Origin of the sequence: Glutamicibacter sp. PAEs-4 (assembly GCF_051161755.1) — a bacterium.
Taxonomy (GTDB): Bacteria; Actinomycetota; Actinomycetes; order Actinomycetales; family Micrococcaceae; genus Glutamicibacter; species Glutamicibacter nicotianae.
This window is the reverse complement of sequence record NZ_CP195017.1, coordinates 1-922,746: the sequence shown is the minus strand read 5'-3', so window position 1 is coordinate 922,746 and position 922,746 is coordinate 1. Positions and strand designations below refer to the sequence as shown.

At 62.2% G+C, this 922,746-nt stretch carries 811 protein-coding genes, 24 tRNA genes, 16 rRNA genes, 1 other RNA gene, 7 pseudogenes and 11 riboswitches (1 of these 870 only partly in view); of the genes and pseudogenes, 386 read left to right on the top strand and 473 right to left on the bottom strand.

Translation table 11 applies throughout. The features are described from left to right. The 5 genes from ACR9WD_RS04295 to ACR9WD_RS04275 all read right to left on the bottom strand — a co-directional run. Positions 1–549, bottom strand: partial view of a GNAT family N-acetyltransferase gene (locus ACR9WD_RS04295; protein WP_190264735.1) — the 5' portion only. Its footprint begins 39 nt before the window's first position; only the first 549 of its 588 coding nucleotides appear in the window; it begins with the start codon at positions 547–549; its stop codon lies off the left edge, out of view. A gap of 312 nt (positions 550–861) precedes the next feature. After that, a complete protein-coding gene (gene gatB / locus ACR9WD_RS04290) occupies positions 862–2,370 on the bottom strand; it encodes an Asp-tRNA(Asn)/Glu-tRNA(Gln) amidotransferase subunit GatB (RefSeq protein WP_434922807.1) in 1,509 nt (502 codons plus the stop codon). 5 nt (positions 2,371–2,375) lie between these two features. Then, on the bottom strand, positions 2,376–3,914 hold the full coding sequence (gene gatA / locus ACR9WD_RS04285; protein ID WP_434922806.1) for an Asp-tRNA(Asn)/Glu-tRNA(Gln) amidotransferase subunit GatA: 1,539 nt from the start codon (positions 3,912–3,914) through the stop codon (positions 2,376–2,378). Positions 3,915–3,919: 5 nt separating this feature from the next. Continuing rightward, complete coding sequence (gatC, locus tag ACR9WD_RS04280; RefSeq protein WP_038989805.1) at positions 3,920–4,216, bottom strand: Asp-tRNA(Asn)/Glu-tRNA(Gln) amidotransferase subunit GatC; 297 nt, start codon at positions 4,214–4,216, stop codon at positions 3,920–3,922. Between the two features lie 84 nt (positions 4,217–4,300). Continuing rightward, on the bottom strand, positions 4,301–4,852 hold the full coding sequence (locus ACR9WD_RS04275) for a maltokinase N-terminal cap-like domain-containing protein (RefSeq protein WP_083586679.1): 552 nt from the start codon (positions 4,850–4,852) through the stop codon (positions 4,301–4,303). An 85-nt stretch (positions 4,853–4,937) separates the two neighbouring features. Here ACR9WD_RS04275 and ACR9WD_RS04270 point away from each other — a divergent pair, with 85 nt between their 5' ends. Further along, a complete protein-coding gene (locus tag ACR9WD_RS04270) occupies positions 4,938–5,537 on the top strand; it encodes a GNAT family N-acetyltransferase (RefSeq protein WP_434922805.1) in 600 nt (199 codons plus the stop codon). A 16-nt stretch (positions 5,538–5,553) separates the two neighbouring features. On the opposite strand, the gene ACR9WD_RS04265 is transcribed toward ACR9WD_RS04270, so the two are convergent. Both ACR9WD_RS04265 and ACR9WD_RS04260 read right to left on the bottom strand, forming a co-directional pair. Continuing rightward, positions 5,554–7,467 carry a penicillin-binding transpeptidase domain-containing protein gene (locus ACR9WD_RS04265; RefSeq protein ID WP_434922804.1) on the bottom strand — a complete coding sequence of 638 codons (1,914 nt, stop codon included), beginning with the start codon at positions 7,465–7,467 and terminating at the stop codon, positions 5,554–5,556. A 93-nt stretch (positions 7,468–7,560) separates the two neighbouring features. After that, a complete protein-coding gene (locus tag ACR9WD_RS04260; protein ID WP_434922803.1) occupies positions 7,561–8,091 on the bottom strand; it encodes a GNAT family N-acetyltransferase in 531 nt (176 codons plus the stop codon). A gap of 191 nt (positions 8,092–8,282) precedes the next feature. Between ACR9WD_RS04260 and ACR9WD_RS04255 the strand changes: the two genes are divergently transcribed. From ACR9WD_RS04255 to ACR9WD_RS04240, 4 genes are all read left to right on the top strand, one after another. After that, a complete protein-coding gene (locus ACR9WD_RS04255; protein WP_121866379.1) occupies positions 8,283–9,413 on the top strand; it encodes an ROK family transcriptional regulator in 1,131 nt (376 codons plus the stop codon). 84 nt (positions 9,414–9,497) lie between these two features. Then, complete coding sequence (nagB, locus tag ACR9WD_RS04250) at positions 9,498–10,304, top strand: glucosamine-6-phosphate deaminase (protein WP_149596510.1); 807 nt, start codon at positions 9,498–9,500, stop codon at positions 10,302–10,304. Between the two features lie 29 nt (positions 10,305–10,333). Beyond that, positions 10,334–10,783: an SRPBCC family protein gene (locus ACR9WD_RS04245; protein ID WP_121866378.1), complete on the top strand. Its 450-nt coding sequence runs from the start codon at positions 10,334–10,336 to the stop codon at positions 10,781–10,783. A gap of 84 nt (positions 10,784–10,867) precedes the next feature. Next, positions 10,868–11,488, top strand: a complete 621-nt coding sequence (locus tag ACR9WD_RS04240; RefSeq protein ID WP_434922802.1) for a hypothetical protein — start codon at positions 10,868–10,870, stop codon at positions 11,486–11,488. Here ACR9WD_RS04240 and ACR9WD_RS04235 read toward each other — a convergent pair. The 7 genes from ACR9WD_RS04235 to ACR9WD_RS04205 form a co-directional block, all read right to left on the bottom strand. Next, on the bottom strand, positions 11,485–12,285 hold the full coding sequence (locus ACR9WD_RS04235) for an inositol monophosphatase family protein (protein WP_434922801.1): 801 nt from the start codon (positions 12,283–12,285) through the stop codon (positions 11,485–11,487). The two genes, ACR9WD_RS04240 and ACR9WD_RS04235, sit on opposite strands and share 4 nt — an antisense overlap. Before the next feature lie 2 nt (positions 12,286–12,287). After that, the gene (gene ligA, locus ACR9WD_RS04230) at positions 12,288–14,564 is read right to left on the bottom strand and encodes an NAD-dependent DNA ligase LigA (protein ID WP_434922800.1); all 2,277 of its coding nucleotides are present in this window, start codon (positions 14,562–14,564) and stop codon (positions 12,288–12,290) included. A gap of 47 nt (positions 14,565–14,611) precedes the next feature. Further along, positions 14,612–15,568, bottom strand: coding sequence for a PP2C family protein-serine/threonine phosphatase (locus tag ACR9WD_RS04225; RefSeq protein ID WP_052253520.1), 957 nt, complete (start codon positions 15,566–15,568; stop codon positions 14,612–14,614). Further along, positions 15,568–16,779 (bottom strand): adenylate/guanylate cyclase domain-containing protein, encoded by a 1,212-nt coding sequence (locus tag ACR9WD_RS04220; RefSeq protein ID WP_149596507.1) that lies wholly within the window; start codon positions 16,777–16,779, stop codon positions 15,568–15,570. The genes ACR9WD_RS04225 and ACR9WD_RS04220 overlap by 1 nt, the downstream gene beginning before the upstream one ends. Next, positions 16,776–17,324: a hypothetical protein gene (locus tag ACR9WD_RS04215; protein WP_066139600.1), complete on the bottom strand. Its 549-nt coding sequence runs from the start codon at positions 17,322–17,324 to the stop codon at positions 16,776–16,778. The genes ACR9WD_RS04220 and ACR9WD_RS04215 overlap by 4 nt, the downstream gene beginning before the upstream one ends. A gap of 86 nt (positions 17,325–17,410) precedes the next feature. Next, positions 17,411–18,277, bottom strand: coding sequence for a biotin--[acetyl-CoA-carboxylase] ligase (locus tag ACR9WD_RS04210; protein ID WP_434922799.1), 867 nt, complete (start codon positions 18,275–18,277; stop codon positions 17,411–17,413). A gap of 58 nt (positions 18,278–18,335) precedes the next feature. Further along, positions 18,336–19,193 (bottom strand): SDR family oxidoreductase, encoded by an 858-nt coding sequence (locus ACR9WD_RS04205; protein WP_066139606.1) that lies wholly within the window; start codon positions 19,191–19,193, stop codon positions 18,336–18,338. 195 nt (positions 19,194–19,388) lie between these two features. Here ACR9WD_RS04205 and ACR9WD_RS04200 point away from each other — a divergent pair, with 195 nt between their 5' ends. Further along, positions 19,389–20,999 carry an acyl-CoA carboxylase subunit beta gene (locus ACR9WD_RS04200; RefSeq protein WP_038989817.1) on the top strand — a complete coding sequence of 537 codons (1,611 nt, stop codon included), beginning with the start codon at positions 19,389–19,391 and terminating at the stop codon, positions 20,997–20,999. Positions 21,000–21,051: 52 nt separating this feature from the next. Further along, the gene (locus tag ACR9WD_RS04195; RefSeq protein WP_073706666.1) at positions 21,052–21,270 is read left to right on the top strand and encodes an acyl-CoA carboxylase subunit epsilon; all 219 of its coding nucleotides are present in this window, start codon (positions 21,052–21,054) and stop codon (positions 21,268–21,270) included. A gap of 79 nt (positions 21,271–21,349) precedes the next feature. On the opposite strand, the gene ACR9WD_RS04190 is transcribed toward ACR9WD_RS04195, so the two are convergent. The 9 genes from ACR9WD_RS04190 to ACR9WD_RS04150 are packed head-to-tail and all read right to left on the bottom strand — an operon-like array spanning position 21,350 to position 38,435. Next, complete coding sequence (locus tag ACR9WD_RS04190) at positions 21,350–22,051, bottom strand: hypothetical protein (RefSeq protein ID WP_038989819.1); 702 nt, start codon at positions 22,049–22,051, stop codon at positions 21,350–21,352. Between the two features lie 18 nt (positions 22,052–22,069). Next, on the bottom strand, positions 22,070–23,620 hold the full coding sequence (locus tag ACR9WD_RS04185) for a serine/threonine-protein kinase (RefSeq protein WP_066139613.1): 1,551 nt from the start codon (positions 23,618–23,620) through the stop codon (positions 22,070–22,072). Next, positions 23,617–25,599 (bottom strand): FHA domain-containing protein, encoded by a 1,983-nt coding sequence (locus ACR9WD_RS04180; protein WP_073706663.1) that lies wholly within the window; start codon positions 25,597–25,599, stop codon positions 23,617–23,619. Before ACR9WD_RS04180 ends, ACR9WD_RS04185 begins: the two co-directional genes overlap by 4 nt. Next, the gene (locus tag ACR9WD_RS04175) at positions 25,596–26,420 is read right to left on the bottom strand and encodes a PP2C family protein-serine/threonine phosphatase (protein WP_073706662.1); all 825 of its coding nucleotides are present in this window, start codon (positions 26,418–26,420) and stop codon (positions 25,596–25,598) included. The genes ACR9WD_RS04180 and ACR9WD_RS04175 overlap by 4 nt, the downstream gene beginning before the upstream one ends. Beyond that, the gene (locus ACR9WD_RS04170; protein WP_434922798.1) at positions 26,417–27,514 is read right to left on the bottom strand and encodes an RDD family protein; all 1,098 of its coding nucleotides are present in this window, start codon (positions 27,512–27,514) and stop codon (positions 26,417–26,419) included. The genes ACR9WD_RS04175 and ACR9WD_RS04170 overlap by 4 nt, the downstream gene beginning before the upstream one ends. Continuing rightward, positions 27,505–29,859 carry a DUF4129 domain-containing transglutaminase family protein gene (locus tag ACR9WD_RS04165; protein ID WP_434922797.1) on the bottom strand — a complete coding sequence of 785 codons (2,355 nt, stop codon included), beginning with the start codon at positions 29,857–29,859 and terminating at the stop codon, positions 27,505–27,507. Before ACR9WD_RS04165 ends, ACR9WD_RS04170 begins: the two co-directional genes overlap by 10 nt. Next, complete coding sequence (locus ACR9WD_RS04160; protein WP_434922796.1) at positions 29,856–31,175, bottom strand: DUF58 domain-containing protein; 1,320 nt, start codon at positions 31,173–31,175, stop codon at positions 29,856–29,858. Before ACR9WD_RS04160 ends, ACR9WD_RS04165 begins: the two co-directional genes overlap by 4 nt. Further along, complete coding sequence (locus tag ACR9WD_RS04155; protein ID WP_038989825.1) at positions 31,175–32,185, bottom strand: AAA family ATPase; 1,011 nt, start codon at positions 32,183–32,185, stop codon at positions 31,175–31,177. The genes ACR9WD_RS04160 and ACR9WD_RS04155 overlap by 1 nt, the downstream gene beginning before the upstream one ends. A gap of 49 nt (positions 32,186–32,234) precedes the next feature. Then, a complete protein-coding gene (locus tag ACR9WD_RS04150) occupies positions 32,235–38,435 on the bottom strand; it encodes an Ig-like domain-containing protein (protein ID WP_434922795.1) in 6,201 nt (2,066 codons plus the stop codon). Between the two features lie 353 nt (positions 38,436–38,788). On the opposite strand from ACR9WD_RS04150, the gene ACR9WD_RS04145 reads away from it, so the two are divergent. After that, positions 38,789–40,456: a DUF885 domain-containing protein gene (locus tag ACR9WD_RS04145; RefSeq protein ID WP_434922794.1), complete on the top strand. Its 1,668-nt coding sequence runs from the start codon at positions 38,789–38,791 to the stop codon at positions 40,454–40,456. Between the two features lie 53 nt (positions 40,457–40,509). Here ACR9WD_RS04145 and ACR9WD_RS04140 read toward each other — a convergent pair whose 3' ends face one another. Beyond that, positions 40,510–40,899 carry a VOC family protein gene (locus tag ACR9WD_RS04140; protein ID WP_434922793.1) on the bottom strand — a complete coding sequence of 130 codons (390 nt, stop codon included), beginning with the start codon at positions 40,897–40,899 and terminating at the stop codon, positions 40,510–40,512. Between the two features lie 276 nt (positions 40,900–41,175). Between ACR9WD_RS04140 and ACR9WD_RS04135 the strand changes: the two genes are divergently transcribed. The 5 genes from ACR9WD_RS04135 to ACR9WD_RS04115 all read left to right on the top strand — a co-directional run bounded on the left by ACR9WD_RS04135 (position 41,176) and on the right by ACR9WD_RS04115 (position 48,135). Continuing rightward, positions 41,176–41,592, top strand: a complete 417-nt coding sequence (locus tag ACR9WD_RS04135) for a DUF2975 domain-containing protein (RefSeq protein WP_434922792.1) — start codon at positions 41,176–41,178, stop codon at positions 41,590–41,592. Positions 41,593–41,827: 235 nt separating this feature from the next. After that, entirely contained in the window at positions 41,828–43,204 is a 1,377-nt protein-coding gene (locus tag ACR9WD_RS04130) for a dicarboxylate/amino acid:cation symporter (protein ID WP_434922791.1), read from the top strand. A gap of 113 nt (positions 43,205–43,317) precedes the next feature. Next, complete coding sequence (locus tag ACR9WD_RS04125) at positions 43,318–43,989, top strand: TetR family transcriptional regulator (RefSeq protein ID WP_434922790.1); 672 nt, start codon at positions 43,318–43,320, stop codon at positions 43,987–43,989. A 4-nt stretch (positions 43,990–43,993) separates the two neighbouring features. Next, positions 43,994–47,497, top strand: a complete 3,504-nt coding sequence (locus tag ACR9WD_RS04120) for an MMPL family transporter (RefSeq protein ID WP_434922789.1) — start codon at positions 43,994–43,996, stop codon at positions 47,495–47,497. Beyond that, positions 47,494–48,135: a Maf family protein gene (locus ACR9WD_RS04115; protein WP_141359257.1), complete on the top strand. Its 642-nt coding sequence runs from the start codon at positions 47,494–47,496 to the stop codon at positions 48,133–48,135. Before ACR9WD_RS04120 ends, ACR9WD_RS04115 begins: the two co-directional genes overlap by 4 nt. Positions 48,136–48,189: 54 nt before the next feature. On the opposite strand, the gene ACR9WD_RS04110 is transcribed toward ACR9WD_RS04115, so the two are convergent. Beyond that, positions 48,190–48,393, bottom strand: coding sequence for a hypothetical protein (locus tag ACR9WD_RS04110; protein WP_434922788.1), 204 nt, complete (start codon positions 48,391–48,393; stop codon positions 48,190–48,192). Between the two features lie 25 nt (positions 48,394–48,418). On the opposite strand from ACR9WD_RS04110, the gene ACR9WD_RS04105 reads away from it, so the two are divergent. Then, entirely contained in the window at positions 48,419–48,937 is a 519-nt protein-coding gene (locus tag ACR9WD_RS04105; RefSeq protein ID WP_434922787.1) for a CGNR zinc finger domain-containing protein, read from the top strand. Positions 48,938–49,125: 188 nt separating this feature from the next. Here the strand turns inward: ACR9WD_RS04105 and ACR9WD_RS04100 are convergent, their stop codons facing one another. Then, positions 49,126–49,548, bottom strand: coding sequence for a hypothetical protein (locus ACR9WD_RS04100; RefSeq protein WP_434922786.1), 423 nt, complete (start codon positions 49,546–49,548; stop codon positions 49,126–49,128). A gap of 300 nt (positions 49,549–49,848) precedes the next feature. Here ACR9WD_RS04100 and ACR9WD_RS04095 point away from each other — a divergent pair, with 300 nt between their 5' ends. Next, positions 49,849–51,633, top strand: a complete 1,785-nt coding sequence (locus ACR9WD_RS04095; protein WP_434922785.1) for an acetyl/propionyl/methylcrotonyl-CoA carboxylase subunit alpha — start codon at positions 49,849–49,851, stop codon at positions 51,631–51,633. A 75-nt stretch (positions 51,634–51,708) separates the two neighbouring features. Here the strand turns inward: ACR9WD_RS04095 and ACR9WD_RS04090 are convergent, their stop codons facing one another. The 6 genes from ACR9WD_RS04090 to ACR9WD_RS04065 all read right to left on the bottom strand — a co-directional run bounded on the left by ACR9WD_RS04090 (position 51,709) and on the right by ACR9WD_RS04065 (position 59,770). Then, positions 51,709–52,164, bottom strand: coding sequence for a DUF6176 family protein (locus tag ACR9WD_RS04090; protein ID WP_233125301.1), 456 nt, complete (start codon positions 52,162–52,164; stop codon positions 51,709–51,711). A gap of 70 nt (positions 52,165–52,234) precedes the next feature. After that, the gene (locus ACR9WD_RS04085; RefSeq protein WP_434922784.1) at positions 52,235–52,975 is read right to left on the bottom strand and encodes an SDR family oxidoreductase; all 741 of its coding nucleotides are present in this window, start codon (positions 52,973–52,975) and stop codon (positions 52,235–52,237) included. Between the two features lie 181 nt (positions 52,976–53,156). Beyond that, positions 53,157–54,545, bottom strand: coding sequence for an MFS transporter (locus ACR9WD_RS04080; RefSeq protein WP_190264713.1), 1,389 nt, complete (start codon positions 54,543–54,545; stop codon positions 53,157–53,159). 507 nt (positions 54,546–55,052) lie between these two features. After that, on the bottom strand, positions 55,053–56,318 hold the full coding sequence (locus tag ACR9WD_RS04075) for an MFS transporter (protein WP_190264712.1): 1,266 nt from the start codon (positions 56,316–56,318) through the stop codon (positions 55,053–55,055). Then, positions 56,315–57,970, bottom strand: coding sequence for an ABC-F family ATP-binding cassette domain-containing protein (locus ACR9WD_RS04070; protein ID WP_434922783.1), 1,656 nt, complete (start codon positions 57,968–57,970; stop codon positions 56,315–56,317). Before ACR9WD_RS04070 ends, ACR9WD_RS04075 begins: the two co-directional genes overlap by 4 nt. Before the next feature lie 387 nt (positions 57,971–58,357). Continuing rightward, positions 58,358–59,770 carry an NAD(P)H-quinone dehydrogenase gene (locus ACR9WD_RS04065; protein WP_073706651.1) on the bottom strand — a complete coding sequence of 471 codons (1,413 nt, stop codon included), beginning with the start codon at positions 59,768–59,770 and terminating at the stop codon, positions 58,358–58,360. A 123-nt stretch (positions 59,771–59,893) separates the two neighbouring features. Between ACR9WD_RS04065 and ACR9WD_RS04060 the strand changes: the two genes are divergently transcribed. From ACR9WD_RS04060 to ACR9WD_RS04030, 7 genes are all read left to right on the top strand, one after another. Beyond that, positions 59,894–60,694 (top strand): purine-nucleoside phosphorylase, encoded by an 801-nt coding sequence (locus ACR9WD_RS04060; protein WP_038989844.1) that lies wholly within the window; start codon positions 59,894–59,896, stop codon positions 60,692–60,694. Positions 60,695–60,747: 53 nt separating this feature from the next. Then, positions 60,748–62,478 (top strand): phospho-sugar mutase, encoded by a 1,731-nt coding sequence (locus tag ACR9WD_RS04055; RefSeq protein ID WP_434922782.1) that lies wholly within the window; start codon positions 60,748–60,750, stop codon positions 62,476–62,478. Between the two features lie 59 nt (positions 62,479–62,537). Next, the gene (gene deoC, locus ACR9WD_RS04050; protein WP_073706649.1) at positions 62,538–63,224 is read left to right on the top strand and encodes a deoxyribose-phosphate aldolase; all 687 of its coding nucleotides are present in this window, start codon (positions 62,538–62,540) and stop codon (positions 63,222–63,224) included. Positions 63,225–63,258: 34 nt separating this feature from the next. Next, positions 63,259–63,516 (top strand): hypothetical protein, encoded by a 258-nt coding sequence (locus ACR9WD_RS04045; protein ID WP_190264709.1) that lies wholly within the window; start codon positions 63,259–63,261, stop codon positions 63,514–63,516. 435 nt (positions 63,517–63,951) lie between these two features. Continuing rightward, the gene (locus ACR9WD_RS04040; protein WP_434922781.1) at positions 63,952–65,850 is read left to right on the top strand and encodes a heavy metal translocating P-type ATPase; all 1,899 of its coding nucleotides are present in this window, start codon (positions 63,952–63,954) and stop codon (positions 65,848–65,850) included. A 7-nt stretch (positions 65,851–65,857) separates the two neighbouring features. Continuing rightward, positions 65,858–66,352, top strand: coding sequence for a tetratricopeptide repeat protein (locus ACR9WD_RS04035; RefSeq protein WP_434922780.1), 495 nt, complete (start codon positions 65,858–65,860; stop codon positions 66,350–66,352). A gap of 191 nt (positions 66,353–66,543) precedes the next feature. Then, the gene (locus ACR9WD_RS04030) at positions 66,544–66,951 is read left to right on the top strand and encodes a hypothetical protein (protein WP_254590639.1); all 408 of its coding nucleotides are present in this window, start codon (positions 66,544–66,546) and stop codon (positions 66,949–66,951) included. A 321-nt stretch (positions 66,952–67,272) separates the two neighbouring features. Here the strand turns inward: ACR9WD_RS04030 and mfd are convergent, their stop codons facing one another. Further along, positions 67,273–70,887 (bottom strand): transcription-repair coupling factor, encoded by a 3,615-nt coding sequence (mfd, locus tag ACR9WD_RS04025; RefSeq protein WP_254590640.1) that lies wholly within the window; start codon positions 70,885–70,887, stop codon positions 67,273–67,275. A 239-nt stretch (positions 70,888–71,126) separates the two neighbouring features. On the opposite strand from mfd, the gene ACR9WD_RS04020 reads away from it, so the two are divergent. Then, positions 71,127–71,627 carry a DUF2505 domain-containing protein gene (locus ACR9WD_RS04020; RefSeq protein ID WP_254590641.1) on the top strand — a complete coding sequence of 167 codons (501 nt, stop codon included), beginning with the start codon at positions 71,127–71,129 and terminating at the stop codon, positions 71,625–71,627. Between the two features lie 162 nt (positions 71,628–71,789). Continuing rightward, entirely contained in the window at positions 71,790–73,139 is a 1,350-nt protein-coding gene (gene nhaA, locus ACR9WD_RS04015; protein WP_434922779.1) for a Na+/H+ antiporter NhaA, read from the top strand. An 80-nt stretch (positions 73,140–73,219) separates the two neighbouring features. Here the strand turns inward: nhaA and sufU are convergent, their stop codons facing one another. The 4 genes and pseudogenes from sufU to ACR9WD_RS03995 all read right to left on the bottom strand — a co-directional run. Next, positions 73,220–73,672: a Fe-S cluster assembly sulfur transfer protein SufU gene (gene sufU, locus ACR9WD_RS04010; RefSeq protein ID WP_121866350.1), complete on the bottom strand. Its 453-nt coding sequence runs from the start codon at positions 73,670–73,672 to the stop codon at positions 73,220–73,222. Beyond that, a complete protein-coding gene (locus ACR9WD_RS04005; protein ID WP_434923188.1) occupies positions 73,673–74,965 on the bottom strand; it encodes a SufS family cysteine desulfurase in 1,293 nt (430 codons plus the stop codon). It abuts the gene before it with no gap. A 253-nt stretch (positions 74,966–75,218) separates the two neighbouring features. Continuing rightward, on the bottom strand, positions 75,219–75,800 hold the full coding sequence (gene pth, locus ACR9WD_RS04000; RefSeq protein WP_141359174.1) for an aminoacyl-tRNA hydrolase: 582 nt from the start codon (positions 75,798–75,800) through the stop codon (positions 75,219–75,221). 42 nt (positions 75,801–75,842) lie between these two features. Further along, a pseudogene (locus ACR9WD_RS03995) lies at positions 75,843–76,115 on the bottom strand (50S ribosomal protein L25); the annotation flags it as partial. A 280-nt stretch (positions 76,116–76,395) separates the two neighbouring features. Here ACR9WD_RS03995 and ACR9WD_RS03990 point away from each other — a divergent pair. Further along, positions 76,396–76,830, top strand: a complete 435-nt coding sequence (locus ACR9WD_RS03990; RefSeq protein ID WP_434922778.1) for a DUF1801 domain-containing protein — start codon at positions 76,396–76,398, stop codon at positions 76,828–76,830. Positions 76,831–76,892: 62 nt separating this feature from the next. Here ACR9WD_RS03990 and ACR9WD_RS03985 read toward each other — a convergent pair whose 3' ends face one another. The 3 genes from ACR9WD_RS03985 to ACR9WD_RS03975 form a co-directional block, all read right to left on the bottom strand. Then, entirely contained in the window at positions 76,893–77,873 is a 981-nt protein-coding gene (locus tag ACR9WD_RS03985; RefSeq protein WP_141359170.1) for a ribose-phosphate diphosphokinase, read from the bottom strand. Positions 77,874–77,945: 72 nt separating this feature from the next. Continuing rightward, the gene (gene glmU / locus ACR9WD_RS03980; RefSeq protein WP_369826769.1) at positions 77,946–79,397 is read right to left on the bottom strand and encodes a bifunctional UDP-N-acetylglucosamine diphosphorylase/glucosamine-1-phosphate N-acetyltransferase GlmU; all 1,452 of its coding nucleotides are present in this window, start codon (positions 79,395–79,397) and stop codon (positions 77,946–77,948) included. A 131-nt stretch (positions 79,398–79,528) separates the two neighbouring features. Beyond that, positions 79,529–79,603 (bottom strand) — tRNA-Gln (locus tag ACR9WD_RS03975). A 172-nt stretch (positions 79,604–79,775) separates the two neighbouring features. Between ACR9WD_RS03975 and ACR9WD_RS03970 the strand changes: the two genes are divergently transcribed. Beyond that, positions 79,776–81,566 (top strand): ABC-F family ATP-binding cassette domain-containing protein, encoded by a 1,791-nt coding sequence (locus ACR9WD_RS03970; protein ID WP_190264700.1) that lies wholly within the window; start codon positions 79,776–79,778, stop codon positions 81,564–81,566. A gap of 114 nt (positions 81,567–81,680) precedes the next feature. Beyond that, positions 81,681–81,959 carry a putative quinol monooxygenase gene (locus tag ACR9WD_RS03965; protein WP_121866346.1) on the top strand — a complete coding sequence of 93 codons (279 nt, stop codon included), beginning with the start codon at positions 81,681–81,683 and terminating at the stop codon, positions 81,957–81,959. Here ACR9WD_RS03965 and ACR9WD_RS03960 read toward each other — a convergent pair. The 6 genes from ACR9WD_RS03960 to ACR9WD_RS03935 all read right to left on the bottom strand — a co-directional run bounded on the left by ACR9WD_RS03960 (position 81,946) and on the right by ACR9WD_RS03935 (position 88,315). Then, positions 81,946–82,455 carry a GNAT family N-acetyltransferase gene (locus ACR9WD_RS03960; RefSeq protein WP_121866345.1) on the bottom strand — a complete coding sequence of 170 codons (510 nt, stop codon included), beginning with the start codon at positions 82,453–82,455 and terminating at the stop codon, positions 81,946–81,948. The two genes, ACR9WD_RS03965 and ACR9WD_RS03960, sit on opposite strands and share 14 nt — an antisense overlap. 32 nt (positions 82,456–82,487) lie before the next feature. Beyond that, complete coding sequence (locus ACR9WD_RS03955) at positions 82,488–83,858, bottom strand: NAD(P)/FAD-dependent oxidoreductase (RefSeq protein ID WP_434922777.1); 1,371 nt, start codon at positions 83,856–83,858, stop codon at positions 82,488–82,490. A 154-nt stretch (positions 83,859–84,012) separates the two neighbouring features. Further along, positions 84,013–84,945, bottom strand: a complete 933-nt coding sequence (locus ACR9WD_RS03950; RefSeq protein WP_038989866.1) for a 4-(cytidine 5'-diphospho)-2-C-methyl-D-erythritol kinase — start codon at positions 84,943–84,945, stop codon at positions 84,013–84,015. 2 nt (positions 84,946–84,947) lie between these two features. Next, the gene (gene rsmA, locus ACR9WD_RS03945; protein WP_204720918.1) at positions 84,948–85,832 is read right to left on the bottom strand and encodes a 16S rRNA (adenine(1518)-N(6)/adenine(1519)-N(6))-dimethyltransferase RsmA; all 885 of its coding nucleotides are present in this window, start codon (positions 85,830–85,832) and stop codon (positions 84,948–84,950) included. A 100-nt stretch (positions 85,833–85,932) separates the two neighbouring features. Beyond that, entirely contained in the window at positions 85,933–87,099 is a 1,167-nt protein-coding gene (locus tag ACR9WD_RS03940; RefSeq protein WP_038990154.1) for a resuscitation-promoting factor, read from the bottom strand. A 259-nt stretch (positions 87,100–87,358) separates the two neighbouring features. Continuing rightward, positions 87,359–88,315 (bottom strand): TatD family hydrolase, encoded by a 957-nt coding sequence (locus ACR9WD_RS03935; RefSeq protein ID WP_066139731.1) that lies wholly within the window; start codon positions 88,313–88,315, stop codon positions 87,359–87,361. Positions 88,316–88,524: 209 nt separating this feature from the next. On the opposite strand from ACR9WD_RS03935, the gene ACR9WD_RS03930 reads away from it, so the two are divergent. From ACR9WD_RS03930 to ACR9WD_RS03920, 3 genes are read left to right on the top strand one after another with little or no spacing between them, the layout of a single operon-like run. Then, positions 88,525–89,487 (top strand): AAA family ATPase, encoded by a 963-nt coding sequence (locus tag ACR9WD_RS03930; protein ID WP_141359159.1) that lies wholly within the window; start codon positions 88,525–88,527, stop codon positions 89,485–89,487. Between the two features lie 10 nt (positions 89,488–89,497). Then, positions 89,498–90,814 carry a DUF58 domain-containing protein gene (locus tag ACR9WD_RS03925; RefSeq protein WP_149596472.1) on the top strand — a complete coding sequence of 439 codons (1,317 nt, stop codon included), beginning with the start codon at positions 89,498–89,500 and terminating at the stop codon, positions 90,812–90,814. After that, complete coding sequence (locus ACR9WD_RS03920; protein WP_434922776.1) at positions 90,814–93,240, top strand: transglutaminaseTgpA domain-containing protein; 2,427 nt, start codon at positions 90,814–90,816, stop codon at positions 93,238–93,240. The genes ACR9WD_RS03925 and ACR9WD_RS03920 overlap by 1 nt, the downstream gene beginning before the upstream one ends. A gap of 67 nt (positions 93,241–93,307) precedes the next feature. Here the strand turns inward: ACR9WD_RS03920 and ACR9WD_RS03915 are convergent, their stop codons facing one another. Together ACR9WD_RS03915 and rsmI are read right to left on the bottom strand one after the other, a co-directional pair. After that, positions 93,308–94,795 carry an NAD-dependent succinate-semialdehyde dehydrogenase gene (locus ACR9WD_RS03915; RefSeq protein WP_190264692.1) on the bottom strand — a complete coding sequence of 496 codons (1,488 nt, stop codon included), beginning with the start codon at positions 94,793–94,795 and terminating at the stop codon, positions 93,308–93,310. 138 nt (positions 94,796–94,933) lie between these two features. Then, positions 94,934–95,794 (bottom strand): 16S rRNA (cytidine(1402)-2'-O)-methyltransferase, encoded by an 861-nt coding sequence (gene rsmI, locus ACR9WD_RS03910; protein ID WP_052253577.1) that lies wholly within the window; start codon positions 95,792–95,794, stop codon positions 94,934–94,936. Between the two features lie 68 nt (positions 95,795–95,862). Between rsmI and ACR9WD_RS03905 the strand changes: the two genes are divergently transcribed. Then, positions 95,863–97,473 carry a dolichyl-phosphate-mannose--protein mannosyltransferase gene (locus ACR9WD_RS03905; RefSeq protein WP_434922775.1) on the top strand — a complete coding sequence of 537 codons (1,611 nt, stop codon included), beginning with the start codon at positions 95,863–95,865 and terminating at the stop codon, positions 97,471–97,473. A 78-nt stretch (positions 97,474–97,551) separates the two neighbouring features. Continuing rightward, complete coding sequence (locus ACR9WD_RS03900; protein WP_434922774.1) at positions 97,552–99,393, top strand: AMP-dependent synthetase/ligase; 1,842 nt, start codon at positions 97,552–97,554, stop codon at positions 99,391–99,393. Between the two features lie 71 nt (positions 99,394–99,464). Here the strand turns inward: ACR9WD_RS03900 and ACR9WD_RS03895 are convergent, their stop codons facing one another. Both ACR9WD_RS03895 and ACR9WD_RS03890 read right to left on the bottom strand, forming a co-directional pair. Then, positions 99,465–100,928, bottom strand: a complete 1,464-nt coding sequence (locus ACR9WD_RS03895; RefSeq protein ID WP_434922773.1) for a TIGR01906 family membrane protein — start codon at positions 100,926–100,928, stop codon at positions 99,465–99,467. 209 nt (positions 100,929–101,137) lie between these two features. After that, complete coding sequence (locus ACR9WD_RS03890) at positions 101,138–101,539, bottom strand: DUF3499 domain-containing protein (RefSeq protein ID WP_073706627.1); 402 nt, start codon at positions 101,537–101,539, stop codon at positions 101,138–101,140. Positions 101,540–101,630: 91 nt separating this feature from the next. On the opposite strand from ACR9WD_RS03890, the gene ACR9WD_RS03885 reads away from it, so the two are divergent. Then, complete coding sequence (locus ACR9WD_RS03885) at positions 101,631–102,089, top strand: metallopeptidase family protein (protein ID WP_434922772.1); 459 nt, start codon at positions 101,631–101,633, stop codon at positions 102,087–102,089. A gap of 12 nt (positions 102,090–102,101) precedes the next feature. Here ACR9WD_RS03885 and ACR9WD_RS03880 read toward each other — a convergent pair whose 3' ends face one another. From ACR9WD_RS03880 to ACR9WD_RS03865, 4 genes are read right to left on the bottom strand one after another with little or no spacing between them, the layout of a single operon-like run. Next, positions 102,102–103,031, bottom strand: a complete 930-nt coding sequence (locus ACR9WD_RS03880) for a COX15/CtaA family protein (protein WP_434922771.1) — start codon at positions 103,029–103,031, stop codon at positions 102,102–102,104. A 26-nt stretch (positions 103,032–103,057) separates the two neighbouring features. Further along, entirely contained in the window at positions 103,058–105,601 is a 2,544-nt protein-coding gene (locus tag ACR9WD_RS03875) for a DUF5719 family protein (protein ID WP_434922770.1), read from the bottom strand. Then, positions 105,601–109,065, bottom strand: coding sequence for a glycosyltransferase family 2 protein (locus ACR9WD_RS03870; protein ID WP_434923187.1), 3,465 nt, complete (start codon positions 109,063–109,065; stop codon positions 105,601–105,603). The genes ACR9WD_RS03875 and ACR9WD_RS03870 overlap by 1 nt, the downstream gene beginning before the upstream one ends. Positions 109,066–109,076: 11 nt before the next feature. Beyond that, positions 109,077–109,601: a WhiB family transcriptional regulator gene (locus tag ACR9WD_RS03865; protein WP_073706835.1), complete on the bottom strand. Its 525-nt coding sequence runs from the start codon at positions 109,599–109,601 to the stop codon at positions 109,077–109,079. A 288-nt stretch (positions 109,602–109,889) separates the two neighbouring features. On the opposite strand from ACR9WD_RS03865, the gene ACR9WD_RS03860 reads away from it, so the two are divergent. Further along, positions 109,890–110,618: a TIGR03089 family protein gene (locus ACR9WD_RS03860; protein WP_434922769.1), complete on the top strand. Its 729-nt coding sequence runs from the start codon at positions 109,890–109,892 to the stop codon at positions 110,616–110,618. On the opposite strand, the gene ACR9WD_RS03855 is transcribed toward ACR9WD_RS03860, so the two are convergent. Next, positions 110,615–111,184 carry a GtrA family protein gene (locus ACR9WD_RS03855; RefSeq protein ID WP_038989884.1) on the bottom strand — a complete coding sequence of 190 codons (570 nt, stop codon included), beginning with the start codon at positions 111,182–111,184 and terminating at the stop codon, positions 110,615–110,617. The two genes, ACR9WD_RS03860 and ACR9WD_RS03855, sit on opposite strands and share 4 nt — an antisense overlap. 176 nt (positions 111,185–111,360) lie before the next feature. Between ACR9WD_RS03855 and ACR9WD_RS03850 the strand changes: the two genes are divergently transcribed. From ACR9WD_RS03850 to manA, 4 genes are all read left to right on the top strand, one after another. After that, positions 111,361–112,521, top strand: a complete 1,161-nt coding sequence (locus ACR9WD_RS03850; protein ID WP_073706623.1) for a 5-(carboxyamino)imidazole ribonucleotide synthase — start codon at positions 111,361–111,363, stop codon at positions 112,519–112,521. A gap of 71 nt (positions 112,522–112,592) precedes the next feature. Continuing rightward, a complete protein-coding gene (gene purE / locus ACR9WD_RS03845) occupies positions 112,593–113,123 on the top strand; it encodes a 5-(carboxyamino)imidazole ribonucleotide mutase (protein WP_066139796.1) in 531 nt (176 codons plus the stop codon). 17 nt (positions 113,124–113,140) lie between these two features. Further along, entirely contained in the window at positions 113,141–114,760 is a 1,620-nt protein-coding gene (locus ACR9WD_RS03840; RefSeq protein WP_434922768.1) for an LCP family glycopolymer transferase, read from the top strand. A 66-nt stretch (positions 114,761–114,826) separates the two neighbouring features. Next, complete coding sequence (gene manA / locus ACR9WD_RS03835; RefSeq protein WP_434922767.1) at positions 114,827–116,035, top strand: mannose-6-phosphate isomerase, class I; 1,209 nt, start codon at positions 114,827–114,829, stop codon at positions 116,033–116,035. 88 nt (positions 116,036–116,123) lie between these two features. Here the strand turns inward: manA and glpX are convergent, their stop codons facing one another. Then, on the bottom strand, positions 116,124–117,158 hold the full coding sequence (gene glpX / locus ACR9WD_RS03830) for a class II fructose-bisphosphatase (protein ID WP_038989890.1): 1,035 nt from the start codon (positions 117,156–117,158) through the stop codon (positions 116,124–116,126). A 156-nt stretch (positions 117,159–117,314) separates the two neighbouring features. Between glpX and ACR9WD_RS03825 the strand changes: the two genes are divergently transcribed. From ACR9WD_RS03825 to ACR9WD_RS03815, 3 genes are all read left to right on the top strand, one after another. Next, positions 117,315–117,989, top strand: coding sequence for a DUF4245 domain-containing protein (locus ACR9WD_RS03825; protein ID WP_066139808.1), 675 nt, complete (start codon positions 117,315–117,317; stop codon positions 117,987–117,989). 93 nt (positions 117,990–118,082) lie between these two features. After that, positions 118,083–118,685: a carbonic anhydrase gene (locus tag ACR9WD_RS03820; RefSeq protein ID WP_367651329.1), complete on the top strand. Its 603-nt coding sequence runs from the start codon at positions 118,083–118,085 to the stop codon at positions 118,683–118,685. 130 nt (positions 118,686–118,815) lie between these two features. Then, positions 118,816–120,228, top strand: a complete 1,413-nt coding sequence (locus tag ACR9WD_RS03815; protein WP_434922766.1) for a class II fumarate hydratase — start codon at positions 118,816–118,818, stop codon at positions 120,226–120,228. Positions 120,229–120,587: 359 nt separating this feature from the next. Here ACR9WD_RS03815 and ACR9WD_RS03810 read toward each other — a convergent pair whose 3' ends face one another. The 7 genes from ACR9WD_RS03810 to ACR9WD_RS03780 form a co-directional block, all read right to left on the bottom strand. After that, positions 120,588–120,776 (bottom strand): hypothetical protein, encoded by a 189-nt coding sequence (locus tag ACR9WD_RS03810; protein ID WP_434922765.1) that lies wholly within the window; start codon positions 120,774–120,776, stop codon positions 120,588–120,590. Positions 120,777–120,824: 48 nt separating this feature from the next. After that, positions 120,825–121,493 (bottom strand): IS4 family transposase, encoded by a 669-nt coding sequence (locus ACR9WD_RS03805; RefSeq protein WP_434922764.1) that lies wholly within the window; start codon positions 121,491–121,493, stop codon positions 120,825–120,827. Positions 121,494–121,496: 3 nt separating this feature from the next. Beyond that, the gene (locus tag ACR9WD_RS03800; protein WP_434922763.1) at positions 121,497–121,778 is read right to left on the bottom strand and encodes a transposase domain-containing protein; all 282 of its coding nucleotides are present in this window, start codon (positions 121,776–121,778) and stop codon (positions 121,497–121,499) included. A gap of 252 nt (positions 121,779–122,030) precedes the next feature. Beyond that, complete coding sequence (locus ACR9WD_RS03795) at positions 122,031–122,198, bottom strand: hypothetical protein (RefSeq protein WP_434922762.1); 168 nt, start codon at positions 122,196–122,198, stop codon at positions 122,031–122,033. Between the two features lie 1,020 nt (positions 122,199–123,218). Further along, positions 123,219–123,602 (bottom strand): GNAT family N-acetyltransferase, encoded by a 384-nt coding sequence (locus ACR9WD_RS03790; RefSeq protein ID WP_434922761.1) that lies wholly within the window; start codon positions 123,600–123,602, stop codon positions 123,219–123,221. 46 nt (positions 123,603–123,648) lie between these two features. Continuing rightward, on the bottom strand, positions 123,649–124,116 hold the full coding sequence (locus tag ACR9WD_RS03785) for an NUDIX hydrolase (RefSeq protein ID WP_434922760.1): 468 nt from the start codon (positions 124,114–124,116) through the stop codon (positions 123,649–123,651). Between the two features lie 4 nt (positions 124,117–124,120). Next, entirely contained in the window at positions 124,121–124,624 is a 504-nt protein-coding gene (locus tag ACR9WD_RS03780) for a prepilin peptidase (RefSeq protein WP_434922759.1), read from the bottom strand. A gap of 83 nt (positions 124,625–124,707) precedes the next feature. Between ACR9WD_RS03780 and ACR9WD_RS03775 the strand changes: the two genes are divergently transcribed. Beyond that, positions 124,708–125,526, top strand: coding sequence for a hypothetical protein (locus ACR9WD_RS03775; protein WP_434922758.1), 819 nt, complete (start codon positions 124,708–124,710; stop codon positions 125,524–125,526). Here ACR9WD_RS03775 and ACR9WD_RS03770 read toward each other — a convergent pair. From ACR9WD_RS03770 to mca, 5 genes are all read right to left on the bottom strand, one after another. Further along, positions 125,523–126,839 (bottom strand): PhoH family protein, encoded by a 1,317-nt coding sequence (locus ACR9WD_RS03770; RefSeq protein ID WP_434922757.1) that lies wholly within the window; start codon positions 126,837–126,839, stop codon positions 125,523–125,525. The two genes, ACR9WD_RS03775 and ACR9WD_RS03770, sit on opposite strands and share 4 nt — an antisense overlap. A gap of 267 nt (positions 126,840–127,106) precedes the next feature. After that, positions 127,107–127,868, bottom strand: coding sequence for an isoprenyl transferase (locus ACR9WD_RS03765; RefSeq protein ID WP_141358028.1), 762 nt, complete (start codon positions 127,866–127,868; stop codon positions 127,107–127,109). Positions 127,869–127,986: 118 nt separating this feature from the next. Next, positions 127,987–130,101 carry a thioredoxin domain-containing protein gene (locus ACR9WD_RS03760; protein WP_434922756.1) on the bottom strand — a complete coding sequence of 705 codons (2,115 nt, stop codon included), beginning with the start codon at positions 130,099–130,101 and terminating at the stop codon, positions 127,987–127,989. Positions 130,102–130,133: 32 nt separating this feature from the next. Then, complete coding sequence (locus tag ACR9WD_RS03755; RefSeq protein WP_038989899.1) at positions 130,134–130,415, bottom strand: hypothetical protein; 282 nt, start codon at positions 130,413–130,415, stop codon at positions 130,134–130,136. A 44-nt stretch (positions 130,416–130,459) separates the two neighbouring features. After that, positions 130,460–131,326, bottom strand: coding sequence for a mycothiol conjugate amidase Mca (mca, locus tag ACR9WD_RS03750; protein WP_052253578.1), 867 nt, complete (start codon positions 131,324–131,326; stop codon positions 130,460–130,462). Between the two features lie 239 nt (positions 131,327–131,565). Between mca and ACR9WD_RS03745 the strand changes: the two genes are divergently transcribed. Together ACR9WD_RS03745 and greA are read left to right on the top strand one after the other, a co-directional pair. Then, positions 131,566–131,985: a DUF4307 domain-containing protein gene (locus ACR9WD_RS03745; protein ID WP_052253530.1), complete on the top strand. Its 420-nt coding sequence runs from the start codon at positions 131,566–131,568 to the stop codon at positions 131,983–131,985. A 290-nt stretch (positions 131,986–132,275) separates the two neighbouring features. After that, positions 132,276–132,773, top strand: a complete 498-nt coding sequence (greA, locus tag ACR9WD_RS03740) for a transcription elongation factor GreA (protein ID WP_038989900.1) — start codon at positions 132,276–132,278, stop codon at positions 132,771–132,773. Positions 132,774–132,845: 72 nt separating this feature from the next. Here greA and ilvA read toward each other — a convergent pair whose 3' ends face one another. From ilvA to ACR9WD_RS03680, 12 genes are all read right to left on the bottom strand, one after another. Next, positions 132,846–134,117, bottom strand: a complete 1,272-nt coding sequence (gene ilvA, locus ACR9WD_RS03735) for a threonine ammonia-lyase (RefSeq protein ID WP_434922755.1) — start codon at positions 134,115–134,117, stop codon at positions 132,846–132,848. 3 nt (positions 134,118–134,120) lie between these two features. Next, a complete protein-coding gene (locus ACR9WD_RS03730; RefSeq protein WP_073706609.1) occupies positions 134,121–135,440 on the bottom strand; it encodes an AI-2E family transporter in 1,320 nt (439 codons plus the stop codon). Positions 135,441–135,632: 192 nt separating this feature from the next. Continuing rightward, entirely contained in the window at positions 135,633–137,090 is a 1,458-nt protein-coding gene (locus tag ACR9WD_RS03725) for an APC family permease (RefSeq protein ID WP_434922754.1), read from the bottom strand. A 214-nt stretch (positions 137,091–137,304) separates the two neighbouring features. Next, positions 137,305–138,111, bottom strand: coding sequence for a Bax inhibitor-1/YccA family protein (locus ACR9WD_RS03720; RefSeq protein ID WP_434922753.1), 807 nt, complete (start codon positions 138,109–138,111; stop codon positions 137,305–137,307). Positions 138,112–138,408: 297 nt separating this feature from the next. Continuing rightward, positions 138,409–138,490, bottom strand: a tRNA-Leu gene (locus ACR9WD_RS03715). Between the two features lie 117 nt (positions 138,491–138,607). Then, positions 138,608–139,975, bottom strand: coding sequence for an NAD(P)/FAD-dependent oxidoreductase (locus ACR9WD_RS03710; protein WP_038989906.1), 1,368 nt, complete (start codon positions 139,973–139,975; stop codon positions 138,608–138,610). A gap of 190 nt (positions 139,976–140,165) precedes the next feature. After that, positions 140,166–141,551, bottom strand: a complete 1,386-nt coding sequence (locus ACR9WD_RS03705) for a S8 family serine peptidase (protein WP_246857171.1) — start codon at positions 141,549–141,551, stop codon at positions 140,166–140,168. Positions 141,552–141,705: 154 nt separating this feature from the next. Continuing rightward, positions 141,706–142,632 (bottom strand): Ppx/GppA phosphatase family protein, encoded by a 927-nt coding sequence (locus ACR9WD_RS03700; RefSeq protein ID WP_190264676.1) that lies wholly within the window; start codon positions 142,630–142,632, stop codon positions 141,706–141,708. Further along, positions 142,632–143,342, bottom strand: a complete 711-nt coding sequence (locus tag ACR9WD_RS03695) for a DUF501 domain-containing protein (protein WP_434922752.1) — start codon at positions 143,340–143,342, stop codon at positions 142,632–142,634. The genes ACR9WD_RS03700 and ACR9WD_RS03695 overlap by 1 nt, the downstream gene beginning before the upstream one ends. Before the next feature lie 29 nt (positions 143,343–143,371). Continuing rightward, entirely contained in the window at positions 143,372–144,190 is an 819-nt protein-coding gene (locus ACR9WD_RS03690; protein ID WP_434922751.1) for a septum formation initiator family protein, read from the bottom strand. Between the two features lie 145 nt (positions 144,191–144,335). Next, positions 144,336–145,616, bottom strand: a complete 1,281-nt coding sequence (gene eno / locus ACR9WD_RS03685; protein WP_038989910.1) for a phosphopyruvate hydratase — start codon at positions 145,614–145,616, stop codon at positions 144,336–144,338. A gap of 91 nt (positions 145,617–145,707) precedes the next feature. After that, positions 145,708–146,406: a MazG nucleotide pyrophosphohydrolase domain-containing protein gene (locus ACR9WD_RS03680; RefSeq protein ID WP_434922750.1), complete on the bottom strand. Its 699-nt coding sequence runs from the start codon at positions 146,404–146,406 to the stop codon at positions 145,708–145,710. 110 nt (positions 146,407–146,516) lie between these two features. On the opposite strand from ACR9WD_RS03680, the gene ACR9WD_RS03675 reads away from it, so the two are divergent. Next, the gene (locus tag ACR9WD_RS03675) at positions 146,517–148,007 is read left to right on the top strand and encodes an aldehyde dehydrogenase family protein (RefSeq protein WP_434922749.1); all 1,491 of its coding nucleotides are present in this window, start codon (positions 146,517–146,519) and stop codon (positions 148,005–148,007) included. 76 nt (positions 148,008–148,083) lie between these two features. On the opposite strand, the gene ACR9WD_RS03670 is transcribed toward ACR9WD_RS03675, so the two are convergent. From ACR9WD_RS03670 to ACR9WD_RS03610, 13 genes are all read right to left on the bottom strand, one after another. Next, on the bottom strand, positions 148,084–149,268 hold the full coding sequence (locus ACR9WD_RS03670; protein WP_152331635.1) for an adenosine deaminase: 1,185 nt from the start codon (positions 149,266–149,268) through the stop codon (positions 148,084–148,086). Positions 149,269–149,371: 103 nt separating this feature from the next. Continuing rightward, positions 149,372–150,046: a DedA family protein gene (locus ACR9WD_RS03665; protein WP_038989915.1), complete on the bottom strand. Its 675-nt coding sequence runs from the start codon at positions 150,044–150,046 to the stop codon at positions 149,372–149,374. A gap of 279 nt (positions 150,047–150,325) precedes the next feature. Then, positions 150,326–151,639: a thymidine phosphorylase gene (locus ACR9WD_RS03660; RefSeq protein WP_434922748.1), complete on the bottom strand. Its 1,314-nt coding sequence runs from the start codon at positions 151,637–151,639 to the stop codon at positions 150,326–150,328. Positions 151,640–151,682: 43 nt separating this feature from the next. Continuing rightward, complete coding sequence (locus tag ACR9WD_RS03655) at positions 151,683–152,093, bottom strand: cytidine deaminase (RefSeq protein WP_434922747.1); 411 nt, start codon at positions 152,091–152,093, stop codon at positions 151,683–151,685. A 9-nt stretch (positions 152,094–152,102) separates the two neighbouring features. Continuing rightward, the gene (locus tag ACR9WD_RS03650) at positions 152,103–153,374 is read right to left on the bottom strand and encodes an ABC transporter permease (RefSeq protein ID WP_052253532.1); all 1,272 of its coding nucleotides are present in this window, start codon (positions 153,372–153,374) and stop codon (positions 152,103–152,105) included. Further along, positions 153,371–154,576: an ABC transporter permease gene (locus ACR9WD_RS03645; protein WP_073706599.1), complete on the bottom strand. Its 1,206-nt coding sequence runs from the start codon at positions 154,574–154,576 to the stop codon at positions 153,371–153,373. The genes ACR9WD_RS03650 and ACR9WD_RS03645 overlap by 4 nt, the downstream gene beginning before the upstream one ends. Next, the gene (locus ACR9WD_RS03640; protein WP_434922746.1) at positions 154,573–156,171 is read right to left on the bottom strand and encodes an ABC transporter ATP-binding protein; all 1,599 of its coding nucleotides are present in this window, start codon (positions 156,169–156,171) and stop codon (positions 154,573–154,575) included. Before ACR9WD_RS03640 ends, ACR9WD_RS03645 begins: the two co-directional genes overlap by 4 nt. 141 nt (positions 156,172–156,312) lie before the next feature. After that, positions 156,313–157,401: a BMP family lipoprotein gene (locus ACR9WD_RS03635; protein ID WP_434922745.1), complete on the bottom strand. Its 1,089-nt coding sequence runs from the start codon at positions 157,399–157,401 to the stop codon at positions 156,313–156,315. 287 nt (positions 157,402–157,688) lie between these two features. Next, positions 157,689–158,885, bottom strand: a complete 1,197-nt coding sequence (locus tag ACR9WD_RS03630) for an amidohydrolase (RefSeq protein WP_073706597.1) — start codon at positions 158,883–158,885, stop codon at positions 157,689–157,691. 145 nt (positions 158,886–159,030) lie between these two features. Further along, positions 159,031–160,596 carry a GMC family oxidoreductase gene (locus tag ACR9WD_RS03625; protein ID WP_073706596.1) on the bottom strand — a complete coding sequence of 522 codons (1,566 nt, stop codon included), beginning with the start codon at positions 160,594–160,596 and terminating at the stop codon, positions 159,031–159,033. Positions 160,597–160,619: 23 nt separating this feature from the next. Further along, complete coding sequence (locus ACR9WD_RS03620) at positions 160,620–162,146, bottom strand: aldehyde dehydrogenase family protein (protein WP_190264670.1); 1,527 nt, start codon at positions 162,144–162,146, stop codon at positions 160,620–160,622. Continuing rightward, positions 162,143–164,287, bottom strand: coding sequence for a choline BCCT transporter BetT (betT, locus tag ACR9WD_RS03615; protein ID WP_223308890.1), 2,145 nt, complete (start codon positions 164,285–164,287; stop codon positions 162,143–162,145). The genes ACR9WD_RS03620 and betT overlap by 4 nt, the downstream gene beginning before the upstream one ends. A 149-nt stretch (positions 164,288–164,436) precedes the next feature. Further along, complete coding sequence (locus ACR9WD_RS03610) at positions 164,437–165,552, bottom strand: mannose-1-phosphate guanylyltransferase (RefSeq protein WP_434922744.1); 1,116 nt, start codon at positions 165,550–165,552, stop codon at positions 164,437–164,439. A gap of 246 nt (positions 165,553–165,798) precedes the next feature. Between ACR9WD_RS03610 and sdhC the strand changes: the two genes are divergently transcribed. The 5 genes from sdhC (at position 165,799) to ACR9WD_RS03585 (ending at position 170,871) form a co-directional block, all read left to right on the top strand. Next, entirely contained in the window at positions 165,799–166,212 is a 414-nt protein-coding gene (sdhC, locus tag ACR9WD_RS03605; protein ID WP_369826774.1) for a succinate dehydrogenase, cytochrome b556 subunit, read from the top strand. A gap of 3 nt (positions 166,213–166,215) precedes the next feature. Then, positions 166,216–166,659: a succinate dehydrogenase hydrophobic membrane anchor subunit gene (locus tag ACR9WD_RS03600; RefSeq protein ID WP_038989927.1), complete on the top strand. Its 444-nt coding sequence runs from the start codon at positions 166,216–166,218 to the stop codon at positions 166,657–166,659. Positions 166,660–166,720: 61 nt separating this feature from the next. After that, on the top strand, positions 166,721–168,508 hold the full coding sequence (gene sdhA, locus ACR9WD_RS03595; RefSeq protein WP_066139884.1) for a succinate dehydrogenase flavoprotein subunit: 1,788 nt from the start codon (positions 166,721–166,723) through the stop codon (positions 168,506–168,508). After that, positions 168,508–169,290 carry a succinate dehydrogenase iron-sulfur subunit gene (locus ACR9WD_RS03590; protein ID WP_038989929.1) on the top strand — a complete coding sequence of 261 codons (783 nt, stop codon included), beginning with the start codon at positions 168,508–168,510 and terminating at the stop codon, positions 169,288–169,290. The genes sdhA and ACR9WD_RS03590 overlap by 1 nt, the downstream gene beginning before the upstream one ends. Positions 169,291–169,419: 129 nt before the next feature. Then, positions 169,420–170,871: a catalase gene (locus ACR9WD_RS03585; protein ID WP_434922743.1), complete on the top strand. Its 1,452-nt coding sequence runs from the start codon at positions 169,420–169,422 to the stop codon at positions 170,869–170,871. A gap of 55 nt (positions 170,872–170,926) precedes the next feature. On the opposite strand, the gene ACR9WD_RS03580 is transcribed toward ACR9WD_RS03585, so the two are convergent. The 5 genes from ACR9WD_RS03580 to ACR9WD_RS03560 all read right to left on the bottom strand — a co-directional run bounded on the left by ACR9WD_RS03580 (position 170,927) and on the right by ACR9WD_RS03560 (position 174,774). After that, the gene (locus tag ACR9WD_RS03580; RefSeq protein WP_190264667.1) at positions 170,927–171,439 is read right to left on the bottom strand and encodes a 2'-5' RNA ligase family protein; all 513 of its coding nucleotides are present in this window, start codon (positions 171,437–171,439) and stop codon (positions 170,927–170,929) included. 8 nt (positions 171,440–171,447) lie between these two features. Beyond that, complete coding sequence (gene trpS, locus ACR9WD_RS03575; RefSeq protein ID WP_423299667.1) at positions 171,448–172,458, bottom strand: tryptophan--tRNA ligase; 1,011 nt, start codon at positions 172,456–172,458, stop codon at positions 171,448–171,450. Positions 172,459–172,467: 9 nt separating this feature from the next. Next, entirely contained in the window at positions 172,468–173,310 is an 843-nt protein-coding gene (locus ACR9WD_RS03570) for an exodeoxyribonuclease III (protein WP_434922742.1), read from the bottom strand. A gap of 99 nt (positions 173,311–173,409) precedes the next feature. After that, positions 173,410–173,907, bottom strand: a complete 498-nt coding sequence (locus ACR9WD_RS03565) for a hypothetical protein (protein WP_038989932.1) — start codon at positions 173,905–173,907, stop codon at positions 173,410–173,412. A gap of 69 nt (positions 173,908–173,976) precedes the next feature. Next, positions 173,977–174,774, bottom strand: a complete 798-nt coding sequence (locus ACR9WD_RS03560; RefSeq protein ID WP_434922741.1) for a GAP family protein — start codon at positions 174,772–174,774, stop codon at positions 173,977–173,979. 109 nt (positions 174,775–174,883) lie between these two features. Here ACR9WD_RS03560 and ACR9WD_RS03555 point away from each other — a divergent pair, with 109 nt between their 5' ends. Further along, positions 174,884–176,038 (top strand): sensor histidine kinase, encoded by a 1,155-nt coding sequence (locus ACR9WD_RS03555; RefSeq protein ID WP_434922740.1) that lies wholly within the window; start codon positions 174,884–174,886, stop codon positions 176,036–176,038. Further along, positions 176,035–176,691: a response regulator gene (locus ACR9WD_RS03550; protein WP_434922739.1), complete on the top strand. Its 657-nt coding sequence runs from the start codon at positions 176,035–176,037 to the stop codon at positions 176,689–176,691. Before ACR9WD_RS03555 ends, ACR9WD_RS03550 begins: the two co-directional genes overlap by 4 nt. Here the strand turns inward: ACR9WD_RS03550 and ACR9WD_RS03545 are convergent. Together ACR9WD_RS03545 and ACR9WD_RS03540 are read right to left on the bottom strand one after the other, a co-directional pair. After that, positions 176,639–176,995, bottom strand: coding sequence for a VOC family protein (locus ACR9WD_RS03545; RefSeq protein ID WP_128469636.1), 357 nt, complete (start codon positions 176,993–176,995; stop codon positions 176,639–176,641). The genes ACR9WD_RS03550 and ACR9WD_RS03545 overlap by 53 nt on opposite strands. Positions 176,996–177,027: 32 nt before the next feature. Then, entirely contained in the window at positions 177,028–177,927 is a 900-nt protein-coding gene (locus tag ACR9WD_RS03540; RefSeq protein WP_434922738.1) for a LysR family transcriptional regulator, read from the bottom strand. A 129-nt stretch (positions 177,928–178,056) separates the two neighbouring features. Here ACR9WD_RS03540 and ACR9WD_RS03535 point away from each other — a divergent pair, with 129 nt between their 5' ends. Beyond that, positions 178,057–179,445 carry an MFS transporter gene (locus ACR9WD_RS03535; RefSeq protein WP_434922737.1) on the top strand — a complete coding sequence of 463 codons (1,389 nt, stop codon included), beginning with the start codon at positions 178,057–178,059 and terminating at the stop codon, positions 179,443–179,445. Between the two features lie 90 nt (positions 179,446–179,535). Here ACR9WD_RS03535 and ACR9WD_RS03530 read toward each other — a convergent pair whose 3' ends face one another. The 4 genes from ACR9WD_RS03530 to ACR9WD_RS03515 all read right to left on the bottom strand — a co-directional run bounded on the left by ACR9WD_RS03530 (position 179,536) and on the right by ACR9WD_RS03515 (position 182,719). Then, a complete protein-coding gene (locus tag ACR9WD_RS03530; RefSeq protein WP_143181046.1) occupies positions 179,536–179,778 on the bottom strand; it encodes an SHOCT domain-containing protein in 243 nt (80 codons plus the stop codon). Between the two features lie 128 nt (positions 179,779–179,906). Beyond that, the gene (locus tag ACR9WD_RS03525; RefSeq protein WP_434922736.1) at positions 179,907–180,614 is read right to left on the bottom strand and encodes a response regulator; all 708 of its coding nucleotides are present in this window, start codon (positions 180,612–180,614) and stop codon (positions 179,907–179,909) included. Next, positions 180,583–181,728: a sensor histidine kinase gene (locus tag ACR9WD_RS03520; protein WP_434922735.1), complete on the bottom strand. Its 1,146-nt coding sequence runs from the start codon at positions 181,726–181,728 to the stop codon at positions 180,583–180,585. Before ACR9WD_RS03520 ends, ACR9WD_RS03525 begins: the two co-directional genes overlap by 32 nt. A 79-nt stretch (positions 181,729–181,807) precedes the next feature. After that, positions 181,808–182,719: a LysR substrate-binding domain-containing protein gene (locus tag ACR9WD_RS03515; RefSeq protein ID WP_434922734.1), complete on the bottom strand. Its 912-nt coding sequence runs from the start codon at positions 182,717–182,719 to the stop codon at positions 181,808–181,810. A 105-nt stretch (positions 182,720–182,824) separates the two neighbouring features. Here ACR9WD_RS03515 and ACR9WD_RS03510 point away from each other — a divergent pair, with 105 nt between their 5' ends. The 4 genes from ACR9WD_RS03510 to ACR9WD_RS03495 are packed head-to-tail and all read left to right on the top strand — an operon-like array spanning position 182,825 to position 187,093. Further along, positions 182,825–184,087 carry a cytochrome P450 gene (locus tag ACR9WD_RS03510; protein WP_434922733.1) on the top strand — a complete coding sequence of 421 codons (1,263 nt, stop codon included), beginning with the start codon at positions 182,825–182,827 and terminating at the stop codon, positions 184,085–184,087. Positions 184,088–184,117: 30 nt separating this feature from the next. After that, positions 184,118–184,441 (top strand): 2Fe-2S iron-sulfur cluster-binding protein, encoded by a 324-nt coding sequence (locus ACR9WD_RS03505; protein ID WP_434922732.1) that lies wholly within the window; start codon positions 184,118–184,120, stop codon positions 184,439–184,441. Position 184,442: 1 nt separating this feature from the next. Further along, a complete protein-coding gene (locus ACR9WD_RS03500; RefSeq protein ID WP_434922731.1) occupies positions 184,443–185,660 on the top strand; it encodes an NAD(P)/FAD-dependent oxidoreductase in 1,218 nt (405 codons plus the stop codon). A gap of 44 nt (positions 185,661–185,704) precedes the next feature. Further along, positions 185,705–187,093: an MFS transporter gene (locus tag ACR9WD_RS03495; RefSeq protein WP_190264654.1), complete on the top strand. Its 1,389-nt coding sequence runs from the start codon at positions 185,705–185,707 to the stop codon at positions 187,091–187,093. Between the two features lie 54 nt (positions 187,094–187,147). Here ACR9WD_RS03495 and ACR9WD_RS03490 read toward each other — a convergent pair whose 3' ends face one another. Continuing rightward, a complete protein-coding gene (locus ACR9WD_RS03490) occupies positions 187,148–188,008 on the bottom strand; it encodes a bifunctional methylenetetrahydrofolate dehydrogenase/methenyltetrahydrofolate cyclohydrolase (protein ID WP_121866296.1) in 861 nt (286 codons plus the stop codon). Between the two features lie 37 nt (positions 188,009–188,045). Next, a riboswitch (ZMP/ZTP riboswitch) is annotated at positions 188,046–188,122 on the bottom strand. A gap of 53 nt (positions 188,123–188,175) precedes the next feature. Between ACR9WD_RS03490 and ACR9WD_RS03485 the strand changes: the two genes are divergently transcribed. Beyond that, complete coding sequence (locus ACR9WD_RS03485; RefSeq protein WP_434922730.1) at positions 188,176–189,210, top strand: flavin-containing monooxygenase; 1,035 nt, start codon at positions 188,176–188,178, stop codon at positions 189,208–189,210. Between the two features lie 9 nt (positions 189,211–189,219). Here the strand turns inward: ACR9WD_RS03485 and ACR9WD_RS03480 are convergent, their stop codons facing one another. Beyond that, on the bottom strand, positions 189,220–191,181 hold the full coding sequence (locus ACR9WD_RS03480; RefSeq protein ID WP_434922729.1) for a hypothetical protein: 1,962 nt from the start codon (positions 191,179–191,181) through the stop codon (positions 189,220–189,222). A 107-nt stretch (positions 191,182–191,288) separates the two neighbouring features. Between ACR9WD_RS03480 and purU the strand changes: the two genes are divergently transcribed. The 3 genes from purU to ACR9WD_RS03465 all read left to right on the top strand — a co-directional run bounded on the left by purU (position 191,289) and on the right by ACR9WD_RS03465 (position 193,170). Further along, positions 191,289–192,131 (top strand): formyltetrahydrofolate deformylase, encoded by an 843-nt coding sequence (purU, locus tag ACR9WD_RS03475; protein WP_434922728.1) that lies wholly within the window; start codon positions 191,289–191,291, stop codon positions 192,129–192,131. A 107-nt stretch (positions 192,132–192,238) separates the two neighbouring features. Then, on the top strand, positions 192,239–192,598 hold the full coding sequence (locus tag ACR9WD_RS03470; RefSeq protein WP_434922727.1) for a hypothetical protein: 360 nt from the start codon (positions 192,239–192,241) through the stop codon (positions 192,596–192,598). Between the two features lie 53 nt (positions 192,599–192,651). Continuing rightward, a complete protein-coding gene (locus ACR9WD_RS03465; RefSeq protein WP_073706575.1) occupies positions 192,652–193,170 on the top strand; it encodes a gamma carbonic anhydrase family protein in 519 nt (172 codons plus the stop codon). A 72-nt stretch (positions 193,171–193,242) separates the two neighbouring features. On the opposite strand, the pseudogene ACR9WD_RS03460 reads toward ACR9WD_RS03465, so the two are convergent. Both ACR9WD_RS03460 and ACR9WD_RS03455 read right to left on the bottom strand, forming a co-directional pair. Next, positions 193,243–193,980 (bottom strand): annotated as a pseudogene (locus ACR9WD_RS03460) (IS256 family transposase); the annotation flags it as partial. A 112-nt stretch (positions 193,981–194,092) separates the two neighbouring features. Beyond that, on the bottom strand, positions 194,093–194,404 hold the full coding sequence (locus tag ACR9WD_RS03455; protein ID WP_052253536.1) for a MerR family transcriptional regulator: 312 nt from the start codon (positions 194,402–194,404) through the stop codon (positions 194,093–194,095). 128 nt (positions 194,405–194,532) lie between these two features. Here ACR9WD_RS03455 and ACR9WD_RS03450 point away from each other — a divergent pair, with 128 nt between their 5' ends. Together ACR9WD_RS03450 and ACR9WD_RS03445 are read left to right on the top strand one after the other, a co-directional pair. Beyond that, entirely contained in the window at positions 194,533–194,967 is a 435-nt protein-coding gene (locus tag ACR9WD_RS03450) for an Hsp20/alpha crystallin family protein (protein ID WP_073706573.1), read from the top strand. Positions 194,968–195,358: 391 nt separating this feature from the next. Next, entirely contained in the window at positions 195,359–195,598 is a 240-nt protein-coding gene (locus ACR9WD_RS03445) for a hypothetical protein (RefSeq protein WP_434922726.1), read from the top strand. Positions 195,599–195,861: 263 nt separating this feature from the next. On the opposite strand, the gene ACR9WD_RS03440 is transcribed toward ACR9WD_RS03445, so the two are convergent. The 3 genes from ACR9WD_RS03440 to ACR9WD_RS03430 form a co-directional block, all read right to left on the bottom strand. Continuing rightward, positions 195,862–197,067: a cystathionine gamma-synthase gene (locus ACR9WD_RS03440; RefSeq protein ID WP_434922725.1), complete on the bottom strand. Its 1,206-nt coding sequence runs from the start codon at positions 197,065–197,067 to the stop codon at positions 195,862–195,864. Then, positions 197,064–198,371 carry an O-acetylhomoserine aminocarboxypropyltransferase/cysteine synthase family protein gene (locus ACR9WD_RS03435; RefSeq protein WP_434922724.1) on the bottom strand — a complete coding sequence of 436 codons (1,308 nt, stop codon included), beginning with the start codon at positions 198,369–198,371 and terminating at the stop codon, positions 197,064–197,066. Before ACR9WD_RS03435 ends, ACR9WD_RS03440 begins: the two co-directional genes overlap by 4 nt. Before the next feature lie 88 nt (positions 198,372–198,459). Continuing rightward, positions 198,460–198,550: riboswitch (SAM riboswitch) on the bottom strand. A 232-nt stretch (positions 198,551–198,782) separates the two neighbouring features. Further along, a complete protein-coding gene (locus ACR9WD_RS03430) occupies positions 198,783–199,724 on the bottom strand; it encodes a LysR family transcriptional regulator (protein WP_434922723.1) in 942 nt (313 codons plus the stop codon). Between the two features lie 122 nt (positions 199,725–199,846). Here ACR9WD_RS03430 and ACR9WD_RS03425 point away from each other — a divergent pair, with 122 nt between their 5' ends. Genes ACR9WD_RS03425 through ACR9WD_RS03415 form a run of 3 tightly spaced genes read left to right on the top strand, consistent with a single transcriptional unit; the run spans position 199,847 to position 202,433 of the window. Next, positions 199,847–200,839, top strand: coding sequence for a DUF1852 domain-containing protein (locus ACR9WD_RS03425; protein ID WP_434922722.1), 993 nt, complete (start codon positions 199,847–199,849; stop codon positions 200,837–200,839). Positions 200,840–200,857: 18 nt separating this feature from the next. After that, positions 200,858–201,898 carry a methionine synthase gene (locus tag ACR9WD_RS03420; protein WP_434922721.1) on the top strand — a complete coding sequence of 347 codons (1,041 nt, stop codon included), beginning with the start codon at positions 200,858–200,860 and terminating at the stop codon, positions 201,896–201,898. Beyond that, entirely contained in the window at positions 201,891–202,433 is a 543-nt protein-coding gene (locus tag ACR9WD_RS03415; protein WP_434922720.1) for a flavin reductase family protein, read from the top strand. Before ACR9WD_RS03420 ends, ACR9WD_RS03415 begins: the two co-directional genes overlap by 8 nt. 81 nt (positions 202,434–202,514) lie before the next feature. On the opposite strand, the gene ACR9WD_RS03410 is transcribed toward ACR9WD_RS03415, so the two are convergent. Then, positions 202,515–203,780, bottom strand: a complete 1,266-nt coding sequence (locus ACR9WD_RS03410; protein ID WP_434922719.1) for a hypothetical protein — start codon at positions 203,778–203,780, stop codon at positions 202,515–202,517. Between the two features lie 403 nt (positions 203,781–204,183). Here ACR9WD_RS03410 and ACR9WD_RS03405 point away from each other — a divergent pair. Then, positions 204,184–205,103: pseudogene (locus ACR9WD_RS03405) on the top strand (methionine synthase); the annotation flags it as partial. A gap of 576 nt (positions 205,104–205,679) precedes the next feature. On the opposite strand, the gene ACR9WD_RS03400 reads toward ACR9WD_RS03405, so the two are convergent. Beyond that, positions 205,680–206,411 carry a TIGR02391 family protein gene (locus ACR9WD_RS03400; protein ID WP_434922718.1) on the bottom strand — a complete coding sequence of 244 codons (732 nt, stop codon included), beginning with the start codon at positions 206,409–206,411 and terminating at the stop codon, positions 205,680–205,682. Between the two features lie 585 nt (positions 206,412–206,996). Between ACR9WD_RS03400 and ACR9WD_RS03395 the strand changes: the two genes are divergently transcribed. Continuing rightward, the gene (locus tag ACR9WD_RS03395) at positions 206,997–207,923 is read left to right on the top strand and encodes a hypothetical protein (protein ID WP_434922717.1); all 927 of its coding nucleotides are present in this window, start codon (positions 206,997–206,999) and stop codon (positions 207,921–207,923) included. Here ACR9WD_RS03395 and ACR9WD_RS03390 read toward each other — a convergent pair. The 8 genes from ACR9WD_RS03390 to ACR9WD_RS03355 all read right to left on the bottom strand — a co-directional run bounded on the left by ACR9WD_RS03390 (position 207,913) and on the right by ACR9WD_RS03355 (position 218,409). Next, positions 207,913–209,060 (bottom strand): IS3-like element ISAar3 family transposase gene (locus ACR9WD_RS03390; protein ID WP_149597804.1). Its coding sequence is split into 2 segments (ribosomal slippage): positions 207,913–208,787 and positions 208,787–209,060, totalling 1,149 coding nucleotides; the frame shifts between segments, so codons are not numbered across the junction. The genes ACR9WD_RS03395 and ACR9WD_RS03390 overlap by 11 nt on opposite strands. 605 nt (positions 209,061–209,665) lie before the next feature. Further along, positions 209,666–210,295 (bottom strand): hypothetical protein, encoded by a 630-nt coding sequence (locus tag ACR9WD_RS03385; RefSeq protein WP_434922716.1) that lies wholly within the window; start codon positions 210,293–210,295, stop codon positions 209,666–209,668. Further along, on the bottom strand, positions 210,292–211,182 hold the full coding sequence (locus tag ACR9WD_RS03380; protein ID WP_434922715.1) for a nucleotidyltransferase domain-containing protein: 891 nt from the start codon (positions 211,180–211,182) through the stop codon (positions 210,292–210,294). Before ACR9WD_RS03380 ends, ACR9WD_RS03385 begins: the two co-directional genes overlap by 4 nt. Positions 211,183–211,219: 37 nt before the next feature. Continuing rightward, complete coding sequence (locus ACR9WD_RS03375) at positions 211,220–214,264, bottom strand: type I restriction endonuclease subunit R (RefSeq protein WP_434922714.1); 3,045 nt, start codon at positions 214,262–214,264, stop codon at positions 211,220–211,222. Next, a complete protein-coding gene (locus tag ACR9WD_RS03370; RefSeq protein WP_434922713.1) occupies positions 214,261–215,103 on the bottom strand; it encodes a GIY-YIG nuclease family protein in 843 nt (280 codons plus the stop codon). Before ACR9WD_RS03370 ends, ACR9WD_RS03375 begins: the two co-directional genes overlap by 4 nt. Further along, a complete protein-coding gene (locus ACR9WD_RS03365; protein ID WP_434922712.1) occupies positions 215,100–215,612 on the bottom strand; it encodes a DUF1643 domain-containing protein in 513 nt (170 codons plus the stop codon). Before ACR9WD_RS03365 ends, ACR9WD_RS03370 begins: the two co-directional genes overlap by 4 nt. Further along, on the bottom strand, positions 215,609–216,838 hold the full coding sequence (locus ACR9WD_RS03360; RefSeq protein WP_434922711.1) for a restriction endonuclease subunit S: 1,230 nt from the start codon (positions 216,836–216,838) through the stop codon (positions 215,609–215,611). The genes ACR9WD_RS03365 and ACR9WD_RS03360 overlap by 4 nt, the downstream gene beginning before the upstream one ends. Next, positions 216,835–218,409: a type I restriction-modification system subunit M gene (locus ACR9WD_RS03355; RefSeq protein ID WP_434922710.1), complete on the bottom strand. Its 1,575-nt coding sequence runs from the start codon at positions 218,407–218,409 to the stop codon at positions 216,835–216,837. The genes ACR9WD_RS03360 and ACR9WD_RS03355 overlap by 4 nt, the downstream gene beginning before the upstream one ends. A 567-nt stretch (positions 218,410–218,976) precedes the next feature. Between ACR9WD_RS03355 and ACR9WD_RS03350 the strand changes: the two genes are divergently transcribed. After that, entirely contained in the window at positions 218,977–219,270 is a 294-nt protein-coding gene (locus ACR9WD_RS03350) for a YdeI/OmpD-associated family protein (RefSeq protein ID WP_434922709.1), read from the top strand. Between the two features lie 278 nt (positions 219,271–219,548). Here ACR9WD_RS03350 and ACR9WD_RS03345 read toward each other — a convergent pair whose 3' ends face one another. After that, positions 219,549–219,782 carry a hypothetical protein gene (locus tag ACR9WD_RS03345; protein WP_434922708.1) on the bottom strand — a complete coding sequence of 78 codons (234 nt, stop codon included), beginning with the start codon at positions 219,780–219,782 and terminating at the stop codon, positions 219,549–219,551. A gap of 132 nt (positions 219,783–219,914) precedes the next feature. Here ACR9WD_RS03345 and ACR9WD_RS03340 point away from each other — a divergent pair, with 132 nt between their 5' ends. Both ACR9WD_RS03340 and ACR9WD_RS03335 read left to right on the top strand, forming a co-directional pair. Beyond that, entirely contained in the window at positions 219,915–220,835 is a 921-nt protein-coding gene (locus tag ACR9WD_RS03340; protein WP_434922707.1) for a 2-hydroxyacid dehydrogenase, read from the top strand. A gap of 40 nt (positions 220,836–220,875) precedes the next feature. Further along, entirely contained in the window at positions 220,876–222,408 is a 1,533-nt protein-coding gene (locus tag ACR9WD_RS03335) for a deoxyguanosinetriphosphate triphosphohydrolase family protein (protein ID WP_434922706.1), read from the top strand. Between the two features lie 233 nt (positions 222,409–222,641). On the opposite strand, the gene ACR9WD_RS03330 is transcribed toward ACR9WD_RS03335, so the two are convergent. Together ACR9WD_RS03330 and ACR9WD_RS03325 are read right to left on the bottom strand one after the other, a co-directional pair. Next, positions 222,642–224,864: an NADP-dependent isocitrate dehydrogenase gene (locus ACR9WD_RS03330; protein WP_434922705.1), complete on the bottom strand. Its 2,223-nt coding sequence runs from the start codon at positions 224,862–224,864 to the stop codon at positions 222,642–222,644. A 212-nt stretch (positions 224,865–225,076) separates the two neighbouring features. Further along, positions 225,077–225,670 (bottom strand): TetR family transcriptional regulator, encoded by a 594-nt coding sequence (locus tag ACR9WD_RS03325; protein WP_434922704.1) that lies wholly within the window; start codon positions 225,668–225,670, stop codon positions 225,077–225,079. A gap of 147 nt (positions 225,671–225,817) precedes the next feature. On the opposite strand from ACR9WD_RS03325, the gene ACR9WD_RS03320 reads away from it, so the two are divergent. The 14 genes and pseudogenes from ACR9WD_RS03320 to ACR9WD_RS03255 form a co-directional block, all read left to right on the top strand. Then, positions 225,818–227,278 carry an MDR family MFS transporter gene (locus ACR9WD_RS03320; RefSeq protein ID WP_434922703.1) on the top strand — a complete coding sequence of 487 codons (1,461 nt, stop codon included), beginning with the start codon at positions 225,818–225,820 and terminating at the stop codon, positions 227,276–227,278. Between the two features lie 296 nt (positions 227,279–227,574). Continuing rightward, a complete protein-coding gene (locus tag ACR9WD_RS03315) occupies positions 227,575–227,874 on the top strand; it encodes a type II toxin-antitoxin system Phd/YefM family antitoxin (RefSeq protein ID WP_254590746.1) in 300 nt (99 codons plus the stop codon). Continuing rightward, positions 227,871–228,437, top strand: coding sequence for a type II toxin-antitoxin system RelE family toxin (locus tag ACR9WD_RS03310; protein WP_434922702.1), 567 nt, complete (start codon positions 227,871–227,873; stop codon positions 228,435–228,437). Before ACR9WD_RS03315 ends, ACR9WD_RS03310 begins: the two co-directional genes overlap by 4 nt. A gap of 354 nt (positions 228,438–228,791) precedes the next feature. Continuing rightward, positions 228,792–230,474 (top strand): formate--tetrahydrofolate ligase, encoded by a 1,683-nt coding sequence (locus tag ACR9WD_RS03305; protein WP_434922701.1) that lies wholly within the window; start codon positions 228,792–228,794, stop codon positions 230,472–230,474. 165 nt (positions 230,475–230,639) lie between these two features. After that, positions 230,640–230,876 (top strand): hypothetical protein, encoded by a 237-nt coding sequence (locus ACR9WD_RS03300; RefSeq protein WP_434922700.1) that lies wholly within the window; start codon positions 230,640–230,642, stop codon positions 230,874–230,876. Positions 230,877–231,111: 235 nt separating this feature from the next. Then, the gene (locus ACR9WD_RS03295; protein ID WP_423299640.1) at positions 231,112–231,870 is read left to right on the top strand and encodes a LamB/YcsF family protein; all 759 of its coding nucleotides are present in this window, start codon (positions 231,112–231,114) and stop codon (positions 231,868–231,870) included. Then, positions 231,867–233,468 (top strand): carboxyltransferase domain-containing protein, encoded by a 1,602-nt coding sequence (locus ACR9WD_RS03290; protein ID WP_423299639.1) that lies wholly within the window; start codon positions 231,867–231,869, stop codon positions 233,466–233,468. The genes ACR9WD_RS03295 and ACR9WD_RS03290 overlap by 4 nt, the downstream gene beginning before the upstream one ends. Before the next feature lie 9 nt (positions 233,469–233,477). Next, positions 233,478–235,217 (top strand): biotin carboxylase N-terminal domain-containing protein, encoded by a 1,740-nt coding sequence (locus ACR9WD_RS03285; RefSeq protein ID WP_434922699.1) that lies wholly within the window; start codon positions 233,478–233,480, stop codon positions 235,215–235,217. A gap of 52 nt (positions 235,218–235,269) precedes the next feature. After that, on the top strand, positions 235,270–235,944 hold the full coding sequence (locus ACR9WD_RS03280; RefSeq protein WP_149596388.1) for a GntR family transcriptional regulator: 675 nt from the start codon (positions 235,270–235,272) through the stop codon (positions 235,942–235,944). Between the two features lie 396 nt (positions 235,945–236,340). Beyond that, on the top strand, positions 236,341–237,111 hold the full coding sequence (add, locus tag ACR9WD_RS03275; protein WP_434922698.1) for an adenosine deaminase: 771 nt from the start codon (positions 236,341–236,343) through the stop codon (positions 237,109–237,111). Between the two features lie 115 nt (positions 237,112–237,226). Then, the gene (locus tag ACR9WD_RS03270; protein WP_011113070.1) at positions 237,227–237,280 is read left to right on the top strand and encodes a chloramphenicol resistance leader peptide; all 54 of its coding nucleotides are present in this window, start codon (positions 237,227–237,229) and stop codon (positions 237,278–237,280) included. Positions 237,281–237,301: 21 nt separating this feature from the next. Continuing rightward, entirely contained in the window at positions 237,302–238,477 is a 1,176-nt protein-coding gene (gene cmx / locus ACR9WD_RS03265; protein ID WP_005297378.1) for a chloramphenicol efflux MFS transporter Cmx, read from the top strand. After that, positions 238,477–239,466, top strand: a complete 990-nt coding sequence (locus tag ACR9WD_RS03260; protein WP_011113072.1) for an IS481-like element IS5564 family transposase — start codon at positions 238,477–238,479, stop codon at positions 239,464–239,466. Before cmx ends, ACR9WD_RS03260 begins: the two co-directional genes overlap by 1 nt. Beyond that, a pseudogene (locus tag ACR9WD_RS03255) lies at positions 239,463–239,780 on the top strand (adenosine deaminase); the annotation flags it as partial. The gene ACR9WD_RS03260 and the pseudogene ACR9WD_RS03255, both read left to right, overlap by 4 nt. Before the next feature lie 53 nt (positions 239,781–239,833). Here the strand turns inward: ACR9WD_RS03255 and ACR9WD_RS03250 are convergent. The 3 genes from ACR9WD_RS03250 to ACR9WD_RS03240 all read right to left on the bottom strand — a co-directional run bounded on the left by ACR9WD_RS03250 (position 239,834) and on the right by ACR9WD_RS03240 (position 242,847). Then, the gene (locus ACR9WD_RS03250) at positions 239,834–240,643 is read right to left on the bottom strand and encodes a putative hydro-lyase (RefSeq protein ID WP_434922697.1); all 810 of its coding nucleotides are present in this window, start codon (positions 240,641–240,643) and stop codon (positions 239,834–239,836) included. Between the two features lie 13 nt (positions 240,644–240,656). Further along, complete coding sequence (locus tag ACR9WD_RS03245; RefSeq protein WP_434922696.1) at positions 240,657–241,874, bottom strand: NRAMP family divalent metal transporter; 1,218 nt, start codon at positions 241,872–241,874, stop codon at positions 240,657–240,659. 475 nt (positions 241,875–242,349) lie between these two features. After that, on the bottom strand, positions 242,350–242,847 hold the full coding sequence (locus ACR9WD_RS03240; protein WP_434922695.1) for a GNAT family N-acetyltransferase: 498 nt from the start codon (positions 242,845–242,847) through the stop codon (positions 242,350–242,352). Positions 242,848–242,922: 75 nt separating this feature from the next. On the opposite strand from ACR9WD_RS03240, the gene ACR9WD_RS03235 reads away from it, so the two are divergent. Then, entirely contained in the window at positions 242,923–243,411 is a 489-nt protein-coding gene (locus ACR9WD_RS03235) for a hypothetical protein (RefSeq protein WP_434922694.1), read from the top strand. A gap of 130 nt (positions 243,412–243,541) precedes the next feature. Here ACR9WD_RS03235 and ACR9WD_RS03230 read toward each other — a convergent pair whose 3' ends face one another. The 4 genes from ACR9WD_RS03230 to ACR9WD_RS03215 form a co-directional block, all read right to left on the bottom strand. Next, complete coding sequence (locus ACR9WD_RS03230; RefSeq protein WP_170214642.1) at positions 243,542–244,036, bottom strand: GNAT family N-acetyltransferase; 495 nt, start codon at positions 244,034–244,036, stop codon at positions 243,542–243,544. Between the two features lie 194 nt (positions 244,037–244,230). Next, on the bottom strand, positions 244,231–244,488 hold the full coding sequence (locus ACR9WD_RS03225) for a hypothetical protein (protein WP_434922693.1): 258 nt from the start codon (positions 244,486–244,488) through the stop codon (positions 244,231–244,233). 458 nt (positions 244,489–244,946) lie between these two features. Continuing rightward, on the bottom strand, positions 244,947–246,617 hold the full coding sequence (gene purH / locus ACR9WD_RS03220; protein ID WP_434922692.1) for a bifunctional phosphoribosylaminoimidazolecarboxamide formyltransferase/IMP cyclohydrolase: 1,671 nt from the start codon (positions 246,615–246,617) through the stop codon (positions 244,947–244,949). 97 nt (positions 246,618–246,714) lie between these two features. Beyond that, entirely contained in the window at positions 246,715–247,452 is a 738-nt protein-coding gene (locus ACR9WD_RS03215) for a hypothetical protein (RefSeq protein WP_434922691.1), read from the bottom strand. A gap of 187 nt (positions 247,453–247,639) precedes the next feature. Here ACR9WD_RS03215 and ACR9WD_RS03210 point away from each other — a divergent pair, with 187 nt between their 5' ends. Further along, positions 247,640–248,977 (top strand): MFS transporter, encoded by a 1,338-nt coding sequence (locus ACR9WD_RS03210; RefSeq protein WP_434922690.1) that lies wholly within the window; start codon positions 247,640–247,642, stop codon positions 248,975–248,977. Between the two features lie 47 nt (positions 248,978–249,024). Here the strand turns inward: ACR9WD_RS03210 and ACR9WD_RS03205 are convergent, their stop codons facing one another. After that, the gene (locus ACR9WD_RS03205; protein ID WP_434922689.1) at positions 249,025–249,594 is read right to left on the bottom strand and encodes a TetR/AcrR family transcriptional regulator; all 570 of its coding nucleotides are present in this window, start codon (positions 249,592–249,594) and stop codon (positions 249,025–249,027) included. 201 nt (positions 249,595–249,795) lie between these two features. On the opposite strand from ACR9WD_RS03205, the gene ACR9WD_RS03200 reads away from it, so the two are divergent. Next, positions 249,796–250,464, top strand: coding sequence for a histidine phosphatase family protein (locus tag ACR9WD_RS03200; protein WP_434922688.1), 669 nt, complete (start codon positions 249,796–249,798; stop codon positions 250,462–250,464). Between the two features lie 108 nt (positions 250,465–250,572). Continuing rightward, positions 250,573–253,593 (top strand): alpha-mannosidase, encoded by a 3,021-nt coding sequence (locus ACR9WD_RS03195; protein ID WP_434922687.1) that lies wholly within the window; start codon positions 250,573–250,575, stop codon positions 253,591–253,593. Positions 253,594–253,686: 93 nt separating this feature from the next. Here ACR9WD_RS03195 and ACR9WD_RS03190 read toward each other — a convergent pair whose 3' ends face one another. After that, positions 253,687–253,977, bottom strand: coding sequence for a COG4315 family predicted lipoprotein (locus ACR9WD_RS03190; RefSeq protein WP_434922686.1), 291 nt, complete (start codon positions 253,975–253,977; stop codon positions 253,687–253,689). On the opposite strand from ACR9WD_RS03190, the gene ACR9WD_RS03185 reads away from it, so the two are divergent. After that, the gene (locus ACR9WD_RS03185) at positions 253,976–254,236 is read left to right on the top strand and encodes a hypothetical protein (protein WP_434922685.1); all 261 of its coding nucleotides are present in this window, start codon (positions 253,976–253,978) and stop codon (positions 254,234–254,236) included. The two genes, ACR9WD_RS03190 and ACR9WD_RS03185, sit on opposite strands and share 2 nt — an antisense overlap. A gap of 24 nt (positions 254,237–254,260) precedes the next feature. On the opposite strand, the gene ACR9WD_RS03180 is transcribed toward ACR9WD_RS03185, so the two are convergent. Both ACR9WD_RS03180 and ACR9WD_RS03175 read right to left on the bottom strand, forming a co-directional pair. Continuing rightward, positions 254,261–255,775: an SDR family NAD(P)-dependent oxidoreductase gene (locus ACR9WD_RS03180; RefSeq protein WP_434922684.1), complete on the bottom strand. Its 1,515-nt coding sequence runs from the start codon at positions 255,773–255,775 to the stop codon at positions 254,261–254,263. Positions 255,776–255,846: 71 nt separating this feature from the next. Further along, on the bottom strand, positions 255,847–256,812 hold the full coding sequence (locus ACR9WD_RS03175) for a helix-turn-helix transcriptional regulator (RefSeq protein ID WP_434922683.1): 966 nt from the start codon (positions 256,810–256,812) through the stop codon (positions 255,847–255,849). 124 nt (positions 256,813–256,936) lie between these two features. Here ACR9WD_RS03175 and ACR9WD_RS03170 point away from each other — a divergent pair, with 124 nt between their 5' ends. Together ACR9WD_RS03170 and ACR9WD_RS03165 are read left to right on the top strand one after the other, a co-directional pair. After that, positions 256,937–257,332, top strand: a complete 396-nt coding sequence (locus ACR9WD_RS03170; protein WP_434922682.1) for a RidA family protein — start codon at positions 256,937–256,939, stop codon at positions 257,330–257,332. Between the two features lie 78 nt (positions 257,333–257,410). Continuing rightward, positions 257,411–258,397: an IS481 family transposase gene (locus tag ACR9WD_RS03165; protein ID WP_434922681.1), complete on the top strand. Its 987-nt coding sequence runs from the start codon at positions 257,411–257,413 to the stop codon at positions 258,395–258,397. Here the strand turns inward: ACR9WD_RS03165 and purN are convergent. After that, positions 258,394–258,963 (bottom strand): phosphoribosylglycinamide formyltransferase, encoded by a 570-nt coding sequence (gene purN / locus ACR9WD_RS03160; protein ID WP_434922680.1) that lies wholly within the window; start codon positions 258,961–258,963, stop codon positions 258,394–258,396. The two genes, ACR9WD_RS03165 and purN, sit on opposite strands and share 4 nt — an antisense overlap. 148 nt (positions 258,964–259,111) lie before the next feature. Between purN and ACR9WD_RS03155 the strand changes: the two genes are divergently transcribed. After that, a complete protein-coding gene (locus ACR9WD_RS03155; RefSeq protein ID WP_434922679.1) occupies positions 259,112–259,642 on the top strand; it encodes a DinB family protein in 531 nt (176 codons plus the stop codon). Between the two features lie 105 nt (positions 259,643–259,747). Continuing rightward, positions 259,748–260,386, top strand: coding sequence for a hypothetical protein (locus ACR9WD_RS03150; RefSeq protein ID WP_434922678.1), 639 nt, complete (start codon positions 259,748–259,750; stop codon positions 260,384–260,386). Here ACR9WD_RS03150 and ACR9WD_RS03145 read toward each other — a convergent pair. From ACR9WD_RS03145 to ACR9WD_RS03130, 4 genes are all read right to left on the bottom strand, one after another. After that, entirely contained in the window at positions 260,383–261,672 is a 1,290-nt protein-coding gene (locus ACR9WD_RS03145; protein ID WP_038989990.1) for a cell division protein PerM, read from the bottom strand. The genes ACR9WD_RS03150 and ACR9WD_RS03145 overlap by 4 nt on opposite strands. Positions 261,673–261,777: 105 nt before the next feature. Next, positions 261,778–262,587, bottom strand: coding sequence for an aldolase/citrate lyase family protein (locus tag ACR9WD_RS03140; protein ID WP_190264603.1), 810 nt, complete (start codon positions 262,585–262,587; stop codon positions 261,778–261,780). Further along, the gene (gene hpaH / locus ACR9WD_RS03135) at positions 262,572–263,357 is read right to left on the bottom strand and encodes a 2-oxo-hept-4-ene-1,7-dioate hydratase (RefSeq protein ID WP_038989991.1); all 786 of its coding nucleotides are present in this window, start codon (positions 263,355–263,357) and stop codon (positions 262,572–262,574) included. The genes ACR9WD_RS03140 and hpaH overlap by 16 nt, the downstream gene beginning before the upstream one ends. A 251-nt stretch (positions 263,358–263,608) precedes the next feature. After that, on the bottom strand, positions 263,609–264,292 hold the full coding sequence (locus tag ACR9WD_RS03130; RefSeq protein ID WP_073706528.1) for a CE1759 family FMN reductase: 684 nt from the start codon (positions 264,290–264,292) through the stop codon (positions 263,609–263,611). Between the two features lie 152 nt (positions 264,293–264,444). Here ACR9WD_RS03130 and kynA point away from each other — a divergent pair, with 152 nt between their 5' ends. Together kynA and ACR9WD_RS03120 are read left to right on the top strand one after the other, a co-directional pair. Beyond that, positions 264,445–265,311 carry a tryptophan 2,3-dioxygenase gene (gene kynA, locus ACR9WD_RS03125; protein ID WP_434922677.1) on the top strand — a complete coding sequence of 289 codons (867 nt, stop codon included), beginning with the start codon at positions 264,445–264,447 and terminating at the stop codon, positions 265,309–265,311. After that, entirely contained in the window at positions 265,301–266,140 is an 840-nt protein-coding gene (locus ACR9WD_RS03120) for a PaaX family transcriptional regulator (protein ID WP_190264601.1), read from the top strand. Before kynA ends, ACR9WD_RS03120 begins: the two co-directional genes overlap by 11 nt. Here the strand turns inward: ACR9WD_RS03120 and ACR9WD_RS03115 are convergent. After that, positions 266,137–267,510 (bottom strand): CoA transferase, encoded by a 1,374-nt coding sequence (locus ACR9WD_RS03115; RefSeq protein WP_434922676.1) that lies wholly within the window; start codon positions 267,508–267,510, stop codon positions 266,137–266,139. The genes ACR9WD_RS03120 and ACR9WD_RS03115 overlap by 4 nt on opposite strands. A 110-nt stretch (positions 267,511–267,620) precedes the next feature. After that, positions 267,621–268,328, bottom strand: a complete 708-nt coding sequence (locus ACR9WD_RS03110) for a transglycosylase family protein (RefSeq protein WP_073706525.1) — start codon at positions 268,326–268,328, stop codon at positions 267,621–267,623. Positions 268,329–268,974: 646 nt separating this feature from the next. Between ACR9WD_RS03110 and ACR9WD_RS03105 the strand changes: the two genes are divergently transcribed. Next, the gene (locus ACR9WD_RS03105; protein ID WP_073706824.1) at positions 268,975–270,123 is read left to right on the top strand and encodes a YihY/virulence factor BrkB family protein; all 1,149 of its coding nucleotides are present in this window, start codon (positions 268,975–268,977) and stop codon (positions 270,121–270,123) included. Here the strand turns inward: ACR9WD_RS03105 and ACR9WD_RS03100 are convergent. Beyond that, complete coding sequence (locus tag ACR9WD_RS03100; RefSeq protein ID WP_190264600.1) at positions 270,118–270,837, bottom strand: M50 family metallopeptidase; 720 nt, start codon at positions 270,835–270,837, stop codon at positions 270,118–270,120. The two genes, ACR9WD_RS03105 and ACR9WD_RS03100, sit on opposite strands and share 6 nt — an antisense overlap. Positions 270,838–270,995: 158 nt before the next feature. Between ACR9WD_RS03100 and ACR9WD_RS03095 the strand changes: the two genes are divergently transcribed. Next, complete coding sequence (locus tag ACR9WD_RS03095) at positions 270,996–271,316, top strand: hypothetical protein (RefSeq protein ID WP_128471445.1); 321 nt, start codon at positions 270,996–270,998, stop codon at positions 271,314–271,316. A 77-nt stretch (positions 271,317–271,393) separates the two neighbouring features. Then, the gene (locus ACR9WD_RS03090; RefSeq protein WP_434922675.1) at positions 271,394–274,849 is read left to right on the top strand and encodes a TM0106 family RecB-like putative nuclease; all 3,456 of its coding nucleotides are present in this window, start codon (positions 271,394–271,396) and stop codon (positions 274,847–274,849) included. Between the two features lie 21 nt (positions 274,850–274,870). Here the strand turns inward: ACR9WD_RS03090 and ACR9WD_RS03085 are convergent, their stop codons facing one another. Next, positions 274,871–276,127 (bottom strand): polysaccharide deacetylase, encoded by a 1,257-nt coding sequence (locus tag ACR9WD_RS03085; RefSeq protein ID WP_434922674.1) that lies wholly within the window; start codon positions 276,125–276,127, stop codon positions 274,871–274,873. Between the two features lie 227 nt (positions 276,128–276,354). Here ACR9WD_RS03085 and ACR9WD_RS03080 point away from each other — a divergent pair, with 227 nt between their 5' ends. Genes ACR9WD_RS03080 through ACR9WD_RS03070 form a run of 3 tightly spaced genes read left to right on the top strand, consistent with a single transcriptional unit; the run spans position 276,355 to position 281,825 of the window. Further along, positions 276,355–277,815, top strand: a complete 1,461-nt coding sequence (locus tag ACR9WD_RS03080) for a DUF3375 domain-containing protein (RefSeq protein ID WP_434922673.1) — start codon at positions 276,355–276,357, stop codon at positions 277,813–277,815. Continuing rightward, entirely contained in the window at positions 277,812–278,498 is a 687-nt protein-coding gene (locus ACR9WD_RS03075; RefSeq protein WP_190264596.1) for a DUF4194 domain-containing protein, read from the top strand. The genes ACR9WD_RS03080 and ACR9WD_RS03075 overlap by 4 nt, the downstream gene beginning before the upstream one ends. A 3-nt stretch (positions 278,499–278,501) precedes the next feature. Beyond that, entirely contained in the window at positions 278,502–281,825 is a 3,324-nt protein-coding gene (locus ACR9WD_RS03070) for an ATP-binding protein (protein WP_434922672.1), read from the top strand. A gap of 86 nt (positions 281,826–281,911) precedes the next feature. Here the strand turns inward: ACR9WD_RS03070 and ACR9WD_RS03065 are convergent, their stop codons facing one another. From ACR9WD_RS03065 to ACR9WD_RS03045, 5 genes are all read right to left on the bottom strand, one after another. Continuing rightward, positions 281,912–282,256, bottom strand: a complete 345-nt coding sequence (locus ACR9WD_RS03065; protein ID WP_073706517.1) for a DUF6176 family protein — start codon at positions 282,254–282,256, stop codon at positions 281,912–281,914. Positions 282,257–282,344: 88 nt separating this feature from the next. Then, on the bottom strand, positions 282,345–284,852 hold the full coding sequence (locus ACR9WD_RS03060; protein WP_121866221.1) for an ABC transporter permease: 2,508 nt from the start codon (positions 284,850–284,852) through the stop codon (positions 282,345–282,347). 3 nt (positions 284,853–284,855) lie between these two features. Then, entirely contained in the window at positions 284,856–285,605 is a 750-nt protein-coding gene (locus ACR9WD_RS03055) for an ABC transporter ATP-binding protein (protein WP_066140143.1), read from the bottom strand. 122 nt (positions 285,606–285,727) lie between these two features. After that, positions 285,728–286,654 carry a cation diffusion facilitator family transporter gene (locus ACR9WD_RS03050; RefSeq protein WP_434922671.1) on the bottom strand — a complete coding sequence of 309 codons (927 nt, stop codon included), beginning with the start codon at positions 286,652–286,654 and terminating at the stop codon, positions 285,728–285,730. Positions 286,655–286,656: 2 nt separating this feature from the next. Then, a complete protein-coding gene (locus ACR9WD_RS03045) occupies positions 286,657–287,028 on the bottom strand; it encodes an ArsR/SmtB family transcription factor (RefSeq protein WP_038990007.1) in 372 nt (123 codons plus the stop codon). An 81-nt stretch (positions 287,029–287,109) separates the two neighbouring features. Between ACR9WD_RS03045 and ACR9WD_RS03040 the strand changes: the two genes are divergently transcribed. Next, positions 287,110–287,703 carry a DNA-3-methyladenine glycosylase I gene (locus tag ACR9WD_RS03040; RefSeq protein ID WP_038990008.1) on the top strand — a complete coding sequence of 198 codons (594 nt, stop codon included), beginning with the start codon at positions 287,110–287,112 and terminating at the stop codon, positions 287,701–287,703. Between the two features lie 4 nt (positions 287,704–287,707). Beyond that, a complete protein-coding gene (locus tag ACR9WD_RS03035) occupies positions 287,708–288,553 on the top strand; it encodes a DNA-3-methyladenine glycosylase family protein (RefSeq protein ID WP_434922670.1) in 846 nt (281 codons plus the stop codon). Positions 288,554–288,880: 327 nt separating this feature from the next. On the opposite strand, the gene ACR9WD_RS03030 is transcribed toward ACR9WD_RS03035, so the two are convergent. The 3 genes from ACR9WD_RS03030 to ACR9WD_RS03020 all read right to left on the bottom strand — a co-directional run bounded on the left by ACR9WD_RS03030 (position 288,881) and on the right by ACR9WD_RS03020 (position 291,354). Next, positions 288,881–289,735, bottom strand: coding sequence for a siderophore-interacting protein (locus ACR9WD_RS03030; RefSeq protein WP_052253557.1), 855 nt, complete (start codon positions 289,733–289,735; stop codon positions 288,881–288,883). 63 nt (positions 289,736–289,798) lie between these two features. Next, positions 289,799–290,266 carry an acyl-CoA thioesterase gene (locus ACR9WD_RS03025; protein WP_038990009.1) on the bottom strand — a complete coding sequence of 156 codons (468 nt, stop codon included), beginning with the start codon at positions 290,264–290,266 and terminating at the stop codon, positions 289,799–289,801. A 2-nt stretch (positions 290,267–290,268) separates the two neighbouring features. Continuing rightward, entirely contained in the window at positions 290,269–291,354 is a 1,086-nt protein-coding gene (locus ACR9WD_RS03020; protein WP_073706513.1) for an App1 family protein, read from the bottom strand. Between the two features lie 96 nt (positions 291,355–291,450). Here ACR9WD_RS03020 and ACR9WD_RS03015 point away from each other — a divergent pair, with 96 nt between their 5' ends. Next, a complete protein-coding gene (locus ACR9WD_RS03015) occupies positions 291,451–291,885 on the top strand; it encodes a pyridoxamine 5'-phosphate oxidase family protein (protein WP_038990011.1) in 435 nt (144 codons plus the stop codon). An 84-nt stretch (positions 291,886–291,969) separates the two neighbouring features. Here ACR9WD_RS03015 and ACR9WD_RS03010 read toward each other — a convergent pair whose 3' ends face one another. From ACR9WD_RS03010 to ACR9WD_RS02980, 7 genes are all read right to left on the bottom strand, one after another. Next, positions 291,970–292,827, bottom strand: a complete 858-nt coding sequence (locus ACR9WD_RS03010) for a 3-hydroxyacyl-CoA dehydrogenase family protein (RefSeq protein ID WP_285675522.1) — start codon at positions 292,825–292,827, stop codon at positions 291,970–291,972. 37 nt (positions 292,828–292,864) lie between these two features. Then, a complete protein-coding gene (locus tag ACR9WD_RS03005) occupies positions 292,865–294,322 on the bottom strand; it encodes an aldehyde dehydrogenase family protein (RefSeq protein WP_434922669.1) in 1,458 nt (485 codons plus the stop codon). A 33-nt stretch (positions 294,323–294,355) separates the two neighbouring features. After that, positions 294,356–295,534, bottom strand: coding sequence for an acyl-CoA dehydrogenase family protein (locus ACR9WD_RS03000; RefSeq protein ID WP_434922668.1), 1,179 nt, complete (start codon positions 295,532–295,534; stop codon positions 294,356–294,358). Between the two features lie 27 nt (positions 295,535–295,561). After that, a complete protein-coding gene (locus ACR9WD_RS02995) occupies positions 295,562–296,707 on the bottom strand; it encodes a CaiB/BaiF CoA transferase family protein (protein WP_434922667.1) in 1,146 nt (381 codons plus the stop codon). Positions 296,708–296,858: 151 nt separating this feature from the next. Further along, complete coding sequence (locus ACR9WD_RS02990; protein ID WP_158024664.1) at positions 296,859–297,578, bottom strand: GntR family transcriptional regulator; 720 nt, start codon at positions 297,576–297,578, stop codon at positions 296,859–296,861. A 46-nt stretch (positions 297,579–297,624) separates the two neighbouring features. Next, positions 297,625–299,172: an MFS transporter gene (locus ACR9WD_RS02985; protein WP_038990016.1), complete on the bottom strand. Its 1,548-nt coding sequence runs from the start codon at positions 299,170–299,172 to the stop codon at positions 297,625–297,627. 4 nt (positions 299,173–299,176) lie between these two features. After that, positions 299,177–299,707 carry a MarR family winged helix-turn-helix transcriptional regulator gene (locus ACR9WD_RS02980; RefSeq protein WP_149596359.1) on the bottom strand — a complete coding sequence of 177 codons (531 nt, stop codon included), beginning with the start codon at positions 299,705–299,707 and terminating at the stop codon, positions 299,177–299,179. A gap of 101 nt (positions 299,708–299,808) precedes the next feature. Between ACR9WD_RS02980 and ACR9WD_RS02975 the strand changes: the two genes are divergently transcribed. Beyond that, entirely contained in the window at positions 299,809–300,669 is an 861-nt protein-coding gene (locus ACR9WD_RS02975) for an inositol monophosphatase family protein (RefSeq protein WP_121867752.1), read from the top strand. Between the two features lie 76 nt (positions 300,670–300,745). After that, entirely contained in the window at positions 300,746–300,958 is a 213-nt protein-coding gene (locus ACR9WD_RS02970) for a hypothetical protein (protein WP_143181038.1), read from the top strand. 94 nt (positions 300,959–301,052) lie between these two features. On the opposite strand, the gene ACR9WD_RS02965 is transcribed toward ACR9WD_RS02970, so the two are convergent. The 3 genes from ACR9WD_RS02965 to ACR9WD_RS02955 all read right to left on the bottom strand — a co-directional run bounded on the left by ACR9WD_RS02965 (position 301,053) and on the right by ACR9WD_RS02955 (position 305,247). Further along, a complete protein-coding gene (locus ACR9WD_RS02965; protein ID WP_434922666.1) occupies positions 301,053–302,696 on the bottom strand; it encodes a thiamine pyrophosphate-binding protein in 1,644 nt (547 codons plus the stop codon). Next, a complete protein-coding gene (gene speB, locus ACR9WD_RS02960) occupies positions 302,693–303,682 on the bottom strand; it encodes an agmatinase (protein ID WP_434922665.1) in 990 nt (329 codons plus the stop codon). Before speB ends, ACR9WD_RS02965 begins: the two co-directional genes overlap by 4 nt. A gap of 206 nt (positions 303,683–303,888) precedes the next feature. Next, a complete protein-coding gene (locus ACR9WD_RS02955; RefSeq protein ID WP_190264583.1) occupies positions 303,889–305,247 on the bottom strand; it encodes an aminotransferase class III-fold pyridoxal phosphate-dependent enzyme in 1,359 nt (452 codons plus the stop codon). An 81-nt stretch (positions 305,248–305,328) separates the two neighbouring features. On the opposite strand from ACR9WD_RS02955, the gene ACR9WD_RS02950 reads away from it, so the two are divergent. Next, the gene (locus ACR9WD_RS02950) at positions 305,329–306,864 is read left to right on the top strand and encodes a PucR family transcriptional regulator (RefSeq protein WP_434922664.1); all 1,536 of its coding nucleotides are present in this window, start codon (positions 305,329–305,331) and stop codon (positions 306,862–306,864) included. Between the two features lie 58 nt (positions 306,865–306,922). On the opposite strand, the gene ACR9WD_RS02945 is transcribed toward ACR9WD_RS02950, so the two are convergent. The 3 genes from ACR9WD_RS02945 to ACR9WD_RS02935 all read right to left on the bottom strand — a co-directional run bounded on the left by ACR9WD_RS02945 (position 306,923) and on the right by ACR9WD_RS02935 (position 309,677). Then, on the bottom strand, positions 306,923–308,452 hold the full coding sequence (locus ACR9WD_RS02945) for an APC family permease (RefSeq protein ID WP_434922663.1): 1,530 nt from the start codon (positions 308,450–308,452) through the stop codon (positions 306,923–306,925). 106 nt (positions 308,453–308,558) lie between these two features. After that, positions 308,559–308,975: a hypothetical protein gene (locus ACR9WD_RS02940; protein WP_073706503.1), complete on the bottom strand. Its 417-nt coding sequence runs from the start codon at positions 308,973–308,975 to the stop codon at positions 308,559–308,561. Between the two features lie 135 nt (positions 308,976–309,110). Next, entirely contained in the window at positions 309,111–309,677 is a 567-nt protein-coding gene (locus ACR9WD_RS02935; protein WP_413455607.1) for a cupin domain-containing protein, read from the bottom strand. 131 nt (positions 309,678–309,808) lie between these two features. Between ACR9WD_RS02935 and ACR9WD_RS02930 the strand changes: the two genes are divergently transcribed. The 3 genes from ACR9WD_RS02930 to ACR9WD_RS02920 all read left to right on the top strand — a co-directional run bounded on the left by ACR9WD_RS02930 (position 309,809) and on the right by ACR9WD_RS02920 (position 312,017). Beyond that, positions 309,809–310,396: a DinB family protein gene (locus ACR9WD_RS02930; RefSeq protein WP_073706502.1), complete on the top strand. Its 588-nt coding sequence runs from the start codon at positions 309,809–309,811 to the stop codon at positions 310,394–310,396. Between the two features lie 67 nt (positions 310,397–310,463). Beyond that, positions 310,464–310,577: riboswitch (SAM riboswitch) on the top strand. A 15-nt stretch (positions 310,578–310,592) separates the two neighbouring features. Next, on the top strand, positions 310,593–310,859 hold the full coding sequence (locus ACR9WD_RS02925; protein WP_434922662.1) for a hypothetical protein: 267 nt from the start codon (positions 310,593–310,595) through the stop codon (positions 310,857–310,859). 54 nt (positions 310,860–310,913) lie between these two features. After that, entirely contained in the window at positions 310,914–312,017 is a 1,104-nt protein-coding gene (locus ACR9WD_RS02920) for a VIT1/CCC1 transporter family protein (protein ID WP_434922661.1), read from the top strand. A gap of 65 nt (positions 312,018–312,082) precedes the next feature. Here ACR9WD_RS02920 and ACR9WD_RS02915 read toward each other — a convergent pair whose 3' ends face one another. Beyond that, positions 312,083–313,273: an LOG family protein gene (locus ACR9WD_RS02915; RefSeq protein ID WP_434922660.1), complete on the bottom strand. Its 1,191-nt coding sequence runs from the start codon at positions 313,271–313,273 to the stop codon at positions 312,083–312,085. 86 nt (positions 313,274–313,359) lie between these two features. Here ACR9WD_RS02915 and ACR9WD_RS02910 point away from each other — a divergent pair, with 86 nt between their 5' ends. The 3 genes from ACR9WD_RS02910 to ACR9WD_RS02900 all read left to right on the top strand — a co-directional run bounded on the left by ACR9WD_RS02910 (position 313,360) and on the right by ACR9WD_RS02900 (position 319,265). Then, entirely contained in the window at positions 313,360–316,707 is a 3,348-nt protein-coding gene (locus ACR9WD_RS02910; RefSeq protein ID WP_434922659.1) for an SNF2-related protein, read from the top strand. A 162-nt stretch (positions 316,708–316,869) separates the two neighbouring features. Beyond that, positions 316,870–317,154, top strand: coding sequence for a hypothetical protein (locus ACR9WD_RS02905; protein ID WP_434922658.1), 285 nt, complete (start codon positions 316,870–316,872; stop codon positions 317,152–317,154). Between the two features lie 578 nt (positions 317,155–317,732). After that, positions 317,733–319,265 carry an MFS transporter gene (locus ACR9WD_RS02900; RefSeq protein WP_434922657.1) on the top strand — a complete coding sequence of 511 codons (1,533 nt, stop codon included), beginning with the start codon at positions 317,733–317,735 and terminating at the stop codon, positions 319,263–319,265. A gap of 89 nt (positions 319,266–319,354) precedes the next feature. Here ACR9WD_RS02900 and ACR9WD_RS02895 read toward each other — a convergent pair whose 3' ends face one another. The 4 genes from ACR9WD_RS02895 to pcrA all read right to left on the bottom strand — a co-directional run bounded on the left by ACR9WD_RS02895 (position 319,355) and on the right by pcrA (position 324,851). Then, positions 319,355–319,852: a hypothetical protein gene (locus ACR9WD_RS02895; protein WP_434922656.1), complete on the bottom strand. Its 498-nt coding sequence runs from the start codon at positions 319,850–319,852 to the stop codon at positions 319,355–319,357. A 286-nt stretch (positions 319,853–320,138) separates the two neighbouring features. Beyond that, positions 320,139–321,041: a succinate--CoA ligase subunit alpha gene (gene sucD / locus ACR9WD_RS02890; RefSeq protein ID WP_128471406.1), complete on the bottom strand. Its 903-nt coding sequence runs from the start codon at positions 321,039–321,041 to the stop codon at positions 320,139–320,141. 16 nt (positions 321,042–321,057) lie between these two features. Further along, positions 321,058–322,230 (bottom strand): ADP-forming succinate--CoA ligase subunit beta, encoded by a 1,173-nt coding sequence (sucC, locus tag ACR9WD_RS02885; protein WP_038990033.1) that lies wholly within the window; start codon positions 322,228–322,230, stop codon positions 321,058–321,060. A 242-nt stretch (positions 322,231–322,472) separates the two neighbouring features. Next, entirely contained in the window at positions 322,473–324,851 is a 2,379-nt protein-coding gene (gene pcrA / locus ACR9WD_RS02880; RefSeq protein WP_038990034.1) for a DNA helicase PcrA, read from the bottom strand. Positions 324,852–325,019: 168 nt separating this feature from the next. Here pcrA and ACR9WD_RS02875 point away from each other — a divergent pair, with 168 nt between their 5' ends. Next, positions 325,020–325,598 (top strand): hypothetical protein, encoded by a 579-nt coding sequence (locus ACR9WD_RS02875; RefSeq protein ID WP_128471405.1) that lies wholly within the window; start codon positions 325,020–325,022, stop codon positions 325,596–325,598. Between the two features lie 67 nt (positions 325,599–325,665). Then, positions 325,666–325,742, top strand: a tRNA-Arg gene (locus ACR9WD_RS02870). A gap of 119 nt (positions 325,743–325,861) precedes the next feature. On the opposite strand, the gene ACR9WD_RS02865 is transcribed toward ACR9WD_RS02870, so the two are convergent. Beyond that, positions 325,862–327,091 (bottom strand): ROK family transcriptional regulator, encoded by a 1,230-nt coding sequence (locus ACR9WD_RS02865; RefSeq protein WP_073706489.1) that lies wholly within the window; start codon positions 327,089–327,091, stop codon positions 325,862–325,864. A 199-nt stretch (positions 327,092–327,290) separates the two neighbouring features. Here ACR9WD_RS02865 and ACR9WD_RS02860 point away from each other — a divergent pair, with 199 nt between their 5' ends. Then, complete coding sequence (locus ACR9WD_RS02860) at positions 327,291–327,689, top strand: NUDIX hydrolase (RefSeq protein ID WP_434922655.1); 399 nt, start codon at positions 327,291–327,293, stop codon at positions 327,687–327,689. Positions 327,690–327,741: 52 nt separating this feature from the next. Here the strand turns inward: ACR9WD_RS02860 and ACR9WD_RS02855 are convergent, their stop codons facing one another. The 4 genes from ACR9WD_RS02855 to ACR9WD_RS02840 form a co-directional block, all read right to left on the bottom strand. Next, a complete protein-coding gene (locus ACR9WD_RS02855; RefSeq protein WP_038990036.1) occupies positions 327,742–328,236 on the bottom strand; it encodes an HNH endonuclease in 495 nt (164 codons plus the stop codon). Between the two features lie 231 nt (positions 328,237–328,467). Next, positions 328,468–329,295: a C40 family peptidase gene (locus ACR9WD_RS02850; protein WP_038990037.1), complete on the bottom strand. Its 828-nt coding sequence runs from the start codon at positions 329,293–329,295 to the stop codon at positions 328,468–328,470. A gap of 3 nt (positions 329,296–329,298) precedes the next feature. Then, a riboswitch (cyclic di-AMP (ydaO/yuaA leader) is annotated at positions 329,299–329,469 on the bottom strand. 123 nt (positions 329,470–329,592) lie between these two features. Further along, positions 329,593–330,639: a M23 family metallopeptidase gene (locus tag ACR9WD_RS02845; RefSeq protein ID WP_052253564.1), complete on the bottom strand. Its 1,047-nt coding sequence runs from the start codon at positions 330,637–330,639 to the stop codon at positions 329,593–329,595. 4 nt (positions 330,640–330,643) lie between these two features. Further along, positions 330,644–330,794, bottom strand: a riboswitch (cyclic di-AMP (ydaO/yuaA leader). Between the two features lie 104 nt (positions 330,795–330,898). Continuing rightward, entirely contained in the window at positions 330,899–331,597 is a 699-nt protein-coding gene (locus ACR9WD_RS02840) for a metal-dependent transcriptional regulator (protein ID WP_038990038.1), read from the bottom strand. A 260-nt stretch (positions 331,598–331,857) separates the two neighbouring features. Between ACR9WD_RS02840 and serC the strand changes: the two genes are divergently transcribed. After that, entirely contained in the window at positions 331,858–332,979 is a 1,122-nt protein-coding gene (gene serC, locus ACR9WD_RS02835) for a phosphoserine transaminase (protein ID WP_121866203.1), read from the top strand. Between the two features lie 72 nt (positions 332,980–333,051). Here serC and ACR9WD_RS02830 read toward each other — a convergent pair whose 3' ends face one another. Then, entirely contained in the window at positions 333,052–333,669 is a 618-nt protein-coding gene (locus ACR9WD_RS02830) for a DUF3027 domain-containing protein (protein ID WP_066140224.1), read from the bottom strand. Positions 333,670–333,672: 3 nt separating this feature from the next. Next, positions 333,673–334,056: a cold-shock protein gene (locus ACR9WD_RS02825; protein ID WP_038990235.1), complete on the bottom strand. Its 384-nt coding sequence runs from the start codon at positions 334,054–334,056 to the stop codon at positions 333,673–333,675. Positions 334,057–334,311: 255 nt separating this feature from the next. Here ACR9WD_RS02825 and ACR9WD_RS02820 point away from each other — a divergent pair, with 255 nt between their 5' ends. The 5 genes from ACR9WD_RS02820 to ACR9WD_RS02800 all read left to right on the top strand — a co-directional run bounded on the left by ACR9WD_RS02820 (position 334,312) and on the right by ACR9WD_RS02800 (position 338,223). Next, on the top strand, positions 334,312–334,530 hold the full coding sequence (locus ACR9WD_RS02820; protein ID WP_143181037.1) for a hypothetical protein: 219 nt from the start codon (positions 334,312–334,314) through the stop codon (positions 334,528–334,530). Between the two features lie 58 nt (positions 334,531–334,588). Further along, a complete protein-coding gene (locus tag ACR9WD_RS02815) occupies positions 334,589–335,296 on the top strand; it encodes a response regulator transcription factor (protein WP_038990042.1) in 708 nt (235 codons plus the stop codon). Positions 335,297–335,348: 52 nt separating this feature from the next. Then, complete coding sequence (locus tag ACR9WD_RS02810) at positions 335,349–336,887, top strand: sensor histidine kinase (RefSeq protein WP_038990043.1); 1,539 nt, start codon at positions 335,349–335,351, stop codon at positions 336,885–336,887. A gap of 111 nt (positions 336,888–336,998) precedes the next feature. Then, complete coding sequence (locus ACR9WD_RS02805; RefSeq protein WP_038990044.1) at positions 336,999–337,289, top strand: WXG100 family type VII secretion target; 291 nt, start codon at positions 336,999–337,001, stop codon at positions 337,287–337,289. A gap of 43 nt (positions 337,290–337,332) precedes the next feature. Beyond that, positions 337,333–338,223 (top strand): DUF4031 domain-containing protein, encoded by an 891-nt coding sequence (locus tag ACR9WD_RS02800; protein WP_434922654.1) that lies wholly within the window; start codon positions 337,333–337,335, stop codon positions 338,221–338,223. 102 nt (positions 338,224–338,325) lie between these two features. Here the strand turns inward: ACR9WD_RS02800 and groL are convergent, their stop codons facing one another. The 3 genes from groL to ACR9WD_RS02785 form a co-directional block, all read right to left on the bottom strand. After that, positions 338,326–339,963, bottom strand: coding sequence for a chaperonin GroEL (gene groL / locus ACR9WD_RS02795; RefSeq protein WP_038990046.1), 1,638 nt, complete (start codon positions 339,961–339,963; stop codon positions 338,326–338,328). A gap of 295 nt (positions 339,964–340,258) precedes the next feature. Continuing rightward, positions 340,259–340,864 (bottom strand): LytR C-terminal domain-containing protein, encoded by a 606-nt coding sequence (locus ACR9WD_RS02790; RefSeq protein ID WP_038990047.1) that lies wholly within the window; start codon positions 340,862–340,864, stop codon positions 340,259–340,261. 42 nt (positions 340,865–340,906) lie between these two features. Further along, positions 340,907–341,197 carry a DUF3263 domain-containing protein gene (locus tag ACR9WD_RS02785; protein ID WP_038990048.1) on the bottom strand — a complete coding sequence of 97 codons (291 nt, stop codon included), beginning with the start codon at positions 341,195–341,197 and terminating at the stop codon, positions 340,907–340,909. A 156-nt stretch (positions 341,198–341,353) separates the two neighbouring features. Here ACR9WD_RS02785 and ACR9WD_RS02780 point away from each other — a divergent pair, with 156 nt between their 5' ends. Further along, a complete protein-coding gene (locus ACR9WD_RS02780; RefSeq protein WP_083586651.1) occupies positions 341,354–342,127 on the top strand; it encodes a uracil-DNA glycosylase in 774 nt (257 codons plus the stop codon). Here ACR9WD_RS02780 and ACR9WD_RS02775 read toward each other — a convergent pair. Next, complete coding sequence (locus ACR9WD_RS02775) at positions 342,124–343,794, bottom strand: threonine/serine ThrE exporter family protein (RefSeq protein ID WP_038990049.1); 1,671 nt, start codon at positions 343,792–343,794, stop codon at positions 342,124–342,126. The genes ACR9WD_RS02780 and ACR9WD_RS02775 overlap by 4 nt on opposite strands. 200 nt (positions 343,795–343,994) lie before the next feature. Between ACR9WD_RS02775 and ACR9WD_RS02770 the strand changes: the two genes are divergently transcribed. Continuing rightward, the gene (locus ACR9WD_RS02770) at positions 343,995–344,882 is read left to right on the top strand and encodes an LLM class flavin-dependent oxidoreductase (RefSeq protein WP_434922653.1); all 888 of its coding nucleotides are present in this window, start codon (positions 343,995–343,997) and stop codon (positions 344,880–344,882) included. Between the two features lie 56 nt (positions 344,883–344,938). Here ACR9WD_RS02770 and ACR9WD_RS02765 read toward each other — a convergent pair. Then, positions 344,939–345,015 (bottom strand) — tRNA-Val (locus ACR9WD_RS02765). A 410-nt stretch (positions 345,016–345,425) separates the two neighbouring features. On the opposite strand from ACR9WD_RS02765, the gene ACR9WD_RS02760 reads away from it, so the two are divergent. Then, on the top strand, positions 345,426–346,043 hold the full coding sequence (locus ACR9WD_RS02760; protein ID WP_149596348.1) for a GNAT family N-acetyltransferase: 618 nt from the start codon (positions 345,426–345,428) through the stop codon (positions 346,041–346,043). A gap of 27 nt (positions 346,044–346,070) precedes the next feature. On the opposite strand, the gene ACR9WD_RS02755 is transcribed toward ACR9WD_RS02760, so the two are convergent. The 5 genes from ACR9WD_RS02755 to ACR9WD_RS02735 form a co-directional block, all read right to left on the bottom strand. Beyond that, a complete protein-coding gene (locus ACR9WD_RS02755) occupies positions 346,071–346,997 on the bottom strand; it encodes a hypothetical protein (RefSeq protein WP_223308879.1) in 927 nt (308 codons plus the stop codon). A gap of 2 nt (positions 346,998–346,999) precedes the next feature. Further along, positions 347,000–348,646 (bottom strand): N-6 DNA methylase, encoded by a 1,647-nt coding sequence (locus ACR9WD_RS02750; RefSeq protein WP_434922652.1) that lies wholly within the window; start codon positions 348,644–348,646, stop codon positions 347,000–347,002. A gap of 110 nt (positions 348,647–348,756) precedes the next feature. Further along, positions 348,757–349,707, bottom strand: coding sequence for a DUF808 domain-containing protein (locus ACR9WD_RS02745; RefSeq protein WP_073706481.1), 951 nt, complete (start codon positions 349,705–349,707; stop codon positions 348,757–348,759). A 163-nt stretch (positions 349,708–349,870) separates the two neighbouring features. Further along, positions 349,871–349,944, bottom strand: a tRNA-Thr gene (locus ACR9WD_RS02740). Between the two features lie 182 nt (positions 349,945–350,126). Further along, complete coding sequence (locus ACR9WD_RS02735) at positions 350,127–350,993, bottom strand: DsbA family protein (RefSeq protein WP_073706480.1); 867 nt, start codon at positions 350,991–350,993, stop codon at positions 350,127–350,129. Positions 350,994–351,393: 400 nt separating this feature from the next. Between ACR9WD_RS02735 and ACR9WD_RS02730 the strand changes: the two genes are divergently transcribed. From ACR9WD_RS02730 to ACR9WD_RS02720, 3 genes are all read left to right on the top strand, one after another. Beyond that, positions 351,394–352,857, top strand: a complete 1,464-nt coding sequence (locus ACR9WD_RS02730; RefSeq protein ID WP_073706479.1) for an alpha,alpha-trehalose-phosphate synthase (UDP-forming) — start codon at positions 351,394–351,396, stop codon at positions 352,855–352,857. Between the two features lie 41 nt (positions 352,858–352,898). Continuing rightward, positions 352,899–353,678 carry a trehalose-phosphatase gene (gene otsB, locus ACR9WD_RS02725; RefSeq protein WP_208644131.1) on the top strand — a complete coding sequence of 260 codons (780 nt, stop codon included), beginning with the start codon at positions 352,899–352,901 and terminating at the stop codon, positions 353,676–353,678. 65 nt (positions 353,679–353,743) lie between these two features. Beyond that, positions 353,744–354,811 carry an ABC transporter ATP-binding protein gene (locus ACR9WD_RS02720; protein WP_038990074.1) on the top strand — a complete coding sequence of 356 codons (1,068 nt, stop codon included), beginning with the start codon at positions 353,744–353,746 and terminating at the stop codon, positions 354,809–354,811. Between the two features lie 123 nt (positions 354,812–354,934). Here ACR9WD_RS02720 and rrf (ACR9WD_RS02715) read toward each other — a convergent pair. The 17 genes and pseudogenes from rrf (ACR9WD_RS02715) to ACR9WD_RS02635 all read right to left on the bottom strand — a co-directional run bounded on the left by rrf (ACR9WD_RS02715) (position 354,935) and on the right by ACR9WD_RS02635 (position 378,565). Next, positions 354,935–355,051 (bottom strand): 5S ribosomal RNA (gene rrf / locus ACR9WD_RS02715). A 144-nt stretch (positions 355,052–355,195) separates the two neighbouring features. Beyond that, a complete protein-coding gene (locus ACR9WD_RS02710) occupies positions 355,196–355,978 on the bottom strand; it encodes an SDR family oxidoreductase (protein ID WP_038990075.1) in 783 nt (260 codons plus the stop codon). A gap of 316 nt (positions 355,979–356,294) precedes the next feature. Next, a 5S ribosomal RNA gene (rrf, locus tag ACR9WD_RS02705) occupies positions 356,295–356,411 on the bottom strand. Positions 356,412–356,561: 150 nt separating this feature from the next. Beyond that, positions 356,562–359,697, bottom strand: a 23S ribosomal RNA gene (locus tag ACR9WD_RS02700). 596 nt (positions 359,698–360,293) lie between these two features. Then, positions 360,294–361,819, bottom strand: a 16S ribosomal RNA gene (locus tag ACR9WD_RS02695). The 16S, 23S and 5S rRNA genes sit together here, the layout of an rRNA operon. A 1,569-nt stretch (positions 361,820–363,388) precedes the next feature. Further along, positions 363,389–363,464: transfer RNA gene (locus tag ACR9WD_RS02690), tRNA-Glu, on the bottom strand. Positions 363,465–363,511: 47 nt separating this feature from the next. Further along, positions 363,512–363,583, bottom strand: a tRNA-Gln gene (locus ACR9WD_RS02685). A gap of 289 nt (positions 363,584–363,872) precedes the next feature. Beyond that, a tRNA-Pro gene (locus ACR9WD_RS02680) sits at positions 363,873–363,946 on the bottom strand. Between the two features lie 108 nt (positions 363,947–364,054). Then, positions 364,055–365,431, bottom strand: a pseudogene (locus ACR9WD_RS02675) (FAD-binding oxidoreductase). A gap of 177 nt (positions 365,432–365,608) precedes the next feature. Next, on the bottom strand, positions 365,609–367,033 hold the full coding sequence (locus ACR9WD_RS02670; protein WP_434922651.1) for an amino acid permease: 1,425 nt from the start codon (positions 367,031–367,033) through the stop codon (positions 365,609–365,611). Between the two features lie 1,065 nt (positions 367,034–368,098). Further along, a 5S ribosomal RNA gene (gene rrf / locus ACR9WD_RS02665) occupies positions 368,099–368,215 on the bottom strand. A 164-nt stretch (positions 368,216–368,379) separates the two neighbouring features. After that, positions 368,380–371,515: ribosomal RNA gene (locus ACR9WD_RS02660) — 23S ribosomal RNA — on the bottom strand. 596 nt (positions 371,516–372,111) lie between these two features. After that, a 16S ribosomal RNA gene (locus ACR9WD_RS02655) occupies positions 372,112–373,637 on the bottom strand. Between the two features lie 559 nt (positions 373,638–374,196). Beyond that, a complete protein-coding gene (rlmB, locus tag ACR9WD_RS02650) occupies positions 374,197–375,144 on the bottom strand; it encodes a 23S rRNA (guanosine(2251)-2'-O)-methyltransferase RlmB (RefSeq protein ID WP_066144108.1) in 948 nt (315 codons plus the stop codon). 51 nt (positions 375,145–375,195) lie between these two features. Beyond that, positions 375,196–376,647, bottom strand: a complete 1,452-nt coding sequence (gene cysS, locus ACR9WD_RS02645) for a cysteine--tRNA ligase (protein ID WP_073707487.1) — start codon at positions 376,645–376,647, stop codon at positions 375,196–375,198. 86 nt (positions 376,648–376,733) lie between these two features. Continuing rightward, positions 376,734–378,002, bottom strand: coding sequence for a 2-C-methyl-D-erythritol 4-phosphate cytidylyltransferase (gene ispD / locus ACR9WD_RS02640; RefSeq protein WP_121866196.1), 1,269 nt, complete (start codon positions 378,000–378,002; stop codon positions 376,734–376,736). A 77-nt stretch (positions 378,003–378,079) separates the two neighbouring features. After that, the gene (locus ACR9WD_RS02635; RefSeq protein ID WP_038993823.1) at positions 378,080–378,565 is read right to left on the bottom strand and encodes a CarD family transcriptional regulator; all 486 of its coding nucleotides are present in this window, start codon (positions 378,563–378,565) and stop codon (positions 378,080–378,082) included. Positions 378,566–378,919: 354 nt separating this feature from the next. Here ACR9WD_RS02635 and ACR9WD_RS02630 point away from each other — a divergent pair, with 354 nt between their 5' ends. Continuing rightward, complete coding sequence (locus ACR9WD_RS02630; protein WP_434922650.1) at positions 378,920–379,459, top strand: hypothetical protein; 540 nt, start codon at positions 378,920–378,922, stop codon at positions 379,457–379,459. Positions 379,460–379,539: 80 nt separating this feature from the next. Here ACR9WD_RS02630 and ACR9WD_RS02625 read toward each other — a convergent pair whose 3' ends face one another. Continuing rightward, positions 379,540–380,220 carry a response regulator transcription factor gene (locus tag ACR9WD_RS02625; protein WP_038993821.1) on the bottom strand — a complete coding sequence of 227 codons (681 nt, stop codon included), beginning with the start codon at positions 380,218–380,220 and terminating at the stop codon, positions 379,540–379,542. Further along, positions 380,217–381,431: a sensor histidine kinase gene (locus ACR9WD_RS02620; RefSeq protein ID WP_038993820.1), complete on the bottom strand. Its 1,215-nt coding sequence runs from the start codon at positions 381,429–381,431 to the stop codon at positions 380,217–380,219. Before ACR9WD_RS02620 ends, ACR9WD_RS02625 begins: the two co-directional genes overlap by 4 nt. Positions 381,432–381,658: 227 nt before the next feature. On the opposite strand from ACR9WD_RS02620, the gene phoU reads away from it, so the two are divergent. Beyond that, positions 381,659–382,312: a phosphate signaling complex protein PhoU gene (phoU, locus tag ACR9WD_RS02615; RefSeq protein WP_038993819.1), complete on the top strand. Its 654-nt coding sequence runs from the start codon at positions 381,659–381,661 to the stop codon at positions 382,310–382,312. Positions 382,313–382,593: 281 nt separating this feature from the next. On the opposite strand, the gene ACR9WD_RS02610 is transcribed toward phoU, so the two are convergent. The 4 genes from ACR9WD_RS02610 to ACR9WD_RS02595 form a co-directional block, all read right to left on the bottom strand. Continuing rightward, positions 382,594–382,896 (bottom strand): DUF4193 domain-containing protein, encoded by a 303-nt coding sequence (locus ACR9WD_RS02610; protein WP_038993831.1) that lies wholly within the window; start codon positions 382,894–382,896, stop codon positions 382,594–382,596. Between the two features lie 197 nt (positions 382,897–383,093). Then, entirely contained in the window at positions 383,094–383,840 is a 747-nt protein-coding gene (locus ACR9WD_RS02605) for a phosphoglyceromutase (RefSeq protein ID WP_066144097.1), read from the bottom strand. Between the two features lie 130 nt (positions 383,841–383,970). Further along, positions 383,971–384,282: a DUF2516 family protein gene (locus ACR9WD_RS02600; RefSeq protein WP_223308877.1), complete on the bottom strand. Its 312-nt coding sequence runs from the start codon at positions 384,280–384,282 to the stop codon at positions 383,971–383,973. A gap of 74 nt (positions 384,283–384,356) precedes the next feature. Next, positions 384,357–385,514, bottom strand: coding sequence for a trans-sulfuration enzyme family protein (locus ACR9WD_RS02595; RefSeq protein WP_434922649.1), 1,158 nt, complete (start codon positions 385,512–385,514; stop codon positions 384,357–384,359). Positions 385,515–385,661: 147 nt separating this feature from the next. Between ACR9WD_RS02595 and tmk the strand changes: the two genes are divergently transcribed. The 4 genes from tmk (at position 385,662) to ACR9WD_RS02575 (ending at position 389,182) form a co-directional block, all read left to right on the top strand. Then, on the top strand, positions 385,662–386,315 hold the full coding sequence (gene tmk, locus ACR9WD_RS02590; RefSeq protein WP_073707483.1) for a dTMP kinase: 654 nt from the start codon (positions 385,662–385,664) through the stop codon (positions 386,313–386,315). Next, positions 386,312–387,466 (top strand): DNA polymerase III subunit delta', encoded by a 1,155-nt coding sequence (locus ACR9WD_RS02585; RefSeq protein ID WP_038993815.1) that lies wholly within the window; start codon positions 386,312–386,314, stop codon positions 387,464–387,466. The genes tmk and ACR9WD_RS02585 overlap by 4 nt, the downstream gene beginning before the upstream one ends. A 23-nt stretch (positions 387,467–387,489) precedes the next feature. Then, on the top strand, positions 387,490–389,025 hold the full coding sequence (locus ACR9WD_RS02580) for an alpha/beta hydrolase (protein ID WP_244213560.1): 1,536 nt from the start codon (positions 387,490–387,492) through the stop codon (positions 389,023–389,025). 82 nt (positions 389,026–389,107) lie between these two features. Beyond that, positions 389,108–389,182, top strand: a tRNA-Thr gene (locus tag ACR9WD_RS02575). Between the two features lie 199 nt (positions 389,183–389,381). Here ACR9WD_RS02575 and ACR9WD_RS02570 read toward each other — a convergent pair. The 5 genes from ACR9WD_RS02570 to ACR9WD_RS02550 form a co-directional block, all read right to left on the bottom strand. Beyond that, positions 389,382–390,224 carry an aldo/keto reductase gene (locus ACR9WD_RS02570; RefSeq protein ID WP_121866194.1) on the bottom strand — a complete coding sequence of 281 codons (843 nt, stop codon included), beginning with the start codon at positions 390,222–390,224 and terminating at the stop codon, positions 389,382–389,384. Between the two features lie 68 nt (positions 390,225–390,292). Continuing rightward, the gene (locus ACR9WD_RS02565; RefSeq protein ID WP_073707481.1) at positions 390,293–390,742 is read right to left on the bottom strand and encodes a hypothetical protein; all 450 of its coding nucleotides are present in this window, start codon (positions 390,740–390,742) and stop codon (positions 390,293–390,295) included. Positions 390,743–390,895: 153 nt separating this feature from the next. Further along, a complete protein-coding gene (locus ACR9WD_RS02560) occupies positions 390,896–391,087 on the bottom strand; it encodes a YbdD/YjiX family protein (protein ID WP_121866193.1) in 192 nt (63 codons plus the stop codon). Positions 391,088–391,089: 2 nt separating this feature from the next. Next, the gene (locus tag ACR9WD_RS02555) at positions 391,090–393,324 is read right to left on the bottom strand and encodes a carbon starvation CstA family protein (protein ID WP_434922648.1); all 2,235 of its coding nucleotides are present in this window, start codon (positions 393,322–393,324) and stop codon (positions 391,090–391,092) included. A gap of 112 nt (positions 393,325–393,436) precedes the next feature. Continuing rightward, positions 393,437–394,414, bottom strand: coding sequence for an NAD(P)H-quinone oxidoreductase (locus ACR9WD_RS02550; protein WP_434923186.1), 978 nt, complete (start codon positions 394,412–394,414; stop codon positions 393,437–393,439). A 62-nt stretch (positions 394,415–394,476) separates the two neighbouring features. Here ACR9WD_RS02550 and ACR9WD_RS02545 point away from each other — a divergent pair. Continuing rightward, positions 394,477–394,564 (top strand) — tRNA-Ser (locus tag ACR9WD_RS02545). A gap of 48 nt (positions 394,565–394,612) precedes the next feature. On the opposite strand, the gene ACR9WD_RS02540 is transcribed toward ACR9WD_RS02545, so the two are convergent. After that, positions 394,613–396,628 carry an FAD/NAD(P)-binding protein gene (locus ACR9WD_RS02540; protein ID WP_141359045.1) on the bottom strand — a complete coding sequence of 672 codons (2,016 nt, stop codon included), beginning with the start codon at positions 396,626–396,628 and terminating at the stop codon, positions 394,613–394,615. 56 nt (positions 396,629–396,684) lie between these two features. Between ACR9WD_RS02540 and ACR9WD_RS02535 the strand changes: the two genes are divergently transcribed. Further along, positions 396,685–398,772, top strand: a complete 2,088-nt coding sequence (locus ACR9WD_RS02535; RefSeq protein ID WP_073707519.1) for a prolyl oligopeptidase family serine peptidase — start codon at positions 396,685–396,687, stop codon at positions 398,770–398,772. A 63-nt stretch (positions 398,773–398,835) separates the two neighbouring features. Continuing rightward, positions 398,836–398,927, top strand: a tRNA-Ser gene (locus tag ACR9WD_RS02530). A 955-nt stretch (positions 398,928–399,882) separates the two neighbouring features. On the opposite strand, the gene ACR9WD_RS02525 is transcribed toward ACR9WD_RS02530, so the two are convergent. Both ACR9WD_RS02525 and ACR9WD_RS02520 read right to left on the bottom strand, forming a co-directional pair. Beyond that, positions 399,883–400,797: a hypothetical protein gene (locus ACR9WD_RS02525; protein WP_073707477.1), complete on the bottom strand. Its 915-nt coding sequence runs from the start codon at positions 400,795–400,797 to the stop codon at positions 399,883–399,885. A 30-nt stretch (positions 400,798–400,827) separates the two neighbouring features. Next, entirely contained in the window at positions 400,828–402,948 is a 2,121-nt protein-coding gene (locus ACR9WD_RS02520) for a RecQ family ATP-dependent DNA helicase (RefSeq protein WP_066144069.1), read from the bottom strand. Positions 402,949–403,124: 176 nt separating this feature from the next. Here ACR9WD_RS02520 and ACR9WD_RS02515 point away from each other — a divergent pair, with 176 nt between their 5' ends. The 4 genes from ACR9WD_RS02515 (at position 403,125) to ACR9WD_RS02500 (ending at position 406,888) form a co-directional block, all read left to right on the top strand. Further along, a complete protein-coding gene (locus ACR9WD_RS02515) occupies positions 403,125–404,549 on the top strand; it encodes a phosphomannomutase/phosphoglucomutase (RefSeq protein ID WP_208644127.1) in 1,425 nt (474 codons plus the stop codon). A gap of 12 nt (positions 404,550–404,561) precedes the next feature. Next, on the top strand, positions 404,562–405,032 hold the full coding sequence (locus tag ACR9WD_RS02510; RefSeq protein ID WP_038993806.1) for a hypothetical protein: 471 nt from the start codon (positions 404,562–404,564) through the stop codon (positions 405,030–405,032). A gap of 77 nt (positions 405,033–405,109) precedes the next feature. Beyond that, positions 405,110–405,568 (top strand): RrF2 family transcriptional regulator, encoded by a 459-nt coding sequence (locus ACR9WD_RS02505; RefSeq protein ID WP_038993805.1) that lies wholly within the window; start codon positions 405,110–405,112, stop codon positions 405,566–405,568. A gap of 144 nt (positions 405,569–405,712) precedes the next feature. Continuing rightward, positions 405,713–406,888, top strand: coding sequence for a globin domain-containing protein (locus tag ACR9WD_RS02500; protein WP_121866134.1), 1,176 nt, complete (start codon positions 405,713–405,715; stop codon positions 406,886–406,888). A gap of 109 nt (positions 406,889–406,997) precedes the next feature. Here the strand turns inward: ACR9WD_RS02500 and ACR9WD_RS02495 are convergent, their stop codons facing one another. From ACR9WD_RS02495 to ACR9WD_RS02485, 3 genes are all read right to left on the bottom strand, one after another. Further along, complete coding sequence (locus tag ACR9WD_RS02495; RefSeq protein WP_434922647.1) at positions 406,998–408,038, bottom strand: alpha/beta fold hydrolase; 1,041 nt, start codon at positions 408,036–408,038, stop codon at positions 406,998–407,000. Then, positions 408,035–408,562 (bottom strand): PadR family transcriptional regulator, encoded by a 528-nt coding sequence (locus ACR9WD_RS02490; RefSeq protein ID WP_038993803.1) that lies wholly within the window; start codon positions 408,560–408,562, stop codon positions 408,035–408,037. Before ACR9WD_RS02490 ends, ACR9WD_RS02495 begins: the two co-directional genes overlap by 4 nt. Positions 408,563–408,730: 168 nt before the next feature. Beyond that, a complete protein-coding gene (locus ACR9WD_RS02485; protein ID WP_434922646.1) occupies positions 408,731–410,563 on the bottom strand; it encodes a phosphoenolpyruvate carboxykinase (GTP) in 1,833 nt (610 codons plus the stop codon). Between the two features lie 317 nt (positions 410,564–410,880). Here ACR9WD_RS02485 and ACR9WD_RS02480 point away from each other — a divergent pair. From ACR9WD_RS02480 to ACR9WD_RS02470, 3 genes are all read left to right on the top strand, one after another. Further along, positions 410,881–410,954: transfer RNA gene (locus ACR9WD_RS02480), tRNA-Arg, on the top strand. A 60-nt stretch (positions 410,955–411,014) separates the two neighbouring features. Next, positions 411,015–411,554 (top strand): GNAT family N-acetyltransferase, encoded by a 540-nt coding sequence (locus ACR9WD_RS02475; RefSeq protein ID WP_434922645.1) that lies wholly within the window; start codon positions 411,015–411,017, stop codon positions 411,552–411,554. A 137-nt stretch (positions 411,555–411,691) separates the two neighbouring features. Further along, positions 411,692–411,765, top strand: a tRNA-Arg gene (locus ACR9WD_RS02470). Between the two features lie 76 nt (positions 411,766–411,841). Here the strand turns inward: ACR9WD_RS02470 and ACR9WD_RS02465 are convergent. From ACR9WD_RS02465 to ACR9WD_RS02440, 6 genes are all read right to left on the bottom strand, one after another. Next, positions 411,842–412,861 (bottom strand): LacI family DNA-binding transcriptional regulator, encoded by a 1,020-nt coding sequence (locus ACR9WD_RS02465; RefSeq protein ID WP_038990245.1) that lies wholly within the window; start codon positions 412,859–412,861, stop codon positions 411,842–411,844. Between the two features lie 94 nt (positions 412,862–412,955). Continuing rightward, a complete protein-coding gene (locus ACR9WD_RS02460) occupies positions 412,956–414,374 on the bottom strand; it encodes a GH1 family beta-glucosidase (RefSeq protein WP_083586855.1) in 1,419 nt (472 codons plus the stop codon). Next, positions 414,374–415,219, bottom strand: a complete 846-nt coding sequence (locus ACR9WD_RS02455) for a carbohydrate ABC transporter permease (RefSeq protein WP_073707469.1) — start codon at positions 415,217–415,219, stop codon at positions 414,374–414,376. The genes ACR9WD_RS02460 and ACR9WD_RS02455 overlap by 1 nt, the downstream gene beginning before the upstream one ends. A gap of 34 nt (positions 415,220–415,253) precedes the next feature. Further along, positions 415,254–416,354 carry a carbohydrate ABC transporter permease gene (locus tag ACR9WD_RS02450; RefSeq protein WP_121866123.1) on the bottom strand — a complete coding sequence of 367 codons (1,101 nt, stop codon included), beginning with the start codon at positions 416,352–416,354 and terminating at the stop codon, positions 415,254–415,256. Positions 416,355–416,444: 90 nt separating this feature from the next. After that, the gene (locus tag ACR9WD_RS02445) at positions 416,445–417,776 is read right to left on the bottom strand and encodes an ABC transporter substrate-binding protein (RefSeq protein WP_434922644.1); all 1,332 of its coding nucleotides are present in this window, start codon (positions 417,774–417,776) and stop codon (positions 416,445–416,447) included. 269 nt (positions 417,777–418,045) lie between these two features. After that, positions 418,046–419,962 carry an ExeM/NucH family extracellular endonuclease gene (locus ACR9WD_RS02440; RefSeq protein WP_434922643.1) on the bottom strand — a complete coding sequence of 639 codons (1,917 nt, stop codon included), beginning with the start codon at positions 419,960–419,962 and terminating at the stop codon, positions 418,046–418,048. 317 nt (positions 419,963–420,279) lie between these two features. Here ACR9WD_RS02440 and ACR9WD_RS02435 point away from each other — a divergent pair, with 317 nt between their 5' ends. Genes ACR9WD_RS02435 through ACR9WD_RS02425 form a run of 3 tightly spaced genes read left to right on the top strand, consistent with a single transcriptional unit; the run spans position 420,280 to position 424,042 of the window. Next, positions 420,280–421,107, top strand: a complete 828-nt coding sequence (locus ACR9WD_RS02435) for an ABC transporter ATP-binding protein (protein ID WP_434922642.1) — start codon at positions 420,280–420,282, stop codon at positions 421,105–421,107. Then, complete coding sequence (locus ACR9WD_RS02430) at positions 421,104–423,434, top strand: YhgE/Pip domain-containing protein (protein WP_073707465.1); 2,331 nt, start codon at positions 421,104–421,106, stop codon at positions 423,432–423,434. Before ACR9WD_RS02435 ends, ACR9WD_RS02430 begins: the two co-directional genes overlap by 4 nt. After that, positions 423,431–424,042, top strand: coding sequence for a TetR/AcrR family transcriptional regulator (locus ACR9WD_RS02425; protein WP_073707464.1), 612 nt, complete (start codon positions 423,431–423,433; stop codon positions 424,040–424,042). Before ACR9WD_RS02430 ends, ACR9WD_RS02425 begins: the two co-directional genes overlap by 4 nt. Here ACR9WD_RS02425 and ACR9WD_RS02420 read toward each other — a convergent pair. The 4 genes from ACR9WD_RS02420 to ACR9WD_RS02405 form a co-directional block, all read right to left on the bottom strand. Further along, positions 424,039–425,652: an ABC transporter transmembrane domain-containing protein gene (locus ACR9WD_RS02420; protein WP_434922641.1), complete on the bottom strand. Its 1,614-nt coding sequence runs from the start codon at positions 425,650–425,652 to the stop codon at positions 424,039–424,041. The genes ACR9WD_RS02425 and ACR9WD_RS02420 overlap by 4 nt on opposite strands. Positions 425,653–425,660: 8 nt before the next feature. Continuing rightward, positions 425,661–426,788 carry a DUF1611 domain-containing protein gene (locus tag ACR9WD_RS02415; protein WP_121866119.1) on the bottom strand — a complete coding sequence of 376 codons (1,128 nt, stop codon included), beginning with the start codon at positions 426,786–426,788 and terminating at the stop codon, positions 425,661–425,663. A gap of 227 nt (positions 426,789–427,015) precedes the next feature. Then, complete coding sequence (locus ACR9WD_RS02410; RefSeq protein ID WP_066144017.1) at positions 427,016–427,543, bottom strand: SixA phosphatase family protein; 528 nt, start codon at positions 427,541–427,543, stop codon at positions 427,016–427,018. Positions 427,544–427,612: 69 nt separating this feature from the next. Beyond that, entirely contained in the window at positions 427,613–428,398 is a 786-nt protein-coding gene (locus ACR9WD_RS02405; RefSeq protein ID WP_066144014.1) for a winged helix-turn-helix domain-containing protein, read from the bottom strand. A gap of 616 nt (positions 428,399–429,014) precedes the next feature. Here ACR9WD_RS02405 and ACR9WD_RS02400 point away from each other — a divergent pair. Continuing rightward, complete coding sequence (locus ACR9WD_RS02400) at positions 429,015–429,755, top strand: response regulator transcription factor (RefSeq protein ID WP_038992352.1); 741 nt, start codon at positions 429,015–429,017, stop codon at positions 429,753–429,755. After that, the gene (locus ACR9WD_RS02395; RefSeq protein WP_121866118.1) at positions 429,752–431,263 is read left to right on the top strand and encodes a sensor histidine kinase; all 1,512 of its coding nucleotides are present in this window, start codon (positions 429,752–429,754) and stop codon (positions 431,261–431,263) included. Before ACR9WD_RS02400 ends, ACR9WD_RS02395 begins: the two co-directional genes overlap by 4 nt. A 35-nt stretch (positions 431,264–431,298) precedes the next feature. Here the strand turns inward: ACR9WD_RS02395 and upp are convergent, their stop codons facing one another. Beyond that, positions 431,299–431,946 carry a uracil phosphoribosyltransferase gene (gene upp, locus ACR9WD_RS02390; RefSeq protein ID WP_066144007.1) on the bottom strand — a complete coding sequence of 216 codons (648 nt, stop codon included), beginning with the start codon at positions 431,944–431,946 and terminating at the stop codon, positions 431,299–431,301. Between the two features lie 169 nt (positions 431,947–432,115). Here upp and tadA point away from each other — a divergent pair, with 169 nt between their 5' ends. Both tadA and ACR9WD_RS02380 read left to right on the top strand, forming a co-directional pair. Then, entirely contained in the window at positions 432,116–432,592 is a 477-nt protein-coding gene (tadA, locus tag ACR9WD_RS02385) for a tRNA adenosine(34) deaminase TadA (protein WP_073707459.1), read from the top strand. A 94-nt stretch (positions 432,593–432,686) separates the two neighbouring features. Continuing rightward, positions 432,687–432,777 (top strand) — tRNA-Ser (locus ACR9WD_RS02380). 48 nt (positions 432,778–432,825) lie between these two features. Here the strand turns inward: ACR9WD_RS02380 and ACR9WD_RS02375 are convergent. The 5 genes from ACR9WD_RS02375 to ACR9WD_RS02355 form a co-directional block, all read right to left on the bottom strand. After that, positions 432,826–434,028, bottom strand: coding sequence for a glycerophosphodiester phosphodiesterase family protein (locus tag ACR9WD_RS02375; protein WP_121866117.1), 1,203 nt, complete (start codon positions 434,026–434,028; stop codon positions 432,826–432,828). 97 nt (positions 434,029–434,125) lie between these two features. Then, positions 434,126–434,668 carry a YaeQ family protein gene (locus ACR9WD_RS02370; protein WP_073707457.1) on the bottom strand — a complete coding sequence of 181 codons (543 nt, stop codon included), beginning with the start codon at positions 434,666–434,668 and terminating at the stop codon, positions 434,126–434,128. Between the two features lie 53 nt (positions 434,669–434,721). Then, entirely contained in the window at positions 434,722–434,877 is a 156-nt protein-coding gene (locus ACR9WD_RS02365) for a hypothetical protein (protein WP_162989171.1), read from the bottom strand. 38 nt (positions 434,878–434,915) lie between these two features. After that, the gene (locus ACR9WD_RS02360) at positions 434,916–435,434 is read right to left on the bottom strand and encodes an NUDIX domain-containing protein (protein WP_434922640.1); all 519 of its coding nucleotides are present in this window, start codon (positions 435,432–435,434) and stop codon (positions 434,916–434,918) included. Positions 435,435–435,437: 3 nt separating this feature from the next. Further along, complete coding sequence (locus ACR9WD_RS02355) at positions 435,438–436,670, bottom strand: MFS transporter (RefSeq protein ID WP_434922639.1); 1,233 nt, start codon at positions 436,668–436,670, stop codon at positions 435,438–435,440. A gap of 215 nt (positions 436,671–436,885) precedes the next feature. Between ACR9WD_RS02355 and ACR9WD_RS02350 the strand changes: the two genes are divergently transcribed. The 4 genes from ACR9WD_RS02350 to narI are packed head-to-tail and all read left to right on the top strand — an operon-like array spanning position 436,886 to position 443,698. Next, positions 436,886–440,605, top strand: coding sequence for a nitrate reductase subunit alpha (locus ACR9WD_RS02350; protein WP_434922638.1), 3,720 nt, complete (start codon positions 436,886–436,888; stop codon positions 440,603–440,605). Next, positions 440,602–442,239 carry a nitrate reductase subunit beta gene (gene narH / locus ACR9WD_RS02345; protein ID WP_073707454.1) on the top strand — a complete coding sequence of 546 codons (1,638 nt, stop codon included), beginning with the start codon at positions 440,602–440,604 and terminating at the stop codon, positions 442,237–442,239. The genes ACR9WD_RS02350 and narH overlap by 4 nt, the downstream gene beginning before the upstream one ends. Beyond that, the gene (gene narJ, locus ACR9WD_RS02340; RefSeq protein ID WP_073707453.1) at positions 442,236–442,934 is read left to right on the top strand and encodes a nitrate reductase molybdenum cofactor assembly chaperone; all 699 of its coding nucleotides are present in this window, start codon (positions 442,236–442,238) and stop codon (positions 442,932–442,934) included. Before narH ends, narJ begins: the two co-directional genes overlap by 4 nt. After that, positions 442,931–443,698 (top strand): respiratory nitrate reductase subunit gamma, encoded by a 768-nt coding sequence (gene narI / locus ACR9WD_RS02335; protein ID WP_073707452.1) that lies wholly within the window; start codon positions 442,931–442,933, stop codon positions 443,696–443,698. Before narJ ends, narI begins: the two co-directional genes overlap by 4 nt. Before the next feature lie 65 nt (positions 443,699–443,763). Here the strand turns inward: narI and ACR9WD_RS02330 are convergent, their stop codons facing one another. Genes ACR9WD_RS02330 through modA form a run of 5 tightly spaced genes read right to left on the bottom strand, consistent with a single transcriptional unit; the run spans position 443,764 to position 448,213 of the window. Then, complete coding sequence (locus tag ACR9WD_RS02330) at positions 443,764–444,636, bottom strand: NTP transferase domain-containing protein (protein ID WP_434922637.1); 873 nt, start codon at positions 444,634–444,636, stop codon at positions 443,764–443,766. Further along, complete coding sequence (locus ACR9WD_RS02325; protein WP_434922636.1) at positions 444,633–445,889, bottom strand: molybdopterin molybdotransferase MoeA; 1,257 nt, start codon at positions 445,887–445,889, stop codon at positions 444,633–444,635. Before ACR9WD_RS02325 ends, ACR9WD_RS02330 begins: the two co-directional genes overlap by 4 nt. After that, positions 445,886–446,638, bottom strand: a complete 753-nt coding sequence (locus ACR9WD_RS02320; protein ID WP_121866111.1) for an ATP-binding cassette domain-containing protein — start codon at positions 446,636–446,638, stop codon at positions 445,886–445,888. Before ACR9WD_RS02320 ends, ACR9WD_RS02325 begins: the two co-directional genes overlap by 4 nt. Further along, positions 446,635–447,441 carry an ABC transporter permease gene (locus ACR9WD_RS02315; protein WP_121866110.1) on the bottom strand — a complete coding sequence of 269 codons (807 nt, stop codon included), beginning with the start codon at positions 447,439–447,441 and terminating at the stop codon, positions 446,635–446,637. Before ACR9WD_RS02315 ends, ACR9WD_RS02320 begins: the two co-directional genes overlap by 4 nt. After that, the gene (gene modA / locus ACR9WD_RS02310) at positions 447,434–448,213 is read right to left on the bottom strand and encodes a molybdate ABC transporter substrate-binding protein (protein ID WP_073707449.1); all 780 of its coding nucleotides are present in this window, start codon (positions 448,211–448,213) and stop codon (positions 447,434–447,436) included. The genes ACR9WD_RS02315 and modA overlap by 8 nt, the downstream gene beginning before the upstream one ends. Positions 448,214–448,347: 134 nt before the next feature. On the opposite strand from modA, the gene moaA reads away from it, so the two are divergent. Next, complete coding sequence (gene moaA, locus ACR9WD_RS02305; RefSeq protein WP_149596259.1) at positions 448,348–449,388, top strand: GTP 3',8-cyclase MoaA; 1,041 nt, start codon at positions 448,348–448,350, stop codon at positions 449,386–449,388. On the opposite strand, the gene ACR9WD_RS02300 is transcribed toward moaA, so the two are convergent. Next, a complete protein-coding gene (locus ACR9WD_RS02300; protein ID WP_434922635.1) occupies positions 449,385–449,930 on the bottom strand; it encodes a DinB family protein in 546 nt (181 codons plus the stop codon). The two genes, moaA and ACR9WD_RS02300, sit on opposite strands and share 4 nt — an antisense overlap. A 104-nt stretch (positions 449,931–450,034) precedes the next feature. Here ACR9WD_RS02300 and ACR9WD_RS02295 point away from each other — a divergent pair, with 104 nt between their 5' ends. Then, on the top strand, positions 450,035–450,991 hold the full coding sequence (locus tag ACR9WD_RS02295; RefSeq protein ID WP_434922634.1) for a helix-turn-helix transcriptional regulator: 957 nt from the start codon (positions 450,035–450,037) through the stop codon (positions 450,989–450,991). A 263-nt stretch (positions 450,992–451,254) separates the two neighbouring features. Here the strand turns inward: ACR9WD_RS02295 and ACR9WD_RS02290 are convergent, their stop codons facing one another. Further along, positions 451,255–451,662 carry a molybdenum cofactor biosynthesis protein MoaE gene (locus tag ACR9WD_RS02290; RefSeq protein ID WP_223308871.1) on the bottom strand — a complete coding sequence of 136 codons (408 nt, stop codon included), beginning with the start codon at positions 451,660–451,662 and terminating at the stop codon, positions 451,255–451,257. Between the two features lie 2 nt (positions 451,663–451,664). Continuing rightward, positions 451,665–452,837: a ThiF family adenylyltransferase gene (locus ACR9WD_RS02285; protein WP_434922633.1), complete on the bottom strand. Its 1,173-nt coding sequence runs from the start codon at positions 452,835–452,837 to the stop codon at positions 451,665–451,667. Positions 452,838–452,876: 39 nt separating this feature from the next. Here ACR9WD_RS02285 and ACR9WD_RS02280 point away from each other — a divergent pair, with 39 nt between their 5' ends. The 5 genes from ACR9WD_RS02280 to ACR9WD_RS02260 are packed head-to-tail and all read left to right on the top strand — an operon-like array spanning position 452,877 to position 455,566. Beyond that, positions 452,877–453,128: a MoaD/ThiS family protein gene (locus ACR9WD_RS02280; RefSeq protein ID WP_073707444.1), complete on the top strand. Its 252-nt coding sequence runs from the start codon at positions 452,877–452,879 to the stop codon at positions 453,126–453,128. 3 nt (positions 453,129–453,131) lie between these two features. After that, entirely contained in the window at positions 453,132–454,364 is a 1,233-nt protein-coding gene (locus tag ACR9WD_RS02275; RefSeq protein WP_434922632.1) for a molybdopterin molybdotransferase MoeA, read from the top strand. Next, positions 454,357–454,833 (top strand): cyclic pyranopterin monophosphate synthase MoaC, encoded by a 477-nt coding sequence (gene moaC, locus ACR9WD_RS02270; RefSeq protein WP_434922631.1) that lies wholly within the window; start codon positions 454,357–454,359, stop codon positions 454,831–454,833. The genes ACR9WD_RS02275 and moaC overlap by 8 nt, the downstream gene beginning before the upstream one ends. Next, positions 454,823–455,317, top strand: a complete 495-nt coding sequence (locus ACR9WD_RS02265) for a MogA/MoaB family molybdenum cofactor biosynthesis protein (protein ID WP_038992429.1) — start codon at positions 454,823–454,825, stop codon at positions 455,315–455,317. Before moaC ends, ACR9WD_RS02265 begins: the two co-directional genes overlap by 11 nt. Before the next feature lie 39 nt (positions 455,318–455,356). Further along, entirely contained in the window at positions 455,357–455,566 is a 210-nt protein-coding gene (locus ACR9WD_RS02260; RefSeq protein WP_038992430.1) for a DUF1653 domain-containing protein, read from the top strand. A gap of 24 nt (positions 455,567–455,590) precedes the next feature. Here the strand turns inward: ACR9WD_RS02260 and ACR9WD_RS02255 are convergent, their stop codons facing one another. Continuing rightward, positions 455,591–456,022: a MarR family winged helix-turn-helix transcriptional regulator gene (locus tag ACR9WD_RS02255; RefSeq protein WP_038992432.1), complete on the bottom strand. Its 432-nt coding sequence runs from the start codon at positions 456,020–456,022 to the stop codon at positions 455,591–455,593. A gap of 78 nt (positions 456,023–456,100) precedes the next feature. Between ACR9WD_RS02255 and ACR9WD_RS02250 the strand changes: the two genes are divergently transcribed. Next, positions 456,101–457,201 carry a hypothetical protein gene (locus ACR9WD_RS02250; protein WP_434922630.1) on the top strand — a complete coding sequence of 367 codons (1,101 nt, stop codon included), beginning with the start codon at positions 456,101–456,103 and terminating at the stop codon, positions 457,199–457,201. Here ACR9WD_RS02250 and ACR9WD_RS02245 read toward each other — a convergent pair. Genes ACR9WD_RS02245 through ACR9WD_RS02235 form a run of 3 tightly spaced genes read right to left on the bottom strand, consistent with a single transcriptional unit; the run spans position 457,198 to position 459,206 of the window. Then, positions 457,198–457,491: a hypothetical protein gene (locus ACR9WD_RS02245; RefSeq protein WP_434922629.1), complete on the bottom strand. Its 294-nt coding sequence runs from the start codon at positions 457,489–457,491 to the stop codon at positions 457,198–457,200. The two genes, ACR9WD_RS02250 and ACR9WD_RS02245, sit on opposite strands and share 4 nt — an antisense overlap. Positions 457,492–457,524: 33 nt before the next feature. Continuing rightward, positions 457,525–458,559 (bottom strand): LLM class flavin-dependent oxidoreductase, encoded by a 1,035-nt coding sequence (locus ACR9WD_RS02240; protein ID WP_434922628.1) that lies wholly within the window; start codon positions 458,557–458,559, stop codon positions 457,525–457,527. After that, positions 458,556–459,206 carry an alpha/beta hydrolase gene (locus ACR9WD_RS02235; RefSeq protein WP_434922627.1) on the bottom strand — a complete coding sequence of 217 codons (651 nt, stop codon included), beginning with the start codon at positions 459,204–459,206 and terminating at the stop codon, positions 458,556–458,558. The genes ACR9WD_RS02240 and ACR9WD_RS02235 overlap by 4 nt, the downstream gene beginning before the upstream one ends. 464 nt (positions 459,207–459,670) lie before the next feature. On the opposite strand from ACR9WD_RS02235, the gene ACR9WD_RS02230 reads away from it, so the two are divergent. The 3 genes from ACR9WD_RS02230 to ACR9WD_RS02220 all read left to right on the top strand — a co-directional run bounded on the left by ACR9WD_RS02230 (position 459,671) and on the right by ACR9WD_RS02220 (position 461,730). Then, entirely contained in the window at positions 459,671–460,552 is an 882-nt protein-coding gene (locus ACR9WD_RS02230) for a lipase family alpha/beta hydrolase (protein WP_434922626.1), read from the top strand. Positions 460,553–460,647: 95 nt separating this feature from the next. Beyond that, positions 460,648–461,046, top strand: coding sequence for a VOC family protein (locus ACR9WD_RS02225; RefSeq protein ID WP_434922625.1), 399 nt, complete (start codon positions 460,648–460,650; stop codon positions 461,044–461,046). An 84-nt stretch (positions 461,047–461,130) separates the two neighbouring features. Continuing rightward, positions 461,131–461,730 (top strand): cysteine hydrolase family protein, encoded by a 600-nt coding sequence (locus ACR9WD_RS02220; RefSeq protein WP_434922624.1) that lies wholly within the window; start codon positions 461,131–461,133, stop codon positions 461,728–461,730. Positions 461,731–461,743: 13 nt separating this feature from the next. Here the strand turns inward: ACR9WD_RS02220 and ACR9WD_RS02215 are convergent, their stop codons facing one another. From ACR9WD_RS02215 to ACR9WD_RS02200, 4 genes are all read right to left on the bottom strand, one after another. Then, positions 461,744–462,526 (bottom strand): IclR family transcriptional regulator domain-containing protein, encoded by a 783-nt coding sequence (locus tag ACR9WD_RS02215; RefSeq protein WP_073707437.1) that lies wholly within the window; start codon positions 462,524–462,526, stop codon positions 461,744–461,746. An 82-nt stretch (positions 462,527–462,608) separates the two neighbouring features. Then, positions 462,609–463,265, bottom strand: coding sequence for a 3-oxoacid CoA-transferase subunit B (locus ACR9WD_RS02210; protein WP_038992440.1), 657 nt, complete (start codon positions 463,263–463,265; stop codon positions 462,609–462,611). Further along, complete coding sequence (locus ACR9WD_RS02205; protein ID WP_423299557.1) at positions 463,265–463,936, bottom strand: 3-oxoacid CoA-transferase subunit A; 672 nt, start codon at positions 463,934–463,936, stop codon at positions 463,265–463,267. The genes ACR9WD_RS02210 and ACR9WD_RS02205 overlap by 1 nt, the downstream gene beginning before the upstream one ends. A 19-nt stretch (positions 463,937–463,955) precedes the next feature. Beyond that, positions 463,956–465,167, bottom strand: a complete 1,212-nt coding sequence (locus tag ACR9WD_RS02200) for a thiolase family protein (protein ID WP_121866094.1) — start codon at positions 465,165–465,167, stop codon at positions 463,956–463,958. Between the two features lie 212 nt (positions 465,168–465,379). Here ACR9WD_RS02200 and ACR9WD_RS02195 point away from each other — a divergent pair, with 212 nt between their 5' ends. After that, positions 465,380–466,573, top strand: coding sequence for an MFS transporter (locus ACR9WD_RS02195; RefSeq protein ID WP_434922623.1), 1,194 nt, complete (start codon positions 465,380–465,382; stop codon positions 466,571–466,573). A gap of 100 nt (positions 466,574–466,673) precedes the next feature. Here ACR9WD_RS02195 and ACR9WD_RS02190 read toward each other — a convergent pair whose 3' ends face one another. Together ACR9WD_RS02190 and ACR9WD_RS02185 are read right to left on the bottom strand one after the other, a co-directional pair. Continuing rightward, on the bottom strand, positions 466,674–467,342 hold the full coding sequence (locus ACR9WD_RS02190; RefSeq protein WP_434922622.1) for a DUF6318 family protein: 669 nt from the start codon (positions 467,340–467,342) through the stop codon (positions 466,674–466,676). Positions 467,343–467,447: 105 nt separating this feature from the next. Next, positions 467,448–467,738, bottom strand: coding sequence for a hypothetical protein (locus ACR9WD_RS02185; RefSeq protein WP_434922621.1), 291 nt, complete (start codon positions 467,736–467,738; stop codon positions 467,448–467,450). Between the two features lie 261 nt (positions 467,739–467,999). Between ACR9WD_RS02185 and ACR9WD_RS02180 the strand changes: the two genes are divergently transcribed. Beyond that, a complete protein-coding gene (locus tag ACR9WD_RS02180; protein ID WP_149596247.1) occupies positions 468,000–468,743 on the top strand; it encodes an IclR family transcriptional regulator in 744 nt (247 codons plus the stop codon). A gap of 21 nt (positions 468,744–468,764) precedes the next feature. On the opposite strand, the gene ACR9WD_RS02175 is transcribed toward ACR9WD_RS02180, so the two are convergent. Beyond that, complete coding sequence (locus ACR9WD_RS02175) at positions 468,765–469,421, bottom strand: LysR substrate-binding domain-containing protein (protein ID WP_434922620.1); 657 nt, start codon at positions 469,419–469,421, stop codon at positions 468,765–468,767. 33 nt (positions 469,422–469,454) lie between these two features. Next, positions 469,455–469,655, bottom strand: coding sequence for a LysR family transcriptional regulator (locus ACR9WD_RS02170; RefSeq protein ID WP_434922619.1), 201 nt, complete (start codon positions 469,653–469,655; stop codon positions 469,455–469,457). A gap of 128 nt (positions 469,656–469,783) precedes the next feature. Between ACR9WD_RS02170 and ACR9WD_RS02165 the strand changes: the two genes are divergently transcribed. Continuing rightward, positions 469,784–470,905, top strand: coding sequence for an MBL fold metallo-hydrolase (locus ACR9WD_RS02165; protein ID WP_190264530.1), 1,122 nt, complete (start codon positions 469,784–469,786; stop codon positions 470,903–470,905). Then, complete coding sequence (locus ACR9WD_RS02160) at positions 470,902–472,326, top strand: MFS transporter (protein ID WP_223308869.1); 1,425 nt, start codon at positions 470,902–470,904, stop codon at positions 472,324–472,326. The genes ACR9WD_RS02165 and ACR9WD_RS02160 overlap by 4 nt, the downstream gene beginning before the upstream one ends. A 482-nt stretch (positions 472,327–472,808) precedes the next feature. On the opposite strand, the gene ACR9WD_RS02155 is transcribed toward ACR9WD_RS02160, so the two are convergent. From ACR9WD_RS02155 to ACR9WD_RS02140, 4 genes are all read right to left on the bottom strand, one after another. Next, positions 472,809–473,282, bottom strand: a complete 474-nt coding sequence (locus tag ACR9WD_RS02155; RefSeq protein WP_190264529.1) for a DUF3237 domain-containing protein — start codon at positions 473,280–473,282, stop codon at positions 472,809–472,811. 48 nt (positions 473,283–473,330) lie between these two features. After that, positions 473,331–474,692, bottom strand: coding sequence for an MFS transporter (locus tag ACR9WD_RS02150; RefSeq protein WP_190264528.1), 1,362 nt, complete (start codon positions 474,690–474,692; stop codon positions 473,331–473,333). 87 nt (positions 474,693–474,779) lie between these two features. Continuing rightward, entirely contained in the window at positions 474,780–475,793 is a 1,014-nt protein-coding gene (locus tag ACR9WD_RS02145; RefSeq protein WP_434922618.1) for a PDR/VanB family oxidoreductase, read from the bottom strand. 40 nt (positions 475,794–475,833) lie between these two features. After that, entirely contained in the window at positions 475,834–476,928 is a 1,095-nt protein-coding gene (locus ACR9WD_RS02140) for an aromatic ring-hydroxylating dioxygenase subunit alpha (protein ID WP_190265150.1), read from the bottom strand. A gap of 168 nt (positions 476,929–477,096) precedes the next feature. On the opposite strand from ACR9WD_RS02140, the gene ACR9WD_RS02135 reads away from it, so the two are divergent. Further along, on the top strand, positions 477,097–477,678 hold the full coding sequence (locus tag ACR9WD_RS02135) for a PadR family transcriptional regulator (protein ID WP_190264526.1): 582 nt from the start codon (positions 477,097–477,099) through the stop codon (positions 477,676–477,678). A 59-nt stretch (positions 477,679–477,737) separates the two neighbouring features. On the opposite strand, the gene ACR9WD_RS02130 is transcribed toward ACR9WD_RS02135, so the two are convergent. The 10 genes from ACR9WD_RS02130 to ACR9WD_RS02085 all read right to left on the bottom strand — a co-directional run bounded on the left by ACR9WD_RS02130 (position 477,738) and on the right by ACR9WD_RS02085 (position 487,570). After that, positions 477,738–478,607, bottom strand: coding sequence for an ABC transporter ATP-binding protein (locus ACR9WD_RS02130; protein WP_190264525.1), 870 nt, complete (start codon positions 478,605–478,607; stop codon positions 477,738–477,740). Beyond that, positions 478,597–479,370 (bottom strand): ABC transporter permease, encoded by a 774-nt coding sequence (locus ACR9WD_RS02125; protein WP_285675414.1) that lies wholly within the window; start codon positions 479,368–479,370, stop codon positions 478,597–478,599. Before ACR9WD_RS02125 ends, ACR9WD_RS02130 begins: the two co-directional genes overlap by 11 nt. Continuing rightward, complete coding sequence (locus ACR9WD_RS02120) at positions 479,367–480,200, bottom strand: ABC transporter permease (RefSeq protein ID WP_121866084.1); 834 nt, start codon at positions 480,198–480,200, stop codon at positions 479,367–479,369. Before ACR9WD_RS02120 ends, ACR9WD_RS02125 begins: the two co-directional genes overlap by 4 nt. Beyond that, positions 480,197–481,171 carry an ABC transporter substrate-binding protein gene (locus ACR9WD_RS02115; RefSeq protein ID WP_073707512.1) on the bottom strand — a complete coding sequence of 325 codons (975 nt, stop codon included), beginning with the start codon at positions 481,169–481,171 and terminating at the stop codon, positions 480,197–480,199. The genes ACR9WD_RS02120 and ACR9WD_RS02115 overlap by 4 nt, the downstream gene beginning before the upstream one ends. An 82-nt stretch (positions 481,172–481,253) precedes the next feature. Further along, positions 481,254–482,252: an ABC transporter substrate-binding protein gene (locus ACR9WD_RS02110; protein WP_434922617.1), complete on the bottom strand. Its 999-nt coding sequence runs from the start codon at positions 482,250–482,252 to the stop codon at positions 481,254–481,256. Positions 482,253–482,462: 210 nt separating this feature from the next. Continuing rightward, a complete protein-coding gene (locus tag ACR9WD_RS02105) occupies positions 482,463–483,980 on the bottom strand; it encodes an acyl-CoA synthetase (RefSeq protein WP_434922616.1) in 1,518 nt (505 codons plus the stop codon). Between the two features lie 61 nt (positions 483,981–484,041). Next, positions 484,042–484,497 carry a MaoC family dehydratase gene (locus tag ACR9WD_RS02100; RefSeq protein ID WP_434922615.1) on the bottom strand — a complete coding sequence of 152 codons (456 nt, stop codon included), beginning with the start codon at positions 484,495–484,497 and terminating at the stop codon, positions 484,042–484,044. 54 nt (positions 484,498–484,551) lie between these two features. Continuing rightward, complete coding sequence (locus ACR9WD_RS02095; protein WP_149596236.1) at positions 484,552–485,739, bottom strand: acyl-CoA dehydrogenase family protein; 1,188 nt, start codon at positions 485,737–485,739, stop codon at positions 484,552–484,554. After that, positions 485,739–486,629 (bottom strand): amidohydrolase family protein, encoded by an 891-nt coding sequence (locus ACR9WD_RS02090; protein WP_168201925.1) that lies wholly within the window; start codon positions 486,627–486,629, stop codon positions 485,739–485,741. The genes ACR9WD_RS02095 and ACR9WD_RS02090 overlap by 1 nt, the downstream gene beginning before the upstream one ends. Positions 486,630–486,646: 17 nt before the next feature. Further along, positions 486,647–487,570 carry an SDR family NAD(P)-dependent oxidoreductase gene (locus ACR9WD_RS02085; protein WP_121866079.1) on the bottom strand — a complete coding sequence of 308 codons (924 nt, stop codon included), beginning with the start codon at positions 487,568–487,570 and terminating at the stop codon, positions 486,647–486,649. A gap of 133 nt (positions 487,571–487,703) precedes the next feature. Here ACR9WD_RS02085 and ACR9WD_RS02080 point away from each other — a divergent pair, with 133 nt between their 5' ends. The 7 genes from ACR9WD_RS02080 (at position 487,704) to pcaC (ending at position 493,764) form a co-directional block, all read left to right on the top strand. Next, positions 487,704–488,177, top strand: a complete 474-nt coding sequence (locus ACR9WD_RS02080; RefSeq protein ID WP_223308868.1) for a MarR family winged helix-turn-helix transcriptional regulator — start codon at positions 487,704–487,706, stop codon at positions 488,175–488,177. A gap of 165 nt (positions 488,178–488,342) precedes the next feature. Further along, positions 488,343–489,539, top strand: coding sequence for a 4-hydroxybenzoate 3-monooxygenase (locus ACR9WD_RS02075; protein WP_190264521.1), 1,197 nt, complete (start codon positions 488,343–488,345; stop codon positions 489,537–489,539). A 40-nt stretch (positions 489,540–489,579) separates the two neighbouring features. Continuing rightward, the gene (gene pcaH / locus ACR9WD_RS02070) at positions 489,580–490,428 is read left to right on the top strand and encodes a protocatechuate 3,4-dioxygenase subunit beta (RefSeq protein WP_190264520.1); all 849 of its coding nucleotides are present in this window, start codon (positions 489,580–489,582) and stop codon (positions 490,426–490,428) included. After that, positions 490,429–491,007 carry a protocatechuate 3,4-dioxygenase subunit alpha gene (pcaG, locus tag ACR9WD_RS02065; RefSeq protein ID WP_038992453.1) on the top strand — a complete coding sequence of 193 codons (579 nt, stop codon included), beginning with the start codon at positions 490,429–490,431 and terminating at the stop codon, positions 491,005–491,007. A gap of 144 nt (positions 491,008–491,151) precedes the next feature. After that, complete coding sequence (locus ACR9WD_RS02060; RefSeq protein WP_190264519.1) at positions 491,152–492,558, top strand: lyase family protein; 1,407 nt, start codon at positions 491,152–491,154, stop codon at positions 492,556–492,558. Continuing rightward, positions 492,540–493,337, top strand: a complete 798-nt coding sequence (locus ACR9WD_RS02055) for an alpha/beta fold hydrolase (protein ID WP_190264518.1) — start codon at positions 492,540–492,542, stop codon at positions 493,335–493,337. Before ACR9WD_RS02060 ends, ACR9WD_RS02055 begins: the two co-directional genes overlap by 19 nt. 19 nt (positions 493,338–493,356) lie before the next feature. Continuing rightward, complete coding sequence (pcaC, locus tag ACR9WD_RS02050) at positions 493,357–493,764, top strand: 4-carboxymuconolactone decarboxylase (protein WP_038992456.1); 408 nt, start codon at positions 493,357–493,359, stop codon at positions 493,762–493,764. A gap of 3 nt (positions 493,765–493,767) precedes the next feature. Here the strand turns inward: pcaC and ACR9WD_RS02045 are convergent, their stop codons facing one another. Then, positions 493,768–494,559: an aspartate dehydrogenase domain-containing protein gene (locus ACR9WD_RS02045; RefSeq protein WP_434922614.1), complete on the bottom strand. Its 792-nt coding sequence runs from the start codon at positions 494,557–494,559 to the stop codon at positions 493,768–493,770. 104 nt (positions 494,560–494,663) lie between these two features. After that, positions 494,664–495,956, bottom strand: a complete 1,293-nt coding sequence (locus ACR9WD_RS02040; protein ID WP_434922613.1) for a benzoate/H(+) symporter BenE family transporter — start codon at positions 495,954–495,956, stop codon at positions 494,664–494,666. Between the two features lie 191 nt (positions 495,957–496,147). Here ACR9WD_RS02040 and ACR9WD_RS02035 point away from each other — a divergent pair, with 191 nt between their 5' ends. Further along, a complete protein-coding gene (locus ACR9WD_RS02035; RefSeq protein WP_121866075.1) occupies positions 496,148–496,999 on the top strand; it encodes a helix-turn-helix transcriptional regulator in 852 nt (283 codons plus the stop codon). Here ACR9WD_RS02035 and ACR9WD_RS02030 read toward each other — a convergent pair. Further along, entirely contained in the window at positions 496,996–497,427 is a 432-nt protein-coding gene (locus ACR9WD_RS02030) for an acyl-CoA thioesterase (protein ID WP_121866074.1), read from the bottom strand. The genes ACR9WD_RS02035 and ACR9WD_RS02030 overlap by 4 nt on opposite strands. A 49-nt stretch (positions 497,428–497,476) precedes the next feature. Next, entirely contained in the window at positions 497,477–498,610 is a 1,134-nt protein-coding gene (locus ACR9WD_RS02025) for a hypothetical protein (RefSeq protein WP_434922612.1), read from the bottom strand. Between the two features lie 173 nt (positions 498,611–498,783). Here ACR9WD_RS02025 and ACR9WD_RS02020 point away from each other — a divergent pair, with 173 nt between their 5' ends. Both ACR9WD_RS02020 and ACR9WD_RS02015 read left to right on the top strand, forming a co-directional pair. After that, positions 498,784–500,631: a calcineurin-like phosphoesterase C-terminal domain-containing protein gene (locus ACR9WD_RS02020; RefSeq protein ID WP_434922611.1), complete on the top strand. Its 1,848-nt coding sequence runs from the start codon at positions 498,784–498,786 to the stop codon at positions 500,629–500,631. A gap of 98 nt (positions 500,632–500,729) precedes the next feature. Next, the gene (locus ACR9WD_RS02015) at positions 500,730–501,701 is read left to right on the top strand and encodes a D-2-hydroxyacid dehydrogenase family protein (protein WP_434922610.1); all 972 of its coding nucleotides are present in this window, start codon (positions 500,730–500,732) and stop codon (positions 501,699–501,701) included. Here ACR9WD_RS02015 and ACR9WD_RS02010 read toward each other — a convergent pair. Beyond that, a complete protein-coding gene (locus tag ACR9WD_RS02010; protein ID WP_073707408.1) occupies positions 501,670–502,383 on the bottom strand; it encodes a phosphatase PAP2 family protein in 714 nt (237 codons plus the stop codon). The genes ACR9WD_RS02015 and ACR9WD_RS02010 overlap by 32 nt on opposite strands. Positions 502,384–502,446: 63 nt before the next feature. Here ACR9WD_RS02010 and ACR9WD_RS02005 point away from each other — a divergent pair, with 63 nt between their 5' ends. From ACR9WD_RS02005 to ACR9WD_RS01975, 7 genes are all read left to right on the top strand, one after another. Next, the gene (locus ACR9WD_RS02005) at positions 502,447–502,905 is read left to right on the top strand and encodes a 23S rRNA (pseudouridine(1915)-N(3))-methyltransferase RlmH (RefSeq protein WP_174787672.1); all 459 of its coding nucleotides are present in this window, start codon (positions 502,447–502,449) and stop codon (positions 502,903–502,905) included. A gap of 84 nt (positions 502,906–502,989) precedes the next feature. Next, entirely contained in the window at positions 502,990–503,442 is a 453-nt protein-coding gene (locus ACR9WD_RS02000) for a hypothetical protein (RefSeq protein WP_434922609.1), read from the top strand. Further along, entirely contained in the window at positions 503,426–503,725 is a 300-nt protein-coding gene (locus ACR9WD_RS01995) for a transcriptional regulator (RefSeq protein ID WP_204720278.1), read from the top strand. Before ACR9WD_RS02000 ends, ACR9WD_RS01995 begins: the two co-directional genes overlap by 17 nt. A 102-nt stretch (positions 503,726–503,827) precedes the next feature. Beyond that, positions 503,828–503,968, top strand: a complete 141-nt coding sequence (locus ACR9WD_RS01990) for a hypothetical protein (protein ID WP_190264512.1) — start codon at positions 503,828–503,830, stop codon at positions 503,966–503,968. Positions 503,969–504,007: 39 nt separating this feature from the next. Further along, positions 504,008–504,511 (top strand): transglycosylase SLT domain-containing protein, encoded by a 504-nt coding sequence (locus tag ACR9WD_RS01985; RefSeq protein WP_434922608.1) that lies wholly within the window; start codon positions 504,008–504,010, stop codon positions 504,509–504,511. After that, positions 504,400–504,960, top strand: a complete 561-nt coding sequence (locus ACR9WD_RS01980; RefSeq protein ID WP_434922607.1) for a M23 family metallopeptidase — start codon at positions 504,400–504,402, stop codon at positions 504,958–504,960. Before ACR9WD_RS01985 ends, ACR9WD_RS01980 begins: the two co-directional genes overlap by 112 nt. Continuing rightward, the gene (locus ACR9WD_RS01975) at positions 504,957–505,499 is read left to right on the top strand and encodes a hypothetical protein (protein WP_434922606.1); all 543 of its coding nucleotides are present in this window, start codon (positions 504,957–504,959) and stop codon (positions 505,497–505,499) included. Before ACR9WD_RS01980 ends, ACR9WD_RS01975 begins: the two co-directional genes overlap by 4 nt. A 140-nt stretch (positions 505,500–505,639) precedes the next feature. On the opposite strand, the gene ACR9WD_RS01970 is transcribed toward ACR9WD_RS01975, so the two are convergent. Both ACR9WD_RS01970 and ACR9WD_RS01965 read right to left on the bottom strand, forming a co-directional pair. Beyond that, the gene (locus tag ACR9WD_RS01970; RefSeq protein WP_434922605.1) at positions 505,640–506,770 is read right to left on the bottom strand and encodes a helix-turn-helix domain-containing protein; all 1,131 of its coding nucleotides are present in this window, start codon (positions 506,768–506,770) and stop codon (positions 505,640–505,642) included. Between the two features lie 171 nt (positions 506,771–506,941). Next, a complete protein-coding gene (locus ACR9WD_RS01965; protein WP_434922604.1) occupies positions 506,942–507,175 on the bottom strand; it encodes a hypothetical protein in 234 nt (77 codons plus the stop codon). A 356-nt stretch (positions 507,176–507,531) separates the two neighbouring features. On the opposite strand from ACR9WD_RS01965, the gene ACR9WD_RS01960 reads away from it, so the two are divergent. From ACR9WD_RS01960 to ACR9WD_RS01950, 3 genes are read left to right on the top strand one after another with little or no spacing between them, the layout of a single operon-like run. Then, on the top strand, positions 507,532–509,481 hold the full coding sequence (locus ACR9WD_RS01960; protein WP_434922603.1) for a cellulose biosynthesis cyclic di-GMP-binding regulatory protein BcsB: 1,950 nt from the start codon (positions 507,532–507,534) through the stop codon (positions 509,479–509,481). After that, complete coding sequence (locus tag ACR9WD_RS01955; protein ID WP_434922602.1) at positions 509,471–511,159, top strand: hypothetical protein; 1,689 nt, start codon at positions 509,471–509,473, stop codon at positions 511,157–511,159. The genes ACR9WD_RS01960 and ACR9WD_RS01955 overlap by 11 nt, the downstream gene beginning before the upstream one ends. After that, on the top strand, positions 511,159–513,117 hold the full coding sequence (locus tag ACR9WD_RS01950) for a glycosyltransferase (protein WP_121866061.1): 1,959 nt from the start codon (positions 511,159–511,161) through the stop codon (positions 513,115–513,117). The genes ACR9WD_RS01955 and ACR9WD_RS01950 overlap by 1 nt, the downstream gene beginning before the upstream one ends. A gap of 35 nt (positions 513,118–513,152) precedes the next feature. On the opposite strand, the gene ACR9WD_RS01945 is transcribed toward ACR9WD_RS01950, so the two are convergent. Continuing rightward, positions 513,153–513,347: a hypothetical protein gene (locus tag ACR9WD_RS01945; RefSeq protein ID WP_121866060.1), complete on the bottom strand. Its 195-nt coding sequence runs from the start codon at positions 513,345–513,347 to the stop codon at positions 513,153–513,155. A 1,013-nt stretch (positions 513,348–514,360) separates the two neighbouring features. Between ACR9WD_RS01945 and ACR9WD_RS01940 the strand changes: the two genes are divergently transcribed. The 7 genes from ACR9WD_RS01940 to ACR9WD_RS01910 all read left to right on the top strand — a co-directional run bounded on the left by ACR9WD_RS01940 (position 514,361) and on the right by ACR9WD_RS01910 (position 527,308). Continuing rightward, positions 514,361–516,229, top strand: coding sequence for a hypothetical protein (locus ACR9WD_RS01940; RefSeq protein ID WP_434922601.1), 1,869 nt, complete (start codon positions 514,361–514,363; stop codon positions 516,227–516,229). 627 nt (positions 516,230–516,856) lie between these two features. After that, positions 516,857–517,867 carry a hypothetical protein gene (locus ACR9WD_RS01935; RefSeq protein ID WP_434922600.1) on the top strand — a complete coding sequence of 337 codons (1,011 nt, stop codon included), beginning with the start codon at positions 516,857–516,859 and terminating at the stop codon, positions 517,865–517,867. Next, on the top strand, positions 517,848–519,356 hold the full coding sequence (locus ACR9WD_RS01930) for a bifunctional diguanylate cyclase/phosphodiesterase (RefSeq protein ID WP_262199148.1): 1,509 nt from the start codon (positions 517,848–517,850) through the stop codon (positions 519,354–519,356). Before ACR9WD_RS01935 ends, ACR9WD_RS01930 begins: the two co-directional genes overlap by 20 nt. A gap of 111 nt (positions 519,357–519,467) precedes the next feature. Continuing rightward, entirely contained in the window at positions 519,468–519,857 is a 390-nt protein-coding gene (locus ACR9WD_RS01925) for a hypothetical protein (RefSeq protein WP_162989159.1), read from the top strand. Between the two features lie 464 nt (positions 519,858–520,321). Next, positions 520,322–521,281 (top strand): GGDEF domain-containing protein, encoded by a 960-nt coding sequence (locus ACR9WD_RS01920; RefSeq protein WP_434922599.1) that lies wholly within the window; start codon positions 520,322–520,324, stop codon positions 521,279–521,281. A 497-nt stretch (positions 521,282–521,778) separates the two neighbouring features. Then, positions 521,779–522,459, top strand: a complete 681-nt coding sequence (locus tag ACR9WD_RS01915) for a Fic family protein (RefSeq protein WP_208644152.1) — start codon at positions 521,779–521,781, stop codon at positions 522,457–522,459. Between the two features lie 181 nt (positions 522,460–522,640). Next, a complete protein-coding gene (locus ACR9WD_RS01910) occupies positions 522,641–527,308 on the top strand; it encodes an ATP-dependent helicase (RefSeq protein ID WP_434922598.1) in 4,668 nt (1,555 codons plus the stop codon). Positions 527,309–527,333: 25 nt separating this feature from the next. On the opposite strand, the gene ACR9WD_RS01905 is transcribed toward ACR9WD_RS01910, so the two are convergent. After that, positions 527,334–527,813, bottom strand: a complete 480-nt coding sequence (locus tag ACR9WD_RS01905) for a MaoC/PaaZ C-terminal domain-containing protein (RefSeq protein WP_434922597.1) — start codon at positions 527,811–527,813, stop codon at positions 527,334–527,336. 90 nt (positions 527,814–527,903) lie between these two features. Between ACR9WD_RS01905 and ACR9WD_RS01900 the strand changes: the two genes are divergently transcribed. Genes ACR9WD_RS01900 through ACR9WD_RS01890 form a run of 3 tightly spaced genes read left to right on the top strand, consistent with a single transcriptional unit; the run spans position 527,904 to position 530,775 of the window. After that, a complete protein-coding gene (locus ACR9WD_RS01900) occupies positions 527,904–528,734 on the top strand; it encodes a DNA-formamidopyrimidine glycosylase family protein (protein ID WP_434922596.1) in 831 nt (276 codons plus the stop codon). A gap of 52 nt (positions 528,735–528,786) precedes the next feature. Next, positions 528,787–529,803 (top strand): pseudouridine synthase, encoded by a 1,017-nt coding sequence (locus ACR9WD_RS01895; protein ID WP_434923185.1) that lies wholly within the window; start codon positions 528,787–528,789, stop codon positions 529,801–529,803. A gap of 48 nt (positions 529,804–529,851) precedes the next feature. After that, positions 529,852–530,775, top strand: a complete 924-nt coding sequence (locus ACR9WD_RS01890; protein ID WP_434922595.1) for a hypothetical protein — start codon at positions 529,852–529,854, stop codon at positions 530,773–530,775. A gap of 25 nt (positions 530,776–530,800) precedes the next feature. On the opposite strand, the gene ACR9WD_RS01885 is transcribed toward ACR9WD_RS01890, so the two are convergent. Next, the gene (locus ACR9WD_RS01885) at positions 530,801–531,577 is read right to left on the bottom strand and encodes an SDR family NAD(P)-dependent oxidoreductase (RefSeq protein ID WP_073707400.1); all 777 of its coding nucleotides are present in this window, start codon (positions 531,575–531,577) and stop codon (positions 530,801–530,803) included. Positions 531,578–531,715: 138 nt separating this feature from the next. Further along, positions 531,716–533,209 (bottom strand): MDR family MFS transporter, encoded by a 1,494-nt coding sequence (locus ACR9WD_RS01880; protein WP_434922594.1) that lies wholly within the window; start codon positions 533,207–533,209, stop codon positions 531,716–531,718. A 164-nt stretch (positions 533,210–533,373) separates the two neighbouring features. Here ACR9WD_RS01880 and ACR9WD_RS01875 point away from each other — a divergent pair, with 164 nt between their 5' ends. Then, the gene (locus tag ACR9WD_RS01875; protein ID WP_038992495.1) at positions 533,374–533,913 is read left to right on the top strand and encodes an NUDIX hydrolase family protein; all 540 of its coding nucleotides are present in this window, start codon (positions 533,374–533,376) and stop codon (positions 533,911–533,913) included. Here the strand turns inward: ACR9WD_RS01875 and ACR9WD_RS01870 are convergent. Further along, positions 533,910–535,007: an FUSC family protein gene (locus ACR9WD_RS01870; RefSeq protein WP_434922593.1), complete on the bottom strand. Its 1,098-nt coding sequence runs from the start codon at positions 535,005–535,007 to the stop codon at positions 533,910–533,912. The two genes, ACR9WD_RS01875 and ACR9WD_RS01870, sit on opposite strands and share 4 nt — an antisense overlap. Before the next feature lie 133 nt (positions 535,008–535,140). Between ACR9WD_RS01870 and tgt the strand changes: the two genes are divergently transcribed. Beyond that, positions 535,141–536,439, top strand: a complete 1,299-nt coding sequence (tgt, locus tag ACR9WD_RS01865) for a tRNA guanosine(34) transglycosylase Tgt (RefSeq protein ID WP_038992496.1) — start codon at positions 535,141–535,143, stop codon at positions 536,437–536,439. Positions 536,440–536,518: 79 nt separating this feature from the next. On the opposite strand, the gene ACR9WD_RS01860 is transcribed toward tgt, so the two are convergent. From ACR9WD_RS01860 to ACR9WD_RS01840, 5 genes are all read right to left on the bottom strand, one after another. Further along, entirely contained in the window at positions 536,519–536,680 is a 162-nt protein-coding gene (locus ACR9WD_RS01860) for a GNAT family N-acetyltransferase (RefSeq protein ID WP_285675395.1), read from the bottom strand. Then, positions 536,643–536,933, bottom strand: coding sequence for a GNAT family N-acetyltransferase (locus ACR9WD_RS01855; RefSeq protein WP_434922592.1), 291 nt, complete (start codon positions 536,931–536,933; stop codon positions 536,643–536,645). The genes ACR9WD_RS01860 and ACR9WD_RS01855 overlap by 38 nt, the downstream gene beginning before the upstream one ends. Before the next feature lie 55 nt (positions 536,934–536,988). Then, positions 536,989–538,581, bottom strand: a complete 1,593-nt coding sequence (locus ACR9WD_RS01850; RefSeq protein WP_434922591.1) for a DUF6297 family protein — start codon at positions 538,579–538,581, stop codon at positions 536,989–536,991. Beyond that, positions 538,571–539,266, bottom strand: a complete 696-nt coding sequence (locus ACR9WD_RS01845; RefSeq protein WP_434922590.1) for an ABC transporter ATP-binding protein — start codon at positions 539,264–539,266, stop codon at positions 538,571–538,573. Before ACR9WD_RS01845 ends, ACR9WD_RS01850 begins: the two co-directional genes overlap by 11 nt. 66 nt (positions 539,267–539,332) lie before the next feature. After that, positions 539,333–540,043: a queuosine precursor transporter gene (locus ACR9WD_RS01840; RefSeq protein ID WP_066143848.1), complete on the bottom strand. Its 711-nt coding sequence runs from the start codon at positions 540,041–540,043 to the stop codon at positions 539,333–539,335. 356 nt (positions 540,044–540,399) lie between these two features. Here ACR9WD_RS01840 and ACR9WD_RS01835 point away from each other — a divergent pair, with 356 nt between their 5' ends. From ACR9WD_RS01835 to ACR9WD_RS01815, 5 genes are all read left to right on the top strand, one after another. Further along, positions 540,400–541,107 carry a TetR/AcrR family transcriptional regulator gene (locus ACR9WD_RS01835; protein ID WP_434922589.1) on the top strand — a complete coding sequence of 236 codons (708 nt, stop codon included), beginning with the start codon at positions 540,400–540,402 and terminating at the stop codon, positions 541,105–541,107. A 124-nt stretch (positions 541,108–541,231) separates the two neighbouring features. Next, positions 541,232–541,846 carry a hypothetical protein gene (locus ACR9WD_RS01830; RefSeq protein WP_038992501.1) on the top strand — a complete coding sequence of 205 codons (615 nt, stop codon included), beginning with the start codon at positions 541,232–541,234 and terminating at the stop codon, positions 541,844–541,846. Positions 541,847–541,882: 36 nt separating this feature from the next. Next, entirely contained in the window at positions 541,883–542,704 is an 822-nt protein-coding gene (locus ACR9WD_RS01825; protein WP_121866045.1) for a hydroxymethylpyrimidine/phosphomethylpyrimidine kinase, read from the top strand. A gap of 362 nt (positions 542,705–543,066) precedes the next feature. Continuing rightward, positions 543,067–543,555 (top strand): FBP domain-containing protein, encoded by a 489-nt coding sequence (locus ACR9WD_RS01820; RefSeq protein ID WP_038992504.1) that lies wholly within the window; start codon positions 543,067–543,069, stop codon positions 543,553–543,555. A gap of 564 nt (positions 543,556–544,119) precedes the next feature. Then, positions 544,120–547,191, top strand: coding sequence for a S8 family serine peptidase (locus ACR9WD_RS01815; RefSeq protein WP_434922588.1), 3,072 nt, complete (start codon positions 544,120–544,122; stop codon positions 547,189–547,191). 91 nt (positions 547,192–547,282) lie between these two features. Here ACR9WD_RS01815 and ACR9WD_RS01810 read toward each other — a convergent pair whose 3' ends face one another. The 4 genes from ACR9WD_RS01810 to ACR9WD_RS01795 form a co-directional block, all read right to left on the bottom strand. Further along, on the bottom strand, positions 547,283–548,548 hold the full coding sequence (locus ACR9WD_RS01810; RefSeq protein WP_434922587.1) for a glycoside hydrolase family 3 N-terminal domain-containing protein: 1,266 nt from the start codon (positions 548,546–548,548) through the stop codon (positions 547,283–547,285). A gap of 67 nt (positions 548,549–548,615) precedes the next feature. Continuing rightward, positions 548,616–549,908 (bottom strand): Y-family DNA polymerase, encoded by a 1,293-nt coding sequence (locus ACR9WD_RS01805; RefSeq protein ID WP_038992508.1) that lies wholly within the window; start codon positions 549,906–549,908, stop codon positions 548,616–548,618. Further along, the gene (locus ACR9WD_RS01800; protein WP_084083942.1) at positions 549,898–550,314 is read right to left on the bottom strand and encodes a LexA family protein; all 417 of its coding nucleotides are present in this window, start codon (positions 550,312–550,314) and stop codon (positions 549,898–549,900) included. Before ACR9WD_RS01800 ends, ACR9WD_RS01805 begins: the two co-directional genes overlap by 11 nt. A 78-nt stretch (positions 550,315–550,392) precedes the next feature. After that, positions 550,393–551,643, bottom strand: a complete 1,251-nt coding sequence (locus tag ACR9WD_RS01795; protein ID WP_434922586.1) for a hypothetical protein — start codon at positions 551,641–551,643, stop codon at positions 550,393–550,395. Between the two features lie 69 nt (positions 551,644–551,712). On the opposite strand from ACR9WD_RS01795, the gene ACR9WD_RS01790 reads away from it, so the two are divergent. After that, the gene (locus ACR9WD_RS01790) at positions 551,713–552,567 is read left to right on the top strand and encodes an NAD-dependent epimerase/dehydratase family protein (RefSeq protein ID WP_434922585.1); all 855 of its coding nucleotides are present in this window, start codon (positions 551,713–551,715) and stop codon (positions 552,565–552,567) included. A gap of 103 nt (positions 552,568–552,670) precedes the next feature. Here the strand turns inward: ACR9WD_RS01790 and ACR9WD_RS01785 are convergent, their stop codons facing one another. Beyond that, positions 552,671–553,948, bottom strand: coding sequence for an NAD(P)/FAD-dependent oxidoreductase (locus tag ACR9WD_RS01785; protein WP_038992510.1), 1,278 nt, complete (start codon positions 553,946–553,948; stop codon positions 552,671–552,673). A gap of 323 nt (positions 553,949–554,271) precedes the next feature. Here ACR9WD_RS01785 and ACR9WD_RS01780 point away from each other — a divergent pair, with 323 nt between their 5' ends. Continuing rightward, a complete protein-coding gene (locus ACR9WD_RS01780; RefSeq protein WP_073707385.1) occupies positions 554,272–555,477 on the top strand; it encodes a hypothetical protein in 1,206 nt (401 codons plus the stop codon). A 65-nt stretch (positions 555,478–555,542) separates the two neighbouring features. Here the strand turns inward: ACR9WD_RS01780 and ACR9WD_RS01775 are convergent, their stop codons facing one another. Next, positions 555,543–556,163 carry a malonic semialdehyde reductase gene (locus tag ACR9WD_RS01775; protein WP_434922584.1) on the bottom strand — a complete coding sequence of 207 codons (621 nt, stop codon included), beginning with the start codon at positions 556,161–556,163 and terminating at the stop codon, positions 555,543–555,545. Positions 556,164–556,513: 350 nt separating this feature from the next. Then, complete coding sequence (locus ACR9WD_RS01770; RefSeq protein WP_434922583.1) at positions 556,514–557,698, bottom strand: sensor histidine kinase; 1,185 nt, start codon at positions 557,696–557,698, stop codon at positions 556,514–556,516. 312 nt (positions 557,699–558,010) lie between these two features. Here ACR9WD_RS01770 and ACR9WD_RS01765 point away from each other — a divergent pair, with 312 nt between their 5' ends. The 7 genes from ACR9WD_RS01765 (at position 558,011) to ACR9WD_RS01735 (ending at position 564,601) form a co-directional block, all read left to right on the top strand. Then, the gene (locus tag ACR9WD_RS01765) at positions 558,011–558,685 is read left to right on the top strand and encodes a response regulator (protein WP_254590913.1); all 675 of its coding nucleotides are present in this window, start codon (positions 558,011–558,013) and stop codon (positions 558,683–558,685) included. Between the two features lie 129 nt (positions 558,686–558,814). Next, positions 558,815–561,373: an ATP-dependent Clp protease ATP-binding subunit gene (locus tag ACR9WD_RS01760; protein ID WP_434922582.1), complete on the top strand. Its 2,559-nt coding sequence runs from the start codon at positions 558,815–558,817 to the stop codon at positions 561,371–561,373. A gap of 149 nt (positions 561,374–561,522) precedes the next feature. Further along, on the top strand, positions 561,523–561,879 hold the full coding sequence (locus ACR9WD_RS01755; RefSeq protein WP_423299505.1) for a VOC family protein: 357 nt from the start codon (positions 561,523–561,525) through the stop codon (positions 561,877–561,879). Positions 561,880–561,883: 4 nt separating this feature from the next. After that, positions 561,884–562,471, top strand: a complete 588-nt coding sequence (locus ACR9WD_RS01750; RefSeq protein WP_434922581.1) for a hypothetical protein — start codon at positions 561,884–561,886, stop codon at positions 562,469–562,471. 9 nt (positions 562,472–562,480) lie between these two features. Then, positions 562,481–562,897 (top strand): GNAT family N-acetyltransferase, encoded by a 417-nt coding sequence (locus ACR9WD_RS01745; RefSeq protein WP_128471300.1) that lies wholly within the window; start codon positions 562,481–562,483, stop codon positions 562,895–562,897. A gap of 249 nt (positions 562,898–563,146) precedes the next feature. Beyond that, the gene (locus ACR9WD_RS01740; protein ID WP_434922580.1) at positions 563,147–563,887 is read left to right on the top strand and encodes a hypothetical protein; all 741 of its coding nucleotides are present in this window, start codon (positions 563,147–563,149) and stop codon (positions 563,885–563,887) included. A gap of 51 nt (positions 563,888–563,938) precedes the next feature. Next, on the top strand, positions 563,939–564,601 hold the full coding sequence (locus tag ACR9WD_RS01735) for an alpha/beta hydrolase family protein (RefSeq protein ID WP_434922579.1): 663 nt from the start codon (positions 563,939–563,941) through the stop codon (positions 564,599–564,601). 10 nt (positions 564,602–564,611) lie between these two features. Here the strand turns inward: ACR9WD_RS01735 and ACR9WD_RS01730 are convergent, their stop codons facing one another. Next, on the bottom strand, positions 564,612–566,075 hold the full coding sequence (locus ACR9WD_RS01730; RefSeq protein WP_198934374.1) for a helix-turn-helix transcriptional regulator: 1,464 nt from the start codon (positions 566,073–566,075) through the stop codon (positions 564,612–564,614). Positions 566,076–566,311: 236 nt separating this feature from the next. Between ACR9WD_RS01730 and ACR9WD_RS01725 the strand changes: the two genes are divergently transcribed. From ACR9WD_RS01725 to ACR9WD_RS01705, 5 genes are all read left to right on the top strand, one after another. Continuing rightward, positions 566,312–566,932, top strand: coding sequence for a thymidylate kinase (locus ACR9WD_RS01725; RefSeq protein ID WP_434922578.1), 621 nt, complete (start codon positions 566,312–566,314; stop codon positions 566,930–566,932). A 9-nt stretch (positions 566,933–566,941) separates the two neighbouring features. Beyond that, positions 566,942–567,544 carry a HutD family protein gene (locus ACR9WD_RS01720; RefSeq protein ID WP_434922577.1) on the top strand — a complete coding sequence of 201 codons (603 nt, stop codon included), beginning with the start codon at positions 566,942–566,944 and terminating at the stop codon, positions 567,542–567,544. A 529-nt stretch (positions 567,545–568,073) separates the two neighbouring features. After that, complete coding sequence (gene aceA, locus ACR9WD_RS01715) at positions 568,074–569,387, top strand: isocitrate lyase (RefSeq protein ID WP_038993781.1); 1,314 nt, start codon at positions 568,074–568,076, stop codon at positions 569,385–569,387. A gap of 80 nt (positions 569,388–569,467) precedes the next feature. Beyond that, positions 569,468–571,105: a malate synthase A gene (gene aceB, locus ACR9WD_RS01710; RefSeq protein ID WP_121866031.1), complete on the top strand. Its 1,638-nt coding sequence runs from the start codon at positions 569,468–569,470 to the stop codon at positions 571,103–571,105. A gap of 133 nt (positions 571,106–571,238) precedes the next feature. Continuing rightward, on the top strand, positions 571,239–572,303 hold the full coding sequence (locus tag ACR9WD_RS01705) for an alpha/beta hydrolase (RefSeq protein WP_423299500.1): 1,065 nt from the start codon (positions 571,239–571,241) through the stop codon (positions 572,301–572,303). A gap of 6 nt (positions 572,304–572,309) precedes the next feature. On the opposite strand, the gene ACR9WD_RS01700 is transcribed toward ACR9WD_RS01705, so the two are convergent. Then, positions 572,310–572,876, bottom strand: a complete 567-nt coding sequence (locus ACR9WD_RS01700) for a histidine phosphatase family protein (protein ID WP_073707372.1) — start codon at positions 572,874–572,876, stop codon at positions 572,310–572,312. 186 nt (positions 572,877–573,062) lie between these two features. On the opposite strand from ACR9WD_RS01700, the gene ACR9WD_RS01695 reads away from it, so the two are divergent. Further along, the gene (locus ACR9WD_RS01695) at positions 573,063–574,469 is read left to right on the top strand and encodes an amino acid permease (RefSeq protein WP_073707371.1); all 1,407 of its coding nucleotides are present in this window, start codon (positions 573,063–573,065) and stop codon (positions 574,467–574,469) included. A gap of 62 nt (positions 574,470–574,531) precedes the next feature. Here the strand turns inward: ACR9WD_RS01695 and ACR9WD_RS01690 are convergent, their stop codons facing one another. Then, positions 574,532–575,254 carry a YoaK family protein gene (locus ACR9WD_RS01690; RefSeq protein WP_143181103.1) on the bottom strand — a complete coding sequence of 241 codons (723 nt, stop codon included), beginning with the start codon at positions 575,252–575,254 and terminating at the stop codon, positions 574,532–574,534. A 123-nt stretch (positions 575,255–575,377) separates the two neighbouring features. On the opposite strand from ACR9WD_RS01690, the gene ACR9WD_RS01685 reads away from it, so the two are divergent. After that, the gene (locus ACR9WD_RS01685; protein ID WP_073707369.1) at positions 575,378–576,067 is read left to right on the top strand and encodes a DsbA family oxidoreductase; all 690 of its coding nucleotides are present in this window, start codon (positions 575,378–575,380) and stop codon (positions 576,065–576,067) included. 4 nt (positions 576,068–576,071) lie between these two features. Here ACR9WD_RS01685 and ACR9WD_RS01680 read toward each other — a convergent pair whose 3' ends face one another. Further along, on the bottom strand, positions 576,072–576,695 hold the full coding sequence (locus ACR9WD_RS01680; RefSeq protein WP_038993785.1) for a LytR C-terminal domain-containing protein: 624 nt from the start codon (positions 576,693–576,695) through the stop codon (positions 576,072–576,074). 78 nt (positions 576,696–576,773) lie between these two features. Further along, on the bottom strand, positions 576,774–577,076 hold the full coding sequence (locus tag ACR9WD_RS01675) for a type II toxin-antitoxin system VapB family antitoxin (protein ID WP_190264485.1): 303 nt from the start codon (positions 577,074–577,076) through the stop codon (positions 576,774–576,776). A 271-nt stretch (positions 577,077–577,347) separates the two neighbouring features. On the opposite strand from ACR9WD_RS01675, the gene ACR9WD_RS01670 reads away from it, so the two are divergent. Continuing rightward, a complete protein-coding gene (locus tag ACR9WD_RS01670; RefSeq protein ID WP_038993787.1) occupies positions 577,348–578,388 on the top strand; it encodes an isopenicillin N synthase family dioxygenase in 1,041 nt (346 codons plus the stop codon). 104 nt (positions 578,389–578,492) lie between these two features. On the opposite strand, the gene ACR9WD_RS01665 is transcribed toward ACR9WD_RS01670, so the two are convergent. After that, positions 578,493–578,858, bottom strand: a complete 366-nt coding sequence (locus ACR9WD_RS01665) for a VOC family protein (RefSeq protein ID WP_066143760.1) — start codon at positions 578,856–578,858, stop codon at positions 578,493–578,495. Between the two features lie 127 nt (positions 578,859–578,985). Further along, a tRNA-Ser gene (locus ACR9WD_RS01660) sits at positions 578,986–579,073 on the bottom strand. A gap of 188 nt (positions 579,074–579,261) precedes the next feature. Here ACR9WD_RS01660 and ACR9WD_RS01655 point away from each other — a divergent pair. The 10 genes and pseudogenes from ACR9WD_RS01655 (at position 579,262) to ACR9WD_RS01610 (ending at position 591,083) form a co-directional block, all read left to right on the top strand. Continuing rightward, positions 579,262–580,803 (top strand): HNH endonuclease signature motif containing protein, encoded by a 1,542-nt coding sequence (locus ACR9WD_RS01655; protein WP_190264484.1) that lies wholly within the window; start codon positions 579,262–579,264, stop codon positions 580,801–580,803. A gap of 92 nt (positions 580,804–580,895) precedes the next feature. Further along, an RNA gene (ffs, locus tag ACR9WD_RS01650) (signal recognition particle sRNA small type) lies at positions 580,896–580,992 on the top strand. A 28-nt stretch (positions 580,993–581,020) separates the two neighbouring features. Beyond that, positions 581,021–581,938 (top strand): tRNA glutamyl-Q(34) synthetase GluQRS, encoded by a 918-nt coding sequence (gene gluQRS, locus ACR9WD_RS01645; RefSeq protein ID WP_423299496.1) that lies wholly within the window; start codon positions 581,021–581,023, stop codon positions 581,936–581,938. Between the two features lie 12 nt (positions 581,939–581,950). Then, positions 581,951–585,508 carry a DNA polymerase III subunit gamma and tau gene (locus ACR9WD_RS01640; protein ID WP_434922576.1) on the top strand — a complete coding sequence of 1,186 codons (3,558 nt, stop codon included), beginning with the start codon at positions 581,951–581,953 and terminating at the stop codon, positions 585,506–585,508. A 90-nt stretch (positions 585,509–585,598) separates the two neighbouring features. Beyond that, a pseudogene (gene recR, locus ACR9WD_RS01635) lies at positions 585,599–586,189 on the top strand (recombination mediator RecR); the annotation flags it as partial. A 392-nt stretch (positions 586,190–586,581) separates the two neighbouring features. Beyond that, positions 586,582–588,204: an MFS transporter gene (locus ACR9WD_RS01630; protein ID WP_121866022.1), complete on the top strand. Its 1,623-nt coding sequence runs from the start codon at positions 586,582–586,584 to the stop codon at positions 588,202–588,204. A gap of 8 nt (positions 588,205–588,212) precedes the next feature. Further along, positions 588,213–588,689: a MarR family winged helix-turn-helix transcriptional regulator gene (locus ACR9WD_RS01625; RefSeq protein WP_073707364.1), complete on the top strand. Its 477-nt coding sequence runs from the start codon at positions 588,213–588,215 to the stop codon at positions 588,687–588,689. 144 nt (positions 588,690–588,833) lie between these two features. After that, positions 588,834–589,007, top strand: a complete 174-nt coding sequence (locus ACR9WD_RS01620; RefSeq protein ID WP_434922575.1) for a hypothetical protein — start codon at positions 588,834–588,836, stop codon at positions 589,005–589,007. A 56-nt stretch (positions 589,008–589,063) separates the two neighbouring features. Further along, positions 589,064–589,615 (top strand): hypothetical protein, encoded by a 552-nt coding sequence (locus ACR9WD_RS01615; protein ID WP_073707362.1) that lies wholly within the window; start codon positions 589,064–589,066, stop codon positions 589,613–589,615. Positions 589,616–589,796: 181 nt separating this feature from the next. Beyond that, the gene (locus ACR9WD_RS01610; protein ID WP_254590932.1) at positions 589,797–591,083 is read left to right on the top strand and encodes an aspartate kinase; all 1,287 of its coding nucleotides are present in this window, start codon (positions 589,797–589,799) and stop codon (positions 591,081–591,083) included. Positions 591,084–591,153: 70 nt separating this feature from the next. On the opposite strand, the gene ACR9WD_RS01605 is transcribed toward ACR9WD_RS01610, so the two are convergent. Then, entirely contained in the window at positions 591,154–592,761 is a 1,608-nt protein-coding gene (locus ACR9WD_RS01605) for an alkaline phosphatase D family protein (protein WP_434922574.1), read from the bottom strand. Between the two features lie 178 nt (positions 592,762–592,939). Between ACR9WD_RS01605 and ACR9WD_RS01600 the strand changes: the two genes are divergently transcribed. Continuing rightward, entirely contained in the window at positions 592,940–593,695 is a 756-nt protein-coding gene (locus ACR9WD_RS01600) for a phosphotransferase (RefSeq protein ID WP_434922573.1), read from the top strand. A 10-nt stretch (positions 593,696–593,705) separates the two neighbouring features. Here ACR9WD_RS01600 and ACR9WD_RS01595 read toward each other — a convergent pair whose 3' ends face one another. Then, positions 593,706–594,377, bottom strand: coding sequence for a response regulator (locus ACR9WD_RS01595; RefSeq protein WP_038991925.1), 672 nt, complete (start codon positions 594,375–594,377; stop codon positions 593,706–593,708). After that, positions 594,374–596,068: an ATP-binding protein gene (locus ACR9WD_RS01590; protein WP_434922572.1), complete on the bottom strand. Its 1,695-nt coding sequence runs from the start codon at positions 596,066–596,068 to the stop codon at positions 594,374–594,376. Before ACR9WD_RS01590 ends, ACR9WD_RS01595 begins: the two co-directional genes overlap by 4 nt. A gap of 186 nt (positions 596,069–596,254) precedes the next feature. Between ACR9WD_RS01590 and ACR9WD_RS01585 the strand changes: the two genes are divergently transcribed. The 4 genes from ACR9WD_RS01585 to ACR9WD_RS01570 all read left to right on the top strand — a co-directional run bounded on the left by ACR9WD_RS01585 (position 596,255) and on the right by ACR9WD_RS01570 (position 600,837). Then, a complete protein-coding gene (locus ACR9WD_RS01585) occupies positions 596,255–597,679 on the top strand; it encodes a CitMHS family transporter (RefSeq protein WP_038992030.1) in 1,425 nt (474 codons plus the stop codon). Between the two features lie 255 nt (positions 597,680–597,934). Continuing rightward, complete coding sequence (locus ACR9WD_RS01580; protein ID WP_121866017.1) at positions 597,935–598,828, top strand: LysR family transcriptional regulator; 894 nt, start codon at positions 597,935–597,937, stop codon at positions 598,826–598,828. Positions 598,829–598,995: 167 nt separating this feature from the next. Beyond that, entirely contained in the window at positions 598,996–600,378 is a 1,383-nt protein-coding gene (locus tag ACR9WD_RS01575) for an LCP family protein (protein ID WP_434922571.1), read from the top strand. Between the two features lie 78 nt (positions 600,379–600,456). After that, on the top strand, positions 600,457–600,837 hold the full coding sequence (locus ACR9WD_RS01570) for a Sec-independent protein translocase TatB (protein ID WP_434922570.1): 381 nt from the start codon (positions 600,457–600,459) through the stop codon (positions 600,835–600,837). Between the two features lie 228 nt (positions 600,838–601,065). Here the strand turns inward: ACR9WD_RS01570 and ACR9WD_RS01565 are convergent, their stop codons facing one another. From ACR9WD_RS01565 to ACR9WD_RS01555, 3 genes are all read right to left on the bottom strand, one after another. Beyond that, on the bottom strand, positions 601,066–602,196 hold the full coding sequence (locus ACR9WD_RS01565) for a ferrochelatase (RefSeq protein ID WP_434922569.1): 1,131 nt from the start codon (positions 602,194–602,196) through the stop codon (positions 601,066–601,068). Positions 602,197–602,419: 223 nt separating this feature from the next. Further along, positions 602,420–603,769, bottom strand: coding sequence for a TIGR01777 family oxidoreductase (locus ACR9WD_RS01560; RefSeq protein WP_434922568.1), 1,350 nt, complete (start codon positions 603,767–603,769; stop codon positions 602,420–602,422). A gap of 183 nt (positions 603,770–603,952) precedes the next feature. After that, entirely contained in the window at positions 603,953–604,510 is a 558-nt protein-coding gene (locus ACR9WD_RS01555) for a DUF664 domain-containing protein (protein ID WP_128470717.1), read from the bottom strand. Between the two features lie 117 nt (positions 604,511–604,627). On the opposite strand from ACR9WD_RS01555, the gene ACR9WD_RS01550 reads away from it, so the two are divergent. From ACR9WD_RS01550 to ACR9WD_RS01540, 3 genes are read left to right on the top strand one after another with little or no spacing between them, the layout of a single operon-like run. Beyond that, positions 604,628–605,488, top strand: coding sequence for a 3-methyladenine DNA glycosylase (locus ACR9WD_RS01550; protein WP_434922567.1), 861 nt, complete (start codon positions 604,628–604,630; stop codon positions 605,486–605,488). 32 nt (positions 605,489–605,520) lie between these two features. Next, complete coding sequence (locus ACR9WD_RS01545; RefSeq protein WP_052253837.1) at positions 605,521–605,952, top strand: hypothetical protein; 432 nt, start codon at positions 605,521–605,523, stop codon at positions 605,950–605,952. Between the two features lie 47 nt (positions 605,953–605,999). Continuing rightward, positions 606,000–607,577, top strand: coding sequence for a cation:proton antiporter (locus ACR9WD_RS01540; RefSeq protein ID WP_038991931.1), 1,578 nt, complete (start codon positions 606,000–606,002; stop codon positions 607,575–607,577). On the opposite strand, the gene rlmC is transcribed toward ACR9WD_RS01540, so the two are convergent. Beyond that, entirely contained in the window at positions 607,574–608,704 is a 1,131-nt protein-coding gene (gene rlmC / locus ACR9WD_RS01535; protein ID WP_434922566.1) for a 23S rRNA (uracil(747)-C(5))-methyltransferase RlmC, read from the bottom strand. The two genes, ACR9WD_RS01540 and rlmC, sit on opposite strands and share 4 nt — an antisense overlap. Positions 608,705–608,883: 179 nt before the next feature. On the opposite strand from rlmC, the gene ACR9WD_RS01530 reads away from it, so the two are divergent. Continuing rightward, positions 608,884–609,873, top strand: coding sequence for an ankyrin repeat domain-containing protein (locus tag ACR9WD_RS01530; protein ID WP_434922565.1), 990 nt, complete (start codon positions 608,884–608,886; stop codon positions 609,871–609,873). An 18-nt stretch (positions 609,874–609,891) separates the two neighbouring features. Here ACR9WD_RS01530 and ACR9WD_RS01525 read toward each other — a convergent pair whose 3' ends face one another. Then, positions 609,892–610,302, bottom strand: a complete 411-nt coding sequence (locus ACR9WD_RS01525) for a YchJ family protein (protein WP_073707350.1) — start codon at positions 610,300–610,302, stop codon at positions 609,892–609,894. A 220-nt stretch (positions 610,303–610,522) separates the two neighbouring features. On the opposite strand from ACR9WD_RS01525, the gene purS reads away from it, so the two are divergent. From purS to purL, 3 genes are read left to right on the top strand one after another with little or no spacing between them, the layout of a single operon-like run. Next, entirely contained in the window at positions 610,523–610,774 is a 252-nt protein-coding gene (gene purS / locus ACR9WD_RS01520) for a phosphoribosylformylglycinamidine synthase subunit PurS (protein WP_038991933.1), read from the top strand. After that, positions 610,774–611,526: a phosphoribosylformylglycinamidine synthase subunit PurQ gene (purQ, locus tag ACR9WD_RS01515; RefSeq protein WP_038991934.1), complete on the top strand. Its 753-nt coding sequence runs from the start codon at positions 610,774–610,776 to the stop codon at positions 611,524–611,526. Before purS ends, purQ begins: the two co-directional genes overlap by 1 nt. Next, positions 611,523–613,838 (top strand): phosphoribosylformylglycinamidine synthase subunit PurL, encoded by a 2,316-nt coding sequence (gene purL, locus ACR9WD_RS01510; RefSeq protein ID WP_434922564.1) that lies wholly within the window; start codon positions 611,523–611,525, stop codon positions 613,836–613,838. Before purQ ends, purL begins: the two co-directional genes overlap by 4 nt. A 65-nt stretch (positions 613,839–613,903) precedes the next feature. Here purL and ACR9WD_RS01505 read toward each other — a convergent pair whose 3' ends face one another. Then, positions 613,904–614,524 carry a GerMN domain-containing protein gene (locus tag ACR9WD_RS01505; protein WP_434922563.1) on the bottom strand — a complete coding sequence of 207 codons (621 nt, stop codon included), beginning with the start codon at positions 614,522–614,524 and terminating at the stop codon, positions 613,904–613,906. Between the two features lie 209 nt (positions 614,525–614,733). Between ACR9WD_RS01505 and ACR9WD_RS01500 the strand changes: the two genes are divergently transcribed. Next, entirely contained in the window at positions 614,734–615,777 is a 1,044-nt protein-coding gene (locus ACR9WD_RS01500; RefSeq protein ID WP_038991936.1) for an LLM class flavin-dependent oxidoreductase, read from the top strand. Between the two features lie 16 nt (positions 615,778–615,793). Further along, positions 615,794–616,465, top strand: coding sequence for an NADPH-dependent F420 reductase (locus ACR9WD_RS01495; RefSeq protein ID WP_434922562.1), 672 nt, complete (start codon positions 615,794–615,796; stop codon positions 616,463–616,465). Here the strand turns inward: ACR9WD_RS01495 and ACR9WD_RS01490 are convergent. Together ACR9WD_RS01490 and ACR9WD_RS01485 are read right to left on the bottom strand one after the other, a co-directional pair. Further along, complete coding sequence (locus ACR9WD_RS01490; RefSeq protein ID WP_434922561.1) at positions 616,457–617,839, bottom strand: FAD-dependent oxidoreductase; 1,383 nt, start codon at positions 617,837–617,839, stop codon at positions 616,457–616,459. The genes ACR9WD_RS01495 and ACR9WD_RS01490 overlap by 9 nt on opposite strands. Before the next feature lie 201 nt (positions 617,840–618,040). Then, positions 618,041–618,388: a zinc ribbon domain-containing protein YjdM gene (locus tag ACR9WD_RS01485; RefSeq protein WP_434922560.1), complete on the bottom strand. Its 348-nt coding sequence runs from the start codon at positions 618,386–618,388 to the stop codon at positions 618,041–618,043. A 207-nt stretch (positions 618,389–618,595) separates the two neighbouring features. Between ACR9WD_RS01485 and ACR9WD_RS01480 the strand changes: the two genes are divergently transcribed. The 6 genes from ACR9WD_RS01480 to ACR9WD_RS01455 all read left to right on the top strand — a co-directional run bounded on the left by ACR9WD_RS01480 (position 618,596) and on the right by ACR9WD_RS01455 (position 624,477). Then, the gene (locus ACR9WD_RS01480; protein WP_434922559.1) at positions 618,596–619,789 is read left to right on the top strand and encodes a siderophore-interacting protein; all 1,194 of its coding nucleotides are present in this window, start codon (positions 618,596–618,598) and stop codon (positions 619,787–619,789) included. Positions 619,790–619,872: 83 nt separating this feature from the next. After that, complete coding sequence (gene fepB / locus ACR9WD_RS01475; protein WP_434922558.1) at positions 619,873–621,036, top strand: Fe2+-enterobactin ABC transporter substrate-binding protein; 1,164 nt, start codon at positions 619,873–619,875, stop codon at positions 621,034–621,036. Positions 621,037–621,180: 144 nt separating this feature from the next. Next, positions 621,181–621,888: an HNH endonuclease family protein gene (locus ACR9WD_RS01470; protein ID WP_038991942.1), complete on the top strand. Its 708-nt coding sequence runs from the start codon at positions 621,181–621,183 to the stop codon at positions 621,886–621,888. A 170-nt stretch (positions 621,889–622,058) separates the two neighbouring features. Beyond that, positions 622,059–622,271: a hypothetical protein gene (locus ACR9WD_RS01465; protein WP_038991944.1), complete on the top strand. Its 213-nt coding sequence runs from the start codon at positions 622,059–622,061 to the stop codon at positions 622,269–622,271. Between the two features lie 175 nt (positions 622,272–622,446). After that, positions 622,447–623,475: a bifunctional metallophosphatase/5'-nucleotidase gene (locus ACR9WD_RS01460; RefSeq protein WP_434922557.1), complete on the top strand. Its 1,029-nt coding sequence runs from the start codon at positions 622,447–622,449 to the stop codon at positions 623,473–623,475. Between the two features lie 51 nt (positions 623,476–623,526). Continuing rightward, a complete protein-coding gene (locus tag ACR9WD_RS01455) occupies positions 623,527–624,477 on the top strand; it encodes a 5'-nucleotidase C-terminal domain-containing protein (protein ID WP_434922556.1) in 951 nt (316 codons plus the stop codon). Between the two features lie 65 nt (positions 624,478–624,542). Here ACR9WD_RS01455 and ACR9WD_RS01450 read toward each other — a convergent pair whose 3' ends face one another. The 9 genes from ACR9WD_RS01450 to ACR9WD_RS01410 form a co-directional block, all read right to left on the bottom strand. Continuing rightward, the gene (locus tag ACR9WD_RS01450) at positions 624,543–624,866 is read right to left on the bottom strand and encodes a putative quinol monooxygenase (protein WP_038991945.1); all 324 of its coding nucleotides are present in this window, start codon (positions 624,864–624,866) and stop codon (positions 624,543–624,545) included. 4 nt (positions 624,867–624,870) lie between these two features. After that, on the bottom strand, positions 624,871–625,290 hold the full coding sequence (locus tag ACR9WD_RS01445) for an MmcQ/YjbR family DNA-binding protein (RefSeq protein ID WP_434922555.1): 420 nt from the start codon (positions 625,288–625,290) through the stop codon (positions 624,871–624,873). A 10-nt stretch (positions 625,291–625,300) separates the two neighbouring features. Further along, positions 625,301–625,717 (bottom strand): CoA-binding protein, encoded by a 417-nt coding sequence (locus ACR9WD_RS01440; RefSeq protein ID WP_434922554.1) that lies wholly within the window; start codon positions 625,715–625,717, stop codon positions 625,301–625,303. Positions 625,718–625,820: 103 nt separating this feature from the next. Further along, on the bottom strand, positions 625,821–627,239 hold the full coding sequence (locus ACR9WD_RS01435) for an NtaA/DmoA family FMN-dependent monooxygenase (RefSeq protein WP_434922553.1): 1,419 nt from the start codon (positions 627,237–627,239) through the stop codon (positions 625,821–625,823). Then, the gene (locus ACR9WD_RS01430) at positions 627,240–628,466 is read right to left on the bottom strand and encodes an acyl-CoA dehydrogenase family protein (RefSeq protein WP_434922552.1); all 1,227 of its coding nucleotides are present in this window, start codon (positions 628,464–628,466) and stop codon (positions 627,240–627,242) included. A gap of 45 nt (positions 628,467–628,511) precedes the next feature. Then, positions 628,512–630,131, bottom strand: coding sequence for an ABC transporter ATP-binding protein (locus ACR9WD_RS01425; RefSeq protein ID WP_434922551.1), 1,620 nt, complete (start codon positions 630,129–630,131; stop codon positions 628,512–628,514). A gap of 37 nt (positions 630,132–630,168) precedes the next feature. Next, positions 630,169–631,059 carry an ABC transporter permease gene (locus ACR9WD_RS01420; RefSeq protein WP_434922550.1) on the bottom strand — a complete coding sequence of 297 codons (891 nt, stop codon included), beginning with the start codon at positions 631,057–631,059 and terminating at the stop codon, positions 630,169–630,171. Between the two features lie 13 nt (positions 631,060–631,072). After that, positions 631,073–632,029 (bottom strand): ABC transporter permease, encoded by a 957-nt coding sequence (locus tag ACR9WD_RS01415; RefSeq protein ID WP_434922549.1) that lies wholly within the window; start codon positions 632,027–632,029, stop codon positions 631,073–631,075. A gap of 15 nt (positions 632,030–632,044) precedes the next feature. Continuing rightward, positions 632,045–633,676, bottom strand: a complete 1,632-nt coding sequence (locus ACR9WD_RS01410; protein WP_434922548.1) for an ABC transporter substrate-binding protein — start codon at positions 633,674–633,676, stop codon at positions 632,045–632,047. Positions 633,677–633,794: 118 nt separating this feature from the next. Beyond that, positions 633,795–633,885: riboswitch (SAM riboswitch) on the bottom strand. A 331-nt stretch (positions 633,886–634,216) separates the two neighbouring features. Here ACR9WD_RS01410 and ACR9WD_RS01405 point away from each other — a divergent pair. The 8 genes from ACR9WD_RS01405 to ACR9WD_RS01370 all read left to right on the top strand — a co-directional run bounded on the left by ACR9WD_RS01405 (position 634,217) and on the right by ACR9WD_RS01370 (position 644,532). Further along, complete coding sequence (locus tag ACR9WD_RS01405; protein WP_434922547.1) at positions 634,217–634,768, top strand: sigma-70 family RNA polymerase sigma factor; 552 nt, start codon at positions 634,217–634,219, stop codon at positions 634,766–634,768. Then, positions 634,765–635,442 carry an anti-sigma factor family protein gene (locus ACR9WD_RS01400; protein WP_434922546.1) on the top strand — a complete coding sequence of 226 codons (678 nt, stop codon included), beginning with the start codon at positions 634,765–634,767 and terminating at the stop codon, positions 635,440–635,442. Before ACR9WD_RS01405 ends, ACR9WD_RS01400 begins: the two co-directional genes overlap by 4 nt. A gap of 82 nt (positions 635,443–635,524) precedes the next feature. Further along, the gene (locus ACR9WD_RS01395; RefSeq protein ID WP_434922545.1) at positions 635,525–636,028 is read left to right on the top strand and encodes a COG4315 family predicted lipoprotein; all 504 of its coding nucleotides are present in this window, start codon (positions 635,525–635,527) and stop codon (positions 636,026–636,028) included. Between the two features lie 434 nt (positions 636,029–636,462). Continuing rightward, positions 636,463–637,491, top strand: coding sequence for an extracellular solute-binding protein (locus ACR9WD_RS01390; RefSeq protein ID WP_434922544.1), 1,029 nt, complete (start codon positions 636,463–636,465; stop codon positions 637,489–637,491). Beyond that, positions 637,488–639,176, top strand: coding sequence for an ABC transporter permease (locus tag ACR9WD_RS01385; protein ID WP_434922543.1), 1,689 nt, complete (start codon positions 637,488–637,490; stop codon positions 639,174–639,176). The genes ACR9WD_RS01390 and ACR9WD_RS01385 overlap by 4 nt, the downstream gene beginning before the upstream one ends. Next, positions 639,173–640,318 carry an ABC transporter ATP-binding protein gene (locus ACR9WD_RS01380; RefSeq protein ID WP_434922542.1) on the top strand — a complete coding sequence of 382 codons (1,146 nt, stop codon included), beginning with the start codon at positions 639,173–639,175 and terminating at the stop codon, positions 640,316–640,318. The genes ACR9WD_RS01385 and ACR9WD_RS01380 overlap by 4 nt, the downstream gene beginning before the upstream one ends. A 13-nt stretch (positions 640,319–640,331) precedes the next feature. Beyond that, on the top strand, positions 640,332–642,884 hold the full coding sequence (locus ACR9WD_RS01375; RefSeq protein WP_434922541.1) for an AMP-binding protein: 2,553 nt from the start codon (positions 640,332–640,334) through the stop codon (positions 642,882–642,884). A gap of 259 nt (positions 642,885–643,143) precedes the next feature. Further along, positions 643,144–644,532, top strand: coding sequence for an IS256 family transposase (locus ACR9WD_RS01370; RefSeq protein WP_434922540.1), 1,389 nt, complete (start codon positions 643,144–643,146; stop codon positions 644,530–644,532). 307 nt (positions 644,533–644,839) lie between these two features. Here the strand turns inward: ACR9WD_RS01370 and ACR9WD_RS01365 are convergent, their stop codons facing one another. After that, positions 644,840–645,037, bottom strand: coding sequence for a hypothetical protein (locus ACR9WD_RS01365; protein WP_434922539.1), 198 nt, complete (start codon positions 645,035–645,037; stop codon positions 644,840–644,842). Positions 645,038–645,299: 262 nt separating this feature from the next. Beyond that, positions 645,300–645,745: pseudogene (locus ACR9WD_RS01360) on the bottom strand (transposase); the annotation flags it as partial. A 364-nt stretch (positions 645,746–646,109) separates the two neighbouring features. On the opposite strand from ACR9WD_RS01360, the gene ACR9WD_RS01355 reads away from it, so the two are divergent. Continuing rightward, positions 646,110–646,787 carry a DUF4760 domain-containing protein gene (locus tag ACR9WD_RS01355; RefSeq protein ID WP_434922538.1) on the top strand — a complete coding sequence of 226 codons (678 nt, stop codon included), beginning with the start codon at positions 646,110–646,112 and terminating at the stop codon, positions 646,785–646,787. A gap of 1,616 nt (positions 646,788–648,403) precedes the next feature. On the opposite strand, the gene ACR9WD_RS01350 is transcribed toward ACR9WD_RS01355, so the two are convergent. Next, complete coding sequence (locus ACR9WD_RS01350) at positions 648,404–648,781, bottom strand: hypothetical protein (RefSeq protein ID WP_434922537.1); 378 nt, start codon at positions 648,779–648,781, stop codon at positions 648,404–648,406. Positions 648,782–648,961: 180 nt separating this feature from the next. On the opposite strand from ACR9WD_RS01350, the gene ACR9WD_RS01345 reads away from it, so the two are divergent. Beyond that, positions 648,962–650,109 (top strand): IS3-like element ISAar3 family transposase gene (locus tag ACR9WD_RS01345; RefSeq protein WP_149597804.1). Its coding sequence is split into 2 segments (ribosomal slippage): positions 648,962–649,235 and positions 649,235–650,109, totalling 1,149 coding nucleotides; the frame shifts between segments, so codons are not numbered across the junction. A gap of 610 nt (positions 650,110–650,719) precedes the next feature. Continuing rightward, on the top strand, positions 650,720–652,543 hold the full coding sequence (gene ggt / locus ACR9WD_RS01340) for a gamma-glutamyltransferase (protein ID WP_434922536.1): 1,824 nt from the start codon (positions 650,720–650,722) through the stop codon (positions 652,541–652,543). An 88-nt stretch (positions 652,544–652,631) separates the two neighbouring features. On the opposite strand, the gene ACR9WD_RS01335 is transcribed toward ggt, so the two are convergent. The 3 genes from ACR9WD_RS01335 to ACR9WD_RS01325 all read right to left on the bottom strand — a co-directional run bounded on the left by ACR9WD_RS01335 (position 652,632) and on the right by ACR9WD_RS01325 (position 656,050). After that, positions 652,632–653,147, bottom strand: coding sequence for an ASCH domain-containing protein (locus tag ACR9WD_RS01335; RefSeq protein ID WP_434922535.1), 516 nt, complete (start codon positions 653,145–653,147; stop codon positions 652,632–652,634). Positions 653,148–653,256: 109 nt separating this feature from the next. After that, on the bottom strand, positions 653,257–654,660 hold the full coding sequence (locus tag ACR9WD_RS01330) for an LLM class flavin-dependent oxidoreductase (protein ID WP_434922534.1): 1,404 nt from the start codon (positions 654,658–654,660) through the stop codon (positions 653,257–653,259). 58 nt (positions 654,661–654,718) lie between these two features. Continuing rightward, positions 654,719–656,050: an acyl-CoA dehydrogenase family protein gene (locus tag ACR9WD_RS01325; RefSeq protein WP_128470744.1), complete on the bottom strand. Its 1,332-nt coding sequence runs from the start codon at positions 656,048–656,050 to the stop codon at positions 654,719–654,721. A gap of 15 nt (positions 656,051–656,065) precedes the next feature. Further along, positions 656,066–656,157, bottom strand: a riboswitch (SAM riboswitch). Positions 656,158–656,424: 267 nt separating this feature from the next. Continuing rightward, positions 656,425–656,527, top strand: a riboswitch (SAM riboswitch). A 5-nt stretch (positions 656,528–656,532) separates the two neighbouring features. On the opposite strand from ACR9WD_RS01325, the gene ACR9WD_RS01320 reads away from it, so the two are divergent. The 4 genes from ACR9WD_RS01320 to acs all read left to right on the top strand — a co-directional run bounded on the left by ACR9WD_RS01320 (position 656,533) and on the right by acs (position 661,312). Then, on the top strand, positions 656,533–657,348 hold the full coding sequence (locus tag ACR9WD_RS01320; RefSeq protein ID WP_434922533.1) for an ABC transporter ATP-binding protein: 816 nt from the start codon (positions 656,533–656,535) through the stop codon (positions 657,346–657,348). Between the two features lie 84 nt (positions 657,349–657,432). Continuing rightward, complete coding sequence (locus tag ACR9WD_RS01315) at positions 657,433–658,455, top strand: aliphatic sulfonate ABC transporter substrate-binding protein (protein WP_066143637.1); 1,023 nt, start codon at positions 657,433–657,435, stop codon at positions 658,453–658,455. A gap of 6 nt (positions 658,456–658,461) precedes the next feature. Continuing rightward, positions 658,462–659,289, top strand: a complete 828-nt coding sequence (locus ACR9WD_RS01310; RefSeq protein WP_141356988.1) for an ABC transporter permease — start codon at positions 658,462–658,464, stop codon at positions 659,287–659,289. 61 nt (positions 659,290–659,350) lie between these two features. Further along, positions 659,351–661,312, top strand: a complete 1,962-nt coding sequence (acs, locus tag ACR9WD_RS01305) for an acetate--CoA ligase (protein ID WP_121865995.1) — start codon at positions 659,351–659,353, stop codon at positions 661,310–661,312. Positions 661,313–661,396: 84 nt separating this feature from the next. Here acs and ACR9WD_RS01300 read toward each other — a convergent pair whose 3' ends face one another. Beyond that, positions 661,397–663,274 (bottom strand): BCCT family transporter, encoded by a 1,878-nt coding sequence (locus ACR9WD_RS01300; RefSeq protein WP_233125362.1) that lies wholly within the window; start codon positions 663,272–663,274, stop codon positions 661,397–661,399. Between the two features lie 662 nt (positions 663,275–663,936). On the opposite strand from ACR9WD_RS01300, the gene ACR9WD_RS01295 reads away from it, so the two are divergent. Beyond that, positions 663,937–664,389 (top strand): Fur family transcriptional regulator, encoded by a 453-nt coding sequence (locus ACR9WD_RS01295; protein ID WP_174520621.1) that lies wholly within the window; start codon positions 663,937–663,939, stop codon positions 664,387–664,389. Positions 664,390–664,469: 80 nt separating this feature from the next. Continuing rightward, positions 664,470–666,656, top strand: a complete 2,187-nt coding sequence (katG, locus tag ACR9WD_RS01290; RefSeq protein ID WP_434922532.1) for a catalase/peroxidase HPI — start codon at positions 664,470–664,472, stop codon at positions 666,654–666,656. Positions 666,657–666,747: 91 nt separating this feature from the next. On the opposite strand, the gene ACR9WD_RS01285 is transcribed toward katG, so the two are convergent. The 3 genes from ACR9WD_RS01285 to ACR9WD_RS01275 form a co-directional block, all read right to left on the bottom strand. Then, positions 666,748–667,377, bottom strand: a complete 630-nt coding sequence (locus ACR9WD_RS01285; RefSeq protein WP_254590959.1) for a methylated-DNA--[protein]-cysteine S-methyltransferase — start codon at positions 667,375–667,377, stop codon at positions 666,748–666,750. After that, positions 667,374–667,871: an RNA polymerase sigma factor gene (locus ACR9WD_RS01280; RefSeq protein ID WP_073707328.1), complete on the bottom strand. Its 498-nt coding sequence runs from the start codon at positions 667,869–667,871 to the stop codon at positions 667,374–667,376. The genes ACR9WD_RS01285 and ACR9WD_RS01280 overlap by 4 nt, the downstream gene beginning before the upstream one ends. A 115-nt stretch (positions 667,872–667,986) precedes the next feature. Next, entirely contained in the window at positions 667,987–668,547 is a 561-nt protein-coding gene (locus ACR9WD_RS01275; protein ID WP_434922531.1) for a histidine phosphatase family protein, read from the bottom strand. Positions 668,548–668,657: 110 nt separating this feature from the next. Beyond that, a riboswitch (SAM riboswitch) is annotated at positions 668,658–668,769 on the top strand. A gap of 98 nt (positions 668,770–668,867) precedes the next feature. Between ACR9WD_RS01275 and ACR9WD_RS01270 the strand changes: the two genes are divergently transcribed. Then, positions 668,868–670,241 carry an O-acetylhomoserine aminocarboxypropyltransferase/cysteine synthase family protein gene (locus ACR9WD_RS01270; protein WP_434922530.1) on the top strand — a complete coding sequence of 458 codons (1,374 nt, stop codon included), beginning with the start codon at positions 668,868–668,870 and terminating at the stop codon, positions 670,239–670,241. Then, on the top strand, positions 670,241–670,735 hold the full coding sequence (locus tag ACR9WD_RS01265) for a CoA-binding protein (RefSeq protein ID WP_254590962.1): 495 nt from the start codon (positions 670,241–670,243) through the stop codon (positions 670,733–670,735). The genes ACR9WD_RS01270 and ACR9WD_RS01265 overlap by 1 nt, the downstream gene beginning before the upstream one ends. 83 nt (positions 670,736–670,818) lie before the next feature. Here the strand turns inward: ACR9WD_RS01265 and ACR9WD_RS01260 are convergent, their stop codons facing one another. Then, positions 670,819–671,124, bottom strand: a complete 306-nt coding sequence (locus ACR9WD_RS01260; protein ID WP_434922529.1) for an XRE family transcriptional regulator — start codon at positions 671,122–671,124, stop codon at positions 670,819–670,821. A 602-nt stretch (positions 671,125–671,726) separates the two neighbouring features. On the opposite strand from ACR9WD_RS01260, the gene ACR9WD_RS01255 reads away from it, so the two are divergent. From ACR9WD_RS01255 to ACR9WD_RS01225, 7 genes are all read left to right on the top strand, one after another. Further along, a complete protein-coding gene (locus ACR9WD_RS01255; RefSeq protein WP_254590964.1) occupies positions 671,727–672,503 on the top strand; it encodes a DeoR/GlpR family DNA-binding transcription regulator in 777 nt (258 codons plus the stop codon). Then, positions 672,500–673,480 carry a 1-phosphofructokinase family hexose kinase gene (locus tag ACR9WD_RS01250; RefSeq protein WP_434922528.1) on the top strand — a complete coding sequence of 327 codons (981 nt, stop codon included), beginning with the start codon at positions 672,500–672,502 and terminating at the stop codon, positions 673,478–673,480. The genes ACR9WD_RS01255 and ACR9WD_RS01250 overlap by 4 nt, the downstream gene beginning before the upstream one ends. Beyond that, complete coding sequence (locus ACR9WD_RS01245) at positions 673,477–675,525, top strand: PTS fructose transporter subunit IIABC (protein WP_254590966.1); 2,049 nt, start codon at positions 673,477–673,479, stop codon at positions 675,523–675,525. Before ACR9WD_RS01250 ends, ACR9WD_RS01245 begins: the two co-directional genes overlap by 4 nt. After that, positions 675,522–677,204 (top strand): phosphoenolpyruvate--protein phosphotransferase, encoded by a 1,683-nt coding sequence (gene ptsP / locus ACR9WD_RS01240; RefSeq protein WP_434922527.1) that lies wholly within the window; start codon positions 675,522–675,524, stop codon positions 677,202–677,204. Before ACR9WD_RS01245 ends, ptsP begins: the two co-directional genes overlap by 4 nt. Positions 677,205–677,256: 52 nt before the next feature. Further along, the gene (locus ACR9WD_RS01235; protein ID WP_022875374.1) at positions 677,257–677,535 is read left to right on the top strand and encodes an HPr family phosphocarrier protein; all 279 of its coding nucleotides are present in this window, start codon (positions 677,257–677,259) and stop codon (positions 677,533–677,535) included. Positions 677,536–677,663: 128 nt separating this feature from the next. Continuing rightward, positions 677,664–678,968 carry an MFS transporter gene (locus ACR9WD_RS01230; RefSeq protein ID WP_434922526.1) on the top strand — a complete coding sequence of 435 codons (1,305 nt, stop codon included), beginning with the start codon at positions 677,664–677,666 and terminating at the stop codon, positions 678,966–678,968. Between the two features lie 103 nt (positions 678,969–679,071). Continuing rightward, positions 679,072–679,827: a polysaccharide deacetylase family protein gene (locus tag ACR9WD_RS01225; protein WP_434922525.1), complete on the top strand. Its 756-nt coding sequence runs from the start codon at positions 679,072–679,074 to the stop codon at positions 679,825–679,827. Between the two features lie 21 nt (positions 679,828–679,848). Here ACR9WD_RS01225 and ACR9WD_RS01220 read toward each other — a convergent pair whose 3' ends face one another. The 3 genes from ACR9WD_RS01220 to ACR9WD_RS01210 all read right to left on the bottom strand — a co-directional run bounded on the left by ACR9WD_RS01220 (position 679,849) and on the right by ACR9WD_RS01210 (position 682,727). Next, entirely contained in the window at positions 679,849–680,280 is a 432-nt protein-coding gene (locus tag ACR9WD_RS01220; RefSeq protein ID WP_038991977.1) for an SRPBCC family protein, read from the bottom strand. A gap of 142 nt (positions 680,281–680,422) precedes the next feature. Then, complete coding sequence (locus ACR9WD_RS01215) at positions 680,423–680,797, bottom strand: hypothetical protein (RefSeq protein WP_254590971.1); 375 nt, start codon at positions 680,795–680,797, stop codon at positions 680,423–680,425. A 274-nt stretch (positions 680,798–681,071) separates the two neighbouring features. Next, the gene (locus ACR9WD_RS01210) at positions 681,072–682,727 is read right to left on the bottom strand and encodes a thiamine pyrophosphate-dependent enzyme (protein WP_073707319.1); all 1,656 of its coding nucleotides are present in this window, start codon (positions 682,725–682,727) and stop codon (positions 681,072–681,074) included. A gap of 367 nt (positions 682,728–683,094) precedes the next feature. Here ACR9WD_RS01210 and ACR9WD_RS01205 point away from each other — a divergent pair, with 367 nt between their 5' ends. Further along, the gene (locus ACR9WD_RS01205; protein ID WP_434922524.1) at positions 683,095–684,609 is read left to right on the top strand and encodes a sodium:solute symporter; all 1,515 of its coding nucleotides are present in this window, start codon (positions 683,095–683,097) and stop codon (positions 684,607–684,609) included. 112 nt (positions 684,610–684,721) lie between these two features. On the opposite strand, the gene ACR9WD_RS01200 is transcribed toward ACR9WD_RS01205, so the two are convergent. After that, entirely contained in the window at positions 684,722–686,011 is a 1,290-nt protein-coding gene (locus ACR9WD_RS01200) for an adenylosuccinate synthase (protein WP_038991981.1), read from the bottom strand. A gap of 263 nt (positions 686,012–686,274) precedes the next feature. Here ACR9WD_RS01200 and ACR9WD_RS01195 point away from each other — a divergent pair, with 263 nt between their 5' ends. After that, positions 686,275–687,072, top strand: a complete 798-nt coding sequence (locus ACR9WD_RS01195) for a MerR family transcriptional regulator (protein WP_434922523.1) — start codon at positions 686,275–686,277, stop codon at positions 687,070–687,072. On the opposite strand, the gene ACR9WD_RS01190 is transcribed toward ACR9WD_RS01195, so the two are convergent. Then, positions 687,069–688,304 carry an ROK family transcriptional regulator gene (locus ACR9WD_RS01190; protein ID WP_038991984.1) on the bottom strand — a complete coding sequence of 412 codons (1,236 nt, stop codon included), beginning with the start codon at positions 688,302–688,304 and terminating at the stop codon, positions 687,069–687,071. The two genes, ACR9WD_RS01195 and ACR9WD_RS01190, sit on opposite strands and share 4 nt — an antisense overlap. Positions 688,305–688,434: 130 nt before the next feature. On the opposite strand from ACR9WD_RS01190, the gene xylA reads away from it, so the two are divergent. From xylA to ACR9WD_RS01175, 3 genes are read left to right on the top strand one after another with little or no spacing between them, the layout of a single operon-like run. Beyond that, positions 688,435–689,622, top strand: a complete 1,188-nt coding sequence (xylA, locus tag ACR9WD_RS01185) for a xylose isomerase (RefSeq protein ID WP_434922522.1) — start codon at positions 688,435–688,437, stop codon at positions 689,620–689,622. A gap of 41 nt (positions 689,623–689,663) precedes the next feature. Then, positions 689,664–691,118, top strand: a complete 1,455-nt coding sequence (gene xylB / locus ACR9WD_RS01180) for a xylulokinase (RefSeq protein WP_434922521.1) — start codon at positions 689,664–689,666, stop codon at positions 691,116–691,118. Positions 691,119–691,151: 33 nt separating this feature from the next. Beyond that, the gene (locus tag ACR9WD_RS01175) at positions 691,152–691,685 is read left to right on the top strand and encodes a TetR/AcrR family transcriptional regulator (RefSeq protein ID WP_038991987.1); all 534 of its coding nucleotides are present in this window, start codon (positions 691,152–691,154) and stop codon (positions 691,683–691,685) included. Positions 691,686–691,694: 9 nt separating this feature from the next. Here ACR9WD_RS01175 and ACR9WD_RS01170 read toward each other — a convergent pair whose 3' ends face one another. The 3 genes from ACR9WD_RS01170 to kynU all read right to left on the bottom strand — a co-directional run bounded on the left by ACR9WD_RS01170 (position 691,695) and on the right by kynU (position 695,210). Beyond that, the gene (locus tag ACR9WD_RS01170; protein ID WP_073707490.1) at positions 691,695–692,318 is read right to left on the bottom strand and encodes a thymidine kinase; all 624 of its coding nucleotides are present in this window, start codon (positions 692,316–692,318) and stop codon (positions 691,695–691,697) included. A 105-nt stretch (positions 692,319–692,423) separates the two neighbouring features. Continuing rightward, positions 692,424–693,806: an amino acid permease gene (locus tag ACR9WD_RS01165; RefSeq protein WP_434922520.1), complete on the bottom strand. Its 1,383-nt coding sequence runs from the start codon at positions 693,804–693,806 to the stop codon at positions 692,424–692,426. 123 nt (positions 693,807–693,929) lie between these two features. Continuing rightward, the gene (gene kynU / locus ACR9WD_RS01160) at positions 693,930–695,210 is read right to left on the bottom strand and encodes a kynureninase (protein ID WP_149596147.1); all 1,281 of its coding nucleotides are present in this window, start codon (positions 695,208–695,210) and stop codon (positions 693,930–693,932) included. A gap of 128 nt (positions 695,211–695,338) precedes the next feature. Between kynU and ACR9WD_RS01155 the strand changes: the two genes are divergently transcribed. The 4 genes from ACR9WD_RS01155 (at position 695,339) to ACR9WD_RS01140 (ending at position 698,421) form a co-directional block, all read left to right on the top strand. Further along, complete coding sequence (locus tag ACR9WD_RS01155; protein WP_337446699.1) at positions 695,339–695,824, top strand: Lrp/AsnC family transcriptional regulator; 486 nt, start codon at positions 695,339–695,341, stop codon at positions 695,822–695,824. Positions 695,825–695,895: 71 nt separating this feature from the next. After that, positions 695,896–696,315 carry a hypothetical protein gene (locus ACR9WD_RS01150; protein ID WP_121865978.1) on the top strand — a complete coding sequence of 140 codons (420 nt, stop codon included), beginning with the start codon at positions 695,896–695,898 and terminating at the stop codon, positions 696,313–696,315. Further along, a complete protein-coding gene (locus tag ACR9WD_RS01145; protein ID WP_285675304.1) occupies positions 696,269–697,756 on the top strand; it encodes a sensor histidine kinase in 1,488 nt (495 codons plus the stop codon). The genes ACR9WD_RS01150 and ACR9WD_RS01145 overlap by 47 nt, the downstream gene beginning before the upstream one ends. After that, positions 697,753–698,421 carry a response regulator transcription factor gene (locus ACR9WD_RS01140; protein ID WP_038991992.1) on the top strand — a complete coding sequence of 223 codons (669 nt, stop codon included), beginning with the start codon at positions 697,753–697,755 and terminating at the stop codon, positions 698,419–698,421. The genes ACR9WD_RS01145 and ACR9WD_RS01140 overlap by 4 nt, the downstream gene beginning before the upstream one ends. A gap of 18 nt (positions 698,422–698,439) precedes the next feature. On the opposite strand, the gene ACR9WD_RS01135 is transcribed toward ACR9WD_RS01140, so the two are convergent. The 6 genes from ACR9WD_RS01135 to ACR9WD_RS01110 form a co-directional block, all read right to left on the bottom strand. Beyond that, positions 698,440–699,258 (bottom strand): polyphosphate polymerase domain-containing protein, encoded by an 819-nt coding sequence (locus tag ACR9WD_RS01135; RefSeq protein ID WP_434922519.1) that lies wholly within the window; start codon positions 699,256–699,258, stop codon positions 698,440–698,442. Further along, on the bottom strand, positions 699,258–699,926 hold the full coding sequence (locus tag ACR9WD_RS01130) for a DUF4956 domain-containing protein (RefSeq protein WP_190264414.1): 669 nt from the start codon (positions 699,924–699,926) through the stop codon (positions 699,258–699,260). Before ACR9WD_RS01130 ends, ACR9WD_RS01135 begins: the two co-directional genes overlap by 1 nt. 243 nt (positions 699,927–700,169) lie before the next feature. Continuing rightward, positions 700,170–700,586, bottom strand: coding sequence for a DUF3151 domain-containing protein (locus tag ACR9WD_RS01125; protein WP_038991994.1), 417 nt, complete (start codon positions 700,584–700,586; stop codon positions 700,170–700,172). A gap of 2 nt (positions 700,587–700,588) precedes the next feature. After that, the gene (gene fbaA, locus ACR9WD_RS01120; protein WP_073707306.1) at positions 700,589–701,611 is read right to left on the bottom strand and encodes a class II fructose-bisphosphate aldolase; all 1,023 of its coding nucleotides are present in this window, start codon (positions 701,609–701,611) and stop codon (positions 700,589–700,591) included. Between the two features lie 196 nt (positions 701,612–701,807). Further along, positions 701,808–703,073 (bottom strand): peptidoglycan DD-metalloendopeptidase family protein, encoded by a 1,266-nt coding sequence (locus ACR9WD_RS01115; RefSeq protein ID WP_434922518.1) that lies wholly within the window; start codon positions 703,071–703,073, stop codon positions 701,808–701,810. A gap of 222 nt (positions 703,074–703,295) precedes the next feature. Continuing rightward, entirely contained in the window at positions 703,296–703,952 is a 657-nt protein-coding gene (locus tag ACR9WD_RS01110; protein ID WP_423299442.1) for a TrmH family RNA methyltransferase, read from the bottom strand. Positions 703,953–704,091: 139 nt separating this feature from the next. On the opposite strand from ACR9WD_RS01110, the gene ACR9WD_RS01105 reads away from it, so the two are divergent. The 4 genes from ACR9WD_RS01105 to ACR9WD_RS01090 all read left to right on the top strand — a co-directional run bounded on the left by ACR9WD_RS01105 (position 704,092) and on the right by ACR9WD_RS01090 (position 707,196). Beyond that, positions 704,092–704,934, top strand: coding sequence for an HAD-IIA family hydrolase (locus ACR9WD_RS01105; RefSeq protein ID WP_100339296.1), 843 nt, complete (start codon positions 704,092–704,094; stop codon positions 704,932–704,934). Between the two features lie 80 nt (positions 704,935–705,014). Beyond that, the gene (locus ACR9WD_RS01100) at positions 705,015–705,653 is read left to right on the top strand and encodes a TetR family transcriptional regulator (protein WP_423299441.1); all 639 of its coding nucleotides are present in this window, start codon (positions 705,015–705,017) and stop codon (positions 705,651–705,653) included. Positions 705,654–705,688: 35 nt separating this feature from the next. Beyond that, positions 705,689–706,474 (top strand): ABC transporter ATP-binding protein, encoded by a 786-nt coding sequence (locus ACR9WD_RS01095; RefSeq protein ID WP_052253849.1) that lies wholly within the window; start codon positions 705,689–705,691, stop codon positions 706,472–706,474. Then, complete coding sequence (locus tag ACR9WD_RS01090) at positions 706,471–707,196, top strand: ABC transporter permease (RefSeq protein WP_423299440.1); 726 nt, start codon at positions 706,471–706,473, stop codon at positions 707,194–707,196. The genes ACR9WD_RS01095 and ACR9WD_RS01090 overlap by 4 nt, the downstream gene beginning before the upstream one ends. 3 nt (positions 707,197–707,199) lie before the next feature. Here ACR9WD_RS01090 and ACR9WD_RS01085 read toward each other — a convergent pair whose 3' ends face one another. The 4 genes from ACR9WD_RS01085 to ACR9WD_RS01070 are packed head-to-tail and all read right to left on the bottom strand — an operon-like array spanning position 707,200 to position 712,810. After that, positions 707,200–709,530: a glycoside hydrolase family 3 N-terminal domain-containing protein gene (locus tag ACR9WD_RS01085; protein ID WP_073707300.1), complete on the bottom strand. Its 2,331-nt coding sequence runs from the start codon at positions 709,528–709,530 to the stop codon at positions 707,200–707,202. Between the two features lie 48 nt (positions 709,531–709,578). Continuing rightward, complete coding sequence (locus ACR9WD_RS01080) at positions 709,579–710,466, bottom strand: carbohydrate ABC transporter permease (protein WP_073707299.1); 888 nt, start codon at positions 710,464–710,466, stop codon at positions 709,579–709,581. After that, positions 710,463–711,503, bottom strand: coding sequence for a carbohydrate ABC transporter permease (locus ACR9WD_RS01075; RefSeq protein WP_083586860.1), 1,041 nt, complete (start codon positions 711,501–711,503; stop codon positions 710,463–710,465). The genes ACR9WD_RS01080 and ACR9WD_RS01075 overlap by 4 nt, the downstream gene beginning before the upstream one ends. 8 nt (positions 711,504–711,511) lie before the next feature. Further along, on the bottom strand, positions 711,512–712,810 hold the full coding sequence (locus ACR9WD_RS01070) for an ABC transporter substrate-binding protein (RefSeq protein ID WP_073707298.1): 1,299 nt from the start codon (positions 712,808–712,810) through the stop codon (positions 711,512–711,514). Positions 712,811–713,026: 216 nt separating this feature from the next. Here ACR9WD_RS01070 and ACR9WD_RS01065 point away from each other — a divergent pair, with 216 nt between their 5' ends. Beyond that, on the top strand, positions 713,027–714,091 hold the full coding sequence (locus tag ACR9WD_RS01065; protein WP_073707297.1) for a LacI family DNA-binding transcriptional regulator: 1,065 nt from the start codon (positions 713,027–713,029) through the stop codon (positions 714,089–714,091). Between the two features lie 80 nt (positions 714,092–714,171). Here the strand turns inward: ACR9WD_RS01065 and pyrE are convergent, their stop codons facing one another. Continuing rightward, positions 714,172–714,729: an orotate phosphoribosyltransferase gene (gene pyrE / locus ACR9WD_RS01060; protein ID WP_434922517.1), complete on the bottom strand. Its 558-nt coding sequence runs from the start codon at positions 714,727–714,729 to the stop codon at positions 714,172–714,174. Between the two features lie 38 nt (positions 714,730–714,767). On the opposite strand from pyrE, the gene ACR9WD_RS01055 reads away from it, so the two are divergent. Together ACR9WD_RS01055 and nadE are read left to right on the top strand one after the other, a co-directional pair. After that, entirely contained in the window at positions 714,768–715,205 is a 438-nt protein-coding gene (locus ACR9WD_RS01055) for a MarR family winged helix-turn-helix transcriptional regulator (RefSeq protein ID WP_038992004.1), read from the top strand. A 92-nt stretch (positions 715,206–715,297) separates the two neighbouring features. Beyond that, positions 715,298–716,122 (top strand): ammonia-dependent NAD(+) synthetase, encoded by an 825-nt coding sequence (gene nadE / locus ACR9WD_RS01050; protein ID WP_073707296.1) that lies wholly within the window; start codon positions 715,298–715,300, stop codon positions 716,120–716,122. 3 nt (positions 716,123–716,125) lie between these two features. Here nadE and ACR9WD_RS01045 read toward each other — a convergent pair whose 3' ends face one another. The 4 genes from ACR9WD_RS01045 to ACR9WD_RS01030 form a co-directional block, all read right to left on the bottom strand. Next, entirely contained in the window at positions 716,126–716,425 is a 300-nt protein-coding gene (locus tag ACR9WD_RS01045; RefSeq protein WP_038992006.1) for a winged helix-turn-helix domain-containing protein, read from the bottom strand. After that, entirely contained in the window at positions 716,422–716,862 is a 441-nt protein-coding gene (locus ACR9WD_RS01040; RefSeq protein ID WP_073707295.1) for a hypothetical protein, read from the bottom strand. Before ACR9WD_RS01040 ends, ACR9WD_RS01045 begins: the two co-directional genes overlap by 4 nt. Further along, a complete protein-coding gene (locus ACR9WD_RS01035) occupies positions 716,859–717,062 on the bottom strand; it encodes a hypothetical protein (RefSeq protein ID WP_073707294.1) in 204 nt (67 codons plus the stop codon). Before ACR9WD_RS01035 ends, ACR9WD_RS01040 begins: the two co-directional genes overlap by 4 nt. Before the next feature lie 116 nt (positions 717,063–717,178). After that, positions 717,179–718,321: an acyl-CoA dehydrogenase family protein gene (locus ACR9WD_RS01030; protein WP_434922516.1), complete on the bottom strand. Its 1,143-nt coding sequence runs from the start codon at positions 718,319–718,321 to the stop codon at positions 717,179–717,181. Between the two features lie 72 nt (positions 718,322–718,393). Here ACR9WD_RS01030 and ACR9WD_RS01025 point away from each other — a divergent pair, with 72 nt between their 5' ends. After that, positions 718,394–718,897, top strand: a complete 504-nt coding sequence (locus ACR9WD_RS01025; protein ID WP_038992010.1) for a MarR family winged helix-turn-helix transcriptional regulator — start codon at positions 718,394–718,396, stop codon at positions 718,895–718,897. Here the strand turns inward: ACR9WD_RS01025 and mmsB are convergent. Then, positions 718,892–719,788, bottom strand: a complete 897-nt coding sequence (gene mmsB / locus ACR9WD_RS01020) for a 3-hydroxyisobutyrate dehydrogenase (RefSeq protein ID WP_434922515.1) — start codon at positions 719,786–719,788, stop codon at positions 718,892–718,894. The genes ACR9WD_RS01025 and mmsB overlap by 6 nt on opposite strands. Next, positions 719,785–720,837: a 3-hydroxyisobutyryl-CoA hydrolase gene (locus ACR9WD_RS01015; protein WP_073707291.1), complete on the bottom strand. Its 1,053-nt coding sequence runs from the start codon at positions 720,835–720,837 to the stop codon at positions 719,785–719,787. The genes mmsB and ACR9WD_RS01015 overlap by 4 nt, the downstream gene beginning before the upstream one ends. Positions 720,838–720,942: 105 nt before the next feature. Between ACR9WD_RS01015 and ACR9WD_RS01010 the strand changes: the two genes are divergently transcribed. Together ACR9WD_RS01010 and ACR9WD_RS01005 are read left to right on the top strand one after the other, a co-directional pair. Further along, on the top strand, positions 720,943–721,743 hold the full coding sequence (locus ACR9WD_RS01010; protein WP_423299436.1) for an exodeoxyribonuclease III: 801 nt from the start codon (positions 720,943–720,945) through the stop codon (positions 721,741–721,743). A gap of 14 nt (positions 721,744–721,757) precedes the next feature. Continuing rightward, complete coding sequence (locus tag ACR9WD_RS01005) at positions 721,758–722,600, top strand: hypothetical protein (RefSeq protein WP_434922514.1); 843 nt, start codon at positions 721,758–721,760, stop codon at positions 722,598–722,600. 56 nt (positions 722,601–722,656) lie between these two features. Here the strand turns inward: ACR9WD_RS01005 and ACR9WD_RS01000 are convergent. From ACR9WD_RS01000 to ACR9WD_RS00985, 4 genes are all read right to left on the bottom strand, one after another. Next, positions 722,657–722,730: transfer RNA gene (locus ACR9WD_RS01000), tRNA-Asp, on the bottom strand. Between the two features lie 61 nt (positions 722,731–722,791). Beyond that, a tRNA-Phe gene (locus ACR9WD_RS00995) sits at positions 722,792–722,864 on the bottom strand. A gap of 49 nt (positions 722,865–722,913) precedes the next feature. Then, positions 722,914–722,987: transfer RNA gene (locus ACR9WD_RS00990), tRNA-Asp, on the bottom strand. Between the two features lie 55 nt (positions 722,988–723,042). Next, positions 723,043–723,115 (bottom strand) — tRNA-Glu (locus ACR9WD_RS00985). A gap of 138 nt (positions 723,116–723,253) precedes the next feature. On the opposite strand from ACR9WD_RS00985, the gene ACR9WD_RS00980 reads away from it, so the two are divergent. Beyond that, the gene (locus ACR9WD_RS00980; protein WP_066143491.1) at positions 723,254–723,625 is read left to right on the top strand and encodes a metallopeptidase family protein; all 372 of its coding nucleotides are present in this window, start codon (positions 723,254–723,256) and stop codon (positions 723,623–723,625) included. A 678-nt stretch (positions 723,626–724,303) separates the two neighbouring features. After that, positions 724,304–726,031 carry an NlpC/P60 family protein gene (locus tag ACR9WD_RS00975; RefSeq protein WP_434922513.1) on the top strand — a complete coding sequence of 576 codons (1,728 nt, stop codon included), beginning with the start codon at positions 724,304–724,306 and terminating at the stop codon, positions 726,029–726,031. Positions 726,032–726,108: 77 nt separating this feature from the next. Here the strand turns inward: ACR9WD_RS00975 and ACR9WD_RS00970 are convergent, their stop codons facing one another. Further along, the gene (locus ACR9WD_RS00970) at positions 726,109–727,086 is read right to left on the bottom strand and encodes a universal stress protein (RefSeq protein WP_066143486.1); all 978 of its coding nucleotides are present in this window, start codon (positions 727,084–727,086) and stop codon (positions 726,109–726,111) included. A 169-nt stretch (positions 727,087–727,255) separates the two neighbouring features. Here ACR9WD_RS00970 and ACR9WD_RS00965 point away from each other — a divergent pair, with 169 nt between their 5' ends. Both ACR9WD_RS00965 and ACR9WD_RS00960 read left to right on the top strand, forming a co-directional pair. Next, positions 727,256–728,707 carry an NCS2 family permease gene (locus ACR9WD_RS00965; RefSeq protein WP_434922512.1) on the top strand — a complete coding sequence of 484 codons (1,452 nt, stop codon included), beginning with the start codon at positions 727,256–727,258 and terminating at the stop codon, positions 728,705–728,707. Positions 728,708–728,798: 91 nt separating this feature from the next. Next, positions 728,799–729,308 (top strand): DUF2087 domain-containing protein, encoded by a 510-nt coding sequence (locus ACR9WD_RS00960; protein WP_434922511.1) that lies wholly within the window; start codon positions 728,799–728,801, stop codon positions 729,306–729,308. On the opposite strand, the gene ACR9WD_RS00955 is transcribed toward ACR9WD_RS00960, so the two are convergent. Further along, positions 729,305–730,108: a spermidine synthase gene (locus ACR9WD_RS00955; RefSeq protein ID WP_143181101.1), complete on the bottom strand. Its 804-nt coding sequence runs from the start codon at positions 730,106–730,108 to the stop codon at positions 729,305–729,307. The genes ACR9WD_RS00960 and ACR9WD_RS00955 overlap by 4 nt on opposite strands. 16 nt (positions 730,109–730,124) lie before the next feature. Beyond that, positions 730,125–730,631 carry a GNAT family N-acetyltransferase gene (locus ACR9WD_RS00950; protein WP_434922510.1) on the bottom strand — a complete coding sequence of 169 codons (507 nt, stop codon included), beginning with the start codon at positions 730,629–730,631 and terminating at the stop codon, positions 730,125–730,127. 152 nt (positions 730,632–730,783) lie between these two features. On the opposite strand from ACR9WD_RS00950, the gene ACR9WD_RS00945 reads away from it, so the two are divergent. Further along, positions 730,784–731,164 carry a hypothetical protein gene (locus ACR9WD_RS00945; RefSeq protein WP_121865960.1) on the top strand — a complete coding sequence of 127 codons (381 nt, stop codon included), beginning with the start codon at positions 730,784–730,786 and terminating at the stop codon, positions 731,162–731,164. Positions 731,165–731,173: 9 nt separating this feature from the next. Here ACR9WD_RS00945 and ACR9WD_RS00940 read toward each other — a convergent pair whose 3' ends face one another. The 7 genes from ACR9WD_RS00940 to ACR9WD_RS00910 all read right to left on the bottom strand — a co-directional run bounded on the left by ACR9WD_RS00940 (position 731,174) and on the right by ACR9WD_RS00910 (position 735,587). Continuing rightward, complete coding sequence (locus tag ACR9WD_RS00940) at positions 731,174–731,863, bottom strand: O-methyltransferase (RefSeq protein ID WP_434922509.1); 690 nt, start codon at positions 731,861–731,863, stop codon at positions 731,174–731,176. Beyond that, positions 731,860–732,180 carry a thiamine-binding protein gene (locus ACR9WD_RS00935; protein WP_038992021.1) on the bottom strand — a complete coding sequence of 107 codons (321 nt, stop codon included), beginning with the start codon at positions 732,178–732,180 and terminating at the stop codon, positions 731,860–731,862. Before ACR9WD_RS00935 ends, ACR9WD_RS00940 begins: the two co-directional genes overlap by 4 nt. A 53-nt stretch (positions 732,181–732,233) precedes the next feature. Continuing rightward, positions 732,234–732,551: an AzlD domain-containing protein gene (locus ACR9WD_RS00930; RefSeq protein ID WP_083586775.1), complete on the bottom strand. Its 318-nt coding sequence runs from the start codon at positions 732,549–732,551 to the stop codon at positions 732,234–732,236. Then, positions 732,548–733,279 carry an AzlC family ABC transporter permease gene (locus ACR9WD_RS00925; protein ID WP_434922508.1) on the bottom strand — a complete coding sequence of 244 codons (732 nt, stop codon included), beginning with the start codon at positions 733,277–733,279 and terminating at the stop codon, positions 732,548–732,550. Before ACR9WD_RS00925 ends, ACR9WD_RS00930 begins: the two co-directional genes overlap by 4 nt. After that, entirely contained in the window at positions 733,260–733,946 is a 687-nt protein-coding gene (locus ACR9WD_RS00920; RefSeq protein ID WP_434922507.1) for a hypothetical protein, read from the bottom strand. The genes ACR9WD_RS00925 and ACR9WD_RS00920 overlap by 20 nt, the downstream gene beginning before the upstream one ends. Before the next feature lie 5 nt (positions 733,947–733,951). Continuing rightward, positions 733,952–734,821, bottom strand: coding sequence for a glycerophosphodiester phosphodiesterase (locus ACR9WD_RS00915; protein ID WP_434922506.1), 870 nt, complete (start codon positions 734,819–734,821; stop codon positions 733,952–733,954). Between the two features lie 208 nt (positions 734,822–735,029). Further along, on the bottom strand, positions 735,030–735,587 hold the full coding sequence (locus tag ACR9WD_RS00910) for a dihydrofolate reductase family protein (protein ID WP_423299430.1): 558 nt from the start codon (positions 735,585–735,587) through the stop codon (positions 735,030–735,032). Positions 735,588–735,821: 234 nt separating this feature from the next. Here ACR9WD_RS00910 and ACR9WD_RS00905 point away from each other — a divergent pair, with 234 nt between their 5' ends. Then, entirely contained in the window at positions 735,822–736,343 is a 522-nt protein-coding gene (locus tag ACR9WD_RS00905; RefSeq protein WP_121865956.1) for a hypothetical protein, read from the top strand. Positions 736,344–736,718: 375 nt separating this feature from the next. On the opposite strand, the gene rrf (ACR9WD_RS00900) is transcribed toward ACR9WD_RS00905, so the two are convergent. From rrf (ACR9WD_RS00900) to ACR9WD_RS00885, 4 genes are all read right to left on the bottom strand, one after another. Next, positions 736,719–736,835: ribosomal RNA gene (rrf, locus tag ACR9WD_RS00900) — 5S ribosomal RNA — on the bottom strand. A 164-nt stretch (positions 736,836–736,999) separates the two neighbouring features. Beyond that, positions 737,000–740,135, bottom strand: a 23S ribosomal RNA gene (locus ACR9WD_RS00895). A gap of 596 nt (positions 740,136–740,731) precedes the next feature. Beyond that, positions 740,732–742,257, bottom strand: a 16S ribosomal RNA gene (locus tag ACR9WD_RS00890). Between the two features lie 619 nt (positions 742,258–742,876). Then, positions 742,877–743,641, bottom strand: coding sequence for a hypothetical protein (locus tag ACR9WD_RS00885; RefSeq protein ID WP_121865955.1), 765 nt, complete (start codon positions 743,639–743,641; stop codon positions 742,877–742,879). A 113-nt stretch (positions 743,642–743,754) separates the two neighbouring features. On the opposite strand from ACR9WD_RS00885, the gene ACR9WD_RS00880 reads away from it, so the two are divergent. Further along, entirely contained in the window at positions 743,755–744,945 is a 1,191-nt protein-coding gene (locus ACR9WD_RS00880; protein WP_434922505.1) for an alanine racemase, read from the top strand. Further along, complete coding sequence (locus ACR9WD_RS00875; RefSeq protein WP_434922504.1) at positions 744,942–746,243, top strand: D-arabinono-1,4-lactone oxidase; 1,302 nt, start codon at positions 744,942–744,944, stop codon at positions 746,241–746,243. The genes ACR9WD_RS00880 and ACR9WD_RS00875 overlap by 4 nt, the downstream gene beginning before the upstream one ends. Here ACR9WD_RS00875 and ACR9WD_RS00870 read toward each other — a convergent pair. Continuing rightward, positions 746,240–747,277: an endonuclease/exonuclease/phosphatase family protein gene (locus ACR9WD_RS00870; RefSeq protein WP_121865953.1), complete on the bottom strand. Its 1,038-nt coding sequence runs from the start codon at positions 747,275–747,277 to the stop codon at positions 746,240–746,242. The two genes, ACR9WD_RS00875 and ACR9WD_RS00870, sit on opposite strands and share 4 nt — an antisense overlap. 73 nt (positions 747,278–747,350) lie before the next feature. Next, positions 747,351–749,021 (bottom strand): thiamine pyrophosphate-binding protein, encoded by a 1,671-nt coding sequence (locus ACR9WD_RS00865; RefSeq protein WP_434922503.1) that lies wholly within the window; start codon positions 749,019–749,021, stop codon positions 747,351–747,353. Between the two features lie 312 nt (positions 749,022–749,333). On the opposite strand from ACR9WD_RS00865, the gene ACR9WD_RS00860 reads away from it, so the two are divergent. After that, positions 749,334–749,615 (top strand): hypothetical protein, encoded by a 282-nt coding sequence (locus tag ACR9WD_RS00860; protein WP_073707980.1) that lies wholly within the window; start codon positions 749,334–749,336, stop codon positions 749,613–749,615. A gap of 63 nt (positions 749,616–749,678) precedes the next feature. On the opposite strand, the gene ACR9WD_RS00855 is transcribed toward ACR9WD_RS00860, so the two are convergent. From ACR9WD_RS00855 to ACR9WD_RS00835, 5 genes are all read right to left on the bottom strand, one after another. Further along, on the bottom strand, positions 749,679–750,224 hold the full coding sequence (locus tag ACR9WD_RS00855; RefSeq protein WP_233125407.1) for a gluconokinase: 546 nt from the start codon (positions 750,222–750,224) through the stop codon (positions 749,679–749,681). Then, positions 750,221–751,450, bottom strand: a complete 1,230-nt coding sequence (manD, locus tag ACR9WD_RS00850) for a D-mannonate dehydratase ManD (RefSeq protein ID WP_066144652.1) — start codon at positions 751,448–751,450, stop codon at positions 750,221–750,223. Before manD ends, ACR9WD_RS00855 begins: the two co-directional genes overlap by 4 nt. 59 nt (positions 751,451–751,509) lie before the next feature. Beyond that, a complete protein-coding gene (locus ACR9WD_RS00845; protein ID WP_434922502.1) occupies positions 751,510–752,946 on the bottom strand; it encodes a mannitol dehydrogenase family protein in 1,437 nt (478 codons plus the stop codon). After that, positions 752,943–754,352 carry a glucuronate isomerase gene (gene uxaC, locus ACR9WD_RS00840; RefSeq protein ID WP_434922501.1) on the bottom strand — a complete coding sequence of 470 codons (1,410 nt, stop codon included), beginning with the start codon at positions 754,350–754,352 and terminating at the stop codon, positions 752,943–752,945. The genes ACR9WD_RS00845 and uxaC overlap by 4 nt, the downstream gene beginning before the upstream one ends. Positions 754,353–754,431: 79 nt before the next feature. Further along, positions 754,432–755,451 carry a LacI family DNA-binding transcriptional regulator gene (locus ACR9WD_RS00835; RefSeq protein ID WP_073707977.1) on the bottom strand — a complete coding sequence of 340 codons (1,020 nt, stop codon included), beginning with the start codon at positions 755,449–755,451 and terminating at the stop codon, positions 754,432–754,434. A 194-nt stretch (positions 755,452–755,645) separates the two neighbouring features. Here ACR9WD_RS00835 and ACR9WD_RS00830 point away from each other — a divergent pair, with 194 nt between their 5' ends. The 4 genes from ACR9WD_RS00830 to ACR9WD_RS00815 all read left to right on the top strand — a co-directional run bounded on the left by ACR9WD_RS00830 (position 755,646) and on the right by ACR9WD_RS00815 (position 761,040). Then, positions 755,646–756,656 (top strand): TRAP transporter substrate-binding protein, encoded by a 1,011-nt coding sequence (locus ACR9WD_RS00830; protein ID WP_434922500.1) that lies wholly within the window; start codon positions 755,646–755,648, stop codon positions 756,654–756,656. Then, positions 756,653–757,162: a TRAP transporter small permease gene (locus ACR9WD_RS00825; protein ID WP_066144637.1), complete on the top strand. Its 510-nt coding sequence runs from the start codon at positions 756,653–756,655 to the stop codon at positions 757,160–757,162. The genes ACR9WD_RS00830 and ACR9WD_RS00825 overlap by 4 nt, the downstream gene beginning before the upstream one ends. 2 nt (positions 757,163–757,164) lie before the next feature. Next, positions 757,165–758,475: a TRAP transporter large permease gene (locus ACR9WD_RS00820; protein WP_434922499.1), complete on the top strand. Its 1,311-nt coding sequence runs from the start codon at positions 757,165–757,167 to the stop codon at positions 758,473–758,475. A gap of 225 nt (positions 758,476–758,700) precedes the next feature. Further along, positions 758,701–761,040: a glycoside hydrolase family 3 N-terminal domain-containing protein gene (locus ACR9WD_RS00815; RefSeq protein WP_434922498.1), complete on the top strand. Its 2,340-nt coding sequence runs from the start codon at positions 758,701–758,703 to the stop codon at positions 761,038–761,040. A 102-nt stretch (positions 761,041–761,142) separates the two neighbouring features. Here the strand turns inward: ACR9WD_RS00815 and ACR9WD_RS00810 are convergent, their stop codons facing one another. From ACR9WD_RS00810 to ACR9WD_RS00800, 3 genes are read right to left on the bottom strand one after another with little or no spacing between them, the layout of a single operon-like run. Then, the gene (locus tag ACR9WD_RS00810) at positions 761,143–762,138 is read right to left on the bottom strand and encodes a tripartite tricarboxylate transporter substrate binding protein (protein WP_121865945.1); all 996 of its coding nucleotides are present in this window, start codon (positions 762,136–762,138) and stop codon (positions 761,143–761,145) included. 40 nt (positions 762,139–762,178) lie between these two features. After that, positions 762,179–763,684, bottom strand: coding sequence for a tripartite tricarboxylate transporter permease (locus ACR9WD_RS00805; RefSeq protein ID WP_285675274.1), 1,506 nt, complete (start codon positions 763,682–763,684; stop codon positions 762,179–762,181). A 1-nt stretch (position 763,685) separates the two neighbouring features. Continuing rightward, positions 763,686–764,186, bottom strand: coding sequence for a tripartite tricarboxylate transporter TctB family protein (locus ACR9WD_RS00800; RefSeq protein WP_434922497.1), 501 nt, complete (start codon positions 764,184–764,186; stop codon positions 763,686–763,688). Positions 764,187–764,324: 138 nt separating this feature from the next. Between ACR9WD_RS00800 and ACR9WD_RS00795 the strand changes: the two genes are divergently transcribed. From ACR9WD_RS00795 to ACR9WD_RS00770, 6 genes are all read left to right on the top strand, one after another. After that, complete coding sequence (locus ACR9WD_RS00795) at positions 764,325–765,104, top strand: IclR family transcriptional regulator (protein ID WP_423299418.1); 780 nt, start codon at positions 764,325–764,327, stop codon at positions 765,102–765,104. 316 nt (positions 765,105–765,420) lie between these two features. Continuing rightward, on the top strand, positions 765,421–766,044 hold the full coding sequence (locus ACR9WD_RS00790; RefSeq protein ID WP_432651876.1) for a methyltransferase: 624 nt from the start codon (positions 765,421–765,423) through the stop codon (positions 766,042–766,044). A 12-nt stretch (positions 766,045–766,056) separates the two neighbouring features. Further along, positions 766,057–766,842, top strand: a complete 786-nt coding sequence (locus ACR9WD_RS00785) for a DUF1932 domain-containing protein (RefSeq protein WP_434923184.1) — start codon at positions 766,057–766,059, stop codon at positions 766,840–766,842. Positions 766,843–766,875: 33 nt separating this feature from the next. Then, positions 766,876–768,213 (top strand): TRAP transporter large permease subunit, encoded by a 1,338-nt coding sequence (locus ACR9WD_RS00780; protein WP_121865941.1) that lies wholly within the window; start codon positions 766,876–766,878, stop codon positions 768,211–768,213. A gap of 18 nt (positions 768,214–768,231) precedes the next feature. After that, positions 768,232–768,480: a hypothetical protein gene (locus ACR9WD_RS00775; protein ID WP_121865940.1), complete on the top strand. Its 249-nt coding sequence runs from the start codon at positions 768,232–768,234 to the stop codon at positions 768,478–768,480. After that, on the top strand, positions 768,477–769,457 hold the full coding sequence (locus tag ACR9WD_RS00770) for a cyclase family protein (RefSeq protein ID WP_121865939.1): 981 nt from the start codon (positions 768,477–768,479) through the stop codon (positions 769,455–769,457). The genes ACR9WD_RS00775 and ACR9WD_RS00770 overlap by 4 nt, the downstream gene beginning before the upstream one ends. A gap of 299 nt (positions 769,458–769,756) precedes the next feature. Here the strand turns inward: ACR9WD_RS00770 and ACR9WD_RS00765 are convergent, their stop codons facing one another. Next, complete coding sequence (locus tag ACR9WD_RS00765; RefSeq protein ID WP_434922496.1) at positions 769,757–771,238, bottom strand: amino acid permease; 1,482 nt, start codon at positions 771,236–771,238, stop codon at positions 769,757–769,759. Between the two features lie 357 nt (positions 771,239–771,595). Between ACR9WD_RS00765 and ACR9WD_RS00760 the strand changes: the two genes are divergently transcribed. After that, positions 771,596–773,056 (top strand): HNH endonuclease, encoded by a 1,461-nt coding sequence (locus ACR9WD_RS00760; protein WP_038993629.1) that lies wholly within the window; start codon positions 771,596–771,598, stop codon positions 773,054–773,056. A 123-nt stretch (positions 773,057–773,179) separates the two neighbouring features. Here the strand turns inward: ACR9WD_RS00760 and ACR9WD_RS00755 are convergent, their stop codons facing one another. After that, positions 773,180–776,011: an FAD-binding and (Fe-S)-binding domain-containing protein gene (locus ACR9WD_RS00755; RefSeq protein WP_434922495.1), complete on the bottom strand. Its 2,832-nt coding sequence runs from the start codon at positions 776,009–776,011 to the stop codon at positions 773,180–773,182. 130 nt (positions 776,012–776,141) lie between these two features. On the opposite strand from ACR9WD_RS00755, the gene ACR9WD_RS00750 reads away from it, so the two are divergent. From ACR9WD_RS00750 to ACR9WD_RS00710, 9 genes are all read left to right on the top strand, one after another. Beyond that, the gene (locus ACR9WD_RS00750; RefSeq protein WP_038993628.1) at positions 776,142–776,792 is read left to right on the top strand and encodes a GntR family transcriptional regulator; all 651 of its coding nucleotides are present in this window, start codon (positions 776,142–776,144) and stop codon (positions 776,790–776,792) included. Positions 776,793–776,794: 2 nt separating this feature from the next. Further along, entirely contained in the window at positions 776,795–777,244 is a 450-nt protein-coding gene (locus ACR9WD_RS00745) for a hypothetical protein (protein ID WP_038993627.1), read from the top strand. Positions 777,245–777,434: 190 nt separating this feature from the next. Next, positions 777,435–778,832 carry an MBL fold metallo-hydrolase gene (locus ACR9WD_RS00740; RefSeq protein ID WP_434922494.1) on the top strand — a complete coding sequence of 466 codons (1,398 nt, stop codon included), beginning with the start codon at positions 777,435–777,437 and terminating at the stop codon, positions 778,830–778,832. 32 nt (positions 778,833–778,864) lie between these two features. Then, positions 778,865–779,470, top strand: coding sequence for a rhodanese-like domain-containing protein (locus tag ACR9WD_RS00735; protein WP_038993625.1), 606 nt, complete (start codon positions 778,865–778,867; stop codon positions 779,468–779,470). Positions 779,471–779,479: 9 nt separating this feature from the next. Beyond that, entirely contained in the window at positions 779,480–780,367 is an 888-nt protein-coding gene (locus ACR9WD_RS00730) for a sulfite exporter TauE/SafE family protein (protein WP_434922493.1), read from the top strand. A 25-nt stretch (positions 780,368–780,392) separates the two neighbouring features. After that, positions 780,393–780,764: a thioredoxin gene (gene trxA, locus ACR9WD_RS00725; protein ID WP_038993623.1), complete on the top strand. Its 372-nt coding sequence runs from the start codon at positions 780,393–780,395 to the stop codon at positions 780,762–780,764. 42 nt (positions 780,765–780,806) lie between these two features. Then, entirely contained in the window at positions 780,807–781,085 is a 279-nt protein-coding gene (locus tag ACR9WD_RS00720; protein ID WP_038993621.1) for a metal-sensitive transcriptional regulator, read from the top strand. 35 nt (positions 781,086–781,120) lie between these two features. Beyond that, positions 781,121–781,282 (top strand): hypothetical protein, encoded by a 162-nt coding sequence (locus tag ACR9WD_RS00715; RefSeq protein WP_162989147.1) that lies wholly within the window; start codon positions 781,121–781,123, stop codon positions 781,280–781,282. Between the two features lie 295 nt (positions 781,283–781,577). Beyond that, entirely contained in the window at positions 781,578–782,561 is a 984-nt protein-coding gene (locus tag ACR9WD_RS00710) for a diaminopimelate dehydrogenase (protein ID WP_190264390.1), read from the top strand. Here the strand turns inward: ACR9WD_RS00710 and ACR9WD_RS00705 are convergent. The 5 genes from ACR9WD_RS00705 to ACR9WD_RS00685 form a co-directional block, all read right to left on the bottom strand. After that, positions 782,558–783,010 carry a pyrimidine dimer DNA glycosylase/endonuclease V gene (locus ACR9WD_RS00705; RefSeq protein ID WP_190264389.1) on the bottom strand — a complete coding sequence of 151 codons (453 nt, stop codon included), beginning with the start codon at positions 783,008–783,010 and terminating at the stop codon, positions 782,558–782,560. The two genes, ACR9WD_RS00710 and ACR9WD_RS00705, sit on opposite strands and share 4 nt — an antisense overlap. A gap of 21 nt (positions 783,011–783,031) precedes the next feature. After that, on the bottom strand, positions 783,032–783,445 hold the full coding sequence (locus ACR9WD_RS00700) for a DUF779 domain-containing protein (RefSeq protein ID WP_190264388.1): 414 nt from the start codon (positions 783,443–783,445) through the stop codon (positions 783,032–783,034). Between the two features lie 71 nt (positions 783,446–783,516). Beyond that, positions 783,517–784,542, bottom strand: a complete 1,026-nt coding sequence (gene adhP, locus ACR9WD_RS00695; RefSeq protein ID WP_190264387.1) for an alcohol dehydrogenase AdhP — start codon at positions 784,540–784,542, stop codon at positions 783,517–783,519. Positions 784,543–784,615: 73 nt separating this feature from the next. Then, complete coding sequence (adh, locus tag ACR9WD_RS00690; protein WP_190264386.1) at positions 784,616–786,139, bottom strand: aldehyde dehydrogenase; 1,524 nt, start codon at positions 786,137–786,139, stop codon at positions 784,616–784,618. Between the two features lie 123 nt (positions 786,140–786,262). Next, the gene (locus tag ACR9WD_RS00685; protein WP_223308849.1) at positions 786,263–787,174 is read right to left on the bottom strand and encodes an EamA family transporter; all 912 of its coding nucleotides are present in this window, start codon (positions 787,172–787,174) and stop codon (positions 786,263–786,265) included. 84 nt (positions 787,175–787,258) lie between these two features. Between ACR9WD_RS00685 and ACR9WD_RS00680 the strand changes: the two genes are divergently transcribed. Continuing rightward, positions 787,259–788,158, top strand: a complete 900-nt coding sequence (locus ACR9WD_RS00680; RefSeq protein ID WP_190265137.1) for a LysR family transcriptional regulator — start codon at positions 787,259–787,261, stop codon at positions 788,156–788,158. Between the two features lie 9 nt (positions 788,159–788,167). Here the strand turns inward: ACR9WD_RS00680 and ACR9WD_RS00675 are convergent, their stop codons facing one another. After that, complete coding sequence (locus ACR9WD_RS00675) at positions 788,168–789,388, bottom strand: GAF domain-containing protein (RefSeq protein WP_052254091.1); 1,221 nt, start codon at positions 789,386–789,388, stop codon at positions 788,168–788,170. Positions 789,389–789,604: 216 nt separating this feature from the next. Between ACR9WD_RS00675 and ACR9WD_RS00670 the strand changes: the two genes are divergently transcribed. The 8 genes from ACR9WD_RS00670 to ACR9WD_RS00635 all read left to right on the top strand — a co-directional run bounded on the left by ACR9WD_RS00670 (position 789,605) and on the right by ACR9WD_RS00635 (position 796,205). Continuing rightward, positions 789,605–789,943 (top strand): ArsR/SmtB family transcription factor, encoded by a 339-nt coding sequence (locus ACR9WD_RS00670; RefSeq protein WP_038993615.1) that lies wholly within the window; start codon positions 789,605–789,607, stop codon positions 789,941–789,943. 11 nt (positions 789,944–789,954) lie between these two features. Further along, complete coding sequence (locus ACR9WD_RS00665) at positions 789,955–790,938, top strand: SRPBCC family protein (protein ID WP_121865928.1); 984 nt, start codon at positions 789,955–789,957, stop codon at positions 790,936–790,938. 56 nt (positions 790,939–790,994) lie between these two features. Next, a complete protein-coding gene (locus ACR9WD_RS00660; protein ID WP_038993613.1) occupies positions 790,995–791,696 on the top strand; it encodes a demethylmenaquinone methyltransferase in 702 nt (233 codons plus the stop codon). Between the two features lie 156 nt (positions 791,697–791,852). Continuing rightward, entirely contained in the window at positions 791,853–792,635 is a 783-nt protein-coding gene (locus ACR9WD_RS00655) for a CPBP family intramembrane glutamic endopeptidase (protein ID WP_052254090.1), read from the top strand. A gap of 242 nt (positions 792,636–792,877) precedes the next feature. Further along, entirely contained in the window at positions 792,878–793,357 is a 480-nt protein-coding gene (locus ACR9WD_RS00650; protein ID WP_121865927.1) for a hypothetical protein, read from the top strand. 307 nt (positions 793,358–793,664) lie between these two features. Next, entirely contained in the window at positions 793,665–795,269 is a 1,605-nt protein-coding gene (locus ACR9WD_RS00645; protein ID WP_434922492.1) for an ABC-F family ATP-binding cassette domain-containing protein, read from the top strand. Positions 795,270–795,344: 75 nt separating this feature from the next. Beyond that, positions 795,345–795,596 carry a hypothetical protein gene (locus ACR9WD_RS00640; RefSeq protein ID WP_434922491.1) on the top strand — a complete coding sequence of 84 codons (252 nt, stop codon included), beginning with the start codon at positions 795,345–795,347 and terminating at the stop codon, positions 795,594–795,596. Positions 795,597–795,614: 18 nt separating this feature from the next. Then, positions 795,615–796,205: a dienelactone hydrolase family protein gene (locus ACR9WD_RS00635; protein WP_141358736.1), complete on the top strand. Its 591-nt coding sequence runs from the start codon at positions 795,615–795,617 to the stop codon at positions 796,203–796,205. A 90-nt stretch (positions 796,206–796,295) separates the two neighbouring features. Here ACR9WD_RS00635 and ACR9WD_RS00630 read toward each other — a convergent pair. Then, positions 796,296–796,368, bottom strand: a tRNA-Lys gene (locus ACR9WD_RS00630). A gap of 160 nt (positions 796,369–796,528) precedes the next feature. Here ACR9WD_RS00630 and ACR9WD_RS00625 point away from each other — a divergent pair. The 4 genes from ACR9WD_RS00625 to ACR9WD_RS00610 all read left to right on the top strand — a co-directional run bounded on the left by ACR9WD_RS00625 (position 796,529) and on the right by ACR9WD_RS00610 (position 800,355). Beyond that, complete coding sequence (locus ACR9WD_RS00625) at positions 796,529–797,194, top strand: hypothetical protein (RefSeq protein WP_073707958.1); 666 nt, start codon at positions 796,529–796,531, stop codon at positions 797,192–797,194. 108 nt (positions 797,195–797,302) lie between these two features. Continuing rightward, a complete protein-coding gene (locus ACR9WD_RS00620) occupies positions 797,303–798,469 on the top strand; it encodes an MFS transporter (protein WP_434922490.1) in 1,167 nt (388 codons plus the stop codon). A gap of 238 nt (positions 798,470–798,707) precedes the next feature. Further along, positions 798,708–799,322 (top strand): hypothetical protein, encoded by a 615-nt coding sequence (locus ACR9WD_RS00615; protein WP_038993652.1) that lies wholly within the window; start codon positions 798,708–798,710, stop codon positions 799,320–799,322. A gap of 4 nt (positions 799,323–799,326) precedes the next feature. Then, positions 799,327–800,355, top strand: coding sequence for an anion permease (locus ACR9WD_RS00610; RefSeq protein ID WP_434922489.1), 1,029 nt, complete (start codon positions 799,327–799,329; stop codon positions 800,353–800,355). Here ACR9WD_RS00610 and ACR9WD_RS00605 read toward each other — a convergent pair. From ACR9WD_RS00605 to pstS, 6 genes are all read right to left on the bottom strand, one after another. Further along, the gene (locus tag ACR9WD_RS00605) at positions 800,352–800,549 is read right to left on the bottom strand and encodes a helix-turn-helix transcriptional regulator (RefSeq protein WP_038993600.1); all 198 of its coding nucleotides are present in this window, start codon (positions 800,547–800,549) and stop codon (positions 800,352–800,354) included. The genes ACR9WD_RS00610 and ACR9WD_RS00605 overlap by 4 nt on opposite strands. An 82-nt stretch (positions 800,550–800,631) precedes the next feature. Beyond that, positions 800,632–801,108, bottom strand: coding sequence for a hypothetical protein (locus tag ACR9WD_RS00600; protein WP_434922488.1), 477 nt, complete (start codon positions 801,106–801,108; stop codon positions 800,632–800,634). Between the two features lie 202 nt (positions 801,109–801,310). After that, positions 801,311–802,090 carry a phosphate ABC transporter ATP-binding protein PstB gene (gene pstB, locus ACR9WD_RS00595; RefSeq protein ID WP_434922487.1) on the bottom strand — a complete coding sequence of 260 codons (780 nt, stop codon included), beginning with the start codon at positions 802,088–802,090 and terminating at the stop codon, positions 801,311–801,313. Positions 802,091–802,138: 48 nt separating this feature from the next. Beyond that, positions 802,139–803,278 carry a phosphate ABC transporter permease PstA gene (gene pstA, locus ACR9WD_RS00590; protein WP_073707955.1) on the bottom strand — a complete coding sequence of 380 codons (1,140 nt, stop codon included), beginning with the start codon at positions 803,276–803,278 and terminating at the stop codon, positions 802,139–802,141. Continuing rightward, a complete protein-coding gene (gene pstC, locus ACR9WD_RS00585) occupies positions 803,278–804,213 on the bottom strand; it encodes a phosphate ABC transporter permease subunit PstC (protein ID WP_038993597.1) in 936 nt (311 codons plus the stop codon). The genes pstA and pstC overlap by 1 nt, the downstream gene beginning before the upstream one ends. 120 nt (positions 804,214–804,333) lie before the next feature. After that, positions 804,334–805,449: a phosphate ABC transporter substrate-binding protein PstS gene (gene pstS, locus ACR9WD_RS00580; RefSeq protein ID WP_038993596.1), complete on the bottom strand. Its 1,116-nt coding sequence runs from the start codon at positions 805,447–805,449 to the stop codon at positions 804,334–804,336. 239 nt (positions 805,450–805,688) lie between these two features. On the opposite strand from pstS, the gene ACR9WD_RS00575 reads away from it, so the two are divergent. Genes ACR9WD_RS00575 through disA form a run of 3 tightly spaced genes read left to right on the top strand, consistent with a single transcriptional unit; the run spans position 805,689 to position 809,342 of the window. Further along, positions 805,689–806,804: an FUSC family protein gene (locus ACR9WD_RS00575; RefSeq protein ID WP_236641194.1), complete on the top strand. Its 1,116-nt coding sequence runs from the start codon at positions 805,689–805,691 to the stop codon at positions 806,802–806,804. 35 nt (positions 806,805–806,839) lie between these two features. Further along, positions 806,840–808,234 carry a DNA repair protein RadA gene (radA, locus tag ACR9WD_RS00570; protein ID WP_073707954.1) on the top strand — a complete coding sequence of 465 codons (1,395 nt, stop codon included), beginning with the start codon at positions 806,840–806,842 and terminating at the stop codon, positions 808,232–808,234. A 34-nt stretch (positions 808,235–808,268) separates the two neighbouring features. Further along, positions 808,269–809,342 carry a DNA integrity scanning diadenylate cyclase DisA gene (gene disA / locus ACR9WD_RS00565; RefSeq protein WP_038993593.1) on the top strand — a complete coding sequence of 358 codons (1,074 nt, stop codon included), beginning with the start codon at positions 808,269–808,271 and terminating at the stop codon, positions 809,340–809,342. A gap of 4 nt (positions 809,343–809,346) precedes the next feature. On the opposite strand, the gene ACR9WD_RS00560 is transcribed toward disA, so the two are convergent. Beyond that, the gene (locus tag ACR9WD_RS00560; RefSeq protein ID WP_066144550.1) at positions 809,347–809,964 is read right to left on the bottom strand and encodes a hypothetical protein; all 618 of its coding nucleotides are present in this window, start codon (positions 809,962–809,964) and stop codon (positions 809,347–809,349) included. Between the two features lie 123 nt (positions 809,965–810,087). Between ACR9WD_RS00560 and ACR9WD_RS00555 the strand changes: the two genes are divergently transcribed. Together ACR9WD_RS00555 and ACR9WD_RS00550 are read left to right on the top strand one after the other, a co-directional pair. Continuing rightward, complete coding sequence (locus tag ACR9WD_RS00555; protein WP_038993592.1) at positions 810,088–810,996, top strand: A/G-specific adenine glycosylase; 909 nt, start codon at positions 810,088–810,090, stop codon at positions 810,994–810,996. 64 nt (positions 810,997–811,060) lie between these two features. Then, positions 811,061–811,861: a DUF1206 domain-containing protein gene (locus ACR9WD_RS00550; RefSeq protein WP_038993590.1), complete on the top strand. Its 801-nt coding sequence runs from the start codon at positions 811,061–811,063 to the stop codon at positions 811,859–811,861. A 5-nt stretch (positions 811,862–811,866) separates the two neighbouring features. Here ACR9WD_RS00550 and ACR9WD_RS00545 read toward each other — a convergent pair whose 3' ends face one another. After that, complete coding sequence (locus ACR9WD_RS00545) at positions 811,867–812,376, bottom strand: amino-acid N-acetyltransferase (RefSeq protein WP_073707952.1); 510 nt, start codon at positions 812,374–812,376, stop codon at positions 811,867–811,869. A gap of 129 nt (positions 812,377–812,505) precedes the next feature. Here ACR9WD_RS00545 and ACR9WD_RS00540 point away from each other — a divergent pair, with 129 nt between their 5' ends. From ACR9WD_RS00540 to ACR9WD_RS00525, 4 genes are read left to right on the top strand one after another with little or no spacing between them, the layout of a single operon-like run. Continuing rightward, positions 812,506–813,723, top strand: a complete 1,218-nt coding sequence (locus ACR9WD_RS00540) for an MFS transporter (protein WP_190264379.1) — start codon at positions 812,506–812,508, stop codon at positions 813,721–813,723. A 57-nt stretch (positions 813,724–813,780) separates the two neighbouring features. Then, positions 813,781–814,125, top strand: a complete 345-nt coding sequence (locus tag ACR9WD_RS00535) for a helix-turn-helix domain-containing protein (RefSeq protein ID WP_052254094.1) — start codon at positions 813,781–813,783, stop codon at positions 814,123–814,125. A 48-nt stretch (positions 814,126–814,173) separates the two neighbouring features. Continuing rightward, entirely contained in the window at positions 814,174–814,581 is a 408-nt protein-coding gene (locus ACR9WD_RS00530) for a VOC family protein (RefSeq protein WP_434922486.1), read from the top strand. Between the two features lie 11 nt (positions 814,582–814,592). Then, positions 814,593–815,039, top strand: a complete 447-nt coding sequence (locus tag ACR9WD_RS00525) for an iron chaperone (protein WP_434922485.1) — start codon at positions 814,593–814,595, stop codon at positions 815,037–815,039. Between the two features lie 32 nt (positions 815,040–815,071). Here ACR9WD_RS00525 and ACR9WD_RS00520 read toward each other — a convergent pair whose 3' ends face one another. The 9 genes from ACR9WD_RS00520 to ACR9WD_RS00480 form a co-directional block, all read right to left on the bottom strand. Then, positions 815,072–815,539 carry a hypothetical protein gene (locus ACR9WD_RS00520; protein ID WP_073707949.1) on the bottom strand — a complete coding sequence of 156 codons (468 nt, stop codon included), beginning with the start codon at positions 815,537–815,539 and terminating at the stop codon, positions 815,072–815,074. A gap of 90 nt (positions 815,540–815,629) precedes the next feature. Beyond that, positions 815,630–818,143, bottom strand: coding sequence for an ATP-dependent Clp protease ATP-binding subunit (locus tag ACR9WD_RS00515; protein WP_073707948.1), 2,514 nt, complete (start codon positions 818,141–818,143; stop codon positions 815,630–815,632). 268 nt (positions 818,144–818,411) lie between these two features. Next, positions 818,412–818,732 (bottom strand): histone-like nucleoid-structuring protein Lsr2, encoded by a 321-nt coding sequence (locus ACR9WD_RS00510; protein ID WP_038993581.1) that lies wholly within the window; start codon positions 818,730–818,732, stop codon positions 818,412–818,414. Positions 818,733–818,869: 137 nt separating this feature from the next. After that, positions 818,870–819,037: a hypothetical protein gene (locus ACR9WD_RS00505; RefSeq protein ID WP_162989142.1), complete on the bottom strand. Its 168-nt coding sequence runs from the start codon at positions 819,035–819,037 to the stop codon at positions 818,870–818,872. A 2-nt stretch (positions 819,038–819,039) separates the two neighbouring features. After that, positions 819,040–820,554 (bottom strand): lysine--tRNA ligase, encoded by a 1,515-nt coding sequence (gene lysS / locus ACR9WD_RS00500; RefSeq protein ID WP_038993580.1) that lies wholly within the window; start codon positions 820,552–820,554, stop codon positions 819,040–819,042. A 138-nt stretch (positions 820,555–820,692) separates the two neighbouring features. Continuing rightward, entirely contained in the window at positions 820,693–822,666 is a 1,974-nt protein-coding gene (locus tag ACR9WD_RS00495; protein WP_083586988.1) for a M13 family metallopeptidase, read from the bottom strand. A gap of 168 nt (positions 822,667–822,834) precedes the next feature. After that, positions 822,835–822,951 (bottom strand): 5S ribosomal RNA (gene rrf / locus ACR9WD_RS00490). 149 nt (positions 822,952–823,100) lie between these two features. Continuing rightward, positions 823,101–826,236: ribosomal RNA gene (locus ACR9WD_RS00485) — 23S ribosomal RNA — on the bottom strand. A 596-nt stretch (positions 826,237–826,832) separates the two neighbouring features. Next, a 16S ribosomal RNA gene (locus ACR9WD_RS00480) occupies positions 826,833–828,358 on the bottom strand. 946 nt (positions 828,359–829,304) lie between these two features. Here ACR9WD_RS00480 and ACR9WD_RS00475 point away from each other — a divergent pair. After that, a complete protein-coding gene (locus ACR9WD_RS00475) occupies positions 829,305–829,748 on the top strand; it encodes a MepB family protein (protein WP_434922484.1) in 444 nt (147 codons plus the stop codon). An 18-nt stretch (positions 829,749–829,766) separates the two neighbouring features. Here the strand turns inward: ACR9WD_RS00475 and ACR9WD_RS00470 are convergent, their stop codons facing one another. The 5 genes from ACR9WD_RS00470 to ACR9WD_RS00450 form a co-directional block, all read right to left on the bottom strand. After that, complete coding sequence (locus tag ACR9WD_RS00470; RefSeq protein WP_254591019.1) at positions 829,767–830,963, bottom strand: type II toxin-antitoxin system HipA family toxin; 1,197 nt, start codon at positions 830,961–830,963, stop codon at positions 829,767–829,769. Next, positions 830,960–831,160 (bottom strand): helix-turn-helix transcriptional regulator, encoded by a 201-nt coding sequence (locus tag ACR9WD_RS00465; RefSeq protein ID WP_038993722.1) that lies wholly within the window; start codon positions 831,158–831,160, stop codon positions 830,960–830,962. The genes ACR9WD_RS00470 and ACR9WD_RS00465 overlap by 4 nt, the downstream gene beginning before the upstream one ends. Positions 831,161–831,644: 484 nt before the next feature. Next, positions 831,645–831,761 (bottom strand): 5S ribosomal RNA (gene rrf, locus ACR9WD_RS00460). A gap of 150 nt (positions 831,762–831,911) precedes the next feature. Further along, positions 831,912–835,047: ribosomal RNA gene (locus ACR9WD_RS00455) — 23S ribosomal RNA — on the bottom strand. 596 nt (positions 835,048–835,643) lie between these two features. Then, positions 835,644–837,169, bottom strand: a 16S ribosomal RNA gene (locus tag ACR9WD_RS00450). Between the two features lie 447 nt (positions 837,170–837,616). Here ACR9WD_RS00450 and ACR9WD_RS00445 point away from each other — a divergent pair. Then, positions 837,617–838,570: an NAD(P)H-dependent flavin oxidoreductase gene (locus ACR9WD_RS00445; RefSeq protein ID WP_038992642.1), complete on the top strand. Its 954-nt coding sequence runs from the start codon at positions 837,617–837,619 to the stop codon at positions 838,568–838,570. On the opposite strand, the gene panC is transcribed toward ACR9WD_RS00445, so the two are convergent. The 13 genes from panC to dacB form a co-directional block, all read right to left on the bottom strand. Beyond that, a complete protein-coding gene (panC, locus tag ACR9WD_RS00440; RefSeq protein WP_038992644.1) occupies positions 838,567–839,433 on the bottom strand; it encodes a pantoate--beta-alanine ligase in 867 nt (288 codons plus the stop codon). The genes ACR9WD_RS00445 and panC overlap by 4 nt on opposite strands. A gap of 5 nt (positions 839,434–839,438) precedes the next feature. Then, complete coding sequence (locus ACR9WD_RS00435) at positions 839,439–840,305, bottom strand: Rossmann-like and DUF2520 domain-containing protein (RefSeq protein WP_434922483.1); 867 nt, start codon at positions 840,303–840,305, stop codon at positions 839,439–839,441. Positions 840,306–840,314: 9 nt separating this feature from the next. Beyond that, on the bottom strand, positions 840,315–841,706 hold the full coding sequence (locus ACR9WD_RS00430) for a PH domain-containing protein (protein WP_434922482.1): 1,392 nt from the start codon (positions 841,704–841,706) through the stop codon (positions 840,315–840,317). Further along, positions 841,703–842,200, bottom strand: a complete 498-nt coding sequence (locus ACR9WD_RS00425) for a PH domain-containing protein (protein ID WP_434922481.1) — start codon at positions 842,198–842,200, stop codon at positions 841,703–841,705. Before ACR9WD_RS00425 ends, ACR9WD_RS00430 begins: the two co-directional genes overlap by 4 nt. Continuing rightward, entirely contained in the window at positions 842,169–842,630 is a 462-nt protein-coding gene (locus ACR9WD_RS00420) for a DUF3180 domain-containing protein (RefSeq protein WP_052253925.1), read from the bottom strand. The genes ACR9WD_RS00425 and ACR9WD_RS00420 overlap by 32 nt, the downstream gene beginning before the upstream one ends. Then, positions 842,627–843,460: a 2-amino-4-hydroxy-6-hydroxymethyldihydropteridine diphosphokinase gene (folK, locus tag ACR9WD_RS00415; RefSeq protein ID WP_434922480.1), complete on the bottom strand. Its 834-nt coding sequence runs from the start codon at positions 843,458–843,460 to the stop codon at positions 842,627–842,629. Before folK ends, ACR9WD_RS00420 begins: the two co-directional genes overlap by 4 nt. Further along, positions 843,447–844,349 carry a dihydropteroate synthase gene (folP, locus tag ACR9WD_RS00410; protein ID WP_168201911.1) on the bottom strand — a complete coding sequence of 301 codons (903 nt, stop codon included), beginning with the start codon at positions 844,347–844,349 and terminating at the stop codon, positions 843,447–843,449. Before folP ends, folK begins: the two co-directional genes overlap by 14 nt. 7 nt (positions 844,350–844,356) lie before the next feature. Further along, entirely contained in the window at positions 844,357–844,935 is a 579-nt protein-coding gene (folE, locus tag ACR9WD_RS00405; protein ID WP_073707224.1) for a GTP cyclohydrolase I FolE, read from the bottom strand. A 9-nt stretch (positions 844,936–844,944) separates the two neighbouring features. Beyond that, positions 844,945–846,870, bottom strand: a complete 1,926-nt coding sequence (gene ftsH, locus ACR9WD_RS00400; protein ID WP_038992651.1) for an ATP-dependent zinc metalloprotease FtsH — start codon at positions 846,868–846,870, stop codon at positions 844,945–844,947. A 107-nt stretch (positions 846,871–846,977) separates the two neighbouring features. After that, positions 846,978–847,529: a hypoxanthine phosphoribosyltransferase gene (gene hpt / locus ACR9WD_RS00395; protein WP_038992657.1), complete on the bottom strand. Its 552-nt coding sequence runs from the start codon at positions 847,527–847,529 to the stop codon at positions 846,978–846,980. A 64-nt stretch (positions 847,530–847,593) separates the two neighbouring features. Next, complete coding sequence (tilS, locus tag ACR9WD_RS00390) at positions 847,594–848,520, bottom strand: tRNA lysidine(34) synthetase TilS (RefSeq protein ID WP_434922479.1); 927 nt, start codon at positions 848,518–848,520, stop codon at positions 847,594–847,596. Beyond that, positions 848,517–849,443 (bottom strand): zinc-dependent metalloprotease, encoded by a 927-nt coding sequence (locus ACR9WD_RS00385; RefSeq protein ID WP_434922478.1) that lies wholly within the window; start codon positions 849,441–849,443, stop codon positions 848,517–848,519. The genes tilS and ACR9WD_RS00385 overlap by 4 nt, the downstream gene beginning before the upstream one ends. A 17-nt stretch (positions 849,444–849,460) precedes the next feature. Further along, a complete protein-coding gene (dacB, locus tag ACR9WD_RS00380; RefSeq protein WP_073707222.1) occupies positions 849,461–850,825 on the bottom strand; it encodes a D-alanyl-D-alanine carboxypeptidase/D-alanyl-D-alanine endopeptidase in 1,365 nt (454 codons plus the stop codon). Positions 850,826–850,922: 97 nt separating this feature from the next. Here dacB and ACR9WD_RS00375 point away from each other — a divergent pair, with 97 nt between their 5' ends. Then, positions 850,923–851,402 carry an inorganic diphosphatase gene (locus tag ACR9WD_RS00375; protein ID WP_038992659.1) on the top strand — a complete coding sequence of 160 codons (480 nt, stop codon included), beginning with the start codon at positions 850,923–850,925 and terminating at the stop codon, positions 851,400–851,402. A 71-nt stretch (positions 851,403–851,473) separates the two neighbouring features. Here the strand turns inward: ACR9WD_RS00375 and ACR9WD_RS00370 are convergent, their stop codons facing one another. Further along, positions 851,474–852,682 carry a DNA recombination protein RmuC gene (locus ACR9WD_RS00370; protein ID WP_434922477.1) on the bottom strand — a complete coding sequence of 403 codons (1,209 nt, stop codon included), beginning with the start codon at positions 852,680–852,682 and terminating at the stop codon, positions 851,474–851,476. Between the two features lie 83 nt (positions 852,683–852,765). Between ACR9WD_RS00370 and ACR9WD_RS00365 the strand changes: the two genes are divergently transcribed. After that, positions 852,766–853,380, top strand: a complete 615-nt coding sequence (locus tag ACR9WD_RS00365; RefSeq protein ID WP_434922476.1) for a pyroglutamyl-peptidase I — start codon at positions 852,766–852,768, stop codon at positions 853,378–853,380. 114 nt (positions 853,381–853,494) lie between these two features. Further along, positions 853,495–854,154, top strand: a complete 660-nt coding sequence (locus ACR9WD_RS00360; RefSeq protein WP_434922475.1) for a YczE/YyaS/YitT family protein — start codon at positions 853,495–853,497, stop codon at positions 854,152–854,154. Here ACR9WD_RS00360 and ACR9WD_RS00355 read toward each other — a convergent pair. Continuing rightward, a complete protein-coding gene (locus ACR9WD_RS00355; RefSeq protein WP_434922474.1) occupies positions 854,151–855,551 on the bottom strand; it encodes a PLP-dependent aminotransferase family protein in 1,401 nt (466 codons plus the stop codon). The genes ACR9WD_RS00360 and ACR9WD_RS00355 overlap by 4 nt on opposite strands. 61 nt (positions 855,552–855,612) lie before the next feature. On the opposite strand from ACR9WD_RS00355, the gene ACR9WD_RS00350 reads away from it, so the two are divergent. Both ACR9WD_RS00350 and ACR9WD_RS00345 read left to right on the top strand, forming a co-directional pair. Further along, entirely contained in the window at positions 855,613–856,248 is a 636-nt protein-coding gene (locus ACR9WD_RS00350; protein ID WP_434922473.1) for a YczE/YyaS/YitT family protein, read from the top strand. Positions 856,249–856,304: 56 nt separating this feature from the next. Next, the gene (locus ACR9WD_RS00345) at positions 856,305–856,907 is read left to right on the top strand and encodes a hypothetical protein (protein WP_434922472.1); all 603 of its coding nucleotides are present in this window, start codon (positions 856,305–856,307) and stop codon (positions 856,905–856,907) included. A gap of 9 nt (positions 856,908–856,916) precedes the next feature. On the opposite strand, the gene ACR9WD_RS00340 is transcribed toward ACR9WD_RS00345, so the two are convergent. Then, positions 856,917–857,747, bottom strand: coding sequence for an HAD family hydrolase (locus ACR9WD_RS00340; RefSeq protein WP_434922471.1), 831 nt, complete (start codon positions 857,745–857,747; stop codon positions 856,917–856,919). A 124-nt stretch (positions 857,748–857,871) separates the two neighbouring features. Then, entirely contained in the window at positions 857,872–859,149 is a 1,278-nt protein-coding gene (serS, locus tag ACR9WD_RS00335) for a serine--tRNA ligase (protein WP_149596089.1), read from the bottom strand. Positions 859,150–859,187: 38 nt separating this feature from the next. Here serS and ACR9WD_RS00330 point away from each other — a divergent pair, with 38 nt between their 5' ends. Then, positions 859,188–860,234: a diacylglycerol/lipid kinase family protein gene (locus ACR9WD_RS00330; protein WP_038992672.1), complete on the top strand. Its 1,047-nt coding sequence runs from the start codon at positions 859,188–859,190 to the stop codon at positions 860,232–860,234. A gap of 59 nt (positions 860,235–860,293) precedes the next feature. On the opposite strand, the gene pheA is transcribed toward ACR9WD_RS00330, so the two are convergent. Together pheA and ACR9WD_RS00320 are read right to left on the bottom strand one after the other, a co-directional pair. Further along, entirely contained in the window at positions 860,294–861,217 is a 924-nt protein-coding gene (pheA, locus tag ACR9WD_RS00325) for a prephenate dehydratase (protein ID WP_038992673.1), read from the bottom strand. Beyond that, the gene (locus ACR9WD_RS00320; protein WP_038993350.1) at positions 861,214–861,540 is read right to left on the bottom strand and encodes a rhodanese-like domain-containing protein; all 327 of its coding nucleotides are present in this window, start codon (positions 861,538–861,540) and stop codon (positions 861,214–861,216) included. Before ACR9WD_RS00320 ends, pheA begins: the two co-directional genes overlap by 4 nt. A gap of 67 nt (positions 861,541–861,607) precedes the next feature. Here ACR9WD_RS00320 and ACR9WD_RS00315 point away from each other — a divergent pair, with 67 nt between their 5' ends. Both ACR9WD_RS00315 and ACR9WD_RS00310 read left to right on the top strand, forming a co-directional pair. After that, entirely contained in the window at positions 861,608–862,954 is a 1,347-nt protein-coding gene (locus tag ACR9WD_RS00315; RefSeq protein WP_434922470.1) for an amidase, read from the top strand. Positions 862,955–863,006: 52 nt separating this feature from the next. Continuing rightward, on the top strand, positions 863,007–864,464 hold the full coding sequence (locus ACR9WD_RS00310; protein WP_434922469.1) for a peptide MFS transporter: 1,458 nt from the start codon (positions 863,007–863,009) through the stop codon (positions 864,462–864,464). Between the two features lie 68 nt (positions 864,465–864,532). Here the strand turns inward: ACR9WD_RS00310 and ACR9WD_RS00305 are convergent, their stop codons facing one another. From ACR9WD_RS00305 to ACR9WD_RS00295, 3 genes are all read right to left on the bottom strand, one after another. Further along, positions 864,533–864,742, bottom strand: a complete 210-nt coding sequence (locus ACR9WD_RS00305) for a helix-turn-helix domain-containing protein (RefSeq protein WP_038992680.1) — start codon at positions 864,740–864,742, stop codon at positions 864,533–864,535. A gap of 3 nt (positions 864,743–864,745) precedes the next feature. Continuing rightward, positions 864,746–865,501 (bottom strand): hypothetical protein, encoded by a 756-nt coding sequence (locus tag ACR9WD_RS00300; RefSeq protein ID WP_423299405.1) that lies wholly within the window; start codon positions 865,499–865,501, stop codon positions 864,746–864,748. 64 nt (positions 865,502–865,565) lie between these two features. Further along, positions 865,566–865,895 (bottom strand): DUF4190 domain-containing protein, encoded by a 330-nt coding sequence (locus ACR9WD_RS00295; protein ID WP_190264366.1) that lies wholly within the window; start codon positions 865,893–865,895, stop codon positions 865,566–865,568. A gap of 55 nt (positions 865,896–865,950) precedes the next feature. On the opposite strand from ACR9WD_RS00295, the gene pgm reads away from it, so the two are divergent. Then, the gene (gene pgm, locus ACR9WD_RS00290; protein WP_434922468.1) at positions 865,951–867,549 is read left to right on the top strand and encodes a phosphoglucomutase (alpha-D-glucose-1,6-bisphosphate-dependent); all 1,599 of its coding nucleotides are present in this window, start codon (positions 865,951–865,953) and stop codon (positions 867,547–867,549) included. On the opposite strand, the gene ACR9WD_RS00285 is transcribed toward pgm, so the two are convergent. Together ACR9WD_RS00285 and ACR9WD_RS00280 are read right to left on the bottom strand one after the other, a co-directional pair. Next, entirely contained in the window at positions 867,546–868,994 is a 1,449-nt protein-coding gene (locus ACR9WD_RS00285; RefSeq protein ID WP_434922467.1) for an amino acid permease, read from the bottom strand. The genes pgm and ACR9WD_RS00285 overlap by 4 nt on opposite strands. 79 nt (positions 868,995–869,073) lie before the next feature. Beyond that, complete coding sequence (locus tag ACR9WD_RS00280) at positions 869,074–870,507, bottom strand: aldehyde dehydrogenase family protein (protein ID WP_434922466.1); 1,434 nt, start codon at positions 870,505–870,507, stop codon at positions 869,074–869,076. 89 nt (positions 870,508–870,596) lie between these two features. On the opposite strand from ACR9WD_RS00280, the gene ACR9WD_RS00275 reads away from it, so the two are divergent. From ACR9WD_RS00275 to ACR9WD_RS00245, 7 genes are all read left to right on the top strand, one after another. Beyond that, positions 870,597–872,126, top strand: a complete 1,530-nt coding sequence (locus tag ACR9WD_RS00275) for a hypothetical protein (RefSeq protein WP_143181093.1) — start codon at positions 870,597–870,599, stop codon at positions 872,124–872,126. Then, positions 872,123–872,491 carry a GntR family transcriptional regulator gene (locus tag ACR9WD_RS00270; RefSeq protein WP_038992686.1) on the top strand — a complete coding sequence of 123 codons (369 nt, stop codon included), beginning with the start codon at positions 872,123–872,125 and terminating at the stop codon, positions 872,489–872,491. Before ACR9WD_RS00275 ends, ACR9WD_RS00270 begins: the two co-directional genes overlap by 4 nt. Before the next feature lie 34 nt (positions 872,492–872,525). Beyond that, positions 872,526–872,620, top strand: a riboswitch (TPP riboswitch). Beyond that, positions 872,610–873,404 (top strand): hydroxyethylthiazole kinase, encoded by a 795-nt coding sequence (thiM, locus tag ACR9WD_RS00265; protein WP_434922465.1) that lies wholly within the window; start codon positions 872,610–872,612, stop codon positions 873,402–873,404. (Overlaps the previous riboswitch by 11 nt.) Next, positions 873,397–874,038, top strand: a complete 642-nt coding sequence (gene thiE / locus ACR9WD_RS00260; protein WP_038992688.1) for a thiamine phosphate synthase — start codon at positions 873,397–873,399, stop codon at positions 874,036–874,038. The genes thiM and thiE overlap by 8 nt, the downstream gene beginning before the upstream one ends. Further along, complete coding sequence (thiD, locus tag ACR9WD_RS00255; protein WP_121865893.1) at positions 874,035–875,459, top strand: bifunctional hydroxymethylpyrimidine kinase/phosphomethylpyrimidine kinase; 1,425 nt, start codon at positions 874,035–874,037, stop codon at positions 875,457–875,459. The genes thiE and thiD overlap by 4 nt, the downstream gene beginning before the upstream one ends. Before the next feature lie 26 nt (positions 875,460–875,485). After that, on the top strand, positions 875,486–876,769 hold the full coding sequence (locus tag ACR9WD_RS00250) for a uracil-xanthine permease family protein (protein ID WP_434922464.1): 1,284 nt from the start codon (positions 875,486–875,488) through the stop codon (positions 876,767–876,769). A 216-nt stretch (positions 876,770–876,985) separates the two neighbouring features. After that, on the top strand, positions 876,986–878,392 hold the full coding sequence (locus ACR9WD_RS00245; protein WP_066142671.1) for a sugar porter family MFS transporter: 1,407 nt from the start codon (positions 876,986–876,988) through the stop codon (positions 878,390–878,392). Positions 878,393–878,478: 86 nt separating this feature from the next. Here the strand turns inward: ACR9WD_RS00245 and ACR9WD_RS00240 are convergent, their stop codons facing one another. Next, a complete protein-coding gene (locus ACR9WD_RS00240; protein ID WP_434922463.1) occupies positions 878,479–881,661 on the bottom strand; it encodes an HAD-IA family hydrolase in 3,183 nt (1,060 codons plus the stop codon). Between the two features lie 92 nt (positions 881,662–881,753). Here ACR9WD_RS00240 and ACR9WD_RS00235 point away from each other — a divergent pair, with 92 nt between their 5' ends. Continuing rightward, positions 881,754–882,731 carry a hypothetical protein gene (locus ACR9WD_RS00235; protein ID WP_038992692.1) on the top strand — a complete coding sequence of 326 codons (978 nt, stop codon included), beginning with the start codon at positions 881,754–881,756 and terminating at the stop codon, positions 882,729–882,731. Positions 882,732–882,752: 21 nt separating this feature from the next. On the opposite strand, the gene ACR9WD_RS00230 is transcribed toward ACR9WD_RS00235, so the two are convergent. From ACR9WD_RS00230 to ACR9WD_RS00190, 9 genes are all read right to left on the bottom strand, one after another. Continuing rightward, complete coding sequence (locus ACR9WD_RS00230) at positions 882,753–883,472, bottom strand: glycerophosphodiester phosphodiesterase family protein (protein WP_038992693.1); 720 nt, start codon at positions 883,470–883,472, stop codon at positions 882,753–882,755. Then, positions 883,469–884,263: an HAD family hydrolase gene (locus ACR9WD_RS00225; RefSeq protein ID WP_121865889.1), complete on the bottom strand. Its 795-nt coding sequence runs from the start codon at positions 884,261–884,263 to the stop codon at positions 883,469–883,471. The genes ACR9WD_RS00230 and ACR9WD_RS00225 overlap by 4 nt, the downstream gene beginning before the upstream one ends. Beyond that, a complete protein-coding gene (locus ACR9WD_RS00220) occupies positions 884,264–885,163 on the bottom strand; it encodes a PfkB family carbohydrate kinase (protein WP_038992695.1) in 900 nt (299 codons plus the stop codon). Positions 885,164–885,172: 9 nt separating this feature from the next. Beyond that, positions 885,173–885,838 carry an alpha/beta hydrolase gene (locus tag ACR9WD_RS00215; protein ID WP_052253932.1) on the bottom strand — a complete coding sequence of 222 codons (666 nt, stop codon included), beginning with the start codon at positions 885,836–885,838 and terminating at the stop codon, positions 885,173–885,175. 14 nt (positions 885,839–885,852) lie between these two features. Next, the gene (locus ACR9WD_RS00210; RefSeq protein WP_052253933.1) at positions 885,853–886,641 is read right to left on the bottom strand and encodes an enoyl-CoA hydratase/isomerase family protein; all 789 of its coding nucleotides are present in this window, start codon (positions 886,639–886,641) and stop codon (positions 885,853–885,855) included. A 42-nt stretch (positions 886,642–886,683) separates the two neighbouring features. Further along, entirely contained in the window at positions 886,684–887,400 is a 717-nt protein-coding gene (locus ACR9WD_RS00205; protein WP_073707202.1) for a LysR family transcriptional regulator substrate-binding protein, read from the bottom strand. Between the two features lie 87 nt (positions 887,401–887,487). Beyond that, complete coding sequence (locus tag ACR9WD_RS00200) at positions 887,488–887,919, bottom strand: universal stress protein (RefSeq protein WP_073707201.1); 432 nt, start codon at positions 887,917–887,919, stop codon at positions 887,488–887,490. Positions 887,920–887,974: 55 nt separating this feature from the next. Beyond that, entirely contained in the window at positions 887,975–888,673 is a 699-nt protein-coding gene (locus tag ACR9WD_RS00195) for a dienelactone hydrolase family protein (RefSeq protein ID WP_073707200.1), read from the bottom strand. 86 nt (positions 888,674–888,759) lie between these two features. Then, on the bottom strand, positions 888,760–889,731 hold the full coding sequence (locus ACR9WD_RS00190) for a nucleoside hydrolase (protein WP_073707199.1): 972 nt from the start codon (positions 889,729–889,731) through the stop codon (positions 888,760–888,762). 151 nt (positions 889,732–889,882) lie between these two features. Here ACR9WD_RS00190 and ACR9WD_RS00185 point away from each other — a divergent pair, with 151 nt between their 5' ends. After that, on the top strand, positions 889,883–890,932 hold the full coding sequence (locus ACR9WD_RS00185) for a LacI family DNA-binding transcriptional regulator (RefSeq protein ID WP_434922462.1): 1,050 nt from the start codon (positions 889,883–889,885) through the stop codon (positions 890,930–890,932). Between the two features lie 3 nt (positions 890,933–890,935). Then, a complete protein-coding gene (locus ACR9WD_RS00180; protein WP_434922461.1) occupies positions 890,936–891,118 on the top strand; it encodes a hypothetical protein in 183 nt (60 codons plus the stop codon). Here ACR9WD_RS00180 and ACR9WD_RS00175 read toward each other — a convergent pair. Beyond that, positions 891,092–891,628, bottom strand: coding sequence for a YdeI/OmpD-associated family protein (locus tag ACR9WD_RS00175; RefSeq protein ID WP_434922460.1), 537 nt, complete (start codon positions 891,626–891,628; stop codon positions 891,092–891,094). The genes ACR9WD_RS00180 and ACR9WD_RS00175 overlap by 27 nt on opposite strands. A gap of 78 nt (positions 891,629–891,706) precedes the next feature. Here ACR9WD_RS00175 and ACR9WD_RS00170 point away from each other — a divergent pair, with 78 nt between their 5' ends. Further along, complete coding sequence (locus tag ACR9WD_RS00170) at positions 891,707–892,162, top strand: DUF523 domain-containing protein (protein WP_038992703.1); 456 nt, start codon at positions 891,707–891,709, stop codon at positions 892,160–892,162. An 85-nt stretch (positions 892,163–892,247) separates the two neighbouring features. Here ACR9WD_RS00170 and ACR9WD_RS00165 read toward each other — a convergent pair. After that, positions 892,248–892,331 (bottom strand) — tRNA-Leu (locus ACR9WD_RS00165). A gap of 283 nt (positions 892,332–892,614) precedes the next feature. Here ACR9WD_RS00165 and ACR9WD_RS00160 point away from each other — a divergent pair. The 7 genes from ACR9WD_RS00160 to pknB are packed head-to-tail and all read left to right on the top strand — an operon-like array spanning position 892,615 to position 901,879. Then, a complete protein-coding gene (locus tag ACR9WD_RS00160) occupies positions 892,615–893,439 on the top strand; it encodes an FhaA domain-containing protein (protein ID WP_038992705.1) in 825 nt (274 codons plus the stop codon). Then, positions 893,436–893,915, top strand: coding sequence for an FHA domain-containing protein FhaB/FipA (locus ACR9WD_RS00155; protein WP_038992707.1), 480 nt, complete (start codon positions 893,436–893,438; stop codon positions 893,913–893,915). The genes ACR9WD_RS00160 and ACR9WD_RS00155 overlap by 4 nt, the downstream gene beginning before the upstream one ends. 3 nt (positions 893,916–893,918) lie before the next feature. Then, on the top strand, positions 893,919–895,313 hold the full coding sequence (locus ACR9WD_RS00150) for a PP2C family protein-serine/threonine phosphatase (RefSeq protein WP_038992709.1): 1,395 nt from the start codon (positions 893,919–893,921) through the stop codon (positions 895,311–895,313). Next, positions 895,310–896,707, top strand: a complete 1,398-nt coding sequence (locus tag ACR9WD_RS00145; protein WP_434922459.1) for an FtsW/RodA/SpoVE family cell cycle protein — start codon at positions 895,310–895,312, stop codon at positions 896,705–896,707. Before ACR9WD_RS00150 ends, ACR9WD_RS00145 begins: the two co-directional genes overlap by 4 nt. After that, complete coding sequence (locus ACR9WD_RS00140; RefSeq protein WP_190264357.1) at positions 896,704–898,167, top strand: peptidoglycan D,D-transpeptidase FtsI family protein; 1,464 nt, start codon at positions 896,704–896,706, stop codon at positions 898,165–898,167. Before ACR9WD_RS00145 ends, ACR9WD_RS00140 begins: the two co-directional genes overlap by 4 nt. After that, positions 898,164–899,972, top strand: a complete 1,809-nt coding sequence (locus ACR9WD_RS00135) for a protein kinase domain-containing protein (RefSeq protein ID WP_038992714.1) — start codon at positions 898,164–898,166, stop codon at positions 899,970–899,972. Before ACR9WD_RS00140 ends, ACR9WD_RS00135 begins: the two co-directional genes overlap by 4 nt. Next, entirely contained in the window at positions 899,969–901,879 is a 1,911-nt protein-coding gene (gene pknB / locus ACR9WD_RS00130; protein WP_073707193.1) for a Stk1 family PASTA domain-containing Ser/Thr kinase, read from the top strand. Before ACR9WD_RS00135 ends, pknB begins: the two co-directional genes overlap by 4 nt. Before the next feature lie 17 nt (positions 901,880–901,896). Here pknB and ACR9WD_RS00125 read toward each other — a convergent pair whose 3' ends face one another. Genes ACR9WD_RS00125 through ACR9WD_RS00115 form a run of 3 tightly spaced genes read right to left on the bottom strand, consistent with a single transcriptional unit; the run spans position 901,897 to position 903,493 of the window. After that, on the bottom strand, positions 901,897–902,541 hold the full coding sequence (locus ACR9WD_RS00125) for an anthranilate synthase component II (protein ID WP_073707192.1): 645 nt from the start codon (positions 902,539–902,541) through the stop codon (positions 901,897–901,899). After that, a complete protein-coding gene (locus ACR9WD_RS00120; protein ID WP_038992718.1) occupies positions 902,538–902,708 on the bottom strand; it encodes a hypothetical protein in 171 nt (56 codons plus the stop codon). Before ACR9WD_RS00120 ends, ACR9WD_RS00125 begins: the two co-directional genes overlap by 4 nt. Positions 902,709–902,716: 8 nt before the next feature. Next, a complete protein-coding gene (locus ACR9WD_RS00115; RefSeq protein ID WP_038992720.1) occupies positions 902,717–903,493 on the bottom strand; it encodes a class E sortase in 777 nt (258 codons plus the stop codon). Positions 903,494–903,714: 221 nt separating this feature from the next. On the opposite strand from ACR9WD_RS00115, the gene ACR9WD_RS00110 reads away from it, so the two are divergent. After that, a complete protein-coding gene (locus ACR9WD_RS00110; protein WP_038992721.1) occupies positions 903,715–903,972 on the top strand; it encodes a cell division protein CrgA in 258 nt (85 codons plus the stop codon). Between the two features lie 62 nt (positions 903,973–904,034). On the opposite strand, the gene ACR9WD_RS00105 is transcribed toward ACR9WD_RS00110, so the two are convergent. Continuing rightward, entirely contained in the window at positions 904,035–904,352 is a 318-nt protein-coding gene (locus tag ACR9WD_RS00105) for a DMT family transporter (RefSeq protein ID WP_038992722.1), read from the bottom strand. A gap of 11 nt (positions 904,353–904,363) precedes the next feature. Continuing rightward, positions 904,364–904,431: riboswitch (guanidine-III (ykkC-III) riboswitch) on the bottom strand. Between the two features lie 3 nt (positions 904,432–904,434). Further along, positions 904,435–905,307: an ArgP/LysG family DNA-binding transcriptional regulator gene (locus ACR9WD_RS00100; protein WP_434922458.1), complete on the bottom strand. Its 873-nt coding sequence runs from the start codon at positions 905,305–905,307 to the stop codon at positions 904,435–904,437. 97 nt (positions 905,308–905,404) lie between these two features. Between ACR9WD_RS00100 and ACR9WD_RS00095 the strand changes: the two genes are divergently transcribed. Continuing rightward, complete coding sequence (locus ACR9WD_RS00095) at positions 905,405–906,007, top strand: LysE/ArgO family amino acid transporter (protein WP_038992724.1); 603 nt, start codon at positions 905,405–905,407, stop codon at positions 906,005–906,007. Between the two features lie 482 nt (positions 906,008–906,489). Here the strand turns inward: ACR9WD_RS00095 and ACR9WD_RS00090 are convergent, their stop codons facing one another. Together ACR9WD_RS00090 and ACR9WD_RS00085 are read right to left on the bottom strand one after the other, a co-directional pair. After that, positions 906,490–907,215, bottom strand: coding sequence for a rhomboid family intramembrane serine protease (locus tag ACR9WD_RS00090; RefSeq protein ID WP_066142746.1), 726 nt, complete (start codon positions 907,213–907,215; stop codon positions 906,490–906,492). A 232-nt stretch (positions 907,216–907,447) separates the two neighbouring features. Further along, on the bottom strand, positions 907,448–907,993 hold the full coding sequence (locus ACR9WD_RS00085; RefSeq protein WP_038992728.1) for a peptidylprolyl isomerase: 546 nt from the start codon (positions 907,991–907,993) through the stop codon (positions 907,448–907,450). Between the two features lie 171 nt (positions 907,994–908,164). On the opposite strand from ACR9WD_RS00085, the gene ACR9WD_RS00080 reads away from it, so the two are divergent. Continuing rightward, the gene (locus tag ACR9WD_RS00080) at positions 908,165–908,371 is read left to right on the top strand and encodes a hypothetical protein (protein WP_434922457.1); all 207 of its coding nucleotides are present in this window, start codon (positions 908,165–908,167) and stop codon (positions 908,369–908,371) included. Positions 908,372–908,377: 6 nt separating this feature from the next. On the opposite strand, the gene ACR9WD_RS00075 is transcribed toward ACR9WD_RS00080, so the two are convergent. Both ACR9WD_RS00075 and ACR9WD_RS00070 read right to left on the bottom strand, forming a co-directional pair. Next, a complete protein-coding gene (locus tag ACR9WD_RS00075; protein WP_204723184.1) occupies positions 908,378–909,247 on the bottom strand; it encodes a DMT family transporter in 870 nt (289 codons plus the stop codon). Between the two features lie 130 nt (positions 909,248–909,377). Then, on the bottom strand, positions 909,378–910,157 hold the full coding sequence (locus ACR9WD_RS00070; protein ID WP_233125347.1) for a bile acid:sodium symporter family protein: 780 nt from the start codon (positions 910,155–910,157) through the stop codon (positions 909,378–909,380). Between ACR9WD_RS00070 and ACR9WD_RS00065 the strand changes: the two genes are divergently transcribed. Then, positions 910,114–910,353 (top strand): hypothetical protein, encoded by a 240-nt coding sequence (locus tag ACR9WD_RS00065; RefSeq protein WP_434923223.1) that lies wholly within the window; start codon positions 910,114–910,116, stop codon positions 910,351–910,353. The genes ACR9WD_RS00070 and ACR9WD_RS00065 overlap by 44 nt on opposite strands. A gap of 105 nt (positions 910,354–910,458) precedes the next feature. Then, complete coding sequence (locus tag ACR9WD_RS00060) at positions 910,459–911,601, top strand: glycosyltransferase family 4 protein (protein ID WP_198934363.1); 1,143 nt, start codon at positions 910,459–910,461, stop codon at positions 911,599–911,601. Between the two features lie 67 nt (positions 911,602–911,668). On the opposite strand, the gene ACR9WD_RS00055 is transcribed toward ACR9WD_RS00060, so the two are convergent. The 11 genes from ACR9WD_RS00055 to dnaA all read right to left on the bottom strand — a co-directional run bounded on the left by ACR9WD_RS00055 (position 911,669) and on the right by dnaA (position 922,716). Next, a tRNA-Ala gene (locus ACR9WD_RS00055) sits at positions 911,669–911,741 on the bottom strand. Between the two features lie 95 nt (positions 911,742–911,836). After that, positions 911,837–911,909: transfer RNA gene (locus ACR9WD_RS00050), tRNA-Ala, on the bottom strand. Between the two features lie 7 nt (positions 911,910–911,916). After that, positions 911,917–912,036 (bottom strand): DLW-39 family protein, encoded by a 120-nt coding sequence (locus tag ACR9WD_RS00045; RefSeq protein WP_211286071.1) that lies wholly within the window; start codon positions 912,034–912,036, stop codon positions 911,917–911,919. A gap of 31 nt (positions 912,037–912,067) precedes the next feature. Continuing rightward, a tRNA-Ile gene (locus ACR9WD_RS00040) sits at positions 912,068–912,141 on the bottom strand. 121 nt (positions 912,142–912,262) lie between these two features. After that, a complete protein-coding gene (locus ACR9WD_RS00035) occupies positions 912,263–912,886 on the bottom strand; it encodes a DUF3566 domain-containing protein (protein WP_038992733.1) in 624 nt (207 codons plus the stop codon). Further along, the gene (gene gyrA, locus ACR9WD_RS00030; protein ID WP_434922456.1) at positions 912,883–915,510 is read right to left on the bottom strand and encodes a DNA gyrase subunit A; all 2,628 of its coding nucleotides are present in this window, start codon (positions 915,508–915,510) and stop codon (positions 912,883–912,885) included. Before gyrA ends, ACR9WD_RS00035 begins: the two co-directional genes overlap by 4 nt. 57 nt (positions 915,511–915,567) lie before the next feature. Next, positions 915,568–917,571 carry a DNA topoisomerase (ATP-hydrolyzing) subunit B gene (gene gyrB, locus ACR9WD_RS00025; protein ID WP_434923221.1) on the bottom strand — a complete coding sequence of 668 codons (2,004 nt, stop codon included), beginning with the start codon at positions 917,569–917,571 and terminating at the stop codon, positions 915,568–915,570. Between the two features lie 343 nt (positions 917,572–917,914). Then, a complete protein-coding gene (locus ACR9WD_RS00020) occupies positions 917,915–918,472 on the bottom strand; it encodes a DUF721 domain-containing protein (protein WP_038992736.1) in 558 nt (185 codons plus the stop codon). Further along, positions 918,465–919,628: a DNA replication/repair protein RecF gene (gene recF, locus ACR9WD_RS00015; RefSeq protein WP_038992737.1), complete on the bottom strand. Its 1,164-nt coding sequence runs from the start codon at positions 919,626–919,628 to the stop codon at positions 918,465–918,467. The genes ACR9WD_RS00020 and recF overlap by 8 nt, the downstream gene beginning before the upstream one ends. A 57-nt stretch (positions 919,629–919,685) precedes the next feature. Further along, positions 919,686–920,813 carry a DNA polymerase III subunit beta gene (dnaN, locus tag ACR9WD_RS00010; protein WP_038992738.1) on the bottom strand — a complete coding sequence of 376 codons (1,128 nt, stop codon included), beginning with the start codon at positions 920,811–920,813 and terminating at the stop codon, positions 919,686–919,688. Between the two features lie 466 nt (positions 920,814–921,279). Further along, a complete protein-coding gene (dnaA, locus tag ACR9WD_RS00005) occupies positions 921,280–922,716 on the bottom strand; it encodes a chromosomal replication initiator protein DnaA (protein ID WP_434922455.1) in 1,437 nt (478 codons plus the stop codon). Between the last annotated feature and the right edge of the window lie 30 nt (positions 922,717–922,746).

The following is a 922,746-nucleotide window of genomic DNA, read 5'->3' as shown; positions in this document are numbered from 1 at the left end:
GCCAGCACGTTTCGCGAACCTGGCCGGGCGCGAATCCGACTCGCTAAAACCGAGCTTGCGGTACAGCGACAACGCAGCGACATTGGTGTCCTTGATATCGCGGAGCACGAATTCATCGAACGGCAGGGCCAGCAGGTGCTTCATCAACTCCGTGGCCACCCCACGGCCTTGGTATGGGGGTGCGGTAGTCACGAATCCGATTTCCGCCAGTCCGGGCCGAGCCCCCTTGAAAGCTCCCAGGAACTGCGTGCGGACGATGAAATAACTGATCAGCCCGTGCCACGTTCCGAGATGGCGCTGGAATTCGCTCCGGTCCGGCGTGAAGCACTCCTGATCGGCTTCGGTGAGGCTCGCGATGGCGGCGGGAACCCCGTCCACCAGCGCCACATAAAAACGTTCCGGGATGATCATGTGGGCAAACGCCCGCGCCAACGTTTCCTGATTCTTCGAAAAATAAGCGAAGTCCTCGGCGAAACCGCCGACGAGCACCGCGGCAATGTCCGATGGCTGAAATCCGGCCAGTGCATCAACCCGTTTGATTTCGATCATTGCGATTCCTTCAGCCTCGGTCAGCTCAATGCATCCGACCCAACCCCCGGAGGGGCCTGTGCATGTACTTACGCATACTCTAGCGAACCCGGAGTCCGGGTTCGACCTCTCCTAATCCATCCGCGTGCAGCCGCCAAGCCGCATTCGGCTTGATAACCAGCACTCGGCGTCCCGGCAGTGCCGTGATGCCGGCCCTTCGGCCAGCTTCGATGCAGTGCATGCAGGGAGCCGATGACGAAGAAGCCCAAACGAGACAGCGGCGGCCCGTACTCCCCACCGGGAATACGGGCCGCCGCTGCAAGAATGCGGACCTTACAGGCCCAGTTTCTCCATCACGATCTCGCGAACGCGGCCGGCATCGGCCTGTCCGCGGGTGGCCTTCATGACAGGGCCCATCAGCGCACCGATGGCCTGCATCTTGCCACCCTTGATCTTCTCGACCACATCAGGCATGGCGGCCATGGCGTCATCCACAGCCTTGCCCAGTGCGTCATCGTCATTCACCACAGCCAAGCCGCGCTTCTCGACGATTTCGCTTGGGGTGCCTTCGCCGGCGATGACGAATTCAAGCACCTGGCGGGCGATCTTGTCGTTGATCTTCTTGCCCTCGATCAACGAGTTCAGCTCGACGATGGTTTGAGGGGTGACGCCCAGATCAGCGATCTCCTTGTCCGCGGCCTTGGCCAGGCGCGCGATCTCGCCCATCCACCACTTGCGGGCCACGGCAGCCGATGCGCCGGCAGCCACGGTGGCTTCGATCTCGTCAAGCACACCCGCGTTGACCACGTCGCGGAATTCCTTGTCCGCGTAGCCCCACTCGGCCTTCAGGCGCTTGCGGCGCTCGGCTGGAGGCTCCGGCAGGCGTGAGCGCAGCTCTTCGACCCACTCGGCGGTGGTAACGATCGGCACCAGGTCAGGCTCCGGGAAGTAGCGGTAGTCATCGGCGTCCGACTTCGGGCGGCCCGAGGTGGTGGAGCGGGTGTCCTCATGCCAGTGGCGGGTTTCCTGGACAATCTTGGCCCCGGAATCCAGCACTGCAGCGTGGCGCTCGATCTCGAAACGCACTGCATGCTCCACAGCGCGCAGGGAGTTCACGTTCTTGGTCTCGGTACGGGTGCCGAACTTGTCCGCGTCCTTTGGCATCAGCGACACGTTGGCGTCGCAGCGCACGTTGCCGCGTTCCATCTTCGCATCCGAGACGCCCAGGTTCTTCACGATCTCGCGGATCGCCGCCACATAGGCGCGGGCCAGCTCCGGGGCGCGCTTGCCGGCGCCCACGATCGGCTTGGTGACGATTTCCACCAGCGGCACGCCGGCGCGGTTGTAGTCCACCAGCGAGTAGTCGGCGCCCTGGATGCGGCCTGCGGCGCCGCCCATGTGGGTCAGCTTTCCGGCGTCCTCCTCCATGTGGGCGCGCTCGATCTCCACGCGGAAGACCTCGCCGTCCTCCAGCTCGATATCCAGCCAGCCGTCGTGGGCGATCGGGTCATCGTACTGGGAGGTCTGGAAGTTCTTCGGGGTGTCCGGGTAGAAGTAGTTCTTCCGGGCGAAGCCGCACTTCTCGGCAATCTGGCAATTCAGCGCCAGGCCGATCAGGATGGAGTACTCCACGGCGGTCTTGTTGACCACTGGCAGCACGCCGGGCAACCCCAGGTCCACCGGGGTGACGTTGGTGTTCGGCTCGTCGCCGAAGGCGTTCGGGGCGTCGGAGAACATCTTGGTCTTGGTGTTCAGCTCGACGTGGACCTCGAAGCCCAGGACCGGGTCGTAGCGGTCCAGCGCCTCGTCGAAGTCGACCAGTTCATCGGTGTAGTTGCTCATGGTGCCTAGGCCTCCTGCGCGATCGAAGCGGTGTCAATGGCTGGTGCCTGCGAGATCAGCGAGTGGCCCCACTGCTTTTCGAGCAGCGCTTCCAGCGCCGCGCCGGCACGGTACAAGCGGGCGTCCTCGTAGGCCGGAGCCAGGAACTGGATGCCCACCGGCAGGTTCTCGGACAGGCCGCCAGGCACGGTGATGCCCGGGACGCCGGCGAGGTTGGCCGGGATGGTGGCCACGTCGTTGAGGTACATGGCCAGCGGGTCGTTGTCGTTCGCGCCCAGCTCGAAAGCCACGGTCGGCGCGGTCGGCGAGACCAGCACGTCAGCCTGCTCGAAGGCGGCGTCAAAGTCGCGCTGGATCAGCGTGCGGACCTTCTGCGCCGAGCCGTAGTAGGCGTCGTAGTAGCCGGCGGACAGCGCGTAGGTGCCCAGGATGATGCGGCGCTTGACTTCGTCGCCGAAGCCTGCGGCGCGGGTGGCGCCCATGACGCGCTCGATGGTCATCGGGCCGTCTTCCGGCAACACGCGCTTTCCGTAGCGCACCCCGTCGAACTTGGCCAGGTTGGAGGAAACCTCCGAAGGCATGATCAGGTAGTAGGCGCCCAGCGCGTACTTGAAGTTCGGGCAAGAGACCTCGACGATCTCGGCGCCGGCAGCCTTGAGCAGTTCCAGCGACTCGTTGAAGCGCGCCTGCACGCCTTCCTGGTAGCCCTCGCCGGTCAATTCCTTGATGACGCCGATGCGCAGGCCCTCCAGGTCCCCGGCGGCGCCGGATTCGGCGGCGGCCACCAGGCCTTCAAGGGCGTTCGGCAGCGAGGTGGAATCCTTCGGGTCGTGCCCGCCGATCAGTTCCTGCAGGTAGGCCGAGTCCAGCACGGTACGGGAGACCGGGCCGATCTGGTCCAGCGAGGAGGCCATGGCGATCGCGCCGTAGCGCGAGACAGCACCGTAGGTCGGCTTCACGCCGACGGTGCCGGTGACGGCGCCCGGCTGGCGGATGGAGCCGCCGGTGTCGGTGCCCAGGGCCAGCGGTGCCTCGAAGGAGGCCACGGCTGCGGCCGAGCCGCCGCCGGAACCGCCCGGAATGCGGTTCAGGTCCCACGGGTTGCGGGTCACGCCGTAGGCGGAGTGCTCGGTGGAGGAACCCATGGCGAATTCGTCCAGGTTGGTCTTGCCCAGCATCGGCAGCTTGGCGGCGCGGATCTTCTCGATCACGGTCGCGTCGTACGGGCTCATCCAGCCCTCGAGCATCTTCGATGCCGCGGTGGTGGGCTGGCCCTTGGTGACGATCAGGTCCTTGATGGCGATCGGCACGCCGGCCAGCGGGTGCAGGGCTTCGGCTCCGGCACCGCCGGCGGCGCGGATGGCGTCCACCTCGGCGGCCACGGAGAGCGCCTCGTCGGCGTTCACGTGCAGGAAGGCCTTCAGGGCGCCGTCGACTTCGGCGATGCGGTCAAGGTGGGCCTGCACGGCTTCGACGGAGGTCACCTCGCCGGCGCGCAGCTTGGCTGCCAGCTCGGTGGCGGAAAGCTTGATCAGTTCATTCACTGGGATTATTCACCATCCAGAATTGCCGGGACCTTGAAGCGGTCCGAGTCCGAATCAGGCGCGTTGAGCAGAACTTCCTCGATGCTCAGCGTCTGCCCCACCGTATCTTCGCGCAACACGTTGGTCAGCGGGATCGGGTGGCTGGTGGCTGGGACGTCGGAGGCGGCGACTTCGCTGACGGACGCGATGGCACCGACGATAGCGTCGAGTTCACCGGTCATTTTGTCCAGCTCCGCGTCGCTCATCTCGATGTGGGCAAGGTGTGCCAGATGCACAACGTCCTCACGGCTGATGGCAGACATGTATCTCCCTAGAATGGCGGTTGGGTTTCATAGACAAGTCTATCCCTTGCGCGCCGGGCCCGACGCATTATTCCGGGGCCTTCATTATGCTGTGCGCAATACCAAACCGCTCAGATCCTGCCCGAGGGCGTTCTCCCAGAACCCGATCACCCCTGCTTCGGCTGGTTCGCCGGCCACCGGCTTGCGGATGATCACCGCCTGCTTGCCGGCGGTCTGCCCGCTGACTCGGATCCGCGGATCGTCGGTGAAGGATTCGGTGCGGTGCTGCGGCACCGCGTTCCCGGCCAGCAGCTCGCGGGCCTGGGCGAGGAAGACAGGATCGCCGGCGGCATCGTAGACGTAGCGCAGGCCCAGGATCGCGTGCTCGCTGGTGCCCAGCAGGTGCTGCTCCGCGCCTTCGATAGGGGCATCGCGATAGGTCAATGGAACGTGGTAGACCACGTCGGAGGTGTCGGCGTGGTCGGCGTAGAAGCTCAGCTCGATGCCGACCTCGCCCTGCGGGTCTTCGAGGCGGAATCCGCCGATGTTCTCAAGTTTCGGGGCGCCCTGGCCGGTGTAGAACTCCTGCTTGGCCAGCCAGGCGGTCACCAGCTCGGTCTTCGTTGGAGACATGGTGGTGTTGTAGACGATTCCCATGAGCATAGTCTGTCAACAGCTCGTATTAGGCACAAGTGTTGGCGCAATGGTTCTTGGTCCGGGCAAAAGCTCCTACGATGGATCCATGCACACCGATGAGCCGTGGAATGATCTCCAGCAGGCGCAGCAGTACGGCGAGCGCCTGCTGCGCGATGCCGCCGTTGAACTGCGCGAGTCCGAGCCGGAGGACTTCGCGGCCATGGCCCGGTGGTGGAATGACCCGGCTTGGGCGGTGCTCCAGCAGCGGATCATCAAGCCGCGCCCCGAGACTGGGCTCATGGACATGTTCGCCCAGTGGAGCCGCAACGAGCCGAATAGCGGCGATGCCGGTTTCAGCATCTTCGAGCGCGGCACCGGAAGCTTCATCGGCCACATCACGCTGCATGGCGGACAGCTGCCGCATCGCGCGGCCGAGCTGGCGGTGATGATTGGCCCGGACTTTGTCGGCCAGGGTTTCGGCACCCGCGCCACGAAGCTGATGTCAGCCTACGGTTTCCGCGAGCTGGGGCTGCACCGGATCAGCCTGTGCGTTGCCGCCTTCAACCAGCGGGCCATCAAGGCCTATGAAAACGCCGGGTACATCCAGGAAGGACGCCAACGGGAGGTGTACTTCCATGACGGGGCATTCCACGACCAGGTGCTGCTGAGCCTGCTCTCCGGCGAATATTTCGCCCGGCAAGGCTGAGCGGCACCCCGCGAAGCTACTTGGCAGCTTCCTGGAGCATGGACTTCACCAGTGGTCCGGCCGATTGGGCACCGCCGTCCCCGTCCTCGACGAATGCGGCAATGGCCAGATCGCCCTGGGCGGCGATGGCCCAGGCATGCGCGTTCTTCTCGCTGTCGTATTCTGCGGTGCCGCTCTTGCCGATGATCTTGCCGCTGCCTGTCCCCTTCAAATCCTTCAGGGTTCCATGGTCCACGACCTCTGCCATCATCGCCGACAGCTGCTCGGCTTCCTTTTCGGTGAGCGTGGAGGCCGGCTTGGCCGGGGCCTCGGGTTCAGGCGAGAGCACCAGCTTGGGCTGCACGGTGGATTTGGCCTGGATAGATGCCATCACGGTGGCCATGCCCAGCGGCGAGGCTTCCACCACGCCCTGGCCAATCATGTTCGCGGCCTGGGTGGTGCCTGTCGAATCCTCGGGCACCGAACCGAACACGGCGCCGGTACCGGTGCCGTCCTCGGCCAGCAAGCCGAGCGAGGTTGCGGCCTCGGCCAGCTTCTTGCCGCTGATCTCCTGCCCCTGGTTCACGAAGACCGTGTTGCAGGATTGGGCAATCGCCTCGGAGAGCGGGATGGTGCCTACCGCGGACGCCGGGTAGCCGTCGTAGTTCTTGAAGCTCTTTCCGTCCACCACCGTGGTTGCCGGGCATTTAACCTCGGTGCCCGGGGTGGCGCCTTCACGCAGCATGGCCAAGGCGCTGATGACCTTGAAGGAGGAGCCCGGCGCATAGGACGCTTGAAGGGCGGTGTTCAAGCCGGAGGATACCGGGCCGGAAGACGCAGCCAGGACGCTGCCGTCCGAGGGCCGGATAACCACTATGGCCGAGTTCGATTCGGCATCTTCCAGCAGTTCATCCGCTGCTTGCTGCAGGCTGGTATCAAGGGTGGTCTTCAGGTCCTTGCCTGGCACCGGGGCGTTGGCGAACAGTTCCGCTAGCTCTTCATGCTCAGCATCGTATTGCGACACCGTGACTCCGGCGGTTCCCGAGAGGGTGTCATTGTAGGCGGCCTGCAATCCCGATTTGCCTACCTGGTCGCCGGCCTTGACCTTGCCCTCGGACTTCTCGATGATTTCCGCAGTGGCCTTTCCTACGCTGCCCAGCAGCGGACGGGCGAAGGAACGGGTGGGTGCCAATGGCAGCTCGTCATTCTGGAAGTTGGCTCCCGGGATGGCCTTGATTTCTTCGTCGGTAACCTCACGGGTTGCGTCATCGCGCAAGACGATGGCTTCCACCCATGCCTTATCGCCTGCGGCCATCACGCGTTTCGCGTACGCGTCCTCATCGATGTCCACCAGCTTGGCCAGCTTCTTCGCTGAGCTTTCCCAGTTCTCCTTGCCGGTATGGGTCTTGTCCATGCCGACGCGGATCACCGGCCGGTCAGCGACAATGTTCTGGCCTTCTGCATCGGTGATGCTGCCGCGTGCTGCCGGCTCGAATGCCGCCTTGAGGTAGTCGCCGCTTTCGAATCCCGGGGCGAGGATTGACGGGTCGAAGCGCAGTTTCCAGGCCTCGGCTTCCTTGTCGTATTCCCAGACGGCCCGGGTGTCATAGCTCAGGTCCTTGTCCGATGCGTCGACATCCCACACCGTGGTGATGTTCGCGGTGGCCGTCTTGACTCCGTCTTGTTCCTCTTCGTCCTCTGCTACCGAGCTGACGGTACTCGTGTGCTTGATTTCGCCCATGGTGCCAAAGGCTGTTTCCTGGGCCTTCGCCGCGTCCTGCGGGCTGGTGCCGGTAAATTGCACGCCGGCGAAATCACCGCTGTTCATGGCGGCCACCAGCGCATCGGCTGATGGTGCCGGGTCGGGTGCGCCGGCGCTGCAGGCGCTCAGCGGCCCGAGGGCGAGAGCGGCGACGGACAGGGCGGTGACACTTCGGCGAACAGCACTCATGGCGCCATTCTATTCATGCGCTTTGGCAGACCACAATGCGTGTCTGCCTATGTCATGGGCGGTTCAGCTGGAGTGTGGAGGAATCCGCCGTGGCTAGAGGCGGTAGGCGTAGACCACCAATTTGATGTCGGTATTCGGCACCACCCAGTCGCGTTCTGGATGGTGGGCGAATCCGAGGGTTTCATACAAACCCCGGGCGGAAGCCCAGGTGCTGCCGGTGGTTAGGGAGACGGCGTTGATTCCCGAAATAAGCCGGGCACGTTCAATGGCGGCCAGCACCATGGCCCGTCCGATCCCGCCGCGCTGCGCGGCGGGATCGACGCTGAGCATGCGGATTTCCAGCTCGTCGGCTCGGGCGATATCCGCATAGTCGCTGCCCGCGCGGATCAACGTCATGGAACCTACAATTTCACCGGATAGGCGGACCACATAGACTTCGGTCTGCGTTGCCCGCTCGGCAACCTTGCGGACAAAGTTCAGGTATTCGTCCTGCGGGCTGCTGAAATGCCCAGCGGCAAAGTAGGACTCAGCGGTCAGCTCCCCCACCCGCTGGTAATCGGCCGGCGTGGCTAGTTCAATCGACAGATCGCCACTGCAGTATGAAAAAGTTTGCTCGTCAGTCATGATCTTCCAAGTGTGCCACGGCTCCTGGAGGTTTTCCGCAGTTGACCAGACGCTGCGGAAACAATGCATCGTTGCAAACTCTTGCCGCCGACGATTTTCCGATTTGCAGCAATTGGCGCAAAAGACTCTTTCTATGCAATGTCCACGGAGCAGACTTGCCCGGAGGTTTGTTAATAGAGTTAACTAACCCTGTGACTTCCCCACGCAAGGACTGGAATGTGCTGTCCCACGGCAGCGCCATCTTGCCGTCCCATGGAAGGGAGCACAACCTGTCGCTGGTTCTGCAAACTCTTTCAGACCGAGGTGCACTGAGCCGTGCAGACCTGGCCCGCGCCACGGGCCTGACACGTGTCACCGTCTCGGAACTCGTCGCCGAACTGCTCAATCGTTCCCACGTGATCGAAACCGGCCAGCAAGAAGGCAAGCGCCCGGGAAAGCCCTCCACCCTCGTCGATTTGAATCGTCCTGGGCTCAGGATCATCGGCGTGGATCTCTCCGGAGTTGTCCCGTTCCAAGCGGCGGTCATGGATCTGGATGGCACCATTCTCAAGAGCTTTTCTTCCCCGAATCGTGGAGCAACCAAAGAAGCCGCCACCGCCCAGCTCCTCGAATTGCTCGACACAGCCATAGGGCACTGCGACGCACCGGTACTTGGCTTGGGCATCGGCTCCCCCGGAGTCGTGACCGACCAGGGAATTATCGTCGATTCCGAAAAATTCGATTGGCGTGGCTTCGACCTGGGCTCTGCCGTCAAGCAGGCCACCGGCATCAACACCCATATCCTCAATGACGCCGACTGCGCCATACTCTCCGAGCACACCTTTGGCCAAGGCAGCGACCACATGATCCTGCTCCGCCTGGGACGCGGCGTGGGGTGCGGCGTCATCACCCACAACACCCTGGTGCGCGGCTCGAATTTTGCCTCCGGCGAGCTGGGCCATGTCCGCCAGCGACCAGAGGACACTGCCCCATGCAGCTGCGGTGAAATCGGCTGCCTGGAAGCCTACGTTTCCATTCCTGCCATCTGGAAGGCCCTGGCCGAGGGAGAGTCGAAAGAGCAGCTGGATCAGCGGATCGCCTCGTATCTTGCAGGCGCGGTTGCTCCGCTGCTTTCAACCCTGGACATTCGCAATGTCGTTTTCACCGGCATCCCAGAGGTCGTGGACCAGCCGCTCGCCAAGGCCCTGCACGAAGCATTGGCACTGCGCTCGCATGCTGCGCGTGCCGAAGACTTCCGTCTTTCGCTCAGCGAAGATCCAGAACATCTGGTACTTCGAGGGTGCGCGGTCAACGTGCTGTTCCATGAACTGGGGATCACCTGACCGAACCGTTCCGTTCACCTCACACCTGCTATACCGCTCATCATCACTGATATTCATCACTGCCAAGATTGGAGAGTGCACACCATGCGCGTGCTCATTGGTTCATCCCCAGAAGAAGTCGCAAAGATCGCAGCCGACAACGTTTTAGCTGGTCTGGCCCACCATAGTGCCGGCGCTGCCCCGGTCCTCGGGCTCGCCACCGGCTCCTCCCCGCTGGGACTGTATCGTGAATTGTCCCGCGCAGTTCAGGAAGGACGCGCCGATTTCAGCCGTGCACAGGGATTCGCCCTCGATGAATACATCGGGATCCCCGACACCCATGAACAGTCCTACCGACAGACCCTGCTCAACGAAGTCTGCAACGTCATCGGCTTGTCTGCGGACTCATTGCATGTTCCGCAGGGCATGGCCGCCTCGGTAGAAGCCATTGAGGCAGCGGCCCGCGCGTACGATGCGTCCATCGCACAGGCCGGAGGCATCGATGTGCAAATCCTGGGCATCGGATCAAACGGCCATTTGGGCTTCAACGAACCGGGCAGCGCGCTGCGAAGCCGCACCCGAATCAAGCGCTTGGCGGCGAACACCCGTGAAGACAATGCGCGCTTCTTCGACGGCATTGAGCATGTTCCCACCCACTGCGTCACCCAGGGCCTCGGCACGATCCTGGACGCAGGTCGCCTGGTCCTGGTTGCCGTGGGCTCCGGCAAGGCAGATGCAATTGCTGCTGCCGTGGAAGGCCCGATCTCAGCTTCCTGCCCGGCATCTGTCCTGCAGCTGCACCAGGACGCAGTGGTAGTCGTTGACGAGGCAGCGGCCGAGGGCCTGAAGCTGCGTGACTACTACGATGACGCGGCTGAAGAACTGACCGTTCTGGACCTCACCGTCCGCTAAAACTCCCATGCCAGTGGCATACTTTAGCCATGGCCGTCTACTTTGAATGCGTTACGCAAGCCAACCTCAGCCCTGCTGAGCTCTTCGAGAAATCGTTGAGCATCGACGCGCATACAGGCTCGATGGCCGACGCGAAGGAGAAGGCAGTAGCTGGGGTAACCAGCGGAACCATTGGCCTGGGCGAGCAAGTTACCTGGCGGGCCAAGCACTTTGGCATTCCCATCCGGATGACCTCCACGATTTCCGCCGTGGATGCCCCGCGCAGCTTCACCGACCAGCAGCTGCGCGGACCGTTCAAGTACTTCCACCACGTCCATGAATTCCATGAGTTGGACCACGGGACGTTGATGATCGACAAGATCCAATTCAGTGCTCCGCTTGGTCCATTGGGGTGGCTGGCCGAACGGCTCGTCCTCGGATGGTACCTGCCCAAGCTCATCCGGATCCGCAATGACTACCTGGTCGCGGAGCAAAGCTGACTCTGCAGAATGGGAGCACCGGAACTGCTTGTACAGTGGACTAGTCGCATGGTCGTCAGCAACCCGCTACCCAGATGAAGGCCAATGACCCGAATACAGCAGACCTCGCAAGCCAGCGCCCCGACCGCAGCGCGAAAATGCGCTCTGGTGGTTTCCCACCTGCTCTCCCCTATCATCTTGGCTACCGTGCTGCTGCTGGCCACTCCATGGCGGGATGCTTCGGTGCGCTGGAGCGAGTCGGTCACCGCGGCCCTGTTCACCACGATTATTCCGTGGCTGATCCTGGCCGGCGCGAAACTGCGTGGCAAGGTCACCGACATGCACGTGACCGTAAGGCATCAGCGGCATTGGATCTACGCCTATACCGCCGGATTGATCCTCTGCGGCCTGCTCGTGCTGCGGCTCATGGACGCCGGGACGCGGATGTACCTCGAAGTGCTCAGCATCCTGCTGGGATTGGCAGTCGTCGCTGTGATCAATATGTGGTGGAAGGTCTCGGTGCACCTGGCCGTGGGCACCTACGTGATCTTGCAGGTGGCCGGGCAGTTGAACGGGCTGATGCCGCTGGTGGTGTTCTTCATTGCGGTGCTGTCCTGGGCACGCATCCGCAGTTTCCAGCACACCGCCACACAAGTGTGTGGCGGTGTCGCCGTGGGCATTGCCATCCACTATGCGCATGAGTGGATGGCAGCCGTTCTGCTTTAGGCGCCAGGCTCCGCGAGCTTTGCCGGGTCCACAAATCCGGCGTACTGCCAGCCCGGATTGCTGCTGGGCCGGCCAACCTGGCATCCTGCTTCCTCGGCAATCAGCGCGCCGGCGGCCCAGTCATACTCCTGGGTGCCGTATTCGGCGTAGGCGTCCAAAGACCCCTCGGCCACGAGGCACAAATCCAGCGCAGCCGAGCCGAGCCGGCGCACATTCACATAGTCCTCAAGCATCGTCCCGAGCACCTGGGCTTGGAACTGCCGGCGCTCGGAATCATAGCCGAAGCCGGTGGCCAGGATCCTGGTTTCCGATTCAACCGGGCCGCTGAGCTGGGTGAGCTTTCCGGACCGCAGGTCGAGTTTCCATGCGCCCAGTCCCTTCCCGGCAAAGTACTCCACCTGCAAGGCAGGGGCGACGATGGCCGCGGCCACCCAGGTCTCGCTGCCATCATCGTTGCGCTGGCAGACGCCCACCGACGAGCAATAATAGGCAATGTTGCGCACGAAGTTCGTGGTGCCATCCAGCGGATCAATGCTCCAGCGCAGACCGCTGGGATGCGCCGGCTTGGCGCTGGGATATTCTTCACCGGTCAACTCGTCGTTGGGCCGGGAGGTCACAATGGAATCGCGAATCGCTTCCTCGGCAGCCCGGTCGAAGTCGGTGACCCAGTCCCCTGCCGCCGACTTGTCGGTGAGGTTGAACTGCGATTCGTCGCGGCGGCCAAGTACTTCAGCGCCGGCGGCGGCAGCCCGGCGGGCCACCATCACCAGCGGATCGTGGGTTACTGTGCGGTCCATGTCTAGCCTTCCGTTGGTGCGGCGAGTGCTGCCTTGCGTGCTGCTTCCGGTCCTTGCTCCAGCAGGATGCCGAATCCGGCTTCGTCCAGTACCGGAACGCCCAGGGACTGGGCTTTGTCCAGCTTCGACCCGGCGGATTCGCCGGCCACCAGGAAGTCGGTCTTCTTCGAGACGCTGCCGGTGGCCTTGCCGCCACGGACAATGATCGCTTCCTTGGCGGTATCCCGGGAATAGTTCTCCAGGGTACCGGTCACCACGATGGCCAGGCCTTCGAGGTTCTTGGTGATGTTCGCATCCTGCTCGTCTTCCATCTGCACGCCGGAGGCCTGCCAGGAGGAGACGATCTCGCGGTGCCAATCCACCGTGAACCAGTCAACCAGCGCTTCGGCGATGATGGTGCCAACCGAATCGATTTCGGCCAGTTCCGCCACCGCGTTGCCCGAGTCCAGGACCTGAAGCAGGGCGTCCATGGAGCCGTAGCGGGTGGCAATGGCCCGCGAGGCGTTCGGGCCGACGTGGCGGATGGACAGGGCTACCAGCACCCGCCACAGCGGGTTGCCCTTGGCCTTCTCCAGCTCATCAAGCAGCTTCAGGGTGCTCTTGGTCGGCACCGAAGGCTTTTTGGCGGTGGCCTTGGAATAGAAGTACGGGACGAGCTCGTACTTGCCGGTGCCCTCCCCCTTGGAGCGCTTTTCCCGCCAGACCTTGACTTCTCCAAGCTCGTCGAGCTTGTCCTTGAGGTTGAACAGGTCAGCCTCGTTCTTCAGCGGGCCGGGTCCGGCGGGCAGGATGACGCCGCCCTGGGTGGCCGGGTCCTCGCCCGGACCGCTGGTCAGGGCAGCTGCCGCTTCGTAGCCGAGGGCTTCGATGTCCAGTGCACTGCGTCCGGCAAGGTAGGCCACGCGCTCGGTGAGCTGTGCCGGGCAGGATTCGGCGTTGAGGCAACGGATATCCACGTCGCCTTCCTTGGCCGGGGCCAGCGGTTGCCCGCAGGAGGGGCATTCGGTGGGCATGACGAAATCACGCAGGTCCTCGTTGCCATCGCGCAGCGGGAGCACCGGGCCGACAATCTCCGGGATGACGTCTCCGGCCTTGCGCAGGATGACGGTGTCGCCGATTTTGACGTTTTTCGCCTTGACGACTTCCTGGTTGTGCAAAGTCGCGCGCGCGACGGTGGAGCCGGCGACGAGGACTGGTTCCATCACGCCGAAGGGGGTCACGCGGCCGGTGCGGCCCACCTGGACCTGGATGTCCAGCAGCTTGGTGTGCACTTCTTCGGGCGGGTACTTGTAGGCGACGGCCCAGCGCGGAACCCGCGAGGTGTAGCCCAGCTGTTCCTGGGTGGCCAGGTCATCGACCTTGATGACAATGCCATCGATGTCGTGGATCAAATCGTGGCGCTTCTCGCCGTGCTCGGCGATGTAATCCTTGGTTTCCTGGCGGCTGCCGACCACGCGGCCGTACGGAGAGACCGGCAGGCCCCAGCTGCGCATCAGCTCATAGGCCTGGGACTGCTCGGTCAGGTTGAAATCGCGGCTGCGGCCCAGGCCATGCACGAACATGCGCAGCGGACGCTTGGCGGTCTGCTCCGGATCCTTCTGGCGCAAGGACCCGGCGGCGGCGTTGCGCGGGTTGGCCAGCGGCGCCTTGCCCTGGGCGATCAGTGCCTCGTTGAACTTGTTGAAGTCCTCGGTGGCGATGAAGACTTCGCCGCGGACTTCGAATTCCGCAGGCCAGCCGGAGCCGGACAGCTGTTGCGGGATATCGCTGATGGTCAGCGCATTGTGGGTCACGTCTTCTCCGGTGGTGCCGTCCCCGCGGGTGGCCGCGCGAATCAGCTTGCCCTCGCGGTAGGTCAGGTTCAGTGCCAGGCCGTCGATTTTGACTTCGCACAGCCATTTGACCGGGGTCTGCGGGTGCAGGCGTTCGGCGTTGGCCTGGGCACGCTCCAGCCACGCGTCGAGTTCATCAAGTGAGAAGACGTCTTCCAGCGAGTACATCCGGCTGGCGTGGGTGACCGATGCGAAGGCGGCGGAGGCTTCGCCGCCGACTTCCTGGGTGGGCGAATCCTGTCCAGCAAGGATGGGATAGGTCGCCTCAAGCAGCTGGAGCTCCTGGAATAACGCGTCGTATTCTGCGTCGGAGACCAGGGGAGCATCATTTTGGTAATAGGCCTCGCGGTGGGCGCGGATCTGCTCGACCAGCTGTTCATAGCGGGTCTTGTCAGCTTCCGGCGGTACGTTGGCGGTCTCGACTGGTGCTGCGTCTTTTTCACTCACGTATTCAATTGTGCCCCACCGGCGGACAGTTTAGCTGGCTTGGAGCCCTAGTTCCCAGGTGCGTCCGCTGGTGCGGGTTCGGCTGCCAGCACGTCAATCACGATCACTGCGATGTTGTCCCGGCCGCCGGCTTCCAGCGCAGCCGCAGTGAGAATCCGGGCCGCTTCGGTGCGGTCCTTGTAGTTCACCAGCAGGGTCTGCAAAATGTCCTCGGTCAATTCGCCGGAGAGCCCGTCGCTGCACAGCATGTAGCGGTCGCCGATGCGTGGCTGCAGGACGGTGACGTCCGGCTGGCTTTCGGCGCCTGCGCCCAGGGCGCGGGTAATCAGGTTCCGGTGCGGATGGTTGCGCGCTTCCAGCTCGGTGATCTGCCCGGCATCCACCATTTCCTGCACGGCCGAGTGGTCGCGGGTCAGCTGCTGCAGCGCACCGTCGCGCAGCCGGTAGCCGCGCGAGTCTCCCACGTTGACCAGCAGCAGGCTCGGGACTTCCTCGGTGGCCACCGGCAGCGGCGCGGTAGCCGGGGCCAGGTTGGCGCGGTGGTTCTCCAGCATTTGCGGAGTGATCTTGGAAATCACGTCGGTATTCTGCGTCATTGCGAAGCTGGAGGTCCACGGCGGAACGGCGGCCAGCGGAGCGGTCACGCTGTCCCGGCCCTTGCTGGGGGTCTTGATCTGCACCAGGGCGCACAGGGTCGTGCCGCCGCGCGATTCAAGCGCTTCGCGGATGCGGTCATCGGCCAGCTGCACCTGCCGCTGGACATCCGGCACCGAGGGCAGTTTCCGCACCGAGGTCTTATTGGCGAAGGTGCAGATTTCTTCCATGGTTTCCACCGCAAGCTGGCTGGCCACCTCGCCGGCTTCATGCCCGCCCATGCCGTCGGCAACCGCGTACACGATGTCGTGCATCAGGATACGGTCCTGGTTCTGCGAGCGCTTGCGTCCCACGTCCGTCAGGCCCGCCGCGGCGAGGATGAAGGGAACCGGGGCTGGTTCATTAGCCATCAGTCAATCACCAGTCCTGCTCCCTCGCCTGCCGAGAGTTCGTAGGGTTGGATATCCCCGAAGCCGCGCACCGCGGTAATTTCCTGGGCGGTGAGCACGAAGCGTGCATCATTGCGCAGCGTATTCGCGGTAATCGCATCGGTCAGCACGGTACCGGGCTCGGCCAGCGAGGTCAGCCGGGCCGCCATGTTCACCGTCGGTCCGTAGATATCGCCCAGGCGCGAGAGCAGCCGGCCCCAGACCACCGCTCCGCGGGTTTGCGGGAAGAGCTCGTCCTTGGCCAGCTCGCGCGAGAGGGACAGCGCGATCTGCGCGCCGGCCTGCGGGGTTTCTGCCACGTAGAGCACTTCATCGCCGATGGTCTTGACCAGGCGGCCGCCGCCCACGGAAATGATTTCCGCGCACTTGGCCTCGAAACGCTGGACCAGCTGGGCCAGCGTGCGCTCGTTCATGCGCCGCGACAGCGAGGTGTAGGAGACCAGGTCGGCGAAGCCCACCGCACGGGCCAGCGGCAACGGGGTGCCGCCATCGTCCTCGCCGCGGTCCTGGTTGTAGGCGGCCACGCCGGTTTCCACGCGCAAGGCCATGCGGTGCACGGCGGAGTTCAGCTGGCGGCGCCACGAGTAGAGCAGCAGGTCTTCGATGGCGGGGATGATTTCAGGCAGCAGGCTGAACAGCTGGCGGCGGGCTTGGCGGTCGGACAGGTTCTGGTTGGCGATCATGTCTTCGACCAAGGCCTCGATCTGCCAGACCACCATGCGGTCGGTCATCTGGCCGACCGAACGCATCAGCGAGATGGCGGTTTCCTCGGTCAGCGTGCCTTCGCGGACCATGCCCACCATGGTGCCCAGGGCTTTCTTGTCGGCCTCGGTGAAGAACACTTCGTCATCGCTGAGTTCCGGGAAGCCTATGGCGCGCCACAGCTTGCGTGCCGAGTGCAGGGAGACCCCTGCCTCGGAAGCGACTTCGCGTCGGCGGAATTCGCGCTGGCCGCCGATGAGCCGTTTTTCCAGCGAGGCGACGGTGTCGCGGACAGCCTCGGGGGTGTGGGCCGGAATGCGCAGCGGGCCTTCCATGGCCTCGGCAAGTTCGAGAATTGGATCCGATTCGGCGGGGGTTGCCGCGGGAGCGTGCTGGCGGGCGCCACGGACAGCCTCGGCGGCGGACTGCGGAGAGTCTGCCCGAGGTGTGTTGGTGTGCTCGGTGCTCATGCCCCCATGCCCTCACTGTTCGTCGTTTCGGTGTGCGCCATACTCTGGCTGCTGCGCAGGTTCGCCATCGCCTCCATTGCCAGGGAACGGAAATACTGTACCGAGGGCACATGCGAGAGTCGCACGTATCCCTGGTTCAGCACGATATCCAAGGTTCCCGCACGCGTCATGGCATTTTTCGCCTTGCTGTGCGCGACCAGGTCGCGAACTGTAAATAATCCTACAGATTGCAGCTTGCCGTCGTTATACGTCGGCCGGAACATGATCCGCTCGGTAGTCAGCACGATGCGGCTGCGCAGCCACCGGGCCCAGGGAATCACGCTCCAGATGAGCACCAGCGCGGCCCAGAGGACTACCGCAACGATCATCCACACATTCGCGTTGGAAGCCAGCCAGTCCGAGAGATCATCCCGGGAAAGATAGCCAAGCGAAAACGTGCATAGTGCGGTCAAGACGAGGAAGGCTCCCACGGGCTGGCGCAGCACTCGGGAATGCTCACGAGTTTTGATGATCACTCGTTCCCTTTCATGCAGCGGCAACTTCATCGTGTTGTTCCTCGTCCCTCCTGTTCCCGGCTGAGTGCTTCGGTCGTCTCTTCCAATACTAGTCCCGGGCCAATACCCAAGCCGGGTTAGGCATACTTTCCGTCGGCGCGCCGCACGTGGTGCACGTCGCCCGCCAGCACATGTTCACACTGCCCGGTGCCGTGTTCCAGCACCAGCGAGCCATCGGTGCCCAGCTCTATGGCAGTGCCCACCAGGGTGGACCCGTCAGGGAATTCCACACGCACGTCATGTCCCAGCGTGGCCAGTTTGGCGCTGACCAGCTGGTGCAAGGATTTCCCGTTGCTTGCCGGCAACGGCATCTGCGCCATGCCGCCGACTTGGCGGAATCCCCGGTCCAACGCCGCAAATTGCTTCAGGTACTCAGCCAGCAATTCGGTGCGGTTCGGGTTGTTGGCACCGGCCAACCGCAGGGATGTCGCGGTAGCCACCGGAAGTTCCTCCCGGCTCTGGTTCACATTGATACCGGTCCCGACCACCACGCCATAGCCGTTGCCGGCAGGAACCATTTGCGCCAGGATGCCGCAGACTTTCTGCTCGCCAGCCAAGAGGTCGTTGGGCCATTTGATGCCCAGTGGAACGCCGCAGGTATTCTCGGCCGCCCGGCTCCAGGCCAGCGCCGCCAGCATGGTGTACCAGGAGAGGGATTCGGGAGGGAAGCCAGGTCCGGGCACGGCCAGGACGCTGACGGTGAGGGAAGATCCTGCCGGGGTCACCCATTCGCGGCCCAAGCGCCCCTTGCCGGCCTGCTGGTGCTCGGTGTAGTACACGCTGAGATGTCCGGCCTCGCCGGTGCTGGCCAGTTGCGCCAGCTCGGTATTCGTAGAACCGGAGGTTGGCTTGAGATTGACCAGCCCCAAATCCAACGGGGCGGTGAGCTCATTGAAGATCCGGGAATCGAGAACAGAGCGGTCGGTGCCATACGGGTTTTCCATATCTCCAACCCTATGACACCGGCCGCCCATTATTCCCTGTTTTACCCCGCTTGACTGCCTACAGGAAGATGTCCTGGACCAGCGGGATCTGCGGGTTCAGGGTGTACTTCTCCAGATCCGTCTCCCCGGCCAAGGTCAGCACCTGGCCGTCGGTGAAGAAATTGCCGCTGACGCCCGCGGGCGGGCTGGCAAGAATTGCCATGGCCGCGTCTGCCACGACCGAAGCGTCGCGTGCGCCCTGGACCATTTTCTGCCCGCCCGGCAGGTTGCGGATTGCTGCGGTGTCGATCAAGGTTTCAGGCCAGAGCGAGTTCACCCCGATGCTGTCTTCCTTCAGCTCCTCAGCGAGCCCAAGGGTGGTCAGCGACATCCCGTACTTGGCCATGGTGTAGGCCAGATGCTGCCCTGCCCACTTGGGGTCCAGGTTCAGTGGCGGGGAGAGGGTCAGGATATGGGCATGCTCGGAGGCGCGCAGGTACGGGAGCGCGGTCTTGGACAGCAGGAAGGTGCCTCGGACGTTGATGTCCTGCATCAGGTCGTAGCGCTTCATATCGACCTGGTCGGTCTTGGCCAGGTTGATGGCCGAGGCGTTGTTGACCACGATGTCGATGCCGCCGAATTTTGCCACCGCTTCCTCCACGGCGCGCTGCACGTCGGCGTCCACGCGGACATCGCCGACAACGGCCAAGCCCTGGCCGCCGGCTTCCTCAATCTGCGCAACGGCGGTATGGATGGTCCCTTCCAGCGTCGGGTGAGGTGTATCGGTCTTGGAGAGCAGGACCACGTTGGCCCCTTGCCGGGCTGCGGCCAACGCGATGGCCAGGCCGATGCCGCGGCTGCCCCCGCTCATCAGGATGGTACGGTTCTTCAGGTTGCCGGGAACGGGCGCGATAAGAGTGCGCGATTCAGTAGTCATGTGATACAGATTACGCGATGATCCGCCACTAAGCTACCGATCAGTAACTTATTCTGGCGTGCCACGCACCAGATATCGGGCCATTTTGTAAGATTCCTACAACCGAAAGAGCTGTTTCCCCAGCTAGACTGGCTTGGATGGCATTTTTCTTGTGCCATTCCTACACATTGAAGACAACTCAAGGGAGTCGAAGGCATGACGCAGGGCAGAACTGAGGCAGCCGAGTCAATCGACCTGTCCACCACCGCCGGAAAGCTTGCTGAGTTCCGCCGCCGCCAGAAGCTCGCTGAAGCGCCAAGCGGCGAAGCGGCGATCGAAAAGCAGCACTCCCGCGGCAAGCACACTGCCCGCGAACGCATTGAAATGCTCATGGACGAAGACTCCTTCGTCGAGTTCGACGCACTTGCAGTCCACCGCTCCACCGCCTTCGGCATGGAGAAGAAGAAGCCATTGGGCGATGGCCTGGTCTCCGGCTACGGCACCGTGGATGGCCGCCTGGTGGCCGTCTACTCGCAGGACTTCACCGTTTACGGCGGCTCGCTGTCCCAGGTCAACGGCGAGAAAATCGTCAAGGTCCAGGAATTCGCGCTGCGCAACGGCTGCCCGGTAGTCGGCATCCTCGATGGCGGCGGTGCCCGCATCCAGGAGGGCGTCGCGTCCCTGGCCATGTTCGCTGACATCTTCCGCAACAATGTCCACGCCTCGGGCGTTGTCCCGCAGATCTCGCTGATCATGGGCCCATCGGCCGGCGGCGCCGCCTACTCCCCCGCGCTGACCGACTACGTGATCATGGTCGACAAGACCAGCCACATGTTCATCACCGGCCCGGACGTCATCAAGACGGTGACCGGCGAGGAAATCGACATGGAAACCCTGGGCGGCGCCCGCCAGCACAACGCCAATACCGGTACCGCCACCTACCTTGCCTCCGATGAGGAAGACGCTGTGGAGTTCTGCAAGGAACTGCTGGACTTCCTCCCGTCCTCCAACCTCTCGGATCCGCTGATTGCCGAATTCGATGAAGAACTGGATATCACCGCCGAGGACCTGGAGCTCGATACGCTCATCCCGGATTCGGCAAACCAGCCTTATGACATGCGCACCGTGATCGAGTCGGTTGTCGATGATGAGCACTTCTTCGAGATGCAGTCGCTCTACGCACCCAACGTGATGATTGGCTACGCCCGCATCGAAGGCCGCACCGTGGGCATTGTCGCCAACCAGCCAATGCAGTTCGCCGGCACCTTGGACATTGCCGCCTCGGAAAAGGCCGCCCGCTTCGTGCGCAACTGCGACGCCTTCAACATCCCGATCCTCACCTTCGTGGACGTGCCGGGCTTCCTGCCGGGCAAGGACCAGGAGTTCCAGGGCATCATTCGCCGCGGTGCAAAGCTGCTCTACGCCTACGCCGAGGCCACCGTGCCGAAGCTGACCGTGATCACCCGCAAGGCCTACGGCGGAGCGTACATCGTGATGGGCTCGAAGAAGCTGGGCGCAGACCTGAATCTGGCTTGGCCTACCGCGCAGATCGGCGTGATGGGTGCCCAGGGCGCGGTGAACATCCTCTACCGCCGCGATCTGGCCGCGGTGGAAGCCGAAGGCGGAGACGTCGAGGCCCGCCGCAAGCAGATCATCGACAACTACGAGGCCGAACTGCTCAACCCCTACCAGGCCGCTGAGCTGGGCTACGTGGATGCGGTCATCGCCCCGAGCGAGACCCGCTTCCAGCTGGTTCGCGGTCTGCGCGCGCTGCGCGAGAAGCATGCGACCCTGCCTCCGAAGAAGCACGGCAACATTCCGCTGTAAGCGGCAGATCCTGCCCGACCAGTACCCACCAGAACCACAAAGGAGCACGCCGATGGACCAGAACAGCGCCTTGCCTGTTGCCCCGCAGATCCGCGTCACCAAGGGAAACCCGAGTGACGAGGAATTGGCGGTGGTCACCGCATTGCTCGCTGCCATGGGCAACGCTCCCGCGCCTGCACCGCAGGCCGCAGAGCCCAAGAAGCGCGTAGATCGGATTCGCCGGCGCCGCGCACTCGTTCCGCGTTTAGGCTGGACCATCGGACGCCGCTGAGCATTCCAAAGGCCAATGTGCTGAACAATTCCGCAGGGAATCGTCCAGCCCATTGGCCTTTGGCGTACCAGCCGGGAACCTAGTCTTCGTCGGGTACTTCGGAATCCAAGATGGCCAAATCGGCACGGGTGACCAGATGCGAACTCACGGCGTGCTCCACCAGCCGGGCGCGACGGTTGGTGGCCAGTTTTCCGGGTCCCCCGCGCAGTCCGGCAACGCCCGCCTTGTCCAATTTGTCGCACACGTTATCGAGTTTGCGATTGAACTTCGTAATTCCCCACCCCAGCCGTGCGGCAGCCGCCGCGCTGGTGGGAATCGAGCTCAGCCCGGTGCCTTCGCGGCGCAGCATCGGCTCAGCCAAGACCACTACCAGCGCCCGCTGGGCACTGGTCAGCAGCACCGGCCCAATGGTGGTTTCTCCGCAGGCATCGTATTCCAGGTAGTCCTGGCGGAATGCCGGCTGCGCGACATGAATAGACAGCTCATAGGTGGTGGGACCGGCAGTGAACACCACGCCCACCCGGTTGAGCACCAGCGGCAGGCTCGACTCCGGCGACAGCCAGGCTTGCAGGCCGCCGGTTCGATCCGCAATGGTCGCGGTCAGCCGGCTGCCCACGTTGTTGAGCCACCACAGCCCGCTGTGCTTGCTAATCGTCAAGAAGTGCCGGTGCAAGTACGGATTGTCGTCGATTGCGAGGTCGCCTTCACGTCCGATGGTGAAGGGCTTGCCGTCCTGGACAGGATAGTACTGCCCGCAGTACTCGATAGTTACTTCACTCATCGCTTATGCCTACCTTGCTTAACCTGCGCCGGTGCAGAACCGTGCTCCATCCGAGATACGTCCATCATCGCGCACGAGCTTGACCTCGATACAAGTTTGCCCGCCTTCGCCGATGTCGGTAGTCGCGCTGGGAGACTTCGTCTGCTTGAACTCTCCCGTTTCCGTTGCGGTAATGGGAGCCCAACGGTAATGGTCATCCTTATTCGGTTCCGGGTTGGACCAGCGGAAGGTTACCGTTTCTCCCACCGTAGAGTACTCGAAATTATCCACCTTGGGGACGGTGCCGCCAACTAATGCGTCCTTGGGACCGTCAGTGGCGGTAATGGGCGGGCCGGTACGCTGCGCGGCTTCCTGCTCCGGCAAGAACATGTTTGCAATGAAGGCGCCGCCAACCAAGATGAACAGCACTATGCCCACCGCGATGAATACCTTCGGCAGGCTCTGGCGTTGCTTCGGCTCTGCCGGTTTGGCCGATGGCGTTCCGGATTCGTCTTGCGCTTTATCTTCTGGGTTCGGAGCCGGCGCAGGTTCCTTCGGCATGTGCAGCCGCGGTATCGGCGCTGACGGTCGTACCCGCCGTGCCTGTTGCCCGGGAACGGAGGAAATCATCGGTGCAGAAGGCAGCGGACGCTGCACGTCGCTGATCGAAATGACATTGCGGACGCGCGTGCTTTCACCGTCCTCCTCCTCAGCCGCTTCGGCAGGTTCTTCGATAACCTCAAAAGGAGTGACCGAGAAGCCCAACTCGATCTGGATTCGCTGCAGGGAGCGGGCGAATTCGGCGGCCGAGCCGAATCGCGAAGCCGGGTTCTTCGCCATGGCTACCGACAACGCCTGGTTCAGCGACTCGGGAACGTCGAGCCGCTCCAACGGCTTCAATGGAGAATTGCAGATCCGCTCAATGAGCACTGGCTGCGCATTATCCTGTCCCGGCCGGACGAACGGCGAATGCCCTGCCAGAACTGTATAGATCGTGGCACCGAGCGAGTATACGTCCATGCGCACGCCCGGAGGCGTGTCGCCGCTGAACGCTTCCGGGGCGGACCATGGCACCGACAGCCCTGCGGTGTGCGATCCGATGGTTCCCGAGATGCCGAAGTCGGTCAGGGCCGGCCGGTTGTAGTCAGTAGTCAGCACGTTTCCCGGCTTGATGTCTCGATGCACGATGCCCGCTAGATGCGCGGTATGGACCGCTGAGCACAATTGGATGGCCAAGGTCAGCGTTTCATCGATGCTCAAGACACCGCGGCGGTAACGGGCATCCAAGGAAGGCCGGGAGCAATACTCCATGGCCAGATAGGAACGTCCGTCATCGGTGATCTCCGCTTGGTAGATCGTGACGATATAAGGATGGGTGGACAGCTGGGCCATCAAATTGGCCTCGGCCTCGAAACGTTGGCGGGCTTCCTCATCACTGACATCAGCCAGCAGCACCTTGACCGCCACCTTGCGGTTGGGCCGGTGCTGCTCGTAAAGATAGACATCGGAGAATCCGCCGGTACCCAGTGGCTTGACGTACGCGAATCCCGGTATTTGCGGTGCCGGAGCTGGCGCGCGCTTTGGGCTCACGGCAGATCCTCGAAGCGGATGCTGACGCCATCACCCAAGTCAGCGACGTCGCCGTTGATCAGCATGATCTCCTGGTGGCGGGACAGGCGCCGTGGCCGCTGCCCTTCGCGCAGCAGCACGGTGCCATTGGTCGCACCAAGGTCCACCAGTTGCACATGCCATCCCTCCACACGCACGTGCAGGTGCGAACGGGAGATGTCGCCGCTGGGGCTTTCAACCTTCAGCAGGCGGGGTTCGCTGTCGGATTTGACGGCTCCTGCGCTTGGCTGGCGTCCGAGGACCACCGAGCGGTTCAGCTCGTGGGCGTATTCGCGGGTACCGCCGTGGTCGCTGACAATCATGCGGCCCATGGCAGGCTTGCGAACCTGCTGCGTCTGGGCGGTCAATCGCTCGCCGCATTGCCTGCACGTCGACGCGGTGGGTGGATTGGGGTGCCGCTTGGAGCAAGAGCGCGCCAGGATGAATTCATTCAGGGACACCGAACTTTCTGTACCGTCCTTGGCATCCAACCCTGATGAAGGCCTGGATTTCGGAACACTGGAGCCGCGGATGATCGTGTGCTCGTCGTCAGCTGGTTCGGCGGGAAGCGCAGCGATGGCAGGACCTGCCGGACGGGGCTTGATAATCGTGTCCTGGTCATCGCCCTGGCCGGTATCGTAAACGGTCTCTGCCGCACCTCTGGCTCCGAGCAGCTGCCCGGCAAGCGAGAGTTCCTCCGAGAAAACTTCCTGCTCGTATTGCGCTGGATCCTGGGTTGCTTCTGAGTCAAAGGTCCGGTCGTCCTCGGCATCCTTTGCCGAGGCCTTGACTGGCGTGGCCTCATCGGCCGCCTTGGCCGCGTCGGCTGCCCGTGCCAGCACATCAGCTGGGCCCTTGGGATCTGCAGCTTCCTTGGCTGGTGCAGCGTTCGGTGCAGCAGCAGGCTTGGCCGCCGCCGGTGCCGTGTCCTTTGCTGGCGGCGCAGCTGACTTGGCAGTAGCCGGTGCTGGATTCTTCGCTGGCGTTGCATCCGACTTGGCAGCCGCTGGTGCAGGATTCTTTGCCGGCGCCTCAGTTGGTTTGGCCGCATCAGATGCGGAAGCAGCCTTAGCCGGAGCAGAAGCTGGCTTGGCCGTAGCCGGTGCCGGGTCCTTTGCTGGCGCCTCAGCTGGTTTGGCCGCATCAGACGCAGAAGCAGCCTGAGCCGGAGCAGAAGCTGGCTTGGCCGCAGCCGGTGCCGGATCCTTTGCCGGCTCCGCTGCCGGCTTAGCCGTGGCAGGCGCAGGGGTCTTGACCGCAGCAGGCTTGGCTGCGGCAGGCGCAGGGGTCTTTGACGAGGCAACAGCCGGCTTGGCAGCATCTGTCGCAGGAGCAGACTTAGCTTCGGAAAGCGCAGGAGTTTTTGCCTGAGCTACCGCAGGTTTTGCAGCATCAGATGCTGCAGCGGGCTTAGCCGCAGCAGGAGCCGGAGCCTTCGCCGGATCAGCGGCAGGCTTGGCATCAGTCGGTGCCGGGGCTTTAGCCGCGGCTGGAGTCTTTTCCGCAGCGGTGGGGTCCTCTCCTGCGGCCCATTCCAGCTGCGATACGCGTACGATGCCTTCGCCAATTGGCAGCGCGAATGTGGCTTCGGCTTTCGCCGAACCGGTGCTCAGCGTCCACGACTTCGACTCCCCCAGCTTGCGTTCGGCCCAGGTGGCGATGCCTGCGCCGCTCACCTTCTCCTCGCCGGAGGCAGTCCGGGCGATGAATTCCGGGGCACCGCGCAGGATCAGATGCGGTGCGCTGTCACGGGAGATCAGAGCGAAGTTCGGCAGGTCGGCAATGTTCATCTGGTACATCGGCAACAGCTCCGAGAGCAGTGCTTCCACCGTGGTCTTCCCATTGAGCTTGGCCCACAGGCCATTGACCTGTTCTGCGCTCGCGCTGGAAGGAAGGAGGACAATGTGCTGGCCATTGACTAGGGCGTACCAGTCTCCGGGAAGGTAACGCAGGCTGTTCATGATTTCTCCTCTTGGTGGCTCGTAGTCGATATGCGCGGAATAGTAATGCCAACATCATCGGGGTGCCCATGCTCCACATCGGCAACGATCACGCTGATATTATCGCGTCCCCCGGCATCCAGGGCCGCTTGGACCAGTTCTTCGGAAGCTTGCTGGGGATCCGGGAACCGCGCAAGGATTTCCTGGATTGCGGCATCGCCGACTTCGCTGCTCAGACCGTCTGAGCAGACCAGGATGCGCTCCTGCCCTGCCAGCGGCACCAGCCAGTAGTCCGGTTGGCTGTTGGCGTTGATTCCCAGGGCGCGGGTGATCACATGCCGGCGTGGATAGGTGGCTGCCTGCTCGGCGTCCAGCTCTCCGATATCCATCAATTCCTGCACTTCGGAGTGATCTACGCTGACCTGTTGCAGCACTCCCTGGGTCCACAAGTAGGTGCGCGAATCGCCGACATTGAACACCAGCAGCTGGGGTTCTTCCGCCCGCCCGCTGGCGGCGCCTGCATCAATCAGCACGGCCCCGGCCAGGGTGGTGCCGGCTCGACCCGAGCCCGCCTCCACGATGCTGCGATCAGCTTCGACCAGCAGGGTATCCAAGGTCTCCGGATCCAGCTGCGCGCCGGCATCTATGAATCCATCGCCAAGGATCTTGAGGCACAGGGCGCTGGCTATTTCGCCTGCTTCATGCCCGCCCATGCCGTCGGCAATGGCCAGCAGCCGTTCAGAGGCCAGCAAGCTGTCCTCGTTCAGGGCGCGGCGCAGTCCACGGTCAGTTGCCTGGCCGTGGCTGAATCTGAGGCTTGCCCCAGGGTTGAGATCTGTCACGGACGTTCCACCTGGAAATAGCGGTCGCCAAAGTACACGGTATGGCCAATCATTGCCTGCTCCGGCTTGCCCGGAACAAGTTCGCGCACGTTCCCGTCCTCGTCGACAATGCACGAACCGTTGCCCGAATCCCGGTCGGTCACCCAGACGCTGCCAACGCCTGGCTGGATCAGCAGATGCGTTTTGGAGACCGTGCGGTCCGGATCATCCAGTGCAACCAGGTGGACACCCACATCGCCATCCGAGTACGAGGGGTTGCGCCCGATCAGGATGCTGCCGGCCAGGTCGAGGCACTGGCTATCGTCGAAGAGCAGATGCACGGCATCCGGGGATTGCGGACGAATTTGCGTATGACCGAGGTCTTCATCCGGATCAGCTGCGGCCTCGGTGGAGGGAACCTCAACGATCTTCGCTTCCGGCTTGGGCCGTGCGGAGGGACGGGGACGAACCGATTCCTGCGCTTCGGGGGCAGCGGCGCGCACAGCACCTGGCACCGAATCGATGACTCCACCAGAAGTGCCCTGCGCATCGTCCGGCTCCCCCACAAAGCGGCGGCCCGGAGCATACTGCTGCGGAGGCGCGAAGGACTGCGGCCCTGCGGCGCCCCCGGTGGTCAGCGGGTCACGTCCAGCCTTGATATCCAGCACCAGCGTCCCGGCCACCTTGTCATGCCAGCCCTGCTTCTTGCCGTTCGCATCGAAGTGATTGGAGATGACCATCAGCACCGATCCAAGAATCGGGACGATGCCTGCCACAGCGATCAGCAAGCGGCGGATGATGGTTTTGCCCCAGCCCGGGCGCTCGCCCTTGAGCGTGGTGGTGCGCAGCCCGAGGAGCATATTGCCCAGGGTCTTGCCCGAGGTAGCTTCCCACCACCACAAGAACACCGTGTAGGCCAGTGCGAGGACGCTGTACAGGATATATGTTCCGGCGATTTCGCCCGCAAGCTGCGGAGCGCTCAGCGAGGCCACCATCTTGGAGGCGATCATCGGCAGGAAAATCACCGACAGGACCAGCACCGGCAGGAAGTCGATCAGCCATGCGAGCAGCCGCTGGGTAGTTCGGGCATCGACCAGATCCATCTTTACCGCCATGGCTTCCTCCGGTTTTTCTGTTGCAGTATTCGTGCCGTCTTGGCTGTCTTCGCAGCCAGCTCATGTATCAGGGATCGTGGGGAGTACTTCACGCGCATCTTGCCGAAGAATCCCAGCGGTTCCTGCATCTTCCGGGTATGCGCAATGACATCTTCCCAATATTTCCGCACCTGTTCCTCGGTCGGCTGCTCATGGGAGAAGTTCGCCGCGTCCGCACGCTGCGCCAGGGAGCGCACAGGATCGGACAGCGCCGGGAAGCCGGCGGCCAGCACGCTCGCGCTTTCCCGCCGGGTCGCGCCGTTTGCCGTAGCGATACGGTGATCCGTGGCATGGCTGAGCAGTTCCTGCCAGCCGCCGCTCATGCGGTCCCCTGTGCTGCCGGACTTCGCCCGCTTCTCGCGGCGGCGCAGCTTCAGCAGGGCAATCAGCAGCAGCGGCGAGAGCAGGAGCAGCAGCGAGCCCAGCGAAATGCCGACAACGATGATGACCTGGCCCCAGCGCTCCCAGAAGGTTTCAGGTTCCTCTTCCACTTCCTGCGGCTCCGGTGCGGTTTGCGGCGGCAAGTCGGCTTCTTCCTGCGCCGGCGGCGGAGGCTGCAGCACCTGCGGCTGCGGCACGGCCTTGGGTTCCTGTTCCGGAGGGGTCGGCTGTTCATCCTCGTTGGGCGTCGGGTTGAAAGCCACCCAGCCTACATCTTCAAAGGCGATCTCCACCCATGCGTGGACATCGGAGCCCTTGATTTCGACTGCCTTTTCAGGCGCGTATTCCTCGGGATAGAAGCCCATGACCACGCGCGCAGGAATCCCCTGCTCGCGGGCCATCAGCGCCATTGCAACAGCATACTGCTCGTCATCGCCAATCATCTGCTCGGCATCGAGCAGGCTGGTGATGCGTCCCGCGCCGTGCCCGGACAGCGAGGGCACCTGTCCCTCGGTGCCGTTGGAGAAGAACCCGGTTCCGGAGAGCATCGCTTCGATGCTCCGCACACGCTCCAGGTCCCCGCGGCCCGATCCGGTGAATTCAGCGGCTTTTGCTCCCGCTATGGCTGGCACATTGGCCAGCTCAGGCATGCGGAACTGCGCCAAGTCCAGTTCGTTGAGCTGCTCATCGCTGGGCTTGGCCGGGAACAGCACCTTGGCCGTGTAGGCATCGCCCTCCGCCAGCCCGATGGAGCTCAGCGCGCTCTCGGAGGAATCGCTGTAGAACAGCGAACGGGCCAGTTCATCTTCACGCCCGCCGGTCAGTTCCATGCCCAGCAGCTTGCCACCGGACGGAACCCACACGCCTTGATAGTCCTTGATCGAGAATTCAAGCTCGGCGGCTTCGCGGCCTTCCACCGTGTCGGCCGAACGGATATCGCTGGCATCGCCCACCGGGGCGAAACTGCCACCCGCGGACGGATCCACGTTGATGACCATGCCGTTGTAGGAATCCAGGGCGGCCAGGCGGATGCGCTCGTCCTTGGGCAGGCCCTTGACGGTCATCAGGGTGTCGTCAGCCATCGTTTTCACATATTTGCGGAAACGCGTCAGGGGGCTTGGGTAGTCATAGAGGTCCACCGGTGGTTCCAATGCATCGCGCAGCACCTGGCGCGGGATTTCCGGGGCCAGCAGCGGCGTGGCCGCCGCGGTCGCGACGCCGGCACCGGCCAGCACCAGGGTTCCGGCAATCACGCGGCGCAGCAGCAGCTGCTTGGAACCCTGGGAGTCAAGCTGCTCGTGGTTCAGCGAACTGAATCCGCCGGAAACACGCGTATCGATGAAGCGCCGCCAGGCAAGCCAGCCGACCAGCACCGCGATGAAGGCGACGCCGCGGGCGACGGGCATCGGCACATCGCGGGTGCCGAAGACAATGCCCAGCACGAACATTGCCAATAGCGGCAGCAGCGTCCAATACGGCGAGCGCAAATGCCAGGCGGCCAAGCCGGCCAGCAGCGCGGTGAGCAGCGCGGACAGGAAGGCCACTATCAGCACGCCCCCGTAGGAACCTACAGGTGGCGCCACGGTGAGCATGTCTTTCCAGCTGAAGACCAGGCCGGTCAGCAAGGTGCGCAGGGATTGGCCTGTGGGCAGGAGGCCAAAGGCTGCCTCGCGCGGGGTCGCCAACGGCGTGCCAAGCACGAGGTACAGCAGCGCGAACAGGCCCAGGGTCCGCCAGGTGCCCAGCTTGAAATGCACATTGGCCCAGGCCAAGGCCAGGCCGGCAACCAGTCCGCCAACGGCAGCGAGGATGAAGTTCAGGCTCGCGCCGTAGGCTTCCAGCAGACCCAGCGCGCCAAGCACCAGGGCCAGGGCGAGGCAGGCCGCGTCGACGCCATAGCGCCAGAGGGGAATCGTCTGTTTCATGCCACGGCCTTTCGCAGCATCACGCCGAGTTCTTCCAGCTTGCCGAGGCTCAATACGGTCAGCTCGCCAATATTCGAGCGCGAAGGTTCAATCCCGGTTTCGCAGCGGATGGCGATGGCTCGCACGCCGGACGGCACGTGCATCCATGCCTCGCGCAGCGATTTGGCGCTGGTTCTGGTGCCGGTGAGGAAGAAAATCACCGAGGCGCCGGGCACCGTGCCAGCGGTGTGGCGCACCACGTCCACCAGGTTCTCGCGCTGGCCGGTGGCCGCCTCGATGCGGGTCAGCCCGTCCATCATCTGCCGGCCGCTGCCGGTGCGCACCGGGCCCTGCTGGGTCAGGATGGCCAGCTTGCGCTGTTCGGCCACGGCCTGCTGGCCGATGGAGGCCGCCACCGAGATGGCCAATTCGAAATCCTCCTCGGCGTGCGCCTCGGCGTACTCGTCCAGGTTGGTGCTCAGCGACAGGGCCAGATGCGAGCGCCGGGTCTCTTCGAACTGGCGGACCATCAGCTCGCCGGTGCGGGCCGTGGATTTCCAGTGGATGTGCCGGCGGTCATCTCCCGACTGGTATTCGCGCAGTGCGTGGAAGGACACGTCGGAATTCGAGAGGTCGGAGGTGGGCATGCCTTCCAGATCACGGATGAACCCGGCAGAGGAGCCATCCAATGCGGTGGTGCGCGGATGGATGAACAGCTCGTAGCTTTCGGTCCATTTCACCTGCCGGCGCAGGATCGCAAAGGGGTCCTGGCGGACCGAGCGGACCGGGCCCACATCGAGCACCTGGCGGCGCTGGGTGGGGATGGTGAACAGGTCCTCATGCGTTTGCTGCGGTTCCAGACGCGGGATCCGGAACTGGGCGGCGCCGTGGCCCACCGGAAGTTCCATCATCACCGGTGCCGAGCTGCGCGAAGCCTTGTTGGCTACCTGCATGGCTCCCACGGCGCGGTCCCCCACGGCCACGCGGGTGCGGTGCAGATCCAGGTCGACGCTGAAGTCGTTGCGGCCCAGGACGAAACCCACCGAGGCGAGCAGCAGCACGGTGGCCATGAAGGCACCCAGCAGGGCTTCCTGCCAGCCGAAGCTGGCGCCCAGGATCCACAGCAGCACCGCGGTGCCCAGCAGCACGAAGCCCAGCGGGGAGATGACCGTGGCGATCGGTGCGAGGTACCGGGTGGACAGTTCCCTGACCCGTGCCGTGGCAGGGTCCAGGTAGTCGCGCAGCACCGCTATGGCCTCGCTGGCCATGGTCAGCGACTTCTCGGCCCCGCGATTCAGCTTGCTGTTCCGTGCAGGACGCTTAGCTCGTCGGCTCATTAATGCTCGTCCTGGTCCTTGCTCTCGGCTTCGGCGGAGTCCTCGTCGCCACGGCGGGTCGGGGCCGGGACCTTGCGCAGCACCGAGGCGATGACCTGCTCGGCGGTGGTGCCGGTGAACTCGGCTTCCGGGTCAAGCACCAGGCGGTGGGTGAAGACATGCGGCGCCAATTCCTTGATGTCATCGGGCAGCACGTAGTTGCGGCCCTGGCTGGCGGCCCAGACCTTGGCCGCGCGCACCATCGCCAGGGCGCCGCGCACCGAGACGCCCAGACGGGTGTCGGCGGAGTCGCGGGTCGCTTCGCACAGGGCTGCGACGTATTCCAGCACGGCGGTATCCACGTGCACGGTGGTGGCCAGCTCGGCCATTTCCACCACTGCTTCGGTGGTGATGATGGCGTTCAGCGCGGCCGAGCGGTCGCGCTGGGTGCTGCCCGAGAGCAGCGCCACGGTGGCCTCGCGATCGGGGTAGCCGATGGAGGTCTTGATCAGGAAGCGGTCCAGCTGCGCTTCGGGCAGCCGGTAGGTGCCTGCCTGCTCGATCGGGTTCTGCGTGGCGATGACCATGAACGGGCGGGCCTGCGGGTAGGTGGTGCCATCGACGGTCACCCGGCCTTCTTCCATGACTTCCAGTAGCGCCGACTGGGTCTTGGGCGAGGCGCGGTTGATCTCGTCGGCCAGCACGAGGTTGGCGAAGATCGGCCCGTGGTGGAAGTCGAATTGGCCGCTGCGCTGGTCGTAGATGGTGATGCCGGTGACGTCCGAGGGCAGCAGGTCCGGGGTGAACTGGATGCGCGAGTTGCTGCCGCGCACGGTGGCGGCCAGCGAACGGGCCAGCATGGTCTTGCCGGTGCCCGGTGCGTCTTCGAGCAGCACGTGCCCTTCGCTGAGCATGGCGGTGAGCACCAGCTTGATGGTCTGCTCCTTGCCCAGCACGGACTGGCCGACGTTGGACACCAATTTGGCGAAGGTATCGCAGAACCAGTTGGCCTGCTCGGTGCTCATGGTCATGGCAGTGTTTGTTCTTTCTGTACGTCTTGATGCCCGGTCGATGCCGCGCTTATCTGAAATTAACGTGGTCGGATTCGGTGCCGTCGATGCGTGCGAAGTACGGCTGGGAGTATCCCGGCTCGATCACGCATGGCAGGTCCTTCGAGGCGCGGCCATTGCCGTTGACGTTGAAGGTCACGTAGTTATCCGAGAACATCCCCCCGGAGTGGTAGCACTGGGCCAGGTAGGTGTGGGTTCCCGGGGCGAAGTTGTAGAGCTCCACGTGGTACTTGTAGCAGTTCGGCGGGCAGGTGGAGTTCGCGTAGCCGTTGTACTTCGGTCCCTCGGTCAGCTTCACCGAACGGGCCGGCTTCGGGTTGGTCTTCTCCGTCTTGGACCAGGACCTGGATTGGCCTTCGGTATCCGTTGCCACGATCTTGATGGTGCGGCTGGTGGAGTAGCCCAGGCCGGTGACCTTCTGCGAGCCGTCGTTCTTGGTGCTGTTGCCACCGATCTTCACTGTCTGGGTGACCTTGCGTCCGTTGGATTCCCCGGCGGCGGTATTCCAGCTGAAGGAGATCCAGTCGTTGCCGTGCGACGCGGAAATCTTCGCGTTGTCGCGCAGCGGACCGTAGGCGCTGGTCTTGTTGCTGGCCGGGCTGGCGGTGCCGGCGCCGGCGGCGTTCAAGGCGCGCACGCGCCAGGTGTGCGCGGTGCCGTTGGAACCGGTGTCGATCACCGAGCCCGGTCCGCCGAAGGAGTTCCATCCTCCGCCGTCAGTGGAGTACTGGTATCCGGTGATCTTCGATCCGTTCGCGGCAGGGGCCTGGAAGTCCAGCCGCACCTTGCGGTTGGCTCCGGTGGCCTTGGCGCTCACGCTGGACACTGCCTTGGGCCGTCCGTACGGGGTCACCGCCACCGACTTGGAGCTCTGTTCCGAGCTGCCCTTGCGGTTGGTGGCGGCAATGGTGAAGGTGTAGGAACCGGAGGTGCTCAGGCCGGTGACCGACTGGCTGGTCTGGTTGGCGGGAATCGAGCCGATGGTCTTCTCCAGGGTGCCGGACTTGAAGACGCGCAGGGTGTAGCCGGTGATCGGCGCGCCGTTGGTGCCCGGGGCGTTCCATGCCACGTTGACCACGCCGCCATCCACCGCGGAGTCCTTGCGGGCCGCGGTAGGCGCCGCTGGCTTGAATGGCTTGCCTGCCGGGGTGACCGCTGCCGAGTAGGCGCTGAAGGCCGATGGCTTGGAGGCCTTGTTCACCGCGCGCACGCGCACCTGGTAGTCGGTGCCGTTCTTCAGGCCCTTCCAGGTGTAGGAGGTGCCGGTGATGCCGGTGACCTGGGTGACGCCGTTGGCCGGTGCCGGGGAAATCTCCAGGGTGTAGCTCTGGATGGCCGAACCCCGGCTGACCGGGGCGGTCCACTTGAAGGCGGCCTGCTGGTCGCCGTCGGTGCCGGTGGGGGCGGCCGGCTGCTCGGGTTCCACGTCCGGACGGGCGTCGGCAGATTGCGCCGAGGCCGGGGATTCGCCGATCTCGTTGGTGGCGGTGACGGTGAAGTTGTACACGGTGTCGTTGGCCAGCGGGGTGATGGTGCAGGTGGTGGTGGCGCACTTCTGGGTGTGCCCGCCGCCGCGCACGGTGTAGCCGGTGATGTCCGAGCCGTTATTTGCCGGTGGATCCCACTGCAGCACGACCTTCTGGTCGCCGGTGGACTGGACGCGAGGCAGTCCCGGGGCTTCCGGGGCGCCCTTGACGTTCAGCGTCACGGTGCCGATGACGTTGCGTGCCACGTCTTCGGTGACATCGCCAATGGTGTATTCCACCCGCATGGTGCCCACGAAGTCGTCGTTCGGGGTAATTGCCACCTGGTCGCCGCGCTTTTCCACCGTCCCGGTGTCTTCCAGGGCGCGGGCGTTGATCAGGCGCAGCGGACCTTCATCCGCGTACGGGTTGTGGTCATTGGCCAGCACATCAACCACTTCGGTCTTGCCCTGGGCGGCATCGGGGACGTTGTCGGCCACGGCTACCGGCAGCTCGCGCACCGAGCCGGTGACGGTAATGGCCATGGCGGCCGGGACCGGCGGGTTGACGCCGTCGCTGACCGTGACGGTCACGCTGCCGGTGGTGCCCTTCGGGGTCGATGCTTCGGCGCTGACCTTCAGGTTGTGCCCCTCGACCAGTTCGGCCGTCACGCCCTGGATGTCCACCGAGGCAATGGCGAACTTCAGGTTCGGGACGTCCTCTTCATTGGCATCGCCGGCGGCCATGCGCAGGTCCAGGAAGGCAGGCTCCTCGCCCTGGCCCACGGCCAGGGAATTGGCCTGCAGGGTCGGAGCGAAGTTCTCCTCGTCGGGCTGCTCCTCTTCTTCTTCCTCTTCCTCAGGCTCGTCCTCTTCCGGCTGGCCTTCCTCGTTCTGGTTCTGGCGTTCCTCGGAATCGTTCTGGCGCGGCGCCGGGGTGACGTTGATCGGCAGGGTCAGCTTGGACTTCAGCCCCTTTTCATCGTCGGGGCCGGTGCCGTCGGTGACTTCGAAGCTGACGGTCGCCGAGCCGTCGAAGTCAACCGGGGCGCGGAAGGACAGCTCGGTGGCGGACTTGACCAGTTCGCCGTCGTTCTGCGGCATCGAGGTCACCGATTCCTCGGTGGTCAGGCGCGGGGTGCGGCCATCGCGCACGAGGACCAGGTCTTCCAAGTTCAGCGGCAGGACTTCTCCCGCCTGGACCTGCAGGTTCAGCCCGCTGCGCAGGATCGGACGGGCGCCGGCGGTGCCCGGCACGTGGACGAAAGCAGTTGAGGTCAGTTCGTCCGGGTCGGTCAGGGTGTAGGCGATGATCTGCGCCTCTTCGGTGGCGGTGACCACCAGGCCGTCCTCGGTCACCTGGGCGGTGGACGGGTTGTCCGGCAAGCTGATTTCCAGTTCGCTGGAGCTGCCGTCCGGGTCCTCGTCGTTGCGCAGGATATCGACGGTCACCTGCTCATCGGCAATGACTTCTTCCAGCGACACACGGTCGTCGCGGGCAATCGGGGCGAGCAGCTGCGCCTCGGGATCGGACTTGACGCTCAGCGTGCCCGCCGCGGTGCCGCCGCGGCCATCGGAAATCATGTAGCGGATCGACACGTTGCCGTCTTCCGGAGGCGAGGTGAGGGTGACGCGGCCGTCAACGACTTCCACTTCAGTGCTGGATTCGGTGGAGACCTCGCTCATCAAGGCGATCGGGTCGCCGTCCGGGTCGGTGTCGTTGTCCATCACGTCCACGGCGACCGGGCGGTCCGGGCGCACGGTCAGGAAATCGTTGACCGCTACCGGGGAATTATTGGATTCGGCCAGCGGCGCCACGCCGATCTTGATCGTGCCGGTGGCGCGGGCACCCAGGCGGTCTTCCACCACGTAGCTGAATTCGTCGGTGCCCGAGGCATCGGGATTAGCCGTGTAGTCGATGGAGGCCCCGCGGATCTTCGCGGTGCCCATGCGCGGCGAATCGCCGAATTGCACGAGCGACACCGAGTCGCCATCGGGGTCGATGGCGTCAATCGGGACCAGCACGTTGGTGCTGGATCCGGCGAACACGCGCCCGGTGACCGGTTCAGGGTTCGGCGGGCTGTTCTTCTCCAGGTCGTTGGCTTCCGCTTCGGGCAGCACGTTGAAGGTGACGCTGGCGCTGGTTTCCTGGCCGTCGGGTCCGGCCACGGTGTAGACCGCGGACACCTGCTTGGCCTTGCCGCCGAAGTCGCCGGCACGGAAGCGGATCGTCTCATCGGCGACCGAGATCAAGGATCCCTCGCCCAGGTCATCGGCTTCTTCCAGGTCCGGGCGCAGGATCAGCTCTCCGCCGTTGGGGTGGATGTCGTTTTCCAGGACCTTGACGGTGGCCACGTCGTTTTCGCGGACGGTGACGGTGTCGGGGTTGGCCTGCGGCGGATCCATGCGCGGCGGGGCCGGAATCGGGATCACCCGGATGGAGCCGGTCGCTTCGCGGGAGCCGTTGGAGACGGTGTAGCTGATGGTGGTGGGGTCGGTGAGGCCGCGCACGTCGGTGATGCGCACGAACGTATTGCGTTCCACCGAGGTGGAGAATGGCTTGTCGCTGGCGGTCTGCACGCCGGTGACCACCAGCACGCCGCCGGCCGGGTCGGTGTCGTTGCCCAGCACGTTGACCAGCACATCCTGGCCGGCAGGCAACAGGGCTACATCGCGGACAGCGATCGGGTCCTCGGCCTTTTCCTCCGGCTTCTTGATGTCGATGCGGGCCAGGCCGGGGGCGCTGGCCGGGCCGTTGGTGGCCATGTATTCGACGTAGTAGGTACCGGCCCGTTCGGCGCGGGCGGTCACGGTTCCGGTCTGCGCATTGGTCTTCAGTTCCAGTCCGGGCACATCGTCCACGCCGGCCAGGCGCAGTCCTTCTCCGGTGGGGTCCGTGTCATTCTCCAGCGGGGTGAAGCTGGCGGATTCATTGATGGTGGCCACCACGTGGTCGGTGGCGGTCACCGGCTTGACCACGGAGTCGGCCAGGACCTCGATCAGCACCCGGCCCTTGGTGCCTTCCTGGCCGTCGGAGACCTGGATGGCCAATTCCTTCTGGCCCAGCTTCTTTCCATCGTCCTGGAAGGTCAGGGTGCCATCGGGCTGGACCCGGATCACGTCATCGCCCTCGGAGGTGCCGCCGAGCAGGCGCAGGTCATCGCCTTCCGCGTCGGTCCAGTCGGTGAGCACGTTGTGGCTGACCGATTCGCCCTGCTGCACGCGCAGCACGGTGGTGCGCTGCTGTTCCGGGGCCTTGTTGGTGTCTTCATCCACCACGTTCAGCTTGACCCGAGCGGTGTCCTGTCCCCCGCGGCCGTCCTTGGTGGTGTAGGCGAAGCTCGCCCCGCCCTTGGCGTCCTCGGGAACCACAATCTGGAATCCGGTGCCGTCATGGACCGGCTGCACGGCTCCGATCGAAGGCGCAGCGCCCTCCAGGTTGGCAGTAAGCAAGTCGCCGTCCGGGTCCACGTCGTTATAGAGCACCGGGAGCAAGGTGGTGCGGCCGGGGCGCACCGAATAGGTGTCGTCTTCGGCAATCGGCTTCTTGTTTTCTTCGGTGCGGTTGGGCAGCTCGATGGCGTCGGTGATTTCCTTGGTTTCTTCTTCCTTGGCCTCGCCCTCGCCGGCAGGCGGTTCCAGATCGCTCCAGTTGCTGACGATTTCCATGCCTTCATTGGCCAGCCAGACCTGTCCCGAATGCACATCGTTCAACACGACCACGTCGCGGTTGACGCGGAATGCCAGTTCAGCGCCCTCGGTCATTTCCGGGATTCTGGTGTTCTGGTTATCGGCCGGGTTGTCGCAGAAGCGCAGGTATTCGCCGCTGGTCTGCCAGGCCGCGTAGGTGCAGGATCCGACGCGCACCGGCTGGATCGGGGTGCCGGCGGTTTCCAGCTGCTCGTAGTTGGCGTCCTTGCCGGACAAGCTCACCGTGGCCAGCGACTGGTCCAGCGCGACGGCAATGGTCTCGGCTTCCGGACCCGGGGACTGGATTTTGGCGTTGGCCGGGTTCTCCAGGATCGCGGAGCCGCCTTCGGAGGTGACCAGCTGGCCGCTGGCATCATCGAAGACCACGCCGACCTTGCCCACGGCCGAGAGCTGCGGCTTCTTCATTTCGGCCAGTTCGGGAATTTCGATTTCCTCGCCGAGCTCGGCTGTTCCCTCGTCGTCCAGGGTGAAGCTGGACAGGGTTCCGGCGCCAATGTCTGCGGCCCAGATGGTGTCATCGGCGCCAACCACGGCGGCGACTTCGCCCTTGGATTCGATCAGCGGTTCGGCGCCTTCGCCTTTGAATTCCGCGATCTGCTCGAGATTGCTGGCATGGACGGTACCGTGTTCTGCGTCGGTAACTGCAACAACTGAGGCGCCGAAAGAGAAGGACGAGTTGGCAGGCAGGTTGTTGTCGCCGGCGAATTGCACCATCGCGGGGTCGATGGTGGTCAATGATGCCTGTTCAATGTTGCGCACCAGCACGCTTTCCTCATGCTGGACCAGGTCGTAGTTGGCCAGAGGGGTGGCGACGCCGCCGTCAATGGTGCGCGACTGGTAGTTGACATGCCCGATTTTGCCTTCGGACTGATTCACCACCCAGACGCCGCCGTCGTTCAGTTCCACGTCAGCGGTTTCGAAGCCCGGATAGATAATGGCACCGGTTACGGCAAGCGCCGCCACCACTGGAATAGCAGTCACCTTGAAGCCGGTGCTTTTGAGCAGTCCGGTCCATCCGGTCGAAGCGGCTTTTGCCATCTAGAGGTCAGTCCTTGTTTTGCTGGTACGAGTGCGCGCTGGAATCCGGCCTTATTCCCCAAAATCAGATTCGTCGCCCTCCAATTCTAACGAACTGACAAAACCATCGCCATGGAGAGTTCTCCCCATGCATGCTGACTAGGCGGTTCGGCAACGCAACACAATCCGGAAGGCCGTTCATGGCTTACCGCGGATCACTGCTTTCCAAGGTGTTGCACACACATCCATCGCTGGCAACTCTAGCGATGCAGCCCTCACCCTTTGAATGCCAGCTTGGGCGAGGGATAAGTAATAGAGAATGAACCCGCGGAAAAGTCTTCAACAAATCTTTCATATCAACTACTGTTAGCTACATGACATCCCCCGCACCGCACCGCGATCCCTCGGCCATCGACCAGATCGCCGAAGATTTCTTCGCCAAATCCCTTGAACTGACCCCGGAGTGGGGAGTTTCCCTTGGCATGCCGGGTTACGAAACCGCCTACGGCGACTATTCCCCTGCCGGCACGACCCAGATGATCAGCTTGCTGCGCGAGACCTTGGGCGCATTGGCCAACGCCACCCCGGTCGACGCCATTGACGAGGTCTCCCTCGATGCGATGACCGAGCGATTGAGCCTGGAATTGGAAATCCTGTTCACCGGGCGCACCGAACTGAACAATATTGCCAGCGCGGCACAGGAAATCCGCTCGATCATCGATTTGATGCCGCAGGATACCTCCGCGGATTATGCCTTCATCGCCCAGCGGATGTCGAACATCCCTGCCGCGATTGACGGCTACATTGCTTCCCTGCGCGATTCCGCCTCGAACGGCTTGGTCGCCGCACAGCGCCAGGTCTCCATTGTGATCATGCAAACCACCGACTACGCCAAGGACGGCGGCTTCTTCGACCAGCTGGCCGCCTCCGGCACCACGGTGGATGCCGCATTGCAGGAACAGCTTCAAGCCGGTGCAGACGCCGCAAAGACGGCCTACCGCAAGCTCGCCACCTACCTGCAAGATGAACTCCTGCCGCAGGCACCAGCCGAAGACGCGGTGGGCCGGGAGTACTATTCGCTGATGTCCCGCCGCTTCCTGGGCGCAACAGTGGACCTGGAAGAGACCTATGCCTGGGGAGTTGGCGAGCTTGATGCCATCATCGCCGATCAGCAGCGCGTCGCCGAGCAGATCAAGCCGGGCGCCACGATTGAGGAAGCCAAGAGGATCCTCAACGAGGATCCGGCACGAAAGCTGAAAGGCACCGACGCCCTGCGCGATTGGATGCAGGGCAAGGCAGATCAGGCCATGGCCGATTTGTCGGGCACGCATTTCGAGATCCCGGCACCCATGGACCGCATCGAGTGCATGATTGCGCCCACCCAGGATGGCGGCGTGTACTACACCGGGCCGTCGGAAGACTTCAGCCGTCCGGGCCGGATGTGGTGGTCGGTTCCGCCGGGAGAAGATGAATTCACCACGTGGGCCGAATTGACCACCGTGTACCACGAAGGCGTGCCGGGCCATCACCTGCAGATTGGCACCGCGCAGATGCAGGCAGCTACGCTGAACAGCTGGCGCCGATTGATGTGCTGGGTTTCCGGCCACGGCGAAGGCTGGGCACTGTATTCCGAGCGCCTCATGCACCAGCTGGGCTACCTTGACGACCCGGGCGACTACATGGGCATGCTTGATGCGCAGCGCCTGCGCGCAGCTCGCGTGGTCTTCGACATCGGTGTCCATTTGGGCTTGGAAGTCCCCGCGCAGTGGGGCTCCGGCACCTGGAATGCCGAAAACGGCTACGAGTTCCTCCAGAAGAATCTGGACATGTCCAAGGGGCAGCTGGACTTCGAGTACAACCGCTACCTCGGTTGGCCAGGCCAGGCCCCGTCCTACAAGATCGGCCAGCGACTCTGGGAGCAGATCCGCGATGATCTCGCAGCGGCCCAGGGCGAGAACTTCTCGCTCAAGGATTTCCACACCGCGGCATTGCAGCTCGGTTCAGTGGGCCTGGATACCCTGAAGCGCGCACTGGTCAAGTAGCTACCAGCAATGCATTTTGGCGGCCCTGCATATTGCAGGGCCGCCAATTTGCATTACGCCTTGTAGCTGGAAATCTGGATCAGATTGCCGCAGGTGTCATCAAAGGTCGCCACCATCACGGGACCTGCGTCCATTGGCTCCTGGGTGAACTCCACCCCCAATGAACCCAAGCGCTCGAATTCCGCCTGGACATCATCAACGGCAAAAGACGTTGCCGGGATGCCATCGGCTTTCAGCGCCGCGCGGTATGGCCTGACCGCTGGATGCGCCGCCGGTTCGAGAAGGACTTCAGGACCTTCTTCCTGGTCGGCAGCGACGAGGGACAGCCAGCTGTACTCCCCGACGGGAATGTCGCGCTTCACCTTGAAACCCAGCACCTCGGTATAAAACGCCTTGGCTTTCGCCTGGTCATCGACGAAGACACTCGTGATGTATACGCGCATTAGTTTCCTTCTTTCCGCTCCGGAATGGACCAAGGCAATAAATTCGCACCGCTTTGCTGGCTCCTACCTTTCCACAAGACACCGACAGATCAAGGCTGGCAGGCCCTGCGTGTGAGATCACCGCCCCGAATCACGGAGTCCAGTAGCGTGAAATCGCGATGCACTCGACAGAGACTATTGATAATCGATAGATTATGATTGATAATCAATCGTATGACGAATTCTGCCATTGCTCTGCTTCGGGCTTCGCTGATCGCTATCTTCCTCGGCGCACTCTTGGCCCAGACGCTGATTTTGCCGCTGTTTATCGCAGAGTCCGTCAGCATCCATCCCGAAGTTGCCTATCTGGCCACCCCATACCGATGGGTGGTGACGGCGGGAACCATATGCCTGCAGGTTGCCCTGGCCTGCATCTGGATACTGCTGTCAAAGGTTCAACGCCAGAGAATCTTCGAGAATAGTTCATTGCGCTGGGTCACCACCATCATCTGCGCATCCGCGATCGCCACCTTCTTGGTCCTGGGATTGGGATTTCACTTGCTGGCGATCGTCGGCGCCGGCGGTCCCGGCGTATTCTTGATGGTCGCTGGCACCGTGGCGTTCGGCAGCGCCGCCACCTGGCTGCTGGTTGTGATGCGCAATCTGCTCGCGTCGGCAAGAGGACTGGAAGCCGAGATGCGTGCAGTGATCTGACTTTCCATTGCACAGTCAAGGCAAATAGTCCAGAAACAATAAACGACACGCAGAATTTCCCAAATGGCGAACTTTGTTTCGGCGCCCAAGGAACCTTTCATTTCTCGCGTAGTTTCGCCGGGTTTGTGACCCCCGGCACCGCTTTGGAGTGCAATGAAGCACAAACAACGAAATATCGTCATGTTCAGTAACATTGACTCCTGCCCAAGCAGATGAGCACCCTAATCTTGAACGCATGTCTACTAACGCACCTGCATCTAAGCTTCCCCGCTGGATGACCAGTTTCGGACCGCAGATCATTGCGGCACTGATTGTCGGTCTCCTTTTGGGCCTCGTGGCCAAGTACACCGGCAGCACCGCCGAAGAGCCCAACGGCCTGGGCGAAGCCCTGTCGATCATTGGATCCAGCTACGTAGCCCTGCTGCGCACCGCGGTAATCCCGCTGATCTTCTTTGCAGTTGTCGCCTCGATTGCCAACCTCGCCAAGGTCACCAATGCAGCACGGCTCGCATGGCAGACCCTGCTGTGGTTCGCCATCACCGCTCTGGTCTCCGTCGTCATCGGCATGGTCCTCGGCACCGTTTTCCGCCCCGGAGCGAATACCGGCCAGGACATGCCGGATGACTACACCGGCAAGACCGGCGACTGGCTAGGCTTCCTCACCGGATTGGTCCCAGCCAACTTCCTGGGCCTGGGCGCCAGCACCAAGCTTGCCGATGATGCCACCGCCACCACCTCGATCAGCTTCAATGTCCTGCAGATCCTGGTGATTGCCATTGCTGTGGGCATCGCCGCACTCAAGGTCGGAAAGGCAGCAGAACCCTTCCTGGCGTTCTCCACTTCTATCTTGGCGATCATCCAGAAGGTCCTCTGGTGGATCATCCGCATTGCACCGATCGGCACGGTTGGCCTGATCGGCAACGCTGTCGCCACCTACGGCTGGGACACCATCGGCGCGCTGGGCAAATTCACCGTAGCGATCTATGTCGGCCTGGCACTGGTGCTGTTCGCGCTGTACCCGGTCCTGGTCCGTGCTCATGGCCTGTCCATCAAGCAGTACTTCTCGGGCGTTTGGCCCGCCGTGCAGCTGGCCTTCGTCTCGCGCTCGTCGATTGGCACGCTGCCATTGACCCAACGCGTCACCGAACGCAACCTCGGCGTGCCTTCGGGCTACGCTTCCTTCGCGGTGCCGTTGGGCGCCACCACCAAGATGGACGGCTGCGCTGCCATCTACCCGGCGATCGCCGCCATCTTCGTTGCCCAGTTCTTCGGCGTCGAGCTCTCGCTCACCGATTACTTCCTGATTGCCCTGGTATCCGTCCTGGGCTCGGCGGCAACCGCAGGCACCACCGGCGCCATCGTGATGCTGACGCTGACCCTGTCCACCCTGGGCCTTCCACTGGCAGGCGTCGGCTTGCTGATGGCCGTTGACCCGATTATCGACATGGGCCGCACCGCGGTGAACGTCGCGGGACAGGCACTGGTTCCAACCATTGTCGCCAAGCGCGAGGGCATCCTGGACATCGACATGTACAACGCTCCACGCAATGGCAATCCTTTTGCCGACGAAAGCATCTCGGCTCCAGATGCTGTGGCAGCCGCGGCCAAGTAGGCATTGCTGGTGATGATCGGCGCACGGGCATTTTCGCCCGTGCGCCGATTTCTTGTTTAAGGTCACGCCCACTCCTTTTGCACAGAGTGCAACTTTGCACGTAGTGTAATCATGTGACTTCTCCAAGTACCGGCACCCGCCGCGAACTGAACAAGCAGGCGACGAAACAAGCCATCGTCGAAGCCGTCGCGGATCTGCTCCGCCACGGCTCTGGCACCGCGCTCACTGCGACCCAGATCGCCGAGGCGGCAGGAATCTCCCGGCGAACGCTCTTCAACTACTTCCCCTCGGTGGATGCGGTCTATTCCTATCCGCTGCATCAGGTTCTGGGAACCATGGTGGATTCCATCAGCGACCTGACTGATTCCATGCCATTGGTGGAAGCGATCATCGAAGCGCTCAAGTCCGATGATGTCGCGCGGCTGCTCGGACAGGTGGCTCACTTCGGTGCGTTCTTGCGGACCGAAGGTGCCAACTGCGGCTTCCCCGCCATGATGAATGAATGGCAGACAGCCGCCACTGAAGTCATCGAGAAGGTGGCCCGACGCTATCCGCACGCCAATACCTTCACCGTCAGGGTCTTCACCCATGCGCTGCTCGGCGCAGGCCAAGCCGCCTTCGACGAGTGGATCGAACGTCTGCCCGCCACCGAAACTGTCGGCATGGACATCTCCCCCGAACTCATTTCCGTCTTCCATTCCTTGATTACCCAGGCCATGGAAACCCTTGACGAGGGTTTCAAGGCCTTGCCGCTTTCCAGGACTAGCACCATGAAGGACATCTAAGCTCATGGCTTCCCTCCTCTACCGCCTCGCGCGATGGGCACACCTGCACCGCTACCGCGTCATTTCGATGTGGCTGGCAGCCTTCATCTTCATTGGGCTGTGCGCCAGCTTGTTCATGGGCCAGCTGTCCAATACCTTTACCCTTCCGGGAACCGAAACCCAGCGCACCCTGGACCGGATGAAGGAAGAACTTCCGGATCTCGCCGGCGGTTCCGGCTCCATCGTGTTCCGCGAAAGCTCGGACCGGCCGCTGAATGAAACCCAGAAGCAGGCCATCGCCGAGTCCTTGGACCAGTTGGGCATGCATTCCCAGGTCATCGAGGCCATGAGCCCCTTCGAATTGCAGGAACAGCTCGACAAGGCGCAGCCTGAGCTGGACAAGGCGCAGCAGGAACTGGTTGACGGCCAGAAAAAGCTGGACGATGCCAAGGAGCAAATTGCCGATGGCAAGGTGCAGCTCAAGGATGGCCGTGAGGAGCTCACCGAAGGCTGGGCCCAGTACTTCGACGGGCAGAAGGAAATCCAGGATGCTGAACCGCAGATCGCCGCAGCCGAAAAGCAGCTGGCCGATAGCCGCGCACAGCTGGATGCCGGGCAGCGTGAGCTGAACTCCGGCCGCGAGCAGCTGGAGGCTGGCGAAGCGAAGTACGAGGCCGGATTGGCCCAATACAAGGACGGCAAGGCCGAATACGACGCGGGCCGGGAACAGTTCGAGGCTGGCGAGAAGAAGCTCGAAGCCGCCGATGCCAAACTGGCCGCGGGCGAAAAGGAATACCAGGCTGGCATGGACCAGCTGCTCGGCGACTCCTCCCGCAAGGAATTCGAGGCAGACCTGTCCGACGGCAAGAAGGAAGCCACCGCGGGCCTGAAGGCTGCCGAGGACGGACTGGCCGAGGCACAGGCAGGCCTGGCCGAAGCTGAAGCGGCGATCAAGAATCTGCCTGCCCAGATCGAGAACACCCAGCGGCTCTTGGCCGAAGCCGAGGCCGCTGGAAACCAAGAAGAAATTGATACATACACCGAGCAGCTAGCGAAGCAAGAAGGCAGCTTGGCTGCTGCGAAAGCAGCGAAGCCCAAGGCCGAAGATGCCGTTCGTCAAGCTACCGCCGTCAAGAAGCAGGCCACCGCCGCGCTGGAGCAGATCGCCAAGGCAGAGGCAGGCCTGAAGCAGCTTGATGCCGCGCGCAAGGAACTCGACGCCGGCCAGGCCCAGGCCAAGGCCGGCCACAAGGAACTGGAAGCCAACCGCGGCCAGCTTGATGCCGCCAAAACCCAGCTGGATGCAGCCAAAGCGCAGCTGGATGCAGCCAAGAAGGAAATCGCCACCAACAAGGCGAAGCTGAACCAGGGCCAGGCCGAGCTCGATGAAGGCCGCGCCAAGCTGGAAGCCGGGCAGCGTGAATTCGATGCCAAGAAGGCCCAGTTCCTTGAAGGCAAGGCTGAACTGGCAGCAGCCAAGAAGCAGCTTGAAGACGGCGAAAAGACCATCAAGGAAAAGACCGCCGAGCTCGAGCAGGGCGAAAAGGATGTCGAGCAGGGCCTGAAGGACCTGGAGTCCGGCCGTGCTGAGCTGGAATTCGCTTCCCGACAGGTGGGCGCGAGCTCCGGCATGCGTTTCGTTTCCGAGGACGGAAGCACCGCAGTTTCGCAGGTAAGCTTCAAGGTCCAGACCGATGCCCTGACTCCCGATGACCGCGAGCAGATCAAGGCCATCGCTGCAGGGCCGCAGGCCAATGGGGTTCAGGTGCTGTTCTCCAAGGAGATCATGCAGGACATGTCCCAGGTCTTCGGCGCTTCGGAAATCGTTGGCGTGGTGATCGCCGCCATCGTCCTGCTGGCCATGCTCGGCACCTTGGTTGCCGCCGGCTTGCCGCTGCTGCTGGCGATCCTCGGCGTGGGCGCCGGCGTGGGCACCACCATGGCGTTCTCCTCGCTGATCGACATGGCCTCGATTACCCCTGCCTTGGCGCTCATGCTGGGCCTGGCGGTGGGCATCGACTACGCGCTGTTCATCATCCACCGCCACCGCTCGCAGCTGCTGTCCGGCATGGAGGTCGGAGAATCGATTGCACGCGCAGTGGGAACCAGCGGCAACGCGGTGGTCTTCGCCGGCCTGACCGTGATCATTGCGCTGGCAGCACTGGCTGTCCCGGGACTTCCGTTCCTGACCGTCCTGGGCCTGTCGGCCGCGTTCACCGTATTGTGCTCGGTGCTGCTGAACATCACCCTGCTGCCGGCGCTGCTGTCCTTGGCTGGCAACAAGCTGGTATCCAAGCGGGCCCGGAAGAAAGCCGCCGCCGATGCCGAGAATCCGAAGGTCAAGGAATCGGTCTCCACCCGCTGGGTGCGCATGGTCACGAAGATCGCAGTCCCAGTGGCCTTGCTGGTGGTCGTCGTTCTGGGTGCCATCGCCCTGCCGGCCACGCAGATGCGTACCGCATTGCCCGATGGCAGTGCTGAACCTGCTGATTCGCAGGCCTTCCAGGCCTACGAGCAGACCAGCGACAAGTTCGGCTCGGGCTACAACGGCCCGCTGCTGGTCCTGGCTGACCTGCCGGCCGGGCTGAGCGAGCGCGAAGCCGAGGAGAAGAGCCTCGACGTGGCTGACCTGCTGCGCGAATACGACGGTGTCGTGGCCGCCATCCCGGTCACCATGACCGACGACCGCAGCCTGGCCGCCATCCAGGTGATCCCTACCGATGGCCCGTCCTCGGAAGCCACCGAGGCGCTGGTGCACGAGCTGCGCGCAGACTACTCGAAGTTCTCCGAAGCCACCGGCGCCGATATTGCATTGACCGGCCAGGTTGCCGCACAGATTGACGTCTCCGAGAAGGTCACCTCCGCGCTGGTCCCATACCTGAGCATCGTGGTTGGCCTGTCGCTGATCCTGCTGCTGCTGGTCTTCCGCTCGGTAGTGGTCCCACTGCTGGCTACCGGCGGCTTCCTGCTTTCGCTCGCGGCCGCCTTCGGCGCCAGCGTCATGGTGTACCAGTTCGGCTGGTTCTCCGCGCTGTTCGATGTCAATGTTCCAGGTCCGCTGCTGTCCTTCCTGCCGATCCTGCTCACCGGCATCCTGTTCGGACTGGCCATGGACTACCAGGTCTTCCTGGTCTCGGCGATGCGCGAACGCTACGCCCACGGCGAGCCTGCCAAGGAAGCCGTCCGTTCCGGCTTCTCGATGGCAGCACCGGTGGTCACCGCCGCCGCGCTGATCATGATTTCGGTCTTCGCCGGCTTCGTGTTCTCGCACCTGGCAATGATCCGGCCGCTCGGTTTCGCGCTGGCCTTCGGTGTGCTCTTCGATGCGTTCATCATCCGCATGACCCTGATTCCTGCAGTCATGCACCTGCTGGGCGACAAGGCCTGGTACCTGCCCAAGTGGCTGGACAAGATCTTGCCCGACGTTGATGTGGAAGGATCGAAGCTCAACGAAATGCTGGAATCCGAGGACAACGCTTCCCAAGACGGCTCCAGCCAGGACCAGACCAAGGAGAACGCGGCAGTATGAGCGAACAGCTGAATCCCGAACCCCGGCTGCTCTTGGCTTCGGCTTCCTGGGGACGCAAGAAAGTTCTGTCCGATGCCGGCATCATGTTCACCACCCAGGTATCCGAGGTGGATGAAGACGCAGTGCTTGCCGCCGCGGTGGACCGCGATGGCGATCAGTCGCCAGCGCAGACCGCCTTGCTGCTGGCCCGTGCCAAGGCTGAGAATGTGGCGCAGGCCGGGCAGCCGGATGGCACCGTGGTGCTGGGTTGCGATTCGGTCTTCGAGCTTGATGGCGTGGCCTACGGAAAGCCGCACACCGCGCAGGTGGCCCGCGAACGGTGGCAGCAGCTGAGCGGTGCCACCGGCATCCTGCACTCGGGCCATTGGCTGATCGATACCGCCGATCCAGTCCAGGCCCGCGGCCAGGTCTCGTCGACCGTGGTGCATTTCTCCACCGTGAGCGATGCCGAGATCGAGGCCTACGTAGCCAGCGGGGAACCACTGCCCTGTGCCGGAGCCTTCACCATTGATGGGCTGGCCGCGGCCTTCATCGAGTCCATCGAAGGCAACTTCCAGAACGTTGTAGGTTTGGATGTCTTCGTGCTGCGCGGCCTGCTGGCGCAGGCCGGGATCAGCCTCGTGGATCTCTGGAAATAGCCCGGCTCTTGCCGGATGGTGGTGCCTTCCGCTGCATGGCGGAAGGCACCTTTTTCATGCCTGCAGTTCCTTGCTCAGCAGCATCTGCTCCTCGGCGAAGCTGCGCTGGCGCATGATGCGGCGCCGGCATCGGCGGCATTGGAGGTATTCAACAATTCCAGTGGACGTCGGATGGCTGGATTCGGTCTGCCAGCTGTGCTCGTGGAGATCAGCTTCTTTCCGGGAACCAGCGGCGTGGATGTGCTGTGCAGTAGTCATGGCTCCAGCATGATGTAATCTTCTTATGCAACTCAACCCTTACGGAGAATATGCGGTGCTGCTGGCCGCATCGCTGGCCAATGATTGGCCCGCGGACCGCGATGGCATCGAGCGACGCGCCCGTGAGCACGGCATGACCATGCCCTTTCCGCGACTTGGCTCGGACTACGTCCAAACGCGTGCGGTGGTGGATGACTGGCTGGACATCATTGACGCGCCCTCGAATTCCGAACGGGCACGGCTGCTCAATGTGCAGGCCGCTCGCGCTTCAGCCTATCCGCGCCTGGTGGACCATGATGACGAGGGATGGCACCTGCACTATCGCGATGACGGCCAGAGCTTGCCCCAGGTGCTGCGCTCGGTTTTCTGCGTTGGCACGGCATTGCATCTGACCACCCGAGGCATGCACCGGCTGCGGCGCTGCGAAGCGGAACCGTGCACCAACGTGGTTGTGGACGTGACGCGCAACGGGCGCCAGCGCTACTGCTCTGTGCGCTGCGCCAATCGCGCGGCAGTCAGGCGCCACCGTGAGCGGCAGGCGTAGCTGCCGAGCCCGCTCCACGCTGAATCCAAAGCGCATTGGCTTGGCTGGATGCCCCGTGGGTTTGCCAAGGCATGAAGTCCCGTCCACAGTTGCCTGTCCCGGGCGCGGCACCGGCATGGGCGGGCCCCTCGGAGCGCAAGGCAGATTGGATTGATCGGCCTTTCAGGAATTCCATGACAGCCACCCAGCTAGAACACGAGAACGTTCTCGTGGATCCTGGTCCACCCCGCATCTTCCCAGTGCGAGATGTCAGTTCCGGCCCGGACCAGCATCATCGCTGTTTCGGGAGTATTCACCTCAACAATGGCATCCGCACCCCCTGCTCCGCCGCATCCGCCAGCGGCGGAGTCTTCTCCATCGACGAACTTGAAGAGGCAGGTAGTCTGCTTATCGGCAGAAGCGACGGCGAAGTAGTCAGCACCGCCATTTGCCACCAGGAAACGCACGGACTGCGAATCAAGGTTTTCCAGCTGGCTCTTATCGCCTGGCCACTGGTCAGCTTCGCCAGGTTCTCGGTCCAGCGCCGGAATTCCGGTCCCGCTGGAACAGGCTGCCAGTGCCAGCGTTCCAGCAGCGAGCAGCGCGCACAGCGCCTTTCTCCGGTTTCCCACGGCGGCCTCCTTGTTTTTCATAGTATCGACAGCCTAGTTCGACCGGCACAGGACGGATAGGGCAGATGCCAGCACCTCCGACATGCAAGCGGAAAGCGGCGTTCCCTCCATGGCCCGGCGGGTGGTAGCGGCCGCAGGCCATATCGGGCGGGTGCAACGAAGCCATAGAGCGAGGCAGCTTTGTAGGATTCCTCTAAAAATTTCACCCTAACACCCTCGTTTTAGGCGATAACTACATATAGTTCCCACAAAAACGATAGGCTCTAAGCTGAGAAACCCTATTTTTAAAAGACAAGGTTCATGATGAATCCATTGACGAAGGTGCTTATCGCCAACCGTGGCGAGATTGCAGTGCGTATTATCCGTGCCGCCCGCGACGAGGGAATCGAGTCTGTTGCGGTCTATGCCGACTCGGATCGCGATGCGATGCATGTGCGCCTGGCTGATGAGGCCTACGCACTGGGCGGCACCACCGCCGCTGAATCGTACCTTCGCATTGAGAAGATCCTGGACGCCGCCGAACGCTCCGGCGCCGACGCGATCCACCCTGGCTACGGCTTCCTCTCGGAGAACGCGGAGTTCGCCCAAGCCGTGATCGACGCAGGCTTGACCTGGATCGGTCCTTCGCCGGAATCCATCGACAAGCTCGGCGACAAGGTCAAGGCCCGCCACATCGCTGAAAAGGTGGGCGCTCCGCTGGTGCCCGGCACCAAGGACCCGGTGGCCTCGGCGGAAGAGGTGTATGCCTTCGCCGACGAGCACGGACTTCCATTGGCGATCAAGGCCGCTTACGGCGGTGGCGGACGCGGCATCAAGGTTGTCCGCAACCGCGAAGAAATCGGCGAGATGTACGATTCGGCAGTCCGTGAAGCCGTCGCGGCTTTCGGCCGCGGCGAATGCTTCATCGAACGCTTCCTGGATGCACCGCGCCACGTGGAGACCCAGTGCCTGGCCGATACCCATGGCAATGTGGTTGTCGTTTCCACCCGCGACTGCTCGCTGCAGCGCCGAAACCAGAAGCTGGTAGAGGAAGCCCCGGCCCCGTTCCTGAGCGAAGAGCAGACCGCCCGGTTGTACGAAGCGTCCAAGGCCATCTTGCGCGAGGCAAACTACACCGGCGCCGGCACCTGCGAATTCCTCGTGGGTCAGGACGGCGTGATCTCGTTCCTCGAGGTCAACACCCGCCTGCAGGTCGAGCACACGGTCTCTGAGGAGATCGCCGGCATGGACCTGGTGCACGAGCAGTTCCGCATCGCCCGTGGCGAGGAACTGGGCTACGGCGACCCCGAACTGCGCGGCCACTCCTTCGAGTTCCGCATCAACGGCGAGGATGCCGGCCGCAACTTCATGCCGACCCCCGGCACCATCACCAAGATGAATCTGCCAACCGGCCCCGGCGTCCGCGTGGATTCGGGCATCGAGCAGGGCGAGACCGTCTCGGGGAACTTCGACTCGATGATCGCCAAGCTGATCGTGACCGGCCCGACCCGTGCAATCGCCGCCGCCCGTTCACGCCGCGCCTTGGAGGAATTCCAGATCGAGGGCATGGCCACCGTGCTGCCATTCCACCGCGCAGTCATGAGCGATCCGTCATTCGTTCCGGAAGAGGGATCCTTCAAGGTCCACACCCGCTGGATCGAAACCGAATTCGATACCGTCATCGAGCCTCACCCTATGCCCATGGGCGGCGAGGAGGCAGCCGAGGAAGAACGCACCTGCGTGACCGTCGAGGTTGGCGGAAAGCGCTTGGAAGTCACCCTTCCCTCGTCGCTGGGCTCCGTATCCTCGAACGGTGCCGAGAAGGCCGCAGGCAAGAAGAAGCGCAAGCCCGGCCGCAAGGCAGCCGGCGCCGCTGGCGCGAACAGCGCAGAGCTGCGTTCGCCAATGCAGGGCACCATCGTGAAGGTTGCCGTCGAGAATGGCGACACCGTTTCCCAGGGTGATCTGATTGTCGTGCTGGAAGCGATGAAGATGGAGCAGCCGATTACCGCCCACCGTGATGGCGTAGTCAGCGGCCTGGACATCGCTCCGGGCGAGACCCTGTCATCGGGCGCCGTCATCGCGTCGATCGACGAAACCAAGTAGGACCCGCCATGAACACCTGAGGGCCTTGACAGAATTGTCCAGGCCCTCAGGTGTTTTTCTTTCAGCCCGCTGCTTCTATCCTGGCGCCTGCCCATGCTCTGCCCAGTGCACCATGGATGCCCTGAGATGATCGGGCATGAGCAGGAACTTCGGTTCAAGTTCTTCCCAACCTGGCATTTTCGCCTGGCGGCTAGCCGCTTCGTGGGTCGCATCGATATCTTGTTCGGTATCGAGCCCGCTTCCGTTCTCGCCCACCAAGCTCAGGTGGTAGATCCACACCGAACCATCGGCTTCCACATGCTTGAAGGTTGCTTCCAGCGCGGCCCGCTGCGCGGATAGGGATGCTTCGCATTCGTCGTAGCGATTATTGAGCGTTTCCATCCAGGCACCAAAGTTCTCGTCTTGCCCATCCTTGATCCTTGAACGGCTCAGCTCCAGCCGCATGCCCTGCGGCACCGAAGACGGCATAGCAAAACCGGGAAAGTCCCGAGGCGTGGGGTTATAAGGAACATAAGGCTCTTTGTCGTCCATGATGTGATGCTTGCAGAATCCGCCAGTTTTGTCACGGCCACGCAGAGGTGGGAATTCGGGCAGACCCAGGCTACTGCCGAGCGAGCCAGGCTTCGAATGTTTCGTGGCCTAGCCTGGCGGAACTGCCGGGCAGCAGTCGCCCATCGCGCATTGCCTTGCCCATGAGACCGGGAACAGGCACTTCAACAATCTTTGGCGACTTGCCGCGGGATTTCAGGTACTTGGCAATCAAGTCGGGAGCGTATTCCTCTTGCGGTCCCGCAAGGTCTAGCACCACACCCTGTGCGGGTCCCCCGGCAAGGGCAACGAGCGCGGCGGCCACCTCGCTGCCTGCGATGGGCTGCATCCGCATTTTCGGCGCCATCTGCACCGGCCCCGCGCCCAGCCGGCCGACATTCTGGCCAATGAATTCGTGGAACTGTGCAGTGCGCAGCAGGGTGTAACCGCCGGGAAGCATTTGCAGCATCCGCTCTTGCGCCGCTTTGCCGGCGTAGTAGCCAGAATCCACCGTGGCTGCGCCAATGATTGAAAGCGCCACGTGGTTCTGCACCCCGGACTCGCGTCCTACGCTGACGAGGTTGGCCGTCGATTGGGTGAAATAACGCATGGAGGCCGCCGCGCTCGCGGTGCTGGCTCCGGAAACATCGATGACCGTTTGGCAGTCAACCAGCCACTGCTCGACCGCGCTGCGGTTCGTCAGGTCGCATCCCGCAGACCGTGCGAGCACCACTGGTTCGTGGCCTGCATTCTTGAGCTGTTCCACCACCAGCGTGCCGATGGCACCGGTGCCTCCCGCAACTGCGATACGCATGAGCGCTCCCCTTCGGTATTGAACATGTCGTGTCCCATGCTTCGATGCCGTGCATGAAGTTGTAAGGGCGGGGCACTCATTCATCTCGCCTTCACCCATGCTCGGCGGCAATGGGAAACGGCCCGGCGAATCATCATTGCCAGATGATTCGCCGAGCCGTTCACTCAGCAAAGCTGTCGAATTACTCGACCCATTCTTCCATGTCCATGTCCGAGGTGTCGCGAGTCATGAACAGCGCAACCAGGGTCAGTACCGCACCAAGCGCCAGGTACAGGCCAACACCCAAGGTGTTGCCGGCACCGGCCTTCCACAGGGCCACAGCCACGAAGGAGGCAGGGGCCGCGCCGATCACCGAGGACAGGTTGTAGGCAACGGCCGAGCCGGTGTAGCGCACGTTCGAAGGGAACAGCTCTGGCAGGTAGGCGGCCATCGGGCCGAAGGTCAGGCCCATCAGGGTGAACCCGATGATCAGACCGGCCATGGCAGCGCCCTGGCCTGGACCGAAGAACAAGGTCCATGCCAGTCCGAAGACCAGGATGCCCGAGGTGACCCAGATCAGGAACTTGCGGCGGCCGAACTTCTCAGCCAACGGGCCCGAAACCACGGTGAAGATGCCGAAGAAGACAACGCCGATGATCAGCATGGTCAAGAAGGTTGGGCGTTCAATGCCCAGGCCTGGAACGAAGCCGGATGCGTCAAAGGTCTTGCCCTTGGCTTCAGCGGCAGCCGTCGCCTGCTCGACGCTGGCTGGCTGGGTGCCGTAGGTCAGGGTGAAGGAGGTCATCAGGTAGAACAGCACGTAGGTTGCCAGCATGATGAAGGTACCTGCCAAGGTTGGCCGCCAGTGCTTCTTCATGGTCACCGCGAATGGCGACTTCACGACCTTCTTCTGGTCCAGAACCTTCTGGAAGGAGGAGGATTCGACCAGCTTCAGGCGTACCCACAGGCCAATGATCACCATAACTGCCGAGAAGTAGAACGGAACGCGCCAACCCCAGGCCATGAACTGTTCTGCAGTGCAGAAGGTCTGCAGGGCCACGAACATCAGGTTTGCAATGATGAAGCCGATTGGGGCGCCCAGCTGAGGGAACGTGCCGTAGATGGCGCGCTTGTTCTTCGGAGCATTCTCGGTTGCCAGCAGCGCCGCACCGGACCACTCGCCGCCGAGCGCCAGGCCCTGGGCGAAGCGCAGCAGCACCAGTGCGGTCGGAGCCAATACGGTCCAGTGGCCGGCAGCCGGCGGCAGGAAGCCGATCAGGAAGGTAGCGATACCCATCAGCAGCAACGAGGCTACCAGCGTGCCCTTGCGGCCGAGCTTGTCGCCGTAGTGGCCGAAGATGATCGAACCCAGCGGACGAGCCACGAATGCCACACCGAAGATCGCAAACGAGGAAAGGATCGCGTTGATGGTGGAAGCGTTGGGGAAGAACAGGGCTGGGAAAACGAGAACCGACGCGGTGGCGTAGGCATAGAAGTCGAAGAATTCGACAGTGGTGCCAATCATGCTGGCGAACAGCACGCGACCGCGGGTGTTTTCCTTCGGCGCCACTGCTTGGTTAGCCTGCGACATGTGAGGCTGCTCCTTAGAGTGAAAGTACGAGTGAGATGTTCAATTTTGCTGTCATAATCGTAAACCTCGGTGACCAGCATTCGGATATTGATGTCCATTATTTGGACACGTAGTTAATGGAACCTGAACCGAGATCGGCAATTCACGGGTCTACTAGCGCGAATATGCACTTCCACATATTGAGACGTGACCTGAGAAAACAGTTTCTACACTTATATCAGAGTGGTTCGTCAAAGTGAATGGAGTCACAACATCTTGTATTACGGGTATTGGGAAAACATGTCGCGTTTCAGGACTTCGCTGGCGTTCGCCCTCAGGTTCAACAGGCCCAGTGAGCACGAGTAGTTTGGATCGATTTCCTTTTTGATATCCGCAACGGCAGCCCGCCAGCTGACTCGTAAAAGTCATGCTGGCGGGCTGGCGTTGCCCCACGTAGTTGTGGTTCAGATCGAAGCGATGCCGGTGGATCGATTCAGCTGTCGTTAGTCCGATTCACCATGGACCGGGTCAAGCCTCTAGCCGGTGCTGCTCTTCGGTGGCGCGCATCTTTCCCGCCGCGATGGCGAGGACTGCGATGAGCGCTGGAACGACCCCCGCGAGAATGAATATCGTTTCCACGGGCATAACCAGGGACAGCGGACCGGCAACTGCGATGGAAACAGGCATGAACGCTATGGAAACGAAGAAATCAAGGCTCGCGACGCGTCCAAGCATTTCGAGAGGCACCAGCCGTTGGAGCAAGGTACCCCAAATGACTACTCCAGCCCCGGTCGCTGCACCGACAAAGAACAATGCCCCGAGCATCACCCAGAATTGGGAAGCCAGTCCGAGCACTGCAAGCGGCAGGGTTCCGCCGCCCCAGCACAGCAGCATGAAGGTCAGATAGCGCCGTGGCAGCTTCATCGACGAAACCACGAGCGAACCTACCGCCCCGCCGATGCCATAGGCAGCGAGGAGAAAACCGAAGGTTGCTTCTGCATCGTCGAACCGGTCTCGAGCAAGGAACGGCAAGAGCACCTCAATAGGACCCTGGACAATCAGTGCAAGAGCGGAACCGAAGATGAGCGTCCAGAGCAACCATCGGGTCCCCGCAACGTACTTGACGCCCGAACGCAGATCATCGAACAGGCTGCTCTTCTCTGTCGAGCCTGCCTTGGCGTTGGGCTCCTCTTGCCGCCGGAGGAAAAGCAGTATGGCAAAGGCCAGCAGATATAACACTGCGACGAGGGCCGCGCCGATGGCAGGGAAAAATGCGCCAACAACGAGTCCTCCCACCGCTGGGCCCAAGCCCTGGCCCATGGACGGGCGGACCGCACCTTCGAGCCCGTTGGCTGCCAGCAGCTGTTCTGGCGGAAGCACCTGGGGCAGATAGGCGCTGTACGCAGGATAGAAGAACGCGCTGCCTGCTCCCATGAAGAAGGAGGTCAGCCAGATATGCCACAACTCGATCATCCCGGTCATCGACAATGCTGCCGTAGCTGCCATCACCAGTGCGGTGGCTCCCTGCACGATGACCAGGATTTTCCGTTTCGAGAAGCGGTCGGCAATGATCCCGCCTAGGACCGAACAGGTGAACAGCCCGAGGCTCAGTCCGGTCGCCACCGCAGATAGAGCCAAAGGACTTTCGTTGAACTCGATGACCTGGAAAACCATCACGATGGTCCATAAGCCTGTGCCGAAGACTTCAAGAGCCACGGCGGCAAAGAGCAGCCGATAGTCTCGGGTGAGCAGCGGACGGAAGGTCCGCAGGGTGCCAGTTTCCTTGTTGCTCATGACTGCACCTCCTCTCCAGTCATCGCATCCAGACGAAGCGTTGTCCAGTCCTCCACATCACGCAAAAGCTGCCGGTCATGCGTCGAGAGAATAACGGCAGCGCGGGTGCTGCCCAATGCTTCGGTGAGTTCATCAACCAGTGCAATGGAAAGGTGATTCGTCGGCTCGTCCAGCAACAGCAGATGCGGCTTGCTTGCCAGCACCAATGCAAGGTCAAGCCGCCGCTGCTGCCCCATGGACAGTTCACCGACGCGCTTGGCCGTTTCGCTTTTGCGCAGCAGGCCCAGCTGCGCCAGGTCAATGGTTTCCGAGTCTGCCAGAACCCCGCCGGCAACCAGCTTTCCTACGTGCTGCGCGTAGATGTCACTGGCCCTGTGCGTGAGATCCAGCTCGCTCTCCTGCCTCAGGAACCCCATTCGTGCCCCGTGCTGCACCCGAACCGAACCGGCATCTGGCACCAGCGATCCGGCGATCATGCCCAGCAGCGTCGATTTCCCGGAACCATTCGGCCCCGTCACCGAAAGCCGTCCCCCCTGGGCCAGCGTGAACGACAAGGGTTGGGCCAGGCGATCCTTCGAACTGAGATTCACTACGGCGAGCAGAGCTGGTCCACCCTTGCCCGGAAGCTGAGGACAGTGGAACTGCAAGGGTGGTTCGGGAATGGTTACCGCATGCTCTTCAAGCATTTCCTGCCGGCGATGGACGCTTTGAACCAGTCCGCCGGCACGGGTGGCACGGCCGTGCTTGTTGGTGCCTTTCTCCGGACGCCATCCGGAAACGAGCCGGTCCTGGGCAGCGGAAAGGCTGTCCTGCAAACGCGCAAGTTCAGCTTGCTGGCGGGCATATTCCTGCTCCCAGCGTTCACGTTCAGCAACTCGGCCTTCGCGGTACCCGGAGTATCCGTTTCCATAGATCCTGATGCGTTCGTCATGCGTTGGGTCCAGATCGACAATTGTTTCTGCAACATCGGCGAGCAGTGCCCGGTCGTGGGTCACGACCACGACACCGCCTGCACGGGCTTTCAGTTGGGTGCTCAGGAAGTCCAGGCCGGATCTGTCGAGATGGTTGGTGGGCTCGTCAAGCAGCAGGAAATCGTCATTCGAACCGAGCAGGCACGCTAGGCGCACGCGGTAACGCTGCCCTACTGACAGGTCCCGCAGCAGGCGCTCCTGATTCGTTTCGGCGTCGAGGGCTTCGAGTGCCATCTGCACCCGGCGTTCGGCGTCCCACGCATCCAGCTGATCCGCGGCTTCCAGCGCGTGGGCGTATCGGTCTGCGGCACCGCTGGCGCCCAAGGCCATGTCTTCTGCGGCTTGCGCGAGCTCGCGAAGCACCGACAGCGGTTCAGCAATGGACTCGGTGATGGCTTGGCCTACGGTGCGTTCGTCGCCTGCAGGCATTTCCTGGTCGGCTACGCCAATCGTTCCCACGAGCTTGACGGTGCCGTCATCCGGCAACAGCCGGCCGGCGAGCACGTTGAGCAGCGTGGATTTACCGCGGCCGTTCTCGCCGACAATTGCTACTCGAGATGCGGGGGTGATGGTCAGGTCGAGGTGGTTGAGCACGAGTACTGCTCCGCGCATGACCGTGACGTTTGAAACTGCCAATTGGGCGCGATGGCGCGCGGGCAGGCGCTTGGTAAGGGTAGGCATTCTATTCCTTCAAAATGGCGCGCAAAAGCACGAAAAGGCCGGGTGGGCGCGCGAATGACAGCGACTCTTCGGAGTCGAAAATGAGCGGCCGCCGTTAGCTCGGAATAATCAACGAGGACGGGGCGAATGATCAACTGTCAGAGGAATAGCAAATGCATGCTTCAACCCTACGATAAGGCTGAATCGGGGTGCAAGCGAAAGTGCCCTGACGCACTTGTTGACTGGTGGCAGCGCCGCCCTGTCGGCTTGGGCAATACCCATGCACTGAGGGGCACTGCGGTCAGGAGGCGAGGGAGCCAATTGCTTCAATCGCAGAAGCGTTAAAAAGCTCAGGCGGCATCCGCCCCAATATGAGGACGGATGCCGCCTGGAAAGGTTCGTCAGGACCTACCGATGGCGGTGAAGGCGGCGAGCCGCTTCAGCCAGCGAACCCGACAGCGACGGGTACACGGTGAAAGTTTCAGCCACGTCGTCAACGTGCAGGCTGTTCTGGACTGCCAGTGCCAGTGAGTAGATCAGCTCGCTCGCGCGCGGTGCAACCACGACACCGCCGATGACGGTGCCCGAGCCCTTGCGGGAAACGATTTTCACGAAGCCCTGGTCCACGTTCATCATCTTGGCGCGGGCGTTGGTGTTCAGGTCAACCTTGATGATGTTGGCCTGGTACTTGCCCTCAGCCACCGCACGCTGGGTAACACCCACGGTAGCGATTTCCGGGGAGGTGAAGACGTTGGACGCCACGAGATCCAGATTCAACGGCTTGACCGAGTCGCCAAGCAGGTGCGCCACGGCAATGCGGCCCTGCATGGCTGCCACCGAAGCCAAGGCGAATACGCCAGTGCAGTCGCCGGTTGCGTAGATGTTGGTTGCGGTGGTGCGCGAAACGCCATCCACCTTGATGTGACCCGAGTCGGTCAGCTGCACGCCGGCTTCTTCCAGACCCAGGTTGGCGGTATTAGGGATGCCGCCCACGGCAACCAGGCAGTGGCTGCCTTCGAGCACGCGTCCGTCAGCCAAGGTAACCAGTACCTTGTCGCCCTGGCGCTCCACGCCTTCGGCGCGGGCCTGGGAAACAACATTGACGCCGTTTTCCTTGAAGGCGTCTTCCAGCACGCCCGCTGCGTCCGCATCCTCGCCGGGCAGCACGCGGTCGCGCGAGGAAACCAGCGTGACCTTGGCCCCGAGCAAGTTGTAGGCCGAAGCGAACTCGGCACCGGTCACGCCAGAACCGACAACGATCAGGTGCTCAGGCACCTCGTTCATGTTGTAGATCTGGGTCCAGTTGAAGATCCGCTCGCCATCGGGCTTGGCGGTAGGCAGTTCGCGCGGGTGGGCACCCACGGCAATCAGCATGGCGTCTGCTTCGATTTCCTGCTCGGAACCATCTGGGTGCGATACCGCAACCGTGTGGTCGTCGAGCAGGCGGCCTTCGCCGATCACGATGCGCACGCCGGCGCGTTCAAGGGTGGTGCGGATATCCGAGGACTGCTCCTTGGCAAGGTCCAGCAGTCGGTGGTTCACCACCGAGAAGTCGGTGACGGCCGAGTCGAGTCCGTCAACGTGAACTCCAAAGGTTTCCGCGTGCTTCACGCGGCGCACCGCATCCGCCGTGGCAATCAGGGTCTTGGAAGGCACGACGTCGGTCAGCACCGCCGAACCGCCCATGCCTGCACGTTCCACGACGGTGACATTGGCACCCAACTGGGCTGCGCCCATGGCGGCTTCGTAGCCGCCTGGTCCTCCGCCGAGAATAACTAAACGGGTTGCTTCATTCCTACGATCTGCGCTCACAATCACCATTGTTCACCATGCCGGGTAATTGCGCACATCGAAGCACAATCCCGGAACGTGATTTTGATTCTGAAGCACTAGTTTCACCTGACAAAGCGCCCCGCTAGCGGTAGCGTATTTCCCGTGACTGATATGCAAAATGACCCACAGGTCCTGGCAGCGCAGGCTGCCCAGGCAATCGCCGAACAGACCGGCGTCGCAAAACACGACATCGCGCTGGTCCTGGGCTCCGGTTGGGGCCAGGCCGCCGAACTCATCGGCGAAACCACCCACACCCTGGATGCCACCGAAATTCCAGGCTTCCATGCCCCGGCCGTACCCGGCCACAAGGGCAGCATCTCCTCGATCCTGACCTCCACCGGCAAACGGGTACTGGTCCTGGGTGCCCGCACCCACTACTACGAGGGACGCGGCGTCCGCGCGGTAGTCCACCCGATCCGCACCGCGGCGGCTGCCGGCTGCGAGCAGCTGGTGCTCACCAACGGCTGCGGCGGCCTGAATCCAGACTGGAATCCGGGCACCCCGGTAATGATCTCGGATCACATCAACCTGACGGCCACCTCCCCACTCGAGGGCGCGACCTTCGTCGACCTGACCGACTTGTACTCCTCGCGCCTGCGCGAGATTGCGCTCTCCGTTGATCCGACACTGGATCAGGGCGTGTACGCGCAGTTCACCGGCCCGCACTACGAAACCCCGGCCGAAGTGCAGTATGCCAAGACCATCGGCGCGGATCTGGTCGGCATGTCCACCGCGTTGGAAGCCATCGCGGCCCGCCACGCAGGCATGGAGATCTTCGGCATGTCGCTGGTGACCAACCTGGCCGCCGGCATCAGCCCGGTTCCGCTGAGCCACGAGGAAGTCATCGAAGCCGGCCAGGCAGCCGGTCCGCGCATCTCCAAGTTGCTGGCGCAGATCATCGCGAAGCTCTAGGCCTCGCGTACTTAGCGCGCAGCAAGCAGTCAGTGTCCTTTGAAGGGAAATCAGTGAACCACACGCAGAAAATCCAGTTGCTTGACGCGGCGGGCCAATGGGCGGCCCAGGATCCCGATCCGCAAACGCAGGAAGAACTGCAACTGCTGATCCAGCGCGTCAATGACGGCGACGCGCTGGCCTTCGAGGACATTGCCGACCGCTTCAGCGGCGTGCTGGAATTCGGCACAGCCGGACTGCGCGCCGAATTGGGCGCCGGCCCGATGCGCATGAACCGCGTGGTGGTCATGCGCACCGCGGCGGGCATCGCCCGCTTCCTGGCCGAGAAGGCCAATGGCCAGTACACGCCCAAGGTGGTTATCGGATTCGATGCCCGGTTCAACTCGGATGTCTTCGCCAAGGATTCGGCCGGCGTCTTCGCCGCGGCCGGGTTCGAGGTGCTGCTGATGCCTTCGGCACTGCCCACCCCGGTGCTGGCTTGGGCCGTGCGCGAATTCAGTGCCGAAGCCGGCATCATGGTGACGGCCAGCCACAACCCTCCGCGGGACAACGGCTACAAGGTCTACGTCGGCGGGAAGATCACCGATGAGTCGGGTCGCGGAGCCCAAATCGTCTCCCCGATCGATGCGCAGATCGCTTCGCTGATCGACCACGGCCAGCCGGTGGCGCAGATCCCGCGCGCCGAAAACGGCTGGAAAGTGCTCCCCGCAGCCGGCGCAGAAGGCGACATCGAAGCAGCCTACCTGGCTTCCATCCGCCCGATTATCGACGCTGGCCAGCCGCAGGACTCGGTACGCAAGAACCTGCGGATCGTGGTTTCGGCCATGCATGGCGTGGGCGGCCACACCATGCGCCAAGCCCTGCTGAACGCCGGATTCACCGACGTTCACATGGTTGCCGAGCAGGAGCACCCGGATCCGCTCTTCCCTACCGTGAAGTTCCCCAACCCCGAAGAACCCGGGGCCATCGACCTGTCGCTCGAGCTGGCCCGCACGGTGGGCGCAGATCTGGTGATTGCCAATGACCCGGATGCCGACCGCTGCGCGGCGGCGATCCAAGATAACGGCAGCTGGCGGATGCTGCGCGGCGACGAGGTCGGCTGGTTGCTCGGAGACCAGGTTTCCAAGACCTTGCCTGAGGGCAAGAAACTGGCCAATTCCATCGTGTCCTCGCGCATGCTGGCAGCCATTGCCAAGGATGCCGGACGCGAGCACGAGGAAACCTTGACCGGTTTCAAGTGGATTTCCCGCGTTGAGGACCTCGGCTACGGCTACGAAGAAGCCCTTGGCTACTGCGTGGCCCCGGATCTGGTGCGCGACAAGGACGGAATCTCAGCTGGCATCGTCCTGGCTGATCTCGCAGCGCAATTGAAGGCAGCCGGAAGCACCATTGCCGGCCGCCTCGATGAGCTGGCGGCCAAGCACGGCGTGCACGTCACCGACCAGCTCTCCCTGCGCTTCACCGACCTGGCGCAGATCCCCGCGCTCATGGACAAGATCCGCAATGACGCTCCGGCAACGCTGGGCGGCTCCGAGGTTTCCGAGGTCACCGACCTGTCCCAGGGCACCGAGAAGCTGCCTGCGACTAATGCCATGGTTCTGCATACGTTCTGCGGTTCCCGCGTGATCGTCCGCCCCTCGGGAACGGAGCCGAAACTCAAGTGCTACTTGGAAACCATTGAACCGGTCGATGATCCGGCCGAGGTCCACGAGGCCCGCCAGCGCGCCACTGCGAAGGTCCTGGCCATCAAGGAAGAATTGGCAGCTTTCCTGAATGCCAACTAGGCTTACCCCTTCGAGACCTTCATTTGAAATGGTTGAAATCTTTATTGCTAGAGGAAATGATGACTGAACTAAGCGCCCGCGAGATCGCCAGCTACATCGACCACACCCTGTTGGCCCAGAATGCTTCCCGCGAACAGGTGGTGCAGATCTGCGACGAGGCCAAGAAGTACGGCTTCAAGTCGGTTTGCGTCAACCCTTTGTGGGTTTCAACCGTTTCGCGTGAGCTGGAAGGCTCGGACGTGCTGACCTGCTCGGTCATCGGCTTCCCGCTGGGTGCTTCGGCCACCGACACCAAGGTCTTCGAAACCAAGCACGCTGTTGCCGACGGCGCCAACGAAATCGACATGGTCATCGACGTTGCCGCCGCCCTGCGTGGCGATCGCGATGCCCTGGTGAACGAGATCTTCGCCATTGCGCAGGCTGCGCATGAAGGCGGGGCCATCTTGAAGGTCATCATCGAAACCTGCCTGCTCACCGAGGAAGCCAAGGTCCTGGCCTGCGAGGCTGCCAAGGCCGCCGGCGCCGATTTCGTCAAGACATCCACCGGTTTCTCCACCGGTGGCGCAACCGTTGAAGATGTGGCGCTGATGCGCAAGACCGTCGGCCCGGAGATGGGCGTCAAGGCCTCGGGCGGCGTGCGCAGCGTTGAAACCGCGCGGGCAATGATTGCAGCTGGCGCAACCCGGCTAGGTTCTAGCTCAGGAGTTGCTATCCTAGAAGGAGAGCAAAGCGGTTCCAGCTACTAGGAATTCGCCCCCATCTGTTTCCCAAGGAGAAAAAGTGTACTCGAACGGCAAGAACACTGCCCATTCCGGTGAAGGCCGCCTTGTCGGCAATATCGTCAGCTTCGTGATCTTCTTCGTATTGTTCGCGGCTGGCGTTTACACCTTGGGCTACTGGACCCTTGAGGTTGCCTGGTGGCCGACCCTGGTCAGCTTCGCTCTGATGTTCTTGGCTTTCGCCATCCCGATGCACCTCATGGGCCGCGCCGACAAGGCCGAGGAATTGGTTGCAGCAGCATCGGAATTCCAGAAGTAAAACACTTCATCACAGCGGGGAGGCCTACGGGCCTCCCCGCTGTTACTTAACCGGCCTTCGGCCCCGGCCCTGGGACCAGATTCCAGCACGGCCGACGTCCCCTGCCTGTAGTGTGGGGGTGCATGAATCCATTAATACCCAACGCGTATGAAGTAGTTGTCTTCTACGTCCTCCCCCTGGTCATCACCGTGGTTCTGGCCATCGTGGTCTATAAGCTGATCAGGAGATCCACGAAGGAAACGGAACTCAACCGGAATAGTGATGATCAGCATCCCGATCATGACTCCTAGGCGGTTCTGAAGAGCTGTTTGAAGTTACCGTCACGACTCCCCTGTTGGACTTCACCGCCAGACGAATCCCGGCTCCGGACCAGCCATCATTGCTATGGTGAGACTATTCGATACACAGGCGCTGACCGGTCGATAGGGAGACATCGTGATACTGGGACAACTGATTCGACGCTATCCGCTGTTGTCCGCGGCGGTCATCGCCCTGCTCGCCACGGGAGCCGCCGCCTTGGCCGGCATGGACGCCGCCAGCCGGTGGATCGCATGGATTGCCATCGCTGGCGCCGTGCTATGGATCGGCGCCGGGATGGTCAAGGACCTGCTGCGCGGCCACTACGGACTGGATATCCTGGCGCTGGTGGCGATTATCGCCTGTCTGCTGGTCGGCGAGTACCTGGCGTCCCTGATCATCGTGCTGATGCTTTCCGGCGGCGAAGCCCTGGAGGACTTCGCCCAGCGCCGGGCCACCAGCGAGCTCTCCGCGCTGCTGAACCGCTCCCCACTGCAGGCCCACCTCGCCGCGGATGAGTCCGGTCAGGATGTCGCCGACGTCCCGGTGGAACAGGTGGAGGTCGGCGACCTTTTGCTGGTGCGTCCGGGCGAGCTGGTTCCCGTCGACGGCCTGATGCGTTCCGAGGCTGGAAGCTTCGATGAATCCTCGCTGACCGGCGAACCGCTTCCGGTGATCCATGCCAGGGGGTCCGAGGTGATGTCGGGGTCGGTCAACGGATCGCAGGCCGTCTACCTGCAGGCGCTGCGACGCAGCAGCGACAGCCAGTACCAGCAGATCATCGCGCTGGTACGGCAGGCACAGGACTCTAAGGCACCGGTGGTGCGGCTGGCCGACAAGTTCGCGATTCCTTTCACCCTGCTGTCCCTGCTGATTGCGGGCATCGCCTGGGCGGTGTCCGGAGACCCGGTGCGCTTCGCCCAGGTCCTGGTGCTCGCCACCCCCTGTCCCCTGCTGATTGCCGTGCCGGTCGCCTTCCTGGGCGGCATGTCCCGCGCGTCCAAGGAAGGTGTGGTGGTCAAGGGCGGGGCCGTACTCGAGCAGCTCGCCAAGGTCCGCAGCGCTGCCTTCGACAAAACCGGTACCCTGACCGCAGGCCGGCCCGCGCTGGTCGGCATCCAGACGCAGCTGGATCCGGACGAACTGCTGCAGCTGGTAGCCTCCGCCGAGCAGTTCTCCACCCATGTCATGGCCGCGGGCCTGACCGCTGCGCTTGCCGACCGGGGGCTGCCGCTGCTTCCTGCCGAAGACGCGCAGGAAGTGGCCACCAACGGCGTCAGCGTCCTGGCCGACGGGCGTCGGGTAGCTGTGGGCAAGCCGTCGTTCATCGCCGCCATGGACCCTGCCCTGGAGCGGGTCGAGCTTGAGCCGGGGCAGTCCGCGGCCTACGTCGCGGTGGACAACAGCTTCGCCGGCGTGATCCTGATGGCCGACGCACCGCGCCCTGAAGCCTCCGCGGTGCTGCGCTGGATGCGCGACCACGGCGTGGAAAACCAGGTCATGCTCACCGGCGACGTGGAACAGACAGCGCTGGGCGTCGCCGCCCAGGTGGGCATCGGCAAGGTCGAAGCGGAGCTTCGCCCGGGGCAGAAAGTCCAGCTGCTCAAGGACATGCAGCCCCGGCCGGTCCTGATGCTGGGCGACGGCACCAACGACGCCCCGGCACTGGCCGCCGCGGACATCGGCATGGCCATGGGCTCGCGCGGCTCCACCGCGGCCGGGCAGGCCGCCGACGCCGTGGTCCTGCGTGATTCGCTCGGACCGGTGGCCCAGGTGATGGCCATCAGCCGCTACACCCTGAGCGTGGCGCACAGCGCCATCTGGATCGGCATCGGGCTGAGCGTTGGGCTCATGCTGGTCGCCACAACCGGTGTGATTCCGGCGGTGACCGGAGCCCTGCTGCAGGAGGTCGTGGATCTGGTGGTCATCGTCTATGCGCTGCGCACGCTGCGCGGGCCCCGCCCCGCCGACTTCCACGGTGCGCTGCCGACCCAGTCGACCGTCGCCTTGGCACAGCATGTGCGCAGCAGGGATTGAGATGGGCATGGACTCTTGGCAACAACGGATCGATGATTTTTGGGAATCGGCCCAGGGCAAGGACGCCGCGGCATTGCGTGCGGAGCTGGGTATTCTCTTGGAGCCCGCGATTCCCGCAGGGCACGCGGCATTCGAACTGGCCAGCCTGCACGACTACCTCGGCGAGGAAGTACATGCAATACCGCTGTACAAAACGGCGCTGGACAGCGGGACGTTGAGCAGGGCCAAGCGCAGCGAGGCGAGTATCCAGCTCGGCAGCAGCCTGAGGAATATCGGTGAACCGGCACTAGCAGCCAAGGCTCTCGACGAGGTCGACCCCGATGACCCGCTGTATGCCGATGCGCAGGCGTTCCTGGCCCTCGCGCTCTTCGACGCCGGGGAAGAGTCGGCGGCATTGAAAACCGCGCTGGCGGCACTCGCACCGACCCTGCAACAATATGCAGTACCGGTACGCCGCTACGCGCAGGAGCTAGAGGACTGCCGGCCGCCCAAGAACCGCTGAGGGTTCGCCCCGGCCCCCAGATGCGGCCAGGCAGACGACGCCCGGCAACAGAAGGTATCGACAGTTAAGGGGCAGGATATTTTGCTGTCGCCTGTGCATCAGCCTCACGCGATGGACACATTAGCTGGGCTGGCGAATGCCGTGAGCAGGCATGCGATGGTTATTCGCTGAGTCGACCCCGCAAACGCTTCGTGAATTGGCCATCCGCCATAGCCGCGATATTCGTTGATTCGCTATTAATATGGCTACCGGCGTGGGGAGCGCTCTTCCTGGACACCGGCAACGATCTGGTGTTGGTCATCGCCTGGGATTCACTTGTTTCGATCGTCAATTTCGCGTCGCATGTCAAGGGAACCAGTGTGGGATCGCTTGCGGCAGGGATCCGGTTCGAACGAAACCAAGGTCAAGCCCCAGGAAAAGGTTACGCGCTCTTGTTGTCATTTCTGAGCTTGTTTTCCATTCCCGTACTGGCCGTGATCATTTTGATCGACTACCTCGGAAACGATATCCCCTCGAAGCCCCTGTCCAAATACCCGCTCATCGGTATTCGGACCGCCAAGCGTCGCGTGCTGGAAGCTTGCGACAAGCTCTGGGGGTGATCGCCAGTTCTCAGTGCATGCACGGCGGCCATAGCCTCGATGGTCAGGTAACTCTACGGTCGATGCCACGCCATTTTGTGGTCAGCGAGGCCAGAAATGGATGGATTGCATGGTGTTCATCGCCCGTCTTTTTTACCCATCAATCCGTGGCGAATGGCGGTTGCTGACGCTAAAAATGGCAGGGGGCACCAGTTCCAGGAGAATTCAGCCCTGCCGGTGCCGCCGGCTGGCTTCGCAACGAAGCATCGGGAGCTGCGGACAACTCCCGATGCTTCGTTCTGCTAGTTCCTGCGTTTGCCGACGCAAGACGCCGAGCGTACGCTACCCCTTCGCCACAGCCACCGGGGTGGGTTCGAAGATCGCGTAGAGCAGCTTCTCTGCCCATTCAAGGATCTCCCCGTCGGCCAGATCCCTGCCGCCGATTGGCGAGGTCTTCGGCTTCGGAATGAAGATCGAATTCAGCGCCGGCTTGTTCGCAGCCCCCGGGTACAGGCGTTCCAAGCGCACCTGGCGCGAAGCAGGCAGGTCCTCGATCTTTGCCGGGGCCAGCTTGATGTGGTTGCCGATCTGCTGGATATCATGCAGTCCCACGGCACGCGCACGGATGCGCAGGGCCGCCACCCGCATCAGGTTCTCCACCGGAACCGGCAGCTTGCCATAGCGGTCCACCAGCTCATCACGGACCTCGGCGAGCGCCTCATCGGTCTCGGCCTGCGCAATGTTGCGGTACGCTTCCAGGCGCAACCGCTCGCCTGGCACGTAATCGTGCGGCAGGTGGGCATTGACCGGCAGGTCGATCTTCATTTCGGTGGCTTCTTCCTCGCCTTCCCCCTTGTAATCGGCCACGGCCTCGCCGACCAGGCGCAGGTACAAGTCAAAGCCCACCCCGGCGATATGCCCGGACTGCTCGCCGCCGAGCAGGTTGCCGGCTCCACGCAGTTCCAGGTCCTTCATGGCCAGCTGGTAGCCCGAACCCAGCTCGTTGTGCGCGGCCACGGCCTTCAGCCGCTCCAGCGCGATCTCGCCCAGCGGCTTCTCCGCATCCCATAGGAAGTAGGCGTAGGCGCGCTCGCGGCCGCGGCCCACGCGCCCGCGCAGCTGGTGCAGCTGGGACAAGCCGTAGTTGTTCGCCCGGTCGACGATCAGCGTGTTCGCGTTGGAGATATCCAGGCCGGTTTCGATGATCGTGGTGGAGACCAGCACATCGAATTTCTTTTCCCAGAAGTCCTGGATGATCCGTTCAAGCCTTGATTCGCTCATCTTGCCGTGGGCCACCTCCACGCGGGCTTCAGGAGCCAGTTCGCGCAGTTCGGCCGCCACCCTTTCAATGGAGCTGACCCGGTTGTGCACGAAGAACACCTGGCCATCGCGCATCAGCTCGCGCTTGATGGCAGCGGAAATCTGCTTGTCGCTGCGCGGACCTACATAGGTCAGCACTGGGTGCCGCTCTTCTGGCGGGGTGGCCAGGGTGGAGGTTTCGCGGATGCCGGTCAGCGACATCTCCAGGGTGCGCGGGATCGGGGTGGCGCTCATCGCCAGCACGTCCACGTTCGTGCGCATCTTCTTGAGCTCTTCCTTGTGCTCCACGCCGAAACGCTGTTCCTCGTCGATGATCACCAGGCCCAGATTCTTGAATTCCACGTTCTTGCTCAGCAGGCGGTGGGTGCCGATGACGATATCCACACTGCCGTCCTTCAGCCCGGCCAGGATCTCCTTGGATTCCTTGGCAGTCTGGAAGCGCGAGAGCGTCTTCACGCGCACCGGGAACCCGGAGTAGCGTTCAGTGAAGGTCTGGTAGTGCTGGGAGGCCAGCAGCGTGGTAGGCACCAGCACGGCCACCTGCTTGGAGTCCTGGACCGCCTTGAACGCGGCGCGCACCGCAATCTCGGTTTTGCCGAAGCCCACGTCGCCGGAGATCAGCCGGTCCATCGGGATTTCCTTCTCCATATCGGACTTCACCTCGTTGATGGCGGTGAGCTGATCCGGAGTCTCGATGAAGGCAAAGGCTTCCTCCAGCTCGTTCTGCCACGGGGTGTCCTGGGCGAAAGCGTGGCCGCGGCTGGCCATGCGAGCCGAGTACAACTTGATCAGGTCGCCGGCGATCTCCTTGACCGCCTTGCGGGCCTTGGATTTGGTGCTGGCCCAGTCCGAGCCGCCCATCTTGGACAGGGTCGGCGCTTCGCCGCCGACATACCGGGTGACCATATGCAGCTGGTCCATCGGGACGAAGAGCCGGTCCCCCGGCGCGCCGCGCTTGGAGGAGGCGTATTCCACCACGAGGTATTCGCGCTTGGCGTCCTTGCCCGAGCCGTTGACCTTGCGGGCCATGAGCTCAACGAACTTGCCGATGCCGTGCTGCTCGTGGACGATGAAGTCCCCCGCTTCCAGGCTCAGCGGGTCAACCGCATTGCGCTTGCGCTTGACGGTGAGCTTGCGGCCCTTGCGGTTAGGGTAGGCGCTGGAGCGGCCCAGCAGGTCTGCTTCGGTGAGCAGGCCCAGCTTGAGCTCCTCGAAGACGAACCCTCGGCCGGCGGTGGCCTGGGTGATCTCGATCAGACCGGCGGTTGGCTCGGCGGACAGGTCATCCACGCGGTGCGCTGGGATCTTGAATTCGGCAAAGAGCTCGGAGAGGCGGGCAGCCGGGCCCGGTCCCTCGGTCGCCACGACAAAGCGCCATTGGTCCTTGACCCGCCCGGCAATGAATTCCATCATCGCCTCGATGTCGCCTTGGTAGCCGTGCGGTTCGCGGGCCGGCACGCGGATGGTCGCGGCACCCAGATCCAGTTCGTCATCGGCGCCCAGTGAGGTGATCGCCCACCAGGAGACCTTGGCGGCGCGTGCGTGCTCCACCGTTTCGGCCAGCGAGGCGAAGTCGCCGGTGGCCAGCTTGCGTTCAGACCCGGCGGTGGCCAGATCCAGCGGGGCGCTGGCCCCATCCGAGGCCGAGGCCCACGCGGCTGCCAGGAACTCGGCGTTGGTGGCATTCAGGTCCTGGGCTCGGGCGCGCACCCGCTCTGGTTCCATGACCAGCGCGATGGAGGATTCGGGCAGCAGCGAGAGCAGCGGCACCATCTTGTCCACCAGCAGCGGAGCCAGGGATTCCATGCCTTCCACGGCGATGCCGCCGGCAATCTTGGTGAGCATTTCCTGGGCGGCCGGGAACTGGTTCTTCAGGTTCGCGGCCCGGCTCATCACCTGCGGGGTGATGAGCATTTCGCGGCAGGGCGTGGCGATGATCCGCGTAGGCCCGGGGTCATCGGTGGAGCGCTGGTCTGCGATGGCGAAGTAGCGCATCGAGTCGATCTGGTCGCCGAAGAAGTCGATGCGTACCGGATGGTCCAGCGTCGGAGGGAAAACGTCAATGATGCCACCGCGCACAGCGAACTCGCCGCGGTGCGTCACCATGTCCACGCGGGCGTAGGCGGCGGCCGCCAGGTCCTTGATGACGTTGTCGAATCCCGGCTCGGCGTCCAGTTCCAGTACCACCGGGCGCAGTTCGCCCAGGCCTGCGACCAAGGGCTGCAGCACAGCACGGATTGGCGCGATGATGATATTCAGGCTCTCGTCCCGGTCGTGCAGCCGGCGCAGCACTTCCAGCCGGCGGCCCACGGTATCGCTGCGTGGCGAAAGGCGTTCATGGGGCAGGGTTTCCCACGAAGGGAATTCGGCGATTTGCCCTGCCGGGAGGAAGGCGCCCAGGGAGCTGGAGACCTCTTCCGCCTCGCGGCCGGTCGCGGTGACGATCAGCGTCACGCCCGGATGCTCGCTGCGGCTCAGTGCCTGGCTGATGTGCGCCGAGAGGATGGGGCGCATGCCCTGCGGGGCGGCGATTTCCAGTTCTTCGCTGCGTGCATGGTAGTCATGAGCGGCGCTTTGCCCAATGCGCCTGAAGGAAGGTTCTTCGCGCAGGAAATCATGAAGTCCGCTTAGGCTCATGGGGGTTCGGGTCCTCTCATGCAGACGCTTGGCTCGGTGCTTTCGTGCGGCGGTGCGCCGATATGACACCACGAGCGCCGGCCGTCGATGATTATCCACGGCCGAAACGTCAATATGTTGTTTTGGGTGCAGTCCTAGCCTACCCAATGCGCCTTTGCGGATAGGGTTAATACTGTCCGTCGCCGGGCCTGCACTTTTGCTGCCCGGCCACTTAGATTTCCAGATTGGGATTAGCTTTCATGGCATTGAACGCAAGCACTCAGATCGCCCACCCTGCAGACCAGGTCATCGCAACACTCAGCGATCGCGGCTTTGCCGAGCACCTGACCAAGGTGGCAAACGGTTCCCTGACCGACTTCTCCGTGAACGGTGACACCGCCGGCGCCTTCACCGTGACCACCGTTCGTTCGGTCCCCACCGATCGCGTCCCGGATATCGCCCGCAAGTTCGTTGGCGCAACCATCGAGATCACCCAGGTGGACCAGTGGACCGCCCCTGATGCTGCCGGCAACCGCTCGGCCACCGTGAAGATCTCTGTTGCCGGCGTTCCGGTGAACGTCAGCGGCACCGAGCAGCTCACGGCGCAGGGCGAAACCTCCGAATTCTCCATCGATGCCAAGGTTTCTTCCTCGATTCCGTTCATCGGCGGCAAGCTGGCTTCGGCTGCGGAGCCATACCTTGGCAAGGCACTGAATTTGCAGGCAGCCCAGGTCGAAGCCTGGCTCTCGAAGCAGGCCTAGCGAATAGTTACGCAACACCTCAGTCCCCGGACGTGCGATATCTCGCAATACGTCCGGGGATTTGTGCTCTGGAGCACTGTTCGCGCTAGTGTTGAATGCAGGTGTGCCGGGAAGTCTGGTCGGCGAGAAATATTCATTTAACGAAGTAAGCGAGTTAAACGCATGAGCCAAACTCCGTCTTCGGGTTCCGGCAAGAACCTGTTTTCGCGCCCCAGCTATAACGAATCAGTCCGTATCGGCGACATCCTGCGCAAGGAAACCGTCGGCGGCATGGTTCTCATCGCCGGCGCCCTGCTGGCCTTGGTCTGGGCCAACACCCCGCTGCGCGATTCCTACTTCGCACTGCGTGATTTCCACTTCGGCCCAACCCTGTTCGGCGTGGACCTGAATCTGTCCGTCGGCCACTGGGCCGCCGATGCGCTGCTGGCGGTGTTCTTCTTCCTGACCGGCCTGGAGCTGAAGAAAGAATTCGTCATTGGCGATCTGCGCAATGTGAAGACTGCGGCCGTTCCGGTAGCAGCCGCTTTCGGCGGCGTGCTGGTGCCGGCGTTGATCTTCGTCGCCATCGCGTCCATGTCCGGTGGCGGCGAGCTGCTGCGCGGCTGGGCCATTCCGACCGCAACCGACATTGCCTTCGCCGTGGCGGTGCTCGCGGTGATCGGCTCGGCGCTTCCCGCGGCGCTGCGCATCTTCCTGCTGACCCTGGCCGTCGTCGATGACCTGATTGCCATTGTCATCATCGCCGTCGTGTTCACCGACGATCTGAACCTGTCCTACCTGGGCCTGTCGCTGATCCCCATCATCCTGTTCACGGTGCTTGCCCGTTCCCTTGGCAAGTTCTTCGCCAAGCGGGCGTGGGCCGCGTGGGTCATCCTGTTGCCTCTGGGCATCATCACCTGGATCTTCGTCTTCGGTTCTGGCATCCATGCCACCATCGCCGGTGTGATCCTGGGCTTCTGCGTCCCGGTCAAGCGCACCGACGGCCGCGAAGGCATCGGCCTGGCCGAACAATTCGAGCACCGTTTCCGGCCGCTGTCCTCCGGCTTCTGCATCCCCATCTTCGCCTTCTTCGCCGCTGGCGTGACTGTCATTTCCCCGGAGCAGGGCAGCGGCGGCTTGCTCACCGATCCGGTGTTCTGGGGCATCGTGCTGGGTCTGGTGCTCGGCAAGCCGATTGGCATCATGGGCTCGACCTGGGTAGTGACCAAATTCACCAAGGCCTCGCTGGACAAGGATGCCCGCTGGGGCGATCTCTTGGGCGTCACGTTACTGGCAGGCATCGGTTTCACTGTTTCCCTGCTGGTTTCCGAACTGTCCTTCGGGCTGGAGTCCGCGCACTACGAGCACGCCAAGGTAGCGATCCTCGCCGGATCGTTCCTTGCCGCGATCCTCGGCGCCCTGTGGCTGATTCCGCGCAACCGCCGCTACAAGGTCCTGCACGAGCAAGAGACCCGTGACGACGACGAGGATGGCATCCCCGACGTATACCAGCAGGGCGACGAAGCGAACTAGCCCGCTGGAATGCTGAAGAAATAGCTCGGGCGTCGGCTTTCACAAGTGAAAGCCGACGCCCGAGCTATTTCGTTTTCCTACTACTTGTGCGCCTCGTGCATGGCGACCTCGGCGGCCACCCAAGCGAGCATGGCGCACTTGACGCGTGCGGGGAACTTGGAGACGCCGACAAAGGCGGCGGCGTCTTCCAGCACGTCCTCATCAGGCTCGAAGTTTCCCTTGGAGCGCATCATCTCGCGGAAATAGTCCCGCTTCCCAAGGAATTCTTCCTTGGTCAGTTCCGGCAGCATCTCTGCCAGCACCGAAGCGGAGGCCATGGAGATGGAGCAGCCATCTCCTTCCCAGCTCATCGAGGTGAAATGGTCCTGGTCATCCAGCTCGACGCGGACCCGGATCTGGTCGCCGCAGATCGGGTTGTGCTGATGCGATTCGCCGTGCACTAGCCCTTCGGTGAGCTCAACCAGCGGCGAACCGATCCGGCGCTTCGAGTGGTCCAGGATGACCTGCTGGTAAAGCTGATCCAATTCGTTCATTTAGACTCCAAAGTATTCGCGCACGGAGCCCAAGGCCTCAAGCAGGGCCTTGATGTCTGCCTCCGTGTTGTACAGGTAGGTGCTGGCGCGGGTCGTGGAATTCACGCCCAGGGCGCGGTGCAGCGGCTGCGCGCAGTGGTGGCCCACGCGCACCGCGATGCCGCGCGAATCCAGGTACTGGCCCACATCGTGCGGGTGCACCCCCATCACTTCAAACGGGACAGTGCCGATGCGCTGGGCGTCGGCCGGGCCGAAGACGCGCACGCCATCGATCTTCGAGATGCCCTCATAGAGCATCGCCCCGAGGTGCTCTTCCCAGGCCGCGATCCGGCCCATGCCGATTTCGTCCAGGTAGGCAACTGCGGTGGCCAGGCCGTGGGTCTGGGCAATGCGCTGGGTACCGGCTTCGAAGCGCTGCGGCGATGGCATGTACTGCGCATGCTCCATGTCCACCACGGTGATCATGGATCCACCGGTCAGGAATGGCGGCATGGCGTTGAGCAGTTCTTCGCGTCCGTAGAGTGCGCCAATGCCCGTTGGGCCGAGCATCTTGTGGCCCGAGAAGGCCATGAAGTCCACGTCCAGGGCCTTCACGTCGACCGGCAGATGGGGCACGGACTGGCATCCGTCCAGCACCGTCAAGGCGCCGACCTTGCGGGCGGCATCAACGAATTTCTGGGTATCGGTGATGGTTCCCAGCACGTTGGACACGTGGGTGAAGGCCACCAGCTTGGTGCGTTCGGTGACCAGTTCATCGAGCAGGTCGTAGCGCAGCGCTCCGTCTTCGGTGATGGGCACGTAGCGCAAGGTGGCACCGGTTCGGAAGGCCAGTTCCTGCCATGGGATCAGGTTCGCGTGGTGTTCCAGTTCGGTGGTGAGGATTTCATCGCCCGGACCCAGACGGAAGCGGGCTGCAGCTTCTCCCCCGCGGCCCAGGGAGGCATTGGACATCGAGTAGCTGATCAGGTTCAGCGCTTCGGTGGCGTTCGCGGTCCAGACCAGTTCGTTGGTGCGTGCACCGATGAACATGGCCACCGTCTCGCGTGCCTGCTCATAGGTTTCGGTCGCTTCAACTGCCAGGGAATGCGCACCGCGGTGCACCGCGGCATTGGCGTTCTCGTAGTAGTGCTGCTCGGCTTCGTAGACGCAGCGCGGCTTTTGGCTGGTGGCGCCGGAGTCCAGGTACACCACGTCAACGCCGTTGACTTGGTGCTCCAGAATTTCAAAGTCGGCCTTGATGCGCTCAACTTCTCCAGCTGTCAACGCTTCAAGTGCTTCTGGCTGACCGGCAATCGTGTGCACGTGGTCCTCCAAATAATTGTCATGGATGCCAGGCCGAACGCGGCATCAGAACAGCCGGCGCCCTATTAGGCAAGGGGTACATTGGGTAATTATTCCACTCTGGGCCTCGATGCACATCTAAGTCAGGCCTTAGTAAGGAACGCCTCGCTACATGGCATTCCTAATTTTTAACGAGAGGAGGACCGCTGCGAACTGGTCCAGTCCGCAGCGGTCCCCGCTTCACCGCTCCCGCCAGGGGCAGCGATCAGCTGATATGGAATTTTGCCTGGGCGGCTTCCAGTCCCGAGGTCATCAGCAATTGAACTGCGTCAGCGCAATTGTCGATCAGGAACGGAAGATCCGCCTTCTCGGTCTTTGAGAAGTCCTGCAAAACCCATTTGGCGGTATCCATGCGGCCCGGAGGACGTCCAACGCCTGCGCGCACGCGCAGATAATCCTTGGAACCCATGGCCTTTGATATATCGCGCAATCCGTTATGCCCGCCTTCGCCGCCACCGCGCTTGAGCTTGATGGTGTCGAACGGAATATCGATCTCGTCATGCACGACGATCAGGCGGTCGACGCCGATGCCGAAGAACTTCGCGGCATTGGCTACCGGCCCGCCCGAAAGGTTCATGTACACCATGGGCTTGGCCAGTACGATGCGCGGACCGCCAACCCCCATGCGCCCCTCGACCACTTGGGAACGCGAAGAGTGGGTCTTGAATTTCGAGCCGACGCGATTGGCCAGCTCGTCGAGCACCATCTGCCCGATATTGTGTCTATTGCCAGCGTAGCCGGACCCGGGGTTCCCGAGTCCGGCTACGAGCCAAGTTCCATCACTCATGATGCTCAGCTGAAACCTAGGTCGCTGGAATTAGGCAGCGATGATCAGGTCCAGGTGATCAACGGTGCGGTTCAGCGCGTGGATCTGGATGTCCTTGATGGTGGTCTTGACGGTCTTGCCTTCGATGTTCAGAACCAGCTCAACACCGCGGTCGCGAACGGCCAGGGTGGTTTCGCGGCCTGGCAGCAGGACGTGCTGCGGCTCGGAGCCTGCGCCGTAGACTACAGCTGGGATCTGGCCGTCGCGGCGAGCCTGGCGGGCAGCGCCCTTGCCGAAATCGGTGCGTACAACGGCGTCAAGGTTGACAGATGCCATGATAATTCTCCTTAGGAAATGGTTGCTTCATTCAGGCCCTTGCGTGGACTCGGGAAGCAACCAACATCTAGGAGATGAAAGAGCTTTTCCGGCCTTGTCGATAACGGTCCCACCATCGCTGGTGTTTCCCTCGCCTGGGCACAGTCAATAATTCTAGCAGTCCCACGCCCCTGGACGAAAATCTGTCACCCAGAACACAGCGGGCCCTTGCGCTGGCGGGTAGCGTTGAGGCAAGTCCCGCAAGCCGCTGCAGCCGACGAACGCTGCAGGAAGGAATTCCATGGCCAGCAAGCAGCCAGCAATGTCCCCTTCCGCTCTTCCGATTGCACCGGTACTGGACCGGGCCACCGGTCCCCGGCGTGCCGAAGCCGATGAGCTGCTGGCGCTGTTCAAGGAAATTTCCGGTGACGAACCGGTAGTCTGGGCCGGGCGTATCCTCGGCTTCGGCCAGTACGAGTACCGCTACGAGTCAGGGCACGGCGGCATCGCGCCGCTGCTGGCCTTTGCTCCCGGCCCGAGCCACCACACCATCTATCTGGCCAGCGGATTTGCCGAACGCTGGCCGGAGCTGCTGGAGAAGCTCGGCAAGCACCGGAGCAGCAAAGCCTGCCTGTATCTGACCCGGCTTGCCTCGGTGGACCAGGCAATCCTGCGCGAACTGATCGAGAAGTCGCTGCAGGCAACGCTGTCCGACGACACGACCATGAACAGCTGATTTAACTGCCTTCGGCCGGCACCCGCAGGGGTACCGGCCGAGGGCTTGCGAAACGAGGGCTGCTAGGCGCGGCCGTCAAACAGGTTCGTAACCGAACCGTCGTGGAACACCTCGGAGATCGCGCGGGCGATCGTTGGTGCGATCGAGAGCACGGTCAGGTTCTCGAAGCGCTTCTCTTCCGGGATCGGCAGGGTGTTGGTGACAACAACTTCCTTGGCACCGCACTCGGCCAGGCGCTGCGCGGCCGGATCCGAGAACACGGCGTGGGTCGCGGCGATGATGACATCCTTGGCACCGGCTTCCTTCAGCACGCGCACGGCGCCGGCGATGGTTCCGCCGGTGTCGATCATGTCATCGATCAGGATCGCGGTGCGGCCCTCGACCTGGCCCACCACGGTCTTGGACTCGGCCTGGTTCGGCACGGTCAGATCGCGGGACTTGTGCACGAAGGCCAGCGGAGCGCCACCCAGGCGCTCAGCCCACTGCTCGGCCACGCGCACGCGTCCGGTGTCCGGGGACACCACGGTCACTTCGCTGACATCCACCTTGGACTTGATGTAGTCGGCCAGCAGCGGGAAGCCGAACAGGTGGTCCACCGGACCGTCGAAGAAGCCCTGGATCTGCGCGGTGTGCAGGTCGCAGGAGATCACGCGGTCGGCGCCGGCGGTCTTGAACAGGTCGGCAACCAGGCGGGCCGAGATCGGCTCGCGGCCGCGGCCCTTCTTGTCCTGGCGGGCGTACGGGTAGAACGGCGCCACAACGGTGATGCGGCGAGCCGAAGCACGCTTCATCGAGTCGATCATGATCAGCTGTTCCATCAGCCAGTTGTTCAACGGTGCTGGGTAGGACTGCAGCAGGAACACGTCCTTGCCGCGCACCGACTCGTCCGAACGCACGTAGATCTCGCCGTTGGCGAAGTCGTAGGCGTTCAAAGGCAGCAGATCGGTGTCGAGTTCCTTGGCTACTTCTGCGGCAAGTTCCGGGTGCGCGCGACCGGTGGCCAGCACCAGCTCTTTGTCGACGTTATGGCGGATTTCACTCATGGGGTTTGCTTTCTCGCTCGCTTCGCTATCACGTATGAGGTTGTTGTCGAGGAAATGTAGTCCGTAGCTGGATTACTCGGAAGCCGAGGAGTTCAGCGAGGACTTGAATGCTGCGTCAGCCGAAGGGGTGCCTGGGCGCTTTTCCAGCGTCCATCCCTCGGAGTTGCGCTGCGGTGCCACAGACAGTGCCAAGGCACCGGCCGGGACGTTCTTGCGGACGATGGCTCCGGCTCCGGTGTATGCGCCGTCGCCGATTTCCACCGGGGCGACGAATACGGTGTTGGAGCTGGTGCGCACATGCGAACCGATCTTGGTGCGGTGCTTCTTCTCGCCATCGTAGTTTGCGGTGATATTGCCGCAGCCGATGTTGGTGAATTCACCGATTTCAGCATCTCCGGCGTAGCCGAGGTGCGAGAGCTTGGAGCCACGGCCAATCGTGACATTCTTGGTTTCGTAGAAAGCGCCGATCTTGCCATCTGCACCGAGGTCAGTGCCCGGGCGCAGGTAGGCGAACGGGCCAACCGAAGCGCCGTCAGCGATGCGCGAGTCGGTGGCGTCGGTGCGCTTGACGGTAGCGCGCTGGCCAACCACCACGTTGGTCAAGGTGGTGTCCGGGCCAACGGTGGCGTTGGCGCCGATGACGGTCTCGCCGTGCAGCTGGGTTCCCGGCTTGATCGTGGCGTCCTGGCCGATCATGACGTCGGCGTCGATCCAGGTGGTCGCAGGATCGACGATGGTCACGCCCTGGCGCATCCAGAATTCGGTCTTGCGCTGGTTGTAGATGCGGGCCAGGTTGGACACCTGCACGCGGTCGTTGGCGCCCTCGATCTGCCAGCGGTCGGCGATCTGCGAGGAAGCGACGCGGCCGCCGCGTTCACGGGCGATGGCGAGAACGTCGGTCAGGTACATCTCGCCCTGTGCGTTGTCGGTGGTGACCTCGGTCAGTGCCGAACGCAGCATCTGGGCATCGAATGCGTAGATGCCGGAGTTGATTTCCTTGACTGCCAATTCCTCCGGCGAGGCGTCCTTCTGTTCGCGGATGCCGGAGACGTCCCCGTTGGCGTCGCGCAGGATGCGGCCGTAGCCGGAAGGGTCATCCAATTCGGTGGTCAGCACGGTCACCGAGTTGCCGTTCGACTCATGGGTGGCCACCAGTTCCTGGAGCACCTCGCTGGTGAGCAACGGCACATCGCCGTAGGTCACCACAACGGTACCCTCAAGCGACGGGTCGACAACTTCCAAACCCTGCTGCACGGCGCGGCCGGTGCCCGGGATCTCATCCTGGTCGGCAATGGTGATGGAAGGGAACTGCGTCAGGATGTGCTCTGCGACCAGATCGCGCTGGTGGCGGACAACTGCTACCAGGTTCTGCGGCTGCAATGCCGATGCCGCGTGGAGTGCGTGGCCAATCATGGACCGACCTGCAATTTCATGCATGATCTTCGGCTTCGCCGATTTCATGCGGGTACCGGCGCCAGCGGCGAGGACGATGACAGCTACTGGTGCATTGACCTGATCACTCAAGTGCATTCTCCTGCAAATTGGTTTCAAGGTTTTGGGCAGAGAAGTAAACCTCAGAGCAAGTCTATCGCGAGCGCCGGGATGTGCTGAATTGACTAAAAAATAACGGCGCCACATCCGTGGCGCCTTATCAATGGTTCCGCCCCTAGGATTCGAACCTAGAATGCACAGCTCCAAAGGCTGGCGTGTTGCCATTACACCAGGGCGGAAAATCGCTTGCGCAGGGCATGCCCGACAAGCACGCTAATTATTCTGCCATGATCGGCCCGTTGTGCGAAATCGCAAAACACCGTTGCTAAACTCACTTTTGTTCTCTGCTTTAAACAGCCCGGGCCAGCCTGCAATGACCTCGATTTGCCCTCGGAACGTAAAATGGGAATCGTGGCTCATTTACTCGGGGGCGAAGCCCTGCATCTGGAATATCCCACCCATGTCGTTTTCGACTCGGTCACCATCGGCATCTCCGACGGCGACCGCATCGGCTTGGTGGGTCGCAACGGCGAAGGCAAGTCCTCGCTGCTTGGCATGCTCTCCAACAGGATCGAGCCCAACTCCGGGCGGGTGACCAAGCGCAACGGACTGCGCGTGGGCGTGCTGGACCAGTCCGACACCCTGGATCCCGAAGCAACCGTGCACTTCAGCGTGGTGGGCGAAATGGACGACCACGAATGGGCCGGCCAAGCCCGGATCCGCGACATCATCTCCGGGCTGGTCGCAGACCTGGACTGGGAAGCAAAGGTCGGCACCCTTTCCGGTGGCCAGCGCCGCCGCGTGGCCCTGGCCGCGCTGCTGGTGCAGGACTGGGATGTCGTCATCCTGGACGAGCCGACCAACCATTTGGACGTCGAGGGCATCTCCTGGCTCGCCGAGCACATCAACAACCGCTGGTCCAAGAACTCCGGCGGCCTGATGGTCGTCACCCACGACCGCTGGTTCCTCGACGCGGTCTGCACCACCACCTGGGAAGTGCACGACCGCCTGGTCGAGCCGTTCGAGGGCGGCTACGCCGCCTACGTGCTGCAGCGTGTGGAACGCGACCGCATCGCCGCGGTCACCGAATCCAAGCGGCAGAACATGATGAAGAAGGAGCTGGCCTGGCTGCGCCGCGGCGCACCGGCCCGCACCTCCAAGCCGAAGTTCCGCATCGAGGCGGCCAACCAGCTGATCGCGGACGTTCCGCCGGTGCGCAACCCGCTGGAACTCAAGCAGATGGCCACCAGCCGGCTGGGCAAGGACGTCATCGACCTGCTGGACACCGAGGTCTCCTTCGGGGACAAGCAGGTTCTCAAGCCCTTCACCTGGCGCATCGGGCCAGGTGAGCGCACCGGCCTGCTGGGGGCCAATGGCGCCGGCAAGTCCACCCTGCTGGGCCTGATCGCCGGCACCGTGGCGCCCACCGGCGGCAAGATCAAGCGCGGCCAGACGGTCAAGCTGGCGGTGCTTGACCAGCAGTTCCGCGAACTGGAGCAGATCGGCGAGGACCTGGTCCGCGAGGTGCTCGGCCGCTTCAAGACCACCTTCAATGTGGACGGCAAGGACCTGACCCCGGCACAGCTGCTCGAGCGCCTGGGCTTCTCCTCCGCGCACCTGTCCACCAAGGTCCGCGAGCTCTCCGGCGGCCAGCGCCGCCGCCTGCAGCTGCTGATGATCCTCATGGGCGAACCGAACGTGATGATCCTCGATGAGCCGACCAACGACGTCGATACCGACATGCTGGCCGCACTGGAAGATCTGCTGGACTCCTGGCCGGGCACGCTGATCGTGGTCTCCCACGACCGCTACCTGCTCGAACGCGTCACCGACCAGCAGTACGCCATCCTGAATGGCATCTTCCGCCACGTGCCTGGCGGTGTGGACGAGTACCTGAAGCTGCGGGCCGCCCAGGGATCGACCGGCGGATCGAATCCCACCCAGGCTTCTGCCCAGGCTGGCGAGAAGCCTGCCGGCCCGTCGGGGGCCGAGCTGCGTGCCGCGCAGAAGGAACTGAATGCCAATGAACGCAAGGTAGGCCAGCTGGAGGAAAAGATCGCCAAGGTCCATGCCAAGATGGCCGATCATGACCAGAGCGACTACGAGGGCCTGGCCAAGTTCACTGCCGAGATCAACGACTACCAGTCGCAGATCGATGAGCTGGAAGAGCGCTGGCTGGAACTGTCCGAGCTGCTCGGATAGCTTCTGCGCACTGCGATCGAGCTGGAGGGCCCGGAAACTTTTCGTTTCCGGGCCCTCCAGCTTCTCTGGTAATTTTCCTCCCAGTCTGCCACCGATCGTGGCAGACTTGCTGGCATGGGAACCGTGATCTTGGAGGGCCGGCTGCTGTGCAAGGATGCGGCCGAAGCTGATGTAGTGAAGAAATTGCTGCCGAAGCATATCCGCCTGACCAAGGCCGAGCCCGGGTGCATCTCGTTCTCTGTCACGCCAACCGAAGATCCCTGGGTGTGGATGGTCCACGAGGAATTCGAAGACAGTGGCGCCTTTGAAGCCCACCAGCAGCGGGCCGCGGCTAGCAAGTGGGGCCAGGCCACCTCCGGCTTGCAGCGGATCTACAAGATCAAGGGGCTATAGCCAGCCTCATCTTGAATCCCACATGCGACGCGGTGAATCCCAGCGCCTCGTAGAATCGGTGCGCATCGGTGCGCTGCGCATCGCTGGTCAATTGGACCAGCTGGACATTGTTGTTCTCTGCTTCGGAAATAGCCCAGCGGATCATTGCAGTTCCCAGTCCCCTGCCGCGCAACGCGGAGGACACGCGCACTGCTTCGATCTGCATCCGCGTCGCTCCCCTGCGTGCCAGTCCCGGCAAGAGGGTCAGCTGCATCGTGCCGACCAGTGTTCCGTCCTGGGCTTCCACCACCATCAGCGAATGCGCCGGGTCCGCATTAATTTGGTTGAACGCGTGGAGATACTGTTCCATATCCTCCTCGGCGCCCTGATGCTCCGCTCGGCGAATGTCATCGTCTGCCATCAAGGCAATGATCTGATCGAGATCCGCTGCTTTCGCTTCGCGCAGCAGGTAGTCCTGGCCGCCGGCCCACAAGCTTCCGCGCTTTGCCGTTTCCATGGCCACAGCCTAGGCCTTGCAAGGCCAAGCCTTCAAGGCTTCCCGGTGATCTTGTCGGCCAGTACTGCCAGTGGAGACGAGCTGGCACGCCCCTTCAACTCGCTTCGATCTGCCGCGCCATAGGCCGCATACAGGGCCTTGGTTGCCAGCCAGCGCAACGGTTCCGGCTCCCATTTGCGCACCTGGTGGTTGACCCACGGCAGGCTGGTCAATTCAGTGGTTTCCCCGAGGATCAAGTCGCGCAGGGTGCGTCCGGCAAGATTCGTCGTGCTGACCCCGGTGCCGACATAACCGCCGGCCCAGCCAATGCCGGTCACCGGATCCAGTCCCACGGTAGCCGCCCAGTCGCGAGGCACGCCAAGCACCCCGGACCATGCATGGTCGATTCCTGCGCCACGGGTCTGCGGGAACATGCGGTGCAGGATTTCCTGCAATCCGTGGACGGTGCTGTGCGGCGTCATGCCGTCGGTATCCGTGCGCGAACCGTACTTGTACGGAACGCCCCGCCCGCCAATGGCGATGCGATCATCCGCGGTGCGCTGGGCATACATGTAGACGTGGGCGTAGTCCCCCAGCACCTCGCCGTGATTCCATCCCATTTCATCCCACACGGACTGCGCCAGCGGTTCGGTGGCGATCAGCGAAGAATTCATCGGCAGCCACAATCGCTTGTGCCCGGCCAGCCCGGCGGTGAACCCTTCGGTAGCACGGACAATGTATTCGGCGTCCAGCGCGCCGCCGTCGAATTCGACGCGGTGCGGGCGCAACGCGGTGACTCGGGTGTTTTCATGGATCCTGACGCCGAGCCGCTCCACCGCGTCAGCGAGCCCGCGGACCAGTTTGGCCGGGTGGATCCTGGCGGCATGCGGATGCCACAACCCTGCCCGGGCGTTGGCCACGTTGACCTTGCGGCGCACCGAGTCGGCTTCCAGCAGCTCTGTGTCCGAGTGCTGCCATTGCGCAGCGGCCGCCGCGTCGGCACGCAGCCGTTTTTCCTGGGCCGGGGTGTAGGCAACTTCGAGTTCTCCACCCTGCAGGATATCTGCGTCAATCCCTTCGGCGGCACACACCTCGATGACCTCGGCAACGGTACGGTTCATTGCCAGCTGGAAGTCGTTGACCGCCTGCCTTCCATGGGATTTCAGGTAGCGTTCGCGACCGGCGGTGATGGTATTGGTGAGCCATCCCCCGTTGCGTCCCGAGGCGCCATAACCCACGTGCCGGGCTTCGAGGATCGCAATGCTCAGCTCCGGGTTGGCCTTGGCCAGGTAGTAGGCGGTCCACAGGCCGGTGAATCCGGCACCTATGATGGCGATGTCTGCGCTGCCATGGCCGCGCAGCTGCTGGCGTGGCTCTGGCAATCCGATCTCTTCCCACCAGTGCGAGACGCGTCCGTTGAGCATGTTGTGTTCCGTCCCAGAGTCATAAATGAATAGTCTTCAATATTTGCTTTGGGATTCAGCCTAGGGCCATGCCGAAGCGGCAACAAGGGGACGGGAGCAAATGATGAAAGAAATCCCTGCCCGGCTCAACGCCAGACAGGGATCTATCGGAAGATTATTCTGCGAGGGTGATGTGCGCTCCGGGTGCTGGTGCTGTCACCGGGATGGTAGCCACACCCACCTCGTCGCCCAGCTGGGCCATGACCTCCTCGGCATGCTCGGCGTCCTTGACCAGCAGGGCCAAGGTCGGGCCTGAACCGGAAACCATGGCGCGCAGCGCGCCGGCGCCTTCTGCCATATCGCGCATGGTGCCCAGCTCCGGGGCCAAAGCCAGGGAAGCCTGGGTCAGGTCATTGGCCAGCACCCGGGCTAAGGCTGGCGCGTCCGAGGCCATCAGCGCCTCGATCACCGCAGGATCGATTTCCTGCGGAACTTCGATTTCCATGCCCGCGCGCAAGCGATCGAGCATGCCATAGACGCGCGGAGTCGACAGGCCATAGCTGGCCGGAATCAGCACCCAGTGGGTCTTGGCGCGGGTCAGCAACGGGGCCAGCTTGTCGCCGATGCCCAGTCCAATGGCGGCCCCGCCCATCAAGGCGAAAGGCACGTCGGCACCGAGCCGTGCGCCCAGGCGGCCGAGTTCCTCGCGGTCCAGCCCGGTGCCCCACAATTCGTTGCAGGCCACCAAGGTGGCCGCGGCGTCGGCGGAGCCGCCGCCCATGCCGCCGGCGATGGGAACGCGCTTGGTGATGTGCAGGTCCGCGCCGAGGCTGCAACCGGTGTGCTCGCGCAGCAGCTGGGCCGCCCGGTGCACCAGGTTACCGGCGCCCAGTGGGAAATTCTCCGGTTCGGAAACTACCGGGGAATTCGGTTCCAGGCTCAGCTGCAGCTCACCGTCGGTGCGCAGCCTCGCTTCGATCTGCTCGGTCAAGGACACCGCGACGTAGAGGCTGGCCACCTCGTGGTAGCCGTCTTCGCGCGGAGGGCCGACCTTGAAGTAGCAGTTGATCTTGCCCGGTGCGGTTGCAATGACGCGCTGCTTGGACATGCCTAGGCCTCGCTCGCCGGAGCTTCAGCCGGAACATCCTGAGCGGCCCTGGCAATGTCGATGTATTGCTCGATGTCCAGTTTCTCGCCGCGTTCCTTCGGATCGATGCCGGCGGCCACCAGGATCTGTTCTGCGCGCGCACCGGATCCGGCCCAGCCGGACAGGGCCGCGCGCAAGGTCTTGCGGCGCTGGGCGAAAGCCGCATCGATGATGGCGAAGACTTCTTCGCGGTCCGGGGCATCGCTGCGGTCCTTGTCGCGGGTGAAGCCCACCAGGCCGGAATGGATCTTCGGAGCTGGCCAGAAAACATTCATGCCGATCACGCCGGCCTTGCGCATGGTTCCGTACCAGGCGCCCTTCACCGAAGGTACGCCGTAGATCTTGTTGCCTGGGGTGGCGGCCATCCGGTCGGCCACTTCGTCTTGCACCATGACCAGGCCGTTGCGAATGGACGGGAAGTGCTCCAGCAGGTGCAGCACCACCGGGACGGCGACGTTGTAGGGCAGGTTGGCGACCAGCGAGGTGGGTTCGCCGGGAAGTTCGGTGACCTTCATGGCGTCGGAAAGGATCACGGTCAGGTCGTCTTCGCGGCCCGGGCGGAATTCGGCCATGGTCTGCGGGAGGCGCTTGGCCAATGGCGGATCAATTTCCACGGCCACGACCTTGGCGGCGGCGTCCATGATGCCCAGGGTCAGGGAGCCCAGGCCAGGGCCTACTTCCAGCACCGTTTCCGAGGGGTCGACTTTGGCGGCGGCGACGATGCGGCGGATGGTGTTCCCATCAATCACAAAGTTCTGCCCCAGCGTCTTGGTAGGGCGGATTCCCAGCTCTTCGGCCAGACGACGGATTTCGGTGGCCCCAAGCAGCGGCAAAGATTCCTTAGACATCACAGATCCAATTCTAGTTCAGCTAGATTCATCCAAACATAACAACGCGACGCGTCCACCGTGATGGTGGACGCGTCGCGTTGCTGCTTGGCTTGTGTCTTTAGCGCAGGCCCAGCTTGGCCGAGCATGCTGGCCAGTGGCCCCAGCCACCGGAACGACGCAGTACCTCAGCCGCGGCGATCTGCTCCTGCGGGGTTGCCTGGTGCGGCAGCGGTGCGTACTGGGTGCCGCCGACTGCACGCCATGAGGAAGCGGAGAACTGCAGGCCGCCGTAGTAGCCGTTGCCGGTGTTGATCGACCAGTTGCCACCGGATTCGCATTTGGCCAGTGCTGCCCAGGTTGCGGAGATGCCGCCCGGGGTTGGCGTGTTCTTGGAGGAGGAGGATTCCTTCTTCTCTTCCTTGGTGCCCACGCGGATTTCCTCGGCCACTGGCTTCTTGGTGACCTTGGACTTAAGGACTTCTTCCTCGCCCTTCTTGCCGTTGCGGGTTTCCTGGCGCAGGGTCAGCTGGCGCTCGCCCTTCTTGCCTTCGGTCTTGACCTCGGTGTCGCCCTTGTCCAGCGAGCTGTCCTTGATCTTCTTGGTCTCGAAGTCGATGTCGCGGGTTTCGTCCCAGGTCTTCACGGTGACGTCGATGACCTCGACGGTAATGCCGGCTTCCAGCTTGACGCTGTCCTTGACGTTCTTGTCGGTTTCGTCCTTGATCTTAACGTTGATCTCGTCGTTGCCGTCGACCTCGATCTTTTCCTCGGCAAGCAGTTCCTTGACGGTCGAAGCGGTCGTTGCGACCTTCTTCTTCTTATCCTTGACGACCAGGGTCATTTCCTTGGGCGTGATGACTTCCAGGTCATCGCTCAAGGCGGCCAACTGCATGTCCTCGTCCAGGGATACCTCGGAACCCTTTTCCAGGTCGAGCTGCTCGACAACGTCGGCAACGGTCATGCCGGTGGTGTGCACTACACGCTCGGTGCCATCCACGGTGACTTCAATCGACTTGTTGCGCTTGATGTCAACCAGCTGCTGGTCGACAAGTTCGGAATCCAGTGCTGCGGAGATCTCATCGCGCTCAGCCAAGGTGACATCCTGCTGTTCCAGCAGTGCGCCGACGGTGGCGGCACGGGTGGTGATTTCCTGGCGCTGTCCGTCAACCGACATGACAACCGACTTCTGTCCGGAAATGTAGAAAACAGCGCCGGCGATAACCACGGCTACGGCGAGCGCCTGCGCCAGGTATTTCACCCAGGTCTTCTTGAGCAAGTGAGTCACGGTAATGAGATCCCCATCGTTTGTAGGCCCGCTTCCGCCGATTCCGTCCAGAATCATCGGTGGGCCCGGCAGTGTTCGCTGCCTGTCCTTCAATCAAAATTGCGCCGTGTTTCCACCTGCTGCAAAGCGTTGAGGATCAGGCTGTCCCGAACACGCCTTGCCAAAAACAGGCAGAGGCGGTACCGGACATCTCATCCACCGTAACCGAATTGTTATATTTGTGGCAAGTGTCCTGTAACGAGACACACAACCGGCGGGTCTAGAATTCTCCGTACACTTCCCGGGTATTCGCATCGATCAGGGTGCAGAATTCTGCCAGCTCGATTCCCTTGTTTTCCGCCAAGAACCTAGTCGTGTAGGGAATCATGTAACTGGCGTTCGGGCGGCCACGGAAGGGGTGCGGGGTCAAAAACGGCGCATCGGTTTCCACGAGCAGCAATTGCGGATCCGCCAGCGACAAAGCCTCGCGGAGATCGTGGGAATTCTTGAACGTCACGGTTCCGGAGAACGACATGTACCAGCCGTTGTCGTTGCAGACCCGGGCCAGCCGGGCATCACCCGAGAAGCAATGGAAGACCACTTTCCCAGGCAATGGCGCATCCTTGAGCACCCGCACCACATCCTCGTGGGCATCACGGTCATGGATCTGCAGCGCCTTGCCCTGCTCCACCGCAATGCGCAGGTGCTCGCGGAAGGAATGCTCCTGGGCGCCCCGCCCGTCTTCGCCGGTGCGGAAGTAGTCCAACCCGGTTTCGCCAATGGCACGTACCCGCGAATCCGCGGCGAGCTCCTCGATCCGGGCAATTGCCGCTTCCAGCTCTCCGCGCTCGGCCAGGCGCGCGGCATCGTTGGGGTGGATGGCCACCGCGGCCAGGATATTCGGGTACTGGTTGGCGACCTCGACCGCGTACTCGGATGATTCCACGTCGCAGCCGACTTGGATCAGCCCCTTGACACCAACGGAGGCCGCCGCGGCCAGCGCATCGGCAGCCTCGACCTTCACGGTTCCATCCAGGAAATCCAGATGCGTATGGTTATCGACCACGGGCACCGGCAGCGGCTCGGGCGCTGGCGGGTAGTGCAGGTTGCGCTGGCTTCCGCCATTTTCGTTGCCCGTGGCGCGCGCCCGCTCCCCCTGGCCTGCTGCTGTAGCTTGCTCCGCGGGGCGGTAGGCCTCGGGAACCAAGGTGGGATCAGTGTGCTTCTTCTTGGACACGATAATCCTTTGCGCGTGGGTACTGGGATGGAATCTGTGGTTAATTGTGGCACCACTAGGCGCATTGGCAACAATCAGGCGCTCATTCCGCTGCAGTTAGGCTCTGTTACTGGATAAAAGAACCCCATATGATGTGATGCAAGACCCAATTGAATGCATCCCGGGACGGTGGATCTTGTCCCTCGTTCATTCTCCAGGAGGAACTGCGCATGAGTGCTAACCGAACAGTGCCGTCGCTCGATTCGGCATTCCAGTCCAATTGCCAGCGCATTTTCGACGCTGTCCAAAGCGTCATCACCGGAAAGCCCGAGGCTGTGACCAGCGCATTGACGGTCCTGCTGGCACAGGGCCACCTGTTGCTGGAAGACGTTCCCGGTGTCGGCAAAACCATGCTGGCCAAGTCATTGGCCCGCAGTGTCAACGGTTCGGTGCACCGCATCCAGTTCACCCCGGATCTCTTGCCCAGCGATGTCACCGGCGTCTCGGTGTACTCCCCGCAGACCCACGAATTCACTTTCCATCCCGGGCCGGTCTTCGCCAATATCGTCATCGCCGATGAAATCAACCGCGCGAACGCCAAAACCCAGTCGGCACTGCTCGAATGCATGGAAGAGCAGCAAGTCACCGTCGATTCGATCACCCATCGACTGGAGCAGCCATTCATGGTCGTGGCCACGCAGAACCCGGTGGAGTCCGAAGGCACTTTCGCTTTGCCCGAGGCGCAGCGCGACCGATTCATGGCACGGCTGTCACTGGGCTACCCGCAACGCGACGCCGAAATCACCATACTGACCGGCCGGCATGAATTCGACCCCCTGGAAGCGCTGCAGGCAGTGGTGCAGCTAGCGGATTTGAGGCACATGATCGAGCAGGTGAAAGCGGTAACGGTCACCGAACGGCTGGGTGCCTACGTGGTGGACCTGGGCCGGGCCACCCGCGAGCATCCGCAGATAGCGCTCGGCGCTTCGCCCCGCGCGCTGATCCAGTGGGTTCGCGCTGCCAAGGCCCACGCAGCGATCCATGGGCGCGACCATGTCTTGCCGGAAGACGTCCGCAGCGTCGCCGAGATGGTGCTGAACCACCGGTTGATCCTGACCCGGCGAGCGGTGGCGGACGGGTTGGGTGCCAGTGCGGTAATCCAGGAGCTGGTTGCCAGCACCCCGGTGAACTAGCGCCGCAACCATGGAGAAGATCCCCCGCTATGATTCGCGCGACGCGCTGTCCTGGACGCGCACCGAAAGCGCGGATACTGCATTGCGCCGCTGGCACCTTGACCTGTTCACGGTGCGCGGCTGGTGCACCGCCGGGGCAGGCGGGCTTCTGCTCTTCCTGGCCTATCTGCTAGGCCGGCACGAAATGATGGCCTTGGGCCTGGGCCTTCTGGCCTTGGCTTTGGCCAGCTGGGGTTTGGCCATGCGCCTGCGCGGACGCACCAATATCCACCGCGAGCTGCTCTCGGAGGTTCCCACAGTCGGCGAGGTCAGCAAGTTCCGCTTGTCCTGTGCTGAGCGGTCCACCATCCAAGAGCGATTGCCCGAAGATTTCGGTCCCGGCCCACGGCTCCAAGCTCCGGGATCCATAGAGTACGAATTGGTGTTCCGCACCCGCGGGATCCATCTCATGGGCCCAGCCCAGCAGATCGTCGTTGACCCGCTGGGGCTGATCCAGGGCATGGTGCGCACCGGTGAGTCATTGCAGGTTCCGGTGCGCGCGCAATTGCATGAGCTGGATCGTTTCGCCTCGCTCGGAGAGCGAACGCTCACCGGCGATGCGAAGTTCTCCCGGAGCACCACCGCCGATTACTACGATGTCGCGACCCGCGACTACCAGCAGGGCGACTCCATCCGCCAGGTGCATTGGAAGGCCAGCGCCCGCCACGCCAAGCTCATGGTCCGCCAGGAGAACCATGTGGCAACCGCCCAAGCCCTCCTGGTCTTGGATACCTCCTTCGAGCATTGGAACCACAGCGGATCGGATCTGCGGATCTCCCTGCCGCAGGCTCACGCTGAAGCGCTGACCAGCAGCCGCCGCTTTGAAAACGCGTTGTCCTTGGCCAGCAGCATCGGCCTGAGATACGCCACCAGCGGCTACCAGCTCGCCTTCCGCAACCTCGCCGGGACCTCCTTGGCCCAACGGGACCTGCATAGCATCTCCGAGCTTGGCGCACTGAACAGTTTCGAGGATTTCCATGCCGCGACCACGGAGCTGTCCTTGGACAACGGCAGCGTTGAAGCCAACGGTCCCGAGATCCTGGGCAGCACCCTGCACAAGGAGCTGCTGGGATTCCGCGAAGAACCGGTCATCATGATCCTCGGCGAACTCGATGCCCCGCAGGCAGCCTGGCTGGCGACGCTCTCACGCACCGTACGCCATGTTGAAATTTTCCTGCTGGTCAGCCACCCTGAACGCTATCTGGCGATCCAGCATGAGCTGGCACGCACCAGCTGGAAGGTGCATATCCTTCCCGGCAATATGGCAATAGACGAGATGTGGGGATGATGAGCGCTGGCCTTGCTGTGGCTCCCGGTCAATCCCTGGAGCCCGAAAATCACGTTCCGCGCCCCGGTCCTACGACCGCGATGCGGCTCTTGCTGCTGCGGGTGGCCGCTGCCTGCTGCCTTGCAGTCGCAGTCTTGGCCGGGACCGCCTCGCTGTCCGGGGTCATCGAAGGTTCCGGCTGGTTCCCGGCCCTAGTCGTACCGGTCTTCGCCGTGCACCTGTGCGCCGGGCTGCTGCGCGCAGTCCGCGGCGTGCGCTGGGCCGCCCTCCCGGCTGCCGCTGGTATCGCCGTGGCATCCATCGCGCTCAGCCCTGCCAGCGAAATCAACATCTATGGGGTGCCGTTCGCCCAATGGGTCTGGTCTGCGCTGGCTGAAGCGGGCATGCAATTCGCTACGCAGGTTCCTCCGGTAGCCAATTCCCGCTATGTGGCGTTCAGCATCTTGTGCTTTACCCTGGCTATCAGCCTGCTCGTCGAGCTGCTGGCCAGCTTCCGGCGCACCGCCATGCTGATCATCATGCCCTTGTCCCTGGCACCTGTCATTGCCTCGCTGTTCAAGCAGGAAGGTGCGGGAATCGGCTATCTCTCGCTGCTGGTGCTGGGAGTTCTCGGCTACATAGCGCTGATTCCCTATCTTTTCGTCCCTGCATCGTCCAAGCACTCTCAGCCGAAGCTTCCCACGCCCAGGTCGCTAGGCATTCTCGGCATCAGCGCGATGACCTGTGTCGGTGTGCTCTTGGCAGCCAGCTTCTGGATGCCGGGTTTCCGCAGCGGCATGTTCCCCGAGGGGCAACGGCCATCCGGCGACCTGCTGGCCAGCAATGTCGATCCGCTGATCAACCTCGGAAGAGACCTCCGCTCTAACAGCGGAGCTCCCATCCTGGACTACTACACCACCGCTGAGGAAGCACCCTACCTGCGCACGCAAGTGATCAAGGATCTTTCCACGGACCGCTGGGAACCAACTGAGGGCCTGATGCAGCACACCCTTGATGGCACGTCAGCGGTGACACGGAATTTCAGCACGTTCAACAGCACCAGCGAAGTACTGCGCATGAGTTGGCCCGAAGGCATCAGCAGCCCCGTGCTTCCCCTGCCCAATCAGTCCTATTTCGTGCAGGGCATCGTCGGAGACTGGAACTGGACCCACGAAACCTCGGTGGCCAGGCTCACTGGCGACGCCATGGCAGCTACCAACGACATTTCAGTGGCCTACTCGGATCTGGACATCAGCACGCAAATGGTCCGCAATATCGGGCATTTCGGAATTGATGCCGGGGACCAGCTGGCCGGTGAATACCTGCGTCTTCCGCAAGATCCGGACAACACCCTGGAACCGCTGTTGCAGCAAACCCTCGACGAGGCCTTCGGCGACGAGGGGAAGCCGGCCAATGACATCGATGCCGCTGTGGCCTTGCAGCATTTCTTCCGTTCCGGGAATTTCGTGTATTCCGAACGCACTCCCCTGCGCGAAGGCTACGACGGGGCCAATCGCCGCGTCGTTGAAGCGTTCCTGACCCGGCGCCAGGGGTACTGCGTGCACTTCGCCTCGGCCATGGCCCTGCTGGCCCGTGAAGCCGGCATCCCATCGCGTATTGCTGTGGGGTACGCACCGGGCGAAGCCAACGGGGAAACCCTCGAAATCACCGGGGACACAGCCCAGAGCACGCCGGAACGCCGTCTGGCAGAAGGTACCGAGCTCACCGGCTACACCGTCAGCGGAAAGCAGTCCCACGCATGGCCAGAACTGTATCTGAACGGGCTGGGCTGGATTCCTTTCGAACCCACACCTGGGCGCGGCTATGCCCCGAGCTACGCGCCGGAACCAACGCGCACCGCGGCCCCGCAGGAAAGCACGGCACCGGATGTCCCCACCGAGCGCAGCAACCCTAGCCTGCCGGCCAATGACAGCCCTTCCGCCCAGGCACAGCCCGCAGAGCCCGTGGAACAAGGCGCGCAGGCTGCGTGGCTGGTGCCGGCCATCGTGCTGCTGGCCGCCGTGGCGCTGGGGTTCGCCCCGTGGCGCCGCCATCGCCTCCGCGAAGAAAGGCTGGGACGCGTGCGCCAAGGCGGGGATGACGCCGCGCCAGCGCTGCTGGCCGAGCTGCAGGCCATCGGGTCCGATTACCGGGAACCAGCCGGCAACCACGAGTCAGCCGGCGACTACACCACCCGGCTGGGCGACGACCACCCCCAGATCGCCAAGGAATTGCAGTCCTTGAAAACTGTCATCCAGGAAAGCTTCTACGCCAACCGGCATCTGGGCGCTGATGATGCCGCCACGTTGCTGGATACCTTGCATGCGGTCCAAGCCAATTTGCGTGGCGAGCTGACGGTGTTGCAGCGAATCTCGGCGTTCTTGTTCCCTGCTTCGGTGCACCCGCGTCATGCCCGCACGCGCAGCTCCCGTCGAATCCAGCTGTAGCACCCGGGTCTTAACGGCCAACGCCCAACCGGACATTCCGGTTGGGCCTTGGCTGGAGCTGGAGAATCTACTTCTTGGCTGCGTATGGATCGGCAATGCCGATGTACTGCACGGTGGTGTATTCCTCCAGGCCTTCGGCGCCGCCTTCGCGGCCCAGACCCGACTGCTTAACGCCGCCGAATGGAGCAGCGGCGTTGGAGATCACGCCAGCGTTGAATCCAACCAGGCCGAATTCGATCTGCTCGGAAACGCGGAACATGCGGTTCAGGTCCTGCGAGTAGATGTAGGAAGCCAGACCGTATTCGGTGGAGTTGGCCAGCTTGATTGCCTGGGCCTCGTCCTTGAAGGTGGTCACTGGTGCCACTGGGCCGAAGATTTCCTGGGACAGGATCTTGGCGTCGTTGGCGACATTGGCCAGCACGGTTGGCTGGTAGAAGTAGCCCGGGCCCTCAACTGGGGCACCGCCGGTGACGGCGGTCGCGCCGGCGGCCACGGCGGCCTCGACCAGCGAGTGGACCTCGTCGCGGGCCTTTTCCTCGACCAGCGGGCCTACGGTGGTGTCGGCTTCGGTGCCGCGTCCTGGCTTCAGCGCCTTCATCGCCGCGGCGAACTTTGCGGTGAATTCCTCGGCAACATCCTCGTGGACCAGGAAGCGGTTGGCTGCGGTGCAGGCTTCGCCCATGTTGCGCATCTTGGCGGCCATGGCGCCCTCGACAGCGGCATCCAGATCGGCATCCTCGAAGACGATGAATGGAGCGTTGCCGCCCAGTTCCATCGAGGTGCGCAGGACCTTGTCAGCCGCGTCCTTCATCAGCTGCTTGCCCACTGGGGTGGAGCCGGTGAAGGATACCTTGCGCAGGCGGTCATCGGCCATCAGCGGGCCGGAGATCTTCGAGGCCGAGGCGCCGGAAACCACGTTCAGCACGCCTGCTGGAAGTCCTGCTTCCATCATTGTGGCCGCGAACAGCTGGGAGGTCAGCGGGGTCAGCTTGGCTGGCTTGAGCACCATGGTGCAGCCTGCTGCTACTGCCGGTCCGACCTTGCGGGTAGCCATGGCCAGCGGGAAGTTCCATGGGGTGATCAGCAGGCAGGGGCCAACCGGCTTGTGCTGGACCAGAACCTTGTTCTTACCCTCTGGGGTGGTGATGTAGCGGCCGTAGTGGCGTACGGTTTCCTCGGAGAACCAGCGCAGGAATTCGGCACCGTAGGTCACTTCGCCGTAGGCCTCGGCCAGCGGCTTGCCCATTTCCAGGCTCATCAGCAGCGCGAAGTCGTCCTTGCGCTCGGTGACCAGGTCGAAGGCGCGGCGCAGGATCTCTGCGCGTTCGCGTGGTGCGGTCAGTGCCCATTCGGCCTGGACAGCGTCGGCCGCATCCAGTGCGGCCATGGCATCTTCGCTCGTAGCGCTGGCCAGGGTCAGCAGCTTCTCGCCGGTCGCCGGGTCAAGCACGTCGAAGGTGCCGCCATCGGAGGCATCCCTCCATTCGCCATTGATCAACAGGCCGGTTGGAACCTTGGCGAGCAGCTCTGCTTCGCGCTGGGCAGTAATCGACATACGAGCATCTCCTGATAGAAAATAATGAAAACTGATCGTCTTTGATGTCTACGCTATTCCCGGCAGATGGCAGCTGTAAATCTCCGTCTGCACCATGGAAGCGAGCATTCATTGTGCATTTAGCCTATGCGGTCACGGCTATTTTTCCGCTTCGTGACGTGCTGCCAGGACCGCCTCGTAGAGCTCGCGTTTCTTCACGCCGGATTTTTCTGCCACTTCGGCGACGGCCTGCTTCATCCGCATGCCTTCGTCAACCAGTGCTGCAACCTTGGGCAGCAGGTCCTCGATCGAGGCGGCCTCGGCTTCCGGGGCGCCGTGTATGACCACGACAATTTCCCCGCGCACACCATCTTCTGCCCAGGCGCGCAACGCCGCCAGCGAATCCCGGCGGACTTCCTCGAACTTCTTGGTCAGCTCGCGGGCTACGGCGGCCTGGCGATCTGGGCCGAACGCTTCGATGGCAGCGTCCAGGAAATCGTTGAGCCGGTGCGGAGCTTCGAAAAACACCATGGTGCGGTCCTCGGCAAGCAGCGAGTCCAAGCGCTTGCGGCGTTCGCCTGCCTTGCGCGGCAGGAAACCTTCGAAGGTGAAGCGGCCGGTGGGCAATCCGGACAGGGCCAGCGCGGTGAGCACCGCCGAAGGCCCAGGTACCGCGGTGACCCGGATGCCAGCGCTCATAGCGGCTGCCACCAATGGGTACCCGGGGTCCGAGACCGCCGGCATGCCTGCATCCGAGACCACCAGCACGGTAGCGCCCTCGGCGGCCAGTTCAATCACCTCGGAGCGCTTGTGGGCCTCGTTGTGCTCATGCAGGCTCATCACCTTCGCGGTGATCTTGATGCCCAAGGCATTGGCGAGGTGATGGAAGTTTCTGGTGTCCTCCGCGGCGATGATATCGGCGCTGGCCATGATCTCCCGCAGACGCGGGGAAGCATCGGACAAGTTGCCAATCGGGGTGGCACCCAGGACGATTACGCCCTCATTATCTGAGTTCTGCACATTCTTAACCCTACGCGACGCAGGAAAAGCCCACTTTCTGGACTTTCCACCGGTAGCATGAACTGGTGATGGGCACCTCGGCTTTAGACACTCCGCACACCGGCCACGTACGCTCGGCGCGACAGGCCTTCACCTTCGAGAGCCTGAAACAGCGGCTCCTGCCTGTGGTGGCCCCTGGCGGCCCGCTGATGTGGATCGTTCCGCTCGTCGTAACAGCCATTGCCGGCCTGCTGCGCATGGTCAACCTCGCCCACCCGCACCTGCTGATCTTCGACGAAACCTACTACGTCAAGGATGCTTTCGCGATGCTGCAAAGCGGCTATGAGCGCGAATGGGCCGACGACAGCGACGAGCAGTTCATCGCAGGCAATCCGCAATTGGAAAATGAATCTTCCTTCGTCGTCCACCCGCCGCTGGGCAAGTGGATGATCGGTGTGGGAATGCTCCTGTTCGGCGACTTCAACGGCTTCGGCTGGCGTTTTTCCACGGCCCTGATCGGCACCCTTTCGGTTCTGCTCGTCACCCTGTGCGCCCGACTGCTCTTCGGTTCCCACCTCCTGGCCGGCATCGCCGGGTTGCTCATGGCCATCGACGGGCATTCAATTGTCATGTCGCGCACCGCATTGCTGGACATCTTCTTGATGTTCTTCGTGCTTGCAGCGTTCTATGCCTTGCTCAAGGACCGGATCCATGGCAGAACCGCGCTGGCACGGAAGCTCTCGGTGCCGGAGGGCAATCGCCCCGATGATTTCCTGCTCATGCATGGCCCCATGCTCTGGTGGCGTCCTTGGCGGCTGATCGCCGCAATCATGCTCGGCGGTGCCGTTGGCATCAAGTGGTCGGCGCTGTCCTTCGTGGCAGTCTTCTGCCTGATGGCGGTGCTCTGGGATTTCGGCGCGCGGCGCACCGCAGGAATCCACAAGTGGCAATCGGCGGCATTCATCCGCGACGGCGTGTATTCCTTCTTCACCATGATGCCGCTGGTGCTGCTGACCTATTTGTCCACCTGGACCGGATGGCTGGTAACCCAGGGCGGACGCTACCGCCAGTGGGCCGAGGAGAACCCCGGCGAAGGCATCAGCTGGCTGCCAGCTCCACTGCGTTCCTTGTGGCACTATCACCAGGCCGGCTACGAATTCCATACCGGGCTGAATTCCGAGCACGGCTGGCAGTCCTCGCCGTGGACGTGGCCGTTCGCTGGACGTCCCGTGCTGTTCTACTTCGAAGGCTACGACAAGGGCGTCAACGGCTGCGAGCTGGACCGCTGCACCGAGGTCATCACCGACCTGCCCAACCCGCTGATGTGGTGGGCCTGCACCATCAGCATGTTCCTGCTGATTCTCTGGTGGATCGGCGCCCGGGACTGGCGCGCCGGAGCGATCCTCTCCTCGGTGGCGGCCGGGTTCCTGCCGTGGCTGATGTACCCGGAACGCACCATGTTCTTCTTCTATACCCTGCCGCTGGTCCCGTTCATGGTGCTCGCATTGACGTATATGATTGGCAGGTTCATTCCACGCCATCCGAATTCCGGTGCCGTGTACCGGTCACGCGTCATCGCGGTCACCGCATTCATGGCGCTGCTCCTAGTCGCATCGGCCTTTTTCTGGCCGATCTGGAGTGGGGAAATGATCGCGGATGACTACTGGCGCTTGCACGTGTGGCTCCCCAGCTGGGGCTAGGCCGCCCGTGGCTTGGCCACCTGTTTCCATGAAATAGGCCACTAAGACGACCATCGATTTCCAAAGGATAATTCCTCAATGCAAGAAGTGACCGTCGAGCTGCTGACTGATCTGGCACCAGAGGTCAACACGACGAACCTGCTCCTTGATCGCGTAGCACGCGGCGCACAACGCCCGCTGTTCAGCGTGCAGCGAGACGGCACCTGGCATGATCTCAGCGCCGGTGATTTCCTCATTGACGTCAAGCGCCTGGCAATGGTGCTGATCAATGATGGATTGCAGCCCGGCGACAAGGTCGCCATTATTTCCCGCACCCGCTACGAGTGGGCCTTGGCCGAGGAAGCCGTGTGGTTCGCCGGCGGTGTGTCGGTGCCAATCTACGAAACCTCCAGCGCCTTCCAGGTCGAATGGATCCTGCGCGACTCCGGTGCGCGCGTGGTGTTCGCCGAAAACCATGAGCTGCGCGCTACCGTCCGCCAGGCGGCGGCTCAGCTCGGCGAACCGGTGCGCACCCATATCTTCGAGGGCTCCGACGCGGACGATACGACGCTCATCCCCTCCGCCGGTCTGCACCAGCTGATGGTTCCGGCCGATCAGATCGACGAGCAGCTGATCGAGTCACGCCGCGCATCCATGGCCCTCAAGGATGTGGCCACGATGGTCTACACCTCGGGCACTACCGGACGCCCCAAGGGTTGCAATATGACCCATTCGAACTTCGCCATGGTGGCGCACAACCTGGCCGGAAACATGCTCGAAGTGCTCGGTGAAGAACGCCGGACGCTGATGTTCCTTCCGCTGGCCCACGTATTGGCTCGTGCCGTCCAGCAAACCTGCATCCACGGCGGATCGGTGATTGCGCACTCCAGCTCGATGGCCAACCTGGTCGAGGACATGTCCGCGGTCAAGCCCGGCTTCCTGCTGGCCGTGCCGCGCGTTTTCGAGAAGATCCGCACCAGCGCCCTGGCCACAGCTGAACGCGGCGGCAAGGCTGACCTCTTCCTCAAAGCCGAGCAGGCGGCCATCGAGGTCTCCAAGATCCGTGATGCGTGGTCGCGTGGCCTCAAGGCGCGCATGCCGTTGCGCTTGCGTGCCCGCCATGCCATCTTCAGCAAGGTGCTCTACCCGAAGCTGCAGGCGGTTTTCGGCGGCCAGTGCGGTTACGCGATCTCCGGAGCCAGTGCGCTGAATCCGGATCTGGCGCACTTCTTCCGCGGCGCCGGCATCCAGCTGCTGGAGGGCTACGGCCTGACCGAAACCACCGCACCGGCCACGGTGAATCAGGCATCGCGAAACCGCGTGGGCACCGTGGGCCGTCCGATTCCCGGCACCTCCATCAAGATCGCGGATGACGGTGAAATCCTGGTCAAGGGGATCGGAGTTTTCGCCAGCTACCACAACAACCCTGTAGCCACGGCCGAGGTTTTCGACGAAGACGGCTATTTCAAGACCGGCGATACCGGTGTCCTGGATGATGGCGGATTCCTGCAGGTGACCGGTCGCAAGAAGGAACTGATCGTCACCGCCGGGGGCAAGAATGTCTCGCCAGGCCCGCTGGAAGAGATGGTCCGCGCCGGACGCATCGTGGCCCAGTGCGTGCTGGCCGGCGAACAGCGCCCATTCATCACGGCCATGATGACGCTCGATCCCGAAGAGTTGGCAGTGTGGGCCAAGGCCAAGGGCCTTGGGGCAATGACCCTGGCTGAGGCGGCAGTTGATCCTGCGGTGATCGCCGAGGTCCAAGGCTACGTGGATACCGCCAACTTGACCGTTTCCAAGGCCGAGTCCATTCGCAAGTTCGTGGTTCTGGAAGAGGAATTCACCGAAGCTTCGGGGCACCTGACGAACTCGCTGAAGCTCAAGCGCCAGAGCGTTCTCGAGGAATTCGAAGACCGGGTGGAAGCCCTCTACCGCAAATAATTCTCGCTGGAAATAGCCAAGGGGAGCAGTTCATGGTGAACTGCTCCCCTGCTGTTTATGGCCTGTGCCGGCTAGTTGCCAATGCCGAAGGCGCGGGCCTCCTGGCGCAGCCGGGCTGCCTCGCGACGGCGCCCGGTAGGCCAGCAGCTGATTATCACGGCGATGATGGTGGCCAGCACCAGCACGGCAATGGCGATCGCGCTATCGAGCCAGAACTGCTCCGGGTACAGGCGGATCAGCGTATCGCTGACGTTGAAGGTCCAGGTGCCGTCTGAGAAGAACAACGCGTGGAACTGGGTGAAGAAGTTATCCCATCCCATGATCGCAAAGACTGCCAAGGCTGCAATGCCGACCAAGGCCAAGATGGCTCCGGAGAACAACGCACGGCGTACGCCGCCTGCATAGCGCTTGGCCAGATACCAGATCCCGATAATCAAGATGACCGCGAGCACCGCTCCGAGGATGTAGGCGAACCCGATGAGGTTCTTCACGTCCACCATGTGCTGGACCTCCCCCTCGGTGAACATGCTTGAACCGGTGGAAAGCTTCAGCCCGGACAGGTATTCCGGTCCGGCGAAGTTGTTCAGATAGTCCACCCCGTAGCTGCCGTAGGTCAGGCGCTCGGCATCGGTGAAGCCGAAGGAATCGCTAGGGAATCCAGGGCGGCCGTAGGACAGGGCAAGGAACGCCGGTGTAGCGACCAAGCGGATCGCGGCAATCAGGGTCAGCAACGGGAAGACCAGCGCCACAATCACCTGCGCCGTGCGCCCGAGGGCAGGCTTCGAGTTCAGCGCCCGTTCACGTGCAACCCTGCGCTTCATCGCCGCTTCGGAGGGTTCTGGCTCTGGGGCGTAGCTGCCGAAGACGCGATTGCGCGCTTGGGCGACGGCTGCCTTGGTTGTCGGCAGGGATCCGGTCTTCGGAGCGGCGGACACCGGCGGCACGCTTTGCGCGGTGGAGCTCTTCTCGTCGGCTTGCGGCTCTGCGGTCTTTCCGGCTGTTGCCTTGGCTTCGCTCTGCGCACGCTTCTCGGCTTCGATTTCGTGCGGCAGCTTGATGGCGCGGATGACATCTTCCACCGGCTCTTTGGCTGCCGGCTTGGCGGCGGCCGACTTGGCCGCAGCCGGCTTGGCGGCGGCCGGCTTGGCGGCGGTCGACTTGGCCGCAGCCGGCTTGGCGGCGGCCGGCTTGGCGGCGGCTGGCTTGGCCGCAGCTGGCTTGGCTGCAGGTGCCTTGGCTGCGGCTGGCTTTACCGGGGCAGGCCGCGCCTTGTCCGCTGGTGCTGAAGCAGGGTTCTTGGCATCGGCTTCGGTCTTGCCTGACATCGCGCGGCGGATAGCCTCCTTGCGGGCCTTTTCCCGTTGGGCAACGGCGTCGGCTTGGGCCTGGTTCTTGTGCTGTTCCAGGCGCGCAGAGAGCTCTTCAGCTTTTTGGCTCAGGCTGGCCTGTGGGCTTGGCACGTTGCCAGTGGCAGCCGGTGCCGGCTGGCCCGTAGATCCTTGCCCTCCAGTGGGGTTCTTCGCCGCCTCAGCCATGAGGAGTCCTCCTGCAATTCGCGCGATGGTGTGCTGTTTTAGGGTCGCATCATGGGCCGAACACGGCCCATGCGCCTTTAGCATATCCAGCACGCCCAGCCATCCGGCGGATTACCACACCAAAAACGGGTTTCAGCTAGGACACAAAGCCGTGGGGGCAAATGCCGCCAACGAACGGAGGCAGCTTCAAGAATTCGTGGGAAAGAGGTCTAGGATTCTTCGTCGGCCGCCGGAAGAACAGCCAAGCGGACCCGGGAGTCGAAGCGCTGGGCACTGGTTTCGCGGGTACGGACCGAATCAATGGGCGAATTCGATGCGTGGCGTGGTTGGCGAACCTTCGGTTCCCGATCGCGGACGGCATTCACCAAGGCATTCAGTTCGTCCTCCGGTTCCAGCACGTCCGGGATGGCTCCACGGATCAGGTTCCAGCCGCTGGGAACAGTCAGGCGGTTGGCATGCTGGGCACACAGGTCATAGCAATGCGGTTCGGGGTACGTCGCCAAAGGTCCAAGAACGGCAGTTGAATCTGCGTATACGTAGGTGAGAGTAGCGCGGGCCGCTTCACGGCAAGCAGGGCGAGAACAAAGACGAAGACCTTCCACGCTTCCCATTCTACTTCGCCGGCCAGCACATCTTTGGGATCTTCGCCCAATTGCGGGCTTATGGGCATCGGCACAGCGCCCGACGCGCTAGGCTGAATCAATGAGCTCCAAGTTGCCTGATCGTCCCAGCGGTCCGCGGCGCGGCCGCCACGGACGCGGGCGGCGTGGCCCGCTGATGCCCATGCATCTTCCCGCCTACCGTTCGCGCCCGGAAAGATTCGATGATGCGGTGATGGCCAGCGCGCAACGGCTGTCGCAACGCTGGCCCGGAGAAATCGAGAAGATAGATTTCCTGATCGATCCGGTGCCCAGCGGAAAGTTGCTGGATCAGGCTGCCGCGCTGGGTGAGCGGGTGCCGCTGGCATCCTCCAAGCCGGCTGCGCCCGGCCGGCCAGCGCGCATCGTCATTTACCGGTTGCCCATCGAGCAGATTGCGGAGAACGCCGGCGAACTCCTGGACCTGGTCCACCAGTGCGTGGTGCATGAGGTCGCCCAGCTCTGGATGAAGCCGATCTCGGAAGTCGATCCCATGTATTTCCCTGAGGATCCTGACTTCTAAGCGGACATTTCCCTAGCTGTTTTGGGGCTGGATGCCACGTGCCGTTGCATGGGAGGCCAAGCCAACGCGCACGGCACCGATCCAGACCAGCGCAGAACCTACCAAGTGGGCCACCACCAGCAGCTCTGGCAAGCTGGTCACGGCCTGGACCACCCCGATCAGCCCCTGCCCGGCCAATACCCAGATGAATAGCTTGGCCTTGTGCGCCACAACCGGAACTTGCTGCTGTCTTGCCTGATGCCACAGCACCAGGGCAACAACCAGCGCGCCGACGGCTGCGGCGGCATGCACGATGGTGATCTGCAGCCAGTCGAAGCCCATCCGCGGGACCTCGGCCGAGTCCCCTGCATGCGGGCCTGATCCGGTCACCCCGGTGCCGATGATGACCAGCAGTGCGCTGATCGCCACGAGCCAGGTTCCCATCGACTTGAGCAAATCGGTGCTGGCCGCCTCGCTGGCAAAGCCCAGATTCTGGACCTTGTCCCAAGTTGCCGCCGCGGCGGTGAGCAGCAAGGTTGCGGCCAGGAAATGCGCGGCCACGACATAGGGGTTCAGTTTCACCCAAACGGTGATTCCGCCGATGACCGCATTGAGCACGACAAGCCAGAATTGGAACCATGCCCATCGGGTGATGCCCGGAACCGGCTCGCGTTGCAGGCGGGCGGCAATGATGACCCAGCCGACGGCCGCGCACAGCACAAAGGTGAGCAGCCGATTCACGAACTCGATGGTCGCGTGAATTCCCATTTCAGCGGTTGGGGCGATGGAACCGCCGGTGCAGGTTGGCCAGTCCGGGCAGCCCAGCCCGGAACCGGTGACGCGCACGACACCGCCGCCGACGATAATCAGGATTGCCGCGATCATCGCCGAGAGCGAGGCCGCCTTGAGCGAGCGCCGCTCCAGCCTGATCCGCTGCGCCAGCCACGCGAAGGGAGTCGTCAAAGTTCCAGTTCCTTAATGGCGCGTTCCTAGCCGCCGATGTTCACCACAATGCCGTCGCGTCCGGCATTCGCCTGCGGCATGGCAGCCCAGGCGATGGAACGGTCCGAGCCGAGCACCAGCTGGGCCAGGTAGGCGTTGGCATCCGTCGAGAAGATGACTGCCTGGGCGTCGTCGGAGACCGACTTCGGATCAAAGACAATGCTTTGGCCGGCCTTGATCTGCAGTTTCTCTGGGTCCTCCAGCTTGCCGTCCTTATTGACGACCACTGCTTCCACCGCCGAGTCCGCCGCGACGGCGGCGATGGCGAATTTGCCGGTGCCGTTAGCCGACAGCGGCATGGCTTGCGTCCCGGCGAGCACATTGGAGCTGGCCGCCCACGCAGTGTCCGAGGAATCCTTGGGATCAGCGCCGCGGACCATCTTCACCGCTGCGGTGACCGGGGCATCGGATTCGACGACCACCGTGTAGTACCCGCCAGCCAACTGGTTCAGGTTCACGACCTTCGTGGCGTCCGAATCAACGGCAAGGTTCTCGTCGAAGCTGGCAGCAACTTCACCGTCAGCCCCCAGGACCTTCACCTTGAACCCGGCGCCCGAGGAGCCGGTCGCCGAGACATGCAGCTGCGGAACCAGGGATTTGTCGTCCTTGCTCAGCTTGGAAACATTTTCCTTGCTCTCGATCCACACGCCCGGAATCACCTGGCTGTTGGATGCCGTCGCGTTCGCGCCGACCAGTTCAACACCCGATGGGGTCAAGCCGCGCAAGGCGGCCTGCTGGACCGAGGCGGTGATCTTGCCGCCGAGGCTGGTGACCTCGGCCGAAATGGAATTCAAATCCTGCGCATAGCCGCCGAGCACGATCGCCCGGCTCTCCCCCGCTGCCAGGACAATGTTCTGCAGCGTGGAGGTGTCGATCAGGCCGTCCGGGCCCCGAAGACGCAGGGACACCTGGGCCGTGGTGTGCGTTGGGTTGGCCAAATGCATCACGCTGGTGGATCCGGTGCTGGTCTGCAGGCCGGTGAAGCGCCAGTTGGATGCCGGAGCCTGGCATGTTGCGGCGGCAAGCCCGGCGAGGTCGCCGTCCTTGGCCTGGTAGCTGCGCAGGGCGCTGCCCTTCGAAGCGAGTTGGCCCAGCGGCTGCAACGTGTAGACCTGGGTGCCATCGATATCGTTGGCAGTTGAGATCTTGCTGGCGCGCCCGGTCAGCCCCTCCTCATCGGCGCCACGGGCCTCGGCAGCTTCATCCTCGGCGATGCGCTCGGTCAGCTGACGCGCATCGCTGCCATCAAGCTTGGTGAAGGATGAACCGGGAATGCGTTTGGCCAGATCCGATACGGCAATGCTGCGCAGGTTGCTGGAAACATCCTTGGCGCCGGGGGCGAACTGCGCGTCGGTGCCTTCCACGCCCTTGAGCAGCTGCGGGGTTCCCGGGCAGACGCTGCTGGAGTCGCCGGCGGGCAGGTTCGTCACGGCAGCCGGCAACGACTTCTCGGCCGGTGCCGGGGCAAAAATCGATCCGGCGCCTACGACAGCTCCGGCGGCCACCACCGCAGCCAGGCTGAGCAGTACCGCGCCGGTTTTCTTCCGCACCGGCGCGGACACCGCATCCTTGGAAGCCGCGGCTCGGGCCTTGTCCAGCTTGTGGCGGCGCTCGGCTACCTTGCCGTCTGCAGGCTCCGCCTCCGGCTCGGCTGCCGGATGCGCAGCCGTGCTGGCAGCCGCAGGGGCAGCTTTCGCGGCTTTCCGTGCGCGGACCTTCTCCAACTTCTGGCGGCGCTTGGCGGCTTTCGGATCTTCCGGTGCTTGTGCCGTCGCGGCTTCTTCTCCGGACTGTGAATCGCCGGCCTTGGCCTTCCCTGCGGCAGCAACGGCTGCCGCGGCGGCACCAGCTTCTGGATCCTGGGCGGAGGAGGTCTTCGGCTCAGCCTCGCGCGCAGGTGCAGAATCGGCATTGCCGGCTACTGCCGTTGCGCTCTCCTCCTTGGCAGGCTCCGCCTCGGCGACGTGATCCGGCTTGGCAACCGGTCCTGGGTTGGCTGCTGCATCGGTCTTGCCGGCAGCGGACTCACCAGCCGTTGCCGGCTTGGCGGGCGCGGCTTCGGGGGCCACCGTGCTGGTCTTGGCGGAGTCGTCCTTGGCTGAGCCGTCCTGAACGGAATCAGGCTTGGGTGCCTGTTCCTGTGCTGCGCGCTTGCCTTCAGCCTGCTCGTCGGCCGGAACCGCAGCAGGCGAGGTTACCTTGCTGTCCTTTGCGCCGGAGTCCGCCTCGGGCAGCTGTTCTGGCTTTGGATCTTCCTGCTTAGCGGCCTTGGGCTCAGCCTTCGCGGCCTTCGCCGCTTCCTTCGCCTCGGTCTTGGCCCGGGTTTGGGCTTCCTTGGCGCGAGCCTTCTCCAGCTTGGCGTCGACCTTGGCCCTGGCCTTGGCGGCCTTGGCCTCGGCACGCGAGAGCGTCGCCGACACCGGGGTGGCATCCTTGGCTTCCGGCTGTGCCGAGACCGGCTTCGGGGCCGGGGTCTGTGCAGTTGGCTGGTCAGCAGAATCCGCTGAGTCCACGTTCTTCTCGTCGCTCACTACTTCTTCTCCTGCTCGGCATCAGCATCCGAAATCCGGTCGCTGAGCTTCGGGGTCAAGTTCTCGCGAATCTCGCTGGCGCGTTCGCGTGCCTCGCGGCGGCTCAACGGCATCGTTCCGGTGGCCGTTGCCGGGCTCTGGACTTCGGCCGCGGCCAGAACTGCCGAACCATCGGCAAGTTCTTCGTTCTCGCCGCGTGGTTCACGGAAGCGGTATTCGATGTTCCGGTAGTTGGCCAATCGGCGCGAACTTGGCACTGGAATGGCCAGCAGCACCGTGATCAGCAGAACTACTGCACTGAGCAGCAGCACCGGAATGGCCATGGAGTCCTTGTGCGACAAGGTCAGCTTGCCGCCCTCGGCAGGAAGCTCGTAGGCCTGGGCCCAACGGGTTTCCGAATCCTCGGGATAGGCCACCGAACGCAGAGATTCGCCATCGACGCTGGCGCGCAGCTTCGGATCCGACGCGGTAGCCAGGACCAGCGTGCGCTCGGAATCCGCGGCCGGGATCTGGAGATTCGTGATCTTGCCACGCTGGGTCGGCAAGACCGTCACGTCTCCATCGGCTGAGACGATCCGGGCAAAGCCAGCGCTTTGCTGCTCGTCATCGGCTTCGTAGTCCACGCGCCACAGCCAGCCGCTGTCGGTCTGGCCAACCGACGCCAACCCCGTTGCCGCATCCAAGGTGCGTACGGTCGCCGGGACGGATTCGCCGGTTTCGTTCAGCACCACGAAGCCCACGCCCAAGTCGCGCAAGGACTCGCGCGAGTCCAACGCGGATTCGGACAGCAGCATCGCTACGGCATTGCTCTGGACCTTTGCGGTGGCGGAATCTTCATTGCGCTCAGGCTCCAGCAGCGGACCGGCCAGCTGCTTGACCTGCGAGTAGCGGCTGATGCTGTCCAGCGTCTCGCCGGAACCCGACACCAGCTGGCTGTCGATCTCGCCGGAGGACCGCGGGCTGAGCACCAAGGTGCGCTTCTGGAACTCGGAGCGGCCTGCATCGGCTGCGGTTGCCGGCAGGGTGCGCGGCTGCGAGCCGTGGACCTGCTGGGCCGAGTTCATCGCGGTCAGCGTTTCGGATTCGGCTGCCGGATTGAGCTGGGCGCCGAGCAGCACGCAGCCCGAGGCCAGCACGGCAAGCACACTGAAAGCGGCCATCAGGCTCATCGCCGGACGGGAACCGGCGGCACGCATTGAGCGCGGCTGGTCCTCGTGGCGCAGGGCGGCCAACGCGTTGGCGGCAGCTGCCAGCAGCGCGAACATGGCGAAGGAAACGTACGGGCCGGTGTAGGCGCTCACCGCGGTATGCGAGTCCAGGGTGAAGGGCACAAAGCCGACGGCCCAGCCCGCTGCCAGCGACAGCACCGCGCCCCACAGCAGGCGGCGGGAGTTGCGGCGCATGCTGGCGCTGTGGCTGAAGGAAGAACTCAAGGTTCCGAAGACCGCCAGCGCGAGGATCGGGGCACCGACCAGCAGGGCTGCGACCAGGGCCCACGGTCCGGCAGGCAGGAAGTCCCAGCCCACCAGCGAGGCGTTGGCGTTGAAGGCTTCCGGGAAGCCCAGCAGCATCTGCCACGGGGCAGCCGGCGTGAACGCATTCGCGGCGCCGGGCTCAGTGAACAGCAGCCGCGCATCGCCCAGGCCGGCGAACAGCAGCGGAAGGTTCCACACGATCGCAGGCAGCGGGATCCACCACAGGCTGCGGGCGCGGCGCACCGAGAAGATGGCCAGCACGTAGACCAGGATGCTCGCGGTCAGGAAGAAGGAGACGGAGCCAGCGGAGATCACCCAGAGCAGCAATGCGGCGCTGGCCGAGGCGGTCCACGCGGAAACCGACTGCTGCTTCGCGTTCTTCGGCTTCGCGCCCTCGATCGCCACATGGACGTTCATGCCGCGGATAATCGCCAGGAAGAACAGCGGCAGCAAGATGTGGATCAGCACCGAGCCGATTCGTCCGGAAGCCAGCGAAGAAATCAGTGACGGCAGCAGCGCCCAGATCAGCGCGGCAAGGAACCGCACCGCGCGGGAGCGGCTGACCGCGCCAATCCCCCACCAGGCGGTGAGTGCTGCCAGCGGCATCGCGGCGAAGAAGAGATAGATGGAGGCTTCATTGGCATGGTTGAAGGTCACCAGCGAGAAAAGCCAGAACAGCAAGTCGGAATTATCCGGCGGGGCGCTCAAGCCGGTGGTGATGTTCTGCCACCAGGACAGCGCGTTGGCGCCGATTTCCCGGCTGCTGTTGGACAGCGGGCGCAGTGCGCCGCCGGACAGCGCGGTGGAGCCGAACAGGCTGCGCCATGCGATCAGGGAGGCCGCCGCGGAGAGCAGCAGAGCCAGGATCAGCGAGAGCACCGCGGTGGTACGCGGCGGACGGGCGATCCGCACGAAGTCGGAGAAGTTGTCGCCGCTGGGTTCAACCATGGCGTCGGCACCACTGCCATCGCCATAGACTTCGCCATCGGTCCGTCCCGTATTCACATTGCGGCGGTACTCGCGCACCTGGGCACCGGAGACCATCAGCTTGCGGACCTGGCGGCGCGGGATCTCGCGGATCTGGGCGACATTGCGGCGCGATGCCGCCAGCTTGCCCGGGGAGAACAGCCCGCGCAGCACCGATCCCAAATGGCCGAACCCGTGGCCCGGATCCTTGGCCAGCAAGGCCACGAGGAAGTGGCCGATGCCGCCGAGCAGCAACCCGATCCACAAGAAGGGCAGCACCGCTGGCGAAGCGAACTTCAGGCGCTGGAAGACCTCGGAGCGCTTGGCTTCGCGCGGACCAGCCAGCGAGTCGACAACTTCGACCTGGTGGTACATCTTGGCGCTGGGCACCACGACCACGCGGTGCCCGGCCAGGCGGTTGCGCCAGCACAGGTCCACGTCGTCGCCGCGGCCCGGGATCGCCGGGTCGAATCCGCCCAGCTGCTCGAAGACCTCGCGGCGGATGAACATGCCGGCGGAGGACACCGCGAAGTAGTCGCTGCGTCCGTCGTATTGGCCCTGGTCGACTTCGTCGATGTCGATCATGGTCAGGCGCTGGGCCTTGCGGTCGACGCTCAGGCCCACCTCCACCAGGTGGCGGGGGTTGTCGATGTCCAGCAGCTTGCATCCGGCAATGGAGACGGACTCGGAAGCCTCGACGGTGCGGGTCAGCTGTTCCAGCGCGTCGGGAGCAGGCATGGAGTCATCGTGGATGATCCACAGCCATTCGTCGCGGTCCGCACGCGCTTCGGGCAGCTGCGACACCGCCACTTCCAGCGACAGTCCCAACGACCCCTCATCGGCCACCAGCAGAGCGGCATTCGACGGCAAGTTCGCCCGCAGGACCTCTAGCGATGCGTCGGAGGACGATGCGTCGACTCCGACAAAGCGTTCGATAGGCCGCGACTGGTTGCGCAGTGCGGCCAAAGTGCGTGGTAAAAAGTCAGCGCCATCGTGCGAAGCAACGATGGCGGTGACGTGAATTGGCGGACGAATTAGATTGCTCGTTTCCGTAGACGGCGACGTTCACGCTCTGAGAGCCCTCCCCAGATTCCGAAGCGCTCATCATTGCTCAAGGCATATTCTAGACATTCCGAACGGACAACACATGCGCCGCAGACACGTTTCGCGTCGCGGGTCGAGCCGCCCTTTTCAGGGAAGAATGCCTCGGGGTCGGTCTGTGCGCACAGGGCACGGGCCTGCCAGCCCAGCTCACCCTCGTCAACTTCTCCGCCAACACCAAGCCATACTGCCTTGATGGTCTCGCGCACTTCGTCATCTTCATCGAGCTCCGGCGCCCAGGATCCAACCGAGGAGATTTCTTCGGTGTCGGATAACGTGTCGTGTTCTTTCAAGAAGTTGTCGGCCGCGGTCTCCAGATCGGCTGCAACTGCAACCCGTGCGGACTCACCGGCTTGAGGATCGACAAACCAGTCGGATGGTGCGTCCTCCAGCCCGTATTGAGCCGACGCAACAGCCGAGGTCGAAAATTCGGAGTACCCCTGCTCCAGATTCGCCATGGTGATGTTGACCTTTCGATTGGTTTGAGAAGATCGGACCATCACTGCTCCCGATCCATCCGGCAGCATTTATTCCATCGAACTAGCGAAAAGTGATGAACCTGCCGGGACTCACCATCTAATTACAGCCGTGTAACTCCGCTAGAGTCAAGTGGGGAGGTCATTCTAAGAAGACTTCTCAGGAAACTCCCGGCACAACACGCCGTCAAAAGATGCAGATGAGACGGGCATGTCCCGTCTTGGCTGAATTCTCGGTGAATTCTCAGTAATTAAAATTAAGGACACCCAATGAGCAACACCCTGCAATCAGGAACCTTTGTGGAGAATCTCCTCGCGCCGCGGCGCGCTTCGGCCTCGCCGTGGCTTACCTGGTACTCCGCCAGCGGGGAACGCATCGAGCTCTCCGGACGGGTATTCGACAATTGGGTCGCGAAAAGCGCCAATCTCCTGGGCGAGGTTTTCGACCTCGAAGAAGACTCGCTCGTGGTGCTTGACCTGCCAGCGCATTGGAAGTCGCTGGTGGTGGCCCTGGCCGCCCTGCATCATGGCGCCACGCTGGTTGATGCCGAGCATGATGATGCCCAGCAGGCAACGCTTTGGGTTACCGCCCAGCCGAATGATGAGCGCATCCCCGGCAGCTGTGAAATCCTCGCCGTGAACCCGGCAGCTCTCGCGCTGTCCTTCGGCTCGGATCTCGGCCCGGTCGCAGAAGACTTCAATGCCTCCGTGCGTTCCTATGGGGACCAGTTCTATCCCTCGCCGGTTGCTGGTGATGCAGCAGCCATCGCAACCAATGGCGGCGCCCCGATCAGTCTTGCCACGCTCTTCGGTGCCGAGGCGAAGAGCCAAGGAACCATTCTCGTGCGTGCCCAGCTGCCTGTGCTCGACTTGCTACCTTATGCCATCGGCCAGTGGGCGGCAGGAGATGGAATTGTGCTAGTCGAAGATGGAGTGGAAGTGACCGCGCGCCTGCGCGACGGCGAACGCATCAGCTTCGACTATTCGCCTCAGGACTAGCGAACCACCGTCGGCACGGTGCCGGTATCGCCCTGGCCAGCGGAACCCGCTGGTTCGGTGTCGGTATCGGCCTTGTGCTTGCCCAGAACCTCGTGGTCATGGGCAAAGGCTTCTTCCTGGTCCATCTCCTTGCCGAAGACCCAGAAACGGTAGGCGAAGAAACGGAAAATCGTGCCGAGCACCAGGCCGACGACCGAACCTGCGATGAACACCGAAGTCGGATCGGTCAGGCCCAACCAGTATTTGGTGACCCACACGCAGGCCGCTGCAATGCCCAGGCCGATGGCATTCATGATGATGAACATCACCAGTTCGCGCAGCACATTGGCCTGGCGGCGGTGGCGGAAGGTCCAGTAGCGGTTGGCTACCCAGGAGAACATCGTCGCGACGACACCAGCGACGATCTTTGCCTTGACCTGCGAATCGCTCATGGGACCATGCAGGAGCCAGACGTAGATCCCCGAGTCGATGACGAACGCAACGCCACCGACCACGCCGAACTTCGCCACCTCACGCCACAGCAGCGAGATGAGTCCGGCTATTTTGAGTTTGATGCGCTCGAGCAATTGTCCTCCAGGGAATGAAGTTCCCGTCTGGCTAGCAGTAACAAGGCGCGCTCAGCACTGGGAAAAGCGCGCGATCTTGCCATTTTATCGGCACTTTCTGGAAATTGGCCGAATTCTGAGAGTAATCAGACATCGCGCATGCGATTCTCCACGCCGCTTTCGTTACCCTTGTAATCGTGAGCTTTCCAAAAATTGGTGTGATTGGTGGCGGGCAGCTGGCCCGAATGATGGCCCCCGAGGCCTTGAACCTAGGTTTTGAACTGCATGTTCTCGCCGAAGGTCCGGATGTTTCGGCTGCGCGCTGCGTTCCCGACGCACCGGTAGGCGATTACAAGGACCTCGATACCCTGCGCGAATTCGCCAAGGGCAAGGACGTCGTCACCTTCGACCACGAGCACGTTCCTAATGAATTCCTGACCACCCTGATCAATGAGGGCGTGAACATCCAGCCGCGTCCGGCAGCGCTGATCCATGCCCAGGACAAGCTGGTCATGCGCGAGGCCATCGAGCGCCTCGGCCTGCCCAACCCTGCCTGGGCCAAAGTCGACGACGTCGAGGCGCTGATCGCTTTCGGCGAGCAGACCGGCTGGCCCATTGTGCTCAAGACCCCGCGTGGCGGCTACGACGGCAAGGGCGTGCGCATGCTCGACGGCATCCAAGATGCCAAGGATTCCGCCGACTGGTTCGCCAACGGCCCGCTGCTGGCCGAAGACAAGGTTGACTTCTCCCGGGAGCTGTCCGCATTGGTGGCCCGCACCCCTTCGGGCGAGGCCAAGGCGTGGCCGGTGGTCCACACCATCCAGGTCGATGGGGTCTGCGACGAAGTGATCGCGCCCGCCCAGGACATCGACGAGGCTACCGCTGCCACCGCGGCCGAAGCCGCCCTGCGCATCGCCGAGGAATTCGGCGTCACCGGCGTCATGGCCGCCGAGCTCTTCGAAACCCCGGGCGTCGGCGCCGGCTTCGTGATCAACGAATTGGCCATGCGCCCGCACAACACCGGGCACTGGACGATGAACGGCTCGGTCACCAGCCAGTTCGAGCAGCACCTGCGTGCGGTGCTGGATCTGCCGCTGGGGGAAACCCGCGAGCTGGGTGTGACCGTCATGAAGAACTACCTCGGCGGCGCCAACCAGGACCTCTACTCCGCGTTCCAGGCCGCGCTGGCCGCCGGCCCGGAAGTCAAGGTGCACGCCTACGGCAAGTCCGTGCGACCGGGCCGCAAGATCGGCCACGTCAACGTCGTGGCAAACGCAGGGCAAAGCGTAGATGAACTTCGTTCGCAGGCGAACAAGGTGGCCGCGCTAATCCGCGACGGCGCCGGCACCGCCAACTAGCATTTATATTAATCAAGAGCCGCTGCCTGCCGGGCAGCGGCTCTTACTGAAGCACTGCAAGGAAATATCTGATGACTCAAGCACCACTTATCGGCCTCGTAATGGGTTCTGATTCCGATTGGCCGGTGATGCGCCTGGCCGCGCAGGCGCTGGCCGAATTCGGCATCCCCTTTGAAGCGGATGTCGTTTCGGCGCACCGCATGCCCGAGGAAATGATCGATTACGGCAAGAAGGCCCACGAACGCGGGCTGCGCGCAATCATCGCCGGCGCAGGCGGCGCAGCGCATCTTCCCGGCATGCTCGCAGCTGTTACACCGCTGCCAGTGATCGGAGTTCCAGTTCCACTGGCTAAACTAGATGGAATGGACTCCCTGCTCTCCATCGTCCAGATGCCCGCAGGAGTCCCCGTAGCAACTGTTTCCATTGGCGGAGCCCGCAATGCCGGCCTGCTGGCCGTGCGCATGCTCGCAGCGGGAACCGATGAGCTAGCCGAGTCGTTACAGGTAAAGTTGCTTCAGTTTGCAGATTCGCTGCGCGAGCAGGCCCATGCCAAGGGCTCGGCTCTGCGCGATGAAGTTGCCAACGAGAATTTCGCCTCCTAGGGAAAGTCCAAAAGTACATGGGTTCTGCCAGTCACCGCGCACCAAGTCCGTTGCGCCAGCCGGAGACCATCACCTCTCCGCAGCGCAGCAAGCGTGCCCTGATCCTGGTCCTGCTGACCATCTTCTTCCCCGGCGGCGCCCAGCTGGTTGCCGGAAATCGCAAGCTCGGACGGATCGCGGTGTCCATCACCATGCTCTGCTGGGTGGCGGTGCTGGCGCTGGTTGCCCTGTACTTCATTGACCGCTCGATCCTGCTCGGCTGGGCGGCCCACCCGAACTTCCAGCTGTTCCTGATCATCGTGCTCGGCACGCTGGCGCTGGGCTGGCTGATCATGTTCATCAACACCCTGGTGATCATCCGGCCCAAGCTGCTGGCCCCGGGCATGCGTGCCATCGTCACCGTCTTCACCCTGGCAGCCGTGGTGGCCACCAGCGGCCTGTTCGTCTACGGCGCCTCGATGCTGAACACCGGACGCGAAACGATTCAGGCAGTTTTCGACGAGGGCCCGGCCTTCGATCCCATCGACGGCCGATACAACATCGCGGTGTTCGGCGCCGACTCCGGTGCCAACCGCGACGGCGTGCGCACCGACGTTGCGGCGCTGCTGTCCGTGGATGCCAAGACCGGCAAGAGCCTGCTGATCTCGGTGCCGCGTAACTTCCAGAACGCACGCTTCGCCCCGGGCTCACCGATGGAGAAAATATGGCCGAACGGCTACAACTGCGGTGACGAGTGCATCTTCAATTCCATCTACCGCAACGCCGAAATGGAGCATGCCGATGCGTTCCCCGACTCGGTGAAGAACGTCGGCGCGCAGGCGGCCATGGACGCGCTGGAAGGCACCACCGGCCTTCCGGTCCAGGGCTACGTCATGGTCAACATGGCCGGCTTCGAGCAGTTCGTCGACGCCCTGGGTGGCGTCACCATCAACTCCGGCGGCTGGGTTCCGTACAACGGCAAGTACTACGAGAACAGCACCGTGCGCACCCACTGGTTCGCCCCGGGAACCCATGAATTCACCGGCAAGCAGGCCCTGTGGTTTGCCCGCTCGCGCGACTTCACCGATGACTACCACCGCATCAAGCGCCAGCAGTGCTTGCAGCAGGCAATCATCAAGCAGTTCACCCCGCAGACGATCCTGACCAATTTCACCTCCATCATGTCCGCTGGCGAACAGCTGGTGGAAACCGACATTCCTGCCGGCCAGCTCAGTTCCTTCGTCTCCCTGGCCGAAAAGGTGTCCAAGGAGCCGATGGGCCGCCTGACCCTCGGTGCCCCGGACTTCGAACGCAGCTTCTCCACCTACCCGGACTTCGACAAGCTGCAAGAGCGCATCCAGTCGCTGATCGCGAAGCAGAACGAACCGAAGAAGGAAAAGAAGAAGGACAAGGCCGAGAAGAGCGAGGATTCCTCCAAGTCCTCGGCTCCGGAAGAAACCACCGAGGCCTCTGAAGAGACGTCGGAAACCACCGGCGTGAACAATGCTCCGAAGCTCTCCAACAAGGAGGAGCAGGAATTCACCCAGCCAGATGGCAGCCCAATCACCGAAGAATACTTGGTGAATCTCGAAATGGCTGGCTACCGCACGTTGATTTCGGAGATCGCTGCCAACAACGACGAATGCTCGGTTCCATAAACGGTTAAGACCCCCCGACCGCCATGCGACCCACTTACCGCTCTTGAAAGGCTATGGTCAAAAGACGTGTTCGAGTTGAAAAACGCGATTAGGGACTACCACTGGGGATCTGCTTCGCAGATTTCCGATCTGCTGGATCTGCCTGCGGAAACCACCCCGCAGGCCGAAATGTGGCTCGGCGCCCACCCCGGGTGCCCGAGCCGGCTCTCCGATGACGGCACCGCGCTCAACGATTTCATTGCCCAGGACCCGGAGCGCATTTTGGGTTCGGCGGTTGCCGAGCGCTTCGGACGCCTGCCGTACCTGTTCAAGGTGCTCTCGGCGACGCAGCCGCTGTCGATCCAGACGCACCCGACGCTGCAGCAGGCGCAGGAACGCTTCGCCCAGGAAAATGCCCAGGGCAAGCCGTTGGATGCCGCCGACCGCAACTACCGCGATGACAACCACAAGCCGGAAATGCTGTTCGCCTTGACCGACTTCGTGGCGCTCTCCGGGTTCCGCCAGCCAGCGCAGATCGTTGAAGACCTGCAGTTGCTGGCCGCGCACCTGCCGGACTCGGCCCAGGCCCCGGTCAGCCAGCTCGTCGGCCTGCTGCAGGGCAGCGATCCGCTGGCCGCGATTTTCAAGCATGTGCTGACCGCCGGGGACGAAATCTCCCAGCTGGTACGCCAGATCAGCGATGCAGTGGCGGCCAGCGGCGAGCTGCAGCGCAACGTGCATTTCGCCGAACTGGTGTCGATCAGCAAGATCTATCCGGGCGATCCAGGGGTCCTGGTGGCGTTGCTGCTGAACCTGGTCTTCCTCGAACCGGGCCAGGCCATCAGCTTGGGTGCGGGCAACGTCCACGCCTACCTGCGCGGTTTGGGCATCGAGGTCATGGCCAATTCGGACAATGTGCTGCGCGGCGGGCTGACCAGCAAGCATATTGATGTTCCCGAGCTGCTCGATGTCACCATCGCCCAGCCCTCCCCTGCCCCGTTACTGGAGCCGGTGGCGCTGGATACCCACGACCGGCTGTACAAGCCGGACTTCGAAGAGTTCCAGCTGCAGGTTCTCGATCCCACCGAACCCGGCCTGGCCGCCGACCTGCAACTGCACGGTGCCGCCGTCCTGCTGTGCACTGCCGGCGAGTTCCTGGTGGCCACCCGCGAAGGCGAGCACCACATCAGCCGCGGCCAGTCGCTGTTCCTCAGCGCGGCCGAGCTGCCGGCCACCGCCACGCTGCAGGGCATCGTGCCGGGCCAGCTCTTCGCTGCCAGCGCCCAGATCGACTAGCCGCGCTGCCGCAAGGCCCCGAAACGAAAACTGCGAGCCATGGACTTGTTTCAAGTCCATGGCTCGCAGTTTTGCAAGCAGCTAGCGGCTAGCGGGTGTACGCTTCCCACTTGTCCTGGTGGTGCTCGCCATCGACGAAGCGGATGGTGCCGGACTTGGCACGCATCACGATCGACTGGGTGTGGATGCGGCTGTTCTTGTAGCGCACCCCGCGCAGCAGATCGCCATCGGTGATACCGGTCGCCGCGAAGTAGCAGTTGTCCGAGGTCACCAGGTCGTTGGTGGTCAGCACGCGGTCCAGCTCGTGGCCTGCGTCGATGGCCTTCTGCTTCTCATCGTCGTCGGTTGGCCACAGGCGGCCCTGGATCACGCCGCCCAATGCCTTGATGGCGCAGGCAGTCACGATGCCCTCGGGGGTGCCGCCGATACCCATCAGCGCGTCAACGCCGGTGCCTTCGCGGGTTGCGGCAATGGCGCCGGCAACGTCGCCGTCCATGATCAGCTTGGTGCGCGCACCAGCCGCGCGGATCTCTTCGATCAACCCGGCGTGGCGCGGGCGGTCAAGGATGGTCACGGTCACTTGGCTGATCTTCTTGCCCTTGGCCTTGGCGATCAGGTGCAGGTTCTGCTTCACCGGCAGGCGGAGGTCGACAAGCTCGGCTGCCTCTGGCCCGGTGACCAGCTTCTCCATGTAGAACACTGCCGAAGGGTCGAACATCGAACCACGGTCGGCAACAGCCAGCACGGACAGGGCGTTGTTCAGGCCCAGGGCGGTGAGCCGGGTTCCGTCAATCGGGTCAACTGCGACGTCGCACTCGGCGCCGGTTCCATTGCCAACCTGTTCGCCGTTGAACAGCATCGGAGCTTCGTCTTTTTCGCCTTCGCCAATCACGACAACGCCATTGAAGTTCACGGTGGACAGCAGGCCGCGCATGGCGTCGACTGCGGCACCGTCTGCGGCGTTCTTGTCACCGAAACCAACCCATGGCGAGGAAGCGATGGCTGCCGCTTCGGTTGCGCGCACCAGCTCCAGTGCCAGGTTGCGGTCCGGCTCCGCGTCGGAAACCGACAGTCGCGGAGAAAGGTGGGCAAAATTGTTCTTTTCGGTCACGAAAGATCCCATCACTGAGTCGTAGTCATTGCGCCTATGCAAACAAGGCCATTCTATCCCCTAGGGTTTTCCCTTTACAGTTCGTGTCGGGCGCACCTGATCATCGGTGGACGTGCGATTGGGCACTCCAGTTCGAATTACACAGAATCTTCGGGGAGAATGGAAGGCGTGGAACCTGAGAACAACACCGAGAACAACGCCCAGGCAGCCGCCAATGCGGCAAGCGGTACGCAGATGCCTGCCACGGCTCGTCGAAGCCTCGACGATCCCAACGCCACCTTCGAGGACCTGCCGTTCAAGCCGCAGCTGACCGAGAAGCAGGCCAAGCGCGCGAACCAGACCTTCAAGGGCATGGTGCTGTCCATCGGTTTCACTATTGCCATCCTCATTCCGGTGCTCATGCTCAACCCTGCGCCCAAGGACGACGCGTTTGAAAGCGACGTCAACCTGCAGGCCACCGCAGAACAGACGGAGAAGATTTCAGGCTTTGAGATCTTCGCCCCGGAATTGGGCGAGAAGGAATATGCGAACTTCGCCCGCTGGCAGGCTAATACCGCACAGGGCGTCCCCTATTGGGAATGCGGACTGGTCTTCGAGAACAAGGACTTCGTGTGGGTTCGCCAAGCCGCTGAAGCCAACCCGACCTGGATTGCCCTGATCACCGATGCGGCGGTGCCAACCGAGACCCGCACCATCGGCGGAGCCCAGTGGGAAGTGCGCACCAAGGACCAGGGCACCTACCTGATCTCCGAGTTCAAGGACTCCACCGTAGTGCTGTCCAGCGACACCTCTGACGAGCAGCTGAACGTTGTTGCTGAACAGGTTGCCAGCGAACTGGGTTAAGTCACGTTAACGGGGATAGCCAGTCACATATTCGATATTCGAATACATTCCCGTAGAATCTGAGTCATGCACGCAGAATCAAAAAAACCATCCATGACTCCTCAAGAGGCGTGGGAAAAGCTCAGCGCAGGAAATTTCCGTTTCGTCAATGACGATACCCAGCACCCTAACCAGGACAGTGCACGACGCGAGGAGCTGATTTCCGGCCAGGAACCCTTCGCTGTCATCTTCGGCTGCTCGGATTCCCGGCTTGCCGCTGAGATCATTTTCGACGTGGGATTGGGTGACATGTTCGTGGTGCGTACCGCGGGCCACGTCCTGGACCCGGCTAGCCTCGGTTCGCTGGAATTCGCCGTCGACATCCTCAACGTCCCATTGATCGTAATCCTCGGGCACAACTCCTGCGGTGCGGTCACCAGCGCCATCAAGGTCAAGGAATCGGGCAACATGCCCAAGGGCTTCGTGCGCGACCTCGTTGAGCACATCACCCCATCGGTCCAGGCCGCCGAGCGCAAGGGCATCACCGACGTGAACGGCACCGTCGTCGAGCACGTCAAGCAGACCACCGACCGCCTCGTCGATTTGTCCAGCATCATTGCGCTGGCTATCGAAGAAGGCCGGACCGCAGTCGCGGGCGTGTCCTACCACCTGCACGATGGCCGTGCCCAGCTGGTCTCCAGCCTGGGTCTCGACTAAGAACTCGAAGTTCTCGGGAAAAGCCTTGTAAAACGGCTTTTATTCCCATTTCGGCGAAGCGTCACTGTTGGTTGTGATGTTTACGTCAGAGCCCTGTCCTTTGATTGCGGTTCGGGCGTACTCTGGGCTCATGACTAACAGTGACGATTTCCGCATCGAACATGACACCATGGGCGAAGTCCGGGTTCCCGCTCAGGCCCTGTACCGCGCGCAAACCCAGCGCGCTGTCGAAAATTTCCCGATCTCGGGCAAGACCCTGGAATCCTCGCATATCAAGGCCCTGGCCCAGGTCAAGAAAGCCGCCGCCCAAGCCAATCTGGCGCTGGGGGTGCTGGATGAAGAACGCGCCACCGCCATCGTGGCCGCGGCTGATCAGGTCGCTACCGGCCAATACGATGAGCACTTCCCGATCGACGTGTTCCAGACCGGATCCGGAACCAGCTCGAACATGAACACCAATGAGGTGCTCGCCGAACTGGCAACCCGCGCCCTGGAATCCAAGGGCAGCGGCACCGAGGTCCACCCGAACGACCACGTGAACGCGTCGCAGTCCTCCAACGACGTCTTCCCCACCTCCGTGCACGTTGCCGTCACCGGAGCGCTGATCAACGACCTGGTCCCGGCGTTGGGCACTCTGGCTTCCGCACTGGAAGCGAAGTCTGCCGAGTTCAAGGATGTAGTCAAATCCGGCCGCACCCACCTGATGGATGCCACCCCGGTCACCCTTGGCCAGGAATTCGGCGGCTATGCAGCACAGGTCCGCTACGGCATTGAACGCATCGAAGCCGCGCTGCCGCGAGTTGCCGAAGTTCCCTTGGGCGGCACCGCAGTAGGCACCGGCATCAACACCCCGGATGGCTTCCCCCAGCGGGTCATCGAATTCCTCCGCGAAGACACCGGGCTGCCCATCACCGAGGCGCGCAACCACTTCGAAGCCCAAGCCAACCGCGATGGCCTGGTCGAGGCATCGGCTGCTTTGCGCACCATCGCTATCTCGTTGATCAAGATCGCCAACGACCTGCGCTGGATGGGCTCCGGCCCGAATACCGGATTGGGCGAAATCGCGATCCCAGACCTGCAGCCCGGTTCCTCCATCATGCCCGGCAAGGTCAACCCAGTCATCTCGGAGGCAACCATCCAGGTGGCAGCCCAGGTCATCGGCAACGACACGGCCATCGCCTGGGCCGGGACCAACGGAGCCTTCGAGCTGAACGTGGGCATCCCGGTCATGGCCTCGAACCTGCTCGAATCCATTCGCCTGCTCTCCAACACTTCGACGGTGATGGCTGAGAAGATGATCGACGGCATCAAGGCCAATGTGGAACGCGCGCGCTTCCTGGCCGAAGCTTCCCCATCGATTGTCACCCCACTGAACAAGCTCATCGGCTACGAGAATGCCGCCAAGATCGCCAAGAAGGCTGTGGCCGAGGGTCTGACCGTCCGCGAGGCAACCATCGCGCTGGGCTTCGTCGAGCGCGGCGAAGTCACCGAGGAGCAGCTCGATGAGCTGCTGGATGTTTCCACCATGGTGGGCAAGCACTAGCTCCAGGCTATTGCACCCTCAGCTACCGCGGCCAGTTGCCGGCAACTGGCCGCGGTAGCTTGCTTAATCAGTTGGGGCGCAGCTAAATGAGCGGCCAAGTTTGGCGCAGCCGCCGTGGGGTGCCTCCAACGAACTAGAGCCAATGCCGTGAAGGTAAGCCGCGGTCTGAACAGTCAAATCAGATGACACCCCACCAAGTCAACAACGATCGTGACCGCGACCGTCGGCTGATGATGCCGTGAAGCACGGGCTTGATACTTCGACTCGGTAGGCTTCTCCGTACGGGACCCCGACCGTGAGCGTCTGGGCGGCAAGAGCGAATTCATGATCCTGGCCCCGACCCTTCCTGCTAGCCGGACCTAACCAGATGATTGGTCGGCCCGGCTGACAGTTTCGGGATCAAGGATGATACTGTCATGCACGGCATTCGATGCGACCACAAAACTAGCCCTGTCAGGATCAAGCAAGGGATCTTGATTCGTCGCTCCACTCATCACCGTGCGCAGTAGCTGTTCGGCAATTAGCAGCCCATGGATTTCCTGTTCCACCAGTTGCGGGTTTCTTGAACGCAGCACCGCACCGTCAAACAACGAGGATTACATCGCCCGGAAACAGGTTTCGATTTCCCACCGCTGGTTATAGATCCTTGCCAGTTCAGCTGTGTATCCTTGCTCAAGCCTGCACAGTGTTGTGACCCATCGGTAGAGCTCATTGCGTGATGATCCATCAGCCTCCTGCACGGTGATGCGAGCGCTGAGGACCCTCACCGGCACAGCTCCGATTTGTGAGATAAATGATCCGTCAGGCAGTGTCTTCAGCAGTGGCAACACCTTGTTTTTCCTGATCCTGACAAGGAATTCAGCCCCAGTATCTGCCAGTTCGCGCAGCAGGGCTGCGCCATCGAGGTTCCGGTCGGCAAGTATCAGCATGCCTGGGCTCAGGGAGGGGAACGATTGGCGGAAGTACTCATTCTCACCGGTCTGCGCGGTCCCGAACACGGCATCGATGATGCTTCGGGTGCCGCAGGCAATCACGGCCACCAGCCGTACGTGAGGGTATCCTGCCGTTATTCGTCCGGGGTGCTTGAGAAAGCGTTGGCGGTTCGCCATGCTATCGGGCACGCCCAGCACGGTGCCGTCCACGGCACAGAGGCGAAGCCCGCGGTACCAGGAATTCTTGCGGTTCACGGTGGCCACCGGGCCGCGCAGCATCTGGAAGATCCGGTGCATCGGGGCTACGCCCAGTCGGCGGCGGGCTAGAGCCAAATATTAGGCGCTGACCGTGGTCAGGGTCCGGCCGCCAAGGCCGAGTTTGGTGAATACCTGCCCGTAGCCCAGCGTGGTGAACAAGGACAATGCGATCACGAAATACACTACGACTCTGGACGGGATGCTGCGGCAGCGTTTCTGCACGGCGCCGGCCTCGTTCAAAGCTTCGTCGACTAGTTCGGTGAGCAGGTGATTGGAAAGATCTTCGAGGTGCCCGTCAACCCACGCATCATGGGATGGGCTGGATTCGGCTGGACTGGGTCCAGGGTGAGATGACGACAAGGAAAGAACTCCTATTTTGAGTTTTAAGCGTCGAATACTTACATGATTAACAGGGGTTCTTTCGTTCTTAAAGCCTAGTCAGGGCTTGCCTCACATTTTAAGACTAAGGTCGGTTTCAGGTGGACGTGGTGAGGCTTTCGTTCACTTCACGGCAATGGGTCTAGCTAGGTAAAATCGTCATCACCTGGGCAATTAGGCGGCAACTGCCAGACATGACTGCAGTTGCCGCCCGACCCGTAGTCGGGGACCGCGCTACAGATCCTTCTTGCAGGCCGGGGTGTCGTTCGCAGAGGGATTCCACGCGTACAAGCCGCCCGCCACTGGGAGGAACAGCAGCGCCGGAAGCCATTGGAACGCGGCCAGTAGTACGAGGGCAACTAGCAGGACGACCAGAGCGGCGATATTTGCAGTCTTAACCATGTCATCTCCATGCGAAGTATTTGGTGGCGACTATTGCTAAGCGAGTCTATCCGTACTTTGCATTGGCTGCAATCAGAATGTTGAAACCATCACTTTTAGTACATTTTGATTCTAAAAGTACAAATTTCTGTAGGCAGCCAACGCGCCGCAAGATACACCTGTTCATCCATGTCAAAGCTAGCTTCAACTCTGGTCTTCTTGATCCACGCCATCAACAGAATAACAATGGATCGTTAATTTTTTAGAAACTTGCTTGACTTAAAAACTGACTGCTTTTCGTTTTTACTTAATCGCCACTGTTGCTCCGGAACGATGCAGAAGCTCGTGTTTGGCCATGAGCCAATGAAGACAAATCCTTTTCAAGTGTCATGCTGAGGTGAAGTACGCGATGTCGAGGATGAAGAAACTCTTGGCCTAACTCTGCGTGGTGGGTACTTTGGCGCTTTCGTTAGTTGCAGCATCTCTGTCGCACAAACGAATTCCGCGCAATCTGCGGCATCTGTTCAGATAAGCTGCAAATATACGGGAGGGATTACCAGCTGCAACAGGATTGCCCCTGTTGGGTGCTGCGGCTCTGGACGCGGTGTTGGCGTCGGTGTGACCACCCACCGCAAAGGTGGAATCATCGTTTCAGCCGCGCTCTTCAAGCGGATTTCCTGGCAGTGAGGTTAAACCCGGAGCTACAGCATTTACGTCGGGACGACTTTCACTGCCGTGGTGACGATGGAAGATAACACGACGACTCGTCCATACCCAACATGTTCGCTCGGCTGAACTGCCACAGACTGATTCACAGTTGCAGTAACTGAAGGGGCCGGAAGTTCGTCTCAAACTAAAGCGGATGCTCAGCCCCTTCAGTTCACCGTAGGTTGCCGTGGCATTTTCACCGTTTATGCGAATGCACCGGTCTCGGCATTCCATTCCACACATGATGCATGAGGACGGACAATCGCAACCTCGTACAAAGGTGTGTCCACCGGTGGCCAGTTCGCAACTGAAGCAAAGTCCGAGGCGACGGGCTTACCGCTCACTCCGGCCCGCCAGCAGGCGTTTTCCACGGGCGCTCGGGCGTATCCCATAGCCGATGTGCCCGCCAACTTCGCGGAGGAAATCATTGCCCAGCTCGTGACGCAAGCTGGCCGCACCCACGTATTCATCGCCATGCACTAGCCACAGTGTGCTTTGCGCAACGAATCCTTCTGGTAGCGCGAAGTCCGGCTTTTCCAGATCCTTGAGCAGCTGCACCCATTGAACGAAGTCGTCCGCGTTGTGCAGATCCCAGCCGTATTTGGCAGCGAAGAAGACGGAAGCGCCGTCTTGATCCGCTCCCGCCCATTCTGCACTGCTCCGCATGAAGGAAGCGTGGAGTGAGGCAGTTGGTTCAATCAGTTCAATCCCGGTCATGGAGCAAGCCTATGCTCATGCCGTCGGCAAGTGATTGCAGGACTCATCAGCTGGCGAAGTATCCGCCGGGCCGCGGGGACAGGGCCCACTGCACAGCCCGTTCGTGCAGCGGCGGGAGCTCTGGCCGATCAGCTAGCTCGAAATATCCCACTTCCAGGTTCTCGTCGTCATTGACCTTCGCATCGCCAGACACATGGCGGGCCTTGAAGACCACGTCGAGGTACTGGGCGTGATCCCCATTGGGATAAACCGTTGGCGCGGTCACTCCGACACCCAACAGGTCCGTGATCTCGCATTCAACGCCGGTCTCTTCCAGGACTTCGCGATGCGCAGTGTGCGATGGTTCTTCGCCAGGGTCGATAATCCCCGCCGGCAGGGTCCATTGCCCATTGTCGGCACGGCGCACCAGCAGCACTCGGCTGTCCCGGAAGACAACAACTTTCACCCCGGAGAGCCACAGCGGTTCATGTCCGATACGTTGCCGAAGATGGGTGATGAATTCAGGAGTTGCCATGATTTCATGGTGCCATAAGCAGCGCTGCCAATGCTCCAACCAGCATGAAGGGACCGAAAGGGACAGCTGATTTCAGGGTCAATTTCCGCACTGCCATTCCCCCGATCACCCAGCAGGTCGCCAGCAGGAAGGTGAGCACGGTTGCGAAGAACAAGCCGGGCACAGAATAGTAGCCCAGGTTCAGTCCCAGCACTCCGGCCAGCTTCACATCTCCCATGCCCATGGCGCCGGCGGAGATCAGCGTAATGAGCAGATATCCTCCGCCCAGCAGCAGCAACCCCAGCAGGCCCATGAGCACGCCGTGAGCATCAGAACGGAGGATGCCCAGCAACACGATCACTACGGTGCTGGCCGCCAGCCAGTACGCGATAAGCCGATTGGGCAGGCGATGCGTTGCGATGTCTTGACTGGCCAGGAGGAACCCGAAGCCGGCAAAGCAGGCCAGCTGGACAACGACTGCTGCCGCGACCCCCGGGCCTTCATGGGCTACGTTCCAAATTTCTGACATGTGTAGAGCATAAGCATGTCCACGCCTGTGCGGCAGAGGGGTGTTCCCCTTGTGAATAATTCTGCCGCTTCTACAATTAGGGTATGGACGTTCCTGCAGTTCCTCTTCTTTTCCCCGGGCAGTCTGCCCCTGAATCCGCTGCCCGGCGCCGTTTCCGCGCCCTGGCCCGTTCAGCCCCTTGGTTGAGCACCTCGCTGCAGTTCCAGGTCCAGGTCCCGGGCGAATACGCCAAGCCGGAAGATGGCTTGGAAGGAACGCTAACCGCCATCATCCGCCAGCGCGAAGCCATTGCCGTGCGTTCGGCAGATGGGCAGCTGGTGTACCAGCAGGAGAAGTTCACCGCGGACCGCAGCCGTGGCTATGTCGCTGCCACGAATTCCTCCTGGAAGCTGCCTGCCTCGCTGACCTCCCCGGTGTACACCTCGGACCAGTTGATATTGCGCCGTCCAGATATTTCCGGCTTCAACGGGCTGCTGCCACTGGAGCATTGGGAATCGATACTCGATCCCGTGGAGCTTGCCGGAACCGAGCCCGCCTCGCATGATCTGGCATTCGACCACCCCACCTACATCCACGAGCTGGCCGAGATCACCCACGACGGCCGGCCAGCGCTGGCCGCCGTCCTCACCGCGGGGCATACCTACCAGCCCACGCTGGCCAGCGCTCCGCTGGTTCCCGAAGGCGCTCGGACCCTCCTGGTCCTGGATCTGGCAACCGGCGTCTGCCTGAACCGCCGGGTGCTGGCCGCCCCAACCGGGATGCCGCCGGCCCCGGAACTCTCGCTCCAGGTTCTCGCGCACAACGAGTACTACATCGATTCGCTGTTCACGGCCCCAGCTCCCACGCTGACCGATGTCCGGGCACCGATTCCGTGGGAGTTGCGCAGCGAACGCCGGTCCTAGGCCAGCGTCGGAGTATCCAGCAGGTTGGTGACCAGCGCGGCGATGGCAGAGCGTTCGGACCGGGTCAGGGTCACATGCCCGAAGAGCGCGTGCCCCTTGAGCTGTTCCACCACGGCGGCGACGCCGTCGTAGCGGCCCACATGCAGGTTGTCGCGCTGCGCCACGTCATGGGTGAGCACCACCTTGGAATTCTGCCCGATGCGCGAGAGCACCGTGAGCAGCACATTGCGTTCCAGGGACTGGGCTTCGTCGACGATGACGTAGGAATCATGCAGCGAACGCCCGCGGATGTGGGTCAGCGGCAGCACTTCCAGCATCCCGCGTTCCACCACTTCATCGATGGCGTTCTTCGACACGATCGACCCGAGGGTATCGAAGACCGCCTGGGCCCACGGTCCCATTTTCTCCCCTTCGGATCCGGGCAGGTAGCCCAATTCCTGGCCGCCCACAGCGTACAGGGGACGGAACACGGTGATCTTCCGGTGCTCCCTGCGTTCAAGCACCGCTTCCATGCCGGCGCACAGCGCCAACGCGGACTTGCCGGTGCCGGCGTTGCCGCCCAGCGACACGATGCCCACGGAAGGGTCCATCAGCAGGTCCAGGGCGATGCGCTGCTCAGCGCTGCGGCCGTGCAGTCCGAAGGCCTGCTGGTCTCCGCGCACCAGCTTCACGGTATTCGCATCCACCTTGCGGCCCAGGGCGCTTCCGCGCGGTGAGGTGATCACGAAGCCGGTGTTGATCGGTTCATCGGCTGCCGCAGGGTGGTTCAGCACCTGCTCATGCTCGTAGAGCTTGGCCATGGTCTCTTCATCCAGGTCCAGCTGCTGGATGCCGGTCCACCCGGTCGAGGCGATCAGCTCATTGCGGTACACCTCGGCATGGATCCCCATGGCCGAGGCCTTGATGCGCATCGGCAAGTCCTTGGTCACCAGGGCAACGTCGAGGCCTTCATCAAGCAGGTGCTTGGCGACAGCCAGGATCCGTGAATCGCTATCGCCTGAGCGCATGCCTACCGGCAGGACCTCGGGGGCAATATTATTCAATTCGATGCGCAGCGTTCCACCGGTCTTGGACACTGGCACCGCCTGGGCCAGCCCGCCATGGCTGGCGATCAAGTCATCAAGCAGCCGCAAGGCCTGGCGTGCGAAGAAACCCAGATCCGGGTCCTTGCGCTTGTTTTCCAGCTCGGTGACTACGGTCAGCGGAATCACGACATGGTGCTCATCGAATTGGAACATGGCTTTCGGATCGGAAAGCAAGACCGACGTATCAATGACGTAGGTTCGTACACCCTGTTCGGCTGTTCGTGTCATGGCAGCGCACCCATTCTCGAATCCGGCGTGGGGACTCTCCCCACGCGTCAGTGGGGAATCCCGGCACCGGATGCCCAAGGCGATTCCGGAAAGCAATCCGGCTGGCGCTGCATTTGGTCATCTAGTGTGGAACCCTTCGCTCAGCTGGGACTTGATGCCCCGGCCTTATGATCACCTTAGACCCCGAAACGCCACCAAGAGACGACGCACACACTACGTTCAGGTAACGATTAGTTGAACAGCCGAGCCTGGCGCAACGCGCTCGGCTCAGGTTCCGAAGCGGCGCTGGCGGTCAGCGAAGTCGCGCAGGGCGCGCAGGAAGTCAACGCGGCGGAAATCCGGCCACAGCGCCTCGCAGAAGTAGAACTCCGAGTAGGCGCTTTGCCAGGTCAGGAAGCCGGACAGGCGCTGCTCGCCGCTGGTGCGGATCACCAGGTCCGGATCCGGCTGGCCCTTGGTGTACAGGGCCGATTCGATGTCTTCGGTCGACAGGCCCTCGGCCAGCTCCTCGATCGTGCGCCCATCCTCGGCGGCCTTGCACAGCAGCGCCTTGAACGCATCGAGGATCTCGCGGCGCCCTCCGTAGCCGATGGCCACGTTCACATGGACGCCGGTGCGGTTGGCAGTCACGGTTTCCAGGGCGGCGAGCTTCTGCGCCAAGTCCTCGGGCAGCAGGTCCTTCGCTCCCACCTGCTGGACCTTGACCCGGTTGGTCTCGCCCAGCCGGTCCAGGGTCGAGCCGATGACCTCCAGCAGGTCGCGCAGCTCGCCGGCTTCCCGGTTGAGATTGTCGGTGGAGAGCATGTACAAGGTGACCATCTGGATATCCAGGTCCTCGCACCAGTCGAGGAATTCCAGGATCTTGTCGGCACCGGCCTGGTGGCCCGCAACGGTCGGGGTGCCGGCCAGCTTGGCCCACCGGCGGTTGCCGTCGACCATCACGCCAATATGGTGCGGAAGCTTGTCGGCTGGAAGGGACTTCGCCAAGCGCCGTTCGTAGTAACGGTACGCAAGGTTCGGTAGCTGCACCTTGTCCCTTCCTTTCGGTAGATTCCAAAACTCTAGGTTCTAAATCTACCGCTAATTATCACCAAGCGCGGGCATCTGCCCGCCGCACCGCGTCCACGGCGGACGCTTCGCCCTGGGCTCAGGCGTCCTTTCCCGAAGCGAACAGCGAGAAGAATCCGTCCATCCCGGCCACTGGCATCTGGCACAATTCCTCGCGGCACGGCTGGATCTGCAGGCCGTTCTCCGCGCCGGGCAGCGACGGATCGTGACGCACATTCATCCCCAGGCTCAACGCCACGGAACGCACGCGCTTGGCTTCTGCCGATTCCCACTGCGACAGCGCAAGAAACTGGACGGGGCTGGAAACGATGCATTGCACTTCCAAGGCGGTTGCCACCTGTGTCGGCGCATCGCTGGCCAACGCCAGCGCATGGGCCGAGAGCACGCGGGCGCTGTCCAAGGCCGCCGCATCAGCTTCGCTGTACTCCCCTGCAGCCATGGACTGCAGCGCATGCATTGCCAACGCCTTGGCGTAGAGCGCCCCCGAAGCCGGCAACGCGTCATCAAGCACCGTGACCGCAGCGATGTTGCCGCGCTGGGCGGCGATCCGCGCATCGGCGCCCACCGCGTCGCGCGGCACCCCGGTTTCCGGATCCACGAAGTCGGCTGCACGTCCCAGCAACTGGCTGGCCCTCGCTGCCCACTGCTTCTGGCCGCTGGCCTGGCCCAACGCCAAGAAGCCCAGGGCCAAGGCTGCGTAGTCCTGCAAGGTGCCCTCGTTGCCGTGCTCGGCACGGTTGGAGAAGCTCACCCGAGCCAGCCGTCCGGCACGCTCATCCCACTGCATCTGCCACACAGAATTGGCCGCCTTCTCGGCGAGCTCCAGGGCCCTCGGCTGGTCCAGCAGCAGCGCGGCTTCAGCCAGGGCTTCGATGGCCAGGCCGTTCCAGCCGGCGATCACCTTTTCGTCGCGGACCGGCATGATCCGCGAGCGGCGCAGCGCCCGCATTGCCTCGCGCAGTTCCTGCAGGACGCCAAGTTCGCTCGGCTCGGGCGCCCGCAGCAGCGAGAAGCAGAAGTTCTGCGGATCTTCGGCCACCGGCGCGAAGCGCAGCAGCCCCTTGGGCAGGCGATGAATCAGCGGGTCGGAGACCAGCGCCATCTCCTCGCGGTTGAAGGTGTAGTACGCGCCTTCGATCTGCTTGCCATCACGGGATGAATCGGCATCCAGCGACGCGGCGAAGGCCGGAGCGGCGGACGACGCGGTGAGCAGTTCCTCGTTGAGGAAATCGATGATGCCTTCGGCGCTGCGCTGGGCCAGTCCTGCCAGCGTCTGCGCGCGCTGGGCCGCTTCCCCTTCGGAGGTGCGGGAGAATTCGGTGGCCAGCACGCTGGTGCGTGCCGCCAGCGACAGCAGCCCGGCGTTGTCGTAGAGCATCTTCTCGAAGTGCGGGACCGACCAGTTCTCGTCGACGCAGTAGCGGGCGAAACCGCCCTCAACGTGATCCTGCAAGCCGCCGAGGAACATCGCTTCGAGGTGGGTGGCCGCGGCGGTGAAGGCCTCTACGGCGCGATCCGGGGTGGTGATCACTGCACGCCACAGTGTTTTCAGGGCCCAGGTCGGAGGGAATTTGGGTGCTGGGGTGAAGCCGCCTTCCGGCTTGGTGCCGGCAATCCACCGGTCCAGCGCTGCCTCGAAGGCCTTGTCCGCTGGTTCCTGGGATTGCAGGGACAACAGCGAGCTTTGCCGGCTTCCGAGTTCGGCCAGATGCCCGGCGAGCATCTGGGCCTGCTCTTCCAGCGCTTCGCGCTTGGTCTCCCAAGCCTCATGGACCGCATCGAGCACTTGGCGGAAGCTCGGGGTCTTGCCGCGGGGCTCCTTCGGATAGTACGTGCCGGCATGCACGGTTCGCCCGTCGGGCAGCGCGAAAATGGTCATCGGCCAGCCTCCGGCACCGGTGAGCGCCTGGGTGGCCAGCATGTAGGTGTCGTCGACAAGCGGATGCTCTTCGCGGTCGACCTTGATGGCGACGAAGTTCTCGTTCAGCAGCGCCGCGATCTCGGGATCGTCGAAGGACTCGTGGCTCATCACGTGGCACCAGTGGCAGGCCGCGTAGCCGATGGAAAGCATCACCGGTACGTCGCGCAACCGGGCCTGTTCGAAGGCTTCGTCCCCATAGGGGAACCAGTCGACTAGTTGATGCGAATGCTGTCTGAGGTATTGGCTGGATGAGCCAGCGAGTCGTTGTGCCACGCAATCATGCTATCGCGCAGCTCACAAAGCTCCTACTGCTGCTCGTCGGTCTTCGGGTCGTGCGGCTCATCGGGTTCCTGGAGTTTGCGCTCTTCGCCCTTGGACACCATCTCCTGCTGCTTTGCCTCTGCTTCCGAGGTGTAGCGCACGCGGCGGACACGGCGGATCATGTCGCGGATCAGGAAGATCACGGCAACGACCATGGCTGCGGTGAAAATGAATCCGAGGAATCCTGGACCGTAATCGCTGGCAGTCTCCGTGCCGAAACCCAAGGTCGAGGAAGTCAGAGCCAAGGATTCAAAGATCGTATTCACGATGTAAAGACAACTCATTTCTAGTACTGGAAAAGCGCTTAGTACTATCTTAGTCCGGCGAACAGGTCGGTCTCGGGCAACTCGGTGGCTACCTTGGAGGAGATCAGCGTGTAGTCCTCCCACGGCCAATGCTCCGCGTAGACGTGTTCCGGCACGGCGAAGAAGAAACCTTCCGGATCAATCTGGGTTCTATGCGCCAGCAACGCCTGGTCGCGCTGCGAGAAGAAGTCCGCGCAGTGGATCTGGGTGGTCGTGGTGTGTGGGGAAACCCACTTGAACATCTGGTTGCCTTCGTCCGCTTCCCACTGCGCAACTCGCTCGGTGTACGGGGATTCGTACCCGGCTTCCAGCATCGCGTAGTGCAAGGTGCGGAAGCGATCCGAAGCGAAGGCACGGTCGTAGTACAGCTTGCTGACCGACCACGGGGCTCCCAGCTCCGGGTACATTTCAGGATTGGCCGCATGCTCGAAGGCAAAGGTGGAAACCTTGTGGCAGTGGATATGGTCCGGGTGGGGGTAGCCGCCATTTTCGTCATAGGTCGTGATGACATGTGGACGGAATTCCCGGATCAGCTTGATGATCCCGGCAGCGGCGATTTCAACTGGCTGCAAGGCGAAGGCACCAAAAGGCAGCTCGGGCAGCGGATCGCCTTCCGGCAGGCCGGAGTCGACGTAGCCCAGCCAGCGGTGCTTGACGCCCAGGACCGCAGCGGCCTCGGCCATTTCGGTGCGACGAACGCCCGCGAGGTCGCGGTGCGCATGGGCGAGTTCGCCAGCGGCGGCGTTGAGGATATCTCCGCGCTCTCCGCCGGTGCAGGAAACGACCATGACCTCGGCGCCGGCATCGACATAGGCGGCCATCGTTGCGGCGCCCTTCGAAGATTCGTCATCCGGGTGCGCGTGAATAGCCATGAGCCGCAGACCCTGCGAAGGAGCAATTTTCTTCACGTCGTGAATCTCCACTTATCTTCTTTCCTTATGCCACGTTTTTGGACAGCCCGAAGCCTCAAATCTGCCCGTCATCCATAACAACTCATAGCCGACCACCGGTTATTCCCCCATGCCGAAAGACGGTAAACTTGAGCAGGGAACCTCTATACGGCATTCCCTATTCAAATTCCGCCAGGCAAGAGAGTGGTGCAAGGCAAGTAATGTCTGATCCAAGCTTAACGGCTCGCTACAACAACCCCAAGAAACGCAGTCTTCCTAAGAAAACGCGTAATTGGCTGATTGCTGCCGCGCTCTCCGTCGGCGTTGCCGGGGCCGCTTATTTCGGCTTCAGCAATTACACTGCCATCCAGGCGCAGGACATCGAGTTCGAGGTCGTTTCCGCAACCCAGGCCAAGGCCATTGTCGCGGTTGAATACAACGCCAAGCACCGCGTGCAGTGCGACATTCGAGCGATGAATGAATCCAAGGCGATTGTCGGTTACGAAACCGTCTTGCTTGATCCAGGAGAAGCTACCGGGCACATCACCCAGCGCCTGGATGTCGACCTGCACACCGATAACCTTGCGACCACGGTAGGCGTGGAGTCCTGCTACGAGGTTCCGCAAGAATACAAGGGTTAACATTTCAGCTTGTTCATCCCCTAATAGCTGAATCTATTGGGCTTAAAGCGTTTTGGCGACTACTATCGTTGAAAAGATACGTTTCGCCCCGCATCGGCGCATGGTTCTAGCAAAGCAAAAGGACATGAGCCTAGCGGGGTCTTTGCTTGCATCTCCAATAACGTGCGAGCCCGCAGATCCGTACCGAATCCGACTTCGTCGACGCCACCGTTCCGGTGGCGTTCGGCTTTAGGACCTGTTGCAGGTTCCCAAGGCAGAGCGAAGTCCCTACTGACCAAAGGAAGTACAACGTGAGCACCAACAGCAACGAACCTGTCGTTTGGCTGACTCAGGAAGCCTACGATCGGCTCCAGGACGAACTGACTTTCCTCTCAGGCCCGGGACGTGCCGAGATCGTTGCCCGTATCGAGCAGGCACGTTCGGAAGGTGACCTGAAGGAGAACGGCGGTTACCACGCCGCTCGTGAAGAGCAGGGCAAGGCCGAAGCCCGCATCCTGTACCTGAAGGATCTGCTGCGTCGCGCCGACGTAGGCGAAGCTCCTGCCGATGACGGAGTCGTCGAGCCTGGCATGCTGGTAGTCGCCAATATCGCAGGCGACGAAACCACCTTCCTGTTCGGCTCCCGCGAAGTTGCCGGCGACACCGACCTCGAGGTCTACTCCGAACAGTCCCCTATCGGCGTTGCCGTGCACGGCGCCAAGGTGGGCGACAAGCTGTCGTACCTGGCACCTAACGGCCGCGACATCAAGGTTGAGATCATCTCCGCGAAGCCTTACCAGGCCTCGTAACAGGATCCACAGAACAGCGCGATGGCCGCCACCCCGCAGGGGGTGGCGGCCATCGCGCTTTGCTGCTCGTGGCTAGGCGACCGAACCGCCTGCCGTGTTGGTGATCTGCGGGTCGAAGCCCTCGGCGCGCAGGTTGTTCAGCACCGTCTTGGAATGCTCATGGCCCTTGGTCTCCAAATCGATGGTGATCGCGACATCGCCCATGGACAGCGAACCGCCGATGCGGGTGTGGTCCAGGCGGGTGACGTTGGCATCTGATTCGGCGATGATGTTGGAGATCTGCGCCAGCGAACCGGGACGGTCCGGAAGCATCATCCGGATGGTCAGGAAGCGGCCGGCCGCAGACAGGCCGCGCTGGATCACCTTGAGCATCAGCAGCGGGTCGATATTGCCTCCGGAAAGGATTACAGCGGTGGTTGCCGGGTTGATCCCGTGTGCCTCCAGCTTGTTCTCCAGCAGGGCCGCGACGCCCACCGCGCCAGCGGGTTCCACCACGAGCTTGTTGCGTTCCAGGAGCACCACCAAAGCGCGCGCGAGCGTATCTTCCGATACCGTCACCACGTCGTCGACCAATTCCTTGATGATCGTGAACGGCAGCTGCCCCGGCTTGCCGACGGCGATGCCATCGGCGATGGTGTGCACGGTATCCAGCGGGACCAATGCGTCAGCGGCCAGTGATGGCGGGTAGGCCGCGGCGTTTTCCGCCTGGACGCCCACCACCTTGATCTCGCGGCCCAGTTCGCGGGCCTTCTCCTTCAGCGCGATGGCAACGCCGGCCAGCAGCCCGCCGCCGCCCACGCCCATCAGCACGGTGTCGACCTCAGGCAGTTGCTCAAGCAGCTCCAGGCCGATGGTGCCCTGTCCAGCGATGATGTCCGGGTGGTCGAAGGGATGCACGAAGACTGCGCCGGATTCGTCGGCGAAACGCTGCGCCTCGGCCAGCGCTTCATCGACATTGTTGCCGAACAGCACGACTTCCGCGCCATGGTCACGCGTTGCGGTCAGCTTCGGCAGCGCGACGCCTAGCGGCATGTAGATCCGCGCCTTGATGCCGAGGTGGCTGGCGGCCTGGGCGACGCCCTGCGCGTGGTTGCCTGCCGATGCGGCGACGACGCCGCGCGCCTTCTCCTCGTCGCTGAGCTTGGACATGCGCACATAGGCGCCGCGGACCTTGAAGGATCCGGCGCGCTGCATGTTTTCGCATTTGAGGAAGACTTCGGCGCCAACGTGCTGGGAGAGCACGCGGGAGTGCTCTACCGGGGTGCGGGCAATCACCGGCTTGAGTACTTCGGCCGCGGCTTCGATCTCAGCCAACGTTACGGGCAACGTAGTTCCAGTGCTCATGGTTTATTCCTCATCTGCTGTGGGCTCAGGGTGCCGGGGCTCCGGCGAAGCTTGTGGGGCGGGGGCGGCGCCTGCAGCCGTTGCGGCTGGGCTTGCCTTCCCCGGGTCGCTGGTTTTGGGACTGTCCGCCGCGATCTGGCTACCGTAGAGCTCAATCACGAATTCATCGGTTTCCCAGGCTCTGCCCGACAGGTACTTCGCGACCGCGTTGATCACTGCCAGCAGCGGTACCGCGAAGAGCGCGCCGGGGATGCCTGCGAGCATCGTGCCGCCGGCGACGGCCAGGACGACTGCCAGCGGGTGCAGGCTGACTGCCTTGCCCATGATCAGCGGCTGCAGGATATTGGATTCGGCTTGCTGGACCAGCAGCACGACGGCCAGCATGATCAGCGCGTTGATCCAGCCATTGGCAACCAGGGCAAGCAAAACTGCCAGGGCGCCGGTAAACAGCGCACCGACGATCGGGATGAAGGAGCCGACGAAGACCAGCACGCCCAGCGGCATCGCCAGCGGCACGCCGAGGAAGAAGGCGCCGAACCCGATGCCGATAGCGTCGATCAGCGCCACCACCATCTGGACGCGCACGTAGCGGACCAGCGAGCCCCAGCCGCGGGTCAGGGCCCCGTCCATCGCCGGGCGGGCGCGGCGCGGCAAGAGGTTCACCAGGAACAAACCGATCTTGCGTCCGTCGAGCAGCAGGAAAATCAGCGCGAAGACTGCCAGCAAGGTGCCGGTCAGGATCTGCCCGATCGCGGAAGTCCAGCTGATGGCCTCGCTCAGGATGTTGGTGGCATTGCCGCGAAGCTGGACCAGGGCGTCGTCCAGTACGTTTTGCAGGTCGTCATTGGTCAGCTTGAGCGGGCCGTTGAACAGCCAACCCTGGACCTGCTCGATGCCCGACAGGGCTTGGGTCCACAGGGCGGTGAATCCGGCTGAGAGCTTTTGCCCTGCAACCGAGAGTCCAGCTGTAACTAGCGCCAGGAACCCGATGAGCGTAATGCCGACGGCCAACCCGCGGGGCACCGCCAGCTTGCGGTTCATCGTGTTCACGACCGGTGAGAGCAGCCCGGCCAGCAGCGCCGCGACGAGAACCGGGATGACAAGCAGGGAGACTTTTGACAGCGCCCACACCAGTACGCCCACGGCCGCGACGATGATCAAAAAACGCCAGGCCCACGCGGCTGCCATGCGCACTGCGTAGGGCATGTCCTCGGCGCTTTTGAAATCCGTCAGGTCTGGGCTCGGTGCGGCAGGGATTTCCGCCGGCTTGCTCGGAAGCGAGACACGAATACGGCGTAGACGTTCCAACCGGCTGCTTTTCATGGAACTACGCTATCGCGTTTGCCAGACAGCGTCTTGATCCATGTCTCAATTGTGACAAATTCCAAAGACCAGTGCCCGATATGGGCACTGGTCCTAGAAATCTAATTCAATATGTGTATTTCACTCCGCTGCAGGTAACCAGATTGCGCAGGCCGCCCAATCCTGGATATGGGGCGTGGAAGCCATGGTTCATCAGGCGTTTCGCGCACCCTTGCTCCGGCGGCGCATGACAGCTTCAAGGACCTTTTCCTCGGCGTCTTCGCCGGGCTTGATACCGGCTGGCACCTTGAAGAAGTAGATTGCGCCCAAGGCCCACCAGATGGCGAAGATGGCCCATGGTTCCCAGCTCAATGATGCAGGCATGCCCGGCATGTACAGGCTGAAGAGCGCAGCGGTAAGCAGGACCGAAATCCAGCCGATGACCGCTCCGGCATTTCCGGTGCCGCCGACGCGCAACGGCCGGTCCATCTTCGGTTCGCGCTTGCGCAGCACCAGGAAGGTGACCGAGACCAGGAAGTAGGCAACGATGATGCTTGGCGCTCCCGAATCAACGAGCCATCCCAGCATTTCGGCACCGAAGAATGGGGCCAGCATGGAGATTCCGCCGATGAAGACCAGGGCGTTGGCCGGGGTGCGGTACTTGGGATGCAGTTTGCCGAACCAGGATGGGAGCATGCCGCTGCGGGCCAGCGAGTAGACCAGCCGGGAGGCTCCGAGCAGCAGCGAGTTCCACGAGGTCAGGATGCCGGCGATGCCGCCGGCGATCAGCACCTTGGCCATCAGATCCGAACCGAACAAGGCTCCGAACGCATCCGCCGTTGCAATGTCGGCTCCGGCCAGTTGCGCTGCCGGCATCGCCGAGGACGTGGTCAGGACGACCATCACGTACCAGACGGTGGCCAGGATGACGGAGAGGACCACGAGCTTGCCAATTTGCTTGGCCGGAATCTTCACTTCCTCGGCAGACTGCGGAATCACGTCGAAGCCGATGAACAAGAAGGGCACGGCCACCAGTACGGCAAAGAACCCGCTGGTTCCCGGGGTGAAGAACGGTTCCATGTTCTTGGCTTCGCCACCGGCAAAGGCCCCGGCTATCATCAAGAGGCCGATGGCCACGAGGAACAGCACCACGAAAGTCTGCAGCACCCCGGCTTGCTTCACGCCGCGAATATTGATCCAGGTGATGATGATTGCCGACAGCACGCCGACCAATGCCCAGGTCAGGTTTACTTCAAAACCGGCAATGGTCCACAGGGGAATCCGGCTCATGCCGGGGAAGATGTATTCCACGGTCCGCGGCAAGGCGACCGCTTCGAAAGCCACGATGGTCACGTAGCCACCGGTGATCGCCCAGGAACCGACAAATGACGGCCGGGCTCCCAAAGCACGCAGGATGAAGTTGTGCTCGCCGCCGGCTTTCGGCATGGCCGCGGTCAGTTCGGCATAGGTCAAGCCGACGACAGCCATGATGCCACCACCAACGACCATGGCCAGCACAGCGCCCATGGTGCCAGCGTTATCCAGCCATCCACCGGTGAGCACCACCCAGCCGAAGCCGATCATCGCTCCGAACCCCAGGGCCAGGGCATCCAGGTTGCCCAGGGACTTCACCAGACCCGGCGAATTTCCTTCTGCTTGCTCGACTGCCATTGCGCTCTTCCTGTCAAAATAACTGTGAGTTGGATAACTGAATAGCTACAGGGAAATCTAACCAAGGATTCGCGTAACTGCCCAATCAGCTGTCATTTTCCATTGCATTGGCGGTTTCGGCAGTACATATTGGATTCATATTTGAACAGCCGCTTAATGCAGAAAGACCAGCGCCCTGAATGGGCGCTGGTCCTTGCAAGCTGTGCTGCTGCGGCTAGTCGTCGCCGCGCAGGATCGCGAGGATGCGAAGGATCTCGGTGTACAGCCAGATCAGGGTCATGGTCAGGCCGAAGGCACCGCGCCAAGCCATGATGGCCGGAGCGCCCTGGTTGGACAGTTCCTCGATCATGGTGAAGTCGGCAACCAGTGCGTAGGTTGCCAGCAGTACGGCAACGACACCGATAACCAGGCCGAGCACGCCACCGCGCATGCCGAACATGCCGTCGATTACGCCGGTGAGCATCAGGACCATGTTGAGCAGCGAGAAGACGATCAGGCCGACCATGCCGATCATGAACATCTTGTTCAGCTTAGGTGTCATCCGGTACTTGCCCGAGCGGTACAGCGCCAGGGTTACGCCGGCAACACACAGGGTCGCAAGCACCGCCTGGATGGCGATTCCCTGCATGCCTTGCATGTTCTCAAGGAAGCCGGACAGACCGCCGAGGAACAAGCCCTGGGCTGCAGAGTACAGGAGGATCAGCACTGGAGATGGGCGCTTCTTGAAAGCGTTAACCAGGCCGAGGACGAAACCAACCAGGGCGCCTGGCAGCATGAGTGCCGGTATGACCCAACCAATCGCGGCGCCAACGACAACCAAGGCCAGGCAGAACAGGGTCTTGTTGATAGTGTCACCGATGGTCATGCGGCCTGTGTCGGCGCTGGTTGCGGCAGGCTGCTGGTACATCTGATTCAGCTGGTCTGCGCTCATGTTTTCGGTGTCGCGGAATCCAACAGGACTTCCAGGCTTGGTTCCCCAAGCATCGGAGCGGCTGCTAGAACCAAAAATTGGATTGCCCAATGTCATTCCCCTATAGATTGCGAATTCGCCAGCCGCTTGGCTAGCTGAAGATCTTTTGCTTAATCCTATTGAGGATTGCTGTGAAATCACTCAGTCGGAAGGATGATATAGGGCAATTTCCCGAGGAAAAACTACTCTCTCAGCGATATTCTTGAAACTTCCAGCATCATGGTTGCGTCAGACGAAAATATGGTCGAGGAACGATGCCGGAGGGTGGACGGCGAACGTGCCCTTGCTGGCGACAAGAGAAAAGACCGATGCGGACCGGAAAATCCGGAACACGTCGGCCTTACTCTGTACCCCCAGTGGGACTCGAACCCACAAGCCTTGCGGCAGCTGATTTTAAGTCAGCCGTGTATGCCAATTCCACCATAGGGGCAGGACTCTCAAATTTTACGTGATCGGCAAAGCAAATAGAAAATTCAGCTTTGCTGACGCATGCGAGGAGCCAATCGCTTGGCCCCTCGCATCGTCGTCGATCATCTGCGTCCCAAGCCTACTTCTTTGGCTTGGCCGACTCCTCGAAAGCAGTGCGTGGCGCTTCGAGGTTGTTCAGCTGCAGCGCATCGCGCTTGAAGAACAACGCAACCAGCCAGTCGCCGACAACGCGGAACTTGCGCTCGAAGGTTGGCATGGCCATGCCGTGGTAGCCACGGTGCGCCATCCATGCTGGCCAGCCCTTGAGCTTGATGCCGACAACCTTGGCAACGCCCTTGTTCTTGCCGAAGCCGGCGACCGCGCCGAGGTTCTTGTGCTTGTATTCCTTGATGGTGCCGACACCGTAGCGGGCAGCATACAGGTTCTTCGCCAACAGCTTGGCCTGGCGCACAGCGTGCTGCGCGTTCGGAACACAGGTGCCGTCTGGCAGGCCGCCGGTGACGTCCTTGACTGCCGAGATGTCGCCGGCTGCCCAGGCGCCTTCCAGCGGTTCGCCGTTGGCGTCCTTGATGCGCAGGTCGGTGCGGGTCTCGATGCGGCCGCGCTGCTCGATCGGGAAATCGGTGGAGCGGACCATCGGGTTGGCCATGACGCCAGCGGTCCAGATCAGGGTGTCTGCACCGAACTCGCCCGCTGGGGACTTGTCAGCCATGTTGATCAGTTCCAGGTTGCCTTCTTCAGCGTTGTTCAGCGAAGTGTTCAGCAGTACCTCGATGCCGCGGCTGCGCAGGTGCTCGACAACCCACTCGGCCTGCTCCGCGGTGACCTCTGGCATGATGCGGCCCATGGCCTCGACGAGAACGAAGCGTGCTTCCTTTTCGTCAATGCGGTCGTTGAGCTTGATCAGGTGGCGAGCCATGTCTTCGAGCTCGGCGATGGTTTCGATGCCGGCAAAGCCGCCACCGACAACGACGAAGGTCAGTGCGCGCTTGCGGGCCACTGGATCAGTCATGTTCGAAGCGGACTCGATGCGCTCGGCAACCTTGTTGCGCAGGGCGACGGCCTCTTCGATGGTCTTCAGGCCGATGCCGGTTTCAGCCAGGCCGGAGATCGGGAAGGTACGGGTAACCGCACCAGCGGACATCACGATGTCGGTGTACTCCAGCTCGAACTGCTCGCCATTGACCGGAGCAATCACGGCCTTCTTGTTGGCGTGGTCGACGCTCAGCACGCGGCCGTTGACCAGCTCGGAGTGCTTCAAGTGCTGGCGGTGCGAGACCACAACGTGGCGTGGCTCGATCTGGCCACCTGCAACTTCTGGCAGGAAAGGCTGGTAAGTCATGTAGGGGTTCGGGTCGACAACGGTGACGATGCCGCCGTGTGCCTTGACCTTCTTCTGCAACTTCATCGCGACGTACAGGCCAACGTAGCCACCGCCGACGATCAGGATGCGCGGACGCTTCTGGGAGGTTTCGATGATCGACATACTGTTGATTCTACGCGGATTTTCCGAGTTAGTGAAAACATTCACTAACGAATTTCGTTCGGTGCGTCACGTCTTCGCAAGGCTGCGGAGCTTCCTGCCGGCACAGCCTGCATCCAGCGGTCGAATTAACTGCCGGCAAGCGCGCAAAAGCGGGGTGGATCTTCAGGATCCACCCCGCTGGAAACGCTATTTACTTCTCTTCTTCGGGAATCTCGTCGAACAGGTCCCGTCCATCTGACTGGTCCGGGACTTGCAGCGAGCTCAACGACGCCGAACCGAGCTGCGCCGCGGCCTTCTCGCGTCGGCGGCGCACCAGGGTCTGGGTGGAGCCGGCAATGAGCACCAGCAGCAGGAGCACTCCCCCGCCCACGATGAGCACCGGCTGCAGCGCCGGCGCCGAGTCGTCCGGAAGGATCGGCTTGGGCGCAGCGACCTGCTTGAGGTCCGATTTCTCCATCGAAACACCCGGAGCCGGGGTATCGGTGGTCTTCTCGGTGTTGCGGCGATGCACGCGGATCCACTCGCTGATCGTGCCCAACGGGTTTTCCGAAACTGCAGGGACGGTCGCCGTCACCGCAGCCTGGGCATCGATGATTCCGTAGCCGTAGAGGTTGTCCACGCCGGGTGCGCCGGTGTCCTTGGCAGTCTTCAGGATGCGGTTGATGACCTCGGGAGCCTTCATCTCCGGGTACTGCGAGCGGATCAGCGCTGCCACGCCGGCCACCAGCGGGGCCGCGCCGGAGGTGCCCGACCAGCGTGCGTAGCCGTCATCCGGCAAGCCGCCGACCAATTGCTCGGCAGGGGCCGCCACGCCGATGGAGATGCCTTCGGTCGAGGAATCCTGCGACGCCTTGCCGCTGGTATCGACGCCGGCCACGGTCAGCACCCCGGGAATGGTCGCCGGGGCGCCCACCTGGCTCATGCCGCCCGAACGGTTGCCCGCCGCTGCGACAATGACGACGTCATGGTCTTCTGCATACTTGAAGGCGTCATCCCAGCTTTCCGGCCACGCCGGGCTGGTGGAGCCCAGGGACATGTTGATGACCTTGGCTCCGGAATCCACGGCCCACTTCACCGCGCGGGGAATCTGGGTTTCCACCGGAATCTTCGACGGGTTGCCCTCGCCCATCCACAGCGACACTGACAGCAGATCCGCTGCCGGGGCGACGCCGAGCACGCCGTCCTTGCCGCTCTTCAGCTTGGGAACCTTTTCGTATTCAGGCTCCTCGGGAATGTCCTCGTCTTCTTCCTCGGCGTGCTTCTTGGCCTTTTCCCACGCGGCCTTCAAGCGCTCGTTCTCGGATTTGATCCGCTTGATCTCGCCCTTGTTGTTCCCGCGTCCTGCGAGCAGGGTCGCCACCAGGGTGCCGTGCTCGCTCATTACGCCAATCGGCTTGTTGCCTTTTTCGCCGCCCGAGCCGGACATGTCCGCACCGCCGACCACAGCACCCTTCAGATCCGGATGAGTGGTATCGATGCCGGTGTCGATGACCGCGACCTTGACGCCTTCGCCCTTGGTCGTCTTGTGCGCTTCGGTCACGCCCAGGGAATCGAGCCAGTACTCGGACTCGCGCATGTTGTCGGCGCGGGCCGGAGCGCCCACGCTGAGCAGGGTGGCCGCCAGCAGTGCTGCGACGAGCAGAGAGCTGAGCTTTATCAAGCCCGTTCTATTCCTGGCGCGCAAAGCTGAGCTCAAAACAACTCCTTGGGTCGGTGACTGGATGACAGGTTCAGGCCACGGCAGCTGAAGCCGCGATTCCGTCGAGGATATCGTGTTCCGAGGCAATCAGGACCATTTCGCGGTTTCCGCTGGCCTTTTCGAGGTAATGAAGGATGCGTTGGACAATTGCGGCACCGGCCTGGATCACGTCGACGCGGCCAGGATGCATGAAGCCCAGCGCGGCGCGCTCGTCCCGGGTGTAGGACAGCATGCTTGCGGTCGCCTGGCGCATCTGGGCGAAACTCAGCTGCGCCCCGTGGATCTTCTCGGACTCGTACTGCTTCAGACCCAGGGCCTGGGCGGTGAGCGTGGTGAAGGTGCCGGCAACCATGATCACCGCATCCACCTGCGTCACATCAACGGTTCCGGACAGGGTTTCCAAGGTGCTGTCCATGAATTCCAGCGCCTCATCCGAACGCAGTCCCGTCTGGTGGAAGCGCTCGGTGACGCGTACGCACCCCATGTCCAGGCTCTTGGCCGCCAGCGGACCGGTGGCATCGCCGAGCACGAATTCAGTGGATCCGCCGCCGAGGTCGATCACCAGCGACTTGCCGCTTTGCCCGGCCCGGACCGATGCCGCCCCGGCAAAGGACAGGGAGGCTTCCTCCTCGCCGCTGATCACTTCAGGGGCCACGCCCAGGATCTTGGTGATCCGCTCGGAGAAGACCTCGCGGTTCGATGCATCGCGGGCTGCGGAGGTCGCGGCGAAGCGGATCGCTTCCACGTCGTGCTCATCGCACAGCTTCTTGTACTCGCGGGCGGCTTCGAAGGTGCGCTCCAGGGCTTCGGGGGCGAAGGCGCCGGTCGCGTCGACGCCCTGGCCCAGGCGCACGATGCGCATGGTGCGCAGCACGTCGACCAGCTGGCCATCGGCATCGACGTCGGCAATCAGCAAACGGATGGAGTTGGTTCCGCAGTCAATACCGGCAACGCGCATCAGGCATCACCCTGCTCGGCGGACTCGGCCGCCTGGGCCGCCTCGCGCTCGGCACGCTTGCGGGCACGCTCTGCACGCTTGGCCTCCGGGTCCTGCTGTTCCTGGGTCTTCACGTGGCGCGAGCGGTCACGGCGCGGCGCCTCGGATTCGGTGTCCCACGCGCCAACGCAGTAGCACTTGTCCTTGGTCCACCACTCGGCGATGGCGGCCAGCGCCTCGTCGCCCAGCGGGTTCACGCCCTCGCCAGCTGCCAGCGAGTGGCCTATCAGCACGTGCAGGCACTTGACGCGGGTCGGCATGCCGCCGGCGGAGACGCCGGCGATTTCCGGAACGGCACCGGTGCCCGAGCGCTGGCCTATGGCATCGCGGTTGGCCAGGTACGACTCGTGGGCCGCGGCGTAGGCCTGCGCCAGCTGCGCGTCTTCGCCCAGGCGGTCATTCATCTCGTTCATCAGCCCGGCCGCCTCCAGGCGGGAAACAGCCGAAGTGATCACCGGGTGCGCCAGGTAGTAGGTGGTCGGGAACGGGATGCCCGAGGACAGCCGCGGGGCGGTCGTCGCCACCAGCGGATTGCCGCACACGCAGCGCGCACCAATCTCCACCACATCGCGCACCGGGCGGTTCAGCTGGCGGGACAGGGTGTCCAGGTCGGCTTCGCTCGGTACTCGTCCGGCGGCGTCAAGTGCTTCGCGGATTGGCTGTTCAGTCACGGTTATAGGTCTCTTCGCGTTTAAAGTGGTTAGTCGGTGGCAGAACGTCGAACAGAGTCGAGCAGCGCATCAACCCATGGAAGTTCCTGGCGCACCTCGAAGGTGCTTCCATTGCCGTCGGCGGGCGTCTCTTCATCCTTGGGGCGTTCGCCCACCACCATGTAGAGCTTCTCGCCGGGCATGACCAAGTTTATCCGCTCGCGTGCCTGCTGCTTGATGTACAGCGGGTCATCCCAGCGCGCGATTTCCTCCTTGAGGTCATCGCGCTGCGCCTCCAGCGCTTCGATCGAGGCATGCAGCTCGTTCAGTTCCGCCATCTGCGTGCGGTAGAAATTCACCGTCGGCACCAGCATCACTGCGAAGAAGGCCAGAACCACGATCAGCGCGGCGATGCGGCCGGAAAAACGGTGCGCTGCAACGGGTTCGCCCTCGGGGACCTGGTTCTGGTCCACCGGCTTTTCTCCCGGCTTGCGGCGGACCGCGGCGGAGAACTTCAACCGGTCATCGCGGCGGCGTTCGCTCTGCTTTTCCTTGGCGCGTTCACGCAGCGGCACCTTGGGCTTCTGCGCGTAGTTGCCGGCAAATTTTTTCGGCGCACGTGACGCATCTGACGCTGGGGAGGCACCCTGTTTCGACTTGGCGGCAGCGCTCTTCGGCTTCGGCGCGGAGGAGGCGTCCTTCACCCGGCGGGGTTTCGCGGGAGCCTGCTTGGCCGCCGGCTGCGGCTCGACAATGCGCAAGGCGTCGGTTGGCGGTTCAGCCTGGAAATCCGCGCCGGCGTGTTTTGTCTGGTCAACCGGGGTTGCTGTGGCGTCTTTAGCCGGATCCGGAGTATTACGGCGAGGCATTCGCGGTGGTCGCTGAGCCATACTCCCCCAATTCCCATGGTGCTTGTCGTGCGGTCTTGCCGTGGACTTGGCAAGATAATTCCATTAAATAACGAAAAGCCCGCCGGTATCCACTACCGACGAGCTTATTCGCTATTGCTGAATATTAGCTGTTGAAACGCGGGAACGCGCTGCGGCCAGCGTAGACCGCCGAGGCGCCCAGGTCCTCTTCGATGCGCAGCAGCTGGTTGTACTTGGCTACGCGCTCGGAGCGGGCCGGTGCACCGGTCTTGATCTGCCCGGCGTTGGTTGCCACGCAGATGTCAGCGATGGTGACATCCTCGGTCTCGCCCGAACGGTGCGAGGTGATGGTGGTGTAGCCGGCACGCTGCGCCATGGTCACCGCATCGATGGTCTCGGTCAGGGTGCCGATCTGGTTGACCTTCACCAGCAGCGAGTTGGCGGTGCCCTTGGCGATGCCGTCGGCCAGGCGCTGCGGGTTGGTGACGAACAGGTCGTCGCCCACCAGCTGCACCTTGTCGCCGATGGCGTCGGTCAGGGTCTTCCAGCCATCCCAGTCGTCCTCGTCCAGCGGATCCTCGATGGACACCAGCGGGAAGTCGGCCACCAGGCCGGCGTAGTAGTCGCTCATGTCCTTGGCGGACAGCGCCTTGCCTTCGAACTGGTAGGCGCCGTTCTCGTAGAACTCGGAGGAGGCGACGTCCAGCGCCAGGGCGATATCCTGGCCCGGGGTGTAGCCGGCGCGCTTGATCGCTTCGGTGATCAGTTCCAGTGCCGCGCGGTTGCTTGGCAGGTTCGGGGCGAAGCCGCCCTCGTCGCCCAGGCCGGTGGACAGGTTCTTTTCCTTCAGCACGGACTTGAGGCTGTGGTAGACCTCGACGCCCCAGCGCAGGCCCTCGGAGAAGGTCGGTGCGCCGATCGGGGCGATCATGAATTCCTGGATGTCCACGTCGGAGTCGGCGTGGGAGCCGCCGTTGAGGATGTTCATCAGCGGCACTGGCAGCACGTGCGCGTTGGGGCCGCCCAGGTACTTGAACAGCGGCAGGTTGGAGCTGGTTGCCGCAGCGTTGGCGACGGCCAGGGAGACGCCGAGGATGGCGTTGGCGCCGAGCTTGGACTTGTTCGCGGTGCCGTCCAGCTCGATCATGGCGGCGTCGATGGAGCGCTGGTCGGTGGCGTCCAGGCCCTCCAGCTCGTCGGCGATCTCGTCGATGACGGACTCTACAGCGCCCAGTACGCCCTTGCCGAGGTAGCGGTCCTTGTCGCCGTCGCGGCGCTCCGCTGCTTCGAAGGCGCCGGTGGATGCACCGGAAGGAACAGCAGCACGGCCGTGCGAGCCGTCGGAAAGCAGGACCTCGACCTCAACGGTCGGATTGCCGCGGGAATCGAGGATTTCGCGCGCGTGGATGGCGTCAATCAATGCCATGAGTATGGACTCCTTGTAGAAAGGGGTGGTCTTGGGGCAGGTCAACCAGCGGTCGCTGATTAGACCGTCGGCGCCATTGCCTGTCTCTAGCCTAGCGCTTCGATGGTGATTTACGCGATGTTATGTCATCCAGTTCCGCGCCGTACTGCTGGCTCAAGGCCGAGCGCAGCACCGACTCTGCGTCCAGGCCCAGCTCCTCGGCCCGCGCAGACAGGGCCATCAATTCATTGGCCAAGGACTGCTCATCGGTGATCCGCTGGCGAACCTGCTCTGTGGCAAGCCCGCCTGCAGGCTGTAACGATCCGGCCCTGGCATGGCGATCAAGCAATTTCTGGGCGAGCGCCAGGGAAGGCAGCCCGGCGGGCAGTCCCGCATTCTTCCGCTTCTTCGGCTGCCCGGCGCGCTCGGCCTGCTTCGCCGCATCCCAAACCCGGATGATTTCATCGATGTCAGTGATGATGTCTTCGCGGACCTGCCCCTGCTCGTCGAAGATATGCCGGTTGCGGCGCAGCAGCTTCGCATTCAGGGTTTCGGCAACGTCCTCCAGGCCGAAGTGCCCGTGCTCCTCGGCGATCAGCGAGTGCAGCAGGATCTGGAAGTACAAGTCCCCCAGCTCCTCCTTGAGCAAGGCCGGGTTCTGCTCCGCGATGGCGTCGAGGACCTCATAGCTTTCCTCGATCAGGTAGGTGCGCAGGGACTCGTGGGTCAGCGCCTTGGTCCACGCGCATCTGCTGCGCAGGGTCCGGACGGTGGCGGCGAGCTGTTCGAGTTGCGTTCTGTTCTCCGGCATATGGCCATGCTATCGAAGCGGGTGTTCAGCTGGCGGCCGATTCGGTCCCAATCACTGCCTATTCGGGCTAGCATGGCCGTAGTTCATCCCGACGACGCGAAGGATTGCCAATGACCATCCAAGATACCGCCCGGCTCGAATTCCTGGAGCAGGTTCCAGCCAAGCTCTTCATCGGCGGCCGGTGGGTTGAAGGGCGCTCCGAACACGTGTTGCGCACGGCCAACCCGTTCGATGACTCGCTGCTGGCCGAGATCCGCCAGGCCTCGACCGACGACGTCGACGCCGCCTACCAGGCCGCCGAGCAGGCCCAGGCCGGCTGGGCGGCGCTCTCCCCCGGCAAGCGTTCCAAGATCATGGGCCAGGCCGCAGACTACCTGCAAGCGAACTTCAAGGACATCCTGGCGCTGCTGATTGCCGAGTCCGGTTCCACCCATCTGAAGGCGAACATCGAATTGGGCGGCACCATCGCCGCCATCCGCGAAGCCGCCACCTTCCCCGCCCGGGTGCACGGCAAGATCCTTCCCTCGAATGCCGAAGGCAAGGAGAACCGGGTCTACCGCGAACCGGTCGGCGTGGTGGGCATCATCAGTCCCTGGAACTTCCCGATGCTGCTCTCCGCCCGATCCGTGGCTCCCGCCCTGGCACTGGGCAACGCGGTAGTACTCAAGCCTGCCTCGGACACCCCATTGGTTGGCGCCCTGGTCCTGGCCAAGGCGTTCTCCGCGGCTGGCCTGCCCGAGGGCGTACTGAACGCGGTGGTCGGTTCCGGTTCGGAAATCGGCGACTACTTCGTGGCGCACAAGACCCCGTCGCTGGTGTCCTTCACCGGATCGACCCCGGTAGGCAAAAACGTCGGCAAGATCGCGGTCAGCGGCGAGCACATGAAGCGCGTGGCGCTGGAACTTGGCGGCAACGCGCCCTTCGTGGTGCTGGAAGATGCCGACCTCGATGAAGCGGCCAAGGCCGCGACCCTGGGCAAGTTCCTGCACCAGGGGCAGATCTGCATGGCAATCAACCGCATCATCGTCCAGGCCCCGGTCTACGAGGCGTTCATCGAGAAGTTCATCGAGCAGGTCAGCAAGCTCGGCTATGGCGATGCCGCGGATCCGGCCAACCTCGTGGGACCGATCATCAATGATGCGCAGCTTGAGTCGGTCAGCGGCAAGATCGCCACCGCCCGCGAGCAGGGTGCGCGCGAAGTCCTCGCCGGCTCGATTACTGGCCGGGTGGTCTCTCCCCACGTCTTCGCCGATGTCACCAGGGGCATGGAACTGTTCCGCGAGGAGATTTTCGGTCCGGTCGTGGGCATCGCCAAGGCCGACTCCGAAGAGCATGCGCTTCAACTGGCCAATGACACCGAATTCGGCTTGTCTTCGGCAGTGTTCACGCAGAACCTGGAGAAGGGCGTCGCCTTCGCCCGCGGCATCAAGGCCGGAATGACCCACGTCAATGACATCACGGTCAACGACGAACCGCATGTGATGTTCGGCGGCGAGAAGAATTCGGGGCTGGGCCGCTTCAACGGCGAATGGGCCATCGAGGAGTTCACCACCGACCACTGGGTCGGCGTGCAGTCCACCAAGAAGCAGTACCCGTTCTAGGCATCCTCCCGGATGCAGCGAAGCCGCCCGTGCACTGCACGGGCGGCTTCGCTGTTTGGGAATTGAATCCCGGGAACTAGTCGGCGACGTTCTCGTATTCGTCTTCGTCGTAGTCTTCCTCGTCATCCAGCAGGTTGTCGTAGTAGTCGTTGATGTACTCGACCAGCAGCTCGCGCATTTCGAGCGGAACGAAGGCGGCCTCGGCTGCATTCAGCGTCAAATCCAGCAGGTCTTCCAGGTCGTAGTCGAAGGCTTCGACCAGCAACTCGAACTCGTCGGACAAGCTGGTGCCGGACATCAGGCGGTTATCCGGCGAGATGGTGACATTGAAACCGGTCTGGACCAGCAAGTCGATTGGGTGGTTCTCGATGCCTTCGCCGAACTTGGCGGTGGCGCCGGTCTGCAGGTTCGAAGACGGGCAGACTTCCAGCGGGATGCCGCGTTCGCGAACCCAGTTCGCGACCGGGCCCAGGGAGACCAGGCCGGTATCGTCGCTGAGTTCTTCGCCGTTCTCGTCGATGGCGCCGAACTCGATTTCGATGTCCTCGGCAACGCGGACGCCGTGGCCCAGGCGCTGGGCGCGGCCGACCAGGATGGCTTCCTTGATGGAGTCCAGCCCGGCTGCTTCGCCGGCGTGCACGGTGGTCGGGAAGAGGTTCTCGGCCAGCAGGTCGAAGGCTTCCTTCATTGCCGATGGCGGGAACCCGTCTTCGGCGCCGGCGATATCGAAACCGACCACGCCGCGGCCGCGGTGGCGCAGGGCCAGCTTGGCGATTTCCACGCCCTGGTCGCCATGGCGCATGGCGGTCAGGATCTGGCCGATCTGCATTGGGTGGCCTTCGGCGTTGAGCTGCTCGCAGGCCTGGTCCAGGCCTTCCTGGATCGCGTCGACGACGTCGTCCAGGCTCAGGCCCTCGCGGCGGTGCTGTTCCGGGGCGTAGCGGACTTCGCCGTAGATGACGCCGTCCTCGGCGAGGTCCTCGACGAATTCGCGGGCTACGCGGATCAGCGCATCGCGGGTCTGCATGACCGCGACGGTGTGCTCGAAGGTTTCCAGGTAGCGTGGCAACGAGCCGGAATCGGCTGATTCACGGAACCATTCGCCCAATGCTTCGGCTTCGGTCTCTGGCAGCTCGTGTCCAATCTCGGCGGCCAGCTCGATGATCGTCTGAGGGCGCAGGCCACCGTCGAGGTGGTCGTGGAGCGAAACTTTAGGCAGATCCCGGAAGTCGAACTCGGGATCGTAGTCAGTATGAATCATTTCTTCAGTCACACCACTGAGCCTAGTCGCATTTTCGCTGAACTGACAGCTCCTGCGGGTAAAGATCTGCAAGCCGCAATGTGACCCTGGTCAATACTGCAGGTTAACCCTCGTCACCGGTTGGCGGCACGGTCTCGCGGACCCGTTCTTCCGCGTGTTCTTCGCGCTTCTCGGCACGGCGATGCAGGCGCCCCAGCACCCAGCTGACGATCCGGTCGATGACGAAGCCGAGCACCACGGCAATGACAATCGAGACGATGATTCCCAGCAGCTTGTTGTCGTGCATCCAGTTGCCGGCCAGTGCGCCGATGCTGATGGAATAGGTGGCCCAGGTCAGCACACCGATGGTGTCGAAGAGGGTGAAGCGCTTGTGGCTGAACCCGGTGGCGCCGGCGGTCAGGTTGACGGCCACACGGCCAATGGGGATGTACCGGGCGGTGAAAATCAGCAGTGCTCCGGAGGTTTCAAGTTTTTTCTCGGCATAGGCCAGCACCCGCTGCGCGCGTTGCCCGCGCATCCATTTGAACCCCCGGGATCCGATTTTCCGCCCGATGGCGTAGGTGATCTGGTCGCCGATCAAGGCACCGCCGGCACCCAGCAGGCCGATCAGCACGAGGTTGGGAACGCCGGTGTGGACGCCGACCGCGGCCAATGAAACCAAAAATGATTCGCTCGGCACGATTGGGAAAATCGCATCGATCATGCAGAACAGAAACAATAACGGCAGGATCCACCATGCGCTGGCTGCCTGCGCAATTGCTTCATTGACTAATTCCATGCGTGCTTACATCTACTTTCCCAATGCGCTCAATGCGCTGAATTTCTATCCATTTTCGCTCGAGAACTCACCCGTCCGCATCCTGCTTAAGTGGCGTTGTGGACAATTCCCACCCGCTACCTAGGTAGGAGATAACTTGTCCAACGTTTGACTACTCCGTTTTGGTTCCCGGGAAATCTCTGGGAACTTCCATGGGGCATCTCCCGCTGCGCAAGCAACGAAAGAGCCGGGAAACACTGCACAGTGTTTCCCGGCTCCTTGCCATGGATTCTTGTCCGCCTACTTGGCCGCGATGCGATCCAGGATCAGACGAGTGTCCGGACGGTCATCGGCCGAACCGATCATGATGGCCCGCTGGACCAGCTCGATGGCACGCTCCATTTTTTCCGGGGTGTCGGTCAGCAAAGTGGCAATCGGCTCGCCGCGGCGGACCAGGGCACCCGGCTTCACGTGCATGCGCACGCCTGCGCCGGCCTGGACGCTGTCTTCCTTGCGGGCACGTCCCGCACCGAGGGTCCATGCGGCCAAGCCGATGTCCATCGCATCGAGCTTGAGCAGCACGCCCTCGGCCTCAGCCACCACGGTGTGCGACTCCTTGGCTACCGGCAGCTTGGCATCCGGGTCGCCTCCCTGAGCGGCGATCATCCTGCGCCACACATCCATGGCCTTGCCATTTTGCAGCGCGCCGGCGACATCGACGTCCTTGATGCCGGCACCGGCCAGCATCTCGGTGGCCAGGGCCACGGTCAGCTCCACGACATCGCTGGGTCCGCCGCCGGCCAGGACCTCGACGGATTCCTCCACCTCGATGGCGTTGCCTGCGGTCAGGCCCAGCGGGGTTTCCATGTTGGTCAGCAGGGCCACGGTGTTCACCGACGCATCGGTGCCAAGGTTCACCATGGTTTCTGCCAACTCGCGGGCCATGGCCTCGTCCTTCATGAACGCGCCGGAACCGACCTTCACATCCAGCACCAGGGTGCCGGTGCCTTCGGCGATCTTCTTGCTCATGATCGAGGATGCGATCAGCGGGATGGCTTCCACGGTGGCGGTGACGTCGCGCAGGGCATAGAGCTTCTTGTCCGCCGGAGCCAGCCCGGTGCCGGCGGCGCAGATGACCGCGCCGACTGTGGACAGCTGGGAGAACAGCTCTTCGTTGGACAGATCCGCCTTCCAGCCGGGGATGGCTTCGAGCTTGTCCAGCGTGCCTCCGGTGTGGCCCAGCCCGCGTCCGGAAAGCTGCGGGACGGCCACGCCGAAGCTGGCGACCAGCGGAGCCAGCGGCAAGGTGATCTTGTCCCCCACCCCGCCGGTGGAGTGCTTGTCGGTGGTGGCCAGCTTCTTGCCCGACGGGTCGGTGAGGGCGGAGAAGTCCATGCGTTCGCCGGAATTGATCATCGCGGCGGTCCAGCGTGAGATCTCGTTGCGGTTCATGCCCTGGAAGTAGATGGCCATGTTCAGCGCGGACATCTGCTCTTCGGCGATGACCCCGCGGGTGTAGGCATCGATGGTCCAGTCGATCATCTCGTTGCTCAGTTCGCCGCCATCGCGCTTTGCGCGGATGACTTCGACGGCACTGAATTGCTCGGCAGCCATGTAAGGCACCTTCCGTTCTGCTGTTGGCCGGTGTGCTCCGGCGCTAGGCGTTGAGGTTGTTCGGCCCGAACGCGTCAGGCAAGAGGTCGTCGATGCCGAGAATTCCGCGGGCGGTCTTGATCTTCATATCCGCCCCGCGGTGCTCGAAGAGCAGCTGGCGGCAGCGGCCGCACGGGGTGATCAGCTCCAGCTCGCCGTCGCGCAGCTGGCCGAAGCACAGGAAGTATTCAAGGGTGCCCCCGCCGGTAGCGAAGAGCTGGCCCACCATGGCGCATTCGGCACACAGGGTGACCCCGTAGGCGGCATTCTCGATATTGCATCCGGAAACCAAGCGGCCGTCGCTGGCCAGGGCCGCGGCGCCCACCCGGAATGCCGAGTAGGGCGCGTAGGCCTGGGACAGCGCGGCCGCGGCCGCTGCTTCGAGCTGCGGCCACGGCGCGTTGTTGCTATCCATGGGTAATCGCTATTCCTTCACATACGGTTCGCCGGCGGCGGCAGGTCCGCGGGAGCGGCCCACCAGGCCGGCCACCGCGAAGATGGTAACCAGGTACGGCAGCATGGCCATGAACTGGCTCGGTACCGGGGTGCCGATGATGGTCAGGATGACCTGCAGGTTGTCGGCGAAGCCGAAGAGCAGGGCGGCCAGGAAGGCGCCGATCGGGTTCCACCGGCCGAAGATCACTGCGGCCAGGGCGATGAAGCCGCGTCCGCCGGAGATTTCCTTCGTGAAGGAGTCGATGGCCACCAGGGTGAAGAAGGAACCGCCGATGCCCGCCACGATGCCGCCGAGGGTGACGTTCCAGAAGCGGATCGAGTTGACCTTGATGCCCAGGGTGTCGGCGGCCTTCGGGTGCTCGCCTACGGCGCGCACGCGCAGGCCCCACTTGGTCTTGAACAGGCCGAACCAGACCAGGAACACTGCCAGGTACATCAGGTAGCCGATGACCGACTGCTTGAACAGGATCGGTCCGATGACCGGGATGGCCGAAAGCAGCGGGATCTCGACCACCGGCAGGTGCACCGGCGAGTTGAACAGCTCCGGGTCTTCCTGCATCACGGTGGTGAACAGGAAGCCGGTGATGCCGGAGACCAGCACATTGAGCACCACGCCGACGATGATCTGGTTGACCACGTACTTGATGGAGAACAGTGCCAGCACCAGGGACACCACGGCGCCGGCCAGGCCGGCGGCGATCAGGCCAGCGAAGGCGTTCTGCGTCACCGAGGCGACGATGGCCGCGGTGAATGCGCCGCCCAGCAGCTGGCCCTCGATGGCGATGTTGACCACGCCGGCGCGTTCGGAGAGCACGCCGGACAGGGAGCCGAAGACCAGCGGCACGGCCAGCACCACGCCGCCGGCCAGCAGGCTGGCCAGCGAGATGCTGTTGATGTTGGCGCCGGAGACCACCCACACCAGGAAGCCGAGCACGAAGAGGATGGCCGCGACGGCGATCATCCAGGTGGCCAGCGCCTTGCCCTGCTTGCGCTGCATCCACGAGTAGGCGGCGATGGCCAGCAGCAGCACGCCGAACACGATGTTGGTGATCCGGCCCGGGAAGACCAGTTCCGGCAGCTCGAAGGCGTCGCCGGCGCTGTTCAGCGTGAAGTGCGCTGCCTGGTCGTTGCCCAGCAGGCCGAAGCTGAAGAAGGTGATCACGGCGATCACCGTCAGGATGATCGGGGTCTTCTTGCTCGGCAAGACGTTGATTGCTGGTTGCAAGGTGGTTGCGGTCACTTGGCACCTGCCTTAGTAGGTTCGAGCTTGGAGCTGCGCTTCTTCTTGCGGTTCATGCCGAAGATGGCCTTCACCAGCGGAGGTGCGGCGATGAACAGCACGATCAGCGACTGCACCACCGACACGATGTCGATCGGGGTGCCGGTGGTGATCTGCATGTTCACCGCACCGGCCTGGAATGCGCCGAAGAGCAGGCCGGCGAAGAAGGTGCCCCATGGGGTGGAGCGGCCCAGCAGGGCCACGGTGATCGCGTCGAAGCCCAGCGAGCCGGCAATGCCGCCGGTGAGCACCTTTTCGGTGCCCGCCACCTGGGCCACGCCGGCGGCGCCGGCCAGGGCGCCGGCCAGCGCCATCGCGATGATGGTGGTGCGCGCGACGTTGATGCCGGCGGTCTGCGCGGCCTCGGGGTTATGCCCCACGGCACGGAATTCGAAGCCCACGGTGGAGCGCTTGAACATCCAAGCCACTGCCAGCACCAGCAGCACCGCCATCACGAAACCCAGGTGCAGGCGCGAGCCGGGAATCGCCGGGAAGATGGCCGAGCTGTCGAGGATCGGCGAGATTGGGTTGGTCTCGCCGGGGCGGCGGAAGGCCTGGGTGTTCATCAGGAAGTCGATCAGGTATACGGCCACGTAGTTGAACATGATCGTGAGGATCACTTCGTGGGCGCCGGTCTTGGCCTTGAGCAGGCCCACCAGTCCGCCCCAGATCGCGCCGCCGAGCAGGCCGAAGACGATGACCAGCAGCAGGTGCAGGCCGATCGGCAGGTGCCAGGCGAAGCCGATGTAGGCGGCCAGCACCGAGCCGATGATGATCTGGCCCTGCGCGCCGATGTTGAACAGGCCGGCGCGGAAAGCCACCGCCACGCCCAAACCGGCGCAGATCAGCGGGGTGGAGACGGTCAGCGTCTCGAGGAACGGCTTGAAGCCCTGCGTGGAGTTGTAGATCGAGCCGTTGAACAGCGCCACATAGCTTTCGGTGGCCGCACGCCAGAATTCGCTGAAGAACGCCGAGGGCTTGGCCAGCAGGTAGCCGGCGGTTTCGCCGACCTTCTCGTCGGTGACCGCGATCAGCAGGCCGCCGATGACCAGCGCGACGATGACGCCGAGGACCGAGACCAGGCCCGGTCCCTGGGTGATCTGGCGCAGCAGGTCGTTGCCCGGCTTGCCGGAGTCGGGAACCACAGGTGCTTTCTCGCTCACTGCGCTTCTCCTTCCTGGTTGTCGTGCTCGCTGGCCGGCTGGGCTTCAACCGGCTCGTTGTCCGCCTTGGCGTATTCGGCCTGGGCGAAGGCCTCTTCCTGCGATACGCCGGCCATCATCAGGCCGAGCACCTCGCGGGAGGTGTCCCCCGGCACGATGCCGTTGATCCGGCCCTTGTAGAGCACGGCGATGCGGTCGGCCAGTTCCATGACCTCGTCCAGCTCGGTGGACACGATCATCACCGGGGTGCCCTTGTCGCGTTCGGCCACGATGCGCCGGTGCAGGAACTCGATGGATCCCACATCCACGCCGCGGGTCGGCTGCGAGGCGATGAACAGCTTCAGATCGCGGCTCAGCTCGCGGGCCATGACGACCTTCTGCTGGTTGCCGCCGGAGAGGCTGGAGGCCGGGTTCAGCGGGTTGTCGGTGCGCACGTCGAAGCCCTCGATCTGCTCCTTGGCGTTCTTCTTGATCGCCTCGAGGTTCATCGAGATGCCCTTGCCGAACGGCGGACGGTCGTAGAGGTCCAGCACCAGGTTCTCCTCGATGGAGAACTGGGTGACCAGCCCGTGCACCGAACGGTCCTCGGGAACGAAGCCCAGGCCCGAACGCAGGATCGACTTCACCGACTTGCCCACCAGCTCTTGGCCGGCCAGCTTGACCGAGCCGCCGGTCACCGGCTGGGTGCCCAGGATCGCTTCGGTCAACTCGGTCTGGCCGTTGCCCTGCACGCCGGCCACTGCAAGGATTTCGCCCTCGTGGATGGTGAAGGACACCGAGTCCAAGGTGGTGGTGCCTGCCGGGTCGACGACGCTCAGGTCGCGCACTTCCAGGGCGGCGGCGCCAGGGGTGGCGGCCGCCTTGTTCAGGTTCAGCTCCACCGCGCGGCCCACCATCAGGTTGGCCAGCTCGGTGGTGGAAGCTTGCGGGGAGACCGAGTCGATGACTTCTCCGCGGCGGATCACGGTGATGACATCGGAGACGGCACGCACTTCGCGCAGCTTGTGCGAGATGAAGACGATGGAGGTGCCGTTGGCCTTGAGCTGGCGCATGATGTCCAGCAGCTCGTCGGTTTCCTGCGGGGTCAGCACGGCGGTCGGCTCATCGAGGATCAGGATGCGCGCATCGCGCACCAGCGCCTTGATGATTTCCACGCGCTGCTGCACGCCCACCGGCAGGTCTTCGACGATCGCGTCGGGATCCACGTCGAAGCCGTAGCGGTCCGAGATTTCGCGGATCTTCTTGCGGGTGACCTGAAGGTCCAGCATGCCGCCAGCCTTGGTGGTCTCGGCGCCCAGCGCAATGTTCTCGGCCACGGTGAAGACCGGGACCAGCATGAAGTGCTGGTGCACCATGCCGATGCCGGCGGCCATGGCGTCGCCCGGTCCGGAGAACTCGACGGGCTTCCCGTCCAGCAAAATTTGGCCCTCGGTCGGCTGGTACAGGCCGTAGAGCACGTTCATAAGCGTGGACTTTCCAGCACCGTTTTCGCCAAGCAGACAGTGAATCTGGGCGTCGTCGACCGTCAGGTCGATATCTTTGTTGGCGTAGAAAGAACCGAAGGCTTTCGAGATTCCTCGTAGTTCGAGTTTCACGATTCCACCATCTTCATTGTTCGTTTGGCGAAGTTCTTGCTTGCAAGTTGTTTTGCCCCTTAGGCAGGCATAAAGCGCGTCACCTGCCCACCGCTGTGCTGCGGCGAGCGGTGACGCGCTCCATGGCTGATTAGCCTAGTCCTACTTGGGGCTGGAGGTCGATTCGATCTTCAGCTCACCGGAGATGATCTGCTGCTTCAGCGCCTCGATCTCCTTCTTGGTGTCCTCGCCGATCTCCTCGTCGAAGTTGTGGAACGGTGCCAGTGCAACGCCCTCGTTCTCCAGGGTGCCGACGTACGGGGTCGAGTCGAAGTTGCCCTCGGCGTCGGTGCGGATGACATCCTCGACTGCGGTGTCCATGGTCTTGACCACCGAGGTCAGCATGACGTCCTTGTAGTCGGGAGCGGTCAGGAAGCCGTCGGAGTCGACCCAGACGAGCTTGGCGTCCTTGCCGCTGTTGTTGGCCTCGACCACGGCAGCGCCAGCGCCCTTGCCCACTGGGCCGGCAACAGGCATGATCACGTCAGCGCCGGAAGCGATGAAGTTCTTGGTGATCTGCTTGCCCTTGTCCTGCTTCTCGAAGTCGCCGGAGAAGGTGCCGTCCTGCTTGTCCTTGTTCCAGCCCAGCAGCTTGACGTCCTTGCCCTTGTCCTCGTTGAACTTGTCAACGCCGTCGGCGAAGCCGTCCATGAAGATGGTCACGGTAGGGATCTTGATGCCGCCGAAGGTGGCAACGGTGCCGGTCTTCGAGGCGGCAGCTGCGGCGTAGCCTGCCAGGTAGGCAGCCTGGGCCGTGTCGTAGATGATCGGCTTGACGTTCTCGATCGGCTTGTCGTACTGGAAGTCGACGATCGCGAAGTGCTTGTCCGGGTTGGCAGCGGCGGCCTCGGCGGTGGCATCGCCCAGCAGGAAGCCGATGGTGACGGTCAGGTCGCAGCCCGCGTTGACCATGCCGTTGAGGTTGGTCGCGAAGTCCGCGTTGGACTTGGATTCCGCGTCCTTGGTCTGGATACCCAGGTCCTTCTCGGCGTTCTTCAGGCCGCGGAAGGAAGATTCGTTGAAGGACTGGTCGTCGAATCCGCCGGAGTCGGACACAATGCAGCCGACGTAGTCCGGGTACTGGCCAGCCGAGCTGCTCTCTTCCGGTGCAGCGCCGCAGGCGCTCAAAGCTAATGCCGAGATGCCGAGCATGGCTGCCGCCACACCGGTCTTGCGCGATACGAAGCGCATCTGTTCCTCCAAAGAATCTTGCGAGATAATGCGGGAGGCAAGACACCTGACCCTCGTGCAAGGCTCCATTGCCTAGGCCTTACGCGAGCACACCAAAAGTCATAGCGTTCCCATCGTTTCCATAGCCTATCGGAGATACGTCACAGGTAAAGACGAGAAAGATTACAAACAGATAACTTGCAGGCCGCAAAACGGCAAGCGCTTAACCTCAAAGCCCAAGTCACTGACCGAATTGTTAAAGTGTCAAAGAATTGTTAAAAATTTTTGGGTTTACTGTGGCCAACGCCCTATTTGGCGTTCGCCTCATGCACGGCCTGCAGGGCGGCAGCCACCATGATGCGCACTCCGACGCCGATGCACGATTCGTCCGGGATGTAGTCCCCGCGGTGCAGGTCGTAGGTCTTGCCGCCCGGGGTGCGGGTTCCCAGCCGCAGCATCGCGCCGGAAACCTTCTGCGTCATCCAGGCGAAGTCCTCCCCGCCCATGGATTGCGGGGTCAGCTCGATCGCGTCGGCGCCGAACTCGCGGCGCGCGGCATCCTCGATCAGCGCGGTCTGAGCCGGGGCGTTGACCACCGGCGGCACCCCGCGGGTGTGCTGCAGCTTGATCTCCACTCCGTAGGGTGCGGCGATCTGGCGCACCGCCGCATCCAGCAGCTCACCGGCCTCGTACCAGACATCCCCATCCAGGCAGCGCATGGTGCCGGCCAGGTAGCCGGTGGCGGGAATCGCGTTGGGCACGCTGCCTGCATGGATCTGCCCCCAGACCACCGAAACCGCCGAGCGCACGTCGACCTTCCGGCCGAGCACGGCTGGCACCTGGGTGGCGATCTGGCTCATGGCGAAGACGATGTCCTCGGTCAGGTGCGGTCGCGAGGTGTGCCCGCCGCGGCCATTGACCTCGATGCGGATGGTGTCGCTGGCCGAGGTGATCGCGCCGATGCGGGTGCCGATATGCCCCGCGTCGATCCGCGGGTCGCAGTGCAGCGCGAGGATCCGAGGCACGCCGTCGAGCAGGCCCTGCCCGATCACCGACAGCGCCCCGCCTGGAAGCTTCTCCTCGGCAGGCTGGAAGATCACCCGCACGCGTCCGTCGAGCTGGCCGGCGGCATGAATCCTGCCCAGCGCCAGCGCCACGCCGAGCATCACGGTGGTGTGGATGTCGTGGCCGCAGGCGTGCGCCACGCCCTCGGTCATCGAGGCGTACTCCAGGCCGGTTTCCTCCACCACCGGCAGCGCGTCGATATCAGCGCGGAACGCAATGCGGATGGGGCCTTCGCCGATGTCCACGAAGGCGCCGGTGTCGGCCATCTTCTGCGGCGACAGGCCGGCGGCGCGCAATGCTTCGAGGATCCGCTCGGTAGTCTGGTGCTCCGCAAAAGACAGCTCCGGGTTGCGATGCAGCTCGCGGCGGAAGCCGATCAGCTGGTCGATGAGCGGCTCGGTGAAGCCGCTGACGGAAGCCAAATTGCCATTTTCATTCACGGTGGACACCTTTTGACGATACTCGGCACGGCGGCGGAAATGACAGTTTTGCGTAATGTTCACGCGCACCGCGCAACAGTCGCATGAAGCAGAACGGCGGCGGGCCCCGGTTCTCCGGTGCCCGCCGCCGCCCTGCGACAGGGCTCTAGTCCTGCTGGATCAGCTCGGCGCAACGCTCGCCGATCATCATCACCGTGATGTTCGGATTAACCGTCACCAGCTCCGGCATCACCGACGCATCAGCCACCCGCAGGCCGCTCACGCCCTTGACCCGCAGCTGCGGATCCAGCGGACTCATCGCATCATCTTCGGCGCCCATGCGCACCGAACCGGCTGGATGGTAGACGGTGTTGTGGGTGCGGCGCAGGTAGTCGAAGATCTGGTCATCGGTTTGCACATCCTTGCCCGGGAACTGCTCCTCGCCGGCCCAATCAGCCATTGGGGACTGGGCGACGATCTCGCGTGCCTTGCGGATGCCGAAAGTCATCACCCTCGCGTCATGGCCTTCAGGGTCGGTGAAGTAGCGCGGATCGACCTTCGGCTTGTCCCGGAAGTCGCAGCTGCGCAAGCGCACGGTGCCGCGCGACTTCGCATGGGTGACATTCGGGGTCAGGCAGAAGGTATTCTCCCCGGTGGGGTAGCCCTGGCGCAGGGTGTGCATGTCGAAAGGCACCTGCCCGTAGTGCATCATCAGATCCGGGCGGTCCAGGCCTTCGCGGGTCGGGGTAAAGATGCCGATCTCCCACCACTGGGTGGAGGATTCGACCATGGGCTTCTTCGCTTCCCACTGGATCACGCCCTCCGGGTGGTCCTGCAGGTGCTCGCCCACGCCCGGGGAGTCGACCAGCACCTGAACGCCGACTTCTTCCAGGTGCTCGGCCGGGCCGATACCCGAAAGCATCAGCAGCTTGGGCGAATCGATGGCGCCGGCCGAGACCACGACCTCGCGGGCCGCGTTCAGGGTCGAGGTGCGCCCGAAGGCTCCGTCCACCACGTCGACGCCAGTGCAGCGCTTGGACGCGTCGAAATTCAGCTTGCGCGCCTGCAGCCCGGTGAGCAGGAAGAAGTTCTCCCGGCCGGTAATCGGGTGGATGTAAGACACCGAGGAGGAGGAGCGTGTGCCATCTGGCAGGCGGTTGATCTGGAAGAAGTTCGCACCGTTGACCACGGTCTGGTCATTGTTGAACTTCGCGCGCGGGATGCCAGCTTGTTCGGCGGCATCCAGGATCGCCACGCCGCAAGGGTCATTGGCCGGCACATTCATCAGCTTCACCGGTCCCGAATCGCCATGGTGCGGCGCCTGCGGGCCGGCATCCTCATTGGTTTCCAGCTTCTTGTACAGGCGGTAAGCCATCTGCGAGTTCCAGCCGGTGGCACCGAACTTGGACTCCCATTCGTCGATGTCCTCGCGCGGCGCCCAGAAAGCGATGCAGGAGTTGTGGCTGGAGCACCCGCCCATCACCTTGGCCCGCGCATGGCGCATGAACGAGTTGCCGTTCTCCTGCTCCTCGATCGGGTAGTCCCAGTCAAGGCCGGATTCGAGCAGTTCCATCCAGCGGTCAAGCTGCAGGACCTCATCATAGCCGCGGTCATCGGGACCGGCTTCCACCAGCGCCACCGTCACCGAGGGGTCTTCGCTCAGCCGGGAGGCTACCGCCGCGCCGGCGGAGCCGCCGCCGATAACGATGTAGTCGAAATCCTTCTTATGCATGCTCACGCTATGCCCTTTCTCGTTCAGCTTTGCTTCTGTGCGAACCAACCGGTAACCTGCGGGTTCAGATTCTGGTAGACGTGCTTGGCTTCCTGGTATTCGCCCAGGCCGGTCGGGCCCAGTTCGCGGCCCACCCCGGACTGGCCGAAGCCGCCCCATTCAGCCTGCGGCAGGTAGGGGTGGTAGTCGTTGATCCAGATGGTGCCGTGGCGCAGGCGCTTGGCCACGCGCGCGGCCTTTCCAGCATCCTGCGACCAGACAGCTCCAGCCAGGCCGTAGATGGTGTCATTGGCGATGGCCACCGCCTGATCCTCGGTTGAGAAGGTCTCCACGGTGATGGTCGGGCCAAAGGCCTCGTCCTGGGCCACCGACATCGAACCGGTGACCTGGTCGATGACCGTTGGCAGGTAGAAATGGCCGGAGCCCAGGCCGGCGCCGTCCTGTTCGGTGGCCCGGCGTCCGCCGCAGCGCACCCGCGCGCCCTCGGCGATGCCGGCCTGCACATAGGCGTCCACCTTTTCCAGATGGGCTGCCGAGATCAGCGCGCCGGTCTCCGCCTTCTGGTCGAAAGGCCCGCCCAGGGTAATCTTCTGCGCGCGGCGCACCAGCTCGTCGACGAACTTCTCGGCGATCGATTCGTGGATGACTAGGCGCGCGCCGGCGGAGCAGACCTGCCCGGAGTGCACGAACGCCCCATTGAGGGCATTATCCAGCGCAGCGTCGAAGTCCGCATCGGCGAAGACCACATTCGGGTTCTTGCCGCCCAGCTCCAAGGCCACCTTCTTCACCGTGCCAGCGGCAGCGGCGGCGACCTTGCGCCCGGTGACCAGGCCACCGGTAAAGGAGACTAGATCCACGTCCTTGTGCTCCGAGAGCACCGCGCCGGCCTGCGCGCCGGCGCCGGTGACCAGGTTGGCCACGCCAGCTGGCAGCCCAAGGTCCTTGAGGACCTCCATCATCAAGATCGCGGTGGACGGGGTCAATTCGGCCGGCTTGAGCACGAAGGAGCAGCCCGCGGCCAAAGCCGGAGCGATCTTCCATGCCGCCTGCAGCAATGGGTAGTTCCACGGGGTGATCATGGCGGCCACGCCCACCGGCTCGTAGTCGATCCGCGAGATGACATTCGGGTCGTTGGCATCGACTACGCGGCCGGCTTCCTGTCCAGCCAGCTTTCCGAAGTAGCGGAAGCAGGCGATGATGTCGTCCATGTCCAGCTCGGATTCGACCAGGCGTTTGCCGGTGTCCAGGGTTTCGGCCAGCGCGAATTCGGCCTTGCGCGCCACCAGCTGCTCGGCGGCTTTCAGCAGGAAGTCCCCGCGCTGCGCGGCCGGCACGCTGGACCAGATGCCCGAATCGAACGAGCGGCGGGCAGCTTCGATGGCCTTGATCGAATCGGCTTCCCCTGCCTCGGAAACGGTGGCCACCGCTTCCCCATTGGCCGGGCAGTTGATGGTGCGGGTTTCGCCGCTGGCCGCGGGCGTGAAAGCGCCGTCGATGAACAGCGTCGCGCCATGGTGCAGGAGCGGATTCTGGTTGCTCGGAGAACTCATGCTTCCTCTTTCAGGGTTGTTTCGAAATCTGATTCCCAGTCGGTTTTGGATGCGCCGTCGGAATTGATCTGGCTGGGAGCCGCCGATTCGGTTTGCGCTTCCAGGAATTCAAGGTGGGCTTCATACTGGTCCAGCACATCGCAGATCAGCTGTTCCTTGGTGAGCCCCATCAGGTCGTAGCCGTGGCTGCCTTCCTGGGAGAAGACCTCCAGGCGGTAGTACACATCGGTGCCGGCCGAGACGCGGGCGTAGGTGGGCACCGGCAGCTGCACCGGATAGATCTGGTACTTGAAGGGCCGTTCGGCGCCGTTTTCCACCACCAGGTCCAGCGAGTTCAGCTCTAGGTTGGCCACTTGCTCGATATCCAGCGCCACCGTGGCGCCGCGGGCGGTGAATTCCTCGCTGACTTCCTGCAGGGCCGGCAATGCGACCTGCCCCAGGTAGCGCTTGGCCGAGCGGTGCCCAGGATAGGACATGGCCCGGGACAGCCGCTGCTTCCAATTGCGCTTCTCGGCGCCCGATCCCATCCGGCTGGTGAGCACCTTGTGCATGTTGTTGCGGTAGCGATCGGCCAGCGCCGATTCCATGCGCAGGGATTTGAACAGCCCCAGCATGATCAGCAGCAGCACGAAGGAGAAGGGCAGGCCCATGACGACCGTGGCGCCCTGCAGGGTGGAGATCCCATCGACGAAGAGCATGCCCAAGGTCAGCAAGCCGGTGGCCAGCGACCAGAACAATCGCACCGGCTTGGAGCCGTCGGACTGCGGATCCTTCAGGTGCGAGGTGAAGTTGGCCATCACCAGGGCACCGGAGTCGGCGCTGGTCACGTAGAACAGCAATCCGGTGAAGGTGGCGATCGCCGCGGTGATCGGTGCGCCGGGCATCTGGTCCAGCAGCGAGTAGAAGGCCCGTTCCGGGGTGTTCATCGCGACCTCGCCAAAGGCTTGATTGCCCGAGCGGACGATCGCCAACGCGCTGTTGCCGAAGATCGAGATCCACAGCAGGATGAAAGCGAAAGGCACCACCAGCACGCCGGTGACAAACTGGCGGATGGTGCGTCCACGGGAAATGCGGGCCAGGAACAAGCCGACAAACGGCGCCCAGGCGATCCACCAGGCCCAGAAGAACAGTGTCCAGCCGTTGAGCCACTCATCGGGGCGGTCGTAGGCGAAGGTGTCCAGCGCCATCGAAGGGAACATCGACAGGCTGTCGCCGATGTTGTTCACGATGCCGTCGAACAGGTAGGCGGTGGAGCCGGCAATCAGCACGAAGAGCATCAGCGCAACGCACAGCAGCACGTTGAGCTCGGAGAGCCGGCGGATGCCCTTTTCCACACCGGTGAGCACCGAGATGGTCGCCATCACCACGGCGGCGACGATCAGGATGATCTGCCAGGAGCGGTTTTCGGGAATGCCGAACATATAGTTCAGCCCGTAGTTCAGTTGCGCGACGCCGATGCCCAGCGAGGTGGCGATGCCGAAGATCGTGCCGAGCATCGCGGCGATGTCCACGCTGTGCCCCACCCAGCCTTCGGTGCGCTTGCCCAGGATCGGGTAGAGCGCCGAGCGGATGGACAGCGGCAGGTTGTGGCGGTAGGCGAAGTAGCCCAGGGCCAGTCCCACCAGCGCATACAGGCCCCAGCCGAGCAGGCCGTAGTGGAACAGCGTCCAGACCAGCGCCTGGCGGGCCGCCTCGACGGTGGATCCCTCCATGGCCGGCGGAGCCAGGTATTGGGTGACCGGCTCGGCCACCGAGAAGAACATCAGGTCAATGCCGATGCCGGCGGCGAAGAGCATTGCCGCCCAGGTGAAGATGTTGAAGGACGGGCGCGAATGATCCGGGCCCAGCCGGGTTTTGCCCACCTTCGAGATCGCGACGCCGATCACGAAGACGAGCACCGCGACGACCACCAGGGTGTAGTACCAGCCGAAGTTCCGGCCAATCCAGGTTACGGCGGCGCTGATGGCCAGGTTGGCGGAATCGCGGTCGATAATGGCCCACAGGGCGATGGCCAGCACCAGCAGCGCAGAGCCGTAGAAGACTGCCTTGTTGACCCGGGTCTTGCCCGGCGGCGGTAGCGAGCCCGGCGGCGCGGGCTTTGCGGATTCGGACGGTTCGGAACTGATCTTGGCCGTAGTCATGGCTACCAACCTATCAATGCCCGGCAAGGGCGCCAAAGCAGCGCAGGGCAAAACCCCACCTAGAATGCCATATCTGCGCAGGTCAACGGAAGTCCCAGCAAATACTGGGCAGTAACATCCCGCGCTCCCCCAGCAGGGGCGAAGCTGTGCTAGAGCACCTCGGTGGCGCCGTCGGCCTTGAGCTGCTCCACGGTCTGCTTGACCTTCTGAGCATGCTCCTTGGTGGTCACCAGCAACGCGTCGGCGGTATCCACTACCACCACGTCTTCGATACCCACCAGCGCCACCACGCGCGGGCGGTCCGAATAGACGACGCCGGTCGCGCTGTCCGCGTACACGCGCACCGATTCGCCACCGAGGTTGATGATGCCCTCTTCGGCACTGGCCTTGTTCAAGCGGCCGATCGCAGCGAAATCGCCCACGTCATCCCAGTTGAACACGCCAGGGATCACCGCGACGTCCCCGGCCGCGGCGGCCGGCTCGGCCACCGCATAGTCGATGGCGGTCTTGGGCAGATCGGCCCAGACCTCGCGCATCACTTCTTCGCGCTGCCCGGTCTCCCACGCGTCGGCGATCTTCATCAGCCCGGCATGCAGCGCCGGCTCGTTGGCTTCCAGGTGCTCGAGCATCAGGCTCACCGGCGCGACGAACATCCCGGCATTCCACAGGAACCCGCCGGAGGCCAGGTACTTGCGGGCGGTGTCCTCATCGGGCTTCTCCACGAACTGCACCACCCCGCGCGCCGAGGGCGCATTGGGCACCTGCAGCGGCTCGCCGGTCTGGATGTAGCCGAAACCGGTGGACGGGTGCGTCGGATGGATGCCGATGGTCACGATCTTGCCGGTGGCGGCGGTGTGGATCGCTTCGCTCAGCGCTGCCTGGAACACCTCGACCGGCTCGATGACCTGGTCCGCGGCGAATGAGCCCATGATGATGCTCGGGTCGCGGCGGTACAGAATGGCGGCGGCCAGGCCGATGGCGGCGGCCGAGTCGCGCGGCTCCGGCTCGAGGACCAGGTCCTCGTCGCAGAGCTCGGGCAGCTGGGAGACGACGGCTCCGCGGTGCGCACGCCCGGTGACCACCATGATGCGTTCGCCGGCCAGCGGGACCAGGCGGTCATAGGTGGCGCGGATCAGCGTGGAACCGGATCCGGTCAGATCGTGCAAAAACTTCGGAGCGGAGGCCCTTGACAGCGGCCACAATCGGGTGCCGACACCGCCGGCGGGGATCACGCCGTGGAATCGGGCTAATAGGTCTGCATTCACGCATTCCAGACTAATTCATTCGGTGGATAATCCCGTCCATTGAAACCTGTGCAAGAAATTAAATACGAAACCCTCCCATGAGGTATTACGGGCGGAATATCGGCCTTTTAGCGCATAATTACCCCTTTTCGGTGAACATGCTCACAGGAACAAGACACGAAATAGATCGGAGCTGGCTAAGTGGTTTAGACTCGCACAAGGAACGCTCGCACAAGTGCGTCAAATCTCATTGTGTGCAATATACACATGCGCCGTTGCGAGCCTTGGAGGTTTAGTTCAGTGTCGAAGACTTCGTCAGGCACCCTATACCGCGGCCATGAAGGCATGTGGTCCTGGGTGGGACACCGAGTCACCGGTGTCGTTATTTTTCTCTATCTGCTGGTGCACGTGCTCGATACGGCTATGGTCCGTGTCGATGCCGGCGCATACGACGCAATCATTAGCACCTACCAGACTCCGTGGATGGCACTTGGTGAAACCGGTCTGGTTGCAGCAATCCTCTTCCACGCATTCAACGGCCTGCGCTTGATCCTGGTCGACTTCTGGAAGCAGGGCACCAAGTACCAGCGCCAGATGCTCTGGGGCGTTCTGATCCTCTGGGTCATCGTCTTCGCAGGCTTCGCTATCCGTCACCTGTCGATCGCATTTGGGAGCCACTAAGCCATGAGCGTTTCTATTCCTGCTCCGCGCAGCCAGCGCATTGATCCAAAGTACAAGCGCGGACCGAAGTCCCGCGGCAGCTTCGAGATGCTGGCATGGCTGTTCATGCGCCTGTCCGGCGTCGTGCTGGTCATCCTGATCTTCGGCCACCTGTTCTCCAACCTGATGGTCGGCGAAGGCATCTCCGGCATCGGCTTCGGCTTCGTCGCCGGCAAGTGGGCCTCGCCGCTGTGGCAGTTCTGGGACCTGGCCATGCTGTGGCTGGCCATGCTGCACGGCACCAACGGCGTGCGCACCATCATCAACGACTACGCAGAGAAGCACGCAACCCGTGCATGGCTCAAGGGCATCCTCTACGTCGCAACGATCTTCATCATCGTGCTTGGCTCCCTGGTGATCTTCACCTTCGATCCATGCGTCACCGGCAGCACCCTGCCGCAGTGCTAAGTGGAACTCCCCTAGTTCCAGCCAATAGCCACAAAGATTTTTAGAAAAGAGAGCATCAAGAATGCAGGTACATAAGTACGACGTAGTCATCGTCGGTGCCGGTGGTGCAGGCATGCGTGCAGCGATCGAATCCGGTCAGCGCGCACGCACCGCAGTGCTAACCAAGCTTTACCCAACCCGCTCGCACACCGGTGCGGCCCAGGGCGGCATGTGCGCAGCACTGGCCAACGTCGAGGAAGACAACTGGGAGTGGCACACCTTCGACACCATCAAGGGTGGCGACTACCTGGTTGACCAGGACGCAGCCGAGGTCATGGCGAAGGAAGCCATCGACGCCGTGCTGGACCTGGAGAAGATGGGCCTCCCATTCAACCGCACCCCAGAGGGCAAGATCGACCAGCGCCGCTTCGGCGGCCACACCCGCGACCACGGCAAGGCCGCCGTGCGCCGCGCCTGCTACGCAGCTGACCGCACCGGGCACATGATCCTGCAGACCCTGTACCAAAACTGCGTCAAGCACAACGTCGAGTTCTACAACGAGTACTACGTGCTGGACCTGCTGCTTGTCGAGGAGGATGCCTACCGCGAGGACGGCACCGCCTACAAGCAGAAGCGCGTTGCCGGCGTCGTCTCCTACGACCTGGCTACCGGCGAACTGCACGTCTTCCAGGCCAAGTCGGTCATCTTCGCCTCGGGCGGCGCCGGCAAGGTCTTCAAGACCACCTCGAACGCGCACACCCTGACCGGTGACGGCATGGGCATCGCCTTCCGCGCAGGCCTGCCGCTGGAGGACATGGAGTTCTTCCAGTTCCACCCAACGGGCCTGGCCGGCCTGGGCATCCTGCTCACCGAGGGCGCCCGCGGCGAAGGCGCGATCCTGCGCAACTCGGATGGCGAACGCTTCATGGAGCGCTACGCACCGACCATCAAGGACCTGGCCCCACGCGACATCGTCGCCCGCGCCATGGCCAACGAGGTGCGCGAAGGCCGCGGCTGCGGTCCTAACAAGGACTACGTGCTGCTGGATTTGACCCACCTGGAACCAGAGCACATCGAATCCAAGCTGCCGGACATCACCGAATTCGCCCGCACCTACCTGGGCGTGGAGCCATTCACCGATCCGGTTCCGGTCTACCCGACCGCGCACTACGCCATGGGCGGCGTGCCGACCAACATCAACACCGAAGTGCTGCAGGACAATGACACCGTCATTCCTGGCCTGTACGCTGCCGGCGAGGTCGCCTGCGTTTCGGTGCACGGCTCCAACCGCCTGGGCACCAACTCGCTGCTGGACATCAACGTGTTCGGCAAGCGCGCCGGCGTGGCAGCTGCCGAGTACTCCAAGACCGCCGACTTCGTCGAGCTGCCTCAGAACCCGGAAGCCTTCGTGTCCGCACAGCTTGAAGGCGTGCTGAACGGCACCGGCACCGAGCGTGTCGCCGAGCTGCGCTCGATCCTGCAGGAGACCATGGACGCCAACGTCCAGGTGTTCCGCGACGAGCGTTCGCTGAAGGAAGCGCGCGACGTGATCGAGGATCTGCGCCGCCGCTACAAGAACATCAGCATCCAGGACAAGGGCAAGCGCTTCAACCTGGATCTGCTCGAAGCCGTCGAGCTGGGCTTCCTGCTCGACTTGGCCGAGGTCATCACCGTTGCCGCATTGCACCGCAAGGAATCCCGCGGCGGCCACTACCGCGAGGACTACCCAGACCGCGACGATGAGAACTTCATGAAGCACTCGATGTCCTACCGCGACGCAGAAGCCGTCACCGAGGACATCAAGGGCATCCGCATGGAGACCAAGCCAGTGGTCTTTACCCGTTACCAGCCAATGGAGCGTAAGTACTAATGAGCACCGAACTGCCAGAACCACCGTCAAAGATCGAGCTGAAGCCAGGCGTCGGCGGCGGCGGAGAAGTTCCAAGCTTCGACATCACCCTGCGCGTTCGCCGCTACCTGCCAGAGGCTACCGCAGACGCATACTGGGAAGATTTCAAGCTGACCATGTACGGCACCGACCGCGTGCTGGACGCCCTGCACAAGGTCAAGTGGGACCACGACGGCACCCTGTCCTTCCGCCGTTCCTGCGCCCACGGCGTGTGCGGTTCCGATGCCATGCGCATCAACGGCCGCAACCGCCTGGCCTGCAAGACCCTGCTCAAGGACCTGGACACCTCCAAGCCGATCACCGTTGAAGCCATCAAGGGCCTGCCCCTTGAAAAGGACCTCATCGTCGACATGGAACCGTTCTTCCAGTCCTACCGCGAGATCATGCCATTCCTGATCTCCAAGGGCCACGAGCCAACCAAGGAACGCTACCAGTCCGCCGAGGACCGCGAGCGCTTCGACGACACCACCAAGTGCATCCTGTGCGCTGCGTGCACCAGCTCGTGCCCGGTCTTCTGGACCGATGGCCAGTACTTCGGCCCGGCAGCGATCGTCAACGCGCACCGCTTCATCTTCGACTCGCGCGATGATGCCGGCGACATGCGCCTGGAGATCCTGAACGACAAGGAAGGCGTGTGGCGCTGCCGCACCACCTTCAACTGCTCCGAAGCATGCCCACGCGGCATCCAGGTGACCAAGGCCATCGCCGAGGTCAAGCAGGCAATCCTGGCACGCACCGTCTAAGTGCCGGAAAAGGCCCGAACCGCCCAGCGGTTCGGGCCTTTTTGCACCCCTTCAACTCCTGCCCGTGACGTGGCATGATGGGCAGTACTCGCCCTTTTCCCAATGCACCACAACGCGCAGGAGCAAAACATGGACAGTGAACCAACATCGACAACCCAGGCAGGCATCCCGGCAGCCAGCGACCGCAACTCGCTGACCGTGGGCCCCAACGGGCCGATCGTGCTGCACGACCACCACCTGATCGAGACCCTGCAGCATTTCAACCGGATGAACGTGCCCGAACGCCGCCCGCACGCCAAGGGGGCCGGCGCCTTCGGCGAATTCGAAACCACCGAGGACGTCTCGGCATACACCAAGGCCGCCCTGTTCCAGCCCGGGGTGAAAACCGAAACGCTGCTGCGCTTCTCCACCGTCGCCGGCGAGCTCGGCTCCCCCGACACCTGGCGCGATGTGCGCGGCTTCGCGCTGAAGTTCTACACCACCGAAGGCAATTTCGACCTGGTCGGCAACAACACCCCGGTGTTCTTCGTGCGCGACCCGATGAAGTTCCCGCACTTCATCCGCTCGCAGAAGCGGCTGCCTGATTCCGGGCTGCGCGACGGCACCATGCAGTGGGACTTCTGGACGCAGAACCCCGAATCCGCCCACCAGGTCACCTACATCATGGGCCAGCGCGGCCTGCCCAAGACTTGGCGGGAGATGAACGGCTACGGCTCGCACACCTACATGTGGGTCAACGCGGCCGGCGAGAAATTCTGGGTGAAGTACCACTTCTTGAACAAGCAGTCCGAGAAGTTCGAGACCATGCGCGGCGCGCAGGCCGAGGAGCTGGCCGGGGCCGATGCCGACTTCCACCGCCGCGATTTGTTCGAGGCGATCAAGGCCGGCAACTTCCCGCAGTGGGACCTGTACGTGCAGGTCATGCCCTACGAGGAAGCGAAGACCTACCGGTTCAACCCCTTCGACCTGACCAAGGTCTGGTCCAAGAAGGACTATCCGCGGATCAAGGTCGGCACCCTGACGCTGAATAGGAACCCGGAGAACTTCTTCGCGCAGATCGAGCAGGCGGCCTTCTCGCCGGGGAACATGGTTCCGGGCATGGGGATGAGCCCGGACAAGATGCTGCTGGGCCGCAACTTCGCCTACGCGGACGCCCAGCGCTACCGCATCGGCACCAACTTCCAGCAGCTGCCGGTGAACAAGCCCAAGTGCCCGGTGCACTCGTACAACTTCGAAGGGAATATGACCTACGAGCACACCGGCGATCGCAGCGTCTACGCGCCGAACTCCTTCGGTGACTCGTGGAGCGATGAAACCGGGCCGGCGGAGAACTCCTTCGAATCCGACGGCGAGCTGGTCCGCGAGGCCTACACGCTGCGCAAGGACGACGGGGACTTCGTCCAGCCCGGCATCCTGGTCCGAGAAGTGATGGACGATGCCCAGCGCGCAGAGCTGGTCGAAACCGTCACCGGGGCGCTGGACGGGGTCATCGAACCGGTGCTGTCCAACGCGATCCAGTACTGGAAGAACATCGATGCGGACACCGGAGCGAAGATCGAAGCGAACGTGCGCGCCAAATAGCGCGCATGAAAAAACGCCAGCCGCATGGCTGGCGTTTTTTCATGCACGGGATGCGCTAGGACCCGAGCGCGATGTCCTCGCTGAAGTTCCACTCCCCGCCACGGGTATCGAACAGCTGGATGCGATCGGCGGTGAAGGACAGCCGCGTCCCGGCCAGCGCTGCCTGCGCGGCGTCCAATTGCTCCGCCGGCACGTTCTGCGCGATGGTCAGGTGCGGATGGTAGGCGAAGGCCGATTCGTGCCGCAGCGCGTCGCCCAGCAGCGCCCGGTGCAGCGCCCAGCACTCGTCCGCGCCGGTATCCAGCGGCAGGAACACGACGTCGCTGGCCGGCCGGAAGGATTGCGCCGCACCGAGCTCGATGCCGAAGGGCTTTACCGCGGCGGCCACCCGGCGCACCTGCGCGGCCGCCTTCTCCCAGGAATTCAGGTAGGACCCGGATACCAGGGTGATATGCGGGGCGATCGGCGCGGTGGCCTCTCCCCCGTATTCCTCGCGCCACGCGCGCAGCGTCTCCCGGTGCGGCTGCGGCACCGGGATCACTACGCCCAGGGTGTACTCGAAGACCATTGGCTGAGCTAGATTCCCAGCGGCGGCAGGAAGCCGACCTTCTGGTAGACATCGGAGACAGTCTTGGAAGCGACTTCGCGGGCCTTGGCGGCACCGGCCAGCAGCAGCCGGTCCAGTTCTGCCGGATCATCCAGCAGTTCCAGGGTGCGGGTGCGGATCGGGGCCAGGCGCTCCACCACGGCGTCGGCGACGGCCACCTTCAGGTGGCCGTACATCTTGCCCTCGAACTCTTCGACCAGCTGGGGCACATGCTTGCCGGTGACCGCGGCCAGGATGTCCAGCAGGTTCGAGACCCCTGGCTTCTCGGCCTTGTCGTAGGCCACCACGGAGCCGGCATCGGTCACCGCGGACTTGATGCGCTTGGCGATCAGCTTCGGCTCGTCGAGCACGTTGATCAGGCCGGCCGGTGACTCGGCGGACTTGGACATCTTCGAGGTCGGGTTCTGCAGGTCGTAGATGCGTGCGCCCTCCTTCGGGATGAACGCCTCGGGCACGGTGAAGGTCTCGCCGAAACGGTGGTTGAAGCGCTTGGCCAGATCGCGGGCCAGCTCCACATGCTGGCGCTGGTCATCGCCCACCGGCACGCCCTGCGGCTGGTAGAGCAGGATGTCGGCTGCCATCAGGACCGGGTAGGTGAACAGCCCGACGCTGGCGGCATCCGCGCCGCCCTTGGAGGACTTGTCCTTGAACTGGGTCATGCGGCTGGCTTCGCCGAAGCCGGTGATGCAGTTCAGCACCCAGGCCAGCTGGGCATGCTCGGGCACCTGCGACTGGACGAACAGGGTGGATTTGTCCAGGTCGATGCCGCCGGCGATGAACTGGGCAGCGGTCTTGCGGGTGCGGGCGCGCAGCTCGGCCGGATCCTGGGTCACGGTGATCGCGTGCATGTCCGGGATGAAGAAGAAGGCGTCGTGGTCGTCCTGGGTCTTGACCCAGTTGACCAGTGCGCCCAGGTAGTTGCCCAGGTGCAGGGAGTCGCCCGAAGGCTGCATGCCCGAGAGAACGCGGGGCTTAGTCATGAAAATTCCTTAGAACTGGTAGTCGACGACCAGCGGTGCGTGGTCGGAGAAGCGCAAATCGTAGGCCGAGGCACGGTCTACATGTGACTTGATGGCCTTGCCGGCCAGCGCCGGGGTGGCCATGTGGTAATCGATGCGCCAACCGGCATCGTTGTCGAAGGCCTGCCCGCGGAAGGACCACCAGGTGTACGGTCCCTGCACGTCGCCGGCCAGTTCGCGCGCCACATCCTTGTAGCCGATTTCCGGGCCGAAGAAGCCGTCGAAGTAGGCGATTTCCTCGTCCATGACGCCGGCGCGCTTATTGTGGTTCGGCTTCCAGTTCTTGATGTCCTTCTCGGTGTGCACGACGTTCAGATCGCCCACCACCAGCACGTGGTCCTTCTCGTTCTTCAGCTCCACCAGGCGCACGTTCATGCGCTGCAGGAAGCGGTACTTGTCCTCCTGCTTCTGCGTGCCCAGCTCGCCGGAGTGGACGTAGGCGGAGACCACGGTGAAGATCTCGCCGTTGACCTCGAAGTCGGCCTCCACCCAGCGGCCGGATTCGGCGAAGTAGTCCTCGCCGATGTGCTCGCGCACGGCGACCGGCTCGGTGCGCGAGAGCACTGCGACCCCGGCGCGGCCCTTGTCCTTGGCTTCGGCGTGCAGAATATGCCAACCCTCGCCGATCAGCTCGCGCAGGATCTTGTCCGGTGCGCGCACTTCCTGCAGGCACAGGATGTCCACGTCGCGGGCGGCAATCCAGTCGGCCATATTGCGCTTGTAGGCGGCGCGGATGCCGTTGACGTTGACCGACGCGACGCGCAGCGCGCCGGCGTCCTTGTTGAGAATTTCCACACTGGTAGGTATCACCATTCCACCTTACAAAACTATGTGCCCTATTACGCGCTGATCTGGCCTGCGCCGGAATCCACGCAACGAAAAGGGGCAACGCTTTCGCGTTGCCCGGATCGGTTAGTCGATGATTTCGCCGTCCATCGGCTTGGCCGGCTTGATCATGTCCCGCGCATTCGCCGCGGTCATCTGGATCGTCTCCAGCGCCCGGTCGATCATGCCCTCGTAGTCCTCGCCCTTCGCCTCGCGTTGCTCGGCGATCACCCGGGCTTGGACCTGGACGATCTTGAACGAATGATCCAGCTTCATGTCGCGCTGGCTGGTGGATTCGTCGACGATCACCGAGCCGGACTGGGCGCGCGGGGTGGCCGCCGCGGTCGCTTCACGCAGCGAGCTGTTGAGCTTATCCGCGCCGCGCTTGAGGCCGAACATCATGAAGGCGGCCAGCAGCAGCCAACCGGCGGAGATGACCACGACAAACCAGCCGACGATCTCATTGGAGTTGGCGGCGAAGACCACTGCCACCAGAAGGACGATGACCATGACGGCCATTGCCAGAGTTGATGCGTTGAGGGTGACTTTCTTGCCCTGCTTCGCGCTGCTGCCTAGAGGTTCCATGCCTCCAATTCTCGCACCATCACCCCGCTTCAAGCCAATTTGAACCCTGCCCTTTCGCCCACAGCGTGGCTAGCCGAACAGGCTGTGCAGGTCCTGCCCGGAAAGGCTCGCGCGAATAAGCAGGTAGCCGGCGATGCCCACCACCCAGCCGAGGGTTTCCTGGGCGTAGACCGCGGCCTTGGCCCCCATCTTCTGCATCCAGGCTTCGATGCGCGGCCCGGCCAGCGCACGCGCGCCCACCAGCGCCAGGGCGGGCACGATCATCACCAGGCAGTAGCCGATGAGCGCGAGCAGCTGCACGCTGGTGCCCCAGCCGGCGCCCTGCATCACCCCGACGGCCGCCAGGTAGGGAAGCATGGTGGGCAGTTCCAGCAGGCCAGCGACCAGCGCCAGCACCACCAGCCCGGTGCGCGTATCCAGAGCGGTGCCCAGGCGTCCGCGCAGCCGCCGCGGCACCTGATCGGTGGCCTCCGTTGCTTCTGGGGAGGGGGCTGCGGATCCCCCGCCGCTATGCACCCCGCCGCTATGCGCGGCGGCTTTCTTCCGCGCGCTGGCCGCCTTCTGCGCGTCGGTGCGGTAGGACAGCGCCCAGATGATCATCAGCGCGCCAACCGCCATGCCCGCCAGCCGGAAGAACCGGTGCTCGAAGATGCTGGGGTCGATGAGCAGCAGCCCGCTGCGCAGCAGCACCCCGATGACCCAGTAGAAGCCGGCGATGACCATGAGGTAGGCCAGCACCTTGCCGATGGCCTCGCGGCGCCCGCGCAGCAGCAGCCACAGCGGGATGACCAGGGTGCCGATGCTGGTCGAGTCGATCAGCGCCAGGATGACCAGGGAAAGTTCGGGATTGCTCGTGATGATATCCATGGTTTCCACTCTTCCGTGCCTTGCCGCAATGCGGTATCGGCCAGTGGTCTGCGCTTTCTCCTCCTTAAGGGGGATACCCGGCGGGCAGGGCGTCGGGGATGCTGGAAGCATGAACTTCATTCGGCGGATGGGCAGCGGCGACAAGGAGCCCGAGGTCGTCGGCACCTATCTGGTGCTGACCGTGATCCTGCACCTGTCCGGGCTGACCAACCCGCCGTGGGTCGCGATCCGCGGCTACGAGTGGATTGTGCTGCTGCTGATCGGCCTGGCCGCCGTGCTGGTGCGCCGCCGGTTCCTGCTCGCCAGCACGCTGATCGTGCTGCTGTGCGGTGCCGGCCTGCTGGCGGTGGGCAGCATCGGCGGGTATTTCCTGCTCTTCGAGTGCGTCTTCGGCCTGTTCCTGCTCGGCTCTTCCAGGCTCCGGACGGTGGCCTTCGCGCTGCTGTGCCTGGCCGCCATCGTGCTGGGCATCGCCGCCTGGCTGGGCAGCGGTGATCCGCAACAGGTGGTGCTGAGCCTGTTCATGGCCGGCTTCATCCTATTCACCCCGATGCTCTGGGCGCAGAATGTGCGCACCGCCAAGGACCTGGCCACCGCGGAGGCCCAGCGGGTCCAGGCGGTGCAGTCAGCGGCGGCGGCCCGCGAAGACCAGCTGGTGGCGGAACACGAGTTCTCGCGGGTCGAAGAGCGCACCGCCTTGGCCAGGGAGATGCATGACGTGCTGTCGGCGAGGTTTTCCTCGATCGCCCTGCTGTCCGGCGCGCTGCTGCCCTCGGCGCCGGAAACGGTGCGTGCCCCGCTGCAGAGCATCCGCGACGAGTCGGTGTCCGGGCTGGAGGACATGGCCGGCATGGTGCGGATGCTGCATTCCGGCGGGCCGGCGCTGCAGGCGCGGATCGAGGACCTGCCCGAGCTGGTCGCAGGGTTCGGCAGCCCGGTGCGCTGGGAGTACCGGGTGGCGGATCCGCGGCGCTTCTCCCCGGCGGTGCACACCGCTGCGCACCGCACGGTCGCCGAGCTGCTGGTCAACCATGCCAAGCATGCCCCGGGCACGGACCTGGAACTGAGCGTCATCCAGGACCGGAACCTGTCCATCACCGCGCGCAACCCGCTGGGGCAGGATGCCGGCTCGTCCCCGGGTGCCGGTACCGGGCTGGAGAACATCAAGACCCGCGTCGCCGCGCTGGGCGGGCACGTCGAGGTTTGCAACGGCAAGGATTTCGCGGTGCACGTCGAATTCCCTGAAACAACGGAGGAAGAATGAAAGTGCTGATCGTCGATGACCATGCCACCGTCCGCATGGGCATCCGGCTGGTGCTGCAGGCGGCCGATGACCTGGAGGTCGTCGGCGAGGCGGCGGACGGCCGCTCGGCCATTTCCATGGCCCGGGCCCTGTCCCCGGACGTGATCCTGATGGATCTGCGCATGCCGGTGCTCGATGGCATCGAGGCCACGAAGGCGCTGCATGAGAAGTACCGGGTAGTGGTGCTCACGACCTTCGATGATGACGAATACCTGTTCGGCGCGCTGCAGGCCGGCGCGCACGGGTTCTTGCTCAAGAGTGCCGAGCCGCAGGCGATCATCCTGGGCGTGCGGGCCGCCGCGCGCGGCGAATCGGTGCTCGATCCGCAGGTGACCGACCGGATCCTGGCCCGGGCGCTGGCGGTGCCCGAGGCCGCGGCGCTGCCGGAGCTGACCGGCCGGGAGCGCGAGGTGCTGCAAGGCATCGGCGAGGGGCTGAGCAACCCGCAGCTGGCGCAGCGCCTGGGCATCGGGCAGAGCACCGTGAAGACGCATGTCTCCCAGGTGCTGGCCAAGCTCGGGGTGTCAACCAGGCTGCAGGCGGCGAGGATCGCCTACGGGGCTACCAGCTCACCAGGCAGAACGGGTGGTCCTGCGGATCCAGGTACACCCTGAAGGTCTTGGTGCCTTCGCCGGTGGCCTTCGCGCCCAGGTGCAGCACCTGCTCTTCGGCCAGGTCCAGGTCGGCGACCTTCACGTCGATATGCGCCTGCTGCGGGTGCACATGCCCCGGCCATTGCGGCGCCACATAGGGGCTGACCGCCTGGAAGGCGAGCGCAGGATGATCCGGGGCATCGCCAATGGAGACCCAGTCGGGCTCGTTGTCGATGCGCACCATTCCGAGGAGCTGTTCATAGAATCCGGCCAGTGCATCGGGGTCCTCGCAGTCGATGACCATGGCCTGCCATGTGCCAATCATGTGGCCATTATCCGCGCGGCGCGGCGCCGCGTCTACCAGGATTCAGCCATTGCGCAGGTGCAGTGGTCGATCAGCGCCTGCACGCGGGCCGGGATCTGCACCCCCTTGGGCGTGATCGCCACGACCGCGTTCGGGTAGTTGGGCGCCTTCAGCTCGCGGAAGGCCAGCGGGCGGCCCTCGATGGAGACCTCGGCGTTGTTCGGGCGGCGCATGAGCAGCCCGTAGCCCAGGCCGCGGCCCACCATCGCGGCGACCAGGATCATCTGCGGGACCGAGGCGGTGATCTTCGGGACCAGGCCCTGGGAGGCGAAGAGCTGCATCTGGTGCTGGGTGCTCGGGTCGGACTCGTAGACAATCAGCGATTCGCCGACCAGGTCCGCCAGTTCCAGCGGCCGATCGAGCTTGGCCAGCCGATGCTCGGGGTGCAGCACCACCTGCATCTCCGTCTGGTAGATCGGCTGCTTGTCCATGTCGGCGGGCAGCTGCAGGTCGTAGACGAAGGCGACGTCGATCTCGCCCTCGCGCAGCGCCGGCAGCAGCTCGTCGTGGGTGCCCACGCGCACATCGAGCTGCACCTCGGGGTGGTCGAAGCCCTGGAGCGTGGCGGGGATCAGGTGCGGGGAGAGCGAGGCGAAGCAGCCGAAGCGGACCGGCCCGCGCAGCGCTCCCTCGGTTTGCGGAAATGTTGCGCGCAGCTCGCCGACCTCGGCGAGGATCTTGCGGGCCATCGCGGCGAAGTGCTGGCCGGAGGCGGTGAGCCGGATGCCGTGGGCCTTGCGGCGCAGGCACAGGGTCTCCCCGGCGATCTTTTCGATCGCGGTGATGGCCTGCGACAAGGCGGATTCCGAAATCTTCAATTCGCTGGCCGCCGACCCCAGGGTGTCGTGGATGGGCAGTTCGGCCATGATTTCCAGATGCCGCATCGAATACATAAGCCAGCCTTCAGAAGTTTTGCAGATATTTGAAGTTTACCTTACCTATGAGGGGTGCCACACTGGAGTGACCCAAAACTCAACAGCCAGTGATCGATGCCTCGATCGCGGCTCGCAAGGGAAGCACACATGACTTCAACAGCACACGCCGGAAAGGCCACGCAGCGCCGCGTAGCCTTCGCTACGGTCATCGGCACCACCGTTGAGTGGTACGACTTCTTCATCTACGCCACCGCGGCTGGCCTGGTCTTCAGCCAGCTGTTCTTCGAGCCTGCCGGCCAGGACATCGCACTGCTGATCTCCTTCGCCTCGGTGGGCCTGTCCTTCCTCTTCCGTCCGCTGGGCGCGTTCTTGGCCGGGCACTTCGGCGACAAGATCGGCCGCCGCGCCATGCTGGTGCTCACCCTGGCCCTGATGGGTGCTTCCACCACGCTGATCGGCGTGCTGCCGACCTTCGAGACCGCTGGCCTGTGGGCACCGGTGCTGCTGTTGCTGCTGCGCATCCTGCAGGGCATCTCCGCCGGCGGCGAATGGGGCGGCGCGGTGCTGATGGCCGTGGAGCACGCTCCGGAGAACGGCCGCGGACGTGCCGGTTCCTACCCGCAGGTCGGCGTGCCGCTGGGCATGCTGCTGGCCTCGGGCACCATGGCGCTGATGACCGGCGTGATCTCCCCCGGCGAGCAGTTCCTCGAATGGGGCTGGCGCATTCCGTTCCTGGTCTCGATCGTGCTGATCGCCGTGGGCTACTTCGTGCGCCGCTCGGTGGACGAATCCCCGGTCTTCGAGGAAATCAACGAGCAGAAGGCGCAGACCGCTGTGCCGATCCTGGTGCTGTTCAAGAAGCACTGGCCGCTGGTCATCATCGCGGCCCTGGTCTTCGCCGGCAACAACGCCGCCGGCTACATGACCACCGGCGGCTTCTTCCAGGCCTACACCACCGATCCCGAGGGCCCGGTAGGCCTAGAGCGCACCGACGTGCTGGTCGCCGTGGCCTTCGGTGCCGCAGTCTGGCTGGTCATGACCCTGGTGGCCGGCTTCCTGGCCGACAAGATCGGGCGCAAGCGCACCTACCAGCTGGGCTTCATCATCCTCGCAGCCTCCCTGTTCCCGGTCTTCGCACTGGTGAACTCGGGCTCGCTGGTCCTGCTGTACGCCGCGTTCGGCTTGTTCTCCATCGGCCTGGGCCTGACCTACGGCCCGCAGGCGGCGCTGTACTCGGAGCTGTTCCCGGCTTCGGTCCGCTTCTCCGGGGTCTCGATCTCCTACGCGATCGGCGCGATCGTCGGCGGCGCGTTCGCTCCGACCATCGCCCAGGCACTGGTGCAGGCCACCGGCGGAACCACCGCGGTGGCCGTCTACCTGCTGGTCGTCGTCGCGCTTTCCTTCACCGCGGTGAGCATGATCCGCGACCGTTCGGGCATCGATCTGTCCTTCCGCAACCAGGCGGAGCAGGAAGTCGGCGCGCTGGTCTTCGACAAGCGCCGTGCCGATGCGGTGAAGGCGACCCAGGACGCCTAAGCACTACTGAGGACTAGTCCTCGACAAAGCCCGGTGGCCCGTTTTCGAACGGGCCACCGGGCTTTTCTGCTCCGGCTTTTTTCAGCGCGCCTATTTCAGCTTGGTGCGCAGCACCTCCAGGCGCTGGCGGTACTCGGTCTCGTCGATCTCGCCTCGGGCGTAGCGTTCGCGCAGCACCGATTCGGCGCCGGCCGCTGGCGTCAAATGCCGTCGGCGGGCAGTGAAGATGATCAGGCCGATGAGCAGGATCCAGAAGATCGGGATCAGGATAAACCAGCCCGGGCCGTGCCCGTAATGCGCTGGCATGGCCGAGAGGATCAGTGCGGTAGTCATGATTGCTCCTTGCGTCGTTCGGGGCCTTGCTGCCCCATGGCTCCACTCTCCCGCGCAGCGTAGGTTCGCGCGTCGGCCTGCGGAAGCCACTTGCCGTACTCCTTGCGCAGGCCCTGCGGCATACCGTCCTACTCCCTCGGGGTCCCCGGGGTGAGCAGCCCGGATTCGTAGGCGAGGACCACCAGCGAGGTGCGATCGCGCACGGCCAGCTTGCCGATGATCCGCGAGACGTGGGTCTTGGCGGTGAGCGGGGTGATGAACAGCGCCGCGGCGATTTCCGCGTTGGTCTTGCCCAGGCCGATATGCACCAGCACCTCGCGTTCGCGCGCGGTCAGCTCCTGCAGCCGGTGTGCTTGGGGCAGGGAAGCCTGCGGGGTGCCAGTGGCCACCTGGGCCAGCAGCTTGCGGGTCACCGAGGGCGAGAGCAAGGAATCCCCGCCGGCCACCACGCGCACCGCCTCGATCAGCTGCGCCGGTTCGGTGTCCTTGACCAGGAACCCGCTGGCGCCGGCCCGGATCGAATCGATGATGTAGTCATCGAGCTCGAAGGTGGTCAGCATGATCACCCGGGTGCCAGCCAGTGCAGGATCGGCGGTGATGGCGGCGGCCGCGGCGATCCCATCCCCGTGGGGCATGCGGATATCCATCAGCACGATGTCCGGTTTAGTCTCGTGGGCAAGCTGCACCGCTTCGGTGCCGCTGCCGGCGGTGCCGAGCACGCTCATGTCCTCTTCGGCGGCCAGCAAGGCGCTGAATCCGGCGCGGATCAGCGACTGGTCATCGACAATGATCACGCCGATCTGCTCAGGCTCGGACGTCGGTGGCGGCTGGCTCATGAGGCCTCCTGGGGTGAGGGATGCGCACGGTGATCGCGGTGCCGGGACGGGCAGCGCCGGCCAGGTTCGCCGGGCCGAGGGACACTGTTCCGCCGAGCTGCTGCACGCGTTCGCGCAGTCCGCGCAGGCCGTTGCCTTCCTCGGCGGCGGCCATGCCGATGCCGTCATCGGCAACGGTGACTTCTGCCTGCGTATTGTCCGCGGCGAAGGTGATGGCTGCCCGGGTGGCGTGCGCGTGGCGGACGATATTGGTCAGCGACTCCTGCACCGCCCGGTAGATGGTGTTCTCCGCACGCTCATCCAGCCAGCCCGGCAGCAAATCCGGCGCTTCGTATTTCACCGACAGTTCGCCGGAGGATACGCGGGACACCAGTTCAGGCAGCTGCGCGATGCGCTGGCTGGGGATCCGCGGCGCATCGTGGCGCAGCACCGAGAGCACCTCGCGCACCTCGGCGAGCGCATGGGAGGAACCGGACTTGATGTTGCCCAAAGCCTCGATGAGCTGATCCGGGTCGGGGTCCTTCTGCGCCAGATGCAGCGCGACCGAGGCCTGCACGTTGATCATGGACAGCGAGTGGGCCACCACGTCATGGATGTCGCGGGCCAGCACCAGCCGTTCCTCGTCGCGTTCGTGCCGCCGGCGTTCGGCTTCGGCCTTGCGCCGGTCCTCGCGGCGGTTGCGCCCGGCCTTGGCGAGCTCGCCGATGAGCAGCAGCACCACCAGCCAGGCCAGCAGCAGGTAGATCCGCTGCTCTGCCAGCTGTGCTGCCAGCAGCCAGGCTCCGGCACCGAAGACAATGGCAGCGCCCCACGCCCACCAGCGGGCACCGGATACCACGGCAATGACCAGGGCCACCAGCAGGCTGGCCAGGAAGGGCCCGAACGGGAACCCTGCGGCCAGGTAGGCCAGCGCGATGGCCGCGGCGCCGGCGGCCATGGGGCCCGGAGCCCGGCGGCGCAGCAGCAGCAAGGCCGGGCCGGCCAGCAGCAGCAGGATCGCCGCCAGCGGCAGGGTCCGGCCCTGGTGCATGGAGGCAAAGTGCGTGCCGGCGAGCTGGATCACCGCCACCGCGACGGGCAGGATGGCCAGCGGCGGGCGTCGACGGGTGCTCATGCACCGAGAATACTCTGCGGATTGGCCTTGGGGCATCGGCCGGCGGGAGTAGCCGCCTGCTCCCCCGGGAGTAGTCGGATCAGCGATCGGATGCCGTCGGCTGCAGTTCCAGCGCCAGCTCATGCATGGCGGTGGCCGCCTTGGACGGGGCGACCGCGCGCGGGCGGGCCAGCGCAACGCGTACCGTGCGAGCCACCGGGTGGATCGGGCGCACCACCAGATCCAGGCCCTCGTAGGAGACGTCGGCGGCCGGGCGCTGGACCAGCACCGCGTAGCCGAGCCCGCGGGCCACCATGGAGCGGGTGACCTCGAAGTCGGCGGTGCGGTAGCGGATCCACGGATCGATCCCGGCTGATTCGAACAGGTTCTGCGTGTGCTCGCGGCTCGGCGGAACATCCAGCAGGATCATCGGCTCGCCGGCCAGCCTCACCAGCGGCACCTTCGGCTCCTCGGCCAGCGGATGGCCCGCGGGCAGCAGCACGTAGGGTTCGGTGCGGAACAGTTCGGTGCGCTCGATGCCCTCGGGCAAGCCGAAGTCGTAGACGAAGGCCAGATCCAGTGTCCCGGCAGTCAGCATCTGGAAGATCTCCTGCTGCGTGCCGGCGAAGAAGTCGACCTCCACCTGCGCGTAGCGTTGCCCGTATTCGGCCAGCAGCTCGGGAAGCACCGTTGGCGCCAGCGAGGAGTAGCAGCCCACGCGCACCTTCCCGGCCAGCACCTCGCCAGCACCGCTGGCCATCTGCTCCAGGTCCCCGGAGGCCTGCAGGATTCCCTGCGCCTCGACCAGCACGTAGCGCCCGGCGGGGGTCAGGCTCACGCCGTGGGCCTTGCGCCGGATGGTCAGCTGCGTATTCAGCACCCGTTCAAGCTCATTGAGTCCGCCGGTCACCGCGGAGGCTGACAGATTCAGCGACTGCGCGGCGGCGGTGATCGAGCCCAGCTGGCCCACGGCGGCCAGGCATTCGAGCTGGCGTAGCGTAAATTTCGGCACTATTCCTCGCTTACTCAGTGGATATTCCTCGAATATAACCATTTTACCCGTGGTTATGGCCTTCCTCACACTGGGAAATGAACAAAGAACCACTAAGGAGACAGCATGAGCACCGCCCCAGCGACCTGCCCCTTTACCGGCGCACAGGCCACCCCTGGCACCGCGCCAGTGCCGCACGCCAGCACCGAGTCCGCGGTCCGCGAAGCTCCGGTCGCCGACTGGGTGAAAATCGAGGACCTGTACCGCGATCCGTTCCCGATCTACCAGCGAATGCGTGCCGAAGCCCCGGTGCACTGGGTCCCGGCAGTGAACCGCTACATGGTGACCTCCTACGCCGCCTGCCACGAGATCGAGCAGGACGAAGCCCGCTTCTCCGCCAACGAGCGCAACTCGCTGATGAAGCGGTCCATGGGCCACTCGATGCTGCGCAAGGACAACCCGGAGCACCAGGTGGACCGCGACTCCTACGGCGCGACGCTGCGCCCGGGGACCATCAAGAAGCACTGGAACGGGATCTTCGCGCAGAACAACGAAAAGTACCTGGGCGAGCTGCTCGCCAAGGGCCCGGGCGCGGACTTCGTCTGGGACTACGCAGCCCCCTACACCGCGGAGAACCTGCGGCTGATCTGCGGCTTCCACAACGCCACCCAGCAGGACATGCAGCGCTGGAGCCAGACCATGATCGACGGCACCGGCAACTACGCCGATGACCCCGAGGTCTGGGCCAAGGCCGAGGCCTCCTCGGCGGAGGTCGACGCCGCCATCGACGAGATGCTCCCGTACCTGGCGAAGAACCCGGACCACTCGCTGCTTTCCAACCTGGCCTCCATGCCGATCCCGCTGGAAGGCATCCGCGCCAACCTGAAGATGACCATCGGCGGCGGGCTGAACGAGCCGCGCGACGTGCTGGCCACCACCGTCTGGGCGCTGCTCCAGAACCTCGAGCAATTGCAGGCGGTACGCCAGGACCCGGCCTTGCTCCCCAAGGCCTTCGAGGAATCGGTGCGCTGGGTCGCCCCGATCGGCATGTACCCGCGCGAAACCACCCAAGAACTGGTGCTCGAAGGCATCAAGCTTCCGGCCGGCGCGCGCCTCGGCGTGGTGCTCGGAGCTGCCAACCGCGACCCGGAGGTCTTCGAAGACCCCGAAACGTTCAACATCTTCCGCGAGAAGAAGCCGCACTTGGCCTTCGGCGGCGGCGTGCACTTCTGCGCCGGCACCTGGATCGCCCGCGCCCAGGTGGCCCAGGTCGCCCTGCCTGCGGTCTTCGAGAAGCTGCCCAACCTGCGGCTGGATCCGTCCACTGCCAGCATCGATGCCGGCTGGGTCTTCCGCGGCATGACCAAAATGCCCGTCCTCTGGGACTAATCACCAACCATCTTCCTGAAGGAGCTTTCCATGCCTATCATCACCTTTGAACAGCCCAACGGCACCGCCACCGACGTCGAGGTCGCCGAAGGCGGCAACATCATGCGCGCCGCCGTCGCCAACGGCATCGCCGGAATCGTCGGCGAATGCGGCGGCCAGGCCATGTGCGCCACCTGCCATGTCTACGTCGCCCCGGAAGACGCCGCCAGCCTTCCGGAAATCTCCGAAGACGAAGACGAAATGCTCGACTGCACCACCGCAGAGCGCACCGAGCACAGCCGTCTGGGCTGCCAGGTGTCCCTGGGCGGCGCACTGCAGTCCATCCGCGTGGCCGTGCCTTCCGAACAGGTGTGATATGAACGAGAGCATCCTGATCATCGGCGCCGGCCACGCCGGCGTGCAGCTGGCCGAGTCGCTGCGCGAGCACGGCCATGCCGGGACCATCACCCTCATCGACCAGGGCGCGCAGCAGCCCTACCAGCGCCCGCCGCTGTCCAAGGACTTCGTGTCGGCCCAGGAGCCCGAGGTGCTGCCGCTGCGCTCGGAGGACTTCTACGCCCAGCAGCGCATCGAACTGCTGACCGGTGTGCGCGCCACCGCGGTTGACCGCGCCGCACGCATCGTGACCCTGTCCGACGGGCAGCAACGCGGCTATGACCGGCTGGTCTTCGCCACCGGCGCACGCAACCGGGTGCTGTCCTGCCCCGGTGCCGAGGACCCGCGGGTCATCGGGCTTCGCACGCTGCAGGACGCGGAAAACCTGCGCCGGCAGCTTGCCGGCGCCCAGCGGGTCGTCGTGGCCGGCGCCGGCTTCGTCGGCCTGGAGTTCGCGGCAGCGGCCCGGGCCCGCGGCATCGATGCCACGGTGCTGCATTCGGCTCCCCGGGTGCTGAACCGTTCGGTGTCCCGCCCGCTGTCCGACTGGTTCACCCAGGCGCATCGCGCGGATGGCATCGACCTGCGTTTGGGCGAAGGAGTGCAGTCCATCGACGCGCACGAGGACTTGCACGTGCAGTCCACTGCCGGGGAAAGCTACCGGGCGGACCTGGTGGTCTACGGCATCGGCGTGCTGCCCAACGTGGAACTGGCCGAAGCATCGGGTTTGGCGTGCGAGAACGGCATCCTGGTGGATGCCGCGCTGCGCACCAGCGATGAGCGTGTCTACGCGCTCGGCGACTGCGCCAATGCCGAGCGCGACGGCACGCGGGTGCGGCTGGAATCGGTGCAGAATGCCGCGGACCAGGCGCGCAGCCTGGCCCGCACGCTATGCGGGGAACACACGCTGTACTCGGAAGTCCCCTGGTTCTGGAGCATCCAGGGCCGCCACCGGCTGCAGATCGCCGGGCTGGCCCAGCCCACCGACAGCAGCATGCTGCTGGGCGACCCGGGCAGCGGAAAATTCTCCGTCGCCTTGCTGCGCGACGGCCAGCTGGTTGCGGTGGAATCCCTCAACCGGCCCGCCGACCACGCGGCCGCGCGCAAGCTGCTGGCCCGCGGCGAGCGCATCACCGAAGCCATGCTCGCTGGAGCATCCCTGAAGGAACTGGCCAACGCCACACCGGTCGCTGCCTAGTTTTCCGCTCACTCCTATCACTCCCATCCCAATGAGGTCAGCTCATGAGTACACCCACAGCACGCCCCGGCACCAGCCAGCGGCGCGTCGCCTTCGCCACCGTCATCGGCACCACCATCGAGTGGTACGACTTCTTCATCTACGCCACCGCGGCGGGGCTGATCTTCGCCCAGCTGTTCTTCGAGCCGGCTGGCTCGCAGATCGGCCTGCTGCTTTCCTTCGCCAGCGTCGGCATTTCCTTCCTCTTCCGCCCGCTGGGAGCGTTCCTGGCCGGGCACTACGGGGACAAGATCGGCCGGCGTGCCATGCTGGTGCTCACCCTGGCGCTCATGGGCGCCTCCACCACGCTGATCGGCGTGCTGCCCACCTATGAGACCGCGGGCGTGCTGGCCCCGATCCTGCTGCTGCTCTTGCGCATCATCCAGGGCATCTCCGCCGGCGGCGAATGGGGCGGCGCGGTGCTGATGGCAGTGGAGCACGCCCCGAAGGGCCGCCGGGCGCGGGCCGGCGCCTACCCGCAGCTCGGCGTTCCGCTGGGCATGCTGCTGGCCTCGGGAATGATGGCGCTGATGACCGGCGTGATCTCGCCCGGCGAGCAGTTCGTGGCGTGGGGTTGGCGCGTGCCGTTCCTGCTCAGCTTCGTGCTGATCGTGGTGGGCTACTTCATCCGCCGCTCGGTGGACGAATCCCCGGTCTTCGAGGAGATCGCGCAGAAGAAGGCGCAGACCCGCGTGCCCATCGTGGTGCTGTTCAAGAAGCACTGGCTGCTGGTGCTGATTGCCGCGCTGATCTTCGCTGGCAACAATGCCGCCGGCTACATGACCACCGGCGGATTCCTGCAGGCCTATATGACCGACCCTGCGGGGCCGGTGGGCTTCACCCGCACCGAGGTGCTGCTGGCGGTCTCCTTCGGCGCGGTCATGTGGTTCGCCTTCACCCTGCTCTCCGGGGTCGTGGCAGACAGGATTGGGCGCAAGCGCACCTACCAGATCGGCTTCATCAGCCAGCTGCTGTGCATCTTCCCGCTGTTCTGGCTGGTCAACACCGCTAGCCTGCCGCTGCTCTACGTGGCGTTCGCGCTGTTCGCCATTGGCCTGGGCTTCTCCTACGGACCGCAGGCGGCGCTGTACTCCGAGCTGTTCCCCGCTTCGGTGCGCTTCTCCGGAGTTTCGATCTCCTACGCCTTCGGCGCGATCCTTGGCGGCGCGTTCGCCCCGATGATCGCCACCGCGCTGGTGCAGGCCACCGGCGGGACCACGGCGGTTGGCTGGTACCTGTTCGCGCTCACCGCGGTGTCGCTCGCGGCGGTCAGCCTGGTGCGCGATCGCAGCGGCATCGATTTGGGCATCGGCAACCAGGCCGAGCAGGAAGTCGGAGCCCTGGTCTTCGACAAGCGCAATGTTGCGCAGCCCGTGGCCCAGGACGCGCTGTAAGGCCTGCAGGGATCAAAAACCGGCAGCCCGTCTGGGCTGCCGGTTTTCTCGTGTCTACTTCGCGGCGTTGCGCTCCGCGGCTTCCACCACGTTGTTCAGCAGCATTGCGCGGGTCATCGGGCCCACGCCGCCCGGGTTCGGCGAAACCCAGCTGGCGGTCTCGTACAGCGCTGGATCGATATCGCCGGTGACCTTGCCGTCCACGCGGGAGACGCCCACGTCCAGCAGGATCGCTCCGGGCTTGGCGGTCTTGATCATGTGGGCCGAACCGGCGGCGGCGATGACGACATCGGCCTGCGCCAGCAGCTCGTCCAGATTGGTGGTGCCGGTGTGCGCCAGGGTCACGGTGGCATTGATGCTGCGGCGGGTCAGCAGCAGGCCGACCGGGCGGCCGATGGTCACGCCGCGGCCGACAACCAGCACGTGCTTGCCGTTCAGGTCGATGTCGTGGCGGGCCAGCAGGTCCACGCAGCCCAGCGGGGTGCATGGCAGCGGGGAGGTCATCGGGCGGTTGACGTTGGCAACCAGGCGGCCGAGGTTCATCGGGTGCAGGCCGTCGGCGTCCTTGGCCGGGTCCATGGCTTCCAGGATCACGTCCTGGTCGATGTGCTTGGGCAGCGGCAGCTGGACAATGTAGCCGGTGCAGTCAGGGTTCTCGTTCAGCTCCTTGACCTTGGCCAGCAGCTCGTCCTGGGTGGTTTCCTCGGGCAGGTCCACGCGGATGGATTCGATGCCCACCTCGGCGCAGTCCTTGTGCTTGCCGCCGACGTACCAGGCCGAGCCAGGGTCATTGCCGACCAGGATGGTGCCCAGTCCGGTGGTGTGCCCGGCAGCCTTGAGCGCGGCAACGCGTTCGGCCAGTTCCTGCTTGATAGCGGCCGCGGTGGCCTTGCCATCGAGAATGCGTGCGCTCACGCGTATCCTTCCGTAGGTGCCCTGTTCAGGCGGATGGCATGCAAACCCAGGCGCGCGGCTCGCACGATTAGCTCCCTGGTGGTTACCCACCTAACGCCAGTCACGCCCTCCAGTGTAGCGAAAATGGCCTCGGGAATGACTTTGAAGTGTGCAGGGTTACCTTGATTGTGTACTCGACAATCGTGATCGGCGCAGGGCAAGCCGGGCTTGCCGCCGCCTACCATCTGGCCAAGCGCGGCATCGACTTCCTGGTGCTCGATGCGAACCCGGGACCCGGCGGGGCGTGGCAGCATCGCTGGGATGCCCTGACCCTGGGCACCGCGCACCATATCCACCCCTTGCCGGACTTCCCGCTTGAGGTGCAGGATTCAACGCGCCCGGCCTCCCAAGTGGTCTCCGAGTACTATGCGGAATACGAGAGGCGTTTCTCGTTGCCGGTACGCCACGGCGCACCGGTGACCTCGGTGGAAAAAGACGGCGACGACTTCGTAGTGCACGCCGATGCCGAGTACCGGGCACGGACAATTATCAACGCCACCGGCACCTGGACCAACCCGTTCTGGCCGGTCTACCCCGGGCAGTTCGACGGCCCGCAGGTGCACACCAACGGCTTCCGCTCCCCGCAGCAGTTCGCCGGCCAGCGCGTCCTTGTAGTCGGGGCCGGGGCCAGCGCCACCCAGTTCATCGTGCAGCTGCGCGCTGCCGGAGTGGACACCCTGTGGTCCACGCGCAGCGCCCCGGACTGGCGCGAAGAGCCCACCGGCGCCGAATGGGGCTTGGAGGTGGAACGCCAGGTCAACGAGCGCACCAGCGTGGGATTGCCGCCGAAGTCGGTGGTGGGCACCACCGGGCTGCTGCTCACCGAGACGATGCGTGCAGGAATCGCCTCCGGTGCACTGGTCTCGCGCGGGAAGATCGACCATCTGGAATCCGATGCGGTGGTCTTCACCGACGGGTCATGCGAGAAGATCGATGCGATCCTGTGGGCCACCGGTTTCCGCCATGCCCACCGGCATTTGCGCGACCTAAAGCTGCACACCGCGGCCGGCGGCATCCTGCTGGAGGACGGGGTCGCGGCGGTAGAGGTGCCGGGGCTGTTCTTCGTCGGCTATGGCGCATCGGCCTCGACGCTGGGCGCTACCCGCGCCGGGCGGAAGGCCGCGCTGGCGGCCAGCAAATTCCTGTCCGCGGTGGCGGTATAGCCTGACGAGTTACTTCTTGCTGACCTTGGTGACCACGGTGGTGTAGCCGGGTTTCGAGGCCGTCACCCACACGCCTAAGGTCTTCCGGGCATCGGCTTTGACGACCTTGTAGTTCGGATTGGTGGCCTTGGGGATGATCTTTCCGGAGCGCGTCCATTGGTAGGAGATCTTTACGTTTTTAGTGTTGTAGCTGCCTGCCGTGGCTTTCAAGGTCTTGCCGGTGGATTTCTTGCCGTTGATCACCGGCTTCTTCATCACCTTGAGCTTGGCTGGTGCGATCTTCCCTGTCGCAGTGCTGGTCACGGTCTTGGTGGTGTAGTTGGTCTTGGCATAGGCCACCGAGACTGAGATCCGTTGGTTCAGATCTGCGGGTTTGAGCGTATATGTTTTTGCCGTGGCACCCTTGATCTTCTTGCCGCCGCGCAGCCACTGGTACTTCGTGGACTGGGCGGCTGGAGCCGGCATAGCGGCGTTGGCGTTGAGTTTCGAACCGACTTTTGCCGTTCCGGAGACCTTTGGCTTGGCAACAGTGATGGTTCCCTGGACGACTTTCACCGCGCTGCTGGTCGGCAGCCAGACCGATTCTCCATCCGCAGCATGCATTGTAACCCGTACAGAGATCTTGCGATTGGCGTAGGACCGAGGCGGGGTATAGGTTGTCGCGGTAGCCCGCGGAATCTCGAAACCATCGACTAGCCACTGATAACGGCGTGCAAAGTCTGGGAAGTATGCGGAATCGAGGGAAGCGGTGAGCTTGTGTCCCACGATTTTACTGCCGCCAATCGTTGGTTTGGCAATCGAGGCCACCGTGGCGGCGATTGGGGCACCATAGTTCATCGTGCCCTGCACCGAGGGGACCCATACTTCGCCGTTTTGACGAACCGCCTTCGTCTCGTAGCTCAGCGCGATGACTTTATCAGTGTCCTCGCGCACCAGCTGGTAGCTCTCCCCCACGGCGCCGGTAATCGGTTCGCCGTTGCGGGTCCACTGCAGGGCAGTGTATGGGTAGTTGGTCGTGGGTGCCAGCAAGGAATCGCCGACTACCGCCGCATCATGGCCCGCCAGCGACGGGTTCCTATTCAGTGAGATCCTGCCAAGCTGGACGGTATCGCGCACGCCAATGTGCCAGCTGGCTGCGTAGCTGACAGACTTCAGGTTGTCCTGTCCAGGGATCACCGCCTCAAAGTCGGTGAGTTCTGTCCTCAATCCCGCGAATCCGGCTTTATTCGCGGTGAATCCGGTGGGGCTGATCTGACCCAGGATTCGTTCGCCGGTATATTCCCACGGCCTGAGCACACGGCCATCCACCGTTATCACCGGTTCAATTTCCGCACTGGCACCGATCTTCAGTTCGATGAGCGGCTTGGTGTAGCTGGCGAGATCCAATTTTTCCAGATTGGACAGGTCCTTGGCCCACCGGTAATCCGTTGAACTCGTGGCCAGCACTTCAAGCTCCTTCAGTCCCGAAAGCTGGCCTAGCCCCGCCAGTTGCACCTGCTGCCCCTTGGGGAATGTCAGAGACAGGGATTCCAGCACTGGCAGCTGTGCCAATTCCGGGATGATTTCCTGTGGAGCTTTGCTGATCCGAACCGATTTCAACTGGGGGTTAGCCGCCAGGACTTCCAGACCACCGAGCACTTGATCCTTCTGGGTGTCGATGCCGATCCACTGAATATCGCCCGTCATCGGCAGTTCCTGCAACGACGTCACATTCTTGCAGGATAATCCCACGACGACACTGGCGGTCTCATCCGTGTGTTCAAAGCAGTCTGCAGGACTGATAAGACCCTGCGCCGGAGGCACGAGCCCGGCGAAAACCAAGGCTGTTGCGCCCACTACCGAAGCAAAACGATGCAACAACCCCATGTGTTTCCCCAAGCGTGAATATGCCAAATTTATAGACATCATGCCATAGCTTTGCCAAGCACCTATCATCGGTTCGTAAGATGCCATTGACGGCGCATCAAGCATGCCTCTGGGTGCGATTGCTGCTGGTGATTGTGTTTTCTCGATGCATGACTATGTAACTCCACCGTGACGAATGTGCGTACAGCGCGCCAGCCGGTTAATCTCAATGCATGAACAATTTCATCGTCACCCTATCTTGCATCGACCGCCCTGGCATCGTCCACGCCATTTCCGGAGGTCTGCTGGGTGCCGGTTGCAATATCACCGAGTCCCAGCAGTTCCTCTCGCCGGAGACCGGCACCTTCTTCATGCGCATCGAGGTCGCCACCGAGCAGTCGCTGGCGCAGATCCGCGCGGGGCTCGCACCGATCCGCGACGACTTCCACATGGCGCTGCGCGTGGATGACGGCGCCAAGCGCACCCGCACCATGCTCATGTGCTCCAAGGCCGGGCATGCGCTCAACGACCTGCTGTTCGCCCAGCGCGCCGGCACCTTGCCCATCGACGTGCCGGTGATCGTTTCCAACCACTTGGATCTGAAGCCGATGGCCGACTTCTACGGTGTGGAGTTCGTGCACCTGCCGGTGACCAAGGAAAACAAGTCGCAGGCCGAGGCCGAGCTGCTGTCCATCGCGGAGAAGCATGACGTCGAACTGGTGGTGCTCGCCCGCTACATGCAGATCCTCTCGGATTCGCTGTGCGAGCGCATGGAAGGCCGGGTCATCAATATCCACCACTCCTTCCTGCCGTCTTTCAAGGGTGCCAAGCCCTACCACCAGGCCTACGCCCGGGGCGTGAAACTGATCGGCGCCACCGCGCACTACGTCACCGCGGACCTGGACGAGGGTCCGATCATCGACCAGGAAGTCACCCACGTCTCGCATACCCGCACGGCCGAGCAGCTGGTTGAGCTGGGTCGCAGCGTGGAAGGCCGGACGCTGACCCGCGCCGTGCAGTGGCATGCCGGGCACCGGGTGATGCTTGACGGCCAGCGCACCATCGTCTTCTCCTAAGCATGGATTATGCAACGCTGGCAGTTGTCGCCCTGCTGGTTGCAGCCTCGGCGTGCTGGCCTTTGCTTAGGGCAGCTGGAAAACGCCGGAAGGGGTTGAAGTCCCAGGTGCTGCAGCTGCCGGAGCGTTATCGGCCGCGCTACCAAAAATCGCTGGCCTGGGATCCGCTATCTTTTCCGCTGGCCATAAGCAACGGTTATGCGCTGTGCCGAGATGCGGACACCGCACGCTCATTCTGGCGGGCGCAACCGGACAGTGCGCTAGGCTGTGCCAACGACGTGCGTCGGACGCAGGTACGCTCCGGCCCTGAGCGTTCTTTCGCGCAGGTGACTTTCGCCGCACCGGTACCCGCCAGCCAGCTGTTGCTTCTTGAAGCCGCGCGGGTATTGGGGCTGACTTTGCGAGCCGCCGAAGAGGATCGGGATTGGCAGCAATCGTTGGTGGCCGCGGCCCGCTCGCGGACTTGAGATCTTCGGTAGTGAACTCGCTGTAGCAATGCTTGGCCATTACAGTAGGTGAAATGACGCACATTATTACCATTGACGGCGCGACCCCGAAGGTCGGCCAGGACGTTTTCGTAGCCCCTACCGCCACCTTGAGCGGCGATGTCGAGCTGGCTGACCGTGCCAGCGCCTTCTATGGTGTTTCCGTGCGCGGCGATTCGGCGCCGATTCGCGTGGGCGAAGGCACCAACTTGCAGGACAACGTCGTACTGCACGCCGATGAAGGTTTTCCTTGCACCCTGGGCGCCGGCATCTCGGTGGGCCACTCGGCAGTGGTTCACGGTGCCAGCGTGGGTGATGGCTGCCTGATCGGCATGAGCGCCACCGTCATGAACGGTGCCGTCATCGGCGAACAGTCGCTGGTTGCCGCTGGTGCACTGGTGCTGGAAGGCACCCAGGTTCCGCCGCGTTCGTTGGTTGCCGGTGTACCTGCTAAGGTCCGCCGCGAGCTGAGCGAAGAGGAAGTCGCCGGCTTGAAGACCAACGCCGATCACTACCTCGTTCTGGCTGCCAAGCATCTGGAAGCCAACGCCTAGAGTTTTCAATGAGCTTGTCAGTTTGTTTGCGTAAGCCCCTAGTCACGTCCGTTATTCAGGGCTTCGTAACAATCAATTCAAATACGGCTCAATCCGCTCCGGGTAAGCCATCGCCAACTGCTGCAAGGCTTGCTTCCAGCCGCTCGTCCCAGCCCCTTCCACCAGATGCGCTCCAGCACCGGCCCGCGGGGTCCGACCCTTCTTCTTCGCATCCTTGAAACGCTCCCTCGCCCGCTTGTCCTCGATATTGCGGATCGCCAACCACAGCATCTTCACCGCCGCCGCATCGATAAGGAAATCGCCTCCGGACTTGGTGACCTTGCGCAGCTCATAGTTCATCGACTCAATCGCATTCGTCGTGTAAATGACCTTCCGCAACTCGGGAGGGAACTCCAAAAACGGGGTGAACCGCTCCCACGCGTTGCGCCAGGTGGACACCGCCGATGGATACTTCCTGCCCAGCTCGGATGCCTCGAAATCATCCAAGGATTTCAGCGCGGATTCGATGCTCGGCGCCGTGTAAATCGTCTTCAACTGCTTGCTGACCGCCTTGCGGTCACCGTAGGAGACAAACCGGTTCGCCGCCCTGATCAGGTGCACCACGCAGGTCTGCACGGTTGCCCGCGCCCAGGTCGCCTCGATCGCCTCGGGGAACCCGGTCAGTCCGTCGCAGCAGGCAATCAGCACGTCCTTGACCCCGCGGTTGGCCAATTGCGCGCAGCCTTGCGCCCAGAACTTCGCGCCCTCGTTCTCGGTGACCCAGATGCCCAGCACGTGCTTGATGCCTTCCACGGTGACGCCGATCAGCAAGGGCCACTGCCAAGTGCTCGAGCAGAACGTGCACCTTCAGGCTCCGCGGCGCCTAGGCAAGAATTCGTCGGCACCCTGCCGAGAAGCATAGACCCTCAACGGTCTTGATGATTCAATCCGCGCCTTGCCGATGAGACTGCTTTGCAAGTGCCTTACGCAACGCCTCATTTTCAGATTCCAGCTCCAAGATGATGCCAATGCCCGCCAAATTCACGCCTCGATCAATCAACTCTGAGATTTGCTGCAACCGAGCTAAATCCTTGGCTTGATACCTGCGCGTGCCACCGCTGGTACGTGACGGGGTGATCAAACCACGTAACTCATACAACCGCACTGTTTGCACACTCACTCCCACACTCTGGGCAGCGGTAGCAATCGAATGCGATCCAGCAACAGGAACGGATCGAGGCGAATTTTTTGTCATTTTTTACTTTCAATAGGCTTGCATGAACTCAGAATCCCATGCTATAAAATCTACATCGTTAGACATAGATCTAACGGAAAGTGAATTGCAGCATCGTAGAGAGTCACACCAGAAAGGAATGAGTTCAGATGATGCAGACCGAGGTACTTCGCGATTTCGACCGCTTGGTACAGCGAGCTTTCAACACCCAGCTCAGCTCCGAACCTGTCCACCCAATGCCAATGGAGGCTTGGAAGGACGACACCGGATTTCACGCTGAGTTCGACCTGCCAGGGGTCGACGCCGAGCAGATCGACATGGCAGTGGAAAAGAACATCCTGACCATCCGCGCTGAACGCGCCAAACCAGGAGACCGCCAGCACATCGCCGGCTCGGAACGACTCTGGGGCCATTTCACCCGGGAACTTATCCTTGGGGATCATTTGGACACTGAAAGTATCCAGGCCACCTACGTGGATGGCGTGCTACGTGTCGACATCGCTGTCGCCGAGAGTGCCAAACCTCGCCGGATTCAGGTCGCGGTCGGCCAAGGCAAGAAGAACCCCAAGGAAATCACCAGTTAACCCAAGAAAGGCCCCTTGGAGGCCTGTGCGGAGATGATGTGTCATGTCTGCCCACATTGATTCGGAACTTGATCCGCTGGTCGCTGATGACGAGTTGCTTCTGGCCATATACGAGCTCGAGCTATCCACAGCTTCCCGTCAGCATCAGCCGCCTCGATCGCACCTTTGCACCTCGATCGAGGATGTTCCGCGGCCCAGTCAGCGGTGCCCGGAAGGAACCAACGCAGTACGAACAATTCAACGTTCGGTGCGTCGGGCGGGTCCCGTCCGGGTGTATTCACGCTCGCCACCGAACAAGAGATGACTCCCGGGGAAACTTTTAAGGAGTGGTTGATTCGGGGGTGCGTCCGGAACGCACCGGACGCACCCTGGCAACGAAAGGATCAGCACCATGCGTGAATCATTGCTCAACGTCCACCTCAATGACGAGCAAATCGAAGTTCTCAATGCTGCGCTGTGCGCCTACCGAGACCATTTCAGCGAGCTTCTTGAGTTGAACGAAGAAGCAGAAGGACCGCAAGCTCGCGAGAACAACAAGTACTGGCAGAGCAAAGTCCACGCGATTCAAGAAATGATCGATCAAGTCAACGACTCACTGTATGGTTCCCAACCCCGGGAGGTGCCTCAATAACACCCAGACATTCCGCCACCGCACACTATTCACCTATCTGCCTGTTGACCGTCGACCTTCGAGTGTTGGAATAGGCGTTTCGAGGCTAGGTACCGTGTTTAGGAGACTGATCGAATATAGGTCTTCGAGCCGGCGGCCCGCTGCAGCGCGTGCTCCGCGATCCTGCGAATGTTCTCGCGGACCGTGGAGCACGCGCAAGGTTTGCCGTCGCATTGTGCACGCGGGCCTTCCTGAGCGGAAGGCCCGCGTGCTGCAACGGCAGGTCAGGCGGTAGCCAGACTGCGGTGCTGGATGCTGTGGGCCTCAGAAGCCTTCGCGGCTGCGGCCAGCCCGCGTTCCAGATCGGCAATCAGGTCCTCGGGCTCCTCGATGCCTACCGAGAGGCGGACCAGGTTGGCCGGGATCTCCAGCGGGGTGCCGATCAGCGAAGCGTGGGTCATTTCGCGCGGATAGCAGACCAGGGATTCCACCCCGCCCAGGGACACCGAGAGCTGGAAGTATTCCATGGACTCGGCGAAGGCGCGGGCCGCGGCCTCGTCAGCCAGCTGCAGCGAGAGGATGCCGCCGAAACCGCGCTGCTGGCGCTTGGCCAGCTCGTGGCCCGGGTGGCTTTCCAGCCCGGGATAGTAGACGCGGGCGACCTCGGGACGGTCATCGAGCCAGTGGGACAGGGCGGATGCGGTGGCGCAGTGGCGTTCCATGCGCAGGCCCAAGGTCTTCAGCCCGCGGGCGGCCAGGTAGGAATCCTGCGGACCGGAGACCGCTCCCCCGGCGAACTGCTGGTAGCCGACGGCTTCGGCCAGCGATTGGCCGCGGTGCAGGTGGTCGGCCACGATGACCGCGCCGCCGAGGACGTCGGAGTGCCCCCCAATGTACTTGGTGGTCGAGTGCACCACCGCGTGCGCTCCGAAGTCCAGCGGCCGCTGCAGGTAGGGGGTGGCGAAAGTGTTGTCCACGACCAGCAGGGCGCCGTGCTCGGCGGCGATGGCGGCCCAGCCGGCCAGGTCGGCGATGCCCAGCAGCGGGTTGGACGGGGTCTCCACCCAGAGCAGCGCGGTGTTCGGGCGCAGTGCGGCACGCACCGCATCCAGGTTGGTGATGTCCACCGCCGAGGAGCTGATCCCCCATTTGCCGTGCAGCTTGGAGATCAACCGATTGGTGCCGCCGTAGCCGTCGGCACCGAGGATGATGTGGTCGCCCGGTTCAAGCACGGCGCGCAGCAGGGCGTCTTCGGCCGCGATGCCCGAGGCGAAGGCGAATCCAGCGGCGCCGCCTTCCAGCGCGGTGAGCTGATCCTGGAAACCGTCGCGGGTCGGGTTGGAGCCGCGGGAGTATTCGTGCCCGGAACGCAGCACGTTAATGCCGTCTTGGATGAAGGTGCTGGTCTGGTAGATCGGCGGGACGACCGCTCCGGTGTGCGGATCCTTGTGCTGGCCGGCGTGCACAGCGAGGGTGTTGAAGCCGCTCATGCGAAGCTCACTTCCTTGGTGTCGGCGGTGGTCGCGGCCAGCGCGAGATCCAACGACTGGGTGATATCCGCCAGCAGGTCGGCCGGGTCTTCCAGTCCCACCGACAAACGCAGGGTGGAGGTGTTCAGGCCGGCGTCGGCCAGTTGCTGCTCCGAGAGCCGGCAGTGCGTCATGGTGGCCGGGTGCGAGATCATGGTGCGGGTGTCCCCCACATTGGCGGCCAGCGAAATCAGCTTGAGCCCATCGATCACCGGGGAAACCAGGGATGGGTGGGCCAGCTCGATGGCTACCACGCAGCCGGTTCCCTTCGGCGTGAGCTTCTTGGCCAGCTCGTGGCTGGGATGCTCGGGCAGGGCGGGGTGGTGGATGGCGGCAATGCCCGGATACTCGGCCAGCGCGTCGATCAGCCTGGTGACGCTGCGCTGCACGTGGGCGGCGCGCACCGGCAGGGTCTCGATGCCGGCAAGGATGCCCTGGGCGCTGGCCGGGGCCAGGGTCGGGCCCAGATCGTGCAGGAATTTGGAGCGGACCAGCATCGTGTAGGCACCGGCACCGTGGCGTTCGAGCAGCGAAGTGTTGTTCAGGCGTACTCGCGGGGCGGCGATTTGCGGCCAGCGTGCGGTGTCGGAGAAATCGAACTTCCCCGAATCCACGACGATCCCGCCCAGTACCGAGCCGTGTCCGGCCAGGCCCTTGGTGGCCGAGTGCACCACGATGTCGGCGCCGAGTTCCAGCGGCCGCACGTTCAGCGGGGTGGCCAGGGTGTTATCCACCACCACCGGGATACTGTGCTCGTGCGCGATCGCCGCAATGGCCGGGATATCGGCCACGGTACACAGCGGGTTGGAGACCGATTCCAAGAAGAAGGCGCGGGTGTCCTCCTCGACGGCCGCGGCCCAGGCGGCCGGGTCGGCCTGGTCGACAAAGCTGATGCGGATGCCGAAGTCGGCGAAGGTGTCGGTGAACAGATCCACGGTGCCGCCGTAGAGCGAGGAGGAAGCCACAATGTGCTTGGGTCCCTGGGTCAGGGCCAGCAGGGACAGGGCCACCGCGGACTGGCCGGTGGCGGTGGCCACCGCCTGGGCGCCACCTTCCAGTGTGGCCACCCGCTGCTCGAGGATCGAGACGGTGGGGTTGCCGGTGCGTGAGTAGGTGAAACCAGCCTGGCGCAGCGCAAACTTCTCGATCGCTTCGGCGTGCGACTGGAATTGGTAGGCTGCGGAATTGTGCAGTGGTGGCAGCATCGGGCGGAACTCTCCGCTCGGGCGATACCCTGCGTGGACCGCGTCGGTTCCTTGGCTCATAGCTCCTCCTCGATTCTCTGCGAGGGAGTGCACCGATAGGCATCGTGCGGCAACACGAAGCACAGCACGCAAAAGCGCGTTCGGAACTGCTCCATCGTTCCTGGCAGTAGCACCTTTCGGTTTCCCGATGGTTGCTGCGACGTCAACGAGCCAGATCTCTTAGTCGCTCTTGATGGTTTGTTGTTCTTCCATGGTTGGGCATGGTTCCCAAAGCGTGCAAGCGCTATCGGGCCGCCGGCTTCATACAAGGTCGCTACGCTTCATATGTCGTCTAGTTGTCATGATGACGTGGTGGCTGACGCCACTTTATGACGCACAGAAATGGGAAGAACCCGGAGAATTTCGCGGTTTTTCCTGAAGTTTATGACGATGAAGCAGTGATCAATGACTGATAGTTACGCTGTTGGCGGCTCAGTCGAGCACTTCCACCCCGAAGCTGGCGACCACCGCGCGGACTTCTTGCAGGTAGCGCTGGGCCTGATCGGTGAGCGGGATCGCGGCGTGATCGATCCAGCCGATCTCGATGCGCTCGTCGATGTCCAGCGGGATAGCAACGATGGAGGGATCCAGCTCGTCGCTGATGATGCCGGTTGAGATCGTGTACCCGCCCAAACCGATCATCAGGTTGAAGATGGTGGCGCGGTCCGAGACCTGGATTTCGCGTTGGCTGGAGTGTGTGGAGAGCACTTCCTCGGCGAAGTAGAACGAGTTGTTCGCACCTTGGTCGAAGGTCAGCCGAGGCAGGTCTTCGAGGTCTTCGAGCGTGACTTTTGCACGGCTGGCCAGCGGGTTGCTGCGCGAAACGAAGATGTGCGGATCGGCGAGGAACAGCGGATGGAAGACCAACCGGGATTCGCGCAGCAGCTTGTCGATGACCTTCCGGTTGAAGTCGTTGCGGTAGAGGATCCCGATGTCGCTGCGCAGGGTGCGCACGTCCTCGATGATTTCCTCGGTGCGCGTTTCGCGGAGCGAAAACTGGTACTCCTCGGCCCCGCTGGCCTGGACCATCCGGACGAAGGCATCCACCGAAAAGGAGTAGTGCTGGGTGGAGACGCCCAGCAGTCGACGTGCGGAAGGCCGGCCGAGGTAGCGGTGCTCCAGCAGCTCCACTTGCTCCAGGACCTGCCGGGCGTAGCCAAGGAATTCTGCGCCTTCGGCGGTGAGCGTCACTCCCCTGGCCGAGCGCGCCAGCAAGGTGCGCCCCACCCGAGATTCAAGCTCCTTCATCGCCGCGGACATGCTGGGTTGCGCGACGTAAATCAAATCGGCGGCGGCCGAGATCGACCCCTCCGAGGCCACCGCCACAAAGTATCGAAGTTGCTGCAGTGTCAGACCACTCGTTCCCTGAACCATAGATTGAGTCTATATGAATTCATAGTTATATCGAGTTACCTGATATCAAGAATCGCCCTGCATGATTGACGCAACGACTTTCCCTCGGCCTGCCCAGGCCTCCCAAATACAGATTGGCCATCATGGCAGATGCATTAAATTTCAGCATTAGCACCACCAGATTCGACGAAAATTACTCTCCTTCGGCGAATTCTCGAACCACGACAAACTTCGCTAATTTGGCACGCGGCGAGCGCCGCGAAGAGAACCTTCGCAATGCCCTGACGATGATCAACCGACGGTTCAATTCCTTGGCCCACTGGGACAATCCCCAAGGTGACCGCTATGAGCTGGAGCTTGAAATCCTCTCCGCCAATGTGCATTTTTCTGCCGATAATACTGATCAGGAATTTCCACTTTTAGAAGTGCTTGAGACCACGATCGTGGATAAACTCACCGGCAATCGGTCGCAGGGCATGGTCGGCAATAATTTCTCTTCTTATGTCCGCGATTACGACTTCAGCGTGGTGCTCCCAGCATCGTGTAATGACAGCGGAGCTCCGGTGCTTCCAGAAGATTTTGGCGATCTCCACGGACAGCTCTTCCAACATTTCTTGAACTCACAGGCCTACCGTGAGCGTTTTACCCAGCTGCCGGTGGTCTGCATCAGCGTCTCGACTTCCAAGACCTATTTCCGCACCGGCAACAGCCATCCAGTGCTTGGTTTGGAATACCAGCAGGATGAAAATTCATTGACCGACGCGTACTTCGGAAAAATGGGCTTGAGCGTCCGTTACTTCATGCCGCCGGGCGCCGTTGCGCCACTGGCTTTTTACTTCCGCGGCGACCTGCTCAACGATTACACGAACCTTCAGCTGATCAGCCTCATCAGCACGATGGAGACATTCCAGAAGATCTACCGTCCGGAAATCTACAACGCCAATTCGGCTGCTCCTTCCGTGTACCACCCGAGCCTGGGTGCCGAAGACTTCTCCCCCACCCGTGTCTTTTATGACCGCGAAGAACGAACCCAACTGGGCAAGATCCAAGGCAAGTTCACCGAGGAGCATTTCATCATCCCGAATCGCCAACTGCTCGATCAGTGGTCTTCTTCCTACCCGGCTCCTGTCGCCTAAGAATCCGAAAGATAACTTATGACTTCCCCGCTTATCCCCACGTCAATTGTCGGCAGCCTACCCAAACCCTCATGGCTTGCCGAGCCTGAAAAGCTCTGGTCCCCATGGAAGCTTGAAGGCGAGCAATTGCGCGAAGGCCAGCAAGACGCCATGCGTGCTGCGGTCCTCGAACAGACCCAACGCGGCATCGACATCATTAGTGATGGCGAACAGACCCGTCAGCACTTTGTCACCACATTCATTGAGCACCTAAGCGGTGTCGACTTCGAAAAGCGTGAGACGGTGCGAATCCGCAACCGTTACGACGCGAGTGTACCTACCGTCGTTAGTGCTGTAGAACGTGAAAAGCCAGTTTTTGTCGAGGACGCAAAGGCCCTTCGTTCTTTCACTGACAAGCAGATCAAGTGGACGTTACCTGGCCCGATGACCATGGTGGACACTTTGTATGACGCTCACTACCAGAGCCGTGAAAAGCTCGCTTGGGAGTTTGCGACCATCCTGAACCAGGAAGCGAAAGAACTCGAAGCTGCTGGTGTGGATGTTATCCAGTTTGACGAGCCAGCCTTTAATGTCTTCTTTGATGAAGTTGCTGACTGGGGCATCGCAGCGCTGGAGCGTGCTTGCGAAGGTTTGAAGGCAGAAACCGTTGCACACATTTGCTTCGGTTACGGCATCAAGGCCAATAACGATTGGAAGGCCACTCTGGGCGCCCAGTGGCGCCATTATGAGAAGTCCTTCCCACTGCTGCAGGCTTCAACCATCGACACCGTTTCTTTGGAATCTCACCATTCCAACGTGCCGCTTGAAGTAGTTGAGATGGTTCGCGGCAAGAAGGTCATGCTCGGTGCTATCGACGTAGCCAATGTTGCCATAGAGACCCCACAAGAAGTCGCACAGACCTTACGTAAGGCGCTGGAATTTGTTGACGCAGACAAGCTCATTGCCAGCACTAACTGCGGCATGGCTCCATTCCCTCGCGATGTCTCGCTGGCAAAGCTCAGTGCTTTGAGCGCCGGAGCCGGGATCCTGCGCGAGGAGCTCGTCGGTGCCAGTGTCTAAAGTCTCGATAGACGCAACCGACTCCCTGCCCGCCGAAGACTTCAAAGCAGTCTTTCGTGGGCACCCGGGTGGGGTCAGTGTCATTACTGCCGATGCTGGCGAAGGCCCCGTGGCCCTCACTGCAACATCGGTTGCCTCGATTAGTGTTGATCCACCATTGCTGGTTTTCTCAGTTTCGGCTCTCTCTTCTGCCTCTGACGTACTCTCTCGTGCTCAGACGGTCGTTGTTCATTCCTTGGATGTGCATGACATTGAATTGGCAAAGTTGGGTGCTACCAGCGGGGTAGATCGTTTTGCTCAGGACCAGACATGGACTCGTTTGAGCACCGGAGAAACGCTCTTTGATAACGTGCGAGCTTGGGTACGGTGTGAGGTTGTGGAACGCATCCAGGCGGGGACCTCAACGGTCATCGTGGCTCGCGGACTGCAGTCACACATTGCACGCGACTCCCAACCGGGCGAGCTTGGTGACGCCTTGGTTTATCACAACCGTTCGTGGCACCACTTGAATGCCGACTCGCATCTGGGCCACTGATACACAAATAGCTGACGCTGGGAACCACCCGTTGGTGGTTCCCAGCGTCAGTTGCATTACGGGACCGCATGTCGGCTTAAGCTAGTTCGTAGAAGCCTTGCGTGAGCGCGCAATAAATACCACGCCGCCAATGGCTAGCAGTATCCCGACCCCAGCAGCCCAGAAACCATCAAAACCTGTGTTGGCCAGTGCAGGCACTGAGGCCTCAACATCCGCTTCGGGTTCAGTGGACTTGCTTGCCTTTTGCGCCTTGGTGACGATTGTCTTGCCGATTGAACCTGCGGGCTTGATTTCAGCGTCAGCAACGGGTTGTTCGCTTTCTGAAACGTCAGGTTCGTCCACAGTTTCGGAGCCACCAGTTGAACCGCCCGTCGTTTCCGGTGTAATCCCCAAGTACATTTCGAGGTAGTACGCACGTAGCTCAGGATCATCGGCAAAGACTTCTTCGAGGAAAGCTTGAAGATCAGCTGCATCTTCATCGGTTTCTATACTGTCAGCGATGATTGGCAACAGCTGCTCGATGAACTCAAGGCCAGCGTCACTGCGGAAGTACTCTTCCCACTGGGTATCATCCCATTCAAGACTGTCCTGTGGGAGGGTATCAAGGATTGAGTCCCAGAAGGCTTGCTCCTCCTCGGAGAGTTCAAAGTCATCCTCGACGGGGTCCTCTTCCTCTAGGAGTTCATTGAGCTGTCGAAAGTACTCTTCCCCAGCTTCGGTCTCGGCAAACACTTCCCATTGCTCGTCGCTCCAGTCTTCGGAACCTTCAGGTAAGAGGGCGTTGATTTCGTCCCAGCGGTCATCGCTGGAAACTAGACCAAAACTCTTTGATGATTGCTTCGGCGATTCGGGAAGTACGGTAGGCACACTCTTGAGTTCCGGATTAACGGATTCCGATTCCTCCTGCACCTGATCTGGCGCCGGTTCGGTTACTTCTGAGACTGGCTCGGACGCTGGGGCCTCATTTGAGTCCTCAACTTGAGCCTCACTGGCTTCGTCGGTGGCCTTGGCCGACTTGCTAACTTCAGCAGTGTGCTCAGATGCAGCGTCAGGGTCTGCCGAAGCAGCTGATTCCGTCACCGTAGGTTCTGATTCTTGGGCCGCGTAGGAATCGTCAGGAGCAGCCGAAGACTCACCTGGAAGGTTGCTTTCCTCGGATTCAATAACGTCCGCTACAGGAGACTGAGACACGACCGGTTCCGTCTGCGCGTCCGCTGACGTTGACGATTCCGCTGGAGTCGAGACGACCTCCTCCGAAATCACTTCTGCTTTTGCTGCCGGGCCGCTAATCACCAATCCCGTGATCAGTGCCGTCGACATTGCCACCGCGCTTAATTTAGTTTTCAATTTTCCTGCTTCAAAGAGTGCGAATCGGCACAAGAACCTCATAACAGAATAAATTAGCAATTATTGCTAAAGCCGTTCTGTCCCACGCCGAAGAATTGATGATTAGGCTAAATGTAGCTCATTACCCAATGGTTCACCAAGAAATTTTTTCACGTAAAACTCGTTTTCTGCGAGCCTAGTCAACCAAGGAATATTCGAGATCACCCTTGCCTCCTACTGTCGTCTAGCGACCCACTAGCAAGTCATCGACCACCGACTAAAACAACTGCTGGAATCCGAGGCTCAATAGGCGTCTTTCAAGGGTGAAATATCGACTTGTCCCGAAGTTCTGGCCCTCTCGCTCTGACCGACATTTCAACTTTGCCACTGGTCTTGATAAGAACTGATTGTCGGAATCTAGTTATCGCATTGGAAACTGGAAGGCGCGGCGTTGACCGAGGGCAAGCAAGTTGCCATACGTGCAGTAATGCTGGAGCAGTCCCTCCAGCACTTTGTCACCACGTTCATCGAGCACCTGAGCGGTGTCGACTTCGAAGAGCGCGAAACCGTGCGCATTCGCAACCGCTATGACGCCAGCGTTACCACCGTGGTCAGCGCCGTCGAACGTTCCAAGCCAGTCTTCGTTGAGGATGCGAAGTTCCTGCGATCCTGCACAGACCGCCAAATCAGGTGGCCCATTCCCGGCCCCATGACCATGGTTGATACCTTCTACGATGCGCACTACCGCAGCCGCGAAAAGCTGGTCTGGGAATTCGCGACCATCTTGACTCAGGAAGCTCGTGAGTTGTAAGCCGCCGGAGTGGAGGTCATCCAGTTCGATGAGCCTGCGTTCAACGTCTTCTTTGATGAAGTCGCGGACTGGGGCATCGCCGCTCTGGAGCGTGCTTGTGAAAGATTAAAGGCCGAACCGTAGTCCATATCTGCTTTGGCTATGGCATCAAGGCAAACAATGATTGGAAAGCTACTCTTGGCGCCCAGTGGCGCCACTACGAGAAGTCTTTCCCGTTGTTGCAGGTGTCCTCCATCGATACAGTTTCACTGGGGCCCCACCACTCGAATGTCCCGCTGGAGGTGGTCGAAATGGTCGGCGGCAAGCGCGTGATGCTCGGCGCGATCGGCGTGACCATTAACGCCGTGGAGCCTGCCGAAGAAGTAGCGCAGACTCTGCGCGACGCACTCGAATATGTTGATGCGGACAAGTTGAATGCCAGCACCAACTGCGGCATGGCACCATTCCGCCGGGCTATTGCTCTGGCCAAGCTCAGCGCGCTCAGCACAAGGGCTGGCATCCTGCGCGAGGAGCTTGTTGGTGCGCGCGTCTAAAGTGACGGAATCTTCGACGACTTCGTTGCCCGCAGATGATTTTTAAGCGATCGTCCGTGGGCATCCAGGCGGCCTTGAGATGATTACCGCGGATACAGGTGAAATTTCGGAGGAGGCCGTCGCGTGGGACGCTGAAACGGTTGAGAAAAACGGTTATGGATTTGTGCCTTGCTCTAGATGACTGACCTGAACATCGTCGCAAACACGGTCGACCCCGAGGGCATTCTAGGACCTTGGCACGAATCCTTGTAGGGGCATCCGAGTCGAATGAGGCGATTCCGGTAATTGAACGCCACTGCAACATGCCTGCGAGATTGCCACGGATGTCACGATTGGAGAACCGTCTTGCCGGCAACAGTCGCCAAATCGGCCATCGCCGAGGAGTTCCTCTGAACATCGATCGAGCTCTTCCACGCCATTCGTCTCATGTTCACTGATGAGATGCTCGACCGTCTTGCGGTGGCGCTGAGGCCCCAAGACGCTGGCGAAGAACCTGTAAGCCGCATCTCAAAGTCAGCCTAATTTCGGGGCATAACTGTCTTGGAACGGATTCTGCGGCCAGCGAACAAGTGTCCGTCATGAATGTACAACTGTCGCTTGATCTATCCAGCGAGCTAGAAGGCTAAATGCTGCCAACTGCTCCAGGGCCAATTGTTCTTGCCCTCCAGGATCAGTTGGAGGCTGGTGCATACCAGGATTGCGTATGGATGAGTAGAGGCCTTCAGCGAATGCCCGGGCGCCACGGTGCAAATTCTGGTAGGTCTTACCGCCATCGTCTTCTGCGATGCGGAGTCTTGGTGCGCCTTCCTTGGGCTCGGCCAGCGAAAATACCTCATTGAAAAGCGCAGTCTCAGAGATGTCCATACGTCCTAGCTTCGCCTGAGTTTCGGCGTTGATCCTGATGGCGGCTTGCATCACTGCTTGATGGTAGTGGCCCGTGTTCCAATACGATCGACCGCTCTCCCAAGCCCAGGGATGGAGATTAGCAGCGGCCATGTCCGGGGCATTGTCTCCCAATTTTTCAGCTAATTCGTCTTGCCGCGTGAGGGCAGCTCTGACTCTGGATGCTTGGTCACGAAGCCATGTGTACTCTTTGTCCTTCGTAGGGCGTTCATTCGCCCACCCCGGCAGTGCGCGATCGAGAATCTGTTCAATAACGTGCGCCCGCTGTGCTGCGTCAGTTTTGGGGCCAACCATCACCGTACCGAGATAAACGGCTCCTGGACCCAAGTTTGGGGTCACTCGTGCAGTGACTTTCAGGAACGCATCGATTTCGGCGACTGCCCACTGAGTGTCCAATCTCGTCATAAGCTAATTAATACCGCCTTCTTGGAGAATCTTGAAGTTTCAATCCAGAACTTTTTTACCGACTTCAAATTATTAGCGTATTTCGCCGGTCGCATTGGCTAGCATTTCGAACATGAATACATAGTCGATTGCGCTCATCATCTCATCGCTGTGCTTGGTCATGGCCGCACTTTCAACAGGCTGGCAGATCGCGCAATATCTGCTGTCAGCGGGCCGTCCCAAGACAACACTTCTACACGGGCTAGTAACTTCTGCAAGTGAAATTCTCCGAGAACAAGTCACCGGAGTCTACATGTCGGCACAGTTAGGCCCAAGGAAGTCGATCAAAATTCGACGAACGATTCATGCTTAAGCCTCCGCATTCCCGAAGCCGCCTCAGCCATTTGACGAATATCTGTCATCGTGAAAATTCCTCCAACGTTGAACCGAAACCTAGATTCTTCGATCACAATTGACATAAGCGATGGAACCTACATTTAGGGACGTTTCCTCCACGAACGATAATTACTACAACCGCTCCCCGCCGTATAGATGACCAAAAGATCTGCACCCCTAATTGTCGACGGCGCGATATAGGCTTGAGCCATGGGGTTTTTAGATGACAAAAATAATCTTTGGAATCAGGATCATTGGTCGGAAATGACCAAACCGATCTGGAAACAAACAAACATCAATTCAATCATTGACGTGATGGGGGCGAGCGCCGCTTTATCCGCTTCGCGGCTCGGGAGCCTTGATCACATGGCTCAAGCGTTAGCCTCATCGCAAGGCACCTGGGGAGCCGTGTCCGAAATCCACAAGCAATTGGATATGTCGGGCATCAGTGGAGCACTTTCAAACATGTCGTCGGTCCTGGATTCAATCTATGGACCTAAGTCTTCTTTACTGGACGGATTAGGCAGCTTGGCTGTGCAAGGGCAAACGATTAGCTCTGGCTTAGGGGCGAACACGGCATTATTCGATGCAGCAAAGAGCCTGACTCAAACATTCGCCTTGTCGGAGAGCGTCGTTTCGACACTCGGACAGTCTCTTGCTTCTCAGGCTTCCGGACTGAAAGGGCTGGCGAACTCGCTCGATAGTGCACCGCTATGGGGAGGCGTCGATTCTTGGGTCACGCGTTTCGGTGCTGGAATGCCCGGCAGCGAGTTTGCAGTTAGCGGCCTGTTGCCAAGCGATCTGGACCCTTCCTTGCTAACGGACGAGCTATTAGAAAGTGCGCAGGCATTCGAAGATGCATACGGTGGAACGGAAGTTGAAGAGGACGCAAATGAATTCCTGAATAGTCATGCTGACATTGCAGCGCAGGTCCACAACTCAGAAGTCCTACTAACTCTCACCCTGAAACAACGAAAAGCCGTAGCCGGACTTTTTAGTGTCTCTGTGTATTTGGCTTTCGTCAGCATGGCCGTTTACGGATACGTGAACCACCCTGGACTAGTGCAGATACTTTCCCTCTGTGGCTTCGCCGCTACTGGTTGGGTCCCTTTAAGCAGTCCAGCAGCTATGCGATAGCTAACTGATTCTCTCTAACCCACTCATCCCAAAACCGGGACGGCGTCAACCCATCCAAAGACCCATGGGGACGCTCATGATTGTAAATGTCTTTCCATTCATCAGCCAAATACTTCGCTTCCACCATAGTGTCCATAATTTCCCCGGAAAGCTGTTCACGCCGGAACTGCGCATTGAACGACTCGATAAAACCGTTCTGCCAAGGTGAGCCCGGATCGATAAACGCAGTGGACACCCCCACAGTGTTGCACCAATCCACCAGCGCGTCAGCAGTGAACTCAGGCCCGTTATCACACCGCACAAACGTTGGCTGGATCCCAGTTTCAGCAATGATGTCCTCCAAAACAGCCACCACATCAGCAGCTTTAAAAGACCTGCGGGGAATGATCGCCAAAGCGGTCCGCGTGTACTCATCAATGACATTGAAGAACCGGATATGACGGCCACAAGAAGTGACATCCGACTGGAAATCAAAGCTCAGTACATGCATCGGGTACTCGGCGGTCAACCGCTTCTGTTCCCCAGCGTCTGGGCCGGTGCGCCGCTTCTTTCGACGCTTGGGCTTACAGACCAAGCCTTCTTCTCGCCATAATCGTCGGATGCGCTTGCTGTTCAAGACAGTGTCATTCCATCGTTCGGTGGCCAGCAAGTGCCAGCGGGCTTTGCGCCACCCCCACGTTGGATGCTTAGACGCGACAGCCCTCAAGTCGGCTCGTAGCTGCGCTTCGTCAAAGCTCATCGGTGTTTTTTTCTTACGTAGTGCCGAGCGGTTCTGGCCCAGAACGTGGCAAGCGAAGCGTTCGGACGCCCCGAATTTTTCCATCGCCATCCGTACAGCACGGCGGCGTGGTTCGGGGCTTAGAATTTTCCCTTGGCAACCTCAGTAAGGATGTCGTTGGCGAGCATCTGATCAGCGAGCAGCTTCTTGAGGCGCGCGTTTTCCTTCTCTAGCTCCTTGGTACGTTTGCTGGCTTCAGCGTTTTTCTCGGACCCGTACTGGTTGATCCAGCGGTACCAAGTAGCTTCGGTGATCTGAAGTTCCTTGATGACCTCGATCATCGGGTGTCCGTCGTTGAGCATCTTTTGTCCTTGACGGACTTTAGCGATGACCTGGTCTGGTGTGTGTCTGCGTGCCATTGTTTCTGTGATTCCTCCTGTGTCCATTGTCGGACACGAGTACTCGCATAGTCACTGGACTACTTTCCGGGGACCCAACCACTACTCCTACACCCATTATCAAGACATCGTACAAGTACTCAAAGATCGTATTGGACAAGTATCTGACTCATCCAGACGAAGACTAACGTTCCAGTACCAAAAGCTGGACTAACGGATTCGCAAAAACGCCAGGCAACTAGACTTCGCGCTAAAGGATTCACCCTCAATGAAATTGCTCGTCAACTAGAAGTCAGCTACGGTTCGATTCAACGATTCATTGCTTCCAGATCCCAGCATTAAATCAGCAGCAATGCACCAGATAAAAACATCAGAACTGGTATCTCCTGAATCAGAAATTGCAGCAATAATTGATTCGTGGAGGATGCAGGCATAATGGCTGCCTCCTTTTCCCGATGAGCAAATGCATGGCAGTCGATGTCAGGAATCTAGGTTAGATAGTTTGTAATCCATCGCGAAATCAATCATCTATTTAGTGCATGAAATTACAAGTATAGTAAGAGTGACATCTGCTTCTTCGGAACATTATTCAGTTAATAACTTGGTCCTAGTTTTCAACAATTCTACTAAGCAGATCCAAAAAGCTTCTCTGCATCGTCATAGCTCCCAACAATCTTTTTATTACGACGCAGTAGCTCCAACTTGCCCTTGGAGTCGCGGTCAGTCCAGTAGACACCGTTGAGTCGAATGATTGAACCGTCTCCACTTAACAACTCCAAGATACCCGTGCCATAGTGTATTGGGCTTTCCTTTCTTCGATCGAGCTGAGACGTGTTGCAATAGATGAACCGCAAGTTCCACTCTTCGTTGTTTATAGCCATCTGCGCAACCACTGAGATGGATTTCGACTCCTTAGACATGAGTAATACGGAGACTTTGCTGCTTGTCTGCCTGATCACAAAATACACAGTCTGCGGATCTGGCTTAGTACCGGTATTCGGATCTACCCAGAGTGACTCCAGGCGAGCCTCCCACGTGCCGTGTATATTTCTGTGAATACGTGGAATCTTCTGGACGAGCGACCATTTCCATATCCACTTATCCCATACGAAAAATGCAAGTGTTAGAACCATGACTGCTAATGAGAAAAAACTTAATAGACTGGCGTTAGGGGAGCCGGTTGTAAGCCATGATCCAACTAGAAAAACCGCTAGAACTATCGCAACAATAATGCGAAGAACTATAGAATTAATCACTCTTCAAACTCCATGTAATTCCACGCCGCCAATGAAAAATCATGTATTTGCTGCGGAGTCCATTTTTGGTTGGGGTGGAATAGAAATTTTATACCGTTAGTCTCAACCCAGCGATCATCACTTGCCTCAGCTTTAAGGGTGTGTTTGTAAATTCTTGCCAAGCAACCTCTCATAACCGACCGCCAGGTTGTTCGAGTGAGGAATTCTTCAGGACAGTTGAATATCAAACACTCTAAAACAAACGATGGAACCGCATTGCAGAGCCCTTTTTCAACAAGCCTGTTCTCCAGACGCTTGAGAATACGCACGGCCTTCTTGTAGCGATAGTCAGTGCGGTTGTTTTTCGCGATGCCTTTCTCGTACTGTTGCTTCGGGTAGTTTTCAACAGACGAACCATCTCTCTTAAATACCTTAGTTCCTTGCGCAAACGAACCATCAGAATAGTAAAGTTTGAACACAAACGACGGAACGACATCTGCGTGAACACGCGACGAACTGGCATCAATCTCGAAAGCAGTCTTTCCCTCCGAAACCGAACCGGGAAACTTCTTTTGCAGCGCCAATGCGACTTCAGAACGTAGCTTTTCAGGAGTCCATATACCGCTATACGGTGTCCCACCTTTATAGCCAGGATTTGCGGTATCTTGATTCCGCCAGTAAATAACATCGCTGCACTCGACAACAATGTCTACATCGCTGTCCGCGCGAACGTTGGTATTATTGGCATACGACCCTTTGGCATAGATAGAGAAACTACTTCTATACCCATCAAATCCTTCGTGATCTCTAATAGCCTCGCGAATCATTCGCTCAGTACGAACTTGCTTATCTTGTTCCGTAGAGCTTGAAGGCGCAGTCCATTTCACAAGCTGTTCTTCTGTCGCCATTCCAAAATTCCTTTCGCTTCCTCACAATCCTCAATGGTTAGTTTCTAGTTCTCCCAATAAGGCCGAAGAACCTCTCAAAGAACACCGTCAGCTTCTCAATCACACGACGCTTCTTCTCACCATGATTGGTCACCATCGAGAACCGAGACACCGGCGGAAGAATCTTCGTCACCTCAGTACCCGTCGTACGCAACACGCCATCTGAAAACGCCAAGTCCACATAACCTAGCGTCTGTTCGCGTTTCAGGTTCTCCTCCTGGATAATCTGTTCCAGCTCACGATCGCGCTGCTCCGCGACGTACTTCTGCCATTCGTCCTGTACCGAAGCGTCCACAGACAATGAATCCACGAAGTTCTCGATCAGATCCTTCTTATTGCGCAGGGAAGGGCTGGAATCAATCGCACGCGAAATACCCGCACGCAGCTCCTTATCGTCCCCGTCGCCATGCTCTTCACGGTGCTTCTGAACCAGCATCAAAATATAGTCAACATTGATCTCAACCTGCTTGATCAGCTCAATCTCAAAAACCAGATCATCAGTGATCTTTTCCTTATCACTTTCAGTGCGCTTCCTGCGCTCATTCCACAGATCCAGATACACCGACTGGTAATCCTGGCCCTGGCGATCAGTCAGAATCTCATTGCCAGCAAACTGATCATATTCAAGGAGAATATTCTTCAGCTGCAAAATAGATCCATACAGCTTAATGAACTCATTCTGCGCCGCTTCGCTCTCAATCACCTGGTTAGGAGCGAACTTCTCCAGCAGCTCAGAAACCTGCTGCGCATACTTCTCATAGTGCTCACGATAAGGGCCCATCACCACAATGCCCTGAGCATCCTTATTGCCAAACAGGGCAATAGCTTCCTTAGTGGCATCCTCCAGGTTGCGGAAGTTCACGATATTGCCGTGCGGCTTCACCGAGTTCAAAATACGGTTCGTACGCGAATACGCCTGAATCAGTCCATGAGACTTCAGATTCTTATCCACCCACAACGTGTTCAAGGTAGTCGCATCAAAACCAGTCAGGAACATGTTCACCACAATGACCAAATCCAAATCACGGTTCTTCAGCCTCATTGCAAGGTCTTTGTAGTAGTTCTCAAAGCCCTGCGAACTCGTATCATGGTTGGACCTGAACATCTTGTTGTAGTCAGCAATTGCAGACTCCAAGAATGAACGATCATCACCAGACATCTGCTGAGTCTCGAACTCTTCCTCCTCCAGAATCCCATCCTCAAGATCAGGATTCGGAGCAAACGAGAAGATCGTCGCAATCTTCAACTGCTGATCAGGCAGCAAGTCAGCTTGCTGGCGTTTGAACTCGTTGTAATACGCCTTCGCCGCCTTAATCGACGCGGTAGCGAATAGGGAATTGAAGCCACGAAGACGCTTCTCCCCCAACGAATACCCTTCGGTACGCTTCGTCTTCTGATCGAAATGCTTCAGGATGTAGTCGGTCACCATCGACACACGCTGCGGCGCTAGCAAAGCATTCTCGGTATCAATCGACGAAACTTTCTTATCCGCAACCCCGCTGGCAACTTTCACTGTATTGATGTAGTCGATACGGAAAGGAAGCACGTTCTTGTCAGTGATCGCGTCCTTGATCGTGTAGGTATGCAGCTTCTCGCCGAACGCCTGCTCCGTGGTGCGAAGCGTAGGCTTGCCGCTGCTGCTTGAGTTCTCCGAGAAGATCGGCGTACCCGTAAACCCAAAGAGGTTATAGCGCTTAAAAGCTTTCGTGATCGCCGTGTGCATGTCCCCGAACTGGGAACGATGACACTCATCAAAGATCAGCACAACGTGGCCAGAATAGATCTCATGACCCTTGTTCTTGGCAATAAACGTGGACAACTTCTGAATCGTCGTAACGATAATGCGCGCCGAAGGATCCTGGATCTGCAGCGCCAACATCGCCGTGGACTTATTCGTATTGACCGAACCTTTTTCAAAGCGGTTGTACTCCTTGATCGTTTGGTAATCCAAGTCCTTACGATCAACCACGAAGAGAACCTTGTCCACGCTCTCCATACGCGAAGCCAGCTGCGCGGTCTTGAAACTCGTCAGCGTCTTGCCCGAACCGGTTGTATGCCAGACATACCCACCAGCATCCAATGAACCGAGAGTCTTATAGTTCGTGGATATCAAGATCTTCTGCAAGATCTTCTCCGTCGCCACAATCTGATACGGACGCATCACCAACAGCAGACGGTCATCCGTCAACACGCAGTAACGAGTGAGAATGTTCAGCAGCGTGTGCTTCGCGAAGAACGTCTTACCAAACGCCGCCAGATCAAGGATCGGCTTGTTTTCACCATCAGCCCACCACGACGTAAACTCAAAACTATTCGACGTCTTCGACTTCTTCTTAGCATTCGAAGCACTCTCGACGTGCTGCAGCCTGGTGGTATTTGAGTAGTACTTCGTCTGCGTACCATTACTGATCACAAACAACTGCACGTACTCAAACAGGCCAGAGCCAGCCCAGAAACTATCACGCTGATACCGGTCAATCTGATTGAACGCCTCACGGATCGGCACGCCACGACGCTTCAACTCCACATGCACCATCGGCAAGCCATTAACCAGGATGGTCACGTCATAACGGTTCGAGAAGCTCGCGCCGCCCTCGCCCTTATCCACCGCGTACTGGTTGATCACCTGCAAACGGTTGTTATGGATATTCTTCTTATCCAACAAGGTGATGTTCTTCGTTGAACCATCATCGCGAGTCAGCAGCTGGACGTGGTCTTCCTGGACGCGGATCGTCTTCTCTTTGATCCCATCACCAGATGATGCAATACGCTGCTTGAAGAACTGCTCCCACTCCTGATCACTAAACTCATACTTGTTCAGTACTTCCAGCTGGATACGCAGGTTGGCAATCAGTTCAGCTTCAGAAGTCAGTGCGACATACTCGTATGCCTGTCCTTGAAGCAGGCGAATGAACTCAGCTTCCAGCGCTGCCTCGGACTGGTACGAAGATTCTTTTGCAGGATCGGCATCGTAAACCGAGACAACGGTGCTTTCGTTGCTGATCGCTATCGGATCATATTTGCGTGCTCGTGGTTCAATCATCTTTCTGCCTCCTCCGCTTGTTGTTCGTTCCATTGATTCCGTAGCAAGTCCAACGGTGGGCCGAACTTATTGCCGACCTTCCAAGTCGTCCAGCCGTTAGAGGATTGTAGCTCTAAAGCTTTAGCGGCTGCGGTGCTTGGGGATTTGTAGGAAACGCCACGCACGATGATCTCTCCGTCCGCAGTGACGCTACCTTCTGCTTCCTTGCCACCTTGGCTCAGGAATAGGGTCTGTCCTGCCTGAATCAGCCCGCTGGAAACCAAGTCAGCTACCGTCACAGTGCGCGAAGCGTTTGCGCTTGTATCTGGCACTGCTAGGCGCGGTTCATCTTCAACCTGTGTCTGAGGGTTGTTGCGGCTAACATCAAGACCAGCCAACCGCAGTGCACCCAAAATGCTCTTTACGAACGCGTCCAACGAAATCATCATGTGCTTTGGCAACGTCTCGTCACCGCTCGTCTGGCCTTCAACAACAGTGATCTGGTGAAGCGCATTCAGCTCTGCCGCAATACGGCCTTCCAGGTACCCGGTTTCAGCAGTATTGAAACCGGCGGTGGTATCGCGCTTCACAGCCAGCGCACGTCGCCAAGGCAGCTTTTCGTTGCTGTTGTGTTTCTGCAAGCGAGTACGAAGCCGGCGTGCTTGCCCAACGTATACACGATTAGACCCGTCCGATGTCATCAAGATATACACACCAGGTTCGTCCCAATCACTCGAAGGCAGAGACGCCCAGTGTAGGCGATCAAAATACGCCACTCGCAGCGCGTGCTCGACGAAGTCAGCAATAATCGGAGCTTCCGTATCCGATGGAATCTGCACATTTACCGGCGTCGTACTCATTGGTTGGCCTTCCATACGACGGGTGTGACCGTTTTAGACAAATAGAGTGGGTGTCGTGGTGCACCAGCTTTGGTGGTAGCGAGAGCCAACATCCGTTCTGCACCAGGAAGCCTCAAGACTTCTGCAACGCGACTCGGATGGGCATGCGCGCCCCATGCAGCAATAACCAATTCGCTTCGTGCCAAAAGGTCAATCAATACTTCATCGTTCATCTCACCACCAACAGGATCGTCAGCTCTAAAGAGGTCCCGTGGATCCGTTGCTCGAAAAGCATAGAGATTGCCGACTAACAACGATCCACATCCATAGCTCTTCGCAAAGTTTATGCACCGGCGAATCGTTGGATCATCCTGTCTTGCGTCGGCTGTCGAAGGATTCAACATTATGAAAGTGCATTCGGGGAGCGACGCATCCCACCTTCGCCCGAGCAAGTATCGGTATCGCCCATCGTTAGAAATTTCTGCCCAGCCTTCTACTGAACCAGCCAATTCATCCTGAGTCGTACTCATGATGTAGGCTCCAGCTCCTTGAAGGTGAGCAGCTTGTCGCGGAAGTACTCGTACTGCTGACGACGAGCGTTTAATTCGGCTGGCAGTCCGATCGTGAGATCGTTGACCAACACCTCAAACTTGTCTAGAACGGCAACGATCTTTTTCTGCTCTTCCAGTGGAGGGACTGGAACAGTTAAATTACGCACCATATCAGCATTTAAGTTTGAAACTGTCCCTCCATTGCCCGCCAATCTCTTAAGCTCCTTTTGGATTCCTGAAGAGCGCAACAAATGATAAAGAAAATCAGATACGAACGAATCTGAGAAGTCACTAATTGCCAGCCAACCGTCATGGATGCAACCAGTGATCTTTGAAATGTAAGGGCGGCCAAAACTCATTGAATTAGAAAGAATGAAATCACCGGGATTAATGAAACGAGACTTCTCGGCACCAGCGGTTGTAATTTTTTCCGTCGTATTAGTTACGAACTTTCCACCAGATGGCACGTCACCAATCTTGATCCAAGGAATTCCTGATTCAGAAGTCGTGAGGAATGAGCGGATAGGCCGTGGCGAAGCCCCGCGAACGATAGTTGCTACTTCACTCATTCGGAGCCACCTGAGCTCTCTCTCGGTGAACGTCAATAGAGAATCACGATAGAAAGAATACTGCTTCCGCCGGGCTTCCAGCTCCGCTTCCAGCTCCGCTTCCAGCTCCGCTTCCAATTGTGTGAACTTATCAAGAATATCCGCAATATGACGCTGAATTTCAAGTGGTGGAACAGGAATTCTATAGTTCATAATCGCAGGTTTATTACCACGCGGCATCTTAGCACCTTTAGCGTGCTGCATATTGTATGCAAAGAAAGCATCCGAGGACAGCAAATAGTACATAAAACATGGAGTAATTAACGCCTTAAATTCACTCAAGATTCTAATAGCAAGTACGTCTCCGCTACAGCCACCTTCTGAGTCAGCTAGCCATACTTTCTTCAAATATGGACGAATATTGCCAAGCAGTACATCGCCTGGTTCATACGCAGTCAATCGTGCGGTATTTGGTGGATAACTGGCATCGACTTTCCCGCCTTTATTAGCCACGAGATTATCCACGCCAACGAAATTGGTTTCGTCCAGATCGACCGAATCGACTCGTGACTTCGAATATTCTGCTACCGCCGACAATTCGTAGTGTCGAACACCCTCAGGGCAAAGCTCAGCAATCAGTTCATCAATTTTGCTCACTTGGAACCCTCCAGATCAGCAACAATCGCATCAATCGCACTGCGAAGCTCAGCCTGACGAGCCACAATCTGCTCAATCTCAGCATTCAGCTCAGTAATGTCAACAACTTCACGAGTATCCTCAGCCTCAACATACGAAGACACCGCAATGTTGTATGCGTTCTCCGCGATAGCACTGTTTTCAACGAGGGTCGCGAAATGTTCTACGTTCTTACGGTTCACGAACGCATCAAGCAAGGTCTGCTGGTTTTCAGGGGTCAGCTTGTTCTTGTTACCCCCACGGGCGAACTCTGCCGAACCATCAATAAAGAGCACATCATTGGTCTTCTTCGACTTCTTCAGCACAATAATGCAGGTCGCAATCGTGGTACCAAAGAACAAGTCAGCTGGAAGCTGGATCACCGCATCAACATAGTTATTGTCAATCAGGTACTTACGGATCTTGCCTTCAGCACCGCCACGGTACAGGACACCCGGGAACTCAACGATGGAAGCCGTACCGTTCGTTGCCAGCCAGTGCAGCATGTGCATCGTGAACGCAAGGTCAGCCTTCGACTTCGGGGCCAGCACACCAGCTGGAGCGAAACGAGGATCATTGATCAGAACAGGGTTAGCGTCGCCCTCCCACTTGATCGAATATGGAGGGTTGGAAACGATTGCTTCAAACGGCTCTTCATCCCAGTGCTGCGGCGCAGGATCAAGTAAGGTATCACCGAGTGCCAGGTCAAAGTTCTCATAGTTCACGTCATGCAGGAACATGTTGATACGTGCCAGGTTGTAGGTGGTCAGGTTGATCTCCTGGCCATAGAATCCACCCACGTTCTCTTTGCCAAGCACCTTGGCGAACTTCAGTAGCAGGGAACCTGAACCAGCAGCAGGGTCGTAGACCTTGTTTACGCGGGTCTTGCCAACCGTGGTGATCTTCGCCAGCAGTTCAGAGACTTCCTGCGGCGTGTAGTACTCACCACCGGACTTACCGGCGCTGGATGCGTACATCTGCATCAAGAACTCATACGCGTCGCCGAATAGGTCAATGCTGTTGTCTTGGAAGTCGTTGTTCAGTGGCAGGTCGCCTATAGCGTCAAGGAGCTTCACGAGCTTCGCGTTACGCTGTGCAACGGTGTTGCCGAGCTTTTTGCTGTTCACGTCTAGATCATCGAACAGGCCTTTGACATCGTCTTCACTGTTCGTGCCCTGCGCGGATCCTTCGATGTCCTTGAAGATGCCTTCAAGCGTCTCGTTCAGGTTCTCATCTGATCCTGCGCGCTTTCGCACATTGGCAAACAGTTCGGAAGGGCGGATGAAGAAGCCTTTTTCCTCCACGATGCCTTCGCGGGCGAACTCTGCTTCTTCGTCGCTCATCTGGGCGAAATCGAAGTCAGCCGAACCTGCGTCTTTCTCACCGGCGTTGATGTAGTTAGTAAGGTTCTCGGAAATGAACCGGTAGAACAACATGCCAAGAACGTAGGACTTGAAGTCCCAGCCATCCACCGAGCCACGCAGATCGTTGGCGACATTCCATATGGCCTTATGCAGCTCAGCTCGTTGTTGTTCTTTCACGGTATCCGCCATCTACTTTCTCCCGTGCCATCAGGGGCACCAACTAGCATTTGATTACTTGTAACGTTACCTCAGTAAATCCCCAGAATAGCGTTCGAGTGAGTGACCATCGGCTACTCAAAGCGTATTGGTCTGAAAATGCGGCCTAGGTTGTTTACTCGGAATTCGAGCATTTCAAATGATTGAAATCTGACAAGTATTTTGCTTGACATCAATGTTCAACCCGACTTGGACAACTAAGGGATCAAGTTCGTCCTCCAACAAGTTTGCTTTTCAACAACGAAACCAGCCAAAACAATAGTTCCCATCGACTACTACGACCCGCTAATCCTTAAAGATGTCACCGCCTGGCGTGCTTGGCTGAATGAAAATGAAGAAACCAGCGATGGCGTGTGGCTGCTCGTAGCCAAGAAAGGCACCACCGATCCGACCTCGTTGATGGTTGCCGAAGCATTGCAAGAAGTCTTGTGCAGTGGCTGGATCGATGACCAGCGGTGTAGCAATGGCGAGAAGACGTTTCTGCAGCGATACACCCCGCGACGCCAAGCCTCTGTCTAGTCGGAAAAGAACACGCAGTTCGTGGCAGCATTCATCGAGCAGAGCAGATTGCGCCTTCGTGGGCAAGCAGAAATCGATAAGGCGAAAACCGACGGCAGATGGGACCGAGCCTATCAAAGACAGGCAACTGAACAAGTGTCTGAAGACCTGCAATGGGCTCTAGACGCTAACCCGACCTCCAAAGCCGCGTTCGAGGCGCTAAAGTCCCAGCCTCGATACCACATTCCGCACCAGCTGACGATTGCCAAGACTGAGAAGACCCGATCGGCAAGAATGGAGAAGTTCGTTCGACAGGTGTCTGAAACATCAAACTAACGTGAACAGACCAGATTCTTCCTAGATCTTTTCTGCAACCAAATGCGCGTATGGCTATGCATTACGGAACAGACTCAAGAATCTCATCACAACCATTTCGAATACAAGCATCAAGGTCTAGATCTCTGGGAAGCGACGATCTGTTGCCCTGGCCAGAAGGCACTTGGCGATCTCGCAGACCCTAACGCCATACGTCAACAGCCTCTAATCAGAGACTCGCCAGCCAGATACATGCCATTACGTTGCCAATCTCAGATGCGATAGAGCACGATGGGCAACTACAGGTCGAGTGCAGGCATTTCTTCTTCTCTGCTATTGGCCAGTGCCACGGATGCTTCCCGCTTCCTATTCAACGCCTCAGTGATCATGCCGCCACTGATCAATACCGCGCCGGCGATTGCCAGCAGCGCACCGACCAGCGGGTCCAAAAATAGCGTGGCGAGGCCAAGGACGAACACCGTCCAGCCAAGCGCCATCAGCATAGTGGTCCCGACAATTCCTTTATGAGTCATGAGCCTAGTCTACTAGTTATTTGATCTTCAATCTGGAATAACTGACGCGGAGTAATGACTCTGTCACCAGATTCTTCATCCTTGCGTCCCAACGGACACAATGGTCATAGCATTCGAAAGGACACTCTTCTTATGGCATTACGCGTACTGCTTCCCTGGCAGGATCTCGTCGACCAGCTGCAGCTTCCAGGAGTCGAGCCAATCCTCTGGCACATCGACGAAGATCCGAACGATGCGCCTGAAGCCGACGTACTGGTCACCGAACGACCGAGCAACCCTGAGCTGCGTTCAAGGGTCTCCCGCATCAAGGGGCTGAAGCATGTCCACCTGCTGTCCATTGGATACGAGTGGGTTCTGGAGCATCTTCCTGAACAAGTGTCATTGACCAATTCCAAGGGCGCTGTGGAAGATGCCACCGCCGAACACTGCCTCGCCTTGGTCCTCGCATCCTTCCGCCAGCTGCCGCAAGTCGGTCAGCACCAGCGCGAGCGGCAGTGGACCAGGACGTGGACCAGCTCGCTGCACGGGTCAAGGGTAGTGCTTCTCGGTGCCGGTGGAGTGGGCAGTGAAATTCGCTCGCGGCTTATGCCCTTCAAGCCTGCCGATCTAGCTTCTTTTGCCCGTACTGAACGAGTCCATGAGCAGGGCCACCCCATTTATTTTCTCGACCAGCTCTGGGACTTTCTTCCCACTGCCGATGTGGTGATTGTTGCCCTGCCGCATACCCCGGAAACCGAACAGCTTATCGACGCCGAATTCCTCTCGACAATGAAGGACGGCTCGCTACTGGTCAATGTGGGACGCGGGCCCATCGTCGACACCGATGCCCTGTTGCCTGAGTTGCAAGCCGGCAGGCTGCATGCGGCCTTGGATGTCACCGATCCTGAGCCGTTGCCGGCAGACCACGCACTATGGAGCGCACCGAATTGCATCATCACCCCGCACATGGCCGGAGACACTGGACAGTTCATCTCGTTGGTCTCCGAGCTGGCAGTCAACCAGGTCATCGCCTTGGCGCACGGTGAAGAACTCGCCAACCAAATCATCAATTGACTCTGCGTTGAGCTGTTGATCACCTAGGCTAGTTCCTACGATGGATACCAGAGTAAAAACGCATCAGTCAGGCGGCCGTGACCGCGCTATCGTTGAGCAGAATCGTGCGGGCGATGATGAGTTTCGCGTTGATGTGGAACGCATCCGTTTCTCGCCGTATTTCTCGCGCCTGTCTTCGGTCACGCAGGTCATCCCGCAGGCAGGTTCCGGCACCCTGGTGCACAACCGGCTGACCCATTCGCTGAAGGTCTCGGCCGTGGCGCGCTCCATCGCCATCCGGCTGCGCAATGCCGATGAATCAACTAGAGGACTCGTCGACCATTTGGGTGGTTGCGACCCGGTGGTCGTGCAGGCCGCCGCGGCGGCCCACGACCTGGGGCACCCGCCCTTCGGCCACCTCGGCGAGCTGGAGCTGGACCGTGTCGCCCGGGGATTGCTGAACCTGCCCGACGGCTTCGAGGGCAACGCCCAGACCTTCCGTATCCTCACCGCCCTGGACAGCTGCGATGCCACCGCCCGCGGCATGAACCTGACCCGCGCGGTGCGCGCCGCCGTGTTGAAGTACCCGTGGACCCGCAACGAATGGCGTGCCCTAGCCCCGCTGGCTCCCGAGATGCTGCCGCGCGGCGTGGGGACCGACCCGGCGGCCGGCGCGTTGAAGTATTCGGCCTATGATGTCGATGCCCACGAGATGGCCGATGTGCTCTCGGTATTCCCCAATATCGACCGGCACCAGCAGACCCTGGAGAGCTCGGTGATGGATATTGCCGATGACATTGCCTATGCCGTGCATGACCTTGATGACTTCTACCGTGCCGGGGTGTTGCAGTACACCAGCGTTTCGGCGGAATTGCGCGCCTGGCTGGAGCAGTCCCGGGAACTTGGACAACTGAAGCAGGCCGAACTCGATGCCCGCCGGCCGGGCCACGCCTTGGAGGAAACTTGGCGCAGGGCGCTGGCCAAGGATCCATGGATCGCGGATGCGCAGGCGTTCCGCGACTCCGTAGAACGGGTGGGCCATGACCTGGTCGACGGGCTGTTGGCAGTCCCCTATGACGGCGGGCTGGAAGCGGATCGCGCAGTCACCGCGTTCACCCGCCGGTGGATCGAGCGGCTCCAGACCTCGGTGACCGTCGAGCAGACCCCCACCGTGCGCAGCGGCCACGTCCGGTTAGGCGATGAGGCCTGGCATGACGTGATCGTGCTGAAATTCGTTCACGCGCGCTTCGTGCTCGAACGCCCGGATTTGGCCGTGTACCAACGCGGGCAGACGCGGATCATCCGCTCGCTGGCCGAAGGGTTCCACACCTGGCTCAATGATCCCGATGACGCCGGGCGCGCCCCGCGCCGTCTGCTCGATTCGGTAGAAGCAGCCACCGAGGAATACCGAAACCTGCGAGAGCTCTCCCCTGAGCTCTTCCGCCAGGCCGGGCCGGACGAGGTGCAGCGCCTGGGCCAGTCCCGAGCCATCGTGGACTACATCGCCTCATTCACCGATGCGCAGGCTGTCTCGCTCAATGCGTTGCTGACCGGCACCGCGGATAACCTGTGGGAGGCCGGTCGCGGGCTGTAGTTTGTACCTTTTCAGCTCGTCAATACCGCATTCGATGACGGGTCGACGCAACTAAATCGGGCAACAATTGCTCAGAGGCATAACGGCCAGGCCCTTCCAGCCCAAATGCGAAGGCGGCTGACCCTCGCGCAGTGGCGAACGTCCGGCTGCGGGACCGAGCGTCGCCCGCAGAACGTTAAAACAGGCAGGTGCCGCCCCAATGGGACGGCACCTGCCTGTTCAACTCGGGAGGACTACTTGGTCAGCAGTTCCAGAGCCTTGTTCAGGGTTGCGCTTGGGCGCATCACTGCGGCGGTCTTGGCTTCGTCCGGACGGTAGTAGCCGGCGATGTCCACTGCCTTGCCCTGGACCTCGGCGAGCTCGGCCACGATGGCCTGCTCGTTCTCGTCCAGCACCTTGGCAACCTCGGCGAACGCGGAAGCCAGCTGCGCATCCTTGTCCTGCTTGGCCAGCTCTTCTGCCCAGAACTTGGCCAGGTAGAAGTGGCTGCCGCGGTTATCCAGCTCGCCCACCTTGCGCTTTGGCGACTTGTCTTCCAGCAGGAAGGTGCCGGTAGCTGCATCCAGGGTGTCTGCCAGCACCTGGGCGCGGGCGTTTCCGGTGGTCACTGCCAGGTGCTCGAAGGAAGCGCCCAGTGCCATGAACTCGCCCAGCGAATCCCAGCGCAGGTGGTTCTCGTTCACCAGCTGCTGCACGTGCTTCGGAGCGGAGCCGCCGGCACCGGTCTCGAACAGGCCGCCGCCAGCCAGCAGCGGAACGATGGACAGCATCTTGGCGCTGGTGCCCAGTTCCAGGATTGGGAACAGGTCGGTCAGGTAGTCGCGCAGCACGTTGCCGGTGACCGAGATGGTGTCCTCGCCCTTGCGGATGCGCTCGATCGAGTACTTGGTGGCCTCGACCGGGGACAGGATCTCGATGGTCAGGCCATCGGTGTCGTGTTCCTTCAGGTACTCGTTGACCTTGCCGATCAGCACTGCGTCGTGGGCGCGGTTCTCGTCCAGCCAGAACACTGCCGGGGTCTGGGAGGCGCGGGCGCGGTTCACTGCCAGCTTCACCCAGTCGCGGATGGCAACGTCCTTGGTCTGGCACGCGCGCCAGATGTCGCCGGCGAAGACCTGGTGCTCGATGAGCACGGTGTCGTTCTCGTCGACGATCTGCACGTGGCCGTTGCCAGCGATTTCGAAGGTCTTGTCGTGCGAGCCGTATTCCTCGGCCTTCTGGGCCATCAGGCCGACGTTCGGCACGGTGCCCATGGTGGTCGGATCGTAGGCGCCGTTGGCGCGGCAGTCCTCGATGACCACCTGGTAGATGCCTGCGTAGGAGGAATCCGGCAGCACGGCCAGGGTGTCTGCGGTGTTGCCCTTGGCATCCCACATCTTGCCGCCCAGGCGGATCATGGCTGGCATGGACGCGTCAACGATGACATCCGATGGGACGTGCAGGTTGGTGATGCCCTTGTCGGAATCGACCATGGCAACTGCCGGGCCTTCTTCCAGGCCCTTGGCGATCAGCTTCTCGACGCCGGCGCGGACCTCGTCGGACAGCTCGTCCAGGCCGTTCAGGATAGCTGCCAGGCCGTTGTTCGGGTTCAGGCCGGCCGCTGCCAGTTCCTTGCCGTAGGTCTCGAACAGCTCGGAGAAGTAGGCCTTGACCACGTGGCCGAAGATGATCGGGTCGGAGACCTTCATCATGGTGGCCTTCAGGTGTGCCGAGAAGAGGATGCCCTCTTCCTTGGCGCGGGCCACGGAGTTCTTCAGGAACTCGGACAGCGCTGCGGCGTGCATGACGGTGCCGTCGATGACTTCGTCCTTGAGCACGTCGAATGGCTTCTTCAGGACCTTGACTTCGCCGTCTTCGCCGACGAAGCGGATCGAGATCTTCTTGTCCGCGTCGATGACCACGGACTTCTCATTGGAAGCGAAGTCGTCGGCACCCATGGTGGCCACGTTGGTCTTTGAGTCGGCTGCCCACTCGCCCATGGAGTGCGGGTACTTGCGGGCGTAGTTCTTCACGCTCAGCGGTGCGCGGCGGTCCGAGTTGCCTTCGCGCAGCACCGGGTTCACTGCCGAACCCTTGATCTTGTCGTAGCGTGCGCGGATGTCGGTTTCCTCATCCGAGGACGGGTTGTCCGGGTAGTCAGGCAGTGCGTAGCCGGCAGCCTGCAGCTCGGCGATGGCGGCCTTCAGCTGCGGGATCGAAGCCGAGATGTTCGGCAGCTTGATGATGTTCGCTTCCGGGGTCTTGGCCAGGTCGCCAAGTTCCGCCAGTGCGTCACCGATGCGCTGTTCCTCGGTGACATAGTCCGGGAAGGTAGCGATGATGCGACCGGCCAGCGAGATGTCGCGGGTCTCAAGTTCCACCCCGGCGGTCGACGCGAAGGCCTCCACGATTGGCAGGAACGAGTGGGTCGCCAGCATTGGCGCTTCGTCGGTGTGGGTGTAAATAATCTTTGCCATAGGTGTGGCGTCTCCCTGAACGTCGTGCGGAAGCGGTGTTACCGCCCTGAACTCAACGTTCCAAATCTACCTGATTTTGCCCAGCACCACACTTTCAGGCCAGCAGAAATGCGCGCGGCAATCCCCGATTTTCGCCGAAATCCCGGGCTGGACTGCCCGCAAGCAGTTCGTCACATTTAAGTTAATCGGCGATAACTCAAGATTGGTCTTCGCTATTCGGACCCAGGCCCGGCCAGCTGCGCCAGATTCATCATTGCCGCATCGAAGAGCTCAACCGGATCCGCAGGCTCCCCGGCCCGCTCCGCCTGGCCGAAGCACTGCCAGGCCACCCGCCACAGGGCAGCCAGGGTTTCTCCGATGATCAAGGCCGGCATGGCAGGCAGCAACCCGCGGCTGCGCAGCTCCTGCGCGGTGGCCGCCGAGAAGGCTTCCTCCTGCCGGGTAATGGCCAGCAGCAGCTTCGGCTCAATGGCAATCAACCGGGAAATCCGGCGGTATTCGCTAGCGCGGATCTCGGCCGCCAGGAGCTTGCGGCACTCGGCGGCCAGCACCCGGAAAATCTGCGCACTCGTGGAGCCGGAGGCAATCTCGCATCCGGTCACGGCCTCGATCAGCTCATGCTGGGCAGGCACGATGGCTGCTTCCCTGGAATCGCAGTAACGGAAGAACGTCCGCTCCGAGATGCCCGCGCGGGCGGCAATCTGCCCCACCGTCACCGAGTCCAGTCCCTGGGATTCCACCAGGTCCAAGGCCGCTGCTTGAATTGCCTTGAGGGTTGCCGCTTTGCGCTCCTCGCGAATCCCCATGGTGCTCTCCAATGCTCCAGGCTGCCTGCGTTTAGCAGGCCGCATAAGCCGAATTTGTTTCCTGTCACAGTCTGCCAGATTCGCTTACGAAAAAGTGGCAGAGTGTGACAGTATTTGCTGGTTGGTATCCCAGAGGAAGAAGAATTCATGACGACAGAACCCGCTGCACCCAGCGCTGAGCCAGGAGCCGGGTCTGCCAGGCAGCTGTCCGGCAAAGCGCTGACCGGCATCATCGCCTCATTGGCTTTGGCCGCATTCATGATGATCCTGAACGAAACCGTGCTCACCGTGGCACTGCCGGGCATCATGCAGGACATGGCCATTTCGGCATCCACCGGCCAGTGGCTCACCACCGGGTTCCTGCTGACCCTGTCGGTTGTCATCCCCACTACCGGCTTCCTGCTGCAGCGCTTCGCGCACCGCTCGCTGTTCTTCTTCGCAATCATCAGCTTCATCGTCGGCACCGCCATCGCGGTCGTAGCCCCGAACTTCGGCTTCCTGCTGCTGGGACGCATCATCCAGGCCGTGGGTACGGCGATCATCCTGCCGTTGCTGATGTCCACCACCTTGACGCTCGTGCCGGTGCGCCTGCGCGGCACCGTCATGGGGCTGAACTCGATCGTCATCGGCGTGGCCCCGGCGATCGGGCCGACCGTTTCGGGCGCCATCGTGCATGCCCTGGGCTGGCACTACATATTCGTCCTGATGCTGCCGATCGCCGTGGCGGTCCTGGTCTTGGGCGCCATCTTCTTCAAGCTCCCTTCCACCGCTCGCAAGCTCAAGGTGGATTCCGCTTCGGTTCTGCTCTCGGCCCTGGCCTTCGGGTTCCTGGTCTACGGCATTTCCAGCATTGAGCAGGCTGCGGATAACGCCACGATGATGATCGCCAGCTTCGGAATCGGCCTGGTGGCGCTGGCCCTGTTCATCATCCGCCAGGTCAAGCTGGCCCCGAGCGGCCGCGAACTGCTGAACCTGACTCCATTCGCCTCGCGCAGCTTCAGCTTCGCGATCGCGATGATCATGATCGCCTTCGGCACCTTGCTCGGCTCGCTGATGATCGTGCCGATCCTGCTGGAATCCGGCAAGGGCATCGACTCGCTGCAGATCGGCATCATGCTGCTTCCCGGCGGGCTGGCCCAGGCCATCGCCTCGCCGATCTTCGGGCGGATCTACGACAAGCATGGAGCGCGCCCGGTCCTGATCCCCGGCGCCTTGCTCTTGGCCGCCGGTCAGTGGATGTACACCACCGTCACCGTGCAGACCGAGTTGTGGATGTTCATGCTCTGCCACATCGCCTTCTCCATCGGCTTGGCCCTGCTGATGACCGGCCTGATGTCCTCGGCCATGGCTTCGGTGGATCCGCGCCTGTTCGGCCACGGTTCAGCGATCTTCAATACCGCGCAGCAGCTGGGCGGTGCCATCGGCACCACCATCTTCGTGACCGTGATGTCGCTGCTCTCCAAGGTCCAGCTGGACGCCGGGTCCGAGGTGGCCGAGGCCTTGTTCTCTGGCGCGCACATCTCGTTCATCGTCGGCGCGGTATTGGCCACGCTCGGCATCATTTTCGCCTTCATGATCAAGGGCGAGAAGCCCAGCGCGAATCGCTGAGGCACCACGTCGGCGATTGTTGATCCCGACGACTTTATTCCAGGAATCCTGGATGAAGCTTACCGCTACTACTCATGGGTCGAAGAAAACATTGGAACCGACGAAAGCCAAGCCCTCCAGTCCGTGAATTCGTTGCGTCATCAGTTCCTTGAACGGAAGCATTCAAGCTAACGGATCCCCCGCTCTCTCAAGCTGGGTCGCTACCAAGGGTGGCGACCCAGCTTTTGCTTTAACGAGGCACGGAAGGCACACTAGAAAATCTAGGTAGAAATCTATATAGTTTTCATATGACTACTTTGAGCATCACAGAAGCATCACGCGCGGGACTCTCTGCCCTTGTCGCCGCCGCCGAGGAAGGCCGGGATACCCCCTTGTCTCGCCATGGCAAGGTCGTGGCCGAAGTCGTTTCCGCCAAGGAAATCGCTCAGCTGCGTCAGGACCGCGACACCCTGCGCGATGCCGCATTGGTCATGGCGCGCTTTGCCACCGATAGCGGCGTACGCACGACTCTTGACCAAGCGATGGAATTCTTCAATTTGAACCGCGCAGAGCTTGAGGCAGAAAATGCCGAAGAAGCCCAGTCTGATAATTCGTGAATCAGCCTCAAGACCGCCTGTGCATCGTCAGGCTAACTGAAGACGCAGTATCTGACCTACATCGCCTTCACAAAAAGGACCCGCAGATCGTGCGATCCGTTTTCAAGAAGATGCTGCTGCTCGAAAAATCCCCTGAGGCTGGCGAGCCCTTGCTCGGTGCGCTAGTCGGTTTCCGCAAGTTAGTGGTTGGCGATCGCGACTGGAGAATCGTATGGCGCATTACCGAAGACGCGTCCGGCCGCCCAATTCTTGATATTTCTGAGGTCTGGGCTGTTGGCGCTCGTTCGGATAGCGAGGTTTACGATGAGCTCACCTCACGGGTCGCACGCATGGGCGATAACCCGAAGATTCAATCGCTCAAAGACGTCATTGCCCGGATGGGACGGCTCTACGAATCCGTTGAAGCTCAACCTGAACCCGCACGGGGATCTGTCTTGCCCACTTGGATGGAAGCTGCGCTCGTAGAACAACTTCATCTGTCCACACAAGAGATTTCAGGATTGAGCGAACAGCAAGCCCAGCAAAGACTCATGCAGCATTGGTCCCGCAACAAGGACAGCTAAACCTTCCCCCGGCACCGCCGAGCTCAGCGGCAAACGTCCTAGCCAAGCGTTCTTCGTGTTGATCATCCGGCGCCTATCAGGATTGCTTGCAATGACGCCTCGCAGTTGGTTCTGTGCCGTTTCAGAGCTGAGAATCGCTGGCTTCAACAGAGGGGCACCTTCTCCGTTAAATGTGGAACAGGCACTCTTACCACTTCGCCAGGCCCGGCTCGGATAGACACCGTTCCACGTACTGCCCGGCGCAGCCTTCTCGCCTCGCCTGCAAGATGGTAGCTTGAAGGCCAATCAGGGAATACCAAAAGCCTTGGTTTTCCTCATCCCCGGATCACCGGGCCGCCAGATAGGGGACGCAGCATGGCAGGAGTGCAGGACACCGACATGAGCGATCTCGCGATTGCCTCGCGGGCAGTGCTCGCACCGATCTCCCGGATCGCCGAAGCCGCCGGAATTCCGGACGCCGCACTGGAGCCCTATGGCAAGTACAAAGCCAAGATCGATCCGGCGCTGCTGCCCACCGGAACCCGGCGCGGAAAAGTGGTCCTGGTCAGCGGCATGTCCCCGACACCGGCAGGGGAAGGCAAATCCACCATGGTGGTGGGCCTGGCCGATGCGCTGGCGGCCACCGGGACCAAGACCATGATCGCGCTGCGCGAACCCTCGGTCGGCCCGAGCTTCGGCATGAAGGGCGGAGCCACCGGCGGCGGCCAGTCCCAGGTGCTGCCCATGGACGAGATCAATCTGCATTTCACCGGGGATTTCCACGCCATCACCAGCGCGAACAACCTGCTCATGGCAATGCTCGACAACCACCTGCAGCAGGGCAACGCGCTGGGCATCGACCCGCGATCCATCACCTTCAAGCGGGTGCTAGACATGAACGACCGGGCACTGCGCCACGTGGTGATCGGCCTGGGCGGTACCGCCAACGGGGTTCCGCGTGAAACAGGCTTTGAAATTACCGCCGCCTCCGAAATCATGGCCGTCTTCTGCCTGGCCACCGGGCTCGCGGACCTGCGTGCCCGGCTGGGCAGGATCACCGTCGGATACACTTACGCCAAAACCCCGGTCACCGCCGATGACCTGGGAGCGGCAGGTGCCATGGCGCTGCTGCTCAAGGAAGCCATCAAGCCCAACCTCGTGCAGAGCATCGGCGGCACTCCTGCGCTGATCCACGGCGGGCCCTTTGCCAACATCGCGCACGGCTGCAACTCGGCCATCGCCACCAACACCGCCCGCGCACTGGCCGATGTGGTGGTGACCGAGGCAGGCTTCGGCACCGATCTGGGCGCCGAGAAATTCATGGACATCAAGGCCCGCTACGCCGGGTGCCCGCCGGACACGGTGGTCATTGTCGCCACCGTCCGGGCGTTGAAGATGCATGGTTCGGTACCCAAGGAAGAATTGGGGACCGAAAACGTCGAGGCCGTGCGGGCCGGGCTGCCGAACCTTGAACGCCACGCGTCGATCATCTCCAAGTTCGGCATCAAGCCGGTCATCGGCATCAACCGCTTCACCACGGATACCGATGCCGAGCTGGAAGCGGTCACCAGCTGGGCCGCGCAGCAGGGCATCGCCTGCGCCATCGCCGATGTCTGGGGCCACGGCGGGGCCGGGGCCACCGAGCTGGCCGCCACGGTGCTGCGCGCCATCGAGGAACCGGGCAACTTCTCCCCGCTGTACGAGCTGGAGCAACCGGTCGAGGACAAGATCCTGGCCCTGGTGCGCGAAATCTACGGGGGCGAAGGTGTCGAGTACTCCGCCAAGGCCCGGCGGATGCTCCAGCAGATCAATGGCAATGGGTGGTCCCACCTGCCGGTCTGCATCGCCAAGACGCAATACTCCTTCTCCGATGACCCGCAGCTGCTCGGCGCCGCCAGCGGCTTCACCGTGCAGGTCCGCGAGCTGATTCCCAAGACCGGTGCCGGTTTCATCGTGGCCATCACCGGGGCGCTGACCACGATGCCGGGCCTGCCGAAGGTTCCGGCCGCCGTGCACATGGACGTCGATGAGCAGGGCAACGCCATCGGATTGTCATAGCGGGCCGACTCGCCGCGGATACTGCCCGCGGGCACCGTTCCACTGCGGGCGAACATGGTAGTTCGCTGAGCGCGCCAGACTCCACGCAGCTCCCCCGGCTAGGCTGTGTGGAACCAGCACCCTCCAGCTGGCATCAAGACAAGGCACGGAAGAAGGGAAGCAACTATGGGAACCGCAAACCACGACGAAACCACAGGACCACGCGAGACCCCGGATCCAGAGGGCGAGAATACTGCTGTCCCTGATCCGGACGACGCTCAGAGCGCGCCCATCCCGTTCGGCCATGAAGGTGCCGACGGCGAAGAAGAGGGCGAGAATACTGCTGTCCCTGATCCGGACGACGCACAGAGCGCGCCCATCCCGTTCGGCCATGAAGGTGCCGACGGCGAAGAAGAGGTCTAAAGCTAAGCGGCGCACAGTCCAGCACGAGACCGGCCCGGGGCCGGGGATTCCATAAGGAATCCCCGGCCCCGGGTTTTCTCATTCCTTGCGCAATTCTCCTATTCAGCACGCAATTCGGGGCAGTTCCTCCGGTCCTTCGTAGAGCTGTCCTCCAAACTCGACGTCAAGATTGTTGAACAATTACGGAAATTGAGGCATTCTTTTACCAACAGGTTTTCACGAGACGGGGATCACAATGCCATATATAGACTTGAATTCGGACGTCGGAGAGTCCTTCGGCAACTGGAAGATGGGCGACGATGCCGCCATCTTCACCTCCGTTTCCTCCGCCAACGTCGCCTGCGGCTTCCACGCCGGAGATCCGAGCACCATCGCCCAGACCTGCCGCGATGCCGTGGCAGCCCAGGTCACCATCGGCGCCCACGTGGGCTACCGTGACCTGGCAGGCTTCGGCCGCCGCTTCCTGGATTGCTCCGCCACCGAACTGGCCGATGACGTGCTCTACCAGCTCGGTGCCCTGCAGGCGCTGGCCCGCACCGCCGGCGGCGAGATCAAGTACGTCAAGCCGCACGGCGCCCTGTACAACACCATCGTGCACCACGAGGTGCACGCCCAAGCGGTCATCGATGCCATCAAGGCCTTCGGCACCGACCTGCCGGTGCTGCTGCTTCCCGGCTCCGTTGCCCTGCAGAAGGCCGAAGCCGCCGGCCTGCGCGGCGTCGCCGAAGCCTTCGCCGACCGCAACTACACCCCGGAAGGCACCCTGGTCTCCCGCCGCGAAGCCAACGCCGTACTCCACGACCCGGCTGTAGTCACCGAGAACATGGTCCGTCTGGCCACCGAAGGCACCATTGTCGCCGTGGACGGCAGCACCATCAAGATGCCTGCCGAAAGCATCTGCCTGCACGGCGACACCGCCGGCGCCGTGGCCATGGCCAGCGCCGTGCGCGCCGGCCTGGAACACGCCGGAGTGCAGATCCGGAGCTTCGCGTGAGCATCCGCGCCATTCACCGGGCAGGATCGCACGACCTGCTGGTCGACCTCGATTCGCTCGACTCGGTGCTGGCGCTCACTGCCGCGCTGGAAGCTGACCCGCTGCCCGGGCAGCGCGACCTGCTTTCTGCAGCCCAAACCCTGTTCCTGAAATTCGGGACCTCCGAAGAAGCCGCCCAGGCCAGCCAGCAGCTGCCCGGACTGGACATCGGCAGCGTTGTGCACGCAGCTGGCAAGATCGTCGAGGTTCCGGTGCACTATGACGGCGAGGATCTGGCAGCCGTGGCCGAACTGACCGGCCTGGGCATCGACGGGGTCATCAAGGCCCATTCCAGCCAGTCCTGGCGTGCGGTGTTCGGCGGGTTCGCCCCGGGCTTCGCCTACCTGCTCGGCGAGAACCAGCTGCTGAATGTCCCGCGCCGGGATACCCCGCGCACCAAGGTGCCTGCTGGTGCCGTCGCACTGGCTGGGGACTACTCGGCCGTCTACCCGCGCCAGTCCCCCGGCGGATGGCAGCTGATCGGCCATACCGATCTGCAGATGTGGGACTTGGACCGCGAGAATCCTGCGCTGATCCGCCCGCAGGACACCGTGAAGTTCATTCCTGCCACCGAAAGGATTTCCCTCCAGGCACCTGCCGCCCAGCCCGCCACCGTGCAGGATCCCGGCGTCGGAGGCCTGCGGATCCTTGATCCCGGACTGCAATCGCTGCTGCAGGATGCCGGGCGCATCGGCTACGGCAACCTGGGTGTGGGCGCCGCCGGCGCAGCCGACCCGGCCACCTTCCATCAGGCCAACCGCCTGGTCGGAAACCAGCCGGGCCAGGCAGTGATCGAGAATCTCGGCAGCCGCCTGAGCGTTGAAGCCGAGCAGGACCAGGTGCTGGCGCTGGCCGGCGCCGAAGCCGAACTGCTGATCACCCCGGCCGAGGACGATGAGCTGCGCACGCCGCGCCAGGTGGCGATGAACGCGCCGTTCGCCCTGCTGCACGGCGAGCGCCTGGATGTTGAACCAGCTGGGCGCGGGCTGCGCAGCTACCTCGCGGTGCGCGGGCGCATCGCGCAGGAGCCGGTCCTCGGCTCGCTGTCCACCGATACCCTCTCCGGGCTGGGCCCCGAGCCGTTGCAGGCCGGGAGCATGCTTGAGGTGCAGCGCCCGCGCATCGGCCACATTGTCGGCAACAGCGAACCGAGCACCCTGCCGGTACCGGACGCTAGCGGCGTGTACACGCTGCGCGTCATCCCCGGTCCGCGCGCCGACTGGTTCGGCCCGGCAGGCCTTGAGCAGCTCACCGCGCAGGTCTGGGACGTCACCAACGAATCCAACCGCGTGGGCGTCCGCCTGGCTACCGGGCAGCAGCCGCTGCAGCGCGTGCGCGAAGGCGAGCTGGCCAGCGAAGGCGTGGCCCGCGGATCCCTGCAGGTGCCGCCCTCCGGCCTGCCGGTGCTGTTTCTCGCAGACCACCCGGTGACCGGCGGCTACCCGGTGATCGCCACCGTCATTGCCGAAGACCTGAGCGCAGCCGCGCAGCTTCCTCCCGGAAGCAAAATCCAATTCATCCTCCAACCCGCTGCCGGCCACGCGGCATCTGACGCCTAAGGAATTGCCATGAAAAAGGTACTCATCGCCAACCGAGGCGAAATCGCTGTCCGCATTGCCCGGGCTGCCGCCGACGCGAACATTGCTTCGGTAGCCATCTACTCTGATCCGGATGCTGATGCCTTGCACGTGCGCCGCGCCGACGAGGCATACCCGCTGCACGGTTCCACCGGGGCCGAGACCTACCTGGATATCGAGAAGATCATCGGCATCGCCCAGCGCTGTGGCGCCGACGCGGTGCACCCGGGCTACGGCTTCCTCTCGGAGAACGCGAACTTCGCCAAGGCAGTCATCGATGCCGGCATGAGCTGGATCGGCCCGTCGCCTGAAGCCATCGAAGCCCTGGGCAACAAGGTCACCGCCCGGCAGATCGCGGTCCGGGCCGGCGCACCGCTGGCCCCGGGCACCGACGGCCCGGTGGCCGATGCCAGCGAGGTACGGGCCTTCGCCGAAGAGCACGGCGTTCCGGTGGCCATCAAGGCCGCTTTCGGCGGCGGCGGGCGCGGCATCAAGATCGCTCACTCGCTGGAGGAGATCTCCGATGCCTTCGAATCCGCCACCCGCGAGGCCACCGTGGCTTTCGGCCGCGGCGAGTGCTTCGTGGAACGCTTCCTATCCAAGCCGCGCCACGTCGAGGCGCAGGTGCTGGCCGATACCCACGGCAACGTGGTGGTGGTCGGCACGCGCGACTGCTCGCTGCAGCGCCGCCACCAGAAACTGGTGGAAGAGGCTCCGGCACCGTTCTTGACCGATGAGCAGCGCGCCCGGATCCACGAGTCCGCCAAGGCGATCTGCAAGGAAGCCGGCTATGTCGGGGCCGGCACCGTTGAATACCTGGTGGCCCAGGACGGGCTGATTTCCTTCCTGGAGGTCAACACCCGTTTGCAGGTGGAGCACCCGATCACCGAGGAGACCTCAGGGGTGGACCTGGTAGCCGAGCAGTTCCGCATCGCCGACGGCCTGCCGCTGTCCATTACCGAGGACCCGCAGCCAACCGGCCATGCCATCGAATTCCGGATCAACGCCGAGGACCCGGCCCGCGGCTTCCTTCCGGCACCTGGCACCGTTGAGCGCTTCGAAGCGCCAACCGGCGCCGGCGTGCGCGTGGACTCGGGCGTGCGCAGCGGCTCGGTCATTCCCCCGTACTACGACTCGATGATTGCCAAGCTGATCGTGCGCGGTGCCGACCGCGACCAGGCCATCCGCCGGGCCCGCCTGGCCCTGGAGGAAATCAGCATTGCCGGGGTCCCCACGGTCTTGCCCTTCCACCGTGCAGTGATCGAGCATGAGGCGTTCAACGGCGATTCGCTGGGTGTCTACACCACGTGGATCGAGGACGAGTTCCTCAACGAAGTCGAAGCCAGTGACGAAATGGATCTGGACCAGCGCGACACCAGCCGCGAGACCATCACCATTGAGCTCGATGGCAAGGCAGTCCAGCTGGGTCTTCCCGCGGCGCTGACCAATGCGCTGCGCAATACCTCGGGGGGCGGCAGCACCGCCGCCTCGCAGGATGAGGATGGCGGAGCAGTGGATGCCGCCGCGGTGCGCAGCACCATGGACGGGAACCTGGTCCGCTTCGCCGTGGAAGATGGCAGCGAGGTCACCGAAGGGCAGAGCGTAGCCATTGTCGAGGCGATGAAGATGGAATCCACCATCACCGCGCACCGCGGTGGCATCTTCCAGGCCGCGGATCTGGGCGCCGGGGCGGCTCTGCGCCGCGGCGACACCCTGGGCACCATCGGCTAGCGTCGTGGCCACGCCGTCCAACGGCACAGGCCAGTTGGGATAAATTGGAAGCATGAACGCCACGAACAGCATCTCGCAGCAATCCAAGGCTCCCCACGCGCACAGTGGACCTTGGGCGGCAAGCGTGTTGCGCCGCCGCATCGCCGAAGGCGAGCTGCTGCCCGGGGACAAGCTTTCCGAGCAGGCCCTGGCTGAATCGCTGGGGCTTTCGCGCAATACCTTGCGCGAAAGCTTCACCTTGCTCAATAGCGAGCTGATCATCACCCGCATCCCCAACCGTGGTGTTTTCGTGGCCTCGCCGGATGCTGATGACGTACGGGAAATCTATGCGGTGCGCCGCACCGTCGAACCGGCTTGCCTGGCCTGGGGTGAAGGCCTGGACGTGGATCGGCTGGAAGAGATCATCGCCGAGGCGCGAGCCGGACTGGCTGCTGGCGATGTGCCGCGGATGGCCAGCGCGAACCAGGCATTCCACGAACAGCTGGTGGCCTCCTCGGATAGCGATCTGCTCCAGGAGCTGATGGGCCGTGTGCTGGCCCGCATGCGCCTGGTCTTCCATGCCATGAGCGATGCCCCGGATTTCCATTCGCACTACGTAGAGCGCAATGCGCAGCTGCTGGACTTGCTGCGCGCTGGAAAACGCATGGAAGCTGCACAGACCTTGCGCGACTATCTCGACACCGCTGAAGCCGAATTGCTCAGGCACATCGAGGATCGCTCCAACTAGCTTTCCAGCTGGTCATTGCCTTTCCTGCCTGCGATTTCCCTCTCATTCGCCTTTGGATTTTCCCACTGGCCTGCGGGTGGATCCGTGTTTCCAGAATTCAATCCGTCGACGCTGCAGCGCGCATCTTCCGCTGTGGCCCTAGACGCGAATTCCGGGATCTTCCCGGGTATTCTCCACTGCAGCCACCGTTCCATGCGGTTCCACGATGTATTTTCGGTGTCCTTGCCTCCCTATGCGAGCAGCAGCTGGATGCCTTTCCAGCTGCTGCCGCTGAGCCAACCACAACCCAAGCAAGCACATAGATAGCCGACGTATGGTTTAACGAAACCATTGCGTGCCGTCGCCGTTTCATTACGGCCTCGGACGTTCTCCCCAGCTTGGAAGGTCGCTGAGTCCGTGAAATTGCCCGTAGCCGAATTGCATATCCATCTTGAAGGAACGCTGGAGCCAGAGATGATCATGGAGCTGGCGGCAAAGAACGGTGTCGAGTTGCCGTACGCCTCCGTTGACCAGCTGCGCGCAAAATACGAATTCAGCAATCTGCAGTCATTCCTCGACCTGTTCTACGAGAACATGGTGGTGCTGCGCACGGCTGAGGACTTCCGTGAAATTACTCTGGCCTACCTGCAGCGCGCCCATGACTCGGGCGTGCGCCATGTGGAACTGTTCTTCGACCCGCAGGCCCACATCCAGCGCGGCCTGGGCCTGGGCGATGTCATTGCCGGCATCCGTGCCGGCCTGAACGTGGGGCTGGAGAACTGGGGAATCTCCCACAAGCTCATCGCCTGCTTCTGGCGCCATGCCCCGGCAGCCGAAGCAATGGATTTGATGAAGCTGCTGGTCGCGGAGAAACACGACATCGATGGCATCGGCCTGGACTCCTCGGAGCTCGGATTCCCGCCCGAGCTGTTCCAGGAAGTCTTCGCCTATGCCCGAGCCCACGGTCTGCACGTCGTTGCCCACGCGGGCGAGGAAGGACCGGCAGACTACATCTGGCAGGCACTGGATCTGCTGAAGGTTGAGCGCGTGGACCACGGCATCCGCTGCCTGGACGACCCGACGCTGGCCCAGCGCCTAGTTGTGATGTCCAGGGACGTTGTTCTGGCCCCCGCCCGTAATGACACCGTGCCGATTCAAGAAGTATCTGTCCAGACCGCTCGCCATTGAAGGCATGGTAGAGTTTGGGGCATGTCGAGTCCCGAATCAGACAGGTCAGGGGTTGTCGGTCACACCGCCAGCCCCTTGAACCACTAGTTACGACGCCCACGATCTGTGTGGGCGTATGTCTGGCGTACCCGGGGCGCTGGCCGTGGTGACAAGAAGAACCATTTCTTGATCTCACACCTCGGAGTACTCGATGCCTTTTGCCCTCTACATGCTTGCCCTGGCGGTCTTCGTCATGGGCACTTCAGAATTCATGCTCGCGGGATTGCTCCCCGCGATCGCGACCGAACTTGACGTCTCGGTCGGCACTGCGGGCCTGCTGACCTCCGCATTCGCAGTCGGTATGGTCGTCGGCGCGCCAGTGATGGCGGCATTCGCTCGCCGTTGGCCACCGCGGCTCACATTGATCGTTTGCCTTCTCGTGTTCGCGGGAAGCCACGTCATCGGAGCGATGACACCAGTGTTCTCTCTCCTGCTCATCACCCGGGTGCTCAGCGCTCTCGCAAACGCAGGATTCCTCGCCGTAGCACTGAGCACGGCCACTACCCTCGTGCCAGCGAACCAGAAGGGGCGTGCACTGTCGATCCTGCTCTCCGGCACGACGATCGCAACCGTCGTGGGCGTCCCCGCCGGGGCACTGCTCGGCACAGCGCTGGGCTGGCGAACGACGTTCTGGGCGATCGCCATCCTCTGTATTCCCGCGGCCGTTGGAGTCATTCGTGGCGTCACGAACAATGTTGGTCGGAGCGAGACTAGCGCGACCTCACCAAGGCTCCGTGTCGAGCTCAGCCAGTTGGCGACGCCGCGGCTCATCCTGGCCATGGCACTCGGAGCGCTGATCAACGGAGGGACCTTTGCGGCATTCACCTTCCTGGCACCCATCGTGACCGAGACCGCGGGCTTGGCCGAAGCGTGGGTGTCCGTCGCGCTGGTGATGTTCGGCATCGGATCGTTCCTTGGCGTCACGATCGCAGGACGACTATCAGATCAACGACCTGGCCTCGTGCTCGCAGTCGGCGGACCGCTATTGCTGACAGGCTGGATCGTGTTGGCAGTGGTCGCATCTCATCCCGTCGCGCTTATCGTCCTCGTCCTCGTTCAGGGATTCCTGTCGTTCGGCGTCGGCAGTACTCTGATCACGCGTGTGCTGTATGCAGCATCGGGTGCGCCAACGATGGGCGGTTCGTACGCAACCGCAGCATTGAATATCGGAGCTGCAGCGGGGCCCGTGCTTGGTGCGCTCGGGCTCGCGACCGGGCTGGGGCTGCTCGCGCCGGTTTGGGTCGCTTCGGTGCTGACAGCGATCGCTCTCGTCATCATGCTTCTCACCAGACGCGCGCTTACGAAGACCGCGGCGGAGGCCAATTGATGACCCATCCGAACGCTCTTCTCACTCCTCGTGCCCGTCTCCGGTTAGCCCGGCTGATTGTCGAAGACGGCTATCCGGCCACGATCGCCGCAAAGATGTTCATGGTCTCCCCGATCACTGCCCGGAAATGGGCAGGCCGCTACCGGGAAGAGGGTGAGTTTGGGATGCAGGATCGCTCCAGCAAGCCGCACCGGATCCCAGGCAGGACGCCCGAGCATGTCAAGAAGAAGATCATCAACCTGCGCTGGCGGCTTCGACTGGGGCCAGCCCAGATCGCTGCGCGACTTGGTCTCTCGACGTCGACTGTTCACGCGGTCCTCGTCCGTTGCCGCGTGAACCGCCTCTCGCATATCGATCGTGTCACTGGCGAGCCATTGCGGCGATATGAGCATCCTCATCCGGGATCGTTGATTCATGTCGATGTCACGAAGTTCGGCAACATCCCCGACGGCGGTGGACATCGTTACGTAGGTCGGCAGCAAGGCGCACGGAACAAGCTCGCGACTCCGGGATTACCACGAGGAAAAGATCACAAGCCGCGCACCGGGACGGCGTTCGTTCACACAGTCATCGACGACCACTCCCGCGTCGCATACGCAGAAATCTGGTCGGATGAGCAGGCGAGCACAGCGGTGGGAGTTCTCGAACGCGCCGTGGCCTGGTTCGCCGAACGAGGCGTGACCGTCGAGCGAGTCCTATCCGACAACGGGTCGGCATACAGATCCCACGCATGGAGGGACTTCTGCGCTCGGCTCGGCATCCGACACAAGCGGACACGCCCCTACCGGCCGCAGACGAACGGGAAGATCGAGCGATTCCACCGCACGCTCGGGGACGGCTGGGCCTATGCCAGGTTTTACGGTTCAGAGGCCGAACGACGCCTGGCGCTGCCCGGCTGGCTCCACTTCTACAACCACCACCGACACCACTCTGCGATTGGCGGCGTACCCTTCGACCGACTCAACAACGTCCCTGGACATCACACCTAGTCGAGGAGCAGATGCCGTTGACCGTCTGCCCGCTGTCCAACATCCGATTGCGGGCAGTGGACACCATGGCAGACCATCCGCTGCCGCAGATGCTCGAAAAAGGCCTGAAGGTTTCGGTGCATTCCGATGACCCTGCTTACTTCGGCGGATACATGGATGCCAACTTCGCCTCGCTCATGGAAAGCTTCAATTTCAGCACCGAGCAGCTGGCCACGCTGGCGAGCAATTCCTTTGAATCCACCTTCCTGGATGAAGCATCCAAGCAGGTGCTGCTTGCTGAAGTCCAGGCCTGGGTACAGCAGCAGACCACTTAAAAAATGAACGCGGCAGCCTCTGGGGGAAGGCCGCCGCGTCCAGTCTATGGGGGCTAGGGAACCTGGTACTGGGAATCCCTGATATCGGTGATGAGCATGTGCCCTGGCGCATGGCCGATGGCCAATGCCGGGCGGGACTCCATCACTGCCGCCTGCGGAGTGACGCCGCAGGCCCAGAACACCGGAATCGTCCCTTCCGGGATCTGCACTGCATCGCCGAAGTCCGGTGCGCCCAAATCCTTGATGCCCAGTTCTTCCGGGTTCCCGATATGCACCGGCGCCCCGTGAACGGCCGGATAGCGGGAGGTAATCCGCACCGCGTCGGCCACCTGCGAGGCAGGAATCGGGCGCATGGAGACCACCATCGGACCTGACATCGCTCCGGCCGACTGCGAGCGGATATTGGTCTTGTACATTGGCACGTTCACGCCCTGGTCGATATGCGCGATGGAAATGCCGCTTTCCATCAATGCGCTCTCGAAGGTGAACGAGCAGCCGACAATGAAGGTCACCAGATCATCACGCCAGTACTCGGACAGGTCGGTGGGTTCAGCCACCTTGAGCCCGTTTTCGTAAACCATGTACTTCGGCACGTCGGTGCGGATATCTCCGCCTCCCAGCAACTCGTTGCTGGTCTGCCCGGCTTCCAGGACACCGAGGATCGGGCAGGACTTGGGGTTGCGCTGGGCAAAGAGCAGCACATCGAAAGCCAGCTCCTGGGGAACGATGATCAGGTTTGCCTGCGCGTATCCGGCACTGATTCCCGCGGTCGGGAGCACCTGTCCGGCACGGAACAGCTCGCGGGCCTCGCTCGGGGCCATGGCCGCACGTTCCGTCTGCCCGAGGCTCGATAAGTCCTTCATGATTGCCTTTCTCCTAGCTGTTCCAGAGTGCTGCCAGACCCGAAATCGAGTTCCAGCCGAGATAGACGCTGAGCAGCCAGGTCAAGGCGCCGATGACCAGCAGGACCTTGGGGTAGTTATATCCGTGGAGCAGGTCGCGGCGGCGCCAAGCGACCCAGAGCAGCACCGCGAATCCCACGGGAAGGATCAGGCCGTTGAAGGCTCCGGCAAAGATCAGCAGGGTTGCTGGCGCCTGGCCCAGGAACATGTAGATGATGCCGCAGACCACGATGAAGGCCACGGTGATCAGGTTGCGGGTGCGCTCCGGGGTGGTGCGCTTTGTGATGAAGGAAACCGAGGTGTAGGCGGCACCGATCACGCTGGTCAGTGCGGCAGCCCAGAGGATGACGCCGAAGGCACGGATGCCGATCGGGCCAGCCGCGTGGCCAAAGGCTTCAGCTGCCTTGTTGTCGCTGGTCAATGCGACGCCACCGGCCACAACGCCCAAGATCGCGAGGAAGAGCAGCACGCGCATGATGCCGGTGACGATAATCGCCAAGGTGGAGGTATTGGAGATCGCCTTGACGTGTTCCACGCCCGAGGTGCCCGAATCGATCATGCGGTGGGCGCCGGCGTAGGTGATGTAGCCGCCGACGGTGCCGCCGATCAGGGTGGTGATGATCAGGAAGTCGATCTTCTCGGGGAGCACCACGTTGCGGATCGCATCGCCCACCGGAGGGGCTGCCACAATTGCCACGTACAGCATCAGCAGGATCATGACGGCGCCGAGCATCACCACGATGCGGTCCAGGGCCATGCCTGCCTTCTTGGACAGGAAGATCAAGATGGCAACGACCGCGGAGATCGCGCCACCGATCTTTGCGTCAACGCCAAGCATGGCATTCAGGCCCAGGCCGGTACCGGCGATGTTGCCGATGTTGAAGACCATGCCGCCAATGAAGACCAGCACGGCCAGAAACCAGCCGATGCCCGGCAGGACCTTGTTGCCCAGTTCCTGGGCACGCATGCCGGAAACGCCGATGACACGCCACACGTTCAGCTGGACGGCGATGTCCACAAGGATGGAGACGACAATGGCGAAGGCGAAGGCCGCGCCAATTTGGACCGTGAACTCTGTGGTTTGGGTGATGAAGCCCGGGCCGATGGCGCTGGTGGCCATCAGGAACATGGCACCGAGCAGCGCTGTGCGCCGTGCCTTGCTGGTTTGGGATGTTGTCTCAGGAAGTGCCATGCTGACGTTCCAATGCGATAGTGGTGACAACCGTCACAAGGTCAATATGATGCAGATGACTTTACAGGTTGTTCAACAACTTTGGCAACAGGTTGTTGAACAATTTACCTGCCGGACACAATACGTGGTGCAACTTCGATGAGTGCAAATTCATCGGCGGCGGTTGGTACCAGAATTAAAACCCTGCTTCACCAGCACAAAATAGCGCAATACCTCGTAGCCGTCCCGAGCTTGCCGCGGTTAGACGCCAACGACAGATTCTTTTATTTCGTAGTGCTCCGTTTCGGAAAATACAGATTCGGCCGCGTTGCGCGGGCTTCCCAATCCCCTCGCATCAACGGCTGGCGCAACTTGCACGTGGATTAGTTTTCAACTGAAGCCGGACGTCTATCGGCACCATTGGAAACTCACGAAGGCGAGGATTGCGGCGAGGCCATGGTTCGACAACCATACTGATGACTCCGCCGCTATTCGGCTAGGCCAACGGCCTGAACCCAAGTCGTCGATAGAGTGCTAACGCAGCGCCAGAGGTTCCATCGCCAATCCTTAGACTCAACGTGTCATCACCTCGCTTCTTGCACGCGGCCATGGCAGCGACAATCAAGGCGTTGCCCAGTCCATGTCCCTGATGCTGTGGATCAACGAAGAGGTCGATGATGAATGGCCCCAACAGGTCTTCATCCCAAATCGATTCTTCGACAACAAAAATCGCCCCAATCGGCTTTCCTTGGTGCAGCGCGACGAAAGAAGCATCTTCGACGAGTTGGCCGAACTCGTGGGCAAAGGTTTCCTCCATCTCGGTTTGCGCTTCGGCAAGTGTTGCAGCCGCAATGCCCGGCGGGTATGCCGCGAAGTACGCAGCAGCTAGGGCTACCGAGGAAGATGATTTGGCATTGCAGATTTCCGCGTACGAAGACACTGCAGGAGTGAGATCTGATTGATGAAGGTCAACTTGTAGAACGTCCGAGGGCATGGCAAATCCATTCGTTAGGTTTTCTGAAATAGTTGAGAGAAAACTTTATGAACGGAACATGCCTCGAATCTACCAGTGCAAAATCCATACGGCCACGCCCTGCAGCAATGCTTTGGCCGCTGGATCTGGTTGACTGTGAGGGTGTTATCCAGCAGCGAGCACGAGGAGCCACCACAGCAAATGTATATCCGGTACCAAGCGGGCGTTCCGAATCATCGAGGAATATTCCCCGGTGTCTTCGGACTTGCCAATATTCTCGCCCGCGAGGGCAAATTGAGCGATGCTGAATGGGCTGCTTGGAGGTCTGGAAATGACTGGTTCAATGCTGCATATCCGGATCCGGCGGCATCGAATCCGGATGTCTACAATCCTCAGGTGAATCCCAGCGCAGCAGCTTGGTTCAAGGACACCGCAACACACCTGTTGGAACGCGTCGAGCCGTACTTGGAACTTCTTGCACGGCATGGCGTGGAAGTTGTGCGACTTGCCAGTGTTGATCCGGGGAGAATCATCTACGAAGACACAGTGCAGATCGTCGTTGTTCCGCACGAATCCCCAAGCTGACAACTGCTCAACGTCGATAGCAATTCATCGGTGAGCTGTGAGCCGGTCCCGCCCGCCTTGCGTCCTTATCGGGCGTCCCGGAATTTCTACAGCGAGGCAAAACTCCAGCAGGGGAACTGTGGGAAACATCTTAGGTTGCTGGAATCGTTGCATTTGCAGGCCTGCGAAGCCAAACTGTCGTGAATCCCTCGGCCATGTCTTCTTCGAAATCGAACATGAAGCCACGCCGTCCGTAGAACTGCCGGGCAGCAGAGTTTCCTTTCACGAATTCAATCCTCACGTCTTGAGCCGGGCCGATGGCAGCTAGGGCGGCGTCCATAAGGGCACTGCCAATTCCGCGGCCGTGGGCTTCCGGCAGGACATAGATTTTCCAGATGACCGGTTCCCCCTCAAACAGCCCCAACGTCAGTGTGCCGACGGCTTTCCCATCCTGAGAAGCGATGAATGTCGTGTCATCCGTAATGGATGCGCTTACCGAGCCACGAGACCACCAAGTATTGAGGTTGTCCATGACGAAATCGGGACTGGTGAAGCTGAGGTACGTTGCAGGCCATGTCATTAGCCCAATTGACCGAATGTCATCTACATCATCAAGGTTCGCAGTTCGAATCGAAAGGTTTTCCATGCCCCCGAATCTACCGTAGTAACGCGAGAATGTTGGGTGGCTCAGTGATAATGAAACGATTAGCTGACCTGGTACGTGTTCGAAAGTCTGAATCTTCATGAGTTTTAGGTTCCCCGATGCCCGGCCTGTAAAAGACCTGCCACCCCCACGCAGTCTGGCAACGGATACTACAGGGCACTACCGTTTCTCATCCCCTACTCGGAGGAGCAATGCTTGCTAATGAGTGCGGCGAAGCGGCGCTTGTCCACGTTATCCGGGACCGCGAAGCCAGTACGCTTCTTAGAGATCGCGCCGCGGGCAACGTCGGTCAGGTTCTCTACGCCCTCGCGGTTGGGAACCCATCCCTCGTGCCAAGCTGAGGCTAGCGCCTGACGAATGGCATTACGCTGGTTGGCGTCGAGCTGCGTAAACAGTTCCGGCCAGCGTTCCTCGATATCAAACTTCTCGGCCAAGGTCGGCTCCTTCCATGAAAGTTGCCCTACTCAATTTTACCGAGTCGCCCGAGAACGATCCATCGATAGTCACCGTTGGTTTCGGTATCGGGGATAAGGTTCAGGCAGTCTCGCCCTGGCGCGCCACCTGCATTCCATGCCATCACCAAGGAGAGCCGGTTCGATACAACTGTTGTCCCATAATGCGGGACAAGAGTTGTTAGACAAGTAGTCAGAATAGCTGTATAAGCAAGTTTCCTTGCAGACTGAAACGTAACGACGGGAGCTCTGTTGTTCTAAACGACAGAGAACCGCAGCAAAGCCTGGTGCTGGGAATAGGCGAAGGCAGACCGATTCCGGCTGCTCCCGATGCGGTGGTGGTCCGTGCCTCAGCCGTGCAGATATCCATTAAGCGCCGCGGGCCATGCAGCCAGCGCGGCAAGCGCTGGCTGCACGGCCCGAAACGGCGTGGCTAATTCCTAGTGGAAGAAGTGGCGGGCACCGGTGAAGTACATGGTGATGCCAGCTTCGTTCGCGGCCGCGATGACTTCCTCATCGCGTACCGAGCCGCCTGGCTGCACGACAGCCTTGACGCCGGCGTCGATCAGGATCTGCAGGCCATCGGCGAACGGGAAGAACGCATCCGAAGCGGCAACAGCGCCCTGTGCGCGCTGCTCGGAAGCTGCGCCATCAGCGTTTTCGGCACCGCCAGCGGCATCCGCGCCGGACTCGACCTTCACGCCCAAGGTGTTGGCGCGCTCCACTGCCAGCTTGCAGGAGTCGATGCGGTTGACCTGGCCCATGCCGATGCCCACGGCGGCACCGTCCTTGGCCAGCAGGATCGCATTGGACTTCGCGGCGCGCACGGCGCTCCAGGCGAATTCCAGATCTGCCAAGGTCGCGGCGTCAGCTGCCTCGCCGGCGGCCAGGGTCCAGTTCGCCGGGTTGTCGCCCTCGGCGTCGATCTTGTCGCCGGCCTGGACCAGCATGCCGCCGGAGACCTGGCGGAATTCGTTCTTGTTGCGGCCATAGCCATCTGGCAGGGCCAGCAGGCGGATGTTCTTCTTGGCCGAGAGGATCTGCACTGCTTCCTCTTCGAAATCCGGGGCAATGACAACCTCGGTGAAGATGCCCTTGACGGTTTCAGCCATTTCCTTGGTGACCGTGCGGTTGGCGGCGATCACGCCGCCGAATGCGGATACCGGGTCGGTGGCGTGCGCCTTGCGGTGCGCGTCGGCAATCGGGTCCGCAGCACCATCCGAGGCCACGGCCACACCGCAAGGGTTGGCGTGCTTGATGACCGCAACAGCCGGCTTCTCGAAGTCGTAGGCGGCGCGCAGCGCGGCGTCGGCGTCCACGTAGTTGTTGTAGCTCATTGGCTTGCCGTGCAGCTGGTCGGCCTGGGCGATGCCGGCCGGGGCGGCCTCATCCACGTAGAGCGCTGCCTGCTGGTGCGGGTTCTCGCCGTAGCGCAGCACCTCGGCGCGCTGCAGGGCCACGCCTGCATAGGCTGGCCAATCGATGACGCCGTCGCCGTCCTCATCGAGGAACTGGCTGGCGGTCCACGAAGCGACCGCGGTGTCGTAGGCTGCGGTGTGCGCGTAGGCCTTGGCGGCCAGGCGCTGGCGGGTCTTCAAATCGAAGCCGCCCTCGGAGGCGGCGGAGATGACCTGCGGGTAGAACGCCGGGTCAACCACGATGGAGACGGCGGCGTGGTTCTTCGCTGCCGAGCGGACCATGGCCGGGCCTCCGATGTCGATCTGCTCGACCACTTCGTCCTGGGAGGCGCCGGAGGCGACGGTCTGCACGAACGGGTACAGGTTCACCACGACCAGGTCGATCTGCTCGATGTCCATCGAGGAGAGGGTGTCCATGTGCTCGGCGACGCGGCGGTCGGCGAGGATGCCGCCGTGGATGCGCGGGTGCAAGGTCTTGACGCGGCCGTCGAGCATTTCAGGGGAACCGGTCACCTGCTCGACCTCGGTCACGGGAATTCCAGCGGCGGCGATCTTCTTGGCCGTGGAACCGGTGGAAACCAGTTGCACGCCTGCAGCGTGCAAACCAGCGGCCAGCTCCTCCAAGCCGGTCTTGTCGTAGACGGAAATCAGCGCGCGACGGATAGCGACTTTGTCCAGCACGGTCTTACTCACGAAATTTTTCTCCCGGCGGTGAGAATGAATGGGGCGGGCAGCGCAGAGGCCACCGCCAACATTCTAACCAACGAAGGCACCGGAATTTCAGTTCGTGTCAAGCCCCTTCGGATAGTGCGGAAAGCTGCGGGAAATACGTGGAAAGCTGCTTGTCAGTCAGGCAAAGCTGCAGGAGCTTCTCAGCATGCTCCTCATCTGCGACATAGGCCACCAGATCAACCTTGGTCCGCTCATTCAACTCCTCGCGCAAGGAACGGGCCACCGCAACCAGCGTGTGGTAGTAGCGCTTGATGGTCGGTTCCCAGCCTTCGCGTGCGGCCAGCCCTGTCATCGCATCGGACCACAGGGTAGCCGCCGGGTCTTCGCATAAATCAATGGATGACCAGTGCCAATAGCTGGGCTCCCACTTATCGGAATAGAAGCTTTCGGCGTCGTCTTCCTCCAAGTCCGCTTCCAGGGAGGCCAAGACGTCATCGAGGTCTTCCCCGTCGGAGTCCTCGCCATCTTCCGGCTCGTCGTCCTCGTCCTCGGAATCCGAGATCAGCAGCGAATCTTCTTCCAATGTGACGGTTTCGGGTCCAAGGCTTCCATCGCCTTCGGCATCGGGACGGTCTTCGTAGTCGGCAGGCTCATCGGTGTCCTCGCCGCGTTCCACCAGTTGCTCGCGAGATTCGGTGAGGCGGTCGCGTTCCAGGGCCTGCACCGAGTTCAGGGCCAGCAACGGCATGGCGATGGTTTCGCTTTCCTCGGTGCTGACGCCATGCAGGGCAATGGCATAGAAGTCTTGGTCCGGGTGTCCAGCTATCACTTCCGCTGCGTGTCGAAGGGCAGTCACCCGGATAGCCTCTTCGAGAGCGGTCCAATCTACTCCCATGTCCGAAGATTACTCCCTTGCCGTCGCTTGCAACAGGCCTTGACGCGGCGCGATAAGAAGCGTAGAGAGCTACACCTGCACCCCGGTTTTCGGCTATGCTTCACGCGGTACACACCAATTCCGCTCGCACACCGAAAGGTGCACCACTGTGTCTTCCGCACCCCTGCCCTCTGGCACGACCATCGTGCAAGAGCTGCCATTCAAATGGAAGGTGCAGGGCACCATTTTCATTATCGGCGGCCTGGGCTTCATGTTCGATGCCTGGGACGTCACGCTCAACGGCGCGCTGATTCCCCTGGTCGCCCAGGAGTGGGGACTGGATCGTCCCACCGCGGCCCTGCTGGGCACCTCCAACCTGGTGGGCATGGCCGTAGGCGCGTTCCTCTGGGGCGGGATCGCCGACAGGTACGGTCGCAAGAACGCGTTCAGCCTGACGCTGCTGATGTTCTCGCTGTTCACCGTCCTCGGCGCGCTGTCGCCGAGCTTCGGCTTCTTCGTCGCCTTCCGCTTCCTGGCCGGTGTCGGCTTGGGCGGCTGCATCCCGGTGGATTATGCGCTGGTTGGCGAATTCACGCCGGCGAAGCTGCGCGGACGTGTGCTCACCGCCATGGACGGCTGGTGGCCGGTGGGCGCGGCGCTGTCCTTCTTCGTCTCCGGCTGGGTGATGGCTACCGCGGATAATTGGCGGCTGATCCTGGCGGTCATGATCCTGCCGGCGTTCATGGTGTATCTGGTGCGGCGCTCCATGCCCGAGTCCCCGCTGTTCCTGGCGGCCAAGGGCCGGGATGCGGAAGCCCGTGCGGTCATCGACCAGCTGGTGGAACGCACCGGGGCAACCAAGCGGGACTACGTGATCGAGCCGGTGGAGCTGGAGAAGGCTCCGCGCTGGTGGGAGCAGTTGGCCTCGTTGTGGCGGTATTCATGGAAGATCACCGCCACCAGCTGGCTGCTGTTCATGACCATTCTGCTGGTCTACTACCTGGCATTGACCTGGTTGCCGTCGATCCTCACCGAAGCCGGAATGGCCCAGTCCGCGTCCTTCTTCGCCACCGCGGTGATGGCGCTGATGGGCCTGGCAGGCGTCGTGTTGGCTGCCCTGCTGGTGGAGCGGGTGGGCCGCAAATGGCTGCTGGCGATCTCTGCCCCGCTCTCCGGCCTCGTGCTGGTCATCGTAGCGCAGAACCTGGACGTCCCGGCGGCCGCGATTGGCTGGGTGCTGGTGTTCGGCGTCATTGTCCAGGTCGCCATTCCGGTGCTGTATGCCTACGTTTCGGAGCTGTACCCCACCGAGCTGCGGGCCAGCGGCTTCGGCTGGGCCTCGACCATGTCGCGCTTTGCCGCCGGTTTCGGCCCGCTGATTTTCGCGGCACTGTGGCCCGTGGTGGGGCTGGGCTGGCTGTTTGCCGGCGCGACCGCGCTGGTGCTGCTGGCCATCCTGTTCATGGCACGCTTCGCCCCGGAAACCCGCGGACTGCAGCTGGACTGAATCTCTCCCCCAATAGCGAATGCCGGCACCATTGGTGCCGGCATTTTCTAGTTCTGCGCAGGTTGCGGGCGCAAGCCGTCACGCATGATCTGCACGATGCGCTCTTCCAGGCCGGGCTGGCTGTTGCTGAAGGCCCGCGGCAGCGGGCGGGTCATGGACCCGACGGCGGCAATCAGTTCCAGCCCGGAGATGTCGGCGCGAACCAGCTGGGCGTTCTTGGCCAGTTCCAACGCGCTGTTCAAGGTCCGTGACGCCTCGGTTTGGGCTTCGAGGATGCGTGGGCTGACCTTCTTGGGCAACTGCAGCCCCAGGGCTTCGCTCAACGCCCCGAGATTCTGCTCGATCAGCGTGCCCAGCAGGACATCCCAGCCCTCTGCGTCATTTGCGTCAAGCCGCTCTACAGCTTGCTGCGACGCGCTGCGGATATCCTCCAGCATGACGAGGGTGACTTCTTCAACCAGCGCCAGCCGATCAGCGAAGTTCCGGTAGAGTGTGCCGATGCCGACACCGCTGGCCTCTGCAATGGTTTCCATTGCGATCTGTGCGCCGTGTTCGGCAAATAATTCACGAGCAACTCGAAGGATGTTCTCACGTCGCCGAAGAGCATCTGAACGCATGAGCGGATTCCGATCTGGGGAACTTCCAGGTCGCGGCTTGCCACCTGTCGAATTCACGATAGCGGACGGGCAGTGCTGAGACGAAGCGGAAATCATCATTCCAGATCGAAATGCTTCTTCCGTGCGAGAAGCCATTCCGCATTTGCGCGAAACCGTGCTATCCCTAGGATCCAGGATCGCTAGGCCAAGGAAGCAGAGGATATGCGTTTTCAACTCATCAGGCATGGGCAAACCCCGTCGAATGTTGCCGGGAAGCTCGATACCGCTTTTCCCGGTGCCAGCCTCACCCCGCTGGGCCATCGCCAGGCTCGCGCCTTGCCGCAGGTACTCGGCAACGGGCAGCTGCAGTCGATCTACGCCTCAACGCTGAACCGCACGCAGCTCACAGCCCAGCCGCTGAGCGAGTCAATTGCAGAACCGGTGCGTGTCATTGACGGCCTTGAAGAAATCTCGGCGGGCGAGCTGGAAATGCTGGCAGATGAGGCATCGCGATCCGCCTATGTCATGTGCCTGCGTTCCTGGATGCACGGCGATTGGGAGCAGAACATGCCCGGCGGGCCGAACGGCTACGACTTCATCGAGCGCTATTCCAAAGCCTTGGAATCCATCGCGCAAGCGCAGGACTACTCTGGAACCGCAGCGGTTTTCAGCCATGGTGCGGCCATTCGCGTCTTCAGCGCCTGGGCCATCAAGATGTCCCCCGATGCGGCATCGCAGCTGGTCATCGAGAACACCGGCGGCTCCCTGCTGGAGCTGGGTATCGGCGGGCAGTGGTCGCTGGCTCGCTGGGATACCGAACCGCTGGGCGGCGATTTCGTTCGCGATGCCCTCGACCAGGATGTCACCGGCGGCGAGGACGACGCGGCCTGAGCCCTGCCTTCGTCTGGCGAATGCGAGTTGGACCAGCTCAGCACCTGATATTTCGGTAGTCTGGCTAGGGAGCTCATTTTCTGCGGAGCGCACAAACGGAAGGCCCTGATGCACGACGACATTTCCCTGACCATCGGACGCGTCCAGCGCGTTTTGACCGAGCGTATCCTTCCAGCGATATATTCGGAAACCCTGCCGCTGGATCTGTCATGGCATGAACTGCCCGGCGAGCCGGTCACCCCGGCTGAGGGCCTGGCACTGGACTACCAGCCGACCTCCGTGGGGACGCCTTGGGGCGCGGCGTGGGGCACCACGTGGTTCCACCTGCAGGGCCGGGTGCCGTCGCAGTGGGCGGGACGCCGCGTCGAAGCGGTGATTGATCTGGGCTTTGACGTCAACATGACCGGCTTCCAATGCGAGGGACTGGTGTACCGCCCGGATGGCATCACCATCAAGGCGGTCAACCCGCGCAACCAGTGGGTGCCAATCACCGCCTGCGCCGAAGGCGATGAGGTCATCGACCTGTATCTGGAAGCTGCATCCAATCCGGTGCTGCTCGACTACCACCCGTTCCTGCCCACCGAGCAGGGCGATATTCTCACCTCCTCCTCGCGCCGCCTGTACACCACCCGCCGGATGGACCTGGCGGTCTTCGAGCCCGTGGTGCATGAGCTCTCCCTGGATCTGGAAGTGCTGCTGGATTTGCAGGAGCAGCTTGGGCAAACGCCGCGCAAGATGCAGATCCTGCAGGCCATGGACAACGCTCTGGACATGCTGGATCTGCAGCGCATCGCGCAGACCGCGCAGGCCGCCCGCGATGAGCTGGCCGAGGTCCTGGCCGCCCCGGCGGAGCACAGCGCCCACCAGATTTCGGCCATCGGCCACTCGCACATCGACTCGGCCTGGCTGTGGCCGCTGCGCGAAACCATCCGCAAGGTCTCGCGCACCTGCTCCTCGATGGTGGAGCTGCTGGGCGACGAGGAAGAATTCCTCTACGGCATGTCCAGCGCCCAGCAGTACAAGTGGCTCAAGACCCACCGCCCGGAAGTCTGGGAGCGGGTCAAACAGGCGGTAGCCGACGGGCGTTTCCTGCCGCTGGGCGGCATGTGGGTGGAATCCGACACCGTGATGCCCTCGGGCGAATCGCTGGTCCGCCAGTTCCTCTACGGCCAGAATTTCTTCCGCAAGGAATTCGGCATCACCTCGAAGGGCGTCTGGCTGCCGGACTCCTTCGGCTACTCCCCCGCCCTGCCGCAGCTGATGCGCCGTGCCGGCTTCGAATGGTTCTTCACCCAGAAGATCTCCTGGAACCAGCAGAACAAGTTCCCGCACCACACCTTCGATTGGGAAGGCATCGACGGCTCGCGCATGTTCAGCCACTTCCCGTCGATGGATACCTACAATTCGCAGCTTTCCGGCGAGGAAGTGGCCAAGGCATCGCGCCAGTTCCGCGAAGCGCGGGTCACGAACAATTCCATCGCGCCGGTGGGCTGGGGCGATGGCGGCGGCGGCACCACCCGCGAAATGACCGGCAAGGCCAAGCGTCTGGCCAATCTGGAAGGCAGCGCTAAGGTCCGCTGGGAACACCCTAACGACTTTTTCGACCGGGCCAAGGCCGAACTGCCCAACCCTCCGGTCTGGGTGGGCGAGCTCTACCTGGAATTGCACCGCGCCACGCTGACCAGCCAGCACCAGACCAAGCAGGGCAACCGGCGCACCGAGCAGCTGCTGGTCGAGGCCGAGCTGTGGGCCGCCACCGCTGCGCTCTGCACCGGAGCGGACTACCCCTATGAGCAGCTTGACGAGCTGTGGGAGACGGTGCTGCTGCACCAGTTCCACGACATCCTGCCGGGCACCTCGATTGCGTGGGTGCACCGCGAGGTCGTGGCCCGCTATGCGCAGGTGATCGAGCAGGCCGAAGCACTGATCCGCACCGCCCAGCAGCAGCTGGCCGGCGAAGGATCCACCCCGATTGCGTTCAACGGCGCCGCGTTCACCCGCAATTCCTTGGCCTTCGGGCAGGCCAAGCCGGTGCAGCCTGCTGCCGCGTCCCCGGTCAGGGCAACCGCCGTGGACGGCGGATATGTCCTGGAGAACTCGCTGGTTCGTGTGGCGATCAATGCCCAGGGCCTGCTGACCTCCGCCGTGGATCTGGCCACCGGCCGCGAAACGATCGCCGCAGGCCAGGAAGCGAACCTGCTGCAATTGCACCAGGACTTCCCGAACATGTGGGATGCCTGGGACGTGGACAAGTACTACCGCAACCAGGTCACCGACTTGCGCGAGCTCGACAGCCTTGAGCTGTCTTCGCGCGAGGACGGCAGCCAGGTCATCACGATTGCCCGCAGCTTCTCGCAGTCCACGCTGGTGCAGGAACTGTCGCTGGCTCCGGGCTCAAGGACCCTGCAGATCTCGCAGAGCACCGATTGGCATGAGGCCGAGAAGTTCCTGAAGGTCTCCTTCCCGCTGGATATCCGTGCGGAGCACGCAATTGCCGAAACGCAGTTCGGCTACCACAAGCGCGTGACCCACGTGAATACCAGCTGGGAAGCGGCGAAGTTCGAAACTTCCATGCACCGCTTCGTGCTGGCCGAGGAGCCCGGCTTCGGCGCGGCGCTGGTCAATGATTCCATCTACGGTTTCGATGTCACCCGTGATGCCAAGGACGCGGAGGTCACCACGACCATGCGGCTTTCGCTGCTGCGTGCCCCGCGCTTTCCCGACCCGGAAACCGACCAGGGCGTGCAGACCCACCGCTACGGCTTGGTGATCGGCGCAGACGTGGCCACCGCAACTGCGGCTGGAGCGTTGCTGAACAGCGCAGAGCGCATCATTGACGGCGCGCAAGGTGTGGACCCGCTGGTTACGGTCTCCGGCGAGGGGCTGGTGGTCTCCAGCGTGAAGCTGGCGGCTGACCGCTCCGGCGATCTGGTGGTGCGCGTCTACGAATCCCTGGGACGCCGTGCCAGCGGCAGCTTGCGGGTCAATGCGCAGATCTCGCAGGCATCCACCGTGAGCCTGCTGGAAGACGAACTGGGTGGGCAGCGCATCGAACTGGCTAATGGCGCAGTGCCGCTGAAGCTGGGCGCGTTCGAAGTACGCACCCTGCGCTTCGCCGTGGCCAAGTAGCCGCAGGGTCCACAGGCCGGGCCGGCATGCTGCGTCGCGTGCCGGCCCGGCTGGTTTCCCGACGATGATTGCCAGGGATTATTGGATCCTTGCTTATTGAATCATCGTCCCGTCGGGAGCCACCGCGAACCAGACCCCGCCAATGCCTTGCCCGGCGGTATCTCCGGGCTTGGCATCCTGGGCAAAGGTGTACAGGGGCATGCCGTTGAGCGTCAGATGCTTTTCGCCATCGGGGCTTTCTATGGTGCCGACTTCGCCGGTGACGCCTTCCAGGACCGGTTCATCGCTCGTGGTCGTGGCGATCGGCCACTTGGCCAGGCAATCGCCGGTGCACGCGTGGCTCGACGTTCTCTTCTCATCCTTGGTGAAGTAGTACAGGGTCATGCCCTTCGCATCCACCACAACATCTCCCAAACCGGTGGAGGCAACACCCAAGTCAGCGCCGGACCCGCTTTCGCTGTGCGTGCTGGATGCGGGGGGAAGCGCCGAGCAGGTTGGAGCCTGGCTGACCACCGCCACGGACACGACGCAGATGACCGGCGCCGTGCCGGTGATGCTGAACGACATTTCGGTAATCCAGCTGCGCGATGCCGGTTCGGCGGTGCTGGCCGAGGTGCCGCTGGGCCGACAGGGCACGCCCTAGCCCGGGCGCATCACGCGCTGCTTCCTACCACGGCGAGGGCTGGTAGTCCTTGAGGAAGCAGCCGTACAGGTCGATGCCGCGCTCGCCGTCGACGATGGGCTGGTAGACGCGGGCGGCGCCGTCGATCAGATCCAGCGGGGCGTGCCAGCCTTCGGCGACCATGCGCACCTTGGAATCGTGCGGGCGCTCGTCGGTGATCCACCCGGTGTCCACCGCGGTCATCAGGATCCTGTCGGTGGCGAGCATTTCCTCGGCGCTGGTGCGGGTGAGCATGTTCAGCGAGGCCTTGGCCATGTTGGTGTGCGGGTGCCCGGCGCCCTTGTAGCGGCGGGAGAACTGGCCCTCCATGGCCGAGACGTTCACGATGTACTTGCGCCGGGCCTTCGAGGCGGCCAAGGCAGGGCGCAGCCGGGAGGCCAGCAGGAAGGGCGCGGTGACGTTGCACAGCTGCACCTCCAGCATCTCCAAGGCATCCACATCCCCGAGGATCTGGGTCCAGGAATTCTCCGTGACCACATCCGGCACCAGTCCCCCGGCATCGATGGCGGTGCCCGCGGCGATGCGCTCCAGGGAGGCGGAACCGGCGGTCATCGCCAGGTCCGCGAGCTGCTGCGCGTCGTGGCTGCCCAGCGTGCTCGGGGACAGCAGCGCGGAATCCTCCAGCCGGAAGGCGCTGGCCAGCGCCCGCGGGTGCTCGGCCGGCGGGTTCGCCTCGCCCCAGAGTTCCGGGCCGCCGTGCCCGGAGGCCAGTTCACCGGCCAGCGGCTGCTGCTCTGATTCGATCAGGTGCTGGTAGGAGTTCGCGGTGCGGCGCACGGTCTGCGCGGCATTGTTGATCAGGATGTCCAGCGGGCCCTCGGCCGCGACGCGGTCGGCCAGCGAGATCACCTGGGCCGGGTCGCGCAGGTCGATGCCCACGATGCGCAGCCGGTGCATCCAGTCCGCGCTGTCCTCCAATGCGGCGAAGCGCCGGGCAGCGTCCTTGGGGAAGCGCGTGGTGATGGTGGTGTGGGCACCGTCGCGCAGCAGGCGCAGGGCGATATGCATGCCGATCTTCGCCCGGCCGCCGGTGAGCAGCGCCCGCTTGCCGGACAGGTCGGCGCGGGCATCGCGGCGTTCGCGCCCGGCGGCCGCGCAGTCAGGGCAGAGGTAATGGTGGAAGGCATCCACCGTGGTGTAGCGCTGCTTGCAGATGTAGCAGCCGCGCGGCTTGCGGAATTCCCCGGCACTCTGTCCTTGGGTCGGGGTGCTCAGATCCAGGCCCAGGGTCTCGTCGTCCAGCCGCTGCGGCGAACCGGTGGCGGTCCGCTCGATCAGCGCGCGGTCCGCTGCGCTGATCTCGGCGCGCTTCTGGGATTTGCGGTAGCGCTTGGCAGCCTTGAACATGTTGCTGGTCGCACGGCGCACGGCGACATGCCGTTCGTCCTCGGAGTCCAGCGTGTGCACCACCGAGAGCACCTTCAGCGCGGTCGCCAGTTCCTCGTCGGTGAACAGTTCGGTTTCGGTTGCCTGCCCGGGCAACGGTGTCAGTTCATTCATCTCCCCACCAATTTTACGTGGTGGGCCGCCGGCTAGTTGTACTGACCGGACACGTTAGTCGGTACGGATCGTCAGGATCGATATCGTGCCGTCAATGCTTCGGCACGCACGTACATCGCATTGCGGACGGATTCTGGCGCTAGTACTTCGGCGTCCGTATCAAGCCGCCACACTGCCCACACCGCGTGGCGCAGGTCTTCGAAGGTCACGTCGAGGCGGATCCAATCATCCGGCTCCGGTTCCTCGGCCCGCACAGCGCTGGCATTCTCCAGCAGTTCCTCACGACGTGAGGTCTTGATGCGGACGACGACGGGGATGTGGTTCTCGGAGAGGAACTGTGCGGTGCGCTCGGCCCAGATGCGGTCGAGGTCGACCTGCGCGGGGCGTTGCGCTGGTTCGGGGAGCGCTTCGGCGCTGAGCATCCGAGACAGACGGTAAATCCGATCGTCTCCAGACCTCGTCGCCAGCAGGTAGGTGCGCCCGCGGACGGTGACCAGTCCAATCGGATCGACGGTTCGACGACTCGGTGCTTTGCCAGGTGCCGCGTAGTTAAATCGCAGCCGGCGGCCGGTGAGCACCGCGGCTCGGACCTCGCTCATGACGCCGTCGGCCAGGTCTTCGGTGGGGGCACGGCGAGAGAGAAGGTCGGTCTCCGGCTCCACGAGGAACCGCTTGGCCGCATCATCCAGGCTCGCCCGGTGCCCCTCGGGCAGCGCGTCGACGATCTTCCGCATCGCCGAGGCGAGAGGTGCGCTGAGGCCGAAGACCTTCTTGCCGCGATCCGATCCGGCGGTGAGCAGCGCGAGTGCCTCGTCATGGTTCAGCCCAGTCAACTCGGTACGGAAGCCGGGAAGGAGCGAGTAACCGCCGTGTCGACCACGGTCGGCGTAGACGGGTACGCCCGCGGTCGAGAGGGCGTCGATGTCGCGCAGCACGGTGCGCGTGGACACTTCGAGCTCACCGGCCAGCTGGTCGGCGGTCATTCGGCCTCGCTGACGCAGCAGCAGCACCACGGAGACCAGTCGGTCGGCTCGCATGCATCCAATTTTACCAGAAATCACGACATAAGGTGTCGTGATTCGTTGCGAGGCTAGTGGTGCAGCGTCGAGGACGGCGGCCATAGGGCGGCCGGGCGCTGCGGAACGAATGAACGGAGCAGCGATGGAACGCACAGCAGTAAATCCGGTGACTTGGTCGCAGGAGATGGGCTTCAACCAGGGCGAAGTCATCTCAGGGGAGACAAGGACGCTGTACATCTCGGGACAGACAGCGATGAGCAAGGGTGGCCGGCCCGAGCATGACGGGGACGTCGAGGCCCAGCTCGCGTTGGCCGTGGCGAACCTCGAGGCCGTGCTCGCCGAGGCCGGTATGTCGATGGAGAACCTGGTCCGCCTTAACGTCTACACCACCGACGTGGACGCGATGTTCCCGCACTACGGCGTGCTCGCCGGGAAGCTCGGAGCGGCAGGAGTCGCCCCGACTACCACGATGCTCGGCGTCACCCGCCTGGCGATCCCCGGCCAGATGGTCGAGCTCGAAGGAACCGCTGTCGCATAACGTTTCCCCCTTTTGAATCTCATCTCGGACGGTCAGCAGGGTAACCCTGCTGACCGTCCGAGAGTCCTAAGGAGTCCCATGTCCCACGCAAATGCCGCGCTGACTCCCCGCCACCGTTTCAAAGTCGCTAGCCTGGTCGTAGATGACGGCTGGCCGATCAGCGAGGTCGCCGCTCGCTTCCAGGTGTCCTGGCCGACAGTGAAGCGTTGGGTAGATCGCTACGCAAATGGCGAATCGATGCACGACAGGTCCTCGCGGCCGAAGACCTCGCCGCACAAGACGCGCAAGGCGACGACGAAGCGGTGCGTGAGCCTACGCCTGCGACTTCGCGAAGGGCCGGTCCAACTTGCGAGCAGGCTCGGCATCGCGCCGTCCACCGTGCATCGAATCCTCACGACCGCCCGGCTGAACCGCCTCGCATACGTAGACCGCGCCACAGGCGAAGTTGTCCGCCGTTACGAGCATGACTACCCCGGGTCGCTCGTGCACGTGGATGTGAAGAAGCTCGGGAACATCCCCGCCGGAGGCGGCTGGCGTTATGTCGGCCGCCGCCAAGGCGAAAAGAACCGCTCCGCCACCCCGGACAAGCCCCGCAGTAAGTGGCACAACCCCAAGCTGGGGTACGCGTTCGTGCACACCGTCATCGACGACCACTCCCGCGTCGCATACACCGAGGTCCACGACGACGAAACTGCCATCACCGCCGTCGCCGTCCTGCACCGGGCAGTCGACTGGTTCGCCAATCGCGGCGTCACCGTCGAGCGCGTGTTATCGGACAACGGCGGCGCGTACCGCTCGCATCTGTGGCGCAGTACCTGCGAGGCCTTGTCGATCACGCCGAAGCGGACGCGCCCGTACCGTCCTCAGACCAACGGCAAGGTTGAGCGCTTTCACCGCACCATGGCTGACGGGTGGGCCTACGCTCGCTGTTACCTCAGCGAGCAGGAACGACGCGATGCCCTCGCCGATTGGATTCACCAGTACAACCAGCACCGTCCGCACACGGCCTGCGGCAACCAGCCACCCTTCTCTCGGTTGACCAACGTCCCCGGTCAGTACAGCTAGTTGCCCCGGGCCAGATCCGCCAGGGTGGCGATGAGCAGGCGGCGCTCGACTACCTTGATGCGCTCGTGCAGGGATTCTTCGGTGTCGGTACCCTCGATGGCCACGGCTTCCTGGCGCAGGATTGGACCGGTGTCCACCCCGGCATCCGCAATGTGGACGGTGCAGCCGGTGACCTTCACGCCATAGGCCAGGGCGTCGCGCACGCCGTGGGCGCCTGGGAAGGACGGCAGCAGGGCTGGGTGGGTGTTGATGTAGGTGCCGTCGAAGGCATTGATGAACTCTTCGCCGACGATGCGCATGAATCCGGAGGACACCACATAGTCCGGGGCGTAGGACAGGCACTTTTCGGTCAGCGCATGGTTCCAGTCGCCGCGGTCCGCATAGTCCTTGAAGTTCACCACGAAGGTCTCGATGCCGGCGGCAGCCGAGCGTTCCACCCCGTAGGTGCCGTGCTTGTCTGCGCCGACGGCAGCGATTTCGACGTTCTCCAGTTCGCCGCTGGCGACGGCATCGATGACTGCCTGGAGATTAGAACCGGTACCTGAAACCAAAACCACAATGCGCATGGGTTCAATTCTACGGTTCGCTTCTTGCCTCCCTTGAACCCGGACGCAATGTTGCACTGCGTTTCCTCTGCTGCCGCCATATTCGATGCCCGCGTGCTGTACCGGCCATAGACTGGCCTTAACAACGCAGTTCGATGTGGAGGTCTTGATGAGCCAGATAGTTCCCGACGGCAAGGACTGGACAATTGTCTTGGATACGGTGTGCGAGCAGTGCGGCTATGACGTGCGCGGCATCTCGCCGAGCGATGCCATTGAGCAGCTGCCTGGACACGTGGAGCGCTACATCTCGGTACTCACACGTCCCGAGGCTGCCATCCGCACCAACCCTGCGCGCTGGAGCGCGCAGGAGTACGTGGCGCACGTCGCCGAAATGCTTGAGGTGATGACCGGGCGCTTCACCCTGATGCTGGAACGCGATGAACCGGAGTTCCCCAACTGGGACCAGGACCAGGCGGCCGAGGCAGGAAACTACAACGCGCTGGGAGCCGGTCAGGTCGCCGAGCTGCTGCGGAAGAATGCCGCGGGCTACGCCGCGATACTGGAGAGCCTGGATCCGGCGCAGTATTCCCGCCGCGGCCTGCGCTCGAACGGCGCCGCGTTTACCGTGGAAACGCTGAACCAGTATGCCTGGCATGATCTCGTGCATCACCTGTGGGATCTGGGTGTGGAAATCAGCTAACTGTGCCCGACACGGACCCAGCAGGTCAATGGAATGGGTTGTGGCCTTTGGCTAGACTTCTTGGCGTATGCGCGAAAACAGGTCTACGTAAGGAGCCAGGCGTCCATGCCAAAGGCATATTTCGGAAAAGTTTCTGCACTGGCAATCACCGGGCTGCTCACCCTGACGGCATGTTCGGCCGGAACTCCCCAGAACGAACCAACCGATGTTCCGGTCCCTTCTGCCGAGGAATACCTGCCGCTGCTGGCGCAAACGCAGGACGATGACGACAAGCTTCCCGAGGGCTTCGAGGATACCGAATCCTACGACCCGCAAACCCGCCACCTGCTGGCCACCTCGGACTTCGGCCGGCATTATGTCGCGGTCGGCAACGAAGGCCAACTGTGCATGGTGGCCATTCCCGAGACGGTGGAAGAGGACGGCGACTACGAGATCGCCGGGACCACCTGCCCGACGATGGATTACGTGGTGCAGAACGGTGTCCCGCTCAAGGTCAACGGCGGCGAGAACAGCCTGGAAATCGTCACCTACCTGATGCCTGCCGGCATCAGCGGCGAGACGGTTCAGAACGCCGTCTCCCAAATGCGCGCCTCGCACCCTGAGCTTGCCGCCGAGGATATCCAGGTAGTCACCGAAAACGACTCCGTGCTGCTGGTGATGGAAGAATCGACCGCCGCGACGCTGGGACAGATCACCATCAACCGCCCCGAGGGCGACCCGCTGGTGCTGGCCAGCCTGACCTAGCCTTCGAGCACCGGGTCGGTTTCGAACAGCGGGGCAATCAGGTAGCCGATGGCGGTGCCCAAGCCGATTTGCAGTGCCAGGGCGCCGGCGGTGGCCCACATGTTCGGGCCGATCTCGACCAGCCGGCCGATGGCCAGGGAACCGGAGGAGAGCCAGGAACCGGCAAGGCTCAGCAGCCCGGTCACGACCCCGGTGAAGACCGCCAAGCATGCGGTCGAGGCCCCCAGCGACAAGGCATTGAAGGGAATCCTGCGGGCAAACCAGTCTTCGAGGTGGTTCTCGCCCACGCGCAGGAAGTACCAGCCGGCCACGATGCCTGCGGCCACCGGGATCAGCAGGAACAGCCATTGGTGCGCCATGTCCCCGGAGGGCAGGGACGCGAGCATTGGAATCGATGGCAGCGGTCCCACCGTGGTTTCCAGAGTGGACAGGGTGCTGCCGGTGCCGATGCTGAACCCGCCGCCGCTGATCCACGACAAGACCCAGAACACCGCATTCGGGATGAAGGACAGCTGCACCAGGGTCAGCGCTGCCGAGCCGATCGGGCCCGGGCGCAGCTCCTGGGACACGTTGGCGACATCGGTCCAGTGCACACCGAGGTTGATGGTCAGCAGCAGCCCGGAGATTCCCACGGCGGCCACATAGCCGAGGAATCCGGCGACGATCACATGCCAGACATAGGATCCGGCCCAGCGGCGATGCGGCGAGATCCGCTGGATATAGGCGGCCGTGTCAACGCCGAACAGGCGGGCCCAGGAGCCAGCTTCTCGGCGCGCGCCGATAATCAGGCCCAGCAGGGCGATGATCAGCGGGATGAAGGCGGCGGCAAGGATATTGACCCGCGCATAGGAATTATTGGCAAGGAAACCGATGCCGGTGCCGATGGCCCCGTAGGCCAGGAAGGCTCCGGCCAGCCCCTGCCAGAGCTGGTCGGTGTAGGATGCGCGGGCGATGCGCCGCCCGGCACGCAGGCAGAACAGGAAGGGCACCAGCGACAGCCCCAGGGGGATCAGCGTGAGCCATCCGGTCACAGAGCTGGGGTCCGCTTCGGGACCGAGATTCAGGATCTCCACCGGCACGCCGTGGACGAGCAGCCAGATGAGGCCGCCGAACTGCAGGATCGCTTCGAAGGAGTCTTCCAGAAAGCCCCCGCTGAAATAGACGGCGACCAGCGGCAGCGTGATCAGGGCAAGGCAAAAGACCACGGATTGCAGTATCTCGAAGACCCCCTGCAACGCCAGGGGCATTGGCCAGCCGTTGCGCAGGCGCAACATCACTGCCTTCATGGGTTTCTTTTCGCGGCTCATCATCTTCAATGGTGCCACCATTGGCGCCGACCGGCCTCGATCGACGCGCAATGATGAGCTGAAGGGTTGCCTAGAACGCCCGGGCTAGTAGCTGTCCGGGGTGGCGCCCTGGGCTTCGGAGGAGAAGCTTGCGGCCAGTGCTTCGGTGGCGCGGGCCAGCAACGCCACATCGGCGCCCACGCCGACAAAGTCCGCGCCGGCAGCCATGTATTCGCGGGCGCTCTTCTGGTCGAAGGCGTTCACCCCGGCATACTTGCCCGCCGCCTTGGCCGCTTTGATGGACTTGAGCACCGCGGCGACCACGTCCGGGTGGCTCTGCTGGCCGATCACTCCCATGGAGGCGGCCAGGTCCGATGGGCCGATGAAGATGCCGTCGACACCTTCGGTGGCGACGATGTCCTCGACGTTGCGCACCGCTTCATCCGCTTCGATCTGCACCATGATGGTGATGGTCTCGTCGGCACGGGCCAGGTAGTCGGGGATGCGGTTCCAGCGGGCCGAGCGGGCCAGCGCGGAACCGACGCCGCGCACGCCCTTGGGTGGGTACTGGCAGGCGGCCACGGCAGCCGCGGCCTGCTCGGCGTCGTTGACCATCGGGATGATCAGCGACTGCACGCCCAGGTCCAGGAACTGCTTGATTGTCACCGGGTCGTTGACCGCAGGGCGGACCACCGGCACTACCGGGTAGCTTCGCACCGCTTGCAGCTGGGCGAGGATGTTCTGCAGGTCGTTGGGCGAATGCTCGCCGTCGATGAACAGCCAATCGAAGCCTGCGCCTGCGCAGATCTCGGCGACCAGCGGGGAGGCCGAGCAGACCCAGATGCCGGCCAGCGAGTGGTCGGCGTCCTTGAGCGCGTCCTTCAGCGACGGATCCGGCTCTACTCGAAATGGCATGTCACAGTTCCCAACGGTCCGTAGTCGGCAAAGACGGTGTCCCCGGCGTTGACCCACATGGGGCGGGTGAAGGAACCGGCAAGGATGATTTCCCCGGCCTTGAGCTTGTCGCCGTGCGGGGCGATCTTGTTGGCCAGCCAGTACACGCCAGCGGCGGGGTGGTTCAGCACACCGGCTGCGACCCCGGTTTCCTCGACGGTCTGGTTCTTGAACAAGATGCCGGAGACCCAGCGCAGATCGATGCTCTCGGGCTTGACCGGGTTGCCGCCGATCACCATGGCGCCCATGGCCGCGTTGTCGCTGATGGTGTCCACAATCGTGCGGCCTTCCATCTCCACGCGGGCATCGAGGATTTCCAGGGCCGGGATGACGTATTCGGTAGCGTCGAGCACATCGAAGATATTCGCCCGCGGGCCTTCGATATCCTTCTTGAGCTTGAAGGCCAGTTCCATTTCCACGCGGGCGCCGGTGAAGTCTTCCCACTTCAGCTTGGCGCCGGAATCGTAGACCATGTCGTCGAAAATGATCCCGTAGTCAGGCTCGGTAATTCCGGTAGCCATCTGCATGGCGCGGGAGGTCAGGCCGATCTTGCGGCCTACCAGCACACGGCCGGCTGCTTCGGACCGCTGGCGCCACAGGTTCTGGACGCGGTAGGAATCCTCTACCGTCATTTCTGGGTAACGCGCGGTCAGGCGCGGCACCGGAGTCCGCGTCTCGCCGGCCTGGACCAGCTCATCGGCAATGGCCGTGATTGTTTCCTCGGATAGCATCGACGGCTACACCTTTCACTACTCTTCAAACCTCGTTCAGCTGCCGTCATCTCGGAGAAATGACTTAGCTCACGGTTCTTGATCGTACCGAGGTTCGGTATTGATGGCACATCGTACTAACATATTGCTTCGCTTTCACGGCAATTCGATGCCACTGCGGAAGAAAGCATGGGTGAAGAAAATTGGCCCCGCTCCCAAGCACTCCGAATGGATGCAGGACGACGGGGCCAGAATGATGGAAGCAGGCCGGCTCAGGAACCGGATTTGAGGTTCGCCAGCAGCGCTTCGAACGGCAATGAGGTGAGATCGTCATCGGGATCGGCGAATTCGCTGACCGATGGGGCGATGGAACGAGTGTCGCCCAAATCCGCGTCCGCGGATAGTTCGCCTTCGCTCAGCGACAGTGCCAGGACGACTTCCCGCGCAACCCGGCGAGCGCGATCGGCCAGCGTGCCGGACAGTCCCTGCCCGCCGAAATCCTCGGAGGCCGCGAAGACTGTGGTCGGCATGATCTGCGCCCGCAGGTAGGAGAAGATCGGGCGCATGGCGTAGTCAATGGCGAGCTGGTGGCGCTGGGTTCCCGCGGTGGCGGCGAGCACGACCGGCTTCCCGCTCAGCGATTTGGGGTCCAGGATATCGAGGAAGGACTTGAACAGGCCGGAGACCGAGGCGGTGAAGACCGGGGTCACTGCCACGAGCACGTCGGCACCCACTACCGCATCGATGACCTTCTGCAGGCCCGGGGCGGCGAAACCGGTGAGCATGTTGTTCGTGATCTCACCAGCATGCTCACGCAGTTCGATATTGGCCACGTCGGCCTGCACACCAGCGGCAGCCAGCTGGGTGGCAATATTCTGTCCGATTTGCCCACCGAGCAGCGAGGAGCTTGATGGGGTTCCCAGTCCACCGCTGATGACGACTACTGACTTGCTCACGGTTCCTGCCTTTCACGATTTATATGCGTATGCATGTATCAACGGCGGGGGCGCCCGAGGTATTCCCATTTGCCGAAAAACATTTTGGCTCGTAGCGGGAGCCGCTTTTTTCAGTATTGTGACGATCGCAATGTTATTGATAACATCAGCGTATGAGCACCCCGCAGCCCCAGACCGAGAACCAGCGCGAAATCGAAGAAGGCGTCCGCACCGATTTCAAGAACACGATGTCCTACGGCAGCTACCTCGACCTTGACCGCATCCTGTCCGCGCAGCATCCGGTCAGCGTTCCCGAGCACCACGATGAAATGCTCTTCATCATCCAGCACCAGACCAGCGAACTGTGGCTCAAGCTCATGCTCCACGAGCTCATCGAGGCTCGTCGCCTGCTGGGCGTCGACGACTTCGGCAAGGCGCTGAAATGCCTGGCCCGGGTCAAGCACATCCAGAAGACCCTGACCGAGCAGTGGTCGGTGCTGGCAACCCTGACGCCGCGCGAGTACGCGCAGTTCCGCGATTTCCTCGGCTCGTCTTCCGGCTTCCAGTCCTTCCAGTACCGTGCCGTCGAATTCATCCTGGGCAATAAGCATGAAGGCATGCTCAAGGTCCACGAGGCAGATCCCAAGGCGCACGAGCTGCTGTCCAAGCTGCTGCACGAACCAAGCCTCTACGGCGTCTTCCTGGCCGCCTTGGCCCGCCATGGCTACAGCATTCCCGACGAAGTGCTGTCCCGCGACGTCACCAAGCCATGGGCGTTCCAGGAGGCGCTGGTTCCGGTCTTCAAGGACATCTACGAATCCGAGGACACCCGCTGGGGCTTCTACCAGGCCTGCGAGGACCTCGTGGATGTCGAGGACAACTTCCAGGCATGGCGCTTCCGGCACATGCGCGTCGTCCAGCGCACCATCGGCTTCAAGCGCGGCACCGGCGGTTCTTCGGGAGTCGATTTCCTCAAGCGCGCCCTGGATCTGACCTTCTTCCCGGAACTGTTCGCGGTGCGTACCGAAATTGGCAAGTAGCACCTCGCTTACCGCGCTGAGCCTCGATGATTTCGAGGCGCGAAGCGGAAGCGCGACATCGATTATCCGGACGATCACCGGCCTGTATATCAGGCACGAGAAAATACCAGTGGCGCGAACCCGCATCGTGGAGCTGGCACAGGCCGCCGGGATTTCGGCTCCTGCGGCGCAGACCGCCATCTCCCGGCTGATCGACCGCGGAGTGCTGGAAGCCGGGCAGCCATCCACCTTGGGCGTGCCGAGCGCGGCGCAGCAGATGTTCGAGCGCGGCACCCGGAGAATCTTCACGCCACGGCAGATGTCGGACGCTGATCTCTGGTGCCTGGTCGCCTACTCGCTGCCGGAGAGCCTGCGCTCCGTGCGCCATCAGGTACGCAAGCATTTCCTGCAGCTTGGCGGAGGCATGCTGGGATCCGGGTTATGGATTTTCCCCGAGTACCTGCGCGAGGAAGCCACGGCAGTGCTCATGGCTTTGGGCGCCAGGCAGCACGCAACGCTGTTCACTGCGCAGCAGCCGCACTTCCCCGGCACGCCGCAGCAGGCCGCCAGTGCATGGTGGGATCTTGAGCGCCTGGCCGCGCTGCATCAGGCATTCCTGGAGAACACCAATTCCCTCGATGCCAGCGACAGCACTCCATCCAGCGCCTATCGGGGATATGTGGCGATGGTCGATTCATGGCGCACGCTCCCCTACCTCGACCCCGGTTTGCCCGGATCCATGCTGCCCGCGCACTGGCCTGGCGATGACAGCCGGGAACGCTTCTTGACACTGTCCTCGGCTTTCAAGGAACCGGCCCTGCACTTCGCCCGCTCGCTGCTGGCTTCCTAGCTCCAGGCTGGTTTGCTTTCTCCGTACGGCGCCGGCGGATGGGGATAATCCATTGCATGGCCTGCAAAGCTGAAGGGCGGTGGAACATATTCAAGCATCCCGTAAGAACTGTCCATCTGCCGCAGCTGCACGCCACTGCCGAAATCAGCAGGGCATTCGCGCTCTTCATCTAAGGCGAACAGGGCATGAGCCGTCCGAGCCAAGGAGAATCGCACCGCCCCGGTTCGTCCTTGGGCGCTGCGGGTGCCAGCCAGGGCAATGATTGCAGCAGCCAGCCCGTAGCCGGTGGCATGATCCAAGGCTTGCACCGGCAAAGCGCCGGGAGTCCTGCCGTCGCCGCTATAGGCCTGCGCAATGCCGGTGGCGGCTTGCACGACGCTGTCGAACCCGCGCCGCTGGGCCCAGGGCCCGGAATAGCCCCACGCACCCAGTTCAGCGATAATCAGCCGCGGATAGCGCTGGGCTAATTCATCCCGGCCAAGCCCCGCCGCGGCCAAGGCTCCGGGGCGATAGCCCAGGATGACGGCATCGGCACCCTGCAGCAGTTCATGGATCTTAGCCCGCCCCGCTGCGCTCTTCGCATCGAGCACCGTGCTGCGCTTGCCGAACCCGGTATCGACATGTTGCCAAGGCAGTTCCGGAAGCCGCGGACCGTCCACGCGCAAGACCTGGGCACCGAAGGCCGCGAGGGTTCTGGTGGCGGTGGGTCCGGCGATCACCCGTGTGAGATCCAGGACTTTCAACCCTTGAAGGGGCAATCCCGCACGCGGATCATATTTCCAGAACGGTGCCGAAGCGAGCGGACGCATGCTGAACTGTGCCCAGTGCCCGTTGCCTGCCACCTTGCCCTCGGCGGAGCTGAGCCACTGCTGCCGGGATCGCACCCGCGCGGCAACGCCGCCGGCCGCCACGATGCGCTCCTGGGCATCATGTGCCGGCAGGCCTGCCAGCGCATCGGCTATGCCGCTACCCGAGGACATCCCTAATGCAGATTTGAGCGCACTCTCATGATGAGGGTAATTCGCGTGCGTCCTGATCCAGCCATCGGCTGTTCGGTAGAAGCCCGAGTGCGGGGCAAAACCCTGCGTACTCTCCCCCGCGATCCGCAGGTGGGCAGAGGACGCAAAAGCAGCTGCGATGTCCGCCGTCGCTGATGCCGCCCGCAGTGGCGGAGTAGCAAGCGCATTGAGTGCAGAGCAGACCAACCCGACGGATCGTGCCGCGAGCTGCTCCACATCCAGAGGACCACCCCACCAGGCTATGGGCCCGGAAACGGGCCAGTTGCCTGCTGTCTCAAGCAACTGATGCTCATGGAACCCAGAGCCCAGGACGTGCTCCATGGACGCGCGCTCTTCTTCGGAATGCAGCATGCTGCTCAGCCTATACCTGCAAGACCACCGTTCCGCTGCCGGCCGCTTCAATACAGAAAACCCGCAGCGCGCAGAAGTACGCGATGCGGGTTTTCGGAAGCTCAGCGAAATTAGTTCGCTGGAACGTTCAGGGTCTGTCCAACCATGATGTAGTCGGGGTTGGACAGCTGGTCGTCATTCAAGACGAACAGGCCACGCCAGTCCTTGACGCCAAGCTTGTCGGCAATCTTGGCCAGGGTGTCGCCCGACTTGACGGTGTAGTCCTTGCCCGAGTCGGTCACATCAATGTTGAACACTGGTGCCTTCGGAGCTGGAGCAGCGTGCTTTGGAGCTGCCTGCTGCTTAGGAGCCTGCTTCTGGGTCGGTGCCGACTGCTGCTTCGGAGCTGCCTGCTGCTTTGGTGCGGCCTGCTGCTTAGGGGCTGCCTGCTGCTTCGGAGCCTGCTTCTGCGGAGTCGAGGAACCCGAAGGGGAACCGCTGATGCCCAGCTTTGCAGTACATGCTGGCCATGCGCCCCAGCCCTGCGATGCCTGGACCTTGGTTGCAATGCGGATCTGCTCGGCCTTCGAAGCCTGGTGCGGCATGCCCGAGCCGCCGAACGCCTTCCAGGTGGACAGCGAGAACTGCAGGCCACCGTAGTAGCCGTTGCCGGTGTTGATCGACCAGTTGCCACCGGACTCGCACTGGGCCAGCTTGTCCCAGGTGCTTGCGGCGTTTGCTGGTGCGGTTGCGGCAACGATTGCGGTGCCGGCAACTGCTACGGCGGCCAGCGAGGCTCCACCGCGACGGATCAAGTTCTTAGTCTTCTGCTGGATCATGATTCTCCAGTTGCCCTTCCCGCGCTCAGGTCTTCCTAGACCATCCTCGTGCACCGCTCAGCGTCGCATTTCGACTTTGATTAAATACTGCCCTGGCGAGCGGTTTGGAAGTCCCGGCAGTACCTGTTTCCCCATAACACTGCGAGTGTTATCGAAACGTTATGAAAGACCATAACGCACCAACCCACCACCATCGCAACTCAGGAAACGGTCAGAAACCCCGTAAATACAGGTCAATTGGTCAGAAAAAAATTTAAAATCTGGCCGCGAAATCGCTCCGAACCCCTGATCAAGCGACGAAAATGTTACTCGGATGAAGTGGATATTTATCAGGACACTGTGATATAGCTTGCAATCCACTCACGGGCGGTTTCCAGCACCCTTCAAGGCTGCTTTTCCGCATCGACGAAGCTGCACAATCTGGATCCGCTACGCAGCATGCACGGCATTCGGAACGAGGCAATTTCTCCCCGGCAGATCCCCTCGGCTCTCAACGCCCTCAAGATCTCAGCGTGCAATAAACACACCACGCAGTTCCAGCAACGTGTCAACTAAATTGCCCTTAGGTAATGTGATTCAAGAAGCCGGAACTGTAGGTTTGATTTCATCAGTCAGACAGGGGAACTCGATGCCACTGGGAAACAGCATGACGAAAGAACGGTTCAAGGAGTCCTTGAGCTGCTATCCCCGTGCCCTGCGGGAATTCTTCCGCAATGACGGGCTGGATATAGCGGCGTCTCTGTCCTACTTCATGGTCCTTGCCATGTTCCCCGGCCTCTTGGCCTTGATTTCGCTGCTGTCCTTGGCCGGTGCCAGCGAAAGCGGCACCAAATGGATCATGGAGCTGCTCGAGCAGAGTCTCGCCCCGAACGGTGAATCGGCAAGCGGCGACTCGCAGCAGCTGCTCGACACCGCCGAACAGCTGCTCGCAGGCTTGGCATCCCAGGCCAGCGGAACATTCTGGGCAATCCTCGTCGGTTCACTCGGCGCCTTGTGGAGTACCTCTGGCTATGTCACGGCATTCAGCCGCGCATTGAACCGGCTTTACGGTGCACCGGAAGGCCGCCCGCAGTGGAAGCGCCGCCCGCAAATGTTCCTGATCACCGTGCTGATCATGCTCGTTGCCGTCGTAACCTTGGTGCTCCTGCTGACTTCGGGCTCCGTCGCCCGCGCAATCGGCAACATCATCGGCATGGGCGACAGCTTCGTGCTCATGCTGAATATCGCAAAGCCGCCATTGATGCTCATCATGCTGCTGCTGGTTCTGGCCTTGCTCTACTACTTCACCCCCAACGTCAAGCCGACGAAATTCCGCTGGTTCTCGCCCGGTACCCTGACCGCTCTGGTAATCCTGGGGCTCTCGGTCTTCGGCTTCGGCATCTACGTTTCGCAGTTCGCCAGCTACTCCGCCACCTATGGAACCATTGGCGGCGTGATCATCCTGGTCCTTGCTTGCTGGATCAGCAATATCGCTTTGCTCCTCGGGGCCTTGGTGGATATCGAATTCATCCGCCTCCGCCAGCTGCGTACCGGCATGCCGGCCGTTGATGATGTGCTGCTTCCGCTGCGCGATGACACTTTGATAGCGAAGCAGGAACTGGCCTCGTACAAGGACCTGGTCCAGGCCCAGGAGATCCGGATCAAGCACGGTGGCGACCCGCTGGAGGATATGGAAGCGGATCCCTCAACCAGTCCGAAACGCAAGATGAAGCTGCTGCCCATGGGGCTGGTTGCCGCGGCCGCCTGGACCGCTGGCCGAATGAAAGCCAAACGCGATTTGCGCCGGGACTCATAACAGTCCAGATAGGCTCAACAGCGCCCACCAGAGGCCTCCGGATCCCAGAATCGCGATCGCCAATAACCACAAGGAAGGAAAGGTTTGCGTCGCCGCAGCGATCGAGTACGCATCGGACTGGGCAATATCCTTGCGTCTCCACAGGTGCACCGCAAGAAGCTTCACGAAGTCCTTCAAGCCCGCCAGCAGCAGGAACCCGGCAATCAGCAATGCCAGATACAGGTAGGCATCGACCGGCGCAAAGAAGACCACTCCCAATGCCACTGCTGCGCTGATCGTGCACACGACAAAGGCCGGCCAATTGCGGACGAAGACCAGCGCCAGCAGGAACAGCAACGCATAAATTCCCAGGGCCCGCCCGGCATAGCCCGCAGATATCCCCCACAGCATCAACGCTGAAACCCAAATGGGTGCGGGGTACCCGAAGATCCCGGCAATGATGACGGAGAACTTGCCCCGGCCGATGCTGCGCACTTCCCCGGAATGGTCCCAGCCCAACCGCAAGCCAGCCACGTACCTGCCGGTGAACAAGGCCGCTACGATATGGCCGAGCTCATGGATCAGCGTGGAGTACAGCCCGGTGATACGCCATACCGGACGCGGTACTACCAAGACCAGGATCAGGAACGCCAGGATCAGCCACTGCCACTGGTTCAAGGCCACGTCCACCGGCTGCGCGAGCCGGTCCCAAGCCTGGGCAATATCTAGATTCATTCCTGCTCCTTCGTGGCATCCAACATGACTCATTCTTGCAAGCCCGGCCTGCTACCGGCTGTCCGGCGAGCGCATTTCCCGGCATTCTGGGAAACATCACAGGTGGCAGGCATAGTCTGCATAGCGAAACACTTTGCTATATCCCTTGGAGGAGTCTCATGTCCCGCATCGCTTCAACTGCCTTGGCCACCACCGGTTTGCTGGGCGGCTACGCTACCGGCCGCGCCACGAAGAAGCGTCCGCTGGCCGCGGTAGTGCTCGGTGCCGCCGGCGTTGGCGCGTTCCTGCTGTGGAAGAAGGACGCCGGAACCGGCAAGGCGGTGGCCCTGGCCAGCGCGTACCTCGGCGGCTTCGGTGCGTCCCATCCGCTGGCCAAGAAAATCGGCGCGTGGCCAGCAGTGAACACGGTGACTGCCGGCGTGGCCCTGCTCTCGCTGGTGCTCGGCGGTTCCAAGAAGAAGGCAGAGGAGCTCTCCTAAACGGGAACAGTGAATCTGTCGGGGTCTGGTGCTACGTTGACTAGGTAAGAATCGAGTCAGCGAAAGGCCCAGGCCCCGTGTTCTTCCTGGATGATCAGTTCATCTTCTCAGCGAGCGACCTGTCGGTCTCTGTTGACTGCAATTACCAGTCCCTGTACCTGCTGGATGTGAAGCTCGGCCTGCGTCCCAAGCCGGATATGGCACGGGACGAGATGCTCGAACGCACGGCGGCGCTTGGCGACGCCCATGAGCAGAACGTCCTCAAGGAGCTGATCGCGACCTACGGCGACTACGACCCTCAGACGGGGACCGGCGTCAAGCAGTTCGCCGACCGTCCGCAGATAACCCCGGCCGGCCTGCGGGCAGCCCACGAAGCGACCATGGATGTGCTTCGCAACGGTGCCGATGTCATTTTCCAGGCCACCTTCTTCGACGGGGCTTTCCTTGGTTTTGCCGACTTCCTGGTCCGCCAGCCGGATGGCACCTGGGCCGTCTGGGATACCAAGCTCGCCCGCCATGCCAGGGTCAGCGCGCTGCTGCAGATCGCGGCCTACGCCGACCAGATGCTGGCAGAGGACATCCCTGTATCCACCTCGGCAACACTGGTCCTCGGCGACGGGACCCACTCGGTGCACCGCGTTGACGAGGTGCTGCCGGTCTTCCGGGCCCAACGCGAACGCTTCCTGGCCATGGTGCACAAGCACCGTGCGAAGAACCAGCCGGTCGAGTGGAATTCCGACGAGCTGCGCCTGTGCGGCCGGTGCGACTACTGCGAAGAGCAGGCCCAGGCATCACGCGACCTGCTGCTGGTTGCCGGGATGTCCATGGTGCAGCGTGAAAAGCTGCGCGCCCGCGGCATTACGACCATTGACCAGCTCGCCGGGCTCGACGCCGAGCCGCGCACCGCGCTGCAGCGCGTCACCGACCAGGCCAAGATGCAGCTGGGCCTGGCCACCGCGGATGGCAGCGCCCACGGCGTGTCCTACCGGGTGAAGAACGCCGGCCCGATCTCTTCCCTGCCGCGCCCCGACCAGGGAGATATCTTCTTCGATTTCGAGGGCGACCCGCTCTACCAGGACCCGTCCGATGGTTCCTGGGGGTTGGAATACCTCTTCGGCGTTGTCGAATACGACACCGGTGCGCCGGTATTCAAGCCGTTCTGGGCGCATAACCGCGCCGAGGAACGCCAAGCGTTCCTGGACTTCATCGCCTATGTCGAGGAGCGCCGCCAGCGCTACCCGCAGATGAAGGTCTACCACTACGCGCCCTACGAGAAGACTGCGCTGCGCAAGCTCTCCCAGGTGCACATCGCCGGCGAGGACGAAGTCGACCAGTGGCTGCGCGAGAATCTGCTCGTCGATCTCTATGAGACCGTGCGCAATGCCCTGGTGGTGTCCACCCGCTCCTACTCCATCAAGAAGCTTGAACCGCTCTACATGGGCGAGCACCTGCGCTCCGGCGATGTCACCGATGCCGGTGCGTCGGTGGTCGCCTACGCCCAGTACATGCTGGCGCGGGACACGGAGGACGAGGATGCAGCTGCATCCATCCTGGCCTCCATTGCCGACTACAACGAGTACGACTGCCTGTCCACGCTGCGCCTGCGGGATTGGCTGCTCACGCTCATCGACCAGGCGCCCGGCACGCTTCAGGACACGCCCGAGCCTCCCGCGGCTGACGAGGAGTACGAGCCCACCCCCGAGGAGCTGAGGCTGCAGGACTACCTGGCGCAGCTGCCCCACGGCCAGGCGCTGAGCGATGATGACCGGGCGATCGCCATGGTCGCCGCCGCGACCGGGTACAACCGCCGCGAGAAGAAGCAATTCTGGTGGGAGCACTTCGATCGGCTGTCCGCGCCGATGGATGACTGGAGCGATGTCCGCGGGGTCTTCATCGTGAACTCGGGGGAAGTGCTCGAGGACTGGCATAAGGCCACCGAGCGGGCGCGCACCTACACGCGGGTGACGAAATTGCAGGGAACGCTGGCCGAAGGCTCGCTGCTCTCCCCCGGCTCTTCGGTGTTCGCCATGTTCGATGCCCCGTTGCCCGAGGGCATGGCAGTGGACGACTCCGTGCGCGGCGGCGCATTCAATGCCACGGTGGTTGAGCTCGGAGAAGGCTGGATCACCATTGCGGAGAAATCCAGCGGCAAGATTCCTGCCTACGGTGCACTTCCCTGCGCTCTGGCACCCGACAAGCCGTTGGCGACCGTGAGCATCGATGCGGCGCTCACCGAGATCGCCCAGCAAGTTGGCGCCACCGTGCCGGTGCTCCCGCAACGGCCGGGCATCGACATCCTGCGGCGGATTCCGCCACGCCTGAAGACCCTGTCGGCGCCGGTTGAACCGGAACTGGTCGACGGCCAGGCCCAGGTCTATCCTGCCGTGGTCAAGACGCTGAAGGACCTGGACAATTCCTATCTAGCGGTGCAGGGTCCCCCGGGCACCGGCAAGACCTTCGTCGCTTCGCATGTGATCCGTGAACTCATCGACTACGGATGGAAGATCGGGGTGGTGGCCCAATCCCATGCGGTGGTCGAGAATGTGCTGCGCAAGGCCGTGGAAGCCGGGGTGGATCCCGAGGTGGTAGCCAAGGAAGTCAAGCACAAGGATCCGGTGCCTTGGACCGGCACGTCCAAGGAATCCGTGGCCGAGGTGCTGGATGCACCCGGCGGCGCGCTCATTGGAGGCACCGCCTGGACGCTGACCGGTTCGAAGGTTCCTGCCGGGAGCCTGGACTTGCTGGTGATCGATGAGGCCGGGCAGTTCTCCTTGGCCAATACGCTGGCGGTCTCCCGCGCGGCCCGCAATTTGCTGCTGCTCGGAGATCCTCAGCAGCTGCCGCAGGTCACCCAGGGCACCCATCCGCAGCCGGTGGATGAATCCGCGCTGGGCTGGCTCTCCGGTGGCGAACCGGTGCTGCCCGCCGAGTTGGGCTACTTCCTGGCGGCTTCATGGCGGATGCACCCGGCATTGTGCGCCAAGGTGTCTGCGTTGAGCTATGACCACCAGCTGTTCTCGGCGGATGCCGCCGGGCTGCGGGTGCTGGAAGGCACCGAAGCCGGGGTCGAAACGGTGTTCGTTGAGCACCGGGGCAATACCGTCAGCAGCGTGGAAGAAGCGGAGGCCATTGTCCGCTTGGTGCGCGAGCATCTGGGCATGCTGTGGAGCCCGGGCTCCGGCAAGCCGGCCCGTCCGCTGGCCGCCGACGACATCCTGGTGGTAGCCGCCTACAACGCGCAGGTGAATCTGGTGCGCGAGGTCCTGGAAGCCGAGGGGCTGCCGGATGTCAGGGTGGGAACGGTCGACAAGTTCCAAGGCCAGGAAGCCCCGGTAGTGCTGGTGATCATGGCGTGTTCCAGCGCCGCCGATGCATCGCGTGGCATCGAGTTCCTGCTCAACCGCAATCGCATCAATGTGGCGATTTCCCGCGGCCAATGGAAGGCTGTCATCGTGCGCAGCGAACGGCTCACCGATTACCTGCCGTCCAACCCGTCGACGCTCTCCCAGCTCGGTGCGTTCATGGCCTTGTAGCTTGGGTGCGGATTGGTCCGGTCACTTGCGGGCCGGATCGATCACGTCCTGAACATCGAAGAAGCTGTCCAGAACTGGACGGTCGCCGCGTTCTTCCTTGGCGAACTGCAACCCGTCCACGTTGATGCGCATCTGCCGCTGGTATTCATCTCCTTGCTGCATCCATGCGCGGATGGTTCCGTCAACGCCGTAGAAGTAGTCGAAGCCCTGCTCCTTGAAGAACTCGTAGCGGGCACCTGAGTAGCGTTGGGTCCGGGCAATATCCGATCCGAATGGATAGATGAAGTGGCCGGTCTTTCCCACGATCGGTTCCACCTCGTCCTTCCACAGCTTCATGTCGCGCTTGAGCCGGCCCATGCTGTCGGTCCCGGTGGCAATGTGCCCCCACGAATGCGATGCGAACACCCAACCGCTGTCCTTCATCGCCTCGGCGATCTTCGTGGCCATCTTCTGGTCGGCTTCTAGCGTCGTGCTTTCCGGGTACTGGCTGGCCGAGGTGCGGTAGCCGAAGGCTCCGTTGTATCCGGTCATCGCGATGAGGCCGCGGGCATTGCGGTAGCTGAAGTCGGGATGCTCGGCGATGAAGTCATCGACCATGGTGGTGACGTCGTATGCTCCAACGTGCGTTTCGCCTTCCGCATCTACGTATTCGTTGCGGACCTTGCCTTCCTTGTCCAGCACCAGCTTGCTGGCGAAGCCATCGCCATCCATGTATTCGTAATAGCTCAGGTCGTCAACGGACAGCACCAGTGGCTTCTTATCCTTGGGAAGCATGATGTCCCGGTACTTCATCTGCCCCTGCTTATCGGGCGAAGCGAAGTCTTCAGGGTTGACCAGCACATAGTCGCGCTCATGCAGTTCTTCGAGAATGGCCGCGAATTCCTTCTGGGTCACCATGTAGTTGGCGTAGCCCTGTGAGCTGTTTCCGCCGTCAAAGGCCCGGTCCGGATCGACTATCAGCGAGTGGAAAAACAGGTGGGGTATCTGGTCCGGCTCATCCCACGCCGAAACTTGGCTCTTCTCATCTTCCAGGCCGCCAACCATCTGGTTCAGCTCTTCGGCGCTGTCCTCCTTGGCGAGCTTGATCGCCGCGTCATAGTCGTATCCGTCAGCCAGCCGGTTGATCTCGGCCTTGACGCCGTCCACGCGTGCTTTTTCCTGCTCGGCCTTTTCAATGGCAGCGGGATCCGTGGACGGTGCTGAGGGCGGTTGCGCCGTGCTGCACGCGGCAAGGCCCAGCACCAGCCCGAGCGAAATCACAATGCGTAGGTTTTTCATTGGCTGCGACCTCCATGACCTCCACCGCGCCTGCAGGGCCGGAAGAAAACTAGTTGTCATCTGCTATTTTCGACCCTACACAGGTAGTGCTGGGGGTAAAACCCTTTCGCGATGAAATGTCGAAGCAGAACGTTGCCTATCATCCAGCTTTTAGGGAGCTCACATTTTGGAAGGAGTCCAATGATTTAGAATTGATTGGTTAGGCATTTCAAAGATCAAGGAAGTACATGCAGCCCTCGCACCGCGCGAATAGTTTGTGGCTTCAGTCCCAGCAGTTCAAAAGCTCGGCAGCGTATCGGCTTCTGACCGCCCAGCCGTGGGCTGTGGCGTTCATCCGTGCAGAGTTCACCGCAGATCGTTCCCGTATCGCATTGGAGCTTTTCCATGCCTCGCTGGATTCCTTCCTGAAGCAGGCACGCAAAAGCGATGACCAGATCCCTGCGTCCTATTCGGCCCAGGATTTCGCCGAGACCTGGGTCAAGCAGGGGATCCTGGCTCGTCCGCTGATTGACGGGCGCTTCGTCTATGAACCCAGTGCGCAGACCTTGCGCACATTGCGCTTCTTGGCGGATTTCTCCACCGACGATTCGCATTTGAACTCCTCGCGCCTGAACACTTTGCTCTCGTCCCTGGAGTCGCTGGCCCACGAGACGGATCCGGATCCCGAAGCGCGTATCCGTGCCCTCGAATCCCAGATCGCGCTGCGCCAAGCCCAAATCGACCAGCTGCGCAGCGGGGACGATCCGGCGGTGCTCTCCCGCACCACCGCGTTGTCGGCCACCCGTTCAGTGCTCGATCTGGCCTCCAGCCTGCCTGCGGATTTCCGGCGCATGCGCGATGGCGTCCAGGACATGCTCCACTCGCTGCGCGAAGGCATTCTGGATGCGTCCACTGCCAAGGGCGTCGCCGTGGGCCAGGTGCTGGAAGCCGATCGCCAATTGCGCTCCACCGCCGAAGGCGAAACCTTCAGCGGATTCACCGAGTTTTTGAATTCCCCCGAAGCGCAGCAGCGGTTCCGCGCGGCACTGGCCGAGGTCCTGGAACGCGACTTCGTCGATGATCTGGAAACCCCCGAACGCCAGATCCTCACCAACCTGTTGCGTGAACTGCGCCGCCAGGCGGCTGAAGTCCATGCCTCCTACGGCAAGCTCTCCGAGTCCCTGCACGCCTTCGTCCAGTCCGAGGACTACAAGCAGGCAGAGTTGCTGCGCCAGGCAGTGCGCGAAGCCGAACTGGCGATCAGCAAGTCCACGAGCTTGAAGCCGCGCAGCGGCCTGGCCCCCATGGAGCTGTTCGCCCCGCAGTTCATCACCCTTGCCGGGCTTGGAATCTACGATCCCTCCGAGCATGTGGCTCCGCCGCCGCTGGCCCAGACGCCGGAATTCAGCGAAGCCGACATTGTGCGCAACCCGTCGACACCCCAGGCCGACATGCAGTTGCTGCGTGAATCCATCACCCGGCAGCTGGGCCAGTCCGGTTCCGGTTCGGTTCGGCTCGATGACGTCTTTGAATCATTGGATGCCGAGCAGCGGCACCTGAATACGATTCGCGCCCTGGTGGAGATCGGGCGCACCAATGGCGAGCCGCTGAACGAGAGCGACCTGCTCAGCATTGAATTCCAGCAACTCGATGGTTCTCAGCGAACCGCTATCCTGCCCGCGTTGAGCTTTACGAAGGAGCCGCTATGACCACGAGCGATTCATACGCCGCACCGATCACCGACCCGCTATTCGACGGCGATACCGGAAAGTTCACGCTGCCGCTGCGCCAGCTGCTGGTCCGGCTGCTGCGCGGCCCCTACCTGGACGGATCCACCGATCCTTCGGCGTGGCAGCTGCTGCTGGACCAGCAGCAGGGCATCAGCGATTACTTCTCCGAGATTTTCCTGGCCTTGCGGCTGGACATGGATCGCAAGATCGCCATGCTGGCCCCGGTCCAGATCGAACAGGTCCACACCTCCCCGATCGCTCCGCGCCGTCCGCTGAAGCGCGATGAAACCCTGCTGGCCCTGCGCCTGCGGCTGCTGCTGGAGCAGCATTCGGGCAGCGGCAGCGATGCGGTGATTTCGCGGGCAGGCATGCACGAGATCCTGGCTGAGCACCGCCAGGCATCGGACCGTGACGACAAGCGCTTTGCCGAATCCTGCGATGCCGCTATCACCCGTCTGCAGTCCTTGCGCCTGCTCACCGGCACCGAGCTGGAGAACGAGTTCCGCATTTCCCCGGCACTGGCGATGGCCTTGCCGATCACCAATATCCAGGACATCCCGCGCTACATTGCGGCCATCGACGCCAATGACCCGGCGTTCAGCCTGGCCGCCGATGACACTGAAGACCTCGCAGAGCAGACCCCCGAGTTGGTGCAGGAGTAACCGATGAGCATTGAAATGACTCTCCCGCTGGGCGGGGCGCTCAACCCAGGCCAGCATCGCCTGAGCCGAGTACAGATCGTCAACTGGGGCACCTTCCACGGCTTGCATGATCTGGCGGTGGACCGTGCCGGCACGCTGGTCACCGGCCATCCGGGCGTAGGCAAATCCACCCTGTTCGATGCGATGGGCCACGTCTTCTTCGCCACTCCCCGGCTGAACGAATCGGCCAATGATGCGGCCACCCGCGAGGACCGCCGCACCACGTTCTCCTATATGCGCGGGCGCAAGTTCAAGACCAGTGCCGGCACCGTCTACCAGCGTCCGGGCGCGACGTGGAGCGCCATTGTGCTCAGCTACGACGACGGCATGGGCAATACCGTGACCGCCGGCGCCGTCTTCGACCTGCCCGACGCCGGTCTGGAAGGCCAGGTCTCCAAGCACTACCTGTTGTGCGAGGGCAAGGTCGATATCGCGGAGCTGGAAAACCACGGACCGCGCCGCTTCACTGTGTCCTCGCTGTCCAAGGCTCTGGCACCCAGCGAAGCCTTCGACACGCACAAGGCGTTCATCGAGCGCCTGCGCCGCCGGCTCGGAGTGGAAAGCGACAAGGCTTTCGCTCTGCTGCGCACCTTGCAGAACGGCAAGGGCCTGGCCAAGGGCGTCAACCAGTTCTTCCGCCATGAGGTGCTGGAAGAACCAGCCACGCTGAAGGCCGCCGCCGCGGCGGTGGAGGACTTCGCCCACCTGCGCGGCATCTACCGCCAGCTGGATACCGCCCGCGCCCAGCGCGACGTGCTGGCGCAGGTGCCCGAGCAGGACCAGGCCTACCGCGACTTGGCCGGGCAGATTGCCAGCACCCGGCAATTGCTCGAAAGCGACGTGAACACCCTGGAAGCCCAGGTCCGCCAGCTGGTGCTGCGCAATGACCTGGCCTCCCATGAATCCGAGCTGTCCAAGCTCAAGGCCGACGAGGCCGAGCTTCGCCAGCGCAAGGATCAGCTCGATGACCAGCTGGCGTCGCTGGGAGCCGCCCACGATTCCGCCGGCTCCGCTTCCCTGATGCTGCTGGAGCGCGAAGCCGATGTGGCCCGCAAGGCGCTGAGCGAAAAGGAAAGCCTCATCCGCACCCTGCAGCAGCAGGCGGCGGATGCCGGATTGTCCTTTGAATTCTCCGCCACCGGCCTGGATGAGCTGCGGGCCAATGCCGCGCGCACCCTGCAGCAGCTCAGCTCGATTACCCATGATGCCCAGACCGTCGAGTACGAGGCCATGGCCACCCTGGTCAACCTGCGCAAGCGCGCAGAAACCCTGGCCGAGCAGATCCGCTCCTACCAGCGCCGGGCCAGCAACATCGACGACCGGTCGATCGCCGCCCGCCGCGCCATCGCCTCGGCCTGCTCGCTCAAGGAAGAACAGCTTCCCTTCGCCGGCGAGCTCATGGATGTCTCGGCCGATGCCGGCAGCTGGCGCCTGGCCGCTGAAAAGTCCCTGCATTCGCTGGCCCGCACCCTGCTGGTTCCGGGCGAGCTGCTCGCCCAGGTCACCCACGCCATCGACCGGCTCGACGGCTTGGGCCGTGTGAGGTGGAGCGATATCTCGCAGCAGCCGCGCACCGCGCAGGCCGGCCCGGCGGATCTGGTCACCAAGCTGGACTTCGCGCCGGGCGACGCCGGGGCCTGGCTGAAAGCCAAGATCACCGCCGACTATCCATTGGCCTGCGTCGAGAACGATGCTGCCATGCATGTGCACCCCAAGGCGATCACCCCGGCCGGCACGATCAAGTCCGGCACCGGAACCTTTGAGCGCGACACCCGCACCCTGCCGGCGTCCGAGTACCTGCTGGGCTTCACCAACGAGTCGAAGATCGCCGAGCTGCAGTCCAAGGCGGCGCGGCTGGACGAGAAGATCATCAAGGCCCAGCAGGCTGCCGACGAGCGCAGCGCGGCGAAGAACAAGGTCGTGGCCAAGGCCCAGCTGCTGCAGGCGCTGATTGCCGACGAGCGGACTTTCGGCCAGCTCGATGCCTCCGAAGCGCTGGAGGCATTGCGCCGCAGCGAGCAGAAGCTCGGCGACGCACTGGCGCTGTCCGGGGACTCCTCCCGGGTCCGCCAGCAGATTGAAACGGCGAAGGCCGAAGCCGAAACGCTGGTCGGCGACCTCGCGCTGGTCCGCTCGCGCATTGCAGATCTTGAGCTGCAGGTGCAGCGCGCGCAGCAGATCCTCTCTGCCAGCGAAGAGCTGGATTCCGGATGGGAAGACAGCATTCCCCCGGCCTTGCGCCAGCATCAGCTGCTGGGCCCGGTACTGCAGCAGGTTGCCGCCGGCGACTGCCCTGCCAGCGAGGACATCAGCGAAGCCTTTGCCGAGGTCAAGCTCCAGTTGGGCAGCCAGCTCAATTCCCTGCAGTCGCGGCGCCAGGAAATCGGTGGCGCCTTGAGCGAAACCTTCCGCCGTTTCGCCCGCGAGTTCGGCACCTCCCACGCGCAAACCCACGGCACCACCGCTGAAGCCGCAGAGCACTACGCGCAGCTGCACGACCAGATTGTGGCCGATGGCCTGCCTCACCATGAGGCGCAGTTCCGCGAATACTTCGCGAACCGTTCCTACGAACGCTTCAGCGACCTGTTGCAGCTGCTGGACGAGGAGCGCCGGATGATTTCCGAGCGCATCAAGCCGCTGAACCAGATCCTCGGCGAGGTGGCCTTCGAGCACGGCTCGCTGCTGCGCCTGGAGGTGGAAAGCTCCATCCCGGTGGAGGCGGCCACCTTCCGCAAGGACCTGAAGAACGCGCTGCAGGACGCCTACACCACCAAGGACGAGGGCACGCTGGCCAGCTCCTACCAGGCGCTGGAGGCGCTGGTCTCCGCGCTGAGCGACCCGGGCCTTTCGGCCTGGCGTTCGACGGTGCTGGACGTGCGCCAGCATGTGGTGATCAGCTGCAACGAGCACAAGCCGAACGGCGAGGTGGAGACCGGGCTGGAACCTGGCACCCTTTCCGGCGGCGAGGGGCAGCGCTTCACCTCGTTCATCATGGGCGCCGCGCTGGCCTACCAGCTCGGCTTCGCCACCGCCGGGTTCACCTCCTTCGGCACGGTGATGATCGACGAGGCGTTCATCCAGGCCAACTCCGAATATGCCGCGGCGGGCATCCGCGCGCTGCAGGAGTTCGGTTTCCACCTGGTGCTGGCAGCCCCGGAAGACAAAATCGATTTGAGCCGCCACCTGGGATCCATCACGGACATCATCAAGCATCCGGGATCCAATATCTCCGGCTTCGTCACCACCGGCCGCTCCCCGGCCATGGCCACCACCATCACGCTGCGCTAGCTGCGCGGCACAGCACGGGGCCCGCAGGACGTTCCGCCACGCATCCGGCAAAGCGTCCTGCGGGCCCTTGCCTGCCTTCGGCGTGGCTACTGCATCTGTTCCCGGATCCGCTGCGGGATCATGCTTACCCGGGTGACCAGCGTCTGCGGGGCGAAATCGGGATCGATGCATTCGTCCCAGTATTCCAGGTGCCTCTCATCGAGCCAGTGCGCCGAGTCGCGGACCTCGGTACCGCCGTGGCCCTGGATGCTGTACCAGTACAGGTATTCGGCCCCGTCCAGCGTCTCGCTGAAAATCGTCTCGACGTACATCCGCTCCCCCTCCAGGGTTTCCAGCACCGCCGGCATATTGGAATTCAGGAACTGCAGCCATTGGTCGACTCGTTCGATTTTGCCTGGTTTCACGCGAAAACGCATCAGCTCAATGTTCATTGAACCAACGGTATACGAGCAACGCCCGGGTCCGATGACGTGAAGTCATCGGGCCCGGGCGTCTGCCTGCCGGTCGCGAGGCGCTGGCCTACTCGGCGGCCAGCCCCTGGACCGGGGAGAGCTTCGCGGCTCGGCGTCCCGGGGTCACCGAGGCCAGCAGGGCGGCTACGATGCTGACTACCAGCACCAGGGCCAGCTGCAGCCACGGGATCTCGTAGGACATCTCGCCGACCGCCGAGAGCGTGGCATGCGCGCCGAGCAGTCCGTAGACCACGCCGAGCACCAGGCCCAGCAGGGCCGCCACGCCGCCGATCAGCACGGCTTCCTGGGCCAGCATGGCCCGTAGCTGCTTCTTCTTCAGTCCCAGGGCCCGCAGCAGCGAGTTCTCGCGGGTGCGTTCGAGCACCGAGAGGCTGAGCGTGTTGGCCACGCCGATCAGCGCGATCAGCACCGCCACGGCCAGCAGGGCGGACACGATGGCCAGCAGCACGTCAATGACCTGGGAGAACATGGCGTTCTGCACCACGCCGCCGTCGATCATGTACGACTCGACGTTGGCCACATCGGCGATCTGCTCCACCAGGGCGGTGATGTCGGCGTTGGACAGGTCGGGGGCCGCCTTGATCAGCACGCCGCCGTACTCGTTCTCCGAGTCGGCCAGCTTCAACGATTCCAAGGTGTCCTTGGTGACCAGGTCCTGGTACAGCGCCGCGGAGGACACCTTGACGTCCAGTTCCCTGCCGCCGACGGTCAGCTTCTTGGGCTGTTCTTCTGTGCCGGTGTTGAAGCGGATGATCTGCCCGTCCGCCGGCACGATGCTCTGGTCCAGCACGGTCTTGGAGAAGCCCTGCGGATCGACGCCCATCAGCTGTACCGGGGCTTCGTCCTCCCGGCCCTTGATTTCCGCGGTGCCGGCCACGAAGGTCGAGGTTTCCTCGATGCCGTCCAAGGAGGCCAGCTCGCGGGCCAGTTCCTGGGTCTTCGCGTCGTCGACCTGGCGCTCATACAGCGAGAGGGTCAGATCCACGGGGAACTCTCCGGCCAGGGAAGTGTTAAGGCTGGACTTGGCCGTCTGTCCGCCGACCATGATCATGGAAACCAGGGTGACTCCGATCAGCAGGGCCGTGGCGGTGGCGGTGGTGCGGCCCGGGTTGCGCACTGCGTTCAGGGCGGCGAGCTTGCCAGCCACCGAGCGCCCGGCCACCAGCTTGCCGATGCCGAAGACGCTGGCCGGGACGAACAGCGATGCGAGCATCAGGATGCCCGGGAAGGAGAGCAGGCCGCCGAGGAAGGCGATGGGCAGCGAACCGTCGATCGCGCCCCAGGCCAGCAGCCCGGCGCCGGCCAGGGCCAGCAAGATCCCGATGACGATGCGCAGCTTGCCGGCGCGGTTTTTCACGCTCGCCGCGTCGAAGGGACGCAGGGCCGCCAGCGGGGCGAGCTTCATGGCGCGGCGGGCCGGCAGGCTCGCGGCGATGACGGTCATTGCGATGCCCACGACCACCGGGATCACCAGGCCCTTGGCATCCAGCGCCAGCGTGGCGTAGGACAGGCTCGGCACCATCACGTGCAGCAGCTGGATCAGGCCTGCCATCAGCGCGACGGCCAGGGCCACGCCGATCGCCGAGGCGACGATGCCGATGACCAGGGCCTCGATGAGCACGGAGCTGCGGATCTGCTTGCGCTTGGCGCCCAGGGTGCGCAGCAGCGCCAGTTCGCGGGTGCGCTGGGCGATCACCACGTTGAAGGTGTTTACCACGACCAGGCCGGTGACCACCAGAGCTACCAGGGCGAACACCAGCAGCACCACGGTGAGCTGGTCGGTGCCGTCCGTCAGCATGGCGACGTCCTTGATGACCTTTTCATCGGCGGTCAGTACCGAGACGTCCCTCATCTGGTGCTCGGCGAAGTACGCGGCCAGCGCCTGCTGGGCGGCCGGGAGGGAGTCCTTGGCATCGATCACGATGTTCTGGAAGGAACCGGAATCGCCGGCGATCTTCGTCCAGACGGATTCCGGCAGGCCGACCATGGCGTAGCCGGAGAGCTGCGGATCGGTGCTGGTGCGCTGGATGCCCACCACCTTCATGTCCTTGGTGGACTCGGAGGTGGTCAGGCCGACGGTGTCCCCCACCGAGACCTTCATGCGATCGGCGTGCTCGTCGTCGAGGATGACCTCGTCGGCGTTCAGCGGGGCACGGCCTTCGAGCAGCTCCATGCCGCCGAGGTTCTGCTCGGCGGACACCGGCTGCAGCAGCACGCCATAGCCGTCGTCCGCGGTGTGCAGTTCACCGGTTTCGTAGGCGGTGCCGTAGGCGGTGGAGATCTCCGGGAGCTTGCGGATGTCCTCGACCTGTTCCATGGCCAGTTCGGTGTACTCGAAGTCGGGATCGTCCTCCGGCACCAGTTCCCAGTCCTGGAAGGCGACCAGGTCGGCGTTCTTGTAGGTGTCGCCCAGCGAGTTCTTCAAGGTCGCGCGGGTCGAGGTGTTAACGGCCAGGGTGGCCGCGAGGAAGGCGGTGCCGATGGCGACCGCCAGGACCACGGCGATATAACGCCGTGCATAGGTCTTGATATTGGCGAGGGCTACGTGCAGCATCGACTACTCCGCCAGCGAGGCCAGGGCCTCGGTCACGGTGGCCACGGTCGGGTCATCCAGCTGGCCCACGATGCTGCCGTCCTTCATCAGCAGCACAGTGTCCGCGTAGGAGGCGGCGGCCGGGTCGTGGGTGACCATGATGATGGTCTGGCCCATTTCGCGGGTCGAGGTGCGCATCAAGGAGAGCACTTCGGCGCCGGTGCGCGAATCGAGGTTGCCGGTTGGCTCATCGCCGAAGACGACTTCCGGCCGGGTGAGCAGCGCCCGGGCTACCGCCACGCGCTGCTGCTGGCCGCCGGAGAGCTCATGCGGCTTGTGGTTCAGCCGGTCGCGCAGGCCCAGGGACTGGATGACGGTGTTGAACCAGTCGCGGTCGTGCTTCTTGCCGGCCAGCGACAGCGGCAGCAGGATGTTGTCCTTGGCGCTGATGGTGGGCACCAGGTTGAAGGACTGGAAGACGAAGCCGATCTGCTCGCGGCGCATCTCGGTCAGCTGGTCATCGCTCAGTTCCAGCAGGTTCTTCCCGCCAATGACGATTTCGCCGGAGTCGGCGGTGTCCAGGCCAGCCAGGCAGTGCATCAGCGTGGATTTGCCGGAGCCCGAAGGGCCCATGATGGCGGTGAAGCGGGATCGTTCGAAGGAAACGGTGACGTTGCGCAGGGCTTCGACCCTTGTGCTGTCGTGCCCGTAGGTCTTGGTCAGGCCGCGGGCGGCGACCGCGTTCTCGGTTTTCGGCATAGTCTCGGAAGTCATATTAGAAAGACTACAAATCACCTAGCCATACCGGCATCAACCGCCAGGATCCAGTTCAGCGGGGCCACGTCATACCAGGGGATGAGCGAAGCCGCGGTTCGCCTCCACCCGGTGCTGTCCGCCTAGCAGCCGTGCTCGCGTTCGCTGAGCTGGTGCGAGTCCGGCTCGATCTGGAAGGTCGAGTGCTCGATGCTCACGGTGAAGTGGTCGGCCACGCATTGCTGCAGCTCGCGCAGCAACCCGCCGGCCGCGCCGGCGCTGAACACCGAGTCCTCGACCACCACATGGGCGGTGAGCACCGGGAGGTTGGAGGCAATCTGGCTGGCGTGCAAATCGTGCACCGCGATGACTCCGGGCAATGCTTCCAAATGCTCCCTGACCGCGATCAAATCCACGCCCTTCGGCGTGGATTCGAGCAGGATGTGGGTGGTCTCCCCCAGCAGCTTCATGGCCCGTGGAACAATCAGGGCGCTGATCACCAGGGCCGCCACGGAGTCCGCCCGCATCCACCCGGTGAAGGTGATCACCAGTGCGGCAATGATGACGGCGACCGAGCCCAATGCGTCGTTGACCACTTCCAGGAAGGCCGCGCGCATGTTGAGGTTGTTGTTGCGACCCGCGGAAATGATCCACATGGAGATGACGTTGCCGGCCAGGCCGATGATGCCGAAGGCCAGCAGCCCGGCCGGCTGCACTTCTGCCGGGGCGAAGAGCCGGCGGACCGCGTCGACCGCGGCATAGATGCCCACCGCCAGCAGCAAGGCCGATTGGAAGGTAGCCGAGAGCACTTCGGCGCGGCGGAATCCCCAGGTGCGCTTCGTCGTGGGCTTGCGCATGATCAGGTTGGCGGCGGTCAGCGCGAGCAGGAGCCCCAGGGTATCGCTGAGCATATGCGCCGCGTCAACCAGCAAGGCCAGGGAATTGGTGAGGATCGCGCCAACCACTTCGGCGACGAGGATCGTCGCGGTGATGGCGAAGGCCCACGCCAGACGGGTCCGGTTGGCTCCTGAATGGTCATGCGAGTGGCCGTGGGAGTGGTCGTGTCCCATGCTCAGTCCTCCCTCCGGTCCGTGCCGTGGGCTTCGTGCCACTGGTGGTGGGCCGCGTCCTGCGGCAGCAGTGCCGACGCGGCGGCGGCCAGGGCATCAAGCGCTTCTTGCTGGCCCAGCGAGTAGATGCTGGCCCGCCCCTGGCTTCTGACGCGGACCAGGCCGGTGTCCTTCAGGCAGGACAGGTGCGCGCTGACCGTGCTTTGGGCCAGGCCCAGATGCTCGGTCAGTTCCCTGACCTTGTGCTCCCCGGTCCGCAGGTGGTCAAGGATCAGCAGCCTCGTCGGGTCGGCGAGCGCATGGAAGAGCGCCGCGAACTGGAGCTTGCCGTTGCGGACTTCCACTGCATCGATATCTGACTCTATTATCGCCATATAACGATGATAGGCCACGTGGCCGCGAAACGAAACGTTGCATGACACTGCGAGAATCCGGATGGATGGGAAGATGAAAACATGACTGAAGATCTCATCGTTGGCGAGGACGGGTTGGCGCGCCCTCGCTGGGCCGCTTCGAATGGCATGCTCCGCGCGTACTACGATGCCGAATGGGGCATGCCGATCACTACGGAAGCCGGCCTTTTCGAGCGGCTCAGCCTTGAATGCTTCCAGTCGGGCCTGTCCTGGGCCATTATCCTTTCCAAGCGCGAGGCATTCCGCCAGGCCTTCGAATACTTCGATCCCGAGAAAGTCGCCCTGTTCACCGAGGATGACTTCAATCGGCTGATGGAGGATGCAGGGATCGTGCGCAATCGGCTCAAGATCCGCGCAACAATCGCCAACGCCGAAGCGACCCTGATGCTTCGCGAAGAGGGCGGCCTGTCCGATTTCATCTGGTCATTCAAGCCGGAGCAGACGCCGGCTCCGCGCACCTTCACCGAGATCCCCACGCAAAGCCCGGAATCCAAGGAGCTGGCCAAGGCGCTGAAGAAGCGGGGCTTCAAGTTCGTCGGCCCGACCACCATGTACGCCCTGATGGAAGCCATCGGCATGGTGGACACCCACCTGATCGGCTCGCACCGCCGCGGCACCTCCGGCATCTGGGCCTAAACAAATGGAACTGCGCCTGCCTGCGACGGGAACACTGGATGCCAGCCACGCGCTGGCGGTGCTGGCATTGCATTCGCTGCCAGCCCAGGAGCGGCTGGACCCCGCCGCGGCCCAGGTCCAGCGCATCCTGCAGGTGCAGGGACACCTGGTAGAAATTTCCCTGAGGCTGGATGCCTTCGGCGTATCGCTCACCCATGACGCCCCGCCGGAATCCGTTGCCCGGCTGACCGGGATCATCAACCATTGGCTGGGGCTGCAGCAGGACACCAGTGCGGCCTATGCGGCGCTTGGTGCCCTGCCGGGCTACCAGCCGCTGGCCATGGCCTTCCCCCACCTGCGGCTGATCAGCTACCCGGATCCTTTCGAGGCCCTGGCGACCACTGTCATCGGGCAACAGGTGTCCCTGGCGGCGGCACGGACCTTGGGTGGACGCTACGTCGATGCCTTGGGCCAGCCGCACACCTCAGGCCTTCGGGCCTTCCCCTCGGCTGCCGCAACGGCCGCCTGCACGCCTGCAGAATTGCAGCAGATCATACGCTGCCCGCTTTCGCGGGCGGTGACACTGCAATCGGTGGCCGAATGGTTCGAGCTCAGCGGGCAATTCCTGCTTGGCGACGCACCGGCATTCCTGGATCAGCTCCAGGCGCTGCGCGGGGTGGGCCCATGGACGCGCAATTACATGGCGCTGCGCGGATTGCGGGATCCGGAGATTTTCCTCGATTCGGATCTGGTCGTCCGCCGAGCCCTGGGGAAGCTTCGCGATGGCGGTGCGGTCGTCGCACCCCCGCCTCGGGGCGCTGGCTATCTGGCGACCCTACTGCTGTGGTCTTTTGATGCAGCAAATCCCTAGGGACGAGAAAGGGAGCTTATCAAGGTGTGCAATCTTGATAAGCTCCCTTTTCGACGAATCGGCCGACTGAGCAAGTCCTCCGATTCTCCATTCCCCTAATTCAAGCCGGCTACGCCCCTCACTGCTCCGAGGTGAGCAGCCCCGGCATGCAGTGAGCTAGCCGATAAATATCGGTCAAGCTTGACGCTTCTCCCGACCACACACGGGAGAAGCTCTGGAATAAGCATAACCTAAGAACCGGCAATAACGTCAATACCTTTTTGCGTAATTTTTCAAATAGTTTCTTAGGTCGATCTAACTTCTGCGAATCAGGTGACGGCACTCAGGCTAATCGGCGAAAATCTTGCCGATGTCCGTGCGCTTCTCGGCCTGGAACGCGTCTTCGGCGCGGCCGTAGGCCCAGTAGGCGGATAGCGACATGTCGCGGCGGTCTACTCCATGCTCGTCATAGAAGAAGTGGCGCAGCTTCTTCATCACTTCGCGCTCACCGTGGGCGAAGACCTGCACGCGGCCCTCGGGCCACGGGATCTCGCGGATCACCGACTCGAGGATGGTGCTTTCAGGGGTGAACTGCCCATTGCGGTGGATCCAGCGGATCTCCATGCCGGCCGGAGCCTGCAGCTGCATTTCATCGGCCTCGTCGGCGACCTCGATGACCACCAGGCCCTTCATCTGCGGGGACATGGATTCCAGGGATGCGGCGATGGCGGGGATGGCGGTTTCGTCTCCGGCGAAGAAGTGGAAATCGAATTCTTCCTTGGGGACGAACATGCCGCCCGGGCCCGAGAAGCAGATGGACGAGCCGATCTGCGCATCTCGCGCCCACGGGCCTGCCAGGCCCTCATCGCCGTGGACCACGAAGTCGACCTCGATGGTGCCCGCCTCCATGTCGCTGCGGCGCACGGTGTAGGTGCGGCGAACCGGCATGTCCTCGGGAGCCAGCTGCTCGCGCAGCGCCTCCATGTCGTAGGGCAGCTCGAGTCCCAGCTCGGGCTTGGCGAACAGGAATTTCACGTAGCGATCAGTGACCGGCTTGTCGACGAAATTTGAGATGCCTGGGCCACCAAGGGTGAGCCGCACCAGATGCGGTGCGATGCTCTCACGCTTGAGGACCTGCAGGAGGACCTGAGGGCGCGCGGGGCGACCTCCAGTTTGCGGGCGACCACCAGCGGGCTGGGACACAACATCACTTCCTGTCTTAATAAGGGTAGATAGATCAATCCTAATTGACAGGAGCCCAAGTGCTTACTTCGGGAAGGTCGAGGGCCCTTCATATGCGCTGAGCCCTGCCCGTTCCTCGGGGCTCAGGCGCTGCACGCGCGAGGTCGCCGGGTCGAAATAGGCCAGGGTCGTGGCCGCTTTGACGCACAGGTGGTCTTCCACCGGGTCGCGGAATTCGTAGCAGATGTCGAAGCTCGCAGGCTTGATATTGGCAACCCACAGATCGACGTTGACCGGCACGTTGCGGTATTCCAGCGGACGGGAGTAGCGCACCCGATGCTCGACAACGAGGATCTGGGTTCCGACCGGCACCGCCGAGAAGATGTCGGCCTGCGGCTGGGCGCCTGGCGCCCCGGTGCCGCCGGGCACGCCGAAGCCGGCGATGCGCGCTTCTTCCATCAGCCGGATCAGGTTGACGTTATTGACATGGCCGTAGGCATCCATGTCGCCCCAGCGCATCGGCACCTGCACCCGCAGGGTGGTTCCATCCATGGCTAATCTTCCTTCAACAGGTTCGTGCTGTCGTTGCCCACGATCCCCAGCTTGGCCAGTTCCCGCAGGATGCGTGCTCCGTCCGGCTCGTAGACCCAGCGCACCCCGGGAGTGGTCCGGCGCAGTTCATGCGAGCGCCCGCCGGCCAGCACCGCTTCGGAAGGGGTCAGTTGGCGGATCACGATCGCCCGGACCAGTTCCGGGTAGCGGCGCGCGAACTCCGCATAGATGGCCGGATCATGCTGGCCGTCATCGCCAACGAGCACCCACGAAATATGCGGGAATTCCTCGGCCAGCCGGCGCAGCTGGTCGACCTTGTGCTGCATTCCGCTGCGGAACCAGGAACGGTCGGTCGGTCCCCAATCGGTCAGCAGCAGCGGCCCCTTGGGGAACAGGTTGCGCGACATGAAGCGCTGCAGGGTCTGCGCGACATTCCAGGCGCCGGTGGACAGGTAGATGGTCGGAGATCCCGGATGCTCATGCAACACCGTCTGGAGCATTACCGCCATCCCGGGGGTCGCCACGCGGGCATGCTCCGAGAGCACGAAGGAGTTCCAGGCCGCCAGCAGCGGTCGCGGCAGCGCGGTGACCACGACCGTGTCATCCACGTCGCTGATCACGCCAAACTTCTGCGCCTGGTCGATCACGAGAATCTTTGCCTGCGCGTCATCGCCGTCATGGGCCTGGAGGCGGATCTCGTTCCAGCCGGCAGGCAGGTCGACCATCAGCTTCACATCGATGACACCGCCGCGATCGGCCTGCACCTCGAAGCGGTGGTCGCCCACGTCGATGCTGACCTTGCCGCCGGGGAGGATCGGGGAAATGAAGTTGCGGAAGCCGCGAATGCCATCGGCAATCACCTGGGCCTTGTGCTGCCCGTCCTCGAAGGCGCCCGGCTTGGCCAGGACCACGCGGGCGAAGACTCGGATCCAGCCGCCGTTCGGTCCGGTGGAGCCATATCCCACATAGGGCAGGATGACCGCTTGATGGCCATTGGCCAGGGCGCGCCGCGCGCGCCACCGATGCACTCCGTCTTCAATTCGCGACGCTACATGCCGTGCATCGCCATCAGCCGAAATATGACTCATGGCTCCAGTCTTTCATGCCGACGCCCACGCAGGGGAAAACGAGAACTTGTGTCTCAGGCCCTTGCGCTTTTCTACAAAGAGTAGAAAACTGGTGCTATGAAATTCGAACACGAAATGAACAGTCCGGTCCTGGTCTTGGATGAGGACCAATCGTGGCAGCTGCTCTCGCACACCTCCCACGGACGCGTGGCGACCTCGGTTGCAGGGTTGATCGATATCGTCCCGGTGAACTACGGGGTGCACAACGGCAAATTGTTCCTGCGCACTGCGCCCGGAAACAAGCTGGCGGCCATGTCGATCAATGAAAAGATCGCCTTCGAAGCCGACGGCATCCTTTCCGATGAGGCGTGGTCGGTGGTCGTGCACGGCAGCGCCGAGGTGCTGGAGCATGAAGCGGATATCAAGGAGGCGCGCGAAAGCGGCGTCTCTCCATGGATCCCGACCCAGAAGGATTTCTGGATCCGGGTCAATGTCGATTCCATCTCCGGACGGCATTTCCAGCTGGGCGAGCAGCCAGAGGTCGCTGAATAGCTCCCCCGGAGAACCGCACGGAAAACGCCGCTGCCCACCCGATGCTGATCGGGCAGGCAGCGGCGTTTCCAGCCTGGGCCGTGCTCAGGAGTAAGGGTAGAACCCTTCCCCGCTCTTGCGCCCGAGCTTGCCGGCTGCAACTTTTTCGGTGATCAGCGGGTGCGGCTGATCGGCCGCATCGCCGGTTTCGGCGTAGGTCGCTTGGGCAATGAAATCGATGACGTCCAGGCCCACCATGTCCATCAGCTCGAACGGACCCATGGGGTGGCCCAGCGCGGTCTTCGCGGTGGTGTCGATATCCTCGATGCTGGCGATTCCAGCGTGCGCCAGGTTCAGCGCCTCGGCGTTGATCGCGCCCATCATGCGGTTGGCGATGAACCCTGGGATCTCCTTGTTCACCAGCACCGGGTTCTTTCCGAGCCGGTTGGCCACCTCGGTGACGGCCTCGATGGTGGCGTCGCTGGTCTGCGCATTGCGAACCACCTCGACACACTTCATCACCAATGCCGGATTGAAGAAATGCATATTGCACACCTGCTCCGGACGGCCGCTGGCCTCGGCCACCTTCGAGGACGGCAGCGTCGAGGAGTTCGTTGCAAGGATGGCGTGGGCCGGTGCATGCTCGCCGAGCTGCGCGAAGATCTGCTCCTTGATGTCCAAGCGCTCTACCGCGGCCTCGATGACCAGGTCCGCTGTGGACGCGCCCAGGACCAGATCGGTGTCCTGGCCCAGGCGTCCCAGCGCCGCATCGGCTGTGGCCTGATCCAGCTTGCCCTTGGCCACGCGCCCGGCAGCCCAGGATTCCAGTTCGGCACGGGCGGCGTCCAGCGCGTCGGCAGAGATGTCCTGCAGCACTGTGCTGTATCCGCCCAACGCGCAGCTCATCGCAATCTGCCGGCCCATGGTGCCGGCGCCAATCACCAAAATACGTTCAATCGTCATTGATCATTACTCTCTTTGCAGTCCCGCCCGGCACCCTTCAGCCGCGCAGGTAGGTCGTCGTGGTGTGCGTGTAGAACTCGCGAGCTGCCGCTCCCTGCTCTTTCGGTCCGTAGCCAGAAGCCTTCGCACCGCCGAAAGGCACATGCGGGTCGGCGCCTGCTGACTCCGAATTTACATGCAAAATTCCCACGTCGAGAGTTTGTTGCGCTTCCAGAGCCAGCGCGAGATTCGAGGTGAACAGCGCCAAGCTCAAGCCGAATTCCGAGTCTTCCGCGGCTTCGAAGGCTTCCTGCCACCCGTTGACCCGGAGCACCGCCAGGATCGGTGCGAAGAATTCTTCCTGCCATGCGCAATTGGCCCGCCCCGCTTCCCCGTCAGGGAGCTCCAGGATGGTCGGGGCCAGGAAGCTGCCAGTGTCCGGGGCCTGCCCGCGATAATTCAGTGTCGCGCCCTGTTCCAGCGATCGTTCGATCCCCTGGGCTGCCGAGGTGGCCGACTTGGCATCCACCAGCGGACCCATGTGCACCGACGGATCCAGTGGATCCCCGGTCACCCACTGCGCGAGCCGCCCGGTGAGCTTGGCCAGGAACTCATCGGCAATGGCCTGATCGAGGATCAACCGGCTGGTGGCCGTGCACTTCTGCCCGGTGGAGCGGAACGCCCCGAAGAGCACCTGCTCGCTGGCCAGGTCCAGGTCGGCGTCGGCCAGCACCACCGATGCGTTCTTGCCGCCCATTTCCGCCTGCACCGGAATCCCGCGCGCTGCCCCCGCGGCGCAGAGCTTGCGGCCCACCCCGGTGGATCCGGTGAAGGTCAGCCCGTCCAGCTGCTCATTGGCGATGAAGGCATCGCCCAGCGCTCCGGGTCCGATGACCAGGTTGAGTACGCCGGCGGGCAGCCCTCCATGTTCCAGGGCCTGCACCAGGCGCATGGCCAGCAGCGGCACCAGGCTGGCCGGCTTGAACACCACGGTGTTGCCGAAGACCAGCGCCGGGGCGATCTTCCACGCAGGAATCCCGATGGGGAAGTTGAAGGGCGTGATCACCCCGATCACCCCCAGCGGCTTATGCGTCACCAGGATCTGCTCCCCGGCGCGCGGGGATTGGAAGACGGTGCCGGCAGCGCGTTCGGATTCGCTGGAATAGTAGGTGAGGATCTGCGCTGCGCGCAGCACTTCGCCAATGCCTTCGGCCCGGGTCTTGCCCTCCTCGGCGGCCAGTTCCGCGCCGAAGTCCTCGGCATGCTCCGTCAGGTAGCCGGCGGCCTTGGCCAAGATCGCCCCGCGGGCTGCCATCGGGGTGGCGGCCCAGGACTTCTGCGCCGTGCGGGCGGCATCAAAGGCGGCCGCCACCTGGCCCGTGCTGGCTGCGGTGCCCTCGGCGAGGATGCTGGATTGGTCTGCGGCGGCCGTCGAGCCGATGCGCCCGCCGTCTCCGGGAACCCAGGCACCGTTGATGCAGTGCTCCAGGGTGGCAACTGTTGTCGAAAGTTCCATTGGTTTCTTTCCCGTCTACTGTGGCTTCGCGGCTTAGCGGAAGGCCGGCACGCCGGTGAGCTTGTTGCCCAGGATCAGGGTGTGCACCTCGTCGGTGCCCTCGTAGGTGCGCACCGACTCCAGGTTGTTGGCGTGGCGCAGCGGCGAGTAGTCCAGGGTGATGCCGTTGCCGCCCAGGATGGTGCGGGCTTCACGGCAGATCGCGATGGCTTCGCGGCAGTTGTTCAGCTTGCCGACCGAGATCATGTGCAGATCCAGGTTCCCGGCGTCCTTCAACCGGCCGATGTGCAGGGCGAGCAGGAAGCCCTTGTTGATTTCCAGGGCCATGTCCACCAGCTTCTGCTGGGTCATCTGGTATCCGGCCAGCGGCTTGTCGAACTGCAGGCGTTCCTGCGAGTAGGCCAAGGCGGCCTCGAAAGCGTCGCGGGCGGCGCCCATGGAACCCCACAGGATGCCGTAGCGGGCTTCGTTTAGGCAGGAGAAAGGCCCCTTCAGTCCCTTGACCTCGGGCAATACCGCAGTTCCTGGCAGGCGCACATCAACCATGTCGATGTCGCACTGGATCGAGGCGCGCATGGACAGCTTCTGCTCGATTGGCGTGGCGGTGAAGCCAGGGGTGCTGGTGGGAACGACGAATCCGCGGATGCCCTCATCGGTCTGCGCCCAGATCACTGCCACCTGGGCCACGTTGGCCAGGCCGATCCAGCGCTTGGAGCCGTTGATCACCCAGTCATCGCCGTCGCGGCGGGCGAAGGTCTTCATGCTCGATGGGTCCGAGCCTGCGGTGGGTTCGGTCAGCCCGAAGCAGCCGATCGCTTCGCCGGCGGCCATCTTCGGCAGCCATTCTTGCTTCTGCTCCTCGGAGCCGTGCTTGTAGATGGCGCTCATGGCCAGCGAGCCCTGGACCGAAACGAAGGTGCGCAGCCCCGAATCGCCGGCTTCCAGCTCGGCGCCGGCGATGCCGTATTCCACGGCCGAGCGGCCGGCGCAGCCGTAGCCTTGAAGGTGCATGCCCAGCAGGCCCAGCTTGGCCAGCTCCGGAACGATTTCCAGCGGGAAGACCGCGTCGTTGTACCACTTGGCGATATTCGGCTTGATGTTCTCGTTGACGAAACCGCGCACGGTGTCTCGCAGCGCCAATTCCTCGGACGAGAGCAGGGAGTCGAAGTTGATCAGGTCCGCTGGGTCCAGCAGGCGTTCGATGGTGGTCATGGTGTATCTCCTTGAAAGTTCTTGCGATTAGCTGTTGGCGAAGGTGCCAAGACGTTCCTGGTGCTCCCCGTGGGCCGGCGGGATGCTGCGGTATTGGGCTCCGGTGCGCGAGAGCCCGATGGGGCTGGCGATCTGCTCGGTCACCTCTCCGGTGGCCGGATCGGTGATCAGCGCGACCGGATTCAGGCCGAGCTCCTTGGCGAAGTCGATGGCCTCGGCGATGGAGTTGACCTTGCCGGCGGGGACTCCCGCGGCCATCAGCGCTGCCGCCCAGTGCGCGGCCGTGGCCGATGCGGTGGCCGCTTCGATGATGGCCTTCAGTTCGGTCCGGTGGGCCACGCGTGCGCTGTTGCTGCCAAAGCGCGGATCGTGGATTAGTTCCGGCTGGCCCAGGTGCTGGGCCAGGGCGGCGAACTGGCGGTCGTTGCCTACCGCGATCGCCACGACGCCATCGCTGGCTGCGAAGGTTTCATAGGGGGCGATGCTCGGGTGCGCGTTGCCCATGCGTGCCGGGGATTTTCCGGTGGCCAGCGTGCTGCTGGACTGGTTGGTCAGCCCGGCCAGCAGCGAGCCGAGCAGGTTGATGCTCACCCGCTGGCCGATGCCGCTGGAATCGCGTTCGCGCAAGGCCAGCAGGATCCCGGCCACCGCATTCTGCGCGGCCAGGACATCCACCAGGGCCACGCCCACCTTGCTCGGCGGCCCCGACGGTTCGCCGGTGATGCTCATCAACCCGCCCACTGCCTGCACCAGCAGGTCGAAGCCGGGCAGTGCCGCACCCTGCTTTTCGCCGAATCCCGAGATGGAGCAATAGACCAGTGCCGGATTCAGTTCGCGCAGGCTCTCGTAGTCCAAGCCGAATTTTGCCAAGACACCGGGACGGAAATTCTCCACCAGCACGTCTGCCTCGCGGATCAATTCGCGCAGGGCGTGCAGCTGTGCCGTGTCCGCAAAGTCGGCGACTACTGCCTGCTTATTGCGGTTCACCGACCAGTAGTAGGTGCTGATGCCCTGGGCGTTGACCGGCGGCTTCCAGCTGCGGGTCTCATCCCCGGCAGCGCTTTCCACCTTGAGGACGTCGGCTCCGAAGTCCGCCAACGTCATGGAGCATAGCGGTCCGGCCAGGATGCGCGAGAGGTCGATGACCTTGATCCCTTCGAGCGGTTGGCTCATTCGCTTCCACACCTTCAATCCACAAAATTATAAGTTACATGTTGCATGCAACTCTATGTCGCGCAGATCACCTTGGCAAGGTTTTCAGATAATTCATTGCCCTCTAGCGGCCTATGGGGCTCCAGCTGGTGCCGAACGCTCAGGCTTGATGCTAGGAAATCAAAGCGTCCAACCGCTCCAAGAACGGTTGTGCGTCCAGTCCCTCGGTCCGCGAGCAGACGGACTTAATCAGCATCTGCGCGGTGCGCATGACGTGATCGCGAACCGCCGTGGCGGCGGCATCCGGATCCTTGGCAAGAATCGCTGCCATGATTTCCTCGCGGTCCCCGGCAAGATCCTGGCTGGACCGAGCGAAAGGCACCGTGGTCTGCCCGTGGGCCAGGACCAGGTTGCGCAACTCCCCCACCACGTTGTCGAGCTTCGCGTTGCCAGCCAGCCCCAGCAGGTAGAGGTGGAATTCCTTGTCCGCTTCCAGCGTTGCCCGGCCATCACCGGTTTCACCGATCTCGAGCATGCGTTGGTGCAGCGACTTCAGCTGCTTGATGTCATCCTCCGTCGCATTCCGCACGCCACGTGAGGCAGCAGCAGGCTCAATGGCCAGCCGCAGCTGGAAGACTTCGACAATCTCGTCCAGGGAAATCTGGTTGACGCGCACCCCGCGGTTTTTCGCCACGGTCACGATGCCCTCTTTTTCCAGCAGCTGCAGGGCCTCGCGCACCGGAGTCCGCGAGACGCCCAGCTTTTCCGAGATGCCGATGGCTGAGTAGTGCTCCCCCGGAGCCATCTCGCCGGCAACGATGGCAGCGCGGATCATCGTGGACACCTGCTCGGTCAGGGACGCCTTCTGCTGGATCGGTTGCATGCTACTCATGGTTTGAAGCTTATCCTGATTCGCCTCCGCGACAACGCCACGCCCGCTAGATCGTCTTGCGCAGCGGCACTTCCTTGATGAGCACGATGCATACGAAGGCGATAACTGCCACGGCTGCCGAAACGGTGAAGACGATACCTGTCGCCTCGCCATAGGCGGCTTCGACCACCAGCCGCAACGCATCGGGCATCCCCGAAAGATTCAGCGAATCCTCGGTGGCCGGTGCCGCGGAAAGCTGCCCCTTGGCCGCCAAGGATTCGGTGATGAGGTCAGCCACATTGCGGGACAGCAGCGCGCCGAGCACCGCGACGCCTGCCGAGCCGCCAACTGAACGGAAGAACGCCACCGAAGAGCTCGCCGCACCGATATCGGTGACTTTCACTGTGTTCTGCACCGAGAGCACCAGGTTCTGCAGCATGAACCCCATGCCCACGCCGTTCAGGAACATGCCGCAGGCCAAGATCCAGTATTCGGTATCGTGGTGCATCGTTCCCAACAGGCCGAGGCCGGCGATATTGAGGATTGAACCGATCAGCAGGTAGATTTTCCACCGGCCGAAGCGGGTGATCATCTGTCCCGAGAAGACCGATCCGAAGTAGTTGCCGGCGATCATCGGCAGGGTCATCAGCCCGGCCATGGTGGGCGTGGCTTCGCGGGCAATCTGGAAGTACTGGCCGATGAAGGCGCCGGTGCCGAACATTCCCACGCCGATCGAGATCGAGGCGAGGATCGCCAGCGACGTGGTCCGGGTGCAAATGATCTTCAGTGGAATGATCGGTTCGGGAACCCGCGATTCCACGAGCAGCAGTGCGAGGGCCAGCAAGATGACCGTCGAGACCATGGTGTAGGTCTGCCACGAATTCCAGCCGAAGTAATCATCCTTGCCCACATAGGACACCCAGATCAGCAGGATGGAGACGGAGGTGGTCAGCAGGATGGCGCCCACCCAGTCGATATGCACCGGGCGCTTCACGTGCTTCAGGTGCAGGGTCCGGTGGATCAGGATCATCGAGAGCAAACTGATCGGAATGCCGAAGAAGAAGCACCAGCGCCAGCCAAGCGGCGAGTCCACGATGAATCCACCCAGCAGCGGGCCTGCCGCGGTGGAGACAGCCATGACCGCGCCGAAGTATCCCGAATAGCGTCCGCGCTCGCGTGGCGGAATGACCGTGCCGATGACCGCCATGCCCATGGCCGTCAGCCCGCCCATGCCGATGCCCTGGATGACCCTGGCGAACAGCAGCACTGGGATCGACCAGGCAAGCCCGGCCAGCAGCGAGCCGAGCACGAACACCAGGATGCCCGCTTGCAGCAGCTTCTTCTTGTCGAAGAGATCTGCCATCTTGCCCCAGATGGGGGTGGTGGCGGCATTGGCCAGCAGCGTGGTGCTCAAGACCCAGTTGAAGTCGGTTTGCGAGCCGCCCAGGACATCCATGATGGTCGGCAGGGCAATGGACACGATGGTCGCCGCGAGCATCGCGGCGAAGAAGGATGCCAAGACTCCAGCTATGGATTTGAGCACCTCGCGCTGGTCCATCTGCGGCTGGTCCGCGGCCACCTCGGTGAGGTCGGTAGGACGGTCTTTTTCCGGCATGCTCTTATCCAAGGTCGGTATTTTCTGCGTTGTTTCCGGTGGTGTTTTGCTCGGTGCCGAACTGATCGGTGCGCTGGGATTGGATACCGCGGATCATCGTATCGTTCAACTCGCCCAAAGCGTGGGCAACACTGGCCATGCGGGAGCTGTCCCAGTCGGGAAGGACCTGGCGCATGCGCTCCAGGCGTAATCGGTCGCGGAATTCAAGCCGCTCGCACCCCGCCTCGGTCACCCAAAGCACATGGCGGCGGGCATCGATTTGGCTGGGCCGCCTGTCAACCAGGCCCGACTGCTCCAGTTCCGCCAGGTGCCGGCTCATTGCCGCAGTGCCGATGCCGAGGACCTGGGCAAGGTCGGCAGCATGCGTGGGTTCACGGGATTTCAGCGTCTTGAGCACATGATGGGAGGCGTTGGAAACCTCGGGATCCGTCTGGTCCATATGCGAGAACACGCGTAGGATCCTGGAACTGCGCGCCAGCTCGTCGAGCAGGCTCTTGAGCTCTGAATCCGAATGGCTGTCTGGAGACTTGACCACGATCTATTGGCTGCCTATCTATTGTCTTTCCACCACAGTAAGTTTGAATAGTTGCTTTAGTCAACGTTTTGGCGTTCCGTGCCGGCGGTAAGCTGGACTTCGTGAATGATCAGCGAGTCCAAGCCCGCACCAACAACGCCGAAGAACTGCGCCTTGCAGCGCTTGAAGCAGCTCGCCAGTCCGCCGAACTGCTGCGCGCTTCCTTCCGCGGCACCGTGCACGCCGAACACAAAACCAACACGCATGATCTGGTCACCGACATCGACCGGCGCAGCCAGCGGATCATCACCGACGCGCTGCTCTCGGCCTGCCCCGGTTCCTGGGTGCTCGGCGAAGAGCGGATCTCCGGCGAGTACGGCCAGCAGGCTCCCGGCAAGGTGCAGTGGATCGTTGATCCGATTGACGGCACCAGCAATTTCGTCCACGGCGTGGCATTCTTCTGCATCTCGATCGCCGCCGCCATCGATGGCCAACTGCTTGCCGCCGCAATCCTCGATCCGATCTCCGGCGATGAATTCAGTGCCAATTCGGATACCGCATTCCTCAATGGACAAGTCCTTGAGCCCGGTGCCCGTCCCGAGCAGTCCCGCGCCAACCTGATGACCGATTACCCGGGAGCGGAATCCATGCTCAAGGACGGAGATCTGTCGCTGAAGCTTCTGGGCCAGTGGATCCAGGACTTCGCCACGGTGCGGCGCAAGGTCTGCGCCGCGTTGTCCCTGGCCCATGTGGCCGCAGGCTGGTGCGATGCCGTGATCGGTTTCGATACCAAGGTGTGGGATGTGGCCGCCGGCGCGCATCTGGTGCGCATGGCCAAGGGCACGTTCCGCGGCCTGTCCTACGGGCAACCTGGGCTGGCCGACCACCACTGCCCCGGATTCATCGCCCAGGGGCCAGGTGCCGACTATCCCTCACTGGCCTCCGCTGCCGAGCAAATCCACCAGCTGCGCACCGACCGCTGAGCCAACAAAGCAGACAATATCGAAGTTATTGGCCCCACCCCTCGGCTTTGGCCGGTTTCGGACGTACCATGGCGGCATGGCACCACTAATTAACCGGACCGCACACTCCGCCGTGCGGCACCATGGTGGCGGAGGGGTGATCCTGGGAGGCATCGGAGCAATTCTGCTTTTCGCTACCTTCGCAGTGATGTTGGCAGCCCAGTCCCTGGACTGGGAGCCACTGCTCATCGGCATTTGCCTGGGCATCTCGACAGTGCTTTTCGGCGTGGTATTCCACTTCACCCACTGACCTGCACCGTTTCACCATCCATCAATCACCACGGCCCCGGACCCACCGCTCGTGAGAGCAGCGGATCCGAGGCCGTCGACGTGTCCGGATGCCTTTACAGGTGCGTGGGCGCGAACATCTTCAGCAAGGTGCGGACCACAATGACGTTCGGCCCGTCCGCCTCCAGCGCCTCGGCGAGCGCGGCACCGATGCCTTCCGGTTCCACCGCCCGGGCGGGGATGCCGAAGGACTGGGCCAGCGCGACGAAGTCGGGCCGCGCCAGTTCGGTGGCTGTGGCCTTGCCGAAGGCTCCCTCCATGTACTCGCGCAGGATGCCGTAGCCGCCATCATCGACGATCAGCCAGGTGACCGGTGCATGGTGCTGCTTGGCGGTGGCCAGCTCGGCGATGGAGTACATCGATGAGCCGTCTCCGCTGACCGCCAGCACGCGCTGCTTCGAGCCGATGGCTCCGCCGATCGCGGCGGGGAAACCGAAGCCGAGGCCGCCGGCGCCCTGCGCGGAATGGAATTCGCCGTCCTTGGCGTCCCAGCAGCTCCACCCCCAGTAGGCGGCAATGGTCATGTCCCAGAAGGTCTGCATCCCTGCCGGGACGGCGGCCCGGATATCGGCCATGAACTTCCGCTCCTTGCCCAGGTCCTGGGCATCCAGGCGGGCCTGCACCTTCTCCAGGGTCTCGGCCACCACCTGCTGCGGGGTGTTCCCATGCCACGAGGCCTGGGCGGTGAAGCCGGTCTTGCGCATTTCCCCATCGAGGAATTTCAGGGCCTCGCGGGCATCGGCTCGGATGCCCAGGGCGGGGGTGTTGGATTCGAGCACGCGCGGCTCGGCGTCGATCTGGATCATCTTGCCGCGCGGTTCCAGGGTGAAGTAGTTGCTCGTGACCTCGCCCAGGGATGACCCGATGACCACCAGCACGTCGGCCTCTTCCATGACCTCCGAGACGTAGCGGTCCTCGACCCACGACTGCAAGGAGAGCTCGTGCTCCCAGGGGAAAGCGCCGTTGCCGCCGGGGCTGCACAGCACCGGGGCCTGCAGCTTTTCGGCCACGGCCAGCAGCTCGGCCTGCGCGCCGGCCCGGCGCACGCCGCCGCCGGCGATGATGGCCGGGCGCTTCGCCTCGGCCAGCCGGCGCATGGCTTCGCCGATCAGCTCTTCGCGCGGCGGATGCTCGTAGGCTTCGGCCAGGGCGTCCTGCACCGGCGGCACCATCACCGGCGCGAGCAGCACGTCCTGCGGCACCTCGACCCAGACCGGCCCCATGGGCACGGTGATGGCCCGGGCCCAGGCGTCCTGGATGGCCGAGGGGATGCCGGAGGCATGGTGCACGGTCTGCTGGAACTTGGTGACATTGGCGGCCGAGGCCTTCTGGTCATCGAGCTGGTGCAGCATGCCCTTGCGGCGGGCGCCCAGCCCGTCCAGCGGGATCTGGCTGGCGACCACGACCATCGGCACACCGGTGGCGTAGGCTTCCTGCAGCCCGGCCAGGGAAGTCAGCGCCCCGGGGCCGGTGGAGAGGAACAGCACGCCCACTTCCCCGGTGGCCCGGGAGTAGCCGTCGGCGGCGAAGGCGGAGTTGTTCTCGACGCGCGAGGAGATGAATTCCAGGCTGGAGCGCGAGAGCGCGTCGAACAGTCCCAGGGCGTGCTGCCCGGGGATCCCGAACACGGTCTTGGCGCCAAGTGCGGTGAGGGTCTCGATGACCAGGTCGCCGCCGTTGCGTTGCGGTTGCTCGCTCATGAGGCATTCATTCCCTTGCTGGCGCGGAAGTCGCTGATCAGGCTGATCAGGTCGTAGGTGACGTGGCTGGCGGCCACGCCGGTCAGTTCCGCATGGTCGTAGGCGGGGGCCACTTCCACGATGTCGGCGCCGACGATGTTCAGCCAGCGCAGCCCGCGCAGGATTTCAAGCAGCTCGCGGCTGGTGATGCCGCCGGCTTCCGGGGTGCCGGTGCCCGGGGCGTGCGCCGGGTCCAGCACGTCGATGTCCACCGAGATGTACAGCGGGCGGTTGCCGATGCGGTCCCGCAGCTTGTCCACGATTTCGCCCACGCCCTGGTAGTAGACATCCGAGCTGGTCACGATGCCGAAGCCGAAGCGCTTGTCGTCTTCCAGGTCCTTCTTGCCGTACAGCGGGCCGCGGGTGCCCACGTGGCAGATCGCCTCGGTATCCAGGATGCCTTCCTCGACGGCACGGCGGAACGGGGTGCCGTGGGTGTATTCGGCGCCGAAGTAGGTGTCCCAGGTATCCAGGTGCGCGTCGAAGTGCAGCATCGCCACCGGTGCTCCGGCGCGCTGGGAGGCGGCGCGCAGCAGCGGCAGCGCGATGGTATGGTCGCCGCCCACGGTGACCAGGGTAGAGCCGTCGCTGGTCAGCTCCAGCGCGTTGTGCTCGATGGTCTCGATGGCCTCGTTGATGTTGAACGGGTTGACCGCCATGTCCCCGGCGTCAGCCACCTGGCTCTGCGCAAAGGGCGAGGTGTCGGTGGCCGGGTTGTAGGGGCGGATCAGGCGCGAGGATTCGCGCACGTGGTTGGCGCCGAAGCGGGCGCCGGGACGGTAGGACACACCGGTATCGAAAGGCACGCCAACGATCTTGATGTCGGCCCGCTCCACCTGGTCCAGGCGCGGCAGCCGGGCGTAGGTGCCGCCCCCTGCATAGCGGGGAATCTCCGCGGCATTGATCGGTCCCAGCCGGCCATTTTCCTCGATGCGGATTTCCTTCATCGCAACTTCCTCCCCAGACGCACGAGGACCACAGCCCAAGTTGTCTAATATGAAACTTCAGTTTTCCATTATGCTATTTTGTCTGCTAGGTCACGTCAAGATCCAACGACAGGGCCAGGCAGAATGCGGGCATAAAAGGGCGCAAGCCGCAGTCCGGGAAAGGACTGCGGCTTGCGCTGGGATTCCAGGGAGGAGAAGTGAGAAGATCAGCTGGCAGCGCTGCGGATCTGCTGGGCAAGCACCACCAATCCATCGCGCAGCAGTTCTTCGCCGATCACCAGCGGCGGCAGCAGGCGCAGCACGTTGCCGTGCGTGCCGCAGGTCAAGGTCAGCACCCCGGCGCCATGGCAGGCCTTGGACACTGCGGCGGCCACATCAGGGCGCGGCGCCAAGCTGCCCGCGTCGGCGAACTCGATAGCCAGCATGGCTCCGCGGCCGCGCACTTCGGCCACCACCGAGGTCTGCCGCACCAGCGGTTCAAGGATTTCGCGTGCTACCCGCTCAATGAGCTGGGCATTTTCCAGCAGCGCCCCGTCCTCGAACTGCTCGAAGACTGCCAGCGCCGCTTCGCAGGCCAGCGGGTTTCCGGCATAGGTGCCGCCCAGGCCTCCGGCGTGCGGGGCATTCATCAGCTCCTTGCGGCCGGTCACCGCAGACAGCGGCACTCCGTTGGCCAGCGCCTTGGCCGTGAGGATCAGATCGCCTGCCACGCCCTCGTGCTCCGAGGCAAAGAGCTTTCCGGTGCGCCCCATGCCGGCCTGGATCTCGTCGATGACCAGCACAATGCCGTGCTTGTCAGCCAGCTTGCGCAGGCCCGGGATGAATCCGGCCATCGGAACCACGAAACCTCCTTCGCCCTGGATCGGCTCGATGACCATCGCGGCGAAGGTCTGCGGGCCGTGCTCCACCAAGGTCTGCTCGACCGAGGCCAAGACCGCCTCGACGGTGGCCGCGCCGGCGGCGGGACGCAACGGGTTCGCCGAAGCGGCGCGCACAATATGCTCGGGCATCGGGCCGAAGTTCAGCTTGTACGGATTGACCTTGGCGGTCATGCCCATGGTCAGCAGCGAACGGCCATGGTAGGCCTCGTCGAAGACCAGCACGTTGGCCCGCCCGGTGGCGGCACGGGCAATCTTAACCGCGTTCTCCACGGCCTCGGCCCCGGTGGAGAACAGCGCCGTGCGCTTCTCGAAGTCGCCGGGGGTGTGCTGGTTCAACCAGCTGCACACCTGGGTGAAGGATTCGTATTCCGTGACCATGAAGCAGGTATGGGTGAAGTCCTCCAGTTGCTTGGCCACTCGTTCGGCCACACGGCGGTTGGAAGCACCCAGTGACGTCACGGCAATTCCCGAAGCGAAGTCGATCAGGCGATTGCCATCGACGTCTTCGATGATCCCGCCATCGGCCCGGTTGACGAAGACCGGCAGGGTGATGCCAAAGCCGCTGCTGACCTGCTGCACCCGCTGCTCGTGGAGCACAGCTGAGCGGGGGCCGGGAATGCTGGTGGCAAGATGGCGGGTCTGGGGCAGGGCTGGCGCGTCGATGGCGGCAAGGGTTTCAGTCATGGCTCAAGCCTAGAAATCCGCGTGACACGCGTCATTGGCCATTGCATCCAAACTTGGCATCTTTCTTGGATAATTTACCCAATGATTACCCTTTTGCAGCTCGGCACGGAATTGGGTGCCGAATTCCTCCCCGCTACTGCCGGAACCTTCCGGGCCCTGCCGGTCAGCGGGGTGCATGTCTCCGAGCTGGAGGATCCCACCGCCTACTTGGATGGCGGCGAGCTGCTGCTGACCACCGGCATGCCATTCGCCGCCAGCGCCGAAGCTTCCCGCGCCTACATGCGCCGGCTGCAGGCCAAGAAGGTATTCGCTTTGGGACTGGGACTCGGTCCCTGGCTGCGCGCCGTGCCCGAGCATGTCGTCGAGGCCTGCGACCAGGCCGGCATTGAGCTGGGCATCGTCCCCGATCAAATCCCATTCCAGAATATTTCACGGGCTTACTGGCGCCTGGCCTCACGCGACCAGGAGTCGAACCTGATGGGCTCGTTGGGCACCCAGACTGCGCTGGCGCGGGCCGCGGTCCGTCCGGATGCCATCAATGCCGTAGTGCGCGGCTTGGCCGAAGCCCTGAAAGGCTGGGCCGCCTACCTCTCGGTCGATGCCCGCCCGGCGACCTGCTACCCGGCGTCAGCCGAAGCATTCCTGGACGAGCTCCGCCATGAATCCATGCGTTTCCGGCGCAACGGCATGCCCGCTGCGTCCACGTTCGAGGTCCAGGGCCACGAAGTGGTGCTCTACCCTATCCTTTCCGGGACCAGGATCCAGGGATATCTCGGCGTATCCGCAGGCCGCAAGCCGACCAAGGCCGACCGGCAGATCATCATGACCGCGTGCACGCTGCTGTCCCTGCGCGCCAGGCAGCGGGAATTGGCCGCCAGCACGCATCAGGCGCTCAGCGCGGCCACCGCCAAATTGCTGCTGCATGGCCAACCCGAGGCGGCGCGCCTGGTCGGGGAAGACGCCGGGTTGGACAGTTTGCCTTCCCGCGTGCGGATCCTGGTGTACCGGGCAGGAGCCAATACCGATGCCGCGACCGCACTGCATGCGTTGCCTTCGCTCCAGCGTCCAGCGGCGTTGCCCGATATCTCCGCCGCGGTCGAAGAATGCCAGCTCCACTACCAGGATGGCTCCGAAAATTATCTGGTCCTCCCCGAACCAGCGGAACATCCCGGCACAGACGCGCCGCTGGCGCGGCCGGCCGGCAGCACCACGGAACCGATGGCGCGCGAACCATTCGATTCCCCGGCCCCCGAGGTCCGGGCGGTGCTCTCCCACCCGCTGAACCTGGCCGAGATCTCCGCCAATCTCCCTGCCCTGCGCCACGCGCTGGATGCTGTCCCGGTGGGGACCATGGCCCCCAGCTCCCCGGGCTTCGATGCCAGCGCGGAAACCTGGGTCACAGCTCTCGCCGAATACCCGCGCGCCGATCTGCTTTCCGCGGTCACCTCCTATCTGCGCCATCGCGGGCATTGGGAGGAAGCCTCCCGCGAACTGGGCATCCACCGCAATTCCCTGCGCCACCGCATCAGCGTGGCGCAGGATGTGCTTGGCATCGACCTTGATGACCCGGATGCCGCCGCCTCGCTATGGCTGGCACTTCGCCGGACGCAGAAATAAGCATGCCGCGGGATCTGGCAGTACCAGATCCCGCGGCGCGCTTCGGGTGCAGCGGACCTCAGCCCTTGAGCCGCGTTGAGCTTGGGTTCGGCGCAACGGCGCGGCGCCCCGCCACTGCATCCGGCCCGGTGGCACCGAGCTTGGCCTGCTGGCGGATGCTCAGCTTCTGCAGCAGCTCGTCTTCGGCGAATTCGCCCGGGGCGACCCCGCGGGGAACCCGTAGCAGGAAGCCCGTGCCCAGCACCCACCATGCAGCGAAGAGCAGCCACGGCTGCCAGGCGATGGCCGCCGGCATTCCCGGAAGGTACAGCGAGATCAGCCCGGCGCAGAACACCACCGACAGCACGCCGATTACCTTGCCGCCGTTGCCCGCGCCGCCCACGCGCAGCGGGCGCGGCATCTGCGGTTCGCGCTGGCGCAGGATCAGGAAGGCCACGCCCACGAGCAGGTAGGCAATCACGATCGATGGCGAGCCGGAATCCACCAGCCAGCCGAGCATGGCGGAGCCGAAGAATGGAGCCAGCACCGACAGCCCGCCAATGAAGAGCAGCGCGTGGCTCGGGGTGCGGTACTTCGGATGCAGGTAGGCGAACCAGCGCGGCAGCATTCCCGAGCTGGCCATCGCGTACATCAGCCGCGACGCACCCATCAGCAGGGAATTCCACGACGTGAGGATCCCGGCGATGCCGCCGGCGATCAGCACCTTGGCCATGATCCCGGAATTGAACAGCGCCCCCATCGCGTCAGCCGTGGCCAGCTCGGATCCGGCGAGTGCGGAAGCGCCCATTCCCGAGGAGGTGGCCAGGATGATCCCCACGTACCAGGCGGTGGCGATGAGCACCGAAACCACCACGTACTTGCCGATTTTCCGCGGGGCGATGTCGCATTCCTCGGCGGATTGCGGGATCACGTCGAAGCCGACGAACATGAACGGCACCACGATCATCACGCCGAAGAAGCCGGCAACCCCGTTCTCGAAGAACGGTTCCATGTTCGTGCTCTGGCCGCCGCTGAATGCACCGGCAAGCAGCATGGCGCCGATGACAAAGAGGAAGATCACCACGAAGGTCTGCACCACACCGGCGGTCTTGATGCCGCGGATGTTGATCCAGGTGATCGCCACCGCCCCGGCTACACCGACCAGAGCCCAGGTCAGGTAGACCTCGGAACCGGCGATTTCCCATAATTTGATGTGCGAAAGATCCGGGAAGAGGTAGAGCACGGATTTGGGCAGGGCCACTGCTTCGAAAGCCACGATCGTGATATAGCCACCGACGATCGCCCACGAACCGGCAAAGGACCAGCGGGCGCCCATGGCGCGCAGCAGATAGTTGTGCTCGCCTCCAGCTTTCGGCATGGCGGCAACCAATTCGGCGTAGGTCAGGCCCACGACCGCCATGATCGCGCCGCCGACCAGCATGGCCAGCGCGGCTCCTATCGGACCGGCGGTGGTGATCCAGTCGCCGGTAAGCACGACCCAGCCAAAGCCGATCATCGCGCCAACACCTATGGCCAAGGCGTCCCAGCGGCCCAGGACCTTCTTGAGTCTTGGTTCTGCGGAGTGGTTCTTTGCGGTGTTTCCTGCCATGGCATTCCCTCCTGGAAAGATGATCAGGATCACACTATGCGCAAACACGCCACAACGTATTGGATGTTTTGACTACATTTCAGGCCATTTCATCCAAACCGGGAGCTCAGGCCGCCTCAGAGCCCTTCTTGCTGGCATTCACCAGCGCCCGATCGACCTCATGGATGCCCAATGCGAAGCCCGCGGACATCACCAATGACTTGATGGTCAACTCGGAAAGGTCATCGGCCACGTACACCAGCTGGATCGGGCCGGCCAGGATGAGCAGGATGGCGGTCCACAGCGCATAGGTCCAGGAGGTGCGCGCCTGCGCCATCTGCGGGAAACGGGCACGCCGGCGAATTGTCCGCACGCCGATGGTCACGATGACAACAGCGAGAATCACGGCGCCGAGGAAGAAGAAATTGCGCTGGGTGCGGATCCAGGTCAAGGTGGTGCCGACAAGAACGCCGAAAAGCACCGAAGCCCACCAGCTGATGCTGCGCAGCTGGTCCTGCGTCGCGGTTGGTTCGCCTGTCTTCACGCCTCTCCCATCGCCAATTGTTCCGAGCGCCCGGAACAACGCATCGTTCCTAGAATACGCGGTTGCCCACCCCGCCAGCGAACGCGCAGCCGCATCGCGCCGAGCGTGCCGCCGCAGCGGGCGCAGGGGTTGGGCTCAGGAGAGGATCAGCGTCCAGGTCACCACGGCCGGCTCATCGGAAGGGTTCTGCCAGCTATGCGGCTCGCGGCCCGGGAAGGTTACGGTGTCGCCCGCCTCAAGCTCCAATCGCTGGTCGGGCAGGATCAGGATGAATTCTCCGGCGATCACGTGCAGCACTTCCAGCTCGCAATCCATCGAATACAGTTCCGCTTCGCCAGTGCCCCTCGGCGCAATCTCGGCGCGGATCATCTGCAGCCGCTTTTCGCTGCGCGGGGTCACCAGCTGCTCGGTGATCCCGTCGCCGCCCAGTGAAACCCGCGGCGCCTGGTCCAGGCGCACCAGTTTCGTTTCCGGGACTTCGAAAAGCGTGCCGACCTCGATGCCCAGCACCTCGCACAGGCGCAGCAGCGTCGCCACCGAGGGGCTGGTCAGGTCGCGTTCCACACGCGAGAGAAAGCCCTTGGTCAGCCCGGAGAGCTCTGCGACCTGGTCAATGGTCATGCGCTGGGTCTGCCGCACCCCGCGCAGCCGCGCACCGATGTTGATCGCAGCACCGGTTGGTTCAACTGGCAAGGTTTTCATCGTTTGGCTCCATCAACGTCGTGTCCGGCAGCGGCATCCGCGGCGGCTTCACCGCCTGCGGGGCAAGTTTACCAATGGTAAACACGCGGTGTCCCCTACCGCGGGCCGGCCGCGATCATTAGACTCTGTCCATGGACAGCACCAAGGACAGGCTCTGCGGGTATCTGGGCGAGGCACGCGAGAATGCGATCTTCAAGGCCGAGGGCCTGGCCGAGCAGCTGGCCCGCACCCCGCTCACCCCTACCGGCACCCATATCCTGGGCGTGCTGCACCATCTGGTGATCAACGAATACGAGTATTTCGGCACCTGCCTGCAGCGCGAGGCCAACGACGCCTATGTCCGCGAGTTCATCTCGCCTCATGATCCCGACGCTGATTTCCTTCCGCCCGCGGACATGGACGGGCAGCAGCTGATCGGCCTGTACCGCAAGGCCATCGCCTTCGCGGACGAAGGCATCGCCGCCTTGGCCCTGGATTCTGCAGTGCACGTCCCGTGGTGGGGGCCGGCCGGGCATACCACCTTGGATCATCTGCTCATCCATGCCTTGGCCGAGACCTCCCGGCATGCAGGGCAGCTGGATATCATCCGCGAGCAGCTCGACGGCCGTGCCGGCTGGACCGCGACGCTGGATTTGCTGCCCGGCTACACCACGGCGCAGTGGGCTGAACACCGCCAGAAGCTGCAGCAGCTGGCCGATTCCCTGGCCCCGGAGAACTGACCGGAAGTCATATTACGCAGTACGGCTTCATCTGGCGCCGCATGCGGCGGTACGCTCGGAATTGTTGCTTCACGAGACGCGGCGCCAAGCTCCGACTGGCCGCGCACCAACCCCAAGTTCATGGGTGGTTCGGATGAAGAAGCGGTCCGCGCATCAACTGGTGCACGGGCAAGAGCTCGCCAGAGAGTTGATATCCATGGCTGTCCCGATTCTTCCCATCATCGACCGCCAGACCGGCCAGGTGCAGTTCACCGCCGAGGGCCGCTGGTGCACCCGCTACGTTGCGGACCCGCTCCAGCTCGAACGCCTCATCGCGCGCTGCTCCCGCCGTCCGGCCTTCGACCCGGACACCTCAGAATTGCTGCTGGTGGTGCCGGCGGCCGGGAATCCGGCCGGCAGGCGCCATGCATTTAGCCTTGCCAAATTCCCAAGTTCAGGGGCGCTGGCTAAAGTGGAAAGCTGAGCCGATCCACGGGTTTCCATGGGAAACCCCACGTTCCAGGAGAGCCTTTTCGAGATGCCACAGCACCCAGTCGCCGAACCAACCAAAGCGCAGATCCAGCGATGGCGCAAGTATCTCGCCGATGAAGTCGCCGAGGGCGCCATCTACCGCGCCCTGGCGGAAAAGAAGTCCGGGCAGGAACGGCAAATCCTGCTGGGCCTGGCCGAAGCCGAAGCGCGCCACGAATCCCACTGGCGCACCATGCTCGGCGAGCATGCCAAGGAAGTCCGACCGTCGCTGCGCCGCACCATGCTGCGCTTCCTCGCCCTGCACTTCGGGTCGGTGTTCGTGCTGGCCATGGCCCAGCGCTCCGAGAGCAGCTCCCCCTACCGCAATGACAAGGACGCCACGGCTCAGATGGCTGCCGACGAGCAGGTCCACGAGGAAGTCGTCCGGGCCCTGGCCACGGCAGGACGCGCACGGCTGTCGGGCAACTTCCGCGCCGCGGTCTTCGGCGCCAACGACGGGCTGGTATCCAACCTGGCATTGATCATGGGCATCGGCGCCACCGGCGTTTCTTCGGCCTTCGTGCTGTTCTCCGGCATTGCCGGCTTGCTGGCCGGAGCGCTGTCCATGGCGGCCGGCGAATACGTTTCGGTGCGTTCCCAGCGCGAGCTGCTGACCGCCTCGCGGCCCACCCAGGTCACACTGACCGCAGCCCCGAACCTGGATCTGGACGCCAACGAGCTGGTGCTGATCTACAAGGCCCGCGGCATGAGCGACGAGGACGCCGAGCACCGGGCCGCCGAACGCATGGGCCTGTTCACCTGCGACTGCAACCCTGATTTCTCGCTGAACCCGGAAGGCCGCGGCGAGGAGCTCGAGAAGGAGCACCAGGAGCTGGGCTCGGCCACCGGGGCGGCCACCACCTCATTCCTGCTCTTCGCTTCCGGCGCGGTGGTGCCGATCCTGCCCTACATCTTCGGCCTCTCCGGGCTGGCCGCGATCATCGTGTCGGTGGCGCTGGTGGGCATCGCCCTGATGATCACCGGCGGCATCGTGGGCCTGCTCTCCGGAGCCTCCCCATTCAAGCGCGGCTTGCGCCAGCTGGCCATCGGCTGGGGCGCGGCGGCCGTCACCTACTGCCTGGGCCTGATCTTCGACGTCAGCGTCAGCTAATACTCCGCTTGGCATCGAAAATGCCGGGACAGCTTCGGCTGTCCCGGCATTTTCGATGCCCCGGACTAGTTGTCCTTTGCCGGCCGGGTCCGACGGCGCAGGGTTTCCATGGACTGGATGAACGCCAGCGCTTCCTCGGCGGTGTCCACCAGGGCGATCTTCTGCTCCATCACGCGTTCCTTGGCCAGTGCCTGGAGCAGCGGCCACGCGGGCAGATCCCGGCTCCAGTAGTCGCGGCCGACCAGCACCATCGGCACCACGCGGGCACCGGTGGCATAGTAGTTCTCGCAGGCATCCTGGAAGATTTCCTGGACCGTGCCGGCAGCCCCGGGCAGCACGACCAGCCCGCCGTTGGACTGCTCCAGCAGGATCGCCTCGCGAATGGAATTGGTGAAGAACTTGGCGATCCGGGTGGCAAACAGGTTCGGCGGCTCATGGCCGTAGAACCAGGTCGGCACGCCCAGCGACTGCCGCTTGCTGGGGAAACGCTCCTTCACCATCAGGGCGGTTCTCGCCCAGCCGGTGCGCTGGTGGATCGCATCTGGCGCTTCGGCGAGCATCTGCAAGGCCGTCGCGATGTCATCTGCCCCATAGTCGGCCAGCCACGCACCGGCATTGGCCGCTTCCATGGCTCCTGGCCCTCCCCCGGTGGCCACCGCGTAGCCAGCACGGGTAATCATGCGCCCGAGCTCCAAGGCCTGCGCGTACTGCGTGGTGCCCCGGTTCATCGCATGCCCGCCCATCACCCCGATGATCGGAGTGTCCTTGAACGTACCCTCATACACCTCCGAGACCAGCGCATGGCCAATGTGGTGATCGTGCAGGGTCCGGGCCAGCGCACTGTGATCGCTGTCGGCATTCGCCGCCGCATGCTGCTGGGAGTACGCATATATTTTGGCATCGGGCACCTGCTGGTAGGTCTGCGTCCAGATCCCCGAGTACAGCTCTTCTGCCGTGTACAAGCCGCGGGCTCCGGTCTCGAACGGCAGCTGCGCCCCCGAGCTCATGCACAGCCCGCCCGTCGCCTGAACGATCTGCTGGCCTTGGGCGGAAAACTGGCAATCGATAAACAGCGCTTCGGAAAGATCCAGCGATTTCAGCACGGTATCCCGTTCGCGCAGATCCACGCGGTGCACGCGCCAGCCTTTTCCGTGGGCATGGTGGGAAACCAGCGCTTCAGCGGCGAGGCGGTCGAATTCGACGAGCGAGGTGATGTTCACTGCTCGGGCTGGAAGGTAGGGCCACACGTGGGACATGCGTCAACGCTACGTCATGGATAGTGATTATTCACAGAAGGGCCCTTCAACTTTCGCGACGGCCCGGAACGTGAAACGATGAGAGGATGACTGAATCTGTTCCACCAACCATTGACGCCCGCCATTTACTGGCTTTTCTGGGCAACGTTCCTTTCTTCTATGGAAAGAACCTGGCCGCAGAAGCAAATTCCGTGGTTGACGTGGAATTCGATGAGAACACCGGGCAGATCGAGGGCACAGTCACCGATTCCGGCGAAGAATTCTCTCCGATGATCCAGGTCCACTTGGAGGGTGGCGAGTGGAAGATCGAATCCTGCGAGTGCACCTGCGACGCGCCAGGCATCTGCTCTCATATCGCGGCTTTGGCCATTACCTCCAATAAGATCGCCTCCCAGCCTCGCCCGCTGCCGGTCCATGAAGAGAAGCCGGACACCGTGTGGTCAAAGCAAATCGATTCATGGTTCGAGGAGTCCGAGCCGGGCCCGGCTGACGGGCTGCTCGGTTCGCAGCACGATCCGGTGGTGCCGATGGCGCTGCAGTTCCTGCTCTTCGATTCGAAGGACGCCACCCAGCAGCAGCAGTGGATGCCGACCGGGACCATCCCGCACCCAACCCGCAACAAGCGCTTCCGCTTGGGCGTGCGCCCCATGGTCCGCAATGCCGAAGGCCGCTGGGTGCGCGGCCAGCTGCGCTGGACCACCCTGGGCTTCAAGACCTACGGCTGGAACCTGCTGCGTGCACAGCACCATTGGTTCACCCGCTTCGCCTCCATGGCCCGCAGCGACAGCCAGTTGCAGTTCAAGGTGGACGAAGACTGGCTGTTCCTGGACGAGTACGCTTCCGAGCTGCTCTGGCCGCTGCTCGAACAGGCTGGCGAGCTGGGCATTGCGCTGATCACCACCCGTTCCGAGCAGCGCGTGCGGATCGTTGATCCGGCCAGCTTCAGCATGCAGGCCTCCCTGGATGAGCAGCAGCTGCAGCTGGACGGCGTCCTGCACATCGCCGGGCAGGATCTCGTGCTTGATCCGGAGGCGCCCAGCGGTGTCATCGCCGAGCATGGTTTCTATGCGCAGATGGCCCAGCCCGATGAAATCTGGCTGGCTCCAAGCACCGAGCCGGTTCCCGACGCGCACCGCCGCTGGTATATCGACCGCCGCCCGGTCACCGTGCCCGCACCGGAGATCAACGACTTCTTCGAATCCTCCTACCCTCGCCTGGCTCGCCGTTTCGAGCTGCGCAGCGTCAGCGACGAGCTGGTCCTGCCGGATCTGAAACCTCCCTATGTGCACGCCACCGTGGTCTACAAGCGCGAATTCAACGAGAACAAGGAACCGAACGACACCGCCGCGCTGGACTTCCAGATCCGTTACCCGGGGATCCCCAGCGACCAGGAAGTGTACGACGTGGAGGCCGAGGAACTGCTCCAGGCCGCCGTGCATGAGGTGTTCCTGGAGCATGAGGAAGCCGGCAACCCCAACCTGTCGCCGAAGTTCTACGCACGCGATGACACCATTGATTTCGTCACCGAGATCCTGCCCGCGCTGGAGCGCCTTCCGGAGGTCCAGCTCGTCGAGCAGGGCACCCGGCCGACCTTCCGCCAGCTGCGTGAACTCCCCCAGCTGAAGATCAATGCCGTGAATCATGAACGGACCGACTGGCTTGATCTCGGCTTGCTAATCACCGTAGGCGACCATGAGGTTCCCTTCTCGCAGATTGTCGAGGCCATGAGCAATGGCCAGATGAAGCTCCGCCTGCCGGATAACACCTGGTTCTCGCTGAACCACCCGATGTTCGCCAAGCTCAAGGCGCTGGTTGACGAAGCCCAGGCGATGAACGACAAGCCGAAGGAGGGAGACCTGAAGCTGACGGTCTTCCAGATCTCGATGTTCGAAGAACTGGACGAGATGGCTGAAGGCATCGACGGCGCTGACCTGTTCATCGCACGCATGCGTTCGCTGCTCAAGGTCGCCGAGGCCCACCATGCCCAGGTTCCGAACACGCTGGATGCCCAATTGCGTCCCTACCAGGTGGAGGGGTTCCACTGGCTCTCCCGCCTGTACGAGGGCGGCTTCGGCGGCATCCTCGCCGATGACATGGGCTTGGGCAAGACCCTGCAGACGATTGCGCTGATGCTCCATGCCCATAAGCTCTGGGCGGATCCCGAGGCCTGCGCCCAATTGCCGGCGGCCCAGCGTACCCGCCTGCCGTTCCTGGTGGTTGCCCCGAGCTCGGTGGTGTCCAACTGGGAAATGGAAATCAACAAGTTCGCCCCTTCCCTGCGGGTCGTCAGCGTCGAGGGCACGTTGCCGTCACCGCGGCAGCTTCAGGAACTCGCTCAGGACTACGATGTCATTCTCACGACCTACACCCTGCTGCGCCTGAACGACGAGATCTACGAAGCCCAGCGCTTTGCCGGCCTGATCCTCGACGAGGCGCAGTTCGTGAAGAACAAATCCACCAAAGCGCACAGGACCGCCGTGAACCTGCAGACCAATTTCAAGTTGGCAGTCACCGGTACCCCGATGGAAAACAACCTGTCCGAGCTCGGTGCCTTGCTGTCGCTGGTTGCTCCGGCGTTGTTCCTGAACACCACGCGCTTCAATCGCCAGTTCGCCCGGCCCATCGAGGTCTTGGGCGACAAGGAAACCCTCGCCTTGCTGCAGCGCCGGATCAAGCCGTTCATGCTGCGCCGCACGAAGGAATCGGTGGTGCTGGATCTTCCGGCCAAGCAGGAGCAGCAGATTCTGGTGCGCCTGTCCGAAGAGCACCAGCATGTCTACGACACGCATTTGAATCGCGAACGCCAGAAGATCCTGCACCTGGTGGAGGACCTGGATCGCAACCGCTTCACCATTTTCCAGTCGCTGACGCACCTGCGCATGCTGGCCCTTGAGCCGTCCCTGGTGGATCCGGAACTGTCGGATATCCCCGGCTCGAAGCTGGAAGCTCTCTTCGACCAGCTCGATGACGTGGTGGGCGAAGGCCACCGCGCGCTGATCTTCAGCCAGTTCACCTCATACCTGAAGGTGCTGGCCGACAAGCTGGCCGAGCGCGGCGTGAGGTTCGTGTACCTCGATGGCAATACCCGCAACCGTTCCAAGGTCATCGAGCAGTTCAAGGAAGGCGAAGCACCGCTCTTCCTGATCTCCTTGAAGGCCGGCGGCTTCGGCCTGAACCTCACCGAAGCCGACTATTGCTTCTTGCTGGATCCGTGGTGGAACCCGGCCGTTGAAGCCCAGGCGATCGACCGCACGCATCGCATTGGCCAGACTCGGCAGGTGATGGTGTACCGGATGATTTCCCAGGGCACCATCGAGGAGAAGGTTGTGGCACTGCAGGAAAGCAAGCGCAAGTTGATTTCGACGGTGATGGATGAGGCCGATGGATTCTCCAAGGCCTTGACCGCCCAAGACATCCGAGGACTGCTTGAGTAACAGGTTGATTAAATCCGCCGTCTTAGCAGGCGGCTGTCAGCAAAACCCTGTATATTCAAAATGTCCGACGTTGTGCGCTGCGCCACACACTGTGCGCTCGTCGGGCTAGAACCCGGGCGGCTCCTCGTCCGGGTGATACGAACGACTAAGGCGGTAATATCCGTGTCCCTGATTAAATCGGAGACTCCCAGTACCCCCGATGACGACTGGATGAGCGCATCGGTGAGTATCGACAAAGATCGTGTGGTGATTGAAACCAAGCAGGAACGCCTGTCCTTGGAGAATGACCGGCTCCTGGAAAAGATCCGCAGGGTCCTGGCTTCCCCTCTCGAAGAGATTTTCTACAATCCGAAGCACCGGATGCTCCTGATCCCGGGGGCTTTCGCTGCCATCGGCTCTTCATTCCTCAGGATCGACACCGAAGCTGCAGCCGGCCTACGCGGCTAGCCTGCTTCGACTTCATGCCCCAAGCTGCCTACCGGCGGCCTTGGGGCATTTTTGCGTCCGGCAGAGACGGTGCCGGGCGCGGATGAACAGCTCACGGGATTCTTGCCGTCTGAAGCCCCTGCTTGCCCCCCTGGATCCACGGCTTCAGAAACAGAGTTTTCGCTCAGATTCTCCGTTTTCCACCCCGTGGCGGACCGAGTCCTTCGCCACAGTTTGAGTTTTTCGGGCAGTTCGATCCGAGCCTTCGCCGATCGCCCGTTTGCCCTATGCTTCCGTGGCTAATCGGCGGTCGGCACGTCCGCGATCTGGCTATCTGCCCGGGCCCGCATTGGCTCAAGAGAGCCTCTCGATCAGGCAATTAATCTAATTTTTGGTAAACTTGACGATTGTCCGCTTAAGCGTTTCATCGCTCAAAGCCGGTTTTTGACCGGATTTTTGAGTAGAAATCTATCGATTTCGACGAGTCACACGGCGGTCGCAACCAGCTTCAAGGAGCAGAAATTTCGCTCCTCAACATTGTGGACGAGGATGGTCGCCGGCACCGGGACAAGATCAGGAAAGATATGAGGAGTGAAACTATGGAAGCACGAAACTCACGGAAGCCACGGTTCCGCAGAAAACGTCGGCTGAAGGTCGAAGACGTCAACGTTGTCGACGATTCGATGCTCAAGAAAGCCATCGGCGGCACCGTCGTTGGCAACTTGATGGAATGGTACGACGTAGGTGTCTACGGCTACCTCGCAGTGATCATCGGCAAGCTTTTCATGCCTGACACGGTAGACCCTGCCATCCAAACCCTGTTCAGCCTAGGCGTATTCGCCGTGACCTTCGTTGCCCGCCCGCTTGGCGGCGTGATTCTGGGCCAGCTAGGCGACCGCGTAGGACGCCAGAAGATCCTGGTCTTCACCCTGCTCATGATGGCTTTGGCCACGTTCGGCATCGGTGTCCTTCCGGACTACTCGGTATGGGGTGTAGCAGCGCCAATTCTCCTCGTCGTGCTGAAGCTGATCCAGGGCTTCTCCACCGGCGGCGAGTACGCCGGTGCTACTACATTCATTACCGAATACGCTCCGGATAAGCGCCGCGGCTTCTTCGCCTCGCTGCTGGACCTCGGCTCCTACATGGGCTTTGCCTTGGGCGCCGCATTTGTCTCCATTCTCCAGCTGACCCTGAGCGAAGATGTCATGGAAGGCTTCGCCTGGCGCATTCCATTCCTGGTCGCTCTTCCGCTCGGCGTCATCGCACTGTGGTTCCGTTCCAAGATTGAAGACACGCCTGCCTTCAAGGAAGCCCAGGAAGCCGCTAACCGCGCCAGCGACGACGCGCGGAACTCCGCCGATGCTCCGAAGGGCGTCATCGACCTGGTCAAGGCCTACTGGCGCGAATTGCTGACCGGTTTCGTGCTGGTCTCGGCCGCCAACACTGCAGGTTATGCACTGACCAGCTACATGCCTACCTACCTGACCGAGACCCTGAAATACGATCCGGTGCACGGCAACCTGCTGACCCTGCCGGTTCTGGTTGGCATGTCCCTGTGCATCCCGCTGGCCGGCATGCTCTCCGATAGCATAGGCCGCCGCAAGGTCCTGTTCATTGGCTCCGGCTCGGCAGTTGTCCTGGCCATTCCAGCCTTCTTGTTCATGATGCATGGACAAATCTGGTCCACGCTGACGGGCCTTGCCCTGTTGGCCATCCCCGTGGTCTTCTACGTTTCCAACCTGGCTTCGTCGTTGCCAGCCCTGTTCCCCACCGCCTCGCGTTACGGTGGCATGGGCATCTCGTACAACTTCGCGGTAGCCATCTTTGGCGGCTTCGCACCGTTCATCATGCAGGCTCTGGTCACCATGACCAATTCTTCCCTGGCACCTGCCTTCTGGGTCATGGGAACGTCGGTTGCCGGCATCATCGCCGTGTGCTTCTTGAAGGAATCCGCACGCAGGCCGCTTCCGGGTTCGCTGCCTTCGGTGGCCACCGAGGAAGAAGCAGCAGAGCTGGTTGCAACCCAGGAAGAAAACCCTGACCTGGACGTGGAAGAAATCTTTGAGCAGGTTCCTGCGCTCGAAGAGAACTATCAGCAGGAGATTGCAGACGCCAAGGCTGCTCAGTCCTAGGCTAGATAGCCTCTCAATGGGGTTGTGAGCGATAGTGGGGCCGGTTCCAAGTGGAACTGGCCCCACTATCGTTTCACCCGGCTAAAGGGCTATGAGGCTTGGCAGTAGGAATCGTAGGTTGCTTGCGCAGCCCATTGCGCGTTCGCATCTAGCCTCAGCTCGCAGTCAAGGATTCCGAATTCAGCCTCGGACCAGGTATCGAAAACGAGCCTATAGTCGTTTTGCTGATCGTTGAGGCATTGAACGCTATATGTGTAGGTCACCGGGCGCGCTGCCGCGTATCCCACGAGCCCCGCAGACTGCTGGGAGCTTCTGATCAACGATTCCAGCCCTTTGCTTGCATCATAGGGCCGTTCTACGACAGCGGTTTCGGAGACGGCGCCGGCCGCCGTGAGCACTTCATTGACATTGTTCCAGTCAGGACGAGGACTGAAGGTGACAGAGGAGCCAACAGATGCGTCCATCAAAGTATGGCGCATGTCCTGGTCATAGAACTGGTCTACTCGGAGCAGTTGCGGTGCACCACGCAGTTCGCCCTCGCTGGCAATGTACGGTCGATCGCAAGAACTTGCTGAATCTGGGTTCAAAGGCAACGGCCCTTCACTTTTACTGGATTCTGGACTCGTACAAGAAGTCAATGCCAGAGATAGGCACGCAAACGCCGCCCAGTAACTACCGCGCATCGTCGGCAATCCTTCTCTTGAAGACAACGAACTCAATTATTCCAATCAGCATATTGGTCCAGCAGCGGTTTGACTAGTAGATTCCTATTAAATGCGAAACGGCCGCCGTTTCTCCTGATGCTTCAGGAGAAACGGCGGCCGTTCATTCCCGGAAAATATTTCCGGGTATCAGCTACAGTTCAGCGACAGCTTAGAGAGCTGCGTATACTTCGCGCAGCAGGCGGGCGGTCTCCGAAGGAGTCTTGCCAACCTTGACGCCTGCAGCTTCCAGGGCTTCTTTCTTCGCCTGGGCGGTGCCAGCCGAACCGGAAACGATGGCGCCTGCGTGGCCCATGGTCTTGCCCTCAGGAGCGGTGAAGCCAGCCACGTAGCCAACAACTGGCTTGGTGACGTTGGCCTTGATGAATTCGGCAGCGCGTTCCTCGGCGTCGCCACCGATTTCACCGATCATGACGATGGCCTTGGTCTCTGGATCAGCTTCGAAAGCAGCCAGGGCGTCGATGTGGGTGGTGCCGATGACTGGGTCGCCGCCGATGCCGATTGCGGTCGAGAAGCCCAGATCGCGCAGTTCGTACATCATCTGGTAGGTCAGGGTACCGGACTTGGAAACCAAGCCGATTGGGCCCTTGCCGGTGATATTGTTCGGGGTGATGCCAACCAGCGCCTCGCCCGGGGTGATGATGCCTGGGCAGTTAGGGCCGATGATGCGGGTGATCTGGTTGCCGTCTGCGTCAACCTTCGACTGTGCCAGAGCCCAGAACTCAGCGGAGTCCTGCACTGGAACACCTTCGGTGATGACTACGACGAGGCCGACCTCGGCCTCGATAGCCTCAACGACTGCGTCCTTGGTGAACTTAGGTGGCACGAAGACGATCGATACGTCTGCGCCGGTCTCGGCCTTGGCTTCAGCCACGGTGCCGTAAACCTTGATGTCCTGGTCACCGTGGGTCACGGTGGTGCCGGCCTTGCGGGCGTTCACGCCGCCAACAATGTTGGTGCCAGCCTTGAGCATCAGGGCGGTGTGCTTGGTGCCTTCGCCGCCGGTGATGCCCTGGACGATGACCTTGGAGTCCTTGTTCAGGTAAATGCTCATTGTTCGCTAATCCCTCTTACTTCGCTGAGTTGGCGAGCTCGGCAGCCTTGTCGGCGCCCTCATCCATGGTTGCTGCCAGGGTGACCAACGGGTGGTTGGCCTCGGCCAAGATGGCGCGACCCTCTTCAACGTTGTTGCCGTCCAGGCGGACAACCAGTGGCTTGTTCGCTGCGTCACCCAGGGTGTTCAGCGCGCCGACGATGCCGTTTGCGACAGCGTCGCATGCGGTGATGCCGCCGAAGACGTTGACGAAGACCGACTTGACCTGTGGGTCGTTCAGGATGACGTCAAGGCCATTGGCCATGACCTCGGCTGATGCGCCACCGCCAATGTCCAGGAAGTTCGCTGGCTTCACGTCGCCGTGGTTCTCGCCTGCGTAGGCGACAACGTCCAGGGTGGACATGACCAGGCCTGCACCGTTGCCGATGATGCCGATTTCGCCGTCCAGCTTGACGTAGTTCAGGCCCAGGGCCTTTGCCTTGGATTCCAGAGGATCGGCTGCGCCCTTGTCCTCGAGCTCTTCGTGAGCTGGGTGGCGAACCTCGGATGCGTTGTCATCCAGGGAGACCTTGCCGTCCAGCGCAACGATGTCGCCGGCACCGGTCTTCACCAGTGGGTTGACCTCAACGAGGGTGGCATCCTCTTCCTTGAAGACGGTCCACAGGGTCTGCAGGGTTTCTGCAACCTTGCCGCGCAGTTCTTCTGGGAAGCCTGCCTCGGCGACGATCTCTGCTGCCTTGTCAGCGTCGATGCCAACCAGCGGATCAACAGCAACGCGGGCCAGAGCTTCTGGGCGCTCCTCAGCCAGTTGCTCGATCTCCATGCCGCCCTCTACCGAGCACATTGCCAGGTAGTTGCGGTTTGCACGGTCCAGCAGTACCGAGAAGTAGAATTCCTCGGCAATGTCGGCGCCCTGAGCGATCATGACCTTGTTTACGGTGTGGCCCTTGATGTCCATACCGAGGATGTTGGAAGCGTGCTCGAAAGCTTCGTCGGCGGTCTTAGCGACCTTGACGCCGCCAGCCTTGCCACGGCCGCCAACCTTGACCTGTGCCTTAACTACTACAACGCCGCCGATCTTCTCAGCTGCGGCTTTGGCTTCTTCCGGGGTGTAAGCGACGATACCGGCAAGCACGGGAACGCCGTGTGCCTCGAATAGATCGCGCGCCTGGTACTCATACAGGTCCACGGGTTTGTGTCCTTCGTTCGAAGTTCATGCTGACTCGCGGCACGGCCACAGACCGAAATCCATGCCATGCCATAGAGAGCGCACCGCAACTACCGGGACGTCGTAAGGCGCCGTAGCCCGTGCGCACCTCTCAGACTATCCCGACTTTCGCAAACTTCCCACTTTTACAGCATGTAGAGAAACCTGAAAACCCAGTCGGGAAGCATCAAGATGTGACGTGTAAAACAGTCAACGCCTGCAGGCTAGTCCACGATTTCCAGCGGTGCATAGCGCAGCAAAAGCCGCTTCTCAGAGTCCGGGAACTGCACCTTGGCCACGGTCTTGTCTCCTGCACCTTCCAAAGCAATAACAGTTCCCAAGCCAAACGAAGAATGCTTGACGCTTTGCCCGACTTCAGGGATGGTGATGTCCTTGTTCTGCACGACGCGTTTCTTGGACACCGGAGCGGCGTTGTGCCCGCGCACCGGTTGCGGCGACGCCGAACCTGCACCCCAATGGCTGCCGCGGTCATATCTGCTGGTGGCGAAATTCACCGCTGCGTTACCGTAACCGAAGCCCATTCCACCGCCAGAGCCCTCGCGTTTCCAGTCGATGAGCTCGTTCGGCACCTCTTCCAGGAACTGGCTCGCCGGGTTGTATTGGGCCTGTCCCCAGAGGCTGCGCTGCTCGGCGCGCGTCAGGTACAGGCGTTCGCGGGCACGGGTCAGCCCGACATAGGCCAAGCGGCGCTCTTCGGCGAGTTCCTTTTCGTCGGTCATGGAACGCTGGTGCGGGAAGACGCCGTGCTCCATGCCGGTCAGGAAGACCACCGGGAATTCCAGACCCTTGGCGGTGTGCAGGGTCATCAAGGTGACCATGCCTTCCTGCGCGGCCATGGCCGCTCCCTCGTCATCGCTGGGCGCCTCCGGGATCTGGTCGGCATCTGCGACGAGAGCCACGCGCTCCAGGAAGCCTTCGAGGCCGCCTTCAGGTTCTTCGTTCACGTAATCGCGGACCACGGCAACCAGTTCGGCGAGGTTCTCCACACGCGACTCATCCTGCGGATCCGAGGAGAGCCGGAGAGTTTCCAGGTATCCGGTCTGCTCAAGCACCGCTTCAAGGGCTTCTGCCGGGCCCGAACCCTCCGCCACGGTCTTCAGGTCATCCATCATGGAGACAAAGGCTGCGGTCATCTTGATTCCGCGGGTTCCCAGCCCCGGCGCCTCGTCGGAACGGCGTAAGGCTTCCATGAAGGAAATCCGGTCCCGTTCAGCCAGCGCCGCCACGGCGCCTTCAGCACGGTCGCCGATGCCGCGCTTGGGCTCATTGAGAATGCGGCGAACGTTGATGTCATCGTCCGGGTTCACCAGGGCGCGCAGGTAGGCCAGCGCGTCCTTGATTTCCTTGCGGTCGTAGAATCGGGTGCCGCCAACGACGCGGTACTTCAGATCCACGCGCATCAGCTGCTCTTCCAAGGCACGCGACTGGGCGTTCGTGCGGTAGAAGATTGCCACATCGCCCGGGCGGACATCCTCGTCATCGTTCAGACGCAGAATTTCTTCAGCAATCCAGCGTGCTTCGTCGGATTCGGATTCGCCGACATATCCGGTGATCTTCTCGCCGTCGCCGCTGGCAGTCCACAGCTTCTTGTCGTTGCGGTCGGGGTTTCGCTTGATGACCTCGTTGGCGGCCGACAGAATGGTCTGGGTGGAACGGTAGTTCTGTTCCAGCTTGATGGTTGCCGCGTTCGGATAGTCCTTTTCGAAGTCGACGATGTTGCGGATGTCGGCACCGCGGAAGGCATAAATCGACTGGTCCGAGTCGCCGACCACGGTCAGTTCGCCAGGCACGGTGTCGCCTTCGGCGCCGGTGAGCTCACGCACCAGCGAATACTGTGCGTGGTTGGTGTCCTGGTATTCGTCAATGAGCACATGGCGGAACCGGCGGCGGTAGCTGTCGGCCACTCGCGGGAACGCACGGAACATGTAGACGACCTGTCCAATCAGGTCGTCGAAGTCCATGGCGTTGGCGGCGCGCAGGCGGCGGGTGTATCCGCGGTAGACCTCGGACACGGCACGCGAGAACGGATCATTGGTGTTGATCGTTGCCGCGTAGTCCTCCTCGTCAATCAACTCGTTCTTCAGCGAGGAAATCTTGTGCGCAATTGCCTTTGGAGTGAAGCGCTTCGGGTCGATCTCCAAGGACTTGGCGACCAAGGTGATCAGGCGCAGCGAATCAGTGGAGTCGTAGATCGAGAAGTTGGATTTCAGCCCAATGGTGGCCGCTTCGCGACGCAGAATACGCACGCATGAAGAGTGGAACGTCGAGATCCACATCTTCTTCGCCTGCTCGTCGCCGATCAGCTCAGCGGCTCGTTCGCGCATCTCGGCAGCGGCCTTGTTGGTGAAGGTGATCGCCAGGATTTCGTGCGGCCGAGCGCGTCCGGTCGCCAAGAGATAGGCAATGCGGTGCGTCAGCACACGGGTCTTTCCGGAACCAGCGCCAGCCACGATCAGCAATGGTCCGCCGGCATAGCGAACTGCTTCTTCCTGCTGCGGGTTCATGCCGACCAATAGCTCCTCGGCAGTGGGCATGGCCTGCTGTGCGGAATCCGGGGCGAAATCATCAAAAAGGAAATCCATGATGTAGCCAGTCTACGTGGAGCGCCGGACACTTTTCAGTGAGCGCGGGAAAGCCCGCATCGCTGGCCGGGCATAATAGAAGATATGGCAAAAAAGGTCAGGAAAAGCAAAGAGTATCGCAAGCCTGCGCAGTTCAGTGAGCAGCCGAACCAGTCGCAGGGTCCTAGCATGGGGCCAGGCAAGGTGCAGAGCACCTCCCACGAAAACAAGTCAAACCCGATGCTGCTCATCTCGGTGGGCTTGATCGTATGCGTTGCCTTGTTCGCGTACTACCATCTGCTCACGATGGTGCAGATGAAGGACCTCAGTGATTCGCTGTCGATGCCCGATCAGCGGATTTTCGGCTACACGACCAGCGATATAGAAGCATTGCGCGGCGCCATGGATGATGACGCTGTCGGCCAGCTCAACTACCTGCATAAGACCGCGGGTTTCCTCTTTCCGATGTTTACCGCAGTGTTCTCCATGCTGTTGTTCATCCGCTGGATCCCCAACCGCCAGATGCGTTGGCTGGCTTGGATTGCCCCCTTGGGCTTCGCGGCCATTGATATCTGGGAGAACTTCGCCATTGATGCCCTGTTCACTGGAGACTTGAGCAGTGGAGCCGTCGTATTGGCATCGATCCTCACGACGATCCGCTGGGCACTGCTGGTCATCACCGCCGGTCTTGTCATAGGTCTGGGTGCTCTTCGTGCCAATCGTGCGCTCAAGGCAAAAATGCTTGCGATTCGCGAAGGCACGGCCTGAGCCGTGGCGTGAGAATTACGCCCAGCACGCCCTAGTAAGATAGTGTTGTTGGTGTTTTCACGCCCATGCCTCTGTAGCTCAGTAGGATAGAGCGACCCTCTCCTAAAGGGTAGGCCGTCGGTTCGATTCCGGCCAGGGGCACCACTGAAGCCTTGTTTCCAGTCTTGCGATTGGGAACAAGGCTTTTGCCGTAGCTACGGCAGCAAGCGCTGAGGGTACGTTCCATGCGGAACGTACCCTCAGTGCTTGAAGTTGGCTGTTGCTTAGCGCAGCAGCAGTGCGGTCGCCTTCGGCGACAGCGAGGCATCCATGACTACGCAAGCGCCACCGATGGCACCGACGTTGGAGCCGAGCTCGGACGTGCGGGTCTCGATTTCATGCACTCCGCGCAAGGCGAAGCGGCGGCCAATGGCATCCTGGACTTGATCATCGACCAGTTCGCGCACCTTTTCCCACTGCGGTCCGCCGAAGACAACTTCGCGCACGTCCAGCGAGTTGGCCAGCTGGCCGGCAACTTCGCCAACCTTGATCATGATCTCGGTGACCAGTTCCTTGGCGACCTTGTTTCCTTCATGGGCCAGCTCGTAGAGGCGGTTCATGCCGGCAGCGCGCTGTTCCGGACCAACGATTTCGAAGCTCGGCAGTTCCAGACCGCGCTCCTTGGCCTGGGCGGCGATGAATTCGTAGGAGGTGCCTGCGGCGAGGCAATCATCTGCACCGCATTCCTCGCAGGCCACAGATTTGTGACCGGTCGAGTAGTGGCCGATTTCGCCTGCGTTGTTGCTCGCACCATGGTGGACGTCGCCGTTGAACACGAGACCAGCGCCGAAGCCGTGTCCGCAGTAGATGAAGACGAAGTCGTTGTTCTTCTCTTCCTTGGACTGCCACAGTTCGCCAACTGCCGAGGCAATGGTGTCCTTTTCGATGATGACCTGCAGGCGCAACAGCTTGCGCAGCGGGTTCACCAGTTCAACATCTGCCCAGCCATCGAGCAGCGGCGGGTTCAGCACCACACCTTCTTCGACGTTTACTGGACCCGGAACTGCAATGCCGACGCCGACAATGTGCTTCTTTGGCACGCGGATCTCAGCAATGAGCTCCTTGACGGTGGTTGCCATGAGCTGGACAGTTTCGGTAGCAACTTCAAGGTTGGGAACTTCGATGCTGCGTTCGCGCAGGACTTCACCGCGCAGGTTCATCGCAACAAAGGTCAACACGCTAGGATCTAGGTGGATGCCAATGGAAACGAGACGGTTGCCTTCGAGCTCCAGTACGGTGCGAGGCTTGCCTGGGCCGGAAACGATAGTGCGGTCTTCTCGAACAATTCCGTCATCCAGCAAGCGGCGGACAACGTTGGAAATGGTCTGCGGCGACAGGCCAGTCGAACCGGCCAGTTCAACGCGGCTGATTCCTTCCGGTGCCCGTCGAATCGACTCGAGAATTACGGCTTGGTTGAAGTCTCCCAAGCGCCCTAGATTTGTACCCCGTCGCATTTATTGCTCCATAGATCTGTAAATTTGATGGATCGATCTTTCATTTCCAATGTTTTCGGTAGTCATCAATACCGCGGTTAGATACTGCGAGTAAATTAACCTTGATCAACTAGAACTAAAACCGTTGGAGATCCAATTAAGCACGTTACCATCTCTAACTCATATAAACACGCGATATTGTGTTTTGGTGAAGAAAAATTTGACGATCTCAGCGGCCTGTTTAATCAACAACCATGGAGAAATCCTGCTCGTACGCAAGCGCGGGACAACCATGTTCATGCAACCTGGCGGCAAGCCGGAGCCTGGGGAATCCGCGTTACAAACTATCATTCGAGAAATTCGTGAAGAACTGGGGCTGAGCTTCACCGCTGACGAACTGCGCTTCGACGGCGAATGGATCGGGCCAGCAGCCAACGAAGACGACACCTCGATCCACGCAACTTTGTACAGTGCGGCTTTCCATGGCGAGCTCGCCCCGCTGGCAGAACTGGAAGAGCTGCTCTGGATCGACCCGCAGGCCGCGTTGGAACGCGAGGATATAGCTCCCCTGCTGCGCGACCACGTCCTGCCGCTAGCAATCGAGCGAAGCAAGAAGTAGGTCCCACACGGCCTAGCTGAAGGCCGCTGGGCCAGCGGCTAGCAGCTAGCAGCTAGCTAGCATGCAGGTATTCGTCCCACGCCGCGTCAACATGCTGCAGTCCCGAAACCAGATGCCCGGCAACCCGTGGACGATGCGGCGTAATGCGCAATTGCCATCCCAACTGCGAGAGCATCTTGTCCGCTTTGCGGCTGTTGCAATGCAGGCAGGCGGCCACGAGGTTCTCCCAAGTGTTCTGCCCGCCCCTGCTGCGCGGTATCACGTGGTCAATCGTATTGGCTGCTTTGCCGCAATAGGCGCAGGTGAAGGAGTCCCTACGTAAAACGCCCCTGCGGGTGACATGTTGCATGTCCCGGTAGGGGCGTCGTACATAGCGTTTCAGCACGATGACAGTTGGCCGCGGTAAATCTCCTTGAGAACTGCGAACGGGTGCGAGATCGTCTTGGAGGACGATGCTCGCTTTCTCGGTCATGACCAGCACTAGCGCTCGACGGAACGTCACTACTGCCAGTGGCTCGTATCCTGCGTTTAATACCAATGTTCGCATTGCTCGTACTACCTTCATGAACCGATGGCTACCATCTGGCATTGATGGAGCTCGCGTTCTGCTCGGAGTGTCTCTAAGCGCTAGCCTATGCGATGCTTTCGGTTATTGGTGGGTATCTCGCCAAGAAATTGTCTTCTTTTCATCACCTTGACGCCCATAGTTCATCTGTTTAAACGAACATAGGCCATCGGATGTCTTTCTCATCCGATGGCCTATGAAAAGTTTTCGTGCTTAGCCAGCCAAGGTGTAGTAGCCGTACAGCGGGTTGCGCGAAACCGAGTGGATCATGGTGTCCACGGTTGGGTTCTGCGCACCGATCATCTGGCCGCCACCGAGGTAGATGCCAACGTGGCCGCCACCGTTCTGGAATACCAGGTCGCCTGGCTTAGGGTTGCTGGTGCGAACGAACTGGCCGGATCCGAGGATGGCCGAGGTGCCGCGAGCAATGTTGATGCCGTGCTGTGCGTAGACGTACTTGACGAAGCCGGAGCAATCCCAGCCGCTTGGGCCGTTGCCGCCCCATACGTATGGAACTCCAACGTACTTGGCAGCGGTTGCTGCGATGCCCGAAAGGTTGGAAGTCTGAACCTTGGTTTCAGCCTTTGGCTGGGCCTGCTGCTGTGGAGCCGATTCCTGTCCACCCGAACGGCTCTGACGAGTCATTGGTGCCATCGAATCCGAGCTGCCCGAGTTGCTGTTGCGGGTAGTCGGGGTGATGTCATTCGAAACTGCGATGACAACTGGCTCTGGCTTCTCTTCAGCAGTGAAGCTAGCGCGCTCGATCTCGACGTCAGCCTTCTTGTCGGCAGCAACCTTCACTGCCTTGACTGCGACACGCTCTGGGTTGATGGTGTCGACAGGCGCTGCGGAAACGTCACGTGGTGCGGTTGCCTGACCTGGCACACCGAGAGTAACGATCAAGCCGGATGCTGCTGCGACAACGGCTGCCTGGCGTCCCACCGAGCCAGCGTTGGATGCTACGGCCTGTGAAATCGCCTGTAGCGAATTAGTGCGTGGTACGTCGGCGCGGCGACGTCCGCGTGCATGACTCTTGGTCAAAGTATTGCCTCTCCTTGATACCTACGAGGTAAGCTGTCGGGTTCGAAGTGGAGTTACCTCGGTGGATTCGAAGTTGCCTTCTCTATCCACTTCACCCCTAGGGTTGTCAGCCAAAACTAACCACCCGATATTGGTTCCCCCGCCACTGCCGTACGAGTTGTGTATAACTACTCATTGCGTGTTGGCAGTGCTCGGTTCTCACGCAATGATGCCCAGGGATCCCCATGGCACGCATACAAGACTATAGGAAGTTTTTTGAAATGTCACGTTTTGATCACGGAATGGTGACGAACGTCGTTATAACCAACCTGCTGGGTCTTTGAACTGGCCGTTAACGATCACTTCAAAGTGCACGTGAGGTCCGGTCGAGTTGCCGGTGCTGCCAGCCAATGCAACGACGTCACCGCGCTTAACCTTCTGACCGACCTTCACAACCAGCTTGCTGTTGTGGCTGTAACCGGTCTCCAGGCCGTTGCCGTGGTCAAGCGTGATCCGGTTGCCGGAGTGCCCGGCCCAGCCGGATACGGTCACTACGCCGTCAGCTGCCGCGTACACCTTGGTACCGCTCGGCACACCGTAATCGGTACCGCTGTGGATCATGAATCCAGGACCGGTTGGGTTCTTGCGGTGCCCGAACGAAGAGGTGATGCGCTGCGTAGTAACTGGCGCAGCAAGCAGACCCGAAGTGTCCTTGATAGCCGTGATGCTACCGCCCGAGGCGGTCATGACCTCGGCGAATTTCTCTTCCTTGGCAACCTCGGGGTTCAGCTCCGAGGTCAAGGCTGCGCGCTCGACGGACAGTTCCGCATTTGCAGTTGGCGCCTTGACATCCACAACTGCGGAAGTGGCGGTGCGCTGAGCGGCAATCTCGCCAGCCGTGTTCTCGCCCGCACCACCCGAAAGCTGCGGGGTTACGGCAGCCAGCGCCAAGCCCGAAACTGCGGCGACAGCTGCCACCTTGTGGGCGAAGCCGCGGTGGGTGGACTTCTGTGCCTTCGACTTCAGGCTCGAAATGAATGCGACATTGCCTGCAGCCTCAACCGCTGCAGGGGTGCTCGCAGTCGCTTGAACAGCTCCTGGCAAGGCAACGACATTGCTCGCGGTGTCCTTGCCTGCAAGCAGGGCCTGGTTAGGCGCAACGCCGTAGCGCTGCATGGAGTCGAAGCGTCGACCAACAAAATCTGCATGGACCGGCTTGACCGGTGCAATCATCGGGACGGTGGCAGCAGCTCGTGCTGCCCGGCGCCCGCCGGTGCGCTCGATCGTCGAAGCGGTGACTTCTGCAATCACATCTACTTCAACGTCGGCAGCGCGGCGACGTCCCGCAGTCTTGGTTTCTACCAAAACATTCCTCTCACTGTTGCGCCTACGAAGTTAGCTGTCGGGTTCGGCTACAGAGAATCAGCCGGCCTGCTTCACGCAGAACTTCACCCCAAGACGCTTGCACGCCGGAAAGTGGGTCCCCCGTTATTGCCCTCAAGATTTGGTGACCGTTTCTGGCGCAGGGCAACACTAGGCGGTCGCACCAGAAATGGATAGAGCTAGCTAGTTCGCTAGCTCCGATGATTAACGCTACCTGTCAACGCCGAAAGTTACAATTTCGTTATCTTTTCAGGGACTTTACAAATACGTGGGCACTGACCTCAACCGGCAGCTCCAGCGCGCCTTCGATGCCATCCACACGCACTACAACGTAGTCGTCGGCGCGCTCCAAGGTGACAATCGCACCCGGGCGGATTCCACCTTCGTTCAGTTGTCCGAGCAGGATTGGGTCGGTTTGGATCGGTTCGGCCAGACGCTCGATCGCCACCGGGCCGACGTTTCCGGACAACAGCGCGTCATCCAAATTCTCGACCTCATGTGAGATTTCGCCCACATTAGGGCCACCGAGGACTTCCAGACCCGGAATCGGGTTGCCATATGGCGACACGGTTGGCTTGCCAAGTAGGTCGAAGAGCCGGCGCTCAACACGCTCACTCATGACGTGCTCCCAGCGGCACGCTTCATCGTGCACGTATTCCCAGTCCAAGCCGATGATGTCCGAGAGCAGGCGCTCCGCTAAACGATGCTTGCGCATCACGCCCGTGGCCAATTCGTGACCTTTCTCGGTCAACGCAAGGTGGCGATCGGTGGATACGATAACCAGGCCGTCGCGCTCCATGCGCGCAACCGTCTGCGACACAGTCGGGCCCGAGTGGCCAAGACGCTCTGCGATTCGGGCACGCAGTGCCACGATCTCCTCTTCTTGAAGCTCAAGAATGGTACGCAGATACATCTCGGTTGTATCGATAAGATCAGACACAGCAGCCGCTCCTGGAAGTCACAACAAATAAGTTTGCTCGAAAAATACGTGGCGTCAATACCCCACTCTACTTGGTTGGAGCGACAGAAAGCTCTGTAACCCGCCAAGCCTTCGGCGTAACCGACCGACGCGCTTTTCTCACGACCCCCCGCTATTTGCGAAGATATCTATTGAAACGCCAAGGCTATCTATCAATATTCCGAACCACGGGTAATAGTGGCCGACATGGCACTTCAATCTATCGCTACAAGAGGAGCGCGATGAGCACGGACATCAACATTCCAGAAAATCTTCTGCCCGCCGATGGTCGATTCGGCGCAGGACCGTCCAAGGTCCGCGCAGAACAGATCCAGGCCATCGTCGATGCCGGCCCCGAATTGCTCGGCACGTCCCACCGCCAAGCTCCGGTCAAGAACCTCGTCGCTTCGGTTCAGGACGGCTTGAAGGAAATGTTCAACGCTCCCGAAGGGTACGAAGTTCTCCTCGGAGTAGGTGGCTCCACCGCATTCTGGGACGCCGCAGCATTCAGCCTGGTCCGCTCCAAGGCGCAGCACCTGTCCTTCGGCGAATTCGGCTCGAAGTTCGCCAAGGCCACCGACAAGGCGCCATTCCTGGAGCCTTCCTCGATCATTGTCGGCGAGCCGGGCACCGTTCCCGAGCCAGTCGCCGAAGCCGACGTAGACCTCTACGCATGGCCGCACAACGAGACCTCCACCGGCGCTGCGGCCCCAATCAAGCGCGTTCCTGGCGCCAATGATGATGCGCTGGTAGTCATTGACGCAACCAGCGCCGCCGGCGGCCTGGATGTCGATCTGGCCGAAACCGACGTCTACTACTTCGCTCCGCAGAAGAACTTCGCCTCGGACGGCGGCCTGTGGCTCGCCTTCGTCTCCCCTGCTGCCATTGCCCGCATCGAGGAAATCGCGGCAACCGACCGCTGGATCCCGGACTTCTTGAACCTGGCGACCGCGCTGGATAACTCCTTGAAGAACCAGACCTACAACACCCCCTCGCTGACCACCCTGGTTGGACTGGATGCACAGATCAAGTGGATCAATGCCAACGGCGGCCTGAAGTGGGCAGCGCAGCGCACCGCGGAATCGGCGGGCAAGATCCGTGATTGGGCTGAGGCTTCCGACGTCGCTTCGTCCTATGTTGCCAACCCGGCGCACCGCTCGAATGTCATCTCCACCATCGACTTCGACGACTCGGTCGATGCCTCGGCAATTGCCAAGGCGCTGCGCGCCAATGGCGTTGTCGACGTGGAGCCATACCGCAAGCTCGGTCGCAACCAGCTGCGTATCGCCACGTTCGTTGCAATTGAGCCAAGCGATGTCGAGGCACTGCTCAAGTGCATCGACTACGTGATCGAACAGCTCTAAGCAGCCGATTAAGGCCAAAGACCTTCGCGCAACGATTCATCATCGTTGCGCGAAGGTCTTTTTCGCTGCTGCTTAGCTTTCCTTGCGCGTGCGGTTGCGCTGCGCTGCCCTGCGGCGGGCTGCCGTGCGCTGCGCGGTGCGGCGGCGACGCACCTGGCGACGAGCTGGCGACTTGTGCGGCTGCGAAGCCTCATCATCGTTTTCGGCATTCACCGCTTCGGTTTCGGCGTCCTGGTCCTTCGCCTCAGCTGCTGGCTCCGATGCTTCCGGATTCTCCGCCGGCTTCGCGGATTCGGCTGCTTCAGCTTCGTTGCCGGATCCAGCCCCGTCTCCTGCGGCTTCTGCGGCTTCCGCCGCCTTGGCTGCTTCAATCTCTTCCTTGGCCAGACGGTCTGCCCATGGCACCCAGGCCGGGGCCAGCAGTGACTGCTCCCCTGCGATGATGCCCACTTCGCACACCGTCAGATCCTTGGACTTGGCCCGTGGCACCCGCGCAAGCGTGGCAAACCAGGTCCATCCTTGATATCCCGTTTTCTGGGAGACAAAACGATGGGTGACAAGTCGCTCACCTTCCGCCGTGACGCCTAGGTGTTCGCCGACTTCCGACGCACCGGCAATTTCTGCGAGCGCGCCGCGAGCAGCATCCACTGCTTCGGCGAGGATGGTGTCCAACTTGGGTTTACGGGCCATTATTTATGCGTCCAGATCGTCGGCTACCGCGCGAAGCACGGTAGCAACCTTCTTGCCATATGCCTGTTCAGGATAACGCCCATTGCGCAAGCTATTGGAAACGTTGTCGAGCAGCTTAATTAGATCCTCGATCAGCACGGCTTCGTCTTCGGGCTTCTTGCGCTTGGCGCGAGCTACCGATGGGGCCGCTTCCAGCAGGCGCAGGCTCAGCGCCTGCGGTCCGCGACGGCCTTCGGCAACGCCGAATTCCAATCGGGTTCCGGGGCGCAGGTCATGCACGCCTTCGGGCAATGCCGCGGCATTGACGTAGATTTCCTTGCCGTCTTCTGCGGTGATGAAACCGAAGCCCTTGGCCTTTTCGTACCACTTAACCTTGCCGCTAGGCATGATCATTTACCTCGTTCGTTCTTTAACTAAGCTGCATGGCCGAGGCCGGCTCAGCGCCATGCATATTCATATGTTCGATCCAACGGAGCCACTGCCGGAATTCTTCTGTGCTTCTTTGCCGGGTGCTCAATCTGCTGGATCGGTTGAAGTCCTTTATCTAAGATTATGTCATCACTGGCACGCGGAATTCATCTTTGCCCGCCGTTCTCGGCATTCGGCACCGCCAGCCCGGGCTCCACGGCTAAACTTGGTACCGTGAGCGATTCATCCAAAACCATGACTGCACTGTCCCGCTTGGCGATCATCATCGCCATCCTTTCCACCCTGGCGCTAATTGGAACTCTCGTCTTCTATTTCCAGGAGATCGCCATCCCGCCCGTGCTCATGCTCTTCGCGCGCGTAGGCTTGCCCATTGCATTCATCCTGGCCGCCATCGTGGTCTTCGGAAACATCGCCAAGCGCCGGAAAAGCTAAGCAGCTACCCCAGGATTCGCTCAGGAGACTCCCAGACTAATTCGGCACACTTGGATTCATGAGTCCAAAAACTGCTGAGGCAAAACTTCTCGTTGTTGACGACGAGCCGAACATCCGCGAACTGCTCTCCACTTCCCTGCGCTTTGCAGGCTTCGAAGTTGTCGCTGCCGCCAACGGGCGCGAAGCCCTCGCGGCCGTCGAGGCCGAGGAACCCGACCTGGCTGTCCTGGACGTCATGCTTCCGGACATGGACGGCTTCACCATCACCCGCAAGCTGCGCGCCGCCGGACGCCACTTCCCGGTGCTGTTCCTGACCGCCCGCGATGACACCAACGACAAGGTCACCGGCCTGACCGTCGGCGGCGACGACTATGTCACCAAGCCATTCAGCTTGGACGAGGTCGTAGCCCGCATCCGTGCCGTGCTGCGCCGCACCGCCAGCGGCGAGGACGAGAACGCGACGATTGTCGTTGCCGACCTTGAACTGGATGACGACGCGCACGAGGTCCGCCGCGCCGGCGAGATCATCGATCTCTCCCCCACCGAATTCAAGCTGCTGCGCTACCTGATGATGAATCCGAACCGCGTGCTGTCCAAGTCGCAGATCCTGGACCACGTGTGGGAATACGACTTCAACGGCGATGCCTCGATCGTCGAGTCATACATCTCCTACCTGCGCCGCAAGGTGGACCGCCCGGAATGGCCAGCATTGATCCAGACCAAGCGCGGCGTCGGCTACCTGATGCGCACCCCGGACCGCCGCTAACGGCACAGGTAACGGTCCGCGCCAATAGTTGAAGGCCTTGTAAAGTCACCATATGAAGTCATTTCGAGCCCAGTGGCGCCGCACCTCGCTGCGGACGAAGCTGGTCGCGGTCATGCTTGGCCTGATGATCGTCGCGATCTTCGCCACCGCCATCGGCTCAGCGCACACGCTGAGGATCGCGATGACCAGCCAGATCGACAAGCAGCTGAACGTGTCCAAGTCGACGATGGCCTACGGGCTCAACAAGGCCTACCTCTACTCCCTGAACGAGGACAACGGCAGCCATGACGCGCTGGACGTCGATGCCACGCTGCTGGGGCTGAGCAGCGCCTACGCCGACATCCGCGACCAGGATGGCGAGATCGTCTACGTGATGCCGCGTTCGCGGGTGGGCCCATCCAACGGCACGGATTTGCCGTTGCTGAACATGGAGCAGATCCAGCAGCTGGCGGCCCACCCGAATTCCCCAGCCACGGTTCCCGGTGCTTTCCCCACCTCCGCTGGCTGGCGCACGGTCATGATCCCGCTGAAGAGCAGCGAGCTGAACCTGTTCTTGTCCCTGCCGCTGGACAATGTGAACCGCACCGTGAACCAGACCGCGGTGCTGGTGCTCTCCACCGGCACGCTCGCCGCGCTGCTGATGTCGATGATCGCCTATGGCCTCACCGGGCGTTCGCTCAAGCCGCTGATCAATGTGGAGCGCACCGCGTCGATGATCGCCGACGGCGACCTGTCCCAACGCGTGAAGGACTACCCGGCAGAGACCGAAGTGGGCAGGCTTTCCCGCTCGCTGAACGCCATGCTGGCCCAGATCGAAAAGGCGTTCAACGACCGCGAGGCCTCCGAGCAGAAGATGCGCCGCTTCATCCAGGATGCCTCGCATGAGCTGCGCACCCCGTTGGTGACCATCCAGGGCTACTCTGAGTTCTATCGCTACGGCGGGCTGGCGGATCCGGAAGCCATGGATTCGGCGATGAGCCGCATCGAAGGCGAATCCAAGCGCATGGCGCGTCTCGTCGAGGACCTGTTGATGCTCGCCCGCCTGGACGAGCAACGCCCCATGGAACGGCAGCCGGTGGACCTGCTGGTCCTCGGCCAGGACGCGGTGGAAGACACCAAGGTCCGCGCACCTGACCGCACCGTCAAGCTCGTCGGGCTGACCTCCGACCGGCCAAGCCCGGCCAGCACCGTCGGCGATGACGCCAGGATCCGGCAGATCATTGCCAACCTGCTCACCAATGCGCTGCGCTACACCCCGGAAGGTTCCCCGCTGGAAATTGCCGTGGGCGTGCGTTCACTGGTGGCCGGAACGATGGACGCAGTCGTCGAGGTCCGCGACCATGGCCCGGGCATCCCGGCCGAAGACTCCAAGCGGATCTTCGAACGCTTCTACCGCTCCGACAGCTCGCGCCATCGCGAGACCGGCGGTTCCGGACTGGGCTTGGCAATCGTCGCGGCCATCGTCCAGCAGCACGGTGGTTCGGTGGCGTTGGCTGATACCCCCGGCGGAGGCGCAACGATGTCCATCTCGATGCCCTACGTGCCGCTTCCTGAACCGAAGGCCCCGGAAGTCGACGATACCGAGGATTAGCGCCGTTGGACTTCTCCACACCCCGTGCCGGCTTGCGCCGCCACGGGGTGCGGTGTTTCTAGGGTAAGTGCATCAGTGACCGATTCACGTATTTTAGAAAGGGTGATTTCAGTGAGCACGTTCTCCACCAACACCGGTGAGATGCAGGTGAAATCCCAGGCCGTCATGAATACCATCGACCGGCTGCGCAATGAAGTCTCTACCATGCAGATGAACCTGGACCAGTTGCAAAGCACGTGGCAGGGCTCCGCCGCGGCTTCCTTCCAGTCGATCGTGGCCGAATGGCGCTCAACGCATGTCCAGATCGAAGAGGCGCTGAGCAGCATTGCCACCGCGCTGAACCACGCCTCCATGCAGTACGAGGAGGTCGAGCAGGTCAATACCTCGCTGTTCCGATACTGACCAGCGCACGCGCAGCGGCAGGTTGATCAGTAGGCTTAGCCTTATGAGCATTCTGATTGACCCGCCGCGCTGGCCTGCCCACGGCACGCTCTTCGCCCATCTGGTGTCGGATACGTCATTGGCTGAACTGCATCAGTTCGCCGAGCAGCAGGACATCTCGCGCCGGGCCTTCGACCGGGACCATTACGATGTCCCGCGCGAACGCTACGAGCAGCTCGTTTCCGCCGGCGCTCTCGAGGTCTCCGGCAGCGAACTGGTGAGGGCGCTGGTCAAATCCGGGATTCGGATCCCGGCCAAATACCGTCCGGAGAAATTAGGGGCGGTGCTCGCCCGCCGGTGGTCCCGCACCTTGCCTACCGAACCGCAGCTCGGATCCGAGCTGCTGGGCTGCTGGTCCCAGAGCCACCGGCACTACCATGACCGGGTGCATCTGCTCTCCGTGCTGGAAGCCATCGACTGGCTGGCCAAGAACCAGGCCGATCATGAAGAGCTCATGCTCCTTCAGCTCGCCGCCTGGTTCCACGATGCCGTCTACGAGGGAACCAGCGAAGACGAATTCAAATCGGCAATCATGGCCCGCGAGCGGCTGTGGGGAGTGCTCTCCCCCGGTGCCGTGTCGAAGGTCAGCGACCTGGTCATGCTCACCGCAACGCATGCGCCCGCAGAAACCGATCGCCTGGGACATATCCTCTGCGATGCCGACCTGGAGGTCCTGGCCCGTCCCGCCGCGGCCTACCAGCGCTATGCCGAGGCGGTCTACAAGGAGTACGAGCATCTTCCGCGCCATGTGCTTGCCGCCGGGCGCAGCAAGATCCTGGCCAGCTTGCTGGAGAAGGAACGGATCTACGGCACCCCCGCCGGATACCAGCGCTGGGATCGCAGCGCCCGGCATAATCTGCAGACCGAACTGGAACTGCTGCGCGGCTGGCTTTAGCCCGGTGCCCGTTGCACGCACAACGGCCGATGGCCCGGATCCCTTCTTGGAAGGATCCGGGCCATCGGCGCGTTGACTGCGTGCTTAGTGCATGCGGGAAGCTTAGAAGCCGCCCATTCCGCCCATGCCGCCCATGTCATCGCCACCGGCTGGAGCAGCGCCAGCAGGAGCTGGCTTATCTGCGACAACAGCTTCGGTGGTCAGGAACAGGCCAGCGATCGATGCGGCGTTCTGCAGTGCCGAACGGGTCACCTTCACTGGGTCGTTGACGCCTGCCTCGAGCAGGTTCACGTACTCGCCAGTTGCGGCGTTCAGGCCGTGGCCCGCAGCCAAGCCCTTGACCTTGTCAGCGACAACGCCTGGCTCCAGGCCGGCGTTCAATGCGATCTGCTTCAACGGGGCTTCGATGCCAACGCGAACGATATTCGCACCGGTTGCCTCGTCGCCTTCCAGGGCCAGCTTCTCGAAAGCAGCGGCGCCAGCCTGGATCAGAGCCACGCCGCCACCGGCGACGATGCCTTCTTCAACAGCAGCCTTGGCGTTGCGCACGGCATCTTCGATGCGGTGCTTGCGCTCCTTGAGCTCCACCTCGGTAGCAGCGCCGGCCTTCAGCACAGCGACACCGCCGGAGAGCTTTGCGTGGCGCTCCTGCAGCTTCTCGCGGTCGTAGTCCGAGTCGGTGTTCTTGATCTCGGCTGCGATCTGCGCCTTGCGGCCCTCGATGGCGTCGGCTTCGCCGCCGCCTTCAACGATGGTGGTCTCGTCCTTGGTGATGACGACCTTGCGAGCGGTACCCAAGACCTCCAGGCCGACGTTGTCCAGCGACAGGCCGATTTCCTCGGAAACAACCTGGCCGCCGGTGAGGATGGCGATGTCGGTCAGCATGGCCTTGCGGCGGTCGCCGAAGCCCGGAGCCTTGACGGCAACGGACTTGAACAGGCCACGGATCTTGTTCAGGATCAGGGTGGCCAGGGCTTCGCCCTCGACGTCTTCGGCGATGATCAGCAGCGACTTGTTCGACTGCATGACCTTCTCCAGCAAGGTCACCATGTCCTTGACCGAGGAGATCTTCGAGTTCACGATGAGGATGTATGGGTCCTCGAGAACGGTTTCCTGGCGCTCTGCGTCGGTGACGAAGTAAGCGGAGATGTAGCCCTTGTCGAAGCGCATGCCCTCTGCCAGCTCCAGCTCCAGGCCGAAGGTGTTGGACTCTTCAACGGTGATGACGCCCTGCTCGCCAACCTTGTCCAGAGCCTCGGCGATCAGGCCGCCGATCTCGGTGTCGCCTGCGGAGATCGAAGCGGTAGCAGCGATCTGCTCCTTGGACTCGATCTTCTTCGCAGCGGCGAACAGTTCAGCGGTGACGGCTTCTACAGCCTTGTCGATGCCGCGGCGCAGCGCGATCGGGTCGGCACCTGCGGCAACGTTGCGCAGGCCTTCCTTGACCAGTGCCTGTGCGAGCACGGTTGCAGTGGTGGTACCGTCGCCAGCGACGTCGTCAGTCTTCTTGGCAACTTCCTTGACCAGCTCTGCGCCGATCTTCTCGTAAGGCTCTTCGAGGTCGATTTCCTTAGCGATGGACACGCCGTCGTTGGTGATAGTAGGAGCGCCCCACTTCTTCTCCAGAACAACGTTGCGGCCGCGTGGGCCCAGGGTGACCTTCACGGCGTCAGCAAGGGTGTTCAGGCCGCGCTCTAGTCCGCGGCGTGCTTCCTCGTCAAATGCAATCATCTTAGCCATTGTGGCGTACGGTCCTTTCGGGACGATTTTGCGAAAATGCAACCGACAGACAGCGCCCGCGACGGACGAGTGGACCGGTGCGGCATCGGGCCAGCAACCGTTTCAGCTCTCGCTATCTGAGGTATTTTCCACGCTCCACGCGCCGCATCCGCCATCCAGCGCTTTGGACGTCCTGGTGAACGCAAAAGCCGACCGGCGTTAGCAGTCGCAACGCATGAGTGCTAATACAAATATTGGCACTCTCGCATGGCGAGTGCAAGCCGATCGGCTCTGAGCGTATGGAATTATGAACGAATTATTCGTTGAGCCCCAGGGTGTCGTCTGATCCCAAAACGACGGTGACCCGGTTCGGAATGTTGCTGGTCTGCAGGACTTCGTCGATATTCAGGACTTCTGCGGCTTTTTCAGCGGTGGTCCGGTAAGCCTCGGACATGTAGTAGACCGCGGACACTTCGGCCGGCTTGGTCCAGTTGTCGGCGACGACGCTGGTGAACCCGGCTTCGGTCATGGCTTCCTCGCCCGCGTTGGCCAGGCCGGCGACGCTGGCCGCGTTGTAGACGCCAATCAGCTGGCCATAGAGGACGTCCTCGTCATCGATGGTGCTTGATGGCGATTCGGATTCGCTCGGTGCTGCTTCCTCGGAGGACTCGGCCGTCTTTTCCTGGGATTGCGAGGTTTCGCTTTCAGCCGAAGTCGCAAGGGTCTCCTTGAGCTGCGGACCGAAGATGAAGGACAAGGCACCGATCACCAGCACGAGCACTGCGGTCAGCACTACCCAGCGCAATTTCCCACCGGTTGACTTTGACGCGGCGGACTGCGCCCATCCGTGGGCGTGGTGCGAACCCACACGGGTGCTGAATTCCGGAACGCGATCAAATTCGTCACGCGGGTAGTTGGTCATTCTCGTCCTTGCTCGAGGTCTGATTGGTCACGGCAGGCAGGGTTATCGTCCCGTGCCGACCTTACCGCCCACGCGACGTTTTGTAGAACGTGCTCTGCGCAGGCGCTTGACCAACATCGGGTCGTAGGCCAGTGCCGCGTCGGTTTCAATCAGCTGGTTCAGCAGCTGGTAGTAATTCGTCGGCGACATCGAAAACTGCTTGGTAATGGCTTGTTCCTTGGCCCCGGCATACTTCCACCACAACTTTTCCAGGTTGAGGATCTGTTGCGAACGCTCGTCCAATTCCGAATCCGGGTTCATCACGAAATCCGCCAGCAATCCATTCTCAGCCATACGTTCTCACCTCGGTTCTTGGATCGGTTTTCTCGGGTTTCGGCTATGCATGCAATCCACCACCGGTAGATATACCACCGATATTCTAACCAATCTGCTTGCCTAACACCGTGTGGCCGAGCACAGGCACGCCAGAAAAACGGCACAATTGCCTCTATGGACGATATGCAGCCAGCACTTTTCGACGCTCCCGAGCCAGCCGCGGCGCCCGTGTATGAAGCGGCGGATTTCCCGTTCTACCACGGCGCAAAATCCATGGCCGACCACGGGTTTATTGCCGAAGACTGGGTTCCTGCGCTCAGCCGCCAGGACGCGCTGCTGCGTCGCTTGGCCAGCGATTTGGCGGCCCGCTCGGCCGCCGGCGAACAGATCCTTCCAGCGCCGGAGGTGATGTTCCGCGCACTGAGCTTGCCATTATCCGAGGTCAAGGTCCTAATTATTGGCCAGGACCCCTATCCGACGCCCGGCCACCCCAACGGCTTGGCCTTCGCGGCGAATAAGCAGGTCCGCCCGCTGCCGCGTTCCCTGGCCAATATCTACAAGGAGCTGCAGGCCGATCTCGGTCTGGATCCGGTCCCGCATCCGGATCTGGGTCCCTGGCTGTCCCAGGGAGTCTTGCTGCTGAACCAGGTGCTCTCGGTGACCGCGGGCAATGCCGGCTCGCACCAGAAGCTGGGATGGGCGCCAATCCTGCAGGCGATCCTCCAGGCGCTGGATGAGCGGCCGCTGCCTTTGGTGGCGCTGCTGTGGGGCAATCATGCGCAGAAGCTTTCCGGATCCCTGCCCAACGCTGTGCAGCTGCAAAGCGCCCACCCCTCGCCGCTGTCCGCCTCGCGCGGCTTCTTCGGCTCCAAGCCCTTCTCGAATATCAATCGGCTCCTGTCCGATAGCGGACAGGAGCCGATCGACTGGTCATTGCCGAGAACTTAGCGTCGGCGGATGCGCCGGCGCTCGCGCCGGGCGGTAGAGGTCAACGGACGGCACAGCGTATCGCCGAAGACGACCCCGCCAGCGATGGAAAGCATGATCGCCATCGCGTTGAACATTTCCACCAGGCCGGTGGCCATGTCTTCCACGTTGATGACGATTCCGTACATTGCGCGGAAGATCATCAAGCCGGGAAGCAGGAACATGACCGCGGGGGCCGCCAGCACCAGCTGCGGGGACCTGAGCTTGTCCGCGGCCAGCCGGGCGGCGAAACCGATCACCGTGGCAACCAGCGCCGGGGTGGCCCGGTCACCGAGTCCAATGCTTACGGCCAGCAGCTGCACCAGGTAGCCGCCAACAGCAATGCCGGCAGTAGGCAGCAGCAGGCGCAGCGCGCTTTGCTCGGTGACCGCACCGGCAACGATGGCCACACCCACCAGGATCACCAGCAGCCAAGCCGGATACTCTGTTGTCGCGATCTGGTGGACATCGACCTTTTCCCCGCCGAGCAGATCCGAGATCACCAACGCCGTGGCAATGCCGCAGAGGATCGCCCCGTAGATCAGGCTGGCAGAGAACAGGCGGCCTACCGCGGTCACCGGGAAGCCGTTGATGGCATCTTGCAATGCCGAGACGAACCTGCCCGACGGGAGCAGCAGCAGGATGCCGCCGGAAACCACCAGCGCCGGATCCAGCGGTGCATGGAATTGGTGCCCCAGCAAGGCGATGCCCGTGACCGCCAAGGTCGAGGCAGCGATGGTGAAGAACTCGGGCACCCGCCAGCGCGAACCGTACCGCCCGATCTGCGTCACGAGGCTCGAAGAGATCATCGCCACCAGCGCGCCAGCCCAGGAACCGCCAATGAACAGCACGAACGCGGCGGCGAACACTGCCCGCCCGCAGGCGACGATCCAACGCGGGAACGGCTTGGGTTGCCGGGTGATCTCCTTCAGCCGCTTGGCCGAGGCGGTGCGCGATACGCCGCCGGCGATGATGTCCGAGACGAGCTCGTGCACCAGCACCATGCCGGCGTAGTTCGCGGTGTAGGAGCGGACCACGCGCAGCACCGAATAGCTTTCGGCATCCGGCGGGCTGTAGTTCAAATGCAGGGACTGGTTGGTGATGTCCACGTCCAAGTGGCTCAGGCCCAGTGCCGCGGTCACCGCGATGATGCTGGTTTCCACTTCCAGGGCGCCTGCGCCGTAGCGGATCAGGGTCTCGCCCAAGTCCAGCGCGAATTCCATGGTGCGCCGGTTGGATGCGTCCTGGTCCACATTGATCTTGGGGTTGGCATAGGGCGTGCCCTGGAGGCGCTCGACGATGTTCAGCGCCTGGGTGGGAGGGGTGTCCGAGATCCACATTTTCGCCAGCAGGCGGCGGGCCACCGGGTTGGCGCGGGTAGGCATGAGGGTGATGCCCTCATCGGTGGTGTGGACCTGGCCGGTGCGCCACTCGATATCGGAGGCATCGGCAGCCGCCACATTGGCGCTGACCGCGGTGTTGAGCGGCAGTTCCGAGGCCATGGCAGGCTCTTCGGCGGGTTCCGCCGGATGGAAGCCCATATTGATCTCACTAGTGGCAATGCGGGGCAAGGCGCCAGCGGCAGGAGCCGGATCCTCGCCTGCGGCAGTCGACTCGGCGGACTGCTCCTCGCTAGATCGATGCGCCACGAATCACTCCCCCTCAACCAAAGTTTTTCCCATGGGATTCACCATACAACCCGTGCATGGAAAGTTGGCCGGAACGTGGTGAATTCGCGAGGTATCCCCGGACACATTCAGGGGTATTTTCGGCCACTGGAATACTGCCGGTCCGCAGTTGGTTGCACCAAGCGGAAGTTAGATGTGTTTGCATATATTCGGAGGTTCCAGTGACTACGCAGTTCCCCTTGCCCGAGATCGGCGCCGAGACCTTCGGCGACATCACCGAGGACGCCGACGGCAACCCGCTGAGCCATGCCCAGGTGATCCGCAATGTCATCACCGAAGGGCAGCAGGCCGAAGCCTCGAATCTTGATTTTTTCGGCGTGGGCGAGCACCACCGCGACGACTACGCCATCTCCTCCCCCGAAATCGTGCTGGCCGCGCTGGCCAGCACCACGCAGCGCATCAAGCTGGGCACCGCGGTAACCGTGCTCTCCAGCGATGACCCGGTGCGCGTCTACGAACGCTTCGCGACCTTGGACGCCATTTCCAACGGGCGGACCGAGATCATCGCCGGCCGCGGCTCCTTCATCGAATCCTTCCCGCTGTTCGGCCTGGACCTCGAGGACTACGAGGACCTGTTCGAGGAGAAGCTGCATCTGCTGGCCAAGCTGTGCCTGGCCATCATCGGCGGCCAGCCTTCGGCGTTCGAAGGCCTGGCCACCCTCTACCGCCGCGCGCTGGAGGAATTCGGCCAGGAGCAGCTGCCGGTCTCGGCGCACTTCCATGGCCTGGTGGCTGGCAGCGACGAGGAAGCCCTGGAAACGCTCTGGCCCCATTACCAGCGCACCATGAACCGGCTGGGGGCCGAACGGGGCTGGCCACCTGCCAGCAAAATGCGCTTGCAGGCCTCCATGGGACCGGAGGGAGCCATGATGGCCGGCAGCCCGGACACCGTGGCGCGGAAGATGGCCAAGGTGGCCCAGCAGCTGGGCCTATCCCGCGTCGACATCAAGTACTCTGCGGGCTCCTTGCCGCACGAGGCGATGCTGGAGAGCATCAAGCTGCTTGGCGAAGAGGTCAAGCCTCGGGTGCACCAGCTGCTCGGAGCCTAGCTTCCGGACTGTGCCGGAGACGACGAAAGCCACCGCATTGCGGTGGCTTTCGATTTTGGTGGATCTTACTGGACTCGAACCAGCGACCTTTCGCGTGTGAGGCGAACGCTCTAACCAACTGAGCTAAAGATCCATCTGCGCCCTGACTTGCTAGCCAAGTGCATAAGCAATCCTACCGGGGAAACGAGCCCCGCTCCAAATCGGCCCCGGCTCAAGCCGCCGGATCCCTGCCCCAAACACGCCGATGTGCCGCATCGAACGCCGCGTTGAATCCCAGCGGCTTGGCCAGTGAGTAGAACAGAAAAACAATGCCGAATGGTTTATTTGGGATTCACCTGAAAGTACCCTTTTCCACTTGTCAAAAAGGGACTTCAGGCTCCATAATTTTTCTAGCTCATCGAGCTCAAACTGGACCCTACAAGGAAGTTGCCGGAAGCCGCCGGCATCGGTCCCCTCAAGGCCAACGAAACCGCGCAGTGGATTTTGATCCACCGCGCAAAGCCTCATCTTTCGTTCGTTCTTAGCTTTTAGGACCGTACCCCAGTGTTTGAAAACCTGAACTTTTCCTTGTCATCCCTATGCGTTCTGCCAGCCCAGCGCGATGAATTGGCGACCCTCTACACCGTGGTCGACCAGCGCTGGCATCAGAAGTTCGATCGCCTCAGCCTCCTGGTGACCGTGCGCGACCAGGGCACCCTGGTTGCCGCCGGCCTGGTGCACGACTCCATCGTGGCGCCGACGTCCTCGATGAACGCGGTGGAACTGGGCTGCATGGCCGTGCGCGCCGACTACCGCCGCCTGGGCATCCGCCAGCATGTGACCTCATTGCGCCTGGCCCATGCCCTGCGTTCGGGCAAGACCCCGATCAGCGTCATCGATTCGCAGAACCCTGCCTCCTGGGCCTTCTACGAGCGCTCCGAGCTGTGGCAGCGCGAGCGCAGCTTCGAGCACGAGGGCCGGCTCAAGTTCATCTACCGGGCCACCGAAGCCGCCTGGCAGTGGGCCGCGGACCTGCCGCAGGCTTCCGCCGACCAGGTAGCCATCCAGCTGCCCGGCGCCGCGCAGCCGGTCCCGAGCCTGGCTCTGCCCGCCAGCCCGATGCACCGCTTCGCCGCGCAGTTCGGCTCCGAGGATCCGGCCTCCGCCGTGCCGGTGATGTGACGGCCTGGGACGGCTTTCTGGATCAGGCTAGAACAGGGCGTCCTGCTGCTCGTCCACCATGGCGTGGCCCGGCAGCGGGGCGACTTCGCCGGCCCGGCGAGCGCGAGCTGCCTCGTGCAAGTCGATCGGGGTGACCTTCAGGACCGCATCGACCATGGCGTTGAGGAACTGCGGGGCGGCAATGTCGGCAGGCACCGGGGCATGGACGCACTTGACCTCCGGCTGCTCGGCCGCATCATCCCAGTCCACCAGCAGCAGACCGGTTGCGGTGTAGCCGAAGCCGTCGCCGAAGTCGCGCAGCTTGCGGATCATGTCCACGGTGCGGCGGAAGGCCGCCGGCTCGGATTCCAGGATCGTGGCGCGTTGCACGAAGAAGAACCCTACGGCGGCCAGCGGGTACCGGGCGCGGAGGTTCGCCGCGTCGCCGTAGGCCTCTTCATAGCGGTTGGCCAGGTTCTTGCCGAAGGACGAGGTCATCGCCTTGGTGCTCAGCAGCAGTTCGGGGCCGGTGGACCAGTGGGTCATCACCACGTCGGTCTGCTTCATGTAGGCGCGGCCCAGGATGCGCGCGTCGGTGCTGCCCGCCTTGCCGGCCATGATCGACTCGTGCACCTCGTCGGCCAGCCGCTCGGGCAGCTTGCGCAGCAGCTGGAGGATGTCGCTGGACAGCACCCGCGGCGCTTCGGGGCGCGGCCAGACCAGGTCGGCATCGAAGCCGGCACGGCGCAGCTCGTGCGCCAGCCAGGCATCCACGCCCTGGGCGAAACGGCCCGAACGGGTGACCGCCTTGGAACGCACCGGGATGCTCAGCAGCCGCTCGAGCACCGCGTAGGACGGGTTGAATTCCCCGGTGACCGCGCCATTATCCAGCCAGGGCGAATCCTTTGGCGCGGACATCAAGGTGGCATCGAATTCGGCGAAGGCCAGGGTCTTCTCGATCGCAGGATTGGCCACGCTTATCCCTTCACTGCTTTGCTTCGGGCCTTGCGGCGTTCGAGCATGTTCATCCGCGCCGCGCGCAGCGCCTCGATCGCTTCCGCATCCAGGCCGAGCAGCGCCTTGAGCACCACTGAATCCACCAGGTTCGCCGCTTCCTGCTTGCGCCCATGGGCCAGCAGCTCGCGCACCTCGGGCTTGATGGCGCGCAATTGCGGGGCATGGCGCTGCACCATGCCGATGGCCGGGACCGGCAGCTGGTCGGCTTCGCGCGGCTCCAGCTTCAGGATGCCGCCGCCGTAGGAACGTCCCACCATTTCGGCGCCGAGCATGGTCAGCGTGTTCAGCGACGCCACCGGAAGCAGCTCGCGGCCCAGCTCTCGCGCATCGGCACCCAGGTACACCCCGTGGATCGAGTTGATATGGTGCACCCCGGCCTCGTTGGCGGTCAGCCGCGGGGTATCGGCGTTCATGTAGGTCATGAACAAATCCGGCACCGACAGCACGGGCACCCGCCACCACGGCGAGCGCACCCGGCACTTGTAGGCCGCATCCACGTTCAGCAGTTCGCCGCTGGCCACGAAGCGCGCGCCGGCGCCGCTGGGTTCCGCGGCGGGACGGAACATCCAGGCCGCCGCCCCGTGCGCTGCCAGCTTTTCCCAGCCCTCCTCGCTCAGCTCCAGCCCGCGCAGGTGGCGCGAGCCCGGCGGCGAGATGCGGATCAAATCCTCGTCGGCCAGCCCCAGCTCCTGGACCTGCGCGGCGGAAAGCGTGAACCACTTGTTGTTGCCGGTGACAGCACCCAGCGAGGTTTCGCCCCAGGACTGCAGCGGAGCCATCCGGCCGGCGGCCAGAGCCGCGGACAGGATCCCCTGCGCTTCGAGGCCCACCAGCGATCCTGTCCAGCGGTCGTTGCCGCGTGCCGGGGTGTGCCGGGTGCCATCGCCCAGGGTGTGCAGGTCATGGGCATTGCGAAATTGGTGCAGGCTGAAGGAATCGCTGGAGCCCTGGCGGTACCCCTCGGCCAGCAGCAGCACCACTTCCTCCTGCGCGTCGGCAAACAGGCGTTCCTCGAAGACTGCCAGGTGCACGCTGGCGAAGCGCTCGAGCAGCATCTGGCGCACCGGCCCTGCGTAGTTCACGAACATCAGCTCTGCCGGAAGCACCAGCGCCAGGCGCCCGCCGTCGGCCAGGAAGCTGGTGGAGTGCACGACGAAGGCCGCCCAGATGCTGGCCAGCTCGTTCAGCTCCACGCCCGAGGCCTTGGCCGCGGCGCGCGAGAGTTCCCGGTCGGCACCGCGGTGCAGCTGGTAGCGCACATAGGGCGGGTTGCCGATGACCGCATCGAAGTCTGCGTGCCCGGGAACCTCGAAGAAGTTGGCCTGTTCGATCTGCGCGTCGATCCCGGCGGCCTGCATCCGCGCACGGGCCGCCTGCACCGATGGCTCGTGCAGCTCCAGGCCCACCAGTTCCACCGGGCCCCTGCCGTCGTCCAGCACCGCGTTCGCTGCGGCCAGGAATTGCGCATCGCCGCAGGAGGGTTCCAGAACCCTGCTGCCGTGCTGCCCCAGCGCCCACTGCGCCATGAAGCTGGCCACGGGTTCCGGGGTGAAGTAGGCGCCGCGCGCATGGCGGGCAGTGGCCGGATCAGTCAATTCTCTACTCAACACTCATCGATCTTTCCACGCAGGCCAGACAGTTTGGCTGGCCCAGAAGACCGGGTCCGGGCTGCAACTTCTCTATTCTACGTGCGCGGGACGCCCGCTGATTTCCGTTCCTAGTGGGCGGCTTCGGCTTCGCCCTTGCGGCGCAGCTTCTGGATGCCCAGGACGATGGCGGTAATCACCGAGCCGATGATGAAACCGGCCAGGCAGGAGAAGGCGGTATTCACCAGCCAGCCGAGCATGGCGCCGGCCTGGCCGGTTGCGTCGTGGACCAGCAGCTCCACATGGTGCACGAAGCCGTACGGCGCATGCCAGCCGAGCTCGTCCATGCCGACCAGCAGCAGGTGCCCACCGACCCAGAGCATCGCGATCACGCCGACCTTGCTCAGGATGGACATCACGATGGGCATCGCCTTGACCAGGCCGCGGCCGATCTTCTGCGAGAGATGGCGCGGCTTGGCGGCCATGTGCAGGCCGATGTCGTCCATTTTCACGATCAAGCCCACGGCGCCATAGACCACGACGGTCATCAGGATCGCGATCACGACCAGGATCAGCGCCCGGTTCAGGAAGGATTCGTGCGCCACCTCATTCAGCGAGATGACCATGATCTCCGCAGAGAGCACGAGATCGGTGCGCACGGCCGAACCGATGATCGCTTTTTCGTCGCGCACGCCCTCCTTGCCGCCCGGAGTGTGGTGCTTGATCGCGCCCATCGCTTCGAGCAGCTTCTCGGCCCCTTCGAAGACCAGATAGGCGCCTCCGACCATCAGGATCGGGGTCAGCGCCCAGGGGGCGAACTGCGAAAGGATCAGAGCGACCGGAAGGATGATCAGCATCTTGTTCCGGATGGAGCCAACGGCGATCTTCCAGATGATCGGAAGCTCGCGCTTCGGCGAGAGCCCTGCCACGTATTGCGGGGTGACTGCCGCATCGTCGATCACGACACCCAGGGATTTGGTGCTGGCCTTGCCAGCGCCCAGCGCGATGTCGTCCAGCGATGCCGCGGTGACTTTCACCAGGGCGGCCACGTCGTCCAATAGTGCTGCAAGGCCTCCGGCCATGGTCGGCTCCTCAAATCTAGGTTCTGCGCAGAATTCTACCGGCGGGATCCTAGAGCCTGCCACAGGCGCGAGGTTGCATCGGGCACAATCCGGGGTGAAAACGAAAACCGTGCCATGAAAACTCATCGGCACGGTTCCAGCTGCTGGTCCAAGACCAGATCAGAGCCCCCTACCGGATTCGAACCGGTGACCTTCAGTTTACAAGACAGACGCTCTGGCCAGCTGAGCTAAGGGGGCGTACCGGATAAGAATATCGGAAAACCCCTCGGCACTGCGAATTGGCGCAGCCGCGCAGCGCATGCCCGATTAAATGCCGATGGGAAGGAAGCCAGCATTGGCTTCCTTCCCATCGACCGGGTGCGAGATCACTAAGGATACTACCGGATCCCGGACAATTGTCCAGCGGTGGCTGGATGGGCTTACTTGTTGGCAGCGATGGCTTTCTCGACCTCGGTCGGGAAGTCTTGGGTTCCCAGTGCGAACTCCTTGCCCTGGATGAAGATCGAAGGGGTGCCGGCTACGCCGTCGTACTGGCCAGCGGTCGTGGCGTACTGGACGAATGGACGGAACTTGCCATCCTCGATGCACTTGGTCACGGAGTCAGCAGCGCCGTTCTGGATGGCCAGGTCCGCAAGCTCGGCGTTCTTCATCTCGCCCTCTGGGTAGTGGCCCCACAGCGCCTTGACGAAGCTCATGTAGGCAGCTGGGCTCTCGTCGGCAACGCAAGCCAGTGCGTTGGCGCCGCGCGAGGAGAAGTTGGTTGGCGAACCACGGTCCAGGTAGCCGACGTTGCGATATTCAACGGTGACATCGCCATTGGCCAGCCATTCTTCGATCTGGTCGCCGTAGGTGGCCTCGAAGTCTGCGCAGTGGACGCAGTTGGCGTCGACGTACATGGTGATATTGATCGGCTCGCCCTTGTCAGCCACCGTCAGGTCGCGCGGGGTGGCAGGATTCGGCGCTTCGGCAGGCGCTTCAAGGGTCTTGATGTCCACGTTCTCGATGGTCTTCTGTGCAACGGTGTCTGGCGAGGTGACCATGATGCCGCCCGCTGCGGTACCGCCCTGCGGCACGGCGCCGGCGTCGGCAATCTTGGCGTTGTTGTTCTGCACGATCAAAGTAACTACCAGTGCGATGACCACAATGACTGCAGCCAAGACACCCAGCTTCACGAAAAGCGACTTGCGCTTCTGGGCGGCTTCTTGCGCGGCACGCATCTGCGCCGCCTTCTCACGGGCACTCGCGGTGCGCTCCGCCTTCGATGGGCGCGGGTTATTCGTAGACATGTATTTGGCGTTTCCTTGGTCAGCGGACAAGTATCATCTGGAGTCAAGCTTAGCCAATTCCCGGGGTCCGTATCCGTGAAAACTCAAGATTGATCCACCTTCACAGGACTCACATATCTTCCGCATACAGCCCCCAAAGTGCCCTTCACGGCTTAACTTGAGCGTTAAACCAAGTGACCAGCGGAAATGGTTTGTCTACTGCCATTGCCATCCTGAGTACACGGCATCTGCGCAAAAGTGACGCGTATGACGGTGCAATCCGCCCCATCGTTCCCTTACCAGCCAGTTTTCATTAGGCTAAATAGCAAGAGCGAGGAAATTAGACGAGAAGTCATTCACTCAGAACCGACGAATCTGCACCACGCCGGTGAATCAGATTGAATAAACCAGGAGGTTTGCAGTGGGTAACCCAGCGCCGAGTACAAAGACCGAGAATTCCTACGATTTCGTGGTTGTGGCCAATCGCCTTCCGGTGGACCGCATCACCAATCCTGACGGGTCGCAAGGATTCCAGCGTTCGCCCGGTGGCTTGGTGACGGCCCTGGAACCTGTTATGGCCGCCTCCGAAGGCGCTTGGGTGGGCTGGCATGGCGGTATTGGCGAGGAGCTGGAGAGCTTCGACAAGGATGACATCCATCTGGTTCCGGTCCCCCTGGATGAAGATGACTTGACCCAGTACTACGAGGGCTTCTCCAACTCGACGCTGTGGCCGCTCTACCACGACGTGATCGTGCCACCGGAATACCATCGCACCTGGTGGGACCGGTACAAGAGAATCAACCGGCGATTCGCCGATGCAGTACTGGGTATTGCCGCTCCGGACGCGACCGTTTGGGTCCACGACTACCAGCTGCAGCTGGTTCCGCAGATGCTGCGGCTGGCACGCCCTGATCTGAAGATAGGCTTCTTCCTGCACATACCGTTTCCGGCAGCCAGCCTGTTCTCGCAGCTGCCGTGGCGCACGCAGATTCTGGAGGGGCTGGCCGGGGCTGATCTGGTCGGATTCCAGCGTGAAACCGATGCCAGCAATTTCCTGCGCTGCCTGCGCCGGTTCACCGGCTACTCGACCAAGGGCGATGTGGCGTCGCCGCCAGCCGGCAACGAAATGCAGAATCTCTGCCGTGCCAAGGCCCATCCGATCTCCATCGATACGGAGCACATCGCCAAGCTATCGCGCGATCCGCAAATCATCGCCCGCGCGGCACAGATCCGCCATGAGCTGGGCAACCCGAAAACCATCATGCTCGGCGTGGACCGCTTGGACTACACCAAGGGCATCCGCCACCGCCTGAAGGCCTACGGCGAGCTGCTCTCCGACCAGACGCTGCGCGCCGGCGACGTCTGCCTGATCCAGGTTGCCAGCCCCAGCCGGGAAAACGTGGACAGCTACATCGAGCTGCGCGACCAGGTGGAACTGATGGTCGGACAGATCACCGGCCAGCATGACACCCTGAGCCACACCACCCTGCGCTACCTGCATCAGTCCTATCCGCTGCGCGAAATGATCGCCATGTACCTGGCCGCCGACGTCCTGCTGGTCACGGCCCTGCGCGATGGCATGAACCTGGTGGCCAAGGAGTACGTCGCCGCTCACCAGGACGGCCGCGGCGTGCTGGTGCTCTCGGAGTACACCGGTGCTGCCGATCAGCTGACCCAGGCCGTACTGGTCAATCCCCACGACATCGACGGGATGAAGGCCAAGATCGTGGAAGCGGTCCAGATGAACGAGACGGAGCAGGAACGCCGGATGAAGCGCATGAACCGCCATTTGGCGCTCAATGATGTTTCCAAATGGTCCGATGATTTCCTGGCTGAACTGGCCGAGATCAATGCGGCCACCTCCGTGCACGAAATCGTTCGCTAAGCAGATTCCCGCGGGAATCGTGATCCTTGATGAGGAACGCATTGCCAGAACTAGATCCTTCCCTGCATGCCGCGCTGGCTGAGTTTGCCGAGCACGAGCGGGTGCTCGTGGCTTTGGACTTTGATGGAACGATGTCCCCGCTGGTCGACCGGCCGCAAGATGCCCGGCCGCTGCCTCAGACCGCTGCCGCCTTCGAGCAGCTGGCGGCCAGCCCCGGGGTATACACCGCTGTAGTGTCGGGCCGTAACCTGCAGTCCTTGCGCGAGGTCTACCCGCAGCCGCGTCCAGGGATTTGCATTGGCTCGCACGGCGCCGAACGTGTGGTTCCGTCCCGGTTGGGTGCAAACTGGCAGGATGAGCCGCTGACCGCCGAGCAAACCGCACTGCTTGGAACAGTGACCCAGCGATTGGAGCACGTCGCGGCAGCGCATGAGAACGCCAGCTTGGAGTACAAGCCGTCGGCCACGGTCCTGCATGTCCGCCAGGCACTGCCGGATGCGGCTGCCAAGGCCTTGGCACAGGCGCGGCAAGCCCTTGCTGATTTGGACGGTGTGAAACTGCTCGATGGCAAGGCGGTCTTGGAAGCCACCGTGCATCATGGCGACAAGGGCCAAAGCCTGCAGTGGCTGCGTGAGACCCTCGACGTGCAGGCGGTCCTTTTTGCTGGCGATGACGTCACCGACGAGAACGGATTCAGGGTCCTCGGCGCGGAAGATGTGGGCATCAAGGTGGGATCCGGGCCAACAGCGGCAGCGTATTCTATCTCTTCGCCTGCTGATCTGCCAGATCTTTTGAAAAGTCTCATTTCCATGCGAAACTGAAGTGTCCCAATTCACTTTCACTACGGATCGTCGGGCACGTACCTGCCCGTGAAAGGATTGTCATCATGGCAACTGTGACCTTTGAAAAGGCCACCCGCATTTACCCGGGCGCACTTGTGCCCTCCGTCGACGCAATCGACTTGGAAATCCAAGATGGAGAATTCCTTGTTCTAGTTGGCCCCTCGGGTTGCGGCAAATCCACGACTCTGCGCATGCTTGCAGGCTTGGAAGAAGTAAATTCCGGCCGCATTCTCATTGGCGACAAGGACGTGACCAACGTTCCGCCAAAGGACCGCGACATCGCCATGGTCTTCCAGAACTACGCGCTGTACCCCCACATGACCGTCGCCGAGAATATGGGCTTTGCCTTGAAGATCGCCGGCGTCGACAAGGAAGAGCGCAAGCAGCGTGTGCTGGAAGCAGCCAAGCTTCTGGACCTGGAGAAGTACCTGGACCGCAAGCCCAAGGCCCTCTCGGGCGGCCAGCGCCAGCGTGTGGCCATGGGCCGCGCCATTGTTCGTTCGCCCCAGGTGTTCTTGATGGACGAGCCGCTGTCCAACCTCGATGCAAAGCTGCGAGTGCAGACCCGTACCCAAATTGCTTCGCTGACCCGTCGTCTCGGAGTCACGACCGTATACGTGACCCACGATCAGGTGGAAGCGCTGACCATGGGCGACCGCGTTGCAGTGCTCAAGGACGGCGAGCTGCAGCAGGTAGGCACCCCACGCGAGCTCTATGATCGCCCACGCAATGTGTTCGTCGCAGGTTTCATCGGTTCCCCTGCCATGAACCTGGTGCAGCTGCAGTCGTCCAATGGACAGGTGGCTTTCGGTTCAACCACCATCGACGCACCGGGAGCCCAAGGTGGAACGACTTTGGGCTTCCGCCCAGAAGACATCGAGATCGTCAGTGCCGGCGAAGGCGTCGAGATTGTTGTAGACGTGGTTGAAGAGCTCGGCGCAGATGCCTACATCTACGGCTCAGCGGAGCTGGGCGGCAAAACCCAGATGGTAGTTGTTCGTGTTGATGGCCGTACGCCTCCTGCACGTGGAGCGCGCATCAACATTGCACCAAATATGCAGCACGTGCACCTGTTTGATACTGAAAGCGGTCTGCGTTTGGACAACGCCTAGTACCTGCAACATCGGCGGCTCGGAAATGAATTTCCGAGCCGCCGATGAATTTAAACGGTGGCGTACCTTCTCGGTTAAACATCGAAGGCCCCGAACTCTCGTTCGGGGCCTTCGGCAAATTATGCCCGGCGATGACCTACTCTCCCACACCCTCCCGAGTGCAGTACCATCGGCGCTGTGGGTCTTAGCTTCCAGGTTCGGTATGGAGCTGGGCGTTTCCCCCACGCTATGATCGCCGTAACTCTATACCTCATGGATAACCATGGGAAAACTACGGTGTCATTCGCGATTGCGACAACTCCATAACTATATCAAGCACGCAGGGGTTGCGCCACTTCAGAACCGGTTAGCAGCAGTGTCCTTCGCCATACTCAGCTGCCAGGTCTAGCTCCAGATGTTATCCCCGCGCAACGTCGCCTCCGCACCGCCGTCGCAGTAGATGGTTTGGCCGGTGACGTGAGTGTTTTCTTCACTCGTCAGCCACAGGAGCAGCCTGGCGATCACCACAGCCTCAGAGTGGTAGTTCAGCGGCATCGGCACATTCTTGTCGACCATTGCTTTGCCTTCGTCGGTGGCCAGCAATTCGCGAGTCATGTTGGTGATCACGGTGCCAGGAGCCACAGCATTCAATGGGATTCCTGCGCCGGCCCACTTCTCCGTGATGCATTCACGACGTACCCAGCGGCTCAGCGCGCGCTTGGAGGACGGGTAGTTCAAGTAGCCGGCTCCAGGGCCAGCGGCTTCCAGCTCTGCGCCAATGGCCAGGGATGCCTCTTCGTCGCCCGTAAGCAATGCTTCAACCAGTTCAGCGGAATTCTGCTGGATCGAAGCCATCGAGGACACGACGGCCACACGCGGTGCCTCCGATTGCCCCAGAGCTGGCAGGAGGCCTTCCAGATACTCGGTAACACCGAAGTAGTTTACCGATACCGTAATTGCCTTAGGAGCCGAAATTCCCGCGGCAGCGATGACAGCGTCAATCTTGCCTTCGGAAAGCTCTAGAGTCTGCTTGATGGCGCTTTGCCGGCCTTCCTGAGTCGACAGGTCAGCCGCGACGTCAGTATCACGTAGATCAACGCCGATGACCTTGTGCCCACGTTCGCGAATCAATTCAGTTGTGGCTGCACCAATGCCGGAAGCAGCGCCAGTAACGACATAAGTTCTCACGTTTGGTTTCCCTCTTTCGCAATTGGAAGATGAGTCGAGAGACCATCGATGAGTCAGTCGCGGCCTCGCTCATATCCCACACTAGGCCTATTTTCGGTGTCCTCTTGAACTACGATGCCTAAGTCAAGCATTTGTGGTCGCAGGTCGACACGGCAGCGGCCAGCGGCCAGCGGCCAGCGGCCAGCGGCCAGCGGCCAGCGGCCAAACCCCCTTAAACACGAACAGGCCAGGCAATAGCACCTGGCCGCACACTGACGGGTTAAACAGGTGAGGCTCCAACCACTGGTTGGAGCCTCAAACCCATTATTCAGGTTAAGTCCGGCGGTGACCTACTCTCCCACACCCTCACGAGTGCAGTACCATCGGCGCAATGGGCCTTAGCTTCCGGGTTCGGTATGGGACCGGGCGTTTCCCCCACGCTATGACCGCCGTAACAATCACGAAGCACACAAACCCCATGGTTTGATGCATTCCGGTGTCATTAATGCCTTATGTTATTTCTGGCTAGAGGTTGTTGTCTCGTAACCGCATAGTGAACGCGAACAGCATTGAAAAATATCAGTTCAAATTATTGTTTTATTGTGTGTTGTAAGCCATCGGCCTATTAGTACAGGTCAGCTGCACAAGTCTTCAGTCCTTGCTTCCACATCCTGCCTATCAACCCAGTGGTCTAGCTGGGGGCCTCTCACACACAAAGGTGCATGGAAATCTCATCTCGAAGCAGGCTTCCCGCTTAGATGCTTTCAGCGGTTATCCCTTCCAAACGTAGCTAATCAGCGATGCACTTGGCAGTACAACTGACACACCAGAGGTTCGTCCGTCCCGGTCCTCTCGTACTAAGGACAGCCCTTCTCAAATTTCCAACGCGCGCAGCGGATAGGGACCGAACTGTCTCACGACGTTCTAAACCCAGCTCGCGTACCGCTTTAATGGGCGAACAGCCCAACCCTTGGGACCTACTCCAGCCCCAGGATGCGACGAGCCGACATCGAGGTGCCAAACCATGCCGTCGATATGGACTCTTGGGCAAGATCAGCCTGTTATCCCCGAGGTACCTTTTATCCGTTGAGCGACGGCCCTTCCACGAGGTGCCGCCGGATCACTAGTCCCGACTTTCGTCCCTGCTCGAGCTGTCACTCTCACAGTCAAGCTCCCTTGTGCACTTACACTCGACACCTGATTGCCAACCAGGCTGAGGGAACCTTTGGGCGCCTCCGTTACATTTTAGGAGGCAACCGCCCCAGTTAAACTACCCATCAGGCACTGTCCCTGAACCAGATCATGGTCCGAAGTTAGGTGACCGGTACAGCCAGAGTGGTATTTCAACGATGACTCCACCTGAACTAGCGTCCAAGCTTCACAGTCTCCCACCTATCCTACACAAGCTGCACCGAACACCAATACCAAACTATAGTAAAGGTCTCGGGGTCTTTCCGTCCTGCTGCGCGTAACGAGCATCTTTACTCGTACTGCAATTTCGCCGAGTTCATGGTTGAGACAGCGGGGAAGTCGTTACTCCATTCGTGCAGGTCGGAACTTACCCGACAAGGAATTTCGCTACCTTAGGATGGTTATAGTTACCACCGCCGTTTACTGGGGCTTAAATTCTCAGCTTCGCCACAAAAGTGACTAACCAGTCCTCTTAACCTTCCAGCACCGGGCAGGAGTCAGTCCGTATACATCGTCTTGCGACTTCGCACGGACCTGTGTTTTTAGTAAACAGTCGCTTCCCCCTGGTCTCTGCGGCCCACACCCGCATCAGAGAAGCAAGTTCTCATCACGGGGCAGGCCCCCCTTCTTCCGAAGTTACGGGGGCATTTTGCCGAGTTCCTTAACCATGATTCTCTCGATCGCCTTAGTATTCTCTACCTGATCACCTGTGTCGGTTTGGGGTACGGGCGGACTGGGACCTCGCGCCGATGCTTTTCTAGGCAGCATAGGATCACCGAATCACCCCATAAACGGGGCGCCTATCAGGTCTCAGAAACATGAGCGGCGGATTTGCCAACCGCTCTTCCTACACCCTTGGACCAGGTCAATTCCATTGCCTGGCTCGGCTACCTTCCTGCGTCACACCTGTTAATACGCTGACCTCACTGCATCGGTTCCCACCACACCACCAGCAACCATTCCCGAAGGAACAAATCACCGGATCCGTCATGGTTAGCATCCACAGCTCAGTATGGGCGGTCCTTCGCCGGTACGGGAATATCAACCCGTTGTCCATCGACTACGCCTGTCGGCCTCGCCTTAGGTCCCGACTAACCCAGGGCAGATTAGCTTAACCCTGGAACCCTTGATCATTCGGCGGACGGGTTTCTCACCCGTCATTCGCTACTCATGCCTGCATTCTCACTCGTGTGGCCTCCACCGCTGGTTTACACCGCGACTTCACCGTCCACACGACGCTCCCCTACCCATCCAAACACCCAATCGAAACCAGGTTAATATTTGAATGACGCAACTTCGGCGGTGTGCTTGAGCCCCGCTACATTATCGGCGCGGAATCACTTGACCAGTGAGCTATTACGCACTCTTTCAAGGGTGGCTGCTTCTAAGCCAACCTCCTGGTTGTCACAGCAACTCCACATCCTTTTCCACTTAGCACACGCTTAGGGGCCTTAGTTGGCGTTCTGGGCTGTTTCCCTCTCGACTATGAAGCTTATCCCCCACAGTCTCACTGCTGCGCTCTCACTTGCCGGCATTCGGAGTTTGGCTAAGGTCAGTAACCTTGTAGGGCCCATCGCCTATCCAGTAGCTCTACCTCCAGCAAGAAACACGCAACGCTGCACCTAAATGCATTTCGGGGAGAACCAGCTATCACGAAGTTTGATTGGCCTTTCACCCCTACCCACAGCTCATCCCCTCCATTTTCAACTGAAGTGGGTTCGGTCCTCCACACGCTCTTACACGCGCTTCAACCTGGCCATGGGTAGATCACTTCGCTTCGGGTCTAGATCACGCCACTCAAACGCCCTATTCAGACTCGCTTTCGCTACGGCTTCCCCACACGGGTTAACCTCGCGACGTAACACTAACTCGCAGGCTCATTCTTCAAAAGGCACGCCATCACCAGGGAACAAGTCCCCAGCTCTAACGGATTGTAAGCGCACGGTTTCAGGTACTATTTCACTCCCCTCCCGGGGTACTTTTCACCATTCCCTCACGGTACTGATTCACTATCGGTCATCAAGTAGTATTCAGGCTTACCAGGTGGTCCTGGCAGATTCACACAAGGTTTCACGGGCCCCGTGCTACTCGGGTATCAACACTAGAACGGCAGACACGCATTACGCCTACGGGACTATCACCCTCTCTGGTCCGGCATTCCAACCGATTCACCTATACGCCTGCACCTCATCCCACCAGCAAGATAGCGCTGGTACATGTCAACCCCACAACCCCGATGATGCAACGCCTATCCGCTATCACACACCAACCGGTTTAGCCCCATCCGCGTTCGCTCGCCACTACTAACGGAATCACTGTTGTTTTCTCTTCCTGCGGGTACTGAGATGTTTCACTTCCCCGCGTTCCCTCCACACAGCCTATACATTCAGCTGCAGGTCACACCACATAACATGGTGCGGGGTTCCCCCATTCGGAAATCCTGGCCTCAACGTCCGGTTATCGACTCCACCAGGCTTATCGCAGATTCCCACGTCCTTCATCGGCTCTTGATGCCAAGGCATCCACCGTGCGCCCTTAAAAACTTCAACACAAATCAAAGTCTCAGAATTGAGCAATAAAACAATCTAACAAAATCACGCAGACAAGACTCCAACACCAGGCAATCCCAGGAAAAGGACTACCCAGCTCATCTCATCTGCAAGATGCTCGCGTTCACTATACAGTTCCCAAACAACAACCCCGCACCCCCGCAACAACACCCCAAAACCAACACCAACCAAAGGCCAGCATCAATCCACCAGGACATCCTTGCAGCAAACACAGGACAAACACCGAAACACCAAGAACCCCTCACCCAAGCGAACACCACCAGGACCCTCCCCACAGGAAGAACCCCGGCAACCATTCACCAGGAAAGGAGGCTTGTTGCCTCAAAACCCAACAGCATGCCAAACCATACAAACCACACAACACCCACACACCGCATTCCAGCACCGCAAGAAGAAAACCCCCTGCAATGCGTACTAGCAGATGCCCAAGCACCACGCGGCCACAGCCAATACCCCGCACCAGCATCAGCCAGCACGTTTTCCGGTATTGAGTCCATTGATATTCCACCCATGAGCAACCCACCCGGACAACACTCGTGTCCAGCATGGGCAACCAATAATGGTTAGCTCCTTAGAAAGGAGGTGATCCAGCCGCACCTTCCGGTACGGCTACCTTGTTACGACTTAGTCCCAATCGCCAGTCCCACCTTCGACGACTCCCCCCACACAAGGTGGTTAGGCCATCGGCTTCGGGTGTTACCAACTTTCGTGACTTGACGGGCGGTGTGTACAAGGCCCGGGAACGTATTCACCGCAGCGTTGCTGATCTGCGATTACTAGCGACTCCGACTTCATGGGGTCGAGTTGCAGACCCCAATCCGAACTGAGACCGGCTTTTAGGGATTAGCTCCACCTCACAGTATCGCAACCCATTGTACCGGCCATTGTAGCATGCGTGAAGCCCAAGACATAAGGGGCATGATGATTTGACGTCATCCCCACCTTCCTCCGAGTTGACCCCGGCAGTCTCCCATGAGTCCCCACCACTACGTGCTGGCAACATGGAACGAGGGTTGCGCTCGTTGCGGGACTTAACCCAACATCTCACGACACGAGCTGACGACAACCATGCACCACCTGTGAACCAGCCCCGAAGGGAAACCCCATCTCTGAGGCGGTCTGGCACATGTCAAGCCTTGGTAAGGTTCTTCGCGTTGCATCGAATTAATCCGCATGCTCCGCCGCTTGTGCGGGCCCCCGTCAATTCCTTTGAGTTTTAGCCTTGCGGCCGTACTCCCCAGGCGGGGCACTTAATGCGTTAGCTACGGCGCGGAAAACGTGGAATGTCCCCCACACCTAGTGCCCAACGTTTACGGCATGGACTACCAGGGTATCTAATCCTGTTCGCTCCCCATGCTTTCGCTCCTCAGCGTCAGTAAATGCCCAGAGACCTGCCTTCGCCATCGGTGTTCCTCCTGATATCTGCGCATTTCACCGCTACACCAGGAATTCCAGTCTCCCCTACATCACTCTAGTCTGCCCGTACCCACCGCAGATCCGAGGTTGAGCCTCGGACTTTCACGGCAGACGCGACAAACCGCCTACGAGCTCTTTACGCCCAATAAATCCGGATAACGCTTGCGCCCTACGTATTACCGCGGCTGCTGGCACGTAGTTAGCCGGCGCTTCTTCTGCAGGTACCGTCACTTTCGCTTCTTCCCTACTGAAAGAGGTTTACAACCCGAAGGCCGTCATCCCTCACGCGGCGTCGCTGCATCAGGCTTTCGCCCATTGTGCAATATTCCCCACTGCTGCCTCCCGTAGGAGTCTGGGCCGTGTCTCAGTCCCAGTGTGGCCGGTCACCCTCTCAGGCCGGCTACCCGTCGTCGCCTTGGTGAGCCATTACCTCACCAACAAGCTGATAGGCCGCGAGTCCATCCCCCACCGATAAATCTTTCCACCCCGCACCATGCGGTGCGAGGTCATATCCGGTATTAGACCCAGTTTCCCGGGCTTATCCCAGAGTCGGGGGCAGGTTACTCACGTGTTACTCACCCGTTCGCCACTAATCCACCCAGCAAGCTGGGCTTCATCGTTCGACTTGCATGTGTTAAGCACGCCGCCAGCGTTCATCCTGAGCCAGGATCAAACTCTCCATAAAAAATAAAAAGCCACCAGCAACCCCTTGGAAAAGAAGGGCGAAGCCGATGAAGTCCTGGCGAATAATAAAACACTCAAGAACACTGCACGGGGGTGCAATGCCTCAAGCAAATGTTATGTATTCACCAAATAAAAATATCCGGTATCAACAAACTTGGCACACTATTGAGTTCTCAAACAACAAACACTCTCGACACCACAACCACCAATCCTTCGATGACTGCTTCGCTCCGGAGCAACTTTTCCAACTTACCAGACTTCCTAATCCGATCAAAATCGGTGGAAAACCTTGAGTGGAAAGTGATTGGCTGCCGGGTAAACATTCGGTAGATTCCGTGGTGTTTCCGTTCCGGCAACAGATAAAAACTATACACAGGTTTTCAGGGCTCCGCAAATCGATAGGACGCTTTTTGCAGTGATCGTCGTTACACTCTGAGGGCATGTTCCACGGCGGCATATTGGCACGCCCCAAGAGTCTTTCGCATTGGTTCGAGAATCTAAGGGCCCTCGCCTCGATGTCTGCTGGATCTCCATACGAATAGCGAACATTCCCAGGATGGCAGAATCGTCAATGCCCAGGATCCGAAGACCATGCTAAGCAAAGCATCGAAACGGATGTCAGCAATGCAGCCTGTGAACGCCTGGTCCATGCGGGATAAACGTAGGACCCCGTGATTCCAAGAACCTTGACCAGACACCCAAAGTGCCGCCACGGTAAATCCCCTAGCTGCAATCGCTATGCAGAAGAATTCGATGGGCTGTATTCGTTTGTAGCCAAAAGTAATGTCATCAAAAGTTAGGCGTCGAACGGCGCTTGGACGCCACGGTGGCCGTTGCCCTAGCCACAGGTGATCTGGAGTGGACTAGTCCCGCAGGCCGTAAAACGGGAGTTCATGATTCGCAACGAGGCAAGACGGATACCGTGTCGTTCTACACCCAAGAAGGCGCCGGCCTACCTTCGATGCCGTTTCAGTGTTGCGCGCAATCTGAGTCAGTCCGTATTTCACTGGTACATCCATTGAGCCAACGACTCAGGCGATCACGACAGGTTTCAGTAGGACCTATGAAGAGATCGTTGAAACGCAGTGGTGGCTCTACGGCTCTACGGCTCTACGGCTCTACGGCTCTACGGCTCTACGGCTCTACGGCTCTACGGCTCTACGGCTCTACGGCTCTACGGCTCTACGGCTCTACGGCTCTACGGCTCTACGGCTCTACGGCTCTACGGCTCTACGGCTCTACGGCTCTACGGCTCTACGGCTCTACGGCTCTACGGCTCTACGGCTCTACGGCTCTACGGCTCTACGGCTCTACGGCTCTACGGCTCTACGGCTCTACGGCTCTACGGCTCTACGGCTCTACGGCTCTACGGCTCTACGGCTCTACGGCTCTACGGCTCTACGGCTCTACGGCCAGTGTCCCGTCATCCACATTAGAACTGCAAACCAGGCCGGCCTTGTCGAAGGGATGCCTAGTTTGGGGAAGCTCCAGTTAAAGCCGAATTCGAAACCGTCCATAGTTTCCGTGCATAAAAAAATCGCGGAACATAAGTTCCGCGATTTTTTTGCTTTGGTGACCCCAACGGGATTCGAACCCGTGTTGCTGCCGTGAGAGGGCAGAGTACTAGGCCGCTATACGATGGGGCCGTATGCTGAAGAAAATCTTCAGCTCACCAAATTTCTTTGGTGAAGCGCTGGGATACCAGGACTCGAACCTAGAATGACGGAACCAGAAACCGTTGTGTTGCCAATTACACCATATCCCAATGTGACTTGGTATTCGTTTGCTTCAGCAGCCGAAGCTGATCCGCATTGAATGCCTTAGCACGAGATATAACTATACCTAAAAAAATCTCAGATCGCACATCCTGAGGCGATATCCTCGAGTGATCTGCAGCTCGTTTGCTGGAACGCTTGTTATGGAACTGCCATTCGCTACAGGACAGCCTTCAAATTGCCCCCTAAAACCCAGAAGGCTATTTAGGTTTTACCGGGTGTTGCTGGGGCGGCTTAACGCAAAAAAGGGGGAACCGTAGTTCCCCCTTTTGCTGCAAGTCGGGATAACAGGATTTGAACCTGCGACCTCGTCGTCCCGAACGACGCGCGCTACCAAGCTGCGCCATATCCCGTGGTTACAACCCTTTCACTATACACCCGTGCAGGACTATTTTCAGAGTCCGCCATGCCTGCGCGTTTCGCATCGCCAGTTCATTGGCTGCCCCTCGTAGGTTCTTACTTTAAATGGCTTTCCCGGGATTCAAGATATTCAACGGATCCAGAAGACGTTTGATCTGCTGTTGGAGTTCGACCACTTCACTTGATTGCTCCCATTGCAACCAATCCTTTTTAATCAATCCGACACCGTGTTCACCGGTAATCGTGCCGCCTAGTTCCAAAGCAATGCGCACTGAGGCTTCAACCGCACGGTCTAGCCTGGCTAAGGGGTCCACACCGTCTTCTGGTTCTACAGAGAATGTCGGGTGCAGATTGCCATCGCCCACATGCGAAATCATCCGCATGTCGACGTTCTCTTCGCGTGCCACTTGTTGAACGTGGTGCACGTATTCAACCATTCTGCTTTTCGGAATGGCGACATCTTCGCCAGTCCGGTAAGCATCATCTTTGGTATCACCGCGGCTGGTTCGGCGCATTTCGATCAGCTACATAGCTCTGGGATCCGCAGAATTGCTTAGCTGTGCATTGCGTTCTTCGAAAACTTCACGGAGAGCAGATTCTTCACGCTCGGCGCCATAGCCATCTAGTCGAGCCAGCAACATGGCACCGCCGAGGCCTGCGTAATTCGTTGAGTACTGTTCATCGAGAATGAGCAACGTCGAGTGATCGATCAGTTCCAGAATGGCAGGTTGGATTCTAGCTTTGGCAATCAATTGAACGCCTTCGACTGCCTCCTCCAAGCTGGGGAACAATAGCGTTATGTCCCTTTCATCCACTGGAAGATAGCGCAATCGAACAACTACGCGAACGACGACGCCCAATGTGCCCTCGGACCCTGTGAATAGGGCAGCGAGATCATAGCCAGCGACGCCCTTGAACGTATTCTTGCCAACTCGGATTAGCCGGCCGTCAGCCAATACGACGTCTAGTGAGAGGACAGATTCACGAGTGACGCCATATTTCGCGCAACGCAAACCACCAGCATAGGTAGCGATATTGCCGCCGATCGTCGACATCTTGTAGCTCGCAGTATCCGGGGCATACATGAGACCAAATTCTGCAACGGCTTCGTTCAGCTGATGATTGATGACGCCAGGTTCAACAACAGCGACTTCATCTTCCGGGCGGATTTCTAGAATTCTATTCATTCTGCTCAGGTTCAACACGATGGCATCGCCTAGCACGTGAACGCCCCCGGAAACACCAGTGCCGGCACCGCGGCTAATCACCGGCACCTTGTATTCAGTGGCCAAGCGTAGAACATGTTGGACATCCGCTACGGAACTGGCGAAAACCACGGCTAGCGATTCAACGGGATTCCCCGACAATTGCCCGAAGTCCCTGGAGTTTTCTCGAAGCACCACACGCGATGTTTCGAGGGCTCCGTCCGGTAACGCTGCGCTTAAGGCATCTAGGAATTCAGCGTGGGTAGTTGCCATCGTCATCTCCACGAGTCTGTGTCTGCAGGTATTTACTTGAGACTAAGGCTTACGGCAGGCAAAGGTGAACTAGATGACTTGCCTATGCAATAGCTGTCCGGTGCACGGCGCTGTTTGTGCCCTCATTACGGGTCACCTTGCAGCAGGCCTAGGTCACGGCCCCAGCATTCTTTGAGGCTATCGCCGTTCAGCTGCTGAAGTCTCTTCCATCTTCGTTGCTTGGGTTTCAGCTGGACTAGGCTTTACTCTTACGAACAGCCGATAGCAGATGCCCAGGATTGCAACCCAAATTAGACCAGTAATGAGCGCACTGCGCGTTTCCGGAATAATGCCAATAAGGACGATCACAAAGATCATGAAGGCCAACGCCAAGTAGCTGCCCACGGGCCACAACGGAACTGGGAATGCTGATGGTTCAAGAGCATCTCTGTCTATCCGATGCTTCATCCGGATATGCGAGATCAAGATCATCGACCAAACGACAACGGTCGCGAACGTAGCCAATGCAGCGATCAGGAAGAAGATCTGGTCTTCGAACCATATGTTCAGCACGACACCGATAAGCAGCGCACCGATCATCGATAAAGATGTCACCCATGGGACACCGTTAGCCGTGGTCTTCGTGAACACCTGGGGTGCCTGGCCTTGCTTGGCCATGCCGTGAATCATGCGTCCTGCGCCGAAGATGTCCGCGTTGATTGCTGAAAGTGCCGCTGTGATTACGATGAAATTCAGAACGTTCGCTGCAGACGAGAAACCGATGCTGGAGAAGATCGAGACGAATGGACTCTCATTGCCATCGATCGTGTTCCACGGCTGAATGCACATGATGACACCGAGCGTCAGTACGTAGAACAATAGGATGCGCACTGGGACAGAGTTGATCGCCTGCGGTATGACCTTTCGGGGGTTTTGTGCTTCGCCGGCAGTAATGCCGATTACCTCGGTGCCACCGAAGGCAAACATGACGATCGTCAGCGAGGCGAGAACTCCCCAAATGCCGTGCGGCATGAAACCCTCGTTAGCGAAGAGATTGGAAAGACCAGCAGCGCCTTCGCTTTGATTTCCCAGACCGAAGACGATTACGAGAACTCCACCGGCGATCATTGCAACGATGGCGACGACCTTGACCAGCGAGAACCAGAACTCCAGTTCCCCGAAGACTTTGACCGAAAGCAGGTTCACGGCAGCGATGAAGAAAACAACCGCCAGGATCCAGATCCATCGTTCAACGTTAGGGAACCAGAAGCCCATATACACGCCAAAAGCTGTCACATCTGCCAGAGCCACCACAAACATTTCAAAGGTGTAAGTCCACCCTGTGGCGAAGCCAGCGAAACGGCCGACAAATTCAGTGGCATAGTTGCCGAATGAGCCGGAGGTCGGATTGCGGACGGCCATTTCTCCCAACGCACGCATCACCATGAACACCACTGCGCCACCGAGTATGTAGGCCAGCAGCACGGCTGGACCAGCCATTTGAATGGCGCTTGCAGAACCGTAGAATAAGCCAGTGCCGATGGCAGACCCTAGGGCGATAAATCTGATATGCCGTGTGCTCAAGCCGCGTCTCAAGTTTTGGCTTGTCTGGCTAGTTCGCATATTGCTCCTCCGAGATTCCTAGATGCTCAGTGGGCTCCTACTCACCTTTGCTGGTGCGCTTCAACCCCCCGCCACCTATGTAATCGCAGTCACAAGCATGTCGGATCGGCGAAATGGTCAAGAGAGTCCGGTACCTCAGACTAGTGATAATTTGAAGCTGAGATACCGGACTGCAGTTCTTTCAAGGGCTTTATTGAATCGTCATGATAAGCCTCTTGGAGCTTCGCCCACTAGAGCTGGCATGGAAATGTTTATCTGGTCTGGCTCCGTGCGCATTGCCGCCGCAGTCTCCTGAACTAGCCAACCGACAAAGTGGTGCGCTCCGGAAAACTGACAGCAGGAACACGCATCTGTGGACCACAGGCGATCTATTGGAGGCCGAGGCTTCTGCTGTGCGCCTATGTCAGTGCTTTCGTAAAAAGAGGTGCGAGGCCTCGCAATTGCGGATTCGGTGCCCAGTCGTCGGAAAAGCCGAACTAAGTGATTGCTCGTGGACTTGAGAACAGGTCAAAACAGCCAATGACGCTGGCGCTCAGTCGAGAATCAAGCGACGAAACGTGGCTGCCACTTTTGCTTGGAAGTCACGTCCTGCACCGCTCGACTTGCCTCGATCTAGCAGTATTATTTCGCCGGGCGATCGAACCCGGCGAAGAACTGGACGGAGCTAATCGATAGCGTCAAGCAGGATAACGAAGTTGAGAGTAGGGGAGCATTTTAGCTTGGCGCAGGCAGTTTTCAATTGGCTATGACACCATCTGGCATGCCTGGCAACCACCCGTCAGTGGAAACAATTGAAACTAGAAAACAATCCTCTGCCCCATACCCGGTTGCACTCGAACATCGGCTATCAGACTAAGTTGAAGTTCAATCCTTTAAGGTTGCTAGTCATCACAGCTGGCACCGCAACCCAATACCAGCCCCATCTGGAGCAGAATAGAAGCGGCCAGCGGCCAAACCCCCTTAAACACGAACAGGCCAGGCAATAGCACCTGGCCGCACACTGACGGGTTAAACAGGTGAGGCTCCAACCATCACTGGCTAGAGCCTCAAACCCACTTAGGTTAAGTCCGGCGGTGACCTACTCTCCCACACCCTCACGAGTGCAGTACCATCGGCGCAATGGGCCTTAGCTTCCGGGTTCGGTATGGGACCGGGCGTTTCCCCCACGCTATGACCGCCGTAACAATCACGAAGCACACAAACCAAATATTTCCTGGTCAGTGTTTTCCGGTGCTACAAAGTCTTGTAACTCATCCGTATTTATTGGCTAGAGGTTGTTGTCTCGTAACCGCATAGTGAACGCGAACAGCATTGAAAAATATCAGTTCAAATTATTGTTTTATTGTGTGTTGTAAGTCATCGGCCTATTAGTACAGGTCAGCTGCACAAGTCTTCAGTCCTTGCTTCCACATCCTGCCTATCAACCCAGTGGTCTAGCTGGGGGCCTCTCACACACAAAGGTGCATGGAAATCTCATCTCGAAGCAGGCTTCCCGCTTAGATGCTTTCAGCGGTTATCCCTTCCAAACGTAGCTAATCAGCGATGCACTTGGCAGTACAACTGACACACCAGAGGTTCGTCCGTCCCGGTCCTCTCGTACTAAGGACAGCCCTTCTCAAATTTCCAACGCGCGCAGCGGATAGGGACCGAACTGTCTCACGACGTTCTAAACCCAGCTCGCGTACCGCTTTAATGGGCGAACAGCCCAACCCTTGGGACCTACTCCAGCCCCAGGATGCGACGAGCCGACATCGAGGTGCCAAACCATGCCGTCGATATGGACTCTTGGGCAAGATCAGCCTGTTATCCCCGAGGTACCTTTTATCCGTTGAGCGACGGCCCTTCCACGAGGTGCCGCCGGATCACTAGTCCCGACTTTCGTCCCTGCTCGAGCTGTCACTCTCACAGTCAAGCTCCCTTGTGCACTTACACTCGACACCTGATTGCCAACCAGGCTGAGGGAACCTTTGGGCGCCTCCGTTACATTTTAGGAGGCAACCGCCCCAGTTAAACTACCCATCAGGCACTGTCCCTGAACCAGATCATGGTCCGAAGTTAGGTGACCGGTACAGCCAGAGTGGTATTTCAACGATGACTCCACCTGGACTAGCGTCCAAGCTTCACAGTCTCCCACCTATCCTACACAAGCTGCACCGAACACCAATACCAAACTATAGTAAAGGTCTCGGGGTCTTTCCGTCCTGCTGCGCGTAACGAGCATCTTTACTCGTACTGCAATTTCGCCGAGTTCATGGTTGAGACAGCGGGGAAGTCGTTACTCCATTCGTGCAGGTCGGAACTTACCCGACAAGGAATTTCGCTACCTTAGGATGGTTATAGTTACCACCGCCGTTTACTGGGGCTTAAATTCTCAGCTTCGCCACAAAAGTGACTAACCAGTCCTCTTAACCTTCCAGCACCGGGCAGGAGTCAGTCCGTATACATCGTCTTGCGACTTCGCACGGACCTGTGTTTTTAGTAAACAGTCGCTTCCCCCTGGTCTCTGCGGCCCACACCCGCATCAGAGAAGCAAGTTCTCATCACGGGGCAGGCCCCCCTTCTTCCGAAGTTACGGGGGCATTTTGCCGAGTTCCTTAACCATGATTCTCTCGATCGCCTTAGTATTCTCTACCTGATCACCTGTGTCGGTTTGGGGTACGGGCGGACTGGGACCTCGCGCCGATGCTTTTCTAGGCAGCATAGGATCACCGAATCACCCCATAAACGGGGCGCCTATCAGGTCTCAGAAACATGAGCGGCGGATTTGCCAACCGCTCTTCCTACACCCTTGGACCAGGTCAATTCCATTGCCTGGCTCGGCTACCTTCCTGCGTCACACCTGTTAATACGCTGACCTCACTGCATCGGTTCCCACCACACCACCAGCAACCATTCCCGAAGGAACAAATCACCGGATCCGTCATGGTTAGCATCCACAGCTCAGTATGGGCGGTCCTTCGCCGGTACGGGAATATCAACCCGTTGTCCATCGACTACGCCTGTCGGCCTCGCCTTAGGTCCCGACTAACCCAGGGCAGATTAGCTTAACCCTGGAACCCTTGATCATTCGGCGGACGGGTTTCTCACCCGTCATTCGCTACTCATGCCTGCATTCTCACTCGTGTGGCCTCCACCGCTGGTTTACACCGCGACTTCACCGTCCACACGACGCTCCCCTACCCATCCAAACACCCAATCGAAACCAGGTTAATATTTGAATGACGCAACTTCGGCGGTGTGCTTGAGCCCCGCTACATTATCGGCGCGGAATCACTTGACCAGTGAGCTATTACGCACTCTTTCAAGGGTGGCTGCTTCTAAGCCAACCTCCTGGTTGTCACAGCAACTCCACATCCTTTTCCACTTAGCACACGCTTAGGGGCCTTAGTTGGCGTTCTGGGCTGTTTCCCTCTCGACTATGAAGCTTATCCCCCACAGTCTCACTGCTGCGCTCTCACTTGCCGGCATTCGGAGTTTGGCTAAGGTCAGTAACCTTGTAGGGCCCATCGCCTATCCAGTAGCTCTACCTCCAGCAAGAAACACGCAACGCTGCACCTAAATGCATTTCGGGGAGAACCAGCTATCACGAAGTTTGATTGGCCTTTCACCCCTACCCACAGCTCATCCCCTCCATTTTCAACTGAAGTGGGTTCGGTCCTCCACACGCTCTTACACGCGCTTCAACCTGGCCATGGGTAGATCACTTCGCTTCGGGTCTAGATCACGCCACTCAAACGCCCTATTCAGACTCGCTTTCGCTACGGCTTCCCCACACGGGTTAACCTCGCGACGTAACACTAACTCGCAGGCTCATTCTTCAAAAGGCACGCCATCACCAGGGAACAAGTCCCCAGCTCTAACGGATTGTAAGCGCACGGTTTCAGGTACTATTTCACTCCCCTCCCGGGGTACTTTTCACCATTCCCTCACGGTACTGATTCACTATCGGTCATCAAGTAGTATTCAGGCTTACCAGGTGGTCCTGGCAGATTCACACAAGGTTTCACGGGCCCCGTGCTACTCGGGTATCAACACTAGAACGGCAGACACGCATTACGCCTACGGGACTATCACCCTCTCTGGTCCGGCATTCCAACCGATTCACCTATACGCCTGCACCTCATCCCACCAGCAAGATAGCGCTGGTACATGTCAACCCCACAACCCCGATGATGCAACGCCTATCCGCTATCACACACCAACCGGTTTAGCCCCATCCGCGTTCGCTCGCCACTACTAACGGAATCACTGTTGTTTTCTCTTCCTGCGGGTACTGAGATGTTTCACTTCCCCGCGTTCCCTCCACACAGCCTATACATTCAGCTGCAGGTCACACCACATAACATGGTGCGGGGTTCCCCCATTCGGAAATCCTGGCCTCAACGTCCGGTTATCGACTCCACCAGGCTTATCGCAGATTCCCACGTCCTTCATCGGCTCTTGATGCCAAGGCATCCACCGTGCGCCCTTAAAAACTTCAACACAAATCAAAGTCTCAGAATTGAGCAATAAAACAATCTAACAAAATCACGCAGACAAGACTCCAACACCAGGCAATCCCAGGAAAAGGACTACCCAGCTCATCTCATCTGCAAGATGCTCGCGTTCACTATACAGTTCCCAAACAACAACCCCGCACCCCCGCAACAACACCCCAAAACCAACACCAACCAAAGGCCAGCATCAATCCACCAGGACATCCTTGCAGCAAACACAGGACAAACACCGAAACACCAAGAACCCCTCACCCAAGCGAACACCACCAGGACCCTCCCCACAGGAAGAACCCCGGCAACCATTCACCAGGAAAGGAGGCTTGTTGCCTCAAAACCCAACAGCATGCCAAACCATACAAACCACACAACACCCACACACCGCATTCCAGCACCGCAAGAAGAAAACCCCCTGCAATGCGTACTAGCAGATGCCCAAGCACCACGCGGCCACAGCCAATACCCCGCACCAGCATCAGCCAGCACGTTTTCCGGTATTGAGTCCATTGATATTCCACCCATGAGCAACCCACCCGGACAACACTCGTGTCCAGCATGGGCAACCAATAATGGTTAGCTCCTTAGAAAGGAGGTGATCCAGCCGCACCTTCCGGTACGGCTACCTTGTTACGACTTAGTCCCAATCGCCAGTCCCACCTTCGACGACTCCCCCCACACAAGGTGGTTAGGCCATCGGCTTCGGGTGTTACCAACTTTCGTGACTTGACGGGCGGTGTGTACAAGGCCCGGGAACGTATTCACCGCAGCGTTGCTGATCTGCGATTACTAGCGACTCCGACTTCATGGGGTCGAGTTGCAGACCCCAATCCGAACTGAGACCGGCTTTTAGGGATTAGCTCCACCTCACAGTATCGCAACCCATTGTACCGGCCATTGTAGCATGCGTGAAGCCCAAGACATAAGGGGCATGATGATTTGACGTCATCCCCACCTTCCTCCGAGTTGACCCCGGCAGTCTCCCATGAGTCCCCACCACTACGTGCTGGCAACATGGAACGAGGGTTGCGCTCGTTGCGGGACTTAACCCAACATCTCACGACACGAGCTGACGACAACCATGCACCACCTGTGAACCAGCCCCGAAGGGAAACCCCATCTCTGAGGCGGTCTGGCACATGTCAAGCCTTGGTAAGGTTCTTCGCGTTGCATCGAATTAATCCGCATGCTCCGCCGCTTGTGCGGGCCCCCGTCAATTCCTTTGAGTTTTAGCCTTGCGGCCGTACTCCCCAGGCGGGGCACTTAATGCGTTAGCTACGGCGCGGAAAACGTGGAATGTCCCCCACACCTAGTGCCCAACGTTTACGGCATGGACTACCAGGGTATCTAATCCTGTTCGCTCCCCATGCTTTCGCTCCTCAGCGTCAGTAAATGCCCAGAGACCTGCCTTCGCCATCGGTGTTCCTCCTGATATCTGCGCATTTCACCGCTACACCAGGAATTCCAGTCTCCCCTACATCACTCTAGTCTGCCCGTACCCACCGCAGATCCGAGGTTGAGCCTCGGACTTTCACGGCAGACGCGACAAACCGCCTACGAGCTCTTTACGCCCAATAAATCCGGATAACGCTTGCGCCCTACGTATTACCGCGGCTGCTGGCACGTAGTTAGCCGGCGCTTCTTCTGCAGGTACCGTCACTTTCGCTTCTTCCCTACTGAAAGAGGTTTACAACCCGAAGGCCGTCATCCCTCACGCGGCGTCGCTGCATCAGGCTTTCGCCCATTGTGCAATATTCCCCACTGCTGCCTCCCGTAGGAGTCTGGGCCGTGTCTCAGTCCCAGTGTGGCCGGTCACCCTCTCAGGCCGGCTACCCGTCGTCGCCTTGGTGAGCCATTACCTCACCAACAAGCTGATAGGCCGCGAGTCCATCCCCCACCGATAAATCTTTCCACCCCGCACCATGCGGTGCGAGGTCATATCCGGTATTAGACCCAGTTTCCCGGGCTTATCCCAGAGTCGGGGGCAGGTTACTCACGTGTTACTCACCCGTTCGCCACTAATCCACCCAGCAAGCTGGGCTTCATCGTTCGACTTGCATGTGTTAAGCACGCCGCCAGCGTTCATCCTGAGCCAGGATCAAACTCTCCATAAAAAAATAAAAAGCCACCAGCAACCCCTTGGAAAATAAGGGCGAAGCCGATGAAGTCCTGGCGAATAATAAAACACTCAAGAACACTGCACGGGGGTGCAATGCCTCAAGCAAATGTTATGTATTCACCAAATAAAAATATTCGGTATCAACAAACTTGGCACACTATTGAGTTCTCAAACAACAAACACTCTCGACACCACAACCACCAATCCTTCGATGAATGCTTCGCTCCGGAGCAACTTTTCCAGCTTACCACCGCGTTGACCATTGTCAATTCGGTATTTCAGACTGGTTCACCCCGCTGTTTCCGATTCGCCTTTTCAGGCCGTCCGGATCAGCGGCGCGAGATAAAACTTTACACGCATCCCGCCACGACGCAAAATCGGCCTGTTTCCAGAACTTGCGGGCTAAAACCCCCGGAATCATGCGGATCCTCAGCATTCCAAGATGAATAGCGGCTGAAAACAACGGAAATTCGTTGTTATGAAGCGGGTCACCTTAACGACCGTGGGTCATAACTTGCCTTGGCAAGTTATGACCCACTCATGATGCTTGGAAGCTACTTGGCCTTCTCAGCACGCAAACGCGATACCTCGTACAGCGAGATGCCAACAGCCATCGAAGCATTCAACGATTCCATGGCCGAGTCGATTGGAATCGACACGATCGCGTCGCAGTTTTCGCGAACCAGCCGGGACAGGCCCTTGCCTTCGGAACCAACCACGATGCACAGCGGGCCGGTTGCCAATTCGAAGTTCGGCAGCTGCATATCGCCACCGGCGTCGAGGCCGATCACGAAGATGCCGGCAGCCTTGATTTCCTTCAGCGCGCTGGTCAGGTTGCTGCACTTGGCAACAGGTACGCGAACCGCTGCACCGGCGCTGGTCTTCCACGCCGAGGCGGTCATGCCGACGCTGCGGCGTTCTGGAATAATCACGCCATCTGCGCCGAAGGCCGAAGCCGAACGGACAATCGCGCCCAGGTTACGCGGGTCGGTGATGCCATCCAGTGCCAGGAACAGCGGCTGGGTCTTGGTGTAGCCCTTGTCGAAGTCCTTGATGGTCTTGGTAGCCAGCTGGACTGCGTCCTTGTACTCGTATGGCGGGATCTGCAGGGCCAGGCCCTGGTGGATCGCGTCATCGGTCATGCGGTCCAGCTCAGGCTTGGATGCTTCCATCAGCGGGATGCCATGCTCGGCAGCCAGCTTCAGGGATTCGCGGACACGGTCATCGACGTCGATGCGGATGGCAACATGCAGCGCCTTGGCAGGGATCCCGGCGCGCAGCGCCTCGACGACGGAGTTGCGTCCGGTGACGAATTCGGCGTTGACCTTGATGCGTTCGGTACGGCGGCCGGCGCTGCGCTTGGCAGCCGAGCGCTCGGAAAGCTGCTTGGCACGGTACGCCTTGTGGTACGGGCGGTCCTCTGCCTTAGGGGTCGGGCCCTTGCCCTCGAGGGATCGACGTCCCTTGCCACCACTACCCTTGGTTGGGCCCTTTTTGCTCATTGGTAATTGTCCTTTGGTTTTTGAGTTCGTTGGCGTCGCACTGATTCGCGACTAGTTATCCAGGGTCCAGCGGGCGCCATCGGCCGAATCCACCACGGTAATCCCGGCGGATGCCAGTGCATCGCGGATCGCATCGGAGCGCGCCCAGTCCTTGGCTGCCCGGGCTTCGGCGCGTTCGGCCAGCTGCGCCTGGATCAGCTGGTCCAGGGCCTCGTGCTCTGCGGAAGAATCCGACCCTTCATTGCTGCCAGCATCATCCAGGCCCAGCACCTGGGTCATGGCCAGGACCTGGCCCAGGGCCTTGGCGGCGGCAGCGTCATCACGCTGGTCCAGGGAAGCGTTGCCCAGCCGCACGGTTTCATGCAGTGCAGCCAGGGCCATGGGAACGTTCAGGTCATCATCCATCGCGGTGCCGAAGGCTTCCGGCACCGCGGTGGCTGCGATCGCCTCGGCGGCGGCACCCAGGCGGTAGCGCGCATTGGAGATGAAGGTATCCACGCGTTCCACCGCTGCCCCGGCCTCGGTCAGCGAGTCCGGGCGGTAGTCGAGCATCGAACGGTAGTGCGCCTGGCCCAGGAAGTAGCGCACCACGCGGGCATCGGCCAGCGCTAGCATTTCTTCCGGAGAGATGGTGTTGCCGATGGACTTGGACATCTTCTCACCCTCATAGGTGACCATGCCGTTGTGCATCCAGTAGTTGGCGAAGCCGTGGCCTGCCGCATTGGACTGGGCCATCTCGTTCTCGTGGTGCGGGAAGCGCAGATCCAGTCCGCCGCCGTGGATGTCGAATGCGCTGCCCAGGTATTTGCCGGCCATCGCCGAGCACTCGAGGTGCCAGCCCGGGCGGCCGCGTCCCCAGGGGCTGGGCCAGGACGCGGTCAGCGGATCGGTATCCTTGTGCCCCTTCCAGAGCGCGAAGTCGCGTGGGTCCCTCTTGCCGCGCGGATCCGAATCCGGGGCGTCCTGCATGTCGTCGACCTTCTGGCGGGTCAATGCACCGTACTGCTCATAGGAGCGCACATCGAAGTAGACATCACCAGAGCTGTCGGCTGCCGGGTAGGCGTGGCCTCGGTCGATGAGCTGCTCGATCAGCTCATGCATTTCGGTGATGTGCCCGGTCGCGCGCGGCTCATAGGTCGGCCGGCGCACGCCTAGCGCCTCGTAGGCAAGCGAGAATTCCTGCTCGAAGCGGTACGCCAGGGCGAACCATTCTTCGCGCGGCTTGTAATGGGCATCGGCTTCGAAGTCCGCGGCGAAGGAGTTCGCCGACTTTTCCAGGATCTTGTCATCGATGTCCGTGACGTTGCGGACGGTGGTGACGGCGAAGCCCCGGTATTCGAGCCAGCGCACCAGGATGTCGAAGACGATGGCACTGCGAACATGGCCCACGTGCGGCATGCCCTGCACGGTGGCGCCGCAGTAGTACAGCTTGACTTCGCCTTCCGCCAATGGCTGGAAGTCGCGTACGGATGCTGTTTTGGTGTCATAGAATCGCAGGCTCACGCCTTTAAGGTTATCCGATGGATGCACGCTTTGTGCTTCACTTGTGACGCTCTCGATGAGCTAAGCCCGCGGCAGCGCCGACGGGCCTAGTGCGAAACCGGATAGACCAGTGCGGTGGCATAGGCGGTCACGCCCTTGCCCTCCCCCTCGTACCCCAGCCCGTCGCTGGTAGTCGCAATGACGCTGACTGGGGCGCCGATCGCCTCGCTGAGCACCGCGTTGGCCTCCTCGCGGCGCGCGGCGAAGCGCGGGCGGCGGCCGACGAACTGCACCGAGACATTGCCGATCTCGAATCCTGCCTCGCGCACCAGGCGGGCGGCTTCTGCAATCAGGCTCACACCGCTGGCCCCGGCGAATTCCGGGCGGTCCACCCCGAAGTGCGTGCCCAGATCGCCTATGCCCGCTGCGGAGAACAGCGCATCGCAGGCAGCGTGCGCTACCGCGTCGCCGTCGGAGTGGCCGGACAGCCCGATGTCGTCCGGGAAGTGCAGTCCTGCCAGCCACATTTCGCGGGCCGGGTCGTCGCTGACCGCGTGGACATCGATGCCGTTGCCGACTCGTGGCAGGATCATGGCTTCTTCCTTTGCACTGGGGTTGCTGGCCAGGTGGCTTGCCGCGAGCTTGCCGGCGGCGTCGAGGTCTTCGGGGTAGGTGACCTTTAGTGCTTGCTGCGATCCGGGCAGCACCTGGACTTCGGCGCCGAAAGCCCGCACGATCGACGCGTCATCGGTGACCAGCTCCAGTTCGGCTTCGGTGCAGGAATCCAGCCGGGCGTGCGCCGCGCGCAGCAGCGCCGCGTCAAAGCCCTGCGGGGTCTGCACCGCGCGCAGGGTGGAACGCGCCGGGGTTTCCTTGATGATCTCGTGCTCGCCGGAGGCATCGGGCTGGACCACGCAGATGGTGTCGGTGACGTCCAATGCCGGAATCACCGCGTTGCACTGCTCATCGGCGAGGGCGACCAGCACCCTTTCATGGAGCTCGGCCGGGGCGAAAGCGCGGGCTGCGTCATGGACCAGGATATTCGCTGCCTCTGAACTGGCGACGGCCAGTCCTGCGCGAACCGACGCGGCGCGGCTTGCACCGCCGGGCACGGTGCGGACCCGTTCCCCGTACTGGGCCATGGCTGCGGCCAGGCGCTCGTCCTTCGGCGGGGTCACCACAATGATTTCGGTGATCTGCCCAACCCCGAGGATCCGGTCCACTGCGTGTTCTGCCAAGGACTTCCCGGCCACCTGAACCATCGCCTTGGGAATTCCTGCGCCAAGACGGGTTCCCATACCGGCCGCAACTAGGATCAGGCTTGAATTTTGCGCTTCGCTTTGCTTCACAGCGCCCAGCTTATCGTGCCGCGTCATCCTGAATCGGCTGCTTTAACGCCAAAAGCCGTGAAACGCTTGGGAGCGTTTCACGGCGATGCGTTACCGGAACTGGGTTAGGCCGAAGCCAGAACCTCGTCCAAGAGGCCTTCCGCCTTGGCCTCGTCCAGATCCTTGGCCAAGGCCAATTCACTGATCAATACCTGGCGAGCCTTGGCCAGCATGCGCTTTTCGCCTGCCGACAGACCACGGTCGTTTTCTCGGCGCCACAGGTCGCGAACTACTTCTGCAACCTTGATGACATCGCCGGAAGCGAGCTTCTCGACATTTGCCTTGTAGCGGCGCGACCAGTTGGTCGGCTCTTCGGTAAATTCAGCACGAAGGACATCGAACACATGGTCCAAGCCTTCCTGACCTACCACGTCACGTACGCCAACAAGATCAACGTTCTCGGCTGGAACCTCAATGGTCAGGTCGCCCTGAGCCACCTTGAGCTTGAGATACATTTTCTCTTCGCCCTTGATCTTGCGCATCTTGATCTCTTCGATCATTGCGGCACCGTGGTGCGGGTAGACAACAGTCTCGCCAACCTCAAAAACCATGTGGATAAACCCCTTTCCCACGTTCCAGTCTACCATGTTTGCTATTCATGGCCTTGCGATTGTGCCCCATATAACCGCGAATTCATGCGGAATTGCCTCTTCCACTTGCAAGAGAAACATGCTATGAAGAAGATAAGGCAGTCGATTGCACACCACCCCCTTTCCCAGCGACGGTTGTCTACAACTTGTCGAAAAGCGTGTGTTGCACGTCGCTAAATCGCGTCTTTGCGTGAAAAACAGCTAGGCTTAGAGGTAATCGTGGTCCTTTTCGCGGCTGCCCCTGCCCCAGGTGCAGCCGATTCAACCGGCCACGAACCCGAAGCAACTCATTATTCTCACCGAGGAGTTAGTGTCGTGATCACCGCACGCATGACCGCTGGACGTCGCATCGCCGCGTCCCTCGCTGTGGCTGCCCTGGCATTCGGTGTCACCAGCTGTGGCGCCATCAACGAGCAGGCCACCAACATGGACTACGCCGCCAGCGATGGCGTCAACGTCGATGTCGCAGACGCCAAGGTTCGCAACCTGATGTTCGTCACCAACAGCGACGACACTGAAGCCCGCCTGATCGGCTCCGTAATCAACGCCGGCGATTCCGCGCTGACCCTGTCGGTCAAGGCCGAGAACACTGCACCTGTCTCCATCCAGGTTCCTGCCGATGGCACTATCAAGCTTGAAGATGACAAGAACGAGCAGATCATCAAGAACTTGGGCATCCCTGCTGGCCAGCACGCACCTTCGGTCTTCACCGTCGCCGGCGAGAACGTGGAATTCAGCGTTCCAGTAGTCGATGGCACCCTTGCCGAATACCGCGACTTCGTACCGGGCGGTGCCGATGAGTCGGTCACCGAGCACCTGACTCCGGAAGAGAGCCACTCGACTTCGGGCCACTAGGCTCCGCAAGCCGAAACAGCAGCCCCGGACAGAATCACTGATTCTGTCCGGGGCTGCTGCCGTATCCGGTCTATTTGGCCTTAGACCACGAACTTGTAACCCAGTCCGCGCACGGTCACCAGGCGTTCGGGGACTGCCGGGTCAACCTCGATCTTGGAACGCAGGCGCTTGACGTGCACATCCAGGGTCTTGGTGTCGCCCACATAGTCGCTGCCCCAGACGCGGTCGATCAGCTGTCCGCGGGTGAGCACGCGGCCGGCATTGCGCAGCAGCATTTCCAGCAGTTCGAATTCCTTCAGCGGCATGGACACCTCGGTGTTGTCGACCGAAACCACATGGCGTTCGACGTCCATGCGCACCGGACCGGCAGTGACCACGTTGCTGATCAGCTCCTCGCCTTCGCCCTGGCGTCGCAGCACGGCGCGGATGCGGGCCAGCAGTTCGCGGGAGGAATACGGCTTGGTGACGTAGTCGTCCGCACCGAGTTCCAGGCCCACCACCTTGTCGATCTCCGAGTCCTTCGCAGTGAGCATGATGACCGGGACCTGGCTGTTCAGGCGGATCTGGCGGATCACCTCGGTGCCCGGCTGGCCCGGAAGCATCAGGTCCAGCAGCACCAGGTCTGCGCCGTGGCGTTCGAACTCGGTGACTGCCTTCAGGCCGTCGTCGGCGATCCGGACTTCGAAGCCTTCGCGTTCGAGCAGGAAGGACAGCGGGTCTGAGAGCGACTCCTCGTCCTCAACGATCAATATGCGGGTCATCGGCGTCCTCCTTCACGATCGGACGCACTCGCCTCGATCGTTCGTTCCTTCATCGTCTGGCCGGCAAGCGCATTGCTGGTCGCCGGTTCTTCGTCCGCTAGGGGAAGTCTTAGGGTAAATGTTGATCCGTGGCCGGGCTGCGACCACAGGGACACTTCGCCGCCGTGGTTGGCCAGCACGTGCTTGACAATGCTCAGCCCCAGCCCGGTGCCGCCGGTCTGCCGCGAGCGTGCGGAGTCCACGCGGTAGAAGCGCTCGAACACGCGCTCCTGCTCCTCGGGCGAGATGCCCGGTCCCTGGTCGGTCACCGAAATCTGGGCGTAGCCATCGCGCTGGCGGATCCCCACGCCGACCGTGGTGTGCTCCGGCGAATAGCGGATGGCATTGTCGATCAGGTTGCGGATAGCGGTCATCAGCAGGTCCGCATCGCCCAGGATCGGCTCTTCGAGATGGCCGCCCACGGTAATGGTGATGCCCTTTTCCTCGGCAATCAGGTGGCTGCGGTCCACGGCTTCTGCCACGACGCTGTCGATATTCACTTCCTGGCCCTGCACGATCGCGTCGGATGCCTGCAGCCGGGAGAGCTCGATGATGTCCTGCACCAGGGCCGCCAGGCGCCGCGATTCCTTGTCCATCCGGGTGGAGAAGCGGCGTACCGCCTTCGGGTCGTCGGCGGCTTCGGTGATGGCTTCGGCCAGCAGCCCGATGGCGCCGACCGGCGTTTTCAGCTCGTGGGATACGTTGGCCACGAAGTCATTGCGCATCGCTTCGGTACGGGTGATTTCGGTGCGGTCGTCGGCCAGCAGGAGGATGTATTCGTCTCCCAGCGGAGCGACGCGCACGTGGACAATCAGCTGCCCGGCACCGAGCGTGGAGCGCTGCAGCTCGTACTGGCTTTCGGCAATCACGCCATCGGCGCGCACCTGGCGCACAAGCGAGAGCAGTTCGTTGTGGACCAGCGTGTGCCCGCGCACCAGCCCGTAGGCATAGGAGGCAGGGTTGGCCCGGACCACTCCGTCAACGTCATCGAGGATCACGAAAGCTCGCCCGATGACCGACAGGACGGCGGCCGCCCCCTCGGGGAGCACTGGCTCGTCGACTTGCGGCAGCTTCGAAGAGCGGGCCTGGGAGAGCCGGAAGGCGATGACGCCAACGATCCCCAGAGCCAGGCCGAGGACGCCGGCTATAAGAGTCGAGATCACTTCGTTCACATCTTTAGACTAGCTTCACCTGTGGGCGGCTCCAGCCCTAAATGACGTGTTTTAGTCGATTTCGGCGCGCTGTTCACCAAACGTTCACCTTTCGTGGCATATTCGTTAATCACCCGCTGACAAGCTGGAGCAAGACCCTCCACCATGCCACAAAACTGTCTCGTGGCGGGTGGCTGCCACGGCAGTCCACCATCCGGCATGGATACCGACACTCGAAAGGAACTGCTGTGCGTAAGGTATTTCAGGCAGACCTGCAGCAAATTGGCGAAGAACTCATTGAGATGGCCAACCAGGTAGCAACCGCAATGGACCGCGCTTGGGAATCGCTAGCCAACGTGGACGTCGATCTGGCACAGGAAGTCATTGCGGCGGACGCGAAGATCGACTTCCTGCAGAACCAGCTCGACGAACGGGCCATCGACACCTTGGCCCTGCAGGGGCCGGTAGCCAGCGACCTGCGCATGATTGTCGGTTCGCTGCGCATGAGCGCGTCGCTCGAGCGCATGGGCGATTTGGCCCGCCACCTGGCGCAGCTGACTCGTCTGCGGTTCCCCAACCCGGCGATCCCGGCCAAGATTTCCGACACCTTTGCCCAGATGGCAAAGATCGATATCGACATCGCCAAGGCGGTCGCGCGCCTGCTGGACACCCGCGATCTGAAGATCGCCACCGAAATCATCGAACTGAACCACGAGCTGGATCGTTTGCACTCCAGCGTCTTCACCCAGGTCGCGGCCGAGGACTGGGACGCCAACGCGCCAACCACCGTGGATGTGTCGCTGACCAGCCGCTACCTTGAGCGCTTCGGCGATCACGGCGTGTCCGTAGCCCGCAAGGTCACCTACCTGGTGACCGGCGAATGGGATCCAACCGAAATCTAGCTTCTCGGAGCATCGGCTCGATTGCATAGCCATGGCGCCTGCCATCCGGTACCAACGGATGGCAGGCGCCTTTTTTGTTCTTCAATTTTGCTTGGACGGGGCATGGGACTTCCGGCTGGGCGCTCCAGAGAGCACGCTGTGCGTCCTTGTTGGGCCCCGATGAGGAAGCTGGCCCAGCCAAGGATTCCAGCTCGTTAAACGGGCAGAGGGCTGCCCACCGATCGGTGGGCTGCCCTCTGCCCGTTCTCGGCGCACGAATGGCGCCAGTGTCTAGCGGGTTTCTAGCCTTCGCACTCGACGCAGAAGCCTACGTTGCCTTCTTCGCGCACCAGCTGCGAACGGTGGCGGATCAAGAAGCACGAGCCGCAAATGAACTCGTCGTCTTTCTGCGGAATGACCGTAACGGTCAATTCCTCGTTGGAGAGATCCGCGCCCGGCAGATCCATGCCATCGGTGTGATCGGTCTCGTCGAGCTCGCGCACCACCGACTTGGCGTCCGGTGCGTTTGCGGACTTCACCGCATCCAGAGAAGCCTTGCGTGCCTCAGCAACGTCTGGGCGGACTTCATCGTAATCAGTTGCCACGAATTGCATTCCTAACGTGAGCCATTGAGCCTATTCGAAATAGGAGATTACAGCATACTAATGCCAAAAATACAATCGTGCGCAGTTGTTTCGCTCACAGCCGGATGCCTGGCGTTATCCCCGCGTTAATAAGCAGACGGCGGCTTCGCGATCACCGGCCCATGGCCGGTCATCGCGAAACCGCCGAAAAGCGTGTCCTACTTGCGACCTTGGTTGGCGACGGCCTTGATAGCGTCGGCCGCGGCCTCTGGATCCAGGTAGGTTCCGCCCTTGGTGATTGGCTGGAAGTTGTCATCCAGTTCATAGACCAGCGGGATGCCAGTCGGGATGTTCAGGCCGGCAATGTCTTCATCGCTGATGCCGTCCAGGTGCTTGACCAGTGCGCGCAGGGAGTTGCCGTGGGCGGTGACCATGACGGTCTTGCCTGCCGACAGATCGGCCTTGATGTTGTTCTCCCAGTACGGCAGCATGCGCTCCAGCACGTCCTTGAGGCACTCGGTACGCGGGGCGGAGTCGCCCAGCGCCGCATAGCGCTCATCATTGATCTGGCTGAATTCCGAGGAGTCGTCCAGTGCTGGTGGCGGGGTGTCGTAGCTGCGGCGCCATTCCATGAACTGCTCTTCGCCGAATTCGGCCAAGGTCTGCGCCTTGTCCTTGCCCTGCAGCGCACCGTAGTGGCGTTCATTCAGGCGCCAGTCGCGGTTCACCGGAATCCAGGAACGGCCAGCGGCTTCCAGAGCCAGGTTCGCGGTGACAATTGCGCGGGTCAGCAAGGAGGTGTGCAGCACCTCCGGCTTGTAGCCTGCTTCGGCCAGCAGCTGGCCGCCGCGGGCTGCTTCAGCACGGCCTTTCTCGGTCAGCGAGACATCGTACCAACCGGTGAACAAGTTCTTTTCGTTCCATTCGCTCTGTCCGTGGCGAAGCAAAATCAAAGTGTGGCTCATGGAATCTATCCTAACCAATGCGCAAGCCCACTCGCGCGAAAGTTAAGGCCCGTGGTTAAAGTGCGAAGACCTGCGCTCCGCCATCAAGCGGATGCAGGTCTTCGTGAAAACTTGGGTGCCTTGGCGCGGCCTAGTAGTTGTACCAGCCGCCGCCCTTGCCGCTCACTGCTGGCTTGACGTCCGCAAGGTACACGCAGGCGATGCAGGCGCCGATTAGCTGCAGGAAGCCGATTCCGCCCTGTCCAAGCATGCCCAGCAAGGCTACAGCGGTGCTGGCCACTGTCAGACCGAGCCAGAAGCCCTTGGTGCGCTTGCCTTCCTGGGCGAAGCGATCCGCGCCATGGCGCAGGCAATCAACCAGAGCCCAAACGGCGAGCGCCACGATGACAACGCTCAGGGCGATCATCATGTAGTACTCGATCAGTCGGGCTACGTGCATCATGTTCATGCCTTCACTCTACCTTTGCGACGCATTTGATGGGCACTGTGCCACGCGCGGAAATTGGCCCCGCGGCATCAGAGCCGGTCCAGGGCCTGCTTCAGATCTGCCCAGAGGTCTTCCACTTCTTCAATGCCTACCGACAGGCGGATCAGGCTGGCAGGGACGCTGGCCGGTTCGGAAGCGTGGCGTGCCCGCCGCTCGGCCAGGGACTCCACTCCTCCCAGCGAGGTGGCACCGGTGATGAGCGTGAATGCATCCAGCACCCGGTCGGCTTCTTCGGCAGAGCCGCCCGCTTCGAAGGCGATCACCGAACCGAACCCGCCCATGAGTTCGGCAGCGCGCGCGTGGCCCGGGTTATTGGCCAATCCCGGGTAGCGCACTGCCTGCACCTTGGGATGCGCCGCCAGCCGTTCGGCCAGCAGCTGGCTGTTCGACTGCGAGCGTTCAAGGCGTACGGCCATGGTGCGCACCCCGCGCAGGGCGAGGAAGGTATCCATCGGTCCGGCGATCGCGCCATGCAAGGTCCGGTATCCGTGCAGTCGGCTGTGCAGCTGTTCGTCGCTGGTGACCAGCGCGCCCATGATCACATCCGAGTGGCCCGAGAGGTACTTGGTCACCGAGTGCACGACAAGGTCGGCGCCGTGGACCAGCGGCTGCTGCAGCAGCGGGGTGGCAAAAGTGTTATCCACGATGCTCAGCACGTTCTTCGCTTTCGCGCCGGCCAGCAGTGCCGGCAGGTCTGCAACTTCCAGCATGGGGTTGGTCGGCGATTCCACCCAGAGCACATCGGCCCCATCCAACGCGGCGAGCACTTCGTCGGTGTTGGCAATGTCCACCGGGCGGATGCTCAGCCGTCCAGCTTCTTGCAGTTCCGAGCTCAGCGCCAGCGAACCGTTATAGGAATGCCGTGGCATCACCAGCACGCCGGCCTCTGGAACGAGGCTCAATGCCGCGGCAATAGCTGCCATGCCGGAGGAGAAGACCAGGGCCGGCAGGGTTGCCGCTTCGAGCTGGCCCAGCACTTCCTCGAAGGGATCCCAGGTGGGGTTGGAGAACCGCGCATAGACGCGTTCGCCGGGCGCCGCCTGGCCCTTGGAATGGTAGGTAGAGGTGAAGGTGACCGGGTGGTTGACTGGAACGTCGTAGCCATGGGCCGGACGCCCACCGGCAACGAGCAATGTCTTCGGGTCCCAGGCCGGGTTGGAGCCTTGTTCTGCGGTGCGGGGGTTCATGGAAAAAACTCTACGCTGGATCGGGTACTGCCAAACGGTGGATTTCACTACATTTCATGTGACTGATCCACCACACTTGACGTATTTCCAATGCCCAACCAGCCGTTGCAGTACGCATCTTTAAATGTCCTTGGATAGGCTAGTGGGGTGAGTAGAGATTCGAGTTCCCCAACCCGTGGCTTGTTCATCGTTTTCGAGGGCGGCGACGGCGCCGGCAAGTCCACGCAGGTCGCGCTGGCCAAGCAGTGGCTGGAATCCCGTGGAGCCAAGGTCGCCACGACCCGCGAACCAGGTGGAACCCAGATCAGCGAAGAGCTGCGTTCCCTGGTGCTTGACCACGGCCACGGCGACATCGATGCGCGTACCGAGGCTCTGATCTACTCGGCGGCGCGTGCCGCCCATGTCCAGCAGGTCATCTCCCCCGCGCTGGAGGCCGGAACCCACATCATCTGCGACCGGTTCGTCGATTCCTCGCTGGCCTACCAGGGCATGGGCCGCGAACTCGGAATTGATGCCGTCGCATCAATCAACGACTTCGCAACCGGCGGTTTGAAGCCAGATGCCACCATCATCCTCGACATCTCCGCCGAGCAGGGGCGCGCCCGGCGCATTGCGGCCAGCGGCGGGGTGGAGCAGTCGGATCGCTTGGAATCCGAGCCGGATGATTTCCATGAACGCATCCGCAACGCCTTCCTCGATTTGGCTGCCCGTGAGCCGCAGCGCTACCTGGTCCTGGATGCCACCGCCAGCGTGGAGCAGCTGCACCAATCGGTTGCGCAGCATCTGGCAGGCCTGCTGTGACCCGGCCGGTCTTCGCGGACCTCGCCGGGCAGGAACGCGTCATTGACACGTTGACCGCCGAGGTTGATCGCGGCAACCCCACCCATGCCTGGCTGGTAACCGGCCCCCCGGGTTCGGGCCGCACCACCGCGGCGCGTGCTTTCGCGGCGGCATTGCAGTGCACCCAGACTCCGGCCGGCTGCGGTGAGTGCGCCAATTGCAAAATGGTGATGAATTCGGAGCACCCTGATGTGTCCTTCGTTTCCACCGACAAGTTCGAGTACCAGATTGCCGATGTCCGCCACCTGATTACCCGTGCGCAGGAAAGCGCTGGCACCGGCCGCTGGCGCATCATCATCATCGAAGATGCAGACCGCATGTCCGAGCGCAGCACCAACGTGCTGCTCAAGGCCATCGAAGAGCCTCCAGCCAAGATGATCTGGATCCTCAGCGCCCCGTCTCCCGCCGATGTGCTGGTGACCATCCGGTCGCGTTGCCGCGCGGTAAACCTCTCCGTGCCTTCCACCCAGGACGTTGCAGATCTCCTGGTGCGCCGCGATGGGCTGGAACCGGATCAAGCATTGTTCGCTGCCCGGGTTTCGCAGTCGCATATCGGTGTGGCCCGCTTGCTGGCTCGTGACGAGCAGGCACGCATCCAGCGCGAGAAGGTCGTTACGCTGCCGCTGCGCACCACGACCTTGCCGCAGGCGATGGCGGCGGCCGCAGAAATCTCCAAGCTGGCCAGCGAGCGTGCCGAAAACATCACCGGCACCGACCTGCAGAACAAGATTGCCCAGCTGCGCCATGCCAATGGCTTGGGTCCGGAAGAGACCATCCCACCTGGATTGCGCGGGCAGTTCAAGGCGCTGGAGGATGATGCCAAGCGATTTGCCCGGCGTGCTGCCTTCGATGCCCTGGACCGGACGCTGACTGACCTGACCACCTTCTTCCGCGATGTCTTGAGCATCCAGCTGAAAACCGGTACCGAGCTGATCAACGAGCACCTGCGCGAGAAGCTGGAGCGGTTCGCTGCGGAACAGTCCAGCGAGAAGTCCTTGGCCCAGCTTGATGCCATCAATGAAACCCGCGGCCGCCTGGCCGCCAACGTCAACCAGCTCATGGCGCTGGAAGCGCTCATGACCCGTCTGCTGCCACAGCCCGGACGCCGCTAACCCATCCCAAGGAGACACGAACAGTGCCTGCACGCTCACCGATGAAGCGCTTGGCCGCAGTAGGGACTGCCATGGCTTTGGGCCTGGCAGGCTGCTCTTCCCCCACAGCGGATTCGCCATCCAGCGCATCGAATGCCCCGAAGCCCGCGCCGAACACCAGTGCGCCTGAAGGATTGGAAACCTTCTATACCCAAAGCCTCGACTGGGAAAAGTGCGGCAGCGTCATCGAATGCGCCACCATCGAGGTTCCGATGGATTACGACAATCCCGAAGGCGAGAGCATCGAGCTGGCCCTGAACCGCCGCGCCGTGGACGGGGCGACGCGCAATATCCTGGTCAACCCCGGTGGCCCTGGTGGATCTGGACTGGACATGGTGTCGTCCACGGTCCCGAGCATGTTCAGCGATGACCTGCAGCGGGCCTACAACGTCATCGGCTTCGACCCACGAGGCGTGGGAGAAAGCTCTCCGGTCACGTGCCAGAGCGCTGCCGAAACCGATAAGGGGCGCCAGGAAAACCTCCGTGCGTGGGTTCCTGAAGACCAGCACGAGATCATCGAGAGCACCGAGGACTATGCGGCTGACTGCGCGTCCAATACCGGCGAACTGCTCGACCACGTCGATACCGTATCGGCCGCCAGGGACATGGACGTGATCCGTGCTGTGCTCGGTGATGCGCAGCTGGACTACCTCGGTGTCTCCTACGGAACCTTCTTGGGCGCAACCTATGCTGACTTGTTCCCGCAGAATGTGGGGCGTTTCGTGCTGGACGGCGCCATGGATCCAACCTTGTCAGCTTCGGACCTCACCTTGGCCCAGGCGGTTGGGTTCGAGAAGGAAATCGACGCTTGGCTCGCCAGCTGCCTTGAAAGCGGCAATTGCCCGTTCACCGGAACCGTCGAAGAGGCCAAGGTGCAGCTGCAGCAGTTCTTTGCTCAGGTGGAGAACGAGCCGATGACCGCCAGCGATGGGCGAGTCGTTCCGATCATCGACTTCGTCAACGGCTTCATTTTGCCGCTCTACGATGATGCCAGCTGGTCCTATTTGACCGACGCCATGAACGCCGCGGTCAACGAAGGGAATGTAGACATCATCCTCAGCTTGGCGGATCTCTCGGCAGACCGCCAGAGCGACGGCACCTATGCTTCGAATTCGAGCGACGCCTACGTAGCCATTGATTGCCTGGATCGTCCAACGGACAGCAGCCAAGAAGCCATGCAGGCCGAAGCGACCGAGCTGATGCGTGCGGCTCCGACCTTGGGCAAGTATCTGGCCTACAGCGGCATCGCCTGCGAGGCCCTGGACTTCGAATCCACTGGCAAGCCTGAGGTGCTCGACGCGAAAGGCTCGAATGAGATCCTCGTCATTGGCACCGTCGGTGATCCAGCCACCCCATATAAGTGGTCCGAGGCCCTGGCCAAGCAGCTGGATAACGCGACCCTGCTGACCTATGAAGGCCATGGCCACACCGCCTATGGGCGTTCCAACGAGTGCATTACCAAGGCGGTGGATGAGTACCTGATCGACGGCAAAGTCCCCGAAGCCGGCACCCGCTGCTGATTGGGCCTGATGATGTCATCGCCGTTTTGACGTTCAGACAATTCCTCGGATAAAGTGACGTGGTGCCTGTTTGCAGGCACAGGCCTCCTTAGCTCAGGGGTAGAGCAGCTCCCTCGTAAAGAGCAGGTCGCCGGTTCAAATCCGGCAGGGGGCTCCACGTGAAGAAAACCCCGGAATCGCGAACAACTCGTGGTTCCGGGGTTTTCGCCATCTTCAGCGGTTCTTGCCAACTGGGTTCGGCCTTTGCACCCCACGGACTTCATTCGCGTCCCATATATGCCCCAACGACAACTTGGGATATGCGAACAGGCCCTGGTTCCAGATGAAACCAAGGGCCCGTTCTTGGGGTCGGTGTTCTATTCGAAGTCGGCGGTGGCCGGGTCAGCCGAGATGCGGCCTTCGGCGCCGCGATCCAGGGTAGCGATGGCTGCCAGATCTTCTTTGTCCAGCTTCACATTCAATGATTCGAAGTTCTCGACGATGCGCGATTCGGTGGTCGACTTCGGGATGACGACATTGCCTAGGGCCAGATGCCAGGCGATGACTACCTGCGCCGCCGATGCGCCATGCTTCTTGGCGATGTCCGCCAGTACTGGGTCGCTCAGCAGTTCACCGCCATGGCCCAGCGGGGACCACGACTCATGCAGGATGCCGTGCTCGGCTTCGTAGGCGCGCAGCTCGGTCTGGGGGAAGTACGGGTGGGTTTCAACCTGGTTGATGACCGGGCGGACTCCAGTTTCGGTGTAGAGCTCTTCGAGTGCTTCCTTGGTGAAGTTGCAAACTCCAATGGACTTGGCCTTGCCGTCCTTCTGCAACTGGATCAGCGCCTTCCAGGTGTCCACGTAGGTGCCGCGCTTCGGCTGCAACCAGTGGATCAGGTACAGGTCGACGTACTCGAGGCCAAGACGCTGAAGCGAAGCATCCGCTGCGGCCATGGTCTTCTCATAACCCTGGTCCGAGTTCCAGACCTTGGTGGTGATGAACAGTTCTTCGCGCGGCACGCTGCTGGCGGCAACTGCACGGCCGACTCCAGCTTCGTTTCCGTAGATGCGCGCGGTGTCGATGTGGCGGTAGCCAGCGTCGATGGCCTTGCCAACGACCACTTCCGCGTCGGCGTCGGCGACCTTCCAGACGCCGTAGCCAAGCTGGTCGATGGTGTTTCCGTCAAGGAACTGCAGTTCAGGGATTGTTTGGGTCATGGAACTAATTTAGTTCACCGATGCGTGCGGCACGGCGAAAAACCACGCCAGCGATCGGGAAAACCCAATTATTCGCTGGAAGCGAGATTTTGCGCGGCCCGGCTGACGTCTTCTTCCACCAGCTTGGCCCGATGGCGCACCGCCTCGATGTCGATCGGCCGGCCGGCTTCCGCCTGCATCCGCATCATCGCGATCACCTGTGCGGTCGTCGCCAAATCGTTGGCCGCCTTGGTCAGCGAACGGTGCGCCGCCGAGGTCAGCTGCGGGATCGTGTCGTCATTGCTCGGGGTGATCCGCTGCGCCGCGCAGCATAGCTGGCGCACGGTCGGCAGGAGCACTGCCATCTCGTTGGCTTCCTTGACGAGCTCGTTGTACGCCTGGACATCAGTGATGCCTTCAACCACCTGGAAGACCCGGTCCAATGACCGCTGGAAACGGTCATGCGCGCGACGCCAGACGCCCTCGCCGAGTTCGCGAGTAGCAGCACGCTCAGCGCGCAGTCGTGAAAAGAACGCCATTACACTTCTCTGCCGGTGGTTTCCGATGGATTACTGGTTCTAGCCTACCGGGATCACCGCAGTGTTCCCGGCAACGCAGTCGACATAAAACGAAACCGGCCGTGAGGGCCATCCGCTGTCGCGGATGGCCCTCACGGCCGGTTCCAGTCGGGTTCAGCAGCAACGCCCCTCGGGGTTCTTTTCCTGCCAGTCGGTGTAGTCCTTCCAGAACTCACGCTCGGTCATCGGATTGGCGCCGGAATGATTGCGTTCGTGGTGTTCCAGGTAGTGCTGGTACTTGTCGGCACCGAGCACTCCGTCGACAAACTTCTTGGCTTGCCCCAGGCGTTCCAAAAGCGTAGCCATGGCTAGTGGCCGCCGCGCTGGACTTGGGCTTCGGCAGGGACCTGCTTCCAGGCCTTTTCAAGCTCCTTTTCAGCAGGCGACGAGATCAAGCCGGCAGGTGCGTACATCTTCGATGGCACGGCCGGATCCTCGGTGCTGGTGCCGCCGCCGTTGCGCTTGGCCTTGATGGTTGCGACGACAGCCGAGACCAGCACGATCGCGGTCAGCAGCAGGAAGACCACGGACAGCCAGCCCTGGACACCGGTGTTGCGCACCACGGCCTCCATTGCTTCAACGCTGCCCGCCGAGCCGAGGGAAGTCTCGCCATTGGCCAACGCTTCCTTGTAGGCGTTGTGGTTCGCGAAGTAGCCGACCTTGGTGTCTGCGGAGAAGATCTTCTGCCAGCTGGCCACGAAAGTGATCACCACGGTGAAGGCCAGCGGCAGGGCGACAACCCACAGGTACTTGAAGTTGTTCTGCTTGGCGATGATGGTCATCACCACTGCCAGCGCAATCGCTGCCAGCAGCTGGTTGGCGATGCCGAACAGCGGGAAGAAGGTGTTGATGCCGCCCAGCGGATCGGTTACGCCGAGGATCAGGATGTAGCCCCAGCCGGCGACCATGATCAACGTGCACAGCCACACGCCCGGACGCCACGAGGTGTCCTTGAACTTCGGGATGAAGTTGCCGATGGTGTCCTGCAGCATGAAGCGTGCAACACGGGTACCGGCGTCAACCGCGGTCAGGATGAACAGCGCTTCGAACATGATCGCGAAGTGGTACCAGAAGCCCATCATCGCGGTGCCGCCGAACCACTGGTGCATGATGTGCGCAATGCCCACAGCCAGCGTCGGTGCGCCACCGGTACGCGAGACCACCGAGTTCTCGCCGACGTTATTAGCCAGTTCGCTCAGCTGGTTCGGATCCAGGCTGACGCCGGCCAAGCCCAGCGAGTTCACGAACACCGCGGCGGTTTCCACCGTACCGCCGGTGGCGGCAGCCGAGGAGTTCATCGCGAAGTAGATGCCGCGGTCGATGGAGATCGCTGCAACCAGCGCCATGATGGCCACCATGGATTCCATCAGCATGCCGCCGTAGCCCAGGAAGCGGGTCTGCTTTTCCTTCTCGACCAGCTTCGGGGTGGTACCAGAGGAAATCAGGGCGTGGAAGCCGGAGAGCGCGCCGCAGGCGATGGTCACGAACAGGAACGGGAAGATATGCCCGGCCACGACCGGGCCATCAGCTCGTCCGGCGAACTCGGAGAAGGCAGGAACATCGATTTCCGGGCGGACAACGATGATCGCCACGGCCAGCAGGGCGATGACGCCGATCTTCATGAAGGTCGACAGGTAGTCGCGCGGAGCGAGCAGCAACCAGACCGGAAGCACCGCGGCGATGATGCCGTAGATGATGACCGCCCAGGCGATGGTGGTGCGCTCCAGGTGGAAGAACTCGGCACCCCACGCGGATTCGGCAATCCAGCGGCCGGAGATGATCGCGAACATCAGCAGCACGAAGCCGATGATGGAGATTTCCAGGACCTTGCCCGGGCGGATGAACCGCAGGTAGATGCCCATGAACAGAGCGATAGGAATAGTCAGGCCCACCGAATAGACGCCCCAAGCGGACTCGCCCAGCGCATTGACGACCACCAGCGCCAAGATGGCGGTAATGATGATCATGATGGTCAGGGTGGCGATCAACGCGGCGGTGCCGCCGATCAAGCCCAGTTCCTCGCGAGCCATCTGGCCCAGCGAGCGTCCACCGCGGCGCATGGAGAAGAACATGACCAGGTAGTCCTGGACCGCGCCGGCCAGCACCACGCCCACGATGATCCAGATGGTTCCGGGCAGGTAGCCCATCTGGGCTGCGAGGATCGGGCCAACCAGCGGACCGGCGCCGGCGATGGCCGCGAAGTGGTGGCCGAAGAGGACCCGGCGGTCGGTGGGTACGAAGTCGCGGCCGTTATTGACCGATTCGGCCGGGGTAGCGCGGAAATCATCCGGCTTGGCGATCTTGCGCTCGATGAACTTCGAATAGAAGCGGTAGGCAATCAGGTAGGTCGCGACAGCGGCAAAGACGAACCAGATGGCATTGATGGTTTCCCCGCGCGAGAAGGCGAGGATCGACCATGCGATGCCGCCGACCAGTGCAATGGCAACCCAGATGCCGATCTTGGCCGGAGTCCAGCGCTTTTCTTCGCGTTCGGCAACCTCAGGATCGACACCCGCTGGTGGCAAGGTATTTTGGGTCCTCAATTTGAGCAACCTCCTAGGAACGGTGCAAGTGATGTGAGTGACCAGTGGTTATTAAACAAGTCACGTACTTTAATGACTACGCAGTCACCTTACAACCGGTTCGCCCGTTGCATTAAACCTTTATGACAACTTTTCCGGTGTGTTCGCCCGAATCAAAGTATTCATGGGCGGCGGCCAGCTCCGCGAAGTCCATCGTCTTGGTGACATTCAGGGCCAGTTTTCCCTGTTCCAGCAGCGGCAGCACCTTGGTGGTGGTCTGGCGAACGATTTCCGCCTTTTCGCCCAGCGGGCGGGAACGCAAAGTCGTGCCGATGATCCGCGCCCGCTTGTTCATCAGCAGGCCCAAATTCAGTTCCGCCTTGGCACCGCCTTGCAAACCGATGACTACCATCCGCCCGCCGACGGCGAGCGCCTTGACGTTCTCTCCCAGATACTTGGCGCCGACAACATCCAGGATCAGGTCAACGCCCCTGCCATCGGTCAATTCCTTGATGCGGGCAGAAAAATCCTCTTCGCGGTAGTTGATCCCTTCATCGGCGCCGAGCGCACGGCAGTAGTCCAATTTTTCTGCCGACGAAGCGGTGACGATGACGCGGGCCCCGGCGGCCTTCGCGAGCTGTATGGCCATGGAGCCGATGCCGCCGGCACCGCCATGGATCAATAGCGTCTGTCCCTGGCCCAGTCCGCCTTCGATGAAGAGGTTGGAAACCACGGTGGCAGCGACTTCCGGCAACCCGGCGGCGTCGATGGTCGATACCGACCCGGGGATTTCGATGAGTAGCTCTGCCGGAACATTGACGTACTGCGCATACCCGCCGCCAGCGAGCAGGGCTGCAACACGCGTTCCGGGTTTCCATCCGCTGACGCCTTCGCCGATGCCCACGATGGTGCCGGCAACTTCCAGCCCAGGGATGTCGCTGGCCCCGGGAGGTGGCGGATACACGCCCTTGCGCTGCTGCACATCCGCGCGGTTCAGGCCGAACGCCTCGACTTTGACCAGCACTTCTCCCGCCGTAGCGACCGGAATTGGCCGTTGCACCAGCTCGAGGACTTCTGACCCACCGGCACCGTTGTAGATATAGGCGTTCATAACGTCGTTCATGGTCTTCAATTCCTTTCGAGCGGGGTTCATGCCGTATACTTTTTCGGGTTGGATGGTTGTCCGAGCGGCCGAAGGAGCTGGTCTTGAAAACCAGTAGGCGGCAACCCCGTCTCATGGGTTCAAATCCCATACCATCCGCGTTCTAAGATTTGGCGGGCTGATCTTCGGATCAGCCCGCCAAACTCCTTAATCCTGTTCTGCGCTCAACCCTCCGTTGCCGTTCAGCCCCGCTAGACGCGCCACTTCGTTCACCACGTTGGCCGCGTCGTGCAAGGTCCGGGCCGCAGGCCTGCGCAGGTCGCCAGCTTGGGCGGCAATTGCCGTTCCCCACTGCGCAGATGACAATTGCAATCCCAGCACAAACAGCCCACGGTGAGCCAGTCCCTCGCTGTTGACCAGACGGTATGGCTCGCCAACCACGTCGAAACCAGATCCGGGCAGGCTTTCGCCTTCCGCATTCTTCCACCTGTGCACGCGCGCCACATGATCACCCAACAGCTGCTTGATCAGCGCAGAGCTATTCTGCAAGACGCGGTTGCTCGGCATCATCGCCTCGCACATGGTCTTCGCGGTGTGCACCTCCGCATCGACCCACGGCGAGGATGCCGTGAACCGCTCCGACACCTCATCGAAGCCGAACTCCGGATCCGGGCCGACGAAGGAGACGATTCCCGCACGCGACAGCGCCAGCAGCTGCTCAATGCGTTCCAGCGGTGGACCGGATGACAACCCTTCGACCAATGGCTCGAAGTGCGCCTGGATTTCCTCGATGCGCGACTGCTCGTCGATCACGCCCGAAGCGATCAATTCCTTGATCAGCATGCGCCCGGCATTCATCGTCATGATCGCGCAGGACAACGGGTCGTCAAGTCCACCGGTGCTGTGCCGGGCATTGTCGACGAGGTAGTCGCGTACGCTCTGCTGGTACTGCTCATCGGAGTTGAATCCGACTTCCTCGAATGGCTTGGCCAGCTTTGGAACGTCGAGCCACTGCAGCTGCGGGAACTGCTCGATGAATTTGCGCAGTTCGCCAAGCCACACCTGGCTTCCTTCATGATGCTCGGCAGAGAGAATCGCTTCGAGCCGCTCAACGAACTCGCGCTCGCCTAAGCCATCAGGGGCGCCATGCACGCGGGCACAGCTGCTGTAGTAGGCGAACAGGATGTCGCGATGCAGTTTCGGCCAAATATGGCGTGAGAACACCAAGGACGCGGCAGGATTGGTGGCGCGGGCTTCGGCGAGGCGTCCAATCAGTTCCGGCGCGTCGAAGTAGCGAAGCTCGATTTCATCTGGAATGAACTGGTCCACCACTGGTTTGCCCCAGTACGGGGTTCCTCGCCGCGAAGCCACGATCAGTGCCGGCTCCCGACCTGAGGCAATGTATTCAAGGCGGTGCCCCGGCTCGGTGCTGGACTCGCGGAAGATTCCGCCACGGCCCGCTGTCAGCTCGGCCATGCCGTCGAAGAAATTCAACCCCAACCCGCGGATCAATGCCGGCTGGCCTTCCTTGAAGCGGGAATAGTCGAGGTCTGCAGGGACGTTCGGCGGCATGTAGGTCGCCCCTGCCTGCGCGGCTGCTTCCTCGAGCTGCTTCTGCCACGGGTTCAGCTCAGCCGGCTGGTGGCCCAGGGCCAGCACCACGGCGTCGGCGTCGAGCTGACGGGTTTCAGCACTGTCCTGGGCACTGCTGAAATCGACCTGGTAGGCGTTGCCTACGGGGCGGACAGCGATCACTTCTGCGGCAACATGCTGGATGCTGAAATTCTCGTGGGCGGCGAGAATGGAGGCGCTGCGGTCATAGACATGCTCAAGGTACTCGCCGTAGATTGCGCGTGAGGGATAGGTCCCGGGTTCAATCCGCTCGATCAGCTTGGCGTGCTCGTCGGTGAGTTTTCGTCCGTCGCCGCGAAGCTCCACGAACTGGCGAAAGCTCAGCCCCGGTTCAGCGCCTTCCCGTTCGGGGGCAACCGTCGGAAATGACGACGGGGTGTTCATCAGGAAATTCTGGGACTGCTTCGGGTTCCACACGTGGCCCGAACCCGGAGTGAATGGGTCGAAAACCGTCACTTTCAGGACGGTGCCTTGTTCCGGGAGGTTCAACGCCAAATTGGCGAGTCGTTCAACCACGCTGGTGCCGCGCGGGCCTGCCCCAACCAGGACCAGGCTGAACTCGTTCTTTGGTGCTGCTTTCTCGCTGTTCACTTCTCTAGGTTATTACCTTTGGACCACGTCATGGGCCAGGCGCATAGACTATGGCCATGACTGAGCATGTTTCTGAGGTTGCAAGCACCGATCCATATTCCTGGCTTGAAGGAATCCACGACGAAACGGCACTCGAATGGGTGCGGAACCAGACCCAGCGCACAGAGTCTGAACTCTACGACGGCACGTTCCACGCAAATGCGCAGCGGATCAAGACGGTTCTCGATGCCCAGGACCGCATTCCGATGGTGACCAAGCGCGGCGAGCACTACTACAACTTCTGGCGCGACTCGGCCCATCGCCTTGGGCTGTGGCGCCGCACCACTTGGGATTCCTACCTCAGCGACAACCCGCAGTGGGAAGTCCTGCTGGATCTTGACCTGCATGCGCGGCAGGAAGGCCACGAATGGCATTTCGCTGGTTCAGCACTGCTGCGGCCCGCCTCCGGTGATACGTATGAGCGTGCGCTGCTTCGTTTGAGCCCTGACGGCGGCGACCAAGTACGCATTCGCGAATTCGATCTGACGTCCAAGAGCTTTGTTCCCGACGGATTCGACCTTCCTGTTGCGAAGACCCAGGCCTCGTGGATTGACCGCGATACCTTGCTGGTCGGTTCCGCAAGCAGCGAGCAATACACCACCCGTTCAACCTACGCGAACACCTTGCGGCGGCTCAGCCGCGGCATGGAAATTGAACAAGCCCCAATTCTCTTCGAAGTCGACAAGGAACATGTCGCAGCATTCGGCTACTACGACTCGACTCCCGGATTCGAACGAATCGTCACCACCGACGCCATCGACTTCTACAATTCCACTGCCGGGGTCTTCATCGATGGGGAACACCATCGGATCGATGTACCAACCGATGTGCAGGTGAGCCTCCACCGGCAGTGGGTCCTTTTTGCCCCGCAAACCCAATGGGAACACCAAGGCCAGCAGATCGCTGCCGGTTCATTGGCCATCGCCCGGTTGGACGCATTCCTAGAGTCCGGCAGCATCGAGAAGGTCCTATTCACCCCGGATGCGCACACGGCTCTGGAGTCACTGAGCTTCACCGCCAATTACCTGTTGCTCACCGTCTTGCACGACGTGGCTTCGCAGGTGCGCATCATCGATCTGGCAGACCAGTTCAGCCAGTCCAACATGCCGTTGGAGGATCCAATGCTCAGCGTCTCGGTGGGAGCTGTTGACGATGAAGATCCGGCGCACGGCGATGACTATTGGATGACCATCACCGGCTTCATCACCCCGACGACCCTGTTGCGCGGCACTGTCGGCGCCCAGGCAGAAGTTGTGAAGAAATCACCGGATCGTTTCGATGCCGACGGTTTTGAAGTCACCCAGCACTTCGCGACATCCGCGGACGGAACCAGGGTTCCCTATTTCCAGGTCGCGGCAGCTGATCTGGTGCACGACGGGAAGAACCCGGTACTGATGGATGGCTACGGCGGTTTCCAGCACAGCATGACGCCCGGCTACGCAGCGGCGATGGGCACCGGGTGGCTATCGCGCCGCACCGATGACGGCCGCAAGCCGGTATACGTCATGACGAACATCCGTGGTGGTGGCGAGTACGGCCCAGCTTGGCATCGTGCGGCGCTTCGTGAAAAGCGCCATCGCGCCTATGAGGACTTCGCCGCCATCGCCCAAGACCTTGTGGCCCGCGGGGTAACCTCCCGAGCGCATTTGGCTGCCACCGGCCGGTCCAATGGCGGATTGCTCATGGGCAACATGATCGCCGGCTACCCGCACTTGTTCGGCGCAATCTCCTGCGGCGTTCCGCTTTTGGACATGCAGCGCTATACCCAGTTGGCGGCCGGCCACTCCTGGATTGCCGAGTATGGCGATCCGGAGGTTCCCGGGGACTGGGACTTCCTGCGGACCTTCTCCCCCGTCCATCGGCTCACCGATCAGCCTCATCGAGTCGATGACTATCCGGCCTCATTGATTTGGACCACGACGTCCGATGACCGTGTAGGTCCATCGCAGGCACGCATCATGGCAGCGAAGATGATGGATCTGGGCATTGGCAACGTCAGGTACCACGAGCCGCAGGACGGCGGCCATGCCGGCTCAACGGACAACGAGTCCACCGCGAAAATGCTGGCGACCAGCTACGAATTCCTGTGGCGACAGGTGCGTTAGCTCTCTCGTTTTGGAACACGCACCCATCTTCAGGTAGGCTAGATTCTGCTGGAAACAGCGGATGGACACGTGCCAGAGCGGCCGAATGGACTTCACTGCTAATGAAGGGTCGGGCTAAAACTCGACCGGGGGTTCAAATCCCCCCGTGTCCGCCAAAAAACCCCTAGTCAACTAGGGGTTTTTTCGTTTCCAGGTCAAGGATAAGACCCGTGGGTCAAAACAGTCGGAATACTTCTCCATGCTGTTTTCGTAGCGAACCGCGAGAAATACTCAACACCGCTTGGCCACACCCAATGCAGGGCCAGATGGAGAACAACCGGTGCAGTTCAATTCACCGTCATTCGACATCAACTAAATGCCATGCGGAAGCCTATATTGGCCACAAGATTTGCTGTTTAAATTAGTCCAGCCCCCGCTGATGATGCATCAGCGGGGGCCAGGTGCGAGTTTTGCGCCAAGAAACAGAATCCCCATTCTGTTTCTTCAAGGACTTTCGATTCCCCAAAAACGATTGCCCAGCGTGAAACCTAAGCCTAGGATACGTCGTTAAACCTTTAACGCCTAGCAATTTTTCAAACTGGGAAAAGTATTTAATTTCTTCGTTCCACTTCTAATTTTGCTCTTCTGGTATTACAGTTGCCATTGGCTTATGCCAATCAAAGAATCACCAGTCAGGCATCGAGTTCGCAGCCCCCAAACGCGACCTCGAAATGGTGAAGCCCGTCAGTCTCCCCCAAAACTGGCGGGTTGCCTGCTTAACGAAGAAAATTCCCGACTGGCGCATTGAAAGTTGACCAGCATTTCGTAAAGTGGTCCGTTTCGGCAAACATGCCCTGGGAATCGCTAACAGTCGTTTGGCGCGCCTTAGGCACGTCCATGCGCCACCCGGGCACAAGTACACGTTGGGCATCCTAGGGCACTAGAAGCAATCACCCGAAGCGCCGGCCTGATTGCGGTGACGTTCTTTTTCGCCGTCGCACTGACCTGCAGTGCCAATAGCTTGCGAGCAGAAAACGCGAACGGGCGAGCACACCGCGTCGACTTCGGCCAGTTGCCGGTCCAGTCGGGGGCGCAAATGGCTGACCATCCAACGTCACTGGATTGCCGCTGCTAATCCTCGCGCTTCACGAAAGTCCGCAGCATGTTCTGCACGATATCTTCCGGCAACGACGTATGGCGGACGATAATTTCCGACATCCGTTCCAGATCGGTATCTGCGATGGCATCGAAGAGCGCTTCGCGTTCAGCTTCCGGAAGCTCGGCAGCATCAAAATGCACAGGGCCATCCGGTCCCTGGCCTTCAAAACGGAAGTCTGCGACATTCCCGTTGGCGTTCGCGCCAGACATTGGGGATGTGGAGATCATGCGTTCCAAATCCTCGACCGGCAGGTCCGTATAGCCGTGGAGAATCTTTGCCGCTGCTTCAAAGTTGGAATCCCGCAGCATCGAGAACAGCTGGTCGTATTCATTGGGCGGCAGCTGCTCGCTGGAAAACTCGCGACTCTCGCCATCAAGCTCAAATGCCATCTTGAAATGCGTGGCACTGGGTTCCTGGAGGGAACTGAACTGCTCGCTCCATTCCTGGGGAACAACCCAGGGATCATCGGCCGATGCTGGCGCTGACTCGGCAGCGGCAGTTGCCGCCGCTTCTCGATCTTCGCGCTCAACTTGGGCTTCGAGCTTCTCGCCCAGGGCCTTGAGCTCGGTATCATCGTTCGGTATTTCCTTGGCAGGGGCAGTCTGCGGGTACTTGTCGAGGCTGCGGACTGCGATCACGCAATTCTTGACCGAGTCGCCGGTAGCCTCGCGGAAGTCCTTGACCGCGCCCATGATGTCGCCCTTGGCCAAATTGCGGTACACCGAATTGCGGGAAGCATCATCTAGTCTCGCGTTCGCGGCCTGTGCCGCCTCACGGGAAATCGCCTGCGCGATTTGCGCAGTGTTCTTCTTGCGAAGCGCTTGCAGACCGAAGTAGCCCAGGGCAATCACTGCAATGAGGACAACGAGCCAGATGAGAAATTCCATGCTTCCAGACTACTTTGTTTAACTGTGCGATTACCCAGCTACGCCCAAAGTGAAAGGCATGACACCCGGAGCGCCGGCGATCCTCAAGGCCCGTCCAGCCATCGCGATAGACCACCGCGAATCGACCAGGTCGTCAACGAGCAGCACCGGCCCTGGAGCATTGGCAATGAGCTGTTCAAGCTGGGTTGGAAGTTCGAACGCATCAGCTACCGCGGCAACACGGAAAGCCGAGTTTCCTCCGGGACCGTTCTGCGGTCCGGGACCGCGATATTCGAGCTGGCCCAGATAGCGCAGCCGACCTACTTCGGCCAGGCCTTGGGCCAGCGAGGTGATCAGCTGGGGGCGCTTATTCGATGGCATGGCCACCACACCCACCGGGCGTTCCTCCCAGTTCCATTCGGCCAGCACCTTGATGCAGGCCTCGAACATCGCCTTGTCGATCGGGTTGTCGGCAGGGTCGGCGAAGATCTGGCGCAAGCGGTTGCCCCAGCCGAGGTCGGTCAACCGGGCCAGCGCACGGCCCATGGCCACCTGCTCGTCAACAGGGATCTTGCCTTTGAGCGCGTAGCCCAGCCGATCCAGTCCGGAGGGGTACAGCTTGCGCGGCTCGATAGGCACACCCACCCGGCCCAAGGCCGCCTGCGCACTGTCCTTGGAGTCGTCGGGAATATGGTCGTCGAACCACACGCCGGCGCAGTTGTCGCACCGGCCGCACGGCGCGGACTGCGGGTCATCCAACGCATCGGTCAGGAACTGCATGCGGCAGCCACGCGTGTTCTCATAGCTGACCATGAGGTTCTGCTCATGGACCCGGCTCTGCGCCACCCGCTTGTAGCGATCGGCATCATAGGTCCACGGCATGTCCGTGCGCATCCAGCCGCCAGCCACGCGCTCCACTGCGCCGTCCACCGCCAGGACCTTCAGCAGCAGCTCAAGCGGCGAGCGCCGAAGGTTCACCGCGCTTTCCAACGCCGGGACACTCATCGCCCCGTCGGCCTTGGCCAGGGCCTCGAGCACCTGGGTGGCACGCTCTTGGTCCGGCATGGAGCTGGTGGCGAAGTATTCCCAGATTTCCGAGTCGTCGGGTCCGGGCAGCAGCAGCACATCCGCGTTGACGCTTCCACGTCCGGCACGGCCCACCTGCTGGTAGTAGGCCACCGGCGAGCTGGGCGCACCGACGTGCAGCACGAAGCCGAGGTCCGGCTTGTCGAAGCCCATGCCCAAGGCGCTGGTGGCGATCAGCGCTTTCACTTCATTGTTCTTCAACGCCTGCTCAAGTCGTTCGCGTTCTTCCAGATCGGTGCGTCCGGTGTACGCGGCAACTTCGTGCCCGGCGTCCTTGAGCAGTCGGGCAATATCCTCTGCGCCAGAAACCGTCAGGGTGTAGATGATCCCCGAGCCCTTGAAGTCCTCGATGTGGCTGAGCAGCCAGGCCAGCTGCATCCGCGGCGAGGCCAGGCGCAGGACACCCAGGCGCAGCGAGTCGCGGGCCAGGGTGCCGCGCAGCGTGAAGACCTCTTCGGTGCCTCCGGCCAGCTGTTCGGCCACATCCTGGACGACTCGGCTGTTCGCGGTGGCGGTAGTCGCCAGCACCGGCAGGCCCTGGGGCAACCGGGCAATCAGATCCCGGATGCGGCGGTAGTCGGGACGGAAATCGTGGCCCCAGTCGGAAATGCAATGCGCTTCGTCGATCACCAGCAGGCCCAGGCGCTGCATCAGCATCGGCAACTGCTGCTCGCGGAAGGATGGATTGTTCAAGCGCTCCGGGGATACCAGCAGCACATCGAGCTCATTGCGCTGCAGCTTTTCGAGAATCTCGCGCCATTCGAGCACGTTGGCCGAGTTGATGGCCGCGGCGCGGACGCCCGCACGCTCCGCGGCCGCGACCTGGTCGCGCATCAGGGCCAGCAGCGGCGAAACGATCAGTGTTGGCCCATAGCCCTGTTCGCGCAGCAGCAGGGAAGCGATGAAGTACACCGCGGATTTGCCCCAGCCGGTGCGCTGGACGACGAGTGCACGGCGCCGCTGGGCCACCAGCGCGCTGATCGCTTCGTACTGTCCGTCGTGGAACTGCGCGTCCGGGTTTTGCACCAGGGCGCGCAGTTTCTGCAGTGCCAGCGTTTTCAGATCCACTTGCGTTGAGCCATCCATGCCTCCAGTATTTCAGTTCCCGCCTACGATTTGGCTCGCGGCGCCCGCTGTTTGTGGATAGGCTCTGCCCGGCGGAGGTGCGGCCAGGATCCATCAGCAGAAATGTTAGGCATTTCCCACCCGCATTCGCCTGCATCTCAATGATTTGAATCGGCCTAGCCGGTAGGCTGAAAGGCGTGAGTGAACAGATTGACCTGAATCAGAGCTTTAAGGCCTACGACGTGCGTGGCGTGGTCGGCGAGACCCTGGATGCCGAAGCAATTGAAGCTATTGGCGCCGCCTTTGTCGACGTGCTGTCGCTGTCCGGCAAGGACGTGCTGGTTGGCGGCGATATGCGTCCGTCCTCCGCGGAATTCGCCCAGGCCTTCGCCCGCGGCGCCACCTACCGCGGTGCCAACGTGGTCATGCTCGGATTGATTTCCACCGATGAGCTGTATTTCGCCTCGGGCAAGTTCAATGCCGCCGGTGTCGTCTTCACCGCAAGCCACAATCCCGCCCAGTACAACGGCATCAAGATGTCCAAGGCCGGCGCCCGCCCGATTTCCTCGGCAACCGGCCTTTTCGACATTCGCGATCTGGCCCAGCAGTACCTGGACGAGGGCCTGCCGGTCTCCGGCGATGCCCCGCAGGGCAGCATCAGCGAACGCGATGTGCTGGCCGACTACGCAGCCTACCTGCGGGAATTAGTGGACTTGTCGGCCATTCGCCCGTTGAAGATCGTGGTGGACGCCGGCAATGGCATGGGCGGCATGACCACCCCTGCAGTCCTCGGGGGCACGGTGCTGGCCGAGTTGCCGCTGGAGATCATCCCGCTGTACTTCGAGCTGGACGGCACGTTCCCCAACCACCCCGCCAACCCGCTGGAACCGGAGAACCTCAAGGACCTGCAGGCAGCGGTGCTGGAGCACGGCGCCGACCTCGGCCTGGCATTCGACGGCGATGCCGACCGCTGCTTCGTGATCGACGAGCGCGGCCTGCCGCTGTCCCCCTCGGCCATCACCGCACTGGTTGCGGTGCGCGAAATCGCGCGAGTGCAGGCCGCCGGCGAACAATCCCCGGTGATCATCCACAACTTGATCACCTCCAAGGCTGTGCCGGAATTCGTCGCCAAGGCCGGCGGCACCCCGGTGATGACCCGCGTGGGCCACTCCTTCATCAAGGCCGAGATGGCCGCCCAGAGCGCGGTCTTCGGCGGCGAGCATTCGGCCCACTACTACTTCCGCGACTTCTACAATGCCGATACCGGGATGCTCGCCGCCATGCATGTGCTGGCCGCCCTGGGCGGGCAAGACCTGCCGCTCTCCGAGCTGGGCGCCGAATACGAGCCGTACGTTGCCACCGGTGAAATCAATTCCGAGGTGGAGGACAAGGCCGGAGCCACCGCCCGCGTGGTGTCCCACTTCCAGGACCAGCCCGTGGACGTGACGACCATGGACGGCACGACCATTTCGGCGGCCGACGGCAGCTGGTGGATCAATCTGCGCCCGTCGAACACCGAACCGTACCTGCGTTTCAACGGCGAGGGCCGCACCGCGCAGATCATTGAGCCCATTCGCGATGCCGTGCTGGCTATCGTGCGTGAGAACACCGTCGCCAACTAGCAAAGGGAAGACATGAACCTCGAAGAACTGGATGAAGGCGTCAAGGACGCGCTGAACAAGGTCTTGGGCACCGCCCTGGGCGTAGCCCGCGAACAGCTCGAGGAGCAGGGCGTGTTCCTGCCTTTCGCCATCGCGCTGGAACCGCAGGAAGGCGAAGATGAGCCGGAGCTGCGCCTGATTGCGGTTCCGCCAACGGACGATCCCGAGGATCCGGAAGCCGACATCGACACCGAAGCCATGGTTGCCGACCTGATGCAGGTGCTGAACCAGCAGGGCACCCACTTCCAGGCCATCGCCGTCGCCTCCGACGTGCTGCTCCAGGACAATGACCAGGACGCCATCCACATTGTTGCCGAGCACCGCATCGGTGCCGCGCTGGCCATCGTGCAGCCGTACACCATGCCTGCCGAGCCAGGCGGAGAATGGCACTTCGATGAGCCGGCGGCGGAGTCGGCGGAAGCCATCTGGGCCAACGCGCTCTAGCCCGCATCGGGTGCGTTCGGGGTCGGCATAGTCACTATGCCGACCCCGAAGCGCTTTTCCCGCGTAGAGTGGGAAGCATGAAACTCAGTGCCTTCACCGACGTGTGCCTGCGGACCGTGATGGTCCTGGCAACTCCCGGCACTGGGCAACTGACCAGCCGCGAGATCGCCGATTCGGTCGGGGTTCCTTACAACCACGTTGCCAAGGCAGTCCTGGAACTGCGCACGCTGGGCATCCTGCAGGTCACCCGCGGCCGCAACGGCGGCGCCGCCTTGAGCAGCGAAGCGCTGGATTTTTCCCTCGGCGGGCTGCTGCGCAAATTGGACAAGCGCACCGATATCGTGGACTGCACCGATCATGACGCGCAATCCAACTGCCCACTCTCGGGCAACTGCCGCCTGCGGGCGGTCTTCCGCCAGGCACGCGAAGCCTTCTACGCCTCGCTGGATCCGCTGACTATCAGGGATATCTGCCCGACGTCAGCAGCGGAGCCCATCACGCTGCTCCCCTTCCCTACGGTGCGCAGCATTTCCTAGTTCCACTTCACCCATGAAGTGATACCGGTCACTTCTGTTGCGAAACCGGCCAATTGATTTGCAATCCTTTTCTACTGAGCGTAGAAATGAATCATAAATCTTGTATTTCAGATACAAGTAATCACCTACGCCCAAGGAGACCCGATGCTGTCCACCAAGTCCTTCCCGGTCATTGAAGCCACGCTGCCGATCATCGCAGAGCGCATTTCCAGCATTACCCCGAACTTCTACAACCGCCTGTTCGCCGCCCACCCTGAACTGCTCGACGGAATCTTCTCCCGCTCGAACCAGAAGAACGGCACCCAGCAGCAGGCCTTGGCAGGATCCATCGCGGTCTTCGCAACCTACCTGGTCAAGCACCCGGGCGTCACCCCGGAAACCATGCTCGCCCGCGTGGCCCACAAGCACACCTCCCTCGGTGTCGTCGAGGAGCAGTACCCGATCGTCTACAAGCACCTCTTCGATGCCATCGCCGAAGATCTGGGCGATGCACTGACCCCGGAGATCGCCGAGGCCTGGACCGAGGTGTACTGGCTGATGGCCCATGCGCTGATCAAGATCGAGAAGGGCTTGTACGCGCAGCAGGCCAACGCCGAGATCTACACCCCGTGGAAGCTTGTCGAACGCACCGAAACCGGTGTCGATTCGGTCAGCTTCAGCTTCGAACCAGCTGACGACACCCCGGCAACGGTCGCCAAGCCAGGGCAGTTCGTTTCGGTCCGCATGCCGATGGCCGACGGCATCCGCCAGGTTCGCCAGTACACCCTGAGCGGCGATATCGAGCAGACCAACCGCCGCACCATCACCGTCAAGCTGGATGTGAACGGCGAATTCTCCCCGGTCATCCACAACGACCTGAAGCTCGGCGACGTGCTCGAGCTGTCGAATCCGTATGGCGATCTGGTCATCGATGAGGAGGGCGCGCCGCTGGTGATCGCTACCGCTGGCATCGGCTGCACCCCGAGCGCCGCCGCGCTGCAGACACTGGCCGCACGCGGCTCCAACCGCAAGGTCACCGTGCTGCATGCAGACCAGGAAGTGGGCGCCTGGCCATTGCGCGAGCAGATGCTCGATTCCATCGCCAAGCTGCCCCAGGCCACCCTGGGCACTTGGTTCGAACGCGGCGAACTGCCGGAAGAGCTGAACGCCAAGGCCGGCTACATGGATCTGACCGATGCACTGGCCGAGGACGCCGAGGTGTACCTGTGCGGCCCGCTGCCATTCATGCATGCGGTGCGCAGCCAGGCGCTGGAAGCCGGCATCCCAGCCGAGCGGATCCACTATGAGGTCTTCGGCCCGGATGTATGGCTGGCTGCCTAGCATCCAGGTCTTGCAACTGCGCTGCAGGTGGAATCATGGGGGATCCACCTGCAGCACTTTTTTGCCGCTATTTTCCGGTATCCGCGGCAGATTCCGGGTGATCGCCCTGCTACGGGGCCTTCTTCTTGAAGTCGAGCTTCTTCGGATCCAGCTTCCGCGGATCGATTTTGCCGCCGAGCTTTCCAGGCTTCTTCGCCTCCGCCTCCTGGACTGGCGGTGCCGGCAGATCGGCATCGCGGTCTTCGGATTCCGGAGCTTCGGAAGGCTGCTCGGCTGGCGCAGCCTTGGCGCCGCGTGCCGGTTTCGCGGCCTGCGGGTCCACCAGGATCTGGTGCAGCCCTTCCTCTGAGATCCACTTGCGCAGCACCGAGTTGAACAGGATCGGGTTCTCGATGTTCCATTGGTGGTGCATGCCAGGGACCACGCGCGTGATCACCTGCGGGAGCTTGGCGCGCAGCGCCTCGAAGGATTTCTGCACCACCTTCGGCTCCTTGGCTCCGACCAGGGCCAGCACCGGACCTTGGTAGGAGTCGAGCTTCTCCGGAAGTCCCCCGGGATCCATCTCGTCCATGATGGCCCGCAGGTTCTCGGCCTTCAGTTTCACGCCATGCTCGGTGAACAGCTCCCGCTCGTCATCCACCATGCCGTAGGCTCCGGCCTGGAATCGCCAGTACCACTCGCTGCCGATGAGCTTGAGCTGCATCCGCTGGAAAGCCCTGGCCGCCTGGCCCACGCCGGTCACCGGTGTTCCGGTGATCATCACGGAGTCAACCAGTTCCGGATGCCGTGCCGCCACGTGCAGCGCGATGACGCCGCCGAGGGACATGCCCACCAGGTGCACGCCGCCTTCGGAAACTTCGTCGGCGATCAAGGCCGCAACGTCATCGGCGGCGGATTCCAGTCCTTCCCAGGTTTCCTCGAACCGGGCGCCGAAGGCCGGCAGGTGGAGGGTCAGGATGTTGTAGTCGCCAAAGGCCAGCACCTGCGGGTCCCAGCTCCAGTTGCCGACGTTTCCGCCATGGAGGAACACCAGCGTCTGCATCGAACGCTGGGCATCGTGATGCCGGCCGGGATGCACTTCCGGATAATCGGTGGCATCGCGTGATGCATCGCTTGCAGGGGTCTTGTTCTGGTCTTTGGCTGCAGTCATGGCAAGTACTCCAATACCGCGTCGAGCCATTCCAGCTCTGCGGCTTGTTGTCGGATTGCATGGTCAAGTGTGGCAGCCATCAGGAAGCTGCGACGATCCGCAGCGGCGCGCATGTCAATGCCTTCGCGCTGGGAGAGGTAGTCATCGAGGGTGTACTGCGTGGCTTGGCGGCGTTCCTCCAGCAGATTCTGGATCTCATCGCGCTCGAGTTCGGCGGCAAAGAACACCTGCCCCATGAAGGGGTCGCGTTCGGGAGACTGCACTGCCCCGGCAGAAAGCCACTGGGCCAAGGCCTCGCGTCCTGCTTCGGTGATGTGGTGCTCCTGGCGGTCCGGGTAGTTCGACTGCGCGACGGTGCGCACGGTGGCGTATCCCTTGTCCACCAGCTGCGCCAACGTGCGGTAGATCTGCGCCTTGTCCGCGTTCCAGAAGTGGTTGATAGAGGAGTCAAAGTGCTTCTTGAGCTCGTAGCCGGTCATGGGCGACAAGCACAGCAGCCCGAGAATCAATCGTGCCAAAACCATAGGGCAATCTTTTCACACATAGTTGATTTTGCACCCACTTCGGCCCGGCGTGTGGAAACTGTACCCAGATTGTGACAATTCCCTGGCTGCGCATGAAAATACCCCGGCCACTGGAATTCCAGTGGCCGGGGCGTTCCCAAGTGCGGATCTGCGGGAGAACCAGTTTTGCTAGGCGCTCAGGCGGGCCTTCAGGCCGTCGAGCTCGGCGCGCAGAGAAGCAGGCAGGGCGTCGCCGAACTTGGCGTACCATTCCTCGATGCCTTCGACTTCCACGGCCCATTCGTCCTTGTTCACAGCAACGGCCGCTTCGACGTCGGCTGGGGTGTAGCCTTCCAGGCCGGTCAGGTCCAGGGACTCGCCGGTCGGGACGTTGCCGATGATGGTTTCGCGGGCGTCAGCGGTGCCTTCGATGCGCTCGATGGCCCACTTGAGCACGCGCGAGTTGTCGCCGAAGCCTGGCCATGCGAAGCCGCCGTCAGCGGTGCGGCGGAACCAGTTGACCAGGAAGATCTTCGGCATCTGCTCCGGGTTGAGCTTGTCCGAGATCTTGTCCCAGTGGTTCAGGTAGTCGCCTGCGTTGTAGCCGATGAATGGCAGCATCGCCATTGGGTCGCGGCGGATCACGCCGGTTGCGCCGGCAGCGGCCGCGGTGGTCTCCGAGGACAGGGTCGAACCCATGAAGATGCCGTTGGTCCAGCTGCGGGCTTCGGTCACCAGCGGAATGGTGGTCTTGCGGCGGCCGCCGAAGAGGATCGCGTCGATCTTCACGCCGTTTGGCGAGTAGTAGTCGTCCGAGAGCATGTCGACCTGGTCGATCGGGGTGCAGAAGCGCGAGTTCGGGTGCGCTGCAGGACAGCCGGACTCCGGAGTCCAGTCGTTGCCCAGCCAGTCGGTCAGGTGCGCTGGAGCCTCGTCGGTCATGCCTTCCCACCAGACGCCGCCCTCATCGGTCAGCGCAACGTTGGTGAAGATGTTGTTGCCCTTGGAGATGGCGCGCATGGCGTTCGGGTTGGTGGACCAGCCGGTGCCTGGAGCCACGCCGAACAGGCCGTACTCAGGGTTGACGCCGCGCAGCTCGCCGTCCTTGCCGATGCGCATCCAGTTGATGTCATCGCCCAGGGTTTCGGCCTTCCAGCCTTCGATGGTTGGATCCAGCAGCGCCAGGTTGGTCTTGCCGCAGGCCGATGGGAAGGCCGCGGCAATGTGGTACGACTTGTTCTGCGGGCTGGTCAGCTTCAGGATGAGCATGTGCTCTGCGAGCCAGCCTTCATCGCGGGCCATGGCCGAGGCGATGCGCAGCGAGTAGCACTTCTTGCCCAGCAGCGCGTTGCCGCCGTAGCCCGAACCGTAGGACATGATGGCGCGCTCTTCAGGGAAGTGCACGATCCACTTGTCTTCGTTGCATGGCCATGGAACATCTTCCTGGCCTGGTTCCAGGGGTGCGCCGACCGAGTGCAGGGCCGGAACGAAGAAGGCGTTCTCGGCTTCCATCTTGCGCAGCACGTCATTGCCGATCTTGGCCATGATGCGCATCGAGGCGACAACGTAGGCGGAATCGGTGATTTCCACGCCGTAGGCAGGTACTTCTGCGTCCAGCGGTCCCATGACGAACGGGATAACGTACATGGTGCGTCCGCGCATCGAGCCATCGAACAGGCCGTTGAGCATGGACTTCATCTTGGTCGGGTCTTCCCAGTTATTGGTGAAGCCCGCATCTTCTTCCTTTTCGGAGCAGATGAAGGTGCGCTCTTCGACTCGGGCCACGTCCTTGGGGTCCGAGAAACCGGCGTAGGAGTTGGGGAAGTTCGGATCGGTCAGCTTGACCAGGGTACCGGCTTCAACCAGCTCGGCAGTCAGGCGATCATTCTCTTCGACAGACCCATCAACCCAATAAACACGATCCGGCTTCGTCAGTGCGGCAACTTCCTCGACCCAGGATGCCAACTTCGCGTGCGAAGTAGGTGCTGCGTCGATAACGTTCTGATCCGAGCTCGTGCTCATTATCCATTCCCTCCATTGGGCTGAACTTGCAATAAATCAAGGCTAGGGTGTGCTCGATGCCCGCGCCGTGTGATCGAAACCTCATGAAAGTGAAACCCCGGGGACCAAAAAGAGGAAATTCCCGTAATTCCGGGGGTTAGGCTAACCAGCGCACCCGCATTAAGTGACTAAGGTCACGTAGACCGGTACCCTTTCAATGTCTTCACATAACCTTCTGTTCACCTGGGCCCAGTAGCTTTGCCCGTCGATTTGTACAGCGCGAAATCGACCTGTATAGTTATTCGAGGTTCGTGAGAACGAGCTGGACAAAAGAATATGCGCCCATAGCTCAGCTGGATAGAGCGTCTGTCTACGGAACAGAAGGTCAGGGGTTCGAATCCCTTTGGGCGCACAAATTGAAATTCCCACTCGGTCGAGTGGGAATTTTTTGTTTCCCGCAAGGAATGAGCCGATGAACCACGTCGCCTTGGATGGCCAACTCAGCCTGTGCCCGTTGGAAATTGCCGACGCGCGGCAACTCGCCGAGGCCTACCGGCGCAATCGGCAGCACCTTCAGCCCTGGGAACCGGCCCGTCCCGCCGAGTTCTTTACCGAAGCCCATCAGGCGGCAAGCCTCGCCGCAGCCGCAGAAGCGCGGCGGAGCGGACTAGCCTTCCCTTTCGGACTCTTCGAGCACAAGAAGCTCATCGGTCGCTTCAACATCAGCGGCGTGGTCCGCGGCGCATTCCAAAGCGCCAGTTTGGGCTACTGGATCGATCATGAGCACACCGGCCGCGGCTTGGCTTCCCGGGCCGTGGCCAAATTGCGCACCGCTGCGCTCAACGACCTGGGGCTGCACCGGCTGGAAGCCAGCACCCTCCCCTACAATCGCGGGTCGCAGCGCGTTCTCGAGAAGAACGGCTTCGTCCGCATAGGGATGGCACCGAACTACCTGAAGATCGCCGGACGCTGGCAGGATCATTACCTCTACCAGGCGATCTTGCACGATTAGCAGGCTTCCAGCTCCGTCGATTCCGAAGTCGACTAGTTATTTTGTGAAACACCGCACTTTTGGCCGTTTTGGTTATTGCTCCCGGAAAATCTCGTGTAAAGTTATTCAAGTCGTCAAGACGGCAAGCAATTGAATAAGCGCCCATAGCTCAGCTGGATAGAGCGTCTGTCTACGGAACAGAAGGTCAGGGGTTCGAATCCCTTTGGGCGCACAAGTTGAAATTCCCACTCATTCGAGTGGGAATTTTTTTGTTATTCCTGCTGATTCAACGCAGGCACCGCGAGGGACTAGTGCGAGGCGCGCAGCACCAATTTCGTGTCCATGATGCTCCACTCGGGTACCTGTTCCCCGTTGATGCGCTTGATCAGCAGCTCCGCCATGATCTCGCCCTGGCGCTCCGGGTTCTGCGCAATGGTCGTCAACGGCGGGGTCGAGCTCCGCGCGAAGGAATCATCATCGACCGACGTGACCGAAATGTCCTCGGGAACTTTCACGCCGGCCTCGGCCAGGGCCTGCAGGGCGCCGAAGCCCATCTGGGCGCTGGCGGCAAACAGGCCGTCGACCGCGAGATTAGCATCCAGCAGCTGCTGCATGATCCGCCGTCCGCTCGCCGGGGTGAAGTCGCCGATCTCGATAGCTACAGGTTCCAGCCCGGCGTCCTCAACCGCCTGCCTGAAACCCACCAGCCGGTCCAGTCCCGCACCCATGTCCTGCGGCCCGGCAATCGTTGCCAGCTTGGTGCGGCCCTGGCCAATGACGACCTCCGTCGCCTGCCTGGCGGCGGCAATGTTGTCGATATCGACAACATAGATGTCCTTCTGGTCGGTGCTCATGGTGCGACCGCCATAGACCATGGGCAGCACGTTTCCGAGATCAGCATAGGAGCGGTCATCTGCGTGGTGCGAAAGCACCAGTGCGCCATCCACGTTGCCGCCTTGCAGGTAGCGGGTGGTCTTTGCCGGATCCGCTTCGGTGGACAGCAGCAAGGTGAGCATGAATTCGGTGCCGGCCAGGTACCGGGCCACGCCCTGGACCACCTTGGCGAAGTAGGGATCGGCAAAGAACTTCGCGGTGTTCTCGGGGACAACCAGTGCAACGGAATTGGTCCGGCCCTGCGCGAGGGAACGGGCAGCGCGGTTGGGCACATAATTCAATTCGCGGATCGCCAATTCAACGGCCTTGCGGGCCGCGGGCTTCACCCGATCCGAGCCGTTGACCACGCGGGAAACCGTGGCGCGCGAGACACCTGCGCGTTCTGCCACCAACTCTAGGGTCGGCTTCGGACTGCGCGCTTCGTGCATGCTCATGTTCTGTACCCAGGTGCCTTGCAGTAGTTCGTCGTGGAAACGCGATGGTGGCCCGCAGCACCGGCTGCGGGCTGCGGGCCACCATGCTCAGGTGTTATGCCATTGTACGGTTCGCGGCAATCAACCCCGCGTAGGTCCGGCCGCTATTCTTGATCGTCCGTTCCTGCGTCTGGTAATCGACGTGGATGATTCCGAAGCGCTTGGCGTAGCCCCAGGCCCATTCGAAATTATCCAGCAAGGACCAGAGAAAGTAGCCGCGGACATCCACGCCATCGCCGATCGCGCGGGCGACGGCATCGAGGTGGTTGAGGATGTATTCCTCGCGTTCGGTGTCTTCGATGGTTCCGGCCTCGGTGACCGTATCCGTGTAGGACGCGCCGTTCTCCGTGATGTACAGCGCCGGCATATTGCTGTAGTCGCGCTTCAGGCGGTTCAGCAGCACGCGCAGCCCCTCGGGATTCACCTCCCAGCCCATGGCCGTGCGCGGCAGGTCGCGGGCCGGGAAGCTCACGTACTCGCTGCCGACAAACGGCGAGGACTTCGGCGCATCGGTGGGCACGATGGCCGGCGGCTGGCCGGGTGGCAGCGGATGCCCCGAGACGTTGTCGTCGTGGTAGTGGTTCACGCCCAGGAAGTCGATTGGCTGCGCGATGATTTCCAGGTCCCCGGGCTCGATGGCTTCGGCCAGCCCCAGTCCCTTGACGTCCTCGAGCAGGTCTTCCGGGTAGGCGCCGCGCAGGATCGGATCCAGGTACATCCGGTTCCACAGCGCGTCGATGCGGCGCGCGGCTTCCAGGTCCACAGGATCTTTCGGGTCGTTCGGCACCGCGTTGGTCAGGTTCAGCGTGATGCCGATCTGCTCGGCGCCCAGTTCGCGCAGCCGGGATGCGGCCAGCCCGTGGGCCAGGTGCTGGTGGTGCACCGCGGCCAGCGCGGCCTCGGGCTCCTGGCGTCCCGGGGCGTGCTCGCCGGCGGCGTAGCCGATCAGCGAGGAGCACAGCGGTTCGTTGAAGGTCGTCCAGTGCTTCACCCGGTCGCCGAGCTTTGCATGCACCGCTTCGGCGTAGTCGAGGAACTTGTACGCGGTCTCGCGGTTGGCCCAGCCGCCGCGCTCTTCCAGGGCCTGCGGCAGATCCCAGTGGTACAGGGTCAGCCACGGCAGGATGCCGTTCTCCAGCAGCTCGTCGACCAGCCGCGAGTAGAAGTCCAGGCCCTCGGGGTTCACCGTGCGCCCGCCCGGAACGATGCGGGCCCAGCTGGTGGAGAAGCGGTAGGAGTCCAGGCCCAGTTCGCGCATCAGCTGCACATCTTCGCGGTAGCGGTGGTAGTGGTCCACCGCAACGTCGAGATTATCGCCGCCTGCGATGGCCCCCTGCTTGCGGGCGAAGGCGTCCCAGACGGAATCCTCCTTCCCGTAGGAGTGCGCCGCCCCTTCGATCTGGGCTGCCGCGGTGGCCGAGCCCCACAAGAAGTCCTTCGGCCATGCGAATTGCTGGGATAGGTGGTTCATCATCAGCCCTTTACAGCTCCTGCCATAATTCCGGATACAAGTTGCTTGCCTGCAAGAATGAAAAGCACCAGCAGCGGGATGGTCGCCATCAAGGCTCCGCTCATCACGATGGTGTAGTCAACGTATCGTGCAGACTGCAGCTGGCTCAACGCCACCTGCAAGGTCGGGTTCTGCGGCGCCACCAGCATCGGCCACAGGTAGTCGGTCCACGCGGTCATGAAGGTGAACAGCGACAGGATCGCCATCGCGGGCCGGGCCGCTGGAACACCGACATGCCAGAAGGTTCCGATCATGGAGGCGCCGTCCACTCGGGCAGCCTCGATGAGCTCGTCGGGGATATTATCCACCAGATACTGGCGCATGAAGAAGACGCCAAAGGCTGTCACCAGGGTTGGAATCATGATCGCTCCCAAAGAACCGGTCCACCCCAGTTCCTTCATCATCATGAACATCGGGATAATCCCGAGCTGAGTCGGCACCGCCAGTGTTGCAATGACAAAAACCAGCAGTCCCTGGCGCCCGCGGAAGCGCAGCTTGGCGAAGGCGTAACCGGCAAGGGTAGAAAACATCACCACCGAGAAGGTAATAACTGAAGAAACAATCAAGCTGTTACCCAGCGCAGCCCAGAACTCCACCGAGTCAAAGACCTCAGCCACGTTAGTCCAGAACTGTCCGCCCGGAAGCAGCGGTGGCCATGCCGAAGAAAAGACTGCACCAGTAGAAGAACCAATCACAAAGGAATACCACAGCGGATAGGTACTTCCGATAAGGAAGGCCAGCAGGATACCGTAGGTGAGAAATCCTGGACGCCGGTCGGCAGAAAAGTTCTTGTTTCGGGCCTGGCGCATCAACTTGGGTCTAGCAGTTGATTGCAAGGTAGCGTTACTCATCGTTGGCACTTTCTCTGAGTGAACCGGAAGGATGGGATTTGATACGTTTGGCTTTTCGGCCTGGAATCCGTCGAGGTCCGCGCTTATCTGAAGACGAGGCGATGGTGCCGGAGATCAAGAAGTTGATCACTCCGATCACGATGATGATCAAAAACAGCATCCAAGCCACGGCCGAGGCCCGCCCAAAGTCCCCGCGGTTGAAGGCCAGATCCCACAGATAAAGCACCGTGGTTTGATACTGCCGATCAGGTCCGCCCGGAACCGAACTACTGGGGTTAAAGAGTTTGGGCTCGGTAAAGATCTGTAAACCGCCGATGGTCGCTGTGATGATCACGAAGATCATGGTGGGACGGATACTTGGCAGGGTAATGGAGAAGAAACGGCGAATCATTCCTGCCCCATCGATCGCCGCCGATTCGTGTAATTCGCGAGGTACGGCCTGCATGGCCGCCAGCAAGATCAACGCGTTGTACCCAGTCCAACGCCAGTTCACCATGGTGGCAATAGCCATGTGGGAGGGGAACACATCGGTTTTCCAGGCAATCGTGTCCAGGTTCAGTGCACCGAGCAGGTTGTTGATCAGTCCGTATTTCTCGTCGAAGGCAGTGGAGAAGATCAGCGTGACAGCCACCGGAGTCACCACGTAGGGAACCAGCACGCTCATCCGCCAAAAAGTTTTGGCCCTGATATTTTGATCAAGCATTGCTGCGATGAAGGTGGCGACCACCAGCTGCGGGATCGCAGAGAGCAGGAAGATGCTGAAAGTGTTGAACAGCGAATTCCAGAACAGCGGTGAGGCTAGTTCTGCCTGGTAGTTTTTCAGCCCCACCCAGTCACCGGCTCCACCTAGCAGGTCCCAGTCGTTGATTGATACCACGAAGGTGTAGATCAGTGGGAAGAGCCCAACCAGCGCGAAGAGGATGAAAAAGGGCGAGATATAAAGGTATGGGGAGTACTTAAAATCCAGTCGGCCACGCAGGTGCTGGCGTCGCATTTTGCGTTCTGCCTTGGCTTCCTGCAGCCTTTCTGGGGTGGGCGTACTGGGTTTTTCGGCCCGTAGTTTCGGCCGTGACATGGGTGTCGTGGTGCTCATCGGTGTCTTCTTTTCTGCTGCAGTTGCGCTCTGTGGGGCCAGGTCAGTGATGAACGCTGACCCCACAGGGCGCTATGTCGGCCAATCCGATTACTTGATTTCCAGTTCCTGCAGCGTTGACAGAGCCGTGTTCCACGCGGTGTCCCCGTCAGTGCCCTTGTCAATGGCGATAGTTGCTGGACCGAAGACCTGCTCCTGAATCACCGAATCATCCGCGCCCTTGTACTGTGCCTTTACGCCCTCGGCACGGTTCGAGAGAATTTCCCCGATCGGTGCACCATTGAAGAACTTGGTCAGGTCGTTCTCACCGGTCACAGCCTTGGACTTCTGTGCTTCGATGTTGCTTGGGAAGGCTCCAGCTTCTTCGAAGGAAGTCGCCTGCGAGGTGGCGTTGGTCAGGTACTGCGCGAGCTTGGCCGCCTCAGCGGGATGCTTGGAAGTGCTTGGCACCGTCAGGAATGCACCGCCCCAGTTGGCTGCGCCGCCAGGGAAGACATCGGCAAAGTCCCAACCGTCCGATGCGTCGCCACCGGCGCCTTCAACCTGACCCTTGACGTTGCCCAACATCCAGCCTGGGCATGGCATCACTGCGAAGGAGCCGTCGACAAATGCTTGTCCCTTGCCCCAGTCCCATTGGGTCTGCGCCGAGGACAGGCCCTTGGACGCTGCAGCCGACAGTTGATCCCACCGCTCACGCAGTGCGGTGTTTCCCTCAATGTTCAGTGAGCCATCAGCCTTGTAGTAGCCTTCATCGAGCTGGTTGACCATGGCGTTCCAGACGAAGCCGGACTGGTCATAGAAGGCCTTGTCGGTTTTCTTCACGTAGTTCTCGCCCACGGAGAAGAAGTCATCCCACGTCGAGTCGGCGCCGCCGAAGAGTTCTGCAACCTGTTCACGATCGCTGGGCAGACCGGCTGCCTTGAAGAGCTTGCTGTTGTAGCACAGGCCCATAGGTCCGATGTCGGTGCCGTAGCCGATGGTGCGACCATCGGCGTCGGTGGCCTGCTGTACTTTCCAGTCCACCCAGTCGCCGGCGATATCTTTGGCACCGTATTCGTTGAGGTCGGTGAAGCTATCTGAAACGGTCATGACTTGGCCGAGCCAGCCTTCTTCCACAGCTTGAACATCCGGCAGGCCTGCGCCCGCGGCTTGTTTGGTTTTCCAGTCGGTCAGTGCGTTGCCACCGGTGTCGATGTTGGTGGCTTCAATGGTGATGCCTGGGTTATCGGCTTCGTACTGCTTGTACAGAGGATCCAAACCCTGGGTGCCGAAGGTGGTGATGGTCAGGGTGACAGGATTATCCGCGGAGGCTGGCTGGGCGGCGTCCTTGCTATCGCCCGATGCGCAGCCTGCTGCGAGCAGGGCAATACTTGAGCTCAGGGCTACAACCTTGGCTAGCCGAGCTGTTTGTGAGGGGTTCACGGTGACTCCATTCAAGTCTTGTTTGTGCGAGTGAGGTGAGACCAACATATTTTGAGAGCGCTCTCAAAATGTGGCAAAAATATGAGGGTTCTTCCTGAACCCCATTTGCCATAGCAATGACAGCAACTCCGCTTAGCTATTTTGTGAGCGCTCTCACAAAACTTCTTCCATAATTCTCCACAATAGATTCTGCTTGTCAACCCTTAACGAAAGAATCGGCCAGACAACTGCCCCATTGGGAGTTGCCTGGCCGATAAAACTAGCTGAAACTAGCCCTTCTTGTTCAACTGCAATCCAACCAGAACCGGATCATGATCCGATGAACGGTACTGGTTCGAGCTAAACAGGTTGGTGATGTTGTAGTTGTAGCGGCTGTATTCATAGCCGACGGATTCGATGGCGTTGATATTCCAGATATCCTGGCCGGTGACCTTGGAAGCCAGCTCTGGGGAAGCCAGAATGTGATCCAAGGAACCGCTCAGCCCACCATAAACGTAGCTCTGCGAGTCAGCCTTGGCACCGAGATCAACGTAGCCCGCCTCGGCGAGCACTCGAATTGGATCTTCGGCAGCGTAGGAATTGAAGTCGCCAACGAGCAAGACCTTCTGGGTGTTGCGTGACTTCTTCAGCTGATCAGCAAAACTGACCAGCGCCTTAGCCTGATCTACTCGATCGGCGTTCCAGGCACCCTGGCCATCGCCGGAGTCAGCGTTGCCCGAACCGTCTTTCGGGTCTGAGCCCTTCGACTTGAAGTGATTGGCTACGACCACAAAACGAGTCTTCTGATTTCCGCCGACCTTCTGGAAGGCTTGACCCAGTGGTTCGCGCGCATTATCAAAGGCCTCGTCTTCGAGAATGACCGATTCGCCGATCGGCTTCACAGCTTTGTTGCGGTAGATGATCGCGGTGCGGATCACGTCTTCATCAGCCGGGGTAGCATCCGGGCTTGGGACAAATTTCCAGATCTTTGAACCGGCTGCCGAATTCAACTGATCAACCAGATGAGCTAGGGCAGCATCACGATCCTGACCAAAACGGGCCGAGTTTTCAATTTCTTCAAGTACCACGACATCCGCGGTAAATTTGCTCAACGCAGCAACAATTTTGGACTGCTGACGTTCAAAACTGGCCTGGTTGGCAGCTCCACGAGCGTCGCATCCTCGACGGACGGTCACTGGATTACCTTCGCGGTCCGAGTAGTAGCTGCAACCGGAAAGTTCATCGCCGGTAGTGGTGAAGTAGTTCAGTACGTTGAAGCTGCCTACGGACACGTTGCCGCCGACATCCTGTGGGGCACTATTATCGATCTGCTCAAAGTGCAAGGCGATATCTGCGTCATCGGAGCCGATCACCTGCCCCTGAGGCTGTAGTCGCCACAGGTCATACCGGTAGTCCAGAATCATCGGTCCGGTGAAAGTGGCTTCCGCTCCAACACTGACGCGATGGGCAGAATCAATATATGGCAGGGCAACGGTGGTGTTTTTGGCGGTGCTGAAATTCAGGGTGGCACCATCGTCCACCACGATCGAGCGCTGCTCGTTTTCTTTCCCTAGCTCAGCGGCCTGCGCACTGCCCGGAGCAAAGACGTCGGTGGGCTGACGCAGCAGCTTTTCGCCTGGGAGGATCGAGCTTGTTCCCATGGCTAGGGTCAGTTCACCATATTGGTTCAGCGAATAGTTATCCGAGACAGTGAACTCACCCTGAGGTTCAATGAGCATGGATTCGATCTGCTCGCGCCCGGCTTCGTCGCTAGGCAAGGTGATGGCCAATGGCTTAATGCTTTCGGCCGGCTCACTCAGGGACTTCACACTCTGGGCTTTGATCTGGGTGAGCCCGTAGTACTCACTGACCGTTCCAGAGACCTGCAGGTGGTCCCCGACCTCAACTGAAGCTACATCGTCCGGGGCGTAAATGAATACCGCCGAGCTTCCTTCTGTTGGAATCTGTGCCCCACTACCGGCGCTTTGTAGGTAGAATCCGCGAATTCCACCCTCTGCATAGGCGGCGGTCACCACGCCACGCACGGTGGTCTTTTGGCCGACCAATGGGGAGGTATCCCCCGTACCTTGCACCTGCTCGATGGGGGTGATCTCCACCGTGTCAGCCTGAGCTGCGGTGAAGGTGGATGCAACAACAGCCCCGGACAGCAGAACTGCCGCAATACTGGTAGTTCGTCTCTTGCTCATAGTTTCCCTCGGTTGATGATCGTTGGGCGGTAGTCAGAACCGCCAATGGCGACTAGGCTTCGAGGTAATCAGAGTTCAGTGAACTACTCGTGAACTCCACACCGCGTTTATAAGGCTTAGCCAAGAACCATCCAAGAGCATCAAGCGGTTTACGTCTAGACGTGATTAAAGGAATATTTTCCCTATTTGAACTGACCGGTCAGTTCAATTAGTCTTGCTTTGTGCTTATCGCAGATTCAGTTTCCGTCAAGGGACGCCACGATTTACTGGTGTCCCCCACCTCGCTTCAAGTAACTCGCGGAGAGGTACACCTTGTGGTGGCCGACCCGCAAATCTCACGTACCGCCTTGGCCCTAGCCCTGAGCGGGCGCATGAAACCATCTACGGGGACCGTCTCGTGGGGTCACGCTGACTCCCTGAAAACCCTGCGCCAGCACACTGCCCTCCTGGATTCTCCAGAGGTCAACGAACCTGAATCACATATGAAGGTCCGCGATCTCATCGCCGAAGACCTCGCCCTTCTGCCGGGCCCGATCTGGAAAAAACCACGCAATAAAAAGTGGACAGCACTGCACGGATTCGATGATGTGGCCAAGGATTGGGCAGATTCCCTAGATCCCGCCCGCCGGTTGGAACTGCAACTTTTACTGGCCGCAGAAGACTCCCGCATCGAACTTATAGTCCTTGACTCCCCTGATCGCCACGACATGCAAGATGATGTCTGGCTGGATCTCCTGCTTGAATTTGCTGGCTCGAACCGCGCATTCGCGATCGTCGCCATTGTCAGTAACGCCCCTTACGAGTGGGATGGACCGATCACTTACCTGGGATCCAACGAGTACGAAGAATTTGAATCACCGGAAGAAGCCACCGCGCTCATCTCCGGAGAACCTCTGGTTGAAGAGCCAGAAGAACCCGAAGAACTAGAAGAGCCAGAAGAGCCCGAAAATTCTGAAGCGCCTGCAGAACTAGAGGAACCCGATAAAACAGAGGTTTTGTCGCAAGTATCTGTTCAAGATGAGCTGGATCTAGACGTTCCAGAAACAGTGGAGCCCAAGTCCGCGGAGCAAGAATCCACACCGGCAGAACACAGCGACGCAGTACCAACTGTCGCAGAGGATAGCGACGCGAAGGAAAAAGAATGACCACTTTGCAACTTGCGCTCTCCGAGCTAAAGCGCATGACCCGTGGCACCCTGCCAAAGCTGGCGCTCATCGCGGTGACCTGTGTACCTCTGCTTTATGGTGCCCTCTACCTCTACGCCAACTGGGACCCCCAGGGAAACTTAGACAAGGTCACCGCGGCCGTCGTTAATCTCGATGACGGCGGGGAAAAGGACGGCAAATTCACCCGTGTCGCCGACGATGTCGTTGAGAACCTCGAAGACGATGGGACCTTCAGCTGGGCGCATCTCGATTCGAGAGACGAAGCCGCCGACGCGGTGGCCAGCGGCAAATACGCCTTCGCCCTCGTTCTACCCGATAATTTCACCGCTGCGCTGCTGTCCCCCGGCGACTTCAAAGATGCCAGCCAGGCCAATATTGAGTTGCTGACCAATGACGCGAATAACTTCATGGTCTCCAACTTCGCACGGACCCTGACCACCTCGGTGCGCACTTCGGTCTCCGAAGAAGTCGGCACCGAAACCGCGTCGGCGATGATCGCCGGCTTTGTAGACATTCACAGCTCTATGGATAAAGCCGCGGACGGCGCACAACAGCTCTACGACGGCACGATCACCCTAGGTGATGGCATCGTGACCCTGGCCGATGGCACCACCAAGCTTGTTGATGGCAGTAGTGAACTCTCCGACGGTGCTGTCCAGCTCAAGGATGGAACCAGCGAACTTTCCAGTGGCCTTTCTCAGCTGGTCACAGGTCAGAAGAAACTGCTCGATGGCAGCAATTCTCTGGCCGATGGCACCGGAGAGCTAGCCACCGGTGCAGATACGCTCAGCGATGGTTTGAGCGCCATGAAATCCAAGACCAAGACCCTGCCAAGCTCGGTCAAACAGCTCAACGATGGCGCCCAGAGCGCCAAGAGCGCTGCCGACCAGTTGGCCACCGGCGCACGTCAAGTCGCCGATGGAAATAAGCAGCTCTCCGACACCGCCGATGACGCCATCTCGGTGATCAACGAGCTGCAGGACGAAACCGACAAGCAACTGCAGAACGTCAAGACCGATACGCAGGCCGAGCTGGACAAGCTGGTGGCCGACGGTGTGTTGACCCAAGAGCAAGCAGACACCATCAAGTCCAAGGTCAGCGATAGCGTGGAGAACTCGACGCTGAGCAACACCTTGAAGAACAAGGTGGACAAGGTCAACACCGGCCTTGCAGGACTGCAAGATAACCTGCACACACTCTCGGATGGTGCCGACAAGGTCGCCGATGGTAACGAACAGCTAGCTACCGGTCTGGGCACCCTTGCCCAGGGCACCAAGACGCTGAACGCTGCGGTACCAAGCCTCGTGGACGGAATTTCCTCGGCCGCTGACGGCTCAGCGAAACTTGCCACCGGCGCGGACAGTGCCCACGACGGTGCCAAGCAGTTGGCCGAAGGCCAGAAGTCCGCACTGACCGGTGCGACCCAGGCCTCCGAGGGTGCCAAGAAGCTGGATTCCGGAGCCGGTTCCCTGGTGACCGGCGCCGACCAGCTCCACAGCGGTTTGGTCCAGCTTTCCGATGGTGTCGGCGATCTGTCCGACGGTACCACCAAGCTCCAAGATGGCTCCAACGAGCTGGCCACGGGCCTGGATGACGGCGTCAAGCAGGTTCCTAACCCCGATAAGAAGACCAGTGAAGAGCTCTCCGATGTGATCGGTAACCCGGTGACGGTGGAGAACACCAAGCAGTCCGAAGCCCAAGTCTATGGTGAGGGTCTAGCCCCATTCTTCATGACGCTGGCGACCTTTATCGGTGTACTGATCCTCACGCAGGTGATGCGCCCCATTACCAAGCGCGCACTGCTGTCCAACGGCAGCAACTGGAAGATCTCGCTCGGTGGTTGGATACCATTCGCGGCCGTTGCCGTGATCCAGACCAGCTTGCTCTACGCAGTGGTGCACTTCGGACTGGGTCTACACACGGCGCACCCATGGATGGCATGGTTCCTTCTGGTACTCGCCGCCCTGTGCTTCAGCGCCCTCATCCAAGGCTGCTTCGCCCTGCTAGGAACTGCCGGCAAGTTTGTGGTGCTCGTCTTGATGGTGCTTCAGCTGGTCACCGCCGGCGGTACCTTCCCGTGGGAGACCCTGCCAGCGCCATTGCACTTCCTGCACCAGATCTTGCCGATGGGTAATGTGGTCGTCGGACTGCGTCACCTGGTGTACGGAGCGGAATTGAATGTGCTCTCCGCGGTCGCAGGCTCATTGCTCATCTACACCGCCATTGGACTAGTCTTGAGTATGCTTGCGGTACGCAAGAACAAGACTTGGCGCCTGGCAACACTGCAACCGGAGCTGAAAGAATGACAACGCTAACCGGCCAGCGCCGCCGCGTGCGCGCCACGGATTCGAAGGAAAAGCTCTTCGAAGCGGCCATGAGGCTGCTCGGTTCGCGCTCCCCCGAGTCCGTCTCGGTGGACGAGATCGCCGCGGCCGCCGGCGTTTCCAAGGGCACCGTCTACTACAATTTCGGTTCCAAGGACGAGCTGGTCAGCCAGCTGCTCAGCTACGGCGCGCAGAAGCTCATGGGCGAACTGGCACGCGTTGCTTCCGCGGAAGACCCCTACCTGGCGCTGCGCCAGATGCTGGAATTCGCCATGGATTTCGTGGCCAGCTACCCGGCCTTCGCCCATCTGTGGATGCAGGAGCAGCTGGATGCCGACACCGCCAATGCATTCGCCGGCACCCCGCTGAATACGCAGGTGACCGGGCTGATCATCGAGGTCCTAGAACGCCTCGTGGTGCTCGCCCCGGAGCAGAAGCTGTCGGTAGCCACCAGCATTTTCGGCGCCGCCTTGTTCACCGCCCGCATGCGCGCCTCGGGACGGACCGATCTGGACCGCGAGCAGACGGTGCGCGCCGTGCTGCTCACCGTGGACGGGCTGCGTGCCACCCGTCCACCAGCCAGCAATTAGGCCCGCGCTTCCCAGCTGGCGGTTTCGCTGATGCCCGGCAGTTCGCCGCTGAAGATCAGCACCCCGGGATAGTCGTTGAGCAGTTCGGCCACCGTGGCATAGGCAGCATCGGGCAGGCGGGCCAGCAGCGAATCGAGCACCAGCAGCGGCGGTTCGCGCAATAGCGCCCGCGCCACCAGCAGCGAGGCCTGCTGCGCGGAATTCAGCGGTTCTCCGCCCCGGCGCAAGCGGGTTTCCTCCGCATCGGGCAGGTGGGCCATCTGCAGCCCGCAGGTTTCCGCCAGTGCCACTGCCTTGCGCAGCGACGCGCCCGGATGGCGGTAGCGCAGCGCGCGGGCAACGCTGCCGCGCTCGGGAACCATGGACTCCAATGCGGCGCCGATCAGCTTGCGGCGGCCGGTCGCAGGCAAATCCTCGCTTCGCCCCTCGGCGATCCACACCCCGGCCTGCGGGTCGGCGTCATGAGCCAGGCTGCCGGTGGCGATGGCCGCGAGCAATGCGGCGCAGTCCCCCTGGTTTCCGCGCACCGCGATGCGCTGCCCGGGCTGGGCTCGCAGCATGGGAAACTTCCCGGCCATCGATTCCGGAAGCTGGATGCGCACTGAGGACGGCTGGAGCATCAGCTCCTTCGCATCGCGGGTGCTCGCCGGCGATGCTTCGCTGGCCTGCCAGCGTTCCTGCTCGGCCAGCAGCGGCGCGATGATGCGCCGGCCGGCCTTGTAATTCTGCCGGTACTCCACCACGCGGCCCCACTCGCCCAGGGTTCCGGCGCAGATTCCCATCAGCGTCAGCGCGGTCGCCACGGCGGCTGCCGGAAGCTGTGCCTGCGCGGCCGCGGCCACGAGAAGCGCGGTACCCAGCAGCGGAATGGCCAGCGCCCCGCCGCGCAGGGCCGCGGCGAACCGGGCGCGATGCACCGACGCGTCAATCACCTTCTGCGAGGTGTCCTGAACCCTTTGCACCTCCCGCTCGATGCCGCCCCCGGCGGCAATCGCGGTCCGCGCGGCCACGGTATCGGCAATGCGCGCAGCCAGGTTCCCGCGGTGCCGGCGCAGGGTCCGGGCGCTGAGGAACGTCCCGCCGGCCAGGCTCGTCAGCAGGATGCCTTCCAGCACCAGCGTCGCGCCCAGGCTGAGGGCCAGCAGCGGATGCAGGAACCACAGCCCCGTGCCGCTGACGATCAGCAGCGGCAGGCCGGCCACCAGCGGGACCATGCCCTGCACAATCCAGTTGCGGATCGAGGACAGGTCGTTGGTGGAGCGGGCAATGGTGATGCCCATGGACGGGCCGCGGGCGCTGCGCAAAGCGTGGGCCACCAGCCCGCGGCGCAGCTGGGCCACATAGTGCTGGCCCAGCTTCTCGGCCAGCACCCGTTCAGCGTATTTGGCCAGGAAGAAGCAGCCCGCCAGGCCCAGCACCGCGGCTAGCGCCCCGGCGCTGAGGCTTGCCGAGAGCTGCCCGATCAGCCAGCCAATGGCAATCGAGAGCAGGCCGGCGAGAACGCCTAGGCTGAGCAGTCCGGCCAGGAGCATCCGCCGGCCGGGCGCCACCAGTGGCGGCAGGCGCTCGGGCTGGGCCACCGGCGCGGCGGCGGTCTTCTGGTCCAGCATTGCGGCTCCTAGCGGGTTGGCAGCAGCGCGGCGGCAACCTCGGCCTGGCACAGGTCGAAGGTCCCGATGACCGGGGTGGCCAGCTGCGCCTGGGCTTCCTTCGCGGCCAGCGGGGAGGCGGTGAGCACTCCGGACACCGCGGCAACATCCAGGCCTGCTTCGCGCAGGATGCGTTCGCCGGCCAGCGCGCCCAGCGCGTCCTGGGCGCTGAACAGCACGCGGTCCACGTGCTCGGAGAAGACCGGGTCGAGCAGCAAGCGGGAGGTCTCGCCCTGGAACAGGCCGTCGGCGATCTCGATGACCACTGCGTCCGCGCCGGTGGCGCTCTGCTCGCGGATTATCGCCACCAGCAGGTCGCGGACGGTTTCGTAGTCCAGGCGGTAGGTGGTCGGGAAGCCGAAGTCGGTGAAGTCGCAGACGCTGAAGGCGCCGGCATCGGTGAACAGGTCCGGGTCGTTGCCTGCTCCGGTGCCGGTGGCCTTGCCTGCGGCAACTGCCATGCCGGAGTTGACCAGGCCGTTGACCAGGCACCCCAGGGTGGTGGACTTGCCGGAGTTCATCGAGGTGCCCAGCACCGCGATCACCGGCGGGCGCTGGGCGCCGGCCTGCGCCGGGCGCGGGGAATCGTCCTCGATGCCCAGCGGTGCGAAGTCCGCCAGGTTCACGACCTTGCCGTGGCGCATCAGCAGGCCGGTTGGCTGCAGCTGGGTCGCCATGTCGATCGTGGCGTGCTGCTCGATGACTTCGCTGGCGACGCCGCCGCCGGCCACCAGCTGGCAGGGGCCCAGGTTCTGCGGCACATGGGCAAGGAACTGGTCCGGTGCGTAGCGGTCGCCGTAGGCGACCATGATCTCCTGGCCGACGAACATCAGCTGGCGGCGGGAAACCGGGGACTGCAGGCGCGTGTGCTTGCCCAGCTCGGTGACGGTGGCAATCACGACGTCGCCGGCACGAGGCGCCATGTTCGCGCGGCGCACGACCTGGAAATCCTGGGGGTTGCGCTGCAGCTCGGCTGCGACAAAGCGGGTGGTGTAGGCGGCGCGGATGGTGCGAGCACGCTGTGCATCGATCTGCTGCTGCACTTCGTTGCGGGCTGCGGTGGTCTGCGTTGGAAGCGATTCTGCGATGATGGCCATTTGCCTGTTCCTCTTTCACTGTTTCCGGCCTGCGGTTGCCGTGTGCCGGTGCTGGCTGTGCTGCCAACGATTCCTAGTGAAACGAGCAATAGTGAACTCAAAGTGAACGGTTCATGAGACGACGAGGTGGATTCGATGAGAGGGTTATCATCTGCTTCTCATACATCCAGATCATCACTTATTTACATGCTGACTAGTGCGTTAGAAAAATCTTGATGAGACTTCTCTCATGCAGGCCGAGGTGCGGTGAAATGTGTGACGCGCGCATCACGGGCATCCAAATGCGAGTACGGGTGCGAAGTTTCCAGCACCGTGGTTCCCAGGGTCGGATAGTTCATCGCCAGCTCGTAGACGGCTTCTTCATCCGAGTCCATAGCGGCCAAGCGCAACGCCAATTCCTGCAGCACCGGCTGATGCCCGATCACCAGCAGGCAGCTGACCGTATCCGGGACCTCATTGATGATGGAGCACAGCTGGGAGACGCCCGCGGTGAAGATGCGCGAGTCGATGTAGGGGGTTGGACCCTTTTCACCAAGCTCGGACAGCACCCACGCGCAGGTGGCGCGCGCACGCAGCGCATCGGAGCAGATGATGTAGTCCGGGATCAGGCCATTCTCTACAAGCCAGGCTCCGGCGGCGGGAGCCTCGCGGTGGCCGCGGGCTGCCAGCGGCCGGTCGTGATCCGCGACGCCTAGCGGGTAGTCGGCCTTGGCGTGGCGCATCAGAATGAGCTTGCGGGAGTGAATGGTGTTCATTGTCCCAGCTTAAGACAGCAGTGGCGGGCAAACCGAACCCGGTTTGCCCGCCACTGCTGTCAGCAACTGCTAGATGGAGTATTCCGGAGCAGCCCAGACGACCACTTCTGGGTGCTCGTAGAAGCGGTAGCCCTGGCCGCGCACGGTTCGCACGGTGTTGGCCAGGCGTCCCAGCTTCGAACGCAGGCGACGGATATGCACGTCGATGGTGCGTTCATTGGGGACTTCTTCGGCGTTGCGCCACAGGTTTTCCAGCAGCTCTTCACGGCCTACGGTGCGGGTGCCGTTTTCCACGAGGAAGTTCAGCAGCTCGAATTCCTTGAAGGTCAGGTTCAGGGTTTCGCCATCCAGGTAGACTTCGCGGCGCGAGAGGTCAATCAGCACACCCGATGGGCGCGGGGTGGATGGGCGGGCTTCAGCGCGAGGCCGGCGGGAAATCGTCGGGTCGCCCAGTGCCTGGCGAACAACATCGATTGGCTCGCCCTGCGCACTGGTTGGTGCCAGCGCTACGGCGGCGTGGGTCTGTGCCTGCGGCGACAGGGTGGCCAGGAAGGCGCGCACCTGGGTGGCAAGCTTGCCTAGCGAGGTGCCCTGCGCCTGGGCTGCGGTTTCATCCAGGCCTACGTAGAGCACGAAGCCGCGTGCTGAGGTATCGGCGCTCGGCTGGCCGGTTGGCTGCACTGGAGCCTGAGCTGGCTGATGCGATGCATCACGAGTTTCATGAACATTGGAAACTGCGCGCAGTGGGCGATAGCCCGCTGGTGCATAGTTGCCAGAAGCTGCACGCTGGGCAGCTGCTGCGCGGTTCTGCGCATTGCGAATTGAAACGTGGACGTATCCGGAACCAGCCGACATAATCTTTTTCCTCTTTTAGTGCGAAGGCCAAGTGGTTTGGCGCTCATGCTTCGGGTTTTGCTTGCGCTGTCCGCGGCCTTCGTCCACGTTCAGCAGTTGGGTTTCCCGTCAATAACACCCAAAATCCGGATTGCGAATCACTCGCAATTCGATCTGGACGCCAAGGACGCCGAGCATTCGTTGAGAACAATCACGGGCAATTCGAGGTCGTTATTCGAGGTGCCTTTGCTGTTCTGCGCCGTACTCACACCTCTAGTTTCCTCGTAACATTGACAACTTGCAAGTAACAATGGACACCCGTGTCCACATAGTGAGACGAATGTTTCCAAACGTGACGCACGCCACTTTAGGCAATTCTGGACTGTCTAAGCGCTTAACTAAACAATATGCTCAAGCTTTCAATTGAACTTCGTCATTTCGCCTAGTCCATTCAGAGGCCTGAATATCCATTCATCACTCCCTCTTGTCCACGCTTCAATCATTCGTCGTTCTTAGGGGTTGACCAAATTAACCACTATCGGTTTGGGTTTTCTCCGCATAAAATCGACTTGCAGTCATAGCTTGCACACAGCAAAAACATATTCTCGGCCCATGGCAATAGGACAAGCTGATAAACATGAATGAATCTCGATTTTCACCTTCGCAATTGCCTCGGCTGACCCACCCTGACGGCACGGCAATCAAAGTTCTCGTGGTCGATGATGAACCTTCGCTGGCAGAATTGGTCGCCATGGGAACCCGCATGCTCGGCTGGGAAGCCACGATGGCCCACGATGGGCCGGAAGCAGTGGCGACCGCCCGCTCCTTGGCCCCTGACGTCCTGGTCCTCGACTGGATGCTGCCCGGATTCGACGGCCCGGAAGTGCTGCGCAAGGTGCGCACCCATTTCCCGGAGATCCCAGTTCTCTTCCTGACCGCCAAGGACGCGGTCGAGGATCGCATCGAAGGCCTGGGCGCGGGTGCAGACGACTATGTCGCCAAGCCTTTCAGCCTCGAAGAGGTCCTGATCCGGTTGCACCGTCTCGTGGAACGTTCAGGCGCGGCCACCGCAGATTCCGCTGAACTAGTGGTCGGCGACCTGGTGCTGAACATGGACTCGCACGACGTATCGCGTGCAGGCCGCGAAATTTCGCTGACCGCCACCGAATTCGACTTGCTCAGCTACCTGATGAGCAATGCCCGCCGAGTGGTGTCCAAGTCGCAGATCCTGGACAACGTCTGGCACTACGATTTCGACGGGCAGGCGAACATTGTCGAGTTGTACATCTCGTACCTGCGCAAGAAGATCGATGTTGATGCTGAGCCGATGATCCATACCGTGCGTGGTGTCGGCTACGTGCTGAAGCCGGCTGCATGAGCTTCTTTTCCCCGAATACCAGGGTGAGCTCGCCGCACGCGCTGCAGCGCAAGCTGCTGCTCATCCTGCTGACCTCGGTCACCGCAGTATCCGTATTGCTCGGCCTGCTCTACAACGCCGGCATGCGCCAGACGTTGATGGACCAGCTCAACAGCCAGCTGCGGCTCACCACCGAACGCGCGCTGAATTATTCGCAGGGCGCGCCAGCGGTGAACTCCCGGTTGGATGCTCCGGGCCAGTCAGCCGGCACGCTGACCGCCCGATTCGTCGACAAGTACGTCTTCAACGGCGGCGTGCTGGATGAACGCACCGGCGAACTGAAGCAGCTGAGCCAGGAAGACGCCATCCCGATGGTGGATCTCGAACTGAGCACGTTGCGTGCCGGAGGGCAGTTCAAGCCGGTACGCGCCCACCTGACCGTGGGAGACTACTACCTGGTCGCCGTGAAGGACTCCGGCTCCAACGGCATCCTGATCGTCGGCTTGCCCCTGCACGGCACCGACCTGGCGCTGCGCGGCATGGCGTGGCTGACGCTGTTCATTGCCTTGATCCTGATCGCCGGTGCAGGCCTGGCCGGCTCATGGCTCATCTCGCGTTCGCTGGCCTCGCTCAAGCGTGTGGCCGCCGTGGCAGGTTCGGTCGCCGCCGAAGATCTCGATTCGGGCAAAGTGGACCTGACCCAGCGTGTGCCCGCACGCGATGCCATCCCCGGCACCGAGGTGGGCAATGTCGGCAATGCGCTGAATGCGATGATCAGCAACGTCGCCACCGCACTGACCGCCCGCGAGAAATCCCAGGCCCAGATGCGCCAGTTCGTCGCCGATGCCTCGCACGAGCTGCGCACGCCGCTCTCGGCAATCCGCGGCTACACCGAGCTGCTCTCCGCTACCGAGCATTTCTCCCCTGACGGGCAGCGCTCGGTGGATCGGGTGCTGCAGCAAAGCAGCCGGATGAGCTCGCTGGTGGAGAATCTGCTGCTTCTGGCCCGCCTGGACGAAGAGAATGCTTTCAAGCGCAGCAAGATCGATTTGTGCTCGCTGACCGCGGATATCACCGAAGATTTCAGGCTGACCGCGAGCGACCATCATTGGGAGTTCGACTGCCAGGCGCCGCAGACCTTCGTCTACGGCGATTCGTCCTCGCTGCGCCGGGTGATTACCAATCTCCTGGCCAATGCACGCAAGCACACGACCGCCGGGAACACCGTCACCGTATCGGTGGACCGCGACGAGGACGCCGATGAAGCCGTCATCCGGGTGCACGACACCGGCGAAGGCATTGCCCCCGAATTCCTGCCCCGGGTATTCGAGCGTTTCACCCGAGCCGACAAGGCGCGTTCTGGCTCCGATGGCACCACCGGGCTGGGCCTGCCGATCGCCAAGAGCATCGTCGAAGCCCATGGCGGCAGCATTACGGTGGCGTCCACGCCAGGAGACACCGTCTTCGAGGTCCGCCTGCCGCTGGACGAACCCGAAACCGATGAAGAAACGCCGGAAGCTGCGGTGTAATCACCGCGGCCTCCGGGCGCATGGCTTAGCTGATGCTAGGCAATCGGCGGGGTCACGCCATACAGGCGGTCGCCGGCATCGCCCAAGCCTGGGATGATGTAGGACTTCTCGTTCAGCTTCTGGTCCATCGCCGCCAGCACGATGTGCACGCGGTCGTCGCCACCGTGGATTTCCTTCAGGCGCTCGACGCCCTCAGGAGCGGCGATCAGGCAGATGCAGGTGACGGATTCCGCGCCTCGCTCGAAAATGAACTTGATGGACTCGGCCAAGGTGCCGCCGGTGGCCAGCATCGGATCCAGCACGAAGACCTGGCGACCGGTCAGGTCGTTTGGCACGCGGTCGGCGTAGGTGATGATGTCCAGGGTTTCCTCGTTGCGGGCCATGCCCAGGAAGCCGACTTCAGCGGTTGGGACCAGGCGGGTCATGCCTTCGAGCATGCCCAGGCCTGCACGCAGGATCGGGACAACCAGCGGGGTTGGCTTGGCAATCGAGGTGCCGGTGGTGGTGGCGACCGGGGTCTGCACCTCAACGTTTTCGGTTTTCACCTCGCGGGTGGCTTCATAAGCCAGCAGGGTGACCAGTTCGTCGGTCAGCTGGCGGAAAATCGAGGAGGGGGTGTTCTTATCACGAAGAACCGAAACCTTGTGTGCCACCAGTGGGTGGTCGACTACCTGTACGCGCATAAGTAGAAATCTATCAGCACCGCCTCGGCCAAATCGAGAGAAATCCTCGATTTCGCGCTGTTAAAGGTCTTTGGTGTGCCCAAGGAAACAGCAAACTTCAGTGCAGCGGGCGGTGATCCACGCTCCCGGAGCCCGGCAGCCGTCGCAAAACACGTAAAGTGAAAGCACTATGGTGCACGAATTTGATGCTTGGATGGACCTCGCCTTGGCTGAAGCGCGCAAAGCGCTAGCCACCGATGACGTGCCCATCGGCGCCGTTATCCTCTCCCCCGAAGGCGAAGTGCTGGCCACCGGCCGCAATGAGCGCGAGGCGGTCAAGGACCCTACAGCGCATGCCGAGGTGGTCGCCATCCGCAATGCGGTCAAGGCACTGGAAGCCACAGGGCAAGACGATGGCTGGCGCCTATCGGACTGCACGCTGGTGGTGACCTTGGAGCCCTGCGCCATGTGCGCCGGGGCCATCGTCCTTTCGCGCATTCCCAAGCTGGTCTTCGGGGCCTGGGACGAGAAGGCCGGGGCCTGCGGCTCGGTTTTCGACATCGTCCGTGAACCGCGCTTGAACCATTGGGTCGAGGTGTACTCGAGGGTCAAGGAAGACGAATGCGCAGAGCTGCTGCGTGAATTCTTCCGGGGCAAGCGCGGCTAGGAGCCGACGTTGATGTGTTTCGGAACACTTCAAGCCAAAAACAGCGTTCTCGTTTTTGTTTTCACCTGATGTTCGTTATAGAGTTATCAGGTCTGGTGACGTGTCCGAGCGGCCGAAGGTGCAACACTCGAAATGTTGTGTACGGTAACCCCGTACCGTGGGTTCAAATCCCACCGTCACCGCCAGAAAAACCCCGGTAATCAGTGATTACCGGGGTTTTGCCTTATCTAGCGCTAGTTCGCGAAGGTATCGGTGAGCTTGCCCTTGGCATCCCACAGTGCCAGCGAATCACCGGCATTGTTCAAGATGCCCGGACCGTCCACGTAGAAAGCTTCGTCGCTGTTGGTGCCCGGACCCGAGTACACGCGCAGCTGCTCGTCTGGCTCTAGCTCGTATCCCTGGCCGATTTCCAAGATGTTGTTGGCGGCATCGCGAATGATGTAGCCGCTGACATCGATGGTGCGTTTGCCGGTGTTCTCCAGGATCACGTGCTCGCCATTTTCCGGAGCGACGTCGTTTCCAGGCACGTCGTTGACCGCGTCGGCAATCACCACGCCGTTGTTGGCCGGGAAGTCCTTCTGTCCACCGATATGGCGGTTAATCTGTGTTGGGAAGTCGCCGGTGATCCGCTCGACGCCCAGAGCCATGGCATCGTCAGCAGCTTCGGTGGCGTTGACCGTGTAGACGCCCAAGCCCAAGCCTGCGTCCTTCACGCGCTGGGCACCGGCGGCATCAAGCGTGCGGTAGTTGGTGCCGAAGGAATCAGCGTAGGTCGCGTAGTTTGCCAGTTCCGCGGCAGTTGGCACGGTTCCCGTCAGCTGCTGCAGAGGCACTTCCGGAGCCAATTGGGCGAACATCTGGTTGGATGCCGCGTCGAAGCTGAGCACCTCGATCTTGTTCGCGTCGGCGAGCGCCTTCCACTCCGGATCCTCGGCCAGCGCGTCCGCTACCAGCTTCTCCACGCCTGGGGACTTGGCCGGATCCTTGATTTCGATGAAGACGCCGGTACCGCCGGCCAGTGCACCTGGGACCTCATCGAAATGGGGAATCTTGGTTCCCTTGAACTCGTCCGAGAAGTAGGAACCGGCATCGAGCTGCTGCAGTTCGTCCCAGGTGAATGACGTGATGGGGTCATTGACGCGGTCAGGGAATACCTCTGCCACGTTCGTGGTGCGCGAAGGAGTTCCGTCATGGAAGATGAACGGCACCCCGTCCTTGGACAGCTGCACGTCGATTTCAATGAATTCGGCGCCAGACTGGCTGCCTGCCTTGATGGCTGGCAAGGTGTTCTCCGGAGCCACACCGGCTGCTCCGCGGTGGCCGATGATCAGTGGATCGGAACCAGTCGGTTCAATCGGTGCGGCTCCTGCAGGAGCGGCCAAGGTGAAGGCCAAAGCCAGGGTTGCTGTGCCGAGGATGATTTTGCGCAGTTTCATGGAGCTCTTCCGTTGGTGTCATTGATGTACACCGGCCATGCTTCCGCTCGCTGATGACGGCGGCGGCACACTGAGCTAAATCAGAGATTAACCTTTGCTACTCAATCTCATGCAAGCTGAACTGCGTTTCCAGATTCGTTCCATTCAATTCAAGATAGATTTGCCCCTCGGTCACCGAGACGGACATGGTGTTGCGGCGTGTCAGTGCCTGGGTTGCCGCATCGACGAACTGGGGGTCGAAGGAACGCACCATGATCTGTTCCGACTGGTGGATCGTCTTTCCACGCCAGGAGGCCAGAAGCTTGGCAGGGTCGCGATGCGTGTAGACGGCGGTGCGCCCTGCCCGCTTGCTTCCCGTATGCAGCCGCTGGGCATCAGGAGCACCCACTTCAATCCACGCGGTGATCAGGCCGGTCAGATCCTTGACCAAGATGGCAGGCTCTTCCCCGGTGGAAACTCCGCCGGCCGAGAAGGAGATGCCTTCCTCGTATTCGAGGCAGTATGCCAGCACGCGGGTAACCAGATAGGCATCGGTTTCCGAAGGGTGCTGCGCAACCCGCAGGGAAAGATCCTCGTACACCCCGCGATCCACATCAGCAAGCTGGATTTCAAAGGTGTGCATAGTCGCGCCGATAGCCATAGTCATCGAGTTTACCGCGAATGCCATGGCCCGTCCGACGAGCAGCCGGCTTTCTAGGCTTTCGCCCCGCGGCTTCGAACTACGAAGAAACCTGCCAGCGAAGACAAGCTGGCCACGGCTGCAACTATGCCAACCAGCAGATTCCCGCCAATTGATAGTATCGAAAACGCAGCAAAAAGGATCGCGTAAACAATGAACAGGGTTTTCATAACTAGACCCTAACTGACCCAGCGCGCAAATGATTGATCTATCCAGCAGGTGGGAACTTTCCATCCAGGTCTTTGAGCCATTGGCCAAAGAGCTCAACAGCATCGGGCATATAGCTGCCGGGATTCCGCTCAATGTCTGCCAGCAGCTCACGATGCTCCATCCAGCGTCCGCTAGCGACTTCCTCAGCTTGCAGGCTGAGCTCCCCGCGGGCAACCGTCCAATACCGAAAAGCCCGGTACCGGGTATGCGCATCTGCGTAGTTCTCTGGTTCCAAGCGCACGAGCTCACTGTCGATGCCCAATTCTTCCTGGGCTTCGCGTATTGCTGATTCGTCGGGATCTTCGCCTGCTTGAATCACACCGCCAGCGGTGAAATCGAAGAGTCCGGGGTACACGTCTTTGCTCATCGTGCGCTGATGCACAAAGACCTCGCCCTGCGGGTTGAACACCAGAATCCCGGTAGCGCCATGACGCAGATTTTCCGCTCTGACGCGTGAGCGCGGGGCTTGCCCGATTACGTGCCCGTGCTCATCAAATAACGCTGCTTGTTCTTCCACGATTCATTTTCCATCACGGGCCCTGGTGCCGCGCAGCATGCCGGCAACCACCAAGGCGAAAGTTCCCACGAGCACCAGCAGCCAGAGACCTAAAGCGTAGGAGTTGGATTCGGCATGGTAGGTGGCGCCCATGGCCAGCGGCGGGAAGTAACCGCCCAGGCCACCGGCAGCCGCCACGACACCGGAAACGGCGCCAACCTTTTCCGGAGGTGTCGACGGGCCTATCCAAGCAAAGACCGCGCCCATTCCAAGGCCCATGGCCGAAGCCATCAAGATGAAGGTAACACCGGTCAGGATGCCTTCAGCAGGTTGCTGTCCAACAATATAGGCGAGCGAAACGATGCCGGCCAGCGAGATCAGCGCAATGACTTTCGGACCGAATTTGTCGGCCAGCACGCCGCCGACAGGTCGAGCAATCACTGCGGCCACAGCGAACAACGCCGTACGGGTACCGGCACCGATCGGGTCGACATTCTCCGGGTAGATGGTCATCAGGTATTTGGGCAAGAAGGTCGAAAATGCGACAAAACCGCCAAAGACTATTCCGTAGAGGAAGGACATTTCCCACGTAATAGCCAGCTTCAATGCACCGAAAACCTTCGGGAACAGCGGTTGGCTGCTCGGCTTCCATGCCGGAGACTCGCGCATCAAGAACCACACCAGGATCGCGGCGGCGAGCAGAAGACCGGCCAGAAACAGGTGGGTTCCCCAGTAGCCGAAATCTTGCAGCAGACGAGGTGTCTGGAAGGCCGAAATGGCGGTGCCAATCATTCCCATGCCAAAGATGCCGTTGGCGAAGCCGCGCCTATTGGCCGGATACCAGGCACTGGCGAAGGGGACGCCCACTGCAAAGATCGAACCGCCAACACCAAGGTAGGTTCCTGCGATAATCAGCAGCGCAAAACTGCCTATGCTGCCGGCGAGCGCCACCAGCAGCACCGCCGGAATCGTCGCCAGCAGCACGGCGGTGAACATTTTCCGGGCACCAAAGCGGTCGGTCAGCGCACCGGTGAAAATGCGTCCGATAGCGCCTACGAGCACCGGTGTTGCCAGCATCAGGGACACCTGTCCCTCGCTCAGATCCATCTCCTCGGCATAGAAACGCTGGATCGGTGAAATCAGCATCCATGCCCAGAAGCCCACGGCGCTTGCGAAGGTGGCCAGCAGCAGTTGGAAGAATCCTCCCCGCAAATCGGGCTCATTCACAGTGGTGTTTGCGTCAGATCCTGCGCTCATTGGACCCCCTGGTCGCACGGTTCAAGTAACGTCGAAGAGCCTTTTAAGCCAGTAGTCTATTCCTCTCCATCACGGAATTGGAAGAGTTGATCCGGTTAATTATTTACCGAATGACAGGGAAAAACATTAACGGATAATTCTGGAAAATACTCTTGAAACTCGCGATCCAAAAGACGAAGCTAGGGATACTAGCCACAGTTGGAGGAGATCCGGCAATGAGCGATAGTCCAAACCACACACAGCCTGCCACTGATGGACCGGTTGCTGATTCACTGCTTTCGATGGGAAAGTTCCTGCGCCGCGGTGACACCAGTGACGACCTGCGTGCCATGTTCCTCCAGGGAGGGCGCAAGGGCGATGTCTTCTACCGGGACCGATGGTCCCATGACAAGGTGGTGCGCTCGACCCACGGGGTGAACTGCACCGGCTCCTGCTCCTGGAAGGTCTACGTCAAAGACGGGATCATCACCTGGGAAACGCAGCAGACCGATTATCCCTCGGTTGGCCCGGACTCCCCCGAATACGAGCCGCGCGGCTGCCCGCGTGGCGCGGCGTTCAGCTGGTACACCTACTCCCCGACCCGCGTGCGCTTCCCCTACATCCGCGATGTGCTCGCCGAGCTGTACCGCAGCGCGAAGCAGGAGCACCCGGATCCGGTCGATGCCTGGGCATCGATTGTCGAGGACCCTGCCAAGGCCAAGCGCTACAAGAAGGCCCGCGGCAAGGGCGGGCTGATCCGCACCACCTGGGATGAAGCACTGGAAATCGCCAGTGCGGCGCAGGTCTATTCGGTGAAGAAGTACGGGCCGGACCGCATTGCAGGCTTCTCCCCCATCCCAGCCATGTCGATGGTCTCCCATGGGGCCGGCTCGCGCTACATGAATCTGGTCGGCGGCACCATGCTCTCCTTCTACGATTGGTACGCAGATCTTCCGGTCGCCAGCCCGCAGGTCTTCGGCGACCAGACCGACGTGCCGGAATCGGCCGACTGGTGGAACTCGCAGTACCTGATCATGTGGGGCTCCAATGTGCCGGTGACCCGCACCCCGGATGCGCACTTCATGGCCGAGGCTCGCTACAAGGGCACCAAGGTGGTCACGGTATCACCGGACTACACGGACAACACCAAGTTCGCCGACGAATGGGTGGCCCTGCAGCCCGGTACCGATGCGGCGTTGGGCTTGTCCATGGGGCATGTGATCCTCAAGGAGCACTACGTCGACAAGCGCACCAAGGCCTTCGAGGACTACATGCTGCGCTTCACCGATTCCCCGTTCCTGGTGGAAATCGATGCGGCCACCGGCACCCCGGTGCCTGGCAAGTTCCTCACCGCCACCGACCTCGGGATGTCCGAGGAACAGAACGCCGACTTCAAGCCTGCCCTGCTGGACATGGATGGCACCGCCCGGGTTCCGCGCGGCACCCTGGGCCACCGCTACTCCGAAAAGGACAAGGGGCAGTGGAACCTGGACCTGGGCGATATCACCCCTGCCCTGTCGGTCATGGACCTGGAAAGCTGGGATGGCGCAACGGCAGAAATCAGCCTGCCGCGCTTCGATCTGGCCCCGGAGGCCGGCCAGGAGCATGCCGGAGGCTCGGGCGTCGTGCAGCGTGGTGTCCCGGTGGTGCAGCTTGCCGGCAAGACGCTGACCACGGTCTTCGATTTGATGCTCGCCCAGTATGGTGTGGGCCGCGAATCCCTTCCCGGCCAGTGGCCAACTGATTTCATGGACGCCTCCACCGTCGGCACCCCGGCCTGGCAAGAAGAGCACACCGGGGTCCCGCCAGAGCAGGCCATCCGCATTGCCCGCGAATTCGCCGATACCGCAGAGAAATCCGGCGGCCGCTCGATGATCCTGATGGGTGCCGGCACCAACCACTGGTTCCATTCGGACACGATCTACCGCACCTTCCTGGCGCTGACCATGATGACCGGCTGCCAGGGCGTGAACGGCGGCGGCTGGGCGCACTATGTGGGCCAGGAAAAGGTCCGCCCGCTCACCGGCTACCAGCAATATGCTTCGGCCGGAGACTGGAACCGCCCGCCGCGCCACACCATCGGCACCGCCTTCTGGTACCTGGCAACCGACCAGTGGCGCTACGACGGCCTGCCGGCCAACCAGCTGGCCTCGCCGCTGGCCAAGGGCCAATTCGACGGGCGCACCACCGCGGACTGCCTGGTCGAGTCGATCAAGCGCGGCTGGATGCCGGACTACCCGACCTTCAACCGCAATCCGCTGGACCTGGTGGATGAGGCCGAAGCGGCCGGCAAGGATCCGGCGGCGCATGTCGTCGATTCGCTGAACGACGGCTCGCTGTCCTTCGCCTGCGAGGACCCCGACGCCCCGGAGAACTTCCCGCGGGTCGTGCTGATCTGGCGGGCTAACATCCTCGGCTCCTCCGGCAAGGGCAATGAGTACTTCCTCAAGCACCTGCTGGGCACCGATGCGTCGGTACGCGCCCCGGAAGCTGCCGTTGGCCACCGCCCGGCGGACATCGCCTGGCACGATGAGGCGCCGGAAGGCAAGCTGGATCTGCTGGCCACCGCGGATTTCCGGATGACCAGCACGACGCTGTTCTCCGACTTGGTCTTCCCGGCGGCCACCTGGTACGAGAAATACGATTTGTCCTCGACGGACATGCATCCGTTCATCCACTCCTTCAACCCGGCCATTGCTCCTCCATGGCAGACGAAGACCGACTTCGAGCTGTTCGGGTCCATGGCCAAGCGCTTCGGCGAGTACTCCGCCAAGCACCTGGGTGTGCGCAAGGACCTGGTGGCGTCCCCGCTGCAGCATGACACCCCCGATGCCATGGCCACCGTCAAGGGCAAGGTGGCGCAGGGCGCTCCGCTGGTTCCGGGACTGAGCATGCCCAAGCTGAAGGTCGTGGAACGCGACTACCCGAACCTCTACCGGCAATGGAGCACATTAGGTCCCCTGACGCAGGAACTGGGCATGGTCACCAAGGGCATCAATTACCGCGTGGGGCCTGAGATCGAGGCGCTCAAGCACGCCAACGGGGTCTCGGCCACCGGCGCGGTGCTGCTGGACACCGACAAGAAGGCCTGCGAAATGATCCTCGCCTTCTCCGGCACCTCCAACGGGCGCCTGGCCACCGCGGGCTTCAAGCAGCTCGAAGAGCATACCGGGCAGAAGCTGGCCTTCCTGGCCGAGGAGCATGAGGGCTCGCGGATTTCCTTCCACGATGTGCAGGTCCAGCCCCGCAGCGTCATCACCTCACCGGAGTGGTCCGGCTCGGAGCACGGCGGCCGGCGCTACACCGCGTTCGCGATCAACGTCGAGCAGCTCAAGCCCTTCCACACGCTGACCGGGCGGATGCACTTCTACCTGGACCACGACTGGATGCAGGAACTGGGCGAGTCGCTGCCGGTCTACCGGCCGCCGCTGGACATGCACCGGCTGTTCAACGACGCCAAGCTGGGCGCCACCGGCCAGCATGAGTCGGGCAATGCCGAGGTCTCCGTGCGCTACCTGACCCCGCACTCGAAGTGGTCCATCCACTCCGAGTACCAGGACAACCTGTTCATGCTCTCGCTCTCCCGCGGCGGGCCCACCATCTGGATGTCCCCGCAAGACGCGGCGAAGATCGGGGTGAAGGACAACGAGTGGATCGAGTCCTACAACCGCAACGGCGTGGTGGTGGCCCGCGCGATCGTCTCGCACCGCATGCCCGAGGGCACGGTGTACATGTACCACGCCAAGGACCGCACGGTGGATGTGCCGATCGCGGAAACCAGCGGCAAGCGCGGCGGCATCCACAACTCGCTGACCCGCATCCTGATGAAGCCCAGCCACCTGATTGGCGGCTACGGCCAGCTGGCCTGGGCGTTCAACTATCTCGGACCCACCGGAAACCAGCGCGACGAGGTCACCACGATCCGCCGCCGCAACCAGGAGGTGCAGTACCGATGAAAGTCATGGCCCAGATGTCCATGGTGATGAACCTGGACAAGTGCATCGGCTGCCATACGTGCTCCGTGACGTGCAAGCAGGCATGGACCAACCGCACCGGCGTGGAGTACGTCTGGTTCAACAATGTCGAGACGCGTCCCGGCGTGGGCTACCCGCGCACCTACGAGGACCAGGAGAAATGGCGCGGCGGCTGGACGCTGAACAAGCGCGGCCGGCTGACCCTGCGCGATGGCGGGCGCTTCAAGAAGATCAGCCGCATCTTCTCCAACCCGAAGCTGCCCGAGATCCACGACTACTACGAGCCGTGGACCTACGACTACGACATGCTGCTGAACTCGCCCTCCGGCGAGCACACCCCGGTAGCCACCCCGAAGTCGCTGCTCACCGGCAAAGACATGAAGATCGGCTGGTCGGCGAACTGGGACGACAACCTGGGCGGCTCGCTGGAGACCATGGACCAGGATCCGCTGCTGGCCAAGATGAGCGAAGAGGTGAAGGCCGAATACGAGAAGGCCTTCATGTTCTACCTGCCGCGCATCTGCGAGCACTGCCTGAACCCCTCCTGCGTGGCCTCCTGCCCCTCGGGCGCGATGTACAAGCGGGCCGAGGACGGGATCGTGCTGGTGGACCAGGACGCCTGCCGCGGCTGGAGGATGTGCGTCTCCGGCTGCCCGTACAAGAAGGTCTACTTCAACCACCGCACCGGCAAGGCCGAGAAGTGCACCTTCTGCTACCCGCGCGTGGAAGTCGGGCTGCCGACCGTCTGCGCCGAAACCTGCGTAGGCCGCCTGCGCTACCTCGGACTGGTGCTCTACGATGCCGACGCGGTAGCCGCCGCGGCCAGCGTCAAGAACGAGCACGAGCTGCTCGACGCCCAGCGCAATGTCCTGCTGGACCCGAACGACCCGGCAGTCATCGAGGCCGCCCGCGCCGAAGGCATCCCGGAAGACTGGATCGCCGCCGCCCAGGCTAGCCCGATCTGGAAGCTGATCCGCGACTACCAGGTGGCCTTGCCGCTGCACCCTGAGTACCGCACCATGCCGATGGTCTGGTACATCCCGCCGCTGTCCCCCGTAGTGGACGTGGTCACCAATACCGGCAACGACGGCGAGGACGCCAACAACCTCTTCGCCGCCATCGACAAGCTGCGCATCCCGATCGGCTACCTGGCCGAGCTGTTCACCGCCGGGGACACCGCCCCGGTGGACCTGGCCCTGCGCAAGCTGGCAGCCATGCGCTCCTACATGCGCGGCGTTTCGCTGGATGATGTCCGTGACGAGTCAATCGCGCTGGCGGTGGGAATGGACGGGCCGGCCATGGAGGAAATGTACCGGCTGCTGGCCATCGCCAAGTACGAGGAACGCTACGTGATCCCGCCGGCCCACGCCGAGCAGGCGCACGACCTGGAGGAAATGGGCTGCTCGCTGGACTTCGAGGGCGGCCCCGGCATGGGCGGGGCAGGCCCGTTCGGCTCCTCGTCGGGCGAGTCGGTGCCGGTGGCGGTGGAGAATTTCCACTCGCTGAAGAACCGGCAGACCGCGGACCGGCCTTCCAGCCCGGGACGCGTGAACCTGCTGAACTGGGACGGCAACGGCCGGCCCGAGGGACTCTTTCCACCGGAGGATGAAAAGTGATTCCACGACTGTTCAACCGGGGCACCCCGCGCCGCCGGCTGCCGGGCGCCCTCGAACCGGTTCCCATGGCCCGCGGGGAACGCGCCCAGGTGCACATGCTGGTCTCCCTGCTGCTGGATTACCCGGACGCTGCATGGTTCGCCCGGCTGCCGGAGCTGGAGCGCCATCTGGGTGCGGTGCCGAAGCCGCTGGCCGGCCTGCTGGCCGAATTCATCGATGCCTCCACCGAGCTGGGTGCCGCCGAGGTGCAGCGCCGCTACGTGCAGACCTTCGATTTGAAGCGCAAGTGCAGCCTGTACCTGAGCTATTTCGCCACCGGGGATACCCGCAAGCGCGGCACCGCGCTGGTGACCTTCATCGAGGCCTACCGGGCCGCGGGCTGGGAATTCGAGGCCGAGGAGCTGCCGGACTATTTGCCGGCCGTGCTGGAATTCTCCGCACGCAGCGATGACCCGATCGCCGAGGCACTGCTCGCGGCGCACATCGAGGGCATCGAGGTGCTGCGCGCGGCGCTGGAATCCATGGACAGCCACTGGGCGCCGCTGGTCCGCTGCGTCACCCTGTCCTTGCCGCCAGTCGACCAGGAAACCCAGGAACGGGTGCTGGCCCTGGTCAGCGAGGGACCGCCGACGGAAACCGTCGGATTGTCCTTCCTGGGAAATCTTCCGCCATTTAGCCCGAGGGGGAACGGATGAGTACGTCAGCGATTCTGCTCTGGGTCGTGCTGCCCTATGCCTGCGCGGTGGTGTTCATCGTCGGCCATATCTGGCGCTACCGCTACGACAAATTCGGCTGGACCACGCGGTCGAGCCAAACCTATGAGAACCGGCTGCTACGCTGGGGCTCGCCCATGTTCCACCTGGGCATCCTGATGGTGATCGCCGGGCACGTGGTCGGCCTGCTGATTCCACGCGAATGGCTGTACGCCATCGGGATCAACGAGCACATCTACCACCTCGGCGCCACCTGGCTCGGTACCGCGGCGGCCATCCTGACGCTGGCCGGCCTGGCGATCCTGATCTACCGCCGCCGCACGGTGGGCCCGGTCTTCCTCGCCACGACCCCGATGGACAAGATCATGTACGTGTTCCTGGGAGCCACGCTGTTCTTCGGCACCTTGGCGACGGTCGTGTACCAGGTCTTCGGGCCAGGCTATTCCTACCGCGAATCGATCTCGCCGTGGATCCGGCAGATGATCATCTTCCAGCCGCACCCGGAAATGATGCTGGAGGTGCCGCTCTTCTTCCAGCTGCATGTGATCACCGCTTGCCTGCTGTTCGCGCTGTGGCCGTTCACCCGGCTGGTGCACGTGTTCTCGGCGCCGATCCCGTACTTCTTCCGCCCCTACATCGTGTACCGCTCGCGGGATGATTCCCGTGGCGCCGGCAGCCGTCCGATCCGCCGCGGCTGGGATCCAATCACCACGCCGCCGCAGACCCGCGGCCGGCGCAGCCGGTAGCACCGCGGGTTGCCGGCTGTCCGGAGAATTGCGATTCCGGGGAGGCTGCGAGCAGCCGGACTAGGCTATTCGTCCGGGTGCTCGTCAGCCCAGCGGTGGGCGCGCGAGATCAATTGCTCGGATAAGCCAGAAAGCTCACCCTTGCCGCTGCCCATGGCCAGTCCGAGCAGGAAGGTGCTCAGCGGGGCTGCCGGCCGGGCGACCTCGTGGGCTACATGCTTGGCAACATCAAGCACGGTGGCGATGTCCACCTCGCCGGAGTCCAAGCCCAATTCCTTGGCGGCTGCTTCCAGCCAATCGTTCAATGCTTCTGGCGGCAGATGCTGTGCCATGGCTTCCCTTCGGTTCATGCGGGCGCTTTCCAGCGCCTGCGGCGTATCTATGTCACTGCTGATTCCATCATCCACCTGCACCCGCGCCAACTGCAGCTGATTCAAAGCCCGGCGCACCGGGGCATTGACCAGGTCCGCGCCCAGCTGGGCGCAGATGGCCGCCAGTGCCGAAGTGCGGTAGATTCCTGCCAGCCACTGGGTGTGTCCTTCCGCGTCAACCAGCAGCAGGCCATCGGCTCCGCGTTGCCCGAAGCCCGTCAGCAGCGCGCTGGCCACAGCGACCGGGCGTTGCAGGTCGCAGGCCAAAACCATAGTCCATTCCGCGTTGGCGCTGCCAGCAAGTTCGGCAAGTCCAGCGGCGATTCCCGCCAGCGGACCGGCAAATGGCGGGTCCTCCCGGACGACTGAATCGGCTTGGGTACCGGTGGATTCCGGGCCAACCACAACCACCCGTCGTGCGCCGGATTTGCGGGCCGCGGCAACCACGCGGTCAACCAGGCGCTGGCCGTGCAGCTGGATTTCGGCCTTGGCCTCGCCCCCGAGACGCGTACCCCTGCCGCCGGCCAGCACCAGGGCGTTGAAGCCGGGAAGCTGTGCGGCGCTCATGGAACCATCCTCAGTACTTCGACCTCATCGCCCGGGTTGACCCGGTCGACGCCAGCCGGAACCAGTGCATAGCCTTCGGCGGCGCCGAAGCCGCCCACCGAGTGGGAGATGCTGCTGGCTTGGACTGCCGGGGCGCACCGCAGTTGTTCCCCGTGTTCGAAGACGACGGGAATGACTTGCAGGCGTCCGGCCGCCGCTTTCCAGCCCACCGCGGCGATGGCGCGCAAGGTTGGGCGCAGCACCTCGCGGTGCCCTTGCATGGCCCGCAGGCAGGGGCGCACGAATAATTCGAAGCTGACCGCTGCGCTGACCGGGTTTCCGGGCAGGGCGAAGACCATCGCGCCAGCCTGCAAGCGTCCAGCGCATTGCGGCTGGCCGGGGCGAATCTTCACCCGGGCCGCCTGCACCCCGGGTTCGGCATCCAGCACCTGGCGCATCACGTCATAGGCGCCCGGGCCGACTCCCCCAGTGCTCAGGACGACATCATGGGTTGATCCAAGCACCTCAAGCTGTTCGCGTACCGCTGCGGTGTCATCCACGCAGTGCACCACGGTGGTTGCCTGGATGCCGGATTCGGCCAGCAGCCCTGCCATGAGCAGCGAGTTGGTTTCCGGGATCTGCCCGCGCGACAGCGCTGTGCCGGGTTCAAGCAATTCCGCTCCGGTGATCAGCACCGCCACCCTGGGAGCGGTGCGCACCGGCAAGCGACTGGCCCCGGCGGCCGCCAGGGCCGAAAGACGGGCGGCGGTGAGCTGCTCGCCGGCATGGGCCACCGGCTGGCCGGCGGCCTTGTCCTCGCCGCGGCGGCGCAGGTCCTTGCCCGGCTGCACCGGCACGTGGATCTGCACTGTATCCGCATCCCAGCCGGTCACCGCGGCTGAGGTGTCCTCGATACGCACCACCGCATCGGCATCGGACGGTATCGGGGCACCGGTCATGATCTTCACGCACTGGCCCGGTTCCAGTTTCGGGTCCCAGCCGCTTCCGGCCGGCACTTCGCCAATGACGTCCAGCGCAACCGGCGCAACCGGCGCTGCAGCGGTATCCACCGAGCGCACCGCATAGCCGTCCATTGCCGAGTTGTCCCATAACGGCAACGGATGCGTGGAGCACACATCCTCGGCCAGCACCGCACCGTGCAGGGCGGCGAAGCCTCCCGCCACCTCGATCTGCCGCGGGGCCAACGGCACAACCTGCGACAAAAGCCGCTCACGGTGCACTTCAAGTTCGACTGGTTGGATGCCGGTACTCATGGTTGCTCTTCCTGGATGCTCATCGGATGCTGTGCTGGCAAGGTGGCCGCCACCGCACGAACGAAGCGGTTGGCAGGTTCAGCGAAAACCTGCTGCACCGTTCCCTGCGCAATGATTCTTCCGCGCTCCAGCACCAGCAGGTCATCGGCGAGCGCCAGGGCGTCGGCGGCCGAATGCGAGACGACAATGGCGCTGGTTCCGGTGCGTTCCAGCTCTTCGCGCACCAGGGCACGCATGTCCATGGCCGCTTCGACATCCAGCGAAGCGAACGGCTCGTCGATCAGCAGGATCTTGGGCGCGGCGGCCAAGGCCCTCGCCAGCGCGATGCGCTGGCGCTGGCCGCCGGAGAGGGCCTCGGGCCGGTGCGTGGCTATTTCTTCCAAGCCCAGCCGCGCGATCCATTCGGCGGCCGCGGCCTTGGCGGCAGCCTTGTCCAGTCCCCCGGCCCGGGCGCCGAAGGCGATGTTCTTCAGAGCATCCAGGTGCGGGAACAGGTGCGGGTCCTGGCCCAGCAGGCCGACCTCGCGCAGGTGCGGCGGGCGGTGCTGCTTCGCATCGGCCAGCACGGTGCCGGAGAGCTCGATGCGCCCGGCGGCAATCTTCTGGATCCCGGCGATGGCATGCACGATGGTGGACTTGCCTGAGCCGCTGGGGCCCATCATCGCCAGCGTGCTGCCGGCAGGAACCTGGAATTCGACATCCACGTCGAATCCGGTGCGCGGCACGCGCAGGACAACCTCCAGTGTCATTTCAACGCCCCCGGACGCCAGGCGCGCACCAGCAGCAGCACCACCACGGCGGTGGCCAGCAGCAGCAGCGACAGGGCGACCGCGGAATCCCGTCCGGTGCCGGCCCCGTTGAATGCGGTGTAGATGGCCAGCGGCATGGTCTGGGTAATGCCTGGCGCGTTGCCGGCGAACAGCGCGGTGGCCCCGAATTCGCCGATGGCCCGCGCGAAGCACAGGATCACCCCGGCTACCAGGCCCGGGGCGGCCAGCGGCAAGGTGATGCGGGTGAGCACCATCCAGCGTCCGGCACCCAGGGTGGCGGCGGCTTGCTCGTAGCCGGCCCCGGCGGCTCGCAGCGAGCCCTCCACGGAGAGCACCAGGAAGGGCAGGGCCACGAAACTCTGGGCGATGACCACCGCCGCGGTGGAGAAGGGCAGGGTGATCCCCCACAGGGAATCGATGAATTCGCCGATGGGGCTGGTGCGTCCGAAGAGGAAGAGCAAGGCGACGCCGCCAACCATCGGCGGCAGCACCAGCGGGACGGCGATCAGCGCGCGCAGCAGCTGGGCTATCCGGGTCGGGCTGCGGGCCATCAGCACCGCCAGCGGCACGCCAAGCAGCACGCACAGCACGGTGGCCGCCACCCCGGTGCGCAGGCTCAGCCACAGCGCCGAAAGGGCCTGGGGGCTGGTTGCATCGTCCACCAGCGTGGACCAGCTGGCGCGCGTGATCAGCGCCAGCAGCGGAAGCACCAGCAGCCCGACGCCCAGCAGGGCCGGCGCGATGGCGAAGCCGGGAACCCGTACCCCGGTATCGCTAGCCATTGGCCTGCTCAGCGCCGGTGCCGAAGCCGTGCTCGGCAAGGATCTGCTGGCCGCGCTCGCTGATCACGAAATCCATGAACGCCTGCGCGCCGGGATTCTCGCCGAGCGTCGTAATCGGATAGGTGTTCACTACGTCCTCGGCTCCGTCCGGGACAATCGAGGCGACGTTCTCTTCGTTGAGCACATCGGTGGCGTAGACCAGCCCGGCATCCGCTTCACCGGCGGCCACCTTCTGCAGCACCGCGGTGACGTTCTGCTCCTCGCTGGCCGGGGTCACCTGAACCCCTTGGTCTTCGAGCAGCTGGCGGGAGGCCGAGCCGCATGGCACCTGCTGCGCGCACAGCACCGTGGTGGCCTGCGCCAGGTCATCGAGCGAATCGATATCCGCCGGGTTGTCCTGCGGCACCGCGATCACCAGGGTGTTGCTGGCGAAGATCACCGGCTCGTGGCCGAACCCGGCCTCGGTTACCTCGGACATGTTGCGTTCATCGGCCGAGGCAAAGACGTCCACGTCGGCGCCTTCGAGGATCTGCGTGGCCAGGGTCGAGGAGCCGTCGTAGGAGATGCTGGAAATCTGCACCTCCGGGTGTTCTGCGCTGAATTCTTCGGAGATCTGCTCGAAGGCGCTTTGCAGGGAGGCCGCCGCGGAGATGGTGATGGGTTCGGCTGCTGCATCCTCGGATGGGGTGCTGGCCGAACAGCCCGCCACCGCCAGCACGGCCACCGCCAGCCCGGCAAGGGCTCGGAACCGTGGGAAAGGGCGGTGCTGCATGGGTTCTCCTTGAAATCGGGGCTGGTGCCAATGCTACCGTCGCACCTGCCATGCCGATCCATTTGCGTAGCTGATTTGTTACTTTCAGGTTAACCGTCTTCCACGCGAGGATGCCGGAAGCTACTGTGGAGAGTATGAAAGCACAAGCGGCCGGCGCTCTGGGCGATGCCCGTGGACGGCCCCTGCACGACCTGCGGATCTCGGTGACTGACCGCTGCAATTTCCGCTGCGTGTATTGCATGCCCAAGGAGATCTTCGGGCGCGATTTCGTCTTCCGCGAGCGCTCCGAGCTGCTCAGCTTCGAGGAAATCGAGCGGCTGGCTCGTATCAGCGTTTCGCTGGGGGTCACCAAGCTGCGCCTGACCGGAGGCGAGCCGCTGCTGCGCCGCGGAATCGTGGACCTGGTTAGCATGCTTTCGAAGCTGAAGACCCCCGAGGGACAGCCGGTGGATTTGGCGATGACCACCAACGGCTCGGCGTTGCCGGTCATGGCCCAGAAGCTCAAGGACGCGGGGCTGCGCCGTGTCACCATCTCGCTGGATTCTCTGGATGACGAGAAGTTCAAGGCGATCAATGACGTGGATTTCCCTGTGTCCCGGGTGCTGCACGCCATAGATGTGGCTCAAGAGGTGGGCCTGGGTCCGGTGAAGATCAATACGGTGGTCAAGCGCGGGGTCAACGATTCGGAGATCCTGTCGCTGGCCGAGCATTTCCGCGGCACCGGTGCGATCCTGCGCTTCATTGAATACATGGATGTGGGCACCACCAACGGCTGGAAGCTGGACGAGGTGCTGCCTTCTTCCGAGGTTGTGGCCATGGTCAATAAGCGCTGGGCGCTGGAACCGGTCAGCAAGACCGAGCCGGGTGAAACCGCCAACCGCTGGCGCTACACCGACGGCGCCGGGGAAATCGGCGTGATCTCCAGTGTCACCAATGCCTTCTGCGGCAATTGCTCGCGCGCCCGGGTCTCGGCCGAAGGCCAGCTGTACACCTGCCTGTTCGCCGGCTCCGGTTATGACCTGCGCGCCCTGATGCGCGACGGCATCAGCGATGAGGAGTTGGCCAACGCACTGGCCGGACACTGGCGCAAGCGCGACGACAATTACTCCGAGCTGAGGGCCGCGCTTACCCCAGGGAACCGCAAGCGCATCGAGATGTCCTACATCGGGGGCTAGCCCATCGATTTCTGCCCGTCCAAGGATTCGCGAATGATGTCCGCATGCCCGGCGTGCTGGGTGGTTTCCGCAATGATGTGCAGCAAAGTGCGGCGCACCGACCAGTGCGTGTCGGTGAACCACGGGGCAGAGGGCAATTCGTAAACCGTGTCCAGATCGATTTCTGCCAGCAGGGCATCGGTGCGCTCGGCTACCAGGGCGTAGTTTTCCAGGAGCTCGTCCAACGTCTCGTGTGGCTGCATGCTGAATTCGTTCTGGAAGGCTTCGATCATCTCCGAGGTCGGTTCGGAGAAGTCAATGCCGTCCCAGGCCATGGCGGCCCGCCCTTTGACCATGAATTCCTGCCATTGCTGCTCGACTCCGGTCACATGCTTGATCAGCCCGCCGAGGGTCAGCTCGCTGGCGGTGGTTCGAGTGGCTGCCTGCTCATCGCTGAGGTTCTGGGTGGTGAACCGCAGGAAATGCCGGGCATTGGCAAGGGCCAGGAACAGGTCGGCGCGTTCCCCGGTGAGGGTGGTGTTGGTGTTGGCCATGGTGCTCATGGTTTCCTCCTGGCATAAGCTGCAGCGGGTATTTCCAGCTGGTAGTAACCAGAGTAGAAGCCAAAAGTGCCATTTTTTGTCCTAAATCAAGGCAGACTTGTTGCATGAGTACCAGCACCAGATTCCTGCGTTTGCTGTCCCTGCTGCAGACCCACCGCTACTGGTCCGGGGACGAGCTGGCTGAACGCTTGGACGTCAGCCTGCGCACCGTTCGCCGCGACATCGACCGGTTGCGCGACTTGGGCTACCCGGTGCAGGCGGATCGCGGTGTGGGCGGCGGCTACCAGCTGTCTTCTGGCGCCGCACTGCCTCCGTTGGTGCTTGACGACGAGGAAGCGGTCGCGCTGGTTGTCGGACTGCAGTCGACGGTCCACGGCGGCGAGGATGCGCTTGCGGAGGCGGGGCTGCGTGCCCTGTCCAAAGTGGTCCCGGTGCTGCCTTCCAAGCTCCGGCAGCGGGTGCAAGCGCTGGCTTCCAGCACCGTCCCGCTGAACTCCCCGACTTCCTCACCTGATTCCGTGGACCCGGCAGTTCTGGTGGCTTTTGCCCAGGCATGCCGCGACCATGAACGAATCGCCTTCGACTACAAGGATGCCAAGGGAGTTGCGAGCTCGCGCAGGGTCGAGCCGGCCCAGTTGGTGAATGTCGGCAACCGCTACTACCTGGTGGCCTTCGATCTGGATCGCGATGATTGGCGCAGCTTCCGCGTGGACCGCGCCGAGAACGCAGATCCGCGGGCGTTGCGCTTTGCGCCGCGGCAGATCCCCGGCGGCGATGCAGCCCAGTTTGTCCGCAATGGGCTGCGCGGCTCCGGAGTGCAACCAGTCAGCGCACGGGTGCACTCCAGCGCGAAAGCGCTGGCACCCCTCATTGGCCGGTGGTTCGAGATCGATCCGATCGATGACCGCAGTTGCATGGTGCGCACCGAGAATGCCGATTTGCGGTGGGCGGCTTTCGGGCTGGCGCTGAGCGAAGCACCGGTCAGCGAGGTGCAGCCCGCGGAATTGCGGGAGTTGCTGTCGGAATGGTCGGCCAGACTTGCACAAGAGCCTGGCACGTAGAATTCCACCTGTCGAAACCAGCTAGCTGCTGTGCTCGCCGAAAAATGCCGTACGATTGCTCGCTGGCTTGGAAGCCGCGCGCAATGAACAGACCACGAAACGTGGGCTTGTTGAACCGTGAAGCGTCAACCTGGTGACTTGGCTCGGCTGCTGGTCGATTCAATTGCGCCGTTGCCAAGATTAATTGCTTTCGAAGCTGGCCATGGCCACGCCCCCGCGAAGTCCGGATCTCCACGTGCTAGCGCACGGAACCAACCGAATTGTTAAAGCCCCACCCATTCGGAGCTGCCGGAAGTGAAGTGCTGCTTTTTCCAGATCGGCACCTCGGCCTTGATGCGTTCCACCAGGTTCTCGATGGCATCGAAGGCTTCCTTGCGGTGCGCTGCAGCCGAGGCCGCCACCAGCGCCGCATCTCCGATGGCCAAAGGTCCTACGCGGTGCACTGCTGAGAGCTTCAGGCCAGTGCGTTCTTCTTCCTCGGCGATGATCTTTTCCAGGAACTCTTGTGCCTGCGGGTGGTGGGAGTAATCCAAGGAATTCACCGACTGGCCGCCATCATGGTTGCGGATGATGCCATGGAACATCACCAAGGCTCCCGATGTATCGGATTCCACGGCAGCCTTCACCGCAGCTTCATCGATCGGTTCTTCGGTAATCAGTGCGTAGCTCATGCTCAAGCTCCTTCAATGTCTGCTGGTTCTGCTAGCAAGTTCGGGGCAACTTCGGCCAGGGCCGGCAACCCGCCGTCAAGATAATTTGCCTTGATGCCTCGTGTGGCGAGCAAGGATGCCGCGCGTTGCGAACGCGGTCCGCGTGCGCAGTACACGGTGACGTTTTTAGGGATCTGTTCCAGCTCGGCACCGGATTCGATCGCCGCTTCCAGCTGGGGCAACGGCAGGTGCAGGGACCCTGCAATATGCTGCTGTGCGCGTTCGTCCTCGTTGCGCACATCCAGCAGCACCGGCGCATCCGCACCGGCCAGTGCGTCGGCGAGCGCTTCGGCGCCGACGGATTCGGCCTCCGGCAGCGATCCGGCGCAGAAGAGCACGTAGTCGATCAGCCCGGAGATTTCGGGGGCTTGCGGGTCGCGGGAGTACTCCAGGGTGCGGGTGCTGGCGGCCAGCGCATCATAGATCAGCACCTTGCCCACCAGCGGCTGGCCCAGTCCCGCGATGAGCTTCAGTGCTTCGGTGGCGAGCAGCGAACCGATGGTTCCGCATAATCCGGGCAGCACTCCCCCGGCCGCGCAGTCCGGGATGGTGCCCGGGGCTGGAGGAACCGGGAAGAGATCGCGGTAGCCCGGACCTTGCTCATGCCAGGCCACGGAGACCTGACCGTGGTGCTGCAGGATGGATCCCCAGATCAGCGGGATGCCGGTGAGCTGCGCAGCATCATTGGACAGGTAACGGGTCGGGAAGTTGTCGCTGCCGTCGATCACGAGGTCATAATTCGCAAAGATCTCCAGCGCATTGGAGGAATCCAGGCGCAGGTTGTGCTCGATGATCTTTACGTTCGGATCCAGCGCGGTGGCCGCCTGGGCCAGCGACGCGGTCTTGGATTTGCCGATATTCGCGGTGGTATGGGTGACCTGGCGATGCAGGTTGGACAGTTCCACCACGTCGTCATCCACGATGCCAATGGTGCCTACCCCCGCCCCGACCAGATACGGGATGCAGGCGCTGCCCAGGCCTCCGGCGCCGATCACCAGCACGCGGGCGGCGGCCAAACGGCGCTGGGATACCTCATCGAATCCGGGCAACGAGAGCTGGCGTGCGGCCCGCTTAGCCTGTTCGCCGCTGAGTTCCGCACCGGGTGCGACTAGGGCTGGGAAGTAGCCTTCGCTCATCATCGTGTCCTGTTCGCTCTAGCGCGATAGCATGAAGTCATGTCGAAGATCACGATACGCTACTTCGCTGCCGCCGCGGCGGCGGCGGGCACCGAGCAGGAAACCTGGGATCGGCCGGAAACCCTGGCGCAGCTGCGCACGCAGCTCATCGACACCCACGGGACCGAGATGGCCCAGGTGCTGCGTGCCGGAAGCTTCCTGGTCAACGGTGTGGTGCGCCGCGATGCCGGCGAGCTGGGTCCGACCGGGGAGCTCACCGTGGACGTGCTGCCGCCTTTTGCAGGCGGATAGCCCATGACCTGCACCCTTGAAAACCATCGCGCCGAGCTGGCTAGCCTGCTCAAACCGGTCTTCGATTCGCTGGGCACGCAATGGCTGCCCGTAACCAGCGAGCAGCTGTGCGACCGGATCACCAGCGAGGACACCTTCGCCGTGCTTCCCATCCCCGCGTTCACGAATTCCCAGATGGACGGCTACGCCGTACGCAGCGCAGATCTGTTGTCCGCGGCACCCGATGCCCCGGTCTCCCTGCCCTTGGGCTTCACCGCCGCCGCTGGGGACCCGCAGCTGGAGCTGCAGCCGGGCACCGCCAGCCCGGTGATGACCGGCGCAATGATCCCGGCCGGAGCCGACACCGTCATACCCGTGGAGGAAAGCGCCGCCGGAACCTTTCCCGAACTCGTGCGTTGCGGCCACGGCACTCCCAGCGGCCAGGCAGCATTCACCGCGCCGAGTCCCGAAGGGCGCTTCATCCGCCCGGCCGGCGTGGATCTGGCAGCAGGCGCCCTCGTGGCACCGGCCGGCACCCGCTTGGCCCCTGCAATGATCGCGGCCCTGGCTTCCAGCGGGCTGACCGAAATCCCAGTGCGCCGCGCCCTGAAGGTGGCGCTGTGCACCACCGGCGATGAGCTGAGCAATGGCCAGCTGGCCGAAGGGCAGATCCCGGATGCCAATTCGCCGATGCTCGCGGCCCTGCTGCGCCGGCACCAGGTCGAGGTCCGCACCATCCAGCTGCCCGATGATCCGCAAGGCTTCGTCGCGGCCATCGACGAGCTGCAGGCAGAAGTGGACCTGATCGTGACCGTCGGAGGCATCAGCGCCGGCGCCTACGAGGTGGTCCGCCAAGCCCTGGCCGAACGCGGCGGCAACTTCCACCACGTGGCCATCCAGCCCGGCGGCCCGCAGGGCTATGCGCAGCTGGACGACGCAGTGGTGCTCTGCTTCCCGGGCAACCCGGTCAGCGCGCTGCTCTCGGCCGAGCTGTTCCTGGTTCCGCTGCTGCGGGAATTCAATGGCCTGCCCGAGCCTCGGCCCGAGCAGTACCTGCTGGCATCCGATGCCAGCTCCCCCGAGCACAAGCACCAGGTGCGCAGGGCAGTGATCCGCGATGGCCAGGTCACCATCCTGGATCCGGGATCCCATCTGGTGCACGACCTGGCACGCGCCGACGCGCTGGTGCACATCCCGGTAGGCGTCAGCCAGCTGGCCGCCGGCCAAAGCATTGAAACTTGGAGCATGAATGTCTGAGAAACTCACCCACCTGCGCGAAGACGGCAGCGCCCACATGGTCGACGTCAGCGACAAGGCGGTCACCAAGCGCGTGGCTACCGCGGAGGCCATCTTTGCCACCCGCCCGGATGTCATCCCGATGCTGATGACCGGAGACCTGCCCAAGGGCGAGGCGCTGGGCACCGCACGCATCGCCGGCATCATGTCGGCCAAGCGGACCTGGGAACTGATCCCGCTGTGCCATCCGCTGCCGATTTCCAAAGTGTCCATTGATTTCACCGCCGAGGAATCCGCAGTGCGCGTCACCGCCCAGGTGACCACCAAGGGTGTCACCGGAGTGGAGATGGAAGCGTTGACCGCCGCCAGTGTCGCCGCGCTGACCCTCTACGACATGGTCAAGGCCGTGGACAAGCACGCCGAGGTCCGCTCGGTGAAGGTGCTGTCCAAGTCCGGAGGCAAGAGCGGGGACTGGGTTCGTGGAGACTAGCCGCACAGCGGCGGTGGTGGTCGCCTCGACCAGCGCCGCGGCCGGCAAAGCAGAAGACAAGACCGGCCCGCTGATCACCCGGTGGCTGTCCGAGCGCGGTTTCGACACCGGGCAACCGACGGTGGTAGCCGACGGGCAGCCGGTGCGTTTCGCCGTGGATGAGCTGCTGGCCAATGGCAGCCAGGTAGTGATCGTCACCGGCGGGACCGGGGTCTCGCCCGATGACCAATCCCCCGAAATGGTTGCCCCGCTGCTCGATGTCCAGCTGCCCGGTATCATCGAGGCCATCCGCCGGCGCGGAGAGGCCTCAACCCCGATGTCCATCATTACCCGCGGGGTGGCAGGATTCGCTGGCAGCAGCTTCGTGATCACGCTGCCCGGATCCACCGGCGGAGTGAAGGACGGGCTGGCGGTCCTGGAACCGATCCTTGAGCACCTGCTGGCCCAGCGCAGCGGCGTCGGTGCCGGGCACGGCTCGCGCTGAAGTTTTCCTGCATCCCAATTGACCAGAAAGGCCGCCACGGTGAGCATCGAACCCGGCATCTACCAGCATTTCAAGGGACAGCGCTATGAGGTGCTGGCCGTGGGAAAGCACAGCGAGACCGAAGAGCCGCTGGTCTTCTACCGCAAGCTCTACGATGACTACAGCTTCTGGGCCCGGCCGCTTCAAATGTTCGCGGAACACGTTGAACGCGACGGCTACAGCGGACCGCGGTTCGCCAGGATCGCATAGGTCCGGTCGCGGAATTCCCTGGCTCTACTGCGAGTCGGCCTCGTTATAGCGTGCCAAGGCTTCGGCAAAGGTGGAGATCTGCTCTTCGCTCCAGCCATCCAGGCGGTCGGCTACCGCGGCGCGGTGCACTGCGGCGGATGCCTGAAGCCGATCGCTTCCCAGCTCAGTCAGTTCCAGTACGCGCCCGCGCCCTGATTCGGCAGCGTCATAGGCGATGTATCCCAACTCCAGCAGCGTGCCCACTTGCCGGGAAACTGTCGACCGGTTCAGCGAGAATGCCTCGGCAATGTCGGTAGCCCGGGTTCCGGGAGTATCGGCAATGAAGCGCAGCAGGGAATGCTCCACGAGCGTCAACGGCTCGGCCAGCTGGCGGGAGCGCGAATTTGCCCGCCGGGTAATCAGTTGCATGTGGTGGAAAATCGATTGGATGTCGGCTTCGCGCTGTTCCTTGCCCATGTACCGAGTCTAGTACCCAGGGCTTCATCGGAATCTTAAAGTTGCATCATGCAACATTAAGAGTATTCTTGGGTGCTGATGACTCTCACCGACACCACCCCGCGCCCATCCTCCGACTCCACGCAGACCGTCTCCGTGGACGCAAAGCCGTCCCCTGCACCCAAGCGGGCATCGCTGGGCTGGGGAAAGCTGGCCTTGACCATGCTGATCCCGTTCTTCCTGTGCGCAATCATGGGCTTGTTCTATCTGGGCGCGTTCCATGCGCCCAGTCCGCACAACGTGCAGGTAGCAGTCGTCGGCGGTTCCGCGCAGTCCAAGGTCTTCGCCCAAACCTTACAGGATGAATCCGACGGCGCCTTGGGAGTGCGCACCGTCGCTGATGCCGCGCAGGCTCGGAAACTGGTCGGACAGCGCGAGCTCGCGGCCGCCTACGAAACAGGCAACGGCACCGCAACGCTGTACATTTCCAGCGCAGCATCGGAAACGTCGGCGAATATCGCCCAGAAGATCTTCATGGACGTGGCCTATGAGCAGGACCTGCCCTTGCGCATCGAGGATGTCGTGCCCACGGGAGCGCAGGACACCACCGGGCAGGGCCTGTTCTTCCTGCTGGTTGCATTGAGCATTGGCGGCTATGCCAGCGCCGTTCCGCTGGCCGGGTTCATGGGCAAGGTCAAGCTGCCGGTGCGCCTGGTCCTGGCGGCGGTCGCCGCCGCAGTGGTTGCCACGATCGCAGTGATCATCGCAGGCCCGGTCTACGGGATCATCGAGTCCCGGTTCACGGGCATCTGGTTGACTTCCTGGATTTATGCCTCCGGCATCACCTTGCTGGGTCTGGGCCTGCATCCGCTGCTGCGCCACTGGACCACCCCAGTGCTGACGCTATGCTTCGTCGCGTTGAACTTCACGAGCTCCGGCGGCATCTTCCAGCCCCAGATGCAGCCCGGCTTCTATGGTGCACTGAACTCGTTCTGGAATGGCGCAGGGTGGCTGCATGCTGTGCAGACCCTGGTCTACTTTCCCGAGCAGTCCATTAGCATGGATATCCTGCGGCTGCTGTTGTGGCTCATTCCCGGGATCCTGCTGGTGATCCTGACCCACGCCTGGAGCGTGCGCAGAACCCGCATCGCGAACGAGCATGCCGCGATCCAGGACGTCGAAGAGGCTGTCGCGGCCTAGCCGGCAGGCAGTCTTGATCGTGCTTTGGCCAGCGCGCGCCGCAGTCCGTCGACCGCATCACCCATCGCCGGGGTGCCGGCATCCTGGAATGATCCCATGCCGCCTTGGTAGTGCCGCATCGCCTGCGCCGCAGCGGCACGCAATTCCTCACGGGTCGAGACCTGCCCGAACAGCTCGCCGAGCGACTGTGCCACGCCCGCCCGCTGCGCATCGCCGTCCATTGCCGCCGCCTCGCGCAGATTCGAGATGGCTTGCCGGATCTCGCGCAGGCGTTTCTCTACTGCGTGCATGCTTCTAGGCTAGCCGCCGCCTTGCTGCCGGCGCTATTTGCCCAGCGCGGCGCGCACCTGTGGCAGGACTTCTGTGGCCAGCAGCTCGATGGAACGCAAGGTCCGCACCTGCGACAGGCCGCCCAGACCCACCTGCGCCAGGAAACGGGTGTGGCCCAGGATCTCGTGCTCCCACAGGATCTTGTCCACGATTTCTGCCGGGCTGCCGGCAAAGAGCGCCCCGCGCGGGGAGGCCCATGCCTCAAAGGATTCGCGATCCAGAAATCCTGCACGCGGCATGTTCTGCCCGATGTAGGAGCTGTAATGCGGGTAGAAGCTGTTCCGGGCGCCCTGCGAGGTTTCCTCGGCATAGAAGTGCGAAGTTACCCCGATGCGTCCTGGCTCGCGCCCGGCTTCGTGCGTGGCACGGCGATAGAGCTGGGCCAGTGGCCCGAAGCGTTCAGGTGCGCCGAGGATCGCCAGGTACAGCGGCAACCCTAGCCGGCCGGCACGCACCGCCGAGGCCGGCGTGCCGCCTACGGCTGCCCAGATGGGCAGTTGCTCCTGAACCGGACGAGGCCAGACCCCCGCCTCATCCAGCGGCGCGCGGGTGTTGCCGCTCCAGGTCACGGGGTTTTCGTCGCGGATCTTCAGCAGCAGATCCAGCTTTTCCTCGAAGTACTCGTCGTAGCGTTCCAGCGACTGGCCGAAGAGCGGGAAGGATTCCAGGTACGCCCCGCGGCCGGCGGTGATTTCGGCGCGGCCGCCGCTGATCAGGTCCACGGTGGAAAAGTCCTCGAAGACGCGTACCGGGTCGGCTGAGGAAAGCACCGTGACGGTGCTGGTCAGCTTGATGTTCCTGGTTTGCGCTGCGGCGGCCGCGAGCACTACCGGAGGGACGGACACCGCGAAGTCCTCGCGGTGATGCTCGCCCACGCCAAAGACGTCCAGTCCGGCCTGGTCTGCGACCCGCGCCCATTCAAGGATGTCGCGCATCCTGGTGGCCGCATCGATGGGCTTACCGTCGGCATCCCTGGTCAATTCCCCGAAGGTGAAGATGCCGATTTCAAAGGGCGCGCCCTGGCTCATGCGTTGCCTGCCGCCATCGCATCCAGCTGCGCGGAAATATGGCTGCGCACGTCGTACAGCTCATCCATGTTGATGCCGTGGGCCAGCCCCGGGTAGGTCCGTTCATTCAGGGTCGAGTGCTCGGGCAGGAACCCGGCGGTCCGTTCGATGGCGACCGGGGCGATGACCCGGTCTTCGGTGCCGCGGCCCCAGAAGACGGCGGGTCGCTGGGCGGCGATGATTTCATCGGCTGGCTGGGTGCCGCCAAGCACGAAACCGCCGAGGATCGTGGTGGCCAGGACGCGCTCGGGACGGGTGCGCAGCAGCTGGCTGGCCATCAGCCCGCCCTGGGAGAAACCGACCGGAATAATCTTGGTGGAGGCGTCCGCATTTGCGTCGATCCAGGCCCAGATGGCTGCGGTGGCCGCTTCCACCGGTGCCGCGTCGGGGACGCCCGGTGTGGTGAGCTGGAACCAGGCGGCCCCGCCGTGGCCCAATTCCAGCGGTGCGCGCAGCGAAGCCCACGGCAATTGAAGGCCCAGCGGTTCGGCCAGCGAAGCCAGGTCGTGCTCATTGGAGCCGAAGCCATGCAGGAAGACCAGCACGGCGCCGGATTCCGCGGCGTCATCCCAGTTGGAAGAACGCACATCGCTCAACAGGTTGCTCATGGCAGGTCAGCTCCTCATCAGTTGCCGGGGGCAGTGCCGGAGGCGGAAGTTCAGCTTTCACGGCAGCCTTCCCGGCAATGTTCATAGTCCAAGCATACTGGAATTGATTGAAGATACAAGTAAATTTTTTCAATCCAACTCGTCACATACACCCGACCAGGCCCGTTCGGAATTTCTGAAGCGAGCTACACTGCGATCCTGCTCACCCTCTGCCAAGAGCCGCGCGGCAGCAGTACGAACCTGCTGGTCAACAAAGATAATCCCGGCCCGGAATCGGCCCGAAGCGAATGCGAAAACTCGGGGATTCGCCTTGGCGGAATCATTGAATCCGGAGGTATCCTATCCCACTTCACGCAAGAATTCGGCGGCAGAAAATTCTGGACAGCGATCAAAATTACTGTGATCATTTCGTTTTACTACTGGCCGGTAGCAAGTTTCTTCCAACTTTTACCCGAAGGACAACCATGCAACGACGCATACTCTCCGGTCTGGGCGCACTGTGCCTGGCCGCCGCAGCACTCGCCGCTCCGGCCGTCGCGCCAAGCCCGGCAAGCACCGCGCAAGCCGGCACGGTTTCCACTCTTGGCATCAGCCCAGTGGGAGCCAACGACTGGGACTGCACGCCCGATGCAGAACACCCCTACCCCGTAGTCCTGGTTCACGGCACCTTTGAAACGATGGACCTCAACTGGATCTCCCTGTCTCCCAAGCTCAAGCGCAACGGCTATTGCGTTTTCGCACTGAACTACGGCTTTGAAAACGGGCTTTCCGGGGCCGCGCATGTCCCCGACTCGGCGGCCGAACTGGGCGATTTCATTGACAGCGTCCGCCAGGCCACCGGTGCCAAGAAAGTGGACATCGTCGGGCACAGCCAAGGCGGAATGATGCCGCGCTGGTACATGGGCCACATGGGCGGTGCGAAGTACGTCAACGACCTGGTGTCGATCGCCCCATCCAGCCACGGCACCCAGGGCATCCTGGTCCCGACCGCCACTGGTGTGGCAATTGCCAACAGCATTGACACTTGGATCTGCGATTCCTGCGCCGACCAGGTGTCCGGCAGCGACTTCATGACCGAGCTGAATGCCATCGGCGACACCGTTGCCGGCCCGGACTATACGGTAATTGCCACCAAGTACGACGAGATCGTCATGCCCTACAAATCGCAGTTCCTGAAGGGAGAGAGCGAACAGGTGACCAACGTCCTGCTGCAGGACAAATGCCCATTGAATATCTCGGGACACCTCGGCGTGAACGTTGATCCGGTGGTCCATCGCTGGGTGCTCAACGCCCTGGCCACCGATGGCCCGGCAGACCCCGGCTACCGCCCATCCTGCTACCTGTAAGCAGGCCAGTACGCGTCCCGGCATCGCCTCCCGGTGCCGGGACGCACCCGGAGCACCCCTAGGCAGTGCGCCAGCCAGCTACTAGATTGGTGGCCATGGACGTACTTTCCAGCAGGGTGCTGCTGCGGCCGGTGGATCTGGCCGCAACCCAGAGGTTCTACCGCGAAGTGCTGCAGCTGGCCGTGGCCCGGGAATTCGGTCCGGCCGAGAAACCAGGCATGGTGTTCTTCCTGGGCAATGGCCAGCTGGAAGTCTCCGGGCGCAGGGCGCCTGGCACGCCCTCCACCTTGGTGCTCTGGATGCAGGTGCGGGATGTGCGCGCGGAACTGGAACAACTGTCCGCCCGCGGCGCGAAGGTGCTCCGCGAGGCATGCCAGGAGGACTGGGGCCTGGTCGAGGCATGGATCGAGGATCCCGACGGAACCAGGGTCGTGCTGGTGCAGGTGCCGGCAGATCATCCGCTGCGCCGGGACGTGCGCGGGCCGCGAAAATAAAAGCTGGCGTGCGTGCCGTGCCCGTGGCAAGCTGAAACCGAGCGCCGCTGAGGAGGTCGGCGGCCCGTGGAAAAGGGGCATGCCATGCGTTTCGACCCGTCCAGGACTGCAGTGGTGTCCATCCACAATCAAAAGGACATCATCGGGCCCGATGGCGCCTTCGCGCACCTGTTCCACGAGCAGTTCACCGCCCGGAACGTGGTGGGCAAACTGTCCGGGCTGCTGGAGAAGGCCCGCGCGGCCGGCGCCACCATCATCTACACCCGTATCGCCTTCGCCCCGGACTACAGCGACCTGGTGCCCAATTCCCCGCTGCTGCAGCTGGTGCAGCAGGCAGGCGCCCTGGTGGACGGCACCGAATCGGCGGCCATCATCCAGCCGCTGCTGCCTGGCCCCGGCGACGCGGTGATCACCAACCAGCAGGTCGGCGGCTTCGGCACCGAACTAGCTGGGCTGCTCGAATCCGGTGGCATCGACACCCTGCTGATTGCCGGGGTGGCGACGAATATCTCGGTGGAAAGCACCGCCCGGGCGGCTGTGGACCACGGCTGCCGGGTAGTGATCGTGGAAGATGCCTGCTCGGCGGCCGCCGAGGCCGCCCATGCGGCGAGCATCGAATCACTCGGGCTGCTCGCCACGATCACCGGCTGCGCCGACATCCAATGGGATCCGGCCGCTGGCTGATCCACGGCGGCCGCTAGCGGCTGGCGGCCAGCGCCTCGCGCACCTGCTGCGCGGCTTCGAGAAGCCGCGGCAGCACCGCCTGGGCGGCATCCTGCGCAGTATCAGCGGTATTCGGATGCACGCTCATCGACACGTTCATCGCGGCCACTACGGTGCCATCGGCGCTGAATACCGGCACCGCCACCGAGCGCAGCCCGATTTCCAGTTCCTGGTCCACCACCGCATAGCCCTGGGCGCGGATCTTCTCCAGTTCCTCGCGCAGCGCAGCCGCATCTCCAATGCCCAATCCGGTCATCGACTGCACCCCGGCGGACAGCACCTCCTGCTGGATTTCCGCCGGCTGGTGGGCCAGCAGCACCCGGCCCATGGAGGTATTGGCCGCAGGGAAGCGGGTGCCCACCGAAATGCCTACCCGCATGATCGAACGGGTATGCACGCGGGCGATGTAGACGATATCCGAACCGTCAAGGATGGAGGCGGAAGCCGATTCGTGCACGGCGGCCGAGAGTTCCTCGAGCACCGGTTCGATCAACTGCGGCAAGGTGGCGCTGGACAGGTAGGCATAGCCCAGCTGCAGGACCTTGGAAGTCAGCTCGAAGTGCTTGCCGTCGGTGCGCACATAGCCCAGATCCACCAGGGTCAGCAGGAACCGCCGGGCGGTGGCCCGGGACAGGTTTGTCCGGGCGGCGACCTCGGAGAGGGTCATCGACGCGTGTTCTGCGTCGAAGCTGCTGATGACCGCCAAGCCCCGGGCCAGTGACTGGACCGATGCGGTTGGTGCTGCCTGCTCGCTCACCGTGCTCCTTGCGCGTGCTCAAATGATTGCGGGGTGCGCGTCCGGGTTCCCCGATGCGCACCCCACTAATCTACTGTGTCTGCTATGCCTTGGTCAGTTCCACCGGGACCTTGGCTGCCAGCTGATCGAAGCTGATGCCATGGGTGGACCGCACGAAGACCTTGGAATCGCGCAGCTCGAAGACCGCGACTTCGGTGTAGATCCGCGAGACGCAGCCCAGGCCGGTGACCGGGTAGCTCAGCGCCTCGACGAGCTTGGATTCACCGGCCTTGGTGAACAGGCTCATCATTACCCAGGTCGCCTTGGCGCCGATGGCCAGGTCCATGGCGCCGCCCACGGCGGGGATGGCGCCTTCGGCACCGGTGTGCCAGTTGGCCAGGTCGCCGTCCTTGGAGACCTGGAAGGCGCCGAGCACGCACACATCCAGGTGCCCGCCGCGCATCATCGCGAAGGAATCAGCGTGGTGGAAGAAGGAGGCGCCGGGCAGCTCGGTGACCGGGATCTTGCCTGCATTGATCAGGTCCTCGTCGATGTCCTCGCCGGTGGCGACCGGGCCCATGCCCAGCATGCCGTTCTCGGTGTGCAGGGTAACCCCCTGCTCCTTGGTGAGGTAGTTCGAGACGTTGGTCGGCTGGCCGATGCCCAGGTTCACGAAGGCGCCGGCCGGGATGTCGGCGGCCACCAGCTGCGCCATTTCATCGCGGGTGAGCTTCGCCTCGGTGGTGCTGAATGCGCTCATTACTTTTCCCCTCCCAGTTCCACCACGGTATCCACGAAGATGCCCGGGGTGATGACGTTTTCCGGATCGATGGAACCGGCCTGCACGACCTCGTCCACCTGGACGATGGCCGCCTTGGCCGCGGTAGCCATGATCGGGCCGAAGTTCCGTGCGGTCTTGCGGTAGACCAAGTTGCCCAGCGTGTCGGCCTTCAGCGCCTTGATCAGCGCGAAGTCCGCATGGATCGGGGTTTCCAGCACATAGCCCTTGCCATCGATGATGCGGGTTTCCTTGCCCTCGGCCAGCAGCGTGCCGTAGCCGGTGGGAGTGAAAAACCCGCCAATGCCGGCCCCGGCGGCGCGGATGCGCTCGGCCAGGTTGCCCTGCGGCACCAGTTCCAGCTCGATTTCCCCGGCCCGGTAGGCCGTATCGAAGTGCCAGGAGTCGGACTGGCGCGGGAAGGAGCAGATGATCTTCTTCACCCGGCGCTCCTTGATCAGCAGGGCCAGGCCGGCATCGGCCTGCCCGGCGTTGTTGTTGACCACCGTCAGGTCGGTGGCGCCGCACTCCATGAGCGCGTCGATCAGTTCCATCGGCTGCCCGGCGTTGCCGAAGCCGCCGATCAGCACGGTGGATCCGTCGGTGATCTCGGCGACGGCGTCCGCGGCCGAGGTGGCAATACGTGGTGCCATGATGCTGCCTTTCTACAAGCTACTTGGTTGCGTTCACGTTCTCGACGACGACTGCCAGCCCCTGGCCCACGCCGATGCAGATCGCGGCGATGCCGTATCGTTCGCCGGATTCCTGCAGCCGGCGGGCGACGGTGCCCAGGATGCGCAGGCCCGAGGCGCCCAGCGGGTGGCCGATGGAGATGGCCCCGCCCCAGGCGTTGACGATCGCCGGGTCGATATCCCAGGCGCGGATGCAGGCCAGCGACTGGGCGGCGAAAGCCTCGTTCAGTTCCACCGCGGCGATGTCCGACCACTTCAGGCCGGCCTTGGCCAGCGCCTTGTTGGCCGCCTCGACCGGTGCGAAGCCGAAGAACTGCGGGTCCAGGGCGGCAGCGCCGTTGGAGACAATGCGGGCAATCGGGTCTGCGCCCAGCAGTTGCCCGCCGCGCTCGGAGCCGAGGAAGGCGGCCGAGGCGCCGTCGCTCATCGGCGAGGCGTTGCCGGCGGTGACCGTGGCGTTCTCCCCGGTGCGGAAGACGGTGCGCAGCTTGGAGAGGGTTTCGGTGGTGGAATCGGCGCGGATGGTCTCGTCGCGAGTGACTTCCACCCCGCGCTTGGTTGCCGGCGGCACCGGAACCACCAGGTTCTCGTACTTGCCGGCCTCCCAGGCGGCGGCTGCCTGCTGGTGCGAGCGGGCCGAGAACTCGTCCTGGTCCTCGCGGGAGATGTTGTGCTTCTCGCGCAGCTGCTCGGTGGCCTCCCCCAGCGACACCGTCCACTGACCCGGCATGGCCGGGTTGACCAGGCGCCAGCCCAGGGTGGTGTTGGCCAGTTCCAGGTTGCTCATCGGGAACGGGCGCTCGGTCTTGGGCAGCACCCAGGGGGCGCGGGACATGGATTCGACGCCGCCGACCAGGACCAGGTCCGCGTCGCCGGTGGCGATCTGCCGGGAGGCGGCGATGGAGGCATCCAGCGAGGAGCCGCACAGGCGGTTCATCGTGGTGCCCGGCAGCGAGGTGGGCAGGCCAGCGAGCAGGGTGGCCATGCGGGCCACATTGCGGTTTTCCTCGCCGGCGCCGTTGGCGTTGCCGAAGATCGACTCGTCGATTTGCGCACTATCCAGCTGCGGAGCACGGGCTACCAGTTCGCGCACCACGTGGGCGGCCAGGTCGTCGGGACGGTGGCTGGACAGGGAGCCGCCGATTTTGCCGAATGGCGTGCGGATTGCGTCGTATAGGTAGGCCTGCTGCATCGTCTCACTGCTCCATCGCTATAAGATGTTCACATCGTGAACTTATGTTCGTATATTGAACTTTACCAGTTTCCACCCATCGGGCACAAGGGTTTGGCCAGTTCCACCTGTTCGCTGTGCGAACTTTTGGTCACCATGCGAATGAGGTGCTAGTCTCACTTGGTCATGAACTGCATCACTGCCATGGCGTCGCGTCTTCGAAAGGATCAAGATTGTCCGCGCCCACCACTAGCACCTCCCCACAACGACTCGGTGGCTGGATCGCCGTCCTCTGCTTTTTCATCGTGGTCTTCGAGGGCTACGACATCGTCGCACTGGGCGCCACAATCCCGATGCTCACCGACCCGGATGTCGGCGGCTTCAGCGTCGGAGCCATGAACTGGGTCAACACCTTCTCGCTGATCGGCGTGGGCGTGGGCGCCGCATTCATGGGCCGCTTGGCCGACCGCTTCGGGCGGCGCCGCCCACTGCTGCTCGCAGTGCTCGTCTTCTCGATCTTCACGCTGGTCTTCCCGCTCATGCCCTCGGCGTTCATGATGGGCCTGGTGCGCTTCATCGCGGGCCTCGGGCTGGGCGGCTGCATGCCGGTGGCGCTGGCGCTGATGCAGGAGAACGCGCCGGTGGGACGCCGCGCGCTGGCCAACAACTTGCCGATGGTCGGCTACCACCTCGGCGCGGTGCTGGCCTCGCTGGCTGGCAAGGCCGCCGGCGTGCACTGGTCGCTGCTCTACTATCTGGGCGGCGGCCTGGGCCTGGCGCTGCTGGCGCTGCTGTGGTTCAAGCTGCCGGATAGCGAAGTGGCTGCCGCGGATGAACGGACCTCGGCAATGGATGTGCTCAAGCCCAAGTACCTGCGCAGCTCCATCGGCTTGTGGATTGCCGCCTTCATGGGCCTGGTGCTGGTCTACGGCCTGAATGCCTGGCTGCCGAAGATCATGGGCGCTGCCGGCTACCCGGTGGCCGATTCGCTGACCATGCTCTTCGTGCTGAACCTCGGCGCGATTGCCGGCCTGATCATCAGCGCCTACGCGGCGGATGCCAAGGGCATCAAGCTCATCTCGCTGCTCTGGTTCGCCGCGTCCGCGGTGTTCCTGCTGCTGCTGGCCGTGCCATTCGGCAGCCAGGTGCTGCTCACCGCGATCCTGTTCGTCACCGGCATCTTCGTGTTCAGCGCCCAGTGCCTGATGTATGTCTATGCCGGGCACGTGTACCCGCGCGACATGGTGGCCACCGGCATCGGCCTGGCCTCGGGCATCGGCCGCTTCGGCGCCATCATCGGCCCCTACGTCACCGGCCTGATGGTTGCCGCGGGTACCGCCTACCCGGGCGCGTTCTTCCTCTATGGCGGCGCGGCTCTGATCGCAGTCCTGGTCATCGCGCAGATCCCGAAGCCGAAGAGCGCGTAGCCGCGCGCAGCAGCTGTTCCCTGCAAGCAACGCCGGGCCCCTTCCCAAGGGGCCCGGCGTTCTTCATGCCGCGATCGAGGCGCCTTTCACCTGTGCACTGCTATTGGGCGTTGAAAGCGACATCCAGCGGCTGCCACCCGGTGGTTTCGTCGAACTCCGGCTCCTGCACAGCCAGCCGGCAGATCGATCCGATGAAGGTCCCATCCTTGTCGTAGGCGACCTCGTCCCAGGTGCTGTCGATGCCCTGGCAGGACACCGGCTCAATCTGGCCGCTCGCCTTACCCTCGGAATCGAGCATCTCGCCGGCGGCGCGTTCCATCCCGAAGTTGGCAAAGGCCACCTTGTCATCGCCATCTTCTTCCTGGAACTGGTCCAGGCTGCTGGAGATCTCGACGATGCTGAACTGCCCGTCGGCAATGCTCCCGCCCTCGGCGTACACCCGGTCGATTGCGGCGATCTGCTCCTGGCACAGCGAGCAGTCCGGAGCGGAGAATTCCTTGAGCGACGCAGTGTCTCCGGTGGCCACCGCATGGTTCAGCAGGGCTACCCAGTAGTCTACAGCGGCTTCAAGGCCCTCCTCAGTTTCCTCTTCCAAGCCCGCAGGCGGTTGCGGCGCCTCGGCAGCCTGCTGCGCAGGATCCGAGCCGGATGCCGCCGTGGCGTCCGGCTGATTGCCGGCACCCTCCTCGGATACTCCGACGCAACCGCTGACGGCCAGCGCCACGGCAGCCGACAGCGCAACCAGTTCCACTTTATGAATTCGAACCATGTCCACCCGCTCCTCAATAGGTACACCCCCACCTGCAACCGACAATACATCAATCGGTTGGAAAATATGATGCCGAGAGGCTAATTCATTCTCCGCTTCTTCGGCCTACTGGCCGCGGCCTGGAGTGGGCGGTGTAGGAGGCTGCTGATCGGGCGGATTGCCGGGGGCCGCGGCGTCCGGGGCGAGCATCGCCCACAGGGAGAATCCAAGAATGACCGCGGCGGCAACGACGAATACCCGCCAGTTGACCTTGGGACCGGGGTGCTCGAAGAGTCCCCCGGGCCCCTTGCTCAGTTCAGCACTGGTGATCGGCGCCCTGAATTCCTCGGCTTCGGGGTTCCTCGGCTTCTTGCTGACGCCGAACTTGCCGCCCAACGGTAGGATTCGGCTTCTCATTTGGATCCGGCGACGTGCCGCTGTGCTCTGCCATCATGTCCTCCCGGAAGTCCTGGTGCAATCACGGCTCCGGATCCCCTCGTCCGCCTGTACTGCGCCACTCGCCCGGCGGGCGCGTGGCCCCCTCCGCAAGGCCGTGGTCATCGGTGTACCTGTGCTCAGCCTAGGCACGTTGCGGTTTGCGGGTCTAGCATCCCGGGAGTTGAATCGCTCTCTTTCGCCTGGCCTCAGGCCGCTGGCCTGCTGGTCTAGAGTAGTGCCATGGCCAATTCGCCCAGCGGGGATTCGATGCTGGACCGCCTTGTGCGGATCCTTGATGCCTTCGACGCGCATAACCCGCAGCTGACCGTCAGCGCGCTGTCCCGCCGGGCGGATGTCCCGCTGGCCACGGCCTACCGGCTGGTCGAATCGCTGGCTGCCCACGACCTGCTCTCCCGCGACGCGGACGGGCAGGTGCGCCTCGGCTTGCGGCTCTGGGAGCTGGCCAATCGCAGCGCGTCCACGCTTGGCCTGCGCCAGGCGGCCCTGCCCTTCATGGAGGACATCAACCAGCTCATCGGCCAGAATACCCAGCTCTCGGTGCTGGACCGGGACGAGGTGCTCATTATTGAGCGGCTCTCCCGACCAGGTTCCGTGGTGAACCAGGCCAGCGTGGCAGGCCGGATGCCGGTGCACCGCACCTCGATGGGCATGGCCCTGCTGGCTTTTGCCCGGCCGGATGCGATCGCCGGGTATCTTGCCCGCCATCAGGCATCGATGGATGCAACCCACCCGGACTTCCGTGCCGAGATCGCGGAGATCCGCCGCAACGGCTACGCCTCCTTCGATGGTTTCATCGACCCGCAGACCACGGGCGTCGCCGCCCCGATCCTCGACGAGTCGGGCTACCAGATCGCGGTAATCTCGGTCGTGGTACCCAGGGATTCGGGAATCCTGCACTCCGCCGCGCTGGCGCTGCGCACCGCGGCCCGGGGCATTTCCCGCGCGCTGGCTCCGACCACCTGATTCCGCCGGTTCCCTGCCCAGCTAGGCCCATTGGCCCTGCAGGGCCGCCAGCGTCTCAACGACTATGGCGCTGCGGCTGACCGATTTCGGCATGGCCGCCACCAGCGAATTGGGCTCGGTGTGCTCGGCGAGCGGCCGGAAGACCAGCGGCCGGTCCTCCATGCTGCTCTGCGTGGGTTGCATCAGCAGCGAGTACGCCAACCCCCTGCCCACCACCGCATGAATGGAGGGCACATTCGACAGCAGCCAGCTGACCTGCGCCGTAGCACCGTGGCGCTTGAACTCGTCCAGCGTATGCTGCAGCGCCGGCTCCAAATCAAGGAATGCGGCCGGATACTCGGCCAGCTGGGCGAAACTGATCTGCTCATGCCGGGCCAGCGGATGTTCCGGGCTCACCACCACCTGCCGGTGGAATTCCTTGAGCACCACCAGCGCACAGTCGGGACCGAATTGGGTTTCATAACCGAGGGACAGCTGCGTGCGTCCGGAGAAAAGTGCCTCCTGTATTTCGGGGCCGCTGCCTTCGATGAAACTGAGCTGCAGTTTCGGATGCCTGCTGCTGAACCACTCGATGAGGTGCGGGATGACATGGACCGCCAACGTGGTGAAGACTCCCACGGTCAGCCGCCCGGCCAGCCCGGTATGCACCTGGGAGACCGCATCTCGCAGATGCTCCACCTGATCGGTAATAATCCTCGCCCGGGTGGCAACCTACTGGCCCTCGGCGGTCAGCGCGACGCCGCGGCCACGCTGGCGCATGGCGAGCGTGACTCCCAGCGCCTGCTCGAGCTGACCGAGGGCCAGGCTGACCGCACCCTGGCTGACGTGGCACAACCGCGCTGCCTGGGTCACAGATTGGGTTTCGGCGATTGCCGCGAAGTATTCGAGCTGCCGCAATGTCAGTTCGCTCATTAGTTCTCCTTATGGCCGTCTGCAGTAATTCTAGCTAGGCAAATGTGACGGCGGACACCAAACTGGAGTGAGCGTCCCGGGAAACCAGTCCATCCCCGGCATCATCCGTTGAAAGCGAGAGATCCAGCATGAGCCATTCCGAGCCCGCCGACCTGATTCCATACGTCGTCACCTTGGGCACCGCCGGCGGCCCGCGCTGGTGGAAAGACCACCGCGGCACCCCGAGATTCGGCATCGCCACTGCGGTGGTGGTCGGCGAGACCTGGTACCTGGTCGATTGCGGCCAAGGGGCTGGGCGCCAAGCCAACGCGGCAGGGCTGCAGATGTCGCAGCTGGGCGGAATCTTCATCACCCACATGCACTCGGACCACACCGTGGATCTGCCTTCGCTGCTGCTCTTCGGCGCCTTCGAGCAGAAGAACGCCACTCGCGGGCCAATTCCCATCATCGGTCCAGGCGACCGCGGCAAGTTGCCGCCGCTCTCTCCCCGGGCGACCTCCGTGCCCGAGCCCATCGCCCCGACGCGTCCGACCCCCGGAATCGATGGCCTGGTCTCAGGAATCCTTTCCGCCTACGCCACCGACTGCAATGACCGGATCTTCGATTCGCTGGCACTCTCCCCCGCCACGCAATTCGAGCCGCGAGAAATCCGCCTGCCCGAATCGATTGGCTTCGACCCCGACACCGAAGTGGCTCCACCGATGGAACCCATCGAAGTCTTCCGCGATGGCAACGTCACCGTGACAGCCATCTTGGTCTCCCACCACCCCACCGCCCCGGCTTACGCCTTCCGCTTCGATACCACCGGCGGTTCGGTGACGATTTCTGGGGATACCGCGCCCTGCGCCAACATGGCGGCCCTGGCCCGCGGCACCGACCTGCTGCTGCACGAGGCCATCAATCTGGACATCCTGGCAGCGCAGTACTCCGACGCGAAAATGCTGCAGGCCACCATGGACCACCACCGTCGGGCGCACACCACGGCAGCCGAGGCGGGGCAGATCGCTGCCGAAGCGGGGGTCGCCCATCTGGCCCTGCACCATCTGGTCCCCAGCTACAGCCCGCCAGAGGCTTGGCAGGAGGCGCGCTCGCGCTTCAGCGGGCAGCTCTCAATTCCCGATGACCTCGACGTGATCCCGTTCGGGCCGGCTGCCCGCGCCGCCTTGGCGCCGGCAACAGCCAGCACCAGCAACAGCCAGCACCAGCAACAACTAGCATCCCCAGCACGCACCGAAAGGACAGAGCCATGAGCCAGAACCCGCAGGCAATGCCACCCACGCCGGCACCTCAAGGCACGACCTACCATGCCAATCCCAAGGAGATGCGCAGGATCCTGTTTTCCAGCTTCCTGGGCACCGCCGTGGAGTACTACGACTTCATCCTCTATGCCACTGCCGCGGGCATCGTCTTCAACCAAGTGTTCTTCGCCGGCCTGGACCCGAACGCCGCACTGTTCGTTTCCTTCGGCACCTTGGCCGTGGGCTACATCGCCCGCCCATTGGGCGCGTTCATCTTCGGCAACCTGGGCGACAAGATCGGGCGCAAGGCCATCCTGATCACCACGGTGCTGGCCATGGGCATCGCTTCCACACTCATGGGGCTGCTGCCCACCACGGCGCAGATCGGTGTCTGGGCACCGATTCTGCTGGTCAGCTTGCGCGTTTTCCAGGGCCTTGCCGTGGGCGGCGAATGGGGCGGTGCGATGCTGCTGGCCTTCGAGAACTCGAAAAAGAGCTCACGCGGCTTCGCCTCGGCCTTCGCCTACATGGGCGCGCCTGCGGGCACCATCCTGGGCACGCTGATCCTTTCCGGGATGTCGCTGCTGCCCAAAGCCGAATTCCTTGCCTGGGGCTGGCGGGTGCCGTTCCTCTTCTCCGCAGTGCTCATGATGCTGGCGATCTTCATCCGCATGCGCGTTTCCGAGTCGCGGATCTTCACCGAGGTCTCGGCAGCGGCTAAGAAAACCAAGAAGCGCATCCCCCTCGCCGAGCTGTTCCGCGATCACCGCACGCCGCTGCTGACCGCCGTGGTGGCCGGACTATCGGGCCAAATGGCACAGGGATTGATGGGTGCGTGGGCGATTTCCTTCGCCGTGCAGCAGGCCACCCTCGCCCAGACCGAAGTGCTGAACATCAAGGCCATTGGCGGGGTATTCACCGTGCTGGCCATCATCACTGCTTCCAAGCTCAGCGACCGGCTAGGCCGCCGCCGCATACTCATCTGGGGCAATATCGCAGCGATCCTGCTGGCCTTCCCGGTGATGGCCTTGCTGGAGATGGGCAGCACCGTGGCCTTCATGCTTGCGATCGTGCTGGGACTGAGCTTGGTACAGGGCTTTACGTCCGGGCCTTACGGCGCCTTCGCCGGCGAGCTGTTCCCAACCGCAGTGCGCTATTCCGGAACCTCGGTGGGCTATCAGCTGGCGTCCACCCTCGGTGCCGGTTTCACCCCGATGATCGCCACCGCCCTGGTGATAGCTGGCGGCGGGAAGCTCTGGCTGGTAGCGATGCTGTGGATGTCATTCTCCGGCATGTCTCTAGTTGCCTTGCTGCGCTCGCAGGACCGTTCAGGTTCAGAGATCCAGAATTTGGACGCTGAGATGGGCTCGGCCATGACAGTCGGCAAATCCAGCGAGGCCCAAAGCCAGGAAGCCGCCGCAATGCGAAGCTGATTCCATCACTGCCGAGGAAAGGGCGAAGCCCGGGGCGATCCATCAGTGCGGATCACCCCGGGCTTCGCCCTGCTCCTGCGCGGCTCTTGGCTGACGCCGGGAATCTTCGCGCAGCTGTTCCAGCGCATCGGCCACTCACCGTGGCGACATGCGCCAGGCGACCAGACCACTTCCAAATTCTGCTCCATGTCATCAGCCAGCAGCATGTGGGCGACTCCAGCCCGTCGAAGGTGTTCCGCGTGGCCGAAACGCCATGGGCACATGTGCCGACAATTCATACCGGGCCCGAACTTGCTAGCTGCTTCAGCAGGAGCCGCAGCAAGGGAACAACCTGCCGTCGAAAGCCAGAGTAAGCCCACTGACGAGCCGCACGGCGTACCCCAGCATCAGTTCCTATTTCGGGATGCGCGCCATGGCGGAATGGCTGCCGGATTCGCTAGATCCCTGGGTGAAATTGCGTTGGCTTCAACCTGCGGGACGCCCTAGCGCACCCTGAAGACATCGATGCGCACGCCGTCGGGACGCCGCTCGCCCACGCCGAGGAACAGCGTGCGGTTCATCCAGGCATGCGGACCCGAATCATCGGCCGAGAGCTGCGGGACGCAGCGGAAGTAGACCCGGGACGGATCCACGCGTTCCCCGGCCATCATTTTCTCCAGGTCCGCAGGGGCCGCTACGCGCACCGCCCGGTTCTCCACCAGGATGCGCTGCCCGTCCTGAAGCTCTAGCACGTAGTTCGCTTCTAGCAGGGCCAGATCCGCGGATGGGTAGCGCTGGAAGTCGGCTCCGGCGTCCAGCACCTTCCCGGCCAGCCCGGGGCCGGCGACGCGTCCGCCCCGGATCGGGGCCACCCTGCGGATGCCTTGGGCCGTGCTGCCGATCTGGATGGTTTCGCTGACCTCGACATCGATGCTGGCCACGAACTCAAGTGCCGGCGGGGTTGGGATGTGCTGCATTCCGTCTCCTTCCAAGAGCGCTTGCCTGCGGTTTTCGGCAGGCACAGCCTATTCTGCCTTGGCAGGCTGAACTGCGGCTTGCGCGGGCGCTGGCTGCTGCGCGTTGCCTGTTCCCGGCGAGCGCAGCAGCGCCAGGGCCACCGCGGCAACCAGCACCACGACGCCCACGCCCAGGTAGAGCTGGCCCGCGGTCCACGAGGCGTCGAGCAGCGTGCCTGCGGCCAGCGGGGCGAGGATGGCGCCGAACCGGCCGATGCCAATGGCCCACCCAACGCCCGTGCCGCGCGACTGCGGGGCGTAGGAGGCCGGGGCCAGGGTGTACAGGCCGGCAACACAGCCGTTGATCAGCATGCCGACCAGAACGCCGAGCACGAAGGCCAGGGCGAGGACTCCGACCGCCGAGATGAAGACCACCATGAACACCGAAGACATCACGGTGAACGCGATGAGCACCTTGCGCACCGCCCACTTGGCAGTGAGCGCACCGAAGAGCAACGAGCCGAAGGTGCCGCCCAGGGTCAGCATCAATCCGCCGACCACGCCCTGGCTCTCGGTCATGCCCGCGGTGACCAGCAGCTTCGGGGTCCAGCTGTTCACGAAGTAGAAGCCGAACATCACGGCGAAGAAGGCCACCCAGATCACCGTGGTCACCCGTCTGGTCTGCGGGGAGAACAGCGCGAAGACGGCATTGCGGCCCGACGCGGACGCGTTGCTGCCCTGCTCGGGCAGCATGACGTCCTCGGCTCCGAGGCGCATCCTGCGGGCCAGCCGGCCCAGCTTCTGGGCAGTGCGCTCGGTGCGCCGGGTGAGCAGGAAGTCCACGGATTCGGGGACGACTGCCAGCAGGGCGAGGAAGGCGACCATGGTCAGCACGCCGCCGAAAATGAAGACCGAACGCCAGCCGTAGTGCGCCTGCAGCCAGACCGCTGCCATGCCGCCCAGGGTGGCGCCGACGCCGTAGCCAGCGGTGTAGATGCTCACCGCCATGCCGCGCCAGCGGCCATTGGAGTACTCGCTGGTGATCACGTTGGTGCAGGCCAGGATGCCACCGACGCCCAGCCCGGTGACAATGCGCCAGATGGCAAGGCTCGTCATGGAATCCGCGGTGGATGAGAGGAACATGCCCGCGGCGGCGAGCGCGGTGGTGCCCAGCAGCATCGGTCGGCGTCCGAACAGGTCCGCAAACGGGGCCAGGAACAGCGACCCGGCAGCCATCCCGAACAGGCCGGCACTGAGCAGCACGCCCAGCTGCGCTCCGTTCAAGGAGAACTCTTCGGAAACCTGGTTCGCGGTAAATGCCATCGCCAAGACGTCGAACCCGTCGAGGGCGTTGAGGAAGGTGCAGACTGCGACGACCAGCCATTGGAAGGCCGACATCGGCGAATTCTCGATTCTCTGCTTGATGTCCATGGGGAGCTGTCTCCAGTTTCGGGGTGCACCGAGCCGCCCGCGGGCCGGTTTCTGCGCGCGGGCGGTGGTGCCAAAATGGATGGTCGGCTAGTTCGGTTCGATGGTCACCACGGCCGGCCCGCTGCCGGCGGCGGCATCGGCCTTGGCGCCGGTCGGCGAGGTGATGGCGCGCGAGACGCAGCAGTTTATCTTGCTCGACTGGCGTTTCTGGCGTTCGGAGTAGAACACGTCGCGGTGGTCGATGCGCCCGGTGATCTCGGTGATGCGCACTTCGCACAATCCGCACTCGCCCTTGCGGCAGTCGGACATCATGTCCGCGCCGGCATCTTCCAGGGCTTCGAGCATGGACCGGCCCTGCGGGACCCGCACTTCCAGGTCCAGCTTGGGAACCCGGACTATGAATTCTTCCGGGTCATGCCAGCCCGAGTTGCCGAAGGTTTCATAGCGCAGCGCCGAAGGTTCCAGTTCGCGCTCGAGCCAGCCCCGGCGCACCGCATCCATGAGCCTGATCGGCCCGCACATGTACAGTTCGGTCTCTTCGCCGGCGCGGGCCAACAGCTGATCGACCTTCAGCGAGGTGCCTTCGTCATCGACGTGCACCTCCAGCCGGGAACCGTGCTCTGCCTGCAGCTGATCCAGGTAGGCCATGGCCGAACGAGTGCGTCCGGCGAAAACCAGCGTGTAGTCGGCGTTCAGCCGCTTGAGCACCGACGCCATGTTCACCATGGCGGTAATGCCGACCCCGCCAGCCAGCAGCAGGTAATGCCCTGCTCCCACGCGCAACGGGAAGTTCTGCAAGGGCTGGGTGATCTGCAACCGATCCCCCACCGCAAGCCCGTGCATGAAGGACGAGCCTCCGCGGGACAGCGGGGCCTTGAGCACGCTGATCACCAGGGTTCTCCCGTCGGCGCTCGATTCAACCACCGAATAGGAACGCTTGGCTTCGTTGCCGTTGATCCGCACCATCAGGTCGATATGCGATCCCGGCTCGGCGCGCTTGGGCAGTTGCGGGGCGAGCTCAATGCGCTTGATCCCGTCGGCCACCTCCACGCTGCGGGTGACTTCCGCGTCCTGCCAGACTTCAATATTTGTCGCTGCCATGATCGAGGCACCAACCTTTCATCTTGTGGGAAGGACGCGCCTAGACGTTGTCCGGCTGAGTCGCTTCGGCGGCGATCATGGATTCGAGGATCCGGCGCACCCACATGCCTCCGGCGTCGATGTTCAGGTTGTAGAACTCGTAGTCCGGGTTCGCGTCAATGGCTTCCTGCTGGGCCTTGAGCATCGCCTCGTCTTCGCCGAAGACGCCATGCACGCCATCGCGCAGCTGCGTGGTGATCAGCTGGCTGTCCAGGCAGTAATTGCGCATGAAAGCCCAGAAGTAGTGCGAGGTGCGGTCGGTTTCCGGGGTGATGGTGTTCATCACGAAACCGTTCACGCCTTGGCTGCGATCGCCTTCCGGCGCCCCGGTTCCGGCTTTGGCTACGCCCACGTCAATGGTGATGGTTGCCGGAGCCTCGAAGTGGATGATCTGCCAGCGGTCCACCTTTCCTTCGAAGCCGGGGAATTTGTCGCGCATGTTCTTCAGCCAGAATGGCGGGGCATCGATGTTATGCATCCAGCGGGTCACGGTGACCTTGTTGCCCTCATGGGTGGTGATGAATTCCGAGTCGCTGAGCTCATCCTGGCCAATCGAGGAGGAATGCACGAATTCCTCATGGGTCAGGTCCATCAGGTTGTCGAGGATCAGCTGGTAGTTGCAGTCAGCGGCGATGGTCATGCCATCCCCTGCCCACTGGTCGGAAGTCATCTGGTGCATATCCGGGACCAGCTGCGGGTCGGCCAGGGTCGGGTCGCCCATCCAGACCCACACGTAGCGGTAGCGCTCGACCACGGGGAAGGACGGAACCGTTGCCGAAGGGTTGATGGTTTCCTGGGCGGGCATGGAGACGCAGCGGCCGGCGGAATTGTAGACGATGCCGTGGTACGGGCACTGCAGCCCGTCCTTGCCCACGGTCTTGCCCATGGACAGCGGGGCCAGCCGGTGCCAGCAGGAGTCGGCCAGCGCGACCGCCTTGCCGTCCTCGGTGCGGTACAGCGCCACCGGACGCTTGGCGATGGTGCGGGACATCGGCTTGCGAGTGACCTCGTGGTCCCAGGCTGCGACATACCAGGCGTTCAGCGGATGGCCCATGATCTTGGCGGTGGTGGTGCTCTTGGCTGCAACCTCGGTCATGACGGTCCTCTCGGTCATGGATCCGGCAGTGCTCGGCTGCGGCAGATCCAGCGTGTGGTTTACTCAGGGTGGAATGCGCGAAACTATCTATGTACATAGATAGTTCGCATGCCATTAGACTAGCTATGCAGATAGTGATGTGCAATACATTTCTGGAAAGAGGCGGATTTGAGTCTTCGCAACGCGCTGCTTTCGTTGCTCACAGTTGAGCCGATGACCGGCTACGACCTGTACAAGGTCTTCGAATCCTCGGTAGGCCACGTCTGGCACGCCCCGGACTCCCAGATCTACCCCGAGCTCAAGCGCATGGAATCCGAAGGCCTCATTACCGGCCAAGATGTGCAGTGGGGCCAGCGTGGCAAGAAACGCCAATACACCATCACCAACGAGGGCATTGCCGAATTCAAGAGCTGGATGAACACGCCGCTGGAGTACGCGCGCACCCGCGACCCCGCCCACCTCAAGGCGGCATACTTGGAATGGGCGGACCCCGAGGCGGCACGCGAGCAAATGCGCCGGCATATCGCCCATTACCAATCGCTGCTCAAGCAGTGGCAGGAGCGGATTGTTGAGTTGGAGCAAGGAACGAACTCCATGCTTGCCAAGCGCTTGAACAGCACGCCGCGCAAGGACTGGGAAGCCACCATCGCCTACAAGCGGTTCACCTATGAGGGCCTGGTTTCCCGGGCAGAGGCCGAAATCCAGTGGGCCGAGCGCGGGCTTCAACTCATTGACCACCTGAACGCCTAGCAGCTGCTTGCGAGCAGGAAGAAGCCGCCGGTCCTTGCTGGACCGGCGGCTTCCTGGTGCTACTTGGGGTTCGTCAAGAACTTCGTCTTGGCTTCTTCCGGGCGATGGCCCTGCTTGGCCTTCTGGATTTCGGCGTAGACGTGGTGGCGCAGCTCGGTGAACCGCTGCAGCGATCGGGTTTCCAGCTGGTCGCGTTCCTCGGGCAGATCGATCAGGATATCCTCTTGCACTACGGTTGGCGACGAGGACAGGATGATCACCCGCTGGCCCAGGTAGATGGATTCATCGATGTCATGGGTGACAAACAGCACCGTCACGCCCAGCTTCTTCCAGACGTTGCGGATCAAGTCCTCCAAATCGGCACGCGTCTGCGCGTCAACTGCCGCGAACGGCTCATCCATCAGCAGCACTTCCGGCTGGTAGGCCACCGCGCGGGCGATGGCGACACGTTGCTGCATGCCTCCGGATAGCTGCCACGGGTAGGACTTGGGTACATGGGCCAGCCCCACTGCCTCCAGCGCCTCGTCGACCAGCTTCTTGCGCTCGGCCTTGGGCACCCCCGCATTCTTCAGCGGCAGCTCGACATTGTCCGCCACGCGCAGCCAGGGGAACAGCGAACGGCCGTATTCCTGGAAGACCACAGCCATTTTCTTGGGCGGACCGGTGACCTTCTGGCCATCGAGCAGCACCTCGCCGCTGGTCGCGCCCAGCAGCCCGGCAATGCACTTGAGCAAGGTGGTCTTGCCCGAACCCGAGGGGCCGACCAGGCAGACCAGCTCGCCGTGCCCCAAATCGAAGGTCAGGTCGCGGACGGCCTCGATATCGCCGCCGTCGGTGTGGTAGACCTTCTTCAGCCCGCGTACCGACAGCAATGCTTCGCCGTCCGGCAGGGTGCGTCCGCCGGTAGTTCCATTCTGGTTAGACAGCATTTTCGACCTCTTTCAGACCGTTGTACCAGCGCAGGACGCGGCGTTCGATCCACTGGAAAATAAATGACATGATGACGCCGATCAGACCCAGCACCACGATGCCGGACCACATTTCGGGGACGGCGAAGGACCGCTGGAACTGGACGATGGCGAAGCCCAGGCCGGAGGAGGACGCGAACATCTCGGAAATGACCATGAGGATCAGGCCGATCGACAGGCACTGGCGGATGCCGGCCATGATGGTCGGGGTGGCGCTGGGCAGCACCTGGTAGCGGATCCGCGAGAAGCCGCTGATCCCGTAGGAACGGCTTGTCTCGTTCTGCACCGGGTCGATGGCGCGCACGCCCTCAATGGTGTTCAGCAGCACCGGCCAGATGGCGCCGGAGATGATGACCGCGATCTTCATTCCGTCGTTGATGCCGACCAGCAGCATCAGCACCGGGATCAGCACCGGCGGCGGCAGGGCACGGAAGAATTCGAAAACCGGCTCGGTGATGGCCCGCGCGGTGCGGTTCATGCCCACCAGCAGGCCCAGCAGCACGCCGAGCACGATGGCCCCGAGCACGCCGAGAACCAGCCGCTGGATGCTTGGCAGCACATCGGTGAACATGCGTTCGCCAATCCAGGTGTCGATGAACGTCGCAACCAAATCCGCAGGGGTGGGCACGAAGAAGCTCGCTCCGCCCGCGGTGGCGGCAACCCACCAGAGAACCAGCAGCACAGGCAGGGCCACGATGAAGATCAGTGACTTCACGGTTTTCATGCGATAATTTCCCCTCGAACCGAGGCGTGCCAGGACAGCACGCGCTTCTCGACCACGCGCATGCACAGGTTGATCACCACGCCCAGCAGGCCGGTGGCAACGATCAGCGCATACATTCCGGCAATTGCGCCGCCGGACTGCGCCAGCTGGATTTCCTTGCCCAGACCCGGGGAGCCGATGATCAGTTCAGCCGTGATCGCAAGGATCAGTGCCACCGCGGCACCCAAGCGGATGCCGGTCATCAGGTAGGGCAGCATGGTGGGAAAAATGACGTCACGGATGCGCTGGAAACGGGAGAACCCGTAGGAACGCGCGGTCTGCATCGCCACGTTGTCCACGTCCGCCACGCCGTAGAGCACCTGGATCAGCACCTGCCAGAAGCAGGCGTAGATGATCAGCATCAGCGAGGACTCGATCTTGGTGCCGAACAGCAGCACCGCGAGCGGGATCAGCGCCACCGAAGGAATCGGGCGCAGGAATTCAATCGTGGAGTTGGTGGCGCGGCGCAGGAAAGGAGACATGCCGATGACCAGTCCGAGCACCAGCGCCAGCAGCACGGCAGCCAGCAGGCCGATGAACCAGGCCAGCAAGGTTTCGCCCACGGCCACCCAGAAGGCGGTCAGCGTGAGGTCGAAAGCCAAGGTCGCCAGCACTTCCGAGGCTGGCGGAAGGTACGCGGCCTGGACGATCCCCAGGGCCGGGAGCAATTCCCAGATGCCGAGGAAGACCACGATGCCGATCAGCCCCCACACGGCGTTGGGAACAGCTGAGCCGGTCCTAGCGCGCTTGGCCCTGCGCACCCGTGCCGGTACTGCGCTTGCGGCACTCATGGCAGCAGCTTCTCGATGTCAACCGGCTTGGACAAAGTTCCGTAGCTTTGCGCCGCGTCGCCGAGCTTCTGCACTGCTTCGCGGTTGAAGTCCGCGCGGAAGCGCGGGAGCACCATCCCGGCGCGGACGTCCTCGCTGATCTTGGTGTAGGTGCCCACGATGTCGCGGACCTCATCGGGGTGCTGTTGCGCGTAGTCCAGCGACTTGTTCATCGCCGTGGTGAATTTCAGCGTCACCTCGGGGTTCTCCTGCGCATACTGCGCGGAGGTGAAATATCCGGCAACATCGAGCTCCGGATCGAACTCGGCGAAGTTCGCCGAGAGCATCTTCGCCCCTGCGTCCATGGCCGAGCTCTGGAATGGCTCCAGGATCCAGGCCGCATCGACAATGCCGTTCTCCAGCGCCGCCGGGGCATCAGGGAACGGGACCTCGACGAATTCAATACTCTCCGGGTCTCCCCCGTCAGCCTCGACGATCGACTTGATGGTGGTGTCGCCGATATTCGACAGGTTGTTGACCGAAACCTTCTTGCCGGCCAGGTCCTTCGGCGAGGAGATCTTGGAATCGCCCTTGACCAGCACGGAACCGACATCGGAGCTTTCATCTCCCGTCGTGGAGATGCCATTGGCCACGAATTCCATGTCCAAGCCCTTGTCGTTGGCAACCATCACGGAAATGAGGTTCGAGAAGGCGAAATCGTAGCTGCCGGACTGGATCCCCGGCACTATGGCCGAACCGCCGGTGGCGGTTTCGATTTCCAGGTCCAGGCCTTCCTCGGCAAAGAAGCCTTTGGCTTCCCCGAGCCAGATGGGTGCGGTGTCCACGATCGGGATCACGCCGACGGTGATCTGCTCCAGGGATCCCTGGGCATCGGCGGAGCTGTCCGCCCCGCCACTGGGCGAGCCGGAGCCGCAGGCGGCCAGTGCGAGAACTGAGATGGAAGCGAGCGCGAGCTTGAACGAGTGTTTCATGGCAAATTCCCCCATTGAGGTGCGGTTGCTGCCGCGGACCCGGCTTCTGGGTCCGCGGCAGCGCGAATGCGAAGCGGTTGGATTACTTGATGACCAGCTGGTCCATGTCCGGGGCCTTGTCCAGGAATCCGAACTTGGCTGCCAGATCGCCGAGCTTGGTCAGTTCGGGAATCGGGGTCTCGGCGTTCCAGGTTTCCATTACCAGGCCTTCGGCCACCTTGGCGTCCATGTTGATGAAATCCGGGAGCATGGCGCGTGCTGCGTCCGGATCGCCTTCAGCCGCGTCGAGCACTTCTGCCATTGCGGCCTTCCAGTTCGTGATGACTTCGGGGTTCTCCGCGGCGAATTTGCCGCTGGTGAAGCTGACCATGGTCGGCATGCCGACAATGGCGTCCTGGTTCGGGTAGCCCACCAATTCGTTGTCCTTGTTGGCCAGCGCACGGGAGAGGAACGGCTCGGGAACCCAGATCGCGTCGACATTGCCGCGGTCCAGCTGGGCTTCCATATCCGGGAACGGCATTTCACTGAACTTCAGGTCCTCGGGATTGGCACCGTCCATTTCCGCCGATTCCATGATGGTCAGATCCCCTTGGGTGCGCAGCGCGTTGACCGACGTGGTCTTCCCGGCCAGGTCCTTCCAGCCGCCGATATTCGAGCTCTTGCGGGCAACTACGCCGTTGACGTCTTCGCCGGAGGAGCGGGAAGCGGAGTAGCCGGTGACGATCTTCATATCCAGGCCTTTGTCCGCGGCGGTCATCACCGACAGCGGGTTGCCTACGGCAATCGCCAATTCGCCGGTGGACACTGCTGGCAGCATCGCCGCGCCGGCATTGGAGGTGCTCAGCTCTACATCCAACCCGTGCTTCTCGAAGGTGCCGGCATCGATGCCCTGCTGCACTGCTACCGACGGCGCGATGGGCAGGATGCCCACGGTAATCTTGGTCAACGAGCCGTCTTCAGCAGCTGCCGAATTACTTCCCTCGGATCCCTCCGAGCCGGAGAGCGACCCTCCGCCGCAGCCAACCAGGCCCAATGACAGGACCGCCGCACCTGCGAGCAATGTAGACCAGCGCTTATTCATGTTTCCCCCTAGAAAGCCAGTGTCCCGGTCCCCATTGGCGGACCGCGAATTGCGTGTGATTTGAGACACATATCCAGACTAGATCAATCATTGAAAAAGTCAATGGTTGATCTTATAACGATTTAACTTCAGGGATTCCTGGCCAGATCCTGACCGATGGCCAACGCGTTCCAGCCCGAGCGCTTCCGGAAGCGCCCGGGCTGGGAATCCTCAGCTGTACTGCTTGCGCAGATCCGCTTTGCGGATCTTGCCGCTGGCCGTGCGAGGCAGTTCCTCGAGGAATACTGCTGTACGCGGAATCTTGTAGCGTGCCAACCGGCCATCGAGATGTGCCATGATGCCTTCTTGGGACATTGAGCTGCCGGGCTTGAGCACGACGATTGCGCGCGGCACTTCGCCCCATTTGTCATCCGGGATCCCGATGACAGCGACAGACTCGACTTCGGGCAGCTCCATGATGGCTTGCTCGACTTCTGCCGGATAGATGTTCTCTCCGCCGGAGATAATCATGTCCTTCAGGCGGTCCGAGATGAACAGGAAACCCTCCTCGTCCACATGCCCGATATCCCCTGAACGGAACCAGTCGGGTTCGTAGAATGACCCGGCCGTCGCTTCGGGACGGTTCCAGTATTCCTTGATGACGTTGGGACCGCTGATCAGGATTTCGCCGACCTCGCCGGCGGGCAGTTCATTGCCCAGTGAATCGGCGATACGGATATCGGTGAAGAAGTGCGGCAAGCCGGCCGAACCCATTTTCGGACGCGAATGCACCGCCTGCAGCAACGTGGCCCCCGGCGCGGTTTCGGTCAGCCCGTACCCGCCGCTGAATCCCAGTCCGCGGGCTTCGTAGGCTTCCAGCACGCGCAGCGGCACGGCCGAGCCGCCGCAGGTGAGCATCTGCAGCGAGGATAAGTCCGTGTTCGCCCAATTCTCATGCTCGGCCAGCAGCTGGAAGGTGGTTGGCACTCCCGAAAGCTGAGTGACCTGGTAGCGTTCCACAGCATCCAGGACCGCCGCTGGTTCGAAGCGCTCCTGCAGCACAACGGTTCCGCCCTTGAGCAGCACCGGCAGCGCGCCCATGCCCAGTGCCGCCACATGGAATAGCGGAGCGATGAGCAGGACCACCGATGTGCTGGTGATGTCGTAGTCCACGATGACATTGTAGGAATTCCATGTCATGTTCGCGTGGGTGAGGACCGCGCCCTTGGGTGTGCCTGTAGTGCCCGAGGTATACAGGATGATGGCTGGGTCTTCGAGTTCCACGGCCAGGTCCGGGTGGGTTGCCTCACCGGCTTGCAAGGCCCGCTCGTAGGAGCTGTCTTCGCAGGGGACCAGCGCAACGTCCCATGCCTGGGCCACCGGGCTGCCCTCGATGGCTGCATGCGCTTCTGCGGCGAAGTTCTCGACATAGATCAGCACCTCACTGCCCGAATCGCGCAAGGCGAAGTTAAGTTCCCTCGGAGCCAAGCGCACGTTGAGCGGAACGAACAGCGCCCCGAGCTGCGTGGCGGCGAACATGGTCTCCAGATAGGCGGCGTGGTTGGCGCCGAGGAACGCCACCCGGCTGCCCCGGGTGATCCCCTGGGCGGCCAAGGCGCTGCTGAGCTTGTCGATGCGTTCGGCGAGCTGAGCGTAGCTCAGGCTGACCCCCGCATGGATCACCGCAACCTGCTGCGCGGATTTCACCCGGCGCCGGTGGATCCAGTTGCCAAACCCCTTATTCAACATCTGTCACTCTTTTCGTTAGGTCGATCGATGCGGTGCAGCACAGGCCCAGCAGTGCTGCGGACTAGGCGTAGAAGCGGTAGATCCCGCGGGAGACGACGGCCGGCTTCGTGCCGCCCTCCACTTCAACTACCTGGTCTACGGCGATCTGGTAGCCGCCCTTGACCTCTTCCACCTCGGCGATTTGAGCCTTCATGCGGACCTTGGCGCCCACTGGCACGGGCGATGGGAAACGGACTTTTTCCAGGCCGTAGTTGACCTTGGTCTTCACGCCGGTGACGTCGAAGAGCTCGCTCCAGAAGGCGATCTGGAGGCTCAAGGTCAAGTAGCCGTGGGCGATCGGACCGCCGAAGGGGCCGTCCTTGGCCTTTTCCGGATCGGTATGGATCCACTGATGGTCATCGGTTGCGTCGGCGAAGGTGTTGACCTGCTCCTGCGTGACCACGCGGTACTCGCTGTAGCCCAGGTCCTTGCCCTTGGCGGTGGCGAGGTCTGCGTAATCCAAAATGGTCGGTGCCATGGTGTTTCTCCTGATGTTGTAGTCGTTTGTTGCTGAAGTCCGGTGCTGCAGAAGTCAGCGGAAGGCGCTGACGCCGGTAATGGCCCGGCCGATGATCAGCGAATTGATCTCGTGGGTGCCCTCGTAGGAATAGATGGCTTCGGCATCCGCGTGATGGCGGGCCACGCTGTTCTCCAGCAAGATCCCGTTGCCGCCGCATACTTCCCTGGCCAGCGCCGCGGTCTCGCGCAGCATCCGGGCCGTGAACATCTTGGCCATCGCCGAGTTCTCGTCGCGGTAGATGCCTGCTTCCTGCTGCTGGGTCAGCCGCACCACCATGGCCAAGCTGGCGGTGGCATTGGAGAGCATATGCGCCAGTTTTTCCTGGACGAGCTGGAAGGAGCCCAGCGGCTTGCCGAACTGGCTGCGCTTGGCGACGTAGTCGCGGGCCGATTCATATGCTCCGAAGCACACGCCGGTGGCAATCCAGGCGACATCCGAGCGCATATTGCGCAGGCAAGCCGCGACGTCCGCGAAGGAGTTGATCTTCTCCAGACGGGCGGAGGCCGAAACCCAGACTCCGGACAGCTCGATATCCGCGTTCTGCATGATGCGCAGGCTGGTCTTGCCCGGGATTTTGCTGATCTTCACGCCCGGCGCATTCGTTGGCACCAGGAAGCACTTGACCTGGGAGTCAGCCTTGTCGCGGGCGAAAACCGCCAGAACATCTGCCTGGCCGGCGCCACCGATCCAGCGTTTTGCCCCGTTGATCAGCCAGCCGTCTTCCCCGTCGCGCTGTTCCCGCTTGGCTGAGGTTGCCAGCCCGCCGGCGATGTCCGAGCCGTGCTCCGGCTCGGTCAGGGCAAACACGCCCTTGTAGGCGAAGGACGTGATCTGCGGTTCCAGCTGCGCCACCTGCTCTGGGCTTCCGCCGAGATTCACGGTGGTGCGGAACAGTCCCGATTGCGCGTTGTAGAAGGTGGCGACCGAGGCATCCATACGACCCAGTTCGAAGTTGCGGAAACCGGCGTAGAGGCCCGTGGGCCGCTCGCCAGCCTGGAGCACTTCGGCTGGTTCCATCAGCTGGGCGTCGACCAGCGGCGCGACGATCTGCTCCGGGAATTCCCCGCGTTCCCAGTACTCATCGAGCACCGGGCGCACGTACTCCTGAAGCAGGCCACGCAGACGCGACAACGCGCTGCGCTCGGCCTCGCTGAGCAAGTCCGTGAATCCGTAGAAGTCACTGGTGGCTACGGCTTCCATCAGCCCTCCACCCCCAGCACGCGCAGTGCATTGCCCTTCAGGATTCCCGGGCGGACCTCGTCCCTCAGCTCCAGATCGGCAAATGCGCCCAGCCATTTCTGCGGGGTGATCAGCGGGAAGTCGGTGCCGAACAGCAACTTGCGCGAAAGCACATTATTCCCCATTTTCACCAGCGAGGCCGGGAAGTACTTGGGGCTCCAGCCCGAGAGGTCGATGTAGACATTCGCCTTGTGCGTGGCAATCGAGTTCGCCTCGTCCTGCCACGGCACCGAAGGGTGCGCCATGATGATGACCAGGTGAGGGAAGTCCGCGGCAACATCGTCCAGCAGCAGCGGATTGGAATAGCGCAGCTTGATGCCTCGGCCGCCGGGAAGCCCTGCGCCCATTCCGTTCTGCCCGGTGTGGAAGATGCAGGGCAGGCGCAGTTCCTGCAGCGTCTCCCAGAGCGGGTAGAAGCTTTCATCGCTCGGGTCGAAACCCTGCAATGACGGATGGAACTTGAAGCCGCGCACGCCCAAGGTCTCGGCCTGGTACCGTGCGTCTTCAATTGCCTGCTTGCCGCGGCGCGGATCCACCGAACCGAAGGGAATCAGCACGTCATTGTTCCGCGCGCACCCTTCCACCAGGTCCTCGATGGAGTTCGGCTCATGGCCCAGTGCGGTGCGCGCATCGACCGTGAAGACCACCGCTGCCATCTTCTGCTCGCGATAGAGCTGCGCAATGCTGTCGATGGACGGGGTCCGGTCTTCCGACTTGAAATAGGCCGCCGAGGCATCGAAGAGGTCTTCCGGCATGGCCTTGTGGCCGCATTCGTCGACTTCAAGATGCACGTGCATATCGATGGCGTCCAAAGCCGCGAAGTCGACTCCTAATTCATAGCGTGCAGTCACGGGTTTTCCTCCGGAGGTTACTTGGCTGGTTCTGGGCGGAGTTCTTCAGGAAGCTCCGGGAACTTCTCGCCAACGGACTGCTGGTTGCCCGCGAAGGGGAACCGCTCCTGAAGTGTTGCATAGTCCCAGCCGCCGTCGTTGAATTCCGAGGCGATGGCCTCTGGGTGGCTCCACAGCTGCAGGCGGTCGCCGCCGGCGCCAATAGCCTGGCCAGTGATGCCGCCTGCTTCCTCGGAAGCCAGGAATGCGATCAGTCCGGCCACATCGTCTGCGGTGCCGAAGCCCAGATCCTTGCGGAAGAAGTCAGGCATGGCTTCGCCGCGCTCATCAGCCTCGACGGCCTTGGCGAAATACGGAACCGTCTTGGTCATTTCGGTGGCAGCCACCGGGATGACAGCGTTGACGGCAATGCCGGCGCGCTTCATTTCCAGCGCCCAGGTGCGCACCATGCCCACGATGCCGGCCTTGGCTGCCGAGTAGTTGGTCTGCCCGAAGTTGCCGCGCTGCCCGGTCGGTGAACCGATGGCGATAATGCGGCCGCGGATATCGTTCTCCTTGAAGTAGGCGTAGGCCTCGCGGACGCAAGTGAAGGTGCCACGCAGGTGGACGTTGATGACCAGGTCGAAATCCTCATCGGTCATCTTCAGCAGCGACTTGTCGCGCAGCACTCCTGCATTGGTCACCAGGATGTCCAAGCGGCCGAAGTTCTCGACTGCGCCAGCCACCAGCGCCTTGGCGGCTTCGGTGGAGCCGACGGCCGCGACGATGCCGGCGGCTTTGCCGCCGGCTGCGGCAATGGAGGAAACTGCAGCTTCCACAGCAGCTGGGTCAACATCGTTGATGATGACCGCCGCGCCCTGGCGAGCCAATTCTTGCGCGTAGCTCAGACCCAGTCCGCGTCCGCTTCCGGTGACGATGGCAACTTTTCCTGCTAGCGACATGAGTTCTCCATTTCAATGGGTGTTTCGATTGCTCCCCCTTGGTAGAAAGTGGGAACCTTGACTACATACATAAGATCTTTAATCCTTGAGAAAGTCAATGGTTTATTTTTTCATGAAAAATGGGGATAGTGGAGTGAGCAATAAAATCACCGCCAAATCAGCGAAGGAAGAACAGTTCATGAAATGCGATCTCGTGCAGGAGCTGAACTTCCTGGTGGCGCGCATGCGCTCCCTGGGATCAAGCCGGGCCAACCAAGCACTGAAGCCCCTGGGCTTGAAGGTGCGGTCCTACTCGGTGCTCTCGCTGGCCTGCAGCGACATCGTGCCAACCCAGCGCGATCTGGCAGAATTCCTGGCCCTGGATCCCAGCCAGATCGTCCCTCTGGTGGACGGCTTGGAATCCAGCGGGCTGGTCACGCGCATGCCGGATCCCAAGGATCGCCGCTCCAAGGTCATCGTGGCCACGGACGCCGGGCGCAAGCTCTACGCGCAGGCCAGGAAGGTTACCAAGGCGAACGAAAATGAAACCCTCGAGGCGCTCACCCCCGATGAACGCCTCCAGCTGCGCGACCTGCTATCCCGCGTGGCGTTGGCCGAAACGCAGTAGCCATTCCTTGATTATTCTCATTCATTGAGAACTTGGCTGTCGGCCAGGTCACCCGCATCGCATGCTTGTGGAAGTTCCCCAATACTTCCCTCGGCCATATGACCCCGCCCGGCAACGCAGCCGGCCGCGTGGGACATGGCCCAGACGACAGCAAGGCAAGGTCCCATGGTCCAGAATCCACGCATCCTCAAGACCAAGGTCGGCATCATCGGCGGCGGTCCGGCCGGGCTCATGCTTTCGCATCTGCTGGCCAAGACCGGCATCGATAACATCGTCGTGGAAATGCGCGACCACGAAACCATCCGCAACACCCACCGCGCCGGAATCCTCGAAGCCCAAGCGGTGCAGATGCTCACCGAGTCCGGCGTCGACGGCCGCGTGCTCACCCACGGCGACGAGCACGCCGGCATCGACCTGCGCTTCAACGGCGAATCCCACCCGCTGGACTTCCGCGACCTGGTGGACGCCACCGTCACCCTCTACGCGCAGAACGAGGTGTTCGTGGACCTGTCCGCGGCCCGCCACCGCGACCAGGGCGACGTGCGCTACTCCTGCGAGGTCACCGAGATCCTCGACATCGAGACCACCACCCCGAAGTTCCGCTTCACCGACGCCGAGGGCACCGAGTTCGAGGTGCACGCTGATGTGATCGTCGGTGCCGACGGCTCGCGCTCCTTCGCCCGCCGCCAGATGCCCGAGACCGTCAAGCAGGACTTCAAGGTCACCTACCCCTTCGCCTGGTTCGGCATCCTCACCGAAGCGCCGAAGTCCGCACCCGAGCTGATCTACGCCAACTCCCCGCATGGCTTTGCGCTGATCTCCCAGCGCAGCGAAACCGTGCAGCGCATGTACTTCCAGTGCGACCCGAACGAAGACGTGAACGCCTGGAGCGACGACCGCATCTGGGCCGAACTGCAAAAGCGCGTGGACGGGCCGGATGACTTCCAGCTGAAGACCGGGCCGATCTTCGACAAGACCGTGCTGGGCTTCCGCTCCTTCGTGCGCGAACCGCTCTCCCACGGGCGCCTGTTCCTGATCGGCGACGCCGGGCACACCGTCCCGCCCACCGGCGCCAAGGGCCTGAACCTCGCCTTCGCCGATGTGAAGGTGCTCTTCGAAGCGCTGGATTCCTACTTCTCCACCGGCAGCGACCAGCTGCTGGAAGGCTACTCCGACCTGGCACTGAAGCGGGTGTGGAAGGCGCAGAACTTCTCCTACTGGATGACCTCCATGCTGCACACCCCGGTAGGCGGCGACCCGTTCATGGCCAAGCGCGCCCTGGGCGAGCTGGAAACCGTCACCTCCTCGCGGTTCGGCCAGCAGTATCTGGCCGAGTCCTACACCGGCTGGCCCCACGCCTGAACTCCCTGACTTACCACCGCATCCTTGAAAGGAGCCCGCATTGAGCACCGGCACCACACCCCAGGACGGCACCGAAGCCGAATCCTTCGCCAACTCGCATCTGCTGGACCCGGCGGCAACCACCGCCAGCCAAGATGAGATCAGCGGCGAAATCGCAGACATCCACGAGGCCTACCGCCAGGAAGTCCTGGCCGGCAAGAAGGCCGAAACCCAGCCGCGCATCGATTTCGCACCCTACCGCTCCTCGCTGCTGCGCCACCCGACCAAGAACCTGCATCACGCGGATCCGGAAACCATCGAGCTGCACTCCCCGGCCTTCGGCCAGCGCGACGTGCACGCACTGGAATCGGATCTGACCATCCAGCACAATGGCGAGCCGATCGGCGAGCGCATTGTGGTGGCAGGCCGTGTGCTGGATGGCGACGGCCGCCCGGTGGCCGGGCAGCTGGTGGAAATCTGGCAGGCCAACGCCGCCGGCCGCTACATCCACAAGCGCGACCAGCACCCGGCCCCGATCGACCCGAACTTCACCGGCGTAGGCCGGGCGATCACCGGCCCGAACGGCGAATACTCGTTCACCACCATCAAGCCGGCGCCGTACCCGTGGAAGAACCATCACAACGCCTGGCGCCCGGCGCACATCCACTTCTCGCTGTTCGGCACCGATTTCACCCAGCGCATGATCACCCAGATGTACTTCCCCGGCGATCCGCTGTTCGCGCTGGATCCGATCTACCAGTCGATCACCGATGCGAAGGCCCGCGACCGCCTGGTCGCCACCTACGACCATTCGCTGACCAGCCACGAATGGGCCACCGGCTACAACTGGGACATCGTGCTCACCGGCAGCAACCGCACCTGGATGGAAGACGAAGAGGGAGAGCACTAAATGGCACAGGCACCTGAACTGAAACTCGTCCCGACCCCGGGACAGACCATCGGCCCGTTCTACGGCTATGCATTGCCCTTCGAGAAGGACAACGAGCTGGCCAGCCAGGCCAACCCGAACTCGGTGCGCCTGCACGGGGTCATCACCGATGGCAACGGCGAGGTCATCCCGGACGCGCTGCTGGAAATCTGGCAGGCCGACGAGCACGGCAAGGTCGTCTCGCGCGACGGCTCGCTGGTCCGCGACGGCTACACCTTCACCGGGTGGGGCCGCGTGGCCGTGGACAACGTCGGGCACTACACCTTCACCACGGTGAACCCTGGCCCCACCGAAGAAGGCAAGGCGCCGTTCATCATGCTCACGGTCTTCGCCCGCGGCCTGCTCAACCGGCTGTTCACCCGCATCTACCTGCCGGAGGACACGCAAGCGCTGGCCAATGACCCGCTGCTGGCATCGCTGAGCGAAGCAGAACGCTCCACGCTGATCGCCACCCGCGAACAGGACGGCTCGCTGCGCTTCGACATCCGGTTGCAGGGCGAGAACGAGACGGTGTTCCTGTCCTACCCGCGCGAAAGCTAGAACTCATCGCACCACCCCGCCAGGCTGCCCCGGCGCCCGTACTGTTACGGGCGTTGAAGCACCCGGCGGGGTTTCGCCCGTTGCCGGGCACTAGAGTTCTAGAAGAACGGCGTGCACGCTTACAGTTAAGAATCGAGGGACCGAATGGAAGGCGCAGACTACGGCGTACTGGCCCCTGCCTGGGCTGGTACCGCGGCCTCGGCGCTGGCCAGCGACGCGGCTTTCGTCCAGGGGATGCTGGATGCCGAAGCCGCCTGGGTGCAGGTCCAGGCGGACGCCGGCCTGTGCAGCATCGAGGATGCGCAGGCGGTGCGCGAGGTGGCCAGCGTGGACCGCTACGACCTGGCGCTGCTGGCGTCCAAGACGCCGGATGGCGCCAATGCGCTGATCCCGCTGCTGGGCATGATGCGAGAGCTGCTCACGCATGATGGCGCGGCGAAAACTGCCAGCACCGCCTTGCACCGCGGGGCGACCAGCCAGGACATCATCGACACCGCGCTGATGCTGGTGCTCTCCAAGACGATCACGCTCACGCTGGCCGATCTGCGCAGCACCGCTGGCGGGTTGGCGGCCCTGGCGCGCGAGCACCGGTCCACCGTGTGCATTGCCCGCTCGCTGACCCAGCATGCTCTGCCCACTACCCTGGGGTGGAAGGCCGCCAGCTGGTTAACTGCTGTACTGGATGCCGAACGGCAGCTGGACGCCGCCACCGGGCAGCTGCGCCTGCAGTGGGGCGGAGCGGTGGGAACGCTCGCATCCTTGGAGCAGCTGCTCTCCAGACACACGGAAAAAACAGCCACGAGCAAGTCGCTGGCCTCGCAACTGGCGGATCTGCTGGGCCTGGCCGATCCGGGAACGCCTTGGCACACCAACCGCATGCCTATCCTCCAACTCGGCTCCGCGCTGGGTTCGGCCATTGCCGCGCTGGGGACCTTCGGCGCGGATGTGCTCACCGCCTCCCGCCCGGAAATCGGCGAGCTGTCCGAACCGCGCGAGGCTGGCAAGGGCGGTTCCTCGGCCATGCCGCAGAAGCAGAACCCGGTGCGCTCGGTGCTGCTGCGCAATGCGGCGTTCAGTGCCCCCGGCCTGCTCTCCACACTGTTCACCGCTGCCGGTACCGCAGTGGATGAACGCCCTGATGGCGGCTGGCATGCCGAATGGAGCGCCCTGCGCGAACTGGCCCGGCTGGCTTCCGGCGCCGCCTTCCACGCCGCATTCTTGGCCAACGGCCTGACGGTGAATCACGCTGCCATCGAGCGGAACCTCGCCCTGGGCGGGGATGCGGTGCTCTCCGAGCGCCTCGCTGCCGTTCTGGCTCCACTGGTGGTTGGCGGAAAACCGGCCATCCAGGCGCTGGTGCGCCGCAGCCTGGACGAGGATGTTTCCCTGCGCGAACTGCTGCGCCTGGAAATCCCCACCCATGATCTAAGCGACCAGGACCTCGACGAATTACTTGATCCAGCCGGCTACCTCGGTGCCGCGGATCGCTTCACCGATACCGTACTCGCCGATTACTCGGCACGGAAGGAACTATGGCAGTCCCGCAACTAACCCCCTCCTTGCTGCATACCAGCAAGGAACTTCCCACCCTCATTGCCGGCCCCTCGCTGGGCACCGCCGCCCTGCCGCTGTGGGCACCGGCCCTGCCCTACCTCAAAGAGCACTTCCAGGTCATTGCCTGGGACCTTCCGGGGCATGGCGAGAGCAAGCCATCCACGGAGGAATTCACGCTGGCCGAGCTGGCCACCGGGGTCACCGAAGTTGTTCAGGCGCTGCGTGCCGACGGCGTCATCGCCGAGGGCTCCAAGCTGTACTACGCGGGCGTTTCGGTGGGCGGGGCAACCGCACTGCAGCTGGCGGTAGACCACCCGGGCTTCTTCGACGGGCTATCCTCCATCTGCTCGGCGGCGAAAATCGGCACCCCGGAAGCGTGGACCGACCGTGCCGAGCTGGTCGCCAAGGCCGGCACCCCGACCATGGTCGCCGGTTCCGCCGAACGCTGGTTCGCACCGGGGTTCATCGAGAAGCAGCCGGTGATCAGCACCGAGCTGCTGCACAGCCTGCAGGACGCCGACCGATTCGCCTACGCCCACGTCTGCGGCGCCCTGGCAGGATTCGACGTGCGCGAGCAGCTGGCTTCCACCAGCGACCCGATTATTGCCATCAACGGCGCGCAGGACCAGGTCTGCCCTCCTGCAGACGCTGAATTCATTGCCGAAAATGCACCGCACGGAACCATGGCGGTCATTGATTCGGCAGCCCATCTGGCCCCGGCCGAGGCACCGGAAGAAACTGCGGCCTTGCTGGTCGACTTCTTCCTGGCCAACTAGCAGCGAGGACTAGCAGACAATGACTGAATCATCACGCCTTCCTGGCGACACCTACGATGCCGGCATGGCGGTGCGCCGCCAGGTCCTGGGCAATGAGCACGTGGATCGTTCCACCAAGAACTCGAACGAGTTCACCGACGAATTCCAGGAGATGATCACCCGCTACGCCTGGGGCACCATCTGGACCCGCGAAGGCCTGCCACGCACCACCCGCAGCGCCATCACGCTGACTGCAATGATTGCCGGCGGATACTGGGAAGAGCTGGAAATGCATGTGCACGCCGCCCTGCGCAACGGCATGACCCCGGAAGAGATCAAGGAAGTCTTCTTGCAGTGCGCCATTTACTGCTCCGTTCCGGCAGCGAATGTGGCGTTCAAGATCGGCAAGAAGGTGCTGGACGAGTACGCGGCGGCCGAAGGCAACTAGCCGCTAGCGCCGCGCATCCGCGGCCTGCTGGATCGAGTGCAGCAAGGCCCACGGGACGATGCCGCTGGTGCGCGGGTTGCGCGGCGATGGGTAATTCTTGACCGAGAAGCTGTACTCGCCGGCTGGCCCGTGCGCTTCGATGAGGTGCTCGGTCAGCTCTGCCGCCGGATCGGCGAGCAGCCTGACCTGCACCGCGTCCCAATCCCCCACTGTTAAGGCCACTGCCGCGGCGACATTCAGCGACTTCTGGAAGTCGCGGGCCGCCACCGCAGCCGGACCGTTGAATACCTCTACCGGGCCGCTGGCCTGCTCCAGTTCGCGGCGCCGCCGCGCATCCATCCACGGCTGCACCAAGGTGGCCGGCAGCTTGCGCGTAGTTACCAGCACCTGCTCGATGCCGCCCATTCGTGCCGCCGCACCAAGCAGGTCCAATCCGCCAATGGCCCCGGCGGTGCTGATCAGCCGGCCTGGCCCGGCAGCTTGCACTGATGCGGCAAGATCCGGGTCGGCCAGCGCTCCCATGGAACTGGCCAGCAGGTCGACCCCTGCCTCCAGGATGCGCACCGCATGCTCCCGCACAGCGTGCTGGCCCGCGCATTCGACCACCAGGTCGCAGCGCTCCAGCGCCTGCTGGAGATTCAACTGTTCATGTTCCAGCCCCGGCTGATGCCGGCGCAGGATCACCCCTTCAAGCTGGGCGCCCGCCACGCTCCCGGCAGCCAATTGATCCGCCACCACGGAGCCGATGGCGCCATAGCCCATTACTCCCACCCGATACATGCTGCCCGCGGCCATGACCGTCCTGTCCGAATCCTTTGATGCCAGCTATCGCCAGCTTAGCCAGCTGGCGCGACCATCACGAACCGGCGTGGTCCCGGAACGACAGGAGCTCCGCGCTATTACCCGGCCGCGGAGGCATGGTCGCCGCGCTCCATGAGCCGGGAGGCGGCATAGCCGAAGAGGATGCCCCAGAAGGCCGCGTGGATGTTGAACAGGTCCAGACCGGAAATTGTCACGACAAATGTCACCAGCGCGCCAAGGGAGAACTTCGTGGCGAAGGCCGTCACGAACGCCTGCTGCAGGGCCTTGAGCATGGCGATGCCTCCCAAGGCCAGCACGAATGCCTCAGGGGTGGCCAGCATGAAGCGGGTCAGCGTCGGAGCCAGCAGGGCGAAGACCAGGGACAGGAATCCATAGACCACCGCCGCTGTGTAGTGGCGGTGCTTTTCGCCCGATGAGGTGAGCAGCGCGTTGGTGGGCCCGGTGACGCAGGCGGATACCGCGCCGAAGCAGGCGTTGAGGATTGAGAAACCGCCGGAGGCCAGGGCGAAGGCATTGACCGGCGGCTGGTGCCCGGCGGCACGCAGCACCGCAACGCCCTGGCCGTTTTGCACGATCAGCACGGTGATGGCCAACGGTACCACCAGTTCAAGTTGCGCGGCCCAGGTGAATTCCGGAGCGGTGAACACCGGGGTGGCAAGTACCGGACCGCCCGCGGCATCCAATGCGAACTGCCCGCTGGCGGCCACGGCAATGATGCCGGCGATCAGCGTGCCCAGCACCGGTGGCAGTTTTCGGCCCAGCGCCGGCACCGCACTGAGCAGCACGAAGACCAGCACCATGGGAGCGGCCACCACCGGGTTGGCTTGGGTGGCTGAGACGATGTCGGTGCCAAAGCGCAGGAAGACCGCCGCCACCATGGCCATCACAATCGGCATCGGGATGGCCGCCATGACCCGGCGCACTACCCCGGTGGCTCCCAGCGCCAGGACCAGCACCCCCGAGACGAAGAACGCCCCGACCACTTCGGCGAAGGACAGGTGCTGCAGCGAAGGACCCAGCAGCACCGTGCCGGGGATGGACCAGGCGAAGCCCAGCGGCTGGCGGTAGAGCAGGGACATCACGATGGTCGCCAACCCGGCGGAGAGGAAGATCCCGCAAACCCAGGAAGCCATCTCGGCCTGGGATAGCCCGCCCGCGGCACCCACGGCAAGGGTGACCGCGATGGGGCCAGAGGCTGAGAAGACCAGGCCGATCACCCCATTGCTGGCATAGACCGCGCCCAGATCGCGCAGCAGGGCGCGGATCCCGGCAGGCCTGCTCGCGGGCCGCTCCAGCAGCGGTTCGCGCGGTGACCGCGCGGGTGCTGGAGCCGATTCGTAGGTGGGCAAGAAATTGGCTGGCTTGGGCATGCGCTCTCCAGGATGACGGTGGCAGTGGCATTAATAGTCCATCACTAATGCACCGCTCCGGGGGCCGTGGGAAGTGGCACATTGATCCGGGGTATGCCAGTCCTAGGATAGTTCTGGCCTCGGACCAGCACCGCAGGCAGGGCTAGGATGAGACCGGGGCGATGCGGCCCGCGGATGAAAGGACTGCTCCGATGAATTCCAATACAGAGCTCGGCGAGTTCCTCAAGGCGCGCCGGGCGCTGGTCAGCCCGGCAGGCGATGGTGGTCCCCGGCGCCGCGTTCCTGGCCTGCGCCGCGAAGAGGTCGCGGTCCTGGCCGGAGTGAGCACCGACTACTACACCCGGCTGGAGCAAGGCCGTCACAAGCGCCCCTCCGAATCAGTGCTCGGCGCGTTGGCCAAGGCCTTGGAACTGGATGAGGCGGCGACCGGGCATTTGTTCAATCTGGCCCGCTCGCTCTCCGGCTCCGGGCGCAACAGCCCATCAAGCAGCGTCCAGCGGGTGCGCCCATCCCTGCACAAACTGCTGGATTCCTTCACCGCCCATCCGGCCTTCATCCGTGGTCGGCGCACCGAGGTGCTGGGCATGAATCCGCTGGCAGCCAGCCTGCTCACCGATTTCCTGGCCAAGCCGGTGCGCCACCGCAGCCTGATCCGCTGGGCCTTCCTGGATCCCGAAGCCAGGCAGCGCTATGCCGACTGGGAACAGGTCGCCGCGTCGATGGTCGGCACCTTGCGCCTGGATGCCGGGCGCCATCCGCATGATCCGCTGCTCGCGCAGCTGGTCGGAGAGCTATCGATGAACAGCGGAGAATTCCGCACCTGGTGGGCCGACCACCGGGTGGTCGAGCGGCGGGACGGAATCAAGCGGTTCAACCACCCCGATGTGGGTTATCTGGAGGTCAACTACGAGGCGCTGGACGTGACCGGGGCAACTGACCAGACCCTGTTCATCTACACCACCGAGCCGGGCTCTGAGTCCGAAGCGAAGCTGCGCGATCTAGCAGCGCGGCTCAACAGTCCGGGTGCGGCGCCGAGAGGCTAGCCGCGTGCCGGGATCAGCGATTCGCTGAGCCAGCTGCGCTCCAGCTCGTTCAGCGGCCGGGACGAAACGCCATCGGCGGCCAGTGGCACCATGACCGTGGTCGAGTCGAATACCGGCTGCCCATCCTGGTAGCCGATACCGCGCACGGTGAAGGATTTGTTGCCCAGCCGGCTGATGCCCATTCGGATGAGCATCTCGGGCTGGTAGTACAGCGGGCGCAGGTAGTCGATCTGGATGGATGCCACTACTGTGCCGAATTCGAATCGGCCAGTAGTTCCGTCTTCGCGCGTCCAGCGGATGCGCGCTTCTTCCATCAATGTCACGATGCGCGCATTGTTCACGTGGCCCAGGGCATCCTGATCCGACCAGCGCAATTGCAAAATGACCTCGGTTGCGGCGGCCAGTTCATCGTTTTTCGCGTCATTCATGAAACCCATTGCACCAGAAACCGGGGCTGGCCACTGCGCCCGTGACAGCTCATGAACTTGGAACATTGCCAGCAGGCACCCACCGCGCATCCTCGTTGCTGGCATCCAAGCAGAACCATTCCTTTGCCGGCCCATAGCACCGCAGCTCATCGGTGAACCAGAACGTCTGGTCCGGATCCCACCCGGCAATCACGCTGGCGTACTTCTCATCGATGTCGAGGCACTGGCCGGCGAGCGCCAGATATGCACCAATGCCCAGATGCACCCCGTCATAGTCGCGCGCCACTGCCAGCCAATCAGGGATCATCCATGCGCCGTCGCGCCCAGTAGCCAAATACCAGTCGTGGCGTTTCTGCGCGGACACCTCGAGGCCGTGTTCGCGGCAGAGACGGATCCAGTCCTCCGCCGTGGCGATCTCCAGCATGTTCGCTGCGGGAGGCACACTAGCGTGCCTGACGCTGGCCTGTTCCCACCCGAAACCGTCTTCCACGCAGCTCAGGCCCACAGGCTCGCCGCCAGGGAAGATACCGGTGCTGGCGGGCAGGCGGCTGCTGGGCTTGGACCACCATTCGCCACTGAAGCTGCCCAGCTGGCTGTTATGCAGTTCCGCGGCATCGCGGGCTTCCGTCGCCAGAACCGCGCCCCTCCAGTCCTGCAAAATGCCAAGGGCATCGTCATCGGGAGCTTGCGACTTACCCACGGGATCATGCTGGTCGAACTCCACCTTGAACTGGTTGCGCAGATCCACGGGATCCATCCACCAGTCCGCGAGCCCGCTGTCCGCCAGATGCCGGGCGACCCGCTCAAGAGGCGCGGCGAAAGCCGGCAACGCCAGCAGGGTGTCTTCCCCATCCGGTTCCTGCCAATAGCGCGCGTAGTCCACCGAACGAACTAGCGCGTGTTGCAGGAGCGCCGCAGTGGGCGTCACCAGGCTGGCGACATCAAGGAGCCGTGCAATCTCCTCGACACTGGTATCGGGCACGCCTGGCTCGTCCATGCCAAACAGGCCAACGCTCTCGCCACGTTCGACCGCGACCCGATGCGCGGCATAGAACATCGCCGCCCGCAGTGGATGCTCCGCGAATTCCGGTTGCAGCTGCTCTTCGCTGGCAATTGCGAATTCCCACAGTAGCCTGCGTCCCCGCGCGCCTGCCATCAGCGCCTGCACCAGTTCCATCGCCACCACTTCATTTCATTAGCTGGAGATACCTAAATCCTGCCAAGACAGTCGATAACTATTTACGGGATCGATGAATCGACATTACCTGGGCATGGGTTGCAATTCACCTGTCCTTGGCACCGTGGGATACGGCTGGCCAACGGGCCGGCAGATTGCCCCCACCCGGAGGAACGTACGTGAAATTCTTCGCTCGACCCGGCAAAACCAATCATCTCACCCCACTGCATCTGACCGCCGGAAGCCTGGTTGCCATTGCCGCTTCCACCGCTTTGATCAGCGCCAGCCCAGAAGTCGAAGCGGCGCCTGCCGCCAAGACCACCGCGGATTGGAGCTCCTCGGCCTACCGCGGGTCCGTCGAGGTCATCCCTGCTAAAAATAGCGGCAACGCCGCCGATCAACAGACGCTGGACGGCGTGGTCTTCGAGGACCGCAACAAGAACTCCAAGCAGGATGCCGGTGAACCCGGCCTGCCGAACGTCACGGTGTCCAACGGCCGCGACGTTGTGTCCACCGACGGACAGGGCCGCTACGAACTGCCGGCCTACAACAACATGACAGCATTCGTCACCCAGCCGCGCGGCTTCCAGGTACCGGTTGACGAGGACAACGTCGCCCAGTTCTTCTACAACCACCTGCCCGGAGGCTCCCCGGAACTGAAGTACGACGGCATCGCCCCGACCGGACCGCTGCCCGAGGCGGTCAACTTCCCGCTGGTGCGCAGCAGCGCCACCCAATCGCCGGAGCAGAGCTGCGTCATCGGCGCGGACGTGCAGACCTACACCCAGCAGGAAGTCGAATACGCCAGGGACGGCGCCTTCGCCGATCTGGCGGCCCGCACCGACTACACCGGGTGCGGCGTCTTGTTCATCGGCGACCTCGTGGGCGATGACCTGACCTTCTTCCACCAGACGCGCGAGCTTTCTTCCATGCTCAACGGCCCGGCCCGCTTCCTGCCGGGCAACCACGACATCGACTACGATTCGCTGGACGGGCAGCATGAGTTCGATTCCTTCCGCGCCCAGTTCGGCCCGGAATACTACTCCTACGACACCGGCAAAACGCACGTCATCGCACTGAGCACCATCGATTACCCCACTGCGGTTCCAGCTAAGAAGAGCGACTACACCTATGATTTGGGCCAGCGCCAGCTGCAGTGGCTGCGCGAGGACCTGGCCAAGGTTCCCAAGAACAAGGCCATCGTGCTGGCCGGGCACAGCCCGATGCTCGAGTTCTTCTACAGTGACGAGCATTCCACCAAGCAGGTCAAGGAGATCTACGAGCTGCTTGAGGGACGCGAGGCCGTTTCCCTGGGCGGGCACACCCACATGTCGGAGAACCTGCGCGCCGGGGACCTGATGGACGGCTGGCGCCATGAGGTCGGCGAAGCAGGCTTGCCCTTCACCCACCTGACGGTCCCGGCAATTTCCGGGCAATGGTATGACGGCCGGGTCTCCGAGAACGGCTACCCGACCTCCATCCAGCGCGACGGCACCCCGCCGGGCGTGCTCACCTTGGACATCAAGAACACCGACATCGTGGAGCGCTTCACCGCCACCGGCCAGGATCCCAGCAAGCAGATGTCGCTAGGCCTGAATACCCCTGAGTACCGGCAGTGGTACGAAGAGAATCTGGACAAGGAACGCGGCACCGTCCAGCCCCTGGCCGACCCGCTGGCAGTGAGCCGGCAGGGATTGGCCCAGGAAACCTGGCTGACCACGAACTTCTGGATGGGCAGCACCGGTTCCACCGTCGAGGTCTCCATCGATGGCCAGGACCCGGTGGCCGCGGAGCGGACCCAGCAGATGGCCGGCGAGCGCCCGCTGACCGGAGCCGAGTACTCGGACCCGTCCGCCATCGCCGAGCAGTTCATCCACGGCGGCGGCCTCGCCGAGAAGACCAGCCACCTGTGGCGCTTGGAACTGCCTGATGACCTCTCGGTTGGTGAGCACACCGCGACGGCGACCGCCACCGACGTGCATGGTCGTTCCTACACCGAGCAGCTGGAATTCACCGTCGTCCAGTAGCATCGCTGCTTTGAGCTGGTGCCTGCATGATGCAGGCGCCAGCTTTTTGTTACGCCAGTGACAGGACAGCAGCGGCCGCAGATGCCTAGGATGAAGCCATGCGCATTGCAATCCTTGATGATTACCACAACGTGGCCCGCTCGCTGGCCGATTTCGATGGCCTCGCCGCCGAGCTGGACGCCGAGATCACCGTCTTCACCGAGCACCTGGGCCATGAGGAGCACACTGTCGTCGAGGCATTGCTGCCCTTCGATGCCATTGTGGCCATGCGCGAACGCACGCCCTTTCCGGCCGCCCGGCTAAATGCCTTGCCCAACCTGAAGCTGCTGGTCACCACCGGTCGCCGCAACGGATCCATCGACCTGCAGGCAGCACAGGACCGGGGCATCGTGGTCAGCCACACCGGCTATGTGGCCACCGATGCCGCTGAGCACACCTGGGCGCTGATTCTTTCCGCCGCGCGCCGACTGGATGTGGAACTATTTTCCGCGGACCGCCCGCTGGCGGCCGACTCGGGCTGGCAGACCACGTTGGGGATGGGCCTGTCCGGCAAGACCCTGGGCGTCTACGGCCTGGGAAATCTGGGGTCGAGGGTGGCGAAGGTGGGCTTGGCCTTCGGCATGCGGGTCATCGCCTACAGCCAGAACCTCACCAAGGAGCGCGCCGCCGAAGCGGGCGTGGAGCTGGTCTCGGAGGCCGAACTGTTTTCCACCAGCGACATCGTGACCGTGCACCTGAAGCTCTCCGAACGCAGCACCGGGGTCATCGGCCCGAAGCAGCTGGCCTGGATGCGACCTGATTCCATCCTGGTCAACACCTCGCGCAGCCGGATCGTGCAGACCGGCGCGCTCATCGACGCGCTGGAAAGCCGGCGGCTGCACCTGGCCGCGGTGGATGTCTTCGATGTGGAACCGCTGCCGGCCCAGGACCGGCTGGAGAACACCAGGGGCGTGATTGCCACCCCGCATATCGGCTACGTGACCATCGAGCAGTTCGAGATGTTCTACCGCGATGCGGTGGAAGATCTCCGCGCATGGGCTAGCGGCGCGCCGATCCGCGTGCTGGCCTAGTAGCTGCGGGCCGCGGCACGAAGAAGTAGTGCAGGATTGCCACCACGGCGGCCCAGGCGGCCCCGATCAGCAGTCCCACCAGCACATCCGAAACCCAATGGTGCCCGATGTAGATGCGCGAGGCGCCCATCGCCAGCACGAATAGCGCCGCGATGATGGCGATCAGGTACGCGTAGCGGCGCAGCCCGTAGATGATTGCCAGGTAGCTGGCGATGCCGATCAGCGCCGCCGAGTTCAGCGTGTGCCCACTGGGGAATGAATAGGATTCAGGCGGCGCAGGTCCCCCGGGGATGCCCTGGGGACGCGGCACCTGGAGGTTGGCCTTGAGGATGACGGTCAGCAGCACCGAGACCAATGCCGTGAACGCGACGGCCGCCAGCGGCCACGCGCTGCGCGTTTTCCAGCACAGCAGCCCGGTGATCACCAGCATGATCATGGTCATTCCCGGGGTGGATCCCCAGAAGTACAGGAAGTCGGAGACCGCGAACAGGAACGGCGACTGGTGCTCCAGCGTCCATTGGTATGCCGGGGCGTCCAGGTCCTTGGCCCATCCGCCCGCATGCAGGGACACCAGCACCCTGCGGGTGAAGTAGAACATGGCGACGACCAGCCCGAAAATGATCCACAGCACCTGTGCGCCGCCAGGACGCTGGCCGTGCCGGAAGTACCAAGAGGATCTCATGGTTTCCATCGTATCGGGGTGGAAGCGAAGCGCTGAACCCGACGGATGCGGAACAATGGAAGCATGACGATCAAGGTGCTGGCGGTTGGCAAGAAACACGAGTCCTGGGTGGACGAGGGAATTTCCCGCTATGAGAAGCGGCTGAAGAAGCCCTTCGACCTGTCCTGGCAGCTGCTGAGCCACTCCTCGCGCGAGAACGACGCGGCCCGCAGCGAGGAATCCGGACGCATCCTGGCCAAGATCGACGACCGCGATTTCGTGGTGCTGCTCGATGAACGAGGGAAGAACGTGGACTCCCCCGCGCTGGCCAACACCCTGCGCACACCGATCGATTCCTCGCGCAATGTGGTGATCATCATCGGCGGCGCCTACGGCGTGGACCCCACGGTGCATGCCCGCGCCAACTTCACCTGGTCGCTGTCCAAGCTGGTCTTCCCGCACCAGCTGGTGCGCTTGATCCTCACCGAGCAGCTCTACCGGGCGCAGGACATCCTGGCCGGCGGCAAGTACCACCACATTTAAGCCAATCCCTTGACTTTCTGACATGGAAAGACGAGACTTTCCGTGACGGAAAGTGAGTAATCAATGGCTTCATCAGGGGATTTCATGGACAGAAAGCACGCGGCCAAGTTGCTGGCATCTGCTGAGCAGGACTCACAGCAGATGGTCCAGACTTCCGGGAGTCCCCGTGGCTTCACCACCACCTTGGTCGCAGTCTCGGCCGTAGTCCTCACGTTGTTCCAGGCTTACCCACCCCAGGCTTTCTGGACAGCACTGCTGTATATACCGTTGATCCTTTGGTACGTGCTGGCCCGGCGCCGTCGCGCAAAGCCACGGACATTGGCCGATACCCCGAGCCTGCTGGCGGGCGCCTATGCAGGATATTTCTTCCTCGGCATCCTGCTGGTCAATTGCCTGAGGTTTTGGGAAGCGGCACAGGCAGAGGAAGTTGTGGCGAAGATTCTTGTCACCTTTATATCCTGCATGTTCTTGGTGGCCAAGATGCAAGCTGCCTACAACATGGCGCGCCTGGAGGACGGCAATGACCAAGTCGTCTAGCGACGCCCGGTTCGACGAATTAATCCACGCTCCATTGCGGCTGCGCATCTGTGCCAGCCTGGCTCCGGTTCAGTGGGCTGAATTCGCGCACCTTCGCGGTCTCCTCGATGTCGCCGACTCGGTTCTGAGCAAGCACCTCAAGCAGCTCGCCGATGCCGAATATGTCGGCATCGAGCGGTTCACCAAGCTGGGCCGCAGCCACGTGCGCGTTTCGCTGACGAAGGCAGGCCGCAGAGCATACGTTGGCCACGTCGCCGCCCTTCGTGAAATTACCGCAGGATAAGAATTCTCGCGAGCTGAGCATGTGAAACGGCACCACAGCAGCACCACTTTTTACCGATTCAACAAGACCATCCACAGCATACGCCAGTGGGGAGGCCTGGTCATGGAAGAACAATGTGGCGGAGTCAAAATCATCCCGGTTGCCTCGGGGATCTTGCTGCTTCCGGTCATCACCCTGATCTTCCTGCCTCCAGGTGCCGAGGGCAGCGAAGAACTTGATCCCAATGCTCCCCAGTGTCATTGAAGGAACCCCCATCGGCGAGGGCAGGACGGGAAATCGACGGTGAAAATTCCCGCACAATACCGGGAAGCCGTGGAGAAGTCCGCCGATACTGCGGGGCTGCCCATAGGCATCATTGCCGCGCAAATCAACCAAGAATCCGGCTGGAACCCCAAAGCAGTCTCCCCAGTGGGAGCACGAGGCATTGCCCAGTTCATGCCAGAAACTTGGGAGGAATGGGGCAACGGCAAAGACCCATTCGATCCGTTCGCTGGCCTCGATGCCCAAGGCCGCTACATGAAATATCTCGCCGGAGAAATCGCGGATCTGACCAGCAACGAGAAAGAAAAGATCCAATTCACCCTGGCCGCCTACAACGCTGGAGCGGGCAACGTCCAGAAATACGGGGGGATATCCCGCCCTTCGAGGAAACCCGCCACTATGTGGAAGTCATCATGGGCAACGCCCAGATGGACTATTCCTCAAACTGCGAAGAGCCCGGTGGCTTCGATTTCGGGGAGCTGCAAGCCGATGAATGGGCACACCCCATGCCCAATTCACGCATGACCTCGCCGTTCGGGCCACGCGCCTGCCCGCTGGCCAGCTGCGCTGGCATGCCGTTCCTGCTGAAGCACGAAGGCATCGACCTGGCCGGATCAGACCCCTACTTTTACGCTCCCACGGACATGAAGATCACCTATGCCAGCATCGGGAACATCGACAAGCTCTACGGCTCCTACGGCAACTACATTTTCGCGCAGATGACCGAAGCCCCTTACCTGGTCTTCGAATTCCACGAAGCCCAAGACAACTCCCTGCTGGTGAAAACCGGCGACGTAGTGAAGAAGGGAACCCCGCTGGGCAAGCCAGGAGCTACCGGAAATTCCAGTGGCATCCATGTCCACTTCCAGATCAACAACCCGAAAACCAGTGTGTTTGACCGCCCAGCGATCAACAACGGCACAACTTATGACCCGGTACCGATTCTTCGACAGCAAAAGGTGAACATCCAATGAAGCACCCCACAATCCTCACCCTGGCACTGGCCGTAGGACTAGCCACAGGCCTAGCCGGATGCACCCCCGCCAGCAACGAGACCGAACCAAGCAGCATCCCGAGCGTTGCCCCAACCACAGCCAGTCCTACCACGCCTGCACCTAGCGCCAGCCATGAGCACGGGGATGCTGTGGATGACCCAGCCAAAATCGAATTGGCTAAGCAAGCAGCCACGATCATGACCACTTGGAACCCGAACAGGGACTTCAACCGCACCGCCGCCGAAATGCGCGCCAGAAAGCTCATGACCAGCGAACGAGCCAAGCAAGTCATCGCGCCAGAGCGGCCTGCGACCGGTGTTGAATGGCTGACCGCCGCAGAGAAGAAAGCAACTAGCAAGCCCACGGTGAAGCTTATGACCGAGCACCATGAAAAGGACACTGTTGCGGTCACCGCCACTTGGCAATGGGTCACCAAGGACGGAGAATCCTGGGCCGGCGAAGGGAAGCAGACGTTCTTCTTCACCTTCACCGACACCGACACCGAACAAGATCCGTGACTACGTTTCCTCTGTCCTCTAGCCTCACACCGAAATCGGGGCGCCGCAGCTAAAAGACCTCAAAGAAATAGGGATGACGATGCGGATAAACGTTCCCATGCCAACCTTGCCTTCCCAGGACGATCGGTTGGGGAGCTCTATTAGTAGCTCTTGACCGTTACTGAGAACTTCCAGACGTTCTGGCCAACCCGTTTCCCGTTGCGATCGGTGTCGTAGTAGATAAAGCACTGGCTCGCTCGCGTCCACGAAGAGTTCATCGTCAAACGCTTGGCGTTGCAAGCATCGAACGTCTTGTAGTCAGTGGGATAGAGATAGGAATATCCAGCCTGAGCCGGCAATGCTGCAACGGTTAGACCTCCAGCAGCAAACGCCAACGCCGAGGCTGACATAGCGATCCGCATAAGGGTTTTTCTGATCATGGCTCCACCTCCAGGACGTGACAGTACTAACAGCAGTAGTATAGCCATAGTTTGGATTAAATGGTTGGGTTTTCTCACACCTGCCCGATGTCTTGCCGGAGCTAAGCAGCCAACACGACCACTGTGGGCAGCAGGATATTCGCTAGATCTGTATGCCTTGGGGGGGCAAACCAGAATTGACTGGATGTGGTGCCCTGGAATCGACTTCCGGCAGTCCGCGGCATGATCAGGAGTAACCTCGCCATCCGGAAAACTCGTGATCCAGGGCATCGCGTCGCCATGCTGCAAGTTTCCCTTCGGTACGGCGCTGATGCTGGTTATGCAGCCAGATACCCAAGGAATGTTCCGTTTCAGATGTGTAGGTCCGGTATCGCGGGAACTGGCCGCTTTCTGCAACGAATTCGCGGAGCGCCTCGAAACGCTCGCTCCATCGTTCGTCGAGTTCGCGTTGCCGAGGTCGATATGCCAATCGGGAACGTCTTGCAGAAGCAGGATTTTAGCTGCAGGCAACTGACGGGATTGGAGCTCTTTGCGTTGTATCGCCAGCCTGTAGTGCAAAGAACGTTCGGCGCGGTCGCCGGTACTGCGCGGAAGCCTTTTGTGCTCAGTGTGGAAGGCTGCTAGTTCGGTAGCCTGACGCCGCCATGTGCTGGAGGGCCTGTTGTTGTTGCGTGCAGCCACTGCAGCTTCGCACTTGGCACGGAAACCCGGTTCATAGTGATCGCGTCGTCGCAGGTGGTAATGGATGGTGGCAGGACCGCGGTGGCAAAGTTCGGCGATTTCCCGCACGGTGATCCCGGCGAGCAGCAGCTGATCCCACTCGGGGTGTCTTGAGATATTCCAGCTGGTCATGGCCTTAAGATACCGCACGCAACGAGCGCTGGGAGCGGCTGGAATAAGCTAGCGATGATCGAGAATGTCACCGAAAGACGGCACCATAACTGGGCTTATACATCGGGAAGCAACACCAACTGCAGGGGATTGACGCAGCCGGATGTAGGTAGCGCAGTGGTGACTGGAGATTTAGTTTTCGGATGTGCGGGACCAGTAGGCCATGAGCTGCTCCTGGCCTTGCTGCTCGCTGAGCTTAGAGGTTTCCAGATCAGACATATGCAGCTGATCTTTTAATGCACTGATCATCCAGGCAGGCAGGGAGAATGTGCGGTCTGGCTCTGCTGTTGCTTCAACCGATTCGTAGAGCCGGCCCATCTGGACGATAACGTCCTTCAAAGGCCGAATCTTCGGGTTGTTGCCCAAGCGCGCAACCCGAGAGGGGCGTCGCCGCGTGAGTTCGTCGGCGACTACATGCCACAGCTGGCGGCACCCGTCCAATGACACACGCTGGAGAGGCGTGAACGCGCTGCTGACTAGGGTAGGATGAGACCGCAGACCCAACGCGAGTCGCTGACCATAGCACTGTTCTGGAGCTAGGGTCCTGCTGCTTCCTTGATCAAGGAAGCTACGAACTACCGATGCTCGACCCTCAACACTTTTGTCGCGCCGCAAAATGACGACAAGCAACGATTGGCGGCGCGCTTGGATACCGCCCCTCTGCCCAGGACCCATCTGCCAGCCCGGGCCAAAACGCCCGGGCAGAAAACCCAGGAGTAGCTTTGCCCCGTTCCCATTACGCGCTGGCCCTGGCAGCCAGCGCCCTCCTCGTCTTGCAGCCGCTGGGACCTGCTGCAGCCGACGAAACATTGACCGTTCCCAACCCGGCGTCCACCAGTGATACCGGGGCGTGGGCTTCGAGTTCCGTCGCTATTCCCGAAGGGCAAAGCCCGCGTTCGGTGCAGGGGCTGATCGAAACCACAGCCAGCAGCGGAGAAATCCAGCTGCGCGTCGGCCAGAGGATTCTCAAGACCTTCCCGGCGCAGCAGGCAGGAGAGTTCGCTATCGACCTGGATGAGCCGGCGCGCACGTTGCTGGCGGACGCGGAAAACGGCGGCCGCCTGAGTGTGGGCGCAAGATGGGTTCCGGAGGACTCTGCCGGGCGTTGCCTGGCCGCGCAACCCGAACAGGTCAGCTTATCCGGCCTGCGCATCAAGGTCGAGGGCGAGGCGGCCGCCCCGCAGTCGATCGCTGAATTCTTCGCCATGTCCCCGAAGCGTGTTGCCATCCAGGCCACCGACCACTCCGCAGCAGCCGCAATGACCGCCGTCCCGGCGATCGCCACGGCATTCAGCGACGCCGATGTGTTTTGGGAGGCCAAGAACCCTGATCTGACGGTTCGCTTCGACGCATCTGGCGGGAAGCTGAAGCTGAAGCTGGACCGGGCGGGCACGACCCTGACCGTGTCCGGGGATGCACAGGAATTTGCGGGGTTGGACTCGGTGCTACGCACGGAGGCCATCAGCCTTGCCACCGGCACAGAGACCACCGCCAAAGCCACGCCGGATGAGCCGGTGCGGTGGGCGCCACCCGAGGAATTGAGCCTGAAGGATCTGGGGCTTGAGAATCCCCGGTTGGAAGGCTACGGACAGTCCTCGCTGTATGCCGGGGTTGACGAAGCCGTCTTCGGAGCCAGCATGCAAAGCGTGCTGATCCACCTCGCGGGAACGCACAGCGCGCTTCCGAGCAGTGCCGAGGCTGCATTGAACGTGTATTGGAACGATAGCCTGGTGGGTTCCTATGTGCTGGATGCGCAGGACACTTCCATCAACACCGATATATCTGTGCCCGAAAGCCTGGTGAAGGGGCGCAATGGCCTGCGGATTCAGCTGGATGCCGCGGCCGTCGGAGCCGAGTGCCGCACCGCCGGATCACTGCCGGTCCAGGTGCATCTTGATGGCGCGGCCAGCTCGATCACCCCGGCCTATGGAACCAGCGCGACCCAAGGCTTCGAGATGCTGCCCCAGGCCGCTTCGGGCCAGATCGGCTTGGCACTTGGCCAGTCCTCGGAACCATCCGATTCCTACCTGCTGGCCACGGGGCTCTTGGCCTCCCTGCAGCAGGCCAGTGGTGTTCCGCTGCAGGTCACGCTGTTGCCGGAAGAGGAGGTGGCGTCCTCCCCGCTCAGCGCTATTGTCGTCGGGGCCTCGGCGGCCACCATCAATGAGCTGGGTGCGCCACTGCGCCTGGAGGAAATGCGCACCATCGACGCGGGGATGCTTTCCGCTGGGGTCGGCACCGAGGCGCCGTACGCGGCACTGCAGGCATTTACCAGCAACTCGCGCACCATCCTGGCCGCCGGGAGCTGGGCCCCGGGTGATGCCACCGGCGCGGCCGAGTCATCGCGGGCCGATGGCGGCTCGCTCTACGCCGACCTGGCCCACCAGGTGCTCGCTTCCGAAGGCGGATGGTCCGCGCTTTCGCGCAATCTGCTCATTGCCCAGCCAAATGCCGAACCGGTACTGCTGGAAAGCAATTCCGTCGTGCCCCAGCCATCACGCACCGATGACTACCGGGTTTATGGGTGGTGGGCCGTCGGCGGCCTGGCCGTGCTGGTAGCACTCGGTGCCGCTGGCGCTCTGGTATACTGGCGCACCAACCGCAAGGCGCGGGCGCAGGCAGAAGCCGAGGCGAAGGCCGCCGCCCCATCTGCTGCCCGCGATGAGCTCTAGTTCCGCCGCGGCCGCCGCACCGGTGGCGCCAGTTCGGCCCGCATTGCGCGGCTGGCGGCGCGCCTGGCAGCTGCTGGATGCGACGCCGGAAGACCGCAAGGTTCCCGGCACGCTGCTGATCGCCGGATTCGCGCTGGCAGTCTCCCTTGGGGCAAGCGTATATACCGTCAGCACCGGGTGGGCGCTGGCCTATTCGGATGCGCAAAGCCACCTGACCATCGCCCGGCGCATCGTTGATTCCATGGCTCCGGGCTTTGCCCAGCTCGGCACTGTATGGCTCCCGGTGCCGCACCTGCTGCTGGTGCCGCTGGTCCAGCTCGATCCGCTGTTCCATTCGGGGTGGGCCGCCGCGCTTCTGGGCAGCTTCTCGCTGGCCGGAACCGCAGCAGGGCTCTACCGCATTGTGGCCAGGCTCGGTATCGGGCGTGCCGGGCGGCTGAGCATGGTCCTGATGCTCGTGGCGAACCCCAGCGTGCTGTATCTGTACACCACCGCACTCACTGAACCGGTGCTCCTGCTGTTTCTCGTCGCGGCGCTCTCCGGTCTCACCCGATGGGCGCTGGGCAAGCGGCGCATGAGCGCAGGGGAGCTGGCCATCTTCGCTGGCCTGCCGACGGCCGCCGCCATGCTCTCTCGCTACGAGGGCTGGATGCTGGCGCTGACCGGGACCATTTTCGTGATCCTGGTGACCATCAGGCGCACCCGCTCGGTGCGCCAGGTCATGATCATGGGCGCCGGATTCGCCTGGATCCCCGCACTGTCGGTGCTCTGGTGGCTGGCCTACAACTGGGGCATTTACGGCGATCCGCTGGAGTTCATGTTCGGCCAGTATTCGGCCAGCGCGCAGCAGTCCTCCATTAGTGGCAGCGGCCTGCTGCCCACCAAGGGAAACCTCGGATTGACCCTGGTGACCTTCCATGCCTCGGTGCTGGGAACCGCGGGGACTCTGCTGCTGGTCATGGCGGGCGCTGGATTGCTCGTGGCCGCCTACCGCTGGCGCTTGTCCACGTCCGGATTGGTATTCTGGCTTACCGCCAGCGCCTACGTCTTCGCGGTACTAAGCATGTACATGGGCCAGACCGCCATTAACAACGCCCACTCCTTGCCGAGCACCTGGTGGAATAACCGCTTTGCGATGACCGCCATGCCGCTGTATCTGGTGGCCGCCGCGCTGACCGTGGACCGGGTATTCGCGCGCTTCCCGGCGCGCCCGGCAAGGGGGGTGCTGGCCGGGATGCTGCTGGTCGCGACCGTGCTGCAGGCCAACTGGTGGGCCAATGGGCCGATAGCTCGTGCTCCCGTGCTGGCCGAGGCACAGATGAGCCGCGACTCGACCCGCTACTCCACCGCGGCCGCGCGCTGGCTCTCCGAGCACTACGATGGCGGCTCGGTGCTTATCGATGAGAGCGCGCGCGGCAATTCGGTCATTCCACTGCTTGGGATCGACATTTCGCAGATCTACCTGAGGGCCTCGGGGGATTTGTTCGACCAGGCCCTGGCCAATCCGGCAGCGCACGCACGCTGGGTACTGCTCAATGTCGAGGAAGAAGGATCCGCCATCAACTCGGGCCCGGTGGATCTTGTGGACCAGGCGTTGACCAGGCTGCCGTCAGTCCGGGCGCAGTACCACACCGTCTACAGCTCACCCACGCATGCCGTGTTGCAAAGGAACGACTGATGAATACTTCCTCCATTCCCCTGGGGCAGCTGCTGATCGAGCATGGTCTGGTGGATCAAGCGGCGATCGACCGCGCCTTGGCGGACCAGCGCCGCGAAGGCGGCCTGCTGGGCCGCCACCTGCTGCTCAACGGCTCGGTCGACCGCCGCGCTATGTACCGGGTGCTTGCCGCGCAATGGCAGACCGAATTGGTGGATCTGGTGGCAGATCCGCCGCAACTGAATCTGCTTGTGCAACTGGACCACACCTGGGCACTGTCCTCCGCATGGATACCCTACCGTCGCGAGGGCGAGAGCACGGTCATCGTCACCTGCGAGCGTCCGACCGAGCTGATGGTGGCCGAAGCCGAAGAACTCCTGGGCACACCTGTGCGGGTTGTGGCGGCCACCGACTGGGACATGCAGCAGGCGCTGCAGTCCGCGTTCCGCCGTGAAATGCTCTATGACGCCTCCGATAAGCTCTCTGCCGAGGAGCCCTCAGCCTCGGCGCGCGTGGCGCTGACGACCTGGCAGAAAGTGCTGCCGGCGCTGCTGGCCGCGGCGCTGGCCGCCGGATTGCTACTTGATGTGCGGCTTACGCTGATCGTCGTGCTGTTCATCGCGAATATCAGTTTTGCCTCCAGCATCCTGTTCAAGACGCTGGCCAGCGTCAACGCCCCGATCCAACGGGCCCGCGAACGCCTGGGCGCGCGGCTGCTACAGCGGTGGCGAACGGATTTGGGGGTCGCCGTCGATAGCAGCGGACGCATCCCGGATGATGAATTGCCGGTCTACACCATCTTGATCCCGGCCTTCCACGAGGCCAATATCATCGCGAAGCTGCTGGATAATATCGGGGCGCTGGACTACCCCCGCTCCAAGCTCGAAGTCCTGCTGCTGCTGGAGGAAGATGACGCGGAAACGATCGCGGCCGCCAAGGCCGCAGCCCCGCCAATGAACGTGCGGATCCTGGTGGTACCCCGAGGCGTGCCGCAGACCAAGCCCCGCGCCTGCAATTACGGGTTGGCGCTGTCCAGAGGCGAGTTCTGCGTGATCTACGATGCCGAGGACCGCCCCGAACCGGACCAGCTGCGACTGGCCATTGCAGCTTTCCGCGAAGATGAAAGAATTCGGCGCGACGTGGATCCCACTGCCCGACCCCTGGTGTGCGTCCAGGCGGCCTTGAATTATTTCAATGCCGAGCACAACGTGCTCACCAGGATGTTCGCTGTGGAATACTCGCACTGGTTCGACTCCATGCTGCCTGGCATGGAGGGCACCGGGATCCCGCTGCCGCTGGGCGGAACGTCGAATCATTTCCGCTCTGCGCAATTGCGTGAGCTAGGCGGCTGGGATCCGTGGAATGTCACCGAGGACGCGGATCTGGGGCTGCGCGCCAGCGTGCGGGGTTTCCGGGTGGGGATCATCGACTCGACGACTTGGGAGGAAGCCTGCTCCAAGGTCCCGGCATGGATCAAGCAGCGCACCCGGTGGATCAAGGGTTACATGATCACGGCTGCCGTCAATATGCGTCGTCCCCTGCGATTCGTTCAGCGTACCGGGCTCGGGGGAGCAGTGGGCATGATCGGCCTGATTGCCGGGACTCCGCTGGCGTTCTTGTCCTATCCGCTGGTTCTAGGGTTCACGATCTTCACCTATGTCGGTGTCCGGTTTATTGGGCTGCAACTTCCCACAGGTTTGCTGGGGCTGGGCTGGGCGACCATGCTCTTTGGAAATGCCATGATGATTCTGGTTTCGGGGCTGGTGTCCTGGCGCCGCTACGGGGCCAGGGTGGCCGTTTTCGCGGTGCTGAACCCGGCCTATTGGGTCTTGCACTCCATCGCTGCCTGGCGTGCGGCGTACCAGATGGCACGCACTCCGCATGTCTGGGAGAAAACTCCGCATGGGCTCGACGAGGAGGACGGCTTTGCCCAGCCAAAGGCGAAGGCCCAGCGTTCCTGGACACCCGGAGAACCTTGAGCCATGCTCTGCCGTGGCATGCGTTGATGACGCGGTTACTTCGCCTGATCGCTATTGATTGACCGTTGCCTGCGGTTTGCGATGGTGCTGAGCACATGGGTCACGACCAAGCCAGCGGCGATAGCCAGGACCCATCGAAGAAGCATCGGGATATCGGTAAGAATATCCAGCGCCACATTCGCGGCAAACGCGACAATGACGCTGGGGACGACAATCATGTAGGTGCGCATGAGGTCGACTCTTCACGAGGCCTGTTGAAAAAACAATGGACTAATCCTCATTTGCCCTGGTTAGTCTGAAATCATCCGCTTCGGTCCCTCAATAACGTGGTGGCGACATCAAAGATCCCCCGGCAAAGCGGACGTCACCCAGGATGCCAATGGTGTCTTGTCTCGTCCGGTGAAATTCTTGCCCGGCGGCACACTGGCCACGCGTGGTTTCGCCTAACGTTGGTTTCGGTATCAAGAAATGAGGAAAGTGATTGAACACTTACACAAGACTGTTCCAACTGCTTGGGTGGAGCATCGCGGTGCTTTCGACGGTGCTGGGGATATTTTTCGTTTCGAAAAAGGATGCTATCGCTTGGTATCCTCAACATGGCTCGGCGGAGGTATTTACTTCACGAGTGGTTTACCTAGAACCTGTAGGTCTTACTCTCCTATCTGTTGGCATTCTTTCGGTTGTAGCCCTATGCATTACGGAGACTCTTCGTAAGCGCTAGTTCTTGGCAAACCACTTAGTGTATGAGCGTGTGCAATTCTTGCTCACATCTTTAGATTTTGATTTATCTTGCGGCTAACCCCTGGCAAGCCAGGGGTTAGTCCATGAATCTTCATCCTGTGATTGCTGGAAGCTCCTAGGGCAGTCTTGGCTTTCTATGCTCGACGCGTGCGATGAAGCCAGAAAGCTGATTGACGAGCGAGAAAATCACGATGCGCGGGTATTCGAAAATATCTGAAACCCATTAGAATGGTTGATTCTAAGCCGATAACCTATCTTATGTAAAGTAGAAAAGACTTTATTTGCTTTCACCGCACATAATGAACTTTCAGGTAACGCCTCGCATCGATCCCCGACCCTGGGCGGCTGAAGCGCGCCATGGTATCGCTGATACCCGGCGGATTTTTAGTCTAACCGTCGAATGTGCTCGTATTCTGAGGCGATGTTCGCCCGCGAATACTCTGATCCGAAAAGCTGTGCAAAGATTTACCCAGTTCTCAAATCTAAGCATCCCGAGGGGCACATGAACTTTCACCGCACAACACTAGCCATCAGCGCTGCCCTGGCTCTCGTTGTCGGCGGCCTCACGCCGGCTGCTCAGGCAGCCCCACCGCACAGTTGCTGGTCATGGAGCGATGAAGAAGATCGCCCGTTCCATATGGAATGCTCTCAGGTTGAATCATTGGCTGATCTGGAGGTTCCCACCACGGTGACCGAGCTGAGGATTCTGAACCAGGACGAATCGACCATAGCTGGGCTGGAGCATCTGAAGGACATGCAACAGCTGATTTCTGTGGAAATCTACGGTGCCACCAACGAGGCGGTTGCGGCAGCGGCTCAGTTGCCCAACCTGAAGAAGCTGTGGGTCACCTTCCTGCCAGCGTCCGGTGTCACTGAGGCCACGCGGACTGCTCTGACCAAGATGACAAAGCTAACCAGTCTGACCGTGCAAGACGCGGGCCTCACGGATTACTCGTGGGTGGCAGCTATGCCTCTGCTTGAAGAGTTCAAAGCCAATGAGACGCATTCGCTTTCCAAGGGCTGGGTGGGCAAAACGCTAGCCTTCGCACCAATTGTTGGTGTGGACGGCCGAGCCCTTGTTCCGCATCGGCCTTCAGGGGCCGCTGATCCACAGCCTGTTTACACGAAACTTACTGCCACATCCGTGCTGCCCATGGTGGCTGGCAGCAACGTCATGGTCGCAACTTCCGATGCAACCACGGGTTCCTCCCTGATCTCTTCTGATATATACGTTGTTTTGGTCACCGACGTATTTGATACCGCGAAGTCAAGCCCGTTGAGAGTCAACTACCGCACAGCACGAAAGGGCAATTCCGACTCTCCTTTCGCTATCGTCGGTGACGAATTGGAAATACCTTGGGGCTCTTATGCGCAAAAGAACTTCCAGTGGTTCCGCAATGCTGTCGCGGTCCCTGGGGCTACCGGGCGCACTTATAAGCTGACCCCCGCTGATGCCGGGAAGAAGATCACCGCAAAGTACACCAGCGTTGAGAAAACTTCTTGGGACAAGAAGATTGTCTACGTCCCTACCGCTACCTTGTCCACCGAGTACGACCTACAGATCCCGGCCTCTGAGTCCGCTCACCCCGCTGCCAAGCTGACCGGCACCGGATTCGTGACGGAGAAACTCAGTGTTGCGTTGGATCCCACCGTGTTCCCCCATGCCCAGAAGACGTATCAGTGGTTCAAAGACGACACTACTGCGATCAAGGGCGCGACTGGTCCCACCTTCATCCCAGATGATTCTTTGAACTTGAAGCGGGTCCACGCCGTCGTAACTTTCGTTGGCGCACATGCGGAGCCGGTCGAGCTGATCTCCAAATCCGTAAAGATCGATCATGGCAATCTGAAATCCGGGAAACCGACCATCTCTGGATCCGTTAGGGTGGGGTCGAAGCTGACGGCCAAACCGGGAACGGTATCCAAGCAGGATGCGAAACTTACTTACATCTGGCTGCGCAACGGAAAGGAAATTTTCCAGCAGAACCGCAGCACCTATACTCTTGTTCCCGCCGACCTGGGGAAGAAGATCAGCGTAAAAACACAGTTCACCCACCGTTATTACAACACCGTGGTCACTCAAAGTACAGCGACCAAGACAGTGGCACCGGGAACGCTAAAGGTGAGTAAGAAACCGACTCTCTCAGGCAAAAAGATCGTGGGGAAAACCGTAAAAGCGTCATCCGGCGCCTATAGCCCCATTGCTGAGAAAGTGACGTACCAGTGGCAACGCTCCGGCAAGAACATCAAAGGTGCAACCAAGAGCGGCTACAGGGTTACTAAAGCTGACAAAGGCAAGAAGCTGACAGTCAAGGTGAGCGCAATAAAGAAAGGCTACACAACGAAGAGCAGCGTAGTGACTGCCAACTAATACCATTTTGCGTCGAGAAGAACCTGCGGTGCAGCTATTGCGTCAAGTCAGCTGTCCAGTCGCTTCATTGCTATTGTAGGGATCGTCGAGAACACGGCTGAGAGTTTAATTTGTGCGCACAAAGAGCTTTCCCTGAGAGTTGATACTCGGATAGTGTGCTTGGTGCACGCATGAAAATGCTCCGTGAAAGTTGTTGACTTGTAGAGTTCAACTTTCAGGGAGCAGTTTCCTACGGACTTTAGTCGGTAGCCACATCGACGCGGAGATTTGCCTCCCGGTTGCTGATGTTACTGGACAAGGTTCATCGCTTACCGGGGATCAAATCACTCTTAGTATGGCCAGAGCCCACCAGCTGGATTTGTAACGGAGGCTTTATAAGGCCACAATCCACCGGCATCAGTATCACTTTGTGTTGGAGAATTGACGGTAACACCAACCAACAACGCCACGGCTGCTACCGCTAAAACTAGTAGCTTCTTAAACTTAATCATCATGGGTGTGCGTCCTTCAATGTTAAAAGCTTCAATGCGGCACGACGCCTTGAGAACATAGCGAGCGTCGTGCCTAATCTTAGTGAATGCCCCGACTCCCGACAACTGCTTGGGTCGGCAATGGAATACTACTTACATGAACCCAATACTCCCTGCAGCCTCTTTCCAATTGATGGTCTCTAAGCTGCTGAGTAACGTACGACTCAAAGACCATGATGCGGTGATTACTCTCGGCAGGACTATGCTTAGCCAGATGTCGCCAAACACGGATCCTTCAACAATATGGCTTGTACAGGAGGCTATCTGTTCTGCCGCGCATGAGACAGACAACTACGAACTGATGAATACCATCGCTGAAGAGTTGCTACATACCGCAAATCTCATGGACCGCCCTGATCTGCATATCATGGCTTTGTGTAAATCTTCGACGGCTAAAAGATGCTTAGGCGATGGAGATGCGGCGCTAGACATAGCGGAAGCAGCGCGTGCACAAGCAGCGAATTTTCCCGATAGTTTCCCATTGCGCGTTCAGGTTCTCCAAGTCCTTCTGGCCGCCCTAGTAGAAACTGGCCAGCTACATGAGGCGTGGAAACTGCACAATTTACTAGATAGCTCGCTTCACCTGATCGCTGATCTACATGAACAGGGTAAGGCTTACTGGACGTTGGGAAATCTGGCGTTCTTGGTTTCAGAGCCCATTCTGGGCATGCGTTATCATGATCGTGCGGCGACATTGCTCAGCCCGACGAAAGACATGCTGCTTTGGGCACGTTTCAATAGAGCTTCGACAGAGCTCAGATTGCAAGCGGGTCTGTTCGAACCCTCCACCAGCGATTGCCTTAGTCGAGCCGAGATTGCTTTCGGGCTGGTGCAGCCCGGCGACTTGGACCAGGTGGGATTGTGCATGACTAAGTCCCGATTCATAGCTTTAGGTGGAGACCCTATTCGAGGATTGAAGATGCTCGAAGAATTTTGTGCTGACTATTCGGGGGCCCCTGAACACCTCATCCCGTTGTACCAGTGGTGGTCCGAATTACTGGCCCTCACGGATCAATCAGAGCTTGCTGACGAAAAACAGAAGTTCATCGAAAAAATTGTCCAAGAGAAGAATGATGAATCGAGAGAGAATGTCACTGGCGGATTCTGATCCACGCATCCAAGAGATCGTTGATTCAATAGTCAAGATCTCCGCTGGCGACTTTTCTGTCTCACTATCTCCCAGTCCATTACGTGACGAGGTGGATGCAATTATCGTCGGTATCAAGGCTATGTCGTTAAGGCTGGAAGCAACCTATGAGGCTTTAGAACAGCGGGTCCGGCAACGAACTGGCTTATTGGAAGAGGCACGACGCGACCTTGAGGTTCTCGCATTTACCGATGCATTAACCGGACTAGATAATCGCGCTGCAATTCTGCGTAAACTTGATGCGCACTTAGTTGCCCTAGGTCGCGGGGAGCCGTCAGCGGTCCTCTTTCTATTGGATCTCGATTCCTTTAAACACATCAATGACACCCAGGGTCATAATGCCGGCGACTTAGTTCTCAAGGAAGTCGCTCGGCGCTTGAAGGAGAATATTCGCCCAGGAGATGTCGCGGCACGTTTAGGTGGCGACGAATTTGCTATCCTGGCACACACTGACATCGCCGTAGCGGAATCAATGGGACAGCGTATCCTCAACGCCCTGCATGAGCCAATGAACATCGGTTCATCGGTCATCACACCTGGTGGAAGTATCGGTTTCAGTGCAAGCACACCATCCCAGCACTCCGAACAATGGATAGAACAAACCGATACAGCGATGTACGTCGCCAAACGCGGTAATGTCACTAAAGTTCAACGGTTCGAAAAGTACATGCTCTATGAACGACAACATAAAGCTAGGCTCAGTTCCGAGTTGCGCATAGCTCTAGAACGAAAAGAGATCTATCCGATCTACCAACCCATCGTTAGTTCGGCCACCGGTGAGCACGTAGGCGTAGAAGCATTAGCTCGATGGGCTCACCCGAGTTTAGGAATTCTGCCACCAAGTGATTTTCTGCCATTAGCAACTAGCGCGGGGTTGGACCATAGCTTGACTGCGCGGATCCTTTCTGGAGCTCTTGCCGATCTGGCTCAGTGGCGAGCCAACCGAAGTGTCACTGAAGAATTCCGCATGCATATAAATGTCACCCCTTCAGAACTGAGTAATCTGGCATTTCCAGACTTCGTGAAAAGTCAGTTGCGCGACTATCAGATACCCGCCTCTTCACTAGCCATTGAGCTCACCGAGAACGAATACATTTCAGGTGGAAACCTTGAATTATATTCACTCAGAGGGCTCAAGAGCATGGGCGTTAGAATCTACATTGACGATTTCGGGGCCGGATACTCCGCTTTCGGTTATCTTGACAAGCTTCCGATCACGGGAGTGAAGATTGACCGTTCTCTAATAACCGAAATAGATACCAGTGCGATGCAACAGTCGATATTGCGTTCTGTGCTGGATTTGGGACGAGCTTGCGAACTAGATTGCATTGTGGAAGGCGTGGAAACCCAGGGGCAGGAAGCTGCACTGCGTGATATTGGAGCCACTTATTTCCAAGGCTATCTATATGGAAAACCAGACCTTTACATCCCACCCTTGAACAGGTCCTGATAAGTTCCCTAATCATAGGGTAGGCTGTGTCCAGAAAATACAAAGTGACATTCGCCTCAGGTTCGAGCGCAAGCTCCCTCGGTGATTTCAGCGATCAGGATTTGGGGACCAATGACCATCAACCCGCCAGATTCACCGTCAGCGCCGGCAGTAGACCCTCATTGGACAATGTCTCACGGGGACTCAGCGTTTTGTGAAATTAAGTTCACTCAAGGTACCACACTCAATCGCTTCTTGCTCGATGAAATCGGTAGTCAATATTGTAGGCAAAATGAAAATGACCGCATCCGCGTAATCGTGCATCTAAGTGGATTGGTAGACGTGTGCCCTGATGTGGCTGCGCACCTAAGTAAGGCACCAGAATCGACTCGATTGGCGCTCTTCGGGAACAGCCATGTCGACCAAGTGCTTTCTGGCTTTCTGATGGCTGATCTCTCCACCACTAAAATCGCGAAGTACGTCACTAGATTTGATGATGCCATCGCATTTCTAAAGGAGTAATCTAATCGGATCTTCACCTGCGACCAGCTCGTTGTTAGTTCCCAGGTCTGACAAATTGCTGCGAGGATGAGCAAGCGCGGACCTAAGCACAAAGCGAACACCGCTCAGACCCTCAAATGATGGACATAGCTGTACATAGTCGACGGCGGAGTCCGCGTACCATGCAGAATCGACGTCTCCGCCATTCCTGCTTACTGACGAAGTCAACCAATATCCGATATTCGTGATGCCGGATAATTTAGTTTTCAATTTTTCTCAAATGCTACGACGCGAGTATCGAGACGAATTTCATCCTGAGCTTAGATGTCAATTCAGCAACTGATGGTTGTTATGCTGTTCAGCAGGAAATAGTTCCACAAAGGATCGCTGTTCTCGTTGCGGATTTATGTTTGATTAATTTCGGATGGGGCTCTGAGGGCATTATCGCCTGAGCCGTATGGAGGTTAAAGCCTAAGATGACACGCATGGCGAAAGATGCGCAGGTATTTAACGGTGCTCAGATATTCACCGATTCGGCTGAACAGGCTATTTCTTACCTTAAAATGCATACTCCGCTGACAGATTGGTCTGTTTCTCGCGTAATCGATGGAGAGCAGGTCCACTTGCACGTGCAGCCGGATCAGTTGCTCAAAACTGGTCAACGTGTTGAGTGGGAGGAATCTTTATGCAGTCGAATGGCCAATGGTGCTGCTCATATTGTGGAAAATACGCAGGAAGATCCTGACTATTCGTGTATGCGATTATCAGCTGAGGTGGGGGCCTATGCCGGGTACACCATCAATGATGACCGGGGTGAGATGTTTGGTGTCCTGTGCGGGGTGCGCACCGATCCGCTCACTGAGGGAGAGAAAATTGATGAAGAACTCGTTGCCCTTATCAGTTCACTTCTATCTGCCCAATTGAAGTTAGCAAGAGTAGCTGATAGAGAACGGAGAAATTGTGAGCTATCCGATGCCTTGGCGCAAACAGATGCTTTGACTGGTCTGTTGAACCGACGAGGGTGGGATAAGATCGTCGGCGATGCGCAAGAACGTCTCGACGCTTTTGGCGATTCTGTCTCGGTTGCGGTGATAGACCTCAATGGGCTTAAGCAGGTCAATGACAGCCAAGGTCATGCAGCTGGCGATTTATTGTTGCAGCGCGCTGGTGAGATCCTGAGAGGTAAAAGCACTGAGTCCTGCCGCGTCGCTCGATATGGGGGTGATGAGTTCATGATTTTGGCCAACGGAGTAGCTCCATCCCAGACAGAGGCTTATTTCTCAGTATTCAAAGAGGCTTTGGAAGAAGCAGGGATTCCTGCAGCCATGGGATTCTATTCAGCTCAGCCAGGTAGTACCAACATTGATCAGTGTATTGCCGCGGCCGATGCTTTAATGTATGAGCAGAAATATCAGCGTCGCGTTCGCTCCAATAACAATAGCTAACAGGCTATCCTTGCAACGGCTTCTAAAGAGCTATATCCATCTAAATGCGCTCTTGTCATGAAGATTTCTAGATCGAAAACTGTGTTCACTAATATCATTACTGACATGCTATTTTGCTGATCTTATCTACCTCTGCGACCGCTTCTTTGGACGGAATTCGTTCGCCGATAACCCACGTTATGTAAAGTAGAAAAGATGTTATTTGCTTTCACCGCACATAAAGAAGTTTTGGGTAACGCGCCACAGTGATCCGCAATTCCTTTTGGCCTGAGGATTATAAGAAGACCAAGAAGACCAAGAAGATTCAACACATAAGGATAATCGGGTCCTGAAAGGATCGTTTACTGTGCGGGCTGATCTTCTGGCGGTTCTCCATGCAAGCGGCACTTGCACCGTCGAAGGCTATTGTTCAACATGACATCTTGGCGACGCACCGTGCTCTGCTGGAAGAAATCAATCTCAGCATCATGGGGCAATAGGGCGACCAGCAAGTCTGGATTGGCGGAGGGACACCAAGCCCTCATGCAGCCCAGTTCATTCCCCCGCATCATGAGCGAGTTGCCGAACTCACGGACGACTTGGTTAAGTTCGCCAATCGTGTCGATCTTCCAATCCTCGTGCAGACAGCAATCGCTCATGCCCAGTTCGAGACGATTCACCCGTTTCCTGACGGCAACGGCAGGGTTGGCCGGGCGCTGATCCAGGCAATACTGCGCGGTACGCAATTGACGCGCAGTGTCACCGAGCCGGTCTCTGCCGGCTTGCTCCACGACACCACCAGCTACTTCAACGCACTGGATTCTTACCGTTCCGGAGACATCGCGCCGATAGCAGCAGCAGCCGCCAACGCTTCTTTCGCGGCGATCAGCAATCGCCGGCTTCTGGTAAACGATCTTGACACTGTCCAGAAGCAATGGCGAGAACAGGTCAAAGAACGACGGGATTCGGCAGCGAATCGGCTAGTGAGCATCCTGCTTCGCCAACCAGTCATCGACAGCTCATCCGCTGCCGCAGAACTTGGGATCACGACCGTCAATGTGCAGATTGCTATTAACCACCTGGTTGATGCCGGGATCCTCGTGCAAATCACGAACAGGAAACGCAATCGCATTTGGGTAACCAAGGATGTTGTGAGGGGGCTAGACGAATTCGTGGCCAGAGCTAAAAGGCGCAGGTAGAGGAAGCGATTGAGCATCCACGCCGGCAGTTCAGTTTCATCGATTTCAGGGCTACTGGCGGCATCAAGCGGCAGTTTTCGCTTCCCCGAGACTTGCAGGAACCACGACGCGAATCTGCACCGTATTCGTTTGAACTAGTGAAGTCCCCGAACTGTCGAGTCCAGAACGTAGTATCGATTCCATGAGTGATGTGCTTTCCCGGTTTGGTGCGGCCACCCGCAAGTGGTTCACCGACGTCTTCTCGGCTCCCACGGTGGCGCAGAGCGGCGCCTGGGAATCCATCTCCGACGGGAAGCACACCCTGGTCATCGCTCCCACCGGTTCTGGCAAGACCCTGGCCGCGTTCCTCTGGGCCCTGGACCGGCTGCATCATGCGGAACTCGACGCGCCAGCGCTGCCCGGAATGGAATCCGATGCGGACCACCCGGCAGGCACCGGAACCAAAGTCCTCTATATCTCCCCGCTGAAAGCCCTGGGCGTGGACGTGGAGCGCAACCTGCGCTCCCCGCTGGCCGGCATCCGCTCCACCGCCCATGAGATGGGGCTCTCCCAGCCATCGGTCACCGTGGGCGTACGTTCCGGAGACACCCCGGCCAATGACCGGCGCAAACTGCTCAAGGACCCACCCGACATCCTGATCACCACGCCCGAGTCGCTGTACCTGATGCTCACCAGCCAGGCCCGCATAACCTTGGCCCAGGTGCACACCGTCATCATCGACGAGGTCCACGCCATCGCCAACACCAAGCGCGGCACGCACCTGGCCCTGTCCCTGGAGCGGCTCGACGCGATGCTTGCTGCCCCGGCCCAACGCATCGGGCTCTCGGCCACGGTGGAACCGCCCGAAGAAGTCGCCCGGTTCCTGGCAGGCTCGGCACCAGTAAATATCGTGCGCCCGAAATCCACCAAGAAGTGGGAGCTCGCGGTGCGGGTCCCTGTCGAGGACATGACCGACTTGCCGTCGGCGGCCGGCGCCCACGACTTGGGACCCGGTTCCTCCCCGGCGGCCTCGGCCAGCATCTGGCCGCACGTGGAAAACCAGCTGGTGGATCTGGTGCTGGAGAACCGCTCCACGATCATCTTCGCCAACTCCCGTCGCTTGGCCGAACGCCTGACCGGGCGGCTGAACGAGATCTATGCCGAACGCGAGGGGTTCAGTGCCGAGGATACTTCCACATCCACCCCGGCAGTGCTGATGGCCCAGGCCGGGTCCACCGCCGCTTCTAACCCAGACGCACCCCTGCTGGCCCGGGCCCACCACGGCTCGGTCTCCAAGGATGCCCGCGCCCAAATCGAAGAAGACCTGAAGCTGGGCAAGCTGCGCGCCGTGGTGGCCACCAGCTCGCTGGAACTGGGCATCGACATGGGCCTGGTGGACCTGGTGATCCAGGTCGAATCACCCAACTCGGTCTCCTCCGGCCTGCAGCGCGTGGGCCGTGCCGGTCACCAGGTCGGCTCGGTCTCCCAGGGCATCTTCTTCCCCAAGCACCGCGCGGACCTGCTCTCTACTGCACTGGTGGTCACCCGCATGCGTGAAGGCAAGATCGAGAAGATGGCCATGCCGGCCAACCCGCTCGATGTCCTGGCCCAGCAGACCCTGGCCGCGGTGGCCATGGAGGACCTTGAGGTCGAAGCCTGGTACGACACCGTGCGCAGGGCCGCGCCCTACCAGCAGCTGCCGCGCAGCGTGTACCTGGCGACCTTGGACATGATGGCGGGCAAATACCCGTCGGACGAGTTCGCCACCCTCAAGCCGCGGCTGATCTGGGATCGCGATGCCGGAGTGCTCAGCGCCCGCCCCGGCGCCCAGCGCCTCGCGGTGATTTCCGGTGGCACCATCCCGGACCGCGGGCTGTTCGGAGTCTTCCTTGCGGGATCCGAGGATGACAAGGCCCCCAAGCGGGTGGGCGAGCTCGACGAGGAAATGGTCTACGAGTCCCGCGTGGGCGACGTGTTCGCGCTGGGCGCCACCAGCTGGCGCATCGAGGACATCACCCACGACAGGGTGCTGGTCACCCCGGCCTTCGGCCAGCCCGGCAAGCTGCCCTTCTGGCACGGCGACGGTCTGGGCCGCCCGGTGGAACTCGGAGCGGCGCTGGGCGAATTCACTACCGGGCTGCTGGCCGGCGAGCGCAGCGCCTCCGCCGCCGCGCTGCGCGAGCACGGGCTGGATCCCTTCGCGGCCGAGAACCTGCTGAACTACCTGGGCGAGCAGCGCCAGGCCACCGGGCAGGTGCCCAACCACCAGAACTTCGTAGTGGAACGCTTCCACGATGAGCTGGGCGACTGGCGGGTGATCCTGCATTCGCCCTTCGGCCTGGCGGTGCACGCCCCGTGGGCGCTGGCCATCGGGGCGCGCGTGCGCGAACGCTGGGGCCTGGACGCCTCTGCGATGGCCGCGGATGACGGTATCGTGCTGCGCATCCCGGCCATGGATGATGAGCCGCCGGGTGCCGACCTCTTCGCCTTCGAGGCCGATGAGATCGTGGACGTGGTCACCTCGCAGGTGGCCAACTCGGCGCTGTTCGCCGCGCGATTCCGCGAATGCGCGGCCCGCGCCCTGCTGCTGCCGAGGATCAACCCGACCAAGCGCACCCCGCTGTGGCAGCAGCGCCAGCGGGCCAGCCAGCTGCTGGACGTGGCCCGCAACTACCCGGATTTCCCGATCATCCTGGAGACCGTACGCGAGTGCCTGAACGACGTGTACGACCTGCCGGCCCTGACCGAGATCCTGGGCCAGGTCTCCTCCCGCGCCATCCGGCTGGTGGAAGTCACCACCGAGCTTCCCTCGCCCTTCGCCCAATCGTTGCTCTTCGGCTACGTGGCCCAGTTCCTCTATGAGACCGACGCCCCGCTGGCCGAACGCCGCGCCGCCGCGCTGAGCCTGGACCCGGTCCTGCTCGGCGAACTGCTGGGCCGCAACGATGTGCGCGAAATCCTCGACCCGCAGGTCATCGCCGCCCTCGAACAGCAACTGCAGCACCTGGCGCCGAACCGCCGGCTATCCGGGATGGAGGGCGCCGCGGACCTGCTGCGCCTGCTCGGCCCGCTGAGTGCAGAGCAACTGGCTCAGCGCCTGCGCTCAACGGAGGATGAGCAGGAAGCCCTTGATGCCGAGACCGCCCGGGCCCATGCCGAATCCCTCGTGGCCACCCGCCGCGCCTTCACCCTGCGGGTCGCCGGGCAACTGGCCTATGCGGCCATCGAGGACGCGGGCAAGCTGCGCGATGCCCTGGGCACCCCGCTGCCCACCGGCATCCCCACCGCCTTCCTCGAACCGGCGGCCCAGCCAATTGAGGACCTGGTGTCCCGCTTCGCCCGCACCCACGCCCCGTTCACGCTCTCCGAGCTGTCCGCCGCACTCGGCCTGGGCGTCGCGGTGCTGCGCCCGGTGCTCGACCAGCTGGTGGCGGCCGGCCGCCTGTCGCTGGGCGCGTTCCGTCCGGTGGAGCTGATCCCGCCTGGAATCAGCGGGGATGAATACTGCGATGTTTCGGTGCTGCGCACCATCCGCACCCGTTCGCTGGCCGCGTTGCGCGCCGAGGTGGAGCCGGTGGACCAGCCCGCCTTCGGACGGTTCCTGCCCGCCTGGCAGCAGGTGGGCTCCCGGCTGGAAGGCAGCGACGGGCTCTACGAGGTGCTGACCCAGCTGGCAGGGGTTGAAGTTCCTGCCTCGGCGCTGGAATCATTCATCCTGCCCGCCAGGTTGCACGGCTACCAGGCATCGTGGCTCGATGAGCTGACCAGCAGCGGGGACGTGCTGATCTGCGGGGCCGGGGCCGCCGGCGGCAAGGACGGCTGGCTCTCGCTGCACACCGCAGAGTTCGCTGCGCTCAGCCTGCCAGCCCCTGACATGTCCCAGCTGGATTCGCTGGCCCGCCGGGTGCTTGATTCCTTCGACGCTACCGGGGCCTACTTCGTGCAGGAACTCGCCGCCCGGCTGCACCCGGAAGAAGGGCTGCCGCCCACCGAGCAGGAGATCACCGAGGCCTGCTGGCAGCTGTTCTGGGCGGGGTTCATCTCCCCCGACACCCTCGCTCCGGTGCGCGGCTACCTGGCTGGCGGCACCACCGCGCACAAGATCGCCAAGCCGGCGCCGCGTGCCCGTGCCGCCCGGCTGAATAGGCTCTCCGGGCTTACCCGACTAGCCCGGGAACAGGCGGCCGGACAGCTGGCACGCAACACCCGCGGCTCGGCCCGCTGGTCGCTGCTGCCCGCCCCTGCGCTGGACCCGACCATCGCAGCGCATGCAACCGCGGAAATCATGCTTGAACGCTACGGGGTGCTCACCCGCGGTTCGGTGGCCGCCGAATCCGTGCCCGGCGGCTTCGGCCAGCTCTACCGGGTGCTGTCCAAGCTGGAAGAGGCGGGCCATGCCCGCCGCGGCTACTTCATCGAGAAGCTCGGCGCCGCGCAGTTCTCCACCGCCAACACCATCGACCGGCTGCGCACCTTCACCCAGCCCGATGACCCGCAGCGCCAGCCGCAGGCTGTGGTGCTCGCCTCCACGGACCCGGCCAACCCCTACGGCGCGGCCCTGCCGTGGCCGGCCACGCAGACCGGGCACCGCCCGGGGCGCAAGGCCGGGGCGATCGTGGGTCTGCTGGACGGAGAATTGGCGCTCTACCTGGAGCGCGGCGGGCGCACCGTGCTCGCTTTCGGCGAGCCAAGCGAAGAGTCATGGCGGCTGCTGGCAGGAAATCTGGTGGCCGTGCTGCGCACAGCGACAGTGGACAAGCTGGCCATTGCCACGGTCAACGGCGAGCCGGTCCTTGAGCACCCCCTCGCCCACGCGCTGCTGGCGGCCGGATTCTATTCCACCCCGCAGGGGATCCGCTTCCGGCGCTAAGCCGCAGCGCAGGCAAGCACCGGCGCTACTCGCGCGCCCTGCCCCAGATCCAGGCAGCATTGGTGACCTCGAAGAGAACCTGCCCATCGCAGCCGAGCGAGCCATGCAGAGTCACCAGGGCCCGGTCCTCGCGCTTGAACTGGATATCGGTGATTTCCAGTTGCCCGTGCAGTTCCATGCCGGGACGCACCGGAGCATGGAACTGGATATTCTCCATCGCCCTTCCGGCCACCACCCACCAGTGCCGGTAGGCTCCCAGCACTGCCAGGCGCTGGAAGATCGCCAACGAGTGGATGCCGCTGGCGATGATGCCGCCGAAGTGCCCCTGCTGCGCAAATTCCTCGTCAGTGTGGAAACGCTGCGGATCCCACTGCATGGCGAACGCGTGCAGATCCTCCGCGGTCATCTTGTACGAGCCCAGATCGACAATGTCCCCGACTGCCAGATCCTCGGCATAGACGGTCGGTTCGCTTGGATCGATCTGCTCTGTTGCTGCAATGCCCATGCGCCCAGCGTAGGCCACGGCCGCGACGAACTGCGCTTCGTCACGGCTGCACCTTACGATGGGTTCCTGGATTGATTCTAGGGAGGACGCATGCCAGAAGGAGATTCCGTCTACCGGGCCACCGCCCGGCTGCACCGCGCGCTGGCCGGAAAAACCATCGTTCGCTCGGACTTCCGGGTTCCGTCGCTGTCCACCGTGGACCTGGCCGGGTACATGGTGTCCGAAGTCGTCCCGCGCGGCAAGCACCTGCTGATGCGCTTGCATCCGCCCACGGACCCAGACCCTGCCTTCAACCATCCTCCCCTGACCCTGCATTCGCACCTGCTGATGGAGGGCCGCTGGGACCTCTACGGCTCCGGCGACCGTTTCAAGCGCCCCGCCCATACTGCCCGTGTGGTGCTGCAATTCACCGGGATCACCGCGGTCGGATTCGACATCGCCCAGGTCAAGCTCGTGCCCACCGCCGACGAGCAGGAACTTGTTGGCCATCTGGGCCCGGACCTGCTCGGCACGGATTGGGATGCGCAGCAGGCGGCCGCGAACTTCCGCGCGCAGCCGCAGCGCGGCATCGGCGAGGCGCTGCTGGACCAACGGCTGATGGCCGGGGTCGGCAACATCTACCGCAGCGAGGTCCTGTTCCTCACCCGGCTGCATCCGCTCACTCTGGTGGGGCAGGTGGTGGGCCTGGAGAAAGCCATCGAGATGTCCCGGCGCCTGCTGGAGGTCAACAAGGACCGGCCGCGCCGGGTCACCACCGGCCTGGCGCGCACCCGCGAGCCCTATTGGGTGTATGGACGCGCCGGCAAGCCCTGCTTGCGCTGCGGCACCACCATCCAGGTCTTGAAGATCGCCGCCGAGGACTCGGGGCTGGAACGCGACTGCTACCTCTGCCCGTCCTGCCAGCCGGCACCGCGCAGCTGAGGCCGCGGATCAGCGTGCTCCCGGCAAAGATGGGAGAATATCCCATATGGCTATGGAATCCCCGCTTCCCGTTCGCAACGGCGTCAATGCAACTCGGCTTCGACTCCCTCGGACCGGTTCATGGGCAACTGTCGCCGATTATCTGCTCGAACGCTTTGGCCATGTCGATCCCGAGGGCATTCTGCGCCGCTTCGATGAGCAGCAAATCGTTGGCCTGGGCGGCACTCCGCTCACCCGCCAGACTCCCCTGGGCGAGCATGAATTCATTTGGTACTACCGCTCCTTGCCGGAAGAAACCCCGATCCCCTTCGAGGCCAGAATCCTGTACCAGGACGAGCACCTGCTGGTCGTGGACAAGCCGCACTTCCTCCCCACCACACCCGGTGGACGCTTCATCCAGGAATCCGCGCTGGTGCGCTTGCGCAACCAGACCGGCATCGACGACCTGGTGCCGATGCACCGGCTGGACCGCGCCACCGCCGGCGTCATTCTTTTCGCGGTGAATCCGCAGACTCGGGGCGCCTACCAGATGCTTTTCGAGCGCCGGGAGATTGCCAAGCGCTACAAGGCGGTCGTCGCCCTGCAGCCCGGTGAAGGACTGGAAACCGGACGCGTGCTGCAGCCCAACGGCGGGCATTCCCAGGTCAAGACTGAATCCGAACTGCGCGATCTGCTGCAGCGCATGCCGCTGGTTTTCGAAAATCGGATGTCCAAGGTCAAGGGCCAGCTGCGTTCAATTGTGGAAGAAGGCGAGCCGAATGCCCAGACCCTGATCAAGGTCGAGACCATCGGAACCAGCCATGGTTTCCATTCCGGGACCGAGGTTGCCTTGATGGATCTGGAACCGCATTCGGGCAAGACCCATCAGCTGCGGATCCACTTGGCTTCCCTGGGCCTGGGCATCATCAATGATGCGTTCTATCCACGGCTGTGGGATCTGGCTCCTGATGACTACCGGCGCCCGCTGCAGCTGCTGGCGCACACCATTTCCTTCACCGATCCGTTGACCGGCGCCGAACGCAGCTTCAGCAGTGAACAACGGCTGGCGGAAGCCCCTTCAGCTCAATAACCCCTTCTCATGTGAGAGGAATTGGCCTAAGCTGGTGCCCAATATCCCGTGACCCATAAGGATGAAGGCAAGATGGCCGAACACGAGTCGACCCCGCAACTTGATTCCCTCGTGGCCTCGGCCCGTTCCGCCATGGCATCGGCCAGCGAACGGACCTCCTTCGAGTTGCCCTATGCACCACCGGATCATAGCCCCAACCCTGTGGTGGAGCCCTTCGACAAGATCCGCGGATATCTGCTGGGCGCTTCGGGCCTGCTGCTGTTGCTGACCACGTTGGCGTTGTCTTCCGGTTTGCATGGACGAGCCCAAGCCAGCTTGCTGGATACCAGCCTGGTGCACTCGGTGCTGTGGCCGGCAATTGCCACCGCGCTGGTCCTCAGCGCAGCGTTCTCGCTGCGCAGCGACCAGCTGTCGGCCCGGCGCCAGCGGATCATTTCCATCTACTCGATCCCGGCAACAGCGTTGATGGCGTGCGCCATCACCCTGGCGTCCGGCTTCATGCCCGTCGGCGCTGCCATCCTGGCGACCATCGCTTCGCTGCTCTCCCTGTACGGCGTACTGCAGCTGAACAAGAATACTGCGCGCAACCGCTTGGAGCGTTGGGCCACCGACGCCCCGATCAGCTTCTTTGCAGGTGCGAGCATGGTTTACGCCCTGCAGCTGTGGTTTGCCGCGGCCGGCTGGCATGACGGCGAGCACGGAATCCAGGCCGCCCTGATAACGGCCGGAATCTCGGTGGCCGCCGGCGCTTTCGCCCATTCGGAGCGCGGCCGCCATGCGCTGTCCAGCGGCTACGGAATCTGCATGATTGCTGCCGCCATCCAGGGCTGGCTCAATGATTCAGCGCCGCTGTGGGTCTGCGCGGTCTGGATCTTCATGGCCCTGCTGGTGTTCCTGATGGCCGAGAACCGCCGGTTCCAGATCAGCCATGCCGAGCACCGTGCGCAGCGCGGCAAAACCGTAGAATTCTAGGTTCTGCCACGCCCGCCACAAATGCTTAACGCGGTGCCATGCGGATGGCGCCATCAAGGCGAATGGTTTCGCCGTTGAGCATCGGATTGGCCACGATATGCTCCACCAAGGCCGCGTATTCTTCCGGACGTCCCAGGCGCGATGGATGCGGCACCTGGGCACCGAGCGAGTCCTGGGCTGCCTGCGGCAATCCTGCCATCATCGGCGTGTGGAAAATGCCCGGGGCGATGGTCATGACGCGGATCTGGTGGCTTGCCAGCTCGCGAGCCAGGGGCAGGGTCATCGCGGCTACGGCTCCCTTGGATGCCGCGTAGGCGGGCTGTCCGATCTGCCCGTCAAACGCGGCCACCGACGCGGTGTTGATGATGACGCCGCGTTCGGTGGTTCCCTGTTCGTCGTTCAGCGCTTCGCTATGCGCCATGGCTTCTGCGGCCAGGCGGATCACGTTGAAGGTGCCGTTGACATTGATGTCCAGCACCTTGGCGAAGCGTTCCAGCGGCAGCACCCCGTCACGGCCCAGCACCTTTCCCGGGGTGGCAACACCGGCGCAATTGACCAGCACGCGCAGGGTGCCCAGTTCCTTGGCGCGTTCGATGCCGGCGGCCACCTGCTGCGCGTCGGTGACGTCGGCAGGCACGAAGCGGACATTCGTCCCGATCTCAGCCGCGATTTCATCGCCGTCCTCGCGCGGCAGGTCGAGCACCACCACGTGCTTGGCCCGGCCGGCCAGCGTGTGCGCCGTGGCACGCCCCAATCCCGACAGGCCTCCGGTGACGAGTGCGACTGAATCCTGCAACTGCATGCTTGCTCCTTCGTAGACAGTGAACCTGTGATCTACATTACTGGCCAGTTGCGTCCAGGCGAAGAAGCTTGCCAGCAGGCATGGAAAAACCGCTGGATCCCTTGATGGGATCCAGCGGCTCTCGCACGCTTCTGATGCCTAGTGGCTCGGAACCTTTGCAGGTTCGGCTTCAGCGGCAACGGACTTGTTCTTCCCGCCGAGCAGGAAGCCGATGACCACGATGCCCACGCTGCAGGCGGCACCAACCAGGAAGCCAGGCTGGAAGCCTTCAACCGAAGCGGTTAGCGGGTCGACACCGTCCGCGATCTTCGAGGCGGTGGCCGCGGCGACAACTCCAACGAGCAGCGCGGTGCCCATGGCGCCAGCCAACTGCTGCAAGGTGGACAGCAGGGCCGAACCATGCGAGTGCAGGCTGTGCGGCAACGGGTTCAGCGCAGTGGTGAACGCCGGGGTGAAGATGAAGGCCAGGCCCAAGCTCATCACCAGGTGCATGACAACCAGCAGCCAAATCGGGGTATCCGCGTTCAGGATCATGGCGTAGCCAAGCAGCGATACCAGCAGCACCAGGGCGCCGGGAACGATCAGCGGACGGGCGCCGACCTTGTCGTAGAGCTTGCCGACCATCGGTGCGAGGATGCCCATCAGCAGGCCGCCCGGAAGCATGATCAGGCCGGTGGTCAGGGTCTCAATGCCCAGCACGCTGGTGAAGAACATCGGCAGCAGGATAATCACGCCGAACAGCGAGATCATCGAGAACATCATCAGCACCAGCGAAAGGGTGAAATCCTTGTAATTCAGCGGACGCAAATCCAGCAGCGCCTTGTCCTCCTTCTGCAGGTTCAGCTGCATGAAGACGAAGGCGACCAGGCACAGGACCGCGCCGACCAGGATGCCCAGGTTCAGCGGGGTGATTCCTGCCGAGAGGCCGCTCAGTCCGTAGACCAGGCCGCCGAATCCAGGGATCGCCAGGATCAAGGAAGGAATGGACAGCGGAGCCGAGGCGCCGTCGACGTCCTTGGACAGCCGCGGGGTACCGATCAGCAGGGCTGCTACCGCAATCGGGATGATCACGATGAACATGAAGCGCCACGAGAGGAACTGCAGGATCAGGCCGGAGAGCGTCGGGCCGATGGCCGGAGCTACGGAAATCACGATGGAGACGTTGCCCATCAGCACGCCGCGGCGCTCGGCCGGGACCAGATGCAAAATGGTGGTCATCAGCAGCGGCATCATGATGGCGGTGCCGCTGGCCTGGATGACACGGGCCAGCAGCAGGACGCCCAGACCCGGCGCGAGTGCAGCCAGCAGGGTGCCGAGGGTGAATAGGCCCATCGCCAAGACGAAGACATTGCGTATGCTCAGCCGCTGCAGCAAGAAGCCGGTCATCGGAATGACCACGGCCATGGTCAGCATGAAGATGGTTGACAGCCACTGGATTGCGTCAGCGGTGACATTGAATTCAACCATGAGCACAGGCAGAGCCACGTTCATGATGGTTTCGTTCAGGATGACCACGAAGCTGGAAACAATCAGCACCGCAATCGTGGTGAAATTCTGTTTGCTCAGTCGTTCTGGAGCGTTCGTCACGGCAGGAATCTGCTTCCACGAGGATTCGGAAAAAGGAAATGCCATTTGATGCCTGCAGCTGTTCGCCGGACTAGAAATTCAAATAGCTCTACCGATTTTATCGCTTGGGAATGCGGGGCACTAGGGTTGCGGGAAATCCGCATCAGTGAGTTCGGCAACACAGATCCAGCTTCATGGAATGTCGAGGGTTTGTGTACCAAGATAGAACCATGAACGTGCGCACACCTGACCCATACCCTGGATGGCTCTCCGAGGAAGACCTCTACGAGGCACGCCAGCGCCTGCCGATGCTCTACGTCGAGGCCATTCCCGTGCGCCTGGATCCGCTGGGCTACGTCAACGAGGTGGGCCTGCTGCTGACCGGCGATGACGATGGCCGCATGCTGCGCACCTTCGTTTCGGGCCGGGTGATGTACCGCGAGACCATTCGCGCAGCGTTGATCCGCCACATCGAAAAGGATCTGGGCACCATGGTGCTGCCGCAGCTTCCGGCCTCACCGGTGCCATTCACCGTTGCCGAGTATTTCCCGGCGCCGAGCGAAACCGGCCTGACCGATGATCGCCAGCACGCAGTGTCCATGTGCTACATCGTGCCGGTCCGCGGCGAGACCAGCCCACGCTCCGACGCCTTGGAACTCACCTGGCTTTCGCCAACCGAAGCGCTCAGCTCGGATATCCAGGGCGAGTTCGCGGGCGGCCGTGAAAATATTCTCCGTCAGGCATTAGCCCACGTCGGAGTGAATATCTAGTTCTGCTGTCTGCCCTTGGGGACGATTCCCTGACGACGCTTGACGATCGATCCGACCCAGCTTCCCAAGAGCACGCCGAGCATGCCCACGATGCAGCCGATCAGTGTTTCGACCACGCGGTCGTACATCACCGAGCCGCTCAGGCCTGTGGCCAGCGAGACGCCTACCAGTGCCATCGGGGTAATGAAGACCTGCGCCAAGAAGTAGTTGCGCATGACCAGCAGCTCGGCCATGAACTGGCAGAAGCCGATGAAGGCAAGCAGGATCCACACCTGCGGATTCAGGAAGATCAAGATCGCCATCAGGATCACCCCCACCAAGGTGCCGAGCATACGGTGCATGCCGCGCCGGATGCGCAGGCTAGTGGTGTGCCCAACCAGGGGAACCACCGCGGCCACCATCGCCCAGTAGTTGTGCCCGGCTTCCAGGTTGTTGCCCAAGGTATTGGCCAGGGCACCGGCGACGCCGGCCGTCAGGATATAGAACAGCCCTTCCCACCAGATGGCTTTGCGGACGTTATCCGAAAGCGGCGGCAACGGGGTGCGCTTCCACAGGCTGGTCCACTGCCCGAGCGCCCCGGCAGCGCCGATGGCTATCGACAGCAAGATCGTCAAGCCCGCCACGAGCAGGGCCTCGCCAAAGGGCACGGGCCCAGGAATCGAGGCAATCGCCGCAAAGGCGAAGATGTGGAACAGCGAACCGCCAGGCCGCAACCGCATGAAACCGACCAGCACCGAACAGGCACCGGCAACGAGGGTCGTCGCGCCAACGACTTGCCACTGCTTGATCCCGGGGTCCGAATGGTCGATCCACCAGTGGGAAGCGGCCAGCGCCAAGGCAATCACCGCGAAGAACAAGGCACCGGAACGGACCTGCATCCGCAAGCGGTTCCAGTAGCCATCCACGCGCCCATACACGCCGGTGAAGGCACCGAAAACGGCAAAGACCACCAGGTCCAGCCGGTCAATCGCGAAAAGGGCAAGCAGTGGCGCAAAAACACCTACGCCAGTGCGCAAGCCGATCCAGTGGTCTTTGCGGGCAGGCCCCAGCGTCACCAGCGCCTTGGCGGACTCCTTCAGATTCTGCAGGGCCACATCTTCCTTCCGTCGCGTTGGACACAACACGTATGCCCCATTATTCGCGCTTTGCCTTGTGACACGTTAGGTTTTGGCGCACATTGACCCTGTCGTTTTCCTCACCGCGCGATTAATACGGCAAACTTGTTACGTGCCCGAAAAGAACTTTGACCCCAGTGCCCCGCATGCCCGCCAGAACGAATTCGGCTTTGAAGTCGGAACCCGGCTGACCGCTGAAGACGGTTCCCCGATGCTCGGGCGTACCGGCGTGATCCGTACCCCGCACGGCGAAATCAAGACGCCAGCGTTCATTGCCGTAGGCACCAAAGCCACCGTCAAGGCGGTCACCCCCGTTCAGGTCGAGGAGCTTGGCGCGCAGGCAGTGCTGTCCAATGCCTACCACCTGTACCTGCAGCCGGGGGCGGACATCCTCGATGAGGCCGGCGGTCTGGGCAAGTTCATGGGCTGGGAAGGTCCAACCTTCACCGATTCGGGCGGATTCCAGGTCATGAGCCTGGGTTCGGGCTTCAAGAAGGTCATCGACATGAAGTCCGTCGACCAGTCGGGTCCGGATGATGCTGTGGCTCCGGGCAAGGAACGCCTGGCCAATGTGGATGAGGACGGCGTCTGGTTCAAGTCCCACCTCGACGGCACCAAGCACCGCTTCTCCCCTGAGATCTCCATGGGCGTGCAGCACCAGATCGGCGCGGACATCATGTTCGCCTTCGACGAGCTGACCACCCTGCAGAATTCCCGCGGCTACCAGGTCGAGTCCCTGGAGCGCACCCGGCGCTGGGCCGAGCGCTGCATTGCCGAGCACTTCGCCCTGACAGATTCCCGGGCGGGCAAGGATTACCAGGCGCTGTTCGGAGTCATCCAGGGCGCCCAGTACGAAGACCTGCGCCGCAAGGCCTGCCAGGATCTGGGAGCCATGGCCTTCGACGGCTTCGGCATCGGCGGCGCCTTGGAAAAGGAGAACCTGGGAACCATCGTCGGCTGGTGCGCCGAAGAACTGCCCGAGAACAAGCCACGCCACCTGCTGGGCATTTCCGAGCCGGATGACATCTTCACCGCCATTGAGAACGGCGCTGACACCTTTGACTGCGTCTCGCCCACCCGCGTGGCCCGCAACTCGGCGTTCTATACCCCCTGGGGCCGCTTCAACCTTTCAGGTGCACGCTACAAGCGCGACTTCACCCCACTGGTGGAAGGCTGCGAGTGCTATGCCTGCAGAAACTTCACCCGTGCCTACATCCACCACCTGTACAAGTCCAAGGAACTGCTCAGCCACACGTTGATTTCCATCCACAATGAGCAGTTCACTGTTTCGCTGGTCGAGTCCGCGCGCCAGGCCATCGAAGACGGAACCTTCTTCGAACTGAAGGACAAGGTGCTCTCCAGCTACTACGCTGGCAAGCCCGATCCGCAGGGCCAGCCAGTTACCCAGTAGACGAGGATTCCTAGAACAGCCAAGGCATCGGTTCTGAACGCGCCAGCCAGCGTGTGGAGAACCGATGCCTCGGTCTTTTCTAGGCTGGAATGCCCTGCCCTGCGCGGATCATCGGCAAATGCATGATCCCGTCGTCATCACAGTCTTCCCCGGAACGCTGGAACCCGAACTTGCCATACCAGCCCTCCAGCTGGGTCTGGGCGCTAAGCTGGATCTGAGCATCCGGGGCGCACAGGTCCACGGCACGTTGCGTGAGTTCCCCCGGCAAGGCCGCGGCCGCGGGCCTCCGCTGCCGTCGCAACGCGCCCAATGCGCGGAGCGCAGCTGTCGATATCCATGATTCGAACCGTGCTCAGCACTTTTCCGTCCTCGGCAACAACCAGGTGCACCGTGCCGGCATCCAGATCGCGGCCGTCAATGTCCGGATAGCACGAGCGCTGCTCGGCGATGAAGACGTCGGCCCGCAATTTCAAGATTGAGTAGAGCAAATCCATGGAAAGCTCATCGGGCTTATGGATGGAAAACAGCTCGTTCACAGTACAAGAGTAGCTACGCCTCCAGCTTCCTGCCCGCAACGTGCAGCAACGCATTACCGCAAAAGAGCACTGTGGCGGCCCACAGCACTGGTGGAATGGGAGTAGCCGGGCTGAGCACCAGGCAGAAGATTGGCGAGAACGTGGCGGCCGCCCGAATAAACGTAGCGGTTTCCATGAAGAGCTGAGTGGCCATGGCCGCGTCATTGGTCGCTCCCCCGAGTACTGCGGACCAATCGCGTTCTGCTCTCCTTGCATGCGCAATACTGGCAGCAGCGCATCCCAACGCAGCAACCACGATTGCTGCGATCCAGAGCCAAATACGCTCCAGCTGGATCATGCCAACCAGTCCCAGCCCTCCGGTCAACAGCAGCAGGCTGATGGCCGAGAAGAGCATCGCGTACACCGTTGCGGACCGCACCAGAGCCGCTTCCGATATCCCAAGTGGCTGGGTTAGCTGTTGCCGGGAGACCAACGGCGCAATGGTCGTGGAAATGCTGAAGACCAGAATCAGGCAGAGCACCAGGTAGAAAGCCGCTGCACTCAGCGGATTGGCAATCCGCTGGACAGTGGAGGCCAGCGAAAAAGCAAGGAGCAGGAATCCTGCTACCGGATGCCAGCGGCCTGTCCGCAGCAAACGCAGGCAGAGGATGCGCCAGGCCACGGGCAATGCGGCGGTGAGCTTGCTGCCCAGAGTCCGTCTGCGGCTGATGGCGGACTGCGCCGGAGCTGCGATGCCCCGCGAGTCGCCCTGCATCAACGTCCCCATGGCCAGTTGCTGGTGCTCTCCGGCCAAGCGCAAGGCCGGGCCCGGAATCCGTTCGACATGGCGATACGCCCAATACGTACTCACCGCGCCCAATGCCAGGACGACAAGCAAGGCGAACAGCCACGCCGCCGGATCCAATGTGGCGGCAGCCACTGCGCCAACCAGATCCTGCGCCCAAGGAATCTGGAACAGCAAGAGCAACCACAACACCGCCACTGCGGTGAGCAGTCCGAGGCCCACCCCATCGCAGATCCGTCGTGCAGCAGCTTGGCGGTTCATTGCTTGGATCGCCGTGGCCGCGTTGGCAAGCCCTGCCCCGGCCGCCGCAAAGCAGGCGAGCCCCAGGACAGCAACTGGAAGCGGGAGCGATCCGGCCAGCCCCAGCATCACGATCAGCCACAGCGCGCCTGCGAAGCTGCTTGCGAAGAGCCCAGTGAGCATCGCATTTCGCCACGCCGGTCGGCGGATTGCCCGGAGCGTGACCGGCAGCGGCAGCCACCAGTCGGCCTTGGCCGCGCTAAGCCCGCACGGTCCCAGATAAATCATGAGCCTGAAGATTGCCAAAGCTGACAGCATCAAAAGCACGAAGGACAGATCCTGCATGCGCCACACGGCGCTGGGCAGCTCTTGGTGGGCTACGCCTTCGCCCAGGAGCACGAACAGCATGCCGAAGAGCGCACTGAAGAGGTAGGCCAACGCAATCAACGCGGCCAGCACCCAGACATAGGCATCGGAAAAGCTGTCGAATTTCTCGGCGAAGTTCCTGCGCTTCCTGGCTCGACGGAGCAGTTTGCGCGGATCGAAGGCAACGCTTTGGCTGGCGGCTGGACTAGCGTTCAAGCCACTGCGCCCCTCGGTGCGGATCAAGCAACTCGCCCTCGTCGGCGTCCAGCAGCAGTACCCGGTCCATGCAGCTTCGCAGCATGAGCGGATCGTGGGTCACCGCCAGCAACGCTGTTCCGCCGCCGCGCAACCCGGCGAGCCGATGGTAGAGCTTGTGCCTGATGCGCAGATCCAGGCGCTGTTCCGGTTCGTCGAGAATCAGCAATTCTGCCGGGCGGATCAGGACCGCGGCCAGCAGCAGCTTGCGACGCTGGCCGGAAGACAGCTCGCCGGGCAGATGACTGGCAACGGCAGTGATTTCAAAGAAGTCGAGTTCCGCTTGGACAGCCTGGCCCCAGTCCTGAAGTCCGTGCCCGCGAGCGACCATTTCCAGATGCTCGCGCACCGTGAGTTCGTCGAAGAATGCGCCATCGGTGATCTGGACGGCGACGGTACGGCGAAAATGCGCCGAGCTTTCATCCACGGGAAGGCCTTGGAACGAGATGCGGCCTTCAAGTGGAATGAGATGCCCCAGGATTGTGCGGATCAGTGTCGATTTCCCGCTGCCATTGGCTCCGATAATTCCCATGCCAGCGCCCGGAGACAGCCTCAGGTTGATTGGCCCGCAGATTACCCGGCCGGGATAGCCGATAGCCAGGCCCCTGGTTTCCAGCTGGAATGTGTCGTCTTGACCTGTCTGCATATCCTCGACTCTAATGTCCGGATACAGCTGTGGGCATCGCTCTCACGGATGATGCCTACAGGATGATCAGCTTTCGACAGCCGTTTGGCTGTAGCCGGGCTCGCGCTTCTTGAACCATTTGATGACCATTGAGGTCACCGGAACGAACAGGATTTCCACTGCAGTCTTGTAGATGAAGCCCACCACCACATAATTGATGAAGCTCGGTACATCGGCGATGCCAATCACCGGCGCGGCAATGGCGCAGAAGATCAGGGTATCCAGGAATTCTCCAACACCGCTGGAACCGATAAGCCGGAGAATCAGTCCACGCTCGCCGGAACGTTCCTTGAGTTTGACCAGCACCCATGAATTGGCGAACTGGCCCACCAGGAAGCCGCAGGCCGAGGCGACGACGATCTGCCAGATCGGACCCAGCGTGCGTTCAAGAGCTTCCTGCCCGTCGTAGAACTCGGCTGCCGGCAGCTGGATCATGATCCAGAAGCAGAACACCGCGAAGAATGCCAAGATGAACGTCACGAGGATCGAACGGCGGGCTGCCTTCAATCCATACACTTCCGAAATGACGTCGCCCAGGATGTAGGCCAGCGGGAAGAGGAAGAAGCCGCCATCGGTGATGAGCGGTCCGAAGCTGACACCTTTGGAGGCGCCGATGTTCGAGAGAATCACGACGGCACCCATCAACGTGAGCACCGTGGAGAAGTAGGGGGAACCCGAAGAAGCGAATACCGCGTTCTTGGTTCGGATCAAATTGTTGCCGGCGGTGGAATCGCCCATGAAATTTTCCTTGTCAAAGTGGTTCGCCAGAACATCGTCCTCATGGCACGGCCCGACCCATGAATCAAAAGGGTGGGGTTGCATGCCTACGCGCTGTCCCGCTGTATTAGCACTTACGCAACAAGTATCCCACGCATAGCTGGGGCCAAGTTCTCACCTGTTGCCGGCCAACCATGTTTCGAGAATCAGGATTTTCTGAAATTCATATCTCACTAGCCATTCTTCGGACTATGAATTCGAGGAAACAAATGGAGCAGTGACCGCTCTCCCGTACTTGAGCGTTAAATTTTTCCTTTTTTGAACGCGTTCAAATAATTGCTAGAATCGAATCCACCCGCTTTCCGTTCAAAGGCCCCATGACAACGCAACCCCGCACCGAAAAAGGTCAGCAGACCCAAGCCAAGCTCTTGGCTACTGCTTTGGAGTGCTTTGCCAAGGATGGGTATAAGGCCTCGAGCATGCGTGCCATTGCCGCGAAGGCAGGGGTCTCCCTGTCGCATGCCTACTACTACTTCAAGTCCAAAGAGGACATCGTTGCCCAACTGCTGCTCAACCTGCGCAGGGAGCAATATGAGCAATGTTCGGGAATGCTCAATGAAGGCAACACGCTCGAAGCCAATATCCGCGCCGTGCTCGATTCGGGCGTCGAAGCGTTGGCCCGGTATCACGATTTCGGGCCGGCATTCCTGCGCTTGATGCTCTCGCGCGACATGGGCAACGACGAGATCTGGCGCATCGAGTTGGAGCTCTGGGAGGAGGTCGTTGCCGGATCCCGCCCATTGCCGCCAATGGGCATCCGACGGGATCTGCCGAAGTTCCTGCTGCTCGTCTCCCGCCAGATCTTCTCCGCATGGGCCTTCGACCAGTCGCCGCAGCAGCGCCGCTCCAGGCTGCTGATGAAGAATATGGCACCGGTTGCCGCCAAGTTTGCCGTGCTCTGCCGTTTGCCCGTGGTGCGCTCGCTCTTTGAAGATGTCCTCGCACTGATGGATCCCGGACCAGCAGAACTCGCCGCGGCAGCCGAGTCGACACCTGCCCAGCTAAGAAGGCCCAAGGCCTCCTGAAATGCTGCGCATCGCGCTAGCTGGCAAACACCCAGACACAGAGTTCCGTATCGCCGCGGGTTAAGGCGTAAAGTCAAAGATGCCGATAGGTGATCCCTAGCGAACCAAAGGAGAGCGCAGCACTATGAGCGCAACGGCACGAGCACTGCCAAGCTGGACCCACGACTACGCCACGCTGCGTGATCGCATTGCTTCTTTCCCGAACCAGCATGAGATTCGCTCGGTCAACCAGGACGGCGAGGACGTGGAAATCCTCCGCTACTGGCCTGATGCTTCCTGGACAGTGCCAAAGGATGCGCAGCGCTTGATCCTCTTGGGCCCGCCCAACGACAGCACCGCTGCAGAACTCGCCAAGGCAGGCTGGCAGCAAAGCACGACCATGCACCTGCTGGCCGGCAAGCCTGACGATGTCGAGCAGGTAGTCAAGCTCGCCGACACATCCGGGCTTTTCGAAGCTCCCATGGACAACTACGACGTCGTCGAGGTGACCGACTTCGACCGCCCGGTAGCCCGAGGACGCATGCGCTACGGCGAGAACTACGGCTTGCTCACCGACCCGGACCTTTTCTCTCCTGCAGATCCCGATACGGCCCGCCGTGCAGTGCTGGCAAACTTCGCTGGCGCCGCGTTCGGCCATGGACTGCCTTGGCTGCTGCTGGTGGCCACCGCAGAACACGCCCAGCAGCTTCCAGAAGGCTGGTCCAAGGCAACAACGCTCAGCTTCTGGCAGCACGACTAAACCCATTCCCTACCCGCACTACCTGCAATTGAGACTATGACTAATACAAACACCGCTTCTCCAGCAATGACCCTGACCATCGCCGGTTCCGAAGCCACTGGCGGCGCTGGCGCCCAGGCCGACCTGAAGACCTTCCAGGAACTGGGAACCTACGGCATCGTGGCCTTGACCTGCATCGTCTCCTTCGACCCGAAGGATTCCTGGAACCACCGCTTCGTTCCAGTTGACCAGCAGGTCATTGCCGATCAGCTCGAAGCCATCCAGACCTGCTACGAGGGCAAGCTCGGCACGGTCAAGCTGGGCATGATGGGCTCTCCAGCAACGATCAACACCGTCGCCACCGCGCTGAAGTCCCAGGACTGGGAGAACGTGCTGCTGGATCCGGTGCTGATCTGCAAGGGCCAGGAACCAGGCCACGCACTGGACACCGACGAAGCGCTCAAGTCCACCCTGCTGCCGCTGGCTACGTTTGTCACCCCGAACCACTTCGAGGCCGAGCAGCTCTCGGGAATCAAGATCACCACCGAAGATGACCTGGTCGAAGCCGCCAAGAAGATCCACGAGGCCTCCGGCGCAGCGGTCCTGGCCAAGGGCGGTGTCCGCATCGCCGGCGAAGACGCCGTGGACGTGTTCTACGACGGCAGCACCCTTGAGGTCCTGCGCGAGAAGAAGATCGGCGAAGTCGCGGTCTCCGGCGCAGGCTGCTCGCTGGCCGCCGCCGTCACTGCAGAGCTGGCCAAGGGCGCGACCCCTCTGGAGGCTGCCCGCACCGCCAAGGCGTTTGTCACCGAAGGCATCCGCAACCGCGTGTCCGGCAAGACCCCGTTCGACGCACTGTGGCAGGGCGGCCGCCGCTAGGCCCCAGCTGCTGGACTCTTTGCTGGCCACCGCCGTTCACGGCGGTGGCCAGCAAATTGCTTTAAGCGTGATCGCAGTCATTGGCCTAAGCGAACCGCACTTGCTATCGTTATTTCGGAAGTGCTCGAAATCAATGCGTGGAGAACCACAGGAAGGGGCGGTCGGCTATGCAAGCCACTTTGACGCTCTGCCCGTTCGTCTGCGCATCGAACGGGGTTGTCAACGCATTTTCCGCTTAGGGCACCTGCCTTGGGCGTTGTTCTAGCGCCCCAATTTCTCGATGCCTCGCAGACCTCAAAACCTTTGACGATTAGAGACTCCGCGCGCCGGTAAAGTGCCCGCGGACCATTTGAGGATTTCCCATGCAGCCATTGACCGAAAAAACCATCCGCTCTTCCTTCATCAACGCCAGCCGCCAAGAAGCGAAGAAATTGACCCTGCCCGAAAACTTCGACTCCCTCGATTGGGATTCGCTCGATTACTTGGGCTGGCGCGACCCGAAAATGATGCAGCGCGGCTACCTGCTCCACACCGATGGAACTGGAAGGACCCGCGGCATCCTGCTGCGCCCCACCGACGGTGGCCGCAAGCCGAATAACGCCACCATGTGCGAGATGTGCCGCGATGTGAATATCCCCTGCGCAGTAGGCATGTGGACGACCAAGCGCGCAGGCCAGGCCGGGCGCGACGGCAACACCTTGGGGACCTTGATCTGCCTGAACTTCGAGTGCTCCCGCAACGTTCGGATTCCGCCTCCGAAGAATCCGATCTATCCGGATCCGATGGTCGTCGTTGCCGAGCGAATCCAGCTGCTCGACGAACGCGTGCATAGCTTCCTGAACCGCCTCTAGAAGGCAGGAGGAGCCAAGTCGATTCCGGCTCAACCCGCCCAGCAGGTAGTGAACTGATGAGTAACAAACCGTCTAAAATTTTCTCAAGGATTAGCGCGCTCATCAGGCCTCGCTGGGCGGGTTTGTCGCAGTGGTTCGCGGATTTCATTATGAAATTCCCAAGCCAGCTCGATATCCGGCCAAAGGTCACTATTCAATAACCCCTTGATATATGAGCTGGGTCACCTAAGATTCCAGCTAGGGGTATACGCACTAGCGGACGTTTACCCCGGACGATCATCAAGGCTCGCACTGCTTTAATGTCGCCCGCCCATGACGGGAGCAGTACCGCTATCCAGCCCAGCTAGGAGAATCATGGTCACTCGCCGCACGCAGAGAGTGCCGCGCCTGATTTTGGGATCAGCCACTGCACTTGCATTGGCCGTTACCCTCTCAGGACCGGCAAGCGCAGCAGGAATCCCCCAACCAGGCGACGGCGAAAACGCCGCTTCCCTGCCAATCACCAATTCATCAGCGCTCTCCAATTTGAAAGTCTCCGGACCGCTTGCCAAAGCTACTGGCGAGGTGTCGGTTTACGTTCAGCTCCAAGGCGATGGCGCCTTCGAGACGGTGAAGAAGTCCGGCAAGAAGAAGGATGCCGCCAAGGTCAAGAAGATGGACAAGGAGGTCAAGGCCAAGGGCAAGAAGCTGGCCGCCGAGTCCAACTCGAAGGTCATCTACACCACGCATAACGCACTGCAGGGTGTCGCCCTGACCGGCGATGCCGCAGACCTGCGCAAGCTGGCCGAGCGCAGCGACGTTGCCAAGATCAGCTCCATCGTTCCCAAGAAGCCGTCAAACCGCAGCTCGGTAGTTGACACCGGAGCCCTGGAATCCTGGAAGGCCCTGGACAAGACCGGCGAAGGCGTCAAGGTGGCCGTGCTGGACACCGGCGTGGACTACACCCACGCCAGCTTCGGCGGCCCGGGCACCCTGGAGGCCTACAAGGAAGCCCAGGGCTCTGAAGAGCTGCCCAGCGCAGACTCCGGCCTGATCGACCCCGACAAGTTCATTGGCGGCTGGGACCTGGTCGGCGACGACTACAACGCCAACTCCGACGACCCCACCTACCAGCCAATCCCCCATCCCGACCCGAACCCGCTTGACTGCCAGGCCGCCGGGCACGGCTCCCACGTTGCCGGCACCACCGCAGGCTACGGCGTCAACGCCGATGGCTCGACCTTCACCGGGGACTACTCCTCGCTGGACGCCGACGCACTGGCAGAGATGAAGGTCGGCCCTGGCTCGGCCCCTGACGCACAGCTCATCGGCATCCGCGTCTTCGGTTGCGGCGGCTCCTCCGCCGTCGTCGGCCAGGCGCTGGACTACGTCCTCGACCCGAATGGCGACGGCGACTTCTCCGACCGTGCCGACGTGGTCAACATGTCCCTCGGGTCGGATCATTCCCCGGCCAATGACCCTGAAAACGACATTGTCGACGCCCTGAGCGCAGCCGGCATCCTCTCGGTTGTCGCTTCCGGCAACGCCGGCGATGTCACCGACGTGGGCGGCTCCCCGGGCAACTCCCGTTCCTCGCTGACCGTCGCCAACTCCGTCGGCTCGCACGTCACCCTGGACAAGATCCAGATTGACGCTCCAGAAGATGTTGCCGGCTCGGCCTCGGGCCAGTACTCGGCAAACTTCAACTACACCAACGCTGATCCGGCTGCCCTGTCCGGAGAAGCTGTGATGGCTCCGGCCGATAACGCATTCGGTTGCGAGGCGTTCGAAGAGGGTTCGCTGGAAGGCAAGTGGGTTTGGCTGCAGTGGAGCGAAGGCGGCGAGTTCCCTTGCGGTTCCGGCGTCCGCTTCAACAACGCTGAAGCCGCCGGTGCCACCGGCGTCCTCTTGGATGCAGAAAGCAACCTGTTCGATGCGGGCATCGCCGGCAACGCGACCATCCCGGGTGCGCAGTTCACCTTGGACGAGTCGAATCGGCTGCGCCCAGCAGCTGAAGCGGGCACGCTGAAGGTGACCCTGTCCCCTGAATTCGTTGGCGGTTCCTCCAGCGAGTCCGGCGTTGGCGACACGCTGAATTCCTCCTCCTCCCGCGGCGTCCATGGTTCCAACGGCGTGGTCAAGCCGGATGTGGCTGCCCCAGGCACCCAGATCGGCTCGGTTGGCGTCGGCACCGGTACCGGCACTGCCGTGATGACCGGTACCTCGATGGCGACCCCGCTGGTCGCCGGCATCGCCGCACTGGTGCTGGAAGACACGGACTACACCCCGTACGAAGCCAAGAGCATCATCATGAACACCGCGGCCACCGACATCAAGGACGCCGACGGCGAAGCCTACGGTCCTAACCGTGTTGGTTCCGGTCGCGTCATGGCCGATGCGGCACTGCAGACTCCTGCCTTCGCCTACGATTCCGAAGCAGCGGACCTGACCAGCGTGGTCTTCGGCGTCATGGAACTGGACGGCAAGAAACCGTTCACCGCGAAGCGGGAAATCACCATCGAGAACACCAGCGGCAAGGCGCAGACCTACGATGCCAACTACGTGGCAGCTACCGAGATCCCGGGTGCAACCTTCACCCTGGATCGCAGCAGCGTCACCGTGCCGGCCGGCGGCAGCGCCAAGCTGAATGTCACCCTGAAGGTCGACCCGAAGCAGTGGGCCAAGACCATCGATCCGACCATGGCTACCAGCCAGTCCGGTTTGGCCCGTGCCTGGGTCGCCGATGCAACCGGCCGTGTCGAGCTGACTGCTAACGATGCTCCAACCCTGCGCATTCCAGTCCAGGCAGCACCAAAGCTGGCTGCTGACATGGAAGGCAAGCTCAAGAAGCTGAAGAAGGGCGCGGATACCACCAGCCTGAGCCTGAAGGGCAAGGACATCACCGCAGGCGAGGGCGCTACCTCGGTTACCTCGCTGCTCGGCGCTTTCGAGCTCGGCGCTTCGAGCGAACGCGGCGATGACTCGCTGGACAGCATCCCAGCTGCCCGCTCGATGGACCTGCAGCACGTTGGCGCTTCGAGCACCGCAGGCCGCACCGGCATCGCTGACGGACTGCTGAATATCGGCATCTCCACCTGGGAAAACTGGGCCCACCTGGCCGGCGGCACCGAGCTGGATGTCGAGATCGATACCAATGGCGATGGCAATGCCGACTTCGTGACCTTCAATGCGGCATTCGATGAAGTGGACCTGGACCTGGCGGCGACCTTCAATCTCGCCACCGGCGAGCAGGTTGACCTGCAGCCGGTGAACGGCGTGCTGGGCGATGTCGATACCAACACCTTCGACACCAACGCGGCGATCTTCCCGATCTCCTTGGCGGCACTGGGACTCGATGAGGATTCGGCAGAGATCTCCTACCGTGTTCTGGGCTACTCCTGGTACAACACCGATGAGAACGGTGCGATGATCCCGGTTGACCAGACCGACTGGATCGATTTCAACGTGGCGACGCCACAGGTTGATTTCGGTGCGGAGGGCACCCTGTTCACCGATCTATCCGGAACCAGCATCCCGGTAACTGTCGCTGACAGCTCCAAGGCATCGAAGGCGCTGCTGCTGCACCTGCACAACGGCAGCGGCGACCGCGCCCAGGTTCTGGACGTGACTGGCGGAAAGACGAAGGGCAAGAAGTAGGCCTTACGTCTCCCAAAACCAGGCCCGGGGCACTTCCTAGCGAGTAAGGAAGAGCTCCGGGCCTATCACTTTTAAGGTTCCGTCCTATGGCCTATTGGCTGCGCAGCTTCTCTTCCAAGATCAGCACTGCGGCTTCCCTGACCTTGCCCGCGAATTTGCCGTCGGATTTCGCCTCGGCAGCCAGCGCCTTCGCCATGGTGATGGCCGGAGCCGAATTCACGCATAACGGAACCGTTCCGCCAGCGGCAATGAATTTCACGGCGCGCTCGCCCACCGGCACGTGGCCGACCTGCTTGGCTTCGCAGAGATCATCGGAAATCACGATTCCCTCGTACCCCATCTGCTCACGCAGCAACCCGCTGATGATCTTCGAGGAGAACGGAGCATCATTCTTCGCATCGAGACGGGCATAGCGGGCATTGGACACCATGACCCAGGACTTGCCCTGCTCGATAGCCTGCTCAAAAGGCTGCAGATCGCTGGAGCCGGCATCGATCTTCGTATCGGTCACCCCGGTATTGGTATCGGTGTTCTCTGCAACCCTGCCCAGTCCTGGGAAGTGCTTGACCACCGGTTGCACTCCTTGGGCGTGCAGCGCTTCATTGACCGTTGCGACGGCTTTGGAAACACCGGCGGCGTCATGGGCGTACTCGCGGCCGAAGTAGCCGATGGGTGCGTTGCTGGTGCCGATGCTGGATGGAACAACGTCAGCCACCGGAGCCAGATTCACGTTGATGCCGGCTTCAGCCAGCTGCTTTCCGGCGGTGCCCACTTCGCTTTCCAGCTTCGAGGTGGACCACTGGCCCTGCTTCAACGCCGTGGGCAGTTCGGCAAAACCGTCGCCCTGGAGCACCCGGACAAAGCCTCCCTCCTGATCGGTGGCCACCCAGACCGGCAGCTGCCCGGGAATATTGGAGTCCAGGTCCTGGGTAATTTTTTGGACCTGGGCAGCAGTCTGCTGGACCGCCAGCTGGGAACGCCCGCGCAGGAAGACATTGGAAATCCCCTGCTTCTTCATCGCTGAAATTTCCGCGGCGGATGCGCCGGTTGCCGGAACACCCGCCATCACCAGGCTCGCTGCCTGTTCGCTGGCGCTCAACTCGTCAACCAATTCTTCGGCTTGCTGGCGCAGCGAAGGCTCTTTGCTCTGGCTAGGGGTTGAACTCTCCTCAACGCCGGCAGTGCTCGAGGGGCTTGGAGAGTCCGGCTGCGCGGGCGCACTCGTGCCGCTCGGGCTGCTGGCGCTGGGGGCGGGCGTGCTTGGAGCTGGTTCTCCGGCATTCGGCGCACTGCAGCTGGCGAGCATCGCTGTCATCAGGATTCCGGCTGACATGATCTGCATGGCACGGGTCATCATGAATTCATCCTCCCACCGGAAACTGCGAAGTTCCCGTAGAGCCGCCATTTTTTGCCGTTGGCCGGCCTCAGGCGCGCACCACCAGCAGCTCGTCCCAGTCGGTGGTGTAGCGCTGCGAGATATGCTCCCGTTTCATCGACCATTCGGGGCTCCTGGCCAATCCGGCATGCCCCAGGCCGATGGACTTGGCGCCGAATCGAAGCGAAATGTCCTGGACAACCGAGGAGACATTTTCCTGTTCCTGCGCAGCTGGGTCAACGTTCTGGCCAAAGAGATCCAGCTGCTGCTCGCCGGGGGTGTCGCTGAGCCCGGAGAGGATCACTCCCCCGCGGACGTAGTCCATTCCCGGTTGCATCAGATCCCGCATCGCGGCGATGGCCAGCTTGCTGAGCAGGATCGGATCCCGGGTCGGCCGTGGCAGTCTCACCTGGGCACTGGGGAATGACGCCTCTCCGCGCGCGAAGCGGCTGGTGCCTGCGGTGACGGTGAGCAGTGAAGCGTAGCGGCCTTCGCTCGCCAATCGGCTGGCGGCCTTCTGCGCATAGATGGACATGACTTCCTCCATCGCCTCATAGGTGCGCACCGGCGTGGAGAAGGAGCGTGTGAACATGACTTGGCCGCGGTCCGCGCGTTCTTCCACCGGACCGATGCAGCGTTGCCCATTGAGCTCGAATACCGTGCGCTGCAGGACAACCGAAAATTTCTTGCGGATCGCCAATGGGTCGGCCGCTTGGAGGTCAGCGATGGTTTCAATGCCCATGGCCGCAAGCTTGGCACCGGTTTTGCGTCCTACGCCCCAGACATCGGTCACCGGGACCCGGTTCATGATGCTGCCCAGGACCTCGGGATCCATGAGCTGCTGGACGCAGACGCCTCCGAGCCCCGGATTGTGCTTGGCGATGTGGTTGGCCAGCTTCGCCAGGGTTTTGGTGGAAGATACGCCCACGCAGACCGGCACGCCAATCGTCTTGTCGATGGCGGCACGGATCTGGGCGGCGGTGCTGCGCACCTGCTCCAGGTTGCCTTCCAGCCCGACGAACGATTCATCGATGGAATACACCTCATGCCAGGTCCCGAAGCGCCCGAGCAGTTCCATGACCCGGGCGGACATGTCGCCGTACAACTCATAGTTGCTCGACCGCACCGCAAGGTTGTGCGAGTCCATGTAGCGCTGGACCTTGAAGAACGGCTCGCCGGTGGGAATGCCCAGGTCCTTGGCTTCCTGCGAGCGCGCCACCACGCAGCCGTCGTTGTTCGACAGCACCACTACCGGGCGATTGCGCAGCGAGTAGTCGAAGGCCCGCTCGCAGGAGACGTAGAAATTATTGACGTCCACCAGGGAGACGTGATCAGCGGACATGATGCAAGCACCTGGTAATGACGCCGAAGACGCTGACTTCATCGCCTTCGGCCAGGATGACCGGCAAGGGCGATTCATCGCTGAGCAACCCGACCTGCTGGCCGTCGATCTGCCAGCGGCGCACCAGCATCTGGCCATTCAGGTTGACGATGACCACCGATCCGTGGCGCACGGAAAGGGACCGGTCCACAATCACCTCATCGCCATCGAAGATCCCCGCTGACTGCATGGCATGGCCCGAAACGCGCATGATGAAGGTGGATACACGGTCGCGGACCAGCAACCGGTTCAAGTCCAGTCCGCCGTCGAAGTAATCGCGCGCTGGCGAGGGGAAACCCATCGCCGAAACCGCTTGCACCGGCCCTTGGGTTGCTCCCGGAGGCATCAGCTCCTGCTCTTCAGCCACACCCCACCACCTTCTAGTACAAATATTCGAATACTTGAATTGTAGCGCGTTAACCAACGTCATGCTTCCGGCGAGCGCCTACCCCTCGGACTCGGCCACGGCGCGCTGGCGGCGAACGCCGCCCCGCGCCGTGCGGCCCAGGAGCACCGCGGACAGGATGATCGCCAGCAGCGTCACGGCACCGGAGACTACGATGATCGTGCGGGCGGAGCCCACGAGCAGTCCCGGGGTGCCGATCAGGTAGCCCAGGGCAACCATGACGTTGATGAGCATCCGCAGCTGGGCCCAGGCAGCGCCATGGCGGCTTTCCGGCACATGCTCGTAGATGGCAATGCGCACACCGATGTTGTGCAGCCCGTTGCCCAGGCCGCCGGCCAGGAACACCACCGCCAAGCCGACCGCGCTGGCCCAGAGCCCTTCGATGAGGATCGCTGCACCCACCAGCCCGCCACCGAGCAAAATCGGCAGGGAGCTTCGGGCACCGAAGCGCCGATTGCCTCCCAACAGGGAACCGAGCACCGCGCCGACGGACCAGGCACCGAGCAACACCGCATATCCCGTGTCGCTATCGGTGATCTCGCGCAGGTAGAACACCCCCGCAACCCCTTCTGCTGCGGTAAACAGGACGATCGCCGCTACTGGCAGCAGCAGGATCCGCAGTCGCGGATGGCGTACAAGCGCGGCACCGCCACCAGTAATCCTGGCATTGGGAGCGGGCTCAGAACCTGTCTGAACCTCATGCCCTCTGGCTGCCAGCGAGCGCGACAGGACCACGGCCGCCATTGCCAATCCCAGGAATCCCGCCGTCGCACACCACAGCACCGCACCGATCCCTGCCCTCGCGAAGGCGATCGAAGCGATTGCCGGCGCAATAATCCCGGCCAGGGAGGTAGCCACGACAAGGAAGCTGCTGGCACGGGCAAGGGTGAAGCGTCCGCGGATGCGCGGAATGATCTTGAAGACCACCGCACCGTTGATCACCGCGCAAACGCTGGCCACGGACATCAGGGCAAGGCTCAGGAGAATATTGGCGAAAATAGCCATCACCGCAAAAATCCCGATATGCACGCAGAGGTTCAGGATCCACACCCGGAACAGGGCAGCGCCGTCAACCCACCGCCCGATGGCTGGAGCGGCAAGGATCGGCGGAACCAGGCCAATCAAAAATAATGCTGTCACGCCCCACGACCCCAGCTGGTCCGCGGATTCAAGGGTCAAGGCAAAGAGCGCCATCCCCTCACCGAGCATGGACAGCAGCGCAATCACGCAGAACAGGACGCAACGCACCGACGACCGCACCTGCACCCCGCCCCTTCGCACATGCCGCATGGACCTGAAGGTTCTATCCTATGGGTAGGAGGAACCTCCTCCAAGGACATCTCTCACCCAAGGAGTCTCGTGAAAATTTTACTGGTCAGTTGCGGAGATGTCGCCACCGAGGCAGGCCTGCGCTTCGAGCAGCAGGGCCATCGTGTCACCGCTTGGCGGCGCAACAGCAGCAAGCTGCCCGCCGGATTCGACGGGCACAGCGTGGATCTGCTCGATGCGTCCCAGTGGCCAAGCATTGATCCCGGCACCGAGATCGCCGTGCTCACCCCTGTACCAGCAACCCGCGATGCCGAGGGCTACACGCGCAGCTATCTGCAGGTCGCCCAGGAACTGGTTTCCCGGCTGGAAACGCAATGCCCCGCTCTTCGCCGGCTAATCTATGTCTCCTCCACCGCGGTCATGGGCGGCGGCAACGGAGAGCTCGTCGACGAATCAGCACCACTGGCACCATCCACCCCCACCGCGAAGGTCCTTGCGCAAACCGAGGAGGCGCTCGCCGGAAGCGGCCTGCCGGTCACCATCCTGCGGGCCTCCGGGATCTACGGTCCGGGCCGCACGCGCTTGATTGACCAAGTCCGCGCGGGCACCGCCCAACTGCCAACGCAGTCCCACTGGACCAACCGCATCCACCGCGATGATCTGGCAGCGGCGATTGTCCACGTCGCCGGGCTGGCCGAGCATGCTGCCGGCCTCTACCTTGCCAGCGACAGCACCCCCGCCCAGTTGGGCGAGGTCTACCAGTTCCTGGCCAAGGAACTTGGTCTTCCGGAGCCGGACATGGCGAGACAGGCCCCGGTTCGAAGGGCCCCCGACCGCAGGCTCGATAATGCCAGGCTGCTCGCCAGCGGGCTTGAACTGCAGTATCCGGGATATGCAGAGGGCTACCGCGCGATCCTTGCCGGGACGTCAGTCCGACATCCGTAAAGGGCAATAAGGACAGCAATTAAAGCAAACCGGCTTGCGGCGCATCTGAACGATGCACCGCAAGCCGGTTCCCTTATTTCGTTCCGGGTGTGGACCGAAACGCCTAGAAACCCTTGCGCAATGGGTTGAAGTGCCGGGCAATGCCGGGAACCTGCTGGCCGGCAATCTGGGCGGCCAGGATCTTGCCAGTCAGCGGGCCGAGGGCAACGCCCCACATGCCGTGGCCTCCACCGACCGAAACCCGCGAAGATGCGGTCTGCCCGATCAACGGCAGGCCGTCGGCGGTGCATGGGCGTCCGCCCACCCATTCCTCCTTGCGGTTCTCCCAGTTGATGCCCTTGTAGACCGGGGTCGCCGCGGCAACGATGGCCTCGATGCGCTTCGGCTCCAGCTTGTGGTTGGCGTCGCGGAACTCCATGGTTCCGGCGATGCGGAAGCGATCGCCCAGCGGGGTGCAGGCAACGCGCTGGGTCGGGAAGTAGATCGGATGCGTTGGCATGTCCTCTGGCTCAACGGTGAACGAGTAGCCGCGGCCCGCCTGGACCACGACGTTCACGCCGAACTTGCTGGCCATGTCGGTCATCCACGCGCCGGTTGCCAGCACCACGTGATCCGCGGTGATTGCACGGCCTTCGGAACCGATGACGGTGACCGAACCGCCGTTGTCGCGCACATCAGTGACATTGAACGCGCCAATGATGTCGCCTCCGCGGGCAATCACGGACTCGGCCAGCGAATCCATGAACTTCGGCGGGTTGATGTAGCGCTGGTTCTTGATGGCCACACCGGCAGCGACCTTATTGGACAGGGTCGGTTCAATGCCGCGCAGCTCATCGCCGGTGAGCAATTCGTACTCAACATTGCCGCCAGTCTTCTCGATCATTTCGAATTCGTGCAGCAGCGCATCACGGTCGCTGAGCGAAGTGAAACCGGTCAAGAATGGTTCAGCGGGCTTGGTCAGCTCCTGCACGCCAGGTCCTGCTGTGGTCGACTGCGCGATTTCGTCAAAGGCATCCAGACCGGTTGCGCCGATTTCCGAGAAGACCCGCATGGCTTCTTCCCACTTCTTCGGGGTCGAGTGCCATGCGAAGCCGATGAGGAAGCGCAGCAGCTTGGCGTCGGCTTTCAGCGGAATGTAGAGCGGCGATGCAGGGTCAAGCATCATCTTCAGGCCGTTCTTGAAAATCGACGGCTCGGCGATAGGCAGGGTCAGGGCCGGGGTCAGCCAGCCGGCATTGCCCCAAGAGGATCCGGATGCGACGCCGCCACGGTCCACAACGGTGACTTTAATGCCCGCTTCCTGCAGATACCACGCGGTCGACAGTCCAACAAAGCCGGCGCCCACAACAACTACATGATCTGGCACGTTTCCTCCAGCCATGATCCACTCTCCTAGCATTTCGGCGGGCTCTCCACACGAGCCCGCATGTGTTCACTGTCGCGCGATCCCCAGGGAAAATCAACGCGTGCTGACGATTCGACGGTGAGCGCCACCACAGTGGCGCCAAGTTCGCTCTTTTTGCGGGAAATTATGGCTTACCCCGAATTTCCAACAAAGACTTGGCCGTGCATGACAACTTTCCCCATTGACTGCGTCACCATGGCGCATCGGGAACTTTTGCCGAATCGCGTCCTGCGTAGACTGGAGGCAAGCGATTTGCCAACCCTGCCGATCAGCCATTTCTAAGGAACCGCACCACACTTATGGCCTCACGTAAACCAGCCAAGAAGAAGCCTGCCCAGGGCCACCCAGCCCGCCGTACCGGCGCCAGCAACGTGCCTTTCGAGTCGGAAGTGCGCCAAGCTCTTCAGCCATTCAAGTCCTCGCTCTTCCGCCACTTCCATGAAGAGGGCCAATCAGCCAGCGAGACCCGTGCAGCGCTGGAAGGCCTGACCACCCTGCTGACCGTTCATGCCCAGCTGCGCAAGAGCGTTGACGTCAAAACCCTGGATCCGACGATTCTGGGCGAGCAGCTCGGCCACCTGACCTCGCTGGGCAAGGAAGTTTCGGAAGCCAGCGCTGCGATCCTCAAGCATTACCTGACTTTCCTGGGCACGACCGCTAATTTCGGCGGAAGCGTGGATGAGTTCAAGCAGACCTTCGAGTTCCTCTCCCGCATGGCCGGGGATTCGCCAATTGTGGCCCCTTACCTCGAAGATGACGAGGCCAACGGCAACCTCGAAGCGATGCCTTTCGTTTTCGCGGCTCGCGAATTGATCGACTGGGTTGGCGAAGGCAAGCCAACGACCCCTGCTGGAGTGCTCACCGGGGAGACGTTGCAGGATGCAGCCGGCGCACTTGGCTTATTCGTCAAGGTAGATGAGTCAGCCGGCATTCCAGAGGATTCCCAGTGGGAGCCGGAAGACGGCACGGTTGTTTCGTCGCTGGCCGACGTTCCACGCCTGTCGGCATATTGGGATGCATTGATCGGCACGGCCATGCTGCGCTACGAGGCACCGAACGCGACCCCCACGGAGTCGCTCAGCGATGCACTGCTGGCATCCAGCGGGCAAGGCGCACGCCTGGTCAAGGAGCTGATTGCCGAGGTTCTCTATTCGCATATCCTGATCAACACCTTGGAGGAGCCGGGCAAGGCGCAGATCGCCGAGATGGTAGCCGGCGTATTGAGCAATGCCGCATCATCAACCCCGCCGCGTGCCGAGTTTGCGTTGCAGGTTCCAACCGAAGAAGACCTGCCCGCCGAGCAGCATCACCTGATTGCCAGCCTCGAAGAGGTGGTCCCCCAGGTCGAGTCGCTGCTGCGGGTTTTCGAACGCGAAGGCCTTGTCGAGATCAACGACGAGATCACGGTTCCCGTTGTCTTGCGTTCTTCGCTGGAACGCGCTCTGGCCAAGGTTTCGGATCACGTCTTGAAGGGCGCCGAAGAAGCAGCAGATCCTCAGGCTTAGGGCTCCAAAAACGACGAAGGTGCGGGAACGATCAAGTTCCCGCACCTTCGTCGTTGAATCATCGATCAGATGCTGCGCGTCGCCAACTCGGCGTCATGCCGTGGCAGGCGATCAAACCATGGGTTCTCGCCCGGCTTGCCAACATTGACGACCAGGAAGGACTTATGGTTGTTGTCTGCGTTAATCGCGGCATCTACCGCATCGCTGTCAAAGCCACCCATCGGGCCAGCCGCCAGACCAACTGCGCGGACAGCCATGATGAAGTAGCCAGCCTGCAGCCACGCATTATTGCTGCCCACTGCGGTGCGGACTCCAGCGTCCTGGAACATCTCCTTGCGTTCCGGAGCGTGGGGGAAGAAATTCGCGAATTCCTCGTGCCACTCGGTATCGAACGATAGAACAGCCAAGGCAGGTGCCGAAAGCGCCTTCGCGGCATTGCTTCCGGGCATGGTGCTCGCTATTGCCTGACGCGCTTCAGGACTCTTGATCCAGGTGATGCGCAACGGCTGATTGTTCATCATCGTCGGCCCCATTTTCATGGCCTCATAGATTGCGTCCAGCACGTCGTCGGTCACCGGTTCATCGCTGAACGAATTGGCGCTGCGGGCTTCGAAGAACAGCTGATCTGCGGCTGCCTGGCCGATAGCCATCGATTCGTAAAGGTTGGTTTCTGCCTGGACGCTCATGCGGACTCGCTTTCAAGACGGGAAGTTCTCTCCCTAGGCACAACGCCACGTCCTTCAAGCCAATTCCAAGCTAAGATGTGAGTCAGAGCACAGAACTGTGGTCTGGAGTTAAGTTATAAAAGGTACGTTGCATTACTGACAGACAGCGGCGTGCGATGGGGGCACAGCGCCGATGAAAGATCAGTCCGTTTACGCAATGCAACGTACCTTTTAATCACCCTTGGATCCTCAGTGATGCCACTCGCAAAACACCACCGAGTACCTTCTCGGTGATCGGTCTTCACCGATACATGTCTAACTTATCGTGTCCTGCAAAATTCCGAAATCATACTTTAGTAGGAGGGCAGGAGTCAGAACGGGATACTTGCGCGCAGTCTCCAAACACCATTTTTGGCATCGGTTGCAAACTTTCCACCGAATGCCCGCATTCTGTCGCCCATGCCGATCAGCCCCGTCCCGCCCTCCGGAAGGCCACTCGCTTTCTTGCCAGAATTCTCTATCTGATTAGTAATTTCCAGGACAGCTTCAGCTCCGACGACCGTGAGCCTGAAAGTGCACTCCCCACCTAAAGCCCCGTGCTTTATCACATTCGTTGTACCTTCTTGCATGACGCGGTAAATCGCAGTCTGGGCAGAACGGGGCAATTCGGAAATTTTCTCATCCGTGGTGGAGCTCACCTTGAAATTTGCATCCTTTAGCCTCTGGACAAAAAGTTCGGCGCCCTGAAGCGCATACACAGTTGTAGCGGCCGGCTTGTCATTGCTGCGGGACAAAGGATCAGCCATGGTTCCGTCGGCCCTCAGGACATTGAGCATCAGGCGCAAGTCATGCAAGGTTTCCGTACTCAGCTTGGCGATGATATCGAGCGCTTCAAGAGCCTTCTGCCCATCGTTGGCGAATTTCGCGGCCTTCGACTGCATGGCCACAACCGTTATGTCATGGGCGACAATATCGTGCAGGTCCCGGGCGATGTTCTTTCTCTCCCGGTCGACAGCAAGACGAGTCTGCTCTTCGACAGTTTGCATTTGCTGTTGCACAACGGCATTCTTCTCTCGCAGCAAGTAGATGCTTCGCGTCACGACATAGGCCATGGCTGCCAAGGGCACAATCGCGATCAGAAGCACAGCGTCGTTATGCGCTTGGAAGGCGAATTGCACGGCCCACGCCAGGCAGAGGGTCAAGTAGGCGGCGCGGATACTGCGCGCCGAAGCAGTGGCCGCCAATGCGGAAAACGCCATGAAGGACACGATGGCCCAGAAGAACATCACGCCATCAGCCAGGAAGAAGAATGCCACGGCAACGAACAGGCCCAGAGAGGCAGCGGTCCAGCGCAGTCCTAGGAAGAGGATGACGCAGAGCCCAAGGCCCACCAGGGCGCCTCGAACGGAACGGTCCGTCGAATCTGCGAGGCCATCTTGCAGCAGGGTGATGACCTCGCTGCTGGACACGGCCAGCAGCACCACGATCCCTACCCAGACAATGACACCCCGGCCAGCGAAAAGCCTGGCCAGGGTGCCTTTGAGTCGTTCATTCATATGCCGAATGATTCACGGCGATGTCAATCAAGTCAAATGGCGATGCCTTAGGGGCAGGCCACTCCGTAGTTCCGACAGAACCAATCAGCAAAATCCGTGCCCCAACCAGCAGGCGTGGCAACCGAACCGCCGTTAATGGCCGATGCCGGAGCAGCGGAGGCCGGAGCAGCAACCACTGCTACAGGCGACAGTGCCAATGCGGCGATTGCCAGCATTTTAAGACCTTTCATAACAAACCCCCATCACGTCTACTTATATACTTTCAGGTGAGCAGGACATCGCAGGGACTTCACCATCGATCAAAGGAATCAAGTGGAAAAGATCAAGGTTCTTATCGTCGATGATGAACCCCTTATTCGTCATGCGTTGGGCACAATCCTAGCAATAGATAGCGGAATTGTAACGGTTAATTCTGTTGAAAATGGGCGGGCCGCCGTCGAATATTGCAAGGACCATCAAGTAGACGTTGTGCTCATGGATTTGCAGATGCCAATTATGGATGGAGTTAGTGCTACTAAAGCCATCAAATCCGTCGAAGACAGCCCATCAGTGCTTGCTATTACCGCCTTTTCCTCCGATGAATATCTGGTCCCTGTTCTGAGCGCTGGGGCCAGTGGATACTTGGTCAAGGATTCTGAGCCGGATGAAATTATCCGCGCGGTTCATGCCGTTCATCAAGGAACGGCAGCCATTTCCCCGTCGGTTTCTTCCGATCTCGTTTCTGCCGTTCGCGAGGCTTACCGCGACAATTCCCAAGACATTCAAGATCTTGCCTATGATCTGGGAATCACCAATCGGGAATTCGAAATTCTAAAGCTGCTGGCCCGGGGGCTAAACAACACCGAGATTTCAAGAACTCTGGCTATTTCCGAGACAACGGTTAAAACCCACATGGCCAAGATTTTCGTTAAGCTGGATGTTCGCGACAGGGTCCAGGCGTTGGTTGCCGCCGCCCGCATGGGACTCATCGAAATCCCGAAGGACTAGCCGCTGGCTGCCTGCCATTTGTGTGAACTCAACCTCTTTGGCACCTCTCCCGCTTGGTCCGGGAATATTTGCGCGCCGTATGCGTTGAACATGAGCATAGACCGCTCAAGTTTCTATTAGGAGGCTCACTTGCCAGCATTCTTCGGCGCACCGTCAGATGGCTCGTTTGAGGAATTCCTCTCTCGGTTCCTCTCGTCGCGAGCTCAAGCTGCGCGCCCCATCGACATCACGCGTCTGCTTTCTGCCCGTACCCACGAAGCGGTAGCCACCGCGGCGGCGATTTCCCAAGAGCACGGCCATGACGAGATCGATTCGCTGCATCTGCTGATGGCTTTGCTGCGCACCGAACCAGTTGGCGAGCACCTGACCGCCATGGGAATCGACATCGAGGCTTTGAGTGCCGACGCCATCGCACGCATGCCCAAGGCACAAGAGCGGGGCGAGAAGCCGTCCCGCCTCTCGTCGGCAGCCCAGCGCAGCCTCTTTGACGCCTACCAGGTTGCCCGCAACTACGGCTCGACCTACATCGACCCGGATCACCTTTTCCTGGCCTTCGTCTTCAACCCGGAATCGCCGGTCAGCCAGCTCTTGGCCCAGCACGGTGTCACCGGCCAGTCACTGCAGCAAGCTGCCATGGAGCAGGCCCAGCGGGGCAGCAATGATGCCCAGAACCAGAACGATGCCGAGTCCGACGTGTCCATGCTGGAACGCTACGGAACCGATCTGACCTTGCTGGCAGCAGACGGCCAGATCGATCCGGTGATCGGCCGCAAAGAGGAGCTGGACCAGGTAATCGAGATCCTGGCCCGCCGCACCAAGAACAACCCAGTGCTGATCGGCGAGGCCGGCGTGGGCAAGACCGCCATTGCCGAGGGCCTAGCCCGCGCCATCATCGACGACGAGGTTCCAGCGCAGCTGCGCAATGCGGCCCTGATCTCGGTGGACCTTCCGGGCATGCTCGCCGGCACCCGCTACCGCGGCGATTTCGAACAGCGGCTGACCGGCCTGCTCGACGAGGTAGCCGCCGCCGAAGGCCAGGTGCTGCTGTTCATCGATGAGATGCACCTGCTGGTCGGTGCTGGTTCCGGCGAGTCCGGAAACATGGATGCCGCGAATATCCTCAAGCCGCGCCTGGCGCGCGGCGAGCTGCACATGATCGGCGCCACCACGCTGGATGAATTCCGCAAGGTGGAGAAGGACAGCGCGCTGGCACGGCGTTTCGGCAAGGTCACTGTCGCCGAGCCATCGGAGGAAACCGCGTTGGCCATCTTGGAAGGGCTGCGCGAATCCTACGAGGAGCACCACCAGGTGCAGTACACCCCCGAAGCGCTCAAGGCCGCGGTCACGCTCTCTGCCCGCTACCTGAGCGACCGGCAGCTTCCGGACAAGGCCATCGACCTGATCGACATCGCCGGCGCCCGCCGCTCCATCGCCGCGGGAGATGCCGAAGACGTGCAGTCCTTGCGCGCCGAATTGGTGGATGCCGAACGCGAGAAGTCGCGCGCCATCGGCGAGGAGCGGTTCGAGGAAGCTGGCGCATGGCGCGACCACATCGCGGAAATGACCGCGCGGATCAAGGCCGCCGAGGAATCCGGCGATGCCGAAGTGACCCGCGTGGTGGACGAAATGCAGATTTCGCAAGTGATCTCCCGCTCCACCGGCATTCCGACCTCGCGCATCTCGGGCGACGACAAGGCACGGCTGGCATCACTGGAAGATGCGCTGCATGCTTCGGTCATCGGCCAGCACGATGCCGTCGCCGCGGTGGCTCGCGCCGTTCGCCGCAACCGCACCGGAATGTCCCCGGCTGGCCGCCCGATCGGCTCGTTCCTGTTCCTGGGTCCAACCGGTGTCGGCAAGACCGAGCTGGCCAAGGCCCTGGCCGCAAACCTGTTCGGCTCGGCTGATTCGCTGGTGCGCATCGACATGAGCGAATACGGGGAGAAGCACACTGTGGCACGCCTGATCGGTGCGCCTCCGGGCTACGTCGGCCACGACGAGCCCGGCCAGCTCACCGAGAAGATCCGCCGCAACCCGTACTCGGTCGTCCTGCTCGATGAAATCGAGAAGGCCCACCCGGACGTGTTCAATGTGCTGCTGCAGGTGCTCGATGACGGCCGGTTGACCGATTCGGCCGGCCGCACCGTCGATTTCTCCAACACGCTGATCCTCATGACCAGCAACCTCGGCGGCGAGTACCTGGCCAACAAGGCCGGGAACTTCGGCTTCACTTCCGCGAATGCGGCCAGCGAAGCCGGCGAGATCCGCGCCAAGGTCATGGGCAAGGTGCGCGAGTTCATGCGTCCGGAGTTCCTGAACCGCCTGGACGAGGTGCTGCTGTTCTCCAAGCTCTCGCCATCGGAAATCGGCCAGATCGTCAAGCTGGTCATCGCCGAGACCGAGGCGCGGCTGGCAGACCAGGAGCTGAAGCTGGAGGTGAGCGACGCTGCCGTGCAGTGGCTGGCTGGCGAAGGCTACGATCCCGAGTTCGGCGCCCGCCCGCTGCGCCGGCTGGTGCAGCGCAAGGTGCAAGATGCCATTGCGGACCTGCTGATCAGCGATGCGCTTGCCGCTGGCGATACTGTGTCGGTGGACTATGTCGCGGACAAGCTGAAGGTGCAGAAGAAAGTCGACCTGCCGACGCCACCTGCCCACAGCGAGCATGCGCCAAGCTACTTCGATAGCTGAGTCGGCGTCGCGAGTTGAGGCGCTGGTTTGGCTGGGACTGGAATCCCAGCCAAACCAGCGCCTTTTGCTTTTCCGCATTTGGCCTCGTCGAACCGCGGATTGCAAGCGGCCTCTAGCTAAGCGGAGAGACTGGCGGTACCTTTGTCAGCATGGCGAATATTGGAATGATCACCCTCGATGCCCTTGATGAACGGTCAGCGTCTGCCTGGTGGAGGGCGGTCTTGGGCGGGCAATATCTGGGCCAGTACCCGGGATTCACGATGATCAGCGTCCCTGGCTTCAGCGCGCGGCTGGGATTCCAGAAAGTCGATGAGATTACCGCCGGCAAGAACCGAGTCCATCTGGATTTGGAAGCCGGCTCGAGCCGTGAACAGGAAGTCGCCCGTTTCGTTGCCGCCGGCGCAACCCGCGTTGAGGACCACACCGACGATCCCTCTTTCGGCTGGACCATACTGCGTGATCCCTACGGCATCGTCTTTTGCGTTTCAGACCCGCACGAGGATTGACGCCATGTCGCTGTTCGCCAGAAAAACATCAGAAGCCTCAACGCACCGGGTGCACATCCATTTTGCCCAGCCAATGACCGAACGGCTGCGCAAAGACCATGAGGCGGGCCTGATCGATACGCTGCTGCCCGCATGCAATTCTTCCGGGTCCATCACCAACGCCAAGTCCACGCTGGACGCTGCCGAAGAACCGATCTCCAGCGACATTGAACTCGAAGTGACCACCTCCGATCCGAAGAAGGTGTTTGCCAAGCTGCTCTCTTCGCTCACCGAGAGCGGGCTGGGGCGGGGATCATGGCTGATTATTGACGACCAGCGCACCGACGTAGGCGACAGCGAGTACGTTTTGCTGAGAACCAGGCTCTCAGACGAATCGGATGCGCATCTGGAGCCAACCGTCAGGGCCCTGCAGCATGCCTTGGGCGACGGCAGCATCGGTTGGCACGAGGATGTCTACTACCGTCACGATGGCCCGGTATTCGTCTATAACGGCAACTCCGCCCAGGCCATTATCCATACCTTGGAAGCAGAACTGGTCAAGCATCCGTTGCTTAGCAAGGCCGAAATCGTTCCGGTTTCCCCTCAGCAGTAAAAGGACTCGATGGAACTCTCTACCACCAAGGTGCCTTCCGGAGAAGAAGTGCTCTCGCTCTACAACTCGGTCGGCTGGAGCGCTTACACAGACCAGCCAGAGGTGCTCTTCGAAGGCCTGAAGAATTCAGCCTGCGCGATCTATGCCTACGATGACGAACACCAGCTCGTCGGTCTTGTGCGTGTGGTCTCCGATAACGCCACCATCTGCTATGTCCAGGACATCTTGGTGCGCCCGTCTGCGCATCGCTCCGGCGTAGGCCGCGCCTTGTTCTCCGCCGTTCAAGCGAAGTATGAGCATGTTCGCCAGCTGGTCCTGATCACCGATGACGAACCCGGGCAACGGGCTTTCTACGAATCCATGGGACTCACCGAGGGGTCGGACTTCCGTCCCGGCGTCATCCGGACCTTCGCCAAATTCTCTTAACAGATCGCTCCTCGTTGCCTGGCCTGTATAGACTGGCCATTCATCACTTGCGAGGAGTTATTCATGCGCGCCAGGTCGGTTATTGCCCTATCATCGTTGGCTTTGCTTGCAGCTGGGTGCAGCGCCGCTCCTGAGCAAGCAGCGCCCGCTGATGCGAGGGTATCTGCGGTCGCTGAATCCAGCCCAGTTGCGCGGCCCACGGCAGCGTCTAGTGAAACTGCTGAATCTGCTGGAACCAGTCTTGCTCCCGTGGCTGATGCCGACGCCAACGTTAATTCGGGACAGGCCTGGGCAGATTCCAAGATCGAGATGTGGAAAGAAAACTCCGGCATCAAGTCCACCAAGGGCTTCTCGTATCCCTACAACCTCATGACCTCCTGGACCTCGCCCGAACCGGGCGTGATCGACATCAAGCTCCCCAACCACATGGTCTTCAACCGCGACGGCATGCAGGAGCCTTACCAAGGGCCCGAGGACGAGCTGCGCACGATGGGACGAGTCATGTTCGAGAGCATCGGCGAGGCTTCGCCGGAGCTGGAATCCGTCACTTTCGCGACTGAGAACGGCAAGCATTCCGGAACTTATACGCGTGCCCGAACCGGCGCCGACCCTACTGACCGCGAAGCCTGGGCGAACGAAAAATATGTCCAGTGGCTCAGCGGCATGAACGATATCTACGAGTCAATGTGCCACGCGACGATCACCAAGCTGGAGGTCTATCGCGACTGCATACCGTCGGACCCGCATGCCTATGTGAGCAAGGTCGAGTCCCCGGCGCCCGGCGAACTCGTAGTGACCTTGGCCGACGGGCCGTGGATCGACGGGGAATACGACTCCTCGCAGATTCCGGGCGTCGACTTCGTTGCGGGAAACATGATCCTCAAGATCAACCAGAAGGCCCATGGCGACGAACAAGTCAAGAAAATCACCGTTACCGCGAGGGACGGCAAGGAATCGGACACCGAGCTCCGCGAGAACTGGCAGCAGTAACAGTTCGCGCCATTTCGCCGGATGCTCGCCGACGGACCTACGCTAGGTCCCATGAGCACGCCCTACTCCATTCCGTACAACGACTCCGAACTCAGCGCCCTCTGGGACCGCGCAGAGAATGCGAAAGCTGTTGTGGTGCTCGCTCACGGTTCAGGTGCCGGCAAGGATCACGACTTCATGGCTGGCTTTGCGCTAGCCGTTGTGAATCTCGGTGCCAGCGTCCTGCGTTTCAACTTCCCCTACATGGATGCCGGAAAGAAGTTTCCCGACAAGTCTCCCGTAGCGGTTGCAGTTTGGCACCAAGTCCGCCATTGGGTGGAAGAAAACCTTGCTGAGGGCCTGCCCATCTTCACTGCAGGAAAGTCCTTCGGCGGACGCATCGCCTCGCTTGCAGTTGCCGAGGGCATGCCATCGGCAGGCTTGATCTTCCTGGGTTACCCGTTGCATGCGCCGAAGAAGGAAGAGAAGCTGCGCGATGAGCACCTTTACCCGCTTGAAGTGCCGATGCTCTTCCTCGAAGGCACCCGTGATCCGTTTGCCAACCCCGAAAAGATGGAGAACGTGGTCAGCAAGCTGAACTCGCACAGCGAACTTTCCTGGTTCGAAGGTGGCAACCATTCCTTCAAGGTCGCCCGTTCCGGCCGCACTGTGTCCCAGGACGGCGCATGGCTCGCGGATCCTGCTCTCGACTTCATCGCCAAGCACACCGCGTAGCCCAGCAGCCCTAGTCCACCTGCTTTTCCAGGAATCGATAGACCTCGGTTTCATCCACGCCGGGAAAGGCACCGGTCGGCATGGCCGCCAGCAGGTGCGTATTGGCACGCGTTGCAGGCCACGCATTGCCGAACCATTGGCTGGACAGGTCGGCAGGTGGTCGGCGGCAGCAATTCTCGTCTGGACAGGTGGACTGGCAGCGTTCCTTGGTATCGCGTCCCCGGAACCACTTCACGTGTTCAAAAGGCACGCCAATGGATAATGAATACAGCCCCGAAGAGTGGCGCTCGGTGCGTGCGGTGCACCAGAAGGTTCCATTGACGGTATCGGTGTACTGCTCGAAGGAGCGGAACTTGTCCATCTGCTCGAACACCACTCGGCTTGTCCAATAGCGGCAGATGGTCTGCCCCTCAATGGCACCGGTGTGGTCGGCCGGGAAATTCACCCGATCATTTTCATAGGCCTTGTGCAGAATGCCTGATTCGTGGACTTTCTGGAAGTGGCAGGTCATTCCCAGATGCTCGGTGGCAAGGTTGGTGAAGCGGTGGGCCGCGGACTCATAGGACACGGCGAAGGCATCGCGCAGATCCTCGACGGCCAATTCACGATTGTCTTTGGCGCGCCGCAGGTACTCCACCGTGGACTTCTCCGGCATCATCAATGCCGCTGCAAAATAATTGGTCGCCACGCGCTGCGAGAGGAAATCGAAATAATCGGTTGGCGGCTTATGCCCCAATACATGATGCCCTAGCGCCTGCAACAGCACCGAGCGGGGATCATGTTCCGAGCGGTTGGTCTGGGTCAGGTAGATGCGCTTGTTCTTCTGATCAGTCACCGAACGCGTGGAATGCGGAAGATTGCCCACGAAGCGCAGGCTGAATCCCAGATGCTCGGCAATATCCGCTGCTCGATGATGCGAGAGCGGGCCTGCATCGTGCCCAACAGCCGCGAGGACCTTGGCGGCTTCCTGCTCAATGTCCTTGTAGTAGTTATTCCGCTGGCGCATCTCATGGCGCAACGCGGTATTGGCCCGCCGCGCTTCCTCAGGGGTAGCGGCTTGCTCATTCAAACGGCGTTCCAATTCATTCTGCAAACCCACCAACGACTCGAGAACATCCATCGGCAGGCGTGCGCCAACGCGCACAGTCGGCAATCCCAAGGAAGCGTACAAGGGGCCGCGCTGGGCACGTTCCAATTCGATCTCCAAGGCAGCGCGTCGCGATGGCGGTTCGGTCCCCAGAAGATCATCGACGCCGACTTCCAAAGCGCCTGCCAAGGATTTGAGCAAAGAGAGCTTCGGTTCGCGCTTTCCGTTTTCAATCAACGACAGTTGGCTCGGCGCGGTATCGACCAGGGCCGAAACATCATCCAAGGTCAGTTGCTTGCTTTTGCGCAGAAAACGGATTCTCCGGCCTAGGGCGATGGAGTCGAGTTCCGTATCTTCGCTGCCAGCGTCGTTGCCCGCTGAGTTCACTGAGCGATTCCATGTGGTTGCAGTCACATATCAAGATTAGGCCAAAAACCAGGAAATTTACCAGATCTTCCTGCTTTTGACGGTAATTCTTTGACCCATCCTGAGTTCGGCATCAAAACTTTCCAGTTCTTCTTTCATGCCGGGACGAGCTTCTCTCATCAAACACACAGCCGTTCTGCGGAATCATCGTTGCCGCACACACGTTGAAACTTCAAAGACGCTTTCCGAGGAGGAGCATGCACGCAATTTCTACCAGCCCGCTACCCGTCACGTGCCCTGCCCACGACCCACCCCAAACATTGGTCATCGTCGGAACCGATGGCGCAGGCAAGAGCAACAGCATCGATGCCCTGGTGCATCAGTTGCGCAACGAACGCATTCAAGCACGCAAACTCGCAAACGTCGCCGCCCGAAGCTGGCTGACCAAATTCTCCCGCGCGGCGGGAATCGCCTTCCCGACCTTCACCCAGGATTTCCTCGAAACGTCCATCCGCTGCTTCAACGTTGCACGCAACACGTTCATTGCCGCGCATTCCCCCGGGCTCAGCGTGATGGACCGCCACCTTTATTGCCAGCTGGTGCTGCGGCGCCTGCGTGGACATCCTGACGGATTGTTCCTGCCCTGGCTTGCCCGGAAAAGTACCGAGGAGGCGAGAATTGTCCTGCTCGATGTGGATCCCCACCTTGCCTTAAAGCGAATCATTACCCGCGGCACAGACGAAGAAAGCTTGGAGTACCTTGAAGCGAGCCGAGCTGAATACCTCCGCCTGGCGCAACATCATGGCTGGATCATCCTTGATGCCTCGATGCCCACACCCCAGTTGGTTGAACAGCTTCGCATGATCGCCGGCAAGTAGACTCGTCCTATGAGCGAAGCACAGGCATCTCTAGCACCAGGTTCCATCCTCGAATTGGCGCAGAGCACCAAGAAGCAGTGGGAGCTGGGCCAGGTCCGGCTCATTGCCAGCGGCACCCTGGCGCAGGACGGGACTTTGCAGCCCAGCAGCCCGCGCGAAGGCACCTGGCAGCTGTCGATTCGCTCCATAGAGAAAGCCGCAAGCTTCACGCCGGCGCCCTCGGCTCAAGTGTTCACCTTGATCGCCGGCGACTTCGCGCAATTGGAAGTTGATGGGCACCAGCACGGACTGGAACCTCTGCGCCCCCTGAAGTTCGACACCGGCAAGCCCGTAGAGGCGAGCCAGCCCACCGAGGAATTGCTCATCGTCCACGTGGCTGCCGAACCGGCGCAGGTGCGGGCCACCGTTCGCATTGTGGAACCGTCCAAGAAGCGCGAGCAGTACCTCTTTGACGGGCAGCTGGGCATCATGGTTCAAGGTTCTGCCAAGCTCTTGCTCGGCGACAGCGAACAGCAGCTGAATCTGCGCGACACCGTCGTAGGCTCCGATGCCGCTGAACCACGCATCTCGGGCCGCGGCTTCATGGCCGTAGTCTCTTTCGACCAGCCTTAACCCGTTCCAGCGCTCCTACCCATTTTCGCAAGATCCGCGGATCTTCGCGCCCGCGTCTTGCGGTTCCGGCCAGCCATCCCGAGGTATGAGTGCAATCCCCATCGCTCATCCGAAAGCGTCCGCGACCCGTCCGAAACTCGGACATTTCACGTTTCCTGGCTCGTTCCACGGCGAACTAATGGGCGAGCCAGCACCTGCGGATTACCGGAATTGCCAGCTCACCGGCGATTCGTGGGCTTCTGCGAAGGTCCGTTTTGAGAGGCCCTTCCCCCTTCAGCTGCCCGAGGTTTGAGTTAAATTTCATTCTTCTTCGCAGCCGAATCGGTCACTTTCACTAATTTTCCATGTTTTGGCTCACAATCACCGCAAGAACCCGAAAATTTTCATTTTCGCGAAGAACCGCAAATCTTAATTCAAAAAACCTCTGGTGAGCCCCTTGCCCCTGCGGAAAAGTAGTTGTCACGAAGAAGTTCACAAGATCACCTTCCGATCAACATGAACCCGCAGCTTGTGCGAAGGAGCCAAGGCAATGACTACCGAGAACACCAACGAAACCTCGATCGACAACCGCATCGCAGCCATCGAAACCGACTGGGAAAACAACCCCCGCTGGGCCGGCGTCACCCGCGATTACAGCGCCGCAGACGTTGTAAAGCTCCAGGGCCGGGTCCAGGAAGAGCACACCCTGGCCAAGCGCGGATCCGAGAAGCTGTGGAAGCAGCTCACCGAGGAAACCCCTACCGGCGGCTACACCAACGCATTGGGCGCACTGACCGGCAACCAGGCAGTGCAGCAGGTCAAAGCCGGCCTGCGAGCCATCTATCTTTCGGGCTGGCAGGTGGCAGCAGATGCCAACCTCTCGGGCCAGACCTACCCGGACCAGTCGCTGTACCCGGCGAACTCGGTGCCGCAGGTTGTCCGCCGCATCAACAACGCCTTGCAGCGTGCCGACCAGATCGAATTCTCCGAAGGCATCCAGACCGTCGAGGACTGGATGGTCCCGATCGTCGCCGACGCGGAAGCCGGCTTCGGCGGCCCGCTGAACGCCTACGAGCTGATGAAATCCATGATCACTGCGGGTGCCTCGGGCGTCCACTGGGAAGACCAGCTGGCATCCGAAAAGAAGTGCGGCCACCTCGGCGGCAAGGTGCTGATCCCGACCCAGCAGCACATCCGCACCCTGAACGCGGCCCGCCTGGCTGCCGATGTGGCTGGCACCCCTTCGGTGGTCATCGCCCGCACCGACGCCGAAGCGGCAACGCTGATCACCTCGGATGTCGACGAGCGCGACCAGGAATTCATCACCGGCGAGCGAACCCCCGAAGGCTTCTACAAGGTCCGCAACGGCATCGAGCCATGCATCGCCCGCGCCAAGGCCTACGCACCGTATTCGGATCTGATCTGGATGGAAACCGGCACCCCTGACCTGGAGCTGGCCCGCAAGTTCGCCGAAGCGGTCAAGAAGGACTTCCCGGACCAGATGCTTTCCTACAACTGCTCGCCGTCGTTCAACTGGAAGAAGCACCTGGACGACGCAACCATCGCCAAGTTCCAGCGCGAACTCGGTGCCATGGGCTTCAGCTTCCAGTTCATCACCCTGGCCGGCTTCCACGCCTTGAACCACTCGATGTTCGATCTGGCCCAGGGCTACGCGAAGGACGGCATGAGCGCCTACGTCGAGCTGCAGGAACGCGAATTCGCATCCGAGGCTGCCGGCTACACCGCCACCAAGCACCAGCGCGAAGTCGGCACCGGCTACTTCGACGCGATCTCCACGGCGCTGAATCCCAACGCCTCCACCCTGGCCCTAGTGGGATCCACCGAAGAAGGCCAATTCCATTAGACCCTGATGGGTCGATGGTGCTAGCCGGCAAAGGCGCCGGCTAGCACCAACACCATTTACAAGTTTTTAAGGACGCTGCCATGAACTCCCCCATCACCCTGAACAACATCACCATTACCGCTACCCCCGTTCGCTACCAGGAGCAGATCCTGACCAGCGAAGCCCTGGACTTCCTTTCGGCCCTGCACACCGCATTCGAACCGCGCCGTGCCGAACTGATGCAGCGCCGCCAGGTCAACCGGGCCCGCATTGCCAACGGCCGCGATCCGAAATTCCTGGACGAGACCCGCGCAATCCGCGACGATGAATCATGGCAGGTGGCCCCGATTGCACCGGGGCTGGAAGACCGCCGGGTGGAAATCACCGGCCCGATCGAACGCAAGATGGCCATCAACGCGCTGAACTCCGGCGCCAAGGTCTGGCTGGCCGACATGGAGGACGCATCCTCGCCGACCTGGCAAAACGTCATCAAGAACCAGGTCAACCTGATCCGCGTGCTGGATCAGGAACTGGACTTCACCGCACCTGATGGCCGCGAGTACAAGCTGAACACCTACGACTTGAAGCAGCTGCCGACCATCGTGGTCCGCCCTCGCGGCTGGCACCTGCCGGAGAAGCACCTGCTGGTTGCGGGCACCCCGATGTCCGGTGCGCTGGTGGACTTCGGACTGCACTTCTTCCACAACGCCAAGCGTCTGCTGGCCGCCGGACGCGGTCCGTACTACTACCTGCCGAAGCTGGAAAACCACCTGGAGGCGCGGTTGTGGAACGACGTGTTCAACCTGGCCCAGGACCTGATGGATATCGATCGCGGCACCATCCGTGCCACCGTGCTGATCGAGACCATCACCGCAGCCTTCGAGATGGAGGAAATCCTCTACGAGCTGCGCGAGCACTCCTCGGGGCTGAATGCAGGACGCTGGGACTACATCTTCTCGATCATCAAGAACTTCCGTTCCCGCGGACCGCGCTTCGTCTTCCCGGATCGCGACACCGTCACCATGACCGCACCGTTCATGCGGGCCTACACCGAGCAGCTGGTGCGTGCATGCCACCGCCGCGGCGCTTCGGCCATTGGCGGGATGAGCGCTTTCGTTCCGAACCGCAAGGACGCCTCGATCAACGAGATGGCCTTCGGCAAGGTCCGCGAGGACAAGGCCCGCGAAGCCGCTGACGGCTTCGACGGCTCCTGGGTGGCCCATCCGGACCTGGTGCCGGTGGCCCGCGAGGTGTACGACGAGGTGCTGGGCGAGAACCCCAACCAGTTGCAGCGCACCCGCGAAGATGTGGAGGTGTCGGGTGCTGCCCTGCTGAACGTGGAAAGCGTGACCGGCAAGATCACCGAACGCGGCATCCGCGACAACATCGAGATCGGCATCCGCTACATCGAGTCCTGGCTGCGCGGCAATGGCGCGGTGGCCCTGCGCAACCTGATGGAAGATGCCGCCACCGCGGAGATCTCCCGTTCGCAGCTGTGGCAGTGGATCCACCAGTCGGCAATCACCGACGAGGGCGAGATCATCACCCGCCGCTGGGTGCAGGAACTGACGGAGGAAACCATGGATTCCCTGGAGCGCTTCGAAGGCGATCGCTTCGAGGAAGCCGTGGAGATCTTCGAGGCTTGCGCACTGCGCGACGACTTCCCGACCTTCCTGACCAAGAACGCCTACCTGCGCTACCTGGACGCACCAGCGCGCACCTTGGAAATGGCAGGCTAGGCAACCTCCAGACCTGGCCGGCAAGAAACAGTCGTCCCTGAACACCGGCCGCGGGAAACGGCATTCATCAGTTGGTAGCCACTCCAACGGGTGAGTGCCGTTTTTCGTGCGCAAAAGTGGATACGCTTTACCCATGGCCTTCCAGTTCAAGAACCCGGCCGAGGACCTGTGGCAGCCAGACCTGCTTGGCGAGGATTTCTCGCAACGGCCGCTGCCGATGTCCGATGGTTCCACCGCGACTCTGGTCAGGCACCGTCCGCGCAGATCGCTGCGCTGGCCGCCTCCGTTGCGCGGAATCGCGGTGCTCTACGTGCATGGCTGGTCCGACTACTTCTTCCAGTCCGAGCTGGCCGAGTTCCTTTCCGAAGCCGGCGCGGATTTCTACGCCCTGGACCTGCGCCACTATGGGCGGAACCTGCCCGTGGACCGGGCCACGGGCATCGCCGAGCACAGCAGCCCCGGCTTCACCACCGATCTGGAAGAGTACTTCGAGGAGTTCGACGCGGCCCATCGGATCATTTCCAGCGCGCATCCGGGAACCCGCTTCGTGCTGCTCGCCCATTCCACCGGCGGGCTCAGCGCGTCACTGTATGCGGCAGCCAACCCGCAGAAGGTCGATGCGCTGGCGTTGAACAGCCCGTGGCTGGAATTCCAGGCCAGCGAGATCGGGCGCACCGCGTTGGCCCGGATCGTCCAGGCTGCCAGCAACCGGAACCCGCACCGCCTGTTGCCCACCGTGGACCCCGGGTTCTACACCCGCACGGTCTCCAGCCAGTTCTCCGGGGAATGGGACTACGACCTGGGCTGGCGTCCAGCCAACGGCTTCAAGCTCACCGCAGGTTTCATTTCTGCGGTCTTCGCAGCGCAAGCCAAGGTGAAGAAGGGGTTGGACCTGCAAATGCCCACGCTGGTGATGCTCTCGGCGGAAGACTACCTGCTGCCCCGCTGGCATGACACCGCTACCCGCGCCGATGTGGCGCTGAATGTGCAGGTCGTTGCCCAGCGCAGCATTGATCTGGGCCGGGAACTGCATCTGGTGCGCCTGCCCGGCGCGCTGCACGATGTGTTCCTCTCGTCGCCGAAGATCCGCTCCAAGGCCTACATGGCGCTGGGTTCATGGCTGGCGGTGGTCAAGAACCGCCAACGGGATTCGCAGCTGGCCTCCGCAATCCGCCGGATCCTTCCTTCCGGCAGCTAGCATGGCCTAGCCCGCTACCCGGTTGGGCACCTGGTCGTTGACCAGTTCCAGCTGCCAGGACCCGGACTCATTGCCAATGATTGCTACCGAGCCATTGCGGATGGTGTCCAGCTTGTAGCCGGCGAAGTGCGAGAGCGTGTAGCGGATAATGGTGCCGTGGCAGATCACCGCGACGTTCTTGCCAGGGTAGTCGGCGGCAATCTGCTCGATGGCGCGCAATCCGCGCTCGACCACCGAATCCAGCGGCTCGATTCCGCCGCCATGCTTATCCGGCCACAGAGCCAGCGCCTCGGTTTCCACCATGCCCTCGCCCTGCGCGTAGTCGCGCTCGATCAGCAAGTCATAGCTCGGGCCCAATTCAAGACCAAGCCCGTCGGCGATGATCTGCGCGGTCTCGCGCGCACGGGACAGCGGCGAGGAGACGATGGCATCCCACTGGCCGGGCTCCAGCACGGAGACGGCCTCTCGGGCCTGGGCGCGCCCGGTGTCGTTCAAGGGGATGTCGCTTGAACCCTGCAAGCGGCCTTCGAGATTCCATTGCGTCTGTCCGTGGCGGACGAATCCAAGTTTCATGAGCCCCATTCTTCCACCCTGTCCAGTGGCCCGTGTACTGGCTGGTGGCAAAGCTCACGATAGATCTGCAACACTTAAGTGCGTCAAAAATCCTGGGAACACATAAGATTTTCACGGCTGCGTCCTGCCATTTGCACGGGCCCGCCCCATCGAACGCACCCCTTACAGGATCCGAGCATTACTATCGTGAACGAAATAAAGGCGTCTCTCGCCCGCGGGCTGACTGCCCGCCACATCCGCTTCATGGCCCTCGGCTCAGCTATCGGAACGGGCCTTTTCTACGGCTCCTCTTCTGCCATCCAGGCTGCTGGCCCTGCCGTTCTCTTCGCGTACATGATTGGCGGCGCTGCCGTTTTCATCGTGATGCGCGCCATGGGCGAGATGGCTGTCAAGCATCCGGTGTCCGGATCCTTCGCTCACTACGCTTCGCGCTACCTTGGCCGCTTCGCAGGCTTTGTCACCGGGTGGACCTTCGCCTTCGAGATGGCCATTGTCGCGATTGCTGATGTCACCGCGTTCGGCATCTACATGGGATTCTGGTTCCCGCAGGTCGCGCAGTGGATCTGGGTCCTGGCCATCGTCTTGCTGATCGCCGCGATCAACCTGATGAAGGTGAAGGTCTTCGGCGAAACCGAATTCTGGCTGGCCATCGTCAAGGTGACCGCGATTATCGCGATGATCGTTGGCGGCGCGGCGCTGATCATCTTCGGCTTCAATTCCCCTGAGACCGAAACCGCTACCGGCTTCGCCACCCTGATGAGCGCCGGCACCCTGTTCCCCAATGGCTTCGTGGGCCTGCTGCTGTCCTTCTCCGTGGTGATGTTCGCCTTCGGCGGCATTGAAACCATCGGCATCACCGCAGGCGAAGCTGACGATCCGGCCAAGTCGGTTCCGGCTGCCATCAACACCGTGCCGTGGCGCATCCTGCTCTTCTACGTAGCTTCGCTGGCAGTGGTCATGATGCTTTTCGACTGGCGCCAGATCGACGGCTCGGCGTCGCCGTTCGTGCAGATTTTCGACGGACTGGGCATCCCGGCCGCGGCCCACGTGCTCAATGCCGTGGTGATCACCGCGGCCGTCTCGGCGATCAACGCCGATACCTTTGGCGCTGGACGCATGCTCTTCGCCATGTCCGAAATCGGCCATGCCCCGAAATCGTTCGGCCGGATCTCCCGCAACGGCGTGCCATGGATGACCGTGGTCGTCATGGCCATCGTGCTGCTGGTCGGCGTGGTGCTCAACGCCCTGCTGCCCGAAGCGCTCTTCACCATCATCGCTTCCATCGCCACCTTCGCCACCGTCTGGGTGTGGATCATGATCCTGACCTCGTACCTGTCGATGCGGCGCAAGGAAGCCGCGGCGGGCCGTGGACCGGGTGTTGCCCGCGAGTATGCGGTGCCCGGCGGTACCGTAGCCGCGTGGATCGCGTTGGTCTTCATGGTCTTCGTCGTTGTGCTCCTGGCCCTGAGCCCGGCTACACGCGTAGCCCTGTACACCGGCATCGCCTGGCTCGTACTCCTGGCCGTGCTCTTCAAGCTGCTGGTTCGCCCTGCGGCTCCGGTCAAGCAGGACAGCGACTCGCTGCTGGGCTAACCACCGAGAAATAAAATATGCTTGGCTTCGCATATAGCAAAGCCAAGCATATTTTTTTCTTCTTACTCGATCTCGGTCAGGGATCCGTTCCGCGGTCCCGGGGAAGCATCCGGGCCCTTGGATGCGCGCTGCTCCTGGATTAGCGCCAAGCTCGCCCAAGCAAGCATGCCGGCAGCAACTATCCACAGGCTGCCCAAACCCAGCCGCAGATAGGCCAGGACGCCACCCAGCGATCCGATGGTGATCATCAGCCACAGCAGTGCGTAGCGTGTCCATAGCATTCGGTAGCCGCCACGATCCGAGCCGGTGGCCAGCCCGATGATTGCTCCGCCCAACGCCTGGCCGAGCTTGACCAATGTGCCGGTCATATACGTCAGGCCCAAGGCAACCTCGCCCGAACGGGTGTAGGAAACATTCACCGCTCCCATGGCGGCGGCCAGCAGCAGCGCCGTCAGCTGCGGCAGGGCCTGCCCTGAAATGGCCGCAGCGAGCAGCAGTGCCGCACTGAAGTACATGGCCACTGGCCGGCGCAGCTTCTCCAGCCGGAGAGTCAGCAGGGTTGCGAGGATGACGCCGCCAACGAAGCAGCCGACCAGTGACATGGCCAGGGCCCATCCGGCAAAATCTCCTGTCATCAGAGCTGCGGAGGAACGGGTGGAGTTGCCTGACATGAACGACAGGAAGTAGCCGCCGAAGTGCACGAATCCGACACCATCGACGAACCCTGCCATCGCCGTAATCGTCCCGGCGAAAAGGATCCCCCGCCATCGAAGATTCTTTGCCACCTGTCTCGCTTTCTCTCGCCATCGCCGTTGTCCCCATTCCGCAGGAACCCTCCCATTATCTCTAGCCGGAGTCGGCAACCACGGATGCGGAATGCCCGGGGAGCAAAAGTTGTTACCTCAAGCATGAGTGAAAATACTGCTGCCCCATCCCTGGAAGAAAAGCGCATCCGCGTCGATATCTTCTCCGACATTGCCTGCCCATGGTGCTTCATCGGCAAGCGCCGCTTCGAGCGGGGTGTCGAAGCGTTCGAATACTCCCAGAACGTGGACGTCTACTGGCATTCATACCAGCTGGATCCAAGCCTGCCAGAGAACTACGACGGCAGCGAAGCCGAATACCTCTCCAAGATGAAGGGCTTGGGCCAGGAACAGGTGTCCCAGATGCTTGATCATGTCACCGCCCAGGCAGCTGGCGAAGGCCTGGACTACGACTTCGCCAATCTGAAGGTCGCTAATTCCTTCACCGCGCTTCGAGTTCTGGAATATGCCAAGCAGCATGGCGCTGGAAGCGAAATGAAGGAAGCGCTGCTTTCTGCGCACTTCGAAAAAGGCCTGGATACCGGGGATGAAGAAACCCTGCTACAGCTGGCCGGATCGCTAGGCTTGGATACTGGCGAACTCCGCGCAGATCTGGCTTCCGGCGCCTATGCCGAAGAAGTCAACGCAGATATCGCCCAGGCCCGTGAGCTGGGAATCAGCGGAGTCCCCTTCTTCATCATCGATGGGAAGTACGGCATTTCCGGCGCGCAGCCAGCCGAGGTCTTTGCCAACGCCCTGACCCAGGTCCACTCCGGAAACGTGCAGACCCGGTAGCGGGCTATTTAGCGCAGACGAGCTTGCCATCCGAAGTATCGAGCTTGCGTTCTTTTACGAGGCCTTCGAACTTCTCCCCCAGCGCCAGGTCCACCCGGCTTCCCCACTTCGTCTCGTCGTAGATGAAGACGATGCCGGGGATCTGGCGCTGCACGGTGAATGCCTGGGCATAGCCATCAGGTCCGGCAATGACTGCACCGGCGGTATCGGAGAGCGATTTCCACCCGGAAGTCAGCGAAGAAATCTTGAAGCCGCGCTTTTCCAGTGCCTTGGCGGTGTCACCGGCAAGCCCTGGAATGCTGGTCGTATTCAGCACGCGTATTTCTACTTCTGCAGGCGTCTGGTACTTGAAGTCGATGGCCGGGCAGTTTGGATTCTCGATTTCTGCTTCGCTTGGCTCCGGGCTCTCAACTGCGGCGGGTTCGGCACCCAATTTGATCGTTCCATTGAAAACCAGCACGGCGCCGACCAGTACCGCGATCACCAGCAGGGCCATCACGGAGAAAACAATATTCTGGCGTCTGCGGGCACGCTTCTTTGCTTGTCCATCCGAGCTGAAACTCAATTCCTGCTCGTCGACAATATGCGCACCGTGCCATTGCCCCGGATCATCGCGATCACGCATCATTCCACCTTGCTCTGGTCAGCCTTCGGCAGCCGCTGGCCTGAAGGAGACCTCATCGTCATCCTCGTGGCGCTAGCTTATCTAACTGGCGTCCAGATCCAATACGCGCGCGTGTATTACGGAGCGATGATGAAGCGCCGAACGCAGCGCACGGTGCATCCCGTCTTCCAGAAACAACACGCCCCGATAGCGCACCACGTGCGGGAACAAGTCGCCGTAGAAGGTGGAATCCTCGGAGAGCAATGTTTCAAGATCCAGGGTCGCTTTGGTGGTGACCAGGTCGGCCAACTTCACCTGCTGAGGGGGAAGGCCGCTCCAATCACGCGTCGACGAATAGCCGTGGTCTGGGTATGGCCGGCCCTCACCGACCGCTCGAAAAATCACTATTCAAGCATACGGACAAACTCTTGCGAACCCCATATTTCCAGATCAAGAAGGGGTTCGCGGTTGCCGGAGACACCGGTTCCGAAGACGGTGCGGGCTGGCCGCCAGCACCCGGGCTCGGCCCCCGAACGCCGGGAACATAATACAAGTGAATGCGAATAATCGGGCACGCAATGGGAAAATGCAAGGATTGTTACGCTGCGGGAAACGTGGGGGAACCGGGCGTAACTTTAGCTAGTAACAATCGCGTCATAAGGTGCACTCTAGGTTTATGAATAACGTAGTCACCGAGATCCCACTGCTCGATATTTCTACCGCGCGCAATGCTGACGGCTCCTTCAACGAGGAATTCGTAACCGCGCTTCGCGATGCCGCACACCGCGTCGGGTTCTTCCAGATCGTCGGCTACGGCGCGTACGCCGGCCAGGACCAGGAGCTGCTCGACACCATCGCGGAGTTCTTCCGCAAGCCGGTCGAGCAGAAGGTCAAGCTCGATAACCGCAACAGCGCCCAGTTCCGCGGCTACACCCGCATGGGCACGGAAATCACCCGCGGCCGCGCCGACGCCCGCGAGCAGATTGACTACGGACCGGAACGCGAGACCCTGAGCGTCGTTCCCGAGGACAAGCCGTATTTGAACCTGCAGGGCCCTAACCAGTTCCCTGCAGACTTCCCCCAGCTCGAAGAGCGCGCCATGGCGTGGGCCGAACTGATGAACAAGACCGGCCACGAGCTGCTTTCGGCCATCGCCGTAGGCCTGGGCCTGCCCGAAGACCACTTCGATGAGCCATTCGCCGATACCCCGTCATGGATGGGCAAGCTGGTGCACTACGTTTCGGGCGACGTTGTCCCGGAGTCGGGCAACCAGGGCGTTGGCCTGCACGCGGACTACGGCTTCGTCACCCTGCTGCTGCAGGACCAGGTTGGAGGCCTGCAGGTGCAGCCCTACGGCCAGGAAGAGTGGATCGAGGTGCCGCCTACCCCAGGTGCACTGGTAGTGAACCTCGGGGAAATGCTTGAAGTGGCCACCAATGGCTACCTGATGGCCACCATCCACCGCGTCATTGCTCCTCCAGCCGGTGTAGACCGCTACTCGGTGCCGTTCTTCTACTCCCCTCGCCTGGATGCAGTGATCGACAAAGTCGAGCTGCCAGCCGACCTGGCTGCCGACGCCCGTGGCGTTTCCGATGATCCAGAGAATCCAATGCTGGCTTCCTATGGCGCAAACGTGCTCAAGGGCTGGCTGCGAGCCCACCCGCAGACCGCGGCCATCCACTACCCGGAGCTGGCCAAAGGGCGCAAGAGCGCCTAGGCATTGAGCTCCTGCGGGGATCAGGAGCCCAACCGCGAATCCTGTTGGCGTCGAGCCGGTGAGAAATTGCCGACCCGGCGCCACAGGTCATTAAAGCGGCTTGCTCATTCAAGGCTTGAAAGCACGCAGAATTCATTTCCCTCAGGATCAGCCATCACGATCCAGCTCTCGTCCTCCTGCTGGCCCACTTCGGCATAGCTGGCCCCCAAGGCAAGGAGACGGTCGACTTCTTCTTGCTGGCTGGAGCCTTGAGGACGCAGATCCAGATGGAGGCGATTCTTGACGCTCTTGGCTTCAGGCACTTGAGCGAACGTCAGCTTCAACCCGTGCTCGCCTTGGGCTTCGGATCCAATGCTGACCAATCCGGCTTCTTCTTCCAGCACCTCGAAGTCCAGTGCTTCGCACCAGAACCTGGCCACCAGCATCGGGGTGGCGCAATCGACAGCGATTTCGCTCAATACACTTGCCATAGTCTTACCTTGTCGAAAGATTGCTGAACAGTTGCCACGGATACTACCCCTCAGATTCGGGCAATGCCGGCAAGCAAAAAAATAATGTCTCGGGACATCGTTCGTACGATGTCCCGAGACATTACATTGGCGGAGGATAGGGGATTTGAACCCCTGAGGGCGTTAACCCAACACGCGTTCCAGGCGTGCGCCATAGGCCGCTAGGCGAATCCTCCTCAGTTTGCTCCGAGGAGCAGGATCCAGCATATCTAAATTCTCGCTCAATCACGAATCGAGCACTCCCCCGACGATCCCCGGAGCATCTCCAAGGTGCCAAACCCCTGAAATTCGGCGGTATTTCACCTTTTCACCACCTCGATTCTTTCTTTGAAAACCGAAGTTTGAACAGATCGATACTGTAAGCATGAGTAAAAGAGAGGCATTTCACAGCCAAGATGATCCTCGGCGGCTGCCCATTAGCCCTCCAGGGACAAGGCGCATCCCCGGAATTGACGGGCTTTGGGCAGCGAACCTGGATAAGGACAATCTCTTTACCCAGATTGCCGCCACCGCCACACACCTCTACGAGCAGCCACCGGTCTCAAGTTCCGCCCAAGGGCTGGAACGGCTGAAGGCCATTGCACGGTTGCACAGCATGCTCGATGCTGCCGAGGCAGCAGTATTGGCCGATAGCTACGAATATTTGGTCGCCGAGACAGTCAGCCAGGGATCCCAAGAACCTCTGCTGGATGACCTTGGGGAAATTGAAGAGCCCGTTGAAGATCAATCCGCATATTTCTACGGCGTCAATCGTTCCGATGAATCGCTGATCCGTTCATCTTTTGTCGCCGAAGCAGCGGTGGCCCTGCGATCCTCAGAAAGGAAAGTCCAGGACAAGTTATTCTTTGCCGAAGGGCTGCGCCATCTTTGCCCAGATATCTTGGACGCGCTGAGCGTCGGCGAGATCACGACGAGATCCGCGCAAGAGATCGTCAAGCACTCCCAGGATCTAGCACCCGAGGATGTGCAGCTGATGCAGCAAACCTTGCTGCCGATAGCTCGGCAGGCCACCGACTCCGCAGTTGCCCAACGCGCTCGGAAAATGCATGAACGCCTGCACCCCAAGCCGATCGAGGAACGCCACAAGAAAAGTGCAGAGGACCGCAAGGTCATCTATTGGCACGAGGCCAATGGCATGAGCGTCATCCAACTCCACCTGCCAGCAGAAAAAGCATTGGCCATCATCAATACGGTCAATTGGCATGCAGTACGCAATGCTGATCCAGACGATCACCGGACCGAACAGCAACGACGGCTGGATATTATCTGCGATGCCTTGCTCGATGGCTGGCCGGCAACCGAAGGGACCCCGCTGAAAGCCCGTGTCGCTGTCACGATTCCTGCCCTGGAAATGCTCGCTGATCCTAAACGCGCATTGGCGGATCTCGAAGGCTACGGACCCATCCCCGTAGGGACGGCACTGCTGATTGCCAAGGATGCCCCGTCTTTCATCAAGGTGCTCACCGATCCCTGGTCCGGGGCGGCCATAGACGTCGGCCGCGAAAAGTACCGTCCGTCGAAGGCACTGCGTGATCTGCTGCGGAGCCGGGATGTGGTTTGCAGATTCCCAGGATGCAATCGGCCAGCCGAATCATCTGAGATAGACCATATCGATGCATGGGCCAAGGGCGGGCATACCACCCGGAGCAACACTCATCTATTGTGCAAGCGGCATCAGATGTTCAAGCATGTGCTGGGGTGGCAGGCGACATACCTTCCGGACGGTTCGGTGAACTGGCGCTCCCCCAATGGCATGATCTGCGTTGAGCTTCCCGGCAGCGTCACCAGCGTGCAGAACTTCGATTTCGAGAAAGAGCAAACGCCCATGCTGCCAACCATCGAACTCAATGACCGTGTTCGCCGCGTGCTTGGCTGGTTAGAACCGCCTGAAGAAAGCACCGCCTGAGAACTAACAGCAACCCTGCTCAGGATTGGCCAGTTGAGATCAAGCGCACGCCTGCCGATTTTATCCAAGCGCCAACCTCAGGTAGTATTTTGGGTGACCCCTCGTGTGGTGTCATCCTGTTGAACTCCCCCAGGACCGGAAGGTAGCAAGGGTAGATGGGCTCTGGCAGGTGCATGAGGGGTCTTTTACTTTCTTACGCAAGCCGAATGGAGTCCACGTGGGCGCTGGCCGTTTCGCCCCTAGCCCTTCGGGGCCGCTCCATCTTGGCAATTTGCGCACGGCAATTCTCGCCTGGCTTTTCGCCCGCTCCACGAAACGCGAATTCCTGCTGCGCATTGAGGACCTGGACCGTGTTCGTTCCGGCGCCGAAGCCACCCAGATTGCCGAGCTAGCGTCCTTGGGCATTGACTTCGACGGTGACATGCTCCGCCAGTCCGACCGCCTTCCGATATATCTTGAAGCCGTTGAGCGGCTCAAAGCGCGCGGTCTGGTCTACGAATGCTACTGCTCGCGCAAGGATATCGCCGAAGCCGGAAGCGCTCCGCATGCTGCGCCCGGTGCCTACCCGGGAACCTGCCGCAATCTGAGCGCCAGCGAACGCTCGGCCAAAGCGCAGAACCGGCCGGCCGCCTTGCGTCTCCGCTCAGAAGTGAACGAATTTTCTGTTGGCGATGAACTATTCGGCGATTACACCGGCGCGGTTGATGATTTTGTCCTGGTGCGCAACGACGGCGCACCAGCCTACAATCTTGCGGTGGTCGTCGATGATGCTTTCTCAAGCATCGACCAGGTCGTACGCGGAGATGATTTGCTCTCTTCCGCGCCACGTCAGGCCTATCTGGCAACGCTTCTGGGCCACCCAATCCCCTCCTATGCACACGTCCAGCTTGCACTGAATGCCAAAGGCCAGCGCCTGGCCAAGCGCGATGGCGCGGTAACACTCGAAGAGATCACCGAACAAGGTGTGCATCCAGCCAACGTTGTGGCGGTTTTGCTAGAGTCATTGGGCTTGCCCAGCACAAGTTTGCAGGCAGCCTTGGAAGCTTTCGATCCGGCGAATCTGCCACGCGAGCCGTGGATCGTCGAACCAGAGAATATTGTCCAACAGCTGATGCCCAGGGCATCAGGAAACTGATAGGGAACCGGTGTGAGTACAGCGCTTTATCGCAGATATCGTCCCGATACGTTTGGCGACGTCATCGGGCAGGAGCACGTTACTGCGCCCTTGATGACGGCTCTGGAGAAGAACCGCGTCAACCATGCGTACTTGTTCTCCGGCCCGCGCGGTTGCGGCAAGACGACTTCTGCCCGCATCCTGGCCCGCTGCTTGAACTGCGAGCAAGGTCCTACTCCGGTTCCTTGTGGCACCTGCCCAAGCTGCGTGGATCTGGCCAATGGCGGACCAGGTTCGCTGGATGTCATCGAGATCGACGCGGCCAGCCACGGTGGCGTCGATGACGCCCGCGACCTGCGCGAGCGCGCAACGTTCGCGCCTACCCGCGACCGCTACAAGATCTTCATCATCGATGAGGCCCATATGGTCACCGCGGCAGGCTTCAACGCCCTGCTGAAGATCGTTGAAGAGCCACCGGCGCACATCAAGTTCATCTTCGCGACAACCGAGCCGGAAAAGGTCATTGGCACCATCCGCTCGCGTACCCACCACTACCCATTCCGCTTGGTTCCGCCCGAGGCGCTGCTGGCGTACCTGCAAGTGCTCTGCGAACGGGAAAGCGTCGCAGTAGCCGAAGGCGTGCTGCCGCTGGTGATCCGTGCTGGCGGCGGTTCGGTCCGCGATACCCTCTCGGTGCTGGACCAGCTGATCGCTGGCGCCCGCGATGGCAGCCTTGATTACGAGACCGCGGTTGCGCTGCTGGGCTACACCCACTCGACGCTGCTCGACGAGGTCACCTTGTCGCTGCACGAATCCGATGGCGCCGGGCTGTTCGGCGCGATCGACCGCATCATCCAGACCGGTCTGGATCCTCGGCGCTTCGTTGAAGATGTGCTGGAGCGCTTCCGCGATCTGATCATCGCCAAGGCGATGCCCGAAGGCCTTGAGAAGATCTTGCGCGGCGTGCCAGAAGACCAGCTCGAAGCCCTGCGCTTGCAGGCGGGACTGGTCGGCGCAGGCGAACTGTCGCGATGGGCAGACGTCACCAACAAGGCCCTGAGCGAGATGACCGGCGCTACCTCGCCTCGGCTGCACTTGGAATTGCTGGCGGCGCGCTTGATGCTGCCGGGTTCGCAGAACTCCGACAGCTCCTTCGCTGCCCGTCTAGATCGCCTGGAGCGCCATGCGATGACCGGTGGAGCGCTGCCTGCGCTTAATGAAGACGACGCCGAGGGTGCTGCACCCTCAACGAATGCTGCCCCGAATCCTGGCGCCGCGCGTCAGGGTGCCGCCGCTGTGCGCGAGGCCTTGGCCGCTGCCAAGTCCCGTCGAGGAGGCGCCCCGGAACCGGCTGAAGAGCAGGAACCACAGGTCCAGTCGGCTCAGGCTCAGCCGCAGCAGGATGAGCAGGCTCCCGCACCGGCACAGCAGCCTGCGCAGCACGCAGAATCAGCGCCGGCACAGCGCACCGAGCAGCCGCAGCAGTCCATGCCGCCCCAGCCACAGCCGCAGCCGCAGCCGCAGCCGGCTGATGATGACCCAAATGCCCCGCTGGATCCTGGCGCGGCAGCTTCCCTGAACACCGGCGAAGCCGCTGACTGGGGCGCCACTTGGGGGCCAAAGGGCGAAAACTACTCGGTGACCACCGAGGTGCAGCCTGGTCCGAGCATTCCGGCAGCCCGTCCGGAAGGCGTGGCACCATTCAGCTTGGTTCCTGATCCGTCCAGCGGTGAAGATCTGTCGTTCGGCACCGGTGTCTCCATCGATGACGTGAAGCAGAATCCTGCCATGGCCGAATTCGCACGTCGCGCGGCAGCCAACCGCGCAGCACAAGCACCGCAGTCTGCCCAGCCGCAGCAGTCGCAACAGGCGCCGGAGGCCAGCCAGCCTGGCATGAATGCCCAGCGCAACGCTGCCCATCCGGCGCAGGAACATGCCCAGCGCGAGCAAGCAGAACGCGAAGCACAACAGCGCGCCGCACAAGAACAAGCTCAGCGCGAGCAAGCAGAACGCGAAGCGCAACAGCGCGCCGCACAAGAACAAGCACAACGCGAGCAAGCAGAACGCGAAGCACAACAGCGCGCCGCACAAGAACAAGCACAACGCGAAGCACAACAGCGCGCCGCACAAGAACAAGCACAACGCGAGCAAGCACAACAGCAACAACGGCCGCAGTCTCCCCAGCAGCCTCAGCACGGCGCGCCCGGCGGAACCCCGCAGGGCCAGCAGCCAGCACCACAGGGCGCCGGCTCGCCGGTGGCGATGTTCCAGCAGGCGTGGCCTACGATCCTGCAGCAGTTGCAGGGCAGTTCGCGTGTCCTGCATTCCATGGTCGCCACCTATGGCTCCGTGGCAGGCTTCGATGGCCGTACACTTACCTTGGCGTTCAGTAACACCGGCCCCATTGTGAATCTGCGCAACCGGCCGGATTTGATGAATACATTGACCGGAGTCCTCTCCCAGGTCGCAGGTTCGCCAATCGAAGTGGTCCTGACCGAAGGCGGATCCAACCCCAACGGTGGTGGTTCCCCAAAAGGTGAGCGCCGGCCAATCCCGGCGCCAACCCCAGCACCAACTAAGTTCACCAAGGCTGTAAGTTCTGCTGGGGCTGCTGCGCGCGCCGCAGCACGGGCCCAAGCTGCCGCTCCGGCACCGCAGCAGCGTCCTGCCTCTGCAGTGCAGACCTCGGCACCAGCCGCACCTGCGCCACGCGCCCATGAGGGGTACGCCAGCTCCTACGACGACGTTCCGCCACCCGCGGAAGAGTCGTATTTCGACGAGCCGCCGTTCCCGGATGACCCGTACTATTCGCCGGCTGGCCCCGTCCCGGTGGCACCGCAGGTTCAGCCGCAGCAGCAGTCTCCGGCCCCGGCTGCCCAGCCAGAGCCGGTGGCGCCCGCCCCGGCAACCAGTGCGCCACGCAGTTTCGACGGGCCTCCGGTGGCCCCCAAGCCCCGGATGACTGCCGGCATGGCAGCGCGCCAGGCCGAAGGCGGAGTTCCGAATATTGCTCGCCCTGTGTCTTCGACTCCGTTGCACCCGGACAGCACCACCGATTCCTTCGAGAATCTGGCTGTTGATGCACCAGAACAGCCGGCTCCGCAAACTCCAGAGCGATCGGTTCCGGAGCCTGCGCCCGCCCCTGCACAGCCTCAGGTTCGCCCACGCGAGCAGGAGCAGCCCCGCCCGGAGCCGGTTGCACCGGCGCCTTCGCCAGCAGCCCCGGCACCCGCTCCGGAGGCGGCACCGCGCTGGGGTGCTCCGCAGCCTGAGCCTGAACCAGCCCCCGCTGCATCGGCACCGGCAAGCACGGGCCGCATGAGCCGGTACCAGCAGCTGATGAACCAGGCGAAGAACGCACCAAGCGCGCCAGCGCCTGCCCAGTCGGCACGCGGCTGGGGCGGCCCGGCATCGGCTCCCGATCCTGCCCCGGCGCAGGAGCCGGAGGAGTTCGTCCCCAGCGACGATGACATCGAGGTCGAGGATTCGGCACTGATCGGCGTTCCAGCCGTGGAGCGCCTGCTTGGCGGGATGGTCATCGAGCAGCGCGACGTGAACGGGAATGTAGTGGAAATCAAACGCAGCTTGTAGCCGGCACCACGGCGAGCTGTCGGAGTGAGACACTAGGGTGTACCACGGAACAATTTCAAGGTAGTGAAGCAAGCTAGAAAGTAGGCGCACGTGTACGAAGGTGCTGTACAGGAATTGATCGACGAGCTCGGTCGCTTGCCTGGCATCGGCCCGAAGTCGGCTCAGCGCATTGCTTTCCACATTCTCGATGCCGATGCCGAGGACATGACCCGGCTCGCCGCCTCGATCCAGCTGGTCAAGGAAAAGGTGAAATTCTGCGAGATCTGCTTCAACATCTCGGAGCAGGATACCTGCGCCATTTGCCGCGATGAGCGCCGCGATGGAACAAAGATCTGCATCGTGGAGGAGTCCAAGGACGTCCTGGCCATTGAACGCACCCGGGCGTTCTCCGGCAAGTACCACGTGCTCGGCGGTTCCATCAATCCGCTGGCAGGCATTGGCCCGGAACAGCTGCACATCCGCGAGCTGGTCACCCGCTTGGCCGATGACTCGATCACCGAGCTGATCCTTGCCACCGACCCGAATCTCGAGGGCGAAGCCACCGCCGTGTACCTGGTGCGCGCGCTGGCTCCCTTGGGCATCCGCATTACCCGCCTGGCTTCCGGCCTGCCGGTGGGCGGCGATTTGGAATACGCCGATGAAGTGACCTTGGCCCGCGCCTTCGAAGGACGCCGGTCCGCCGGCCGCACCGCACCCGGCCCGGCCCGGCTCAAGGCAGAGAAGCAGGAATCCGAGCAGGAAGCACCGCAGGCAGAAGCCGGGGATGCCGCAGAAAAGCCGAAAGCGCAGCTTTCCGAGCCACGCCTGCTGCGCGTTGCCGGCGACACTGGCGAAGCGTCGTCGCATCCAGTTGTTCCCGAGATGGACAGCCGCCGCAGCCACTAATTCCCGCAGTTCTTGAACGCCCTGCACTCGACCGCTTCACCGGCATGAGTGCAGGGCGTTTTTCCATTCCTGCAGCGCGATGTGCGGTGAAACACGCTTAGTTGATAAAGGTCAACTATCGTCGTATAGTTGACATCAATCAACCATTCAGGCTTTCCACGCCTGACCCTATTTTTTTTGGAGCTTTAATGACCGCAACCGCACCGGTCGCCAAGCCCAAGATGACTCACCGCGAAATCCTCACTGCCCTCACGGGCATTTTGATGGGCATGTTCGTCTCCATCTTGGCCAACACCGTTGTTTCCAGCTCGCTGCCGCTGATCGTCTCGGATCTCAACGGCAGCCAGACCTCCTACACCTGGGTGGTCACCGCCACGCTGCTGGCGACCACCATCGCCACCCCGATCTGGGGCAAGCTCGCCGACCTGGGCAACCGCAAGCTGCTGCTGCAGATCTCGCTTTCCATCTTCGTCCTGGCCTCGGCCGCGGCAGGCTTCTCGCAGGACACCAGCTTCCTGATCGCCATGCGCGTGGTCCAGGGCCTGGCTGGCGGTGGCGTTGGCGCCTTGGCACAGATTGTCATGGCCGATTTCCTCTCCCCTCGTGAACGCGGCAAGTACATGGGCCTGTTCGGCGCTGTCATGGCCGTTGGCACCGTGGGCGGCCCGTTGATCGGCGGCTTCGTTACCGATGCCATCAACTGGCGCTGGAACTTCTTCATCGCCTTGCCGTTCGCCATCGCAGCGGTCATCCTGATCCAGCGCACCTTGCACCTGCCGGCCATTGCCAAGCGCAAAGTCAAGATCGACTACTGGGGCATCGTCCTGCTGTCCGCCGGCGTCTCGCTGCTGCTGATCTGGATGTCGCTGGGCGGCTCCCAGTTCGAGTGGGCCTCGGCGACCAGTTACCTGATGATTGCCGGCGCGGTAGTCCTGCTGGCACTGTTCATCCTGGTTGAGACCAAGGCTACGGAGCCGCTGCTGAGCCTGGGCCTGTTCAAGAACCGCACCTTCACCTTCGCGGTCATCGCCTCGCTGGCCATTGGTGTTTCGATGTTCGGCACCTCGGTGTTCCTCAGCCAGTACATGATCATGGCCCGTGGCGCATCAGCCACCATGGCCGGCCTGATGACCTTCCCGCTGATGGGCGGCTTGCTGGTCATCTCCACCATCGGCGGTGCGCTGATCTCGCGCACCGGCAAGTGGAAGGCGCTGGTCGTCACCGGTTCTGTGCTGGTTGTCATCGGCTTGTTCCTGCTGGGAACCATCCACTACGACACCAACTATGCGCTGGTCGCTACCTACATGTTCATTCTCGGCGCCGGCATGGGCCTGGTCATGCAGAACATGGTGCTGGTGGTGCAGAACTCGGTCCACGTCAAGGAACTGGGCGTAGCTTCCTCGGCCGTGAACTTCTTCCGCACCCTCGGCGGCACTGCAGGTACCGCGGGACTGGGCGCCGTACTGGCGACTACCGTGCCGAGCATGATCGCCGACCGCCAGTCCGATTTGGCCGCAGCCCTGGCCTCCCTGGGCGACCAGGCCAAGGAACTGACCGCGGCTCTGGGATCCGGAAACCTGCCTTCGGTGGCCGCGATGCCTGAACCGGTCCGCGTGATCTTCGAGTCCATCTACGGCGATGCAGTGCCTTCGCTGTTCGCCATTGCCGCTCCGCTGTCGCTGATTGTCGTCGTGGCTGTCTGCCTGATCCCCAACCAGTCGCTGAAGACCCAGACCGCAAGCGAACGCATGCAGGATCTGGACGCGGAGGACAAGGGCGCAACCAAGGCAGAAAAGCCAGCTGGCAACTAGGAGATCCAGTGCAGGTTCCAAGCAAAGCCGATGAGGCCCCGGTGGCGGAACGTCCCGATTTGTACGCCAGTGCCGAACAGGAGCTGTTCTCGCTGATCGCGCTGACGGCGCGCGCCAAGCGGGAACTGGCCACCCGGCTCGACAGCAGGCTCACCCCAGGCTATCTACCGGTGCTGGGCATGATCCTGCGCAGCCAGCGCATCACCCAGTCCGAAATCTGCGAAAGGCTGCTGGTCGACAAGGCCTCGCTGTCGCGAATGATCACGAAACTGGAACAGCTGGAACTGGTCAAGCGAGAAGTCGACCCGGACGACCGTCGGGTATTCCACCTCCTGCCTGCCGAATTTGCGGCAGAAAGGTGGCATGAAACCTTCCACGGGTGGCGCACGGAACTGCGCTCGCGGATGACCGATTGGGACGATGAGGATCTGTCGAAACTCATCGATCTGCTCAGTCGATTGAACTTGGAAATCCAGTCACTCTAGTTCGCTTCACCCTCTGGCCGGTCTTCTCGGAAATACCGAGAAGACCGGCCAGAGAAGCTTAAATTCCCTTGCTTGCAGGGGCATTCCTCCGCGCTGAAATGTGCAGCAGCCATCCTGTCGGTTCGGGTTGCTACGTTCATGCACATGAGCGAATCCTTGAGCAAAGCAGAGAAAATCGAAGACCACACCGGTTCAAGCATGGGCGAATGGGTAGGCACAATGGACGCCGCCGGCCTGCGCGACTTGAAGCAGAGCGAACAGGTGCAGATGCTGCTTCCACTGATGAAGGACCGTGATGAAAGCCAGAGGCTTCTCTGAGCCCGGCGCATTGCCTCCGAGTACCGGCAGCTCTAAGCGGGTCGTAGACTGAGCTCATGGCAATCAAAAGCAGCAACACGTCAGCCATCGCCAATGCCACCGGCATCGAGTGGGACCAGTGGTGCGCCAAACTGCGTGCCGGCGGAGCCGACGAGATGACGCATAAGGAGATGGCCGAACTGGCCATCACCGGCATTCCCGCAGCAGTCGAAAATCCAGAATGGTGGGCCCAATCCGTCGCGGTGGCCTATGAGCAGCACATCGGAAGGCGCGTACCTGGCCAAGCCCAGGACGGCACCTTCCAGGGCTCGGTCAGCAGCACCATCGATGCCGATTTGGATACGGCACTGGAGCGCTGGGTCGCCTGCGTGAAAGACCGCAAGGAATTCAACGGGAACGAACTATCCGAACCTGCACGCACCAGCGGTTCCGAGCGCTGGCGGTACTGGCGGGCGGACTTCAGCGATGGCACCAAGGCACAGGTAGACATTGGGCTCAAGGGCGAAAAATCCTCGGTAGCCATAAACATCACTAAGGCTGAATCGCCTGAGCAGGTGTCTGAATGGAAGAGCTTTTGGCGACAAATTTTGGCTGAATTCAAGGGATAGCCAGTGCTTTTCGACAACTCGCACTGGGGTTTCTAGGCAATATGACCAATGGTTACCGCGCCAACTAGGACATGGCACCTCGTAGCTGTCACAATATTTATCTGGTAGATGCCTCACGCCAAAGTTCTATCAGCAACCACCGGCGGCGAGGCACAGCTTTCAACAGGTGGAGTGAGTGCCCATGGGCCTAATTGTTCAAAAATTTGGCGGTTCTTCCGTTTCAGATGCCGAAGGCATCAAGCGTGTAGCGCGCCGAATTATTGATACCAAGTCCAAGGGCCATGACGTCGTCGTCGTTGTTTCCGCAATGGGCGACACCACCGATGACCTGCTGGATCTGGCAGGCCAGCTCACCGACAATGCACCTGCCCGCGAAATGGACATGCTGCTCTCCGCCGGTGAACGCATCTCGATGTCGCTGCTGGCAATGGCCATCAACCAGTTCGGCGAGCAGGCCGCATCATTCACCGGCTCGCAGGCAGGCCTGATCACCGATTCGACCCACGGCAAGGCCCGCATCATGGAGGTCTCCCCGCAGCGGGTGCGCCGGGCCATCGACCGCGGATTTGTTGCCATCGTCGCTGGATTCCAGGGCATGAGCAAGGAATCCAAGAACATCACCACCATGGGCCGTGGCGGCTCGGACACCACTGCCGTGGCACTGGCCGCGGCTCTGGGCGCCGATGTCTGCGAGATCTACACCGATGTGGACGGCGTCTACACCGCCGACCCACGCGTGGTCGCCTCGGCAAAGAAGATCGAGAAGATCACCAGCGAGGAAATGCTGGAAATGGCCGCCAGCGGCTCGAAGATCTTGCACCTGCGCTGCGTTGAATACGCTCGCCGCTTCGGCGTGCCGCTGCACGTGCGCTCCTCATTCAGCACCAACGAGGGCACCTGGGTGCTCCCGGATCCCGAAGACAAAATCAAAATTCAAGAGGGAGAACCCTTGGAACAGCCAATCATCTCAGGTGTCGCCCACGACCACTCCGAAGCCAAGGTCACCATCATTGGCGTACCTGACATTCCGGGCAAGGCCGCACAGATTTTCGGTGTGATCGCCGCTGCGCAAGCCAATATCGACATGATTGTGCAGAACATCTCGACCCGCGGCTCTGGTGCCACCGATATTTCCTTCACCCTGCCGATGACCGAAACCAAGCACGTGCTGGAAGCGCTGAATACCGCAAAGCCTGAGATTGGCTTCGAGGATATCGAGCACAATGACGAGGTTGGCAAGCTCTCGCTGATCGGCGCAGGCATGCGCTCGAACCCAGGCGTATCCTTCACCTTCTTCGAAGCACTGCACCGCGCAGGCGTGAACGTGGACATGATCTCGACGTCCGAAATCCGCATCTCCGTGGTCACCGATGCCGACAAGCTCAATGACGCAGTACGCGCAATCCACACCGCGTTCGACCTGGACACCGACGTGGAAGCCACCGTCTACGGCGGCACCGGACGCTAAGCGCTGATTAGCCAAGCGAAGAACGCCTGCGAAACAATTGCTGTCTCGCAGGCGTTTTTCATTTTGGTTTCTACTTGGCCGGTTCCAGCGTCTTGGTGTAAACGATGTCGCCCAGCCCATTGCGCAGCGTGACGGTGAACAGGTCCTGCTCGTCAAGATCGACGTGGCCGAAGAACTGGCCCTTGCCATCGCGCGGCGACTGGTTCGTGGTGCCTGCGAGCGAGAAGTCCACACGCGGCCCGAAAGTACCGTCCATCTGGTTCGGCCCGAAGGAACCGGCATTCACTGGCCCGGCCACGAATTCCCAGAACTCATTGAACTCGCGGAATGCCGCGCGTTCGGGCGAGTAGTGGTGGGCTGCGCAGTAGTGGACATCGGCAGTCAGGAAAACGACGTTCTTGATGCCGCGGTCCTTGACCGCCTTGAGCAGCCGAGCCAATTCCAGCTCGCGGCCCAGCGGTGCCCCGTGGTCAGCGTTGGAAATTGATTCCTGGGCTTTGCCATCTGGAACGATGATGCCCAGCGGAAGGTCATTGAGAATGACCTTCCAAGTGGCCTTGGACTTGGCTAGGGAATCCACCAGCCAATTCAGCTGTTCTTCGCCGAGAATGGATGTGGACTTCCCTTCCATTCCAGCGGTGTTCTCCGACTTGTAGCTGCGCATGTCCAACGCGAACAGGTCAAGCGCAGGGCCGCGGGAGATCTTGCGGTAAATTCGAGCCGCCTCGAAACCGGTGCCTGGGCGCAGGGCGCGCGGGTCGGCGATGGGCTGGTATTCCTGCCAGGCCTGGCGTCCGCGAGCTGCCAAGGTGTTGATATCGCGAACGGTGTAGCGCTCATCTTCGATGATCTCGCCCGGCCACCAGTTGTTGTGGGTCTCGTGGTCATCCCACTGGGCAATCACCGGAACTTCGGAATACATGGCCCGCACGTTGCGGTCCATCAGGTTGTAGCGGTGCCGGCCGCGGTACTCGTCCAGGGTTTCGGCCACCTTGGAGACTTCTTCGGTGACCAGGTTGCGCCAGATCTGGCCATCAGGCTCCACGACCTCTGTGGCGATCGGGCCATCGGCGTAGATGGTGTCGCCGCTGTGCACGAAGAAATCCGGCTTGGTCGCATGCATGGCCGCGTAGGCGCGCATGCCGCCGATCTCTTCATTGATGCCCCAGCCCTGGCCAGCGGTGTCGCCGGACCAGACAAAGCTCTGGGCTCGGGAGGCGTCATGATTGCGGCGACCGGTAAGTGCAGGTGCGGTGCTGAACCAGCCATCCTGCGTCTCGCCAAGGGCTCCGTTGTCGTCCTCAAAACCGATGGTGACTGCGAAGCGGGTTCCAGCAGGCAGGTGCTGGGCATTGATCTTTGCGGTGAAGTCGGTGGCCTCGCGGGCGTAGGCGCCGTGCAGTGTCCTGGCGAATGATCCACGGCCGCGGATGATTTCCCCGGTCTCATCTACCGCGCGCAGTTGAGCACGCAAGCGGCCTTCGCCGGAGCTGCGTGCCCAGAGCACGGCATTGCTCGTGGAGACATCACCCATGGAAAACCCGCTGGTCAGGCCAAGTCGGGAACGCACGAGGCGGGGGCTGCTGGAAGCCAGCGCTGCTCCCGTCGGCCCGACCAAGGTCAGGGCGCTGGCACCGAGAGCACCGGTGAGCAATTTGCGACGCGAAATATCAGTCATGCGCCTCAGTGTTCACGACTCGATCAGCCGTTTCATTGAGCCAAGATGAACACAAGAAGAAATTAATTCCTGGCAATCCAGTGGCTGTGCACGAGCGAGCGCACCTGCGCGAATTTGCAAGCCGCTTGGCGTTCCTCCAGCCTGCCACCGGAACTCCGAATGCTGGCAGACTTGGACAATGAGTTCAATGCGAGTGATTTCTGGCCCGCCCTCGGCGGATCATCCTGTTCCCCCGGCGGTGCGCGCAGCAGCTGGTCCGGCAGAAATCGAGGGTATCTGGCAAAACGCGCTTGGCGGAGTCACCTACCGCATCGGCTCGGGCGAACAAATACGCTTCGCCAAGTGGTCACCGGGATGCCCTCCGGAAGCGGAAGGCGATCTGAAAACTGAAGCCCAGCGCATGACATGGGCAGGAAAATTCATTCGGGTCCCGGAAGTGCTCTCCTGCGAAGAACAGGCTGACGGCCAGCTGCTCATCACCGCCGCATTGCACGGGCACAGCGCAGCCAGCAGCCTGGGCAAAAGCGACCCTGCGCGTTCAGCCCACGCTGTCGGCCACGGACTGCGGCAAATGCACGATGCCTTGCCCATTGGAGCATGTCCCTTCGACTGGGATCTGGAATCCCGTATTCAGCATCTGCCAGCCGATCAGCAGGCCGAGTTTCTCGACAACGCCCCGGAACTGGATCTTGTGGTGTGCCATGGCGATGCGTGCCTGCCAAACACGATCATCACCGACGACCATGAATTCAGCGCGCATGTGGATTTGGGCATGCTGGGACTCGCAGACCGCTGGGCAGATCTGGCCATTGCCGCGTGGAGCACCGAGTGGAACTACGGGCCTGGTTTCGAACAGTACGTCTACGCGGGCTACGGCATCGAACCGGATGAGCGGAAGATCTCTTTCTATCGCCGGGTCTGGGACGCAGCCTAGGGCGCCTTCGCTAACGTGCCACGTATCGGTGTTCAGGTCGGCCACGGGTTCCGTATCCAAGCTGGAGCTCCAGGGATTCATTGGCCACCAGCGCCGCCAAATAGCGTTGCGCTGTCGCACGGGCAACCCCCACCGCTTCTGCAACCTCGGCAACGCTCATCGGTTCGGCCGCTTCTTTCACGCAGGAAAGCACTGCGTGCTCGGTCGGGGCGGCGCCCACTGACGCACTGGATTCCTCGCCGCCTTGGAGCGACCGGTACAACCGGTCCACGCCCTGCTGGTTGAACTCCGTGGTCCCGGCCAATTGGCGGCGGTAGCGCGCCCAGCCTTTGAGCTTGGAAGCCAGGGTCTTGGCATCGAAAGGCTTGATGATGAAGGCCAGCGCGCCTGAGCGCAGCGCCTTGTCGATGTTCTTCGGCTCAATCGCCGCGGAGATCATGATCGCATCGACATCGAGTTCTCTGAGCAGCTCGATTCCGCTCACATGCGGCAGGTAGAGGTCCAGCAGGACCAAATCGGGTTTCAGGCTCTGCACCAATTTGGGGACCACGCGCGGATCCTGCACAGGTTCCAAAGCCTGGAACCCGGGGATGGCATTGACCATCTCCGCATGCAGCTCGCCAACCCGGAAATCGTCATCAACGATCAGCACCCGATAATTTCCGCTGCTGTTCTCGTTCAAAGTTGCACTCCTTCACTGTGGTCATTTACTGAACTGGATGGTTCAGCCAGCACCGCCGGCAAGCGTGCTGCAAACACTGCACCTGAACCATCGGTGCCGCGATCCGCGATCCAGACATCCCCGCTGCGGGCCTGGGCGAGCCGCTTGATCAGCGGCAGTCCTACGCCACGCCCATGCTCGTTGCCCAGATGGGATCCGGTGCTGACGTCCCGCGCGAAGACATCCTCGTCGGTGGTGATGCCAGGTCCCGAATCGGCCACGGCAATGTGCAGGGTGTTCCCCTCGGACAGCAGATCGATTTCCACCCAGAGTTCAGCATCCGCACTAAGCGCCGCGGTGAAGGCGTTATCCAGCAGATTTCCCAGGACCGCGGTGGCATCCTGGGCATCATGGGCCGAGGCGATCTGCCCAAAAAGCATGGATTGCGGGGACACCCGCAGTTCGATACCCAATTCGTGGGCACGCACCGCCTTCGCCGAAATGAACGCCGCGAGGTAGGCATCCTGGATGGCCTCCAGCCCGGGAACCTGGGCGATCTTCGGCCCTGCTTCCATCACCTCGCGCAGGTAGTCTTCGGCCTGTTCAATCTTCCCCAGATTGATCAACCCGAGGACCGCATGCATGCGATTGGCGAATTCATGGCGTTGGGCGCGCAGCGCGTCGGCCATGTCCTGCACCGCGTCGAGCTTGGTGCCCAGCGCTTCGAGCGTGGTGACGTCATGCAGCAGCACGACCAGCCCGAGATCCACCCCGTCACGGACCACCTTGTTCACGCGGGCGATAAGCGAATTCCCATTCGCCCCGATGCGCACCGGCGCGGGGTCGCATTCCTTGATCGCCTTGACCAGCCGGGGATCCAGGCCAGCGGATTCAAAGTGGCGGCCCACCACGTCTTCCAATTCCGTGCGGTGCGGCAGGCCCAGCAGCTGCCGGGCAGCCTTGTTGCGCACGGTGATCCGCTTGTCTGCGCCAATGCCCATGACGCCTTCGGTGACACCGTAGAGCACAGCCTGCTGGTCCCTGACCAGCTGGGCGATTTCGGCCGGTTCCAGCCCCAGGGTCTGGCGCTTCAAGCGGCGGACGGTCACCCGTCCGGCGAACACTGCCACGGCCGCGGCGAGCACCGCGAACAAGACGATCCAGGCGAAGGATTCAAGCAGCGCCCCGGTCAGGGAATCAGTGGTCACGCCCACGGAAACCTCGCCGACAACGGCACCCGAGGCGGCATAGATCGGGACCTTGGCGCGCACCGATTCCCCGAGGGTTCCGTGTTCCCGGGAAACCGCTTCAATGCCCTCCAAAGCGACCGGGTCGGTGGAAACCATCTGGCCCAGTTCTTCGGGGTTCGGATGGCTCAGGCGCAGTCCGCGGTCTTCGGTGATCACCACGAAATAGGCTTGCTCCTGCTCGATGACGGCATCAGCAAGACGTTGCAGCTCTCCTTCGGCGAGCGCCTGCGGATCCAGCTTGTCCTGCTGGGCGTAGCGTGAAACCTGCTCGACGACTTCCGGCAGCACCGCCACGGTGCGGGCGATGGTCAGCGAAGTGTCCTCCGCTTTCGAATACACCCGGTCATAGCTGGCGAAAAGCGTTCCTGCGGTAACCAGGACAATCAAGACACCTACGACCAGGAACTGCAGTCGCATGATGCGGGAGGCGAAATGCCGGGTGCCGGCGCCAGAACGGAACATGCCACCCAGCATAAACCCATCCTCCCACGCTCGTGATTTTAATGAGCAAAAAGATGGCAAAGAACTTAACCGTTCAACAATAAGCACAAGACGCGCAAAGTGAGCACCGCCACGTACCTTGGATTAGTGCCTCGCCCGGCTTGCGGGGCCAAAGGATTCACTCACACTGAAATGGAGGTCGGGTCAATGCTTGTTGCACTCGGATTCCTCATGGTCGCCACCTTCATGGTGCTGATCATGACAAAGCGCATGACGCCCTTGCTGGCATTGATTCTGGTACCGACCATCTTCGGCTTGTTCACCGGTGCCGGATTCGGCCTGGGCGACATGGTCATGGACGCAGTCAAGGACATGTCCGGAACCGCAGCCCTGCTGATGTTCGCGATCATGTACTTCGGCATCATGATCGACGTCGGATTGTTCGACCGCCTGGTCTCCGGCATCCAGAAACTGGTTGGCAACGACCCGGCCAAGGTCGTCATGGGCACCGCGCTGCTCACCGCAGTCATCTCGCTGGATGGCGATGGATCGACCACCTTCATCGTGGTCACCGCCGCCATGCTGCCGATCTACCAGCGCCTGGGCATGAGCCCAGTGGTCCTGACCTGTGTCGCCGGCCTGACCAACGGCACCCTGAACATCGTTCCGTGGGGCGGCCCAACGGCCCGCGCCGCCGCGGCACTGGGTGTGGACGCTTCGGAAATCTTCGTGCCGATGCTGCCTTCGCTGGGCATTGCCCTCATTGTCATTGCCCTGTTCGCCTGGCAGATGGGTGTTTCCGAGCGCCGCCGCCTGCAGCGCGAGCGTCCGGAAATCTGGGGCACCGAGCTCGGCGGCGGCAACGTTGCCACCCCAACCGAAGGCAAGACCCCGGGTGGCACCTCCCCTGCCGGTGGCAACCTGGCAGTTCTGGAATCCGTGGCCCGCAAGGGCGATGGCACCGAATTCTCCACCATGGACGGCACCGTGCTGGATCCGGACCGCGAGACCCTGCGTCCCAAGGTGTTCTACTTCAACCTTGCGTTGACCGTCGCCATCATGGTGCTGCTGGTGGTCGATGTCATGCCGCTGCCATATCTGTTCATGGTGGGTACCGCGATCGCGCTGATTGCCAACTTCCCGAAGGTCTCCGACCAGGTGAAGATGATCGCCGCTCACTCCAGCGAAATCATTGCAGTGGTCTCCATGGTGCTCGCAGCGGCAGTGCTCACCGGCGTGCTCTCCGGCACCGGCATGGTTGACGCCATGAGCCAGTGGCTGGTGGATGTCATTCCTGCCTCCATGGGCCCCTACATGGCGGTGCTGACCGGCTTGATCTCGATTCCTGCCACATTCCTGATGAGCAACGACGCCTTCTACTTCGGTGTCTTGCCGGTTCTCGCCGAAGCCGGCGCGCACTTCGGTGTTCCAGCGGTGGATATGGCTCGCGCCTCCATCACCGGTCAGCCGGTGCACATGCAGTCTCCGCTCGTTCCAGCCATCCTGCTGCTGGTGTCGCTCTCTCGTGTGGACTTGGGCGATCACCACAAGAAGGTGCTGTGGCGCGCGTTGGTGGTCTCCCTGGTCATGCTTGCTTCAGGCATGCTCCTCGGTGTCATCCACATGGGCTAATGCCCCAAGGACCGATGGTCCGTCGTCAGCCTGGCTCCGCGCCACCCGGATTTCTCGATTCGGGCAGCGCGGAGCCCGGTGTTTAAGCTGGGCCCAGCACTTTGAGCCGGACACCCATAGCGGCTCTCCGCAAACCGCCACTTCCGCATCCGCTCGGCAAGTTCGGCCTCTCGTGGAATGCTGGAGTCAGGGACAACCCTCCGGGATTCAAGGAATTCACCCACCCCGTCCCCAAGCGAAGGAAGCATCCAGCGCATGGAAAGAGAACCTCTCGAGAACAGCATTTCCCTGGCCCAGCTCGAAGCCGTGGTCATGATCGTGGACTACGGCTCATTCACGGCCGCCGCGGATATCCTCGGCATTTCCCAGCCCTCCTTGTCCCGCCGCATCAGCGCCCTGGAACGCACCTTGGGCCTGCCCGTCTTCCGGGCCTCCGGCAGGGACATGGTCCTGACCGAGATCGGCCGGAGCATCATTCCCGCCGGACGCCGCGCATTGCGCGAAGTCGCCGCGATCGGAAGCATCGCTTCCTCCACCCGTGCGCTGGCCACCGGGTCCCTGCGCATCGCAGGCCTGCCCTCGCTGGTTGGCGGAATCATGCCCGAGTTCATCGGCCCATTCCATCGCCGCCATCCCGGCGTCCGGATCGAGATCCTGAGCGTGGAGGATGGCGAGCAGCTTGCCGACGCGCTTCGCTTGAATCGCGCCGATCTGGCCTTCGGCGTGAACGAGCGCATCCCTGCAGATCTCATCGGAAAATCATTGCGCGATCAGCAGTTCTCGGCGGTCGTATCCGAGGAGACCGAGGTGGACCCCGATACCGGGCTGAGCGCTGAACTGCTCAATTCCCTCACCCTTGCCACGCTCCCGCAGGGCACCTCGATCCGCAAGATCACCGACGAGGTGTACCGCAGCTTCAAGGCCACCGCTCCACGGCTCATCACCACAACGCAACGTGACGCGCTGGTGCATCTGAGTGTCGCGACCGGCGGGATCACCTTGGTTCCGCGAATCATGGCCAGCACCGCCGTGATCTTCGGCGGCAAGCAGGTTCCACTGCTCTTGCCGGCCAGCAGGCCGCTGGGCGTGATCTATCGACGCGACGAGTACCGCAATCCGGCAGTGGACGAGTTCCTCAAGTTCCTCTGAGACCGAAGTCTCGGTGCGGCTGCAGTGCCCTTGGGCTTCTGCGGGAAATTGGCGTTTCATGCGCTGAATGCATGGATCGTCCCAGCCTTGCTATTGGTTCCTTCCGCGTTTGACGTGGTCAGCTGGAGGGGTAATCCAGCCGAGGCTTGACCAAGGAGTGCAGAATCGTGAATTCCCTGCGGACGGCATCCGCTGCCATGCGAAATTCCAAGCGGACGCGGCGCAGGATGTTCGCCATCATGGCTGCTGCCCTGGTTCTGGCTCTCCTCGTGACTGCGGGCTTCGCGTTCCTGCGGCTGCAGGGGAACATTTCGGTGTCTGCGCTCAGGGCATCCGACTCGGAAATCCCCGATTCCAGCGAAGGGCTGAGTGTGCTGGTGCTCGGTTCGGATAGCCGGGATTTCAGTTCCGCCGGCTTCGGCTCCGACACCGGTTCCCGGCGCAGCGATTCGATGCTTCTGGTCCATGTGTCCCCCGGGAATGAGCGCATCGAAGCGATCCAGATTCCCCGCGATACCGTTATGCAGCGTCCCGCCTGCGCGGATACCGGGTCTGGTGCCTATGCCGGTGGCTACGGCATGATCAACTCCGCGCTGAATTACGGGCCCGCGTGCTCCGTCGCAGCGGTGGAAGCCCTCACGGCAGTTCGCCTCGACCATTTCATCGAAGTAGACTTCGAAGGATTCATTTCGATCATCGACGCGCTGGGAGGTGTCAAGGTGTGCCTTGCCCAGCCGATGTCGGATCCGAAAGCGAATCTGGATCTTCCGGCCGGACGGCAGGAACTGGACGGAACCGACGCGCTGGCCTTGGCCAGGACGCGCCATGCAGTTGGCGATGGCAGCGACCTGGCTCGGCTGGGAAACCAGCAGAAGGTCATGTCCGCGATAGTCCAGCGTGCCACGAGCAAGGAAATTCTCGCACGCCCTGACCGGCTCTACTCCTTCCTCGACGCCACCACCTCCTCGATGACCGTCGACCCGCAGCTCAGTTCGCTGCAAGGCCTTGCGTCACTGGCGGCAAGGATCAAGGAGGTCCCCACGGACAAAATCTCCTTCATGACCATGCCGAACCAGCCAGCGCCATCAAACGCCAACAGGGTGGTCCCGGCCCCTGACGCTGCCCTCATCTTCGACCGCATCAAGCGAGGTATCCCGGTGAATCCCGGCTCCGATTCCGCGTCCGGAACAACTGCTGCCGAGAAACCCGCCAGCCGGAAGTTGCCTCTGAGCATCGTCAACGGCGCGCAGGTGAGCGGTCTTGCCGGACAGTTCGCGAACGACGCCACGAAGCAGGGCTACACGGTCATCTCGATCGCTACTGCCGCGACTTTGCAGGCGCAGTCCAAGCTGCTGATTCCGGACACCGATGATGCCAGGAGCACGGCCGCTGCTTTCGCAAAAGCAATGAATCTCGATATCAAGGCCTCGGTCGCCGAGGTCGAAAGCATCGAATTAATCCTGGGCCAGGACTACCAGGATCTGGAGCGGCCCGAGAAGAAGCCCGTCCAGTTGAACAGCCGCAACGCCGACCAGGATCTTTGCGGCTAGCCCGGCGCCAAGGCGGGCAACACCGGGAATCCCGGCTGCTTCTGTCTGGCCAAGCTCTACATTGCGAGGTGGTTCCCCGTGAGCATTGCAGGCATCAACGGCAATAAATTCATCGTCCTGGCCATTCTGGCGGCCGTTCTGCTCGGGCCCGAGAAACTGCCGGACTATGCGCGGAAAACTGCCACGCTGATTCGGCAGTTGCGCCGTCTCGCCGCTGATGCCGAAGAACAGCTCCGCGAGGATCTCGGTGATGAATTCGAGGATCTGGATCTGAAAAGGCTCGACCCTCGGCAATATGATCCTCGCAGGATCATCAGCGACGCGCTACGCGAGAATCTCGATGAACTGACAGGCCAGGCGCTGTCGGATTCCGCTACTGCGAGGAAGCCGGCTCCGCCTCGCTCACCGCCACCGCCAGCGCCTTCCGGCCCGGCTCCCTTTGACGACGAAAGCACCTAGTTGGCTTCGCTATCAGGTGCCCGGGCGGCCGCGGGCCACGCAGGGTCGGCAAAGCCAGGCTTGATCCAGCAGAAACCAATCATCGATGATTCGGAAAGCCGGCCCTGTTTCGTAGCCCGCGGGACTCGGGATCATCATCGCGAGCACACGAATTCCGGACCCAACGGGGACCGTTGCAGTTCCGGTGGCTTGCCAGCCAACAGTGATGGCCAGCAAGCAACTGCCTGCCTAGCTTGCGGGCTTATCGAGGTTCCAATTCGGAACAGTATTTTTCCCCCTGGTGCCTTCGCAGCAATTCCGGGAGCAGGCACCGCTGCCCGGGCCCAGCGCCTTGCTGCCGGAGATGGTTCTTTGCTCCGGGTGCTCTCCACGCACCTGAGCTGCGCGTTCCAGGACCAAATCGACCAAGCCGCTGACAAAAGCGGGCAAAATGCCGACGCTATCGGCACGGAGAAACGCCATCCCCAACTCACGCGCTGTCTGCGCCGCTTCGGTATCCAAATCGAATTTCACCTCCATGTGGTCGGAGACGAAACCTAGCGGAACCACCAGTACCGCTTCAGTTCCAGATTCCGAAAGCTCGCGCATGCGGTCATTGATGTCCGGTTCCAGCCAAGGGGTGTGCGGAGATCCGGACCGGGAGCAGAACACCAGCTCGGCATCCAATTGTTCATCTCCATGCAATTCCCCGCTAAGCCACGCCATGAGCTCTTCATGCTGCCCCTGGTAGCCAGCGGTGAACTTCTCCGATGATTTCTGCATCGCAGTCGGAATTGAATGGGTTACGAAGAGGATCTTGTGGCGACTGCGATCGAGGCTGCCGACAAGCCGCTTGAGATCTGCCAGCCCTCGCCGGAGGCATTCGAGCTGGGCCTGGGCGAATCCCGGGTGGTTATAGTACTGGCGGACTTTGTCAATCATCACCTCGATGCCTTCTGCTTCCAGTGCGGCCACGGCACCTGCAAAATCCTCCCGGTATTGCCGGCAAGAGGAATACGAGGAGTACGCCGAAGTATCAATAGCCAGGAACCTGCGCGAGCCGTGCATGCGCGCATGGTTACCGACCACTTCAGCGAGATACGGTTCCCAGTTCCGGTTGCCCCAGAGCAGCGGCGCATCAATGCCGCGGCTCGCGAATTCATCTTGGAGCGCCCGCAGCAAAGCCTGGTTCTGCTCGTTGATCGGTGATTTTCCACCGAACATGTAGTAATGCTCGCCCACCTCTTCGAGACGTTCATCTGGAATCCCTCGTCCCCGAGTGACGTTCTGCAGGAAGGGAAGGACATCAGCTGGCTTCTCCGGTCCGCCAAACGACATCAACAGGATTGCATCGAACGGGGCTACCGACATGTTTCCCATCAGGATCTTCCACACTTTCTCCTGGAACAACTGCCGGCATGGGCAAGCTCCTCCCGCCGCCGGCAGATGCAACAACTTATCTAGATTGGCTATTATCTAGCTAAGCTAATGATAATCCGTTGGCTTGCTTATCTCCAATTCGCCTGCACCCGGCTGGGCGAGCCCGGTTCCCTGCAGCGACCTAGCGCTGGAGCATTCGAAGCGTGGCAGGGGGTTCCAGCACCTAGCGCGCGCCGAGGCTATGGGCCAGTTCGAGCTCTATCCGCTCGTTGCGGAATTGATGCCCGGAATCTAGCAGCTTGCGCGGGACGATCCGCTGATCGGCCATGGCCAGCAGTTGCGATCCTTCGGCGCCAAGCACCAATTTCGGGGCAGCACCGGGGACTGGTATTACTGCGGGCCGGTGCACCGCGCGCGCCAGGGCCCGGGTGAATTCGGCGTTGCTGACCGGCTGCGGCGCTACCGCATTGACGGGGCCAGCCAATTGCGAATCCCAGAGCGCGCGATGGTAGATGTCCAGCAGGTCATCAAGGCCGATCCACGACAGCATCTGCTGTCCACCGCCCAAGGGTCCGCCCAGGCCTGCGGAGAATATCGGGCGCAGAACAGCGAGCATCCCGCCCTTGGGGCTGAGCACGACACCGGTGCGGATCTGCACCCGGCGCATTGAACCGCCGCCTTCTTCGGCGGCTTGCTCCCATCGCTGCACGACGCCGGAGAGGAAGTCCGGGGTGCCGGCCGGCGGGGAATCGAACTCGTCCAGCGGGTCCGCTCCGGCTGAAGCGCCATAGAACCCGATGGCCGAGGCGCTGATGAAGGTACGGACATCTGAACGTGCCGCCAGCAGGGCGAGGGAGCGGGTGGGCTCGATCCGGCTGGAGGCGATCGCCTGGCGATGGGCCTGGCTGAACCGTCCGAAGATGCTCGCCCCAGCCAGATGGATGACCGCATCGCACCCTTCGAGCAGGCTTTCGTCGGGGTCCGCCGGGTCCCAGCGCCGTTCGCCAGCCGTGTTCGGCGCGTGCCGCACGAGCTTGATGACCCGGTGCCCTCCGGTGGACAAGAAGGCGCAGAGGGCCTGGCCGACCAGTCCGCTTGAACCTGTCACCGCGATCACCAGGGGTTGCAGCCCGGCCTGCGCCGCACGGTGGTGGGCGGCAAAGTCGCCCGCCAACTGGCGGTGCCGGTAGGCGAGCATCGATTCGATCTGCCGCCCGGGCATATTCGACTCGATGCAGTCGCGCACGGTGGTGGACTGCTGGCCAGCGGGCTCGAAGTAATGCTCATGCCGCCACCTCACGGCACGTGCAGGAAGGCCGCGCAGCCCAACCGGTTCGAGCTGGTCGACGAAGCTGCGGTTCTGAGCGAAGCCTTCGGGCTGGTGCTTGGCGTTCCACAGCAATCCGCCGGGAAGACCCAAGACGGCTGTTCCGTCTTTCAGCGAGCCCGCTTCCTCAATGACCTTCAGCGGAAGCCACGGTGGCAGGAGCCGGTGGATGGCCCCGGGTCGCGAGAACCAGTCGAAGACGACAGGGGCAGATACCGGAAGCTGGCTGGAGCGCTCAATGTTCATGGCCCCATCGTAGGAGCGAGGGCATGATTTCCCCATGGGCTTTCAGGTTTCTTCCATAACTCGCGCCAAGCCGGTCCCCATTGGATTATGCGGGAAGGGACTGAGTCGGCACCGGCTCAAAGGCCCATCATGGTTCCAGGCCTCTGGAAACCGCCACTGCTCAAGGGAAGCTGTCTTCTGCCGCTAATCCCCGTACCACGCGGGCAGATAATCCCACGGAGCATCTTCGCCCACTCGCCCGTCAACTGCTTCCCGCAGGAGATCTGCATGCCCTGCATGCCGGCCGTACTCTTCGATCAGATCGCAGATGATTCTGCGTATCGACGCATGCTTGCCTTCGAATTCCAATCCCGAGTCCGCATCCAGCGTCCCTTCCTCGATGATCGACTGCTGGATTTTCCGGCTCTTGGCCACCGCATGGTCGTAGCGTTGGTAAAGGATCTCCGGATCGTCGTCCAGATCCACAACGAACTGCTCACGCCCGTCGGCTGTGAGCTCAAGGAGCACCTCGGGGCGTTGCCCGGCGATGAAGTAGGTGAATTTCTCGTCCTCGACCAAAGCAAGGTGCTGCAGCAATCCGCCCAGGCTCAGCTGGCTACTGGGCAGCTTCGTGGCCAGCTGGCGGATGTCCAGCCCGTCGGCCTTGTACCGGAAAGTGGTGCGCAGCCTGTCGAGCATCCCGAACAGATGCTGCTGCTCGGTACCGCCCATGGGCGGTTCCCAGACAGGAAAGTCTTGCATCGCGTCCCCCTTTTCCAGGAAGTGTGAGTTGGCGTACCAAACTGGTTTCATCGGCCCATGAATTGAATAATTAGAAGTATGCCTCTGACCGCCACCATTTTGGAACCCTCACAGTGGATGCCTGATGCCGCCGAGCATGAAGCACGGGCGCGGGCCTTTGGCGAACCTTTCGTGGATCGGCGCATGAAAGGCAAGAAGCACCCTATCGAGGATTTCCTGTTCACCTACTACACGCAAAAGCCTGGCCAGCTCTACCGATGGCATCCCGGAATGGACGTGGTTCTCACCGGAGAGGCCGCCCAAGAACGCCGCGACTGGAAGTTCTACCGCGTTGTCCAGGGCAGCCACGGCACGGGCTACCAATTTGATGCGCCGGCGTTCGGCAAGGCGCGCGCACGCGCCATCGAGTTCGCCCGAATCATCCTGGCCGGCACCTCTCAGCGTCCAGGCAATTTCTCCTGCTTCGGCCTCCACGAGTGGGCGATGGCCTACAAGTCGGAGGAAAACGGCATCCGCCATGAGTACCTTCCGCTGCGCCTGGGCGCGCAGGGAACCGATGAAGTGGTGGAAACCCACAAGATCCGTTGCACCCACTTCGATGCCTTCCGCTTCTACGCACCCCAGGCCATCGAGCTCAACGAGCTGCAGCCAACCAGGGAAACCCAGCGCGATCTGGAACAGCCCGGTTGCTTGCACGCCAACATGGACCTGTACAAGTGGGCCTACAAGCTCTCCCCGGCGGTACCCAGCGAACTGGTCATGGACTGCTTCGAGCTCGCTTGGGACATCCGCACCATGGACATGCAGGCCTCCCCTTATGATTTGGGCGATTGGGGCCACGAACCCATCCGGATTGAAACTCCCGAGGGCAAGGCCGAGTATGTGCGGTTGCAAAAGGAATTTGCGCAGCGCGCCGATGCGCTGCGCAAGCAATTGCTGGACGTCGCCAACAACCTGCCAATCTCCCCGGAAGACTAGAACTCTGGTTAGGGCCGGGGCATCATTGATGCATGGGCGCAGCACGCGGAAACCACCTGCTGCTGGCCGGCATCGCGGCCAGCGCCGTGGGCCTCTTGCTGGCTTCTTGCGCCGCCGGCAGCGGCCATGAAACTCGCACCCGACTGGAAATCACCATCCGCGATGACGGCACCGAAATCTCGCAGCAGTACACCTTGGAATGCTCTGGCGAGCAAGCCGCTGATTCCAGCACCCTTCCCGACGCGTCCAAGGCCTGCTTGCAGCTCGAGCTTGAACCCGGCGTCATCACCGGAAAGCCCGGTCCGGACGAGATCTGCACCGAAATTTATGGCGGGCCGCAGCGGGCCGAAGTCAGTGGAACGCTGCGAGGCGATCCGGTCGATGCGAGTTTCTCGCGGCATAACGGCTGCGCTATCGAGCGCTGGGACACCGCGGCATTTCTCCTCGGTCCAGTGAAACGATAATTCAATAATCCCGATTAGGGACGTGGAGAAACTAGAATAGTTAGACTATGGAGTTTTTCCTGCTGATCATCGCACTGCTATTCGCCACGATTCTGATTGTCGGCATCGGGGAACGCATTAAATTGCCCTACCCGATCTTGATGCTGATTTTCGCGACGTTGGCGGGCTTCTTGCCGTTCATGCCCGAAATGCACATCGAGCCAGAACTGATCCTTCCGATCTTCTTGCCCCCTTTGCTTTTCGCTACGGCCCAGCGCAGCAGCTGGTCAGTATTCCGCTTCCGATGGAAGGCCTTGATCAGGCTAGCCGTGGTGCTGATCGTAGTGACAGCAGGCACAGTGGCCGCCACCGCGCTGGCGTTCTCCCCGATCGTTTCCATTCCGCTGGCCCTGGCGCTGGGAGCCGTTGTCGCCCCGCCCGACCCGGTGGCCGTGGATGCCATTGCCACCAAGGTAAAGATGCCGCGGCGCCTGACCTCCCTGCTGGAAACCGAGGGCCTGTTCAACGACGCCATGGCCATCGTGATCTTCCAGCTGGCAGTGCAGGCAACCCTGAATGGCTCGGAGGTCGGGCTCGAGATCATTCCGCAGTTCCTGCTTGGCGCCGCAGGCGCGGTAGTCCTGGGCCTGGCCATGGGCTGGGCCATCGGCGCACTGAACCGCTTCGTTCCCAACCTGGCGGCACGTTGCGCAGCCACCCTGGTGGCACCCTATGCGGTCTATATGATTGCCGAGGAACTGCATATTTCCGGCGTCATCGCGGTCGTGGTCACGGCCCTTGAAATGGTGCGCCGCGACCGTCCCCAGGACTCCGCCGAACGCCTGACCCGGCAGTCCTTCTGGGAAGTGCTCGAGCTGCTGGCCACCGGCTTGGCCTTCGGCTTGATGGGCATCGAGATGAACCAGGTGATCCAGGAGGAAGGCAGCAATCTGATTGGCTTCATCCCAGGCATTGCCGCGATCTGCTTCGTGGTCATCGCCGTGCGTGCGCTGTGGATGCTGGGAACCTACTACCTGCCCAACCGCGCCAAGCCCGCGATTCCTGCACGCAAGGACGCGCTGGTGCTCACCTGGTGCGGCATGCGCGGCCTGGCAACACTGGCCCTGGCACTGGCGCTGCCCAAGGTCACGGCCGATGGCACTGCCATCGAGGGCCGCAACTTCGTGGTGGTGGCCGCCTGCTCGGTCTTGCTGTGCACCCTGGTGCTGCCGGGCCTGACCCTGCCGGCGCTGATGCGCGTGCTGAAGCTGCGCAATAACGAACAGGACACCAAGCGCGCCCGCCGCGCCCTGGCCCGCCGTGCCGAAGCCGTCGCCTTGTCGGCGCTGCGCAAGAACGTCGAGCTGGAAGAGCTGCCGGAGAACTACCAGCAGGCGGTGCGCCGGCGCATGAACTCGCTGCACACCATCCTGGCCAAGGACCCGGATCCGCACGATGCGATCTCGGACGAGAAGTACACGCAGATCCGTGCGGTGATCGCCAAGGCAGATTCGATCCAGGCCATCGCACTGGAAGCCGCCCGCGACGAGCTGCTCAAGGCCCGCCGCGAACCGAATATCGACCCGCACCTTGTTGATGAGATTGTCGGGCGCCTCGACCGGCGCACCGCAACCCTAGATCGCTAGGCGACCTTGCGCTCCAGCTTCACGATGACCTCGTAGTGGCTGGTCTGCGGGAACATGTCCATCACGCGGGCCAGCTGCGGGGTGTAGTTATCCAGCCGCTCCAGGTCCCTGGCCAGGGACTTCGCATTGCAGCTGGAGTAGATGACGTGCTGGACATCCGACTCGTTCAGCCACGCCGCCAGCTGCGCGGAAATGCCGCGGCGCGGCGGATTCACGATCACCGCGTCCGGTGCCCAGCCGGCATTCAGCGCGAATTCGGTAGCGTCCTGGGCCTTGAAGTGAACGTCTTCCAATTCCATGGCTTTCGCGCTGGTCTTGGCCGCTTCGACAGCGTCCGCGCTGGTCTCGATACCGTACACGGTGCGGTCCTCGGCGGCGCAGTGCAGCGCGAAACCGCCCACCCCGCTGTACAGGTCCCACACGCTTTCCGGATTGGCATCGTTGATCCATTGGCGGGCCTGGCGGTACAACGCGGCGGCGATCTCGCTATTGGTCTGGAAGAAGCCTTGGGGACGCAGGTGCATCGGGACGCCGTTCAGCCCGAATTCCAAGGTGCTGCGGCGGGTCAGGATGATTTCCTCTTCGCCTTCAAGCGCCGCCTTGTGCTCGGGCAGGAAGTTCACCGACACCACGCTGTGGCGCGGAAGCTGCTCGAGGAACTGCGGCAGCGAATCGCGCAGCGCGACAAAATGCTTCTTGGTGCGCAGCACCCAGCGGACCATCACCGCCCCGGTATCCGACAGGGTGAGAATCACATGCTTCAGTTCGCCCTTGCGCTTGGGAACATCGTAGGGAATGAGCTTCAAATCATGGATGAACTGCTCGATGACCGGGAACACTGCCCGCAGCGGTGCCGCGATGACGCCGCAGTTGCGCAGATCGACACCGTGGCCGTCGGCATCCAGGATGCCGATGGTCGGTTGCTCGGTGGTCCCGGAAATGACCATCTTGGCCTTGTTGCGGAAGCCCTGCTCGTTGCTGGCTTGGGGCGGAAGGAATTCCAGCGACTGGAAGCCGGAGAGCAGCTGCTGGCAATCCTCGACTTTTGATTGCAGTTGCCGGGCGTAGGGCACCGTCATCAAGGTGCACGAGCGGCAACGGGAGGCAGAAAAGTAAAGGCATTCCATGGTGTTACTGATTTTAGCGAAGATCGGCAGGGGCCGGGCACAGAGCAATCTCGGCGCCGATTGACCGCAAATTTTCAGCTTTGGCCGCTAAGCTCGCAAGTGATCAAAAGTTACTGAGCAGAGTCCCTGGATGGTGCGAAAACCATTCCGGGATGGGTTGTTGAACCGCGAAAGGACAGATGGCACTTCATACCGGTCCCACCACGAACCGCCGTGGATTGGCATTGCTGGCGCTACCGCTGGCCGCGATCATGGGCGCATGCGCCAGCTGTTCCGCTTCCTCGCCCCAGGCCCAAGAAGTTGCTTCCAACCCGGCTCCCGCCCCTGCCTCCACCGCTTCAGCCCAGGCATCCATGCCTACCCCGGGCAAGGCCGCATCTGGCTCCAGCCTCCCGGCTCCGGCTTCCTCCCAAAGCGGCACCACCGCACCGACCACGACGCCGGGCAATACGGCCCAGCAGACCAGCAGCCCTGCCGCCCCGGAAAGCTCCGAGACAACTCTCTCGCCACTGGCTTCGGGCGCCAACACCGGCGCTTCCATCAAGGCCCTTCCCAGCGCATCGGCTGGCATGCCCAAGTCCACTACCCAGCTCTTCGCTGCGGTGAACGAGGGCAAGCTGAAGGACGTCAAGGCGGCATTGAAGAAGGGCGCCGACGTTGATGCGCAAGATCAGTCCGGCCGCACCGCGTTGATGCGTGCTGTCATCAACAAGAACCATGCCATTGCCAAGGAACTGTTCAAGGCCGGTTCGGATCCCAATAAGAAGGACGACTTCTACGAGACCCCGTTCCTGCGTGCCAGCGCCAACGGCCAGGTTGAAACGCTCAAGATGCTCATTGACGGCGGAGCGGACCTCGCCTCGGTCAATCGCATGGGCGGCACCGCGCTGGCAGTCGCAAGCGAGAATGGCCAGGTCCAGGCCGTACGCCACCTGCTGCGCACCGGCATCCCTGTCGACCAGGTCAATGACCTGGGCTGGACTGCCCTGCACGAAACCATTGTCCTGGGCCAAGGCACCAGCAACGCCATCACCATTGCGCGCTTGCTGATTACCCACGGGGCCAACCCGCACCTGGAGGACCGTTCCGGTTCCGATGCGTTCAAGCTGGCCCGTGAACGCCAGCAGACCCAGATGCTGACCATGCTGCAGGCCGCGGCCAAGCGCTGAGCGGCTGAACCCCCAGCCCTAGAGCGCGTCGAGGTAGTACCAGGCGCCGTCCTGCTTCACGAAGGTGCTCACCTCATGCTGCTGCGCCTCATGCCGTCCATCGCGGTAGTGCGCGGCGAATTCCACCACCCCGCGGGAGGCTGTTGCACCGCCGGCGCGGGTTGAAATGATCTCCAAACCCCTCCAGCGCAGCTGCGCATCCAATCCCAGCTCCTTGGGCCTGGTGCTCTCATGCCAGGTCGCCAGCAAATACCGTTCCAAGCCGAGCACGAAGGCGCTGTAGCGCGAGCGCATCAGCTGCTCTGCGGTCTCAGGCAGCACCGAACCGTCTTCCCGTCCGTCATGCAACGGTTTGCAGCAGTTTTCGTAGGACAGTTTCGCGGCGTCCAGAACACGGCAGGCGCAGACGGCTTGACTAGCATTTTTCACAGTTTCAGCATACGCGCCAAGCGCTGCCCGGAATCCCGTGAGCCAAAGATCACATGACTTAAACCGCGAGATATCGGTGCTATCGCACACAGGCACGTTTTCCCTGTCACATTCACGGGTAGACTATGAGGGCAAGCTCGCGGAGCGCCAAATCCCCCTGGTGTGAGACGGCATCTCCGTGTGGCATTTAACTTAACCTCGCCAACAGGAGATATGCCGGATGCCCCGCATCGTTGTAGATGTCATGCTCAAGCCAGAAATCCTTGACCCACAGGGCAAGGCCATTGCGGGAGCGCTTCCCCGCCTAGGCTTCACCTCCTTCGAAGCTGTCCGCCAGGGCAAGCGCTTTGAACTGTCAGTGGACGGCGAGGTGACCGAAGAAATCCTCGCACAGGCTCGCGAGGCAGCAGAAACCCTGCTGTCCAACCCGGTGATCGAAGATGTCGTCAACGTCGAGGTAGTCGAAGACTAATGAGCGCCGAACTTCCCCTGATTGGCGACTATTCAACGCCAAGCACCGAAATTTCCGGAGCGCGCATCGGCGTGGTGACCTTCCCGGGCACCCTCGATGACCGCGACGCCGCGCGCGCAGTGCGCGCCGCCGGTGCCGAGGCCGTGTCCCTGTGGCACGCCGACACCGACCTGCAGGACGTCGACGCCGTGGTGATCCCCGGCGGCTTCTCCTACGGCGACTACCTGCGTGCCGGCGCGATCTCCCGCTTCGCACCGATGATGGCGAAGATCGCCGATGCCGCGAACTCCGATGCCAAGCTGCCCGTGCTGGGCATCTGCAACGGTTTCCAGATCCTCACCGAGTCGCACCTGCTGCCCGGTTCGATGATCAAGAACGATCACCTGAAGTTCATCTGCCGCGACCAGCTGCTGCGCGTGGAGAACAACCAGACCGCGTGGACCAACGGGTTCGAAGCCGGCCAGGAGATCACCATCGTGCTGAAGAACCAGGACGGCCAGTACGTCGCTGACGAGAAGGTGCTGGACGAGCTCGAAGCCGAGAACCGGATCGCGTTCTCCTACGTGGGCTGGAACCCGAACGGCTCGCGCCGCTCGATCGCCGGCGTGAGCAACAAGGCGGGCAACGTTGTCGGCCTGATGCCGCACCCGGAGCATGCCATCGAAGCCGGCTTCGGCCCGGATCACCGCGGCACCGACGGCCTGGCATTCTTCACCAGTGTTCTGACCCACCTTGTTGGAGGCAAAAAGTGAGCCAGGAAGCCACTAAGGAATTCAATATCGACACCGTCGATAACGCAGCGGGCACCCCGGACGTGGAACTGCCCTGGGCAGAGCTGGGCCTGAAGGACAACGAGTTCGCCGAGATCGTCAAGATCCTCGGCCGCCGTCCGACCGCCGCTGAATTGGCCATGTACTCGGTCATGTGGTCCGAGCACTGCTCCTACAAGTCCACCAAGAACCACCTGCGCCAGTTCGGGCAGAAGGTCACCGAGGAGATGAAGAAGGACCTGATGGTCGGCATGGGCGAAAACGCCGGTGTCACCGACCTGGGCGACGGCTGGGCCGTGACCTTCAAGATCGAATCGCACAACTCCCCGTCCTACGTGGAGCCCTACCAGGGGGCTGCCACCGGCATCGGCGGCATCGTGCGCGACATCATCTCCATGGGCGCCCGCCCGATCGCCGTGATGGATCCGCTGCGCTTCGGCGCGATCGACCACGAGGATTCGCAGCGCGTGGTGCACGGCGTGGTCTCCGGCATCGGCGGCTACGGCAACTCGCTGGGCCTGCCGAACATCGGCGGCGAAACCGTGTTCGACCCGATCTACCAGGGCAACCCGCTGGTCAACGCGCTGGCAGTCGGCGCGCTGCGCCACGAGGACCTGCGCCTGGCCAACGCCTCGGGCGTGGGCAACAAGGTGGTGCTCTTCGGTGCGCGCACCGGCGGCGACGGCATCGGCGGCGCCTCGGTGCTGGCCTCCGAGTCCTTCGACGACACCAAGCCATCCAAGCGGCCGGCCGTGCAGGTCGGCGACCCGTTCGCCGAGAAGGTGCTCATCGAGTGCTGCCTGGAGCTGTTCAAGGCCTCGCTGGTCGAGGGCATCCAGGACCTGGGCGCCGCGGGCATCTCCTGCGCCACCAGCGAGCTTGCCTCCAACGGCGAGGGCGGCATGCAGGTCGAGCTGACCAACGTGCTGCTGCGCGACTCCACCCTGACCCCGGGCGAGATCCTGATGTCGGAGTCGCAGGAACGCATGATGGCCGTGGTGACCCCCGAGAACGTCGAGGCATTCGAGGCGGTCATGGCCAAGTGGAACGTGGAGTACTCCTGGCTGGGCGAGGTGACCGACACCGACCGGCTGATCATCACCTGGAACGGCGAGGTCATCGTCGACGTGGATCCGAAGACCGTCGCCCACGACGGCCCGGTCTACGACCGCCCGTACGCCCGCCCCCATTGGCAGGACGCGCTGCAGGCAGACACCTTCAAGTCCTCGGCCGCCGGCGCCAACCTGCCGGCCACCGGCGAGGAGCTGAAGGCCGCCACCCTGGAGCTGATCGCCAGCCCGAACCTGTGCGACAAGTCCTGGATCACCAGCCAGTACGACCGCTACGTCGGCGGCAACACCGCGCTGGCCGCCCCGGATGATGCCGGAGTGGTCCGCATCGACGAGTCCACCGGCCTCGGCGTGGCCATCGCCACCGATGCCAACGGCCGCTACACCTACCTGGATCCGTACGCCGGCGCGCAGCTGGCTCTGGCCGAGTCCTACCGCAACGTCGCCACTTCCGGCGCCGTTCCTGCTGCCGTCTCCGACTGCCTGAACTACGGCTCCCCCGAGGACCCGGATGTCATGTGGCAGCTGGCCGAGGGCATCCGCGGCCTGTCGGACGCCTGCATGGAGCTGGGCGTCCCGGTCACCGGCGGCAACGTCTCGCTGTACAACCAGACCGGCGACAAGGCCATCCACCCGACCCCGGTGGTTGCGACCCTGGGCAAGCTGGATGACGTCGCCCGCCGCACCCCGTCGGGCTGGCGCGAAGAGGCCGACGGCCAGGCCATCTACCTGATCGGTACCACCGCCGATGAGCTGGACGGCTCGGAGTTCGCGAACCTGCGCGGCCACCTCGGCGGCCTGCCGCCGAAGGTCGATTTGGCAGCCGAGAAGGAACTGGGCGAGATCCTGATCAATGCCAGCCGCGACGGCATGATCGACGCGGCGCACGACCTGTCCGAGGGCGGCCTGGTTGCCGCGCTGTCCGAGATGGTCCTGCGCTACGGCGTCGGCGCCCGCGTGGCCCTGGACGAGATCAAGCAGCGTGACGGGCTTGATTCCTTCACCGCCCTGTTCTCCGAGTCCCAGGCCCGCGCCCTGGTTGCGGTTCCACGCAGCGAAGAGGTCCGCTTCAACGACATGACCAGCGCCCGCGGCGTCACCGTGGCCCGCCTCGGCATTGTCGATGCGCAGTCCGGCGCCCTGGAAATCCAGGGCGAGTTCACCGTATCGGTGGACGAGCTGCGCGAAGCATCCGAAGGCACCATGAAGAAGTACTTCGGCTAGGCTCCAGCCAACCTTTCAACGGCGGCCCTCCTCATTGAGGAGGGCCTCCGTTTTGCCTAGGCTGGTTATTTGGCGCTGAGCACTTCTTCGAGCTCTTTTCCGTCAACAAGGATCCGGGCCTCGCCGGTACCGGCCGCGATCATCGCGGTGTATTCGAGCTGCCCGATGATGCGCGGATCATCGCAGGTGCCGCCGGAGCTCACGGTTCCGCTCAATTCGACGGTCACCACATCGCCATCCACTGCCGATGAAACGTAGTCGAGATCGGAGCCGGCCAACGCGTTGCGCAGCCCGGATTCTCCGAGTATTTCCTCCTCATCATCGAGCAGCGCGTCAATCGAGGCCTCAATTTGGTTGGTGAATTCCTCTGGCCCCGTTTCGGTCGCGACCAGCGAGTCGCCGCAGCCGATCTCCGGCCCTGCTTTCCCTTCATCGCCCACGGCAACATAGAACAGCGTCAGGGCCGCTGTAGTTGGCTCCGCGATGCTTGCCGCCGGCTCCGTGCTCTGCGCCGGTGTCGATGCGGCAGGGCTAGTTGGCGATGCCGATGTTTCCGTACTCGCGCTGGTTGGCGGTGCAGGGCTTTCGGCCGTCTCGCCACCGGGGCCTTGGCTGCAGCCGGCAGCGAGCATGAGCACCGCAAGAACGAGCGCGAGTGGTGCTGGGGAGGTTCGTTGAATTCGCATGGTGATTCCTCCTCGCCAGACTCGAACGAATGGTTTTCCTACCGTAGCCATGCGCGGTGAACCCAATCCAGCACGAATCCGTTGCAGTTTGGCTCCTTTGCAGCCCCCAATGAATCAGCTCAAGAAGGCCGAATTAAAGTGGTTGACACGTCAACGACATTGAGTGATAATTGATGCATCAACCAAGTATTTGAAACGGGGAACACGCAATGACCGCCAGTGAGACTATCGAATTCGGCCTTGACACCTTCGGCGATGTGCCCAGCGACAAGACGGGCAAGCTGGCAACCCACGCGCAGGGGATCCGCGCCACCGTCCAGGAGGCCATCGCGGCCGACCAGGCAGGCGTCGACGTGATCGCCGTCGGCGAGCACCATCGTCCGGAGTACGCCATCTCCAGCCCCGAAACGGTACTGGCCGGCATTGCCACGGCGACCGAGCGGATCCGCCTCGGATCCGGCGTGACCGTGCTGTCCTCAGATGATCCGGTCCGCGTCTTCCAGCGCTTCGCTACCGTGGATGCGCTGTCCAACGGCCGCGCCGAGGTCATGCTGGGCCGCGGCTCGTTCACCGAATCCTTCCCGCTGTTCGGCTACGACATGGCCGACTACGAACTGCTCTTCGACGAGAAGATCGACCTGTTCCACAAGCTGCTCGACGAGAAGCCGGTCACCTGGCAGGGCACCAAGCGTGCGGCGCTGGTGGACATGGACGTCTTCCCGAAGACCGAGTCAGGCCGCTTGAACACCTGGGTGGGCGTAGGCGGCTCCCCGCAGTCGGTCATCCGCACCGCGCACTACGGATTCCGCATGATGCTCGCGGTCATCGGCGGCTCGCCCGAGCGCTTCGCACCCTACATCGATCTGTACCGCCGGGCCAATGACCAGTTCGGCCACGCAACCCTGCCGGTGGGCCTGCACTCCCCCGGCTTCGTGGCGGAAACCGACGAGCTGGCCCGCGAGCACATGTTCGACGCCTACAAGGAGCAGCGCGACCGCATCGGTTCCAGCCGTGGCTGGAGCCCGATGAGCCGCGGCGAATTCGAGCATGAGATCAGCGAAGGCTCGCTGTATGTCGGCTCGCCGGAAACCGTGGCGCGCAAGATCGCCAAGACCATCAAGTCCCTGGATATCGGCCGTTTCGATTTGATCTACTCCGGCGGCGCGGTGGAAGCCGGCGCCCGCCTGCGTGCCGTGGAGCTCTACGGCGAGAAGGTCATCCCGCTGGTGCGCGACATGCTCGCCCAGAGCTAGGAACGGATTCGCGAACATGCCTGAAGGAGAGAAAATGGCTCAGCAGACCATCGGCATCCTCGGTGCCGGGAAGATCGGCACGGTCCTTGCCCGCCGCGCGGTGCAAGCCGGCTACAAGGTGCTCATCGCCGGCTCCGGCGACCCCGGCCCCATTGCCCTGACCATCGAGATCCTCACTCCCGGAGCGGTGGCCGTGGATCCGGAAACTGCCGCACGGGATGCCGATATCGCCATCTTGGCGCTGCCGCTGGGCAAGTACCGGAACATTCCGGCGGCCGCACTCGAGGGCAAGCTGGTGATCGATGCGATGAACTACTGGTGGGAAACCGACGGCATCCGCGAGGATCTGAACGATCCTGCGGTGTCCACCAGCACCCTGGTCCAGGACTTCCTGCCAGCCTCGCGGATCGTCAAGGCCTTCAACCACATGGGCTACCACGATCTGGAGGACGAGGCCCGTCCGTCCGGCGCCGAGAGCCGCAAGGCCATCGCGGTGGCCGGGGATCTGCCCGAAGACGTTGAGCAGGTGGCACGGATTGTTGACGGGTTCGGCTTCGACCCGCTGCCCATCGGTTCCCTGGACGAAGGCTTGCGCCTGCAGCCTGGCCAGCCTGCCTTCGGTGCGAACAAGCCGCTGGCCGAGCTCGCCGAGCTGATCAGTTCCGCACAAATCCAGGCCTCAGCCTAGCTGCCCGAGCACCTCGTTCAGCGCCTCGGTGGACGAGGGGTGGGTGAAGATCTGGTCGCGCAGTTCGGCAGCGCCTATGCGCTGCCGCATGGCCAGTGCCACCAAGTTGATGACCTCCTGGGAGTCCACGTGCATCAGCGCCGCGCCGAGGATCCCATCGCTGCGCGCATCGACGACGAACTTGATGATTCCCCGCGGATCACCCACGATCTTGGGGCGCGGCATTGCCGCAATCTCCGCAACCTTCTTCACTGCGATCCTGGTGTCCAGCCCTTGCTTCGCCGCCTGCTTTTCGCTCAAGCCGACGCGTGCCAGTGGCGGGGTGGTGAAGATGGTGTACGGAACGGCCACCCGGTCCTTGGTGCTGCGCGATCCGTCGCCCAGCAGCCGGTTGGCCAGCACCCGATGGTCATCAAGCGAGATATAGGTGAACTGCGGACCGCCATTGGCATCACCCACGGCATAGATGCCCGGAGCGCTGGTGGCCAGGAACTCGTCCACCTCGATTTCCCCGCGGGAACCCGTGCGAACCCCGGCGGCTTCCAAGCCCAGGCCGGCAGTATTCGGCACGCGCCCCAGCGCGATCAGCACCGCATCGGACTGCAACCGATGCACCTCGCCCTCGCGTTCATAGCTGACGGTAGCACCGTGCTCGTCCTGGCTGATTGAGCGCACCGAGGCCGAGCTGATGATCTCGGCTCCCGCATCTTCCAAGCACCCCTGGACCTCGGCGGCCACATCCGCATCTTCCTTGGACAGTGCACGGCTTCCGCGATCCAGCACCGTGACCCTTGATCCGAACTGGGCAAACATCGACGCGAACTCGATGCCGACATATCCGCCGCCCACCACGGCCAGGGTCTTGGGCAACGGGGCGTGCTGGATGGTGGTGGAGTCATGCACGCGCCCGCCGATCTGCGCGCCGTCGATTTCCGGGACTGCAGGGAGGGCGCCGGTGTTGATGATGATCGTTTCTGCGCTCAGTTCCAGCTCTTCTGAACCGGCATTGACCTTGATGCTCTTCGGCCCGGTGAATGCAGCCGTGCCGTTGACCACCAGCACCGAGTCCAGCTCGTCAAGCATGGAGAAGTTCTTGGCGCGCATCTTGGCGGTGAGCTTGTCCCGGCGATCGACCGCCGCGTCGAAAATCTGCTGGTCATATCCGCTGCCGTCCCGGTTTTCGGCATCATGGATCAGCGCCTTGGTGGGGACGCAACCGATATTGATGCAGGTGCCGCCGTACATCTGGGAAGACTGCTCGATGATTGCCACGCGCTGGCCTGCCCGGGCCAATGTGCCGGCCAGGGTCTTGCCGCCCTTGCCCCACCCAATGATTATCGCGTCGAGCTTTTCGTCCACGCTTGCTGAATCCACGGCAAACCCCTCGCTGCTGAAACCTTCTTTCCAGCACGAGTCCTGTTCCCGCGGGCCGCTTCCGTCAACACTTCACGGATCTTCCCCAGCGGCAGACAGAAGCGCTGGGCATGCCACTTGTGGGAACTGCCATGAGCGTCTGAGTTCGGGATGCTTTCCATCGGAGGATTCTGGGACCTTATGGGACTCCGGATTGGAAAACTAGATCTTCTTGACGATGGAAGACTTCAATTCCATCTGCCCAAAGCCATCGACCTTGGCGGCGATGTCATGGTCGCCTGAACCCTGGACCAATCGGATGCCGCGGACCTTGGTTCCGGCTTTCAACGCGCTTTGCGCACCCTTGACCTTCATGGTCTTGGTGATGCTGACGGTATCGCCGTCCTGCAGCACATTGCCGACAGCATCCTTGATCACCGCTTCGGCGGTTTCAGTGTGATCGGCCTCGGCATTCCATTCATGCGCGCACTCTGGGCAGACCAGCAGGGCATCCATTGCGTAGGTGTATTCGCTGGAGCATTCAGGGCACGCTGGCAAGGTGTCAGACATGGGGCTAATTTTAGTGACCGGATCTGCTCATTGTCGAATGAATCGAATATCGAATAATCCGCGGAAATCCGCGGTAGAAATGTCCAAGGCGCCAGGCGCATAGAGCTTGGCGTTCTGCAGATTAAAATGACTTGTTTTCCATGCCCGATATCCCCCATACTCAGGCATACAGGCGGGTGCTCACACCGGCCGGGTTAGGGGCACACCATGTCTAAGCATCACAAGTACAAGAGCTACGGTCCGCAATACACGGTGACACCTAGGGAAGGGTTCACCCTGGAAGTCCTGGCCCAGGCAGAAAAGGCTGGAGCGAAGGCCGGATACGCGGTGGCCAAGGAGCAGTTATACCGGAATATTGGCGACAACTCGGTGCTCAACGAGCAGCAAACCGACGAACTGCTGGCAGCTGCCGAACGTGCCGGTGCCGCCGCAGCGCTCGCCGCTGCACGCAAAGTCCTGGATAAGACGCTGCGCACTTCTTTCAAGCACTACCACCACCCGCCGGCGCAGGCCTCGCCCGCCCCTCTTGCTCCGCCACCCGCAGTCCCTTCGGAAACGCGCAGCTACGCAGAAACCTATGAGGAGCCCCTCGCCAGGCACACCCCTGCCCTGGGATATCAAGAACCGCCAAGGAAAAAGGTTGATCAGCACGTTCTGACAATCACCCGGGTAGAGCGGCTGAATGACCAGATGGTGCGCATCATCGCCGGTGCCCCAGATCTGGATGGCTACCGTTCCAATGGAGCAATCGACGAATATGTCAAAGTCTTTGTCGCTGATCCTACCCTTGGACTCGAGCCTCCCTATGATTTGCGGGCCTTGCGACAACACCTGCCCCGCGAACATGTTCCACGTTCCAAGTCGTACACGATCCGATGGATCGACGCGCTGGTCCCGGAAATCGCTATCGACTTCGTTGTTCATGGCGAGCCGGGCACCGTTGGCCATTGGGCTGGAACGGTGCAGCCCGGAGCTCCGCTGGTCATTTCGCCATCGCGCAGCAAGTCCTCGCTGTCGCTGAACGCCGACTATTATTTGCTGGCAGCGGATGAAGCCGGCATCCCGGCGATCTGCAAGGCTCTGGAAGCATTGCCCGCCGATGCGCACGGCATAGCGCTGCTCGAGGTTGCGGATCAGAACGCAATGTTTGACGTGAAACATCCTCCTGGAGTTGATTTACGCTGGTTGCCGCGCGATGGCATTTCGGCGGGACGCAGCACATTGCTGGCCGATGAGCTCCGTTCCCTGCCGCTGCCTCATCTTCGGATTGGGTTAATCGCTCATGCAGAGCGTTCCGCGGTCAAGGAGATCAGCCAAGTTGCCCGGCACTGGCACCTCGACAAGCGTTCCACCCATATCTCCTCATATTGGACCCTCCGTGAAGAGAGGTTGCGCAGCTAAAGACCAGGCTGCATGCGCGCCGGCATCGGCAATGGCTCTTCCGCGGCTCCCCTGCGCAAGAAGCAGCGGTTTACGCAGTCAACGTGATCCGCTTGTTCTTGCGCCAAGGGGCGTGCCTGCGGCTGGGGAACATAAAATGGGTTCGGAAAGAGATTTCGAGTAATACATTGCCGTCATATGCCGCCTGGCCAGTTTTTGGCCATCGGCCCAGGAGAACTTTAGTGCGCCCCAGCTTGTCACGAATCGCAGTTGCCTTGTTCATCAGCGCATTAGCCTTCTCCCTTGGCTCGTGCGCGACGACACCTGCCGAGCCAGCGCGGGATACGGGCACAGCGGCATTTGACGTCGGGCACTGGCCTCGCACGTTCACGGATTCAATGCAGAACACCGTCAGGATTCCGGCAAAACCTGAACGCATAGTCTCGACCTCGGTAGGGCTTACGGGCTCTCTGCTGGCCCTGGACGCGCCGGTCATTGCCAGCGCGACGGCACCGGAAGGACCAGACGCTGATCGCGACGGCTTCTTCAAGCACTGGGCTGATGTTGCCTCGGCTCGCAAAGTCGATCCGCTCTATGAAGTTGGAAAGTTCGATCTGGAAGAAATCACTGAGCAGAAGCCTGACCTCATCATTGTGGCGGCGACAGGCGCAGACTCCGAATTAGGCAAGGTTGGTGCGCTGCGAAAGATTGCACCAACCATTGTCTTGGACTATGCGGATAAGGATTGGAACGAACTTTCAAAACTGCTGGGGGAAGCCACCGGCACCGAAGACAAGGTACAGCAGAACACCGCAGCCGTTGCCGAACGGATCTCAACACTGAGAGCGAAGCTGTCAATCCCTTCCGGAACCACCGCCTCGCTCATTTCCTATGCTGCCCGTGGCACCTCTCCGATCGCCAAGGCCGCCGGGCCGTACGCGCAGCTGCTGAGCGGACTCGGCTTCACGATGGTTTCAACGCCAAAGCAGTTCGACACGTCCACGCAGCCAAGGGAGGATTTCAGTTTCGTCAGCTACCAAGACCTGCCAGCGGCGCTCACTGGCGATGCCACCTTCCTGCTGGCGGCGAACAAGAAAACCGCCATGGAGTTTACCGCGGATGAATCATTAGCCCAGCTGCCTTCGGTGCAAAGCGGCTCCGTCTTCCCGCTCAGCGCCCCGCACCTGCTGGATTACTACGCAGCCCAGGAGATCCTGGACTATTTCGAGCACGATTTCCCAGGGCTGAGTTCTTCCGAGCTTGAATAGCAGCAGTCTCTTATGCCTGTGCATTCAAAGTCACGCCACCACACGAAGCAGGCACGGCTAAATCGTCAGCCCCATTGCCTATAGTTCAAGTCAGAGGCATTTTCATGCTCAAGCACCGGCCACTTTTAGGAGTAGTACCACCGCATGCGTTTGCTGCGTCGCACCTTAGCGTTTTTCACCCTCGTATCCACTCTTGTACTCAGTTCGTGCTCTTCACTGGATAGCGCAGAGTTCCCTCCCCTGCCTGATGCGCAAGGCGCACCTGCCCCAAGCACCGCAGTGCAACGTGAGATCTATGCGGAATCCCTCGAACTGCTCGACGAAATTGCTGTGAAGGGCCGCGCGCCGAAAACCGGCTACGACAGAGCAAAGTTCGGCAAGGGGTGGAAAGATCCGGACCGCAATGGATGCGACGCGCGCAACGACATCCTGTCGCGAGATTTGGTGGACGTGACCTATAAGTCGGCCGCTCGACCCTGCGTTGTCCTGAGGGGACGGTTCGATGATCCCTATACGGGCAAGACCATTGAATTCAAGCGTGGCCAAGGCACCAGCACCGCGGTGCAGATCGACCATGTTGTCGCGTTGTCCGATTCCTGGCAAAAGGGAGCGCAGGGCTGGGATGCCGACACCCGACTGGAATTTGCCAACGACCCGTTGAACCTGCTGGCTTCCGATGGGCCGACTAATGCCGCTAAGGGCGACAAGGACGCCGCATCGTGGCTGCCGCCGAACAAGAGTTTCCGCTGCGACTATGTCTCGCGGCAGACCCAGGTAAAAGCCAAATACGGAGTTTGGATGACCAAGGCAGAGCACGCCGCGATCGGGAAACTGCTGAATTCCTGCATCTAGCAGCCAAGCAGCTTTGCCTGCATCAATAGCCGGACACAGGATATCCCAAGGTAATATCCACCTTAAGGCCTATCGTAAAGTCGATGGATTTGTGGCAAGATGGATGTTATTCAACACGATAGCGATTATGTTCTGCGATCGTTTGGCCTAATCCTCCACTGCAAAGGCGCATGATGAAGACACGAATTCCCGGAGTCCTCCTGCTGGTTTCCAGCGGATTCATCTTCTCTTTTGCCCTGAACACCGCGCAGCGCGATACGGCCACTGCCTGCTGGGTCGTCTCCACCCTCATGTTCATTGGAGCAGCGATGCTGCTGCTGAAAGCGATTGTCGGCTCCTCCACCGTTACCGCGGGAGACCCTCCGCGAAAGCGTCGGCAATAGCTGCAAACTTCCATTTCCAGAAGCAACCTCTCGGCCTATGGCTGGGAGGTTGCTTCTGTTGAATAACCGCCAGAACTTGTACTTCTGCACCTAAATTTAACGCTAAAGCATCGACATGTTCATTCAGATGCGATAGACATATACCTTGTCACACTCGTCACATTTAGGAGTACCCATGTCTGCATTCAGGCAGATAAGCAAACTCGGTCTCGCCTCGCTGGCGACGATTTCGCTGGCGGCCGGCGGTGCCGCAGCAGCCCAGGCTACGTCCACGCAGAGCCCATCTTCTTCCGCAGCCGCGAATGCCGCAGCAGTCACCGTGGACCTAGTCGGCATCAATGACTTCCACGGTCGCATTTCCGCAGACAGGAGCTCCGCAGGTGCTGCGGTGCTCGCCGGCGCCGTTGATGAACTGCGCGCAGAAAACGAGAACACCCTGTTCGTCTCTGCTGGGGACAACATTGGCGCTTCGACCTTCGCTTCCGCGTCCCAGGATGATGAACCAACCATCGCGGCGCTCGGAGCCGGCGGCCTGGATGTCTCGGCAGTAGGCAACCACGAGTTCGACAAGGGCTTTGCTGATCTGGCTGGACGCGTCATCGACAGCTACGCTGATTCCACCGGTGAAAACGGTGCAGACTTCGCATTGGGCGCCAATGTCTATGAAAAGGGCACCAAGACTCCTGCCCTGCAGGAATATGCGATCCGTGAAGTCTCCGGCGTTTCCGTGGGCTTCATCGGCACCGTTACCGAGGACATGCCCTCGCTGGTTTCCCCAGCCGGCATTGCCGATCTGGATTTCGGCAGCGAACTGGAAGCAGCGAACCGGGTAGCAGCCCAGCTCTCCGACGGCGATGAAGCGAATGGCGAGGCCGATGTGGTGGTGCTGCTGACCCATAATGGTTCCGCTGGCGACAAGTGCGCTGATATTGCTGCCGAAGACAGCACCTATGGCAAGCTCATCCGCGAAGCCAGCGATGAGATTGACGCGATCTTCTCGGGCCACACCCACCAGTCCTACGATTGCGACATCGCGGACCGCCCAGTGATCCAGTCCCACCAGTACGGCACCACCTTGGGCAAGGTTTCCCTGCAGGTGGATCCCGAAACCGGCGAAGTCACCGAAGCCGACACCGAACGAATCGCCTTGGCCACCGAGGGCGCCGACGGCGAATGGGCGGGCAACTTCGAGGCCAATGCCTAGGTTGCAGAGATCGTCAGCAACGCTGAAGCCGAAGCCGAAGTGGTCGGCAGCGTGAAGATCGGCGCCATTTCCGAAGACATCCTGCGCGGCGGCGAAGAACCAGGCTCAGACCGTGGAGTCGAATCCACCCTGGGCAACACCGTAGCCGACATCCACCTGTGGGCCACCTCGAACGACGACTTTGCCGGCGAACCAGCCGAGATCGCGTTCATGAACCCGGGCGGCCTGCGTGCCGACCTGCTCTACGGCGAAGACGGCACCGTGTCCTACAAGGACGCGGCCGAAGTCCAGCCATTCGCCAACACCCTGATCACCTTCAACCTCACCGGAGCGCAGATCCGCGAGGCGCTGGAGCAGCAGTGGCAGCCGGCTGGCTCGGAGCGCTCCAAGCTGCATCTGGGCATTTCCGAGGGACTGTCCTACACCTACGTTGAGGAAGCCGCCCAGGGCGAGCACATCAAGGACATCACCTTCAACGGCGAGCCGCTGGACGAGGAAGCAACCTTCCGGGTCGCGGCCAACGCCTTCCTGGCGACCGGTGGCGATAACTTCATCGCCTTCGCAGACGGCACCGATCACGCCGACTCCGGCCAGATCGATTTGGACGCCACCGTGAACTACTTCAAGGCGCACGACGTCGTCGAGCCGGCTCCCCTGGGCCGCGCGGTCCTGCTCGAAGAGGAAGAGCCAACTCAGTCGCCGGTTCCTTCGGATGACCCGACCGAGGATCCAACCGAGCCAACCGTTTCGCCGGAACCATCTGAAGATGCGACCGACGAGCCCACCGGAGAGCCAACCAGTTCGCCAGAGCCAACTGGGGATGCAAGCGAATCCCCAGATGCTTCTGACGAGCCAAAGAAGGACTCCCCGGATCAAAACACCGATGATCTGGCCGACACCGGCTTCAACGCCAGCTGGATCGGCATCATCGCCGGTGTAGTTGTCCTGGCCGGCATCGCCTTGATTCTGGTACGCCGCTTCGGCAACAAGGCCGGCCGCTAAGGTCCACAGGCAAAGGCAAAGGGAAGTACCGCTGAGGTTCTTCCCTTTGCCTTTATCCCGGTAAATTAATCGATGACCAATTCGCCCATGGAATCCCAGCCCTCGCCATCCACCTTGCGGGAGACGATCTTCGGGGTGGAGACTAAGTGTGGCCGCATGGATTCAAGACCTGCAGCGAAGTGCGCCGAGTTCACATGTGCCGCAGCGGCCTCGTCATCACGGAAGGCCTCGACCAGCACGAATTCGTTGGGGTCTTCGACACTCACGGACCAGTCGAAGAAGATGTTGCCTTCCTCGGCGCGGGTAGCCGCGGTGAATTCAGCGACCTGATCCATGAAGGTCGGGGTTGATTCTGGCTTTACCTGGTATTTAACAACGATGAAGTACATGCCTCTATTCTATGCTCCCCTTGTTAATTGTGCCTTGCAGGCGGATGTATTCTTTGTCCCTCCGGGGCATGCCGTCGACCACCAGATCATAGGAATCCTCGATGAGTTCACGCATCAGGTTCGGGTCGAGTCCAGCACGCACGGAATTCCAGTGCTTCTTGTTCATGTGATAGCCCGGGGTGATCTGCGGATGCTCGCTGCGTTGCTGGTCAGCAAGGGCAGGCTCGCATTTCAGGTTCAGCACCAATTCACCATTCAGGTGTATGATCAGCCCGAACATCTTGCCTTTGCCAGGATCCCTGCCCGCCACCTTGAATACGGTGCTCTCAGGGCCAAAAGGATAATCGGCATAAGCGCACGGCATGCTCAGGCACAGCTGCGCCCACGCATTTTCCAGTTCATCTTGAGCAGCTGATATTGCCATCAATTCCTCGCTATCGGAATGGGTACTCAATCTTAGGGCAGGTATCCATCACCACGTCCAATCCCGCGTCCTTGGCCCGCTGGGCAGCGGCTTCGTCGATCACGCCGAGCTGCAGCCACACCGCTTTGGCGCCCACGGCGATCGCCTGGTCAACGATGTCCCCCGCCTTGGAGGAGTTCACGAAGCAATCCACCACATCGATGGGTTCTGGGATATCAGCAAGCTTTGCGAACCCCGGTTCGCCCATCACGGTTTCCCTGCTCAATGACACAGGAAAAATCTTCATCGACAGCTCGTCGCGCAGGAACCGTGCGATGGAAGGAGCCACGCGAACGGGATTATTGGTCAGGCCGACAACGGCCCAGCATCCCGGTGTGCTCAACAGCCTGCGGATCGTCTCTGGATCATTTACGTGATGGGTGTCCATGCACGACACCATACCGCGTTGCCGGCGATTCAGCTTCCGGGCATCAAAGAAAGACCAGTGGCCCGGACCCATCCATGCCACTGGCCTTTCAAGCTTGCGGAATTCAGTGCTGCAGCTGCGCTGCTTTCTGGGTGGATACTGCGCTGTTCTGCGTGAACGCTCCGCGGTATTGGGCAGCCGGATGATTTTCCGGAAGCTTGTCCCCGCGGCCGAACACCTTCTGCCGCAGGCTCCCCGGCGTGTACCCGGTTTGAGCCAGGCCGCGGCGACGCAGCTCCGGAAGGACGCCTTCGATGAAGTTGTCATAGGATCCGGGCAGTACGTGGTTCATGATGTTCAACCCATCAATACCCGCGTCCTGCCATTGTTCCAGCTCATCAACGATCTGTTCCGGAGTGCCGACGATCTGCTGCGCCTTGGCGCGGTAGTGCGCCAGGTCGCGAAGGGTTGGGTTGCGTCCCGGGGTCGAGGCAAGCGCCGCTTCCAGCACGCCTTGGGCGCCTTCGGTCTTCACATCCCCCAGCGGGGTATCCAGATCCAGTCCACCCAGATCCACTCCGATGCCTCCGCCGATGTGGGCGATGATGGCGTGCGGATCCAGGTACTGGTCGTATTCAGCTTCAAGGGCCTTGGCTTCAGCTTCCGTGGAACCGACCACGAAGGACAGTCCGGCGAAGACCTTGATGTCTTCGCGGGTGCGGCCAGCGGCCTGCAGGTTGCTGGTCAACTGCGCATTCTTCTTCGCCACATACTGCGGGTGCGGGGCGAACAGGAACGTCGCCTCCGCATGCGTCGCGGCGAATTGGGAACCGCGTGGCGAGGAGCCTGCCTGGAATAGGAACGGGGTGCGCTGTGCGCTGGGCAGAGCCAGATGCGGACCATCGATGGAGTACAGCTCGCCACGATGGTTGATCTTGTTGACCCGTGCAGGGTCGGCGTAGATGCCCGACTCCTTGTCGGCCAGCAGCGCGTCGTCCTCCCAGGACCCTTCCCACAGCTTGTAGGCCGCTTCCACATATTCCTCGGCCCAGGCGTAGCGGTCATCGTGCGCGACCAGGCTCGCACCGCCGAAATTGCGGTGCGAGTTCTCCAGCACGCTGGTGACGATGTTCCACGCCACGCGGCCCTGCGACAGGTGATCCAAGGTGGAGATCTGCCGCGCAAACTGGAATGGGTGGGATTGGATGACCGAGCTGGTCATCGCCAGGCCAATATCCTTGGTGGTAGCGGCCAGCGCGGAGAGCAGAACCATCGGGTCGTGGCTGGGCACCTGCATGCCCTTGCGCACGTGGGAGGCCCAGCCGCCTTCGTGGTCGCCGTAGAGGCCCACCACGTCGGCGAAGAACAAGTTGTCGAACTTGGCGTCTTCCAGCTTCTTCGCCAGGTCCACCCAGGGCGCCAGCTCGTGGAAGCGATGCTGCTGGGCCTGCGGGTGACGCCACATGCCGCCCAGGATGTGGCTGGAGGTGTTCATCAGGAAGGCCGAGAGGATGAATCGCGGCCTGGTCTCGAAGGTGCCCATTTACTTTCCTCCCGCCGCCTCGCCAATGGAGTTCAGTCCAGTGGGGATGGTTCCGTTGATGAAGTAGTCGCCCACCGCGCGGGCCTTGAACGCGACCGGGTTGTGGGTGGCCACGGTGCGCGCGTTGCGCCAGAAGCGGTCCAGCGATTTGGTGGTGGAGACCGCCGAGGCGCCGGTGACGTCGAACAGCGCGCCGGTGGCGTCGAGCACCAGCTGCGGGGTGGTCACGTGGGCCTGCTGCACGGCCAGCTCGGCGCGCAGGTAGGCGGCCTCGGGATCCAGGCCCAGGTCCGCATCCAGTGCGGCATCCAGGTCCCGGGCGGCGTTCACGACGATCGCCTCGGCGGCGAACACGTTGGCGGCCAGCCGGCCCACGCGTTCCTGGATCTGCGCATCGTCACGGAACAGCCCGCCGGATCCGGTGTTGAAGGTGCGGGTGCGGGCGGCCACGATCGCGGCGGCCTCGTCGCGCGCGGCCTGGCCGATGCCCACCAGCACCGCGAGCAGGCACAGCTGGAAGAACGCCGGCTCCAGGGTGGAGGCCACCTTACGGGCGATGATGTTCTCGGCCGGCACCGGCACGTCGGTGAAGGTCGCGGTGCCGGTGCCGGTCAGCGGCTGGCCGAACCCGTCCCAGTCATCGAGGATCTGGACGCCCGGCGCGTTCCGGTCCACGATCGCGTACTGTCGTCCCTCCACCCCGTCGGTGGAGGCCATGACCACGATCCAGTCGGCGAAGATCGAGCCGGTGGTGTAGTACTTCTGCCCGCGCAGCACCCAGCCGGCGTCGGTGGCAACCAGCCGGGTGTTGGTGCTGCCCAGCGCATTGCCGCCGCGCTCGGTGGCGGCGTTGCCGAAGATCTGCCCGGCCAGCACGCGCGGGAACCAGCGCTCCTGGAAATCGGCCGGCTGCAGGGCGATGGTCTCCACGAAGGAGAAGTGGCTGCGCAGCAGGTGGGCGACGTTGGAATCGGCCGCCGCCAGTTCGATCAGCAGCCGGAACAGGTGCTCGTGGCTGACCGGGTTCCCGCCATGGCGCGCCGGCACGCGCAGGGTGGTGAAGCCCGCGTCCTTCAGCCACTGGACCTGCTCGAAGGGCAGGATGCGCTGCTGTTCGCGCTGAAGCGCGCCCTGGGCGATCCGGTCAAAGACCGGGGTGAAGCGTTCAAGCAGCAGCTGGTAGTCCGCCTCGCTGCTGCCGGTGCGGTTGATGGCGTCGGTGCTCATGATGCTCGATTCCTTGGTGTGTGTGAAAACTTCGGGGCCGGTGCGCTAGGCGCCGGGGGCGGCCAGCTCGCGCAGCACGTGCCCGGGGTTGGCGGCCAGCAAGCTGCGCGTGTACTCGTGGCGCGGGTTGGAGAAGACCTCGTCGACGGTGCCGGTCTCCACCAGTTGCCCGCGGCGCATGACTCCCACCCGGTGGCTGATGCGTTCGACCACGTGCAGGTCGTGGGAGATGAACAGGTAGGTCAGCTGCTGTTCGGCCTGCAGCCGCCGGAGCAGGCCCAGGATCTGCTCCTGGGTCAGCACGTCCAGCGCGCTGAGCGCCTCGTCGAGCACCAGGATGCGGGCCCCGGCCGCCAGGGCCCGGGCGATGGCCACCCGCTGGCGCTGTCCACCGGAGAGTTCCGGCGAGCGCTTGGCCGCCAGTTCGGGCGCCAAGTTGACCTGTTCCATCAGCTCGCCGACCCGGGTGGCGCGCTGCTTCGCGTTGCCCAGGCGGTAGTTGACCAGTGGCTCGGCGATGATCGAGGCGACCGGCTGGCGCGGGTCCAGGGCCGAGTCCGGGTTCTGGTACACCAGCTGGGCCTCGCGCCACAGCCGGTAGCGGGCGGCACCGCGCACCGCGGTGACGTCCCGGTCGTTGACCTCGACGCGGCCGGCTTCGGGTTCCAGCAGGCCCATCAGGATCTTGGCGGTGGTGGACTTGCCGGATCCGGACTCGCCGACCAGCGAGAAGGTGGTGCCGCGCGGCACCTCGAAGCTCACGTTATCCACGGCGCGGTGCGCACCGGCGCCGCGGCCGAACGTGCGGGACAGCCCGCTGACCCGGATGGCGGGGGCGGAAGGCCCGGCCGGGGCCTGGCGTTCGCCGCCCGAAACCGCCTGGGCCAGCAGCGCCTTGGTGTAGGGTTCGGTGCTTTCGGTGACCAGGGAGCGCACGCTGCGGTCCTCCACGATCCGCCCAGAGTTCATCACCAGCACCCGGTCGGAGATGTCGGTGGCCACCGCCAGGTCGTGGGTGACGAACAATACCGTGGTGCCCTTCTGCCGGGCCAACGCGACGAACACCTCCAGTACGGTGCGCTGCACGGTGACATCCAGCGCGCTGGTGGGCTCGTCGGCGATGAGCAGCTGCGGGTCCAGCGCGAAGGCGATCGCGATCAGCACCCGCTGCTTGAGCCCGCCGGACAGCTCGTGCGGGTACTGGCCCAGGCGCTGTTCGGGGCGGTCGATGCCCACGCTGCCCAGCAGCTCGATCGCCTTGGAACGCCACTGGCTGCGCGGCACCGAGCGCTGGGGGTGCAGCCGGAAGACCTCGATCAGCTGCGAGCCGATGGTCTTGACCGGGTCCAGGCTCGCCCCGGGGTCCTGCGGGACCAGCCCGATGCCCGCCCCGCGGATGCGGCGCCAGGCGCGCGTATCCAGGGTGGTGACCTCGGTGTCACCGAAGCGGATGGAGCCGGCGACGTGCGCGTCGGCCGGCAGCAGCCCGATCAGCGCCTTGGCCAGGGTGGACTTGCCGGAACCGGACTCGCCGACCACGGCCACGATCTGCCCGGCCGGGATCTGCAGGTCCACGCCGCGGGTGGCGTGGGTGCCGGTGGCGTAGCGCACCGACAGGTCCTCGATCCGCACCACCGGGGAGGTGCTGGTGTTCTTCTGGGTCATTGTCGTTTCCATCTTCAGTCTTGGCGGTGGGGCCCGGCTAGAAGCGCAGGGCTCGGTTGATGCTGCGGCCCAGTGCCGCGGTGAGCAGCACTGCGAGCACGATGACCAGGCCGGGAAGGGTGGTCAGCCACCAGGCGACCGACAGGTACTGGCGTCCCTCGGAGATCAGCAGCCCCCACTCCGGGGTGGGTGGCGGGGCGCCGAAGCCCAGGAACCCGAGCCCGGAGATCGCCAGGATCGCCGCGCCCAAGTCGACGGCCAGCAGGGCCAGCACCGGGCCGATCACGTGCGGGATGATGTGCCGGCGCAGCACTGTGAAGTACCGGCCGCCGCTCATCAGCGCGGCCTGGACGAAGTCACGCGAGCGCACCCGCAGCACCTCGGTGCGCACCAGCCGGGCGAACACCGCGATCGAGGCGATGCCCACGCCGATGCCCAGGGACAGCGGCCCCGGTTCGGTGGCGGTCACCAGGATCAGCGCGATCAGGAAGGCCGGCACGGCCAGCAGCACATCCACCAGGCGCATGGCCACGCTGTCGGCGAACCGCCCCGCGGTGGCGGCGGCCAGCCCCAGCAGGCTGCCGGCCACCGAGCCGACCAGGCAGGCCAGCCCGGCGGTCATCAGGGTCTGGCTGGTGCCGTGCACCACCCGGGCGTAGACGTCGCGGCCCAGGTGGTCGGTGCCGAACGGGTGGGCCAGGCTCGGCGCGGAGAACTTCTGCGCCGGGATGCCGGTGATCGGATCCTGGCCGGTGAACAGGCCCGGGGCCAGGGCCCAGGTGAACAGGAAGGCCAGCGGGATCAGCATCCACCAGTTGGCCAGCCAGGCCAGGACCGTGCCGCGGCGGCGCGGCGCCGGTGCGGCTTCGCCCGGCTCGGTCGGCTGCTGCCCGGCCGGTGCGACGGCATGCTCGGTCAGTACACTCATGTCCTTGCCCTTCCTAGGCGGCCAGCGCCCGCGGCGAGCCGGCGCTGGCGTTGATGATGCGCGGATCCAGTTGCGGGTGGAGCAGGTCCACCAGCAGGTTCACCAGGGTGAAGGCGGCCGCGGTGAGCAGCACCAGCCCCTGGACCAGCGGGATGTCCTGCACGGTGACCGCCTGCAGCACCAGCTGCCCGAGCCCGGCCCGCGCGAACACGGTCTCGGTGATGACCGAGCCGGCCAGCAGGGTGCCGATGGTGATCCCGGCGATCGACAGGGCGGCGGGAGCCGCGTTCTTCAGGGTGTGCCGGAAGAAGATCCATCCCTCCCCCGCCCCCTTGGCGCGCAGCACGTCGATAAACGGCTGGGCTTGGATGTCCTGCACGCTCTTGAGCAGGACCTGGGCGATCGGGGCGCTGAGGTGAATGGCCAGCACCAGGATCGGCAGGGCCAGGGACATGAAGGAGCCATCCGGGAACAGCGACATCACGCCCAGCTGGACCGCCAGCAGCTGCAGCAGCACCAGGGCCAGCCAGAACACCGGGATGGAGATGAACAGCGGCGGCAGGTTCAGCAGCGCCCGGCGCAGCCCGGCGCCCCGGGCCAGGGTGGCCGCGGCGACTAGCGCCACGGCCAGCACCACGGCCAGCGCGAACGCGCTGCCGGCGAGCACCAGGGTGGAGCCAATCACCTCGCCGATGCGGGTGATGACCTGCGAACCGGAGGACAGCGAGTAGCCGAAGTCCCCGCGCAGCAGCCCGGCCAGCTGGGCCAGGTACTGCAGGTGCAGCGGCTGGTCGTAACCGTAGTAGGCCTTCATCCGCTCGATGGTCGCCGGGTCGGCGGCCGCGTCGGTGGACAGGAAGATGGTCACCGGGTCATTCGGCAACGCCTGCACCGCCAGGAAGATCGCGGTGTAGGCCAGCCAGATCACCAGCAGGGCCTGGCCGATGCGCTTGAGAATGTATCCGCCCATGTCGCTTTGCTCCGATCAGCCGTTGGACTTCCAGGCGCCCTGGAAGATCGGGGCGGTGCCGGAGGTGAATTCGACGTGGGCGTTCGCGTTGGCGCCGTAGACCTGGACCTCGTCCCAGAGCACCAGGGTCAGCGCCTTGTCCAGCACCAGGGCCCGCTGCTCCTGCTCGATGAGCTTCAGGTGCTCGGCCTCGGTGGTGGCGGACTGCTCACGCAGGAACAGTTCGTTCAGCTCCTTGTCGGCGTTCAGGGTCTGGGAGTTGTTGGCCGGGCCGTACACGGGGCCCAGTCCCCCGTAGGCGAACTGGCGGGTGCCGAAGAACTCGACCTTGTCATCGACCAGCGCGGTGGCCAGGAAGGTGTTGTCGGCCGCGCGGTTGACCAGCTTCACGCCCAGTTCGCGCCACTGCTGCTCGATCAGCTCGAAGGCCGGCTTGATGACCACCGAGTTGTTGGAGGTGGACACGGTGATTTCCAGCTTCTTGCCGTCCTTCTCGCGGATCCCGTCGGCGCCGGGAACCCAACCGGCCTCGTCCAGCAGCTGCTTGGCGGTTTCGGGGTCGTAGGCCAGCTCGGCGGACAGGTCCACGAAGCCCGGTGCCTGGCGGTTGAGGATCGACCCCGAGATCACATAGCTGTCCGAGAGCACGGTGTCCTTCAGGGCCTGGCGGTCGATGCCGATCTGCAGCGCCTTGCGCACCTTGACGTCGGCCAGCTTGCCCGATCCGATGCGCACCGCCGCGTGGTTGGCGGTCAGGTCCACGCCCTGCGCGGCCAGCACCTGGCCGCCGCCGGCGGCCAGCGCGGCCTCGTCGACCGGCTGCAGCCCGCGGACCAGGTCAACCTGGCCGGACTGGGCGGCCCCGGCACGGTGCGCGACCTCCGGCAGGTACTTCACCACCAGTTCGTCGAGGTAGGCCGCGCCCTGGTTCTCGGCGGTTTCCGGGGCCCAGGCGTAGTCCTCACGGGCGGAGAAGACCACTTCCTCGTCCGGCTTCTCCGATTCGAAGACGAACGGGCCGGAGCCGACGATCTGCGCGATCGAGGACTGCCCGGCGTTGTCCAGCTTCAGCGTTTCCGGGGCAACGAGCCCGGCGGTGACCGACGAGGTGGCACGCAGGAAGTTCGCATCCGGGCGCTTGAGCGTGACCTTGACCTGGTTTTCGCCCACGACCTCGGAGGACTCGTAGGCGCCGAAGTCCACGTTCGGCTGGATCTGGGCCTTCTTGATGCCCAGGCCCAGTGCGTCGAGGTTGGCCTTGACGGCCTTGGCGTCCAGCGGCGTGCCGTTGGAGAAGGTCACCCCGTCACGGATGGTGAAGGTGTATTCGGTCTTGGCCTCGTTGGAGCTGAAGTCGCTGGCGATCCAGCCCACAAGCTTGCCCGACTCGACATCGAAGTAGGTCAGCCGGTCAAGCACCGAGTTCAGCACGTTGGCCTTCTCGTAGAAGCGGGCCGCCTGGGTCTGCCAGTTGTTGATCGGGGTGACTTCGGCGTAGACGAAGCTGCCGCCCTCGACCGGCTCGCCGGCGGCGGCCGGGGACTCATTTGCCGGGGTGGCCGCGCTGTTCCCGCCGCAGGCGGTCAGCGACAGGCCCAGGGCGGCGATCAGTGCGGTGGCTTTCAATGCGAATCGTGTTGGCCGCATGTTTTCTGTGTTCCTCTCGGTAGTGCCCGAGGATCACGCCGAAAGCAGGCCCAGCTCCGCCAGGGGCGGACGGGCGGGACGGATAGTCCCACCCATGGACCGTTGCGAAATCTAGCAATCTCCATCGGTCCTGGCCTTAGCACCGATCCCCCGCGGGGTGGTTGCTGCGACGTCATCGAGCCAGGTCTCTCGGTCGCTCTGGATGGTGTGGTGCCCGGTGTTTTGCGGGCAATTTCAGTGTGCGGCCGCTCCCGACATGTGACCAAGCATGTCTTCATGAGCTCGTCACAAAGTCATCCGGGGACTTACTGGGGCGCCTGAACACCATGGAAGTCGCGTAACATCCGGTCACATGACGCGAGCGTGACGCCGGAACCGAATTTTCCTTGACGGATGGTGAGTCCGCGATCATAATGCCCGACGCCGGCCGGCGGGTCCGATCTGCCCGCACGGTCCGACGCCGGAGTGCGGAAACGATGCGCCGGCGGCACGCCTTCCGGGCCCGTTGAACCATTTGCCAGGCTGTACCGTGACAGGTACATGGAAAAGCTGTCGGCCGGCACGGCCGCAAACCAAAGGGGATTCGTGGAGGATCGGGACGCAGCGACGCTGCGCCACATGCACGAGCTGCACGCGGCGGATTTGTGGCGTTACGTCTACTCGCTCACGCGGGACACCTACCAGGCCGAGGACATCGTCCAGGAAACGCTGTTGCGCGCCTGGAATTCGCCGGACCTGCTGCGCGAACGAGCCGAGGCGGTGCGCGGCTGGTTGTTCACGGTGGCCCGCAACCTCGTCATCGACCAGGCCCGCAGCGCCAGGTCGCGACACGAGAAGTCCAGCGACCTGCTGCCGGAGAACCCGGCGGGCGACCACGCCGAGCGGGTGTTCGACGAGATTCTCATACGTGATGCCCTGGCCACGCTCAGCCAGGCGCACCGGCAGGTCGTGGTGCTGGCCTACTATGGGGCGCGCAGCACCCACGACATCGCCGCGGAACTGGACATCGCGGAAGGGACGGTCAAGTCCCGCCTGCATTATGGGATGCGGGCCTTGAAATTGGCATTGCAGGAACGGGGGGTCACGCGATGAGCGAGCACGACGAGGTTTTCGAGTGGGATGCGGCCTACGTGCTCGGTTCGCTCAGCCCGGCCGACCGGCGCCGGTTCGAGGCGCACCTGCAGGACTGCGAGCGCTGCCGGCAGTCCGTGGCCGAGCTCGGTGCCCTGCCCGGGCTGCTCTCCCGTGCCCCGCACCCGCCCGCGGAACAGGACTCGACTCCCCAGCCGCCCCTGGACCTGCTGCGCAAGACCCGCGAGCGTCACCTGGCCCGGCGCCGGCGGCGCACCACCAGGATCTTCGCGCTTGCCGCGGCGGCGGGCCTGGCGCTGGTGCTGGCCATCGGCGTCCCGCTGTCACTGCGCCCGCAGGCCCCGGCCATGCTGCTCAGCCTGCAGCCGGTGTCGGGACAACCGATGACCGCGCAGGTGGGCATGGACCAGGTCGCCTGGGGCACGCGGCTGAAGGTGAACTGCGATTATCCGCAGGGCTACTCCTTCGGGGACGAGAACGAACCGTGGTCCTACGCGCTGTTGGTGACCGACACAGCGGGTGCCACCATGCAGGTGTCCACCTGGAAGGCGGTGCCCGGCCGTGAGATCACCCTGGAGGCGGCCACCTCCCTGGCCATGGACCAGATCTCCGAAATCCTGGTGCAGACGCAGTCGGGCGAGGAGGTCCTGCGCGCCCCGGTGCCAAAATCTTAGGAAGATCGGTGAACCTTTGTGATCGGAGTCTCGTGTTAAGCGTGAACCGCACCGTGCGGTCACGCGAGAAAGGACTGACCCGATGAAGACCCGAATCATGACAACGAAGCTGGCCGCCGCGGCCGCACTGGCTCTGCTGCTGGCTGGCTGCGCGAACGGCGGCGGCACCACGACCGAGGAATCGGCTCCCGCCGGCGGGTACGACGCGCCCTCGGCCAGCAGCTCGATGGCGGCGGAGGGGGTCACCTCGCTGTCGACCGCGGAAACCGAGCTGGGCCAGATCGTGGTGGACGGCAAGGGCATGACCGTCTACCAGTTCGACAAGGACACCCAGGGCGCGGACACCTCGGCCTGCACCGATGAGTGCCTGACCGCCTGGCCTCCGGTGCACGGCGAGGACGTCGAGCTGGAGGGCGTCACCGGCGAGGTCGGTACCATCACCGGCAACGACGGGCAGCCGCAGCTGACCCTGAACGGCTGGCCGCTGTACTACTTCGCCTCCGACAAGCAGGCCGGGGACACCACCGGCCAGGGCGTGAAGGACGTGTGGTGGGTGCTGGATCCGGCCGGCGAACCAATCAAGTGAGTTCGCTGGGCGCACGATGTCCGGGCGGGGCGTGACGGGTCGCGGATCGGCTCCCGTCATGCCCCGGCGCCCGGCCCGGCGGCCTTCGCCCGGCCATGAGGCCCGTCACAATCGGAGGCGGTGCCCGGCCGTTCATGCAGCGCCCAAACCGGCCGTCCAGCGCCTTCCGGCGGACCCGCGGCGAGCTTGCCGCCACGTTTGCGACTTCGGCCGGACTTTTTCCGCACAGATCACCGTCGTGCACGAGCGGCAATCCGCAACGCCATCCCGTGGCGCAGGCCGGTAGCGGACCGCCGTCGATCCCTCGCCGATGCTGCGGAAATTCCCGAAATGACGGGGATCGAAGAGATTACGCCATGATTTACACTCCCTAACTGGTTCGGTTAGGCTACCCTTGTTCGACATCATTCGCATCGTGTCCCGAGGAGAGCCCCATGCCCCGCCCCAAACTGCTTGCCGCCCTGGCCGCCCTGGCCGTGCCAACCATGGCATTGACCGGCTGCGGGGTCATGGGCATCGGCCAGGCCCCGGCAGACCTGCAGATCTACTCCGCCCGTCATTACGATCTGGAGGGCGCGTTCGGCGACTTCCAGGACCAGACCGGCATCACCGTCGAGTTCATCTCCGGGGATGACGCGGAGCTGCTCGAGCGCATCAAGGCCGAGGGCGAGAACTCCCCGGCGGACGTGTTCATGACCGTGGACGCCGGCAACCTGTGGAACGCGGCCCGCCAGAACGTGCTGGCCTCGGTGGACTCGGCCACCTTGGAGCAGGCCGTGCCCGAGGACCTGCGCGACGCCGAGGGCCGCTGGTTCGGCCTGGCCATGCGGGCGCGCACCCTGACCTACAACCCGGACAACGTCGACCCGGCGGACTTCGATCCGGCCGACAGCTATGCCGGGCTGGCCGACAAGCAGTGGAAGGGTCGGTTGTGCATGCGCGACGCGACCTCCTCCTACACCCAGTCGCTGGTCGCCAGCCTGATCGACCTGCACGGCCGCGACAAGGCTCTTGAGATCGTCAAGGGCTGGGTGGCCAACGACGTGCAGATCATGGGCAACGACATCCTGTTGCTGGAGGCCATCGACGCCGGGGCCTGCGACGTGGGCATCAACAACCACTACTACCTGGCCCGCACCCTGGCCGAGAACCCGGACCTGAACGTGAAGCTGTACTGGGCCAGCCAGCAGGGCGCCGGGACGCACGTGAACATCTCCGGCGCCGGGGTGGTCGCCAACTCTGACAACCCGGAGCAGGCCCGCCAGCTGATCGAGTGGCTGGCCACCACCGGGCAGAACTCCTTCGTCGACGGCAACCACGAGTTCCCGGTCAAACCCGAGGTCAAGCCGGAGCCGCTGATCGCCGAGTTCGGAGAGTTCAAGCGGATGCCGCTGAATGCGGCCGCCTACGGCGACCTGAACGCCGAGGCCATCGAACTGCTCGCGGAGGCAGGCTACAAGTGAGCCTGCCCGAGACCCTGGCCCGTCCCGGGTCCAGGGCGCCTCGCCGCCGGCTGCTGATGGCCGGCGGCCGCCCCGCATGGTCGCTGGCCGTCGTGCTCATCGCCTGCTTCGTGGTCGCCCCGGTGGCCGCGGTGCTCATCCAGGGGCTGGGCAGCCTCACCCAGGAGGCCCTGCCGCGCGACGTGTGGGCCATGATCGGCACCACCGTCGCGCTGCTGCTGGGCGTCGGCGCCGGCACCCTGCTGCTGGGCGGCGGGCTGGCCTGGCTGGTCACCGCCTACCGCTTCCCGCTGCGCGGGCTGCTCAGCTGGGCGCTGGTGCTGCCGCTGGCCATGCCCGCCTACATCCTCAGTTTCGTCTTTTTGGCCACCTTCGACGTGGGCGGGCCGGTGCAGTCCCTGCTGCGCTCGCTGCTGGGACCCGGTGCCTGGCTGTCGCAGATGCGCTCGCTGCCGGCGGCCATCGTGGTGATGTCGCTGACCCTCTACCCCTACGTGTACCTGTTGGCCCGTTCGGCCTTCGCCGAGCAGGGCCGCGGCACCTACGATGCGGCCCGCACCCTGGGCGCCGGGCGCTGGCGCGCGCTGTGGCGGGTGATCCTGCCGCTGGCCCGCCCCTCGCTGGCCGCGGGCCTGGCCCTGGTGATGATGGAGACGCTCACCGACTTCGCCACCGTGCAGTACTTCAACGTGCAGACCGTGGCCGTGGGCGTCTACCTGGTCTGGAAGGGCAGCTTCGACTTCGACGCGGCCACCCAGCTTTCGGTGCTGGTGCTGCTGTTCGCCGTGGCGGTGCTCGGCGGCGAGCGGCTGCTGCGCGGGCGCTCGCGTTTCCACCAGAAGGGCGGGCGCGGGCAGGGCCTGGTCCCGCAGCAACTGCACGGCGCACGCGGTTGGGCGGCCACGGCCGCCGGGCTGGCGGTGTTGAGTGTCGCCTTCGCCGGACCGGTGCTCCAGCTGGCCGTGTGGGCGGTGCGCGAGCAGCTGCGCGGCGGGAACCAGCTGCTGGATCCTCGGCTCGCCCAGTACCTGGCCAACAGCGTGGCGGTGGCCGGCATCGTCGCGCTGGCCACCGCAGTGCTGGCCCTGGTGATCGTGCACAGCCTGCGGCTGGGCGGCGGCCCGCTGGTGGCCACCGCCGCACAGGCGACCACCTTCGGCTATGCGGTGCCCGGCGCCGTAATCGGCATCGGGGTGTTGCTGGGCTTCTCCGCCGTGGATGACCTGCTGAAATTCCTCGGCGTGCCCGGGGGCACCGGGCTGCTGGTGACCGGCTCGGTGGCCGGCATCCTGTGCGCCTACCTGGTGCGCTTCCTGGCCCCGGCCTACCAGGCGGTGGATGCCAGCTTCGCCAAGATCCCGCCCTCGCTCTCCGCCTCGGCGCTGAGCCTGGGCGCCGGCCCGCGCCGGCTGCTGACCCGGATCCACCTGTCGCTGGCCCGCCGCGGGGCAGCGATCGCGGTGGTGCTGGTGGCCATCGACGCCATCAAGGAGCTGCCGCTGGTGCTGCTGCTGCGCCCCTTTGGCTTCACCACCGTCTCGGTGTGGGTCTACGAACTGGCCCGCGAGAACTTCTGGGACAAGGCCGCGCTGCCCGCGCTGGGCGTCGTCGCGCTGGCCACGATCCCGGTCTACCTGCTCTTCCGGCGCACCGCCGGCAACAACCGCAAGGAGGTCCAGGCATGAGCCCGGCACCCCACGCCCCCGCCGCCCCGGCGCTTGAACTGCGCGAGGTGCACCGGCGCTACGGCAAGGTGGCCGCGGCCACCGGGCTTCAGCTGAGCGTGCAGCCCGGCGAGCTGGTCACCATCATCGGCCCCTCCGGCTGCGGCAAGTCCACCATGCTGCGCCTGATCGCCGGGCTGGAGCGCCCCGACGCCGGGGAGATCACCATCGCCGGCAAGGTGGCCGCCGACCGCCGGCGCTTCCAGCAGCCCGAGCACCGCCAGGTGGGACTGGTCTTCCAGGACCACGCGCTGTTCCCGAACCTCACCGTGGCCGGGAACATCGCCTTCGGCCTGCAAAAGCTCCCTGCCGGCCGGCGCAGGGCGCGGGTGGCCGAGGTGCTTCAGCTGGTGCGCCTGTCCCATTTGGCCGAGCGCTACCCGCACGAGCTCTCCGGCGGGGAGCAGCAGCGGGTGGCCCTGGCCCGGGCGCTGGCGCCCAGCCCCGCCGTGGTGCTGCTGGACGAGCCGTTCTCCAGCCTCGACGAGACCCTGCGCGCCCGGGTGCGCGGCGACGTCGAGGCCGTGCTGCGCGAGACCGGGACCACCGCCATCCTGGTGACCCACGACCAGACCGAGGCGCTGTCCTTCGGCGACCGCGTGGTCGTCATGCGCAACGGCCGGATCGAGCAGGCCGATGTCCCCGAAGCGGTCTTCGAACGCCCGGCCACCCGCTTCGTGGCCACCTTCATGGGGGATGCCGACTTCCTGCCCGCGCTGGTCAACGAGGGGCGCCTTGAGTGCGAACTCGGCCAGCTCGCCGGGTACTGGCCGAGGGAAGACGGCGTGGAGCAGCTGCAGGTGGTGCTGCGCCCGCACGAGGTGTCCCTGGCCGCGGACGAGCAGGGCGAGGCCACCGTGGAATCCAGCGAATACCGCGGGGCGTTCACCCTGCACCACGTGCGTTTGGCCTCCGGCCAGGGCGTGCGCTCGCTGCAGCTGCACCCGGTGCGGCTGTCCCCCGGCCAGCGCGTCACGGTGCGCATCAGCCCGGGCACCACCCCCACGGTGCTGCGCGGCGATCACGCGGTGGACGCCACCGTGCCGCCCACCGCGGCGCTCGACGGCGCCGGCGAACCGCTTCACCCCATCACCACCTTCTAGGAAGTACTCTTTCGTGTCCCTCACCATGCCCGACCGGCGCCTGGAATCCCCGGCGCGCACCGTCCAGTTCGCCGCGCAGCTGCACCACTACGGCCGGCGTCCGGCACTGATCACCGCGCAGGGCACGCTCAGCTACGAGCAGCTGGCCGGCCGCGTGGCCCAGGTGGTCGAGCAGCTCGGCCCGGTGCGCCGGTTGGTGCTGCTGCAGGCCGAGAACACCGTCGAGGCGATCGTCGGCTACCTGGCCGCGCTGGCCGGAGGCCACCCGCTGGTGCTGGTGCCCGCGGACAAGCCCGCGGCGACCGATTCGATCCGCGCCTCCTTCGACCCGGATGTGCTGATCTCCTCCGGTCCGGGCACCGGCCTGCCGCGGCTCGACGAGGTGCGCGCGGGCACCGCGCATGAGCTGCACCCTGACTTGGCGCTGCTGCTGAGCACCTCCGGATCCACCGGTTCGCCGAAGCTGGTGCGCCTGTCCCATGAGAACCTGCAGGCCAACGCCGCCTCCATCGCCGCGTACCTGCGCCTGACCGAGGCCGACCGGGCGATCACCACGCTGCCGATGTCCTACTGCTACGGGCTGTCGGTCATCAACAGCCACCTGCTGCGCGGCGCATCCCTGGTGCTGACCGGCACCTCGGTGGTCGACCCCTGCTTCTGGGAGCTGTTCAACCAGCACCAGGTGACCTCCTTCGCTGCGGTGCCCTACACCTTCGACCTGCTTCAGCGCATCGGCTTCGAGCGGATGCAGCTGCCCAGCCTGCGCTACATCACCCAGGCCGGCGGCCGGCTGGCCCCGCAGCTGGTCAGCCGCTACGCCCAGCTGGGACGCGACCGCGGCTGGGAGCTGTTCGTGATGTACGGGCAGACCGAGGCGACCGCGCGCATGGCGTACCTGCCGCCGGAACTGGCCGCCGGGCAGCCCGGGCGCATCGGGGTGCCGATTCCCGGGGGCAGCTTCCGCATCGAGCCGGTGGAGGGCCTGGAACACGGCGAGCTGGTCTACCGCGGGCCGAACGTGATGCTCGGCTACGCGCATCAGCCGGCCGACCTGGCCCAGGGGCGCGAGAACAGCGAGCTGCACACCGGCGACCTGGCACGGCGGCACCCCGACGGGTTGTACGAGGTGGTTGGGCGGCTCAGCCGCTTCATCAAGATCGCCGGGCTGCGCCTGGATTTGGGACGCATCGAGCAGCTGCTGGATCAGCTGGGCGTGCCGGCCATCGCCGCCGGCACCGATGACCGGCTGGTGATTGCGGTGACGGGCGCGAACGACACCGCCATGCTGCGCAGGGTGCTGGCCACCGAGCTGGGTATCCCGCGCGGGGCGCTGCACCTCACTGCGGTCGACGAGCTGCCGCGGCTGGAGAACGGCAAGCCGGATTACCGCGCGGTGCTCGCGCTGGCTGAACCGGCACCGGCCGACCCCGTGCCGGCAGCAGCCCCGCGCACGGCGCAGGCGCGCGGGGTGCGGGCCATCCTCGCCGAGCACCTGGAGGTGCCGGTGGTGCATGATGCTGACAGCTTCGCCTCGCTGGGCGGGGACTCGCTGTCCTACGTGGCCGCCTCGGTGAGCCTGGAGCAGGCGCTGGGCACGCTGCCGGAGGACTGGCACCTGCGCCCGGTGGCCGAGCTGGAGGCCCTGGAACGCGCCGGTCGCCCGACCCCGCGCTGGCGCCGGATGTTCGCCCCCATGGAGAGCAGCATCGTGCTGCGCGCGGTGGGCATCGTGCTGATCGTGGCCACGCACATCGGGCTGTTCCACTGGGAGGGCAGCGCCCACGTGCTGCTGGCGGTGGCCGGCTACAACTTCGCCCGCTTCCAGCTGGGCGGCGAGGGCGCCGCGCGGCTGCGCCGGCAGCTGGGCAGCATCGCACGGATCGCGCTGCCGAGCATGGCGTTCATCGGCGTGGCCTACCTGCTCACCGATGACTACAGCGTGGCCAACCTGTTCCTGCTCAACGCGCTGATCGGGCCGCAGGAGATCACCACGCAATGGCATTTCTGGTTCGTCGAGGTGATCACCTACCTGCTGGTGTGCATGTCGCTGCTGCTGGCCATCCCGGCGGTCGGCCGCCTGCACCGCCGCTTCCCGATGGTCTACCCGCTGGCGCTGACCGCCTTCGGGCTGGCCAGCCGGTTCCAGGTCATCGACCTGGAGGTGCCCAATTCGGGGCCGGCGCTGTGGCTGTTCGCGATGGGCTGGGCGATCGCGGTGGCCCGCGGGCGCTGGCAGCGCCTGGCGCTGACCGCCCTGGCGATCGCCTGCATTCCCGGGTTCTTCCACGACACGCCCCGCGAGGCCACGCTGCTGGTCGGCGTGCTGGCGCTGATCTGGCTGCGCAGCATCCCGGTGCCGCTGGGGCTGCAGCGCGTGGCGGTGTGGCTGGCCAGCGCGTCGCTGTTCATCTACCTCACCCACTGGCTGGTCTACCCGCCGCTGCTGGCCTTCCACCCGCTGGTGGCGGTGCTCGGCTCGCTGGTGGCCGGGGTGCTGTACTGGGCGCTGGTCATGCGGGTGATGGCGTGGATGCGCCGGCGTGCCACGGCGAACAGGACCCGGTAAGGGCGGGCCACGGTGGGGTGCGAGAACTGCAGCTGTAGGACCGGGGTACCTGTGTGGTACTCCGACGTAAAGCGGCGTATCGGGCTGGCGGGTCATAGCGTGGTCCGCCGTAGATCATGGAGCATAGGGTGTCTAGCAGAGATAATCGGTAGCGCATGTGTAACGAAACGGTGTGAAATCTCGGTACTTCGTGGAGCTTGTCAGATGGATTGTGTAAGACCCCTAGTCAATTGATAGAAAGAGACTAGGAAAACACGATATGACCATCCAGAAAGACCAGGCCGAACAGAGCATGGAAAACGCCTCCGACATCGCCGAGAAAATCGCAGCCCTCGGCTCCATGGACGCCGTCAAGGAATCCGGGGCCTTCGACGAACTCATGGGATTCATCGACCGGGGAGAAATCCAGCTCGACGGAAAGGACGGATTTATCCAGCAGATCATCCGCGCCGGACTCGAACGCGGCCTGAAATCCGAGCTGAGCAGCCACCTGGGCTACGAGCAAGGCGAAACCCACGGACGATTCCTGCCCAATTCCCGCAATGGCTCCTACCCGAAAACCGTGTCCACAGTGGCCGGGGATATCGACCTGCAGATCCCCAGGGATCGTGCCGGCACCTTCACCCCGACCTTGGTGCCCAAAGGGTCGCGCCGCACCGGAGGCCTGGACGAGATGATCATTTCCCTCTACGCGGGCGGCATGACCGTCCGGGATATCGCCTACCATTTGGAAACCACCGTCGGCACCCAGCTGTCCCACGACACGATTTCCAAGATCACCGACGAGGTGCTGGACGAGGTCGCCGCTTGGCAGGAACGTCCTTTGGAGGAGTTCTACCCGATCCTCTACCTGGACGCGATTGTCATCAAGGTCCGCGACGGGCACCAGGTGCGCAACAAGGCCGCGCATATGGCCATCGGCGTCACCGTGGAAGGCATCAAGCATGTGCTGGGCATCTGGGTGACCGAGAACGAAGGGGCGAAGTTCTGGGCGCAAGTCTGCGCGCAATTGGCCAACCGCGGGGTCAAGGACGTCCTGATTGCCTGCTGCGACGGGCTGACCGGGTTCCCCGAGGCGATCGAGGCGACCTGGGCGCGGGCAACCGTGCAGACCTGCGTGGTGCACCTGATCCGCGCTTCGAACCGGTTCGTCTCCTACGGTGACCGCAAGGCGGTCAGCAAGCAGTTGAAGACGATTTACACCGCTCCGAGCATCGAAGCCGCGCTGAAATCCTTGGATGATTTCGAGGCCTCCGAGCTGGGAAGGAAGTATCCCTCCGCGGTGGCCACCTGGCGCAACGCATGGGAGCGCTTCACCCCGTTCTTGGAGTTCCCGCCCGAGTTGCGGAAGGTCATTTACACGACGAATGCGATTGAGTCGATGAACTACCAGTTGCGCAAGGTCACCAAGTCCCGGGGGCATTTCCCGTCGGATGCGGCGGCGGTGAAGATGCTGTGGCTGGCGATCTGCAATATCGAGGACAAGCGGGCGAGGGAGCGTTTCAAGGATGCGCAAAAGAAGGGCCGCACCCCGCGGGCCGGTGCTGGAGCGCATCTGGTGGAAGGGGCTGGGACGAGCGGCTGGAAGCAGGCGTTGCAGCAGCTGGCGATGGCTTACCCGGAACGGATTGAGCCGTATTTGAATTGATTGTTACGAAGCCCTAAATAACGAACGTGACTAGGGGCTTACACAATCCATCTGACAAGCTCCTTCGTGGACACAGGATCTCGTCACTTCGTACACACTCGATCTCAAGGTTTTGCACACAGCTACCAACCGACCCGGAAACCACTTCGGGATCGGCTGGTAGCCCTCACGTGGTTCAGCTGTAGTCAAAGACCTCGGGCATCTGTTCCTCACCCCGGACGAACTGTTCCCGAAAGATCGCGGCCTTCCGCTCCCACTGCTTCGTCGGATACGACAAGGTAATTCCCTTGATCGAGTACGAGGCCACCTAACCTCCCCGCACGTGCAGCGCGACCATCGGCAGCGGGAAGGAAAAGACGACCTCCCCGGTGCCCGGATCCGAAAGCAGAAATTCCTGATCCGTGATCGTGCGGCAAAAGCTGCGCCCGGCAAACGTGGTCGGCAACGACAGATGATACCATTGGTAGTAGACCCGGCGATGATCCACCGTCACGTCAACCAGCACCTGATTCGCTTCCAGCACCGGCCCCGGTTCGGCAAGCAGTGCCGGATCCAGGATCCTGCCCTCCTTCGACACCGTGATCACCGACCGGCCCTGCGCGACCTGGGGCAGCTTGCGTGCCCGGCGATACTGCGCGGCCTTGGTCTCCAGCACCGCCAACGGGATCGGTTCGGTCGCCGGGGTATGTTCCAGCAGCTCCCACGCCAGCTGCGGGGTGGACTGGTTCAACGACTGGTGGGGCCGGCGCTGGTTGTAGTGCTGCCGATAATGGGTAGAACTCCTCCAACGGGCGGTTCTGCCAGGATGCGACCTCATCGAGGACCTCGTCGGTGATCTTGCTGATCGTGCCGTGGGACAGTTGGGTGCCAACAGTGGTTTCCAAATGGTGGGAGATGTCCCGCACGGTCATCCCTCCGGCATACAGGGAGACGATCACTTCATCCAGGCCGCCGGTGCGGCGCGCGCCCTTGGGCACCAGGGTCGGAACGAACGTGCCGGCACGGTCCCGCGGGATCTGCAGGTCGATGTCCCCGGCGACGGTGGACACGGACTTCGGGTAGGAGCCGTTGCGGGAATTCGGGAGGAACCGGCCGTGGCTTTCGCCCTGCTTCATAGCCCAGGTGGCTAGACAGCCCGGATTTCAGGCCTCGTTCCAAGCTGGCGCGGATGATCTGCTGCGATGTTGTCGGCGATGTCGGAGGCGTTTTCCATGCTCTGTTCGGCCTGGTCTTTCTGGATGGTCATGCCGTGTTTTTCCTAGTCTCTTTCTGTCAATTGACTAGGGGTCTTACACAATCCATCAAACAGGCTCCGAGTGTGTACCAAGTGACGAGATCCTCTGTCCACGAAGTACCGAGATTTCACACCACTTCGTTACACATGCACTACCGAATGCACCGTCTATACACGATCAGCGCCGCGCAACCCGAGCAGCCTCTACAAGTAGCACAACCCCTAAATTACTCCTGTTTGTATTAGCGATCCAAAAATATTCAATAACACTACCTAGAGCAATTCCTTTGCTTTATGGCCAGATCCTTGACATGCCAAGATTGAAGCATGATTATATGATGGAATGAAGAGAATAAATATTCGAGACTGGGTCTCTTTATGCATAATCTTAGGTCTTCTTGTTCTGCTTGTTTACCCACATATGAGGGACACAGTTGGCAGCTCGACCATTCTTTCCCATATTGCGCCCGTTGCACCGACATGGTCACTATTCATTGCTGCCATCTCACTATTTATCGCTAGTTTTACGACTTGGCTGGGCTGGCGACGCAAAAAACGTCAAGATACTCTGGAAGCGTGGTCCAGATGGTCCGACGCGACTCTGGAAACGAGGAGCCTAATTTCCGAAAAGTTGGGCATTGAGGAGATCACTAAGGAGCAAGCAACAGCTCTTACTACCCACACCGCCCTAGTGCCCGGTCGCAGTCCCGACGTTCCCTTGACGCGAGACGAGAAAAACGAAATTCTTACAGCAATCGCTAAGACTCTCAACGGATTAGAGCGATTAGCATTAGGTCATCAACGCGGAATCTACGATCTGGAAACCTTCCGAGAGGTCGGCGGAACTATAATCCTGCGCCAATTCGAAAGACTGAAACCTTATGTAGTTGCAAAACGCACGATGACAAACCGATCGTACCGCCAAGCATCAGCTTACACATCTCTCGAATCTTTCTGCACGAAAATCTCAGCGCGAAAGGCAACTATCGATGCAGCGCGCCTAAACCAACTCAAACGGTAGCTCTGCATCTTCACGCCTATGCCGACGCTATCTCGATACAAGAACCCTCTGTAACGAACCTTTGAATTGATCATAAGTAGAGGGCATCGCTGCGTAGCACGTCCAAGAGTTCGGCGCGACTGGCGAGCCGGGTGGGGTATCCGCCGTTCAGCCTGTCACTGGGCAATCTGGTCCACATGAATCAAGATAGAGACCCAACTGCCGACAGGATCACCCGGCCGGTGCCTAGGTTCTTCGGAACAGTTGCCGCGCTGCTACGGGCGGCGCCCCGGCTACTTGGACAAAGAGGTGGACGACCATTCACGGCTGGCGCAATACGGGAATTCTTTTAGAAGCACACAACGGCCAGTTTCTCGCCTTTGTTTAGCATGCTTTCTGCCGTTCTCGGCACTACGTGAAGAGCTGAGACCGGGAACGCGCCGGATCACTCATTCCGTTTCCCAGGCATAGTTCGGAGCCAGCCTCACATGTAAGGGCGTCATTGACGCAAAAGCCGCTTGACAATGGAAACGGAACTACTCGGCAAAATGCTTCAGGGGCCAAGACATTCCCCGCTTGATTTTCATACGACTCTCGCCGCCGCCAAACTGGGCTAGAGACTCTTGTAGCAACTGCTGATAGCGTAGCTGATTTATAAGTTCGTGTTCCCGCTCGGTGTAATTATTAGATCCAGAAAGTCGAAAAATGGACCGAAAAATGGACTACGGAGCAAACTCTGTTTGACCGTAGTCCATTCTGTATATTCCGATGAGACAATTTAGCCTCTAATCGACGTCTTCTTCTTCGAATACTGGCATTCAAGAATTCCTCTCATCTCACTTCATCTCTATGCCCACATGATACCTCAAATCCATAAAGTGTCAATCAACCGCGTTGACTCATAAGGAACCTTCGGCACGGATACGAGGTTGCGTCATCAGAAAACCTCCGCCAACTTCACTGCTACTTCCTCGGTTCATCGGGTGTTTGTCAGCACCATCGGACTGACGATGAGCACGCGCAAGCAAGTCGCCAGGAACTCGCCCGCAGCTACCCGCAAGGCAATATGGAGATACAGCGGCAGAGCCACTAAATCAAAGATCCCGGACAAGCTCGTCCAGCTCAACCGTTATCTGCACTGCCCACAGAGGAGTCGATCAGCAGGAGTCAGACCCCTTGAGTGGAGTGTATCCACGCTGATCATTCTAGGACTCAAACAGCACCGGGAACGCCACCACCCTTTCGGCCTCCGACCGGTACGCCTTGACGTACGCCCGTCCCTACAACATGGTGCGGTTGAACCGATCGGACTTTCGGGTGGTCTGCGGCCGGTACGGACTGTCGAGCATTTGAGTGATCCCCGGAGCCATGACAGCAGCGAACACGTGAAACCGGTAGCATGGCCCGTTATCGGTCCCTGCTCGTACGCTGTTGGAGATCGGCGGTTTCCGACCGCGGTTACACCCACAATTGCGAAGAGCCGCGTTACTGCAGCGCTGCCACCCCTTGCTGGCCGCCGACGCATGTGAAGATGGTCAGACATTACCGCAACCTCAATCAAGTAAACCGTTCGGGCACTTGCAGACCGAAGTATCTCGGCTAGCTGCCGCCATTAGCAACAGAAAGCAGCAGGTAACCTAGTTGAAATTCGGATCGGGGATCAACATCCCGGAGTCTGTTGGAATCAGTTTCCGAGAAATAAAGACATTAGCACCAATATCATCAGATTCTTTGAGCTCGAGAAGTATGACAGTATCCAAGGTCAGTGATTCGTTGACCTGCTCAGGGCGAAAGGCGAAGTTCACGCCTGAACTCTGCTTACTAACGTAGGACGGGTACGTCCAACCGGACATGATTTCGGAGGGTAAGTCAAAAAGCTCTTTAGTAACGAACTCGGTCTCAGCGTAATCTGTTTCACCATGCGGCTTATCTGATTGACTAACAAGAGTGGCGAGAAAATCACCGATGGCAATTAATTTTCGCCGATGGGACATCGTCATCTTAGGGTGCGACATCACGTTTCCCAAGGCGCTAGTTGAGATGTCTCTCTTTACAGAGAATTGCGCAACAGCTACTAAATCTCCAGGATTACTTCTCACCTCCAACAGCGCAGTTGGTTGGGTCCCCGGAAAGTAGTCCAGTGACTATGCGAGTACTCGTGTCCGACAATGGACACAGGAGGAATCACAGAAACAATGGCACGCAGACACACACCAGACCAGGTCATCGCTAAAGTCCGTCAAGGACAAAAGATGCTCAACGACGGACACCCGATGATCGAGGTCATCAAGGAACTTCAGATCACCGAAGCTACTTGGTACCGCTGGATCAACCAGTACGGGTCCGAGAAAAACGCTGAAGCCAGCAAACGTACCAAGGAGCTAGAGAAGGAAAACGCGCGCCTCAAGAAGCTGCTCGCTGATCAGATGCTCGCCAACGACATCCTTACTGAGGTTGCCAAGGGAAAATTCTAAGCCCCGAACCACGCCGCCGTGCTGTACGGATGGCGATGGAAAAATTCGGGGCGTCCGAACGCTTCGCTTGCCACGTTCTGGGCCAGAACCGCTCGGCACTACGTAAGAAAAAAACACCGATGAGCTTTGACGAAGCGCAGCTACGAGCCGACTTGAGGGCTGTCGCGTCTAAGCATCCAACGTGGGGGTGGCGCAAAGCCCGCTGGCACTTGCTGGCCACCGAACGATGGAATGACACTGTCTTGAACAGCAAGCGCATCCGACGATTATGGCGAGAAGAAGGCTTGGTCTGTAAGCCCAAGCGTCGAAAGAAGCGGCGCACCGGCCCAGACGCTGGGGAACAGAAGCGGTTGACCGCCGAGTACCCGATGCATGTACTGAGCTTTGATTTCCAGTCGGATGTCACTTCTTGTGGCCGTCATATCCGGTTCTTCAATGTCATTGATGAGTACACGCGGACCGCTTTGGCGATCATTCCCCGCAGGTCTTTTAAAGCTGCTGATGTGGTGGCTGTTTTGGAGGACATCATTGCTGAAACTGGGATCCAGCCAACGTTTGTGCGGTGTGATAACGGGCCTGAGTTCACTGCTGACGCGCTGGTGGATTGGTGCAACACTGTGGGGGTGTCCACTGCGTTTATCGATCCGGGCTCACCTTGGCAGAACGGTTTTATCGAGTCGTTCAATGCGCAGTTCCGGCGTGAACAGCTTTCCGGGGAAATTATGGACACTATGGTGGAAGCGAAGTATTTGGCTGATGAATGGAAAGACATTTACAATCATGAGCGTCCCCATGGGTCTTTGGATGGGTTGACGCCGTCCCGGTTTTGGGATGAGTGGGTTAGAGAGAATCAGTTAGCTATCGCATAGCTGCTGGACTGCTTAAAGGGACCCAACCACAGTCGGCAGATTACTGGCCGCATACAAAAGTGGCTCACCTTCACGGTTCAATCTTCCAGCTCGAGCTGAATGACGAGCGTGCATCACATTCTTGACTTCTTGTATCACTTCTGGGGAATCGATGACTCTCGCCCTAAACATCAATGAACCCTTAGAAAGTGGGATAAAAGACTGAGGCAATGTGAAGGACTTGAATCCTGGTGGAGTAAGCACACGATAGATTTCGGTGCGGAATTGATCAGTAGTCCAACCCAGCTTCGACATGCTGAAGTATCTACGAGCTCTCTTTCTCAGTTGCCGCTCGTCCAACCTGTCTAAGTACGCACTTTGAGATTTGTCGGCGTAATGCCTTTGTAACTGTGGATGCATCAGCACTTTTCCATATAGAAACAATCGTGATTCACATGGATTAAACCATTAATAGAATTTGATAAGAACCAAAGCCATCGCATTCACCCATCCAGGAAGTTGGCCCAACCCCGGACTTCACCTGTGACGCGTGTCACAAGCAGGTTCCGGCGGGGTGCTCGCATAGGTTGGGCAGTGTCATGACCCACCTACTGCCAAGGAGCGCAGTTCCATGCCCCCACGTTCACTACGCGCCGGCGCCGGAGCGCTGGCACTGGCCCTCGGGCTGGCCGCGACCGCGGTCGCGCCGGCCGCGGCCGACCCGCGACAGACCGAGAAGCAACCCGTAGCCACCGGCACCGGCGGGGCGGTGGCCACCGTCGACCCGGAGGCCTCCTCGGCCGCGGTCTCCGTGCTGCGCCGCGGCGGCAACGCCGTGGATGCGGCCATCGCGGCCGCGGCCACCCTGGGCGTCACCGAACCCTACAGCGCCGGCATCGGCGGCGGCGGATACTTCGTGTACTACGACGCCAAGACCGGGAAGATCAGCACCCTGGACGGGCGCGAAACCGCCCCGGCGGCCATGCCCAGCGATGCGTTCATCGATCCGGCCACCGGCGAGCCCTACCCGTTCACCCCCGAGCTGGTCACCAGCGGGGTCTCGGTGGGCGTGCCCGGCACGCTGGCCACCTGGCAGGCGGCACTGGAGCGCTGGGGTTCGCTGCGCCTGGGCCAGGCCCTGCAGCCGGCGATCCAGACCGCCACCCGCGGCTTCGTGGTGGATGAGACCTTCCGCGAGCAGACCCTGGACAACAAGGAGCGCTTCGCCGCCTTCGAATCGACCCGCGAGCTGTTCCTGCCCGGCGGGGACGCACCCGCGGTGGGCACCGTGTTCAAGAACCCGGACCTGGCCCGCACCTACCGGATGATCGCCCAGCAGGGCACCGACAGCTTCTACGAGGGCGAGCTGGCCGAGCAGATCGCCGCCACCGTGCAGGCGCCCCCGGTGGTCGAGGACACCGAGCTGCCGGTGCCGGTGGGCCACATGACGGCCGCCGACCTGGCCGGCTACGAGGTCATCGAGCAGGATCCGACGAAAGTCACCTACCGGGGCCTGGAGGTCTTCGGGATGGCCCCTTCCAGCAGTGGCGGCACCACCGTCGGCGAGTCGCTGAACATCCTGGACCAGTTCGAGCTGTCCGAGATGTCCCGCACCGACGTGCTGCACCACTACCTGGAGGCCAGCGCGTTGGCCTACGCCGATCGCGCCAAGTACCTGGGCGACCCGGCGTTCGTGGACGTGCCCACCGCGGCGCTGACGGACAAGCTCTTCGGCGCCGAGCGCGCCTGCGCCCTGGATCCGGACACCGCCGCGCTGAAGCCGGTGGCGCCGGGCGATGCGAGCGACTATGACGGCATCTGCCCCACCGGCGTGGTGGAGGTGGCCGAGGAGCAGGACACCGAGAACATCTCCACCACCCACCTGTCGGTGATCGACCGCTGGGGCAACGTGGTCTCCTACACGCTGACCATCGAGCAGACCGGCGGTTCGGGCATCGTGGTGCCCGGGCGCGGGTTCCTGCTGAACAACGAGCTGACCGACTTCTCCACCGTCTACAACCCAAAGGATCCGAACCGCATCGAGCCGGGCAAGCGCCCGCGCTCGTCGATGTCCCCGACCATCGTGCTTGAGGACGGCCAGCCGCTGCTGGCGCTGGGCTCCCCGGGCGGTTCGACGATCATCACCACCGTGCTGCAGACCCTGGTGAACCGGGTGGATCTGGGCATGGACATCTCCTCGGCAATCGCCGCCCCGCGCGCCTCGCAGCGGAACAGCGCCCGGGTGACCGCCGAGCCGGAGTTCATCGCCGCGGACGCCGCGGCGCTGGAGGCCTACGGCCACCAGTTCGTCGCTTCCGGTGACTCGTTCACCCCGCAGGCGGAGATCGGCGCGGTCGCGGCCGTGGAGGTCAACCCGGATGGCACGCTGACCGCGGCGGTCGAGCCGACCCGGCGCGGCGGCGGCTCGGCGATGGTGGTGCGCGAGGGCAGGTAGCCTTAGGGCGCCGCGACGCCAATAAACCGGCCCGCGAGGAACCCCGGCGGGGAGCCTCGCGGGCCGGTGCGCGTCAGGCCGGTGTGCGTCAGGCCGGCGGCCAGGCCACCTCGAAGCGCTCAAGCACCACGCGGTGCCCGGGCCGGTGGGTGTCCTGCGGCTGCCAGGCCTGTCCGGCGGCGGCCTGGGTGCGCCGCCAGTATTTCCCGTGCTCCCGCCGCCAGCCGGCCAGGGTGCGCTCGTCCTCCCCCTCGGCGTACGCGAAGTTCTCGTCCACCTCGTCGAACGCGGCCAGGCGCACCGCGGTGGTGCGCAGGATCAGGGCCGGGGCGCCGGTCGAATCGCAGGCGATCCAGTGTCCGCCGGGCTCGGGCAGCGGGTCGCCGGACTGGGCGTACTCGACTTCCAGGCTGGCGGTGGCGCGCTTGGTCCCCTCGCGAACCAGGCCCAGCAGCTCGTCGGCCAGTCTCGGGTGATCCCCGAAGTAGTCGGCCACCCAGGGCCCGAACGGGTCCCGCCCGGTGGCGGCACAGTAGGCGTGCCACATCGTCGCGGCGGCCACGTGGTCCGGGGCGGGCAGCGCGCCGGTGTGGTCATCAGTCATGGCCCCAGCATAGGGCCGGTGGGTGCGCGCACGACAAGACCCCGGCCGGCTCCGAGCTGAAAAGCCGGGGCCGGCCGGGGTCTTGTGGAACCGCTGCCGGGCGCGGTGGCTAGGCCTGGGCGGCCAGGCGGCTGGCGATGCGGTACTGCGCAGCGCGGTGGGTGTCCTTGACCCGGTCGCCCTCGCCGAACAGCTTGTTGCGCAGGCTGCCCTCGGCGTACTCGGTCTTGTAGGCGCCGCGCGCCTGCAGCTCGGGGACCACGTACTTCACGACGTCCTCGAAGGTTCCCGGGGTGATTGCGTAGGCCAGGTTGAAGCCATCCACGTCGGTGTAGTCCACCCAGTCGATGAGCTTCTCGGCGACCTCGGCGCCGGATCCGACGGTAATCGGGCCGAAGCCGCCCACGCCGACCCACTCGGCCAGCTGGCGGATGGTCCACGGGTTGCCCTCGTCGCCGCTGGCCTTCTGGAAGGTTTCGACCGTGGACTGGATGGCGTTGGACTTCACGTTGGCTCCGATGACGTCGTCCGGGCCGTACTCGGACAGGTCAACGCCCATCCATCCGGAGATCAGCACCTGGGCGCCCTCGATGTCGGCGTAGGACTTGTAGTCCTCGAACTTCGCCTGGGCCGCGGCCGAGTCCTCGCCGGTGATGATGGTCTGCATGGCGAAGATCTTCACGTCGTGGCGGTCGCGCCCGGCGGCTTCGACGGCATCGCGAATCTTGGTGACGGTGGCCTTGAGCATCTCGCGGGTCGGGCTGGTGACGAACACGGCCTCGGCATTCTCGGAGGCGAACTTGATGCCGCGGCTGGAAGCGCCGGCCTGGTAAATCACCGGGGTGCGCTGGGTGCTCGGCTCGGTGATGGCGATGCCCGGCACCTTGAAGTACTTGCCCTCGTGCTCGATCGGGTGCACCTTGGCCGGGTCGGTGTAGATGCCGGTGGCCTTGTCGGCCTGCACGGCGTCGTCTTCCCAGGAGCCCTCGAGCAGCTTGTAGACCACCTCGAGGTACTCGTCGGCGTGGTTGTAGCGCTCGTCGTGCTCCATCTGGTCTTCCTGGCCCATGTTGCGCGCGGCCGAGGGCAGGTAGCCGGTGACCACGTTCCAGCCGACGCGGCCGTTGGTCAGGTGGTCCAGGGTGGCCAGGCGGCGGGCGAACGGGTACGGGTGCTCGTAGGCGGTGCCGGCGGTGACGCCGAAGCCGAGGTTCTCGGTGACCGCCGCCATCGCGGAGACCAGCAGGAACGGGTCGTTCACCGGGGCCTGGGCGCCGGTGCGCAGCGGGGACTCGTTGCTGCCGTTGAACACGTCGTAGGTGCCCAGCACATCGGCCAGGAACAACCCATCGAACTTGCCCTCTTCCAGCACCTTGGCCAGGTGGGTCCAGTAGCCCAGGGTCTTGTAGTCGGCGGCCTTGTCCTGCGGGTGGCGCCACAGGCCCGGCGACTGGTGCACCACGCAGTTCATGTCGAATGCGTTGAATAGGATCTCGCGCTTGTTCTCGCTCATGTCTTTGCCCCCATTAGGTCGATGTTCATGGAAAGTATCTGCTTTGCGTCGCGGGCGCTCAGGCCCGCTGGGTCGAATCTTCGCCGGTGACGGACAGCCGCTGCGGCTGGACTCCGTTGATCTCGTAGTCCCCGACGATGCGCGCCTTGTAGATCGCCGGGTTGTGCGTGGCGATGGTGCGCGCATTGCGCCAGTGCCGGTCAAGGTTGCAGCCGCTTCTGGTGGACGAGGCCCCCAGCCCGTCGAAGAGCTTGCTCGTTACGCCGATGGCCAGCGGCTGCACCACGGTTTGCGCACGGTTGGCTGCCAGCTCGCAGACCGCGTAGCGTTCCTCGTCGTTCAGTCCCGGATCGCCCAGGGCCGCCTCGACTTCGAGCACCGCGCCGATCACCACCGAGTCAGCGGCGAAGGACTCCGCGGACACCTCGCCCACCAGCTGCAGGACCTGGGGTTCCTGGTATACCGGCACCCCGGTTCCGGTGGTGAAGATGCGGGTGCGTGCCTGCACCGCGCTGCGCAGGTCGTTCAGCGCGGCGCGGGCGATGCCTGCCTGCACGGACATGAGCACCAGCTGGAAGATCGCCGCTTCGGAGTCATTGCGCTGCTGCGGCATGAAGCAGTCCACCGGGACCTGATGGAATTCGGTGGTGCCGGTTCCGGTCAGGCCCTGGCCGAATCCGTCCCAGTCATCGAGGATCTTGACGCCGCTGCGCTGAGTGGACACCACCGCGATCTGGCGTCCGGCAAGCTCAGGGTGGGCCACCGCAACAGTGGTCCAGTCGGCAAAGATGGTGCCGGTGCAGTAGTACTTCTCGCCGTCGACTACCCAGCGCCCGTCCACGAAGCTGGCCTTCGTATTCAAGGTGCCCAGGGCGTTGCCGCCGCGCTCGGTGTAGGCGTTGCCGACAATCTGCCCGGCGGCGATGCGGGCCACCCACTTCTTGCGCAGCGCCTCGTCTTCCAGTGCCAGCACATTCTCGACAAAAGCGATATGCGCGCGCCACAGCTGGCCTACATGGGAGTCGGCCTCGGAGAGCTCGATGAGCAGGCGGAAGACATCCACCAGCCGCGCACCGTAGCCACCGTCGGCCACGGGAAGGCGCAGCGCGCCGAAGCGCTCGCGGTTCAGCAGGCCTACCTGCTCGAAGGGAAGCACGCGGTTCAGGTCGCGGTCCTTGGCGGTCGCGGCGATCTGGGCGAAGACCGGGCGGAAGATTTCGGCCAGCCGGTCGTACTGCTCATCCGCGCCGGGGCCGGGAGTGATCTTCAGCAGCTGCCGGGTGGGCAGCTGCTCCTCGAACTCGTCCAGTTCCAGAGCGCTGGCTTGCGAAGGATCGCTGAGCTGGTTGAAGTCCAGCCCTGGGGCATTCGGTGATTCGCCAATAGGCATAAGGGTTCTCAATTCTTTCCATCGGTCCTGGCAGTAGCACCGTCCCGCTCTTCGGGTGGTTGCTGCGGCGTCGTGGAGCCAGATCTCTCAGCCGCTCTGGATGGGTCGTGATTCATTCGTAACGGTAATAATCCGGCGCTTCCAAGCCGCGAAGTCATATTTCGCCTCAGATTTGGAAGGGCCTATGCTCAAATCCCACAGCCTAATCGCCGTCCCATCGAAGATGAGTTGCACGGATTGGCTTGCAGTCGATCGAACCGGACCTAGGTAAAATAAATAACGAAATTTCTGGGCAATGTGACGCAGTTGTCGAAGATTTTTTCATGTTACGCAAGATTTGCGTCCAAATCGTTCGACTCGCTGTAATAGAAGGGTAACCATCCCGAGCGGCCGAGAGATCTGGCTCTTTGACGCCGCAGCAACCACCTTCGGAGCTCCACCTCCGCAGGCCGGTGCTACCGCCAGGACCGATGGAGATTGATATGGCTCTTACCATTCCAGCGCCCGAGGCAACGTCAACCACCTCAACCGCACTGGACGTCCAATTCAGCAACGTGTCGCGGACCTTCTCCACAAAGAAGGAAAGCCGCACCGTGCTGGCCGACATCAACTTGCACATTCCAGCCGGCCAAGTCCTCGCGATCCTAGGAGCCAGCGGCTGCGGAAAATCCACGCTGCTGCGTTCGGTCTCCGGGTTGGACCACCCCTCCACCGGTGACATCCGCACAGGCACCCACGAGGTCAACGGCATCAACGAGCTATGCGCCGTTGCTTTCCAGGAACCACGGCTGCTGCCGTGGCGATCGGTGCGCGAGAACATTGCGCTGGGTCTGGCCCCAGGAACCGAGAAGGCCTCTGGCGACGCGCTGATTGATGAGCTGATCGAGCTGACCGGGCTGAGCCATGCAGCCAGCCTGCGCCCGCGGGAGATTTCCGGCGGCATGGCCCAGCGTGTTTCGCTGGCTCGCGCGCTGGCCCGCCGCCCGGGCGTATTGCTTCTCGATGAGCCCTTCGGCGCACTCGATGTCCTGACCCGCCTGAAGATGCAGGATTTGCTGCTCTCAATTCACGCATCATTCCCCACCACGGTACTCATGGTGACCCATGACGTGGACGAGGCTTTGACCTTGGCTGACCGCGTTATCGTCTTGGGACGCAGCACCGGGAACGGCGCGGCTGGTGTCATCGAAGACCTAGCGATCTCCGCCGGGAAACCACGCCGACACACGGACGAGAAGTTCGTTGCCGATCGCCTGCACCTGCTGCGCCTGCTCGGCGTCGACCCAACCAACCATTAATCCAGGGAACGCATTGGATCCTCGGCGATCCTTGCTCTTTGCCCTATCGTCCATCCGCTTGCACGCATAATTCTAGGATTCTCCATGCTCTTGAACCGCTTCTCCCGCCGCACCGCACTGTCCGCCGCCGCTTTGCTCATGGGCGCAGTTGCCCTGACCGGCTGCGCTGGCGAAAACGCTACGGCCGACTCCGGTGATCAGACCTTGTCCATCGACTTTGCCACGTACAACCCGCTGAGCCTGGTGCTCAAGGAAAAGGGATGGCTGGATGCGGCCGCCAAGGAACAGGGCGTTGACGTCGAGTGGATCCAGTCCGCAGGTTCCAACAAGGCCAATGAGGCGCTTCGCGCCGGTGCTATTGATGTCGGTTCCACCGCCGGTTCCGCAGCGCTGCTGAACCGTTCCAACGGTGCACCAATCAAGACCGTCGCCCTGTACTCCCAGCCGGAATGGGCAGCCCTGGTAGTGGACAAGGATTCAAAGATCGAGTCCGTTGAAGACCTGGCAGGCAAGACCGTGGCCGCCACCAAGGGCACCGATCCCTACTTCTTCCTGCTCCAGGCTCTGGACACCGCGGGACTGAGCGAAGATGACATCAAGCTGCAGAACCTGCAGCATGCCGATGGCCGCACCGCGCTGGTCAACGGTTCGGTCGATGCCTGGAGCGGCCTGGATCCAATCATGGCCGCCGCCGAAGAAGACGGCGCGCAGCTGGTTTACCGGAACCTGGACTTCAACACCTACGGTGCGCTGAACGCCCGCGAAGATTTCATCGAGCAGAGCCCCGAACTGGCCCAGCTCGTGGTCGACGCCTATGAGAAGGCTCGCGGCTGGGCTGCCGAGAACCCTGGGGAAACCGCTGAGATCCTGGCCGACGTTGCAGGGCTCGAACCAGAAGTTGCCAAGACCGTGATCGAGGAACGCTCCAATCTGGACGTTCCGGCGGTTCCCGACGCCAAATTCACCGGAGTGCTGAGCAACATTGGCCCCACCCTGGTGGCCAGCGGCGATGTTTCCAAGCAGGAATCCGTAGATGAAGCACTGGCAACCCTCGTTGACGACCAGTTTGCCCTCAAGGCAGATGCTACGAAGATCTCCGGAGAGTAAACAGCGATGAGCACCGCAAACGTAGCTGATACCCGGGAAAATCCGACACCTGCCAAGCACAAGGCAGGCATCGCCGCAACGATCCTGCGAGCACCCAAATGGCTGCTTGCGCTGATCCTGCCGCTGGCCACCCTGGCTGTCTGGCAATTCGTCACGGTGAGCGGCACCGTTGCCCCGTGGACGCTGCCGACTCCAGGCTCGGTCGTTGCCGCCGCCTTTGAGCTCCTCGAAGATGGCGATCTTGGCAAGCACATCGGCATTTCCACCCAGCGTGTTCTGCTCGGCTTCGCCTTTGGTTCCCTGCTCGGCCTGGCGCTGGGCGCCCTCGTCGGCCTGTCCAAATTGGCAGATGCGTTTCTGGGCCTGAGCATCAGCGCCCTGCGCGCCGTCCCTTCGCTGGCTTGGGTTCCGTTGCTGGTGCTCTGGATGAAAATGGGCGAAGATTCCAAGGTCACGCTCGTGATCATCGGCGCGTTCTTCCCGGTCTTCACCACCGTCGCCTTGGCATTGCGCCATGTCGATGCCCACCTGATCGAGGCCGCTCGCTCCTTCGGCTTGAAGGGACTGAAGCTGCTGCGCACAGTCCAGCTGCCCGCGGTAGTCCCTTCCATCTTCTCCGGACTGCGCTTGGCACTGGCCCAAGCGTGGCTCTTCCTGGTCGCGGCTGAACTGCTCGGAGCATCGATGGGCTTGGGCTTCCTGCTCACCGATTCGCAGAACAATGGCCGCCTGGACCGCCTGATCATGACCATCGTGCTGCTGGCCGTCTTCGGAAAAATCACCGATGCCCTGCTATCGATAGCCGAACGCTGGGCGATCAAACGCTGGACCTAGCCCCGGACTAGCTAGCACCGGCTGGCAACGCTATCCCTTCCCCCACCAAAGAAAGTTTGCAATGACCACCGAATTGGCAACAACCTCAGCACCTGAATCAGAGGCGGCACGCCAGGAATTCTGGGACGAAGCGGCGCACCTTTTGGATTGGGACACCCCGTGGCACACCACCAGCCGCATCATTCCGGCTGACCCCCAGGCGCAGCGCGGCCCGGAAATTTCCTGGTATCTCGGCGGCAAGCTGAACGCGGCAGTGAACTGCGCCGACCGCCACGTCGCCGCAGGACGCGGCGAGAAGGTTGCGCTGTACTTCGAAGGCGAACCCGGCGACCGCGTTGCAGTCACCTACAAGAATCTGCAGGAGCGGGTTTCCCAAGCTGCCAATGCCTTGGAATCCCTGGGCGTGGTGAAGGGCGACCGCGTGGTCATCTACCTGCCGGTGCTCATTGAAACCATCGTCATCACCTTGGCATGCGCCCGCATCGGCGCCATCCACTCGCTGGTCTTCGGCGGCTTCTCTGCCGAAGCGCTGAAGTTCCGCGTGGAAGACACCAAGGCGAAGGTGCTGGTCACCACCGACGGCCAGTTCCGCCGCGGCACCTCGGTCCCGGTCAAGGACAACGCCGATGCGGCAGTTGCCGGCGAGAACGAAATCGAAAAGGTGCTGGTGATCCGCCGAACCGGAGATGAGATCCCGTGGACCGAGGGCCGCGACGTCTGGTGGCATGAGGTGGTTGATACCCAGTCCACCGAGCACACCCCGGAGTTCTTCGACTCCGAGACGCCGCTGTTCATCATGTACACCTCGGGGACCACCGGCCAGCCCAAGGGCCTGGTGCACACCACCGGCGGCTACCTGACGCAGGCGGCCACCAGCTACAACATGCTGTTCGCCAATCCAGACGAGTCCCAGCGCGAGCACGATGTGCACTGGTGCACCGCTGACCTGGCCTGGGTCACCGCCCACACCTACGAGATCTACGGTCCACTGGCTAACGGCGTCACCCAGGTCATCTACGAGGGCGTGCCCAACGCCCCGCATCCGGGCCGGCACTTCGAGGTCATCGAACGCTACAAGGTCACCAGCTACTACACCGCTCCCACCTTGGTCCGCTCGCTGATGGGCTGGTTCCCCGACGGCATCCCGGCAGAATACGACCTGTCGTCGGTGAAGATCGGCGGCACCGTGGGCGAAGCGGTTAACCCCGAGGCGTGGAAATGGTTCCGCCAGCAGATTGGCCGCGACACCGCGGCGGGCCTGCCCATGGTCGATACCTGGTGGCAGTCGGAGTCCGGCGCGACAGTGCTTTCCCCATTGCCTACGGATGAGCACTTCAAGCCGGGTTGCGCCGCACGTCCGCTGCCGGGCATTTCGGTGGACATCGTTGACGCCAATGGCCGCAGCATGCCGGCCAACGAGCAGGGAAATATTGTCATTACCCGCACCGGCCCGTCGATGGCCCGTACCGTTTGGGGCAATCCGGCACGCTACTACACCAGCTACTGGGAACAATACGTCGAGCAAGGCTGGTTCCTGGCCGGTGACGGTGCCCGCTTCGATGAGGACGGAGACATCTACATCCTGGGCCGCACCGATGACGTGATCAACATTTCCGGCCATCGGCTGTCCACCATCGAGATCGAGTCGGCGCTGGTCACCAACCCCGGTGTGGTGGAAGCCGGCGTCTGCCCCACCCCGGATCCCAAGACCGGACACGCTGCTACCGCCTTCGTGGTGCCGCTGGACAAGACCCTGATCGCCGAGTCGCCTGATGCGGATCTCGCTGCCCGGCAGGCCGAATTCATTGCCGAGCTTCGCGAGACCGTCGCGGTCCAGATCGGCCCGATTGCCAAGCCGCGTGAAATCGTCCTGGTTCCAGATGTGCCCAAGACGCGTTCTGGCAAGATCATGCGCCGCCTGCTCACCCAGTTGTTCGAGGGCACCACGCTCGGCGATACGACAAGTCTGCAGAATGAGCCGTGCATCCCGGAGATCAACGCGATCTGCCGCGCTCGCGGCTAATCGGCCAGGCCAAGCCTCCAGAGGTTAAATAAAGTGAAGCTTCTTCCCGGAATCGGGAAGAAGCTTCACTTGCTTTGCCGGTAATTACTCCCCGGCAGTTGGCTTCGGGCTCTCGCCGTCGCCCTCAGTTTTCTTGCCGTCCTCCACCGGGTCAATGGTGGCCTCGGTGGCTTCGGTGGCGAAGATCTTCACTTCAGCCTCCTTGCCATCGGCACTGACCAAAGGAATTTCGGTGGTCATCAAGCTGAACTGGCTGCCCTCATGGCGGTCAATCGCCTGGCCCACGGAATGCTCAAGCACCTTGCGGGCCACCTTGTCGCCCAGCACCAGCGGATCGTTGCTCAAGTCCTTCCACAACGCCACGCAGAGCAGCAGCATCACGATGACGAACGGCAGCGCCGAAACAATGGTGATGTTCTTCAGACCGTTCAATGCCTCCGCCGGATGATCACCGCCAGCCAGCAGCATCACCGCGGCAACAGCACCGGTGGCCACGCCCCAGAAGATCACCGCCTTCTTGGTTGGCTCTTCGGCGCCGCGTTCGCTGAGCGCACCCATCACGATCGAGGCCGAGTCTGCGCCGGTCACGAAGAAGATCGCAATCAGCAGCACGGTGACGACCATCAGCACGGTAGCCACCCAGCCTGCCAGCGGCAGGCGGCCGAGCATGTCGAAGAGGATCAGATCGAAGTTGATGTCTGGGGCGCCATCGACGATATTGGCCAGCTTTTCCCCGGTTTCCCCGGCGCGTTCGGCACGTTCCTGAATGCCTATTGCGCCGCCACCGAAGATCGAGAACCAGATCAAGGTGACAGTCGATGGCACCAGCAGCACGCCGGTAACGAACTGGCGAATCGTGCGGCCGCGGGAGATGCGGGCGATGAACAGGCCGACGAATGGGCTCCAGGAGATCCACCAGGCCCAGTAGAAGACGGTCCACGAGGACAGCCAATCAGACATTGCAACATCGCCAGCCGCCGTGCGCGAAGCCATCTCCGGCAAGTCGCCAATGAAGGAGCCAATGGCGTTGGGGATGACATTAAGGATGAACAGCGTTGGACCGCCAATGAATACGATCAACGCGATGATCACTGCCAGCACCATGTTGGTGTTGGACAGCCACTGGATGCCGCGCTCAATGCCGGAAACAGCGGAAGCAACGAACAAGGCAGTCAAAATCGCGATGATGACCACCAGAACGCCGGAACCGACTTTCTCCATCATCCCGGTGGCCTGGATGCCGCCGCCAATCTGCAATGCGCCAAGGCCCAGCGAACAGGCCGAGCCGAAGAGCGTGGCGATGATAGCCAGGATGTTAATCGTGCGGCCGCCCCAGCCGTGGATGGCGCGGTCGCCGAAGAGCGAGCTGAACATGGCGGAGAACAGCTGCGGGCGTCCCAGCCGGAAGCTGCCGTAGGCCATGCCCAAGCCGACAATCGCGTACATGGCCCATGGGAACAGCGTCCAGTGGAAGAGCGTGGTGCCCATAGCGGTGCTCAGTGCCTCGTTGGTAGAGCCTTCCACGGTTCCCGGAGGAGGCGACATGTAGAAGTACAGCGGTTCGCCGACCCCGTAGAAGACCAGTCCGATGCCCATGCCGGTGGCAAACATCATCGAGATCCACGAAACCGTGGAGAACTGTGGCGATTCACCGTCCTTGCCCAGCGGGATGCGCCCGAAATTCTTCGCTGCTACGACAATAGCGAAGACCGCGAATAATGCGGCGGCGATGACAAAAAGCCAACCAGTGTTGGTGATAACCCAGTCCAAGGCTGCGCTGGAGGCCTTGCCCAGCCCCGACGGGGTGGAGAAACCCCAAATGATGAATGCCAGCGCGATAACGCCGGCGATTCCGAATACCCAATAATCCGTACCGGAAAGGGAGTACTTCTTAGGTCGCCTGTGGCGAACTGAATGCAGTTCCTCGACGAGGTCTACGATTGATTGATCCGTCTGCTTCATTGCGTTCTTCCTTCACTGGTGAGATCCCGTGGAGAAGTTCCAGACGGAATCTGCCCAGCCATCGTTTCTAGAGTCAACGATCGCCATGCAGTGTGATTGATTGCGAATTGCTTTTCGGGTGTCGGTCCGTTGTCTCTAAATCTCGCGTCAGAACTGCCTGAAAGAAACAGCTATTCTGCGCAAATATCCCGCGAAATGTTCCTGCGAAGTGACCCGATTTAGCACGGAATTGACACGATAAATCCAAAATGGGCCTTTTCCAGCATTGTCGACATCTCACCGAGGGTCAAATCAGATCCTTGATTTCACGCCATTTTCAACGTTGGATACGCACTGGATCAAGATGTTTTCGCTGGTGCCGCGATCCGTGTGAGCTTCCTCGCCTCACTCGAATTTCCGGTTTCCGCTTCCGCTAAATCCTTCCCCGCCCCGAATTACCTCCGAAATCGGAATGAACCATTCTCCACTTCTTTTATTCGTCTCGAATATCCGGAATTCAACAATCACCTCAGCTTCGATTCCCCTCCGCCAAGGCATGCCTCAAAAGGCATACTTACTGCACAGAAGCTCTTTCGGCGCATTGTTGCCACTCACCAACTTGTAACCTGTAATACATTCGAACTTATCTTGACTCATTCAAAATAAGCGGGCATGCTGGTTACATGACATCAAAGGCAGGGATCGAGCAGGTGCTGAAGGCGGCATCGATGCGGGTTACACAACCCCGCGTTGCGGTACTGTCCGCTGTCGCTGCGCACCCGCATGCGGATACCGAAACCATCATTTCGGCCGTTCGCGAAGGGCACCCCAATGTGTCGCACCAAGCTGTCTACGATTCGCTGAAGCTTTTCACGAAGCTGGGAGTCATCCGGCAGATACAGCCGCAGGGCCATACCGCCCGCTACGAAGCCCGCGTTGGCGACAATCACCACCATGTGGTGTGCCGCCAGTGCGGCAAGCTGGCGGACGTCGACTGCGCTGTCGGCGGCGCCCCGTGCCTGCATGCGTCCAACGATCACGGCTTCAGCATCGACGAGGCCGAAGTGATCTACTGGGGCACCTGCCCTGATTGCCAGGCTGCGAATGCGCAGAAAGATGTCGTAGTAAACCCCTAGATTTGCCATCACGCAGGACTCGTTCCCGCGTGGCGGACATGAACCGCACAATCCCCTAAAAAATCCGGAAGGAAGAGCACATGTCTGAGACGACCGCAGGTCAGTGCCCAGTAGTTGGCGCGGGTCGAGTTCACCCAACCCAGGGCAACGCCAATACCGAATGGTGGCCGAACAAGCTGAACCTGAAGATCCTTGCTAAGAACCAGCAGGTATCGAACCCGTTGGATGAGGACTTCGATTACATCGAGGCGTTCAACGCACTGGACATGGAGGCTTTGAAGGCCGACTTGGCCGAGATCATGACCCAGTCCCACGACTGGTGGCCAGCAGACTTCGGACACTATGGTCCGTTCTTCATCCGCATGGCTTGGCACTCCGCCGGCACCTACCGCTCCCACGATGGGCGTGGCGGCGGCGGCGCAGGCCAGCAGCGCTTCGCCCCATTGAACTCGTGGCCAGACAACGTATCGCTGGATAAGGCTCGCCGCCTGCTGTGGCCGGTAAAGAAGAAGTATGGCCAGGCCATCTCCTGGGCCGACCTGATCCTGCTGGCCGGCAACGTGGCTCTGGAGGACATGGGCTTCGAGACCTTCGGCTTCGCCGGCGGCCGCAAGGACGTCTGGGAAGCTGACGACGACGTTTACTGGGGCCCTGAAAAGGTGTGGCTGGACAACGAGCGCTACACCGGCAAGCGCGACCTGGAAGCCCCTCTGGCTGCAGTCCAGATGGGCCTGATCTACGTGAACCCCGAGGGTCCAGACGGCAACCCGGATCCGCTGGCTTCGGCCATCGACATCCGCGAAACCTTCCGCCGCATGGGCATGAATGACGAAGAGACCGTAGCGCTGATCGCTGGCGGCCACACCTTCGGCAAGACCCACGGCGCCCACGCCGATGACAAGATCGGTCCGGATCCAGAAGCAGCTCCGCTGGAAATGCAGGGCCTGGGTTGGAAGAACGGCCACGGCACCGGCAAGGGTGCAGACACCGTGTCCTCCGGTCTGGAAGTGACCTGGACCTACCACCCAACCCGTTGGGACAACGAGTTCTTCCACATCCTGTTCGCTTACGAGTGGGAACTGTTCGAGTCGCCAGCAGGTGCCAAGCAGTGGCGCCCGGTCAACGGCGGCGGAGCCGGCCTGGTTCAGCCTGCGTTCGACACCTTGGAGAAGCGCGAACCGCGCATGCTGACCAGCGACCTGGCACTGCGCTTCGATCCGATTTATGGTCCGATCTCCAAGAACTTCAAGGAGAACCCGGACAAGTTCGCCGACGCCTTCGCCCGCGCCTGGTTCAAGCTGACCCACCGCGACATGGGCCCGAAGTCCCGCTACTTCGGTCCAGAGGTTCCAGCCGAGGACCTGCTCTGGCAGGATCCGCTGCCGGCTGCTCCTGAAGCCACCCTGGGTGCCAAGGAAATCGCCGAGCTGAAGTCCCTGATCAACGGCGCTGACCTGTCGGTGCAGCAGCTGATCTCCACCGCATGGAAGGCCGCAGCGACCTTCCGTTCCTCGGATAAGCGCGGCGGCGCCAACGGCGGCCGCATCCGCCTGGAGCCACAGGTTTCCTGGTCGGTGAACCAGCCGGAGCAGCTGAAGCCAGTGATCGCCAAGCTCGAGGAAATCGTTGACCAGTTCAACGCCACTTCCGAGATCAAGGCATCCTTCGCCGATGTTGTGGTCTTGGCCGGCAACGTCGGTGTTGAGCAGGCTGCCCTGGCAGCCGGCCAGCAAGTCGAGGTTCCATTCACCCCGGGTCGCGTTGACGCAACCCAGGAGCAGACCGACGTAGAGCAGTTCGCCTGGCTGGAGCCAGTCGCTGACGGCTTCCGCAACTACGACTCCGGTTTCCTGAACTTGCCTAGCGAGTACCTGCTGATCGACCGCGCGAACCTGCTGGGCCTGTCGGCTCCGGAGATGACCGTGCTGCTCGGCGGCCTGCGTGTCATCGGCAACAACTGGGACGGCTCGAACAAGGGCGTCTTCACCGACACCCCGGGCGCTCTGACCAACGACTTCTTCGCGAACCTGCTGGAACTCGGCCTGGAGTGGACCCCGTCGGCAGACGAGCAGAGCTACACCACCACCGACGGCCGTTGGACCGGCAGCCGCGTGGACCTGGTCTTCGGCTCCAACTCGGAACTGCGTGCTCTCGCCGAGGTTTATGCCTCGGACGACGCCAAGGAGAAGTTCGTCAAGGACTTCGCTACTGCATGGGCCAAGCTCATGGACGCGGATCGCTTCGAACTGCTGGCCAGTAGCCGCTAACCGGCCGCTAGCTTCTGGCAGATAGTGCTGGGCTGTTGCTCCCCTAGTGGGGAGCAACAGCCCAGCATTTGCTTAATCCGGCTATGGGCAGTTAAAAAAGCGTCGCCGCGCTGCCTGCGAAGTCCGGGTTTTCAAGTTTCAGCAGCTCCGTCTTGGCTTGCAGTCCTCCCAGATAGCCGCCCAATGATCCATCGGTGCGCAGCACCCGGTGGCAGGGCAGCACGATGGGAATCGGGTTGGTGGCGCACGCTGAGCCGACGGCTCGCACCGCCTTCGGCTTGCCGATCTGCTGCGCCAGCTGGGCGTAGCTGAGGGTCTGCCCGTAATCGATATGCCCCAGTTCCAGCTGCACTTGGCGGCGGAACTGCGTAGAGAGCTGCAGATCCACCGGGAGCTCGAAACTGTGCCGTGTGCCCGCGAAGTACTCATCGAGTTGCCGGGCGGTCCCATCCAGGCTCGACTTGTCGCGCAGGATGCGTGGGCTGAGCTTTTCCGAGAGCAGCTCAAGTATCCGGTCGTGGCCCTCGGATTCGAATGCCACCCGCACCAGCCCGGCATCGGTGCTGGCCAGCAGCAATGAACCCACTGGGCTGTCGACCATCCGATAGGCGACATCGACAAGTTCAAGCGCGCGGGCTTTTTCAGCGAGCTGGCCTTGCAGCGCGTCGAGGGTTTGCATTTCAGCGGCCGTCGCCTGCTGCTGATAATTTTTTTCGTTCATGGCTGCTCCCGCCATAGTTCCTGGTCGTCTAGCCGGACCCGCAGGTTCTTGATCCCGTCGGCACCGGCCCTGCGGGCAGCGGCTTCGCTGCCCGAAAGGATTTCGGCAATTTGCGCGTAGCTCATCCCGCCCAGGTACCGATAGGCCACGACCTGCCTTTGCTTGCCGGGAAGCTGATTCACCTCGTGCCAGAGCTGAAGATTGTCCAACTGCAGATCCGGCCGGTTCATCCCGGACGCGGGACCATCCATGTCCTGGTCATTAAGGATCTCCGGCTTATGCTTGCGCAACTCGTCAATGGCCTTGTTCCGGGCAATGCGCACCAGCCACGCCAGGACATTGGCATCATCTGGCAGCTGCGGGTACGCCTTGAGCGCGGCGAGGAAGGTTTCGGACCAGGCATCTTGCGCGCGGTGCTCATCCAGCAGGGCGCGGCAAACACGCAGGACGTTCAGTCCATAGTCTTGGACTATCCGCTCGAATGGTGCTTGCATGGCTCTCCTGGGATTTCGCGACCTGCTGGCCTCTCACCATGTAAACGCAACGGCCACCTGTTCTGTGAGGTGTGAATTAAAAATTTTGTCATTCACCCCGCTGCCGCACGGATTCCTAGAATGCCACCAAGTCGGATTCACCGGCGAGCTGCTCAAGCCGGGCCAAATCCACGTCGATAATTTCGCCATTCTCCACGCCTTGGGCTTGCCTGGTTCCTGCCAAGGCGTCGCGAATGGTGCGCATGGTGGCCCCATGGCTCACAATCATGATCTTGCGTCCGGCATGCTTGCTGGCTAGGCCCAGCAGCGCTGGCACCGCGCGGTTCAAGATGTGCGCACGCGGCTCAATCTGGTCTGCGGCGGCAGCCGATTCCTCGTCGCTGACCTCCGCCATGATCCGGCCCTCCAGCGGGCCGAAACCGCGTTCAATGAGTTCCGGAACTGCGTTGCCCGTTTCTGCCCCGATCTGCTGGGCAATCAGCACGGCAGTTTCCCGGGCACGCGCCAAAGGGGATGTCAGAATGAGCGAAAAGTCTTGGCCGATGAGCTTGCGCCCGACTTCGCGAGCTTGCTCGCGTCCGGTTTCGTTCAGCGGGATGTCGGTTTGCCCCTGCAGTCGGCCTGCAAGGTTCCAATCGGTCTGCCCGTGTCGAACCAGTGCCAGCGAAGTATCCATGACTCCAGCCTACCGGTGCCATAGATGTCGAAGAATCTCCGATCACAGGCCCGATACGCAACGTTACGACTCATAGTTGGGTCACGAACGGTCATGTTGCGAAGATTATTACACCATCCCGAGCGGCTGAGAGATCTGGTTCGATGACGCCGCAGCAACCTGCCACATCCGGTGGTTACGGTGCTACCGCCAGAAACGATGCAGCCGCTTACCCGTTGGAGAACGGCAGGAAGCGACATTGATTCCGGGATTCCTGCCTCGATCGCGGCCCGCCCTGCGGTGCACGTGAAACCCCCGTCGACAAGGAGTCGTAAGCCACCATGGCAGATCACAAGTTTGGATTCCGCACCCGCGCCCTGCATGCCGGCGGCACCCCCGATGCCGAGCATGGCTCACGCGCAGTACCTATCTACCAGACCACCTCGTTCGTGTTCAAGGACGCTGACGATGCGGCCAACCTCTTTGCCCTGCAGAAGTACGGCAACATCTACTCACGCATCGGCAACCCGACCGTGGCGGCCTTCGAAGAGCGCATGGCTTCGCTGGAAGGCGGCATCGGCGCGGTAGCCACCGGCTCGGGCATGTCCGCCGAATTCGTCACCTTCGCCGCGCTGGCCCAGGCCGGCGACCACATTGTGGCCTCCTCGAAGCTCTACGGCGGCACCATCACCCAGCTGGATGTCTCGCTGCGCCGCTTCGGCGTGAACACCACCTTCATCGACTCCAACGATCCAGCGGACTTCGAAGCCGCGATCCAGGAGAACACCAAGGCCGTCTACACCGAAGTGGTGGCCAACCCGTCCGGCGACATCGCCGATCTGAAGGGCCTGGCCGAGGTAGCGCACCGCCACAACATCCCGCTGGTCGTGGATTCCACGCTCACTCCCCCATACATCCTGCGCCCCATCGAGCACGGCGCGGACATCGTGATCCACTCGGCCACCAAGTTCATCGGCGGGCACGGCACCACCCTGGGCGGCGTGGTCATCGAGTCCGGCAAGTTCAACTGGGGCAACGGCAAGTTCCCCACCATGACCGAACCGGTAGCCAGCTACGGCAATGTCTCCTGGTGGGACAACTTCGGCGAGTACGGCTTCTTGACCAAGCTCCGCAGCGAACAGCTGCGCGACTTCGGACCATCCCTGCCGGCCCAGTCGGCGTTCCAGCTGCTGCAGGGCCTGGAGACCCTGCCGCAGCGCATGGACAACCACCTGTCCAACGCCAAACAGGTCGCCGCCTGGCTGGAATCCGATGAGCGCGTGACCTACGTGAACTATGCGGGACTGGATTCCCACCCGCAGCACGCACACGCGAAGGAACTGCTGCCGATGGGTGTAGGCTCGGTCTTCAGCTTCGGCGTGAAGGGCGGGCGCGAAGCCGGTGCCAAGTTCATCGAAGCCTTGCAGCTGGCCAGCCACCTGGCCAATATCGGTGATGCCCGCACCTTGGTGCTGCACCCAGCGTCCACCACACACCAGCAGCTGAGCGCTGACCAGCTGGTTGCCGCCGGCGTTCCAGAAGACCTGATCCGCCTGTCGGTGGGTCTGGAAGATGTCGAGGACATCCTTTGGGATCTGGATCAGGCATTAGCCGCTTCGCAGGAAGCTGCCGCCGGTTCCGCCGAAGAATTCGCGGCACCAACCTATGACGGTGCAGCTTGCGCCATTCCTGCAGCACCGAAGGGAGCTAACTAATGAGCACCACCGAACGCACCTGGGAAGGTCCGGGCGCAGCCGAGCGTCTGGGCATCCTGCGCGACACCAAGACCATTGCCATCGTGGGCGCATCGAACAAGCCCTCGCGTGCCAGCTACTTCGTCGCGACCTACCTGCTGTCCTCGTCCAAGTACAAGGTGTACTTCATCAACCCGGTACTCGATGAGATCTTGGGCCAGCCGGTCTACAAGTCGCTGGCCGACCTGCCGGAGACCCCGGATCTGGTGGAGGTCTTCCGCAAACATGATGACCTGCCCGGCGTGCTGGACGAGGCCCTGGCCGTGGGCGCGAAGACCCTGTGGCTGCAGCTGGGATCCTGGCACGAGGAAGTGGCCCGTCGTGCCGAGGCCGCGGGCATGAATGTAGTCATGGACCGCTGCGTGAAGATCGAGCACGCCCGCTTCCACGGCGGCCTGCGCCTTGCCGGCTTCAACACTGGCGTGATTTCCTCGAAGCGACAGGTCCTCGCCTAACCAGTCCTGATGATCTTATGCCGGTGCCGGGCAACCTATACGGTTGCCCGGCACCGGCATCGGTTCTCTTTTACAGTCCAGCTCTAGGCGATCCGATAAGTTTCATCGCCTAATTTCGCTTCCACGAGCAACGTCCCACCGAGCGCTTCAACGCACCTGCGCAAAGTATCAACTTTTGCCCGCTCAACCGCGCCGTGCTCGATGTTGGAGACTCGTTTCTGGCTGACGTCCAGGACCTTAGCCATCGCGGACTGCGTGAGTACCGATTTTTCACGCAACTCCCTGAGGCGATAGGCGCGGATTTCGGCGCGCAATTGATCCTCAAATATTGATGCGGACTGTTCGTTCACAGGCCTTTGCGCCAGTAGCTCTTCGAGATTCTTAGTCATTGCGTCCGCCTTTCCGTAGCTGTTCTAAACGAGCTTCGTACAAATAATCCGCGACAGGAATGTTTTCTCGGTACCAGTTCTCCCAGTGTCCGCGTTTATCACCAGCCACCAATAAGATGGCATGCCCAGCGGGCTCATCTGCGAATAAGATGCGTATCCTCCTGGGACCCGGGAGCCTCAGCGCAGAAATCACGTGAGCCTACGACTCGTCATCAAGCGGCATGAGCCAGCCTTCGACGATCTCGACATCAATCTCCCACATATCAAGATTTTGCTAACCATACATTCTAGAACTCAAGAGGTATACGTGGTCACTTGAAAGAAGATCGGATTGGTCGGCAAGAGTGAACCCGCGGCATCGGATCCCGAATGCCAGGACCTGCACAAACCGCGGACCCAGACTTGATGGATCAAAGTTTCCAGGCCGATTTTTGCGACCAACCGACACCTCACTCGGCAAAATGCCAACTATAACCACTTTCGAATGTCCGGTTCGTTAAATTTCCCTCACATTTCACTTGACGTTCCCACGCATTCGGGCATAAAGTCATGGAAACACAGATTCATGTGGTGCAGGTCATGAGGAATCCCGGAGGCAGGAAATGTTCGCCGAAGAACGACACCGGCTGATCGTCGAGCAGCTTGAATCGGACGGAAAAGTTTCCGTCGCGCAGCTCGCCGAACGCTTTGAAATCACCCGGGAAACGGTCCGCCGCGACCTCGCCCAACTCGAATCAGAGAATTTCTTGCGCCGAGTCCATGGCGGAGCGGTCACCACCACCGAGGCCAGCACCCGCGAGGAAAGCCACCTGGTGCGCACCGCAATCCACGCCGACGCGAAATCCCGCATCGCCCAGCGCGCCCTGAGCCTGCTGCCGGTCTCGGATGCCTCGGTCATCATCGATGCCGGCACCACCACCGAATTCCTCGCAGAACATATGCTGCGCACCAACGCCAACGCCGGTTTGGTCGTCATCACCCACGCCCTGCCTATCGCTTCGGTGCTGGTGCAGAGCCAGTCAGGCATCCTGGAGCTCATCGGCGGACGCGTGCGCGGACTGACCGGCGCGACCTCCGGAGCGCAGACCGTCGAGGAATACTCGCGGCACCGCGCGGACATCGCCTTCATCGGCACCAACGGCCTGCACGCAGGCTTCGGATTGAGCACCCCCGATCCGCTGGAAGCGGCCGTGAAGCGCGCACTGGTGACCAGCGCACGCCGCGTGGTCCTGTTGGCCGACAGCTCCAAGTTCGACCAGGAAACCCTGGTCTGCTTCGCCCGCCTGGATTCCGTTGACACGCTGGTCACCGATCAGCAGCCCGGCGAAGAACTCGCCGCCGCCTTGGAAGCCGCAGATGTAGAAGTGGTGATCGCATGATTGTGACCCTGACCGTCAACCCGGCACTGGATAAAACCATTGAACTGGGCGAACCGCTCTCCCACGGCGCAGTACAGCGCGCCACCGCCAGCCACGTGCAGGCCGCCGGCAAGGGCGTGAACGTTTCCCGCGCCATCGCCGCGGCCGGCGTCCCGACCCTGGCCGTACTGCCCGGCGCCAGCACCGACCCACTGATCACCGCGCTGTCCAGCGACAAGCTGGCGCACCGCACCCTGTCGATCACCGAACCGCTGCGCACCAACATCACGCTGACCGATCCCGATGGCACCACCACCAAGATCAACGAGCCTGGCCCGAGCCTTGATGCCGGCCAGCTGGCCGAGCTCAGCGCGCTGGTCGCCGGCGCGGCCGCCGAAGCCAACTGGCTGGTGCTGGCCGGGTCGCTGCCACCAGAGGTCCCCGCCGACTTCTACGCGCAGCTCACCGCAAAGCTTCGTGCCGAGCTGGGCGAGAAGTGCCCGAAGATCGCGGTGGACACCTCTGGCGCTCCGCTGGTCGAGCTCTTCGCCCACAGCGCGCAGCACATCCCGGATCTGATCAAGCCCAACGCCGAAGAACTGGCTGAACTGGTCGGCGGCTGCGACGAGGAAGCGCTGGAAGGCTCGGTAGAGCTGGCCACCGAATGCTCGCAAAAGCTTTTGGCCAAGGGCATCGGCGCAGTCCTGGCCACCCTGGGCGCCAAGGGCGCCCTGCTGGTCACCGAGGATGGCGTCTGGCACGGAACGCACACCCCGATCACCCCGCGCAGCACGGTGGGGGCCGGCGACTCGTCGCTGGCCGGCTACCTGCTGGCAGATGTTGCAGGGGCCAGCGCCCCTGAACGGCTGAAAAACGCCGTCGCCTACGGGGCTGCCGCCACGCAGCTGCCAGGCTCCACCATCCCGACCCAATCCGATCTCACCGTTGACGCCGTCACCGTCCACGAACTTACTCCAAAGCAAGGAACCGAGTCATGAGTGAACTAATCACCGCAGAGCTCGTGCTGCTCGATGCCGATCTGGGCAACAGCACGAGTGAAGTCATCGAAAAGCTGGCCTCGCTGGTTGCTGAACAGGGCCGTGCCACCGATGCCGGTGCCCTGGCTGCCGACGGCAAGGCCCGCGAAGCCAAGACCGCCACGGGCGTTCCCGGCGGCATTGCCATCCCGCATTGCCGTTCGGCCGCGGTGACCGAGCCGACCCTGGCCATGGCCCGCCTGAACCCGAAGGTCGACTTCGGCGCCAAGGACGGCGAAGCCGACCTGGTCTTCTTCATCGCCGCCCCGGATGGCGCCGACCAGGCCCACCTGAAGCTGCTCTCCAAGCTCGCCCGCGCGCTGGTCAAGAAGTCCTTCACCGGCTCGCTGCGCGAAGCGCAAAGCGAAGCTCAGATCGTGGAACTGGTACGCGAAGTTGTTGCCGACAAGCCGGCCTCCGCCCCTGTAGCCGCGGCCGCTCCAGCCGCTTCCGAGGCCCCGGCAGCCACTGCGGGACCTAAGAAGAAGTCGATCGTCGCGGTGACCGCATGCCCTACCGGCATCGCCCACACCTACATGGCCGCCGACTCGCTGGCCCAGACCGCCGAGGAAATGGGCGTGGACTTCGCCGTGGAAACCCAGGGCTCCTCGGGTTCCACCCCGCTGGACCCGGCAGTGGTCGAAGCTGCCGACGCAGTGATCTTCGCGGTGGACGTAGACGTGCGTGACCGTGGCCGCTTCGCCGGCAAGCCGGTCATCCAGGTTCCGGTCAAGCGCGGCATCGATGAGCCGGAAAAGCTGATCAACGACGCCATCGCCGCCTCCGAGGATCCGCAGGCACGCCGCGTTCCCGCCGGGACCACCGCAACGGCCGAGGAGAAGAACGGCTCCGAGTCCTTCGGCGCGGGCCTGAAGCGCGCTCTGCTCACCGGTGTCTCCTACATGATTCCTTTTGTTGCCGGTGGCGGCCTGCTCATCGCGCTGGGCTTCCTGCTCGGCGGCTACTCGATCACTGATGTGGCCGATGACGTGCTGGGATCCAACACCCTGTTCAACCTGCCCGGTGCCGACGTCATGTCGCAGCTTGAGACCCCATTCGGACCACTGGGAGCCTACCTCGGCGCGGTGGCGTTCAAGATCGGTGGCCTGTCCATGGGCTTCCTGGTTCCGGCGCTGGGCGGCTACATCGCCTACGCCTACGCCGACCGCCCGGGCATCGCGCCGGGCTTCACCGCAGGCGCGGTGGCCGGCTTCATGGGGGCCGGGTTCATCGGCGGCATTGTCGGCGGCTTGATCGCCGGCCTAGCCTGCCGCTGGATCAACTCGTGGAATGTTCCACGCTGGATGCGCGGGCTGATGCCCGTGGTCATCGTGCCGCTGCTGGGCTCGATCATCGCCTCGGGCTTGATGTTCCTGTTCCTCGGTGGTCCTATCGCCAAGCTGACCGAAGCCTTGAACGGCTGGCTTTCGGGCATGTCCGGCACCGCCGCAGCCGTGCTCGGCCTGGTGCTCGGACTGATGATGGCCATCGACCTCGGGGGACCGGTGAACAAGGTGGCGTACTCCTTCGCCGTGGCCGGACTGGGTACCGCATCGCTGGCCGATAACCCCGCCCCGATGATGATCATGGCTGCCGTCATGGCCGCCGGCATGGTTCCGCCACTGGCTCTGGCCCTAGCCACCACCGTCGCTTCCAAGCTGTTCACCGAAGCCGAACGCGAAAACGGCAAGGCCGCCTGGCTGCTGGGTGCCGCATTCATCTCGGAAGGCGCCATTCCATTCGCCGCAGCCGACCCGCTGCGCGTGATCCCGGCCTCGATGATCGGTGCCGGTGTTACCGGCTCGCTGATCATGAGCTTCGATGTGGTCAGCCAGGCCCCGCACGGCGGCATCTTCGTCTTCTTCGCCATGAACAACACCTGGCCGCTGTTCCTGCTGGCCACCTTGATTGGTACGGTTATCTCAGCAGCAGCAGTTATCGTTCTGAAGAAGTATGTACGCAAGGCTCCTGCGGGAGCCGCTGAACCGGCAAAGGTCGCAGCATGAGCAAGCAGTTCACCGGAGTAGGCGTGAGCGCCGGACGCGTCATCGGGTACGTGCGCCGCATGCCTGAGCCAATCGTTGCACCGGCAGATGGCGCGCCGCTGCCAGCGGGCGTAAGCCCGGAGGAAGAAACCCAGCGCCTGGCCGAGGCCTCCAAGGCCGTGGCCGCTGGGCTCAAGGAGCGCGCAGCGCTGGCCACCGGAGATGCGCAGGCCGTGCTGAAGGCCACCGCATTGATGGCCAGCGACCGTTCGCTGATCAAGTCCGCCACCAAGCTGGTAGCCGGCGGCACCTGCGCCGAATCGGCGATCTGGGAGGCCGCTGACGCGGTCGCTACCCAGCTCACCGCGCTGGGCGGCTACATGGCTGAACGCGCCGGCGACGTGCTGGACGTGCGCGCCCGCATCGTGGCAGAACTGCGCGGGGTCCCTGCCCCGGGCATCCCGGATTCGGATGAGCCATTCATCCTGGCCGCCGTGGATCTGGCGCCAGCGGACACCGCGACCCTGGACCCAGCCAAGGTGCTGGCCCTGGTCACCTCCGATGGCGGACCGCAGTCGCACACCGCGATCATCGCCCGCTCGCTGGGGCTGCCAGCCATTGTTGCCGCTCCGGAAACCACCGAGCTGGCCGATGGGGACTACGTCTTTGTCGACGGCATCGACGGACAGGTCATCACCGACCCCACCGAAGCCGAAGAGCACCTGGCCTCCACCTACGCCAACCGCGAGGTCCTGCCGGACTTCTCCGGCACCGGCGAGCTGGCCGATGGCTACCGCGTTCCGCTGCTCTCCAATGTGGGCAGCGGCGAGGACGCCCAGCTGGCAGCTGAAGCCGGCGCCGAAGGCGTGGGCCTGCTGCGCACCGAGTTCTGCTTCCTGGGCAAGGAAAAAGAGCCGACCCATGAGGAGCAGGTTGCTGCGTACGGCGCCGTTTTTGCCGCCTTCCCGGGCAAGAAGGTTGTTGTTCGCACCCTGGATGCCGGCGCGGATAAGCCGTTGCCATTCTTGACCGACTCCAGCGAGCCGAACCCGGCACTGGGTGTTCGCGGCTACCGCACCGACCTGACCAGCCCGGGTGTGCTGGAACGCCAGCTCAAGGCCATCGCCCAGGCGACCAGCGAGCACGAGGCAGATGTCTGGGTCATGGCCCCGATGATCTCCACCCCGGCCGAGGCACAGGATTTCGCCGAGATGGCCAAGGCTGCTGGCCTGGCTACCGCCGGAACCATGATCGAAGTGCCTTCAGCCGCCGTCCTGGCTGGCCAGATCCTGCAGCGCTGCGACTTCGTCTCCATTGGCACCAATGATCTGACCCAGTACACCATGGCTGCGGATCGCCAGCTGGGCACCTTGGCCGAGCTCAACGACCCATGGCAGCCAGCTGTGCTACACATGGTCGCTGCCACTACCGCAGGCGCCCAGAGCGCCGATGGCAAGCCGGTAGGCGTTTGCGGCGAGGCCGCAGCCGACCCTGCGCTGGCCGTGGTCCTGGTGGGCTTGGGTGTCACCACCTTGTCAATGAACAAGCGCGCGCTGGCTCCGGTCTCCGCAGTGCTTCGCACCGTGGACTTCGCCAAGGCCCAGCGCCTGGCCAAGCTGGCACTGGATGCTCCGTCTGCCGAGCTGGCCCGCAGCGCTGTTCGCGCCGAGCTGAGCGAACTGGACCGCTTCGGCCTGTAGGCCACTAGAATTTATCTTCAACGACCGTTCACAAGATCCTGAAGGAGCCATCATGGCAGAACGTAAAGCAATTATCGGCAGCCGCGTCGGCCTGCACGCCCGCCCGGCAGCAATCTTCGCCGAAGCAGCAGCAGAGCTTCCGGTAGAGGTCACCATCGCTCTGGAAGGCGAGCCAGCAGACGAGGCAATGGACGCTTCGAGCATCCTCTCGCTGATGGGCCTGGGCGCTGAGCACGGCACCACCGTGGTCCTGCGTGCCGAGGGCGAAGGCGCAGAAGCTGCCCTTGACCAGCTGGTCACCATCTTGGAGACCGACCACGACGCCGAGTAGTTTCCAGCGGTTTCCCGGGGATCATGCGCCGCCGCATGGTCCCCGGCTTCTTTAAAGCCCCCTCACTGATTGACAGAACTCAATCACTGGATGGATGATAGTTCCTACGCACTACCGCAGGAGCTTTCATGAGCGCGCTCAAAACCTCTGCGCTGCGCCTCATCAAGCCGTTCGCCTACCGCGACTACGCCCTGCTGGCCAGCGCACTCGTCTTCTCCACCTTTGCCGCCGGCATGTGGGCCGTGGCAATGGTCTACCAGGTGCGCCGCTTGGGCGGCGGACCGATGGAGCTGTCAGCGGTGGCCACCGCCAGCGCCGCCGGGCTGCTCTGCTTCGTGCTGCTCGGCGGGATCATGGCGGACCGCCATTCCTGCCGGCGGATCGTGATGCTGGTCGAGGCGCTGTCGCTGGCGGTGATGGGCGTCACCGCGCTGCTGGCCATCACCGAGGTCCTGCAGCTGTGGCACCTGATCCTCGCCGGCTTCTGCACCGGGGCAGGTTCGGCCTTCTTCTACCCGGCCTACTCCGCACTGCTGCCCAAGATGCTGCCCGCCGAGCAGCTGCTGGCCGCCAACGGGCTGGAGGGAACCGCCCGTCCAGTGGTGCACACCGCCCTGGGACCGATGGCCGCAGGCTTCGTGGTGGCCGCGCTGTCGCCGGCGCATGCCATCGTCGGCATCGCGGTGGTCCACCTGGCGGCGCTGCTGATGCTGCGCCGGATCCCCAACCGCCAGGCATACAACGCGCCGGGGCCAGTTGACGGCCAGGGGCAGCCCGGGATGCTGCGCCAGCTGCGCGAGGGCATCGGCTACACGGTGCGCACCCGCTGGCTGCTGTGGACGCTGCTGTTCTCGGTCATTTCCGTGTTCACCTTCATCGGCCCCTTCGAGGTGCTGCTCCCGTTCATCGTCAGCGGCAACCTGCACGGGGATGCGCAGCTGTTCAGCTTCGCCCTGGCCTTCTTCGGCCTCGGTTCGGCAATCGGCTCGCTGCTGGTTGCCTCCGCGAAATTCCCGCGGCGCTACCTGAGCCTGATGACCGCTTGCTGGTGCCTGGGCACCCTGCCCCTGGCTTTGGTGGGCTATGTCGATGAAGCCTGGATGCTGTTCGCGATCCTGCTGGCCTTCGGCATCACCGACGCCGTGGGCATGGTCATCTGGGGCACCCTGCTCCAGCGCCGGGTGCCAGGCCATCTGCTCGGACGGATCTCCAGCCTGGATTTCTTCGTCTCGCTGGCGCTGATGCCGCTGTCCATGGCGGCCGCCGGGCCCTTGACCCAGGTGCTCAGCCTGCAGGCGATTTTCATCATCGCCGGCCTCGCCTCGCCATTGTTCGGAATCATCGCCTGGTGGGCAGGGAAATTTGCCCACGACGAGATCGCGCATCCGCTCTCGGCCCCAGTCCCGGCCGCGCTGGACGGCGAGCGCGGCTGAGAAGCTCCGGCCAGCTGGCGTTAGGCGAGCACGGATCGAATTCCCAGCGGCTTTGGGCGTGTAGGTCCCGGGCATCGCTGCGGGATGGCGAGATGGTGGAAGGATGATTTCCCGTTTGCCCGGCGTGGCGCGCCGGTCCCTGCTGCTGCCGCTGTCACTGGCCTGCCTGGTTTCATGTTCCCCGGTATCTGCACCTGCGCCCGATGCGCAACCGACCGCCTCTGCCACCAGCGAGCAGGTGGACTGCACCATGGCCCGCTGCGTGGCGCTGACCTTCGATGACGGTCCCGGCCAATACACCGGACGGCTGCTCGACGAACTGGAGGCGGCGGATGCGCCAGCGACCTTCTTCCTCGTCGGGAAGAACATCGCCAAGTACCCCGAGACGGTCAAGCGCATGGCTGCCGAAGGCCACCAGCTGGGCAGCCACACCTGGGACCATGCGGATCTCACGTCGCTGACCCGGGAGCAGATCGAGCATGAGCTGGGGTGGACCAGCGATGCGGTAGAAAAGGCTGCCGGGAAGAAGCCGACCGTCTTCCGGCCTCCCTATGGGAGCCACGGCGCCGTTTATGATCGACTGGTCCCCTACCCGTTGGTGCTATGGGATGTGGACACCCTGGATTGGAAGCACCATGATCCGAAGAAGACCGTGCGCATCGCCATGGACGAAGTCCAGCCGGGATCGATCATCCTGATGCATGACATCCATGAGAGCTCAATCAAGGCCGTGCCGGATCTGGTGAAGAAATTGAAGGCCGCTGGCTACACCCCGGTCACCGTGGACCAGCTCTTCAATGGCCAGCTGGAGAACTCGAAGGCCTACGCCTCGGCGCCGGCTCCCGGCTCTGCCAAATAGCTGCCCGCCAACGGCTGCCGCTCAGGGAGCCTGCTCTGCGTAGAGCCGCAGCTGGTCCAGCTTGTCGCCTTCGCTTTCACGGATATTCGCCGCCAGCTCCTCGCACTGCTCCACTGTCAGGTCCGGATTGATGATCGCCACCTGCAGCACTACCTCGGTGTGCCCCGCGTCATCCTTCAGGTCGTAGCGGTAGGAGAGCCCATCGGGATTTTCCGAGGTATGCAGGATCAGCAGGCGGTTCTCGATAAGGTCATGGACGCGATACACGCGTTCATGCCCGGCCACGCGGTACACGAGGTTGGTGCCGACCTTGAGTTCCGGGTCGTCCGAATGCATGGAACCGATGCCATGGATCCACAAGGGTGTTGCTGCCCAATCGGTAAGCAGCTCCCAGACACGGTGCACCGGCAGGTGGATGACCACGGTGCTCTCGAAGACGCTGAACTGGCTCATATGCGAATAGTGCCACCCTCGGCGGCCAAATGGAATAGTTCCATGGCTGTTGCCATGCGATCCATTTCCCGCTATCCAACGGCAAAGGCCGGCACCCAGCGAGCATGGTGCTGCTGGGTGCCGGCCTTAGCCGGGGGAAGACTTACCAGTCTTCGTCGCCGTCGTCATCGGCCTCGGAGATGCCCAGTTCGGGCTCGTTCTCGAGGTCGAAGTTGTACCAGGCCTCGGTGAAGTCGGCCATGGCGTCCAATGCGTCCTGCGCGTCGGAATCCAGCACCTCCATCGCCTCAGGGCTGTTGAGCACTGCGGTCACTGCGAGGAATGGGTGATTGTCAAAGTAATCGGTGGGGGTGGCTTCCCCGTTGAACGTCAGGTTCTCGCTCTGCGCGAAGAGTTCGACGTACTGGGCCACTGCCTCGGGCAGACGGGTCAGGTTAATGCCAGTCAGGGACTCATTGTAGATTTCAGCAGTCGCGTCGGCCCACTGCTCAATGAGCTCTTCGCTCATCTGTGCCATCAGATTATCCACCTCGTGGTCGGGGTTCTAGTGCTCACGGGATTCGGTAGCAATTCATCTTATTTCCTCAGCGGGCGCGTGCCAAGACAGAACGGCCCGCGCGGTTGTGATCTTCTACGCGCTACGGCGGTGGCCCGAAGCTGGCCGCTGGACAGTACCAGGTTCGGGCCTGCCTCGGCTTCCTGGTTAAAAGCGTCCAGCGGGCATCGTCCAAAACGATACCCGCTGGAATTGCGCATCGCAGACCAGACGGTTTGCTGAAGAGAGCAAGCGCCTAGTAGGCCTTGACGCCCTGCTCCACCACCAAGTGGATCAACGCGAACTGCTTATTCTCGTCGATAGCCCGCAGCGCACTTGCCAGTGCCGCCGGAACATCTGCATCATCCTCGACGCGGACGCCGAAGCCGCCGAAGGACTGCGCCATCAACGCGAAGTCGGGATTCAGCAACTGGGTTCCGGAGACACGTTCCGGGTACTGGCGTTCCTGGTGGGTGCGGATGGTTCCGTACTGCTGGTTGTCCATGATGATCACCAGCGGGGTGGCGCCGTACTGGGCGGCAGTTGCCAGCTCCTGGCCGTTCATCAAGAACTCGCCGTCACCGGCGATGCTCACCACGCGGCGGCCCGGGTAATTCAGCGATGCGGCGACGGCCGAAGGGATCGAGTAGCCCATGGAACCGTTGCGTGCCGAGAGCATGGAAGCGTAACCGTTGGTCGGGAAGTAGCGGTGGGCCCAGTTGGTGTGCTCGCCGGCGCCGAAGGTCACCATGGCATCTTCCGGAAGGGATTCGACCAGATTGGCCATCATGGTGGCCATCTTTGCCTGGCCTTCGGATGGCTGTGCCGGTGGAAGCTCGGCGAACTTCTCCTGCTCGCCACGCATCCGCGAGGTCCATTCCTTCCAGGATTCCTTGACCGGCAGATCCATCAGCAGCAGGTCGCGGACAAAGACATCAGGCTTGGCGACAATCTGGTGCGATACCGGGCCGGAACGCCCGCGCAGCGACGGGTCGATGGTGACGAGGAAGTTCTTCTTGTCCCAGTTCTGGCGGACGTTGAAGCCGTCGGTGATGACATCGCCTGGAACCGTGCCGACGAAGATCAGCAGGTCAGTTTCCTCCAGCAGATCATAGGTCGGCTTGGGGCGGCCGTAGCCGATCGGTCCGACATAGGATGGCGAGCTGAAAGGCACGGTGCCCTCGCAACGCCATTCGGCAGCGGCCGGCAGGTCGTGCTCCTCGAGCCAGCGGGTGAAGTCCGCGGCACCCTCGTGGGACCAGTCGTTGCCACCGAAGATGAACAGCGGCTTGTCTGCTTCCTGCAGGGCGGAGTTCAGCGCCTTCCAGTCGGTTACGGTCATGCCGCCGGTGGCCACCGGGATTTCCGGGTGGATTTCGGCAGAAATTTCGTTGCGGATGATGTCTTCCGGCAGGCCGACAACCACCGGGCCCGGGCGTCCGGACATCGCGGCGAACATTGCCTCGGCGACGACTTCGCTGGCGCGATCGGCGTGGTCCAGAATCATGACGCGCTTGGCGCCGGTGCCGAACCATGCCTTCGGATCGAATTCCTGAAAGGCTTCCTTTTCACGGTGCTCGAACGGGATCAATCCCACGAACAGCACCAGCGGGGTCGAGTCCTGCCATGCGGTATGCAGGCCGACGTGGGCATTGGCGGCTCCGGGTCCGCGGGTCACCATGGCAACGCCGGGACGCTGGTGCATCTTGCCTTCGGCTTCGGCCATGTAGGTGGCTCCGCCTTCGTGGCGGCAGACCACGGTTTCGATTGGCGAGTTATGCAGCCCGTCCAGGACATCCAGGTAGCTTTCACCCGGTACTACGTAGGCTCGTTCCACGCCGTGCGCGGCAAGCGTGTCGACAATGACGTGTCCGGCCGACTTCTTCGTCAGGCCCTGACCTTTTTCACTCATCTTCTAGGCGTCTTTCTGGTTTCGGGAAATCATCTGACGCAACGGCGGGGAAACGGCCCTGCTGGCCAACGATGCAACGCTGCGTCAACCTGAAACAGTACTAAACAAGCTGCGACTGCACACATTGCCGATCGAATGCTACGCATATGTGACACGATGCCGTACGTGAAGCATATTTCGACGCAAAATGTCTAGAAAGTTTCACTGGATGGAACAGTTTGATTCATCACATCACAGCCGGCGCGAGCCGTGTGGCAGGCAATAATTGCCAATTTCATTGATCGGCGACTTAAGCGCGAGTAGCCTATGGTGCAACAAAAGTTTACTTACAGTAAGCGCTGCATGCGCCCGGACATCGAGGTTCTCCATGGAATTCATCAACGGCGCGATTGTCGCCGCCTACCTGGCCGCAATGCTGGCCTTTGGCTGGTGGGGCAAGTCCCGCACCAAGAACAGCAGCGACTACCTGGTGGCCGGCCGCCGCCTCGGCCCGTTCCTCTATACCGGAACCATGGCCGCAGTGGTGCTTGGCGGCGCCTCCACCGTGGGCGGCGTGGGCCTGGGCTACAAGTGGGGCATTTCCGGCATGTGGCTCGTGGTCGCCATCGGCGCCGGCGTGATCCTGCTGTCGCTGGCGTTCGCCCCGACGCTGCAGAAGCTCAAGGTCTTCACCGTTTCGCAAATGCTCTCCCTGCGCTATGGAAGCCAGACAGCTACAAACACCTCCGGCATCGTCATGCTGGCTTATACGCTGATGCTCTGCGCCACCTCCACCAGCGCCTACGCCACCATCTTCGTGGTGCTCTTCGGCTGGGAGAAATGGCTGGCCATCGCCATCGGCGGCGCCATCGTGGTCGTCTACTCGACCATCGGCGGCATGTGGTCCATTACCCTGGCCGACCAGGTTCAGTTCATCATCAAGACCATCGGCATCTTCGCCCTGATGCTGCCATTCTCCATGCATGCCGCCGGCGGCCTGGACGGCATCCGCGAACGCATCGGTGCAGAATTCTTCGACATCACCGGCATCGGCGTGCAGTCCATCATCACCTACTTCGTGGTCTACACCCTGGGCCTGCTGATCGGCCAGGACATCTGGCAGCGCGTGTTCACCGCGAAGACCCCGAAGGTCGCCCGCTGGGGCGGTACCACCGCCGGGATCTACTGCATCGTCTATGGCATCGCCGGCGCGCTCATCGGCATGGCGGCCAAGGTCGCCCTGCCGGATATCGTCGGGGCGGCAGACAACAAGGACGTGGTCTACGCCGAGGTCGCCACCCAGCTGCTGCCGGTAGCCGTGGGCGGATTGGTCATGGCCGCCGCCGTGGCCGCGATGATGTCCACCGCGTCGGGCGCGCTGATTGCAGCGGCTACCGTGGCCCGTACCGACGTGACCCCATTCGTGGCCAGCTGGTTCGGCAAGGATATCCAGGTGAACACCGATCTGAACCCGGAGCACGACGTGCGGGCGAACCGCATTTGGGTGCTGGTCCTCGGCATCGTCACGGTGACCCTGGCGATCCTCGTCGACGACGTAGTCGCCGCGCTGACCATCGCCTACGACATCCTGGTCGGCGGCCTGCTGGTGGCCATCATCGGCGGCCTGCTGTGGAAGCGCGGCAACGGCGCGGGCGCAACTGCGTCCATGGCCGTGGGCACCGTGGTCACGCTGGGCACCATGATCATCTTGGAGATCCAAGCTGAGAACAAGTTCGATGGCGTCTACGCCAACGAACCGATCTACTACGGCCTGATCGCCTCCGCGGCGACCTTTGCCGTGGTCTCCGCTGTCACCAAGGCCACCGATTCCAAGGTGCTCACCCAGTGGAACTTGCGGGTCTCGGGCAAATCCAGGGAAGAAGGCGTCAGCGTCGAACCGTAGCCGCTCCGCTGGCGGAAGGTTCTCCTCTGGGCACCGGTACTCCGCTTATGACAGGTATGAGGAAACCCCCAGCAGGATGCTCCTACTGGGGGTTTCCGCGTAACTGTCGGAACTAGTCGTTGATCAGATCGTGGCGCACGATGGTCTGGTCGCGGTCAGGACCCACGCCAATGGCGGAGATCCGGGTGCCGCTGATCTTCTCCAGGGCCAGGATGTAGTTGCGGGCGTTCTCCGGCAGGTCTTCCAGTGTCTTGGCCCCGGAGATGTCCTCGGTCCAGCCCGGGAAGTACTCGAAGATCGGCTTCGCATGGTGGAACTCGGTCTGGGTCATCGGCATCTCGTCGTGGCGCACGCCATCCACGTCGTAGGCCACACAGACCGGGATCTGCTCGATGTTGGTGAGCACGTCCAGCTTGGTCACGAAATAGTCGGTGAAGCCGTTCACGCGCGAAGCGTGGCGGGCCAGCACCGCGTCGTACCAGCCGCAGCGGCGCGGGCGGCCGGTGTTCACGCCGTACTCGCCGCCGGTCTTCTGCAGGTAGATGCCCATGTCGTCGAACAGCTCGGTGGGGAACGGACCGGCACCCACGCGGGTGGTGTAGGCCTTGATGATGCCGATCGAACGGGTGATGCGGGTCGGGCCGATGCCCGAACCCACCGAAGCGCCGCCGGCGGTCGGGTTGGAAGAGGTCACGAACGGGTAGGTGCCGTGGTCCACGTCCAGGAAGGTGGCCTGGCCGCCTTCCATCAGCACGACCTTGTCCTCGTCCAGCGCCTTGTTCAGCTCGTAGGTGGAGTCGATGACCAGCGGGCGCAGGCGCTCGGCGTAGGACAGGAAGTACGAGACGATTTCCTCGACCTCGACGCTGCGGCGGTTGTAGATCTTGACCAGCAGCTCGTTCTTCTGGCGCAGCGCGCCTTCGACCTTCTGGCGCAGGATCGATTCGTCGAAGACGTCCTGCACGCGGATGCCCAGGCGTCCGACCTTGTCCATGTAGGCGGGACCGATGCCGCGGCCGGTGGTGCCGATGGCCCGCTTGCCCAGGAAGCGTTCGGTGACCTTGTCCATGGTCTGGTGGTAAGGGGCGACCAGGTGGGCGTTGGCCGAAACGCGCAGCTTGGAGGTATCGGCACCGCGGGACTCCAGGCCATCGATCTCTTCGAAGAGGGCCTCAAGGTTCACCACGCAGCCATTGCCGATAATCGGAGTGGCGTTCGGCGAAAGGATGCCGGCTGGAAGGAGCTTGAGCTCGTACTTCTCGCCGCCTACGACCACTGTGTGCCCGGCGTTGTTGCCGCCGTTTGGCTTCACTACGTAGTCGACCTTGCCACCGAGCAGGTCGGTAGCCTTTCCTTTGCCTTCATCGCCCCATTGGGCTCCGACGATCACGATTGCTGGCATGGGATCCTCCCCCTTGCTTTAAGCAGCGGTTGCGGCGTGCTTAGCGCCGTCCCGGCACGGTGCCGGGCAAAAAATATGCCCCTGTCCTGCTCACTGAAACCCGGAGGTCCGTTGCAAGAGTTAGGGGCTCTTACGACCAAAGTTTACCGAAACGATTAGCGAATCTCGAGCTGTAGGTCACGGAGCCGGGGTTATTCGTGGATATCCGCGGCTTTTTCAAGCAAACTTGACCCTGACACTGTGTGAGGGCGGAGAACTGAAGCATGTTATCCATCGGCGCGTTTGCGCAAATCGGCCAGGTGACCCACCGCATGCTGCGGCACTGGGATACCGCCGGGGTGCTCAAACCCGCCCACGTGGACCCGTTCACCGGCTACCGTTCCTACGACCCCTCCCAGCTTCAGCGCTTGCACCAGATCGTTGCGCTGCGCGAACTGGGATTCGGGCTGGAGGAGGTGTCCTCGATCCTTGATCGGGGAGCCACCGCGGAAGAGATTGCTGGGCACCTGCGGCACCGTGCTGCGCAGGTCGAGGCCGAACACCGGCTCGCCACGCAGCGGTTGCAGGATGTGCAACGGCGCCTGCGCTTGATCTCGAAGGAGAAACTCATGTCACGCATTGAAATCATCCATAAGCCGCTGCCTGCGGTACGCTTGGCCGCCGGCCGCTTCACGGTGGCCGAGCAACCCCAGATCGCCGGGCTGATCGGTGGAGTGTTCGACCGTGTCGCCCAGGCGCTGTCTGGGCAGAGCCTGGCGACGCCAATTGCGCAGTACACCGGCAGCGAGTCCGGAATGGAAGTCATTGCCGGGTACGCCAGCACGGCTGACGCCGTCGACGGCGCCGAAATCATCGAGCTGCCCGCGGTTCCCGAGGCCATCTGCGGAATGCATCTGGGGGCCATGGACAGCATCCACGAAAGCTGGCAGGCGGTGCATGACGAGGTGCTGGCCCGCGGGCTGGTGCCCTCCGGGCCGTGCCGCGAAGTGTATCTGCGGGCCGCGTCGGAAGACCAGGCCGATTGGGTGACCGAGCTGCAGCAGCCGGTCAGCGCACCCTAGGCCACCAGCTGGTGCGGGGCTTCGAGCAGGTCCCCGACCACGCTTCGCGCCGCGCCGGCCAAGGCGCCGGCCTGCCCCAGCGGCGAGCACGCCAGCTTGGCTTCGCTGGCGATGCCCGGCGCGTGGGCCTGCAATGCCTCATGGACCGCCGGCAGCAGCCACCGTTCCAGGGCGGCGAAATGCCCGCCGAACACCACGGTGGAGATATTGAACAGGCGCAGCGTGGAGGCCAGGGCGATGCCCACCGCGGTTCCGGCTTCGGCCACCGCGCGCAGCGCTTTTTCTTCTCCCCCCTCCAGGGCCCGGTAGAAATTGCCGATGCGCTGCTGGCGCGAGAGGCCGTGCGCGGAATCGGCCGATTCGGCGGCCGCCAGGATTGCTTCCTGGCCGGCCACGGTTTCCAGGCAGCCCTGTCCGCCGCAGCTGCAGGGATTGCCTCCCGGCTGGATCACCACGTGGCCCAGTTCGCCCGCGTGGCCCTGCGGGCCGGTGAAGAGTTGCGCGTCGATGACCACGCCGCCGCCGATGCCCACTTCGCCGGAAACGAACAGGAAGTCCCGCTGGCCCGGCTCCATCAGCTGCAGCTGCGCCAGCGCGGAGGCATTGGCCTCATTGAACAGGCGGACGCGGGTCTTCGGCTCGGCCAGCAGCTTCGCGGCATCCAGCACCTGGTCCGCCCAGCCCAGGTTCGGGGCCTGGAGCACCATGAATTTTTCCTCGTCCACCAGGCCCGGCACGGCGAGCGCCCCGCCCAGGATTTCAAGTCCCTGGGCCGTGGCTGCCTGCTGCATCTCGGCACTCAGCTCGCCGAGGGCAGCCATGACCCGCTCGGTGGTGGCTGTGCCGTTGGCGCGGGCGACGATCCGGTGATCCAGCAATTTCCCGGACAGGTCGACCAACCCGGCGGAGATGTAGTCGACATTGATTTCCATGCCGATCACGCAGCGTGCCGGGTTCAGCACCAGCCCCACCGAGGGCCTGCCGCGTTCACCGTCGCGGTGCACCCCGATTTCGATGACCAGGCCGGTTTCCAGCAGATCCGCAACCAGGCTGGATACCGAGGCCTTGGTGAGCTTGCTGCGGGCCGCGATATCGGCGCGGGACAGGCGCTGGCCGCTGGCGGCCCCGGCAATCACCGCAAGCACCCTGGCCAGGTTCGCCTTGCGGACATCCCCCACGCTGCCCGGCGCCGTGGACGGCGCAGGCTGGGTTTTGGCTGTTGTCGTGCGCATGCCTGCTCCTGGGAAATTGGCGACCGGACTGATGTTCTTCGCTATTGACTCTAGCGCATGGCCACCCATATAGTTCAGAACATAAACTAAATGGTGGAAACCACCACACCCCGATCCAAGGATGCATCCCATGACCCTTCAGCCAACCGCCGCCGACCGCTTCACTTTTGGATTGTGGACCGTGAGCTGGTCCGGCGTCGACCCCTTCGGCGTCGCCACCCGCGAGAACCTGGACCCGGTGGAAGCTGTGCACAAGCTGGCCGAGCTCGGCGCCTACGGCATCACCTTCCACGACAACGACCTGGTTCCCTTCGACGCCACCGAGGCGGAACGTGAACAGATCCTGGCAGGCTTCCGCACGGCGCTGGAGGAAACCGGGTTGAAGGTCCCGATGGTGACCACCAACCTGTTCAGCCACCCGGTCTTCAAGGACGGCGGCTTCACCTCCAATGACCGTTCGATCCGCCGCTTCGCGCTGGCCAAGGTGCTGCACAATATCGATCTGGCTGCCGAAATGGGCGCCGAAACCTTCGTCATGTGGGGCGGGCGCGAAGGCAGCGAATACGATGGCTCCAAGGATTTGGCCGCGGCGCTGGACCGCATGCGCGAAGGCGTGGACACCGCTGCCGGCTACATCAAGGAAAAAGGCTACAACCTGCGCATCGCGCTGGAGCCGAAGCCCAATGAGCCGCGCGGCGACATCTTCCTGCCCACCGTCGGCCACGGCCTGGCCTTCATCGGGCAGCTGGAACACGGCGACATTGTCGGGCTGAACCCGGAAACCGGACATGAGCAGATGGCCGGCCTGAACTTCACCCACGGCATCGCCCAGGCACTATGGGCCGGCAAGCTGTTCCACATCGACCTCAACGGCCAGCGCGGCATCAAGTACGACCAGGACCTGGTCTTCGGCCACGGCGACCTGGCCAGCGCCTTCTTCACCGTGGACCTGCTGGAAAACGGCTTCCCGAACGGCGGGCCTACGTACGATGGCCCGCGCCACTTCGACTACAAGCCATCGCGCACCGACGGCTACGACGGTGTGTGGGACTCGGCCCAGGCCAACATGTCCATGTACCTGATGCTCAAGGAACGCGCCACCGCATTCCGCGCAGACCCCGAGGTACAGGAGGCCATGGAGCTCTCGGGCGTGTTCGAGCTGGGCGAAAGCACCCTGGGCGCCGGCGAGAGTGCGCAGCAGCTGATGGCCGATGCGGCGAGCTTCGCCGACTTCGACGCCAACGCCGCCGCGCAGCGCAATTTCGCGTTCGTCCGCCTGAACCAGCTGGCCATCGAGCACCTGCTCAACGCCCGCTGAACCTACAGCACCCGCCCACCGCAGAAAGCAGCCTAAGAACAATGACGCTCGTTGCCGGCATAGACTCCTCCACCCAGTCATGCAAGGTCCTCATCCGCGACGCCGCAACTGGCGCCCTGGTCCGCTCCGGCCGTGCCGCGCACCCCGAGGGCAGCGAAGTGGACCCCGAAGCCTGGTACAGCGCATTGCAGGAAGCGATCGCCCAGGCCGGGGGCCTGGATGACGTGGATGCCATCTCGGTGGGCGGGCAGCAGCATGGCATGGTGGTTCTCGACGCCAGCGGGGCGGTGATCCGCCCGGCACTGCTGTGGAACGACACGCGCAGCGCGCAGGCGGCCAGCCAGATCATCGCCGAGGCAGGCCAGGGCGATGCCGCGGTGGGCGCCAGGTACTGGGCGCAGCGCACCGGCACCGTCCCGGTCTCCTCGATCACGCTGGCCAAGCTGCGCTGGCTGAAGGACCATGAGCCGCAGAACGCGGCCAAGGTCGCGGCCGTCTGTCTGCCGCACGATTGGCTGTCCTGGCGGCTGGCCGGCTACGGCCCCGGCTCCGGGGCCACCGGACTGGCGGCCCTGCGCACCGACCGCTCGGATGCCTCGGGCACCGGCTACTACCGCGCCACCGAAAACGCCTATGACTTCGAGGCGCTCGCGCAGCACCTGGGCCATGTCCCGCTGCTGCCGCAGGTTGCAGGACCGCTGGAATCCATCGGCCGCACCGCTTCCGGGGCACTCATCGGCCCCGGTGCCGGCGATAACGCCGCGGCCGGCTTGGGCGTAGGCGCGCAGGTGGGCGACGTCGTCATGTCCCTGGGCACCTCCGGCACCGTCTTCGCAGTTGCCGGTTCCCCCTCGGCAGATGCCTCCGGCCTGGTGGCAGGATTCGCCGACGCCACCGGCAACTACCTGCCATTGGTATGCACCCTGAATGCCACCCGCATCTTCGACGCCACCGCCAACCTGCTGCAGGTCAGCCTCAAGGAATTCAACGACCTGGCACTGTCCGCCGCCCCGGGCTGCGACGGCCTGGTGCTGCTGCCCTACTTCGACGGCGAGCGCACCCCGAACCTGCCAGAGGCCACCGGCTCGCTGCATGGCATCACCCGAGCCAACTACACCGCCGCGAATCTGGCCCGCAGCGCCGTGGAAGCGGTGGTTTGCTCGCTAGCCGACGGCCTGCGCGCACTGGAAGCCCAAGGGGTTGAAGCGCAGCGCATCATCCTTGTCGGGGGTGGTGCGCAGTCCCGCGCGGTCCAGCAAATCGCCGCCCAGATCCTCGGCTTGCCGATCCTGCTCCCGGCGCCGGGTGAATACGTCGCCGATGGGGCGGCCCGCCAGGCGGCCGGCGTACTGGCCGGGGAATTCCCCAATTGGGCCCAGGGCACTGCCCAAGTCCCGGCAATGGAACCGGCCCCGCAGATACTGGAACGCTATCGCGCACTGGCTTCCAGCCAGTTCCGCAACGATTTCCTTGCCCGCACGGAGCTTGGCGCCTGAGCGCGCACCGGCGGTGCGACTAGACTTGTCACCATGGCATTGACTCAGTTAACGGTCGTGGACACCGCGGTTGGCATCCTGCAGCAGTTCGGGCTGGCTGACTTGTCCATGCGCCGATTGGCCAAGGAACTCGATGTCCAGGTCGGCGCCCTGTACTGGCATGTGAAGAACAAGCAGGAGCTGCTGGCGCAGGTTGCCGCCCAGCTGCTGAACACCCCTGCGTTGTCGGTGGCTGCCGCCGACTATGCTTCCCCTGCCGAGGCAATCCTCCAGCTGGCGCGCAAGCTCTACCTCGCATTGCTGCCGATCCAGGACAGCCCCGAGGTCATTGAAGTCGCCACCGCCATGCAGGCCACCGAACTGCAACCGGTCCTGCAGCTTCGCGCCCTGCTGGAAGCGGCGGGCCTGGCTGCCGAGAACGCCCGCCATGGGCAGCAGCTGATCCTGAACCACGTGCTCGGCTCGGTGGCCTACCGGCAGAACCTCGTCCAGCTCGATGTCGACGCACCGCTGGCTGACGGCTTCGACTGGGGCCTGCAGCGGGCAGTTGCCGGCCTCATCGGCTAGCTCGCCAAGCTAGCCCAGGTTGCCGCCGGACGCTTCCAGATAGCAGGCGGCGCACAGCGACTCGTACCAGACCTCTTCGCCGTCGATCGCGACCTGGTCCCCGTCAAAGACAATCGTCTCCCCCGAGCGGCGGGTATTGAACATGGCCTTGCGCCCGCAACGGCAAATGGTCTTCAGCTCTTCAAGGGAGTGCGCCAGCTCCATCAAGCGCGCCGAGCCAGGGAAGGCACGGGTGCGGAAGTCGGTGCGGATCCCGTAGGCAAGCACCGGGACATCATCGAGCACGGCGATGCGCAACAGGTCATCGACCTGGGTGCGGGAAAGGAATTGCGCTTCATCCACCAGCAGGCAGGCCACCGGTGGCGCATCCACATGCGGCAGCAGAGCATCGGGGTCATCGCCCAGGCTGTGGGCCGCGAACTTCTCGCGCAGGTTCTCTTCCGGGCCCACGCTGAAGTCGACCTCGCGTTCGATGCCGAGCCGGGAAACGATGGAGCTCTCGCCCTTGGTATCGATCCCGGGCTTGGCCAGCAGGATGCGCTGGCCGCGTTCCTCGTAGTTGAAGGCGGCCTGCAGCAAGCTCGTGGATTTGCCCGAGTTCATCGCTCCGTAGCGGAAATACAGCTTGGCCACCATTGCTCCTCGATAGTTGCGGCACCTGCCAACTGGCACGCCCTTTAAGATCTTAGTGCCCGTGCCGCCGTTCTCCAGTGGAACAGCACGCGGCGGCCAGCTCCGCTACTTCGCCGCCGGCTGCTTCTTCCCGGCGAAGACCAGCTTGTAGAGCACCGACATCACGATCACGAAAGGCACGCCGAAGATCAGCGTGTACTTGAATTCCGGCACGAAGAACGAGGTCATCAGCAGGCCGCCCAGCAGCACAGCGCCGAGCATCGAGGCGGCCGGGTAGCCTGGCAGCTTGAATTCCAGGACGGACCGGTCCAGGCGCACCTGGCGGCGGAAGGACACATGGGTCAGCAGGATCATGAACCAGGTGGCCAATGCGCCGAAGGTGGCCAGCGACATCATGATGCCGAAGCCTCCCTCCGGGACCATCGCATACACCCCTGCCGCCACAGCGATGCCGCCGGCTGACATCCACACCGCGTGCACCGGTGCGCCCGCGCGGTTGGTCCGGTGCGCCAGGCGCGGTGCGTGGCCGGAATCAGCCAGCGAATGCAGCATCCGGGTGGCCGCGTAGAGCTGGGCGTTCATCGCCGAGAGCGCGGCGATGATGAGCACGAGGTTCAGCACCGAGTCGGCGAACGGGATGCCAATCTGCGACATCACGGTGACAAATGGCGAACCGCCGGCCAGCAATTCGCTGGTTGGGGCCACGGCGAGGATCAGGGACATGGTGAACACGTAGAAGAGCAGCAATCGCAGGAAGGAGACCTTGAAGGCCTTGCGCACCGCGAGCTTCGGGTTCTTCGCCTCGGCGGCGGCAATGGAGATCGCCTCGACGCCCATGTAGGAGAAGATCGCGACGATGACAGCGCTCCACATGCCGAACGGGCCGTTGGCGAAGAAGCCGCCCTCGGCCGAGTAGTTGTGGAACCCGAACTGGTCGCTGGGGTCGTGGAAGACCAGCCAGAGGGCGATGATGATGAACGCGATCACCGCGAAGACCTTGATCGCGGAGAACCAGTATTCGGTGGTTCCGAAGATCTTCACGCTGGAGAAGTTCACGCCCAATAGCGCGGCCGAGAAGACCAGGACCCACACCAGCCCGGGGATTGCGGGGAACCAGTACTGCATGTACTCGCCCACCGCGCTGACTTCGGTGCCCACCGCAAAGATCAGCGCTGACCAGTACAGGTACTTGGTCAGGTATCCGGCGAACCGTCCCAGGTAGCGTTCGGCATAGACGCCGAAGGAACCGGCCACCGGCTGCTTGACAGTCATTTCCGCCAAGGCGCCCATGACCAGCAGGGCGACGACGCCGCCAATGAGGTAGCTGATGATCACCGAAGGGCCGGCCATGGCGATGGCGAGCTTGCTGCCGGCGAACAGGCCGGTGCCGATGGCGCTGCCCAGCGCGATCATGGACATCTGCCCAGGAGTCAGCGACTTCTTCAACCCCGAACCGACTTCAGTGGCGCGTACCGGCTGCTTGCCCAACAATGCTCCCTTAGACCTATGCGAACAGCACGGCATCGAAAATGCCGTGCTGCTCTCAAGGTTACTCCCGCGCTGATTCGCCGGCTTCGGCCCCGGGATGGCCCGAAACCGGGGGAATTTGCGTCATGTCACGGCATTACGCACGGCGTACTCTTCGCGCTGCCACGCATTGGTGTGCAGAATTTCACGCAGTTTCTCCACGGCATCCCAGATATCGGTGCGCGTCAGGTACAGCGGGGTGATGCCAAAGCGCAGGACTTCCGGTTCGCGGTAGTCTCCGATGACGCCCTGGTCGATGAGTGCGGCGATGATTTCATATCCATGCTCATGGCGGAAGCTGACATGGCTGCCGCGGGCTGCATGCTCGCGCGGGGTCACCAGTTCCATACCGTAACCGGCGCAACGGATTTCCACCAGCTCGATGAATAGGTCCACCAGCTCCAGCGAGTTGGCGCGCACCTTGCCCATGTCAGCTTCCAGGGCGATATCCAGGCCGACCTCGATCATTGCCAGCGAGGTGACCGGCTGGGTGCCGCACATGAAGCGGCGGATGTCGTTGGCCGGGGTGTAGCTGTCGGCCATCTCGAAGGGCGACTTGTGCGACCACCAGCCGGACAGCGGCTGCCAGAAGCGTTCGTGGTGGCGGGCATTGACCCAGATGAACGCCGGGGAGCCCGGTCCGCCATTGAGATATTTGTAGGTGCAGCCCACGGCGTAGTCGGCATCTGCCGCATTCAGGTCGATCGGCACCGCCCCCGCGGCATGGGCCAGGTCCCAGACCACCAGGGCGCCCGAGGCGTGGATGGCCGCGGTCACTTCATCCATGTCCCACATGGATCCGGTGCGGTAGTTCACGTGCGACAGGGCCACCACAGCCACGGTCTCGTCCAGTGCGGCACGCAGCGACTCCGCAGAATCGATGAGCTTCACCTCGTAGGCGACGCCGGTTTCCTGCGAGAGCGAGTTGACCAGATCGGCCAGGCCCTCGGCGATATAGATGTCGGTTGGGAAGTTGTCGCGTTCGGTGAGAATCACCCGGCGCTGCGGGGCATCGGCCTTCTGCGTGCGCAGTGCCGAGGCCAGGGCCTTGAACAAGTTCAGCGTGGTGGTGTCGGTGATCGCGGTTTCGCCGGGGTTCGCGCCCAGCAGGCGCCCCAGCTTGTCGCCGAGCTTGAGCGGCATCTCGAACCAGCCGGCGGTGTTCCATGAACGGATCAGGCCCTGGCCCCATTCTTCGGTGACTACCTGGGCGGCCCGTTCGGCTGCTCCCTTGGGCAGCGCACCCAGGGAATTGCCGTCGAGGTAGATGACGCCTTCCGGGAGGTTGAAGCGGTCGCCGAACGCCACCAGCGGGTCTGCCGCGTCCAACTGTGCAAGCGATTGGCGGGTCAGTGGGGTGGTCATTGGATCTCCTGTTCGGCCACGATAAATGATGGAAAACTTCCAGTTCTCCATGATGAATCCATCGTAGAATCAGATTCGATACTGTGCGAGTAGAACTGAACTTTTTAGAAGAATCGAGTTGATCAGCCGTGCCAGGTTCATTATGGACGATTCAAGGCGACGCCCTGCCGAATCCTGTTCGTGTCGACGGAACGGACTTGTCCATCCTTGCTGAGCTGAGCCAGGATGCGCGGATCGCCAACAATGTCCTGGCCGCAAAGGTCGGACTGGCACCCTCCACCTGCCTGGGCCGGGTCAAGGCCCTCTCCAAGGCGGGAGTAATCACCGGCTACCACGCTGCGATCAATGAGCGGCTGCTCGGCGTTGCCGTCAACGCCATGATCTCCGTCGTGGTCTCCTCCACTGCCCGGGACCGCCTGCTGTCCTCGGCGCATCAGCTCAAGGAGCTCGCCGAGGTCAAGGAAGTCTTCGTACTCGGCGGGTCGCCGGATTTGCTGGTGCGGGTGTCGACCCGGAGCATCGAAGATTTGCGGACATTCGTGGCCACGCACTTGGGGTCCAACCGCGCGTTCGCTTCCACCCAGACGGTCATCATCTTCGAGCATTTGGCCTAGCACCGGGAAGCCTTCGTCATCTAACGGCATCTCTCATCTGGATCTCATTTATTTCAGCCACAATGAAAAACATGGGAAAGGAAGCTTTGCGCCGTGTCTTTGCGACGATCGCTGTCGTGGCAGTCGTATGCCTGGGCGCGTTCGGAATCAGCCAAGCCTTGGAAGGCCCGGCGGACCAAGACCTCGGTGAAGGGTTCATCTTCGAAGAAGCCACCCCTGCTCCGACCAGCAGCACCCCCAACGGCCCAACCTCCTCGCCTTCCGCCTCGGCGACCGAATCCCCGAAGCCGTCGTCCAGCCCGAGCAAGTCGAAAAAGCCGGAGCCTTCGGAGGAACCCAAGCCGAGCGCTACTCCCAAGCCGAAACCTACGCCGCCACCCCCGCCGAAGAAGACCGTCGTCCCATTGCCTCCATCCGGCAACCAGTACGACGATGATGACGACGATGACGACGACTACGAAGAAGCCGACGACGACGGTGACGATGACTAGCTCACCCGAACGCCGGTGGTCCATCCGGGCCCGGGTGCTGACCGGCATGATGCTGCTCGTGGGCCTGGCCCTGCTGGTGGCGGGCACCGCAAGCTTTGCCGTGCAGCGCCACGAACTGAACGAACGCCTCGACGAGTCGTTGACCCGCACCGTCAAGGAATTCAAGGTCCTCACCGAAACCGGTGTCGACCCGCGGACCATGGAGCGCTTCAAGCACGCTGAGGACCTGCTGTACATCGCCATGCAGCGCACCCTGCCGTCGCCGAAGCAGGGCATGCTCGCACTGGTTGGCAACAAGGTGCGCTGGACCGCACCGGATATCGTCAACACCCGGCTTGAAGATGATCCGGAATTCCTCGAATGGGCCAGAACCGTCCAGGCTGCCAACCATATCCGCCTGGGAACTGTAGACACGGACATCACTACCTATCGCGCAGTGGTCGTTCCGGTCAGCCTTCCTGCCGACCATGAGCACGGCGCCTTCGTGCTGGCCTACGACTACTCCGCCGAGGCCATCGCCAACGACCGCAATTTCATGATCTACGCCGCCGTCGGCGGCTCGGTCATGCTCGTTGCCGCGCTGGCGGCCTGGCTTGTGGTGGGACGGATGCTCGACCCGATTCGCCGCCTGCAAACCACCGCGCAGCAGATTTCCGAGACCGATGTCTCCCAGCGCATCGAGGTTTCCGGAAATGACGAGTTCGCCGAATTGACCGTCACTGTCAACGAGATGCTGGACCGCTTGGAAGGCGCGCTGAGCTCGCAGCGCCAGCTGCTCGATGATGTCGGGCACGAATTGCGCACGCCGGTGACGATCATCAACGGGCATCTGGAACTGATGGACCCCAGCGATCCAGAAGATGTCGGGCAGAGCCGCGATATCGCCATGGACGAGCTCGGGCGCATGTCCTTGCTGATCAACGACCTGGTGACCCTGGCGAAATCCAACCGCATGGACTTCCTCCAGGTTGAGCCGACGGAAGTCGGCAAGCTGCTGGACGACATCCTCGACAAGGCTCGCGGCCTGGGACCGCGCCAGTGGCGCGTCGACTACCGCACCGAAGCCACCGTGTCGCTCGACCCGGTCCGGACCACCCAGGCCATGCTGCAGCTGTGCGCCAATGCGGTGAAGTTCTCGCCCGAGGGCAGCCGCATCGGCTTGGGCAACGAGATTGTCCGCGATGGCCAGGGCAACACCACCTTGCGCTGGTGGGTTTCCGATGCGGGCGTGGGCATCCAGGCCGAAGATCTTGAACGCATTTTCGAGCGCTTTGGACGTGGCCAGAACTCTGTGCGTTCCTCCGGTTCCGGCCTGGGGCTGAACATCGTGCAGGCCATCGCTGAAACCCACGGCGGGCGAGTGTGGGTGAATTCGGAGCATGGCAAGGGATCCACGTTCTACATTGACATGCCGTTGTCGACTGGAAGCAAGGAAGCATGAGCCAGATACTGATTATTGAAGATGAGCCGCGCATCAGTTCGTTCGTTGCCAAGGGGCTGCGTGCCGCGGGACTGACCTCATCCATCGCGGAAACCGGGCATGACGGTTTCAGCCAGGCCATTGAAGGCGACCATGAGCTGATCATCCTCGATCTGGGCCTGCCCGATGAGGACGGATTCTCGGTGCTGCGCCGCCTGCGCGCCGCGCAGATCGATACGCCGGTAATCATCCTGACCGCGCGCGGCAGCGTGGAAGACACGGTCGCCGGCCTGCAGAACGGCGCCGATGACTACATGGCCAAGCCGTTCCACTTCGACGAGCTGCTGGCCCGTGTACGCCTGCGCCTTCGCTCGGAGGACAATGCCCCCGAGGTGTCTTCGCTGACCCACGAGAACCTGCATATGGATTTGCTGCGCCGCCGCGTGACGGTCGATGAACGCGAGGTCGACCTGTCGGCACGCGAGTTCGCGCTGGCCGAAGCGTTCTTGCGCAACCCCGGACAGGTGCTCAGCCGGGAGCAGCTGCTGTCCCGGGTCTGGGGCTATGACTTCGACCCCGGTTCCAACGTGGTGGACGTGTATGTCCGCTACCTGCGCAACAAGCTCGGAACTGAACGCTTTGAGACGGTGCGCGGATTCGGCTACCGTCTCGCCTCGGAGCGGTAGCCGAATCCGCTGCCGGTGCTAGCGCAGCGCCGGTTCCGGGACGAAGCTCTGCTGCAGCAGCCGGCTCCAGCGGTTGGCCGGCAGCTGCGGGTTCAGCAGCGCAATGCCGATGCAGTACTTGGACATCGACACCTCGCGGATGCCCAGCTCCGCCAGGGCCTGGTCCGAAACGCCGCGGCCGTCGGCTGACTTGGTCTCCACGACAATCAGGTCCGGCCCGTCGACTTTCGCCTCGCCATGGGCGTATTCCAGCTCGACGTCGCAGGTCAGCCGTTCACCATCGATCGGGTTCACGAACGTCGCGCGGCGGTAGGCGCTGTCCAGGACCGGCTGCAATTGGGGTGCCTCCTGCCCGTACTCGCTGCGCAGCACCGATTCGAAGAATTCCCGGTTTTCCTTGGTCAGTTCGCCAGCAGTGTCCAGGTCCTGCTCTACACGGTGCTTCACCGTGGCGCCACGCAGCCCCTTGGTCTTGATCTCGAACATCGACAGCCCGGTGTCCGCATAGGTGCGCGAGCGCACCTTGTAGCGCCGGCGCCGGCCCTGGCGGTGGGCGCGGTACTGGTCGTAGTCCTCGGTGTCGAAATACACCGATTCGTAGCGGAAGGTGCGCCGGCCGTCGATCTGCATGATCTTGAACTGGTCGCCCAAGCGCTCGGATAGCGCGGTGAATTCTTCCGGGGTCAGCAGGAACTTCTTGTCGACGCGGGTCTGCAGCTCGGCTTCGGAGATCACATCTTCGAGGCTGATTGGCTCCCGGCCGATGACGGCTGCCTCCAGAGCCGCCCTGGCTTGGGAGGAGGCGAGGCCCATACGCTTGTCGGCAAGGGCAGTCATCAAGACCACGACCCCTGTTTCGCTCCGTTCTGCGTGGCCGGGGCGGTCTGGCTGTTGGCCAGTTCATAGGTGCCGGAGAAGCTCTCGGAGGCGCTGGCCTTGGACGCAGGCTTGCTGCCGGCGGCGTTGGTGCGGAAGCGGACATCGACGATGGTCAGGTCGCGCACCATGTCCAGCTCGACAACCACGGTTCGCAGCACCTTGGCATCCAGCAGTTCTTCAAGCGCGGCCTGCAGGTCGACCTTCTTCGGGTAGGCGCGTTCCAGGGTCACGGTCTGGCGTTCGGTGCGCGGGGCGAAGCTCGGGTGGTCGGCAAGGAACATCACCAGAACCAGGGCCGCGGTCGCTGCCGGAGCCAGCCATGCAGGTTCCGGGTGCAGGCCGTTGACCAAGCCGATGGCCAGCGAGATGAAGTAGTAGGCCACTTCTTCCTGGGTCAAGGTGTCGGACCGAAGGCGGATGATCGAGAGGATGCCGAAGAGGCCGAGACCCAGCCCCATGCCCGCACCGCTGCCCGAGAGCAGCAAGGTGACGGCGAAGATGCCCATGCTCAAGGCGATGTAGGCCAGCACGAGGTCGCGGCGGAAGTGGCGGCGGAAGTATACGAAGTACACGAGAACCGTAATGCCGATGATGTTGGAGCCCAGTCCCATCCAGAATGACAACATTGCTCTCCCTTTCGAAGACGTGAGGTGATGATCTCTTCGAAATGAACTTTAGGTGAACTAGATGAGTCCGGAAGTAGAACAACATGAGAACGCCCTCATGTTTCTTAATGAGTCATGACCTGCCGGTTTGCTGTTTGTTGAAGGTGACGACGAGACCTTCGCAGGGTTGGAAGCCTGCGTTAAATACCGCTCGGCGGCTCTTCTCCTTGCGAGAAGAGCCGCCGAGCGGTGTTGCGAAATTGGCTACTTGCCGGCTTCAATTTCAGCCTTGGCGGTAGCATCCGAGTCGTTCAGGAACTTGCCGATGCGCTCGACTTCCTCGGTCTCCCCGATGGCAGCAGCCGCCCGGCCCAGCGCGTACAGCGAGCGCAGGAAGCCGCGGTTCGGCTCGTGGCGCCAAGGCACCGGGCCCTGTCCGCGCCAGCCGGCCTTGCGCAGCGAGTCCAGGCCGCGGTGGTAGCCCACGCGTGCAAACGCATAGGACTCCACGATGCGGCCTTCGTTATGCGCTTCGTTGGCAAGCAGTGCCCAAGCCAGTGACGAGGCAGGGAATTTTGCCGCCAAGTCCGCGGCTTCGTCCCCGGCTTCGTGGCGTGCCAGCACTTCGGTTTCTTCCGGAAGCAGGGTTTCCGGGATGCCCAGCAGGTTTTCTCCGACCATGGTTACTTCAGCGACTTTCCGGCCGAGCCGAGCTGCTGGGCAGCTTCAACGATGCGGGCAGCCATGGACTCTTCGGCCTTGGCGCCCCACACGCGTGGGTCGTAGGTCTTCTTGTTGCCAACTTCGCCGTCGACCTTCAGCACGCCGTCATAGTTGGCAAGCATGTGGCCAGCTACCGGGCGGGTGAAGGCGTACTGGGTGTCGGTGTCGATGTTCATCTTGATTACGCCGTAGGAGACCGCATCGGCGATTTCCTGTTCCGAGGAGCCCGAGCCGCCGTGGAACACCAGGTCGAATGGGTTGTCCTTGCCGATCTTGGCGCCGACCTGCGCCTGGATGTCCTTCAGGATCTCTGGGCGCAGCTTTACGTTGCCTGGCTTGTAAACGCCGTGGACGTTGCCGAAGGTCAGCGCGGTGATGTAGCGGCCCTTCTCGCCGGAGCCCAGGGCCTCAATGGTGGCCAGAGCGTCTTCGACGGTGGTGTAGAGCTTGTCATTAATGGCGTTCTCCACGCCGTCTTCCTCGCCGCCCACGGTGCCGATCTCGACTTCGAGGATCTGCTTGGCGGCATGGGTGCGCGGAAGCAGTTCTGCGGCAATGCGCAGGTTCTCTTCGAGGGTTTCAGCCGAACCGTCCCACATGTGGGAGTTGAAGAATGGATCGCGGCCTGCAGCGACTTCAGCCTCCGAAGCGGCAAGCAGCGGCAACACGAAACCGTCCAGCTTGTCGGCTGGGCAGTGGTCGGTGTGCAGCGCGATGTTCACGCCGTAGTTCTTGGCAACCTGGCGGGCGAAGGCCGCGAAGCCCAGCGAGCCGGCAACCATGTCCTTGATGGACGCACCCGACCAGTATGCGGCGCCGCCGGTGGAGACCTGGATGATGCCGTCGGATTCAGCCTCTGCGAAACCGCGGATTGCGGCGTTCAAAGTCTGCGAGCTGGTCACGTTCACTGCTGGGAAGGCGTAGCCGCCTGCCTTGGCAGCATCGATCATTGCATTGTACTTATCGGGGGTTGCGATAGGCATGCTTCACTCCTGGTGATTAGCGAGGTTACGCGTCTCCATTGACGGCGGTTCGCCATCCATCCTATCGGCTATGGCACTGTCTGAGTCCTAAATCTCAGATCGTGACACGGGGATTTCCGAGGTTTACGGCAAAGCGAACGGCCAACCCAGACGAGAACTAGTCTCATGACAGTTGGCCGTTGGCTTATTGCGTTCTTTATTCGTTTGTTGCGCTCTGGGAACTGCTTCCCGATGGAGCCACCTGCGTGGTGCCCGTTGTGCTTGGAGCTGGCGCCGTGCTCTTGGACGCATTCGGAGTTTCGCTTCCGGTTGACGTCGACTTCGAGGAATCCGTTTCAGTCTCAGGAGCTGGATTCGTTGGGGAATTCTCGACCGGAGCTTCGTCTTTCTCGGATCCCTCAGTGGGTGCAGGAGCAGTCGTTTCAGGCCCCGTAGGCGAGCTCTCGTCAGGGCTCGTCGAACTCTCTGGGCCCTGCGACTCGCTGGGACTTGTCGACTCGTCCGGGCTCTTGGAGCTATCCGGGCTTTTCGAGCCGTCAGGGCTCTGCGAGCCATCGGGCGACTGGGAACCGCTTGGGGATTCGCTCTCGCTTGGCGACGGGCGCTTCGTTTCCGATGGGGTCGGTTTCGGCCGAGGAATGACTGGAGTATCGTCCTCGGGAACGATCACATCTGGATCCGGGCCGATTGGAGCGCGATCTGGCGTCTGGGAGCCGTTGCCCTTCGGAGCGGTGCCGGCGTTGACCGTCAGGCGCTGCGAATTAATCATTGCTTGACGCTGTCCAGGAATGGTTGGCAGGTAGTTGCGCGGATCGTGCCAACGGCCATCGATGATGACCTCGAAGTGCACATGGCAACCGGTCGAGTTGCCGGTAGTGCCGGCCAAGGCAATCAGCTCGCCCTGTTCGACCCGCTGCCCCACCTTGGCAATCAACTTTGAATTGTGGCTGTAGCCAGTCTGGACATTGCTGCCGTGATCAATGGTCACACGCATGCCTGAGTGGCCTGCCCATGAGGATACGGTGACCGTTCCAGCCTCGGAAGCGTAAACGGGCGAGCCGCAGGCAATCGGGTAGTCCTGGCCGATGTGGATCTGGTTGCCCGGACCGGTTGGGTTGGCACGCCAGCCGTAGGGGCTGGAAATCTTGCGCGTCTTGACCGGGTGCATCAGCTGCAGGTCGCCAGGCAGCTTGCCCAGTTCACCTACCATGCCGGCGAGCAATGCGGAGGATTCGTTGTCATCGCCGGATGCCTCGGATTCAGCATCAGCGCCATCGATCATGCCCACTGGACGTCCGTCAATTGCCAGTTCCTTGCCGGAACCGCCGAAGGCATTCAGTGGAGCGTCGGCGCTGACATAGACAGGCCCGTTGAACATCGACGGATCAGCGACAGCGTCGATGCCTACGGGGATATTTCCCTGCCTGGTATCTCCGACCTGCGCCATGATTGGGATCGCCAAGGCTCCTGTCAGCCCGAGCGCAGCGACGATAGAAGTCGACCATATAACCAATGGTTTCCTGCGTCGCGGCAAACCCGGCAACAACAAGTCGTGGTTCACTTGATGACGTCGTTTCACGACCGCCCTCTCCCAGATCACATTTTCATAACCAAAATCCAGCGTAGGCCGAAAATGGTAACTAATCCAGATGCTCGACTAAACTCGCCAGTATTAAATTTCCAGTTAACCTACTTTTTGTCCAAACACGTGCCTGCGCACCCATGCATGCATGGCAATCCCGGCGGCGGAAGCCGCATTGATTGAACGAGTCGACCCGAACTGCTCGATGGACAAGGTGTCCTTGGCCGCGGCATGGACTTCCGGACTGAGTCCGGGACCTTCTTGCCCGAAGACCAGCACGCAGTTCTTCGGAAGATCGTAGGTTTCCAATGGAACGGAATCCGGGAAGATATCGATGCCCAGAATGGTCAGCCCTTCGCCTTCGGCCCAGGCAACGAACTCCTCCACCGTTGCATGGTGGCGTACATGCTGGTAACGATCCGTGACCATGGCGCCTCGCCGATTCCAGCGGCGGCGGCCGATGATATGTACTTCCTTGGCCAAGAAGGCATTGGCGCTGCGCACCACAGTGCCGATGTTCATATCGTGCTGCCAGTTTTCAATCGCGATATGGAAATCGTGGCGGCGTTCGTCAAGATCAGCAATGATGGCGTCCATCGTCCAGTAGCGGTATTTGTCCGCGACGTTGCGCCGGTCGCCCTCGGAAAGCAGCTGCGGATCGTATCTTCCGTCGGTAGGCAGCTCCCCTTCCCAGGGGCCCACACCGATGACATGCTGCGCACCGGGATCATTCACTGGTTCATGCGTTTCTTCGTTCACAGTATTAAGCCTAGTTCGTTATGTTCGTGCCCTTGTTCACGGTGCATTTGCACGAGCCTGTGTAATCTCTTAATAGAAGGGGATACTTTCAGTGCCGATAGCTCCCACCACATACTTTCCCAGGGAGGATCTACGCCTCGTGACTACTTCAATCCGCGGTACCCGAACTGTCCACGACATAAAATGCTGGCTCACCGACATGGACGGCGTATTGGTGCACGAGAACCAGGCCATCAAGGGCGCCGCCGAGCTTTTGGGCTACTGGCGCGAAAACAACCTGCGCTTCCTGGTGCTGACCAACAACTCCATCTTCACCCCGCGCGATTTGCGCGCCCGCTTGCTGGCCTCGGGCCTGGACGTCCCGGAGGAGAACATCTGGACGTCCGCGATGGCCACCGCCGAGTTCCTGGCTCGCCAGCGTCCAGGTGGCCGCACCTTCGTCATCGGCGAAGCCGGCCTGACCACCGCACTGCACGATGCAGGTTTCATCATGACCGATCAGAATCCTGACTACGTGGTTCTGGGCGAGACCCGCACCTACTCTTTTGAAGCCATCACCAAGGCCATCCGGCTGATCGAAGGCGGGGCGAAGTTCATCGCAACGAATCCGGACGCCACCGGCCCCTCCACCGAGGGCATCATGCCGGCCACCGGCGCCATCGCGGCCCTGATCTCCCGCGCAACCAACCGCGACCCATACGTGGTGGGCAAGCCGAACCCGATGATGTTCCGCTCCGCCTTGAACCGGATCGATGCGCACTCGGAAACCACCGCGATGATCGGCGACCGCATGGACACCGATATCGTTGCGGGCATGGAAGCCGGACTCCTGACGGCATTGGTGTACACCGGCATCACCGCCCGGGAAGACATGGATACCTTCCCGTTCCGCCCGGACCTTCAGTTCCCTTCCGTGGCTAACCTGCATGCGGAACTCGCCAAGGGCGCCGCGGCAGCGGAAACGCCAGCCGCCAAGAAGTAGCCTTCAGCTGACCCATGTAAGGCCGGGCTTTTGCCCGGCCTTACTGCGTTGGCGCACGGTTCCGGACGTATGCTGAGACCGTGAGCGAGCAAGTACCGAATGAGGTTCCGGGTGCGCGGAAGCGCGGGCGCCCCAAGGGCAGCACCACCGGGACAACCAAGGCGGCCATCCTCAGGGCCGCGTCCAAGGAATTTTCCCATGCCGGATACGAGGCAGCCAGCCTCCGTTCGGTAGCGCGCCGAGCCGGGGTGGATCCTGCGCTGGTGCACCACTACTTCAAGGACAAGGACGACCTGTTCGTCCAGGCCATGCACATCCCCGTCAATCCAGGGGAAATCATTGCCCAGGCCGCCACGGCGCCGTTGGAGCAGATGGGCGAGGCGCTGGTTCGCGCGTTGCTCACCACCTGGCGCAAGCCTGCCTTCCGCACGGCGGCAACGGCCATGATCCGGGGACTAATTTCCAGCAGCAGCGCGACGAAGATCCTCCGCCCCTTCCTGCAGAAGGAGATCTTCTCGCGATTGGGTTCGCGTTTACCCGAAGATAGCGCCGAACCCCGGGTGGCCCTGGTGGCCAGCCAGATTATCGGGCTCATTGTCGCGCGCTACATCATTGACTTGGAGCCTGTGGCCTCCATGGATGACGAGCAGGTGATCGAGCTGGTAGCTCCCACTATCCAGCGCTACCTCACCGGTGAATTGCCTGCGCTGGACCATTGACATACCGCTGGCGGGGGTCTCAAATTCATTATGTGATGAATAAAAAGGCTTGTGTCGATGTGCAGCGCCTCGTGGTCAGACGCGGAAGGTCCCTGGTCCTGGACCAGGTGGGCTTCCAACTAGCGCCGGGACGGATCATCGGCTTGCTCGGACCCAGCGGCAGCGGCAAGAGCACCCTGCTGCGCAGCATCGTGGGCAACCAGATCATCAGCGGCGGAACTGTCACCGTTCTCGGACAGCCCGCCGGGCACAAATCCCTGCGCCATCGGGTCGGCTACATGACCCAGGCCGCCAGCGTCTATGACGATTTGAGCGTCAAGCAGAACATCGCCTATTTCGCCAAGATCCTCGGGCAGCGGGCGGCCGAAGTGGAGCGGGTCATGGAAACCACGGACCTCACGGATCAGTCCGACCGGCTGGCCATGGATCTATCCGGCGGGCAGCGCAATCGCGTGTCCTTGGCCATCGCATTGCTCGGCTCGCCGGACATTGTCATCCTGGATGAACCCACAGTGGGCTTGGACCCTGTCCTGCGGGCGGATTTGTGGGCGATGTTCTCGCGACTGGCGGCCACCGGCCTTTGCCTTGTCGTCTCCAGCCATGTCATGGACGAAGCCATGCGGTGCGATGAAGTACTGCTGCTGCGCGAGGGGAAACTGCTCGGCCAGATGACCCCGGAAGCGTTGATGGAATCAACCGGTGCGCAGAATCCCGAAGATGCTTTCGTTGCGCTGATCGCGGCAGGCGGCACCGCGCAGCCGCCAAGCCGCAAGGCATCTGTTCCGAAGCATCGGGCCGCGGCGGAAGGGAAGCAGCCATGAAACGCACACTCGCCACCACCGGGCGGGTCTTGGCCCAGGTGCGCCACGACCCGCGGACCATCGCGTTGATGCTCATTGTGCCCAGCCTGCTGATCGGCCTGATCGCCTGGATCTTCACCGACACCCCGGCCTTCAGCCGCATCGGTCCGGCCATGATCGCGTTGTTCCCCTTCGTGGTGATGTTCCTGGTCACCAGCATCGCCACCCTGCGCGAGCGGCGCAGCGGCACCCTCGAGCGCCTGCTGAGCATGCCGCTGGCCAAGGGCGAGTTCATCTTCGGCTATGCGCTGGCCTTTACCCTGGTCGCGATTTTCCAAACCATGATCGCTGTCAGCTTCGCCATCTGGGTTTGCGGCCTGGAAATCGAAGGCAGCTTCTGGCTGCTGTTTGCCGTGGCAGCCCTCGACGCGCTGCTGGGAATCAGCCTCGGGTTGATGGCCAGCGCCTTCGCGCGCACCGAATTCCAAGTAGTCCAGTTCATGCCTGCACTGGTCATCCCGCAGTTCCTGCTGGCCGGCATCATCCTGCCCCGCGACCAGCTGCCCGGAGTGCTGGAAGCCATTGGAGACTGGCTTCCACTGTCCCACGCCATCGACGCCCTCTCAGATGTCGCGGCGGGAACAGTGGATTCCGCGACGGCAGGCAGCATGCTGGTCATCGTCGCCTGGATCGCCGTCGCGCTGCTGGTCGGTTCACTGACACTGCGGCGTCGCACCGCATAGCGGCTACGCGATGTCCACCGGGGTATCCATCACGCGGCCTTCGGCCACTTCACGCACTGTCCCGGTGATCTCGAAATCAGCTTGCACTGCAAGATCCTCGCTGCTCGAACCCACCAGCGCCGTGAACGTGCCCGGTTCCACAATGCGTTTTCCAGACAGGCCGGTGAACGAGGTGCGGTCGGCGTGAAGCGTGAAGGTGACCCGCTTCGACTGCCCTGCCTCGAGCGGCACCTTGGCGAAACCGGCAAGCCAGCGGCGCGGACGCACCACCTGCGACACCGCATCAGCCAGGTACAGTTGCACTACTTCGGCACCGGAGCGTGCTCCGGTGTTGGTTACGGTGGCGCTGATCCGGAAGCTTCCGTCGGTGGCAATCGACGTCTGCGACAGCTCAAGGCCGGAGATTTCGAAATTGGTGTAGGAACTGCCGTAGCCGAAGGGGTATAGCGGCCGCGGATCGAGATTCGTGACGCCTTCGGCATGCCAGGCCAGTTTGGAGGCAAGGTAGGTGCCTGGCTGCCCGCCGATATGGTCGGGGATCTGTACCGGCAGTTTGCCCGAGGGGTTGCTCTCGCCGGTCAGCACGCTGACCAGCGCAGGCCCGCCCTCCACCCCCGGCATGAAGCACTGGACGATGGCCGCGGTACGATCCACAAACTGTCCCAGCGCATATGGCCGCCCGGCTACCAGCACCAGCACCGTCGGGGTTCCGGTCGCCAGCACCGCTTCCACCAGATCCCCCTGCCGCCCGGGCAGGCGCAGGTCGACAACGTCGCAGCCCTCTCCCGAGGTGCCACGGCCGAAGAGGCCGGCGAGGTCGCCGACGGTGACCACCGCGACTTCGGCGTTGCGGGCCGCTTCGGCGGCCTGGGCGATGCCCGAATCATCCAGATCGGTGAAGTCCACGCCGCGTGCATACTCGATCTGCGATCCGGCGAGCGCAGGAGCCTGCTGCAAGGCTTCGAGGATCGAGGCCATCGGCACGCCGTAGTCCTGCTGCTCGGCAAAGCGCGAGTAGACGTGGTTGGTGAAGGAGTAGCAACCCAGGTGGGTGCGCGGCTGGGAGGCACTCGGGCCAATGACCGCCAAGCGTGCCGGGTTCTCCAGGGGGAGGATCTGCTCATTGCGCAGCAGGATGATGGATTCCTCGGCCATTGTCCGGGCATGGGCTCGGTTATCCGCCGAGTCCAGTTCCACGTCATCGCCCAGCCAGGCCTTGCGCGGGTTCCAGCCTGGGTCCAGCAGGCCCATCTCGAGCTTCTGGGCCAGCACGCGGCGTACGGCGGTGTCCAGGACTTCCTGCTCCAGCTCTCCGGCGCGGACGGCCTGTGCCAGGTTGGCGAAGGCCGTGGTCTCCGGGAGCTCAACGTCCATGCCGGCCTCCAAGGACAGCCGTCCGGCCGCGTCCTCGTCTGGGGCAACTTCATGCATGCTGTGCAGGAAGCTGACAGACCAGTAGTCGGCCACGACGGTTCCCTTGAAGCCCCAGCGGCCACGCAGCACTTCGGTGAGCAGCCGGTGGCTGCCCGCTGGCGCTTCGCCATCCACGTCCGCATAGGAGTTCATCACTGACTTCACTCCGGCTTCGCGAACTGCGCGTTCAAACGGCGGGAAGACGATGTCCTCCAAGGCGCGCGGGCCCATGGAGACCGGCGCATGGTTGCGTCCGGCTTGCGAGGCCGCGTAGCCGGCGAAGTGCTTCAAGGTGGCGTGCACCCCGGAATCCTGCAAGCCGCGCACATAGGCTACCGCCAGCTCGCCCACAAGGTGGGGGTCTTCGCCCATGGTCTCTTCCACCCGGCCCCAGCGGTAGTCCCGGGCAACGTCCAGGACTGGGGACAGGCCCTGGTGCACGCCCATTTTCCGCATGTCGGCACCGATGCGCCGGGCCATACCTCCAATGAGTTCCGGATTGAAGGTTGCGCCCCAGGCGATGGACGCCGGATAGCAGGTGGCCCCCAGGGTGGTGAAACCGGTCAGGCATTCCTCGTGGGCAATGGCCGGAATACCCAGGCGGTTGGCGGCAATGACCTGCTCTTGCAGTTCAACCAGGCGTTCGCGGCCCTCGGCGGGAGCCAACGGGATGGTGCCGAAGGCGCGGGTGATATGACCCAATCCGTCCTTGATGGCGTCTTCGAGGTCGGGTCCGGCGCCGAAGGTGTTGGCCATCGGCGCCACATTGCCCTCGCCATCCTGGCTTGCTTCCGCAGGGCGGATCCAGAACGAGCCCAGCTGCGCGGCTTTCTCTTCCAGTGTCATTTCATCCATCAGCGCGGCGACGCGTTGCTCGGCAGGAAGTGCGGTGTCATGCCAGGCTTGCTCGACAGTTTTCATGGTTTTTCCTTGTCTTCAAAAGATTTCGATAGCTTGAGGCGCGCTGGATCAGCCCTTGACCGCGCCCTGCAGTCCATTGACGATGCGTTTCTGCATGGCCAGGAAAAAGATCAGTGCCGGGATCATGGCCAGCGCGGTGAAAGCGAAGACGCCGGCGGTATCCGCCGAGTGCTCGCTGGAGTAGTCTGCGACGCCCAGCGGCAAGGTGCGCATCTCCCCCCGCAGCAGCAGCAGCGGAAGCAGGTACGCGTTCCATGACCCGACGAAGGCCAGCACGCCGACGGTGACCATGCCCGGTCCGGACAGCGGCAGCAGGATCTTCCAGAAGAAGCCCATGCGGCTGGCGCCATCGAGCTGGGCCGCTTCTTCCAGCTCCTGCGGTAGCGCCATCAGGAAGGGGCGCAGGATGACCACGGTCATGGGCAGCGCGAAGGCCGCCTGCGGCAGGGCCACACCCCACCAGGTGTTGCCCATGCCCAGGTCTCGGGTGATCAGGATGAACAGCGGAACGATTGCCACGGTGGCGGGGAACAGCAAGCCGAGCACGAAGACCATGAAGATCGGTTCGCGCAGGCGGAAATGGTAGCGGGCCAACGGGTAGGCGGCCATGATCCCGAAAACCACCACGATAACGGTGGTGATCAGCGCAATCATCGTGGAGTTCAGCGCGTACTGCCAGAAGTCCGGGTTTACCAGTACGCCCGTGTAGTTCTCCAGCACCCAGGGAGCGGGAAGGCCTGCCGGGTTCTCAGCCAGCTGGGCATTGGTGCGGAAGCCGCCGAGCACCCCGTAGAGGACTGGGCCCAGGGTTATCGCGACGACCGCCAAGGCAATGGCGTAGACCAGGACGTTTCCACCCTGCCGGCCATTGCGCTTTTTGGCGCGGCGGGCCTGTGCCGGCGTGTGCTGCGGGCGGGTGGTCAAGGTGGCGCTCATGCTTTGGCTCGCTTCCGCTTCGGGCGCTCGACATCCGGTTGCGCATCGCGCTTGAGGATGAACTGCTGGTAGGAGATGGCCAGCACCAGGGCGACGATGAACAAGATGACCGAAGCAGCCGCGGCAATGCCGAAGTTCTGGCGCTTGGTTCCTTCCGAAACCAGAAAGCTGGCCATGGTGGTCGTGGCGTTGGCCGGGCCACCGCCGGTGAGGATCCAGACCATGTCGAAGAGCTGGAGCGATCCGATCATGGACAGGAAGCCCCAGGTGCGCAGGGTGGGCCCCAGCAGCGGGATGGTGATCTTCCGCTGGATCTGCCACCAGGAAGCGCCGTCGATTTCCGCCGCTTCGTAGAGCTCGGACGGCACGCCCTGCAGTCCGGCAAGGAACAGGATCACCGCCAGCCCAAGGTACTTCCAGGTCAGTACGCCGAGCACGGTCCACAAGGCGAGTTCCGGCGTACCCAGCCAGCCCTGGGCCGGCCCTTGGATCCCCAGCTTGGACAAGATGGTGTCGATGACCCCGTACTGCGGCTGCAGGAGCTGGAACCAGACCACCCCGGCAATGACTTCGGAAAGCACGTAGGGCACGAAGATGATGGTGCGAAGCAGGGACTGGATCCTCATCTTCCGGTTCAGCAGCAGTGCGATGCCCAGGCCGATCGGGAGCTGCAGGGCGATGGAGCCGCCGATGATGACCAGGTTATGGACCAGGGCATCGGTGAATACCTCGTTGCCCAGTACCCGGACGTAGTTCTTGAAGCCTACGAAGTCCACCAGCGGGCCGAAGCCCTTCCAGTTGTACACCGAAAAGCGCACCGCCTGGATGATGGGGACCAGCATGAAGACCGCGATCAGCAGCAATGCCGGGCTGACGAAGAACAAGATCTCCAGATTCTTGCGCTTCTGTGCTGGCTTGCGTCCGCGCTTGGAGTCTCTTGGAGCCGGCAGCGCGTTTGCCTTGGAACGCTCCTTGTCGGCAAGATCGGTGCCGCCGCCAGTTGATAAGCTGGCGGCGCAGGTTACTTCTTGGGCCACGGCGGGGATCACTTCTCCAGGTCAGCGGCATCTTGGCTGGCGTCGACGATCTTCTGAGCGTTGGACTTGCCGGCAAAGAGCAGGGCAATTTCATCGTTCATTGCGCCGCCAATCGATGCGCCGAAAGCGGTGTCGAAGTAGAGCTGGAAGTACGGAGCACTGTCACGCACGTCCATCAGCGAGGCCAGTGCTGGGTCAGCGATCGCGTCCTTGGCATCCGGGTTGGTCGGCAGGCCCATGTCCAATTCGGCGAATCCGCGCTGGACTTCGGTGGAGAGCATGTACTTCACGAAGTCGACGGCCGCATCTGGCGCGCCTTCGGAAACTGCCCAGGCGTCGCCTCCGCCAAGCTGCGCGGCAGGGTCGCCTTGCCCGCCCTCGATGGCAGGGAATGGGAACCAGCCGGTGTCCTCGCCCATGCCCGCGCCGTCCTCGGTCAGGCCCTGCATGACCCCTGGCTCCCAGTGGCCAGCCAGTTCCATGGCTACCTTTCCTGTGGCCAACAGGCCGGAAGCGGAGGTCGGGCCGGACTGCGCCGGGGTGGAGAGGAAGCCCGGGTTGAACGGCTGGGCCTTGATCAGCTTGTCCACATCTTCCCCGGCCGCCACGAAGCACTGGTCGCTGAAATCGAGATTGGCGACCGAGTCGGCAAGGGTCTGCTGGGAGCATTCGCGCACTGCCGCGTAGTACCAGTAATGGGCTGCTGGCCACTTGTCGCCAGCGCCAATGGAAATCGGGTCGATGCCGGCCTGCTTCAGCTTCCCGGTTGCCTCGATCAGTTCGTCGAAGGTCTGCGGAGCCGAATCGATGCCCGCTTCCTTGAACAGCGCCTTGTTGTACCAGAACCCCGCGCCGCCCAGGGAGAACGGCAAGGCGTAGGTCCTGCCATCGAGCTGCCAGCCGCCGGCGCTCTCGCCGAGGAAGGCGATTTCCTCGGCGGCCGCATCGGTCAGGTCCTTGGTCAGTCCCGCGGCCACGTGCGCCGCCAGCTCGCCGCCGCCACGTTCCATGTAGACATCCGGGGCATCGCCGCTCTGGAAAGCCGCATCGAGCTTGGTGAGCATGTCCTCGTGCTGCATTGCGTTGACTTCTACGTTCACACCTTCGTGGGCGGCTTCGAAGTCGGCCGCCACTTTTTCGTAGTAGGCCTTGCCGTCGCCATTGTTGGAGTTGTGCCACCAGGTGATTGTGGTCGTTCCGTCAGCCGACTTCCCATCCTCTTTTGCGCCGGCGGCGCAGCCAGTGGCCAGCAAGGCGGTTGTGGCGGCCAGCGCCAGGATCTGCGCACCTCGGGTCTTGGATAACATGCTCGTGCTCCTCAGCTGTGATGATGACCTGTCGACCTCGGGCGGCAGGCGATTGGCTCCACCAAGAATTTCACCGTGACGCAGGTCATGTCAATCGTTTTCGATAACGTTTTCCAAATCCATCGCGAAAACGTTATCGAAAAGTTCGCGATTCCCCGCCATTTCCCCGTGAAACCACGATTTCCCAGAGCGTTTTGCGCTACTGTTAGTCGAGTGATGACCCCTCAGACCGGAATTCCCGAGATCCCCGCCCAGCAGCAGCTCTCCGGCGAGCCCTCCGGCTCACGCGTGACCATCAACGATGTCGCGCGCGCCGCGCAGGTCTCGGTCTCAACCGTTTCGAAGGTCGTCAACGGCCGCTACGGGGTTGCCCCGGCTACCATCGCCAAGGTCCACCAGGTCATCAGCGAGCTGGGTTACGAGACCTCGCTGGTCGCTTCCTCGCTGCGCAGCACCCGCACCAACATCATCGGCATCCTGGTTGCGGAATTCGAGCCCTTCTCGCTGGGCCTGCTCAACGGCATCTCCGCGACCCTGCGCGGAACGGAATACGATCTAATGGCCTACGCGGGCAATCTTTCCCCGGACGGGCATGCCGGCTGGGAGCGCCGCTCGCTGTCCCGTTTGGGAGGAACCCTGATCGACGGCGCCATCATCGTCACCCCCACGGTGGAGGTCCCGCATAGCTCGGTTCCGGTCGTCGCCATTGACCCGCATACGGGGCCGCAGATGCCGCTGGCCATCGATGTGGACAACCGCGCCGGAGCCTACACTGCCACCAAGCACCTGCTGGATCTGGGCCATCGCCGCATCGGGCATATCCGCGGACGAGCGGATCTGGCATCCGCGCACCTGCGCGAGCAGGGCTACCGCCAAGCACTGGAAGAGACCGGCGTGGAATTCGACCAGCAGTTGGCGCGCGACGGCGATTACCAGCATGACGCTGCCGTGCAGGCCGCCAATGACCTGCTCGATCTGCCCGAACCGCCCACCGCAATCTTTGCGGCCAACGACCTTTCGGCCCTGGCCGCGTTGGAAGTTGCCGGCGAACGCGGGCTGCAGGTTCCCGGCGATCTCTCGATCATCGGGTTCGACGACATTCCCGAGGCAGCACAGGCCACTCCCCCGCTGAGCACCGTGCGCCAGCCGCTGCATGAGATGGGCGCCCAAGCGGTGAACATGCTGCTGGCTCTGCTTTCCGGCGAGAACGTCCAATCCCCGGACCACTTGCCAGCGGTGCTCGTTCCGCGCGAGACCACCTCGCGTGCGCGCAACAGCTAACGGGCAAAGCAAAGCACCCCGCTACGCACCGGAAATTTTCCACTGCGCAACGAGGTGCTGTCCGTGCGATCCTGCGCTGGCTACAGGCCCAGCTCGTCCTTGCCGTAGGCGAACAGGTAGGGGACGCCGGCTTCTTCTTCGATGCGTTCCTTGGCTCCGGTGTCCCGGTCAACGATCACTGCCACGGCAATGACGTTGCCGCCTGCCTTGCGCACACCTTCTACAGCGGTCAGCGCGGAGCCGCCAGTGGTGGAAGTATCTTCGAGCACGATGACATCGCGGCCTTCAACGCTTGGCCCCTCAACCTGGCGGCCCATACCATAGGACTTCTGCGCCTTGCGGACCACGAATGCATCGATGGCGCGCTGCCGGGCACGTGCGGTGTGCATGATGGCGGTGCCTACCGGGTCGGCGCCCATGGTCAGGCCGCCGACATTGGTGAATTCCAGCTTGACCTCGTCCAGCAGGTCAAGCATGACTTCGCCAACGAGTCCGGATGCTTCCTGATGCAGGGTGACACGGCGCAGATCGATGTAGTAATCGGCTTCCTTGCCCGAGGACAAGGTGACCTTGCCGCGCACAATGGCTAGTTCTTGGATCAGTTCTTTTAGTCGCTCACGCGCGCTGGTTTCGCTCATACCTCGATTCTAGTCGGCATCATGGCTAGGCTGATTTCATGAACGCAAAACGCCCCTTGGGTTACTGGTTGAAATTGGTGGATTCGCTGATTGACGAGCAGTTTGCAGCGACTTTGGAAGAACACGGTGTGACGCGCAGGCAATGGCAGGTGCTCAACCTGCTGGAGCAGCAGCCTGCCACCGAGGCGCAGCTGGACGCCGGGCTTTCCCCATTCTTCGCTTCCCCGGATGAACCGCAATCATTGCGGGAACACCTTGCCGAGCTGATCGAATCAGGTTGGGTTACGGCAGTGAACGGCGAATATTCCATCACCGAGCGTGGGCACACTTCGCTGCTCAAGCTCAGCGAGCTGGTGGAGAAGATCCGCACCCAGTTCGGCCAGGACCTGGATGGTTCCGAATATGACGCTGTGGTTGAAACCCTGGAGAAGATCGCCCGGAATCTGGGCTGGGATCCCGACCGGGAATCAGCATAGCCCCGCCGGGATTTGTTGAGAACAGATTAACTTTCGTTCCCAGCCGGTGCAGCGGTACCGCACGGCGATGGCTCATGCCTAGGATTAGAAGCATGCGTGAACTGCAAGCAAAGATCATTGAAGAGCTGGGCGTGCGCCCGGAAATCGACCCGGCCGGCGAGATCCGCCGGCGCATCGACTTCCTCAAGGACTATCTGTCCGCCACCGGTGCGAAGGGATTCGTGCTGGGTATTTCCGGCGGCATCGATTCGACGCTGGCTGGTCGTCTGGCCCAGCTGGCAGTTGAAGAGGTGCGAGATGTTGGCGGCGAGGCCCGCTTCGTGTCGGTGCGCCTGCCGCATGGCGTGCAGAAGGATGCTGCCGATGCTCAAGCCGCCATGGATTTCGTGGCTGCCGACGAGCAGTTCGAGGTGAACATCCAGAAGCCGGTCGCCGCCTTCGACGAGGCCTTGGCTGATGCAGGGCACCCGTCGCTGAGCGATTTCAACCGCGGCAACCTCAAGGCCCGCTCCCGAATGCTGATGCAGTATGCCATGGCCGGCGACCGCGGGATGCTGGTACTGGGCACCGACCACGCGGCCGAGTCGGTCACCGGCTTCTTCACCAAGTTCGGCGACGGCGCAGCGGATCTGTTGCCCTTGGCCGGACTGAACAAGCGCCAGAACCAGGCGCTGCTGCGCGAGCTGCAGGCCCCTGAGCTGCTGTGGGCCAAGGAGCCGACCGCGGATCTGCTGGATGGCCAGCCCCTGCGCGCAGATGAAGACGAGCTCGGCCTGACCTATCCGCAGATTGACGATTACCTCGAGGGCCGAGAGATCGATCCGTCCGCTGCCGAAGCCATCGAGCGGCGCTTCCTGGGATCACGGCATAAGCGCACCGTGCCTGCCACCTACTGGGACAAGTGGTGGCGCGCCTAGCAGTTATCCCAATCCGGTAATTTCCTTCAGCGCCTGGACATGTTGCGCAAAGGCCTCTTGCCCGGACGAAGTCAGCTTCGCCCAGGTGCGGGGCCTTTTGCCCACGTACCCCTTCTTGATCTGCACGTACCCTCCGGCCTCCAGTGCGCTCAAATGCCGCGACAGCACCGAATCCGAAATGCCGATGGCTTCCTTCAAGGATTTGAAGTCAGCTTCGTCTACTGCTTGCAGGGAACCCATTAGCGAAAGCCGCACCGGGTTGGAGAAATCGTCATTGAGCCGTTCACGGGCATGGGAACTCACTTGCGCACCATCGCAATTCCGGTCAGCGACAACGGTGCGGCAACGATGATCCAGATCAACGCGATGACGCCCCAGCCCATGGATCCGGCTCCGAGCAACGCAACAGCCACCGCATAAAGCACCATGCTGATAGTGAATCCCCGGAGGTACATTTTTGAATGCCCGCGCGGCAGCGAGCGGTAGAGCTTCCCGTAGGCCAAGGAAATAGCTATGACGGCTATGGCAAACAAAACCATGATGACGATGAAGCCGGTGAAATTCTCGTCGGGGCGATAGAGCTGCAGCAGCGCCGCCAGCCCGCCCATGAGGACCCCCAGGATGATGCAATAGGTGCCCAGCAATTTGGCACCGTATCCGGCAGCCCGCTGCATTCCCTGTTGCGCCATCCCCAGGGCGGCAAGTTGCTCTTCGGGAGTCATTTCATTGTCGGAGCTCATTTGATGGCCGCCTTGCGGGCCTTCTGCTGACGCTGGGCATGGATGGAAGTCATGGTCATGCAGAGGGCCATGAAGAAGCCCATGCCGATGAAGAGCAGCGAGTTGTTGCCCGTGGCATAGGCGGTCATGGCCATTGCCGCGAAGGCTAGGCCTGCCGAAACGATGATGACGGTGTACCAAGTGCTGAATGGAATCTTCATTGTCCTGCTCCTTTGACTTCGATCTTCCTTGTCCCTTGACCATAATAAGTACTTTCCATTTTGGAAAGTACTTGTTATGGTTTGGAAAGGAAAATCTTGAAGTACGCTGGAGCCGGCTACACGAAGGCGCTCACTCCGGTCAGCGCGCGCCCGACGATCAGCGAGTTGATCTCATAGGTGCCTTCATAGGTATGGAGAATTTCGACATCGCAGAAGACCTTGGCCATTTCGAAATCGCTCACCACGCCATTGCCGCCAAGCATCGCCCGGCCCAACGCGGCCGACTCCCTTGCCAGGCGGGTGGCAGTCGACTTCGCCATGGCAGCATCCTCCATGCGCAGTTTTCCACGCTCTTGCTTGCGGGCAATCTCGCACATCATGGAGAGGCAGGCGCCCAGATTGCCTGCGATTTCGGCCAGCGGCTGCTGGATCAGCTGGAAGGCGGCCAACGGCTTGCCGAACTGCTGGCGCTGCGTGGCGTAGGCCTTGCAGATGTCGAGCGTGGCCATAATCGCGCCGGCAGCCTGCCATCCCACCCAAGCGCGCGATTGCATCAGCAGCTGGTTTGCGGCGGCGAAGCTGGTGGCCCCGGGCAACTTGTTCACTACTGGAATCCGCACATTCTCCAGCCGGATATCCGCATTCTGCATGCCGCGCAGCCCGATCTTGTTTTCAATCTTGGTGGCGCTGTATCCAGGGCGGTCCGATTCAACGAGGTACGCTCCGATCTGCGCAGTCTCCTCGTCCTTGGCCCAGACCAGCGCGAAATCGCTCAGCGTACCCATGCCGATCCAGCGCTTGGCGCCGTTGATGACGTATTCGTCCCCGCCGCGGTGCGCGGTGGCGCCTATGCCTCCGGCGATATCCGATCCATGCTCCGGTTCGGTCAGCGCAAATGCGCCGAAGGCTTCAAACCCGGCGAGCTTGTCCTGCCACCGCGCCCGCTGCTGCTCCGACCCCAGTTCGTGGATCATCCCAAGCACCAGTTCATTATGGATGCCGACCACTGATGAGGTTGAAATATCGGCCCGGGCGAGTTCTGCATGGATCAGCCCGCGCAGCAGATGAGAGCTGTCCTCCAGCTGCAAACCACCCAGCCCCAATTCGGCCAGCTTGCCGATCAGCTCGGCGGGAAATTCTTCGCGGTTCCAGTAGCCAATCGACTGGCGGCGCACCTCGCGCTGCGCCACCTGGCTGATTTCACGCAGCCGCTGCCGTTCGGCTTCCTCCAGTTGTCCGGCCATATTCAAGAGGTCCATCTGGGGATTCCTTCCAAACCATAGGAAGTCCAAGTATATTGTTGGACTAAGTCTTCTTTTGGGGGTATGCAAATGACTTCTCCGCTGCCACGCGATCCAATCGCGCAAGCCAGGGAACAGTGGATTTCCCATGGGTGGTCAGCCGAGGCCGATTCCATGGCCGCGATTACCGCGGTGATGCGCACCGCATCGATCTACTTGCAGCGGGCCGACGCCATCCTCAAGCCTCACGGACTGACGTTTGCGCGATTCGAAGTGCTCGCCCTGCTCGGCTTCTCGAAGCGCGGTTCCCTGCCGATGAGCCAGGCCAGCCAGCTGCTGCAGGTTCACGCAACCAGCCTGACCAATTCGGTAGACCGGCTGGAAGCCACCGGCTTGGTGCGGCGCATCCCGCACCCAACCGATGGCCGCACCCGGCTATTGGAGCTCACGACCGCAGGCCAGCAGGTGCTGCCCGCGGCCCGTGACGACCTGAACGAAAAGCTCTTCGCCCGAAGCAATCTTTCGGGCACCGACGCAACCGAAATCTTCGAAATCCTGGCCCGCTTCCGCAAGGCCTCCGGGGACTTCCTATAGCGAGCCGTCGCGGATCGCGTTGATGATCCCGGAGAAGTCGGTCCCCGCATTGCCTTCATCGCTGAATTTGCGGTACAGCACCGCGGCAAGGGAGCCGAGCTGGGCATCGGTCGTCGTATGCTCCAGCGCACTGGCTGCCAGGCCCAGGTCCTTGGCCATCAATGCGGCGGCGAATCCCGGCTGGTAGTCCCGATTGGCAGGAGAGGCTGGCACCGGCCCAGGTACAGGGCAATTGGTCGTCACCGACCAGCACTGTCCCGAGGCCGAGGAAATGACATCGAACAGCGCCTGGTGCTCCAGGCCCAGCCGTTCTCCGAGCACGAACGCCTCGGCAGCGCCAATCATCGAGATGCCCAGCAGCATGTTGTTGCAGACCTTGGCGGCCTGTCCGGCGCCGTATCCGCCGCAATGCACGATGCGCTTGCCCATATGCTCAAGCACGCCGGTGATCTCCTCGAGATCCTCGGACTGCGCACCGAGCATGAAGGTCAGGGTCCCCGCTTCCGCCCCGACGACGCCTCCGGAAACCGGGGCATCGGCGCTGCGATGCCCCGCGTCAACCGCAAGCTGCGCCGCTTCACGGGCCTGTGCTACATCGATGGTGGAGCACTCCAGGAAGAGCGTATTGGGCTTGGCGTTCTCCAGCAGGTATTCACGGTAGGCATCGAGCACGTGCTTGCCCGAGGGGAACATGGTGATGACGATATCGACATCGGTGGCCGCCTCTGCGCCTGTCGCCACGGTGGCTATGCCTGCTTCCGCGGCCGCCTGCACCGCGGCAGGAACCACGTCGAAGCCCTTGACCCGGTAGCCGGCCTTGTGCAGGTTAATGGCCATGGGCAGTCCCATATGGCCCATGCCGAGGAATCCGATAACTGGTTTGACGCTCATGAGTGGCTCTTTTCCTCTAGATCTTCAGCGAGCAGTGCGAAAGTCAGTTCTGCTCCCGGCAAGGGTGCCAGGTGCCTTTGCGTGCGTTGGGCCGGAGTTTGGCCGAGGACAGTTTCGGTCCATTGCGGATTGCGGTCCTTGTCGACCACTGCGGCGCGAATGCCCTCGGCGAAATCTGGGTCGTCGAGCCGATGCACGGCGGCCCGGTATTCCCGCTGCAGATCCGTTCTCAAATCGGCTCCAGCCAGGCGAATGAGTTCTTCGGCTAGGCGTACCGAGCTTGGGCAGGCAGCGGCCAATGCCTTCAGCGCTTCCTGGGCTTGCGGAGAGTGGTTGCGCTCCAGGGCATGCACTACTGCTGGGATGCTTTCCTCGCCAAAGGACTGCACCCATTCTTCGTGCAGGAATCCGGGCTTCGGGCTCTGCGCATAGTCGGCCAGCACTGCCGCAGCGGGCTGGGTTTCCAGCTCGGCGAGCAAGTCAGGGATCTTCTCCTGCGGCACATAGGAGTCGGCCAGACCCAAGGCGATGGTGTCGGCGGCGCCGAATTTCATTCCGGTCAGGGCCGCCAAGCGTCCGGCGGCATGCGGCGCACGCGCCAGCAAATGCGTTCCACCCACGTCTGGGAAGAATCCGATGCCGACTTCCGGCATGCCGCACCGGCTGGCTTCAGTAACAATGCGATGGCTGCCGTGCGCCGAGATGCCGATGCCGCCGCCAAGGACAATTCCGTCCATGAGCGCAATGTACGGCTTGGGGTACTCGTCGATCAGGACATTGAGCTGGTATTCAATGCGCCAGAAGTCGGCCGAAGCGCCACTGCGGTCCAGGATGTCCCGGTAGATCGCCACGATATCCCCACCGGCGCACAGGCCGCGCTCCCCAGCGCCCATGACCGCTACTTGGGCGATCTCCGGGTCATTGCGCCACTGAAGCAGGGCGTCGAGGAATTCCCGGCACATGTCCGTGGTGAGCGCGTTGAGGGCCTTGGGCCGGTTCAGCGTTATGAGTCCCAGGTGCCCCCGGCGTTCGGTCAGAATCTCAGGCAACAGACTCTCCTTTGAGTGATTGAGGTCACCTACTGGTGTCGAATATACTCGGACTTCCAACTAAATTGAAGTGGCACAGGACAGCAAACTTGATAGGTTGAACTAGTGAAGATTGCAACCTGGAATGTGAACTCGCTGCGAGCCCGCGCCGACCGTGTTGAGGATTGGCTGCGCCGCACCGATGTAGATGTCCTGGCTATCCAGGAAACTAAGTGCAAAGACGACAATTTCCCCTGGGAACTGTTCGAGAACAACGACTACGAGGTGGCGCACTTCGGAGTCAACCAGTGGAATGGCGTCGCCATCGCTTCCCGCGTTGGCCTCGAAGATGTTGAACGCACCTTCCCTGGACAGCCGGAATTCGGCAAGGCCGGAAAGAACCCGATCCAAGAGCCTCGCGCCATCGCGGCAACCTGCGGCGAGGTGCGCATCTGGAGCCTGTACGTCCCGAACGGGCGCGCGCTGGATGACGAGCACATGGGCTACAAGTTGAACTGGCTGGACGTGCTCAAGCAGGAATCCGCCGGCTGGCTGGAGCAGAATCCCCAGGCGCAGATTGCCTTGATGGGCGATTGGAACATTGCGCCAAAGGACGAAGACGTCTGGGACATCGACTTCTTCATCGAGAACAAGATGACCCACGTGTCAGCACCAGAGCGTGCCGCCTTCGCTGCCTTCGAGGAACTGGGCTTCACCGATGTGGTGCGCCCGCATACCGAAGGCCAATACACCTATTGGGACTACACGCAGTTGCGTTTCCCGAAGGGCGAAGGCATGCGCATTGATTTCTCGCTCACCTCGCCGGCGCTCACCGCACGGGTAATCGGTGCGAGCATTGACCGCGAGGAACGCAAGGGCAAGGGCGCCAGCGACCACGCCCCGGTCATCGTGGAGCTGGCCGGCTAGTCATGACGGCAAAGATGACTGGGCCCGCCGCAGAGCTGACGGCCGCCACAGCGCACCTTCGCGTCTATGAGCCGCTGGATGCCTTTGAGGATTGGGCCCAGTCCATCATCTTGCGCACTCCCCGGCGCACCGGGGAGCAATGGGACGCCTTCGAGAACGAGCGGCTCTGGAGCCGCACCCTGCGCAACGTCTCCGACCCGTTCCCGCACGACGAGCCGGAATTCTTCCGCAGCGTGAAGTCCTTGGACTACCAAGGCACCGAGCACACCCGGTACTGCCCAGGACAGCTGCAGGCACGCAGCCTGCTCGCCGCCGAACAAGCCGAAGAAGCCATGCGGACCGAGGTGTTCGACCTGCTGGTGCCGCCGGCAGCGCGGCAGGCCAATGCCCAACGCGTTGATGCCGACCGCCTGGCCAAAGACCTGACCCATCTGCACACGAGGACCTCGTCATGGGGCATCCCGCTTGGCTGGTTCGCCCTCTTCCGCGAAGATGACGAGCACGAGCTGGTGTATAGCGGCGAGCAGTTGAAATCCGTTCGCATGTACGCCTCCTTCGAGCAGGCCATTAATCGCCTGTCTTGGGCAGTGCAGACGCTGGCGACCCATGCGCCGCAGTCGCAGCTTTTCGAGGAGCTGGGCAGCCTGGGAGGCTGGCTGGAAACTTTCGACAGCCGCTCGGTGATTGAACTGGATTATGGACTGCTGGCAGAAATTGTGTGGCCAGATGAATCCGTGAATGATCTGATGCACGGTATTCAGGCATTGGAAGACGAGGACCTGACGAGTGCCGCTGCGGCATACCGCCGGCTGAGCAGTCGCTGGATCGGCCCGCGGCATCTGGGTCGCGCAAACTAGCTATCTGTCCCCGGATACAGCAAAAGCTCCGGAATCCGGAGCTTCTGTTTAGTATGCGACCCTGACGGGACTTGAACCCGCGACCTCCGCCGTGACAGGGCGGCGCGCTAACCAACTGCGCTACAGGGCCTGGTGCTTTGAATAAATTCAAGTCACACAGTAAAACCCCCGGGATGAACCGAGGGCCTGCGTGGCTCCGACCGGCGTCGATCCGGTGACCTTTCGATTTTCAGTCGAACGCTCTACCAACTGAGCTACAGAGCCTGGTACCACTAAGTGGACACCAAATTTACTATTGGAATAGTAAATTGAGCGACCCTGACGGGACTTGAACCCGCGACCTCCGCCGTGACAGGGCGGCGCGCTAACCAACTGCGCTACAGGGCCTTGCTTTCGCAAGCCAATGGATTTCTCCATCTGGCAACCACTAAGTGGTTGCTTGTACCCCCAACGGGATTCGAACCCGTGCCGCTGCCGTGAAAGGGCAGTGTCCTAGGCCGCTAGACGATGGGGGCCTAAGTTGTTCGCTTCGGTTTCTTGCTTCTCCGTAGCGGACTCCAATAACTATACGCAGTGTTTTTTGCTTTTGCAAAATCGGCTCCTGGGCGGGTTTTGCCCATGCCAAATCGGGTGCACAGGCATAGTCTGGAACCATGCTTTTCGAGATGGATGACGACGAATTCCAGGCTCTGGTCGAACAGGCTATCGACGCGATTCCAGAGGCCGCCTTCGCAATGATGGACAACGTCATCTTCTTCATCGAAGACGAGTACGAGCCTCTCCCTGGAGAGCCGGAAAACCCTGAGATTCTGGGGTTATACGAGGGTGTCGCACTCACGGAACGGGACCTGGATTGGGGCGCCGGCGCACTCCCGGATCGCATTACGATCTTCAAGAATCCGACGCTTCGAGCCTGCGAAACACGTGAAGAAGTGGTGCGGGAAATCGGGATTACGGTGATGCACGAAGTGGCCCACCACTTCGGAATCGACGATGCGAAATTGCACGAATTAGGGTGGTCGTAGCGCCGAAATCGCAAAATCTTCTTTTGAGATCTGCCTCACAAAACAATTAGATTCCGGCGGCCTGTTTCCAGCTGAGAGAGACCAGGGCCACAGGCCAGCGATCGAAACTAGCCGCTGGGGCACATCCTCCACCCGGAAGGCGACGCGGCTCAATTGCGATGCCTATAACCAAAGTGGTGCTTAATAGGCAGGCACCTGCCGCGCTCGCGCCGGCCCAGCTCGGCGAGACGAGAAATTGCCGCCGGAAGAACTTGGCACGGCCACTTTCCCTTGCCACCACGGCCAAGCGCGGAGGGCAGCAAAGGATCTTCATGCACTTCGCAGGGACGATCCCTTTTAAAGGCAACGCTTTGAGCCGCACCCATTCACCCCGCACGTTACCCAAACTTCATGGCAAGTAAGCCCTTGGTAACGAAGCGAGACGCATCTATTAGTTATTTCCCAATTGCTCTCGATAAGTCATACAGGACCGAAAAACCATTATCTGTGCAGATCACCGCCGAATAGGCCCGAGAATTACACGGATGGGATTCATGTGACTGATGTGAACAGTGTTGCCAAGCGTGTCTTAATTGGCCTAATGTGCTATTTGGAGTCTTATCCGAATCGTGACCTTCATATTGCTGAAAGTCACGACTCACGCACTCCGCGTCATCCATGTACTTAGTGAGGAACGATATGGCTACTCGCCACACGCTCGGTGTTGCTGCAAGCACCCTGGCCCTAGCGGTGTCCTGCCTTGCAGGCGCTTTGCCCGCTTCCGCATCTACTTCAGCTTCACTCCCTCAGTCTGTGGCGATCGCTCCCGCACCAAGCACTTCTGCGCTGCCGTCGGACGCGGAAGTCCAGGAAGCAAAGAAGGACAAAGCTTCGACGAACGCGATGATCGCGCGAATCGAAGCTTCCCTTGCTTCCAGCCGTGCCGAGTTGCAGCGCGTTGAAACCGAAGCCGCACAGGCCCAGGAATCCCTGCTTACTGCCGGCGAAGAGCGCGATCTGCGCACCGCTGCAGCTGAGAAGGCCGTTGAACAGCTTGAGTACGCAAAGACTTACTTGGAGCAGAGCCGCAACGATCTGGGCGCTATCGCCTCAGATATCTACCGCAACGGCGCTGGCACCTCAACCCTGAGCCTGCTCCTTGATGACAACCAGGAAGGCGACCTGTTCTACAAGGCCGCTACCATCGACGCATTGAGCGAACAGAAGGTTCAGTCCGTCAACACCGCCACCGAGGCCGAGGGCCTCGTTTCGGCTTGGCAGGAGTACGCCGACGCGGCACAGAATGCCGCGCAGGAAGCCGCAGCGAACTATGACGCCGCTGCAGCGACCGCGAACAGCACCTTGGCCATCTACGAAGCGGCTATCGAACCTGAGCAGCAGCTGCGCGATGAATTGATCGGCCACCTTGCAACCTTGAAGCAGAAGGAAGAAGCCGAGGTCCGCCAGGCGGTTGAAGAGCGCGAGGCGCAGGAGCAGGAAGAAACTCTTGCGGAAGTGATCGCCGAAGAGGAAAACGTCAACGTTCCCGAAAAGGACATCTTCACCATTCAGCCGCTCACGATTGAAAAGCCTCGCGAGCTGCAGCAGACCGAACCTGAAGAGGAAACGGTCGAGCCTGAGCCTGAGCAGGTTGAAGAAGAACCGGAAACCACTGAGCCACCTGCAGCTCCAAAGCCAGAGCCAACCAAGAAGGCCGAACCGAAGCCGGAACCAACCAAGAAGGCCGAACCGAAGCCGGAACCAACCAAGAAGGCCGAACCGAAGCCGGAACCAACCAAGAAGGCCGAACCGAAGCCAGAGCCAACCAAGAAGGCCGAACCGAAGCCGGAACCAACCAAGAAGGCCGAACCGAAGCCAGAGCCAACCAAGAAGGCCGAACCGAAGCCGGAACCAACCAAGAAGGCCGAACCGAAGCCGGAGCCGAAGCCCAAGGCCACCCCGAAGCCTGAGCCGAAGCCCAAGGTCACCCCGAAGCCGACCCCCAAGCCGGAACCAAAGCCAGAGCCGAAGCCTGAGATTGCTCCGCAGTCCAGCAACTACTCGGCAGCGATTTCCTGGGCCTTGAATACTGCAGATGATCCAAGCAAGTACTACGTCTACGGCGCCAACGGACCGGATGCCTTCGACTGCTCGAGCTTTTCGCAGCGCGCCTTCGGCAAGTCCGGCATCAGCCTGCCACGCACCTCGTCGCAGCAGTTCGCCAGCGCCCCGCAGTACGTGTCGCTGAGCAATCTGCGCCCGGGCGACCTGGTGTTCTCGTCATCCAATGGCGGATCCTCGTTCTACCACGTAGCCATCTACATCGGCAACGGCCAGGTAGTCCACGCTCGCAACCCGAGTGCCGGCATCTCGGTGACTCCGCTGAGCTACGTCAACAACCTCTACCCGAAGGCAGCCCGCTACTAAGCTGGATCCCCTCGAGCACGAAGGCCGCGCACCCGGTGGGTGCGCGGCCTTCGTGCATGCTGGCTGTTGCGGCGCGGCTACTGCTCCTGCGCCCTGGTGTCGAAGTCCTTGCGGTTCTCCAGCCGAGGATCGTCCGAGTCCGGCACAACCATGACCGGGCCCTTGGAGTGGTGCAAGACGCCCTGCGAGGTCGAGCCGAGCAGCATCCCGGTGAAGCCGCCACGGCCGCGGGAGCCGGTCACGGTCAGCACCGCATGCTCGGACTCGCGGATCAGCACCTCAACCGGCGGCCCGGAGACCACATCGGTTTCGATCTTCACCGTCGGATAATGCGACTTGAGCCATTTGGTGCCCACGCTCATCTGGTAGCGCACGTCTTCGAGCACGGCTTCCTGGTCCACGGTCGCCGGCATCCAGGCCAGCGCCGCTCCCACCGGCGGCACCGCGCAGATCAGCCGCAGCGTCAGGTCGCTGGCGATGGCCGCCTCCGCTGCCGCCAGCACCGCAGAACGGGCGCGGTCCGAGCCGTCGACGCCGACCACGATGCATTTGCGGTCCGCCGCGACGGCGGCGCCGGCTTCCTCCTGCTCCTTGGCCATGGCCAGCGGAACCACGACAGTTGGGCACTTGGAGTGCGCTGGCAGCGCCGAGGAGACCGAACCGAGCAGGCGGCCCACGAAGCCACCGCGGCCGCGGGTTCCGACTACTACCAATTCCGCGTCCTGGCTCAGATCCAGCAGCACGCCCGACGGGTCCCCCGACTCGATATAGGTGCGGATGGTTGCTGTGCTGCCTTCGAGCTCTGCACGGGCCTGGCGCACAATGTCCTCGGCACCCCCGCGGATCAGATCGTCGTCCAGGGTTGAGTAGCCCGCGTCCATGGAGGATGCGGCAAACACCGGGATGGTATAGGCGGACACGATATTCAATACGCTGCCGCGGCGCACCGCTTCGCGTTCGGCCCAGCGCAAAGCGCATTTGCTCTGCTGGGAACCGTCTACGCCAACGACAATTCCTTCGATCTTCTCTGCTGCTACTGGTGCTTCGTCACTCATCAGACTCGCTCCTCAAATACCTCAGATACAACGGGTTGTGACTTCCCTTACCACCAATGTACTTGCTTCCGCAGTTCTAGGTGTGAGTTGGGTCTAAAGTTTTCGCGTACAGCCTACTGAATAGCTGGATCGATATGAATCAGCGGCTGAAACGTCATAGAATTTTTCCATGCCCTCCTCCACAAAATCCCCGTCCGGGACTGCTATAAGCGCACGCATCAACCGATATTTCAAGATTTCGGAACGGCGTTCAACGTTCTCCACCGAAGTTCGCGGCGGCATCGCCACCTTCTTCGCGATGAGCTACATCGTCGTCCTCAACCCGCTGGTTCTTTCCGGTGCCGATTCCTCGGGCGGCGAGTTGGGCATCCAGCGCGTTGCCGCAGTGACCGCATTTGTCGCCGGCATCCTGACCATCCTGATGGGCATCTGGGCCCGTCACCCATTCGCCATGGCCACCGGCCTGGGCGTCAATGCCTTCGTGGCCATCACCGTGGCCACGAACCCGGAACTGACCTGGGCCGACGTCATGGGCTTGGTGCTCATTGCCGGTGTGGTCATGTTCGGCCTGGTGCTTACCGGATTCCGAACCGCGGTGTTCAACGCGGTTCCCGCCGGGCTGAAGACCGCGATCGTGGTGGGCATCGGCATGTTCATCGCCCTGATCGGCCTGGTCAATGCCGGATTCGTCCAGCGCCTTCCGGATGCCGCGAACACCACCGTGCCGGTGGGCCTGGGCTTCGACGGCGAGCTGATGGGCTGGCCGATCCTGGTCTTCGTCGTCGGCCTGCTGCTGACCATGGCCCTGGTGGTGCGCAAGGTCAAGGGCGCAATCCTGATCGGCATCGTCGTTTCCGCGATCCTCGCCAACACCCTCGAAGCCGTCTTCCACATCGGCGCGATGGAAACCAACACCTGGTCGCTGGTGGTTCCGTCGCTGCCTGAATGGACCCTGCCGGACCTGTCGCTGATCGGCCAGGTCAGCGCGTTCGGCGCCTTCAGCAAGATCGGCGTCACCGCCGCCTCGTTGCTGGCCTTCGTCATCCTACTCTCGATCTTCTTCGACGCCATGGGCACCATGGTGGGCTTGGCTTCCGAAGCCGGTTCCATGGACGAGAACGGGCAGATCCCCGATGTGGACAAGGTCCTGCTGGTGGACGCGGCCGGCGCAATCGTCGGCGGCGGCACCTCGAGCTCCTCGGCGCAGATCTTCGTGGAGTCCGGCGCCGGCATCGGCGAGGGCGCCCGCACCGGCCTGGCCTCGGTGGTCACCGGCCTGCTGATGATCGTGGCGATGTTCCTGAGCCCGCTGATCTACCTGGTGCCTTTCGAAGCCGTGGCTCCGGCCCTGGTGGTCGTCGGCTTCATGATGATCACCCAGGTTTCCAAGATCGACTGGAACGACTGGGGCATCGCGCTGCCGGCCTTCCTGACCTTCACCCTGATGCCGTTCACCTACTCGATCGCCAATGGCATCGGCGCCGGGTTCATCTCCTACGTGTTCATCCGCGCCACCCAGGGACGCGCCAAGGAAATCCACCCATTGATGTGGGTTGTTTCCGCGGCCTTCGTGCTGTTCTTCGGCATCGGCCTGATTGAAATGTGGGCCGGGGTCAAGTAGCCCCGCAGCCCTTCGGCGCCCCGCCATCGCAGTCGCGATGGCGGGGCGCCTTTTGCCTTCGCACCGGCGGGAACTGGATAGGATGGGGCCTATGAGCGAACAGCAGAATACCGCCGGGCAGTGGATCCAGGTGGCAGCAGGCTTGAAGAACCCTTCGATGCGCCGGCTTCTCGGCGCGGTGCTCAGCGGGCAGGGTGCGCCCGAGCCAGCAAGCAAGTCCGAGCGCAAGGACTTGAAACGCTGGGCCAGCATCGGGCTGCTGCGCCACGACGGCTCCGGGTGGGCGCTGGATGATGAACTGCTGGAGAAGACCTTGGCCTCGGCCTCGGCCGCGAAGGCCAACCGCAGCGGGATCCGCCGCTTCTTCGACGGGCACCAGCTGCAATCCCTCCCAGCGAAACCGGCGGACCGCCACGAGGTGGTTCTCTACCTGCGCAACGCGGTCATCGGCGATGAGGAAGAGCTGCGCGAAGAGCAGCTCAATGAACGCCTGCGGGTGTTCCACCCGGACGTCGCGCTGCTGCGCCGCTACATGGTCGACCACGGCCTGCTGCAGCGCGCCGCCGACGGCACCGGCTACAGGATGGGCACCGTCAGCTAGCCGGTAATCGGCGCGGCGCCAGTGGCGAAGCGGCGCACGGCTTCGCCGGCAACCAGCTGCGCGGGCAACGGCGCGGTCCGCAGGCTGCGCTCGAAGGCCGGGCCGAGCTTGAGCGGCTCGTCGCTGGCCAGGAACACGATGTTCCCGTAGCGGCGGCCCTTGAGCATCGGCGGGTCGGCGACCATGGCCACATGCTCGAAGACCTCCAGCAGCGTCGCGGCTTCCGCCTTGGCGCCGGCCAGGTCCGCGGTATCGCCGCAATTCATGATGTAGACGCCACCGGCGTCCAGCACCCGCTGCGCTTCACGGGCGTAGGAGGCAGTGGTCAGCTCGCGCGGGGTGGTGCTGCCGGCAAAGACATCGCGGATGATCACATCGCGGCTCGCATCGCTCAAGGTGGGCAGCACCTGCGCCGCGTCCCCCACGCGCAGGCGCACCAGCGGGGCACGCGGCACCTCGAAGTTCACGCGCACCAGCTCGGCCAGCTTGGCATCCAGCTCCACCACGACCTGTCGGGCGTTTTCATAGCTGGCGGCAACCCAGCGGGCCATGGAGCAGCCGCCTCCGCCGAGGTGGAGCACGCGCAGCTTGCGGGCGCGGCCATCAAATTGCCCGGCAGGAAAACCGATGGTGAAGATCGGTTCCATCCAGCGCATGTACTCGAAATCGAGATAGGTCGGATCATCCAAATCCACGTGCGAGGACGGCACGCCGTTGACCTTCAGGATGTAGCGGTTGGCACCGTAGGGATCGGCCTCGATCACCGCCGTACCGGTGTCGATCGGAAATTCTCCGAGCATTGATTCCTTGGTATCCCTAGCCACGTGCGCGCACCATCCGTTGCTCGATCAAGCCTTTCCAGCTGCCAGCCAGGGCTTCGCTGGTTCCATCGGGGGTGAATCCCTGCTTCGCGAAGAAGGCCAGGGCCCGCTCGTTGCCCTGCAAAACCCAGACCAGCGCATCGCGCTCTCCCAGGACCACATCGAGAAGGTGCTGGCCCAGTCCGGTGCCGTAATACTGTTCCAGGACATAGAGCATGCCCAATTCGATATCTACTCCGGCGTCCTTGTCCTCGTCGATGGCCGGTGTGCCGCCGGCTACCCCGATGATGCGTCCGTCGCGGTCTTCGGCGATGAAGAATTGCGCGCCGGATGCCAGCCCGCGTTCCCACCAGGCTACCTGGCCATCGAGCTGGCCTTCGTGGTGGGCGAAGAATGATTCATCGCGAAGTGCGGCGTACGCTTCCCGCCAGGCTTGCAATTTCATCTGCAATGCGGGGCGGACGTCTTGTTCAGTAGCCAGTCGGATTCGATAGTCGTTCATTTGCGGCACTTCTCTAGCCTACGGCAGTAGCTTCGCTAATCTCTTCCAACTCACCAAGGCACCCTCCTACTAAAGTAGGATTGCGGACTATCCAGATGTTTGAAAAACTTTTGATGTCGTTGCAAATTTCTTGGATCAAGAGGGGGTCGGGCTTGGACCGGAATACAAAATACGCTGCCTTGACCGGTGGCCTTGTCGGTTCACTGACCCTGACCATCAGCCTTTCCTCGACCTTCTGGGTGATTCTGCTCGGTTGCGTCCTCTTGGCCGCCGGCTTCAGCATTCTAGCCAGATTCGAACGTTTCTGGGGCCCCGCCGAGCCGGACCACTACTACTACATCGTCCCCATGCTGGTTGGCCCAGTAGTTGCGGGCCTGGTGCGCAACACCGAGCAGGCCCTGTGGGTAGGCCCGCCGATGGGCGTGCTTTGCGGATTGGGCGTGTACTTCTTGATCCTGAAGTCGCCGCCGTTCAAGCAGGACGAAGCCGGGGAACACGATGCCGAACTCCCCGAGCACTCTCCTACGCGCTAGCCGTGGCCGCTAGAGGACTCGCGCGAGCGCGAATCCATCCCAGCCTTTGACGCCCACGGTCTGCAGGGCGGTGGCTGATACGCGCGGATCATCGCGCAACCACCGCAAGGCGTCCTGGATCCCCCGCACATCGGCCTCCTGCGTCCCGTGCCGAGCCGGGTCATCCAAGACTGCGCCGCTGCGCACCACGTTGTCGAGCACCAGCACGGTCCCTGGATGCGACAGTTTCACTGCCCGTTCGAGGTAGGCCACGTTGTTGCGCTTATCTGCATCGATGAAGATCAGGTCAAATGGCGCAACTCGCTTGGACAACAGCGAATCCAGCGAACCTTGGGCCGCGCCCAACTTGATTTCAACGCGTTCCGACAGTCCTGCCCGCTGCAAATTCTCGCGCGCAACCGAGGCGTGCAGAGGTTCGAATTCGCAGCTGATGACGTTACCGGCTTCTCCCACGCCCCGGGCAAGCCAGCTGGTCGAATAGCCGCCGAGGGTTCCGATTTCCAGGACCCTGCGTGTGCCTGTGATCTCGGCGAGCAGCTGGAGGAACTTGCCCTGGGCCGGGCTGACTTCAATCCGCGGCAATCCGGCGCTATGGGAATGCTCGCGGCCTGCTTCCAAAGCGTCAACACGCAGACCCAGCTCCCGCTCCAGGTACTCGTCGACTGCCCCGGCATCGCGTTCGGCTGAATGGTGGATCATGACGACATTTTCTCCTCACTATCCTTGATGGCCTTCTCGAGCCGCTGGATCTTGCCGTCAAGCTCGCCCTCGTAGCCGGGGCGGATGTCGGCTTTCAGCACCAGCGATACGCGCGAACCGAATCGGCCAGCAGCCATGGTGGCTTGCTTGACCACCTCCATGACTTCATCCCATTCGCCTTCGATCTCGGTGAACATGGAGCTGGTGCGATTGGGAAGACCGGAATCCCGGACGACTTTCACCGCTTCAGCCACTGCGTCATGGACCGAGCCATTGGGGTTGTCATTACTAGGTGCTACTGAGAAAGCTACAATCATGCTTCCACTGTCCCACTACGCGCTGGGCTTGTCATCTGCCGTGCAGGCAATATTTAGGCAGCCAGTCCACTCGCCCTGAGCAAGATGGCCGCCAGGGCACCAGCAACAACGACGACAAGATAGGGCGCCTTGAAAACCAGCGCAATAATCGCGGCCGCGAGAGCGCCAATCCTGGCATCGATGACCAGTTCCTGTCCCGAGGTGAAGGCATTCACCGTCACCAAGGAAGACAGCAGCGCGATGGTCAGTGTGGCGGCGACATGGGACATGGTCGGCGAGTCCAAGACCCTGCGGGGCACAAAGAAGCCGCAGAGCTTGATGGCGTAGGCCGTTAGGCAGGCCCCGAGAATCCACCAGCTCAACTCGTTCACGCTTTCTCCTCCTCAATGCTTTCCAGTTCACCATGCTCGGTCGCCGCCGGGGCACGGCGGCCGGTGGCCACGGCGTAGATCGCGGCGCAGGCCGCCGTCACCAGAATCGGCAAGCCCGGCGCGGTCACCGGTACCGCCAGCGCGGTAAGGATCGCCGCGGCAATTGCGATCATGATCGGTTCAACTGATTTCAGCCGCGGCCAGAGCAGCCCGATGAAGGCCGCAACCGCGGCGCCATCCAGGCCCCACGCAGCAGGGTCGCCCATGCGTTCGCCGAGCAAGGCGCCAACGAGGGTGAACAGGTTCCACAGGACGTAGACGCCGGCACCTGCGGCGATGAATCCGCGGCGCTTCTCCGCCGGATCCGATTGCCCCAAGCTCACTGCGGTGGATTCGTCGATGGTCACCTGGGCCATCCAAGGCACATGCCGTCCCAGCGGGCGCAAGGTTTGCTTGATCTGCATCCCGTACACGGCATTGCGGATGCCCAGCAGCGAAGCCGCGGAGAATGCCGCCGAGGCGGCACCGCCGCCGGAGATCACCCCGATGAAGGCGAACTGCGAGCCGCCGGTGAACATCAGGGCGCTCAGCGCAACGGATTGCCATAGATTCAGGCCCGCGGCGATGGACAGCGCCCCGAAGGAAATGCCGTAGAGCCCGGTGGCGATCGCGATGGAAAGGCCCATCTTGGTCGCCGGCGTGAACCAGCTAGCGGACGTGGCGGGCATCGTACCTGACCTTGTAGACACCGCGTTTGACCTTCGCCTCGCCGATTTCAACGTGCTCCAGTTGGTCCAGATGCTTCACGTGGGTGCCGCCGCACGGTTCAGCATTCACCCCGGCGATGATCACGGTGCGGATGCCCTCTTCATCGATGGTGGTTGTGACTTCGCCGCCACCTGCAATGAGTTCATTGACGCGGTCTTGGATCATGGCCTTGGCCGCGGCCCGTTCGTTCTCATCGCCCAACGGCAGATCAACGGTCACCGGATCGAAGTCGAGCCGGGATTGCCCGGGGAAGTGCGAGTGGCCCTTGTGCTGCCAGCCGCGATCTTCACCGGCAAAGCCCAGGACGTGCCCGGCGGTGTGCAGGGCTGCATGGGCAAGGCGCAGCTCGCCATCGATCTCGGCTTCGACCCGATCTCCCACCTGCTTGGTGCCGGCACCGTACAGGATCACCAGACCGTTCTCGCCGCGCTGGACCGATACCGGCAGCCCGTCTACGGTGCCCGAGTCTTCAGGCTGGCCGCCGCCGCGCGGATGGAAGATATTCGGGCTAAGGGCAATCCACTGGCCTTCGTCATCGCTGCCCGCAGCAATGACTTCAGCTTCGGTGGCGAAAACATAGGTGTCCTGCAGGTACAGATTGACCTGTGCGGTTTCTTCGGTGCTCATGTTTCCTAGCTCAGCTCCAGCTCTTTGCGTAGTTCTGCCGGACGGTTGCTGGTCAGTTCCCCAACGCCCAGGTCCACCAGGAATTGCGCATCTGCCGGACGGTCGACCGTCCAGATCCGCGCTTTCAATCCTTGCTCCAGCCACCGGCGCACAAGATGCTCGTTGGCTCGGGTCCAGGCGACGCCGGATCCGACGATTCCAGCTCCCCCTGCGTTGATCAGTTCGATTCCTTCAGGCACGGAGCGGTACAGCACCTCGTAGACACCGGCCCTGCCCACGTCACCCGAATCAATCAGTTGCTGGACGTAGTCCGGATTGACTTCGGTCATCAATTGGCACAACAGCGCAGTGCTGACCGTGCGGGCCAGATAGCGCAGGGAATTCGGCTCGAAGCTCATCAAGGTCACGGCAATCTGTCCCTGCGAGCCGGCGGTCCCGGTTTGCGGGTCGAACCCGTGCTCTGCAAGTACCTGCAGCACGCCCTTTTCCAGCAGGTGGCCATAGGGGCTTGGATGCTTGATTTCGATGGCCAAACCAATTGGCTTGCCGCGTTCTTCAATGAGAGCGAAGAGTTCGCCGAGGCTCAGGAGCTGCTCGTTTTCGGTCCCATACTCGGCCGGGACGATGCTCGGTACGACTCCGGTGAAGTCCATGGCTTTCATTTCCGCCAAGGTATATCCGGCAACGAGACCGGATGAATCGGAGGTGCGGTCGACCGTTGGATCGTGGTGGCAAACAACGATTCCGTCTTTGCTCAGATGGACGTCGCATTCAATTCCATCGGCACCTTCGTCGATGGCCTGTAGATAGGCGGCACGAGTGTTCTCCGAATATTTATGGGAGCTGCCGCGATGGGCGAAGAAAAGCGTATCCATGCTTCCTACGCTACGCGATCCCCGCTCCTTGATACTGTAGATTAGCCTTGGCTCGACGCATATTTCATCAACTGCGTTCAGGTCTTTTGCGTGCAGTTGCAAGCTCCTGCGGCCATCATGAAAAACTCGAAACTCCCCGGCAAGAAAAGGTGTCTGCATTTCCGATTCTGCCCCGGATTCCCAAGGCAAAATCGTCATCCGCATGGGATCAGCGAACTCGCCGATAACTGGCTGCAATTGCACCGCTGGAGAGCGGTTGCGCTGAGATCAATTCCAGATGACGGGATTTCTGCAACCCTGCCTGGTGCAACGTTGGACCATGGCCGGCGATAACTGGGTGAATTAGGAAGTGGTACTCATCGATGAGTTCCATCCTGTCCAGAGCTGTTGCCAGCTTGCCGCTGCCCAGAAGCACACCATCGGGGTACTGGTCTTTCAGCCTCAGTACACAGGCGCGCAGCTCTCCAGTTAGCAGGTGGGAGTTATTCCATGAATATGCCGTACGAGTGCTCGAGACAACGTATTTGGGCTTCGCCTCCAGTTGCTGTGCCCAGCGAAGCAGCGCTGGCGGCGCTGAGATGTCGCCCCGAGCCACAGCTGGCCAGTACTCCTCCATCAGTTCGTAGGTAACACGACCCCAGAGCATCGCTCCATGCGCATTCATCAGACCCGTGAAATAGTCGTGCGATTCATCGTCGGCGATGCCTTCTCGATGATCGACGCAGCCATCCAGCATGACGTTGTAGCTAAATGCCAGTAAACCCATCAGAAGCTCCTGCAGCCATTTGCTTGCCGGACGAACCCCGGTGCACTGACTCTAGGATTAGGCGCTTATTGCGTCAAGCAGCTGTCTTAGGGCACCAGGGAATTTGCGGTGAACGGGGACTGCGCGATCGCGACAGAAATAACTGTCCACAGTCCAAGACCGGGGTACTCGCTGCCGGGCAGCCATGCCGAGTTCGGCTTCCGCGATCCTATGCATCAAACGTAGGCTCGCTGCATGACACAGCCAGATTCAGTCATCAGTTTGTCCCCTGTCCCACACGACCTTGTGCCCATTATCCAGGGCTTGGTCCAAGGCTCTTGGCCAAAGACTGAAGTTGAGCGTGAGGCCCTGTTCGATGCGCTTGGATTCGTATCAGGCACCGCGATTGATTCCGACGACCAGGATTCACCTCATCAGATGACGAGTCTGGACCTCGGCCTGCCAGGAAAAATATCGAGTACTTGGGATACGTACCGTCAACAATTCCTCAGTGTCTGTACGTTCCTCTACAGTTCTCGGGTCCCCCAAGATCCAGTCACCCGGTCTGGGTTTGCTGTTTTGCAGGCAGAACTCTCAGAGGTGTATGGCGCTCCGGAACGCCCCTGGGAAGACGAGGATCAGTCCATTCGCATTTGGCGATGCAATGGCCGGAGCATCACCTTGCAGTTATTCAATCGGCGGGATAGCACCGTGATGCTCACGGTTGAAGATTTGGCGCTCGCTTCAGTCATTGAATCTGAAGAAGCGGCCCATTAGCCTTCTCAATTCTTGGATCGGATGAAACAAGCCCTTGCCACGGCGATTGTTCCCGCGGCAGCGCCAATCAACGCGACGGCAAGCACGATCAGTAGAACTTTGATCAGGGTCTACGGGATATGCAGCGTGAACTACGCTATTCCGATAGCAAAAAACGTCATCAAACACCAGTGATGCGATAGCCGGTCCTGCGGACAGGAGCGACGCTTTCTCAGCCATACCTCGATGATGGGCCGGCTGCGAGGCTGGACAACAGCCGCGGCAATTAAACGAGTGCAGGGCCAGGCACTCATGCCTGGCCACCCGCACACTCACGGGTTAAACAGGTGAGGCTCCAACCATCACTGGCTAGAGCCTCAAACCCACTTAGGTTAAGTCCGGCGGTGACCTACTCTCCCACACCCTCACGAGTGCAGTACCATCGGCGCAATGGGCCTTAGCTTCCGGGTTCGGTATGGGACCGGGCGTTTCCCCCACGCTATGACCGCCGTAACAATCACGAAGCACACAAACCAAATATTTCCTGGTCAGTGTTTTCCGGTGCTACAAAGTCTTGTAACTCATCCGTATTTGTTGGTTAGAGGTTGTTGTCTCGTAACCGCATAGTGAACGCGAACAGCATTGAAAAATATCAGTTCAAATTATTGTTTTATTGTGTGTTGTAAGCCATCGGCCTATTAGTACAGGTCAGCTGCACAAGTCTTCAGTCCTTGCTTCCACATCCTGCCTATCAACCCAGTGGTCTAGCTGGGGGCCTCTCACACACAAAGGTGCATGGAAATCTCATCTCGAAGCAGGCTTCCCGCTTAGATGCTTTCAGCGGTTATCCCTTCCAAACGTAGCTAATCAGCGATGCACTTGGCAGTACAACTGACACACCAGAGGTTCGTCCGTCCCGGTCCTCTCGTACTAAGGACAGCCCTTCTCAAATTTCCAACGCGCGCAGCGGATAGGGACCGAACTGTCTCACGACGTTCTAAACCCAGCTCGCGTACCGCTTTAATGGGCGAACAGCCCAACCCTTGGGACCTACTCCAGCCCCAGGATGCGACGAGCCGACATCGAGGTGCCAAACCATGCCGTCGATATGGACTCTTGGGCAAGATCAGCCTGTTATCCCCGAGGTACCTTTTATCCGTTGAGCGACGGCCCTTCCACGAGGTGCCGCCGGATCACTAGTCCCGACTTTCGTCCCTGCTCGAGCTGTCACTCTCACAGTCAAGCTCCCTTGTGCACTTACACTCGACACCTGATTGCCAACCAGGCTGAGGGAACCTTTGGGCGCCTCCGTTACATTTTAGGAGGCAACCGCCCCAGTTAAACTACCCATCAGGCACTGTCCCTGAACCAGATCATGGTCCGAAGTTAGGTGACCGGTACAGCCAGAGTGGTATTTCAACGATGACTCCACCTGAACTAGCGTCCAAGCTTCACAGTCTCCCACCTATCCTACACAAGCTGCACCGAACACCAATACCAAACTATAGTAAAGGTCTCGGGGTCTTTCCGTCCTGCTGCGCGTAACGAGCATCTTTACTCGTACTGCAATTTCGCCGAGTTCATGGTTGAGACAGCGGGGAAGTCGTTACTCCATTCGTGCAGGTCGGAACTTACCCGACAAGGAATTTCGCTACCTTAGGATGGTTATAGTTACCACCGCCGTTTACTGGGGCTTAAATTCTCAGCTTCGCCACAAAAGTGACTAACCAGTCCTCTTAACCTTCCAGCACCGGGCAGGAGTCAGTCCGTATACATCGTCTTGCGACTTCGCACGGACCTGTGTTTTTAGTAAACAGTCGCTTCCCCCTGGTCTCTGCGGCCCACACCCGCATCAGAGAAGCAAGTTCTCATCACGGGGCAGGCCCCCCTTCTTCCGAAGTTACGGGGGCATTTTGCCGAGTTCCTTAACCATGATTCTCTCGATCGCCTTAGTATTCTCTACCTGATCACCTGTGTCGGTTTGGGGTACGGGCGGACTGGGACCTCGCGCCGATGCTTTTCTAGGCAGCATAGGATCACCGAATCACCCCATAAACGGGGCGCCTATCAGGTCTCAGAAACATGAGCGGCGGATTTGCCAACCGCTCTTCCTACACCCTTGGACCAGGTCAATTCCATTGCCTGGCTCGGCTACCTTCCTGCGTCACACCTGTTAATACGCTGACCTCACTGCATCGGTTCCCACCACACCACCAGCAACCATTCCCGAAGGAACAAATCACCGGATCCGTCATGGTTAGCATCCACAGCTCAGTATGGGCGGTCCTTCGCCGGTACGGGAATATCAACCCGTTGTCCATCGACTACGCCTGTCGGCCTCGCCTTAGGTCCCGACTAACCCAGGGCAGATTAGCTTAACCCTGGAACCCTTGATCATTCGGCGGACGGGTTTCTCACCCGTCATTCGCTACTCATGCCTGCATTCTCACTCGTGTGGCCTCCACCGCTGGTTTACACCGCGACTTCACCGTCCACACGACGCTCCCCTACCCATCCAAACACCCAATCGAAACCAGGTTAATATTTGAATGACGCAACTTCGGCGGTGTGCTTGAGCCCCGCTACATTATCGGCGCGGAATCACTTGACCAGTGAGCTATTACGCACTCTTTCAAGGGTGGCTGCTTCTAAGCCAACCTCCTGGTTGTCACAGCAACTCCACATCCTTTTCCACTTAGCACACGCTTAGGGGCCTTAGTTGGCGTTCTGGGCTGTTTCCCTCTCGACTATGAAGCTTATCCCCCACAGTCTCACTGCTGCGCTCTCACTTGCCGGCATTCGGAGTTTGGCTAAGGTCAGTAACCTTGTAGGGCCCATCGCCTATCCAGTAGCTCTACCTCCAGCAAGAAACACGCAACGCTGCACCTAAATGCATTTCGGGGAGAACCAGCTATCACGAAGTTTGATTGGCCTTTCACCCCTACCCACAGCTCATCCCCTCCATTTTCAACTGAAGTGGGTTCGGTCCTCCACACGCTCTTACACGCGCTTCAACCTGGCCATGGGTAGATCACTTCGCTTCGGGTCTAGATCACGCCACTCAAACGCCCTATTCAGACTCGCTTTCGCTACGGCTTCCCCACACGGGTTAACCTCGCGACGTAACACTAACTCGCAGGCTCATTCTTCAAAAGGCACGCCATCACCAGGGAACAAGTCCCCAGCTCTAACGGATTGTAAGCGCACGGTTTCAGGTACTATTTCACTCCCCTCCCGGGGTACTTTTCACCATTCCCTCACGGTACTGATTCACTATCGGTCATCAAGTAGTATTCAGGCTTACCAGGTGGTCCTGGCAGATTCACACAAGGTTTCACGGGCCCCGTGCTACTCGGGTATCAACACTAGAACGGCAGACACGCATTACGCCTACGGGACTATCACCCTCTCTGGTCCGGCATTCCAACCGATTCACCTATACGCCTGCACCTCATCCCACCAGCAAGATAGCGCTGGTACATGTCAACCCCACAACCCCGATGATGCAACGCCTATCCGCTATCACACACCAACCGGTTTAGCCCCATCCGCGTTCGCTCGCCACTACTAACGGAATCACTGTTGTTTTCTCTTCCTGCGGGTACTGAGATGTTTCACTTCCCCGCGTTCCCTCCACACAGCCTATACATTCAGCTGCAGGTCACACCACATAACATGGTGCGGGGTTCCCCCATTCGGAAATCCTGGCCTCAACGTCCGGTTATCGACTCCACCAGGCTTATCGCAGATTCCCACGTCCTTCATCGGCTCTTGATGCCAAGGCATCCACCGTGCGCCCTTAAAAACTTCAACACAAATCAAAGTCTCAGAATTGAGCAATAAAACAATCTAACAAAATCACGCAGACAAGACTCCAACACCAGGCAATCCCAGGAAAAGGACTACCCAGCTCATCTCATCTGCAAGATGCTCGCGTTCACTATACAGTTCCCAAACAACAACCCCGCACCCCCGCAACAACACCCCAAAACCAACACCAACCAAAGGCCAGCATCAATCCACCAGGACATCCTTGCAGCAAACACAGGACAAACACCGAAACACCAAGAACCCCTCACCCAAGCGAACACCACCAGGACCCTCCCCACAGGAAGAACCCCGGCAACCATTCACCAGGAAAGGAGGCTTGTTGCCTCAAAACCCAACAGCATGCCAAACCATACAAACCACACAACACCCACACACCGCATTCCAGCACCGCAAGAAGAAAACCCCCTGCAATGCGTACTAGCAGATGCCCAAGCACCACGCGGCCACAGCCAATACCCCGCACCAGCATCAGCCAGCACGTTTTCCGGTATTGAGTCCATTGATATTCCACCCATGAGCAACCCACCCGGACAACACTCGTGTCCAGCATGGGCAACCAATAATGGTTAGCTCCTTAGAAAGGAGGTGATCCAGCCGCACCTTCCGGTACGGCTACCTTGTTACGACTTAGTCCCAATCGCCAGTCCCACCTTCGACGACTCCCCCCACACAAGGTGGTTAGGCCATCGGCTTCGGGTGTTACCAACTTTCGTGACTTGACGGGCGGTGTGTACAAGGCCCGGGAACGTATTCACCGCAGCGTTGCTGATCTGCGATTACTAGCGACTCCGACTTCATGGGGTCGAGTTGCAGACCCCAATCCGAACTGAGACCGGCTTTTAGGGATTAGCTCCACCTCACAGTATCGCAACCCATTGTACCGGCCATTGTAGCATGCGTGAAGCCCAAGACATAAGGGGCATGATGATTTGACGTCATCCCCACCTTCCTCCGAGTTGACCCCGGCAGTCTCCCATGAGTCCCCACCACTACGTGCTGGCAACATGGAACGAGGGTTGCGCTCGTTGCGGGACTTAACCCAACATCTCACGACACGAGCTGACGACAACCATGCACCACCTGTGAACCAGCCCCGAAGGGAAACCCCATCTCTGGAGCGGTCTGGCACATGTCAAGCCTTGGTAAGGTTCTTCGCGTTGCATCGAATTAATCCGCATGCTCCGCCGCTTGTGCGGGCCCCCGTCAATTCCTTTGAGTTTTAGCCTTGCGGCCGTACTCCCCAGGCGGGGCACTTAATGCGTTAGCTACGGCGCGGAAAACGTGGAATGTCCCCCACACCTAGTGCCCAACGTTTACGGCATGGACTACCAGGGTATCTAATCCTGTTCGCTCCCCATGCTTTCGCTCCTCAGCGTCAGTAAATGCCCAGAGACCTGCCTTCGCCATCGGTGTTCCTCCTGATATCTGCGCATTTCACCGCTACACCAGGAATTCCAGTCTCCCCTACATCACTCTAGTCTGCCCGTACCCACCGCAGATCCGAGGTTGAGCCTCGGACTTTCACGGCAGACGCGACAAACCGCCTACGAGCTCTTTACGCCCAATAAATCCGGATAACGCTTGCGCCCTACGTATTACCGCGGCTGCTGGCACGTAGTTAGCCGGCGCTTCTTCTGCAGGTACCGTCACTTTCGCTTCTTCCCTACTGAAAGAGGTTTACAACCCGAAGGCCGTCATCCCTCACGCGGCGTCGCTGCATCAGGCTTTCGCCCATTGTGCAATATTCCCCACTGCTGCCTCCCGTAGGAGTCTGGGCCGTGTCTCAGTCCCAGTGTGGCCGGTCACCCTCTCAGGCCGGCTACCCGTCGTCGCCTTGGTGAGCCATTACCTCACCAACAAGCTGATAGGCCGCGAGTCCATCCCCCACCGATAAATCTTTCCACCCCGCACCATGCGGTGCGAGGTCATATCCGGTATTAGACCCAGTTTCCCGGGCTTATCCCAGAGTCGGGGGCAGGTTACTCACGTGTTACTCACCCGTTCGCCACTAATCCACCCAGCAAGCTGGGCTTCATCGTTCGACTTGCATGTGTTAAGCACGCCGCCAGCGTTCATCCTGAGCCAGGATCAAACTCTCCATAAAAAAATAAAAAGCCACCAGCAACCCCTTGGAAAATAAGGGCGAAGCCGATGAAGTCCTGGCGAATAATAAAACACTCGAGAACACTGCACGGGGGTGCAATGCCTCAAGCAAATGTTATGTATTCACCAAATAAAAATATTCGGTATCAACAAACTTGGCACACTATTGAGTTCTCAAACAACAAACACTTACCGGTTCTTTACCCACCATTCCAGGCGGTAATTTCGTCCAGCATTATATTCATATTCTATAACCGTGAATTTCTGGAAGTCAAATCCATTGTTTGTGATTTGAACCAGTATTCTCAGTTCCCATTCTTTTCAATTGTTGTCCACAAGACTGTGGAAAAACCTTGATTTTCTGGGGTTCTGCCGCCGTTTCACATCCGGTTATTTCTTCCGTTTTGTTCTCGGCGACAAGGAAAAACTATACACGGGTTTTGGGGGTGCTGCAAATCGGGCGGGTGGTTTTGGCGGGTGACCGTGCACACTTAATTTCGCAACGCCGATTAAAGCGCGAGTTCTAGCGGATCGGTACCCGAAAACATTTCATGCAACGCACGAAAAGACATCTTAAAAACGGAAGCCGACCACCAAGGTGGTCGGCAATCCCTGTACAGCTAGTCTTCGAGGATCTCAGCGTCGATGACCCGTGGATCATCCAGCGGCAACGAGCTGGGCACCACCGTAGGGATTCCCTCGAAGGCAACCGCGGCATTCTCGATCACGCGCTTGGCCATGTACCGATTGCCGACACCACCGATGGCCGCGCCAACGCCAAACGGAACCAGTCTGCCCATGGTGCTGGCAGCCTGGGTGCCGATGATCTTGCGCAAGAACTTCTTCTGCATGGTGCGCTGCATGGCGGAGTAGATGCTCGTGGACTTGCCGGCACCGAAGGACTTGGCCCAGCCCTGGACCGGTCCTCCGCCGCGGCCTGCGGCTTGGGCAGTCAAGCCGGCAATCATTGAGCTGCCTTCCTCGCCCATCATGATGCCCATAACCAGCACTCGCGACCGATCCGGGTCTTCGATGGCAATGCCGTGCAGTTCTGCCAGGCTCTGCGCATACAGCGCAGAAGCTTCCAGGAAGCCCAGCGTTGCAGCAACGGAAAGGCCCAGCGCCACGCCGGTGCCGACAGCAGGGACGGCTGCGGTTCCACCCACGGCTGCACCGGTGCCGGTAACCACACGCAGGTAATCGCGCTCGACAATGGCTGCCAGCTCGGCTGCCGTGGCTTCCGGGTGCTTCTTGCGCAGCCGCTTGATGTAGGCAAGCACCAGCGGGCGCTGCACGCCGATGCCCTTCATGATGGCATCCTGCACGCCGGAGCGCGGCTTTCCATCCTTGCCAAGCAACGTCATTGAAATCGGATCGTTTTTCATGATGGCTCCAGCTTATCCGCAAGACCCTGAGAGTTGCCTTGAGCGCTCTGCCTTCACACAAGCGTCTTGAAAAATTCCTTGAAACTCCCCGATGCTGGTGAAAGAGTTGGCTTATGAAGAACGCTCAGGCCAAACGGTATAACCATGCCTTGAAAAGCGCCGGGATCTCGGAGCACCCGGTCGCTTTGCTCGATCTCGATGCCTTCGATTCAAACGTGATCGCCCTACGCGAACGGGCCGGCGGCGTGCCGATCCGCATCGCTTCCAAGTCCCTGCGTGTACGCAAGGCGTTGGAGCGGGCGCTCGACGAGCCAGGCTTCCGGGGCGTTCTCTGCTTCACGTTGGCCGAAGCATTATGGCTGGCCAGCCACGGTTTGAAGGACTTGGTGGTTGCGTACCCGCAAACGGATGCCGAAGCGATCAGCCGGTGGGCGGCCAGCGAGCAGGCCTGCGAAGCTGTCACCCTCATGGTGGATACCGAAGAGCAGCTGGACCTGATCGACAGAATCGCGCCGGGGCACCCGGCATTGAAGGTCGCCTTGGAACTGGATGCCTCCTATTACCCCAGCGGCAATATCCGCATCGGCGCCGCACGTTCGCCGCTGAGCCGGCCGGAACAGGTCGCGGCGCTGGCCGCCGAGGTGCACCGTCGCCGCAACTTCATCCTGGACGGGTTGATGGGCTACGAATCCCAGATCGCTTCGGTTCCCGATGGAGGGTTCACCCCCAAGGCGCTGATCGCGCGCAAGCTGCGCCAAGCCAGCGCCGCCGAACTGGCCGAGCGCCGGGCCGAAACCGTGGAATTGGTCCGGGAGCTGGGCGAGCTGCGTTTCGTGAATGCCGGCGGCACAGGTTCGGTGGAAAGCACTGTCCAAGAACCCGCTATCACCGAGATTGCAGCGGGTTCAGGGCTGTTCGCGCCCGCGCTGTTCGATTCCTATCGCGCATTCCGACCCGCCCCTGCCCTGTATCTGGGCTTCCCTGTGGTCCGCCGTCCCGATGAGCGAACAGTCACCATCCTCGGAGGCGGTTGGACCGCATCGGGTCCAGCCGGCAAGGACCGGCTGCCAAGAATCGAGCACCCAAAGAAGGTGCGCTATCTGTCCATGGAAGGAGCCGGCGAGGTGCAGACCCCGCTCACCGGCCCCAGCGCACACCGCATCGCCATTGGCGAAACGGTCTGGCTGCGCCATGCCAAGGCCGGCGAACCTGCGGAACGGGTTAATAAGGTGGCGGTGTATTCCAAGGGCAAGATCATCGAGCAGTGGCCCACCTACCGCGGGGAAGGCAAAGCATTCCTGTGAGCACCTTCAAGAACTTCGCGCGCACCGTTGTCGCGCACCCGGCAGCCATCCGCTCCCCGCGCAGCATCGCGGAATTGGCGCAGGTCCTGGAACAGGCCGCCGACCTGGAGCAGCCGGTGCGCACCGTCGGCGCAGGCCATTCCTTCACTCCGCTAGCGGCTACCGACGGCATCTTGCTGAACCTGGATGGCTTCCAGGGAATCGAGGAAGTCGACGCCCTCACCCACGAGGTGACCTTCCGCGCCGGGACCCGGCTATGGCAGATCCCCGCACTGCTCAAGCCCTTCAATCTCGCGTTGGAGAATATGGGCGATATCGACAAGCAATCTGTAGCCGGAGCCATCAGCACCGGCACCCACGGCACCGGCCTGCGATTCAGCGGATTCAGCGGAACGGTCACCGGGGTGCAGCTCCTGCTGGCCGATGGCACCCACCTGCGTGCCAACTCTCAGGAGAACACCGAACTATTCGAGGCCTCCCGGCTTGGCCTGGGAGCGCTGGGGGTGCTCACCCACGTGCGGCTGCGCTGCGTCCCGCACTACATGATGCGTGCGGAGGAAATCATCGAACCTATCGGGCTGATCGCCGAAAGCTTCGTCGAGCGCGCACGGGAAGAAGACCATCTGGAATTCTTCTGGTTCCCGGGCACCGGCAAAGCCCAGGTGAAGATCAATACCCGCCTCGACGGCCAAGTCCCGACCGAGCAGCCGCCGGCGGCAGCCCGCTGGCTGAATGATGAAGTTGTCTCCAATGGCGCATTGCAGCTGCTCAGCTCGGTGAGCGCGGCGCTGCCGAAGACCACGCCAGCCTTGGCCAAGGTGGCGTGCGCAGCGTTGCCCGAAAGCAGCCGCATCGCACCGTGGAACGAAGTGTTCACCAGTGCGCGGCGGGTGCGTTTCACCGAAATGGAATATGCGCTCCCGCTGGCCAACTTCGATGAGGCTTTCGCCAGGGTGCGGGCGTACTTCAAGCGTTCGGGAACCGGGGTCTTCTTCCCTGTCGAGGTGCGCACCGCGGCCGAGGATTCCACCTGGCTGGGAACTGCCAGCGGCCGGCAAACTGCATATATTGCCGTGCACCGCTACATTCGCGATCAGGGTCCGGGATACTTTGCAGCCATGGAAGAGATCTTCCGCTCCCTGGGCGGCCGGCCGCACTGGGGCAAGGAGCATACGCTTCAGGCTGGGGAATTGGCTCAGCTCTACTCGAAGTTCAGCGATTTCACGCGGGTTCGCCAGGCTGCCGATCCGGAGGGCAGATTCCTCAATCCGTATCTGCGCAGCTTGCTCGGCGCCTAGAATTGGATGTCGGCCCAGATCAGCGGGCTTGATTCCTTCGCGAAGTCGGGGACTGTTCCCGGCAACGCCTGGGAAGTGCTCGGCTGGTTCTCCTTGATGCGTCCCTGGCCCAATACCTGCCAGGTTTCGCTCGGCACCAGGTAGCTGCCCGAATCATTGACAGCGTTCGCGTGCTTGAGTTCCTTGAGGAAAGGGTCAACGCGATCAGCGGAGCCATCTTGCAGGCCCAGTGCACCGGCAATGACAAAGCGGTCTTCGCCCACGCCTTCTGCATGTTCGCCCTCGTCGGTGCGAACATAGTTCTCGCCGGAGAGATAGCCGTCGATGACCTTCAGCTCGTCCATCTGGCGTGCCTTGGCGAATTCCTCATCCTGCGCATCCGGCTGGGTTTGCGTCGCCAGGATATGCACCGGCTCGCCACGGTACTGGATGGGAATGTCCCATAGGCCGGTGCTCATCACGGGGATGGACGCTGCCAGCACGCCGGATAAGTCGGTGTGGTGCAGCATGTCGTTGGCAACGTGTTGCCACTTGAGCTGGGAAACGCTGGTGACCTGCTCTTGGGCGATCGGGTACTTCGACAGCACGACGATCGACCCCTGCTCCGCGAATGCGGCCTGGCCCCACGCGTCCTCGGCGCTGCCGATCACGCCGTCGGCGTTCAAGTCGGCGCCGCTTTGCAGGCCTTTGGAGCCCACCGCCAGATAGGAATACCCGTAGTCCACGTCGGCGCGGTCGTCGCCCAGATTGTTCAGATAGTTCTCATTGAGCGCGTCAACTGCCTCCTGGGTGGCGTCCATATCCGTCAGCACCACCACGTCCGCGTTGGCGCTGCTGATCTTGTCCGCAACCTGGGCTGCCTGCCGGTCGGTTCCGCGCATCAGGGCCGCGGGCAGCTCTTCGGGGGTTTCGCCGGTGAGATTTGCCTGGATGGTTGCCACGCGCAGCGAGGTCTCCGAAAGCTGCGCGGCATTGGCGCCTGCTGGGTCGCCGGGTCCGGTGGGTGCGGCAAGTGCGCCGGTTGCGGGGAGCATCAGAAGTGCCCCTAAACCCAGGCTCGCTGTTCCGACTAATAACTTGCGCACCCATCCACCCTACGACGTTCAGCTACCGCTTTCCAGCACCTTTACCGGATTGTAATGCCGCAGCCGCAGCGGCCTTCTTGTTCGCGGAAAGGACTTCTTCCATATACGGGGCACGCACATGCGTGGATACCCGGGCGTCCACCAGGCATACGCCGCGGGCGCCTGCGTCAACCCACTGCTGCACGGCGGCGAGGTCTTCCAGCGTGCCAACGCGGATTCCGGTCGCTCCCATGGAGTTGGCAATGCCGGAAAAATCCACGGTAGGGATCAGCATCGGATCTTCGTGCAGGCCGACGGATCCGTACTGGTGGATTTCCGCACCATAGGCGGAGTCGTTGTAGATGACGATGACGCCGCTTTCCACGGTGCGCACGATCGATTCGAGGTCTGCCAGGCCCATCAGGAATCCGCCATCTCCGGCGGCCAGCACGACCGTGCGGCCTTCCGCCGCCGGGGCCGCACCCACCATGGAGGCGATGCCCAGGCCGATGGACTGGTAGGCGGTTCCCACACAGGCCAGGGAGCGCGCACCGAAAGTCGACCAGTACATCGGACCCCAGCCGATGAAGTGCCCGCCATCCTGCACCAGCACGCGGTTGGCCGGCAGGATGCCCTGCAGCTCGCTGGCCACGCGGCGCGGATCCAGCTGCCCGTCGGAGGCCTGCTCGTCGCCGGCGGGGCGGCTGCGCAGCTCGGACAGGTCAAGGCCTGCGCGCCATGCGTCGTCGGCTTGCTCCACGGCACCGAGCAGGTCCGCGGCAGCCAGGGCCGCATCGCCGGTGGCGAAGTAGTCGACGCGCGGATTGGTGGCCGCGCATCCCAGATCGATCTGGATCAGGGTGGCATCGTCTGCCACCAGCTCGCCAAAGCGCATGGTGAACTGGTTCAGCGAGGCGCCGAGCACCAGTACGGTATCTGCCTGCGCGATGATCGCGGCGTTGGCCTCCGTGGAGAACCCTCCGGTGATGCCCAGGTCGAACTCGTAGTCCAGCAGGTCGCGGGCCAGCAGCGTGCCCGAGGTGGTGGCCCCCAGCTTCTGAGCCAGCGCCTGGACCTGCTCGGCGGCATCAATTGCGCCGCGGCCATAGAGGATGTGGGTGCGCTGCGAGGCGTTGAGCTTGGCAGCGATCTGCTCCAGCTGGGTGGAGTTCAGCTGCGGCGCCGGCGGGGTGCTGCGCAGGGAGGCGAAATCGGGAAGCTGCTCTTCGAGGGAATCCAGCGCTGCCAGGTCATAGGGAATGGCCAGGACCACCGGCAGCTGCTCGCGCAGCGCATGGGCCGCCGCCTCAAGTGCGGTCGCACCCGGGGTGTTGCGGTCGACGACGTAGCGGGGCGCCCGCACCGCGGCATCGATCGCGGCCTGGTCCACGTCCCAGCCGCGCAGGCCCGACGTCGGCGCGTCGCCGGTGACGAACAGCAGCGGGGTCCCCGCCGCGGCGGCCTCGGCCAGGGCAGTGGTGGTGTTGGTGTAGCCGGCACCGTAGGTGGTGGAGGCGATGGCCAGCTTGTTGGAGATGCGGAAGTACGCGTCGGCGGCCGAAACGGCGGCCGATTCATGGCGCACTGCGGTGTAGTCGAAGCCTGCACGCACCGCGGCGTCGAGGAAGTGGGCGTTGCCGTTACCCATCAATCCGAAAATTCGCGGGGCCAGGGGCTTGAGGGCATGGGCAATGGCAGCTGAAACGCTGGACATTATGGACTCTTTTCAAGAAATCGTGCTGAAGAAATTCCATATATGTCTGCCGTTACCGGTTGCTTCACCGCAACGGGTATCGCCCCTTTTGAGAGCGCCGGAACCAGCTGGAGCCGTGTTCCTGACTCACTGATGATAAGGCAGGGATCCTGCTCGGCGCTAGGAGCCGGTGACCGCGACCCGGAAAGCCAGAGAGGCAAACTCCTCCAAAAGTACCATGTACAGCAATCTCCATTCTCGATAAGATCAAGATAACTCTTAGTTGACTTGAACCTTATAAGGCAACCATCGAACCTTATCGAGAGGGAACGCATGCTGAAGTTCTTCGGGATCACCACTGGCGCACCGGCCGGCGGCAAAGTCCGCGCATGGCAGGGCGTGGACCGCAAGCACCGGGGCATCGCCTTCGCCGTGTCGCTGGTGCTGGCATCGGCCGCGTTCCTGGCCGCCCGCTGGCTGCTCTCGGGCCTGCCGCCCGAGCACTCCCTGCCTTATGTTCCCTGGCTTGCCGCCGCGGCCCTGCTGCTCATCAGCACCCTGGTGGCCGAGCGCTCGATGATCAGCAACCAGCAGGCCGAAGCTGGCGGCATCTAGGCGCAAAAAAGCTGGGGGAAGATACGGGCAACCCGTATCTTCCCCCAGCTTCGCGCCAACCGGCTAGGCGTTGCCCAGCCAATCGGCGACGTCGTTGACCAGCTGCTGAGGCGAGGCCGAAATATCCAGCACCACGCCGCGCTCGTCAGCCTGCAGCTCGTCAAGCGTCTCGAACTGGGATTTCAGCAGCTCCACCGGCATGAAGTGCCCGGTGCGCTCTGCCATGCGCTGGGACAGCAGCTCGAAGCTGCCGTTCAAATGGATGAACACCGTATCCGGCGCCTGCGCCCTGATCTGGTCGCGGTACTTGCGCTTGAGCGCAGAGCACGCAATGATCAGCGGCTTGCCATCCTCGGCGGCCAGCCGCTTGCCGATTTCGCCGAGCCACGGTTCGCGGTCTGCATCATCCAGCGGGATGCCGGCAGACATCTTCGCGATATTCGCCTGAGGATGCAGGGAATCCCCGTCGAGGAACTCCGAGGCGATCCGCTGGCCCAGCAGCTCGCCCACGGTGGATTTGCCGCAGCCGGAGACCCCCATGACCACGATGCGTCCGGCCCCGGTGCCCGATGGCGCCGACAGCGGCTTGTCCATGATCGCCTCGCTCACCAGTCGTGCACCGTGCCGTCAACCAGGCGGTTGTACGGCAGGTAGGCCTGCTGGTACGGGTAGGACAGCGCGGCTTCCTCGTTGAACTCGACGCCCAGGCCAGGCTTGTCGCCTGGGTGCAGGTAGCCGTCCTTGAAGGTCATCGACTGCTCGAAGACGGTGTTGGTGGCGTCCGAGTGCTGCATGTACTCCTGGATGCCGTAGTTGTGGATGGCCAGGCCCACGTGCAGCTGGGCGGCGAAGCCCACCGGGGAGATGTCGGTCGGGCCGTGGAAGCCGGACTTGATCTGGTACTGGGCTGCGTAGTCCATGACCTTCTTCAGCGGCGAGATGCCGCCGAAGTGGGTGGAAGCCGCACGCACGTAGTCGATCAGCTGGTCCTTGATCAGGGTCTGGAAGTCCCAGATGGTATTGAAGATCTCGCCGATGGCCAGCGGGGTGGTGGTGTGCTCGCGCACCAGGCGCAGGGCGTCCTGGTTCTCGGCCGGGGTGCAGTCCTCGAGCCAGAACAGGTCGTAGGGTTCCAGCGACTTGCCCAGCTTGGCAGCCTGCAGCGGGGTCATGCGGTGGTGGCCGTCGTGCAGCAGCGGGATCTCCGGGCCGAATTCGTTGCGCACCGCTTCGAACACTGTCGGCAGGTGGCGCAGGTAGGCGCGGGTGTCCCAGTCCTCTTCCTGCGGGTAGGTGCCGCGGCCGGCCGGCTCGTAGTCGTAGCGTTCGCCGGAGGACTGGGCCTGGGCGGCTACGCCGTAGACTGCCTTGATGCCCGGCACCGCGGTCTGCACGCGGATGGACTTGTAGCCCAGTTCCAGGTGCTCGCGGATCGAGTCGAACAGCTGCGGGATGTCGGTGCCCGAGGCGTGGCCGTAGGCGCGCAGCCCGCGGCGCGAGGCGCCGCCGAGCAGCTGGTAGACCGGCATGTTCGCGGCCTTGCCCTTGATGTCCCACAGGGCCATGTCCACCGCGGCGATCGCTGCCATGGTGATCGGGCCGCGGCGCCAGTAGCTGGAGCGGTAGATGAACTGCCAGGTGTCCTCGATCTGGTGCGCGTCGCGGCCGATCAGCAGCTGCGCGACGTGGTCCTTCAGGTAGGAGGCGACGGCCAGCTCGCGGCCGTTCACGGTGGCGTCGCCGATGCCGACCAGGCCGGATTCGGTGGTGACCTTCAGGGTCACGAAGTTGCGTGACGGGCTGGTCACGAAGACTTCTGCCTTGATGATTTTCATGGCGTTCCTTTCGGGGAACGCGGGCTTCGGTGCCCGCGCGAATACTTGTGGAGAAAAAGCTAGTTGGCGAAGCCTGGGCGCAGCGCGGTGATCGCGTCGACGGCTTCGGCCTCGCCGGCCAGGCGGGAGTCGATGATTGCAACCAGGGCGGCGCTCTGCGCGGTGCTGCCGGCTTCCAGCGAGGCGTCATCGAGCACCGCGACGAGCGCTTCGGCATTCGCGTCGGCGATCGGCGTTCCGGCCGCGTGCTGCGCTGCGAGCTGCTCGCACCAGGCGGCGATCAGCCGCAGGGCGGCCTGCCCGTCGCGTCCGGCGTCCCGCTCGGCCCGGTAGACCGGCAGCGCGCGGGCTGCCAGCTTGATCGAGCCGTCCATGGCGATCTGCGCCAGGTGGTGCGCGATGCGCGGATTCTCGAAGCGAGCACGCAGGGCGCGGCGGTATCCGGGAATATCCAGTTCAGGTTCCTGCAGGTGCGCGGCGGCCGCATCCCAGAACTCCTCGACCCAGCCGGAGACCTGCTCGTCGGCTAGCGCCTGTGCCACGGTCTGGTGCCCGCGCAGCTGCCCGGCGAAGGACATCAGCGTGTGGGCGCCGTTGAGCAGCCACAGCTTGCGGCGCTCGAAGGGCTCCAGCTCGGCGACGAACTGCGCCCCGGCCTTCTCCCAGTCGGGGCGGCCTGCGGGGAAGTCCCCGCACAGCACCCAGGAGCTGAAGGGCTCGGTGACCACCGGGCTGGCATCGGCGAATCCGGTGGCGGCGGCCACCGTGGCGACGTCGGCGCCGGTGGTGCGCGGGGTGATGCGGTCGATCGAGGTGTCCACGAAGGAGACGTTCCCGCGGATCCAGTCGGCCAGCTGCCCGTCGATCTGCTCGGCGAGGGCCACGATGCTGGCTTCTGCCACCGACCCGTTATCCGGGAGGTTGTCGCAGGAGACTACCGCTAGCGGCCAGCCATCGCCGGCCCGTCGGGCGGCCAGGCCCACCAGGATGCGGGCCGGGACGGTGCGCAGCACCAGCTGCGCGGCGCCGAGCGCCGAGGGGGCGAAGACCCGTCCGTCGTAGGCGTCGGCCAGCTCCTCCAGGTCGGCGGCCACGGCGGGATCCGCCAGGTCCAGACGCGGTGCTCCGGCTCCGGCGGCCATGCGGTATCCGGCCTCGGTGATGGTCAGCGTCAGGATCGCGGTGGCCGGGTCGGCCAGCTTCTCGGTGAGCAGCGGCAGGTTGTTGCCGTCATGGGCTGCCAGGATCGAGTCCACGATCTCGAACTCGTCGGCTTCCGGCCCGCGGGTCACCAGCGTGTAGAGCCCGCCTTGCGGGGCCAGCGCCGCGGCGGCGGTGGCCGAACGCCCGGTGAAGGCGGTGATGCCCCACTCGCTATCGGCCTTGGCGGTGTACCAGGCCTGGTGGGCGCGGTGGAAGGCGCCCAATCCGATGTGCACGATGCGCGGCCGGCGCGCCGGGGCGGCCACGGCGCTGCGGTCCAATGCCGCGCTCACAGCTTGAACGCCCGTCGCGGCGCGGCGTCGACGATGTCGACGATGATCTGGTGCGCGCGTTCCTCGGTGATCCGGTGCTCGGCGACCAGCCGGGCCAGGAAGGAGGCTTCGATCCGGCGCGAGGCGTCGTGCCGGGCAGGGATGGAGCAGAAGGCGCGGGTGTCGTCGATGAACCCGGAGGAACGGGAGAACCCGGCGGTTTCGGTCACCGCGGAGCGGAAGCGCATCATCGCATCCGGCGCGTCCAGGAACCACCACGGGGCGCCGATGTACACCGACGGGTAGAAGCCGGCCAGCGGCGCGATCTCGCGGGAGAACACGGTCTCGTCGATGGTGAACGGGATGAAGTGGAAGCCCGGCGCGGTGCCGAAGTCTTCCAGCAGCGGACGCAGCCCGCCGGCGTAGTCCACCGCGAAGGGGATGTCGTGCCCGGTATCCGGGCCGAAGGCGGCCAGCGTCGCCGCGTGGGTGTTGCGGTGCACCCCTGGATGCATCGTCATGACCAGCCCGTCCTGTACGGCCATGGCCGCCTGCTGGTACATCATGTGCGCTTCGAAGGCCAGCGCCTCGGCCATGGATGCGGTGCCTGCCATGCCCTTGGCGAACAACGCGGCGGCCTCGTCGCGGTCCAGCTTCAAGGTGGCGGGGGTCTGCGCGCCGTGGTCCGAGGACACCGCCCCGTGCTCGACGAAGTACTGGCGGCGGGTGGCCATGGCGGCCAGGTAGCCGTCGTAGCCGGCCTTGCCCTCGCCGGCGGCCTGGATCAGCGCATCGGCCTTCTGCGCGAAGTCGGCGCCCCAGAACTTGATGTAGGCATCCGGGCGGAAGGTCGGCAGCACGCGCGGGACGAAGGAGGAATCCTGCGCCAGCTGGCGGTGCGCGGCCAGGTCATCGAGCGGGTCGTCGGTGGTGGCGAGCACCTCGATGTTGAAGGAGTCCATCAGCGCGCGCGGGCGGAAGTCCGGGGCGTCGATGCGCGCCTGGATCGCACGGTAGGTCGCGTCTGCGTTCTCGGCGATGATTTCCCGGTCATCGATGCCGAAGACCTCGATGAATTCCTGGCGCAGCCAGTAGCCCGAGGCGGTGCCGTCGAACAGGTGGTAGTTGGTGCAGAAGGTTTTCCACGCGTCCAGCGCGGAGACCTTCTCGGTGCCGCCTACGCGCAGCGCATCCAGCGGGATGTTGTTGGCGTGCAGCAGGCGGGTGACGTAGTGGTCGGGGCTGATCAGCAGCGCGGTGGGGTCAGGGAACGCGTCGTCGCGGGCAATCATCCCGGCATCCACATGGCCGTGCGGGGAAATGATCGGCAGGTGCTCCACGGTGGCGTGCAGCGAACGGGCGATCTCGCGGACACCGGCGTCCGCGGGCAGCAACCGATCAGGGTGGTTGGCTATCGAAGAAGACATGACTCGATCGTCCTTACCCCCATGGCCGGATGGCAACTAGTTGCCATGAGTTGCACCATAGCCTTGCGCTGCGCGCGCCTCAGCCGCGCGGCGGGGCGGCGGTGGAGCCGCGCACCGCCAGCCGGGTGGGCAGCACCACCGGGCGGTCCGGCGCATCGGCGGCCCCGCGCGCAATGGCCAGCAGGTTGCGCACCGCGGCGGCGCCCAGGGCGTGCAGCGGGGCGGCGACGCTGGTCAGCCCGGGGGTGACCAGATCGGCGTCCGAGGAGTTGTCGAAGCCCACCACCGAGATGTCCCCGGGCACGTCGAACCCGTTCTTCTGCGCCTGGCGCATGAACCCGATGGCCAGCTGGTCGTTGTAGGCGAGCACCGCGGTGGCATTCGACGAAAGCACCTGGTCGGCGATCTGCGCGCCGGCGGCGATGGTGGGCACCCGCGGGGAGAAGAGCAGGGACTTGTGGCCGTGCTCGGCGGCGCACATCTTCAGCGCCCGCCAGCGCATCCCGTTGGCCCAGGACGCTTCGGGGCCCGCCAGGTAGGCGATATTCCGGTGCCCCAGCTCGCGCAGGTGGGTGACCGCCCGGATGATCCCCCGCTCGTTGTCGGTGACGACGCTGGCCACCCCGCTCACTCCCCGGTTCATCACGATCGTCGGCTTCTGCTTGGCCATGGACCGGATCCCCGCGTCGGACATGCGCGAGCTGGAGAGCACGATCCCGTCCACGATGCCCAGCGAACGCTCGATGGCTTCGCGTTCCACGATCCCCGATTCCCGGGTGTTGGCCAGCAGCATCGTGTAGCCGTTCTTGGCGGCCTCCTCCTCGGCCCCGCGGATCATCTCGAAGTAGACCGGGTTGGAAATATCGGCGATGACCAGCGCAATGGTGCCGTGCCGTTCCTTGCCTTCGGGCATCGGCCGGCGCATCTCCATGGAACGGTAGCCCAGCTCGGCGGCCACCTGGCGGATCTTCTCCGCGGTGGCGAAGCTGACCCGTCCGGGCCGCGCAAAGGCGCGGGACACCGTGGACGCCGAAACCCCGGCGGCGCGGGCGACGTCGTAGATGGTGACCGATTTTCCGGATGCTGGTGGGTGCTGCATGTAACAAGTGTGCGGCGCGAAGGAGTGCAAGTGGAAGCCTATGGCAATTATTGGCAACAATTGGCCAGTGGCCCTGCTGGGCGGAGATTATCAGTTGAACCGTCAATGTGGCCGGAGACACTCGCAGTGCAGATCGACTTGCCTGCAGGGATCGGGGCAGCGCTGCCCCGCCGGCCGGAAAGTAGCTTGAAGAGATGAAACTTCGCGCCCTGCGCTGGGTCGCCGGGGCCTGTGCCGCCGTCTTGGCCCTCACGGGCTGCACCGCCGGCGTCTCGGGCAATGCCCAAGAAGGCAAGACCATGGTGCTCTCGCTGAATCAGTCAGAATCCCACCCCTCGTACATTGCGCTGACCGACTTCGGCGAGCGGCTGAAGGCCGCCACCGACGGGCGCTGGGACATCAAGGTGTACCCCAATGAAACCCTCGGTGCCCAGCAGGAAGTCATCCAGCTGGTCTCCGACGGCTCGGTGGACATGGCCATTGCCTCCGGCACGCAGCTGGAAAACCTGAACCCGGAATTCGCCACGCTGAACCTGCCGACCGTCTTCAAGGGCATCGACCACCAGATCTCGGTGCTGCGCGACAAGGGCATCGTCGGTCCGCTGTTCTCCTCGCTGGAAGAGTCCAAGGACCTGACAGTGCTGGGCGGACTGACCCAGGGCGACCGCAACCTGTACACCGTCAAGGGCCCGATCAATGAGCCCAAGGACCTGGCCGGCATGAAGATCCGCGTCCAGGAATCCGAGCTGCACATCAAGATGATCAACGCCATGGGCGGCGCTGCCACCCCGATGTCCTACGGCGAGGTCTACACCGCGCTGCAGGCGGGCGTGCTCGACGGTGCGGAGAACAACGAGATTTCCTACGTCACGCAGAAGCACAACGAGGTCGCCAAGTTCGTGGCCCGCACCCGCCATCTGGTGGGCCTTGACTACATGCTGGTCAACTCCACGCTGCTGGAGGAAATGACCCCCGAAGACCGGGCGATCCTGGAAACCGAATGGCAGAAGACCGTGGATGAGCACGTGAAGCTGTGGAATGCCGACACCGAGAAGGCCATCGAATCCGCCAAGGCTTCGGGCACCAAGTTCAACGACGTGGACAAGGCAGCCTTCGACAAGGCCCTGGCACCGGTCGTCGAATCGGCTTTGACCAGCGACGACGCCCGTGAGCTGTACGAGAAGATCACGGAGACCGCACAGTGAATGCGATCAAATCCGTCCTGGATTTCCTGCTGAGGTGGCTGTGCATCGCACTGTTCGCGGTGCTCGTGCTGGTGGTCTGCTGGCAGGTCTTCACCCGCCAGGTGCTGCAGGATCCTGCCACCTGGACCACCACCGCTGCCCAGTACCTGTTCGTCTGGCTGGCGCTGTTCGGCTCCGCCTACGTCTTCGCCGACCGCGGGCACATTGCCGTGGACTTCATGGTGCGCCTGCTGAAGATCAGCCACAAGCGCTACACCGAGGCGTTCGTCCAATTCATCATCCTGCTGTTCGCGGTGTTCGTGCTCATCTGGGGCGGGCTGCGCGGGGTCGATCTGACCTGGACCCAGCAGGTCTCGGGCCTGCCGGTCAGCGTGGGCGCGATGTACTTGGCACTGCCGATCTCCGGCGTGCTGACCGCGTTCTACGCCCTGTTCCACCTGGTCGAGGCGCTGCGCGGACGCGGCCTGCCCGACGAATTCGATGAAGAAATCCGGGAGGCGATCTGATCATGGATGCAGCGCTCATTGCAGGCATCGTCCTGGTTCTCGGCATTGCCGTCCTGCTGCTGCTGCGCGTGCCGATCGCGGTCGCCGTCGGCTTCTCGGCCTTTGCCGCCGTCGCGGCGGTCATCGGCATGGAGAAGGCCTCCTTCGTGGCGGCCCAGCGCTTGTTCACCGGCATCAACTCCTTCGCCCTGCTGGCCATCCCGTTCTTCATCCTGGCCGGCGTGCTGATGAACAACGGCGGCATTGCCGGGCGCCTGATCGACGCGGCCAAGGTGCTCGTCGGGCGCATGCCCGGCTCGCTGGCGCAGACCAACGTGGTGGCCAACGCGCTGTTCGGCTCGGTCTCCGGCGCCGCAGTGGCCTCGGCCGCAGCCGTCGGCGGGGTCATCGGCCCGCGCCAGGCCAAGGAAGGCTACGACAAGAACTTCTCCGCCGCGGTGAACATCGCCTCGGCCCCGTCGGGCATGCTGATCCCGCCGTCGAACACGCTGATCGTGTACTCGCTGGTCTCCAGCACCTCCATCGCCACGCTCTTCGTGGCCGGCTACATCCCGGGCATCCTGTGGGCCCTGGCCTGCATGCTGATCGTGTTCCTGTACGTGCGCAAGCGCAAGGAGCTGAACAACTACCAGCGGGTCACCCTGCCGGTGGCGCTGCTGACCCTGTGGCGCGCCGTGCCCTCGATCCTGATGATCGTCATCGTCATCGGCGGCATCCTGGCCGGCATCTTCACGCCGACCGAATCGGCGGTCATCGCCGTGGTGTACTGCCTGGTCCTGGGCTTCGCCTACCGGGCGATCAAGGTCCGCGACCTGCCGCGCATCATCATCGACGCAACGATCACCACCTCCATCGTGATGCTTCTGGTGGGCGTCTCCACGATCATGGCGTGGGCCATGGCCTTCTCCGGGATCCCGGCGGCGATCTCCAATGGCCTGCTGGGCCTGACCGATTCGCCGACCGTCATCCTGATTCTGATCATGCTGATCCTGCTGATCGTGGGAACCTTCATGGACCCCACCCCGGCGATCCTGATCTTCGTGCCGATCTTCCTGCCGATCGTCACCGAGTTCGGCGTGGATCCGATCCACTTCGGCATCATGGTGACCTTCAACCTGTGCCTGGGCACGATCACCCCGCCGGTGGGCAATGTGCTGTTCGTCGGCGCCAAGGTCGCCGGGCTGCGCGCCGAACCGGTCATCAAGGCCCTGGTGCCGTTCTTCATCGCGCTGATCGCCATGCTGTTCGTGGTGGCCTTCGTGCCGCAGCTGTCGATGTGGCTGCCTGAGCTGCTGGGCCTGCTGGCCCCGTAGCCCTCAACAGGCACGGCGCCGATGGGTGCCGATTCACGGAATGCTTCCGTGGGTCGGCACCCATTTTTCCGTACCCTCGCCAAATGAGAAAGGACCACTTCAGGCAAGCAATTCATGGCAACACGATGCTTCGTACCTGTGATCCGGTGCACAGTTGGCTAGGGATTGGCTTTGCGCAGGTCAAGCGCCCAATCGCACGATTCGTCACTCAAGGAAGAGCTACGCATGAAGAATTCACCGAACCGGCGGCGCACCACGCGTGCCGCCGCGGCAGCACTGGCCCTGCCGCTGGTCCTCAGCCTCGGCGCACCCGGCGCGCTGGCAGAGCCGAAAGGCAACGAGGGCAACCACGGCAAGCCCCCGGCCATCGAGGCACGCGCCAAGAACACCATCAAGGTCAAGGGCCGCACCTTCAAGGACCTGAACTCCAACGGCACGCTCGATGCCTACGAGGACTGGCGCAAGCCCGCCGAAGAGCGTGCAGCCGACCTGGTGTCGCAGATGACGCTGCAGGAGAAGGCCGGCCTGATGCTCATCGACACCCTCAACGCCGCCTGCGATCCGGAAACCCAGACCCGCGGCACCCTGGACCCGAACGCGCTGGACTACATCAACGAGCAGAAGATGCACCGCTTCATCTTCCGCAACACCGTCACCAGCGAAGACAAGGCCACCTGCGGCTCCTCCTCCGGCGGCTTCAGCGCCAGCACCTCGCTGACCCCGGCCGAAGCCGCGGAATACATGAACACCATCCAGGAGCTGGGCGAAGGCACCCGCCTGGGCATCCCGATGCTGTACAAGTCCAATGCGCGCAACCACATCGACCCCGATGCGCGCGCTGGCATCAACGAATCGGCCGGCGCTTTCACCGCCTTCCCCAAGGAAGCCGGCCTGGCCGCCGCGGCCCTGGGCGAGCAGGCCAAGGCCACCGGAGCCACCCCTACCGACGGCGACATGTCGGTGATCGAGGACTTCACCTCGGTGATGGGCGCCGAGTGGGAGTCCATCGGCCTGCGCGGCATGTACGGCTACATGGCCGACCTGTCCACCGAGCCGCGCTGGTACCGCGCCCATGAGACCTTCACCGAGAACGCGGACCTCAACTCGAACATCATGACCTCCCTGGTCCAGGGCCTGCAGGGGCCTGTGGACCAGGACGGGGTATCGCTGAGCGAAGAAACCTCCGTGGCGCTGACCATGAAGCACTTCCCCGGCGGCGGACCGCAGGAGCTCGGACTGGATCCGCACTACTCCTTCGGCAAGACCCAGGTCTACCCGGGTGGCGCGTTCGGCGAGCACCTCAAGCCTTTCGAAGCTGCCATCGAGGCCGGGGTTTCCTCGATCATGCCGTACTACGGCGCACCGATGGAGGTCACCCACAACGGCGTCACCTATGATTCGACCGGCATGGCCTTCTCCAAGCAGATCGTCAACGACCTGCTGAGTGGCGAACTCGGCTTCGACGGCTACGTCAACTCCGACACCGGCATCATCACCGATCGCGCATGGGGCCTGGAGGACAAGACGGTGCCCGAGCGCGTGGCCGCGGCAATCAACGGCGGCACCGACACCCTCTCCGGGTTCCACGATGTCTCCACCATCACCGATCTGGTCGACTCCGGGCTGATCACCGAGGAACGCGTCGATCTGGCGGCCACGCGGCTGACCACCCCGATGTTCCAGATGGGCCTGTTCGAGAATCCCTATGTGGATGCCGAAGCGGCCGGCGGGATCGTCGGGAGTGCAGAGCACCGAGAGGTAGGCCTGGACCTGCAGCGCAAGTCCGCGGTGCTGCTGCAGAACAAGGAAGCTGCCGATGGCGGCAAGGTGCTGCCGCTGAAGGAGAACTCGGATGTCTACATCCTGGGCGATTTCACCGAAGAAACCGTGGCCAGCTACGGCTACGGCGTCACCAATGGCAACACCGAGGACCCAGCGCAGCGCCCGAGCGCCGAAGGCAGCGACTACGCGCTGATCTCGGTGTCGGTGAACAACAAGAACACCAGCTCCTACAAGTCCGATGACCCTCAATCCGGCATGAACCCGGAGCACATCAACCCGATCACCATGGACGGAGTAGAAGGCCTGGACGGGAACAGCCCGTTCGGAGCGGCCGATGCCTGCGTGACACAGGGCGGGGAGAAATGCACCGATGACGGCCTGCGCTTCGGCGGCTCGCTGCCGTGGGAATCGAGCATCCTGGACTTCACCGGGATGGCCGAGTCCGAGTCCTGGGAAATCAGCCCCTCGCTGGATACCATCAAGCAGGTCATGAGCGAGGTCGATGACCCGAGCAAGGTCGTGCTGCACGTGTACTTCCGCCAGCCATTCGTCATGGACGAGGCCAGCGGCCTGCGCGATGCAGGCGCCATCGTCGCCGGCTTCGGCATGTCCGACACCGCGCTGATGGACATCCTCTCGGGCAAGTTCGCCCCGCAGGGACGCATGCCGTTCGCGCTGGCCGGCACCCGCGAGGCGATCACCGAGCAGTTCAGCGACCTGCCGGGCTACGCGGAAACCGCTGACGGCGCGCTGTTCGAGTACGGCTTCGGGCTCGGCTACTAGGTAAGAACGTCCCGACAGCACGGGAGGGCTTTGGCTGGCAGATGCGCCAGCCGAAGCCCTCCCGTTTATTTCCTGCCCTTCACTGCCAGCCTCGATCCATGGCTACTTTGCCTGGACCAATGGCAGGACCGCCTTGTAATCCCCCTCCTGCCGAGTCCAGAATTCGTCATAGTCAGCAGCATTTTGGTAGCTGGTTGCCAACCCGAGGTTCTCCATCTTTTCTACAACCGTTTCGTCCTCAATCGCAGTTTGCAGGGCCGCTTCCAGCTTCTTGCCCACTTCCTCTGGCAGGCCTTCGGGGGCCGCATAACCACGGGCAGTAGTCGCGATCACGTCGTATCCTTCTTCCGTGAAAGTAGGAACATCGGGGAGCGAGTCGGTTCGTTCGGCATCCATCACGCCGAGCACTCTGGCTTTGCCCTGGTTCGCCAGGTCAACTACCTCGCTGATATTCCCGACAAGGACTTCCACGTGCTTGCCCAGGAATGCGGTAGAAGCCTGGGACGCCCCTTCAGAGAAGTGCACCGGCGTGAGCGCGGACCCAGTGGCCTCGTTAATCTGGGCAATCGCGAAATGCTCGCCACCCATCTGCCCGGTGGTCGTTGCGTTGAGCGCGCCAGGGTTTGCCTTGCTGTCTTCGATGAGATCCTTGAGGCTCGAATACTTGCTGTCCGTCTGGACCGCAATCACCATTGGATCCACAACCTGGCGGCCCAGGGGCTGCAGATCGTCGCGGGTGAAGGCTGCGCCACGGGATTCGTCCATGGGAATGACGACGATTGAAGGCGAACCAACGGCCCCAATGGTGTAGCCATCAGCCTTGGCATTGGCCAACGCCGTATAGCCGATCTGGCCACCGGCACCCGGCTTGTTTACCACCTCGACGTTGGTCCCGAGTTCCTTTTCGAGTATGGGCTGGATCAGCCGGGCAGCCGTATCCACTGGTCCCCCCGGCGAGAACGCTACGACGAGTTCAACGGATTTGCCGTTTTCGGGGAATTCTTCACCTCCGCCTCCTGATGCTGCGTTGCTTGAACCGCAGCCTGCTGCAGCCAAGGTGAATACTCCAACGGCAAGAATGGAGATCATGCGTTTCATTGTGTTTCCTTCGGGTTGAATGAACAGCTTTTTGGAATGTTCAGCTTTCGGGGTCTTCTGCCGCCAGCACAGTTGGCTTGCGCAATTTCAAGAGCGGACTGCAGACAATTGCCATGGCGACGAGCAGCAGCACCATCGTGATGGGACGATCGAAGAAGATGGCGAAGCTGCCATGCGAAATGTCCAATGACTCGCGAAGCGATCGCTCCATCAACGGACCCAAGACCAGCGTCAGGACCATTGGGGCCAGCGGAATATCCAGCCGGCGAAGGCCGAGGCCTACGAGGCCGAAGATGATCATTACGAAGACATCGAAAACGGAAAAATTGATTGTGTAAGCTCCGACGACCATGAACATCAAGATCAGGCCTGCCAGGATCGGGTATGGAACTTTCAGGATGGAAGTCCACAAGCCGACCAGGGGAACGTTGAGAATGAGCAGCAGCACGTTGCCGATGAAAAGGCTGGCGATGATCGTCCACGCCAAAGTGCTGTGTTCAGCGAACAACGTCGGTCCGGGAGTCAGGCCTTGCTGCAGGAAAGCTCCCATTAGTACAGCGATCGTCGGCGAGGCAGGAATTCCCAAAGTGAATAGCGGGATCAATGCCCCGTTCGCGTGAGCGTTGTTGGCAGTCTCGGGACCAGCAACTCCCTCGATGGCTCCTTGCCCGAGCTGGTTGCGGTACTTCGAGAATTTTTTCTCTGCTCCATAGGAAAGCAGGGAGGAAACCGATCCTGTCATGCCCGGAATGAGCCCCATGGCAAAGCCAATACCTGTACCTCGGGCAAAGGCCGGCGTGCTGCGAGCCCAGTCAGTGCGCGATGGCAGCAAGGCCCGCAAGCCCGGGGCCTGCATCACCGCTTGGTTCTTCCCCGGGCGGTAGGACAAGATTTCGGACAAGCCGAAGATGCCTACGATCACGGCCACGAATGACACACCGTCGAGCAAGCGTTCCATGCCGAAGGTAAAACGCGGAGCTCCCATGACCGGGTCAATGCCGATCATCGAGATCAGCAGGCCCAATGCCCCAGAAATCAGGGCCCTGACCATCGACTTTCCTGCCAGTGCCACCAGCAGGGAGATGCCGACTACAACGAGAGCGAAGAATTCAGGCGGGCCGATGAGCAACCCCAGGCTGCCCAGCGGCTTGGCCGCCATGACCAAGCCGACGGTGGCGATCGTGCCGCCGACGAATGAGCCGACCGCAGCGATGGTCAGCGCAACGCCAGCACGGCCAATCTTCGTCATCTGGTAGCCGTCGATGGCAGTGATCGCCGAGGCTGCTTCACCCGGCGTATTGAGCAGCACGCTAGTTATCGTTCCGCCGTAAGTCGTGCCATAGAAGATGGCGCACAGCATGATGATGGAACCAGCAGGGTCGAGGTTCAAGGTCAGCGGGATCAGCAACGCGATTCCCGCGACGGGTCCGATACCAGGAAGAACCCCGATAACCGTGCCCAAAAGACAGCCGACAAATGCGAACAACAGGTTCTGCCACGTCATTGCCTCGGCAAAACCCATCATGAGTTCATTGAGAACATCCATCTCAAAGTCCAATCAAATTCAAGGGCGGAATAGATGCCACTGGCAGCGAGACGTGCAGAACCTTTGTGAAGAGGTAGAAGACGCCGAAACTCCCGCAAAGAGAAATCACTATCGCTCTGATCCACCCGATCCGGGCTCGGAAATTCAGGTGGTACATCAGGAAAGCCAGCATGCTTAGCTGGAAACCGAGAAATGGTAACGCTGCCGCCAGCACAACAAGGCTGGCCACAACCGCAATTATTTGGGTCCGATCAAAAGACTCCGCAGCGCCCTGCTCCTGCGGGACGGATCGTTCCTGGATGAACCAGACAATGGCCAGGACAACGAGGAACCCACCGAGTACTGCAGGGAAGAAACCGGCGCCAGGCCCCATGCTGCTCCACAGCCCTAAATTCACCGAACCTACGAGCGCGTACAGGCCGACAAGGCCGATGACCGCTTGGCCGGCCACTATCGGCCACGCGCCAGGTGGGTTCTTCCCTTTCGTTAGATCGCTCGACACAGCTTCCTCCGATTACGTAGTTTGTTCAGAAATTTCATACAGTAAAATTGTTTAGCACTGCACGAAATAGTGACATGACCCACAAGTGGCAGTCAAGGAAGTGCGCCAAATTACAAATTAATTGCGTAGAATGAAATCATGGCGGTAGAAAAAAATCAGTCCGAAGCACCCAATGGCATGAGGTCGCTCACCCGGGCTATTGCCGTATTCGAGCAGATCCAGCGCTACGAACACCCCAGACGGCTTAGCGCAATTGCCGCCGACATGGGAATGAGCTCACCCACAACACTGCGCATCCTCAGGGTGCTGCAGGAAGCCGGCCTGGTCAGCCAGACCGACAAGAGCTACCGATTGGGTCCAGCGGTATTGCCCGCCGCCCGCGTTTTCCTGGAGAACGACCCCCTGCCACGGGTGGCCCAGCCAATCCTCCAGCAGCTCTCGCAGGCAACCAAGCTGACAGCTTCGCTCTACACCCGGCTCGGCGACGAGCGTGTTCTAGTCGAGCGCGTGGTTGGAGAGACTTCCCTTGGCTACAGCTTGCCGCAAGGCCGCCGCTTGCCACTTACCGCCGGTGCCGCAGGGCGCATCTTCCTTCTAGGAGCCGACGATGATGAGCTGGCCAGGATCGCCGAATCTTCGAGGCGACTGCAGTACGAAGCCGAGGATTTCGACCTTGAAGCCATCAAGGCCCGAACACCCAGCCTCGAATCGAACTACGCCATTTCCGAGGATGAACGCGCACTGGGAATTATTTCCATTGCCGTAGCGATCCCTGCTCGCCAAGGCCTTCCCACCGAAGCCCTCTCGCTGACCGGGCCGATCAGCACGATCCCCCGCGAAGCCTTGGAGGCCAAGGCCCCCGAACTGCTCCAGGCGGCTCGACGCCTTTCCGACTTGCTGGCGAGTAGCGTCTACTAGCCGCCCACCCGCGAGCATCACGCAACTCCTGACTCCCACGTCGGCGCACTGCCTTCATTTTGCGCGCCATTAAACTCCCCCACTCAGGCGCTAGGGGCCTCCCCCACTCACCTGCATGGAGCCATGCACGATTTGAGTCCAGCTACCGCAAACCCGAGCCATGGGACCCATCTCGCGAAATCCACCTTGACACTGTGATCCAGGGCATGCCATGATTCCATACATCATCAAATAATTGCGTAGAATGAAATTAGAGAACATCTAATGAAATATTCTCATTGGCATTCTGCGCCACAGGTCTTGAGACAGGTGCCCCGTGAACCAATCAACTGAATGCATTCAAGTCAGCCAATCTACAATCGACCGGCTCAGCGAGCTTCCAGCTGCCAACATCGGCGATGCCATGCAACGACTTGGAATCGCTTCGGCAGAGATACAAGCTGTCTGGGATGGAGCCAAGCTGGCGGGGCCCGCCTACACCGTCTGGGTAGCTCCCGGTGACAACGCCGGGATTCATGAGGCGCTCAAGCACGTTCAACCCGGTGAAGTCATCGTGGTCAACGGCGGCGGCTACACGGACCGCGCACTGCTCGGTGAATTGATTGGCGAACGCGCTGTTTCAAAGGGAATCGCCGGCTTTGCAGTGGATGGAGCCGTGCGAGATGCCGTGGATCTCGGAGAAATCGGCCTACCGGTGTTTGCCCGTGCAACTAGTCCTGCCGGCCCCTACAAGAATGGCCCTTTCGAAGTCAAAGGCACCATCGCGTTCGGTGGCGTGGCAGTGAGCCCCGGCGATATTGTCATCGGCGATTCGGATGGTCTGGTGATCGTTCCAGCCAGTCGTGCCGAGGAAGTCGCCACTGCCGCAGAAGCCGTGCATCTCGATGAGAGCCAGCGCCGCGCGGCCATTCTTGCTGACCGAAATATTTCCCATTCCTAATTATCTAAGGCCCTGAATACTATGAAATGTGCACTCATCGGACTAGGTGAAGTCGGCCAGATTTACGCTGCAGCGCTGCTCGAAGCTGGTCATGAAATCACCGGCTACGATCCCTTCATCACCCACGCCCCGCAACGCGTGGAACTGGCCCGTTCAGCCGCAGAAGCAGTCAAGGATGCGGACATGGTTTTGGTTCTGACAGCTGCCAGCGCCGCATCAGAGGTAGCCCAAGAGTGCTTGCCCGCAATGAAACCAGGTTCCGGATATGCAGATCTGACCAGTTCTTCCCCCAAGATCATGGAGAAACTGGGCTCCAGTTCGGGCCAGGTCAACTTCATCGATGTCGCGATTCTCGGACCCGTCATCGCGCAAGGGGCAAAGACTCCGTTGATGGCCAGCGGCCATGGTGCGGAGGACTTTGCGGATCTTCTTAAATCCGTCGGTGCACCGGTTGAAGTCGTGGATGGTGGGCCGGGCAGCGCCATGGCTCATAAGCTGCTGCGCAGCGTCTTTACCAAGGGCCTTGCGTCCGTGGTGATCGAAGCCGTTCGCGCTGGCACTGCTGCGGGACTGGAACCATGGATCCGAGCCGAGATCTCCAAAATGCTGGCCGGCGACGGCCAGGCAACTATCGACCGTTTCGTGGCCGGTACGTCCAAGCACGCAGTACGCCGTGCAGCAGAAATGCGTTCCACCAGTGGATATTTGGAAGACTTGGGCGTCCCACGTGAAATGACCGATGCCTCGGCCAGTGCAATGGAGCGCATGGCAATCGATAATAGGATGACAGCTGGCTAGCGGCGACGCCGGCGAGCTTCGGAAGGAACCATCATGATTGGCATCTGGGCGCTGGGCGCCTACCTCGCAGTCATCATCATTTGGACAGTGTTGCTACGCCGTAACGTCGGTGAAGCGATGATACTCGGCTTCATCGTAGCCGCAGCATTCAACGGCAAGCAGATGCTGTCCGTTGGCTGGGTTGCGCTCTATGATGCGCTCACCGATGAAATTGTCTATGCAACAGTGATCTTCGTCTTCATGGGCTACCTGCTCGAACGCGCAGGAGTCATGGAACGCATGATCAACCTGCTGGACTCGTTGATCGGCGGCAGCAAAGGCGGTGCGGCCTACGTGTCCACGATGTCCTCGGCTGGCTTGGGCAGTATCGTGCACAACCAAGCGGCCATCGCTGCTACGGTCGGCTCAATCACCATCCCGTGGATGGAACGCTCGAAGATCGACCGCCCTACGGCAGCCACCATCGTGGCCGGCAATGCGGGCATGGGAATCACCTTTCCCTTCAGTGCTTCCATGTTCGTCTTGGTCGGTTCTTCAACCGTCGGCCCATTGCTATCAGCAAACGAACTCATTATTCCGCTGATCTTTGGCGGTCTCTGGTGTGTTGCGCACCGCCTGGTCGTTACCTATATCTTGGTCCGCCGAAGCGGCGCGCAAGCCACCCCGAAAGAACAACGTCAGCGGCTATCGGTCGCATTCAAGCAAGGCTGGGCCACTTTGCTGCTGTTCGTCGGTGTCGCTGTTCCAATGATCATCACCAGCGGATTCATGGCCGAGGTGCTGAGCGAACATGCGCAAACCGATGTGTCCAAAGCCGTCAGCCCAATTTTCTGGATTCCGATCGTATTGATCATCATGGGGTTGCTGCTCGGATTCAGCAAGCTGCCGCGAACGGCCAAGGAATGGTCCCGGATGATCGAAGACTCCATCCCCCGTTTCGGCATCGTGGGAATTACCGTGCTATTCGCTTTCGCCGGAGCCAATGCCCTGGCAAGCACCGGCCTGCCGGAGCAGCTGAGTTCGGTGCTGAACCAGCTTGACCTGCCGGTATGGCTGCTTGCCCTGGTGATTGGATTGATCGTGGTTGCAGTGGCAGCTCCGCTGTCATCAACGGCGACTATGGCCGCCGTGGGAACCGTGGGTGTTGCAGCGCTGGTTGCCGCTGGTGTTCCGGCGCCGACTGCTGCGGTCGCAGTGCTGGTGTTCTCTTCTTGCGAGGCGGCCGTGCCACCGGGCGGAGCCCCGTTATACGTCGCCTGCGGCATCGCCGGTGTCAACCCATATAACACCTTCCGCCGCATGATGCTGTTCTATGCTCTTCCATTGTTGGCAATCGGTGTGCTGATTGCTTCCGGAATCTTGCCGGTCTAAACCCACAGGAGACCCAAAATGTACCGTTCCATACTTCGAAAAATCTTCGTCGCTTCCTTGGCCGTGGCCCTGTGTGGCGGAATCGTCTTCGTCCTGTTGCAGCTCTTGGGGATTATTGCAGGCAATGCAGCGCTCTTGGCCGCACCCAACACGGTGTTCAAAACGATACTTTGCATCAGCGCGTCAGTCTCGTCGATAGCTGCGTACCTGATGCTCCATGTAGGTTCCACCCCGCTGGAATATGCGCAGGAGAACTCGTCAAAATGAGCGACCAGAAAAGGTATCCTACTCGCGCCGAGCTGAAGCAACGTCCGGGTGCCCTTGCCGGTACTTCATGGGACCTGTTCAGCCCTCCGTCTGCTGGCGCTCCGCAGAAGATCGATGCGGACAAGCGAATTCAGGCGGCTGCTTCAGTTCGCTTGGGCGAAACCTTCGGGCTTGATTTTCCGATCAACGCCTTTTCACCTGGGATGTCCAAAACACGTGACGCGCCAAAGCACCATATTTTCGGCAATCATGCGGCCCATCGCGATGACTATCTGGACAGTTTCTACCTTCAAGGCTCGTCGCAGATTGATGGGCTGCGCCACCGGCGATCAGATGAAGTCGGGTTTTATAACGGTGTGCCTGATGAACAGATCATCCCGGGAACTGCAGAGCTGGGCATCCAGCACTGGTCGGATCGACCGATTGTTACCCGTGGCCTGTTGGTGGATCTTGACGGATTCGCCAGAATGCAGGGCCAAGACCTCGATCACGCAAACGGAGTGCCGATCCCGCTGTCCATGCTCCTAGCTGCCATGGATCACCAAGGCATTGAGCTGGAACAAGGCGATGCGCTGATGATTCACACCGGCTGGAGCGAATGGTTCTTGGGGCTGTCCCCCGAAGACAAATCCAGGCAACGCGATTCCGGCAAGGCAACCGGGTTGGCGCAATCCGAAGCACTGCTGGACTTGGCGTGGGACTCCGGGCTGAGCATCCTGGCGGCGGATAATTTTGCCGTTGAATGCCTCCCTCCCATAGCCGATTCCCCCTTCATCACCACAGCTCCGAATGATCGTGGGATGATGCACCAAGAGTTCCTGGCAAAACTCGGACTTCCACTCGGAGAGTTGTGGCGTCTGGGGCCCTTGGCCCGCCGGATGAACCAGTTGCAACGCTGGGATTGCTTTCTCGCCATCAAGCCGTTGAACGTGATTGGCGGAACGGGATCCCCCGCAAATGCCACGGCCATAGTCTAGGGGAGAATCGCCGCCCTCCGCAGTTGCTACGGAACGCAAGCATTCAGCACCGGATACCGCACAGTGCACCACCCATTCTGTGCAGCATTGCCAGAGGCGGAGCCCACTTGGAAAAAGTCCTCGTGGCATTAATGCCCCTGCTTTCCATAGGCGTCTTGGAATCGATGGTGAAACGGCGGAGGCTATGTCTTCTAGTTCCCGGTGGTTCAACTCCTGCAGATACTTGAAGATCTTGCTCTCGCAGTTCTCTATGGCCGGCAAGTCCGGATCGAACTAATTAAGGCTATCTAGCTCCCCGGCTACCGACCGATTCCGTGGCTGGCCGCATAGTCCTGCGCACTGAGCTGCCCCAGGCGCGAACGGCGCCGTCCGTAGCCCAGGTAGAGCGCCACGCCGACGATCATCCAGATGATGAACACCAGCCAAGTGTGCCAGCCCAGCTGGCTCATCAGGAACAGGCAGGCGAAGATGCCCAGGATCGGGGTGACCGGAAACAGCGGCAGCTTGAACGTCCGCGGGGCCTGCGGTTGCTTGCGGCGCAGGTAGATCACCGAGGCGCCGACCAGCGCGAAGGCGAACAGCGTGCCGATGCTGGTGGCGTCGGCCAGCGCGCCCAGCGGGATAAACCCGGCGGTGATCGCCACCAGGATGCCGGTGATCCAGGTGCCGGCGACCGGGGTGCCGGTGCGGCGCGATACCTTGCCGAACACCGGCGGCACCAGCCCGTCGCGCGACATGGCCAGGAGGATGCGGGTCTGGCCGTAGAGCACGGTCAGCACCACCGAGGCGATGGCCAGCACGGCGGCCACGGCGAAGGCCAGCACGAAGATCGGCTGGCCGGTCAGTTCGCCGACGATCTGCACCAGCGGCGCCTGGGCGCCTTCGAACCAGTTCCATTCGCGCGCGCCGATCGCCGAAACTGCCACCAGCACGTAGGTGATGGTCACGATCAGCATCGAGAGCATGATGGCCCGGGGCAGATCGCGCTTCGGGTTCTTCGCTTCCTCGCCGGCCGTCGAGGCGGCGTCGAAGCCGATATAGGAGAAGAACACGCTCGATGCCGCCGCGGTCACGCCGGCCGCGCCCATCGGCAGCAGCGGCTCGAAGTTGCCCGCGTTGAAGGCGCTGAAGGCGACGATCGAGAAGAAGATCAGGATGCCTGCCTTGATGGCCACGACGATCGAGTTCACGATGGCCGATTCGCGCGCCCCGCGCACCAGCAGCACGGTGGCCAGCACGACGACGATCAGCGCCGGCAGGTTCACCACCCCGCCCTCGGCCGGGCCTCCAGCCAGCGCCGCAGGCAGCTCCATGCCGAAGGTGCGCAGCGTTTCATTCACGTACTGGCCCGCGCCGACGGCCACCGCGGCCACGGACACGGCGTATTCGAGCACCAGGCACCAGCCGCAGATCCAGGCGATGCCTTCGCCCATGGTCGCATAGGAATAGGAGTAGCTGGAGCCGGACACCGGGACCATGCCGGCCATTTCGGCGTAGGACATCGCCGAAAGCAGCGCGGTGATGCCGGCGATCACGAACGAGATCCAGATGGCCGGACCGGCGATCGGCACGGTATCGCCAAGGATCACCAGGATTCCGGTGCCCATGGTGGCGCCGACGCTGATCATGGTCAGCTGCCACATGCCCAGGGTGCGGCGCAGTTGGCCTGCTCCTGCATTGGTTTCTGCCTCGGCGATCATATTCGTGATCGACTTGCGGCGGCGCAGCTGCGCGCCCAGCAAGGTGGCCGGGCCGGCGCTCACGGATGGTTTGCGATTCATCGCGGATCCTCAATGGGGTGGTATTGCCGCCGCGCCCCGTCCCAGGATGCGGACGGGCGCTGCGCGTGGAAGTTCTGAACTGGAATATCATGTCACGGCCCGATCCGTCCCAGCTGTTCCAGAATCCAACAATTTCTCGCCAATTGTGCCCTCTTCTTGGGGTTTAACCGAAATCTTGGTCCATGCGGAATCCGTGCACTGAGATGGAATTCATTATCTGGAGTGCATAATTATGCACAAATCGCCGCACGCCACCCGCACCGCAGGCGCCCCGATCCTCCCTGCGCACATCGAAAACCACCGAGGTTTTCCACAATATTAGAAGACATATTCGAGCAATAGAAGTGCAATTAGAACATGTCCGAAGCAAAGGCGCACGGAAACGGCCTGACCCCACCAGCACCCCCAGATGCCTTCGACCTGCATCTGGACCAGCTGAACGACGACCTCGTCCAGCTCGAAGAACACGGCACCAAAGCCGAATGCGCCCACGCCATCGAAGGCCTCGAAGCACTAGCCTCCTATATCCGCTACCGGCAGGCCTGCCTCTCCCACCAGATCGAGAAGGACTTCGTGCGCGACCACGAGGAACGCGGCGTCCACATGGATGACCAAACCCGTGGCGCCGCCGCCTGCGTTGCACTGGCCCGCAAGCAATCCCCGCACGGCATGCGCAACTACCTGGTCAACTGCCGCATCCTCTTCGAAGACACCCCTCACCTGGCCGCCGCCTGTTCCCGCGGAGAATTCACCGAAGCGCAAGCCCAGGCCATCCTGACCCCGCTCCAGGACCTCAGAGCCCAGCGCCGCACCGAGTTCGACCAGTATTTTGCCCAGAACCCCGACATGTTCGAGTCCATGGGCACCCGCCAAATCACGCAAACCGTGCGCAAATTCGTCCTTTCCTACACCTCTGATCAGGAATCCATCAAGCAGAAAACCGTCGAGGAAGACCGCAACCTCACCCTGGAAATCGACCAGCAGCGCGGCTGCATCAAGATTCGCGGCGAGTACCCCCTGTTGCCCGGCATGTGCCTCAAGCGCTACCTGGACGAGGAATCCAAGACCCTGCGCAAGAAAGGCGACCCGCGCACCCGCACCCAGATCCGCGCCGATTTGCTCTTCAGCTACATGATGATCGGCGAACCCTCCAAAATGCCCGTCGCCCTGAACATCGGGGTGATCATGACCGATCGGTCCCTGTTCGCCGGCGAACGCGAACCAGCGCTATTGGAAGGCTACGGCTACATCCCTGCCCAGAGCGTGCGTGAATGGATCGGCGGGCACCAGATCCCCAATGACCTGACCTTCGAGCAGATGGAAGCGAAAGTCACCCGCGAAAACATCGAGCAAATCGAAGTGCGCACCGAACTCGCCCGCTTCTACACCGCGCCGGGCGACCAGGAACTCATTTCCATGGACTCCAAGGCGCGGCTCTTCCCGGAGAAGCTCAAGAAGTTCATCGCCGTACGCGACCGGCACTGCCGAACCCCGTTCTGCGACGGCATCGTGGAAGAAATAGACCACGTCAAGCAATACGCCCGCGGCGGCAAAACCACCGTGTCCAACGGCGATGGCCGCTGCGCGGCCTGCAACAAGGCCAAGCAAGCCGCCGGATGGTACGAATACACCACCTACGGCAACGGGCACAGCATCACCATTTGCCCCGGCTCGGCCATGTCCTACAAATCCACCGCACCACCAGCCACCGGGTACGCGCACAAGCCATTCCCGCAACTGATGCGCGACGGGACCTGGCTGCAAAAACTCAAAGAACGGCTGAGGCCGCCTGATGACCCCGAATGTGTCGCCGCCTGATAGGCGGCAGGCAACTACTGCGCACTCTCTTGGCTAGCAATCCGGTTGAAACCGCTGGCTTCGGGCCGCAGGATATGGCGAAGCCGCCTGGAAGTTGCCTCCCAGGCGGCTTGGTTCCGGACTCTACTTGCCGGCGGCTTCTGCCAGCAGTTCAACGATGTGGCGGTATTCCTTGCCCGTCGCCCGGGTCATGCCCAGTTCGCAGGTGCGGTTGCATGAAGCGTGTTCCTGCGCATCCAGTTCACGGACCTCAGCTGCCTCGCGAGCGGTAGCCGACTCGGTCAGCTCCGGATGCAGCATTCCACGGTCGCCAGCATAACCGCAGCAGCCCCAGTTCACCGGGGTGTTCACGGTATCTGCCACAGCCTCGGCGATCTTCTGCATGTCCGGATTCAGGCCCATCTGCGTGGAGGAGCAGGTCGGGTGCAAGGTGACCGAGGAGATCTTGTGCAGCTCTGGCAGCTTGTCCAGCAGGTGCTGCGAAGTGAATGCCAGCAGGTCAACCACGTCATAGCCGTGCTCGGCCAGGGTATGCGCAAACCCTTCGGTGCAGCTGGAGGCGTCCGAGATGATTGGCAGGTTCTTGCCAGGCATGGCGGCGCGGACTTCTTCCAGCACGCGCTGGCCCATGACTTCATGGCCCTGCGCGTAGCCCTTGGAAGTCCATGGAGTGCCGCAGCAGGTGGATTCGATGCCCTCCGGAACATAAACCGAGACTCCGGCGGCGTGCAGCAGCTTGGTGAACGACGATGCAACACCTTCCCCGTCGCCGGCCGGGCCGAACATCGAGTTCACGCAGGCAGGCAGGTAAATGGCCAGCGGCTCGGTGCCCGCGGCCCCCAGGTTCCCGGCCATCGGCTTGCGAGCCTTGCCGCCCGCAGGCAGTTCAGCGTCGTAGCGCGGCATGACGTCGGTGCTGACCACCTTGCGGGCAACATCGGTAACGCCGCGGACCAGCGACGTCGGGAACTTGTCGGCGACGCTCAGGGCCAGCGAACCAGCCCGGGTGGCCCCGCCCCAGCCCTTGGCCGCGGCCTTGAAGCCGGCTTCCAGCACAGGGTGCGCGTCTTCGCGGCGCAGGCGCTTGACCAGCAGGCCGGTGTTGATGCCGACCGGGCAAGCGGTGACGCACATGCCGTCAACGGCGCAGGTCTGCACGCCGTTGTACGCGTAGTCGCGCTCAAGCTCGGCAGCCAGCTCGGTGTTGCCCTCGGCTTCGGCCTTGGCGATGGCGCGGCGCACGACGATGCGCTGGCGCGGGGTCAAGGTCAGGTCTTTGGACGGGCAGACCGGCTCGCAGTAGCCGCATTCCACGCAATGGTCGGCCTCGACCTCGATGGTCTCGTTGAGCTTGATATTGCGGATGTGCGCGGCATGGTCCTCGTCGATGATCACCCCGGGGTTCATCATCAGGCGCGGATCGGAGGCTGCCTTCAGTTCCAGGTGCACCTCGTAGAGCTCATCGCCGTACTGCGCGCGGACGAATGGCGCCATGGCGCGACCGGTACCGTGCTCCGCCTTTAGGTTGCCGTCCTTGTCCAGGATCAGCTGGACCATCTTGTCGTTGAAGGAGTTGTAGCGGTTCAGCGCTGTATCGCCTTCGAAGCGGTCGGTCAGCATGAAGTGGATGTTGCCATCCTTGGCGTGGCCGAAGATCACCGAATCCTCGTAGCCGTACTCGGTGAACAGCTCCTGCAGGCTGCCGCAGGTTTCAGCCAAGGTCTCGACCGGGACGACGACGTCTTCGAGCAGCGCGGTGGTACCGGTGGCGCGGGCGCCGGCCACCGATGCATACAGTCCCTTGCGGAATTTCCAGGCGGCCTGGCGGTTCTTGGCATCTGGGGACAGCATGGCTGGAGCGCGCAATGCCGATGCATCGAGCAGCGACTGGCCAGCTGTGCGCAGCCCTGCCAGCTCCTCTTCTGAGTCCGCATGGTATTCGACCAGCAAGGCGGCCTGCTGGTCGACCTCGAAGCCCATGATGGCTTCGGGCACGCCGGGCAGCGACTGGCCCACGCGCAGCGAGGTGGAGTCCATCAGCTCCAGCGTAGCTGCGCCGGAATCCACGAGTTCGGGCAGTGCGCGGGTGGCCAGATCCAGGTTGTCGAAGACCGCCAGGGTGGCGATGGCCAGCTTGCGGATCGGCACGGTGCGGAAAACCGCCTCCGCAACGAAGGCCAGGGTGCCCTCGGAGCCGATGATCAGGTGGGCCAGCAGCTCGGCCGGGGTGTCGTAGTCCAGGAAGGCGTTGATGCCGTAGCCCATGGTGTTCTTCAACCCGAAGTGCTTCTCTATCTTGGCGACCGAGGCCGGGTTGCTGCGCACGCGCTTGCTCAGCTTGCCCAAGGTAGCGACCAGCTGCGGTTCGGCGGCGGCCAGCTTGCGGTCGGCCTCGGGATCCGCGGTGTCGATCATGGTGCCCGAAGGCAGGACGAACGTCATGGATTCCAGGGTGCGGTAGGTGTTGAACTCGGTTCCGCAGGCCATGCCCGAGGAGTTGTTCGCGATCACGCCGCCGATGGTGCAGGCCGCCTCGCTGGCCGGATCCGGCCCGAGCTTGCTGCCATAGACGGCCAGGCGGGCGTTGACCTGGCGGACGGTGGCGCCTGGCTGCACGCGCACGCGTGCTCCGTTGTCGAGCACGGTAATGCCGCGGAAGTTGCGGCGCACGTCGATCATCAGGCCGTCGCCGCTGGCCTGTCCGGCCAATGAGGTGCCGCCGGAGCGCAGGGTGACCGGCTGGTTGTTCCGCGCGGCCGCTGCGAGCAGCGCGGAGACTTCCGCGGCATCCTTGGCCAGCACGACAGCTTGCGGGGTGTACAGGTAGTGCGAGGCATCCGAGGCATAGGCGACGCGATCGATGGATCGGGTCTTGACACGGTCCTGGTCGCCGACCAAGTCGAGGATTCCGGATGAAACCGTCGTTTCTCCGAGTGCTGGCGTGCTCAATGCCATGGTGCGCTCCTGTGCAGTTGGCAAGCGGCGCTTGCCGAATACGGAAATTGTCTTACAAGTACACATGCCATAGTAGTACGATTCGTGGGATACTTGTTAGGCATATTTTTCGCGGCTCGAAAGGACCCTTGTGGCAGCCCGTTTAGGTGTCGTTTCCGTAGTCCAGGTGGTCATCCGGTCACTGCGCGCCCGGATTTTCAGCGGCGAACTGGCACCCGGCACCCCGCTGGCCGAGGTCGATGTCGCCGCGCAATACGAAGTTGCCCGTCCAACCGCCAAGGCCGCACTGGAGAACCTTGTCGCAAGCGGCCTGCTGACCCGCAATGCGCACCAGACCGCAAGGGTCACGCTGCTCTCCGCGCGCGATGCGCTCGATATCTACCGCACCCGCGCCATCATCGAAGCAGAGGCCGTGCGCCTGCTGGCCGCCCAACGCGAGGTCCCGTCCGAGGCGCGGGAAGCCAATGCGGAAATCACCGAACTGGTCGGCGCCTCGCCGATCGACATCATCGATCCCGACATCCGCTTCCATGCCGCCCTGGTCCAGGCGCTCGGCTCGCGGCGCACCAGCGCAATCTACGCGCAGCTGACCGACGAGATCCGCCTGTGCATGACCCACGTGCAGGATGCCACGCTGCTGTCCACCAAGGACATTGCCGCCGAGCACGCACGGCTGCTGCAGCTGATCTCCGAGGGCGAGGCGGCCGCCGCCGCGAAGGTGCTGGAAGAACACCTGCGCACCGCCAGCAACAAGCTGGCCGAGCATTTGGAGAGCCTGTAGGCATGGGGGGATTGTTCAGCCGGAAGCCGCAGGTCAGCTTCGATCAGATCGACTCGCTCCTGTCGCGGATCCCGGATCTGCAACTGGGCGCGGTGAAGTTCTCGGCGCACACGCTCGCAGCCGGCTGGAGGAAGACCACTCCCAAACCGGGCATCGACCTGACTACGTGCGGGCTGACCGGCTGGCTGGAGCTTGAAGAAACCCTGCGCTTCACCGAGGGCACGCTGTCGGTGCATGAAACCTGGACCGGCTCGCCCGCACTGTTCTTCATCTCCACCCCGGCGAGCGCTCCGGCGGATTCCGCAGCCGGCGGAGCGCTGGCCGGCGTTCCCGAAGACCACGCAGGCATCCTGCATCCCGGCGATGACGGAAATCTTCAGCTTCTTGCCACCCTGGACCCGGTGCAGCTGGGGCAGCTGGACCGGTGGATGCGCACCTTCCCGAGGCTGTAGCGCCCTGCCTGGCAGGCAGGAAGGCTCCGCGTTGAGTGCCGCAACCTGACGCGGCATTTTCCACCAGATTCCACCAGCATCAGCACAGTCATTCGACACGCCTTCACGCATACCCCTACCCCTATTTTTGACATACCCCCGGGGGTATAGTTTATGGTAGTTCCAGACTCCCCCGACGAAAGGACATCCCATGCTTCTGGAACGCTTCTACGACGAAGACCTGGCGCAGGCCAGCTACTTCATCGGCTGCCAGGCCAAGGGCGAGGCGCTCGTCGTCGATGCCCGCCGCGACATCTCCGAGTACCTAGCGCTGGCCGACAAGCACGGGATGCGCATTGTTGCGGTGACCGAAACGCACATCCACGCCGACTACCTCTCCGGCACCCGCGAACTGGCCGCCGCCACCGGAGCGGCCACCTACGTCTCGGGCGAGGGCGGGGCCGACTGGCAGTACGGCTTCGAGGCCGAACGCCTGATGGACAAGGACACCATCGCCCTGGGAAACATCACCGTGACCGCGCGCCACACCCCGGGCCACACCCCGGAGCACCTCTCGTTCCTCATCACCGACGGCGCCTTCAGCGACCAGCCCGGCTACATGCTCTCCGGCGACTTCATCTTCGCCGGCGACCTGGGCCGCCCGGACCTGCTGGACGAGGCGGCCGGCGGCGTGGACACCCGCTTCGCCGGGGCCAAGCAGCTCTTCGCCTCGCTGAAGAACGTCTTCCTGCAGCTGCCCGACCACATCCAGGTCTACCCGGGCCACGGTTCGGGCAGCGCCTGCGGCAAGGCGCTGGGCGCCGTGCCCTCCACCACCGTGGGCTACGAACGCAACTTCGCCTGGTGGGGCAGCTACCTGGCGAGCAACGACGAGGCAGGCTTCATCGCCGAGCTGCTCGACGGCCAGCCCGACGCCCACGCCTACTTCGCCCGCATGAAGCGCCAGAACCGCGATGGCGCCAAGGTGCTCGGCCCCCTGCCCGAGCTCGTCGAGTTCACGGCGGAGCAGATCATCGAGCAGACTGCCTCGAATGACGCGGTCTTCGTCGACACCCGCGGACACCTGGCAGTGGCCGAGGGCACCGTCGCCGGCGCGCTGGCCATCCCCGCCATCGCCAAGATGGCGAACTTCGGAGCTTGGGCCTTCGACCCGGAAGCCGATGACCGCCAGCTGATCCTGTTCGCCGAGGACCTCCAAGCCGCGCAGCAGATGCGCGATCACCTGATGCGCGTGGGCATCGACGCGGTGTCCGGCTACGCGACCAGCCTCGAGGGGCTGCCGGCCTTCACCCCGCCAAGCGTGGCCCCGGCCGAGCTGGAGCACTTCGAGCACGCACTGCTGTTGGACGTGCGCAACCGCAGCGAGTTCGCCGCCGGCGCCATCCCGAACGCCAAGCACATCTCGGGCGGGCGCGCCCTGTGGTCCCTCGACGTACTGCCGGCCGACGGCAAGATCGTCACCTACTGCCAGAGCGGACTGCGCAACTCGATCGTCGCCAGCGCCCTGCGCGATGCCGGCTACGACGTAATCGAGCTGGCCGGAAGCTATGCCGGCTGGGCCGCAGCCATGCACAAGACCAACGCCTGACCCATCCCGAACCCCAAGGAAGCACCCGAAATATGAGCACCCCCATCAACGTCATGGACCCCGCGACCCTGGAGAACCTGCTGGCCGCCGAGGATTCGGCCGTCGCAGTCCTGGATGTGCGCACCCCCGCGGAATTCGAATCCGTGCACATCCCCGGCTCGTACAACCTGCCGCTGGACCTGGTAGCGGAACACGCCCACGACGTGACCCGCAAGCTGGCCAAGCAGATCGTGCTGGTCTGCCAGTCCGGCACCCGCGCAGGGCAGGCGCAGCAGAAGCTGGCCGACCTCCAGATCGAATCCGGCAGCGTGCTGGATGGCGGCATCTCCGCCTGGGAGAAGTCCGGCGGCGAGGTGGTGCGCGGCACCCAGCGCTGGGCCATGGACCGCCAGGTTCGCATGACCGCAGGCTCGCTGGTGCTACTGGGCTTCATCGGCTCCAAACTGGCCAGCCCCAAGCTCGGCTACCTGTCCGCGGGCATCGGAGCGGGCCTGGTCTACTCCGCGGCCAGCAACTCCTGCGCCATGGCCAGCGTGCTGTCCAAGATGCCGTGGAACAAGGCAAGCACCAATGGCAAGGCCAACCCGCTGGCGCAGATCCCCAATGCCGGGCAGCAGCTGAACCCGCACGGCAAGTAGGCGCGGGCAGTGGAACCATTTTTGATACTGGTCCTGGCCCTGTCGGTCGTCGTCGGCCTTGCCCTGGGCCTGCTCGGTGGCGGCGGTTCCATCCTGATGGTTCCACTGCTCACTTATGTGGCGGGCATGGAAGCCAAAGAGGCCATCACCACGTCGCTGTTCGTGGTGGGCGCGACCTCGCTGGCCAGCCTGCTGCCGCATGCGCGGGCCCGCAATGTCCGCTGGGCCGCAGGCCTGGTCTTCGCCGCTTCGAGCATGAGCGGCGCGCTGCTCGGCGGCCTGGCCAGCGCCGCCATTCCCGGTGGCGTTCTGATGGCGGCCTTCGCCATCATCATGATGGCCAGCGCACGGAACATGATCCGCGGACGGAAGAAGGACAACGATGCCGCGGCCAAGGGGCGGTCGCTACTGCTGTACATTCCCGTCGGACTGGCAGTCGGCATGGTTACCGGATTGGTGGGGGCCGGCGGCGGATTCCTCATCGTTCCGGCCCTGGTGCTGCTGGCAGGGGTGCAGATGAAGCACGCGGTCGGCACGTCCTTGCTGGTCATCTCGCTGAATTCGGCCTCCGGAATGCTGGGGCACCTGAATTCCACTTCGGTCAACTGGCCGTTGGCGCTGTCCATTACCGCGGCGGCGATCATCGGCTCGCTGGTCGGGGCACGGCTGACCGCCCGGGTTCCGGAGCAGAAGCTGCGCCGGGGATTCGGCTATTTCGTCCTGGCCATGGGCATCTTCGTCCTGTCCCAGGAACTGCCGAATCCGGCAGGACTCGTCCTTGCCAGTGCCACCACGGTCGTCGCCGTTGCATGGGTGCTGTGCACCAAGGTCCCGGCAGTGGCCGCCATCTGTCCCTGGCGCAAAGCCCCCGCTGACCCGGCCCCGACTGCGGGCTAGCTCGCATCTACCCATAGGAATACCCATGAAACCGCTAGAATTGACCGAGACGAACTTCGCTGAAACCGTCAAGTCCTCCCAGATGCTGCTGGTCGACTTCTGGGCAGCCTGGTGCGGCCCGTGCCGCAACTTTGCGCCCGTCTTCGACACCGCGGCCGGCCTGCACGAGGACGTGGTCTTCGGCAAGGTCAACACCGAGACGCAGCAGGACTTGGCGGCCGCCGCCCAGATCACTTCCATCCCGACGCTGATGGCATTCAAGGACGGCGTGCTGGTTTACTCCCAGCCCGGCGCACTGGATTCCCGAGGCCTGGAAGAATTGGTCGTCTCGCTGAAGAACCTGGACATGGACGCCGTGCACGCCGAACTGGCCGCCGCTCAGACGTCCGAGCCATAACCCCGGGGTCCGCCCCACGGTCTTTTCGAAATGGAGCACATCATGCGCAATGCGGATGAAGCCACACGCAAGCGAATCCTGAACCGCCTGAAGCGGGCCCGCGGCCAGCTTGATGCTGTCATCAACTCGGTGGAGGGCGACGGCAAATGCCGCGATGTGGTGACCCAGCTTTCCGCCGTATCCACCGCGCTGGACCGCGCAGGATTCGCCATCGTTTCCTCGGCCATGCAGCACTGCCTGGTTGATCCGGAGCAGACCGCCGAAGCCGAAGACGGCTTGACCATCGAGGAGCTGGAAAAGCTCTTCCTTTCACTTTCATAGATCTACGGCTATCACGCCAGAAAAGGAGGCACCCGATGTGCCGACAGGTTTCCTGCAAGAAATGCGGCAAGACCACATGGGCCGGGTGCGGCCAGCACGTTGATTCGGTCATGCGCGGCGTTCCCGCCCGCGACCGCTGCCAGGGCCACGAGAACGAGCAGAAAACCGGCTTCTTCAGCCGCCTGTTCGGCCGCTAGAACCTGCCTTCGTCCCCCGCCCATCCACCACAGATGCCTGTGCGGGGGCCGCAGCAGCTCGCGTTGTTCACACAATGGTTCCGATAAGCCAACCATTGTGGCAACGATGAGCCGTGGCAGTTGCCTGCCCGTTCAGGATACCCAGGCGACATAGTCAGCTCGCATTTACCTAGTGTCAGAGTTCTTTGGAATAATCCGAGGTAATGACCATGCGCGTGCTGCAGATCGGATGCTCCGCGGGTCAGCGAGGCATCCGGCACCGCGCTCCGGCTGACCCCAAAGGAATCCCATCATCATGACCTCTAAAATCCGTATTGGCATTGCCGGCTACGGCAACCTCGGCCGCGGCGTGCAGGCCGCGATCGCGAAGAACCCGGACATGGAGCTGGTCGGCGTCTACACCCGACGCGACCCGCAGGACCTGCAGCTGGCCAGCCCGGCACCGCGTTTCGCCATCGCCGATCTTCAGCAGCACACCGGCCAGATCGACGTCCTCATCCTGTGCGGCGGCTCGAAGTCGGACCTGCCGGAGCAGGGCCCGAAATACGCGGCGCTGTACAACACGGTGGACAGCTTCGACACCCACGCGCGCATCCCCGAGTACTTCGAAACCGTGGACGTCCCGGCCAAGGCCGCCGGCAAGACCGCGCTGATTTCCGCGGGCTGGGATCCGGGAATGTTCTCGATCAACCGCGTGTACGGCGAGGCGCTGCTGCCCGACGGGGAGACCTACACCTTCTGGGGCCGCGGCCTGAGCCAGGGGCACTCGGATGCGGTGCGCCGCGTGCCGGGTGTCGCCGCCGGCGTGCAGTACACGATACCCAGCCAGGAAGCGATCGACCGCGTGCGGGCCGGCGAGCGCCCGGCCCTGGGCACCCGAGAAAAGCACCAGCGCGAATGCTTCGTGGTACTCGAGGACGGCGCGGACGCCGAGGCGGTGCGCGAAGCGATCGTCACCATGGAGCACTACTTCGACCAGTACGACACCACGGTTGAATTCATCGACGAGCAGACCCTGGCGGCCGAGCATTCGGCGATGCCGCACGGCGGTTTCGTGATCCGCTCGGGCAACACCAGCGATGCGCAGAAGCAGGTCATCGAGTATTCGCTGGCGCTGGGCTCGAACCCCGAGTTCACTTCCAGCGTGCTGGTGGCCTACGCCCGCGCCGTGCACCGCATGAACCAGGCCGGGATCACCGGCGCGCAGACCGTCTTCGACGTTGCCCCGGGGCTGCTCTCGCCGAAGTCGGCGGCGCAGCTGCGCGCGGAACTGCTCTAGGAAGCGGCCAGCGGGTCCTTCTCCCAGGACTCCACCGGTCCCGGGACCTGCACGAACAGCGGATGCAGGGCCAGCTGGCCGGCTGGTTCCAGGCGGGCGATGCGCGCGGGATCCCGGACGGACAGCTTGCGCAGCAGGTGCTCGCGCTCGAAGTGCACTTGCCCCTGGGTGACCGGGATCTTCTGCAGCTGCGCGGGGGCTGCCGGATGCAGGATCTTGGCGGCGTCGAAGCGATAGCCCCGGGCATCGGCCTCGTCTAGCAAGCCCTGCAGGTAGCCGCCCAGATGCTCCAGCGGGGCGGGCTGCGCCTCGAACCGCAGCAGCTGCGGGTGCTCCGTGTACCCCCTGGTCTGGCCCGCCAGCGCCTTCTGCGCCAGCAGGGTTTCACGCCAGCAGGCGACGAGCCCTTTGGCGTCGAGCAGTGAGGGGTGCAGGGACCAGAGGCGCATAGGCCCAGACTAGTGCCAGTGCTAGCCGGCAGGGAATTCGATGATCTCGCTGCGGATCAAGAAGCGCTTGCCTTCCGGTGCCTCCACGGAGAAGCCGGAGCCCCGGCCGTTGACCACGTCGACGGTCAGCTTGGTGTGCTTCCAGTATTCGAACTGCTCCTTGGACATCCAGAAGTCGATCTCGCCCAAAGCGGCGCCCTCGTCATCGTCCAGGGAGAGCACGCCGAGCAGGATGTCCGATCCGCCGGTGCGGAATTCGCCGGCCGGATAGCACATCGGGGAGGAGCCGTCGCAGCAGCCGCCGGACTGGTGGAACATCAGCGGGCCATGGATCCCCCACAGCTTGCGCAGCAGCTGAAGGGCGTCGGAGGTGAAAGCCACCCGGGAGAAATCCTCTCCCTCGATGGCGGCGCGCGTTTCGGTGACGGTGCTCATGGCCTGCTCCTGTTCATGGTGGGCCGCTGCGCGCGGCCCGGCAGGAAGCTCCCGCCGGGCCGCGCACCGGGCTATGCAGTGTAGTCGATGACGACGCGCCCGTCGATCTTGGCGTGGCGCATCTCGTCGAATACGGCGTTGATGTCCTCCAGCGGACGGGTGTGGAAGGTCGGCTTGATCTTGCCGGCCGCATAGAATTCCAGTGCCTCGATCATGTCCTGGCGGGTGCCGACGACCGAGCCGCGGATGGTCAGGCCCTTGAGCACGATGTCGAAGATCGGTGCCGGGAAGTCGCCGGCGGGAAGGCCGTTGAACACGATCGTTCCCCCGCGCCGGGTCATGCCAATGGCCTGCCCGAATGCTGCCGGGTGCACCGCTGTGACCAGCACCCCGTGGGTCCCGCCGATCTTCTCCTGGATCACCGCGGCAGGGTCCTGCGCGAACGCGTTCACCGTCAGCTCCGCCCCGTGCTTGGTGGCCAGCGCGAGCTTGTCGTCGGCCACGTCGATCGCGACCACGCGCATGCCCATGGCCACCGCATACTGCACCGCGATGTGCCCCAGCCCGCCGATGCCGGAGATCGCGACCCACTGGCCCGGGCGCACCCCGGTCATCTTCAACCCCTTGTAGACGGTCACCCCCGCGCAGAGCACCGGGGCGATCTCGTGCGGGTCGGAGCCCTCGGGAATGCGGGCGGCGAATTTCGCGTCCACCAGCATGTACTGGCCGAAGGAGCCGTCCATCGAGTAGCCGCCGTTGGACTGGGATTCGCACAGCGTCTCCCAGCCGGTGCGGCAGTATTCGCAGCTGCCGCAGGCGCTGGCCAGCCAGGCGTTGCCGACCACATCGCCCTCTTCGACCTCGGTGACGCCCTCGCCGACGGCGACGACGGTGCCCACGCCCTCGTGCCCGGGGATCAGCGGAAGCTTCGGCTTGACCGGCCAGTCGCCCTCTGCGGCATGCAGGTCGGTGTGGCAGACGCCGGAGGCGATGAGCTTGACCAGGGCCTGGCCCGGTCCGGGCTGCGGGATCGGGGTATCCCCGACCGTCAGTTCATCGCTGAAGTTCTCGACTATTGCGGCTTTCATGGTACTCATGTACGTTGTCCTTTGAAGTTCGTGGGATGGATTTCCGAACCGGGCGGTTCGGGTGGAATGGTGCTTCCCCGGCTTAGAAGAAGCCGAGCTTGTCCTCCGAGTAGGAGACCAGCAGGTTCTTGGTTTGCTGGTAGTGGTCCAGCATCATCAGGTGGTTTTCCCGTCCGATGCCCGAGGACTTGTATCCGCCGAAGGCGGAGTGCGCCGGGTAGGCGTGGTACTGGTTGACCCACACGCGGCCTGCCTGGATGGCTCGGCCGGCGCGGTAGGCCACGTTGCCGTTGCGGCTCCACACGCCCGATCCCAGGCCGTACAGCGTGTCATTGGCGATGGAGATCGCGTCGTCGTAGTCCTTGAACTTGGTCACCGCGACCACCGGCCCGAAGATCTCCTCCTGGAAGATGCGCATGTCGTTGGTGCCTTCGAAGATGGTCGGCTGCACATAGTAGCCGCCCGAGAGTTCCCCGCCCAGATCTGCGCGCCCGCCGCCGAGCAGCACCTTGGCCCCCTCGGACTTGCCGATGTCCATGTAGGAGAGGATCTTCTCCAGCTGGTCGTTGGATGCCTGGGCACCCATCATGGTCTCGGTATCCAGCGGGTGGCCCTGCTTGATGGCCTTGGTGCGGGCCACGACGTCGCCCATGAATCGGTCGTAGATGCTTTCCTGGACCAGCGCACGCGATGGGCAGGTGCAGACTTCGCCCTGGTTCAGCGCGAACAGGGTGAATCCTTCCTGCGCCTTGTCGTAGAAGGCGTCGTCCTTGGCGGCGATGTCCTCGAAGAAGATGTTCGGGGACTTGCCGCCCAGCTCCAGGGTGACCGGGATCAGGTTCTCCGACGCGTACTGCATGATCAGCCGGCCGGTAGTGGTTTCGCCGGTGAAGGCGATCTTGCGGATGCGCTTGTTGGAGGCCAGCGGCTTGCCGCATTCCACGCCGAAGCCGTTGATGACGTTCAGCACGCCAGCTGGAAGCAGATCGCCGATCAGCTCCATGAGCACCAGGATGCTGGCCGGGGTCTGCTCGGCCGGCTTCAGGACGATCGCGTTGCCGGCGGCCAGGGCCGGGGCGAGCTTCCAGACGGCCATGAGCAGCGGGAAGTTCCACGGGATGATCTGGCCGACCACGCCCAGCGGCTCGTGGTAGTGGTACGCGGTGGTGTCCTCATCGAGCTGGGAGAGGCTGCCTTCCTGTGCGCGGATGGCGCCGGCGAAGTAGCGGAAGTGGTCCACCGCCAGCGGGAGGTCGGCGTTCAGGCACTCGCGGATCGCCTTGCCGTTATCCCAGGTCTCGGCCACGGAGAGCATTTCGAGGTTTTCCTCGATGCGGTCGGCGATCTTGTTCAGGATGACTGCGCGTTCTGCCGGGCTGGTCTTGCCCCAGGCCGGTGCCGCCGCATGCGCCGCGTCCAGCGCGACTTCGACATCTTCTGCGGTGGATCGGGCCACCTCGCAGAAGACCTTGCCGGTGACCGGGGTGATGTTCTCGAAGTACATGCCCTTGACCGGGGCCACCCATTCGCCGCCGATGTAGTTCTCGTAGCGTGGCTTGAAATCTACCAGCGCCCCATCGGTATTCGGATTTGCGTAAACCGCCATTGCTCCACGTCTCCTTCATCGGATGTCCTGGCCGCGATTGCCTCATCGCGGAACCTTGAATGTGACTCTAGTCACCCAAAGGTTGCAGGAAGGTTGCAGCGTTCCGGGCCGGCGGAACGGGCCTCAGCCGGGCTGGCGAGCCGGCGCTGCCGGCTGCAGTTCGCGCTCGGCGCCAGCCGGATCGCGCCGCCCGGTCCGCGCCGCTCCGATGCCTGCGGCGATCACCAGCACAAGCCCGGCCAGGGCCGCCATGCTGGGCACTTGGTGCAGGAAGACCACGCCGACGGTGGCGGCGATTGCCGGTTCCAGGCACATCAGGGTGCCGAAAGCCGAGGCGGCCAGTCGGCGCAGGGCCAGCAGCTCCAGGCAGAAGGGCACGACGGGAAGCAGCAGGGCCAAGCCCAGGCCGATGGCCAGCACCGGCAGGTCCAGCCGCCCCGCTACCCCTGGGCCAACCACCAGCGTGGCGGCCAGGGCCGCGACTGGCATCGATACCGACAGGGCCCCGACCCCGTCCACCGCATCTCCGGCGCGCTGGGTCAGCAGCACATATGCCGCCCAGCAGACGGCCCCGCCCAGGGCATAGAGCACGCCGACCAGGTCGGCCGATCCGCTCCAGGGTTCGGTCAGGCCCAGCACCCCGGCCGCCGCGACCAAGGCCCACCAGCGCCCGGCACCCCTCCCCTGGACCAGCGCCACGGCCAGCGGCCCGGTGAATTCCAGGGCGCTGGCGGTGCCCAGCGGGATCGTCTCGACGGCACGCATGAAGGAGAGCGTCATGCCTGCGGTAGCCAGCCCCAGCAGCGCGCACATCACCAGCGTGGAGCGGCTGAAGCGCAGCCGCCAGGGCCGGGCGAAGGCCACGAGGATCACCGCGGCCCAGGCCAGCCGCAGCCATGCCACGCCGTCGGAGCCCAGAGTTGCGGCCAGGCCGATGGAGGCAGCCAGCCCGAGCTGGACGCAGCTCATCGAGGCCACGGCCATCAGCGATCCGGCACCAGCTGAATTCACGGCGCGCACAGGAGTTGAAGTCATGGATCCAGTAGAGACCACCCAGGCCATCCATGTCCACGCGAGAATTATCGACATATCGTTCAAGATTCTTGGACAATGTTCTCCATGGAAACCCGCCGCCTGCAATACCTGTACGAGCTGTCCCGCACCGGTTCGATGCGGGCGGTGGCGGACGTGCTGGGCACCACCACCTCAACGGTCTCCCAGCAAATCGCACAGCTCTCCCGGGAGGTCGGCGTCAAGCTGCTGGCACCCGACGGCCGCGGGGTGCGGTTGACACCAGCCGGCCGCCGGCTCGCCGAGCATGCCCGCGGCATCCTCGGTGCAGTGGATGCCGCCCGGCTGGATCTGGATCCCGAGGCTGCGCCGTCGGGCACGGTGCGGGTTGCGGGTTTCGCCACGGCCATCCGCACCACCTTGATGCCGATCATCCAGCAGCTGGCCAGCGACCACCCGGCGGTGCAGATCGTGGTGCTTGAGCTGGAACCTGCCGAGGCGCTCCAACGGCTGGCCGCCGACGACATCGACCTGGCCCTGACCTACGACTACAACCTGGCCCCGGACACGATCGGCCCGGAAGTCGACACCCTTCAGCTGTGGAGCACCCCCTGGGGACTGGGTGTTCCCGCGGCCGATGCAGCGCGCCTGGGCGCGGGAGCGCTGCCGGAAGCGGCTGGCGTGCTGGCAGCCTTCCGGGAACGGGATTGGATCGGCAACTCGCGCAATATCGCCGACGAGACGGTGCTGCGCCTGCTGTCTTCGATGACCGGCTTCAGCCCGCGGGTGCGCCACCACGCCGACAGCCTCGACCTGGTCGAGGACCTGGTCCTCGCCGGGATGGGGGTAGGGCTGCTGCCCGAGAACCGTCCCGCACGCGAAGGGCTGTCGATCCTGCCGCTGCACCGGCCAGATTTGCAGCTGCGGGCCTTCGCCCGGACGCGTGCCGGACGCAGCGCGTGGCCGGCACTGGCCCTGGTGCTGCAGAAGATGCGCGAACTGCGATAATCCGGGACCTCAGGATTCGAGTTCCTGGACCTCGGCAACGATCAACGAGCGCGCCGGCGACTGCGCAGGAAGCTCGCGCAGGGCTGCCCGCAACAGGTCCGAGTCGGCCAGCTGGCGGCCCAGGTTCAGCAGCTGCCGGGCGGTGCCGCGGTCCAGCGCCATTTCGCGCAGCGCCGCTTCCATCCGGTGCAGCAGTGCCACGATGCCAGGTGCTTGGGAGCGGGCCAGCAGTCCCGGCGAGTACAACGGCAGGGCGGCTTCGAGTTCGCCGGCTTCCAGTGCTTGCCTGAGCCGGCCGAAGGTCGTCTGCAGGTCCCATTGCAGGCGGTAGGGGCGCGAGGTCAGGTTGCGGCCCGGGGAACCCGCAAGCACCTTGCGCAGCCTGACGATTTCGGCGCGGACGGTGCCTTCGGCCGCGGCATCCGGGCGCTCGAACAGCTCCTCGACCAGCTGCGCGGTGCTCAGGCCTTCGCGGTAATGCGCCAGCAGCGTCAGGATCTCCGCATGGCGCAGGGATACGGGCGTCGAGCCGAGGTGGGCCCCGTCACTGCGCCCCAAGTCCAGGTAGTCGGGGTCGGCCACGACGCCGGCGCCGGGCAGGAGCAGCTGCGTTTCCGCGGCCATGACTGCGGCTTGCAGCAGCGGCAGCGAGTGCGTGGCAATGGCCTCCGGGCCGCCGGTCAGGTCTATTGCGCCAATGACCTGACCCGTGCGCGGATCGCGAATCGGCACCGCAGAGCAGCTGAAGCGGTGGGCCTGCTCGTAGAGGTGCTCAGCACCAGAGACTTGCGAACCGGCGCCCGTTGCCAGCGCCATCCCCGGCGCGGACGTGCCCACGCTCTTCTCGGCCCAGTCGGCACCTGCCATGAATCCCACGCCTTCGGCTTGGCTCATGGCGCCATTTCCACCCGCTACCCACAGCAAGGTTCCGCCTGCATCAGCAAGGGCCACCAGGAGATTGGCGTCCATGGCGGACGGGACCAGGAGTTTTTCGAAAACTGGCCAGATCCGCTGGAGTTCGCTTCGTTCGCGCGCCAGACGCAAATGGTCATCGCTCAGTACCGACGGGACACGCAGGTCAGCGGAGCTTTCCAATGATCGCTTCCAGGAATCCCGCACATCCTGACGCAATGGGAGATCGGCAACGCCGGCTCCGCTGGAGCCCAGGAGCTCATGAGCATGCTGGGCGCGACGCGATGCGCCAGGCCAATCAATGGAGAACCCACTCATGCAATCTCCTCGCTAACAAGGCTCGATTTCCGCCGTTCCCACAAGCCTAGGGGACGGGCGGTGCCTTGAGAAGAGTCCCCGCTGCCGCACAAAGATTGATAGTGGACAATTCACCTTATTTACTGGAAAAGGGGGTGAAAAGTCAACCAGAATGTTTTCCCTCTTTTCCCGAATGCACCTTTACCTGCTGCGAGGGAGAGAGTAATATACAACCAAATGGTTGTATATGAGCTGAGCGAAGAACAGGTAAACAAGGTCTTCCGCGCCTTGGCAGATGCCACACGAAGGGACATCGTGCGGCGGACGCTTCACGCCGAGATCAGCATTTCGGATCTGGCGGCAAGCTACGACATGTCTTTTGCAGCAGTGCAGAAGCACGTTGCCGCCCTGGAAGCCGCAGGCCTGGTCAGGAAAATCGCACGTGGCCGCGAACGCATAGTCCGCGGCCAGCCGGACACCATCCGGCACGCACAAGAACTACTTTCTTCCTTGGAGGAAATCTGGCGCCAGCGCATCAGCCGGCTCGACGATTTCCTTGCCTCCGAGGACACCTAAGGAGCATTCCCATGCCCGTCACGTCCATTGATAAAGATGTCCAGTCCTTGACGCTCACCGTCCACGCAGAATTCCCGGTCAGCGTGGCCCGGCTCTGGGACGCCTACCTCGACCCGCGCCAGATTGAGAAGTTCTGGGGCCCGGTAGAGTACCCGGCCACCTTCACTCGCCACGACGCCGCCGCCGGAGGCTACTCGAACTATCACATGACCTCGCCCGAAGGCGAACAGTTCCACGGATACTGGCACTGGCAGGAAGTGGTCGACCAGAAATTCTTCGAGGTCATCGATGGTTTCGCGCACAATGACGGCAGCCCGAACGCCAAGTTGCCCACCTCGCGGCTGGTCTTCACCTTCGACCCGCTGCCCGAAGGCACGAAACTCACGGTCACCGGAACCTATGATTCGGCGGCGGACCTGGAACAGGTCGTCGCAATGGGAATGATCGACGGAACACGCTCGGCCATGAGCCAGATCGAGCAGGTGCTCATCGACCTGCGGGACTACGCGCAGAACTTTGCCACCGAAGCCGAACTGCTCAACGACACGCAGGTTCGCGTCAGCCGCCTGGTCCGCGGCACCCGCCAGCAGGTCTGGGACGCCCACCACGACCCGGAACTGGTCAAGCGCTGGCAATACGGTCCCGATGGCTGGAAGATGACCAAATGCGAGCTGGCTCCCGGCGTCGGCGAGAGCTACCTGCTGTGGTGGGCCCCTGACGATGGCGGCAAGGGATTCGGATTCAGCGGAAAGATCCTCGAACGCGTTGAGGGCCACTACGAAGCGAGCACCGAGCAGCTCGAAGGAGGAGAGGAAATGCTCGGTTCCGGCGTACCCGGATCCGTCAACCAGCTGACGTTCACCAGCACCACCGGCGGCACCTTGGTGACCACGTTGGTCACCTACCGCGACAAGGCCGCTCGCGACGCGATGCTCGCCACCGGAATGGCTGATGGCATGGAAGCCAGCTACGCCCGGCTGGAATCGATTCTCTAAGCGATTCGCCCCACATCCGGCGCCTTGGCGCGCGCATATATGAAAGACTTAGACCCATGAGTTCTCAGAATGCGCGCGCAGGCCTGGATAAGCAGGCCGATCAGGTTCAGGACATGTTTGACAAGCTGGCTCCTCGCTACGACTTGCTCAATACCTTGATGACCGGCGGCATCGTGAACTACTGGCGCAAGATCACCACCGAGGCGATCGCGCCGAAGCCCGGCGAGCGCATTCTCGACCTGGCTGCAGGTACCGGGACTTCCTCGGTCCCGCTGGCCGAAGCCGGCGCAAAGGTGACCGCCTGCGACATGTCCAACGGCATGCTCGCCGAGGGCCGCAAGCGCTACCCGCAGCTGGACTTCGTGTACGGCGACGCCCATGAGCTTCCTTTCGAAGATGACACCTTTGACGCGGTGACCATTTCCTATGGCCTGCGCAATATCGATGACACCGAGAAGGCGCTGTCGGAAATGCGCCGCGTGACCAAGCCCGGCGGCCGCATCGTCGTCGCCGAGTTCTCCACCCCGACCGTCACCCCGGTCAAGGTGGCCTACCAGCAGTTCCTGCCGCGCGTCATCCCTGCGCTGGGCTACCTGGTGTCGCCTAACCCTTCCGCCTATGCATACTTGGCTGAGTCCATTGCCGCCTGGCCAGACCAGGAAAAGCTGGGCGCCAAGTTCGTCAACGTCGGCTGGAAGAACGTGGAATACCGGAACCTGACCGGCGGCATCGTCGCCGTTCACCGCGCCTGGAAGTAGGGCTTCCGCAGAATTTCTTCTTGGTCCGCATCCACCGGATGCGGGCCAAAAGCCTTTAAGTGCCTGACCCGCGAACGCGGGTGGTGTTATTCTTCCAGTCCAGCTGGCATGCTTGAGTCCGTGAGCCGGACCTCGACCGAATCGCGGCATTGCGCGATGAGCTGGAAGCTGCTGCCTGCCGCCTTGCTCTCGGCCTCCGCAGCGCTGCTCTTCGGCGCCGGCAACGGCCCTGCGGGCTACGGCTTGCTGGCGCTGAGCCTGCTGTGCGCAGCTCTCATCGACCGCAGGCTCGCCCAGCATCTGTCAATGATCGCGGCAGGGCTGGTGATCATCAGCCTGGTTCCGCTCAACGCGGACCTGAGCCTGGGCCACATGGCGCAGATGGGCACGGCGCTGGCAGCGGCGGTCCTGCTGCCCTGGCTGATTTCGCGATTCGCCTTGCGGGAGCAAATTATCAAGTTCCCTGTGAACACCGGTCGCAAGTGGCCGTTGGCAGCGAAACTGTATCTGCTGGCAGTGGTGGCGCTGGGCTTCCTCGTTCTGCCGGTGTATCTGATCAGCACCGGCGTCTATCAGAACTGGCCAGACGCCTCGGACCCAGCGATCTTCTGGCGGCTCTTCATCGGAGTCAACTCAGTGGGCATCTGGGACGAGCTGTTCTTCATCTGCACGGCATTCGCCTTGCTGCGCAAGCACTTTCCCGACTGGCAGGCCAATATCCTGCAAGCGGTGATCTTCTCCTCTTTCCTGTGGGAGATCGGCTACCAATCCTGGGGCCCGTTGCTGACCTTCCCCTTCGCCCTGCTGCAGGGCTATACCTTCAAGCTGACGAAGTCCTTGTCCTATGTCGTAAGTGTGCATCTGATCTTCGACCTTGTCCTGTTCCTCGCGCTGGTCCACGCGCACAACCGGGAATGGCTCCCGGTCTTCATGTACTGAGGGGCTAATTCCTGTTTTCCGCCCTGCTACCCTCATTGGCATGGACACCTGCCAAGCCAGCCAATGCCCCTGCACCGATTCTGAACGGCGCAGCTTGTTCATTTCGTCTACCGGCTTCGGTATCCTTATTCCGGCTCCCCTGCGACCGTGAGCCAGACCACGAGCGGATCGCCGCGTTGCACGATCCACGGGAAACTGCTGCCCGCCAATAGGCGCCCAGGACCTCTAAGGGCGGATCGGCTATGAGTGATTTCGACGAAAAGGGATTCCACTACGCGCCGCTGCACGGCGAGTACGAGTCTGGAACTTTTCCCGTGCTGCCGCATACGATGGTTAGCACTCTGAATGCAATGTCGATTGCAGCGGTCTGCGACATGGATGAGACCCTGACGGACAATTTGAGGCCAAGCATCAGCGTGAAAATCACGCAATGCATTTTGATGAGCGATGGGTCGATGATCAGTTTGGATCTGGATCGTGGCTTCACAGCCATATCCCATGAGCCCGGGCCCGCCAGGTGGAGGCGGTCGTCAGATGAGCTGATTGCCGAGATTCTTGATTTGGTGCGGATCGATGACCCGGAAAGGTCCGGGGATCATCCGTGGGATGAAATTGCCGCTGCGGCCCAACGACGTGGTATCGATATTGATGCTGCAAGATTGAAGCAGATGCCCTACCAGGTCTTGCTCAGCGACAGGGTGATCCGAACGTTTGAGATCTAGAACTTTGGGGCCTGTTCCCTACCGTCGACCTTGCCCTGTTCCTAACGCTGGTCCACGCGCACAACCGGGAGTGGATGCCAGTCTTCTTGCGCTGAGGGGTTAATTCCTGTTTTCCTCCCTGCTACACTCTTTGGCATGGATACCTACTAAGCCAGCCGATGACCCTGCACCGATTCTGTACGGTGCAACTTGTTCATTTCGGCTACCGGCTTCGGTATCCTTTTCTTTTCCGGCCCCTCTTCGAGGTTGAGCCATTTCTGTGATCCCCCAAGTCGGCAGCCCCTTCGCATTAGCGGGAGGAACCTGCATGCCTTTGACACCACCCATTATCCTGAACCATCTCAGCTTCGCCTGGCCCTCGGGAGAAATCGCCCTGGCCAACTTGGACGGCACTTTTCCCTCCGGGCGGACCGGGCTGATCGGCGCCAATGGCAGCGGCAAATCGACGTTGCTGAAACTGATCGCCGGGCAGCTGCACCCAACCAGCGGAACGGCGGAAACGAGCGCACCGCTGAGCTACCTTCCGCAAACGCTGGCTCTGGACCAGGACCCAACCGTCGCCGAACTGCTGGGGATACAGCGGATCCTGGCAGCCTTGGAGGCTATCGAATCCGGCAGTGTGGACCCAGCGCATTTCGACGCGGTGGGTGCCAACTGGGATGTGGAAGCCCGGGTCCGCGCCGAGCTGGAGCCGCTGGGTTTCGGCGGCCTGGATCTGGGCCGGAAGGCATCCACGCTATCGGGCGGCGAAGCGATGCTGCTGGCAGTGACCGGGCTGCGCATCGCCGATTCACCCATCACCTTGCTCGACGAGCCGACGAATAACCTCGATCGTCCCACCCGCGAATTGCTCTACGAGCTGGTCCGCACGTGGAAGGGCACGCTGGTCGTGGTGAGCCACGATATCGAGCTGCTCGAGCTCATGGAGCACACTGTGGAGCTCTACGATGGGACGCTCAGCGTTTACGGAGGGCCCTACAGCGCATATCGCGAGCAGCTGGAAACCGAGCAGCTGGCAGCCGAGCAGGCAGCCAGAACCGCCCAGGCCTCGCTGAAGGTGGAAAAGCGCCAGCGCGTCGAAGCCGAAACCAAGTTGGCCCGTGCCAAGCGCAAGGGGCGGGCCACCCAGCTTTCCGGGGGCATGCCGAAGATCCTGGCGAACCATCTTCGCCAGAAATCCGAGGCAAACGCCGGGAAAATGCGATCGCACCTGGATGGCAAGGTCGATTCCGCCCAAGCACGGCTCGACGAAGCCGATCAGCGGGTACGCCAGGTCGAGCACATCAATATCGAGTTGCCAGATCCGAAGCTGCCCGCCGGCAAGCAGGTTGCCGTGCTGGGTTCAGCGCAAGACCCGTTCATCATCCAGGGAGCCGAACGCGTAGGACTTGTCGGACCCAACGGTTCGGGGAAAACCACGCTGCTCAGGCAGATGCTCGCAGGCGTTGCTCCGGGCAGCGGTTTGGGCGGAAAGGTTTTCGTGGACCGGGTCGGGTATCTGCCACAGCGCCTGGAAGGCCTGGACGGCCAGCTGAGCGCCATGGAGAATGTGGCGTCGGTGGCTCCAACGGCAACCGCAAACGACGTGCGCCAGATGCTTGCCCGGCTGCTGCTGCGCGGTGCCAGGGCCGACCGTCCCTTGGCGGCGCTCTCCGGCGGCGAGCGCTTCAGGGTCTACCTGGCGACGCTGCTGCTGGCCGAACCCACACCGCAGCTGCTGATCCTCGACGAGCCCACGAATAATCTGGATGTGGACAGCGTGCGCCAGCTCAGCGAGGCACTGGGCGCCTACAAGGGTGCGTTGCTGGTAGTCAGCCACGATCAGCATTTCCTGTCGCAGCTGGATCTGGACTATTTGCTGGAAACCGGCCCCGGGGGAACCTTGGCGAAATCCTATCCGGATCCGGTTTGATAACCCCACGGCGGTGCGCTGCCGGTCTAGACTTGTTCAAAGCACACCGCCGAGGACCCCGAAAGCAAGTTGAACATGTCCTATCCCCAGCGCACCGTCGAAGTCGTCAACACCGGCCTCGTGATCGACCAGTCCGCGACCCTGCTCTGGCAGGACATCAAACGAGCCTTCATCTATGAAACGGATTCCGGGCAGGAGGCGCTCACCTGCGCAGAATTCATGCTGGTTGAGGGTTACAGCGTGGAAATCAATAGCCAGATGCCCGGTTGGGACGTGGCCATTGAGCACCTGCCGCGGCGCATTGAGAACCTGGTCGACGAACGCTAGCAACCAATAGGAGCACCCATGGCTACGATCGTTCTTTTCCATCACGTCCAGGGCCTGACCCCTGGGGTGCAGCAGATGGCCGCTGAATTGCGCGCGGCCGGCCACACGGTGCACCCGGTGGACCTGTACGCCGGCAAGCTGCCCAAGGATTTCGACACGGGCATGCGCATGGCGGGCAAGATGACCGAGGACAAGATCCAGGAACGCGTCGACAAGCTCTTCGCCAAGCTGCCCGAAGAGCTGGTATACATCGGCACTTCGTGGGGTGCCGCGCTGGCCCAGCAGTGCGCGCAGCAACGCCCCGGCGCCGTCGCCGCGGTCCTGCTGGAATCCTTTGTGGACTTGGAAGCCGAGTGGAGCTTCGGGCCGTGGCCGGAAGGCGTGCCGGTGCAGATCCACGGCATGGACCAGGATCCGTTCTTCGCGAAGGAAGGCGATCTGGAAGCAGCGCAGCGCTTCGTCAGCAATGAGGGCGCAGGGCTCGCCGAGCTGTTCACCTACCCTGGCGACAAGCACCTGTTCACCGACAGCTCGCTGCGCTCGCATGACCCGGAAGCTCGCGCATTGGTGATGGAGCGCATCATCAAATTCCTGGAGCGCTACGTTTAGCAGGAGGGGCAGCCCGGCGGTTCCATGCTGGACAATGAATTGAAAAACCGGACCCGGCTTGCGTCTGCAAGCCGGGTCCGGTTCACTCTGTGCGCCCTGCGGGGATCGAACCCGCGACCAATGGATTAAAAGTCCAGTGCTCTACCAGCTGAGCTAAAGGCGCACGGCACAAGGCCAAAATCCATACTACCCGATGGACCGGCATGATCATTAATCGGCGTAATCCGCACCGTGGCAGCCCGTAATTCCCGCTTGATCTTGGGGTTTGCAAGCTAAATCACCTGTTGGCGGAGAACTCAGGTTCAGCGAGTATTCTGGAGCGCATGAGAGGTGCACGTGCAGGATCAAAAGTAGCCCAGGATGCGGGGTTCCGCCATCACAAGCCACGCCCCTTCGCCCCGGCAGATTTCGAGCCCTACGAAGGAGGCGCTGACCCGGCGCGCGTCTCCGAGGCCGCTCATTTGTCTGCCCAGGCTTTCGTGCAACGCGGCATTGCCAACAACGACCCCGAAGTTTCACGCCGGCTGATCGCCGTTGCCGAGGAAGAGGGCTTGGAGGTGCTCGCTGAGCTGTGGAGCGAAGCTCCCGCCCATTCCCTGCCCGGCGCGCTGTGGCGCTTGTATGCGGTCCGCGCGGCCACCATGGGCAAGCCGGAAGTGCACGCGGCACGGTTCCAGGCCGGAGCCCACCGTGCCCAGGTCGAACGCATCGTCGCCGGGGTGGCCGAACCGCCGACCGCCGAAGAAATGAAGAAGATGACCGGTTCGATTCTCTCCGGCGCCTTCAACGGAGACTTCGCCCACGCCCTGGAACGCACTGCCGCCTATTGCCGGGTCGTGGCCCTTGGCATGACCGAGCATGCCGATGCCGCAGATTTCTCCAACAGCGACCGGGGAACGAAGCTGACGCAGCAGGCCAAGGCGCTGACGGCTACGGCCGCTGATCTGGAAGTCTGCGCCCGGTTGTGGCGCCAGGACGCATTGGACTGAAAGGCGCTCCCGCGCCATTAGGATGGATTGAGGAAGTTACCCCTCAATTCTAGGCAGGTGGGTGTGGGCGCCGCATCGAGGACCAACTCTTCAGGACTCGTACGCTGGTTGCTGATCTTGATCGCGACGGCGCTGCTATCCCAAACAGCGCTGAACCTCATTCGGCCGGTCACCACCTACAAGCTCATCTCCTTCGGCTCCGGCGCGTTTACCGTCGGCGTGGTGACTGCCGCCTATGCGATCCTTCCGCTGTTCACCGCGATGATGCTGGGCCGGGTCAGTTCGCGCATCCGCAGGATCCGCTTCCTGATGGTTGCCGGCGTCGCCCTTCTGGCCGCCGGCGGCATCGGCATCAATTTCTCGCCGAATGCGCTGACCGTGGCGCTGGCCAGCGCCGTGCTGGGGCTTGGGCACTTGATGTTCACCATTGGAGGGCAATCGTCGATTGCCCGGTTCTTCCCCGACAGCGATCTGGACAAGGGGTTCGGCTGGTTCACTGCCGCCTATGCCGCTGGGCAATTCATCGGGCCGCTGATCGGCGGAATGGTGCTCGGCTCCGGCACCGACGCGCTCTCCGCCGAGCGTGTCGCCGATATCAGCCTGTCGCTGTGGATTGCCGCCGGGTGCTCGCTGCTGGCTGTCCCCTTCCTGCTTCCGAGCTGGCAGCCGAAGATCTCCAAATCGGCGTCGCAGACCCGTCCGCCGAAGTCCAAGGCCTCCATTCCCTCGGTGCTGCGCATCAGGGGCATGGCCTCGCACATGTTCGCCTCGATGACCCTGCTGGCGATGCTGGACATCCTCACCGCATTCTTGCCGCTGGTGGCGGAGAAACATGGCGTCACACCGGAAAATGTTGGTGTGCTTTTGGCCATTCGAGGTTTCGCTTCGGTTATTTCGCGGCTGTTCATTCCGAAGCTCTCGGCCTACTTCGAGCGCAATCACCTGCTGGTCACCAGCTTGTGGGTTTCGGGCATCGCCATCGCCCTGGCTCCGGCGTTCATCGATTCGCTCTGGGCTGCCGGGGCGGCGCTGCTGGTCGGCGGCTTCTTCCTGGGCCTGGGCCAGCCGATGACCATGACGATGATTTCCACGTCGGTGCCGGCGGTGGACCGCGGCGCAGCATTGGCCGTCAGGCTCATGGGAAACCGCGTCGGACAAGTAGCTTTGCCGGTTATCTCAAGTACTGTCGCCGCCGGCTTGAGTCCTGCGGGCGCGATCTGGTTCTGCTGCGCACTGCTCTGCCTGAGCGGAGCGGAAAAGGGCCTGCGCCGGTAGCGTGAGAAACCGCACGAGCACCACCCCGGCGGTTGACAGCGCACCGGTCAGGCGAGAACACTAGATAACGGTGCCGGGCTGCTGGTAACCCCGGGCTCCAAAATTCTGCCGCTTCGAGCGGCCTTCCGCCGAGAGGCGTTCCCGGTCCGGCACCATCAAGTAACCGGCGTTAACTTCCGCGTCGTAAACTGTTCTGCGTTGGTACCAATAACAGTCGAATCGAATGGTGCGCCGAAAAGTGAAGTTCCAGATCTTTCCCTCCGCCTCGCGCGGCATCGAGTTGCTGTGCGGGTTGGCCACGACCATTCGCTCCTCCGTTGCCAATGTCGCCGAGATGATCGGCTCACCCGACACCCGTGCAGATCAGCTGCGGGATTTGGCTGCCGCGGAAGCCGAGGCCTCCGACCTGGTGCACGCGGTGCTCACCCACCTGCGCACCAGCTATATCAGCCCGCTGCCCCGCGAAGACATGTACACCCTCTCGCGTTTGCTGCACGAGACCATGGAACACCTGCGCGGCACCGGCGAGCTGATCATGACCGTTGGCTCCACCCCGCTCTCCGAGCGTTCCTCGGAGCAGCTTGAACTCATTTCGCAGCTGGCCGAACTGGCCTCCGATTCGGTCCAGCGCCTGCACAACCTCGATGACCTGGAAGACAACTGGCTGCAGATGCTGCAGTTCTCCAAGCGCGCGGCGCGCACCCACCTGGTGTGGGTCAACGAGATCTCGAAGTTCGCCAAGGCAGGCACGATCCACCGCCACCAGCGCGTGGCCGACCACCTGATGCTCACGGCCAACACCCTGCGCCAGTTTGCCGACCACCTCGGTCGCGTGCTGGTGAAGGAGTCCTAGGGACATGACCATCCTTTCGGTCCTCACCGGAATCGCGATCGTCCTCACGCTGGGCTATGGCGTGCTCAACGGCTTCAGGGATGCCTCCACCGCGGTTGCGGCCTCGGTGCGCACCAGGGCGCTGCGCCCGGCCATAGCGGTCTCCGTGGCGGCAGTATTCGCCTTCCTCGGCACCCTAGCCACCTCGGGGCTGAGCGTGGCGCTGGTGGACAAGCTGAACTTCAACGTCCCCGATGGCGTCGTCGGCTTGAAGCTGCTGATCTGCGGCCTGCTGACCGCCGGCGCCTGGGGACTGTATTGCTGGTGGCGCGGCTTGCCGGTCAGTTCCACCCACGCGTTGTTCTCCGGACTGGTGGGCGCCAGCGGCGCCTCGGCCTTCATGGGCGACCTGCCGATGTCCGGTGCCTGGGGGCTGCTGCTCGGCTCGGTGCTTCTGCCGTTGCTGATCACCCCGGTGATTGCCTACCTGCTGTCCTACGTGCTGGTGATTCCGGCGACCTGGCTGATGCGCCATAATTCCTCGGGTTCGGTCAACAACGGCTCGCGCGCAGGCCAAGCCATTGCCGCCTGTGCGGTAGCGCTGGGGCTGGGGCTGCAAGATGGCCAGCGCACCGGCGCGATGATCGCACTGGTGCTGATCACCGGGCATGCGATGGACCCGGGACCCGTGACCTGGGCCATCCAGCTGGCCGCCGGCACGGCGCTGGGCCTCGGCGTGCTCCTAGGCGGATGGCGCATCACCTACACGCTCGGCCGCCGGCTGGTGAACTTCGATCCGCTGCGCGGCATGATCGCCCAAGGCGTGGCCGCGGCCATGCTGTTCCTCGGCTCGCTGATCCTGCACCTGCCGCTGTCCACCACGCAGGCGGTCACCAGCGGCATCGTCGGCGCCGGCAGTAACCAGGCTTTCGAATCGGTGGTGTGGCGCAATGTCACCAAGGTGCTGCTGCACTGGGTACTGACCCCGGTGGTCTGCGTTGCCTGCGGCGCGATCCTCACGCTGGCGGTGCATCCGCTGCTGGGCAACGCCTAGTTTTCGCCCGGAACGAAGAGGTCTTCGATCCTGCAGCCGAAGACCGCAGATAGCTTGAAGGCCAGCGGCAAGGACGGATCGTAGCGGCCCTTTTCGAGCGAGATGACAGTTTGGCGCGAGACGCCGAGCAGGTCCGCCAATGCCTGCTGGGAGAACCCGCGTTCCCTGCGGTATTCACTGAGATTGTTCTCCATTAGCTTTCGGCTCGCTTACTCGGTTGCACGAAGCGCGAGCGGGCCGATGCTACGGCGCGGGAATCGGAATCGCGCTTGTGCATCAGCCTTCCACCTTCTTGATCACCAGGTAGCGCACGAGCACGTCTACGGCAGCCAGCAGAACGACCCCGACAAGCAGCATCACCGGTTCTACGTCAATGCGCAGCAAACCCAGCGCCATGGCGCCCAATCCGCACAGGGCGATCAGATCATGAAATGCTCCGAAAACCGCCTTTTCGTACCATTTTCCCTCGATGGATGATTCCGGATCCCGCACAGCTCCGGCCAGAGTATCCCTGTCCAGCATGAATACCCAGCACAAGGCGGACGCAGCGGGCAGCATCAGCAGTGCAAAGACCAGTCCGGACAGCATCTTGCTCTGCTGATCGGCTTCGGGGCCGAATGTCCACCAGATCAGCGCCATGGCAGCGCAGAGCACCAGCCCCCCGAGCAGTGACAGGATGATCAGCAGGGCTGTCGATCCGCCGAATCGCGAACGACCCCATTTGCTTTGGCCAACTGACTCTTTTGAATCCACCACTGCCCCCTTTCCAATAAATGTAAACCTCACTTTACTGACAAGGTCGCTTTACAGTCAAGGGAGCTTTACGTGAATGGTTAAAGTGCAGCGGCGCACCGCAATCGGTGCGCCGCTGGCGGTGATCCCCTCCAGGATCCCCGGAAGACCCCCCTTCCGGTCCGTCTACCATCCGCTCAAGGAGCGGCGGTAGCCGAAATCTTTATCCGAAGCGTCCGGAGACGTAATCCTCGGTGGCCTTCTGCTCCGGGTTGGAGAAGATGGCTGCGGTGTCGTTGTACTCGATGAGCTTGCCCGGCTTGCCGGTGCCGGCGATGTTGAAGAACGCGGTCTTGTCGCTCACGCGGGCGGCCTGCTGCATGTTGTGGGTCACGATCACCACGGTGTAGTCGTTCTTCAGCTCGTTGATCAGGTCCTCGATGGCCAGGGTGGAGATCGGGTCCAGCGCGGAGCACGGCTCGTCCATCAGGATCACGTCGGGCTTGACCGCAATGGTGCGGGCAATGCACAGGCGCTGCTGCTGGCCGCCGGAAAGGCCCGAGCCCGGCTTGTCCAGGCGGTCCTTGACCTCATTCCAGAGGTTTGCGCCGCGCAGCGACTTCTCCACCAGCGCGTCGGCGTCGGACTTGGAGATCTTCATGCCGTTCAGCTTCACGCCGGCCAGCACGTTGTCCTTGATGGACATGGTCGGGAACGGGTTGGGGCGCTGGAAGACCATGCCGATCTGGCTGCGCACGGTCACCGGGTCCACGCCCGCGCCGTACAAGTCGTCGCCGTCCAGCAGGACCTGGCCCTCGACGCGGCCTCCGGGGATGACCTCGTGCATGCGGTTCAGGGTGCGCAGGAAGGTGGACTTGCCGCAACCCGATGGGCCGATGAATGCGGTAACCGACTTCGGCTCGATGTTGATCGAGACGCCTTCAACGGCGAGGAACTTGGAGTAGTAGACGTTCAGGTCATTGACGTCGATGCGTTTTGCCATGATGTAATCCTTGAAAAAGTTTGGGTTTGTCCGGACCGGAGCCTAGGCTCAACGGCCCTTCTTTGGGGCGAAGATCGAAGCGACCAGGCGGGCGAGGAGGTTCAACGCCATCACCATGAGGATCAGCAGCAGGGCTGCGGCCCAGGCACGCTGCACCGACGGGTCGATGTTCGTCGGGCTGGTCGGGGTCAGGATCTGGTAGTAGATGAAGGTCGGCAGCGTGGACATCCAGTTCGCGAAGACGTTCAGGTTGATGTTGCTTGCGATGCCGGCGGTGACCAGGATCGGTGCGGTCTCGCCGATCACGCGGGCGATGGCCAGGGTGACACCGGAGGCGATACCGGAGATCGCGGTCGGGATGACCACCTTCAAGATGGTGCGCCAGCGGCGCACGCCCAGTGCGTAGGATGCCTCGCGCAGCTCGTTCGGGACGATCTTGAGCATTTCCTCGGTGGAGCGGACCACCGTCGGGATCATCAGCACGCTCAACGCGACCGCTGCGACAATGCCCATGCGGGCGTTCGGGCCCAGGATCATGCCGAAGAAGGCCGCCGCGAACAGGCCGGCGACGATCGAGGGAATGCCGGTCATCACGTCGACGAAGAAGGTGATCGCCTTGGACAGCGCCTTGCCCTGGCCGTATTCCACCAGGTAGACAGCGGTCAGCATGCCAACCGGAACGGAGATCAGGGTAGCCCACAGGGTGATCAGCAAGGTGCCCATCACCGCGTGGTACGCGCCGCCGACCACCGGGGTGCCATTGGCGACGGTTTCGTTGTCCACCGCGCCGGTCACACCGTTCATGGAGCTGAACAGGAAGTGGCTGTTCATGCCCGGCATGCCCTTTTCCAGCACCGTGTAGAGCACGGATACCAGCGGGATCACTGCCACGATGAAGGCGGCGTAGATCAGGTAGGTCCACATCGCGTTCTTGCCGCGGCGCTTGCCTTCGGCAACGGTGGTGATTACCGAGGCGGCCACCAGGAAAATGATCGCGGAGTAGATGGCGAAGGAGGCCACGTTGAAGCCGGTCAGCGTGGACGCTGCCGCGCCGATGATGATGGAGCCTGCGGCGATGGCCCAGATGGCCCATTTCGGCAGCTTGCCCTTGGCCAGGGAGTTGCGCTTGCGCACCGGAGGAGTCAGGTTGCCCGAGGTGCTGTTCTGGTTGGTTGTCATGGTGCTCATCAGTTGGCTCCCGAGAATTCCTTGTGGCGGGCGATGATTCCACGAGCGATCATGTTCACGACCAGGGTGATCAGGAACAGGACCAGGCCGGCGGCGATCAGCTCTGCCAGGCGCAGGCCGAAGGCCTCAGGGAAGTTCAAGGCGATTTCCGCGGCGATCGTCTGGTTGCCGGTCTTGATCAGCGACGGGATCAGGTTGCCGGTGGACAGCACCAGCGCGACGGCCATGGTTTCACCCAGGGCGCGGCCCAGGCCCAGCATGACGGCGGAGATAATGCCCGGGCGGGCGAAGGGTATCACCGCGGTGGTGATCATTTCCCAGCGGGTTGCACCCAGGGCGAGGGCGGCCTCTTCGTGCAGCTTCGGAGTCTGCAGGAAGATTTCGCGGCTCAGCGAGGTGATGATCGGCAGGACCATCACTGCCAGCACGATGCCGGCGGTGAGCATGGTCTTGCCGGTCTGGCTGGCCGGGCCTTCGAAGAGCGGGATGAAGCCCAGGTTCTTGGCCAGCCATTCGTAGCCTGGAACCAGAGCCGGAGCGAGCACCATGTAGCCCCATGCGCCGTAGATCACCGAGGGGATCGCGGCGAGCAGATCGATCAGGTAGCCCAGCGGGCCGGCGACCTTGCGTGGAGCGAAGTGCGAGATGAACAGTGCCACGCCGATGCCGATCGGGGTGGCGATCAGCAGCGCGATAGCCGCTGCGATAACGGTGCCGATGACAATCGGCCAGATGTAGGCGAAGAATCCTTCGCCACCGGAAATCTCAGCCGGATCGGCTAAGAACGTCGGCAGGGCTTGGATCAGCAAGAAGACCGCGACCGCGAAGAGCGTGATCAGGATCAGGACACCGGCAGCCAGTGCGGCGCCGGAGAAGACCTTGTCACCAGCGCGGCCGGAAGTCGATGACTTGCTTGTCAAAGCATTGGTAGTCATGGCTAGAGCCTTTACGAAACGGGGGGTGATGCAGTTTTCACTGCGGGGGTGGAGGGGTACTGCTGGTGCGGGTGGTTGAGTTCGGCCACCCGCACCTGTTGCCGGTTGCCCGGCGGGGTACTACTCGGCGACGGTGATGCCGTCGATCGACTTCTTGGCCTTCTCGGCGATGGATGCCGAGATTGGGGCGTTGCCTGCCGAAGCCTGGGCGGTCTTCTGGCCGTCTTCGGAGATGACGTAGTTGCCGAAGGCCTTGACCAGATCAGCGGTTGCCTGGTCCTTGTAGCTGCTGCAGAAGATGTGGTACGAAACCAGGACGATTGGGTAAGTGCCCGCTTCGGTGGTGTCGCGCTCCAGATCCAGGGCCAGGTCGTTCTCGGCCGCACCTTCAACCGGGGTTGCGGTCTCGAGGGCCTTGGCAGCTGCCTCGGCGGAGATCTTGGTGTACTCATCGCCAACCTTGACGTTCACGGTGGACAGGTTGCCCACTGCGGAGAAGTCAGCGTAGGTGATGGCGCCGTTGGTCGAAGTGGTGGTCGAAACCACGCCGGAGGTGCCCTTGGCGTTCTCCGACTGGATGTCGCTTGGCCAGTCGCCGGAGACATCGTAGGTCCAGACATCAGCCGCTGCGGCCTTCAGGTACTCGACGAAGTTCTCGGTGGTGCCGGACTCGTCGTTGCGGTGCACAACGGTGATTGCGGTATCAGGCAGCTCCACGTCCGGGTTCTGCTTGGCAATGGCCTCATCGTTCCACTTGGTGATTTCCTTCTTGAACACCTTGGCGATGGTGGCTGCGTCCATGTTGATCTCTTCAACGCCTTCGAGGTTGAAGGCGATCGCGATCGGCGAGACGTAAGCCGGGATGTTGAATGCGCCTTCTGGGCCGCAAACTTCCTTGGCCTTGGCGGCCTCGTCTTCCTTCAGGTAGGCATCCGAGCCGGCGAACTGCGCGCCGCCTGCCAGGAATGCTTCGCGGCCTGCGCCGGAGCCGTCTGGCGAGTACTGCACGTTGGCGTCCGGGTTGGCAGCCTTGAAGCCGGTGGCCCATGCTTCCATGGCCGAGTTCTGGCTGGATGCGCCGATGCCGGTCAGTGTACCGGTGACACCGGATGCAGCAGAGGTCTCTGCGCCTTCGGAACCGGCAGCGGCGGTTGGGTTATCCGAGCCGCAGGCGGTCAGTGCGAGTGCTGCGACGGAAAGAACGGCAGCTGCGCTGCCAAAGCGGTTGAGCTTCACGAGATTTACTCCCCATGTTGGTAGATCGATGTAAAACTTTCAGCGGCTTCTCTCCGCTTCATCTACGACGTTAAAGATCGAAAGTAACCAGCTCCCCCGGCGAAGGTGAACAGAAGGTTAACAACTTGTCCACAGGCAGGTGATCCTGCTCACCAGCGCAATATCCCGGCAGCTTCTGCCGCCGCCCGCCCAACCCATGGAAGACTGAAGCCATGGCAACTGGGCGGAAAGTGAAGCGCATGCCAGCGCAACTATTCGGATTCTTGGCGCAGCGCAATCGCGCCGGGCTGATACGCTCGCGCAATTCCCTGCCCAGAATCCTGCGCATGACCCTGGGCGCCATTGGCGCATTCTGGATCGCCGAAAGCATCTGGGGGCACTCCCAGCCGATTTTCGCGGCCACCAGCGCGCTGGTTTCGCTGGGCTTCGGCGCCTCCACCACGGTGCGCAAAACCGCCGAGGTCGCCCTGGGATGCACCCTGGGCGTGGCCCTGGGCGATACCCTCATGCACTGGTTCGGGCAGGGTATCTGGCAGGCCGCGCTGGTGATGTCGCTCAGCCTGGTCATAGCCCGCTACCTGGATTCGGGTGCAATCTTCTCCACCCAGCTGGGTATGCAATCGGCACTGGTGGTGCTGCTGCCGATCAGCGCCGACGGCCCATTTGCCCGTTCCATCGATGCCCTGACCGGTTCCCTGCTCGCCCTGCTGGTCATTATTTTCTGGCCCACCGACCCGAGGCGCAGTCCGGTTTCCGCATTATCGGATTTGTTCAAGGAGCTTTCCGAAGCGCTTTTGGAATGCTCCTGGGCCATCCGCGACGATGACCGGCGCTCCGCATTCCACGCGCTGATCAAGGCACGCGGCACCCAGAAGCATCTGGACAAGCTGCCAGCCGCCTTCCGCGCGTCCAAGGAAATCGCCACGATTTCCCCCGCAGGGCGGCGCCACCGCCACGAGCTGAACCGGCTGTCCAAGCGCTTCAACCACTACGACTGGGCCGCCCGCAACTCGCGGGTTTTCGCCCGGCGGCTGGCTTCCGTGCTCAGTAACAGCGCGCTGACCCCGGAAGGCGCGCAAACCCTGGCTCCGCTGATGCGCGAGCTGTCCGAGGCGGTCAACACCTTGGCGCACTCGGTGCGCGAGACCACGGTGGCGGGCCAGCGCAAATACGAGAAGTCCGCCCAGCAGCAGCTGGAAGGAGTCGCCGCCCAGCTGGATCCGCGCGCACTGGGAGTCGAAGGGCTCCAGGGCGAAGGCCTTGTCCTGCTGCTGCGCCCGATGGTGGTGGATCTGCTCGAGGCAGCCGGCCGCGTGCACGAGGAAGCCATCGAAGTGCTGCCCAAGCTCTCCTGAACAAAAATGTCCGCATGGCTCGATAGCATTGAGCCATGGCCAAAACTTCCACCCGCAGCAAATCCAGCGCATCGTTCAAATGCTCCGAATGCGGATGGACCACGATCAAATGGGTGGGCCGCTGCGGCGAATGCCAGGCCTGGGGCACCGTCGAAGAAGTGGGTGTCGTTTCCGCCCGCACCGTGGCCGCGGCCAAAGTCGCCCACCCGGCCAAGCCGATCGCGCAGATCGACGGCTCCGAAGCCGCCTTCCGCCCCAGCGGGGTGTCCGAGCTGGACCGCGTGCTCGGTGGCGGACTGGTCCCGGCAGCCGCGATCCTGCTCGCCGGAGAACCCGGCGTAGGCAAGTCCACGCTGCTCCTGGACGTCGCAGCGAAAGCGGCGCAGACCGGCCTGCGCGTGCTCTATCTGACCGGCGAGGAATCGGCCGCGCAGGTCAAGTCCCGCGCCGAACGCATCAACGCCATCGCCGATACGCTGTTCCTGGCCGCCGAAACCGACCTGGCCCTGGCGCTGGGGCAGATCCAGGAGATCGATCCGCAGCTGCTGATCCTGGACTCGGTGCAGACCTTCTCCTCGGCAGAGGTGGACGGCGCGGCCGGCGGCGTGTCCCAGGTGCGCGAGGTCGCCGCGTCGATCATCAACGCGGCCAAGACCCGGGCCATGTCCACCATCATGGTCGGCCACGTCACCAAGGAAGGGTCGGTCGCCGGCCCGCGGCTGCTCGAGCACCTGGTGGATGTGGTCTGCCAGTTCGATGGCGAGAAGCATTCGCGGCTGCGCATCCTGCGCGCGCTGAAGAACCGCTATGGCGCCACCGATGAGGTGGGCTGCTTCGACCTGAATGAGGACGGCATCGAATCGCTGACCGATCCTTCCAAGCTGTTCGTCACGCGAACCCGCAACCCGGTTCCGGGCACCTGCATCACCGTCACCCTCGAAGGCCGCCGGCCGTTGGTGGCCGAGGTGCAGACCCTGCTCTCCCGCAGCAATGCCCCGGCCGCCCGCAGGGCCACCAGCGGCCTGGATGCGGCACGGGCGCAGATGGTCGTGGCGGTGCTGCAGGCCCGCGCGCATATGGATCTGTCGTCCATGGACTCCTATATTGCCACGGTGGGCGGCGTCAAGATCGCCGAACCGGCATCGGATCTGGCCTGCGCGCTGGCCCTGGCCTCGTCGATGAACGAGTTCCCGCTGCCGCAGGACTTCGTGGCCTTCGGCGAGGTAGGCTTGGCCGGCGAGGTGAGGCAAGTGCCCGAGATCTCGCGGCGCATCATCGAAGCCCAGCGCCTGGGATTCTCCTTCGCAATGGCCCCGGCTACCCCGGAACCGTTGAAGAACATCCCCGAGGGCATCCGCGTGTTCCAGGTGGAGAATATCGCCCAGGCCCTGGATATCGCCTTCAACCAGCGGCAGAAGCCAACGCGATAAACTTGATTATTGCCGCCCGCCGAAAGGACGCCAGTTGAAAGCGCACCCCACCCCCGGATTCCTTGCCGTTCTGGCCCAGATTGCCCCGGGTACCGAACTCGCCCAGGGCCTGGAGCGGATCCAGCGCGGCCGCACCGGCGCCCTCATCGTGCTCGGCCACGACAAGCTCGTCGAGTCGATCAGCTCCGGCGGCTTCCGGATCAACACCGAATACACGCCGACCCGCATCCGCGAACTGGCCAAGATGGACGGTGCGATCATCCTGGACGGAACCGGCCGCCAGATCCTGCAGGCAGGCGTGCAGCTGATGCCGGATGCGCAGATTGAAACCCAGGAATCCGGCACCCGCCACCGCACCGCGGAACGCGTGGCCGCGCAATCCGGGTTCCCGACGATTTCGGTGTCGCAGTCGATGCAGACCATCACCCTCTATGCCGACGGCGAGCGCCATGTGCTCGAGCCTGCCGAGCGCCTGCTGGCCCGCGGCAACCAGGCCATTGCCACCCTGGAACGCTACCGCCACCGCTTGGACCAGGTCACCAGCGCCCTGTCAGCGGCGGAGATCGAGGATGTCGCCACTGCGCGGGAGGTGCTGGCAGTGCTGCAGCGCACCGAGATGCTGCGCCGCACCAGCGAGGAAATCTCCCGCTACGTGCTGGAGCTGGGCATCGACGGGCGCCTGCTGGCAGCCCAGCATGCCGAATTGCTCTCCGGCATCCAGGCAGATAACGAGCTGCTGCTGCGGGACTATTCCGACGCCGAGGGCCAGGAGCTGGATATCGAGCACGCCTTGGAGACCCTGCATGAAGTGTCCGACGCGCAGCTGGTCGAGCTCGACGGGCTGACCAAGATCCTGTTCCCGCACTCCAGCATTGGCCAGGACGACCAGCTGACCCCCAAGGGATACCGCCTGCTCTCGCAGATCCGCACTGTTCCCAAGGTGGTGGGAGATCGCCTGGTGGCGGCATTCGACAACTTGCAGCTGCTGATGTCCGCGTCCACCAGCCAGCTTATGGAAATTGAAGGCGTCGGCGAGCAGCGTGCACGCTCCATCCGCGAAGGGCTCGCACGCATGGCCGAGTCCTCGCTGCTGGACCGCTACATTTAGGCGCTCACTCCAGGGTGAAGGTCACCGGCTCGGAGACGAAGTCGCCGACAGCCGCCGTGAACTTGTAGGTTCCCGGACGCGGCTGCACGCTGACAGCTTTGCAGCCGGGAGCCGAACGCTCGCGGTTCCAGGTGAAGCGCGAGTTCTCCTTCTGCCCTGGCTTGAAGGCCAGGATTACGTCCTCTGCGTTCTCGAGGCAGTCGACGGTGGAGAAGATGCGGTCAGAACCGCTGGAAACCAGGAACTCCTGCTGCGTGCTTCCGACGTTCACCTCGCATTCGCGCTTGGAGACATTCTCGATGCCGAGAATCAATGTCGGCTTCTTGTCCGAGGCGTAGCTTTTCGCATCGGTCGTCGCGGTAACCTCGATCTCGTCGCCGCTGCACATCTTGCCCGAATCTTCATCCTCTTCCGGTTCGGACGATGGCGAAGGGACCGGCTGTGTCTGCTGGGCGGTCGGTTCATTGCCCGCAGTTTCCTGCTCATCGGGGGCAAAGACCCCCACCAGGGCAACGACGCCCCAGACGATCAGGCCGATGAGCACCAGGGCAAGTACTGCCACGGTAATCCGCCGGCGCCGGTAGACGCTGGCCGATGGTTTCCCCCCTGATGCGTTGCTCATGGATTAAGGCTAATTCATTGCACTGCCCGAACCCGGTAATGGCGTAGGATCCGGGGTGCATCGCGTTCCCCACTGCTTTCCCTCGGATTCCGGGTCTTCCGTGCGCTGGCCTAGAGTGGTGGGGTGCAGCAAATCCACGACACCATCAACGACTGGTACCTAGAGAACGCCCGCGACCTGCCTTGGCGCCGTCCTGGCGTGAGCGGATGGGAAGTCATGGTCAGCGAGTTCATGCTCCAGCAGACCCCCGTGGTTCGTGTCCTGCCGGTGTGGGAAGAATGGATGCGCCGCTGGCCGCGGCCGCAGGATCTGGCCGCGGAACCGCTGTCCGAGGCTTTGAAGGCCTGGGGACGGCTTGGCTATCCGCGGCGCGCGCAGCGCTTGCATGCCGCCGCCGTGGAGATCACCACCGAATACAACGGCGAAGTCCCGCGCACCGAAGCGCAGCTGTTGGCCTTGCCCGGCATCGGCGACTACACCGCAGCCGCCATTGCCTGCTTCGCCTTCGGCGAGCGCACCGTCGTCGTGGACACGAATATCCGCCGCGTGCATGCCCGGCTCTTTGGCGGCATGGCATTGCCCGAACCAAGCCCGCGCGCCAGCGAGTTCGCCCGGGCCAGGGAAGTCCAGCCCGAAGATGACCGGACGGCGAATCTGTGGAATGTCTCCGTGATGGAGCTCGGCGCGCTGGTATGCACTGCACGCAGCCCGAAATGCGGGCAATGCCCGGTGTTCGAGCAGTGCGCATGGGTTGCCGGCGGGCAGCCGGCACCGCACTACACCCCGAAAGGCCAAGCTTGGAAGGGTACCGATCGCCAGGTCCGCGGGGCCATCATGGCGATTCTGCGCGAACATGAGGAGGCGGTGCCGCAGCAGTCATTCCTGGCCGATCTGGCCCAGGAATCGCACGCAGGATATGTGGCACTTGCACGGTTGCAGTCTCCGCTGGATCAGCGTGAACGCGCGCTGGCCGGGCTGCTGAAAGATGGCCTGGCGATCGCCGAGGATAACCGCATCCGCCTGCCTTCCTGAGACCGGCAAAGAACACGCGGGTACCTGCTGGCTTTCTCTGCCAGCGCGTACCTATGCTTAGCCCATGAACGCTTCAGTTGACCCTGCCGGCACGGTTCGCCACGTAGCCGAGCATCCATGGTTCGAGGGCGCCGCCCGCTTGGGATTCGTCGCCAACGGGATTCTCCATGCGACCCTGGGAGTCCTTGCAGTTGTTGTCGCCGCCGGCCGCAAGGCGGAAGCCGACCAGGGCGGAGCCATGGGCGCACTGGCAAACCAGCCCTTCGGCATGGTTCTGCTGTGGATCTGCGCAATCGGCGCCCTGCTGCTGGGCCTGTGGTCCATGGCGCAGGCCTTCTTGCCCGAGAAGAAGCTGAAGGAAAGGCTCAAGTCCGCGGCTACTTCGATATCGTTCTTGGCTGTCGGATTCACCTTTGGACGATTCGCCGCAGGGAATCCCAGCGATTCGGGAAAGACCGCCAGCAGCTTCAGCGGCGAACTGATGCAGACAGGCCTTGGCCGGGCCTTGCTGATCGCCATCGGCCTCGGCATGCTGGTCATGGCCGGCTATTACATCTACAAGGGAGCCGCCAAGAAGTTCCTGGAGGATCTGCGGGGTTCTGGAAACAAGGAGGTTTCCCGCGCGGTGAAGTTCTCAGGCATGCTCGGCTACCCGGCCAAGGGCGCAGTCCTGGGTGCAGTTGGCCTGTTGTTCATCGTGGCCACGGTGCAGCGCGACCCGGAAGAGGCCAGCGGCATCGATGGCGCGTTGAAGGCCATCCAGGACCAGCCCTTCGGGCCCGTTGCCTTGATTGCCATCGGTGCTGGCCTGGTTTGCTACGCGGTCTTCCTGATGTTCCGCGCCCGCTATGACCGGATGGAGTAGGAATATCAGTCCAGCGTAATGATCATGCGGGTATTGCCCAGGGTATTCGGCTTCACCCGTGCAAGGTCCAAGAATTCAGCGACGCCTTCATCCCGGGAGAGCAGGATCTCCTGGTACACCGCGGGGTCCACGGCGCTCTGGTCAGCCATCACCTTGAAGCCTTGGCGTTCGAAGAATGCAACTTCGAAAGTCAGGCAGAAAACACGCGACACCCCGACAGCCTTGGCGCGTTTGAGCAGTTCTCCCAGCAAAAGGTGCCCGACCCCCATGCCGCGGACCGTATCGGAGGTGGCGAGGGTGCGGATTTCGGCGATGTCCTCCCAGATGACGTGCAAGCCGCCGCAGCCGACAACGCTGCCCTCCGGATCCTCGGCTACCAGGAATTCCTGGATGGACTCGTAGTAGGTGACCGCTTCCTTATCCAGCAGGATTCGTTCCTCGGCCAGGGGGCGCACCAGATTGCGGATTGCGTTGACATCACTGGTCTTGGCTGGGCGGACGGTAAAAGAGTTCACGTTTAGATCCTATGCCTCCCAGTTTGCAGATTCGAAGAAGTCGCTGGATATGTCATGGAAGGAACATCCTGCACGCAGAACTGCCACAATAAGCTTGAACATTGAAGCCCTACGGGAGCAAGGATGCGGATGACAGCTAGAACAGCACGCCCCGGATTCGGGTTGCTTGCCATCCTGCTCTCCGCAGTGGGCATCGCTCCCCTGCTTAATTACGGGTTGAGCGCCACCAGCGACCTGGTCATCAGGGATTTGGGAATCACCGAATCCCAGTTCGGCCTGCTGGCGACGGCCTGCTTTGGCTGCGCCGCACTGGGCAACGCCGTCTTCGGGAAGTTCTCGGACAGGCAACCGGATACCAGGCTGATGCTGCTGATTTTTGGCACCACCGCGGTTGCGCTGGGCCTGGCGGCAATTCCCGCCGGCTACGTCCTGCTGCTGGTGGCATCCGGGCTGGCCGGCTTCGCGCAGTCATTCCCCAACGGGGTCACCAACCGCATTCTTGCCCAGCGCGTCCCCAGCGCCCAGCGCATCACCTGGACCGGCATCAAGCAGTCAGGCGTGCAGGTTTCGCAGCTCGTAGGCAGCGTGGGGTTCCCGTTGCTGGCGGCGTTCATCGGCTGGCATGGCGCGTCGCTGGCTGGCGCCGTGCTCGCCGCAGTGCTCGCGCTCATCGCCGTACGAGTAGTCCGCGCCACCCCCATGCTCAGCGTGCCTGCACCGAAAAGGCCGGAAGCAGGTGCGGACAAGCCGATCGCCGCGGCAGCCCCCTCGACGAAGTTCGTCATTTTCGCGCTGGCCCTGTTCGGTTTCATCAACGGCGTCGGAGTGCAGGCAACCAATGTCTATCTGGCGCTCTTTGCGGTCCGCGAACTGGATTTCTCCTTGGTGGCCGGCGGCCTGACCGCTGCGGTGGCCGGAGTCATTGGGGTCAGTGCCCGCGTCGGCTGGGGGCAGATGATGGCCCGCGGGGTTTCAGCGCCCAAGCTCCTGCTGCTGTTGGCATCGCTGGCCACTGCGGGCGGAGCCAGCTTCCTTCTGGCCCAGCAAATGCATTCGGTGGCGCTGCTCTGGCTGGCGGTTGCCCTGCATGGCGCCTCGGCCCTGGGAGTTTCGGTGGTGCTCATGGCGGGCCTGTTGCGTGCGATCCCGGCAAGCCGCTTGGGCAGCGCCAGCGGAATCGTCTCGGCAGGCCAGTTCGGCGGATTCACCGTCGGGCCGCTGGCCATGGGCCTGCTGGTGGGATCGGCCGGTGGATTCACCGCGGGCTGGATCGCGGTCATCGGGATCTACCTGTGCTCGACTGCGCTCGGTGCAATCCTGGTGCTGCGGGCCAGGAATCGAGGTTAGCCAGTGGATGCCGAAGCGCTGAAGGCACTGGCGCATTTGCGCCGTGCCAAGGACCTGATGGATCGGAACTATGCCGAGCCTTTGGATGTGCCGGCATTGGCCCAGCGGGCGTCCATGTCTCCTGCGCACTTTTCCAGGGAGTTCAAGCGGGCCTATGGCGAGACGCCACATTCCTATTTGCTTACCCGCCGCATTGAGCGTGCCATGCATCTGCTGCGCGCGTCAGTCTCGGTCACTGATGCCTGCATGCAAGTGGGCTGGACTTCGCTGGGGTCCTTCAGCACACGCTTCACCGAAGTGGTGGGGGAAACCCCGTCCGCCTACCGGGAACGGGATCATTCTGCCACGGAGCAGATCCCTGCCTGCATTGCCAAGATCCTTTTGCGTCCCGAGAGATTCTGAGCAGTTTTGAAGAAGCGCGCGCTGCACGGCACTGCCTAGGCTGGAGCCATGGCAAATATTTCAATCAATCATGTCCCGTTGACCGTGCTCGATGTAGATGAGGCGCTCGCGTTCTACCGCGATGCGCTGGGCTTCACGGTAATTTCAGATGTCGCCAACGGCGGCTTCCGCTGGGTCTCGCTTGCGGGCTCCGATGGCACCGGCACCAGCTTGGTGCTTTCGACTCCGGGCGCCGGCCGCTCCGACGCCGATGCGCAGACCCTGGCCGAGCTGGTAGCCAAGGGAACCATCGGCCCGCTGGTGCTTTCCACTACCGACCTGGACCAGGTGTTCGAGACCGTGAGCGCCTCGGGCGCTGAAGTCCTGCAGGAGCCGATGGACCAGCCGTGGGGTCCGCGCGATTGCGCATTCCGCGACCCTTCGGGAAATATGGTCCGCATCAACCAATCTGCATAGGGAGCCGAAGCATGAGCAGTACGGAACAAGAGGGTTTTTCGGCCGCTGAGAAGGCCGCGATGAAAGAGCGCGCAGCCGAGGTGCGAGCTCCGAAGAAGCGCATGACCAAGGCCGAGAAGGCCGAGCAGGCGCGCAGGGAAGTTGAAGAGAAGATTGCTTCCTTCGAGGGGAACGATAAGGTTCTCGCCGAGAAGCTGCACCGGATCGTCACCTCCACGGCTCCTGGACTGGAACCGAAAACCTGGTACGGCATGCCCGCCTACGCCCTGGACGGCAAGATCTTGTGCTTCATGCAGGATGCCAAGAAGTTCGGCACCCGCTACCTGACCTTCGGGTTCAACGATGTCGCGCAGCTCGATGAGGGCACGCTCTGGCCCACGTCATTCGCCATTACCGCGCTTGATGGGCAGCTGGAGGAAAAGCTTGCCGCGCTGGTCGCCAAGGCGGTAGGCCGCTAAGTCCGGCTGGCAAGGCGGCCCTCGATCGCCTCTCAGGCGTCGAGGGCCTCTTGCTCTGCCCTGGGCAGGGCCCTGGCCAGCAACCCGGCAGAAAGCGCGAAGACCCCGAGCAAACCGATCAGCCCCATGCCGACAGGCAAGGATCCCAGCTGGGCGGCGTCTTGACCTAAGACGGTGAACAGCATGGCGGCACCGAGCCCGAGGATTCCGAAGCCAGCTGCCACGAAGCAGACCACAATGGATTTCGGCCCGGGATTCCAGTGCCCCAGTGAGGTGAAGTCGCGGTACGCGATGATGCCGATGGCAATGCTGAGCGTGGCCGCAGCGCCGATTACGAGCACCACCAGCCATGTCGGGCTGTATCCGGCACCATCGGCTCCTGCGTGGCGCACCAGCCGCTCAGGAAGCTCGGGCCGCAGGAAAAGGTACAGGGCCAAATAGGCCATGACGGCGAGGCAGGATGCGGCAATCATCTGCTGCCCTTTGCTTCGCATCTTCATGTGTTGAGCCTACGACATGGGCGGATTAAAGCCAATAGCCGTGGAACTGGATTTCCCAGTTCCACGGCTATTGGCGATGACGCTAGCTGCTCAGCTTTCCAGGGCTGCCGGTGCCGGCTCGCCTTCCAGCTGGCCGTTGCCACCTTCGGCGTGGAAGACGAACTTGCGGCTCTCGCCTTCGCCTTCGACATCGACGGTGACCTTCTGGCCGGACACGATCTGGCTGAAGAGGATGCGCTCGGAGAGCTGGTCCTCGATATCGCGCTGGATGGTGCGGCGCAGCGGACGGGCACCCATTGCAGGATCGTAGCCGCGCTGGGCCAGCAGGCTGCGGGCAGCCTGGGTGAGCTCGATAGTGATATCGCGTTCCTTCAGGCGCTTGGCCAGGCGGGCGATGAACAGGTCGACGATTTCCTCGATCTCCTCCTGGTTCAGCTGCGGGAAGACCACGGTGTCGTCAACACGGTTCAGGAACTCAGGGCGGAAATGCTGGCGCAGTTCTTCCTGGACCTTGGCCTGCATCCGCTCATAACCGGTCTTGGTATCCGCGGCCGACTGGAAGCCGGTCATCACACCCTTGGAGATGTCACGGGTACCGAGGTTCGTGGTCATGATGATGATGGTGTTCTTGAAGTCCACCACACGGCCCTGGGAGTCGGTCAGGCGGCCGTCTTCCAGGATCTGCAGCAGCGAGTTGAACAGGTCCGCGTGGGCCTTCTCCACCTCGTCGAAGAGCACCACGGAGAACGGACGGCGGCGGACCTTTTCGGTCAGCTGACCGCCCTCTTCGTAGCCGACGTATCCTGGAGGGGCACCGAACAGGCGCGAAACGGTGTGCTTCTCCGAGTATTCGGACATGTCCAGGGTGATCAGCGCGTCTTCTTCGCCGAAGAGGAACTCCGCCAGCGCCTTGGCCAGCTCGGTCTTGCCCACGCCGGTTGGGCCGGCGAAGATGAACGAGCCGCCTGGGCGGTTCGGGTCCTTCAGGCCGGCACGGGTGCGGCGGATCGCCTGCGAGATGGCCTTGATGGCCGAATCCTGGCCGATAACGCGCTTGTGAAGCTCTTCTTCCATGTTGAGCAGGCGCGAGGACTCTTCCTCGGTCAGCTTCACTACCGGGATGCCGGTCGAGTTGGCAAGCACCTCGGCAATGAGGTCCTCGGTCACCTCGGAGATTTCGTCCATGTCGCCATTGCGCCAGGACTTCTCCTTCTCGTTGCGGGCCTCGATCAGCTTGGATTCCTTATCGCGCAGCGAGGCTGCACCTTCGAAGTCCTGCGCGTCAATCGCGGCCTCCTTCTCCAGGCGCACGGTGGCGATTTCCTCGTCCATTTCCTTCAGTGCCGGTGGCGCGGTCATGCGCTGGATGCGCAGTCGTGCACCGGCCTCGTCGATCAGGTCAACTGCCTTGTCCGGCAGGAAACGGTCGGAAATGTAGCGGTGGGCCAGCTGGGCGGCAGCCTGCAGCGCACCGTCGGTGATGGTCACGCGGTGGTGCGCCTCGTAGCGGTCGCGCAGGCCACGCAGGATCTGCGTGGTCAGCTCGACGGACGGTTCCTTGACCTGGATCGGCTGGAAGCGGCGCTCGAGCGCGGCGTCCTTCTCGATGTTCTTGCGGTACTCGTCCAAGGTGGTGGCACCGATGGTCTGCAGTTCGCCACGGGCCAGCATCGGCTTGAGGATCGACGCGGCATCGATGGCGCCTTCGGCGGCACCGGCGCCGACCAGGGTGTGGATCTCGTCGATGAACAGGATGATGTCGCCACGGGTGCGGATTTCCTTCAGGACCTTCTTCAGGCGTTCCTCGAAGTCGCCGCGATAGCGGGAGCCGGCCACCAGCGAACCGAGGTCCAGGGTGTACAGCTGCTTGTCCTTGATGGTTTCCGGCACGTCGCCGCGCACGATGGCCTGGGCCAGGCCCTCGACTACGGCGGTCTTGCCGACGCCGGGCTCGCCGATGAGTACCGGGTTGTTCTTGGTGCGGCGCGAGAGGACCTGCATGACGCGTTCCATCTCATGCTCGCGGCCGATCACCGGGTCGAGCTTGCCTTCGCGGGCGGCTGCGGTCAGGTTGCGGCCGAACTGGTCAAGCACTGCCGAGCCTGCAGGGGTACCTTCCTGCTGTCCGCCCGAGCTGACGCCAGCGGACGCGGTCTCCTTGCCGCCCTGGTAGCCCGAGAGCAGCTGGATGACCTGCTGGCGCACGCGACCGAGGTCGGCGCCAAGCTTCACCAGAACCTGGGCTGCGACGCCCTCGCCCTCGCGGATCAGGCCGAGCAGGATGTGCTCGGTGCCAATGTAGTTGTGTCCCAGCTGCAGCGCTTCGCGCAGCGAGAGCTCCAAGACCTTCTTGGCGCGAGGAGTGAACGGGATATGACCGGAAGGCGCCTGCTGGCCCTTGCCGATAATCTCCTGAACCTGCTCACGAACGGCACCCAGCGAAATGTTCAGCGACTCGAGCGCCTTTGCGGCGACGCCATCGCCTTCGTGGATTAGACCGAGCAACAGGTGCTCGGTGCCGATGTAGTTGTGGTTGAGCATGCGCGCCTCTTCTTGGGCGAGCACGACAACTCGGCGGGCACGGTCGGTAAATCTCTCAAACATCTTCGGCACACTCCTTGCTTACCAATAATTCGATGCTACGCACCATGCGCCCGCAATGCTCCCTTGTTCGCCACAGGGATAACCGAAACGGCTCCCCGTTACCGGGAATCAGTAATAGGCATGCAATTCATAATGAGAATTACTTGGTTCACCAATATTGCGATCTTCAATGAAAATGCATCGTGAATAACGAACATCGTTATAAGAATATGAGCCGGCACGCATTGCGTGCCGGCTCATATTTGAGACTTGTGCAAAACCTCGCGAATTACTTCGCGCGGCCTCGACCACCCTTTCGCATTGCAGCGTTGTAGGCATCTACAACCTCTGCATTAAGGCGTCCGCGTGCGTTGACCTTAATGTTGTTTTCCTTCGCCCATGCGCGGATTGCTGGAGCTTCGCTCGCTGCAGTCTGCTTCGACGAACGAGCCGCTTCGATGTACGGCTCGATGGCTGCATGGAACTGAGCAGCGTGCTCGTCGTTCAGGTCGATTTCAAAATGCTGACCAGCGACGCTGAATGCGATTGATTCAGTTGCCTCGCTACCATCAATATCGTCGATCAGGGCAATTTGAACCTGACGTGCCATTTAGGGGTTCCTCCGAGCTTGAATGTACTGGACAGATCGGCATTCAGCCATCAGTCCATTTCAAACAACAAGCATATACAAATAGGCACGCTAAATTCTAATTATCATCAGAATTCACAAGGTTCTATCAGGAACGACTAATTCTCGTTTACTGGATTATTTGAATCCGAGCCATTTTGAATTAGCGCATCAGCTTCAGCTTCAGCTTGGCGTTCTTTTCGATCCGCGTTTGTAATAGCTTTCATCACGTACCAGAAAAGCAGCGCCAGGCAAATTGTCGGGACGATCGCCTCAATATATGGCATTCTTATGCCTCCGGCTTTAGCAGTGGGAACAGAATAGTTTCACGAATACCGACGTTGGTGAAAAGCATAACCAGACGGTCGATGCCCAAACCGATGCCGCCCATTGGCGGTGCACCGTATTCCAGGGCACGCAGGAAGTCTTCATCAAGCTGCATTGCCTCTGGGTCTCCGCCGGCAGCCATCAGGGACTGCTCGGTCAGGCGCTCGCGCTGGATTACCGGGTCGATCAGCTCGGAGAATGCGGTGCCGCGCTCCATGCCGCCGATGATCAGGTCCCACGCTTCGATAACGCCCGGCTTCGAGCGGTGCGGACGCGCCAGCGGCTGTGCCAGGGGCGGGTAGTCGCACACGAAGGTCGGGTCGATCAAGGTCGGCTCGACGATTTCGCCGAACAGCTCGATGACCAGCTTCTGGGCTCCCCAGGCCGGGTCGATCTTCACTTCGTGCTTGGCAGCGATCTCGCGCAGCACCGATGCGTCCGTTTCCGGCGTGATCTCGACGCCGACAGCCTCGGACAAGCCCGGGTAGACGCTGACCCAGCGCCATTCGCCGTCCAGGTTGACAGTGCCCTTGGGAGTTTCGATGGTGCGGCCAGCGCCGATGGCGTCAGCTGCATTGAGAATGATTTCCTTGATGCGGTCGGCCATGACGTACTGGTCGGCATAGGCTTCGTAGGATTCCAGGGTGGTGAATTCCGGCGAGTGGGTCGAGTCGACGCCCTCGTTGCGGAAGATGCGTCCCACCTCGAAGACGCGGTCGACGCCGCCGACGACGCAGCGCTTGAGGTACAGCTCGGTGGCGATGCGCAGGGTCATTTCCTGGTCGAACGCGTTCAGGTGGGTCTTGAACGGGCGGGCCGATGCGCCGCCGTGAACCAGCTGCAGCATCGGGGTCTCGACCTCGACGTAGCCGCGGTTCTCCAGGGTATTGCGCACGGCGCGGATGATCGCGGCACGCTTGTAGACCATCTCGCGGGCTTCGTCGCGCACGATCAAATCGGCGTAGCGCTGGCGCACGCGGGTCTCTTCGTTCAGATCGGCATGCAGCACCGGCAGCGGGCGCAAGGCCTTGGAAGCCATCTCCCAGGCATCGGCCATGATGGACAGCTCGCCGCGGCGCGATGAGATGACCTTGCCGGTCACGAATACGTGGTCGCCCAAATCGACGAGCGACTTCCACTGCGCCAGGCGCTCTTCGCCGACGTTGGCCAGCGAGAGCATGACCTGCAGGCGAACTCCTTCGCCCTTCTGGCCGCCCTCCTGCAAGGTGGCGAAGCACAGCTTGCCGGTGTTGCGCATGAAGACGATGCGTCCGACGACGCCGACGACGTCTTCGGTCTCCTCGCCGGCTTCGAGGTGCTCGTACTTGTCGCGGATTTCCTGCAACGAGTGGGTGCGGGCAATGCCTACCGGGTAGGCTTCCTCGCCCTTGGCCAGCAGCTGGTTGCGCTTATCGGTGCGCACCTGTCGCTGGTCGTTTGGATTTGGGGCCGGTGCGGAATTATTTTCGGAAGTCACAATAGTCCATTCTACGTGTCATGGCGCGCAGTTGAAGCCCTTCATGATCAGCCTTACACAGTGATCTTAGCCCGCAACGCAGGATGAGGCAGCGGCAAAGCCTGCTTTGCCCCTGCCCCATCCATTAGGTGATGCGGTTTACCAGATTTCCACGCGGTCGGCCGGATCCAGCCACATGCCATCGCCCGGCTTGGTGCCGAAGGCCTCGTGGAAGGAATCCAGGTTCTTCGGCACCTGGTTGCAACGGAATTCGCCGGGTGCGTGAGGGTCCGTGGTCACGCGCACCACCGCGGTTTCCGGACGGATCAGCGTGCGCCAGCATTCGGCCCAGGAGTAGAAGAAGCGCTGGTCGCCGGTGATACCGTCGATCACTTCATCTTCCTGGATGCCGCGGGCCGCCAGCTCGAGCTTGTAGGCCTTGTAGGCAATGCCCAATCCACCGAGGTCGCCGATGTTCTCGCCCAAGGTCAGTGCACCGTTGACGTTGTGTTCCGGGGCTTCTGAAGGGGACAGCGCGTTGTACTGGTCCACCAGCTTGGCGGTCAGCTTCTCGAAGGAAGCCCGGTCCTCATCGGTCCACCAATTGGTCAGCTGGCCAGTGCCATCGAACTGCGAGCCCTGGTCATCGAAGCCGTGGCCGATTTCGTGGCCGATGACCGCGCCGATGCCGCCGAAGTTCGAGGCGATGTCGCGGTTCACGTCGAAGAATGGCGGGCGCAGGATGGCAGCCGGGAACGCGATTTCGTTCAGCAGCGGGTGGTAGTAGGCGTTCACCGTCTGGGGGAACATGAACCACAGTTCGCGATCCACCCCGTCATCGATCTTCTTCAGTTCACGAGCGAACTCGAATTCGTTCGCCGAGGCAAGATTGGCGATGACATCCAGCTCGTCGGTGCTGATCGCGGAGTAGTCGATCCATTGGTTCGGGTAGCCGATCTTCGGGCGGAACTTGGAGAGCTTGTCCAGTGCCTTCTCGATTGTCTCCGGTCCCATCCAGGACAGTTCGCTGATCGAAATGCGGTACGCCTCGATGAGCCGCTGGACCAGCGCGTCCATGGCGTCCTTGGCCTCTGCCGGGAAATGCTGGGCCACGTACAGCTGGCCGATGTCTTCGCCTACTGCACCCTCGGTGAATGCGACACCGCGCTTCCAGCGTTCCTTGAGCTGCTCTACGCCACCGAGCTTTGCGGAATAGAAGGAGAAGTTCTCGTTGACGAAGGCGCTGGACAGGTAGGGTGCGAACGAGCGCAGGACCTGTATCCGCAGCCAGTTCTTCCAGGCATCCAACGGCTGGGAGTCGATCAGACCCGCCAGCCCTTGAAGGTAGCTTGGCTGCCACACGACAACCTCGTTGTAGTACTTCTGCTCGATACCGGCTCCCGCCAGCCAGGTGGTCACCCCTGGGAACAGCGTGGCGAGCTCTTCTCCGGACAGCAGGTTGTAGCGTGCCTGGGCGTCGCGGACCTTGACCCGGTCCCAGTGGTGAGAGGCGATCGCCTTCTCGAGCTCCACGACGCTGGCTGCGGCTGCTTCAGCGCCGGCAATGCTGCCAAGACCCAGCAGCCGGCCGAGGTGCTCTTGGTAGTCGGCTACGGTTTCAGCGAACTGCTCTTCGCGGTAGTAGGACTCGTCAGGCAGGCCCAGACCACCTTGCAGGAAGGTCAGCAGGTTCCGATCAGGATTGCCGGCATCGTTCATCGCGCCGACATCCATGAAGCCGCTGATGCCCTTGCGCTGGAAGAAACCGCAAACCTCGAGCAGCTGCTCGGTGCTCTGGATATCCGCAATGGTGTTCAGGAAGACAGCTACCGGAGCAGCACCACGTTCTTCGATCACGGCTTCATTCATGAACGAGCTGTAGAGGTGGGCAATGCGGCGGGTAGCATCGTCCGTTTCTGCACCGGAAGCAACCTTCTGAACAGCTTCGGTAATGATTCCATGAACGGCGGCTTCGGCCTGGTCGCGAAGCTCCATGAAGGAACCGTAGATTCCCTGATCTCCTGGAATGGTGGCTGTCTCGAACCACTTGCCATTGCTATGGCGGTAGAGATCGTCCTGGGGACGAATTGAATCGTCGCGGTATGTCAGTGGACTCGTGGTCTCGGTGGTCAAGGAAAGCCCCTCGCGTAGAAGATCTTGTTATGTCTACTACACACCTTATCCACTTCCATGAAGATAAGAAGAGCGAGGGATGCCGATGCGCGCACGGCTTAAATACTCTGGTTAAACAGGTGAGGCTCCAACCATCACTGGCTAGAGCCTCAAACCCACTTAGGTTAAGTCCGGCGGTGACCTACTCTCCCACACCCTCACGAGTGCAGTACCATCGGCGCAATGGGCCTTAGCTTCCGGGTTCGGTATGGGACCGGGCGTTTCCCCCACGCTATGACCGCCGTAACAATCACGAAGCACACAAACCCCATGGTTTGATGCATTCCGGTGTCATTAATGCCTTATGTTATTTCTGGCTAGAGGTTGTTGTCTCGTAACCGCATAGTGAACGCGAACAGCATTGAAAAATATCAGTTCAAATATTGTTTTATTGTGTGTTGTAAGCCATCGGCCTATTAGTACAGGTCAGCTGCACAAGTCTTCAGTCCTTGCTTCCACATCCTGCCTATCAACCCAGTGGTCTAGCTGGGGGCCTCTCACACACAAAGGTGCATGGAAATCTCATCTCGAAGCAGGCTTCCCGCTTAGATGCTTTCAGCGGTTATCCCTTCCAAACGTAGCTAATCAGCGATGCACTTGGCAGTACAACTGACACACCAGAGGTTCGTCCGTCCCGGTCCTCTCGTACTAAGGACAGCCCTTCTCAAATTTCCAACGCGCGCAGCGGATAGGGACCGAACTGTCTCACGACGTTCTAAACCCAGCTCGCGTACCGCTTTAATGGGCGAACAGCCCAACCCTTGGGACCTACTCCAGCCCCAGGATGCGACGAGCCGACATCGAGGTGCCAAACCATGCCGTCGATATGGACTCTTGGGCAAGATCAGCCTGTTATCCCCGAGGTACCTTTTATCCGTTGAGCGACGGCCCTTCCACGAGGTGCCGCCGGATCACTAGTCCCGACTTTCGTCCCTGCTCGAGCTGTCACTCTCACAGTCAAGCTCCCTTGTGCACTTACACTCGACACCTGATTGCCAACCAGGCTGAGGGAACCTTTGGGCGCCTCCGTTACATTTTAGGAGGCAACCGCCCCAGTTAAACTACCCATCAGGCACTGTCCCTGAACCAGATCATGGTCCGAAGTTAGGTGACCGGTACAGCCAGAGTGGTATTTCAACGATGACTCCACCTGAACTAGCGTCCAAGCTTCACAGTCTCCCACCTATCCTACACAAGCTGCACCGAACACCAATACCAAACTATAGTAAAGGTCTCGGGGTCTTTCCGTCCTGCTGCGCGTAACGAGCATCTTTACTCGTACTGCAATTTCGCCGAGTTCATGGTTGAGACAGCGGGGAAGTCGTTACTCCATTCGTGCAGGTCGGAACTTACCCGACAAGGAATTTCGCTACCTTAGGATGGTTATAGTTACCACCGCCGTTTACTGGGGCTTAAATTCTCAGCTTCGCCACAAAAGTGACTAACCAGTCCTCTTAACCTTCCAGCACCGGGCAGGAGTCAGTCCGTATACATCGTCTTGCGACTTCGCACGGACCTGTGTTTTTAGTAAACAGTCGCTTCCCCCTGGTCTCTGCGGCCCACACCCGCATCAGAGAAGCAAGTTCTCATCACGGGGCAGGCCCCCCTTCTTCCGAAGTTACGGGGGCATTTTGCCGAGTTCCTTAACCATGATTCTCTCGATCGCCTTAGTATTCTCTACCTGATCACCTGTGTCGGTTTGGGGTACGGGCGGACTGGGACCTCGCGCCGATGCTTTTCTAGGCAGCATAGGATCACCGAATCACCCCATAAACGGGGCGCCTATCAGGTCTCAGAAACATGAGCGGCGGATTTGCCAACCGCTCTTCCTACACCCTTGGACCAGGTCAATTCCATTGCCTGGCTCGGCTACCTTCCTGCGTCACACCTGTTAATACGCTGACCTCACTGCATCGGTTCCCACCACACCACCAGCAACCATTCCCGAAGGAACAAATCACCGGATCCGTCATGGTTAGCATCCACAGCTCAGTATGGGCGGTCCTTCGCCGGTACGGGAATATCAACCCGTTGTCCATCGACTACGCCTGTCGGCCTCGCCTTAGGTCCCGACTAACCCAGGGCAGATTAGCTTAACCCTGGAACCCTTGATCATTCGGCGGACGGGTTTCTCACCCGTCATTCGCTACTCATGCCTGCATTCTCACTCGTGTGGCCTCCACCGCTGGTTTACACCGCGACTTCACCGTCCACACGACGCTCCCCTACCCATCCAAACACCCAATCGAAACCAGGTTAATATTTGAATGACGCAACTTCGGCGGTGTGCTTGAGCCCCGCTACATTATCGGCGCGGAATCACTTGACCAGTGAGCTATTACGCACTCTTTCAAGGGTGGCTGCTTCTAAGCCAACCTCCTGGTTGTCACAGCAACTCCACATCCTTTTCCACTTAGCACACGCTTAGGGGCCTTAGTTGGCGTTCTGGGCTGTTTCCCTCTCGACTATGAAGCTTATCCCCCACAGTCTCACTGCTGCGCTCTCACTTGCCGGCATTCGGAGTTTGGCTAAGGTCAGTAACCTTGTAGGGCCCATCGCCTATCCAGTAGCTCTACCTCCAGCAAGAAACACGCAACGCTGCACCTAAATGCATTTCGGGGAGAACCAGCTATCACGAAGTTTGATTGGCCTTTCACCCCTACCCACAGCTCATCCCCTCCATTTTCAACTGAAGTGGGTTCGGTCCTCCACACGCTCTTACACGCGCTTCAACCTGGCCATGGGTAGATCACTTCGCTTCGGGTCTAGATCACGCCACTCAAACGCCCTATTCAGACTCGCTTTCGCTACGGCTTCCCCACACGGGTTAACCTCGCGACGTAACACTAACTCGCAGGCTCATTCTTCAAAAGGCACGCCATCACCAGGGAACAAGTCCCCAGCTCTAACGGATTGTAAGCGCACGGTTTCAGGTACTATTTCACTCCCCTCCCGGGGTACTTTTCACCATTCCCTCACGGTACTGATTCACTATCGGTCATCAAGTAGTATTCAGGCTTACCAGGTGGTCCTGGCAGATTCACACAAGGTTTCACGGGCCCCGTGCTACTCGGGTATCAACACTAGAACGGCAGACACGCATTACGCCTACGGGACTATCACCCTCTCTGGTCCGGCATTCCAACCGATTCACCTATACGCCTGCACCTCATCCCACCAGCAAGATAGCGCTGGTACATGTCAACCCCACAACCCCGATGATGCAACGCCTATCCGCTATCACACACCAACCGGTTTAGCCCCATCCGCGTTCGCTCGCCACTACTAACGGAATCACTGTTGTTTTCTCTTCCTGCGGGTACTGAGATGTTTCACTTCCCCGCGTTCCCTCCACACAGCCTATACATTCAGCTGCAGGTCACACCACATAACATGGTGCGGGGTTCCCCCATTCGGAAATCCTGGCCTCAACGTCCGGTTATCGACTCCACCAGGCTTATCGCAGATTCCCACGTCCTTCATCGGCTCTTGATGCCAAGGCATCCACCGTGCGCCCTTAAAAACTTCAACACAAATCAAAGTCTCAGAATTGAGCAATAAAACAATCTAACAAAATCACGCAGACAAGACTCCAACACCAGGCAATCCCAGGAAAAGGACTACCCAGCTCATCTCATCTGCAAGATGCTCGCGTTCACTATACAGTTCCCAAACAACAACCCCGCACCCCCGCAACAACACCCCAAAACCAACACCAACCAAAGGCCAGCATCAATCCACCAGGACATCCTTGCAGCAAACACAGGACAAACACCGAAACACCAAGAACCCCTCACCCAAGCGAACACCACCAGGACCCTCCCCACAGGAAGAACCCCGGCAACCATTCACCAGGAAAGGAGGCTTGTTGCCTCAAAACCCAACAGCATGCCAAACCATACAAACCACACAACACCCACACACCGCATTCCAGCACCGCAAGAAGAAAACCCCCTGCAATGCGTACTAGCAGATGCCCAAGCACCACGCGGCCACAGCCAATACCCCGCACCAGCATCAGCCAGCACGTTTTCCGGTATTGAGTCCATTGATATTCCACCCATGAGCAACCCACCCGGACAACACTCGTGTCCAGCATGGGCAACCAATAATGGTTAGCTCCTTAGAAAGGAGGTGATCCAGCCGCACCTTCCGGTACGGCTACCTTGTTACGACTTAGTCCCAATCGCCAGTCCCACCTTCGACGACTCCCCCCACACAAGGTGGTTAGGCCATCGGCTTCGGGTGTTACCAACTTTCGTGACTTGACGGGCGGTGTGTACAAGGCCCGGGAACGTATTCACCGCAGCGTTGCTGATCTGCGATTACTAGCGACTCCGACTTCATGGGGTCGAGTTGCAGACCCCAATCCGAACTGAGACCGGCTTTTAGGGATTAGCTCCACCTCACAGTATCGCAACCCATTGTACCGGCCATTGTAGCATGCGTGAAGCCCAAGACATAAGGGGCATGATGATTTGACGTCATCCCCACCTTCCTCCGAGTTGACCCCGGCAGTCTCCCATGAGTCCCCACCACTACGTGCTGGCAACATGGAACGAGGGTTGCGCTCGTTGCGGGACTTAACCCAACATCTCACGACACGAGCTGACGACAACCATGCACCACCTGTGAACCAGCCCCGAAGGGAAACCCCATCTCTGGAGCGGTCTGGCACATGTCAAGCCTTGGTAAGGTTCTTCGCGTTGCATCGAATTAATCCGCATGCTCCGCCGCTTGTGCGGGCCCCCGTCAATTCCTTTGAGTTTTAGCCTTGCGGCCGTACTCCCCAGGCGGGGCACTTAATGCGTTAGCTACGGCGCGGAAAACGTGGAATGTCCCCCACACCTAGTGCCCAACGTTTACGGCATGGACTACCAGGGTATCTAATCCTGTTCGCTCCCCATGCTTTCGCTCCTCAGCGTCAGTAAATGCCCAGAGACCTGCCTTCGCCATCGGTGTTCCTCCTGATATCTGCGCATTTCACCGCTACACCAGGAATTCCAGTCTCCCCTACATCACTCTAGTCTGCCCGTACCCACCGCAGATCCGAGGTTGAGCCTCGGACTTTCACGGCAGACGCGACAAACCGCCTACGAGCTCTTTACGCCCAATAAATCCGGATAACGCTTGCGCCCTACGTATTACCGCGGCTGCTGGCACGTAGTTAGCCGGCGCTTCTTCTGCAGGTACCGTCACTTTCGCTTCTTCCCTACTGAAAGAGGTTTACAACCCGAAGGCCGTCATCCCTCACGCGGCGTCGCTGCATCAGGCTTTCGCCCATTGTGCAATATTCCCCACTGCTGCCTCCCGTAGGAGTCTGGGCCGTGTCTCAGTCCCAGTGTGGCCGGTCACCCTCTCAGGCCGGCTACCCGTCGTCGCCTTGGTGAGCCATTACCTCACCAACAAGCTGATAGGCCGCGAGTCCATCCCCCACCGATAAATCTTTCCACCCCGCACCATGCGGTGCGAGGTCATATCCGGTATTAGACCCAGTTTCCCGGGCTTATCCCAGAGTCGGGGGCAGGTTACTCACGTGTTACTCACCCGTTCGCCACTAATCCACCCAGCAAGCTGGGCTTCATCGTTCGACTTGCATGTGTTAAGCACGCCGCCAGCGTTCATCCTGAGCCAGGATCAAACTCTCCATAAAAAAATAAAAAGCCACCAGCAACCCCTTGGAAAATAAGGGCGAAGCCGATGAAGTCCTGGCGAATAATAAAACACTCGAGAACACTGCACGGGGGTGCAATGCCTCAAGCAAATGTTATGTATTCACCAAATAAAAATATTCGGTATCAACAAACTTGGCACACTATTGAGTTCTCAAACAACAAACACTTACCGGTTCTTTACCCACCATTCCAGGCGGTAATTTCGTCCAGCATTATATTCATATTCTATAACCGTGAATTTCTGGAAGTCAAATCCATTGTTTGTGATTTGAACCAGTATTCTCAGTTCCCATTCTTTTCAATTGTTGTCCACAAGACTGTGGAAAAACCTTGATTTTCTGGGGTTCTGCCGCCGTTTCACATCCGGTTATTTCTTCCGTTTTGTTCTCGGCGACAAGGAAAAACTATACACGGGTTTGCGGGGTGCTGCAAATCGGGTGGGTGGTTTTTGACGGTGACCGTGCACACTTAATTCCTGAACTGCTGATTCGGCTCTTTCCATGTGCCCAATCGCTGGTAATTATTACCGAGCTAGGGCTGAGCGCGTAAACATTATTTCGCAGCTGCACAGAGCATCAGCGCCTGTACCTAGCGAGTTTATTGAACCCTTGAGAAGCGTACGCATATACGCGAACCCATGAATTGTGCCCACATCAGCCGATTAGACGATGCGGGCGCATGCGTGAGTCTGAGCAAGGCACAAGAAGAGAACGCACATGGCGAAACGATGCATCTGGAGGTTCCATGCGCGTGACGGCCAAGGCGGCATCAGCGCAATGACTACCTAGAGCAGTCGGCATTGATGCCGGCCCAATACAGGTCTCGCAGTGCTACGTAAGCACCACCCTCGGCTACGGTGAATAGCAGCGATATTTCGATCGCTGCCTCTCCACTTGATGATCTACCGAATACAGGATGAAGTCTATGAAGTTCACGGCGTTGGAACGCTATTGCCACCTCACTGGGCAATCGTATGGCGAGGTGACTCCCGAAGAACAGCAGAGCGATTATCAAGCCGGGGTAACTGAGCTTGACGGACAGCGGTGGCGAATCAGGACCGCAAGGATCACGCCAACAAAGCCAGGTGGGTTCGTAGCCATATGGCATCGGGACGAAACTGGGACTACTGCCCCCTACGAATCCGAAGAGGGACTGCGCGGAGTTATGGTCTTTATCGAGGAAGCCGGCTGTTTCGGCGTCTTCCGCTTTACTCGACAGCACCTCGAGGAGCTGGGCGTCTTCGCCTCAGCATCGGCTCCAGGCAAGCGCGGTTTCCGCGTCTATCCATCATGGACGGCTGGCCTTAAGGGGCAAGCGAAGAAAAGCCAGAACAGTCAGCTGCCTGCGTTCACGTTGCTCGCAGACTAACTTGTCCCGCTCAGACTCCTACTGCAGCTCCATGCGCCGGAACCTGAGTTCTCGTTGCGCACCCCGCAAAGGTGAACCTTCAAAAGGCACCTCGCTGAGATCCACAGTCAATGCGGCTTTCAATGCCAACTGGTTCGCTGACTGCGTGGCCCGGTCAGCCAAGCCGAGCACCCTTGCAAGCTCCGTCCAGTGCTTCTTCTTCAGATTCTTAGCCTTGCCGGCAACAGTCAAAGCCATGGTGTCATCGCCGTAGACCAGGGTGCATGGGATGTCATAGATGGGCGCTACATGAAACCGTCCATGCAAGTCCGCCAGAATCGAGACGTTCTTTCCATGCAAGTCGCCGTTGCCAGTTAGCCACGCAAAGACGAACTGCATGTATAGATTCCGCCTGGCGAGCACCGGAGCCTGGCACTGCAGCGCTAAGGCCTCAATAGCTTGTTCCGTGCTCACTGCATACTTGCTTGCCGGCGGAAGGTTCAATACCTGCATGGCATCTTCCAACGCCAAACGCGTGGGACTATCCGCCCCCTCGACACCCTCGCGATCGAACCTCTCGACCAGCAGCCCCGGACTCCCAGTGGAATCCAGTACTAGCCGATTGTTTGCGACGGGAAGTTTGAGCAATCGCGCTGCTTTCAGGTGCTGCGCCTCATTAACGACCAAATGCGGATGATCCCGGGGATCAAGCTTGAGCAGATAGGCGCTGTTCTTGAACTCCACTGGTGTTGTCAGCATGGTTGCGCTGATCTTGTCTTGCACGCCGGGGATCGAGTGGCGGTCCAAGGTGCGCGCGAGGACCGAGAAGTCGAGTTCGGCCGTGCTGCTGAATTCAGCAACCACGGGGGTTTGCTCCAGTGCTGATCCTTCCGGAACAACGCGTACATTGCCTGGAGTATCGGCGCCCACTGCCATCAGCAGAGTCAACTCGTCAGAGATGCTGGTCTTAGTTGCGTCCTTGAGAACGGTCAGGCGATGGCCTTCGGGCAATAGTCCCGAGAAGAACGATGGCAACGCGCCCCCAGGCCCAACGTATGCCTCCGGGGAAGCTGGCAAAGATGTCGCAATGCCCGCGTCACCATGTGCAAGGTAGTCCTTGTTATAGCTGAAGGCCACGCTTCCGTCGGACTGTCTGGCTAGAGTGCCGACGAGGTTTTCGTTGCAGTAGACGTCAGCCTTGGTAACAAGCTTGAGCTCTTGGAGTTGCGGCTTCATTTGGCCACGCGAATTCGAAGGCCGAGTACATCCGCGACGGAGAGCACCGCTTCAATGGAGGGGTTTCCCGCCCCTCGTTCTATGGAGCGCAGCGTACGTTCGGAGATGCCAGCTAATTCAGCCAGCTGTTCCTGCGTCAGGCCATTCTGTTTTCTAACGCGCTGCAATTCGGCCCCTAGCTCAGTCACTGAATTCATGAAGGATCCTCTTCCGGCAGCATTGCGCCGATTGGCGACATTCTGCTCACTATCATTCAGCATGGAGCAAGAATCGGCAACAAGTTACCGAAATGATAGCCAGGTGCAAGCAATCGATTGTCAGAGGCATCAAAAGGCAGGATCTTGCCGATTGGCGGACCAGAACCCATCGGATAAAGCACCTGCAACGGAGCGGGCGTTCTCTCCCGTAGTGAGCCGCGGAGGTCCAGGGCCACGCCGTCTGCTTAGTCGCTTCAAGCGCGTCCGACATCGGGACACAGCTTAGCCATGGCTGCATTCACAACCCCATGCCTGCTTGGTCGTTCCTCCAGCGGTCTGCGCTAGCGGCCAGCACTCAAGCTCGTTAAAGCAGAAGGGGAGGAGGAACCAAGCAGTACCAGCTGCCCAATTCCCCCTCCCCTTCTCGTTAAACAGGTGAGGCTCCAACCATCACTGGCTAGAGCCTCAAACCCACTTAGGTTAAGTCCGGCGGTGACCTACTCTCCCACACCCTCACGAGTGCAGTACCATCGGCGCAATGGGCCTTAGCTTCCGGGTTCGGTATGGGACCGGGCGTTTCCCCCACGCTATGACCGCCGTAACAATCACGAAGCACACAAACCCCATGGTTTGATGCATTCCGGTGTCATTAATGCCTTATGTTATTTCTGGCTAGAGGTTGTTGTCTCGTAACCGCATAGTGAACGCGAACAGCATTGAAAAATATCAGTTCAAATTATTGTTTTATTGTGTGTTGTAAGCCATCGGCCTATTAGTACAGGTCAGCTGCACAAGTCTTCAGTCCTTGCTTCCACATCCTGCCTATCAACCCAGTGGTCTAGCTGGGGGCCTCTCACACACAAAGGTGCATGGAAATCTCATCTCGAAGCAGGCTTCCCGCTTAGATGCTTTCAGCGGTTATCCCTTCCAAACGTAGCTAATCAGCGATGCACTTGGCAGTACAACTGACACACCAGAGGTTCGTCCGTCCCGGTCCTCTCGTACTAAGGACAGCCCTTCTCAAATTTCCAACGCGCGCAGCGGATAGGGACCGAACTGTCTCACGACGTTCTAAACCCAGCTCGCGTACCGCTTTAATGGGCGAACAGCCCAACCCTTGGGACCTACTCCAGCCCCAGGATGCGACGAGCCGACATCGAGGTGCCAAACCATGCCGTCGATATGGACTCTTGGGCAAGATCAGCCTGTTATCCCCGAGGTACCTTTTATCCGTTGAGCGACGGCCCTTCCACGAGGTGCCGCCGGATCACTAGTCCCGACTTTCGTCCCTGCTCGAGCTGTCACTCTCACAGTCAAGCTCCCTTGTGCACTTACACTCGACACCTGATTGCCAACCAGGCTGAGGGAACCTTTGGGCGCCTCCGTTACATTTTAGGAGGCAACCGCCCCAGTTAAACTACCCATCAGGCACTGTCCCTGAACCAGATCATGGTCCGAAGTTAGGTGACCGGTACAGCCAGAGTGGTATTTCAACGATGACTCCACCTGAACTAGCGTCCAAGCTTCACAGTCTCCCACCTATCCTACACAAGCTGCACCGAACACCAATACCAAACTATAGTAAAGGTCTCGGGGTCTTTCCGTCCTGCTGCGCGTAACGAGCATCTTTACTCGTACTGCAATTTCGCCGAGTTCATGGTTGAGACAGCGGGGAAGTCGTTACTCCATTCGTGCAGGTCGGAACTTACCCGACAAGGAATTTCGCTACCTTAGGATGGTTATAGTTACCACCGCCGTTTACTGGGGCTTAAATTCTCAGCTTCGCCACAAAAGTGACTAACCAGTCCTCTTAACCTTCCAGCACCGGGCAGGAGTCAGTCCGTATACATCGTCTTGCGACTTCGCACGGACCTGTGTTTTTAGTAAACAGTCGCTTCCCCCTGGTCTCTGCGGCCCACACCCGCATCAGAGAAGCAAGTTCTCATCACGGGGCAGGCCCCCCTTCTTCCGAAGTTACGGGGGCATTTTGCCGAGTTCCTTAACCATGATTCTCTCGATCGCCTTAGTATTCTCTACCTGATCACCTGTGTCGGTTTGGGGTACGGGCGGACTGGGACCTCGCGCCGATGCTTTTCTAGGCAGCATAGGATCACCGAATCACCCCATAAACGGGGCGCCTATCAGGTCTCAGAAACATGAGCGGCGGATTTGCCAACCGCTCTTCCTACACCCTTGGACCAGGTCAATTCCATTGCCTGGCTCGGCTACCTTCCTGCGTCACACCTGTTAATACGCTGACCTCACTGCATCGGTTCCCACCACACCACCAGCAACCATTCCCGAAGGAACAAATCACCGGATCCGTCATGGTTAGCATCCACAGCTCAGTATGGGCGGTCCTTCGCCGGTACGGGAATATCAACCCGTTGTCCATCGACTACGCCTGTCGGCCTCGCCTTAGGTCCCGACTAACCCAGGGCAGATTAGCTTAACCCTGGAACCCTTGATCATTCGGCGGACGGGTTTCTCACCCGTCATTCGCTACTCATGCCTGCATTCTCACTCGTGTGGCCTCCACCGCTGGTTTACACCGCGACTTCACCGTCCACACGACGCTCCCCTACCCATCCAAACACCCAATCGAAACCAGGTTAATATTTGAATGACGCAACTTCGGCGGTGTGCTTGAGCCCCGCTACATTATCGGCGCGGAATCACTTGACCAGTGAGCTATTACGCACTCTTTCAAGGGTGGCTGCTTCTAAGCCAACCTCCTGGTTGTCACAGCAACTCCACATCCTTTTCCACTTAGCACACGCTTAGGGGCCTTAGTTGGCGTTCTGGGCTGTTTCCCTCTCGACTATGAAGCTTATCCCCCACAGTCTCACTGCTGCGCTCTCACTTGCCGGCATTCGGAGTTTGGCTAAGGTCAGTAACCTTGTAGGGCCCATCGCCTATCCAGTAGCTCTACCTCCAGCAAGAAACACGCAACGCTGCACCTAAATGCATTTCGGGGAGAACCAGCTATCACGAAGTTTGATTGGCCTTTCACCCCTACCCACAGCTCATCCCCTCCATTTTCAACTGAAGTGGGTTCGGTCCTCCACACGCTCTTACACGCGCTTCAACCTGGCCATGGGTAGATCACTTCGCTTCGGGTCTAGATCACGCCACTCAAACGCCCTATTCAGACTCGCTTTCGCTACGGCTTCCCCACACGGGTTAACCTCGCGACGTAACACTAACTCGCAGGCTCATTCTTCAAAAGGCACGCCATCACCAGGGAACAAGTCCCCAGCTCTAACGGATTGTAAGCGCACGGTTTCAGGTACTATTTCACTCCCCTCCCGGGGTACTTTTCACCATTCCCTCACGGTACTGATTCACTATCGGTCATCAAGTAGTATTCAGGCTTACCAGGTGGTCCTGGCAGATTCACACAAGGTTTCACGGGCCCCGTGCTACTCGGGTATCAACACTAGAACGGCAGACACGCATTACGCCTACGGGACTATCACCCTCTCTGGTCCGGCATTCCAACCGATTCACCTATACGCCTGCACCTCATCCCACCAGCAAGATAGCGCTGGTACATGTCAACCCCACAACCCCGATGATGCAACGCCTATCCGCTATCACACACCAACCGGTTTAGCCCCATCCGCGTTCGCTCGCCACTACTAACGGAATCACTGTTGTTTTCTCTTCCTGCGGGTACTGAGATGTTTCACTTCCCCGCGTTCCCTCCACACAGCCTATACATTCAGCTGCAGGTCACACCACATAACATGGTGCGGGGTTCCCCCATTCGGAAATCCTGGCCTCAACGTCCGGTTATCGACTCCACCAGGCTTATCGCAGATTCCCACGTCCTTCATCGGCTCTTGATGCCAAGGCATCCACCGTGCGCCCTTAAAAACTTCAACACAAATCAAAGTCTCAGAATTGAGCAATAAAACAATCTAACAAAATCACGCAGACAAGACTCCAACACCAGGCAATCCAAGGAAAAGGACTACCCAGCTCATCTCATCTGCAAGATGCTCGCGTTCACTATACAGTTCCCAAACAACAACCCCGCACCCCCGCAACAACACCCCAAAACCAACACCAACCAAAGGCCAGCATCAATCCAACAGGACATCCTTGCAGCAAACACAGGACAAACACCGAAACACCAAGAACCCCTCACCCAAGCGAACACCACCAGGACCCTCCCCACAGGAAGAACCCCGGCAACCATTCACCAGGAAAGGAGGCTTGTTGCCTCAAAACCCAACAGCATGCCAAACCATACAAACCACACAACACCCACACACCGCATTCCAGCACCGCAAGAAGAAAACCCCCTGCAATGCGTACTAGCAGATGCCCAAGCACCACGCGGCCACAGCCAATACCCCGCACCAGCATCAGCCAGCACGTTTTCCGGTATTGAGTCCATTGATATTCCACCCATGAGCAACCCACCCGGACAACACTCGTGTCCAGCATGGGCAACCAATAATGGTTAGCTCCTTAGAAAGGAGGTGATCCAGCCGCACCTTCCGGTACGGCTACCTTGTTACGACTTAGTCCCAATCGCCAGTCCCACCTTCGACGACTCCCCCCACACAAGGTGGTTAGGCCATCGGCTTCGGGTGTTACCAACTTTCGTGACTTGACGGGCGGTGTGTACAAGGCCCGGGAACGTATTCACCGCAGCGTTGCTGATCTGCGATTACTAGCGACTCCGACTTCATGGGGTCGAGTTGCAGACCCCAATCCGAACTGAGACCGGCTTTTAGGGATTAGCTCCACCTCACAGTATCGCAACCCATTGTACCGGCCATTGTAGCATGCGTGAAGCCCAAGACATAAGGGGCATGATGATTTGACGTCATCCCCACCTTCCTCCGAGTTGACCCCGGCAGTCTCCCATGAGTCCCCACCACTACGTGCTGGCAACATGGAACGAGGGTTGCGCTCGTTGCGGGACTTAACCCAACATCTCACGACACGAGCTGACGACAACCATGCACCACCTGTGAACCAGCCCCGAAGGGAAACCCCATCTCTGAGGCGGTCTGGCACATGTCAAGCCTTGGTAAGGTTCTTCGCGTTGCATCGAATTAATCCGCATGCTCCGCCGCTTGTGCGGGCCCCCGTCAATTCCTTTGAGTTTTAGCCTTGCGGCCGTACTCCCCAGGCGGGGCACTTAATGCGTTAGCTACGGCGCGGAAAACGTGGAATGTCCCCCACACCTAGTGCCCAACGTTTACGGCATGGACTACCAGGGTATCTAATCCTGTTCGCTCCCCATGCTTTCGCTCCTCAGCGTCAGTAAATGCCCAGAGACCTGCCTTCGCCATCGGTGTTCCTCCTGATATCTGCGCATTTCACCGCTACACCAGGAATTCCAGTCTCCCCTACATCACTCTAGTCTGCCCGTACCCACCGCAGATCCGAGGTTGAGCCTCGGACTTTCACGGCAGACGCGACAAACCGCCTACGAGCTCTTTACGCCCAATAAATCCGGATAACGCTTGCGCCCTACGTATTACCGCGGCTGCTGGCACGTAGTTAGCCGGCGCTTCTTCTGCAGGTACCGTCACTTTCGCTTCTTCCCTACTGAAAGAGGTTTACAACCCGAAGGCCGTCATCCCTCACGCGGCGTCGCTGCATCAGGCTTTCGCCCATTGTGCAATATTCCCCACTGCTGCCTCCCGTAGGAGTCTGGGCCGTGTCTCAGTCCCAGTGTGGCCGGTCACCCTCTCAGGCCGGCTACCCGTCGTCGCCTTGGTGAGCCATTACCTCACCAACAAGCTGATAGGCCGCGAGTCCATCCCCCACCGATAAATCTTTCCACCCCGCACCATGCGGTGCGAGGTCATATCCGGTATTAGACCCAGTTTCCCGGGCTTATCCCAGAGTCGGGGGCAGGTTACTCACGTGTTACTCACCCGTTCGCCACTAATCCACCCAGCAAGCTGGGCTTCATCGTTCGACTTGCATGTGTTAAGCACGCCGCCAGCGTTCATCCTGAGCCAGGATCAAACTCTCCATAAAAAAATAAAAAGCCACCAGCAACCCCTTGGAAAATAAGGGCGAAGCCGATGAAGTCCTGGCGAATAATAAAACACTCGAAAACACTGCACGGGGGTGCAATGCCTCAAGCAAATGTTATGTATTCACCAAATAAAAATATTCGGTATCAACAAACTTGGCACACTATTGAGTTCTCAAACAACAAACACTCTCGACACCACAACCACCAATCCTTCGATGACTGCTTCGCTCCGGAGCAACTTTTCCAACTTACCAGACTTCCTGATCCGATCAAAATCGGCGGAAAACCTTCAGTGAAAAGTGATTGGCTGCCGGGTAAACAATCGGTAGATTCCGTGGTGTTTCCGTTCCGGCAACAGATAAAAACTATACACAGGTTCTTGGGCACTTACAAATCGAGGGGCCGCGTTCTAGGTCACATTCATTTCGCTGTTCTAGTCTGGGCTCATGAGCGACCTGCAAAGACTCCTTGGATACCGTGAACCCATCTTCAATGCATCTATGGCTGGCGCGGCTGGCGGCGCCTTGGCTGCAGCTGTTTCCCACGCGGGAGGTGTAGGGATGATCGGTTCGCCTGCAACTCCCACAGCTGACTGGATTGAACAGCAAACGCAATTCGTTGAATCCCTGAGTACTCCATGGGGCGTCGGCTTCATGGCCTGGGCGCTGGAAACGGATCTCTCCCCGCTAGAGGCCTTCTTGGAGTTCGGGCCCTCGTTGGTGACCTTGAGCTTCGGCGATGTCACCCGGGCCGCGGCGGTAGCCCATGAGGCTGGAGTTCTGACCGCCATGCAGGTAGGCAACGCGGCAGATCTGGAACGCGCCATGGCTGATGACATCGACATCATCATTGCCCGTGGGGCAGAAGGTGGCGGACACGGCCGCAATGAAGCTGGAACCCTGCCGTTGCTGCAGCTGGCAACCTCCCAGCACCAGAAGCCGGTGATCGCGGCTGGCGGCATCGGCACCGCACGGGGTGTCGCCGCGGTGCTTTCAGCTGGCGCCGAAGCCGCCTGGATCGGCACCCGCTTCCTTTCGGCAACAGAAGCCAGCGGGCACGAGAACATGAAGAGCGCAGTGCGCAACGCGGGCCTGGATGGCACTATCTATACGCGTGCCTTCGATATCGCCCAGCAACTGCCGTGGGCACCGGAATTCGGCGGACGCGCACTGCGCAATGAGTTCAGCGACAAGCACGAGGACCTGTCCGGCTGGGAGCCGACGGAAGCGCTGCGCAAGCAGATGATCCACGCCCGTGCCGAAGCGCTGACGGACATCGCTCCGGTCTACGCCGGCGAGGCAGTGCAGTTCGTGGACGCTGAGCAGCCAGCCGCCGAGGTCATGCGGGAACTGTGCGGCTTCCGCCAGATCCTCGCCGATGCAGCACGGCGCTTTGCCTAGATCGGCTGGTTGTCGATCAGCCGGACATTGCCCACCTTCGCCGCGACAAGGACCAGGCCTTCTCCGGTGAAGGGGGTGTCCTGGCAGTTGAATGCCAGTTCTTGCAGGGTATCCGGGTTGACGACGACGAAGTAGTCGAGCTCCACCAGCGGTTCCATCTGGTACATTCCGATCGCATCTTCGATGTACAGCGGCTCGTTTCGTGCCGCGCGACCTGCAATCAGCTGAATCGAACGGTGCAGCACCAATGCCGCTTCCTTCTCTTCCTCGCTGAGCAATGCATTGCGGCTGGACAGCGCCAGGCCCTTGTCGCTGCGCACGATCGGCACCGCACGCAGCTCTACCGGGTAATCCAGGTCGGCAACCATGCGACGGATCAGCACCAGCTGCTGGGCATCCTTCTGGCCGAAGTAGGCGCGGTATTCGCCACGGCGCGGGTCTGCCAGGTGCAGCAGCTTGGCAACAACTGCCAGCATTCCATCGAAGTGGCCCGGGCGCGAGGCGCCTTCATACATTTCGCCCAGTGCGCCGGAGTCCAGCTTCACCAACGGCAGGCCGGCGTGGTAGATCTCGGAGGCTTCCGGGGCAAAGACGATATCCACCCCGGCAGCAGCGGCCAGCTGGACATCGGCGTCGAGCTGGCGCGGATACTTCGCGTAGTCGTTGGCATCGTTGAACTGCAGTTCATTGACGAATACTGAAATGACGACAAGTTCATTTTCTTCACGGGCTGCCTTGAACAGCGAAGCGTGGCCGCTGTGCAGGGCTCCCATGGTGGGCACGAAGCCCAGCGACCCCGGGTTGGCTGCGGCAATAGCGGCCTTCAGCTCGGCACGGGTCTTGACAATCTTCGGGGTATTCACGCTATCTATTCTAGAACTCGCAGGAGCTCTTCCAGCGTGCTCTGGGAGATCAGGCCGCGATCGGCCGCGCGCAGTGCCGTCGCCCGCGAGAGGCTCCGGTAGGAATTATTCGTTTCTGCCGGGTCGTCGGCCAAGGCCTGCAGGTGCGCGGTCACGGTCCCGCGATCGCCGCGGGCCACCGGGCCGGTCAGGGCGCCGGCTCCGGAACGCAGCGCGTTATCCAGGCTCGCGTACATCAGGGCTCGCAGGGTATTGGATGGCTCTTCCACGCCGATGCGGCGCAGGATATCGGCCGATTGCGCCGTGATGGTGTTCAGGTGGTTTGCCGCATGGGCCAGGGCCGCGTGGTAGCTGACCCGGTCCTGCTCGGCGATCACCACGGGCTCTCCGCGCATCTCCACCACCAGCGCCTGGGCGACCGGCAGGATGGCCTCGTCGGCGGTGACCGCGAAGACGCAGTCGGTCAGCCGCTGCAGATCCATGCTCATCCCGGTGAAGGTCATTGCCGGGTGGATTGCCAGGCCGAAGGCGCCGGCGTCCATGGCCGGCTGCAGGATCGAGGTGCCGTAGCGCCCGGCGGTGTGGGCGACCAGCTGCCCCACGGAGAAATGCCCGCCCGCGGCCAGCCCGGCCACGAGTTCGCCGAGCACATCATCGGGCACCGCAAAGAGCACCAGCTCGCTGCGGCGCAGGATTTCTGCCGGGTCCAGCAATTCCACGCCGGGCAGCAAGGCGTCGGCGCGATCGCGTGAGGCCTCCGAGACTGCATGGATGCCGGTGATCCGGTGCCCGCTGGCCGACAGCGCCGCACCGAGCACGGTGCCTACCTTGCCGGCCGAGATGATGCCGATTCCCAAGCGTGGTGCGTCCACTTCTACCTTTCAAACCAGGCGCCGGGTCTGCGCCCGGATAAATTCTGCCGCGGTGTCCGCATCAATCTGATGCACGTATCCGGTGATGCTTCCGCCAGCACTGTGCAAGCGGACACCGGCCAGTCTACGGCCTCGCTCCCACGGCCCCTGTATCCAGCTCATGCCCTGCACCCGGTTATGCGGCACGAAACTGGCTTGGCGCGCCAGCCAGCCGTACCGGGAAATCACCGTGGTTCCGGTGGCCAGGAACCCCTGGTGCTTCCATGCCCCGGGCGATAGCGGCTTGGCGCGTTCCGGGGAGCCGATGAAACCGTGCTCGGATCCGGTGCTCACCGCCGTGGCCAGCACCTCGCGCTGGTTCTCGACGCCAAGGTCCGGCAGCAGGATCCCCATGATGCGGGCGACCGACTCGAAGTCGCCCACCGGGAGCACCTGCAGGTTGTCGGCGTCATCGCTCTTGGTGCCCAGCACGTTGACCTCCACCTTGTACCAGCCCAGCATCCGCCAGAAGAAGGGGGCCGTCACCGAAATGGCCTGGACCCGGCCGGAGGGAATGGAGTGCTGGCGGGTGTCGGCCAGACCGTAGCTGATCCGCATGCCGGTGTCCGAGGCACTGGCGGTGAAGTTCCAGCCCTGGTTCAGCTGCTTGTAGAACCAGCTGCCGAAGGCCAGCACCGCGGGCACCAGGCCGGCGATGATTCCCTCGACCCCGGAAATCCACAGCACCAGCATCGACAGGCAGGCAAGCAGGCCGATGATCACCGGCAGCTGCAGGAACAGCGAGGCGATCAGCCGACCGATGGGCACCTTGGCCATCAGCGGCGATGCTTGCATGGCAGGCTGCGGATCGGCCGGCGTGGGCGCATCTGCCGCAGCCTGTTCGGCTTCTGGGGCATGCGCGGGTCGTCCGCCGCGGGCCCGCTGGAGGATGACCTGGCGCAACGCGTGGGCGTCGGCCTTGCGCAGGAAGGAAAGGCGCAGCACCGACTCGGAGGAATCGGCCACGTCGAAGCGCAGCTCGGCAAGTCCCAGCAGCCGGGCAACCAGCGGCTGAGCGATGTCGATGCCCTGCACCTTGTCGATGCGCGCCTGCTTCTGGCTGCGGAAGAGCATCCCTGAATTCACGTACACGTGCGTGCTGGTGAGCTTGTAGCGGGTGAAGTACCAGGAAAGGAAGTAGAAGATGAGCACCACGAGCAGGGCGATGCCGGCGCCCGCGACGGTCCAGATCAGCCTGTCGCCGGAAAAGCGTTCAGCCCAGGACAGTTCGTCGGTGTTCTGCCAGTAGATGTAGACCAGGCCGATGATGGCCAGCCAGCCGTGGACGAAGGGGCTGGCCGGGTGCACCCGCTGCCATGGCTCGGCGCTGTCACCGGCGGCCGGTTCCACGAACTGGCTCATAGCATCTGCTCTTCGCCGGCGGCCACGAGCCGTTCGCGCAATTCCTGGCCTTCGCGCTCGGGCAGCCCGTAGACGTGCGCGGTGGCGCCGGTGCCTGCGGTGTTCAGCGTCAGCTGGCACAGGCCGTAGCGGCGCTCCAGCGGTCCGCTGTTGACCTCGACGTACTGCATCCGGCCGTAGGGAATGACTACCTGCTTGCGCCACATCACCCCGGAGCGGACGATGAAGTCTTCCTCGCGTTCGAGGTAGCCCAGTGCGGCGACCTGGCGGCGGATGATGCGCAAGGCCAGCAGCGCCAGCAGCAGCACCAGCAGGATCGGGGCGAGGACCAGCCACAGCGCAATGCCGGCTCCGGTTGCCGCCAGCACGGCAGGAACCAGAGAGGCCAGCAGGATCACGCCCCAGGTGATCGCCCAGGTGGTGAGCTTGACCTTGGCATAGTCCCGGTGGGCTGGGGTGAAGCTACTCGGTGACCACGGAGTCGCTATTGCCATCGGTATCCTCCGGTGGAAGTTTGCACAGTTGCTGAACAATATACCCAATGACCACCATGAGGAGCCCGGCACCGGCCAGTACCAGGCCGCGGGTCAGGGTGGGGGTCATGCCGGTGGCCGCCCAGAGCATGATGATGGCTGGAACATGCCAGCCGGCGATGACCGCGCCGGCATAGGCCGAGGCCTGCGCCAGCACCAGAGTGCGGGCCGCGGCGATCGGCTCGAAGTCGGCCTTGCCCTGGGTGGAGCGCTTCACCCGGATCCCCAGGAACAGCACCACCGCGCAGACTGCGCCCAGCGAGTACAGCGCCGAGTAGTCGAGCACCGGCGCGTACCGGCCTGCCGAGGTGAGCAGGCGCAGCGCAATCCAGCCGGCCGCGGCTCCGAACCCGGCGCACGCGAACAGCCAGCGCAGCTTCAGCTTTGTCATAGCCGGATGATGTCTTTCGTGTCGGCGGCTTCGGCGGCCAGGCGGGAGACCAGTTGCCCCTCCAGCACCGCGTCCGGATCCATCCAGCTCCACGGGGCCAGCACGAAGCCGCGGATCGCGGCGCGCGGATGCGGCAGGGTCAGCCGCTCGTCATCCAGGCGCAGCTGGTCGTAGGCGATCAAGTCCAAATCCAGGGTGCGCGCTTCCCAGCGCACCTCGCGGGTGCGGTGGTGCTTGGCTTCGATGGACTGGCACAAATCCAGCAGCTCATGCGGCGAGAGCCGGGTGCGCAGCTGGACTACCTGGTTGGTGTAGTCCGGCTGGTCCGGCGGGCCGCCCACCGGCTTGGTGATGGCCAGCGGGGAGACCTTGAGCAGCTCGGTTTCCGCACCGAGTTCCTGCACCGCGGCGGCCAGCGTGGCCTGCGGGTCGCCGAGGTTGGCGCCCAGCGCGATGATCGCTGTGTGCTGCTTCTGGTGCCGGGTCAGCGAGATCGTGACATCGCTGAACGGCACCGGGATCGGTGCCTGCGGCTTGTGCACCACTACGTCGATGGTGGCCACGGACGGGTAGGCGGCGAGGATCGCCTCGGCGATTTCGCTGCCCAGCTTCTCGATCAAGTCCCACGGGCCGGCCTTGATCTGCTCGACCACCAGCTCGCTGACTTCGCCGTAGTGCACGGTGTCCAGCACATTGTCGCTGGCTGCCGCCCGCGTGATGTCCACGTGCAGCACCACGTCGATGATGAATTCCTGGCCGTCGCGCTTCTCATGCTCGAACACGCCATGGTAGCCGGTGGCCGAAATTCCGTAGATGCTAATGCGATCCATAGGCCTGCACGACTTCGATGGCGTCGCGGCTGCCGGCGACATCGTGCACGCGCACCGCCCAGACCTTGTCGCGGGCGCCCAGCACGGTGGTGGCGGCAGTCGCCGCATCGCGTTCCAGCGGCGCCCGGCTCTTGGAGCCCTCGGCCAGCAGCTCGCCCAGGAAGCGCTTGCGGCTGGTGCCGATCAGCACCCGATGGCCCAGCTCTTCGATGGCAGGGACATTGGCCAGCAGCGCCCAGTTGTGCCCGGCATCCTTGGCGAAGCCCAGTCCCGGGTCGATGATGATCTGTTCCGGGGCCACGCCCTTGGCGACGAACTCGTCGCGCAGGCCGCGCAGCTCGCCGATGACCTCTGCGACCACGTCCTGGTAGTTGGCCTCGGCGACCATGTTCTGCGCGGTGCCGCGGCGGTGCATCAGCACGTAGGGGACGCCGGTTTCAGCGATCAGCTCGGGCATGCCCTGCTCGTAGGTCAGGCCCGAGACGTCGTTGATGATGTGCGCGCCGGCTTCGATGGCCGCGCGGGCGGTGGAGACATGCATGGTGTCCACGGAGATCACCGCGCCGGCCTTCACCAGGGCTTCGATGACCGGGATGATGCGCTCCTGCTCGAGGGCTGGATCCACGTCCTTGGCGCCGGGGCGGGTGGATTCGCCGCCCACGTCGATGATGTCCGCGCCGGAGTAGAGCAGCTTCAGGCCCTGGTCGATCGCGGCATCGGTGGACAGGTACTTCCCGCCGTCCGAGAAGGAGTCCTCGGTGACGTTCAGGATGCCCATGACCAGGGTGCGGCCGGTGGGCAGGTCGGCCATCGTCTTCTTCTTGGACTTGCGGATGATGGGCAAGGGGCTGGTGTTCGGGCCGGTGCCCGGGATCGCTCCAAGCGACATGGGGTTCCTACTTTCCGAGGATCAGGCTCATGGCTTCGGCACGGGTGGCAGTCTCGCGCAGCTGGCCGCGCACCGCACTGGTCACGGTCTTCGCTCCGGGCTTCTGCACCCCGCGCATGGACATGCACATGTGCTCGCATTCGACAACGACAATCGCGCCGGCCGGGCTCAGGTGCTCCACCAGCGCATCGACGATCTGGGTGGTCAGGCGTTCCTGGACCTGCGGGCGGCGGGCGTACACCTCGACCAGGCGGGCCAGCTTGGACAGGCCGGTGACCTTGCCGCCCTTGCCCGGGATGTAGCCGATATGCGCCGAACCGTAGAAGGGCACCAGGTGGTGCTCGCAGGTCGAGTAGAACGGGATGTCCTTGACCAGCACCATCTCATCGTGCTCGATGTCGAAGGTGGTGGACAGGTGGTCTGCCGGTTGCTGGTGCAGGCCGGCGAAGAACTCCGCGTAGGCCTTGGCCACCCGCTTCGGGGTGTCGACCAGGCCGTCGCGGTCGGGGTCCTCGCCGATGGCCTCCAGGATCTCGCGCACGGCTGCCGCGATCCGCGGCTGGTCAATCTCTTTCAGTTCACTCACGCTTCGATCCTAGTCGGTCGAGGAAGCTGCGCGCTCCTTGGGGCTTAATATCGGGCCCTCGCTGTGCACCGGACGGGCCTCGTTGCTCAGCCAGACTTCGCGCTTCTCGCGCTTGACCAGGTCGGCGAAGATCTCCGCGATCTCCGCCTGGTTCAGGGTCTCGCGCTCCAGCAGGGCCAGGGCCAGGCGGTCGAGCACATGGCGGTTGGCGGTCAGCGCCTGGTAGGCGTCGTTGTGCGCCTGCTCGATCAGCTCGCGTACCTCCTGGTCCACGAGGTGGGCCATTTCGTCGGAGAATTCGCGGGCGGCGTTGCCCATGCCCTGCTCGGCTGCCGAGCCGGCCAGGCGCACCGCGCCGACCTTCTCGCTCATGCCGTATTCGGTGACCATCTTGCGCGCGGTGGCGGTGGCCTTCTCGATGTCGTTCGATGCTCCGGTGGACGGGTCGTGGAAGACGATCTCCTCGGCGACGCGCCCGCCCATGGCGTAGGCCATCTGGTCCAGCAGCTCGTTGCGGGTGACCGAGTACTTGTCGGATTCCGGAACCACCATGGTGTAGCCCAGCGCGCGGCCGCGCGGCAGGATGGTGATCTTGGTGACCGGTGCGGTCTGGTTCATCGCGGCGGCGACCAGCGCGTGCCCGCCCTCGTGGTAGGCGGTGACCTTGCGCTCGTGCTCGTCCATCAGCCGGGTGCGCTTCTGCGGGCCGGCCATGACGCGGTCGATGGCCTCATCCAGCGCGCGGTCGTCGATCAGGTTCGCGTTGGAGCGTGCGGTGAGCAGCGCGGCCTCGTTGAGCACGTTGGCCAAATCGGCGCCGGTGTAGCCCGGGGTCTTCTTCGCGACGGCGTTCAGATCCACGGTGGCGTCCATCGGCTTGCCCTTGGCATGCACCGACAGGATCTGCTCGCGGCCCTTCAAGTCCGGTGCCTCCACCGGGATCTGCCGGTCGAAGCGGCCCGGGCGCAGCAGCGCCGGGTCCAGCACGTCGGGACGGTTGGTCGCGGCGATCAGGATGACGTTGGTGGTGGCATCGAAGCCGTCCATCTCGACGAGCAGCTGGTTCAGGGTCTGCTCGCGCTCGTCGTTGCCGCCGCCGATGCCGGCGCCGCGGTGGCGGCCCACCGCGTCGATTTCGTCGACGAAGATGATCGCCGGGGAGTTGTTCTTGGCCTGTTCGAACAGGTCGCGCACGCGCGAGGCGCCCACGCCGACGAACATCTCGACGAAGTCGGAGCCGGAGATCGAGTAGAACGGGACCTGGGCTTCGCCGGCCACCGCCTTGGCCAGCAGGGTCTTGCCGGTGCCCGGAGGGCCGTAGAGCAGCACGCCCTTGGGGATCTTCGCGCCCAGGGCCTGGAACTTGGCTGGCTCCTGCAGGAATTCCTTGATTTCGTGAAGTTCTTCCACTGCTTCGTCGGCGCCGGCGACGTCCTTGAAGGTCACCTGCGGCATGTCCTTGGTGATCAGCTTCGCCTTGGACTTGCCGAACTGCATGACCTTGGAGCCGCCGCCCTGCGAGCGGGCGAGGATGAACCAGAAAATGCCGGCGATCAGCAGGAACGGGATGATGATCCCGAGCATCGACAGCAGCCAGTTGCTTTCCACCGGCTGGTCGGTGAACTTGCCCAGATTGGCCTTGTTGATCTCATCGACGACCTGTTCGGCGCGGGCGGTGGAGTAGTAGAAGCTCACCGTGGTGCCCTTGTCCACGCCGTCCACCTTCAGGGCGTCGCGCAGCTTCAGGTCGACACGCTGGTCGCCATCGAACATCTTCGCTTCGGTGACATTGCCGCTGGTCAGCTGGTGCAAGCCGACGGAGGTATCCACCTTGGCAGAATTATTGCCAAAGACCATCGGCAGGAACAGCACCACTGCCACGACGCCGACCAAAACCCAAATGATCCAGCTGTTAAAAAGCTTCTTCGTTTTCATTGATCCGCCAGGCCCCGCGCCTGGCGCATCCCCCTCACGCACTGCTCTGGCGTCCGGGTCACGCCACCTTCGATACTTCTCAACGCCCCAATGGCGCGAAAAGTTCCCTACTGATAAATGTGCGGGGCCAAGGTGCCCACGCAATCCAGGTTGCGGTACTTTTCCGCGTAGTCCAGGCCGTAGCCCACGACGAATTCGTTCGGGATGTCCATGCCGACGTACTTGACGTCGATTTCCACCTTGGCGGCCTCGGGCTTGCGCAGCAGAGTGCAGATTTCCACCGATGCCGGGCCGCGGGATTCCAGGTTGGACTTCAGCCAGGACAAGGTCAGGCCGGAGTCGATGATGTCCTCGACGATCAGCACATGCTTGCCCATCAAGTCGGAGTCCAGGTCCTTGAGGATGCGCACCACACCGGAGGACTGGGTACCCGAACCGTAGGAGGACACTGCCATCCAGTCCATGGTCAGGTGGGAGTTCAGCGCGCGGACCAGGTCGGCCATGATCATCACGGCGCCCTTGAGCACACCTACCACGAGGATGTCGCGGCCCTCGTAGTCCTTGTCGATCTGCGCGGCGAGTTCCTCCACGCGGGCCTGGATTTCTTCCTTGGTGTACAGAACGTGCGCAAGATCGGCTTTGACTGCATTGGAATCCACGAGAATTCTCCTGATTCTAGAGGTGTGGTACTTACCTAGAGTGCCACATTTGGCGGATTGTTGTTTAGCCGGTTGTGGTGAAAACTATCACCGATTGCCGGCGGAAGGCGCTGATCGCGCCATCGAGCTGCACCGGACCAGCCGATTTGGACTTGGGGACGCCGAATCCGGCCAGCGCGCAAAGCGCCGCCGTTCGCTCATAGCCCACATTCCTAGCGCCGGCTTCCATGGCGGCCAGGCGTAATACTCGCGAGCTGACGGCCACCGGCAGCTTGGCCAGTTCCGCGATCCGCAACCCATGCTCGGCCTTGGCCGCCTGCGCCCAGGAATCCAGTGCCTGGGCGTCGGCGGCAGCCAGGCTGGCGGTGCGCGCCAGGGCAACGGGGACATGCTCGCCAAGTTCCGCGCGCAGCAAGGGCAGGATCCGGTGGCGGATGAGATTGCGCCGGTAGCCGGTGTCCGTGTTGCTCGGATCTTCCCAGAAGTCCAGGCCCGCCACCCGGCAGATCTGCTCGGTCTGCTCCCTGGACAGGTCCAGCAGGGGACGCCGGTAGGGTCCGCGGCGGGCCGGGATGCCTGCCAGCGAACGGGTACCCGATCCGCGCAGCAATCCGAGCAGCACCTGCTCGGCCTGGTCGTCGCGGGTATGCGCGAGCATCAGCGTCTGCGCATTGTGCTGGATGATCGCCGCTTCGAAGGCCCGGTATCTGGCCTTGCGCGCCGAATCCTCATCTTTCGAGGTTTCGACCCGGATCACCTGCACCGGATCCAGCCCCAGCTCGCGGCACTGCGCGGCGGCGTGCTCGGCCACCTCGGCGCTGCCGGCCTGCAGGCCGTGGTCGATGACCACCGCACCGAAGGAACCAGGCAGCGTCGCCGCGGCAATGGCCAGGGCCAGCGAGTCGGCGCCGCCGGAGACCCCGATCAGGTTCAGCCCCGGCGCGCAGCTGGCCTGGATCGCGCCGCGGGCGAGGTGCAGGGCGCGGCTCATCGGGTGCGGGCCAGCCAGCGTTCGGGGTGGTCGAGTTCCTCGGAGCTGGGGAACAGCTCGCGGGCGGTGAAGATCTCGTTGAAGCCTTCATAGCCGATCTCATCGACGATATGACGCACGAATTTCGCCCCGCGCTTGTACTGCAGCGCCTTGGCATCCAGGCCCAGCAGCTTGCCCAGCAGGATCGCCACGGCCGAGCGGTTCTCGCCGCGGGCTTCGAAGCGGCGGCGGATGGTCTTGATGCTGCGGATCGAGGTGACACCGTTCATCACCACCATGGCGTGGCCCTCCAGCACCGACATGATGCTGGTCAGCTCGGAAACCTCGGACTTCATGGATTTCAGGCGTTCGCCGAGTGCGCCCATGGAATTGGTAGTGCCGGCCAGCGGCTCGAAGGCCTCGGCCAGCGTCTGCTTCATGACCTCGGGGATCCAGGGGGCATGCTCGAATTGCAGGCGGTGGGTCTGCTCATGGGTGGCGATCCACAGGTAGAAGTCGCGGGCGTTGACGTTCAGTTCGCCGCGGATCTGGGTGATGGTCGGGGCATTGAGCAGCAGCCGGGGTCCGACGAACGGATCGAATTGGCCCAGCACCCGGGTGCCGAGCACCGAGAGCACTGCGCCGAGTTCGGCGCCGGCGATCAGCGGTACCGCGCCGGGGACATCCTGGCGCATTGACGGGAGCATGGCCGCGAAGTTCTGGCTGACGGCCTTGGCCCAGCCTGAGCGGTCCACCACCAGGGTCTGCGCTGGCGCAGTCGAGGCCAGCCTGGAGACCTTCTCGGCCTCCACCAGGCCTTCGCCGGCGGCGATGCGCAGTTCCTCGACGATTCGGGCGGCATCCTGGGCCTGGATCTTCGGCCCGGCGGGCATCAGGGTTTTCGCGGCCTTGGCCGCCAGCTTCCAATCGACGAACTGGTTCATTTACTGCTCCTGAGCTTTCAGCTCCGGCAGCCACAACCGCGGATGGCGGTGACTGCAGAGTCAATGGTTGGCTTGTGGGGTGCGAGTGCTCCGTTGGGCTGGTTTGCGTAGATCGAGAAGGCGAGCAGGCGCCCGTCCTCGGTCATGGTCATGCCGGTCAGCGTGGCCACGCCGGTCAGCGAGCCGGTCTTGGCACGGACCAGGCCAAGTGTCGCGGCACCGTCCAGGCGGTGCATCAGGGTGCCGTTGTAGCCGGAGACCGGCAGCGAATAGACGAGCTCGCGCAATTCCGGCTTGCCGCTGGTGGCCGCCGAGCGCAGCACTGCGGTCAGCGCGGCGGGCGAAATCTGGTTCTTGGCGGCCAGGCCGCTGGCGTCCACCAGCGAAAGGCCACTCGCCCCGTGCTCGGCGGCTACCGCGGCGACGGCGGCTCCCGCCTGCTCGGCGGGCATCTGGCGCTTGAGCGCGACCAGCCGTCCCATGGTTTCGGCGATGTAGTTATCCGAGACCAGCAGCATGTGCTTGACGACATCACGCAGCGGCGCGGATTTCACCTCGGTGATCTGCTCGCCGCCGGCATAGGGTCCGCGGCCGCCCTCGGTCACCGTGATGCGCTCGCCCAGGGCCCGGGCGAAGACCTTGCGGACCTGCTGGGCGGCGTCGGACTGGTAGGCGGTGCTGGTGCTCTGCCCGGCACGCCCGGCGTAGTGCGCTATCGGGTAGACCTCGCCAATATTGTTCGAGGTGAACAACGACTTGTCCCAGTCCGGGTTGCTGTGCGCGTCGCCGAACAGCGAGTCGTCCAGCCACAGCTCGACCTCGCTGATCCCGCGTTTTTCAAGCTCATCGGCGGTCTGCTTGGCCAAGGTCGCCAGTCCTGCATAGCCCTTGGGGTGCGCCGGGTCGGATTCCCCGTCGCCCAGCAGCACATCGCCCCCGCCGCGCAGGATCAGCGTTCCGCCATCGAGCAGCACGCTGGTGGACAGCTGGGTGCCTCCGCCCAGGGCGTCGAGGGCGGCGATGGCGGTGGCGACCTTCAGGCTGGAGGCCGGGGTGCCGTTTGCGGCGGCATTCTTGTCATACAGGACGTTGCCCGTGGCGACGTCCACCACTTGGGCGCTGAAGGAGGTCCGGTCGGGCTTGTCGGCAAGGATGGCGTCCAGCTTCGCGGCGAGGATCCCGGGGTCCGGCTGCACGGCTTCGGGGTCCAGATCCCGCACGGCGACTGGGGATGGCGCGGCCAGCTGCGCGCTAGCCGGGGTGTAGGAAGCTTCGGGCTCCCCGGTGAAGAATCGCGGGGCCAGGAGCATCGCGACGACGACTGCAACCACGGCAACAATCGCCACCCCCAGCGTTATGGCGCGTCGGGCGGCAGTGTTCATATGGTTACATTCCTCTCGCAGTTTTATCCATCAGGCGCAATGGGGCGATACCCTTATTAGCGGATATCCCTAAGACTAGTTTAGGAGTGTGCTTTTCATGAGCCACGACGTGACCATCGAGATCCCTACCGGATCGCGCGTCAAGTACGAGATCGACCACGAGACCCACCGCCTGCGCCTGGATCGCGTGCTGTTCACCTCGATGCAGTACCCAACCCACTACGGCTACTTCGACGATACCTTGGGTGAAGATGGCGATCCATTGGATGCCATGGTCTACCTCCCGGGTGTCGACCTGATCCCAGGCGTTGTCGTGGAAGCCCGCCCGATTGGCGTCTTCAACATGACCGACGATGGCGGTGGCGATGCCAAGCTGCTGTGCGTTCCTGCCGACAAGCGCTTTGACCACATCAAGGAACTTGAAGACATCGACGAATGGCTGATCAAGGAGATCGAGCACTTCTTCACCCGCTACAAGGACCTGGAGCCAGGCAAGTGGGTCAAGGCCGAGGGCTGGGAAGGCCGCGAGGCTGCCGAGGCCGAGCTGGCTCGCTCCATCGAGCGCTTCAAGGCATAGTCGCTGGACCTGAGCTGAATTGGCGGCGATCCCCATGCGGGGGTCGCCGCCATTGCTTTTTCCGGGTGGCCTTATGCCTCGGGCAGCAGCGAGCTGAGCACGTCGTCCTGCGCGGCAACTTCCAGGGTCTGCACGTCCTTGAGCTTGCGCTCCACCGCCCGGGTCCGGGTCCCGGCATCGCGCACCGTGTTCTGCGCCGTGGCCAGCTGCTTGCCCAGCTTGTCCCAAACATCTCCGTACTTGCGGAATTCTTCCTTGGCTGCCGAGAGCACCTGCCACACTTCGCTGCTGCGCTTCTCGATGGCCAGGGTGCGGAAGCCCATTTGCAGCGAGTTCAGCAGGCTCATCAGGGTGGTCGGCCCGGTGACCAGCACCCGGTGCTCGGTCTGCAGCTTGCTGGCCAGCCCCGGGCTGCGCACCACCTCGGCGAACAGGCCTTCGGTGGGCAGGTACATGATGGCGAAGTCGGTGCTGTACGGCGGGGCGATGTACTTGCTGGAGATCAGCTTGGCCTGATCGAGGATTGCCCGGTCCAGCGCCTTGCCGGCCGCGGCGATGGCCGCCTTGTCTCCGTGCTCCTGGGCATCGAGCAGGCGCTCGTAGTCTTCCTGAGGCAGCTTGGAGTCGATCGGCAGGTAGATCGTTCCGGCGTCCCGGCCGGGAAGGATCACCGCGAACTCGACAACCTCGCGGCTGCCAGGGACCACCGCCACGTTCTGCTCGTACTGCTCTGCGGTGAGGATGTCTTCCAGCTGTCGGGCCAGCTGCACTTCTCCCCAGGACCCGCGGCTCTTCACGTTGGTAAGCACGCGTTTGAGCCCGCCGACATCCTGGGCCAGGGACTGCATTTCACCCAGGCCCTTCTGGACCATTTCCAGCCGCTTGCTGACCAGTTCGAAGGAATCCCCGAGCCGCTTCTCCAGGGTTCCCTGCAGCTTCTCGTCTACCGTTTCGCGCATCTTCTCGAGCTTGGCTTCATTGCCGGCGCGCAGCTTTTCCATTTCCTGCTGTAGCAGCACTTGGACCTGCAGATGGCGGTTCGCATTGGCTTCGGCCATCGCGGTCAGCTTGGCGTCGAGCTCGGTGCGCACCTCGCCCATGCCCTGGCGCAGTTCGGTGCGCTGGGTTCCCAGTTCCTGCCTCAGCTCCGCATTTCCAGCACGCACCGCGTCCTGGACCTGGGTGCCTTCGGAGCCCGAAGTCCTGCGAATCAGCAGCAGAGCAACACATGCCGTTGCAAGAATATTGAGGATGACGAGTACAAAAACCACGATTATCATGAGCACCTAGCCAAGATCTGTCGAGCGAACCATTACCCCAGTCCTATCAGCGGACACCGACAGTTTGGGGACATAATGGGTTCATGCACATTCTGGTCACCGGTTTCGAGCCCTTCGGCAATGACGCATTCAATGCCAGCGGCGAGGCGGTCCGCCAGCTGCCAGCTCGACTTGGCGAGCACGAGGTGACCACCGCGATCCTACCGGTGTCCTTCGCGGCCTCCGGGCAGGTCCTTGCCTCGTTGCTGGCCGAGCATCAGCCCGATGCGTTGATTTGCGTTGGCGAGGCCGGGGGCCGAGCCGCGATTACTCCGGAGCGCTGGGCGGTCAACGAGGATCATGCGCGCATTCCAGACAATGATGGAGAGCAGCCTCGCTCAACAGCGATCAGGGAGAACGCCCCGACGCGCGTGGAGGCGAGCATCAATCCAACGGCGGCCGCCCAGGCCCTGCTGGCCGCCGGCCTTGAGGCCAGCGTGTCCGAGGACGCCGGGCGTTTCGTCTGCAATCACGTTGCGTATATGGCCTATTCCCAACCGGTCCCGTCATTGTTCATCCATGTTCCTGCACTGCGCCCGCCAGGCATCCGGGCCACGGTAGGTGCTGAAACCGATGCAACGGCTATCCAGCAGCAGCGCTCAGGCCTGAGCGAGCTGCCACAGGCGCTGGGCATCGCGATACTGGGTGCACTGGGCTGAGTTGGCCCACTTTTCAACGACGCTTTGCCCTTCGTTAACTGGCACCGGGAATATGACCAACTGATACCTGCGGATTACCGTGGCGGTTCGGCGCGAGGCTAGCCTTGAATCATCATGACCCTGCACAATCTCACCCCGCTCGATCAGTTGCGCGCCGGGAAGCTCCCGCTGCGCCTGGCAAATCTGTTCATCGGCCTGATGCTTTTTGCGCTGGCCATGGCGCTGCTGATCCGTGCCCAGCTCGGCGTGGACCCATGGGATGTGCTGCATCTGGGCCTGGCCAACCACATTCCGCTGTCGCTGGGAACCATCGTGATCATCGTCGGCGTGGTGGTGCTGCTGGCTTGGATCCCGCTGAAGCAATGGCCCGGACTGGGCACCATTGCCAACGTGCTGCTCATCGGGCTCGGCCTGGATTTCTTCCTCTGGCTCATCCCCGACGTCCAAGGCCTGGCCTGGCAGATCCTGACCCTGGTTGGCGCCATTGCCATCAATGGCCTGGGCGGCGCACTGTACATCGGCTGCCATTTCGGCCCCGGACCACGCGATGGGCTGATGACCGGGCTGCATCTGCGGACCGGCAAATCAATCCGCCTGCTGCGCACCAGCATCGAGGTGTGCGTGCTCGGGATCGGCTGGCTGCTCGGCGGACCGGTGGGCGTGGGCACGGTGGCCTATGCACTGCTGATTGGCCCGGCGACGCAGTTCTTCTTCAAGTACGCAATCGTGACGCTGCCAGCCCAGCAGGTCGAGCCCAACCACACCCCTGCCTAGGCTGCCACCTGCCGCCAGGCCGCGGCAATGACCGGCACAGCCTGCTGAAGCTGCGCACGGTCCTGGGCGAAGGGCAGGCGCATATAGTGCTCCAGCCCGTGCCCCTCGACGGCAAAGGTCGACCCGGGAGCCAGCAGCACGCCCTTTAGCCGGCGGGCCAGCGCGCTGGAACGCGGCTGCGGCAGATGGCACCACAGGCTCAGGCCACCAGCGGGACGGTTGGGTTCCCAATCGGGCAGCAGCTTGCCCAGTTCGCCGATCAGCCAGTCCCGGTTTTCCCGCAGGCCATTGCGGGTCGCCACGGACAGGGCCGGTTGCGAGGCGAGCGCATTGGCCAGCACCAGCTGTTCCAGCACCGGAGCACCCAAGTCCATGCTCATCCTGGAGCGGGCCAGCGCCCCAGCCATATGGCGCGGAGAGCGGATCCAGCCAAGGCGCAGGCCTCCCCAATGCGACTTGCTGGCACTGCCCACGCTGATCAGGTTCCTGGAAAATGCGGCCATCGGCAGGACCTCGGGCCGCTCATCGAGCCATAGCTCGGCGCAGGTCTCATCGACAATCCCCACGGTTCCGGCGCGGTCCAGATACGCAGCCCAGCGTTCGCGTCCGGCATCATCGAGCAGCGTGCCTACCGGATTGTGGAAATCCGGCAGGCACAGCATCGCCGCGGGCGAGATCGCCTGCAGCGCTTCGGCGATCTGCTCAAGATCCGATCCTTCTGGGCCGATCGGCACGGCGGCGGTGCGCGCCCCGTGGGCCTTGAGCGCCAGCAACGAATTCGGATAGGTGGGAGATTCTGCCAGCACCGTCTGCCCGCGGCCCAGCACCGCGCGCCCGGCGGCGGCTACCGAGGAGAGCGCACCTGAGGTGACGATGATTTGTTCCGGACTGGTCGGCAGGCCCTTGCGGGTGTAGTGCTCGGCCAGGGCGGCGCGCAATGGCTCAATGCCCAGCGGGTAGTAGCCCATGCCCGCCGCGTAGCGCGGAAGCTGCTCCAGGGCAGCCTCGAACCCGGCGATCATCCCCGCAGGAGCGGTGGGAGCCGCGCATGTCAGGTCGACTGCATGACTTCCAGGCAGCGGCCCGAACCCGCCCAGCGGCAACGGCTCCGCGCCTCCGGAGACCGGACCTCCAGGCAGCTGGGCGACGGTCCCCGATCCGCGGCGGGCACTGGCATATCCAGCATCGCGCAGCTCGGAGTACGCGCGCGATACGGTGGTGCGGCTCAGCCCGAGGGCGGCCACGGCGTCGCGTTCGCTGGGCAGCGCCGTGCCGTGCAGGATCCGGCCGTTGGCTATCAGCGCGCGCAAGGCCAGGTAGAGCCAGCGGTAGGCCGGCATTGAAGCATCAATTGCACCGAGCATGCCGGCAAGCGCCGTGGCTGTGACGCGTCCCATGAATCCACCCATTCAAAATTGGCTATTTTTTCCAAGTCCAATTTACCGGAGCATTGCTTCCATGACCATCACGAACCTGTCCCCGCGCCAGCAGCTTTCCGCCGGGCGGCTGCCCCTGCGCTTCACTACCCTCTTCCTTGGCCTGACGCTCTACGCGCTGGCCATGGCAATGCTGATCCGTGCGCAGCTGGGCGTCGACCCTTGGGATGTCTTGCATCTAGGCATCGCGAACCACGTGCCGCTCTCGCTGGGCACCATCGTCATCTTCACCGGCGCCCTGGTATTGCTGGCGTGGATTCCGCTCAAGCAATGGCCGGGACTGGGCACCATCGCCAATACGCTCTATCTGGGCCTGGCGCTGGACTTCTTCCTGCGCATCCTGCCGGAAGTCCACGGCCTGGGCCTGCAGCTGCTGGTGGTCGCCGTCGCGATCCTGGTCAACGGGCTGGGCGGGGCGCTGTACATCGGCAGCCACTTCGGAGCTGGCCCTCGCGACGGGCTGATGACCGGCTTGCATCGGCACACGGGCGTTTCCATCCGGCTGGTCCGCACAGCCCTGGAGCTCTCGGTGCTGGCCATTGGCTGGCTGCTGGGCGGACCGGTAGGCATCGGCACCGTGGCCTATGCCCTGCTCATCGGCCCCGCGACGCAGCTGTTCATCCGGCGGACCAGCATCAGGCTTAGGCAGCGCAGTTAGCCGCGAGGTGCCGTGCAGTGCGAGACAAACCAGGTTGCACACGCAATACTTGAATCATGTTTGTCGTTGCGCTCAGCCCCCGGCCCCGCTCGGTCACCGATGTTGCCGCCGCCAGCGAGCAGCTGTGGCACCAGCTGGAGCAGGTCGGCTCGCACGCGCCGTTCACCGCGCTCAGCGGCCAGCTGCTGCTCGGGGTGCCTGATGGCCCCGAGGCTGCAGTGGACGCGCTGCTGCGCGCGGCACGGCTGAACTTCTGCAATATCGGGCTGGGCATCGGCAGCCTGTATGAGCCGGTGCCCGTGGAGGCCGACCTGGTCGAAGGCAAGGCGGTGCGGCGCGCGCTCGGCGCCCTGGAAGCCGCCAGCCACCGTGGCGAAAGGGTCCCGATCTGCGTGTCCTCGGGCAACGACGAGATGGACGGCGAGCTCGAAGGCCTGCTGCGCATGCTCGGGCATTGGATCCGCACCCGCACCGAGGCCGAATGGGCGGTTGTCGACCTGCTCACCCCCGGGGTGCGCGGGCAGCAGAAAGCCGTCGCCGAGATCCTGGGGATCACCCCGCAGGCGGTCTCCGCCGCGATCGTGCGCACGGGCTACAACGACGAGCTGGGTGCGCGGGCGGCGATCGCCCGCCTGCTGGAGTACACCGACCAGCTGTAGCAGCTGCGGCTATTCGCCGAGCAGTCCTTCCAGGACGATGGCCAGGCCATCGGCGTCAACGTGTTCGGTGACCTCGTCCGCGGCGTCCTTGACCTCATCCGGGGCCTGGCCCATGGCCACGCCGTGGCCGGCCCACTGGAGCATCTCGATGTCATTGCGCCCGTCGCCGACGGCCAGCGTGTCATCGGCGTGGAAATCCAAGACGGCGCGCAAGCGCTCCAGCCCGCTGGCCTTGGTGGTGCCGTCGGCTGCAATATCCAGCCAGGCGGTCCAGCCCACCGAGTAGGTCACCCCGGAGAGCCCCAGGCTCTGCACTGCATGCCCGAATTCCTCTGCGGTGTTGTCGGTGGAGAAGACCACCACGCGCACTGCCTTGCTGTTCACCAGCTCGACGAAATCCACCACCTTGCTCTCGGCGCCGAAGCTCATGTCGCCGAAGGTCTCGCTGGAAAGGAATTCGCCGCGTTCGTTTTCCAGGGCGTACTTGGCGTTGGGAAGCTGTTCGCGCAGCGCGGTGAGCGCTGTCGAGGGGTCGAAGATCTCGCGGTGCAGGATCTCGACGCCGTCCTTTGACACCTTCGCGAGCACCCCGCCATTGCTGACCACGACGTAGCCGTGGTCGATGCCCAGTTCTTCCATGATGGGCAGGGCCGCACCCAGGGAGCGGCCGGTGGAGATGATCACTTCGTGGCCCTGGGCCACGACTGCCCGCGCGGCGTCGCGCACGCGCTGGCTCATTTCGCCCTGGTGGTTGACGATGGTGCCGTCCACGTCAAGGCAAATCATCAATTTTTGCTTGGTCAGCCGGTCGTCGTTGCCGAGCTTAGTCATAACAGTCATGGCTCAAGTTAACCATCAGCGCAGGTATTTGGCGATGACCCAAGGCACAGCACCAGGTGAACAACCGGTTAAACGCAGGTGCCGGCCGCCCCGCGAGGGGAGGCCGGCACCTGCTCGGCATTGCCTACTTGAGCACTTCGAGTCCGCCGAGGTACGGCTGCAAGGCCTTCGGCACGTTGACCGAACCATCAGGGTTCTGGTGGTTTTCCAGGATCGCGACAATCCAGCGGGTCGTGGCCAGGGTGCCGTTCAGGGTTGCCACCGAACGGGTCTTGCCTGCCTTGCCGTCGACGATCTCGCGTTCGCGGATGTTCAGGCGGCGGGCCTGGAAGGTGGTGCAGTTCGAGGTCGAGGTCAGCTCGCGGAAGGTGCCCTGGGTCGGAACCCAGGCTTCGCAGTCGAACTTGCGCGCGGCGCTCATGCCCAGATCTCCCGCGGCGGTGTCGATGACGCGGTAGGCCAGCTCCATGCGGCCGAGCATGTCCTCTTCCATGGCCAGCAGCTTCTCGTGTTCCGCCTCGGCGTCCTCGACGCTGGCGTAGACGAACATCTCCAGCTTGTTGAACTGGTGCACGCGGATGATGCCGCGGGTGTCCTTGCCCGCCGAACCGGCCTCGCGGCGGTAGCAGGAGGACCAGCCGGCGTAGCGGATCGGGCCGTCGGACAGGTCCATGATCTCGTCCGCGTGGTAGCCGGCCAGGGCTACCTCGGAGGTGCCGACCAGGTACATGTTGTCGCGCTCGAGCTTGTAGATCTCGTCGTCGTGCTCGACGTCGAAGCCGGTGCCCTGCATGGTTTCCGGGCGGACCAGGGTCGGGGTGATCATCGGAATGAAGCCGTGGTCCATGGCCACATCCAGGGCCATGTTCATCATCGCGATTTCCAGGCGGGCACCGATGCCCTTGAGGAAGTAGAAGCGGGAGCCGGATACCTTGGCGCCGCGCTCCATGTCGATGGCGTCCAGCTTCTCGGCGATCTGCAGGTGGTCCAGCGGCTCGAAGCCCTCGGCCTTGAAGTCGCGGATGGTGCCCACGTGCTTGACGACGGTGAAGTCGTCTTCGCCGCCGGCGGGGATGCCGTCGATGATCAGGTTGGGGATGGAACGCTGCAGGGCGGTGCACTTGGCGGCGGCCGTATCGGACTCGGCCTGGGCAGACTTGACCGCGGCGGCGAGCTCCTTGACCTCGGCAAGCAGGGCGGCGCGCTCGTCGCCCTTGGCCTTGCCGACCTTCTTGGAGAACGCATTCTGCTCGGCACGCAGGCGCTCGTAGGTGGCGATGGTTTCACGACGTGCCGTGTCAGCCGCCAGCAGCTGGTCGATTAACGACTCGTCGGCACCGCGCGCGCGTTGCGAGGCACGGTACAAATCCGGATTTTCGGTGAGCATTTTCAGGTCGATCACATGTTAAGGGTAGCAATCATGAGTACGATGAGAGCATTATGCAGACAAATCGTGTGATCGTTTTCTCTGCCGTGGTTGCTGCAGCTGCCGCCGCGGCGACCAGTTGGTATTCGGTGCGCAAGCTTTCGAACTACAGCAAGCCATTGGCCAAGCAGCCCGAAGCGGCCGCCCAGTCGGTCGCCGCAAAGGTGGCTCTGGTGATCAATCCTTCCAAGTCAGGTGCTGGCGAAGCGAGGGAAGCGGTGGCCCGTGTCTGCGCCGAGGCAGGACTGGAAGCGCCCCTGGTCCTTGAAACCACCAAGGAGAATCCCGGCCAGGACGCAGCCCGGGAAGCACTCGATGCGCAATGCGACACAATTATTGCCGCCGGCGGCGACGGAACCATCCGCGCCGTCGCAGAAGTGCTCGAAGGCACCGACGCGTCCCTGGGGATCCTGCCGCTGGGCACCGGAAACCTGCTGGCCCGCAACGTGGACATCCCCGTGGATGACCTGCATACCGCGGCGCTGGTCGCGGTACGCGGAATGGTTCGCCGGATCGACGTCGGGCATATGAAGCTGCAGCTGCTGGACGGCAACGAGGCAGACCATGCGTTCCTGGTCATCGCCGGCGTGGGCACCGACGCAGACCTGTTCGACGACACCAATGAAGAGCTGAAATCCAAGGTTGGCTGGCTTGCCTATTCGGAAGCCGGGCTGCGCCAGCTGCCGGGCCGGCGCAAGAAGGTCAGCTTCAAGCTCTCGGAGGACGAGAGCTGGCAGACCCGCAAGGTCCGTTCGGTGCTGTTCGCCAATTGCGGCAAGCTGCAGGGTCTGGATTTCGTGCCGGACGCCAAGATCGACGACGGCGTGCTGGATGCCGTGGTGCTCTCGCCCCGCTCGGCCGCGGGCTGGACGTGGATCCTGCTGAAGACCGCATTCCGCGCCAAGAACAAGATCCCGGTCATGAGCTTCTACCAGACCACTGGCGTGTCGCTGCGCTGCGATGAGCCGATGAATACCCAGATCGATGGGGACCCCACCGGCCAGGTCAATGAACTGCAGGTGTCCGTGAACCCGAGCGCACTGCGCCTGCGCGCCCCATAACTGCTGCTGATCCCCCGGCCGTTTCCCCTCCAGGAGGAACGGCCGGGGGATCACTGTGCCTAGACCCGGTCGCGCAGCGACTGCACCCAGGCGCGGGCCTCGCTGAAGGCCGCGTCGGAATTGTGCGTGTCCACGGATGCTTCCAGGCCTTGAGCCGCCGGGTAGGAACCGAGGAAGCGGAGCTTCGGGGACAGCCGGTGCAGCCCCGACAGCGCGGCGGCAACGCGTTCCTCGGCCACATGGCCTTCGATATCCACGGAGAAGAAGTACTCCCCCAGGCTCTTGCCGGTAGGCCGGGATTCAATGCGCGACAGGTTCACGCCGCGTGCGGTGAATTGCTCCAGGAGTTCCATCAGCGCACCGGGACGGTCTTCTGGAAGCGGCAGGATCAGCGTTGACTTGTCCACACCGGTCGGCTGCGGAATCCTTCCCGGGCGGGTAACCAGGATGAAGCGGGTGACCGCTCCGACGTTGTCCTCGACGCCGCTCACCAGCACCTTCAAGCCGCGTTCCTGGGCCACCAGCGGAGAGCAGATCGCCGCATCATGCGGAGGATCCGCCTCTTCGAGGGCCAGGGCGCCGGCGGCTGTGGAGGAGGCCGGAGTGAATGCGGCACCGGGAATATTTGCTTCGGCCCATAAGCGGCACTGTGCCCAGGCATGCCCATGGGTGGAGATCTGCTTGATCTGCTCCAGCGAGTCGATGCCGGGGCGCACCGCCAGCACGAAGGTGATCGGAACCAGGATCTCGGAGACAATCTGCAGCGATTCGCCCTGGGCAATCGCGTCCAGGGTGGCCGAAACGCCGCCTTCTACCGAGTTCTCGATCGGCACCATCGCCGCATCGGCGGCACCTTCGCGCACCATGGACAGCGCCACGTTGACGTTGGAGGCGGGAATCCGCTGCGCATCGGCAGCCCCGGGAACCTGCAGGAGGGCCGACTCGGTGAAGGTGCCCGCAGGTCCCAGATAGGCATAGTTCATCGTACGGTTGGCTCCTGGCCGTTGTCCGCTTCCATTGGCAAGCCCGCTTCGATCCACGCATCCGAGCCGCCGGCAACATTGAAGGCGGTGTAGCCCATGGCGGTGAGCCACGAGGCGGCCTGGGCCGAACGGCCGCCGGTACGGCAGATGACGTAGGTGTCTACATCCGGGTCAAGCTCCGATACCTTCTCCGGCAGGGTGCCCAGGGGAATATGGGTGGCTCCGGCGGCACGGCCGGCTTCCCATTCGAAGTCTTCGCGCACATCGAGGATGAAGGCGTCCTTCGGGACATCATTGACCTGGACAGTCTCAAAATCGCTCACGGCTAGCATTCCTCTCACATAGGGTGTTTGCTTATAAGACTAGTCATTTCCTGCGTCGAAAGCCGACATGTTTCCCTCAAGCGCCCTGAAATTGCGAGACGAGCTGGCCCGCGGCGAGCGTTCAAGCCGCGAGGTGACCGAGCACTACCTCAAGCGCATCGAAGAGCAGGCGGACCTCGGTGCTTTCGTCCACGTGGCGGAGAATGCGATGGAGGCCGCGGCAGCGGCCGACGAGGCGCATGCCCGCGGGGAGATTGGCCGGTTGCACGGTCTTCCCACCGCGTTCAAGGACCTGAACGATGTGGCGGGGATGCCTACCACCTACGGCACCGCGGCCATGCCAGCGGCGGTGGCCGGACGCGACCACTCCTTGGTGGCCAGGCTTCGCACCGAGGGCGTGGTGATCCTGGGCAAGACCCAGGTCCCGGAGTTCGGGCTGAGCAGCTATTCCGAGAACCTCATCGCTCCCCCTTCGCGCAATCCCTTCGATCCAACGCGCACTTCGGGCGGCTCCTCCGGCGGGCAGGCCGCGGCAATTGCCGCCGGCATGATTCCGCTGGGCCCGGGCTCCGATGGCGGCGGCTCGGTCCGCATCCCGGCGGCGGCCTGCGGACTGGTGGGGCTGAAGCCTTCCTTGGGGCGCATCCCCAGCGACATCCTCGATGGCTACACCGACCCCATGGGTGCGCCGAAATTAGCCGTCAGCGGACCGCTGGCCCATGATGCCCTAGATGCGGCTTTGCTGCTGGACGCCATGCGCGGCAAGGACCACTACCTGCCGTTGCTGCAGGGCAGCTACCCCGAGCGCCTGGATGGCCTGAAAATCGGGTACAGTACCCAGTCTCCTTTTGAACCCGTCTACGAGATTGAGCTGTCGCAGGAAGCCCGGGCGGCATTCGCCCAGGGGCTCGAACGCCTTGGCGAACGCCATCGCGTCCAGCCGGCGAATCTGCACTATGCCACCGACTATCCGGAAACCTTCGCGGCGGTGTGGACCAACGGACTGAAGTCCGTTCCGGTCTTAGATGATTCGCTGCTGGGCGAACTGGCCAGGGACTTCCGCCGGCGCGCCGCCGAGCGCTCCCTGGAGCAGAGCCTGCAGGCCGGTTCGCGGTTGAAGCAGATAGCGGCGGACTTCGTGCGCCAGTGGTCCGCCTTCGATGTGGTGGCTACCCCAGCCATGGCGTCAATCCCGCCGAAGATCGGGCACTATACACAATCCACGGCAGATGTGGATTATATGTTGCAGTGCCAATACACCCCCTACACGTCCATGGTGAACGTCGCCTCGGTAGCTGCCATCACCGTTCCGGTGGGCCACTCCAATGAGGGGTTACCCATGAGTATTCAGCTGATTTCCCCGCGTTCCGACGAAGGCCTGCTGCTCGCGCTGGCCACTCAGATGCAGTTGTGAGCTTTCCCATATAAGTAGGTACTCGCGTAGGCAAAAGCGAAAAATGTTACGTATGTCTACTGCAACAACGAGCACCAAATCTTCCGGAAAGACCTTCTTCGGTCATCCCGGTGCGCTCGCAAGCCTGTTCAGCGTCGAAATGTGGGAGCGATTCTCCTTCTACGGCATGCAGGGCTTGCTGGCCTACTACATGTACTACTCGGTCACCGACGGCGGCTTGGGCATGGACCAGGGCCTGGCCCTGTCGCTGGTCGGCGCCTACGGCGGCGCCGTATACCTGTCCACCATCCTGGGCGCCTGGCTCTCCGACCGCCTGTTCGGCTCGGAACGCGTCCTGTTCTTCTCGGCCATCGCGATCATGCTCGGCCACATCGGCCTGGCCCTGTTGCCCGGCTATGTGGGCCTAATCGTCGGACTGGTCCTCGTTGCCATCGGCTCCGGCGGCCTGAAGGCCAACGCCGTAGCCCTGGTCGGATCCCTGTACTCCAAGGATGATCCGCGCATCGATGCAGGCTTCTCCCTGTTCTACATGGGCGTGAACATCGGCGGCCTGCTCGGCCCGCTGCTCACCGGCTGGCTGCAGGTCAAGTACGGTTTCCACATCGGCTTCGCGGCCGCAGCTGTCGGCATGGCCATAGGACTGGCGATCTACGCCATGGGCCGCAAGAAGCTGCCGGAATCCGGGCGCATCCCGAGCAACCCTTTGCCTGCCGCCGAGCGCAACCGCTACGTGGTCATCTTCGTCGCCGTGATCGTCCTGATCATTGCCGCATTCGCGTCCAAGATCGTGACCCCGCAGAATCTGGCAAGCACCATCGCCTACGTGGTGATCGCCGCGTCGATCGTGTACTTCGCATTGATCCTGCGCAGCAAGAAGGTCAACGCCACCGAACGCAAGCAGGTCTGGGCCTTCATTCCGTTCTACATCGGTTCGGCTGCCTTCTGGGCCCTGTTCCAGCAGCAGTTCACCTTCATCGCCGCCTACTCGGACCAGCGGCTGGACCGCCACCTGGGCAGCTGGGAAATGCCGCCGAGCTGGGTCACCTCGATCAACCCGGTCTTCATCATCATCTTCGCCGGCATCTTCGCCGCCCTGTGGACCAAGCTGGGCAAGCGCCAGCCACGCACCTCGATGAAGTTCGGACTGTCGCTGGTGGTTGTGGGCGCGGCCTTCCTGCTGTTCATCCCGCTGGAATCCTTCGTGAAGACTCCGCTGCTGGCACTGGTCGGCATCCTGCTGCTGTGCACCTTTGCCGAGCTGCTGCTCTCGCCGGTGGGCCAGGCAATTGCCACCAAGCTGGCGCCGGCCGCCTTCGGCACCCAGATGATCGCCTTGTTCTTCCTCTCGGTTTCGCTGGGCACCACCCTGTCGGGTGTGCTGGCCGCCTACTACACCGAGGGCAATGAGATCCCGTACTTCATCGGCATGGGCGGCACCGCCGTCGTCCTGGGTATCGCCATGATGGCAGCTACCCCTGCCTTGAAGAAGCTGATGGGCTCGATCCACTAAGGCCCCGGACATCGGCACTGCTGCGGCGCGGATTCCCTCGGGAATCCGCGCCGCAGCCTTTTAATGTCTTAACGAAGGACCAGCAACTCGCCAATCTCGCACTCCAGGGCCTGGCAGATGGCCACCAGGGTGCTGAAACGGATGGCCTTGGCCCTGTCGTTTTTGAGCACCGACAGGTTCACCACCGAGACATCGACCAGCTCGCCGAGCTGGACGACCGTCATCTTGCGCTCGGCCAGCAATTCGGTCAGCCTGCAGTGCACATTGCGCAACTCCACGGATCAGACCAGCCCATCGGTCTCGGCGCGCAGCTGTTCGTTCTGACGCACCATCACCATGCCGGCATTAACCAGCTCAACCACCACCAGGATAGCCAGCGCCATGAAGAGCGGCGCGAATTCGTAGTTGATGGAGAAAGCGGGAACCGGCCACGGGGACGGGCCGGAGAATACCTGGTCTCCGGTCATGGAGTAGCCGTCCACCCGCAGCGTTTCCTCACCTGCCCGGTAGGCGCCGATGCCGGTGAGCGTCTGGCCGATGAGTGTTCCGAGGGCCAGAGCGCAGGCGGCAAGCCGCCCGGAGCGGAGCAGCGAATTGCTGAACGGCTTGCCGGCCAGCAGTTTGCTGCACAGTGCGATGACCGCCGCCAGCACCGCGATGACGGCCAGGCCGGAAACCAGGGAGCCCGCGGCAAGCAAGCCGCGGGTTGCGGCGCCGAGGTTTGCAGCGGTCACGGTCACCGTGGTGATTTCGCTGCGTACGGCGTCGCCGTGGTCCGGCGTCACGTCGCTGACCGCGGGAAATTCAGGCCAGTACGGCTCGACCGGCACCTGGAGGGTCGATTCACCGTTCACGATCGCCGCCGCGGTACCGACGAGCACGGATCCGCCGATCAGCACCACGCCAACCCAGGCGACGATCCGGGTGAAAGCGACGACTGCGCTGATATCTGAAGATTTGCGACGCAGCACGTAGAGGATCCCGAGGACTACCGCGGGAATGACGAGCACCAGCAGAAGGGGCAATACCGCGAACATGGCGATCCTATCGATAGTCGTTAATAACGATTATCGTTAATATAGCACCGTCCTGGGCGCTGGCCTAGGAGTAATTCAGGTCGTTGTAGGCGTAGTCCGTGTAGTCATTGATGGCCCCGGGCATCCAGAGGACCAACCAGATCACCAAAGCATAGAGCGATACCGCGATCACCAACGCGATCCAGGAGGTGATCAGCCCGGCCAGCGACAGCGCCCGCGAGTTCGGTTCACGCCGGTAGCCGAGGTGCCCGGTGATCACTCCGGCCAGCGGAACTAGAATGATTATGGCGAAGCCCAGCATCGAAAGGATGCCGAGCACCAGCGACGCCACCGACAGCCCGGTCGATTCCGGCGGGCGCTGGTAGGGGTTTTGCGGGTATGGGTAGTAGCTCATCACTATCCATTGTCTACGACCCCGTGGACATCGCACCACCTAGGAGACACACGCAGTGGCACACGAACGAGCCGGCCAGCCGGCGCAGGAAACCGACCTGATCGATCTTCAGGCGGTGCTCGACGCCTACACCCGAATTGTGCCTTCCAGCGCGAACCCAGACCAGGCAGTCATCTTCGGCACCTCCGGCCACCGCGGCACATCGCTGAACGGCACCTTCAACGAAGCGCATATCGCCGCGATCACCCAGGCCGTGGTCGATTACCGCAACAGCGCGGGAATCACTGGGCCAATGTACGTGGGCAAGGACAGCCATGCGCTCTCCGAGCCGGCATACGGCACCGCGCTGGAAGTGCTGGCAGGCAACGGCGTCAGAGTGCTGGCCGATGACGGGCTGACTCCCACTCCAGCGGTCAGCCACGCAATTCTGGTGCATAACGCCAGCGGCGGCGAGCAGGCCGATGGCCTGATCATCACGCCCTCGCATAACCCGCCGACCGACGGCGGCATCAAGTACAACCCGCCGCATGGCGGACCGGCCGAATCCGAAATCACCGGGCCCATCGCCGCACGGGCCAACGAGCTGCTGGCCAGCGGGCAGATCAAGCGCGGCGAGCCCAATGCCCAGCCATTCGACTTCCGCGAACTGTACATCACCGATTTGGCGGAAGTGATCGATTTCAAGGCCATCGCGGATTCCGGAATTTCCATTGGCGCAGATCCGCTGGGCGGCGCGTCGGTGCACTACTGGGGCGAGATCGCCCGGCGCTATAACCTGAACCTCGAAGTGGTCAACGAGTCCGTGGATCCGCGCTTCGGCTTCATGACCCTGGACAAGGACGGGAAGATCCGCATGGATTGCTCTTCCGCCCATGCCATGGCCTCGCTGGTGGCCAACCGCGAGAAGTACGACATCGCGACCGGCAACGATGCCGACGCCGACCGCCACGGCATTGTCACCCCTGATGCGGGCCTGATGAACCCGAACCACTTCCTGGCCGTGGCCATCGACTACCTGCTCACCCACCGCCCGCAGTGGCCCGCCGATGCCCAGATCGGCAAGACGCTGGTCTCCTCGGTGCTTATCGACAAGGTGGTGGCCTCCCACGGCCGGGTGCTGCGCGAGGTTCCGGTGGGCTTCAAGTACTTCGTTGAGCCGCTGGCTTCGGGGAGGGTCGCCTTCTGCGGCGAGGAATCGGCTGGGGCAAGCTTCCTGGACTTCTCCGGCAAGGCGTTCAGCACCGACAAGGACGGCCTGATGCTGGCTCTGCTGGCCAGCGAGATCCGCGCGGTAACTGGCAAGAGCCCCAGCCAGCTGCATGCCGAGCTGGTCGAGCGCCATGGTCCCAGCTTCTACGACCGCTTCGATGCGCCGGCAAACCGCGAGCAGAAGGCCATCCTGGGCAAGCTGGATCCCTCGATGGTCACCGCCACCGAGCTGGCTTCGGATCCGATTACCGCCAAGGCCACGCAAGCGGCCGGCTTCCCGATTGGCGGTCTGAAGGTTTCCAGCGAGCACGCATGGTTTGCCGCGCGCCCGTCGGGCACCGAAGACATCTACAAGATCTATGCAGAATCGACGAAATCACCCGAACATCTGCAGCAGGTGCTGGCAGAGGCCCGGGTGATTGTCGATGCCGCGCTAGCTGGCTAATTCAGCTTCACGGTCCATGGGTCGATTTCCACGGCTGGCTGCTTGCGGGTAGCCAGCCAGTGGCCCAGCCACAGCAGCAGGAAGATCGGCAGGCCGATGTAGCTGGAAGCCATCTGCAGCAGGTTTCCATCCAGGATGGCCTGGTAGTTCTGGCCGGCGATCACCACGATCAGGATCACGAAGGCAAGGATCGGACCCAGCGGGAACAGCGGCGCCTTGTACGGGAGCTTCGCCAGATCCTGTCCGCTGGCAATGTATGCCTTGCGGAACTTGTAGTGGCACACCGCGATGCCCACCCACGCGATGAACCCGGACAGACCCGAGACGTTCAGCAGCCAGGTATAGGCCGAACCCTGCCCGATGATCGCGGTCAGGAAGCCGAAGAGGCCCACCGATGCGGTCATCAGCATGGCCGGCATGGGCACGCCGCGCTTGTTCAAGCGGGCGAAGATCTTTGGCGCCTTGCCGTCCAGCGCCATCGAATAAAGCATGCGCGCAGAGGCATATAGGCCGGAGTTGCCCGCCGAGAGGATGGCCGAGAGGATCACCGCATTCATCAAGGCCGCGGCGAAGGCCACGCCTGCCCGCTCGAAGACGAGGGTGAATGGCGAGGTGGTGATATCCGATGCCTCGGAGGAGAGCAGCGAAGGATCCAGGTACGGGATCAGCATGCCAATCACGAAGATCGCGCCGATGTAGAACAGCATGATCCGCCAGAAGATCGCCTTGATGGCCCGAGGGATGTCGCGCTTGGGGTTCTCTGCCTCTCCGGCGGCCACGCCGATCAGCTCCGTGCCCTGGAAGGAGAAGCCGGCAATCATGAACACCGAGACGATCGACAGCCAGCCGCCGACGAATGGAGCTTCGCCCTCGGTCCAGTTGCTGAAGCCTGGAGTGGAGTCGCCCAGGATGCCGAAGATCATCGCGACACCGCAGATCAGGAAGACGACTACGGTGATGACCTTGATCGCAGCCAACCAGTATTCGCCCTCGCCAAACGCCTTGGCGGACAACGCGTTCAGGCCGGTGAGCAGCGCCAGGAAGACGGCAGCCCAGATCCATCCCGGGGTATCCGGGAACCAATAGGACATGATGATCCCGGCGGCTACCAGTTCGGCAGCCACGGTGATTGCCCAGTTGAACCAGTAGTTCCAGCCGATCGCGAAGCCGAAGTGGCGGTTCACGAAGACCGTTGCGTAGGTCTGGAAGGACCCGGCGACCGGAAGGCGGGCGCTCATTTCCCCCAGTGACTGCATCAGGAGCAGCACCATCAGGCCAATCAGCGCATAGGCCACCAGCGAACCGCCGGGGCCTGCTTGCGCAATGGTGCCGCCGGAAGCGACGAAAAGTCCGGTACCAATCGAGCCGCCAATGGCAATCATCTGCATATGGCGAGCTTTGAGGCCACGCTTCAGACCGTCTTGGGACGGTGCGGGCTCAGTCATGCGTTACATCTCCTGATGCTTGAAAATTTCCAACCTATCAATCCAAGCACTCTGACAAGCCACAACGCTATGAACCGCGCTACAGTAAGCGATCAATAATCTTTCGCTTAGCCCATGAATACGGAGGATATATTGCGCTCAGGGTGTCAACTACCGTCGTTTTGTTGAGTTCAGAGCGCATCTGCGAAAGCCGCTCGAATCCGTGCCTGCCATGGTAGGCCCCCATCCCGCTCGGTCCGATGCCGCCAAAAGGCAGGGTTGGAACGACCATCTGGGCCAGCGGGGCATTATGAACGATTGAGCCGGCGCGCACCCGGTCGGAGAAGATCGACTGCAGCCGCGGGCTTTCGCTCATCAGGTAGGCAGCCAGCGGAGACGGCCTCCGGGCGATGAATTCGAGGGCCTCCTCGAAGCTTTCCACCTCGATCACTGGAAGAATTGGACCGAATATCTCCTCGGTCATCAAGCTTCCTTCAAGATCCGGATTGCGCATGATACTCGGTACGATGCGCAGTGTTTCCTCGTCATATTCGCCCCCGAAAACCACCTCGCCCTGCTCGAACATCGACAACAGCCGGTCGAAGTGCTTGCGGCTGACGATGCGGCCGTAGTCCGGGTGGGTCAACGGCTCCTTGCCGTAGAAGCTGGTGATGGCCTGGCCCAGGCGCTGGATGAGCTCAGTGGAGTCCCCAATGCTCAAGACATAATCCGGGGCCACGCAGGTCTGACCGGAATTCATGAATTTGGCATAGGCGAGGCGCTTTGCCGAAGCCAGCGAATCGTTTTCCACCACGGCCGGCGATTTTCCGCCCAATTCCAAAGTGGTTGGCGTCAGGTGCTTTGCCGCCGCGGCAGCCACGATCTTGGCCACGCGTTCACCGCCGGTGTAGAAGATATGGTCCCAGCGGGCGGCAAGCAGCTCGGTGGAGGTGTCCACTCCTCCCTCAACGACCGCATAAACACGTTCATCCAGGTAGACCGGGAGGAACTTGGCCAAGACGCCCGAGGTGGCCGGAGCCAGCTCGGATGGCTTGATCACCGCGGCGTTGCCGGCGGCAATGGCCGCGACCAGCGGTGCGAGTACCAGCTGGACCGGGTAGTTCCAGGCGCCGATAATCAGCACGACGCCCAGCGGACGCGGCTCAACCTTGGCCATGGCCGGCTGCAGGGCCAGCGGAACTTTGACGCTGGTGGAATCCATCCATTCAGCGAGGTGGCGTTGGGCGAAATCTATTTCTGCGCGCACCACGTCGATCTCGGAGAACTTGGCCTCGGTGGCGCTCTTGCCCAGGTCTTCAGCCAGGGCCTGGACGAAGTCTTCGAGATGCTCGTCGAGCATCTTTTCCAGGGCCTTGAGCTGTTGCAGGCGGAAGCGTCGCGGATGCGTGATCCGGGTGTCAGCAGAACGCCGCAAATGGCTCAGAACTGTTGCGATGCGCGATGGATGCTCGTCCACCGGAGGTGCGGAATCGCCGACCGGTTCGGGCAACGGCGTGGAAGTAAACAGACCCATGTTTTGAGCGTACGGCAACGAGGCGGATATTCACTGATTAATTCGCGAAGGGATTCAATATGTATCAAATAGTTGATACATTAATGGCCATGAGCCAGATCCCGGCGAGCGCCATATCCATCGCTTTCGTTGGCGCAGTCATATACCTGTGGTTGCGCTCCGTGGCGCATCGGCGTGAGGCACCGGCTATCGTCCGCGCCCAGTCGCACTCATTCTGGTGCGCATTGATCGCATTCTTCGCTTCGACTTCGTGGGATCTGCCTGAGACGTGGCGCATTCCCATGAACGGGACCGATTCGAGTTCGGTTTTCGCTGCAGCTCTCTCGCCGGGAATCTGGATTCTTCTCGTTTACCTCATTGGCTTGTTCACCTGGCCCAAGGAACTCCAGCCGGTGCGCACCGCCTCACTGGAGGCGCGCACCCTGGCGACGCCGTTCCCGAAGTCCCTGGGGATTTTCGTCGCGCTGTTGCTGCTGGCCGCGGTGGGGTTGCTGTGGCCTGCTTCCCGCGTCGAAGGGAGCGTTGGCATCCCAGAGTCGGAAACCACTATGTTCGATTCTGATGGCAGCTACTCCTACACCTCTGCGGGCCCAACCGATGGCCTGCTGCCCGGAAACCAAATGCTCCCGGTCTTCATCGTGGCTCTGGCAGGTATCGTCGTGGCCGCCGGGGTGATTGCAGCAGTGATCCTGAACCGGCGCCCCTTGGCCGGCATCACCGCCGAAGACAACCAGGCCTTGCGCACGGTATGGCTCAACCGGTTGCTGCGCAATACCGGTATCGTGCTGCTGGCATTTTGCGTATCGGTGGCCAATTACTCGCAGGGCTATTCAACCGGTGGACCGTACGAGTTATTGAACTATGGCGCCCTTGCGGTGGCTCTTACGCTGTTCTTCTGGGGTCCGCGCACCACATTCTCGGCTCACTCCACCACCAGGGAACGGACCGCCTTCTCGCGCTTGCGAGATCAGCTCTTCGCATTGCAATACACCACGGCTACCCTTGCATTGCTCGCCGTTGCCATCGGCTGGTCATTCCTGCCCGTGGATGAGGAATTCCGGATGCCGACCAATGAACGAACTACGTGGATCCTGGTGCTCTTTGCCGGTGCGGCATTGCTCTACATCGTGCTCAATACGCTGTATCTGGGCTACGCCAGCAAGGTGGCTCGGCAGGCGAGTGCAGCACCAAAGCATCATGCACCCCTGCCCTTGTGGTCCTACATCGCCGCTGGCTTGCTGGTTGCCATCTGCGCTTACCTGCTATTGGATCCACCGCTGGAGACGCTGTGGGGGTTCGCTCCTCCGAACCGGGGACTAGTCATCGGGCTGTTGCTGCTGCTTGCGGCGGCGCATATGGGCTTCATCTGGTCCTGCCGCCGGGCGACTATTCCCTGGGCCGTCTCGCCAGCTGAAGAAATCTGGTATCGGCGGGTTCTGGAGCTGCGGTCGATGCGCGTTGCCACCAGCGCTGTGCTTGCCATGCTGCTGATTGGCTACGGCTTCCCTGCAGGCCTGGGGCTGTTTGCACTTCTGGTCTTCGTTGTCCCAGCGGTGATTTTCCTGGAGCGTCCTGGTACCGCGATGGTGCGTGCACAGCAGCCGACAGCAGCATCATGAGCACACAAATCAGTGTCGACCTCGCGGCGGCCACTGCACCCTACGAGCAGATCCGCTTGCAGATCGCCTCGCTGATCACCCTGGGAGAATTGCCCGCAGGCAGCAAGCTGCCCACCGTGCGCGCACTGGCCACCGACCTCGGCGTTGCTGCCGGAACGGTAGCGCGCGCCTACAAGGAACTGGAAGCCGAAGGTCTGATCACCTCCCGGCGGCGGGCCGGCACAGTGGTCAACGAACGGCTTCGGCCGGTGGATGCCAGCGAAGACCTGCTGGCCGCGGTGGATCACCTCTGGGCGCTGGCAGCCGCCCAGCAGGTCGATGCGGCCACGCTCAAGGCCTTGGTGGCGCGGCGCGAGCGTAAGTAACTTGTCCTTGGAACCGCTTGTGCGTACGCTCTATGGCAGTGACACGGGGTGTCGGAACAACCGACTGAGATGAGACCCGTTGAACCTGATCTAGTTCACGCTAGCGGAGGGATGTCGCATGGCTTTGCATGCAGTTGCCCAAGAATACCGGCAACAATCACCTTTGGTTTTCTGCCTGACCAACACCGTCGTAGCAAATTTCACCGCCAATGTCCTGCTGGCATCCGGCGCGTCCCCGGCCATGACGGATCTGCCCGGAGAGGCCGGCCCCTTCGCAAAGGCGGCTTCCGCCGTCTTGGTGAATCTGGGAACTCCGAGCACCGAGCAGCTGGCCGCCATGGAAGAAGCCGTGCAATCGGCGAGCGCAGCAGGCACCCCGTGGATCCTTGATCCGGTAGCGGTCGGCGCCCTGCCGGTGCGCACGGATTTTGCGCGGCGCATTGCCAGGCAACGCCCGGCCCTGATTCGCGGCAACGCCTCGGAAATCCTGGCACTGGCCGGACGGCAATCGGCTTCACGCGGTGTCGATGCCTTGGATGACGTCTCTGCCGCCTTGGCGGCTGGACGCGATCTGGCCCAGCAGCATGACTGCGTGGTGGCCATTTCCGGCCAGTCCGATGCCATCATCGATGCCGCGCGGACAGTCCTGGTGCACACCAACGGCATCGGCTTGACGCGGATCACCGGCGGCGGCTGCGCGCTGGGCGCGTTCTGCGCCGGCATGATTGCGGTCCACGATGACCCGTTCGAGGCCGCCATCGCGGCCCACGGCTTCTACGGGCTGGCCGCTGAAAAGGCCCTGGGAAACAGCACAGGTCCGGGCAGCTTCGCCGTCGCATTCATTGATGCGCTCTCCGCAACCGATCCAGAAGAACTTAAGACTTTGAAGCACGAGGAACTGAACCATGCATGATTACGGAGCCTACCTGGTAGCCAATACTGCCAGTTGCACCCCGCGCAGCACCCTGGAAGTGATCGAAGGCGCCGTCGCCGGAGGAATCCAGTGGATCCAGCTGCGCGCCAAGGATGAAACCGCCCGGGAATTCTTCGAGCTGGCCTGCGCGGCCGCCAAGCTCACCGAGGGCAAGGCCCAGTTGCTGATCAATGACCGCATCGACGTCTACCTCGCGGCGCGGGCTGCCGGTGCGGCCGTGAACGGCATCCATATCGGGCAGAAGGATGTGCCGGTGCAGTTGGCCCGGCAGATCATCGGCGAAGGCGTCATCGGACTGAGCGCTTCCAGCGATGAGCAACTGTCCCAGGCGAACAAGGACGCCGCGGTCATCGACTATCTCGGTGTGGGGGCCGTCCGCGCCACCCCGACGAAGAAGGACCATCCCACTCCCCTGGGCCTCGACGGCTTTGCGCGTGCCACGACGCTGGCCTCGCTGCCCTGCGTGGCAATCGGCGCCATTACCCACGAGGACGCGGCAGCCATCCGTGCCGGCGGCGGAGCGGGCATGGCAGTGGTCCGCGCCATCTGCAATGCAGAGGATCCGCAGCAGGCCAGCGCGCAGCTCGTTTCGGCATGGGAGGCCGCCAAATGAACATCTTGTCCATTGCAGGATCCGATCCTTCCGGTGGCGCCGGAATCCAGGCGGATCTGAAGGCCATTGCCGCCAACGGCGGCTACGGAATGTGCGTGATCACCGCCTTGACCGCGCAGAACACCCATGGGGTGTCCGGGGTGCAGGCGATCAGCGGCGATTTCGTCCTCGCCCAGCTTGAAGCCATCAGCGCGGATATCCGCATCGATGCAATCAAGATCGGGATGCTCGCCAACGCCGAGGTGATCCGCGCAGTCACCGGCTGGCTGGACACCGTGGATGCTCCGGTAGTCCTGGACCCGGTCATGGTGGCCACCAGCGGGGACCGCCTGCTGGATGGCGAAGCGGCGCTCGATTCGCTGCTGGACCGGGCCACGGTGATCACCCCGAACCTGCTGGAACTGGCCAGCCTGCTGCGCGAGCCGGTAGCCGCATCATGGGATGAGGTGCTGCGCCAGGCCCAGCGCCTGGCGGCCAATCACGAGGCCCTGGTGCTGGCCAAGGGCGGGCATCTGGCCGGGGCGGACTGCCCCGACGCGCTGGTAGCAGCGGACGGGGTGCTCTGCGAGCTGCACGGTGCGCGCCATGCCACCAAGAACACCCACGGCACCGGCTGCACCCTCTCCAGCGCCCTGGCCACCCGCTTCGCGGCCACCGGAGACTGGACCGCCGCTTTGGAGCAGTCCAAGGCGTATCTGTCGGCGGCAATTGCGGCGGCCGACCAGCTGCAGGTGGGCAGCGGGCACGGCCCGGTCAACCACTTCGCCGGGTTCTTCGCCGGCGCTGATCCGATGGCCGGCTGGTGGGAGGACATCGCGGACCTGCGTGCGGGCATCGACGAGCTGGCGTTCATCATGCAGCTGGCCGACGGCAGCCTGGAACGCGAGAAGTTCGAGTACTACCTGGCCCAGGACGCCCTGTACCTGCAGCGCTACGCCCAGGTGCTGGCGCAGGCCAGCGCGCTGGCCCCGGACCTGGATGCGCAGCGCTTCTGGGCCAAGGGCGCCGGCCAGATCCTCGAGGGCGAGCTGCAGCTGCACCGCAGCCACCTGGTGGAAGGGCTGGCGAACCCTTCGGCGACCACGCTGAACTACGTGAACCACCTGTCCTCCTGCACCGGGAGCTATGCGGAGCTGATCGCCGCAATCCTGCCGTGCTACTGGCTCTACCAGGACATCGGCAAGCGGCTGGCGGCGGCCAACCATGCCGGGCACCCCTACGGCGACTGGCTGGAGACCTATTCCTCCCCGGAATTCGACGAGGCCACCGCCCAGGCGATCGAGATGGTGCGCACCGCGTGGACGCTGGCCGACCCGGCGCTGCGCGAGAGAATGCGCCAGGCGTTCCTGCGTTCCAGCGAGCACGAGCTGGCGTTCTTCGCGCAGGCCCACGAGAACCGAGTAGAATTCTCTACGGCCTGAAACCCGCAGGGCCGGGAAGAGGAATCATGAGTTGGAGCATCCACGGCAACGGCAAGACCATCACCGAAGGCGAGGTAGTTGCCCCGGATGAGCGGCTGCATTGGCCGCAGACCGTTTCCATCGGCGCCCAGCACATCCTGGCGATGTTCGGCGCCACCATCCTGGTTCCGACGCTGACCGGATTCCCGGTGACCACCACCTTGCTGTTCACCGGCTTGGCCACCATCATCTTCCTGCTGATGACCAGGAACAAGGTGCCCAGCTACCTGGGTTCCTCCTTTGCCCTGATCGCCCCGGTGGTCGCGACCACCGGGTCGCACAGCATGTCCGGCGCCCTGGGCGGCATCGTGATGACCGGCGTGCTGCTGTTCATCGTCGGTCTGATCGTGCAGAAGACCGGCACCGGCTGGATCCACGCGCTGATGCCGCCGGTGGTCATGGGCACCATTGTTGCGCTGATCGGCCTGAACCTGGCCAGCGCCACCCTGGCCCCGATGAAGGACTTCCCGCTGACCACCTTCCTCACGGTGCTCTTCACCGTGGTGGCTACGGTGGCCTTCAAGGGCCTGCTGGGCCGGCTCTCGATCCTTGTCGGCTTGGTCTGCGGCTACCTGGTGGCGCTGGCCCAGGGCCAGGTGGACTTCTCCAAGGTGGGCGACGCCGCATGGTTCGGCCTGCCCGAGTTCCACACCCCGACCTTCCATTTCGATACCGCGCTGATGTTCCTGCCTGCGGTCTTCGTGCTGATCGCCGAGAATATCGGCCATGTGCGCACCGTGGGCGTGATGACCGGCCGCGACCTGTCGGCGTTCAACGGACGGGCGCTGATGGCTGATGGCGCCGCCAGCGTGCTCGCCGGCTTCGGCGGCGGCTCGGCGACCACCACCTACGCCGAGAACATCGGCGTCATGGCCGCCTCGCGCGTGTACTCCACCGCTGCCTACTGGATCGCCGCGATCGTGGCCATGTCCCTGGCCTTCCTGCCGAAGATTGGCGCCTTGATCGGCACCATTCCGGTAGGCGTGATCGGCGGCCTGGGCATCGTGCTCTACGGCATGATCGGCATCGTCGGCGCGCGCCTGTGGATCGAGGCCAAGGTGGACTTCGGCAATCCGATCAACCTGATGACCGCCGGCAACGGCCTGATCATCGCGATCGCGGTGACCAGCGAAATCGCTTTCGGCCAGTTCCAGCTCGGCGGCATCGCCCTGGGCTCGATCGCCACGCTGGTGGTCTTCCACCTGATGAGTGCCGTGGCCAAGCTGCGCGGCAACGACTTGGCCGACGCGCAGAAGAGCGCGGAAATCTAGCAAGAAATATTTCGGCAGGCCGGCAGTGCGGGTTAGCGCACTGCCGGCCTGCTTTTTAGGGCAGGAATTCCCCTGCTGGTCAGGCGTGAAGCAGTATTGCCTTTTTGCCCGCGCCGGACTTTAAAGTAAGGAATCCTTCCAAATTGTGATTGATCTCCCAAGAAAATTCGGAAAATCTGGATTCTGCGGCGCTCGAATCCGATAGCATGGCACATTGTGACTGCGACAACACCAGACGGAAAACTCTCCGCGCGACTCATCTTCATCGCCCTCGGGGCGGCCTTGGGCGGGTTCGTTTTCGGATATGACTCATCGATCGTCAACGGCACCGTGGACGCCGTCGAGCACGAATTCGGGCTCAACGCGGTAACCATCGGCTTCACCGTTTCCTGCGCCCTGCTCGGCGCGGCACTGGGAGCATGGGTGGCCGGCCTGGTCTCCGAACGCGTGGGACGCGTGCGCACCATGCTCATCGCCTCCATCCTGCTGGCCGCATCGGCCCTCGGCTGCGGCCTGTGCTTCGGCGTGGCCGACCTGATCATCTGGCGCATCGTCGGCGGCATCGGCGTGGGCTTCGCCTCGGTGATCGCCCCTGCCTACATCGCCGAGGTCTCCCCCGCCGCGCACCGCGGACGCCTTGGCACCATGCAGCAGATGGCCATCGTGCTGGGCATCTTCGTGGCCTTCCTGGTCAGCGCGCTGCTGGTCTTCGTGATGGGCTCGGCAGATGCCATCGGCCTATTCGGCTTGGCCGCCTGGCGCTGGATGTACCTGTCGCTGCTGGTTCCAGCGGCGCTCTACGGCCTGCTCTCGCTGCGGCTTCCGGAATCCCCGCGCTATCTGGTCGAGCGCGGCCGCTATGTCGAGGCCGCTGCCGTGCTGACCCGCGATATGGGCATGAAGGCCGGAGCCGATACCGAGAAGAAGATCGAGGAGATCCGCGCCACCGTGCACATCGAGCGGCGCCAGGCTTTCAAGGACCTGCTGGGACGCTTCGGCTTCCACCCGCTGGTGTGGGTCGGCATCCTGCTCTCGGTCTTCCAGCAGTTCGTCGGCATCAACGTGATCTTCTACTACTCCACCACGCTGTGGAAGTCCGTCGGCTTTGCCGAATCGGACTCCTTCACGATTTCGCTGATCACCTCGGTGACCAACGTGGTGGCAACAATCGTGGCGGTGCTGCTGATCGACGTGCTGGGACGCAAGCTGCTGCTCGCCATCGGCTCGGCCATCATGACCTTGTCACTGGGCATGATGGCGGTGGCCTTCGCCCAGTCGGTCACCATCGACGGCGCCGTGTCGCTGCCGGGCAGCTGGGGCATTATCGCCCTGGTCTCGGCGAACCTGTTCGTCGTCGGCTTCGGCGCCACCTGGGGTCCGGCCGTATGGGTCTTGCTCGGCGAGATCTTCCCGAACTCGATCCGCGCCATGGCCCTGGGCGTGGCAGCCGCGGCGCAGTGGATCGCCAACTTCGCGGTCTCAACCACCTTCCCCGCGCTGGCCGAGGCTGGCCTGGCACTGGCCTACGGAATCTACGCGGGCTTCGCGCTGCTGTCGCTGATCTTCGTGATCTTCCTGGTCAAGGAAACCAAGGGGCGCCAGCTGGAGGAGATGACCCTCTAGGCATCCCTGGCGGTGAACCGTGCGCGCCGCGCAGCAGGAGGCGAGAACCCAAACCGGGTTCTTGCCTCCTTTGCATTCCGCGCCGCCTACCAGGCCTTGTTGGGCACCTCCGCGCCGGCCTCCCGTTGCAGCGAGAGGACATGTTCCAGGCTTGGCCTGCCTTCCAGCAGCGGGCCCTGTCCGGCGAGCGCAACGCTGATAGCTTGCCCCGGCTGCAGGTCGACCTGCTGGCCGCGCACCCAGATCGGACGCGAGAATTCCCCATGCAGGGTGAACTCGATGGCTTCGGGGCGCAAGCACACGGAAATCCGCATGCCCCGCCACCCCAGGTTGAAACGCAGGGCCCGGAATCTCTCCGGGAGCCGCGGATCGAAGCGCAGCCGGTCGTCATCGTCGCGCAGCCCGGCAAAGCCGTAGACCAGCGCCGACCAGACCCCGCCGGTCGACGCCACGTGCACGCCGTTAGCGGTGTTGCCGTGCAGGTTCTGGAGATCCACGTTCAGCGCATGCTCGAAGTACTCCCAGGCGAGATCCCGGTACCCCACCTCCGCGGCGAGGATCGACTGCACCGTGGCAGAGAGCGTCGAGTCTCCCGTGGTCAGCGGATCGTAGTAGTTGAAGTCGGCGAGCTTCTGCTCGTCAGTGAAATCGCTGGACCGCAGCCAGAGCGCCAGCACCGCGTCGGCCTGCTTGATCACCTGGAAGCGGTAGATCACCAACGGGTGGTAGTGCAGCAGCAACGGCCGCTTATCCGCACCGGTATTAGCCAGGTCCCAGACTTCGCGGTTCAGGAAGTGCTCGTCCTGCGGGTGGATTCCGACAGCTTCCGAATACGGGATGTGCATGCAGTCGGCAGCCTTGAGCCACAGCGCGAGCTCCTCGTCTTCCAGCGCGTGCCGGCTGGCCAGTTCCGCGTACTCGCGCGGATGCTCCTGGGCCATTTCGGAGAGCAGCTGGGCGCTGCGGCGCAGATTGAAGCGCGCCATGACATTGGTGTAGAGGTTGTCGTTGACCACCGCCGTGTACTCATCGGGCCCCGTGACCCCATGGATGTGGAAGCGCTCGTTGCCCTGCTCGCCGCGCCAGAACCCCAGCGAAGCCCACATGCGCGCAGTGCCCACGAGGATCTCGGCCCCGCCGGCCAGCAGGAATTCGTCGTCCTCCATGACCCCGAGGTACCGGTTGAGCGAATACACCACGTCGGCGTTGATATGGTACTGCGCCGTACCCGCCGGATAATAGGCGCTGGCTTCCTCGCCGTTGATCGTGCGCCAGGGGAAGAGCAGGCCTTCCTCGTTCATGGTCCGCGCCCGCCGGGTCGCTGCCGGAATCATCGAGACCCTGGCGCGCAGCGTATTGCGCGCCCATTGCTGGTTCGTGTAGGTCAAGAACGGCATCACATAGATCTCGGTATCCCAGAAGTAATGCCCGGAATAGCCGTTGCCGCTCACGCCCTTGGCGCTGATGCCCAGTCCGTCGGCCCGGCCGGCGGCCTGGGCGAGCTGGAACAGGTTCCAGCGGATCTTGCGCTGCAGCTCGGGCTCATCGGTATCCACCTGCACATCGCTGCGTTCCCAGTAATCAGCCATGAAGCGGCGCTGGGCGCGGAAGTGCTCATCGATCCCCAACGGTACCAGATGCTCCAAGGCCCGCTCCGAACGCAAGAGCATCTCCTGGGCCGGATGGCGCCGCGAGGAGTGGTAGACCGCGAACTTGGAAACGCGCACACCTTGCCCGGCGTCCAGCCTGGCGCTGATCACTTCATCCGCGCGGTCATCGCGTACCTTGCGGTCCACGGACAGTTCTGCCTGCGTCCCGCCGGTGGCTGACACCTCGTGCTGGACCATTGCGGCTACCGACATCCCCGATCCGAGGACCTCGTAGGAGATGCCCAGCCGCGGCCCATCGCTGTGGATGCCGGCAGGGTGCAGCGGATTGGCACGGACCGTCTCGCTTTTGCGCGGGTCAACGGGGCCCAAGGCATCGGCTTCCTGCGGGGACGCCACCTGGCGGCTGGAAGGATACCCGATCACCGAGGACTGGATCAGCACCTGGGCCGGGGCATCAAGCAGGCGCACATGCACGTCCTGCAGCGCCAGATGGCGATCGGTGAAGGAGATCATCGAGCGCGCGGTGACGGCAACGCGGTGGCCTTCTGCAGTTCGCCACAGGGTGTGCGCGGTCAGCGTCCCGTCAAGGAAATCCAGGCGCAGTTCGTCACGAACCATCTCGGTGCGGCCGACTTCCAGGGCCTCGTCATTGATGAAGACGCGCATGGTGCGGAAATCTGGGGCGCTGATCATGGTCTGGCCGGTTTCGGCCAGCCCGAAGGCGCTCTCGGCATGGCGTATTTCCCAGGTCTCATGCAGCCCGTTGATGAAGGTGCCGCCGGCCTGGTCCCCCAAGCCCAGTTGCGCCGCCCGCGCGCCAAGGAAGCCGTTGCCCAGGGAGAACACCGTGTCCTCGGCGCCGCCGCTTTCGCGCTGGTTCCCGCGCCACAGCGACCAGGAGTCTTCTTCCCAGGCCTTGGCGTCATGCTCGGAGACCAGCTCGGACAGGTCATGGACCACGAAATGGGCGCCGGCGTCCAGCAGGGCCGCCTCGTTGTCTTCACGGGCCACGCCGATGACGCCGAAGCCTCCGGCACGCGCCGCGCTCACCCCGCTGGTGGCGTCCTCGATGACTGCGCATTCCTCCGGACGCCAGCCCAGATCCGCGGCGGCGGCCAGGAACGTGTCCGGGGCCGGCTTGCCTGCAAGCTGGCGTGCAGCGGCTTCCTGCCCGCCCATCACCAGCGGGAAATGGCCAGCCAATCCGGCGGCAGCCAGAACCATCCGCGCATTGCGCGAGGAAGACACCACCGCGACGTCCAGCCCGGCCTCCAGCACCTGCTGCAGGAAGGCCACGGAACCGGCGTAGGGGTCGATCCCGTCGCGTTGCAGCACCTGCGTGAACTTCTCATTCTTCATGTTCCCCAGGGCGCAGATGCTGTCCTCGCCGGGCTGATCGCTTTCCTCGCCGCGCGGCAACTGGATGCCGCGGGATTCGAGGATGGCGGCCACCGCGTCATAGCGCGGACGGCCGTCAAGCAGGTTGAAGTAGTCCGCGGTCGTGTACGGTGCCACGCCCGGGTGCTTGTCGAAAAAGCCGGTGAAAAGTTCTTCCCACGCCTTGCGATGCAGCAGCGCGGTCGGGGTGATCACGCCATCCAGATCGAAGAGGACGGCCTTGTAATCACGATGTCGGTACTGAGGACGAAAAGCGTTCACAATCGAAATCCTTCGAAAGAGGAGCGTATTACTGGCCGTAGTCCTTACCGTAGCAACTCAACGCGCTTGCTTCGACATACTACGATAAGAATGTGGCTCAGTGGATAGATGCATGGAATAGCGATGACTGGCGTGAGGCTACCGCCGAATGGATCGACGCTGCGTGCGAGGCCTACGGCATCGCGCGCACCGCAGGACCTGACTTCTGGCCTGCCGATCTGCACCAGATCCAGGCAACGGTGCAGACCGATGCCGCCGACCTGATCTTCAGCGCCAACGCTCCGGGGCTGGCCTCCGAGCCGGCCACCACGGTCGTTGCCGGCCAGCTGCTGCCCGACCGCGTGGTGATGCCGTTGGCCATCGACCGGATCGCCGGGTACATGCTCAGCCCGGACTACGGGCACACCCTGGCGGACCTGGGCGATTCGGTGGAGAACTGGGAGCTGGCCATGGCCTCGCTCGGCTCCTTCCAGGTCGCGCTGATGGGCCACGAGGACGAATTCTTCGATTCCGGGGTCACCGTGGTTGACCCGCAGTTCCTGCCCGAGCAGTACGAGCAGGCGCTGATGATGCACGTGTCATTGGACCCCTCCCACCCGCTGTACCTGGATGGTTCCAGCGCGGATAACCTGGTCTCGCATCTGGGTGCGCTGAAGAAGGCCACCGACGCCCTGCATGCCGGTGCGGTGCCGCTGAGCATCGAGCACGGCAACTTCGACTTGTCGCAGGTCGTGGTGCCAAGCGAAACCGGAGAGCACGGCCGCATCCTGAATCTGGGCTCCGCGCATTGGGCGCACCCCTTCTCCTCGCTGAACACTCCGCTGGCCGCCATGTGCGAGGCGTGGGATTGCGAAACCGGCGACGAGCGCGTGATGAAGGTGCTCTTCGCGTACCTGGACCAGTTCTCCGACTACGGCTCGCCCGATGAGCTCTACGACCTGATCAATCCGGCCTGCCTGGTTGCGCCGCTCTCGCAGCACGAGACCTGGCTGCGCCTGCTCTTGGATGCCAGCGACGATCACCTGCAGGAGCATGCCCCGGCCGTGCTGGGTACCCTGGATATCTCCTAGGGCATATTTCCCAGGCTCGGTTCAGGAGCCGAGAACCCGTACCAGCAAGGCCGCGTCATCGCTCATGATGGCGTCGGCCTTGCGGTCCATCAGCAGCCGCATGGTCGGCTCGTCATCGATGACCCAGACGTGCACCTGCGCGCCGGCGCGGTGGACCGCCTTGATGAAGCGGCGCGTCGCCACCGGCAAGATGCCCTGCTTCAGCGGCACCTGGACTGCCCAGTAGCCCGCCAGCAGGCGCTTCGGAACCCAGCCCAGCAGGTGGGCGCACAGCCAGATGGCAACCATTTCGCGTTGCCCCGGCGAGCGCCGGATCGGCGCGGAGAGCAGGTGGCCCACCGCGGCGCTGCGCGCCGTGGAGAACGATGCCAGGGCAATCTGCCCGTGGGCTTTCCGTCGCTCGATGAGCTCGGCCAGCGGCCCGATCACGTGCTCGTCCTTGACGTCCAGGTTCAGCGTGGCGTGCCCAAAGGCATCAAGCAGCTCGTCAAGCGTGCACAGCGGCTGCCCGCCGGCGCGGACCTCTGCCAGCTGTGCGTCGGTGAAGCCGTTGAAATTCCCGCTGGCGTCGGTGACCCGATCCAAGGTGTGGTCGTGGAAGAGGTAGACGGTGCCATCCGCCGAGGCGTGCACGTCCGATTCGAAGTGGGTGATGCCCAGTTCCGCGGCGCGCTGGAAGGCGAGCAGCGTATTCTCCTCGTTCCCTGTGCGCACCCCTCGGTGCGAAAAGGCGTAGGTCATTTCAGCAGGTCCTCGATGACTTGGGCTACCCCGTCCTCGGCCAGCGAGGGCGCGCGGAATCGGGCGGAGGCCAGCGTGGTGGGGTGCCCGGAGGACATCGCGTAGCCGTGGCCCGCGTATTCGAGCATTTCGATGTCATTGGGCATGTCGCCGAAGGCCATCACCTCGTCGGCGGCAATGCCCAGGCGCTGGCAGTACTCATGCAGCGTGGTGGCCTTGTGGATATCCACATGTGCCATTTCCAGCAGGGACACGTCGAAGGCCGAATGGGTCACCGAAACCAGTTGGGCCAGCTGCGGCCCGGCCGAGGCATAGAACTTGTCGATCGGCAGGTGCGGGGAGCGGGCAAGGAACTTCACGATGCCCTCGGAATCAATGGAGTCGCTGGTCAGATCCAGCACCGCCTGCACGCCGAAGTTGTGGTGGCGGTCGGCGAATCCATCGCCCAGGTGCAGCCCCTTGGTGGTCTCCGCGGCGAAGGCCGCCTTCGGTTCCAGCTCCAGGATGATTTCGCTCGCCTTGCGCGCGGTGGCCGCGCTGAGCGTGCGCGACCAGATCACCTCATCCTGCTCCAGGTCGTAGAGCACCGCGCCATTGGAGCAGATGACCTTGCCCATCCCGCCGAAGGCCTCGATGATCGGGGTGAGCCAGCGGAAGGGGCGTCCGGTGACGAAGACAATCTGGATGCCGGACTCGCGGGCCTCGATGAAAGCGCGCTTGGTCCGCTCGGAAATGGTGCCGTCCTTGGCGACGATGGTGCCGTCGAGGTCCGACGCGATCAGCTTGATCATCTACAGCTCCTGGCGGCGCGGCGGATTCGCTCCGGCACGCTGCACGGTCACCGCGGCGGCCATGGCCGCGAATTCCAGGGCCTGGGACAACTCGCCAATCTGCAGCTGGTTCAGCTTCTCCCGGTTGGCCGCGCCAATCAGTCCGTGCTCGGCCAGCCAGCACAGCAGCGCCGCGGTGAACGTGTCGCCGGCCCCCACAGTATCGGTCACCTCGACCGAGGGAGCAGTGAATTCGGCGTCGCCGGCGCGGACCACTCCCCAGGAGCCGCGCGAGCCTGCGGTGGAAACCACGATCGCCGGACCCATGTCCAGCCAGGCCCGAGCCGAGTCCTGGACCGAGCGCATCGGGTACAGCCACTTCAAATCGATGCCGGAAACCCGCACCACGTCGGCCTGGCCGACGAAGCGCTCGACCTCGGCGACGGTCTGCGCATGGTTGGTCACCAGCGACGGGCGCAGGTTCGGGTCGTAGCTGATGGTGGCGTGGGTGCGCGCCGCCGAGAGCAGCGGGAGCAGCTCTTCGGGGCTGAACAGGGTGGCGATGGAGCCGGTGTGCACCAGCTCGGCGTCCTGGGCCAGCTCCGGACCGATGGTCGGCATCTGCCAGTAGGCATTGAACGCGAAGGCCGCGCCGCCGGCCGGGTCGAGGATGCCGTGGGCGATGACGGTGGCCTGGTCGTCGGCCCCGCCCAGGTAGGCCACGTTGTTCTCCTGCAGGTACTGCTCGATCTTCCGGCCCTTGTCATCGGCGCCCCAGCGGGAGATCAGGGTCCCCGGGTAGCCCAGCCGGGAGAGCGCCACCGCGACGTTCAGCGGGCTGCCCCCGACGAACTCCTGGGCTGGGGCAATGCCGGAGGCCAGGACGTCAACGAGGGCCTCGCCGATCACCGTCGGGTTCATGCTGCTCCTTCAGTAGTGCAGTGGGGACAGGGCCCGCACGCAGGCAGCCCATTGGCTGCTGTGCGGATCGATCCAGGTGTAGTGGTCGCCGTCGAACAGCGAGAAGCTGTGCTCCTGTCCGAGCGCGGCCGCTTTCTGGGCCGCGATGCGGGCAATTCTTGGCGGAACATCGCCATCGTCCCGTCCATGAAAGATTACGACACGGGCAGGCATTGGCCATAATTCCACCGGATTGCAGGCGCCCAGTGGCGCACCGCCGAGCATCTCCTCCACCGCGCTGTCGCTGAGCTTCAGCCGCTGGGCGGTTTCCAGGTCCAGCACCCCGGCTTGGCTGATCACCTGGGAGACCCGCTGGTCATGGGCTGCCAGCACGCAGGCCAGCTGGGCCCCGGCCGAATGGCCGATGAGCGTGATCGGCCCTTCTTCCTTGACCAGGCCCAGGGCGAGCCGGGCATCGGCCAGCATTTTCGCCGCACTGCCCGGCCCGCGCCGGTATTCGAGGTTGTAGGCGGGAATCCCGCGGGCAGCGAGATCCTGCGCCAAGGGCACGCCGAGGCTGGCCGTGTACTTCTCACGCCAGTATCCGCCGTGGATGATCATCACCGCTCCGCGGGCGGTGATGCGTTCGGGCTCGTAGAACTGGACGTACTGGTCCCGGTGCGCCCCGTAGTGCATGGCTGGCCGCCCGGCTAGTTGCCCGGGAAGACCGGCGAGCGCTTCTCGACGAAGGCGGACCGGCCTTCCACCGAGTCGGCGGTGTGGTAAGCCTGGAGGAACGCGTCGACTTCGCGACCCAGCCCCTGATGCGTGTCCAGCCCGTCCATCGAAACCATGGCGCGCTTGGCAATGGAGATAGCGGTGGGAGAGACCGCCGCGGCTTCTTCGATGGCCGCCACGGCGACGTCGAGCAGCTGCTCAGCGGGGACCACCCGGTTGGCCAGGCCGATGCGCAATGCTTCCTCGGCCTTGATGCGCCGCCCGGTGAAGATCAGCTCGCGGGCCATCGCGTTGCCCACGCGGCGCGGCAGGCGCACCATGCCGCCAAAGCCGGGCACCAGGCCCAGGTTGACTTCCGGCTGGCCGAAGCTGGCCCGCTCGGAGGCGTAGATGAAATCGCAGGCCAGCGCCAGCTCGCAGCCACCGCCCAGGGCGAAGCCATTGACTGCGGCAATGACCGGGACGTGCAGCGACTCCAGGCGCTCGGTCACGGCGTGCATCTGCTTGGCGTAAGCGGTGAACGTGGCCTCGTCCATGGAGTTCATCTGGACGATATTCGCCCCGGCGACAAAGGACTTCTCCCCGGCGCCGGTGATGATCAGTCCGCGGTATTCGTATCCGGTGGTCTCGAACCAGTCCAGGAAGGATTCAAGGTCGTTGACAACCTCTTTTGCCAGTGCGTTCAGCGACTTTGGCTGGTCTACGGTCAGGATGAGGGCCGAGCCTTGGGTGCTCAGGGTGAGGGTATCGAATTGCTTCATACCCCTAACTCTCTCACGTAACCTGCGTCACGTGATGGATTGTCAGTGGCGCTTGCGTGGCTTGGCCTTGGCCCCTTGCGGCTTCTTGGATGGGCTCTTGGCCTGCTGTTTTGCCTTGGCTTTGGCCTTTTCCTTGGCTTTCTTCTGCTCGTTGATGCGCTTGGCCTTCTGCTCCTGGTTGCGCACCGAATTCTGCCGCGAGGAGCTGGCGGTGCGTCCGCGCACGATGCCGATGAATTCCTCGAGCACTGCAGTGTCCTCGGTGGCGGTCGGCCAGGCGATGCCGACCTGGGTTGGCGAGCCGTCTTCGATGAGGCGCACCACCACGTCCTTGCGGGCGAAGAGCCGGGCGATTGACTGCGTGGTGCGCAGCACCTGGGCTCCAGAGGCGACGACCTCCATCGCTACCGGAATGCCGCCCACGGATTGAGGGTAATCGGCCAGGTCCAGTTGCGGAAACGACTCGACGATGTCCAGCGGCACTGATTCCTCGTAGTACTCCACATCGTGGTCCTTGCCCGCGCAGACCACTTCGAGCTCCTCATAGAGCGGGATGACGTGGCGCGTCGCGTCCTTGGGCGAATCCCCGCGGTAGCGCACGAACACCGCGTCGGCCTCGCCGGCGGCCAGCAGGTCCAGGATTTCCCCCTCATCCAGGCGCCAGGCTTTCAGCTCGATGGCCGGATAGCGCTCCTGGAAGCGGTCCATCCATTTGCCGGGGGTGACGCCGGTGACGTAGGCGATTCGAAGTTTCTGCACGGGTTAAGCCTACGCGCTGCCGGGTTAAATGGTGCAGGCGGGCACCGGTGCACCGGTGCCCGCCTGCGCTTGCGCAAGCTTGGAGGCCTACTTGTCGGTCTTCACGACCAGCACGTCGCATGGTGCCGAGTGGGCTACCGAGGAAGCAACGGAACCGAGCACGCGGCCCAGGCCCTTCATGCCGACGTTGCCGACGACGATCATCGAAGCCTTGCGGTCCTCGGCGTCTGAGATCAGCACGTCGCCTGGCTTGCCGTGGCCGGCTGCAGCGGTGACCTTCACGCCTGGAACGGCGTTCTTCACGTCGTTGGCCACGCGCTGTGCGAGCTTGCGGGCCTGCTCTGCGTCGTCCAGGATCCAGGTATCGGAACCGATGGAAACGACCTCGGTGTTATCCGATGCGTGAGCGGTGATGACCACCAGGTCAGCGTCCAGCTTGACGGCGAGTTCTGCGGCGCGGCGGGCAGCGCGCTGTGCGGTTTCGGAACCGTCGACGCCTACGATGATGGTTTCAGACATATTGTTCTCCTTCATATGAGTGATGCTTTAAGTGATGGGTAACACTTTATGGCCTTCAGGCCACTTTTGCTTGCAAAAAGTCCACGGCGCGCTGCCATGCGATGGCCGCCCGCTCGGGATCGTAGTTGCCGGCGGGATTCTCGTCGTTGTGGAACGCATGATTGGCGTCGTAGTAGAAGTACTGGACTTCCGCGCCTGATTCCCGGCGGATCTGCTCTTCCTGGGCCTTGGCCTGCTCTGGCGGATACATCTGGTCCAGGTTCGCGTAATGTCCCTGGATGGCGGCGCGGACACCGGAAAAATTGTTGGGTACGCCCTGGCCGATGCCGTAGAAAGGCACGGCCGCGGCAATCCTATCGCCCTGCTGGGCTGCCATCTGCAGCACGAATCCGCCACCCATGCAGAAGCCGATGACGCCAAGCTTCTGGCTGGTGACATGCTCATTGGCCAGCAGGTAGTCCACTGCACCGCCCAGCAGCTGGGCGCCAACGGCTTCCGGAAGCTCGGACATCATCTGCCCGGCTTCCTCGCCGTCATGCGTGATCCAGCCGCCATAGAGGTCCGGGGCCAGCGCCACGAAACCCTGCGCCGCCAGCCGGTCTGCCACATCGCGGATATGGTCGGTCAGCCCCCACCATTCCTGGATCACAATCACTCCGGGGCCCTTGCCGGACTCGGGCAATGCGAGATAGCCGTGCGCTTGCGTACCTGAAGAAGGGAAAGTCACGTTCTGGTGCGGGGTTTTTTCCGCCATGGCGCCTCCTGTTCTGCGATTCCCTCCAGTTTATGCAGGTCTAGGCGCGATTGGCATTGACCTGCCCCACATTGCGCAAAGTCGTTCTATTTTCCGAGCGTGACCTCTCCGATACATTCCAGCGCGTCTACCACCAGATTCCAGAAGCCTTCGTGGTCCAGGTCCACTGCCACCGAGGTATTGCAGTCGGCGGAAGCCGGCGCACGGAAGTCCGTGACTGTCATTCCCAAGGTCAGCTCGCCACGCAGCTCGACGCTCACCGGCGCCTTGACGGTACGCACCACATCCGGGTCGATCACGTAGGCCACGGCGCACGGGTCATGCACCGGCGGCGCGTCGAAGCCCTGGTGGTCGCGGTAGGCCTGGGCGAAGAAGTCCATCAGCTCGCGCACGAAGGTCGATGGCCCGGTGCCGATCTTCTCGATGCGCTCGACCACCTCGGTGGTGGCCAGCGCCTGGTGGGTCAGGTCCAAGCCGACCATGACCACCGGCCAGGCCTCGTTGAAGACGATGTGCGCTGCCTCGGGGTCGATCTTGATATTGAATTCAGCCACCGCCGACCAGTTGCCGGTGTGGTAGCCGCCGCCCATCAGCACCACTTCGCGCACGCGTTCGACGATGCGCGGTTCCTTCCGGGCGGCCAAGGCGATATTGGTCAAGGCGCCGGTGGGCACCAGGGTGATTTCACCGGGTTCATGGCTCATCACCAGATCGATGATGACGTCCACTGCGTGGCGTTCATCAAGCTCGATGCTCGATTCCGGCTGCGCTGGTCCGTCCATCCCGGAATCCCCGTGGACCTCTCCGGCGGTTTCCACCTCGCGCACCAGCGGGCGGGCGCAGCCTGCCGCGAAGGGAATGCCGGTGATCCCGGCGATGGTGCCGACGGCCAGCGCGTTGGCAGTGACCTTGTCCAGGGTCTGGTTGCCGGCCACGGTGGTCACCGCCAGCAGCTCGATTTTTGGATTGCCATGGGCAAGAATCATTGCCACGGCGTCGTCATGGCCCGGGTCGCAGTCCAAAATGATCTTGCGCGGGGCATTGCTGTCCTGGGTCATGGATTCTTCTTTCGCTCTGCCGGCTGACGGCCGGCAGCTAAGTCGTGGAGGGCGGATAGTCATCCATTGATAATTCTTTCGCGCCCGCGCACTTTCGTCAAGCGCTTAACTAAAAGCGGTGGCGCACCGCGATTCCGACTACGATGGAGCCATGAAGAATGGTGAAAAGTCCGGCAACTCGCGCGCTCCGCGCCGCGTCACCGCAGCAATGGTCGCCGAACACGCCGGCGTTTCTACCGCAACGGTCTCACTTGTTGCCAACGGAAAATCAGCGGGCCGGGTATCGGCCGCGAATGAACAGCGCGTGCGCGAGTCGATTCGCGAGCTGGGCTACTTCGTCGACAGCATCGGCAGCTCGCTGGCCAAGGGCGTCAGCTCGCTGGTCGTCCTGGTGGCCCCGGACATCTCCAACCCGTTCTTCGCCAAGGTCATCGCCGGCGTGCGCTCGGTCCTGGCCAGCGACTACCAGCTGCTGCTCTCGGTCACCGATGCCGGAGTCTCCCCCAGTGCCAGCGAGACCAGGAAGATCATGGGTCTTCGCCCGGCCGGGCTGCTGGTCCATGCCCCGAGCCAGGACTTCCTCGAAGAAATCTCCAGCACCCTTCCCCTGGTGGCCCTGGATGCCCCGGGCATCGATCCGGCGATTCCCGCAGTGAATATGGATGTCGCCCAGGGCGCGCGGGATGTCGCAGCCCATTTCGCCGCACAGGGACACACCAGGGCCGCCTACCTGGATGCGAGCACCGGCACCGAGACCTTGGCCGTGCGCCGCGAAGCGTTCTTGGCAGCGGCCAAGGAATACGGCATCGAGGTCCTGCCTGCTTCTGTCGCCAGCTCGATGATCGACGTCGCCGCGGCTTCGGCGGGTTTCAGCCAGCACTGGCCCACGTGGCGGGAAGCCGGCGTAACCGCGCTGGGATGCGCAACCGACAACCACGCGTTCGGCGTGCTGCATGCCTCCCGCCAGCTTGGCCTCAGCATCCCGCAGCAGCTTGCGGTGGCCGGATTCGACGATCTGCCCTACTCGGCGACTTCCAACCCATCCATCACCACCGTGGAACTCAATGCCCAGGAAGTCGGGCGCCAAGCCGCACTGAAACTGCGTGCGCTGCTCGATGGGAAATCCCCTGATCCACTGCAGACCATGCTGCCAAGTTCACTGGTTGTCCGCGGATCGACACTGGAAAACGCAGGAGGCTAACCGATGAACATGCGCAAATGGCCTGCCAAGGCCACGGCAATCATCGCCCTGCTCGTTGCCCTGGGCCTGATCGTCATGTCCAGCGGAGTGCTCAGCCTCTTTACCGGCCCGCCACCCCCTCCGGGGTCCGGCATCGAATCTGCCGCACGAAGCCTTCCGCTACTGGATGAGCTTTTCGCTCTTTGACACCCCGGGATCGGTGCACGAGGACAAGTCGAAGCAGCACGGGCGGCGCTTGCCATCGCGCAGCTTGGAAATGCTGACATCCACTCGGCGTTCACGCGTGGAAGGGTTCTTGGTCGCTTCGATCCAGCGGACCCATTCCCAGCGGGCCATCGGGGTGAGCCCCGCCCACACCTCTTCCAGATCATCGGCGTCATCCAGGGCTCCGGCCAAGTCCTGCGGGATCCTTGCTTCCGGCCAGGTTCCGGCAACGCGAGCCGCCAATTGCACCTGCTCCCCTGCGTCGGCCGATAGCTGCGGCATCCCCTGGCTATCGAGAGCCAGCCAGTGGCCACGGCGCCCGTCGGGATCAATCACGACCGTATGCCCCTCATGCGCCTGGAGAAGTTCTACCGCGACCTGTCCTCGGCTTGGCAACTTGTCGCTTGATTCCTGGTCGAATCGGAGAATTTTCCGGTCATTGACCAGATCTACAGTTCCCTGCAGTTCGAGGATTTCATTGGATGCTGGCACCAGAATCAGCCCTTTCAGTTGCTTAAGGGCAGTCTATGGCACAGCCGCATCCAGCTTCCACGTGGCTAGACTGCTGTCATGATCCAACGCCCGGTGCTCGTCAGTTCCTGCCTTGCTGGCATCCCTTGCCGCTATAACGGCAAGGCCAAGGCCAACCCGGCGATCGTCGAAGCTGTGGCACGAGGAGATGCTGTTGCTGCCTGCGCCGAGGAATTAGGCGAACTGAGCACCCCGCGCCCGCCAGCAGAGATTTCCGGCGGCGATGGCAACGACGTGCTCGAAGGGCGGGCCGCCGTTCTCGATGTCAACGGCGAGGATGTCAGCCGGCAGTTCGTGGCTGGAGCCCAGAAGGTCGCAGATTTGGTCCAGCGCGAGGGCATCACCGAAGCGATTTTGCAGGATCGCAGCCCTTCCTGCGGCTGCGGGAGCATCTACGATGGCTCGCATTCCGGAAAACTTGTTGCAGGCGATGGGGTGCTGGCTGCGTTGCTGAAGCGCCGGGGCATCAAGGTCAGTGGATCTCCAGCAAGCTGACACACCTTGGAAGATAACGATTCAGTTGCGCTTTTAATCAAGAAAATAACCCTCGATCCGAAGATCAAGGGTTATTTTCCATTTGTGCGCGAGGGGGGACTTGAACCCCCACGACCTTGCGATCACTGGCACCTGAAGCCAGCGCGTCTACCAATTCCGCCACTCGCGCTTATTCTGTTTTCGTTGCCTTCGTTCTTTGCAACAAGAAATAGCTTACACACACATTTTCCGTTCACCTAATCGAAACCCCCATTTGTGGCTAGCGACACATGGGAAACCTTTTTAGTGCCTTTATCGTTGATACTGACGCACTTGAGCCGTTCAAGGATTTTTCGGCATTTGCACAGCTGAAAACAGTAAGATCGAATATGAAGTTCTGCGTTCATAGCTCGGAAAGGATGACCGCAGGCTCGTAATAACCAGCCATGGACCCTAAGGAAGGAGCACGAATAATGGGCTTTCTCGACAATGTCGAACGCGGCTTAGAGAAGGTCGTCACTAGCTTCTTTCGTGGCACCAGCACCGCAGATCTAAAGCCAGTCGAACTGACTACCGCGCTACGCAATGACATGGACCGCGGAATCATGCCGATTAGCGAAGGCCGCAGCCTTGCGGCCAATGACTTCGTAGTCTCGCTGAGCACCAAGGACTACAACACCGCCAAGGGCTGGGGCCAGGGTGTCGTCAATGAAATGGCAAAGGTCACCGCCGAGCATGCCGCCACCCAGGACTATTCAGTTCATGGCGACATCATGATCCATTTCGTCTCCAATGATGATTTCAAGCCCGGTGAGATGGAAATCTCCAGCTCGGTCAAGGAATCCAGCTCACGCCCAGCGGCTTCGGCACCGGTCAAGGAGCGGGCATCCGCGCCAGCGGCACCGGCAGCTCCATCAGCAACCCCTCCAACCACCGCGCAGCCACGCCCAACGGTGCGTCCGATTGCAGAGATCCCCAAGAGGCCCGTGCAGAAGCAGGCCATCCTTGAGGTTGCCGGTCAGAGGTACGCCCTGCATCACCACTCGATCGTGCTGGGCCGTTCGGCCAGCACCGATATTCCGGTGGACGACTCCGGCGTTTCCCGGCAGCACGCTCGTGTCGAAACCCGTGGCAAGACCAGTTTCGTCGTCACCGATCTGGGTTCAACCAATGGAACCTACGTGGACGGCAAGAAGATTTCGGAAGAAACCCGTATATTTGACGGTTCGGTCATTACTATCGGACAGACGAAAATCGTCTTCCGGCTGATTACCTCGAACAACGGAGGCCGCGCGTGAACGATCTGGTTCTAAGCCTGTTCCGATTGGGCTTTTTGGTCCTCATCTGGCTGCTCGTTTTAAGCGTTGTCGGATCGATGCGCCGCGACTTGGCTATCGGTTCACGGGCCCGCACCGGCAAGCCCAGCGCTCGTGAACTGAAGAAGAACCCGGAACTGGCGGAACCAGAAGTCCCCGCGCGCAAGGCGGCCACCTCATTGGAAGTCGTCGAGGGCCCGCTGGCTGGCAGCAGCATTCCGCTACGCGGCCAGCCGATCATGTTCGGCCGCGCCCAGGATGCCACCGTAGTTCTCGATGACGACTACGCTTCGGGACGCCATGCCCGCCTATTCCCCCAGGGATCACGCTGGTTCATCGAGGATCTCGGTTCAACCAACGGCACCTTCGTGGGTGACAACCAGCTCTCACGCGCCCAGGCAGTGGAGCCCGGCCAGCGAATCCGCATCGGGAAGACTGTCCTGGAATTGAAGGCCTAGCCTATGGCCCTCAAACTCAAATTTGCCGCGAAATCCGACGTTGGCCGGGTGCGCAAGAAGAATGACGACTCGGCCTATGCCGGCGAGTACCTGGCGGTCCTTGCCGACGGCATGGGCGGACACGTCGGCGGCGACGTCGCTTCGGCCTCTACCGTGCTCGATCTGGTGCATCTGGACCACGAAGCCACCGCGGATCCGCAGAATGCGTTGCCGGACGAAATCCAGGCCGCCAATCTGGTGCTCAATGAACTCGTCGGCGCCAATCCGAAGCTGTCGGGCATGGGCACGACCGTCACTTCCCTGCTGCTCTCGGGCGACACCTTGCACATGGCGCACATCGGCGACTCCCGCGCCTACCGCTTGAAGCACGGTGAGTTCGAGCAGATCAGCAAGGACCACACCTTTGTCCAGCGGCTCGTCGACGAAGGCCGCATCAAGCCGGCCGAAGCCGAGGTCCACCCGCATAAGAATGTGCTTTTGCGCGTGCTCGGCGACTCGGACGCGTCTCCCGAGCTGGATGTCGAGAGATTCACGGCAGAACCGGGCGAACGCTGGATGCTGTGCTCCGACGGACTCACCGACGCGGTGCCGGTTCCGGTGATCGAGCAGATTATCCGCACCACCGCCGACATGGATGAAGCGGTCAACGACCTGGTTGCCATCACGCTGAAGAATGGCGCGCCGGATAATGTCACCGTGGTGATGTTCGAGGTCATCGAGAACTCCGCCCTTGACGGCGAAGCGCCGGCCGAGCCGGAGCCCGCGCCGGATACCGGCCAGCTCACCATCGCCGCCGAAGGAGATGTCGAAGCCAGCGCATCGCTGCTTCGCCATGAGATTTCCCAGCGCCCCCACCTGCTGGTGGGCGCAGCCCAGCTGGCAACGCAGACCGGGCAAATCCCGGTGGTTACCCAGCACACCGGCGAACGACGCGCTGCAGCCTTGCTGACCCACCGTTCCCCGGCTGCCGGCGAGGTGCTCGATCCGCTGGAAGCTCCGGTGCAGCATCGACGCTGGCTGATGCCGATCCTGCTGACCCTCACGGCCTTCCTCGTCGTAGCCCTGGCCGTCTGGGGCTACATGTGGACCCAAACCCAGTACTTCGTGGGCGCCGTCGATGGCAAGGTCGCCATCTACAAGGGCGTCCCGCAAGAACTTGGGCCGATCTCGCTCTCCGAAGTCGACACCGTCAGCAAGGTGCCGCTGGAAGCCCTGCCGGAGTATTCGCGCCAGCGCGTTGAGTCGACCATCTCGGCCGAGAACCAGCAGCATGCCCAGATGATCATCCAGGAACTTCTGGTCACCGCGAAGCAGAACTGCCCGGTCACCGTTCCCGGATCCTCGGATTCCGCCAACCAGCTCGAACTGCCCGCCTACTGCCAGGAGATAATGCAATGACCGAAGTGCAAACCGCACCGGTGCCTCGGCGCAATCTCGAGCTGCTGCTGGTGCTTCTTGCCCTGTGCGTCGGAGGTGCCGCGTTCTATCTTGTCGGCAGCTCCACCGAGGACGTCGACAATACCGATTTCTACGTGCAGATGAGCATCCTGGCGGGGCTGTCCCTCACGGTCCACGTGCTGCTGCGCATCTTCGCAAAATATGCTGACCCGGTAATACTTCCGATCACGATTGCGTTGAACTCCCTTGGCCTAGCCATGATTCACCGCATTGACTTGGCAAAAGGAACTTCGCAGTCGGCTCGCCAGCTGCTGTGGACAGCCATTGCAATCGTCATTGCATCGGTAGTCCTCTGGGCCATCAAAGATCACCGGATACTGCGGCGCTTCACCTATATTGCCCTGCTGGCATCCATTGTCCTGCTCTTGCTTCCGCTGATTCCAGGGCTCGGCGTAACCATTAACGGCGCCCGGATCTGGATCCGCATGGGAATGTTCTCCTTGCAGCCAGGCGAACTCGCGAAGATCACCCTGTCGATCTTCTTCGCCGGGTATCTCTCGTCGAACCGCGACTTGATCCTGATGGCCGGACGCAAATTCGGGCCGCTGCAGCTGCCTCGCCTGCGCGACATGGCTCCGATGGTGATTGCCTGGCTGCTGTCCATCGGCGTGCTCGTGGTGCAGCGCGACCTCGGCTCCGCGATCCTCTTCTTCGGCCTGTTCATCGTGATGATCTATGTGGCCACTGCCCGGATCTCCTGGGTGCTCATTGGCGCCTTGATGGTTGTCGCCGGCGGCGTGGTCGCGGGCCTGACCATGGGCCACGTGACCCGCCGCCTGGACGTGTGGCTAAATGCCTTCGACCCTGAGATCTACCAGGCCACAGGCGGCAGCATGCAGATCGTCGAGGGCCTGTTCGGCATGGCCGACGGCGGCCTGTTCGGCACCGGCCTGGGCGCTGGTTCGCCATACCGGGTGCCGCTGGCCAACTCGGACATGATCATTGCCTCCTTCGGGGAGGAAATCGGCCTGATCGGCGTGTCAGCGATCATCCTGCTCTACATGCTGCTGATCTCCCGCGGCCTGCGTGCCGCCCTGGGGTCTGCCGATAGCTTCGGCAAGCTGCTGGCTGCCGGGTTAGCCTTCACCCTGGGCCTGCAGTGCATCGTGATCATCGGCGGCGTTACCCGGCTGATCCCGCTGACCGGCCTGGCCACGCCATTCATGGCAGCTGGCGGCTCCTCGCTGCTGGCGAACTGGATCATCATCTCGCTGCTGCTATTGATCTCCCACAACTCGCGCCGCCCGAAGACCGGCGGCGTAGGACCAACCGATGAATTCGCATCTGCCAGCACGACCCTTACCTCAAGCACCAAGGCGGTGACGAAGAAGTGAATCATGCAATCAAGCGCGTTTGGGTTGCGCTAACCGTCCTGTTCGTCATCTGCCTGGGCGGTTTGAGCTATATCCAGTTCTTCGACGCCGAGTCGCTCTCGGAGAATGCGCTGAACAAGCGTGAGCTCTACCGCGAGTTCGACCTGCCCCGCGGGGCGATCCTGGTTGACGGCAAGCCGATTGCCGAATCGGTACCGACCGATGACGGCCAATTCGAATTCCAGCGCGTGTACAACGACGCGGAAACCTACGCCCACCTGACTGGCTACTATTCGCTGGCCAACGGCACCACTCAGCTCGAATCGCAGTTGAATGACTGGTTGACCGGCACGAGCTCGGATCTGCTCTTCGACCGGCTCTCTGCCATGTTCACCGGCACCCGTTCCGAGGGCGCCTCGGTCGAGCTGACCATTGACGGCCAGCTGCAGAAGACTGCCTTCGAAGCGATCCCTGAGGGCCTGAAGGCCACGATCATCGTGACCAATCCGAAGACCGGCGACATCCTGGCAATGGCTTCCAAGCCTAGCTATAACACGAACCGGCTGGCGGTGCACTCGACCGCCAAGGCGGCCGAGAACCTGAAGGAAATCAGCAACATCGATGGCCTGAGCCCCTACCGGAACCCGGCCATTAGTGATCTGGTAACCCCTGGCTCCTCGTTCAAGATCATCAGCACCGTCGCGGCTTTGGAATCCGGCAAGTTCGATATGGAGACCCCCATCGACAACCCGGTCTCGAAGAATTATCCGCATACGAATACACCGCTGAACAACTTCAGCGAGGGCATCTGCGCGCGTGACACCCGCGCGAAGCTCGAGTTCATCTTTGCCCAGAGCTGCAACACCCCGTTCATCGAGATCAGCCAGACCGTCGGCAAGGATGCCTTCACCGAGGTGGCCGAGCGCTTCGGCTACGGCCAGCAGCTGAGCATCCCGCAGAATGTCGTGCCGAGCGAGTTCCCGTCGGCCGAGGCATCTGAAGCAGACATGGCAAAGATGGCCATCGGTGAATGGAACAACAAAGCCACTCCGCTGCAGATGAACATGGTTGCCATGGCCATCGCCAACGACGGCGTGATCATGAAGCCGAACTTGATCGACAAGGTCATTGCGCCGGATCTGCGGGTGATCGAGGATCCGAAGCCGGAGAAGTTCTCCACGGCCACCACCCCGGAAGTTGCCGAACAGCTTACCGAGCTGATGGAAGGCCCGGTGCTGCGCGGTACAGCGATGAACGCCCGCGTTCCCGGCGTGGATTTCCGCGCCAAGACCGGCACCGCACAGCGGCCTTCACCTGAAGGCGGACCACGCATGGTGAATTCCTGGATGACCGGTTTCGCGCCGGCCGATGATCCGCAGGTGGCCATCACGGTCAATATCCAAGACGTAGATTACGACACCGGCCACAACACGGCGGGTGCACTGATGAAGACGATGTTAGAGGCGGTGTTCAACAAGTGAGGCCAGTAACCGGCACCACCTTGGGCGGTCGTTACAAGCTGACCGATCGCATTGCGATCGGCGGCATGGGCGAAGTTTGGAAGGCGCGAGACCAGGTCCTTGGACGTCTGGTAGCGATCAAGATCCTCAAAGAGGAATACACCGACAACGAGAGCTTCCTGACGCGTTTCCGCGTGGAAGCACGCCACACCGCTCTGCTGAATCACCCCGGCATCGCTGGCGTCTTCGACTACGGCGAGGAACAGGGATCCGCCTATCTGGTGATGGAACTCGTTCCCGGCCCGCCGCTGTCCACCATCATTGAACGAGAGCGCAAGCTCGAGGTGGACCGCACACTCTCGCTGATCGCGCAGACCGCCCGCGCGCTAGCAGCAGCCCACGAGCACGGCCTGGTGCACCGCGATGTGAAGCCGGGCAACATCCTGGTGATGCCTTCGGGCGTCGTCAAGATCACCGACTTCGGCATTGCCCGCCTTGCCGACCAGGTTCCGCTGACCGCCACCGGACAGGTCATGGGCACCGCCCAGTACCTGGCTCCGGAACAGGCCACCGGCCAGATTGCCACCGGCAGCTCCGACATCTACGCCTTGGGCGTCATCGGCTACGAGTGCCTGGCAGGACGGCGTCCGTTCACCGGCGAATCGCAGATCGCCATTGCCCTGGCACAGGTCAACGACGCTCCCCCTGCCCTGCCCGACACCATCCCGGCCCCGGTTCGCCAGCTGATCATGTCGATGCTGGCCAAGAACCCGTCGGAACGCCCGAAGGATGCAACCGCACTGGCGAAGGCCGCAGATGCGCTGCGCGCCGGCGACACCAATACCGCTACCTTGGCGGTTCCCGGCATGCTGGCCACCGGTATCGCCACCGACGCGACCCAAGTGGTCAACATGGATGACGATGCCACCCAGGCGGTGCCGCAGGCCGATTCCGCCCCGACCATGACCAATGCCATGCCCACCGTGGTGGAACCTGCCCGCAATGCCAGCGGCTTCTCCGGTTCCAGCGCCGCTGCCGGCGGATTCGATGACGAGGACGTGGATACCCAGGATCCTGCTCGCGAGGCTGGCGCCAAGCGCAGCCCGTGGCTGGTCCCGCTGATCGTGATCATCGCGCTGGCTGCGGTGATCGCCTTGCTGGCATGGCTGATCCCTGCCATGAGCAGCGACAATGACAACCAGCCGACGTCGTCGCCGACGCAGAGCACCGAGCTGTCCGATTCCTCGTCTCCAACCGAGGAATCGACCGAGCCGACCGAGGAAACCACCGAAGCCTCGGAGACCTCCGACTCCCCATCGCCGACCCCCAGTGAAACCGTCACCTATGTAGATGTTCCGGCGTCGCTGATCGGCCAGGATATCGACACTGTGACCGCGGAACTCGAGGGCAAGGGCCTGGTCGTTGACGCGACCCCGCAAGAAACCAGCGAGTACGAGCCGCGCGAAGTGATTTCCCTGAACCCTACCGGCAGTGTTGCACAAGGCGAAACCGTTTCGGTGACCTATGCCATGGCCCCTGAAACCGTTGGCGTGCCATCGGTGACCGGCATGAGCTTCGAAGCCGCGCAGAAGCGCATCCAGGACGCTGGACTGGCCGTGGCCAAGGGCGAGGAACGCCCCGACCCATCCGTCGCCGGCACCGTGCTGGCGCAGGACGTTCCCGCCGGCAGCGAAGTCGAGCCGGGCACCACGATCACCCTGGATATTTCCACGGGTCCAGAAGAAACCGAGCCAACCGGGTCCGCCACCGAGTCGGCATCTGAATCCCCAGAAGCCGCAGAGCCGGAGCAAAGCGAAGCGCCATGAGTGAAGTCGAAGCTTTGCCTCCTGGCTTGCCGCGAATGATCAACGACCGCTATGAGATCGAATCGCTGATTGGCCGTGGCGGCATGGCGGATGTGTATCTCGCCACCGACCACGTGCTGTCGCGCAAGGTGGCGGTCAAGGTGCTGCGCCCGGATACCGCCGGCAACCCCATGGTGGTCAATAGATTCCGCCGTGAGGCCAAGGCCGTCGCTGGCCTGAGCCACCCGAATATCGTTGCCGTGTACGACACCGGCGAGCTGCCCGCCACCGAGTACAACCGTGAACGCCTGCCATTCATGGTGATGGAATACGTGACCGGACGTACCCTGAAGCAGGTAATCGCTGCGGGCGATGTCGATGGCTCCGTGGCAGTGCACATCACCCGCGGCGTTTGCGATGCCCTGGATCATTCGCACAACAACAACGTCGTCCACCGCGATATCAAGCCGGCCAATGTGATGGTGACCGATTCCGGCCACGTGAAGCTGATGGATTTCGGCATTGCCCGTGCCTTGGATACGTCGGCAACCATGACGCAGACCGCTGCCGTAGTGGGGACAGCCCAGTATTTCTCGCCCGAGCAGGCCCGCGGCGAACAGGTCGATTTCCGTTCGGACATCTACTCGGTTGGCTGCCTGTTCTACGAGCTGGTGACCCACCAGCCTCCATTTACCGGCGATTCGCCGGTGTCGGTCGCCTACCAGCACGTTGGCGAGATTCCCTCGGCGCCAAGCGAGGTCAAGCACGGCGTCGACCCGATCTTCGACCCAATTGTCGCCAAGGTCCTCTCCAAGGAACGCGACGACCGGTTCCAGAGCGCCGGAGCTTTCGCCTCGGCGTTGGAGGATGCGCTGAACGGCATCGAATTCCATGATGACGAGCCGGAGCCATCCACCTACACCTTGCCGATTTACGGCACCCACCATGAGGCTGAAACCGGCTTCATCGCGCAGTCTGCGCCACGAACGAGCCAGCACCCGGTCTTCGTGGAAGACGAGGCACCTGAACCGCCTGCACGGCACAAGTCCAACCGCGGCCTGATCATCTTGCTGACAGTCATCGCCCTGATTGCCGTGGGCATCGCCAGCTTCCTGGTGATCCGCTCGATCCAGGCGGAAGCTGAAAAGCGTGCCCCGATCGCAGTACCCGAGGTCCTTGAAATGTCCGAGGACGACGCAAGGGAATTGCTGCGCGATAACACCTTCCAGGTGCGTGTAGAGCGCGAATTCAGCGATGACGTAGAACAGGGCAAGGCGACCCGTACCGATCCGGAAGCAGGATCCATGGTCGCCAAGGAGTCCACGGTCGCCCTGTACATCTCCGACGGCTCAGAGCAGCGCACGATTCCCGAGGATCTGGCGAACCAGTCCGAGACAGCTGCCCGCGATGCCCTGCGCGAAGCAGGCCTGGAAGTTGGCGAAGTCAGCCGGGAGAACTCTGCAACGGTTCCCACCGACTGGGTCATCGGCACCAGCCCTGAGCTGGGGTCCAAGGTGAAGGCCGGCAGCGAAGTCGATTTGATCCTGTCTACCGGCATGGTGACCGTTCCGGTGGTGACCGAGATGAGCCGCGAGGAAGCTGAAGAAAAGCTCTCGGCAGATGATGTCGGGCTGGAAGTCCAGTTCGTTGAGGTGGAAACCGATGACTACGCCGAGGGAACACTGTTCAAGCAGTCCCCCGAAGCCTCCGAGGACGTGCCCCAGGGAAGCCTGGTGAAGATTTCCGTGGCCAAGGCACCGCCAGCGCCCGAGCCTTCCGAAGAACCATCGTCTAGCGAGTCCGAATCATCGGATCCATCCGAATCCGATGATCCAACCGAGGATGCTTCGCCAACCAGCGATTCCCCGGCTCCTCCCAACGGGAATGGCCGGCCAGACCGGACCGGACCACCACGGGAAAAGGACTGAGACTAGCCGTCAGCCAGTTATTCTCCGCTGAATAGCGGGCTCAGGGCAGCGGCCCTCTCGGCCGCGCCCTTCAGTCCTACGAACTCCAGCCAGTTCCCCAGCATCTGGTAGCCCTGTTCGGTCAGCACCGACTCCGGATGGTACTGCAGGCCCCACAGCGGCGCTTCGCGGTGCGCCAAGCCCATGATGACTCCACCGGCGGTCGCCGCAATGATCTCCAGCTCAGCCGGGATGCTCTCGCGGACCGCTGCCAGGGAGTGGTAACGCGTTGCGGTGAACGGGTTGGCTACCTGGTTGAAGACCGGGTGGTTCTCGTGGTTGACCAGCGAGGTCTTCCCGTGCATCAGCTCTTCCGCGTGCGTGACCGTTCCGCCATAGGCCTCGGCGAGCGCCTGGTGCCCGAGGCAGACGCCGAGCATCGGCTTGCGCTGCGCTCCGCACCACTTGATCAGATCGATGCTGACGCCAGCTCCTGCAGGCTCTCCGGGCCCTGGGGAAATCAGCACGCCGTCGTAGTCTGCGGCCAGCTTGGTCGCTTCCTCAACGCTCAGATCGTCGTTGCGGTAAACGGCGGTTTCCGCGCCCAGCTCCTGCAAGTAGCCTACGAGGGTGTACACAAAGCTGTCGTAATTGTCGATCACAAGGATCTTGGTGCTGCTCACGGTGTGCTCTGGCCAATCGTTGAATCGGTAAATGGGCTGATGTACTGGTTCAGCCATGGAAAAACGTACATCATCAGTAATAGCACGATCGCGGCAATGAGAATCAATGCTTCAAGAATACGAAGCCACAAAGGGCCGGGCAGGTTTCTGAATATCCAGGCGTACATTTCTTCTCCTAGCTCGTTGCGTCAATGACCATGTCGCGGATTTCCTTCGGCGGTCCCGCGTCCAGGGGGCGCCAGTCGGTGAGTTCCGAGTAAGCGATCATGCGTTGCTGGGTCGAGTACTTCGGATGGCAGGTGGTCATGGTCAGGATCGACTTCGTTGGCTCCACTCCCCACTGGTGCGGGGTGGGCAACAGGACATCTCCGTTGGAGGGAGCCACAATCTCGGTGGCGTACCAGGTATAGGTGTAATACCCTTCGGCGGTCTGCAGATAGATCTTGTCGCCATCCTGCAGCTTGTCGATGTCCCAGAAGACCTGGCCATGGGTCTGGCGGTGGGCCGCGACAGCGAAGTTGCCTAGCTCCCCCGGCTGCTGCGTGGTCGGATAATGCCCGATGCCGAGGTTGTCGATCACGTGGTCTTCCACACCGTAGGTCACCGGGTGGTGCGAACCATTAGCGCCGAAGCGCGGGAAGTACATGATGCCGAAGGTTTCTCCGGGAACCAATTCCGTGACCGGAGCCGGACCGTAGTCCTTCTCCTCTTCTTCTTCCTCATTGATTTCCGGCACCTTCACGTCGCCGAGTTCCTGCACGAGATTTGCGGTGACTTCCTTCTGGGCCTGTGCCGAGTCGATGTTCGTCCACCACAGTTCCCACACCACGTAGAGCATCAGCAGGATGCCAAGGGTAATCAGCAGCTCACCAAAGAACCCGGCGATACGGTTCCCTGCCGACGGTTGTCGACGCTGCATGCGACGACCCTGCGCTGTGGCGGTTCGGTTCACGGCGGTCTGGCTCCTTAGGCAAAAGAAATGCGCGAATCAGGTCAACTAACGTGGGCCGATGCTGGCCAAAACCCAGAGTTCCAGCGGGTAACGGCTAGTATTGAAGCTACGTAGGAATGCACTAAGCAGTTCTCAGCATTCTTGCACCCAAGCCTACCGGGAAGACCTGAAGGTCACCCACATTTACTACATTAAGCAGATGAAGCCGAGGGAGCATTCGAGTGCCGGAGTCAAAGCCACGACGCAAGAAGAATTCACAGCCGCAGGAGACGCGCCAGAACTCCCATGCCATCGATAAGCCGATGCCGGGCTGGTACAAGCCAGTCATGTTCGGACTGATGCTTCTGGGCCTGCTGTGGATCATCGTTTATTACGTTTCGCAGACCCTGTACCCGATTCCGAATATCGGCGGATGGAACATCGTCGTCGGCTTCGGAATCGCCATGGTCGGATTCTTCATGACAACAGGCTGGAAATAGGCCTATCGCCGGTCCCCTTGATGAAAGGGACCGGCGAAGCTGTTTAATGGCGGCCGTTGCTATTAGTGGCTGACAGCTTTCAATCCGATGATGCAGCCGACGAGGCCGAGAATGAAGACCATCTTCAGCACGCTGAATGCTTCCTGCCCGGTGGCCATCGAGTAGATGACGGCAAGCGAGGCGCCAATGCCCACCCAAACGGCATACGCGGTGCCCACGGGGATCTCTTTCATTGCGTAGGCCAGTCCGCCCATGGAGATAACCAGACCAACGAAGAAGACGATGGTCGGAACGAGTTTCGAGAAACCCTCGCTCATGCCAAGAGCGACGGCCCATACGGCTTCAAAGAGTCCGGAAACGATCAAAACTATCCAATGCATGCCAGATACTTTCTGGCCGTCTTGTCGCGTTCCGGGTACGGCTCCCTCGTCCGGGTCCAAGCAGTTATTGCTGGTGACCACCTCAGGCTAGCAAATGCAGGTCATGCTGTCTTGCGGCTGTGACCAATATGCCACCTATCCGCCTGAGGATTGGCGAATCCACCGCCCAGCGCTGAAAATACAGTGGCACATCGATAAACCATTGCTCGTTGAGCACCTGCAGCCCCTTGGCTTTCTGCAGCTGCGGCTCCGGTACCATCCCCCATCCCATCCCTGCTTCGATGGCCGCAACAAATTGCACGGAGTCCGGTACATGGTGGATCTGTCCCGCCGGGCGCGCCTTGGCTCCGGCAGCCCGCTCGAGCATGAGGTGCTGCAAAGGATCCTCGCGATCAAAGACCACCATAGGGGTGCGAATCAGTTCATCCGCGCTCCCGGTGGGTACATGGCGTTGGGCCACCGTAGCTTTCGCTGCCGCGCGGTAGCGCATTGCCCCCAGCTTCTGGCTGATGCATCCCTGGATGTTCTCTTCAGAATTCGTGACCACTGCACTGACACGGCCTGTCCGAAGCAGCTCCAGTCCCCTGTTTTCATCCGTTCGCACAATTTCGCAGGAAAGGTCCTCAAATTTGGCGAGCTCGGAGAATACCGGACCGAACCATGTGGAAAGCGAATCCGCGTTGACTCCGATCGCGATCTGGACTGGTTTCTCCGAGGCGATCTCGTTTGAGAACTCTGCACTGAGCAAGGACATCTGACGCGCATAGCGCAGTACTTTGGTTCCTTGCTCGGTGGCAGCAACCGGTCGACTGCGAACTAGCAGAATTGCCCCCAAACGATTCTCCAGCGCTTTGATGCGCTGGCTGACCGCCGAGGCGGTAATCCCCAGATCAATTGAGGCATCATCGAAACTTCCCGCATCCACAACTGCCAGCAGGGTTTCAAGTTGTTCCACATCCATATTCACATAAGGAACTCTAATGTAGATTCAGGAACTTAAGTTCGACGCAGTTTAAGGATTCTCTTACAGTTTTTACATGTTCTCTGGACCCTTGTTCTTCGGCTTCACCACGGGCTTGTCCCTCATCATCGCCATTGGTGCGCAAAACGCTTTCGTCTTGCGCCAAGGAATACGGAAAGAACATGTTTTCATCACTGCGCTGGTGTGTTCGTTGTCAGACGCAGTATTGATTGCCGCCGGCGCCAGTGGCATGGGAGCACTGGTCGAGCGAGCGCCTTGGCTATTGATGATTGCGCGAATTGGCGGTTTCATCTTCTTGGCAAGCTACGCGATTTTCGCTTTCCGTCGGGCGTTGAAGCCCGAAGCGCTGAAGGTCTCTGCACTGCCTGGCGCAACATCGGTCGCTTCAATCGTCGGAACGACTTTGGCCCTCACCTGGCTGAACCCGCATGTGTATATCGATACGGTTCTGCTTCTGGGGTCAATGGCCACTTCCCAAGCCGCGGGCGCACCTCACTTCGCCATTGGTGCCATCCTTGCCAGCTTTACCTGGTTCTTCGCACTCGCCTATGGCGCGCGGTTCCTGGCCCCGCTCTTCGCAAAGCCGAAAGCGTGGCAAGTACTGGATATAGCCATCGGTTTCGTCATGCTCATCTTCGCGAGCATGCTGATCCTTCCAGTCTTCACCAAGTAATCCACAGGCTAGAACTTTTATCCACAGTCTTTGTGCACAACTTTAATGAACAGTTGTTCACAAAGTTATCCACAGCTGGGGAAAAATGGGGGATATTGAGTGGATTTCTTCAAGGCTACCAAGTCAAGTGCGCTTCCAAGGCGTGAAATCACATGCTTGTAAGTTATTAACACTGTGGATTTCCATTGTGGATAAGGCTTGGGTTCGCCATTTGCGCCGCGATTTGCCAGATTCGTTTAAACTTTCGAACCCAAAGTTATTAACAGACTTGGGGTTCGTATATGCACTATCTACAGGGGTTGTTTAAAAGTTATCCACAGTTGGGGACAAAGCTGTGAGTATTGCGTGCTTGAAGGCGAATACCCTTGATATCAAGGGGGAGCAGAGCTGTTAATAACCTTTATGCGCAGAGAGTTACACGCTTGTAAGTTATTAACAGTGTGGATAAGCAGTGTGGATAAACGGTTCGTCGTTTTTTCGAATTACCCCAAGGGCCACTTCACAGCTTCGGTGGAAATGTAGACCGCGGCTAGCAACGCAATCGAGAGGGCAGTGAGCAAAAGTATCTGCGTTCGCGCACGTTGTGGATTACTTCTCGGGATAAGCACGATGCAGCAGGCTCCGAGAATACCCAAAATCGCGCCGCCCAGGTGTCCCTGCCACGAGATACCGGAAATCACGAAGCCCAGAGCCACATTCAAGGCAAGGATGATTCCCATGGAGCGAAGTGCCTGCTTATTGGATCGGAACACGACGAAAGTCGCGAGGAATAGTCCCGCCAATGCGCCTGAAGCTCCGAGCGTGGCGCTGAGCGGATCGCTCAGCAGGAGAACTCCCAGTGAGCCGCCAAAGGCACTGAGCAGGTATAGCCAGGTGAAGCGCAGCCGCCCCATTCGCGGCTCGAGCATCGTCCCGAAGATGTAGACACCGTACATGTTCATGGCCAGGTGCAGGAAGGAACTCGTGGAGTGGGCAAAGGCGCTGGTTATCAGGCGCCATGGCTCATAGGCAGCCAGAGCGGGGGCGAGTACAAGCTGATTAGTGAATCCGGGGATGATCCACTGCAGCAGATACACCAGCACGTTCAGGCCGATGAACGTGTACGTGACAACAGGGGCGCCGGAGCGGGCCCGGCCACCGAACTGGGTTTTCTGCTGTGGCAGGTTCTTATTGGCTTGCGCTACGCAGTCCACACAGTGCACACCCACGGGTGCAGAGACCTGGCACTGCGGGCAGATCGAGCGCCCACAGCGGTTGCACGAAACATAGGACACCGTCTGCGGATGCCGAAAGCACGTAGGAGCAGCTTGGCCCTCTGGGGAAACCTGTCCGAAGGACATCGGTACCTGCCTTGCGTTGGGGGAGTAAGGATTAAATGCCCGAGGCCCCGGCAATGCCTGCTAGGAATCGCCGGAGCCTCGTGGTGGTGCGCCTGTGCTGTTACAGGGTCTCGATGTCGACCGAGTTGATGACGACGTCTTCCAGTGGCTTGTCACGGCCATCGGTAGCAACGGCGTTCAATGCGTCAACGACCTTGCGGGAATCTGCATCGACAACTTCACCGAAGATGGTGTGCTTGCCCTGCAGCCAGGTGGTAGGAACGGTGGTGATGAAGAACTGCGAACCGTTAGTTCCACGACCCATGCGGATACCCGCATTGGCCATAGCCAGCTTGTAAGGCTCGTTGAAGTTCAGTTCTGGGTGGATCTCATCATCGAACTGGTAGCCTGGGCCGCCGAAGCCCTGGCCCAGTGGGTCGCCACCCTGAATCATGAAATCGGAAATGATGCGGTGGAAGATGGTTCCGCTGTACAGCGGGGTGTTGGACTTCTTGTCACCGGATTCTGGGTGTACCCACTCCTGCTCACCGGTCGACAGGCCAACGAAGTTCTTTACGGTCTTCGGTGCGTGGTTGCCGAAGAGCTCGACAACGATATCGCCCAAAGTAGTGTGAATCGTGGCTTTATGAGTTGCGTTTGCGGTCATGCCCTCATTCTTCCATGATCTATGCTCGACCCGCTAAATACTGACGTACGCGTTGAGTGAAAATTTGGATGACTTTCAGGCTGCTGGTCCGCTTATGCTGGCTACTTGGCATGGAACTGCCTAGTCTTGAACTGTCGGTTAGTGTGAATTTCTTCGGATCGGGAGCAATGCATGAGCAAGAAGAGCAAAGCAGGAAAAGTACTAGCCGTTGGCTTGATTGCGGGACTTGTCGCGGTGCTGGTTGCCGTGTGGAAAGCCTCGAAGCCTATTGAGGATCCATGGGAGAACGAGCCGCTTCCTGCACAGCCGCACCAGCCTGCTGAATCAAGGCAAGCAAGCGTGGAAGAAATCCGCGAAATCCTCGAAGATGACAAGTAATCCTGGCTAGGCTTCAATTTTTGGTTGGGCTTGCCCTCGGATCACGAGGGCAAGCCCTACGAGTATCACCGCCAACCCGGCATAGGTAGCGATAGAAACTACCTGGCCTAAGAACAATGCCGCCAGGATTGCTGCTCCAGGGATCTCAAGCAGAATCAGCGTCGAAACCGTCAGCGGACCGAGCACGCTGAGCAAGTGATTCATGGCGGTATGGCCGAAGATCTGGGCGCAAAGCGTCAGCAGAATGATCCCTATCCATCCTCGAGCGTCAAAACCCCAGATAGGGGTCCCAGTCACGAGGCACAGGATCAATAGCACGACGGCGGTAAACGCATAGCAGCTCGAGGCATATGTTGCAGTTCCCAAGGTCCTTCGTGCCACGGATCCGGCCAGCGTGTATACCGCGGCCAAGATGCCGCCGGCCAAGGCCAGCAGATCGCCAATGATGGCGTCCCGCCCCAGTCCCATATCGAAACCCGTGATGATGATGGCACCAAGCAGCGCAACGCCCATGCCAAGGAAAACCTGGGTCCGGTATTTGGTGCCGCGCAGAACCTGGTAAATCGCGATCCAGACACCTTGGATGCACACCAGCGCCGTACCGGCAGCCACACTGGTCAGCCGCATCGAATACATGAAGCATACGAAATGCAATGCAAGAGCCACGCCGGCAATCCCGGTGAAGAACCATTCCCGCCCGGTCATCTGCAGATAGGCTTTTGAATTTTTGCGCAGCGCCGGTGCGCTGAGCACAGCCGCGGCAGCGCCATTGCGCCAGAAGGCCATGGAGAGAACCGGGACACCCGGGAAGGCGGCGATTATGGGGCCGGATGCCGAAATACCGAGGATTCCGACCAGGGCAAGCAAGATGGTCACCAACCCAGATTACAGTTTCCGAACGCAGGGGCTTCATTCATATGCCGAAGCCGGCGAAACCGGCGATTCCGTGGAAGAGTCAAAATATGCACAATTTTGCATATGAACTGCAAAACGCCATGTTTTCTGTCTATTTTACCGTTTTTCTCCGCCAGTATGCAGCGATCAATGCGCCGGACAAGTTATGCCAAACAGAGAATACGGCACCCGGCAGCGCCGCCTCCGGCGAGAAGTATTGCTTCGCCAGCCCTCCGGCAAGACCCGAGTTCTGCATGCCGACTTCGATGGCAATCGTGCGCCGGGAATCCTCGGGAACCCGCAGGAGGATGCCGATGGCATATCCCAATGCCAGGCCCAGTGCATTATGCAAGACTACCGCCACCAAGACCAGCAGCCCGGCCGTCACGATTGTCTGCGCGCTGCCCGCGACGATGACCGTCACCACGAATGTAATGGCCAGCACCGACAGCCATGGCAGCGCACCGCTGACCTTGTCCACGAACCGATTGAACAGCATGCGCAGGAAGATGCCCAGCACCACCGGGATCAAGACGATCTCGACAACACTGATTGCCATGGATCCCGCATCGACCGGCATGTAGTGGCCAGCGAGCCACAAGGCCAGCGCTGGAGTCAGCAAAGGTGCGAGCAAGGTCGACACCGAAGTCATGGCGACGGACAGAGCAACATTGCCGCGAGCCAAGTACGAAACCACGTTGGAAGCCGTGCCTCCGGGCGCGCAGCCAACCAGAATCAGGCCGGCTGCCAATGCCGGTTCAAGTTGCAGCATCGTGGCTACCAGCCAGCCCATCGAAGGCATGATGATGAACTGCGCTGCGACACCGCACAGTACCGGCAAGGGATTCTTGAACACCAACGCGAAATCCGGCATGGTCAAGGTCAGCCCCATGCAGAACATGATCACCATCAGCAGCGGATTGATCCAACTGGAAAGTCCCAAGAACGCTTGGGGCATGAGCATTCCGCATAATCCGCCGAGCAATATCAGCACAGGGAAGAGCAGTACCGCAATGCGGGAGTTTCTTTCGGTTTCTTTGGCGTTCGCCTCGACGGTGAAAGGGCTGGGCTGTTCATTCGGCACCTAGGTAGTCTGCCACTAATGAGGTGCCGCCACAACGAGACAACTGAAGTTAATCCTTTGCCCTAGCCATATTAACTTGGGTGTCACTGGCAATCCTCATGCTGGAGACGTGAAGGTAGCAATTGTCGCTGAATCGTTCCTTCCCCATTTCAATGGGGTGACCAACTCAATCCTCAAGACCTTGGACCACCTGAGACAGACGGGCCATGAAGCCGTCGTCATCACCCCCGCAGGCTCGCTGGCAGGGGAGTTGTCGGGCCACGGCGTGCCAAAGATCTACCAGGGCTTCAAGATCCTCACGGTTCCTTCCATGCCGTTGGCCAGCTATCCGGAGGTGCGGGTCGCTACTACCAGCGTTAGCCGGCTGCGCAAATTGCTGGCTCGAGAGAGAGCAGATGTCGTTCATCTGGCTAGCCCGTTCATCCTGGGCTGGCAGGCGCTGCGCGCCGCACAAGAGCTGGACTTGCCCACGGTGGCGCTGTATCAGACCGAGGTTCCAAGCTACGCGGCGCGCTATAAGATGCCATGGCTTACCCAAAGGCTCTGGGAGCACGTCAGAGCGATCCACACCGGCGCGGACCTGACGCTGGTGCCAAGTACGTTTTCCTACCAGCAGCTCGAATCCCTGGGCGTCCAGCGCCTGGCCATTTCAGGCAGGGGAGTCGATACAGCCCAGTTCACGCCACGACGGCGCAGCGAGCACTTCAGACAGGCGGTCGCCCCGAATGACGAGGTGGTCATTGGCTATGTCGGCCGGCTGGCGGCAGAGAAGCAGGTTGCCGACCTGCAGGCCTTGGCGGACCTTGAGAATACCCGCCTGGTGATTGTCGGTTCCGGCCCGCTCGAGGACGAACTGCGCAGCTTGCTCCCCAATGCCCACTTCACCGGTTTCCTTTCAGGGGAGCGCTTGAGCGAGGTCATGGCCTCGATGGACATTTTCGTCCATCCCGGAGCCTCGGAGACCTTCTGCCAGACCATTCAGGAAGCGATGGCCTGCGGCGTGCCTGTGGTAGCCGTAGGACGTGGGGGACCGCTGGATCTGGTGGATTCCTCGCGCACCGGTTGGCTCTACCAGCCGGGGAATCTTGATGAACTGCGCAGCCGCGTCAGCGACTTGGCGTACGACGATGCAAAACGCCTGGCTTTTGCCAGCGCCGCGCTGAGCAGTGTCCAGGATCGTTCTTGGCACGGCATTGGCCAGCAGCTGCTTGGGCACTATGAGCAGGTCCGGATGGCCAGGATCCGGCACTAGCTGGACAGAAAAGTCTTTCAGATGCGCAAAAGGCGGAAAGCTGTCGCTTTCCGCCTTTTGGCAAATGTGGAGCCTAGGAGAATCGAACTCCTGACATTCTGCTTGCAAAGCAGACGCTCTACCAACTGAGCTAAGGCCCCGTATTCAATTCTGAAGCTTCCGCCCCGTGATCAATTCAGCTGAACCAATCAAAAAGAATTAGCGGAAAGTTTTCACTTTCCGCCACTTTCTTTTGTGGAGCCTAGGAGAATCGAACTCCTGACATTCTGCTTGCAAAGCAGACGCTCTACCAACTGAGCTAAGGCCCCAAAAGCTTTAGGAAACTTTATCGGCTACCTGATGCCAGGTTTCCTTTGTTTCCGACGAAGCCTTCGCCTTCTTGACCAAGACTACTGCAGCAGTCGCGATCGATGCGAGAACCAGGAACTTTTTCATTGCTTCCTCTTTCCCTCCAGCAAGGTTTCCGTGGGCGTACCAAGACTTGAACTTGGGACCTCTTCGTTATCAGCGAAGCGCTCTAACCGCCTGAGCTATACGCCCTTGCTTTTGTTTTGTTCCCTTCGGAACGAAATAAAACTTTACCGGTGTTCCCCGAAAGATACAAATCGAGCCCGGGTGTCATGCATCACAGCACGAATCCCGGGCTCGACAAGGGGTGTTCCTAGTCGTCGGTGAGGGTAACCCCGGCGCCGCCGACCAGCGAAGCTGCAATGTTGTACAGCACCGCGCCAAGCATGGAGACCACGGAAATCACCACAACGTTCACCACGGCGATGATTGTCGCGTAGGAAGCCACCTGGCCCAGCGACATGGTGTCGCGCAGGTCGAAGTTTCCGTCGGCGCCGATGGCGTCGCGCATCAGCTGGTTGAACGAATCAAAGGTTCCGGTCAAGTCCAGTACGGCCCAGATGCCTACGGCTGCAACCACGGTGATCACGCCAAAGGCGACCGAGAGCAGGAAGGCCAGCTTAAGTACCGAGAAGGGTTCCACCTTAGATACCAGCAGGCGGGCCTTGCGGACCTTGGCCTTGGGGGCTGGGCGAACCAGGCGTTCCTGGCCATTGGCTGGACGCTGCTGGCCGGTTGGGCGCTGGCCTGCAGGGCGCTGCGGCGATCCCGCCGGGCGCTGGCCCGCTGGACGCGACTGTCCTGCCGCTGGTCGTGCACCGGCGCTAGCCGGGCGGGAGCCTGTACCGGTCGGAGCCGGACGCTTTACCTGGGTAGGTCGCGGCGCTGCGCTCTTCGGGGCACCGCCGCTGGGGCGTGGCGTCGAGGGCGTGCTCATGCGTTACCTCCGTTAGTGTTGTCTTCGTTTTCGGCGCCGGAATCAGTTTCTGGCGCAGCCGATGACTCGTCGATCGTGTTTTCTGCGTCCAACGTTACGGCATTTTCCTCCGAGTTCTCCTCGAGCCCGGTCTCAGAGTTCTTGGCAACGGCGAGGATGCGGTCCTTCTTGTCCGGCTTGGCGAAGATGACGCCCATCGTGTCGCGGCCCTTGGAAGGAACCTGCGAAACTGCGGAGCGGACCACCTTGCCCGAGCCCATCACCACCAAGACCTCATCGGTCTCGTCAACGATCAGCGCGCCAACCAGCTCGCCGCGTTCCTCATTGAGCTTGGCCACCTTAATGCCCAAGCCACCACGGGATTGCACGCGGTATTCCTCGACCGTTGTGCGCTTTGCGTAGCCTTCGTTGGTCACGGTGAACACGAAGGATCCCTCGCGGACCACGTCCGCTGCCAGCAGCTGATCCCCGTCGCGGAACTTCATGCCGGTGACCCCGCTGGTGGCGCGGCCCATTGGGCGCAGGGCGGTGTCGGTGGCGGTGAAGCGGACCGACTGGCCCAGGCGTGAGACGAGCATCACATCGTCGGATTCGCTGACCAGCTGCGCGGAGACCAGTTCATCGCCGTCGCGCAGGTTGATCGCGATGACGCCGGCGGTGCGGTTGGTGTCGTAGTCCTCCAGTCGGGTCTTCTTCACCAGGCCGTTGCGGGTGGCCAGCATCAGGTAGGCGGCATCCTGGTAGGTGCGCAGATCCAGCACCTGGGCGATGTGCTCATCGGGCTGGAAGGCCATCACATTGGCCACGTGCTGGCCCTTGGCGTCGCGGCCGGCTTCGGCCAGCTCGTAGCACTTGGTGCGGTAGACCCGGCCGTGGTTGGTGAAGAACAGCAGCCAGTTGTGGGTCGAGGTGACGAAGAAGTGCTCCACCACGTCGTCCCCGCGCAGGTTCGCGCCCTTGATGCCCTTGCCGCCGCGGGCCTGCGAGCGGTAGTTGTCGATGCGGGTGCGCTTGACGTAGCCGCCGCGGGTGATGGTGACGACCATTTCCTCTTCCGGGATCAGGTCTTCGACGCTCATGTCGCCGTCGTAGCCCATCAGCACCTTGGTGCGGCGGTCGTCGCCGTGCTTGTCGACAATTTCCTGCAGCTCTTCGGAGACGATCTCGCGCTGGCGGGCTGGGGAAGCGATGATTGCCTGGAATTCGGCGATCATGCGCTCGAGCTCGGCGTGGCGGTCCTGGATCTTCTGGCGCTCGAGAGCGGCCAGGCGGCGCAGCTGCATGTCCAGGATGGCGCGGGCCTGATCCTCGTCGATGCTCAGCAGTTCCATCAGGCCATCGCGGGCGGCCTCGGTGGTGGCCGAGCGGCGAATCAGCGCGATGACCTCGTCCAGGGCGTCCAGTGCCTTGAGCAGGCCACGCAGGATGTGGGCTTCTTCTTCGGCCTTCTTCAAGCGGTATTCGGTGCGTCGGACGATCACTTCGATCTGGTGGGTGACCCAGTGGCGGATGAATCCGTCCAGCGGCAGGGTGCGCGGCACGCCGTCGACGATCGCCAGCATGTTGGCGGAGAAGTTCGACTGCAGCTCGGTGTGCTTGTACAGGTTGTTCAGCACCACCTTGGCCACGGCGTCGCGCTTGAGCACGATGACCAGGCGCTGGCCGGTGCGGCCGGAGGTCTCATCGCGCATGTCGGCGATGCCGGAAATCTTGCCGTCACGCACCAGCTCGGCGATCTTCACCGCGAGGTTGTCCGGGTTGGCCATGTACGGCAGCTCGGTGACCACCAGGCAGGTGCGTCCCTGGATTTCCTCGACGTTGACCACGGCGCGCATGGTGATCGAGCCGCGGCCGGTGCGGTAGGCGTCGGCGATGCCCTTGGTGCCCAGGATCATCGCGCCGGACGGGAAGTCCGGGCCCTTCACGCGCAGCATCAGCTCGGCGAGCAGCTCTTCGCGGGAGACGTCAGGGTTCTTCAGGTACCACTGCACGCCCTCGGCGACCTCGCGCAGGTTGTGCGGCGGGATGTTGGTGGCCATGCCCACGGCGATGCCGGAGGAGCCGTTGACCAAAAGGTTCGGGAAACGGGCCGGGAGAACGGTAGGTTCCTGGTTCTTGCCGTCGTAGTTGTCCTGGAAATCAACGGTGTTCTCGTTGATGTCGCGGACCATTTCCATGGCCAGCGGGGCCATCTTGGTTTCGGTGTAACGCTGGGCGGCGGCGCCATCGTTGCCTGGCGAGCCGAAGTTGCCCTGGCCCAGGGCCAGCGGGTAGCGCATGACCCAGTCCTGGATCAGGCGGACCAGCGCATCGTAGATCGCGGTATCGCCGTGCGGGTGGTACTGGCCCATGACTTCGCCGACCACGCGGGCGCACTTGTTGTAGGCGCGTTCCGGGCGGTAGCCGCCGTCGTACATCGCGTACAGCACGCGGCGGTGCACTGGCTTCAGTCCATCGCGCACATCGGGCAGCGCGCGGCCGACGATGACGGCCATGGCGTAGTCCAGGTAGGACCGCTGCATTTCGGTCTGCAGGTCGATCTGGTCGATGCGGCCGCCGTCGTGGACCGCATCGATGATCTCGCCGTCCATTGGCGCGTCCTGTGGGGTTTGCTCGTCGCTCAATTTCTTCCCTTACAAGTCAAAAAGTCTTCGGTGGATATCTGTGGTGGCTGCGGCCGGCTAGATATCCAGGAAGCGCACGTCCTTGGCGTTCTGCTGGATGAAGTTTCGCCGGGACTCGACATCCTCGCCCATCAGCACGGAGAAGACTTCGTCGGCGGCTGCCGCGTCGTCCATGGTGACCTGGCGCAGCGTGCGGTGCTCCGGATCCATGGTGGTGTCCCACAGCTCCGAGTAGTCCATCTCGCCCAGGCCCTTGTAGCGCTGGATGCCGTTGTCCTTGGGCAGGCGCTTGTTGGAGGTCTGGCCGGCGAGCAGCGCGTCGTCGCGTTCCTTGTCCGAGAACACGTAGTCGTGCGGCGCGTTGGACCACTTGATGCGGTACAGCGGAGGTGCTGCCAGGAAAACGTAGCCGTGCTCGATCAGCGGACGCATGAAGCGGAAGATCAGGGTCAGCAGCAACGTGGTGATGTGCTGGCCGTCCACGTCGGCGTCGGCCATCAGCACGATCTTGTGGTAGCGCAGCTTGGCCATGTCGAATTCTTCGCCGATGCCGGTGCCGAAGGCGGTGATCATCGCCTGCACTTCGGCGTTGCCCAGCGCGCGGTCCAGGCGGGCGCGCTCCACGTTCAGGATCTTGCCGCGCAGCGGCAGGATGGCCTGGGTGTGCGGGTCGCGGCCGCGCTTGGCGGAGCCGCCTGCGGAGTCGCCCTCCACGATGAACACTTCGCACTCGGAAGGGTTCTTTGAGGAGCAGTCCGAGAGCTTGCCCGGCATGCCGAAGGATTCCATCGGGGACTTGCGGCGGGCGTTGTCGCGGGCCTTGCGGGCGGCCAGGCGCGCCTGCGACGCCAGCTGGGCCTTGCGGATGATGTCGCGGGCCACGTTCGGGTTGCGCTCGAACCAGTCGCCCAGCTCCTCGTTGACCACGCCCTGGACGAAGCCGCGGGCGATCGAGTTGCCCAGCTTGGTCTTGGTCTGGCCTTCGAACTGGGGCTCGGAGAGCTTGACCGAGATGACTGCGGTCAACCCTTCGCGGGCATCTTCGCCGGTGAGGTTGTCATCCTTCTCGCGCAGGATCTTGTTATCGCGCGCGTAGCGGTTGAGCAGGCCGGTCAGTGCGGCGCGGAAGCCCTCTTCGTGGGTGCCGCCTTCATGGGTGTTGATGGTGTTCGCGTAGGTGTGCACGGATTCGGCGTAGGCGCTGGTCCATTGCATCGCGATTTCCAGGCTGATGCCTCGTGCTGCATCTTCGGATTCGAAGGCGATAACCTCGTCGTGGACCAGCTCGATCTTCTTCGCCGCGTTCAGGTGCTTGACGTAGTCCAGCAGGCCGTCCTTGTACAGGTAGTCCACGGTGCGCGGCTTGACTACCTGGTTCTCGATTTCCTCTTCGACTTCGGCCTCAGGCTCTTCGATCTCCTGGACGCGCTCGTCGGTGAGGGTGATGCGCAGGCCCTTGTTCAGGAAGGCCATCTGCTGGAAGCGGGCGCGCAACGTCTCGAAATCGAATTCGGTGGTCTCGAAGATTTCCGGATCCGGGTAGAAGGTCTGGCTGGTGCCGGTCAGCTCGGTTTCCTCGCCCTTGGTCAGCTCCTGGACGGTGTGGCCGCCGTTGGCGAAACCGATGCGCCATGCGTGTCCCTGGCGGCGCACGATGGTGTTGACCTTCTCGGACAGCGCGTTCACCACGGAGATGCCCACGCCGTGCAGGCCGCCGGAGACCGCGTAGCCGCCGCCGCCGAATTTGCCGCCGGCATGCAGGATGGTCATGACGACCTCGACGGTTGGCTTGCCCTCGGTGGGGTGGATGTCTACCGGAATGCCGCGGCCGTTGTCCTCGCAGCGTACGCCGCCATCGGCCTGCAGCGTGACGTTGATGGTGTCGCAGTAGCCTGCCAGCGCCTCATCGACGGAGTTGTCGACGACTTCGTAGACCAAGTGGTGCAGGCCTCGCGGGCCGGTGGAACCGATGTACATGCCCGGGCGTTTGCGTACCGCTTCGAGTCCTTCGAGGACGGTAATATCCTGGGCGCCATATGTGTGTTCGACTTTGGAAGTCATCGATTCCGCGGGAGCCTGGCTTTCAGCCGGTTCCTGCGGTGAAGCATTTTCGGTAGACACGGGTGCTACGAACTCCTCGAATTTAGCGCGCGATGGCCCTCTGCGACGGATTCTGCGCGTCGGGCAATCATGGTCTGGAGGGACTCCGGCGCGGGCCTTGCCCGCAACGGAGTCAATTCACTACCTCTAATTCTACCGCGTAGACCAAAATAAACGGTGACTTTGAGGCCTAAATCGCCCACCAAAAGCTGGTAATTGACGTTCTGAGGCAGTTGCGGCGATCAAGTGAGGGGGGATCCAGCCTCCGGGTCCGTGAGTGCGCCATATGCCATGCCAGCAATTTCTATCCGTAGGTGTCGCGCGGCCCCCGGCCGGCCACCGAACGCATGCCGTGGCGCCAGGAGGGAGCGTTGGGACCCAGCACCTTGAGCACGGTGACGATCCCGGGCCCCAGCTCGGCATCGAATTTCTTCAAGATGTCGTGGGTGAGCAGGCGCATCTGTGCTGCTCGCGCTGTCGTATCGCAGCGCATCACCACCACGGTGTCCTCGAAGGATTCAGGTTTGCAGTGCTTCGCGTTCTCCACGCCGATGATGTCCTCCCAGCGTCCGAGCACCGAGCCCACAGCGACCTGGGTGTTCCAGCCGCGCGACTTGGACAGCCGGGAGACCACTTCGCCAATGGCGCGCGGGTCGCGAACCGCTCCCTCGGCAGATTCCGGCCTTTCCTCGGCGAATCCGCGGCGGGCGGCCTTGCGCTTGCGCACCCTTTCCATGCGGGCGGCATCGATGCGCCGTTCGCCGCGTTCCTCGGCGAGCTTGCGCATGCGGTTGAGCAGCGCCTTGGCCGCATCGATCTCTGGATCGAAGCGGTGTTCATCTCGTTCCGATGGCTCATGCATCGACAACCTGGCCAGGTGAAACCTGGAAGAAATGTCCCTTCAGCGCTTCGGGGACATCTTCCACAACGGCGGCGGTCACCAGCACCTGCTCGGCTCCGGCAACGATGTGCGCCAAGCGATCACGGCGGGTGGTGTCGAGCTCGGCAAAGACATCATCCAGGATCAGGATGGGGCCTGATCCAGGACGCGGATCGTCATCGCCGAAAACACGGTAGGCGGCCAGGCGCAAGGCCAAGGCAAAGGACCAGGTTTCCCCGTGCGAGGCATAGCCCTTGGCAGGAGTTGGACCCAGGATCAGGGTCAGATCGTCGCGGTGCGGTCCGAACAGCGAAATTCCGCGGTCGACTTCACGGCTGCGATTCGCTTCGATGGCGTTCAGCAGCAGTTCCTGGATCTCTTCTTGCTCCAGGGACTCAAGATCATCCGCCGGCAGGCTGTTCTCGTCGAGTTCGCCCTCGAGCGAGGAACGGTAGATGGCGCGCGCTTCCTTGGCGCCATCTGCCAGATCTGCGTAGGCGGCCTGCATGTAGGGGCGGATCAAGGCCAAGACGTCCAGGCGTCCGCGCATCAGCCGAGCGCCGGCCAATGCCAGTTGCAGATCCCAGGCCTTGAGCGTGTTCTCCTGCGAGGGGCTCAGGGTGGACTTGCCGCGAATGGACTTGAGCAGGGCATTGCGCTGCTTCACGATGCGCTCGTAGTCGTTCTTGGTGCCGGCCTCCACCGGGCGCAGGGTTACCAGAAGCTCGTCCAGGAACTTGCGGCGGTTGGACGGATCGCCCTTGATGAGAGCCAAGTCCTCGGGGGCGAAGAGTACAGTGCGCACCATGCCAAGGATCTCCCGTGCGCGAACCGGGTTAGCCCGGTTGATGCGCGCCCGGTTGATCTTGCCGCTGGTGATCTCGACCTCGAGCACCGTGGTCTGCGGGCCATGATGCACAGTGCCCCGGATCAGCGCGCGCTCGGAACCGAAATTCAGCAGGGGCGCGTCATTGCTGACTCGATGCGACGAAAGGTTGGCCAGATAGCCGATGGACTCAACGATATTGGTCTTGCCGACCCCGTTGGGGCCGATCAAGACGTTGATCCCCGGGGCTAGGTGCACGTCGGCCTGCGCATACGAGCGGAAGCTCGTGAGTGAAAGCTGCGAGATATACACCGGGGTCCTGACAGAAACGAGGTGGCTGATGGCCGGAGCCATCGACCACGAATTGGCTTAGTTCGAGTTTGGCAATCGAACCGGCATCACGAGGTAGCGATACTGGTCCTGGTCTTCCTCATCCAGCTTCTTCTGTCCGGTCAGCATGGCCGGCTTCGGTGCACTGGTGAAGGAGAAGCGCACGAAATCGGTGTTGAAGGAGTTCAGGCCTTCGGACAGGAAAGTCGGGTTGAAGGCAACCACGATGTCTTCGCCGCGAAGCGAGGCAACGATGGCTTCTTCAGCCTGCGCGTCTTCGCCGGTGCCAGCATCCAAGGTCAGCTGGCCATCGGTGAAGGCCATGCGAACTGGGGTATTGCGTTCGGCGACTACCGATACGCGGCGTACAGCCTCCATCAGCTCGCTGGTGCGGACGGTTGCATGAATTGGCGTATCGCTCGGGAACAGCGAGCGGATCTTCGGGTATTCGCCGTTGATCAGCAGCGAGGTGGTCCGGCGGTTGGAGCTTTCGAAGCCAACCATCTCACCGTTCTCGCTCATGGCAAGCTTCAGTTCGCCGGAGCTCGAGAGAGTCTTGGCAACTTCGCTGAGCGTCTTCGCCTTGATCAGGAAGGACGTCGAGATTTCTGCCTGGATCGGGGTCCAGTTGAGTTCACGCAGAGCCAGACGGTAGCGGTCCGTGGCCAAGAAGGTGATCAGATCATTTTCGATCTCAACCTTGATGCCGGTGAGTACCGGCAAGGTGTCGTCCTTGGAAGCGGCGACAATAACCTGCGAAACAGCTTCGGAGAATGCCTGGCCATCGATGGTGCCGGCGATAGCTGGGAGTTCAGGCAGGGTTGGGTATTCGTCTACTGGCATGGTGGCCAAGTGGAATCGTGAACGGCCGCAGGTCAGCGAGATTTTCGAGCCATCGGTTTCCAGGGTGACGGTGGAGTTGGGCAGAGAGCGGGTAATTTCTGCCAAGAGCTTGCCGGATACCAGGATCGAGCCCTGCTCGGAAATATCTGCAGGGATCTCGATATGCGAGGAAATCTCATAGTCGAATCCCTCGAGGCGAACAAGGCCTTCGTGGGTCGTGATGAGGATGCCTGCCAAAACAGGTGATGGTGGTCGCTGCGCCAGGGACCGGGCAGTCCAGGATACGGCGTCCGCCAATACATCCTTTTCAACGCTGAACTTCACGAAAAATCCGCCTTTCGGAACCCATAAGTCTTAAGTCAGGCCAAGAAGGTAGTTCCCTCGCCAAGTTCTTAAGCATAGAGCAGGTAGTTGCACGTTCTATCCATCTAATCTTGCCACGCCCTGATAGCGCAACGTCAGCTCAGTGAACGAAGTGTGGACGATGCAACAAAAAATCTGTTCTGCACAAGTTTTGGCTCGGGGGTGAACAGTGGACTCGTTATTTGGAGGATTAAGGATTTAAAGGAGAAGTGTTAATAACCCTTGTGGATACTGTGGATAAGGCCCATTACCCTAGATCTTCCGGCAATTGTGCATGTGAACAATCTGTGGTTGAACGTGAGACTCGGTTTCATCAACTTGTTGATACTCAGTTTCACGATTTTTGACGTCCACATGGTTCGTGAACTTATCCGCAATCCTTCACCAGATCATCCACAGTTTTATCCACACCTGTGATTTCTCTGCTTCAGTGCTCCCGCTGGCTCTGCTTAATTCTGTTTGTCAGCTCGGTGACCTGATTGAATATCGCTCGACGCTCAGCCATCAGTTCGCGGATCTTGCGATCGGCATGAATTACGGTGGTGTGGTCGCGGCCGCCCAGTTCTGCGCCAATCTTCGGCAATGACATGTCGGTCAGCTCACGCAGCAAGTACATGGCGATCTGGCGTGCGGTGACCAAAGTACGAGTACGGGATTTGCTGTTCAGCTCATCAATGCTCAGCCCGAAGTACTCGGCGGTCTGCTTGATGATGGTCGACGGCGTAATTTCTTGTGCGCCGTCTTCGCTGATCAAGTCCTTGAGCACGGTTTCGGCCAAGGCCAGGTCCACCGGCTGGTTATTCAGCGACGCGAAAGCGGTGACGCGGATCAGCGCACCTTCGAGCTCGCGGATGTTCGTGGAAATGCGTGAAGCGATGTACTCCATGACGTCGCTTGGCGCCGAAAGGTTCTCGGCGTCCGCCTTCTTACGCAGAATTGCGATACGGGTCTCGAGCTCTGGCGGCTGGATATCGGTCAGCAGGCCCCACTCGAAGCGCGAACGCATGCGATCTTCGAAGCCCTGCAGCTGCTTGGGAGGTAGATCCGAGGTGATGACCACCTGCTTGTTGTGGTTATGCAGCGCATTGAAGGTGTGGAAGAACTCTTCCTGGGTAGCATCCTTGTTGGCCAAGAACTGGATGTCGTCAATGAGCAGAATATCGACGTTGCGGTACGTCTGCTTGAAGCTTGCACCCTCGTCGTCGCGGATCGAGTTGATGAAATCGTTGGTGAACTCTTCAGAATTCACGTAGCGCACGCGGATGCCTTTGTAGAGATGGCGTGCGTAGTGCCCGATGGCGTGCAGCAGGTGGGTCTTGCCCAGACCGGAATCGCCGTAGATGAACAGCGGGTTGTAGGCCTTGGCCGGCGCTTCGGCAACAGCGACGGCTGCCGCATGGGCAAAGCGGTTCGACGAACCGATCACGAAGGTATCGAAGATGTACTTCGGGTTCAGGCGGCCGAACTCCTGAGAGTTCGATGGCGGAGTCGGCTGCGGTGCCGGCTGCGGGCGAGGACCAGGAGTCTCGACAACCGCCGGAGCGGACGGCGCAGCAGGCTTGGCCTCAGGCTCATCTTCTTCCAGCTCATCCGACAGCGAGAGATCAACGCTGACGGCGCAGCGGATATCATCCTGGAATACTTCCCGCAATGCGTCATCCAGCGGCTCGCGCAACTGGGTCTGCAGAATATCGCGCGTGAGGTCGTTGGGCACCGCAACCAAGAGCGTGGTGCCGATGAGACCTTGCGGTTTAGCCAGCGATACGAAGGCGCGGTAACGCGCCTTGACCCGGTCATCATCTTCGATCTTCCGGATGACTTGGCGCCAAGAGCTACCAATGCTATTGGTCTCGTCGCTGCTCACTAAGGGCGCCCCGCTTCCGTTCGAATGCAA

Excerpts from the sequence above, each read along its gene's own strand:
- gatB (WP_434922807.1), bottom strand. The coding sequence starts at position 2,370 with ATGAGCAACTACACCGATGAACTGGTCGACTTCGACGAGGCGCTGGAC.
- gatC (WP_038989805.1), bottom strand. The coding sequence starts at position 4,216 with ATGTCTGCCATCAGCCGTGAGGACGTTGTGCATCTGGCACACCTTGCC.
- ACR9WD_RS04275 (WP_083586679.1), bottom strand. The coding sequence starts at position 4,852 with ATGGGAATCGTCTACAACACCACCATGTCTCCAACGAAGACCGAGCTG.
- ACR9WD_RS04270 (WP_434922805.1), top strand. The coding sequence starts at position 4,938 with ATGCACACCGATGAGCCGTGGAATGATCTCCAGCAGGCGCAGCAGTAC.
- ACR9WD_RS04265 (WP_434922804.1), bottom strand. The coding sequence starts at position 7,467 with ATGAGTGCTGTTCGCCGAAGTGTCACCGCCCTGTCCGTCGCCGCTCTC.
- ACR9WD_RS04260 (WP_434922803.1), bottom strand. The coding sequence starts at position 8,091 with ATGACTGACGAGCAAACTTTTTCATACTGCAGTGGCGATCTGTCGATT.
- nagB (WP_149596510.1), top strand. The coding sequence starts at position 9,498 with ATGCGCGTGCTCATTGGTTCATCCCCAGAAGAAGTCGCAAAGATCGCA.
- ACR9WD_RS04245 (WP_121866378.1), top strand. The coding sequence starts at position 10,334 with ATGGCCGTCTACTTTGAATGCGTTACGCAAGCCAACCTCAGCCCTGCT.
- ACR9WD_RS04240 (WP_434922802.1), top strand. The coding sequence starts at position 10,868 with ATGACCCGAATACAGCAGACCTCGCAAGCCAGCGCCCCGACCGCAGCG.
- ACR9WD_RS04235 (WP_434922801.1), bottom strand. The coding sequence starts at position 12,285 with ATGGACCGCACAGTAACCCACGATCCGCTGGTGATGGTGGCCCGCCGG.
- ACR9WD_RS04225 (WP_052253520.1), bottom strand. The coding sequence starts at position 15,568 with ATGGCTAATGAACCAGCCCCGGTTCCCTTCATCCTCGCCGCGGCGGGC.
- ACR9WD_RS04220 (WP_149596507.1), bottom strand. The coding sequence starts at position 16,779 with ATGAGCACCGAGCACACCAACACACCTCGGGCAGACTCTCCGCAGTCC.
- ACR9WD_RS04215 (WP_066139600.1), bottom strand. The coding sequence starts at position 17,324 with ATGAAGTTGCCGCTGCATGAAAGGGAACGAGTGATCATCAAAACTCGT.
- ACR9WD_RS04210 (WP_434922799.1), bottom strand. The coding sequence starts at position 18,277 with ATGGAAAACCCGTATGGCACCGACCGCTCTGTTCTCGATTCCCGGATC.
- ACR9WD_RS04205 (WP_066139606.1), bottom strand. The coding sequence starts at position 19,193 with ATGACTACTGAATCGCGCACTCTTATCGCGCCCGTTCCCGGCAACCTG.
- ACR9WD_RS04200 (WP_038989817.1), top strand. The coding sequence starts at position 19,389 with ATGACGCAGGGCAGAACTGAGGCAGCCGAGTCAATCGACCTGTCCACC.
- ACR9WD_RS04195 (WP_073706666.1), top strand. The coding sequence starts at position 21,052 with ATGGACCAGAACAGCGCCTTGCCTGTTGCCCCGCAGATCCGCGTCACC.
- ACR9WD_RS04190 (WP_038989819.1), bottom strand. The coding sequence starts at position 22,051 with ATGAGTGAAGTAACTATCGAGTACTGCGGGCAGTACTATCCTGTCCAG.
- ACR9WD_RS04180 (WP_073706663.1), bottom strand. The coding sequence starts at position 25,599 with ATGAACAGCCTGCGTTACCTTCCCGGAGACTGGTACGCCCTAGTCAAT.
- ACR9WD_RS04170 (WP_434922798.1), bottom strand. The coding sequence starts at position 27,514 with ATGGCGGTAAAGATGGATCTGGTCGATGCCCGAACTACCCAGCGGCTG.
- ACR9WD_RS04165 (WP_434922797.1), bottom strand. The coding sequence starts at position 29,859 with ATGAAACAGACGATTCCCCTCTGGCGCTATGGCGTCGACGCGGCCTGC.
- ACR9WD_RS04160 (WP_434922796.1), bottom strand. The coding sequence starts at position 31,175 with ATGAGCCGACGAGCTAAGCGTCCTGCACGGAACAGCAAGCTGAATCGC.
- ACR9WD_RS04155 (WP_038989825.1), bottom strand. The coding sequence starts at position 32,185 with ATGACCATGAGCACCGAGCAGGCCAACTGGTTCTGCGATACCTTCGCC.
- ACR9WD_RS04150 (WP_434922795.1), bottom strand. The coding sequence starts at position 38,435 with ATGGCAAAAGCCGCTTCGACCGGATGGACCGGACTGCTCAAAAGCACC.
- ACR9WD_RS04145 (WP_434922794.1), top strand. The coding sequence starts at position 38,789 with ATGACATCCCCCGCACCGCACCGCGATCCCTCGGCCATCGACCAGATC.
- ACR9WD_RS04140 (WP_434922793.1), bottom strand. The coding sequence starts at position 40,899 with ATGCGCGTATACATCACGAGTGTCTTCGTCGATGACCAGGCGAAAGCC.
- ACR9WD_RS04130 (WP_434922791.1), top strand. The coding sequence starts at position 41,828 with ATGTCTACTAACGCACCTGCATCTAAGCTTCCCCGCTGGATGACCAGT.
- ACR9WD_RS04120 (WP_434922789.1), top strand. The coding sequence starts at position 43,994 with ATGGCTTCCCTCCTCTACCGCCTCGCGCGATGGGCACACCTGCACCGC.
- ACR9WD_RS04115 (WP_141359257.1), top strand. The coding sequence starts at position 47,494 with ATGAGCGAACAGCTGAATCCCGAACCCCGGCTGCTCTTGGCTTCGGCT.
- ACR9WD_RS04110 (WP_434922788.1), bottom strand. The coding sequence starts at position 48,393 with ATGACTACTGCACAGCACATCCACGCCGCTGGTTCCCGGAAAGAAGCT.
- ACR9WD_RS04105 (WP_434922787.1), top strand. The coding sequence starts at position 48,419 with ATGCAACTCAACCCTTACGGAGAATATGCGGTGCTGCTGGCCGCATCG.
- ACR9WD_RS04095 (WP_434922785.1), top strand. The coding sequence starts at position 49,849 with ATGATGAATCCATTGACGAAGGTGCTTATCGCCAACCGTGGCGAGATT.
- ACR9WD_RS04090 (WP_233125301.1), bottom strand. The coding sequence starts at position 52,164 with ATGGACGACAAAGAGCCTTATGTTCCTTATAACCCCACGCCTCGGGAC.
- ACR9WD_RS04085 (WP_434922784.1), bottom strand. The coding sequence starts at position 52,975 with ATGCGTATCGCAGTTGCGGGAGGCACCGGTGCCATCGGCACGCTGGTG.
- ACR9WD_RS04080 (WP_190264713.1), bottom strand. The coding sequence starts at position 54,545 with ATGTCGCAGGCTAACCAAGCAGTGGCGCCGAAGGAAAACACCCGCGGT.
- ACR9WD_RS04075 (WP_190264712.1), bottom strand. The coding sequence starts at position 56,318 with ATGAGCAACAAGGAAACTGGCACCCTGCGGACCTTCCGTCCGCTGCTC.
- ACR9WD_RS04070 (WP_434922783.1), bottom strand. The coding sequence starts at position 57,970 with ATGCCTACCCTTACCAAGCGCCTGCCCGCGCGCCATCGCGCCCAATTG.
- ACR9WD_RS04065 (WP_073706651.1), bottom strand. The coding sequence starts at position 59,770 with ATGGTGATTGTGAGCGCAGATCGTAGGAATGAAGCAACCCGTTTAGTT.
- ACR9WD_RS04060 (WP_038989844.1), top strand. The coding sequence starts at position 59,894 with ATGCAAAATGACCCACAGGTCCTGGCAGCGCAGGCTGCCCAGGCAATC.
- deoC (WP_073706649.1), top strand. The coding sequence starts at position 62,538 with ATGACTGAACTAAGCGCCCGCGAGATCGCCAGCTACATCGACCACACC.
- ACR9WD_RS04035 (WP_434922780.1), top strand. The coding sequence starts at position 65,858 with ATGGACTCTTGGCAACAACGGATCGATGATTTTTGGGAATCGGCCCAG.
- mfd (WP_254590640.1), bottom strand. The coding sequence starts at position 70,887 with ATGAGCCTAAGCGGACTTCATGATTTCCTGCGCGAAGAACCTTCCTTC.
- ACR9WD_RS04020 (WP_254590641.1), top strand. The coding sequence starts at position 71,127 with ATGGCATTGAACGCAAGCACTCAGATCGCCCACCCTGCAGACCAGGTC.
- nhaA (WP_434922779.1), top strand. The coding sequence starts at position 71,790 with ATGAGCCAAACTCCGTCTTCGGGTTCCGGCAAGAACCTGTTTTCGCGC.
- sufU (WP_121866350.1), bottom strand. The coding sequence starts at position 73,672 with ATGAACGAATTGGATCAGCTTTACCAGCAGGTCATCCTGGACCACTCG.
- pth (WP_141359174.1), bottom strand. The coding sequence starts at position 75,800 with ATGAGTGATGGAACTTGGCTCGTAGCCGGACTCGGGAACCCCGGGTCC.
- ACR9WD_RS03990 (WP_434922778.1), top strand. The coding sequence starts at position 76,396 with ATGGCCAGCAAGCAGCCAGCAATGTCCCCTTCCGCTCTTCCGATTGCA.
- ACR9WD_RS03985 (WP_141359170.1), bottom strand. The coding sequence starts at position 77,873 with ATGAGTGAAATCCGCCATAACGTCGACAAAGAGCTGGTGCTGGCCACC.
- ACR9WD_RS03965 (WP_121866346.1), top strand. The coding sequence starts at position 81,681 with ATGGGAACCGTGATCTTGGAGGGCCGGCTGCTGTGCAAGGATGCGGCC.
- ACR9WD_RS03960 (WP_121866345.1), bottom strand. The coding sequence starts at position 82,455 with ATGGAAACGGCAAAGCGCGGAAGCTTGTGGGCCGGCGGCCAGGACTAC.
- ACR9WD_RS03955 (WP_434922777.1), bottom strand. The coding sequence starts at position 83,858 with ATGCTCAACGGACGCGTCTCGCACTGGTGGGAAGAGATCGGATTGCCA.
- ACR9WD_RS03950 (WP_038989866.1), bottom strand. The coding sequence starts at position 84,945 with ATGTCCAAGCAGCGCGTCATTGCAACCGCACCGGGCAAGATCAACTGC.
- rsmA (WP_204720918.1), bottom strand. The coding sequence starts at position 85,832 with ATGTCTAAGGAATCTTTGCCGCTGCTTGGGGCCACCGAAATCCGTCGT.
- ACR9WD_RS03930 (WP_141359159.1), top strand. The coding sequence starts at position 88,525 with ATGAGTGCTAACCGAACAGTGCCGTCGCTCGATTCGGCATTCCAGTCC.
- ACR9WD_RS03925 (WP_149596472.1), top strand. The coding sequence starts at position 89,498 with ATGGAGAAGATCCCCCGCTATGATTCGCGCGACGCGCTGTCCTGGACG.
- ACR9WD_RS03920 (WP_434922776.1), top strand. The coding sequence starts at position 90,814 with ATGAGCGCTGGCCTTGCTGTGGCTCCCGGTCAATCCCTGGAGCCCGAA.
- ACR9WD_RS03915 (WP_190264692.1), bottom strand. The coding sequence starts at position 94,795 with ATGTCGATTACTGCCCAGCGCGAAGCAGAGCTGCTCGCCAAGGTTCCA.
- ACR9WD_RS03905 (WP_434922775.1), top strand. The coding sequence starts at position 95,863 with ATGGGCACCTCGGCTTTAGACACTCCGCACACCGGCCACGTACGCTCG.
- ACR9WD_RS03900 (WP_434922774.1), top strand. The coding sequence starts at position 97,552 with ATGCAAGAAGTGACCGTCGAGCTGCTGACTGATCTGGCACCAGAGGTC.
- ACR9WD_RS03895 (WP_434922773.1), bottom strand. The coding sequence starts at position 100,928 with ATGGCTGAGGCGGCGAAGAACCCCACTGGAGGGCAAGGATCTACGGGC.
- ACR9WD_RS03890 (WP_073706627.1), bottom strand. The coding sequence starts at position 101,539 with ATGGGAAGCGTGGAAGGTCTTCGTCTTTGTTCTCGCCCTGCTTGCCGT.
- ACR9WD_RS03885 (WP_434922772.1), top strand. The coding sequence starts at position 101,631 with ATGAGCTCCAAGTTGCCTGATCGTCCCAGCGGTCCGCGGCGCGGCCGC.
- ACR9WD_RS03865 (WP_073706835.1), bottom strand. The coding sequence starts at position 109,601 with ATGGCGAATCTGGAGCAGGGGTACTCCGAATTTTCGACCTCGGCTGTT.
- ACR9WD_RS03860 (WP_434922769.1), top strand. The coding sequence starts at position 109,890 with ATGAGCAACACCCTGCAATCAGGAACCTTTGTGGAGAATCTCCTCGCG.
- purE (WP_066139796.1), top strand. The coding sequence starts at position 112,593 with ATGACTCAAGCACCACTTATCGGCCTCGTAATGGGTTCTGATTCCGAT.
- ACR9WD_RS03840 (WP_434922768.1), top strand. The coding sequence starts at position 113,141 with ATGGGTTCTGCCAGTCACCGCGCACCAAGTCCGTTGCGCCAGCCGGAG.
- glpX (WP_038989890.1), bottom strand. The coding sequence starts at position 117,158 with ATGGGATCTTTCGTGACCGAAAAGAACAATTTTGCCCACCTTTCTCCG.
- ACR9WD_RS03820 (WP_367651329.1), top strand. The coding sequence starts at position 118,083 with ATGACTCCTCAAGAGGCGTGGGAAAAGCTCAGCGCAGGAAATTTCCGT.
- ACR9WD_RS03815 (WP_434922766.1), top strand. The coding sequence starts at position 118,816 with ATGACTAACAGTGACGATTTCCGCATCGAACATGACACCATGGGCGAA.
- ACR9WD_RS03795 (WP_434922762.1), bottom strand. The coding sequence starts at position 122,198 with ATGGTTAAGACTGCAAATATCGCCGCTCTGGTCGTCCTGCTAGTTGCC.
- ACR9WD_RS03790 (WP_434922761.1), bottom strand. The coding sequence starts at position 123,602 with ATGACCGGGATTGAACTGATTGAACCAACTGCCTCACTCCACGCTTCC.
- ACR9WD_RS03785 (WP_434922760.1), bottom strand. The coding sequence starts at position 124,116 with ATGGCAACTCCTGAATTCATCACCCATCTTCGGCAACGTATCGGACAT.
- ACR9WD_RS03780 (WP_434922759.1), bottom strand. The coding sequence starts at position 124,624 with ATGTCAGAAATTTGGAACGTAGCCCATGAAGGCCCGGGGGTCGCGGCA.
- ACR9WD_RS03775 (WP_434922758.1), top strand. The coding sequence starts at position 124,708 with ATGGACGTTCCTGCAGTTCCTCTTCTTTTCCCCGGGCAGTCTGCCCCT.
- ACR9WD_RS03770 (WP_434922757.1), bottom strand. The coding sequence starts at position 126,839 with ATGACACGAACAGCCGAACAGGGTGTACGAACCTACGTCATTGATACG.
- mca (WP_052253578.1), bottom strand. The coding sequence starts at position 131,326 with ATGGCTATTCACGCGCACCCGGATGACGAATCTTCGAAGGGCGCCGCA.
- ACR9WD_RS03745 (WP_052253530.1), top strand. The coding sequence starts at position 131,566 with ATGTCTGATCCAAGCTTAACGGCTCGCTACAACAACCCCAAGAAACGC.
- ilvA (WP_434922755.1), bottom strand. The coding sequence starts at position 134,117 with ATGAGCACTGGAACTACGTTGCCCGTAACGTTGGCTGAGATCGAAGCC.
- ACR9WD_RS03730 (WP_073706609.1), bottom strand. The coding sequence starts at position 135,440 with ATGAAAAGCAGCCGGTTGGAACGTCTACGCCGTATTCGTGTCTCGCTT.
- ACR9WD_RS03725 (WP_434922754.1), bottom strand. The coding sequence starts at position 137,090 with ATGGCAGTCGAGCAAGCAGAAGGAAATTCGCCGGGTCTGGTGAAGTCC.
- ACR9WD_RS03710 (WP_038989906.1), bottom strand. The coding sequence starts at position 139,975 with ATGTCGATCATCGAAACCTCCCAGAAGCGTCCGCGCATCCTGATCGTC.
- ACR9WD_RS03705 (WP_246857171.1), bottom strand. The coding sequence starts at position 141,551 with ATGCGCGAGTCCGAGTACTGGCTCGATTCCCTGGGCGTGACCGAAGCG.
- ACR9WD_RS03700 (WP_190264676.1), bottom strand. The coding sequence starts at position 142,632 with ATGCGCGTTGCCGGTATTGACTGCGGAACCAACTCCATCCGTTTGCTG.
- ACR9WD_RS03690 (WP_434922751.1), bottom strand. The coding sequence starts at position 144,190 with ATGCCTCGCCGTAATACTCCGGATCCGGCTAAAGACGCCACAGCAACC.
- eno (WP_038989910.1), bottom strand. The coding sequence starts at position 145,616 with ATGGCATTGATTGACGCCATCCACGCGCGCGAAATCCTCGATTCCCGC.
- ACR9WD_RS03680 (WP_434922750.1), bottom strand. The coding sequence starts at position 146,406 with ATGCCGGAGAACAGAACGCAACTCGAACAGCTCGCCGCCACCGTCCGG.
- ACR9WD_RS03675 (WP_434922749.1), top strand. The coding sequence starts at position 146,517 with ATGACCATCCAAGATACCGCCCGGCTCGAATTCCTGGAGCAGGTTCCA.
- ACR9WD_RS03670 (WP_152331635.1), bottom strand. The coding sequence starts at position 149,268 with ATGATTCATACTGACTACGATCCCGAGTTCGACTTCCGGGATCTGCCT.
- ACR9WD_RS03665 (WP_038989915.1), bottom strand. The coding sequence starts at position 150,046 with ATGGAATTAGTCAATGAAGCAATTGCGCAGGCAGCCAGCGCATGGTGG.
- ACR9WD_RS03660 (WP_434922748.1), bottom strand. The coding sequence starts at position 151,639 with ATGGCTGCCGAGCAATTCAGTGCCGTCGAAGTCATCCGCGCAAAGCGC.
- ACR9WD_RS03655 (WP_434922747.1), bottom strand. The coding sequence starts at position 152,093 with ATGGATAGCAACAACGCGCCGTGGCCGCAGCTCGAAGCAGCGGCCGCG.
- ACR9WD_RS03635 (WP_434922745.1), bottom strand. The coding sequence starts at position 157,401 with ATGCGCTTCGTATCGCGCAAGACCGGTGTGGCGGCAGCCATGCTCGGC.
- ACR9WD_RS03625 (WP_073706596.1), bottom strand. The coding sequence starts at position 160,596 with ATGCATAAGAAGGATTTCGACTACATCGTTATCGGCGGCGGCTCCGCC.
- ACR9WD_RS03620 (WP_190264670.1), bottom strand. The coding sequence starts at position 162,146 with ATGAGTTCTCCGAGCAACCAGAATCCGCTCCTGCACCATGGCGCGACG.
- betT (WP_223308890.1), bottom strand. The coding sequence starts at position 164,287 with ATGACTACGGCCAAGATCAGTTCCGAACCGTCCGAATCCGCAAAGCCC.
- sdhC (WP_369826774.1), top strand. The coding sequence starts at position 165,799 with ATGCGCCGTTGCGAGCCTTGGAGGTTTAGTTCAGTGTCGAAGACTTCG.
- ACR9WD_RS03600 (WP_038989927.1), top strand. The coding sequence starts at position 166,216 with ATGAGCGTTTCTATTCCTGCTCCGCGCAGCCAGCGCATTGATCCAAAG.
- sdhA (WP_066139884.1), top strand. The coding sequence starts at position 166,721 with ATGCAGGTACATAAGTACGACGTAGTCATCGTCGGTGCCGGTGGTGCA.
- ACR9WD_RS03590 (WP_038989929.1), top strand. The coding sequence starts at position 168,508 with ATGAGCACCGAACTGCCAGAACCACCGTCAAAGATCGAGCTGAAGCCA.
- ACR9WD_RS03585 (WP_434922743.1), top strand. The coding sequence starts at position 169,420 with ATGGACAGTGAACCAACATCGACAACCCAGGCAGGCATCCCGGCAGCC.
- ACR9WD_RS03580 (WP_190264667.1), bottom strand. The coding sequence starts at position 171,439 with ATGGTCTTCGAGTACACCCTGGGCGTAGTGATCCCGGTGCCGCAGCCG.
- trpS (WP_423299667.1), bottom strand. The coding sequence starts at position 172,458 with ATGACTAAGCCCCGCGTTCTCTCGGGCATGCAGCCTTCGGGCGACTCC.
- ACR9WD_RS03570 (WP_434922742.1), bottom strand. The coding sequence starts at position 173,310 with ATGGTGATACCTACCAGTGTGGAAATTCTCAACAAGGACGCCGGCGCG.
- ACR9WD_RS03565 (WP_038989932.1), bottom strand. The coding sequence starts at position 173,907 with ATGGAACCTCTAGGCAGCAGCGCGAAGCAGGGCAAGAAAGTCACCCTC.
- ACR9WD_RS03560 (WP_434922741.1), bottom strand. The coding sequence starts at position 174,774 with ATGGATATCATCACGAGCAATCCCGAACTTTCCCTGGTCATCCTGGCG.
- ACR9WD_RS03555 (WP_434922740.1), top strand. The coding sequence starts at position 174,884 with ATGAACTTCATTCGGCGGATGGGCAGCGGCGACAAGGAGCCCGAGGTC.
- ACR9WD_RS03550 (WP_434922739.1), top strand. The coding sequence starts at position 176,035 with ATGAAAGTGCTGATCGTCGATGACCATGCCACCGTCCGCATGGGCATC.
- ACR9WD_RS03545 (WP_128469636.1), bottom strand. The coding sequence starts at position 176,995 with ATGATTGGCACATGGCAGGCCATGGTCATCGACTGCGAGGACCCCGAT.
- ACR9WD_RS03540 (WP_434922738.1), bottom strand. The coding sequence starts at position 177,927 with ATGTATTCGATGCGGCATCTGGAAATCATGGCCGAACTGCCCATCCAC.
- ACR9WD_RS03535 (WP_434922737.1), top strand. The coding sequence starts at position 178,057 with ATGACTTCAACAGCACACGCCGGAAAGGCCACGCAGCGCCGCGTAGCC.
- ACR9WD_RS03530 (WP_143181046.1), bottom strand. The coding sequence starts at position 179,778 with ATGACTACCGCACTGATCCTCTCGGCCATGCCAGCGCATTACGGGCAC.
- ACR9WD_RS03525 (WP_434922736.1), bottom strand. The coding sequence starts at position 180,614 with ATGAGCCAGCCGCCACCGACGTCCGAGCCTGAGCAGATCGGCGTGATC.
- ACR9WD_RS03520 (WP_434922735.1), bottom strand. The coding sequence starts at position 181,728 with ATGAGCACCCGTCGACGCCCGCCGCTGGCCATCCTGCCCGTCGCGGTG.
- ACR9WD_RS03510 (WP_434922733.1), top strand. The coding sequence starts at position 182,825 with ATGAGCACCGCCCCAGCGACCTGCCCCTTTACCGGCGCACAGGCCACC.
- ACR9WD_RS03505 (WP_434922732.1), top strand. The coding sequence starts at position 184,118 with ATGCCTATCATCACCTTTGAACAGCCCAACGGCACCGCCACCGACGTC.
- ACR9WD_RS03500 (WP_434922731.1), top strand. The coding sequence starts at position 184,443 with ATGAACGAGAGCATCCTGATCATCGGCGCCGGCCACGCCGGCGTGCAG.
- ACR9WD_RS03495 (WP_190264654.1), top strand. The coding sequence starts at position 185,705 with ATGAGTACACCCACAGCACGCCCCGGCACCAGCCAGCGGCGCGTCGCC.
- ACR9WD_RS03480 (WP_434922729.1), bottom strand. The coding sequence starts at position 191,181 with ATGCTTGATGCGCCGTCAATGGCATCTTACGAACCGATGATAGGTGCT.
- purU (WP_434922728.1), top strand. The coding sequence starts at position 191,289 with ATGAACAATTTCATCGTCACCCTATCTTGCATCGACCGCCCTGGCATC.
- ACR9WD_RS03465 (WP_073706575.1), top strand. The coding sequence starts at position 192,652 with ATGACGCACATTATTACCATTGACGGCGCGACCCCGAAGGTCGGCCAG.
- ACR9WD_RS03455 (WP_052253536.1), bottom strand. The coding sequence starts at position 194,404 with ATGACAAAAAATTCGCCTCGATCCGTTCCTGTTGCTGGATCGCATTCG.
- ACR9WD_RS03450 (WP_073706573.1), top strand. The coding sequence starts at position 194,533 with ATGATGCAGACCGAGGTACTTCGCGATTTCGACCGCTTGGTACAGCGA.
- ACR9WD_RS03445 (WP_434922726.1), top strand. The coding sequence starts at position 195,359 with ATGCGTGAATCATTGCTCAACGTCCACCTCAATGACGAGCAAATCGAA.
- ACR9WD_RS03440 (WP_434922725.1), bottom strand. The coding sequence starts at position 197,067 with ATGAGCGGCTTCAACACCCTCGCTGTGCACGCCGGCCAGCACAAGGAT.
- ACR9WD_RS03435 (WP_434922724.1), bottom strand. The coding sequence starts at position 198,371 with ATGAGCCAAGGAACCGACGCGGTCCACGCAGGGTATCGCCCGAGCGGA.
- ACR9WD_RS03430 (WP_434922723.1), bottom strand. The coding sequence starts at position 199,724 with ATGGTTCAGGGAACGAGTGGTCTGACACTGCAGCAACTTCGATACTTT.
- ACR9WD_RS03425 (WP_434922722.1), top strand. The coding sequence starts at position 199,847 with ATGGCAGATGCATTAAATTTCAGCATTAGCACCACCAGATTCGACGAA.
- ACR9WD_RS03420 (WP_434922721.1), top strand. The coding sequence starts at position 200,858 with ATGACTTCCCCGCTTATCCCCACGTCAATTGTCGGCAGCCTACCCAAA.
- ACR9WD_RS03400 (WP_434922718.1), bottom strand. The coding sequence starts at position 206,411 with ATGACGAGATTGGACACTCAGTGGGCAGTCGCCGAAATCGATGCGTTC.
- ACR9WD_RS03395 (WP_434922717.1), top strand. The coding sequence starts at position 206,997 with ATGGGGTTTTTAGATGACAAAAATAATCTTTGGAATCAGGATCATTGG.
- ACR9WD_RS03380 (WP_434922715.1), bottom strand. The coding sequence starts at position 211,182 with ATGGCGACAGAAGAACAGCTTGTGAAATGGACTGCGCCTTCAAGCTCT.
- ACR9WD_RS03375 (WP_434922714.1), bottom strand. The coding sequence starts at position 214,264 with ATGATTGAACCACGAGCACGCAAATATGATCCGATAGCGATCAGCAAC.
- ACR9WD_RS03370 (WP_434922713.1), bottom strand. The coding sequence starts at position 215,103 with ATGAGTACGACGCCGGTAAATGTGCAGATTCCATCGGATACGGAAGCT.
- ACR9WD_RS03365 (WP_434922712.1), bottom strand. The coding sequence starts at position 215,612 with ATGAGTACGACTCAGGATGAATTGGCTGGTTCAGTAGAAGGCTGGGCA.
- ACR9WD_RS03355 (WP_434922710.1), bottom strand. The coding sequence starts at position 218,409 with ATGGCGGATACCGTGAAAGAACAACAACGAGCTGAGCTGCATAAGGCC.
- ACR9WD_RS03345 (WP_434922708.1), bottom strand. The coding sequence starts at position 219,782 with ATGACTCATAAAGGAATTGTCGGGACCACTATGCTGATGGCGCTTGGC.
- ACR9WD_RS03340 (WP_434922707.1), top strand. The coding sequence starts at position 219,915 with ATGGCATTACGCGTACTGCTTCCCTGGCAGGATCTCGTCGACCAGCTG.
- ACR9WD_RS03335 (WP_434922706.1), top strand. The coding sequence starts at position 220,876 with ATGGATACCAGAGTAAAAACGCATCAGTCAGGCGGCCGTGACCGCGCT.
- ACR9WD_RS03330 (WP_434922705.1), bottom strand. The coding sequence starts at position 224,864 with ATGGCAAAGATTATTTACACCCACACCGACGAAGCGCCAATGCTGGCG.
- ACR9WD_RS03325 (WP_434922704.1), bottom strand. The coding sequence starts at position 225,670 with ATGGGGATTCGCGAGGAGCGCAAAGCGGCAACCCTCAAGGCAATTCAA.
- ACR9WD_RS03320 (WP_434922703.1), top strand. The coding sequence starts at position 225,818 with ATGACGACAGAACCCGCTGCACCCAGCGCTGAGCCAGGAGCCGGGTCT.
- ACR9WD_RS03305 (WP_434922701.1), top strand. The coding sequence starts at position 228,792 with ATGGCAGGAGTGCAGGACACCGACATGAGCGATCTCGCGATTGCCTCG.
- ACR9WD_RS03300 (WP_434922700.1), top strand. The coding sequence starts at position 230,640 with ATGGGAACCGCAAACCACGACGAAACCACAGGACCACGCGAGACCCCG.
- ACR9WD_RS03295 (WP_423299640.1), top strand. The coding sequence starts at position 231,112 with ATGCCATATATAGACTTGAATTCGGACGTCGGAGAGTCCTTCGGCAAC.
- ACR9WD_RS03285 (WP_434922699.1), top strand. The coding sequence starts at position 233,478 with ATGAAAAAGGTACTCATCGCCAACCGAGGCGAAATCGCTGTCCGCATT.
- ACR9WD_RS03280 (WP_149596388.1), top strand. The coding sequence starts at position 235,270 with ATGAACGCCACGAACAGCATCTCGCAGCAATCCAAGGCTCCCCACGCG.
- cmx (WP_005297378.1), top strand. The coding sequence starts at position 237,302 with ATGCCTTTTGCCCTCTACATGCTTGCCCTGGCGGTCTTCGTCATGGGC.
- ACR9WD_RS03260 (WP_011113072.1), top strand. The coding sequence starts at position 238,477 with ATGACCCATCCGAACGCTCTTCTCACTCCTCGTGCCCGTCTCCGGTTA.
- ACR9WD_RS03250 (WP_434922697.1), bottom strand. The coding sequence starts at position 240,643 with ATGAAGGACTTATCGAGCCTCGGGCAGACGGAACGTGCGGCCATGGCC.
- ACR9WD_RS03245 (WP_434922696.1), bottom strand. The coding sequence starts at position 241,874 with ATGGCACTTCCTGAGACAACATCCCAAACCAGCAAGGCACGGCGCACA.
- ACR9WD_RS03240 (WP_434922695.1), bottom strand. The coding sequence starts at position 242,847 with ATGCCCTCGGACGTTCTACAAGTTGACCTTCATCAATCAGATCTCACT.
- ACR9WD_RS03230 (WP_170214642.1), bottom strand. The coding sequence starts at position 244,036 with ATGGAAAACCTTTCGATTCGAACTGCGAACCTTGATGATGTAGATGAC.
- ACR9WD_RS03205 (WP_434922689.1), bottom strand. The coding sequence starts at position 249,594 with ATGCGTTCAGATGCTCTTCGGCGACGTGAGAACATCCTTCGAGTTGCT.
- ACR9WD_RS03200 (WP_434922688.1), top strand. The coding sequence starts at position 249,796 with ATGCGTTTTCAACTCATCAGGCATGGGCAAACCCCGTCGAATGTTGCC.
- ACR9WD_RS03195 (WP_434922687.1), top strand. The coding sequence starts at position 250,573 with ATGCACGACGACATTTCCCTGACCATCGGACGCGTCCAGCGCGTTTTG.
- ACR9WD_RS03185 (WP_434922685.1), top strand. The coding sequence starts at position 253,976 with ATGCCCTTCGCATCCACCACAACATCTCCCAAACCGGTGGAGGCAACA.
- ACR9WD_RS03190 (WP_434922686.1), bottom strand. The coding sequence starts at position 253,977 with ATGACCCTGTACTACTTCACCAAGGATGAGAAGAGAACGTCGAGCCAC.
- ACR9WD_RS03180 (WP_434922684.1), bottom strand. The coding sequence starts at position 255,775 with ATGAATGAACTGACACCGTTGCCCGGGCAGGCAACCGAAACCGAACTG.
- ACR9WD_RS03175 (WP_434922683.1), bottom strand. The coding sequence starts at position 256,812 with ATGCGAGCCGACCGACTGGTCTCCGTGGTGCTGCTGCTGCGTCAGCGA.
- ACR9WD_RS03170 (WP_434922682.1), top strand. The coding sequence starts at position 256,937 with ATGGAACGCACAGCAGTAAATCCGGTGACTTGGTCGCAGGAGATGGGC.
- ACR9WD_RS03165 (WP_434922681.1), top strand. The coding sequence starts at position 257,411 with ATGTCCCACGCAAATGCCGCGCTGACTCCCCGCCACCGTTTCAAAGTC.
- purN (WP_434922680.1), bottom strand. The coding sequence starts at position 258,963 with ATGCGCATTGTGGTTTTGGTTTCAGGTACCGGTTCTAATCTCCAGGCA.
- ACR9WD_RS03155 (WP_434922679.1), top strand. The coding sequence starts at position 259,112 with ATGAGCCAGATAGTTCCCGACGGCAAGGACTGGACAATTGTCTTGGAT.
- ACR9WD_RS03150 (WP_434922678.1), top strand. The coding sequence starts at position 259,748 with ATGCCAAAGGCATATTTCGGAAAAGTTTCTGCACTGGCAATCACCGGG.
- ACR9WD_RS03145 (WP_038989990.1), bottom strand. The coding sequence starts at position 261,672 with ATGAAGGCAGTGATGTTGCGCCTGCGCAACGGCTGGCCAATGCCCCTG.
- ACR9WD_RS03140 (WP_190264603.1), bottom strand. The coding sequence starts at position 262,587 with ATGCCATTTCGAGTAGAGCCGGATCCGTCGCTGAAGGACGCGCTCAAG.
- hpaH (WP_038989991.1), bottom strand. The coding sequence starts at position 263,357 with ATGCTATCCGAGGAAACAATCACGGCCATTGCCGATGAGCTGGTCCAG.
- kynA (WP_434922677.1), top strand. The coding sequence starts at position 264,445 with ATGAGCACCCCGCAGCCCCAGACCGAGAACCAGCGCGAAATCGAAGAA.
- ACR9WD_RS03115 (WP_434922676.1), bottom strand. The coding sequence starts at position 267,510 with ATGCTGCATTCCGAAGAAGAGCGCGCGTCCATGGAGCACGTCCTGGGC.
- ACR9WD_RS03110 (WP_073706525.1), bottom strand. The coding sequence starts at position 268,328 with ATGATCCAGCAGAAGACTAAGAACTTGATCCGTCGCGGTGGAGCCTCG.
- ACR9WD_RS03105 (WP_073706824.1), top strand. The coding sequence starts at position 268,975 with ATGACGAAAGAACGGTTCAAGGAGTCCTTGAGCTGCTATCCCCGTGCC.
- ACR9WD_RS03100 (WP_190264600.1), bottom strand. The coding sequence starts at position 270,837 with ATGAATCTAGATATTGCCCAGGCTTGGGACCGGCTCGCGCAGCCGGTG.
- ACR9WD_RS03095 (WP_128471445.1), top strand. The coding sequence starts at position 270,996 with ATGTCCCGCATCGCTTCAACTGCCTTGGCCACCACCGGTTTGCTGGGC.
- ACR9WD_RS03085 (WP_434922674.1), bottom strand. The coding sequence starts at position 276,127 with ATGAAAAACCTACGCATTGTGATTTCGCTCGGGCTGGTGCTGGGCCTT.
- ACR9WD_RS03080 (WP_434922673.1), top strand. The coding sequence starts at position 276,355 with ATGCAGCCCTCGCACCGCGCGAATAGTTTGTGGCTTCAGTCCCAGCAG.
- ACR9WD_RS03075 (WP_190264596.1), top strand. The coding sequence starts at position 277,812 with ATGACCACGAGCGATTCATACGCCGCACCGATCACCGACCCGCTATTC.
- ACR9WD_RS03070 (WP_434922672.1), top strand. The coding sequence starts at position 278,502 with ATGAGCATTGAAATGACTCTCCCGCTGGGCGGGGCGCTCAACCCAGGC.
- ACR9WD_RS03065 (WP_073706517.1), bottom strand. The coding sequence starts at position 282,256 with ATGAACATTGAGCTGATGCGTTTTCGCGTGAAACCAGGCAAAATCGAA.
- ACR9WD_RS03060 (WP_121866221.1), bottom strand. The coding sequence starts at position 284,852 with ATGCTGCACGTAGCCCTCGCCAATATCAAGACCTATGCACGGCGTTAT.
- ACR9WD_RS03055 (WP_066140143.1), bottom strand. The coding sequence starts at position 285,605 with ATGACTTCCGAGACTATGCCGAAAACCGAGAACGCGGTCGCCGCCCGC.
- ACR9WD_RS03050 (WP_434922671.1), bottom strand. The coding sequence starts at position 286,654 with ATGGGACACGACCACTCCCACGGCCACTCGCATGACCATTCAGGAGCC.
- ACR9WD_RS03045 (WP_038990007.1), bottom strand. The coding sequence starts at position 287,028 with ATGGCGATAATAGAGTCAGATATCGATGCAGTGGAAGTCCGCAACGGC.
- ACR9WD_RS03040 (WP_038990008.1), top strand. The coding sequence starts at position 287,110 with ATGACTGAAGATCTCATCGTTGGCGAGGACGGGTTGGCGCGCCCTCGC.
- ACR9WD_RS03035 (WP_434922670.1), top strand. The coding sequence starts at position 287,708 with ATGGAACTGCGCCTGCCTGCGACGGGAACACTGGATGCCAGCCACGCG.
- ACR9WD_RS03025 (WP_038990009.1), bottom strand. The coding sequence starts at position 290,266 with ATGGATGGAACCACCCTGCGGGTGCAGGTGCCGATGCGCTGGGGCGAC.
- ACR9WD_RS03020 (WP_073706513.1), bottom strand. The coding sequence starts at position 291,354 with ATGAGTCATATTTCGGCTGATGGCGATGCACGGCATGTAGCGTCGCGA.
- ACR9WD_RS03015 (WP_038990011.1), top strand. The coding sequence starts at position 291,451 with ATGAAATTCGAACACGAAATGAACAGTCCGGTCCTGGTCTTGGATGAG.
- ACR9WD_RS03010 (WP_285675522.1), bottom strand. The coding sequence starts at position 292,827 with ATGACGATTGAACGTATTTTGGTGATTGGCGCCGGCACCATGGGCCGG.
- ACR9WD_RS03005 (WP_434922669.1), bottom strand. The coding sequence starts at position 294,322 with ATGGAACTTTCGACAACAGTTGCCACCCTGGAGCACTGCATCAACGGT.
- ACR9WD_RS03000 (WP_434922668.1), bottom strand. The coding sequence starts at position 295,534 with ATGACCACCATCGAACGCCTGCTGGACCCAGCGGACCTGATCAACTTC.
- ACR9WD_RS02995 (WP_434922667.1), bottom strand. The coding sequence starts at position 296,707 with ATGAGCCAACCGCTCGAAGGGATCAAGGTCATCGACCTCTCGCGCATC.
- ACR9WD_RS02990 (WP_158024664.1), bottom strand. The coding sequence starts at position 297,578 with ATGAGTAGCATGCAACCGATCCAGCAGAAGGCGTCCCTGACCGAGCAG.
- ACR9WD_RS02985 (WP_038990016.1), bottom strand. The coding sequence starts at position 299,172 with ATGCCGGAAAAAGACCGTCCTACCGACCTCACCGAGGTGGCCGCGGAC.
- ACR9WD_RS02970 (WP_143181038.1), top strand. The coding sequence starts at position 300,746 with ATGGCACCACTAATTAACCGGACCGCACACTCCGCCGTGCGGCACCAT.
- ACR9WD_RS02965 (WP_434922666.1), bottom strand. The coding sequence starts at position 302,696 with ATGAGCGAGCAACCGCAACGCAACGGCGGCGACCTGGTCATCGAGACC.
- speB (WP_434922665.1), bottom strand. The coding sequence starts at position 303,682 with ATGAAGGAAATCCGCATCGAGGAAAATGGCCGGCTGGGACCGATCAAT.
- ACR9WD_RS02955 (WP_190264583.1), bottom strand. The coding sequence starts at position 305,247 with ATGACTGAAACCCTTGCCGCCATCGACGCGCCAGCCCTGCCCCAGACC.
- ACR9WD_RS02950 (WP_434922664.1), top strand. The coding sequence starts at position 305,329 with ATGATTACCCTTTTGCAGCTCGGCACGGAATTGGGTGCCGAATTCCTC.
- ACR9WD_RS02945 (WP_434922663.1), bottom strand. The coding sequence starts at position 308,452 with ATGGCAGGAAACACCGCAAAGAACCACTCCGCAGAACCAAGACTCAAG.
- ACR9WD_RS02935 (WP_413455607.1), bottom strand. The coding sequence starts at position 309,677 with ATGAAAACCTTGCCAGTTGAACCAACCGGTGCTGCGATCAACATCGGT.
- ACR9WD_RS02930 (WP_073706502.1), top strand. The coding sequence starts at position 309,809 with ATGGACAGCACCAAGGACAGGCTCTGCGGGTATCTGGGCGAGGCACGC.
- ACR9WD_RS02925 (WP_434922662.1), top strand. The coding sequence starts at position 310,593 with ATGGCTGTCCCGATTCTTCCCATCATCGACCGCCAGACCGGCCAGGTG.
- ACR9WD_RS02920 (WP_434922661.1), top strand. The coding sequence starts at position 310,914 with ATGCCACAGCACCCAGTCGCCGAACCAACCAAAGCGCAGATCCAGCGA.
- ACR9WD_RS02915 (WP_434922660.1), bottom strand. The coding sequence starts at position 313,273 with ATGTCCCACGTGTGGCCCTACCTTCCAGCCCGAGCAGTGAACATCACC.
- ACR9WD_RS02910 (WP_434922659.1), top strand. The coding sequence starts at position 313,360 with ATGACTGAATCTGTTCCACCAACCATTGACGCCCGCCATTTACTGGCT.
- ACR9WD_RS02900 (WP_434922657.1), top strand. The coding sequence starts at position 317,733 with ATGGAAGCACGAAACTCACGGAAGCCACGGTTCCGCAGAAAACGTCGG.
- sucD (WP_128471406.1), bottom strand. The coding sequence starts at position 321,041 with ATGAGCATTTACCTGAACAAGGACTCCAAGGTCATCGTCCAGGGCATC.
- pcrA (WP_038990034.1), bottom strand. The coding sequence starts at position 324,851 with ATGGATTTCCTTTTTGATGATTTCGCCCCGGATTCCGCACAGCAGGCC.
- ACR9WD_RS02875 (WP_128471405.1), top strand. The coding sequence starts at position 325,020 with ATGGGGCCAGGCAAGGTGCAGAGCACCTCCCACGAAAACAAGTCAAAC.
- ACR9WD_RS02865 (WP_073706489.1), bottom strand. The coding sequence starts at position 327,091 with ATGCGACGGGGTACAAATCTAGGGCGCTTGGGAGACTTCAACCAAGCC.
- ACR9WD_RS02855 (WP_038990036.1), bottom strand. The coding sequence starts at position 328,236 with ATGCGAACATTGGTATTAAACGCAGGATACGAGCCACTGGCAGTAGTG.
- serC (WP_121866203.1), top strand. The coding sequence starts at position 331,858 with ATGAGCACGGACATCAACATTCCAGAAAATCTTCTGCCCGCCGATGGT.
- ACR9WD_RS02830 (WP_066140224.1), bottom strand. The coding sequence starts at position 333,669 with ATGGCCCGTAAACCCAAGTTGGACACCATCCTCGCCGAAGCAGTGGAT.
- ACR9WD_RS02825 (WP_038990235.1), bottom strand. The coding sequence starts at position 334,056 with ATGCCTAGCGGCAAGGTTAAGTGGTACGAAAAGGCCAAGGGCTTCGGT.
- ACR9WD_RS02815 (WP_038990042.1), top strand. The coding sequence starts at position 334,589 with ATGAGTCCAAAAACTGCTGAGGCAAAACTTCTCGTTGTTGACGACGAG.
- ACR9WD_RS02810 (WP_038990043.1), top strand. The coding sequence starts at position 335,349 with ATGAAGTCATTTCGAGCCCAGTGGCGCCGCACCTCGCTGCGGACGAAG.
- ACR9WD_RS02800 (WP_434922654.1), top strand. The coding sequence starts at position 337,333 with ATGAGCATTCTGATTGACCCGCCGCGCTGGCCTGCCCACGGCACGCTC.
- groL (WP_038990046.1), bottom strand. The coding sequence starts at position 339,963 with ATGGCTAAGATGATTGCATTTGACGAGGAAGCACGCCGCGGACTAGAG.
- ACR9WD_RS02790 (WP_038990047.1), bottom strand. The coding sequence starts at position 340,864 with ATGACCAACTACCCGCGTGACGAATTTGATCGCGTTCCGGAATTCAGC.
- ACR9WD_RS02785 (WP_038990048.1), bottom strand. The coding sequence starts at position 341,197 with ATGGCTGAGAATGGATTGCTGGCGGATTTCGTGATGAACCCGGATTCG.
- ACR9WD_RS02780 (WP_083586651.1), top strand. The coding sequence starts at position 341,354 with ATGGACGATATGCAGCCAGCACTTTTCGACGCTCCCGAGCCAGCCGCG.
- ACR9WD_RS02745 (WP_073706481.1), bottom strand. The coding sequence starts at position 349,707 with ATGGCCGGAGGCCTTGCAGCACTATTGGACGACGTGGCCGCCCTGGTG.
- ACR9WD_RS02735 (WP_073706480.1), bottom strand. The coding sequence starts at position 350,993 with ATGTCTACGAATAACCCGCGCCCATCGAAGGCGGAGCGCACCGCGAGT.
- ACR9WD_RS02720 (WP_038990074.1), top strand. The coding sequence starts at position 353,744 with ATGGCAACTGTGACCTTTGAAAAGGCCACCCGCATTTACCCGGGCGCA.
- ACR9WD_RS02670 (WP_434922651.1), bottom strand. The coding sequence starts at position 367,033 with ATGCGAACTAGCCAGACAAGCCAAAACTTGAGACGCGGCTTGAGCACA.
- rlmB (WP_066144108.1), bottom strand. The coding sequence starts at position 375,144 with ATGAGCAAAAAGGGCCCAACCAAGGGTAGTGGTGGCAAGGGACGTCGA.
- ispD (WP_121866196.1), bottom strand. The coding sequence starts at position 378,002 with ATGACGCGGCACGATAAGCTGGGCGCTGTGAAGCAAAGCGAAGCGCAA.
- ACR9WD_RS02635 (WP_038993823.1), bottom strand. The coding sequence starts at position 378,565 with ATGGTTTTTGAGGTTGGCGAGACTGTTGTCTACCCGCACCACGGTGCC.
- ACR9WD_RS02625 (WP_038993821.1), bottom strand. The coding sequence starts at position 380,220 with ATGACCCGCATATTGATCGTTGAGGACGAGGAGTCGCTCTCAGACCCG.
- ACR9WD_RS02605 (WP_066144097.1), bottom strand. The coding sequence starts at position 383,840 with ATGAGCCACACTTTGATTTTGCTTCGCCACGGACAGAGCGAATGGAAC.
- ACR9WD_RS02600 (WP_223308877.1), bottom strand. The coding sequence starts at position 384,282 with ATGATGCACGTAGCCCGACTGATCGAGTACTACATGATGATCGCCCTG.
- ACR9WD_RS02595 (WP_434922649.1), bottom strand. The coding sequence starts at position 385,514 with ATGAACCCCCGCACCGCAGAACAAGGCTCCAACCCGGCCTGGGACCCG.
- ACR9WD_RS02570 (WP_121866194.1), bottom strand. The coding sequence starts at position 390,224 with ATGACCCAAACAATCCCTGAACTGCAGTTCCTTGACGGAAACACCATC.
- ACR9WD_RS02565 (WP_073707481.1), bottom strand. The coding sequence starts at position 390,742 with ATGGCGTTCTTTTCACGACTGCGCGCTGAGCGTGCTGCTACTCGCGAA.
- ACR9WD_RS02560 (WP_121866193.1), bottom strand. The coding sequence starts at position 391,087 with ATGGCTACGCTTTTGGAACGCCTGGGGCAAGCCAAGAAGTTTGTCGAC.
- ACR9WD_RS02550 (WP_434923186.1), bottom strand. The coding sequence starts at position 394,414 with ATGAACGCCTATATCTACAACGGTGCCGGTGGGTCAGAAGTCCTCGAG.
- ACR9WD_RS02535 (WP_073707519.1), top strand. The coding sequence starts at position 396,685 with ATGACTGAGCATGTTTCTGAGGTTGCAAGCACCGATCCATATTCCTGG.
- ACR9WD_RS02525 (WP_073707477.1), bottom strand. The coding sequence starts at position 400,797 with ATGGAATTTCTCATCTGGCTCGTTGTCCTCATTGCAGTGATTGCCCTG.
- ACR9WD_RS02520 (WP_066144069.1), bottom strand. The coding sequence starts at position 402,948 with ATGGATGGCTCAACGCAAGTGGATCTGAAAACGCTGGCACTGCAGAAA.
- ACR9WD_RS02510 (WP_038993806.1), top strand. The coding sequence starts at position 404,562 with ATGAACCTCGAAGAACTGGATGAAGGCGTCAAGGACGCGCTGAACAAG.
- ACR9WD_RS02505 (WP_038993805.1), top strand. The coding sequence starts at position 405,110 with ATGAAACTCAGTGCCTTCACCGACGTGTGCCTGCGGACCGTGATGGTC.
- ACR9WD_RS02500 (WP_121866134.1), top strand. The coding sequence starts at position 405,713 with ATGCTGTCCACCAAGTCCTTCCCGGTCATTGAAGCCACGCTGCCGATC.
- ACR9WD_RS02495 (WP_434922647.1), bottom strand. The coding sequence starts at position 408,038 with ATGACTGCAGCCAAAGACCAGAACAAGACCCCTGCAAGCGATGCATCA.
- ACR9WD_RS02490 (WP_038993803.1), bottom strand. The coding sequence starts at position 408,562 with ATGGTTTTGGCACGATTGATTCTCGGGCTGCTGTGCTTGTCGCCCATG.
- ACR9WD_RS02485 (WP_434922646.1), bottom strand. The coding sequence starts at position 410,563 with ATGAGCACGAGCTCGGATCAGAACGTTATCGACGCAGCACCTACTTCG.
- ACR9WD_RS02475 (WP_434922645.1), top strand. The coding sequence starts at position 411,015 with ATGAACCACGTCGCCTTGGATGGCCAACTCAGCCTGTGCCCGTTGGAA.
- ACR9WD_RS02465 (WP_038990245.1), bottom strand. The coding sequence starts at position 412,861 with ATGAGCATGCACGAAGCGCGCAGTCCGAAGCCGACCCTAGAGTTGGTG.
- ACR9WD_RS02460 (WP_083586855.1), bottom strand. The coding sequence starts at position 414,374 with ATGATGAACCACCTATCCCAGCAATTCGCATGGCCGAAGGACTTCTTG.
- ACR9WD_RS02455 (WP_073707469.1), bottom strand. The coding sequence starts at position 415,219 with ATGCGCCAGGCCCGAAACAAGAACTTTTCTGCCGACCGGCGTCCAGGA.
- ACR9WD_RS02450 (WP_121866123.1), bottom strand. The coding sequence starts at position 416,354 with ATGAGCACCACGACACCCATGTCACGGCCGAAACTACGGGCCGAAAAA.
- ACR9WD_RS02440 (WP_434922643.1), bottom strand. The coding sequence starts at position 419,962 with ATGAGCAAGAGACGAACTACCAGTATTGCGGCAGTTCTGCTGTCCGGG.
- ACR9WD_RS02430 (WP_073707465.1), top strand. The coding sequence starts at position 421,104 with ATGACCACTTTGCAACTTGCGCTCTCCGAGCTAAAGCGCATGACCCGT.
- ACR9WD_RS02425 (WP_073707464.1), top strand. The coding sequence starts at position 423,431 with ATGACAACGCTAACCGGCCAGCGCCGCCGCGTGCGCGCCACGGATTCG.
- ACR9WD_RS02420 (WP_434922641.1), bottom strand. The coding sequence starts at position 425,652 with ATGCTGGACCAGAAGACCGCCGCCGCGCCGGTGGCCCAGCCCGAGCGC.
- ACR9WD_RS02415 (WP_121866119.1), bottom strand. The coding sequence starts at position 426,788 with ATGGCCATCATCGCAGAATCGCTTCCAACGCAGACCACCGCAGCCCGC.
- ACR9WD_RS02410 (WP_066144017.1), bottom strand. The coding sequence starts at position 427,543 with ATGAACACCATTCACTCCCGCAAGCTCATTCTGATGCGCCACGCCAAG.
- ACR9WD_RS02405 (WP_066144014.1), bottom strand. The coding sequence starts at position 428,398 with ATGTCGGCTGGTTCCGGATACGTCCACGTTTCAATTCGCAATGCGCAG.
- ACR9WD_RS02400 (WP_038992352.1), top strand. The coding sequence starts at position 429,015 with ATGAATGAATCTCGATTTTCACCTTCGCAATTGCCTCGGCTGACCCAC.
- ACR9WD_RS02395 (WP_121866118.1), top strand. The coding sequence starts at position 429,752 with ATGAGCTTCTTTTCCCCGAATACCAGGGTGAGCTCGCCGCACGCGCTG.
- upp (WP_066144007.1), bottom strand. The coding sequence starts at position 431,946 with ATGCGCGTACAGGTAGTCGACCACCCACTGGTGGCACACAAGGTTTCG.
- tadA (WP_073707459.1), top strand. The coding sequence starts at position 432,116 with ATGGTGCACGAATTTGATGCTTGGATGGACCTCGCCTTGGCTGAAGCG.
- ACR9WD_RS02375 (WP_121866117.1), bottom strand. The coding sequence starts at position 434,028 with ATGAAACTGCGCAAAATCATCCTCGGCACAGCAACCCTGGCTTTGGCC.
- ACR9WD_RS02370 (WP_073707457.1), bottom strand. The coding sequence starts at position 434,668 with ATGGCTATCGGCGCGACTATGCACACCTTTGAAATCCAGCTTGCTGAT.
- ACR9WD_RS02365 (WP_162989171.1), bottom strand. The coding sequence starts at position 434,877 with ATGAAAACCCTGTTCATTGTTTACGCGATCCTTTTTGCTGCGTTTTCG.
- ACR9WD_RS02355 (WP_434922639.1), bottom strand. The coding sequence starts at position 436,670 with ATGAGCGCAGGATCTGACGCAAACACCACTGTGAATGAGCCCGATTTG.
- ACR9WD_RS02350 (WP_434922638.1), top strand. The coding sequence starts at position 436,886 with ATGAGCGATAGTCCAAACCACACACAGCCTGCCACTGATGGACCGGTT.
- narH (WP_073707454.1), top strand. The coding sequence starts at position 440,602 with ATGAAAGTCATGGCCCAGATGTCCATGGTGATGAACCTGGACAAGTGC.
- narI (WP_073707452.1), top strand. The coding sequence starts at position 442,931 with ATGAGTACGTCAGCGATTCTGCTCTGGGTCGTGCTGCCCTATGCCTGC.
- ACR9WD_RS02330 (WP_434922637.1), bottom strand. The coding sequence starts at position 444,636 with ATGAGCGCCGCACAGCTTCCCGGCTTCAACGCCCTGGTGCTGGCCGGC.
- ACR9WD_RS02325 (WP_434922636.1), bottom strand. The coding sequence starts at position 445,889 with ATGAGTACCGGCATCCAACCAGTCGAACTTGAAGTGCACCGTGAGCGG.
- ACR9WD_RS02320 (WP_121866111.1), bottom strand. The coding sequence starts at position 446,638 with ATGACACTGGAGGTTGTCCTGCGCGTGCCGCGCACCGGATTCGACGTG.
- ACR9WD_RS02315 (WP_121866110.1), bottom strand. The coding sequence starts at position 447,441 with ATGGCTAGCGATACCGGGGTACGGGTTCCCGGCTTCGCCATCGCGCCG.
- modA (WP_073707449.1), bottom strand. The coding sequence starts at position 448,213 with ATGCAGCACCGCCCTTTCCCACGGTTCCGAGCCCTTGCCGGGCTGGCG.
- moaA (WP_149596259.1), top strand. The coding sequence starts at position 448,348 with ATGAAAGCACAAGCGGCCGGCGCTCTGGGCGATGCCCGTGGACGGCCC.
- ACR9WD_RS02300 (WP_434922635.1), bottom strand. The coding sequence starts at position 449,930 with ATGAGCACCATGGCCAACACCAACACCACCCTCACCGGGGAACGCGCC.
- ACR9WD_RS02295 (WP_434922634.1), top strand. The coding sequence starts at position 450,035 with ATGAGTACCAGCACCAGATTCCTGCGTTTGCTGTCCCTGCTGCAGACC.
- ACR9WD_RS02290 (WP_223308871.1), bottom strand. The coding sequence starts at position 451,662 with ATGAGCTACGCACTGATTACCGAAGAACCGATCGATGAAGCTGCGGTG.
- ACR9WD_RS02285 (WP_434922633.1), bottom strand. The coding sequence starts at position 452,837 with ATGAGCGAAGGCTACTTCCCAGCCCTAGTCGCACCCGGTGCGGAACTC.
- ACR9WD_RS02280 (WP_073707444.1), top strand. The coding sequence starts at position 452,877 with ATGTCGAAGATCACGATACGCTACTTCGCTGCCGCCGCGGCGGCGGCG.
- ACR9WD_RS02275 (WP_434922632.1), top strand. The coding sequence starts at position 453,132 with ATGACCTGCACCCTTGAAAACCATCGCGCCGAGCTGGCTAGCCTGCTC.
- moaC (WP_434922631.1), top strand. The coding sequence starts at position 454,357 with ATGTCTGAGAAACTCACCCACCTGCGCGAAGACGGCAGCGCCCACATG.
- ACR9WD_RS02255 (WP_038992432.1), bottom strand. The coding sequence starts at position 456,022 with ATGGGCAAGGAACAGCGCGAAGCCGACATCCAATCGATTTTCCACCAC.
- ACR9WD_RS02250 (WP_434922630.1), top strand. The coding sequence starts at position 456,101 with ATGACTCTCACCGACACCACCCCGCGCCCATCCTCCGACTCCACGCAG.
- ACR9WD_RS02245 (WP_434922629.1), bottom strand. The coding sequence starts at position 457,491 with ATGCACGCAGTAGAGAAACGCCTGCGCGAGATCCGGCAAGCCATCTCG.
- ACR9WD_RS02240 (WP_434922628.1), bottom strand. The coding sequence starts at position 458,559 with ATGAGCCAGGGCGCGCCCTTTGAAATCGGCATCTTCACCTTCGGGGAA.
- ACR9WD_RS02235 (WP_434922627.1), bottom strand. The coding sequence starts at position 459,206 with ATGAGCAACCTGTTGAGCGATGTGCGTTCTTCCAACTGGGATGACGCC.
- ACR9WD_RS02230 (WP_434922626.1), top strand. The coding sequence starts at position 459,671 with ATGCAACGACGCATACTCTCCGGTCTGGGCGCACTGTGCCTGGCCGCC.
- ACR9WD_RS02225 (WP_434922625.1), top strand. The coding sequence starts at position 460,648 with ATGGACGTACTTTCCAGCAGGGTGCTGCTGCGGCCGGTGGATCTGGCC.
- ACR9WD_RS02220 (WP_434922624.1), top strand. The coding sequence starts at position 461,131 with ATGCGTTTCGACCCGTCCAGGACTGCAGTGGTGTCCATCCACAATCAA.
- ACR9WD_RS02210 (WP_038992440.1), bottom strand. The coding sequence starts at position 463,265 with ATGAGCGCATTCAGCACCACCGAGGCGAAGCTCACCCGCGATGAAATG.
- ACR9WD_RS02205 (WP_423299557.1), bottom strand. The coding sequence starts at position 463,936 with ATGGCACCACGTATTGCCACCTCGGCCGCGGACGCCGTCGCCGAGATC.
- ACR9WD_RS02200 (WP_121866094.1), bottom strand. The coding sequence starts at position 465,167 with ATGCAGCAGGCCTACCTATACGACGCAATCCGCACGCCATTCGGCAAA.
- ACR9WD_RS02190 (WP_434922622.1), bottom strand. The coding sequence starts at position 467,342 with ATGGTTCGAATTCATAAAGTGGAACTGGTTGCGCTGTCGGCTGCCGTG.
- ACR9WD_RS02185 (WP_434922621.1), bottom strand. The coding sequence starts at position 467,738 with ATGAGAAGCCGAATCCTACCGTTGGGCGGCAAGTTCGGCGTCAGCAAG.
- ACR9WD_RS02180 (WP_149596247.1), top strand. The coding sequence starts at position 468,000 with ATGGCCAATTCGCCCAGCGGGGATTCGATGCTGGACCGCCTTGTGCGG.
- ACR9WD_RS02170 (WP_434922619.1), bottom strand. The coding sequence starts at position 469,655 with ATGAGCGAACTGACATTGCGGCAGCTCGAATACTTCGCGGCAATCGCC.
- ACR9WD_RS02165 (WP_190264530.1), top strand. The coding sequence starts at position 469,784 with ATGAGCCATTCCGAGCCCGCCGACCTGATTCCATACGTCGTCACCTTG.
- ACR9WD_RS02160 (WP_223308869.1), top strand. The coding sequence starts at position 470,902 with ATGAGCCAGAACCCGCAGGCAATGCCACCCACGCCGGCACCTCAAGGC.
- ACR9WD_RS02155 (WP_190264529.1), bottom strand. The coding sequence starts at position 473,282 with ATGCAGCACATCCCAACCCCGCCGGCACTTGAGTTCGTGGCCAGCATC.
- ACR9WD_RS02150 (WP_190264528.1), bottom strand. The coding sequence starts at position 474,692 with ATGGACATCAAGCAGAGAATCGAGAATTCGCCGATGTCGGCCTTCCAA.
- ACR9WD_RS02145 (WP_434922618.1), bottom strand. The coding sequence starts at position 475,793 with ATGGCAGCGACAAATATTGAAGTCTGGCAGGACGCGGAAGTCACCCGC.
- ACR9WD_RS02140 (WP_190265150.1), bottom strand. The coding sequence starts at position 476,928 with ATGACCGAGGTTGCAGCCAAGAGCACCACCACCGCCAAGATCATGGGC.
- ACR9WD_RS02130 (WP_190264525.1), bottom strand. The coding sequence starts at position 478,607 with ATGCTGTCTAACCAGAATGGAACTACCGGCGGACGCACCCTGCCGGAC.
- ACR9WD_RS02125 (WP_285675414.1), bottom strand. The coding sequence starts at position 479,370 with ATGAAAACCGTGAAGTCACTGATCTTCATCGTGGCCCTGCCTGTGCTG.
- ACR9WD_RS02120 (WP_121866084.1), bottom strand. The coding sequence starts at position 480,200 with ATGAGTGCCGCAAGCGCAGTACCGGCACGGGTGCGCAGGGCCAAGCGC.
- ACR9WD_RS02115 (WP_073707512.1), bottom strand. The coding sequence starts at position 481,171 with ATGAAACACTCGTTCAAGCTCGCGCTCGCTTCCATCTCAGTTCTCGCA.
- ACR9WD_RS02110 (WP_434922617.1), bottom strand. The coding sequence starts at position 482,252 with ATGAATAAGCGCTGGTCTACATTGCTCGCAGGTGCGGCGGTCCTGTCA.
- ACR9WD_RS02105 (WP_434922616.1), bottom strand. The coding sequence starts at position 483,980 with ATGTTGAATAAGGGGTTTGGCAACTGGATCCACCGGCGCCGGGTGAAA.
- ACR9WD_RS02100 (WP_434922615.1), bottom strand. The coding sequence starts at position 484,497 with ATGGCACCGACCATTTTGGATTACGCAGACCTCGCCACCGCCAAGGGC.
- ACR9WD_RS02095 (WP_149596236.1), bottom strand. The coding sequence starts at position 485,739 with ATGGAAGCCGTAGCCACCAGTGACTTCTACGGATTCACGGACTTGCTC.
- ACR9WD_RS02085 (WP_121866079.1), bottom strand. The coding sequence starts at position 487,570 with ATGTCGCTAGCAGGAAAAGTTGCCATCGTCACCGGAAGCGGACGCGGA.
- ACR9WD_RS02075 (WP_190264521.1), top strand. The coding sequence starts at position 488,343 with ATGGTCCAGAATCCACGCATCCTCAAGACCAAGGTCGGCATCATCGGC.
- pcaG (WP_038992453.1), top strand. The coding sequence starts at position 490,429 with ATGGCACAGGCACCTGAACTGAAACTCGTCCCGACCCCGGGACAGACC.
- ACR9WD_RS02060 (WP_190264519.1), top strand. The coding sequence starts at position 491,152 with ATGGAAGGCGCAGACTACGGCGTACTGGCCCCTGCCTGGGCTGGTACC.
- ACR9WD_RS02055 (WP_190264518.1), top strand. The coding sequence starts at position 492,540 with ATGGCAGTCCCGCAACTAACCCCCTCCTTGCTGCATACCAGCAAGGAA.
- pcaC (WP_038992456.1), top strand. The coding sequence starts at position 493,357 with ATGACTGAATCATCACGCCTTCCTGGCGACACCTACGATGCCGGCATG.
- ACR9WD_RS02045 (WP_434922614.1), bottom strand. The coding sequence starts at position 494,559 with ATGGCCGCGGGCAGCATGTATCGGGTGGGAGTAATGGGCTATGGCGCC.
- ACR9WD_RS02040 (WP_434922613.1), bottom strand. The coding sequence starts at position 495,956 with ATGCCCAAGCCAGCCAATTTCTTGCCCACCTACGAATCGGCTCCAGCA.
- ACR9WD_RS02035 (WP_121866075.1), top strand. The coding sequence starts at position 496,148 with ATGAATTCCAATACAGAGCTCGGCGAGTTCCTCAAGGCGCGCCGGGCG.
- ACR9WD_RS02030 (WP_121866074.1), bottom strand. The coding sequence starts at position 497,427 with ATGAATGACGCGAAAAACGATGAACTGGCCGCCGCAACCGAGGTCATT.
- ACR9WD_RS02015 (WP_434922610.1), top strand. The coding sequence starts at position 500,730 with ATGCGCATTGCAATCCTTGATGATTACCACAACGTGGCCCGCTCGCTG.
- ACR9WD_RS02010 (WP_073707408.1), bottom strand. The coding sequence starts at position 502,383 with ATGAGATCCTCTTGGTACTTCCGGCACGGCCAGCGTCCTGGCGGCGCA.
- ACR9WD_RS02005 (WP_174787672.1), top strand. The coding sequence starts at position 502,447 with ATGACGATCAAGGTGCTGGCGGTTGGCAAGAAACACGAGTCCTGGGTG.
- ACR9WD_RS02000 (WP_434922609.1), top strand. The coding sequence starts at position 502,990 with ATGGACAGAAAGCACGCGGCCAAGTTGCTGGCATCTGCTGAGCAGGAC.
- ACR9WD_RS01995 (WP_204720278.1), top strand. The coding sequence starts at position 503,426 with ATGACCAAGTCGTCTAGCGACGCCCGGTTCGACGAATTAATCCACGCT.
- ACR9WD_RS01990 (WP_190264512.1), top strand. The coding sequence starts at position 503,828 with ATGGAAGAACAATGTGGCGGAGTCAAAATCATCCCGGTTGCCTCGGGG.
- ACR9WD_RS01980 (WP_434922607.1), top strand. The coding sequence starts at position 504,400 with ATGGGCAACGCCCAGATGGACTATTCCTCAAACTGCGAAGAGCCCGGT.
- ACR9WD_RS01975 (WP_434922606.1), top strand. The coding sequence starts at position 504,957 with ATGAAGCACCCCACAATCCTCACCCTGGCACTGGCCGTAGGACTAGCC.
- ACR9WD_RS01970 (WP_434922605.1), bottom strand. The coding sequence starts at position 506,770 with ATGACCAGCTGGAATATCTCAAGACACCCCGAGTGGGATCAGCTGCTG.
- ACR9WD_RS01955 (WP_434922602.1), top strand. The coding sequence starts at position 509,471 with ATGAGCTCTAGTTCCGCCGCGGCCGCCGCACCGGTGGCGCCAGTTCGG.
- ACR9WD_RS01950 (WP_121866061.1), top strand. The coding sequence starts at position 511,159 with ATGAATACTTCCTCCATTCCCCTGGGGCAGCTGCTGATCGAGCATGGT.
- ACR9WD_RS01945 (WP_121866060.1), bottom strand. The coding sequence starts at position 513,347 with ATGCGCACCTACATGATTGTCGTCCCCAGCGTCATTGTCGCGTTTGCC.
- ACR9WD_RS01940 (WP_434922601.1), top strand. The coding sequence starts at position 514,361 with ATGAACTTTCACCGCACAACACTAGCCATCAGCGCTGCCCTGGCTCTC.
- ACR9WD_RS01935 (WP_434922600.1), top strand. The coding sequence starts at position 516,857 with ATGAACCCAATACTCCCTGCAGCCTCTTTCCAATTGATGGTCTCTAAG.
- ACR9WD_RS01930 (WP_262199148.1), top strand. The coding sequence starts at position 517,848 with ATGTCACTGGCGGATTCTGATCCACGCATCCAAGAGATCGTTGATTCA.
- ACR9WD_RS01925 (WP_162989159.1), top strand. The coding sequence starts at position 519,468 with ATGACCATCAACCCGCCAGATTCACCGTCAGCGCCGGCAGTAGACCCT.
- ACR9WD_RS01920 (WP_434922599.1), top strand. The coding sequence starts at position 520,322 with ATGGCGAAAGATGCGCAGGTATTTAACGGTGCTCAGATATTCACCGAT.
- ACR9WD_RS01910 (WP_434922598.1), top strand. The coding sequence starts at position 522,641 with ATGAGTGATGTGCTTTCCCGGTTTGGTGCGGCCACCCGCAAGTGGTTC.
- ACR9WD_RS01905 (WP_434922597.1), bottom strand. The coding sequence starts at position 527,813 with ATGGGCATTGCAGCAACAGAGCAGATCGATCCAAGCGAACCGACCGTC.
- ACR9WD_RS01900 (WP_434922596.1), top strand. The coding sequence starts at position 527,904 with ATGCCAGAAGGAGATTCCGTCTACCGGGCCACCGCCCGGCTGCACCGC.
- ACR9WD_RS01895 (WP_434923185.1), top strand. The coding sequence starts at position 528,787 with ATGGAATCCCCGCTTCCCGTTCGCAACGGCGTCAATGCAACTCGGCTT.
- ACR9WD_RS01885 (WP_073707400.1), bottom strand. The coding sequence starts at position 531,577 with ATGCAGTTGCAGGATTCAGTCGCACTCGTCACCGGAGGCCTGTCGGGA.
- ACR9WD_RS01880 (WP_434922594.1), bottom strand. The coding sequence starts at position 533,209 with ATGGCATTTCCTTTTTCCGAATCCTCGTGGAAGCAGATTCCTGCCGTG.
- ACR9WD_RS01875 (WP_038992495.1), top strand. The coding sequence starts at position 533,374 with ATGAACGTGCGCACACCTGACCCATACCCTGGATGGCTCTCCGAGGAA.
- ACR9WD_RS01855 (WP_434922592.1), bottom strand. The coding sequence starts at position 536,933 with ATGGATTTGCTCTACTCAATCTTGAAATTGCGGGCCGACGTCTTCATC.
- ACR9WD_RS01845 (WP_434922590.1), bottom strand. The coding sequence starts at position 539,266 with ATGCAGACAGGTCAAGACGACACATTCCAGCTGGAAACCAGGGGCCTG.
- ACR9WD_RS01840 (WP_066143848.1), bottom strand. The coding sequence starts at position 540,043 with ATGGGCGATTCCACCGCCGGCAACAATTTGATCCGAACCAAGAACGCG.
- ACR9WD_RS01835 (WP_434922589.1), top strand. The coding sequence starts at position 540,400 with ATGACAACGCAACCCCGCACCGAAAAAGGTCAGCAGACCCAAGCCAAG.
- ACR9WD_RS01830 (WP_038992501.1), top strand. The coding sequence starts at position 541,232 with ATGAGCGCAACGGCACGAGCACTGCCAAGCTGGACCCACGACTACGCC.
- ACR9WD_RS01825 (WP_121866045.1), top strand. The coding sequence starts at position 541,883 with ATGACTAATACAAACACCGCTTCTCCAGCAATGACCCTGACCATCGCC.
- ACR9WD_RS01820 (WP_038992504.1), top strand. The coding sequence starts at position 543,067 with ATGCAGCCATTGACCGAAAAAACCATCCGCTCTTCCTTCATCAACGCC.
- ACR9WD_RS01810 (WP_434922587.1), bottom strand. The coding sequence starts at position 548,548 with ATGATGACCCGTGCCATGCAGATCATGTCAGCCGGAATCCTGATGACA.
- ACR9WD_RS01805 (WP_038992508.1), bottom strand. The coding sequence starts at position 549,908 with ATGTCCGCTGATCACGTCTCCCTGGTGGACGTCAATAATTTCTACGTC.
- ACR9WD_RS01795 (WP_434922586.1), bottom strand. The coding sequence starts at position 551,643 with ATGCGGCATGTGCGAAGGGGCGGGGTGCAGGTGCGGTCGTCGGTGCGT.
- ACR9WD_RS01785 (WP_038992510.1), bottom strand. The coding sequence starts at position 553,948 with ATGGCTGGAGGAAACGTGCCAGATCATGTAGTTGTTGTGGGCGCCGGC.
- ACR9WD_RS01780 (WP_073707385.1), top strand. The coding sequence starts at position 554,272 with ATGGCCTCACGTAAACCAGCCAAGAAGAAGCCTGCCCAGGGCCACCCA.
- ACR9WD_RS01775 (WP_434922584.1), bottom strand. The coding sequence starts at position 556,163 with ATGAGCGTCCAGGCAGAAACCAACCTTTACGAATCGATGGCTATCGGC.
- ACR9WD_RS01770 (WP_434922583.1), bottom strand. The coding sequence starts at position 557,698 with ATGAATGAACGACTCAAAGGCACCCTGGCCAGGCTTTTCGCTGGCCGG.
- ACR9WD_RS01755 (WP_423299505.1), top strand. The coding sequence starts at position 561,523 with ATGGCGAATATTGGAATGATCACCCTCGATGCCCTTGATGAACGGTCA.
- ACR9WD_RS01750 (WP_434922581.1), top strand. The coding sequence starts at position 561,884 with ATGTCGCTGTTCGCCAGAAAAACATCAGAAGCCTCAACGCACCGGGTG.
- ACR9WD_RS01745 (WP_128471300.1), top strand. The coding sequence starts at position 562,481 with ATGGAACTCTCTACCACCAAGGTGCCTTCCGGAGAAGAAGTGCTCTCG.
- ACR9WD_RS01735 (WP_434922579.1), top strand. The coding sequence starts at position 563,939 with ATGAGCACGCCCTACTCCATTCCGTACAACGACTCCGAACTCAGCGCC.
- ACR9WD_RS01725 (WP_434922578.1), top strand. The coding sequence starts at position 566,312 with ATGCACGCAATTTCTACCAGCCCGCTACCCGTCACGTGCCCTGCCCAC.
- ACR9WD_RS01720 (WP_434922577.1), top strand. The coding sequence starts at position 566,942 with ATGAGCGAAGCACAGGCATCTCTAGCACCAGGTTCCATCCTCGAATTG.
- aceA (WP_038993781.1), top strand. The coding sequence starts at position 568,074 with ATGACTACCGAGAACACCAACGAAACCTCGATCGACAACCGCATCGCA.
- aceB (WP_121866031.1), top strand. The coding sequence starts at position 569,468 with ATGAACTCCCCCATCACCCTGAACAACATCACCATTACCGCTACCCCC.
- ACR9WD_RS01705 (WP_423299500.1), top strand. The coding sequence starts at position 571,239 with ATGGCCTTCCAGTTCAAGAACCCGGCCGAGGACCTGTGGCAGCCAGAC.
- ACR9WD_RS01700 (WP_073707372.1), bottom strand. The coding sequence starts at position 572,876 with ATGAAACTTGGATTCGTCCGCCACGGACAGACGCAATGGAATCTCGAA.
- ACR9WD_RS01685 (WP_073707369.1), top strand. The coding sequence starts at position 575,378 with ATGAGTGAAAATACTGCTGCCCCATCCCTGGAAGAAAAGCGCATCCGC.
- ACR9WD_RS01680 (WP_038993785.1), bottom strand. The coding sequence starts at position 576,695 with ATGATGCGTGATCGCGATGATCCGGGGCAATGGCACGGTGCGCATATT.
- ACR9WD_RS01670 (WP_038993787.1), top strand. The coding sequence starts at position 577,348 with ATGAATAACGTAGTCACCGAGATCCCACTGCTCGATATTTCTACCGCG.
- ACR9WD_RS01665 (WP_066143760.1), bottom strand. The coding sequence starts at position 578,858 with ATGGCAAGTGTATTGAGCGAAATCGCTGTCGATTGCGCCACCCCGATG.
- ACR9WD_RS01655 (WP_190264484.1), top strand. The coding sequence starts at position 579,262 with ATGAGTAAAAGAGAGGCATTTCACAGCCAAGATGATCCTCGGCGGCTG.
- ACR9WD_RS01630 (WP_121866022.1), top strand. The coding sequence starts at position 586,582 with ATGACCGCAACCGCACCGGTCGCCAAGCCCAAGATGACTCACCGCGAA.
- ACR9WD_RS01620 (WP_434922575.1), top strand. The coding sequence starts at position 588,834 with ATGAGCGAATCCTTGAGCAAAGCAGAGAAAATCGAAGACCACACCGGT.
- ACR9WD_RS01615 (WP_073707362.1), top strand. The coding sequence starts at position 589,064 with ATGGCAATCAAAAGCAGCAACACGTCAGCCATCGCCAATGCCACCGGC.
- ACR9WD_RS01610 (WP_254590932.1), top strand. The coding sequence starts at position 589,797 with ATGGGCCTAATTGTTCAAAAATTTGGCGGTTCTTCCGTTTCAGATGCC.
- ACR9WD_RS01605 (WP_434922574.1), bottom strand. The coding sequence starts at position 592,761 with ATGACTGATATTTCGCGTCGCAAATTGCTCACCGGTGCTCTCGGTGCC.
- ACR9WD_RS01600 (WP_434922573.1), top strand. The coding sequence starts at position 592,940 with ATGAGTTCAATGCGAGTGATTTCTGGCCCGCCCTCGGCGGATCATCCT.
- ACR9WD_RS01590 (WP_434922572.1), bottom strand. The coding sequence starts at position 596,068 with ATGTTCCGTTCTGGCGCCGGCACCCGGCATTTCGCCTCCCGCATCATG.
- ACR9WD_RS01585 (WP_038992030.1), top strand. The coding sequence starts at position 596,255 with ATGCTTGTTGCACTCGGATTCCTCATGGTCGCCACCTTCATGGTGCTG.
- ACR9WD_RS01580 (WP_121866017.1), top strand. The coding sequence starts at position 597,935 with ATGGAAAGAGAACCTCTCGAGAACAGCATTTCCCTGGCCCAGCTCGAA.
- ACR9WD_RS01565 (WP_434922569.1), bottom strand. The coding sequence starts at position 602,196 with ATGGGAAACATGTCGGTAGCCCCGTTCGATGCAATCCTGTTGATGTCG.
- ACR9WD_RS01560 (WP_434922568.1), bottom strand. The coding sequence starts at position 603,769 with ATGAACATTGAGCGCTCCAGCCAGCTTCCGGTATCTGCCCCTGTCGTC.
- ACR9WD_RS01555 (WP_128470717.1), bottom strand. The coding sequence starts at position 604,510 with ATGCAAGACTTTCCTGTCTGGGAACCGCCCATGGGCGGTACCGAGCAG.
- ACR9WD_RS01550 (WP_434922567.1), top strand. The coding sequence starts at position 604,628 with ATGCCTGATGCCGCCGAGCATGAAGCACGGGCGCGGGCCTTTGGCGAA.
- ACR9WD_RS01545 (WP_052253837.1), top strand. The coding sequence starts at position 605,521 with ATGGGCGCAGCACGCGGAAACCACCTGCTGCTGGCCGGCATCGCGGCC.
- ACR9WD_RS01540 (WP_038991931.1), top strand. The coding sequence starts at position 606,000 with ATGGAGTTTTTCCTGCTGATCATCGCACTGCTATTCGCCACGATTCTG.
- rlmC (WP_434922566.1), bottom strand. The coding sequence starts at position 608,704 with ATGGAATGCCTTTACTTTTCTGCCTCCCGTTGCCGCTCGTGCACCTTG.
- ACR9WD_RS01530 (WP_434922565.1), top strand. The coding sequence starts at position 608,884 with ATGGCACTTCATACCGGTCCCACCACGAACCGCCGTGGATTGGCATTG.
- purS (WP_038991933.1), top strand. The coding sequence starts at position 610,523 with ATGCCCCGCATCGTTGTAGATGTCATGCTCAAGCCAGAAATCCTTGAC.
- purQ (WP_038991934.1), top strand. The coding sequence starts at position 610,774 with ATGAGCGCCGAACTTCCCCTGATTGGCGACTATTCAACGCCAAGCACC.
- ACR9WD_RS01505 (WP_434922563.1), bottom strand. The coding sequence starts at position 614,524 with ATGCGAATTCAACGAACCTCCCCAGCACCACTCGCGCTCGTTCTTGCG.
- ACR9WD_RS01500 (WP_038991936.1), top strand. The coding sequence starts at position 614,734 with ATGACCGCCAGTGAGACTATCGAATTCGGCCTTGACACCTTCGGCGAT.
- ACR9WD_RS01495 (WP_434922562.1), top strand. The coding sequence starts at position 615,794 with ATGCCTGAAGGAGAGAAAATGGCTCAGCAGACCATCGGCATCCTCGGT.
- ACR9WD_RS01485 (WP_434922560.1), bottom strand. The coding sequence starts at position 618,388 with ATGTCTGACACCTTGCCAGCGTGCCCTGAATGCTCCAGCGAATACACC.
- ACR9WD_RS01480 (WP_434922559.1), top strand. The coding sequence starts at position 618,596 with ATGTCTAAGCATCACAAGTACAAGAGCTACGGTCCGCAATACACGGTG.
- ACR9WD_RS01470 (WP_038991942.1), top strand. The coding sequence starts at position 621,181 with ATGCGTTTGCTGCGTCGCACCTTAGCGTTTTTCACCCTCGTATCCACT.
- ACR9WD_RS01465 (WP_038991944.1), top strand. The coding sequence starts at position 622,059 with ATGATGAAGACACGAATTCCCGGAGTCCTCCTGCTGGTTTCCAGCGGA.
- ACR9WD_RS01460 (WP_434922557.1), top strand. The coding sequence starts at position 622,447 with ATGTCTGCATTCAGGCAGATAAGCAAACTCGGTCTCGCCTCGCTGGCG.
- ACR9WD_RS01450 (WP_038991945.1), bottom strand. The coding sequence starts at position 624,866 with ATGTACTTCATCGTTGTTAAATACCAGGTAAAGCCAGAATCAACCCCG.
- ACR9WD_RS01445 (WP_434922555.1), bottom strand. The coding sequence starts at position 625,290 with ATGGCAATATCAGCTGCTCAAGATGAACTGGAAAATGCGTGGGCGCAG.
- ACR9WD_RS01440 (WP_434922554.1), bottom strand. The coding sequence starts at position 625,717 with ATGGACACCCATCACGTAAATGATCCAGAGACGATCCGCAGGCTGTTG.
- ACR9WD_RS01435 (WP_434922553.1), bottom strand. The coding sequence starts at position 627,239 with ATGGGCACCTTCGAGACCAGGCCGCGATTCATCCTCTCGGCCTTCCTG.
- ACR9WD_RS01430 (WP_434922552.1), bottom strand. The coding sequence starts at position 628,466 with ATGAGCACCGACGCCATCAACCGCACCGGCAGCAGCGAGGCGGACTAC.
- ACR9WD_RS01425 (WP_434922551.1), bottom strand. The coding sequence starts at position 630,131 with ATGACCCAGAAGAACACCAGCACCTCCCCGGTGGTGCGGATCGAGGAC.
- ACR9WD_RS01420 (WP_434922550.1), bottom strand. The coding sequence starts at position 631,059 with ATGAGTGTACTGACCGAGCATGCCGTCGCACCGGCCGGGCAGCAGCCG.
- ACR9WD_RS01415 (WP_434922549.1), bottom strand. The coding sequence starts at position 632,029 with ATGGGCGGATACATTCTCAAGCGCATCGGCCAGGCCCTGCTGGTGATC.
- ACR9WD_RS01410 (WP_434922548.1), bottom strand. The coding sequence starts at position 633,676 with ATGCGGCCAACACGATTCGCATTGAAAGCCACCGCACTGATCGCCGCC.
- ACR9WD_RS01405 (WP_434922547.1), top strand. The coding sequence starts at position 634,217 with ATGGAAAAGCTGTCGGCCGGCACGGCCGCAAACCAAAGGGGATTCGTG.
- ACR9WD_RS01400 (WP_434922546.1), top strand. The coding sequence starts at position 634,765 with ATGAGCGAGCACGACGAGGTTTTCGAGTGGGATGCGGCCTACGTGCTC.
- ACR9WD_RS01395 (WP_434922545.1), top strand. The coding sequence starts at position 635,525 with ATGAAGACCCGAATCATGACAACGAAGCTGGCCGCCGCGGCCGCACTG.
- ACR9WD_RS01390 (WP_434922544.1), top strand. The coding sequence starts at position 636,463 with ATGCCCCGCCCCAAACTGCTTGCCGCCCTGGCCGCCCTGGCCGTGCCA.
- ACR9WD_RS01380 (WP_434922542.1), top strand. The coding sequence starts at position 639,173 with ATGAGCCCGGCACCCCACGCCCCCGCCGCCCCGGCGCTTGAACTGCGC.
- ACR9WD_RS01370 (WP_434922540.1), top strand. The coding sequence starts at position 643,144 with ATGACCATCCAGAAAGACCAGGCCGAACAGAGCATGGAAAACGCCTCC.
- ACR9WD_RS01355 (WP_434922538.1), top strand. The coding sequence starts at position 646,110 with ATGAAGAGAATAAATATTCGAGACTGGGTCTCTTTATGCATAATCTTA.
- ACR9WD_RS01350 (WP_434922537.1), bottom strand. The coding sequence starts at position 648,781 with ATGTCGCACCCTAAGATGACGATGTCCCATCGGCGAAAATTAATTGCC.
- ggt (WP_434922536.1), top strand. The coding sequence starts at position 650,720 with ATGCCCCCACGTTCACTACGCGCCGGCGCCGGAGCGCTGGCACTGGCC.
- ACR9WD_RS01335 (WP_434922535.1), bottom strand. The coding sequence starts at position 653,147 with ATGACTGATGACCACACCGGCGCGCTGCCCGCCCCGGACCACGTGGCC.
- ACR9WD_RS01330 (WP_434922534.1), bottom strand. The coding sequence starts at position 654,660 with ATGAGCGAGAACAAGCGCGAGATCCTATTCAACGCATTCGACATGAAC.
- ACR9WD_RS01325 (WP_128470744.1), bottom strand. The coding sequence starts at position 656,050 with ATGCCTATTGGCGAATCACCGAATGCCCCAGGGCTGGACTTCAACCAG.
- ACR9WD_RS01320 (WP_434922533.1), top strand. The coding sequence starts at position 656,533 with ATGGCTCTTACCATTCCAGCGCCCGAGGCAACGTCAACCACCTCAACC.
- ACR9WD_RS01315 (WP_066143637.1), top strand. The coding sequence starts at position 657,433 with ATGCTCTTGAACCGCTTCTCCCGCCGCACCGCACTGTCCGCCGCCGCT.
- ACR9WD_RS01310 (WP_141356988.1), top strand. The coding sequence starts at position 658,462 with ATGAGCACCGCAAACGTAGCTGATACCCGGGAAAATCCGACACCTGCC.
- acs (WP_121865995.1), top strand. The coding sequence starts at position 659,351 with ATGACCACCGAATTGGCAACAACCTCAGCACCTGAATCAGAGGCGGCA.
- ACR9WD_RS01300 (WP_233125362.1), bottom strand. The coding sequence starts at position 663,274 with ATGAAGCAGACGGATCAATCAATCGTAGACCTCGTCGAGGAACTGCAT.
- ACR9WD_RS01295 (WP_174520621.1), top strand. The coding sequence starts at position 663,937 with ATGACATCAAAGGCAGGGATCGAGCAGGTGCTGAAGGCGGCATCGATG.
- katG (WP_434922532.1), top strand. The coding sequence starts at position 664,470 with ATGTCTGAGACGACCGCAGGTCAGTGCCCAGTAGTTGGCGCGGGTCGA.
- ACR9WD_RS01285 (WP_254590959.1), bottom strand. The coding sequence starts at position 667,377 with ATGAACGAAAAAAATTATCAGCAGCAGGCGACGGCCGCTGAAATGCAA.
- ACR9WD_RS01280 (WP_073707328.1), bottom strand. The coding sequence starts at position 667,871 with ATGCAAGCACCATTCGAGCGGATAGTCCAAGACTATGGACTGAACGTC.
- ACR9WD_RS01275 (WP_434922531.1), bottom strand. The coding sequence starts at position 668,547 with ATGGATACTTCGCTGGCACTGGTTCGACACGGGCAGACCGATTGGAAC.
- ACR9WD_RS01270 (WP_434922530.1), top strand. The coding sequence starts at position 668,868 with ATGGCAGATCACAAGTTTGGATTCCGCACCCGCGCCCTGCATGCCGGC.
- ACR9WD_RS01265 (WP_254590962.1), top strand. The coding sequence starts at position 670,241 with ATGAGCACCACCGAACGCACCTGGGAAGGTCCGGGCGCAGCCGAGCGT.
- ACR9WD_RS01260 (WP_434922529.1), bottom strand. The coding sequence starts at position 671,124 with ATGACTAAGAATCTCGAAGAGCTACTGGCGCAAAGGCCTGTGAACGAA.
- ACR9WD_RS01255 (WP_254590964.1), top strand. The coding sequence starts at position 671,727 with ATGTTCGCCGAAGAACGACACCGGCTGATCGTCGAGCAGCTTGAATCG.
- ACR9WD_RS01250 (WP_434922528.1), top strand. The coding sequence starts at position 672,500 with ATGATTGTGACCCTGACCGTCAACCCGGCACTGGATAAAACCATTGAA.
- ACR9WD_RS01245 (WP_254590966.1), top strand. The coding sequence starts at position 673,477 with ATGAGTGAACTAATCACCGCAGAGCTCGTGCTGCTCGATGCCGATCTG.
- ptsP (WP_434922527.1), top strand. The coding sequence starts at position 675,522 with ATGAGCAAGCAGTTCACCGGAGTAGGCGTGAGCGCCGGACGCGTCATC.
- ACR9WD_RS01235 (WP_022875374.1), top strand. The coding sequence starts at position 677,257 with ATGGCAGAACGTAAAGCAATTATCGGCAGCCGCGTCGGCCTGCACGCC.
- ACR9WD_RS01230 (WP_434922526.1), top strand. The coding sequence starts at position 677,664 with ATGAGCGCGCTCAAAACCTCTGCGCTGCGCCTCATCAAGCCGTTCGCC.
- ACR9WD_RS01225 (WP_434922525.1), top strand. The coding sequence starts at position 679,072 with ATGATTTCCCGTTTGCCCGGCGTGGCGCGCCGGTCCCTGCTGCTGCCG.
- ACR9WD_RS01220 (WP_038991977.1), bottom strand. The coding sequence starts at position 680,280 with ATGAGCCAGTTCAGCGTCTTCGAGAGCACCGTGGTCATCCACCTGCCG.
- ACR9WD_RS01215 (WP_254590971.1), bottom strand. The coding sequence starts at position 680,797 with ATGGCACAGATGAGCGAAGAGCTCATTGAGCAGTGGGCCGACGCGACT.
- ACR9WD_RS01210 (WP_073707319.1), bottom strand. The coding sequence starts at position 682,727 with ATGAGTGAAAAAGGTCAGGGCCTGACGAAGAAGTCGGCCGGACACGTC.
- ACR9WD_RS01205 (WP_434922524.1), top strand. The coding sequence starts at position 683,095 with ATGGAATTCATCAACGGCGCGATTGTCGCCGCCTACCTGGCCGCAATG.
- ACR9WD_RS01200 (WP_038991981.1), bottom strand. The coding sequence starts at position 686,011 with ATGCCAGCAATCGTGATCGTCGGAGCCCAATGGGGCGATGAAGGCAAA.
- ACR9WD_RS01195 (WP_434922523.1), top strand. The coding sequence starts at position 686,275 with ATGTTATCCATCGGCGCGTTTGCGCAAATCGGCCAGGTGACCCACCGC.
- ACR9WD_RS01190 (WP_038991984.1), bottom strand. The coding sequence starts at position 688,304 with ATGCGCACGACAACAGCCAAAACCCAGCCTGCGCCGTCCACGGCGCCG.
- xylA (WP_434922522.1), top strand. The coding sequence starts at position 688,435 with ATGACCCTTCAGCCAACCGCCGCCGACCGCTTCACTTTTGGATTGTGG.
- xylB (WP_434922521.1), top strand. The coding sequence starts at position 689,664 with ATGACGCTCGTTGCCGGCATAGACTCCTCCACCCAGTCATGCAAGGTC.
- ACR9WD_RS01175 (WP_038991987.1), top strand. The coding sequence starts at position 691,152 with ATGGCATTGACTCAGTTAACGGTCGTGGACACCGCGGTTGGCATCCTG.
- kynU (WP_149596147.1), bottom strand. The coding sequence starts at position 695,210 with ATGACCACCCCACTGACCCGCCAATCGCTTGCACAGTTGGACGCGGCA.
- ACR9WD_RS01150 (WP_121865978.1), top strand. The coding sequence starts at position 695,896 with ATGGGAAAGGAAGCTTTGCGCCGTGTCTTTGCGACGATCGCTGTCGTG.
- ACR9WD_RS01145 (WP_285675304.1), top strand. The coding sequence starts at position 696,269 with ATGACGACGACTACGAAGAAGCCGACGACGACGGTGACGATGACTAGC.
- ACR9WD_RS01140 (WP_038991992.1), top strand. The coding sequence starts at position 697,753 with ATGAGCCAGATACTGATTATTGAAGATGAGCCGCGCATCAGTTCGTTC.
- ACR9WD_RS01135 (WP_434922519.1), bottom strand. The coding sequence starts at position 699,258 with ATGACTGCCCTTGCCGACAAGCGTATGGGCCTCGCCTCCTCCCAAGCC.
- ACR9WD_RS01130 (WP_190264414.1), bottom strand. The coding sequence starts at position 699,926 with ATGTTGTCATTCTGGATGGGACTGGGCTCCAACATCATCGGCATTACG.
- ACR9WD_RS01125 (WP_038991994.1), bottom strand. The coding sequence starts at position 700,586 with ATGGTCGGAGAAAACCTGCTGGGCATCCCGGAAACCCTGCTTCCGGAA.
- fbaA (WP_073707306.1), bottom strand. The coding sequence starts at position 701,611 with ATGCCTATCGCAACCCCCGATAAGTACAATGCAATGATCGATGCTGCC.
- ACR9WD_RS01095 (WP_052253849.1), top strand. The coding sequence starts at position 705,689 with ATGAATAAAAAGGCTTGTGTCGATGTGCAGCGCCTCGTGGTCAGACGC.
- ACR9WD_RS01090 (WP_423299440.1), top strand. The coding sequence starts at position 706,471 with ATGAAACGCACACTCGCCACCACCGGGCGGGTCTTGGCCCAGGTGCGC.
- ACR9WD_RS01085 (WP_073707300.1), bottom strand. The coding sequence starts at position 709,530 with ATGAAAACTGTCGAGCAAGCCTGGCATGACACCGCACTTCCTGCCGAG.
- ACR9WD_RS01080 (WP_073707299.1), bottom strand. The coding sequence starts at position 710,466 with ATGAGCGCCACCTTGACCACCCGCCCGCAGCACACGCCGGCACAGGCC.
- ACR9WD_RS01070 (WP_073707298.1), bottom strand. The coding sequence starts at position 712,810 with ATGTTATCCAAGACCCGAGGTGCGCAGATCCTGGCGCTGGCCGCCACA.
- ACR9WD_RS01065 (WP_073707297.1), top strand. The coding sequence starts at position 713,027 with ATGACCCCTCAGACCGGAATTCCCGAGATCCCCGCCCAGCAGCAGCTC.
- pyrE (WP_434922517.1), bottom strand. The coding sequence starts at position 714,729 with ATGAGCGAAACCAGCGCGCGTGAGCGACTAAAAGAACTGATCCAAGAA.
- ACR9WD_RS01055 (WP_038992004.1), top strand. The coding sequence starts at position 714,768 with ATGAACGCAAAACGCCCCTTGGGTTACTGGTTGAAATTGGTGGATTCG.
- nadE (WP_073707296.1), top strand. The coding sequence starts at position 715,298 with ATGCGTGAACTGCAAGCAAAGATCATTGAAGAGCTGGGCGTGCGCCCG.
- ACR9WD_RS01040 (WP_073707295.1), bottom strand. The coding sequence starts at position 716,862 with ATGAGCTCCGACAATGAAATGACTCCCGAAGAGCAACTTGCCGCCCTG.
- ACR9WD_RS01035 (WP_073707294.1), bottom strand. The coding sequence starts at position 717,062 with ATGAAGATTCCATTCAGCACTTGGTACACCGTCATCATCGTTTCGGCA.
- ACR9WD_RS01030 (WP_434922516.1), bottom strand. The coding sequence starts at position 718,321 with ATGGACCTCTTGAATATGGCCGGACAACTGGAGGAAGCCGAACGGCAG.
- ACR9WD_RS01025 (WP_038992010.1), top strand. The coding sequence starts at position 718,394 with ATGACTTCTCCGCTGCCACGCGATCCAATCGCGCAAGCCAGGGAACAG.
- mmsB (WP_434922515.1), bottom strand. The coding sequence starts at position 719,788 with ATGAGCGTCAAACCAGTTATCGGATTCCTCGGCATGGGCCATATGGGA.
- ACR9WD_RS01005 (WP_434922514.1), top strand. The coding sequence starts at position 721,758 with ATGACTGGGCCCGCCGCAGAGCTGACGGCCGCCACAGCGCACCTTCGC.
- ACR9WD_RS00980 (WP_066143491.1), top strand. The coding sequence starts at position 723,254 with ATGCTTTTCGAGATGGATGACGACGAATTCCAGGCTCTGGTCGAACAG.
- ACR9WD_RS00975 (WP_434922513.1), top strand. The coding sequence starts at position 724,304 with ATGGCTACTCGCCACACGCTCGGTGTTGCTGCAAGCACCCTGGCCCTA.
- ACR9WD_RS00970 (WP_066143486.1), bottom strand. The coding sequence starts at position 727,086 with ATGAGTGACGAAGCACCAGTAGCAGCAGAGAAGATCGAAGGAATTGTC.
- ACR9WD_RS00965 (WP_434922512.1), top strand. The coding sequence starts at position 727,256 with ATGCCCTCCTCCACAAAATCCCCGTCCGGGACTGCTATAAGCGCACGC.
- ACR9WD_RS00960 (WP_434922511.1), top strand. The coding sequence starts at position 728,799 with ATGAGCGAACAGCAGAATACCGCCGGGCAGTGGATCCAGGTGGCAGCA.
- ACR9WD_RS00955 (WP_143181101.1), bottom strand. The coding sequence starts at position 730,108 with ATGCTCGGAGAATTTCCGATCGACACCGGTACGGCGGTGATCGAGGCC.
- ACR9WD_RS00950 (WP_434922510.1), bottom strand. The coding sequence starts at position 730,631 with ATGAACGACTATCGAATCCGACTGGCTACTGAACAAGACGTCCGCCCC.
- ACR9WD_RS00940 (WP_434922509.1), bottom strand. The coding sequence starts at position 731,863 with ATGATCCACCATTCAGCCGAACGCGATGCCGGGGCAGTCGACGAGTAC.
- ACR9WD_RS00935 (WP_038992021.1), bottom strand. The coding sequence starts at position 732,180 with ATGATTGTAGCTTTCTCAGTAGCACCTAGTAATGACAACCCCAATGGC.
- ACR9WD_RS00925 (WP_434922508.1), bottom strand. The coding sequence starts at position 733,279 with ATGCCCGCCACGTCCGCTAGCTGGTTCACGCCGGCGACCAAGATGGGC.
- ACR9WD_RS00920 (WP_434922507.1), bottom strand. The coding sequence starts at position 733,946 with ATGAGCACCGAAGAAACCGCACAGGTCAATCTGTACCTGCAGGACACC.
- ACR9WD_RS00915 (WP_434922506.1), bottom strand. The coding sequence starts at position 734,821 with ATGGATACGCTTTTCTTCGCCCATCGCGGCAGCTCCCATAAATATTCG.
- ACR9WD_RS00910 (WP_423299430.1), bottom strand. The coding sequence starts at position 735,587 with ATGGGTTTACTGGCATTTAGCTACAACGTCATGCTGGATGGCTGCGTC.
- ACR9WD_RS00905 (WP_121865956.1), top strand. The coding sequence starts at position 735,822 with ATGACACAGCCAGATTCAGTCATCAGTTTGTCCCCTGTCCCACACGAC.
- ACR9WD_RS00885 (WP_121865955.1), bottom strand. The coding sequence starts at position 743,641 with ATGAAAAACGATCCGATTTCAATGACGTTGCTTGGCAAGGATGGAAAG.
- ACR9WD_RS00880 (WP_434922505.1), top strand. The coding sequence starts at position 743,755 with ATGAAGAACGCTCAGGCCAAACGGTATAACCATGCCTTGAAAAGCGCC.
- ACR9WD_RS00870 (WP_121865953.1), bottom strand. The coding sequence starts at position 747,277 with ATGCTCCCCGCAACCGGCGCACTTGCCGCACCCACCGGACCCGGCGAC.
- ACR9WD_RS00865 (WP_434922503.1), bottom strand. The coding sequence starts at position 749,021 with ATGTCCAGCGTTTCAGCTGCCATTGCCCATGCCCTCAAGCCCCTGGCC.
- ACR9WD_RS00860 (WP_073707980.1), top strand. The coding sequence starts at position 749,334 with ATGCTGAAGTTCTTCGGGATCACCACTGGCGCACCGGCCGGCGGCAAA.
- manD (WP_066144652.1), bottom strand. The coding sequence starts at position 751,450 with ATGAAAATCATCAAGGCAGAAGTCTTCGTGACCAGCCCGTCACGCAAC.
- uxaC (WP_434922501.1), bottom strand. The coding sequence starts at position 754,352 with ATGTCTTCTTCGATAGCCAACCACCCTGATCGGTTGCTGCCCGCGGAC.
- ACR9WD_RS00835 (WP_073707977.1), bottom strand. The coding sequence starts at position 755,451 with ATGCAGCACCCACCAGCATCCGGAAAATCGGTCACCATCTACGACGTC.
- ACR9WD_RS00830 (WP_434922500.1), top strand. The coding sequence starts at position 755,646 with ATGAAACTTCGCGCCCTGCGCTGGGTCGCCGGGGCCTGTGCCGCCGTC.
- ACR9WD_RS00820 (WP_434922499.1), top strand. The coding sequence starts at position 757,165 with ATGGATGCAGCGCTCATTGCAGGCATCGTCCTGGTTCTCGGCATTGCC.
- ACR9WD_RS00815 (WP_434922498.1), top strand. The coding sequence starts at position 758,701 with ATGAAGAATTCACCGAACCGGCGGCGCACCACGCGTGCCGCCGCGGCA.
- ACR9WD_RS00810 (WP_121865945.1), bottom strand. The coding sequence starts at position 762,138 with ATGAAACGCATGATCTCCATTCTTGCCGTTGGAGTATTCACCTTGGCT.
- ACR9WD_RS00805 (WP_285675274.1), bottom strand. The coding sequence starts at position 763,684 with ATGGATGTTCTCAATGAACTCATGATGGGTTTTGCCGAGGCAATGACG.
- ACR9WD_RS00795 (WP_423299418.1), top strand. The coding sequence starts at position 764,325 with ATGGCGGTAGAAAAAAATCAGTCCGAAGCACCCAATGGCATGAGGTCG.
- ACR9WD_RS00780 (WP_121865941.1), top strand. The coding sequence starts at position 766,876 with ATGATTGGCATCTGGGCGCTGGGCGCCTACCTCGCAGTCATCATCATT.
- ACR9WD_RS00775 (WP_121865940.1), top strand. The coding sequence starts at position 768,232 with ATGTACCGTTCCATACTTCGAAAAATCTTCGTCGCTTCCTTGGCCGTG.
- ACR9WD_RS00770 (WP_121865939.1), top strand. The coding sequence starts at position 768,477 with ATGAGCGACCAGAAAAGGTATCCTACTCGCGCCGAGCTGAAGCAACGT.
- ACR9WD_RS00765 (WP_434922496.1), bottom strand. The coding sequence starts at position 771,238 with ATGAATCGCAAACCATCCGTGAGCGCCGGCCCGGCCACCTTGCTGGGC.
- ACR9WD_RS00760 (WP_038993629.1), top strand. The coding sequence starts at position 771,596 with ATGTCCGAAGCAAAGGCGCACGGAAACGGCCTGACCCCACCAGCACCC.
- ACR9WD_RS00755 (WP_434922495.1), bottom strand. The coding sequence starts at position 776,011 with ATGGCATTGAGCACGCCAGCACTCGGAGAAACGACGGTTTCATCCGGA.
- ACR9WD_RS00745 (WP_038993627.1), top strand. The coding sequence starts at position 776,795 with ATGGGGGGATTGTTCAGCCGGAAGCCGCAGGTCAGCTTCGATCAGATC.
- ACR9WD_RS00740 (WP_434922494.1), top strand. The coding sequence starts at position 777,435 with ATGCTTCTGGAACGCTTCTACGACGAAGACCTGGCGCAGGCCAGCTAC.
- ACR9WD_RS00735 (WP_038993625.1), top strand. The coding sequence starts at position 778,865 with ATGAGCACCCCCATCAACGTCATGGACCCCGCGACCCTGGAGAACCTG.
- trxA (WP_038993623.1), top strand. The coding sequence starts at position 780,393 with ATGAAACCGCTAGAATTGACCGAGACGAACTTCGCTGAAACCGTCAAG.
- ACR9WD_RS00720 (WP_038993621.1), top strand. The coding sequence starts at position 780,807 with ATGCGCAATGCGGATGAAGCCACACGCAAGCGAATCCTGAACCGCCTG.
- ACR9WD_RS00715 (WP_162989147.1), top strand. The coding sequence starts at position 781,121 with ATGTGCCGACAGGTTTCCTGCAAGAAATGCGGCAAGACCACATGGGCC.
- ACR9WD_RS00710 (WP_190264390.1), top strand. The coding sequence starts at position 781,578 with ATGACCTCTAAAATCCGTATTGGCATTGCCGGCTACGGCAACCTCGGC.
- ACR9WD_RS00705 (WP_190264389.1), bottom strand. The coding sequence starts at position 783,010 with ATGCGCCTCTGGTCCCTGCACCCCTCACTGCTCGACGCCAAAGGGCTC.
- ACR9WD_RS00700 (WP_190264388.1), bottom strand. The coding sequence starts at position 783,445 with ATGAGCACCGTCACCGAAACGCGCGCCGCCATCGAGGGAGAGGATTTC.
- adhP (WP_190264387.1), bottom strand. The coding sequence starts at position 784,542 with ATGAGTACCATGAAAGCCGCAATAGTCGAGAACTTCAGCGATGAACTG.
- adh (WP_190264386.1), bottom strand. The coding sequence starts at position 786,139 with ATGGCGGTTTACGCAAATCCGAATACCGATGGGGCGCTGGTAGATTTC.
- ACR9WD_RS00685 (WP_223308849.1), bottom strand. The coding sequence starts at position 787,174 with ATGACTTCAACTCCTGTGCGCGCCGTGAATTCAGCTGGTGCCGGATCG.
- ACR9WD_RS00680 (WP_190265137.1), top strand. The coding sequence starts at position 787,259 with ATGGAAACCCGCCGCCTGCAATACCTGTACGAGCTGTCCCGCACCGGT.
- ACR9WD_RS00675 (WP_052254091.1), bottom strand. The coding sequence starts at position 789,388 with ATGAGTGGGTTCTCCATTGATTGGCCTGGCGCATCGCGTCGCGCCCAG.
- ACR9WD_RS00670 (WP_038993615.1), top strand. The coding sequence starts at position 789,605 with ATGGTTGTATATGAGCTGAGCGAAGAACAGGTAAACAAGGTCTTCCGC.
- ACR9WD_RS00665 (WP_121865928.1), top strand. The coding sequence starts at position 789,955 with ATGCCCGTCACGTCCATTGATAAAGATGTCCAGTCCTTGACGCTCACC.
- ACR9WD_RS00660 (WP_038993613.1), top strand. The coding sequence starts at position 790,995 with ATGAGTTCTCAGAATGCGCGCGCAGGCCTGGATAAGCAGGCCGATCAG.
- ACR9WD_RS00655 (WP_052254090.1), top strand. The coding sequence starts at position 791,853 with ATGAGCTGGAAGCTGCTGCCTGCCGCCTTGCTCTCGGCCTCCGCAGCG.
- ACR9WD_RS00650 (WP_121865927.1), top strand. The coding sequence starts at position 792,878 with ATGAGTGATTTCGACGAAAAGGGATTCCACTACGCGCCGCTGCACGGC.
- ACR9WD_RS00645 (WP_434922492.1), top strand. The coding sequence starts at position 793,665 with ATGCCTTTGACACCACCCATTATCCTGAACCATCTCAGCTTCGCCTGG.
- ACR9WD_RS00640 (WP_434922491.1), top strand. The coding sequence starts at position 795,345 with ATGTCCTATCCCCAGCGCACCGTCGAAGTCGTCAACACCGGCCTCGTG.
- ACR9WD_RS00635 (WP_141358736.1), top strand. The coding sequence starts at position 795,615 with ATGGCTACGATCGTTCTTTTCCATCACGTCCAGGGCCTGACCCCTGGG.
- ACR9WD_RS00625 (WP_073707958.1), top strand. The coding sequence starts at position 796,529 with ATGAGAGGTGCACGTGCAGGATCAAAAGTAGCCCAGGATGCGGGGTTC.
- ACR9WD_RS00610 (WP_434922489.1), top strand. The coding sequence starts at position 799,327 with ATGACCATCCTTTCGGTCCTCACCGGAATCGCGATCGTCCTCACGCTG.
- ACR9WD_RS00605 (WP_038993600.1), bottom strand. The coding sequence starts at position 800,549 with ATGGAGAACAATCTCAGTGAATACCGCAGGGAACGCGGGTTCTCCCAG.
- pstB (WP_434922487.1), bottom strand. The coding sequence starts at position 802,090 with ATGGCAAAACGCATCGACGTCAATGACCTGAACGTCTACTACTCCAAG.
- pstA (WP_073707955.1), bottom strand. The coding sequence starts at position 803,278 with ATGAGCACCATGACAACCAACCAGAACAGCACCTCGGGCAACCTGACT.
- pstC (WP_038993597.1), bottom strand. The coding sequence starts at position 804,213 with ATGACTACCAATGCTTTGACAAGCAAGTCATCGACTTCCGGCCGCGCT.
- ACR9WD_RS00575 (WP_236641194.1), top strand. The coding sequence starts at position 805,689 with ATGCCAGCGCAACTATTCGGATTCTTGGCGCAGCGCAATCGCGCCGGG.
- radA (WP_073707954.1), top strand. The coding sequence starts at position 806,840 with ATGGCCAAAACTTCCACCCGCAGCAAATCCAGCGCATCGTTCAAATGC.
- ACR9WD_RS00560 (WP_066144550.1), bottom strand. The coding sequence starts at position 809,964 with ATGAGCAACGCATCAGGGGGGAAACCATCGGCCAGCGTCTACCGGCGC.
- ACR9WD_RS00550 (WP_038993590.1), top strand. The coding sequence starts at position 811,061 with ATGAACGCTTCAGTTGACCCTGCCGGCACGGTTCGCCACGTAGCCGAG.
- ACR9WD_RS00540 (WP_190264379.1), top strand. The coding sequence starts at position 812,506 with ATGACAGCTAGAACAGCACGCCCCGGATTCGGGTTGCTTGCCATCCTG.
- ACR9WD_RS00535 (WP_052254094.1), top strand. The coding sequence starts at position 813,781 with ATGGATCGGAACTATGCCGAGCCTTTGGATGTGCCGGCATTGGCCCAG.
- ACR9WD_RS00530 (WP_434922486.1), top strand. The coding sequence starts at position 814,174 with ATGGCAAATATTTCAATCAATCATGTCCCGTTGACCGTGCTCGATGTA.
- ACR9WD_RS00525 (WP_434922485.1), top strand. The coding sequence starts at position 814,593 with ATGAGCAGTACGGAACAAGAGGGTTTTTCGGCCGCTGAGAAGGCCGCG.
- ACR9WD_RS00520 (WP_073707949.1), bottom strand. The coding sequence starts at position 815,539 with ATGAAGATGCGAAGCAAAGGGCAGCAGATGATTGCCGCATCCTGCCTC.
- ACR9WD_RS00515 (WP_073707948.1), bottom strand. The coding sequence starts at position 818,143 with ATGTTTGAGAGATTTACCGACCGTGCCCGCCGAGTTGTCGTGCTCGCC.
- ACR9WD_RS00510 (WP_038993581.1), bottom strand. The coding sequence starts at position 818,732 with ATGGCACGTCAGGTTCAAATTGCCCTGATCGACGATATTGATGGTAGC.
- ACR9WD_RS00505 (WP_162989142.1), bottom strand. The coding sequence starts at position 819,037 with ATGCCATATATTGAGGCGATCGTCCCGACAATTTGCCTGGCGCTGCTT.
- ACR9WD_RS00475 (WP_434922484.1), top strand. The coding sequence starts at position 829,305 with ATGAAGTTCACGGCGTTGGAACGCTATTGCCACCTCACTGGGCAATCG.
- ACR9WD_RS00470 (WP_254591019.1), bottom strand. The coding sequence starts at position 830,963 with ATGAAGCCGCAACTCCAAGAGCTCAAGCTTGTTACCAAGGCTGACGTC.
- ACR9WD_RS00465 (WP_038993722.1), bottom strand. The coding sequence starts at position 831,160 with ATGAATTCAGTGACTGAGCTAGGGGCCGAATTGCAGCGCGTTAGAAAA.
- ACR9WD_RS00445 (WP_038992642.1), top strand. The coding sequence starts at position 837,617 with ATGAGCGACCTGCAAAGACTCCTTGGATACCGTGAACCCATCTTCAAT.
- ACR9WD_RS00430 (WP_434922482.1), bottom strand. The coding sequence starts at position 841,706 with ATGAGCCAGTTCGTGGAACCGGCCGCCGGTGACAGCGCCGAGCCATGG.
- ACR9WD_RS00425 (WP_434922481.1), bottom strand. The coding sequence starts at position 842,200 with ATGGCAATAGCGACTCCGTGGTCACCGAGTAGCTTCACCCCAGCCCAC.
- ACR9WD_RS00420 (WP_052253925.1), bottom strand. The coding sequence starts at position 842,630 with ATGACAAAGCTGAAGCTGCGCTGGCTGTTCGCGTGCGCCGGGTTCGGA.
- folK (WP_434922480.1), bottom strand. The coding sequence starts at position 843,460 with ATGGATCGCATTAGCATCTACGGAATTTCGGCCACCGGCTACCATGGC.
- folP (WP_168201911.1), bottom strand. The coding sequence starts at position 844,349 with ATGTCGCTTGGAGCGATCCCGGGCACCGGCCCGAACACCAGCCCCTTG.
- ftsH (WP_038992651.1), bottom strand. The coding sequence starts at position 846,870 with ATGAAAACGAAGAAGCTTTTTAACAGCTGGATCATTTGGGTTTTGGTC.
- tilS (WP_434922479.1), bottom strand. The coding sequence starts at position 848,520 with ATGAGCCGCGCCCTGCACCTCGCCCGCGGCGCGATCCAGGCCAGCTGC.
- ACR9WD_RS00385 (WP_434922478.1), bottom strand. The coding sequence starts at position 849,443 with ATGAACCAGTTCGTCGATTGGAAGCTGGCGGCCAAGGCCGCGAAAACC.
- dacB (WP_073707222.1), bottom strand. The coding sequence starts at position 850,825 with ATGAACACTGCCGCCCGACGCGCCATAACGCTGGGGGTGGCGATTGTT.
- ACR9WD_RS00375 (WP_038992659.1), top strand. The coding sequence starts at position 850,923 with ATGAGCCACGACGTGACCATCGAGATCCCTACCGGATCGCGCGTCAAG.
- ACR9WD_RS00370 (WP_434922477.1), bottom strand. The coding sequence starts at position 852,682 with ATGATAATCGTGGTTTTTGTACTCGTCATCCTCAATATTCTTGCAACG.
- ACR9WD_RS00365 (WP_434922476.1), top strand. The coding sequence starts at position 852,766 with ATGCACATTCTGGTCACCGGTTTCGAGCCCTTCGGCAATGACGCATTC.
- ACR9WD_RS00360 (WP_434922475.1), top strand. The coding sequence starts at position 853,495 with ATGACCCTGCACAATCTCACCCCGCTCGATCAGTTGCGCGCCGGGAAG.
- ACR9WD_RS00355 (WP_434922474.1), bottom strand. The coding sequence starts at position 855,551 with ATGGGACGCGTCACAGCCACGGCGCTTGCCGGCATGCTCGGTGCAATT.
- ACR9WD_RS00350 (WP_434922473.1), top strand. The coding sequence starts at position 855,613 with ATGACCATCACGAACCTGTCCCCGCGCCAGCAGCTTTCCGCCGGGCGG.
- ACR9WD_RS00345 (WP_434922472.1), top strand. The coding sequence starts at position 856,305 with ATGTTTGTCGTTGCGCTCAGCCCCCGGCCCCGCTCGGTCACCGATGTT.
- ACR9WD_RS00340 (WP_434922471.1), bottom strand. The coding sequence starts at position 857,747 with ATGACTGTTATGACTAAGCTCGGCAACGACGACCGGCTGACCAAGCAA.
- ACR9WD_RS00330 (WP_038992672.1), top strand. The coding sequence starts at position 859,188 with ATGCAGACAAATCGTGTGATCGTTTTCTCTGCCGTGGTTGCTGCAGCT.
- pheA (WP_038992673.1), bottom strand. The coding sequence starts at position 861,217 with ATGAACTATGCCTATCTGGGACCTGCGGGCACCTTCACCGAGTCGGCC.
- ACR9WD_RS00315 (WP_434922470.1), top strand. The coding sequence starts at position 861,608 with ATGTTTCCCTCAAGCGCCCTGAAATTGCGAGACGAGCTGGCCCGCGGC.
- ACR9WD_RS00310 (WP_434922469.1), top strand. The coding sequence starts at position 863,007 with ATGTCTACTGCAACAACGAGCACCAAATCTTCCGGAAAGACCTTCTTC.
- ACR9WD_RS00300 (WP_423299405.1), bottom strand. The coding sequence starts at position 865,501 with ATGTTCGCGGTATTGCCCCTTCTGCTGGTGCTCGTCATTCCCGCGGTA.
- ACR9WD_RS00295 (WP_190264366.1), bottom strand. The coding sequence starts at position 865,895 with ATGAGCTACTACCCATACCCGCAAAACCCCTACCAGCGCCCGCCGGAA.
- ACR9WD_RS00285 (WP_434922467.1), bottom strand. The coding sequence starts at position 868,994 with ATGACTGAGCCCGCACCGTCCCAAGACGGTCTGAAGCGTGGCCTCAAA.
- ACR9WD_RS00280 (WP_434922466.1), bottom strand. The coding sequence starts at position 870,507 with ATGGGTCTGTTTACTTCCACGCCGTTGCCCGAACCGGTCGGCGATTCC.
- ACR9WD_RS00275 (WP_143181093.1), top strand. The coding sequence starts at position 870,597 with ATGAGCCAGATCCCGGCGAGCGCCATATCCATCGCTTTCGTTGGCGCA.
- ACR9WD_RS00270 (WP_038992686.1), top strand. The coding sequence starts at position 872,123 with ATGAGCACACAAATCAGTGTCGACCTCGCGGCGGCCACTGCACCCTAC.
- thiM (WP_434922465.1), top strand. The coding sequence starts at position 872,610 with ATGGCTTTGCATGCAGTTGCCCAAGAATACCGGCAACAATCACCTTTG.
- thiE (WP_038992688.1), top strand. The coding sequence starts at position 873,397 with ATGCATGATTACGGAGCCTACCTGGTAGCCAATACTGCCAGTTGCACC.
- thiD (WP_121865893.1), top strand. The coding sequence starts at position 874,035 with ATGAACATCTTGTCCATTGCAGGATCCGATCCTTCCGGTGGCGCCGGA.
- ACR9WD_RS00250 (WP_434922464.1), top strand. The coding sequence starts at position 875,486 with ATGAGTTGGAGCATCCACGGCAACGGCAAGACCATCACCGAAGGCGAG.
- ACR9WD_RS00230 (WP_038992693.1), bottom strand. The coding sequence starts at position 883,472 with ATGACCTACGCCTTTTCGCACCGAGGGGTGCGCACAGGGAACGAGGAG.
- ACR9WD_RS00225 (WP_121865889.1), bottom strand. The coding sequence starts at position 884,263 with ATGATCAAGCTGATCGCGTCGGACCTCGACGGCACCATCGTCGCCAAG.
- ACR9WD_RS00220 (WP_038992695.1), bottom strand. The coding sequence starts at position 885,163 with ATGAACCCGACGGTGATCGGCGAGGCCCTCGTTGACGTCCTGGCCTCC.
- ACR9WD_RS00215 (WP_052253932.1), bottom strand. The coding sequence starts at position 885,838 with ATGCACTACGGGGCGCACCGGGACCAGTACGTCCAGTTCTACGAGCCC.
- ACR9WD_RS00210 (WP_052253933.1), bottom strand. The coding sequence starts at position 886,641 with ATGAAGCAATTCGATACCCTCACCCTGAGCACCCAAGGCTCGGCCCTC.
- ACR9WD_RS00200 (WP_073707201.1), bottom strand. The coding sequence starts at position 887,919 with ATGTCTGAAACCATCATCGTAGGCGTCGACGGTTCCGAAACCGCACAG.
- ACR9WD_RS00195 (WP_073707200.1), bottom strand. The coding sequence starts at position 888,673 with ATGGCGGAAAAAACCCCGCACCAGAACGTGACTTTCCCTTCTTCAGGT.
- ACR9WD_RS00190 (WP_073707199.1), bottom strand. The coding sequence starts at position 889,731 with ATGACCCAGGACAGCAATGCCCCGCGCAAGATCATTTTGGACTGCGAC.
- ACR9WD_RS00185 (WP_434922462.1), top strand. The coding sequence starts at position 889,883 with ATGAAGAATGGTGAAAAGTCCGGCAACTCGCGCGCTCCGCGCCGCGTC.
- ACR9WD_RS00180 (WP_434922461.1), top strand. The coding sequence starts at position 890,936 with ATGAACATGCGCAAATGGCCTGCCAAGGCCACGGCAATCATCGCCCTG.
- ACR9WD_RS00170 (WP_038992703.1), top strand. The coding sequence starts at position 891,707 with ATGATCCAACGCCCGGTGCTCGTCAGTTCCTGCCTTGCTGGCATCCCT.
- ACR9WD_RS00160 (WP_038992705.1), top strand. The coding sequence starts at position 892,615 with ATGGGCTTTCTCGACAATGTCGAACGCGGCTTAGAGAAGGTCGTCACT.
- ACR9WD_RS00150 (WP_038992709.1), top strand. The coding sequence starts at position 893,919 with ATGGCCCTCAAACTCAAATTTGCCGCGAAATCCGACGTTGGCCGGGTG.
- ACR9WD_RS00145 (WP_434922459.1), top strand. The coding sequence starts at position 895,310 with ATGACCGAAGTGCAAACCGCACCGGTGCCTCGGCGCAATCTCGAGCTG.
- pknB (WP_073707193.1), top strand. The coding sequence starts at position 899,969 with ATGAGTGAAGTCGAAGCTTTGCCTCCTGGCTTGCCGCGAATGATCAAC.
- ACR9WD_RS00120 (WP_038992718.1), bottom strand. The coding sequence starts at position 902,708 with ATGTACGCCTGGATATTCAGAAACCTGCCCGGCCCTTTGTGGCTTCGT.
- ACR9WD_RS00105 (WP_038992722.1), bottom strand. The coding sequence starts at position 904,352 with ATGCATTGGATAGTTTTGATCGTTTCCGGACTCTTTGAAGCCGTATGG.
- ACR9WD_RS00085 (WP_038992728.1), bottom strand. The coding sequence starts at position 907,993 with ATGACCGCAAACGCAACTCATAAAGCCACGATTCACACTACTTTGGGC.
- ACR9WD_RS00080 (WP_434922457.1), top strand. The coding sequence starts at position 908,165 with ATGAGCAAGAAGAGCAAAGCAGGAAAAGTACTAGCCGTTGGCTTGATT.
- ACR9WD_RS00070 (WP_233125347.1), bottom strand. The coding sequence starts at position 910,157 with ATGGGGCTGACCTTGACCATGCCGGATTTCGCGTTGGTGTTCAAGAAT.
- ACR9WD_RS00045 (WP_211286071.1), bottom strand. The coding sequence starts at position 912,036 with ATGAAAAAGTTCCTGGTTCTCGCATCGATCGCGACTGCTGCAGTAGTC.
- ACR9WD_RS00035 (WP_038992733.1), bottom strand. The coding sequence starts at position 912,886 with ATGAGCACGCCCTCGACGCCACGCCCCAGCGGCGGTGCCCCGAAGAGC.
- gyrB (WP_434923221.1), bottom strand. The coding sequence starts at position 917,571 with ATGACTTCCAAAGTCGAACACACATATGGCGCCCAGGATATTACCGTC.
- ACR9WD_RS00020 (WP_038992736.1), bottom strand. The coding sequence starts at position 918,472 with ATGCATGAGCCATCGGAACGAGATGAACACCGCTTCGATCCAGAGATC.